Raw genomic sequence first — 922,746 nt, 5'->3', positions numbered from 1 at the left:
GTTGACGGCCGTGTCGATCACGTTGCCGCCGGCCTCCGCGTACACGTCGAGGATCCGCGCGCACTCCTCCCGGGGCGCCCCCACCCCGCCCTGCTCCCCGAACGTCATGGCGCCCAGGAACAGTTCGGAGACGCGGAGCCCGGTCCGGCCCAGGAGTCGGTAACGCACCCAAAACCTCCGTCAGTTGAATGCCGTACCGGCCGACACTAACGGGTCGGCCGCGGCGGCGCGGCGGCTCCGGCACGGAGTGTCATTACGGTAGGACCCGCGACCGGCACGAGAGGTGCTTCATGACCGACTTCCGAACGGTGGGACGATGACCGCGATCCGACTCCTCCTCGTCGACGACGACCCCCTCGTGCGCGCCGGGCTCACGTTCATGCTGGGCGGCGCCGACGACATCGAGATCGTGGGCGAGGCCGCCGACGGCGGCGAGGTGGACGCCCTCGTCGACCGCACCCGCCCGGACGTCGTCCTCATGGACATCCGGATGCCGACCGTCGACGGCCTCACCGCCACCGAGCGGCTCCGCACCCGCGCGGACGGGCCCCAGGTCGTGGTCCTCACCACCTTCCACGCCGACGGCCAGGTGCTGCGCGCCCTGCGCGCGGGCGCCGCCGGGTTCGTCCTCAAGGACACCCCGCCCGCCGACATCGTCGACGCGGTGCGCCGGGTCGCGGCCGGTGACCCCGTCCTCTCGCCCGCCGTCACCCGCCGGCTCATGGCCCACGCCGCCGGCGGCGCCCCCGGCACCCGCCACGACACCGCCCGTGCGCGCCTCGCCGTCCTCAACGACCGTGAACGCGAGGTCGCCGTCGCCGTCGGCCGCGGCGCCTCCAACGCCGAGATCGCCGCGGAACTCTTCCTCAGCGTCGCCACCGTCAAGACCCACGTCTCCCGCGTCCTCGCCAAACTCGGCCTCAACAACCGTGTGCAGATCGCCCTGTTGACCTACGACGCGGGACTGTACGACGCGGGACTGCCGGAGGACGACGGGCACTCCTGACCCGCCCCGGGAGTTGGAAGGGGTGAGGGGGGACTCATGGAACAGGAAGACGTGATCGATCTGGCGGAGTACGGGCCGGGTTTCACCGAGAACCCGCACCCCGTCTACGCCGCACTGCGCGAACGGGGTCCCGTGCACCGGGTCCGGCTGCCGAAGCCCGACGCGCACCACGAGGTCTGGCTCGTCGTGGGGTACGAGGAGGCGCGGGCGGCGCTCGCCGACCCCCGGCTGTCCAAGGACGGCTCGAAGATCGGGATGACGTTCCTCGACGAGGAGCTGATCGGCAAGTACCTGCTGGTCGCCGACCCGCCCCAGCACACCCGGCTGCGCGGGCTGATATCCCGGGAGTTCACCGGACGCCGGGTCGAGCGGCTGCGGCCGAGGATCCAGGAGATCACCGACTCGCTGCTGGACGCCATGGTGCCGCGGGGCCACGCCGACCTCGTGGAGTCGTTCGCGTACCCCCTGCCGCTCACCGTCATCTGCGAACTGCTCGGCGTGCCCGAGATCGACCGGGCGGCCTTCCGGAAGCTGTCCACGGAGGCGGTCGCGCCGACCAGCGGCGAGAGCGAGTACGAGGCGTTCGTCCAGCTCGCCTCCTACCTGGGCGAACTGATCGAGGACAAGCGCTGCTCGCCGCCCGCCGACGACCTGCTGAGCGCCCTGATCCGCACGACCGACGAGGACGGCGACCGGCTGTCACCCGCCGAACTGCGCGGTATGGCCTTCATCCTCCTGGTCGCCGGCCACGAGACCACGGTCAACCTCATCACGGGAGCCGTCCACGCGCTGCTCGCCCACCCCGGACAACTCGCCGAGGTCCGCGCCGACCCGCGTCTCGTCGACGCGGTCGTGGAGGAGACCCTGCGCCACGAGGGCCCGGTGGAGAACGCGACGTTCCGTTACGCCGCCGAGCCGCTGGACATCGGCGGCACCACCGTCCCGGCGGGGGACGCGGTCCTGATCGGCCTGGCCGCCGCCGACCGCGACGGCGCCCGCTGCCCGGACCCCGACCGCTTCGACATCCACCGCGACACACGCGGCCACCTCGCCTTCGGCCACGGCATCCACTACTGCCTCGGCGCACCCCTGGCCCGACTGGAGGCCCGAGTCGCCCTGAAGTCCCTCCTGGACCGCTGCCCCGACCTGACCCCGGACGGCCCGCCGGGCCCCTGGCTCCCGGGCATGCTGATACGAGGAGTACGCAGCCTGCCGCTCCGCTGGTGAGAGCGGTTCTCCGCGGGCCTGGAAGGCATGGGGCGCAGCCCCTGCCTTCCAGGGGCGCGGGGAACTGCGCGAGAAGCCCCCACCGGACCCGCGGCCGCGACACCACGTGAGCCCCCCGACGGAGCGCACCCGGCACGCCGAAGGCCAACCGCTACTCCCGACCCCCCGCGATCTCCCCGAGGTTCACGGGCCGGTTCTCCAGCCGGGACAGCTCGCACGCCTCGGCGACCCGGAGCGCCTGCAGCGCCTCGCGCCCGTCGCACGGGTTGGCCCGCTCCCCGCGCACCACCTCCACGAACGCACCGATCTCGGCCTCGTACGCGGCGGCGAAGCGCTCAAGGAACCCGGTCCACGGCTTGTCCGCGGGCGGCGGCCCCTTCGGCTCCGTCGACGCGACGGGCGTACGGTCGTCCAGCCCGACCACCACGGTGTCCAGCTCCCCGGCCAGCTCCAGCCGCACGTCGTACCCGGCCCCGTTCACCCGCGCCGCCGTCGCCGTCACCAGCGTCCCGTCCTCCAGGGTGAGCACGGCGGCGGCGGTGTCCAGGTCATGCGCCTCCCGGAACATCGGATGCCCGGCGTCCGACCCGGTGGCGTACACCGTGGTGACCTCGCGGCCCGTCACCCACCGCACGATGTCGAAGTCGTGGATCAGCGTGTCCCGGTAGATCCCGCCGGAGACCGGCAGGTACGCCGCGGGCGGCGGCGTCCGGTCGGCCGTGAGCGCCCGTACCGTGTGCAGCCGCCCGAGCCGGCCCGCGCGCACCGCCTCCCGCGCGGTGACGTAGCCGGAGTCGAAGCGCCGCTGGAACCCCATCTGCAGCACCGTCCCGGCGGCGTCGACCTCGGTCAGCGCGTTTAACGTGTTCGGCAGGTCCACGGCGATGGGTTTCTCGCAGAAGACCGGGAGACCCGAGCGTGCTGCCCGACCGATCAGTTCGCCGTGGGCCGAGGTGGCGGCCGTGATGACCACGGCGTCCACACCCCAGGTGAAGATCTCGTCCACCCCCGGCGCCACCGTCTCGCCGAGGCGTTCCGCGAGGTCGTGGGCCCGCGCCCGATCGACGTCCGTGATGATCAGAGAACCGACGTCGCGGTGGCGGCTGAGCGTGGTCGCGTGAAACGTCCCGATGCGACCCGCGCCGATGAGTCCGATGCGCATGGGAAACAAAGTGGGGTGGTACCCGCCGCTGTGTCAATGCTTTGTCCGGACAACCGAACTACGCAACTTCCCGTCATCCTGCACCGGGGCTACGCTCGGCCCGTGCCGAAACCAGAAGAGGCTCCGACCGTGTCGCTCCAGCTCAGCGTCGACCGCAGCAGTCCGGTCCCGCTCTACTTCCAGCTGTCCCAGCAGCTGGAGGCCGCGATCGAGCACGGCGAGCTGACCCCGGGCAGTCTGCTGGGCAACGAGATCGAGCTGGCGGCCCGCCTCGGCCTGTCCCGCCCGACCGTCCGCCAGGCCATCCAGTCCCTGGTCGACAAGGGCCTGCTCGTACGCCGCCGCGGCGTGGGCACCCAGGTCGTGCACAGCCAGGTCAAGCGGCCCCTGGAACTGAGCAGCCTCTACGACGACCTGGAGGCCGCCGGCCAGCGCCCGGCCACCCGCGTCCTGCTCAACACCACCGTCGCCGCGTCCGCCGAGGTCGCCGCCGCCCTGGCCGTCGCGGAGGGCGGCGAAGTCCACCGGATCGAGCGACTCCGTCTGGCCCACGGCGAACCGGTGGCCTACCTCTGCAACTACCTCCCCGCCGACCTCATCGACCTCGACTCCCCACAGCTCGAAGCCACCGGCCTCTACCGCCTCATGCGCGCCACCGGCATCACCCTGCACAGCGCACGCCAGACCATCGGCGCCAAGGCGGCCACGGCGGACGAGGCCGACCGCCTCACCGAACCCGAGGGCGCGCCCCTGCTCACCATGCAGCGCACCACCTTCGACGACACGGGCCGCGCGGTCGAGTACGGCACCCACATCTACCGGGCATCCCGCTACTCCTTCGACTTCCAGCTCCTGGTGAGGGCCTAGAAGAGGGCACCCCCTGCTGTCGGGGGCGTAGCCCCCGCTTTTCAGGGGCGCGGGGAACTGCGCGACCAGCCCCCACCGGACCCGCACCCGAAAAACAACCCCCGGCACCCCCCGCCCCCACGCCGCACCAAGCGGAGCGCTAAGGCAGAATCGGCCCGATGAGCACTTACCGCGACTTCACCCACCGCGGCTCCGCGCGGGCCACCGTCCTGCGGACCGTGGGAACGCGCGAGCGCCGCTCCCACCTGACGGCCCCGCGCGTCCCCACCGTCGGCATCGACATCGGCGGCACGAAGGTGATGGCGGGCGTCGTGGACGCCGACGGCAACATCCTGGAGAAGCTCCGCACGGAGACCCCGGACAAGTCCAAGAGCCCCCAGGTCGTCGAGGACACGATCACGGAACTGGTCCTGGACCTCTCCGACCGGCACGACGTGCACGCCGTCGGCATCGGCGCCGCCGGCTGGGTGGACGCGGACCGCAACCGCGTCCTGTTCGCCCCCCACCTGTCCTGGCGCAACGAGCCCCTGCGCGACCGCCTCGCCGGCCGCCTGGCCGTGCCCGTCCTCGTCGACAACGACGCCAACGCCGCCGCCTGGGCCGAGTGGCGGTTCGGTGCCGGCCGCGACGAGGACCACCTGGTCATGATCACCCTCGGTACCGGTATCGGCGGCGCGATCCTGGAGGACGGCCAGGTCAAGCGCGGCAAGTTCGGGGTCGCGGGCGAGTTCGGCCATATGCAGGTCGTGCCCGGCGGCCACCGCTGCCCGTGCGGCAACCGCGGCTGCTGGGAGCAGTACAGCTCGGGGAACGCCCTGGTCAGGGAGGCCCGCGAACTCGCGGCGGCCGACTCCCCGGTGGCGTACGGGATCATCGAGCACGTCAAGGGGAACATCGGGGACATCACCGGCCCGATGATCACCGAGCTGGCCCGTGAGGGCGACGCGATGTGCATCGAGCTGCTCCAGGACATCGGCCAGTGGCTCGGCGTCGGCATCGCCAACCTCGCCGCCGCCCTCGACCCCTCCTGCTTCGTCATCGGCGGCGGCGTCTCGGCCGCCGACGACCTGCTGATCGGCCCCGCCCGGGACGCCTTCCGCCGTCACCTCACCGGCCGCGGCTACCGCCCCGAGGCCCGGATCGCCCGCGCCCAGCTCGGGCCCGAGGCCGGCATGGTGGGTGCCGCCGACCTCGCCAGACTCGTCGCCCGCCGCTTCCGCCGCGCCAACCGGCGCCGGGTGGAACGGTACGAGCGCTACGCGCGGTACGTGGAGGCCCGCCGCACCACCCAGGACACCGCGTGACCACGTCGGTGCCGCGCCAGGGCTCCTCCCCGGAGGAGCCGGAGCGGCCCCCCGAGGACCGCAGGCACCGCAACCGCCGCCGGGCGATCACCCTGGCGATCATCGTGCTGCTCATCGGCGTACCCGCCGGCTACCTGGTGATCTCCGCCAACCAGAGCCGCGACAGCGGCAAGGACAAGGAGGAGAAGTACTCGGCGACCGGCCTCACCGCCCACTGGCCCTCCCTGGTCCAGCGCCGCCTCTACCAGGTGCCGATCCCGCCGTACTCCAAGCACGTCGCCTACTACGAGACGAACAACTGGCGGACCAGCCGTCTCTACGTGCAGTTCTACACGAGCAACGAGGGCCTGGAGAGCTTCCTGAACCAGATCGGCACCAGCACCGCCGACCTGAAGAAGGACAAGATGGCCATCAACGCCCGCGACCGGGGGATCGTCGGCTGGGACTTCACCGGCGTCGGCCCCTGGTACGGCCTCGTCAGCGACCGCAAGAACCCCGCCCCCACCCACGACATCGTCGTGAACCGGACCAACCCGGACCATCCGATGGTGTACGTGGTCTCGCGAACCGTGCCCTGACCTGCGCGGACACCGTCGCGGGCGGGCCGTCGCCCGCTCGCCGCGACCGATTGTCGGACCCCGCCCGTAGAGTCGGAGGCAGTGATCGGAGCCGCACCCCGGGCGGCTCCACCGACCGAAGGCGGGGTGACCGGACCCATGGGGGACACCGCCGTTCCCGGCAGCGACACCGGCCCCGCCCCCGCGCGCCCGGCCGTCCCGGTCCGGCTGGCCGCCGTCTTCCTCCCGGCCCCGCTGCCCCGCCACGGACGGTTCGCGTTCTGGGACCCGGCGGGCGACGCCCCGCCACCGGGAGACACCGAGGACCTCACCGTCGTACGGCAGCACGGGTCCGGAGCCCGCCGAGGCACCGTCCCCGCCGTCCGCCTGACGGTCGGAGAGGCCCTCCCCCTGCTCACCCGCGCCCGCCGCGACCCCGCCGCCCACCCCGCCACGGCCTGCTGGGGCGCGGCCGCCCTGCACGCGCTGCGCCTGGTCGCCCGGGGCCGCCTGCTGCCCGGACTGACCGCCGAGGGGTACGACGCCTGGCGCGCGGGTCCGCTGGACCCGGACGACATCGCGCACCTCAGGGCCGTCGCCGCCGCCCTGCCCCCCGAGGGCCACGCGGTCCCGCTGCCCGGCAGGGGCCCGCTGCGGCTGCCCGAGCCGGAGCCCCTGGTGCGGTCCTTCCTGGACGCGGTCGCCGACACCCTGCCGCGCGGCCCGGCGGCGCCATACGTCTGGGGGAAACCCTTCGCCGCGCAGGCCGGACAGCGGCTGCCGGGGGCCCGTGACTGGGCGGCCGAGGTCGCCGCCGGCATGGACGCGGGCGTCCGCGTCTCCCTGCGCCTGGACCTCGCGGCCCACGACCTCTTCGACGACAGCGAGGGCGCCCCGCGGGCGGGCGCGGCGGTCGTCCAGGTGCACAGCCTCGCCGACCCCACGCTCGTCGCCGACGCCCTGTGGTCGGGGGACGCGGACACGGCGTTCGGACCCCGCGCGCGCGTGGACGCCGCCCTCGCCGTCCGGCGCGCCGCCCGCGTCTGGCCGCCCCTGGACCGCCTCTCCGAACAGGACGTCCCCGATGTCCTCGCCCTCTCCGAGGACGAACTGTCCGACCTGCTGGGCGTCGCCGCGACCCGGCTCGCGGCGGCCGGCGTCGCCGTGCACTGGCCCCGGGACCTGGCCCACGACCTGAGCGCCCGCGCCGAGGTCCACCCGGCGCCCGGCTCCGCCACCGACGGCACCGGCTTCTTCGAGGGCGAGGAACTGCTGCGCTTCCGCTGGCAGCTGGCGCTCGGCGGCGACCCGCTCACCGAGGCCGAGATGGACATCCTCGCCGAGGCCCACCGCCCGATCGTGCGCCTGCGCGACCAGTGGGTCCTCGTCGACCCGGCCCTCGTCCGCAAGGCCCGCAAACGCGAACTGGGCCTGCTCGACCCGGTGGACGCCCTGTCCGCAGCCCTCACCGGCCGGACGGAGGTCGACGGCGAGACGGTGGAGGCGGTACCGGTCGGAGCGCTGGCGGCACTCCGCGACCGTCTGACGGCCGGTGTCGGCCCGGTCGACCCGCCTCCCGGCCTGCGTGCCACCCTGCGCGACTACCAGCTCCGGGGCCTGGGCTGGCTGGACCTCATGACCTCCCTCGGCCTCGGCGGCTGCCTCGCCGACGACATGGGCCTCGGCAAGACGATCACGGTCATCGCCCTGCACCTGCGCCGGGCCCGCCCGGAACCCACGCTGGTCGTCTGTCCCGCCTCCCTGCTGGGCAACTGGCAGCGCGAGATCGCCCGCTTCGCCCCCGGGGTGCCCGTGCGCCGCTTCCACGGCCCCGACCGCACCCTGGACGACCTCGCCGGCGGCTTCGTCCTCACCACCTACGGCACCATGCGCTCCACCGCGCCGCGTCTCGCCCAGCAGGAGTGGGGCATGGTCGTCGCCGACGAGGCCCAGCACGTCAAGAACCCCTACTCGGCGACGGCGAAGGCCCTGCGTACGATCCCGGCGCCCGCGCGCGTGGCCCTCACCGGCACCCCGGTCGAGAACAACCTCTCCGAGCTGTGGGCCCTGCTCGACTGGACCACACCGGGACTCCTCGGCCCGCTGAAGTCGTTCCGCGCGCGCCACGCCCGCGCCGTGGAGAACGGCGAGGACCAGGAGGCGGTCACCCGGCTGGCCCGGCTGGTCCGCCCCTTCCTGCTGCGCCGCAAGAAGTCCGACCCGGGCATCGTCCCCGAACTCCCGCCCAAGACGGAGAGCGACCACCCCGTCCCCCTCACCCGTGAACAGGCCGCGCTCTACGAGGCCGTGGTCCGCGAGTCGCTGCTCGCCATCGAGACGGCGGAGGGCATGGCCCGCCGGGGCCTGGTCCTGAAACTCCTGGGCGCCCTCAAGCAGATCTGCGACCATCCGGCGCTGTATCTGAAGGAGGATCCGGCCACCGCGACCGGAGAACGGTTCGTAGGCCGTTCCGGCAAACTGGCGCTGCTGGACGAGCTGTTGGACACGCTGCTCTCCGAGGACGGCTCCGCGCTGGTCTTCACCCAGTACGTCGGCATGGCCCGACTGATCACCGCACACCTCGCCGCCCGCGCGGTCCCGGTCGAGCTGCTGCACGGCGGTACACCGGTCACCGAGCGCGAACACATGGTGGACCGCTTCCAGAGCGGGGCGACACCCGTCCTCGTCCTCTCCCTGAAGGCGGCCGGCACCGGACTGAACCTCACGCGGGCCGGTCATGTCGTCCACTTCGACCGCTGGTGGAACCCGGCCGTCGAGGAACAGGCCACCGACCGCGCCTACCGGATCGGCCAGACCCAGCCCGTCCAGGTGCACCGCCTCATCACCGAGGGCACGGTCGAGGACCGCATCGCCGAGATGCTGGAGTCCAAGCGGGCCCTCTCCGACGCCGTCCTCGGCTCGGGCGAGGCGGCGCTCACCGAACTGACGGACCGGGAGCTGACCGACCTGGTGTCGTTGCGGAGGCAGACATGAGCGGGGGAGCGGAGACACCCGGCGAGGCGCAGGGACCGGAGCGTGCGACCGGGGCCCGGCCCGCCGACACGGCCCGGCCCGCCGACGCCGTCCGCCGGGCGCTGCGCGCGGCACGGGAGCGGGACAGGTACGCCGCCGGCGCGGACGAACCGGACGCGCCGGGCGCCTCGGCGGCAGTGACGGAGAGCGCGTCGTCCGAGGCCCGGACGACCCGTCAGGCTCCCGCTCGGCCGGGTGACGTGGCGCGGGAGGCGTTGCGCAGGGCCGCGGAATCCCGGACGGGGGGTCCGCAGGAGCCGACGCCGGAGCGCGAGGACGCGCCGGGGCAGGTGGAGCGGGCGTCCGCCGGCCCAGGTAACCCCCGGGCCGCCGACGGGCCCGCCCCGGACAGGTCGCCCGGGGAGGCGGGCAGGCCCGCGGCTCGCCCCGGCGACATCGCCCGCGAGGCCCTGCGGGCCGCCCGCGAGGCCACCGTCCGGGCCCGCGCGGAGGCGGAGGCCGCCCGCGCGGAGGCGGAGGCCGCGCGTGCCGAGGCCGTCGACAGCGAGGACCGGGACGCGCGGCGCGCGACGGCGCCGCCCGACCGGGCTCCGGCGCCCCGTACGCACGACGGACTCGAACTCCCCTCGCAGCTGACCGAGTTGGAGCCGTCCGAGAAGCGGCCGCAACCGGGAAGGGCCTCCACGGGGGCCCCGGTCGCGCGAGACCGGGCGGCGGCGGCCCTCGGCACGACAGCCCGGAAGGCGGTGCCTGCGGACCGGCCGGGCCCGAACTCTGTGCCAAGCGAGCAGACTTCGGCCGTGGCTGCCTCCCCTGAGTCACCGTCACCTCGCCCCGCGGCCTCACCGCCAGGCGGCCCGTCCGCACGCCCGGCACCCCCCTCGGCGGTACCCGACCCCGACCCCGACCCCGATCCGGTGGACGCCCCCGACCGGCCGTCTCTCCCGGGTCCGGACACCGGCCTCCCCGCGGCCCCCCGCGTGCCCCGCACCATGGCCGCCCCTTCCCGCGACGGTGAACTGCGGCGCACCTTCCGTCCGTTCCCGCCGCGCCCCACGGCCGGGGAGGCGTTCGCGGAGAGCTGGTGGGGCAACGCCTGGGTGACCGCACTGGACGAGGGTGCGCTCGACCCCGCACGGCTGGCGCGGGGGCGGACCTACGCGGACCAGGGCCGGGTGGACGCGATCACGGTGACACCCGGGCTGGTGCTCGCGTACGTGCACGGCAGCAGGGCGCGGCCGTACCGGGTGCAACTGCGGCTGCGGACCCTGGACTCCGACGAGTGGGACCGCTTCCTGGACGCGGCGGCGGAGCAGCCCGCCCACATCGCCGCGCTGCTGGACAAGGAACTGCCGCCCGCCCTGGCCGGGCCGGGACCGGGGCCCGGCGCGGGCCGGGGCACGCGTCTGCTGCCCGGCGCCGGCGAGCTGGAACCCCGGTGCAGCTGCCCCGACTTCGGGCACCCCTGCAAGCACGCGGCGGCGCTCTGCTACCAGACCGCGCGCCTGCTGGACGAGGACCCGTTCGTGCTGCTGCTCTTGCGGGGCCGGGGCGAGCGGGAACTGCTCGACGCCCTGTCCCGGCGGAACGCGGCCCGTGCCGCACGTGCCGCGCAGGAGCAGGGGCACGAGCCCGCGGCGTTCCCGGGGGTCCGGGCCCGCGACGCCCTCGCGCCGCGCACCCTCCCCCCGCTGCCCGCCCCCCTGCCCCCTCCGCCGCACCCGGAACAGCCGCCGGTGTACCCGGGCGCGCCCGGCGGCCCGGACCCCTTCGCGCTGGACCAGCTGGCCACCGACGCGGCCGCCCGCGCCCACGCGCTGCTCACCACGGGACGCGACCCGGTGGCCGAACTGACGCTGTGGCAGGACGCGGTCCGGCTCGCCGCCGCCCGCCCCGGCTCCGGTCTCACCGCCGCGACCCGGGCCCTGTACGCGTCGCTGGCCGCGGCCACCGGCCGCACCCCGGCCGACCTGGCCCGCGCCGTCGCCGCCTGGCGGCAGGGCGGTCCGGAAGGGCTGACGGTCCTGGAGGAGCCCTGGGACCCGCCGGCCGGCCGCTTCGACCGCGCCCGCCCCTCGCTGCGCGCCGCGGACCTCCCGGCCTTCCGCCCCTGGCGCAACCACCTCACCCACCCCCGCGGCCACCTCCAGCTCCGCCTCGGCCGCGACGGCCTGTGGTACGCGTACGAGTCCGAACCGGGCCGCGACGACTGGTGGCCGAGAGGCACCCCGGACCTCGACCCGGTCGGCGCCCTGACCGGGCTCGGGGCCTCCGACGACTGACGGCCCGCCCGGCGCCGGAGGGACCCGCGCCCCTCCCCGGGCAGTAGCGGGGCAGTGACGGGACGGCGGCGCGCACCGCGGGACACGCGCCCTGCGACACGCGGGGACGTTTGTTCGACGCCCTGGCCCGGCGCGCCGCCCGCGCCGCGCGCCCGCCCGGTGACCTGCGCTCAGGTGAAGACGATGTGAGAGTTGCCCGCTGATGTTCGGGAGCCGCCCGGGCCGATTCGGGGGCCCGGGGCCGAGCACCGGGCGGGGGACGTTAGCGTGGAGCGGTGAGTGAGACGCAGACCCCCGCCCTCCAGTACCGGTTCGACGGGCCGGACGACGCCCCGGTCCTGATCCTCGGGCCCTCGCTCGGCACGACCTGGCACATGTGGGACCGTCAGATCCCCGAACTGACCAAGCAGTGGCGGATTTTCCGCTTCGACCTGCCCGGTCACGGCGGTGCCCCCGCCTACCCCGGCGGTTCGGTCACCGAGCTGGCGGCCCGGCTGCTGGCCACGCTCGACGCCGTCGGCGTTCAGCGTTTCGGTTACGCGGGGTGCGCGCTCGGCGGTGCCATCGGGGCCGAGCTGGCGCTCCGTCATCCCGAGCGCATCGCCTCGCTCGCGCTGATCGCCGCCTCGCCCCGCTTCGGCACGGCCGACGAGTTCCGCCAGCGCGGTGTGATCGTCCGTACGAACGGCCTGGACCCGATCGCCCGGACGTCCCCGGACCGCTGGTTCACCGGCGGGTTCGCGGCGGCGCAGCCCGCGATCACCGAGTGGGCGGTGCAGATGGTCCGCACCACCGACCCCGGCTGCTACATCGCCGCCTGCGAGGCGCTCGCCTCGTTCGACGTGCGCGCCGAACTCGGCCGCATCGGCGTCCCCACCCTCGTCCTCGTCGGCTCCGACGACCAGGTCACCGGCCCCGCCGAGGCCCGTACGCTCGTCGCGGGCATCCCGGACGCCCGGCTCGCCGTCGTCCCCGGCGCCTCGCACCTCGTCCCGGTCGAGCAGCCCGCCGCCGTCACCGACCTCCTCGTCCGGCACTTCTCCACGGCCTGGCAGCCCGCCTACGACTCCACCACCGGCCAGATCGCCATCCCCGCGACCCCGGTCAAGCCGGCTCTGGCCGTCGTGCCGCCGCAGGCGGGACCGGTCGCCGAGATCGCCCCGGCCGCCGCCCAGCCCGAGGCACTGGGCAGACCGGACCCCTACGACGCGGGGCTCAAGGTCCGCCGCGAGGTGCTCGGGGACGCGCACGTCGACCGGGCGCTGTCCACGGCGGACGAGTTCTCCGGCGACTTCCAGGAGTTCATCACCCGCTACGCCTGGGGCGAGATCTGGGACCGGCCCGGCCTCGACCGCCGCTCCCGCAGCTGCGTCACGCTGACCGCGCTCGTCGCCGGCGGACACCTGGACGAACTCGCCTTCCACACCCGCGCCGCCCTGCGCAACGGCCTGACCCCGGACGAGATCAAGGAAGTCCTCCTCCAGGCCGCCGTCTACTGCGGGGTACCGGCCGCGAACAGCGCGTTCCGGGTGGCCCAGCAGGTCATCCGCGAGGAGACCACCCCCGAGGAGTGACCCGGGGGCAGGATGGACCCATGAAGCTCACGAAGAAGTCGCACGCCTGCGTCCGTCTGGAGAAGGACGGACGCACGCTCGTCATCGACCCGGGCGGGTTCAGCGAGGAGGACGCCGCGGCCGGCGCCGACGCCGTCCTGGTCACGCACGAGCACCCCGACCACTTCGACGAGGGACGGCTGCGGGCGGCCCTGGAGGGCAACCCGGCCGCCGAGATCTGGACCCTGCGCTCCGTCGCCGAGAAGATCTCCGCCGCGTTCCCGGGCCGGGTGCACACCGTCGGCCACGGCGACACGTTCACCGCCGCGGGCTTCGACGTCCAGGTCCACGGCGAACTGCACGCCGTGATCCACCCGGACATCCCGCGCATCACCAACGTCGGCTACCTCGTCGACGCCGGCCGTGTCTTCCACCCCGGCGACGCCCTCACCGTCCCCGGCCACGCCGTCGAGACGCTGATGCTGCCCGTCATGGCCCCCTGGAGCAAGATCTCCGAGGTGATCGACTACGTCCGCGAGGTGAAGCCGCACCGGGCGTACGACATCCACGACGCCCTCCTGACCGACCTCGCCCGCCCCATCTACGACCGCCAGATCGGCTCCCTGGGCGGCGCGGAGCACCTGCGCCTCGCCCCCGGCGCCTCGGCGGACGTCTGACCGGGGCGCCGGTCCCGCCCGCGACCGGGCTGGACCGGCGTTGTCGTACCCGCCGGGTAGGTTGTGGGGCATGCGCATCGCGACCTGGAACGTGAACTCGATCACCGCCCGCCTCCCGAGGCTCCTGGCCTGGCTGGAGAGCAGCGGCACGGACGTGCTCTGCCTCCAGGAGGCCAAGATCGCCGAGGACGGCTTCCCGCTCGACGCGCTGCGGGAGGCGGGCTACGAGGCGGCGGTGCACGCCACGGGCCGGTGGAACGGCGTGGCGGTGATCTCCCGCGTCGGCATCGAGGACGTGGTCAAGGGCCTGCCCGGCGACCCCGGCTACGACGGCTCGGTGGAGCCCCGCGCGATCTCCGCCACCTGCGGCCCGGTGCGCGTCTGGTCGGTGTACGTGCCGAACGGCCGCGAGGTCGACCACCCGCACTACGCGTACAAGCTCCAGTGGTTCGAGGCGCTGAAGGCCGCCGTCGCCGGTGACGCGGCCGGCAGCCGCCCCTTCGCCGTCATGGGCGACTACAACGTGGCGCCGACGGACGACGACGTGTACGACGTCGCCGCCTTCGAGGGCCTCACCCATGTCACCCCCGCCGAGCGCGCCGCCCTGGCCTCCCTGCGCGAGGCGGGCCTGACCGACGTCGTCCCCCGGCCCCTGAAGTACGAGCACCCCTTCACGTACTGGGACTACCGCCAGCTCTGCTTCCCCAAGAACCGGGGCATGCGCATCGACCTGGTGTACGGCAACGAGGCGTTCGCGAAGGCCGTGGCCGACTCGTACGTCGACCGTGAGGAGCGCAAGGGCAAGGGGGCCTCCGACCACGCCCCGGTCGTGGTGGACCTGGAGGTCTAGAGCCTGGCGCATCAGAGGAGTCCGAGGTCCACCGACTCCGCCAGCGCGGCCAGCCCCGTCTCGTTCGGGTGCAGATGGTCCCCGCTGTCGTACGCGGGGAGCAGCCGGGCCGGCCGGCCGGGGTCGCGGAGCACCGCGTCGAAGTCGAGGACGCCGTCGACGTCGTCGTTGCCCCGGATCCAGTCGTTCACCGCGACCCGCTCGGCGTCGGCGGCGGCCGTGCAGCGGGCCTCGCCCTCGCAGGGCGCGATCGTCGCCGCCAGCACGCGCAGGCCCCGCTCGTGCCCCCGGGCCGCGATCTCCCGCAGCCCGGCGACGACCTCGCCCGCCGTCGTACCCCAGCGGACGTCGTTCACGCCCTGGAAGACGACGACGGTCCGGGCGGAGGTCTGGGCGAGGACGTCACGGTCGAGGCGGTGCAGGGCGCTCACGCCGCCCGTGTCGGTGGAGACGCCGTCGCCGGGATAGCGGTCGGTGACCACACGGTTCGCCGAGATGGCCTGGTTGAGGACGCCGTAGCGCGGCACCTCGTCCTGGTCCAGCAGGCGCCGGGCCAGCACGTCCGGCCACCGTCGGTTCGAGTCGGCCGTCACCTTCTCGCCGTCGGTGATCGAGTCCCCGAGCAGGACCACCGAGCCCGGGCCGCCCCCCACGTCCACGCCGGTCAGCAGCGGCCAGGTCGTCACCGTCGAGGTGTACGCCGCCGCCGAGGTCTCGCCCGCGTGGTCGCCTGGCCCGCTCACGTACGACGTCTGCTGGGCGAGCCGGTGCACGGGCGCGGCCGTCACCGTGTCCGGCAGATGGAAGCTCACCAGGAGGTCGGTGTCCGGGGGCACCTCGAAGCCCAGCGGGTCGCTGTACGCCTGGGCGCCCGCCGGGATCAGGGTGCCCGCCGCGCCCCCGAACGACAGCGGCACCGGCGCGCCGCGGGCGGCGGCGCCCTCGGCCCGCAACGCCACCGTCGCGCTCCCCACCCGTACGGGCGCCGAGGCGAAGGTGTTGTCGAGCCTGATCCGCACCCGGGGCCCGCCCGCCGAGGTGTGGACGACGAGCCGCAGCGTCCGGTCGGTCCAGGGTCCGACGGACGTGTGGCCGGAGGTGGACGCCGCCCAACCGCCGGTCCAGCCGCGCGACTCGGGGCGGACCGACAGGGCGAACACATGCAGGTCGGGGTTGCGCGGCAGGGTCACCGAGGCGACCTCGCGGCCCCGCCCGACCGGCACGGTGACGACGTACAGCCGTGCCTTCTCGGTGAGTCGACCGCCGGGGGTGTTGACGTGGGGAAGGGCGACGGCCTTGGTGGCGAGCGGGCCGGTGCGCCAGTCGGGGGAGGCCAGGCGGTACGCGGAACGGGCGCCGTTCGCGTAGCGGACCGTCCCGGTGCCGGACGCCTCCGTGCCGCCCGTGGCGGCGACGAGGAAGGCGAGGGCGTCGCCCCGGCCCCGCACCCGGACCGACTGGCCGGCGGCGCGCACGTTGTCGGGCTCGCCCGCCGCGGGGCGCGGCCAGGTCAGGCGCGCGCCCTGAACGGTCAGCGTGCGCCCCGGTGTCCACCCGGCGGCCGTCAGGTCGGTGGCGGAGAGAGAGTTCCCGTGTCCGTCGAAGTCGGCCTCGGCGGGCCGCGCGTCGTCGCTGACCGCCCGGTTGTCGAAGAGCCGTTCCAGGGGCGCCGGTCTCTCCTTCCCGGCGTCGGAGGCCCGGGCGGTGGCGACCGGCGCGGCCGTCGCCAGGAGTGCCAGTACGCAGGCCGTTCCCCAGACGCGTGGGCGCACGCGGGACCCCTCCCGTTCGCTGATGACCATGTCGGCGACGACGATGGCGGATGCGACACCGGTACGGTGACGAGGCGACAGATGTGTCATGAACCTAAAGAGGCGTCAGGGGCCCGTCAATGAGGCGTGCTCGAACGGTGGACGAACTCCGGGCGAACAGGCGGACCCGCGCGCCTGTGGTGCCGGGGACTGGGCGGATGACACGCTGAGCCCATGAACATCTCTTTCCTGGGCAACTGGCGCAAGAGGCGTGGCCCCGCCTTCGGGGTCGCGGTGTTCACCGGCGGCGACGGTGACGACGACGGTCACGCGGGACTCGCCGAACTCCTCGCCGAATGCGAACTGCTGCGTGCCCAGGCCGCGCAGGCGGGTGTGCGCCTGGACGACTCCGCGTCCTCGCTGGAAGCCCTCGACCAGCTCGTCCCGCGCTGGCGCGACGACGAGGAGCGCGCGGCCTGGCTCGGCAACGACGCCGGGCTCTACCTGGGCACGGTGGTCGTCCGGACCGTCCCCGGCGCCCGCTGGGAGATCTGGCCGAACGGTCAGCCCGTGGTGCGCCTGGCGTCCGGCCGGGAGATCGACGTGGTCGAGGCCGGCCACGCGTGGGCGGCGAGCGGCGCGCCGGAACTCTCCCAGCTCTACGCCGAGGTCGCGGAGTCGTGACACCCCGGCACCGCGCTGCCGCCCGTGTGCCGTCACCCGTGCCGTCGCCGGTGGTGCCGCCCGTGCCGTCGCCGGGCGGCGACAATACGGCTAATGCGCGGCCGTGCGTGTCGTGGACGAGGGCCACGGCCGTCCGGATAGTTTGCGGCACCTGCGGCACGGCACGGCACCGCACGCCGGAGCATGGCACGACACACCACCGCACGACATGACAGGGCACACACGGCACGGCCGGAGCGAGTAGGGCGGACAGGGCATGGCGGTCGATCCGCTGATCGAGATGCACGGCGTGAACAAGTACTTCGGGGAGCTGCATGTCCTGCAGGACATCGATCTCACCGTCGGCCGGGGGGAGGTGGTCGTCGTCATCGGCCCGTCGGGGTCGGGGAAGTCCACGCTGTGCCGGGCGATCAACCGGCTGGAGCCCATCCGTTCCGGCACGATCCTGCTCGACGGGCAGCCCCTGCCGGACGAGGGCAAGGCCCTCGCGGCGCTGCGCGCGGACGTCGGCATGGTCTTCCAGTCGTTCAACCTCTTCGCGCACAAGACGGTCCTGCAGAACGTGTCGCTCGGTCAGATCAAGGTGCGCAAGAAGAAGAAGGAGGACGCCGAACGGCGCTCCCGTGAACTCCTCGACCGGGTCGGCCTCGCCGACCAGGCGCCCAAGTACCCGGCACAGCTCTCCGGCGGCCAGCAGCAGCGCGTGGCCATCGCCCGCGCCCTCGCCATGGACCCCAAGGTCATCCTGTTCGACGAGCCCACCTCGGCCCTCGACCCGGAGATGATCAACGAAGTCCTGGAGGTCATGCAGCAGTTGGCGCGCGAGGGCATGACCATGGTGGTCGTCACCCACGAGATGGGTTTCGCCCGCTCCGCCGCCAACCGAGTCGTCTTCATGGCGGACGGCCGCATCGTCGAGGACCGCACTCCGGACGCGTTCTTCACGAGCCCGGAGAGCGACCGAGCCAAGGACTTTCTCTCCAAGATCCTCAAGCACTGACCACCGCCACACGACCGGGCGCGGTCCTCGACTACGATGAGCGGTTCATCCACTTGGGGTGAGCGAGGCCGCGGACGCCACCCCGGCCGAAACAGGAGCGCCGCCGCCGGACACGCGGTGGCCAGGGGCCAGGCCCGTCCGGCGGCAGCCGGAGATCACTGCTCGCGCAGCGGGATCGACACGTACGACGGGTCGTTCGGCGGCGAGGAGAAGGTCAGCTGCGCGCCGGTCGGGTTGTGCTCGATGTAGAGCGGGTCGACCGTGTCGACGACCAGGGCGAGACGGTGGCCCGCCGGAACGTCGTAGGCCGTGGAGAGCAACTCCAGGTCCACGCCGAACGGCTTGCCGGGCGTCACGCCGTGGAAGGTGTACGGCGCGTGGCTGACCAGCTTGCCGAGGCCGAGCGGGCCCACGTCGTAGAGGTAGGCGACGAGGGTGCCGCTCTCCTTGGTCGGGGTCACCGTGGTGTGCAGCTTCGCGGTACCCCGCACGGCCTGCGCGGTCGCGTACTTCTCCGACTGCCAGACGGCCGCCCAGCGGCGCGGCAGCAGCGGGATCGAGGCCACGGGCGGGAGTTGTGCCACCTGGTCCAGGATGCTGGACAGGAAGACGACCCCGCCGTTGGCGCCCGAGTCGACGTTCGCGCGGATCGTGGTGCCGCCCGTCAGGGCGATCTTCTCGCGGGTGGCGGTGACGGACTTCCAGTCCGGATAGCCCTCGAAGGCGCCGCCCGTACGGGACTTGAGCCGGACGGGCTGCTCGCGGTCGATGCCGTTGTCGGCGCCCTTGAGATAGCGGTCGAACCAGCGCCGCGTGTCCGTCCACACGTCGTTGGGCAGCCCGAACAGGCCGGTCAGCTCGGTGGTGGCGTGGTCCCCGGGCCGCAGCTCCAGCCGCTTGGGGCCGGTGAGTTTCTCGTAGAAGTCGGCGTACTGGTTGGGCGGGAAGATCGAGTCGCCCCAGGCGTTGGCGAGCATGACGGCCGTGCCGTGGGTGTTCAGCTGGTCCAGATAGGTCTCGGGGGAACGTTTCTTCCCCCAGGCGATCATGTCCTCCTCCTTCGTCAGGTCGGAGGCGTAGAAGCTCGTGAAGATCTGCTGGAGTTCGGGGCTCTGGCGGCCCGTGATCCGGCCGGCGCCGTCCAGCAGGGCGGACGCCTGCAGGTGCTGGGTGCGTCCGCCGTAGATCGAGTCGATCAGGTCCGCCCAGCCGCTCAGCGCGGCGACCGCCTTGACGCGCTTGTCGTGCGCGGCGGTGAGCAGGCTGATGCCCGCCCCGTAACTCAGCCCCGCCATGCCGATGTGCGCGGCGTCGGCCGGGGTGTTGGCGAGGGCCCAGTCGATCACCCTGGAGGCGTCGGCCGTGTCGGGTGGACCCGCGACCTCTATGTATCCGCCGGACTCCCAGAAGCCGCGGACGTTGTAACTGACCACGACGTAACCGGCGTCGGCCAGTTTCCGGGCCTGGGCCAGGTACTCGATCTGCGGCAGGCCCCAACTCGTGGGCAGCACGAGCAGCGGGTACGCGCGCGAGGTGTCGGCGGGGGCGACGACATTGGCCTTGAGGACCGTGCCGCCGTCGCCGGTGATGTCCACGAAGCGGGTGGTGGGAGCGGCGGTCGGGCCGGAGGCCGCCTGGGCGGCGGGGGCGAGACCGAGGGCCGTGCCGGCGATCAGGGTGGCCGAGACGGCGCCGACGGCGCTGGTCCGCAGCGCCCCGGCCGTACGCGAGGTGGTGCCGTGCTGGTGTCTCATGGGTCGCCTCACTCGTGTCAATGCAAAGTGACCCGACGGTAACCGGACGTCCTTACCGGAAGTAACTCCTCGGTAAGTTACGTGACGGTAACGTTCGATGGTGGACCAACTGGTGCGACGGCATCCACGGAATCGACGGCACCCAAGGGCGCTAGGAGGCCCGGTGCGAGATCTGGGCCGGTGCGGACGGCGCCGGGGCCTGGGCCGCGCGGGTGACGTCCGCGACGAGTTCGACGACATCGGCGCCGTACGCCTGCGAGTTGACGACCTTCAGCAGCAGGACGAACGTGCCGGTGCCGTACTTGCGGTGCAGGCGCTCGTGGTTGCGGGCGAGGTAGCGGGTGGCGGCCTGGTTGGTGATCGCGCGCTGTCCGCAGAAGAGGAAGACCGGGCGGGCCTGGTCCGGCTGGCCGGTGGTGAGCCGGGCCAGGACGACGTGCTCGGTGATGCCGGGGTCCAGCCGGTACTGCTCGCTGCCGATCTGGAACGAGGCCCGGTGGGGGCCGGGCTCGGGGTCGCTGTTGAAGACGACGCCGGGCAGCATCGCGGATATGTGCGCCGCCATCCGGCGATTCGAGATCGGACCTCCCACGCAGAACTCGGTGCGTTCGCCGAAGCCCTGCTGGGCCGCGTCCTGGGTGATCATCTGCGCGTGCGCGCCGCAGTCCTTGATCAGCGCGGAGAGTTCCAGCAGCGCGAACACGTCGTAGCGGTGGACGGCCAGGTCCGCGCTGGACGGGTCGCGGTTGACCACGAGCAGGGACTCGGAGTTGTCGGGCAGCCCGAAGAACGTCTGCTTGCGGCGGAGCTTCCTCTTCCACAGGTACGTCCGGAAGGCCCAGCCGAGCGAGGCGCTGAGGCCCGCCGCGAGCACACCGAGGACGATATTGCGCACGTCGTCATTCATGGCCGCGCATGGTAGCGGGCGCGGCCGAGACCTGTCCGAATCCATGTCCGATTCCGGACCCGCTGTCCCGGTTCGGCGGGTCGTCGCGGGGTGCCGCGACACCGCCGGATGGCCGAGACGCCGCTGACGGGTTCATGGCACCCGCGTTAGTCTGCGCGAACGGTCCTTGACTGGAGGTACGGATGCGTCTGCGTCGCCCTGTCGCGCGGAAACTGGCTGTACTGGCGGCAACGTCCGCCGTGGTCGCGGTGGGGGCGGCCCCGCCGTCCACGGCTGCGGCGGACCCCGTCGAGAAGGTGCCGCTCGCCGTCGGCCACGGCGGAGCCGTCTCCAGCGTCGACCCGGACGCCTCCGCCGCCGGTATCGAGGTGCTCCGCAAGGGCGGCAACGCGGTGGACGCGGCCGTCGCCACGGCCGCCGCGCTCGGCGTCACCGAGCCCTACTCGGCCGGTATCGGCGGGGGCGGCTACTTCGTCTACTACGACGCCCGCTCCCGTACGGTGCACACCATCGACGGCCGGGAGACCGCGCCCCTGAGCGCGGGCAAGGACCTCTTCCTGGAGAACGGCACGGCGATCCCCTTCGCCGAGGCCGTCACCAGCGGGCTGAGCGTCGGCACCCCCGGCACTCCGGCGACCTGGCAGACCGCGCTGAGCAGTTGGGGCAGCAAGCCGCTCGCCAAACTGCTGAAGCCCGCCGTGAAGCTGGCCCGCCACGGGTTCACCGTCGACGCCACCTTCCGCGCCCAGACCGCCTCCAACGAGGCTCGCTTCCGTAACTTTCCGGCCACCGCCGACCTCTTCCTCCCCGGCGGGCAGCTGCCGGTGGTCGGCTCGACCCTGAAGAACCCCGATCTGGCCCGTACGTACGCGCTGCTGGGCCGCAAGGGGGTCGGTGCCCTGTACCGGGGCGACCTCGCCCAGGACATCGTCGACACGGTCAACAAGCCCCCGGTGGACCCGGCTTCGGGGTACAACGCCCGGCCCGGCGACCTGACCACGGCCGACCTGGCCGCGTACCGGGCCAAGCGCCAGGCGCCCACGGAGACGTCGTACCGCGGTCTCGGCGTCTACGGCATGGCCCCCTCCTCCTCCGGCGGCACCACGGTCGCCGAGGCGCTGAACATCCTGGAGCGGACCGACCTGTCGAAGGTGAGCGACGTCCGGTACCTGCACCGCTACATCGAGGCGAGCCGTATCGCGTTCGCCGACCGGGGCCGCTGGGTCGGCGACCCCGCGTTCGAGGACGTCCCCACGAAGGAACTGCTGTCGCAGGAGTACGCCGACTCGCGGGAGTGCCTGATCAAGGACGACGCGGTGCTCACCAGCCCGGTCGCGCCGGGCGATCCGCGGAACCCGGCGCCCTGCCGGGCCGGCGGCACCGCCGCGCCGACGACCTACGAGGGGGACAGCACCACCCACCTCACGGTCGCCGACAAGTGGGGCAACGTCGTCTCGTACACGCTCACCATCGAGCAGACGGGCGGCAGCGGCATCACCGTGCCGGGCCGCGGCTTCCTGCTCAACAACGAGCTGACGGACTTCTCCTTCACCCCGGCCAACCCGGCCGTGCACGACCCGAACCTGCCGGGGCCGGGCAAGCGGCCCCGCTCGTCGATGTCGCCGACGATCGTGCTCGACCGGCACGACCGGCCCGTGGTGGCGCTCGGTTCGCCGGGCGGCGCGACCATCATCACGACCGTGCTGCAGACCCTGACCGGCTTCCTCGACCGGGGCCTGCCCCTGGTCGACGCGATCGCCGCGCCACGGGCCAGCCAGCGCAACCAGACCACCACCGAACTCGAACCGGGCCTGTGGAACAGCCCGCTGCGCACGGAGCTCGAAGCCCTCGGGCACGGTTTCCGGCAGAACCCGGAGATCGGCGCGGCCACCGCGGTCCAGCGGCTGTCGGACGGCAGGTGGCTGGCCGCCGCGGAGACCGTACGGCGCGGGGGCGGCGCGGCGATGGTCGTGCACCCCTCGAAGTAGCCGCCGGGGGCGGGGGTGGGGGGGCGACGCTCGGTGGCCGCGGGCCCGAGCGCACGCGGCGCGGCCGCTAGCGGGCCGTCAGTACGCGCGGCCCGGCCTCCGTGACGGCCACCGTGTGTTCCGCGTGGGCCGCTCGGGACCCGTCGTCCGTGAGCAGGGTCCACCCGTCCGGCGCCGCGTGGAACCCGTCGCCGCCCCCGCCGATGACCATCGGCTCGATCGCCAGGACCATCCCGTGCCGCAGCCTCATGCCCCGGCCGGCCCGCCCCTCGTTCGGCACGCCCGGGTCCTCGTGCATCTTGCGCCCGATCCCGTGCCCGCCGAACCCGTCCGGGATGCCGTACCCGGCGGAGCGGCACACGGTGCCGATCGCGTGCGCGATGTCGCCGATGCGGTTGCCGACGACGGCCGCCGCGATGCCCGCCGCGAGCGCGCGCTCGGCCGTCTCCACGAGCCGCAGGTCGGCCGCGCGCGGCTCGCCCACCACGAAGCTGACCGCCGAGTCCCCGGCCCAGCCGTCCAGCACGGCGCCGCAGTCGACGGAGAGCAGGTCGCCGTCGCGCAGCCGGTACGCCGTAGGGATGCCGTGCACGATCGCGTCGTTCACGGAGGCGCAGACGACGGCGGGGAACGGCGTGGGCGCGAACGAGGGACGGTAGCCGAGGAACGGTGACGAGGCCCCCGCCTCCCGCAGCACCTCGCGCGCCACCTCGTCCAGTTCGAGCAGGGAGACCCCCACGTCGGCGGCCTTCCGGACCGCCGTCAGGGCGCGCCCCACGACCTGCCCGGCCTCGTACATCGCGTCCATGGACGCGTCCGTCTTCAGTTCCACCATGCCAATTACTATACCGCTCTCGACCCAATTAAAATACCGGTCCCTCGGTGGCGGCCGGTATTAGAATGGGGCCATGGTGCGCACCCCACTGACCCCCGAAGAGCGCGAACGCGGCGAGCGGCTCGGCCGGTTGCTGCGCGAGGCCCGCGGCGGCCGGAGCATGGCGGAGATCGCCGCTCACGCGGGACTCTCCGCGGAGACCCTGCGGAAGATCGAGACCGGCCGGGCCCCCACCCCCGCCTTCTTCACGATCGCGGCCCTCGCCCGCGCACTGGGTCTGTCCATGGACGACCTCGTCACGCGCTGCGCGCCGGCGGTCGAGAGCGCACCGGCGGCGGCCGTCGCCTGAGCCCGGTCGGGCCCGTCACGCACAGCCGTCGCCCGACCGCGCACGGCGAACCGCGCCCGCCCCGAAAACTGCGCGTAGCCCGCCCGTAACACAACTGGTGTTTTCTATCGGGTCGGAGCACTCCAGTCGGCCCGGGAGCATGCGATGACGGTGAATCAGCTCCCGGCGCAGGTGCGGGAGTTCGCGCAGTACCTGAACAAGCTGATGGCGAAGCTGGACCAGGGCGGCGGCTGGTGCGCCGTCTTCTGGCAGCGTGATCCCGACGGCATGCGCGCCTGCCTGGACGGCCAGGAGGTGCCGCCCTGGGACGTCGTCGAAGCGCTCATGCACGACCTCGACAGTGCCTACGGCCCGGCCGCCGCGGCCCAGGAGACCGAGCGCGCCCGCGCCCTGCACAGCGCCTCCCTCGCCGCCTACGACGCCCGGCCCGGCGGCCGCGACGCCCTCGGGGACCGCCTCGACGTCATGCTCCGCGAACAGCGCTACGCCGCCGAACGCGCCGCCGAACTGACCCGCCGGCTCCGGTCGGCCACCACCCGGGTCGAGGCCGACACCGTCCGCCTCGACCTCGCCTGGGCCCACGACGACCGCGAACGCGCCACGGCCCGCTGCACGGAGCTGCGCACCCGCATCGAGCACGCCGACCGCCGCGTCCCGCACGACTTCGCGCGGGACGCGGCACACGGCCGGGAGAGCACCGCCGGGGGCCCCGGCCCCGTGGTGCCCGAGGAGGCCGTTCGCATCGTTCCGGACGCCGACCCGGGCGCCGCCCGAGCCCCCGAGACCGCCGCCCCGGCGCCGGTCAGGCAGCGGGCCAAGCGGCGCCCGCGCGGGGGCGCCCGTTTCGCCGGGGCGGTGGAGACCGAGGACGGCCCGCCCGCCGCGCCGGAGGACGACCGGCCCCAGGTGCCCGCCGCCGCACCGGCCGCCGGCCCCGGGGGCCGCGCCCCCCGGGGCGCCCGGTACGCCGGAGTCGCGGAGCGCACCGAGGGGGAGGCGCCGGCGCCGCCGCGGGCGAGGCAGCCGCTGGACGACGACGCGCGGCGGGAGGTCGCCGGCACCGTGGAGCACCTGGTGCGGCTGCGCCGGGAGGGCCGCAGCGGCGAGGCGCACGCCCTCCTCGTGGAGGCCGCGCGATGGCCCGCCGCCCGCTTCCCGCTGCTCGCGGCCGAGCTGCACCGGGCGGGGCTCGACGCCGACTGGGCGACCCTGCTGTGGGAGGCCGGCTCGCTGCCCGCCGACCGGCTGGTCGCGGTGGCGGACGCCCTGCACGCGGTGGGCCGCGCCCCGGACGGGGAGCAGATGCTCCGGCAGGGCGTCGCCCGGCCCGCCGAGGAGATCGGCGAGGCCGTGCTCGCCCTCACCGCCGAGGGGCGCGAGCGGGAGGCACGTGCGCTGCTCGACGTCTATGTGCGCGTGCGCACGCCGGAGGAGGCGGCCCGCACCGCGCAGGCCCGTCCGCGACGGCTCAGGCCCCTCGTGCTGGAGGCGGCGCGCCGCGTCTCCGAGGAGCGCTACCGCGAGGTGGCGCACGCCCTGCGTGTGCAGGGACTCGGCTGACCCGCCCGCCGCGTCCGCCCCGGCGGGCCCACCGGCACCGCCCCGCGGCGCCGGCCGCCCCGGCACGCGAAACACAGGGGTAATCACCCACTGGAGTGCGAAACGTGATCGACTCGGCCGGTTGACGACGATGGTCTTGCCCAGCCCGTCGACGGGGCTTAGTTTCAAGCCTCTACGACCTTCGTCTACGGGCGTAGAGGCTCTCTGGGGGTCCCTGTCGAAGGAGCAGCTGAGATGGCCAACGTCGTACGCGCCGCCCTGGTCCAGGCGACCTGGACCGGCGACACCGCGTCCATGGTCGACAAGCACGTCGAGCACGCCCGCGAGGCCGCCCGGCAGGGCGCGAAGGTGATCGGCTTCCAGGAAGTCTTCAACGCGCCCTACTTCTGCCAGGTCCAGGAACCCGAGCACTACGCCTGGGCGGAACCCGTGCCCGACGGCCCCACCGTCACACGCATGCGGGAACTGGCCCGTGAGACCGGCATGGTGATCGTCGTCCCGGTCTTCGAGGTCGAGCAGTCCGGGTTCTACTACAACACCGCCGCGGTGATCGACTCCGACGGCACCTACCTCGGCAAGTACCGCAAGCACCATATCCCCCAGGTCAAGGGCTTCTGGGAGAAGTACTACTTCAAGCCCGGGAACCTCGGCTGGCCGGTCTTCGACACGGCCGTGGGCAAGGTCGGCGTCTACATCTGCTACGACCGCCACTTCCCGGAGGGCTGGCGCCAGCTCGGCCTGAACGGCGCCCAGCTCGTCTACAACCCCTCCGCGACCCACCGGGGCCTCTCCTCGCACCTGTGGCAGCTGGAGCAGCCCGCCGCCGCCGTCGCCAACGAGTACTTCGTCGCCGCGATCAACCGGGTCGGCGTGGAGGAGTACGGGGACAACGACTTCTACGGCACCTCCTACTTCGTCGACCCGCGCGGCAAGTTCGTCGGCGAGGTCGCCAGCGACAAGAGCGAGGAACTGGTCGTACGGGACCTCGACTTCGACCTCATCGAGGACGTGCGGCAGCAGTGGGCGTTCTACCGGGACCGCCGCCCCGACGCCTACGAGGGACTCGTGCGGCCCTGACGGGACTCACCGCGCCCCGGCGTGGGCACGTACAGCCGTGACACCCGCAGAACCCGTACAGGAGTGAAAGGAGTGGTGCAGCCGTGACCGACGAACTGCTCGGACGCCACAAGGCCGTACTGCCCGACTGGCTCGCGCTCTACTACGCGGACCCCCTGGAGATCACCCACGGCGAGGGCCGCCACGTCTGGGACGCCGCCGGCACCCGGTACCTCGACTTCTTCGGCGGCATCCTCACCACGATGACCGCGCACGCGCTGCCCGAGGTCACCAAGGCGGTGAGCGAGCAGGCCGGGCGGATCATCCACTCCTCGACGCTCTACCTCAACCGGCCGATGGTCGAACTCGCCGAGCGGATCGCCCAGATGTCCGGCATCCCGGACGCCCGGGTCTTCTTCACCACGTCCGGCACCGAGGCCAACGACACCGCGCTGATGCTGGCGACGACGTACCGCCGCAGCAACCAGATCCTGGCGATGCGCAACAGCTACCACGGCCGCTCCTTCAGCGCGGTCGGCATCACCGGCAACAAGGGCTGGTCCCCGACCTCGCTGTCCCCGCTGCAGACGCTGTACGTGCACGGCGGCGTCCGCACCCGCGGCCCGTACGCCGACCTGAGCGACGCCGACTTCATCACCGCCTGCGTCGCCGACCTGGAGGACCTGCTCGGCCACGGCCGCCCGCCGGCCGCGCTGATCGCCGAGCCGGTCCAGGGCGTCGGCGGCTTCACCTCACCGCCGGACGGCCTGTACGCGGCCTTCCGCGAGGTGCTGCAACGGCACGGCGTGCTGTGGATCGCGGACGAGGTGCAGACCGGCTGGGGCCGCACCGGCGACAACTTCTGGGGCTGGCAGGCGCATGGGCAGAACGGCCCGCCGGACATCCTCACCTTCGCCAAGGGCATCGGCAACGGCATGTCCATCGGCGGTGTCGTCGCCCGCTCCGAGGTCATGAACTGTCTGGACAGCAACTCGATCTCGACCTTCGGCGGCACCCAGATCACCATGGCCGCCGGGCTCGCCAACCTCAACTACCTGATCGAGCACGACCTCCAGGGCAACGCCCGGCGCGTCGGCGGACTGCTCATCGAGCGGCTGCGGGCGATCACCGCGCAGATCCCGGAGGTGAAGGAGGTGCGCGGCCGGGGCCTCATGATCGGCATCGAGCTGGTGAAGCCCGGCACCGACGAGGCGAACCCCGAGGCCGCGTCCGCCGTCCTCGAAGCCGCCCGCCGGGAGGGCCTGCTGATCGGCAAGGGCGGCGGCCACAACACCAGCGCGCTGCGCATCGCGCCCCCGCTGTCGCTGACCGTCGCCGAGGCCGAGGAGGGCGCCGACGCCCTCGAACGGGCTCTGAGGAGCATCCGGTAGCACCGGAGGAACAGATCTGAGGAACACCGCCATGACCACCACCTCGGCCCCCGGCCCGGAACCCGCCCTGTCGGTACGCCAGGTCCTCAACCTGGACCGGGTCCTCGCCGGAGAGCCCGAGGTGGTGGCCGGGGCCGGTCAGCTCGACCGGCCCGTGCGCTGGGTCCACGTGGCCGAGGCCCCCGACGTGGGCGTGATGCTCACCGGCGGCGAGATGGTCCTCACCACGGGGGTCCTGCTCGCCGGGGACGAGGACGCCCAGGCCGAGTACATCCGCTCGCTGCACCGGGCCGAGGCCGCCGCGGTCGTCCTCGGCCTCGGCCGGGCCTTCCCGACGCCTCCCGACGTGATGCGCCGGGCGGCGGAGCGGTGCGGTCTGCCGATGGTGGTGCTGCACCGGCCGTTCCCCTTCGCCGAACTCACCGAGGAGGTCCAGTCCCGGCTCGTACGGCGGAAGTTCGCGGCCGTGAGCCTGTCGGAGGCCGTCCGTACGGCCCTGACCGGTCTGATCACCGCCGGTGCCCCGCTGCAACGGCTCCTCGACGAGATCGCCCACCACGCGGGCTGTCCGCTCGTCGTCACCAACCTCGCCCACCGCGTCCTCGCCACCGCGGGGGAGCGGTCCGCGGTCGACGACGTGCTGCGTGACTGGGAGCGCATCGCACGGCAGGCGGGCGGCAGCGAGGGCGACGGCTGGGTACGGGCCGAGCTGGGCGGACGCGGGGAGCGCTGGGGCCAGATCGTGCTGTGCGGACACCGCGGCGACACCGCCACGGGGCGGCTGCTCGCCGACCGGGCGGCCGAGGCGCTCGTCCTGCACCGCATGCTCGGCGGATCGGCGCACAGCTGGGAGGAACAGTCCGCGCAGAGCCTCCTGACGGACCTCGTCTCCGGGGTCGTACCGGCCCGGCAGCTGCTGCCCAGGGCCCGCGCGGCCGGACTGCCGGTCAACCGCCGTACCTTCGTGCCCCTCGTCGTACGTGCCGGGGAACCGGCCCAACTCGACCGCGTCCTGCGGATGCTGGGGCTCCCCGGACTCGTCGCCGAGCTGGCGGAGGGAGCCACCGCCGTCCTGCTCAGTCTGGCCCGGGACCAGGACGCGGACGCGCTCACCGCGCACTTCGCGACCCGGCTGCGGTCCGAGTCGGGGGTGCGGACGACGGTCGTGGCCGCCGCCGAGGCCCGGACCACCTGGGAGGACGTACCGGGCGGGCTGCGCGAGGCCCGGCATGTGGCCGACGCCGTCGCCCAGTCCGCCACGACCGGGCTGGACCTCCCCGTCGTCGTCCGCCTCCGGGACGTCCATCTCCGCGGCCTGATCCGGCTGCTGCGGGACGACCCGCACGTCCAGGCGTTCGCCGAGCGGGAACTGGACGGGCTGCTGTGCGGTGACGGGCACGCCGAGCAGGACCTGCTGCCCGTGCTGCGGACCTATCTCGCGACCGGCCGCAACAAGTCGCACACCGCCCAGCTGCACCACGTCAGCCGGCCCGCGCTGTACCGCCGGCTCGAAGCCATAGAGGCCCGCCTCGGTGTGGACCTCGACGACTTCGAACAGGCCGCGTCCGTCCACATCGCCCTCCTCGCTCACGACGCGCAACAGGGCTGAAACATGCCGGGACCTGCGAAAACGACGGTGAAACATGCGCCCGGGAAGAGGTGACACGGTGGAACGCAGAAGGCCCGCAGACGTGACACCGTGCAACTCAAACCCGATCTCCGGTCTTCCTACGCTCGCTGCACACCGAGTGACCGGAGGTCCCGATGAGCAGAGTCATCCGCGCAGCGATCTTCCAGACGGCCTGGACCGGCGACAAGGAGTCGATGATCCAGGTCCACGAGCAGGCGGCCCGCGACGCCGCCGCGCAGGGTGCGCAGGTCATGTGCTTCCAGGAGCTGTTCTACGGGCCCTACTTCTGCCAGGTCCAGGACAAGGCGTTCTACGAGTACGCCGAAGCGATCCCCGACGGCCCCATCGTCAAGCGCTTCCAGGCGCTCGCCAAGGAACTCGGCCTCGTCCTCGTGCTGCCGATGTACGAGGAGGAGCAGCCGGGCGTCCTCTACAACACCGCCGCCGTGATCGACGCGGACGGCAAGTACCTGGGCAAGTACCGCAAGCACCACATTCCCCAGGTCCCGGGATTCTGGGAGAAGTTCTACTTCCGCCCCGGCAACGCGGGCTGGCCGGTCTTCGACACCGCCGTGGGGAGGATCGGCGTCTACATCTGCTACGACCGGCACTTCCCGGAGGGCTGGCGTGCGCTGGGTCTCGGCGGCGCCGAGATCGTGTTCAACCCGTCGGCCACCTCACGGGGCCTGTCCCGCTACCTGTGGCAGCTGGAGCAGCCGGCGTCGGCCGTCGCCAACGAGTACTTCATCGGCGCCATCAACCGGGTCGGCGTCGAGGAACTCGGCGACAACGACTTCTACGGGACCTCCTACTTCGTGGACCCCGAGGCCCAGTTCGTCGGCGAGGTGGCGAGCGACAAGGAGACCGAACTCGTCGTCCGCGACCTGGACCTGGCCAAGCTCCGCGAGGTCCGCGACCGCTGGCAGTTCTTCCGCGACCGCCGCCCGGACGCGTACGGCCCGCTGACGGCGCCGTAGCAAGGCCCTACCCGCGCCCCTGGATCTTTCAGGGGCGCGGGGCAGTGCCCGATATGCGGCTGCCGCCGCGTGGGCGCGACCAGCCACGAACGACCGGCACTGTCCCGACAACCGAACGGAGCGTGACCGAATGAGCGGCCGTACAGTCATCCGCGGCGGTCTCGTCATCACAGCCTCGGACGAGATCCACGCCGATGTCCTGATCGAGGACGGCCGCGTCGTCGCCCTCGCCGCCAGCGGCACCACTGCCGCCGACTCCTGGACCGCGGACCGCACCCTCGACGCCACCGGCAAGTACGTCATCCCGGGCGGCGTCGACGCCCACACCCACATGGAACTCCCCTTCGGCGGCACCTTCGCCTCCGACACCTTCGAGACCGGCACCCGGGCCGCCGCGTGGGGCGGTACGACGACGATCGTCGACTTCGCCGTACAGAGCGTCGGGCACTCCCTGCGCGAGGGCCTGGACGCCTGGCACGCCAAGGCGGAGGGCACCTGCGCGATCGACTACGGCTTCCACATGATCGTGTCGGACGTGAACCAGGACACGCTGAAGGAGATGGACCTGCTGGTGCAGGAGGGCGTCACCTCCTTCAAGCAGTTCATGGCCTACCCGGGCGTCTTCTACAGCGACGACGGCCAGATCCTGCGCGCCATGCAGCGCTCCGCCGACAACGGCGGCCTGATCATGATGCACGCGGAGAACGGCATCGCGATCGACGTCCTCGTCGAACAGGCCCTGGCCCGCGGCGAGACGGACCCCCGCTACCACGGCGAGGTCCGCAAGGCCCTGCTGGAGGCCGAGGCCACCCACCGTGCGATCAAGCTCGCCCAGGTCGCGGGCGCCCCCCTGTACGTCGTGCACGTCTCGGCCATGGAGGCAGTGGCCGAGCTGGCCCGCGCACGGGACGAGGGGCTGAACGTCTTCGGCGAGACCTGCCCGCAGTATCTGTTCCTGTCCACCGACAACCTCGCGGAGCCGGACTTCGAGGGCTCCAAGTACGTGTGCAGCACGCCGCTCAGGCCGCGCGAGCACCAGGCGAAGCTCTGGCAGGGCCTGCGCACCAACGACCTCCAGGTGGTCTCCACCGACCACTGCCCGTTCTGCTTCGTCGGCCAGAAGGAACTGGGCCGCGGCGACTTCTCCAAGATCCCCAACGGCCTCCCGGGCGTGGAGAACCGGATGGATCTGCTCCACCAGGCTGTCGTCGACGGGCACATCTCGCGGCGCCGCTGGATCGAGATCGCCTGCGCGACCCCGGCCCGCATGTTCGGGATGTACCCGAAGAAGGGCACCATCGCGCCGGGCGCGGACGCCGACATCGTCATCTACGACCCGCACGCCGAGCAGGTCATGTCCGCCGAGACCCACCACATGAACGTCGACTACTCGGCGTACGAGGGCAAGCGCACCACGGGCCGGGTCGAGACGGTCCTCTCGCGCGGCGAACTCGTCATCACCGAGCGGGAGTACACCGGGCACGCCGGGCACGGCGTCTACACCCCCCGCTCCACCTGTCAGTACCTCACCTAGGAGCGGAGCACATGGACTTCGGACTCGTCCTGCAGACCGACCCGCCGGCCTCGCGCGTCGTCGAGCTGATGAAGCGCGCCGAGAACAACGGTTTCACGTACGGCTGGACCTTCGACTCCGCCGTGCTCTGGCAGGAGCCGTTCGTCATCTACAGCCAGATCCTGTCCGGCACCACGAAACTGACGGTCGGCCCGATGGTCACCAACCCGGGCACCCGCACCTGGGAGGTCACCGCCTCGACCTTCGCCACCCTCAACGACATGTTCGGCAACCGCACGGTCTGCGGCATCGGCCGCGGCGACTCGGCCATGCGCGTGGCGGGGCGCAAGCCCAACACCCTGGCCCGGATCAGCGAGGCCATGAAGGTGATCCGGGCGCTGGGCAGCGGGGGAGAGGCCGACCTCGGCGGTACGGTCATCCGCTTCCCCTGGATCAAGGAGGGCGCCCACCTTCCGGTCTGGATGGCCGCGTACGGACCCAAGGCCCTGAAGATGACCGGTGAGGAGGCCGACGGCTTCATCCTCCAGCTCTCCGACCTCTACCTCACCGAGTACATGGTCAAGGCGGTCAAGGACGCGGCCGTCGCCGCCGGGCGCGACCCGTCCGAGGTGAAGATCTGCGTGGCCGCGCCCGCGTACGTCACCGAGGACGACTCGCCCGAGGCGCTGGCCCACGCGCGCGAGCAGTGCCGCTGGTTCGGCGGGATGGTCGGCAACCACGTCGCCGACCTGGTGTCGAAGTACGGCGAGCACTCCGCGGCCGTACCGGAGGAGCTGACGGACTACATCAAGGCCCGCGAGGGGTACGACTACTCCCACCACGGGCGGGCCGACAACCCCGACACCCAGTTCGTGCCGGACGAGATCGTCGACCGGTTCTGTGTGATCGGCACCCCCGAGGCGCACATCGAGAAGCTCGGCGCGCTGCGTGCGCTGGGCGTGGACCAGTTCGCCGTCTACGACATGCACGACGCGCAGGAGCGGGTGATCGACGTCTACGGCTCCACGGTCATCCCGGCCGTCAACGGCTGACTCCCCGGCCGCCCCCTCCTTCCCGGACGGGCCGGCGGCTGCGAGAATCCGGCCACCTCAATAAAACGGAACCAGTGATTCTGATTCTGGCGCCGACCGCTCAGCCCCTCGACCCCCCACACCTTGTCTCCCTTCCCTCCGCCGTCCCGGAGGGAAGGGGCCCAAGGCCTCCGCACGGCCTTTCGTTCCCGTCCCGTCTCCCCTGATTGGCCTGCCCATGACCGACATAGCCTCCTCGGGGTCGCCGAGAGCCCAGACCGCCGACCCGTCCGGCCGGATCGAACTGGCTCCCGGGGCCTTCCCCGCCGAGAGCCCCTTCGCCAACGAGGACCTGCGCCCCGTACCCGTCTCCGAACGCAAGTGGACGACGTACAACTTCGCGGCGCTGTGGATCTCCATGGCCCACTGCATCCCCAGCTGGACCCTGGCCTCCGGCCTGGTCGCCCTCGGCATGGACTGGAAGCAGGCCGTCTTCACCATCGCCCTGGCCAACATCATCGTGCTGCTGCCGATGCTGGCCACCGGGCACGCCGGCCCCAAGTACGGCATCCCCTTCCCGGTGCTCGCCCGCGCCTCCTTCGGGCTGCGCGGCGCCAACATCCCGGCGATGATCCGGGCCGCCGTCGCCTGCGGCTGGTTCGGCATCCAGACCTGGATCGGCGGGTCCGGCATCTTCGCCCTCGGCTCCAAGCTGACCGGCGGCGAATGGGAGAAAGCGGGACAGATCGGCGGTAACCCCTGGCCGCTGTGGCTCTGCTTCATCGTCTTCTGGGCACTGCAGATAGCGATCATCTACCGGGGCATGGACTTCCTGCGGCACTTCGAGAACTGGGCCGCGCCCTTCGTGATCGTCGGCGCGCTCGTGCTGCTGGTCTGGATCGCGGTCAAGGCCGACGGCTTCGGCGCGCTGCTCGACCAGCCGTCCAAGCTCGGCTGGGGGCCGGACTTCTGGCCGGTCTTCTTCCCGTCGCTGATGGGCATGATCGGCTTCTGGGCGACCCTGTCCCTGAACATCCCCGACTTCACCCGCTTCGGCGCCAGCCAGAAGGCGCAGACCTGGGGCCAGGCCCTGGGGCTGCCCACCACCATGACCCTCTTCGCGGTCCTCGCCGTGCTGGTCACCTCCGGCTCCGAGGTGGTCTACGGCGAGGCCATCTGGGACCCGGTCGCGCTGGCCGCCAAGACGGACAGTGCCTTCGGACTGCTCTTCGCGCTGATCATCGTGCTGGTCGCCACCATCTCCGTGAACATCGCGGCGAACGTCGTGTCCCCGGCGTACGACCTGGCGAACCTCGCCCCGAAGCTGATCAACTTCCGCACCGGCGCCCTCATCACCGGCGTCGTGGGCATCCTGATCTTCCCGTGGAAACTGATCTCGACGCCCGAGTTCTACATTTTCACCTGGCTCGGCGTGGTCGGCGGCCTGCTCGGCACCGTCGCGGGCATCCTCATCGCCGACTACTGGATCATCCGCCGTACCGTGCTGCACCTCGCCGACCTGTACACGCCCGGCGGGCGCTACTGGTACGCGTCCGGCTGGAACTGGCGGGCCATAGCGGCCTTCGTGGTCGGCGGTGTCCTCGCGGTCGGCGGCTCCTACTCGACCGTCTCGGAGGACGGCGTGGCCTCGGGTCCGTTCCCGCACGACGGCATGATCCCGTTCCTCAAGCCGCTCGCCGACTACGGCTGGGCGGTGGGTCTGGGCACCTCGATGCTGCTGTACGTGGTGCTGATGGCCGGCGAGAGGAAGAAGGCGGCCGTCTGACGCGGCCGTGAGCGGGGCGGCGGCGGCCGTACCGGAGGGCTCCCTACTGGCGGGCGCCCTTCAGTACGGCCGCCGCCTCCTTCGCCGCCTTGATGGCGCCCTTGTTGATCACGTCCGTGCCGGGTGCCTTCTGCGACTCGAAGTCGCTGCCGTTGTAGGTGACGACCACCAGGGCGTTGGACATGCGGACGTACACCACACCCTCGCGGGTCTGCTGCTTGTCGTCCGTGGTGAGGTTCACCACGGAGTACGCCTCGTCGCCGAGCCCCGGGACGGCGCCGCCGCCGCTCTTCTCCGTGGTCCGGGTCGCGTAGGCGCTGCGGGCCTTGTCGTCCGACTGCTGGATCTCGTACGACACGTCGAGCCAGCGGTAGTCGAAACCCTTGAGCGCGTTCCACGAACAGGTCCGGCGTACGGACTCATTGGTCGACGCGATCTCCTTGCCCGCCGTCTTCGCCCCCGGAACGAGGGATGTGACCGTTTTCGTCGTCACGCCGGAACAGGGGGAGGGAGCCTTCGCGTACGTCTTCGTCACGGCCGTGGTCGACGGCCCGGACTCGGAGGCCGAGATGGGCGCCGACGCGGTGTCCTGTGTGGAGTCCTCCCCGGCCGGGCTCGCGGCCAGCGGACCGGACGACAACGCCCAGCCCGCGGTGGCGAGTACGGCGACGGGCAGCAGTCGCGCGGTGAGGGCGAGCGGCAGAGGCAGTTCACGCACAGCGCACTTCTCGGGGTCGAGGCGGTGGGTACCGCCGGGCGGTGGGGTACGTCAGTGTCACATGACTCTCTGTGGGACGAAAGTGCGGACTCTCTCCGTGCATACGTGGTGACCGGGTCCGGGGTTCACCGGGGGAAGTGGTGATCGTGTGAACGGTGACGGGGAGGGGCGAAAACCGTTTGCCGCGCCCTCCCCGCGATCAGCAGCCTGGACGCATGAAGCGGTTACCGGACGTCACCGAGCCCATCGTCTCTTGCCTGCCGGAGGAGATCCTCGCCTACTACGAACGCGGCGGGGAGCACACCCGTCTCCGGCAGGGTGCCGGGCGGCTGGAGTTCTGGCGTACCCAGGACGTCCTGCGGCGGCTGCTGCCCACCGCCCCCGCGCGCGTGCTCGACGTCGGCGGCGGCACCGGGATCCACGCCGAGTGGCTGGCCGAGGACGGCTACGAGGTCGAGGTCGTCGATCCCGTGCCGATGCACGTCGAGCGGTCGGGGCGGCTGCCCGGGGTCACCGCACGGCTCGGGGACGCCCGCGCGCTGCCCGCCGAGGACGCCGCGTACGACGCCGTGCTGTTCCTCGGGCCGCTGTACCACCTGCCCGAACGCCCGGACCGGCTGCGGGCGCTGGCCGAGGCGCACCGGACCGTCCGCCCCGGCGGCGTGGTGGTCGCGGCCTCGATCAACCGCTTCGCGGGGCTCAACGACACGCTCATGCAGGGGAACTACTTCATCCCGGAGCGCCGCGAGCGCATCGACGCCGTGTCGGGCCACGGCAGACACCGCCGCTCCCCGGAGGACCCGCACTTCACCACCGCCTACTTCGCCGATCCCGCCGAGGTGCCCGGGGAGTTCACCGAGGCGGGGCTCACCCACGAGGGGCAGTACGGCGTCGAGGGCGTCGCCTGGCTGATGGGCGGGGTGGAGGAGTGGCTGGACGACCCGGAGCGGCGGGAGGCGGTGCTGGCCGCGACCCGGCGGATCGAGTCGGAGCCGTCGCTGCTCGGGGCGAGCGGGCACGTGCTGACCGTGGGACGGCGTCCCTGAGGGGCCGGCGGCGGACTGCGTACGATCACCGAACGCCCGTCGCGCAGTGAGGAGTCCGCCCGTGTTCACCACTCGACCGACGCTCCAGGGGACCTTCGGCATGGTGTCCTCCACCCACTGGCTCGCCTCCCAGTCGGCGATGGCGGTCCTGGAGGACGGCGGCAACGCCTTCGACGCGGCCGTGGCGGCCGGTTTCGTCCTGCACGTCGTGGAACCCCACCTCAACGGGCCCGCCGGTGAGGTACCGATCCTGCTCGCTCCGGCGGACGGCGAGGTCCGGGTGCTGTGCGGACAGGGCGTGGCACCCGCCGGGGCGTCCGTCCGGCACTACCGGGGGCTCGGACTGGAGCTGGTCCCCGGCACGGGACCGCTGGCGGCCGCCGTGCCGGGCGCGTTCGACGCGTGGATGCTCCTGCTGCGCGACCACGGCACCAAGGACCTGGCCGACGTCCTGAAGTACGCCATCGGGTACGCGCGGGACGGCCACGCGCCGGTGGAGAACGTGGCGGCGACAGTCGAGACCGTGCGGGACCTCTTCGAGCGGGAGTGGCCGTCGTCGGCGCGGGTGTACCTGCCGGGCGGGCGGGCGCCCCGCCCCGGTGAGCTGTTCCGCAACCCGGACCTCGCCGCGACCTGGCTGCGGCTCCTCGCCGAGACCGAGGGCGCGAAGGACCGCGAGGCCCGTATCGAGGTGGCCCGCGAGGTCTGGCGCACCGGCTTCGTTGCCGAGGCCCTCGTCCGCCAGTCCGGGCGGCCCACGCTCGACACCAGCGGCGAACGGCACACCGGGACGCTCACCCGGGCCGACCTCGCCGGCTGGTCCGCGTCCTACGAGGCCCCGGCCACCTACGACTGGAACGGCTGGACCCTGTGCAAGGCCGGCCCCTGGAGCCAGGGCCCGGTCCTCCTGCAGCAGCTTGCCCTCCTGCCCGAGGACCTCCCCGCCCACGGCTCCGCCGCGTACGTGCACCTCCTCGTCGAGGGCTGCAAGCTCGCCATGGCGGACCGCGAGGCCTGGTACGGGGACGCGGCGCCGGTCCCGCTCGACGACCTGCTGTCCGAGGAGTACAACGCCGCACGGCGGGCCCTCCTCGGCGGCACGGCCTCCTACGACCTGCGGCCGGGCGCTCCGGGCGGCCGGGCCCCGCGCCTGAGCGCGTACGCGCGCGTGGTGGCCGGCGAGGAGCCCGGCGGCGGTGCCCCGGGAGCCGGCGAGCCCACCGTCGCCCGGAGCCCCCGGTCGCCGGTACCGGGGGAGCCCGAGGTCGCGGCGGACGGCAGCACCCGGGGCGACACCTGCCACCTCGACGTCGTCGACCGCTGGGGCAACATGGTCGCCGCCACGCCCAGCGGCGGCTGGCTGCAGTCCAACCCGGTGGTGCCCGAACTGGGCTTCCCGCTCGGCACCCGGCTGCAGATGACCTGGCTCGACGAGGGACTGCCCAACACCCTCACCCCCGGCCGCAGGCCGCGCACCACGCTCACCCCGTCGCTGGCCCTGCGCGACGGGGTGCCGGTCATGGCCTTCGGCACACCCGGCGGCGACCAGCAGGACCAGTGGCAGCTGCACTTCTTCCTCGCCGTCGCCCTGCGCCCGCCGGTCCGCGGCGGCCTCGATCTCCAGGGCGCGATCGACGCCCCGAACTGGCACAACGACAGCTTCCCCGGCTCCTTCTACCCGCGCGGTACGCGCCCCGGCAGCCTCACCGTCGAGTCCCGCACGCCCCCGGAGGTCGTCGAGGAGCTGCGCCGGCGCGGCCACGACCTCGTGATCGGCGAGGACTGGTCCGAGGGCAGGCTCTGCGCGGTCGCCCGGGATCCCCGCAGCGGGGTGCTGTCGGCGGCGGCCAACCCGCGCGGGATGCAGGGGTACGCGGTCGGGCGCTGAGCCGCGGCGCGTCCCGGCACGCGCGCAGGGTGCGGTCCGCCCCGGTTCGCGCGCGGGTGCGGTCCGCCCCGGCTGTTCATGCCGATTCCGTACCGAATACACCGGACGGGCAGGGGTTGTCAGTGGCGCGTGCTGTCATGGAGGCATGATCGAAGACACCGAAACCATCGACGAGTTTCTCGCCCGGCACGCCTCGGACGTCGAGGAGGCGATCCGCAAGGCCGCCGCCGCGGAGATCATGCCGCGCTTCCGGCAGCTCGCCGCGCACGAGGTCGACCAGAAGGCCGGCCCGCACGACCTGGTGACCGACGCCGACCGCAAGGCCGAGCTGTATCTGACCGAGGCGCTCACCGCGCTGCTGCCGGGCTCGGTCGTCGTCGGCGAGGAGGCCGTGCACGCCGACCCCGCCTCGTACGAGGCGATCCGGGGCGACGCGCCGGTCTGGATCGTCGACCCGGTGGACGGCACCCGCCAGTTCGTGAACGGCGACCCCGGCTTCTGCACCCTCGTCGCCCTCGCCCGCGGCGGCGTCCTGCACGCCTCCTGGACCTACGCGCCCGCCCTCGACCGGTTCGCCGTGGCGGTCCGCGGCCGGGGCGCCACCGTCGACGGGGTGCCGCTGCGCGCCGGTTCGCCCGCTGAGGGCCGCGACCTCGACATCGCCACCTCGCACCCGGACTACACCACGCCGGAGCAGAAGCGGGCCCTGCTCGGCCTCCGGACGGACGGCGTGGCCCCGCGCCCCTGTGGTTCCGCCGGGCTGGAGTACCTCGCCGTCGCCGAGGGCCGGCTGGACGCGACCGCGTTCTCCTGGGAGGCGGCCTGGGACCACGCGGCCGGTCTGCTGCTCGTCCAGGAGGCGGGCGGCGCCCATCTCACCCTGGCCGGCGAGCCCTTCCGGATAACGGGCGGCAACGCCCTGCCCTTCACCACGGCCCGGGACGCGGCCACGGCCCGCCGGGTGGTGGGGCTGCTGGCGGGCGGCGCCTGACGAGCCGAACGGAGGCGGCGGCTCCGCCGGTGGGGTGCACCCTTGCCGGGGCCTGTCGGTGGCCGGGCATATCCTGGGCCCAGGTCTGTCCGCCGGCGGGGATGTCGCCGACGGGTCCTGACCATCGGCTGACGAAGGGGTCCGGACGTGCCGTCGATGCTCGACGCGGTGGTGGTGGGGGCGGGGCCGAACGGCCTGACGGCTGCCGTGGAGCTGGCCCGCCGCGGGTTCTCCGTGGCCGTGTTCGAGGCGAAGTCCACCGTCGGGGGCGGCTCCCGCACCGCGGAGCTGACCCTGCCGGGTTTCCGCCACGACCCCTGCGCGGCAGCGCACCCCCTCGGTGTCAACTCGCCCGCGTTCAAGGCGATGCCGCTGGAGCGCTACGGCCTGGAGTGGCTGCACGCCGAACTGCCCATGGCACACCCCTTCCCCGACGGCTCGGCGGCCGTGCTGTCACGTTCGGTGGGGGAGACGGCCGCCTCGTTCGGTCCGCGTGACGCGGGCGCGTACCGCAGGCTGGTCGAGCCGTTCCTGCCCAAGTGGGACACGCTCGCCCGGGACTTCATGTCGCTACCGCTGTCCGCGCTGCCCCGCGACCCGGTCACCCTCGCCCGCTTCGGCCTCGTCGGGCTGCCGCCGTCCACCTGGCTGATGCGCCGCTTCAAGGACGAACGGGCCAAGGCGCTGTTCGCCGGCCTCGTCGCGCATGTCATCGCCCCGCTCGGCGGCCTCGCCACCGGCGCGGTGGGGCTGGTCTTCGCGCTCGCCGCGCACGCCGCGGGCTGGCCGGTCGCCCGGGGCGGCTCGCAGGCCATCGCCGACGCGCTCACCGCGTACCTGAAGGACCTCGGCGGCGCGGTCCACACCGACTACGAGGTCAAGCGCCTCGACGACCTGCCGCCGGCGCGCGCCTACGTCTTCGACACCTCACCCACCGCGCTGGCCCGGATCGCGGGCTTCGGCGGCCACTACGAGGCGTACCGCTACGGCGCGAGCGTGTTCAAGCTCGACTACGCGCTCGACGGCCCCGTGCCCTGGACCGCCCCGGAGGCGCGCATCGCCGGGACCGTCCAGGTCGGGGCGAGCCGGGCCGAGATCGGCACGGCGCTCGACGCGGCCTCCCGGCAGGGCAGGGCGCCCGACCGGCCGTTCCTGATCACCGTGCAGCCGAGCCTGGTCGACCCGAGCCGGGCCCCCGAGGGCAAGCACGCCTTCTGGGCGTACGGTCATGTCCCCAACGGCTGGACGGGCGACCTGACGGACGCCGTCGAGCGCCAACTGGAGCGCTTCGCCCCGGGGTTCCGCGACCGCGTGCTCGCGCGCGCCACCGCGGGACCGCCGGAACTCGCCGCGCACAACGCGAACTACGTGGGCGGGGACATCGCCTGCGGCGCGGCCTCCGGTCTGCAGCTGCTGCTCCGGCCCAAGCTCTCGCTCGCCCCGTACGCCACCCCGCACCCGGCCGTCTTCCTCTGCTCCTCGGCGACCCCGCCCGGCCCCGGAGTGCACGGCATGTCGGGACACAACGCGGCCAAGGCGGTGTGGCGCCGACTCCGACAGGACCTGTGAGTCCCTCCGCGGGCCGGCCTGTGAGACCCCCGCGGGCCGGCCTACAAGTCCGCTCGCGGGCTGACGGATCCGGACAACATTACGAATCGACAAAGGTCTTCACGATTTCTCCATGTGAATGTTCAAGCGGCATGGGTAAGTTGCCGCCATGAAAGATCGGAGTGCGTTACCGGGCTCCGGCTCGCGACCTGCCGTGAGCCTCGCCGACCTCGCACAACTCGTCCGCGCCCCGGCCGCGTTGAGTGTTCCGGGCGACGTGCTCGCGGGAGCCGCCGCCGCGGGGCGACCCCTCGGTGCACGGACGTTCGGTGTGATGGGTTCGTCCGTCTGCCTCTACTGGGCCGGTATGGCCCTCAACGACTACGCCGACGCCACGGTCGACGCCGTCGAGCGTCCCGAGCGCCCCGTCCCCTCGGGCCGGGTCCCGCGCCGCACCGCCCTGGCCGTCGCGGGAGCCCTGACCGCCGGGGGCCTCGCCCTCGCCGCAGCCTCCGGGGGCCGCCGGAGCCTGCTGGGCGCGCTGCCGCTGGCCGGCGCCGTCTGGGCGTACGACCTCAAGCTCAAGTCCACCCCGGCGGGCCCCGCCGCCATGGCCTGCGCGCGGACCCTGAACGTTTTCACCGGCGCGCTGGCCGCCGCCGGACGCGGCCCCGGCCGTACGTCCGGAACCGGTGCCGCCCTGCTGCGCGGGGCCGTCCCCGCCGCGCTGGTCGGCGCCCACACCTACACGCTGACCGTGCTCAGCCGCCACGAGATCTCCGGCGCCCCCGCCCGGCTGCCGGCCGCCACCCTCGCCGCCTCCACGAGCACCGCCCTCGCGGCCGCCCTCCCCGCCGTCCGCACGGCCGCCGCCCACCGCGCGCGGAGCGACGGTGCCCCCGCGGTGTCGCCCTCGGCCGCGGCCCGGGCCGCCGTGGTCACCGCCGGGGCCCTCGCCTACCTCGGCAGCTACGGAACGGCCCAGGCCCGTGCCGTACGGACGCCCTCGGGCGAGAACGTACGACGGGCCGTCGGCGCCGGGATCCTCGGACTGATGCCCCTGCAGGCGGCCCTGACCGCGCGGAGCGGGGCCACGGCCGCGGCGGCGGCCCTGGGCGTCGTCCACCCCCTCGCGCGGCGGCTCGCGCGCCACGTGTCCCCCACCTGAACACAGCCCCCGACCAGCACGCACCTCCCCGAACAGCACAGACCTCCGCGGAGGAAAGCCGTCATGACCTCGCCCCCCACCCCCCTCAGATTCGGCTACGGCACCAACGGCTTCACCAACCACCGGCTCGACGACGTCCTCGCGGTCCTCGCCGACCTCGGGTACGACGGCGTCGCCCTCACCCTCGACCACGGCCACCTCGACCCCTACGCGCGGGACCTGCCCCGGCGGGTGGACGCGCTCGCCCGCGACCTGGCCCGGCACGGACTCGACGTCACCGTCGAGACCGGCGCCCCCTACCTCCTCGACCCCTGGGGCAAGCACCACCCCACGCTCATGGCGGACGACGCCGAGCGCAGGATCGACCTCCTGCGGCGCGCGGTCCGTATCGCCGCGGACCTCGGCTCGCCCACCGTCCACCTGTGCAGCGGCCCCGCGCCGGACGACGGACTGCCGGAGCGCGACACGTGGAAGCGGCTCGCCGCGGGCGTCGAGACCGTCCTGGACACGGCGGGGCGGTACGGCGTCTCCCTGGCCTTCGAGCCCGAGCCGTACATGTTCGTCGACACCGTCGAACGGTGCCTGGAACTGGCCGAGATGACCGGCGGACACGAACTGTTCGGGATCACCCTCGACATCGGCCACGCGCACTGCGTGGAGGAGCGCACGGTGCTGGAGTGCGTCCGCCTCGCCGCCCCACGCCTGCTGAACGTGCAGATCGAGGACATGCGGCGGGGCGTCCACCAGCACCTCGAACTCGGCTCCGGAGAGATCGACTTCCCACCCGTCCTCGCCGCCCTGCGCGACCTCGACCACCGCGGACTGGTCTCCGTGGAGATCCAGGGCGGCTCCCTCGACGCCCCCGAAGTGGCCCGCCGCTCACTGGACTTCCTCCGCGCGGCGACGGCCTGACCCGCCCCCCGACCACCAACCCCCTCATGTCCTCCCACCCCGCAGGAGGTTGTTCCGTCATGCTCTCCACCGGACTGCCGACCCCCGAGACCCCCGAACCCTCCGATCCTCCAGACCCCCGGACCCTCCTCGCCGCGCACGCGCTGGACCCCGCGGCCCGCGCCTGGCTCGACGAGGCCGTGGCCCGTGTCACCGACCGGCCCACCGCGATCCGCGCCCTCTTCCCCGCCGTCCGAAGACACTGCGGCCGGGCCCGGCTGAACGCGCGCCTCACCGTCGACGAGGCCGCCCGCGCGATGCTGCTCACCGCGCTGCCGCTGGGCGGTCGACCGCTCGCCGACGAACTGGCGGGCCTCTTCCGCCACGGCGACCCGGCCGAACAGCGGGCCGTCCTGCGCGCCCTGCACCTGTTCACCGACGCCGACGCCGCGACCGGCCGGGAACCCCTCGGCGACCTCGCGCTGCCGCTCGTCCGCGAGGCGCTGCGCGGCAACGACAGCAGCCTCGTCGAGGCCGCCCTCGGCCCGTACGGTGCCGCGCGCCTGCCGGACGCGGAGTACCGGCAGGCCGTGCTGAAGTGTCTGTTCCAGGAGATCCCGCTGGCCCGGACCGCCTCTCCCGCCGCCCGCGCCGACGCCGAACTCGCCCGTATGCTGGCCGACTTCGCGCACGAGCGGGTCGCCGCCGGGCGCGAGGTACCGGCGGACGTCTGGCCCGTCGTCGGCGCCTTCCCCGCGGCCGGCCCGCTGGCCGACCGGCTCGCCGCCGAGACGGAGGCCGCCGCGCCCGACCGCCGGGCGGCCGCCGAACGCGCCCTGCGGTCACTCCACCGGGCCACCGCCCCCGCCTCCGCCCCCGCCTAGGCACCGACCGGCCCCTCAGGTCCCCCCGCCCTCGCTCACGGAGTTCACGGACCGATCCCAGGAATCCGAGGCAGCAGCACATGCGTATCTTCGACCCTCACATCCACATGACCTCCCGCACCACCGACGACTACGAGGCGATGCACGCGGCCGGCGTCCGCGCCGTCGTCGAGCCGGCCTTCTGGCTGGGCCAGCCCCGCACCTCGCCGGAGAGCTTCTACGACTACTTCGACGCGCTGCTCGGCTGGGAGCCCTACCGGGCCGCGCAGTTCGGCATCCAGCACTTCTGCACGATCGCGCTCAACCCCAAGGAGGCCAACGACCCCCGCTGCCGGCCCGTGCTCGACGAACTGCCCCGCTACCTCGCCAAGGACCGCGTCGTCGCCGTCGGCGAGATCGGCTACGACTCGATGACACCGGAGGAGGACGAGGCCCTCGCGCTCCAGCTCCGGCTCGCGGTCGAGCACCGGCTGCCCGCCCTTGTCCACACCCCGCACCGCGACAAGGCCGCGGGCACCCGGCGGACCCTGGACGTCGTACGGGAGTCGGGCATCGCGCCCGGACTCGTCGTCCTCGACCACCTCAACGAGCTGACCGTCGGCACGGTCCTCGACAGCGGCTGCTGGGCCGGGTTCTCGATCTACCCCAGGACCAAGATGAGCGAGGACCGCATGGTCGCCATCCTCCAGGAGCACGGAACCGACCGCGTCCTGGTCAACTCGGCCGCCGACTGGGGCCGTTCCGACCCGCTCAAGACCCGCAGGACCGCCGACGCCATGCTCGCCGCAGGGTTCGACGAGGACGCCGTGGACCAGGTGCTGTGGCGCAACCCCGTCGCCTTCTACGGGCAGAGCGGCAGACTCGACCTCGACGAGCCCAAGCCCGACGAGGAGTCGAGTTTCCAGGGCAACTCCGTCCGCCGCGGCGGGGAATGAGGGCCCGGCCATGCGCTTGCGGCACCCGGACGGCACGACCGTCCACCTCGGCTACTGCAGCAACGTCCATCAGGCGGAGGACGTCGACGGCGTCCTCGCCCAGCTCGCCGACCACGCCGAACCCGTACGCGAGCGGCTCGGCGCCGACCGGCTGGGCATCGGCCTCTGGCTCGCCCGCGACGTGGTGTCCGAACTGGTCGCCGTACCCGGCGAGGTGAAGAACCTCCGCGCCGAACTGGCGGCCCGGGGCCTGGAGACCGTCACCCTCAACGCCTTCCCCTACGCCGGGTTCCACCGTGAGGTGGTCAAGAAGGACGTCTACCTCCCCGACTGGGCGGACGAGGCCCGGCTGGCCCACACCCTGGACTGCGCCCGCGTCCTCGCCGCCCTCCTCCCGGACGACGCCGAGCGCGGCAGCGTCTCCACCCTGCCACTGGCCTGGCGCACACCATGGCCGCCGGACCGTGCCGACACCGCCCGCCGCGCCCTGGACCGGCTCACCGCGGGGCTCGCCGCCATCGAGTCGGACACCGGCCGCCGTATCCGGGTCGGTTTCGAACCGGAGCCCGGCTGCGTCGTGGAGACCACCGCCCAGGCCGTACGGGAACTGCGCGGCCTCGACCCCGAGCGGCTCGGCGTCTGTCTCGACGCCTGTCACCTGGCCGTGCAGTTCGAGGAGCCCGGCGCCGCCTTGCGGCGCCTCGCGGACGCCGGGCTGCCCGTCGTCAAGCTGCAGGCGTCCTGCGCGGTCGAGGCCGCCGACCCGGCCGACCCCGCCGCCCGCGCGGCCCTGCGGCGCCTCGCGGAGCCCCGGTTCCTGCACCAGACGCGCACGGCGGCCCGGCAGGAGTCACCGGACGTGCGGGGCGTCGACGACCTGCCCGAGGCGCTGGAGGGGGGCCTGCCCACGGACACCGGCCCCTGGCGCGTCCACTTCCACGCGCCCCTGCACGCCGACCCCGAACCGCCGCTGCGCACCACCGCCGACCAGCTGAGCGGGGTCCTGGCCGGACTGCTCGGCGGGGCCTCGGCCCACTGCGACCACATCGAGGTCGAGACCTACACCTGGTCCGTCCTCCCCGAACCGCCCACCGACCTGCCCGGCGGCATCGCCGCCGAACTCGCCTGGGCCCGCGACCGGTTGACCGGCCTCGGCCTTGAGGAGGACCAGAAATGAGTGCCCGGAACAGCACCCGACCCGACCGGCTCGTCGTCCTCGACATCGTCGGGCTCACCCCGAAACTGCTGGCACACATGCCCGCCGTGGCCGCGCTCGGCGAACGCGGCTTCCGGGCCCGGCTCGACCCCGTGCTGCCCGCCGTCACCTGCGCGGCCCAGTCCACGTTCCTCACCGGCGAACCGCCCTCCGGACACGGCGTGGTGGGCAACGGCTGGTACTTCCGGGACCTCGGCGAGGTGCTGCTGTGGCGCCAGCACAACGCCCTCGTCGGCGGCGAGAAGATCTGGGAGACCGCCCGCAGGACGAACCCCGGCTACAAGGTCGCCAACATCTGCTGGTGGTACGCCATGGGCGCGGACGTCGACCTCACCGTCACCCCCCGCCCGGTCTACTACTCCGACGGCCGCAAGGAGCCCGACTGCTACACCTGGCCGCCGTCCCTGCACGACGAACTCACCGACCGGCTGGGCACGTTCCCCCTCTTCACGTACTGGGGACCCAACGCCGGCCTGCCCTCCACCCAGTGGATCCTCGGCGCCGCCCGCCAGGTCTTCGACGAGCACGATCCGGACCTCACCCTCGTCTACGTCCCCCAGCTCGACTACGAACCCCAGCGCTCCGGCCCCGGCTCGCCCGCCACCGCCCGTGCGGCCCGGCAACTCGACGACGCCCTGCGCCCGTTGATCGACCACTTCCTGGACGAGGGTGCCACGGTGGTCGCGCTCAGCGAGTACGGCATCACCCCCGTCTCCCGTCCCGTGGACATCAACCGGGCCCTGCGCCGGGCCGGTCTCCTCCAGGTGCACACCCAGGACGGTATGGAGTACCTCGACCCCTGGACCTCACGGGCCTTCGCCGTCGCCGACCACCAGATCGCCCACGTGTACGTGCGGGATCCGGCCGACACCGAGGAGGTGGCGGGGCTCCTCGCCGGACTCGACGGCGTGGACGTGGTGCTGGACGACGCCGGCAAGGCGGCCCACGGGCTGGACCACGAACGCTCCGGCGAACTGGTCGCGGTCGCCGACCCCGACGCCTGGTTCACCTACTACTACTGGCTCGACGACGACCGCGCCCCCGACTTCGCCCGTCAGGTCGAGATCCACCGCAAGCCCGGCTACGACCCCGCCGAGCTGCTGTACGACGAGACCGTCCCCGCGGTGAAGCTCCGCGCGGTCGGCCAGGTCGCCCGCAAGAAGCTGGGCTTCCGCTACCGCCTCCGCACGGTCCCGCTGGACCCCGCCGGCGTGAGCGGCAGCCACGGACGCCTGCCCGCCGACCCCGACGACGGGCCCGTACTGCTGTGCTCCGCACCCGAGCAGGCCCGGGAGGCGTACGCCGCCACCGAGGTCAAGTCGTTGCTGCTGGGCCTCGCGGGCCTGAAAGAAGAGGAGCCGCACGCATGACCACCCACCCTCCCCTCCCCACCCTCCGGCCCCTGCTCGACCCGTCGCCCGAGTACGCCAAGTGGCGTACCGAGGAGCCGATCCGGCGGGTGACGATCTGGGGCGACAACAGCCCCTGGCTGATCACCCGGCACGAGGACGCCCGCGTGGTCCTGGCCGACCCTCGGTTCAGCGCCGACACGACCCGCGACGGCTTCCCCGGCTTCCGCCCGCAGTCGCCGCCCCGCGGACCGGGCCAGTTCCTCATGATGGACCCGCCCGACCACACCCGGCTGCGCCGCGTCCTGATCCCCGACTTCACCTTCCGCCGCATCGAACAGCTGCGGCCGGCGATCGCCCGGATCTGCGGCGAACTGCTCGACGCGATGACGGCGGACGGCGCCACGGCCGCCGACCTGGTCGAGGCGTACGCCCTGCCGCTGCCCTCGCTCGCCATCTGTGAACTGCTCGGCGTGCCGTACGAGGACCACGACTTCTTCCAGCGCCAGGCGAACGCCTTCAGCAGTTTCTCCTCCGGGCCCGAGGAGATGACGGCCGCCCGCACGGCCCTCCACACCTACCTGGGTGACCTGCTCGCCCGGCGCGCCCGGGAGCCCGCCGACGACCTCCTGACCCGTCTCGCACGCGACCGGGTGGCCACCGGCGAGATCAGCGCACCCGAGGCCGTCGGCATCGCCTCGCTGCTCTTGGTGGCCGGCCACGAGACGACCGCGAACATGGTCCCGCTCGCGGTCGTGGACCTGCTGCGCCACCCCGCACAGCTGGCCGCCCTGCGCGCGGACCCCGCCCTGTGGCCCGGAGCAGTCGAGGAACTCCTGCGCCATCTCACCGTCGCGCACGCGGGACTGCGCCGGATCGCCACCGAGGACGTGGTGGTCTCCGGTGTCCGCATCCGCGCGGGCGAGGGCGTGATCGTGGCGCTCCAGGCCGCCAACCGCGACCCGTCCGCCTTCACCGCCCCCGACACCCTGGACGTCCGGCGCACCACCACCGGCCACCTCGCCTTCGGCCACGGACTGCACCAGTGCATCGGCCAGTCCCTCGCCCGCGCGGAACTCCAGGTCGGCCTGCCCGCCCTCTTCGACCGCCTGCCGGGCCTGCGGACGACCCGAGAGCCGGAGGAGTTCTCGCCGGCGATCAGCGCGGTCCACGGGGTGCGGTCGTTGCCGGTGAGCTGGTAGCCGACGGTTCCCTCTTTCCGATCGGTATGTCCTCCTCACCTCGGGAGAAGACCGATCGGCCCGTACGGCAGCACCGAGAGAGATGAGGGTTCGATGGCCGTACGCCGGCTCAACCACGCCGTCCTGTTCGTCCGTGACATCGAGTGTTCCGTCGCCTTCTACAGCCAGGTGTTCGGCTTCGCCGTCGAGCACGAGATGCCCGGCACGGCCGCCTTCCTCAGGGCCCGGGGCAGCGACAACGACCACGACCTCGGCCTCTTCACCCTGGGACCCGACGCGCCCGGCCCTCAGCGCGACCGCGTCGGACTGCACCATCTCGCCTGGGAGGTCGGCACCCTGGGTGAACTCGCCGAGACGGCGGACCTGCTCACGGCACGCCGGGCGATGACCGGGAGCACCGACTTCCTGGTGACCAAGTCCCTGCACGGCGTGGATCCGGACGGCCACGAGTTCGAGGTGCTGTGGCGCGTCCCCCGGGCCGACTGGCCGGCCCCGGAGGAGAACCGGAGACCGCTCCCGCTGGACCTCCGGTCGGCGATCGACCGGTGGGGCGCCGATCTGCGCACGGGAGCGGCTGCCGGGTCGGTCACCTGACAGCGCGTCGGCGCCGCGCCGCCTTTCGAGGCCGGCGACTGCCCCCGTATTCGGGGGCTCGCCCGCCCCGTCGGCTGGTATAGAGGCGGGCATGACCACCATCACCCTCGTCCGGGGGGACATCACCCAGCAGTCCGTCGACGCCATCGTCAATGCCGCGAACTCCTCCCTCCTCGGCGGGGGAGGGGTGGACGGCGCGATCCACCGGCGCGGAGGCCCCGCCATCCTGGCCGACTGCCGCAAGCTCCGCGCCTCGCACTACGGGCGGGGTCTGCCCACGGGACAGGCGGTCGCCACGACGGCGGGCGACCTGGACGCGCGCTGGGTGATCCACACGGTCGGCCCGGTCCACAGCCAGAGCCTGGACCGCTCCGCCCTGCTGGTCTCCTGCTACCGCGAGTCCCTGCGCGTGGCCGACGAGCTGGGCGCCCGTACGGTCGCCTTCCCGGCCGTCTCCGCCGGCGTCTACGGCTGGCCGATGGTCGACGCCGCCCGGATCGCCGTGGAGACCGTCCGTGCCACCCCGACCTCGGTCGAGGAGGTCAGGTTCGTCCTCTTCGACGACGAGGCGTACGCGGCGTTCGCCGCACAGACGGGCTGACGGGCTGACGGGCTGACGGGCTTTCAGCGCGGCCGACAGCGGGAGCCGACAGCGGCGCGCAGGACGGGAAGCGGTCCGGCGTGTCGCCGCGCCGCACTCTGACGGACGAACGGCCCAAGCGGCTCGAACGGAGTCGTACGGAGCCGCCTGCCGGGAGAAAGGGCCAGGTCAGGCTTGTCGGCGTGGCAGATTGACAGGGCTGGGTCCGGTGCCGTGCTCGGTTGCGGTGGTTCCCGCCGCCTTCCACGGTGAGCGCAAAGGACAGCAGCTTCGAAAGGAACGTGCATGCGCGCCCTCGTCTCCCGTGGTCTCCTCCTGTCGCCCCTGGTCTGCGGGGCACTGGTCCTCGGTCCGGTCGGCACCGCCACCGCGGCCGTCGACGCGGGCCGCACCGCCTCGGACCGTGCCTCGACGCGGACCGCCGCGGTCCCCGAACCCGATCTGGACGCGCTCTTCGACGCGTTGGACGCGGAGATCGACGCCCTCCTGGCGAAGGAGGAGGCCGACGCGGACGCCCTCGTCGCCCAGGAGCTGGCCGAGGTGGACGCGCTGCTCGCCCGGCTCGACCTCGACACGGACGGACTGCTGACCGACATCGAGGCCGACATGGACGCGGCCACGGCGACCGAGACCGAAACGGTGACCGAGACCGAGACGATCACCGAGACGGAGACGGTCACCGAGACCGGGACCGCGACCGGGACGGTGACGGACCCGGCCGTGGGGGCCGCCGCCGCGACCGACCCGGACGTGCTGCTCGACCAGCTGGACCTGCTCGACCGCATGGACCGGGGCGATGTCCTCGCCCCGCTGCTGGACGAGCTGACCACGATCGCCGAGCTGGACACCGACCGGCTCGACGCGGCCGAGGCGGCCCGGCATGCCGCGGCCCTGCGGACCGCCCATCACACCGTGCAGCAGAAGCTGCAGAAACTGCGGGCTGCGGACCGGCCCGGCAGCGACCGCGCCGCCGCGGCGGCCGACCCGGTCACCGATCTGCTGGCCACGCTCCAGTCCGCCGTCGACGCCCTGCTCAAGGCGCTGGCCTCGCTCGACCTGGGCGCGGTCCTGGGGGCCGTGACCGGTCTGCTCGCCCCGGTGCTCGGAGTCGTCACCGGCCTTCTGCAGCCGGTCCTCGGCCTGGTCGGCGGTCTGGTCGGGGGTCTCCTCGGCGGTGTGCCGGCCGTGACCCTGCCGGCGCTGCCCTCGGCGTGAGCGCCTCAGTCCCCGTCCGGCGCGTCGCTGAGTCCGAGCCTCAGGTGCTCGACGTGGAAGACGGCCTGGTCCAGCAGTTCGGCGACATGGTGGTCGTGCAGCGCGTAGACCACCGAACGGCCCTGCCGCTCGCCCACGACCAGGCCGAGATTGCGCAGCAGACGCAGCTGGTGGGAGCAGGCGGACTGCTCCATCCCGACCTCGGCGGCCAACTCGGTCGCCGGGAGCGGGCCTTCGCGCAGCCGGGCCAGGATCAGCAGACGGGACGGGGTGGACAGGGCCTGCAGCGTGGTGGCCACCTTGGCGACGTTGCCCGCGTCGAGGCGCACGCGAGGGGTGGCGTCCTGCGCTGAGGTGACGGCTCCATGACCCATGGCCCGTATCTTACTCATCAGACATGAAGGCATGAATGAGTCTTCATGTGTTCCTGTATGGTGTGGCGCGTGTCTGCCACCCTCGCCCCGTCACCCGTCCCCCGCGCGTCCGCGCCGACGGCCCCCCGCCGCCGTACCCGCCTCCTCGCCCTGCCCGAGGCCCGCTGGGCGCTGGCCTCGACCGTCGCCTTCCTGCTCGCGTTCCCCCTGGACCTCGCCGACGCCTCCGCCTGGCTGTACGGCCCGCTCTACGTGGTCGCGTACGCGGCCGGCGGCTGGGAGCCCGCGCTCGAAGGGCTGCGGGCCCTGCGGGAGAAGAGCCTCGACGTCGACCTGCTGATGATCGTCGCGGCGCTGGGGGCGGCCGCGATCGGCCAGGTCCTGGACGGCGGTCTGCTGATCGTCATCTTCGCCACCTCCGGCGCCCTGGAGGCCCTGGCCACCGCCCGCACCGCGGACTCCGTACGGGGGCTGCTCGACCTCGCGCCCACCACGGCCACCCGGCTCCCGGCGGACGGCTCCGCCGAGGAGACCGTGCCGACCGACCGGCTCGCCGTCGGTGACGTGGTGCTGGTCCGCCCCGGCGAGCGCGTCGGCGCCGACGGGAGGGTCCTGGAGGGCGAGAGCGAGGCCGACCAGGCCACCATCACCGGCGAGCCGCTGCCCGTCCCCAAGGCCCCGGGCGACGAGGTCTTCGCCGGCACCCTCAACGGCACGGGAGCGCTGCGCGTCCGCGTCGAACGGGACCCGGCCGACTCCGTGATCGCCCGCATCGTGACCCTCGTCGAGGAGGCGTCCCGCACCAAGGCGCCCACCCAGCTGTTCATCGAGAAGGTCGAACAGCGCTATGCCGTGGGTGTCGTCGTCGCCACCCTCGCCGTCTTCGGCATCCCCCTGGCCCTCGGCGAGGACCTCACGGCCGCGCTGCTGCGCGCCATGACCTTCATGATCGTCGCCTCGCCCTGCGCGGTCGTCCTCGCCACCATGCCGCCGCTGCTCTCCGCCATCGCCAACGCGGGCCGCCACGGTGTCCTGGTCAAGTCCGCCGTCGCCATGGAGCGGCTGGGCGAGATCGACGTGGCCGCCCTCGACAAGACCGGCACCCTCACCGAGGGCACGCCCGAGATCACGGCCGTACGGCCGCTGCCGGGCTCCGGGCTCGACGAGGACGGTCTGCTGGCGCTGGCCGCGGCCGCCGAGCACTCCAGCGAACACCCGCTGGCCCGTGCGGTGGTCGCCGCCGCCGGGGCCCGCGGGCTGCGCCTCGCCGCCGCCGAGGACTTCGCCGCCCTGCCCGGGCGGGGCGTGCGGGCGCGTGTCGGGGGGCGTGCGGTGACGGTGGGACGGCCGGGGGAGGGCGAGGACGCGCTCGCCGGTGCGCCCGCCGAGGGGACGACCGTCGTCGTCACCCGGGACGGGGAAGCCGTCGGGACACTCACTCTGAACGACCGGCCACGGTCCGACGCGCCCGGCGCGGTGGCCGCGCTCACCGCCCTCACCGGGGGGTCCCCGGTCCTGCTCACCGGGGACAACGCCCGCGCCGCGGCCCGGGTGGCCGCGGACACCGGTATCGCCGACGTACGGGCCGGACTGCTGCCGCAGGACAAGGTGGCGGCGGTGCGGGAGCTCCAGGACGAGGGCAGGAAGGTGCTGTTCGTCGGGGACGGCGTCAACGACGCGCCCGCGCTCGCCGCCGCGCACTCCGGGGTGGCGATGGGGCGCGCGGGCTCCGATCTCGCGCTGGAGACCGCGGACGCGGTGGTGGTGCGCGACGAGCTGAGCGCGATCCCGGCGGTGGTGCGCCTGTCGAGGGCCGCCCGGCGGCTGGTGGTGCAGAACCTGGTGATCGCCGGGGTGTGCATCGCGGTCCTGGTGGTCTGGGACCTCGTGGGCCATCTGCCCCTGCCCCTCGGGGTGGCCGGGCACGAGGGGTCCACGGTGCTGGTGGGGCTGAACGGGCTGCGGCTGCTGAGGGAGTCGGCGTGGCGCCGGGCCACGCACGCCTGAGCGGGTCCTGAGCGGGGCCCGTGCCGGGCCTGACGGGACCCGGACAGTCTGACCGGGGCCCGCGGGCGGGGGAGGGGAACCGCGGGTTCCGCAGGTCGCTCCCACCTCGATGTCGGATTCTCGCCAGCCCTCGCCCCCGTCCTCCCCGATGCTGGTGTCATGCGGAACGGGATGCACAGAGACACGGAGCGGTGTGTGCGGGCCGTGCGGTCGAAGGACGCGCGGTTCGACGGGTGGTTCTTCACGGCCGTGCTGACCACACGGATCTACTGCCGCCCCAGCTGCCCGGTGGTGCCGCCGAAGGCGGAGAACATGACGTTCTACCCGAGCGCGGCGGCCTGTCAGCAGGCCGGGTTCCGGGCCTGCAAGCGGTGCCGGCCCGACACGAGCCCCGGATCACCGGAGTGGGACCAGCGGGCGGACCTCGTGGCCCGGGCGATGCGCCTGGTGGGGGACGGGGTGGTGGACCGGGAGGGCGTGCCCGGGCTGGCCCGGCGCCTCGGCTACAGCGCCCGGCAGGTCGAGCGGCAGCTGCTGGCCGAGCTGGGCGCCGGGCCGCTGGCGCTCGCCCGGGCGCAGCGGGCGCAGACCGCCCGGCTGCTGATCGAGACGACCGCGCTGCCGATGGCGGAGATCGCGTTCGCCGCCGGGTTCGCGTCGATCCGCACGTTCAACGACACCGTGCGGGAGGTCTTCGCGCTGTCGCCGAGCGAACTGCGCGAGCGGGCCACCCGCTCGGCCCGGCAGCGCTCCGACTCTCCCGGCACGTCCGGCGCGCTGAGCCTGCGGCTGCCGTTCCGGGCCCCGCTCAACCCCGACAACCTCTTCGGTCACCTCGCCGCGACCGCCGTCCCGGGGGTGGAGGAGTGGCGCGACGGCGCCTACCGGCGCACGCTCCGGCTGCCGTACGGCCACGGCATCGTGAGCCTCACGCCCCGGCCCGACCACATCGCCTGCCGGCTCACCCTCGGCGATCTTCGGGACCTGCCCGTCGCCATCAGCCGCTGCCGCCGGCTGCTCGACCTGGACGCCGACCCGGTCGCCGTGGACGAGCAGCTGCGCACCGACCCCGTGCTCGCGCCGCTGGTGGACAAGGCGCCGGGGCGCCGGGTGCCGCGGACCGTCGACGAGGCCGAGTTCGCCGTACGGGCGGTGCTCGGGCAGCAGGTGTCCACGGCGGCGGCCCGGACGCACGCGGCCCGGCTGGTCCTCGCGCACGGTGAACCGGTCGACGACCCCGAAGGCGGTCTCACCCACCTCTTCCCGTCCCCCGAGGCGCTGGCGGCCGTCGACCCCGAGGCCCTCGCGATGCCCGGCACCCGCCGGACCACCTTCACCACCCTGGTACGCCGCCTCGTCGACGGCGAGCTGCACCTGGGCGTCGACAGCGACTGGGCCGAGACCCGCGCCCGCCTGCTCGCCCTCCCCGGCTTCGGCCCCTGGACCGTCGAGGTCATCGCCATGCGCGCCCTCGGCGACCCCGACGCCTTCCTCCCCGGCGACCTCGGAATCCGGCGCGCCGCCCGGGAGCTGGGCCTGCCCTCCACCCCGGCGGCGCTCACGGCCCGTGCGGCGGCCTGGCGGCCGTGGCGGGCGTACGCCGTGCAGTACCTGTGGGCGACGGACAGCCATCCCATCAACTACCTTCCCGTCTGAGCCCGTTCCGGGCGCACGCATCTCTCGAGGATCACTCATGAAGCACCAGGCGTCGCAGAAGCGGCACACGGTCGTCGACAGTCCCTACGGCCCCCTCACCCTCGTCGCCGACGACGGCGTGCTGTGCGGCCTCTACATGGCCGAGCAGCGGCACCGGCCGCCGGAGGAGAACTTCGGCGCACGGGACGACTCGCTCTTCGCCGCTCCCGAGGAGCAGCTGAAGGCGTACTTCGCGGGCGAGCTGCGGGAGTTCAGCCTCGAACTCCGGCTGCACGGCACCCCGTTCCAGCAGCTGGTCTGGGAGCAGCTCGCGGCGATCCCGTTCGGCGAGACCCGCTCCTACGGCGATCTCGCCGACGCCCTCGGCAACCCCAAGGCGTCCCGCGCGGTCGGGCTGGCCAACGGCCGCAATCCCGTCAGCATCATCGTCCCCTGCCATCGCGTGGTCGGCTCCGACGGCAGCCTCACCGGCTACGGCGGCGGCGTCGAACGCAAGCGCCGCCTGCTGGACTTCGAGCGGGGAGCGGCCCTCTTCTAGACCCGCGATCACGACAGCAGCCGGCGCTCCTTCGCCACGGCCACCGCGCCCGCCCGTGTCTCCACGCCCAGCTTGCCGTAGATGCGGCCGAGGTGGGTCTTGACGGTGGCCTCGCTGATGAACAGGGCCCGCGCTATCTCCCGGTTGCCCAGACCCCGGGCCAGCTGCCCCAGGATCTCGTGCTCGCGCTCCGACAACGCGGGCCGGGGGCTGCGCAGTTGGGCCATCAGCCGGTCGGCGACCGGTGCCGACAGCGCGGTGCGGCCGGACGCGGCGTCGCGGATCGCCGCGAACAGCTCCTCGGGCCGCTCGGCCTTGAGGAGATAGCCGGTGGCGCCCGCCTCGATCGCCCGGCTGATGTCGGCGTCGGTGTCGAACATGGTCAGCACGAGCACGCGGGGCGCCGGCGCGGCGGGACCCTCCGCGCCGTGACCCTCCGCGCCGTGACCCCCCGCGTCCGCCGGGCACGCCGTCAGCCGCCGGGTGGCCGTCACACCGTCCACACCGTCGCCGAGCTGCAGGTCCATCAGGACCACGTCGGGGTGGAGGCGGGCGGCCAGGGCGAGCGCCTCCTCGCCGGTGCCCGCCTCGCCGACCACCTCGATGCCGTCGGCACTGGACAGCAGCGCCCGCAGCCCGGCGCGCACGACGGCGTGGTCGTCGCACAGCAGCAGCCGCACCGGCGGCCGCGCGACGGGCGGCGGCCCGGCCCGGCCCGAGGACACCGGCCCGCTCATCGGACGCCCTCCCCGGCGGCGCCGAGCACGACCGGCGTACGGGGGAGGGCCGCCGACACCACCGTGCCCTCGCCGGGCGTGGACTCCACGGTCAGGGTGCCGCCCGACTGCCGTGCCCGCACGCGCATGGCGGGCAGCCCGTGACCGCGCTCCCGCCCGGCCGCCGCCCCGGCCCGGCCCGCCGCCGCGGCCGCCGGGCGGTCGGCGTCGAAGCCCCGCCCGTTGTCGGCGATGTCCAGCGAGACCTGGTCGTCGAGGCAGGTCAGGGTCAGTGCGGCCCGGGTCGCGGCGGCGTGTTCGCGCACGTTGGCCAGGGCTCCCTGGGCGATGCGCAGCAGGGCGGCCTCGGCGCGCTCGGGCAGCGTGCCGACGTTTCCGTCGAGGCGGAACTCCACCGTCAGGCCCGGCCCGCTCTCCCGCTCGGCGAGCGCGCCGAGCGCGGCCGGCAGCGAGCGCTCCACGAGATCGGCCGGAGCCAGGTCGTGCACGAACCGGCGTGCCTCGGCCAGGCTGTGGGAGGTGATCTCGGCCGCCCGCGCGATGTGCGCACGGGCCGCGTCCGGGTCCGTGACCCAGACGCGTTCGGCGGCCTGGAGCAGCATCCGCTGGCTGGACAGCCCCTGGGCGAGGGTGTCGTGGATCTCCGTGGCCAGCCGCTGCCGCTCCGCGAGGACACCGGCCCGGCGTTCCGTGGCCGCGAGATCCCGGCGGGTGCGGACCAGGTCGCCGATGAGGACGCGCTGCCGGGCCGCCTGGCGCCGCAGATGAACGAAGACGGCGGTGGCGACCGCCGCGACGGCCGGCGGCGCCGCGACCATGTTGGGGTTGATGGTGCCCTCGGACACCCGTATCTCGGCGGCGACGACCAGCGTGGTCACCAGGACCGCCAGGGGCACGGCCAGCCGCGGCGGCAGCGTGTGGAACCCGGCGAACAGCAGTGGCATGGCACACCAGGTGGCACTCGGCGCCAGCGCGAGCAGGACGACCCAGACCGCCGTCACCGACCCCAGCCAGGCCAGATGCCGGGTGGAGGGAGCTCCGCCGGGCGGCGGAGCGGGCGCCAGCAGCTGCCCGAGGGCGTACAGCAGCCCGAACACCGCGAACAGGGCGATCACCCAGCCGGTGCGGGCACCGCCCTGGTCACGCGTCAGGAACCGGGCGAACGAGGAGCACAGCAGCAGGAAGAACGCGGCGTGCACGACGGCGGCCAGCCAGCGGCCGTCCGGGTCCGTGCGCTCGTGTTCCGGCCAACTCATCGCCCCACCGGCTCTCTTGTCGTGCTCCCCGGGTACTTCACAGCCCGCCCTCCCGTGTCTAACGTGACCGGCTCCCGACCGCATCAACCGATCGGCTGATACGAGGATCGCCCGAACCGCCCGCGGACCGGAGCCGGTCGGCCGAACCGGACGGCCCGCCGCCGCCCCGAGGCTGACAGCACGACCCGATCCACTCGGGACGCGACCCCCAAGTCCCCAGGGAAGGAAGCCCCGTGCCACCGACCGAGAAGAACCTCACCGTCAACCGGGCCGCCCTCGGCCACCGCGTCGGCTACGCCCTGCGCCACCCCGGCCGCGTGCCGCGCCACGTCGTCCGGGTGACCCGCGACATGTGGCTGCGCCACCGCCACCCGGACCACATCGACTACTACCGCGCGGTGATGCGCTCCGACACCCGCGCCGACCCGGACGCGGCGGTCGGCAGCCGCAGCCGGGAGAGATGGCTGGCCCTCGGCGCCATGCAGTTCGACTACCTGCTCGGCCACGGTCTGCGCCCCGAGCACCGCATGCTGGAGATCGGCTGCGGCAACCTGCGCGGCGGCTGGCGGTTCATCCGGCACCTGGAGCCCGGGCACTACTACGGCCTCGACATCTCGCCCGACATCCTCGCCGCCGCCCAGGACACCATCGTCGAGATGGGGCTGCAGTCACGCCTCCCCACCCTGACCCCCGTACGCGACCTGACCCTGAAGTTCCTGCCCGACGCCCACTTCGACGTCGTGCACGCGCACAGCGTGTTCTCGCACTCACCGCTCCACGTCATCGAGGAGTGCCTGTCCCACGTCGGCCGGGTGCTGGCCCCGCGGGGCTGGTTCGACTTCACCTTCGACCGCACCGAGGGCACGGAACACCACGTGCTGCGGGAGGATTTCTACTACCGCACCGAGACGCTCGTCGCCCTGGCGGAGAAGCACGGACTGCGGGCCCGCTTCATGGACGACTGGGAGAAACTCCCGCACGGCCAGTCCAAGCTCCGCATCACCCACCCCGCCGCCCCCTGAGGCGCGGGGCCCGGCGGCCCGGTCAGCCGCTCGCGGCCCCGAGCCCCCGCAACAGCGCCGGCAGCGCCGTCCCGATCGGCTCCCGCACGACCTCGTCGGCCCGCTCGTCGTACGGGGTCGGATCGGCGTTGACGATGATCAGGCGTGCCCCGTGGTCGGCGGCGACCCCGGCGAGCCCGGCGGCCGGCTGGACCTGGAGGCTGGTGCCGACGGCGATGAAGACCTGGCTGGCCTTGGTGATGGAGACCGCCTCGCCGAGCACCACCGGGTCGAGGCGTTCGCCGAACATGACGGTGGCCGACTTCAGGACGCCCCCGCACTCCAGGCACGGCGGATCGTCCTCGCCGGCCTCGACCCGGGCGAGGGCGTCCTCCATCGGCGTACGGGTACGGCACGCCACGCACACCACCGACCGTGCGCTGCCGTGGAGTTCGAGGACCTTGCGGGCGGGCATCCCGGCGAGCTGGTGCAGTCCGTCCACGTTCTGCGTGATCACCCGCACCGGCACCCCGGACCGCTCCAGTTCGGCCACCGCCCGGTGCGCCACGTTCGGCTCGGCCCGCAGCGTCCGGTTCTGCCTCCGCATCCGCCAGGCACGCCGGCGGATCTCCGGATCACCCATGTAGTACGCGTACGTCACCAGCTTCTCGGCCTCGGGGTCCCGCCGCCACAGCCCGTTCGGGCCCCGGTAGTCGGGGATGCCGGAGTCGGTGCTGATGCCGGCGCCGCTGAGGATGGCGACGAGGGGCTTGTCCATGGGGCGAGGGTAGGTCGGGTGCGGGGCCGGGGCGAGCGGATATCCGGGGCGGCGGCGCGGGCGGGGTCAGGGAGCCGGCAGTCCGTAGGTGCGGTCGTAGTGCTGGGCGACCAGGACGCCGCTGTGGTCGCAGGCGAGCTGCCAGTCGTTGACGCCGGTCTCCACGCCGTCGGTGAAGTTCCACAGGAGCCGGCCCTTGGCGGCGCCGATGGCGTAGATGCCGTCCCGGTTCTGGTAGGCCGGGACGTAGACGGCGTCGGGGCCCGCGGTGACCGGCTGGTCGACGTTGAGACGGGGCGTGGGGCAGAACCAGCGGCGGGCGCCGGTAGCGGCGTTGAAGGCGTACACCCCGGCCGGGTCGGTGCCGGTGACGTAGACCGTGTTGCCGTAGCTGCCGAGGGAGGCGAACATCCCGCGTTCGGGCTTCACCCGCCACCGGACCTTGCCGGTGGCGAGGTTCAGCGCCTCCAGGTGCCGGCTGATGGCGAAAACGGTGCGGTCGAGGACGGCGAGGCCGGGCCGCAGGTCGTAGCCGACGGGGTGGCGCCACACGACGCCGGACGTCTCGGGGCTGCGAGCGGTGACGTTGCGCAGGCCGTCGGCGTAGACGAAGAAGCCCGGGACGATCAGCGGCGCCAGCCGGACACCGACGTCCTCCGGGCTGATGGGGATGACCTCGGCACGGCGTGCCGCGAGGTCGACTCCGAACACCGTGTTCGTGGTCGTCGCCCCTCCCCGGGCGCCGGAGTCGCGCTGCAGCCCGACGCCGATCACGGACACGATCCGGTCGTAGACGGCGCCCAGCAGCGTGTCGAAGCGGAAGTCCGGCCCGAAGTCGATGGTGAAACGTTCCGTTCCGTCGACCGGGTCCACCCCGATCACCGTCGCCCCCTCACCGAGCGCGATCGCGGAGTCGAAGGCCAGCACGGTCGGGGTCGGCGACTGGCTGATGCCCTCGTAGACCCACTTGGGCCGGGTGCCGTCCTTGAGATCGAGGCAGACCAGGTCGCCCGGGCGGGTCTTCACCAGGGCCGTGCCCTCGTGGAAGACGGCGGGCGCCTGGAGCATCGGGCCGCCTCGGTAGGTCCACAGCGGCTTCGGGGCCGGGCCCGCGGGTTTCGTGGAGCGGGGGGCCGGCTCGTCCGGCCGGCCGAGCACCAGGGCGGCGCCGACGGCCGCGGCGGTGGCGGAGCCGGCCGACAGGCTCAGGACCGTACGCCGGGACATGCCGGGCCGCGACACCGCGCGGCGATGGCCGGGGGCACGGTACGGCTCCGGCCCTCCGGGAGGGGAGAGGGATTCCGCGCCGGTGCCGCCCTCGGCCTCCGGCCGTTCGCCGCCGCCGAGCAGGACCTCGGCGTACGGCGCGGTGTCCAGGGTCCGGACCGCCGCCGCGCGCAGCGCGATCGAGGAGGCCACCGAGGCGGGCAGCCAGCCGTTCTCTGCCAGCTGCTCCACGCCTCCGGGCGCGCAGGCCGCCGCCAGCTTGTCCGGGGTGATCCGCAGCCGGGGGTCCTTGGTGAGACAGAGGTTGATGATCCTGTCCAGGGGCTCGGGGACCCCCGTCAGATCGGGGGCGGTGTGCACGACCTGGTAGAGGAGCGTGGCCGCCGCGGTGCCGCTGAACGGCGCGTGTCCGGCCGCGGCGAACGTGAGCACCGAGCCCAGGGAGAAGACGTCCCCCTCGGGGCCCAGCGGCTCGCCGGTCGCCTGCTCGGGGCACATGTACTCGAAGGACCCGAAGAGGGCGCCCGAGCGGGTGAGGTCGTAGCCGTCGCTCGCCCGGACGATACCGAAGTCGATGACGCGCGGGCCGTCGGCGGCGAGCAGCACGTTGGACGGCTTCAGGTCCCGGTGCACCAGACCGGCGGCCTGCACCGAGATCAGCGCCTCGGCGATGCCGGCGCCGAGCACGAGCACCGACTCCACCGGAAGCGGGCCGTGCGCGGCGACCGCCTCGGCCAGGGTGGGACCGGCGATGTAGTCCGTGGCCAGCCACGGCACGGGGCCGTCCGGGTCGGCGTCCACGACGGGCGCGGTGTACCTGCCGCCGACCGCTCCGGCGGCCTCCACCTCCCGGCGGAAGCGGACGCGGAAGTTCTTGTCCCCCATCAGCTCCGGACGGATCGCCTTGACCGCGACGGTCCGCCCCTCGGGGGAACGCGCCAGATAGACCCGGCCCATGCCGCCGGCGCCCAGCCGTGCCACGAGACGGTACGGACCTAGCTCCTCGGGATCGTCTGAGCCCAGTGGTTCCATGACCTCAGCTGCCTGTTCGGTGAGGACGGGCGACAATCGGCCCGCGGGTGGGGGGAGACCGACTGGTCCGGGCGGCTCCCGGTGACCGTTCCCCCAGGTGCTCCGGATCTCCCGGAGCCACGGCCCGCGCACGGGCCGCCGGTCATGGGTGTCCCGAGTGCTGCCCCGGTTCCTGAGCGGCGCACGGGGCGCGATCGCTCGGGCGGGGTTGACGTCAGCCTAGATGCTGGAGTGACGAACGGGCAGCGTTTTCAGCCAGAGCTTCAAACTTCTATTAAGTGTTCGGTTCATTCTTCTCACGGTCCGTACAAGGGCAGTTGACCTGAAGTCAGCTGACTCCTGTCAACGGTCGGGCGACACCGCCGTGGCTGATCCTCGTCGGTTCAGCCGACCCGGCGGCCGTCCTCCAACTCGACCGGACCCGACCCGTCCGCGAGCGCGTCGAGGGCCGCGAGGACCCGCGTGCCGAGCGCCCCGGGGAGGTGCGCGCCGAGGTCGGCGCGCGGGACGAGCCGCCACGACAGCAGCTCCTCCTCCTGCAGACGGATCCGTTTCAGATCCTCCTCGCCGAGCACCCCGCCGTCGTACACGTACGCCACCAGCGGCGGCCGCCCCACCCCGTGCACCCAGTCCACGGCGAGCAGCCGCCCCGGCTCGACGTCCAGCCCGATCTCCTCCAGCGTCTCGCGCCGCGCGCCCCGCCTCGGGGTCTCCCCGTCGTCCGACTCGATCGTCCCGCCGGGAAGCGCCCAGCCCCCGCGGTAGTTGGGCTCGACGAGGAGGATCCGTCCCTCGGCGTCCCGGAAGAGGGCGGCGGCGCCGGCCAGGACACGGGGCAGGCTCGCGATGTACGCGGCGTAGTCCGAAGTGCTCATCCCGGCAGGGTAGACGGCCCCCGCGAGGCGGGAAATCGGCGCTCGGGGGCGGACGGGCCCCGCGCTCAGGAGCCGGCGGACCGGGCCAGCCGCACCGTGCGCTCCGCGAGTTCACTGATACGCACCCCGTCGAAGCCGAACACGGCACTGCGCACGGTGTCCTCCAGCGGGTCCTTCCACCGGTCGGGGATCGCCGCCGCCCCGCACAGCACACCCGCCACCGAACCGGCGGTGGCCCCGTTCGAGTCCGTGTCCAGGCCGCCCCGGACGGTCAGCGCGATCGTCCGGGTGAAGTCGCCCCCGCCGTAGAGCAGTCCGGCGGTCAGCACCGCCGCGTTCGGTACGACATGGATCCAGCCGAGCCCCGCCGTCTCCTCGCCCATCGTCGCCAGCGTGTCCTCCCAGGCCAGCCCGGCGTCGTGCAGGGCGACGACCCGGCGCACGGTCCGGGCGAGCCGGCTGCCCGCCGGGACCACCGCCAGCGCCTCGTCCACGGCCGCCCGCACCTCCGGCGCCGCGAACGCCGCCGCGATCAGGGCCGCCGCCCACATGGCGCCGTACACCCCGTTGCCGGTGTGCGAGAGCACCGCGTCACGCCGGGCCAGCGAGGCCGCGCGCCGGGGCAGACCGGGGCACGTCCAGCCGTGCACGTCGGCGCGGATGAGGGCGCCGATCCACTCCTGGTACGGGTTGTCGTACGTCGCGGTCAGCGGCGGCTTGAGCCCCCGGGCGAGGTTGCGGTAGGCCGCCCGCTCCGCCGTGAACGTCTGCAGATACGGCAGCCGCAGCAGCCACAGCTCGCCGACCTGCTCGGTGCTGAAGCCGAAGCCGTGCGTCTCCAGCAGGTGCAGCCCGAGGATCGCGTAGTCGACGTCGTCGTCCCGGCAGCTGCCGTGGATCCGGCCCCGTACGCAGTCGCGCCACTCCGGCCGCAGCGCGCGCCGGTCACGTTCGGTGGCGGGCTCCGGGAGGTAGTCGGTGAGCGGGAGGGCACCGGCCTCGCGCAGATAGCGGTCGATGCGCTCCCGCGTCCACAGGTCTCCCTGCTCGACCGGCTTGCCCAGCATGTTCCCCGCGATCCGGCCCAGCCAGCCCCCGAGGACACGGTCGTCGAGTTCGGTCCCCACCGGGGGTGTGCGGGTCGCGGGGCTCGTGGGCGTCATGTTCCAGGTCTACCCGCTCGCGGCCCCGTCGGCGCGCAGGACGGTGTTCGGTGGGCGGGACGGGGCATGACGTACGGGGGCCCGGACGGTTAGGGTCGCAGCGGCGCGACTGCCTTGACGTGCGCAAGGCCCGACGAGCGAGGGGAACGCAAGGTGGCGAACGCCGCAGCGGACGGGATCGGTACGTCCATCGACACGCAGGCCGGCGCTGACGCGGACACGGCAGTCCCGCGGGTGCTGATCGCCGCGGACAAGTTCAAGGGCACGCTGACGGCCGTCCAGGTCGCCGAGCGGGTCACGGCGGGCCTGCGCCGGGTCGTGCCGGGTCTGGCGGTGGAGGCCCTGCCGGTCGCCGACGGCGGTGACGGCACGGTGGCCGCGGCGGTCGCGGCCGGTTTCGAGCAGCGCGAGGTACGGGTCACCGGTCCGCTCGGTGAGCCCGTCACCGCCGCGTACGCGCTGCGCGGCGACACGGCCGTCGTCGAGATGGCGGAGGCGAGCGGGCTGCAGCGGCTGCCCGCCGGAACCTTCGCACCGCTCACCGCCACCACGTACGGCTCCGGCGAACTGCTGCGCGCGGCCCTCGACGCGGGCGCCCGGACGATCGTGTTCGGCGTGGGCGGCAGCGCGACGACGGACGGCGGCGCCGGCATGCTCGCCGCGCTCGGGGCCCGCTTCCTGGACGCGTCGGGGGAGCCCGTGGGGCCCGGCGGCGGCGGTCTGCGCGACCTGGCGACGGCGGACCTCTCCGGCCTCGACGACAGGCTCACGGCGATCGACCTCGTCCTCGCCAGCGACGTCGACAACCCGCTGACCGGGCCGAAGGGCGCGCCCGCCGTGTACGGGCCGCAGAAGGGCGCGAGCCCCGAGGACGTGGCGGCGCTCGACGCGAACCTCGCCCACTACGCGGCCGTCCTGGAGCGGACGCTCGGCGGACGGGCCGCCGCACACGCCCTCGCGCCCGGCGCGGGCGCGGCCGGCGGCATCGGCTACGGCGCCCTCGTCCTCGGCGCCCGCTTCCGCCCCGGCATCGAGGTCATGCTCGACGTCCTCGGCTTCGCGGCGGCGCTGGACGAGGCGACCCTGGTGATCACCGGCGAGGGGTCCCTCGACGAACAGACCCTGCACGGCAAGGCCCCGGCGGGGGTCGCGGCGGCCGCCCGGGCCGCGGGCAAGGAGGTCGTGGCGGTCTGCGGCCGCCTGGCCCTCCCGCAGGACGCCCTCGACCGCGCGGGCATCCGCCGGGCCTACCCTCTGACGGAGGCCGAGCCGGACGTGGCCCGCTGCCTCGCGGACCCGGGGCCGATCCTGGAGCGGGTGGCCGAACGGATCGGCCGGGACGTCCTCGCCTGACGGCTACGGCAGGGGGATCAGGTTGCCGTCCAGCTCCCTGAAGAACGAGCCGTTGTCGTGGCCCCCCACCTTGTACTTCTTGAGCCAGTGCTTCGAGTAGTCGTGGATGGCCTCGGCAGCGGTCTCCCAGACCAGGGAGTGGCCCGAACCCTCGAAACAGAACATCAGCTTCTTCGGTCCCGCGATGGCCTTGTAGAGGGCGGGCACGGAGAAGTTCAGGTTGTCGGGCATCGGCGTGGGGCTGTTGGCCGTCCGGTCGTTCGCCCCGTAGAGGATGAGCACGGGAACGCGACCGCCGAGTATGTACTTGTTCTCGCGCATCAGTGGCACGGTGTGGTTGTTCCAGCCCCACCAGTACGTGTTCCGGTACCGCAGTACTCCTGCGGGCTCGCCGTTCACGATGGGGCCCCACTTGCTGCCTTCGTGGTCGTCGCGCATGCACGCTTCCCAGGCCAGCTCGTCGATTCCGGGCTCCCACAGACCGGCGGGGCCGCTCAGTGCGGCCTGGAACCCCCTCTTGCTCGTGACATGCATCGGGAATCCGGGCAGGGGCAGCGTCTGGGCTCCTTGCGGACGCCCGAAGGGCTGGTCGGCCTTCTCGGACCACGGTCCCTTGGGCGGGAACATCGGCGCCAGCAGGAAGAGGCTCCTGACGTCATCGGGGTACTGGAGGGCGTACGGGCCCATCACGAACGCGGCCGCCGACCAGCCCACGAAGTGGATCGGCTTGTCCGCCTCGGGAAGTTTCCTGATGAACTTGACGACCGTCTTCACCTCTGCCCATTCGCTCTCCGAGTTGCCCAGCTGGAAGGCGTACGGGGGCGGCGGAGTGCACGGTTCCGACAGGGGATTGGGGACGAGGACCGATGCCTGTTGTGCGGGGTTGGTGTTGCACGGTACGTCCATTTCCGGCCGGGGCGACCGTCCGGAGCCCTGCAGGTCCATGATGAAGACGTCATAACCGGCCTTCGCCAGTTCCTGTGCCCAGCTGTACCGGATCGGGTTCTCTCCGGGCGCCGGTGCGAGGTCGAAGCCCGGCAGTGCCGGCACGCTCCTGCCGTGCAGCATCAGTACCGGCTCGCGGTCGTTCCCGTGGGTGGCTTTGTACTCCCGGACGGGCAGTTCCACTTCGACGCCTTCGTTCGCCGGGATCTGAGACCTGTGCTTGATCCTGTGCTCTATGAGGTCGTATGTGGACATACTTTCCTCCCAGATGTGGATGCGGTGGCTGTTGTGCACCCCCCCTTTCCACCGTCCCCCTCTTCCTCACCCCCAGCAACCCGACCCCCACGCCATGTAGTTGACCCGTCAAGGTCACACCTCCGACGCCCTTGAACCCGAAACGGGTGTGGCCCGAGCCGTGAAGGCTCGGGCCACACCCGTGGAAGCGAAAAGCGGGGTCAGGGCAGCTGTGCCGCGCGGGCCTCGCGTCGGTTGTCGCGGAAGTTGTTCACCCGTCGTGCCGTGGCGAAGAGGGGGATCACCGCGCCCATGACGAGCTGCAGGGCGCAGCCGGTCTGGAGGAGCAGCTGGCCGCCGGGGGCGTCGAAGGCCCAGGCCAGCAGCAGGCCCATCGACAGGACGATCCAGGAGAGCATCGCCACCGCGAGGGGACCCCGCGGCTTCGGGTACTCGACCCGGCTCACCATCAGCCACGCCGTGCCGATGATCGCCATGAGGGTCGCCTCGAAGGGCAGCTCCAGGAGCACGATCGACACCACGGTCAGCGCGCCGAACGGCGACGGCATGCCCTGGAAGGTGCCGTCCTTCACCGTCACGCAGGAGAATCTCGCGAGCCTCAGCACCACGGCCAGCAGCACGACGATCGCGCCCACCGCCGCCACCCGCTGGTGCGCGTCGTTCGCGACCATGCCGTAGACGAGGACGAAGTACGCCGGCGCCAGGCCGAAGCTGATCAGGTCGGAGAGGTTGTCCAGCTCCGCGCCCATCGGCGAGGAGCGGAGCTTGCGCGCCACCAGCCCGTCGAAGAGGTCGAAGATCGCCGCGCACAGCATCAGGATCACGGCGGTGGCCGCGCTGTGGCGGGCCATGCCCGTCTCCTGGCTGCCGGTGAGGTGCGGGATCAGGATGCCGGTGGTGGTGAAGTACACCGCCATGAAGCCGCACGTGGCGTTGCCCAGGGTGAGGGTGTCCGCTATCGACAGACGGAGCGACAGCGGCATCTCCTCCGCGTCGTCCTCCACGTCGACCTCGGGCACCCAGCCCGCCCCGGTCTGGCCGGGTTGGGTCTCAGGATCAGTCACGGTCAATGCGAGTCACTCCAGCCACGGTCTTCTGCCCCACCTCGACGTCGATCTCCACACCCTCGGGCAGGTAGATGTCCACCCGTGAGCCGAAGCGGATCAGCCCGATCCGGTCACCCTGCTCGACCTTGGTGCCCTCGGGGATGTACGGGACGATACGGCGAGCCACGGCGCCGGCGATCTGGATCATCTCGATGTCACCGAGTTCGGTGTCGAAGTGCCAGACGACGCGCTCGTTGTTCTCGCTCTCCTTGTTGAACGCCGGCACGAACCCGCCCGGGATGTGCTCGACCGACGTCACCGTGCCGGACAGCGGCGCCCGGTTGACGTGGACGTTGAGCGGGCTCATGAAGATCGCGACGCGGGTGCGGCCGTCCTTCCACGGCATGATGCTCTGCACCACTCCGTCGGCGGGCGAGATGACCCGGCCCTGGGCGATCTCACGCTCGGGGTCGCGGAAGAACCACAGCATGCCCGCCGCCAGCGCGGTGGCGGGTACGGCCACGGCCCGTGCGGCACCGGAGCGGCGCGAACGGGCGAGGCTGAGTGCTGCGGTGGCGACGGTCGGGAGAAGCCACGGCGATGCTCCGCGCGCGAGCCGTACTCCAGCAAGGCTGTCACGAGGTGCAGAGGTTTGGCTGTGGGGCATGGATGACCTTCGTAGCGGATGATGCCGCGCGGTGACTGGGGACGGCGGCTTTCCGGGGATGGTACCGGTCGCGGACCGCAACTGGGCAAGCCAGGAAGCCGAGTCGACGGCCGAAGAGTGCTTACGGGGTGTGATCTTCTTCTCGAAGAAAACACCCGCAAGCGGACAACCGGCACTCGACCAGCCCTTGACTAACCCTGGAACCGATACTCCTCGAGCAGTCGACGACCGATGATCATTTTCTGGATTTCTGCGGTGCCTTCACCGATCAGCAGCATCGGAGCCTCACGGTAGAGGCGCTCGATCTCGTACTCCTTGGAGAAGCCGTAGCCGCCGTGGATCCGGAAAGCGTCCTCCACGACTTCCTTGCAGTATTCGGAGGCGAGATACTTCGCCATCCCTGCTTCGAGGTCGTTTCGTTCTCCCGAGTCCTTTTTGCGCGCTGCGTTCACCATCATCGCATGGGCGGCCTCGACCTTGGTAGCCATCTCGGCCAGCTTGAACTGGATCGCCTGGTGCTGGGCGATCTGCTTGCCGAAGGTGTGGCGCTGCTGGGCGTAGGAGACCCCCAGTTCGAACGCACGCTGAGCGACACCGCAGCCACGTGCGGCCACATTCACCCGGCCCACCTCGACGCCGTCCATCATTTGGTAAAACCCTCGGCCGGTGGTGCCGCCCAGGACACGATTGGCCGGAATGCGCAGTCCGTCCATGATGAGTTCGGTCGTGTCGACGCCCTTGTAACCCATCTTGTCGATCTTCCCGGGAATGGTGAGGCCGGGGCGGACCTCTCCGAAGCCGGGCTCCTTCTCCACCAGGAAGGTCGTCATCGACTTGTGGGGGGCGGTCCCCTCCGGGTGTCCTTCGTCACTTCGGACGAGAACGGCGACCAGGGTTGACGTTCCGCCGTTCGTCAGCCACATCTTCTGACCGTTCAGGACGTACTCGTCGCCGTCCCTGACCGCCTTGGACGTGATCGCCGACACATCGGAGCCGAGGGCGGGCTCCGACATCGAGAACGCGCCCCGGATGTCGCCGGCCGCCATCCTCGGCAGGAAGTGGTCCTTCTGCTCCTGCGTGCCGTGCTGCTTCAGCATGTACGCGACGATGAAGTGCGTGTTGATGATGCCGGACACGGACATCCAGCCGCGGGCGATCTCCTCCACGCACAGCGCGTAGGTGAGGAGGGACTCGCCCAGACCGCCGTACTCCTCGGGGATCATCAGGCCGAACAGGCCCAGCTCCTTGAGCCCGTCGACGATCTGCTGCGGGTACTCGTCCCGGTGCTCCAGCTCGGTCGCGACCGGGATGATCTCCTTGTCCACGAAGTCACGGACGGTGGACAGGATCTCCTGCTGGACGTCCGTGAGGCCGTGGGTCTGGGCGAGTCGTGCCATGGCTACTTCTCCTGCTCCCTGAGCTCGGGGCGGCCCGGCTGTTCGCCGCCGCGCTCCTTGATGTAGGTCTCGGTGGGCACCATGACCTTGCGACGGAACACACAGACCAGCGTGCCGTCCTGCTTGTAGCCCTTGGTCTCCACGTACACGATGCCGCGGTCGTTCCTGGACTTGGACGGCCACTTGTCCAGCACGGTCGTCTGGCCGTAGACCGTGTCGCCGTGGAAGGTCGGCGCCACGTGCTTCAGCGACTCGATCTCCAGGTTGGCGATGGCCTTGCCGGAGACGTCCGGCACGGACATGCCCAGCAGCAGCGAGTAGATGTAGTTCCCGACCACGACGTTCTTGCCGAAGTCCGTCGTCTTCTCGGCGTAGTTCACGTCCATGTGGAGCGGGTGGTGGTTCATGGTGAGGAGACAGAAGAGGTGGTCGTCGTACTCCGTGACCGTCTTCCCGGGCCAGTGCTTGTAGACCGCCCCGACCTCGAACTCCTCGTAGGTGCGTCCGAACTGCATCGCGCTCAGCCCTCCGGGATCTCGAACTTGGACGTCCGGGTCATCCCCGCGGCCCGCCCCTTGCCGGAGATCACCAGCGCCATCTTGCGGCTGGCCTCGTCGATCATCTCGTCGCCGAGCATCGCCGAGCCCTTCTTGCCGCCGGCCTCGGACGTGCACCAGTCGTAGGCGTCGAGGATCAGCTCGGCGTGGTCGAAGTCCTCCTGCGAGGGCGAGAAGATCTCGTTGGACGCCTCGACCTGGCCGGGGTGCAGCACCCACTTGCCGTCGAAGCCGAGCGCGGCGGCCCGCTGCGCGACCTCGCGGTAGCCGTCGACGTTGCGGATCTGCAGGTAGGGACCGTCGATCGCCTGGAGGTCGTTGGCGCGCGCGGCCATGAGGATCTTCATCAGGATGTAGTGGTACGCGTCCGCCGGGTAGCCGGGCGGCTGCTCACCGACGACCAGCGACTTCATGTTGATCGACGCCATGAAGTCGGCCGGGCCGAAGATGATCGTCTCCACGCGCTGGGAGGCCGTCGCGATCTCGTTGACGTTGTTCAGGCCCTGCGCGTTCTCGATCTGCGCCTCGATGCCGATCCGGCCGACCTCGAAGCCCATCGTCTTCTCGATCTGCGTCAGCAGCAGGTCCAGGGCGACGACCTGCTGGGCCGTCTGCACCTTCGGCAGCATGATGCAGTCGAGGTTCTGGCCGGCGCCCTCGACGACGGTCACGACATCGCGGTACGTCCACTCCGTCGTCCAGTCGTTGACCCGCACGACCCGGGTCTTGCCGGTCCAGTCGCCCTCGTTGAGGAACTTGACGATGGTGTGCCGCGCCTCGGGCTTGGCGAGGGGCGCGCAGGCGTCCTCCAGGTCGAGGAAGACCTGGTCGGCGGGGAGGCCCTGGGCCTTCTCCAGGAAGCGGGGGTTGCTTCCCGGCACCGCGAGGCAGGAGCGCCGCGGGCGAAGGCGGTTCACCTGGGGGACAGGGCTGGTCATGCGGGGACCTCCGTGCTGATGAGGGAGTCGAGCTTGTTGGCCTTGCGGATCTCGTCGACGATACGGCCGATGATCCCGGTGATGTCGAAGTCCTTCGGGGTGAACACGGCGGCCACTCCGGCGGCCCTGAGCTGTGCGGCGTCCGCGTTCGGGATGATCCCCCCGGCGATCACCGGGATGTCGTGGGCGCCCGCCTCCCGCAGCCGGTCCAGCACGTCCGGGACCAGCTGGGCGTGCGAGCCGGAGAGGATGGACAGACCGACGGCGTGCACGTCCTCGGCGAGGGCCGCGTCCACGATCTGCTCCGGGGTGAGCCGGATGCCCTGGTAGACCACCTCGAAGCCGGCGTCACGGGCCCGCACGGCGATCTGCTCGGCCCCGTTGGAGTGCCCGTCCAGACCCGGCTTGCCGACCAGGAAGCGGAGCTTGCCGACGCCCAGGTCGTTCGCCGTCCGCTCCACCGCGCGGCGGACCTCCGACATGGCCGAGCCCTCCTCGGCCGGGACGGCGACCGGCGCCGACGAGACCCCGGTCGGTGCCCGGAACTCCCCGAACACCTCACGCAGCGCCCCGGCCCACTCGCCGGTCGTGACCCCGGCGCGGGCGCACTCCAGGGTGGCCTCCATGAGGTTGTCGGTGCCCTTCGCGGCCTCCTTGAGCCGCTCCAGCGCCTTGCACGGGCGCGGGTGGTTGAAAGGCGGCTGGTAGCGCGTGTCGCGCCAGTTCTGCAGGGACCTGATCACCCGCGCCTCGACGGCCGGGTCGACCGTCTGGATCGCCGCGTCCAGGTCGGCGGTCAGCGGGTTCGGCTCGGTCGACTCGTAGATGTTGACGCCGACGATCTTCTCCTGGCCGGACTCGATCCGGGCCCGGCGCTCGGCGTGCGAGGAGACCAGCTGGGACTTGAGGTAGCCGGACTCGACGGCGGCCATCGCGCCGCCCATCTCCTGGATCCGCTCGATCTCGGCGAAGGACTGCTCGACCAGCTCGGCCACCTTCGCCTCGATGACGTGCGAGCCCTCGAAGATGTCCTCGTACTCCAGCAGATCGCTCTCGTGCGCGAGCACCTGCTGGATCCGCAGCGACCACTGCTGGTCCCAGGGCCGGGGCAGACCCAGGGCCTCGTTCCAGGCCGGCAGCTGCACCGCCCTGGCCCGCGCGTCCTTGGACAGCGTCACGGCCAGCATCTCCAGCACGATCCGCTGGACGTTGTTCTCCGGCTGCGCCTCGGTCAGTCCGAGGGAGTTGACCTGGACGCCGTACCGGAAGCGGCGCTGCTTGGGGTTCTCGATGCCGTACCGCTCGCGGGCGATCCGGTCCCAGATGCGGCCGAACGCCCGCATCTTGCACATCTCCTCGACGAAGCGGACGCCCGCGTTCACGAAGAAGGAGATACGGGCGACGACGTCACCGAACTTCTCGGCCGGGACCTGCCCGGAGTCCCGTACGGCGTCCAGCACGGCGATCGCGGTGGACATCGCGTACGCGATCTCCTGCACCGGCGTGGCCCCGGCCTCCTGCAGGTGGTAGCTGCAGATGTTGATCGGGTTCCACTTCGGTATGTGGGAGACCGTGTACGCGATCATGTCCGTCGTCAGCCGGAGCGAGGGCCCCGGCGGGAACACGTGCGTGCCCCGCGACAGGTATTCCTTGACGATGTCGTTCTGTGTCGTGCCCTGGAGCCGCGTGATGTCCGCGCCCTGCTCCTCGGCGACGACCTGGTAGAGCGCCAGCAGCCACATGGCGGTGGCGTTGATGGTCATCGAGGTGTTCATCTGCTCCAGGGGGATGTCCTGGAACAGCCTGCGCATGTCACCGAGATGGGCCACCGGGACGCCGACCCGGCCGACCTCGCCGCGGGCGAGGATGTGGTCGGAGTCGTAGCCGGTCTGGGTCGGCAGGTCGAAGGCGACCGACAGACCCGTCTGCCCCTTGGCGAGGTTGCGCCGGTACAGCTCGTTGGACGCCTCGGCCGTGGAGTGCCCGGCGTAGGTGCGCATGAGCCACGGCCGGTCCTTGGCTTGCCCGCCCTCGGCGGGCTGACGCTCGCTCATCGTGGACCTCAGATGTTCCGGAAGCGGTTGATGGCGTCGAGGTGCCGGGCGCGCTTGGCGTGGTCGCGCACGCCCAGGCCCTCCTCGGGGGCCAGCGCGAGGACGCCGACCTTGCCCTGGTGGAGGTTGCGGTGCACGTCGTACGCCGCCTGTCCGGTCTCCTCCAGGGAGTAGACCTTCGACAGCGTGGGGTGGATCTTGCCCTTGGCGATGAGGCGGTTGGCCTCCCACGCCTCGCGGTAGTTCGCGAAGTGCGAGCCGATGATCCGCTTCAGCGACATCCACAGGTAGCGGTTGTCGTACTCGTGCATGTAGCCCGAGGTCGAGGCGCAGGTGGTGATGGTGCCGCCCTTGCGGGTGACGAAGACGCTGGCGCCGAAGGTCTCGCGGCCGGGGTGCTCGAAGACGATGTCGATGTCCTCGCCGCCGGTCAGCTCGCGGATGCGCTTGCCGAAGCGCTTCCACTCCTTCGGGTCCTGGGTCTGCTCGTCCTTCCAGAACTTGTAGTCCTCGGCGGTCCGGTCGATGATCGCGTCGGCACCCATCGAGCGGCAGATGTCCGCCTTCTGCTCGCTGGAGACGACACAGATCGGGTTGGCGCCGCCCGCCAGCGCGAACTGGGTGGCGTAGCTGCCGAGGCCGCCGCTGGCGCCCCAGATCAGCACGTTGTCGCCCTGCTTCATGCCGGCGCCGTTGCGGGAGACCAGCTGGCGGTACGCGGTGGAGTTCACCAGGCCCGGGGCGGCGGCCTCCTCCCAGCTGAGGTGGTCGGGCTTCGGCATCAGCTGGTTGGACTTGACGAGCGCGATCTCGGCGAGGCCGCCGAAGTTGGTCTCGAAGCCCCAGATCCGCTGCTCGGGGTCGAGCATCGTGTCGTTGTGACCGTCGGACGACTCCATCTCCACGGAGAGGCAGTGCGCGACGACCTCGTCACCGGGCTTCCAGACGTTGACGCCGGGGCCGGTGCGCAGCACGACGCCCGCGAGGTCGGAACCGATGATGTGGTACGGCAGGTCGTGGCGCTTGGCCAGCTCGTTGGTGCGGCCGTAGCGCTCCAGGAACCCGAAGGTGGACAGCGGCTCGAAGATCGAGGTCCACACGGAGTTGTAGTTGACCGAGGAGGCCATGACGGCCACCAGGGCCTCGCCCGGGCCGAGTTCCGGGACCGGGACCTGGTCGAGGTGGATCGACTTGCGGGGGTCCTTGTCACGGGTGGTGAGCCCCGCGAACATCTCCGTCTCGTCCTTGTGCACGGTGATCGCGCGGTACGACTCGGGGAGCGGCAGGGCGGCGAAGTCGGCGGACGTGGACTCCGGCGACTGGATCGCGTCCAGGATTTCCTTCACGGTGGTGCCTCCGGCGACGAGCGTCCTGAGGGAAGACGCTGCTGAGGGTTACGTCGGGTGCTGAACTGGTGGGCTGGGTGCCGTCGGTCCGGCGGAGGTGGTGCTGTGGCGGCGCTTTGTGGCGCGGAAGGGTGCCTGTGACGCAGGCGTCCGGGCGCGCGGACCGTGGTCTGCGGGGACAGCCGGCGAACGGGAGTTCTCTGCCCGCCGGCCGCCCGGACTCCTTCAACGTATGGCACGCCGTGTCACCCCGCAAGGCACCGAGTGCCAGAAAATTCGCTCAGGTGAAATCTTTACGTAACACCTGAGCGATGATCGATCAGACCGGGGCCTAAAAGGGCCTCTGACATGGCAAAACGGCCACCCCGCAGGGTGGCCGTTCTCACAGTTACCGATGAGTAGATCGTGGTTTCGGACCGGATTCAGCGGTCGCGGAGTGCCTCTTCGATGGTCCGCATGACCTCGTCGAGGGGGGCGTCGGTGCGGGCGACCGTCACCAGGACCTCGCCGTGGGTGGAGGCCGTCGCGGCGGCCGGCTCGGGTGCCAGGGTGCGGCCGGCGCCGATGCCCGTGCCGAACGTCCTGCGCACGATGGCGAAGGCGTGGTCGAGCTGTGTCTCCACGTCGCCCTGCCCGCCGGACCGGAGCCAGCGGCGCAGCACGTGGTTGTGCGCGGTGACGACCGCCGACGCGGCCACCTCGGCGAGCAGCGGATCGTCGTTGCCGGCGTCGTGGTGGGCGTTCTCGTCGAAGTGGCCCAGCAGATAACGGGTGAACAGGCGCTCGTAGCGGGCCACGGAGGCGATCTCCGCCTCCCGCAGGGTGGGCACCTCACGGGTCAGCTTGTAGCGGGCGACCGAGATCTCCGGCCGGGCCGCGTACATCTTCATGACTTCCTTGATGCCGCGGCACACCGTGTCGAGCGGGTGCTCGTGCTGGGGTGCCGCGTTGAGCACCGCCTCGGCCCGGATCAGGGTGTCGTCGTGGTCCGGGAAGATCGCCTCTTCCTTGGAGCGGAAGTGGCGGAAGAACGTGCGGCGGGCGACCCCGGCCGCCGCGGCGATCTCGTCGACGGTGGTCGCCTCGTACCCCTTGGTCGAGAACAGCTCCATGGCCGCGGCCGCCAGTTCCCGGCGCATCTTGAGGCGTTGGGCGGCGGCACGGCTTCCCGCGGCGCTCTCCGGAGCGTCGGGCGCAGCTGGCGTACGTGAGGACTTGGCGGGCTGGGACATGCCCCGAACGTACTGCATCCCCGCAGGGGAGTGCGCGTGTCCGGGCATCCCCCCGCCCAGCTCGGACGGGGGAGCGGCCGGGTCCGCGGAGCGCGGGGCGCGGGACCGGCCGGCCGCGGGGGCGGCGGAACGGGCGTACGGGGGGCGGCTGCCCGGGCCGAGCAGCCCGCCCCAGTCCGTGCCCGCCGGCGCGCGGTCCGCCCGGTCCCACCTCGCGGCCGGGCCCGGCGGGGACACCGGGCCCGGGGTCGCTCCGAGCCCGTCGTCCGCCCGCTCAGCGCTTGGCATATTCGCGGAAGCCGCGGCCCGTCTTGCGGCCGAGGCAGCCCGCGGCCACCAGGTGCTCAAGGAGCGGCGCCGGGGCCAGTCCCGGGTCGCGGAACTCGCGGTGCAGGACCTTCTCGATGGCCAGCGAGACATCCAGCCCGACGACGTCCAGCAGCTCGAACGGGCCCATCGGGTAGCCGCCGCCCAGCCTCATGGCCGCGTCGATGTCGTCCAGCGTCGCGTAGTGCTCCTGGACCATCTTGACCGCGTTGTTCAGGTACGGGAACAGCAGCGCGTTCACGATGAAACCGGCCCGGTCGCCGCAGTCCACCGGGTGCTTGCGGACCTTCGCGCACACCTCGCGGACGGTGGCGTGGACGTCGTCGGCGGTCAGGACGGTACGGACCACCTCGACCAGCTTCATCGCCGGCGCCGGGTTGAAGAAGTGCATCCCGATCACGTCCTGCGGGCGCGAGGTGGCGCGGGCGCAGGCGACGACGGGCAGCGAGGAGGTGGTGGTGGCGAGGATCGCGCCCGGCTTGCAGACCTTGTCGAAGGTCGCGAACAGCTGCCGCTTCACGTCCAGGTCCTCGGCCACGGCCTCCAGCGCCAGATCGACGTCCGCGAAGGCGTCGTAGGAGCCGGCCGGGGTGATCCGGTCCAGGGTCTCGGCGGCGGCCTCGACCGTCATCCGCCCCTTGTCGACGGAGCGCGCCAGGGACTTGCCGATACGGGCCTTCGCGGCCTGCGCCTTCTCCTCGGTGCGGGCCGCCAGCACGACCGCGTACCCGGCCTTCGCGAACACCTCGGCGATCCCGGACGCCATGGTCCCGGAGCCCGCGACACCCACCGAGCGGACGGTGCGCCCGGCGGCCGTCGCGGTCCCGTCCGACGGCGTCAGCGCGTCCGGCACGACGGTGGCCGATCCGGGCGCCTCGTAGGTGTAGAAACCGCGCCCCGACTTGCGGCCGGTCAGACCCGCCTCGCTGAGCTGCCTCAGGATGGGCGCCGGCGCGTGCAGCCGGTCGTGCGAGGCCGCGTACATGGCCTCCAGGACGGTGCGCGCGGTGTCGACGCCGATCATGTCCAGCAGCGCCAGCGGGCCCATCGGCAGACCGCAGCCCAGCCGCATCGCCGCGTCGATGTCCTCGCGGGAGGCGTACCTCGCCTCGTACATCGCGGCGGCCTGGTTGAGGTAGCCGAACAGCAGCCCGTCGGCGACGAATCCGGGCCGGTCGCCGACCGCGACGGGCTCCTTGCCGAGGTCCAGGGCGAGGTCCGTGACCCGGGCGACGGCCTGGGGCGCGGTCAGCACCGAGGAGACGACCTCGACCAGCTTCATCGCCGGCGCCGGGTTGAAGAAGTGCAGCCCGAGCACCCGCTCCGGACGCGCCGACTCGGCCGCCAGCCGCGTCACCGACAGGGCGTTGGTGCCGGTGGCGAGGACGGCGTCGGGGCGGACGATCGCGTCCAGCTCACGGAAGACCTGCTGCTTGATCTCGTACGACTCCGGGACCACCTCGATCACCAGGTCGGCGTCGGCCGCCGCCCGGAGGTCGGTGAAGGTGCGGAAGCGGGCGAGGGCCTCGCCGCGCTCCTGCTCGGTGAGACGCCCGCGGGCCACGGCACGCTCGGTGGCGGCCTCCAGCCCGGCGACGGCTCGGGAGGCCGCGGCCTCGCTGATGTCGATGCCGACGACCTCGCGGCCGGCCCGGGCCAGCACCTCGGCGATACCGGTGCCCATGGTGCCGAGGCCGACCACGGCGATCGTCCGGAACGGGGACTGCGGGGACAGCGACGAGTCGGAAAGGGGAGTGGCCATCGCGGGACTCCAGGATGTGGTGACGACTGAGGGAAACGCCGCGGGTACGCGAAGAGCGCGCGAACGGCGCGTGGCGTGCGGGTGCGGGTGGTGCCGGGCTGATGAACGCACACGCCCGGTGCCGTCGCCGCGGACGTGCACACGCCCGGGGGAACGGCTGAACCGACCGGCCCTGTCCCGAGGCCGAGTCGTACGGATACTCCGGGTACCGAACACTCCGGGTACCGGACCGACTGTGCTCACGACGGCTGCGTCACCAAACCGTCGGGAGCGAACACGAGTGGGTAACTCGCTCGTCTGAGCCTAACCGGTGGGTAACGAGCGCGCCAGCCCCCGTGTTTGTGACGTACGTCCCCCAAGGGCGCCCCGCGCCCGTACGCTCGACGGCATGGACGAGGAGTTGCGATCACTCACGGAGCGTGTGCGGAGCGAGTCGGGCGGCGCGGCGGGATACGAACGGCTCGTCCTGACCGAGAACAGGGACGAACTGGCGGGCGTGCTCGTCGAGCAGGGGCAGCCGCTCTGGGCCCGGGAGCTGGCCGCGTTCCGGCTGGGACTCGCGGGGGACCGCCGGGCCTTCGAGTCCCTCGTCCTCCTGCTCAACCACCGCGATCCGCCGCGCTGCGCCTCCGCGGCCTACGCGCTGGCGCGCCTCGGGGACCCGCGCACCGCGCGCGCGGCGGCCGCCCTCGCCACCAACGAACTCCGGGTCGCCTACGCCCTGCACCCGGTGCGCCTGCTCACCGAACTCCGCGCCCCCGAGTCCGTCCCGGCGCTGATCACCACACTCCGGCGCCGTCTGGGACCGCACGACCCCTACCGCCGGGTGGCGCTCGCGTGCGTGGAGGGGCTGGGCACCCTCGGGGACACCCGCGCCAGGCCCGTACTGAACGAGGCCCTCGCGCACCCGAGGCTCGCGGAGGCGGCGGTGCGGGCGCTGGCGCGCATCCCCGGGCAGCGCTGAGCGCTCAGGTCCCGGCGGCGCCGAGTTCCCGCACGTACCGGACCTCCGGCACCTCGGTCCCGTCGGCCTCGAACGGCTCCTCGGCGCCGTCCGCGGTGAAACCGTGGCGGGCGTAGAAGCGGCGGGCGCGCGCGTTGTCCTTCAGCACCCACAGGAACAGCGAGCGGTGGCCGGCCGCCGCGCAGCGCCCGGCGGACGTGCGCAGCAGCGCGGTGCCCACTCCGGTGCCCAGGTGCCCCGGCCGGGTGTACAGCGCGTACAACTCGGCGTCCCCGGTGCGGACCTCCCCGTCGCGGTAGGGGCCGTACGCCGCCCAGCCGACGATCTCCCCGGCCCGCTCGGCGACCAGGTTCACCACCGGGTTCCCGGCCTTCGCCAGCATCCGGCGGCGCCTCTCGGCGTCCTCCTCCACGTCCATCGCGTCGAGGTACGACCGGGGGACGAGACCGGCGTAGGCGCTGCGCCAGCCGCCCACGCGGATCTCGGCCACGGGGCGGCAGTCGGACGGTGTCATCTCGCGGACGCGCGGGCCCGGGAGGCCGGTGGGGGTGCCGTTCATGGCGGCACCCTAGGCCGGGCGGCCGCGGGAGTCCCGTGGTTTTCCGGGGCCCCCGCGGCCGGGCTCAGCCGCGGAAGCCCAGCAGGCCGTGCAGCGTCGAGCCCCGCGAGGAGGCGGACGCGGCCTTGTTCTTCAGGGGCTTGGGGTCGGCGAGCTTCTTGCAGGTGGCGTCGGTCTGGCCCGGCCCGCGCGGCACCCTGCCGTCGGTCAGATAGGCCGTCAGGTGCTTGTCCAGGCAGGCGTTGCCGCTCAGCGAGATGCCGTGGTTCCCGCCGCCCTCCTCGACGACCAGGCTGGACCCGCGCAGCAACTGGTGGGTGACGGCCCCGCCCTCGTACGGGGTGGCCGCGTCGTCCGTCGCCTGGAAGATCAGGACCGGCGGCAGCGCGGTGTTGGAGACGTCCACGGGCTCCCGGGACGCGGTGGGCCAGAACGCGCAGGGCGCGTTGTACCAGGCGTTGTTCCAGGTCATGAACGGCGCCTTCTCGTACATCGCCCAGTTGTCCTCGCGCCACTCGTTCCAGTCGCGGGTCCAGTGCGCGTCACGGCACTGCACCGAGGCGTAGACGCTGTAGCCGTTGTCGCCGGACGCGTCGACGGCGCCGAAGTTCTCGTACGCCTCGACCAGCGGATCGTCGTTCTTCTTCTTCACGAAGGCCGCGAACGCCTCGGCGAGATAGGGCCAGTAGCCGTTGTAGTAGCCGCCCGGCATGAACGTGTCCTCCAGCTCGGAGGCGCCCACCCGGCCGTCCGCGGGCCGCTCGGCCAGCGCCGCGCGCATCGCGTACCACTTGGCTTCGACCTTCTCCGGGTCGGTGCCGAGCCGGTACGTCCCGTTGTGCCGGGCGATCCAGGCCATCAGTGCCCGGTGGCGGTCGTTGAACGCCAGGTCCTGCCGGAGGTTGCCGTCGTACCAGACCCCCGTGGGGTCCACGACGGAGTCCAGCACCGCGCGCCGTACGCGGTGGGGGAAGAGCTTGGCGTACACGGCGCCCAGGTAGGTGCCGTACGAGTACCCGAAGTAGTTGATCTTCTTGGCGCCCAGGGCCGCGCGGACGAGGTCCATGTCCTTCACCGTGCTGACCGTGTCGATGTACGGCAGCACGTCGGCGTACTTCTTGGCGCACGCCTCGGCGAAGGACCTGGCCCGCGCGAGGTTGGCCCGCTCCGCCTTGGGGGTGCTCGGCACGGAGTCGGGGCGCACCGCGGCGAAGTGGCCCGGACGGCAGTTCAGCGCGGGCTTGCTCGCGCCGACGCCCCGCGGGTCGAAGCCGACGACGTCGTACTGCGCCGCCACCTTCTTCGGCAGCGAGGACGCCACGAAGCCGGCGAGGGTGAGGCCGCTGCCGCCGGGGCCGCCCGGATTGACCAGCAGGGGGCCCTGGTACTTCTTCGCGGTGTGCGGGACGCGGGAGAGGGCGAGGGTGATCTTTCTGCCGTTCGGCTTCCCGTGGTCCAGCGGCACCTTCAGGGAGGCGCACTGGAGCTTCGGGTAGTCGGCGGTGGCGCACTTCTTCCAGGCCGGCTTCGCCGTCGGGGCGGCGGCGGAAGCGCCGCTCGCGCCGGCCGGTACCGCGGTGACCATTCCGGCCAGCACGGCGACGGCACCGCACAGAGCAGCTGTGCGTTTCTTCATCGTCAGGCCTCCCAGGGACGGAGGATTGCGGGCCGTGCACGCCACGGCCTTCGTCGCATCGTCCCGAACCGGGCACCGCGAAGAACGCGTTCGGCCGACACTTGACCCGTTCGGACGGCAGAAGCGCCCGGATGCTCCGGAGACGGTTCAGAGCAGGGTCAGCTGGGTCGGTTCCGTGGGCGGGGCCGACTCCGGCCCGGGGCGTTCGCGCACGGGCAGCCGTCGCGGCGGCTGCGTGCGCCGCGGGCCCATGCCGTACTCCTCGGCCAGTTCGTGGACCTGACGGGTGATCTGCCGCTGGTACCACTTCGGCGCGTAGGCGCCCTCCGCGTACAGCAGCTCGTAACGCCGTACGAGACGGGGGTGATGGCGGGCCAGCCAGGCCATGTACCACTCGCGTGCGCCGGGCCGCAGATGCAGCACCAGCGGGGTCACGGAGCCGGCGCCGGAGGCCGCGACGGCCCGCACGGTCTCGCGCAGCCGGTCGGGGTGGTCGCTGAGGAAGGGCAGCACGGGGGCCATCAGCACCCCGCAGCCGATCCCCAGTTCGGCGAAGGCGCGGACGACGTCCAGTCGGCGCTCGGGAGCGGGCGTGCCGGGCTCGACCGTGCGCCACAGCTCGTGGTCCGTGAAGCCGACGGAGACCGACAGGCCGACCTCGGTGACCTCCGCCGCCTGCCGGATCAGGTCCAGGTCACGCAGGATCAGCGTGCCCTTGGTGAGGATCGAGAAGGGGTTCGCGTGGTCGCGCAGGGCCGCGATGATGCCCGGCATCAGACGGTAACGGCCCTCCGCGCGCTGGTAGCAGTCGACGTTGGTGCCCATCGCGATGTGCTCGCCGTGCCAGCGTGGTGAGGCCAGCTGCCGGCGCAGCAGGTCGGGCGCGTTGACCTTCACGACGATCTGCGAGTCGAAGTCGAGGCCCGTGTCGAGGTCCAGATAGCTGTGGGTCTTGCGGGCGAAGCAGTAGACGCACGCGTGCGCGCAGCCCCGGTAGGGGTTCACCGTCCATTCGAACGGCATGCGGGAGGCTCCCGGCACCCGGTTCACGATCGTGCGCGCCCGGACCTCGTGGAAGGTCATGCCGCGGAACTCGGGGGTGTCGAAGGTGCGGCTCGTCACCAGGTCCGCGCCGAACAGTGCGGCGTCCCGGGCCGTGGCGGGGTTCTCGGCCAGATGGTCCCAGCGCATGGACGCCTCCTCGGTCGCTCTGTTCCCAGAATAGAACACATGTTCCCTTGATCGTGCGAACTGGCTTTCGAACATCGTGTGGAGGTCTCGTCGGGGGTCTTCGGGGCAGTCCGCCGCGGCCCCCGAGGGCACCCCGATTTGGGCCCTCCGGCCGGGGGGTGGTTGGCTTTCCGCACATCCCCGAGTTACCAAGTGCTGGAGGAAGTGCAATGGCGCAGGTCGAGGCCACGACCGAACGAGTCGTAGCGGCGGACGCGGAGACGGTGTTCGACACCCTGGCCGAGTACAACGGCGCGCGCGAGAAGCTGATGCCGCAGCACTTCAGCGAGTACGAGGTGCGCGAGGGCGGCGACGGCGAGGGCACCCTCGTCCACTGGAAGCTCCAGGCCACCAGCAAGCGTGTCCGTGACTGCCTGCTGGAGGTCACCGAGCCCTCCGACGGTGAACTCGTGGAGAAGGACCGCAACTCCTCCATGGTCACCGTCTGGCGGGTCACCCCGGCCGGCGAGGGCAGCTCCCGTGTCGTCGTCACCACCACCTGGCAGGGCGCCGGCGGTATCGGCGGCTTCTTCGAGAAGACCTTCGCCCCCAAGGGCCTCGCCCGGATCTACGACGCCCTGCTCGCCAACCTCGCCGCCGAGGTGGAGAAGTAGCCACCGGGGCCAGGGACCGCGCCGCCCGCGGCACCCGGCCCAACGGGCGCGCCCCGGGGGCGCGTTGCCGTCCTCACCGGTTCGGGTGGATCTCCGTGACGCGCGCCGGAATGCCGTAACTCGTCGCACTTGCCGACAGTTCCCGCTTATCGCGGGAAATGTGCGGTAAGTGCGACGAGGGGAGCGGTACGCATGGGCCCGACCACACTGGTGAAGGACGAACCGGCCACCACACCCGCGACACCGCCACCGGCGGACGGACCTCCCGCGTACGGCCCGCACCGGGCCCGGCTGGTCTTCTCAGCCCTCCTCCTCGTCCTGCTCCTGGCCGCGCTGGAGCAGATGGCCGTCGCCACCGCCCTCCCCGAGATCGTCGGCGAGCTGCGCGGCGTCGACCGGATGTCCTGGGCGATCGCCGCCTATCTCCTCACCGCCGCCGTCACCCTCCCCGTCCACTCCCGGCTGAGCGAACTGCGCGGGCCCAAGGGCGTGTTCCAGTGCGCGCTGGTGCTCTTCGTGGCCGGCTCCGCCCTGGCCGGACTCGCCCGGACCATGGACCAGTTCATCGCGTTCCGCGCGCTCCAGGGGGTCGGCGCGGGCGGCCTCATGACCGGTGTGCAGACGATCGTCGCCGACCTCGTGCCGGCGCGGCGCCCCGGCCGCCGTCTGGGCGTCGTCGGGGCCGTCTTCGGACTCGCCTCCGTCACCGGTCCGCTCCTGGGCGGCTGGCTCACCGACCACCTCTCCTGGCGCTGGTGCTTCTACGTCAACGTGCCCTGCGGGCTCCTCGCCCTGGCCGTCGTCACCTTCGCGCTGCGGCCGCGCAGGACCACCGCCCGGGGGCGTCTCGACGTGCTCGGCACGCTGCTGCTCGCCGTCGTCGCGGTCTGCCTGGTGCTGCTGGCCGGCCGGGCCGGCACCGTCCACGCCTGGAACGCGCGGCCGGTGCTCGCTCTCGCCGCCGGCGCGGTCCTGGCGACCGCGCTGCTCCTCGTCGTCGAGCGGTTCGCGGTCCAGCCCCTGCTGCCCCTGCGGCTGTTCCGGGACCCGGTCTTCCTGGTGAGCGGCCTCGTGGGGGTCACCGTCGGCGTCGCCCTCTTCGGCACCGCCACCTACCTGCCGAACCAGCTGCGGATGGTCACCGGGATCTCCGCCACCGCGTCCGGGCTGCTCATGCTGCCGATGACGGCCGGCATCGTCGGCACGTCCGTCGTCTGCGGCCGGCTCATCGCCCGCACCGGCCACTACCGGACGTACCCGGTCCTCGGCACCGCCCTGGCCGCCCTCGGCGTCTGGCTGCTGTCCCGCCTGCAGACGGACACGCCCCCGCTGCAGTTCGGCATCCGGACGGCCGTCCTCGGCGCCGGCATCGGCATGGTGATGCCGGTCCTGGTCCTCGCGGTGCAGAACTCCGTACGCCCCGCCGACACCGGGACCGCCACCGCCGCCGGCGACTGCTTCCGGCAGCTCGGCGGCGCCGTCGGGGCGGCCGCCGTCGGCGCGCTCCTCACCGCCCGCCTCGCGGACCGCCTTCCCGAGCGCCCGGGGGCCGTGCTCCCCGACCCCGGCTCCCTCACCCCCGAGCTCGTCCACGCCCTGCCCGCCCCACTGCGCGACACCTACGTCGCCGCCTACGCGCAGACCCTGCCGGGGCTCTTCCTGTACCTCACGCCGGTGCTCGCCCTCGGGGCCCTCGCCGCCTGCTTCCTCAAGGAGCGGACCCCGCCGCCGTGCGACGAGGCGCCCGCCGGGCCCGCCCCCGTGCCCGCCGGCCGGGTGCCGCAGGCCCGCGCTCCCCACGAGGCCGGCGTCCCCGTCCTCGGTACGGTCCAGCAGTCCGACGGCACCGTCGTGCCCCGCGCCGCCCTCACCCTGATCGACGCCGGTGGCCGGCAGACCGGGCGGGGCGGCAGCGGCGAGGACGGGCGGTACGCGCTGTCGACCCCCGGGCCGGGGGCGTACGTGCTGATCGCGGCCGCCGGCGGTCACCAGCCGCAGGCCGTGAGCGTCACCGTCGGGGAGGGCCCCGTCGAGGTGGACATCGTCCTGGGCGGCGCGGGACGCCTGACCGGGACCGTGCGGACGGCGGACGGGCGTGCGGTGGGCGAGGCGACCGTCACGCTCACCGACGCGCGCGGCGAGGTCGTCGTGACCACCCGCAGCGGGGCGCGGGGCGACTACCTCGTCACCGAGCTGGCCGCCGGCGACTACACCCTCGCCGTGAGCGCCCACTCCCACCGCCCGGCCGCGCTCCCGGTCACCGTCCGGGCCGCCCGCGAGACCCGCCTGGACGTCGAACTGGCCGGGGGCGCCGTGCTGCTCGGCACGGTCCGCGCCGGGGGCGGCCGGCCGGTGGAGGACGCGCGCGTGACGCTCCTGGACGCCGCCGGAGACGTCGTCGGCACGATCACCACCGGCGTCGACGGAACGTTCCGGTTCGCCGACCTCGCCGCCGGCGAGTACACCGTCATCGCCACCGGGTATCCCCCCGTCGCGACGGTGCTCCAGGTCGACGGCGGCGGAACCGAACAGGACGTGCGGCTGGGGCACGCGGACTGAGCAGGGGGCGTGCGCGTGATCGCGCGCCGCCCGCGTGGCCTGCGCGTGCGCCGGAGGCTCCCGGGGAGCAATTCGCGTATTGCCACACATCGCGACGCTACGCGGCCGTACGGTAGTGGGGGCGGCGCAGATCTTGGGAGCCGTGGGGAGAGAGGGCCTTGGCCATGGACCGTGGCACCGACACGGGCGCGACTACCGGCCTCGGAGCCGGTGACGGCACGGCGGAGGGGGCCGCGGTCGGTCGTATCCCCCTGGCCGTGGTCGTCGTGGACCGCGCCGGCCTCGTATCGCACTGGAGCACCGGCGCACGCCGGCTCTTCGGCACCACCAGGGAAGAGGCGACGGGCCGGCCCGCCCTGGACCTGCTGCCCGTCGCCGGCGCCCTCCCGGACGAGGACCCGGCCCCGCCCCACGGGGCGTACGGCGGCGCGTACGACGCGCTCGGCCACGACCTGGAGACCTCCCTCGACGGGCACCTCGCCTACCCGGCGGCCGGCCGCGCCCGGCTCACCGTGCCCGGCCGCGACCGCACGGACGTCCTGTGGTGGGCCTACCCCCTGGTCGGTCCCGGCCGGGAGCGCCTCCTGGTGCTGGCGGCCGACGCCGAGGCGCTGCGCCGGCGCGACGACGGGCCCGCCGTCGCCGTCGAGCGCATCGCGCCCGGCTTCGCCCTGCACACCGACTTCCCCGGCGCCGAGGAACTGGCCCGCAGGCTCCCCGAGATCCTGCCCAGCATGAGCGTCGGCGAGAGCGCCCGCATCGTCGCCCAGGTCCTCGAACTGGGCTATCCGGTGCTGGAGTTCAGCCAGAACGACCGGGTGCCCGTCACCCCCGACTGGGGCGTGCCCCGGCGCGCGGAGCGCCGGGCGCGCCGTGAGCGGGCCGCGCGCGCCGTCGCCGAGGGGCTGCCGGTTCCCCCGGAGGCGCTGGAGGAGGCGCAGGACCTCGAATACGCGGCCGTACGCGAGCGCTTGGAGTTCCTCAACGAGGTCAGCGGACGCATCGGCACCTCCCTCGACCTGTCGCAGACCATCGTCGAGGTCAGCCGGGCGGTCGTGCCCCGCTTCACCGACGTCGCCGGCACCTATCTGCGCGAGCAGGTCGTCGCGGGCGAGGGGTTCCCCGACGGTGTGCCGGACACGACGACCATGTGGCACCGGGTCGCCCTGGAGCACACCGACGAGCCGGGCCGCTGGGACGACGTCGTCCCCGTCGGCGAGGCCATGCCGTTCCCGGCGCACACCCCGTTCTTCCAGTGCATGACCACCGGCGAACCCGTCCTCGTGCCCCGGATCAGCGAGCAGATGGGGCACGCGATCGCCGCGCAGTTCGACAAGCGCGACATCCGCCCGCTCATCACGGGCCGCTCCATGCTGGTCGTCCCCCTGAAGGCCCGCAACGTGGTGCTCGGATTCATGATCCTGCTGCGCCACCCGGAGCGCGAGGTCTTCGACGACATGGACCGCGTCACCGGCGCCGAACTCGCCGCCCGCGCGGGCCTGGTCCTCGACAACGCCCGCATGTACACCTACCAGGAGAACGTCGCCGAGACGCTCCAGGACAGCATGCTCCCGCAGATCGACGCCCACATGGCGGGCTGCGACATCGCCACCCGCTACCTCCCGGGCACCCTCCTCGGCCGGGTCGGCGGCGACTGGTTCGACTCGGTGAAGCTGCCCGGCGGCCGCACCGCCCTGGTCGTCGGCGACGTCATGGGGCACGGCCTCAACTCGGCCGCGATGATGGGCCAGCTGCGCACGGCCGTGCAGACCATGGCCGCCCTCGACCTGCCGCCCGCGCAGCTGCTGCGCAACCTCGACGACCTCGCCCAGCGGCTCGGCGAGCACTACCTCGCGACCTGCCTCTACGCCGTCTACGACCCCATCGGGGGCGAGCTGCACCTCGCCAACGCCGGGCACATCCCGCCCGTGCTGGTCCGCGCGGTGGACGGCCGCAGCGAACTCCTCCATCTGCCCACGGGCGCCCCGATCGGGGTGGGAGGAGTGCCTTTCGAGGCGGTACGCGTGCGCGTGGAGCCCGGCGACCGGCTCGTGATGTGCACCGACGGACTGGTCGAGGTGCGCGGCGAGGACATCGGTGTCGGCCTCGCCACCCTCTGCGAGTCCGCCGCCCACCCGGCCGCCTCCATGGACCAGGCCTGCGACACGATCATCCGCGCCCTCAACACACGCGGCGGCCGCAAGGACGACGTGGCCCTGCTGATGGCCCGGCTCAACGGCATCGAGCCCGAGGACGTCGCCGAGTGGCGCCTGACCCGCGACCCGGTCGAGGCGGCCCGCGCCCGTGCCGTCGTCCGCGAACAGCTGTACGTCTGGGGCCTCGACGCCCTCGTGGACACCACCGCCCTCCTGGTCGGCGAACTCGTCACCAATGCCGTCCGGCACGCGCGCGGGCGCCGTGTCGACCTCCGCCTGGTCCGCGGCGACACCCTGCAGTGCGAGGTCTACGACGACGACCCCACCCTGCCGACCCTGCTCAGCGCGGCGCCCACGGACGAGTTCGGCCGGGGACTGCGCGTCCTGACCACCCTGGCCCGGGAGTGGGGCACCAGCCGGACCGGCGCGGGCAAGACGGTGTGGTTCGAGCTGACACTGCCGAGACGCCGCTGAACGCGGGGCGTGTGGCTCCCGGACGCGGCGTGAAGGTCCGTGCCGATCACTTGCCGCCGTGCTCACGGCGCGGTAGACCGATCTGGGCCGCCGCCGTGGCGGCCGCGACGCCGTTTCCGGGGGGTTGGGCATGGGTGTGACGAGTCGGTACCGGGAAGCCTGGGAGGGGTTCTGGCGGGAGGCCCCGGACGGACCGGGGGAGGTCTTCTGGGACGCCGGGCCCGAACGGACCGCCGCCGTCCATCTCGCCCTGTTCGAGCCCCGTCTGACCACCCCGGACCTGCCGCTCGTGGACCTCGGATGCGGGAACGGCACCCAGACCCGCTACCTGGCCGACCGTTTCTCCCGGGTGATCGGCGTCGACCTCTCCACCGCCGCCGTCGACCTGGCCCGCCGCGCCGACCCCGACGGCCGGGCCGCCTACCGTGTGCTGGACGCGGCCGACGGCACACAGGCCGAGGCCCTGCACGCCGACCTCGGCGACGCCAACGTCTACGTACGCGGTGTGCTCCACCAGTGCGAGCCCGACGACCGGCAGCGCCTCGCCGACACGGTGGCCACGCTGGTGGGCGAGCGGGGCCGGGTCTGCCTCGTCGAACTCGCCGAGGCCGCCCGGCCCGTCCTCATGGGGCTCGCCCAGGGCCCCGGCGGCCCTCCGGCCAGACTCGCCCCGGTCCTGCGTCACGGGATCGCCCCGGGCGAGGTCGGCGACGCCGCGGTCCCGGAGTACCTGCGGGCCGCCGGCCTGACCCTCGTCGCCCAGGGCGAGCTTCCGCTGATCACCACCGAGCACACGGCGGACGGCACCCGGATCGAACTGCCGTCGAGGTGGTACGTGGCAGGGCGCACGGCTCCAGAACGCACGGCGTAGAAGCGCACGGCGCGGGGGCCCCGGAAGGGGCCCCCGCGGCCTTCCGGGAACGCCCGTGGGCCGTGGCGGTGAGAGTTATCCACAGGTCTGCCACGCATCGGCGCGAACGCGTACGGTTTCGAGCCATGAAGATCCTCATCAGCGCCGACATGGAGGGCGCCACCGGTGTCACCTGGCCGGCCGACGTTCTGCCGGGGACACCGCAGTGGGAGCGGTGCCGTTCGATGTTCACCTCGGACGTGAACGCCGCCGTGCTCGGCTTCCTGGACGGCGGCGCCGACGAGGTGCTGATCAACGAGGCGCACTGGACGATGCGCAACCTGCTGCTGGAGGAGCTGGACGAGCGCGCGCAGATGCTCACGGGGCGGCACAAGGCCCTGTCCATGGTGGAGGGCGTGCAGCACGGCGACGTGGACGGCATCGCCTTCGTGGGCTACCACGCGGGCGCCGGCATGGAGGGCGTCCTCGCCCACACCTACCTGGCCAACTCGATCACCGGGGTCTGGGTGAACGAGGAACGGGCCAGCGAGGGGCTGCTCAACGCGCATGTCGTGGCCGAGTACGGGGTACCGGTGGTGCTGGTGACCGGCGACGACGTGGCGTGCGAGGACGCCCTGGGGTATGCGCCCGAGGCGCTCAAAGTCGCGGTCAAGGACCATGTGTCGCGGTACGCGGCGGTGTGCCGCACCCCGGCGAGAACGGCCGCCGACATCCGCGCGGCGGCGAAGGAGGCCGCCTCGCTCGCCGTACGGCACGCTCCGGTCAGGGGCGGCCCGTTCACCGTGGCGCTGGAGTTCGACGCCGAGCACCTGGCGATGGCCGCGACGGTCGTCCCGGGCGTGACCCGTACCGGTGAACGCAGGATCGCGTACACCAGCCCGACCATGTACGAGGGAATCCGTACGTTCAAGGCGGTCACCACGATCGTCTCGGCCGCGGTGGAGGAGACATATGGCTGAGTCGGAACGGCTCCGGCGGACGGCGGAGTCCTCGGAGCGGCAGGCGCTGGACGAGGTGGTCCGGTTCACCTCCGACCTCATCCGCATCGACACCACCAACCGCGGCGGCGGGGACTGCCGCGAGCGGCCCGCGGCCGAGTACGCCGCCGCGCTGCTGGCCGAGGCCGGCCCCGAGCCCACCCTGCTGGAGCGCACCGAGGGCCGGACCAACGTGGTGACCCGGATCGAGGGCACCGACCCGTCGGCGGACGCGCTGCTCGTCCACGGTCATCTGGACGTGGTGCCCGCGCAGGCCGCGGACTGGACCGTGCACCCGTTCTCCGGGGAGATCCGCGACGGGGTGGTGTGGGGCCGGGGCGCGGTCGACATGAAGAACATGGACGCGATGATCCTCGCGGTCGTCCGGCACTGGGCGCGCACCGGCGTGCGGCCCCGCAGGGACGTCGTGATCGCGTTCACCGCCGACGAGGAGGCGAGCGCCGCGGACGGCTCGGGCTTCCTCGCCGACACGCACCCCGGACTCTTCGAGGGCTGCACCGAGGGCATCAGCGAGTCGGGGGCGTTCACCTTCCACGACGGCGCGGGCCGCAGGATCTACCCGATCGCCGCCGGGGAGCGGGGCACCGGCTGGCTGAAGCTCACCGCGCGCGGCCGGGCCGGCCACGGCTCCAAGGTGAACCGGACCAACGCGGTGACCCGGCTGGCGGCCGCGATCGCCCGGATCGGCGCGCACGAGTGGCCGCTGCGGCTCACCCCGACCGTCCGTGCGGCCCTCACCGCCCTCGCCACGCTGTACGGGGTCGACGCGGACCTCGACCGCCCCGGCGGCGTCGACCGGCTCCTGGACAAGCTCGGCCCGGCCGCCGCCCTGGTCGAGGCGACCGTACGCAACAGCGCCAACCCGACGATGCTGGACGCCGGTTACAAGGTCAACGTGATTCCGGGGGAGGCCGTCGCCCGCGTCGACGGGCGGTTCCTGCCCGGGGGCGAGGACGAGTTCGGGGAGACCCTCGACCTGCTCACCGGCCCGGACGTGGAGTGGGAGTTCGAGCACCGGGAAGTGGCCCTGCAGGCGCCGGTGGACTCGCCGACGTACGCGCGGATGCGGGCCGCCGTCGAGGAGTTCGCACCCGAGGGGCACGTGGTGCCGTACTGCATGCCGGGCGGCACCGACGCCAAGCAGTTCTCCCGGCTCGGCATCACCGGGTACGGCTTCTCGCCGCTGAAGCTGCCCGAGGGCTTCGACTACGCGGCGATGTTCCACGGGGTCGACGAGCGCGTCCCGGTCGAGGCGCTCCACTTCGGCGTCCGCGTGCTCGACCGCTTCCTGCGGACGGCCTGAGCGATGGCACACGGGGGACCGTGGGAGATGGGGGACAGGATGCAGACTCTGGCGTACGGCGCGTGGCCCTCGCCGATCGACGCGGCGCTCGCCGCGGCGCACGACGGGCAACCCGAGTTCGTGGGCTTCGTCGGCGACGAGGTCTGGTGGACCGAACCCCGGCCCGCCGAGGGCGGCCGGCGCACCCTGGTCAGGCGCACGGCCGACGGCACGGAGGAGTCGGTGCTGCCGGCCCCGTGGAACGTGCGCAGCCGGGTCATGGAGTACGGCGGGCTGCCCTGGGCCGGCGTCCTGAGGGACGACGGCCCCCTCGTGGTCTTCGTGCACCACGCCGACCAGCGCCTCTACCGGTTCGCCCCGGGCGGCGAGCCCGTGCCGCTCACCCCGGTGTCGCCGGTGGGCGGCGGTCTGCGCTGGGCGGACCCGCGACCGCACCCGGAACGCGACGAGGTGTGGTGCGTCCTGGAGGAGTTCACCGGGGACGGACCGACCGACGTCCGGCGGGTCGTCGCCGCGGTGCCGCTGGACGGCTCGGCGGCCGAGGACCGGCACGCCGTACGCGAACTCACCGACGACACCCGGCGGTTCGTCACCGGCCCCCGCCTCTCGCCCGACGGCCGCCGCGCCGCATGGCTGGCCTGGGACCACCCGGGCATGCCGTGGGACGGCACCTCGCTGCTGGTCGCCGAGGTGACCGGGGAGGGCCGGCTGGGCGAACCGCGGACCGTCGCGGGCGGCCCGGAGGAGTCGGTCGCCCAGGCCGAATGGGCGGCCGACGGGACCCTGATCCACTCCAGCGACACCACCGGCTACTGGAACCTCTACCGGCTCGACCCCGACAGCGGGGACCGCACGCCCCTGTGCGCGCGGGAGGAGGAGTTCGGCGGGCCGCTGTGGAAGATCGGCTGGCGCTGGTTCGCGCTGCTGGACGACGGGCTCGCCGCCGTGGTGCACGGGCGGGGCGCCACCGCGCTCGGCATCCTCGACCTGGACACCGGCCAGGTCGTCGACGCGGCCGGGCCGTGGACGGAGTTCGCCCCGTCGCTCGCCGTGCACGGCAGCCGGGTCATCGGCATCGGGGCCAGTCCCCGCAGCGCCTACGAGGTGGTCGAGCTGGACGCGGCCACCGGCGACGCCCGGGTGATCGGGGCCGCGCACGACGACCCGGTCGACCCCACCTACTACCCCGAGCCCCAGATCCGTTCCTTCCTCGGGCCCGCCGGACGCGAGATCCACGCGCACGTCTATCCGCCGCACCACCCCGGCTGCGTCGCCTTCAGCACCGAACTGCCGCCGTACGTGATCTGGGCGCACGGCGGGCCCACCAGCCGGGCACCCCTGGTCCTCGACCTGGCGATCGCCTACTTCACCTCCCGCGGCATCGGGGTGGCCGAGGTCAACTACGGCGGGTCGACCGGGTACGGGCGGGAGTACCGCAACCGGCTGCGCGAACAGTGGGGCGTCGTGGACGTCGAGGACTGCGCGGCCGTGGCGCTCGCCCTCGCCGACGAGGGCACGGCCGACCGGACCCGGCTCGCCGTCAGGGGCGGCAGCGCCGGTGGCTGGACCGCCGCCGTCTCCCTCACCACGACCGACGTCTACGCCTGCGGCACGATCCTGTACCCCATCCTCGACCTCACGACCTGGGCGTCGGGGGAGACCCACGACTTCGAGTCGCAGTACCTGGAGAGCCTGGTGGGGCCGCTCGCGCAGGAGCCGATGCGGTACGCGGAGCGGTCGCCGAGCGAGCACGCCGACCGGATCACCGCGCCGTTCCTGCTGCTCCAGGGCCTCGACGACGTGATCTGCCCGCCCGCGCAGTGCGAGCGGTTCCTGGCCAGGATGCAGGAGCGGCGGGTGCCGCACGCCTACATCGCCTTCGAGGGGGAGGGGCACGGCTTCCGGCGGGCGGAGACGACGGTGCGGGTCCTGGAGGCGGAGCTTTCGCTGTACGCGCAGGTCTTCGGGTTGAATCCTCCGGGAATCCCTACTCTGGAGCTCACCAAGTGACACCACTGACCAGACCCGCCCGTCTCGCCCCCGGTGCCCGTGTGGCCGTCGTCGCCCCCAGCGGGCCGGTGGCCGAGGAGCGGCTGAGCGCCGGGCTGGACATCCTGCGCGGCTGGGACCTCGACCCCGTCGTCGCCCCGCACACGCTCGACCGGCACCCCGACTTCCCCTACCTCGCCGGTACGGACGCCGACCGGGCCGCCGACCTCCAGGCCGCCTGGTGCGACCCGTCCGTCTCCGCCGTGTTCTGCGCCCGCGGCGGCTACGGCGTCCAGCGCATGGCCGACCTGCTCGACTGGGACGCCATCCGCGCGGCGGGCCCCAAGGCCCTCGTCGGGTTCAGCGACATCACGGCACTCCACGAGGCGTTCGCCACCCGCGCGGGCGTGGTGACGCTGCACGGACCCATGGCGGCGGGCGTCGACTTCATCAAGAACACCCGGGCCCAGGACCATCTGCGCGCCACCCTGTTCGCCCCCGAGACGGTCCGCACGATCCGGGCCGCCGAGGGGAGCACCGCCCTGCTGCCGGGCCGCGCCCGGGGCGTCCTCCTCGGCGGCTGTCTGTGCCTGCTCGCCGCCGAGCTGGGCAACCCGCACGCCCGCCCCTCCGCCCGGGGCGCCCTCCTCTGCCTGGAGGACGTCGGCGAGGAGAACTACCGCCTGGACCGCTACCTCACCCAGCTCCTGCGCGCGGGCTGGCTCGACGGCGTCGCCGGTGTCGTCCTCGGCTCCTGGGCGGAGTGCGAACCGTACGACAAGGTGCGGGCCCTGCTCGTGGACCGGATCGGCGGGCTCGGGGTCCCGGCGGTGGAGGAGTTCGGGTTCGGGCACGGGGAGGGGGCGCTGACGATCCCGTTCGGGGTGACGGCGGAGCTGGACGCGGAGGCCGGGACCCTGACGCTGGACGAGCCGGCGCTGGTCTGACGGCCGGTGCCGCGGGCCCCGCCGGGACCTCCCACCGGGCGGGTCCCGGCGACCCGCGTCATCCTGGAGACATGAGCCCGAAGACATCGGAACGGGTGGGGACGCACCGGCGCCGGCGGTGGGGCGACCTGCTGACACCCGGCAGGGTCCTCATGGGTCTGCTCGCGGCCCTCGCGCTGGTCTTCGTCTTCCAGAACACGCAGAGCACCGAGATCGAACTGCTGGTCACCGAGGTCACCATGCCGCTGTGGCTGGCGCTGCTGGGGACGGGCCTGGTCGGGGCGGTGTGCGGGGCGTTCTTCATGAGACGGCGCAGGTGACACCCGGTCCGACGTACCGTGGCGGGGTGTCCGAACACGTTCGTCACCTCATGAGGGGATCCCGCGTCGGGATCCGGCACTTCACGCCCGAGGACGGCTCCGAGTTCACCGCGCGGGTGCGGGAGAGCAGGGATCTGCACCATCCGTGGCTGTTCCCCCCGGCCACCCCCGCCGCGTACGCCGCCTACGCGGGACGGCTCACCGGAGATCCGACGAAGGCCGGGTTCCTGGTGTGCGAGCGGGACGGCGGGGGGATCGCCGGGTTCATCAACATCAACAACATCGTGGAGGGCGGCTTCCGCAGCGGCGCCCTCGGCTACGGGGCCTTCGCGCATGCCGCCGGGCGGGGGCTGATGGGCGAGGGACTGGGACTGGTCATCGACTACGCGTTCGACTTCATGGGGCTGCACCGGCTGGAGATCAACGTCCAGCCGGGCAACGCCGCCTCCATCGCGCTGGCCCGCCGGTGCGGCTTCCGGCTGGAGGGGTTCTCGCCGGACTTCCTCTTCATCGACGGGGCCTGGCGGGACCACCAGCGATGGGCACTGACGGTGGAGATGGGACGACCGGGACCGGTACGAGGCGCCGGTCCCGGGGACCGGGGTCCGGGCCGGGACTAGCCCGTCGCCCGGCGGTCGGCGTACTCGTAGACCGAACCGTCCGGGTGGACCGCGATGAGGTTGCGGCCGACGGGGGTGGGGATCGGGCCGGCCAGCACCCGCGCGCCGGAGTCGGTGAGGATCCGGTGGGCCTCGTCGACGTCCTCGACGGCGATGGTGGCGGTGACCTTCCGCAGGACCTCCAGCTCCGACTCCGGACCGCTCATCAGCAGGAAGCAGCCCACCGCGGCGACCTGGACGCCACCGCGTTCGAAACGCATCGCCGGTCCGCCCGAGAGTCTCTCGTAGAACGGGACCGCCGCTTCCAGGTCCTCGACGCAGATGCGGAGCGTGGTACCGAGAATCTCCATGTGCACGAGCCTAGTTGGGGCCGGGCGGGGGCGGTGATCGAATCGAGGGGATCGAGGGGGATCGCCGAAGGGGGTGCCTTCGTGTGGGCGGGTGCGGGTCCGGTGAGGGCTTCTCGCGCAGTTCCCCGCGCCCCTGAAAGACACAGGCCCTGCGGGCCTGAAAAGCATGGGGCGCAGCCCCGGCTTTTCAGGGGCGCGGGGAACTGCGCGACCAGCCCCCACCGGACTCGCACCCGAACCCGCACCCGAAGACGCACCCTCCGCTCAGCCCGCGTCCCGCAGCCGCGGCAGCACCTTCGTGCGGTAGAAGTCGAAGAAGCCCCGCTGGTCCGGGCCGATCTGGCTGACGTGGACGCGGTCGAAGCCGGCGTCGGCGAACGCCCGCAGTTCGGCGACGTGTTCGTCCACGTCGTCGCCGCAGACCGTGTTCTCGCCCACCATCTGCTCGGTGACCATCGGCTCCAGCTGCTCGAAGTGGCTCGGGGTGGGCAGGATCTGGGCCATCTCGCCCGGCAGCAGCTGACTCGACCAGAGCCCGCGGACGCGGCGGACGGCCGCGTCCCGGTCCGTGCCCCAGCACACCTTCGTCCCGCCGCTGACGAGGTTCGCGCCCCCGCCGCCCTTGCGGTACTGCGTGACCAGCTCCTCGTCGGGGCCCATGGTGATGAAGCCGTCGCCGATCCGGGCGGCGAGCGCGGTGGCCTTGGGACCGAAGCCGGAGATGTCGATCGGCACGGGCTGGTCGGGGAGCGTGTAGAGGCGGGCGTTCTCCACCGTGAAGTGGGGGCCGCGATGGGTGACCTCCTCGCCGGTGAACAGCCGCCGCATCACCTGCACCGACTCCTCCAGCATCTCCAGGCGGACGTCCGCCGGAGGCCAACGGGTGCCGAGCACATGCTCGTTGAGCGCCTCGCCCGAGCCGATGCCGAGACGGAACCGGCCGCCGGTCATCACCGCGCAGGTCGCCGCCGCCTGCGCGACGATCGCCGGGTGGATCCGCACGGTCGGGCAGGTCACCGCCGTTTCGACGGGCAGCGACACGGCCTCGGACAGCGCGCCGATCACGGACCACACGAACGGGCTCTGGCCCTGGGCGTCGTTCCACGGATGGAAGTGGTCCGAGATCCACAGACAGTCGAATCCGGCCTGTTCGGCCATCCTCGCCTGCTCGATCAGCTCCGCGGGACCGAACTCCTCGGTGGCCAGGAAGTATCCGTACTCGGGCATGGGGGGCACCTCCGCGACATGTGCGGTCGGGACGGGGTCGGTTCGGCGTCCGGGTACCCGGGGGCCGGGGCGGAAACCAACCGCACGGGCCGGGCCCGTCCGGTTTGGGCGTCCTGACCAGGGGGACGCGGAAGGTCCGTACGCCACAGGACCCGACCCATACGCCTCAAGGACTCCGAGGACCCCGTATGCGCGACCCCGCCGGAGGCGAACCCGTGAGCCGACCCCGCATCCTGATCGTCGGCGCCGGCTTCGCCGGATACCGGACCGCCCGCACCCTCGCGCGGCTGACCCGGAACAAGGCCGACATCACCCTGCTCAACCCGACCGACTACTTCCTGTATCTGCCCCTGCTGCCCCAGGTCGCCGCCGGTGTCCTGGAGCCGCGTCGGGTGACCGTCTCCCTCACCGGCACCCTGCGCCATGTGCGTCTGGTGCTCGGGGAGGCCGGGGACATCGACCTCGACGCGCGCACCGTGCGCTACACGGACCCCGAGGGCGGGACCGGCATGCTGACCTACGACCGGCTGGTGCTCGCGGCCGGCAGCGTGAACAAGCTGCTGCCGATCCCGGGTGTCGCCGAGCACGCCCACGGCTTCCGGGGACTGCCCGAGGCGCTGTACCTCCGGGACCACGTGACCCGGCAGGTGGAGCTGGCGGCCGGCAGCGAGGACCCCGAGAGCTGCCGCGCGCGCTGCACCTTCGTGGTGGTCGGCGCCGGCTACACCGGCACCGAGGTGGCCGCCCAGGGCCAGATGTTCACCGACGCACTGGCCCGGCAGCAGCCGCTGCGCGGAGGCGTCCGGCCGCGCTGGGTGCTGGTCGACATCGCGAAACGGGTGCTGCCCGAGATGGACGATAAGCTGTCGCGGACCGCCGACGAGGTGCTGCGGCAGCGGGGCGTCGACGTGCGCACGGAGACCTCCGTGAAGGAGGCGACCGAGGACGGAGTGCTCCTGAGCGACGGGGAGTTCGTCGACACGCGCACGCTGGTGTGGTGCGTGGGCGTGCGGCCCGATCCGCTCGCCGAGTCCCTGGGGCTGCCGATGGAGCGCGGCCGGCTGCTGGTGGAACCCACGCTGCAGGTGCCCGGCAGGCCCGAGGTGTTCGCCTGCGGCGACGCGGCCGCCGTGCCCGATCTGACCAAGCCGGGCCGGTACACGCCGATGACCGCCCAGCACGCCTGGCGGCAGGGCAAGGTGGCCGCCCTCAATGTCGCCGCCTCCCTCGGCCGCGGCGAGCCGAGGCCCTACCGCCACAGCGACCTGGGCTTCGTCGTGGACCTCGGTGGCGTCAAGGCCGCCGCCAACCCCCTCGGTATACCGCTGTCCGGCGTGGCCGCCGGCGCCGTCACCCGCGGCTACCACCTCGCCGCGATGCCCGGCAACCGCGTCCGGGTCGCCGCCGACTGGCTCCTGGACGCCGTACTGCCCCGCCAGGGCGTCCAGTTGGGCCTCGTACGGTCCTGGTCGGTCCCCCTGGACACGGCCTCACCGGAGCTGGCGCGGATGCCCGCGGGAGCGCCGGGTCCGGACGCGGGCCGGCCCGCACACGCCGAACGTTCGGAAGGAGCGTCATGAACAGCCGTCGACTCAGCGAGCTGGCACAGCAGTTGAGGGTGGACAGCGTGCGCGCGTCCGGCGCGGCCGGATCCGGGCACCCGACGTCGTCGATGTCGGCCGCCGACCTGATGGCGGTGCTGCTCGCCAAGCATCTGCGGTACGACTTCGAACGCCCGCAGCACCCCGGGAACGACCGTTTCGTGCTCTCCAAGGGGCACGCCTCGCCGCTGCTGTACGCCGCGTACCGGGCGGCCGGCGCGATCAGCGAGACCGAGCTGATGACGTTCCGCAAGCTGGGCAGCCGGCTCGAAGGGCATCCCACGCCCCGGCGGCTGCCATGGGTGGAGACCGCCACCGGCTCCCTCGGCCAGGGCCTGCCCGTCGGCGTCGGCATCGCGCTGGCCGGGAAACGGCTGGACCGTACCGGCTACCGGGTGTGGGTGCTGTGCGGCGACAGCGAACTCGCCGAGGGCTCGGTGTGGGAGGCCGCCGAACACGCCGCGTACGAGCATCTGGACAACCTGACGGCGATCGTCGACGTCAACCGGCTCGGGCAGCGCGGACCCACCCGGCACGGGCACGACCTGGCCGCCTACGCCCGCCGCTTCGCGGCCTTCGGCTGGCACACGATCGAGGTCGACGGGCACGACGTGGACGCCGTCGACCGCGCCTACGGCGAGGCCGCGTCCACCAAGGGCCAGCCGACCGTGATCCTCGCCCGCACCCTCAAGGGCAAGGGCGTCGAGGCCGTCCAGGACCGCGAGGGCCTGCACGGCAAGCCGCTCAAGGACGCGGACGAGGCGATCGCGGAACTCGGCGGCGTGACCGACCTGCGCGTCGAGATCCGGCAGCCGCCCGCCGCCCGCATGCTGCACGCCGTCCGCACCGGACACCTGGATCTGCCGCGGTTCGAGACCGGCGACGAGGTGGCCACCCGCGACGCCTTCGGGCAGGCGCTCGCCGCGCTCGGCGACGCGCGCGGTGACGTCGTCGCCCTGGACGGCGAGGTCGGCGACTCCACCCGCGCCGAGCTCTTCGCCAAGGAACACTCCGAGCGGTACTTCGAGTGCTACATCGCCGAACAGCAGATGGTGGCCGCGGCGGTCGGGCTCGCGGCGCGCGGCTGGGTGCCGTACGCCTCCACGTTCGCGGCGTTCCTCACCCGGGCCCACGACTTCATCCGGATGGCCTCGGTCAGCGGGTCCGGCCTCAACCTCGTCGGCTCCCACGCGGGGTGCGCCATCGGCCAGGACGGGCCCTCGCAGATGGGCCTGGAGGACCTGGCGATGATGCGCTCGGTCCACGACTCCACGGTGCTGTACCCGTGCGACGCCAACCAGACCGCCCGCCTGGTCGCCGGCATGGCCGGCCTCGAAGGCATCCGCTATCTGCGGACGTCCCGGGGCGCCCTGCCCGTCCTCTACAGCCCCACCGAGGAGTTCCCGGTCGGCGGCAGCAAGGTGCTGCGCGCCTCGGACACCGACCGGCTGACCGTCGTGGCCGCCGGGGTCACCGTCCACGAGGCCCTCAAGGCCGCCGACGCGCTGGACGCCGAGGGCATCCAGGTCCGGGTGATCGACCTCTACTCGGTCAAGCCGGTCGACCGCCGCACCCTGCGCGAGGCCGCCGAACGCACCGGCTGCATCCTCACCGTCGAGGACCACCACGAGGAGGGCGGCCTCGGGGACGCGGTCCTCGACGCCTTCCTCGACGGCCGCCCCGTGCCCCGCCTGGTCCGCCTCGCCGTCCGTACGATGCCGGGCTCGGCCTCCCCCGAGGAGCAGCTGCGCGAGGCGGGCATCGACGCGGAGGCGATCGCGGTCGCCGGGCGGCTGCTGGTGGAGTACGCGATCGCGCCCTGAGGCCCGCGTCCACGCAGACACCGCGTCCACGCAGACACCGCGTCCACGGAAGGGAGCCCGGCGATGGGGAACACACACCGGATGCGGGTCGGCCGCCGGACGGTCGAGATCCACCGGCCGGACAAGGTGCTCTTCCCCGCCGACGGCGACGGCGACGGCGACCGTGGTGACGGCGGCGGCAACCGTGGCGGCGGAGGCGGCAACGCATACACCAAGGCCGATCTCGTCGCCTACCACCGCGCCGTCGCCCCCTTCATGCTCCCGCACCTGCGCGGGCGCCCGCTGATGCTGGAACGGCACCCCGACGGCATCGACGGGCCCATGTTCATGCAGAAGAACACCCCCGGGCACTACCCGGACTGGATCGAGCGCGTCGAGGTCGGCAAGGAGGGCGGCACCGTCGTCCACCCCGTGTGCGGGGACGCGGCCACCCTCGTCTACCTGGCCGACCAGGCCTGCCTCACCCTGCACCGCTGGCTCTCCCGGACCGGTGACGTCCACCGGCCCGACCGGCTGGTCGTCGACCTCGACCCGGCGGTCGACGACTTCGCCACGGTCCGGGACGCCGCGGTCCTCGTACGGGAGCTGCTGGACGAGCTGAGGCTGCCGTCCGTGCCGATGACCACCGGCTCCAGGGGGGTCCACGTCGTCGTGCCGCTGAACGGCCGCGCGGACTTCGACGAGGTCCGCGCCTTCGCCGGGGAGATCGCCGGGACCCTGGCCCGCGCCCATCCCGGGCGGCTGACCACCGAGGCCCGCAAGAAGGACCGCGGCGACCGGCTCTACCTCGACATCCAGCGCAACGCCTACGCCCAGACCGCCGTCGCCCCCTACACCGTGCGGGCCCTCCCCGGCGCGCCCGTGGCCGCGCCCCTCACCTGGGAACAGCTCGCCGACCCGGCCGTCGACGCCCGCCGCTGGACCCTGGCGGACGCCGTCGAGCAGGCCCGCACCGACCCCTGGGCCGGGGCGATGAGCAGGGGGCGGGCACTGGGGCCGGCCCGTCGGCGGCTCGCGGCGCTGCACGGCTGAGACCGGCGGCGAGGACGCGCTCCGGGCGGGGGAGGTTTGGCCAACGGACGTGGGGCCACTCGGTGTTCGAGGTGGCCATGTCGAACACATCCAACACAGCAAAATCACAGAGTTCACGTAAATCCCGAGAACCCGATGAGCCCGGCGCACCCGACGAAGCGGAAGCGGAGCGGGAGCCGGCGGAGGAGCGGGAGCCGGACGGCGCCGGCGAACCGGCGGACGAGCGGCCCGGCCCCATGCAGGTGCTGCGTCATGCACGGACCCAGCTCGCGGAGCTGACCGGCATGGCGCCCGAGTCCGTGTCGTCGTTCGAGCAGACCGAGAGCGGCTGGACGCTGGAGGTCGAGGTCCTGGAGATCGCCAGGGTCCCCGACACGATGAGCCTGCTCGCGAGCTATCGCGTGGAGCTCGACCCCCGGGGCGAGCTGACCGGCTACCGGCGCGTCCGCCGCTACGAGCGCGGGAGGGCCGATCCGCACCGTCGGTAGGCCGTGGTCCCGCAAAGACATTTCCCGACAAGATCCACAGTCAAGGAGGATCGGCCGGCATGACCGTAGTACCGGCACAGCAGTCCGGCGGCGGAGGCGGCAGCAGCGGCCTCTACGACGTCCTGGAACTCATTCTCGACAGGGGGCTCGTCATCGACGCCTTCATACGAGTCTCCCTGGTCGGCATCGAGATCCTGAAGATCGACGTCCGGGTCGTCGTCGCCAGCGTCGACACCTATCTGCGCTTCGCCGAGGCGTGCAACCGGCTCGACCTGGAAGCCGGACCGCGCAAGGACCCCGGCCTGCCGGACCTCGTCGGTGAGATCACCGAGTCCGGCGCGCGCGGCAAGTCCAAGGGCGCGCTGTCCGGCGCCGCCGAGACGATCTCCGACGCGTTCAAGCAGTCCCGTGAGGAGAGCCAGTCCGAGTCGCGCCCGCGGGCCCGGAGGACCACGAGCGCGCGCAAGAAGGAGGAGCAGGAGTGAGCACGTACGTCTACGGCATCACCGCCGGCTCACATCCCGCCCTCCCCGAGGGCATGGGCGGCGTGGGCGACCCCCCGCGCCCGGTGCGTGTCCTCACGGAGGGCGACCTCGCGGCGATCGTCAGCGAGGCTCCCGAGGGACTGCGCCCCAAGCGCAAGGACCTGCTCGCCCACCAGAACGTCCTGAGCGAGGCGGGTGCGGGCGGCTCTCTGCTGCCCATGCGGTTCGGCAGTGTCGCACCGGACGACGCGTCCGTCACCGCCGTCCTCGCCGAACGCGCCAAGCACTACCGGGAACGGCTCGGCGCCCTCGACGGCAAGGTCGAGTACAACGTGAAGGCCAGCCACGACGAAGAGGCCGTGCTGCACCGCGTGATGGGTGAGAACCCCGAGCTGCGCGCCATGACCGAGGCCAACCGGCAGGCGGGCGGCGGAAGTTACGAGGACCGGCTGCGGCTCGGCGAGATGGTCGTCGCCGCGGTGCAGGCCCGCGAGGCCGAGGACGCGGCGCAGCTGCGGCGGGCGCTGGAGTCGGCCGCGGACGACGTCAGCGCGGGGCCGGAATCCACCGGCTGGCTGGCCAACCTGTCGTTCCTCGTGGCCCGGGACGCGGCCGCGGGGTTCGTCGACGCCGTGGAGGAGGTCCGCAAGAGCCATCCGCACCTGGAGGTGCGCGTGAACGGGCCGCTGCCGCCGTACAGCTTCGTCGAACCGGGGCCCGCGCAGCCCGCCGGGGCCGCGCACTGACGAGGCGTTCCGCACAGGTCCACGGCGCGCCGGAGCACGGCGTTCCCCGGCTGAGGAGGCGAGTGCATGGGACTGATCACCGAGGTGCTGCTGCTGCCGTTCGCCCCGGTACGCGGCAGCCTCTGGACAGTGCGACAGGTGCTCACCGAGGCCGAGCGCCAGTACTACGACCCGGCGGCCGTCCGAGCCGAACTCGCCCGCCTGGAGCAGCGGCTGGAGGCGGGCGAGATCGGCGAGGAGGAGTTCGACCGTCTGGAGGACGAACTGCTGGACCGGCTGGAGATCAGCGCACAGAGGAACACAGGAACCGGCAACGGGACGACACAATGAATCGAATCGGGCTTGGCCTCGCCGTAGGGGCCGGGTACGTCCTCGGACGTACGAAGAAGATGAAACTCGCGTTCGCCGTCGGCACGATGGTGGCCGGCAAGCGGATGCAGCTGAGCCCGCGGGCGCTCGCGGACCTGGTGTCCCAGCAGCTGCTGAACAACCCGCAGTTCAAGGAGATCGGGGACCAGCTCCGCGGCGACCTGCGCGGGGTCGGCAAGGCCGCCACCGGAGCACTGGTCGAGCGGCAGATCGAAGGGCTCGCCGACCGGCTGCACGGACGTACCTCGCAGGTGCGCGACCAGCTCGCCGGTGTGGCTCCGGACGTGACGGGACGCGGCGGGAAGGACCGCGACGACGACGAGTACGAGGACGAGGACGAACGGGACGCGTCCTCCGGCGCCCGGGACGAGGACGAGGACGAGGAGCCCGAGGAGAAGCCCGCACGCAGGCGCCCGGCGAAGAAGTCGCAGTCCGGGGCCGAGGGGAAGCCGGCCGCGAAGAAGTCGGCCCCCGCGAAGAAGGCCGCCGCTCCGGCGCGCAAGACCGCGAGCAAGAGGACGGCGGCGAAGAAGACGGCGCCCGGCAGGGCTCCGGCGAAGAAGACCGCGCGCAAGGCCACCGGCACGCGGGCCACGAGGGGAGGCGGCGACGATGACTGAGACCCTCGGCGCATCGAACGGACGTGCGACAGATCGTGCGAAGGACGCGGCGACGGGCAATCCGCTCGGCGACGTGATCCACGGTGAGGCGGTCGACCGCCTCAAGGAGGAGGCCCGGGAGTACCTGGCCGCCCAGGTCCAGCGGATGCTGGTCGGCGCCGGGCGCAAGCTCGGCGAGACCACGGGCAGGCTCAACGACATCGCGGAGGGCAACAGCCCCGGCTTCGCCCAGCTCGCCCTCGACGGCGGGCGCAAGCTCGCCGAGGGCAAGGGGCCGCTGCGCACCGCACTGGAGGTGGGCGCGGGCCGCGCCAAGGACAACGTGCTCGGCGCGCTCAAGAACCTCGGCGGTTCGGGCAAGCGCAAGGGCGGCTCGGGCAACAAGCCCACGGTGATCATCGAGTCCATAGACGTCGGGGTGCCGGTGCGCACCGCCTACGACCAGTGGACCCAGTTCCAGAGCTTCAGCACCTTCGCCAAGGGCGTCAAGAGCGCCAACCAGGCCGACGACACGCATTCCGATTGGCAGATGAAGATCTTCTGGTCCAGCCGGAGCTGGAAGGCCCACACCACCGAACAGGTGCCCGACCAGCGGATCACCTGGACGTCGGAGGGTGCCAAGGGCACCACGAAGGGAGCCGTCACCTTCCACTCGCTCGGGGACAGCCTCACCCGGGTCCTGCTGGTCCTGGAGTACTACCCGAAGGGCCTGTTCGAGAAGACCGGCAACATCTGGCGCGCCCAGGGCCGCCGGGCCCGGCTCGACCTCAAGAACTTCGCCCGCTTCATCACCCTCCGGGGTGAGGCCGAGGACGGCTGGCGCGGCGAGATCCGCGACGGCGAGGTCGTCGTCAGCCACGAGGACGCCCTCGCCGAAGAGGAGCGGGACGAGCAGGAGGACCAGGACGGGCGGCAGGAGGACGAGGCTTCGGAGGACGACGAACCCGAGGCCGAGTACGCCGACGACGAGCCGGAGGACGACGAGGACGAGCCCCGCGACGTCGACGAGGCGGACGAGGGCGACGAGACCGCGGAGTACGACGAGGAGGACGAGGCCGACGAGCCGGAGGACGCCGAGGAGGTCCCCGAGGACGAGTACGAGGACGTCCCCGAGGCCGAGGACGACGCCGGGGAGGACATCGAGGAGGAACCGTACGAGGATGAGGACGAGGAACCGGCCGCCGCGGGCAGGGGCCGTCGATGACCTTCCCCAGCCGGGTTCCCGAGCCGTACGGCCAGAGCGGCGGGAGTGCCAATCTGGCCGACATCCTGGAGCGTGTACTCGACAAAGGTCTGGTGATCGCGGGTGACATCCGGATCAACCTGCTCGACATCGAACTGCTCACCATCAAGCTGCGCCTGATCGTCGCCTCCGTGGACAAGGCCAAGGAGATGGGGATCGACTGGTGGGAGACCGACCCGGCGCTGTCGTCCCACGCCCGCCGCGACGAGCTCTCCCGGGAGAACGCCGAGCTGCGTGCCCGGCTCGCCGAGCTGGACGAGGGCGGGTACCGGCGGGAGCCCGAGCCGGCCGTCGAGAGCGGCCGCGCCAGAGAGGAGCCCACATGACCGGACTGCGTTACGTGTACGCCGTCTGCCGCCCCTTCGACGCGGCGCTCCAGTCCCAGCTCACCGGGGTCGCGGGAGCGCCGCCCCGGCAACTGCGCCACCACGACCTGATCGCCGTCGTCAGCGAGGTGCCCGAGAGCGACTTCGCGGAGCAGCCGCTGCGCGCCCATCTGGAGGACCTGGACTGGCTGACCGCTACCGCCCGTGCCCACCAGAGCGTCATCGACGCCCTCACCGTGGTCACCACGCCCCTGCCGCTGCGCCTCGGCACCGTCTTCCGCGACGACAGCGGGGTCCGGGTGATGCTGGAGGCCCGCGAGGAGGGCTTCCGGCGCACCCTGGACCGGCTGGCGGGCCGCGTGGAGTGGGGCGTCAAGGTGTACGCGGAGTCCGAGGAGCGCGAGCGGCCCCAGGAGCCCGCGAAGGTCTCCAGCGGGCGCGACTACCTGCGGCAGCGGCGGCGCAGCCACCGGGCCCACGAGGAGATGTGGGAGACCGCCGACCGGTTCGCGCGCACGCTGCACGGCACCCTCGCGGAGTTCGCCGAGGACACCCGGCTGCACGCCCCGCAGAACTCCGCGCTCTCCGGCGCCCCGGGACGCAACGTGCTGAACGCGGCCTACCTGGTGCCACGGGCCCGTTCCGAGGAGTTCGTGGAACTGGTGGACCGCACCAAGGGCGAGGAACCGGGGCTGCGGGTGGAACTCACCGGCCCGTGGGCGGCCTACTCCTTCAGCGGAGAGGGCGACACCGGCCAGGAGGACGGGGAGGGCGGCCCGTGACCGTGATCGAACGCCGTGAGGTGGCCCTGGTGGACCTCCTCGACCGGCTGCTCGCGGGCGGGGTCGTGATCACCGGCGACCTCACCCTGCGCATCGCGGACGTCGATCTCGTCCGCATCGACCTGAACGCGCTGATCAGCTCCGTGAACGAACAGGTTCCCGCACCCTGGGGAGGCGTCGAGTGACCCGTCGCAACCGCGTCGAACTGGAGCCCGACACGGTGGAGAGGGACCTGGTCAAGCTGGTCCTGACCGTCGTCGAGCTGCTCCGTCAACTCATGGAGCGGCAGGCGCTGCGCCGGTTCGACACCGGGGAGCTGTCGGAGGACCAGGAGGAGCGCATCGGGCTCACCCTGATGCTGCTCGACGACCGGATGACCGAGCTGCGCGAGCGCTACGGCCTGCGGCCCGAGGATCTCAATCTGGACCTCGGGCCGCTGGGACCGCTGCTGCCGCGTGAGTGAACCCACCGTCACCGGCGCCTTCACCACCTGTACCAGCGTCCCCTTCCTCCGGAGGCGGACGTGCCGCGCACCAGGAAGCCGAGGAGCCACAGCACCAGGACGACCAGTGCCACGTACCAGAGAACTTCGACCGCGAACCCGGCGCCGAAGAGAATCAGCACCAGGAGCAGGACCAGCAGGATGGGAACCATGACCGAACCTCCTGCTGGTCCGGGTTTCCGTGATGTGATGTTTCAGGCCGGTTTGCGGCAGAGAATTTCTCCGTGCAGTACGGCGAACCAGCCGTCCTCCTGCCGCCCCCACTCCCGCCAGGCCGCCTCGATCTCCCGGAGCCGCTCCCGTGTGGCGTGACCGCCCCGCGTCGCCCGTTCGGCGTATGCGGAGGCGACCGTCCGGTCCGCCCACAGCCCGCTCCACCAGGCCCGTTCCTCCGCCGTCGCGTAGGTCCAGGTGGCGGAGCCGGCCGTGATGTCGGTGAGCCCGGCGCGCAGCGCCCAGGACTTCAGCCGGCGTCCCGCGTCGGGCTCGCCGCCGTTGGCCCGGGCCACCCGGCGGTACAGCTCCAGCCAGTCGTCCATGCCCGGGGACTCGGGGAACCAGGTCATCGCCGCGTAGTCGGAGTCGCGGACGGCGATCAGGCCGCCCGGCCTGGTCACCCGGACCATCTCGCGCAGCGCCTGCACCGGATCGCCGACGTGCTGGAGCACCTGGTGGGCGTGCACCACGTCGAAGGTGCCGTCGGGGAAGTCCAGGGCGTGGACGTCCGCGACCGCGAAGTCCACGTTGTCCAGGCCGCGTCCGGCGGCCGTGGCGCGGGCCTGCTCCAGGATGCCGGGCGCCTGGTCCGCGCCGGTGACATGACCGTCCGGGACCAGGGCGGCCAGGTCCGCGGTGATGGTGCCCGGACCGCAGCCGATGTCCAGGACGGTCATGTCCGGCTTCAGCGAACCGAGGAGATAGGCCGCCGAGTTGGCGGCCGTGCGCCAGGTGTGCGAGCGCAGTACCGACTCATGGTGTCCGTGCGTGTAGACGGCGGTCTCCCGTGCCTTCGGCATGGCCGTTCCCCTTCCACGAGGTCCGTGCGGTCCGTGAGTGCGTCCTCGAACCGTACGCGACCATGCCGAATGATGAGACCGCCGTCTTGAATGGTGGACGCGCCGGGGTGTGCGCCGGGGGCTCGCTCAGTGCATCGGTACCGGCCGGTAGACCGTCAGCGCCTCCGGGAGCTTGCGGAGCGTCAGGTCCCCGTGCGCCTCGGCGACTTCGCCGTCGTACGCGAGGAGGGTCCCCGGCGCGATGCCCTCCACCCGCAGCCGTCGTACGCGGACCGCCGCGTGCGCCGGGGTGCGGGTCAGCGGGCCGGCGAGGGCCGCCGCCAGCAGCCGCAGCGCCGGGCGCCGGCCGCCGTGCACGACCCGGACGTCCAGCAGCCCGTCGGCCAGGTCGAAACGCCGGGCCGGGGCGAGGCCGAGTCGGTGGTAGGTGCCGTTGCCCGCGAACAGCAGCCAGATCGGGCGCGGCCTGCCCTCGAAGGTGGCCTGGAGCGGATGACGGTCGGCCCGCAGGACCCGCAGGGCGGCGATCACCCCCGCCGGCCAGCCGCCGACCGCCTTCTCCCAGCGCTCGCGCTCCCGCACCAGCTCGGGGTACACGCCCAGGCTGAACGTGTTGACGAAGTGGCCCTCCGTGTCACCGCTCCTGAAGTGCCCGAGGTCCACCCGGACGGCCTCGCCGTGGCGCACCGCGCGGCCCAGGTCGCGCACGTCCTCCACACCCAGGTCGGACGCGAAGTGGTTGAGCGTGCCGCCCGGGAGCACGGCGAGGGGGAGGCCGTGGCGCAGGGCCACCTCGGCGGCGGCGTTCACCGTGCCGTCACCGCCGCACACCCCCAGCACGCGCGCGTGCGCGGCGGCCTTCTCCAGCTCGGCCCGCACGTCCTGCGGCGCGCACTCCACGGTCTCGGCGCCCGGGAGCACGTCCCGCAGGGCCCGCACCCGGTCCGACGTCCCCGAGGCGCGGTTGGCGACCACGACCAGGCCGTCCCCGTCCGCCAGCGCGGGCGCGTCCACGTACGGACGGCCGGGCGGCGGGAGCTGGTCGCGGGTCGGCACCAGACCCCGTACGGCGTAGGCGGCGCCCACGCCCAGCGCGGCGCCCACCAGGACGTCGCTCGGGAAGTGCACGCCCGTGTACACGCGCGACAGCGCCACGGCCGTCGCCAGCGGCGCCACCGCCGCGCCCCAGCCGCGCGACTCCAGGGCGACGCCGGCCGCGAAGGCGGCCGCCGAGGCGGAGTGGCCCGAGGGGAAGGACGTGGTGATCGGCTGCCGCTTCAGATGCCGGGCCGCCGGGACGTTGTCCAGCACCGGGCGGGGGCGCCGCACGGTCCGCTTGCCGAGCGTGTTGATCGTCGCCGAGGCGAGGGCCAGCGAGGCCACGCCCCGGACGGCGGCCCTGCGGGCGCGCGGACTGCGGGTCGCCGCGATCGCCGCCGCCGTCGCGAACCACAGCACCCCGTGGTTCGCGGCGCGGCTCAGCTTCGGCAGGAGGGGGTGCGCGCCCGGCCAGTCGCGGGTCGCCACCGCGTCGAACAGGCGGCTGTCCGCGGCGAGGAAACGGTCCCGGAGGATGTGGTGGCCCGGGGGGCGGACGGTGAGGTCGACGTCTGGGGTCATGGTCCACGGGTACCCCATGCGGCCCGGAGCGTGTCGGGCGGGGTCGCGATCGGCGGCGGGGCGCGGGCGACCGGCCGGCGCCCCGCGGCGCCGTGGGAACGGGTGCCCGGATCATGGATGCCCGGGAAATGGATTTGCCCGCTCGTTCCCCCGCCTCGGACAATGCGCCCCATGGGACATCTCGAAGCCGCTCATCTGGAGTACTACCTGCCGGACGGGAGGGCTCTGCTCGGGGACGTGTCCTTTCGGGTGGGGGAGGGGGCCGTCGTCGCCCTCGTCGGGCCCAACGGCGCCGGCAAGACCACCCTGCTGCGGCTGATCTCGGGGGAGTTGAAACCGCACGGCGGTTCGGTGACCGTGTCCGGGGGGCTCGGGGTGATGCGGCAGTTCGTGGGGTCCGTACGGGACGAGTCGACCGTGCGGGACCTGCTGGTGTCGGTGGCGCAGCCGAGGATCAGGGAGGCCGCGAAGGCGGTCGACGCCGCCGAGCACGGGATCATGACCGTGGACGACGAGGCGGCCCAGATGCGGTACGCGCAGGCCCTCTCCGACTGGGCCGAGGCGCGCGGCTACGAGGCCGAGACGCTGTGGGACATCTGCACCACGGCCGCGCTCGGGGTGCCGTACGAGAAGGCGCAGTGGCGGCAGGTGCGCACGCTCTCCGGCGGTGAGCAGAAGCGGCTCGTGCTGGAGGCGCTGCTGCGCGGCACCGACCAGGTGCTCCTGCTCGACGAGCCCGACAACTACCTCGACGTGCCCGGCAAGCGCTGGTTGGAGGAGCGGCTGAAGGAGACCCGCAAGACCGTCCTGTTCGTCTCGCACGACCGGGAGCTGCTGGCGCGCTCCGCCGAGAAGATCGTCAGCGTGGAACCGGGACCGGCGGGCGCGGACGCCTGGGTGCACGGCGGCGGGTTCGCCACCTACCACGAGGCGCGGTCGCGGCGGTTCGAGCGCTTCGAGGAGCTGCGCAGGCGCTGGGACGAGAAGCACGCCCAGCTGAAGAAGCTGGTGGCGACACTGCGCCAGATCGCGGAGAACAGCCCGGACATGGCCTCGCGCTACCGGGCGGCCCAGACCCGCCTGCGCAAGTACGAGGAGGCCGGGCCGCCCCCGGAGCCGCCGCGCGAGCAGGACATCACGATGCGGCTCAAGGGCGGCCGCACCGGCGTGCGGGCCGTCACCTGCGAGGCCCTTGAGCTGACCGGGCTGATGAAACCCTTCGACCTGGAGGTCTTCTACGGCGAACGGGTCGCCGTGCTCGGCTCCAACGGCTCGGGCAAGTCCCACTTCCTGCGGCTGCTCGCCGGCGGCGACGTGGCCCACACGGGGCGGTGGAAGCTCGGTGCCCGGGTCGTGGCGGGGCACTTCGCGCAGACGCACGCCCATCCGGAGCTGATGGGACGCCCGCTGCTCGACATCCTGTGGAAGGAACACGCCCAGGACCGGGGCGCGGCCATGTCCCGGCTGCGGCGCTACGAACTGACCGGACAGGCCGAGCAGTCCTTCGACCGGCTCTCCGGCGGCCAGCAGGCCCGCTTCCAGATCCTCCTCCTGGAGCTGCAGGGCGTCACCGCCCTCCTCCTCGACGAGCCCACCGACAACCTCGACCTGGAGTCGGCGGAGGCCCTGCAGGAGGGTCTGGAGGCTTTCGAGGGCACCGTCCTCGCGGTCACCCACGATCGCTGGTTCGCTCGTTCGTTCGACCGCTATCTGGTCTTCGGTTCCGACGGCCACGTACGGGAGACCCCGGAGCCCGTGTGGGACGAGCGGCGCGTCGAGCGCGCCCGCTGAGGCCCCGGCCCGTCCTCGGCCCCCGTCCGCGCGGGGGCCCGGGAACCCGGACCTTCGTACAGTGGAGGGAGGACCACCGAGATCGGGGTACCACCATGACCGGAGTGCACCCGGACCAGCTCGACGACCAGCAGCTGATGAAGGAGCTGGAGTCGATCCACCGCACACGTCACGACACCCTGCTGCACGGGTCGACCGAGGCGCTGCGCACCCACAACGAGCGGATGGCGCTCCTGGAGGGCGAGTACCTGCGACGCCACCCGCGCCGGCCGGTCGTGCGGGGCCGTACCCGCGACGGCGCACGGGATCGAGGACCGGCGGGACCATGACGCCCGACACGACCGCGCGTGCGCTGCTGGCCCGGCACACGCAGGCGCAGGACCTCTTCGGCGCGCGGGTCCACGCCGTCCGCGACGACCAGTGGGGCGCGGACACGCCCTGCGCCGAGTGGTCGGTCCGCGACCTCGTCAACCACCTCGTCTCCGAGCAGCTGTGGGTGCCCTCGCTGGTACGGGACGGCTGCATGATCGAGGAGGTCGGCGACACCTTCGAGGGGGACCTGCTGGGCACCGACCCGGCGGCCTCCTGGGACACCGCCGCGCACTCCGCGCGGGAGGCGTTGTCGGCCCCCGGCGCGCTGGAGCGCACGGTCCACCTGTCCTACGGCGACACTCGGGCGACCGCGTACTGCGCGCAGATGGTCGCCGATCTCGTCGTGCACGCGTGGGACCTGTCCCGGGCGATCGGGGCGGACGAGCGGCTGCCGGGGGAGTTGGTGCGGTTCGCGGTCGACGAGATCGCTCCGTACGCCGGTGACCTGGAGAAGAGCGGGCTGTTCGCGGCGCCGGTGGCTCCGCCGGCGCGGGCGGACGCGCAGACCAGGTTGTTGTGTCTGCTCGGGCGGCGGCCCTGACGGCCGTTCGGTACGCGGGACCAAGGGGCCGTTCAGAAGTCGGGGCCGGTAGGTGCGTCGTGGGGTGCGGGCGCGTCGTGGAAGATCGCGTAGTTCCCCGCGCCCCTGAAGGGCCGGATCCGCCCCCTCGGGGCGACCCGGCCCTTCCCCGCCGTCGTCAGCAGTGGGTCGGCGGGCGGTCCCAGTGGCGGTGGGCCGCTATCGCCGCCACGAACCGACCGGTGAAGTCCTCGCTCGCGGTGCCCTGGGCCGTGTCCGTCACCACGCCCCGGTCCGCCACCACATGGTGGAACTCGGACGAGAGCCGGACACCCTCCGGACGGAGGGCGGCGACGACCCCGACGCCGGACCCCAGGGCGCCGATCGGCTTGCCGTGCCGGTAGGCGTCGCGGACGAAGCGCATCGCGTCGGGGTCGGCGGCCTGGGACGGGGTGCCGACCGGGCCGCCGGGCAGGAACACCGCGTCGTACAGGACGGACGCCACCGTCGGCAGGGCCCGGTCCACGGTGTACTCCGCGCCGTCCGCGCCCCGTACGGTGCCGTCCCGGGCCGCGAGGGCCTCCACGATCGCGCCCTCGGCCGCCAGCGCCTCCCGCACACCGGTCACCTGCTCGGCGTCCACCCCGTCGGAGACCAGTACCGCGATCCGGCGGGTGCGGATGGAACCGGGGCCGCGCTGCGCCTCCAGGCTGAGAGCCGGAGAGCTGAGCTTGTACGCCCCCGGCCCGGCGTCCGCCGGGACGGGCACCCCGATGCCCTTCGCCACCTCGGCCGCCAGCTCCGGGTCCACCTTGACCAGTTGCTCCACCGTACGGGCCCGGACGGCCAGGGCTCCCACCTTGCCGAGTTCGAAGCGGAAGGCGGCGACGATGTGCTGCTTCTCCCAGGGCGCCATGCTGTTCCAGAACAGGGCGGCCTGGCTGTGGTGGTCCTTGAAACTCTCGCTGCGGCGGCGGATCTTGGCACCGTCGACGCGCTCGGCGAGGTGCGTGTAGGCGTGCGGGTCGACGCCCGCGTGGGCCGGGCAGCCCCCGCCGAGGGAGTTCGGGAAGTAGTTCGTGCCGCGATGGATCGCCGACTGGTGGTAGCCGTCGCGCTGGTTGGTGCGCACCGGCGCCACCGGGCGGTTCACCGGCAGCTGGGAGAAGTTCGGACCGCCCAGGCGGATCAACTGGGTGTCCAGGTAGGAGAAGTTGCGGGCCTGGAGGAGCGGGTCGTTGGTGAAGTCGATGCCCGGCACGACGTTGGCGGTGTGGAAGGCCACCTGCTCGGTCTCGGCGAAGAAGTTCTCGGGGTTGCGGTCCAGGACCATGCGGCCGATCGGCCGCACCGGCACCTGCTCCTCCGGGATGACCTTCGTGGCGTCGAGCAGATCGAAGTCGAAGGCGAACTCGTCCTCCTCCGGCACGAGTTGGACCCCCAGCTCCCATTCCGGGTACTCGCCGGCCTCGATCGCGTCCCACAGGTCCCGGCGGTTGAAGTCCGGGTCCCGGCCCTGGCACTCCTGCGCCTCGTCCCACACCAGCGAGTGCGTGCCCAGCTTCGGCTTCCAGTGGAACTTCACGAACGTGCCCCGCCCGTCGGCGGTCACGAAACGGAAGGTGTGCACGCCGAAGCCCTGCATCATGCGGTAGCTGCGCGGGATCGCCCGGTCGGACATCAGCCACATGATCGCGTGCAGGGTCTCCGGCTGGAGCGACACGAAGTCCCAGAGCGTGTCGTGGGCCGAGGCACCCGTCGGGATGTCGTTGTGCGGCTCCGGCTTCACCGCGTGCACGAAGTCGGGGAACTTGATGCCGTCCTGGATGAAGAAGACCGGGAAGTTGTTCCCGACCAGGTCGTAATTGCCCTCCGACGTATAGAACTTGGTCGCGAAACCGCGCACGTCCCGTACCGTGTCCGCCGAGCCGCGCGGCCCCTGCACGGTCGAGAACCGTACGAAGACCGGGGTGCGGACCGAGGGGTCCTGGAGGAACGCGGCACGGGTGAACTCCGCGCAGGACTCGTACGGTTCGAAGTAGCCGTACGCGCCCGCGCCCCGGGCGTGGACCACCCGCTCCGGTATCCGCTCGTGGTCGAAGTGGGTGAGCTTCTCCCGGAAGTGGAAGTCCTCCATCAGGGTCGGCCCGCGCTCGCCGACGGTCAGGGAGTCGTCGGTGTGGTCGACCGTCACGCCCTGGTCGGTGGTGAGGGGACCCGACGCCGGGTCGTCCGGGTGGGCGGCCTCGCGCTGTTCCCGCTTGCGGTCCATGGGGGAGGTCATCGGGCGGCCTCCTGGGCGAACACGTCGAGGAACGCCGCGCAGAACGCCTTGAGGTCGTCCGGCCTCCGGCTGGTGACGAGCTTGGCCGGGCCGTGGTCGCAGACGCGCACCTGCTCGTCGACCCAGGTGCCGCCCGCGTTGCGGATGTCCGTCCGCAGGCTCGGCCACGAGGTCAGGACCCGGCCCCGGACCACGTCCGCCTCGACCAGCGTCCACGGCGCGTGACAGATCGCCGCGACCGGACGGCCCCGCTCGAAGAACTCCCGCACGAAGGAGACGGCTCGCTCGTCCATGCGCAGGGCGTCCGGATTGGCCACGCCGCCGGGCAGGACCAGCGCGTCGAACGAGTCGGCCGCGACCTCGCCCACCACGGCGTCCACCGGGAACGTGTCCGCCTTGTCGAGATGGTCGAAGCCCTGCACCTCCCCGGACTCCGTCGACACCAGGACGGGCTCGTGCCCGGCGTCCTTCGCCGCCTGCCACGGTTCGGTCAGCTCGATCTGCTCGACACCCTCGGGTGCGGTCAGGAATGCGATACGCATGAGTCCTCGGTCCTCTCGTCGTGTGGTGTCGTGCCGCTCGGACGGACCGCCGCGACCCCCGCCCCGACTGCGGAGGGACGTCCGCGTCGGCGTGGCCCTGCCCGCAGTACCCGCGAGCAGGGGGCCTATGTGTCCTGCCCGGGCGCTGATTCCGTGCCGTTCCGCGCGGCGTCCGCGGTGTCGGCCACCGCCTGTGCGAGCGCGTGTGCCGAGTCGTAGCGCGCGGTCCGCGGCAGCCGCTCCAAGGGCTCCACGAGCGCGTCCGGGGCGTGCCGGTCCCGCAGGGTCCCGATCAGCTCCCGAGGGCCCGCGGGGAAGGACGTACGGCCCAGGACCCGGGCCAGCTCCAGTTGCAGTGCCGCCACTCGCGAGGGGGCGCGGCCGGGCGTCACCGGCCCGTACGCGACCTCCGGGTCGTCCTCGGCGTAGGGCTCCGGGTCGTGCCACTCCTCCGTCCGTGTGGGATGCCCGGAACGGAGCAGTCCCTGGAGTTCCTGCTTCATCTCGTCGTCGCGGTGGGCGCTCAGCCGGTTGCTGCCTCGCTGCATGACTCCCCTTGGATCGTCGGTGGCCCCCGCGTACCCGAACGCCGCACGGCGACACGGACGCACCGCGTCCGGTTCCTCGCGCCGCCCGGGTTTGTCCCGCCGCGCGGCGGAGACCCGGCGAGACGCCCCCCCCCATCGCGCGTTTCCCGGGGAAGGACCGGACTCATGGTGGCTGTCGTCGTGCTCATTCCCCTGCTCATGCTCGGCGTCGTCCTGGCGCTGGGCCGCTACGAGGAGCTGCTGCTGCCCCCCGCCGAGCCGGCCGACCGGCCGGAGCCGGCCGTGCCGGTCCGCTGAACGGCGACGGCCCCCTCCCGGTCACGCCTCCTTGCCGCCCCGGTCCCTGGCCTGGTTGCCGGGCAGGAACTCCTGCAGCTTGGCCTTGAAGCCCTGCTTGACCACGGCAGCCCGGTCGGCGTCGCCCTTGAGGAGCGAGGCGGCCGTGGCCTCCATCTGCTCCCAGGTGGCGTGCGGCGGGATCGGCGGCACCGCAGGGTCGGTGACGAACTCGACCACCGCAGGACCGTCCGCCGCCAGGGCCGCGCGCCAGCCCGCCTCCACGTCCTCGGGCTTCTCCACCCGGATGCCGGTCAGCCCCAGCGAACGCGCGAACGCGGCGTACTGCACGTCCGGCAGCTCCTGCGAGGGCAGGAACGACGGTTCGCCGCCCATCGCCCGCAGCTCCCACGTCACCTGGTTCAGGTCGTGGTTGTTCCAGACGCCCACCACCAGCCGCGGATCCTCCCAGCGGTCCTGGTACTTGGCCGCCGTGATCAGCTCGGCCATGCCGTTCATCTGCATCGCGCCGTCCCCGACCAGGGCGATCGCCGGCCGGTCCGGGTGCGCGAACTTCGCGCCGATCGCGTACGGCACCCCGCAGCCCATCGTCGCCAGCGTGCCCGACAGCGAACCGCGCATGCCGTCCCGCATGGTGATGTGCCGGGCGTACCAGTTCGCCGTCGAACCGGAGTCCGAGGAGATGATCGCGTCGGGCGGCAGCAGCGCGTCGAGGGTGTGCGCCACCAGCTCCGGGTTGACGGGGTCGGCCGACAGCTCCGCCCGGCGCGCCGTCACCTCGCGCCAGCGCGCCACGCCCGCGCACACCTCGTCGAACCACTCCCGGCCGCGCTCCGGATCGATCAGCGGGATCAGCCGCTCCAGCGTCGCCTTCGCGTCCCCGACCAGGTTCACCTCGTACGGATAGCGCATCCCGACCATGTGCGGGTCGATGTCGATCTGCACGGCCCGCGCCTTGCCGAAGTCCGGCAGGAACTGCGAGTAGGGGAACGAGGAGCCGATGGTCAGCAGCGTGTCGCAGTCACGCATCAGCTCGTACGAGGGGCGGGTGCCCAGCAGGCCGATCGAGCCGGTGACGTACGGCAGTTCGTCGCTCAGCGCGTCCTTGCCGAGGAGGGCCTTTGCGACGCCCGCGCCGAGCAGTTCGGCGATCCGCGCGACCTCGGCGCGGGCCCCGGCGGCGCCCTGCCCGATGAGGATCGCGACCTTGTCCCCGGCGTTCAGGATCTCGGCGGCCCGCTCGACCGACTCCCGGGAGGGCACCGCCGTCCAGGAGCCGCGGTCCAGGCTGGAGGGGACCATCTTGAACTCGTGGGTGGGCGGTGCGTACTCCAGCTCCTGCACGTCCCCGGGGACGATGACGGCCGTCGGCGCGCGACGGGCGTACGCCGTGCGGATCGCCCGGTCGAGGACGTTCGGCAGCTGCTCGGGCACGGTCACCGTCTCGACGAAGTCCGAGGCCACGTCCTTGAACAGGGTGTGCAGGTCCACCTCCTGCTGGTACGAGCCGCCCATCGCGCTGCGGTGCGTCTGGCCGACGATCGCGACCACGGGCACATGGTCCAGCTTGGCGTCGTACAGGCCGTTGAGCAGGTGGATCGCGCCGGGGCCCGAGGTCGCCGCGCACACTCCGAGGCGGCCGGAGAACTTCGCGTACCCGACGGCCTGGAACGCGGACATCTCCTCGTGCCGCGACTGGATGAAGCGGGGCCGGTCCTCGGCCCGCCCCCAGGCCGCGAGCAGCCCGTTGATGCCGTCGCCCGGGTAGCCGAATACCTGTTCGACTCCCCAGGCGCGCAGCCTCCGCAAGATGTGATCGGCGACCGTGGTGCTCATACTGGAACCTCCAGGGGTGTGATCTCCCCGGCGAGTGACCCCCCGGTGGAATGAAAAACCCCGTATGTGTTTGGCCCGCATGATCCGGGGGAGGCGCATAACTAGTGCTTCGGACAGGAGGCACGTCCGTGGAAGAGGCGATTCCCCTCACGGGTGTGTCATTTCCTGTCACGTCCGCGCCCCCACGGTGACCGTCCATCCCAGAAGCACCACCCAGGGAGTTGCGACGCACCATGCGTACCCAGGCGAAGCACCACCCCCACGACGACGCCCCCGACACGGCCGAGGACTTCCGCACCCTGGCCGCCCTTCCGCCCGGTCAGCAGCGTGACACGCTGCGTGACCGGATCATCGAGGCGTGGCTCCCCATGGCCGAACGGCTCGCGGGACGGTTCCGCAGCCGCGGCGAGAGCTACGAGGACCTCCGGCAGGTCGCGTCGCTCGGCCTGGTCAAGGCCGTCGACCGCTACGACCCCGAACTCGGCAACGCCTTCGAGAGCTATGCGGTGCCCACCATCACCGGTGAGATCAAGCGGCACTTCCGGGACCACATGTGGACCCTGCACGTGCCGCGCCGGGTCCAGGACCTGCGCAACCGCGTGCGGTTCGCCACCCAGGACCTGTCCCAGACCATCTCCGGGCGCCGGCCCACCGTGGCGGAGATCGCCGAGCACGCGCGCATGAGCGAGGAGGACGTCCAGGTCGGGCTCGAGGCCCTGGAGAGCTTCACGGCGCTCTCGCTGGACGCGGAGCTGCCGGGGAGCGAGGACGGCTACTCGCTCAGCGACGCGCTGGGGTCCGCCGACCCCGCGCTGGACACCGTGGTGGACCGGGAGGCCGTCAAGCCGCGGCTGGCGGCGCTTCCGGAGCGGGAGCGGGCCATCCTGTACATGCGGTTCTTCGGTGACATGACCCAGAGCAAGATCGCCGACGAGTTGGGGATCTCGCAGATGCATGTGTCGCGGCTGATCAGCCGGTGCTGCGACCGGCTCCGCGACCAGGTGATGCGGGACGCCTCCTAGCGGCTCGGGGTGCTGCTGCGCCACCCCCTGCCTCGGGCTCCCACGTGGGCGGCCGACCGTGAACCGGTCGGCCGCCCACGTGGTGGTGCGGGGGGCGGGGCATGCCAGAAGGGGGCGCGCCGTCTCGTTTCGGCTGAACCGGGCGCGGGATTCCGGCGTCCACGGGGCGGCCGGAGGGCCGGCGTTGTGCCGGGTCCGTCGTTCGTGCGCCGGGGAGTCCTGGCCGGGGCTCCTGTCCTGCTTCGAGGCGCGCGGGCGGGGCGACTGCCGGCCCCCCCGGGGGGTGGCCGGGCCTCTGCCCTGTTCCCGGGTGTGCGGCCAGAGTCCCTGCTTGTCTTGCCGGCCGGCAGCCGGGGCTCCTGCTTGTCCCGCGGGCTGTGGCCGGGGTGTGTGTCCTTTTCCAGAGGCACGCGGGCGGGGCGCCTGCCCTGTTCCCGGGCCTGCGGCCGGGGCCCCTGCTTGTCTTGCGCCCCGGCGGGCCGGGGCGTCTGCTCGTCCCGCGGGGTGGACGGGGCGCCTGCTCCCCCTGCGGGGTGAACGGGGCGCCTGCACCTCCTGCGGGGTGGACGGGGCGTTGTCCTGTCTCCAGGCCCGCGGCTGGGCTCCTGCTTGTCCCAGGGGCTGTGCCCGGGTTGCCTGTCCTGTGTCCAGGCCCGCGGCTGGGCTCCTGCTTGTCCCAGGGGCTGTGCCCGGGTTGCCTGTCCTGTGTCCAGGCCCGTGGCCGGGCATCTGCTCGTCCGAGGGTGCCGGCGGGGTGCCTGCCTGTCCTCGGCCGCAGCCCCCGGGCTCACCTGCCTGCCTGTCCTCGGCCGCGGCCCCCGGGCTCACCTGCCTGCCTGCCTGCCTGCCTGTCCTCGGCCGGGGCCCCGGGCCGGCGTGGCCGCCTGTCGGCCCGGTGCGGAGCGCGGCGTCACCCACTCGGCGGCTCGTGTCCCGCGAATGGTGCCCGGCCGCGCGCGCCCCGCCGGGCGCGGCGCTCTGATGGACGCGGGGCACGGCGGTCGTGCCCTGCCCGCCGGAGCCGGCCGAAGGAGCCCCACCCATGCGCCGCAGAGCCCGTGTCCTGTCCGCCACCGCCCTGATCGGTGCCGTCCTGGGCGCCGCCGCCCCGCCCTCCTTCGCCGATCCCGCGGCCGAGGTGAACCCGCACTCCGTGGCACCGGGCGGCACGCTCACGTTCTCCGTCTCCTGCGACCCGACCGGCGGCCCCGCCCCCGAGACCATCGACGCCAGCTCCCAGGCCTTCGAACAGGGCACCGTCACGCTGCAGCGGCTCCCTGGCAACGACGACTCCGCGGGCGGCCCCTCCTACCAGGGCACCGCCAAGATCGCGCCGGCCGCCGACTTCGAGACCGGCGCCGACGCGGCGAACTCCGCCACCGAGTGGGGTGTCGACGGCGTCTGCCCGGCGGCCCCGGGCGGCGAGGGCAGACAGTGGAGCGCCACCTTCGACGTCACAGCCGGCGGCGACGCCCCGCTCCAGGACCTGGAGCGGTACCCCAGCCACCCGCCGACGCACCAGCCCACGAAGGACCCGCATCAGCCGTCCCACCGGCCCGGCCACCCCACCGACCACCCCTCCGCTCCCGTCCAGCGGGGCGTCCACGCGGGCGGCGGCGGTGCCTTCACCGACTCCGTTCCGGCCCTGGCGGCGGGCGGCCTGCTCGTCGTGGGGGCACTGGGCGCGGCCGTCCACCGGCTGCGCCGCCGCGACCGGGGGACGCCGCCCGTGTGACCGGCGCGACGCGTACGGGCGCCCATGGGGCGCGTGAGCCTGGGTACTGACCAGCCGAGGGCGCGTACGGCGCCGTTCCCGGCACGACGGCGACGCGTGCGGCACGACGCACCACGACTGCGCGGAGGCATCCATGCGGGGCACGGAACCGGAGGGGCACGGCCCGGTCCGCTACGGCCCGCCCCTCCCCGCCCAGGGCCTGCCCGTACTCCCCGAACTGGCCGCCGTGCTCTCCGCCGCGGCGAGCGATCCCCGCGCCGTGCCGCCCGGAGGCGACGCCGCCCTGCTGGAGGCCGCCTGCGGCTACTGGGACCGCCGCGGACTGCCCACCACCCCGGAGCGGACCGCCGCCGCCCCCGGCGCACCCGCCCTGCTCCTCGCGCTGACCGCCGCGATCGGCGGCGACGTCCTGCTTCCCCGGCCGTGCGCCGCCTGGTGGGAGCCGCAGGCACGGGCGCTCGGCCGGTCCGTCTTCCCGGTGGCCACCCCCGCCGAATGCGGAGGCGTGCCGGACCCGTACGCGCTGCTGGAGACCGTGCGCAGGATCCGGGCCGAGGGCGGTGACCCCCGGCTGCTCGTGCTGTGCGTCGCCGACGACCCGACCGCCACCGTCGCCCCGCCCGAACTGGTGCACGAGACCATGGAGGCGGCGGTGGGGGAGGGGCTGCACCTGGTCAGCGACGAGACCTGGCGCGACACCGTGCACGATCCCCACGACACCGTGCTCCTCAGCCCCGCCGAGATGCTGCCCGACCGGGTCACCGTCGTCACCGACCTCGCCGGACCCTTCCTGCCGCCGGGCTGGCCCGCCGCGGTCGCCCGGTTCCCCGCGAACGGGGAGGGGGCGGGGCTGCGCGACCGCGTCCTGGACGTGCTCACCGCGCTGGGCGCCCGGGTCGCCACCCCGGTCGCCGCGGCCGCCGCGTACGCCCTGGCCGAGCCCGCCCCCGTCACCGAGCGGCTCACCGCCGCCGTACGCCTGCACGCGCGCCTCGCCGCCGCCGCGCACCGGGCCGTCGTGGCCGCCGGGGCGCTCGCCCTGCCGCCGCGCGCCGGACGCCATCTGTACGCCGACCTCGCCCCCCTGCGGTCCTCGCTCGCCGCGCACGGCGTCGGCGACGCCCAGGAGGCGGAGGACTTCCTCGGCGCCCGGCTCGGGATGCCCGCGCCGGGCGGCCACCGGTTCGGGGACGATCTCGGGGCGCTGCGCGTCCGGCTGTCCACCGCCGCGTTCCTCGGCGGCACCGAGGGGGAGCGCGCCGGGGTCCTCGCCGCCTCCGACCCCTTGGAACTCCCGCATGTGGAACGTGCGTTGACAGTCTTCGGAGCGGCTCTGGAGAGCCTTCGATGACGTCCCTTCTTCGTGACGACGCTCGGCGACGGGAGCCTCCTCGATGACGCAGCAGTCCGAGTCGACCACCTCTTCCCCCCTCTCCTCCCCGTCCGGGACGCGGAGCGAGCCGACCTCCGCCCGCCCCCTCTCGCCCCCGCCGCTCGCCGAGCCCCGCCCGCTCGGCGAGCGGCGCCACTGGCCCCGTTCCTTCGCCGACCGGCTGACCACACCCCTGCCCGGGCTGAAGGCCCTCGCCCGGTTCGCCCGCGAGGGCTCGGTCCGCCCCGGCCCCGAGGGCCTCGTCGGCATCCCGCGACTGCCGTACGAGCCCGGCCCGCTGCCCCGGGTCGACGCGCGTACCGTCGCCGTCTCCTGGGCCGGGCACGCGAGTTGGGTGGTGCGGATCGGCGGGCTCACCGTCCTCACCGACCCCGTCTGGTCGCGCCGGATCCTCGGCACCCCGGCCCGGATCACCCCTGTCGGCCTCGACTGGGACGCACTGCCCCGGGTGGACGCCGTCGTCATCAGCCACAACCACTACGACCACCTCGACGCCCCCACCCTGGCCCGGCTCCCGCGCGACACACCGGTCTTCGTGCCCGCCGGGCTCGGCCGCTGGTTCCGGCGGCGCGGGTTCGGCCGGGTCACCGAGCTGGACTGGTGGGAGGCGGCCGAACTGCACGGCGTCCGCCTCGACTTCGTACCGGCCCACCACTGGTCCAAGCGCACCCTCACCGACACCTGCCGGTCGCTGTGGGGCGGCTGGGTCCTCACGGCCCCGGACGGCAGGCGCCTCTACTTCGCCGGCGACACCGGCTACGGCCACTGGTTCTCCCTCATCGGCCGCCGCTATCCCGGTATCGACCTCGCCCTGCTGCCGATCGGCGCCTACGACCCCCGCTGGTGGCTCAGCGACGTCCACTGCGACCCGGAGGAGGCCGTCCGCGCCTTCCAGGACCTGGGCGCCCGGCGCATGGCCCCCATGCACTGGGCCACGTTCGTCCTGTCCGCGGAACCGGTCCTGGAACCCCTGACGCGGGTGCGGGCGGCGTGGCGGGCGGCGGGCCTGCCCCGGGAGGACCTCTGGGACCTGCCGATCGGCGCCTCCCGGGTCCTCGACCGACCCGGCGGACCGGTCAGCGGACCAGCCGCCGCCACATCCCCGGTGCCACGCTGAGCAGCAACGTCAGCACCACCGCCGCCAGCACGCCCTCCCAGGGCTCCTTGAACAGCGACCCGCCCAGGATGCCGATCAACTGGTAGGTCACGGCCCACGCCAGGCAGGCCGGCAGGTTCCCCCGCGCGAACCGCCGCAGCGGCATCTTCGCCAGCAGACAGGCCAGCATCACCGGGATACGGCCCGCCGGCATCAGCCGGGACAGCACCAGCACGGCCACCCCGTGGTCGTCCAGCTTCGCCTGCGCCTGCGCCAGCCGGTCCTCGGGCGCCCGCCGGCGGATCGCCTCCAGCCAGCGCGAGCCATTCTTCGAGCCCATGCCGCGCCGCCCCAGCCAGTACAGCGCGATGTCGCCGAGGAACGCGGCGACCGACGCCACCACGAACACCAGCAGCAGCGAGAACGGCGCCTCCTGATGGAACGCCACCACCGCCGCCGAACTGACCAGCGCCCCGGTCGGCACCACCGGCACCAGCGCTCCGACCAGCACCAGCAGGAACAGCGTCGGATAGCCGATCGCCTGCTGGGTGGAGGCGTACGACCCGGGCGTGTTCACGGTGGCCAGCAGTATCACCGGGCCTCCTCCACGAGCCGTGCGGCCCCCGTCGGCCGGTGTCTCATCGCGCCACCCCCGGGCGAACACTCTCCCCGTGTTCCAGCCGGTGCACCGCCACACCGGGAGCGTGTGCGGCGGCGAGCCGGACGAACTCCTCACCGGGGGCATGGAATTCATGGGGGCGCACGGCGTCCATTCCGATCGGCCAGTACGTGCCGTAGTGCACGGGAACCGCGCTCCGGGGCGCGAGCAGCGCAAGCGCCTGGGCCGCGCGCCCCGCGTCCAGATGGCCCTCGCCGAGATACGGCCCCCAGCCGCCGACCGGCAACAGTGCCACGTCGACGGGCCCGACCTCCTCGGCCATCTCCCGGAACAGCCCGGTGTCCCCGGCGAAGTACGTCCGCGCGTCGCCCTCGACGACGAAACCGAGCGCCGGCGAACGGTGCGGCCCGACCGGCAGCCGCCGCCCGTCGTGCCGGGCGGGCACGGCACGGACGACCAGGTCACCGACGTTCAGCTCGTCCCCGGCCGCCACCTCGCACAGGCGCAGATGCGCCAGCCTGCGCAGCCCCGGCACCTGGCGCGACGCGCCCTTGGGCAGCACCACCCGGGTGCCCGGGGCGAGTCGGGACAGCGAGGGAACGTGCAGATGGTCGGCGTGCAGATGCGACACCAGCGCGACGTCCGCGACCGCGGCCGCCGCCGGGGGTGGCGCACCCCGGCGCCTGCGCAGATGCGCGAGCCGGCGCGCGAACAGGGGGTCGGTGAGCACTCTCGTGCCCGAATCCTCCACGGTGCAGGTCGCATGGCCCCACCAGGTGATCTCCACCGGCACTCCGTTCGCCTCCTTCGCGCTACTCCCCCGAGCCTACGGGCTGGAGTAGGGTCTGCGGCCTGGGCCTGTCCGGCGGATCATGCCGTGGACGGGCGTGCCGGACCCCGCGTCCGCGGCTCGTTCCGCCGGAGGGGCTCCGGGACCCGGAGGGTGAGGGGGACACCATGGGAGACGAGGCGGACGCCGGCGGCGCCCCCGGCCCGGCCTGCCAGGAGGCGGTGCGCGGGTACGGCGGGGCGGCGGGACGCCCGGCGGTGGTGCGCGTCGCGGCCATAGCGAGCCTGACCCCGCTGGAGGAGCTGGAGGCGGACCCCTTCCTGGTCGACTCCCGCAGCCAGCACGCCATGTGCGCCCGCTGGGCCGCCGAGCGCGGGTACGTGGTGACGCGCGAACTGCTGGTGCGCGCGCTGCGCCCCGACCACTGCGCCCTGTGGGCCGACGTCGACGCCGGTCTCGTCGACCTCTTCGTCGCCCCCAGCCGCCGCGTCCTCGAACGCGCCCTCGCCTCCGTCGAGGACTTCACCGCCGAGTGCGCCCGGCGCGGCATCCGCGTCGAGACCGTGGGGCGCGCCGAACCCGCCTACGACGCCCAGATGAAGGCCCGCGTCCACCGCCGCCTGTCCATGCCGACGGCGGGCTACGACGGCCGCTGAGCGGCGGCGCGTCCCTGCGCCCGTGCCACCCCCGAACGCCACCCCGGCGCCCCCACCCGGTATGACAGTCTGGGCCCACGGACAGGACGTGAGGTGACCGGACCGTGGGCGGTGGACGTTGGCGGAGAGTACTGAGCGGTGTCGGGCGCATGCTCGCCGTCTGGGCGGTGTCCACCCTGACCATGCTCGTGCTCGCGGGCGCGCTCCCCGACTTCCGGCTCCAGTCCGAGTCCGGTGAGAGCGCCACCCAGATCGCCGTCACCGCGGCGCTCGGCGCCGGCGCGTTCGGTCTGCTCTCCGCCCTCGTGTGGCCGCTGCTGGTGCGGGCACTGCTGCTGGTGCCGGCGCTCGTCCTCGGTCTGCTCGTCTTCTTCCTCAACGGGTCGCTGCTGCTGCTCGCCCTGCGCATCAGCCCCTCCGGCCAGGGGGAGGCCGCCCCGGAGACCGCGGTGGTGGTCGCCGCGGTGATGTCCGCCGTCGCCTCGGCCACCGGCGGCGCCCTCGCCGTACGGGACGACGACGCCTACCGGCGCCGCCTGTACCGGCTGGCCGACCGCCGCCGCCGGACCGCCGACGGCGGCCCGGGGCCGGCCAGCCCCGGAACCGTCTTCCTCCAGCTCGACGGGGTCGGCCACGACGTGCTGGAGGCGGCCGTGGAGAAGGGCCTGATGCCGACCGTCGCCGCCTGGCTCGGCCACCCGGCGGACGGCACGCCCCGCCCCCGCCCCACCCACCGCCTCACCCCGTGGCGCACCGACTGGTCCAGCCAGACCGGCGCCAGCCAGCTCGGCATCCTGCACGGCTCCAACCACGACGTGCCGGCCTTCCGCTGGTACGAGAAGGACACCCGGGAGGTGATGGTCTGCAACCGGCCCTCGGGCGCCGCCGAACTCCAGCGCCGGGCCATCGACCGCACCGGCGACGGCGGTCTGCTCACCGTCGACGGCGCCAGCCGGGGCAACCTCTTCAGCGGTGGCGCGGAGCAGCTCGCGCTGGTCCTGTCGATCGCCGCCCGCCGGGGCCGGCGCACCCGTTCCCGGGCCGGGTACTTCGCCTACTTCTCCGACCCGGCCAACGCGGTCCGCACCGCCATGTCCTTCGTCGCCGACGTCCTGCGGGAGATCGGCCAGTCCACCCGCGCCCGGTGCGCGCGGCAGCGGCCCCGCGTCAAGCGCGGCGGCCTCTACCCGTTCATCCGCGCCTTCGCCACCGTCGTCGAGCGCGATGTCGTCGTCGCCGCGGTGATCGGGGACATGTTCGCGGGCCGCGCGGCGATCTACGCGGACCTGGTGGCCTACGACGAGGTCGCCCACCACTCCGGCCCGCACAGCCGCGACGCCGCCCAGGTCCTCGAACGCCTCGACCGTTCCCTCGCGCTGATCGCCCAGGTCGCCGGACACGCCCCGCGCGCCTACCGGATCGTCCTCCTCTCCGACCACGGCCAGAGCCCCGGCGAGACCTTCCTCGGCCGCTACGGCCTCACCCTCGGCAACCTGGTCCGCGCCGGCTGCGGCCTGCCCGTGCCGCGCCGGGCCCGGCGCACCCACAGCGGCGCCGAGGCCCGCACGGCCGTCCGGGCCGCGCTGCGCATCCCCGGCGAGGAACGCGTGGAGGAGCACCCGACCACGCGCCGCTCGGAGCCGGTCGTCCTCGCCTCCGGCAACCTCGGCCTCGTCTCCTTCCCGGACGTCCCGCACCGGATGAGCCGCGAGGAGATCGACGCCCGCCACCCCGCCCTGCTCTCCACCCTCGCCAACCATCCGGGCATCGGCTTCGTCCTCGTCCGCAGCGAGGAGCACGGCGGTGTCGTGCTCGGCGCGCACGGCGCGGAGGTCCCGGTGGGCGAGCTGAGCGACGAACACCCCGGCCCGCTCGCGGACTTCGGTCCCGGCGCCGCCGACGCCGTCCGCCGCACCCACGGCTTCCCGCACACCGCCGACATCATGGTCAACTCCTGGTACGACCCCGCCGAGGGCGAGGTCCACGCCTTCGAGGAACAGATCGGCTCCCACGGCGGCCTCGGCGGCTGCCAGTCCCGGCCCTTCCTGATGTCCCCCCTCGCCCTCTCCGAGCCGACGGGGGACGGCGAGGACCTGGTCGGCGCCGAACACGTCCACCGCGTGCTCAGACGGTGGCTGCGGGAGGCGAACGGCCCCCAGGTCCCGCTGGCGGAGCCCGGCGCGCCCGCCCGGGGCGCGGGCGATCGCGTGACGAGCCACGAGGACCCCGCACCCGCCAGGGAAGAGAACCCGGCGGACGCGTAGGGCCTGTCGCCCGGTGTTCAGGGGGAGATGAGGTCCGGACGGCCCCGAGTGTGATCGGATGGGGGCACGGAACCCGGCAACGGGACCTCATCGAAAGGACTCATCGTGGCAACCACGCGCACCGCACACACGGTCTGGGAAGGCGAGCTCCTCAAGGGCACCGGCACCGTCACCTTCGACTCCTCCGGCATCGGTTCGCAGCCGGTGTCGTGGCCGTCGCGCGCGGAGCAGGCGAACGGCAAGACCAGCCCCGAGGAACTGATCGCGGCCGCCCACTCCAGCTGCTTCTCCATGGCGCTCTCGCACGGCCTCACCGGCGCGGGCACCCCGCCCACCCGCCTGGAGACGAAGGCCGACGTGACCTTCCAGCCCGGTGAGGGCATCACCGGCATCCACCTCACCGTCCGCGGCGAGGTCCCCGGCCTGGACGCGGCCGGCTTCCAGGAGGCGGCCGAGGGCGCAAAGAAGAACTGCCCGGTCAGCCAGGCCCTCACCGGCACGACGATCACGCTGACGGCCGAACTGGCCTGACGGCCTGCTTCGCGCGCCCCGTCGACGCCCCGTTGACAAGAACCCACTCAAGTTTTGTGCTGGTGCCGAGAACACCGGGCGGAACCTTGCGGGAAGGGGACGGCGATGGGGCGTGCGGTCGGGGTCGATCTCGGGACCACGAACTCGGTGGTGGCCGTGCTGGAGGGCGGCGAGGCGACGGTCGTCGCCAACGCGGAGGGGCAGCGGACCACACCGTCGGTGGTGGCGTTCGCCAAGAACGGCGAGGTCCTGGTCGGCGAGGTCGCCAAACGGCAGGCCGTGACGAACGTGGAGCGCACCGCACGCTCCGTCAAGCGGCACATGGGCGACGGGAGTTGGCGCTTTCCCGACGGCCGGGGTGCGGTGGACGGCACCCGCTACCGGGCCCAGGAACTGTCCGCGCGCGTCCTGCAGAAGCTGAAGCGGGACGCGGAGTCGTACCTCGGGGAGGACGTCACCGACGCCGTCATCACCGTGCCCGCCTACTTCGACGACGCCCAGCGGCAGGCGACCAAGGAGGCGGGCGAGATCGCGGGCCTGAAGGTCCTGCGGATCATCAACGAGCCCACGTCCGCGGCCCTCGCGTACGGCCTGGACCGGGGCGAGGAGCAGACCGTCCTCGTCTTCGACCTCGGCGGCGGCACCTTCGACGTCTCCCTCCTGGAGATCGGCGACGGGGTCATCGAGGTGAAGGCCACCAACGGCGACACCCGCCTCGGGGGCGACGACTGGGACCAGCGGGTCGTCGAGTACCTCGTCCAAGGGTTCCAGGGGCGGTACGGCGTCGACCTCGGCAGGGACAAGATGGCGCTCCAACGGCTGCGCGAGGGCGCCGAGAAGGCCAAGATCGAGCTGTCCAGCTCCTCCGAGACGTCCGTCAACCTGCCGTACATCACCGCTTCCACGGAGGGGCCGCTCCACCTGGAGGAGAAGCTGACCCGCGCCCGGTTCCAGGAGCTGACCGCCGATCTGCTCGACCGCTGCCGCACCCCCTTCCACCAGGCCGTCAAGGACGCGGGCGTGAAACTCGCCGCGATCGACCGGGTCGTCCTCGTCGGCGGCTCGACCCGGATGCCCGCGGTCGGTGACCTGGTGCGCGAACTCACCGGCAAGGACCCGCACAAGGGCGTCAACCCCGACGAGGTGGTGGCCGTGGGCGCCGCGCTCCAGGCGGGTGTCATCAGGGGCGACGTGAAGGACGTGCTGCTGCTCGACGTGACCCCGCTGTCCCTGGGCATCGAGACCAAGGGCGGCATCATGACCAGGCTCATCGAGCGCAACACGACGATCCCGACCCGCCGTTCGGAGATCTTCACGACGGCCGCCGACAACCAGCCCTCGGTCGGCATCCAGGTCTACCAGGGCGAGCGGGAGATCGCCGCGTACAACAAGAAGCTGGGCGTCTTCGACCTCACCGGCCTGCCGCCCGCGCCCCGAGGCGTCCCCCAGATCGAGGTGGCCTTCGACATCGACGCGAACGGCATCATGCACGTGTCGGCGAAGGACCTGGCGACCGGCCGCGAACAGAAGATGACGGTGACGGGCGGCTCGGCCCTTCCCAAGGACGACATCGACCGCATGATGCGGGAGGCCGAGCAGTACGCCGACGACGACCGCCGGCGCCGCGAGGCCGCCGAGACCCGCAACCACGCCGAGCAACTCGTGTACCAGACGGAGAAGTTCCTCCGGGAGAACACCGAACGTGTCCCCGCCGACAGCCGCGCCGAGGTCGAGTCCGCCGTCGCCGACCTGAAGCGCCTTCTGGAGACCCCCGAGGACACCGCCGCCCTGCGCGCCGCCACCGAGCACCTGGCGACCGTCAGCCAGCGCATGGGCCAGGCGATGTACACGGCGGCCGCGGCCGCCGCCGCCCCGGCCTCCGACGGACCGCGGCCCGGCCCCGCCGAGGAGGACGGTGTCGTCGACGCGGAGATCGTGGACGACGAGAAGGGACCGAAGGGGGGAGCGGCGTAGGGGGAGCCGCGTGGGCCGGCGGCCGGCCGGCGCTCGGCACCGGTCGCCGGTAGCGCCTCAGTACCGGTCGCGGTAGCGCCTCAGCAGGGTCCTCGTCCGCTCGGCGGACGCCGCGTGGGCGGCCATGTGGTCGAGGACCTCCAGGTGGAGCGCGACCTCGGTGCGGGAGTCGAGGTAGAGGGCGCCGGTGAGGTACTCGGTGTAGACCATGTCGGGGAGTTCCGGTTCGGCGAAGCGGAACAGCGAGAAGGGGGCGTAGGTACCGGGGTGGGGCCCGTCGGCGAACTCGCAGACCTGCAGGATGACGTGGTCCTTCTCGGTGATCTCCAGCAGCCGGTCGATCTGGTCGCGCATCACCTGGGAGCGGTTGCTCACCGGACGCATCAGGGCCGTCTCGTCCATGATCACCCACAGGTGCGGCGGCGTCTCCTGGATGAGGAGCTTCTGTCGCGCCATCCGCAGCGACACATGGCGTTCGATGGTCTCGGGACCGGTCCGGCCGACGGTCCCGGCCTCCATCACGGCACGCGCGTACTCCTCGGTCTGCAGCATGCCCGGCACGAAGTGCGGCTCGTACTGCCGGATCAGATGCGCCGCGCCCTCCAGGCTGACGTACACGCTGAACCAGTCGGGCAGCACGTCGTGGAACCGCTGCCACCACCCCGGTCTGTTCGCCTCCTCGGCGAGTGCCACGAACGCCGCGGCGTCCTCCTCGCCGACGCCGTACGTCGTCAGCAGGACCTGGACGTACGGGATCTTGAGCGCGACGTCGGCCGTCTCCATGCGCCGTACCGTCGCCGGGGCGACGTGGAGGACCCGCGCGGCCTCCTCGCGTCTGAGCCCGGCCGTCTCCCGCAGCTCCTGCAGACGTCTGCCGAGCACCACCTGGCCCACGGTCGGGGCGGGCCGCCGCTCACTCACGCCACGCCTCCCCACGGGCCGAGGTACCCGGCCAGTCTGTCATGTTCCGGTGGGCATCTCACAGCAACGAGTGCAGGTACGTCACCGTCGCCGGGTCGGCCGGGAGGAAGGTCTCGATGGCCAGCTCCGCCACGGTCACGTCCATGGGGGTGTTGAACGTGGACACCGAGGAGACGAAGGACAGCACCCGGCCCCGGTGCTCGATCCGCATCGGCAGCGCGAAGCGGGCGGCGGCCCCCGTCCCGGGCTCCTCACCGGATTCGTCGTCGGGCGTCTCCGGCGGCAGCGGATACGCCGACACCTCCTCGTACAGCGCGCGCAGCGGCTCCGAGCGGTGCAGGGCGAGCTGCCGGCTCATCTGCTCCAGCAGATGCCCGCGCCAGGCGCGCAGGTTGCGGATGCGGGGCGCCATGCCCTGCGGGTGCAGGGTCAGCCGCATCGCGTTGAGCGGCGGCGCGAGCAGCGGCGCGGGGACTCCTTCGAGCAGCATCAGGACGCCCCGGTTGGCCGCCAGCACCTCGTACATCGCGTTCATCACCAGCGCCGGATACGGCTCGTAGCCCTGGATCAGCCGTTCCACGCCCTCGCGCAGGGCGGCCATCGACGGGTCGTCCAGCGGGGTCTGCGGGTAGTGCGGGGCGTAACCGGCCGCGAGCAGCAGGGCGTTGCGCTCGCGGACGGGCACGTCCAGGTGCTCGGCCAGCCGCAGCACCATCTCCTCGCTCGGCCGGGACCGGCCCGTCTCGACGAAGCTGACGTGCCGCGCCGAGGACCCGGCCCGCAGCGCCAACTCCAGCTGACTGAGCCGCCGTTGCTCCCGCCAGGCCCGCAGCAGCGGGCCCACGCCCGGATCGGGGACGGCGGGCGACCGGCCCGGGGCGCCGGTCGGGGCAGTGGTCGGGGCAGTGGTCATGCGGAGAACGTAGCCGAGGCGGCCGGGCGGAGGCCCGTGTTCCTCCGCCGGACCGGGGCCCGGACGACCCCGAACGCCGTTCGCGCGGCCGGACAGGTGTGCCTCCGGCCGTGCGAACGCCCGCTTGACCTGGGAACCGGCGGCGTCGCTGTGGCACGCTGAAAGGGACCGCGCATCACGGAGGGGCGTCGGGGAAGGAGTGGGTCATGTCTGTCGCACCCCTGTCGCGGGAGGAGATCGAGCACCGGCTGGCGGAGCTGCCCGGCTGGTCGCTGTCCGGGGACCGGCTCGCGCGCTCCTACCGCCTCGGCTCGCACTTCGCGGCGACCGCGCTGGTCGTCCACATCGCCCAGACGCAGGAGGAGCTGAACCACCACTCCGACCTCACCCTCGGCTACGACACCGTCTCGCTGACCGTCGGCACGCACAGCGCGGGCGGCGCCGTCACCGAGCAGGACTTCGAGCTGGCCCGCAGGGTGGAGGCGCTCGCGCCCGGCCACGGGGCGGTCTGAGGCGGGTGCTGGACTACGACAAGGAGGCCGGCGACTACGACGCCCTGCGCGGCGGCGAGCCCCGTGCCGAGGCCGCCGCCCGCGCCGTCCTGGGCCTCGTCCCCGAGGGCACCCGCCGGCTGCTCGACATCGCCTGCGGCACCGGGATCGTGACCCGGCGGTTCGCGGCCGCGCGGGAGGGCATGCGGGTCACCGGCCTCGACCTCACCCACGCCATGGCGAGCCGGGCCGCCGTCCGGCTGCCGGGATCCGTCGTGATCGGCGACGGGCGCCGGCTCCCCTTTCGTGACGGGGAGTTCGACGCCGTGACCAGCGTGTGGCTGCTGCACCTGCTGGGCGGACCCGAGGACGTACGGGCCGTGGTCGGCGAGTGCGCCCGGGTGCTGCGCCCTGGCGGTGTCTATGTCACCACCGTCGACAAGGCCGCCTCCCACAACGTGGGCAGCGACATCGACGCCGTGCTCGCGCCGCGCCCCCGGGCGCCGGCCATGGATCCCGCGGCGGCCGTCGAGGAGTACGCCGCCGAGCACGGGCTGGACGTCGCCGGGCACGCCCGTTTCCCCGGCCGGGGACAGGGCCGCAGCCCTCGCCGTACCGTCGCCGACCTGCGCCGCGGCTGGTTCGTGACCCTCCCGCCCGGCGATCCCCTCGCCGACGACTACGCGGTACGGCTGGCGTCCCTCCCCGACCAGGACCGCCCGCGCCCGGACCCGGAGTTCAGCCTCCGGGCCTTCCGCAAGTCCGCCTGAGCCGCCGAGGCCATGACCGGACGGGCGCCACCAGGGGCACCGGCCACCCCGGGGGCACGGGCCGAAGCGACCGAAACGACCGAAGTGGCCGAAGCGACCGAAGTGGCCGAAAGGCGCGGCGACGCGGCCGAAACGTGCGGCAACGCGGTCGGGAAGCGTGGCGACTGAGCTGCGGAACCCGTCCGTCCTCTCTGGAGGTTCGTCACGTGCAGCACCCGCACAGGCACCACAGACGCCGAGCCCCGCGCTCGCTGGTGACCGTGGCCCTCGTCGCCGCCGGACTCACCACCCTCTCCGGCCCGCCCGCCGAGGCCGCCACCGCCCGCCAGGTCGAGAACCTCGACCGGGGCCTGGTCAGCGTCCACACCGACGGCGGCAACCTGGTCGGCTGGCGCTGGCTGGGCACCGACCCGGACGACGTGTCGTTCAACGTCTACCGGGCCGGTACGAAGGTCAACTCCACCCCGGTCACCGGCTCGACGAACTACTTCCACTCCGGCGCCCCGGCCCAGGCCGACTACACGGTCCGCGCGATCGTCGACGGCGTGGAGCAGGGCGACTCGCCGCACGCGCTCCAACTCCGCACCGGCTACACGGACGTGCCGATCAGCCCGCCCGCCGGCGGGACCACCCCCGACGGCGTCGCCTACACCTACGAGGCCAACGACGCCTCCGTGGGCGACCTCGACGGCGACGGCACCCTGGAGTTCGTCCTGAAGTGGCAGCCGACGAACGCCAAGGACAACTCCCAGTCGGGCTACACCGGCAACACGGTCGTCGACGGCATCAAGCTGGACGGCACCCGGCTGTGGCGGATCGACCTGGGCCGCAACATCCGTTCGGGCGCGCACTACACGCAGTTCCAGGTGTACGACTACGACGGCGACGGCCGGGCCGAGGTCGCGATGAAGACCGCCGACGGCACCCGGGACGGTACCGGCGCGGTCGTCGGGAGCGCCACCGCCGACCACCGCGACTCCGGCGGCTACGTCCTGTCCGGTCCCGAGTACCTGACCATGTTCGACGGCCGGACCGGCAGGGCGATGCAGTCCGTCGACTACGTCCCGGCCCGCGGCACGGTCTCGTCGTGGGGCGACTCCTACGGCAACCGCGTGGACCGCTTCCTCGCCGGGACGGCGTATCTGGACGGCGCCCGCCCCTCCCTGGTCATGGCGCGCGGCTACTACACCCGTACGGTGATCGCGGCCTGGGACTGGCGGAACGGCTCCTTCACCCGCCGCTGGACCTTCGACACCAACTCCTCCACCAACTCCGGCCGGGGCTACGACGGGCAGGGCTCGCACAGTCTCTCCGTCGGGGACGTCGACAACGACGGCAGGGACGAGATCGTCTACGGCGCGATGGCCGTGGACGACAACGGGGCCGGCCTGTGGACCACGAGGACCGGCCACGGCGACGCCCAGCACCTGGGCGACCTCGACGCCTCCACCCCGGGCCTGGAGTACTTCAAGGTCTCCGAGTCCGCCTCGCAGCCCTCCGAGCTGTACATCGACCCCGCGAACGGCAGGGTCCGCTGGCAGCTCGCCGCCTGCTGCGACAACGGCCGGGGTGTGGCCGGCGACATCCACGCGGGCAGCGCCGGGCCCGAGATGTGGTCCGCCTCCGACTCCTCGGTCCGGGACCGGGCCGGGGCCGCGAAGGGCCGTGAGCCCTCCTCCGTCAACTTCCTGTCCTGGTGGGACGGGGACCCGGTCCGTGAACTCCTCGACGGCACCCGTATCGACAAGTACGGCACCTCCGGCGACACCCGTCTGCTGACCGGCTCCGGGGTCTCCTCCAACAACGGCACCAAGGCCACGCCCGCGCTTTCCGGCGACATTCTCGGCGACTGGCGCGAGGAGGTCGTCTGGCGCACGAGCGACAGCACCGCCCTGCGGATCTACTCGACCCCCGTCGAGACGAGCAGGAGGATCACGACCCTGCTGCACGACCCGATGTACCGCACCGGCCTGGCCTGGCAGAACACCGCGTACAACCAGCCACCGCACACCGGCTTCTTCATCGGTGACGGCATGCCGACGCCGCCCCGGCCGACGGTCTACGCCCCGTAGCCGGCCGGTCCGGGGGCCGGCCCGCCCCCGGACCCCGGCACGCCGTGCCGCTCAGCCGAGCGTCAGCGTCGCCTGGACGGGCAGATGGTCGCTGGGGTACTGGCCGTTCGAGGCGAAGGTGTTGATGGCCGCGCGGTGGGCCGTGACGCCCGGGGTGGTCAGGATCCAGTCGATACGGTCGCCGCCCGGGGTCAGCGGGCGGTAGCCGTGGAACGTTGCGTACAGGTCGGTGCGTTCGGCCGCCGTGTCCCAGGTGTCCACGAGCCCGGCGCCCAGCATCGTGTCGTAGACGGGATTGCGGTGGGCCGCCACGTTGAAGTCGCCGGTGACGACGAGGGGGAGCGACCGGTCGAACCCGGCGATGCGCCGGACGATCAGGGCGGCGGCACGGTCGCGGGCGTACTGGCTGAGGTTGTCGAGATGGGTGTTGAGGACGTAGAACTCCCGGTCGCCGTCCAGGAGATCGCGGAACCTGACCCAGGTGACCATCCGGATGGAGCCGCCGCCCCAGGTGTTCGAGCCGGGCACCTCCGGGGTGTCGGAGAGCCAGAAGTGCCGGTACTCCACCGGGGCGAGCCGGCGGGTGTCGTAGAAGACCGCCATGAACTCGTCGCGGTTGCCGCCCGCCCGGCCGGTGCCGATCCAGCGGTGGTTCCCGCCGAGGTCGGTCTCGATGTCGAGCAGTTGCCGGTGGAGGCCCTCCTGGGTGCCGATGACATGGGGCGCCTCCTGTCGCAGCAGGGCTCGCGTCACGGGTCTGCGGACGGCCCAGCTGTGGGGCAGGACGGTGTTCGCGTACCGCAGGTTGAAGGACATGGTGGAGAGCGGGGGCACGGGGGCCTCCTCTTCCGCCGCCGCGGCGGCCGGTGCGCTGGTCAGTCCGGTGGTGCGGGACAACGGCAACAGTACCGCCGCGGCCAGGGCGGTCTTGAGGCCCGTTCGGCGCGTGACGCGGCTGTGGTTCGGCACAGGGGCTCCTTCTGCGAAGGTCTCCGGGCGAGCCGTGCGTACACACTCAGAGATGCCCCTCCATGTTCGTCATGAACATGCAGAGAGAATGGGGTGTGGGGCCGACAGGACGGGGTCACAGGGTGCGAAGAGGGCGCGCGCCCGACCCAGGCGCGCGCCCTCTTCCTCTCGTCCTGCCCGGGTGTCAGGTCACCGTGCAGGACTGGTCACCGAGCTTGAACGCGGTCGGTCTGCCGTTCGTCCCCGACCAGCTCCCGGTGAAGCCGAAGCTCACCGACGCACCGGCCGCCACATTGCCGTTCCAGGCGATGTTCTTCGCCGTGACCGCCGACCCCGACTGGGTGTGGGAGGCGTTCCAGATCTGGGAGACGCTCTGGCCGTTGGGGAAGGTCCAGCCGAGGGACCAGCCGGTCCACGCGCTCGTGCCCGTGTTGGCGAGCCGTACGTCCGCCTGGAAACCGCCCGACCACTCGCCCGTGATCCTGTACGTCACCGCGCAGGCCCCCGACGGCCCGGGACCGGGGTCCGGATCCGTGCCCCCGCCCCCGCCCCCGCCGCCGGTGTCGGAGGAGTCGCCGTAGATGATCCCGCGCCCGTTCGTGGAGACGTAGACCCGCCCGTACACCCGCGGGTCCCCGGTGATCGCCGCTCCCGTCCAGCCCCACCGGTGGGCGTCGTCGTTGATCCGGGTCCAGGTCGCGCCCTTGTCCGTCGAGCGGAAGATGCCACGCACCCCGCCGATCTTCGCGCTGGTGTAGAGCGTCTGGTACGAGGCCCCCGGCGCCGCCTTGCCGAAGCCGATCGTGTCGGCCTGCTCGGCGCCGGAGAGCTTGGTGAACGTGGCTCCCGCGTCCGTGGAGTGCCACAGACCGTACGCGCCGTCCGACGCCCCGCCCGCCAGCCACACGTCGCCCTTGACCCCGGGCAGCGCCTTGAAGCGCACGCTGTCGCCGCTCGGCAGGCCGGTCGCGTTCGACGCGGTGAAGGTGGCCCCGCCGTCCGAACTGACGTAGAACTTGCCGGACTTGAAGCCGTAGAAGGTCTTCGGGTCCACCCGGTCGGACTCCACGATCGCGTCGGCCGGGATACCGCTCGACGCCGACCACGAGGTGCCGAAGCCCGTCGTGTACCGCACGCCCGTGCCCGCCGGGCTCCATACGAACCGGCTGCCGTCCGAGGCCGCCGCGACCGTACCGCCGCCGCTCACGCCCGACGGGTCGGTCCCGGCGAACCAGTTGGCCCCGTTGTCCGTGGAGAAGGCGATGTGCGGCCCCGAGTCCAGGTTGCCGACCCGCACGACCGTGTTCGGGCTGGTCTCGGCGAAGTCCAGACTGGTCGTCGTCGTGAAGTTCGGCTGGGTGAACATCATCGACGGGACCTTCGTCAGATCCGTGTGCCGGAAGCCGCCGACGTCACCGAGCGCGCTGAGCAGCGGGGCTCCGGACGGGGGCGAGGCCAGGTCGTTGACCGCCGTCTCCTCCAGCCCCCGCACCATCGGCTTGACGGTGAACTGGCCGCCGCTGTCCCAGTTCCCCAGGTTCTCCGTACCGTAGATCGTGGCGCCCGTCCCGTACATCATCCGGTTCGAGTCGAACGGGTCGATCTCCAACGCCTCGGTCATCCAGCCGAGTTTGGGCGTCTGCTCCGGCGGCGAGGGGTTGGCGCCCCAGGTCAGCCACGGGGAGGACGAGACATCCATGGTGAAGCGGTTCGAGCGGTTCGGATAGGAGGTGTAGTCCCACGCCCGCGTCCAGGTCGCGCCGCTGTCCGTCGAGCGGAAGATCTGGGTGTCCGGCCACCAGGAGCTGTAGGCCGTCGCCATCACCGTCCCCGGACGCTGCCGGTCGACGCTCAGCCCGCTGAAGCCGTAGTGGGTGTCGGCCTCGGCCACCGGGCTGATGTTCGTCCAGGTGCCCGTCGCGGTGGCGTACCGCCACAGCTGGCCCTTGCCCCCGTCGTAGGGCCCGCCCTTGTCGCTGTACGACAGGTACAGATAGCCCTTCGTCGCGTCCAGGACGCCTTTGTGGGCCAGGAAACCGGTCGGCTGGCCGGCCACCCGCGACCAGGTCGCGCCCGCGTCGGTGGACCGGTACACCGCGTTGTCCTTGTCGGCGACCCCGACGTACACGGTCTTCGTCGCGTTGCCGGACGTGCCCGTGGTCTCGTCGAAGGTGACCCAGACGATGCCCTGGTTGTCGCTGTTGTACCCGCTGGTGTCGGAGGGATCGGCCACGTAGTTGCCGACGTTGGGGAAGTTCGTCACCTGCGACCAGGTCGCCCCGGAGTCCGTCGAGCGCCACAGCCCCTTGCCGCTGGGCGCCCCCAGATACAGCACGCTGTTCTTGTTCGGGTCGACGGCCAGCCGCTCGCCCATGCCCCGGCCCGGCATGTTCCCGCCCAGCTTGAACGGCAGGGCGGCCTTCTGCCAGCTCGCGCCCCGGTCCGACGACCGCAGGACCGCCCCGTTGCCCGGGTCCCAGCTGTTGGTGTACGTACCGGCCGCCACGTACACCTTGTTCGGGTCGACGGAGTCGGAGGCGAGGCTCACGATCCCCGTGTGCCCCCAGTCGTCCCAGCCGACGGAGTCCAGCAGCGGGGTCCAGGTCTTCGACGACTCCACCCAGCGGTAGGCCCCGCCGATGTCGGTGCGGGCGTACGCGAGGTTCTTCTCCTTGCGGTTGAAGACGATGCCCGGCACGAAGCCGCCGCCGTCGATCCGGGCGTTCTTCCAGGTGTAGGTGTCGGCGGCGACGGCCACCGGCTTCTCGGCCTTGCTCGCGGCCAGCACGGGTGGGGATCCGGCGAGGAGGCCGGCCGCGAGGGCCAGGACGGTGGTGAGGACGCGGGTTCTTCGCAAGGTGGGGATCCTCTCCTGACGAGTGGGGGAGATTCTCAGAAAAGGGGACAGCGACCCCGCGCCCCCGATGGGGGCGCGGGGCGACTGCGCGACCGGTCACGGACGGCCGCGTCCGACGGCCGGCCCGGAGCTACTCCAGCAACTCCGCGTACGCACCCATGGCCAGGGCGATGTCCGCCTGGGCCCAGAACCGGTGGTACGTGAACGAGGGCGCGGCGCCACCGGCCAGGTACGCCTGGATCTTCGACCAGGCCGGGTCGTCCTCGTAGAACGAGCGGATCGACTCGAACGTCGACGACGAGTTGATCGCGTCGCCGTTCGGCATCGTGCCCGTCCACCCGCTCGGGACGTACACCCGGTCGTCGAACCGGTTGTAGTCCGTACGGGTCTCCGGGACGGCCACGCCGAGCGCGTCCTGGTGGTGCTGCCACAGGCCGTCGAGCAGCGCCTTGGCGACCCGGGCCGCGTCGGCGTCACCGGAGCGGTCGGCGTAGTACGTCAGCGTCTTGGCGTACGAGCCCGCCACGCCGACGTCGTCGGTGTAGTCGGCGACGGTGACGTGCAGCCCGCTGTTGGAGCCGGGGCTGGACGGGTTCCAGGTGTTCGGGGCGCCGGACCACTGGAGCGTGGAGGGGATCCGGTACGTCCCGTCGGGGTTGATCGTGGTCTTGGACAGCGCCCAGTCGACCCACTTGTCGAGGACCGTCTTCGCGGCGGCGTTGCCGGTCTGCTGGTAGTACTCGGCGACCCGCTCCATGGACCACGTCTGGAAGCCGAACCACTGGTTGGACGGCGGGTCGTGGTACACGGGCTTCTCGTCGTAGTACATGCCGTAGAAGGTCGGCGTCCCGGCCGGGGGAGTGGCGTACCGCCCCGCCCAGCTGTTGGTGGCGCCGCCCGCGATGGCGCCCTCGTTCGACTGGAGCCAGCGGTAGAACTCGACCTGGCGGTCGAGGGACTTGGCCCAGTCCGCCTGCCCGGTCGCCGACTTCGGCTTCAGCGGGGCGTAGTTGGCCAGCGCGTACGCGGCCATCGGGTTCTGGTAGCCGCCGTGCGCGTGGCTGGAGCCGATGCGCCAGGCCCAGCCGGCGTTGGTGTCGGTGGCACCGCCCCACGCGTAGTACCAGGAGAGCAGGTAGAAGGAGGCGTCCTTGCCGGTGCCCGCGGGGCAGGTGGTCGGCCCCACGCAGTTCCCGACCTTCTTGAAGTACTTGTCGTACATCGCGTAGCGCAGGTAGTCGCCCATCTTCGCGGCCTTGCCGACGGTCGCGGAGACGTCACCGCCCTTGCCCTGCTGCTTGGCCCAGACGTCCGCCCAGTACGCGGCCTGCACGGCGCGCGCGTCGGCGTCCGGGGCGTTGGTGAACTTCCACTGCTTGGCGTAGGAGGCGTCACGGGTGAACAGGTCCAGGTACCCGTTCCTGCCGCCGTACTTGAACTGGTCGCAGGTGGGCTGCGGGACGGTCTCCCACACCGACTCCTGCGGGCCGCGCTGGAAGGTGTTGATGTACGAGGGGCCGGTGTCCGACGGACCCGCCTCGCACTTGCCCGGCGAGTTGCCGTAGCCGTAGACGTTGTCCACGTCCTGCAGCCAGTGCATGCCGTAGACGTCGTCCGTGTTGTAAGCGCTCTTCAGCTCACCGGCGATGGGGTCCGAGCCGACCGAGACCGACGTGTTGAGCTGCGCCGGGTACTCATTGGGGGTGTCGTGCTCGGGGGCGTACGTCGCCGGCTTGTTCGCCGTGTAGAAGGAGTTGGTCGGCTGGTCGGCCTTGGTGGGGATCATGTACTTCTCCATGATCTCCCAGGCGCCGTTGAACTTGGACCAGTCGCCCGTCACCTTGCCGTACATGGCCTGCAGCCACAGGAGGTAGCTGTACGCCTCCGAGGTGGTCTCATGGCCGTGGTCCGGCGCCTCGACGATCAGCGTCTCCACCGAGTGGTACGGGATGCCCTCGGGGGAGAAGTAGCCGTTCGCCGGGTTGGTGATCTTCCCGTACAGCTCCAGGAAACGGGCGTCGTACACCTTCGACGCGGCCAGCTGCGTCACCGTCACCGCAGCCTTGGCGTGGCCGGTGGCCGTCGACTCGAAGACCGCCGAGCCCGTGCCCGAGGAGTCGGCCGTGACGGTCACCTTCTGGGCCGTGTTCCAGTTCGACGGCGTGAACGTCAGCGACGCGCCGCCCGTGACCGACAGGCCCGAGTTGCCGGAGGCCCGCGCGGTCGTCACCGTCACATTGCCCGAGGGCTGGGTCGAGAGCTTCACGTCGTACGTGCCCGTCTTGCCCTGCTGCACGCCCAGTTGCGTCGGTGAGACCACCACCGCGGGGCCCGAGGCGACCGTGATGCCGACCGGCGCGGAGTCCGCCGACGCGCCCAGGCTGTCGTACGCCTTGGCGACCAGCGAGTGGCTGCCCACGGACAGACCGGTGGCCGAGAAGGTGTACGGCGAGGTCGTGTCCGTGCCCAGCAGTTTGGTGTCGTCGTAGAACTCCACCTTGCTGATGGTCGCGTTGTCCGCGGCCGCCGCGGTGGCCGCCATCGGCACCGGGTCACCCTGCGAGTACGTGGCACCCGCCGTCGGGCTGGTCAGCACGGTGATCGGCGGCTGATGGGCACCGACACACGCGGTGCCGTTGACCGCGAAGCTGGTCGGCGCCGCGTTCGCGCCGCTGTAGGTGAACTGGGCGCCGGTGCTCACGGCGGCCCCGACGGCGATCGTGCCGTTCCAGGACGCGTTCTTCGCCGTCACCGACTTGCCGGACTGCGTCCAGGTGCCGCTCCAGCCGTTGCTGAGCGTCTGGTTGCCGGCGTAGGCGTAGGTCAGGGTCCAGCCGTTGATGGCTTCCGTACCCCGGTTGGTGATCGTCAGCTCGGCGGTGAAACCCGAGCCCCAGTCGTTGGTCTTGTAGTCGACGTTGCAGGCGACCGCGGCCGCGCTGGCGGACGTCGAGCCGGTGCCGAGCATCGTCAGGGGGAGGGCGAAGGCCGCGACCACGGCCGTCCACAGACGCCGCGAGGCACGGCGTCTCCGTCTGGGGTGCATGCTCTGGTTCCTTCCGTGCGGCTCTGGCGAAGGTGGGGGCGGAGCGGCAACAACAAGCCTTGAACCAGTGGGAGCGCTCCCATATTGAGGACGAGGGTGCAAGGGGTCAAGGTGTTTGAAGAGTCGAAAAGATTCGATCAGGGGAGAAAAGATTCATCGGGCGCAATAACGCAAGACCTCTGTCTTTTACCGTGACTTGGCGCTACCTTCACCAGCACCAGTGGGAGCGGTTCCACCAGTCGACGCGTTGGTCCCGGACGCGTCCGAGCTGCGAGGGACGCTCGAAGAACACCCCCCGTGTTCAGGTCTTTTACTCGCCTCGGCGACAGCGCGACGACTCCTCCTCGTACACCCCACTACGGAAGAGGAAACCCGCACTCATGAGCCGTACCAGAACAGCACTTCTGGCTGCGTTGGCGCTGGTCGCCGGCGCGGCCGGGACCTCCATGGCCGCCGTGCCGGACGACACCGGTGTGCAGGCGGTCCCCTGCACGGTCGACTACAAGGTCCAGAACCAGTGGTCGACCGGCTTCACCGCCGCCGTCACCATCACCAACAACGGTGCTGCCAAGTCCTCGTGGGCCGCGAAGTGGTCGTACGCCGGGAACCAGCAGGTCACCAACGGCTGGAACTCCCGGATCACCCAGAGCGGTTCCTCGGTGACCGCCGCCAACGAGACGTACAACGGCACGCTGGCCACCGGCGGTTCGGTCAGCTTCGGCTTCCAGGCCTCCTACAGCGGGAGCAACGCCCTGCCGGCGACCTTCACGCTCGACGGCGTGACCTGCAACGTCGACGACGGCGGTGGCGGCCCCGGTGAACCGGGCCCCGGCACGCCGGGCAGCAGGGTGGACAACCCGTACGCCGGCGCCAAGGTGTACGTGAACCCGGAGTGGTCCGCGAACGCCGCCGCCGAGCCGGGCGGCAGTCGGATCTCCAACCAGCCGACGGGGGTCTGGCTGGACCGCACCGCCGCCATCGCGGGAGCGGGCGGCAAGATGGGCCTGCGCGCCCACCTCGACGAGGCGCTGAAGCAGAAGGGCTCCGGCGAACTCGTCGTCCAGCTGGTGATCTACAACCTGCCCGGCCGTGACTGCTCGGCCCTCGCCTCCAACGGCGAGCTGGGCCCGACGGAGATCGACAAGTACAAGACGCAGTACATCGACCCGATCAAGGCGATCCTCGCCGACTCCAAGTACGCCGGCCTGCGGATCGTCACCACGATCGAGATCGACTCGCTGCCCAACCTCGTCACCAACGTCGGCAGCCGCCCGACGGCCGTGCCCGCGTGCGACGTGATGAAGGCCAACGGCAACTACGTCAAGGGTGTCGGGTACGCGCTCAACAAGCTGGGCGACGTCCCCAACGTCTACAACTACGTCGACGCCGGCCACCACGGCTGGCTCGGCTGGGACGACAACTTCGCCCCCTCCGCCGCCATCATGAAGGAGGCCGCGACCGCCGAGGGCGCCACGGTCAACGACGTCCACGGCTTCATCACCAACACGGCCAACTACAGCGCCCTGAAGGAGAACAACTTCACCATCAACGACACCGCGGGCGGCAAGTCGGTCCGTGAGTCGAAGTGGGTCGACTGGAACCGCTACGTCGACGAGCTGTCCTTCGCCCAGGCCTTCCGCGCCCAGGCGGTCTCGGCGGGCTTCAACTCCACCATCGGCATGCTGATCGACACCTCCCGCAACGGCTGGGGCGGCGCCGCCCGGCCCACCGGACCGGGGGCGACGACCACCGTCGACACGTACGTGGACGGCGGGCGCTACGACCGCCGCTTCAACACCGGCAACTGGTGCAACCAGGCCGGAGCCGGTCTCGGCGAACGGCCGAAGGCCGCCCCGGCGACCGGGATCGACGCCTACGTGTGGATGAAGCCGCCGGGTGAGTCCGACGGGTCCAGCTCCCTCATCCCGAACGACGAGGGCAAGGGCTTCGACCGCATGTGCGACCCGACGTACACGGGCAACCCGCGCAACAACAACAACATGTCCGGTGCCCTGGGGAACGCCCCGATCTCCGGGAAGTGGTTCTCCGCCCAGTTCCAGCAGCTGATGCAGAACGCGTACCCCGCGCTCTGAGTCCGCTCCGCTGAGCCGGTCCGCCAGGGGCAGTCACACTTCCCCCACCCCCTGGCGGACCGGTGGCATGCCCGTGTGAGCCACATCACGATGAGAGAGAGGGGTGGGAGCGATGACTTCCGGGCGGCGCGGCGGTCTTCATCGCCGTAAGCCCGTGAGAGTGACAGGAAAAGAGAACCCCATGCGCATCGTGATCTGCGAATTCATGAGCCTCGACGGTGTCGTGCAGGCGCCCGGCGGTCCCGAGGAGGACACCGACGGCGGGTTCGCCCACGGTGGCTGGACGCACCCGTTCTTCGACCCGGAGGTCGTGGGCGGTGCCTGGGACGCCGCGCTGGGCCGGGCCGACGCGCTCCTCTTCGGCCGCCGCACCTGGCGGGCGATGGCCGGGGCGTGGCCGGACCGGGCGGGCGACCCCTTCGCCGACCGGATGAACTCCGCGCGCAAGTACGTCGTGTCCTCCACGCTCGCCGACTCCGAGCTGACCTGGGAGAACACCACGCTGATCCCGGGCGGGGAGGCCGTGGCGGACATCCGCAGGCTCCGGGAGGCCGACGGCGGCGACCTGCTCGTCCTGGGCAGCCCGACCCTCGCCCGCACCCTCCTCGCGGAGGGCCTCGCCGACGAACTGGTCCTGATCGTCATGCCGGTCGTCCTCGGCGGCGGGAAGACGATCTTCCCCGGTGACGGGGCCAAGCGCACCCTGGAGCTGGTCTCCACGACCACCAACGGCGCGGGGGCGAACGTGTGCGTCTACCGGGTGGGGGACAAGGACTGAACCGGCGTTCCGCCGGCCGGGTCCGGGCCCGAATCGACGCCGTATCGGCACAGCGGTTTTGCCGGTACGGCAACGGAAGTGGCCGTTCTCCGGTGCGTCGGAGCAAGCTGGCGGCACCCGGAAGAGAGGCGCACCGCCATGGGACAGCACCACCACGGCCACGACCACCACGGCCATGACCACCACCACGGCCACAGCGGTCACCACGGCCGCACCGACGTCGACTGGAGTGACCTGGCCGAGCACCTGGAGGAGCAGGCCGAGCTGTTCGCGCCGCTGAACCGGCAGGCCGCCGCCTGGGTCGCCACCCTGCAGCCCGACCCGGGGCTGGTCGTCGACGTCGGCAGCGGACCGGGGGTCGTGAGCTGTCTGCTGGCCGACGTGTTCCCCGGTGCCCGGGTCGTCGCCCTGGACGGCTCCGGACCGCTGCTGGAGCGGGCCCGCGCCCGTGCCGAACGGCTCGGCATCGCGGACCGGTTCGGCACCCTGGAGGCCGAACTGCCGGACGGGCTGGGCGACCTGGAGTACCCCGCCGACCTGCTGTGGGCGAGCCGCAGTCTGCACCACCTCGGCGACCAGCGCGCCGGCCTCGCCGCCTTCGCCGAACGCCTGGCCCCCGGCGGCACCTTGGCCGTCGTCGAGGGCGGTCTGCCCAGCCGGTTCCTGCCGCGTGACATCGGCATCGGCCGCCCCGGACTGCAGTCCCGGCTCGACGCGGCGGAGGACCTGTGGTTCGGCGAGATGCGGGCCTCGCTGCCCGGCAGTGTCGCGGAGCCCGAGGACTGGCCGGGGCTGCTGACCGCGGTCGGCCTGCGCGAGGCGACGTCCCGCACCTTCCTGCTGGACCTCCCGGCTCCCGTCCCGGAGGCCGCCCGGGCCTACGCCGTGGCCTCGTTCCAGCGCGGCCGGGGGAACCTCGCGGATCTCCTCGACCCGGCCGACCTCGCGACCGTCGACCGGCTCCTGGACCCCGACGACAAGGCGAGCCTGCACCACCGCACGGACCTGTTCGTCCTCGCCGCGCAGACGGTGCACGTGGCGCGCCGCTGACGGATGCCCCCGGCCGCGCGCCGACGACGGCCGGGCTTGACTTCGAGAGCGCTTCAAGTGGTGGACTCCGTCCGTCGGCCCCACTCCGGTCGGCCGACAGGAGAAAGAGGGGGAAGACCATGTCCGAAGCACCGGTCGCGCTCATCACCGGCGGCGGCAGCGGTATCGGCGCCGCGGTCGCCCGGCAGCTGCTCGACCTCGGCCACCGGGTGACCGTCACCGGGCGCGGGGCGGAGCGGCTGTGCGCGTTCGCCGCCGAACTCGGCGATCCGGAAGGGCTGTTGACCGTCCCGGGCAACGCGGCCGAGTACGCGGACGTCCAGGCCGCGGTGGACGCCACGCTGAAGGAGTTCGGACGGATCGACACCGTCCTCGCCAACGCGGGGTTCGGCACCCACGACACCGTCGCCGAGGGAGACCCCGCGGGGTGGACCGAGATGGTGCTGACCAATGTGCTGGGTCCGGCCCTGCTCGTGCGGGCCTCCATCGACGCCCTCAAGGAGTCACGGGGGCGGATCATGCTGGTCGGCAGCGTCGCCGGCTTCATCCACGGCCCCGGCAACATCTACGGGGCGACCAAGTGGGCGGTGACCGGGCTCGCCGAGAACACCAGACGGCAGGTCACCGAGTGGGGGATCGGCGTGACCCTGATCGCGCCCGGCCGGGTGGAGACCCCGTTCTGGGACGCCTACGGCAGTCTCCCGCCGGGCCATCTGCTCACCGCCGACCAGATCGCCGACTCCGTGGTCTGGGCGATCCGCCAGCCGGCCGGCGTCGACGTCAACACGGTGGTCGTACGCCCGATCGGCCAGCCGGTCTGAGGATCGGGCCCGCACGCGGGACCGCCCGCCGGACGTCGTCCGGCGGGCGGTCGGCCGTCTTCGCGCTCCCGGCGGGCCGACGCCGGGAGCGGGCCGGTCCCCGGCCCGGTGTCAGGCCTGGTCGAACGTCGCCGGGTCCGGCCCGATGCGCCGGTCCTCGTTCAGCGCGCTGATCGCGGCGATGTCCTCCGTGTCCAGGGAGAAGTCGAAGACCTCGATGTTCTCCTTGATACGGGACGGGGTCACCGACTTGGGGATGACCACGTTGCCCAGCTGGAGGTGCCAGCGCAGGACCACCTGGGCGGGGATGCGGCCGTGCTTCTGTGCGATCGCGATGATCGCCGGGACCTCCAGGAGCCCCTTGCCCTGGCCGAGCGGCGACCACGCCTCGGTGGCGATGCCCTGCTCCGCGTGGTACTCGCGGGACGCGCGCTGCTGCAGGTGCGGGTGCAGCTCGATCTGGTTGACCGCCGGGATGACGCTCGTGGCCTCGATCAGCGTCTGAAGGTGCTCCGGAAGGAAGTTGGAGACACCGATGGCCTTGGCGCGGCCGTCCGCGTAGAGCTTCTCGAACGCCTTGAAGGTGTCGACGAACGTGCCCCGGGCCGGCATCGGCCAGTGGATCAGGTACAGATCCACGTACTCCAGGCCCAGCTTGGCCAGGGAGGTGTCGAAGGCGCGGAGGGTGGAGTCGTAGCCCTGGTCGCTGTTCCAGAGCTTGGTGGTGACGAAGAGATCCTCGCGGGGCACGCCGGCGGCGGCGATGGCCTTGCCGGTGCCCTTCTCGTTGCCGTAGATGGCGGCGGTGTCGATGCTGCGGTAGCCGGCCTCCAGCGCGGTGGTGACCGCCTGCTCGGCCTCGTCGTCCGGCACCTGCCACACGCCGAAGCCCAGCTGGGGCATCTCGACGCCGTTGTTCAGGATGATCGGGGGGACCTTGCTGCTCACGAGCTCTCGATCCTTAAGTCGTCGGGTGGTGCTTCCCATCGTCAACGATCACGGAGCGCGATGCATTCCTGAGCGGACCGCTCGCGCTCCGAATCGCAGATTGGCCGGAAACGGATCCGGTGGTTCAAGAGTATCGGTCTGGACCATTGACCGAACACGGTCATGCGTGGACCCTGTCTCTGCCGTAACGCATGTCACTGAATGATGGTCGCATACGTGAATGGAGGGCCCATGACCCCCACGCGAAGGAACGTCCTCGGGGCCGCGCTCGGCGGTGCCGCCGCGGCCACCGCCGGGCTGCCCGCCCCCGCCGCGCACGCCGCCTCCTGGCGGTTGAGGTGGTCCCCCTCGGCGAGCGGGGACGGGCTGCGCGCCTTCGAGACCCTGGAGGACGACCGCGCCGGCTCGCATCCCGCCGCCTCGCCGCACATCCGCGCCGTCGGCGACACCTGGCGCTTCGACATGCACACCGTCGACCGGGACACCGCCACCGACCGGCAGCGTCACGAGGTCACCGGCCTGCGCACGGGCGACGGCTTCCTGCGCTGGACCGAGGGCCAGACCTGGCGCGTCACCTACGGGATGTACATCCCGGCCTCGCTGCGGGCGACCACCAGCTTCACGCACCTCATGCAGATGAAGCAGCCCGGCGCCGGTACCTCGCCCCTGGTGGTGCAGTCCCTGCGCCGGGTCGAAGGGGAGCAGACCATCGAGCTGAAGCTGCCGATCGACAACCTCCTCGTCGGCCGCACCGCCCTGGCGCCCCTGCACGATTCCTGGGTCGACGTCGACTTCCAGGTCAAGGTCGGCAACGGCGCGGCCGGTTCGGTGCGCTGGATCCTCCGCAAGGGCCCGGCCACCCTGATCGACGTCTCCCGCTCCGGCGTGGACACCTTCCTCGCCGACCGCCTGCGCCCCAAGTGGGGCATCTACCGTTCCCTCGGCGACACCTCGGACTCGCTGCGGAACTGCCACCTGCTGCTGCGGAACATGAAGGGCTATCAACTGGTCTGAACGGCGGCTCAGGCCCGGTACAGGGCCTCCACCTCTTTCGCGTACGCCTTCTCGATCGCCTTGCGCTTCAGCTTCAGCGACGGCGTCAGCAGCCCGTGTTCCTCGGTGAACTGGTGCGCGAGGATGCGGAAGGTGCGGATCGACTCGGCCTGCGAGACCAGGGTGTTGGCGGCGACCACCGCCCGTCGCACCTCGGTCTCCAGCTCCGGGTCGCGCACCAGCTCGGCCGCGGGCGGCGTCGGCTTGCCGCGCATCTGCAGCCAGTGCGCGACCGCCTCCCCGTCCAGGGTGACCAGGGCCGCGATGTACGGACGGTCGTTGCCGACGACGAGGCACTGGGCGACCAGCGGATGGTCGCGCACCCGCTCCTCCAGGATCGCCGGCGAGACGCTCTTGCCGCCCGAGGTCACCAGGATCTCCTTCTTGCGCCCGGTGATGGTGAGATAGCCGTCCTCGTCCAGCGAGCCCAGGTCGCCGGTGGCGAGCCAGCCGTCGTGCAGGGTCTCGTCGGTGGCCTTCGGGTTGTTCAGGTAGCCCTGGAAGACATTGGGGCCGCGCAGCCAGATCTCGCCGTCGTCCGCGATGTGCACGCTCACGCCCGGGATGGGCCGGCCGACCGTGCCGTACCGGGTGCGCTCCGGGGGATTGGCGGTCGCGGCCGCCGTGCACTCCGTCAGGCCGTACCCCTCGAAGATGTGGACGCCGGCCCCCGCGAAGAACAGTCCGAGCCGGCGGTCCATCGCCGAGCCGCCGGACATCGCGTACTTGATCCGGCCGCCCATCGCCTCCCGGATCTTGGCGTAGACGACCTTGTCGAAGAACTGGTGCTGCATCCGCAGACCCGCCGACGGACCGGGGCCGATCCCCCAGGCCCTCGCCTCCATCGCGTCCGCGTACTTCACGGCGACCTCGACCGCCTTCTCGAACGGACCGGCCTTCCCCTCGCGTTCGGCCTTGCGCCGGCTCGCGTTGAAGACCTTCTCGAAGATGTACGGCACCGCGAGGAAGAAGGTGGGCTGGAAGGCGGCGAGGTCGGGCAGCAGGACCGCCGCGTTGAGCTGCGGCTGATGGCCGAACTTCACCTTCCCGCGGATGCCCGCGACCTGCACCATCCGCCCGAAGACATGCGCGAGCGGCAGGAACAGCAGCGTCGCCGCCGTGTCGCCCCTGCGGGAGGTGAACAGGGGAGCCCAGCGCTCGATGACCGTGTCCGCCTCCACCATGAAGTTGGCGTGCGAGATGACACAGCCCTTGGGGCGGCCCGTGGTGCCGGAGGTGTAGATGATCGTCGCGATCGACTCCGGGGTGACCGCGAGACGGTGCCGGTGCACCACCTCGTCGTCGAGGTGCGCGCCCGACTCGTACAGCTCCTGCACCGCGCCCACGTCCAGCTGCCAGAGCCGGCGCAGCTGGGGCAGCCGGTCGATGACCGTGGCGATGGTCATCGCGTGGTCCTCGTGTTCGACCATGGCCGCCGTGCACTGGGAGTCGTACAGCATCCAGAAGACCTGCTCGGCGGAGGAGGTCGGGTAGACCGGGACGACCTGGGCGCCGACGGTCCACAGCGCGTAGTCGAACAGGGTCCACTCGTAGCGGGTGCGGCACATGATGGCGACCCGGTCGCCGAACCGGATGCCCTGGGCCAGCAGCCCCTTCGCCAGTGCGAGGACCTCGTCGCGGAACTCGGCGGAGGTCATGTCGCGCCACTCGCCCCGCTCGTCCTTGCGGCCGAGCGCGATGTGGTCCGGGTCCTCCTGGGCGTGCTCGAAGACGACGTCGGCCAGGCCGCCCACCGGCGGCGCCGACGCCAACGGGGGGTTGGTGAACTCGCGCAAACCCGCTCCTCGTGGCGCTCCGAACAGCGCGTGAAAGCTACCTCACCGCGAGGGGGGACGGGAGGGTTGTGGAGGGGGCGCATAGGGACGCAAGGCACGGGTCGCCGCTGGTGAACGATGGCAGAAGAGGATGACTCCGGCATATTGCCCAGCCGTGCGGCGACTTCCGTGAGGCCAATCTCCACCGAACCCGCACGCGCCGATAACGGTACGTGTCCCTCCGAACACGTTCCGGCCACACCGAACACGAACACCCCTCATCTCCACCACCCGCCCGTGCGCCCGCCCCGCCGCACGAACGGGTGCCTCCGGCGGGGACACGGTCGGGGCGTCGGCGGGGCCCGGCCGGGGCGTCCTGCAGGGGTGCGGTCGGGGCCTCCGGCCAGACCGCCGCCGAACCTTCCGCAAGCTCGCCGGTCCTCCGCGAGGCGAGGCGTGCCGTCCTCCGGGGAGCCTGCCGAATCCGCCGGGCCTCGTCGCCCCGGGTCTGCGCCGGATCCCAGGTCGCGCTCGACCCGGATCTGCCACCGGGGCGTGCGGTCGGGTGTTCGCCGGGACGTGCGTCACGGTCCTTGCGCGGAGGCCGGATGCGAAGGCGGCCACCTCTGGCCGTACCCCGCCTGCCCTCACGGCCAGGGCTTCCGGCGCGGTGGTCGTGGCCTGCTGTGCGGGAGGCCGCCCCCACGACCGTGCGCCCGCCGAAACGCCCGGTTCCTTGCCCCGGCCCCTGTCCGGATCCTCGGCCCCTCCGGATCCTCGCCCGGCCCCGTCCGGATCCTTGCTCCGGCCTCTGTCCGGATCCCTGGTCCCTCCGGATCCTCGCCCGACTCCGTCCGATTCTTGGTCCGACCCCCGCCCGGTCCTCAGCCCGACCCCCGTCCGGTTCTTGGCCCGACTTCCGCCCGGTCCTCGGCCCGGCCCCCGCCGCCCCCCGGCCGGAGGCGGCCTCAGAGCCCCCGGGGTCCGCCGTGCAGGCGGTCTCCGCCTGTGAGGATCGCTGCCGCCAGGGCGTCCGCCGCGTTCGTTGCCGCGCCGGGGCGGCGGCCGTGGACCAGGACGAAGTCGACCTCGCCGAGTTCGGGCAGCCCGGCCCGTTCGGGGACCCGGGCCAGGCCGGGAGGGACCAGACGGCGGGAGTGCGCCATCACGCCGAGGCCCGCGCGGGCGGCGGCGATGAGCCCGTTGAGGCTTCCGCTGGTGCAGGCGATGCGCCAGGAACGGCCCTCGCGCTCCAGTGCCTCCAAGGCCAGGGCGCGCGTGATGCCCGGCGGCGGGTAGACGATCAGCGGGACCGGGCGGTCGGGGTCCACGCGCAGCCGCTCCGCGCCGATCCAGACGAGCCGGTCCGTCCACACCGGTTCGCCGCGCGGATCCTGCGGGCGCCGCTTCGCCAGCACCAGATCGAGCCGGCCGGCCGCGAGCCGCTCGTGCAGCGTGCCCGACAGTTCGACCGTCAGCTCCAGGTCCACCTCGGGGTGGTCGTGGCGGAACGCCTCCAGGATCTCCGGCAGCCGGGTGAGCACGAAGTCCTCGGACGCGCCGAACCGTAGCCGCCCGCGCAGCCGGGTCCCGGTGAAGAACGCCGTCGCCTGCTCGTGCACCTCCAGCAGCCGCCGGGCGAACCCGAGCATCGCCTCGCCGTCCTCCGTCAGCTCCACGGAGTGGGTGTCCCGCGAGAACAGCTGCCGCCCGGCCGCGTCCTCCAGACGGCGCACGTGCTGGCTGACCGTCGACTGGCGCAGCCCCAGCCGGCGGGCGGCCTGCGTGAAGCTCAGCGTCTGGGCCACGGCGAGGAAGGTGCGCAGATGGGAGGGGTCGTACACGATCGCCACCCTACCCGGTCATCGCGTAACGTGATGACAGTCAGAGCGGTATGACGGATTCCCGATCAAGGGACCGGAGAGGACGATGGAGAGGGGCCTTCCGGTCCCGGACCCACCCTCGTCGAATGCACGTGGAGCACCGTGAACCGCCTGAAGTGGCCGCGCCGGCTGCCGATCGATCCCTACGTCCTGCTGTTGCTCGCCACCGTGGGGCTCGCGGCCCTCCTCCCCGCGCGCGGAACGGCCGCCGAGGTGGCGTCGGGCGCGTCCACCGTCGCGATCGCCTTCCTCTTCTTCCTCTACGGCGCCCGGCTCTCCACCCGCGAGGCCGTGGACGGCCTCAAGCACTGGCGGCTGCACATCACCGTCCTGGCCTGCACGTTCGTCGTGTTCCCGCTGCTGGGCCTGGCGGCCCGCGGCCTGGAGCCGGTGTTCCTCGACCACTCCCTCTACACCGGGCTGCTCTTCCTCACCCTCGTCCCGTCCACCGTCCAGTCGTCGATCGCGTTCACCTCGATGGCCCGGGGCAACGTGCCCGCCGCGATCTGCGCGGGCTCCTTCTCCTCCCTCGCCGGCATCGTCCTGACCCCGCTGCTGGCGGCGGCCCTGCTCGGCGGCAGCGCCGGCGGGTTCTCCGCCGACTCGGTGCTGAAGATCGTGCTCCAGCTGCTGGTGCCGTTCGTCGCCGGACAGCTCGCCCGCCGCTGGATCGGCGGCTTCGTCACCCGGCACAAGCGGATCCTCGGCCTCGTCGACCGGGGCTCGATCCTCCTCGTCGTCTACGTCGCCTTCAGCGAGGGCATGGTCCGCGGGATCTGGAGCCAGGTCAGCCCGCTGCGGCTGGCCGGACTCCTCGGCGTCGAGGCCGTCCTGCTCGCGGTGATGCTGCTGCTCACCTGGTACGGCGGCAAGGCCCTGCGCTTCGGCCGGGCGGACCGGATCGCCCTGCAGTTCGCCGGCTCCAAGAAGTCCCTGGCCTCCGGCCTGCCGATGGCGAGCGTCCTGTTCGGCCCCGAGGCGTCCCTCGCCGTGCTGCCCCTGATGCTGTTCCACCAGATGCAGCTGATGGTCTGCGCGGTCATCGCCAGGCGCCGCGCCGCGGACCCGGTCGAGGATCCGGCCGTCACGGAGCAGCGAGACGAAGCGATACGAACCGCGGTCGGTACAGGGACACGTTCCGCGTGATGTTCAGCTGTGCCGCCGCCGCGTCGGCGTCCAGCCAGTTGACGTCGTAGCTGAGCACCAGCCGCCCGTCGTCGGCCGCCGGGTGCGCCTGCGGGTTGTACGCCGCGACCCCGGCCCCCGGCAGCGGCGTACGGAAGCCCTCGGTGGGCCCGTGCCAGGGCCCGGTGGGGGAGCAGGCCCAGTAGGAGGTCACGGTGGTCAGCCCCGCGGTCCCGGCGGCCATGGTGAGCAGCACATAGGTACGCCCGTCCCGGACGACGGTGAAGGCGCTGCCCACCCCCTTGTCCGCCCCGTTCCCGAGCACGGCCGCCGGCCGCCCCCGCACCTGCCAGCGCCCGCCGCCCCAGTACTCCCACGCCCCCGGCTCCCCGAGCCGGCCACGCGGCACCCGGGCGACGTACGCGTGCGAGGTCGGCCGGGAGGCGGCCTGCGCGTCGGTGCCGCCGAAGACGTACGTCCAGCCGCCCGCGTCGACGGCGGTCGTCCCGAACAGCACCCGCCGGGCCGGATCGGCCACTGACGCCTGGTCCAGCACCGTCGTGATCCCCTCCAGCCGCAGACCGGGCAGCGACAGCGTGGCGACCTCGGTGGAGGTGGGCACCCCGTAGATCCACGGCGACCTGCCCGTCGTACGCGTCCACAGCAGCACCCGGACGACCTTCTCGTCCGAGCCGGGGGAACGCGGCTCCACCCGGGCGGCCACCGGCCAGCGCCAGCTGCCCGGAGCGGGGTCAGGGAAGACGGGGGCCGGGAGCGTGGCTTCGAGGCGGCCCGAGGGGGACATCAGCACGGCCGAGTTGCGCACCAGCGGCGTCTCCGTGTCCCGCCACGCCACGGACTCGCCCGCCGGGTTGGGCGGCGGGTGCACCTGCCCCAGATAGGTGTCCGAGAACAGCCACAGCAGCCGTCCGTCGGGCAGCCGCACCGAGTGGGTGCCGTCGCCGCCGGTCCAGTCGTCGCCACGGGTCGCGTCGTCGCCGTAGCGGGTGAACTCGCCGGTCAGGGCCGCGTCCGGGTCCCAGTCCCGGACCGTGCGCGCCGTGCAGCCGCCGCCGCCCTCCCGGTCGTCGTCCGGGAGGGCGGTGAGCAGCACGGCCGCGAGGGCCAGGACCAGGGCCAGGATCAGGACCGGTCCGGCCCCCGTCCGTCGTCGTGCTCCTGTGTCTTCGGGCACGGGAGGGACGTTAGTTGCCCGCGTCCACCCGGTCCATGGGGCGGTCGCGGGATCCGGCCGCGGTGTCCCGTGCGGGGAGGAAAGGCGGGGCCCCGAGGGCGCAGGGGGCGCTCCCCGCCGCAAGGGGCCCCGCCGCCGTGTCGCGGGAGGCCGGTCAGCTCCGGTCGGCCGCGGCCGCGGCCCGCAGAGCGATCCGGTGCTCGCCCGCGTACACGTTCATGGAGGCCCCCCTCAGGAACCCCACCAGGGTCAGCCCGGTCTCCGCCGCCAGGTCGACCGCGAGGGACGACGGCGCCGACACGGCCGCCAGCACCGGTATCCCCGCCATCACCGCCTTCTGCGCCAGCTCGAAGGAGGCCCGCCCCGACACCAGCAGCACCGCCCTCGACAGCGGCAGCGCCCCGCTCTGCAGGGCCCGCCCCACCAGCTTGTCCACCGCGTTGTGCCGCCCCACGTCCTCCCGCACGTCGAGCAGTTCACCGTCCTCGGAGAAGAGGGCCGCCGCGTGCAGCCCCCCGGTCCGGTCGAAGACCCGCTGCGCCGCGCGGAGCCGGTCGGGGAGGTCCGCGAGGAGGCCGGGGTCGAGCCGGACCGGGGGAGCCTCGCCCCCGCGGGTGTCGTCGACGGCCCAGCGGGCGGTCGTCCGGACGGCGTCCAGCGACGCCTTGCCGCACAGTCCGCAGGACGAGGTCGTGTAGACGTTGCGTTCGAGGGTGATGTCGGGGACGACGACCCCGGGGGCGGTCCGCACGTCCACCACGTTGTACGTGTTGGATCCGTCCTCCGTCGCCCCCGCGCAGTAGACGATGTTCTGCAGGTCCGACCGCTCGGCGAGCACGCCCTCGCTGACCAGGAACCCCGCCGCCAGCGCGAAGTCGTCCCCCGGGGTGCGCATGGTGATCGCGAGCGGCTTGCCGTTCAGCCGGATCTCCATCGGTTCCTCGGCGACGAGGGTGTCCGGGCGGGTGGAGACCGCACCGTCCCGGATGCGGATCACCTTGCGTCGTTCCGTGACTCGTCCCATGTCGTGTCTCAGTCCCGGTTCTGTACGTGCTGGTAGCCGAAACGGCCCTTGATGCAGAGGTTGCCGTGGGTCACCGGGTTGTCGTGCGGCGAGGTGACCTTCACGATCTCATTGTCCTGCACATGGAGGGTGAGGTTGCAGCCCACACCGCAGTACGCGCAGACCGTGGTCGTCTCCGTCTGCGCCGACTCGTCCCAGGTGCCCGCCGCCCGCATGTCGAACTCCGACTTGAAGGACAGCGCGCCCGTCGGGCACACCTCCACGCAGTTCCCGCAGTACACACAGGCCGAGTCGGTCAGCGGGCCGTCGTGCTCCACCGCGATCCGCGCGTCGAAGCCGCGCCCGACGACGGAGATCGCGAACGAGTTCTGCCACTGGCTCCCGCAGGCGTCCACGCACTTGTAACACAGGATGCATTTGTCGTAGTCCCGCACGTACAGCTCGTTGTCGACCCTCGGTTCCTCGTTCAGCCGGGCCGCGTCCGGGCCGAAGCGGTCCGGCTTCGCCTCGTACTCCTTGAGCCACCCGGCGACCTCCGGGGTCGTCGAGAGGTCGACCGAGGAGGCGAGCAGTTCCAGGACGATCCTGCGGCTGTGCCGGGCGCGTTCGGTGTCCGTACGCACCTCCATACCGGGCTCGGCCTTGCGGGAGCAGGCCGGGACGAGGGTCCTGGCCCCCTCGACCTCGACGACACAGACCCGGCAGGCGTTCTTCGGGGCGAGCGTGTCGCCCGCGCAGAGGGTGGGCACGTCCTTGCCCGCGGCCCGGCAGGCGTCCAGGATCGTCGAGCCCTCGGGCGCCCGCACCGGCTCACCGTCGAGGGTGAACTCCAGCAGACGGCGCGGCACTCCGAGCGGGATCACGGTCATTCGTACGCCCCCAAGCGGTCGATCGCGGATTCCACGGCGTTCCACGCGGTCTGCCCCAGACCGCAGATCGAGGCGTCCCGCATCGCGCGGCCGACCTCCCTGAGCAGGGCGATGTCACCGGCGGCCGCCGCGCCGGTCCGCTCGGCGATCCGGTGCAGCGCCTCCTCCTGCCGTACGGTCCCGATCCGGCAGGGCACGCACTGCCCGCAGGACTCGTCGCGGAAGAACTCCGCGATCCGCAGCAGCAGCCGGGGCAGCGGGACGGTGTCGTCGAAGGCCATCACGACCCCCGAGCCGAGCGTGGTGCCCGCCTCCCGCGTCCCCTCGAAGGTGAGCGGGATGTCCAGTTCGTCGGGCCGTACGAAACCACCGGCCGCGCCGCCGAGGAGGACCGCCCGCAGGCGGTCCCGGACCCCGGCGAGGGTGAGCAGGTCGCCGAGGGTGGCGCCGAAGGGCAGTTCGTAGATGCCGGGCCGGTCGACGCTGCCCGAGACACAGAACAGCTTCGGCCCGGTGGAGCGGGCGGTGCCGATCGCCGCGTACGCCGGGGCGCCCAGGGTGAGGATCGGCAGCACGTTGACGAGCGTCTCGACGTTGTTCTCCACCGTCGGCTTCCCGAACAGGCCCTTCTCCACCGGGAACGGCGGCTTGGAGCGCGGCTCGCCCCGGTAGCCCTCGATGGAGTTGAACAGGGCCGTCTCCTCGCCGCAGATGTAGGCGCCCGCGCCCCGGCGGATCTCGATGTCGAAGGCGTAGCCCTGCCCGAGGACGTCGTCGCCGAGCAGCCCCCGCGCGCGGGCCTGGGCGATCGCGTTCTCCAGGCGGCGCAGGGCCCGTGGGTACTCGCCCCGCAGATACAGGTACCCCAGGTGTGCGCCGGTCGCGTACCCGGCGATCGTCATCGCCTCGACCAGGGAGAACGGGTCGCCCTCCATGAGCACGCGGTCCTTGAAGGTGCCCGGCTCGGATTCGTCGGCGTTGCAGACGAGATAGTGCGGGTGGTCGGGCTGCGACGCCGTGGCCTGCCATTTCCGGCCGGTGGGGAAGGCGGCGCCACCGCGCCCGACCAGGCCCGAGTCGGTGACCTCGCGGATGACCCCGGCGGGGCCCAGCGCGAAGGCCCGGCGCAGCGCGGCGTAGCCGCCGTGGGCGCGGTAGTCGTCGAGGGAGGACGGATCGACGACGCCGACCCGGCTCAGCAGGGTCAGCGAGGGGTCCCCGGCCTGGGGCACCGCCATGACGGCCGGGGGTTCCTCGTCCGCCGAGTCGGGGGCGCTCGCCGCGAGCACGGCCGCCTCGACGGTCGCGGGCGCCGCCACCGCCGTGCGCACCGGGTCCCCGGCCCTGATCGCGAGCGCGGCCGGCGCCCGCTCGCACAGACCCAGGCACGGGCCGCGCTGCACGCTCACCCCGCTGCCGGGGCCGAGACGCGCCTCGACCCCGTCGCACAGGCCGGCCGCCCCGGCCGCCGCGCACGCCAGGTCCGTGCACACGTGCAGCACGGTCGCGGGACGCGGCTTCACCGAGAACATCGCGTAGAAGGTGGCCACGCCGTACGCCTCCGCCGGCGGCACGGTCAGCCGCCTGCAGAGGTAGTCCAGCGCGCCCCCGCTGATCCAGCCGATCCGGTCGTTGAGGGCGTGCAGCCCCGGTAACAGCAGGTCACGGCGGTCCCGGGCCTCCCGGCCGCCGCGCGCCCACCGCAGATCGCCGGCCGTCATCTCGTCGCGGGCCGCGCCTTCCCAGGAGGATTCCGGCGGCCCGAGCAACGCGTCGACCGCCGCTCTCTCCTCGTCGGTGGGCTTGCTGTCACCGAAGTGCAGGTCCACTTGACTTCACCTCACGATGGTCGCGACGGGCAGCTTCTCGATCCGGATCGCCGACGCCTTGAACTCCGCCGTCCCCGCGATCGGGCAGTTGGCCTCGATCGTCAGCTTGTTGGTGTCCACCTCGTCGGGGAAGTGCATGGTCATGAAGGCGAGGCCGGGCCGCAGGGCGAGGTCGATCCACACCGGCGCCACCACCGATCCGCGCCGCGAGGACACCTGGACCTCCTCGCCGACCGCGACGCCGTAGCGCTCGGCGTCCTCCGGGCACAGCTCGATGTACTCCCCGCGCCGCAGCGGCGAGGCGTAACCGCCGCTCTGCACACCGGTGTTGTACGAGTCGAGCCGTCGACCGGTGGTGAGCCGGATGGGGAACCGCTCGTCCGTCAGATCCACGGGCGGATCGTGCCGGACGATCCCGAAGGGCGCGCGCCTGCCGCGCCTCGCCGGGTCGGGGTCCCACAACCGGCCGTGCAGATAGGGCGGTTCGAGTCCGTCGGTGTCCGGGCAGGGCCACTGGATGCCCTGGTGCTCCTCCAGCCGGCCGTACGTCATCCCGTAGTGGTCCGGCGACACCGACCGCAGCTCGTTCCAGACGGCCTCCGCGTCGGCGTACTTCCAGTCGTGCCCGAGCCGGGAGGCGAGGTCGCAGATGATGTCGATGTCCTCGCGGGCCTCGCCGGGCGGGGTGACGGCACGGCGTACCCGCTGGACCCGCCGCTCGCTGTTGGTGGTGGTGCCCTCGGTCTCGGCCCACCCGGCGGTCGCCGGCAGCACCACGTCCGCCAACTGGGCCGTCTTCGTGAGGAAGATGTCCTGGACGACGAGGAAGTCCAGCCGGCCCAGCCGCCGTACGGCCTGTTCGCTGTCGGCCTCGGACTGCGCCGGGTTCTCCCCGATGCAGTACACGGCCTTCAGCGAGCCCTCCTCCATGGCCTCGAACATCTCCGTCAGGTTCAGCCCGTAGTGCGGCTGGATCACGGTGTCCCACGCCGATTCGAACTTCAGCCGGGACGCCGGGTCGAGGATGTCCTGGAAGCCGGGCAGCCGGTTGGGGATGGCGCCCATGTCACCGCCGCCCTGCACGTTGTTCTGGCCGCGCAGGGGCTGCAGGCCCGAGGCGTAGCGGCCCACGTGGCCGGTCAGCAGCGACAGGTTGATCAGTGCGCGGACGTTGTCGGTGCCGTTGTGGTGCTCGGTGATGCCGAGCGTCCAGCACAGCTGGGCCCGCTCGGCCCGGGCGTACGCGTGTGCCAACTCCCTGATGGCGGCGGCCGGTACGCCCGTCACCTTCTCGGCCAGCGACAGCGTCCACGGTTCGACGAGCGCCTTGTACTCCTCGAAGCCGCTGGTCGCGCGCTCGATGAACGCCTCGTTGGCGAGGCCCGCGTGGATGATCTCGCGGCCGATCGCGTGGGCCATCGGGATGTCGGTGCCGACGTTCAGCCCCATCCAGCTCTCCGCCCACTCGGCGGTGGAGGTCCGCCTCGGGTCGACGGCGTACATCCGGGCCCCGTTGTGGACGCCCTTCAGCACGTGCTGGAAGAAGATCGGGTGCGCGAAGCGGGCGTTGGAGCCCCACATCACGATGACGTCGGTGTGCTCGATCTCCTCGTAGGAGGAGGTGCCCCCGCCGGAACCGAAGGCGGCCGAGAGGCCGGCGACGCTGGGCGCGTGACAGGTGCGGTTGCAGGAGTCGACGTTGTTGGTGCCCATGACCACCCGGGCGAACTTCTGCGCCACGTAGTTCATCTCGTTCGTGGCGCGGGCGCAGGAGAACAGACCGAACGCGTCGCGGTTGCGGGCGATGCCCCGTGCGGCGCGGTCCAGCGCCTCCTCCCAACTCGCCCGTCGGAAGGGCTCGTCGCGGGAGTCGCGGACGAGGGGGTGGGTGAGCCGGGTGTAGGTCTTCGGGGTCCGGTCGCGTTTCCTCATACGGCGCTCCTCATGCCGCGCTCCTCAGCGCGAGCAGGTCCGAGATGGCGTGGACGGTGCGCAGGGTGGGCACCTCGACACCCGTGATGTCCGCCAGCTCGACGACGGCGGCCAGCAGGACGTCGAGTTCCAGCGGTTTGCCGCGCTCCAGGTCCTGGAGCGTGGAGGTGCGGTGGTCGCCGACGCGTTCGGCGCCGGCCATCCGCCGTTCGATGGAGACACCGACCTCGCAGCCGAGGGCCCGGGCGACGGACATCGTCTCGGCCATCATGGTCTCGATGACCTGGCGGGTGCCGCCGTGCAGACACATCTGCCGCATGGTCGCCCTGGCCAGGGCGCTGATCGGGTTGAAGGAGATGTTGCCGAGCAGCTTGATCCAGATGTCGCCGCGCAGATCGGGCTCCACCGGACACTTCAGGCCACCGGCGACCATGGCCTCGCCGAACGCCCGGCAGCGCGCCGAGACCGTGCGGTCCGGCTCGCCGACGGAGAACCGGGTGCCTTCCAGATGCCGTACGACCCCCGGTCCTTCCAGCTCGGTCGCCGCGTAGACGACACAGCCGACGGCCCGTTCGGGCGCGAGCACCGCGCTGACCGCGCCGCCCGGGTCGACGCTCTCCACGCGCCGGCCGTCGTGGGGGCCGCCGTGCCGGTGGAAGTACCACCAGGGGATGCCGTTCTGGGCGGCGACCACCGCCGTCGTGTCGTGCAGCAGGGGTGCGATCAGCGGCCCGCACGCCGCGTACGCGTTGGCCTTCAGGCCCAGGAAGACGAAGTCGACCGGGCCGATCTCGGCCGGGTCGTCGGTGGCGTGGGCGCGGGCGGTGAAGTCCCCGCGCGAGCTGAGCACGCGCACCCCGTCCCGCCTCATGGCCGCGAGATGCGGTCCACGGGCGACGAGATGCGTGTCCGCGCCGGCGCGGTGGAGCGCGGCGCCGACGTAGGCGCCGATCGCACCGGCGCCGAGAACTGCGACTTTCATGGTGAGGGAGCTCCGTTCGGTCGAGGGATACCGCGGAGAGGGAGCACAGGATGAACTCTGTCGACGAAATATTGTCTACAGTATGGAACTTGGGGCGGCAAGGGTTCGCACAGCGGCCGGGCAAGGCATTACCCGGACATGAAGGTGGCCGGTACGCGGACCTGCGGCGTGGCCGGGGAACGACCGTTCGGCGCGCGGTGCATACCGCTCACCGCATACGGTCGCCGCGCCGCCTGTTCAACCCCCCTCGCCACTCCCTAGCGTCCGGGATCATGAGTCCCCCCGTCGCACCTCCGGGCTGGAGCCGCTGGCTCGTCCCCCCGGCCGCGCTCTCCGTCCACCTCTCCATCGGGCAGGCCTACGCCTGGAGCGTCTTCAAGCCCCCACTCGAATCCGCGCTCGGCCTCAGCGGCACCCAGAGCGCCCTGCCCTTCCAGCTCGGCATCGTCATGCTGGGCCTGTCCGCCGCTTTCGGCGGCACCCTCGTCGAGCGCAACGGGCCGCGCTGGGCGATGACGGTGGCGCTGATCTGCTTCTCCTCCGGCTTCCTGATCGCCTCGCTCGGCGCGGCCACCGAGCAGTACTGGCTGATCGTGTTCGGCTACGGCTTCGTCGGCGGCATCGGCCTCGGCATCGGCTACATCTCGCCCGTCTCCACCCTGATCAAATGGTTCCCCGACCGGCCCGGCATGGCCACCGGCATCGCGATCATGGGCTTCGGCGGCGGTGCGCTCATAGCCTCGCCCTGGTCCGCCCAGATGCTGGAGTCCTTCGGCTCCGACTCCTCCGGCATCGCCATGGCCTTCCTGGTGCACGGCCTGTCGTACGCCGTGTTCATGCTGCTCGGGGTGCTGCTCGTCCGGGTGCCGCGCACCGAGAAGCCGGTCGAGACCGGACCGAGCGTGCTCGACGGCCCGCAGGTCTCGGCGCGCGACGCCATCCGCACCCCGCAGTTCTGGTGCCTGTGGGTCATCCTGTGCATGAACGTCTCCGCGGGCATCGGCATCCTGGAGAAGGCCGCTCCGATGATCACGGACTTCTTCGCCGACTCCTCCACCCCGGTCACCGTCACCGCGGCCGCCGGCTTCGTCGCGCTGCTCTCCGCGGCCAACATGACCGGCCGGATCGTCTGGTCGTCCACGTCCGACCTGATCGGACGCAAGAACATCTACCGCGTCTACCTGGGCGTCGGCGCGCTGATGTATCTGCTGATCGCCCAGTTCGGCGACTCCTCCAAGCCGCTGTTCATCGTCTGCGCCCTGGTCGTCCTGTCCTTCTACGGCGGCGGCTTCGCCACGATCCCCGCCTATCTGAAGGATCTCTTCGGCACCTACCAGGTCGGCGCCATCCACGGCCGGCTGCTCACCGCCTGGTCCACGGCCGGCGTTCTCGGACCGCTGATCGTCAACTGGATCGCGGACCGGCAGGAGGAGGCGGGCAAGTCCGGCCCCGACCTGTACGGAACGTCCTTCCTCATCATGATCGGACTGCTCGTGATCGGCTTCGTCGCCAACGAGCTGGTCCGGCCCGTCAACCCCCGCTTCCACGTCCCCGCCCCGAGGGAGGCCACCGATGGAGTCCAGCGACGCCAGTCCGAATCCGCCTGACCGACGGCCCCTGATCGTCTTCGCCTGGCTGTGGGTGGGCGTGCCCCTCGCCTACGGACTGTACGAACTCGTGCGGAAGGCCACGCAGTTGTTCACCGGCTGAGCACTCCGCCGTGCCGCTTCGGTCCCGGGCCTCGGGAAACCGGAGCGGCACGACGGTCGGCCTCCGGGGAGGGGGGCGACGGAGGGTTCAACCCGCGGGGGGCTGGTCGTCGGCGGCGGCCGTCGGCCGATGGGCCGTCACGGCGCTCGGGAAGGTGACGGTGGCGCCGTTCCGCCGGACGCCGGGCTCCGCCGTGGTCCGGTCGGTGGTGCCGCGGCCCAGCCAGAGCAGGAGAAGGCCGAGCGCGCAGGCGAGCGCGGGCCAGTAGACGTAGCGGTAGTTCGTCGCCGGCACGATCGGCAGGTAGCCGAGGACGTAGGCCGCCGAGCTGATGCCCAGCGCCCGGATCGGCAAGGAGAACCGCCCCTTGCCGGGGCGGACGGCGAGGACCACCGCGACGACGAGCCAGAACCACCCCCGGAACAGTGGCCGCAGATCGGTGGCCACGCCGTTGACGTACGAGGCGAGGGTGCCCTCCAGCCGGGGGCGGGCCACCTCGATCCCGAGGTCGTTGGCGAAGACTCCCGGCTGGTACACGTATCCCGTCTCGAAGAGCAGGGCGGCGAAGACCCGCAGCCGGTACTGGAGATAGCCGGAGACGTGTCCGCGCATCTCGTGCAGCCACAGGGAGGTGAGCTGGTCGGCGTCCCGGGCCAGTCCGTCCGCCGAGCGCGGGTAGCAGGCCCAGTAGGCGTCCGACAGGGCGTCGACACGGTCGCACTCCACGGCGGCGGACACCAGGCGGTCCCGCAGCTCCGGCGGGACGTCGGCCGACCGCAGCTCCTCCACGGTCAGGACGTGGACGAGGTCGTCGAGGACGATCTGCGCGCCCTGGTCCGTCTGCACGGGCCGTGCGATCAAGGTGATCGCCGCGGCGGGCAGGACGACCCCGGCCACCAGCGCCGCCGTGCACGCGGCCCACGTGCGGCGCCCGGGGGAGCGCCAGAGCGCGAGGACGAGCAGGGCGAACATCGGGATCGCGGCCAGGAAGGCGTTCTTGCGCACGAGCACCGCGTAGGAGAGGAAGAGTACGCCCAGCCAGAACAGACCCCACCGCATCCTCGGGGAGAGGCCGCGGTCGCGCAGCCGCAGCCCGACGAACGCCACCGCGCAGGCCGCCAGCAGCGCGCAGGCCGCGTGGACGTCCTTCCACACCACGCCGACGAACGTCAGCACGGGCGGAGTCAGCCCGAGCCCGAGGACGGCGAGCGAGCCGGCACGGCGCGCGGTCAGGTCCCCTACGCACACGGCGAGCACCCACAGCGCGCCCCAGAGGACGACGGACTGGAGGACCGCCATGGACGCGGGTGTGCCGGTGACGGCGATCAGCGCGCGCCACACCAGGCTCAGCACGGGCGGATGCCAGTCGGTCAGCGGCGTCCTGCCCATGGCCTGCCGGAGCTGGTCGATGCTGTCGGGACTCATGAAGCCGGGGCTGAAGACGATGCACGTACCCAGGCAACACACCGCGGCGACAGCGGCCAGCCACCAGTTCCAGTGCTTTTCGCCCGGAATGCTCACCTTTTGTCCCATGCGGCGGATGCTAACAGCGCCGACGGGACCGTACGGGGCAGGGCGCGGCGGGGATCGGCGTGCGCCGCGGGCCGGCGTGCGCTGCGGATCAGGGCGCGCCGCGGATCAGGGCGCGACGAAGACGTAGCGCCGGTAGGTGAAGAAGCGGAAGAGGGTGGCGAGGACCCAGCCGAGCGCTCGGGCGGTGTTGTCGCTGCCCATCGACTCCAGTCCGAGCAGATGGCGTGAGGCGAAGACCGTGCCCGCGGTGATGGCGAGGCCGACCGCGTTCACGAACAAGAACAGCGCCAGCTCCTGCGGCACGTTCCGGCCGTGCCGGTGACGGTAGGTCCAGTAACGGTTCCCCGCCCAGCTGAAGAGCGCCGCGGCGGACGTCGCGAGGACGGAGGCCCGCACGGGGGCGGCTTGCATCACCCCGCCCTCCGTGCCGCCGGGAAGGCCGAACACCAGCAGGTTGTAGCCGCCGTTGTCCACCACGAAGGCCAGCGCCCCGACGACCCCGAACGCGGTGGCCTCGCGCCAGACGCCCCGGACGGTGTCGCGCACACGCTGCGCCATGGATACGACAACCAGCACGCGGCGAGCGTAACGACCCGGCGCGTCCCGGCCGGCCGGACGCGCCCATGACGCATTATTTCCTCCTATCATCCGAAATTCTGACGTCATCCGACACCGGGTCAGGTCCGGGTCAGACAGGGAGTGGCCGTGCAGCCGACGATCGCGTGTGTCGTGCCGTGTCACAACGAGGAGGCCGCCGTCGGCAAGGTGGTGCGCGACCTGAGGATGGCGCTCCCCGAGGCCGACATCTACGTGTACGACAACGCCTCGACGGACCGTACGGTGGAGGTCGCCCGGGAGGCGGGCGCGATCGTCCGGGAGGAGTTGCGCAAGGGAAAGGGCAACGTCATCCGGCGGGCCTTCGCCGATGTCGACGCCGACGCCCTGCTCCTCATCGACGGTGACGACACCTACGACGCCTCCCGCGCGCGCGAGCTGGTCAACCTGCTCTTCGAGGGGCCGTACGACCAGGTGGTCGGCGCCCGGCGCGAGACGGTCAGCGCCGCCTACCGGGTGGGGCACGCGACCGGCAACAGACTGCTGACCGGCGCGGTGCGCTTCCTGTTCGGCAACGACGTGACCGACATGCTCAGCGGATACCGCGTCTTCTCCCGCCGCTTCGTCAAGTCCTTCCCGGCGCTGGCCCGCCAGTTCGAGACCGAGACCGAGATGACCGTCCACGCACTCCACCTCCGGCTCCCCACGGCCGAGGTGGAGGTGGACTACCGGGTCAGACCCGCCGGGAGCGAGAGCAAACTGCACACCTTCCGGGACGGCTGGCGCATCCTGCGGGTCATTCTCGACCTCGCCCGGCGCGAGCGGCCGTCGCTCGTCCACGCCGTGGTCGCCGGAATCCTGGCCCTCGTCTCGGTCGTCCTCGGCGTGCCCGTCATCGCCGACTTCGTCCGCACGGGCACCGTGCCGCGTGTCCCCACGGCGATCCTCGCCGCGGCGATCATGACGATCGCGGTGCTCGTGCTGCTCGTCGGGTACATCCTGGAGTCCCTGATGCACATGCGTCAGGAGCACTCCCGGCTGGTGCATCTCGCCTACGCGGCGCCGGGTCGCCACCCGCGCGCGTCGGGACACCGGCTCGGCGTCGGTCCCGTGCCCGCCAGGAACATCTCGGGCGCTCCTCGGAACCAGTCGTTCGGCTGAGGGCAGGGGTTCGGTCGCGGCTCTGACAGAAGCCCACAACTTGGGCCACCCTTTACTGTCGCCTCGGCCGCCCTCGTACCCGTGAGTCACTGATCAGACTGGTTGATCCCGCTGACCACAGGCTACGAGGGGAACACTCATGACTGGCTCGCGTATCGCCGCCGTCGGCCACTACCAGCCCGCCAAGGTGCTCACCAATGAGGACCTGGCGGGCCTGGTCGACACGAGTGACGAGTGGATCACGAGCCGCGTGGGCATTCGCACACGGCACATCGCCGGACCCGACGAACCCGTCGACGAACTGGCCGGCCACGCCGCCGCCAAGGCGCTGGCCTCGGCCGGTCTCGGCCCGGAGGCCATCGACCTGGTCGTGGTCGCCACCTCCACGGCCATCGACCGCTCCCCGAACATGGCGGCCCGGGTGGCCCACCGGCTCTCCATCCCGAACCCGGCCGCGATGGACGTCAACGTCGTCTGCGCCGGGTTCACCCACGCGCTCGCCACCGCCGACCACGCCGTGCGCGCGGGGGCCGCCACCCGGGCGCTCGTCATCGGCGCCGACAAGATGTCCGAGGTCACTGACTGGACCGACCGCACGACCTGCGTCCTCGTCGGCGACGGGGCGGGCGCGGCCGTCGTCGAGGCCGCGGAGGAGCCCGGCATCGGACCGGTGCTGTGGGGATCGGTGCCCGAGATGGGCAATGCCGTCCGCATCGAGGGCACCCCGCCGCGCTTCGCGCAGGAGGGCCAGAGCGTCTACCGCTGGGCCACCACCAAGCTGCCGCCCATCGCCCGCGCGGCGTGCGAGAAGGCCGGACTGACCCCCGCCGACCTCGCCGCGGTCGTCCTGCACCAGGCCAACCTGCGGATCATCGAGCCCCTCTCGACGAAGATCGGCGCGGTCAACGCCGTGGTCGCGAAGGACGTCGTCGACTCCGGGAACACCTCGGCCGCGAGCATCCCCCTCGCCTTCTCCAAGCTCGTCGAACGCGGCGAGATCTCCAGCGGCGACCCCGTGCTGCTGTTCGGCTTCGGCGGCAACCTCTCGTACGCCGGGCAGGTCGTGCGCTGCCCGTGAGCCTGTGAGCAGGGCGTTCGTGGTGCCGTCCGGGGCGGTGTGACGAGGTATACGCGTCGGCCCTCTGGTCATCACAGGTCGTAGACTGTAGACGAAAGACAATCCATACTGGCTGTTGACTCGGACTTTCCAGTTCTTTCCAGTACGGGCCGTTGACTTTCCGTGTGCAGTACATCCAGTGGTGCTCTGGAGGGGGACCCGATGTTGTCGACCGGACTTCCGCAAGGGGCGGTGCCCAAGCTCGAACGCCCCGGCCCGCTGCGCGACCGTGTCTACGAGGCCCTGCTCGAACTCATCACCACGCGTGCGCTGCGCCCCGGCCAGCACCTCGTCGAGAGCGAACTCGCCGGGCACCTCGGGGTGTCCCGGCAGCCCGTCCGCGAGGCCCTCCAGCGTCTGAACACCGAGGGCTGGGTCGACCTCCGGCCCGCCCAGGGGGCCTTCGTCCACGAGCCGACGGAGGCGGAGGCCGACCAGCTGCTGACGGTCCGCACCCTGCTGGAGGCCGAGGCCGCCCGCCTCGCCGCGGCGAACGCCGGTACGGCGGGCATCACGGCCCTGGAGGAGCTGTGCGCGCAGGGCGAGGGGGCCGTCGCCGCCGACGAGGTGGACGCGGCCGTCGCCCTCAACGCCCGCTTCCACGCCAAGGTCATGGAGCTGGCCGGCAACACGGTCCTCGCCGAACTCGCCGCCCAGGTCGACCGCCGGGTCCGCTGGTACTACACCCCCGTCGCCCGGCAGCGCGGCAGCCAGTCCTGGATCGAGCACCGCGAGCTGATCGCCGCCATCGCCGCCCGCGACGAGGCCCGCGCGACCCAGGTCATGCGCGCCCACACGGAGCACACGCGGAAGACGTACCACGAGCGGGAGAAGTAGCGCGGCGGTGTAGCGGAGCAGGTGCTCTCGGCGGCTGTGTGCCGCCGCGCCGGCCGTACCCTCGTGCCGGCCGTACCCTCGTGCCGCCGTTGGGGTCGCCGCGCGTGATCGGCCGCCGGTGCCTCGTGGCTTGTCGCGCAGTTCCCCGCGCCCCTTCGGGGGCGCGGGCCTGTGTCGCCGACCGCTGTCCTCGCCCCCTTCTTTGTCCACTCAGTGGAGAAAGTCTGCGCTAATTACCGCGCAACTTCTTCCCAGCCCCGGCAGCCGCTGCTACGTTCCCCTCGAAAGCCAAGCACGGCGGTGCCGATGAGGCGGGAGGGGCTTGTGAGACGGATGACGGCTCGACCTGCCAACGCGCACCAGGCCAGGCTGCTGCGGCTGTTGCGGGACGGCGGACCCAACTCCCGTGCACAGCTCGGGGACCGGGTCGACCTCTCGCGGTCGAAACTGGCCGTGGAGGTGGACCGGCTCCTGGAGACGGGACTGGTCGTGGCCGACGGACTGGCCGCCTCGCGCGGCGGCCGCCGGTCGCACAACATCCGGCTCGCCCCCCAACTCCGCTTCCTCGGCGTCGACATCGGCGCCACCTCGATCGACGTGGCCGTCACCAACGCCGAGTTGGAGATACTCGGCCACATCAACCAGCCCATGGACGTACGGGACGGCCCGGTCGCCGTCTTCGAACAGGTGCTGTCCATGGCGGCCAAGCTGCGGGCCTCGGGTCTCGCGGAGGGGTTCGACGGCGCCGGCATCGGCGTACCCGGACCGGTCCGCTTCCCCGAGGGCGTCCCCGTCGCCCCGCCGATCATGCCGGGCTGGGACGGCTTCCCGGTGCGCGAGGCACTGAGCCAGGAACTCGGCTGTCCCGTCATGGTCGACAACGACGTGAACCTGATGGCGATGGGGGAGCAGCACGCGGGTGTCGCCCGTTCCGTGGGCGACTTCCTCTGCGTCAAGATAGGCACCGGCATAGGCTGCGGCATCGTCGCCGGGGGCGAGGTCCACCGCGGGACGACCGGCAGCGCCGGCGACATCGGGCACATCCTCGCCGTACCGGACGGCCGCCCCTGCGCCTGCGGCAACCGGGGCTGCCTGGAGGCCCACTTCAGCGGCGCCGCGCTCGCCCGCGACGCCGAGGAAGCCGCCCGGCAGGGACTGTCGGTGGAACTCGCCTCCCGGCTGGAGATCAACGGCACCCTGTCCGCCGTCGACGTGGCCGCCGCGGCCGCGGCCGGCGACGCCACCGCGCTCGACCTGATACGCGAGGGCGGCAACCGCACCGGCCAGGTCATCGCCGGACTCGTCAGCTTCTTCAATCCCGGCCTGGTCGTGATCGGCGGCGGGGTGACCGGCCTCGGCCACACCCTGCTCGCCGCCATCCGCACCCAGGTCTACCGCCAGTCACTGCCCCTCGCCACCAACAACCTGCCCATCGTGCTGGGGGAGTTGGGGCCCACCGCCGGAGTCATCGGCGCGGCCCGCCTCATCAGCGACCACCTGTTCTCCCCCGCGTAGGGCGTTTCCCACCACACGCACCCCACCGATCGGCGCTCCGCCCCGCCCTCGCTCTCACCGTCGCTCTGCCCTGCCCTGCCCTGCCTGCTCTGCCCTGCCCTGAACACGCCTGCCCTCGCACGCGCACCGCCCTGCAACCGGCCCGCACGTCCGCCAAGGGGAACTCATGGCACCAGAATCACCGCTGCTCACCATGTCCGGCATCACCAAGTCGTTCCCCGGCGTCCGGGCCCTGGACGGCGTCGACCTCGACGTCCAGGCCGGAGAGGTCCACTGCCTGCTCGGCCAGAACGGCGCCGGGAAGTCCACTCTGATCAAGGTCCTGGCCGGCGCCCACCAGCCCGACGACGGCACGATCACCTGGCGCGGCGAACCCGTCACCCTGAAATCGCCGATCGCCGCCATGCGCCTCGGCATCGCCACCATCTACCAGGAACTCGACCTGGTCGAGGGCCTGTCGGTGGCCGAGAACGTCCACCTCGGACACGAGCCCACCGCCGCCGGATTCGTCGTACGGGGGAAAGCGGCGCGTACGTCGACAGCCGCTCTCCTCAAGCGACTTGGGCACCCGGAGGTCGACCCGGCGCGGCTCGTCGGTGACCTGTCCGCCGCCCAGCAGCAGATCGTGTCCATGGCGAGGGCCCTCTCCCACGAGGTACGGCTGATCGTGATGGACGAACCGTCGGCCGCGCTCGACCCGGACGAGGTCGACAACCTGTTCAGGATCGTCGGCGACCTGACCGCCGACGGGGTGGCCGTCGTCTACATCTCGCACCGCCTGGAGGAGATCCGCCGGATCGGCGACCGGGTGACCGTGCTGAAGGACGGGCGGGCCGTGGCGGGCGGGCTGCCCGCGAAGTCGACGCCGACGCGCGAGGTCGTGGCACTGATGACCGGCCGCAACGTCGAGTACGTCTTCCCCGACCGGCCGCCCGCGCCCCCGGACGAGGCCGCGCCCGTCCTGGAGGTGCGGGGACTGGCACGTGCCGGGGAGTTCGAGCCGTTCGACCTCCAGGTGCGGCCCGGCGAGATCGTGGGGCTCGCCGGACTCGTCGGCTCGGGACGCTCGGAGATCCTGGAGACGATCTACGGCGCCCGCAGGCCCACGGCGGGTCAGGTCAGTGTGGACGGAAGGCCGTTGAGGCCCGGCAGCGTCCGGGCCGCCGTGCGGGCCGGACTCGGGCTCGCCCCCGAGGAGCGCAAGGCGCAGGGGCTGCTGATGCTGGAGTCCGTCACCAGGAACGTCTCCGTGTCGTCGATGGGCCGCTTCGCGCGCGTCGGCTGGATCGACCGGGGCGCCGAACACCGTGCCGCGCGGGCCGCGACCCGCGAGCTGTCCCTGCGCCCCGACAACCCCGACGTGCCGGTCCGCACGCTCTCCGGCGGCAACCAGCAGAAGGCGGTGCTCGCCCGCTGGCTGCTGCGCGGCTGCCGGGTCCTGCTGCTCGACGAGCCGACCCGGGGCGTCGACGTGGGAGCCCGCGCCGAGTTGTACGCGGTGGTGCGCCGGCTCGCCGACGAAGGGCTCGCCGTGCTGCTGGTCTCCAGCGAGGTGCCCGAAGTCCTCGGCCTCGCCGACCGGGTGCTCGTCCTGCGCGAGGGCCGGGTCGTGCACACGGCACCCGCCCGTGAGCTGGACGAACACCGCGTCCTCGACCTCGTGATGGAAGGAAGTCCGGTGGCCAGTGTGGGAAGTCCGGTGGCCGGTGCGGCAAGTCCGGCGGCCGGCGCGGCACACCCCGTGACCGGTGAAGGGAGCCCGTCGTCATGACCCAGCCCATGTCCCCGCCCCGGGACGCCGACAAAGCCGCACCCCTCGACGCGCCGCCCGCCTGGCGGGCCCGGGTGTTCCGCGCCGACGTCCGCACCCTCTCGCTCCTCGGCGTCCTCGCCGCGCTGATCCTCATCGGCGGCCTCACCCGGCCCGACGAGTTCCTCGACACCCGCAACCTCCAACTCGTCCTCACCCAGGCCTCGGTGATCGGTGTCGTCACCGTCGGCATGACCTTCGTCATCACCTCCGGCGGCATCGACCTGTCCGTCGGCGCGATCGTCGCCCTGGCGTCCGTCTGGGCGACGACCGTGGCCACCCAGGAGTACGGGTTCGCCGGCATCCTCTTCACGGCGGTGATCGTCGGCGTCGGCTGCGGTCTGGTGAACGGGCTGCTCATCGCCTACGGCGGCATGGTCCCCTTCATCGCCACCCTCGCCATGCTCGCCTCGGCCCGCGGACTGGCCCTGCAGATCACCGACGGCAGCACCCAGGTCGTCACCGTCGGCTCCGTCCTGGACCTCGGCGAACGCGACGCCTACCTCCTCGGCGTCCCGCCGCTCGTCCTGGTCTTCGCGGTCGTGACGATCATCGGCTGGCTCGTGCTGAACCGCACCACCTTCGGCCGGCGCACCGTCGCCGTGGGCGGCAACCCGGAGGCGGCCCGGCTCGCGGGCATCGACGTCCGCCGCCAGCGGCTCTATCTGTACCTGCTCTCCGGACTGTGCTGCGGCATCGCCGCCTTCCTGCTGATCGTGCTGTCCGGCTCGGGCCAGAACACCAACGGCAACCTCTACGAACTCGACGCCATCGCCGCCGCGATCATCGGCGGAACCCTGCTCAGCGGTGGCCGGGGCACCATCACCGGCTCCGTCCTCGGCGTCCTGATCTTCACCACGATCACCAACATCTTCGCGCTCAACAACCTGCAGAGCGACGTCCAGCAGATCGCCAAGGGCGCGATCATCGTCGCCGCGGTCCTGGTCCAGAGACGTACGGCAAGCACGACCTGAGACACCGAAGAGCCGACACGGGAAAGGTCCACCGCCATGCCAGACATCACCAGCCGCAGAAGACTGCTCTTCGGAACCGCCGCCGTCTCGGCCGGCGCCCTCCTTGCCGGTTGCACCAGCAACGAGCCCAAGGACGACCCGGCCGCCGACAAACAGCCGGCCGCCGACGACAAGCCCGGCAAGGCCGTCACCATCGGCTTCGCCGGACCCCAGGCCGACCACGGCTGGCTCAACGCGATCAACCAGAACGCCAAGAGCCGCGCCGAGCGGTACGAGGACGTCACCCTGGAGATCACCGAGGGCTCCAACGACACGGCCCAGCAGATCGGGCAGATCGAGACCCTCATCAACAAGAAGGTCGACGTGCTGGTGATCCTGCCCGCCGACGGCAAGGCCCTCACCCAGGTCGGCCTGAAGGCTATGCGGGCCGGCATCCCCGTGGTCAACCTCGACCGGATCTTCAACTCCCCCCAGGCGTACCGCTGCTGGATCGGCGGCGACAACTACGGCATGGGGCTCAACGCCGGGACCTACATCGGCGAGCAGCTCAAGGACAAGAGCGACGCCCGGGTCATCGAGCTGGCCGGTCTCGACAACCTGGAGCTGACCAAGCAGCGCACCCAGGGCTTCGACGACGCGCTGAAGAACTACCCGAACATCAAGAAGGTGGCCCGCCAGGCCGCCGAGTTCACGGTCGAGTCGGGCCAGGCCAAGATGGCCCAACTGCTGCAGGCGCAGTCGAAGTTCGACGCCCTGTGGAACCACGACGACGACCAGGGCGTGGGTGCCCTGCGGGCCATCGAGCAGGCCGGGCGCGACGACTTCCTGATGGTCGGCGGCGCGGGCGCGCTCTCCGCGTTCCAGGCGATCAAGAAGGACGACGGGGTGCTGAAGGCCACCGTCCTCTACCCGCCGACCATGGCCGCCTCCGCGATCGACCTCGCCCGCGCCCTCGGCCAGGGCAAGGGTGTCGGGGGCCTCGCCGAGTTCGAGATCCCGTCCTCGCTGACCCTCTACTCGGCCGTCGTCGACAAGGCCAACGTCGACCAGTACATGTCCACCGGCTTCAAGTGACGGGACCCGCCGAAGGGGCCCGGCCCGAGGTCGGGCCCCACCCCGCACCGCGCCGCGACGACGAGGAGGACACACGCATGGGACAGCCGCAGCAGCCCGACCAGGCCGAGGCGGAGGAGTCGGGAGCGCCGGCGCCCGGCGCGGACGCGCACGCGCCCGCCGGCAGGGACGGCAGACCGGTGCTGCGCGTCGGGATGGTCGGCTACGCCTTCATGGGGGCCGCCCACTCCCAGGGCTGGCGCACGGCGGGGCGGGTCTTCGACCTGCCGCTCGACCCCGTGCAGGCCGCCGTGTGCGGGCGGGACGGCGACGCGGTGCGGGCCATGGCGGACCGGCACGGGTGGGCGACGACGGAGACCGACTGGCGGGAGCTGATCGCCCGCGACGACATCGACCTGGTGGACATCTGCACCCCCGGCGACAGCCACGCCGAGATCGCCCTCGCCGCCCTGGCCGCGGGCAAGCACGTGCTCTGCGAGAAGCCCCTGGCCAACACCGTCGCGGAGGCCGAGCAGATGGCCGCGGCTGCCGAAGAGGCGTACGGGCGGGGCCAGTTGGCCATGGTCGGCTTCAACTACCGCCGGGTGCCCGCCACCGCGCTCGCCCGCCGCATGGTCGCCGAGGGCCGGCTGGGAGTCCTGCGGCATGTGCGGGTGACGTACCTCCAGGACTGGCTCGTGGACCCGGAGTTCCCCCTCACCTGGCGGCTGCGCAAGGAGTCCGCCGGCTCCGGGGCGCTCGGCGATCTGGGCGCCCACATCGTCGACCTCGCGCAGTACATGGCCGGCGAGCCCCTGGCCGGTGTGTCCGCGCTGATGGAGACCTTCGTCCGCGAACGGCCCCTCCCCGCCGGCGCGTCCGCCGGCCTCGCCGCCACCGGCGCCGGGGCGGCCCGGGGCGCGGTCACCGTCGACGACGCGGCCCTGTTCACCGGCCGCTTCGCCTCCGGCGCCCTCGCCTCCTTCGAGGCGACCCGCTTCGCCACCGGCCGCAAGAACGCCCTGCGCATCGAACTGAACGGCGAGCGCGGCTCGTTGGCCTTCGACCTGGAACGCCTCAACGAACTCGCCTACCACGACCACACCGAGCCGGCCGCCCACGCGGGCTTCCGCCGCATCCTCGTCACCGAGCCCGACCACCCCTACCTGGACGCCTGGTGGCCGCCGGGCCACGGCCTCGGCTACGAGCACACCTTCGTCCACCAGGTCCGCGACCTGGTCCACGCCGTCGCGGAGGGCCGCCGGCCCGAGCCGTCCTTCGCCGACGGGCTCCAGGTGCAGCGCGTGCTCGCGGCGGTCGAGGAGAGCGCCGAGAAGAACTCCGTCTACACGCCGACCCACACCCCCACCTCGGTCTGAGGAGACCCGGACATGCCGCGCGACTTCACGCTCTTCACCGGCCAGTGGGCCGACCTGCCCCTCGAAGAGGTCTGCCGCCTCGCCCGCGACTTCGGCTACGACGGCCTCGAACTCGCCTGCTGGGGCGACCACTTCGAGGTCGACAAGGCACTCGCCGACCCGTCGTACCTGAACTCCCGGCACCAGCTCCTGGAGAAGTACGGCCTGAAGTGCTGGGCCGTCTCCAACCACCTCGTGGGCCAGGCCGTGTGCGACGCCATCATCGACGAACGCCACCGCGCCATCCTGCCCGCCCGCATCTGGGGCGACGGCGAGCCCGAGGGCGTACGGCAGCGGGCCGCCGCCGAGATGGCCGACACCGCGCGGGCGGCGGCCGCCTTCGGCGTCGACACCGTCATCGGCTTCACCGGCTCCGCCATCTGGCACCTGGTCGCGATGTTCCCGCCCGCCCCCGAGTCGATGATCGAGCGCGGCTACGAGGACTTCGCCACGCGCTGGAACCCGATCCTCGACGTCTTCGACGCCCAGGGCGTGCGGTTCGCCCACGAGGTCCACCCCAGCGAGATCGCCTACGACTACTGGACGACCCAGCGCGCCCTGGAGGCCGTCGACCGCCGGCCGGCGTTCGGGCTGAACTTCGACCCCTCGCACTTCGTGTGGCAGGACCTCGACCCGGTCGGCTTCCTGTGGGACTTCCGCGACCGGATCTACCACGTGGACTGCAAGGAGGCCCGCAAGCGCCTCGACGGCCGCAACGGCCGCCTCGGCTCGCACCTGCCCTGGGGCGATCCCCGGCGCGGCTGGGACTTCGTGTCGGCCGGCCACGGCGACGTCCCCTGGGAGGACGTCTTCCGGATGCTCCGCTCGATCGACTACCGGGGCCCGATCTCCGTGGAATGGGAGGACGCCGGCATGGACCGGCTCCAGGGCGCCCCGCAGGCCCTGACCCACCTCAAGGCGTTCGACTTCGAACCCCCGACGGCCTCGTTCGACGCGGCGTTCGGCGGCAACGACTAGCGCCACCCCGGCTTCCGGGGTGACGGCGCACCCCGGCGTACCGCACACACCCGTACACCTCCGTACGACCAGCCCCACTCTGGAGGCATTTCGTGCACCCGTACGACGACAACAGACACCCCACCGGCGCCACCCGCACCTTAGGACGCCGCGGACTGCGTGGACCGGTCGCCCTGCTGAGCGCCCTGCTGCTCGCGGGCGCCTCGCTCTCGCTCACCGCGCCCTCGGCGGGCGCGGCCGGCGCCGCACCGAAGGCCGCCGCCGAGGACTTCCAGCAGGTCACCCTCGCCAAGGGCGAACCGGAGGTCGGCGAGCCCATGTCGCTCGCCGTCCTCCCCGACCGCTCGGTCCTGCACACCTCGCGCGACGGCGAACTGCGGCTGACCGACGCGGCGGGCAACACCAGGCTCGCCGGCAAGCTCGACGTGTACAGCCACGACGAGGAGGGCCTCCAGGGCATCGGCGTCGACCCGGGTTTCGCCGACAACCGTTTCATCTACCTCTACTACGCGCCCCCGTTGGACACCCCGGCCGGTGACGCCCCCGAGACCGGCACCGCCGCCGACTTCGCGCGCTTCGACGGCGTCAACCGGCTCTCCCGCTTCGTCCTGAAGGCCGACGGCACGCTCGACAAGGCCAGCGAGAAGAAGGTCCTCGACGTCCCCGCCTCCCGGGGCATCTGCTGCCACGTCGGCGGCGACATCGACTTCGACGCGGCCGGCAACCTGTACCTGTCGACGGGTGACGACAGCAACCCGTTCCAGTCGGACGGCTTCACCCCCATCGACGAGCGCGCCAACCGCAACCCGGCCTTCGACGCCCAGCGCACCTCCGGCAACACCAACGACCTGCGCGGCAAGATCCTGCGCATCAAGGTCGGCGCCGACGGCTCCTACACCGTCCCCGACGGCAACCTCTTTGCGCCGGGCACGGCGAAGACCCGCCCCGAGATCTACGCGATGGGCTTCCGCAACCCGTTCCGCTTCAGCGTCGACAAGAAGACCGGCGTCCTCTACGTCGGCGAGTACGGCCCCGACGCGGGCGCCGCCAACCCCTCGCGCGGCCCGGCCGGCCAGGTCGAGTTCGCCCGCGTCACCGAGCCGGGCAACTTCGGCTGGCCGTACTGCACGGGCAAGAACGACGCCTATGTCGACTACGACTTCGCCACCCGCACCTCGGGCGCGGCCTTCGACTGCTCGGCCCCGAAGAACACCTCGCCGAACAACACCGGCCTGACCGACCTGCCCCCCGCCGAGCCCGCCTGGATCCCCTACAACGGCGCCAGTGTCCCGGAGTTCGGCGACGGCTCGGAATCACCCATGGGCGGTCCGGTCTACCACTACGACGCCTCGCTCGACTCCCCGGTCAAGTTCCCCGCGGCCTACGACGGCGACTTCTTCGCCGGTGAGTTCGGCCGCCGCTGGATCAAGCGGATCAGCAGCGACGCCGACGGCACCGTCCGGTCGATCAGCAACGTGCCGTGGACCGGCACCCAAATCATGGACATGGCCTTCGGCCCGGACGGCGCGCTGTACGTCCTCGACTACGGCATCTCCTGGTTCGGCGGCGACGAGCACTCCGCCCTGTACCGCATCGAGAACGCCACCGACGGCCACTCCCCGGTCGCCGCCGCCGCGGCCGACCGCACCTCGGGCCAGGCGAGACTGCGGGTCCGTTTCTCCTCCGAGGGCACCACCGACCAGGACGGCGACGCCCTCACCTACCGCTGGGACTTCGGCGACGGCGGTACCTCCACGGCCGCCAACCCCCGGTACACCTACCGGACGAACGGCACCTACACGGCGACCCTGACCGCCAGGGACTCCACCGGCCGCACCGGCAGCGCGAGCGTACGCGTCGTGGTCGGCAACACCGCGCCCGAGGTCGAACTGCGTCTGCCCGAGGACGGTCAGCTGTTCTCGTTCGGTGACGCCGTCCCCTTCAAGGTGCGGGTGCGCGACAAGGAGGACGGCACCTCCATCGACTGCGCCAAGGTCAAGGTCACCTTCGTCCTCGGCCACGACAGCCACGGCCACCCGGTGACCTCCGCCAACGGCTGCACCGGCACCATCAAGACCAGCGCCGACGGCGGCCACGACGAGAACGCCAACATCTTCGGGGTGTTCGACGCCGAGTACACCGACGGCGGAGGCGGCGGCCAGGAGTCGCTGACCACCCACGACCGGCACGTCGTCCAGCCCACCCACCGCCAGGCCGAGCACTACGGCGACTCCTCCGGCATCGCCGTCCAGTCCAAGGACACGGCCCACGGCGGCAAGACCGTCGGGAACATCGACGACGGCGACTGGATCTCCTTCGAGCCGTACGTCCTGTCCGACGTCACCAAGCTCACCGCGCGGATCTCCTCCGGGGGCATCGGCGGCACGCTGGAGGTCCGCGCCGGATCCCCGACCGGCACGCTCCTCGGCAGCGCCACCGTGCCGGTGACCGGCGGCTGGGACACCTTCAAGGACGTCACGGCCGACCTGTCCAAGGGCCCACGCGGCAGCACCACGCTCTACCTGGTGTTCAAGGGCGGCTCCGCCGGCGGCCTGTTCGACGTGGACGACTTCACCTTCACGAAGCGGTGAGGGGGCGCCATGCCGAGGAACCGACGACTGCTGACCGCGCTGGCCGGCGCCGCCCTGCTGATCGCGGGCGGGTCGGGACCGGCCGTGTCCGATGAGGCGGACCGCTCCCGCGGCCAGGAGGACGAACGCCGCGTCCTGGTCTTCTCCAAGACCGCCGGCTTCCGGCACGACTCGATCCCCGCGGGGGTGACGGCCCTGCGGGAACTGGGCGCGGCCCACGGCTTCGCGGTCGACGCCACGGAGGACGCCGGCGCCTTCACCAAGCGCAACCTGCGGCGCTACGACGCCGTGGTGTTCCTCTCGACCACGGGCGACGTCCTCGACCCGGCCCAGCAGTCCGCGTTCGAGCGGTACATCGAACGCGGGGGCGCCTATGTGGGCGTCCACGCGGCCGCCGACACCGAGTACGACTGGGCCTTCTACGGCGGACTCGCGGGCGCGTACTTCCAGGGACACCCCGCGATCCAGCCCGCGACGGTCGACGTCGAGGACCACGCCCACCCGGCCACCGCCGGGCTGGGCGCCACCTGGAACCGCACGGACGAGTGGTACAACTACCGCTCCAATCCCCGGGACCGGGCGCATGTGCTCGCCTCGCTCGACGAGTCCTCGTACAGCGGCGGCACCATGAACGGCGACCATCCCATCGCCTGGTGCCAGGAGTACGAGGGAGGCCGCTCCTTCTACACCGGCGGCGGCCACACCAGGGAGTCCTTCGCCGAACCCGCCTTCCGTCAGCATCTGCTCGGCGGCATCCGGTGGGCGATCGGCGAGGTCCGGGCCGACTGCCGCCCGGAGAACGGCTACCGGCCGCTGTTCGACGGAACGTCCCTGGACGGCTGGCGCCAGGCGGGACCGGGCTCGTTCACCCTGTCCGGCGACGGCTCGATCACCTCGTCCGGCGGGATGGGGATGCTCTGGTACGCCGGCCGCGGCTTCGGTTCGTACTCCCTGAAGCTGGACTGGAGGATGTCCGGCGCCTCCGGCGACGACAACTCCGGGGTGTTCGTGGGCTTCCCGCCCTCGGACGACCCCTGGTCCGCGGTGAACAACGGCTACGAGATCCAGATCGACGCCACCGACGTACCCGAGAGGACCACCGGATCCGTCTACGGCTTCCGCTCCGCCGACCTCAGGAAGCGCGACCGCGCCCTGAACCCGCCGGGGGAGTGGAACACGTACGAGATCCGCGTGGAGGGCGAGCGCCTGCGCGTCTACCTCAACGGCGTGCGGATCAACCAGTTCACCAACCGCGATCCGGCACGGAGCCTGCGCGACGGCCACCTCGGCATCCAGAACCACGGGGCCGGCGACCAGGTGTCCTTCCGTGACATCCGGATCAAGGAACTGCCCGCACGGGCCGCCGGCCGGGCGGACGCGCCGCCGGGCGACTGAGCGACGGCGGGCGGGGGACGCCGGACCCCCGCCCGCCGTCTCGCCCGCCCTTCCCCTCCCACTTCTCCCACGGAGGGTTCCCGGCCCTTCCCACCCCTGGCCCGACGAGGAGGCTGCCCATGTCCGCGTCCGTGTCCGAGTCCGTGTCCGTCACCCCACCGAGCGTCGGCGTCTGGCTGATCGGGGCACGGGGTTCCGTCGCCACCACCGTCGTCGCGGGCTGCGCGGCCGTCACGGCGGGTCTGCACGCACCGACGGGCATGGTCACCGAGACCGCTCTCTTCGCCGGCACCGGCCTCCCCCCGCTCACCGCCCTCGTCTTCGGCGGCCACGACACGGTCGACTGCCCCCTGCCCAAACGGGCCGAGGCCCTCGCGGCCGGCGGCGTCCTGCCGCACGGCCTGCCGGCGGCCGTCGCGGCGGAACTGGCCGCCGCCGACGGCGAGATCCGGCCCGGCGGACCTCTCCCGGGCGACACCCGGACCCCCGACGAGCTGATCGCCTCCCACGCCGCCGACATCCAGGACTTCGTACGCCGCCGGCGGCTGACCCGGGCCGTGGTGGTGAACGTCGCCTCCACGGAACCCGCGCCCACCGGCACCGCCCTGCCGCCCAGCTCCCTGTACGCGGCGGCCGCCCTCCGCGCGGGCTGCCCCTACGTCAACTTCACCCCGTCGGCCGGCCTCCACCACCCGGTGCTCGCCCCCCTCGCCGCCTCCCGCGGCCTGCCGTACGCCGGCCGCGACGGCAAGACCGGTCAGACCCTGCTGCGGTCCGTCCTCGGCCCGATGTTCGCCCAGCGGGCCCTGGCCGTCCGGGCCTGGTCCGGCACCAACCTCCTCGGCGGGGGCGACGGCGCCGCCCTCGCCGACCCGGCCGCCGCCGCCGCGAAGAACGCCGGGAAGGAACGCGTCCTGACCGACAGCCTCGGCGCCACCCCCGAGGGCCGGACCCACATCGACGACGTCCCCGTCCTCGGCGACTGGAAGACCGCCTGGGACCACATCGCCTTCGACGGCTTCCTCGGCACCCGCATGGTCCTCCAGACCACCTGGCAGGGCTGTGACTCCGCGCTCGCCGCCCCCTTGGTCCTGGACCTCGCCCGTCTCCTGGCCGCCGCCCACCGGGCGGGCCTCGGCGGGCCCCTGGCCGAGCTGGGCTTCTACTTCAAGGACCCGCTGGGGGACGGCCCGACGGCACTGGGGGAGCAGTACGCGGCCCTGGCGGGGTTCGCGCGGCGCCTGCGGACGGCACCGGGGCGTGCGGCCGAGCCGCGCGGGGAGACCCGATGAGCCGGCACGGGATCCCGCTGTCCTTCGGCTACGGCACCAACGGCCTCGCCGACCTCCGGCTCGACGACGCCCTCGCCCTCCTCGCCGATCTCGGCTACGACGGCGTCGGACTCACGCTCGACCACATGCACCTCGACCCGCTCGCCCCCGGCCTCGCCGCCCGCACCCGCCGTCTCGCCCGCCGGCTGGACGCCCTCGGCCTGACCGTCACCGTGGAGACCGGCGCCCGCTATGTGCTCGACCCCCGTCGCAAACACGGCCCGACGCTGCTGGACGCCGACCCCGGCGACCGGGCGCGCCGCGCCGGCCTGCTGCTGCGTGCCGTACGGGTCGCCGCCGACCTCGGCGCCCACGCCGTGCACTGCTTCAGCGGAGTCACCCCGCCCGGCACGGACGAGGACACCGCCTGGAAGCGGCTGCCCGACGCGCTCACCCCCGTCCTCGACGCCGCCACCGCCGCCGGCGTCCCCCTCGCGATCGAGCCCGAACCCGGCCATCTCCTGGCCACGCTCGCCGACTTCCACCGTCTGCGCGAGGCCCTGGACAGCCCCGCCGCCCTCGGTCTGACCCTCGACATCGGCCACTGCCAGTGCCTCGAACCGCTCCCTCCCGCCGACTGCGTCCGCGCCGCCGCGCCCTGGCTCCGCCACGTCCAGATCGAGGACATGCGCCGCGGCGTCCACGCACACCTGCCCCTCGGTGAGGGCGAGATCGACTTCCCGCCCGTCCTCGCGGCCCTGGCCGCCGTCGGCTACCGAGCCCTGACCGTCGTCGAACTGCCCCGCCACTCCCACGCCGGCCCCCACTTCGCCGAGCAGTCCCTCGCGTTCCTCCAACGGTCCCTCGGCCACCGCCACGGCACGACCTGCCCCACCGACCGCCCCGGGAGCCCCTCGTGACCCACCACCGGACCCCGGCCGACCCGCACCGCCCCCTGGACGCCCGCCTCACGGAGTCCGCCCGCACCTGGCTGGCGCGGGCGCTGGACGAGGCCGCCGAGCATCCGGGCACCCACGGCCCCCTCGCCGTCTGGGAGCTGCGGCTCGCCGAGGCGGGCCGGCGCTGCGGCACCGAACACGCCGACGCCGTCCGCGTGCTGATCCTGCGCGCGGCCCGCGCCGACGCCGACGCGCTCACCCGGGTCTACCGCCAGGGCACCGCCGACGAACGCCGGGCGGTGCTGCACGCGCTGCCCCACCTCGTGCCCGGCCCCGAGGCGCTGCCCCTCGTCGAGGACGCCCTGCGCACCAACGACACCCGCCTCCTCGCCGCGGCCCTGGGCCCGTACGGCGCCCGCCATCTGGCCCCGCACTCCTGGCGGCACGCCGTCCTCAAGTGCCTGTTCACCGCAGTGCCCGTCGACGAGGTCGCCGACCTGACCGGCCGTGCCCACGGCGACACCGAACTCGCCCGCATGCTCCGCGCCTTCGCCGAGGAACGCACCGCCGCGGGCCGCCCCGTACCCGAGGACCTGCACCGCGTCCTGGCCCTGACCGCGCCCCCACCGGCCGCCGCGCCCCACCGCGACGGCGGCCACGGCCTTCCCGGCAAGGAGTCCTGATGCGCATCTTCGACCCCCACATCCACATGACGTCACGCACCACCGACGACTACGAGGCGATGCACGAGGCGGGCGTCCGCGCGGTCGTGGAACCGGCCTTCTGGCTGGGACAGCCCCGCACCTCGCCCGGCTCCTTCGTCGACTACTTCGACTCCCTGCTGGGCTGGGAGCCCTTCCGCGCCGCCCAGTACGGCATCGCCCACCACTGCGCGCTCGCCCTCAACCCCAAGGAGGCGAACGACCCGCGGTGCGCTCCCGTGCTGGACCTGCTGCCCCGCTACCTGCTCAAGGACGGGGTCGTGGCCGTCGGCGAGATCGGCTACGACTCCCTGACCCCGGCCGAGGACCACGCCCTCGAACACCAGCTGCAACTGGCCGCCGACCACGGTCTGCCCGCCCTCGTCCACACCCCGCACCGGGACAAGCTCGCCGGTCTGCGCCGCACCCTCGACGCCGTACGGGCCTCCGCCCTGCCCGTCGACCGGGTGCTGCTCGACCACCTCAACGAGACCACCGTCGAGGAGGCCAGGGACAGCGGCGCCTGGCTCGGTTTCTCCGTCTACCCGGACACCAAGATGGACGAGGAGCGCATGGTCGCCGTCCTGAAGGAGTTCGGACCGGAGAGGGTGCTGGTCGACTCCGCCGCCGACTGGGGCAGAAGCGACCCCCTGAAGACGCGCCGGGTCGCCGACGCCCTGCTGGCCGCCGGGTTCGACGAGGACACCGTCGACCTCGTGCTGTGGCGCAACCCCGTCGCCTTCTACGGGCTCAGCGGGCGCCTCGTCCTCGACGTCACCGCCACCAACCCCACGCACGAGGGCAACAGCATCCTGCGCGGCGGTGAGTGACCGTGCGCTTCCGCCACCCCGACGGCTCCACCGTCCACCTCGCCTACTGCACCAACGTGCACCCGGCCGAGACCCTCGACGGTGTCCTCGCCCAGCTCCGCGACCACTGCGAGCCCGTACGGCGCCGCCTCGGCCGCGACCGCCTCGGCATCGGCCTGTGGCTGGCCAGGGACGCCGCCGCGGCCCTGGTGACCGACCCGGCCGCACTGCGCGGGCTGCGCGCCGAACTCGACCGGCGCGGCCTGGAGGTCGTCACCCTCAACGGCTTCCCCTACGAGGGCTTCGGCGCCGAGGAGGTCAAGTACCGCGTGTACCGGCCCGACTGGGCCGACCCCGAGCGCCTCGACCACACCACCTCCCTCGCCCGCGTCCTCGCCCGGCTGCTCCCCGACGACGTGACCGAGGGCACCGTCTCCACCCTCCCCCTGGCCTGGCGCACCGCCTACGACGACAGCCGCGCCGCCCGTGCCCGGGCGGCCCTGCGCACCCTCGCCGAACGCCTCGACGCCGTGGCCGAGCTGACCGGCCGCTCCCTCCGGATCGGCCTGGAACCCGAGCCGGGCTGCACCGTGGAGAGCACCGCCGACGCCATCGGCCCGCTGAGCGACATCGGCCACGACCGCATCGGTATCTGCGTCGACACCTGCCACCTCGCCACCTCCTTCGAGGACCCGCACACCGCCCTGGACGCGCTCACCCGGGCCGGTGTCCCCCTCGTCAAGGCGCAGCTCTCCGCGGCCCTGCACGCCGAGCATCCGCACCTGCCCGAGGTCCGCGAAGCCCTCGCCGCCTTCGACGAGCCCCGCTTCCTGCACCAGACCCGCACCTCCACCGCCGCCGGCCTGCGCGGCACCGACGACCTCGGCGAGGCCCTGCGGGGCGACACCCTGCCCGACGCCTCCCCCTGGCGCGCCCACTTCCACGTCCCGCTCCACGCGGCCCCCGCCGCCCCCCTCACCTCCACCCTCCCGGTCCTCAAGGCCGCCCTCACCCGCCTCGTCGGCGGCCCCCACCCCCTCACCCGCCATCTGGAGGTCGAGACCTACACCTGGCAGGCCCTGCCACCGCAGCTGCGCCCCACCACCCGCGCCCAGCTCGCCGACGGCATCGCCGCCGAACTCGCCCTCGCCCGCGACCTGTTGACGGACCTCGGCCTCAAGGAGCTGCCCTGAGCCCCGCCAGGACCGACAGATCCCGACCCGTCCCAGGTGAACCACTCACCACGGACAACGCCCGCCCATCGAAGGAGCCCCGCATGAGCCGCACCTCCCAGCCCGATCCCGAACTCACCCACCGCCTCAGCAGACGAGGCATGCTCGGCGTCGCCGCGGGCACCACCGTCGCCGCCCTGCTGGGCGCCGCCGCCCCCGCCCGGGCCGCCGCCGGCACCGGGACGGCGACCGCGGGCAACGGCCGCCCCGTCCTCCCGCCCGGCCGTCTCGGCATCCAGCTCTACAGCCTCCGCGACAAGGTCTCCACCCTCGGCTTCGCCCCCGTCTTCGCCGAGCTGGAGAAGTACGGCTACGACGAGGTCGAGTTCGCCGGCTACACCCAGGGCTCGGCGGGCCCCATCACCCTCAAACAGCTGAAGCGGCTGGCCCGTGACCACGGCCTGAACCCGATCGGCAGCCACGTCGGCTACTACGCGAGCGACCCCAACGCGTACACCTTCGCCCAGAACCTCACCAAGGTCCTCGACGACGCCCAGGCCCTCGGCCTGAAGCACATCGGCACCGCCGCCGGCCCCTTCCGCTACGGCACGACCGTCGACGCGGTGAAGCGGGCCGCCCACGAGTTCAACACCTACGGCGCGGCCGCCAGGGCGCGGGGCCTGAAGTTCTACCAGCACAACCACTCCGAGGAGTTCTCCTTCGCCACCGACGACCCCAAGGTGCGCCTCTACGACGTACTGCTCCGCGAGACCGACCCCGACCTCGTCTTCCTGGAGATGGACATCTTCTGGGCGTACGTGGCCCAGTTCCGTTTCTCCAAGCGGCCCGACGGCACCGCCGCGCCCTTCGAGCCGCTCGACTACGTCGTGCGCCGCCCGGACCGCTACCCGCTGTTCCACGTCAAGGACGGCGCGAGCGACCCGTCGAACCCGTACGGCTACCGCATGACGGACGTCGGCGACGGCGACATCGACTACCGGAGGTTCATCTCGGCCGTCAACGATCTGAAGGGTTCCCGACGCGCCCACCACTGGCAGGCCGAGCACGACAACCCCGCCGAGTCCTTCACCTTCGCCCGCCGCTCCAGCGAGCACCTGCACTCCCTGCGGGAGAAGGGCGAGTAGAGACCGGGAACGAGGACGCAACGCCGACGCCCGGCTGGGAGATCCCAGCCGGGCGTCGGCGGAAACACCGGGCGGCTCTAGTCCGTGTCCCGGCTGATCGGCATCGGGTTGGCCGTCAGACTCTTCGCCCTCGGCCGGCCCGGTGGGGTCAGGAAGAGGGCGATGAACGCGGCGAACAGGGAGATCGAGCCCGCCAGGGTGAAGGCCCCGTTGTGGCCCCAGTTGTCCACCACGACCTTGCCCATGCCGGCGCCGAGCAGACCGGACACCAGCTTGGAGCTGTAGACCAGCCCGTAGTTGGAGGCGTTGTTGTTCTCGCCGAAGTAGTCCGCCGTCATCGCCGCGAACATCGGGAAGATGGCGCCTCCGCCGAACCCGGAGATGCTGGAGAAGAGCAGGAACAGCGGCAGGTTCTTGAGGTCGGCGGACCACAGGATGCCGTACTGCGAGAAGCCGAGGACGACGCACACGAAGATCAGGCAGCGCTTGCGTCCGTAACGGTCGGACAGCCAGCCGATCACGCCCCGGCCGGTGCCGTTGACGATGGCCTTCATCGACATGGCCGTCGCGACGATGCCACCGGCGAAACCGGCCTCCTCGCCGATGTCGACCTGGAAGGCGATGCCGAAGATGTTCACGCCCGAGGTGCACAGCAGGCAGAACCACATCAGCGCGACGCGCCCGGTCCGCCAGGCCTCCCCGGGGGTGTACTGCCGCACGGCCGGCGGGTTCATCGCCAGTGCGCGGCGGGCCCGCGGGTCGTTCGGCGGCTGCAGCGGGTCGACCTCGGCGGGCCACCAGTTCTTCGGCGGGTCCCGGAAGAAGTAGCCGGCCACGGCCACCGTGGTGGCCAGGAAGAGGCCGACCGAGACGAGGACCCAGCGGAAGTTCGTCAGGTCCATGTAGTTGGTGAAGAGGAAGACGAACGGCACGGAACCGTAGGCGAAACCGCCGTTGACGAAGCCGGTCTTGCCTCCCTTGCGCTCCGGATACCACTTGCCGACCATGTTCACGCAGGTCGCGTACACCATGCCCGCACCCATACCGCTGAACATGCCGAACCCGACGTACGCGACGATCACATGCGGTGCGAACGCGAGAGACAGGTATCCGAGCAGCGTGCCGAGTGCGCCGAGCATCATCGCCCAGCGGGCGGGCAGCTTGCCGCTCTCCCGGAGCTTTCCGGCGGGGAAGGCCACGGCCGCCTGGAAGAACACCCAGACACCGAGCATCCAGAAGATGTGCCCGTCGTTCCAGCTGTGTGCGATGTGCAGTGTGTCCTCGGCCGACGCGAAGGCGTACTCGGCCGAGCTGATGCCCATCATGCCGATCCACGGCAGGATGACCATCCACTTGCGCTTACGGCCCATGATGTCGATATCGGTCTCACCGAGCCGATACACACGGCCGTTCCGGTCCGTCACCTCCCTGTAGGGGACGGGCGTCGAGATGTCGGTGGTAGTCATGACGGATTGCACCCCTTGTGTCGAAAGAGCTGGCCAGCGCCCCCTGTCCCACACCTTTCGTGCTGTCGGGGTCGGGGGCGGCCCCGGGCCGCCCCCTCCTCGATCACCTCATCGGCCGCCCCCCAACAGCCCCGCGGCCCGCGCCCACCGAGCTGGGTCGTGCCCGGGGAGCAACCCCCGGACCCCCGGCCGGATCGGGGCAGCCCGCGCCCGTCACAGCAGCCCCGCAGCCCGCGCCCACCGGTACTTGGCGCCCAGCACCGCGACCGGCTTCTCGGTCGTGTACGGGTACGCCACGACCCCGCGCTCGAAGAGGTACTGGCACGCCTCCTCCACCTCGACGTCGCCCGCGAGCGACGCGACGACCGGCTTCTCGATGCCCCGCTCGCGGAACTCGGCCACCACGCGCGCGGTGAGTTCGGCGAACACCATGGGCGGGGTGACGATGGTGTGCCAGTAGCCGAGGACGAGCGCGTGGATGCGCGGGTCCTCCAGGCCCAGCCTGATCGTCGCCTCGTACGTCGACGGGGGCTCGCCGCCGGTGATGTCGACCGGGTTGCCCGCGGCCCCGAACGGCGGGATGAACGCCCGGAAGGACGCGTCCAGGTCCGGCGGGATCTCCATCAGGGTCAGCCCGTTGTCGGTGACCGCGTCGGACAGCAGGACACCGCTGCCGCCGGCCCCCGTGATGATGACGACGTTGTCGCCCCGCGGAGCGGGGAGCACCGGCAGCGCCCGGGCGTACTCCAGCATCTCGTTCAGCCCCGGTGCCCTGATGACCCCGGCCTGCTTCAGGATGTCCTCGTACACCGCGTCGTCGCCCGCCAGCGCGCCCGTGTGCGAGCCCGCCGCCTTCGCCCCGGCCGCCGTACGGCCCGCCTTGAGGACCACCACCGGCTTCTTCGGGACGGTCGCCCGCGCGGCCTCGACGAACGCCCGACCGTCCTTCAGGTCCTCCAGGTGCATCGCGATGCACTCGGTGCGGGGGTCCTCGCCGAACCAGGTCAGCAGGTCGTCCTCGTCCAGGTCCGACTTGTTGCCGAGCCCGACGATCGCCGACACCCCGGTCTTCGTGGCGCGCGCGAAGCCCAGGATGGCCATCCCGATGCCGCCGGACTGCGAGGTCAGGGCGACCCCGCCCTTGACGTCGTACGGCGTGCAGAACGTGGCACACAGGTCCTGCCACGTCGAGTAGTAGCCGTAGATGTTCGGCCCGAGCAGCCGGATGCCGTGCCGCTCGGCGATCGCCACGATCTCGTCCTGGAGCGCGTGCTCGCCGGTCTCCGCGAAACCCGACGGGATCAGTACGGCGTTGGGGATGCCCTTGCGGCCCACCTCCTCCAGCGCCGACGCCACGAACTTGGCGGGGATCGCGAAGACCGCCACATCCACCTCACCGGGAACGTCCGTGACACTCTTGTACGCCTTGCGGCCCAGAATGTCATCGGCCTTGGGGTTCACCGGGTGGATCTCGCCGGCGAATCCGCCGTCGACGAGGTTGCGCATCACCGAGTTGCCGATCTTGCCCTGCTCGTTGGAGGCCCCGATCACGGCCACCGACGAGGGCTGCATCAGCCGGCGCATCGACGTGAGGATCTCCTCGCGCCCGTACCGGCGCCGCGGTTTCGGCACCGACTCCGCGAGGATGACCCGGATGTCCGCCGCGACCGCGCTCTCGGGGGTCGCGATCACCGGATTGAGGTCCACCTCGGCGATCTCCGGGAAGTCCGCGACGAGTTCGGAGACCCGGCGGATCTGCTCCGCGACCGCCCACCGGTCCACGGCGGGAGCGCCCCGCACCCCGCGCAGGATCTCCGCCGCGCGGATCGAGTCCAGCATGGACAGCGCCTCGTCCGCGTCGACCGGCGCGAGCCGGAACGTCACGTCCTTGAGGACCTCCACCAGGACCCCGCCGAGCCCGAACGCGACGACCTTCCCGAACGTCGGGTCCGTCACCGCGCCGACGATGACCTCCTGCCCCTTCGGCAGCAGCTCCTGGACCTGCACGCCCTCGATCCGGGCGTCGGCCGCGTACGCACGGGCGTTGTCGACGATGGTGTGGAACGCCGCCCGTACGTCCGCCGCGCCCTCCACCCCGACGATCACACCGCCCGCGTCGGTCTTGTGCAGGATGTCCGGCGAGACGATCTTCATCACCACCGGCCCGCCGAAGCGCGCCGCGAACGACACCGCCTCCTCGACGTCCCGCGCCAGCTCCTCGCCGGGGACGGCGATCCCGTACGCGTCGGCGATCACCTTGCCCTCGGGGGCGGTCAGCGCGCTCCGGCCCTCGGCCCGTACGGCGTCGAGGAGCGCGCGCACCCTCAGCACCCGGTCTTCGGCCATCAATCAGATCACTCCGTTCGACTTGAGCAGGCGCAGCTCCTCGTCGCCGAGCCCCAGCTCGCCGACGTAGACCTCTTCGTTGTGCTCGCCGAGCAGGGGTGAACTGGTCACGTCCACCGGGGAGTCGGACAGCTTCAGCGGGCTGCCCACGGTCACGAACTCGCCGCGCTCGGGGTGCGGCACGGTGACCACCATCTCGTTGGCGACCAGGGACGCGTCCTCGATGATCTCCTTGGTGGACAGGATCGGCCCGCACGGGATGTTGTGCGCGTTCAGCCGCTCCAGCACCTCCCACTTGGGGAGCGTGGACGACCACTCCTCGATCAGCTGGAACATCTTGCCCAGCTTGGGCAGCCGGGCCTCGGGCGTCGCCCACTCGGGGTCCTCGGCCAGTTCGGGCCGGCCGATCAGCTCGCTCATCGGCTGCCAGCCGACCGGCTGCACGATGACGTACACGTAGTCGTTCGGGCCGCCCGGCGCGCACTTCACGGCCCAGCCGGGCTGGCCGCCGCCGGAGGCGTTCCCGGACCGGGGGACCTCGTCGCCGAAGTCCTCGTTGGGATACTCACGCAGCGGGCCGTGGGCCAGCCGCTGCTGGTCCCTCAGCTTCACCCGGCACAGGTTGAGGACGGCGTGCTGCATGGCCACGTTGACCCGCTGGCCGCGCCCGGTGCTCTCCCGCTGGTACAGCGCGGCGAGGATCCCCGCCACGGCGTGCACGCCCGTGCCCGAGTCCCCGATCTGGGCCCCCGTCGCCAGCGGCGGCCCGTCCTCGAAGCCCGTGGTGGCCATGGACCCGCCCATGGCCTGCGCGACGACCTCGTACGCCTTGAAGTCGGTGTACGGGCCCTCCCCGAACCCCTTGATCGAGGCGTAGACGATACGGGGGTTGATCTCCTGGATGCGGTCCCAGGTGAAGCCCATCCGGTCGACCGCGCCCGGTCCGAAGTTCTCGACCATGACGTCGGAGCGCCGGATCAGCTCGGTGAGGATCTCCTTGCCGCGCTGGGTCTTGGTGTTGAGTGTGATGCTGCGCTTGTTGCAGTTGAGCATCGTGAAGTAGAGGGAGTCGACGTCCGGGAGGTCACGCAGCTGCTTGCGCGTGATGTCCCCGCTCGGCGCCTCCAGCTTCACCACGTCCGCGCCCAGCCAGGCGAGCAGCTGGGTGGCGGACGGGCCCGACTGGACGTGCGTCATGTCGAGGACGCGGATGCCTTCGAGAGCCTTGGTCGACGTTCCTGCGGTAGGGGTCATCGGGGGCACCTCACTTGTACATCGTCTGGTTCATGGTTCCGGGGGCGTACGCGTCCGGGTCGACCCAGACGTTGATGAGCGACGGCTTGCCGGACTCACGGGCGCGCCGCAGCGCGGGGCCGATGTCGGCGGGGTCGCGGACCTCCTCGCCGTAACCGCCCAGCATCTGGGCGAACTTGTCGTAGTGGACGTCGCCGAGGGTGTTGCCGATCCGCTCGCGCTCCTCGCCGTACTTGGCCTTCTGGCCGTAACGGATCTGGTTCATCGAGGAGTTGTTGCCGACGATCCCGACGAAGGGGAGGTCGTAGCGGACGAGGGTCTCGAAGTCCCAGCCGGTGAGGGAGAAGGCGCCGTCGCCGAAGAGGGCCACCACCTCCTTGTCGGGCCGTGCCTTCTTGGCGGCGAGCACGAAGGGGACGCCGACGCCGAGCGTGCCGAGGGGGCCGGGGTCCATCCAGTGACCGGGCGACTTGGGCTGGACGACCTGGCCGGAGAAGGTGACGATGTCGCCGCCGTCGCCGATGTAGATCGAGTCCTCGGTGAGGAAGTCGTTGATCTCGCTGACCAGCCGGTAGGGGTGGATCGGCGAGGCGTCGGACCGCAGGCTGGGCAGCCGCTTCTCGATGGCGGTCTGTTCGGCGGCCCGCAGCTCGTCCAGCCACTCCTTGCGCCTGGACGCGCCCCCGTTGATCCGCCCGGAGGCCGCCTCGGTCACGGACTTGAGGACGAGGCCCGCGTCGCCGACGATCCCGAGGTCGATGTCGCGGTTCTTGCCGACGGTCCGGTAGTCGAGGTCGATCTGCACGACGGTCGCGTCCGGCGACAGCCGCTTGCCGTAGCCCATGCGGAAGTCGAACGGCGTCCCGACGATGACGATGACGTCGGCGTTGGAGAAGGCATAGCGGCGGGAGAGCTGGAAGTGGTGCGGGTCGCCGGGCGGCAGGGTGCCGCGTCCCGCGCCGTTCATGTAGGCCGGGATGTTGAGGGTGCGCACCAGGTCGATCGCGGACTCGGTGCCCCGCGTGGTCCACACCTGGCTGCCCAGCAGGATCGCGGGCTTCTCCGCGTGCACCAGCAGGTCGGCGAGCTTCTCGATCGCCTCGGGGTCGCCGGCGGAGCGGGTGGAGGCACGGTAGGCGCCCGCCTTCGGCACGCGCGCCTTCTCCACGGGCACCTTGGCGTCGAGGACATCGCGCGGGATCTCCAGGAAGGACGGGCCCGGGGCGCCGTGGTAGCACTCGCGGAACGCCATCGAGACCATGTCGGCGGCGCGGGCCGTGTCCGGCACGGTCGCCGCGAACTTGGTGATCGGCGTCATCATGTCGACGTGCGGCAGGTCCTGCAGGGACCCCATCTTGTGCTGGGTGTGCGCGCCCTGGCCGCCGATGAGGAGCATCGGGGACTCCGCGCGGAAGGCGTTGGCGACACCGGTGACGGCGTCGGTCGTACCGGGGCCGGCGGTGACGACCGCGCAGCCGGGCTTGCCGGTGATCCGGGCGTAGCCGTCGGCGGCATGGGCGGCGACCTGTTCGTGGCGGACGTCGACGACCTCGATGCCCTCGTCGACGCAGCCGTCGTAGATGTCGATGATGTGGCCGCCGCACAGGGTGTAGATGACCTCCACACCCTCGGCCTTGAGTGCCTTGGCGACGAGGTGACCACCGGAGATGAGTTCCTGGCTGTTGCCGTCGGGCATGGCGAAGTCCTGTCCCTTCGTAGGGGTTGGAGCGCTCTCGCGGTTGATTGCATACAGTCGACGAATACTGTATGAACCTTGTTATCCCGCATCCCCTGGGTGGTGTCCAGGGGGCGTGCGGCACTTTTGAGTCAGGAGCCGGAATGGACCTTTTCGAGCACCAGGCACGAGCACTCTTCGAGGAACACGGCATCGCGGTCCCGCGGGCCGAGGTGACCGACTCGCCCAAGGAGGCCCGCGAGATCGCCCGCAGGCTGGGCGGACGCGTCGTCGTCAAGGCACAGGTGAAGACCGGCGGACGCGGCAAGGCGGGCGGGGTGAAGCTCGCCGCCGACCCCGCCGCCACCGAGATCACCGCACGGCAGATCCTCGGCATGGACATCAAGGGCCACACCGTCCGCACGGTGATGATCGCCGAACCCGTCGCGATCGAGAGCGAGTTCTACGTCTCCTACGTCCTCGACCGCGCGGCCGGCGGCTTCCTCGCGATCGCCTCGGCCGAGGGCGGCATGGACATCGAGGAGGTGGCGGCCACCCGGCCCGAGGCGGTGGCCCGTATCCCGGTCGACCCGGCCGAGGGCGTCACCTCCGCCAAGGCGTCCGAGATCGCCGAGGCGGCCGGTCTGCCCCCGCAGAGCGTCGACGCCCTCATGCGGCTCTGGCAGGTGCTGACCCGCGAGGACGCCCTCCTCGTCGAGGTCAACCCCCTCGTCCGCACCGGACAGGGCCGCATCCTCGCCCTCGACGGCAAGGTCACCCTCGACGACAACGCGAGCTTCCGGCAGACCCGCCTCGGCGACGAGGACGTCGCGCACGACGACCCGCTGGAGGCCGCCGCGGCCGCCAAGGGCCTCACCTACGTGAAACTGGACGGCGAGGTCGGAGTCATCGGCAACGGCGCCGGACTCGTCATGTCGACCCTCGACGTGGTGGCGGGCTGCGGCGCGCGCCCCGCGAACTTCCTCGACATCGGCGGCGGCGCCTCCGCCCGGATCATGGCCGACGGTCTCTCCGTCATCCTCTCCGACCCCGACGTGAAGTCCGTCCTCGTCAACGTCTTCGGCGGGATCACCGCCTGCGACGCGGTCGCCGACGGCATCGTCCAGGCCCTCGACGGCGTCCGGTTGACCAAGCCGCTGGTCGTCCGTCTCGACGGCAACAACGCCGTACGCGGCCGGGCGATCCTCGACGGCCGCGCCCACCCGCTCGTCCACCAGGCCACCACCATGGACGGTGCCGCGCGCCGCGCCGCCGACCTCGCCCACGCGAACTGAGGAGCCCGGACATGGCCATCTACCTCACCCAGGAGAGCAGGGTCCTCGTCCAGGGCATGACCGGCGGCGAGGGCATGAAGCACACCCGCCGCATGCTCGCGGCCGGCACGAACGTCGTCGGCGGCGTCAACCCCCGCAAGGCCGGCCGCACCGTCGACTTCGACGAGCGGGCCGTCCCCGTCTTCGGCTCGGTCGCCGAGGGCATCGAGGCCACCGGCGCCGACGTCACCGTCGTCTTCGTCCCGCCGGCCTTCGCGAAAGCGGCCGTCGTCGAGGCCGCCGACGCCGGCATCGGCCTCGCCGTCGTCATCACCGAGGGCATCCCCGTCCACGACTCCGTCGCCTTCACCGCGTACGCGAAGTCCCGGGGCACCCGGATCGTCGGCCCCAACTGCCCCGGCCTGATCACCCCCGGCCAGTCCAACGCCGGCATCATCCCCGCCGACATCACCAAACCGGGACGCGTCGGCCTGGTCTCCAAGTCCGGCACCCTCACCTACCAGCTCATGTACGAACTCCGTGACATCGGCTTCTCCACCTGCGTCGGTATCGGCGGCGACCCCGTCGTGGGCACCACCCACATCGACTGCCTGGCCGCCTTCCAGGACGACCCCGACACCGAACTCATCGTCCTCATCGGCGAGATCGGCGGCGACGCCGAGGAACGGGCCGCCGCGTACGTCCGCGACCACGTCACCAAGCCCGTCGTCGGCTACATCGCCGGCTTCACCGCCCCCGAGGGCAGGACGATGGGCCACGCCGGCGCGATCGTCTCCGGCTCCTCCGGCACCGCGCAGGCCAAGAAGGAGGCGCTGGAGGCGGCCGGGGTACGGGTCGGCGGCACCCCCACGGAGACGGCCCGGCTGGTGCTCGCCGCGCTGGAGTCCGAGGGCTGACCGCACCTCTGCCCGACGCACCACCCCGCCCCCGACTGTGCACCGAGAGCGGAGCGACGTATGACATCCACCCTCACCCTCAAATCCGGCACCGCCTGGACCGAGGCGTGGCAGCGCTGCCTCGCCGTCGCCCCCGAAGCCTTCCGGGACGACCGTGTCCTCAACCGCTGGGGCGCCGCCTGGCGGGCCGACGGCCGCGCCCTGGCCGCCACCAGCCCCGTCGACGGCAGCCCCGTCGCGGGCCCGCCCCGGCTGGACGGCACCACCGCCCGGCAGGCGGTCGGAGCCTCCCTCGACCAGCACCGGGCCTGGCGCCACGTCCCCCTCGGCGAACGCCGCGCCCGGGTCGCCGCCACCCTCGACGCCCTCACCCAGCACCGGGAACTGCTCGCCCTGCTCCTCGTCTGGGAGATCGGCAAACCCTGGCGGCTCGCGCAGGCCGACGTGGACCGGGCGATCGACGGCGTCCGCTGGTACGTCGACGGCATCGAGCCCATGGTCGAGGGCCGCGTCCCCCTCGACGGCCCGGTCTCCAACATCGCCAGCTGGAACTACCCGATGAGCGTCCTGGTCCACGGGATGCTGGTCCAGGCGCTGGCGGGCAACGCCGTCATCGCCAAGACCCCCACCGACGGCGGCGTCGCCTGCCTCACCCTGGCCACCGCCCTCGCCGCCCGGGAGGGCGTCCCCGTCACCCTCGTCAGCGGCAGCGGACGCGAGCTGTCGCAGGCGCTGGTCCGGGCCCCCGAGATCGGCTGCGTCTCCTTCGTCGGCGGCCGCGACACCGGCGCCGCCGTGGCCACCGCGGTCGCCGACCTGGGCAAACGCCACGTCCTGGAACAGGAGGGCCTGAACACCTGGGGCATCTGGAACCACACCGACTGGGACGCCCTGACCGCCGTCGTCCCCAAACTCTTCGACTACGGCAAACAGCGCTGCACCGCGTACCCGCGCTTCGTCGTCCAGCGGGAACTGTTCGACGACTTCCTCGCCGCCTACCTCCCGGCCGTCCGCACCCTCAGGGTCGGCCACCCCCTGGCGGTCGAGCACCCCGACGACCCGTACCCGACCCTGGACTTCGGGCCCGTCATCAACGCGGCCAAGGCCAAGGAACTGACCGACCAGGTCGCCGAGGCCGTCGACCGGGGCGCCGTCCCGCTGCACCGGGGCAGACCCTCCGACGCGCGCTTCCTGCCCGGCCAGGACACCGGCGCGTACGTCCAGCCCGTCACCCTCCTCAACCCGCCCGCCTCCTCCCCGCTCCACCACGCGGAACCCTTCGGCCCGGTCGACACGATCGTCCTGGTCGACACCGAGGCCGAACTGCTCGCCGCCATGAACGCCTCCAACGGCGCGCTGGTCGCCACCCTCTCCACCGACGACCGGGCGACGTACGAGCGGCTGGCACCCCAGATCCGGGCGTTCAAGGTCGGCCACGGCACACCCCGCTCGCGCGGCGACCGCGACGAGCTGTTCGGCGGCTTCGGCGCGTCCTGGCGCGGTGCCTTCGTCGGCGGTGACCTGCTGGTCAAAGCCGTCACCCGCGGTCCGGCGGGGGAGCGGCTGCCGGGGAACTTCCCCGAGTACCACCTCATGCCGTCCGCGGCCTGACATGGCCGGTCCGTCACGTTCCGCACACAGGGGGTGAGGCCGTGCGGGTCCGCTCGCCGGGACCCGCACGGCCCCGCCCGGGACCCGGACCCGCGGGCGGAAACGCAGGTGAAGGGCGCTCCGAAACCTTGGTATTGTTGTCCCTGTCGCCACCGGGAAAACCCCTGGCCAGGCGGCAGACACCTGGTCCGGGTGGCGGAATGGCAGACGCGCTAGCTTGAGGTGCTAGTGCCCTTTATCGGGCGTGGGGGTTCAAGTCCCCCCTCGGACACTCGCTACGGCGACACACGTGAGAAGGGCCCCGACCGGGACGGTCGGGGCCCTTCGCGTGTCCCTGGCCGCGCCGCGCGCTTCGAGGCCGGCGCGGCCGACGACGGCCTCCGGCAGATCGAGCCGGACCCTTTCGTTTCTTCTCAACCTCTAGTCAAATAGCGTCACTTGAACCACACGCCTCCCATGCGACGCACGTGGCCGACGGGCTCCGCGCGTGCAGGACATCGGCGCCGTCCCCCACCGCTGCCGCGCCGGCAGCCGAGCACGTCACTGGAGACACCCATGCCCAGCTCTCCCCTGAAACGCCGCACGTTCGTCCTCCTGGGCGCCGCCGTCGCCGCGGCCGCCGGGACCCGGACCTCGGTGGCCGCGCCCGCGGCGGTCCCCGGCACACCGACACCGGTCCGGATCGTCGACGACAGGGCGACCCCCGCCACCCGCGCCCTGTTCGCGTACCTGAGACGGCAGCGGGGCAAGGGCATCCTGTTCGGGCACCAGCACGACCTGACCTACGGCTTCACCTTCACCACACCCGACGGCAGGTCGTCCGACACCAGGGCGGCGGTGGGCGACCACCCCGCGGTCTTCGGCTGGGACACCCTGATCCTCGACGGCGACGAGCGCCCCGGTGCCGAGGGCGCCACCGACGCCGAGAACATCGCCGCGCTCAGCCGGTGCATCCGGCAGGGCGACGCCCGCGGCGGCATCAACACCCTCAGCGCCCACATGCCGAACTTCGTCACCGGCAAGGACTTCTACGACACCAGGGGCCGCGTCGTCGGCCAGATCCTCCCCGGAGGGGCGAAGCACGCGCGCTTCAACCGCTTCCTGGACCGCGTCGCGAAGGCGGTCAAGGGCGCCCGGCGCCCGGACGGCACCCTCATCCCGGTCGTCTTCCGCCCCTTCCACGAGAACAACGGCGGCTGGTTCTGGTGGGGGGCCGGCCACACCACCTCGGGCGAGTTCATCGAACTGTTCCGCTACACCGTGGAGTACCTGCGCGACGTCAAGGGCGTCCACAACCTGCTCTACGCCTACTCGCCCAACGCGAGCCTCGGCGGCGACCCGGCCGCGTACCTGCGCACCTACCCCGGCGACCGGTTCGTCGACGTCCTCGGCTACGACTCCTACGACGAGGGCGCCGGACCGACCCCCTGGCTGGAGGGGCTGGTGAGGGACCTGGCGATGGTGGTCCGGCTCGCGAACGAGCGGGGCAAGGTGCCCGCGTTCACCGAGTTCGGGGAGAGCGGCACCGAGATCCGCGACCCGCAGTGGTTCACCCGGCTGCTGCGGGCCGTGGAGGCGGACCCGCTGGCCCGTCAGGTGGCGTACATGGCCACCTGGGCCAACTTCGGCGGCACCAAGCGCGCCTACGTGCCGTACCCCGGGCACGCCCTGCTGCCGGACTTCGTCCGGTTCCACCAGGATCCCTTCACCCTCTTCGCCGCCGATCTGCGAGGCGTGTTCGCCGCTCGTACCACCGCTGTCAGGAACGGCCCGTCCCTCCATCTGGTGACCCCCACGGACCGGCAGCGCGTGACGGCCGCCAGGACCACCGTCCGGGTGCGGGTCACGCCCGCACGGGGGAGCCGGGTCACCTACTCCGTGGACGGCGGACCCGCCAGACGCCTGCGCCTCGACGCCGACGGCTATCACTCGGGCGTCTGGTCGATCGACCCGGCTCAGCGGAGGAAGGGCTCGGCGACCCTCACCGTGCGCGCGCGGGCGGGCGGCGAGACGCTCACCGACTCCGCCGTCGTCCTCCTCGGCGAGGCCGCCCCCCTGCCCGCCGGCTGGATCGACGACTTCGAGGGGTACGCCGGGGACGACGTCGCCCTCGGCGAGGCGTACACCCACCTCAACACCCACACGCTGAGCCTGTCGCCCGAACACAAGTCCTCCGGCTCCTACGGGCTGGCCTACGCCTACGACTTCACCGGCGCCGAGTTCACCGGCATCGGCAGGCCGGTCGTCGCGGACTGGTCCGCCTTCACCTCCCTGGCGCTGTGGCTGCGGGGCGACGGGTCGGAGAACGCCGGGGCGCTGGAGATCGTCGCCGACGGGATCCCGTTCCAGTACCGCTTTGCGCTGGACGACACGAGCGGACGGGAACTCAGGGCTCCCTTCGGCGAGTTCGGGCCCGCTCCCTGGGACACCGGCAACGCCGGCGCCGTGCTCGACGCGGCCCGGCTGGCGAAGGTGACGGCGTTCAACCTGTACCTCGGCCGGGCGAGCGAGACGGTGACCAAGGGGGTCGTGTACGTGGACGCCGTCCGGGCCGAGTGACCCCGGGTGTCACTGCGCACCGAAAATGCGGTGACCCGGCCCCCTCACCGTCCCTAGACTCGCCCCACCAAGTGACGAGAGAGGGGGGCCCGGCCATGTGCGACCGCACCGCCGTCGTCGTTCCCCGTTCCCTGTACGAGGTGATCCTCGTGTCCTCGTCCGTCCGGTGCCCGCTGCGCGGCCGGTACCGGATGCCCGTGACGCACGCCTGACGCCGGACCTTCGCGCACGCGGACGGAGCGACAGCTCCGTCCGCGTGCCCGGCCGTGCCGTCCCGCCGTGCCCGAACGGGAATCGCGCTGCCCCGAAACAGCTCAGCTGAAAGGCCACGGGCCATGCGCAGCACCGTCACCAACCCTCTGACCGCCGTCCGTAACCTGGGCATCCTCGCCCACGTCGACGCCGGCAAGACCACCGTCACCGAGCGGTTCCTGTACGCCACCGGGACCACGCACAAGCGCGGGGAGGTCCATGACGGCACCACCGTCACCGACTTCGACTCCCAGGAGCGCGATCGCGGGATCACCATCTTCGCGGCAGCCGTGAGCTGCGCCTGGGACGGCCACCGCATCAACCTCATCGACACCCCCGGCCACGTCGACTTCGCCGACGAGGTGGAGCGTTCGCTCAGGGTGCTCGACGGTGCGATCGCCGTGTTCGACGCGGTCGCGGGCGTCGAGCCGCAGAGCGAGTCGGTGTGGCGGCAGGCCGACCGGCACGGCGTGCCGAGGATCGCGTTCGTCAACAAGCTGGACCGCGCGGGCGCCGACCTCGACACCGCCGTCGAGTCGATCCGGCAGCGGCTGCATCCGGCGCCGCTGGTGGCGCAGGTGCCGATCGGCGCGGAGGACGGGTTCACCGGCGTGGTGGATCTGCTCCGGATGCGGGCGCATGTCTGGACGGACGACGACGGCGGCGCGGCCGAGGAGGGCCCGGTGCCGCAGGCCCTGCGGGAGGAGGCGGAACGGCGTCGGCGGCTCCTGGAGGAGGCGGTGGCGGAACTGCATCCGGCGGCGCTGGAGGAGTTCTGCGCGCGGGGCACGCTCTCCGCGCCGACGCTGGCCGCCGCGCTGCGCGACCTGACCCGCACGGGGGAGGGCGTGGTCGTGCTGTGCGGCTCCGCCTACCGCAACCGCGGCATCGAACCGCTGCTCGACGCCGTCGTGGCGTACCTGCCCTCGCCGCTGGACGTACCGCCCGTACGCGGGACGCACGACGGCGCCGAGCGGGAGCGGGCCGCCGACGCGGCCGAGCCCCTCGCGGCGCTGGCGTTCAAGGTGAGCGCCACGGCCACGGGACGGCTGACCTATCTGCGGCTGTACTCGGGAACGATCAGGAAGGGGGACACCGTGCTGGACGCGGGCACGCGGCGCACCGAGCGGATCGGGCGGATCCTGCGGGTGCGGGCCGACCGGCACGCCGAACTGGACCAGGCGACGGCCGGGGACATCGTCGCGGTCGTCGGGCTGAAGTCGGCCCGCGCGGGGACCACCCTGTGCGCGCCGGCGGCGCCGCTGCTCCTCGAACCCCCGTCCGTCGCCGACCCGGTGGTGTCGGTGGCCGTCGAGGCACGGCGGAGCACCGACACCGACCGGCTCGCGACGGCCCTCGCACGGCTGGCCGAGGAGGACCCCTCGCTGGTCGTGCGGACCGACCCCGAGACCGGCCAGACCCTGCTGTCCGGGATGGGCGAACTGCATCTGGAGGTGGCGGTGGAGAAGATCCGGCGGAGCCAGGGGCTCGACGTCGCCGTCGGCCGGCCGCGGGTGGCCCGTCGCGAGACGGTGGTGCGCGGGGTGTCCGGTCTGGTCTTCCGGCACGTCAAACAGGACGGCGGGGCGGGGCAGTTCGCCCATGTCGTCCTCGACGTGGCGCCCCTGGAGGCGGAGGGCGACCGTGCCGCGACGGGCTTCGTGTTCCGCTCGACCGTCGTCGGCGGCCGGGTGCCGCAGGAGTACGTGCGCGCGGTCGAGGCCGGGTGCCGGGACGCGCTCGCCGAGGGGCCGCTCGGCGGTCACCCGGTGTGCGGGCTGAGCGTCACCCTGACGGACGGGGCGACCCACTCCAAGGACTCCTCGGAGATGGCGTTCCGTACCGCCGGGCGGCTCGGGCTCCGGGAGGCCATGCGGGCGGCGGTGATGGGGCTGTTGGAGCCCGTCGCCGATGTCACGGTGACCGTGCCCGCGGACGCCGTGGGGGGTGTGCTCGGGGATCTCGCCGCGCGGCGGGGGAGGGTGTCGGACTCCGTGGCCCGGGGCGGGTCGGTGGTCGTGACGGCGACCGTGCCGCTGGCGGAGCTGTTCGGGTATGCGACGCGGTTGCGCAGCCGGACGCAGGGGCGGGGGACGTTCACGGCTCGGCCCGCCGGGTACGCGCCCGCGCCGGAGGGTGTGCGGGTGAGTTAGGGGGAGCGCGGGGGCGGGAGTTTTTTCTCGCCCCCGCCGCCCCTACCCGTCCCATCCTCAAGGGGCTGCGCCCCTCGGACCCCCACAGTGCGGGTTCGGTGGGGGTTCTCGCGCAGTTCCCCGCGCCCCTGAAGGACCGGGGGCGCGGGGGCTTCGATCGGTGCTGTTACGCCCAGGGACTCACCGCCGTGAAGCTGCTGTCGGCGCGGAAGGTGTCCGTGGCCTCGTGGGTGTCCAGGCGCAGTTCGTAGTTGTAGTGGCGGATGTAGCGGCCGGGGTAGTTGTACGACTCCAGCCGGACCGAGCCGGAGGCCGTGCCCGGGCGGGCGCAGAACGTGGCGTCCTTGTCGAACACGGTCGTGCCGTCGTCCGCGTCGGAACGGATGCGGTAGTCCCAGTGGCGCAGATAGCGGCCGGTGGAGGTGCGGAAGGAGTAGCAGTTGGCGTCCGCGAGGCCGGGCACGACCGTGAAGGTCGCGCTCTGCTTGACGGCGGTCGTGCTGGAGGACGTCACCGGATCGACGTAGCCGAGGTTGTCGGAGCGAGCCACGGCGTAGCGGCCGGTGTAGTTGACGGACTGCAGGGACCGGGTGGTGTTGACCGGCAGCGTGACCCCGCCGGAGACCGTCTCCTTGAGGACCGTCAGATGGCGTACGAAGCCGGTGAGGCCCGGGAGCTGCGTCGGGGTCGACCAGGTGGCGAAGGTGTCGTAGCTGTCGCTGTACCAGTACTGCCCGGCGCCGTAGGCGTCGTAGTAGATCCGCCAGCCGCCGTTGTCGAGCTGGACCAGGGCCGGGCCCTCCATGCCGGAGCCGAAGCCCGCCCAGTTGCCCGTCTTCGTGATGGTGTACGGGCCGGTGAGGCTGGAGGCGGTGCCGTACTCGATGTACTTCGTCGTCTCGTTCTTGGTGAACGCGTGGTAGGTGGAGCCGATCTTGACGATGAAGGTGTCGATGTAGTTCGGGCCGATGCCGGAGAGCCGGGTGGGCGCCGACCACGCGGTGAGCGCGGAGTTCGTCGCCGTCAGCTTGTACGGCTTGAAGATGTACTCGCCGTCGGCGGCGATCGACGCCGACAGGATGATGTTGACGCTGCCGTTGGTGTCGACGAACCACTCGGGTGCCCAGGCGCGCTGCAGACCGCTGATCGGGACCGTGTAGTCGTAGAGGAAGGTCCAGTTGAGGCGGTCGGTGGAGCGGGCGAAGCCGATGGTGGTGGAGAGCGCCGACCAGGTGCGCGTGGTGTAGGTCAGGTAGTAGTAGCCGTCCGTGTGCTTGAAGATGCTGGGGTCGCGGATCAGGCCGGAGGGCGGGGTGTACGCGGGGCCCTTCCGGAGGGTGAAGCCGGTCGCGTCCGGCGAGTCGTACACGTACATGTTCGACTCGCTGCTGTTCGTGAACGCGGTCATCGTGTAGCGCGTCGCCTGCCCGGCGGCCGGGTGGGCGGCTCCGGCCGGGGAGGCGACGGCGGTGGTGAGGCCCAGCAGGGCGGCCACCGAGGTGAGGAGGGCGATGACCGCCCTGCGGGTTGTGTTCAACGCTCGTCCCGTCTGTGCGCGAACTGCCCTGAGGCGTGGGATGTTGTTCGAAATGTCGGCTCTTGTGCGGAAGTTCGATCAGAAGATAAGAGGGGGGCATGTTCGCGTCAATGGGTCGGGCGCGGTTTGTGCGAGGTGAGGTTCCGCTTTTCCGCCGACCGATCCGGCGGCGTTGCCTCCGGATCGACGTTTCCCCAGGTCAGGACCGGTTTCCTGGGCGGCTCACAGGTGGGCAACAGGAAACGGGTCGACCCGTTCCGGCAGGGGGGCAACTCTGATGTCGACAGCACACGGCACAACCCACGACCAAGGGGGAACGAACGATGCGCAAGCTCAAGGCGATGCGGACCGCGGCGGCACTGGCACTGGCGGCCGGCGCGATGGTGACCGCCACCGCGACCCAGGCGCAGGCCGCAACCACCCACGGCTGCCCGGACGGATACGTCTGTATCTACCCGGAGAACGCGGGCTGGAACAACGACGTGCCGTCGCATAAGTACTACAACTACGGCTACTACAACCTCAGCAACATGTACGGAACCCACCGCATCATCAACAACCAGACCGGCAACGCCACCATGCAGACCTGCACCGGGTACAACGGCACGGGCTGCGAGGGCTACCTGCCCGGCGGAGGCTGGTGGATCGACAAGGACATGACGCCGATCAACTCGATCCGTCTCAACCCGTAACCCTCGGGCGCCACGAGGCGCCGAGGGTGGCGACACGACGTCCGGAACCGCATCTGCCCGCGGCTCCGGACGTCGTGTTTTCGCCACTCCGGGTGAAAGATTTGGCTGCTCTCACCGACCCGACAGTAACCTGGGCATCCGCCGTCTCACGGCCGCACTGCCTTGGGGGAACGCCTTGGGGGACCCGCAGCTCGGAGCTGACCCGGATCACCGCGACGACCGGGACGGAACCGCGCCGACCACGCCTTCTCTCCCTCCTCAGCAGTCCTTCCCCGCCCAGCTGCGCCGGCTGCGCCACGAACGCGGACTGTCGCTCACCGACCTGGCCCGCCGCACCCACTACAGCAAGGGCTACCTCAGCAAGATCGAGACGGGTACGAAACGCGCCACTGTCGACGTCGCCCGTCTCTGCGACCAGGTCCTCGGCGCGGAGGGCGAGTTGCTGCGCCTGGTGCGGCAGGCCGCGCCCCGGGACGGAGAACGCGAACACGAGGCCGGGCAGCGGCAGTCGGGCGGGGTGTGTCCCTACCGCGGACTGGCGGCCTTCACCCCCCAGGACGCGGAATGGTTCTTCGGCCGGGAACGCGCGACGGCCGCACTGGTGGAGCGGATCTTCGAACAGGTGGGCCGGGGGCCGCTGATGCTGGTCGCCCCCTCGGGCGCCGGCAAGTCGTCCCTGCTCAACGCCGGACTCGTTCCCGCGCTGCGGCGCGGCGACCTCCCGATGTCCGGCGCCGACCGCTGGCCGGTGGTGCTGCTCACCCCCACCTCGCGGCCGCTGGACGAGTTGCTGGAACGCACCGCCAAAGCGCTCGGCGGAGACCTCGGCGTCACCCCGGAGGAGGTGCGCGAGAACCGCGCCGCCCTGCTCGACGCCGTCCGCGCGACGACGCGGGAGCCGCCTGCGGTCCCGGGAGGCCGCAGGCCCCCACCCCCTCGTCCTGTCCTGATCGTCGACCAGTTCGAGGAACTGTTCACCCTCTGCTCCGAGGACGAGGAGCGCCGTGCCTTCGTCCGCGCGCTGCACGCCCTGGCGACCGCGGGCCCGGAGGCCGACGGCCACGCCCCCGCCGTCGTGGTGCTCGGCGTCCGCGCCGACTTCACCGGCAGTTGTCTGGGCCTGCCCGAGCTGGCCCCCGTCTTCACCGGCGGACTGTTCGTGCTGTCCCCGATGACCGTGGCGGAACTGCGCGAGTCCATCACCCGCCCGGCGGAACTCGCCGGGCTCACCCTCGAACCCGGCCTCGTCCCGCTGCTGTTGCGCGACGCGGGACTCCGCGACGACCCCGACACCGGCCCCGGGGCCTCCGGAGCGGGCTCCGACGAGACACCCTCCGGCGCGCTCCCGCTGGTCTCCCACGCACTGCTCGCCACCTGGCAGCGGCGCCGGGACAGCGCACTGACCGTCGACGGGTACGAACGGGCGGGCGGCATCCAGGGGGCGGTCGCCCGCACCGCCGAGAACGTGTTCGCCCGGCTGTATCCCGCCGAACAGAAGACCATCCGCCGCATCCTGTCCCGGCTGGTGCTCGTCATGGACGGAGCCGGGGCGACCCGCCGCCGGATGAGCCGGGACGCCCTGATGGCGCGGCTCGGCGACGCCGACGGGGCCGCCGCCGCCCTCGACGCGTTCGTCCGGGCCCGTCTCATCACCATGGACAGCGACACCGTCGAGATCACCCACGAGGCGCTGCTGCACGCCTGGCCCCGGCTCCGCGGCTGGATCCGCGCCGACCGGGCCGGACTCCTCCTCCACCAGCAGCTCTCCCACGCCGCCGGGGAATGGGAGCGCGAGCGGCGCGACCCCTCCGCCCTCTACCGGGGCACCCGCCTCGACACCGTACGGGCCTGGGCCGACGAGTCGGACGGCTGGAGCAGACTCGCGCCCGACGAGGAGGCGTTCCTGAGGGCCAGTCAGGCCGAGGAGGACGGGCGCCGCGGACAGGCCAGACGCCAGGTGCGGCTGCGGCAGTCCCTGCTCGCCACGCTCGCCGTGCTGCTCGGCCTCGCCGTCACCGCCGGAGGGCTCGCCTACCAGCAGCGCGCGGGCGCCCTCGACCAGGAGCGCGTCGCCCGCTCCCAGGCCCTCGCCGCGCGCTCCGCGTCCCTCGCCGGGGGCCGGCCGGAGGCGTCCATGCTCCTCGCGGAGGAGTCCTACCGCACCGCGTCCACCGCCGAGGCCCGCGGCGCCCTGCTCAGCACCCAGTCGCAGCCCTTCTCCGCCCGGCTCGCCGGACACCGCGGCCCCGTCAACCAGGTCGCCTTCGCGCCCGACGACCGCACCCTCGCGACGGCCAGCTCCGACGGCACGGTCGTCCTGCGCGAGACCGCCGGCCGCCACCGCGTCCTCGCCCGGTTCACCGTGCCGGGGCGTGTGCGCTCGGTCGCCTTCGGCACCGACGGCCGCACGCTCGCGGTCACGTCCACCGACGGGCCCGTGACCCTGTGGAGCACCACCGGCCATCGCCGGACCGGAGTGCTCCCGAAGGCCACGGAGGGCGCGCGGGCGGTCGTCTTCGACCCGCGCGGGGGGACGCTCGCCGTCGCCGCCGCCGACGGGACCGTCCAGCTGTGGGACACCGGGCCCCGGCCCCGGCGCACCGCCACCCTCCCCGGCCACGAGGGCGACGTCAACGCACTTGCCTACGCCCCCGGCGGACGGACGCTCGCCTCCGCCGGCACCGACCGCGTCGTACGGCTGTGGGACACCGACCGGGCCCGGATCGCCGACACGCTCAAGGGCCACGCCGACGAAGTGCTGGGCGTGGCGTTCTCGCCGGACGGCAGGACGGTGGCCTCCGCCGGCGTCGACCGGACGGTACGGCTGTGGGACGTCGCCGACGGGCGGCCGACCGACACGTTCACGGGAAGCAGCGACGACATCAACGACGTCGCCTTCACCCCGGACGGGACGACGGTCGTCGGCGCGGTCGGCGACGGCACGACCCGGCTGTGGGACGTGCGCAGCGGCCGGCAGACCCTGGTCCTGGCCGGACACACCGACTACGTCCTCGGGGTGGCCGTCACCTCCGACGGCGCCCTGCTGGCCACGGCCGGTTTCGACCAGTCCGTCGTCCTGTGGGACCTGAGCGGGGCGGTCCTGACGTCCCGTCCGTTCACGGAGGTCTGGCAGACCGCCTACAGTCCCGACGGGAAACTGCTGGCCACCGCCGACGCCGACCACACCGTACGGCTGTGGGACGCGGCGACGCACACCCTCGTGGCCGCGCTGCGCGGGCACACCGAGACCGTGTTCTCGGTGGCCTTCTCGCCCGACGGGCGGACCCTGGCGTCGGCCGGCTCCGACGGCACGGTCCGGCTGTGGGACGTCGCGGAGCACGAGCCACTGAAGAAGCTCACCGGGCACGAAGGACAGGTCTTCTCCGTCGCCTTCTCGCCCGACGGGCGGACCCTCGCCTCGGCGGGAGCCGACCATACGGTGCGTCTGTGGGACGTGGCGAGGCGCCGGCAGCTCGGCGTGCTCCGCGGCCACAAGGACTTCGTCAACGATGTCGCGTTCAGCCCCGACGGCCGCACCCTGGCCACCGCCGGCGACGATCTGACCGTACGCCTGTGGGACGTCGCCCGACGCCGCGAACGCGCCACCCTGACCGGCCACTCGGGCGCGGTACGGGGGGTGGCCTTCAGCCCGGACGGCCGCACCCTCGCCAGCAGCGGCAACGACGGGTCCGTACGCCTGTGGGACGTCCGGCACCGGCGCTTCGAGACGGCCCTGACCGGCCACTCGGGCGCGGTACGCGGGGTGGACTTCAGCCCCGACGGCCGCACGCTCGTCAGCAGCGGCAACGACCGCACGGTACGCCTGTGGGACGTCTCCGGACGGCGGGTGTGGGCGACCCTCACCGGTCATACGAACGCGGTGTGGGGCGTCGACTTCGCCCCCGACGGGCGGACCGTGGCCAGCAGCAGCACCGACGGCACCGTACGGCTGTGGGACCTCGACCCCGGCGCCCGGCTGGCGGCCATCTGCCGGCTGCGCCTCGGCATCGCGCCCGAGGAACGCGCCACCCTGCTGCCCGGAGTGCCCGTCCGGGCGGAGCCGACGGAGTGCGGGGGCCGCTGAGCAATACGGGGGACGCGGCGACGTTCGGCAACCGCCCTGCTCACCAGGGGTTTCCCAGGTGTTTCCCGTTGCCCGCCCGGATGGGGCGACACCCGGATCTCGACGCGCGGGGCGGTGGTCGGCCAGGCTGCTGCACGACCACCACCATCCGTTCATCGAGACCGACAGGAAACGGGGGTTCCGGCATGGTGAGCCGGACCAATGTCATCCGCACACTGATCACACTCATGGCGCTGCTCCTGTGGGCGCCGGTGTCCACGGCCTCGGCCGCTCCGGCCGCTCCCGCCGCCGGCTGCGGCGTGCTCGCGCCGGGCGCCTCGGCCGCCGCCGAGCGGGCGATCGCCGCGGCCTGCGCCGAGGTCGCCGCCGGCACCTGGTACACCTGGGGCGGCGGCCACGGCGCCACGCCCGGGGCCACCTACGGGCAGGTCGACCCCACCGACCCGGCCAGCGAACACGACCCCGAGCGGCGCGGCTTCGACTGCTCCGGCCTCGTCCGGTACGCCTACGCCCAGGCCGCCGGCGGCACGGACATCCTCGACGGCGTCGCCAGCCAGCAGTACTACACGCACCGCGCCGCCGCCCGCTTCACCGCCGCCCAGGGCCTCGCCCCGCTCGTCCCGGGCGACCTGCTGGCCTACGGCACCAAGAAGGACCTGCACCACATCGCCATCTACCTCGGCGCGGGCAAGATGGTCGAGGCCAAGCAGTCCGGCACCCGGCTGATGGTCAGTGACGTCCGCCTCGGCGGCGACTACTTCGGCGCCGTCCGCGTCAACACCGGCGCACCCACCGGCAACATCCACCAGACCTGGGGCACCGGCGTCTGGACCAAGGAGGAGCCCCGCACCGGGTCCGGCCGTGTCTACGCCTTCCCGTACTCGACCACCATCCGCGTGTACTGCCAGAAGCACGCGGAGCTGGTGAAGGCGGAGGGCTACGAGAACGACGTCTGGTCCTACCTCCCCGACTACAAGGCATGGATGACCAACATCTACATCAAGGGCCCTGCCTGGCTGGCGGACGTCCCCGACTGCAAGGACGTGCCCCCCATCACCTGACAGCCTCGCGCCGGTGACCGTCGGGGGGCGGCCACCTGCGCCAGCGTCACCGTGCCCGTACGCTGCGTCAGCGTACGGGCACATTCTGTGGATAGTACGCACGTCCTCCCGTCACGCTGGGTGCCGTCGGGGCATGGGGGCCACAGCGCACGAAGACCGGAGGTGGCCGCGTATGACGGGCGGCGGGATGAGCAACGACTACGACGAGGCAGTGGCCGACGAGGGGACGGCGGTGGACCGCGAACCCGACCCCTCGGACAGTCTGCGGACGTGGGGCGCCGTGACACAGGCGCTGCGCGAGCACGCGGGCTACAGCCGGGCGGAGTTCGCGGATCTCGTCCGCTTCTCCCGGCACACGGTGGAATCGGTGGAGCAGGGGCGCCGGATGCCGGACGCGAACTACGTGCGCCGGGCCGACGAACTGCTGGGGAACACCGGGGCGTTGCGCAAGTCGTCACAGTATGTGACGCGGGGGCGGGGGGACGTGGGCCTGGCGGCCTGGTTCCGCCAGTGGGCCCGGCTGGAGCGGGTCGCGGTGAGTCTGTGCACGTACGAATGCAGGCTGGTCCCCGGGCTGTTGCAGTCGCGGGACTACGCGCGGGCGGTCTTCGAGGGGACCGTCCCGGTGACACCTGACGACCAGCTGGACAGCTTCATGGACCGCCGGATGGAGCGTCAGCGGATGCTGTTCGAGCGGCCGACGACCCCGTTCAGCTTCATCGTCGAGGAGCATGTGTTCCGGCGGCGGTTCGGGGACGACGCGCGGATGCGCGGGATGCTCGACCATGTGCTGGAGCTGAGCGCTCCCCGCAATGTGACGCTCCAGATCGTGCCGTTGGAGGCCGGGTTGCACGCGTGCCTCGACGGGCCGGTGCGACTGCTGGAGACGCCGCAGGGGCAGCGGCTCGCGTACTCCGAAGGCCAGCAGAACGGCCGTCTGATCTCCGACTCGAAAGGGGTGAGCCTGCTCCATCAGCGCTATGACACACTGCGCTCGCAGGCCCTGAATGCCAAGGATTCCCGGGCGCTGCTGGAGCGACTCCGAGGGGAACTGGACCTATGAGCACGACGGAACTGGCGTGGTTCAAGTCAAGCTACAGCGGCAGCCAGGGCGACGATTGCGTCGAAGTCGCCGTCACCGGACGGGCCGTGTGCGTACGTGACTCCAAGGACGTGACCCTGCCGCACTTCGCGGTCGGACGGGCGGGGTGGGCGCGGTTCGTGGGGTTCGTGGGGCATGAGGGCCACCCGGGACACCGGCAGAGGGACCTCACCGCATAGTCCGGTGGTCCACGGCGGTGGGCGCCTCCCGTTCGGGGGCGTCCACCGGCCCGGCCGCACCGGTCGCGAAAATGGACCACCACAGGAAGATTTCAGCCCACTACAGGGCGGGGCGGGGTCCGTAGGTTCGTCGTATGCCTACCAGCAAGAACCTCCTGACCTCGGTTCAGGTGGCCCGCTTCGTCGCGCAGGGATTTCTGCGCCTGGACGGGGTGGTGCCGCCGGACATCAACGAACGGGCCGTCGCCGCGCTGGCCCAGGGGCTGCCGGGAGTGCCGTACGGCACCCCTCTGGGCGCGGCGTTCCCGCCCGGCACCTTCGTCCGTGAACTGCTCGACCTGCCGGTCGTCGCCGGTGCCGTGGAGAGCCTGGTCGGACCCGGACCGACCGTCGACCACCATGCCGTGCACGTCCGCGAGCCCCACGAGGGCCACGCGCAGGACCTCCACGCGGACGCGATCATCGACGTACGGCCGGACGCGTTCGACATCCAGCTCATGTACTACCCGCACGAGGTGACCGCCGAGATGGGCGGCACCCTCAGCGTGCCCGGCAGCCATCTGCGCCGGATCAACGAGACGGACGTCGGCCGCGTCCAGAACCTGCGGGGGCAGACCCGGCTGACCTGCCCGGCCGGCACGGTCGTCCTCCTGCACCACGGCATCTGGCACGGCGGCCGCCGCAACGACACCGACCGCCGCCGCTTCATGTACAAACTGCGCCTCAACCCGACCGTGCCGCAGGTGCGCCTGTGGGACACCACGGACCTGCACGACCCGTCCGTCACCGCGGAGTTGGACACCCACTTCCCGTGGTACGAGCAGGCCACCGGCCGACTGGAGATCTACAACCGGGTCCTGCTGTGGCGGGCCCTGACCGGCGACGAGTCGTTCGACGTCGAGTACTGGGTCACGCGCGTCAGCAACCGGCCCGCCCCGAGGAGCCACGCATGAGGCAACAGGTCCTGGTCCTGTATCTGTCGACGTCGGCGCTCGACTCCCCGGTCGTGGGCTGGTCCCGGTACGACGGGACCGGCCGGACCCGTCCGACGGCCGGAGACAGCGACGAGCCGCCCTACCCGACGGGCCTCGACGCGCTGCTCGACGGGTGGCGTCTCTTCCAGGCGTCGCAACTGCTGCCGCCCCAGTCCGGTCACGAGTACGACGTCTCCTTCCTGAAGCACGAGTTCTTCTTCGAGAAGCTGGAGGAGACCCCTCCCGGCTGACGCCGAGCCCGTGGCCCGGTCGCGGGGCGAGTGGACCGGGCCACGGAGTCCTGGGAGGGGTGGGGCGGCTGCCGTGGTCAGTAGCCGTAGATCATCTTGTAGGCGACCTCGGGCAGGAACTGGCCGGCCGAGGAGCCGGATCCCACACCGCAGTTGCCGTCCGACTCGCCCGGCACCTTGATCCACAGCAGCATCTCCGCGCCGCCGCCCATCTGGGTGGCGGGGCCGATGCGGCGGCCCGAGGGGTTGCACCACTGGCCGTTGGAGCCGTTGCCGTTGCGGCTGGTGTCCACGACGAACGGCTTGGTGTAGCCGTAGCGGGCACTCAGCTCCCTGTTCACCGCGTTGCCGTAGGCGGTGTTCTCGCCCGTGGTGAGGTAGTTGGAGATGTTCAGCGAGAAGCCGTGGGCCTGCCGTACGCCCGCCTCGTGCAGCCGCTTGGCCATGGTCGCGGCGTCCGTCCAGGCGGGGTTGCCGGCGTCCATGTAGACCCAGGTGTTGGGGGCCTGGCGGCTGAACTGGGAGACGGCGCCGCTGAGCATGCTCTGGCGCTCGGCTATCTGCGCCTGGTTCATGCAGCCGTAGTCCCCGAGAGAGTCCGGCTCCAGGATCACCAGCGCCGGACGGTTGCCGATGCCGCCGGCGAACTGGGAGATCCAGCTCGCGTAGGCGGACGGCGAGGAGGCGCCGCCCGCGGAGTGCCCGCCGCAGTAGTCGCGGTTGTAGACGTTGTACGCGACCAGGATGGGCAGCTTGTCCCGGCTGTCCGCGGCGCCCGTGAACGAGCCCGTGGCGGAGCCGATCGAGCCGCTCCACGAACCGAACCAGCGGGCCATCGGGGTGTTGGCGAGGGAGGCGTTGATCGCGGACGCCCGGCCGTCACCGGGGTTGGCGGCGGCCCACCGCTTCGCGCTGTTGTCGGGGTCCACGTAGAACCCGCTGGTCATGCCGGTCGGGTCGGCGGCATGGGCGGACGGAGCGGCGGCCAACGCGAGCGGCAGCGAGCAGAGCGCTGCCATCAGGGCGCGGAGCCTGCGGCGCATGACATCACCTCGGAATTCCTGGCAGGGATGCGTCGCGCGCTCTCGTCCCGAGCGTGCGACGCGCTGAGGAAGTGCGGTGGTTCGACGTGCCTGGGGAGATTGGGAGCGCTCCCATTGGAAGCGCTTCCAGATGTGCCGAAAAATTTTGGGGTGTGGTCGGTATCGTGTGGCTGGCTGGTACAACTGTCAAGAGTCGAGGAGCCGAACGCCCTCTGTACAGGGTGAGTTCGAGGCTCTACGGTCCCCATGACCGGAAGCGTTCCCAGTTTTCGGCCAGGGGGAGGGGTTCACATGGTCATGGCAGGGGATCCGCCGCGTCGCCCTCCCACACTCGACGCCGTGGCCGCGCTCGCGGGTGTCTCCCGCTCCGTGGCCTCCCGCGTGCTCAACAACGCGCCGCACGTCAGCCGGGGCAAGCGCGAGGCCGTCGAGCGCGCCGTCCGGCAGCTCGGCTACGTTCCCAATCCGACGGCCCGCGCGTTGGCCACGCGGCAGACGGGAGCGGCCGCGCTGGTCGTCTCGGGAGAGGATCCGTCGATCTTCGCGGATCCCTTCTTCGCCCAGGTGATCGTGGGGGCGTCGGCCGCGCTGGAGGAGGCCGACCTGCATCTGATGCTGTGCCTGGCCGCGACCGACCGGGGCCGCAGACGGGTGGAGGAACTGCTGCGCGGCAAGGGTGCCGACGGCGTCATGCTGATGGCGCTGCGCGAGAACGATCCGCTGACGCGGGCGGCCGAGGAGGCGGAGATGCCGGTGGTGTTCGGTGGCCGCCCCGTCGGTTCGGCCCCGCGCTGGTACGTGGACGTCGACAACACGGGCGGAGCGCGCGAGGCCACCGAGTACCTGCTCTCCCGGGGCCGCTCCCGGGTGGCCGCGATCTGCGGGCCGCTGGACACCGAGGTGGGCCGCGCCCGGTACCGCGGCTACCAAGACGCGATGCTGGCTGCCGGCCGCGCACCGTTCCCGCCGTACGAGGGCGACTTCACGGAGCCCGGCGGGGCCGCCGTCATGGCCGCACTGCTGGCCGAACACCCCGATGTGGACGCGGTGTTCGCTGCCAACGACAACATGGGGGCGGGGGCGCTGCGCACCCTGCGGGGAGCGGGGCGGGCGGTTCCCGACGACGTCGCCGTGCTCGGGTTCGACGACCTGGCCGTGGCCCGGATCGCCGATCCGCCGCTCACCACCGTCCACCAGCCGATAGCGGATCTCGGACGGGAGACGGCGCGCATGCTCGTCGCGCTCGTCAACGGGCAGGACCCCAGCCCGCTGATCCTGCCCACGCGCCTGGTCGTCCGCTCCAGCGCCTGAGACGACGGTGCCCGGCCGTGAGCCGGTCGGACTCGGACTCGTGCGCGTGCTGTCGCGGCTCGTGCTCGTGCTCGTGCTCGTCGCGGCTCGTGCTCGTCAAGGCAGCGGACGGGTGAGGGTCTGCGCGCACCAGATCGTCTTTCCCTCGGTGGTGTTCCGGGTGCCCCACCCCTGAGTGAGCTGAGCGACGAGCAACAGGCCCCGGCCGGGGGAGGTGGTGGTCCACAGGAACCGCAGCTCAGGGCCGTAGACACCCAGCGCGAAGGGGCACTGCTCGAAGGCCCCGTCGGCGATCACCGGGCGGCGCCCCCGGCGTTGCACGATCAGGACATGGCCCAGCGACCGGCTGTCGGCGCCGTGCAGGGGGTGGACCGCCGACACGGCGTCCAGCGTGGAGCCGTCCCGGTGGCGGAGGGGGGAACCCGGTGGGGCCGGGGCCGACACCGGGGTCCTCGGGGAAGCCGGGCGGTACGGGACCGGCCGGCACGGCGGCAGTGGGGGCGTCTTGCTGGTCGGCCATGTCCACGCAACACGCCTCCGTCCGGGCAGTGGGTCCCGTCAGGGCTGGATTCCAGCGGCTGCTTCCCAGCGTAGGTCCGCCCCCGCACTCCGGCGCTCCGACCGGTGCGGTCGGGATCGCGGACGCGGGGGCGGTGGGGGTGGTGCTCAGGCGTCCTTGCGGACCTCTTCCAGCCGCACCGGGCGGCGCTCGGCCACCGACAGGGTCGCCGCCTCGGCGATCCAGCTGGCCTCCAGGGCGTCCGCGACCGTGCAGGGCGAGGTGCGGGTGCCGGCGACGACCTCGGTGAACGCGGTGAGTTCGGCGCGGTAGGCGCCGGCGAAGCGGTCCATGAAGAAGGTGTGCGGGACGCCGGAGGGGAAGGTCACCCCGGGCTCGGCGGAGCGCAGCGGGAGCTGGGTGTCGAGGCCGGCGGCGATGCTGTCCTGCATGCCGTGGACCTCCAGGCGGACGTCGTAACCCCGCGCGTTGTGACGGGTGTTGGAGATGACGCCGATGGTGCCGTCGTCGAAGGTGAGGAGCGCGGACGCCGTGTCGATGTCACCCGCCTCCTTGATGTACTCCGCGCCCTTGTTGGCACCCGTCGCGTACACCTCGACGACCTCACGGCCCGTCACCCAGCGCACCACGTCGAAGTCGTGCACCGCGCAGTCGCGGAAGATGCCGCCCGACACCGCGACATAGGCCGCCGGCGGCGGGGCGGGGTCGAGGGTGGTCGACCGCACGGTGTGCAGGGTGCCCAGCTCGCCGCTGAGGACGGCCTCGCGGGCGGCCACACAGCCCGCGTCGAAGCGGCGGTTGAAGCCGATCTGCGCCTCGATGCCGCTCTCGCGCACCGCGCGCAGCACGGTCAGGCTCTCCTCGACCGTCTTCGCCACCGGCTTCTCGCAGAACACCGGGATCCCCGCCTCGACGGCGGCCAGGATCAGCCCCGGGTGCGCGTCGGTGGCGGCGGTGATCACGACACCGTCGATCCCCGAGGCGAACACCGCCTCGGGCGAATCGACCACGGTGGCGCCGAACTTCTCGCCGGCCGCCAGCGCCGCGGCGGCCACCGGGTCGGAGACCACCAGCTCCTCCACGACGTCCAGTCCGGCGAGAGTCCCGGCATGGAAGGCGCCGATGCGGCCCAGCCCCAGGATGCCAATGCGCATGACGAGTGTCCCTTTCGAAAGTGCAGATGAAACAAGGGGGAAGCGAGGGGGAAGCGAGGGGGAAGCAGGGGGGAAGCAGGGGGAATCAGGTGGGAAGCGGGTCAGTCCGAGGCGCCCGGGACGTTCTGGTCCCAGTCGATCACCGAGCCGGTGACCACGCCGCTGCGGTCGGACAGCAGGAAGACCACGAAGTCGGCGATCTCGTCGACCTGGCCGAGCTTTCCCATCGGCAGGCGCTCGGCGGCCCGTTCCCGCCAGTCGTCGCCGGCGTCGTGGAACTCGCGCTGGATCGCGTCCTCGCCCTCGGTCTCCGTCCAGCCGATGTTCAGGTCGTTGATCCGGATACGGTCCCAGCGGTGGGCGTGGGCGGCGTTGCGGGTGAGGCCCGCGAGACCGGCCTTCGCGGCGGAGTACGGGGCCAGGAACGGCGGGCCGCCGTGCGCGCAGTTCGAGCCGATGTTGACGATCGTGCCGGGAGCCTTGCGGGCCACCAGGTGCTCCACCACCGCCTGCATGGCGAAGAAGGGGGCGCGCAGGTTGATCGCGATGTGCGCGTCGAACAGCTCGGGCGAGGTGTCGAGGAGCGAGCCCCGGGAGGTCAGACCGGCCGCGTTGACGAGGCTGTCGACCCGGCCGTGCGCGGCGACGACCTGGTCCACCGCGCCGCGCACCTGCGCGGGGTCCGTCAGGTCGGCACGGACGAAGCCGGCGCCGGTGTCCGCCGCGAGCTTCTCGCCGACCTCGGCGCGGCGGCCCGTGAACATCACGGTCGCGCCCTCGCGCAGGGCCGCCCGGACGATGCCCGCGCCGACGCCCTGGCTGCCGCCGTTGACGAGGACGACCCTGTCCTCCAGTAGTCCCATGGGGAGTTTCCTTTCGGTCGGCGCCGGTGGGCCCTGCCGGGACCCCGTCACGGCCACGGGCAGGGCGTCCCGGCCTTTCCCGGCGCCTTCGCCTCTGTCAGTCTTGAGGGGCGAAGGCCCTCGTACAACCCGCGGCAGGCCATCAAAAACCCATCATCCGGATGGCCGGGACCGTCGGCGGGACCGAGGCGATCCTCCCGCGCCGCCCACCGCCGACCCCCAGGACGCCCCGTCATGACACACCCCTACACGATCCGGGAGATCGCCCGTCAGGCCGGGCTGAGCCAGGCCACGGTCGACCGGGTCCTCAACGGCCGGGGCGGGGTGCGCGAGAGCACCGCCCGCGAGGTGCACCAGGCCGTCAAGGACCTGGACCGGCAGCGGACCCAGGTGCGCATCGGCGGCCGTACGTTCATGGTCGACATCGTGATGCAGACCCCGGACCGGTTCTCCACGGCGGTCCGGGAGGCCCTGGAGGCGGAGCTGCCGTCCCTGCATCCCGCCGTCGTGCGGTCCCGGTTCCACTTCCGGGAGACGGGCTCCGCGACGGAGATGGTCAGGGTGCTCGACCGGATCGGCCGGCGCGGCTCGCAGGGGGTGATCCTCAAGGCGCCCGACGTCCCGGAGGTCACCGCCGCCGTCGAACGGCTGGTCGCGGCCGGGGTCCCGGTGGTCACCTTCGTGACGGACCTGCCGGGCAGCGCGCGCGGCGCCTACGTCGGCATAGACAACCGGGCCGCCGGGGCGACCGCCGCGTATCTGCTGCGGCAGTGGCTCGGCGAGCGGCCGGGGGCCGTGCTCGTGACGATCAGCCGCGGCTTCTACCGCAACGAGGAGGAGCGCGAGATGGGTTTCCGCGGGGTGATGCGGGCCGTCGACCCGCGGCGGGCCCTCGTCGAGGTCACCGACAGCGACGGCCTCGACGCCACCCAGCGCGACCTCGTCCTCGCCGCGCTGGAGCGCGAGCCGGGCATCGCCGCCGTCTACTCCATCGGCGGGGGCAACACCGCGACGCTCGACGCCTTCGCCGCGCTCGGCCGGGAGCCGCACGTCTTCGTCGCGCACGACCTCGACCACGACAACACCCGGCTGCTGCGCGAGCACCGGCTCTCCGCCGTGCTCCACCACGACCTCCGCCAGGACGTCCGCCGCGCCTGCCAGACGATCATGCGGGCGCACCAGGCCCTCCCCGAGGAGGGCCCGCTCCTGCCGTCGGCGATCCAGGTGGTGACGCCCTACAACATGCCGCCGGGGGCCGCCGTCACCGGCTGGCCGCCGTCACCGTCACCGGCCGGCCGGTGACACCGGCTGGTCGCCGTCACCGGCCGGCCGCCGCGGGGACCTCCGCCCCCGCCCGGAACGTACGCCGGTAGGTCAGCGGCGACACCCCGATCGCCGCGTGCAGATGCTGGCGCAGCGAGGTGCCGGTGCCGAAGCCGACCCGGCCGGCGATCTCGTCGACCGGGAGGTCGGTGGACTCCAGGAGGTGGCGGGCGCGGGACACCCGCTGCTGGACGAGCCAGCGGCCGGGGCTCATGCCGACCTCGTCGCGGAAGCGGCGGGCGAAGGTGCGCAGGCTCATCCGGGCGTGCCGGGCGAGGTCGGCCAGCGTCAGCGGAGCGTCCAGGTGTTCGAGCGCCCACTGCCGGGTGGCGGCGGTGCCGCTGGCCGGGGCCTGGGGGACGGGCTGCTCGATGTACTGCGCCTGCCCGCCCTCCCGCCACGGCGGTACCACGCACCGGCGCGCGACCCGGTTGGCGACCTCGCTGCCGTGGTCCCGGCGCACGAGGTGCAGGCAGAGGTCGATGCCGGAGGCGGCGCCGGCGGAGGTGAGGACGTCGCCGTCGTCGACGAACAGCACGTCGGGGTCCAGGTCCACCTTCGGGAAGCGTTCCCGGAACGCCTCGGCCACCGCCCAGTGCGTGGTGGCGGGGCGGCCGTCCAGCAGCCCGGCCGTGGCGAGCACGAACGCGCCCGTGCAGATCGACACCAGCCGGGTGCCGGGCCGGATGCGGGCGAGCGCCGCCGCCACGGGCTCCGGCAGCTCCGGGGACAGCAGGCGCGCCGAGGCGGGCGAGAGCCCGAACGAGGCGACGATCACGGTGTCGGCCGTGTCCAGCACCTCGGGGCCGTGGTCCACGGCGATGGAGAAGTCGGCCGCCGAGCGCACCGGGCGCCCGTCCACGGTGCAGGTCAGCACCTCGTACAGGCCGTCGGTCGCGTCGAAGATCCGGCTCGGCACGCCGAGTTCGAAGGGGTAGACCCCGTCGAGAGCGAGGACCACCACACGGTGCGGGGATGTCATGCCACCAGTGTGGCACGATCCCATCGAATGATGGCAATCATGCCATTGTCGTGATCGCCGGCCCGTCGCAGGCTGGAGCGCATGACGGAAACCACCGAGAAGAACAGCGGCGCCGCCACCATGCGGGCCATGACCCAGGACACCTTCGGCGGCCCGGAGGTGCTGAGGCAGACCGACCTGCCGCGCCCCGCCCCGCGCATGAGCGAGATCCTCGTCCGGGTGCACGCGGCCGGCGTCAACCCCACCGACTGGAAGAACCGTGCCTTCGGGCTGTGGCGGCCGGAGCCCGTGTCCGTCCTCGGCTGGGACGTCTCGGGGGTCGTGGAGCAGGTCGGCCTCGGGGTCACCCTCTTCAAGCCGGGCGACGAGGTCTTCGGCATGCTGCCCTACCCGCACCTCGCGGGCGCCTACGCCCAGTACGCGGTGGCACCCGCCCGGTCCTTCGCGCACAAGCCGGCCGGCCTCGACCACGTCCGGGCCGGAGCCCTGCCGCTGGCCGCGCTCACCGCGTACCAGGCGCTCGTCGACACCGCGGACGTGCGGCCGGGGCAGCGCGTGCTGATCCACGCCGCCGCCGGGGGAGTGGGCCACCTGGCCGTACAGATCGCCAAGGCGCGCGGCGCGTACGTCATCGGCACCGCCGGCGCGGGCAAGCACGCACTGCTGCGCGAACTGGGGGCGGACGAGCTGATCGACTACCGGACCACGGACTTCACCCGGGCCGTCGCCGACGTCGACGTGGTCCTCGACACGCTCGGCGGCGACGTCCGCAGCCGTTCCCTGGAGGTCCTGCGCGAGGGCGGAGTCCTCGTCACGATCCTCCCGCACGGCTACGAGGAGGACCGCGAGCGGGCCGAGAAGCTGGGCGTACGGCTGGAGCCGATGCTCGTCGAGGCCGACCACGCCGGGATGCGGGCCATCGCCGCACTGGTGGAGGAGGGGCGGCTGCGCCCCCACATCGACGCGACCTTCCCGCTCGCCGAGGCCGCCGAGGCACACGCCCTCGGCGAGACCGGCCGCACCACAGGGAAGATCGTCCTCACGATCGGCTGAGCCCCCGCCACGCCGACGGTCCGCCGGGTCCCGGGTCCACCACGCCATGGGAGAGACGGGCCGACGTCCGCCGCGCCGCAGTCCGCCGGGCGAGGGCCGCGGGGCCGTGTTCTGCCGGGTCGGGGGCCTGTCGGGTTGGGGGTTCGCTGGGTCTCGGTCGGGCGGGGCGGCGTCCGCCGCGGCGCCGTCCGCCGGGGTGGGTCCCGCGGGGCGGCCTCCGTCGCGCCCAAGTCCGCCGGGCGAGGGCCGCCGGGCCGTGTTCCGCCGGGTCGGGGGCCTGTCGGGTTGGGGGTCCGCTGGGTCGCCGTCCGGCGGGGCAGCCTCCGTCGCGCCGCCGTCCGCCGGGGTGGGTCCCGCGGGGCGACCTCCGTCGCGCCGAAGTCCGCCGGGCGAGGGCCGCCGGGCCGTGTTCCGCCGGGTCGGGGGCGTGTCGGGTTGGGGGTCCGCTGGGTCGCGGTCGGGCGGGGCGGCCTGCGTCGCGCCGCCGTCCGCCGGGGTGGGCCCCGCGGGGCGGCCTCCGTCGCGCCGCAGTCCGCCGGGGTGGGTCCACGGGGTCAGGGTCCGGTGGGGCGGGAGGGTGCGGTTTCCTTCTGTGCGGGGCCGCTGAGCCGGGTCCCGTGTGGGAAGGGGCTCGCGGCGAGCCCGTCCGGCGGCGGTCAGCTGGTGACGAGTTCCGGGGTCCGGCGCCCGGAGGGGGCCGCCACGGCCACGGTCACCGTCTCGGAGGCGGTAGCCGTGGCCGGCCCCGTCCCGGCGGGGACCTCCCGGTTGCGGAACAGCCAGGCGATGTCCCGGCCGAACGACCAGAGCAGCGAGCCCAGGGCCAGCGCGACCAGGCCGAAGCCCGCCTCGTACGGGAGCAGACCGGAGGCGGCGACCAGCAGGAACACACCCTGGACCGCGGCGACCGTCTTGCGGGCCATGCTGTGGGGGAGGGAGTCGTTCAGCCACGGGGCGACCTTGGCGGCGGCGACGAAGACGTACCGCATCAGGCCGATCAGCAGCACCCAGGGGCCCATCGACATCGAGACGTACACGCTCAGCACCAGGATCAGGAAGGCGTCGACCTCCATGTCGAAGCGGGCGCCCAGCGCGGTCGAGGTGCCCGTGCGCCGGGCCACCTTGCCGTCGACGCCGTCGAGGATCAGCGCCACGGCGGTCAGGCCGACGAAGAGCGAGACGGGCGGCGAGCTCTGGAAGGAGTCGGCGACCAGCGCGGTCACGGCGCCGACGAGTATGGCCCGGCCGAGGGTGACACGGTTGGCGGGGCCGAAGGTGCGGGTCCGGGTGCGCAGCAGGGCGCGGTTGAGGACGGCCCAGGTGGCGAGCCCGAAGGCCAGCCCGGTCAGCCAGCCCGCCGGGCCCAGTCCGATCGCCGTGCCCAGGAAGGCGAGGAGCAGCACCTGGGCGCCCGCGCCCACCGTCGTCTCCGAGAGCAACAGCCGGCCGTCGTATGTGTTGATCAGGGCCACCGCATACCTTCCGAACGTGTGACAAGTGGATCATCGCCGCGTACCGTGTCCGCGACTCCCACCGCTGCGTACGTGGCGAACCGCTCGACCGTTCACGGAGACGCACATGAAACCGACAGCCCGAGCCTTCTGGCTACGCTCCCCCGGGCACGGCGAGATCCGCGAGGAGACCCTCGCCACCCCCGCTGACGAGGAGGTTCTCGTCCGCGCCCTCTACTCGGGGGTCAGCCGGGGCACCGAGACGCTCGTGTTCCGCGGCCAGGTGCCCGAGAACCAGTACGCGGCCATGCGCGCGCCCTTCCAGGACGGTGACTTCCCCGCCCCCGTGAAGTACGGGTACCTCAGCGTCGGTCGGGTGGAAGAGGGGCCGGACGCCCTGCTCGGCAGGACCGTCTTCTGTCTGTATCCGCACCAGAGCCACTACGTCGTTCCGGTGAGCGCCGTCACCGTGGTGCCGGAGTCGGTGCCCGCCGAACGGGCCGTCCTGGCCGGGACCGTGGAGACCGCGGTCAACGCCCTGTGGGACGCGGCGCCCCTGATCGGCGACCGGATCGCGGTCGTGGGCGGCGGCATGATCGGCTGCTCGGTCGCCGCGCTGCTCGCCCGCTACCCGGGCGTGCGGGTCCAGCTCGTCGACGCCGACCCCGCACGCGCCGACATCGCCCGCGCCCTCGGCGTCGACTTCGCGCTGCCCGCGGACGCGCTCGGCGACTGCGACCTCGTCGTGCACGCCAGCGCCAGCGAACAGGGGCTCGTCCGCTCCCTCGAACTCCTCGCAGCCGAGGGCACGGTCGTCGAACTGAGCTGGTACGGCGACCGCCGGATCGCCCTGCCGCTCGGCGAGGTCTTCCACTCGCGCCGGCTCACCGTCCGCAGCAGCCAGGTCGGCACGGTCTCTCCGGCCGGACGCCCCGGACGCAGTTACGCGGACCGGCTGGCGCTCGCCCTCGAACTCCTCGCCGACGCCCGCTTCGACGCGCTCGTCACCGGAGAGTGCGGCTTCGAGGAACTGCCCGACGTCCTGCCGAAGCTGGCGAGCGGAGAGCTGCCGGGCATGTGTCATCGTGTCCGCTACGAGGCCGAGTGAGCCCGAGGCCGACCGTTCCGGGTTGTCCCACCCGCCCCTGAACTGCCCGAACGGAACATCGACCTCCAAAGAAACAGCAAAACTCGGCTGAACAACGGGTAGGGAGCAGCCGTACTACACGGCATGCCCCGGCCCGGGGGCAGACGTACCGCACTGGAGGGTCGTCCGTTGTTCAGCATCACCGTCCGCGATCACATCATGATCGCCCACAGCTTCCGCGGGGAGGTCTTCGGACCCGCGCAGCGCCTGCACGGCGCCACCTTCCTCGTGGACGCCACCTTCCGGCGCGCCGAACTGGACGACGACAACATCGTCGTAGACATCGGGCTGGCCACGCAGGAGCTGGGTGCCGTGGTGAGCGAGTTGAACTACCGCAACCTCGACAACGAGCCCGCCTTCGCCCACACGAACACCTCGACGGAGTTCCTGGCGAAGGTGATCGCGGACCGTCTCGCGGAGCGCATCCACAAGGGGGCCCTCGGGGAGAACGCCAAGGGCATCGCGGGCATCACGGTCACCCTGCACGAGTCGCACATCGCCTGGGCGAGTTACGAGCGTGCCCTGTGACCGACGTGACCATCGACCGGGCGGTCGTCGGCACCGCCCAGGCATACGGCAGTGCTGTCCAGGCAGACGGGGGAGAGCAAGTGCGGCTCGGCTATGTGCCCGTGCAGAACGCGGTGCTGAAGAACGCGGCGATCGTCCCGATGTCGCTGCGTTCGATGCACTTCGTGATGCCGGGCGGCGTGGACGACCCGGCCCGCCCGAGCGGCGGCAACGCCTACGACCGCCGGATCTGCCTCGACCTGCCCGGCTTCGGCTGGCAGGTGCACAAGCACACCGTCGACGGCGACTGGCCGAGCCCGTCCGAGGCCGCCCGCGCCGAACTCGCCCGTACGCTGCGGGAACTGCCCGACGGCACGGTCGTCCTGCTGGACGGCCTCGTCGCCTGCGGGGTCCCCGAGATCGTCCTCCCCGAGGCCGAACGCCTGTGCCTGGCCGTGCTGGTGCATCTGCCGCTGGGCGACGAGACGGGCCTGGAGCCCGAGGTCGCCGCCGACCTCGACGCCAAGGAGCGGGCCACCCTGCGGGGCGTGTCCGCCGTGATCGCCACCAGCGAATGGGCCGTCCGCAGACTCGTGTCCCACCACGGGCTCGCCCCCGAGCGGGTCCATGTCGCCGCCCCGGGCGCCGACATCGCGCCCCTCGCCTCCGGCACCGACGGCGTCTCCCGGCTGCTGTGCGTGGCCGCGGTCACCCCGCGCAAGGGGCAGCACCGCCTGGTGGAGGCCCTCGCGACCGTCACCGAACTGCGCTGGAGCTGCGTCCTGGTGGGCAGCCTCGACCAGGAGCCCGAGTACGTCGACCACCTCCGCACGCTGATCGCGAAGTTCGGCCTGGAGGACCGCTTCCACCTGGCCGGACCGCAGGCGGGCGCGGAACTCGACGCCAGCTACGCCGCCGCCGACCTCATGGTCCTCACCTCCTACGCCGAGACCTACGGCATGGCGGTCACCGAGGCCCTCGCCCGGGGCATCCCCGTGCTCGCCTCGGACGTCGGCGGTCTCCCGGAGGCCGTCGGGCGCGCCCCCGACGGCGGTGTCCCCGGCATCCTCGTGCCGCCGGAGAACCCCGCGGCCATCGCGGCGGAGCTGCGCGGCTGGTTCGGCGAGGCCGACGTGCGGCGCCGGCTGAAGGCGGCCGCGCGCGGCCGCCGGGCCGCGCTGGACGGCTGGGCCACCACGGCCCGCAGCCTCGCCCACGTGCTGGGACGGCTGCGGCAGGAACCCCGGAGGGCGGCATGACCACCTCCGCCGACATGACCGCGTCCGCGGGCGGCCCCCTGTCCGGGGGGCCCGCCGCCCCGGCCGGCGCGCCCGCCGCCGGGACCGCGCTGAGCATGGCGGGGCGCGGCGGCGCCACCCCGGAGCCCGAGGACCACCAGTACGCGCCGCAGTGGCTGGAGCTGCGCGAGAGCGCCGACGCCGACGCCCGCGCGGCGGAGCTGCTGGACCCGCTGCGCATCCGCCTGGCGAACCTGCCCGGGCGGGCCACCGCGCTGACCGTCCACGACCTGGGCTGCGGCACCGGCTCGATGGGCCGCTGGCTCGCGCCCCGGCTCGACGGCGCCCAGCGGTGGGTGCTGCACGACCAGGACCCGAACCTGCTGCGGCTGGCCGTCGCACGGGCCCCCCGTGCGGCCGCCGACGGCAGCCCGGTCACGGTCACCACGCGGCGCGGCGACATCGGGCGGCTGACGGCCCAGGACCTGGCCGGTGCCTCGCTGGTCACCGCGTCCGCGCTCCTGGACGTCCTCACCCGCGAGGAGATCGAGGCGCTCGCCGCGGCCTGCACGGGCGCCGGGGTCCCCGCCCTGCTGACCCTGTCGGTCGTGGGCCGCGTGGACCTCGCTCCCGCCCACCCGATGGACGCCGAGATCGCCGAGGCGTTCAACGCCCACCAGCGCGCGAGCGACCTGCTCGGCCCGGACGCCATCACCACGGCCTGCGAGGCGTTCGCCCAGCTGGGCGCCACGGTCCGGGTGCACCCGAGCCCCTGGCAGCTCGACGCGCGCCACCCCGCCCTCGTCGAGGAGTGGCTGCGCGGCTGGGTCGGCGCCGCCTGCGAGCAGCGTCCCGAACTCACCGCGCGCGCCGACGCCTACCTGCGCGACCGCCTGGACGCGGTCGCGGCCGGCGACCTCCGGGTCGTCGTCCACCACAGCGACCTGCTGGCCCTGCCCCGGCCCGCGGGCGGGGTGTCATGACAGCGCCTGCGCAGGAGACGGTGGAGGCCCGCGTGTTCGCACCGGATGCCGGCCCGTGCGGGGCGGCCGCGCAGCCGGCCGCCGCCGCGGCGACCGTCTCCGGCCCCACCGTTCAGGAGGAGGCCGCGGCCCCGAAGGCCGGCGGCTCGGCGTTCCTCCGTGTCCTGCGCACCCACGGTGGCACCCTCGCCGGCACGGTCATCCTCGTCGTCGTGTTCTGGCGGATGGGGACGGGCGTCTTCGTGGACGGGCTGCGGCGGATCGACGGCGGGACGCTCGCGGCGGCCGTCGCGATCGGTGTGTTCACCACGGTGTGCAGCGCCTGGCGCTGGTGCGCGGTGACACGGGCGCTCGGGCTCGCCCTCCCGCTCGGCCCGGCCGTCGCGGACTACTACCGAGCGCTGTTCCTCAACGCGGCCCTGCCCGGCGGTGTCCTCGGCGACGTGCACCGCGCGGTGCGGCACGGCCGGGACTCCGGGGACATGGGCCGGGGCGTGCGCGCGGTGGTCATCGAGCGCACCGCGGGCCAGCTGGTGCTCGCGGTCGTGGGCGTAACGGTTTTGCTGGTGCTGCCCTCGCCGGTCCAGGAGCAGGCCCGCCACGTGGCGGGCCTGGCCGGGCTCGTGGCGCTGGGCGCCTTCGCGGTCCTCATGGTGGTCCGGGCGGTCCGCGGGCCGGGCACGCGCGACGGCCGGGGCGGCCGGGTCCGCGTCGCCCTGACCGAGGCGCGCGGCGCGCTGCTGAACCGCGGCAGCGGCCCCGCCGTGCTGCTCTCCTCGGTGGCGGTGCTGGCCGGGTACGTGGCGACGTTCCTGCTCGCCGCACGCGTCGCCGGGTCCGCCGCGACCCCGCCGGAGCTGCTGCCCCTGGCGCTGCTGGCCCTGATCGCCATGAGCCTACCGCTCAACGTCGGTGGCTGGGGCCCCCGCGAGGGCGTCACCGCCTGGTCCTTCGGCGCCGCGGGCCTCGGCGCCTCCCAGGGCCTGACCGTGGCCGTCGTCTACGGTGTGCTCAGCTTCGCGGCCGCCCTCCCGGGGGCCCTCGTACTCGTCGGACGCTGGTACGGCTCCCTGCGGGCCCGCCGTCAGCCGGCGGACGAGGCGGTCTCCGAGGACGTCCCGGGCGGAACCGTTCCCGAGTCCCAGGCGTCCGAGGTGACCAACGAGAAGTACGCACCGAAGGAATGGACGAACCCTGCCAGCAACTCCTTCCCCTTCGTGGCGGATGCCAGGGACGGACGGCCGATGACACCGGAATCGGTGTAGGCCGACATACCGAGGGAGAGGAGATGACGGCGGTCGTCGGCAAGGAAATCGGTGGTCTCGTGACCGGGCCGGACCAATTCGGGATGGCAATGCAGAAGTATGGAGGTCTCTATTTCTCCCGCATGCATATCACTGAGCAGCGAGGTCTGTACGCCCGCCCGTTCACGGGCGGCTTCCCAGTCCCCCATCGCCGGGAAAAGCGCCATTCGATGTCCTGCCGCGGTGGATTCCTGGACGACGTTGCCCAGGACATAATTCCCGCCGTGACCGTTCACCACCACCAGAGCCTCGACGCCCGAGCGGCGCAGGGACGCGGCGATGTCGCGGACCATCGCGTGCAGGGTCGTCGCGGAGATGCTGACGGTGCCGGGCCAGGCCGCGTGCTCGTGCGAACAGGCGATGGTCACCGGCGGCAGGAGGTGCACCGGATACGCGGCCGCTATCTCCCGGGATATGGCGCAGGCGACGAGCGTGTCGGTGGCCAGCGGCAGATACGGGCCGTGCTGCTCGTAGCTGCCCACGGGAAGCACCGCGACCTGCCGGCCGCCCACCCGTGCCCCCCGCTCCCGGACGTCCGCGGTGGTGTCCGTCGGAACCAGACTCGAACTGCTCATCTTTTCACGGCCTTTCGTCTCTAGCTGATGCTCCGTCATTTTCGCATGACGCCAGGGCTTACCAGATTGGAACAGATCATGACAGAAAATGTTGGTGTACTCGGCACCAATGCCCAGTCCTCCGGCGCCGTACGTGTGGTGAACGCCCCCCTGCCCACGACGTACGGCGACTTCGAGGCCGTAGGTTATCTCGACCAGGACCGCGGCGAGGAACAAGTGGCACTGGTGTACGGCGACATCAGCGACGGTGAGGGAATTCTCATACGTCTGCACTCGGAGTGCCTGACCGGTGACGCGTTCGGTTCCCAGCACTGCGAATGCGGTGAACAGCTCGACAGCGCCCTGCGGTCGATCGTCGCCGAGGGCCGCGGCGTCCTCGTCTACCTGCGCGGCCACGAGGGCCGCGGCATCGGCCTGCTCGCCAAGCTCCAGGCGATGAAGCTCCAGGCCGAGGGCCTGGACACCGTCGAGGCCAACCTCGCCCTCGGCCTGCCCGTCGACGCCCGCGACTACCGGGTGGCCGCCGAGATGCTGCACGACCTCGGCATACGGTCGGTCCGGCTGATGTCGAACAACCCGCGCAAGCGGGAGGCGCTGCTGCGCCACGGCATCACGGTCGCCGAGCAGGTGCCGCTGCTGATCACGCCGTGCGAGGACAACATCACCTACCTGCGCACCAAGCGGGAGCGGCTCGACCACTACCTGCCGCACCTGGACGCCGTGGTCCACTCCTCCTGAGCGCCGGGGTCCGCGCGGCGGCCGTCCCGGAGGTCGGCCCGAGGCTCCGACACCGGCCGCCGCGCCCGCCCGGACGCCCCGCGCACGGCGCTCCCGCACCACCGGTACCCGGGCGTTCCGCATGAACGTTCGCCCGTGGTGGAAGACCTGACTGGGTCGGGTCGTCCGGCCGGGGTCGGGCGAAGGGAGCGTTCGTGATCCGCAGCGCACGGGTCGTCGTCATCGGCGGAGGGGTCATCGGGACGAGCATCGCCCACCACCTGGCCGCCGCCGGAGTGGAGGACGTCGTCCTCGTCGAGCGCGACGAACTGGCCTCCGGATCGACCGCGAGGGCCGCGGGCGGGGTCCGCGCGCAGTTCTCCGACGAACTCAACATCCAGCTCGGCGCCCGCAGCCTGGAGGCGTTCGGCCGCTTCCGCCAGGAACTCGGCCACGACATCGGACTGCACCGGGTCGGCTACCTCTTCCTCCTGTCGACCCCCGGCGAGGTCGCCCAGTTCGAGGCGGGTGTCCGGCTCCAGAACGACCTCGGCGTGCCCAGCCGGATGCTCGACCCGGCCGAGGCCCGGCGGCTCTCCCCGCTGATCTCCACCGAGGGCCTGCTCGCCGCCGCGTTCTCGCCCGACGACGGACACTGCACGCCGGAGTCCGTGGTCCACGGCTACGCCGCCGGAGCGCGCCGCAACGGGGCGACCGTGCTGCGCAACTGCGAGGTCCTGGGCATCGAGACCTGGCGGGACACGATCACCGCCGTGGTCACGAGCAAGGGCCGCATCGTCACCGACACGGTCGTGTGCGCGGCCGGCGCCTGGTCCCGGTCGATCGGGGCCATGGTCGGCGTCGACCTCCCCGTGGAGCCCCTGCGCCGCCAGATCGCCGTCACGGAACCGGTCCCCGGCCTGCCGCCCGACCTCCCCATGACGATCGACTTCACCAGCAGCCTCTACTTCCACACCGAGGGCCCCGGCCTCCTCGTCGGCATGTCCGACCCCGACGAACGGCCCGGTTTCGCCACCGACACCCACGACCGCTGGATCCCCCGCCTGTACGAGGCCATGGAGCGCCGGGCGCCCGCCCTGCTCGACCTGCGCCGCACGGGCGGCTGGGCGGGCCTGTACGAGATCACCCCGGACCACAACGCCCTGATCGGCGAGGCCGGTTCGTGCTCGCGCTTCCTGTACGCGACCGGGTTCTCCGGCCACGGGTTCCTCCAGGGCCCGGCGGTCGGCGAGGTGGTCCGCGACCTGTACCTCGGACGCGTACCCTTCGTCGACATCAGCCCGCTGAGCGTCGACCGGTTCACGGCCGACACCCTGCGCCCGGAGGCCAACCTCGTATGACCGCTCTCCACTTGTGGCTCCGCCACGAGACCCGCACCACCGAACGCCGCACCCCGGTCGTGCCGTCCGACGCCCGGCTGCTCACCGCGAGCGGAGTACGGATCACCGTCGAGGAGTCCACCCGGCGGATCTTCCCCGTGGCGGAGTACGAAGAGGCCGGCTGCGAGGTCGCCGCCCCCGGCTCCTGGGTGTCCGCGCCGGCCGACGCGGTCATCGTGGGCCTCAAGGAACTCCCGGACGAGCCGGCCGAGCTGACGCATCGGCACATCTTCTTCGGGCACGCCTACAAGGGGCAGCCCGGCGCGGAGGCGCTGCTGCGCAGGTTCGCGGCCGGGGGCGGAGCGCTGCTCGACCTGGAGTACCTGGTGGACGAGCAGGGCCGCAGGCTGGCCGCCTTCGGCTTCTGGGCGGGCTATCTGGGCGCCGCGCTCGCCGTCCTGCACCACCGGGGAGCCCTGCGCGCGCCCCTCCGGCCCACCTCCAAGGAGGAGATGGAGGCCGAACTCCGGGCCTCGCAGGGCGACTTGACCGCCTTGGTGATCGGCGCGCTGGGCCGCAGCGGTCAGGGCGCCCGGGCGGCGCTGGGCGAGGCGGGCGTCGAGCCGACCTGCTGGGACCTGGCCGAGACCCGCGACCTGGACCGGCGGGCCCTGCTCGCCCACGACCTGATGGTCAACACGGTCCTGACGACGAGCCCGGTCCCGCCGTTCCTGACGGACAAGGACCTCGACGGCCCGGACCGCCGCCTGCGGACCCTCTCGGACGTCACCGTCGACGTCGGCTCACCCCTGAACGTGCTGCCGGTCTACGACACCACCACCGAGTGGGACCACCCCGTACGGCGGCTGCGCGAGCACCCTCCGCTCGACCTCATCGCCATCGACAACCTGCCCTCCCTGCTGCCCCGGGAGGCGAGCACCGACTTCTCGGCCGCGCTGCTGCCGCAGCTGTCGGCCTTCGGCACCGGCGGGGCGTGGGGCCGGTGTCTGGACCGATTCCGTCAGGTGAGCGCCGCACAGGGGCTCACGGAGAGGTAGGTGCCCCGATGACCGCCGAGGTGGTTCCCGCGAGCGGTACCGTCCACTGGGTCGGAGCCGGACTGTCCACGGGCAGCGGCCTGGCCGCGCTGTGCGACACCGCCGCCGCGGTACGGCTGTGGCACCGCAGCGAGGAGCGCGCCGGGCGGGCCCTGGCCGCGCTGGGCCTCACCGGCCGCGCCGAGCCCCGCGCGTACACCCTGCCGGCCCTCGCGGCCGAGCTGGCACCCGGCGACATCGTGGTCTCGATGCTCCCGGCCCCGGACCACGGACCCCTGCTCGGGGCGTGTGCCGGGGCGCGGGCCCACTTCGCCTGCTCCAGCTATGTCTCGGACGCCGTCCTGGAACAGGTCCCGGCGGCCCGCGCCGCCGGGGTCACCGTGCTCACCGAGGCCGGCCTGGACCCGGGCATCGACCACCTCTTCGCGCACAGCCTGATCGACCGGGCCACCCGCGCCATCGGGGCGGAGACGCCCGCCTCCTACACCCTGACCTCGTACTGCGGCGGTGTCCCGGCCGTACCCAACGACTTCAGGTACCGCTTCAGCTGGGCACCGGCCGGTGTGCTGAACGCGCTGCGCTCGCCCGCCCGTTACATCGAGGACGGCGCCGAGACCACGGCCGACCGCTCCTGGACGGCCACCCGCCCCCACGTCATCGACGGCGAGACCTTCGAGGCGTACCCCAACCGCGACAGCGTGCCCTTCGTCGCCCAGTACGGAATCCCGCCGGCCTGGAAACCGCGGACCTTCGTCCGGGGCACCCTCCGCCTCGACGGCTGGCTGACGGCCTGGGCCCCGGTCTTCGCCGAGCTGGAGGCGGGCGACGACCGGCGCATCGCCGCCCTGGCCGTCGAGCTGGCCGCCCGCCATCCGACCACCGACGCCGACCGCGACCGGGTGGTCCTCGCCGTCTCCCTCGACGTGCGGGCCGCGTCGGGCGCGCGCTGGTCCGGCCGCCACCTCCTCGACGCCGTCGGCACGCGGGAGGAGAGCGCGATGGCCCGCCTGGTGTCCCGCCCGCTCGCCCTCGGGGTGGGCCACATCCTGGACGGATCACTTCCGGCGGGCCTGAGCCGGGCCGCGGAGACGGGGGAACGGTCCCGCGCGTGGCTGGCCGAACTGGCCGCCGCCGGTGTGGAGTTCACCTAGCGACGTCGACGGGGCCGGGAGGTGCCGAGCGGCGGACCGGGCTCAGTGCGCCGCCTCGTGCACCAGCCTCCGCAACTCCGGATACACCGAGAACGACGACCGGCGCCGCACCTGCGTCATGAACTGCACCGTGAGGTCCCGCCGCGGGTCCACCCAGAAGATCGTCGTCGCGGCCCCGGTCCACCCGAACGTGCCCGCCGAGGACGGGTATTCGGTGGCGGCCGGGTCGACGACGACGGACACCCCCAGCCCGAAGCCGACACCCCTGTTGCCCGGCTGCCGGTGGAACGGACTGCCGTGGGTGTGGATGTCCACCCCTCCCGGCAACTGGTTGGCGGTCATCAGGTCGACGGACTCGGCGGACAGCAGCCGTACGCCGTCGAGTTCACCGCGCCGGCGCAGGAACTCGGCGAAGCGGTGGTAGTCCCGGGCGGTGGCGGCGAGACCGCCGCTTCCGGAGAGGAAGCGCGGCCGGCCGCCGCGCAGCGGCAGCCCCGGCACGGGCGCGATCGAGCCGTCCTCCTGCTCCCCGTACAACTCGGCCAGCCTGTCCGCCTGTTCGGGACCGACCTGGAAACCGGCGTCCGTCATGCCGAGCGGTCCGAGGATCCGTTCGGCGAAGAACGTGTCGAGGTCCTGTCCCGACACCACCTCGACGATCCGGCCGAGGACGTTGGTGGAGACGGAGTAGTTCCACTGCGAGCCCGGCTCGAACTGCAGCGGCAGGCGCGCGTACTCCGCGCACGTCTGCGCGAGGGTCGCGCCCGGCCGTACGGAGTTCTCCAGGCCCGCGTCGCGGTAGAGCGCGTCGACGGGGTGGTCGTAGTAGAAGCCGAACGTCAGGCCCGAGGTGTGGGTCATCAGATGGCGGACGAGGATCGGTCCCTCGGCGGGACGGGTCCGGACGTCGGCGCCCGACCCGGACTCGTACACGCGCGGCTCGGCGAACTCCGGGAGGTGACGGGAGACCGGGTCCGCGAGCGAGAGCTTCCCCTCCTCGATCAGTATCAGCGCCGCGACCGACGTGACGGGCTTGGTCATGGAGTAGACCCGCCACAGCGTGTCCGCCCCGACGGGGAGGCCCGCCTCGCGGTCGCGCTGCCCGTACGTCGTCAGATGGGCGACGCGACCGCCGCGCGCCAGGGACAGCAGATAGCCGGGCAGACGGCCCTCGTCGACCTGCCGGGCCAGATAGGTGTCCAGCCGGGCCAGGGTCTTCGGGTCGAGACCCGCCTCGCGCGGCTCGACCTCTCGGCGCAGTCGTTCCATGGTGGTTCTCCTCCGGTCGCCCGGGTCACGGCCCTCGTTCATCGCTCTTGCCCTCATCGTTCCGTACTGATCGCGTTCCATCCCTGGCGGGGCGGGCGGGTCGGGGCATTCGTACGGCGAGAGGTGCGCCGAGCGCGGCCACTCCGGCCAGGAGCAGCAGGGCGGAGCCCGTACCGAGCGGCATGAGCGAGGTCGCCGCCGCCACCCCCAGCGCGGGGCCGACGTTCAGCGCGGTCTGCTGCAGCCCGCCCGCCACCCCCGCCGACTCCGGCGGCGCCTGCCGGACCACGACGGCGGTCGCGGTGACCATCAGCGCGCCGAAACCGGCGCCCAGCAGCAGGAATCCCCCTCCGACCACCACCGTGGACGAGCCCGGGCCGAGCCGGGACAGCGACAGCACCCCGCAGGCCAGCAGCACCGAGCCCGCCAGGGCCGTGGGGCGGGCGCCCCACCGGCGCAGCGCGACGGCCGCCAGCGGCGTGCCGAGGACCATCGTCACGCCCCCGGGCAGCGCGACGAGGCTGGTGCGCAGCGGGTCCAGGCCGAGGACGTCCTGCAGGACGAAACTGCACACGAACAGCGCGCCGAGCATCGCCGCCGACGCGGCCACCAGCGCGCCGAGCGCCGCCCGCACGGGCGCCGAGCCGAGCACGGCGGGCGGCAGCAGCGGGTCGGGCGTCCGCCGTTCGCGCCGGACCAGGGCGAGGGCGGCCGCGGCCGCGATCAGAAGACCCAGCACACCGGTCACGGTCCACCCGTCCTCCGGCACCCCGGTCAGCGTGTGCACGAGCGCCGCCAGGGCCACCGCGAGCAGCGCGGCGCCGGGCAGGTCGAGCCCGGGGCCCGGGGCCCTCGTCGTGTCCGGCGCCCCCGGGGTACGTACCGTCAGCGCCAGCAGGCCCATGACCAGCGCCGGAACGACATTGAGGAAGAACACCGCCCGCCAGCCCAGCTGGGCGACCAGCACTCCGCCGACCAGCGGACCGGCGGCCACCGCCACACCGATCGCGCTGGTCCGCAGCGCGATGGGCATCCCCAGTCGGTCGGGGGGATACGCGGCCCGCAGCATCCCGAGCGTGGCGGGCTGCAGCAGTGCGCCGAAGACGCCCTGGACGACCCGCAGCCCGATCACCCAGCCCACACCGGGCGCGCACCCGATGGCGGCGGAGGCCGCGCCGAACCCCAGGACGCCCCAGCCGAAGACGCGCCGGTGTCCGAACCGGTCGCCCAGCCGCCCCGCGAACACCAACAGCCCCGCCACCGCGATCAGATAGCCGGTGCTGGTCCACTGCACCTCGGTGAGACCGGCGTCCAGGTCGCGGCGCAGCGTCGGCTGGGCGATGGTCAGGACGGTGCCGTCGAGGGCCACCAGCACGGCACCGATCACGCTGCTCGCGAGGGTGAGACGGCGGTGCGGCGCGGACGCCGGCGCGTCCGGTCCGGCGCCGGTCCGCGCGGTGGTCGCCGTCATCGGTCCTCGCTCCCCAGGTGCGCGTCCAGCGCGGTGCGCAGCAGGGGAGCGACGTCGTCGGCGCCCGTGGTGAGCTGCAGGCTGCCCCAGGTCCACAGCTGGGCGATGCCGTGAAGGTTCGCCAGCAGGGCCCCCGCGACCAGCCGGGCGTCGGCGCCCGGCCGGGCCCGTCCGACGAGGTCCACCAGCAGGGCGAAGATCGGCAGACTGGTGTCGCGCAACCCCAACCCGTCACTCTCCAGCAGGTCGTGACGGAACATCAGCTCGTGCATGCCGCGCCGGGTGAGCGCGAAGTCGAGGTACACGCGCGCCAGCGTGGCGATCTGCTCGCGCGGACTCGCCGTTCCCTCCCCGAGCGCGGCCGCCCCCCGGGCGGCGAGGTCCTCGAAGCCCCGGCGTGCGATGGCGGACAGCAGCTCCCGATGGGTGGGGAAGTAGCGGCGCGGCGCCCCGTGCGACACCCCCGCCCGCCGCGCGATCTCCCGCAGGGAGAGCGCCTGGACGCCCTCCGTCGTCACCAGCTCGACCCCGACCTCGACCAGCCGGGACCGCAGTCCCGTGTTCGGCTCGCTCATAGACACTGTCTACCATGGGAGGTAGACAGTGTCTACTGGCCCCCGGTGTCCGCCGGACGGCTCCCGGTGTCGGCTCGACGGCTCCCGCCGTCAGCTCGTGGGAGCGTCCGCCGAGGCGGTGCCCGCCTTCTCCAGGACGCAGAGGCGGCCTTCGTCGGGATCGCCGATGTAGGTCCACAGGACCGGGTCCTTCGACGTGCCCCGGGCCTCGTAGCGGGCCCAGATCCCGGACGGGGCGAACGTGAGGTGGACCGTCGAGACGGGCTCGCCCGTGTCGATGTCGTCCCCGGTCTCGTCGTGTTCCCAGCCGCCCTCGCCGGGGGCCGGGGCGGTGACCTCCTCGGCGCGGTCGTCGTCGTTGTCGTCGAAGTCGCCGCAGACCCCGTCCGACCCGAACGTCCCGTCCTGCCTGAGCGTCAGCCGCCCGCCCCGCTCGTCGACCCAGGTGCCGGTGATCTCGGCCCGGCTCAGCGCGAGGGGCTCCCCGTCGGGTACGGGGACCGACAGGCGGCTCACCACCAGCAGCAGGCCGAACGCGCCCGCCACGAGCAGCAGCGGCAGACCGCAGCCGACCACCCCCGCCAGCGGCACCAGCAGCGCGATCCTCCAGCGCCGCCGGCTCGTCTCGGCCGACGGCCATCCCTGCCACGGGGGAGGCGTGGCTCTGTACGGGTCCTCGGTGCGTTGCATTCCTGCCCCCGGTGACGGTGCCGCGCGGTCGCGACGGTGCGGCCATCATGCCCGCGACCTGCGAGGCTCCCGGGGCCGGGGCCGGGGCCGCGGCCGCTCCCGCGGGGCTTGGAGTCTGCGGCCCGGAGTCTGCGGCCCGGAGTCCGGAGCGCGCACGTGTCCCCGGACACCTCGGGGGTGTCCGGGGACGCGGGGCGCACTCCGGGCCGGTGCGCGAGCAGTCGCGGGGCTCAGGCCGCGACGCGCTCCCGGTCGTTCTTCGCGCGCGGGGCGCGGGCGCCGAGGAGGTCGGTCGGGATCCGGTGGGTCTCCCGGGCGGTGAGGGCGGCGACGACCGGCGGGACGCACAGGGCGGCGGTGAACAGGGCCACGGCGAACCAGTCGTCGCCGTCCGGGCCGGCGATCTGCGCGGCGAAGGTGACGGCGAACCCGGCGACCGCGAAGCCGATCTGGGTGCCGATGGCCATACCGGACAGCCGGACGCGGGTGGAGAACATCTCGCCGTAGAACGAGGGCCAGATGCCGTTGGCGGCGCTGTAGACGACGCCGAAGGTGACGATGCCGAGGACCAGGACCAGCGGGTAGGCGCCGGTGGAGACCGCCCACAGGTAGACGAACATCATCACCGCGCTGCCGCCCGCGCCGATCGCGAAGACCGGACGGCGGCCGATGCGGTCGGAGAGCGTGGCCCACAGCGGGATGGCGCCGAGCGCGACCAGGTTGGCGAGCGCGCCCACCCACAGCATGGAGGAACGGGACAGGCCGACCGACTCGCTCGTGCCGTACGCCAGCGCCCACACGGTGAAGATCGTGGAGACCGAGGCGACCAGCGCGCCCGCGACGACCCGCAGCACGTCCGCCCAGTGCTCCCGCAGCAGGATGGCCAGCGGCAGCTTCGCGACGCCCTCGGACTCGGTCTGCTGCGTGAAGGCCGGGGTCTCGTCCAGCGTGCGGCGGATGACGTAGCCGACGACGGCGACCGCGATGCTCAGCCAGAACGGGACGCGCCAGCCCCAGGACAGCAGCTGGTCCTCGGGGAGCGCCGCGATCGGGATGAAGACCAGCGTGGCGAGGAGCTGCCCGCCCTGGGTGCCGCTGAGGGTGAAGCTCGTGAAGAAGCCGCGCCGGTCCGAGGGTGCGTGTTCCAGCGTCATGGAGTTCGCGCTGGCCTGCTCGCCGGCCGCGGAGATGCCCTGCAGCACGCGGCAGAGCACCAGCAGGACCGGGGCGAGGGTGCCGACCTGGTCGCGGGTGGGCAGGCAGCCGATCAGGAAGGTCGACACGCCCATCAGGATCAGCGTGAAGACCATGATCTTCTTGCGGCCCAGCCGGTCGCCGAAGTGCCCGAGGACCAGCGCGCCGATCGGCCGGGCCGCGTACGCGACGCCGAACGTGGCCAGCGACAGGAGGGTCGCGGTGGCCGGGTCGGACTCGTCGAAGAAGACCGCCGGGAAGATCAGGGCGGCGGCGCTGCCGTAGATGAAGAAGTCGTAGTACTCCAGGGCGCTGCCGATCCAGGCGGCCGTGGCGGCCTTCCGGGGCTGGCCGGGCGGTGCGGCGGGGACGGACACGGCGTACTCCTTCGAGGGTTCTCCACCGTAGGCGGAGCGGGGCGGAGGAAGACAGGGGGTTCCGGCGGGGGAGAGGGGCCGGACCCCTGGGGGTGACGGGGCGGCCGCGCCGGGTGCGACCCGGCTAATTAACCCACTGGGTAGTTAGTAGCGGTGGCTACGGATGTTGCGCCGACGTTTCCCGGGTGTCAAGAGGCAGCACCGAAGGATCTTCCCCGGCGAGAGGCCCACACGGACCGGCACGCACCGGGCGCGGACCGGGCGCGGACCGGCGGGAGCCGGCGCGAAAGGGCCGCGCGTCCAGCCGTGAACCGGTCCGCGTCCGCCCGTGGCCCCGCCGCGCCGGGCCGTGAACCGGGGCCGCGTCCGAGGTTGGAGGCGGCCCGGGAAGCCCGGCGCCCCGGCCGTGAACCCGCCGCTCCCGGCGGGACCCGGCGCGACGGGCCGTCAATCCGCCGTGTCCGGCCCTGTGCCTGCCGCGTCCGTCTGTGACCCGGGGCTGTGCCTCGCCATGAGCCGCCGCGCTCGGCGGTAACCCGGCGCCCCGGCCGTGAACCCGCCGCGTCCGCCCTTGAACCCGCCGCCCCCGGGGAGAACCCGGCGGGAACCCGGCGCGGCGAGCCGCGCCGCCTCCGCACCCGCCCGCGAACCGGGCCGAGCCTGGCGGTGGACCCGGCGCGCGCCGGCTGGACCTCGGCGCGCCTGTCCGCGACCCCTGCCTCCGTGCCGCCCGCGAACCGGGCCCCACCCGGCCGCGATGCCGCCGCGCTTGGCGGTGAACTCGCCGCCCTCGACGGGACCCCGCCGTCCCCGACGGGCCGGAAGCCTGTCGGGGCCGGGTTGTCCCGGACAGGGTCGTCCCGAGCAGGGGCCCAGGTCGGCTGTGCCCAGAAGGCGGCCTCAGTCTGCCGCGCGGTCTGCTGTCAGGTAGGCGATCACCATGTCGCCGAGCATCGTGCGGTAGTGCTCGCGCCGGCCCGGATCGATCAGGTCGCGGCCGAAGAGGGCGCCGAAGGTGTGCCGGTTGGAGACGCGGAAGAAGCAGAAGGAGCTGATCATCGCGTGCAGGTCGACGGCGTCGACGTCGGCCGTGAACAGGCCCGATTCGCGGCCCGACGCCAGGATCCGGCGGATCACGTCCAGCGCGGGCGAGCCGATCCTGCCGAGCATCTCGGAGGAGGCGATGTGCTCGGCCTCGTGGATGTTCTCGATGCTCACCAGGCGGATGAAGTCGGGGTGCGCCTCATGGTGGTCGAACGTCACCTCGGCGAGCCGGCGGATGGCCGCGACCGGGTCCAGGTGCTCGACGTCCAGCTCCTGCTCCGCCTGCCGGATCACGGAGTACGCCCGCTCCAGCACGGCCGTGAACAACTGCTCCTTGCCGCCGAAGTAGTAGTAGATCATCCGCTTCGTGGTGCGGGTCCGGGCGGCGATCTCGTCGACCCGGGCGCCGGCGAACCCGGAACGGGCGAACTCCGCGGTCGCGATGTCGAGGATCTCGGCCCTGGTGCGGGCGGCGTCACGGATGCGCCCGTTCGGTCGTGCCGGTTCTTCGACGCTGGTCATCGCGTTCCTTCGGGCAAGGGGCCAGTGTCCGCGATTGTAGAAGCCGACGGCCCGCGGCCCGGCGCCGCGTTCCCGTGGTGCTTCCCGCTCCCGCCCCCCGCCCTCGCCCCGGCCCGCCGGTCGTGTGCGTGGCCGGGCCTTCCCAGGACCGCCCCGAGGTGCTATGACTAACGTACTAGTTCGTACATTAGCCAGCTCAGGAGGCCCCGCCGTGCCCCAGGTCTCGAACCGTGCCGCCGAGCAGGACTCGTATCTCGTCGGCCTCATCGGCTCCGGTATCGGGCCCTCGCTCAGCCCCGCCCTGCACGAGAGGGAGGCCGACCGGCAGGGCCTGCGCTACGTGTACCGCCTGATCGACATCCACGAACTGGGGGTGGGGCCGGAGGCGGTCGGCGACCTCGTCCGCGCCGCCCGCGACCTGGGCTTCGACGGGCTGAACATCACCCACCCGTGCAAGCAGCTCGTCATCGACCACCTCGACGGCCTCGCCCCGCAGGCCGCCGCGCTCGGCGCGGTCAACACCGTCGTCTTCGAGGACGGCCGTGCCGTCGGCCACAACACGGACGTCACCGGCTTCGCCGCCTCCTTCGCCCGCGGTCTGCCCGACGCCCCGCTGGAGAAGGTGGTGCAGCTGGGCGCCGGGGGAGCGGGTGCCGCCGTCGCCCACGCCACGCTCACCCTCGGCGCGGAGCACGTCACCGTCGTCGACGCCATGCCCGACCGGGCCACCGGCCTCGCCGCCGCCCTCAACCGCCACTTCGGCCCGGGACGGGCCGCCGCGTCGACCCCGGACGCGCTGCCGGGACTGCTCGCGCGGGCCGACGGGATCGTCCACGCGACACCGACGGGGATGGCCGCCCACCCCGGACTGCCGTTCGCCGCGGAGCTGCTGCGTCCCGGGCTGTGGGTGGCGGAGGTGGTGTACCGGCCGCTGGAGACCGAGCTGCTGCGGGCCGCCCGGGGGCTCGGCTGCGCCACCCTGGACGGCGGCGGGATGGCGGTGTTCCAGGCGGCCGACGCGTTCCGCCTGTTCACCGGGCGGGAGCCGGACACCGCGCGGATGCTCGCCGACATCGGTGAGCTGGCCGGCACCGCGGGAGCGCGCACCTGAGCACCCGGACGGCCGGTCCGGCGCGTCGCCCGCGGGTCGGTCGCCCGCGGGTCCGCCCCGGCCGGCCGCGCCCACGCGGCGGAGCCGCACCATGTCACGCCCCGCGCCCCTGACCGGGGCGCGACCCGGTTCAAGGAGTGCCCCATGATTCCCACGACTCCCACGATTCCTTCGACTCCTACGACTCCCACGATTCCCACGCGTTCCGTGCGCGCCCCACGTCCCATGCGTACGTCCATCGCCACCGTCTCCCTCGGCGGATCCCTCACCGAGAAGCTCACCGCCGCCGCGCGGGCCGGCTTCGACGGGGTGGAGATCTTCGAGAACGATCTGCTGGCCAGTCCGCTCACGCCCGAGGAGGTCAGGGCCCGCTGCATGGATCTCGGGCTGAGCATCGACCTCTACCAGCCGATGCGGGACGTCGAGGCCGTGCCGGCGGAGGTGTTCGAGGGCAATCTGCGACGGGCCCGCCACAAGTTCGAGCTGATGGGACGGCTCGGCTGCGACACGGTGCTCGTCTGTTCCAGCGTGCATCCGCTCGCCGAGGACGACGACGCGCTCGCCGCGTCCCACCTGCGGCGACTGGCCGACCTGGCGCAGGAGTTCGGCATCCGGGTCGCGTACGAGGCACTGGCGTGGGGGCGGCACGTCAGCACGTACGACCACGCGTGGCGCATCGTGGAGGCGGCCGGCCATCCGGCGCTCGGCACCTGCCTGGACAGCTTCCACATCCTGGCCCGGGGCTCCGACCCCAAGGCCGTCGAGGACATCCCCGGCGAGAAGATCTTCTTCCTGCAGCTCGCCGACGCACCGCTGATGGCGATGGACGTGCTGCAGTGGAGCCGGCACTACCGCTGCTTCCCCGGACAGGGCGGCCTGGACGTCACCGCCCTGGTGAAGCACGTCATGGCGACCGGCTACGACGGACCGCTGTCGCTGGAGGTCTTCAACGACGTCTTCCGGCAGGCCGAGGCCGGCCCCACCGCCGTGGACGCCCACCGCTCGCTGCTGATGCTCCAGGAGGCGGCGGGCATCGCCGCACTGCCCGAGCGCGTGGTGCCCACGGGTGTGGCCTTCGCCGAACTGGTCACGGCCGACGCCGAACCGGTGGGCGCGCTGCTCGACGCGCTCGGCTTCGCCCGCACCGCCCGGCACCGCAGCAAACCGGTCGACCTGTGGCAGCAGGGCGACGCGCGGGTCCTGGTCAACACCGGCCCGGCCGCCCGGCGCGAGGGCACCCGGCTCGCCGCGATCGGACTGGAGTCACCGGACCCGGCCGGCGCCGCCCGCCGCGCCGAGGCCCTGCTCGCACCGGTGCTGCCGCGCCGCCGTGCCGCCGAGGACGTGCCCCTGGACGCCGTCGCCGCGCCCGACGGCACCGAACTCTTCTTCTGCGCCACCGACCATCCGCGACTCCCCAGCTGGACGGCGGACTTCAGGCCCGTGCCCCACTCCGGGGACGCGGGCCACGTGCGGCGCGTTGACCACCTCGCGCTCACCCAGCCCTGGCATCAGTTCGACGAGGCGGCCCTCTTCCACCGGACGGTGCTCGGCCTGCACGCCCGCGACAGCGTCGAAGTCGCCGACCCCTACGGCCTGTTCCGCAGCAGGCCGGTGGCCGGCGAGGACGGCGGCGTCCGGATCGCCCTCGGCGTCGGCCCCGCCCCGGCCGACCCCGCCGCGCGCTCCCAGCACATCGCCCTGGCCACGGACGACGTCGTCGCCGCGGCCCGCGCCTTCCGCGCGGCCGGGGGCCGGCTCCTGGCCGTCCCCGCGAACTACTACGACGACCTGGCCGCCCGGTTCGTGTTCGCCGACGGCGAGCTGGAGACGTACCGCGCATTCGGCATCCTCTACGACCGCGACGCGGACGGCGAGTTCCGCCACTGCTACACCGAGACCGTCGGCCGGGTCTTCTTCGAACTCGTCCAGCGCGACGGCGGGTACCGGGGCTACGGCGCGCAGAACGCCCCCGTGCGTCTCGCCGCCCAGCACAGCCGACGCCTCCTCGGGTGACAGGGTGCCAGGGTGCCTACGAGGCTATTGGCGGCTGACGGCGCGCGTCACACCTGTGACGACCGTCGTCGCGAGGATCCAGCCGGTGATGACGAGCAGATACGACAGCCACTGCCCGGGACCCTCGGGCGCGTACGCCCGTTCCTGTCCGAAGTCGATGATCGGCAGGAGCAGGTCGAGGGTGTAGAAGACCGCGTTGAAGAGCGGTGCCTCGTCCGCCTTGAGGGCGTGCGGCGGGTGCACCGCGTACGTCACCGAGCCCACCGCCATCAGCGACAGCAGCCAGACGGCCGCACGCAGCGGACGGAAGCCGTAGCCGACCGTGGCGTCCTGGGCGTACCCCCACAGCCGCCCGTACCAGCGCAGCGTGGCGCGATGGCGGCGCTGCTTGGCGAGCTGGACGCGCCGGGCCGCGTCCTCGTCACCGATCCTGCGGTACGCGGCCGTCAACTGCTCGTAGGAGTACGGCAGATATGCCTCGCCGTCCCGCTCCAGCATCGGCAGCCGCCGGTCAGCCGGCTCGTGCGGCATGAGGGAGGTGTAGGTGAGGCTGTTCAGCAGGACTTGGTCCGGAAGCATGTCCGGCTCCAGCACCAGCACCTCTATCTGGGCGCGGCGCATGTTGAGGACGCCCTCCACCGCTGGACCGTCGCGCAACCACAGTTCGCTGATGACGGAACTGCTCACCCGCAGCGCCACGGCGCCGGGACTCGACAGCCGCGCGTACGCCAGGTCCAGTTGGCCGCCGACCCGGGCACCGCGCAGCTCCACCCGGCCGCGTACGTCCGCGCGGCGGAGCACCACATCGGACTCCGTGGAGAGTGTCTCCGCGGCGAGCGCGGTGCCGTCGGGCCGGTGCAGACGGGCCCGTCCGAGGTCGACCCTGCCGGCGACATGGGCGCCGCCGAGCCGGACCTCGCCGTGCGCGCGCAGCCCGGGGGCGCACAACTCCTCCCCGATCTCCGCTTGGTTGAGCCCCAGCGCGGGCTCGTCGTCCGGTGCGGTGAACTCGGCCCGCTCCATGAACAGGGTCCCGGAGATCTGCGCCCCGGTGAGCCGCACCGGCCCCAGGAACCGGCACTCGGTCAGCCGCAGCCCGCCGTCCACCCGCACCCGTGCCGAACGCAGGCCGGGCAGCACGGACCCGGTCAGATTGAGGTAGGTGAACCGGGCGCCCGAGAAGTCGGGGGTCTCGTCGAAGTGGCAGCCCCTCAGCCGTACGACACTGTCGACCGTCGCGTACTTCAGGTCCAGTGCCCCGGAGATCCGGGCGCCCTCGATCCTCAGGGCCGCGACCTCGCCCTCCTCCTGGGGAGCGGTGAGCAGTAACGCCCGCAGCACGCGGGCCCGTACGGTCCGCTCCGGACCCGGGGCGGCGTCGTCCGCCGTGGGGTCCCCGGACGTGAAGTCCACCGCCGCGCCGAGCGGGAAGGCGTCCCACACCCGCCGCTCGGCCGCCGTCAGGTCGTTGATCATCATCACCGGGAATCTCACCCGCGACGCCCGGGCCTGTCAACCACGCGTGGTCCCCGGCCCCGGCCGTCGGCGGCCGGGGGGAGCAGGACGTTCCCCGCGCCCCGAGGGGTGCGCGGGGAACGTCCTGCTGTCGTGCCAGGCGCCTACTCGGTCGCCTCGACCGCGTGACCTCCGAACTGGTTGCGCAGCGCGGCGATCATCTTCATCTGGGGGGAGTCGTCCTGACGGGAGGCGAAGCGCGTGAACAGCGAGGCGGTGATCGCCGGCAGCGGCACCGCGTGGTCGATGGCGGCCTCCACGGTCCAGCGTCCCTCGCCGGAGTCCTCGGCGTAGCCGCGCAGCTTCGCCAGGTGCTCGTCGTCGTCGAGCGCGTTGACGGCGAGGTCCAGCAGCCAGGACCGGATGACGGTCCCCTCCTGCCAGGACCGGAACACCTCGCGCACGCTCGTCACCGAGTCGACCTTCTCCAGCAGCTCCCAACCCTCGGCGTACGCCTGCATCATGGCGTACTCGATGCCGTTGTGGACCATCTTGGAGAAGTGCCCGGCGCCCACCTTGCCCGCGTGGACGTACCCGTACGGCCCCTCCGGCTTGAGGGCCTCGAAGATCGGCTGGAGCCGCTCCACGTGCTTCTCGTCGCCGCCCACCATCAGGGCGTAGCCGTTCTGGAGCCCCCACACGCCGCCCGAGACACCGGCGTCGACGAAGCCGATGCCCTTCGCACCCAGCTCGGCGGCGTGCTTCTCGTCGTCCGTCCAGCGGGAGTTGCCGCCGTCGACGACCGTGTCGCCCGGCGACAGCAGCTCCGCCAGTTCGTCGATGACGGACTGGGTGGCACCGCCGGCCGGGACCATCACCCAGACGGTGCGCGGACTGCCGTCGAGGCGCTCGACCAGTTCGGCGAGGCTGCCCACGTCGGAGACGTCGGGGTTGCGGTCGTAGCCGATGACGGTGTGGCCCGCGCGGCGGATCCGCTCGCGCATGTTGCCGCCCATCTTGCCGAGACCGATCAGACCCAGCTGCATCGGTGCCATGTCAGTTCACTTCTCCCTGAGCGTCGGAAACGTTTCGGACGGGCTTGTCGTCGGTGCTCCCGCCGCCGCGCAGGGCGACGGCGTACATCTCGTCGGCGTCCAGGCGCCGCAGTTCCTCGGCGATCAGCTCGGAGGTGGGCCGCACCTTCAACGCGAGGGTCCGGGACGGCTGGCCCGGCAGCGTGAGCGTGGCGAGCGGGCCCTCGGGGCGGTCGATGACGACCTCGCCCCGGGCGGTGCCGAGGCGGACGCCCGTCACCACCGGCCCGGCGGTCAGGACCCGCTCGACGGACACGCCGAGCCGGGCCTCCAGCCAGCGGGCCAGCAGTTCGGCGCTCGGGTTGTCGGCCTCGCTCTCCACGGCGGCCGAGGTGATGGTCTCCTTGGCCTGGTCGAGGGCGGCCGCCAGCATGGAACGCCACGGCGTCAGCCGGGTCCAGGCGAGATCGGTGTCGCCCGGCGTGTAGGAGGCGCTGCGCTGCTCCAGGGCGGCGAGCGGGGACTCCACGGCGTACATGTCGGTGATCCGGCGCTGGGCCAGCGCGCCGAGCGGGTCCTTCGCCGGGTTCTCCGGCGCGTCCACCGGCCACCACACCACCACCGGCGCGTCCGGCAGCAGCAGCGGCAGGACCACGGAGTCGGCGTGGTCGGACACCTCGCCGTACGTCCGCAGCACGACCGTCTCGCCGGTGCCCGCGTCGGCGCCGACCCGAACCTCGGCGTCCAGGTGCGACTTGGTGCGGTCCTTCGGGGTGCGGGCGTGCCGCTTGATGACGACCAGGGTGCGCGAAGGGTGCTCGTGCGAGGCCTCCTCGGCCGCCTTGATCGAGTCGTACGCGTTCTCCTCGTCCGTCACGATCACCATCGTGAGGACCATGCCCACGGCGGGTGTGCCGATGGCCCTGCGGCCCTGCACCAGGGCCTTGTTGATCTTGCTTGCCGTGGTGTCCGTCAGGTCGAATTTCATGGCCTGCGCCAGCTCCGTCCGTCTCGTGCGAGCATCTCGTCCGCTTCCTGTGGGCCCCAGCTGCCCGAGGCGTACTGCGCGGGCCTGCCGTGCTTGGCCCAGTACTCCTCGATCGGGTCGAGGATCTTCCAGGACTCCTCCACCTCCTGGTGGCGGGGGAAGAGGTTGGCGTCGCCGAGCAGCACATCCAGGATCAGCCGTTCGTACGCCTCCGGGCTGGACTCGGTGAACGACTCGCCGTACGCGAAGTCCATGGTGACGTCCCGGATCTCCATCGAGGTACCCGGCACCTTCGAACCGAAGCGCACGGTCATCCCCTCGTCCGGCTGCACCCGGACGACCACCGCGTTCTGCCCCAGCTCCTCGGTGGCGGTGGAGTCGAACGGGGAGTGCGGGGCACGCTGGAAGACCACCGCGATCTCCGTCACCCGGCGGCCCAGCCGCTTGCCGGTCCGCAGATAGAAGGGCACCCCCGCCCAGCGCCGGTTGTCGATGCCGAGCTTGACCGCCGCGTAGGTGTCCGTCGTCGAGGAGGGGTCGATGCCGTCCTCCTCCAGATAGCCGGGCACCTGTTCACCGCCCTGCCAGCCGGCCGCGTACTGTCCGCGCACGGTGTGCCGGCCCAGGTCCTCCGGCAGCCGTACGGCCCTGAGCGCCTTCAGCTTCTCGGTCAGCAGCGACTCCGCGTCGAACGCGGCCGGTTCCTCCATGGCGGTCAGGGCCAGCAGCTGCAGGAGGTGGTTCTGGATGACGTCACGCGCCGAGCCGATGCCGTCGTAGTACCCGGCGCGGCCGCCGATGCCGATGTCCTCGGCCATCGTGATCTGCACGTGGTCGACGTAACTGCGGTTCCACAGGGGCTCGTACATCTGGTTGGCGAAGCGGAGCGCCAGGATGTTCTGGACGGTCTCCTTGCCGAGGTAGTGGTCGATGCGGAAGACCTGCTCGGGGTCGAACACGTCGTGCAGGACCGCGTTCAGCTCGCGGGCGCTGGCCAGGTCGTGACCGAACGGCTTCTCGATGACCGCGCGCCGCCAGGACCCCTCGGGCGGACTGGCCAGCCCGTGCTTCTTGAGCTGCTTGACCACCTTCGGGAACATGCTCGGCGGCACCGAGAGATAGAACGCGAAGTTGCCGCCCGTGCCCCGGGAGCCGTCCAGCTCCTCGACGGCCTCGCGCAGCCGCTTGAACGCCTCGTCGTCGCCGAAGTCGCCGGGGATGAACCGCATCCCCTCGGCGAGCTGCTGCCAGACCTCCTCACGGAACTCGGTACGGGCGTGCTCGCGGACCGCGTCGTGCACGATCTGCGCGAAGTCCTCGTCCTCCCAGTCCCGGCGCGCGAAGCCCACGAGCGAGAAGCCCGGCGGCAGCAGGCCCCGGTTGGCCAGGTCGTACACGGCCGGCATCAGTTTCTTGCGGGACAGGTCACCGGTCACCCCGAAGATGACGAGCCCCGACGGGCCCGCGATCCGGGGGAGCCGGCGGTCCTCCGCGTCCCGGAGCGGGTTGAGCCACTCGGCGGTCATTCCCCATCAACTCCTCTGCTGTTCAACGACTTCGCCACCACGTCCGACAGGTCCTGCCACGCCGCCCCGAACGCGGCGACGCCCTGCTTCTCCACCATCCCCACGACCTCCACGCAGGAGACACCCAGCCCTTCCACGGCCGCGAGATCCGCACGGGCCTGTGTGTACCCGCCGTTCACCGTGTTCCCACGGACGACGCCCCGTTCGGCGACGGCGTCGAGCGTGGCCCCGGTCATCGCGCTGACGGTGCCGGGCGCGACCAGCTCCTCCACGTACCGGGTGTCCCGGTGGGCGGGGTTCGTCACGGCCGTGGAGGCCCACAGCAGGCGCTGCTCGTTGGCGCGGGCCCCGGCGAGGGCGGTCCAGCGGCTGCCCGGCTGCCGGGTGCCGTCGGCCTTGCCGAACATCTCTTCGTACGCCTCATGGGCCAGCCGCGCGTGGGCGAGCCCGGCGCGGCCCCGCAGCTCCCGTGCCTCCCGCGTGCCGAGCAGCGTCAGCCGCTCGTCGATCTCGGCGTCCAGAGGCGAGACGCAGAGAGAGGCGACGGAGTGGACGGCGGACAGGTCCAGGCCCGCCGCCCGCGCCTGCTCCAGGCCCGCCAGATAGGCGTGCATCACCTCGTAGTGGCGTTCCAGCGAGAAGACCGCCGTGGCGGCGACGCTGATCCCGAGCCCGACGACCTCGGTGATCGCCCCGAGGCCCGCCCTCGTCGCCGGGATCCCGACCATCACGTTGGGGCGGTCGACGAGCCGGACCAGCCGCTCGGCCTCGGCGACGGTCGCGGCACCGTCGTGGGCCGCCCGGGGGTCGACCGGGACGGACACCCGGCCGTCCCGCCCCGCCGTCGCCTCGTACACCGGGCGCAGCACGTCGGCGGCGGCGCGCGCGTCGGCGGCCGTCATCATCCGGACGGCCTCGTCGGCCGCCACCCCGCGCACGGCGAGGTCGTCGAGCTGGTCCTCATAACCCTCCGCGGAGCCGATCGCGGCCCGGAGGACGGACGGGTCGGCCGTCACCCCGACGACGTGCCGCTTCTCGACGAGCTTCGCGAGGCCGCCGGAGGCGATGTGGGTACGGGAGAAACCGTCGAGCCAGACGGAGACGCCCTCGTCGGCGAGGCGCGTCAGAGGATCCGCGACGAGGGCCGTCACGGCTGGTTCGGTGCTCACAATGATCATCTTCCTTCAGGCGCTCGCGTCAACCGCGAACGGCGGCGAGTGATTCCCGCGCGGCGGCGACGACGTGCTCGGAGGTGAAGCCGTACGCGGCGAACAGCGTCTCCGCGCCGCAGGAGGCGCCGAAGTGTGCGAGAGAGACGATGCGGGGCCGTGGTCACCGACGTAGCGGTACCAGGTCGGACCGATCCCCGCCTCGACCGCCACGCGGGCCCGCACGGACGGCGGCAGCACAGGCGCGCGACATTCGCGCGTCTGTTCCTCGAACCACTCCGCCGACGGCATCGGCACCACCCCGGCCCCGCACGGCGAAGGGGCTCCGCGCCGATGCGCGGAGCCCCTTCCCGGTACGGGCCGACCGGCCGCTCAGCGGCCGAAGGTGAACCAGTTCACGTTCACGAAGTCCTGTGGCTGGCCGCTGGTGAAGGTCAGATAGACGTCATGGGTGCCGGTCACCCGGCTGATGTTCGCGGGGACCGTCCGCCAGGACTGCCAGCCCCCGGTATTGGCGATCGAGAAACTGCCCACCGGCGCGTTCGCCCGGCTGTCGATCCTGACCTCGACCAGACCGCTCACCCCCGCGTTGGCGCCGGAGGCCACCCGGGAGACGAACTGTGTCGCGCCGGTGGAGCCGAAGTTCACGTTCTGGAAGAGCGCCCAGTCGCCATGGGCCAGCGCGCCGATGTTCTGACCGCCGCCGGTGTCGGTCGTGGTCTCGGTGAGGGTGCCGCTCTGGCCGTTGTACGACTCGGCCTGGATGGTGCTGTACGCGTCACGTGTGCCCGTCGGGGGAGGGGTGGTGGTGCCGCCGCCGGCCGACAGCACCTGGACGTAGTCGACGACCATGGGGACACCGGAGCGGGTGTCGCCGTCCAGGCCGCCGCCGAACGCGTCCGGGAACGCGCCGCCCATCGCCACGTTCAGGATGATGAAGAACCCGTGGTCGGTCGCGTTGGTCCACGTGGTCGCGTCGACCTGGTTCGCGTTGACCGAGTGGAACTGGGTGCCGTCGACCGAGAAGCGGATCGTCTCGGGGGTCACCGACCGGTCCCACTCCATGGTGTACGTGTGGAACCCGGACTGGCAGGTCGTGCCCGGGCAGGCGGTGGAGTTGCCGATGCCGGTCGTCTCGTTGCACGGACCGCCGGGGTTGGTGCCGCAGTGGATCGTGGCCCAGACCTGGTTGCGGCCCTGCACGTTCTCCATGATGTCCAGCTCGCCGACGCTCGGCCAGTTCTGGTAGTTGCCCCGGTAGGGGGCGCCCAGCATCCAGAAGGCCGGCCAGTAGCCCTCGGCGGCCGTGCCGGTGACGTTCGGCATCTGCAGCCGTGCCTCGACCCGCAGCTTCCCGCCCGCCGGGGGCTGGAAGTCGGTGCGGTTGGTCTCGATCCGGCCGGAGGTCCACCGGCCCGCCGCGTCGCGGACCGGGGTGATGCGCAGGTTGCCGTTGCCGTCGAGCGAGACGTTGCTGGTGCTGTTCGTCATGGTCTCGACCTCGCCGGTGCCCCAGTTGGCAGGGCCTCCGGGGTACGAAGTCCCGGTGGCGTACTGCCAGTTGGAGGTGTTGACGCCGGTGCCGGCGGTGCCGTTGAAGTCGTCGACGAAGACCTGGGTCCAGCCTGCGGGCGGTGTGGGGGCGGCGCCCTGCGCGGTCGTCGCCCACGCCGTGGCCAGCGCCAGCGCGCCGGCCATGGCGAGGAACACGCGCCTGAGCGGGCGGCGACGTCCGAGGGGTGTGCCGGAGGGTTCACTCATAGCGGCCTCTTCGGGTGTACGGAGTGACGTGCGCGGGTGGGGGGAGCGCTCCGTGGAGTCCCGTCCTGAGAGCGCTCTCAGATGCGGAGCGTGCGGTCAATGTGCGCTGCGGCGCTGCCGTCGTCAAGAGTTGAAGCGGAGAAAGTCCTTGCGCGCGGGCCGAGTTCACCTCTTTTCCGCGAGGGGGATCCGGCGTTCACATCAGGGCAGAAGCGCGTCCGGGGGTGGGCGGCACGGAGCCTCGCGGTGGACGACCTGGCAGGTCGCACCGGGGCGCCGGTGTGCCGACCCGATGTGAACGCCGGCCGCTCCCCGGTGAAGGACGGAGTGAGCCGGCCCGGGGAGTGGCCGCGGGCCGGGGCCGCCCCCGGGGCAGCGTGTCGACGAGCTCGTCGGCGAAGAGCTCCGAGCCGCACGCACCGCACGGCGAGGTCCCGTGACCGCGCGGGCGCGGCGGGACGTGCGAGGTGCGGCGGGACCCGCGAGGCGCGCGGCGGGGCGTGCGGGTGCGGTGGGAACCGGCGAGGGGTGCCGAGGGATCCGCGAGAGGCGCGGCGGAACCCGCGAAGTGCAGCCGGGACCTGCGAGGTGCGGCGGGACCGGCGAGGGGGCGGCGGGACCCGCGAGAGGCGCGGCGGAACCCGCGAGAGGCGCGGCGGAACCCGCGAAGTGCAGCCGGGACCTGCGAGGTGCGGTGGGAACCGGCGAGGGGGCGGCGGGACCCGCGAGGGGCGCAGCGGGACGTGCGAGGTGCCGTGGAACCCGCGAGGCGCCGCGGAACCCGCGAGGGGTGCCGCGGGGCGGGTCCTCGCGGGGCGCGGGATGCCCTGTCGGGTCCCGGCGTCCGGCGCGCCCCGGCGGCCGCCCCTACGCCCGCGCGTCCGCCTTCGCCCGGATGGTGTCGATGACCGCCCGGACGGCGGTGACGAAGTTCTCGGGGTCGTCCAACGCCTTGAAGCGCGGGGCCAGTCGGGCGATGTGGGGGAACTTCTCGGGCGGCAGGTTGAGGTAGTCCGTCTTCCACGCCCGGAGATCCGCGTCCCGGATCTCGGGGGACAGGGACGCCAGACTCGCGTCCATGGCGCTGTAGGACAGCACCAGATCGGCGAAGACGCGGTAGTAGCGGGCCGTGTCCTCGTCGTCGAGACCCGCGCGGCGCATGCAGTCCAGCTTCCGTTCCACGGTACGGAACTCGTTCTCCCGGCGGGCGGTGCGCGCGGCCGCGAGGGCGCCCACCCGGGGGTGCCGGAGGAACGCCCGGTGGGTGTGGACCGCGATCTGCATCAGATCGTGGGCCCAGTCGTCCGTCGGTGGAGGCGTGTGCGCCAGCGCCTCCTCGTGCAGGGCGTCGATGAGGGCCAGCAACAGCTCGTCCTTGTTGCGGAAGTGCCGGTAGATCGCCGTCGGATGAGCGCTCAGCTCGCGGCCGAGCGCCGAGAACGTCAGCTTGTCCATGCCGGACGAGTCGGCCACCCGGAACGCGGCCTGGACGATGGTCTCCTGGCTCAGGGTGCCGCGGGGCAGCCGGGGCCGGCGTGTGGCCTTGCCCGTACCGGCGTCACTGGTCGTCATAGGTCCTTCCCCATGTCGGTTCTCCTCCATAGTGGTGCACCGGGACCGCCCCGGTCAGCCCGCGACGGCCGAGCCGTCCGCCCGCGGGTCGGTGGCCGCCAGCAGACGCGGACCGGTGGCGTCGTCCGTCCGGCGGACCAGTTGGCCGTGCCCCACACCGTCGTCGTGCGTGCCGATCAGGTCGACGGCGAAGCCCGCGCCCTCGATCGCGCCGACGCCCGCGCGGGGCACGTCCCGCTCCGCCTTGACGGTGCCCGCTCCCTCCGCGACCCCGGCCTCCATGGCCCCGAGGACCCAGCGCGGCGCCGACACGGCACGCCCCGGGGAGGCGCCGGCGGCCAGCTGCAGGGCGAGATGGGTGTGCACCTGCGGCTGCGCGCGACCGCCCATGACGCCGTGCGCGCCGACGAGCGTGCCGGTCTCCCGGACCAGGACCGGCATCAGGGTGTGCAGGGGACGCTTGCCGCCGGCGAGCCGGTTCGGTGACGTCGGGTCCAGCGAGAACGACGCACCCCGGTTGTGCAGGACGACACCGGTGCCGGGATCGAGCAGCCCGGCACCGAAGCAGTGGAACACGCTCTGGATCAGGGAGACCCAGGTGCCGTCGCGGTCGGTGACGACGACGGCGACGGTGTCGCCGGACGCCTTCGGCCGGCCCAGCAGTTCGACCGGTGTGCCCGCCAGGGCCCGCTCGGCGACGCGTCGCACGTACGGGGCCGACAGCAACTCCTCGGCAGGGGCGGCCTCCTCCCACTCCGGGTCGCAGCAGAAGCTGTCGCGGTCGGCGGCGGCCTGGGCGAGCACGGACGCCACCACCCCCGCGTCGCGGCCCAGCGGGTCGAGCGTCCCGCGCACCGCGCGCACCACGTCGAGCGCGCGCAGGCCCTGGAGGAAGTACAGGCCCTGGGAGTTGTCGCCGCCGGAGAGGTACTCGACGCCGTCGTACACCGCGCCGTGGGTTCCCGACAGCCGGACCCTGTGCTCGGTGAGATCCTCGACCGTCATGGCCGAGCCGTGCCCGGCGAGCAGTTTCACCAGGCTCAGGCCCACGTCCCCGCCGTACAGGGCGGACGGTCCCTGCGCGGCGATCGACGCGAGCGTACGGGCGAGGGCGGGCTGCCGCAGGGTCCGGCCCGCCGCCAGGACGTCTCCCTCGGCGAAGAACACGCCCAGCATCCCGGGGTCGCGGGCCAGGACGTGGCGTTCCCTGCGCAGGTCCAGAGCCAGCCCGGGGGCGACGGGCACGCCCTCGCGGGCGGCCGCCTCGGCGGGGGCGAGCGCCGCCGCGAGCGGACGGGTCCCCCAGGCTTCGGCGAGCGCGGCCCAGCCGGCCACCGCGCCGGGGACGGTGACCGGGAGCGCGCCGAGGACGGGCATCCGCTCGTACCGGTCGGCCAGCTCCCGCACGTCGACGGCCCGCGGTGCCCGGCCGCCGGCGTTGACGAAACGGACCTCGCCGTCGGCCGTGCCCACGAGCGCCAGGAGATCGCCGCCGACCGAACACTGGTTGGGGTAGACGACGGTCAGCATGGCGGCGGCCGCGAGCGCGGCGTCCACCGCGTTGCCCCCACCGCGCAGGACGTCGGCCGCGGCGTCGCTCGCCGTCGAGTGCGGTGTCGCGACGGCCCATTCGCCGCCCGAGGCGGAGAGCCGACGCTCGGTGAGTACGGACATGGTTCCCTTCCCCAGCGCCCGCGGCAGATGGTCGTTAACCGCCCTGTTACGGGAGATTCCTTGACAGCTTCCGAGCGCCCGCCCTAGCTTCCCTACATAGTCAACGTCATCGACTATCGCATTGACTAAGAGCCCACGCAACCACGGTGAATCCCTGAAGGAGGCCGGCAATGGCAAGATCGTTCCGTCGTGCCAGTCGTACGACACTCCCGGCGGCCTGTGCCGCCGTCGCGGCCACGGCCGTGCTCGCCGGGTGCGGCGGCGCCGCCGGGACCGCGGCCTCGTCCGCGCCCTCGCCCGTGGTCGACCTGCCCGCGGGGACCCTCGTGAAGGACGGGCAGATCACCTACTGCTCGGACATCAGCGCGCCGCCGCTGACCTACTACGACGCGGCGCAGAAGCCGGTGGGCGCCGAGATCGAACTCGGCGACGCGCTCGCGCAGCGGCTCGGCGTCAAGGCGAACTGGGCCAACACCGCGTTCAACGGCATCATCCCCGCGCTGCAGGCCGAGCAGTGCGACGCGATCATCACCCAGCTCTACATCAAGCCCGAGCGGGAGAAGGTGGTGGACTTCGTCCCGTACATGTACGCCTCCAACACCCTTGTCGTGTCCGCCGAGAAGGGCGAGGGCATCAAGGGCGTGGCCGACCTGTGCGGCAAGAAGGCGGCGGCCCAGACGGGTACGACCGTCGCCGACCATCTCGCCGCCCAGTCGAAGAAGTGCCGGGCGGACGGGAGGCGACAGGTCGACATCCGGCTGTTCAACAAGGACACCGACGCCCTGCAGCAGCTGCGCCTCGGCCTGGTCGACAGCTACGGGACGACCCTGGAGACCGCCGCCTACGTGATGAAGCAGCAGCCGGGCACCTTCGCACTCGCCGGTGAGCCCTTCAACCGCATCAAGGTGGGTGCCGCGACCCGCAAGGGCGACACCGCGCTGCACGACGCCCTCACGAAGGCGTTCGCCGCCCTCCGGAAGGACGGCGCGTACGCCGCCATCCTCAAGAAGTGGAACCTGACGGGCGACGACATCGCCGGTTAGCACCCCGCCCGCGTCCGCACCCAAGCAGGGAGAGGGATGACGTGATCGACACGTCCTTGCTCGCCGGTCCGGCACCGGTGGCCGGCTTCGACTGGCCGTTCTTCTGGCACTATCTGCTGTCCCCTTCGGGCATCTTCCTCGAAGGACTGTGGCGCACCGTCTACATATCGGTCGTCGCCCAGACGCTCGGTGTGCTGCTCGGGCTCGTCATCGCGCTGGCCCAGCGCAGCCGGTTCGCCGGCCTGCGCTGGTGCGGCCGGACGTACGTCTGGCTGATCAGGGGCACGCCCCTGCTGGTTCAGCTGGTCCTCGTCTACAACGGCCTCGCGGCGGCGGGCGTCTACCGGTTCACCGACGTCCAGGTGGGCGGCCTCGTGCTGCTCGGTGTCGTGCAGGCGGCCGTCCTGACGCTCGCGGTGAACGAGGCCGCCTACATGGCCGAGATCATCCGTGCCGCGCTCGACGCCATCGACCGGGGCCAGACCGAGGCGGCGCAGGCCCTCGGTATGACTCCCTCGCTGACCATGCGGGTGGTCCTGCTGCCGCAGGCGCTGCGGATCGTCGTTCCGCCGCTGGGCAACGAGTTCAACCTGATGATGAAGTCGACGTCGCTGCTGTCGGTCATCGGGCTGCAGGAGATGTTCCTGACGGCCCAGTCGATCAACTCGGCCACCTTCAGGACGTTCGAGATCTTCCTCGTCGCCGCGTGCTACTACCTCGCCCTGACGACGGTCTGGTCGTTCGTCCAGCGGTTCATCGAGCGCAGGCTCGCGGACCCCGGGACCGTCCCGCCTCCCGGCCCCTCCCTGCGGGAGCGGTTCGTCGGCGGCGGCAGGGGCGGGGGCTCCGGCCCCGTGCACCGGCGGAACGAGGCCGCGGGCAAGGAAGCCACACTCACGGGCAAGGAGGCGTACTGACGTGGAACCGATCGCGAGGGCGACAGGGGTGAACGACCCGCACGACCGTGTCGTACCGATCCGCACGGGCCCGGCCGGTCCCGCGGATCCGTCGGCGGTGCTGTCGGCGCGCGGGGTGGTCAAGGCGTTCGGCGACGTACGGGTGCTCGACGGTGTGTCCATGGACGTCCGCGCCCGCGAGGTGGTGGTGGTCGTCGGGCCGTCGGGCTCGGGGAAGACCACGTTCCTGCGGTGCCTCAACCATCTGGAGAGCATCGACGCGGGAGAGATCCTCGTCCAGGGACGCCGGGTCGGGTACAAGGACGGCCCGGACCGCCTGGTGGAGGAGCGGCCGAGGACGATCGCCGAACGCCGGCGCAGCATCGGCTTCGTCTTCCAGCGCTTTAACCTCTTCCCGCACCTCACCGCCCTGGACAACGTGGCCGTCGCCCCGATGAAGGTCCTCGGCGTGCCGAAGGGCGAGGCGAGGGAGCGGGCGCACGCCCTGCTGGCCAGGGTCGGCCTCGCGCACAAGGCGTCCTCGCGGCCTTCCGTCCTGTCCGGAGGCCAGCAGCAGCGGGTCGCCATCGCCCGCGCCCTCGCGATCAAGCCGGAGCTGATGCTGTTCGACGAACCCACCAGCGCGCTCGACCCGGAGATGGTCGGCGAGGTCGTGACCGTGATGAAGGAGCTGGTCGAGGACGGCCTGACGATGGTCGTCGTCACCCACGAGATGGGGTTCGCGCGGTCGGCCGCCGACCGGCTCGTCATGTTCGACCACGGAGTGATCCTGGAGGAGGGGACCCCCGAGAAGCTCATGACGGACCCCGAACACCAGCGCACCCGCGCGTTCCTGAGGCGCATCGACGGCCACGGCTGAGCGAGGGCCGGCGCCCCTGTCGACCGCCGCGTTTATTCGATGGCTCCGCACGGGGGCATCCCGTTACCTTGCCCCTCATGGCCAACACTCACGGTACGTGCACGGACCGGTTCGCCGCGGTGCGGCAGGCGCTCTCCGCCTCACTGGACGACAAGGACGTCGGCGCGTCGGTCGCCGTGTACGTGGACGGAGAGCCGGTGGTCGACCTCTGGGGCGGGTACGCCGACGCGGCGCGCACCACCCCGTGGGAGCGGGACACGATCACGCACGTGTGGTCCACCACCAAGACGATGACCGCCCTGTGCGTGCTGATGCTCGCCGACCGGGGCGTACTGGACCTGGACGCGCCGGTGGCGGAGTACTGGCCCGAGTTCGCGGCGGCCGGCAAGGAGCGGATACGGGTCAGCCACGTCCTCGCGCACACCGCCGGCCTGCCCCGCTTCGAGGCGCCCACGACGCTGGAGGACCTGTACGACTGGTCCACGGCCACCTCCCGGCTCGCCGCGCAGGCACCGGCCTGGGAGCCCGGCACCCAGGCCGGCTACCACGCCGTCACCCAGGGGTATCTGCTCGGGGAGATCGTCCGCCGGGTCACCGGCCGCAGCCTGGGCACCTTCCTCGCCGAGGAGGTCACGGGCCCGCTGGGCGCCGACTTCCACATCGGGCTCGCCGCCGAGCACGACCACCGGGTGGCGCCGATCATCCCGCCGCCCTCCTCCCCGCCCCCGAGCGGCCCGCCGCCCAACCCGGCCGTCCCGGCGGACTCCGCCAACGCCACGGCCTGGCGCCGCGCCGAGATCCCGGCGGCGAACGGCCACGGCAACGCCCGCTCGGTCGCCGCCGTGCAGTCGCTGCTGGCCTGCGGCGGGACGGCGCGCGGGGTCCGGCTGCTGTCGGAGAAGGGGGCCGAACGGGCCCTGGAGGAACAGTTCGACGGCACGGACAACGTCTTCGGCGTCCCCATGCGCTACGGCATGGGCTTCGGTCTGAACGGCGGCCAACTGCCCAACCCCCGCACCTGTTTCTGGGCCGGCTGGGGCGGCTCGATCGTCCTGGTCGACTTCGACGCCCGGATGTCCGTGGCGTACGTGATGAACCAGATGATCGACGAGGGTCTCACCGACGACCGTGCCTTCATGATGCTCGCGGCCGTCTACGAGGGCCTGGCGGCCTGATCCGTACGGCCCGCCCGTTCGACCTCGTCCGCCCCGCCGTCCCGCGGCGGGGCGGACGTCATGTCGAGGCCGCGCCCCGGCCCGGGATCAGCGACCCCCTGCGCGGTTCGTCCGGCTGCCAGCCCAGGGCGCGGGAGATCCCGCGGGCCGCCACCCGGACCGCCGGTGTCAGCACGGGCACCTGGGCGCCCGCCTGCGGCACCACCACCGACACGGCCGCGACGACCGAGCCGCCCGGCCCGCGCACCGGCGCGGCCACCGACAGCGCGTCCTCGGTGACCTGACGGCTGCTCACGGCCACCCCCGTACGCCGTACTTCCGCGAGCACCCGCCGCAACCGGGCCGCGTCGGTGAGGGTGTACGGCGTGAAGGAGGCCAACGGCCCCTGGCAGTAGGTCTCCTGGGAGCCGGTGTCGCCATGGGCGAGGAGCGCCAGGCCCACTCCGGTGGCGTGCAGCGGCCAGCGGCCGCCGACCCGGATGTGGACGCCGACGGCCGAACGCCCGGAGATCCACTCGATGTAGACGACCTCGTCGCCGTCGCGCACCGCGAGCTGCACGTTCTCGTGCGTGGCCTCGTACAGGTCCTCCAGGTACGGCAGCGCGATCTGGCGCAGCGCGAGTCCGCGCGGGGCGAGAGCCGCCAGCTCCCACAGCCGCAGGCCCACGTGGTAGGTCCCGGACGGGTCCCGCTCCAGCGCGCCCCACTCGGTGAGCGCGCCGACCAGCCGGTGGGCCGTGGTCAGCGACAGCCCGGCCCGGCGGCCGATGGCGCTCAGCGTGAGGGCCGGGTGCTCGTGGTCGAAGGCGGCCAGCACGGCGAGCAGCCGGTCCGGCGCGGAGCGGGCGGCGCCCGCGGCCGGCCGGGGCACGGTCCCCGTCGGCGAGGGCTGCCGCGGTACGGGTCCCGGCCACGGGAGCGCGTCGGTGGTCATCGGCATGGCGTCACCCCAGTCCGGCCTCGGCGACCTTCTGCAGCAGCACGTGGAGGGTCTCACGCTCGTCGGCGTCGAGGGGGTCCAGCAGGTCGTTCGTGACGCGTTGTCCGGCCTCGTCGGTGTCGCGGAGGAAGGACCGGCCGTCCTCGGTCAGGACGACGATCCGGCTGCGGCGGTCGTCGGGGGAGGGGCGCCGCTCGGCGAAGCCCAGCTTCTCCAGGTCGTCCACCAGACCGACGATCGCGCTCGGGTCGTAGCCGAGCGACGCGCTCAGCTCCCGCTGGAGCGCCCCCGGGGCCGTGGCCAGGAAGCGCAGCAGCGCGTAGTGCCGCAACCGCAGCCCCGACTCCTGGAGGGAGGAGTTGAACAGCTGCCCGGACCGCATCCCCAGGCGGTACAGCAGATAGCCCGTGTCGGCGTGCAGGCCGCGCATCCAGGGCTCGCGCGCGTCGATCGGGGCGGAGTTCTGCGTCTGCTGGCGGGCGATGGCGGGCTCCCTGGTCGAGGCCCCGGGCGAGGGGGCGTGACGGCGTACCGCCCCAGCATGACGCAACGCCCGGGGAACAACAACTATTGACGTCAACAACTATTGCTCTTAACTTCGATCCCACAGTCGCAGTCGGCGCCCCTCCGGCGCCCTTCGTCGCACCCCACCCGAAGGGACCCCTCGTGCCCAGCATCGATCTCACCGGCAAGGTCGCCGTCGTCACGGGCAGTGGCCGTGGCCTCGGACTGGCCTACGCACAGGCCCTCGCCGCCGCCGGCGCCTCCGTCGTCGTCAACGACATCGACGAGGCCGTGGCCGAGGCGGCCGTGAAGTCCATCACCGAGGCCGGCGGCAAGGCCGTCGCCGAGGTGGTCCCGGTCGGCACGACCGAGGCGGCCGACCGGCTGGTGGCACGCGCGGTGGAGGAGTTCGGGCGGCTGGACGTCCTGGTCACCAACGCGGGCATCCTGCGCGACAAGGTGCTGTGGAAGATGTCCGACGACGACTTCGACGCGGTGATCACCACCCACCTCAAGGGCACCTTCACCTGCGCCCGCGCCGCCGCGATCCGCATGCGCGAGCAGGGCGAGGGCGGCTCCCTGATCCTGGTCGGCTCCCCGGCCGGCCAGCGCGGCAACTTCGGCCAGACGAACTACGCCGCCGCCAAGGCCGGCATCGCGGCCTTCGCCCGCACCTGGGCCATGGAGCTGGGCCGCGCGAACATCACGGTCAACGCGATCGTCCCGGTCGCCGCCACCGCGATGACCGAGACCATCCCGGTCTTCGCCCCGTACGTCGAGGCCCTGCGCGAGGGCAAGCCGTTCCCGGACTTCCTGCGCAAGGGCGAGGGCTTCGGCACCCCCGAGGACTGCGCGGCCCTCGTCCCCTTCCTCGCCTCCGAGGCGGCGCGCGGGGTCACCGGCCAGGCCATCGGCATCGGCGGCGACAAGGTGGCACTCTGGTCGCACCCGCAGGAGATCAAGGCGGCGTACGCGAACGGCGGCTGGACCCCCGAGGCCCTCGCCGACGTCTGGCCGACCTCGCTGGGCGCCGAGCCGCAGACCGTGGGCGTCCCCGCCCCGAAGATCCCGGAGGCGTGATGAGCCAGGCCATGAACGTCGAGGACCTCGTCGCGATCGACGTCCACACCCACGCCGAGGTGTCCTCCAAGGGCAAGGCGTCCCTGGACGACGACCTGCACGAGGCCTCCTCCGCCTACTTCAAGGTCGAGGGCAAGCGGAAGCCCACCCTGGAGGAGACGGCCGCCCACTACCGCGAGCGGAGGATGGCCGCCGTGATCTTCACGGTGGACGCCGAGTCCGCGACCGGCACCGAGCCCGTCCCCAACGAGGAGGTCGCCGAGGCGGCCGCCGCCAACGCGGACGTGCTCATCCCCTTCGCCTCCATCGACCCCTTCCGGGGCAGGGCGGGCGTGAAGCGGGCCCGCCGGCTGGTCGAGGAGTACGGGGTGAAGGGCTTCAAGTTCCACCCCAGCATCCAGGGCTTCTTCCCCAACGACCGCTCGGTGGCGTACGACCTGTACGAGGTCATCGAGGAGACGGGCACGATCGCCCTCTTCCACACCGGCCAGACGGGCATCGGGGCCGGGGTCCCGGGCGGCGGCGGCATCCGCCTGAAGTACTCCAACCCGCTGCACGTCGACGACGTGGCCGCCGACTTCCCGCACCTCAAGATCATCCTGGCGCACCCGTCCTTCCCCTGGCAGGACGAGGCGCTGGCGGTGGCCACGCACAAGCCGGGCGTGCACATCGACCTGTCCGGCTGGTCGCCGAAGTACTTCCCGCCGCAGCTCGTGCAGTACGCGAACACTCTGCTCAAGGACAAGGTCCTCTTCGGCTCCGACTACCCCGTCCTCACCCCCGACCGCTGGCTCGCGGACTTCGAGAAGCTGCCGATCAAGGACGAGGTCAGGCCGAAGATCCTGAAGGAGAACGCCGCCCGGCTGCTCGGACTGACCAAGCCATGACCGTGGCCGTCACGACGAAGCCATGACGAGACCGTGAGGGACACCCCCATGTGCAAGGACGGACAGGGGAACAGACATGCGCAATGAGGGACTGGGGTCGTGGCCGGCCCGCCGGGCCCGCAAGACGCCGCAGCGCACCGCGCTGATCCACGGCGACACGAGCATCACCTACGGGGAACTCCACGAGCGCACCACACGGCTCGCCCACGCCCTGCGCGCCGCCGGCGTCCGCCGCGGCGACCGGGTCGCCTACCTGGGGCCCAACCATCCCTCGTACCTGGAGACGCTGTTCGCCGCCGGCACCCTCGGCGCGGTCTTCGTCCCGCTCAACACCCGCCTCGCGGGCCCCGAGATCGCCTACCAGCTCGCGGACTCCGGGGCCAGGGCACTGGTGTACGGGCCCGCGTTCACCGGGCTCGTCGCCGGACTGCCCGGCGACGGCACCGACGTACGGACGTTTGTGGAGACCGGCGCGGAGTACGAGGCGCTGCTCGCGGGGGCCGAGACCGAGCCGATCGACCAGCCCGTCACCGCCGACGACACCTGCATCATCATGTACACCTCGGGGACCACGGGCCGCCCCAAGGGCGCGATGCTCACCCACGGCAACATCATCTGGAACGCCGTCAACGTGCTCGTCGACCAGGACGTCATCACCGACGAACGCGCCCTGGTCTCCGCCCCGTTGTTCCACACGGCCGGGCTGAACATGCTCACCCTGCCCGTCCTGCTCAAGGGCGGCACCTGCGTCCTGGTCGAGTCCTTCGTCCCGGACGCCACCTTCGACCTGATCGAACGCCACCGGATCACGTTCATGTTCGGCGTGCCCACCATGTTCGACCAGATCGCCCGGCACCCGCGCTGGGCGGAGGCCGACCTGTCCTCGCTCAGGATGCTCTCCTGCGGCGGCTCCCCGGTACCGACCCCGCTCATCGCCCGGTTCCAGCAACGCGGCCTCACCTTCCTCCAGGGCTACGGCATGACGGAGGCGGCCCCCGGCACGCTGTTCCTGGACGCCGAGCACGCCGTCAGCAAGGCCGGGTCGGCGGGCGTACCGCACTTCTTCAGCGATGTACGGGTCGTGCGCCCCGACATGACCCCCGTGGACGTCGACGAACCCGGCGAGGTCGTGGTCCGCGGACCCCATGTCATGCCCGGCTACTGGGGACTGCCCGAGGAGACGGCCGCGGTCTTCGCCGACGGCTGGTTCCGCAGCGGGGACGCGGCCCGGATCGACGAGGACGGCTATGTCTTCATCGTCGACCGCATCAAGGACATGATCATCTCCGGGGGCGAGAACATCTACCCCGCCGAGATCGAGGACCAGCTCCTCGCCCACCCCGACATCGTCGAGTGCGCGGTCATCGGCGTGCCCGACGACAAGTGGGGCGAGGTGCCGCGAGCCGTGGTCGTGCCCCGCGAGGGCTGCGACCTGGACGCCGACGAGGTCCTGGCCGCGCTCGCCGGACGGCTCGCCAAGTACAAGATCCCGAAGTCGGTGGTGATCGCGGACGAACTGCCGCGCACCGCCTCCGGAAAGCTCCTCAAGGCCCGGGTGCGCAAGCGCTACGGCACCGACCCCCAGTGAAGGAACGTCATATGAGCATCACCGTGAACGGCATCGACGAACTCAAGAAGCTCGCCGGCAGCGACCTCGGCGCCAGCGAGTGGATCGAGGTCACCCAGGAGCGCATCGACACCTTCGCCGACGCGACCGGGGACCACCAGTGGATCCACGTCGACCCCGAGAAGGCGGCCGAGGGCCCCTTCGGCGCGCCGATCGCCCACGGCTACCTCACCCTGTCGCTGTTCATCCCCCTGTTCACCGAGCTGCTCGATGTCGAGGGCGTGTCGACCAAGGTCAACTACGGCCTGAACAAGGTGCGTTTCCCCTCGCCGGTGAAGGTCGGCTCGAAGATCCGGCTGGTCGGCAGGCTGGCCTCCGTCGAGGACGTGCCGGGCGGCGTGCAGATCACGGTCGACGGCACGATCGAGATCGAGGGCGCGCCGAAGCCGGCGGCCGTGCTCCAGAGCCTGTCCCGGTTCTACGCGTAGGGGTGCGGGTGGGGAGCCGCAGGACCGTCGGACCGGGTCCCGCGGCTCCCCACGCACCTGTCAGACCCTTCAGGCCCTGATGCTCAACGGATGTCCACGAACACCGGGTTGGAGTAGAACCAGGTGTCCTCCCACGGGTCGCCGTCGCCCGGCTCGTGCGGGATCGGGCCGTGCGGGTCCACGGCGGCGCCCAGGTACCCGGCGCCGTTCCGCTTGCCGTCGCTGCCGCGCAGCCGGACGTAGAAGGACTCGTCGCCGGCCGTGACCGGGATACGAAGGGTGTACGTGCCCTTGCGGCCGCTCACGTCCTTCGTGTGCACCACCCTCGTGTCCGGGGCCTTCCAGGAGTCCCGGTCGCCCACCGGACCGCGCACCGCGCCCCGGACGACGTCCACGTGGGCCAACCGCGGCAGGATTCCCCGCGCGTTGGGGCGGGACGCGGTCGTCACCGTCACCTCCAGGGTGAGCTTCTCGCCCTTGCGGACCCGCAGCCGGCCGCCCAGGGTGACGCCCCGGCCGGGGCTGCGGTCGCGCTTCAGGCGGACGTCGAGGCCGTCGAGCAGATGGCCGTGGTCGACCCAGACGCGGCCCGCGCGCAGGCCCCGCGTCACCGCGCTGTAGCCGTAGCGGGTGACGCCCACATGGGTGCGGCTGAACTGGCCGGGCCAGAAGTCGCTGCCGGGCTGCGGGGTGTCCGTGTCCACCGGGTCGGGCAGTCTGCCGGTGTTGTCGAAGTTCCGTCCGGCCGGCCAGTCGCCGTTCTTCCAGGTGTCGAAGACGATCCGGTGGGCGTCCGAGTTGGTGGTGACCGAGAACAGCCTGCCCTCGGCCAGCATGGCGTCCCACAGGCCGCCCACCGTCGCCGTCGCCCAGTCGAAACCGCCGTAGGTGAGGAACGCCTGCGCCGGGTACCCGGGCCAGGACTGGGCCGACGGCTTGTTCTCGTACTCGCCCCGGATCGAGGTGGCTCCCCGCCAGCCGGGGATCGCCGCGCCCTGGGCGCCGGGGGCGCCCTCCATGCCGATCATGATCTCGGGGGCCGCGTCCCGCCAGTTGCGCAGCTCGTGCGGGGAGTCGATGCCCAGACGCAGCGGGTGGTTGGCGAGGACCAGCACATCGTCGACGTAGCCCGAACGCCGTTGCTCGGCCAGCCACTTGATCGCCTCGACCGCGTGCGCCTCGTTGCGGGCGGTGTCCGCGCCGCCCGCGGAACCGTCGGTGTAGTTCAGCAGCTTGCCGTCGTAGGCCCGCTCGAAGGCGGTGAGGAGGTCGACCTCGTGCCGCCCGGGGGTCGTGAAGACCGTGCAGTGCTCGGCGGCCGGGATGTACCACTCCAGCCCCTGGAAGATCAGCTGCCGCGGGTTCTCGGCGCGGGCCCGGAGGATCTCCTGGTGCTCCAGCGCGGCACCGAAGTCGGCGTGCCCGAAGTTGGAGTGCTCGGTGAACACCATCCAGTCGAGGCCGTACTTGGCGCCCGCGGCGGCCAGTTGGGAGAACGTGTACTTGGCGTCGTGGCTGTAGACGCTGTGGATGTGGTGGTCGCCGACGAGGTAGGCGAGGCGCGGGTCCTCCCCGCCGTAGGGCTGAGGGCTCGCCGCGGCCGCTGTCGGCAGGGAGCCCGCGGCGCCCATGGCGAAGGCGGCGCCGAACAGGCCCGCGCCGCGCAGCAGCCCCCGGCGCGACACCCCCTGGGCGTCGAGGTCGGCGGGGGAGACGGACGGGTCGGCCCAGGCGGGCAGTTGCTGCTCGTGTGTGCCGGACAGGCCGGACGGGTCGGACATGATCGGGGTCCCTTCGCGTCTCAGTGGTTCATGAACGACTTGACGGGCAGGGCCCGTTCGACGATGCGGACGTCACCGAGCCGGCCGTGCAGGATCTGGTCGATCCGCCCGGCGTACTCGTAGCCGCCGAGGATCCACGGCAGTCCCACCGAGGCCAGTCCGACGGCGGACGCCTTCGGGTTGCGCACGACCGGGCAGCCCTCGACGTAGAGCGTGGTGTGCTTCCCGTCGTTGACGACGGCGAGGTGCCACCACGTCTCCAGCGGGGTTTCCTGCCCCCAGTTGGTCGCGATGCCCTGCTGGTTGAGCGGGCGCACCGCCCACTGCGGCTCCCGGTCGTTCGACAGCGACAGCGTGGCCAGCGGCTCGTCGGGGTCGTCGGCGGTCTTGCCCGCCGCTCCTCCGGTGCCGGTCCGGCCGAGGATGCCGGCCCAGGCGTGGCGCGAGGGGTCCCAGTCGGCGGGCAGCCGGTAGAACGCCTCGACGGTGTAACCGTCCCTGAAGGTCAGGGAGTTCAGCGGAGCCCCGTCCACCGTCCGCAGATACGCGCCCTTCAGCGGGGGCTTGCCGCCGTCGAACTCCAGGCTGCCGTGACCGGGCTGGTCGGGGTGGTGGTCGGCGGACCAGGTGAGCGTGCCGCCGCCGACGGAGACGAGGGTGAGGTCGTTTCCGCGTCCGGAGCGGTCCGGGACGGTGCCGCCGACCGTCCCGCCGTCCTGCCGGCCGTCGAACCGCCAGTAGGCGACCGTTCCCGGTATCAGCATCCTCGCCACCGGCCGCGACGCCCGCGGGGGCACCGGCGCGAAACCGGCGAACCGCTTCTCGAAGTCGATCTCCACCGTGAACCGGTCGGCGTCGCCGGAGAGTTCGCTCTCCTGCCGCTCCAGCTCGTTGAGCCCCTCGGCGGCCCGGCCCAGGATCCACGGGGAGACCGTCTCCACGTCGATGGTGTTCCGGTCGAGGTCGAAACGGTAGAGGCGGATCATCGCCGCGCCGCCGAAGTACCGGTTCTGGTAGTTCGTCAGATGCAGATGGACATCGTTGTCAGCGGTGTTCCTCCGCGTCGCGCGCGCCGCCGGCCAGTAGTGCCCGTTGAGCGTGAGGAAGATCTGGTCGTGGTCCTTGACCAGCCGGTCCCACAGTGTCTGCCCGTACGGGGAGAGGGAGTCGTCGCCGTCGACCAGTTCGTGCGTGGTGAGGACGACCGGCGTCCTCGGGTGCCGGGCCAGGACGTCCGCCGCCCAGGTGAACCCCTTCGCCGACAGCCGCCAGTCCAGGGCGAGTACCATCCACTGCCGGCCGCCCGCCTCGAACAGATGGAAGGTGTTGTAGCCGTCCGGCGAGGCGCCGCCGAAGGTGGGCCGCCCCTGGAAGCGGTCCGGCCCGAACGCGTCGAGGTAGGGGGTGGGACCCCGCTGGTCGTCGGTGGAGGAGCGCACGTCGTGGTTGCCGGCGAGGACGCTGTAGCCGACGCCCTTGCGGTCCAGCAGCCGCAGCGCCCGGCCGATCGCCGCGGTCTCCTCGGCGGTGCCGTTCTGGGTGAGGTCGCCGAGGTGGGACAGGAACACGATGTTCTCCTCCTCACCGTGCTCCAGGAGGTACTTCAGGGACGCCTCGACGGGCTCCCGGTCGATGCTCGGTCCGTCGAAGAGGTACTGGGTGTCGGGCATGACGGCGAGCGTGAAGCGGCGGCTCGCGGGGTCGGGCTTCGGGCGCCGCGGCGCCGCCTGGGCCGTGGCCGTGGGCAGGGCGACGGTCGCCGCCGCGCCCAGCAGGGCCGTGGCGCGCAGGAAGTTGCGTCTGCCCGAGTGGGCGCAGGCGGACTCCTGCCCCGGTTCGTGCGAGGTGCACACAGTGGCTCCGTAAGGGGTTCGTGGGTGGGGTCAGAGCGCCCGCAGCGTCCAGGACCAGCGGTGGACGCCCGCGGGGACGAGGTGGGCGGGCGAGGTGTCGGGCCCGCAGGAGGCCGTGCCGAGGCCCCGGTGCGCCGCGTCGATGTGGACCACGCAGCCCGGCCTGGGGGTCAGTTCGTCGTGGTGCGCGGCGGCCGTCAGGTCCTGTGCGCGGTGGCGGGTGACCGAGACCTGCCGGGGTCCGTCCAGCCGTACCGCCAGGGCGTGTCCGCCGCCGGACAGGGTGAAGTGCCGAACGCCGTGCCGGCCCCCGCTCTCCTGGGGCCGCAGATAGGGGGTGAACAGCGCGTCCACGGGGGCCGCGTGGTGGCCGACGGGCGCCCCGGCCGCCCGGTCCGGGTAGCTCTCCCAGGGGCCCTGCCCGTACCAGGCGAGCTGGTCGAAACCGTCCACGGTCTCGAACACCGTGCCCACGCGGGCCACGTCCGTCAGCTCCTCGGGCAGCACCGCCGTCTCCTCGACGAGGACCCGGCCGTCCACCAGGGCCGTGCACGCCTGCTCGTGCTCGACGACCCCGGCGCCCGTCGCCCACCGGGACCTCACCCGCACGGTCGAGCCCGCGCGTTCCACGGCGACCAGTTCGCGCTCGGCGCGGTCCAGCCCCAGGGCCCGCCAGCGCTCCGCCATGCCGCCGAGGACGTCGTTGTCGGTCGGGGCCCGCCACAGGCTCAGGACGGGCGAGGAGGCGAGCAGCGGGTGCAGCAGCAGCCCGGCCTCGTCCGTCTCCGGCGGCGGGACGCGCCCGGCGTCCTCCTCGGCGCCCACCACCGGCTCGCCCTCCTCCGCCGGGTACCAGCGGACCTGCGGGCAGCACACCTCGGTGCCGCGCGCCGCCCAAGGCTCGTCGGCGGCCGTCGTCACCCGCAGCGTCAGCCAGATCTCGCCGGCGCCGCCCGCCGGCTCGGGCCGGTCGATCACGGCCGAGCCCCCGGGCGGTACGTCGGGCAGCCGGGCCGGCAGGGTCCAGGTGCCGCCGTCGGCCGCCGCGCACTCCCACTCGGCGGCCAGCCACGACAGGTCGCGGAAGTGCTGGCGGTTGTGCACCCGCAGCACCCGCCAGGTGCCCTCACCCTCCACGGACAGCCGCACGGGGGCGGCGATCTCCCGGTGCTCGAACATCACCGGCTTGGGCGTGCGGTCGGGGAAGACCACCCCGTCGGCGATGAAGGCGCCGTCGTGGACCGTCTCGCCGAAGTCACCGCCGTAGGCCCAGCGCAGACCCGGTCCGGCGACCCCGTTCTCGTACAGCCCGGCACCCCCACGCCCGGCCGGTCGTCCGTCGTTCACACGCTGGAGGATGCCGTGGTCCCAGAACTCCCAGATGAACCCGCCCTGAAGACCCGGTGTGGCCTCGATGGCCGCCCATGTCTCGGCCAGCGTGCCGTTGCTGTTGCCCATGGCGTGCGAGTACTCGCACTGGATCAGCGGCCTGGTCTGCTCGCCCGACAGCGCGTGCGCCACACAGTCCTCGATGGGCGCGTACATCGGGCAGGCGATGTCGGAGGCGTCGTCCGTCGCCGCCCAGTCCAGCTTGGCCGCTCCCTCGTACTGCACCGGCCGCGTCGGATCGTGCCGCCGCACCCAGCCCGCCGCCGCGTCGTGGTTGGCGCCGTAGTCGGACTCGTTGCCCAGCGACCAGATGATCACCGAGGGGTGGTTCTTGTCCCGCAGGACCATGCGCGAGACCCGGTCCGTGAAGGCGCCCAGATAGCGTGGGTCGTCGGCGATCTCGTGGGCGTGGTCGTGGGACTCGATGTCCGCCTCGTCCACCACGTAGAAGCCGAGTTCGTCCGTGAGGTCGTACAGGGCCGGGTCGCCCGGGGAGTGCGAGGTGCGGATCGCGTTGAAGCCGAACCGCTTCAGCGTCACCAGGTCCGCGCGCATGTCCTCCCGCGACACCGTCCGCCCCGTCAGCGGGTGGAAGTCGTGCCGGTTGACGCCCCGGAGGTAGACGCGCTCGCCGTTGACCAGCAGGTCACGGCCGCTGATCTCGACGTCGCGGAAGCCGACCCGGTGGCGGGAGGTGTCGGCGACCGTGCCGTCCGCGCGGTGCAGCCGGACCGTGAGGCCGTACAGCTCGGGGGTCTCAGCGGTCCAGGTCCGCACCCCGGGGACCACCGTGCCCATACGCGCCTCGCCGAGGAAGTCGGAGACCCGCTCGTCCTCGGCGTTGAGCCGGTCGAACTCGCGGTCCTGGGCCAGCTCGACGCCGTCCAGGTCCCCGCTGACGTACCACCCGGCGGGCAGCGCGCCCGTCCCGGTCCCGGCCGCCGCGCGCACCCGGCAGTCCACCCGCAGCTCCCCGTCGGCGTGGGCCCGCACGCTCACGTCCGCGAGGTGGAGCGGATCGGTGGCGTACAGCAGGACCGGGCGGGTGATCCCGCCGAGCCACCACTGGTCCTGGTCCTCGATGTGCGAGGCGTCGGACCACTTCACCACCGTGAGCCGTACGGTGGCCCGCTCCCCGGGCCGGACCAGCGCGGACAGGTCGAACTCGGCGGCCAGCCGGGAGTCCTTGGACAGTCCGGCCGGCCGGCCGTCGACATGGACGAGCAGCACGCTCTCGGCCGCCCCGACCTGCAGGACGATCCGGCGTCCGGCCCAGTCGGCGGGGACCGTGACCTCCCGCTCGTACACCCCGGTCGGGTTCCCGGGCGGCGAGTCCGGCGGGAACTCGGGCCACGGCATCCGGACGTTGGTGTACTGCGGCGGGTCCTCCAGCTCCTGGAGCGCCCAGGAGCCGGGGAGTTCGGCCCGGGACCAGGCGGGACCGGGCTCCCGGTCGGGGGACGGCAGCAGCTGGAACCGCCACCCGCCGTCGAGCGACAGGGCCCCCTCCCGCCGGTCCACGGCGTTCATGGGCAGCCGCGCCCAGGAGGTCACCTCGGGTGCTTCCCAGGGGCGCAGGGCGAAGAGTGCGTCGGTCATGACCGTTCCGAAGGAGAGGAGGACGAGGGGGAGGGAGCGGAGGGGGCCGGCGGCCGGGGCAGGGCGCGGCCCGGCAGGCCCCAGGCGGGGTCGAGGGGGATGCCGAGCCGGTCCAGGACGGTGGGGGCGATGTCGATCAGGCGGGGTGAGTCGAGGCGGGTGCCGGCGGGCGTTCCGGGCTCGGAGAGGACGACGAAGACCTCCCGCTCGGCGCGGGTGGCGCCGCCGTGGCCGCCGGGGTCGAGATGTCCGTGGTCGGTGGTGACCAGGACCGTCCAGCGCTCGTCCGCGCGCCCGGGATCCGCGCGCCGGGCGGCCACGGCGTCCAGCAGCCGCCCGAGGTGGGCGTCCTGGGCGAGCAGGGCCCGGTCGTAGGCGGGGCCGAGCGGGCCCGCGGCATGACCGGCCTCGTCGGTGGCGCCGAAGTACACGAACAGCGCGTCCGGATCGTCCTCGGTGAGCCGGCGCACGGCGGTGTCGGCGACCAGGCGGTCCGCCTCCGCGTAACCGTCGCGCTCGCCGTCGTACGCCACCCGCCGGCCGATCGCGGGGCCCAGGGTGCCGCGGTGCACCAGTTCCGGCCAGGACACCACGGCCGCCGTCCGCAGTCCGGGCCGCGCGCCGGCGGCGCGGCTGAGGAAGTCGGGGTGACGGGCGTAGTCGGCGCCGGCGAAGTCGTTGCCCGTCACCCCGTGCCGGTCGGGCCACACCCCGGTCAGCACGCTCGACCAGCCGGGACCGGAGTCGGTGTAGGCCATGCTGGTGGACGGCCCGCCCTCGGCCTGTCCGTCGGCCTCGCCGTAGGGCAGCAGGCTGCTGCCGTGGGCGCCCGCGGCCGCGAGGGCGTGCAGCACGGGCGCCGTGGACGGCGGGCGGTACGGGCCCGGGGGTCCGCCGTCCGGCGGCCGGGAGAGGGGCAGCCGGTCGAGGCGCAGCCCGTCCATCCCCACCACGAGCACCTTGCCGCGCCCCGGCCGCCCGGAGCCGTCGGCGTCCGCCATCTCGTCCCCTTCTCGGAATAAGCGGGTCAGCTGCCCTGGACGGCGCCCTCGGTGGCGCCCGCGATGAACCCGCGCGCGAAGATCGCGAAGACGGCGACCAGCGGGAGGGAGGCCATCAGGACACCGGCCATGACCATGCTGTAGTCGGTGTTGTGGCCGACGTTGAGCTGGGCCAGCTCCACCTGCAGCGTGACGTGCTGGGGGTCGGTGAGCACGATCAGGGGCCAGACGTAGTCGTTCCAGGCGCCGACGAAGGCGTAGATGGCGAGGAAGGACATCGCGGGTCTGATCATGGGCAGGGCGACGTTCCAGTACTGCCGGAAGAAGCCGGCGCCGTCGATGCGTGCCGCGTCGAGCAGTTCGTCGGGCACCCCGGTCTCGATGTACTGGCGCAGCCAGAAGATGCCGAAGGCGTTGGAGAGGGCGGGCCAGACCAGCGCCTTGAGCATGCCGACCCAGCCGATCTCGGACATCAGGATGAACTGCGGCAGGACGGCCAGCTGCAGCGGCAGCATCATGAACACCAGCAGCAGTCCGAAGAGCATCCTGCGCCCGGGGAACTCGAACTTGGCGAAGGCGAAGGCCGCCAGGGAGTCCACGAACAGCACCAGGACCGTGGTGACGGTCGCGACGACGATCGTGTTGAGCATCGACCCGAAGAAGTCGACCGTGTCGAGCACGCCCCGGACGTTCTCCAGCAGATGCGAGCCGAAGGTCAGCTTCGGCGGGCTCTTGTAGATGTCCTTGGTGGTGTTGGTGGCCATCACGATCGTCCACACGAACGGGAAGACCGACACCAGGACGGCGACGCCGAGGAAGAGATGCGCGGACAGGCCCCTGGGGCGGCGCGACCGCTTCGCGGCCGGGACCGGCCGTGGCGTGGCGGCTGTGGTCATGACTTCCTTCCTCGTTGCACGATCCGCCAGTTGACGACGACGAGCACGATGATCAGTACGAAGAAGGCCCACACGATGGCCGCGCCGTAGCCGTAGTCGTTGTCCAGGAAGGCCGACTGGTAGAAGTACAGCAGCGTGGTCAGGCCCGCCTGGCCCGGTCCGCCGAGGTTCTGGTTGGCGGCGTTGCTGGCGAAGAGGACCTGGGGTTCGCTGAAGCTCTGCAGGCCGTTGATGGTCGAGATGACGACGGTGAACAGGATGATCGGCCGCAGGATCGGGATGGTGATCTGGAAGAACGTGCGGATCGGCCCGGCGCCGTCCATCCGGGCGGCCTCGTAGACGGACTGCGGGATGGCCTGGAGGCCGGCCAGGTAGATGATCATGTTGTAGCCGGTCCACATCCAGGTCATCAGCAGCGCGATGACCACCTTGATCAGCCACGGATCGCTCAGCCACGGCACCGGCGAGATGCCGACCGTGCCCAGGATCGCGTTGACCAGACCGAAGTCGTTGCTGAAGACCGCGCCGAAGAAGATCGCCACGGCGACGATCGACGTCACGTTCGGCACGTACAGGGCGATGCGGTAGAAGCCCTTGAAGCGGCGCACCGAGTGCAGCAGCGTCGCCAGCACCAGCGCGCCGAAGAGGGTGGGCACGGTGGAGAGCACCCAGATCGCCAGCGTGTTGCGGATCGACAGCCAGAAGACCGGGTCGTTCCAGAGGAACTCGAACTGCTGCAGGCCCACGAACCGCTTGGTGCCGAGGCCGTCGTAGCGCTGGAAGGACAGGTACAGCGAGTAGAAGACGGGGACGAAGGAGAACGCGAGGAAGATCAGATAGAAGGGCGAGATCGCCAGGTACTGCCGCCAGTACGACAGCACCCCGCGGCGGGTGGGCCGCGGGGCGCCCGCGGGCGGGGTGCGCCGCGGGCGGAAGCGGGCCGGGCCCGGCCCGCCACGGTGCTTCGGCACCGTGGCGGAGCCGGTGACCGGAGGTGACGTCACCTCAGTTCACCCCCTGTCGCCTGGCGATCTGCTTGGCCTGGGAGACCGCGTCCTTCCAGGCGTCCTCGGGCTTCTTGCCCTTGGCCTCGATGCTGGTCAGCTCGGCCATGAAGGGAGCCATGACCGCCGAGTCGGCGGGCGCCTCGTAGCTGACGGGGATGGCCTCGGCGGCCGGGCCGAAGACCTCGATGATCTTCTGACCGCCGAAGAAGGCGTCGGGGCCCGTCATGGCCGGCATCGTGTACGTGGCCGGGGAGGCGGGGAAGATCGCGGCGTCGGTGAAGCTCTTGGCGTTGTTGTCCGGGCTGAGGATCCAGCTGATGATCTTGAACGCCTCTTCGGGGTTGCGGCACTGCTTGGGCAGGGTCAGATAGGAGCCGCCCTGGTTGGCCGGACCGCCCGGGGTCGCGGTGACCCGCCACTTGCCCTTGGTGTTCGGGGCCGCCGACTCGATGTCCAACGCGTGCCAGGCCGCGCCGACCTCGGTGGTCAGGGTCTTGCCGACGGCCGCGTTCCAGCTCTGGTCGTTGATCTTGGCGTCGAGGCCGAGCGTGTAGGCGCGTATCGCGTGGTCCCACGCGGCGCGGATGTGGTCCTGGTCGCCGATGAAGTGGTTGTCCTTGTCGATGAACCGCTTCGTGCCCTGGCCGACCGCGATGCTGAAGACCGAGCCCATGTTGTTGAGCAGGAAGGTGCCGGGCAGCGCCTTCTTCAGCTCGGTGCCGAGCGCGAAGTAGTCGTCCCAGGTCTTGGCCTCGGCCGCCACCTTGGCGGGGTCGCTGGGCAGCCCCGCCTTCTCGAACTGGTCGGCGCGGTAGAAGAGCGCGGTGGGGCCGATGTCGATCGGGAACCCGATCTGCTTGCCGTCCTCGGTCTGGGCGAGCTTGGTCTTCCACTCCAGGTACTGCGAGGAGATCTTCTTGAAGCCCAGGTCGTTCAGGTCGAGGAAGCGGTCGGCGTTGGGCAGGAAGGAGGCGATGTCCTCGCCCTTGATGCCGGTGATGTCCGGCACGGAGGAGCCGCCGGCGGCGAGGGTGGTGGTGAGCTTCTGCTTGAAGTCGCCGCCGATGGAGGAACTGGTCAGCTTGATCCGGCTCTTGAAGTGCGTCCTGGCCTCGGCGACCACCTTGTCGCTGAGGGCTCCGCCCCAGTACCACATGGTGAGGCTCTTGCCGTTCTTGGTGCCGCCGGATTCCGAGCCGCCGCCGCAGGCGACGGTCAGGCCGGAGGCGGCCGCGGTGAACACGGCGGCCTGGAGGAAGCCTCTACGAGAAAGGTCCACGGGTCACTCCTGTTTGTTCCTGTTCGTGGTACTTCAGGGCTTTGGTGCGTGGGGTCTTCAGGGGCGAGCGGGCGGGGTGACCGGGGCGAAGCGCACCGGTGGGCCGACGTCCGCCGGGATGCGGTCCGCGAGGAACCCGTAGGTCTTCCTCAGCGCGGGATCGGTCAGCGAGCGCCACCAGCGGTCGACGCCGTACCAGCCGGGCGCCGCCAGACCTCCGCCGTGGTGGCCGACGGACAGCCCGGCGGACAGGACCGCGAACCGCAGCCGCTCCGCCAGGGGCCAGCCGCCGAGGCAGGCGGCGACGAAGCTCGCCCCGAAGACGTCACCGGCGCCCGTCGCGTCGAGCACGTCGACGTCCAGGGCCGGGACCTCCGCGTACTCGCCGGTCGTCTGGTCCACCGCGATCGCGCCCTCGCCGCCGCGGGTGACCACGGCCACCGGCACCAGTTCGCTCAGCGTGCCGAGCGCGGCGACCGCGCTGTCGGTGCGGGTGTACGCCATCGCCTCGGTCTCGTTGGGGAGGAAGGCGTGGCAGAGGGCGAGTTGGTCGAGCAGGTCGCGCGACCACCGCTGGGTGGGGTCCCAGCCGACGTCCGCGTAGATGTGCGTGCCGTTCGCGGCGGCCTTGGCGAGCCACTCGCGCGGCTCGGCCTCGATGTGCACCAGGGCCGTGCGCGACTCGGGCGGGTCGCCCATCAGCACGTCCTGCGAGTACGGGGGTTCCTGGCCGTGGGTGACCAGGGCCCGATCGTGACCGTGCGCCAGGGAGACGGTGACGGGGGTGTGCCAGCCGTCGGCGGTGCGCGAGAGGGAGAGGTCGACGTTCTCCTGGCCGGCGAGGACGTCACGGCAGTACGCGCCGTAGTAGTCGTCGCCGAAGACCGTGGCCAGGGAGGTCCGCAGGCCGAAACGGGCCGCGGCCACCGCCAGGTTGGCGATGCCGCCGGGACCGCAGCCCATGCCGTCGGTCCAGATCTCCTCGCCGGGGGTGGGCGGCTTGCCCAGCCCCGTGAGCACGAGGTCGTAGAAGAGCAGCCCGGTCAGCAGCACATCGGGCCGGTCGTCGTCCACGCGTGCACCCTCTCGTCGAGACGTTCGAAGATCACTCTTCAAAAGTCTTCAATTTCGGTGCACAGATCGTGCGCGCCTCCGAGAGGTTTGGTAAGAGTCGAGCAGAAGTGAGCATGGAAATGATTGGGAATGACGAGTACTGTTCAGCGCGTGCTGGCAGAGCGTAGACACCAACTCATCCTGCGGGCCCTGCGATCAGGGGGCCCGGCGGCCGTCACCGACTTGTCCGAACAGCTCGGTGTGAGCCCCGCCACCATCCGCCGTGACCTCGTCCGGCTGGAGGAGGAGGGGCTGCTCACCCGCGTGCACGGCGGCGCGGTCGTGGACGAGGGCGACCAGCCCTTCGCCGAGGTCGCCGAGGTACGGGTGGCCGAGAAGGACGCGATAGCGGCGAAGGCCGCCTCGATGGTCCGCGACGGCCAGTCCGTGCTCCTCGACATCGGGACCACCGCCTACCGCCTGGCCCGGCAGCTGCACGGCCGCCGCCTCACCGTCATCACCAGCAACCTGGTGGTCTACGAGGAGCTGGCCGACGACGAGGGCATCGAACTGGTCCTGCTCGGTGGCATGGTCCGCCGCGAGTACCGTTCCCTCGTCGGCTTCCTCACCGAGGACAACCTCCGTCAGCTGCACGCCGACTGGCTGTTCCTCGGCACGAGCGGAGTGCGCCCCGGCGGCCAGGTGATGGACACGACCGTGGTCGAGGTCCCGGTGAAACGCGCGATGATCAGGGCCGGTGACAAGGTCGTCCTGCTCGCCGACTCCGCGAAGTTCCCCGGCACGGGGATGGCGCGGGTCTGCGGCCCCGGGGAACTCGACGTGCTCGTGACCAACGGGTCGCTCGACCCGGGCACACGGTCGTCGTTCGAGGACGCGGGGGTCGAGGTGGTCACCGTATGACCGCGGGAACGGCCTCCGGGCGGCGACGGCTGACACGTGTCGGACGCGCCGGGATCACCGGGCACACGGACCGCGTGCGGGCCGGCGGGACGGCACGCTCACAAGCACGATCGGCAAAGGTGGTAGTTGCGTGAAGCTGACGATTCTGGGCGGCGGAGGATTCCGGGTGCCGCTCGTGTACGGGGCGCTCCTCGGGGACCGCGCCGAGGGCCGGGTCACCCGTGTCGTCCTGCACGATCTGGACGCCGAGCGGCTCTCCGCCGTCACCCGCGTCCTCGCCGAGCAGGCCGCCGGCGTCCCCGACGCCCCCGAGGTGCACGCCACCACCGACCTCGACGAGGCCCTGCGCGGCGCCGACTTCGTGTTCTCCGCGATCCGCGTCGGCGGTCTGGAGGGCCGCGCGCACGACGAGGCGGTGGCCCTGGCCGAGGGCGTCCTCGGCCAGGAGACCGTCGGCGCCGGCGGCGTCGCCTACGGCCTGCGCACGGTCCCGGTCGCCGTGGACATCGCCCGGCGGGTGGCCCGGCTCGCCCCCGACGCCTGGGTCATCAACTTCACCAACCCCGCGGGCCTGGTCACCGAGGCGATGTCCCGCCACCTCGGCGACCGCGTGATCGGCATCTGCGACTCGCCCGTGGGCCTCGGCCGACGCATCGCCCGCGTCCTCGGGGCGGCGAACCCGGCCGAGGCGTGGATCGACTACGTCGGCCTCAACCACCTCGGCTGGGTGCGCGGCCTGCACATCGCCGGCCGCGACGAACTCCCGCGCCTGCTCGCCGACCGCGACCTCCTCGGCTCCTTCGAGGAGGGCAAGCTGTTCGGCGTCGACTGGCTCCAGTCCCTCGGCGCCATCCCCAACGAGTATCTGCACTACTACTACTTCAACCGCGAGGCCGTCCGCGCCTACCAGGCGGTCGAGAAGACCCGCGGCGCCTTCCTCAAGGACCAGCAGGCCCACTTCTACGAGGAGATGCGCCGCCCCGACGCGCACGCGCTCAGGACCTGGGACCGGACCCGCGCCGAGCGCGAGGCCACCTACATGGCGGAGAACCGGGAGACGGCCGGCGCCGGCGAACGCGACGCCGACGACCTCTCCGGCGGGTACGAGAAGGTCGCCCTCGCCCTGATGCGGGCCATCGCCCGCGACGAGCGCACCACCCTCATCCTCAACGTCCGCAACAAGGGCACGCTGACCGCGCTCGACACCGAGGCCGTCATCGAGGTGCCCTGCCTGGTCGACGCCAACGGCGCGCACCCGGTCGCGGTGTCCCCGCTGCCCGGCCACGCCACCGGCCTGGTCTGCGCGGTCAAGGCCGTCGAGCGCGAGGTGCTGGCCGCCGCCGAGTCGCGCTCCCGTACGACGGCGGTGAAGGCGTTCGCCCTGCACCCGCTCGTCGACTCGGTGAACGTCGCACGCCGCCTGGTCGACGGCTACACGGCGGTGCACCCTGGCCTGGACTACCTGAAGTAGGCTCCTGCCCGGAAAGCGCTTACTGTCCCCGTCCGCCTTACTCGGCTCTCCCCGCTCACCGCTCCGCCCGCTGCCTGAGGACCTCATATGCATGACGAACGCCACCGGATCGAGGAACGCGTCGAGCGCGTCCACACCCAGCGCATCAAGCCCGCGATCTACGCGGCCTCCGTGCCCTTCGAGGTCGAGGCCTGGCAGGCCCCGGGCGAGCCCGTCCCCTTCGAGGAGGCCGCCGCCGCCTCCTACGCCCCGTTCGCCATGGACACCCCGTGGGGTCCGCCGTGGGGCACGACCTGGTTCCGCATGCGCGGACAGGTCCCCGCCGAGTGGGCGGGCCGCCGGGTCGAGGCGGTCATCGACCTCGGCTTCGTCGGCGACTGGCCCGGCAACCAGGCCGAGGCCCTGGTCCACCTTGTCGACGGCACCCCGCTGAAGGCGGTCAACCCCCTCAACCAGTACGTCCCCATCGGCAACCCCGTACGCGGCGGCGAGACGATCGACTACCTGGTCGAGGCCGCCTCCAACCCCGACATCCTCGCCGACAACTTCTCCAAGCCGACCCCCCTCGGCGACGTCCTCACCGCCGGCGACAAGCCCCTCTACACCTTCCGGCGCGCCGACATCGCCATCCTCGACGAGGAGGTCTTCCACCTCGACCTGGACCTCCAGGTGCTGCGCGGGCTGATGGTCCACCTCGGCGAGCACGAGCCCCGCCGCCACGAGATCCTGCACACCCTGGACCGGGCCATGGACGCCGTCGACCTCGACGACATCGCCGGCAGCGCGACCGCCGTCCGCGAGATCCTCGCCCCGGCCCTCGCCAAGCCCGCCCACGCCAGCGCCCACACCATCTCCGGCGTCGGCCACGCCCACATCGACTCCGCGTGGCTGTGGCCCATCCGCGAGACCAAGCGCAAGACCTCCCGCACCTTCTCCAACGTCACCGCGCTCGCCGACGAGTACGAGGACTTCATCTTCGCCTGCTCCCAGGCCGTCCAGTACGAGTGGGTGCGCGACAACTACCCGCAGGTGTGGGAGCGGATCAAGAAGGCCGTCGACAAGGGCCAGTGGGTGCCGGTCGGCGGCATGTGGGTCGAGTCCGACGGCAACCTGCCCGGCGGCGAGGCCATCGCCCGCCAGCTCGTCCACGGCAAGCGGTTCTTCATCGAGCACTTCGGCATCGAGACCAAGGGCGTCTGGCTGCCGGACTCCTTCGGCTACAACGCCTCCTACCCGCAGCTCGCCAAGCTCGCCGGCAACGACTGGTTCCTCACGCAGAAGATCTCCTGGAACCAGACCAACCGCTTCCCCCACCACACCTTCTGGTGGGAGGGCATCGACGGCACCCGCATCTTCACCCACTTCCCGCCGGTCGACACCTACAACGCCCGCTTCAGCGGCGAGGAGATGGACCGCGCGGTCCGCAACTACGCGGAGAAGGGCGCCGGTACGCGCTCGCTGGCGCCGTTCGGCTGGGGCGACGGCGGCGGCGGACCCACCCGCGAGATCATGGAGCGCGCCCGCCGCCTGGCGGATCTGGAGGGCTCACCGAAGGTCGTCGTCGAACACCCCGACGAGTTCTTCGCCAAGGCCCGCGCCGAGTACGAGGACGCCCCCGTCTGGAACGGCGAGCTGTACCTCGAACTCCACCGCGCCACCTACACCTCCCAGGCCCGCACCAAGCAGGGCAACCGCCACAGCGAGCACAAGCTGCGCGAGGCGGAGCTGTGGGCGACCACGGCCGCGCTCAACGCGCCCGGCTACACCTACCCGTACGAGAAGCTCGACCGCCTCTGGAAGACGGTCCTGCTCCACCAGTTCCACGACATCCTGCCCGGCTCCTCGATCGCCTGGGTCCACCGCGAGGCGGAGGCCGAGTACGCGAGGGTCGCGAAGGAGCTGGAGGTGCTGACGGCCGAGGCCGTCGCGGCGCTCGGCGCGGGAGACACCCGCGTCTTCAACACCAGCCCCCGCGACCGCGCCGAGGTGGTCCGTACGCCGGCGGGCGCGCCGGCCTATGTGACGGTCCCCGCGAACGGCAGCGCGCCCCTGGCCGCCGCCGAACCCCCGCACCCCGTCACCGTCTCCGGCCGGGTCCTCGACAACGGGCTGGTCCGCGTCGAGATCGCCGAGGACGGCACCCTCGCCTCGGTCCGCGACCTGGTCGCCGACCGCGAGGTCCTGGGCGACAAGGGCAACCTGCTCCGTCTGCACACCGACCTCCCGAACTACTGGGACGCCTGGGACGTCGACAAGCACTACCGCAACCGCTTCACGGACCTGCTGGACCCCGCGTCCGTCACCGTGGTCGAGGAGGACCCGCTGCTCGGCGCGGTCCGCGTGGAGCACGCGTTCGGCAAGGGCTCCCGCATCAGCCAGACGATCACCCTGCGCGCCGGCAGCCGCCGGATCGACTTCGAGACGGACATCGACTGGCACGAGGCCGAGAAGTTCCTCAAGGCCGGCTTCCCGATCGACGTCCGCGCGGCCCACTCCTCCGCCGAGATCCAGTTCGGCCACATCCAGCGTCCCACCCACACCAACACCACCTGGGAGGCCGCCCGCTTCGAGGTCTCCGGTCACCGCTGGGTGCACGTGGGCGAGCCGGGCTACGGCGTGGCGGTGATCAACGACTCCACCTACGGCCACGACGTGACCCGCACGGTCCGCGAGGACGGCGGAACGACCACCACGGTCCGCCTCAGCCTGGTGCGCGCCCCGCGCATCCCGGACCCCGAGGCCGACCAGGGCAAGCACCGCCTCGTCTACTCCCTGCTCCCCGGCGCGACCATCGAGGACGCGGTCGCCGAGGGCTACGCCCTCAACCTGCCGCTGCGCGTCGCCGACGCGGCGGGTGCGCCCGCGCCGGTCGTCTCCGTCGAGGGCGACGGGGTGACCGTCGAGGCGGTCAAGCTCGCGGACGACGCCTCCGGCGATGTCGTGGTCCGGATCTACGAGTCGAGCGGCGGCCGGGCCCGGGGGGTCCTGCGCACCGGCTTCCCGCTCGCCGGGGCCCAGATCACCGACCTGCTGGAACGTCCGCTGTCCGAGGCGGCCACGGAGGGGGACGGTGTTCCGGTGACGCTGCGGCCGTTCGAGGTGCAGACGCTGCGGCTGGTGGTGGGGGAGCGGTGACTGTTCTTTCCGGCGGGTGCTGAGCGGGGCCGCGGCGGATATGTCGTCCGCCGCGGCCGTGTTCGCCGAGTGTAGGGGGTCCTTGAGGCAGGAGGGCGGGTGCGGGTGCGTGGGGGCTTCTCGCGCAGTTCCCCGCGCCCCTAAAAGCCCAGGCCCTGCGGGCCTGAAAAGCAACGGCCCTGCGGGCCTGAAAAGCTCGGGGCGCAGCCCCGGCTTTTCAGGGGCGCGGGGAACTGCGCGACCAGCCCCCACGCACCCGCACCCGAGCACGCGCCCCCCGGGTCCTCAGACCGCCAGCGGCCGGTCCGCGGACGGCTTGCAGGCGACCGGTGTGCCCACCGCGAGCGCCCGCGCCTCCACGGACTCCGGCTCGGGCACCACCACGGCGACCGGCGTCTCGACCTGGTGCGGCAGCACGACGGGCCGCACCGGCCGCGTCCCCGACACCACCGTGTAGTCCTGCCCCAACCGCGTCGGCACCACGTCCCCGGTCTCCTCGCCGAGCGCCAACCGCACAGCGGCCCACGGGGCGTTGATCCCGCACAGCGCGAGCTGGTGCAGCCCGCCGGCCGGGCGTGTGTTGACGTCCATCAGCACCGGCTCGTCGCCGAACATCCGGAACTGGATGTTGGTGAGGTGGTGCAGCCCGAACCCTTCCGCGATCCGCCGGGCCGGCTCGATCCACGCGGGGTTCTGGCTGAAGCCGCGCCGCCGCCCGTTCTTCGTGCGGCCCACGGCCATCCGGACCCGCCCGTCGGTACCGGTGAGGCAGTCCACGGACACCTCCGGCTGCTCCAGACGCGGCATCACCAGCCAGTCCACGGGTTCCTCGGCCGCCCGCAGCGCCTCGACGACCAGATCGAGCTGGACATGAGGGCTCGGGAATCCGCTGAGGTGGGAGAGCGAGAAGGGGGCGCGAGAGACGACACGGAAGCCGACCCCGCCGGCGCCGGCCGCCGGCTTGAAGCAGGCCCGGTGCCCGGCCTCCTCCAACTCGTCGACGGCGGCGACGAGTTCGTCGGCGTCCGTCACCCGGAACCACGGCGGCACCGGAACCCCGTGCGCCTGGACCGCCTCGTACGCGGTCACCTTGTCCTCGAACAGCTCGATGGCCTCGGCCGTCGGCGCCAGCAGGGCCGTACCGACGGCCGCGAACTCCTCGCGGTGCGCGGCCAGCGCCGCCTGGTGCAGCCGGGGCACGAACACGTCGATGCCGCGCTTGGCGCACTGGTCGAGCGCGTACTCGACGTACGCGGCGGGGGAGAGGCCCTCGGGCTCCAGGTCGGCGGTGTCCGCGGCGGCCAGCACGGGGGAGTCGGCGTCACCGTGGGTGGCATGGATGTCCACCGGACGAGCGTGCGGATTATGCCGCAGCTGATCCATGAAGAAGACGTTCTCCGCGTACGTGCGGTTGAGCCAGACGCGTACGCGAGAGACCATGCAGGCCGCCTTTCCAGGGTTCGCGGGCACGGCGGAGCAGGCCGTGCCCGGCCAGGGGGGATGGAGGTACGCCGAACCGCCGTACGCGAAAGAGAGGGCGTGGCGGTGGTGTAGGAGGGATCATACGGCCACCGGGACCCAGGTTTACGTCACGCGCGTGTTAATCCTTGCGCGGCGGGGCGGCCGGGGCCCCGGCGTGGCGCGGGCCGCGCGGTGCGGCAGGCCGGTCTTGTCGACCGGTGCGCCCATGTGATCTCGTGTCGATGTGCGGTGTTCGGAAGGGAGCACGGGTGGACTCGAAGGTCGGCCGTCACGGGAATCTGCTGGCCATCAGCGATCTGCACATCGGCTATCCCGAGAATCGCGCCCTGGTCGAGCGGATGCGCCCCGAGACCGACGACGACTGGCTCCTGGTGGCCGGTGACGTCTCCGAGAGCGTCGCCGACATCCGATGGGCCCTGGAGACCCTCGCCGGCCGCTTCGCCAAGGTCGTCTGGGCGCCGGGCAACCACGAACTGTGGACCCACCCCACCGAGACCGTCCCGTACCGGGGCGTCGAGCGGTACGAGCACCTGGTCGCCCTCTGCCGGGACCTGGGCGTCCTCACCCCGGAGGACCCCTATCCCCTCTGGGAGGGCCCCGACGGCCCGGTGGTGGTCGCCCCGCTCTTCCTGCTGTACGACTACTCGTTCCTGCCCAAGGGCTGCACGACGAAGGAAGAGGGCCTGGCGTACGCGCACGGCACCGGCATCGTCTGCACGGACGAGCACGTGCTGCACCCCGACCCGTACCCGAGCCGCGAGGACTGGTGCCGCGCCCGGGTCGCCGAGACCGAACGCAGGCTCGCCGAACTGCCGCCCGGCCTGCCGACGGTGCTGGTCAACCACTACCCGCTGGACCGGCACCCCATGGACGTCCTGACCTACCCCGAGTTCGCCATGTGGTGCGGCACCGAACTGACCGCCGACTGGCACCGCCGCTTCCGCGTAGAGGTCATGGTCTACGGCCATCTGCACATCCCGCGGACCACCTGGCTGGACGGGGTCCGCTTCGAAGAGGTGTCCGTGGGTTACCCCCGCGAGTGGCGGCCGCGTCCGGGACCGCCGGGCAGGCTGCGCCGCATTCTGCCGATGGAGGTCGAAGCCGGTGATCGAGGAACTGCTCCCGGGAGCGGTCGTGGCCGTGGAGGCGTACGGCCCTGACGAGGGCGCGGCCGTCGAGGGCTTCGAGCTGTATCCCGAGGAGGAGGCGGTCGTGGCGCGGGCGGTGGCCAAGCGGCGCCGCGAGTTCACGGTCGTCCGCGCCTGTGCCCGGCGGGCCATGGAGAAGCTGGGCGTGCCGCCGCGGGCGCTCGTGCCCGGAGAACGGGGCGCCCCCGTCTGGCCGGAGGGGCTGACCGGCAGCATGACCCACTGCGAGGGGTACGCGGCCGCCGCCCTGGTCCGCCTCGGCGACCTCGCCTCCCTCGGCATCGACGCCGAACCCCACGGCCCCCTGCCCGAGGGGGTCCTGGCGGCGATCGCGCTCCCCGCCGAGGAGACCCGGCTGGCCCGGCTGGGCGCCGACGACCCCACGGTCCACTGGGACCGGCTCCTGTTCAGCGCCAAGGAGTCCGTCTACAAGGCGTGGTTCCCGCTCACCGGGCGGTGGCTGGACTTCTCGGAGGCCGACATCGACGTCCGCGTCGAACCCGGCGGCCGCTCCGGCACCCTGCGCGCCCGGCTCCTCGTGCCCGGACCGGTGGTGGACGGCCGGCGGGTCGACGCCTTCGACGGGCGCTGGACGGTCCGCCGGGGGCTGGTCGCGACCGCGGTGCCGGTCCCCCGGTCCGGCCACGGCCGGACCGGACCGCCGACCGCTGTCTGATGGGCCATCACCGCCGGCGCGTCCGGCAGAGGGTGACGGCCCATCGGCTCCCCGGCGGGACCGTCACCGCCCGGCACGCTCAGATCTCCGGGCACCAGCCCCGCAACAGCCGGAAGAACTGCTCCTCGTTGCCCGAGAGGCCCGCCGCCGACAGCGCCTGCTCCGCCTCGGCGAGCACGGCGGGCGGCACCACGGGTGGTCGGCGTGACTCCCCGGACCCGTCGAACGCTGCTCGTACGGTCCCCAGCAGCCGCAGATAGGCCTGTACGGCGGCGCGCTCGCGGTCGGTCAGTACGGCGGTCTGCATCGAACGGCTCTCCCCTGGTCGGATCGGCGAAAACTCCGTGCCCGCCCCGGCACACGGGCGGCACACTCCCAGCTTGCCGTCCACCACTGACAATCCCGTTCTCCCGCGCGCTGAAGTCGCCCTGTGGCTAGAGCCCCGCCGCCCCCAGCACCGTCTCCCGCTCATGCTCCGTCAGCGGCGGTCCCGTCAGCGGGGATCTGACCGGACCTCGCAGTACCGCCAGCACGACCTCCGGCCTGACCAGGGCGCCGATCGGTGCGCTGAGGGTGACCACACCGAGATACGCCTTGCACACCAGGGGCCGGCCCAACGCCGTCCGCATCAGCCGCTCCACATAGCGGCCGAAGAGCCTCTGCACCGCGTTCGGCTGCTTTCCGATGGCCTCCGGGTAGCGGATGTCCGCCCCCGTGGCCAGGTTCCAGGCCAGCGACACCGGAACCGCCACCGCCTTCTGGACCCGGCGCGCGAGTCCCGGCGCCGCCAGCCCCTGCGCGGCGACCCGCTCGCGCAGCGCCAGGGCGCTCTGGGCGGCGACGGACATGCCGTGGCCGTATATCGGGTTGTACGTGGCGACCGAGTCGCCGACCGCCACGAACCCGTCGGGCCAGCCGGACACCTTCTCGAAGAAACGCCGCCGGTTGATCGTGCTGCGGGTGACCACGACGTCCGTCAGCGGCTCGGCGCGGGCGATCAGCTCGCCGACGACCGGGTCCCTGACGTCGTCGCGGGCGAACGCCTCGAACTCCTCCGCCGCGGCGCTCGGTTGCCCGCCCCGGGTGCCCGACAGCGTCACCAGCCAGCGCCCGTCCTCGATGGGCACGAGGGTCGCGCTGCGCCCCGGCACCGGCTGCGACGCGTCCGGCTGCACATTGACCACCGGGTACTCCTCGGTGCCCGCCGGCGCCCGGAAGATCCGGCTGGCGTACACGAGTCCGGAGTCGACCTCGTCCATCGGCGCCGGCGCGACCCCCAGCGCGTCGAGCCAGGCGGAACCCCGCGAACCGCGTCCGGCGGCGTCCACCACCAGGTCGGCGGCGAGCACCCGCGCCTCACCGTCGGCGGAACGGACCCGCACCCCCGTCACCCGGGAGGCGTCGCCCTCCAGGCCCAGGATCTCGGTGCGGTCGAGCACGGTGACCCGGGGCCCGGCGAGAAGACGGGCGCGGACGACCGACTCCAGCAGATCCCGGCTGCACGCGATCATGAACTCCATCTCGGGCCAGCGCCGCACCCAGCCCTGGGGCGAGAGGGAGACCAGCCCGGTCGGCAGCGGGATGCGCCGGGCACCGGCCGCGAGCCAGGCGTCCGTGACCCCGGGCAGCAGCTCCTCCATGGCGCGGGCCCCGCCGGACCACAGCAGATGGGCGTGCCGGGCCTGGGGCACGCCCCGGCGGGGCCCCGGCTCCTCGGGCAGCACGTCCCGTTCGATCACGGTGACGTCGGCGTGGTCGCGCAGCGCGGCGGCGGCCAGCAGGCCGGCCAGGCCCGCGCCGACGACGACGGCACTCCGGGAGGTCGTGACCGCGGTGTCACGCGGGCCGCTAACGGGTTCGCTCATGGAAGTCGCTCTCTGACCTGGTCGCGGCGGCCCGTTCACGGGCGGCCGCTACGACGGGTGACTGACGCAGGGCGATGGACATCCGCACGAGGTCACGGGGGTTCTCCGTGGGCGGGGCGGTGGATGCGGAGGCGGCGGAGCTGATGACCCGGCCCTCCGGATCGTGCTCCCTGGCCCGCACGGCCGCCGTCACCATCGCCGCGTCGGCCTCCGCCCGCGCCTGGGCGGGATCGGAACCGGCCGCGACGGCTGCGTCGTAGGCCTTGGCGCGGACCTGGGCGTCGAAGTACGGGTACAGGCTGAGCATGCCGTCGTGGATGTCGGACTCCCGCTGGGTCATCTGGAGCCGGGCGGGCGCCCACCAGGAGATCCGCACCTCGTGGCTCGCCTGGGCCCAGACCGGGCGCAGCTCCCGCCACAGCGGCCCGAGCCGACGGTACATCGACCAGATGGTCCAGGAGTCGCCCAGCCGCTCCCCGGCCAGCGGCAGACAGAAACCGACCGCGCAGACCTGCGCGCCCACGGACGACAGCACGGGGGCGACGTACGTGCTCAGGTAGTCCAGGTCGCCGCCCTGCCAGCGGGCCACCACGGCGATCAGCTTGACCGCCGCGAACGGGACGTTGAGCAGGAAGCCGAACGCGATGATCAGCAGCCCGGCGCGCAGCCAGCCCCGCACCTGCAGCGCCCAGCGCCAGCACATGACGTTCATCGCGACACCCGCGACGCTGAACCCGGCCAGGTACAGCACGATCATCTCGCGCAGGAACGGCGTGGTGGCGTAGTACGTGTCGAAGTCCCGCACCCGCTCCACGGGCGCCTCGCCGAGCAGGAACAGCAGCACGATCGCCGCGCAGACCGCGCCGTAGCCGGCGATCCAGCGGTGCGAGAGCCGGCGGGTCGTCTCGGGCGGGCCGCCCCGCCAGTTGGTGATCAGCACCAGACAGGAGCCGCTGAACGCGCTCAGCAGGAAGTAGACGACGGGTGCCGAGATGTTGGCGACGCCCGTGACGTGGTTGAGCTCGCTGATCGTCGGCGGCGCGGCGAAACAGAAGACCAGGGCGGCCAGCGTCATCAGCGCGCACACGGACCTGATCAGGGGGTCGCCCCAGTTCCGCAGCAGCGCGGGCGTCTTCGAGGCCAGGGCGATCGTCATCGCGGCGGCCGGAAGGTAGTAGCTGGACCCGTCCATGTTCTCGGCGTCTCGGCGTCTCGGCGTCTCTGTGGCTCGGCTCTCGGCGTTCCCGGCCGCTCAGCCCTGCGGTCCGCGGCAGCCCAGCGAGGCACCGATGCGGCCGGCCAGGTGGTCGCGGCGCACGGGCCGGCGCAGCGCCGAACCGGCGAGCCAGGCACGGCACTTGCTCGCCAGCAGCAGTCCGAAGCTCTCGGCGTCCTGCTCGTCCGTCAGGTCGAAGCGGGTACGCGCGGCGACCCTCGGCACGGTCTCCCGCAGATCGGCGTCCTGGCTCAGTAAGCGTGCGGCCACCGCGGTGCCCTCCACATGTCGTCCGCAGTGGCCGGCGTGCATGTGCCACAGCTCATGGCCGAGGATCACCAACTGGTGGTCGGGCGCGGTGCGTTCCTCGATGACGACCAGATCCTGCTCGGCCATGTCCAGCCACAGCCCGCTGGCCGTGCCCGGCGGGAACACGGCCGTGCGGTAGCGGACGGGGCGGCCGCGCCGCCGGCTCATGGCGTCGCACAGGGCGCCGTAGAGATCGGCGGGTTCCGCCGGTGCCGGGAGCGTGAGTTCGCCGACCAGCTCGCCGCACAGACGGCGCATTTCCTTTCCGATGCCCACAGTTCTCCCCCGGTCAGGACTCGGGCCGCTTGACGCTCTCCAGCAGCATGTCCAGCCACTCCGCGACCTTGTCGCGGTGCTGGTCGGTGGGCAGCTGGGCCGCCCGCCAGGCGATGGAGCGCACACCGTGGTTCTGCAGCAGCCGCTGCAGCGGGTCGTCCGCGGCCTCGGCCGCCGCGCGCTCGCGGTCGGCCAGCTGCTGGAGAAGCTCCTGCTCGGTCCGCATCAGGGCACTCGCCAGCGCCTCGGGGTCCTCGGCGGTGAGGAAGCCGGCGTGCACCCGGAAGAAACGCTGGATGGCGTCGCAGTGCTCCATCGTGGGCCGCCGGTCCCCGTTGATCAGGGCGCCCGCCTGCTGCCGCGACATCCCGGCGCCGTCGGCGATCTCCTGCTGGGTGTACTTGCGGCCGCCCGGCTTGAGCCGGGTGCGCCGGAGCAGGTCCAGCCGTTGCAGGAAGCGGGCCTGGACGTCCGGCTCACCGGCGCGCTGTCCGCTCAGCAGGGTCTTCACGACCGCCTCCGGCACGCCCGAGGCGACCGAGAGCCGTCGGGTGTCGAACACCTCCGTGTGCCGTACGCGCAGCTTGTCCGCCAGCGCGGTGACACGGGCCACGACGGCCGGCAGCAGAACCGTCGCCGCGGCGTCCGGAACCTCGAAGCCATCCGTCACCGACAGGTCTCCTACGTCTCTCTCAGGCCAATTTCGCGGTACTGCGGAATCCGTGGATCCAAGCCTGGCGCGAGACCCTGGTCCCGGCAAGTACACCGTGAACTGCGGGGAGACTAGCGGTTGTGTCGAACTCACATCCAGGTCTCGCCACAACTGTGGCGGGATTCAGCCGTCAACCGACGCCGAATGCCACGATAGTTGACACTGATCCGACCGGGGCACCAGGATCAAGGCGCCGCGTGAAGGCCGCATAGGCAAGAGGGGTGACCTCCCGATGGCGTTTCAGGCAGGAGGGCAGCGGTGGGTACCGCGGTCCGTCCCCGACACTCTCGAAGCCCGGGAAGCACAGGCGTACCTCCAGGACTACGCCGTGCTGCTGGATTCCGTCCTGTTCCCGTCCGCCGTCCTCGACCACCGCTGGGACGTCGTTCTGGCCAACGCCGCGTTCCGGGCCTTGTTCAACGGTGTGGGGCCGCACCCGACGGCCATGCCGGACGACAACTTCCTCCGCTTCGTGCTCTTCCACCCCGACGCCGCCACGGTCCTCGGTGACCACGAGGCCGCCTGGTGCCTGCCGATGCTCGCCCACTTCGCCGCCGCGGTGGAGCAGCACCCCCAGGACCGGGGCCTGCAGGCCGTCCGCAGGGAGATCGCCCAGGACCCGATCATGGACGCCGCCTACCGCCACGGCCTGCCGCACTGGCTCCGTACGGTGGGCCCCGCGGCCGTCCGGCACGACGGCGCGGTCCGCCCGGTGATCCACCCGGACCCGCGCTGGGGCGCCACCCTGTGCAGGGTCGTCGGCGAGAGCCCTGACACCCTGCGCGACATGGGCTACCACCGTATGACCCTCGTCCTGCGCGAGGTGGGCCGCCCGGCCGACCCGCTGCGCAGGACGCGACGCCCCCGGCCCGCCGCCACGGGCCATCTGAGCGTGGTGCCCTCGCCCGAGCGGTGAGCCGCACCCCCTCCGGCGCCGCCGGCGTTCAGGTCGCCGACGGCGCCGGAGGACAACCCCCGCCGCCCGCTCACCCCTTGCCCAGGTCGAGGGGGGCATCCCGCTTCGCCGCCTGGATCTGCTCGTAGACGCGGGTCCGCAGCTCCGCGAAGCGCGGAGCCGCGCGGGTGTGCAGCTGGTCCCGCTCGGCGGGAAGGTCGACATCCAGCCGCTCCCGCACGACGGTGGGGGAGGAGGAGAGGACCAGGACCCGCTCGCCGAGGTAGACGGCCTCGTCGATGTCATGGGTGACGAACAGGATCGTGATGCCCCGTTCCCGCCACAGGCCCCGCACGAGGTCCTCCAGGTCGGCCCGGGTCTGGGCGTCGACCGCCGCGAACGGCTCGTCCATCAGCAGCACCTCCGGCTCGTACGCCAGCGCGCGGGCGATCGCGACCCGCTGCTGCATACCGCCGGACAGCTGCCAGGGGTAGGCGCCCGCCGCCTCGGACAGACCGACGGAGGCCAGCGCGTCGTCGACCAGTTCCCGGCGCCGTGCCCGCCCCGACTTCTTCTGCCGCAGGGGCAGTTCGACGTTGTCGCGGACCCGCATCCAGGGGAACAGGCTGCGCCCGTACTCCTGGAAGACCACCGCCATGCCCGGCGGCGGCCCCTCCACCGGCCGTCCCCCGATACGGACCTCACCGGCGGTCGGGTCCAGCAGCCCCGCCACGCACTTCAGCAGGGTCGTCTTGCCGCAGCCCGACGGCCCCACCAGACAGACCAGTTCACCGGCGCCGACGGTGAAGGTGAGGTCCCGCACCGCCTCCACCCGGCGCCCGGAACCCTCGTAGACCTTCCGCAGACCCGTCACTTCCAGCAGGGCGTCCACCGCCGGCCGCTCCTTCCCCGGTTTCCCCGGATTCACCACGACCGCCGCGAGGACGCGCGCAGACCGTGGTACCAGCCCAGCACACGCCGCTCCACCAGGCGGAAGACGACGGACAGCAGGAACCCGAGCAGACCGAGCACGAGGATGCCGGTCCACATGTCGGGGATCGCGAAACCGCGCTGGAACTGGACGACGGTGTGGCCCAGTCCGTCGTCGGCCGCGGTCATCTCGCTGATGACCATGAGGATGACGCCGATCGACAGCGCCTGCCGCAGCCCCGCGAAGATCTGCGGGCTCGCCGAGCGCAGCACCACGTGCCGCAGCCGGGCCGCGCCCGTGATGCCGTAGGACCGGGCCGTGTCGGTCAGCACGGAGTCCACCGCCCGTACGCCCTCCACGGTGTTGAGCAGGACCGGCCACACACAGCCGCTCGCGATGACGGCGATCCGCATCGTGTCGCCGATGCCCGCGAACAGCATGATGACCGGGACGAGGACCGGCGGCGGCACCGCCCGCAGGAATTCCAGGACCGGCTCGCACACCGACCGCACCCGGCGGTGCAGGCCGACGACCGTGCCGAGCGCGACCCCGGCGACGGCTGCCACCGCGTACCCCGCGGACAGGCGCAGCAGGCTCGGCAGCACGTCGGCGCGCACCCGCTCCGCCGTCCAGACGTCCGGGAAGGTGGTGAGGATCGTGCGCAGGGGCGGCCAGAACACGTCGGTGCTGCCGGCGGAGGCGAACCACCACACGGTGAGCAGGACGAGGGGAAGGGCGACGGCGGACAGCAGCCGCGGCAGCACCCGCCTCACACGGCCACCTCCCCGCGCACCGACTGGTGCCAGGACAGCGCCCGCCGCTCCACCGCACGGGCACCCGTGTTGACCAGCAGCCCCAGCAGCCCGGTGACCACGACCAGGGCGTACAGCTCCGGCACCGCCTGCGAGGTCTGCGCGACCGCGATGCGCTGCCCCAGCCCCGGTGCCCCGATGACGAGTTCGGCCGTCACCGCGAGGACGAGAGCCACGGCGGCGGCCAGCCGCAGGCCCGTCATGACGTACGGCAGGGCGCTCGGCCACAGCACGTGCCGGACCCGCGCCCAGGGGCCGAGGCCGTAGGAGCGGGCGGTCTCCTCGGCGACCGGGTCGACGTCCTGGACGCCGTACAGGGTCTGGATCAGGATCTGCCAGAAGGACGCGTACACCACCAGGACCAGCACCGACCGCAGTTCGCTGCCGTACAGCAGGACGACGAGGGGGACCAGGGCGACCGAGGGGATCGGGCGCAGGAACTCGATCGTGGAGGAGGTCGCCTCGCGCAGGTGCGGCACGACGGCGATGACGACCCCCGTGAGGATCCCGGCCGTCGCGGCGATCAGGAGTCCGAGCGCCCAGCCGGTCAGGGTGTCACCCAGCGCGGTCCAGAAGGCCGCGTCGGCCAGCTCGCCGGCCAGGGCGCCGGCGACCCGGCCCGCCGGCGGGAGATAGTCGTCCTCGACGAGGCCGAGCCGGGGGACCGCCTCCCACAGGGCGAGGAACCCCGTCAGCCCGGCCGCGCCGAGGAGCGCGTCGGCACCCCTCACGGCAGCAGCGTGTCCAGGTCCGGGGCCTTGTCGAACAGGCCGTCCTTCAGGCCGAGTTCGCCGAGCCGCTCGATGGAGGCCCGGTCCGGCTCGGCCGGCCAGTGCGGCAGGACGACCGACTCCAGCAGGTTCTGCGGGATCTTCGTGTACGTGGTGACGATGTCGCGGACCTCGTCCGGGTGTTCGTCGGCGTAGGCGAGCGACTCCGCCGTCGCCTCCTGGAACCTCTTCACCGTCTCCGGGTTCTTCTCGGCGTACTGCTGCGAGGTGAAGTACATGGCCACGGTGAGGTACGGCGACACGTCGACGAAGTTCGACGCGAGGACCGTGCCGCCCTGCGACTTGATGGTGGCCAGCGCCGGCTCCACGACACAGGCCGCGTCGACCTGGCCCTTGGCGAGCGCGGCCGGCATCTGGTCGAACGGCATCTCCACGTACTCGACCTCGGCCGGGTCGCCGCCGTCCTTGCGGACCGACTCGTTGACGGAGGTGTCGCAGATGTTGCCCAGCGTGTTGGCCGCGACCTTCTTGCCCTCCAGGTCGCTGGCGGTCCTGATCGGGCTGCCCTTGCGCACCGTGATCCCCGCGAAGTCGGCGCCCGCCTTCCCGGTGGAGGCGACCCCGTTCACCACGGCCTTGACCGGCACGTTCTTGGACTGGGCGACCAGCAGGGAGGTCATGTTGCTGAAGCCGAAGTCGAACTGGCCGGAGACGACACCCGGCACGATCGCCGCCCCGCCCTGTGCGAGGGTGGGTTCCAGATCGAGCCCCCGCTTGCTGTAGAAGCCCTTCTTCTCGCCCAGGTACAGGGGCGCCACGTCGATGATGGGGATGATGCCGAGCTTGAGCGTGGTGGTGCCCCCGGACCCCGCGTCCTGGCCGCCCGACTTCGTGGAACCGCAGGCCGTCGCGGTGACGAACAAGGAACCGGCCGCGAGACCGATGAGCAGACGACGCATGACTCCCCCTGGTGGGAACGCTCCTCGACAGGCTGTGCGCACACCGCACAGAAGTGCTCAGCGGGAAGGTAGAACGCCTCCGGTTGTGGGTCAATGCCCTTACCCCGCAAGCCCGTTGACAGTTGCAGAAGTGTGCTCCTAGCGTGCGCACCACGCACCGTCGTGCGTACGGTACGCGGGTGCGGGGCCTTGTCCGTGCGATGCCGGTGCCTCGTGCGTGCCGCTTGTGTGCGGATCGGCGTGCGGCGCCCGGCCCGGTGCCCGGTGCCGCGCTCCCCGCGGTCCGTGACGCGTCTTCTGGAGGCGACGATGCCCGATCGAGACCGGCTCGGCGCGGCCCGCGCACCGCACTTCGTCCGGTCCTTCGAGCGCGGCCTCGCGGTCGTCCGCGCCTTCGACGCCGAGCATCCCGCACTGACGCTGAGCGAGGTCGCGCGCACCTGTGAGCTGACCCGGGCCGCCGCCCGCCGCTTCCTGCTCACCCTCGTCGACCTCGGCTACGTCCACACCGACGGCCGGCTGTTCCGGCTGACCCCGCGCGTGCTCGAACTCGGCTACGCCTACCTGTCGGGCGTCACCCTCCCCGATCTCGCCGCGCCCCATCTGGAGCGGCTGGTCGCGCAGGTCGGGGAGTCGTCCTCGCTGTGCGTCCTCGACGGCGACGACATCGTGTACGTGGCGAGGGTCGGCGCGCGCCGCATCATGACGGCGACGATCACCGTGGGCACCCGCTTCCCGGCCCACGTCACCTCCGTCGGCCGGGTGGTCCTCGCGCACCTGCCGGACGAGGAGATCGACGCCCGTCTCGCCCGCGCCGACCTCGTGCCCCTGACCCGGCGCACCCTCACCTCCGCCGACCGGCTCAGGACCGAGCTGCGCCGGGTCCGCCGGCAGGGGTACGCCGTCGTCGACCAGGAACTGGAGGAGGGCCTGCGATCCGTCGCCGCCCCGGTGCGCGACCGCCACGGCGAGGTGGTGGCCGGCGTGAACATCCCCGTCCACGCCGGCCGCACCTCGGTGGAGTCGGTACGCCGGGACCTGCTGCCCCACCTGCTGGCCACGGTCGCCCGGATCGAGGCCGACCTGCGCGCGACGGGGACCGCCGGCGGCGGGGCGCCCGCGCCGCTACAGGTCGAGCACCAGCCGTGACCCCCGGCACCGGGACACGCAGATGAGCATGGTCTCCCCGGCCTCGCGCTCCTCGTCGCTCAGCACCGAGTCGCGGTGGTCCGGGGTGCCCTCCAGGACGTCCGTCTCGCACGTCCCGCAGGTGCCCTCCGTGCAGGAGTACAGCACCTCGACGCCGGCGGCCCGCACGGTGTCGAGGACGGAGACCCCGACGGGCACCGTGACGGTCTTCCCGGTCCGCTCCAGGACGACCTCGAACTCGCCGTCGGGGCCCGTCTCCTGTTCCTTCGGCCGGAACCGCTCGACCCGCAGCGCCTTCCCCGGGCACCGTGCCTCGACCGCGTCGAGCAGCGCTCCCGGCCCGCAGCAGTAGACGAGCGTGTCCTCGGGCAGCCCGTCCAGTACGGATGCGAGGTCGAGCAGCCCGGTCTCGTCCTGCGGGGCGACGGTGACCCGGTCCCCGTACCTGCCCAACTCCTCCCGGAACGCCATGGAGTCACGGCTGCGCCCGCCGTACAGCAGGGTCCACTGCGCGCCCGCCGCCTCGGCCGCGGCCAGCATCGGCAGGATGGGGGTGATGCCGATGCCGCCGGCCACGAACCGGTAGCGGGGCACCGGCTCCAGGGCGAAGTTGTTGCGGGGCCCCCGGACCCGGACCTTGTCGCCCCGCGCCAACTCCGTGTGCACGTAGGCCGATCCGCCGCGTCCGTCGGGCTCGCGCAGCACACCGATCCGCCAGACCCCGCGGTCCGCCGGATCGCCGCACAGCGAGTACTGCCGCTCCAGCCCGGGACCGAGCAGCACGTCGACGTGCGCGCCCGGCTCCCAGGCCGGGAGTTCTTCGCCGAGCGGATGCCGCAGCGTGAGGGCGAGCACGCCGTCGGCCGCGAACTCCCGGCTGTCGACGACCAGTTCGGCCTCGTACCCGGGTGACGAGGGCGAGGACGAAGGGGGCGGGGTCATGAAGGGTTCCCTTGCGGCTCGTGTCCTTGGGGGTGGGCGAGCATCCACTCCCACATCTCGATGGGGTCCTGCGCGGTGTGCTCGCGCCCGCAGTGACAGGTGCCGTGCAGGATGTCCGTGCCCGGCAGCCAGTCGATGCGGTAGACCTCTCCGGTACCGAAGGCGGGGGATGCGCTCACTGGACCTTCTCCACCGGCTTCTCGCCCTGCTCGACCAGCCGGGCCAGGATGCGGCGCGCGGCCAGACCACCGGTGTCGATGTTGATGCTCAGCTCCTGGTAGCCGGTGCGCTCGGAGCCCAGCGTCTCCTGCAGCAGGTTCAGCGCCACGACGTCCTGCATGACGACCGTGTGGTTGTTGCCCCGGAGGAACTCGGTGACCTCGTCGCTCTCGGTCGCCCAGTCCCGCGAGACCATCCAGAAGTCGTACACCTTGCCGTCCGAGGACGGGGTGATCGCGTACGTGATCTCGGTGTGGAAGCCGTTCGGGTCGCTGCCGTCGGCCTCGGGGAGCACGCCCACGGGGGCGATCCGGCTGTGCAGCAGGTACAGGCAGGGCGCGAAGTACTCGATGTCCTGCCAGCGGGTGATCCGCCCCTCGATGCCGGTCGACTTCGCGTAGAACGGCGGGCACTCCGCGTCGTCCATGTGCCGGCTCACCCGCACGACCCCCGCGCCCTCGTCGACCTCGGTCGTGATCGGCGTCTCGGCGACCTCGGGGGTGCCGATGTAACCACCGTGCAGATAGGTCTCGTGGGACAGGTCGAGCAGGTTGTCGACGAGGAGCCCGTAGTCCGCGTCGATCGGCTCCATGCCGCGCACGGTGGTCCAGCCGGGAGCCGCCAGGTGCCGGGCGCGCGGGACGGTCTGCGGGTCGGCGAGCGCCGGGTCGCCTATCCAGACCCAGATCAGCGAGTCCTGCTCGACCACGGGGTAGGAGGCCACGCGCGCCGTCCGCGGGATCCGCTTCTGTCCCGGCACGTACACGCACGCGCCCGTCGTGTCGTACGTGAACCCGTGGTAGCCGCACACGATCCGGTCCCCGTCCAGCCCGCTCTTCGACAGCGGGTACCGGCGGTGCACGCACCGGTCGTGCAGCGCCACCGGGGTCCCCTCCTCCTCGGTCCGGTAGAAGACCAGCGGCTCACCCAGGATCGTCCGTCCGAGCAGGTCCCGCCCGACCTCCTCGGCGTAGGCGGCGACGTACCACTGATTCCTGGCGAAGGCGGTCATGTGAGGCATGGCGATCCCGTCCCTGAGAACCCTGAGCGCGGAGCCACGTCACTCCGCGTGTCACCACATTCCTGAGCGTGCACGGGGCCGGGCAATACCCCTTCCGTCAGACGGAAGCCCTGCCGTGCACGGACTTTGCCCACGGGAGGGCCGCCCGCCCGCCGCTGTTCGCCCGGCAGCCCTTCCCGTGTCACACCCGCGCCACGGACCCTTCCCCCGCGTTCGTTCCTCTTGGACCATTCCCAGCGCGCAGGTCACATCCGACGCACCACGTCAGGACAAGAGGTCATCCACCCATGCCTGAAGTCAATCGGCGGCGATTCCTCCAGGTGGCGGGCGCCACCACGGCGTTCAGCGCCCTGTCGGCCAGCATCCAGCGGGCCGCGGCACTGCCCGCGTACCACCGTTCCGGCACGATCGAGGACGTCGAGCACATCGTCGTCCTCATGCAGGAGAACCGGTCCTTCGACCACTACTTCGGCGCTCTGAGAGGCGTACGGGGCTTCGGCGACCCGCACCCGGTGACGCTGGACAACGGCAGGAGCGTGTGGCACCAGTCGGACGGCACGAAGGACGTCCTGCCGTTCCACCCCGACGCCGACGACCTCGGCATGCAGTTCCTGGAGGGCCTGCCGCACAGCTGGCCCGACGGTCACGCGGCGTACAACGGCGGCAAGTACGACCGCTGGGTCCCCGCCAAGGGCACCACGACGATGGCGTACCTGACCCGCGAGGACATCCCGTTCCACTACGCCCTCGCCGACACCTTCACCGTCTGCGACGCCTACCACTGCTCGTTCATCGGCTCGACCGACCCCAACCGCTACTACATGTGGACGGGACACACGGGCAACGACGGCAAGGGCGGCGGCCCCGTCCTCGGCAACGACGAACTCGGCTACGACTGGACCACCTACCCCGAACGCCTCGAAGCGGCCGGGGTCTCCTGGAAGATCTACCAGGACATCGGCGACGGCCTGGACGCGGCCGGCTCCTGGGGCTGGATCGCGGACGCCTACCGGGGCAACTACGGCGACAACTCGCTCCTCTACTTCAACAAGTACCGGAACGCCAAGCCCGGCGACCCCTGGTACGACAAGGCCCGCACCGGCACGAACGCCAAGGCCGGCGAGGGCTACTTCGACCGGCTGAGGGCCGACGTGAAGACGGGGAAGCTCCCGCAGATCTCCTGGATCGCCGCCCCCGAGGCGTTCTCCGAGCACTCCAACTGGCCCTCGAACTACGGCGCCTGGTACATCTCCCAGGTCCTCGACGCGCTCACCTCCGACCCGGCGGTCTGGGCGAGGACGGCCCTGTTCCTCACCTATGACGAGAACGACGGCTTCTTCGACCACCTCGTGCCGCCGCTGCCGCCGCGCGACGCGGCCCACGGCAGGTCCACGGTGGATGTCTCCCTCGACCTCTACAAGGGCGACGCCAACCGGGTCGCCGGGCCCTACGGGCTCGGTCCGCGCGTGCCCATGCTGGTCGTCTCCCCCTGGAGCAAGGGCGGTTACGTCTGCTCCGAGACCCTCGACCACACCTCGATCCTGCGGTTCATGGAGCGCCGGTTCGGGGTCCGGGAGCCGAACATCTCGCCCTGGCGGCGGGCGATCTGCGGCGACCTGACCGCCGCGTTCGACTTCTCCCGCAAGGACAGCCGGCCCGCCGCGCTGCCGGACACCGACGCCTACGCGCCGCGGGACCGCGAACGGCACCCCGACTACCGGCCCGCCGTGCCCGACGACCCCAGCATGCCGAGGCAGGAGCGCGGGGTGCGCCCGGCCCGGCCGCTGAAGTACGCGCCGCGCGTGGACGCCGCCGCCGGTCCCCGGGACGGGACCCTCACCCTGACGTTCGCCTCCGGCGGCAAGGCCGGCGCGGCCTTCCACGTCACCTCCGGCACTCGTACGGACGGGCCCTGGACGTACACCACCGGGGCGGGCAGGACCGTCTCGGACATCTGGGACCTCGCGGGCTCCGGCGGCGCGTACGACCTCACCGTGCACGGCCCGAACGGCTTCCTGCGGGTCTTCCGGGGACCGGGTACGACGGGGAAGGCCCGTCCGGAGGTGACCGCGCGGCACACCGGCGACGACGTCGAGCTGACCTTCACCAACAAGGGAGCCGAAACGGTGGCCCTGAAGCTCGCGAGCGCCTACGGCGGCCGGTCCCGCACGGTCCGGGTGCGCCCCGGGGCGACCGTCCGCGAGGTGATCGGCCTGCGGTCGAGCCATCGCTGGTACGACCTGACCGTCACCGCCGGCGAGGGCTTCCTGCGCCGGTTCGCCGGGCACGTGGAGAACGGGCGGGCGGGGGTGAGCGATCCGGCGCTGGGCCGGCGGTAGGACATCGGGCCGGGGGAGCGGGCCGGTTCCCCGGTGTGGGCACCGGCTCCCCCGGCCGTCACAGGGCGGTGAGGTGCCCGGGCGTCGCGGACGGCCGTCGGCGGGGCACCGGCGACGGCTCCGCCGGCGCGTGCCGGGGCTCCAGGGCGAGGACGGCCGCCACCGGGTGCTCCTCGTGCGGTTCCCCGTACGCCTCCCCGTACGCCCCCTCGTGCGCCGCCACGGCCTCCGGCTGCCGGATCCCGGCCGGTGCCACCCGGGTCAGCAGCACCACGCCCCGCGCCGCGACCAGGGCCCCCGCCGACGCGAGCAGCACGCCCGCGGCCCCGCCCCGCAGGCCCTCGCCGAGGAGGGTGAGGCCGATCAGGGCGGCGGCCAGCGGGTTCGCCAGGGTCACGACCGCGAGGGGCGCGCCCAGGCCCCCTCGGTACGCCGTCTGCGAGAGCAGCAGGCCGCCCACGGCGAACGTGGCGACCAGGAGCGCCACCACGACGACCTCGGCGTCCAGCAGGGAGCCCGAGCGGTCGGTCGCGGCGACCGTGACGGTCTGGGTGAGCGCGGAGGCGACGCCCGAGGCCATGCCGGACGCGCCCGCGTGGCGCAGCCCGGGCCTGGTGCCGGGCCGGGAGAGGAAGCCGATCAGGGCGGCGGTCGCGCCGGCCACGGCCACGGCCTCCGGGACGCTCAGCACGTCGTCGGGGGCGGGCCCGGACGCGGCGATCAGGATCGCGGCCAGCCCGGTCAGCGTGAGCGCGGTGCCCCGCCACTCCGTCGCGGTGACCCGGCGCCCGGCCAGCCGCGCCCCGAGCGGCACCGCCGCCACCAGGGTGAGCGCGCCCAGGGGCTGCACCACGGTCAGGGGGCCGTACTTCAGGGCCACGACGTGCAGCAGCGCGGCGCCCGCGTTGAGCGCGACGGAACTCCACCAGGCGGCGCTGGCGAGCATCCGCCCGACGCCCGCGCCGGCGCTGCGGGAGGCGAGGCGCTCCTGGGCCACGGCGGCGGCCGCGTAGGCGACGGCCGACACCAGGGACAGGGCGACGGCGACGAGGGTGGCGTTCATCGGCCGGCTCCCACCAGGACGGGCTCCTCGGCCGGGGCGAGGGCCGTGGAGCGCCGGCCGGCGGTGCTGCTCGTCCGGTGCGGCAGCGGCACCACGGCGAGGGCGCCGGCCAGCAGGGTGCCCGCCACGATCGCGTCCAGCCAGTAGTGGTTGGCGGTGCCGACTATGACGAACAGGGTCACCAGCGGGTGCAGCAGCCACAGCACACGCCACCGGGAGCGGGTCGCGGCGATCAGACCGACCGCGACCATGAGGGCCCAGCCGAAGTGCAGCGAGGGCATCGCCGCGAACTGGTTGGCCAGGGAGTCGGTCGCCGGCACCGCCGAGTACACCGTCGGCCCGTACGCCTGCCCGGTGTCCACCAGCCCGGCGGCGTCCAGCAGACGCGGCGGGGCCAGCGGGAACGCGAGGTGCAGCAGCAGGGCGGCGGCGGTGAGGGCGGTCAGGACCCGGCGCGCCCAGACGTAGTGCGCGGGGCGCCGCAGGTACAGCCAGACCAGGAAGGCCACGGTGGCCGGGAAGTGGACGGTCGCGTAGTAGACGTTCGCCAGGTGGACCAGCGTGTCGCCGTGCAGCAGCGCGGCCTGCACGGAGCCCTCGTCCGGCAGCCCGAGGAGCCGCTCCCAGTCCCACACGAGGTGGGCGTTGCGGTAGGCCTCGGCGGTGTGGCCGTCGGCCAGCGTCCGGCCGAACTTGTAGACGAGGAAGAGCCCTGCGACGAGCAGGAACTCACGGACGAGCGGCGGCCGCGCTGTCGCGGCGGTCCGCTCCTCAGCAGGCTCGGTGCGGCATTCCATCCCCCGGCCCTTTCACTGACGGCGCTGGTGGCGCTGGTTCCCTTGGCGGTACTGACGATCGATACGGACAGGTACCGATACGCCTAAGTACCGATACGCGAGTGTACCGATACGCCACTGTACCGAAACGAAAGGGTACCGAAACGAGTGGGTTCCGAAACGATTAGGTATCGATACGGAGCTGTACCGATACGATGGCGTTCCGGTACAGTGGCGTACCGGCAGGCCTTTCGGCAGGGGACGACCGAAGGAGACACGAGTCATGACGTCGCAGGCAGCGGAGGGGCCGGAGACGGCCGTCGCCTCGCGCCGCTCCAAACTCACACCCGAGCGTGAGCAGGAGTTCTTCGACGCCGTGCTCGAACAGATCAGAGAGTGCGGCTACGACTCGGTGACCATGGAGGGCGTCGCCGCGACCACGCGGTGCAGCAAGTCGACGCTCTACCGCCAGTGGAGAACCAAGCCCCAGTTCGTGGCGGCCGCCCTGCGCGCGCGCCGCAGCGTCCGTTTCGCGGAGATCGACACCGGCACGCTCGCCGGCGACCTGCGCGAGGTGGCCCGGCACGCGGGCCAGGGACATGTGCTGGAGGGGCGGCTGTTCCAGGCGCTCGGCCACGCCGCCGTGCAGGACGACGAACTGCGGACCGCCCTGCGGGACGCGCTGGTGGAGCCGGAGATCGACGCGCTCCGGACGATGATCGCCCGCGGAGTGGCCCGGGGCGAGGTCCCCGCGGACCACCCGGCGCTGGAGTTCGTCCCGGCGCAGATCTTCGGTGTGCTGCGGGCCCGGCCGGTCCTGGAGGGCCGGGACGCGGACGAGACGTACATCATCAAGTTCATGGAGGCGGCCGTGCTGCCGGCGCTCGGCCTCACGTGAGACTCAGGGCGCCGTCCGTGGAGCGATCCCGGACGACGGCCTGATCGCGCCGCACCGTGGGGACGGGGGCGGCGCGTACCCCCGGCCGGGTGGGGTTCCTCTGGAGCGGAGAGGAATCCCACCCGGCCGGCCTTTTCGGACCGACCGGGTGGGCGGGCCGGGTGGGCCAGGTGGGCGGGCCAGGTGGGCGGGCCGTGGGGGTCACACCCCCTGACCGCTGCCGCCTCCGTCGATCGACGCCTCCTTGATGCCCTTGGTGATCTCGTCGATGACCGACTGCCTGGGCGCCTCGTCGCTCACGTCGACCCCGAAGCGGACCACGACGAGCCGCTTGGAGTCGGCCGGGGAGGGGAAGGCCAGCGATTCGACGTAACCGTCGTCGCCCTTGCCCGTGACCACCTTCCAGCGGACGTAGTAGCCCTTCTCGCCGGCCACGGTCACCGCCTTCGACGCCAGCTCCTTGTGCGAGGTGATCTTCCCGTAGCCCTCCGCGCCGTACGCGTCCTCGGCGGCCTGGGAGATGTCCTCCTTGGCGGCCGCCTCGGCCGTGGTGGCCTTCAGCTTCAGCAGTTCGGCGGGCGAGGAGTAGGCGCCGCCGCGCGTGCAGGTCTTGGTGGCGTCGGCCGGGCACTTGTACGACGCCTCCGTCGTCACCTGCGCACCGGCCCGCAGGGGCGCGCCGAGCCAGCCGTCGGGCACGGGGATGCTGATGCCGCTGGTCGTGTCGGTGGCGTACCCCTCCTCGATCTGCGGAGGCTGCCCGGAGCCGTCCGGCGCGGGGCTCTGGCCGTCGGAGCCGCCGGAACCCCCCGGCCCGCCCCGGCCGTCGGAGTCCCCGCCCCGGCCACCGTCGCCGCCGCCGTTCTGCCCGCCCGAGCCCTGGGAGGTCGTACTGCCGTCGCTCCCGCGGTCGTCGCCGGCCAGCGCGTACACGCCCACACCGATGCTGACCAGCACCGCGGCCGCCACCCCGATCGCTATCCCGATCCGGAGGCCGCGCCGGGGAGCGGGGGCCGGGTACCCGGGGTACCCCGGATGCCCCCCGGCCACCGGCGGGTAGGGGCCGGTCCCCGGGGGGTACGGCCCGGCGGCCGGCGGATAGACCGGGGGCCCGAACCCCCCGGCCGAGCCCACGGGCCGGACCTGGTCCGTCCACGCCTTGCCGTCCCACCAGCGCTCGGTGGCGGGCGCGTCATTCGTCTGGCCGGGGTCGGGGTACCAGCCGGGAGGAGTCACCTGCGTCATGGTGCAACCGTATGAGGCCGGAGTGAAAACCGGATGAGAGGGGACGGCTATTCGCCCGCCCACCGCGCGATTCCGCCTCCGAAACGGTCGATTGTCTCCTCTCTTTCCTCTTTTGCTAGCTAACTATCTGATTTCACTACAGACATGGGCGAGTGAGCTCGTGGCCGTCGCATAAGCTCCGGCGACGGGCTGCCCCGGCGACGGCTCGGTGGATCACATGGCTGAGACCGTGCGTCCGCATGAGCGTCCCGCAGTCATGGTGCGTCGGTCCGAGCATGCGGCGCTCAGGCTCCCGCCCCCAGGGATGCACACGTTCGTTCTGCTTCGTGTCCGCGCCCGGGTGCCGTCGTTCTAGGTCTCGTAGGGGAGTGCCTCGCGGATGACGTGAGGTCGCAGGGAAATGCGGGCAGTTGACTGCCCGTCACGCTGAATCGGGCAGACGGGGGCCTGCTACGCCGTCGTGGAGTCACACGCTGTCACCCGACACGGCAACAGGTGCCCGGACCGGCCTCCACTTCTGCACTCGGAGGGCTACGCTCAATGACCTGTACGTCGTTCGGCGGCGCTGGGGAGGTAACGGGATGACGCAGGGACGGTCCGATCCGGCCACCTCGGCTTCCCTGTGGGAACGTGAAGCGGAGATCGCTGCCGTCACGCAGGCGATCGATGAACTCCGTGTCGACAAAGCATCTTCAGGCTCTGTGCTGGTGTTCAGCGGCGAGGCTGGCATCGGCAAGACCGCGCTTCTCACCGAGGCACGCAGGATAGCTGCGGAACGAGGCTGCGTGGCTTGGTACGCGCGTGGCGGCGAAACCGTCACGTCCGTCCCCTTCAACGTCGTACGGCAGCTGCTCCAGCCCGCGTTGATGGGGCTGATGGAAGAGGAGATCCGGGAGTACCTGGGCGACTGGTACGACATCGCCGGACCCGCGCTCGGGCTCGCGGAGCCGGGCGGCGGCCCGGCCGACCCGCAAGCTGTCTGCGATGGACTGGTCGCAGCGGTGAGCCGCCTCTCCCGGCGAAGCTGGCCACTCGTCCTGCTGATCGACGACGCCCACTGGGCAGACCAGGAGACCTTGCACTGGCTGTCCGCGGTTGCCGAGCGGCTTGCGGAGATGCGCGTTCTCGTCCTGGTGGCCCGCCGCCCTGGTGAGGCCACCGGCGACGGCACCCGTCATCTGGCCGAGGTCGCCTCCAGGGCCCGCCCCGTCGCCACGCTCAGGTCGCTCACTCCCGAAGCCACCGCCGGGCTCACCCGGGCCACGGTCGGCGAACACGCGGACGACCCGTTCTGCCGCGAAGTGTGGGCCGTGACCGGCGGCAACCCGTACGAGACCGTGGAACTCCTCGCGAAGGTGCAGGACAGCGAGCTGGAACCGGCCGAGGGCTCCGCGGCGGAACTGCGCGCCCTGAACCGAACGGCGCGCGGTCGCGGACTTGTCGCCCGTCTCGAAACGCTCGGCGTCGACGCCACGCGCTTCGCCTGGGCGGCGGCCATCCTGCACACCGGCATCTCTGTGGAGATCGTGGCCCGCCTCGCCTCTTTGAGCCCGCAGACGGCCGCGGAGTGTGCCGATCTGCTGACCGGGGCCCGTATCCTCACCGAATCCAGTCCCGTCAATGGCAGATCCGAGAACGGCGATCTGGAGTTCGTGCACCCGCTGATCGCCACCGCGGTGTACAAATCGATCCCGCCTGGCATCCGCACCGCGTTCCACGGCGTGGCCGCTACGGTCGTCAGCGAGTCCGGGCGGGGTGCCGCGGCAGCCTCACGCCATCTCGTCGAAGTGCACGCCGACGGCGATCCCGAACTGGTCGAGCAGTTGCGCGCCGCCGCGCGAGAGCACCTCGCCGTGGGGGCCCCGGACGCCGCCCGCCGCTGCCTGGAGCGAGCTCTGAAGGAGCCGCCGCAGCAGGATGTCCGCGCTCGTGTGCTGTACGAGTTGGGCTGTGCCACCCTCCTCACCTCGCCCGCCACCACGGTGGAGTACCTCCGAGCGGCGCTTGCCGAGCCCGGCCTCGACAGCTCCGAGCGCGTGGACGCGGTGTTCCGTCTTTCTCAGGCGTTGCTCCACAACGACCAGTTGGAGGAGGCGGTCCGTACCGTCGACGCGGAGGCCGCGCGGCTGGCACCGGGTCCGGCGCGCATGCGGCTCCAGGCCGCCCACTACATGTGGGAGGTGATCCATGCGGATGTGGATCTCTCGCCGACCCACTCCCAGGAACTCTCCACCCTGGCCGCGGCCTGCACGGGAAGAGACAACTCGGAGCGTGCTCTGCTGATCCTGCGAGGCTTCGACGCGGTGGTGCGCGGCGAGAGCGCCGAGGAGGTCGTCGAGTTCTGTGACCGCGCGCTCGTCAACGGCAGACTGGCACCGGGCCTCGGCTGGACCGACAGCGAGTGGGACATCGAACTGCCCCTGATGCTGGCCATCGCATACGCCTACGCGGACCGGCTCGACCGGGCGGAAAGCCTCTACACAGAGGCACTGCGCACCTACGAGAGCGCCGGATGGAGCGGCGGACATCTCGCCCTGGCCCACGCCTACGTCGGCCACGGGCATCGATTGCGGGGTCGGCTCAGGGACGCGGAAGAGTCTCTGCGCAAGTCTCTGGCCTTCGCCGAACGAGTCGGCCGCGGGCTCCCTCTGCACTGGTCCTCGACCTGTAACCTCGTCGACACGCTGCTTGCGCGCGGCCACGTCCAGGAGGCGTGGACGGTCGCCGAGGAGCAAGGCTTCGCACCTCCGTACCCGTCCACCGTCGTGCTGCCCGACCCCCGTTCCGTACGGGGCAGGCTGCTGCTCGCCGTCGGCCGCACCGAGGACGGCATCAACGAACTGGAGGCTGCGGAGAAGGCGGCGGCAGCGCGGGGGCACCACAACACGGTCATCGCCCCCTGGGGCGGAGATCTCGCACGAGCCCTCGCCTCCGAGGACCCACGGCGCGCCGCCGAACTCGCCGTGAGCGTTCGCCGTCGCGCCGAACGCCTCGGTACGGACACTGCCATCGGCGAGGCCCTCCGGGTCGAAGCCTTCCTCGCGACCGGCAAGCAGGCCACCTCCTTGTACGCCAAGGCGGTGGCCTACTTGGAAAACTCGCCTGCGGCCTATGAACACGCGGCGGCCCGTGTCGACTACGGCATCGCCGCGCGCTCTGCCGCCGAACTCAACCGGGGTCTGACCCTCGCCGAGTCCTGCGGCGCCGACGGACTGGTCGATCGGGCGAGAAAGGCGCTGCGGCGGCTCACGTGATTCAGCCTCCGTCCTCCTCCGCCAGCACCCGCTGAGCCGTGGCGAAGGCCGAGTTCGCCGCCGGTACTCCGCAGTAGACGGCACTCTGCAGCAGGACGGCGCCGATCTCCTCCGGGGTGAGGCCGTTGCGGCGGGCGGCTCGGATGTGCATGGCCAGTTCGTCGTAGTGGCCGTGGGCGATCAGCGCGGTCAGGGTGATCATGCTGCGTTCGCGGTGCGACAGGGTGGGGTCGGTCCAGATCTCGCCCCAGGCGTAGCGGGAGATGAAGTCCTGGAAGCGGGCCGTGAACGGTGTCTGCCGGGACTGCGCGCGGTCCACGTGCGCGTCGCCGAGGACCTGGCGGCGCACCTCCATTCCGCGTCGCGCGTAACCGTCGAAGTGCCTGCGCAGAGCGGCCAGTACGGCTTCCGGACGTTCGGCGGGGGCGAGGTGGGAGGCGCCGGGGATCTCCGTGAGCGACGACCCGGGCACCGCGTCCGCGATCTCCCGCAGATGCGCGGGCGGGGTCGCCGGGTCCTGCCGGCCGGCGACGAGCAGCGTGGGCGCGGAGATGCCCGGCAGCTCCTCGCGGATGTCGAAGGAGGCGAGCGCGTCGCAGCAGGCGGCGTAGGCCGCCGGGTCGGCGGTGCGGTGGTCGTCGACCAGCGCCGGCACGGTGAACCCTGGTGTGAACCAGCGCGCGTCGGCGGTCTCTGCGAGCCCCGCCAGCCCCTCCCGGCGCACCAGTTCCGCGCGCTCCCGCCACGGCCGGGACCCGTTGAAGTGGGCCGAGGAGCAGATCACGGCGAGGGACGAGATCCGCTCCGGGTGGTGCGCCGCCAGGTGCAGTCCGACCGCGCCGCCCAGGGAGACCCCCGCGTACGCGAACCGTTCGATGCCCAGCGTGTCCGCCAGGGCGAGCACCAAGGCGGCCAGGTCACCGACCGTCGCCCCCGGAGCGATCAGACCGGCCGGGGAACCGCCGTGCCCCGGCAGGTCCCAGCGGATCACCCGGTGCGTGACGGACAGCTCGGGCGCCACCTTGTCCCACAGCCGGGTCGACGTGCCGAGGGAGGGACCGAGCAGCAGCGGGGGAGCGGAGGCCGGACCCTCCGCACGGTGGTTGAGGATCTTGTCGGTCAACGTCGCTCCAGAGCACGGTCGGTGAGGGTTCCGGCGGAGCCGGTGTAGCGCCTGGGATCGACGAGATCCGCCAGGTCGAGGTCGAGGCCGCTCAACTCCGGCTCCTCGGCCAGCAGTTCGCCCAGCGGGCGGCCCTCGGCGTGGACCCGCCGGGCCGCCCGGGTCAGCAGTTCCTTGGCGCGGGCCCGGCCCAGCACGGGGGCCAGCTCGGCCGCCAGCCGCTCGGAGACGATCAGGCCGTGGGTGAGGTCGAGATGGGCGCGCATCACGTCGGCGTCCACCCGCAGCCCCCGCGCGAGGTCCACCGCGTCCCGCGCCGCGCCGCCGGCCAGGCGCAGCAGCTCACGCAGCGGCTCCCACTCGGCGTGCCACGCCCCGGCCGGCCGCTCGTCCTCGGCGGCCAGCGCGCCGTACAGGGCCGCCGCCAGCAGGGGAGCCCGCCGGGCCGCCGCCGCGATCAGCGTGGACCGTACGGGGTTGGCCTTGTGCGGCATCGCCGACGAGCCGCCCCCGCTGCCCTCGGCGACCTCCGCGATCTCCGTCCGGGCCAGGACGAGTACATCCGCCGCGATCTTCCCGAGGGCGCCCGCGGCGAAGGCCAGCGCCCCGGCGAGGTCCGCGACCGGGGTGCGCAGCGTGTGCCAGGGCAACTCGGGCTCGCGCAGCCCCAGTTCACGGGCGTATGCGGCGACGAGGGCACGGGTGCCGGCCGACTTCTCGGTGCCGGTGCCGGTGCCGGTGCCGGTGCCGGTGCCGGTGCCGGTGCCGGTGTCGGTGTCGGCCGCGTTCTCGTCGTCGGTCGCCCGGAAGACGGTGAAGGCCGCCAGCGTGCCCGCCGCGCCCCCGAGCTGTGCGGGCAGGCTCGCCCGTACGACCGCGAGCCGGTCCCGGGCGTCCAGGACCAGGGAGCGCCAGCCCGCCGCCTTCAGCCCGAAGGTCGTGGGCACGGCGTGCTGGGTGAGCGTACGGCCCGGCATCACGGTGTCCCGGTGCGCGGCCGCGAGGGCGGCCAGCGCGGACTCCGTGCGCCCGAGGTCGGCCAGGATCAGGTCGAGGGTGCGGGCGGCCACCAGCATCGTCGCCGTGTCCATGATGTCCTGGCTGGTCGCCCCGCGGTGGACGTACGGGCCGTAGGGGTCGCCCACCGCCTCGGTGAGGTCCGCGACCAGCGGGATCACCGGGTTGCCGCCGCCGCGGGCCCGCTCCGCGAGGGACCGTGCGTCGAAGGCGGCGGCGTCCGCGGCGCAAGTGACCGCGGGCCCGGCCTCGGCGGGGACCAGCCCCAGCGCGGCCTGGGCGCGGGTCAGCGCGGCCTCCGCGTCGAGCAGCGCCCGCAGATAGGCGGCGTCCCCGGTCGCGGACGCGGCCGGGGAGCCGGTCCACCCGGGGGCGAGCAGACCGGTGTCGGCGTCAGCAGAAGTCACTGGAACTCCAGGAAGACCGTCTCGCCTTCGCCCTGAAGGCGGATGTCGAAACGGTAGGTGCCGTTCCCCTGCTCCTCGGCGATCAGCGTGCTCCGGCGCGCCTCGTCCACCCGGGAGAGCAGCGGGTCGGCGGCCAGCGCGGCCGCGTCGCCCGGCAGGTAGATCCGGGTGAACAGATGGACGAGCAGGCCGCGCGCGAAGACGCACACGCTGAGGTACGGGGCGTTCCGCCCGCGGGCGCCGGGCCGCAGCGTACGGGCCGTCCAGTGGCCGGCCGCGTCGGCCTGGACGCGGCCCCAGCCGGTGAACTCCACGCCGTTGCGGCCGAGGAAGCCGCCGCTCGCGGGGTCGCGCCGCATGGAGCCGTCGACCCGGGAGAGGTTGCCGTCCGGGTCGGGGCCCCACAGCTCCAGGAAGGCGTCCGGCAGCGGGTCGCCCGCGCCGTCGAGGATGCGGCCGTGCAGGGTGATCGTGTCGGGGTGGCCCACGGGGGCGATCTCGCCGCCGCCGGGGAAGGGCAGGGCGTGGCCGTAGAACGGGCCGACGGTGTGGGACGGGGTCGGGAGCACCGTCTCCGGGCGGCTGGTGTCGATCTTCGTCATGGCGGGTCAGCGTCCTTCTTCGATCCAGGTGGCCTGCGGGCCGTCGAGCACGATGTCCCAGGCGTAGCCCATCGAGAACTCCGGCACGGACAGGCTGTGGTCGTAGGTCGCGACCAGCCGCTGCCGGGCCGCGTCGTCCGTCACCGACTGGATGATCGGGTCGTAGGGGAACAGCGGGTCGTTCGGGAAGTACATCTGCGTCACGAGCCGCTGGGTGAAGGCCGAGCCGAAGAGCGAGAAGTGGATGTGGGCCGGCCGCCAGGCGTTGACGTGCTGGCGCCAGGGGTAGGGGCCCGGCTGGATCGTCGTGAAGTGGTAGCGCCCCTGGTCGTCGGTCAGGGTGCGGCCGACACCGGTGAAGTTCGGGTCCAGGGGTGCGTCGTGCTGCTCGCGCTGGTGGGCGTAGCGGCCGGCCGAGTTGGACTGCCAGATCTCGACCAGCTGGCCGCGCAGCGGGCGCCCGGCGCGGTCGAGGAGCCGGCCGGAGACGGTGATGCGCTCACCGATCGGCTCCCCGTCGTGCTGGCGCGTGAGGTCGTTGTCGATCTCGGTGATGTCCCGTTCCCCGAAGGCGGGCGAGGCCAGCTCCACCAGCTCCGGGTCCTGGGTGACGTCGATCCCGACGGGCGGCTGCTTGGGGTGCCGCAGCACCGAGGACCGGTAGGGGGCGTAGTCCCGGCGCGGCTGGTGCTCCACGGGCGCGCCGTCGGCGACGCGCTCGGCGTAGGCGGCGTGCTCGGCGGCGATCTCCTGGTCGATGTCCGCTTGGGTGAGAGTCATGGCGGTTCCTGACGTCTTGTCGGGCTCGTCGAAGGCGGGTCCCCGGGCCGCCTCGGTTGATCTCGGTTCAGCTCGGCGATTTAGTCAGCGCACTGAGTATTGGGGGAGAAGTGCCGTTCACGCTGCCACTCCCTCCGCCCCCTCGTCAAGGCCCATGAGAGCGCTGAAATCACTCGTGGGCGGGCATCTGGACACAGTCTGCCGGATGTCGGATGATTATTCAGTGCACGTACGAATCGTCGCTGATGGCTGATGGCTGATGGCTGATGGCTGAGGGGCGTCGGGCGGCGGCGCACGGTGTCCGACTCATTCGAGCCGAGGAGCGAACATGGCCGCGGTGGACCTCTCCGCCCATCCCGGGCACCTCGCCCGGCGGCTGCAGCAGGCGCACTACCTGCTGTGGAACGCGATGGTCTCCGAGGAGATCACCTCGCCGCAGTTCGCCGTCCTCAACACGCTCGTCGCCGAGCCGGGGCTCGACCAGCGCACGGTGGGGGAGCGGGTGGGGCTCGACCGTTCGACGATGTCGGAGGTCATCAGCCGGCTCGGGCGCCGGGGCCTGCTCGACAAGGTGCGCGATCCGCAGGACGGGCGGCGCTTCCTGCTCCGGCTCACGGAGGACGGCATGCGCACGCACCGCAGGCTCACGGTGCGGACGGCCCGGATGAACCAGGTGTTCCTGGCGCCGCTGTCGGCGGACGAGCAGGACCTGTTCTTCGAGCTGATCCGGCGGGTGGCCGACGCGGCCGAGGAACTGCGCAGCCCGGCCGAGTCCACGGGCACCCGGTAGAACGACAGGTCTCACGCCTTCACGTACACCACCCAGATCTGGCCGCGCGCGAAGTCCATCGGCGCGCCGTCCGCCGTCGTGAAGGTCGTGCCGTCCGTCGCGTCCTCGCGCTCCCAGCGCGCCTCGAAGACCCGGCCGTCCCGCAGGATCTCCGCCCGCCCCGCGCCGACCGTCTGCGTGTACGGGGTGTTGTTGCCCAGGTAGTCACGGAAGCGGGACGGGCGGATCGGCACGTGCTGGACGACGACCGTGGCGGGGGCGACCCGGGCGCCGTCGGTGGTGATCGTCGGGGTGCCGTCCATGGAGACCTGCCAGCGGTGGCTGTCGCCGGACCAGGTGAAGGTGAAGCGGGCCGCCGGATAACGGACGGTGCGGGAGTCCTCGGGCGTGCCGCCGTCGGGAGCGGGGCCGTAGCGGAAGCCGGTGGTCAGGGCGTCGGGGCCGGGCGGTGGGCCGACCAGCTTCTCGGGGCGCAGATACAGGTTGTGCGGGACGGGCTTCTCGTCGCCGCGGTAGTACGCGTCGCCGGCGTCCTCGGGGGTCTTCGCGTGCAGGGGCGCCCGGTCTATCAGGGGCAGGAGCTTGCTCTGCGCGCCGGAGAAGGCCAGGGTCGGCTCGTGGAACTGGCGCAGCAGCTCCAGATCGGACTCACGGGCGCTGCGCACCGGGCCGACGCTCGCCGGGAACTTCGTCGCGTACACGGCCATCAGCCGGCTGAGCCCGCCCTCGACCTGCTCGGCGTAGACCACGTCGGCGGCGTCGAGTCCGGTCTGCGGGCGCGCGGCGGAGACGTTGTCGATCTTCACGGCGAGCACGGAACCCACGGGCGACGCACTGGCCCGGTCGTCCCCGCCGCCGTCGCTGCGTCCGTGCCCGCCGTCGCCCTCCGGGCCGGTCCCGGTACAGCCCGCGAGCAGGGCGGCCGCGGCCAGGGCGGCGAGCAGTGCCCCCGTCGTCGCGCGGCGCCCCGCCCGCGCCCGCGGTCTTCTGCCGGTCGTGCTCGTCTCGTCCATGATGTCTTCGATTGTGCGCTTATTGGTTGATGGATGGCCATACCAGTTCGTTTCTGACTGGTTCGGGGACGGGGTGTCGGGTACCCGTGCCGGACTCGCCGACCGAGGCAGGAAACGGAGTGTGGGCGCGATGAAGGCAGTGACGTGGCAGGGCAAGCGGGACGTACGCGTGGAGACCGTGCCCGATCCGGTGATCCAGGAGCCGACGGACGCGGTCGTCCGGATCACGTCCACCGGGCTCTGCGGCTCCGACCTGCACCTGTACGAGGTGCTGACCCCGTTCATGACACCGGGCGACATCCTCGGGCACGAACCCATGGGCATCGTCGAGGAGGTCGGCGCCGCGGTGCCCGACCTGGCGGCAGGAGACCGGGTGGTCGTGCCGTTCCAGATCGCCTGCGGCGCCTGCTGGATGTGTCTCACCGGCCTCCCCACCCAGTGCGAGACCACCCAGTGCACCGGCGAGGGCATGGGAGCCGCCCTCTTCGGCTACACCCGGCTGTACGGCGCGGTCCCCGGAGCCCAGGCCGAGTACCTGCGCGTCCCCCAGGCGCAGTTCGGCCCGATCAAGGTGCCGCAGGGGCCGTCCGACGACCGCTTCCTCTATCTCTCCGACGTGCTCCCCACCGCCTGGCAGGCGGTCGAGTACGCGCACATCCCGCCCGGTGGCAGTGTCGCCGTGCTGGGCCTCGGCCTCATCGGGGACATGGCCTGCCGGGTGGCCCTGGAACGCGGCGCCGAGCAGGTGTTCGGAATCGACCTGGTGCCCGAGCGGCTGCGCCGGGCACGCGAGCGGGGTGTCGAGACGTTCGACCTGCGGGAGTACGAGGACGAGAAGGACCTGGTCGCCGCGGTCCAGGACCGCACCGCCGGGCGAGGGCCGGACTCCGTGATCGACGCCGTCGGCACCGAGGCCCACGGGAGCGCGGCCGCCCGGCTCGTCCAGAACACGGCCGGGCACCTGCCCCGCGCGCTCGGCGCCCGCGTCGCCGAGCACTTCAGCGTGGACCGGCTGGCGGCGCTCTACACGGCCATCCACCTCGTACGACGTGGTGGCACCATCTCGCTCTCCGGTGTGTACGGCGGCAAGGTCGACCCGCTGCCGCTGCTGACCATGTTCGACAAGCAGATCCGGCTGCGCATGGGCCAGGCGAACGTCCGCACCTGGACCGACGACATCCTGCCCCTCCTCACGGACGGTGACCCCCTCGGCGTCGACGACTTCGCCACCCACCGGGTGCCGCTCGCCGACGCGCCGCACGCGTACGAGATGTTCCAGCGCAAGGAGGACGGGGCGATCAAGGTGGTCATGCAACCCTGACGCGGCACCCTGACACGGCACGCTGGCGCGGCACCCTGACCGGTGCCGGGCCCCGACGGGCACACCGGCGGCCGGGCCCCGACGGGCACACCGGCGGCCGGGCCCCGACGGGCACACCGGCGGCCGGGCCCCGGCGGCCGGGCCCCGACGGGCGGCCCCGCCGCGGGTGGAGGCCGTCAGGCCCCGGTGCCGGGGCCGAGGATCTCCGCCAGGTCGTAGGTGACCGGCTCCTCCAGCTGCCCGTAGGTGCAGCTCTCCGCCGTACGGTCGGGGCGCCAGCGGCGGAAGCGGGCCGTGTGGCGGAAGCGGACGCCGTTCTCCATGTGGTCGTACGCGACCTCGGCGACCCGCTCGGGCCGCAGGGGCACCCAGGAGAAGTCCTTCTTCGCCGACCACCGGCTCGGCGCCCCCGGCAGCCGGGCCGTGTCGTGCGCCGCCTCCTCGGCCCAGGCCGCCCAGGGGTGCTCCCCGACGTCCTCCAGGCGCCACGGCTCCAGCTCCGCCACCAGTTCCGCGCGCCGCTTCATGGTGAAGGCCGCGCAGACGCCGATGTGCTGGAGGGTGCCGCCGGCGTCGTACAGGCCCAGGAGCAGGGAGCCCACCACCGGCCCGCTCTTGTGGAAGCGGTAGCCGGCCACCACCACGTCCGCCGTCCGCTCGTGCTTGATCTTGAACATGGCCCGTTCGTCCTGCCGGTAGCGCAGATCGAGCGGCTTGGCGATCACCCCGTCCAGGCCCGCCCCCTCGTACTGCTCGAACCACCGCTCCGCCAGCTCGCGGTCCCTGGTCGCCGGAGCCACGTGCACCGGGGCCGTCACCTCCGACAGGGCCAGCTCCAGCAGCGCGCGCCGGTCGGTGAGCGGGACGTCGAGGAGCGACTCGTCGTTCAGGGCGAGCAGGTCGAAGGCCACGAAGGAGGCCGGAGTCGTCTCGGCCAGCATCCGGACGCGGGAGTCGGCGGGATGGATGCGCTCGGTCAGGGCGTCGAAGTCCAGATGCCCGCCCCGCACGATCACGACCTCGCCGTCCATCACACAGCGCTCCGGCAACCGCTCGCGCAGGGCCGCGACCAGCTCGGGAAAGTACCTGGTCAGCGTCTTGCCCGTCCGGCTGCCGATCTCCACCTCGGCGCCGTCGCGGAACACGATCGCCCGGAACCCGTCCCACTTCGCCTCGTAGTGCATGGCCGGCGGGATCTTCGCCACGGACTTGGCGAGCATCGGTTTCACGGGCGGCATCACCGGGAGATCCATGGTCCGATTCTGCGACCGCGGTCCGGGTGCCGCGCGGTGGGATACGCCGGGCATGACATCGAATATGCGGCTTTCCTCCCCTCCGCCTACCGTGGCTCGCATGGGCGAAGCGGTGGAGCTGGAGGCGGCGGGGCGGACGGTACGGCTGTCCAGCCCGGGAAAGATCTTCTTCCCGGAGCGCGGCTTCACCAAGCTGGACCTCGCCCGGTACTACATCGCCGTGGGCCCCGGCATCCTGCGCGCGCTGCGCGACCGGCCCACCACGCTGGAGCGCTACCCGGAAGGGGTCACGGGCGAGAACTTCTTCCAGAAGCGGGCCCCCAAGAACATGCCCGACTGGATCCCGACCGCCCACATCACCTTCCCCAGCGGCCGCAGCGCCGACGAGATGTGCCCCACCGAGGTCGCCGCCGTCGTGTGGGCCGCCCAGTTCGGCACGCTCACCTTCCACCCCTGGCCGGTCCGCCGCGCCGACGTCGACCGCCCCGACGAACTCCGGATCGACCTCGACCCCCAGCCCGGCACCGACTACGCGGACGCGGTGCGCGCCGCGCACGAACTGCGCGAGGTGCTGCACGAGTACGGCGGGCTGCGCGGCTGGCCCAAGACCTCCGGCGGGCGGGGCCTGCACGTCTTCGTGCCGATCCGGCCGGACTGGACCTTCACCCAGGTGCGCCGGTCGGCCATCGCCGTGGCCCGCGAACTGGAGCGCCGGATGCCCGAGCAGGTGACCACGGCCTGGTGGAAGGAGGAACGCGGCGCGAAGATCTTCGTCGACTACAACCAGACCGCCCGCGACCGCACCATCGCCTCCGCCTACTCCGTACGGCCCCACCCGCACGCGCCCGTCTCCGCCCCCCTCACCTGGGACGAGGTCGGGGTCGCCGTGCCGCGCGACTTCGACCTGGGGACGATGCCGTCGCGTTTCGCCGAGGTGGGGGACGTCCACGCCGACATGGACGCGCACGCGTTCTCGCTGGAGGCGCTGCTGGAACTGGCGGCGCGGGACGAGCACGACCACGGCCTCGGGGACCTGCCGTATCCGCCGGAGTACCCGAAGATGCCGGGCGAGCCGAAGCGGGTGCAGCCGAGCAGGGCCAGGAAGGACTGACCCGCCGCCCCGCCCGTCACGCGGTGCTCCCCTCCGGGCCGGTCCCCGCGCCGGACTCCAGGACCGTGACCATGCGCCGGCAGTCCCTCAGCAGCTCCTCGTCCGCCGTGATGTCCTGGCGGGGGTCGGCGGACCCGTCGTGGTGATGGCGGCGCGGTGAGGCGAGTTCCGCCCGCAGCAGGGGAAGCGCCGGGGCCGCGGAGGCGCCCATCCCGGCGAGGCAGGCCGCGATCGACGGCCGGAACCCCGGATCGGCGGTCCAGTGGTGCAGAAGGCGCGGCAGTGCCGCCTCGGTGTCGGCGGTCACCCGCCAGAGGGCGATCGCGGCACGGGCGGTCCCGTCCAGCGTGCGCAGGACGTCGCCCAGGGGCGCCGCCGCCGGACCCAGAAACCCCAGCAGCCGCAGGGCGAGGTCACGGACGGCCCGGTCGCCGGACTCCAGACCGGACCGCAGGACGGGCAGCGCCGTCGCGGTGTCCCCGGTCGTCGCCCACAGGGCGTGGGCGGCCGCCAGGCGGTCCTCGACGGCCCCGGCCCCCCGGGTCAACTCCCGCAGCAACGGGGCCGTTCCGGCCGCCGCCTCGCCGTAGCGGGACAGGGCGCGCAGCACGCACCGCCGCGTCGTCCCGCCGCCCCCGCTCGCGCGCAGCCGCCCGACGAGCAGGTCCAGCGACTCGGCGTACGCGATGACGCCCAGCCCGCCGACGAGAAGGTCCCCGGTGGCGCTCCGGTCGTCCGGCCCGAGCGCGGCGAGCCGGTCGTGCAGCACGGGCCCCAGCTCGGCGGCGGTCTCGGGGTCGAACGCCCGCAGCCACCGTTCCAGATGCGCCGGTGGTTCCGGGAGCCGGCCCACCGCGGACCGCACCGCGTTCACCATGCGCTCGTCGCCCCGGAGCGCCAGCAGGTCGATGGCCCTGCCGAACGCCATGTCGTCCCAGGACAGGCCCTGCTCGTCGCCCCGGGTGCCCGACGAGAACTCCATGAGGAAGCCCACCACCTCATCGGTCACGGCACCGGTGATCGGGGCGAGATCGCGCAGCTCGCCCAACGCGGCCCGGCACAGCCCGAGGTCGGGCTCCCGCAGCTGCCGGGCGAGCGCGGTCACCGGTTCGTCGTCCGGGGCCCGCCAGCCCCGCAGCACCTCGCCGCACATGGCGATCGCCCGCAGCCGCCGCTCCCGGTCGGGGCTGCCGAGCTGGTCGATCAGCAGCGGGAACCGTATGTCCGTCCGGTCGCCCAGGCCGCGGTGCAGCCGGCGCAGGATGTCGTGGGTCCCGTCGGGGCCGGCCTCCGCGTGCTGCGCGGCCTCCAGTTCCCGCAGATGCGACACCAGTGTGGGCGTCCGGGGCCGCTCCGGCGTCGGGCCGGGCGTCCCGGCGGCGCACGTCCGCCGCTCGTACGCCTGCCCCAGCGCCTTGACGGCGATCTCCGCGGTGTCCTCCGGCAGCGACCCCGGCGCGCCGTGCGCCAGATGATCGAGCGCGGTCAGCCGTGCCTCGGGGGCGCAGTCGTCCCGTCGGGCCGCCGCGCCCAGCACGGGAGCGGCCCGCTCCGCCATGTCCTCCGCGTGCCCGACGGCCAGTTCTCCGACCGCGTCCACCAGGGCGAGCTGTGCCTCCGCCGTCCGCTCGTGCGGCAGCCGGGCGCTCAGCGCGGCGAAGGCCCGCGCCGGATCCGGGTGCAGCCGCGTCAGCGCCGCGGCGGCCGCCGCCCGTACCTCGGGGTCCGGGTCGGTGAGCAGCCCGAGGAAGACGTCCGCACGCGCGCGCACCTCTTCCCAGGCGTCCAGGAACGGCCGGACGTACGCCGCGTCCTCCTCCTCGTCCTCGAAGAGGCCGCCGATCTCCTCCGGGTCGGGCTTCTCCTCGCCGTCGCCCCCGATGCTGCACAGCAGGTGCACGAGCGCGGCGCGGTCGGCCAGGCCCTCCCGCGACGCCAGCTCGAACAGGAACGGGATGCAGGCCACGGTGCTGGCGTACACGTCCCCTTGGTGGTGCACCGCCCCGTACATGCCGTCCAGCGCGAGGTCCCGTTCGGCGGGGTCGTCCGACGCCAGACCCCGCAGCAGGTCCGGGACGTCGGTCGCCGTATCGGTGTACGCGTGTCCCATGGACGCCCAGTCGACGTCGTCGATCCCCGTGAGCACACAGCCTCCCCGTCGCACGGCAGTGGCGTACGGCAGCCACTGATCACAGCTTGCCGTACGCCACTGACAAGGGGCCGGGCCGGAGCGGTCCCGTGCGTCCCTACAGCTCCTTGATCCTGACGTCCCGGTAGGAGACGACGTCCGTCGTGCCGTGGACCTGGAGGCCGAGGTAGCCGGAGGCGAACCGCCGTCCGTCCGTGCCCGGGTCGTCCGCGCGGGGCGGGCTGAAGTCCTGGCCGCCGGTGTTGTCGAACTCGTTGATCAGGACGCCGTTGCGGTAGACCGAGTAGTGCTGGTCGACCACGCGGATCTCGTAGTCGTTCCAGGTGCCCTTCTGGGTGACGCCCGCGCCGGCGAGCCCCACCCGGTCGAAGCCGTAGACCGACCCGGTCTTGTACAGGTCGCCGTCGGGCCGGTCGAAGACCTGGACCTCATGGCCGTACTTGATGGCGACCCACTCCGGCCGCGACTCCTCCGGGTGGTCGTGGACCCCCGGGAAGCGCACGAACACACCGGAGTTGGCGTTGCCCGTGCCGGGGGCGTCGTCCCGCCACTGCAGGCGCAGTGAGAAGTCGCCGTACTTGCGTTCGGGGAACCACAGCATGCCGAGCCCGTCCCTCGTGGTGCCGGAGGTGATCGAGCCGTCCGCGTTCCGCGCGAACGAACCGCCGCCCACCTGCTGCCACTTGGCGAAGGACTCGGCCGTGCCGTCGAGGATCGTGCGGTAGCCCTCCGTCTGGCCGGGCCTGCCGATGCCGGACCTCTCCGCGGCCCCCCGCACGGCGCTGTGCTCGCGGGCGTCGACGACCCCGTTCCTCAGCAGCCTGCCGAGGACGGTGTCCACGTGCTTCAGGAACAGGGCGTGGGACGTCCACTCCTTCTCGTCCTCGATCAACTCGTTGATCCGGCACCGGTTGTCGGTGACCCGGTTCGGCACTCCCGAGTCGATCGTGCCGACGAAGACCGTCAACCGCTCGTCGTACTCGGCGCAGTTGGGGGCGGGGACGCCGCCGCCCGCGACGACGGTGAAGCTCACCGAGCGCGCGGCGGCCGTGTTGCCCGCCTTGTCGCTCGCCCGGTAGGCCACCGTGTGGGTGCCCGCGCGATCGACCACCACGGGCGCGGTGTAGGCGAGATAGGGGCCGCCGTCCAGCGCGTACTCGACCGCGGCGACGCCCGAGCCGCCGTGGTCGGTCGCGCCGACGGTGACCTTCGCGCTCCTGAGGTACGCGCCGGCCGAGTTCCGGTCGCCCTCGACGGTCGCGCCCGTCACCGGGGGAGTCCGGTCCTCGGCGGGCGGTGCCACGACGGTGAACCCGACGCTCTTCTCCGCCGAGACGTTCCCCGCCCTGTCCGTGGCCCGGTACCGCACCTGGTGCGTGCCGGTCTCGTGCACCATCACGGGGGCGGTGTACGGCCGCCAGGCCCCCGAGCCGCCGAGCGCGTACTCGACGGTGTTGACGCCCGATCCGGTGTCCGACGCGGAGACGGTGACCGTCGCCATGGACACGTAGTCGCCCTGCGGGTTCTTCTCGCCGGTCACCGTCGCCGAGGTCTCCGGCGCGGTCGTGTCGTCCGTCGGCGGTGCCACGACGGTGAACCCGACGCTCTTCTCGGCCGCCGTGTTGCCCGCCCTGTCGACCGCCCGGTAGCGGACCTCGTGCGTGCCGACCCGGTCGATCACCACGGGCGCGGTGTACGGCAGCCAGGCACCGGTGCCGCCGAGCGCGTACTCGACGCGTTCGACCCCGGAGCCGCCCGTGTCGGTCGCCCGTACGGTCACCGACGCCGAACCGACGTACGCGCCCTCGGAGTTGCGTGTCCCGGCGACCTCGGCCGAGGTCTCCGGCGCGGTGGTGTCCTCGCCCGTCCCCTCCGTCACCACGAGGATGCCCTGCATCTGGCCGTGTCCGGGGATCGTGCAGTAGTACCGGTAGCGGCCCGGGGTGAGCGTGACCTCGGCGGTGTGCCGGCCGCCCTGGTCGTCGCCGGGGTTGGCGAGGATGTTGAGCGGCACATCGTTGTTGTACTCCGGGTCGGAGACGTCGAAGGTCAGGGTGTGCGGCATCCCCAGGGTGTTGCCGGTCGCCCTGCTGTTCTCGAAGACGAGGGTGGTGGGCCCCGCCACCGCGGTCCGCGGGGCGGTGAGGTACTTGGTGATGTCGTCACCGGCGGTCCAGGTGAGCACCTGGGCGGCGGCCCGCTGCCGCGCGCCCTCCGTACGGCCGGACGCCGGCGTCGACGTCAGCCCGACGACCGTCAGCAGGGCCGCCAGCAGGACCGCCCACACGCGTCTGTTCCCCATCACTCCGCCTTCCTGGCCAGCTCGTCGGCCGCCGGCGTCGGGCCGCCGCCCGTGTAGGTGACGCGCCACAGCGCCGACCTGGCGTCCGAGGTGAAGAAACCGCGTCCGTAGTCGAGGACGTACAGCGCGCCGTCCGGGCCGAACTTCCAGTCCATGAGGTTCCTGATGCCGTCGGCCCCGACCGGCACGATCTTCTTCAGCGACTCCGCGTGGACCGGGAGTCCGCCGCTGCCCTGGTTCCTCGGGTCCATGACCACCGCGTGGCGCGGCTGGTCGGCGTCGTAGAAGTCGCCGACGAACCACTTGCCGTCCCAGTAGGCGGGCCAGCGGACCGCGTCGTCACCCGAGGCGGAGTACCGGTAGACCGGCCCGTTCATCGTGGCCTGGCCGCCGCCCTTGAGCCACGGCAGCAGGTACGTCGCCTCCTCGTTCTTGTAGGAGGGGATGCCGCTCGCGTCCCGGGGGAAGTCGGGGGCGCCCCCCTGCGGCGAGTACCAGATGTTGTTGCCGGTCACCGGGGGCAGGTTGACGAGCCCGTCGTTGTTCGGGGACTCGTTCTTCGGGTGGTCGCAGTCGTACCAGCCCAGCGGCTTCGACGGATCCGGCAGACTACGGTCGCGGTAGGGCTGCTTGTTGCCCATGCAGTACGGCCAGCCCCGGTTGCCGGCCTCGGTGATCGCGGCGAAGGTGTCGTACTTCGCCGGGCCCCAGGTCGTCGACGGCGTGCTCGCGTCGGGGCCGACCCAGCCGGCGTAGAGGACGTCCGTCCGCCGGTCGACGAAGATCCGGGCGGGGTTCCTGACGCCCATCACATAGATCTCGCCGCGTGTCTTGCCGCCGCCCTCGGCGGTCTCCCGGCCGGTGAAGAGGTTCCCCAGGGGCAGGGTGTAGGTGCCGTCGGGCTCGGGATGGATGCGCAGGATCTTGCCGTTGAGGTTGTTGGTGTTGCCGGCGGTGCGGCGCGCGTCGGCGAACGACAGCCCCTTGTACTTCGGTTCGGGGTTGTTGCCGGAGTAACCGCCGCTGAAACCGCTGGAGTTGTTGTCCCCGGTCGCGATGTACAGGTTGCCCTTGGAGTCCCAGGTCATCCCGCCGCCCGCGTGGCAGCAGCTGTGGATCTGCACGGGCCACTTCAGCAGGGTCTTCTCGCTGCCCAGGTCGAGTCTGTTCGTCGCGAGGTCGAGGGTGAAGCGGGAGACGCGGCGCTCGGCCGTGCGGGTGTCACGGTCGATCCGGGAGTGCGGTGTGTAGTGCAGGTACACCCAGCCGTTCTGCTGGAAGCCGGGGTCCAGTTCGATGCCCAGCAACCCCTCCTCGACCTTGATCAGCTCGTCTCCGCCGCCCTTGTTGCCGAAGACGGTGAGCGCGCCCGCGAGGGTGACCTTCTTCGTCCTGGGGTCGTAGACGTGGATCTCGCCCAGGCCCTTGCCGATGTCGGGATCGTTCCAGTCGGTGACCACCGGCCGGGAGGAGTCGGCGCCGCCCCGGCCGATGTAGAGGACCCGTCCGTCGGGTGCGGTGACCAGGCCGTGCGGTTCGCCGATCTGGTCGTTCTGTCCCGGCTGGTTGGGCCGGGTCAGCCGCTCGGCCCGGTAGTTGGCGTCGATGGTGGCCTTGCAGTCGGCGCGGGCCAGCCGGGACGTCCACAGCAGGGCCCCGCGCAGATGGCCGCGGAAGTCGGTCTCGTCGTACGCCGAGACGGTTCCGCCCATCGCCGTGTAGAAGGAACGGCCGCCGTCGTAGTCACGGCACCAGCTCACCGGATGGTCCCAGCCGTTGGCGCCCGCTCCCGGCCGGTACGTGGACTCGCGGACCCGGGCCACGGTGTGCACGTTGCCGGACGGGTTCTTCGTCCAGTTGAGCCACTTGTCCGGCCGCTTCCACTGCACGGGCAGGTCCTTGGTGGCCGGATGCCTCCGGTCGCCGACCTCGACGGTCGCCCGCTGTACGGCCGTCGGACTGGAAGCGGCCGGGCGGGCACCGATCAGGCCGGTGAACCAGTCCGAGTACGGTTCGGCGCGGGCCGCGTCATGGACGCCGACGAAACCGCCGCCCGCCTCCATGTAGCTCTCCAGCCCCGCCTCCTGCTCGGGATCGAGGACGTCCCCTCCGCCGGTGAGGAAGACGACGGCGTTGAACCCGCTCAGCCGGCTCGCGTCGGTGAAGACGGACGCGTCGCCGGTGGCGATGGTCTCGAACCGTTCGGAGGCCGGCCCCGACAGACCGATCCGCTCGATCGCCTCGATCCCGGCGTTCACCACGGGCGACTCGTCCCCGGCCGCCGCGGAGCCGTGGAAGATCAGCACGCGGGGGCCGGAGCCGCCCGGCGGCGAGGTGATCGACATCGTTGTCAGCCGTGGTTCCGGCGCCTGGCCCGCGTGGGCCGCCGGGCCCGCCAGGAGCCCCGCGGTGACGACCGAAGCGGTCAGCGTGGCCGCCCAGGCCCGTCTCTTGGCGTCGCTCAACCCTCGTAAGTACATGGGCACCTCCTCGGTCACAGCAACAGCGCCATGGAAGCTAGCCCCCATTTGCGCGGCTCGCCAAGACCTATGACCGGAATGGTGCGAACTTTGTCCTGGGTGTGGAGAAACGGCTGGGGTGCCGCTACCGTCACACAGGTTGATCACAGGTGCGTCTCCGCAAGATCCGTATGAGCGTGGGGAGTTCCGCATGGACGCGATGGACAGACGAGGGTTCAACCGGCGGGTGCTGCTGGGCGGCGCGGCCGCCGCGACATCGTTGTCCGTGGCTCTCGACACCGTCGCCGCCCCCGAGGCCGTGAGCGCCGCCGCCAGGGCGAGGACGGCTCCGGCGGGCGGCGAGGTCAAGCACGTCAAGCTGTACGCCGAGAAGCTGGCCGACGGGCAGATGGGCTACGGCCTGGAGAAGGGCAAGGCATCCATACCGGGCCCGCTGATCGAGCTGAACGAGGGCGACACGCTGCACATCGAGTTCGAGAACACGATGGACGTGACGGCGAGCCTGCACGTCCACGGCCTCGACTACGAGACCTCCAGCGACGGCACCAAGCTGAACAGGAGCGAGGTCGAGCCCGGCGGCACCCGCACCTACACCTGGCGCACCCACGCCCCCGGCACCCGACCGGACGGCACCTGGCGTCCGGGCAGCGCCGGCTACTGGCACTACCACGACCACTCCGTAGGCACCGCGCACGGCACGGGCGGCATCCGCAAGGGTCTCTACGGTCCGGTCGTCGTCCGCCGCAAGGGCGACGTCCTGCCCGACAGGACCGTCACGATCGTCTTCAACGACCTGCGCATCAACAACAAGCCCGCCCACACCGGCCCCGACTTCGACGCCACCGTCGGTGACCGCGTCGAGTTCGTCGTCATCACGCACGGCGAGTACTACCACACCTTCCATATGCACGGTCACCGCTGGGCCGACAACCGCACCGGCACCCTCACCGGCCCCGAGGACCCCAGCCAGGTGATCGACAACAAGATCGTCGGCCCCGCCGACTCCTTCGGCTTCCAGGTCATCGCGGGCGAGGGGGTGGGGGCCGGCGCCTGGATGTACCACTGCCACGTCCAGAGCCACTCGGACATGGGCATGGCCGGCCTGTTCCTGGTGCGCAAGACGGACGGGACGATCCCGGGGTACGAGCCGCACAAGCCGCACACCGCCGCCGATCCGGAGACGGCCGGAACGACGGACGGCACGACGGACGGCACGACGGCCGGGGCCGGCCCGACCGGGACCTCCCACCACCACTGAGACACGGGCGGGCGGGGTGGCGCCCGCGACGGCTCACCCCGCCCGGGACGCCCCGACGTCGCACACGAACCACTCGGTGTACGGCTCCTCCTGGACGTACAGCCGCGCCCCCCGGCTCACGACCCGGCGCCGCGGGTGCAAGGGCGCGCCGTCCGGGCGGGTCAGGCGCGCCGTGCGGACGGTCTCGACGGAGGTGTCGGTGAGGCGCGCCAGCGTGAGCCGGTCGCGGTTGCCCCGGTAACCGCCGAGGAACGCGGCCCGGTCCTCGTGCACGGCCACGGCCGACGCGCCGTCCACCCCCGTCGCCCGCGCCCGGAGCGAGCCGTCACTCCTGACCTCCACCAGCGGAAACCCCGTGTACGGGTACACCCAGACCCCGCCGCGGCCCACGTTGAGGGCGTAACAGTCGGCGATGTGGTCGACGCCCGGGGGCGGCCGGTACTCCCACAGCGCGGTGCCCGTGCCGCTCCAGCGGCGGGCGCCCGGTGCGCTCAGCGGGTCGCCGAAGACGCCCTCGTCGAAGTAGCCGATCCACAGGTCACCCGCTTCGTCGGTCAGCAGGTGCTCGATGGCGTCGCCGACACGGAACGCCCACGAGGGGCGGCCCAGCACGTCGAACACCTGCACCTGGTCGTCGCCGTCACGGCTGCGCGCGTCGGCCACGACGAAGCCGCCGTCCGGGAGGGAGTCCAGTCGGGGGAAGCGGGCCGACACCGGACCGAGGCCCGTCCTGCCGACGCTGCCGTCCGTGACCGTGACGACCACCGCGTCGTACGGCGGCGAGGGCTCCGCGTGCTCGGTCATCAGCCAGTGGGCACGCCCGGACGCGTCGACCGTGCTGTGCCGGGGGTGAAGGTCGCGGTACGCGCGCGGCAGGCGGGCGTACGGGGACAGGCGCTCAGCCCTCATGGGCCTTTCTCATGGTCATCCGGGGATCCTCGGGCACCGACGGCCCGCCGCGCAACGGGATTTCGGCCGTGTCGGCCGATGATCAGGGAGCGCTCTCAAGGGCCTTGTCCCCGGGGCTATCCTGATCGCACCCGCCCCGGAGGAGAGACCACCAGTGACCGAGACAGCGTCGCGCCCCACGCTGGAGGCCGTGGCCGCGCGCGCCGGGGTGTCCAGGGCGACGGTGTCCCGGGTGGTCAACGGCGGCGAGGGCGTCCGGGAAGTGCTGGTCGAGCGGGTGCGCAGGGCGGTCGAGGAGCTCGGGTACGTGCCGAACCAGGCGGCCCGCAGCCTCGTCACCCGGCGGCACGACGCCGTGGCCGTGGTGATCGCCGAACCGGAGACCAGGGTCTTCGCCGACCCGTTCTTCGCCCTCCAGCTCCGGGGCATCAGCAAGGAGTTGACCGCGCACGACTCCCAGCTCGTGCTGCTGCTCACCGAGGGCCCGGAGGACTACGCGCGCGTGGGCCGCTACCTTGCCGGCGGGCACGTCGACGGGGCACTGGTCTTCTCGCTGCACCTGGACGACCCGCTGCCGGGCCTGATCCGGGGCGCCGGCGTCCCGACCGTGTTCGGCGGCCGGCCCGGCTGGGCGGACGGTACGCGCGGCGACACGCCCACCGTGTACGTCGACAGCGACAACCGGGGCGGCGCGCGGGACGCGGTACGGCATCTCGTCGGCCTCGGCCGCACCCGGATCGCCCACATCACCGGGCCGCTCGACCAGACCTCCGCGGTGGACCGGCTCGACGGGTTCCGGGACGTCATGGTGGACGCCGACCCCCGGCTGATCGAGGAGGGCGACTTCACCCCGGCGGGCGGGGAGCGCGCGATGCGGGCACTCCTCGACCGATGCCCGGAGGTGGACGCGGTGTTCGCCGCCAACGACGTGTCCGCGGCCGGGGCGCTGCGCGTGCTGCGGGAACGGGGGCGCCGGGTCCCCGAGGACGTCGCCGTGGTCGGCTTCGACGACATGCTCCCGGTCGCCGAGCACTCCGAACCGCCGCTGACGACGGTCCGTCAGGACATAGAGGAGATGGGCCGGTTGATGGCCCGGCTGCTGCTCCGGGGGCTGGAGCGGCCGGCCGCCGACCGGCAGGGGGGCCGGACGCCGGTCGGCGCGCCGACCAGTGTGGTCCTGCCGACCACACTGGTGCGACGCGCCTCCGCGTAGGAGCCCCGGCTCAGCAGACGACCCGGTCGAAGTAGAAGTGGTCGGCGCTGGAGATCTTCCGCCAGATGGCGTCCTTGCCCCGGCGGTCCTCCGAGTTCGCTTCCCTCGACTGGCCCCACCAGTGCCAGTAGGTCTTGCAGTCCTTCGGGAACCGCACGGCATCGGTGTCGTAGAAGAGCGAGTAGTTGTCCTCCCGCTGCCCGGGTGACAGCCAGACCCGCGCGTTGCGCAGGTTGCCCACCCGCACCGGGTTGCCGTGGCACGGCAGGTTGTCGCCGTTCTCCCAGGTGCCGTAGGAGTCGGCCCAGCAGTTGGAGATGGACACGTAGGCGTTGGTGTTGTTGTCGACCTCACCGCCGCATCCCGGGGTCGGACAGGTGTCCGCCGCCGCCGGACCGGTCAGCGTGGTCAGATTCATCGTCGCTGCGACCACGGTGACCAGCACCGCGGACACGAAGCCTTTCCTCAACGGATTTCCCTCCCTGGATCTCCCGGCGTCCCGCGGCACGTTCCGCGGAGTCCCCGCTCGGGACGGACGGGTGCGGGTGTCGCCGGCGCGGCAGCGTTGCCGTGGTGCGTGTCCCCCCGTCGCCGGTTCGCCCGGCGAGGAAGATCTTCGGTGGCCGGAAACCGAAGGACAAGAGCGGCACGGCAAGTTGGCACGCCTGGAACGCGGTCCACGCCCTGGACTGGGAGAACGCGCAGCGCTGGAACGCCACCGCCGCCGGTGAGGGGCCCTGGCGCACGGTCCGCCCAGGCAGAGGGAGGGGTTCTGCGGCGGCGAACCGGCGTTCGACAGTGGCGCATACTGTGCGCACGGCTGCTGGGGGGCAGCCCCGTACCGGACCGATGCTGTGGCAGAGAACCAGGGGAAGCGCATGGCCCAGGCGTCGCATCGCAAGCAGCTCGGGGCCCTCCTCGAAGACCTCAAGCAGCGCAGCGGGCACAGCTATCAGTGGATCGGCCAGAGCGTCCGCGCCAGCAAGTCGACCGTGTACCGGTACTGCACCGGGCAGATCGTGCCGCCGGACTTCGCCACGGTCGAGCGCATCGCGAAGGCGTGCAACGCCGGGCGGGCCGAGATGACGGCACTGCACCAGCTGTGGATGGCCGCGTCCGCCGGCCCGGACGAGGCGCCGTCCGATGCCGGCGACGAGGCGTCGTCCGACGCTCGGGACGAGGTGCCGTCCGACGGCCAGGACGAAGTGCCGTCCGCCGCCGCGGAGGAGACACGGGACGGCCTCCCGGACGAGGCTCGCGACGACGTTCCGGACGCGGCTTCCGACGGCCGTCCGGACGACGTCGGGGACGACCTCCCCGAGCGCCCCGAGCGCCCCGGCGGCCCCGTTCCCACCGGATCGGGTGTCCTCACCGGACCGGGTGTCCCCGCCGGATCGGGTGTCCCCACCGGACCGGGTGTCCCCGTCGGCACCAACTCCCCGACCGCCGGGCCCACCCGCCGCGTGCCACGGCAGCGAAGACGCTCGCTGCTTCTGATGCTCTCCGCGCTGATGACCCTGGTGGTGGCGGTGACCGCAACGGGCAGCAGCCCGGCCGACCGTGACGCCTCGTCAGGGTCGGCCGAGCAGTGGATACCCGGCCCCGCCTGGGTGAGCGCCCCGGCCCCCGTACCGTCCACCCTCTTCGGCGTCACCCTCAACAGCACCACGGGCACCATGCCGTCGTTCCGGACCGGCGCGGTGCGCCTGTGGGACAGCGACACGCGCTGGTCCAACATCCAACCCCGGCGGGGCGAGTTCGACTGGAGCGTCCTCGACCGGCTGGTCGACGGTGCCGAACGGGCCGGTCTGCCCGCACTGTTCGTCATGGGCGGCACCCCGAGCTGGGCCAGCCCTGACGGCCCTGTCGCCCCCTACGCCGACGGCTCCCGGGCCGCGCCCCCCGACCGTCTCGCCGACTGGGACACGTTCGTGCGCGCCCTGGTCGAGCGCTACGAGGGCCGCATCGAGGCGTACGAGCTGTGGGTGCTGGCGAACGACCCGCGGTTCTACGACGGCAGCGTGCGGACGCTGGTCGAGATGGTCCGCAGAGCCGGCCGGACGATCCGGGCCGCCGACCCGGACGCCACCGTCGTGTGCCCCGGCATGGGGCGTCTGTGGGACCCGGAGGCCGTCCGCGTGCTCGAACGCTTCGCGGAACTCGGCGGATACCGCCACTGCGACGTCGCGGGCGTCAAGCTGTACCAGCGCACGGCTTCCGATCCCCCGGAGACCATGCTCGCGCTCACCCGCACCGTCGACCGGATCCTGCACCACGCCGGGGTCCATCCCCGTCTGTGGAACACCGGCACCATGTACGAGATCCCCCTCCAGAAACCTCTGGGCCGCCGCCGTGCCGCCGACTACGCGGTGCGCTTCTACCTCGTGGGACTCTACGCACGGAACGCCAACGTCGAGCGCATGTACTTCTACAACTGGGGCGGCACCAAGATCCCCATCGTGCTGCAGGCCGAGGGCGGTGCGCCGACCCAGGCGGCGCTGGCGGTCGAGCGACTGCAACGCTGGCTCGCCCACGCCCGGATCCACTCGTGCGGCCACGGTCTGGCCTCGGGCCTCGGCGACAACGTGTGGGAATGCCGGTTCACCGTGACGGGGTCCCGGCTGCGTCACGAGGCCGCCATCCGCTGGACCGACTCCGGCACCGCCGTCACGACCGCCGAACCGGGCCTGGCCGCCGTGCACCGCCTCGACGGCACGGCGACCCCCGTACGGCCCGGCGACACCATCACCCTCACCGAGCAGCCGATCCTCCTCGAAGAGCACCCGCGAAGTCTCAGACCGGTGCGCCGGGAACCGTCCCGGTCGGGCGGGCGGGCCTGACGCCGGCCCGCCCGACCGGACCGCGGGCGCGCTTCCGCGTGCCCGCCCGCCTCAGTAGCCTGCGCGCATGGACCTTCTCGCCGGTGTGCTCGTGATCGTCCTCGGCCTCCCGCTGATCGGCCTGGTGAGCCTCAAGGTCGCGAACGGCCGCCTCCAACGGACAGGCATGGCGATCTGGTTCATGGGCTCACCGGTGCTCCTCGTTCTCGGCGGATGGCTGATCCTCCGGGCCCTCTGAGCGTCGAGGCCCCGGCCGGCAGGTGCCGGCCGGGACGCTCGCCGTGAGGCGTTCAGGCGCCCACGGTCACCGTGAACCGGCGCGGGTTGCCGTCGTGGGCCGCGCCCGACACGTCCGGCTGGCCGTCGGGGCGTACGTCGTCGTAGGGAAAGGCGTATCCGATGGGCGAGTTGGCGTGCACCACCCGGGACCAGTGGTTCGTCACGGTCCCCCGGTAGTAGTCGGCCGTCGTCGTCCCGTTCGGCTGGGTGGGGTGGGTGAGCATGATCGAGCGGTTGAAACCGGCGGCGAGCCTGGCGAGCAGCGCCTTCTTGGTGTCGGGATCACCGGGGTTGTTGGCGAACGGGCCGTGGTTGCAGGTGAAGATGTCCTTCGAGGCGGGCCGGGCGAAGGAGTGCCCGCCGGCGAAGGTGAGCGTGTCGCCGACGACGCGGCCGGCGAGGACGCCCCGCCCGCCCTGGAGGTCGATCCGCAGGTCCGTGCTCCGGTACTTCTCCCACACCTGGTTGACGTAGGCGTCCCAGTAGGTGCGGAACGGCATCCGGTCCGGCTGCCCGAAGTACGGCGCCATCAGGTTCTGCGGGGAGATGACCCGCAGCACCCTGCCGTCGCCGCCGCGGATGACGAGCCGGTCCCACGGCTGCCCGTCCCGCGCCGACTGCGCCACCAGATCCGCCGCGATCCGGCCCACCGCCCCGTCGGGCAGCGGCGCGACCGTGTGCGTGCCGTCGCCCTCCAGGGTCAGCCCGATCGGCAGGGCCGTCACGAGGTCGACGTAACTGATGTTGGCGAACAGCTGCGTGGAGTTGAAGGTGAACTCGCAGAACGACCAGGTCTTGCCGTAGTTGGGGTCGGCGGGTGTCGCGAAGGCCGGCTCGACCAGTGCCGGGCCCGGGTTGAGGAAGAACTGCAGGGTGCTGTCGCGCACGAAGTAGATCCGGGCGCCGAACATCTGAGGGAGCGTCAGCACGGTGGGCGCCGAACCCGCCGCGCCGAGCGGGATCGCGCAGTCGACCGGCAGGGGCGTCTGCGGCGCCGCGGGCGAGGACGGCCGGTAGACGTTTCCGTCGGCCCGCAGCAGCACCCAGGCGCCCGTCGCCTGTTCGTGCCCGGTGACGTACGCCCGGACCGTGCCCGGCAACGAGGCGTTGCGCAGCGCGAGTTGGCAGGTCGCGGGGGCGGCCTGGGCGGGTGCGCCGAAAGCGCCCCCGAGGGCGGTCGCGCCGACGGCGGCAGCGGTTCCGGACAGGAAGATACGGCGGGAGATCACGATGGCCTCCTGGCACGTGGGGGAGTGGAGGCACAGCGGACGGGGCCCCTGCTGTGGTGCCCCCACTGTTCCCAGGGGACGTTGAGCCGTCAAGAGTTATGACTGAGAGCGCTCTCAAGACTTTTGTGTCTTCATGAGATGACGACAGGCCGGACGATGTCCGGACCCCGTCCCGGTCGACCGGAACTCAGTAACGCCTGGACACTGTTCAGGAGCGGTGCGAGGGCTCGTTTCCTGTCCCCGCCGAGTCCGGCACCGTCCACGGACGACCGCCCGCCCCTTGCCCCGACGCCCGCGTCCCGGGAGGAGGCCCGCGCTCCGCACGGACGTCGCCCGGCGCGCCGTCGTGCGCCGCCGCACCGACTCCGGGGAACATGCGGGGCGCGAGGCCCGGGGGACCGGTCTCCTGCGCCGTCCGTCACCGCGGGCGACGGACGGCTGCGGCCCTGGTGTTGATGGCGCGTTGATCGAACGTTTTTCGGCGCGCGGCACGATGCCGGACATGCACAACGACACGATCACCCCGATCGACAGCGCCTGGCAGGAGCGGGCGCTGTGTGCGCAGACGGGGGCCGACTTCTTCTTTCCCGAGCCCGGCAGTTCGGTGCGCGAGGCCAAGCGCATCTGCGGGATGTGCGAGATGCGCACCGAGTGTCTCGCGTACGCCCTGTCCCACGACGAGCGGTTCGGCGTCTGGGGCGGACTCTCCGAGAAGGAGAGGCTACGGCTGCGCCGCGCCGAGAGCGGCTGACCCGACGGCACCACGTCCCACGCGCCCCGGCACACCGCCGTCCCACAGCCGTCCTGCCGCTCTCCCCGTGAACTGCCTCCCGCCGTAAGCCCGTCGGTGACAAACCGGTGGGCCCTGACCAGGACGGTCGCATAGGATCCGGGCACGCTTGCGACGGCCGTGCGGCCGGACGGTTCAGCGGAACGGGGCACAGGGCGCGGGACACGCGGGGCGGGGGCACGCATGGGCGAGAGCGGCGGTATCACCGAGGAGGAGCTGGCGGCCTTCCACCGTACGGTCGGCCGGCTGCGGGCGCTGCCCGTGGACGACCCCGTGCGGCTGCGGACCGAGCGGGTCGCCGCCTCCTTCGTACGCAACGGCTGGAAGCGCCGGCGCCAGGCGCTCGACGCCGCGCGGTCCGCCGCGGACGCCGCCGTGACGGCCGCGACCGCCACCGGCGCCCCGGAGCGGCGCGAGGACGCCCCGCTGTCACCACGAACGGCGGGCGGCGGGGGAGTGCTCCACAGGTCGCAGCACTGCTATGTCTGCAAGGCGTCCTATCGACACGTCGACTCCTTCTACCACCGGCTGTGCCCGGTGTGCGCCGCCGACAACACCGCGCGGCGCGCGCTGAGCACCGACCTGAGGGGCCGCCGTGTGCTGCTCACCGGCGGCCGGGTGAAGATCGGCTTCCAGCTGGCGCTGATGATGCTGCGTGACGGCGCCGACCTGCTCGTCACCAGCCGCTTCCCGCACGACACGGTACGCCGCTTCCGGGCCGAGCCCGGATCCGAGCAGTGGCTCGACCGGCTGACCGTCGTCGCCGTCGACCTGCGCGACCCGCGTCAGGTGCTGGGCCTGTGCGAGCAGTTGCGGCAGGAGGGCGAGCCGCTCGACATCCTGGTGAACAACGCGGCCCAGACGGTACGCCGGCCACCGCAGTCGTACGCGCTGCTGGCCGGCGCGGAGCTGGACGCACTGCCCGAAGGTGCGCGGCAGGCACCCGGGTTCACACCGATGCGGATGCTGGAGAACGGCGCCGCCGCCCTGCCCGTCGCGCTGCGCGAGGCCGACGAGGCCGGGCTGCTGCCCGACCCCTCCCCGGAGAACTCCTGGTCCGCGCGGCTCGGTTCGCTCGACCCGGCGGAGGTCCTGGAGACGCAGCTGGTCAACTCCCTCGCCCCCGCGCTCCTGTGCGACCGGCTGCTGCCGCTGCTGCTCTCCTCGCCGCGCCCCCGCCGGTACGTGGTCAACGTGACCGCCGTCGAGGGTCGTTTCGCCGTACGCAACAAGACGGCCGGGCATCCCCACACCAACATGGCCAAGGCCGCGCTCAACATGCTCACCCGCACCAGCGCGGCCGAACTCGCCGACCAGGGCGTGCACATGTGCGCCGTCGACACCGGCTGGATCACCGACGAGAACCCGGCCCCGAAGAAACAGCGCATCGCGCGGGCCGGTTTCCGCACCCCGCTCGACATCGTCGACGGCGCGGCCCGCGTCTACGACCCGATCGTGCGCGGCGAGGCGGGCGACCCGGTGTCGGGTGTCTTCCTCAAGGACTACCGGGAGGCGGAGTGGTGAGCCGGCCGGGTCCGTGCCACGCCATCACCGGCCGGGGCAACGGGACGACGACGGCAGGCAGGTGACGGCAGGCAGGTGAATGCAGGCAGGTGAATGCAGGCCCTAGGATGGCCCGCAAGGCGGGGCGTAGCGCAGAGGCAGGCGCGCCGGTCTCCAAAACCGGAAGACGTCGGTTCGAATCCGGCCGCCCCGCCCCTCACGTCAGTCGACGCCGGTCAGGCCCCGGCGCGCGCCGCCATCCGGGCCTTGCGGGCGGCGAGCTTCTCGTCGAACTTGGCGGCCTCCGCGTCGAGTCCGCCCATGTAGAGACCGAGCTCCTCCTGGGCCTTCATGCCCTCGGGGCCGAGGCCGTCGATCTCCATGATCTTCAGGAAGCGGATGACGGGCGCGAGGACGTCGTCGTGGTGGATGCGCATGTTGTAGATCTCGCCGATGGCCATCTGCGCGGCGGCGCGCTCGAAGCCGGGCATGCCGTGGCCGGGCATGCGGAAGTTGACGACGACGTCGCGGACGGCCTGCATGGTCAGGTCGGGGGCGAACTCGAACGCGGCCTTGAGCAGGTTCCGGTAGAAGATCATGTGCAGGTTCTCGTCGGTCGCGATGCGGGCGAGCATGCGGTCGCACACGGGGTCACCGGAGTGGTGGCCGGTGTTGCGGTGCGAGACGCGGGTGGCGAGTTCCTGGAAGGCGACGTACGCGACCGTGTGGAGCATCGAGTGCCGGTTGTCCGACTCGAAGCCCTCACCCATGTGGGACATACGGAACTGTTCGAGCTTGTCCGGGTCGACCGCGCGCGAGGCGAGCAGGTAGTCGCGCATCACGATGCCGTGCCGGCCCTCCTCCGCGGTCCAGCGGTGCACCCAGGTGCCCCAGGCGCCGTCACGGCCGAAGAGGGTGGCGATCTCGTGGTGGTAGCTCGGCAGGTTGTCCTCGGTGAGCAGGTTCACCACCAGGGCGATCCGGCCGACCTCGGTGACCTTCGACTGCCCCTTCTCCCACGCCTCGCCGTCCTCGAAGAAGCCGGGGAAGTTGCGGCCGTCGCTCCACGGCACGTACTCGTGCGGCATCCAGTCCTTGGTGACCTTGAGATGCCGGTTGAGCTCCTTCTCGACGACTTCCTCCAGCGCGTACAGCAGGCGTGCGTCGGTCCATTCGCTGGACGGGCTGCCGAGATGGGGAGAAGTGATCGACACAGGTGCTCCAGGGGGACGAACTGGGGTTTGTCTTCCGGCCGGCCACGGGCGGGTGACCTGAACCTACGGCATCGTAGGCTACGAATCCGTAGGTTACGATGCCGTAGGTTAAGGGTGCTGTAAAGAGTGCTGATCAGCGGGGTTCCGCAGGGCTTCGGCGGGTGTGCCGAAGGCCCCGTGGAGCCGCAGGTCCCGGGGCCGGAAGCGGTGCGGGGATCACCCGCTCAGACGTACAGATCCCGCAGCCGCACCGAGAGGCATGTCACACAGCCCTCCAGCTTCTCGAACTCGCCGATGTCGACCACGACCGGCTCGTACCCGAGGTCGGAGTACATCTCGGCCGTCTTCGGCGCGCTGGCCGCCATCAGCAGCTTGTCGCCGCCGAGGAGCACCACGTGCGCGCCCGCCTCCTCGGGCACCGGCAGGAAGCGCCCGAACAGCGAGGGCGTGTCCATCTTCGGGATGTGCCCGACGACCGTGCCGTCGGGCAGCGCGGTGACCGCCGACTTCAGATGCAGCACCTTGCTCACCGGCACCGAGACGACCCGCGCCCCCAGCGGCTCGAACGCGGCCCGCAGCTGCTGTACCCCGGCCGCGTTGGTGCGCCCGCCCCGGCCGACGAACACGGTGTCGCCGACCTTGAGGACGTCGCCGCCCTCCAGCGTGCCGGGCTCCCAGACCCAGTTCACCGAGCAGCCGAGCGCGGCCACGGCCTCCTCGATCCCCTCGGTCTCCTCCCGCCGGGACTCGGCTCCGGGGCGCGCGATCAGGGCCACGTTCTTGTACATCACCACGGTGTCCTCGACGAACACCGAGTCCGGGCAGTCGTCGGCCGGCTCCACCTCGATCGTCTCCCAGCCGTGCTCGCGCAGGGCCTTCCCGTACGCCTCCCACTGCTCGACCGCGAGGTCGACGTCCACCTCCGTGCGTTCGACGTGGGTGACGAGGCCCTCGGCCAGGCGGGGGCTCGGACGGCGGACAAGGGCTTTCCTGCTGGGCACGTGGGTGACTCCGAATCGAACGACGGTTTTCCGGCGCCCGTGAAGCGGCGCCGGTCCGCCATCATGCAGCCCCGGCCCAGGCGGACAAAACCCCCGGAGCCAGGCTGTGGCCCTCCTGAGATACTCGGCGGTAGCCGGCCTCGGCCCCGGCGCCCCCGCCGGCCGGCCCGGTCAGCCGGCCGCCTCGATCTCCTCGGGCGTCGTCATCCGCAGCTCTCCCTCCTCCATCAGCAGCCACCGGGTGATCCCGATGGACTCCAGGAACGGCAGGTCGTGGCTGGCCACGATCAGCGCCCCCTCGTACGACTCCAGCGCGGTCGTCAGCTGCCGCACGCTCGCCATGTCGAGGTTGTTCGTCGGCTCGTCCAGCATCAGCAGCTGCGGGGCGGGCTCGGCGAGCATCAGGGCGGCGAGGGCGGCCCGGAACCGTTCCCCGCCGGAGAGGGTCGCCGTCGGCTGGTCGGCGCGGGCGCCCCGGAACAGGAAGCGGGCGAGACGGGCCCGGATCCGGTTGTTGGTGGCGTCCGGCGCGAACCGGGCCACGTTCTCCGCGACGGTCAGCCCGTCGTCGAGGACGTCGAGCCGCTGCGGCAGGAACCGCAGCGGGACGTGCGTCCTCGTCTCGCCGCCCACGGGCTCCAGCTCGCCCGCGATCGTCCGCAGCAGCGTGGTCTTGCCCGAGCCGTTGCGGCCGATCAGCGCGACCCGCTCCGGCCCGCGCAGATCGAGTCCGCCCCTGACCCGGGCGCCGTACCGCAGCTCCAGGTCCAGCAGGGTGAGGACGGTACGGCCCGGAGGGACGGCCGTGTACGGCAGCTCGACGCGGATCTCGTCCTCGTCCCGTACGGCCTCCACCGCCTCGTCCAGGCGTTCCTTCGCCCCGGCGAGCCGCTCCTCGTGCAGGATGCGGTGCTTGCCCGCGGACTCCTGGGCCGCCCGCTTGCGTGCCCCCGCCACGATCTTCGGTACCCGCTTCTGGTCCTGCATCTTCTGCCCGAACCGCTTGCGCCGGGCCAACTTGACCTGTGCGTCGACGAGTTCGCGCTTCTGCTTCTTCAGATCGGACTCGGCGACCCGCACCATCCGCTCGGCCGCCTCCTGTTCGGCGGCGAGCGCCTCCTCGTACGCGGAGAAGTTGCCGCCGTACCAGGTCACCTCGCCGTCGTGCAGATCGGCGATCTGGTCGACCAGGTCCAGGAGTTCACGGTCGTGACTGACCACGACCATCATCCCGGACCAGGACGCGACGGCCTCGTACAGCCGGCGTCGCGCGTACAGGTCGAGATTGTTGGTCGGCTCGTCCAGCAGGAGGACGTCCGGCCGGCGCAGCAGCAGTGCGGCCAGGCGCAGCAGCACCGACTCGCCGCCCGAGACCTCGCCGATCGTGCGGTCCAGGTCGACGTGGCCCAGGCCGAGTTGGCCGAGGGTCGCCAGGGCGCGTTCCTCCACGTCCCAGTCGTCGCCGACCGCCGCGAAGTGCTCCTCGGCCACGTCACCCGACTCGATGGCGTGCAGCGCGGCCCGGGCGGCGGTGATACCGAGCGCCTCGTCGACCCTCAGGCCGGTGTCGAGCGTGACGTTCTGCGGGAGGTAGCCGATCTCGCCGGCCACGCGGACGGTGCCGTCGGTCGGCACGAGTTCTCCGGCGATCAGCTTCAACAGGGTTGATTTCCCTGAGCCGTTGACGCCGACGAGCCCGGTCCTGCCGGGTCCGAACGCGATCTGCAGATCGTCCAGGACGGGGGTGCCGTCGGGCCAGGCGAACGACAGGGACGTGCAGGTGAGAGAGAGGGGAGTAGACATGAGCGACCTCGCGGGTGAGGGAAGCGGCCAGGGGGGCGACGCGTTCGAAACACCGCGGGGCGACACGACGAGAGGCGGGAGGAAAGCCCGCTGTCGAAAGGACGGCTCGTACGCCGAGGTCGCACGCAACGCACACAGGAGGCCGGGATACGGCAGGGTGTGTGACGCGGTGTCTCAGGACCTCAGACGAGCAACGTCCTTCTCCAATCGGCGGCAACAGGACCGTGAACCAACGTACGGAGCGGGCCGGAAGGCTGTCAACGCATTAACGCGCTGCCCCGTCCGGGACGGCGCGCGTGCCGGGGGACGGGCCCTCAGCAGGCGTCGCGCATCAGCTGGGCCAGGTCGTGGTCGAGGTCGACGTGGTGGTGCTCCAGGCCCAGCGGCACCAGGTCGATCGTCCCGTCCAGGAAACGCCGTACCTCCCCGGCGTGGACGTGCACCACGGCGGTCCCCTCGGGCGCGTGGAACTCCAGGACCAGCCGCTCGTAGCCGTACGGGCGCACGCGTACGTCTCCGTGGCCGACGGACTCCTCCATGCCGGTCACCAGCAGTTCCCGGGCGAAGGTCCAGCAGACCTCGACGCCCTCCAGGGTGGCCGGGGCCGGGAAGGTCATACGGACGGCGAAGGGGTCGCTGCGGTCGTAGTGGAGCGTGGCGGGAATGCTCGGCATCCGCGGCGCGGCGGCGACGAGACGGGCCTCTACGGGCTGCTCGATGACGGTGGACAACGCCTTGCTCCCTCGTGACGTGTGGACGGGCTCCGGAGTGACGGGTGGACGGGCTCGGACGACTGGGGCCGGGCACTGCAGAAGACGCCGGATCGGGCCGATCCGTGCACAGGAGGGCCGAGTGACCTCTGTCACCGAGCCCAATCACCGACGTGATCGATTTCTCGTCCCGTGTTCCCGGCGTATGGGAGAGGACACCGGGCGCCGCCCGCCGGTTCCCGGCCGAGGCCATCTGGACGGCATCCGGCCGGTGCACTAGCTTCGCCCGCCATGAGGGGCTTGGGGCAGTCGAGACGGATGAGTTGGACGAGTCGGACGATGGCGACGGGCCTGGCCGCGGCGGCACTCGCCGCCGCCCTGGCGGTGCCCGCCCAGGCGCACGGTGAGGGCCGGCCACCGCACTGGGAGGAGAAGCGGACCGGCACCGACGCGCGCTTTCGCGGTCTGGCCGCCGTCAGCCGGAACACGGCGTGGCTGGCGGGTTCCGCGGGGACGGTGCTGCGGACCGGCGACGGGGGCAGGACCTGGCGCGACGTCTCACCGCCCGGTGCGGGGGAGCTGCAGTTCCGGGACATCGAGGCGTTCGACGCGCGCAGGGCGGTCGTGCTGGCCATCGGGGAGGGCGAGGCCTCCCGCGTCTACCGCACGGACGACGGCGGCGCGACCTGGACCGAGTCGTTCCGCAACACCGATCCGCGCGCCTTCTACGACTGCCTCACCTTCTTCGACCCCCATCACGGACTCGCCATGAGCGATCCGGTCGACGGGAAGTTCCGCATCCTGTCCACGAAGGACGGGGGCCGCTCCTGGTCGGTCCTGCCGAACGAGGGCATGCCCCCGGCCCTGGAGGGCGAGGCGGGCTTCGCCGCGAGCGGGCAGTGCCTGGTCTCCTCCGGCCCGCGTGACGTCTGGATGGCGACCGGCGAGGCCGCACGCGCGCGGGTGCTGCACTCCGCGGACCGCGGACTGACCTGGACGGCGGCCGACACCGGCGTCCCGGCGGGCGACCCGGCCCGGGGCGTCTTCGCCCTCGCCTTCCGCGACCGGGCGCACGGCATCGCCGTCGGAGGCGACTACCGCGCCGACCAGCCGTCCCCGCGGGCCGCCGCCACCACCGGGGACGCCGGGCGCACCTGGAAGCCCGCCGCGCAGCCGCCGCCCGCCTACCGCTCGGGGGTCGCCTGGCTCCCGCACAGCCGTACGACCGCCCTCGCCGTCGGCCCCACCGGCACCGACGTCACCACCGACGGCGGGCGCACCTGGCGCACGGTCGACACCGGCTCGTACGACACCGTCGACTGCGCACCGGACCGCGGCTGCTGGGCTGCGGGGGAGAAGGGGCGCGTGGCCCGGCTGGAGAACTGATCGCCACGGGGCCGGTCCGGCGCCGCGGGGCCCCCTGGCCGCCGGCCCCGCGCGCCCTCGGCGACAGCGGGCCCCGAACCGCCCCGCCGTGCCCGGGGTGCGTACGCTCGTCGGCACCATGACGACCGTACGCATCCCGGCGGGCTGGCCCGCCACCGCAGAGCAGGCCCTGGCCGTGCAGGACGAGTTGCGGGGCCGGGTGGTCCTCGACGAGACCGGTCCGCCGCCCGGCACCGGCCATGTCACCGGCGTCGACGTGGCCTACGACGACGAGCGGGACGTGGTCGCGGCGGCGGCCGTGGTGCTCGACGCGGCGACGCTGACCGTGGTCGCCGAGGCCACGGCGACCGGACGGGTCTCCTTCCCGTACGTCCCCGGACTGCTCGCGTTCCGTGAGATCCCGACCGTGCTGGCCGCGCTCGACGCGCTGCCGTGCGATCCCGGGCTGGTCGTCTGCGACGGCTACGGCCGCGCCCACCCGCGCCGCTTCGGCCTCGCCGCCCACCTGGGCGTGCTGACCGGCCTGCCCACGATCGGCGTCGCGAAGAACCCCTTCACCTTCACCCACGAGGAGCCGGGCACCCCGCGCGGCAGCGCCGCCCCGCTCCTCGCGGGCACCGAGGAGGTGGGGCGCGCCCTGCGCACCCGCGACGGCGTCAAGCCGGTCTTCGTCTCCGTCGGCCACCGGGTGGGCCTCGACAACGCCTGCGCCCACACCCTCGCCCTCACCCCGGCCTACCGCCTCCCGGAGACCACCCGCCGTGCCGACTCCCTCTGCCGCCGGGCCCTGCGGGAGACGGCCGGCTGAGCCCCGGCACCGGGGTGCGGGCGGGCGCCGGAGCGCCCCTCGTGCGTAGGTACGGAGCTGATACCTGAGTACGAACTGAGTACATGTACGGATGCCGGCGCACCGTCATGATCGGCAGGCTGTGCCCCATGACGACGCACCGAGCACCGAAGCCCGCCCCCGCCCCCACCCAGTCCGTCGAACGGGTCGTGACGGCCGGGCTGCTGCTCGCCCTGATCGCGGGACTGGCCTGGATCGCCGGGATGGTCTACACCCTGACCGGATGGGCCCAGTAGGTCCCTCCCGGACCCGCCGGGAGGGACCGGTACCGCTACCGGGACGCCGCCACCCGGAACGTGATGCCCGCCGCGCGCAGCCGCTCGATCAGCGTGTCGCCCATCGCGACGGCTGTGGTGACCTGCCCCGCCGTGGCCGGCAGGTCGTCGAGGGCCAGGCACAGCGCGGACTCGGCGAACATCTTCGCCGTCTCGCCGTACCCGGGGTCGCCGCCCGCGACCTCCGTGAAGACCCGGCGCCCGCCGCCCTCGCCCACGAACCGCACCGAGAACCAGCTCTTCGCCCGCTTCTCCGCGCTCGGCCCCTCACCCGGCTTGAGCCGGTCGCCCAGCCAGCGCCGCACCGGCGGCACCTGCGCCGCGGCGACGACCGCGCCGACGAACGCGACCCCGCCCACCGCGTAGGGCAGCGTCTTCACGGCCGCGTAGTGCCGGTAGCGGAAGTCCGGCCCGTAGCACCGCAGGGCGCGCGCCGAGCGCTGCACCACCTGCGCGTCGATGGTCGGCAACGGCAGCGCCCACGCCCCGACCTCCTTGGCGAACCGGGGCCCGCTCACCGGCGCGTACGCCCGCCGGCCCACCGTGCGCGGCTCGTGCCGCTTGCGGTCCTGCGCGGCCGCCATCGTCTGCCGGGCGCGCGAGAACCCGGTGAGGGCCGAGTGGAACGTGCCGCCCGAGAACATCCCCTCGGCGCGCACGAAGCCGTCCACGGTGATCGGCACGTCCTCGGGGAGCTGCCGCACGGTGAAGTACGCGCCCAGGTCGTGCGGTATCGAGTCGAAACCGGCCGCGTGCACGATCCGGGCGCCGGTCTCCCGCGCGCGGGCGTCGTGCCGGACGAAGGTCAGGTCGACGAACTCGGGTTCACCGGCGAGGTCCAGGTAGTCGGTGCCCTCGTCGGCGCAGGCGGCCACCAGCTCCTCGCCGTGCGTGATGTACGGGCCAACGGTCGTGGCCACCACGCGGGTCTGCCGGGCGAGTTCGCGCACGGCACGCGGGTCCGACCCGTCCGCCAGGAGCACGCCGATCCCCGCGCCACCGGGCAGCCGCTCGCGCAGCGCCGCGAGCTTGTCCGCGTCGCGCCCGGCGATCGCCCAGCGCAGCCCCTCGGGCGCGTGCGCGGCGAGATACTCCGCGGTGAGTTCCCCGACGAACCCCGTCGCCCCGTAGAGCACGACGTCGTACGCCCGATCCGCCCTGTTCTGCCCGCTCATCGCACCCCTCAGCACTCGCCCACGCGCCGTTGTCGGTCGCTGAGGCTAGCGTGAGGGACGAGCAGCCGAGCGCGCGGGACCCGGAGGTGGCCGTGACCCTACCCAGGAACGCCCTGAAAAGCGGCAGAAGGTACGCGAGTTCGCCCCCGGCCGGGTGCGCGTGCCGCTGGAGGAGAAGGGCCCCACGGTCGCGGAGCGCGCGTGCTGACACCCCGCGGGACTCCGGGCACCATGACTAAGCGTTTGCTCATTCGGGGCTTGTGCCGAGCGGACCCCGTTCCTAACATCACTGGTGTTACATCATGTGTGTCACAGAGCATGGGGGCTCGATGACGGTGGCGAAGGCGCCCGGGCACGGCCCGCTCGCCGGTGTGCGCGTGGTGGAACTCGCGGGCATCGGACCGGGACCGTTCGCCGCCATGCTCCTCGCCGACCTCGGCGCCGACGTCGTCCGTGTCGACCGGCCGGGCGGCACGGGCCTCGCCGTGAACCCCCTCTACGACGTGACCAACCGCAACAAACGGTCGGTGGTCGTCGACCTGAAGTCCCCGACGGGCCCGGACCTCGTCCTCGATCTGGCCGAGCGTGCCGACATCCTGATCGAGGGCTACCGCCCGGGCGTCGCCGAGCGCCTCGGCGTCGGCCCCGCGACCTGCCACGCCCGCAACCCGGCGCTCGTCTACGGCCGGATGACCGGCTGGGGCCAGCAGGGCCCGCTCGCGCACCGCGCCGGACACGACATCGCCTACATCGCCCTGACCGGCGCCCTCGGCATGATCGGCGCCCCGGACGCCCCGCCGCCCGCCCCCGCCAACCTCCTCGGCGACTACGCGGGCGGCTCCCTGTACCTCGTCGTCGGCGTCCTCGCCGCCCTCCACCACGCCCGCGCGACCGGCACCGGCCAGGTCGTGGACGCGGCCATCGTCGACGGCACCGCACACCTCTCCGCGATGCTCCACGGCATGCTGGCCGCCGGCCGCTGGCAGGACCGCCGCGCCGCCAACCTCCTCGACGGCGGCTGCCCCTTCTACGGCACCTACGAGACCGCCGACGGCCGGTACATGGCGGTCGGCGCCCTGGAGCAGCAGTTCTACGACGAGTTCGTGGAGCTCCTCGGCATCGCGGACCGGGCCCCGGCCCGCAAGGACGTGGCCGCCTGGGACGAGCTGCGCGCGACGGTCGCCGCCCGCTTCGCCACCCGTGCGAGGGACGAGTGGACGGCCGTCTTCGAGGGCTCCGACGCCTGTGTGGCCCCCGTCCTCTCCCTCGGCGAGGCCCCGCACCACCCGCATCTCGCGGCCCGGGGCACCTTCACCGACTTCGGCGGCATCACCCAGCCCGCCCCCGCGCCCCGCTTCTCCGCCACACCCACCTCGGTGCGCGGCGGACCCGCCCAGCCGGGCGCCGACACGGCGGACGTGGCCCACGACTGGGGCATACCGGGCCTGACGCACGACGCCCGCGCCGAGCACGGCCCGTCGCCGGACGTCTCCGCCACCGACGCCACCGACGCCACCGACGAGGGCGCGCCGGACGCGTCCGTGAAGGACACCGCCTGACCCCGGCCCCCGGGCCGCACCCTCCCGCACTGGAAAGGCCAGACTCGTGAGCACCGAAGCGTACGTGTACGACGCGATCCGCACCCCGCGCGGCCGCGGCAAGGCCAACGGCTCCCTGCACGGCACCAAGCCCATCGACCTCGTCGTCGGCCTGATCCACGAGGTCCGGCGCCGTTTTCCCGGCCTCGACCCGGCCGCGGTGGACGACATCGTGCTCGGCGTCGTGGGCCCGGTGGGCGACCAGGGCTCCGACATCGCCCGGACCGCCGCGATCGCCGCCGGACTGCCGGACACGGTCGCCGGCGTCCAGGAGAACCGCTTCTGCGCCTCGGGTCTGGAGGCCGTCAACCTGGCCGCCGCCAAGGTCCGTTCGGGCTGGGAGGACCTGGTGCTCGCCGGCGGTGTCGAGTCGATGTCCCGGGTGCCGATGGCCTCCGACGGCGGAGCCTGGTTCAACGACCCGATGACCAACCTGGCCGTCAACTTCGTGCCGCAGGGCATCGGCGCCGACCTCATCGCCACCATCGAGGGCTTCTCCCGGCGCGATGTCGACGAGTACGCGGCCCTGTCCCAGGAGCGGGCGGCCGCCGCCTGGAAGGACGGCCGCTTCGACCGCTCCGTCGTCCCCGTCACCGACCGCTCCGGGCTCGTGGTCCTCGACCACGACGAGTACATGCGGCCCGGCACGACCGCCGACTCGCTCGCCAAGCTCAAGCCCTCGTTCGCGGACATCGGCGACCTGGGCGGCTTCGACGCGGTGGCGCTGCAGGAGTACCACTGGGTGGAGGAGATCGACCACGTCCACCACGCGGGCAACTCCTCCGGCATCGTGGACGGCGCCTCGCTCGTCGCCATCGGCAGCGCGGAGATCGGCGAGAGGTACGGGCTGCGCCCGCGCGCCCGGATCGTCTCCGCCGCCGTCTCCGGCTCCGAGCCCACCATCATGCTCACCGGCCCCGCCCCCGCGACCCGCAAGGCCCTCGCCAAGGCCGGGCTGACCATCGACGACATCGACCTCGTCGAGATCAACGAGGCGTTCGCGGCCGTCGTCCTGCGCTTCGTGCGGGACATGGGCCTCTCGCTCGACAAGGTCAACGTCAACGGCGGCTCGATCGCGCTCGGCCACCCGCTCGGCGCGACCGGCGCGATGATCCTCGGCACCCTCGTCGACGAACTGGAGCGGCAGGACAAGCGGTACGGGCTGGCCACGCTCTGCGTGGGCGGCGGCATGGGCATCGCGACGATCGTGGAACGCGTCTGAAACCCCGGCGGAACCAAGAGACTTCTACGGAGACCCCCGCTATGACCGAGAGCACCACCATCCGCTGGGAACAGGACCGCACCGGCCTGGTCACCCTCGTCATCGACGACCCGAACCAGTCCGCGAACACCATGAACCAGGCGTTCCGCGACTCCCTCGCCGTCGTCACCGACCGCCTGGAGGCGGAGAAGGACACCGTTCGCGGCGTCATCATCACCTCCGCCAAGAAGACCTTCTTCGCCGGCGGCGACCTCCGCGACCTCATCAAGGTCACCCCCGAGACCGCGCAGGCACTGTTCGACGGCGGCCTGGAGATCAAGCGCAACCTGCGCCGCATCGAGACCCTCGGCAAGCCCGTCGTCGCGGCGATCAACGGCGCGGCCCTGGGCGGCGGCTACGAACTGGCCCTCGCCTGCCACCACCGCATCGCCCTCGACGCCCCCGGCTCGAAGATCGGCTGCCCCGAGGTCACCCTCGGCCTGCTGCCCGGCGGCGGTGGTGTCGTGCGCACCGTCCGTCTGCTGGGCATCGCCGACGCCCTGCTGAAGGTGCTGCTGCAGGGCACCCAGTACAGCCCGCGAGCCGCCCTGGAGAACGGCCTGATCCACGAAGTGGCCACCACCCGGGACGAGTTGCTGGACAAGGCCCGCGCCTTCATCGACGCCAACCCCGCGTCGCAGCAGCCCTGGGACCGGCCCGGCCACCGCATCCCCGGCGGCACCCCCTCCCACCCGAAGTTCGCGGCGAACCTGCCCGCCTTCCCCGCCACCCTGCGCAAGCAGACGGGCGGCGCCCCCTACCCGGCCCCGCGCAGCATCCTCGCCGCCGCCGTCGAGGGCGCCCAGGTCGACTTCGAGACCGCCCAGGTCATCGAAGCGCGCTACTTCGTGGAACTGGCGGCGGGCCAGACGTCCAAGAACATGATCCAGGCCTTCTTCTTCGACCTCCAGGCCGTCAACTCCGGGGCGAACCGCCCCCAGGGCATCGAGCCCCGCCAGGTCCGCAGGGTCGCCGTCCTCGGCGCCGGGATGATGGGCGCCGGCATCGCCTACTCGTGCGCCCGCGCCGGCATCGACGTCGTCCTGAAGGACGTGACGCCGGAAGCGGCCGCGAAGGGCAAGGGGTACTCGGAGAAGCTCTGCGCCCGAGCGGTCGCCAAGGGCCGCACCACGCAGGACAAGGCGAACGCCCTCCTCGCCCGCATCACCCCCACCGCCGACCCGGCCGACCTCGCGGGCTGTGACGCGGTCATCGAGGCCGTGTTCGAGAACACCGAGCTGAAGCACAAGGTCTTCCAGGAGATCGAGGGGGTCGTGGCCCCGGACGCCCTGCTCTGCTCCAACACCTCCACCCTCCCCATCACCGAGCTGGCCGAAGGCGTCGTGCGCCGGTCCGACTTCATCGGCCTGCACTTCTTCTCGCCCGTCGACAGGATGCCGCTCGTCGAGATCATCAAGGGCGAGCAGACGGGCGAGGAAGCCCTGGCCCGCGCCTTCGACCTCGTCCGCCAGATCCGCAAGACCCCGATCGTCGTCAACGACTCGCGCGGCTTCTTCACCTCCCGGGTCATCGGGCACTTCATCAACGAGGGCGTCGCGATGGTGGGGGAGGGCATCGAGCCCGCCTCCGTCGAACAGGCGGCGGCCCAGGCGGGCTACCCCGCCAAGGTCCTCTCCCTCATGGACGAGCTGACCCTCACCCTGCCCCGCAAGATCCGCGCCGAGTCCCGGCGGGCCGTGGAGGAGGCGGGCGGCACCTGGGTGGAGCATCCGGCCGACGCGGTCATCGACCGGATGGTCGACGAGTTCGCCCGCCCGGGCCGCAGTGGAGGCGCCGGGTTCTACGACTACGGCCCCGACGGCCGCCGCGGCAAGCTCTGGCCCGGGCTGCGCGAGCACTTCACCAGGCCCGAGCACCGGATCCCGTTCGAGGACATGCGGGAACGCATGCTCTTCGCGGAGGCCCTGGACACGGTCCGCCTCCTCGAAGAGGGCGTCCTGACCTCCGTCGCCGACGCCAACATCGGCTCCCTCCTCGGCATCGGCTTCCCCGGCTGGACCGGCGGTGTCCTGCAGTACATCAACGGCTACGACGGAGGGCTTCCGGGCTTCGTCACCCGCGCGCGGGAACTGGCCGACCGCTACGGCGAGCGGTTCGCCCCGCCGGCGCTGCTGGTGGAGATGGCGGAGAGGGGCGGGCGTTTCGCCGACGCCTGACGCCCCATCACAGACTCGGGGCTTTCGCCCCGGACCCCGTTCGCGCAGTTCCCCGCGCCCCTGCAAGGGGCGCGGGGAACTGCGCGAGAAGCCCCACCGGCCCCGCGGACGGGGGTCAAAGGGGCGCAGCCCCTTGAGGATGGGACGGGTAGGGGCGGCGGGGGCGAGGAAAAGGCCGGGTCAGCACCCCGTCCGGGTCGTCAGGACTCCGCCAGCCACTCCCTCAGCTCGTCTTTCAACGACCGCTGAAACATCGTCAACAATGCCTGCACGAGCAGGGGTTGCATATGCGCGGACAGTGACTTCACGGCCTGCGGATCGCGCTCCGCCACCGCGTCACGGAAGACCCGGGACAACTCGTGCGCCGCCGACCGCGAGTACTCGATCAGCACGGTCCGCGCGGCAAGGATCGACTCCTCGGACAGGGGTACGTCGAGCAGCTCGACACCAAGCCGCAGCAGCCCGGGATCCACCCGAACACCCTCACCGTCCCGCTCGACCACCCCCATCGCGAGGAGCCGCTTCACCCCCTCCGCACCCAGCCGCCGCCCGGCCCGCCGGTCCAGCTCCTCCCGCGTGACCGTCTCCACCGCGTCGGGCGCCCACGAGGCCACCACCGCACGCTGCAGCGCGAGGTCGCGCGGGGTGAGGTCCGGCGGCAGCTGTCCCAGATACCGCTCGATGGCCGCGAGGGTCATGCCCTGCCGCTGCAGTTCCTCGATCAGCGCGAGCCGCGCGAGGTGGTCCCGGCCGTAGTGACCGACCCGGCGGGGCCCGATCACCGGCGGGGGCAGCAGCCCGCGGGTGCCGTAGAAACGGACCGTGCGCACCGTGACCCCCGCTCGCGCGGCCAGCTCGTCCACGGTGAGAACGATCTCCGCGGCGCCCTCGACGGAGCCGCCGCCGGTGCTCTCTCCGGTGTCGGTGGTCATGCACAGCAGTATCGCCGTCCCACCGGCGCCGTGACACCTCGGACGGCCGATCGCAGGTCCGGCCGATTGCAGGTCGTGCCCCGCGCGGTGGCGTCAATCACGGGGACCCTCTCCGTCCGGGGGCGACGGCGTCACGCCGCCGGCCGGTGACGGCGCACGACCACGGGCACCGCTCCCGGGCCGGGGCGCGGTACCGCAGGGAGACGAGCGGGTAGGGCACCGGTATGCATCTGCTCCCCATGGACATCGGCCCGCTGAACCCGGTCGTCGCGGATCTCGTGGTCGCGGCGGGACTGTTCGCGCTCGTGTTCCTCTTCTTCGTCCGCATGGTGCCCCGCGTGCAGCGCGTCCTGGACGAACGGGAGGCCGCGACCAAGGGCACCGAGGCGGAGGCGGCAGCCCTGCGGGCGGAGATCCAGGTCAAGCGCGCGGAGGTGGCACGGACCCGGGCCGAGGCCCGGCACGAGGCCGCCCGTATCCGCCAGCGCGCCCACGAGGAGGGCGCCGCCCTGATCGCCGGGGCCCGTGCCGACGCCCACCGCGCGTGCGCCGACCTGCTCGCCGAGGGCCACGCCCGCCTCACCGAGGACCGCGCCACGGCCGAGGCCGAACTGCGGGCGCACGCACACGTACTGGCCCGCGACCTCGCCGGCAGGATCGTCGGCGAACCGGTCGGGGAGACGGCCCGCCCGCGGCCCTGAGGAGCACGGTCCCCTCGTGGTGGCCCCTTTCCGGCCAGAGCGTGGCCGAAGCCCCGCGAGCACCAAAAGTGCCTCTGTTGCACGGGAGTTGACCGCAGTACCGTCCGCGCATGCGGATACCTGTGCGACGTACACGCTTCACGACCTGGAGATCGCTCGCGACGGCGGCCACGGCCGCCGCTCTCACGGCCTCGTTCCTCACCCCGGCGGTCGCCGGCACTCCGGCCCCCCGCAGGAGCGAACCGGTCTACTCCTACGGCAACGCCATCCGCGAGGCCGTCTGGGTGGACACCGGGCTCGACGCCGACCGCGACGGGAGGAAGGACCGGGTCGCCGTCGACATCGTCCGTCCGAGAGAACCCGCCCAGCGGGGCCGCAAGATCCCCGTGATCATGGACGCCAGCCCGTACTACGCCTGCTGCGGACGCGGCAACGAGAGCCAGCTCAAGACCTACGACGCGGCCGGGAACATCGTCCAGACGCCGCTGTTCTACGACAACTACTTCGTGCCCCGCGGTTACGCGTTCGTCGCCGTCGACCTCGCCGGCACCAACCGCTCCGACGGCTGTGTGGACGTCGGCGGCCGCTCCGACATCCGGTCCGCCAAGGCGGTCGTCGACTGGCTCAACGGCCGCGGCAGGGCGTACACCACCCGCACGGGCACCAAGAAGGCCGAGGCCGGCTGGACCAACGGCCGCACCGGCATGATCGGCAAGAGCTACGACGGCACGATCGCCAACGGCGTGGCCGCCACCGGCGTCGAAGGTCTGGAGACCATCGTCCCGATCGGCGCGATCTCCTCCTGGTACGACTACTACTTCGCCAAGGGCGCCCCCCTCTACAACTCCGGCCCCGACTGGCTCGCCGACTACGTGGAGAGCCCCGAGGCCCGCGCGAAGTGCGGCGCCGTCCAGCGGAAACTCGTCGAAGGTGCCCCGCGCACCGGCGACTGGACCCCGCTGTGGACCGAGCGGAACTACGTCAAGGACGCCCGCAAGATCGACGCCAGCGTCTTCGTCGTCCACGGACAGCAGGACCTGAACGTCCGCCCCCAGCACTTCGGCCAGTGGTGGGACGCCCTCGCCGCGCAGGGCGTCGAGCGCAAGATCTGGCTCTCGCAGACCGGCCACGTCGACCCGTTCGACTTCCGCCGCGCCGAGTGGGTCGACACCCTGCACCGCTGGTTCGACCACGAACTCCTCGGCTACGACAACGGCATCGACGACGAGCCCATGGCCGACGTCGAACGCCACCCGAACCAGTGGCAGACGTCCACGGTCTGGCCGCCCCGCGCGGCGAAGGCCACGACCCTCCGCCCGGGCAAGGGCAGCGCACCGGGCGTCGGCACCCTCGGCCTGCGCAAGGGCTCCGGCACCGAGACCTTCACCGACGACCCGACGCTGAGCGAGACCGACTGGGCCGCGCACGTCGACCGCTCCACCCCCGCCAAGGCGGGCTTCGTCACCGCTCCGCTCACCAAGTCCCTGCGGCTGTCCGGCTCCGGCAAGGTCACCGTCACCGCGACGCCCAGCACCTCCGCCGCCCACCTCTCGGCGGTCCTCGTCGACCTCGGCCCGGACACCATCCGGGACTACGCCGCGGCGGGCGAAGGCATCACCACCCTCACCGAGCGCACCTGCTGGGGACCGAGCACCACCGGTGACAGCTCCTGCTTCCGGGAGACCCGGGCGAAGACCGCCGACGTCGAGTACACGATCTTCAGCCGCGGCTGGGCCGACCTCGGCCACCACGCGTCCGGCACCGGAGCCCCGCTCACGCCCGGCACCCCGTACACGATCACCCTCGATCTGCACGCGAGCGACCACGTCGTCCCGGCGGGCCACCGCCTCGCGCTGATCGTCGCGGGCACCGACAAGGACCTCATCGACCCGCCCGCCGGCACCCCGGCCCTCACCATCGACCTCCGCAAGACCTCCGCGAAGGTCCCGCTGGTCGGCGGTGCCCGAGCCTTCGAGCGGGCCACCACCGGCGCCACGGCCGCCCCCGGGGCCGCCGTCCTCGACGGCGTCCGCGACCCGGGCCGCGCCGCCCGCGTCCCGGGCGGCACGCAATGAGGGCCCGGATCGCGGCACTGATCGCCGGCGCGCTCGCCGCACCCCTGCTGTCGGCACCCGCGTACGCGGCGGACACCGTCCCGCCGCGGACGGCCTTCGAGGAGTCGGGCGGTGCCCGCTGGACCGGACTGTCCGAGGAGCAGGAGTTCCTGGCCGCCGTGGACCGGTCGAGCGACCGGGTGTCGGTCACCCGGATCGGTACGACCGGGCAGGACCGCCCGCTGCGGCTCGTCCGGGTCGGCGCCCGCGCCGCGTCGCGCACGGTCCTGCTCGTCTGCAGCCAGCACGGAGACGAGCCCGCGGGCCGCGAGGCATGCCTCAGCACCGTCCGTGACCTCGCCCACACCAGGGACGAGCGGACCCGGCGGCTGCTGCGCTCCACCACCGTCCTCGTGGTGCCCACGGCCAATCCCGACGGCCGGGCCGCCGACACCCGGGGCAACGCCGACGGCGTCGACATCAACCGCGACCACCTCGCGCTGCGCACGGCCGAGGCCCGGGCACTCGCCGCCGTCCTGCGCGACCGCACCCCCGACATCGTCTACGACCTGCACGAATACGGGGCCACACCCCCGTACTACGACAAGGACCTCTTCGACCTCTGGCCCCGCAACCTCAACACCGACGCGGCCGTGCACGCCGAGGCCCGCACCCTGTCCCTGGACCACGTCCGCCCGGCCGCCCGGGCCGCCGGTCACTCGACCGGCACCTACGGCATCTGGACCGACCCGGTCACCGGCGACCCGATCCGCCAGGTCGCCGGCGACGGCCAGGAACGCATCCTGCGGAACATGTCCGGAATCAAGCACTCGGTCGGACTGCTGATCGAGAGCCGTGTGGATCCGCCGGCGGGCGGCACCGAGGGACCCGCCGACCGCCTCCGCCGGGTGAACTCCCAGCTCGCCGCGTTGCGGGGACTCTTCGACTTCGCCGCCGAACGCGGCCGGCACGTCGACCGGGTCACCGGCGCGGCCCGGCTCGCCGGCCTCCGCGACACCGGCCCGGTCTACCTGGGCGGAGCCGACAACGACCCGGCCGAACCCGCCGAGGTCATCCAGGACCCGCCCTGCGGCTACCGCCTCACCGCACAGCAGTACGAGGACGTGGCCGACGAGCTGGCCCTGCACGGCGTCCGCGCCCGCCCGGGCGGCGACGGCGCGCTCGTGCCGCTGCGCCAGCGGCAGCGCGCGCTCGTGCCGCTGCTGCTCGACGAGCGGGCGCCGTACCACCTGACGGAGGGAGTGCCCGACACGGCCTGTTGAACAAGAAAGGGTCGAGGTCACATGTGATAGGCGTTCCTGGGCAGGAGAGGTTCAGTTCCAGCCACTCTTGAAAGGTTCCACCTGTGACGCACGACCAACACACCACCCACCACGGGGGAGGCGCGCTTCCGGGCTCGGAAGCGGGCCTCTCCGGCGGCGGGCGGCCAGGTACGGACCGCGTCGTGTTCGGCGTGACGGCGGCACTCACCCTGGCCTTCGTCCTCTGGGGCGCCATCTGGACCGACTCGCTCGAAACCGTCTCCGGCAAGATGCTGAGCGGACTGATCCACAACGGTGGCTGGGCCTTCATGCTGGCCGCCTCCTGTTTCGTGATCTTCGCCCTGTGGCTCGCGGTCAGCCGCTACGGCCGTATCCACCTGGGGGTCGAGGGCGAGAAGCCCGAGTTCCGCACGGTCTCCTGGGTGGCCATGATGTTCAGCGCCGGCATGGGCATCGGTCTGATGTTCTACGGCGTGAGCGAGCCCCTCGCCCACTACACCTCGCCCCCGCCGGGCACGAACCCCGAGGGCTCCGGCGAGCGCATGGAAACGGCGATGGCGACCACGCTCTTCCACTGGACGCTGCATCCCTGGGCGATCTACGCGGTGGTCGGCCTGGCCATCGCCTACAGCACCTTCCGCAAGCGGCGCCGCCAGACGATCAGCGCCGTCTTCACCCCGCTGATCGGCGAGAAGCACGCGAACGGCACGGCCGGCCGGGTCATCGACATCCTCGCGATCGTGGCCACCATCTTCGGTTCGGCGGCCTCCCTCGGCCTCGGCGCCCTCCAGATCGGCTCCGGTTTCAAGGAGCTGAACTGGATGGACAAGGTGGGCACCGGCCTGCTCGTCGGCATCATCGCGGTCCTCACCCTGGCGTTCGTCGCCTCCGCCGTGTCCGGTGTGGAGAAGGGCATCCAGTGGCTCTCCAACACGAACATGGTGCTGGCGCTGCTGCTGGCGGTCTTCGTCTTCGTCGCCGGCCCGACCATCCTGGTCCTCGACCTGCTGCCCACCTCGGCCTTCTCCTACCTGGGCGACCTCACCCAGATGGCGGGCCGCACCGAGGCGTCCGGCGGCCAGGGCGTGGCCGACTGGCTCGGCAGCTGGACCGTCTTCTACTGGGCGTGGTGGATCTCCTGGACGCCCTTCGTCGGCATGTTCATCGCCCGGATCAGCCGCGGCCGCACCATCCGCCAGTTCATCGGCGGCGTCATCCTCGTCCCCAGCACGGTCAGTCTCGTCTGGTTCGCCGTCTTCGGCGGTACGGCGATGAAGCTGCAGGAGCAGGGGCGGCTCGGGGACAAGGCCACTCCGGAGGGCCAGCTCTTCGCGGTCCTCCACGAGTTCCCCGCCGCCACGGTCTCCAGTCTGCTCGTCATGATCCTCGTCGGTATCTTCTTCGTCTCCGGCGCCGACGCCGCCTCGATCGTCATGGGCACGCTCTCCCAGCGCGGAGCGCTCGAACCCGGCCGCTTCGTCGTCGTCTTCTGGGGTGCCCTCACCGGGGCCGTCGCCGCGATCATGCTCCTGGTCGGCAGCGGCCAGGGCGACGCGCTCACGGGCCTGCAGAACCTGACGATCCTGGCAGCGGCCCCGTTCGTCCTCGTCATGATCGGCATGTGTGTCGCGCTCATGCGCGACCTGCGCCGGGACTCGGTGATCGTCCGCGAGGAGATGGCCTCCGAGGCGGTCGAACTCGCGGTCATCGAGGGCCACAAGCGCTACGACGGAGAGTTCGAGATCAGGGTCGGCCCGGGCCAGGGAACGGAGATCGAGGGCGACCCGATCGGCCACCGCGCCCCCTGAGAGGGACGGGGCGCGGGCGGACGCGAACGGACCGCGGCCGCCCGCGCGGCGCCCCCGCACCCCGGCCGGTCACCTGGAGGCGAGGCGTGTCACCTCGGCCGGTCATTCGGAGGCGAGGCGTGCCGCCTCCCGTGCGCACCCCCACGCCACCGTGACCCCCGCCCCGCCGTGACCGTAGTTGTGCACCAGCACCCGCCCGCCGGGCAGGACCTCGCGCTCCAGACGCACGGCCGGGCGGGTGGGCCGCAGCCCCACCCGGTGCCCGATGATCCGTGCCCCCGCGATCTCGGGCCGGATCGCCGCACACCGCCGCACGATCTCCTCCGCCGTCACCGGGTCCGGAGTCAGGGACCAGGCGTCCTCCTCCGCCGTGCCGCCGAGGATCAGACGGCCCGGCTGCGGGATGAAGTACGTGCTCTTCGACCCGGAGTGATCGACCGAGGTGAGCCAGGTGGTGACACCGGGGTTCTCCACCACGACCAACTGCCCCCGCACCGGCCGTACGGAGGGGTCCGGCACCAGCTCCCGTGCGCCCAGCCCCGTGCAGTTGACGACGACCGGCGCGTCGACCGCCGCGAGATCCGTGACCGTACGGGACTCCACCACGCCGCCCGCCGCGAGGAACCGCTCGCGCAGCCACCGCAGATGGACCGGCATGTCGACCAGCGGCAGCCGCGCCCACAGCCCGACGCCCGGGTACTCACCGGCCGTCGCCGCCCGCAGCCCGGCCACCCGGGAGGCCCACGCCCCCAGTCCGTCCAGTGCGGTCCCGCCGTGTACGCCCTCGACCATGCGTACGCCCGTCTCGCCGGACCGGGCCGCCAACTCCTCGTAGACGGCCAGGGTGGTGAGCGCCCACGCGCCGACCAGTTCCTCCGGTTCGATCCGGTAGGGCCACCACAGGCCGCCCGCCACGGCGGACGTCGTCAGCTCCGCGGGCTCCCGTGTCCGGATCCGGACACGTCCGCCGGCCTCCGCCAGGACGACGGCCGTCGTGAGACCGACGACTCCGCCGCCGACCACGATCACCTCGCTGTTCGATTCATGGGTCACGCGGGGACGTTAACGGAATATGGTCCGCCGTGCTCACAAGTATCGCTTTGTGGGGATACTCACACCATGTCTGCCGAGTACGCGACCTTCGGCCTGGCACCGGCGATGCGAGCCGGTGGCGTCCTCGCCAACGGTGACTACCAAGTGCACCGGGACTTCGTGGACTTCATCGTCGACGGGCGCCCGCTGCTGTTCCAGCTCTCCGACCTCGACGCCGTCTCCCCGCTCGCCTCCGACGTCCCGCCTTCGATCTTCACCGCACAGGTGCACAGCCTGCTCCTGGAGGCCGACGCCCCCCTGACGGACGGCCGGTACGTCATCTACGGCTGCCCCGAATGCGCCGACCTCGGCTGCGGAGCCGTGACCGCGGTCATAGAACGGGCCGGCGAGGACGTCGTCTGGCGGGACTTCGCCTGGCAGACGGGGGAGGTCGCCGACCTCGAACGCAACGGCTACACGGGCATCGGCCCCTTCCTGTTCCACGGCCCCGAGTACCGCGATGCGCTGCGGTCCCTGCTGTCGCGGTCCGCCGCCGAGCCCTCGGTCCGCCGCCGGGTCCTCCTTATCGGTGCCCGGGTCGCCGTCCTCGCCCGGCTCGCCGCCGCGCTGCGGGCGATCGGCATCGGCGCCGACCTGGCGCAGGACGCCGCCGGCGTGCCCGACGAGGAACTGCGCGCCTACGGGGCGGTGGTCTTCGGCCGGGCCGTCCGCGAGACGGACCGCGCCGCCGTACGGCTGGCCTTCGACCGCGCGGGGGTCACGGTCGCCTACGTCGACGGGCTGGCCCCGATCATTCCGCTGCTCGTCGCCCAGATCGAGCACGCCCTCGACCGCAGCCCCGAGCAGCAGCGCCGCCTCACCCGTCTCGTCGCCGCCGGAGGGCAGGCCGGCATCGAGATCACCTCCACCTGCCGGGTGGAGCTCACCGCCTACCGCCTGGACCGGCTGTACCGCCCCCACACCTATCGCTTCTTCGACGGGATCCTCCCGGCCGGCCGGCACCGCATCGGCCTGGACCCCAAGGCCGTGAAGGGGGAGTCGTTCATCGTCGCCCGCACCGCGGGAACGGTCCTGGTGGAACCGATGGCGCGATGAGGGCCGACGGGCGGCGGCCCCGCCCCCGACGCGGCTGGGAGGTCCCGCCCACCTGTCGTTAGGATCGCCCCCTGTGACCGCCACCCTCGTCGTCAAGAACCTCGCCGCCGGACACGGCGACCGCTCGCTCTTCTCCGGGCTCGACCTCGTCGTCGCCCCCGGCGATGTGATCGGGCTGGTCGGAGCCAATGGCGCGGGCAAGTCCACGCTGCTCAGGCTGCTCGCCGGGCTGCTCCCGCCGGAGGAGGGCGAGCTGCGGCTGTCCCCGCCCTCGGCGACCGTCGGCCACCTGCCGCAGGAGCCGGAGCGCCGGGAGGGCGAGAGCGTACGGGAGTTCCTCGCCCGCCGCACCGGCGTGGCCGAGGCCCAGCGCGTGATGGACGAGGCCACCCAGGCCCTGGTCGACGGCGCGCCCGGCGCCGACGACGCGTACTCGGTGAGCCTGGAGCGCTGGCTCGACCTGGGCGGCGCCGACCTGGACGAGCGGGCCGATGAGGTCACCGCCTCCCTCGGTCTCGGCGTCGGCCTGGACCAGCCGATGACCGGCCTCTCCGGCGGGCAGGCCGCCCGCGCCGGACTCGCCTCGCTCCTCCTCTCCCGCTACGACGTCTTCCTCCTCGACGAGCCCACCAACGACCTCGACCTGGACGGCCTGGAACGGCTCGAACGCTTCGTGTCCGGCCTGCGCGCGGGCACGGTCGTCGTCAGCCACGACCGCGAGTTCCTCACCCGCACCGTCACCAAGGTCCTCGAACTCGACCTGGCCCAGAACCGGATCAACCTCTACGGCGGCGGATACGAGGCGTATCTGGAGGAGCGGGAGACGGCCCGCCGGCACGCCCGGGACGACTACGAGGAGTACGCGGACAAGAAGGCCGCGCTCCAGGACCGCGCCCAGATGCAGCGCTCCTGGATGGACAAGGGCGTCAAGAACGCCCGGCGCAAGGCGAACAACGACAACGACAAGATCGGCCGCAAGTTCCGCAGCGAGGCGAGCGAGAAGCAGGCCACGAAGGCCCGGCAGACCCAGCGCATGATCGAACGGCTGGACGTCGTCGAGGAGCCGCGCAAGGAGTGGGAGCTGCGCATGGAGATCGCGGCGGCCCCGCGCTCCGGCGCCGTGGTCGCCACGATGCGCGACGCCGAGGTGCGGCGCGGCGACTTCGCCTTCGGTCCGGTGTCCCTGCAGATCGACTGGGCCGACCGCATCGCCATCACGGGCGCGAACGGCGCCGGCAAGTCGACGCTGCTGGGCGCGCTGCTCGGCCGCGTCCCGCTGGACTCGGGACAGGCCACCCTCGGCTCGGGCGTCCTGGTGGGCGAGGTCGACCAGGCGCGAGGGCTGTTCCACGGCTCCGAGTCCCTGCTCGACGCCTTCTGCGCGGCCGTGCCCGACACGGAACCCGCCGAGGTGCGCACGCTGCTGGCCAAGTTCGGCCTCAAGGCGGCCCACGTCCTGCGTCCGGCGGTGACCCTCTCCCCGGGCGAACGCACCCGCGCCGCCCTCGCGCTCCTCCAGGGCCGGGGCGTCAACCTGCTGATCCTCGACGAGCCCACGAACCACCTGGACCTGCCCGCGATCGAACAGCTGGAGTCCGCCCTCGACTCCTACGAGGGCACACTGCTCCTGGTCACCCACGACCGCCGGATGCTGGACGCGGTCAGGGTCACGAGGCGCCTGGAGGTGGAGGCGGGCAAGGTGACGGAGAGCTGAGCGGCCGGGGCGGGAGCGGCCGGGGCGGGCTGAAAAGGCAGAGGGCGAAGCCCCTGCCTTTTCCAGGGGCGCGGGGAACTGCGCGAGAAGCCCCACGCACCCGCACCCGACAGCGCACCCCGAACCACTCAGCCCCGCTTCTTCTCCACCAGCCCCGCCCGCCGCAGCGCGTCGGCCATCGCGCTGTTGGCCGGCGGCGGCGCCGCCGCACCTCCCTGCCGCGAACCCCCACGCCCCTGCTGCCGGGGCGGCTGCCCGCCACGGGCACCCCGCTGCTGCCGTGAACCCCCGCCGGGCCCGGGCGACCCGGCCGCCCCCTTGGGCGCCGCCTCGTCGTCCAGCCGCAGCGTCAGCGAGATCCGCTTGCGCGGAATGTCGACGTCGAGCACCTTCACCTTCACGATGTCCCCGGGCTTCACCACGTCCCGCGGATCCTTCACGAAGGTCTTCGACAGCGCCGAGACGTGCGCCAGCCCGTCCTGGTGGACACCGACGTCGATGAACGCCCCGAAGGCCGCCACGTTCGTCACGACCCCCTCCAGCACCATCCCGGACACCAGGTCGGAGATCTTCTCCACGCCCTCCTTGAAGGTGGCCGTCTTGAAGGCCGGCCGGGGGTCACGCCCCGGCTTCTCCAGCTCCTTCAGGATGTCCGACACGGTCGGCAGACCGAACGTCTCGTCCACGAAGTCCGTCGGCCGGAGCGACCGCAGCACGCCGGTGTTGCCGATCAGCGCCGCCACCTCCTGCCCGGAGGTCTTCACCATCCGCCGTACGACGGGGTACGCCTCCGGGTGCACGCTGGACGCGTCCAGCGGGTCGTCGCCGCCCCGGATCCGCAGGAACCCCGCGCACTGCTCGTACGCCTTGGGGCCGAGCCGTGCCACGCCCTTCAGCTGGGAACGCGAGGTGAAGGGGCCGTTGGCGTCGCGGTGGGCCACGATGTTCTCGGCGAGGCCGGAGGAGATGCCGGACACGCGCGCGAGCAGCGGCGCGGAGGCCGTGTTCACGTCCACGCCCACGCCGTTCACACAGTCCTCCACCACCGCGTCCAGCGAACGCGAGAGCTTCACCTCGGACAGGTCGTGCTGGTACTGCCCGACACCGATGGACTTCGGGTCGATCTTCACCAGCTCGGCCAGGGGGTCCTGGAGGCGGCGCGCGATGGACACGGCGCCGCGCAGCGAGACGTCCATGCCCGGCAGCTCCTGGGAGGCGAACGCCGACGCCGAGTACACGGACGCGCCCGCCTCGGACACCATCACCTTGGTGAGCTTCAACTCCGGGTGCTTGGTGATGAGTTCACCGGCGAGCTTGTCGGTCTCCCGCGAGGCCGTGCCGTTGCCGATCGCGATCAGGTCGACCGCGTGCTCCGCTGCGAGTCGCGCCAGCTTCGCGACGGCCTCGTCCCACTTGTTGGCCGGGACGTGCGGGTAGATCACGTCGGTCGCCACGACCTTGCCGGTGGCGTCCACCACGGCGACCTTCACGCCCGTACGGAAGCCGGGGTCGAGGCCGAGCGTGGCGCGGGTGCCGGCGGGGGCGGCCAGGAGCAGGTCGCGCAGGTTCGCCGCGAACACGTTCACCGCCTCGTCCTCGGCGGCCGTCCGCAGCCGCAGCCGCAGGTCGATGCCGAGGTGGACGAGGATCCGGGTCCGCCAGGCCCAGCGGACCGTGTCCGTCAGCCACTTGTCGCCGGGGCGCCCGCGGTCGGCGATCCCGAAGCGATGGGCGACGATCCCCTCGTAGGAGGAGGGGCCGGGCTGCTCGGAGGGCTCCTCCGGCTCCAGCACGAGATCGAGGACGTCCTCCTTCTCGCCACGCAGCATCGCCAGGATGCGGTGGGAGGGCAGCTCGGTGAACGGCTCCGCGAAGTCGAAGTAGTCGGCGAACTTGGCGCCCGCCTCCTCCTTGCCGGTCTTCACCTTGGCGGCCAGCCGCCCCCGCACCCACATGCGCTCGCGCAGCTCGCCGATCAGGTCGGCGTCCTCGGAGAACCGCTCGGTGAGGATCGCCCGCGCGCCGTCCAGCGCGGCCTGCGGATCGGCGACGCCCTTCTCGGCGTCCACGAAGGCAGCGGCGGCGGCCAGGGGCGCGACGGCCGGGTCGCCGAGCAGCCCCTCCGCCAGCGGTTCGAGGCCCGCCTCACGGGCGATCTGCGCCTTCGTGCGCCGCTTGGGCTTGAAGGGCAGGTAGATGTCTTCCAGCCGCGCCTTGGTCTCCGCGGCCCGGATCTGCGTCTCGACCTCGGGTGTCAGCTTGCCCTGCTCGCGCACCGAGTCGAGGATCGCCGTCCGCCGCTCCTCCAGCTCCCGCAGATAGCGCAGCCGCTCCTCCAGCGTGCGCAGCTGCGTGTCGTCGAGCATCTCGGTCGCTTCCTTGCGGTAGCGGGCGATGAAGGGCACGGTCGAACCGCCGTCGAGCAGCTCCACCGCGGCTCTGACCTGCCGCTCCCGTACGCCGAGCTCCTCGGCGATCCTGCCTTCGATGGACCGTACTTCGATCGACCCGGGTGTCGTCACGTTCCCGTACCGCCTTCTCCGCTGGGGTTGCGCGGCAATTGTGGCAGGTGGCGCCGACAGCGGGGGCTCAGGGCGTGAGACTCGTCGCGACCGACAGGGAACGGCCCCCACCGCACCGGACCCGAGGGCAGCCAACCGAACCGGCCTCGCCGGGACCGACCTCGACCGAACCGGCGCCGATCGGACTGGCCCCGACCGGACTGGCCCCGACCAATCGGCCCCGATCGAGCCAGCCCAACTGAACTGGCCCCGGCCGGGCTGACCTCGATCGAACCGGCCCCGGCCGGACTGGCCTCGATCGAACCGGCCCCGGCCGGACTGGCCTCGATCGGACTGGCCCCGGCCGGACTGGCCTCGACCGGACGGGCCCCGACCAATCGGCCCCGATCGAGCCGGCCCTAACTGAACTGGCCCAGACCGGGCTGACCTCGATCGAACCGGCCCCGGCCGGACCGGCCTCGATCGAACCGGCCCCGGCCGGACCGGCCTCGATCGGACTGGCCCCGGCCGGACCGGCCTCGACCGGACGGGCCCCGACCAATCGGCCCCGATCGAGCCGGCCCTAACTGAACTGGCCCCGACCGGGCTGACCTCGATCGAACCGGCCCCGGCCGGACCGGCCCCGACCAACCGGCCCCGGTCGAGCCGGCCCCAACTGAACTGGCCCCGACCAGGCCGGCCCCGATCGACCCGATCCGACCCGACCAGGACGGACGGGGAGCCGGGCGCGTCGTACGCGTCCGGCTCCCGAGTCGACGGCCCGGCCCGTTCTCAGGCCCGGCGGGCCCGTCCGCCGCCGCGCGTCGAACTCGACGCGCCGCCGAAGAGCCGGGCGACGGCCCGGAACGGCAGCGTGACCACCGTGGCGATGGCCCCACCGATCTGTCGCAACACGTCTGCGATGGCACGGAACACGTACTTCCCCTTTCGTCTCCCGGCCGGGTGTGCCAGGAAAGATCGGGTACCGCACCCCGCGCCGTTCATGCCTGGACCGGGCGGATCAGCCCTTGCCGATCATTCCCGCCGGGAACGCGCCCGCGGCGAGCATGCGTGTCACCAGCGCGGTCATCAGTTCGGTGAGCCGCTCCACGCCGGGCGCGCCCAGATGCTCGTACGGCGCGCTGTCGAGGCGGTCGGTGGCGTCCTCGATCTCCCGGCGCAGGGCCACGCCCGTCTCCGTCAGCGCGCCCTCGCCGTCGAGCAGCCCGCGCCCGCGCAGCCGGTCGCTCGCGGCGTCCCACTCCTCCCGGGTCCAGCCGCGCGTGCCGAGGGCCCACTTCGGGGACATGCCCTTGCCGGTGGCGGTGTGGCTGACCAGGGCCTCCACCGGGTCCAGGCCGGCGTCGAGGAGGGCGGCGAGATGTCCGTCGCCGCGGTGCTCGCGCAGCAGGGTGGCCGCGTGCCAGAGCGCGAGATGAGGGCGTTCGGGTACGGGGAGATCGGCGTGCGCCGCGTACAGGGGGCGCGCGGTCCTCGTGCACGCCTCGGTGGCGCGCAGGGCCAGCCGGGCCGCCTCGGCGACCTCCTCGGAGGCGGTCACCTCCTCGCCCAGCAGCCGCCGCAGCGTGGCGTCGGCGGCCCGCTCACGGGCCTCCAGCACCACCGCGGGCGCGGCGGTCTCCCACACGGCGGGCACGTGCTCCGCCACCCGCTCGTGGCGGAAGTTGAAGAACGTCGCGGTCACCACGCCCGCGCCGACCGTGCCCATGGCCGCGGCCCGCACCGCGAAGTACGCCGCCTGTGGGTCCTTCACCCCCACGGCGGACAGTTCCCGGCCGAGATCCGGCGAGAAGTAGTGCGCGGCGTGGAACGGGTTGAGGAGGCCATGGCAGCGCCGCCCGGCGCGCTCCGGCAGGGAAGAGGTCATGGCCCAATGTTACCGACCGGTTGGTAGGTGGAAAGGGCCCGGCGGGTCCCGCCCCGTCGCATGGCAGGAAAGGTGGGGTACTCGTCATTGCGGCCATGGCCCGCCCGCCCAAGAATCGACGACATGCGAACTGTCCTGGTCGTCCTCTTCGACGGCGTGCAGAGCCTCGACGTCACGGGCCCGCTGGAGGTCTTCGCCGGGGCGGAACTGCACACACCGGGGACCTACCGCATCGCCACGGCCTCCCTGGACGGCACCCCCGTACGCACCTCCAGCGGCCTCACCCTCGTCCCGGACCACGCCTTCGCCGGCACACCCGCCCCGCACACCCTGCTCGTGCCCGGCGGCCGAGGCACTCGGAACCCCGCCCCCGAGATCGTGGCCTGGCTGCGCGCGCACGGGCCGCGCGCGACACGCCTGGTCTCGGTCTGCACCGGCGCGATCCTGCTCGCCGAGGCCGGCCTCCTGGACGGCCGCCGGGCCACCACCCACTGGGCGTACTGCGACACGCTGGCCCGCCGTCACCCGGCCGTCGAGGTCGACCCCGACCCCATCTTCGTCCGCGACGGGCACATCGCGACCTCCGCCGGGGTCACCTCCGGCATCGACCTGGCGCTCGCGCTGGTCGAGGAGGACATCGGCCGCGAGGCCGCCCTCGCCATCGCCCGCCACCTCGTGGTCTTCCTCCGCAGACCGGGCAACCAGGCCCAGTTCAGCGCGCAGTTGGCCGCCCAGACGGCGCAGCGGGAACCCTTGCGAGAGGTCCAGCAGTGGATCACCGAGCATCCCGGTGACGACCTGGGCGTCGAGCGGCTGGCCGCCCGCGCCCGGCTCTCGCCCCGCCACTTCGCCCGCGCCTTCCAGGCCGAGACGGGCACGACCCCCGGCCGGTACGTCGACCGGGTCCGCCTCGAACACGCGCGCCGCCTGCTGGAGGACACCGCCGACGGCGTCGAGGAGATCTCCCGCGCCTGCGGCTACGGCACCTCCGAGGCCATGCGCCGCGCCTTCGTGAAAGCCCTCGGCACCTCCCCGGCGGAGTACCGCCGGCGCTTCCGCCCGGCCTCCGCCCCCACCCACTGAAAGGAACCCCATGCAGATCGCCGTCGTCCTCTTCGACCGCTTCACCGCCCTCGACGCGGTGGGCCCCTACGAGACCCTCGGCCGGCTCCCCGACGCCGACCTCGTCTTCGTCGCCGAGGAGACCGGCCCGGTCCGCTCCGACCAGGGAAGCCTGGCGATCAACGCCGACAGGACCCTGGCCGATGTGCCCGGCCCCGACATCGTGGTCGTTCCCGGTGGCCCCGGGCAGAGCGTGCAGATGGACAACGAGACGCTTCTGGACTGGCTGCGCACGGCCGATGCCACCAGCACCTGGACGACCTCCGTCTGCACCGGCTCCCTGCTGCTCGCCGCCGCGGGACTCCTGGAGGGCCGCCGCGCCACCTCGCACTGGCTGGCCCTGGACGCGCTGCAGCGGTTCGGGGCGCAGCCGACGGGCGAGCGGGTGGTCTTCGACGACAAGTACGTCACCGCAGCCGGCGTCTCCTCGGGCATCGACATGGGCCTGACCCTGCTCGGCCGGATCGCGGGCGACGACCATGCCCAGACGATCCAGCTGGCGACGGAGTACGACCCGCAGCCGCCGTACGAGGCCGGCTCACCGGAGAAGGCGCCCGCCCACCTGGTCGCGTGGTTCCGCGACAACAGCCGTCACGTCCTGCGGTGAGGCCGGGGCGGTGGCGGTTCACACGCTCCAGGTGAACCGGGGCGACCGCCGCTCCAGAAAGGCCGCGACGCCCTCCGCGGTGTCGGTGCTGCCGCGGGCCTGCCCGGCCCAGTGGGCGTCGCGGTCGGTGCGGCCGTTCGCGAACTCCTTGGCCGCCGCCTGGGTCAGCCGGGAGCGCGAGACCAGCACCCGGGTGAACTCCGCCACCCGCCCGGCGAGTTCGCCGACGCCAAGAACCTCGTCCACGAAGCCCGTGCGCAGCGCGCGCTCCGCGTCGATCAACTCGCCGGAGAACAGGAGGTACTTGGCGGTGCCCGGCCCGACCAGCGACACCAGCCGCCGGGTGGAGGAGGCCGGGTAGACGAGCCCCAGCTTCGCCGGGGTGATCCCGAACAGCGCGCCCTCCTCGGCGAACCGCAGATCGCAGGCCGCCGCCAACTGCGCGCCGCCGCCCACACAGTGCCCCCGGATCGCCGCGACGACCGGCAGGGGGAAGGCCGCGAGCGCCTCCTCGGCACGGCCCGCCAGCTCCTGTGCCTCCCCCGGGGACTCCCGCAGCGTGGAGATGTCGGCGCCCGCGCAGAACGTCCCGCCCTCCCCGGTGAGCACCAGGGCCCGCACCCCTGGGTCGGCGGCGAGCCGGTCGAGCAGCGGCGGCAGCGCGCGCCACATCCCGGCCGTCATGGCGTTGCGCTTGGCCGGATGGTGGACGACGACGGTCGCGACCCCGTCCGCGACGGTGTCCAGCAGCTGAGGCTCCATGGACCGGATGCTAGTGCGATGCCCCCGACCGGCCCGCCACCGGCTCCGACGTCAAACCCGTACAACCCGAATAGTTCCGGAAAGGACAAGCGCCGAACAAAGTCGGTCGCACGCCTGACGGAATCGCTCGCGAACGGTCGTGAAGTCGTCGATACGCGCTGACTTCTGTTCAGTCCTTCGTGCTCGGCGTCGGGTTACCAACACTCGACATGTGGTGACAATCGAGCGCAAGGGTGGCGACCGGACAATGGACGACCAAGGGCGCGGGAGCGACCCTCGCCCTGACGGCGGCGGGCACGGCTCCGACGACCCGAGGCCGCCGGAGCCACTGCCCTACGAAGGGGTCTGGCGGTTCACCGCTGCCGCCGTCGACGCCTCGGTGCCGCAGGCGCGGCGCGCCGTCCGGGACCTGCTCGCCCGTCAGGGCGTACCGATCTCGGACGACCTCGTCCAAGGACTTCTGCTGATCGTCTCCGAGCTGGTGACGAACGCCGTGAAACACGCGGCGCTCCTGTCCCCCACGCTGGCCGTCGAGGTCGCCGTCGGAGCGGAATGGGTGCGGGTGTCCGTGGAGGACAACCACCCCTACCGTCCGACCGCCCTGGAGACCGACCACGGCCGGCTCGGCGGCCGAGGTCTGCTCCTGGTGCGCGAGATCACCCTGGAGGCGGGCGGCGTCTGCGACGTCGAGCACACCGCGAGCGGCGGCAAGGTGATCTGGGCCGCCCTGCCGCTCAGACCCGCACACCTGATCCAGGGGTGAGTGGCCGCCGGCCGATGGACCGGGTGCCCCGGACCGGGGCCGTCACCAGCCCGCGGACGGGCCCGTCAGCTCCCTGACCGCCGGGCGGGCCGCGTCCAGCACCGTCATGAACCAGGCCGAGAAGGGGTCCTTGGCGTGCCGCTCGGCCAGCTCGTCCGGGGTCACGAACGCGGTGGCCCCGACCTCCTCCGGGTCCGGCCGGAGCGGGGCCTGCAGCAGCCCGACGAACAGGTGGTTGAACTCCTGCTCCACCAGGCCCGAGTCCGGGTCCGGGTGGTTGTAGCGGACCGTGCCCGCCTCGCCGAGCAGCGCCGGGGAGACGCCCAGCTCCTCGTGCGTCCGCCGGGCGGCCGCCGCGAAGGGGGACTCGCCCGGGTAGGGGTGCCCGCAGCAGGTGTTCGACCAGACGCCGGGGGAGTGGTACTTGCCGAGGGCCCGCTGCTGGAGGAGCAGCCGCCCCCGCTCGTCGAAGAGGAACACCGAGAACGCCCGGTGCAGCTGACCGGGCGCCTGGTGAGCGGCCAGCTTCTCCGCGGTGCCGATCGTGGTGCCGTCCTCGTCGACCAGCTCCAGCAGGATCGCTTCCGTGGTCCCGTACTGCGAACTCTGCACCGCGGTGGCAGGTGTGATCGGCATGCCCATCCTTCGCCTCGTTCTTCGAGCCTCAAGTCTGCCGCACGAAACCGCCGCTCCCGGCACTTCGCGCGAACCCGCATGTCCTACCCGCCCGTCCCGCCCCGCAGACACCCGCGGCCCGCGCGTCAGACCCCGAAGGCGGCCGGATACCTGATGACGCCGGGCGCCACCGGCGCGGAACCGTCCAGCACCAGGGCCATCATCGCCGCGTCCGGCACCTCGAAACCCGGCCGGATGCCGTACGCGGACGCCCGCACGAAGCCGAAGCGCGGGTAGTACTCCGGATGCCCCAGGACGAGGACCAGCCCCTCCCGGCGCGCGCGTGCCGCCTCCAGCACCGCGCGCACGACGGCCGCGCCCGCGCCCCGCCGCTGCACGTCCGGCAGCACGGCGACCGGGGCGAGCGCCAGCGCGGGCGCCTCGTCCACATGGCAGCGCGTGATCAGCGCGTACGCCGCGAGCGTGCGGTCCGGCGCCTCGGCGACGTACGACAGCTCCGGCAGCCACGCCCCGGGGTCCTCGCGGAGCGCGTCGACGAGCCGGGCCTCCGCGTCGGTCCCGAAGGCGGCGGCGTTCACGGCGTACACCCCCTCCCGGTCCGCGGGCGTCTCCGGCCGCGTCGTCCAGGGGGTCGTGCCGGTGGTCAGTGACACAGCTTCGCCTCGTGTTCCGCGTGGCCGCCCGGCTCCAGCTGGAAGGTGCAGTGCTCGACGTCGAAGTGGTCGCCGATGCAGCCCTGGAGTTCGTGCAGCATCTTCTCGTGGCCGATGGAGTCCAGCGTGTCGGAGCCGACCACCACATGGGCGGAGAGCACCGGCATACCGGACGTGATCGTCCAGGCGTGCAGATCGTGGACGTCCTCCACACCCGGCAGCGCCAGTATGTGGGCGCGCACCTCGGCCATGTCGACGTTCTTCGGTGCCGCCTCCAGCAGGACGTCGAGGGTCTCGCGCAGCAGCTTCACCGTCCGCGGGACGATCATCAGACCGATGACCAGCGAGGCGATCGGGTCGGCGGCCTGCCAGCCGGTGAGCAGGACGACCACCGCCGAGATGATCACCGCCACCGAGCCGAGCGCGTCCGCGGCCACCTCCAGGAAGGCGCCCCGTACGTTCAGGCTCTCCTTCTGGCCGCGCATCAGCAGGGTCAGCGAGATCATGTTCGCCACCAGGCCGGCCGCGCCGAACACCACGGTCAGACCGCCCTCGGTGCCGACCGGCGTGATGAAGCGCTGGACCGCCTCGTACAGGACGTATCCGCCGACACCGAGCAGCAGGAGGCAGTTCGCGAGCGCCGCGAGTATCTCGGCGCGGGCGTAGCCGAAGGTGCGGTTGCCGCTCGGCGGGCGGTTGGCGAAGTGGATCGCGAGGAGGGCCATGGCCAGCCCGACCGCGTCGGTCGCCATGTGGGCCGCGTCCGCGATGAGCGCGAGCGAATCGGCGAGCACGCCGCCGACGATCTCGACCACCATGACCGTGAGCGTGATCGACAGCGCGATCCGCAGCCGCCCGCGGTACGCCGCGGCCGCCGTACCGGTGGTCGGCGCGTGGTGCGCGTGTCCGTGATCGTGCCCAGCCCCCATCGGGTGCCCGCCTCCTGTGCGTCCGTGTGTTCGGCTCCGGATCACAGTGAACTACGGGTGGGGGGTATCCGGCAACGCGGCACTGAACACCGTTGTCATGTGCCCTGACCTGCGGAAACGATGCGCAGGTCAGAGCGTTGCCATGATCGGGGCGGGGGCTTCGACGGTCAGAGGCCGCGGTGCAGCCGCCAGCCCGCCCAGGCGGACTCGACCATCTCGCGCACATCGCGCCGGGCCGTCCAGCCGAGCTCCCGTCCGGCCCGCGCGGCCGAGGCCACCGCGCGCGGCGCGTCGCCGGGACGGCGTGCCTCGACGAGCGCGGGACGCCGGTCGCCGGTCACCTCGCCCACGAGATCGATGAGTTCGCGGACCGAAACGCCCTCGCCGCGGCCGATGTTCACGGTCAGGTCGCCCGTGGCGCCCCCGGTCAGACGCCGGGCCGCCGCGAGGTGCGCGTCGGCGAGGTCGGCGACATGGATGTAGTCCCTGACGCAGGTGCCGTCCGGGGTCGGGTAGTCGTCGCCGAAGATCCGCGGGGCCTCGTCACGGGTGAGGCGGTCGAAGACCATCGGGATGACGTTGAAGACGCCCGTGTCGGCCAGGGCGGGCTCGGCGGCCCCCGCCACGTTGAAGTAGCGCAGGCACACGGTCGCCATGCCGTGCGCCCGGCCCGCCGCCCGGACCAGCCACTCACCGGCGAGCTTGGTCTCGCCGTACGGGCTCATCGGGGCGCACGGGGTCTCCTCGGTGATGAGGTCCACGTCCGGGTTGCCGTAGACGGCGGCGGAGGAGGAGAAGACGAAGCGCTCCACCCCGGCCCCGGCGGCCGCCTCCAGGAGACCGGCGAGACCGCCGACGTTCTCCTGGTAGTAGCGGGTGGGCTGGGCGACGGACTCGCCGACCTGCTTGCGGGCGGCGAGGTGGACCACGCCGGTCACGGCGTGCTCGGCCAGCACCCGCTTGAGCAGGTCGCCGTCGAGGGCGGAGCCGTGGACCAGGGGGATGTGCCCGGGAAGGCGACCGGGGACCCCCGCCGACAGGTCGTCCAGGGCGACGACCTGTTCGCCGGCCTCGGTCATGACCTTCGCCACGTGTGCGCCGATGTAGCCCGCCCCGCCTGTGATCAGCCATGTCATGGGGTCACCTTATGCGGGGGGCGTGTGGTGTCCGTTCGTCGGAGAAGGTGTGCGGGATCGGAGGGCGGGATGCCGACGACCGGCCCCCGTCCCTCTCGAAGGGCGCGGAACGAGACCTCGCCCACACGCCGAGCCCACCCCTTTGTTCCTTATCTACCGATATCCGCACCGGAGTTTGTGGCGTACCCCCCACATCCCCGATGATGATCGCGGCGGAGGCCCGACGGCCTGAGCAGGTGCGATCGATCGGGCCGTGAACGGGCGGTGAACGCCTGCTTCTCTTCATCCGATAACCTCTGCCGACACGCTGCCGGCCCCCAGGGCCTGGGCGCCTTCCACCACGTACATGTCCGGCGCGGTCGCGTCGGCACCAGGGAGTGAGTTCCTCTGTCGACCGCCATCCTCACCGGTCAGCCGGTGCCCGGATCGTCGCTGGAGGGCGATCTGCGGTCGCTCGGCTTCGACGTACGGGTCGCCTCCGACGCCGGTGACGCCGCGAGGCTTCTGGCGACGGTGCCCGCGGACCAGCGGGTCGCGATCGTCGACGCCCGGTTCGTCGGCCACACCCACGCCCTGCGTCTGGGACTCACCGACCCCCGCTTCGACGCCGCCGCCCTCCCCGGCGCCGTGACCGTGCGGCCCGCCGCCCGTCAGGCGCTGACCCGGGTGCTGGCCCGCGAGGATGCCACCACGAGCGGCGGCACCGCCGTCGCCGTCGACAGCGTCGCCGACCGGATCGTCACCGGCCTCGACGCGGACGGCGTCAGCCCGTACCGCCCCGAGCTGGGCACCCTGGTCGCCGTCGTCCCCGACGGCCCGCAGGCCCGTGACGAGGCCCGGCGGGCCGTCGACGCCGTCGACGACGAGGCCGTCCGCCTGCGCACGGCGGTGAAGTCCCGCGACGGCTTCTTCACCACGTACTGCATCAGCCCGTACTCCCGTTACCTCGCCCGCTGGTGCGCCCGCCGGGGCCTGACCCCGAACCAGGTCACCACGGCCTCGCTGATCACCGCCCTGATCGCGGCCGGCTGCGCGGCCACCGGCACCCGCGGCGGCTACGTCGCGGCCGGCCTGCTGCTGATCCTCTCGTTCGTCCTCGACTGCACCGACGGCCAGCTGGCCCGCTACTCCCTGCAGTACTCCACGCTCGGCGCCTGGCTCGACGCCACCTTCGACCGCGCCAAGGAGTACGCCTACTACGCGGGCCTCGCGCTCGGCGCCGCCCGGGGCGGCGCCGACGTATGGGCCCTCGCGCTCGCCGCGATGGTCCTGCAGACCTGCCGCCACGTCGTCGACTTCTCCTTCAACGAGGCGAACCACGACGCCACCGCCAACACCAGCCCCACCGCCGCCCTCTCCGGCAAGCTCGACAGCGTCGGCTGGACGGTGTGGGTGCGGCGCATGATCGTGCTGCCCATCGGCGAACGCTGGGCCATGATCGCCGTCCTCACGGCCCTCACCACGCCCCGCATCACCTTCTACGCGCTGCTCGTCGGCTGCGCCTTCGCCGCGACGTACACCACGGCGGGCCGCGTCCTGCGCTCGCTGACGCGGAAGGCGCGGCGCACGGACCGCGCGGCCCGGGCACTCGCGGACCTCGCGGACAGCGGGCCCCTGGCGGAGGTGCTCTCGCGCGTCGTGCCGAGCCGATACGCGGTCCTCGCCCGGCTTCTCGCCTTCGCCGGTGCTCTCCTCGTGGTGCTCACAGCCTGGTTCGACGGACCCGGACGGATGGTCGTCTTCGCCGCGATCATCTACGTCCTGCTCTCCGCCGACGCCGTCGCACGCCCCCTCAAGGGCCCCCTCGACTGGCTGATCCCCCCGCTGTTCCGCGCCGCCGAATACGGCACCGTCCTGATCCTGGCGGCCAAGGCCGACGTGAACGGCGCCCTTCCCGCGGCTTTCGGGCTCGTGGCGGCCGTCGCCTACCATCACTACGACACGGTGTACCGCATCCGCGGCGACGCCGGCGCGCCGCCTCGGTGGCTGGTGCGGGCGATCGGCGGTCACGACGGCAGGACCCTGCTGGTCACCGTTCTCGCCGCGCTGCTCGCGCCCACAGATTTCAAGGTCGCGCTCACGGCTCTCGCCGTGGCCGTGGCGCTGCTGGTGCTCATCGAGAGCATCCGCTTCTGGGTGACCGCCCATAAGACAGGCGCACCCGCCGTACACGATGAAGGAGAACCCGCATGATCGGCCTCGTGCTGGCGGCCGGCGCCGGACGGCGTCTTCGCCCCTACACCGACACCCTTCCCAAGGCTCTGGTGCCGGTCGGCCCCGAGGGCGCCGAGGACAGCCTGACCGTTCTCGACCTCACGCTCGGCAACTTCGCCGAGATCGGCCTGACCGAGGTCGCGATCATCGTCGGGTACCGCAAGGAAGCCGTCTACGAGCGCCGCGAGGCGCTGGAGCAGAAGTACGGCGTCAAGATCACCCTGATCGACAACGACAAGGCCGAGGAGTGGAACAACGCCTACTCCCTGTGGTGCGGCCGTGACGCCATCAAGCACTCGGTGATCCTCGCCAACGGCGACACCGTGCACCCGGTCTCCGTGGAGAAGACCCTGCTCGCCGCCCGCGGCGACGGCAAGAAGATCATCCTCGCCCTCGACACGGTGAAGTCCCTCGCCGACGAGGAGATGAAGGTCGTCGTCGGTCCCGAGGGCGGCATGACCAAGATCACCAAGCTGATGGACCCCGCCGAGGCGACCGGTGAGTACATCGGCGTCACCCTCATCGAGGGCGAGGCCGCCGACGAGCTGGCCGACGCCCTGAAGACGGTCTTCGAGACGGACCCGCAGCAGTTCTACGAGCACGGCTACCAGGAGCTCGTGAACCGCGGCTTCCGTATCGACGTGGCCCCCATCGGTGACGTCAAGTGGGTCGAGATCGACAACCACGACGACCTCGCCAAGGGACGTGAGATCGCGTGCCAGTACTGACGAGGCTCATCCCCTCGCCGATCGTCGTCGACATCCGCGCGGGCGCGCTCGACGATCTGGCGACGGTCCTCGCGGACCAGCGGATCTCGTCGTCCGGCCGGCTGGCCGTCGCGATCAGCGGCGGCTCCGGCGCCAAGTTGCGCGAGCGGGTCCTCCCGGCGCTGCCCAAGGCCGACTGGTTCGAGGTCGGCGGCGGCACCCTGGACGACGCGATCAAGCTGGCCGACGCCATGAAGCGCGGGCACTACGACGCGGTCGTGGGCCTCGGCGGCGGCAAGATCATCGACTGCGCCAAGTTCGCCGCCGCACGGGTCGGGCTGCCCCTGGTCGCCGTCGCGACGAACCTGTCGCACGACGGCCTGTGCTCGCCCGTGGCGACCCTCGACAACGACGCGGGCCGCGGGTCCTACGGTGTGCCGAACCCGATCGCGGTCGTCATCGACCTCGACGTCATCCGCGAAGCCCCCGTCCGCTTCGTGCGTTCCGGCATCGGCGACGCCCTGTCCAACATCTCCGCGGTCGCCGACTGGGAGCTCGCCGCCCGCGAGAAGGGCGAGGACATCGACGGTCTCGCTGCCGCGATGGCACGCCAGGCCGGCGAGGCCGTGCTGCGACACCCCGGAGGCGTCGGCGACGACGGCTTCCTCCAGGTGCTCGCCGAGGGCTTGGTCCTCACCGGTATCTCGATGTCGGTCGCGGGCGACTCGCGTCCCGCCTCGGGCGCCTGCCACGAGATCAACCACGCCTTCGACCTGCTCTTCCCCAAGCGCGCCGCCAGCCACGGCGAGCAGTGCGGCCTGGGCGCGGCCTTCGCGATGCACCTGCGCGGGGCGAAGGAGGAGTCGGCGTTCATGGCCGAGGTGCTCCACCGCCACGGCCTGCCCGTCCTCCCGGAGGAGATCGGCTTCACGGTCGACGAGTTCGTCCAGGTCGTGGAGTTCGCCCCGCAGACCCGGCCGGGCCGCTACACCATCCTGGAACACCTCGAACTGAGCACCGACCAGATCAAGGACGCCTACGCCGACTATGCCAAAGCCATCAGTAGCTGAACTCCGGCCGGTCGTTCACCCCCCGGGTGTGAAGGACCGGCGGAGCGGTGAGCACTGGGCCGGCCGGCTCTACATGCGCGAGATCTCGCTGCGGATAGACCGGCACCTGGTGAACACCCGGGTCACGCCCAACCAGCTGACCTACCTGATGACCGTCTTCGGCGTCCTCGCCGCCCCGGCCCTGCTGGTGCCGGGCATCCCGGGCGCCGTCCTCGGTGTGCTGATGGTCCAGCTGTACCTGCTGTTCGACTGCGTCGACGGCGAGATCGCCCGCTGGCGCAAGCAGTACTCGATGACCGGCGTCTACGTCGACCGGGTCGGCGCCTACCTGTGCGACGCGGCCGTGCTGGTCGGCTTCGGCCTGCGCGCGGCCGACCTGTGGGGCACCGGCCGCATCGACTGGCTGTGGGCCTTCCTCGGCACGCTCGCCGCTCTCGGCGCCATCCTGATCAAGGCCGAGACGGACCTCGTCGGGGTCGCCCGGCACCAGACGGGCAAGCCGCCGGTCCAGGAGTCGGCCGCCGAACCGCGCTCCTCCGGCATGGCGCTGGCCCGCAAGGCCGCCGCCGCCCTGAAGTTCCACCGGCTCATCCTCGGAGTCGAGGCGTCCCTGCTGATCCTGGTCTTCGCGGTCCTGGACCAGATGCGGGGCGACCTCTTCTTCTCCCGGCTCGGCGTCGCCGTGCTCGCCGGCATCGCGCTGCTGCAGACCCTGCTGCACCTGGTGTCCATCCTGGCCTCCAGCAGGCTGAAGTGAGCGGCGCCATGAAGGTCGGCGCGGTGATCATCACCATGGGCAACCGCCCCGACGAACTCCGCGCCCTCCTCGACTCCGTCGCCAAGCAGGAGGGCGACCGGGTCGAGGTGGTCGTCGTCGGCAACGGCTCGCCCGTCCCGGACGTCCCCGAGGGCGTGACGACGGTCGAGCTGCCCGAGAACCTCGGCATACCCGGCGGCCGCAACATCGGCATCGAGGCGTTCGGACCCAGCGGCCGGGACGTCGACGTCCTGCTCTTCCTCGACGACGACGGTCTGCTCGCCCGCCACGACACCGCCGAACTCTGCCGCCGGGCCTTCGAGGAGGACCCGGGGCTCGGCATCGTCAGCTTCCGGATCGCCGACCCCGACACCGGGGAGACCCAGCGGCGCCATGTGCCCCGGCTGCGGGCCGCCGACCCGATGCGCTCCTCCCGGGTCACCACCTTCCTCGGCGGCGCCAACGCCGTACGCACCCAGGTCTTCGCCGAAGTCGGCGGGCTCCCGGACGAGTTCTTCTACGCGCACGAGGAGACCGACCTGGCCTGGCGGGCCCTCGACGCGGGCTGGATGATCGACTACCGGTCCGACATGGTCCTGTACCACCCCACGACCGCCCCCTCCCGGCACGCGGTCTACCACCGCATGGTCGCGCGCAACCGCGTCTGGCTCGCGCGCCGCAACCTCCCGGCCCCGCTCGTCCCGGTCTACCTGGGCGTCTGGCTGCTGCTGACCCTGCTGCGCAAGCCCTCCGGCCCGGCGCTGAGGGCCTGGTTCGGCGGTTTCAAGGAGGGCTGGACGAGCGCCTGCGGCCCCCGCCGGCCCATGAAGTGGCGTACGGTGTGGCGGCTGACCCGACTGGGCCGACCGCCCGTCATCTGACACGGTCGAAATCTGAGAGCATTCGGCCGTACCCGGCCCAGGTTTCCGCCTCGGCCCGACCAGGCCACGCACTTTGAGGACGAAAGTTTCCATTTGTGAGTGAGACAACGCATGACGGCAGGGTTGTGGTGAGCGACCGACCGTCGCCCGACGACGGGCTCTCCGCCACGGAACTGGCCGCCAAGTACGGGCTCGCCGTGAGCGGCGCCCGGCCCGGACTCCTGGAGTACGTCCGCCAGATGTGGGGGCGGCGCCACTTCATCCTGGCCTTCTCCCAGGCGAAACTCACCGCGCAGTACAGCCAGGCCAAGCTCGGCCAGCTGTGGCAGGTGGCCACCCCGCTGCTCAACGCGCTGGTGTACTTCCTGATCTTCGGCCTCATCCTGGGTGCCGACCGCGGCATGCCCCGCGAGGTGTACATCCCGTTCCTGGTCACGGGTGTGTTCGTGTTCACCTTCACCCAGAGCTCGGTGATGGCGGGCGTCCGCGCGATCTCCGGCAACCTCGGCCTGGTGCGCGCCCTGCACTTCCCGCGCGCCTCGCTGCCGATCTCCTTCGCGCTCCAACAGCTCCAGCAGCTGCTGTTCTCGATGATCGTGCTGTTCTGCGTGGCGGTCGGCTTCGGCAGCTATCCGTCCCTGTCCTGGCTGCTGATCGTCCCCGTGCTGGCGCTGCAGTTCCTGTTCAACACCGGCCTCGCGCTGATCATGGCCCGGATGGGCTCCAAGACCCCGGACCTCGCGCAGCTGATGCCGTTCGTGATGCGGACCTGGATGTACGCCTCCGGCGTCATGTTCTCCATCCCGGTGATGCTGGAGGACCACCCCCAGTGGATCGCCGACGTCCTCCAGTGGAACCCGGCCGCGATCTACATGGACCTGATGCGCTTCGCGCTGATCGACGGCTACGGCTCGGAGGCCCTGCCCCCGCACGTCTGGGCGGTCGCCGGCGGCTGGGCGGCGCTGGTCGCGCTCGGCGGTTTCGTGTACTTCTGGAAGGCGGAGGAGAGGTACGGCCGTGGCTGAGTCACTGATTCCCACCGTCATCGCGGACGAACTGCACATCGTCTACCGCGTCAACGGCGCCAAGACCGGCAAGGGCAGCGCGACGGCCGCCCTCAGCCGCATCCTCAAGCGCGGCGAAGAACGTGGCGTGCGCAAGGTGCACGCCGTCAAGGGCGTCTCCTTCGTGGCCTACCGCGGCGAGGCGATCGGCCTGATCGGCTCCAACGGTTCCGGCAAGTCCACGCTGCTGCGCGCGATCGCGGGCCTGCTCCCGGCGGAGAAGGGCAAGGTCTACACCGACGGCCAGCCCTCGCTGCTCGGCGTCAACGCGGCCCTGATGAACGACCTCACGGGCGAACGGAACGTCATATTGGGCGGCCTCGCGATGGGCATGTCCCGCGAGCAGATCAAGGAGCGCTACCAGGGCATCGTCGACTTCTCCGGCATCAACGAGAAGGGAGACTTCATCACCCTGCCGATGCGCACCTACTCCTCCGGCATGGCGGCCCGGCTGCGCTTCTCCATCGCGGCGGCCAAGGACCATGACGTCCTGATGATCGACGAGGCCCTCGCCACCGGCGACCGCGCGTTCCAGAAGCGGTCCGAGGCCCGCATCCGCGAGCTGCGCAAGGAGGCCGGCACGGTCTTCCTGGTCAGCCACAACAACAAGTCCATCCGCGACACCTGCGACCGCGTGCTGTGGCTGGAACGCGGCGAACTGCGCATGGACGGCCCGACGGACGAGGTCCTGAAGGAATACGAGAAGTTCACGGGCAAGTAGGGCGCTCCGGACCGACGCGACCCGGGCCCCACCGGAACTGTTCCGGTGGGGCCCGGCGTCTGCAAGGGGTACCGGGGAGCGGTGTCGCGCAAAGGAAACGCCAACTTCGGCAAGGACCGTGTCAACTCCGGCCACCCATAGGAATCTTGGGGGCAATCGGTGCGTTCTTGTGATGTGCAGGACACCCCGACGGAGCATGGTGCGTTGTACAACGTAAGCTGTAACGGTGCCCAATCGCGGCAAGTGGGTCCATAATGCGCGACACCCGGCATCCGCCGCAGACGCCGCCCACTGGGCGGCGTGTCCGAAATAGTGCGTATTGGGTCGGCAGTGTAGAACGGGAGATGTGACGGCCATGGCTCTGAAGACTCCCCAGCTCAACCACGCTTCTGCCGTGCCCGCGCCGGGTGACGAGCGGTGACCGAAACCGGGACGGCGCGCACCCGTGACCCGGAGCGCGACACCCTCGACAAGGCCGGAGCCGAGAACTTTCCCGTCGCCCCGTTCTTCCTGCCCCGGGCCTGGCGCGAGGACCTCATGGCCGTCTACGGCTTCGCCCGCCTCGTCGACGACATCGGTGACGGCGACCTCGCCCCCGGCGGCGCCGACGCCCGTCTCCTCGGCGTCGGCCCGCGGGACGCCGAGGACCGGCTCCTCCTGCTCGACGCCTTCGAGGCCGACCTGGCCAAGGTCTTCGACGGCACCCCGGGCCACCCGCTGCTGCGCCGCCTCCAGCGCACGGTCCGCGGACGCCGTCTCGCCCCCGAGCCGTTCCTCGCCCTGATCGCCGCCAACCGCCAGGACCAGCTGGTCAAGCGGTACGAGACCTACGACGACCTGCTCGCCTACTGCGCGCTGTCCGCGAACCCCGTCGGCCGGCTGGTCCTCGCCGTCACCGGCACCACCACACCCGAGCGGGTCCGGCACTCCGACGCGGTCTGCACCGCGCTGCAGATCGTCGAACACCTCCAGGACGTCGCCGAGGACCTGGGCCGCGACCGGATCTACCTCCCGGCCGCCGACCTGAAGCGCTTCCACGTCCAGGAGGCCGATCTCGCCGCGCCCACCGCGGGCGCCTCGGTGCGCGCGCTCATCGCGTACGAGGCGGAACGCGCCCGGAACCTCCTGGACGACGGGACCCCCCTCGTACGGAGCGTCCACGGCAGGCTGCGGCTGCTGCTCGCGGGGTTCGTGGCGGGCGGCAGGGCGGCCCTGCACGCGATCGCCGCCGCCGGACACGACGTACTTCCCGGCCCGCCCGAGCCCGGCAGGCTCCGGCTGCTGCGCGAGGCGGGCGCGACCCTGCGAGGAGAGGGGTGATCCGGACCGTGGAGTCGGAACCGCACACGTCCGCGCCGGTACTCGCCGCCTACAGCTACTGCGAGGCCGTCACCGGACAGCAGGCCCGTAACTTCGCCTACGGCATCAGGCTGCTGCCGACGCCCAAACGCCGCGCGATGTCCGCGCTGTACGCCTTCTCCCGGCGCGTCGACGACATCGGTGACGGCGCGCTCGCGGTCGAGGTCAAGGCGGCCCGGCTGCAGGAGACCAGGGCGCTGCTCACCCGGGTCCGGGACGGCTCGGTCGACGAGGACCACACGGATCCCGTCGCGGTCGCCCTCGCCCACGCGCAGGCCGCCTTCCCGATCCCGCTCGACGCGCTCGACGAACTCATCGACGGCGTCCTGATGGACGTACGCGGCGAGTACTACGAGACCTGGGACGACCTGAAGGTCTACTGCCGCTGCGTGGCCGGGTCCATCGGCCGGCTCTCGCTCGGTGTCTTCGGCACCGAACCGGGGGCACGCGGCTCGGAACGCGCGCCGGAGTACGCCGACACCCTGGGGCTCGCGCTGCAACTGACCAACATCCTCAGGGACGTTCGCGAGGACGCGGAGGGCGGCCGTACCTACCTGCCCACCGACGACCTCGCGAAGTTCGGCTGCTCGGCCGGGTTCGCCGGGCTGCTCCCGCCGGCCGACTCCGACTTCGCGGGTCTGGTGCACTACGAAGTCCGCCGGGCCCGCGCCCTGTTCGCCGAGGGCTACCGGCTGCTGCCGATGCTCGACCGCCGCAGCGGCGCCTGCGTCGCGGCCATGGCCGGCATCTACCGCCGGCTGCTGGACCGCATCGAGCGCGAGCCGGAGGCCGTCCTGCGCGGCCGGGTCTCGCTGCCCGGCCGGGAGAAGGCGTACGTCGCCGTGCGCGGCCTCTCCGGACTCGACACCCGCCATGTGTCGCGCCGTACCGTCAGGAGGCGCGTCTGATGGACAATTCACTCAGCGGTGAATCCATCGGGGAAAAGTGGTACGCAACCCTCCGCACCGGCGCGGCGTCCCTGACTGCGACGGACCGCCGCGGCCGGCTTCGACACCCCGGCGGACCGGCAGGGGAGGGCGCACGATGACCGACCGCGCACAGCCCGGAGGACCACCCGACGGGCACCGTACGGGCCGGACCCCCGCCACGGCCGTGGTGGTCGGCGGGGGACTGGCCGGTGTCACCGCCGCGCTCTCGCTCGCCGACGCGGGCGTCCGGGTCACCCTGCTGGAAGGCCGGCCCCGCCTCGGCGGACTGGCCTTCTCCTTCCGGCGCGGCGACCTGACCGTCGACAACGGACAGCATGTGTACCTGCGGTGCTGCACCGCCTACCGCTGGTTCCTCGACCGGGTCGACGCAGCCGCGCTCGCGCCCCTGCAGGATCGTCTCGACGTGCCGGTTCTCGACGCCGGGGGCCGGGCCGGGCGGCGGCTCGGCAGGCTGCAGCGCGACGCGCTGCCCGTCCCCCTGCACCTGGGACGCAGCCTCGCCACGTACCCCCACCTCTCCCTCGCCGAGCGCGCGCGGGTCGGGCGGGCCGCACTGGCGCTCAAGGCGCTCGACCCCGCCGATCCCGCCCTGGACGCACAGGACTTCGGTAGCTGGCTGGCCGCGCACGGCCAGTCGGCGCGGGCCGTCGAGGCGCTGTGGGACCTCGTCGGGGTCGCCACCCTCAACGCCGTCGCCGGGGACGCCTCCCTCGGGCTCGCGGCGATGGTGTTCAGGACGGGCCTGCTGTCCGACCCGGGCGCGGCCGACATCGGCTGGGCCCACGTCCCGCTGGGCGAACTGCACGACGCGCGCGCCCGCAAGGCGCTCGACTCGGCGGGCGTGCGCACCGTGCTCCGCGCCCGCGTCACGTCGCTCTCCCCCGGGGAGAACGGGAGCTGGCGGGTCGGGACGGCCGGCGAGAGCCTGGACGCCGACACGGTCGTCCTCGCCGTACCGCAGCGCGAGACGTACGACCTGCTGCCCGCGGGAGCGCTCGACGAGCCCGGACGGCTGCTGGAGATCGGCACCGCGCCGATCCTCAACATCCATGTCGTGTACGACCGCAAGGTGCTGAGCCGGCCGTTCTTCGCGGCGCTCGGCTCACCCGTGCAGTGGGTCTTCGACCGCACGGAGGCGTCCGGGCTCGGCGAGGGCCAGTACCTGGCGCTGTCGCAGTCGGCCGCCCGGGACGAGATCGACACTCCCGTGTCCGCACTGCGCGAGCGCTATCTGCCCGAGCTGGAGCGGCTGCTGCCGCACGCGCGCGACGCGCGCGTGCGGGACTTCTTCGTGACCCGGGAGCGCACGGCGACGTTCGCTCCCACCCCCGGCGTCGGACGGCTCAGGCCCGGCGCCCGCACCAAGGCACCCGGCCTGTACCTGGCCGGAGCGTGGACCGCCACCGGGTGGCCCGCGACCATGGAGAGTGCGGTCCGCAGCGGCATCGGCGCGGCGGACGCCGCCCTCGCCGCGCTGGGCCGGCCCCGGAACCACCTCTTCGCCTTCGAGGAGGCCGCGTGACGCTCGAAGCGCACCGGGGCGGTTCCCGCACTCCCGGTACCACGAACACACCGACATCTGGAGAGACTGTGCCCACTGTGCCCCCGGCCGTGACGGCCGCTGCGAGGACCGCGGTGGACGTGACCGCGCTCCTGGAGCGCGGGCGGACCCTGGCGACCCCCGTGCTGCGGGCGGCCGTCGATCGCCTGGCGCCCCCCATGGACACCGTCGCCGCCTACCACTTCGGCTGGATCGACGCCCACGGCAACCCGGCGGACGGCGACGGCGGCAAGGCCGTACGTCCCGCCCTCGCCGTCATGTCCGCCGAGGTCACCGGCGCCGCACCCGAGGCCGGCATCCCCGGCGCGGTCGCGGTGGAACTGGTGCACAACTTCTCGCTGCTGCACGACGACCTGATGGACGGCGACGAGCAGCGCCGCCACCGCGACACCGTCTGGAAGGTCCACGGCCCCGCCCAGGCCATCCTCGTCGGTGACGCGCTGATGGTCCTCGCCAACGAGATCCTGCTCGAACTGGGCACCGCCGAGGCGGCCCGCGCCACCCGCCGCGTCACCACGGCGACCCGGGCGCTCATCGACGGCCAGGCCCAGGACATCTCCTACGAGCACCGCGAGCGGGTCACCGTCGAGGAGTGCCTGGAGATGGAGGGCAACAAGACCGGCGCCCTCCTTGCCTGCGCCTGCTCCATCGGCGCCGTCCTCGGCGGAGCCGACGACCACACCGCCGACACCCTGGAGAAGTACGGCTACCACCTCGGGCTCGCCTTCCAGGCCGTCGACGACCTGCTGGGCATCTGGGGCGACCCGGTCTCCACCGGCAAGCAGACCTGGAGCGACCTGCGCCAGCGCAAGAAGTCCCTGCCGGTCGTCGCCGCCCTCGCGGCCGGCGGCCCGGCCTCGGAGCGGCTCGGCGAGATCCTGGCCGCCGACGCCAAGGCCAGCGACTTCGAGAACTTCTCCGAGGAGGAGTTCGCCGCGCGCGCCGCCCTCATCGAACAGGCGGGCGGCCGCGAGTGGGCCGTCCAGGAGGCCCGCCGCCAGCACACGATCGCCATCGAGGCGCTGGACTCGATCCGGATGCCCGAGCGGGTCCGGGACGAGTTCGCGGCCCTCGCCGACTTCGTCGTCGTACGGAAGAGATGACCACCCGCACCCAGGAGCCGGCCCTCATCGGCCGAATAGCCCTCGCGTAGTCGCCGGCCGGTGCCCGTCACCGGACACGCACCGGCCGACGGCTGACCCACCGCAGAGAGATCCGTCCACTGCACGAAGGGGAAGCCATGACAGCGACGACCGACGGAAGCACCGGGGCCCTGCCGCCCCGCGCCCCCTCGGCCAGCGACACCGACCAGGGCACTCCTGTGGCGGCAGGGGTTCAGGAGGCGGCCCTGCACGCCGTGGGGCGGGCCACCGACTTCCTGCTCTCCCGGCAGGACGCCCAGGGCTGGTGGAAGGGCGACCTGGAGACCAACGTCACCATGGACGCCGAGGACCTGCTGCTCCGTCAGTTCCTGGGCATCCGCGACGACGCCACCACCCGGGCCGCCGCCCTCTTCATCAGGGGCGAACAGCGCCCGGACGGCACCTGGGCCACCTTCCACGGCGGCCCGCCCGACCTCTCGGCCACCGTCGAGGCGTACGTCGCGCTGCGGCTGGCGGGCGACGACCCGGCCGCGCCGCACATGGCGACGGCGTCCGCCTGGATCCGGGCGCGGGGCGGGATCGCCGCCGCCCGGGTCTTCACCCGCATCTGGCTGGCGCTGTTCGGCTGGTGGAAGTGGGACGACCTGCCGGAGATGCCGCCGGAGATCATCTACTTCCCCCCGTGGATGCCGCTGAACATCTACGACTTCGGCTGCTGGGCCCGCCAGACGATCGTGCCGCTGACCGTGGTGTCGGCGAAGCGCCCGGTGCGGCCGGCGCCGTTCCCGCTCGACGAATTGCACACCGACCCGGGGCGGCCGAACCCGCCCAGACCCTTGGACCGGCTGGGCAGTTGGGAGGGAGCCTTCCAACGGCTCGACCGGGCCCTGCACGGCTACCACAAGGTGGCACTGAAGCGGCTGCGCCGGGCGGCCATGAACCGGGCGGCCCGCTGGATCGTCGAACGCCAGGAGAACGACGGCTGCTGGGGCGGCATCCAGCCGCCCGCCGTGTACTCGGTCATCGCGCTGCACCTGCTCGGCTACGACCTGGGGCACCCCGTGATGCGGGCCGGGCTGGAGTCCCTGGACCGGTTCGCCGTGTGGCGCGAGGACGGGGCACGGATGATCGAGGCGTGCCAGTCCCCGGTGTGGGACACCTGCCTCGCCACCATCGCCCTCGCCGACGCCGGGCTGCCCCCCGACCATCCCCAACTGGTCAAGGCCGCCGACTGGATGCTCGGCGAGGAGATCGTCCGCCCCGGCGACTGGTCGGTGAGGCGTCCCCAACTCCCGCCCGGAGGCTGGGCGTTCGAGTTCCACAACGACAACTACCCCGACATCGACGACACCGCCGAGGTCGTCCTCGCACTGCGCCGGGTGCGGCACCCCGACCCCGAGCGCGTGGAGAGGGCCGTGCGGCGCGGGGTGCGCTGGACCCTGGGCATGCAGTCCGGGAACGGGGCGTGGGCGGCGTTCGACGCCGACAACACCAGCCCGTTCCCCAACAGGCTGCCGTTCTGCGACTTCGGCGAGGTCATCGACCCGCCGTCCGCCGACGTCACCGCGCACGTCGTGGAGATGCTCGCGGCGGAGGGCCTGTCCCACGACCCGCGCACCCGGCGCGGCATCGAGTGGCTGCTCGCCGAACAGGAGCCCAGCGGTGCCTGGTTCGGCCGCTGGGGCGTCAACTACGTCTACGGCACCGGGTCGGTGGTCCCCGCCCTGGTGACCGCGGGGCTGCCCGCCACGCACCCCGCGATCCGCCGGGCCGTGGCCTGGCTGAAGACCGTCCAGAACGACGACGGCGGCTGGGGCGAGGACCTGCGTTCCTACCCCGACCCGGCCGAGTGGGGCGGCAAGGGCGCCTCCACCGCCTCCCAGACCGCGTGGGCGCTGCTCGCGCTGCTCGCGGCGGGGGAGCGGGACACCGGGGCCACCGAACGCGGCGTCGCGTGGCTGGCCCGGACCCAGCGGGAGGACGGCTCCTGGGACGAGCCGTACTTCACCGGCACCGGCTTCCCCTGGGACTTCTCGATCAACTACCACCTCTACCGGCAGGTCTTCCCGCTCACCGCCCTCGGCCGCTACGTCCACGGCGAACCGGCCGTCCTGAAGCCCGGGACACGCTGATGACCGCGCCCTCCGCCCCGGCCCCGCTGCTGATCGCCTGCGCGCTCGGCATCGAACGGCTCGCCCTGCGCGGCCGCGACCGGGCCGGAGCGGGAGGACCGGTCACTGTCCTGCGCACCGGCATGGGGGCGAGGGCCGCCGAGCGGTCCGTCACCCGGGCCCTCGCCGACCCGGGGCTGCGTGACGCGGCCGTGCTGGCCACCGGGTTCTGCGCCGGACTCGCGCCGGGCATGCGGCCCGGTGACCTGGTCGTCGCCGAGGAGACCTGGGGCCCCGGCGATGCCGTCACCCGCTGCGTCTCCTCCCGGCGCCTGGTCGAGGAGGTGCGGCGCGCCGTGCCCGGACGCGCGGTCCACACCGGCCCGCTCACCGGCTCCGACCACGTCGTACGCGGTCAGGAGCGGTCCGAGCTCCACGCGACCGGCGCACTCGCGGTCGACATGGAGTCCGCCGTCACGCTCCACTGCGCCGTGCGATCGGGCGCACGCCCGGTTGCGGCCGTCCGGGTGGTCGTGGACGCTCCAGAACATGAACTGGTCCGGATCGGCACGGTACGCGGTGGAATATCAGCTTTCCGCGTCCTTCGTGCCGTCCTTCCCGCTTACTACGAATGGCACCGTTCCTTGCTGCTCCCCAGGAGGTGAGCCAGATGGCCATGCCGCTCCGCCAGTCCATCAAGGTGGCGACGTATCTCGCTGAACAGAAGCTCCGCAAGCGGGAGAAGTTCCCGCTGATCGTCGAGCTGGAACCGCTCTACGCCTGCAACCTGAAGTGCGAGGGCTGCGGCAAGATCCAGCACCCGGCGGGCGTGCTCAAGCAGCGCATGCCGGTGGCGCAGGCCGTGGGCGCCGTCCTGGAGTCCGGAGCGCCGATGGTGTCGATCGCCGGCGGCGAACCCCTGATGCACCCCCAGATCGACGAGATCGTGCGGCAGTTGGTGGCGAAGAGGAAGTACGTCTTCCTGTGCACCAACGCCCTGCTGCTGCGCAAGAAGATGGAGAAGTTCAAGCCCTCGCCGTACTTCGCGTTCGCCGTGCACATCGACGGGCTGCGGGAGCGGCACGACGAGTCGGTGGCGAAGGAGGGGGTGTTCGACGAGGCCGTGGCCGCGATCAAGGAGGCCAAGAAGCGCGGCTTCCGGGTCACGACCAACTCGACCTTCTTCAACACCGACACCCCGCAGACCATCATCGAGGTCCTCAACTTCCTCAACGACGACCTCCAGGTCGACGAGATGATGATCTCCCCCGCCTACGCCTACGAGAAGGCCCCCGACCAGGAGCACTTCCTCGGTGTCGAGCAGACCCGCGAGCTGTTCAAGAAGGCGTTCGCGGGCGGCAACCGGCGCCGCTGGCGCCTGAACCACTCGCCCCTGTTCCTGGACTTCCTGGAGGGCAGGGTCGACTTCCCGTGCACGGCGTGGGCGATCCCCAACTACTCGCTGTTCGGCTGGCAGAAGCCCTGCTACCTGATGAGCGACGGCTACGTCACCACGTACCGGGAGCTGATCGAGGACACCGACTGGGACGCCTACGGCCGGGGCAAGGACCCGCGCTGCGCCAACTGCATGGCGCACTGCGGCTACGAGCCGACCGCCGTCCTCGCCACCATGGGCTCGCTGAAGGAGTCCCTGCGCGCCCTGCGCGAGACGGTCTCCGGGAACCAAGGGAACCAGGGGTGACGTGATGAGCGCCGTGTCGCTGGGTGTGCCCGAGGTACCGGTCCGGCCGATCGCCGAGCGGCGTGTGTCGCGCGGCATCCGGGTCGGCACGGTGGCGGTCGGGGGCGGGGCCCCGGTCTCGGTGCAGTCGATGACGACGACCCGTACGTCGGACATCGGCGCCACCCTGCAGCAGATCGCCGAACTCACCGCGGCCGGCTGCCAGATCGTCCGCGTCGCCTGCCCCACGCAGGACGACGCGGACGCGCTGCCCGCCATCGCCCGCAAGTCGCAGATCCCGGTCATCGCCGACATCCACTTCCAGCCGAAGTACGTCTTCGCCGCGATCGAGGCCGGCTGCGCCGCCGTCCGCGTCAACCCGGGCAACATCAAGCAGTTCGACGACAAGGTGAAGGAGATCGCGCGGGCGGCGAAGGACCACGGCACCCCGATCCGGATCGGGGTCAACGCCGGCTCGCTCGACCGGCGGCTGCTCCAGAAGTACAGCAGGGCGACCCCCGAGGCGCTGGTGGAGTCCGCGCTGTGGGAGGCGTCGCTGTTCGAGGAGCACGGGTTCCGGGACATCAAGATCTCGGTCAAGCACAACGACCCGGTCGTGATGGTCGAGGCGTACCGGCAGCTGGCCGCCCGCTGCGACTACCCGCTGCACCTCGGGGTGACCGAGGCCGGACCCGCCTTCCAGGGCACCATCAAGTCCGCCGTCGCCTTCGGGGCGCTGCTCGGCGAGGGGATCGGCGACACGATCCGGGTGTCGCTGAGCGCCCCGCCCGTCGAGGAGATCAAGGTCGGCATCCAGATCCTGGAGTCGCTGAACCTGCGGCAGCGGCGGCTGGAGATCGTCTCCTGCCCCTCCTGCGGACGGGCGCAGGTCGACGTGTACCGGCTGGCGGACGAGGTGTCCGCCGGGCTGGAGGGCATGGAGGTCCCGTTGCGGGTCGCGGTCATGGGCTGCGTCGTCAACGGGCCCGGCGAGGCGCGGGAGGCCGACCTCGGCGTCGCCTCCGGCAACGGCAAGGGGCAGATCTTCGTGAAGGGCGAGGTCATCAGGACCGTGCCCGAGTCGAAGATCGTGGAGACCCTCATCGACGAGGCGATGAAGATCGCCGAACGGATGGAACGGGACGGCGTCGCGTCGGGGGAACCGGCGGTCACCGTGAGCTGACAACACGGGCTGAGAGAGCACGGATCGAGAGGGGGCCCGACGTGACGATTCTGGAGAGCATCCGGCAACCGCGCGACCTGAAGGCGCTGACCGAGGCGGAACTCGGTGAACTGGCCGAGGAGATCAGGGAGTTCCTGGTGCACGCGGTCGCCAGGACCGGAGGTCACCTGGGGCCCAACCTGGGGGTGGTGGAACTGACCGTCGCGCTCCACCGGGTCTTCGAGTCGCCGACCGACCGCATCGTCTGGGACACCGGTCACCAGAGCTATGTGCACAAGCTGCTGACCGGCCGTCAGGACTTCTCCAAACTGCGCGGCAAGGGCGGCCTGTCGGGCTATCCCTCGCGCGAGGAGTCCGAGCACGACATCGTCGAGAACAGCCACGCCTCCACCGCCCTCGGCTGGGCGGACGGCCTCGCCAAGGCCCGACAGGTGCTGGGGGAGCGGGGTCATGTGGTCGCGGTGATCGGCGACGGGGCACTCACCGGCGGCATGGCCTGGGAGGCGCTCAACAACATCGCGGCCGCCAAGGACCGACCGCTGATCATCGTCGTCAACGACAACGAGCGCTCGTACGCGCCCACCATCGGCGGCCTCGCCAACCACCTCGCCACCCTGCGCACCACCGACGGCTACGAGCGGTTCCTCGCGTGGGGCAAGGAGGTGCTGCTGCGCACCCCGGTCGTCGGCAGGGAGGTCTACGAGGCGCTGCACGGCGCGAAGAAGGGCTTCAAGGACGCGTTCGCGCCGCAGGGCATGTTCGAGGACCTGGGCCTGAAGTACGTCGGCCCGATCGACGGACACGACACCGGGGCCGTCGAGTCGGCGCTGCGCCGCGCCAAGCGCTTCCACGGCCCCGTCCTGGTGCACTGTCTGACGCAGAAGGGCCGGGGGTACGAGCCCGCGCTCGCCGACGAGGAGGACCACTTCCACACGGTCGGCGTGATGGACCCCCTGACCTGCGAGCCGCTCGCGCCGGCCGGCGGACCCTCCTGGACCTCGGTCTTCGGCGACGAGATCGTCCGGATCGGGGACGAACGCGAGGACGTCGTGGCGATCACGGCGGCCATGCTGCACCCCGTCGGGCTCGGCAGGTTCGCGGAGAAGTTCCCCGACCGGGTGTGGGACGTCGGGATCGCCGAGCAGCACGCCACCGTGTCGGCGGCCGGCCTCGCCACGGGCGGCCTGCACCCCGTGGTGGCCGTCTACGCGACCTTCCTCAACCGGGCCTTCGACCAACTGCTGATGGACGTGGCACTGCACCGGTGCGGGGTGACCTTCGTCCTGGACCGCGCCGGGGTGACCGGCGTGGACGGCGCGTCGCACAACGGCATGTGGGACATGTCCGTCCTCCAGGTCGTCCCCGGGCTGCGGATCGCCGCCCCGCGCGACGCCGAGCAGCTGCGGACCCAGCTGCGCGAGGCCGTCGCGGTGGACGACGCCCCCACGCTGATCCGGTTCCCGAAGGAGTCCGTGGGGCCGGAGATCCCGTTCCTGGGGCGGGTGGGCGGCATGGACGTCCTGTACCGCTCCGACACACCGGGGGACCCGGAGGTCCTGCTGGTCGCCGTCGGCGTGATGGCGCCGGTGTGTCTGGGAGCCGCCGAGCTGCTCCGGGCGCGGGGCATCGGCTGCACCGTCGTCGACCCGCGCTGGGTCAAGCCCGTCGACCCCGCGCTGCCGGGGCTCGCCGGCGCGCACCGGCTGGTGGCCGTCGTGGAGGACAACAGCCGGGCCGCAGGCGTCGGTTCGGCGGTCGCCCTCGCCCTGGGCGACGCCGAGGTCGACGTGCCGGTACGGCGGTTCGGGATTCCGGAGCGGTTCCTCCCGCACGCCAAGCGCGGGGAGGTGCTGGCCGACCTGGGGCTGACACCCGTCGACATCGCCGGCCGGATCAGCGCCTCGCTGTCCGCCGGTGACGAGGCGGCGAAGGGGGACCTGGCCGAGGCCGGGCCGTCGCGGGTCCGGCCGTCCGTGGCCGGGCCCCGCGCGGCCCGGCCGCCCCTGGCCCAGCCGTCCGTGCCCGGTCCTTGCGTGGCCGAGCCGTCCGAGGAGCAACCACGATGACCACCCGGGAACCCGCCGCCACCGAGGAGTTCGACCTCGGCAGACTCCTGGCCGAACGCGGCGCCGAGCGCTACGAGCTGCACGCCCGGCACCTCAACCACCAGCTCCCCCGGATGCTGCACACCATCGGCTTCGACAAGGTCTACGAGCGGGCCGAGGGCGCCTACTTCTGGGACGCGGACGGCAACGACTACCTGGACATGCTCGCCGGGTTCGGAGTGATGGGGCTCGGCCGCCACCACCCCGTGGTCCGCAAGGCGCTGCACGACGTGCTCGACGCCCAGCTCGCCGACCTGACCCGGTTCGACTGCCAGCCCCTGCCCGGGCTGCTCGCCGAGAAGCTGCTCGCCCACAGCCCCCACCTGGACCGGGTGTTCTTCGGCAACAGCGGCACGGAGGCCGTCGAGACCGCGCTGAAGTTCGCCCGGTACGCCACCGGCAGGCCACGCGTCCTCTACTGCGACCACGCCTTCCACGGGCTCACCACCGGCTCGCTCTCCGTCAACGGCGAGGACGGCTTCCGGGACGGCTTCGCACCGCTGCTGCCCGACACGGCCGTACCGCTCGGCGACCTCGACGCGCTGGCGAGGGAGCTGAAGAAGGGCGATGTGGCCGCCCTCGTCGTCGAGCCCGTCCAGGGCAAGGGCGTGCACGAGGCGCCGCCCGGTTATCTGCGCGCCGCCCGCGAACTGCTGCACGCGCACGGCGCGCTGCTGATCGTCGACGAGGTGCAGACCGGGCTCGGCCGCACCGGGGACTTCTACGCCCACCAGCACGAGGACGGGGTCGAGCCCGATCTGGTGTGCGTGGCGAAGGCGCTCTCCGGCGGCTATGTCCCGGTCGGCGCCACCCTCGGCAAGGAGTGGATCTTCAAGAAGGTCTACTCGTCCATGGACCGCGTGCTCGTGCACTCGGCGAGCTTCGGCTCCAACGCCCAGGCCATGGCCGCCGGGCTCGCCGTCCTCTCCGTCATGGAGAGCGAGCGGATCGTGGCGAACGCCCGGACCACGGGCGAGCTGCTGAAAGCCCGGCTCTCGGCGCTGGTCGACAAGTACGAGCTGCTCAGCGACGTACGCGGCCGGGGGCTGATGATCGGCATCGAGTTCGGCAGGCCGAGGTCGCTGAAGCTGCGCAGCCGCTGGACGATGCTCCAGGCGGCCCGCAAGGGGCTGTTCGCCCAGATGGTCGTCGTACCGCTGCTGCGCCGGCACCGCATCCTCACCCAGGTCTCCGGCGACCATCTGGAGGTGATCAAGCTGATCCCGCCCCTGATCATCGGGGAGCGTGAGGTGGACCGCTTCGTCGAGGCGTTCACCGAGGTCATGGACGACGCGCACAGCGGGGGCGGACTCATGTGGGACTTCGGAAAGACGCTGGTGAAACAGGCGGTGGCCAACCGTTAGAGAGGGGCCTATGGAGTACGGCGGTGGAGGTGCGGCCGGTGCGGGCGCCGCCCCGGGCGTGGGTGCGGGCGCCGACCCGGGCGCGGACTCTTTGCCTCTGAGGCAAGGAATTTGCCGCTGAGGCAAAACCCCGGCTGAATGGAGGCATGAGCCCCTCCGAGGGTACGCACCCTCCCGAGCCCCCGGCGGACGAGGCGCTGCCCGCCGTCGCACCGCAGCTGCGGGCCCTGCGCCGCCGGGCCTCCCTCACCCTGGAGGCCGCGGCCCGCGCCGCCGGCCTCTCGCCCGCGCACCTCTCCCGGCTGGAGACCGGTCGGCGCCAGCCCTCGCTGCCGATGCTGCTCACCCTGGCCCGCGTCTACGGTACGACGGTCTCGGAGCTCCTCGGTGAGACCGTCGCCGAGCGGGACGCCGTCCTGCGCGCCACCGACACGGAGCCCACCCGGGCCGGCGGCTGGACGTACTGGCAGGCGGGCGCGCCCGGGCGCGGGATGCAGGCCCTGCGTGTCCATGTGCCGCACGGCTCGCAGGGCGACATCGTGCGCGTGCATCCCGGGGAGGAGTGGCTCTACGTCCTGACCGGGCGGCTGCGCCTGCGCCTCGGGGACACCGCGCATCTGCTCGTGCCCGGCGACAGCGCCCACTTCGACTCGCTGACCCCGCACCGCATCGCCGCCGCCGACCAGGACGGCGCCGATCTCCTGTTCGTCCACACCCTGCTGCAGAGCCCGGCCGCCGCGCTGTGCCTCGGGCCGACCACTCCCGGAGAGACACCATGACCGACCTGGAAGAGAAGTTCCCCCGTGCCCTGTGGGTGCGGCTGATCATCTACATCGCGGTCGGCCATGTCTTCGCGGCCTTCATCTATCTGCTGTTCGAACTGGGCGCCCGGCAGTAGCCGCCGGTCCGGTCCTGGTCGATCCGGTCCTGGTCGATCCGGTCCGGTCCTAGTCGAGCAGGCGCTCGCGCAGCCGCTCGCGGGTCTGCGGGGCCAGCTTCAGGCCCTGTTCCAGATAGGTGTCGACATCGCCCCAGGTCTCCTCCAGGGTGTCGAAGGCCGCCTGGAGGTACTCGGCGCGGGCGTCGAAGAGGGGGCTCAGCAGCTCCATGATCTCCGGGGACCAGGCGCTCGCGGAGGAGCTGCTGCGGTGCACCTTGTAGCGGCGGTGCTTGGCGTTCGACTCCAGGTAGTCGGCGAGCACGGCCTCGCGCTCGACGCCGAGGGCGAGCAGCGTGACGGCGACGGAGAGCCCCGCGCGGTCCTTGCCCGCCGCGCAGTGCATCAGCGCGGGCACGCTGTCCTCGGCCAGCGCGTGCAGCACGCGGGAGTGCTCGGCCGTACGCTCCTTGATCATCTTGCGGTAGGAGGCGGTCATCCGGCCGGCCGCCCTGCCGTCGCCCAGCAGCGCGCGCAGCTGGTCCAGGTCGCCGTCGCGGACCATCTTCCAGAACTCGGCGCCGTCGGCCGGGTCGCTCAGCGGCAGGTTCACGTTGACCACGCCGGGGAGCGGGATGTCCGGCCCCTCCAGCTTCTGGTCGGCCGCGTTGCGGAAGTCGAAGATCGTGTGCAGGTCCAGCGAGGCGAGGAACGCGGCGTCCTCGTCGGTGGCGTGCGCTAGGTGCCCGCTGCGGAACAGGACCCCGTGACGCACGCGGCGGCCGTCCACCGTCGGCAGACCCCCCACATCGCGGAAGTTGCGCACTCCGGTCAGCTCGGGCTCGGTCGACGGGATCTGCTGCGTCACTGGGGCTCCCTCCCATCCGGCCGTCGGCGGCAATCGCCGGCGGGCACGCACTCCGCACTGAGGCGCGCCCTCGACGATACGACATGGGTGTGCGGCTCCCTGAGTTGTCCACAGGGGGCGCGGCGCGCTCGTCCGCGGTTGTCCACAGGCCCCGTCGAGCGCTCGGACCGACCTGCGATGATGTTGCCGCTTGATCGCACCTGATCGAATCTGTGAGGGCTTGATGTTGGAAATCGGCGCAGACGGCCGGACCTGGATTCTCACCGGGCCCAGGAGCAGCTATGCCCTGCGGCTCACGGACGACGGCGAGTTGCTGCACCTGCACTGGGGGCCGCGGATCGCGCTGGCCGACGCCGAGGAGCTGGCCGCCCGGCAGCGGTTGCCGTACTGGCCGTTCGAGGCCCCGGTCGACGGACACGAGGAGTACCCCGTCGAGGGCGGCCCCCGTTTCACCCGGCCCGCCCTGTCGGTGCGCACGGACGAGCGGCGCGGCACCGAGTGGACCTTCCGAGAGTACGAGGCCGACGCCGACGAGCTGCGGCTGCGGTTCGCCGACGGCGGGCTCGGGATCACACTGCACTACCGGCTGCGCGACGACGTGATCGAGCGCTGGGTGACCCTGGTCAACGACGGGCCGGCGGTGGAGCTGCTGCGGGCCGACTCGGCGACCTGGACGCTGCCGACCCGCGCGGAGGAGACCTGGCGGCTGTCCCAGCTGCACGGACGGTGGGCGGCCGAGTCCCGGCTCGTGCGCGCCGACCTCACCTACGGCGAGAAGGTCATCGGCAGTCGGCGCGGCCACACCGGGCACCAGCACCTGCCCTGGGTCGCCCTGGACACCGACGCCACCGAGGAGCACGGCGAGGTCTACGGCTGCGCACTCGGCTGGTCGGGGTCCTGGCGGATCGCGGTCGCCCAGCTGCCGGACGCGCGGGTGCAGATCACCGGTGGCGCCGGGTACGACGAGTCCGGTCTGCTGCGGCTGGAGACGGGCGAGACGTTCACCACCCCCGTCTTCGCCGGACTGTGGAGCGACGGCGGCCACGGCGGCGCGAGCCGCGCCTGGCACGCGTACCAGCGGGCGTACGTCATCCCGCACGCGGACCAGGACCGGCCGGTCCTCTTCAACTCCTGGGAGGCCACCGAGTTCGACATCTCCGAGGAGCAGCAGGGCGCGCTCGCGCGGCGCGCGGCGGCCATCGGGGTCGAGCTGTTCGTCGTGGACGACGGCTGGTTCGGGGCGCGGACGAGCGACCGGGCCGGCCTCGGCGACTGGACGCCCAATCCGGACCGCTTCCCGCAGGGTCTCAAGCCCCTGGCCGACGAAGTGCACGCCCTCGGTATGCAGTTCGGTATCTGGGTCGAGCCCGAAATGGTCAACCCGGACAGCGAGCTGTACCGGGCGCATCCCGAATGGGCCCAGTTCCAAACAGGACGAAAGAGGACGGAGCTGCGTAATCAGCTCGTCCTCAACCTCGCGCGCGAGGACGTCCAGGAATACCTCTGGGAGAAACTGGACGCGCTGCTGTCCGGTGCGCCGATCGACTATGTGAAGTGGGACTTCAACCGCTGCTTCACGGATGCCGGCTGGCCGGGCGAGTCGTATCCGCAGAAGCTGTGGGTCGAGCACGTGCACGCCTACTACGCCCTGCTGGACCGGCTGCGGGCCGCGCACCCGGGGGTGGCGTTCGAGTCGTGCTCCGGAGGCGGCGGCCGCATCGACCTCGGGGTGATGGCCCGGACCGACCAGGTCTGGACGTCGGACAACACCGACCCGCTCGACCGGCTCGCCATCCAGCACGGCTTCAGCCAGATCCACCCGGCCCGGACCATGGCCGCCTGGGTCACCGACAGCCCGAACAACCAGCTCAACGGTCGCGTCAGCTCCCTGCGGTTCCGCTTCGTCAGTGCCATGGCGGGTGTGCTCGGGGTGGGCGGCGACCTCACCGAGTGGACGGAGGAGGAGCTGGCCGAGGCCGGGGAGTGGGTCGAGCTGTACAAGCAGATCCGGCCCGTCGTGCAGCGCGGTGATCTGTACCGGCTGCGGCCGCCGACGGGTGGGCTGAGCGCCGTGCAGTACGTCCACGGCGACGAGGTGGTGGTCCTGGCGTGGCTCCAGGCCCAGCACTACGGCGAGCCGCCCGCCCCGCTCCGGCTGCGCGGCCTGGACCCGACAGAAACGTACGAGTGCCGCGAAACGGGCGAAGTGCACCGAGGGGCCGTGCTGTTGCACCACGGGCTATCGACGGGACTGCGCGGCGATTTCGATGCGAAGGTTATCCGCTTGCGTCGGACTTGAGCGATCCGTCCGAAATGCAGCCTTGATTCCAACAAGCCCTGGAATAAAGCCTACTGGCACGTAGGGGCGTGAGCAGCGTCATATTCGTGACGTTCCGCTGTCGCCATGTGCACGTAATTCGCGCACGATTCCAGGGCGGTTGGGAAAGGGGCACGACCCGTCTTTTACGGAGCGTGAGGGTTGATTGATGTAAGGATCAGGTAGGAAGACGCACAAGAAGTCCCAATGGTTGTCTCTGTGGCCACAAGTCGCTTACGTTCGGCGTCAATCCGGACGGACGCCCAATCCTGCCGCCGACCGGAGCCGCACACCGAACCGATCCACGGCAGGAGCGGGGGACCCACAGGAATCACCGCCTGTTCCGGTCTCCGGAACAAGCTAGGGGTCAAGCCGTGCGCGAGCACGGCCGGACATCTCCAGTCCGCACCCGACAGCTCACCTCGCAGGCGCCGGAGAGGAATTCGCCATGCCCGCGAAGGGTAAGCACCGCCGTCCCAAGTCCCAGCGTCTCACCCGCTCCATCGCCGCCGCCGGGACCGGTGGCGCCGCGCTCGCACTGCCGCTGATCGGAGCCGCCGGCGCCCAGGCCGCCACCCCGGCGGCCGCCGTGTCCGGTGTCTCCGAGAAGACCACCACCCTCACCGGCGAGCAGGCCGCGGCCGAGGCGGGCGCCCGGATCGCGCAGGCCGAGAAGACCGCTCAGGCCGAGCGGACCGCCGCCAAGAAGACGGCCAGAACCTACTCGGTGAAGGTCGGCGACTACCTGGCGAAGATCGCGGACGAGCAGGACGTCGAGGGAGGCTGGAAACGCCTCTACTCGGACAACCGCGCCGCGATCGGCTCCGACCCGTCGCTGATCCACCCGGGTCTGAAGCTGTCCATCGGCGGGCAGGGAGCGGGCGGTACGTCCCAGTCCTCGAAGCCGCAGCTGTCCCGGTCGTCGAAGGCCGTCGAGCCGTCCGAGTCGTCGCAGTCGCCCAAGTCCTCCGGCCCCTCGAAGAAGGAGTCCAAGGACACCCAGGCGTCGGCCTCCACGTCGAACGGCCAGTCCTCCTCGGCCAACGGCTCCGGCTTCAGCCTGCCCATCCAGGGCGCCACCGTGGGCACCGCGTACAAGACCGCCGGCAGCATGTGGTCCAGCGGCTACCACACGGGCGTCGACTTCGTGGCCCCGACCGGCACCGCCCTCAAGGCCGTGGGCGCGGGCACCGTCGTCTCCGCCGGCTGGGGCGGCGCGTACGGCAACCAGGTCGTCATCAAGCTGGCCGACGGCTACTACGCCCAGTACGCCCACCTCTCCTCGATCTCCGTCTCCGCGGGGCAGTCCGTGAGCGGCGGTCAGCAGATCGGTCTCTCGGGCGCGACCGGCAACGTCACCGGCCCGCACCTGCACTTCGAGATCCGCACCACTCCCTCCTACGGCTCGGACCTCGACCCGCTGGCCTACCTCCGCTCGAAGGGCGTCAGCGTCTGAGGCCCCGCTCCCCGTTGACGTCGAAGGCCGGTCCCGCTCCGCCGGGGCCGGCCTTCGACGTCCCCCGGCGCGGGGGCGTGTTGCGGTTGCGTGGCATGGCCGGTGGAAGCCTCGACAGGGGGTGACCGGGAGGACACAGTGATCTCCGTAAGCGCTTTCTACTCGGGGAAGCCCATGTCCCGTGGCGCGTCGTCGACGGACAGGAGTGTCATGACCACCCGCAGAGCTTTCGGGGTTCTCGCAGCCGGCGCGGCCCTCGCGGCACTCGGCCCGGCCGGACCGGCGACCGCGCACACGCGCGCGCCCGGGCGCCGGGGCCGGCTGATCGCCGCCGACGACTTCCGGCACGGACTCGGGTGCTGGGCGGTGGAGTTGGAGCGGGGCGGGGAGGTCACGGCCTCGCGCGGTGTGCTGGAGGTCGACGTGCCGGCCGGGGCCACGGTCTGGTTCCGGCGGCGGCTGGAAGGGCCGTACGCCGTCGAGTACACGGCCACGCCGGTCTCGGCGGGCGGGGCCAACGACCGGGTCTCCGACCTCAACAACTTCTGGAACGCCGTCGACGTGCGCTCGCCGGGCGATCTGTTCGCCACCCCGCGCGCGGGCGCGCTCGCCGAGTACGACCATCTGAAGACGTACTACGTCGGGTACGGCGCCAACACGAACACGACGACCCGCCTGCGCCGGTACGTCGGTGAGCCCGGGGTGCGGCCGCTGATCCACGACTACACCGAGCCGCTGCTCGTCGCCAACGCGCCGCACCATGTGCGGATCGTGTCCGACGGGTCGAAGGTGCAGTGGTGGAACAACGGCCGGCTGGTGTTCGACTACGTGGATCCCGCGCCGTACACCGAGGGACACTTCGCCTTCCGTACCACCTGGAGCCATTTCCGGATCGAGGACTTCCGGGTGTGGAGGTTGCGCGGTCGCCCTTGAGGGGCGGCAAGGGGGAGCGGGCTCGGGGCGGGCGCGGTGCCGCCGCCCCGGCCTGCGGTATTCCGGGTTGACCAACACTTGACGCGTGGTCTATCTCACCGGTCGTCAAGCCCTTATTACGGTCGCGTAGGTCACATGTGAAGGTGAATCATGGGCCGATGTGGCAGACGATTCGAATGACAGCAGAACGATGATCGGGTCGTACGTGGCGCTGGGGGACAGCTTCACCGAGGGCGTCGGCGACCCCGGGCCCGACGGGCGGTTCGTCGGCTGGGCCGACCGGTTCGCCGTACTCCTCGCGGACCGGGTGCCCGAGGGCGACTTCGACTACTCCAACCTGGCCGTGCGGGGAAAGCTCCTCGACCAGATCGTGGCGGACCAGGTGCCGAGGGCACTGGAACTCGCGCCGGATCTGATCTCCTTCTGCGCGGGCGGCAACGACATCATCCGGCCGGGTACCGACCCCGACGAGGTCGCCGAGCGGTTCGAGCGCGCGGTGGCCAGGCTCACGTCGGCGGTCGGCACGGTCATGGTGACCACCGGGTTCGACACCCGTGACGTGCCCGTGCTGAAGCATCTGCGCGGCAAGATCGCCACGTACAACCTGCATGTGCGGGCCATCGCCGACCGGTACGGGTGTCCGGTGCTGGACCTGTGGGCCCTGAAGACGGTGCAGGACCGGCGGGCCTGGGACCTCGACCGCCTGCACCTGTCCCCGGAGGGGCACACGCGGGTCGCCCTGCGGGCCGGGCAGGTGCTCGGCGTCGACATCCCCGCCGACCCGGACCAGCCGTGGCCCCCGCTGCCGCCGCGCGGCACGCTGGAGATGCGGCGGGACAACATCCAGTGGGCGCGGGAGTACCTCGTGCCGTGGATCGGACGGCGGCTGCGGGGAGAGTCCTCCGGCGACCACGTCTCGGCGAAGGGGCACCTGTCGCCGGACGACATCAGGGTGCGGATCGGGGCGGTGGCCTGAGCGGGGTGCCTCCGGCGGTTCGGCGAATTCGAAGTGGGCCGGGGGTGCGCCGCTGAGGTGAGGCGCGTGGGGTTGGGGGGGCGTGCGGGTCGGTGGGCGGGGTTCCGGCTCGTTGTGGTTGCTCGCGCAGTTCCTCGCGCCCCTGATGGGGTGGGGGCGTTCGGCAGGGGTGGGCTGGGCTGGGCTGGTCGTGGTGGGGTGTGGGTCGGTGGGCGGGGTTCCGGCTCGTTGTGGTTGCTCGCGCAGTTCCTCGCGCCCCTGAAGGGGCGGGGGCGTCCGGCGGGGGTGGGCGGGGTTCCGGCTCGTCGTGGTTGTTCGCGCGGTTCCCCGCGTCCCTGAAGGGGTGGGGTCAGCGGGTTGCTGCTGTCAGGGATGCTCGGGTCAGGCCCAGCTCGTGGGCCAGGGCCTCGTCGGCCCATTCCTGGGCCCGGGTGCGGGAGACGGTGCCGCCGTAGGCCGTCAGCTGGACGGCCAGGCCGTCCAGGAGGGCGGTGAGGCGCAGGGCCGTCGCCGAGGGGTCCGGGCAGCGGAACTCCTCGGCGGCCACGCCCGCCTCGATCACCTCGGTGAGGGCGGCCTTCCAGCGGGTGTCCAGTTCTCGGGTGACCTCGCGCAGGGCGGGATCGCGCACGGCGGCAGCCCAGCCCTCGATCCACAGCCGCCAGCCCTTGGCCTGACCGGTGGGCGCGTACCAGCGGACGGCCGCACGGAGCCGGCGCAGCGCCGTGGTGCGCCGGCCCAGCAGCTTGCGGAGATGGGCGAGGTCGTCCTCGGCGGCGTACCGGAAGGCCTCGGCCACCAGTCTTTCCTTGGTCGAGAAGTGGTACAGCACCAGGGCGTTGCTCACCCCGAGGACGGCGGCCACGTCGGCGATCCGCACCGCCGCGACGCCCCGCTCCTCGATCTGCCCGACGGCGGCCCGGAGCAGCTCCGCGCGCCGCTCGGCCACACTCAACCGCACCCTGCCCACACGGCAACCCTACCCAGGCCCGCGGACCGCCGCGGCCCCGCTCAGCGGTGCCGACCGAATCTCTCCGTGATGGCCGGTACCCGGTCGGCGGCGATGGCGTGGGCCGCGGCGCGGGGGGTCGTGCCGTCGGCCCCGGCCCGGGTGAGCATCAGGTCGACGAGGGCGCGCATGGAGCGGCGGACGTGGGCGAACGCCTCGTCCGCGGTGGGTCCGACGTCGCCGAAGAGGGTCCACCACCACCAGGCGTTCGTCCCGGAGTTGACCACTACGTCGGGCAGGACGGTGACCCCCCGGCGGGCGAGCGCCTCCTCGGCCGCCGGCAGGACGGGCATGTTGGCCGCCTCGACGATCAGCCGGGCGGTCACCCGGTGCTCGTTGGCGGCGTCGATCGCGTAGGAGACGGCCGCGGGGACCAGGACGTCGGCCTCCGCGGCGAGCCAGGCGTCGGCCGGCGCCTCCCGGTCCTCGGGCCGCAGCGCCGAACGGTCGACCGTGCCGTACGGGTCGCGGGCCGCGAGCAGCGCCTCGACGTCCAGGCCCGCCGGGTTCGTGAGGGTGCCCTTGATGTCGGCCACGGCGACGACCGTGAGCCCGGCGCGGGCGAGGAAGCGGGCGGTGGCCCCGCCCATGGTGCCCAGGCCCTGTACCGCGACCCGCGTCCCGGCGTACGGCGCGGCGGCCCTGTCCAGGGCCGTGAGCACGGACTCGGCGACACCGCACCCGCCGACCAGCTCGTCGAGGCCGATGCCGTCCACCTGGACCGCGAACGCGTCCGCGAGGCGCCGCCGGGCGGCGCTCTCGTCGTCGAGGAGGGGGTAGACCGCCTGGATCGTCGACACGAGACCCGCCTCCGCCGCCGCGCGGTCCATGAGGTCCTGGGTGAGCCCGAGATCCTCACCGGTGGTCCAGAAGTGCTCGATGTACGGGCGCATCGCCCGCAGGTAGCGGACCAGGACGCCGTACGCCCCCGGGTCCCGGGGGTCGTAGTCGATGCCGCCCTTGGCGCCGCCGAGCGGGACGTAGCGGCTCGCGGGGTCGTAGTGCAACGCCTCCTTCACGGTCATGCCACGGGCGAGCCCGGCGACCTCGTCGAGGGTGCAGCCCGGCCGCATCCGCAGACCTCCGCTGGAGACCCCGCGTACCAGCCGGTCCACCACGAGGAAGCCCTGTCGGCCCGTGACGTCGTCGGTCCAGGTCAGGGACACGAACGGGGGCGTGGTCATGGGACTCCTCGGGTCGGCCCGGCGGGGCGGAGGAACGGGGCGGAGGAACGGGGCGGAGGAACGGGCGAAGAATGCGGGCGGCGGGAACAAAACGAGCTACTGAATAGTTGGTCAGTATTGCACCGCGCGGGTTCGGGTCGGACCCGGCGTTGCCACCGAGGCAGCCCATAATGGGATGCCTGAGCGAATTCACCAGGAGGTGCCGTGTCCGGTTCCGGATCCCGTTCTCTCAGCTCGGGGCTGCGCGCAGCGCGGCCCGCGGCCTTCGGCGCGGACCCGAGCGGTGCCCGGATGGAGCGGATCCGCAGATCCCCGCACTTCGCGAACGGGGTCTTCGTGAATCCCGAGGGCGCCCAGATCCGTCCCTCCGGCGGCGCCGCCGCGGAGATGGCGAAAAGCTGGTTCCGCAAGGACGAGCGGGTGCGGCGGGCCCCCGCGGGGCCGATCCCCGTGCACGCCACGACCCTCGCCGACCTGGCCTCGCCCCCGGCGAGCGGGCTGCGGATCACATGGATGGGCCATTCGAGCGTGCTCGCCGAGATCGACGGGCACCGGGTGCTCTTCGACCCCGTCTGGGGCGAGCGCTGCTCCCCCTTCGCCTTCGCCGGGCCCCGGCGGCTGCACCCCGTGCCGGTGCCGCTGGCCGCGCTCGGACCGGTCGACGTGGTGGTCATCTCGCACGACCACTACGACCACCTGGACATGCCCTCGATCAAGGAGCTGGCGGGCACGGACACCGTCTTCGCCGTACCCCTCGGTGTCGGCGCCCATCTGGAGCACTGGGGCGTCGGCGCGGACCGGATCCGCGAGCTGGACTGGCAGGAGGCGACGAAGGTCGGCGGGCTCACCCTGACGGCCACCCCCGCCCGGCACTTCTGCGGCCGGGGCCTGCGCAACACCCAGCACACGCTGTGGGCCTCCTGGGTCGTCGCCGGTGACGAGCACCGGATCTATCACAGCGGCGACACCGGGTACTTCGGCGGCTTCGCGGACATCGGCGCCGAGCACGGCCCGTTCGACCTCACGATGATCCAGGTCGGGGCCTACTCCGAGTTCTGGCCCGACATCCACATGACTCCCGAAGAGGGGCTGCAGACCCATCTCGACCTGCAGGGCGGGGAGCCCGGCGGCGTGATGATGCCGATCCACTGGGCGACGTTCAACCTGGCGATGCACGCCTGGGCCGAGCCGGGCGAGCGGATGATGTGGGCCACGCACGGCGCGGGGGTCACGATGGCCGCCCCGCGCCCGGGGGCGCCGTTCGAGCCGCGGAACACCCCGCCGGTGGACCCGTGGTGGCGTGCCGTGGCCCGGCAGCCGGCCGGCGGCTGGGCCGCCTGGCCGCCCGTGGGGGACCGGCTGGACCTGGTGGCCGAAAGCTGAGAAATCCGCTCGGGAATTCTCCCGACAGGGTGATTTTTCGATCGATGTCGAGGGCCGGGGAGCCATGCGCTCCCCGGCCCTCGACGTCTGTCGGTGACCTGATCTGAACGGCTCTGATCGGAATTCCCGCGCAAAAGGAAAGCGAGAGGAACGCGCGTCCGAAAAATAATCGGACTGTCGCACGAGCCCTCATACCAGAGCGGGACGCTTTGTGAAGGTCTTTGTCAACTGCGCACCGCACATGACGCATCGGCGACTACTGTGAGTTGCCGTCGGACGACGCTGGGCTGAATTCTTCGACTCTCGCGACCGACACGCGAGGGCGGATGCCCACGTCGCCCGGACGCGGCAATCCCCCCACGCTCCAGACGGACCAGTACGAGGACGCTGATGTCTCACCTTCGCGCACCGGCCGCCCGCGCAGACCGCCGTGAGGGCGGGCGGCACGGACGATCGGCCACCCGCGCCGTCCCCTCGCTGCCCGAGATCCACATACGGCCACAGCTGATGCGCCTCGCGGTCCTGCCCCCCACCGCGGTCGCCCTCAGCGCCTGTGCCGCCGTCCTCTTCACCTTCCGTGCCGGCGGCGCCCGCCCCAGCCTCACCCTGTGGGCGGTCCTCGCCGGAACCGCCGCGGTGGCCCTCGCCGGCATCGCGATCGGCGCCGTGGCCGCCGGCCGCGCCGCCCGCTCCGTCCGGGACCGCCTCGACGCCCTGCGGCAGGTCAGCGGCCGGAGCGAGGACGACCTGCGCGCCCTCGTCGACGCGCTCCGGCGCGGCGACCAGCCGCCCGCGCGCGGCCCGCACGCCAAGCCCGCCCCGGACGCCGACGACTTCGAACTGCTCGCCGCCGATCTGACCCGGGCCCACGACAGCGCCGTCACCGCCGTCGTCCAGGCCGCCCAGCTCTCCAGCCACGCGGGCAGCGAACAGAAGCTCGAAGTCTTCGTGAACCTGGCCCGCCGGCTGCAGTCGCTCGTCCAGCGCGAGATCACCATCCTGGACGACCTGGAGAACGAGATCGAGGACCCCGACCTCCTCAAGGGCCTCTTCCACGTCGACCACCTCGCCACCCGCATCCGCCGCCACGCCGAGAACCTCGCCGTCCTCGGCGGCGCCGTCTCCCGCCGCCAGTGGAGCAACCCCGTCTCCATGACCGAGGTGCTGCGCTCCGCCATCGCCGAGGTCGAGCAGTACTCCCGGGTCAAGCTGGTGCCCCCCGTCGACGGCACCCTGCGCGGGCACGCGGTGGCCGACGTCATCCACCTCCTCGCCGAACTCGTCGAGAACGCCACCGTGTTCTCCGCCCCGCACACCCAGGTCCTGCTCCGCGCCAACCTCGTCACCTCCGGACTGGCCGTCGAGGTCGAGGACCGGGGGCTCGGCATGCCCGTCACCGAGCAGGACCGGATGAACACCCTGCTCGCCGACCCCGACCAGGTCAACGTCGCCAGCCTTCTCCAGGACGGCCGCATCGGCCTGTTCGTGGTCTCCCAGCTGGCCCGCCGCCACGGCATCCAGGTCCGGCTGCAGAGCAACATCTACGGCGGTGTCCAGGCCGCCTTCGTCGTCCCGCAGGGCCTCCTCGGCAGCGAGCCGGGCGACCTGCCGCAGACCCGGCCCCAGACCCACGCGCAGCCCCAGCCCCCCACCGGCCAGAGCACCCCCGTACGCCACCCCGACACGCCCCGCCACGTGCAGGCCGCCCCTGCCCAGCGGTCGTCGGGATCCGGTCCGGCCGACGGTCCGGCCGCCGACCGCCGGGCCGCCGATCAGCCGGACCGCACCGCCACCGGCCGGCCCTCGCCCGTGCCGCCCGCCCGTCCGGCCGGCACGCGCCCCGAGCCCGGCCACCGCTCCGCCCCGGGCCCGGCGCGTGCCTCCGTGCCCCGGCAGCAGGGTCCGGGACGGTCCGGCGGTCAGCAGACGTCCGGCCGGGGCGCCGGCGGTCCGGTCCCGTTGCCCGTGCGGGGCGCCCGGGGCGAGCGGCCCACCCCCGCCGAGGCGGTCCCCGGCATCCGCCCCGACGACCGGCGGGCCGTCGACGAGAACGCCGGGGCACCCCCCACCCCCCGCGTCGGCGGTGCCGTACGCGGGACCATGGGCAAGCCCCAGCTGCCCCGCCGCCGCGCCCAGCAGCACATCGTGCCGCAGCTCCGCGGCGGCCCCGCGCCCACGCCCTCGCGGGACCCCGATCACTACGTCGGCCACGACCCGGGGCTGATGGCCGCCTTCCAGCGCGGCATCGGGCTCGCCGAGGCCCGTCGGACGGAGAACTCCGACTGGGACACCTCCACGCTGGACACGACCGCCGCGGACCTCGCACCCCCCGCCCCCGACGCCGCCGCCCGCATCGACACGGGACAACTGACGACCGGCTCCCCGGCCCCACCGGCCCACGCCCGGCCCCAGGGAGGACACCCGCTCGGCGGACACCCCGCGGGCGCCGCCCCCATAGCCGTACCGCCGTCGGCCCTCGACGCGGCACACGACCGCACCTCCCGGCAGGACGGGAGCGCACCGGCCGGATGACCAGCCCCCTCACCACCCCCACCACGGTCCGCACCCCCTGCGCTCCCGCAGACCAACGCACCCCAAGGAGTCGATCCACCATGGCGAGCGATGCGCCGACCGGCCAGGTATCCGATCTCGACTGGCTGATGAGCGGCCTCGTCCAGCGCGTGCCGCACACCAGGAGCGCGGTGCTGCTCTCCTGCGACGGGCTCGTGAAGTCGGTCCACGGCCTCGATCCGGACAGCGCCGACCACATGGCGGCCCTGGCCTCCGGCCTGTACTCCCTCGGACGCAGCGCGGGTGTCCGCTTCGGCGACGGCGGCGACGTCCGCCAGGTCGTCGTCGAACTGGACTCGACCCTGCTCTTCGTCTCCACCGCGGGCTCCGGCACCTGCCTCGCCGTCCTCGCCGGACGCGAGACCGACGCCGCCGTCCTCGGCTACGAGATGGCGATGCTCGTCAAGAGCGTCCGCCCGTACCTGGTCACCCATCCGCGTCAGGCCGTCCAACCCACCGCGATGAGGCCTTGAACGTGTCCGAGTCCGGCGACGGACCTCTGTACGACGACGCCGCCGGGCGTCTGGTACGCCCGTTCACCGTCATCAACGGCCGGACCCGGCCGACCACCGCGCTCGATCTCCTCTCCCAGGTGATGGCCACCGGGGCGACCCCCCTCGGCTATCTGGGCCCCGAGCACGCGACCGCACTCGACCTGTGCCGGGCACCCGTCTCGGTCGCCGAGGTCGCCGCTCACCTCAAGCTGCCGGCTGCGGTCACCAAGGTGCTGCTGTCCGACCTCGTCGACTGCGGGGCCCTCACCACCAAGCCCCCGGTTTTCCACCACAACCCGACAGACCGGTCTCTTCTGGAGGCAGTGCTCGATGGACTACGACGACAGCTCTGACCCCTTTCCCACCGCACTGAAGATCTTGGTGGCGGGAGGGTTCGGGGTCGGCAAGACGACCTTCGTCGGCGCGGTGAGCGAGATCGCGCCGCTGAGCACGGAGGAACTGCTCACCACGGTGAGCGCCGCCACCGACAATCTCGACGGCATCGAGAACAAGGTCGAGACGACCGTCGCGATGGACTTCGGCCGCATCACCCTCGATCCGCGGCATGTGCTGTATCTCTTCGGCACGCCCGGTCAGCAGCGGTTCTGGTTCATGTGGGACGAGCTCTCCGAGGGCGCCCTCGGCGCGGTCATCCTCGCCGACACCCGCCGCCTGGAGGACTGCTTCGCCGCCGTCGACTTCTTCGAGCAGCGCGGCCTCGGCTTCATCGTCGCCATCAACGAGTTCGACGGTTCCTACCGCTACGACGCCGAGGAGGTGCGCGCCGCCCTCGACCTCGACCCGGAGATCCCCGTTGTCTGCTGCGACGCGCGCATCTCCAGCTCGGGCGTCCAGACCCTGCTCACCCTCGTCCGGCACCTCCTCGCCCACACACCGGCACAGCTCCCGAGCCACGGAGCCCACACGTGACGTACGACCCGCCGCGTCCGGCCGGCCGGCTGCTGCTCACGCCCGAGGACCCCGACGCTCCCGAACGGGTCCGTCGGCTGCGTGACCTGGGGCTAGGGGCGTACGCCGAACCGGCCTTCGACGCCTTCGCGGACCGGCTCGCCGAGGTCGCCGCGGTGCCCTACGCGATGGTCAACTTCATCGACGAGGACCGGCAGTTCTTCGCCGGTCTGCATGTGTCGGCGCGGCCCACGGCGGACACCTCCCTGTTCGGGGTGGACCGGCGTCCGGCCCGTGACCACGGCTTCTGCCCCTACGTGGTGGTCCGCCGCAAAGGGCTCGTCCTCGAAGACGTGACGGAGTACCCGAGGTTCGCCGGGAACCCCGTCGTCGACGAGCACGGCGTCCGCTCCTATCTCGGCGCCCCCCTGCTCGACCGCTCGGGCATCGCCCTCGGCACGGTCTGCGTCCTCGACGTCCAGCCGCGGCCGTGGGGCAGGGCCGGTCTGGAGACCATCAAGTCGATGGCCGCGGAACTGGCCGCCCGGATCGAGGGGCGGGAGCCGTACCCGTGACCGGGAAAAGGGGCGGCACTTCATGGCGGATGACGGGGCCCGGCGGGGTGTGAAGGAAAGCTGCGGCGGTGGTTAAGAAAACCTCGATGGACCCGGGGCACCGCGGTACGGCAGATTGATCGGCGATCCCACCCTCTCCCCGGTACGGGCCTGTTCGTCATGCCCGGCGCCGGGGCGCACCCCCAGGAGCCGTGACGTGAAGGCGCTGGTCAAGGAGAAGGCGGAGCCCGGTCTGTGGCTCGTCGACGTCCCGGAGCCCGAGATCGGCCCCGGCGACGTACTGATCAAGGTCCTGCGGACCGGTATCTGCGGCACCGACCTGCACATCCGGGCCTGGGACGGCTGGGCCCGGCAGACCATCCGCACCCCGCTCGTGGCCGGCCACGAGTTCGTCGGCGAGGTCGTGGACACCGGCCGAGCCGTCACCGAGGTCCAGGTCGGCGACCGGGTCAGCGGCGAGGGCCATCTGGTGTGCGGCAAGTGCCGCAACTGTCTCGCCGGCCGCCGTCATCTGTGCCGGGCCACCGTCGGTCTCGGGGTGGGCCGCGACGGCGCCTTCGCCGAGTACGTCGCGCTGCCCGCCACCAACGTCTGGGTGCACCGCGTCCCCGTCGACCTGGACGTCGCGGCCGTCTTCGACCCGTTCGGCAACGCCGTGCACACCGCCCTGTCCTTCCCTCTGGTCGGCGAGGACGTCCTGATCACCGGCGCCGGGCCCATCGGGCTGATGGCGGCGGCGGTGGCCCGGCACGCGGGCGCCCGCAACGTCGTGATCACCGACGTCAGCGAGGAACGTCTCGACCTGGCCCGCAAGATGGGCGTCAGCCTGGCGCTGAACGTGTCGCGGGCGGGGATCGCCGACGGACAGCGGGAGCTGGGGCTGCGCGAGGGCTTCGACGTCGGTCTGGAGATGTCCGGACGCCCCGAGGCCATGCGCGACATGATCGCCAACATGACGCACGGCGGGAAGATCGCCGTACTGGGTCTGCCGACCGAGGAGTTCGCGGTCGACTGGGCCCGGATCGTCACCTCGATGATCACGATCAAGGGCATCTACGGCCGCGAGATGTTCGAGACCTGGTACGCGATGTCGGTCCTCCTGGAGGGCGGACTCGACCTCGCTCCCGTGATCACCGGCCGCTACGGCCACCGCGACTTCGAGGCGGCCTTCGCCGACGCGGCGAGCGGCCGGGGCGGCAAGGTCATCCTCGACTGGACTGTTTGAATCCCGGCTCGGTTCGCCTCCCAGGCGCGCCTCTTCGGCTCACTCGCTCTTCATCGCACCCTAGGAGCCTCCTGATGTTCGACTCCGTGCGCGACGACCTGCGCACCACCCTCGACGAGATCCGCGCCGCCGGCCTGCACAAGCCCGAGCGGGTCATCGGCACCCCGCAGTCGGCGACCGTCGCCGTCACCGCCGGCGGCCGGCCCGGCGAGGTGCTCAACTTCTGCGCGAACAACTACCTCGGTCTCGCCGACCACCCCGAGGTGATCGCCGCCGCCCACGAGGCCCTCGACCGCTGGGGCTACGGCATGGCCTCCGTCCGCTTCATCTGCGGCACCCAGGAGGTGCACAAGGAGCTGGAGGCGCGGCTGTCGGCGTTCCTCGGCCAGGAGGACACGATCCTCTACTCCTCCTGCTTCGACGCCAACGGCGGCGTCTTCGAGACCCTGCTCGGCCCCGAGGACGCGGTGATCTCCGACGCCCTCAACCACGCCTCGATCATCGACGGCATCCGCCTCTCCAAGGCCCGCCGCTTCCGCTACGCCAACCGGGATCTCGCCGACCTGGAACGGCAGTTGAAGGAGGCCGCGGAGGGCGGCGCCCGCCGGAAGCTGATCGTCACCGACGGCGTGTTCTCCATGGACGGCTACGTGGCCCCGCTCCGCGAGATCTGCGACCTCGCCGACCGCCACGACGCCATGGTCATGGTCGACGACTCGCACGCCGTCGGCTTCACCGGCCCCGGCGGCCGCGGCACCCCCGAGCTGCACGGCGTCATGGACCGCGTCGACATCATCACCGGGACCCTCGGCAAGGCCCTCGGCGGCGCCTCCGGCGGTTACGTCGCCGCCCGCGCCGAGATCGTCGCCCTGCTGCGCCAGCGCTCCCGCCCGTACCTCTTCTCGAACACGCTCGCCCCGGTGATCGCGGCGGCCTCCCTGAAGGTCCTCGACCTCCTGGAGTCGGCCGACGACCTGCGCGTCCGCCTCGCCGAGAACACCGCGCTGTTCCGGAGCCGGATGACCGAGGAGGGCTTCGACATCCTGCCCGGCGACCACCCCATCGCCCCCGTCATGATCGGGGACGCCTCGAAGGCGGGCCGCCTAGCCGAGCTGCTCCTGGACCGCGGCGTCTACGTGATCGGCTTCTCCTACCCGGTCGTCCCGCAGGGCCAGGCCCGGATCCGGGTCCAGCTCTCCGCCGCGCACTCGGCGGCGGACGTCCACCGCGCGGTCGACGCCTTCGTGGCGGCGCGGGCCGAGCTGGAGGGCTGAGCCGGAGACCGGGACGGCGGGCCGGGCGGACCGGTTCAGGGGGAAAGCGCGCATTTGAGAGAATCGGTCTCATGATCGAAGCGCGGCGGCTCCACATCCTTCGTGCGGTGGCCGACCACCGCACCGTCACCGCGGCTGCCGCCGCGCTCTACCTCACCCCGTCCGCCGTCTCCCAGCAGCTGACGGCGCTGGAGCAGGAGACGGGACACCGGCTCGTCGAGCGCGGCGCGAAGGGCGTCCGGCTCACCCCGGCCGGCGAGATCCTGCTCGGCCACACCCACGCGGTCCTCGCCCAGCTGGAACAGGCGGCGGCGGAACTGGCCGCGTACAGCTCGGGCGCGGCCGGCACCGTCACGGTCGCCGCCTTCGCCACCGGGATCGCCCAGGTCGTCGCACCCGCGCTGGCCCGCCTCGCGCTGACCGCACCCGGCATCCGGCTGCGCGTCCAGGACGCCGAGGGCGACGCGAGCCTGCCGATGGTCCTGGACCGGCAGGTCGACATCGCGGTCGCCGTCGAGTACCGGGGCGCCCCGGCCGCCGACGACCCCCGCCTCACCCACGTCCCGTTGTACGCCGAGCCCTTCGACGCGGTCGTGCCCGTCGGCCACCGCCTCGCCGACACGGCCGAGGTGCCGCTCGCCGACCTGGCCAAGGATCCGTGGATCGGCCCCTACCCGGGCAACCCCTGCCATGACGTCGTGGTCCTGGCCTGCGAGAACGCCGGCTTCCAGCCCCGCCTCGAACACTCCTCCGACGACTTCCGTGCCGTCGTCGCCCTCGCCTCCGCCGACGCGGGCGTCGCCCTCGTGCCCCGCTCGGCGCTGCGTGGCACGGACCTCACGGGCGTGGTCGTCCGCCCGGTCGACGGGGTCGCCCCCACGCGCCGTGTCTTCGCCGCCGTACGCCGTGGCGCCGAGGGTCACCCGCTGATCCGGCCGGTGCTGGAGGCGCTGGGAGAGGCGGCGGAGTGAGACAGGTGTGCCTGTCAGTGGTGACCGCTACGGTGCGACTCATGCCGGATGCCGAAGACGTACGACGTACCGCCCTCTCCCTGCCCGACACCACGGAGAAGGTCGCCTGGAACATGCCCACCTTCCGGGTGGCGGGAAAGATGTTCGCGACACTGCCGGAGGACGAGACGTCCATGGCCGTGCGCTGCCCCAAGGAGGAGCGGGACGAACTGGTTCTCGCCGAGCCCGGGAAGTTCTGGATCGCCGACCACGAGGCGGGCTTCGCCTGGGTGAGGGTGCGGCTCTCCGCCCTGGAGGACGAGCCGGAGCTGCGTGACATCGTCGCCGACTCCTGGCGTCAGGCGGCCCCGGCCGGACTGCTCGACGCCCACCCCGAGTTGGGCCTCCCGGCGGCCGACTGACACGGCCCGGCGCTTTCGCCGAGGGCCGGAGCCGGCGCCCCCCGGGCCCGTCCGCCGCCGGTCCGGGGGCGCCGGAGCGTTGCGCCGCGACAAAACGGGTGCGCGACCACCGGGCCGAGTGCGGTATTGTTTGCGTGCGCGTTCGGCCAGGGGAAACCCCAGGTCAGGCGGGCAACGGGACGTGGCGCAGCTTGGTAGCGCACTTGACTGGGGGTCAAGGGGTCGCAGGTTCAAATCCTGTCGTCCCGACTCGAAGGAGTCGCAGATCAGGGTCGTTTCGGAGCAATCCGGAGCGGCCTTTTTCGTGTGCCCGCCGACCTCGACGCCGGGCGCACGGGGGTGATTCGGGAGGTGTCGGGGGTGCTCGGTGGACTGCGGGCCGTGCCGGTCGCTTGGATGGGGGGCGCGGGATGATCCGTGCCGTCACGGGTCGAGGACCGCGAGCCGACGACACCCGACACGCGCCGGAGTTGAACTGCCATGGTGACCGACCGGTACGGCAACCGCCTGCACGAGTGCACCGCCGAGGCGGCGGAGCACCTGGACCGGGCCGTGGAGGGGCTGCTGTTCTTCCGGCCCGATTTCCCGGACGCCGTCAAGGCCGCGGTGGCCGCCTGTCCGGCCTCGCCGCTCGCCCAGGCGTTCGCCGCCTACCTCGGGGTGCTGGGCACCGAGCCCGGTGACGCGGCCCGGGCCCGCGTCCGGTTCGCCGACTTCGGCGCCGGACTGGACCGTACCTCCCTGCCCCCGCGCGAACGCATGCACATGGAGGCGGCGGAGGCCTGGCTCGGGGGCGATCTGCTGTGGGCCTCGCAGATCCTGGAGGACCTGGTCGTGGAGTGCCCCCGGGATCCGCTCGCGCTGGCCGTGGGGCACCAGCTCGACTTCTTCACCGGTGACGCCACCCGACTGCGGGACCGGATCGGCGGGGCACTGCCCGCGTGGGACGAGGACGACTCCCACCGCGGGCCGCTGCTGGGCATGTACGCGTTCGGCCTGGAGGAGTCGGGGCACTACGGCCGCGCCCAGGAGGCGGGCCTCGCCGCCGTCGAGCAGAACGCCCACGACATCTGGGCCATGCACGCCGTCGCCCACGTGCACGAGATGCAGGGGCGGTTCGCCGAGGGCATCCGTTTCCTGGACGCCCGTCTCGACCACTGGGCGAGCGGCAGTCTGCTGACGGTGCACAGCTGGTGGCACTACGCCCTGTACGCGCTGGAGGCGGGCGACACGGCGACGGCCCTGCGGATCTACGACGCCGTACTGCACCACGAGAACTCGACCGGGTTCGTGCTGGAACTCCTCGACGCCGCCTCGCTGTTGTGGCGGCTGTACCTGGACGGCTCGGACCAGCACGCCCGCTGGCAGGCGCTGGCCGACGCGTGGGCCGCCCGCGAGGACCCGCCGTATTACGCCTTCAACGACGTGCACGCCGTCATGGCGTTCGTGGGAGCGGGACGGCTGGAGACGGCGGACGCGTTCGTCGCCGACCGCACGCGCTGGCTGCGGGGGCGGCGCGACGGGGGGAGCTGCCCCACCAACCGCGTGATGACCGGCGGTATCGGCCTGCCCGTGTGCCAGGCGCTGGTGGCCTTCGCCCGCGAGGACTACCCGGCGGTGGTGGAACTGCTCCGGCCCGTCCGCCGCCGGCTGCACGCCTTCGGCGGCAGCCACGCCCAGCGGGACGCGATCCAGCGGACCCTTCTGGAGGCGGCCCTGCGCGCCCGCCGGGACGACCTGGCGCGGCTGCTGCTCGGCGAACGCGCGGGCCTGAGCCCCCACAGCCCCTACAACTGGCTCGGCAGGGCCCGGCTCGCCGACGCCCTCGGCGAGGCGGGCCGGGCCGCCGTCGCCCGCGACACGGCGGCCGGCCTTGCGGCCCCCGCCGCGCGCATGCTGAGCGGCAACCCGCACCAGGCGTACCTCGGGGGCAGGTCCTGAGCGCCCGCCGCGGCTAGGACAGACAGCCCACGTGCGCCAGGGCCTGCTTCAGCAGGACTCCCTGGCCACCGGGCATCTCGTTCTGCACGGACGGCGACGCCGCCTCCTGGGGGCTGAACCACACCAGGTCGAGGGCGTCCTGCCGGGGCCGGCAGTCGCCGGAGACCGGGACGATGTAGGCGAGGGACACCGCGTGCTGCCGCGGGTCGTGGAACGGGGTGATGCCCTGCGTCGGGAAGTACTCGGCGACGGTGAAGGGCTGCAGCGCAGACGGGACACGCGGCAGCGCGACCGGTCCGAGATCCTTCTCCAGGTGCCGCAGGAGCGCGTCGCGCACCCGCTCGTGGTGCATCACGCGGCCGGAGACCAGATTGCGGCTGACCGTCCCGTCCGGGCCGATGCGCAGCAGCAGCCCGATACTGGTGACTTCGCCGCTGTCGTCGACGCGCACGGGCACGGCCTCGACGTACAGGATCGGCATCCGGGCGCGTGCCGATTCGAGCTCGTCGGACGGCAGCCAGCCCGGCGTGGTTTCGGTCATGTCAGACATTGGCCGATCATACTTTCAACGTCAGTCGGTGCGCGCGTCGCTCCGATCACACCTGTCACTGATGCCCGGGTCCCTCCCCTGGCATGCGCGCCGAGGCCGATCAGTCCTGGGCGGCCCACATTCCGCGCACATGTCCGAGGTGGCGGGTCATCACCGCGCGCACGGCGGCCTCGTCACGGTCGAGGAGAGCGTCGAGGAGCTCCAGGTGCTCCTGCGCGGAGGAGAGCAGACGGCCGGACTCCGCGAGCGCGGTCAGACCGTAGAGGCGGGCGCGTTTGCGCAGGTCACCGACCACCTCGACGAGGTGCGCATTGCCCGCGAGGGCGAGCAGACCGAGGTGGAAGCGGGTGTCGGCCTCGACGTAGGCGATGAGGTCCCCGGCGGCCGCGGCGGCGACGATCTCCCGCGCGGCGGGCCGCAGCGCCTCCAGGGAGACCGGGTCGGCGGTCCGGGCCAGGCCGACGGTGGTCGGGATCTCGACGAGCGACCGGACATGGGTGTACTCGTCGAGCTGTCTCTCGGTGACGACGGTGACCCGGAACCCCTTGTTGGGCACGGTGTCGACCAGGCCCTCCTTGGCCAGATCCAGCATGGCCTCCCGCACCGGCGTCGCCGAGACACCGAAGCGGGCGGCGAGCGCGGGCGCGGAGTACACCTCGCCCGGCCGCAGCTCACCGGCGATCAGCGCGGCCCGCAGCGCGTCGGCGACCCGCTCGCGGTAGCTGCTCTTCTTGCCGCCGAGCACCGGCAGGGCCGGGGCCGGGGGAGCGGCGGCAGCGGCGGACGGGGCGCCGGTGCGCTGCGAGGCCATGGGGGGCATGCGGTCTCTCCTGGAGTCCTGAAGTCCCGGAATCCTAGAGGACGAATCCGGAGGGGAACGGGTCGGACGGGTCGAGCAGGTACTGGGCCGTGCCGGTCACCCAGGCGCGGCCGGTGAAGCTGGGCAGTACGGCCGGGACGCCCGCCACCTCGGTCTCGCCGAGCAGCCGCCCCGTGAACCGGGTGCCGATGAACGACTCGTTCACGAACTCGGTGTGCAGGGGCAGTTCGCCGCGCGCGTGCAGCTGGGCCATGCGCGCGCTGGTGCCCGTGCCGCAGGGGGAGCGGTCGAACCAGCCGGGGTGGATGGCCATCGCGTGGCGCGAGTGCCGGGCGGTCGCCCCGGGGGCGTACAGGTGGACGTGGTGGAGACCGCGGATCGACGGGTCCTCCGGGTGGACGGGCTCCTCCTCGGCGTTGACGGCGTCCATCAGGGCGAGCCCGGCGCGCAGGATGTCGTCCTTGCGGGCGCGGTCGAAGGGCAGGCCGAACCGCTCCAGCGGCAGGATGGCGTAGAAGTTGCCGCCGTACGCGAGGTCGTAGGTCACCGTCCGTCCGTCGGCGAGCGTGATCTCGCGGTCGAGGCCGGCGGAGAACGACGGCACGTTCCGCAGGGTGACCGCCTTCGCCGCGCCGTCCTCCACCGCGACCTCGGCGACGACGAGCCCCGCCGGGGTGTCCAGCCGGATGGTGGTGACCGGCTCGACGACCTCGACCATGCCGGTCTCCACGAGCACGGTCGCCACGCCGATGGTGCCGTGGCCGCACATGGGCAGATAGCCGGAGACCTCGATGTAGACGACGCCGTAGTCGCAGTCGGGCCGGGTGGGTGGCTGCAGGATCGCCCCGCTCATCGCCGCGTGGCCGCGCGGCTCGTTCATCAGCAACTGCTTGACGTCGTCGCGGTGTTCACGGAACCACAGCCGTCGTTCGTTCATGGTGGCGCCGGGAATCGTGCCGATCCCGCCGGTGATCACCCGGGTGGGCATGCCCTCGGTGTGCGAGTCGACGGCGTGCAGGACGAGTCTGCTGCGCATGTCCGGGTCCTCCTTTCCGCCGTGGTTACGCGAGGCCCGCGGCGACGGCCTTCTCGGTGGCCGCCCGGATCACGGCCTCCTGCTCCGGCAGCAGCTCCACCCGGGGCGGGCGGCAGCGTCCGCCGGGGCGGCCCACGATGTCCATCGACAACTTGATGGCCTGGACGAACTCGACCTTGGAGTCCCAGCGCAGCAGCGGGTGCAGCTGCTCGTACAGCCCCTTGGCCGTCGCGAGGTCGCCGTCCACCGCCGCGTGGTACAGCTCCACCGTCGCGGCCGGCAGGGCGTTCGGGTATCCCGCGACCCAGCCCTTGGCTCCCGCGAGGGCCAGCTCCAGCAGCACGTCGTCCGCGCCGATCAACAGGTCCAGTTCCGGGGCCAGTTCGGCCAGCTGGTAGGCCCGCCGGACATCGCCGGAGAACTCCTTGACGGCCCGGATGTACCCCTCGCCGTGCAGCTTGGCGAGCAGTTCGGGGACGAGGTCGACCTTGGTGTCGATCGGGTTGTTGTACGCCACGACCGGCAGGCCCGCCTTCGCGACCTCCGCGTAGTGCGCGAGCACCGACCGCTCGTCGGCGCGGTACGCGTTCGGCGGCAGCAGCATCACCGACGCGCAGCCCGCGTCCCGCGCCTGCTCGGCCCAGCGCCGGGACTCGGCGGAGCCGTACGCGGCGACGCCCGGCATCACGCGCGCGCCGCCGATCGCGGCCACGGCCGTCTCGACGACCTTGATCCGCTCCTCCGGCGTCAGCACCTGGTACTCGCCGAGCGAACCGTTGGGCACGACGCCGTCACAGCCGTTCTCCACCAGCCACGCGCAGTGCTCCGCGTAGGCGTCGAGGTCGACGGAGAGATCGTCGCGCAGGGGGAGCGCGGTGGCGACGAGGACACCGCGCCAGGGACGGTTCTCGGTGGTGGTCATGGGATTTCCCTCTCCGTGGAGTGTGACATGGTACTGAGGACGGTCCGAAGTGACCGCCGTGGCCGGGGGTGCCGGTGGACCAGGGGGCTCAAGGGGCTGAGGGGGTGCCGTCGTGGTCCTCCTCGGGGGTGCGCCCCGCGCGGGCCAGCACGCCCAGCGGGACCGGGCGCGCGAGCGGCAGCCGGGCCGCGGTCTGCGGGCAGCCGGCGATCCCGGCCACCGCGGGCCCGCACATCCGGCCCTGGCACCAGCCCATCCCGGCACGGGTCAGCAGCTTGACCGTCCGTACGTCCCCCGCGCCCAGCTCCCCGACGGCCTCACGGACCGCCCCGGCGGTGACCTCCTCGCAGCGGCAGACGACCGTGGCGTCCGTGACCCGCTCGGCCCAGCGCGCCGGAGGGACGTACACCGTGTCCAGCACCGCGAAGAACTTCCGCAGCCGGTCACGGGACCCGGCGGCCTCCGCCCACGCGCCGGGGTCCGGCACCCGGCCCAGGAGCCGGGCGGCGGCCGACCGCCCGGCGATATGACCCTCGGCCAGGGAGAGGGCCGCGCCACCGATCCCGGTGGTCTCGCCCGCCGCCCAGACACCCGGCACGTCGGTGCGCTGCTCGTCGTCGGCCCGGACGCGCGTTCCGTCGGGATCGAGGCGGCAGCCGAGCGTCCCGGCGAGGTCGGTGTGCGCCAGCATGCCGTGCCCGACGGCCAGGGTGTCGCAGGGGATGCGCCGCTCGGTGCCGGGCCGGACCCGCCCCTCGGCGTCGAGCGCGGCGACGGTCACCGCCTCCAGCCGGTCGCCGCCGTGCGCCTCGACGACCGTGTGCCGCACGAGGGTCCGCACCCGGCGGCGCAGCAACTCCACCGCGTACCCGGCCCCTTCGACGAGCTTGTCCGGCCGGCCCGCCAGCGCTCCGGTCCGCCGTGCCAGCGCCCTCGGGTCCGCCGACTCCACCAGCGCGGCCACCGTGACGCCCGCCGCCGCGAGCCCGGTCGCCACCGGCAGCAGCAGCGGCCCGGTCCCCGCGACGACCGCCGTACGGCCGGGCGCCACGAGGGAGCCCTTGAGCATGGCCTGCGCGCCTCCGGCGGTGACCACACCGGGCAGCGTCCAGCCGGGGAAGGGCAGCACCTTCTCGTAGCCGCCGGTCGCGAGGAGGACGGCGTCCGCGCGCACCTCGACGGGCCGCTCCTGGGCGGGGCCGAGCAGGGCGTGGACGGTGAAGGGCCGAGGGCCGTCGGGGCGCCGCTCCACGTACCACACGTGGTGGTCCGGGAGATGGGTGACGCGCCCGGCGGCGATCTGCCGGTCGAGGCCCTCGCTCAGCCTCCGCCAGGTGCGCCACTGGTGGTGCAGCGCCCGCGGACGCCGGGCGCCGAGCCCGGCCGCGGGCTGCCGGTAGAACTGGCCGCCGGGTGCCTCGGCGGCGTCGACCACCGTCACCCGTACGCCCGCTCCGGCCGCCGCCAGAGCCGCGGCGAGGCCCGCGGGACCGGCGCCGACGACCGCCAGCCGGGGGGATGCCGGCTCAGTGCTCATGGCCCGTCCCCTCCTGCGTGGTGATCGTGTCGCCCGGCCGGACCGGGACCAGGCAGGCCCGTTGATTGGGGCGGCCGTTGACGGTCACCAGGCAGTCGAAGCACACGCCGATGCCGCAGAAGAGGCCCCGGGGGCGGCCCGCGCCCCGGGTGGTGCGCCAGGACGTGACCCCGGCGGCCCGGAGCGCCGCCCCGACCGTCTGCCCGGGCAGGGCCTCCACGGCACGTCCGTCCAGCGTGACGGTGAAGGCGGGGCCGGGCGTGGCCCCCGCCAGTTCCAGCGGGTTCACGCCGCCTCCCCCTCGTACGCCTCGAACCGGTCCGGGCGGAACGGGCCGAGGTCCAGTTCGGGCGGTCCGCCGCCGAGCACCTGGGCGATCAGCCGTCCGGTCCCGGTGGCGAGCCCGATCCCGGCGCCCTCGTGGCCGCACGCGTGGAACAGGCCCGGGGCCCGGGGGTCCGGCCCGATCGCGGGCAGATGGTCCGGCATGTAGGGCCGGAAGCCCGTGTACGTCCGCATCGCGCGCACCTCTTCCAGGAACGGGAACAATCGGGTCGCGCCCGCCGCGAGCGCGCGGACCGCGGGCAGGGAGAACGACCGGTCGAAGCCGACCCGTTCGCGGCTCGCGCCGATCAGCACGGGGCCCGCGGCCGTGCCCTCGACGACCGGGGAGGTCTGCAGCGCCGCCGAGTCGCTGGCCACGTCGGCCACGTAGTCGGCGGCGTACACCTTGTGCCGCACCCACGGCGGCAGGGGTTCGGTGACGATCACGAAGCCGCGCCGGGGCAGGACGGGGAGGGTGACCCCGGCGAGCGCGGCCAGGTCCCCGCCCCAGGTCCCGGCCGCGTTGACGACCGCCGGGGCGTGGACGTCGCCCCGGTCGGTCCGCACGCCGCGCACGGCGCCGTCCGGCGAGCGCGGCACCTCGGTCACGGTCCGGCCGATCAGCAGCCGGGCGCCGGAGGCTCGCAGGAGCCGGGCGGCGGCCAGGGTGGGCATGACCTGGGCGTCCTGCGGATAGTGCACACCGCCCGCGAGACCGGGCGCCAGCCGCGGTTCCAGATCGGGGAGCCGGTCCGCCGGGACGGACACCGCCTCCACTCCCGCGGCCCGCTGCCCGGCGGCGAACCGCTCCAGCGCGGAGAGTCCCGCCGTGGCGGAGGCGACGACGAGTCCGCCCTTCGCCTCGTACTCGAACGTCTTTCCCAGCTCCGGCTCGGCGGCCAGCTCCGCCCACAGACGGTGGGACAGCAGGGCGAGTTCGAGTTCCGGGCCGGGCTCCTTGTCGGAGACCAGGATGTTGCCCTCACCGGCGCCGGTCGTGCCGCCGCCCACCGGGCCGCGGTCCACCACGACGACATCCAGGCCCGCCCGGGCCGCGTACAGGGCGCAGGCCGCGCCCACCATTCCCGCTCCGACAACCACGACGTCGCAGGTCAGTCGCTCGGTCACGTCAGTACTATGTCACATGGCGCCGCCCCTTGGAAGGCCGCCACCGCCGATCGGCCGCCGACGACGACGCCGTCCCAGCGTGGCAGGGAGGCGTACGCCCCCGGCCGACCGGAAGCAGCGTCAGAGTCCGAGCCCCTGCACCATCTCGTCCACGACGATCCGGCAGCGGGGGAGCGGGCGCGAGCCCGTCAGGGCCGGGGCGGTCCCGTCGTCGGCCGCCCGCGTCGGCCGTCCCGTCCTTGCCGTGCCGTCCCTCGGTGCGGCCACGGGGATCTCCTTCAGCCACCGCTCGACGACCCGCACCGGCAGGCCGTGGTGGTGTGCGGCGTCCCGCACCGTGAGCCTTCCGGAGAGGATGCCCGCGAGGATGCGGATCCGCTCGGCCGGGGGAATCGCCGGGGGCGTCTGCGAGTCGTTCAAGAGCCGGTCCTTTCCGTGAGCCGTTCACCGGGCCGTCGTCCCGCGCGGAACCACGGCGTGCCCAGCAGCCTCCGACCGCGCCGGAGAGCGGTCCCTGCCGTGGTGTGGCCGTCGGCCGTCCGGAAGATGAAGAACCGCGCACCGACGCTCCCGGACACCACCCGCGGTCACCCGTCCGGCCGAGTACCGGATCGGCTCCGGGCCAGTCCTCCCCCGCACGGGCGCGTGCCGTCGGCCGCCCGGCCACCCCGACGACGAGAGGACACGACGCCACGAAGGCACCTCGAACGCCCCGCCCCGCATGCCCCGGACCCCCGGCCCCCCGACACTGACCCCATGCCAGACCCCGCCCCCGGCCCCCGCGTCGACCCCCGCACCGGGCCCAGCCGTATCGAGGACTACGCCCTCATCGGCGATCTCCTCTCCGCCGCCCTCGTCGGCAAGGACGGCAGCGTCGACTGGCTCTGTCTCCCGCGCTTCGACTCACCCGCGTGCTTCGCCGCCCTCCTCGGCGACGAGGACAACGGGCGCTGGCGCATCGCGCCGGCGGACGAGAGCGGCCCCCGCGCCCGCCGCCGCTACCGCAACGACACGCTCGTCCTGGAGACGGAATGGGAGACGGCCGGCGGCCGGGTCCGGGTCGTCGACTTCATGCCGTGCCGCAAGACCGGCGCCCCCAGCGTCGTCCGCGTCGTCGAGGGCCTCTCCGGCACCGTCGACATGCGCATGGACCTGCGGCTCCGGTTCGACTACGGCGGGGTTGTGCCCTGGATGCGCCGGCGTGACGGACATCTGACGGGCACCGCGGGGCCCGAGTCGGTGTGGCTGCGCACGCCCGTCCGGCCGGTCGCCCACGGCACCGCCCACACCGCCGTCTTCCCGGTCTCGGCGGGCGAGAAGGTGCCCTTCGTGCTGACCTGGCACCCCTCCCATCTGCCCGCGCCGCCGGAGGTGGACGCGTTCGAGGCGCTGGCCGGCACGGAGGCGTACTGGCGGCGCTGGCTGCGCAGGCTGACGTACGACGGGCCGTACCGGGACGCCGTCGCCCGCTCCCTGATCACGCTCAAGGCCCTGACGTACCAGCCGACCGGCGGCATCGTCGCCGCCCCCACCACCTCCCTGCCCGAGGAGATCGGCGGCGTGCGCAACTGGGACTACCGCTTCTGCTGGCTGCGGGACGCGGGGATGACGCTGGAGGCGTTGCTGCGCAGCGGCTTCAAGGCGGAGGCGGACGCGTGGCGGGCCTGGCTGGAGCGGGCGGTGGCCGGGCGGCCCGAGGACGTGCAGATCATGTACGGCATCGCGGGGGAGCGACGGCTCACCGAGTGGGAGGCCGACTGGCTGCCGGGGTACGAGGGCTCGCGCCCGGTGCGGATCGGCAACGCGGCCGCCGGGCAGCGGCAGCTCGACGTACCCGGCGAGGTGATGGAGGCCATCCATCTGGCCATCGGCTGCGGACTGCGCCCGCGCCAGCACCTGGTCTCCCTCCAGGCGGTCTTCCTGGAACACCTGGAACGGGCCTGGTCCGAGCCCGACCAGGGGCTGTGGGAGATGCGCGGTGCCCCCCGCCACTACACCCACTCCAAGGTGATGTGCTGGGTCGCCTTCGACCGGGCGGTCCGGCTGGCCGAGGCGCACTCCCGGCCCGGTCCGTTGGACAGGTGGCGGGCGGTGCGGGACCGTATCCACCGCGAGGTCTGCGAGAAGGGCTTCGACCCGGTCCGGGGCACCTTCACCCAGTCGTACGGTTCCCGCGAACTCGACGCCGCGCTGCTGCAGATCCCGCAGACCGGGTTCCTGCCGCCGGACGATCCCCGGGTGATCGGCACCATCGAGGCCGTCCAGCGCGAACTGCTCACGGACGGGCTGGTGGCACGCTACTCCGCGGGCGCCGCCGACTCGCCGGACGGCCTCAGCGGCGGTGAGGGCGCCTTCCTCGCCTGCTCCTTCTGGCTCGCGGACGCGCTGCTGCTGATCGGCCGCGAGGACGAGGCCCGTGCGCTGTACGAGCGGCTCCTGGGCCTGCGCAACGACGTCGGCCTGCTCGCCGAGGAGTACGACCCCCGGGCCCGCCGCCAACTGGGCAACTTCCCGCAGGCGTTCACCCACGTCCCGCTGATCCGGGTGGCCTACGAGCTGGACCGTCACGCCCCGCACGCCCGCCGGGAGAACCCGAAGGCGCCGCCCGCCGAGAAGGAGGGGTGAGAGGTGCTGCCCGGGTTCCTCACCAGGGCCGTGGAGCTACTGCTCGGCCGCGAGGGGGGCCGCCCCCTCCATCTGCGTGCGGCGGGCGGGGCCACCGTCGTGCTCGCGGTGGTGATGCTCCTCGGCTCCTGGGCGGTCACCGTCGCCGAGCACGGCGCGCCCCGCGCCAATCTGACCTCGTACCCGAAGGCCCTGTGGTGGTCCGTCGAGACGGCCACGACCGTCGGGTACGGCGACTTCTACCCGGTGACCTTCTGGGGCCGGATCGTCGGCGCGGTCGTCATGGTCGTCGGCATCACCACGTACGGCATGGTCACCGCCGCCATCGCCGCCTGGTTCGTGGGCCGGGAGCAGAAGCGGCGTCAACTCGCCCACAGGGCACATGAGTGGGGCGACGAGACCGTGCACGCCCTGCACGAGCGGTTCGACCGGCTGGAACGGCTGCTCGGCGCGAGGAGGGGCGGCGAGTGACCGGCGCCGCCCAGGGAGGTCCACCCCTCGGACGCCGTGACCATATCGCGGGCACCCTCTTGACGTGCGCCGCGACCGCCTCGACACTCCAGGTGGGGTATTTCCTAGTGAACGGGTAGGGAATGATGGGGCGCCTGGAGCCGGTGGTCACTCGTGTACCGCGCGCACGCCGGCAGCGCCTTCTGCTGACCTCCCGCCGGCACATCGACCTGCTGCGCGTCTGCAGCGCGAGAAGCCGCCGCGGCCTCGGCTGACCCGCCCGAGCCCGCCCGAGCCCGCCCGAGCCCGTCCGGGCCCACCCGAACCCGTCCGGGCCCGCCGACGCGGCCCCGCCCCGCCGCTCGCGTGTCCGTGTACGCGCGTCACCACCGCCACACCGCCACACCGCGAACCGTGCCGCCGCGTCACCACGCGCTCGTCCGGCCGCGCCCGAGAACCCCGGGGAGACACATGTCCGCCATGCCCGTCCATGCCCTGAACGCCGTCCCGTCGCCGCGGCCCCTGCCGGTCTTCCGGGGCCGGATCGGCTGTGACGCCCGGAGCGGTCACTACGCCGTGCCGCGCCGCTACCGGCTCCACCTGTCGCTGTCCTGTCCGGGCGCCCTGCGCATCGCGGTCGTCCACAGCCTCCTCGGGCTGGCGGACGTCTGCCCCGTGACCCTGCTGCCCGCCGTCCCCGACGGCCCGGACGGCGAGCACTCCGCGCTGCGCCCGCTGTACGAGGCGAGCGCGCACCGCTACCCCGGAGCGGCCGTGGCGCCGGTGCTCAGCGACGACTGGTCCGGACGCATCGTCAGCACCCACGCCCCCGACATCATGCGCGACCTCGCCCGGCGCTTCGGCGGCGGCCGCGCGGTCCTGTACCCGGAGGGCGCGGAGGCCGAGATCGAGGGCGTCGCCCGCCTCTGCGCGCAGGGCATGGACGGCGCCGCCCAGCGCGCCGGCCGTGCCGACGCCGACGAGACGGAGCGCCGCGACGCCCTGGGCTCCCTGCTGCGCACCCTGCGGACACTGGACGCCCGGCTCGCCCGGCAGGCGTACGTCCTCGGTGAGGAACTCACCGTCGCCGACGTCGAGTTGTGGGTCTCCCTGGTGCGGCTGGACACCGTGCACCGCTGGCACCTGGACGCCGGCGCCGTGCACCGCGTGGCCGACCACCCGCATCTGTGGGCGTACGCGCGCCGCCTGACCGCCCACCCCGCCTTCGGGCCGCACCTCGACCTGGCCGGCATCGCCCTGCGCCACCACGCGCACTGTCGGGGCCTGGAGGCGGCCGGCGCGGCCGTGCAGATCCTGGACTGGGCCTCCCATGTCCCGGACCAGGGCGTATCGGCAGACGGACAGGCGTCCCATGTGCTGGACTGACGTTGACAGCCGCGTACCGGGCCTGAGTTACTTACGGACACCCGACGAGCACGAGGCCCCCCGGGCCGGAAGAACGATGGTGACGGACATGGACGCAACCCCCAGGACGGCCGCATGGCGCCGCCAGGGCCGCGTGCTGCTCTGCGCCGACCGCGCCGTCGATCTGCTCCGGGTCAACAGCGCACTCTGTAGCGCACGCTAGCGCGCGGTCCGGCCCGCCCGGCACCGTGCTCCCGTCGAGGCTGACGGTTCTCCTGAACCCCTGAGGCACCGCACCAGCGGTCCGCCTCTCACCGCCGGCCCCGGTGTCGTGCGCATCCGTGCGTCTTCCGTGCCCTGTGTACGTCGAGCGGTCCCGTCCGCCCGTACGGCCGAAGTCGCCTGCGTCGCCTGGGGTTTCGACACTCTTCCGGAGCCCTTGATGAGTGAACCCCCAGGCACCGCCCTGTCCCTGACCGAGGCGCCGCCCCCCGCCCCCGACACCCCGGCGAAGCACCTCGCCGCCCAGCGGGTACTGCCGCTGCGCCGCCCCGGCCGCTGGATCGCCACCGCGGTGGTCCTGGTCCTCGCGGCCCAGTTCGTCCACGGCCTGATCTCCAACCCCTTCTACCAGTGGGACCGCTTCGCCTACTGGTTCCTGCGGCCGACGATCCTGGACGGACTGCTCATCACCCTCGAAGTCACCGCCTACAGCGCGGTGCTGGGCCTGATCGGCGGTGTCCTCCTCGCCCTCGCCCGCCTGTCGAAGAGTCCGGTCCTGCGCTCGGTCAGCTGGGTCTACATCTGGGCCCTGCGCTCGATCCCGCTGATCGTCGTCCTGCTGTTCCTCTACAACTTCAGCGCCCTGTACCAGACGCTCAGCCTGGGCGTCCCGTTCGGCCCGGCGTTCTTCACCTTCGACGAGTCACGCCTGGCCACCGACATGGCCGTCGCCGTCATCGGCCTCAGCCTCAACGAGGCGGCCTACGCCGCCGAGGTCGTCCGCGGCGGCATCCTCTCCGTCGACCAGGGGCAGCACGAGGCGGCCTCCGCACTCGGCCTGCCGAAGGGCTACCAGTTCCGCAGGATCGTCTTCCCGCAGGCCCTGCGCTCGATCACCCCGAACTACGTCAACCAGCTGATCGGCCTGATCAAGAGCACGAGCCTGGTCTTCTACGTGTCGCTGCTCGACCTCTTCGGCACCGCGCAGGCCATGGGGTCCACCTACCCCGGCGACATCGTGCCGCTGCTGCTGGTGTCCACCGTCTGGTACCTCATCCTCACCAGCGTCGTCTCCGTCATCCAGTTCTACGTCGAGCGGTACTACGCGCGGGGCGCCACCCGCACCCTGCCGCCGACCCCGCTGCAGAAGCTGCGGACCGGGGTCACCGACCTCCGCGCCCGCATCCGCAAGGAGGCCGCCGTATGACCGCCGGGACGCTCGATCAGGCGGCCGCCACCGTCGAGGTGCACGACGTGCACAAGTGGTACGGCACCCACCGGGTGCTCAACGGCGTCGACCTGACCGTACGACCGGGCGAGGTCACCGTGATCCTCGGCCCGTCCGGCTCCGGCAAGTCCACGCTACTCCGGGTCATCAACCACCTGGAGAAGCCCGAGATCGGCCATGTCAGCGTCAACGGCGAGCTGATCGGCGTACGCCGGCACGGCGACCGCCTCAAGGAGCTGAGCGAGCGGGCGATCCTCGCCCAGCGCGGCCGGATCGGCTTCGTCTTCCAGAACTTCAACCTCTTCCCGCACCTGACCGTGCTGGAGAACGTGGCCGCGGCCCCCGTGGCCACGGGGAAGCTCGGCAGGGCGCAGGCGGACGACCTCGCCCGCGAACTCCTGGACCGGGTCGGCCTCGCCGACAAGGCGGACGCCTATCCGCGGCAGTTGTCCGGCGGACAGCAGCAGCGCGTGGCGATCGCCCGCGCCCTCGCCCTGCGCCCCGGCGTCATCCTCTTCGACGAGCCGACCTCCGCCCTCGACCCCGAACTCGTCGGCGAGGTGCTGGCCGTCATCAAGGACCTGGCGCGCGGCGGCACCACGCTGGTGATCGTCACCCATGAGATCGGCTTCGCCCGCGAGATCGCCGACCGGGTCGTCTTCATCGACGACGGGCGGATCGTCGAACAGGGCCCGCCCTCCGAGGTCCTGGACAAGCCGAAGCACGAACGGACCAAGGACTTCCTCAGCAGAGTCCTCTGAGCGCCGCGCGCTCCCGGCGGCGACCCGCCGGCCCCAGCTTTCCGCACTTCCCCCCACACCCCCCACATCGCCCCCCACACCGCCCGTCACATCCCACCCGAACGACAAGGACAGTCATGCCCACGCACACCCGGTTCTCCCGGCGCAGCCTGCTGCGCGGCATCACCGCGGCGACCGCCGCCGCCACCCTCGCCACCGGGCTCGCCGCCTGCGGGGGCGACACCGAGGCCGCCACGAGGACCGAGGCCGCCGGCACGGTCACCGTCGGACGTCTCGCCAACGGCGCCGCCAAGGAGACCGAGATCAAGGTCTCCGAGGTGAAGTCCATCAGCGCCAAGCTGCCCGCCGCGATCAAGAAGCGCGGCAAACTGGTGATCGGCTCGGGCACGCTGCCGTCCGGCAGTCCGCCGCTCGGCTTCATCGGCAGCGACCAGAAGACGCTCACGGGCTCCGAGCCCGATCTCGCCAGACTCGTGGCCGCCGTCCTCGGTCTCGAACCCGAGGTGCGCCAGTCGACCTGGGAGAACCTGTTCATCGGCATCGACAGCGGCAAGGTCGACGTCGGTTTCTCCAACATCACCGACACCGAGGAGCGCAAGCAGAAGTACGAGTTCGCCTCCTACCGCAAGGACGACCTGGCCTTCGAGACGAAGAAGGACAGCGACTGGAACTTCGACGGCGACTACGAGAACCTCGCCGGCCGGACGGTCTCCGTCGGCAACGGCACCAACCAGGAGAAGATCCTCCTGGAGTGGAAGGCGAAGCTGGCCAAGGAGGGCAAGAAGCCCCTCACCGTCAAGTACTTCCAGGAGAGCAACAGCATCTACCTGGCGCTGAACAGCGGAAAGATCGACGCCTACTTCGGCCCCAGCCCCAACCTCTCCTACCACGCGGCCAAGACCGCGGGCACACCCCAGGCGACCCGGATCGCGGGCCAGTTCTCCGGCGCCGGTGAGACCCTCCAGGGCCTGATCGCGGCGACCGCGAAGAAGGGCAGCGGTCTCGCCGAACCCCTCGCCGAGGCCATCAACCACCTGATCGACAACGGCCAGTACGCCGCGTGGCTGAAGGCGTGGAACCTGCCCAACGAGTCCGTCGAGAAGTCCGAGGTGAACCCGCCGGGCCTGCCCCTCACCAACTCCTGACGCCTCACCGGAACAACCGCCCGGCAGACCTGCCGACCCAGAGCGGACCTGCCGACCGAGAAAGGGGCTCCGCCTCCGTGACACACCCGACCCACCTCCACGGAGGCGGAGCCCCGCCCGCGCCCACCGCCGTTTCCGTCCTCGCACCCCCCGCCGTCCCCGTCCCCGTCCTCGACACACCCGTCCTCGACAACGCCGTCTGGGCCTCCCTCGACGGACCGCACGCCCGCTTCGCCGAGCGGTACGGCCGCGCCGCCCGCTACCCGGGCGACGTCTACGACTTCGCCGCCCTCGCCGACCCCGCGGACCCGGCCGCCTGGGCCGACCTGCACACGCTCGTCGGCGCCGGGACCGTCGTACGGATCAAGCCGGTCCAGGAGGTGCCGGACGGCTGGGAGGTGGTCGGCGGTGGACAGGGAGTCCAACTGGTGGACACCGGGCTCCGGGCCGAACCCGCGCCCGAAGCGGTACGGCTCGGGCCCGCCGACGTCCCCGAGATCCTGGACCTGGTCGCCCGGACCGCGCCCGGCCCCTTCCTCAAGCGGACCGTCGAGCTGGGCACCTATCTCGGCATCCGGGACCGGGGACGGCTGATCGCCATGGCGGGCGAACGCATCCACCCGCCCGGCTGGACGGAGATCAGCGCGGTCTGCACCGACCCGCACCACCGCGGCCGGGGCCTCGCCACCCGGCTCGTCCGCGCCGTCGCCGCCGGCATCCGCGACCGCGGCGAGACACCTTTCCTGCATGCCGCCGCGGACAACGTCACCGCGATCCGGCTCTACGAGTCCCTCGGCTTCACCCTGCGCCGCCGCTCCACGATCGTGGCGGTCCGCAGCCCCGGAACGCCCCGCGACCGGGCCGTACGAACTTCCTAGGAAGGCACCCACCCGTGTCCCCAGCAGCGTCTTTCCCCTCCGCCGACTCTTCCGCCACCCCCGGGTCCGCGCCGTCCGCGCTGCACCTGGCCGTCGCCCTCGACGGCACCGGATGGCATCCCGCCTCCTGGCGCGAGCCCGTGGCCCGCCCCCGCGAGGTGTTCACCGCCGGGTACTGGGCCGACCTCGTGGCCGAGGCCGAGCGCGGACTGCTCGACTTCGTGACCGTCGAGGACGGCCTCGGCCCGCAGTCCTCGCACGTCCTGGAGCCGGACGAGCGCACCGACCGGCTGCGCGGCCGGCTGGACGCCGTCCTCGTCGCGGCCCGGATCGCCCCCCTCAGCCGGCACATCGGCATCGTGCCGACCGTGGTGGCCACCCACACCGAGCCCTTCCACATCTCCAAGGCCATCGCCACCCTCGACTACGTCAGCTCCGGCCGCGCGGGCCTGCGGGTGCAGATCACGGCCCGGCCGGACGAGGCCGCCCACTTCGGCCGCCGGACGATCCCGCGCATCGAGGCCCACGACAGCCCGGACGCCCGGGAGCTGGTGGCCGAACTGTTCGACGAGGCCGCCGACCACGTCGAGGTCGCGCGCCGCCTGTGGGACAGCTGGGAGGACGACGCGGAGATCCGGGACGTCGCCACCGGCCGCTTCATCGACCGCGGCAAACTGCACTACATCGACTTCGAGGGCCGCCACTTCAGCGTCAAGGGCCCCTCCATCACCCCCCGCCCCCCACAGGGCCAGCCCCTCGTCACCGCCCTCGCCCACGACACCGTCCCGTACCGGCTGGTGGCCCGCCAGGCCGACATCGGATACGTCACGCCGCACGACACGGGCCGGGCGCGCGCGATCGTCGCCGAGATCCGCGCCGAGCAGCGGGCCGCCGGACGTGCCGACGAGCCCCTGCACGTCTTCGGTGACCTCGTGGTGTTCCTCGACGACGACCCGGCGGCAGCCGCCGCCCGACGGGACCGCCTCGACGCGCTCGCCGGAGAGCCGTACACGAGCGACGCCCGCATCTTCACCGGCACACCGGCGCAACTGGCGGACCTCCTCCAGGACCTGGCGTCCGCCGGTCTGACGGGGTTCCGGCTGCGGCCCGCCGTCCTCGGCCACGACCTGCCCGCGATCACCCGCGGCCTGGTGCCCGAACTGCAGCGGCGCGGCGTCTTCCGCCGCGCCTACGAGGCCGGAACCCTGCGCGGCCTGCTGGGGCTGCCCCGCCCCGCGAACCGCTACGCCGCCGCACCGACCGCGACCGTCTGAGCCGTAGGAGACCCACCGCCATGACCAAGCCCCTGAAGCAGATCCATCTGGCCGCCCACTTCCCCGGCGTCAACAACACCACCGTGTGGAGCGATCCCGAGGCCGGCAGCCACATCGAGTTCAGCTCCTTCGCCCACTTCGCGCGGACCGCCGAGCGCGCCAAGTTCGACTTCCTCTTCCTCGCGGAAGGTCTGCGCCTGCGTGAACAGGGAGGGCAGATCTACGACCTGGACGTGGTCGGCCGCCCCGACACCTTCACCGTCCTCGCCGCGCTCGCCGCCGTCACCGACCGTCTCGGACTGACCGGCACCATCAACTCCACCTTCAACGAGCCCTACGAGGTGGCCCGCCAGTTCGCCAGCCTCGACCACCTCTCCGCCGGGCGCGCCGCCTGGAACGTCGTCACTTCCTGGGACGCCTTCACCGGCGAGAACTTCCGCCGGGGAGGCTTCCTGCCGCAGGAGGAGCGCTACTCCCGCGCCAAGGAGTTCCTGGCCACGGCGAACGAACTCTTCGACTCCTGGGACGGGGGCGAGATCGTCGCCGACCGCGAGACGGGGGTCTTCCTGCGGGACGCCAAGGCGGGGGCCTTCGTCCACTCGGGGCGGCACTTCGACATCGAGGGCCGGTTCAACGTCCCGCGCTCGCCGCAGGGCCGTCCGGTCATCTTCCAGGCGGGCGACTCCGACGAGGGCCGCGAGTTCGCCGCCGCCGGCGCCGACGCCATCTTCAGCCGCTACGCGAGCCTGGACGCGGGCCGGGCCTTCTACACCGACGTCAAGAGCCGTCTCGCCCGGTACGGCAGGCGCCACGACCAGTTGCTGATCCTGCCCGCCGCGAGCTTCGTCCTCGGCGACACCGACGCCGAGGCCGAGGAACTCGCCAGGGAGGTACGCCGGCTCCAGGTCAGCGGCGCCACCGCCCTCAAGCACCTGGAGTTCGTCTGGAACCGCGACCTGTCCTCCTACGACCCGGACGGCCCGCTCCCCGACATCGACCCGGACGTCGGCGACACGCACATCTCCAAGGGCCGCGCCCAGGTGCGCATGTACCGCGACCCGCTCGCCACCGCCCGCGAGTGGCGGGAGCTGGCCGCCGCCCGCAACTGGTCCATCCGGGACCTCGTCATCGAGACCGGCAACCGCCAGAACTTCGTCGGCTCGCCGGAGACGGTCGCACGCACCATCGACGCGTACGTGCAGTCCGACGCCGCCGACGGCTTCATCCTCGTCCCCCACATCACCCCGACCGGCCTGGACCCCTTCGCCGACAAGGTCGTCCCCCTGCTTCAGGAACGCGGCGTCTTCCGCACGGACTACGAGGGTCCGACCCTCCGCGACCACCTGGGCCTGGACACCCCCGCCTGACCCCGGGCCGGCGGACCCCCGTCCCGCGGAGCCGCATCCAGCACCGCCGGGCCGGGGGAGCGGCCGGTCGTCGTCGGCCGGGTCACGCGAACCCTCCGCGAACCCGCCGCATACTGACGTACCGTCAGTTTGCATGCGGACCCACCTCTGGGAGGAACGGCGATGACCGAACGGATGCTCCTGCGCGCGGGCCATGTCGTCTCGATGGACCCGGACATCGGCGACCTGCCCCGGGGCGACGTCCTCATCGAGGACGGCACGATCACGGCGGTCCGGCGCGAGATCGACGCGGACGTGGACGCCGAGGTGCTCGACATGACCGGCCGTATCGTGATCCCCGGCTTCGTCGACACCCACCGCCACACCTGGGAGGCGCCGATCCGCGGCTGCGCCCCCGACGCCACCCTCGACGACTACTTCGTCGAGGTCCTCGACACCTTCGCGCCCGTCTACACCCCCGAGGACGTGTACGCCGGCAACCTGGCCGGCACCCTGGAGTGCCTGAACGCGGGCATCACCACCCTCGTCGACTGGTCGCACATCAACAACACGCCCGAGCATCCGGACGCCGCGATCCAGGCGCTGACGGAGACCGGCATCCGGGCCCAGTACGCGTACGGCAGCGCGAACACCTCACTCGCCGACTACTGGTTCGACAGCGCGATCGCGGTGCCCGGCGACGACGTACGCCGGGTCCGCGACCGCTACTTCGCCTCCGGTGACGGCCTGTTGACCATGGCCCTGGCCACCCGCGGCCCGGGCTTCTGCAAGGACGAGGTCGTCACCCGGGAATGGGGTCTCGCCCGCGAGCTGGACCTCCCGATCACCGTGCACGTGGCCATGGGCCGCCTCGCCGGCCGCTTCGGCATGGTCAAGCAGCTGAGCGGGCTGGGCCTGCTCGGCCCCGACACCACCTACGTCCACTGCTGTCACCTCAGCGAGGAGGAGTGGCGGATGGTGGCCGACAGCGGGGGCACGGTGTCCGTCGCCGCCCAGGTCGAGACCCAGATGGGCCACGGCTGGCCGCCCGTGATGCAGGCCATCGAACACGGACTGCGGCCGTCCCTGAGCATCGACGTCGTCACCACCGTGCCCGGCGACATGTTCACCCAGATCCGGGCCGCCTTCGGCGCCGAACGGGGCCGGGTCAACGCGGACTGCTGGCACTCCAACCTGCCGGTCCCCAAAAACATGTTGACGGCACGTCAGATGCTGGAGATCGCCACGCTCAACGGCGCCCACGTGGCCGGCGTGGAGGACCGCACCGGCTCCCTGACCCCCGGCAAGCGGGCCGACGTCGTCGCCCTCGACGCCACCGCCCTCAACATGGCGCCGGTGCACGACGCGGCGGCGGCCGTGACCCTCTGCGCGGACGTCTCCAACGTGGAGACGGTCATCGTCGACGGAGTGGTCCACAAGCGCGACGGCAAGCTGCTCGCCGACGTCGGCCGGGCCCGCCGGCTGGTCGAGGAGTCACGCGACCGGCTGCTGGCCGCCGTCGCGGCGCGGAAGCCGGACGCGTGAGGGGCCGCTGACACGCCGGGGCCGTCGGGGTTCCCGCACCGGACGGCGCGGGAACCCCGACGGCCCGAAGTGATCCGCCCGCCGCCGAGTCAGTCCTCGCGGGGCCAGTTCTCGGCCTCGAACATCCAGCGCTGCTTCTCCAGCTCGTAGGTGACGGCGATCAAGAGGTCCTGCGAGACCTTGTCGGCCTCCTCCACGGCCTCGATCCGTTCGCGCAGGCGCCCGATCGCCGTCTCCAGCGCCTCCACCAGCAGCTTCACGACCTCGGTGTCCCGCAGCCAGCCGTCCTTCGGCCCCTGCAGGGCGAACCGGGCGGCCACCGTCTCGGGCCGCCCGTCCGGGGCCACCCCGAGCGCCGCCGCACGCTCGGCGACCTGGTCGGCGAACGTCCGTGCCGTGGACACCACCTCGTCGAGCTGCAGGTGGATCGAACGGAACCGCGGCCCCACCACGTTCCAGTGGGCCTGCTTCCCGATCAGGGAGAGCCCCAGCAGATCCACCAGGCTCTCCTGCAGCGCGTCGCCCGCGATCCGCCGGGCGGGCTCGGGAAGGGTGCTCCTCACCATCGTCATCGCGCAGTACTCCTCATCGCTTCGTTCCCGCGAACGCTTCGTGCCGGGCGGCGTCGGCGCTCCCGGCTCTGCGGAGCAGTTCGGTGCGTTCCTCCTCGCCCATGCCGCCCCACACGCCGGCCGTCTGCCCGTTGCCGAGCACCCAGTTCAGGCACTCGCGGCGCACCGGGCAGCGGGCGCAGACACGCTTGGCGGCGGCGACCTCGTCGAGCGCCGGCCCTGTGGTGCCCACGGGGAAGAACAGTTCGGGGTCCTCTCCCACGCAGGCCGCTCTCCGCAACCACTCCATGCGGGCCCGGGTGCCCGGGTCGTACGAGGGGAAACGCGGTGCGCGGCAGCGACTCAGTGCTCCAGCGCGGCGTCCACGAAAGCCTTCACGTCCGCGAGCACCTCACCCTTGTTCGTCTCGTTCAGCACCTCGTGCCGGGCACCCGGATAGATCCGCTCGGTCCACTCGGCGCCGCGGAACTCCTCGATCCCCGTACGGCTGCCGGACAGCGGCACGATCCGGTCGTCGTCGCCGTGCAGCCACAGCAGCGGCAGGGCGCCGACCGGCCCGCCCTTCGAGATCGTCTCCAGGCTCTGGTGGATCGCCTCCAGCGTCGGCCGTTTGAACGGGCCGTGCCACACCAGCGGATCGTTCGCGTACGCGGCGCCGACCGCCATGTCCCGGGAGAGCAGCTTCGGGTCGAGCGGGACCTTCGGCACCTCCGGCGCCGCGAGCAGCGCCCGCAGCGGCTCCCAGATCCCGATCAGCGGCCCGGACAGCACGACCGCGGCGAGCCCGGCCCCGTACCGCTGGGCGTACCGCGCGGCGATCAGCCCGCCCATGGAATGGCCGATCAGCACCACCGGCAGACCCGGATACGCGTCCCTGGCCAGCGCCTCCACCGTGCGCACATCGGTGACGACGTCCTCGAAGTCCTCGATCAGCACACGCTCGCCCGCCGACCTGCCGTGCCCCATGTGGTCGGGGCCGAAGACCGCCGCGCCGTGCCGCACCAGGGCGTCGGCCACATGCTCGTACCGGCCGATGTGCTCCCCGTAGCCGTGCACCAGGAGCACGACGTAGCGCGCCCCCTCGCACGGCCATTCCCGTGCGGTGACACCGCCCCGCGTACCGGCGAAGCTGTGCTCGCGCGAGTCGGCCATGACTCCTCCAACTGCGTCGGTGAAGGTACCCGGGGGATCTTGCCAGCCCGTCGGACGATGGTCCATGGGCCGACCGGGGCGAAACCCGGACCCGACGGCCACGGCGAACGCCGGATCCCGGACGCGGCCGGGGGAGGGGCCGACTGGCGAGACGGTCCTGTCGCCCGCCGATAGGTGCGCATAGCATCGGACCCCGCATGAACACGATGACTCTCTGGCACCTGTCCACGGCCGAGTTCGCGGCCCTCGCCTTCGCGGCCCTGCTCGTCGGCTTCTCCAAGACCGCCGTCAGCGGTGCCAACACGGTCAGTCTGGCGATCTTCGCGGCCGTCCTGCCCGCCCGTGCCTCGACCGGCGTGCTGCTCCCGATCCTCATCGTCGGTGACGTCCTCGCCGTTCTGACCTACCGGCGGCACGCCCACTGGCCCACCCTGTGGAAGCTCTTCCCGGCGGTCGGCGCGGGTGTCGTCCTCGGCACGCTCTTCCTGATCCGGGCCGACGACCGGATCGTCCGCACCTCGATCGGCGCGATCCTGCTGCTGATGGCGGCCGTCACCGTCCGGCGCCGGCGCACGGTCGACAACGACGACGAACCCGACGCCGTCACCACCCGCGCCGGCCGCGTCAAGGCCCGCTCCTACGGTGTCCTCGGCGGCTTCACCACCATGGTCGCCAACGCCGGCGGCCCCGTGATGTCGATGTACCTGCTCTCGGCGGGCTTCCGGAAGCTCGGCTTCCTCGGCACGTCGGCGTTCTTCTTCCTCATCGTCAACGTCTCCAAGGTCCCGTTCAGCGTGGGCCTCGGCCTCATCGACGCGCACTCCCTGCTGCTGGACGCCGCCCTCGCCCTCTTCGTCGTCCCGGGCGCCCTCCTCGGCAAGTGGGCGGTGAACCGCATCAACCAGAAGCTGTTCGAACAACTGGTCATCGCGGCCACGGTCGTGGGCGGCCTGCAGCTACTGCTGCGCTGACGGGTTCCCCGCGGACGACTCCGGCGCCGTGTCCGCACGGCGCAACCGGGGAGCCCAGGCCCCCGCGTCCACCGCACGGCCGTCCCGCTCCACGACACCGGCCAGCCGCCGGGCCCAGGCCCCCACCCCGGCCAGGTCCACCCCGTGGGGCCGCGGCCGTCCGCTCGCGGCACCCCACTCCTCGACGGCCCCGGCCCCGCGCCGCAGCAGCAGGACCCCGCCCTTGGCGTTCCCGCGCGCCGCGTGCGTGAGACCCACCGCGAGCTGGGCGAGACCCCGCCAGAGCGCGCGCTCCTCGTCGGGCCCGGACTTCCAGGCGTCCTCGAAGACCTCGTGCGCGTGGAACGGCTTCCCCGCGTCCAGCAGCGCCTGGGCCTCGACGACCGTCTCCTCGGGAGCCCGCACCACCCCCTCCGGCTGCCGCTCGACCCCCGGTGCCCCGTACGGCAGCGGGCGCCCCAGCCCGTCACGGGGCCGCGCGCTGCGCGCCCGCCCCTCCTCGTCCCGGTCCCGCCCCGCCGCCGTCCCGTCCCGCGTCGTCCCGCTCATCCCCCGATTGTCCCCCCGCCTCACCGGCTGCGGGGCAGTGGCCGACGTACGGTAAAGTTCTCAGTGCGCGATCACGCGGGTCACCGCGGGCAGCGCACCGGGACGTGGCGCAGCTTGGTAGCGCACTTGACTGGGGGTCAAGGGGTCGCAGGTTCAAATCCTGTCGTCCCGACTTTGCGAAATCCTCGTGAAGTCGCAGATCAGGGGCCGTGGCGGAGCATTCCGCCACGGCCCCTGACGCGTGTCCGGCCGCCGGGCCGGACAGGCCGCCCGGCCGCACCGCGGCTACGCGGCCTGGGGAACCAGCGGGGCGAAGGAGTGCAGCACGTCCTCCCCGGGCCGGACGACGCCGTAGCTGCTCTCGGGGACCTCGTTCCAGGCGCCGGGCATGTCGCCCAGGGGCTCGGAGACGATGAGACGGGTGTCGTCGGAGACCTCCCGCAGGAACGACAGGTCGGGGTGGAGCGCGCGCAGGGTGTCCACCCGGGTGCTGTAGAACAGCGAGCGCGATTTCTTCTGGCTGGAGTAACGGAAGGCCCACAGCGCCTCTCCGTCGGTCACGGCGACCGTCATCTGCAGCGGGAACTCCACCCCGTGCTCATGGCCGACCCGCTCCACCAGCCCGGCCATCCGCGCGACCGCGCCCGGAGGGTCCTCCTCCAGACCGAACGTGAGCGCCAGGTAGAACATCAGCTCGGAGTCCGTCTGTCCCTCGATGTCGGCGAAGAGGTCCGGGGCGACGGCGAGGGAGAGGTCCCGCCGGAGCCGGTGGAAGTCGGCGATCGCGCCGTTGTGCATCCACATCCAGCGGCCGTGGCGGAAGGGGTGGCTGTTGGTCTGCTGCACCGCGGTACCGGTCGACGCCCGGATGTGGGCGAAGAACAACGGGGAGCGGACATGGTCGGAGATCTCCCGCAGATTGCGGTTGCTCCACGCCGGGCCGATGTCGCGGATGACCGCGGGGGTCTCCAGGTCGGGGGAGTACCAGCCGATGCCGAACCCGTCACCGTTGGTGGTCTCGACCCCCAGCTTGGAGTGCAAGCTCTGATCGATCAGGGAGTGTGCCGGCCGGTAGAGGATCGTGTCGAGCAGGACGGGCGTTCCCGAATAGGCGAGCCACCTGCACATCGGCTCCCACCTTCCTGGAGAACGGGGTGACGAGGGGCGAGAGGGCGGGCTGCATGAGGGGGAGGGGTGACACCCGCATCCCCATGGTCGGGCGGTCACCCGTTGATCGCCACACGACGTCCCGCCGGACCGCACCACGGCCTCCTCGCGGACAGGGCCCAGCCCGCGGCCTAGCCCCGGTACTCCCGCAGTTTCCGGTACAGCGTGGCGCGGGCGATGCCCAGGGACGCCGCCGTACGCGCCTTGTTGCCGCCGTTGCGGCGCAGGGCCTCCAGTATCGCGGAGCGTTCGGCGTGTTCCATGGGGCTCAGGCGCCGCGCCGCGGGCCCCTCGCGGACGGGATCGGGCAGTTCGGCGCGGCGGACCGGCCCGGACACGCGCCGCTGTTCGGCCAAGGCCCGTACCAGATGGACGAGTTCGGTGACGTTGCCCGGCCACGGATGCCGCTCCAGGGCGCGCAGGGCGTCCAGGGTCCAGGTGAGGGGCGGCTGACCGGGCTCCGGCTTCGGGGCCACGGCCGTCAGCAGATCCCGGACGTCCTCCGGCCGTTCCCGCAGCGCGGGCAGGGTGACCGAGCGGGCGGCCAGCCTGTCCAGGAAGCGCTGGAGGCAGGGGCCGAGCGGTGTTCCGGGGGTGTAGGTGGCCAGCAGCGGTGTCCCCGGCTGCGCCGCGAGGAGCGAGTTGAGGGTCGCGAGGTCGGGCTGGGCGAGGCGCTCCACATGGCGGATCAGGAGCGCGTGCCCCTCCCTCAACGCATGCAGCACGGAACCGAGTTCGCCCTCGGCCGCGTCGACGACCAGCAGCTCGGGGGTCAGTTCGCGGGCCAGCGCCGTCTTGCCGGTGCCGCGTTCGCCGACGAGCAGCAGCGGCTCGGGGGACCGGGCCAGCTCCGTCGCCCGGCCGACCGCGTGCCGCCAGGGCACCGAATGCCCGGCCAGCGCCACGGCACCCCGCCGCGGCGGCACGGCGGTGACGGCTCCCAGCGGCTCCAGCACGGCTACCGCCCCGATGACCGCCCCCCGGTGCGCCACCGGGGAGACCTTCGCCGAACACCGCACGCCGTCCGGCAGCCGCACACGGTACGAGCCCGGGGCACCGGCGGTCACGGACGCCGGGGCGGGCGCGCCGGCCCGGGCGACGGCCTCCGGCCGCGCCGCGGACTCCGCCTCCGGCTCCCCGGCGGGCGCCGCCGCGGACTCTGCCTCCGGCTCCCCGGCGGGCGCCGCCGCGGACTCTGCCTCCGGCTCCCCGGCGGGCGCCGCCGCGGACTCTGCCTCCGGCTCCCCGGCGGGCGCCGCCGCGGACTCTGCCTCCGGCTCCCCGGCGGGCACCGCCGCGGACTCTGCCTCCGGCTCCCCGGCGGGCACCGCCGCGGACTCTGCCTCCGGCTCCCCGGCGGGCACCGCCGCGGACTCCGCCTCCGGCTCCCCGGCGGGCCGCGCCGCGGACTCCGCCTCCGGCCCCCCGGCGGACACCGCCGCGGACGCCCACCCGGCACCGGACCGTGCCGGGTCCGCCCCCCGGCCGGCCTCGGCCGCCACCGGACCTCCCGGCCCCGCCGAACCCGGAAGGTCCGCCGCCGGGAAGCTCCCCTCACCGGCCCCGTCCCGCAGCAGCGCGACCACGCTCCGCTCCAGCGCGTCCAGCCCCTCCGGCGACAGCAGCCGCCCCGCGGCCTCGCTGACCAGCCGGTTGCGGCCGTCCAGCGCGACCACCGCCCGCCGCCGCTCCCGCGAGGCCCGCAGATAGGCGTCCAGCAGCACCCGCTCGGCCGGCCGCGACCGCGCGAGAAGTTCGGCCTCGACGGCGCCGGCGGCGGCCTCCGCGAGGGACGCCCACGGATGCGGGCCCCGGTCGGCGCACAGTGCGGTGGCGACCGTCACCGTGCCCACCGCCCGCCCGGTCTCCGGCGCGAGCACGGGCACGCTGACCGCCGACACGTCCTGCCACAGATCGAGGAAGTGCTCGGGACCGTGCACCTCGGCGCGACGCCGGGTGCGCAGCGCGAGCGCCGCGCTGTTGTTGCCGGCCACCTGCTCGGAGAGGTCCTCGCTGCACCGCGCGGCCGGCGCGCGTCCGGTCGACCACAGCACCCGCAGCCGTTCGTCGGTCAGCAGCAGCGCGGCCCGCCCGGCGCCGACGACGGGGGCCAGCCGTTCGAGCGCGGGCCGCGCGGCGGACAACAGGTCGCACCCCTCACGCCGTACGGCGTCACGCGGTGCGGCGGCGGACCCGCGGGCCGTGTCGCCGGCCGGCTCCGGCCCGTCGTGGCTCAGGCCGAGGAACCGGGCGCGCCGCCAGGAGGCGGCGACCTCCTCCGGTACACCGTCGGGCAGTTGACGGCCCGCCAGGAACAACTCGCGGGCCCTGCCCAGTGATTCGAGGGCAGGGTGGACGGGTAGGCGCTCCGCGGTAGTCACGACAGCACTCACGGTACCCGGGGAGATCGGGAAGCCGGCGTCCGCCCGGGGGACTCCGTCAGGTCGGCCCGCGCCGCCCGCCCACGGGGGCGCGGGCCGTCGCCGTACCCCGAACGCCTCCCGTCCGGCAAGCCGCGCGCACTGTCTCGTATTGAGACACCCACGCCCCCGCGCGGCCCGCCATGGTCATGACCGCCGGTGCTCGTCCTCACCCCCCTGGAGCGACTCTCGTGAACACCGTGGAACCGGATGTCGTGACCGACGTACTGATCGTGGGCAGTGGCCCCGCGGGTGCCTCCGCCGCGCTCGCCCTGAGTACGTACGGCGTACCGAACATCGTGGTCACCCGCTACTCGCGTCTCGCCGAGACGCCCCGGGCCCACATCACCAACCAGCGCACCATGGAGGTGCTGCGCGACCTCGGCGTCGAGGAGGAGGTCGTCGCGAAGGCCACGCCGCAGCAGCTGATGGGCGACACGACCTTCTGCACCAGCCTCGCCGGCGAGGAGCTGGGCCGGCTCCGCTCCTGGGGCAACGACCCGCTCGTCCAGGCCGCGCACGAGCTGGCCAGCCCCACCCGGATGTGCGACATGCCGCAGCACCTCATGGAACCCGTGCTCGTCGACGCGGCGGTGGCGCGCGGCACCGACCTGCGCTTCAGGACGGTCTACAAGTCCTTCGTCCAGGACGACGAGGGCGTCACGGTCACCGTCGAGGACCGGCTGCGCGGCGACGAGTACACCATCCGTGCCAAGTACCTCATCGGCGCCGACGGCGGCCGTTCCCAGGTGGCCGAGGACGCCGGCCTGCCGATGGGCGGGCAGATGGGCGTGGCCGGGAGCATCAACATCGTCTTCGACGCCGACCTGACGAAGTACACCGCGCACCGCCCGTCCACCCTCTACTGGGTGCTGGCGCCCGGCGCCACCGTCGGCGGGATCGGCGCCGGCCTGGTCCGGTGCGTCCGGCCCTGGGACGAGTGGCTGATCGTCTGGGGCTACGACGTCACCGCCGGCGCCCCCGACCTGACCACCGAGTACGCCGAGTCGATCGTCCGCAGGCTGGTCGGCGACGACGAGATCCCGGTGACCATCAAGTCGTCCTCCGCCTGGACCGTCAACGAGATGTACGCGGAGACCTACTCCCGCGGGCGGGTCTTCTGCGCCGGTGACGCCACGCACCGCCACCCGCCGTCCAACGGCCTCGGCTCCAACACCTCCATCCAGGACGCCTACAACCTGGCCTGGAAGCTCAAGCTGGTCCTCGACGGCACCGCGACCCCCGCGCTCCTCGACAGCTACACCGCCGAACGCGCCCCGATCGGCAAGCAGATCGTCACCCGCGCCAACAAGTCCATCGGCGAGACCGCCCCCGTCTTCGAGGCGCTCGACGGGCTCTCCCCGCAGACCCCCGAACAGCTGTGGGCCAACATCGCCGCCCGCAAGGAGGACACCGGGGCGGCCGAGAAGCAGCGGGCGAAGCTCCGCGAGGCCATCGGGTTCAAGGTGTACGAGTTCAACGCCCACGGCGTGGAGCTGAACCAGCGCTACTCCGCCGAGACCTCCGTGGCCGTCGTCCCGGACGGCACCCCCGACCCCGGCTTCGACCGCGACCCCGAGCTGTACCACCAGCCCACCTCCCGCCCCGGCGCCAAGCTGCCGCACGCCTGGATCACCGCGGGCACCCGCACCCTGTCCACCCTCGACACCGTCGGCAAGGGCCGCTTCACGCTGCTCACCGGCATCGGCGGCGACGACTGGGTCCGGGCCGCCGGCGCCCAGGACCTGCTGGAGATCGCCACCGCCGTCATAGGCCCCGGCCAGGAGTACGAGGACCCGTACGGCGACTGGGCACGGCTGAGCGAGATCGCCGACGGAGGAGCCCTCCTCGTACGGCCGGACGGGTACGTCGCCTTCCGGCACGCGCGGGCGGCCGTGTCCCCGCAGGACGCCGAACGGTTGCTGACGGAGGCGGTACGACGGATCCTCGGGCATGCCTGAGACGGAGGGACACCGGACGTGCGTCGTGTGCGTGGCGTGCGCGTTCCGTGTGCTGGGGAGACAGTTGTCGGCGCCGCCTTGGCGGAGCCGCGTGAACAGTCGTAGGAGTGGGGCATGAGCACCGAATTCACCACCCGGATCACCGAGGCGGTCGTCGACAGCTTCGAGGGCACGGCCGACCCGCGCCTGCGGGAACTGCTCGCCGCCCTCACCCGTCACCTCCATGCCTTCGTCCGCGAGGTCGAGCCCACGATGGCCGAGTGGGAACAGGCGATCGCGTATCTGACGGCGACCGGGCAGGCCTGCACGGACACCCGGCAGGAGTTCGTCCTCCTGTCGGACGTCCTCGGCGTCTCGATGCTGGTCGAGACGATCAACAGCGAGGGGCGCGACGGCCGGGACGAGCTCCGGGAGAAGGAGGAAGAGCAGGAGAAGGGGGCGGAGGCGGGCAGCGGGGTGACCGAGTCGACGGTCCTCGGCCCGTTCCACATGACCGAGTCCCCGGTCCGGGAACTGGGCGCGGACATCGACCTGGTCGGCGGCGGCGAGCCGTGCGTGATCAGCGGGCGGGTGCTGTCGAGCGACGGCACCCCGCTGCCCGGCGCGGTCCTCGACGTCTGGCAGGCGGACGCCGAGGGCTACTACGACGTGCAGCAGCCCGACGTCCAGCCGCCGGGCAACGGCCGCGGACTGTTCACGGCGGACACCGAGGGCCGCTTCTGGTTCCGCACCTGCGTCCCCAGCCCGTACCCCATCCCCACGGACGGCCCGGTCGGCGACCTCCTGCGGGCGACCTCCCGGCACCCCTACCGCCCGGCCCACATCCACTTCATCGCCTCGGCGGAGGGACACACCCCGGTCACCACCCACATCTTCGTGGCCGGCAGCGATCACCTGGACTCGGACGCGGTCTTCGCCGTGAAGGAGAGCCTCGTCCAGGACTTCACGGAGACCGACGACCCGGCGCTGGCCCGGCGGTTCGGCATCCCGAACCCGTTCCGCCACGCCCGGTTCGACCTCGTCCTCGGCACGCGGGACACCTCCGGCACGAACGACTCGGGGCGTGCGTGATGGAGTTCGAGTACGAGGCCCGGCCCATGCGGGTCGTCATGCGCCCCGGCGCCGCCGTGACGGCGGTGGCCGGGGAGGCCGAACGGCTCGGGCTGCGGCGGCTGTTGGTGGTCTGCGGCCCGAGGGGCGCCGAGACGGCCCGCGCGGTCGCCGACTCGCTGGGCGGCGCCCGCGCCGGACTGTTCGCCGAGGCCCGTCAGCACGTACCGGTGGAGGTGGCCGACCGGGCGGTGCGGGCGGCGCGGGACGTGGACGCGGACGGCTGTGTGGCCGTCGGCGGCGGCTCGGCGATCGGACTGGGCAAGGCGATCGCGCTCCGCACCGAACTGCCGCTGATCGCCGTGCCGTCGACGTACTCCGGCTCGGAGATGACCCCGGTCTGGGGCCTGACCGAGAACGGCGCCAAACGCACCGGCCGGGCCGCGTCGGTCCTGCCGCGCAGTGTCGTCTACGACGCCGAACTCACCCTCTCCCTGCCCGTACCCCTCTCCGTGACCAGCGGCGTCAACGCGCTCGCCCACGCCGTGGAGGCCCTGTACGCGCCGGACGCCTCGCCCCTGGTGTCGCTGACGGCACAGGAGGGCGCCCGTGCCATGGCCGAGGCACTTCCCGCGGTGGCGGCCGCCCCCGGGGACCTGGCGGCACGCGGCCGGGCCCTCTACGGAGCCTGGCTCTGCGGCACCGCGCTCGGCGCGACCACCATGGGTCTGCACCACAAGCTCTGCCACGTCCTCGGCGGCACCTTCGGCCTCCCGCACGCCGAGACCCACACCGTCGTCCTGCCGTACGTCGTCGCCTACAACGCCCCGGCCGCGCCCGACGCGATGACCGCACTGGGCCGCGCCCTGGACACCGACGACCCCGGCCGGGCCCTGTGGGACCTGACGGGCAGCCTCGGGGCTCCCCGCTCCCTGGCCGAACTCGGCCTGGACGAGGCCGACCTGGAACGCGCGGCGACCGAGGTGACGGCACAGGCGTACCCCAACCCCCGCGAGGTCGGCGCGCCGGACGCCCTGGCGATCCTGCGCGCGGCGCACGGGGGCACCCGGCCGCCGGCGTGGTCCTGACCCACGTGTCCCGCGCGACACGGACCGCACGACGAGAACCGAGCACGTGAAAGGTGAACACCATGCCTCCCGGTCCCGAAGGGCGCGGGCGTCGTCCTGCGCGAGGTGCCGGACCCCGTGAACCAGTGCTCGGGCGTGCCGAGGTGACGGTGACGGATCTGCGCAGCCACCGCGCGCGGCGCCACGCACCTGTACAGCTTCCGGTCCCGTGTCCAGGTCCGCCTCGGTCGTCGGGCGTTCACTCGATCGTCGCCCCCATGTCTGAGACCGGCGGCGACAGGGTAGGACCCCGGTGCCGTCGGTGCGGTCCGGCATGCTGGGGGGCGCCTTGGATCAGCCGTATTTCTTTCTCAGTTACGCCAGGCGGGACGATCGGGCGGCGTACGTGGGGCGGTTCTACAACGACCTGCTCAAGGCCCTCGCCCGGTCGGGTGCCGTGTCGGCCCGGCAGCCCACCTTCCGTGACGTCGAAAACATCATGCTCGGCGACGACTGGCTGCTGGAGCTGACCCGTGCCGTAGGAGCGTGCAGGGCGATGGTCGCGCTGTATTCGCCGGCGTACTTCCGCAGTGAGTACTGCGGCAAGGAATGGACCCACTTCGCGGCGCGTGTGCAGCGGTATCACGAGATGACCTCGGTGCAGCCGCGTGCCCTGGTGCCGGTGCTCTGGGAGCCCGTGTCGCAGCGCAGGATGCCCAGCGCGGTCAAGGCCGTCCAGTACACCGAACCGGGGCTGGGGGAGGAGTACCTCAGGCACGGGCTGCTGCAGCTGATGCAGTCGGACCCCGGCGGCCCCGCGTACCGGCATGTCGTCGAGGAGGTGGCCCGCCGCGTGCGCAAGGCGGCGGACTTCTTCAACCTGCCGGTCGACGAGCCGCCCGCCTTCGACCTCTCGGCGGTCCGGGGCTGCTTCCCCGTCGGAGAGTCGCCCGAACTCGCGGGCCACGTCGCGATATTCGTCGCCGCCTGCACCAAGGAGCGGCCTCCGCTCGGCCGTTCGCACACCGCCTACTACGGGGAGGCACCCTGGACGTGGGCGCCCTACAGCCCACCGCGGGTCCCGACCGTCGTGGAGCGGGCCACCCGGGTCATCACCGGCGACGGGCACACCGCGAGCGTCGAGGCGGTGAGCCCCCAGCTGATCCGCCGGCTCAACCGGGCCCGCCACCTCAACCAGGTGTGCGTGCTGCTGGTCGACGCCTGGTCGGCACGGGAGGACCCGTACCGGGAGGCACTGCGCCGCTACGACACGCTGCACCACCCGACGACGGCGGTCCTCGTGCCCTGCCACGAGCACGACAGCGAGTCGGGCACGGACAACGAGGCCCTCTGGGACGCGGTCCAGGCGGTCTTCGAGCGCAACTGGATGCGCCGCAACGACCATCACGATCCGGTCTTCTGGGCCCCCGTGGACCAGCACGACTTCGACGACACGCTGTCCCGGGCGGTGACCGTGACCCAGAACCGCATCGCCGCGGGCGGCCGGGTCCGTCGCCTGCCGCCGGGTGCGCCACCGCCGGCGATGCCCCGGCTCTGACCCGTCCGACACGACTGCCCAGGAGACCGGATGAGCATGTCCAGCGCACCGGACGGCCGAGGCCAGGTCGTCACGTTCTACTCGTTCAAGGGCGGCGTCGGCCGCACGATGGCCCTGGCGAACGTGGCGTGGATCCTGGCCAGCCGGGGCAAACGCGTCCTGGCCGTCGACTGGGACCTGGAGGCGCCGGGCCTGCACAGCTACTTCCACCCGTTACTCACCGACCCCGAACTGCGCGACACCGACGGGCTGATCGACCTGCTGCGCGCCTACCAGCAGGCCGTCCTCCTGCCCGGCCGCGAGGAGGCCCCGCAGGACGACGACTGGTTCCGCCGGACACTGGACCTGACCCCGTACGTGGTCGGTCTCGACCTGCGGTTCGCGAGCGGCGGGCGGCTGGACTTCCTGCCCGCCGGGCGGCAGAACGCCGCCTACTCGGACTCCGTGACCACGTTCGACTGGCACGCCTTCTACGAACGGCTCGGCGGCGGATCGTTCCTGCTGGAGCTGCGCGAGGAGATGGCCGCCCGCTACGACTACGTCCTGATAGACAGCCGCACGGGCGTCACCGACAGTTCGGGCATCTGCACGGTCCTGCTCCCCGACACCCTCGTCCTGGGCTTCGTCTACAACGTCCAGAACATGCGCGGCTCCGCCCACGTCGCCCGGGCCGTGACGAAGGGCTCCCGGCGGCCGATCCGGCTGCTGCCGGTGCCGATGCGGGTCGAGGACGCGGAGCGGGAGCGGCTGGAGATCAGCCGCGACCGGGCCCGGGAGGTCTTCGGCGGCCATCTGACATGGCTGGACGAAGGCAGCGTCGAGCGGTACTGGGGCGACGTGGAGATCCCCTACAAGACGTTCTACGCGTACGAGGAGATCGTCGCGCCCGTCGGTGACCGGCCGTTGCAGGAGGGCACCGTGCTGAAGGCGTGCGAACGCCTGACGGACTGGCTCACCGACGGCGAGGTCCGGCGCGGGGTGCCCCTGCCGGACGAGGAACGGCAGCGGCTGCTCACCGCGTACATGAACAAGAGCCGGGCCGTCAGCGCCTGTCTGTTCGTCAGTCACGTGCCCGAGGACCGGGTCTGGGCGGAATGGGCCGCCTGGCACCTGGAGTCCGCCGGGTTCCGCGTCACGCTCCACGACGTCACCGCCACCAGGCCGGGCGAGACCGCACCGGAAGTGGTCCGCGCCCTGGCGGAGGAGGGCAGGATCCTCGTCCTGCTGTCCGCGGAGTACGCGGCCGCGCCGCAGTCCGCGGCGCTGTGGCGGGCACTGGCGGGCAGGGAGCGGTCCCTGGCACCCGAGCTCGTCGCCGTCCGCGTGCACGGCGGCGAACGGGCCCTGGAGCCCCCCTTCGACCTCGCGGCCGCCCCCAGCGTCGCCCACCTCAGTGCGGTGAACGCCGTACGACGGCTGCGGCAGAGCGTCGGCCCGCCGCCCTCGGCGCCCGCCCCGGCACGCGGCGCGGGCACGCCGCCGGCGCCGGAGCCCCCGCGCTATCCGGGCACCAACCCGGCCGTCGAGTCGCTGCAGCCGAGGAACACCGGCTTCACCGGCCGCAACGCCCTGCTGCACGAGCTGCGGGACCGGTTCACCGCGGCCGGGGGACCGTCGACGCCCCAGGTCCTGGTGGGACTCGGCGGAGTCGGCAAGACGCAGACGGCGCTGGAGTACACCTACCGGTTCCGCGGCTCCTACGACGTGGTGTGGTGGGTGCCGGCCGCCGAACCCACCGTCATCGCGGGGGAGTTGGCCCGTCTGGCCCCCCAACTCGGCATCGAGCACGGGGAGGACACCGCGCTCACCGCCGGCCGGGTGCTCAGGGCGCTGGCGAGCGGGACGCCGTACCGCAACTGGCTGATCGTCTTCGACAGCGCGGGTTCCCCGGAGGAGACGGCCGAATGGCTGCCCGCCGACCCCGTGCGCGGTGGACACGTGCTCGTCACGTCCCGCGACCGTACCTGGGAGGAAGCGGGCAACGTGCTGCCGGTCGAGGTGTTCGAACGGTCCGAGAGCGTGGCGCTCCTCGGCCGGCGCAATCCCGGCCTCGACCCGGACAACGCCCAGCAGATCGCCCACGAGCTGGGCGATCTGCCGCTCGCCGTCCACCAGGCCGCCGTATGGCTGAGCGCCACGGCCATGCCCGTCGACCGGTATCTGGGGCTGCTGCGCACCCATGCGACGGAACTGCTCAAACGCACGGAGAAACGCTCGCTGGAGATGGCCGGCTGGCTGGTGTCGCTGGAGGAGATCCGGTCCAACAGCCCGGCGGCCGCGGACCTGTTGGAGATCTGCTCCTTCTTCGGCGCCGACCCCATCCCGATGGACCTGCTGTACACCCGTTCCCTGATGGACGCGCTCACGCTGGACGAGGACGAGCCCCGGGACGAGGTGACCATCGGCGAGGTCTTCCAGGAGATCAACCGGTTCGGGCTCGCCCAGGCGGACCCGGAGGAGGGCACCATCGTCGTGCACCGCCTGGTGCAGGCCGAGATCCGCCACTCCCTGCCGGTCGAGCGACGCCTGCACCTGCGCGCGGTGGTGCACTCCGTGCTCGCCGCGGGCAACCCCAAGACGCCCGGCGCACCGGAGAGCTGGCCACGCTACGCGCAACTCCTGCCGCATCTGTGGCCGAGCCGGGCGACGCGCAGCGACGACCCGGACGTACGGCAGTGGATCATCGACACGGTGCGCTGTCTGTGGCGGCGCAACCTGCTGTCGTCCGGACGCGACACCGCCGAACGCGTCCTCGCGGAGTGGACCGCGCGCCTGGGTCCGGACGACACCCAGGTCCTCCTGCTGCGCACCCAGCTCGGCAACATCCTTCGCTCCCAGGGTGTTTCGCGCGAGGCCTACGACAACGACCTCGACGTTCACCGGCGGATGGCCGCACTGGTGGGGCCCGGCCGCCGCCGTACGCTCATCGCCGCCGCCAACGTGGCCGCCGACCTCAACGCCCTCGGCCGGTACGACGAGGCCCGGGAGTGGGACCGCGCCACCTACGAGGCCAGCAAGCAGGTCTGGCCGCCCGAGGACCTGCGGCTGTCCATGCACGCCAGCAACCTCGGTGTCTCGGAGTACCTGTGCGGGGACCGGCGCGCGGCGCTGGAGATACACCGGCGGGTCTACCGCGACCGGCTCGACCTCAAGGGCCCGACCGACATCTACACCCTCAGCGCGGCCTCCAACTACGCCCGCGACCTGCGCGAGACGGGTGACCTCCGGACCGCGCTCGACATCCTGGAGGAGACCTGCCAGGTGCTGTGGGAGCGGCTCGGCAAGAGGCACGCCCAGACCCTGTCCACCCAGCGCAACCACGCGGTGGCACTGCGCCGGGCCGGCCGCTACGAGGAGGCCCGCGACCTCGTCGCCTCCGTCCACCTCATGTACGCCGAGGACCGCGGCCGCGACCATCCGGACACCCTGGCCGCCCGCGCCGACCTGGCCAACGTCCTGGCGGCCCTGGGGGACGTCGACAGCGCCCGCGACCACGCCGACCACATCCTCGCCCGCCAGCGGCAGACCCTGGGGGAGACGCACCCCTACACGCTCGGGTGCCAGAACAACCTGGCGATCTACCTGCGCCTCGGCGGCCACGCGGCAGCCGCCCGCGCCACCTCCGAACGCGCCCTCAGAGCCCTGACCGGCACCCTGGGTGAACGGCACCCCTACACCCTGGACGCGATGATCAATCACGCCAACTGTCTCGTCGACACCGGTGAGCCCGAGGCCGCGATCGCCCTCGAACGCGAGGCGCTCGCGGGCGTGTTGGAGACCCTGGGCGCCGACCACTACGACGTGATCACCCTGCGGTCCAACCTGTCCGTGGATCTCGCGGGGGCCGGTGTGACGGACGAGTCCGAGGAGCACTACAGTGAGGCTCTGCAACTCGCCGCCCAGACCCTGGGAGTGGACCACCCGACCTACGAGGCGGTGGACAGCGGGGTGCGCCTGGACGCGGACATCGAGCCACCCTTCACTTTCTGATCCCGTGTCACGGAGTGGTACGAGCGGCCATGGCTCCGTCCCGTGCGGCGGGGTTGTTCCCGGCGGCGCTTTGTGTCGTTTCCTGCCGTTTTTCTTTGCTCCGCTGCTATTCTCCGCTCACCGCTACGGGCATGTCCCCGCCGGGCGGACGCCCCGTGTCAGCTTGGCCCCTAGGAGTGCGGTGTCACCCTTCCTGTCCTCGCCGGACACGTCCGAGGACCGCGCCGCCTCCGGCGCGCGCCCGATCGGACCTGCCGAGGACCGCCCCGGAGCCGTGGCCGAGACCAGCGCGCTCGGTCATGTACTGCGCCGCCTCGCCCTGGAGGCCGCGCATCCGGACGCCACCTACCCGGCCGAGTTCGAATCCTCCCTGCCGAGCGAAACGCGGATGTGATGACCCCCGCGCCGGGCCCCGCGCCCCTGGCGTACCTGCGGCAGTTCGTCCTCAAGGTGCACAGCCGCTGCAACCTGGACTGCGACTACTGCTACGTGTACCACTCCGCCGACACCAGCTGGCGCGACAAGCCGCGTCTCATGGACGCGGCGGTGGCCGAGCGGGTGGCCGGGCGCATCGCCGAGCATGCCACCGCCCATGACCTCCCGGACGTCGGGATCGTGCTGCACGGCGGGGAGCCGCTGCTCCTCGGGGCCCGGCGGCTGGAGGAGCTGCTCGGGATCCTCGGGCGGGGCCTGGAGAAGGCGGGGGTGCCCGTCCGATTCTCGGCGCAGACCAACGGCGTGCTGCTCACCCCGGCCGTCCTGGACGTGCTCCTGCGGTACCGGGTGGATGTCAGCGTCAGCCTCGACGGCACCCGGGCGGGCCATGACCGGCACCGGGTCTTCCCCGGGGGCGAGGGCAGCCACCGGCGGGTGACGCAAGGGCTCGCCCGGTTGCGCGCGGACCCGTACCGCCCCCTGTACGCGGGCCTGTTGTGCACGATCGACCTGGCCGACGACCCCGTGGACACCTACGAGGCGCTGCTGGCCGCGCACCCCCCGCGCGTCGACCTCCTGCTGCCGCACGGCACGTGGGACGCCCCGCCCCCCGGACTCGCGGACCGGCGCGGGCGGATTCCCCTCGCTCCGCCGGTGTCCGGGGACGGCGTGACGGCCCGGCGGGACGGCGGCACCCCGTACGCCGACTGGCTGCGACGCCTCTTCGACCGCTGGTACGACGCCCCCGTACGGGAGACGGGCGTCCGGCTCTTCGAGGAGCTGATGGCGGGAGTCCTCGGAGGGTCGATGCGCACCGAGTCGGTGGGGCTGGCCCCGGCGACCCTGGCGGTGATCGAGACCGACGGCAGCATCGAGCAGTCCGACTCCCTCAAGGTCGCCTACGAGGGCGCGCCGGTGACGGGTCTCGACGTCTTCCGCAACAGCCTCGACGACGTCCTCGAACAGCCGCAGATCCGTCAACGCCAGTCCGGCGCCTCCGGGTTGGGGCCGGTCTGCAGGCGCTGCCCGGTGCTCGCGGTGTGCGGGGGCGGGCTGTTCGCCCACCGGTACGCCTCCGGGAGCGGCTTTCGCAACCCCTCCGTCTACTGCGCCGACCTGGCCGCGCTGACCCTGCACATCCGCGACCGCCTCCGGGCCGACCTCGGCGGGACCCCGCTCGCCCTGCCCGAACTGGACGCCAGGGGTACGTAGGGTAGGGTTTGCCTGCGCGTTCACAGTCGGCATCGTGGACCGCGCGACGGGACGTGGCGCAGCTTGGTAGCGCACTTGACTGGGGGTCAAGGGGTCGCAGGTTCAAATCCTGTCGTCCCGACATCGCGACAACAGGGCTTCGAGCCCGGGTCAGGGCCTGCCCCACTTCGGTGGGGCAGGCCCTTCGACCGTCCGCCGACGCTTCCGACGAACCCCTGACGCTTCCGACGAACCCCTGACGCTCTCGACGAACCGCCGACGCTTCCGACGAACCTCACGGTGCCGCGCGCAAGCGGAGCACGACCGCGGTGTCGGGGTGGGGCAGCCGGACGGTGAGAGCCGCTTCGGCCGCGTCCCACCGGGCGCTCGCCTCGGACGGGCCCGAGTGGAGCACCTCCGGTTCGACGTGAATGCCCCGCAGGTGGGGCACGACGAGGGTGCGGTCGCCGCTCGCGGACCCCCTGCGCCACACCGCCACGAACGTGGACGCGCCGCCGCGGAGTCCGTGCGCGATCCAGGTGTCGTCCCAGGCGGGCAGGCCCAGCGGCCAGAAGGGGTGCGCCCGCGCGAGCTCCGGCCGGATGTCCTTGTACACGCGGACCGCCGAGCGTACGAGGGCGGCCTGCTCGTCCGTCATGAGGTTGAGGAAGCCCGAGAGGTGCACCCGGCCGAGCAGCGCCCCGGTGAGGGTGAAGGCGATCTCGTCGAGGGTCTGACCCGGCTGGGGGTAGGCCCAGACGGCGGCCTGTTCGGGTGCCGCGGCGGTGGCGGCAGCGGCGGCGATGGGCGGGTACCGCAGAAAGTCCTGCTGGTCGCTGGTGGACTGCAGTTGCGCCACCGCCAGTTGGGCGTAGTCCATGCGCAGACCGCCCGACCCGCAGTTCTCCAGGACGAGGCCGGGGTGGCGGTCCAGGAGCGCGGCCATCCAGGCGAGGTGGGCGCGGTGGTGTCCGAGCAGGCCGGCTCCCGGGCTCTCCTGTCCGTTCTCCGTGCCCGGGCCGATGTTGATGTTGTAGTCGAGCTTCAGATACCCCACCCCCCACTCGCCGACCAGTCGGTCCACGACCCTGTCGAGATGCCCCCGGGCGGCCGGGTGGCGCAGGTCGAGGTGGTGCCGTCCATGCTCGGTGACCCGCAGGCCGCCGCGACGGAAGAACGCCTCGGGCGGCAGACTGCGGGCCAGGGGACTGCGCACGCCGACGACTTCGGGTTCGAGCCAGAGTCCCGGGGTCATGCCGTGCGCCCGGATGGCGTCCAGGACCTCCGGCAGGCCGCCCGGGAAACGGCGGGCCGCCGGCTCCCAGGCGCCGACGGCGTCCCACCAGCCCTGCGCGTCGTCGTCGTACCAGCCCGCGTCGATCACGAACACCTCGGCACCGGCCTCGGCCGCCGCCTCGATCAACGGCATGAGCCGTTCGGTGGTGGGGTCTCCCATCAGGGTGTTCATGTAGTCGTTGTAGATCACCGGCAGTGCGCGGAGGTCGGGATGGTCACGGCGCATGCTCCGGCGGTAGTCCGTGAGTTCACCGAAGGCCGCGTCCAGTCCGCCGGTCTCCGTGTGGACCAGGACGGCGGGGACGGTGCGGAACTCCTGGCCGGGCGCCAGGGTGTGGTGCCACTGGTGATGCGCGTCGTCGGGGCCGAACAGGGCCACGTACGCCGCGCCCTCGCGCTCCCCGGTCTCGAAGCGCCAGCCCGCGCTGGACTCGATCTGCCACAGCCAGGCACGGCCGGTCCCGTCGGTGAGGCCGGCCACGGGCAGATGGCGGCCGGTGGACCAACTCCCCTGTGAGTACCGCTCGAAGCAGCCCCGGCCCTCGTGACCGTGGGCGGCCCGGCCGAGCGGGACCACCTGGGAACGGAAGGCGTCCTGCCGCCACCGGCATTCGGCGAGCCAGTCGTTGTCCGCCCAGTGCAGGGTGAGCCCGTCGAGACCGCCGTCCGCGTCCACCACACCGCCGAGGGTCACCGTGGAGACGCTCTCCAGGCGCAGCGCCGCGCGGCCCTCGTTGGCCAGACGGACCTGGGAGCGCAGGTGACCGCTGCCCGGCCGCGTCTCCAGGGTGACGTCGGCGGCGAGGCCGGTCGCGGCATCCGCCAGCCGGATCGTCGTACGCTCCCGTCCCTCGTCCCGCACCGTCTCGTGCCCGCGGTAGGTGAGGCGTTCACCGATGGCCGTCTCGATGAAGCGCTCTCCCGACCACAGGCGTCCGTGACCGGTGGCGGTGACCTCGACCAGGGGCACCAGGCACGCCCAGTCCTGGCCCGGCCTGCCCAGCCGCACCGCCCCGGTGGCGTCCATGACGGCGTACAGGCCGGACTCCGGATGCGACCAGACCCGAGACCTCTCGGCTGCTGCGACGACAGTGGTCAACGCCGTTCCCCTTCCGGGATGTTCGGGTCGTGCGGTGGTCCCGGTGAGGCCGATCCGCGTGGTGACCGCTCGTGATCCTCGCACCGTTGTGACCGGTCACACAAGATCCGGCCGTCAGGCGGCTACCGAACTCGCCCAGTCGTTGTAGGCGCCGAGGTTGGAGCGGTAGGTGCTGGGGCTGATGGAGATCTGCGCACCGCGGCCCCCCTCGTCACGGGCGAGCCGGCCCCGCAGGCTGGAACCCTGGTTTGTTGCGCCACGAGGACGTCTGGTCGTCGAAGCCGTACTCGTTGAGGTTGTGCCAGTAGGAGTCGCTGAAGATCAGCCGGCGTCCGCCCCCCGTCGGCGTGTCGTGCAGGGACACCCGTCATGGCCCCGTACGGCTCGCGCCGCCCCTTCTCAGCCGCCCCCGTCGAGATCGGCGCGGCGGCGCAGCACGCTCAGTTCGTCGCCGTCCAGCCGCATCTCGTAGAGCTTGCCGCGGGCGTTCTCGAAGGGGCGGTGGAGGATCATCATCAGGCGGCCGTCGAAGGTGTGGAACAGCATCCCGTGGCCGCTGTCCTCGCGGACCAGGGGCCGTCGCTGGGCCCACGGTCCCTCGATCTCCCCGGACCGGGAGACCGCGTAGGTCTGCACGTAGCCGCCGCTGACCGTGCCGTCGTCGCCGGCCGTGTTCTTCTCGTACGTGGACCACAGCATGAGCAGGGCCCCGTCGGGAGTCCGGTGCAGCTGAGGGCCGTCGGTGACGTACGGGGCGAGCTGGTGCGGTACTCCGCCGGGGATCTGCTCCGTGAGCCAGAACGCGTCCGAGGCCTTGAACAGGAAGACCGGGTCCCCGATCGTGCGGGTCAGGTCCGGAGCCAGCCGGACGGCCTCCATGGTGCCGTCGACGGTCTGCAGCCACTCGTGCGCGTACACCATCCAGGGCTGCCCGGACGGGTCGGTGTAGAGGGTGCCGTCGAGGGTCATGAGGTGCGCGGGCGGGGTCGGGCGGCCGGGGTCCACGACGGAGAACGGGCCCAGCAGGGAGTCGGACACCGCGGTGACCGTGCCGCGCATGTGGTTCGGGAGCGGGAAGGGTGTGCCCCACCGGTTCGCCGGAGGCACCACGAGGGGCTTGTTCTCGTCGTGCAGCGTGGTGAACAGGTAGTACCTCCCGCCCCACGCGTGCACCTCCGGCGCCCACGCCCCCTCCGTCGCCCAGATCCCTTGCTGGTCGGCGGTCCGGAAGACCACGACGGGACGCGTCCACTCCCGCAGGTCGGTACTGCGGTAGACCATCGTGCCGACGCCGTCCACGCCGGAGACCTCCGGCTCGTTGGACGTGTAGAGGTGGTAGGTGCGGGTCGCCTCGTCGGCGACCACGAACGGATCGTGCAGGGGCATCCCGGGAAGCCGCATGGCGGTCACGTCCGGCCGACGTTGGCCGTGAGCAGCCGGAGCACCTGTTTGGCCGCGGTGCGCTGTTCGGGGGTGAGCCCCATGGCCTCGCCCATGTCCACGGGGACGGTCCGGGCCCGCTCCTGGAGCCGGGCGCCGGCCTCCGTGAGGCGGATGGCCACGGAGCGCTCGTCGTCCGTACGGCGCTCGCGGCGGAGCAGTCCACCGGCCTCCAGCCGCTTCAGGAGCGGGGAGAGGGTGCTCGACTCCAGCTGCAGCGCGGCGCCCAGGTCGCGTACGGAGATCGAGTCCTGTTCCCAGAGCACGAGCATGACCAGGTACTGCGGATACGTCAGCCCCAGTTCCTCCAGCAGCGGCCGGTACCGGGCCGTGACCGCGCGCGAGGCCGCGTACAGGGCGAAACAGAGCTGGTCGTCCAGGAGCAGACCGCTCCCGGGTGCCGGGGCCGGATCCTGGGCCGCTCCGGCCGTGCCCACGATGTCGCCGACTGTGCTCACGGTGTCGCTCCTCCGCCGTGCTCTCTGTATGACGATCGCCCACCCTACCTTCAAGATCTCGCAACCATATCGGGCGCGACTCGGTCGTGCACGAAGGGTTGGGAGATGCCGGCCGTCCGGACAGCAGGACACAGCGGAGCCGCCCCCGGCCGGGAGGAGTCCCGGCCGGGGGCGGCGGTGTGCGGGCGCGCGGGCCCGCACGGAGGTGCGAGGTCGGCTCAGGCGAAGTTCGCCAGCGCCTCGTTCCAGGTGGCCGACGGACGCATGACCGCGGCGGCCTTGGCCGGGTCGGGCTGGTAGTAGCCGCCGATGTCGGCCGGCTTGCCCTGGACGGCGATCAGCTCGTCCACGATCTTCTGCTCGTTCGCCGTGAGGGTCTCGGCGAGCGGGGCGAAGACCTTGGCCAGGTCGGCGTCGTCGGTCTGGGCGGCCAGCTCCTGGGCCCAGTACAGGGACAGGAAGAAGTGGCTGCCGCGGTTGTCGATGCCGCCGACGCGACGCGAGGGGGACTTGTCCTCGTTGAGGAAGGTCGCCGTGGCGCGGTCCAGGGTGTCGGCGAGCACCTTGGCCTTGGTGTTGCCGGTGGCCGTCGCGTACTGCTCCAGGGACGGGACCAGCGCGAAGAACTCACCGAGGGAGTCCCAGCGCAGGTAGTCCTCCTTGACCAGCTGCTGGACGTGCTTCGGGGCGGAGCCGCCGGCGCCCGTCTCGAAGAGGCCGCCGCCCGCCATCAGCGGGACGACCGACAGCATCTTGGCGCTGGTGCCCAGCTCCAGGATCGGGAACAGGTCGGTGAGGTAGTCACGCAGCACGTTGCCGGTCACCGAGATGGTGTTCTCGCCGCGGCGGATGCGCTCCACCGACAGCTTGGTGGCCTCGACCGGGGCGAGGATACGGATGTCCAGGCCCTCGGTGTCGTGCTCCGGCAGGTAGGCGTTGACCTTGGCGATTAGGTTGGCGTCGTGCGCGCGGGTCTCGTCCAGCCAGAACACCGCCGGGTCGCCGGTGGCGCGGGCGCGGGTGACGGCCAGCTTGACCCAGTCGCGGATCGGGTCGTCCTTGGTCTGGCAGGCGCGGAAGATGTCACCGGCGGAGACCGTCTGCTCGATCACCACGTTGCCGGCCTGGTCGACGAGGCGGACCGTGCCGGTGGCGGGGATCTCGAAGGTCTTGTCGTGGGAGCCGTACTCCTCGGCCTTCTGCGCCATGAGGCCGACGTTCGGGACGGAGCCCATGGTCGACGGGTCGTAGGCGCCGTTGGCGCGGCAGTCGTCGACGACGACCTGGTAGACACCGGAGTACGAGGAGTCCGGGAGCACCGCGAGGGTGTCGGCCTCGGCGCCGTCCGGGCCCCACATGTGGCCGGAGGTGCGGATCATGGCCGGCATCGAGGCGTCGACGATGACGTCGGACGGCACGTGCAGGTTGGTGATGCCCTTGTCGGAGTCGACCATCGCCAGCGCCGGGCCCTCGGCCAGCTCGGCGTCGAAGGCGGCCTTGATCTCGGCACCCTCCGGCAGGGCCTCCAGGCCCTTGAAGATGCCGCCCAGGCCGTCGTTCGGGGAGAGGCCGGCCGCGGCCAGCGTCTCGCCGTACCGGGCGAACGTGTTCGGGAAGAAGGCGCGCACGACGTGACCGAAGACGATCGGGTCGGAGACCTTCATCATCGTGGCCTTGAGGTGCACGGAGAACAGCACGCCCTCGGCCTTGGCGCGGGCGACCTGCGCGGTCAGGAACTCGCGCAGCGCGGCGACCCGCATCACGGAGGCGTCGACGACCTCGCCCGCGAGGACGGGTACGGACTCGCGCAGCACGGTGGTGGAGCCGTCGTCGCCGACCAGTTCGATCCGGAGCGAACCGGCCTCGGAGATCACCGCGGACTTCTCGGTGGAGCGGAAGTCGTTCTCGCCCATGGTCGCGACGTTGGTCTTGGAGTCGGCGGACCAGGCACCCATGCGGTGCGGGTGGGTCTTGGCGTAGTTCTTGACCGAGGCGGGGGCGCGGCGGTCGGAGTTGCCCTCACGCAGGACCGGGTTCACGGCGGAACCCTTGATCTTGTCGTAGCGGGCGCGGATCTCGCGCTCCTCGTCGGACTTCGGGTCGTCCGGGTAGTCCGGCAGCGCGTAGCCCTGGCTCTGCAGCTCCGCGACGGCGGCCTTGAGCTGGGGGATCGACGCCGAGATGTTCGGCAGCTTGATGATGTTCGCCGCGGGCGTCTTCGCCAGTTCGCCCAGCTCGGAGAGGGCGTCCGGGATGCGCTGCCCCTCCTGGAGGTACTCCGGGAAGACGGCGATGATGCGCCCGGCCAGCGAGATGTCACGGGTCTCGACGGAGACACCGGCCTGCGAGGCGTACGCCTTGATCACGGGCAGGAACGAGTGGGTCGCCAGGGCGGGCGCCTCGTCAGTGTGCGTGTAGATGATGGTCGAGTCAGTCACCGGGTGCTCCGCTCCACGTCTGCAACATTGCTCGACATCAAGATATCTCGTACGGGGGCGGGACTCGACAGGGGTCGGGGTGTGGGGACCGCCACGACGGGTGCGTTGTCGGGTGCGGCTGCGGTGGGGCTTCTCGCGCAGTTCCCCGCGCCCCTGGAAAAGCGGGGCTGCGCCCCTGCTTTTCCGGGTCGGCCCCAGCCGCCCGCACCCGACAACCGTCCCCTACGGCGCCGTCTCGACGGCAGCCCCCCGCTGATGAGGGATCTCCACGCTGCCACCGCCCGTCTGGAGCGTGATCGCGCGCCGCGGCACCGGCACGCTGATCCCCTCCGCCCGGTACCGCTTGTGCAGCCGCTTGATGAACTCGTGCTTGATCCGGTACTGGTCGCTGAACTCCCCGACCCCGAGGATCACCGTCATCCCGATGCGCGAGTCGCCGAAGGTGTGGAAGCGGACGGCGGGCTCGTGGTCGGGGACCGCGCCCTCGACCTCCTTCATGGTCTCGGCGATGACCTCGTTGGTGACCCGCTCGACGTGCTCCAGATCGCTGTCGTAGCCGACGCCCACCTGCACCAGCAGGGTCATGTCCTGCTCGGGCTGGTTGAAGTTGGTCATGTTGGTGCCGGCGAGCTGGCCGTTGGGGATGATCACCAGGTTGTTGGAGAGCGACTTGATCGTCGTCTGGCGCCAGTTGATGTCGACGACATAGCCCTCCTCGCCGCTGCTCAGCTTGATGTAGTCACCCGGCTGGACCGTCTTCGAGGCGAGGATGTGGATGCCCGCGAAGAGGTTGGCGAGGGTGTCCTGGAGGGCCAGTGCCACCGCGAGACCGCCGACACCGAGAGCGGTGACCAGCGGGGCGACCGGGATGCCCAGCGTCTGGAGGATCACCAGGCAGCCGATGGCGAGCACCGTGACCCGGGTGATGTTCACGAAGATCGTGACCGAGCCGGCGACCCCGGCCCGGGACTGGGCGAGGGTGCGCACCAGACCGGCGATCACCCGTGCCGACGTGATCGTCGCGACGAGGATGAACAGCACGGTCAGGGACTGGTTCACGTTGTGCTGCACGGTCCTCGTCAGCGGCAGCACCGCCGCCGAGGCCGCCGCGCCGCCGACGAACGTGCCCCACGGCACCAGCGACCGCAGCGTGTCGACGATGACGTCGTCACCGCTCCAGCGGGTCTTCGTGGCGTGGCCGCCGAGCCAGCGCAGCAGCAGCCGCAGCAGGAACGCGGCCAGCAGGCCCGCGACCAGGGTGATCCCGGCCACGAGGTAGTCGTCGAGGGTGAGGGCCCGGGTCATCGGTCGCCTCCCGGGGGACGCGAGGAGCGGCTGCGGGGCCGTATGCCGGTACCCGTGGGCCGTATGTGATGTGTCGTCACCTTGCCACCTGCTCGAATTCGAGATGCACGATCAGCGCCTGCCCGGACGTGCGTACGACGCCGGGCGCGATCGCTCATCCTGCCGTATCCGCACGGCTGATCGGCACCGGACCTGCGCGGATCGGCCGACGGCGGCCCCCGCGTCCGCTGGATTGTCCGGATGTGCACCGCGGTACGGCCGCCTCCCCCTGCCGCCCCTCCTTCCGGAGCCGCGCGGGAGCGTCCCACGCGGCGTCAGATCACCTTCAGCCGGACCAGCACGCCGAGCGTCAACGCGCCCGGCAGCAGCGGCAGCCAGACCGTGACGATCCGGAACGCCAGCACCACGGCGGTCGCCACCGCCACCGGGCCACCCGCCGCCACCAGGGCGACCACGAGCGCGGCCTCCACCGAGCCGAGACCGCCCGGGGTCGGTACGAGGGCCACCGCGACCGTGGCGGCGAGATAGGCGAGCGCCATGTGCCCCACCGGGATGTCCAGCCCCAACGCCAGCCCCACGGCGACCAGTACGCCCGCCTGGAGTGCCGGGAACGCCAGCGACCCGCCCCACAGCGCCAGTGCCCGGGCCGGCCGCGCGTGGATCGAGCGGGCCTCGCCGAGCGCCGTGCGCACGAAACGGGACACGGCCGTACGCAGCCGTCGGACGAGCAGGACCAGCGCCACGGCGACGCTCGCGGTGACGACGGCCGCCACCAGCAGGGGAGTCGACATGCCGTCGGGGAGCAGCGGGCCCGGCCGCAGGGCCCGCGGGAACGCGAGCAACAGGGCCAGCAGCAGACCGACGCGGGCGACGGACTCGGCGAGCAGATACAGCGCGAGCGCCGCCGACGAGCGGGGCAGCGACACCCCGCACACCGTCATGAACCGCAGGTTCACCGCGCTCGCGCCCAGCCCGGTCGGCAGCAGGTGGTTCGCCGCGCCCGCCGCGAACTGGGTGGCCAGCAGCCGCCCCGCGGGCAGCCGTTCGACGAGCGCGCCCTGCCGGGTCACCGCCGCCGCGACCCAGGTCAGACAGGTCGCACCGAGCGCCACGGCCAGCCAGGGCCAGCGCGCGGTCGCGAGCCGTTCGAACCCCTCGGCGAGGACGGAGCGATGGCGCACGGCCACCACGAGCACCAGGACCAGGGGAACCGGCCAGAGGATCCGCCGCACCGGAACCCGCCCGGCGAGCCGCCACGAGAGGGGGAGTCGTATCGCTGTCACACTCGCAGAGGGTCTCCGCGCCCGGCCAACACCGGGTTGCGCACGCGCGGACGGCGGCCGACCGGCGGGGGACCAGGTGACCCGAGGCCACCGGCCCCCACGCCTTGACCTCAAGTTCGGTCGAGGTCCTAGCGTCCTCCCCATGAGTATGGAGACCACCGCCTGGACCCAGCTGCAGGGCATGATGACCGCACAGCGGCACACCCGCCCCTTCGCCCGCGCGACACTACGGCGTATCGGCGCCTTCGCCCGTCCACATCGTCGCCGTATCGCGTGGTTCGTCCTCCTCGGTGTCGTGACCGCGCTGCTCGCCGTGGCGACGCCGGTGCTCGCGGGGAACGTCGTGGATGTGATCGTGTCGGGCGGGGACGAGGCACATGTCGTCCGCCTTGCCGTGCTCATCGCCGTCATCGCGGTCGCCGAGGCGGCGCTCGGCCTGCTCGGCCGGCGCCTGTCCGCGACGCTCGGCGAGGGACTCATCCTCGATCTGCGGACCGCCGTCTTCGATCATGTGCAGCGCATGCCGGTCGCGTTCTTCACACGTACTCGTACGGGAGCGCTCGTCAGTCGTCTCAACAACGACGTCATCGGCGCCCAACGGGCCTTCAGCAACACCCTGTCCGGAGTGGTGAGCAACCTGGTCACCCTGCTGCTCACCCTCGCCGTCATGCTCACGCTCTCCTGGCAGATCACCCTGCTCTCCCTCGTCCTGCTGCCGGTCTTCGTGGTCCCCGCCCGGCGCATGGGCCGCCGGATGGCCCGGCTCCAGAGAGAGGCCGCCGACCTCAACGCGGCGATGGGCACCCGGATGACCGAGCGCTTCTCGGCACCCGGCGCCACCCTCGTCAAGCTGTTCGGACGGCCCGACGACGAGTCCGCCGAGTTCGCCGAACGCGCCGCCCGGGTGCGGGACATCGGCATCCGTACGGCGATGGCCCAGTCGGCGTTCATCACCGCCCTCACCCTCGTCTCGGCCCTCGCGCTCGCCCTGGTGTACGGCCTCGGCGGCTGGTTCGCGCTGCGCGGCACCCTGGACGCGGGCGCGATCGTGTCCCTGGCGCTGCTGCTGACCCGGCTGTACGCCCCCCTGACCGCGCTGGCCGGGGCACGCGTCGAGGTCATGAGCGCCCTGGTGAGCTTCGAGCGCGTCTTCGAGGTACTGGACCTCAAGCCGCTCATCGAGGAGAAGCCCGACGCCCGCGAGGTCCCCGACGGCCCGGTGGCCGTGGAGTTCGACGACGTCCGCTTCGGCTACCCGTCCGCCGACAAGGTCTCCCTCGCCTCCCTGGAGGAGGTGGCGTCCCTCGACAACCGGGGCGGCGCCGAGGTCCTGCACGGCATCTCCTTCCGCGCCGAACCCGGTCGGACCGTGGCGCTCGTCGGCTCCTCCGGCGCCGGCAAGTCGACCGTGGCCCAGCTGCTGCCCCGGCTGTACGACGCGGACGCGGGGGCCGTCCGCGTCGGCGGCGTCGACGTGCGCGACCTCAGCGCGGCAGCACTGCGCGCCACCCTCGGCATGGTCACCCAGGACGGCCACCTCTTCCACGACACCGTCCGCGCCAACCTGCTCCTCGCCCGCCCCGACGCCACCGACGACGACCTGTGGGAGGTGCTGCGCCGGGCCCGCCTCGACGACCTCGTCCGCGCCCTGCCCGACGCCCTCGACACCGTCGTCGGCGAACGCGGCTACCGGCTCTCCGGCGGCGAACGCCAGCGCATGACGATCGCCCGGCTGCTCCTGGCCCGCCAGCGCGTCGTCATCCTCGACGAGGCCACCGCCCACCTCGACAACACCTCGGAGGCCGCCGTCCAGGAGGCACTGGCCGAGGCGCTGGAGGGCAGGACGGCCGTGGTCATCGCCCACCGCCTGTCCACGGTGCGCACCGCCGACCAGATCCTCGTCGTCGAGGCGGGCCGGATCGTGGAACGCGGGCGCCACGAGGAGCTGCTGGCGGCCGGCGGACGGTACGCCGAGCTGTACCGGACGCAGTTCGAGAAGACGGCGGACCCCGAGGAGCAGGCGCCGGTCGGCGTAGCGTAGCCGCGCCGCGTCCCCCGGGGTTCAGCCCTCGACGCCGGTCGCCGTATGAGCGGCGCCCACCGGCTTGGACTCCGGGGAACCGCGCTGGCGCAGATAGATCGAGAGGATCGCCATGGAGGCGATGGCGAGGAACTCCGACTGCCAGTTCTGCAGCGTACGGCTCCAGAAGTCGGCCGAGAGCACGTACTCGGCCCAGGTGTCGGGAGCCTGGAGCCCCCTGAGCTGCTCCTCGTTGTACGCCGCCACACCCGTGATCGACTGGGCCAGCCACGACAGGACGAAGACGGCCCCCATGACGTACCCCAGCGAACTGGCGTACAGCCGCAGCCGCAGCCCGCCGGCGGCCGCCCAGCGGGGGGACTCTGGGCGGGCGTGCGGCCCCACCCGCTGCTCCTCGTCCGACTCGGTGCCGATGCTGTCCGGGTGCTTGGACTCCGGCGAACCGCGTTGCACCAGCCAGACCGTGAGCAGGAGGTAGAGGAAGAACTGGAGGTACTCGGACTGCCAGTTCTCCATCACGTCGACGGCGAAGTCCGAGGACGTCACGTACTCGCCGAGGGTGATCCGCTGGAGGTCGTCGGCCGCGAGCCGGTTGTCGAAGTCGGCGTGACCGGCGACGGCCTGGCCCGTCAGGGCGAGGGCGAACAGGACCAGGAAGGTGAGCCCCAGACCGTTCTCGCGCAGGAACCGGCGTGGCGACCGGGTCATCGGTGCAGCACCCCCAGCGTGACGCAGTAGGCCAGACCGCCCGCGATCACCAGCAGGCACAGGGCGAACATGACGCGCACGGCGTTTCTCACCCACCCTTCAGCAGACACCGGTACGGCCGCTCGGGACGCGGGACGCACCCGGCGGCGACGACCTTCCAGCCCCCGGTGAACAGCGACAGGAACAGGGTGTCCGAGGAGAACACCACCCGGGCCTGGCGGCCGTGGACATCGACGCCCGCGGACGCCTCCCCGGCCGCCGCCACGAACGGGACCTCCTCCTCCAGGACACCTTCCGCGCACGGCATCCGGGCGGACTGCTCCACCTCGTCCCGTACGCCGGGCGCCAGCACCGCGCACACGGCCACCCCGTCCTCGGCGCCCAGGGCCCGCTCGAAGGCGACGGCCGTCCGCAGCGCCGCCGTCTGCCGCGCCTCGACCGACCCGCAGCCGGCCGTCAGCAGCAGCACGGCTCCCGCCGCCGTCCCTCGTCGCCGCCGCCAGGGCATCCAGGGCCTCCCGTCCGGCCGTCCACGTCGTGTCGGGGGACGGTAACCCCGCCCGCGAGCCCCACCGAGGGTGCCGCGCGAGCCCCGGAACCGGCGTCCCCCGGCCGGGGCAACGCCGCTACGGACCGCCCGTGTCCCGGGCGGGTGCCACGCCCACCGGCAGCCCGTACACCGCGAAGGCGCGCCGGATCACCGGCTGGGCGACATTGCGCACCCGCACACCACCGCTGGTGATGCCGTGCTCGGTGCCCAGATGGGCGTGGCCGTGGACGGCCAGATCGGCACCGGCCTCGTCCATCGCCTCGGCCAGGAGGTAACTGCCCAGGAAGGGATAGATCTCCAGCGGTTCACCGACGAGTGTGTCCGGTACGGGGGAGAAGTGGGTGAGCGCGACACGGACCGCGCAGCCGTCCTGCGCCAGCTCCTCCAGAGCGCGCCGCAGTCCGTCCGCGAGCCCCCGGGTGTGACGGACGAAGGCCTTCATCTCCGGTTCGCCGAACTCGCTGCCGCTGCGCCCGGCGAAGCCGCCGCCGAACCCCTTGGTGCCGGCGACCCCGACCCGTGTCCCGTCGACCTCGACGACGGTGCGCTCGCCCTCCAGCACGGTCACCCCCGCCTCCCGCAGCACGGCCGTCACGTCATCGGGGCACTCGGCGTGGTGGTCGTGGTTGCCGAGGACGGCGATCACCGGAACCGGCAGTCCCGCCACCTCGTCGGCGACCACACGGGCCTCCTCGGGGGTGCCGTGCCGGGTGAGATCCCCGGCGAGCAGCAGCAGGTCGGCGTGGTCGCGCAGGGTGTCGAACGCCGGGCGGAGCAGACCCCGCCCGTCCGGGCCGAGGTGGATGTCCCCGACGGCCGCGACCCGGATCACGACAGCTCCTCGGCACGGTCCGGCGCGGTGACGTCGGCCAGCGCGATGTCGGCCCGCACGGGCACGCCCGGCAGTTCCCGGGACGCCAGGCGCAGGATCGCCTCACGGTCGGCCGCGGTGGACACCGTGCCGGTGATGTGCACGGCGTCGCCGCGCGCCTCGATCCGCATCCCGAGTTCGGCCAGGTCGCTCCGGGCGAGCCGTTCCTCCAGGTGGGCTATGCGGTACTCGGTGTGCCCGGCCGCGCGGGCGGCTCGCTCGTCCGCTCCGCCGCCCGGTGGGGGTTCAGGTCCGGTGGCCATCGCCGGTCTCCTCCGGCTCGATCACGTCGAGGCGCTCCAGCAGGTAGAGGAAGGCGGCCGGCATCGGCTCGGCACCGCACTCCTCGCGCACCCGGCTCCAGTCGATCTTCTCGCGCAGGGCACGGGCGATCGGCAGCACGGCACCGAAGTCGCAGTAGTGCTCGGAGAACGCCATGAGCCGCCCCACGAGCAGGTCCGTCGCCGCGAGCACGGGCATCCACACGGACTGCACCGACAGCACCTCGGCCCGGTCCAGCAGCGCCCGGGTGACGGGCGCCCGGGACGGCCGGAAGATCAGGTCGACCTCCTGGCCCTGGCTGCGGGTCTTCAGCAGCCAGTCCTCCGGCGGCTGCACCACGGCCAGGTCCGCCGCCTCCAGGGTGGCGGTGACGGCGTCGATGTCCTCCGGCAGCACACAGAAGTCGACGTCGTGCTGGAGCGTCCCCGGCCCGCCGTGGGCGTACACCGCGACGCCGCCGGCCAGCGCGAACGGGTGTCCACCGGCCTTGAGCAGCGACGCGACCTCCTTCGCCGCTTCGAGGATGGCCTGGGTCCGGTCGGGGGGAAGCCCGTCCTCGTCCGGGCCGGCGAGATCGCCCATGCCCTCCACGATAGTGCGGCCCGTGCCGATGGCCAGATGGGCGGGCCCGGGCCGGGAGGGCCCGGACAGGCGAGAGGCCCGCCGTCGCGGCCGGTGCGGACCGCGGTGACGGGCCTCTCGCGAGGGGGGTCAGTCCTCCAGCGTCACATCGAACAGGTCCAGCTGGAGCAGCGGAGTGACGGTGACGTTCTTCGTCCGGGTGGACCAGCCCGACTCCACCTTCTGGTACCACAGCGGGATCGCGGGCATGTCCTGGAGGATCAGCTTCTCCGCCCGCTGGTAGAGCGCCCAGCCCTCCTGCTCGGTCGGAGCCGCGTCCGCCTCGGCCAGCAGCGCGTCCACCTCCGGGTTGGAGTATCCGGAGCCGTTGACGGCCGCGCCCGTGCGGAAGATCGGGTTGAGGAAGTTCTCGATGGACGGGTAGTCCGCCACCCAGCCGGAGCGGAAGACCGTGCTGATCTTCCGCTCGTTGATCAGCTTGCGGAACTCGCCGAAGGTCGGCACCGGCGCGTAGCGTGCCTCGACACCCAGGGCCGCGGTGATCGTCTCGCAGGCCGCGTCGATCCACACCTGGTTCGCCGAGTCGTCGTTCGAGGTCAGCTCGATGGGGCCCTGGAAACCGGACGCCTCGAACAGCGCCCGCGCCTTCTCCGGCTGGTAGGTGCACAGCTCGCCGCCCGCCCCGCCGCCGTACCCGGGCACGATCGGCGGCACCAGGCCGTCCGGCAGCATCTTGTCGCCGTCGAACGCCTTGTCGATCACGTACTGCCGGTCGATGGCCATGGAGAGCGCCTGGCGCAGTCGCGGGTCGGCGAAACGCTCGTCGTGCATCGGGAAGGAGATCGACTGCACTCCCATGTACGGCTTGGAGACGCAGCGTCCGGCCAGCTCCTGCTTGTACCTGCCGCCGTCGAGCGCGTCCGCCGGGACGAAGTCGAGGTAGTCGAGCTTGTTCGCCACCACGTCCGCGTAGGCGTCCTCCAGCATGCGGTAGAACCGGAACTCCACACCGTCCACGCTCGGGATGCGGACCCCGGCGTAGGCGTCGTAGCGCCGCAGCAGGATGTGCTCGCCGGGGACGCGCGAGTCGTAGCGGAACGGTCCGTTGCCGATCGGGTGGGCCTCGAACGCCGCACGGTCGGCGAAGAACGCCTCCGGGAGCGGGAAGAACGCGGTGTAGCCCAGCTGGGTGACGAACGCGGAGAACGGTGCCGACAGGGTCACCTCGAAGGTGTGGTCGTCGATCACCTTCAGCCCCGACAGCTCGTCCGTCGATCCGCTCTGGGTCGCCTCGTAGCCCTGGATGTGGGACAGGTACTCGGCGCCCTGCAGTCCGTTGGGGCCGTAGGCGGTGTAGTTCCAGGCGTCGACGAAGCTCGCGGCGGTCACCGGGGTGCCGTCGTGGAACGTCCATCCCCGGTGCAGGGTGATCCGGTAGACCCGGGAGTCGGCCGACTCCATCGACTTCGCCACCGCCGGACGGGGTTCGGCCGTTGCCGGGTCGTACTCGACGAGGCCGGTGAACAGGGCGTTCACGATCTTCACGCTGTCGCGCTCGGTCGCGTCGCCCGGCACCAGCGGGTTCTCCGGTTCGGTGCCGTTCCAGCTGATGATGTTCATACGGGTGCGTCTCCTCAGGTCCTCAGGTGTGGGGTCGGGGGCGGTGCTCAGCCGGCCGCGTACGCCGGGCGCGCGCCGCGGGCGTCGGCGCGGGCGCCGTGCAGCCACGCGACCCGGTCGCGCAGGTCACGGGCGGACAGCGCGGCCAGCGTGGCGTCGCGTCGCCGGGCCGCCTCACCGGTCGCGTGGAAGAGCCGGCTGCCCATCTCGCGGGCGGCCAGCTGGGCGGCGGCGGTGCGGTCGAGCCGTTCGTCGGCGAACTCCTCGAACCGCCGCTCGAAGTCCGCCTCCTCGGTGCCGATCAGATCACCGAGGACCACGGCGTCCTCCAGGGTCTGGCAGGCGCCCTGGGCCGCGTACTGCAGCATGGGGTGGGCCGCGTCGCCGACGAGGACCACTCGGCCGTCGGTCCACCGCCGGACCGGGTCGCGGTCGCAGAGCACCCACGAGCGCCAGCCCTCGCCGAGGCCGAGCAGCCTGCGGGGGGTCTCGCCGAGCCCGGGGAAGGCGGCGAGCACCCGTTCCCGCGGCACCGGGGTGCCCGTGACCTCCTGTGCGGCCCCGTCGTCACGGGTGGCGGCCAGGTTCAGGAACCTGCCGTTGCCGATGGGGTAGTGGACGAAGTGCCGGTCGGGTCCGGCCCACAGGGTGACCGTGTTCCAGCGCAGTTCCTCGGGCACCGCCTCCATCGGGATGACGGAGCGGTAGATGGTGTGCCCGGACACCCGGGGGCGGCCGTCGCCGACCAGCTGACCGCGCACGGCGGAGTGGATGCCGTCGGCGCCGATCAGCGCGGCGCCGCGGATCCGTTCGCCGGAGGCCAGCTCCACGGTCACGCCCGAGTCGTCCTGTGCGTAGCGCAGCACCCGGGCGCGGGTACGCAGCCGGACGGCGGAGGAGGCCCGGCACGCCTGCAGCAGCGGCGCGTACAGGTCGACGCGCCGGACCACCGCGTAGGGGTTGCCGAAGCGCCGGCGGTAGGTGTCGTCGAGCGGCAGGCCGGCGATCCGCCGTCCCGTGGTCCCGTCCATGAGGCTGAGTTCGTCGATGTGGACGGCCCGGGCCCGGACGGAGTCCCCGACGCCGAGCCGGTCGAGGGCGTGGAACGCGTTGGGTGCCAGCTGGATGCCGGCGCCGAGTTCGGCGAAGTCGCTGCGGCCCTCCAGCACCAGCACCCGGTGACCCTGCCGGGCGACGCTCATCGCGGTCGCCAGCCCGCCTATGCCGCCTCCTGCGACGAGTATCTGCGCCATCTCGTTTCCCGCTCCCTGGTAGTGGCGGATCGTTCGGTCGTGCCGGCGCTGCTCCATGCCGCCGGCGGCGGATTCGAGAGCGGGAAAGGACGCGCCGCGGGGTCCCGGAACGCCTGCCGTGATTCCGCTTCCTTCCGGAAAGGCCGGTGCCGGCCGGAACGAGCGCGGGTATTCGCTGAATTCACCGGAACACGCCTGAACTCACCCGAATTTCCGCGCCCGTGACGGCGTCGGAGTCGGTTCAGAGGGCTTTGAGGCCGATGTTGAGTGCCGTGGCGATCTCGACCGCGCGGCGGGCCTGGAAATCGATCGCATCCAGCTTCTCCTCGCCGGGAGGGGTGGTGTCGTGCGAGACGTGGCTGGTGCCGTACGGATTGCCGTTGGCGGCGGAGAACTGGATCGGGTCCGCGTAACCGGGGGCCACGATGATCGCGCCCCAGTGGTAGAAGGTGTTGTTCAGCGCCAGCAGGGTGCTCTCCTGGCCGCCGTGGCTGGTGGAGGTCGACGTGAACGAGGAGACCACCTTGTTCACCAGCCGGCCCTGGTTCCAGAGGTCGCCGGTGCTGTCGATGAACTGCTTCAGCTGGGCGGCCGGCAGGCCGAAGCGGGTGGGGGTGCCGAACAGCAGGACGTCCGCCCACTCCAGGTCCTCCAGCGTCGCCGTGGCGATGCCGCCGGTGGCGGCCACGTGCTCGGCCCATTCCGGGCTCGCGGCGACCACGGACTCCGAGGCGGTCTCGGCGACCCTGCGCAGGCGCACCTCGGCGCCGGCCTTCTCGGCCGACACGGCGGCCGCCTCGGCCATCTTGTGCACATGACCGGTGGACGAGTAGTAGATGACGGCGACGTTGGTCACGATCGGAACTCCAATTCGCAGGGACTGCCGGACGGGGCGAGCCGATGAGCGGGCCGCGCAGAAACGACTCTTCCTCGGCCGTGGGTGTCACGGCGAACGGTCCGCCACGATTTCGTCACCTTGCGGGCGGCGCACGGAAGAACACGTGCCGGGCGAGGGGGAGGGGCCGGGCCGGGAAAGCTCCGGGAAAGGGGCGGGGAAGGGGGCGGGCAAGGGTCGGGAGGAGTCGGGAAAGGATCGAGAAGAGCTGAAGAGCGAGAAGGGAACGGGAAAGCGACGAGAGGGGGATCGGGGCACGGTCAGGACGCGTTCAGGATGCGTTCAGGGTGCGATCGGGATGAGGTTCGGGACGGTGTTCGGGAGGAAGTCCGGGACGGCGTTCGGGAGGAGAGGGCGGGCCATCCGATTCACCGCCGGTCTATGTCAAGTCGGCGCGCCGTCCGGGCGATCCGGCTCCTAAACTGTCCCGATATCCGAAGTCCACTCTCCGACGCGGAAGGAGCGTCCACGATCCATGTACACGGACCGGACACCCATGGACCGGACACCTTCCGGAGACGGCGAGGGCAACCGCGTGGCGGTCCTCGGGTCGCCGGCGAGCCACTCCCTGTCGCCCACGCTGCACCGGGCCGCCTACGCGGCCATGGGGCTCGGCTGGGACTGCGAGGCGGTCGAGTGCGACGCATCCGCCCTGCCCGCGCTGTTCGACGCGCTCGGCGACGGCTGGGCCGGGCTCTGCCTGACCACGCCGCTGAAGCGGGCGGTGCTCCCGCTGGTCGACGAGGTGTCGGATCTGGCCCTGGACGTGGGGGGCGCGGACACGGTGGTCCTGCGGCACGGCCGGAGTTTCGGTGACCACTGCGGTGTGCACGGCATCGTCGCCGCGCTGCGGCAGGCCGGGCTCGACGCGCCCGGTTCCGCCGTGGTGCTGGGCGGTGGACCTGCGACCTGCGCCGCGCTGGCCGCCCTGCGGGAGGTCGGTGTCCGGGAGCCGGTGGTCGTGGTCAGGGAGCGTGGCGGCGCCAGGGAGGCCGAGGCGGCGGCCGGCCGGCTGGGGGTCTCGGTCGACCTGCGTCGTTTCGACGAGCTGGACCGGCTGCTCCGCGGCGTCGGCGTCGTGGTCTCCACCCTGCCCGTCGGCGCGGCGGACGCCCTCGCGCCGAGGGTCGCCCGCTCCGGCGCGGCCGTCCTCGACGCCGCGTGTTCGGCCTGGCCGACCCGGCTGGCCAAGGCGGCGGGCTTCGTCGGCGGCATCGTGATCGACGGTGTGTCCCCGCTGTTGTACCGGGCCCAGCGGCAGATCGAGCTGCTGACCGGCCGGACCGGAGTGCCGGTCACCGCGATGCGCGCCGCGGCCCACGCCGAACTGGTCCGGCGGGCGGGCCTGGAGGCCGAGCCCGCCGTCTCAGGCGGACAGTCCATGTGAGACGCCGGTGTGCTGCCGGCGGGCCGAGGAGAGCACCAGTATCGCGTGCGCCACGGAGCAGAGCGTCACATGGCGGTGCCAGCCGGCGTACGAGCGTCCTTCGAAGTCCCGCATGCCCACCCGGGTGCTGACCTCGGCGAAGTCCTTGCTCGCCCGCCGGGTGAGCCGCCCCAGGCGCAGGAGTGCGGCCGGCGGCACGTCCACCAGGTTCGACAGCCAGAGCTCCGGGGAGCCGCCCTTCTGCATCGGCCAGCCGCCGACGAGCGTCAGCGCCTGGTCGGGCAGCGCGGGCAGGCCCGGCCCGCCCCCTATCGGTACGGTCACCCTGGTTCCGCTCACCAGGACCGACCGTGTGATCGAGTATTCCGGGTCGACCCAGCAGACCGGCTTGGACAGTTTCTTCCCCCGCTCGACCAACTGCCGTGCCTGGAAGAGCTGTTTGCCCGTATGCGGCTGACCGGGGTCGAAGCCGAGCACCCGGGTCGCCCCGTCGACGCGCATGACGAAGGGGATTCCCCGGCGGGTGATCTCGTCCAGAAGGACGGGGGCGTCCAGGGTGCGGGCGTCCAGGACCACCGGACGGCGCCTCAACCCCCAGGCCGCGTGCGCCAGTTCGGCCGCCGTGTGCACCGCGCCCGCCTCCACGCTCATGGCCGTGGCGTCGTCCGGGATCCGGGCCCGGCGGCGTCGCTCCGCGTTCTCCAGCCACTCGGCCGGCAGGTTGAGGCCCCAGTTGACGGGCACGCTCAACTGCTCGTTGGCCAGCGAGACGCCGTACGCCTGCTGGCTGTTGACGACGCGGCCGAGGTCGAAGCGGAAGGACTCCTCGACACCGACGGAGTGGGCACCCGCCTTGGGGATGGCCATGGAGCCGATCACCCAGGCCTGCGGCAGCAGGACCCGGTCCAGGTGGCGGGCGAGTGCCTGCCGTACGGGAGCCCACGCCCAGGACGAGTCGCTGATGAAGTGGTGCAGGCTCTGTTCCGCCGCGCCGTGGTCGGTCACGGCGGCCAGGGCGCGCATGGACTTGCGTCCCGGCACGGACAGCAGTCCGGAGACGTACCACTCGCCCCGGGTGCGCTGGTCCCGTCGCTTCAGCGAGGCCAGCATCCGCCGGCAGAACTCGGTGACGAAGTCGTCCGCGACGTCTCCCCAGGTCTGCGCCCGGTCATCGCTCTCCACGCCTTCCATGGCCCCCTCCTTCTGCTGGACGTCGAGATCGACCATACAATACCGGACGGTTGGTTTTCTATACTTCGTCAGGTCGCGGTGCCCGGTGAGCGATGTCGACCTGAGGCAATAATATACCGCACGGTTGGTTTATTGTGGGGGTGTTCACCGGCTGCACTCTGGCGCGGGCCCGAGGGAGATCGCCGTGACGAGGGGAGAAGCCATGCCACGCCAGGAGCGAGCCGAACGCACCCGGGAGCAGATCGTCCGGGCCGCGGCCGTCTGCTTCGACACGAAGGGGTTCGGGGCGACGAGTCTGAGCGACATCGTGGAGGCGGCGAGGGTCTCCAAGGGGGCCCTGTACTTCCACTTCACCTCGAAGGAGAAGCTGGCCCAGGCCGTCGCCGCGCAGGCGAGCGCGGACTGGCGGATCATCCTCCGGGCGGCCAGGGCGCCCGGAGGGCCCGTGCTGCAGGTGCTGATCGACACGACGCACGGTCTGGCCCACCGGATCAGGCACGACGTGGTGTTCCGGGCCGGTCTGCGGCTCTCCGACGAGCGCCGGCCTGGCGGCAGTGGCCACCCCGGCGCCTATCCCAGCTGGCGGCGGGCCGTGGCGCTCCTGCTGGCGCGGGCCGGACGCCGGGGGGAGCTGCTGCCCGGCCTGGATCCGGGGCACGCCGCCCGGTTGCTGACCGCGGCCACCGCCGGCGTCGAGATGCTCTCCCGCCAGGACCGGAGCTGGCTGTCCACGACGACCGTCACCCATGTGTGGGAGTCCCTGCTGCCCGCCCTCGTGCCGCCGGACCGGATCGGCCACCTGCGTCCCGCGGGACGGGTCACGCTCCCGGCCTCGCGCGGCACGTCACCGCGCGGCGTCGGCACGCGGGAACGCGGTCGCCCGGGGGAGCGGGCGGGATGGCAGGGCCGAGCGGGTGTGGGCTGAGGCGGAGAGGTGTGTGGCGGGGCCCGGGTGGGGCGTGTCGTCGCTGGTCGGAGCGGTGACGGGCGCGTGTCCGTAGGCTCCTCGCGGCCTCGCGGCCTCGCGGCCTCGCGGCCTCGCGGCCTCGCGGCCTCGCGGCCTCGCGGCCTCGCGGCCTCGGGCGGCGGTCAGGCGGCGGTCGGTGCTCGGTGCTCGGGCCTGCCGGTAGGGGTGGGCGCCGGGGGAGGCCCTGTGCGTCCGGGCGGGGCGGCCGGGCGCGGCATCGCGCGCTGTCGATCGGGGCGAAACCGCTAGTGGTTGCCGCTGGTGCGGGGCGAGACCGCTAGTGGTCGCTGTGCGATCAGGGCGAGCCGGCTGGTCGCTGCCCGGCATCGGCCCAGGTGGCCGATGCCCTTCGTGCCGTTCGTGGGCGGTCGCCGCGCGGACGGTGAGCCGGCGTACGGGCTGCGCCGACGTGGGTTGAGTTCCCCGGTATTGATTCCCGCGTGCCGTTCCTCGTGCCGCTCGCGCGTCCGCCGGGGCGGGCTGCGTTCTGCCGTCTCAGGGCAGGCCGAGCGCCCGCGCTGGTGATCGGCGCGGGTCGGCATGTCCTTGCGCCCGGGTGGCCGTCGGCCGAAGCGGGCTGAGCGCGCGCCTGGTGTCGCGGCTGCCGACGGGGCCGGGGGCGGGGTGCGCCCCCGGATCTCGGTCGGCCGGGCGCCCGCGCATGCTCAGCGGCGCCGGGCCTGCCCGTTGTGCGTCCGTGGTGCGTGTCGGCTGCCGGCCCCGTGCCGGGGTGTGTCGAGCGGCCGCAGGCACCGCCGGCCCGGGGCCCGCCTGCCGCTCGAAGCGGCCGAGGGCCCCCTGGTCACTGCCGGGCGAGCGCCGCCTCCTGCAGACGGGCGCCGCGGTCCGGGGCCGTGTCCAGGCGGGCGAGTGCGGCCGGGATGGCGACGGACGGCAGGATGTGCTTCCACATCGCCGACACCCGCTTCTCCAGATCCAGCAGAGCCGAGCTGATCTGGGAGAACGCCTGGATCCCGGTGAAGGATCCGACGATCAGCTCCGCCGTCTCGTGGCAGTCGACGTGCGGCAGTACCTCGCCGTCGCGCCGCGCCTGTTCCAGCAGGTCCTCGCACACCTTGGCCCAGGCCAGGAAGGGGCTGTGCGCCGCGAAGTCGATGGACCCCCGTTCCAGCGCCAGACGGCTCCCGGCGCGCAGCATCGCGTCGTTCGGCAGCGCGTGCGCGACCGCCATGGTCAGGTCGATCACCTCCTGCAGCTTGGACGTCTGGGGTGACACGTGCAGGTGGAGCGTCTGCTCCTCCAGCACGCCGCGCGCCAGGTCCTCCTTGGACGGGAAGTGGAAGTACAGGGCGCCCTTGGTCACCGACACCCGGGAGAGGATCTCCTTGATCGACGCCGCGTCGTAGCCCATCTCGTCGAAGACCAACGCCGCGCCCTGCAGGATCAGCCGCCTCGTCTCCACTGCCCGCGCCTGCTGTGCCATGCGGTTTCTCCTGTGCTCGAGGTTCTGCCACCGCCGACCGGAGTGGTCCTCGGAACGGCCGGTACGACAACTTACCAAGTCGATGCCCTCAGACGCTGGAAAAAAACCGGCTGACCTGTATTGTGATGGAGCCGACAGGGGTTCGAATCTCCTTTTGGGGGGGACATGTCCGTAACAATGCTCGAGAATGACGTGGAACTGGAAGCCCCGCTTCCGCTGCTCGACCGGCTCTACGGCTCCGATTCCAGCTCCGAGGTCTTCATCCCGGCCCAGAGACGACAGTCGCGCTTCACCACCACGGTGCCCAAGGAGTACGTCCACCGCGCCGCCGTGGCCGAGGTGCTCCTGACCGGGTGGCAGCGCCTGGACGATTCCCGCTTCGTGGCCTCCGCGCAGTGGCCGCGCGCCCACAGCTACTTCACGTCCTCGTGCGGGGAGCACTACGACCCGACGCTGGTCGCGGAGACCATCCGTCAGGTCGGCACCCTGCTCTCGCACGCCGAGTTCGGGGTTCCCCTCGACAGCCACTTCATCCTCAACGGCCTCGAATACACCTGTGATCCCGCGCAGTTGCAGATATTCGGGACGCCGGCCGAACTGGAGCTGTCCATCACCACGGAGAACGTGCGGCGCCGGGGCGGGCAGTTGGCCGGGGTGGACTTCCACGTCGACATCATGCGCGACGGCCGGCCGGTGGGCTCGGGCGTGGCGAAGGCCAGCATGCTCCGGCCGCAGGTCTACCGCCGGATCCGCGGCGAGCGGCTGACGCAGGGCGCCCGGGTCCAGGCACCGCTGGCCGCGCCGGTCGAGCCGGCGCTGGTCGACCGCCGGTACGCCCCGGACGTGGTGCTCACCCCGGGGGACTCCGCGGGCCGGTGGCTGCTGCGGGCCGACCAGCGGCACCCCATCCTCTTCGAGCACCCCAACGACCACATCCCCGGCATGGTGCTGCTGGAGGCCGCCCGACAGGTCACCCGGGTCCTCGCTCCCGGCAGCACGGTGCTCTCCACCGAGAACACCTTCGAGCGGTACGTGGAGTTCGACGCGCCCTGCCTGATCGAGGCGGAGGAGTGCGAGTCGGCCGATCCTGCGGTCAGGGTCGTCTCCGTACGGGCCGAACAGGACGGCCGTACGGCGTTCACCAGCACGATCGTCCTGGCGGTGCCCACCGCCGCATAGGCGAGCCTCGGGGGAGGGGGCTCGCCGGCCGCCACGGCGGAGGCGACGGACACCGGTCGCGGCGCACGCGACGAGCGCGAACCACGCGACGAGCGCGAACCACGTGACGAGCGCGAACCACGTGACGAGCGCGCCGCGCACGATCGAGTGTCACAGACATGGCGAACGGGGTTCCGCATGGCGCGGAACCCCGTTCGCCGTCCGGTCAGAGGATCGTGAAGCCGCCGTCCACCGGCAGGACCACACCGGTGGCGAACGAGGCGCGTTCGCTGCACAGCCAGGCCGCCGCCTCGGCGATCTCCTCGGGTTCCGCCGTCCGCGACTGCGGGGTCAGCTGATGGAGTATCGGCTCCACGGCGGGGTTCTCCCGGAACCAGTCGGTCACCATCTCGCTGCGTGTCGTCCCCGGAGCCACCGCGTTGACCCGGATCCCCTGGCCGGCGTACTCGGCCGCCGCCGCCCGGGTCAGACCGACGACCGCGTGCTTGGAGGTGACATAGGGCGCCGCGACCGGCGTCGCCACCAGGCCGCCCACGCTGCTGGTGTTGACGATGGAGCCGCCGCCCGTCTCCAGCATCGCGGCGATCTCGTGGCGCAGGCAGTTCCAGACTCCGCGGACGTTGGTGTCCATGATCCGGTCGTACGTCTCGTCGTCGATCAGATGGAGCGGGGTCTGCCCCACTCCGTACCCGGCGTTGTTGAAGGCCACGTCCAGTCGCCCGAAGTGCTCGACTGCCGCGCGTACCGCCTCGGCCACCTCGCTGCCGCGCGCCACGTCGGCGACCGCGTACCGCGCTTTGTACCCGTCGGCCTGCAACGCGTCGACCAGCTCGGCCAGTTGTCTCTCCCGGCGCGCCACGAGCAGCACGCTGGCGCCTTCGCGTGCGAAGACCCTTGCGGCGGCCGCGCCGATCCCGCTGCTCGCGCCCGTGATGAGGGCGACCTTGTCGGCGAGAAGTCCACTCCCTGAGGATGTCATGCCCACTTCATAGCGCAACTGGGTCGTCACAGAACGGAATAGCGTCTCTCAATTGGGCGATGACGCAAGATACTTCGCTTTTTCCGTCCCACTCGGCCGTCCCGCTCGGCCGCCGTCCCACTCGGCCGTCCCGCTCGACCGCCGCTCTATTCGGCCGTCCCGCTCAGCGTTCCTGCCAGCAGGTCCCGGCCGCCGCCTCGGCGTCCAGGGTGTGCAGCAGCTCCTCCCCGATCTCGGCCGGCGACCGCACCAGATGCCGTACGCCCGCCTCGCGCATCGCCGCCCGCTGGAAGCCGTGCTCGAAGTCGCTGGGGCTGCCGATGAACGGCACCCCGAGCCCGCGGGCCGTCTCGGCCACCCGTGCCACGTCGTCGATGACGAGCACCTGGTCGGGCCGCAGCGCGAACGTCTCCGTGACGAGTTCGCGGATTCCGGGACGGTAGGCGTCGGTGCACACGTACCCGGGGTCGTCGAACAGGTCGGCGTGCTCGCCGAGGGCGCTGTCGAAGTGGGAGCGGTCGAGGCCGCCGTAGCAGACCGTCCGCAGACCCGACGCGCGGAGCAGTCCGACCAGGGCGAGCGCCCCGTCGAGGATCCGCACGCCGTGGCGTTCCACGTACTCGGCCCTCTCGCGGAAGTACACCTCCAGGACCTTCTCCGGGGACCAGGCGACGCCGGCCGCCTCGGCGATCACCCGCGCGGCGTCGGCCTGCCGCTGGGAGAAGATGCGCCGCTCCAGGTCCGCCGTGTAGACACCGCCCCGGCTGACGATGAAGTGGTGGATGACTGGGCTGAAGGTGTCGTTCAGCATCACCCCGTCGATGTTCACCGCAGCCGCGCGCAGATGTCGGAGCCGTCCGCCCGTCATGCCCTTCCCCCTCCTGTCGGCGGGGTCATCCTAGTGAGCGGGGACGCAAAGATCCCGTCGTTCCGTGGCCCGGCAGGTGCGGACCCGGTCCGCGGGCGGGCGCCGTTCCTCCAGGAGGGAGACGAGCAGATCGGCGATGAGACCCGGGCCGTTCTGGCTGAGCACCGACTCCGGGTGGAACTGCACCGAACGGAAACCCGGTCCGCGCAGGGCGTGGACCTGGCCGTTCTCCCGGTCGCGGCACACCTCCACCACGTCCCCCACCCCAGGGGCGACGATCAGATCCGTATCCGTGCGGGCGGCGAAGGTGTTGTAGAAACCGACCAGTTCGGGGCGTCCGAACAGATCGATCTTTCTCTGCACCCCCTGGTCGGGGTGCTCCTTGCGGACGAGGTCCAGGCCGAGCAGACCGCTCAGCACCTGGTGGCTCAGACACACCGACAGAAACGGCCGCCCTTCGTCCAGCAGCCGCCGCGTGAGCGTGCGCAGCCGGGCGATCTTCGGGTGCCGCAGACGTCCCGGGTCCCCGGGCCCCGGCCCGAGCACGACGAGGTCGTACGCGTCGAGGTCGTACGCGTCGTCGAAGCGGCGCACGGTCACGACCGGCCCCAGCGCCCGCAGTTGGTGGTCCCACAGTGCGGTGAAGGTGTCCTCCGCGTCCACCACCAGAACCCGGCGGCCCACCAGTCCCCGCACCGGACGGGCGTCGGACGCGGTGTCACCCAGCCAGAAGGAGGAGAGGGTGCTGTTGCGCTGCCGCAGGGCGGCGAGGACATCGGGATGCCGGGCGAAGGACGCCGGCCCCAGACCCGGCCGCCGCCCAAACCCCCGCCCCGGGCCCGGCTTCGCGGACGGCACGGTCCGCTCGGACTCGGACCCGGGTTCGGACTCGGGCTCGGGTTCGGGCGCAGGCTCGGGCTCGTGGCCGAGGGCGGAGAGCAGTCCGGCCGCCTTGGCCCTGGTCTCGGCCGCCTCCGCCCACGGATCGGAGTCACGGACCACGGTGGCGCCCACCCCGAGAGTCATCCGGCCCGTCGTGTCGATGACGGCGGTCCGGATCAGTATGGAGGAGTCCAGGGTGCGGCCGCCCCCGGCGTCGCGGCCGATGAGCGCCAGCACCCCGCTGTAGTAGCCGCGGCCGTGCGGCTCGAACCTGCGGACGACCTTGGCCGCGCTCTCCAGCGGGCTCCCGGTCACCGTGGGCGCGAACAGGGTCTCCCGCAGGACGTCGCGGACGTCCGCGCTCGTCCGGCCCTCGACGACGTACTCGGTGTGTGCCAGGCCCGCCATCTCGACGAGCCGCGGACCGTGCGCCCGGACCCCGGAGTCGCTGATCCTGGCCATCATCTTCAGTTCCTCGTCGACGACCATGGACAGCTCGTCGGCCTCCTTGGCGTCGGCGAGGAAGGACAGCACCCCGGTCAGCGTGGGGCCCTGCGCCGGATACCGGTAGGTGCCGCTGATCGGGTTCATGACCGCGACCCCGTCCGCCAGGCTCAGGTGCCGCTCCGGCGTCGCGCCGACGAACGTCCGGCCGCCCGCGTGGACGACGAAGGTCCAGTACGCCCCCCGCTCCCGTTCCAGCAGACGGCGGAAGACCGCCAGGGCGACGAGCGGGGAGTACGCGGAGATGTCCGCGACGAACGTCCTGCGGACCACGAAGTTGGCGCCCTCGCCGCTGCCGATCTCCTCCTCGACCATACGGCGGACCAGGTCCGCGTACGCCGCGTCGTCGAGGTCGAAGCCACCGCCGGTCAGGTCGGCCCGGGTGTCCGGCAAGCGCGTCAGGGCCTCGGCGACGGGCATCGACGTCTGCGTACGGACCCGCAACGTGATGACCGGGGCACCGTCGTCCACCGCCTCGAACCCGCGCTCGGCGAGCTGTCGGTAGGGGATCACGACCAGGACCTCGTGCTCGGCGCTCCCCGTGCCCGTGTCCCGGCCGGCGGTGTCCTCCCGCAGCGGGATGTCGGCCAGGTGTGCCACCTCCGCCGACTCGCCGACCAGCACCTCGATCCGGTCGGCCGGTCCGGTCCTCGGGCGGTGGAGCAGCGCGAACTCCGGGTACGGCGCTGCCAGGATCCGCCCGAGCGGCGACGGGTCGCACGGGTCGCACGGGTCGTACGGGTCGTACGCATCACGCGGTGCACGCGTCTCGGTCCGCTCGGTGTGCGTCATGGCGCTCCCTCCCTGCGGGGTCGTCCGGCGGCCTCCGCCGGGGCGAACCGGTCGAGGACGGCCGCGGTCGTCGGCGTCATCGCGCACCGCTCGGCCGCGTAGCGCAGGGCGAACCGGTGGTGCTCGGGGGTGAAGTCGGCGACGGCGTCGGCGACGAGGAACGCCTGGATGTCGGAGGCGAAGGCGTCCGCGCCGGTCATGAGGATTCCGACGTGGGCGTACACACCGCACACGATGAGCTGGTCGCGCCCCCACGCCCGCATCGAGGCGAGGAGCCGGGTGCGATGGAAGGCGCTGTAGCGCCACTTGGTCAGCACCAGGTCGCCCGCGGCGGGCCGGATCGCGTCGACCACCTCACGATGTTCCCGGGCGACCGTCATGCCGGGGCCCCAGAAGTCCCGCAGCAGACCGCGCTGTTCCTCCGTCATTCCGCCGGGCTGGGTGGTGTAGGCGACCGGGACGCCGAGCGCCGCGCACCGCTCCCGCAGGGCGGTGACGTTGCGGACGAGGTCCGTCACCGGGGGCCGGTCCGCGGGAAAGGGCTCGACGAAGTACTTCTGCATGTCGTGGATCAGCAGGACCGCCCGCCGTGGGTCCACCGTCCACCGGGCGGTGTTCTGCGGCAGTTCGTCCTCGGTCGGCATCGGGTAGGCCGCGATGGCCGGGATTCCCATACGGGATGTCTCCTCTCCGGGGGGCCGGGGGGCCGGGGGGCCGGGGGGCCGGGGGGCCGGTGCGGCCCCGGTGGCGCGGGGTGCGGTGCGAGCCTCGCACCGCACCCCGCGCCACCAGGGCCGGCGGGAAGATGAAGGCGGGACCTAGTGACCCAGCGCCGCGCCGCCGTCGACGGTCAGGTCCTGCATCGTGATGTGCGCGGCCCGGTCGGAGAGCAGGAACACCACCGCGTCGGCGATGTGCTGCGGTCGTGCGATGCGCCCCAGCGGGATGCCGACACGGAAGGCCGACGAGACGCCCTCGACCGACGCCCGCTCGGCGTCCGCGTCCCAGAGGGCGGTCAGCATCGGGGTGTCGGTGGAACCGGGCGCCACCACGTTGCAGCGGATCCCGAAGCGCGACACCTCCAGACCCAGACACTTGGTGAACATGGTCGAGGCGGCCTTGGACGCCACGTACGCGGCCATGTCCATCCGGGGCGTGCCGGCCGCGTTGGACGCCACCGTCACGATGGCGCCCCGCCGCCGCTCGATCATGCGCCGGACCACCGCGCGGGAGACGTGGAAGACGCCCGCGGTGTTCACCGCGAAGGTCGACGCCCAGTCCTCGTCGGTGAGGGCCCACGCCCGGCCCGGTCGCAACACCCCGGCTCCGTTGACGAGATGGGCCAGCGGGCCGAGGCGCCGCTCCACCCGCTCGACGGCGGACTCGACGGCGGCCCCGTCGGTGACGTCGGCGGGGAACGCCTCCGCCCGCCCGCCCGACTCCCTGATCCGCGCGGCCAGTTCCTCCAGCCGGTCCGCCCTCCGGTCCAGCATCGCGACCACGGCGCCGCGCTCGGCGAGCGTACGCACCACCGCCTCGCCCATGCCCCCGGCCGCTCCGGTGACCAGGGCGACGCTGCCCTCTATTCCATCGACGTTGCCCGTTGTTCCCTCGACGTTGTCTGTTCCACCGACATCCATGACGAATCCAAAGATCGACGACGATCGGCCGGGGCCGACCAGGGGTTTCGCTGGGGGACCGGAACGCGGCGCGTCAGCGCAACAGCGAACGGCCCTGCCAGGCGGCGGCAACCTCCAGCGCCTGCGCCGGATTCAGCCGCGGATCGCACAGACTCGTGTACCGGTCCCCGAGGGAGTCCATGGAACGCGCGTCGTCGACGCATTCGACGACGTCGTCGGGAGTGGACTCCAGATGCAGACCGCCCGCGACCGCTCCGGCCTCGTCGATCGCCTTCTGGAACTCCCGCACCTCACGGACCACGCTCGCCACGAGCCTGGTCTTGAGGCCGCCCGCCGCGCTGACCGTGTTGCCGTGCATCGGGTCCGACAGCCAGACCACCGGGTGCCCGGCGTCGCGGACCGCCGCGGCCAGGGCGGGCAGCCGCTCGGCGACCGCGTCCGCGCCCATCCGGGCGATCAGGGTGAGACGGCCCGGCTCGCGGTCGGGGTCCAGCCGCTCGCACAGGGCCAGCAGTTCGTCGACGCGCATGTCCGGGCCGACCTTGGAGGCCACCGGGTTGGCCACGGACGCCAGCAACGCCACATGAGCGCCGTCCAGTTGATTGGTGCGGTAACCGATCCACGGCCAGTGGGTCGAGGCGAGATAGCGCCGGCCCGTCTCGTCGGTGCGGATCAGCGGCGCCTCGTAGTCGAGCAGCAGGGCCTCGTGGCTGGTCCACACCGGGGTGACGAAGGCCGGGGGCTGCAGGGCGATCCGGGACCGCAGCGCCTCCATGGCCCGGCTCGCCGCGTCGTAGCCCGAGCGCAGCCGGCGCGGGTCCGGACGCCGGGAACGCGCGTCCGGCTCCGGGCTGTTGACCATGTGGCCCCGGTAGACCGGCAGTTCGACGCCGTCCACCAGCTCGGTCGGGCGGGAGCGCGGCTTGGCGAACTGGCCGGCCATCCGGCCGACCCTGAGGGTGGGCAGCAGGGTGTTCATGGACATCACCCCGGCCAGGGCCTCCAGCAGCGCCACCTTGCGGGTGACGTGGCCGGGCTCGCACTCGGCCGGGTCCTCGGCGCAGTCCCCCGCCTGGACCACCTGGAACCGTCCGGCCACCACCTGGGCCAGCAGGCCGCGCAGTTCGGCCACCTCCCCGGCCGTGACCAGCCCCGGCCGGTCGGCGAGGTCGAACGTGACCGTGGCCAGAAGGTCGAGGTTCTCCCACTCCGGCTGCTGCCGCGCGGGCAGGGCCCGCCACAGTTCGCCCGGGTCGTCCAACAGGGCCGGCCCGGCTGAAACCGGTCGGGTCGCGATCGCGTCGCTGGTCACCAAGAACCTCCGTGGTCGTGAATCGTTCACCGAAACTGAGAGGGCATGTCCGAAACGCCGCACCGCTCCCCGCGCCGCGCGGACGGACCACCCTCGTCCCGCGTGCCGTCGTGGCACCCGGGCGGTCGATCGCGCGGCGGCCGACTTCGCCGGGCTCCGCGGGACTTCGCCGTACGGCGGGATACGAAGCCGTTCGAACCGGCTCCTTGAATACTCCGCGACCGCGCACCGGACCCCTCCCCTTCTCCGAAAGTGCCGGGCCGACTCCGTCAAGTCCGTACCTTTGCCGCGCGGCGAGGTCCGAGCCCACGACAGGCCGTGGCGGCGGACGACACCACCGCACCCCGGACTTGATTGCTTTCGCCGTTCAAAGCTCCCGGTCAATCCGGGGCCCTGTTGGACTCGTCGGTACGCGGACGCCGATCACCCCAGCCGGGACCGGACCGAACACACCGTCGATCCGGTCCGACGCGGCCGCGCGAGACGTACGGGGCCCGGCCGACCGGGCGGCTCCTACAGACCACCAGAAAGGGCACCGTGAACAGCGAACTGCTTGTCTCCGACGTGAGCCACTTCCGGGTCGACTACGAGATCAACCCCTACATGGACACGGCCGTCCAGCCCGACATCGAGGCGGCCCACGCCGAGCACCAGGCCATCGTGTCCGCCCACCTCGCGGCGGGCCGCAAGGTGGAGTACGTGCCGTCCGCACCGAACTGCCCGGACATGGTGTTCACCGCCAACGCCGCCGTCGTCCGCGGCGACCGGGCCGTCCTCGGCAACCCGCCGGCCGAACGCAAGGCCGAACTGCCATACTTCGAGGAATGGCTGGCCGACCGCGGGTTCGAGGTCGTCGAGGCGCCGTACGCGTTCAGCGGCCAGGGCGACGCGCTGGCGTACGGGGAGCTGCTGCTCACGGCGTACGGCCAGCGCACCGACGAGCGGATGCTCCGGGTGCTGGCCCGCGAACTGGACTACGAGGTGGTACCGCTGCGCACGGTGAGCTGCCGCTGGTACGACCTCGACCTGGCCGTCGGTGTCATCGCCCCGGGCCTGCTGGCGTACTGCCCCGAGGCCCTGGACGCGCCCAGCCTGCGGACCCTGCGCGGGCTCGGGGCCGAACTGGTCGAGGTGTCCACCGAGGAGGCCGCTCGGTTCGCGCTGAACCTCGTCAGCGACGGCGCCACCGTGACCATGACGCGGGGCGCGCCGCTGCTCGCCGCCGCGCTGCGGGAGCGGGGCCTGGAGGTGGTCGAACTCGACACGACCGAACTGTCCAAGGGCGGCGGCGGGGTCCGCTGCACCGCCCTCACGCTCGACAACCCGCCGGCGCGGCGGAGTTCATGACGCCGAGGGCGTGCGGCGCACCCGGGGCCCGGTCCGCGCGGCCGTCAACATCCACGTCCACGTCCACGACCACGAGTCCGTCACCCCGTCCCGCTCGCGCGCGGGGCGGGCCGATCACCCACCGACGGGGGAGCAGGCACGTATGAACAGGGGATCCGTGCGGGTGCGCCGGGCACTCGGCGCGCTGACGGCGGTGCTCGCGGCCGTGCTGATCGTGCTGGGCGGGGCCGGAACCGCGGCCGCCCACGCGGAACTCGACTCCACCGACCCGGCGGCGGACTCGGTCGTACCGAGGCAGCCGTCCGCCGTCACGCTCACCTTCAGCGAGGGGGTGACGCTTCCGGCCGACGCACTCCGGATCCTCGACCCGGCGGGCGAACGGGTCGACACGGGCACCCCCCGACACGCCGGCGACCGCGCCGAGACGGTGCGGGTGGCCCTGCGCGACGGCCTCGCGGACGGCACCTACACGGTGGCCTGGCAGGTCATCTTCGCTGACTCGCACCCGGGCGGCGGCGCGTTCACGTTCTCCGTCGGCAAGCCGTCCGCCAGCTCCGTCTCCGTCGAGGAACTGCGGGGCCCCCGCACCGACGGCCTGATCTCCTTCCTGTACGGCACCGGGCGCGCGGTCGCGTACGCCGCGTTCGCGCTGCTCGCGGGTGCGGTGGCCTTCGTCCTGGTCTGCTGGCCGGCGGGCGCGGCGGTCCGGCGCGTGCAGAGGCTGCTGGCGGCCGGCTGGATCGGTCTGCTGGGCTCCACCATCGTGCTGATGATGCTGCGCGGCCCCTACGAACAGGGCAGCGGCGTCACGCCGTCGGCGGATCCCGCGACGGCGCAGGCCCATGTCCCCATGGACGAGCGGATCTACGTCGCCCTGGCGATCCGGCTGCTGCTGCTCGCCGCGAGCGGCGTGTATCTGGTGTTGCTGGTGGGGCAGTTGGGGCAGACCACGCCGTCGGGGAACACCGACGACGCGGTGAAGGGCCGGCCCTGGTCGCGGCGGCGGCTCGGCGCGGCCGGACTGGCGCTGGCGGTCGGGCTGTCGGCGACCTGGGTCATGACGAACCACGCCTCCGAGGGCATCCAGGTCTGGCTGGCCCTGCCGGTGACCGCGCTGCATCTGCTGGCGATGGCGGCCTGGCTGGGCGGCCTGGTGACGCTGGCGGTCGGGCTCCGGCATGGGCTCACGCCCGCCGCGGTGGACCGCTTCTCCCTGGTGGCGGCCGGTTCGGTGACGGTCCTCGTCCTGACGGGGCTGTACCAGTCCTGGCGCGGGCTGGGTTCCTGGGCGGCGCTGTCCGACACCGAGTACGGCCGGCTGCTGCTGATCAAGGCCGGGTGCGTGACCCTGATGCTCGCGGCAGCGTGGTTCTCCCGCTCCCGCCTCGCCCGCCTGCGACGCTCCGGGACACGGGCGGGTGACTCCGCCGGCCCGGCGGCGGACCCGACGCCGTCGGAGGAAGCCGAAGACGCGTCCGCGCGAGTGGATCCGGGCGGGTCCGCGCGGGTGGGTCCGAGCGGGCCCGCGCGGGTGGCCCTGCGCCGTTCCGTCCTCGCGGAGTCGGTCATGGCCGTCGCGGTCCTCGTGGTCACCACGATGCTCACCGCCACACCGCCGGCCCGGACGGCGGGCGCGGACGGCTCCGCCCCGCGCGGCCCGGCCGCGACCGCCGCGCCCGGCCGACCCCTCACGCTGACGATCCCGTACGACACGGGCGGCCGGACCGCGAACGCCCGGGGCACGGCGACGGTGCGGCTCGTCCCGGCCGCGACCGGCGGCCGTACCGTGACACTGCGGCTGGCCGGTGCGGACGGGCGCCCGGCGGAGGTGCCCGAGACGGATCTCGCCTTCACGCTGCCGGCCGAGGACCTCGGACCGCTGCGGGTGACGCTCCGGGCGGACGGCACCGGCCGCTGGAAGGGCGTGGTCCGGCTTCCGTTGGCGGGCGCGTGGACGGTGACGCTGACCGTCCGCTCGTCCGACATCGACCAGACGACCGAGAAGCGGCGCCTCACCATCGGAGGCTGAACGCCCCGCCGGCGGACGGCGATCGCGCTGCCGGCCCATGGTAAGCGCGGACCTGACAAGGTGTCCGCGCTCGGCTTTCCGGGCCGTCGGGCATCCACCACGCTGGACGAATGATTCGTCACAAGTTCATGTGGCCGTGGATGATCGCGGCCATCGGATTCGTCGCGCTGGTCGCGGCGGCTGGGTTCCGGGCGACCCCCGGTGCCCTGGTGGAGCCGCTGCATCGCGAGTTCGGATGGTCCAACGGGACCATCGGTTTCGCCATGTCCGTCAACCTCGCCCTCTACGGCGTCACCGCGCCGTTCGCCGCCGCGCTGATGGAACGCTTCGGCGTGCGCAAGGTGACCGCGGGCGCCATGTCGCTGATCGCCCTCGGCAGCGGCCTGACCATCTTCATGACCGCGTCCTGGCAGCTGGTGATGCTCTGGGGCGTCATGGTCGGCCTGGGCGCCGGCGCCATCTCGCTGGGCTTCGTCGCCACGATCGGCACCCGCTGGTTCGTCAAGCAGCAGGGCCTGGTCACCGGCCTGCTCTCGGCCGGCGGTGCCACCGGTTCGCTGGTGTTCCTGCCGCTGGTGGCGAAGCTCTCCGAGGCGCCCGGCGGCTGGCGGACCGCGGCGATCGTGGTGGCCGTGGTCGCCTTCGCCACGGTGCCGCTCGTGCTGTTCTTCTTCCGCGAGCACCCCGCCGACGTCGGTATCCCGCCGTACGGCGCCGAGGAGATCGTCCCCCCGCCGGCGCCCGTCAACAACGCGGCACGGCTCGCCATCGACGGTCTCAAGAGCGCCGCCCGCACCAAGGCGTTCTGGTTCCTCGCCCTGGCGTTCGCGATCTGCGGCGCCACCAGCAACGGGCTGGTCAACACCCACTTCATCCCCGCCGCCCACGACCACGGCATGCCGACGGTCACCGCCGCGGGGCTGCTCGCCCTGATCGGGATCTTCGACCTCATCGGCACGGTCCTGTCCGGCTGGCTCAGCGACCGCTACGACTCGCGGATCCTGCTGCTCGCCTACTACGCGCTGCGCGGGGTGTCGCTGCTGATCCTGCCGCAGCTGTTCAGCGAAGAGGTCACCGGCTTCATGCTGGTGTTCGTCATCTTCTACGGACTCGACTTCATCGCCACCGTGCCGCCGACCGTCGCCCTGTGCCGTGAGTACTTCGGCATGTCCGCGCCGATCGTGTTCGGCTGGATCTTCGCCGCCCACCAGCTCGGTGCCGCGTTCGCCGCCACCGCGGCCGGCCTCACCCGCGACGGCTTCGGCAGCTACGCGCCCGCGTGGTACGTCGCCGGTGCCCTCAGCATCGCCGCGGCGATCATGTCCGTGACGATGAAGCGTCCGGTGCCCGACCAGACACTGCTGCGGGAGCCCGCGGCCGTGTGACGTCCGCGATCCGAACCGCCGCACACGTCCGTCCCCCTCCCGTCCGGCCGGCCCCTTCCGTTCGGTCCCCTCCGACACGTCCTCTCCGGCCCCGTCCCCCGCACCCGGTTCTCCTCTCCACCCGGTCCTCGTCATCCGTCCTTCCGGCCCGTCCTTCCGGCCCGTCCTTCCGGCCCGTCCGTCCGCCCGTCCTTCCGACCCGTTCTTCCGACCCGTCCCTTCCGATCCGGAGGTGGCGCCCCCGCCGTGCTCCATGGAGGCGCCACCTCGGTTCGTGGGCCGGTCGTGGACCCGGTCACGTGGACCGGCGCACAGGGATCCCTCCCCGCAAGGCCCCGGGCGCGCGGCCCTCAGGTCCAGACCTGACGGAGTCCCCCGGAATCCGTCGACCGTAATTCCCTCTTGGGGAAGCATGTTCATTAGATCCTCTTTTGTGAAAGGTGCCGTCATGGCGAACAACCAGCAGGTCAAGGCCGTCCTCTTCCGCGAACTGCACGACAAGGGCGTCCTGGTGCTGCCCAACGCCTGGGACGCCGGCAGCGCGGCGCTCATCGCCCAGGGCGGCGCCAAGGCCGTCGCCACCACCAGCGGTGGTGTGTCCTGGTCGGCGGGCAAGCCCGACCAGCAGGCCCTCACCCGGGACGAGATGACGACCCTCGTGCGCCGCATCGTCGACGCCGTGGACGTCCCCGTGACCGCCGACATCGAGGGCGGGTACGGACCCGCGCCCGAGGACGTCGCGGAGACCGTCACCGCCATGATCGGGGCGGGAGTGGTCGGCGTGAACCTCGAAGACTCCAAGCCCAATGGCGAGTTGTTCACGGCCGAGGAGCAGGCGGCCAGGATCCGCGCCGCGCGCCAGGCCGCGGAGAGCGCCGGGCTGCCCGAGCTGGTGATCAACCTGCGTACCGACGTCTTCCTCTTCGGGATCGGCGCGCCCGAGGGCCGGCAGGCCGATGTGCTGGCCCGTGCCACGGCCTGCGCCGAGGCCGGGGCGGACGTCCTGTTCGTGCCGGGTCTGCTCGACCTCGCGGTGATCGCCGAGCTGGTGAAGGGCCAGCCGTTGCCGGTCAACGTGATGGCCGGTCCGGGCGCGCCGACGGTGTCCGAGTTCGAGGCGGTCGGCGTCCGCCGGGTCAGCGTCGGCACCGCCATCGCCCAGGCCGCCTACACGGTGGCCCACCGGGCCGCCGCCGAGATGGTCGGCAGGGGCACGTACGACGTGCAGGCCGACGCGCTCGACTTCGGCGCGGTGAACAGCAGCTTCAGTCGCTGACCGGCGCGGGAGACACCTCGCGGCCCGTCGGACGTACCCGCGCACGGGGGCGCGGGTCGGTCGGTGACACCGGACTGGTCCGCCCCTCGCGCTTTCCAGAGGTATACGAGCCCATCCAGTACGTATACGAGAGATCAGGGGATGGAAATGGGGAGACCGGAGAAACCGGTGGACGCCTCGGGGGGAGCGGTCGCGGACTTCGCCGGCCGCCTGCGCCGACTGCGGATCGAGGCCGGCAGCCCGACGTACCGGGACATGGCCAAGGCCGCCATGTACTCGGCCTCGGTCCTGTCCAGCGCGGCGAACGGGCACCGGCTGCCCACGCTGCAGGTCGCCCTGGCCTATGTGGCCGCCTGCGGGGGTGACCGGGAGGAGTGGCGCCGGCGCTGGCTGGCGGCGGCCGGCAGCGGGGTGCCGGTGACACCGCCGCGCCCGGCCGCGCAGCCGCGGGAAACGGAGCCGGAGGCGGCAGCCCCGCAGCCGCAGGGCGCCACGCCGTCGCTGCCCAAGCCGTTCCAACTTCCGCCCCGCCCGCAGGGGTTGGTGGGCCGAGCCGAGGAACTGGCCCGGCTCGCCGCCGCCCCCGCCGGCCCCGTCGTCATCAGCGGCCCGATCGGCGTGGGCAAGAGCGAACTGGCCCTGCACCACGCGCACCACCTGGCCCCCGACATGGTGGACGGCCAGCTCCACGCCGTCGTCGGACCGGTGCCCGAGGGAGGGTACGACGTGTCCTCCCTGATCGGCGCGTTCCTGACGGCTCTCGGGGTGCCCGCCGAGCGCATACCGGCGACGGTGGACCAGCGGGCCGGGCTCTACCGCTCGCTGCTCGTCCAGCGCCGGGTACTCGTGCTGCTGGAGGACGTGTACTGCGAGCGGCAGGTCCGCCCGCTGCTGGTCGACTCGCCGACCAGCACCACCCTCGTGGTGAGCCGCTCCTCGCTGCTCGGCCTGCGCGACGTCCGGCGGGTCCGGCTGGAGCCGCTGCCGCGGACCGACTCCGTCGCCCTGATCGCCCGGGGCCTGCCGGAGCGCGCCCAGGCCGACCCGGCGAGCGCCGACCGGCTGGCCGACCTCTGCGGCGACCTGCCGCTCGCGTTGGACATCGCCACCCGCAAGCTGCTCGCCCGCCCCGAACTGTCGCTGCGTCAGGCTGTGGGCCGGCTCGACCGCCCGGAGGCGCTGCTGGACTGGCTGAGCGTCGGTGACCTCTCCATGCGCGAGATCCTCAACTCGGCGCACGTCCAGCTCGGCGATCCGGCCTCCGATCTGCTCGACCGGTTCGTGAACCTGGACCGGCCGGAGCTGAGCGGCGACGAATCAATCCTCGCCGGAGCCGATCAATTGATCGACGAGTTGGTCGAGGCAGGCATGCTCCGGACCACCGAACGGTTCGGCGCCTACCGGCTCGACCCGTTGGCGCGGGCCTTCGTCGCCGACCGCGATCCGGCCCACAACCTGCTGCCTCGCCGTTCGGTGCCCTTTCCCCGCATACGACCGAGGGCGGGAGTCCGGCAGCTGACCTGACCCTCCGATCAACTCCGGTCCCACGCCCGTTGATTGTCCGCTCCGGACAAGCCTGTCGATCAACAGCCCACCTCGCTGTACTCGTCCTATCGAACGGACCCGAACACCACTTCGGACCGTTCACCTGCTCGCTCGAACGAGCGGTAGGACGAGTCACGAGAGGCTGAGCATGACTAACCATGAGGTCGAGGTCCTGGCGATCGGCGCCGGCCCCTCCAACCTGGCCCTGGCGGTGGCGATCGAGGAGTCCGGCAACACCGGACTGGCGTCCGACACCCTGATACTGGAACAGCACCACGACGTGGTGTGGCAGCGCAACCTGCTGCTGCCGTTCGCCCGCAGCCAGGTCTCCTTCGTCAAGGACCTGGTGACCCTGCGCAACCCGCAGAGCCGGTTCTCCTTCCTCTCCTTCCTCCACGCCAAGGGACGGCTCGACGAGTTCGTCAACCTCGGCACCTTCAACCCCTTCCGCCGGGAGATCTCCGAGTACCTGCAGTGGGTGGCCAACTCCCTGGACCACGTGGGAGTCCGCTACAACTCCCGGGCGCAGAGCGTCGCCCCGCGCAAGGCCGACGACGGCACCGTGATCGGCTGGCGCGTCACCCTGACCGACGGCGACACCGTGGACGCCCGCGACCTGGTGGTCGGCACCGGCCGCGACGCCAACATCCCCGCGGAGTTCGCCGGCCTGCCGCACGACCGGCTGATCCACAGCACCCAGTACTCCACCCGTATCGCCCAGTACCCGATCGACCGCCCGGTACGGGTGGTGGTGATCGGTGCCGCGCAGAGCGCCGCCGAGATGTTCGTCGCCGTCCACCAGGATCTGCCGCTCAGCCAGCCGACCCTGGTGCACCGCTCGATCGGCCTGATGAACTACCAGACCAGCAAGTTCGTCAACGAGCTGTTCTTCCCGTCCTTCATCGACGAGTTCCACGGCAGCTCCCCGGACGCCCGCAAGCAGATCCTGGACGAGGTCCACCTCACCAACTACGCGGGTCTGGCGGCGCCGTTCCTCGACGAGATGTACATGAAGCTCTACGAGCAGAAGCTGACGGGCTCGCAGCGCTCGGCCGTCCGGTCCATGACCGAGGTGATCGCGGCCCGCGAGGAGGACGGCGAGGTCGTCCTCGAACTGCGCGACCGCAGGACCGGCCGCGTCGAGATCCTCCGCTGCGACCTGGTCCTGCTCGGCACCGGCTACGACCAGCGCATGCCCGCGATGGTGCGCAGCCTGGCCGGCCAGGTCGGCGTCGACCACGTCGAGGTGAACCGCCGCTACCGGGTCGACCTCGGCGAGGCCCGCGCCGGTCTCTATCTCCAGGGCTTCAACGAGCGCACCCACGGCATCTCCGACTCGCTGCTGAGCGTGCTCGCCCAGCGCTCCCACGAGATCACCACGGACCTGCTCGACCGCCGCAGCGTCGGCGCGACGACCGGGGCCCGCTGATGGAGATCCGACGACTGGACCGCGCCAACCTGACCCCCGCCTACGGCATCGAGGGCGAACGCCTGCAGCCCTGGGACGCGCTCAACGCCCCCTTCGAGGGCGCCTGGTGCGTGGTCCGGGCCGGGGGCGAGTCCACCCCGCACAGCCATCACGAGTACGAGATCTTCATCGCGCTGAGCGGCCGCGCCGCCCTGGTGGTGGACGGCGCCGAGCGCGAGTTCGCCGCCGGGGACATCGTCCACCTCCCGCCGGGCTGCGACCACAAGGTCGTCAACGACTCCGCCGAGGACTTCGAGTACTACGGGATCTGGTGGGACACCGACATGTCGGAAACCTTCCTGACCCGCCATCAGAAGGAGAGCACAGCATGAGCAAGCGCGTGGCGGTGATCTCACCCGCCCCGACCGCCAACGGCGACCTGCACCTCGGCCATCTGGCCGGTCCGTTCCTGGCCGCCGACGTCTTCACCCGCTACCAGCGGGCCGTGGGCCGGGACACCGTCTTCGGCACCGGCGCCCAGGACACCTCCACCTTCGTGGTCACCACGGCCCGCCGGCTGGGCACCACCCCCGAGGCCCTGGTCGCCGACTCCACCGCCAGGATCGAGTCCACCCTCGCCGCGATGGGCATCGAGGTCGACGGCTTCACCCGGGACGAGGAACGCTTCACCAAGCAGGTGCTGCGCTTCGTCAGCCGGCTCCACGACGAGGGAAAGCTGGTCCTGCGGCCCACCCGGTTCCCCTACGCGCCGAGCACCGGACAGTACCTGGTCGACGGCTTCGTCAAGGGCGGCTGCCCGAACTGCCTGGCCGAGGGCTGCGCCGGGCTCTGCGAGAGCTGCGGCCACCCGCTGGCCGCCGCCGACCTGATCGACGCCCGCTCCACCGAGAACCCCGAGGAGGTCCTGGAATGGCATGAGATCCCGATCCTGGTGCTGCCGCTGGAGGAGTACCGGGGCCGGCTCAGGGAGTACTTCGCCACCACCGGCGCCGCGCTGCGGCCGCACATGGCCCAGGCCGTCGAGGAGATGCTGTCCCGTCCGCTGCCGGACTTCCCCCTCACCTACCCGATCTCCTGGGGCATCCCGGCCCCCTTCCCGGAGGTCGCCGGACAGAGCGTCAACCCCAACGCCGAGACGATGGCCTGGTCCATCTACACCACCGGCCTCTCCGCCGAGGCACGCGGCGAGGTGCTGGCCGAGGACGACCAGCTGTGGTGGCCGGAGTCCGACACCGAGGTCGTCTACTTCCTCGGCTTCGACAACACCTTCCCGTTCGCCATCGCCGGCGCGGCCATGCTGCTCGCCCTGCACGACCGGTACGCCCTGCCCGCCGGCTTCGTCACCAACGAGTTCTACGAACTGGAGCACCAGAAGTTCTCCACCAGCCGGGGCCACCTCGTCTGGGGGCAGGAGCTCGCGGACAGACTGCCGCGGGACATCGGCCGCTACCACCTGGCCGCCACCAGCCCCGAGAACCAGCGCACCAACTTCGGCTGGTCGGCCCTGGCCGCCGTCACCGGAGCCCGGCTGGTCGAGCCGTGGAACCGGGTGGCCGCCAAGGCCGAACGATGGGCCGGACGGACCCTGCCGGTCTCCGCCGCCTCCCGCGAGGCCGCCGCCCGGATCACCGCGCGGTTCGCCGCCGCCTACGAACTCGACACCTTCAGCCTCGGCCGGGCGGCCGAGACGCTCGCCGAACAGCTGGGCCGGCTGGACCGCTGGGAGGTCGACGACGCCCAGGCCGGCGACTTCTACCACCAGGTGCGGACCGTGCTGCGGGGCGCCGCCCCCATCCTGATCGACCTCGCCGAGCGCGCCGGCGTCGGCACCCGCCTGACGTACGACGACCCGACGACCGAGATCACCGTGGGGCAGCTGCCGCGGCTGGACGGCGAGGCGATGTGAGATGGCCACCGACAGACGACGTGTAGTGGTGGTGGGCGCCGGGGTGACCGGACTGCTCTCGGCGGTGCGCTGCGCGCTGGCCGGACACCACGTCACGGTCCTCGACCGGGACGCCATCCCGAACCCCGGCTCCACCTCCTTCGACCAGCACCGAGCCGTCCGCGCCCTCGACCTCACCGACCGCGCCGCCTCCCGGCGGGTCGCGGTGGCACACCGCCGCTGGATGGCGCTGGAGGCCCTGACCGGGTCCAAGTTCTACCGCCGGGTGGGCATGATCACCGCCTGGGCCGCCGACGAGGTGGACGAGGTGATGGCCGCCGCGGCCGCCGCCGACCTGCCGGTCAGCGTGGTCGACCCGGAGTCCGTGCCCCACGTCCGCTTCCCCGAGAACACCGTCGGGGTGCTGGAACGCCACGGCGGCGTCCTGCTCGCCGACCACGCGCTCCAGGTGCTCGTCCGCTGGCTGAACGAGCAGCCGAACGTGACCCTCCGCCCCTGGCAGCAGGTCAAGGCGGTGGATCCGGAGACCGGCCGGGTGTATCTGCCCGACGCCGAGTTCCTGGACTCCGACCTCACCCTGATCGCCACCGGCCCCTGGTCCAAGGACCTGGTCGACCTGCCGATGGTGCTGCACCGCCAGACCCTGGTCTACCTCAAGCCGCCGGAGCAGCTGGCGTCGGCCTGGGAGAACACCCCCGGGATCGGCCGGATCGGCACCTCGGGCCTGGCCTGGCTGCTGCCGCCCGGCGACGGGACGCTGCTCAAGGTCAGCTCGGCCTCGGTCTGCCGGGAGGCGGACGCGGTCACCACCGGCTCCTCGGTGGAGGAGCGCCGGTGGGCCGAACAGGTCCTGGCCGAACGGTTCCTGACCGACCCCGACCGCTACAGCGTGATCGCGGTCAAGCGCTGCCACTACCTGGTGGACGCCGAGACCGGCGCCGCCCACCTGGTCAAGATCGGCCCGCACACCTGGGCGAGGACGGCCAGCGGCGGAGACGGCTTCCGTACCGCCCCGCTGGTCGCCGAACGGATTCTCGAAGCACTCACCACTGACTTCCGGGAGGAGACGATATGAGCGCCGAAGACCGCGTGCTGCTGGTGATCGGCAGCGGCCTCAAGGTCTACCGCGAGTACCTGATCGAGTCCGCCGCCCGCCGGGCGGCCGAGCTGGACCTCAAACTGGTCCTGGTCAACAATCTCAAGCCCACTTGGCAGACGGCCTACTTCGACGAGATCACCGTGGCCAACGTGTTCGACCACGACGAACTCCGCGCCGCCGCAAGGGAGATCGCGAGCCGCCGTACGGTGGTCGGACTGTTCTGCTACGACGAGCCGCTGGTGATGCCGGCCGCCGAACTCGCCGCCGAGTTCGGGCTCCCGGGCCTCGGACTGGCCGGCGTGCAGGGCTGCCGCGACAAGCACCGGACCCGGTCGATGCTGACCGCGGCCGGACTGCCCCAGCCCGGCTTCGAGCTGACCGACACCCTGGAGCAGGCCCGCGAGGCCGCCGCCCGGATCGGCTACCCGGTGGTCGTCAAACCGCGGGCGCTGGGCGCCTCGATGGGTGTCGTCCTCGCCGAGGACGAGTCCCAGCTGGACCGCGCCTACCTGGTCGCCTCCAACGCCAGCCTGGTCGGCGACGAGCCCTTCCGGGGCGGCGCGATCGTCGAGGGCTACGCCCGGGGCCCCGAGATCAGCATCGACGGAGTCGTCCACCAGGGCGAGTACCGGGCGATGTTCGTGGCCCGCAAGGAGACCGGGCACTACCCGTACTTCGAGGAGGTGGGCCATGTCGTGGACGCGGCCGACCCGCTGCTGCGGGACCCGGAACTGCTCGACGTCCTGACCAAGGCGCACGAGGTGCTCGGCGTCGAGAACGGGATCACCCACACCGAGGTCAAGCTCACCTCGTACGGCCCGGTGATCATCGAGATCAACGGCCGGCTCGGCGGCGACCTGATCCCCTTCCTCGGCCGGATCGCCACCGGGATCGACACCGGAGAGGTGCTGGTGGACACGGCGGCGGGACTCCGTCCGGACACCGCCTTCACCCGCCGGGAGGTCGCCGGCATCCGCTTCGGCTACCCGGCCGAGGACTCCACCATCCACGCGGTGCGGGTGCCGACCGGACTGCCGGGCCTCGTCACCGCCTCCCCGATGGTCGAACCGGGCACCGAACTGCGCCTGCCGCCCGGCGGATACCTCTCCCGGCACTCCTTCGTGGTCTGCTCCGGCGAGGACACCGGGACCTGCCGGGAGCGCCTCGGCGAGGCCATCGCGGCCGTCGAGCTGGACACGGACCCGCTGGAGCGCAAGGACGTCGCCGCACGGCTGGAGATGCCGGCCGGGCTGCTGGACGCGGACGTATGAGCATCGACTACAACGGCCGCCAGTTCCGCAAACTGGCCGCGGCGGACGGGGTGACTGCCCAGTACCACCAGAAGGACGACCTGGTGTGGGCGGACTTCGCCGGAGGCCAGGTGCGCCGGGGGAGCGTCAACGGGATCTGCGAGCCGGACGGCACCCTCCGCCTCGCCTACACGATGGTGCTGGACGGCGGCGAGGTCATCGCCGGAAGCACCGTCAACACCCCTGAACAGGACATCGAGTTCGGTCTGCTGCTCCGCGAGGAGTGGAAGCGGTACACACCGCGCTCCGAGGCCGGCGTCTCGTACCTGACGGAAGTCACGGAACCGGAGGAAGCGGGATGACCGACTGGCAGGGCCTGCGCGAGCGGGTCGACGGAACGGTGCGGCTGCCGGGGGAGCCCGGCTTCGACGAGAACAGCAGCGCCTTCAACAAGCGCTACGCGGACATCCGTCCGGCGGGGGTCCTCTCGGTGGCGAGCGTCGCCGACGTCACCCGGGGCATCACCTGGGCCCGCGAGCAGGGGCTGCCGGTGGTGGCCCGGGGCGGCGGTCACAGCTACGCCGGCCAGGCCGCCACCCCGGGACTGGTGCTCGACCTGCACGGGCTCAACACCATCACGGTGGACCGCGAGCGGGAACTGGTCACGGTCGGCGGCGGCGCCCGCTCTGGCGAGCTGTACGCCGAACTCCAGCGCCACGACCTGGCGGTGCCGCTCGGCAACTCCGACGAGGTCGGCATCGGCGGCCTCACCCTCGGCGGCGGCGTGGCCGCGGTCTCCCGGGCCTTCGGCCTGACCTGCGACTCCCTGGTGGAGACCGAGATCGTCCTCGCCGACGGCACGCTCGTCGTCTGCGACGAGACCCGCCACCCCGACCTGTTCTGGGCCTGCAAGGGCGGTGGCGGCGGCAACTTCGGGATCAACGTCTCCTTCACCTTCCAGGCCCGTCCGACCGTCGACAGCTCCACCTGTCTCGTGGTCTGGCCGATGGACGACGCCGAGGCGGTCCTGCCGGTGATGCAGCGCATCATGCGGGACGCGCCGGACCGGTTCGCCGCCCGGATCGGGGTCAACCGGGCCGGGGACGACGACGGGGTCGTCTCGGTGATCGGCCAGCACCTCGGCCCGGCCTCGGAACTGCGCGCGCTGCTGGCGCCCGCCCTGGAGACCGGTACGCCGTCCACCGTGGAGATCGAGGACCGCGGCTACTGGGAGGCCAAGGACTACCTGCGCCACGAGACCTCGGGCGACCCCTTCGCGGTCCGCACCCGCACGGTCGGCGAGCCGCTCACCGAGGCCGGCGTGGACACCATGCTGACCGCCCTGCGCAAGTGGCCCGGCAGCGGCAACCCGGACGGCGCCGGTATCGCCCTGTTCACCTGGGGCGGCGCCATCAACCGTGTCCCCGTCACCGAGACCGCCTTCCCCCACCGGGACGTGCTGTTCCTGGTCTCCATGGACACCTCCTGGTCCACCGACGACCCCGCGGAGGTGCGCCGCGCCAACCTCGACTGGCTGACCGAACTGCACTGCGCGATGGGCGCCCACGCCCGGGACGCCTCCTACGTCAACTTCGCCGACCCCGACCTGTCCGAGGCCCAGGCCGCCTACTTCGGCCCCAACCTGCCCCGGCTCCGCGAGATCAAGCGCCGCTACGACCCCGAGCGGGTCTTCACCTTCGCCCAGGCCGTCTAGTTTTCGAGGAGAAGCCGTCATGTCACCCGATCTGCGCGGCACGATGCGCAACTTCGCCACCGGAGTCTGCGTCGCCACCACCTACACGGACCGCGGGGGCCTTCGCCGCCACGACGCCGTGACCCTCAACTCACTGACCTCCGTCTCGCTCGACCCGCCCCTGGTCTCCATGTCGCTGCACCGCGACTCCCAGTTCCTGGGCGATCTGCTGGAGACCAAGAAGTGGGCCGTCTCCATCCTGGACAGCGACGCCGAGCAGCTGGCCCGCCGCCTGGCCAAGGGCCGCGACGCCCGCGCCGCGGCCGTCGCCGAACTGGAGGCCAACCCCGGCCCCGCCACCGGCGCCCTGATGCTGGACGCGCAGAGCAGCCTGGAGTGCGTGCTCTGGGACAGCTTCGACCTCGGCGACCACACGATGCTGATCGGCGAGGTGGTCTCCACCGGCGTCCGCGACCAGCAGCCTCCCCTGCTCTTCCTGCACGGCAACTTCCACCAGCTCGCGACCGCCACCGCCAAGGAGTCCTGACATGACGCACACCCGGGCGATCCCCAACACCGCCGCCGAGATCCTCGCCGCCTCCCGGGCCCTGGCCCCGACGCTGCGCGAGCGGGCCGTCGAGATCGAGCAGAACCGCCGCCTCCCCGCCGACGTGGTCGAACTGATCCGCTCCACCGGCGCGTTCCGGATGGGCTTCAGCAAGGCATGGGGCGGCCCGGAACTGACCTCCGTCGAGCAGACCGAGGTGGTCGAGGCCCTGGCCTACGGCGACTCCGGGGCCGGCTGGGCCGTGATGATCGGGATGGACTCCGGCCTCTACGCCTCCTTCCTCGACGAGACGGTCGCCAAGGAGATGTTCCCCCGGCTGGACATGACCACCGCCGGCCTGCTCTTCCCCACCGGCCGGGCCGAGCGCGTCGACGGCGGGTACCGGCTGACCGGCAGGTGGCAGTTCGGCAGCGGCATCACCCACGCCGACTGGGTGATCTCCGGCGCCTTCATCTACGAGGACGGCGAACCGTACCTGGTCGACGGGGCGCACGACTCCATCCTGCTGATGGTGCCGCGGGCCGACGTCGAGATCATCGACACCTGGCACACCACCGGCCTCGCGGGCAGCGGCAGTTGCGACTACGCCATCCACGACGTCTTCGTCCCCGAGGGCCGCACCCTCACCTTCGGCACCGTACGCAACGGCGAAGGTCCGCTGGCCCAGCCCGAGGTGCACATGCGCAACATGCCCGGCGTCCCGCTCGGCGTCGCCCGTGCCGCGCTGGACTGGGTCCGCGAGCAGGTGGTGGCCAAGTCCCCGCCCGGCGGCGGTGGCTGGGCCGACAACTGGCGCATCCAGGTCGGACTGGCCGAGTGCGAGGCCGACTTCAACGCCACCCGCGCCGCCGTCTACGGCGCGATGGAACGCCAGTGGGAGGTGCTGGCGGCCGGTGGCACCCTCGACGACCTCACCCCCGACGAGCGCGCCGCGCTGCCCCTGTCCCGGGTGCACGCCTTCCGCTCCGCCCGCTCCATCGTGATGCGCCTGTACGACCTGATGCAGACCGCCTCCATCTACAAGCCCAGCCCGCTCGACCGCTGGCTGCGCGACACCATGACGATGTGCCAGCACGTGGTGGCCCAGGACAAGATCCTGCAGTCCGCCGGCGCGCACCTCCTGGGCGCCAAGCCCGCCTTCCCCCTCAGCCTCGGCATCACCGGCTGACCGCGCACCAGCCCCCGCACACCACATCCCCACTTCGAAGGGACACCCCTGCCATGACCGAACTCCTCGCGCCCGCACTGGAACTGACCGAGCGTCAGGCCCGCACCCGGGACTATGTGATGTGCCGCCCCGAGCACTTCGAGGTCACCTACAGCATCAACCCGTGGATGAACCCCGAGAAGCCCACCGACAAGGCTCTGGCTCTCGCCCAGTGGGAGGACCTGCGCGCCCTGTACGTCGAACTCGGCCACCGGGTCCGCACGATCGACGCCGCCCCCGGGCTGCCCGACATGGTGTTCGCCGCCAACGGCGCCCTCGTGGTCGACGGCAAGGCGCTGATCTCCAGGTTCCGCCACCCCGAGCGCCAGGCGGAGGCCGGGTTCTGGGCCGACTGGTTCCGGGGCCGGGGCTATACGGAAGTGGTCCAGGCCGCCTTCACCAGCGAGGGCGAGGGCGACTACGTGACGACGGCACGGGCCGTCCTGGCCGGCAACGGCTTCCGCTCCGACCCCCGCTCCCAGGACGAGGCCCGGCAGCTGTTCGGCCGCCCGGTGATCAGCCTGAAACTGATCGACCCGCGCTTCTACCACCTGGACACCGCGCTGGCCGCCCTCGGCGACGACGAGATCGTGTACTACCCCGGTGCCTTCGACGCCGAGAGCGTGCGGGTGCTGGAGAGCCTGTTCCCGAAGGCCGTCCTCGCCGACGAGGAGGACGCCCTGCTCTTCGGACTCAACCTCGTCTCCGACGGCCTCAACGCCATCCTCCCCGAGCCCGCCACCGGACTGGCGGCCAAGCTCCGCGCCCACGGCTTCCGCACCCACCACGTGGACCTGTCCGAGCTGCTCAAGGCGGGCGGCAGCGTCAAGTGCTGCACGCTCGAACTGCGCCACTGACCCCCGACCCGCGCCACCGACCCCGGCCCCCGCCACGGCCCTGGAGAAGCATCATGACCGAGCAGCAGCCCTGGATCATCGTCGGATTCGTCAACATCCTCCCGTACATCAAGGAGTTCGCCCCCAACTCCGTGATCGTCATCGACGAACCGGACGTGATCCGCAAGCAGGACGTCAAGCAGGCCCTCGAAGGCGCCGAGATACTCCGCGAGCTGATCGAGTGGGAGTACCAGCTCCCCGCCGCCGCGGACGAGTTCTACAACACCTACCCCGACCTCGCCCCGGCCGTCGTGGCCCCGCTGGTCGAGTACGCCACGCCGTTCGCGGCCCGGCTGGCCGAGCGGTACGGCCTGCCCGGCGCGGGCGCCGGAGCGGCCGCCATCATGCGGGACAAGTCGCTGCTGCGCCGGGTCACCCGGGCCGCGGGCGTCCCCAACCCCGCCTCCCGGGAGGTCACCTCCCCGGACGAGATACGGGAGTTCGCCGCCACCCACCCCGGCTCGCTGGTCCTCAAGCCCGCCAACCGGCAGGCGTCCGTCGGCACCAAGGTGCTGCACTCGCTGGACGACCTGGACGCGGCCTGGGAGGAGTGCACCAGCCAGGACGAGGGCGACCGGGTGCCGGACCGGGAGCGCGAACTGCGGATGATCATCGAGCAGTACGTGCGCGGCGCGGAGTACAGCGTCGAACTGCTGGTCCGCGAGGGCGAGACGCTGTTCTCCAACGTCACCGGCAAGCTGCTGTTCCCCGGCCCGCGCCCCGTCGAGCTGGGCCACACGGTGCCGGCCGCCGGCCTCCCCGACGATCTGAACGACCTGATGGTGTCCCAGACCGAGGAGGTGCTGCGCGCGGTCGGTTTCGGCAGCGGCATGGTGCACTGCGAGTGGATCGTCAGCGACGGCCGCCCGTACCTGGTGGAGTGCGCCGGCCGGTTCCCCGGCGACGGCATCCCGATGCTGATCGAGGAGGCGTACCGGATCGACCTGGCGGGTGCCTTCTACACCGTCATGCGGGGTTTGCGTCCCGAGCCGCTGCCGCGCGAGGCGGCGGGCGGCGCCGCGGTCCGCTTCATGGAGGCGGCACCCGGCGAGGTGGTGTCGGTCGACGGCGCCGAGGAGGCGGGCCGGCGTCCGGACGTCCTCTCGCTCTCCCTGCACCTGAAGCCCGGGGACACCGTGCGGGAACTGCAGAGCTCCTGGGACCGCGTGGGCTCGGTGATGACCAGGGGAACCACGTCGGCGGACGCCCTGCGCACGGCGCAGGAGACGGTCGACGCGATCCGGATCACCACCGTCTGAACCCACCCGCACCACGCATGCCGATGCGACCGGGGGCCCGACCAGGCCCCCGCTTCGCGCGTTTCCCCTCCCAGAAGCAGCTCAGACGGTGGCCGGCAGGACGTGGTCGCCCACCTTGTCCGTGCTCAGGCACAGCGAGCAGACGACGGCGTCATGGGTCCGGCAGGCGGTCAGGTCGGGGCGCTCGTACGGCTGACGGCACACATGGCAGTCGAGGGTCACCCCGCTCGGGTTGCCGTCGGCGTCGAACATCGGCTCGGCGATGCCGTCGTCGGTGCGGCGCAGGTAGTACCTGCCGCGGGTGGCGATCGCCATCAGCGGGGTGAGCACGAAGGCGATCAGGGCGGCGGCGACGGGGGAGTACGGCTGAAGGGTGTCGCCGAAGGCGTGGAAGTACAGGGCGATGGACAGCCCGGACGCGACGACGAACGCGACGACACCGACCGGGTTGACGGCGTAGAGCATGCCGCGGCGGAACTCGGGGGCGTGCGGGGAGAGTTTCAGCAGGTACTTGTTGACGCCGATGTCGGTGGCGACCGTGACGACCCAGGCGATGGCGCAGTTGGAGTAGAAGCCCAGGATGCTGTTGAGGAAGCTGAACATGTCGGCCTCCATCAGGGCGAGCGCGAAGCCGAGGTTGACCAGGACGAAGGCCATGCGGCCCGGATAGCGCCTGGTGACGCGGGTGAAGGAGTTCGTCCAGGCCAGCGAACCGGAGTACGCGTTCGTCACGTTGATCTTGATCTGGCTGATCACGACGAGGGCGACGGCCAGCGGCAGGACCGTCCAGGACGGCAGCATCGCGTCGAACGCGCCCTTGAACTGCTGGATCGGTTCGGTGGCCACGGCCGGCCCGACCTCGGCGAGGACGTACACGGCGAGAAAGACGCCGATGGCCTGCTTCAGTGCCCCGAGCACCACCCAGCCGGGCCCGGCCATGACCACGGCCGTCCACCAACCGCGCTTGTTCGCCTCGGTCTTGGGCGGCATGAAGCGCAGATAGTCGATCTGCTCGCCGATCTGCGCGATGAGGGAGAGACAGACGCCCGCGCCGAGGAGTACGGAGGCGGTGCTGACGGCGCCGTCGCCGTCGGTCCCGGCGTAGGCGAGGAACCGGTCGACGGTGCCCGGGTCGTTCGAGACCAGGTACACCAGCGGGGCGACCATCAGCAGCAGCCAGATCGGGGTGGTCCACACCTGCAGCCTGCTCAGCGCCTTCATGCCGTAGACGACGAGCGGGATCACCATCAGCGTGGACACCAGGTAGCCCAGCCACAGCGGCATGCCGAGACCCAGCTTCAGGCCCTGGGCCATGATCGAGCCTTCGAGGGCGAAGAAGATGAACGTGAAGCTGGCGAAGATGACACTCGTGAGGACCGAGCCGTAGTAGCCGAAGCCGGAACCGCGGGTGATCAGGTCCAGGTCGATGTTGTAGCGGGCGCCGTAGTACGCCAGCGGGAACCCGGTCACGAAGATGACGACCGCGGCGACGGCGATCGCCACGAGCGCGTTGCCGGTGCCGTGCGCGAAGGCGATGCCGGCCCCGATCGAGAAGTCGGCCATGTACGCGATGCCGCCGAGCGCCGTGGTCGCCACGACCATCGGGGTCCAGCGGCGGTAACTGCGGGGCGCGAAGCGGAGGGTGTAGTCCTCCAGGGTCTCCTTGACCGCCTGATCGCTGTCCGGCGCCGCCTTCGGCGCCGGTCCGGGTTCGGTGGCCTCTGCAACTCGCGGCTCGGTGCTCATGCCACGCCTCCTTGTCGCGGGTGGGGGACTGCGGTGGGGGGCCTCACCCGGAGGAACCGTAGGAAGCGGTCGTTAACCTCGAATACTTCCTGGATGAAGGAACTGTTTCGGAAGCCTCTCCAGGCGGGGCCGACGTGCGCCTCGGCCCTCGGCAGGGCGCCGATGTACAGTGAACGACGCCCCTGACCTGCAGGAAGCAGGCGGGGAGCCGTCTTCTAGGAGTCCAAAGTGCTGCGAACTTTGATGAAATCCAAGATCCACCGAGCCACCGTCACCCAGGCCGACCTGCACTACGTCGGGTCCGTGACCATCGACGCCGACCTGCTCGACGCCGCCGACCTGCTGCCCGGCGAACTGGTCCACATCGTCGACGTCACCAACGGGGCCCGTCTGGAGACGTACGTCATCGAGGGCGAGCGCGGGTCGGGGGTGGTCGGGATCAACGGGGCCGCGGCCCATCTCGTCCATCCCGGGGACCTGGTGATCATCATCAGTTACGCTCAGGTCTCCGACGCCGAGGCCCGCGCCCTGGAGCCCAGGGTCGTGCACGTCGACCGCGGCAACCGGATCGTGGCCCTGGGCTCGGACGCCGCCGAGCCGGTGCCGGGTTCGGACCAGCGGCGCAATCCGCAGGCCGTCACCGTCTGAGCCGTGCGACGGCCGCCCGGCGTCCCTGATCATCCGTACGCGAGGAGTGCCATGAGCGACGCAGAGATCCGTGACGACCGGGCGGCCGGCCGCCTCGAAGCCTTCGCCGGTGACGAACTGGCCGGTCACATCCAGTACTTCGTCCTCGAAGCCCCGCGCCGCGCGCTCGTCCCGGTGCACACGATCGTCGAGCCCGCGCACGAGGGGAAGGGCGTCGCGGGCTCGCTGGCCCGGGAGCTGTACGGCATCGCGGCCCGCGAGGGCGTCGTCGTCGCACCGCTGTGCCCGTATGTCGTCAAGTGGGCCGAACGCCACCCCGAGGAGGCCCCCGCCGCCGATCCGGAGCTGCTGCGGGCCGCGAAGGACTGGCTGATCGCCCACCCCGAGGGCTTCTGAGGGCGGGCGGCGGGAGCGGTCACGACGGCTCGGCCGGCCGGGTGACTGCCCGTGCGGGCGCCGGGTACCCGTGGCAGTGGTCCTAGGACCGACGTACCCCATGGCTGGAGGACGCGATGACGTACCCCGACCGGGACCCCGTGCACCCGGACCCCGTCCCGGGCCCCGACCGCCCGGAACCCCTTCCGCAGCCCCCGTTCCCCGACCCCGTCCCCACCCCGGACCCCCGTCCCGTCCCCACCCCGGACCCGATTCCGCAGCCCCCGGGCCCGGAGCCGGTGCCGGGGGAGCCCGGGCCGGGACCGCTGTCCTGAGAGCGGACGAGCACGCGACGCGGCCCGGCGTGGAGGAGCTCCACACCGGGCCGCATCGGCATGATCAGGGGCGCGGCCGGCCGCGCCCCTGTGGGCGTTCTAGGCCTCGACCTCGGACCGGCCCTGCCCCCACAGCGTGTGGAACGACCCCTCCCGGTCCACCCGCCGGTAGGTGTGCGCGCCGAAGAAGTCCCGCTGGCCCTGGGTGAGCGCGGCGGGCAGCCGCTCGGCACGCAGCGCGTCGTAGTACGCCAGCGCCGCCGCGAACCCGGGCGTCGGCACACCCTGACGCGTGGCCGCCACCAGCACCTCGCGCCAGTCGTCCTGCGCCGCCGCGATCTCCTGGGCGAACGCGTCGTCGGAGAGCAGGCTCGGCAGGTCGGGGCGGGCGTCGTACGCGGCCCGGATACGGTCGAGGAAGGCCGCGCGGATGATGCAGCCGCCCCGCCAGATCGACGCCACCTTGCCGAGGTCGATGTTCCAGTCGTACTCGTCGCGCGCCGCGTCGATCTCGTGGAAGCCCTGGGTGTACGACACGATCTTGGAGGCGTACAGTGCCTGCTCGACGCGGTCGGCGAACGCGCCCGCCTCGGCCGCGCTGAGCGGCGTGGCCTTGGGGCCGGCCAGCGAGCGGGAGGCGTCGCGCAGCGCGGCGTGCCCCGACAGGGAGCGGGCGAAGACCGCCTCGGCGATGCCGGAGACCGGGACGCCGAGGTCCAGCGCGATCTGGACGGTCCAGCGGCCGGTGCCCTTCTGCTCCGCCTGGTCGACGACCACGTCCACGAACGGCTTGCCGGTGTCCGCGTCCACGTGCGCCAGCACCTCGGCCGTGATCTCGATCAGGTACGAGTCGAGACGGCCGGTGTTCCAGGTGCGGAAGATCTCCGCGATCTGCGCGGGGCTGTATCCGGCCACATCGCGCAGCAGCTGGTACGCCTCGCCGATGAGCTGCATGTCGGCGTACTCGATGCCGTTGTGGACCATCTTCACGAAGTGCCCGGCGCCGTCGGGCCCGACGTGCGTGACGCACGGCGCGCCGTCGGCGGCCTTCGCGGAGATCTTCTCCAGCATCGGGCCGAGGGAGTCGTAGGACTCCACCGGGCCGCCCGGCATGATGCTCGGGCCGTTGAGCGCGCCCTCCTCGCCGCCGGAGATGCCCGCGCCGACGAAGTGGATGCCCTGCTCGCGCAGCGCGGCCTCACGGCGGCGGGTGTCGGCGAAGTGCGCGTTGCCACCGTCGATGATCATGTCGCCGGGCTCCAGGAGCGGCGCGAACTCCTCGATCACCGCGTCCGTCGGCCCGCCCGCCTTCACCATGACGACCAGACGCCGCGGGCGCTCCAGCGCCTGGACGAAGTCCTTGGCGGTCTCGGCCGCGATGAAGTCGCCCTCGTGCCCGTGCTCCTCGATCAGCGCGTGGGTCTTCGCCGCGGAGCGGTTGTGGACGGCGACCGTGTAGCCGTTGCGGGCGAAGTTACGGGCGAGGTTGCTCCCCATGACCGCGAGGCCGGTGACGCCGATCTGGGCTGAAGTGCTCATACGGTTGGCTCCTATGGATCCTGATATCGGTGGTGCCGTTCCTGCCCGCCAGTATTGTCCTTCCGGCCATCCTGACGTGCACCGGCCCCGTCCGCGCTGCGTGGTCTGCCGGGATTGAGTACGCAGGAAGGGCCCTGCCTGCCTCAATGGGGAGCGCAACCGGGTCGTTTGTGCGCCGCTCCTGCTCACTCGCGCGCCGGACGCGAGCACTTACGCGCCGGAGCAGGTCGCATACCCGCCACGCGCGGGACCAGAGCGGCTGAATTTTCGTCTTGTCGTGGCCGGTTCAGGGCCCTTACTTTTGCGGCTCATGGCATATGCGAGGGGGGCTTCTCCATGGCCGCAAGCGGCCGGCACCGCCGGTACCAGCCGAACAGGATCAACCGCGCCTCACTCACCGTCACGGCGGGCGGCGCCGGGATGGCGCTCCCGCTGATCGGCACCGGGGCCGCGGAGGCGGCCGATGTCGAGACCTGGGACAAGGTAGCGGCCTGCGAGTCCACCAACGACTGGAACATCAACAGCGGGAACGGGTACTACGGCGGACTCCAGTTCAGCCAGTCCACCTGGGAGGCCTTCGGGGGCACGGCCTACGCCGCCCGCGCGGACCTCGCCACCAAGGAACAGCAGATCGCGATCGCCGAGAAGGTCCTCGACGGGCAGGGCCCCGACGCCTGGCCGGTGTGCTCGGGCCGCGCGGGCCTCACGATCGGCGACGTGAAACCCCAGACCACGCCCCAGTCGCAGGCGGGCAAGGTCGAGATGTACACGGTCGTGCGCGGTGACACCCTCTCCGGGATCGCCGACGCCGAGGACGTGCGCGGCGGCTGGCGCAGGCTCTACGAGAACAACCGCAGGACCATCGGCTCCGACCCCGACGTGATCATCCCCGGCCAGCGGCTGAGTCTGCACTCCGCGGGCCGGAAGGAGGAGTCGAAGAAGGAACGCAAGCCGGAGAAGAGGCAGGAGAACAGGCAGGAGAAGAAGCCGGTCCACAAGGAGCACAAGGGCGGCAAGCAGCAGACGTCCGAGAAGCGGCAGCAGTCCGCCTCCCTCGTCGCGCCGGTCAGCGCCTCCCTCGGCACGCCCTACCGCGCCTCGGGTTCCTCCTGGTCGAAGGGGTACCACACGGGTGTCGACTTCCCGGTGTCGACGGGCAGCTCCGTCAAGTCCGTGGCCGCGGGGCAGGTCGTCTCCGCGGGCTGGGGCGGGTCCTTCGGCTACGAGGTGGTGATCCGGCACGCCGACGGCCGCTACACGCAGTACGCCCATCTGTCGGCGATCTCCGTCAAGGCCGGACAGGGAGTGAGCGCGGGCCAGCGCATCGGGCGCTCCGGCTCCACCGGCAACAGCTCGGGCCCGCATCTGCACTTCGAGGTGCGGACGGGGCCCGGCTTCGGCAGCGACATCGATCCGATCGCCTATCTCCGGGCCGGCGGAGTCCGGATCTGACGCGCCGCACGGCGTGACGACGTGGGGCGGGAGGCCCGGTCCGGGCCTCCCGCTCAGGATTTCACGCGGTCGCGATGCCGGTCGAGGAGTGCCCGGGGCACGTACAGCTCGCCGTGGAACGGCTGGAGCAGCAGACCGGCCGGGACGTCCTCCTCGACGGGCGCGCCCTTCCCGAGGAACGGGGCCGGGACGACCACCCGCTCGTCCAGGCCGATCGCACAGCCCGCGTCCGGAACCTCCGCGGTCCGCTCCCCAAGGCCGGCGAGCAGCTCCTCCAGGGCCGGGGAGTCCTGGCCGGCCCCCGGGCCCGCGGCCGGGACCGCGACCTCCTCGGTCGTGACCGCGACCTCCTCGTCCCTGCGCTCCGCCCCGGTCTCGGCGGCCAGGCGCTCGGTGGTCAGCAGGATCAGACCGCCCGCCGCCACCACACCGCAGCCCAGCGCGAGCAGGGTGCCGGTCGTGCCGTAGCGGAACGTCTCGCCGAACATCGTGATGCCGACCGCGGCCGCGACCACCGGGTTCACCACGGTGAGCGTGGCCAGCGGGGCCGCGAGACCTCCGCCCCGGTAGGCGGCCTGGGAGAGCAGCAGACCGGCCGTCGCGAAGGCGCCTATGACCGCGAGGGTCGGCAGGTCCGCGAGCGCGACGCCGTCCGTCCAGTCGACGGCGACCGTCTTGGTGAAGACCGAGGACATGCCGAACGCGACACCGGAGGCGACCGCCAGCAGGATGCTGCGCACCGCCGGGTGCCGGTGCGCGGCACGGCCCGCCACCGTCAGCGCCGCCACCGCGCCACCGCTGGCCACGGCCACCAGCACCCGCTGGACCGTGTCGAGCGACCGCGCGTCCGCCGAGCCCACCAGGGAGAGCAGGCCCGCGAGACCCACCGTCGCCATGATCGCGCCCCGCCAGGCCGTGGCCCCCGCCCTGCGGCCCACGAACAGCGCCGCCATGGGCAGGGCGAAGACGATGGTCAGCGCGCCCAGCGGCTGCACCAGGCTCAGCGGGCCGTAGGCCAGCGCCACCACGTGCAGCAGCCCGCCGAGGCCGTTCAGTGCGACGGCGGCCCACCAGACCGGCCGGCGCAGCGGTGCGTAGGACCGGCCGGGGGAGGAGACCGCGACCCGCTCCTGGACGATCGCCCCTCCCGCGTACGCCACGGCGGAGACGAACGACAGCAGCACGGACAACGCGAGGGCATTCATGAGGTGCTCCTCGACGCGGCGCGGGGGCTCCGGGCCCGGCGCGGTGAACGCTCGGCTTTCATGGTGACCACGATGCCTCGCGAATCCGTCCGCGTCGTCGTACCTGAGCACTCAATGCGTCCTACTGCCGATGGAGTACGACCGGCCCGGTGTCATCCCCAGGAGGGGCGACACGGAGTGCAAGCCCGCAGGTGGACGGGGAGGCGGGGGCTGGTACTACTCGTCCTCGTGGATCACGACCGCTCGCTCACCGCGCTCTCGGCCCTCGGCGGCTTCTTCGTACTACGCACGGGCGAACCGCCCCGCGCGTCCCTGCCGACGCTCGCCCGGGCCTACGAGGCACGGGATGCCGATGTGAAAAGGGAGGTTTACGAGAATCCGGTAATTTTCCGTGTCCGAAAAGTCGCGCGAAGTGTGCGGGCCCCCGAACCGCGCGTGGCCGCCTCGATCGCCCACCTCGGCTTCGCCGCCCGGCTGTGGTCGGTGGCCCTCGGCGCGGCCGCCGTGTACGGCCGTGTCCCCGATCTGGACCCGCGCCTGCTGCGCTGGGACGCGGACGCGAGCGCCCCGGACGAGCTGTGGCTGACCGAGGTGCGCGGCCTGCCCGCCGAGCGGATCGGCGCGGTCGTACGGGACGGCCACCTGCTGCCGCTGGCGGCCGCCCTGCGGGCTCAACTCCCCATCTCCGAGAGGCTGTTGTGGGGAAACGCGGCCTCCGCGCTCATGGGGGCCGTGCGCCGGATCGACGGCTGGGCGGCCGCCAACGGGCGTACGGAGGCGGCGGATCGGGCCCGCGCGCTCGCCGCCGGACTGTTCGCGCACCCCACCCTGGCGGGCACCCTCGACCCGGTGACGTCCCGCCGCCGCAGCTGCTGTCTCTACTACCGGCTGCCCGGTGGCGGCCTGTGCGGCGACTGCTGCTTCGACCGGCCGCCCGGCCCGCGCTCCCCGGGCGGCCCCCGTCCCGCCTGACCGCGCGAGCACGGCCGCGCGGAAATCGTGGTCTTCCCCAACCGACCCATCTGGGTGACCATGTGGGAACCAGCCGCTGAGACAGGGGGTTCCGGGTGCGAGTCGGCCTGCTGACCCGGGAGTATCCGCCCGACGTCTACGGTGGCGCGGGTGTCCATGTCGAGTTCCTCGCCCACGAGTTGAGGTCCCTCGTCGACCTGGACGTGCACTGCTGGGGCGAGGGCGCGGGCGGCGGTGTCGTACGCCACCGGCCCTGGTCCGCGCTCGACGGGGCCAACGACGCGCTGCGCACCTTCTCCGTGGACCTCTCCATCGCCGCCGGACTCGAAGACCGTGAGCTGGTCCACTCGCACACCTGGTACGCGAACCTCGCCGGCCACTTCGGCAAGCTGCTGCACGGCATCCCGCACGTGATGACCGCCCACTCGCTGGAGCCGCTGCGCCCCTGGAAGGCCGAGCAGCTGGGCGGCGGCTACGCCCTGTCCAGCTGGGCCGAGCGCACCGCCGTGGAGTCCGCCGACGCCGTGATAGCCGTCTCCGGCGCCATGCGCGACGACATCCTCGGCTGCTACCCCGCCCTGGACCCGGCGAGGCTGCACGTGGTGCACAACGGCATCGACACCTCCCTCTACACCCCGGACCACGGCACGGACGTCCTGGAACGGATCGGTGTCGACCCCGGCCGTCCGTACGTCCTGTTCGTCGGCCGGATCACCCGCCAGAAGGGCGTGCCCCACCTGCTGCGCGCCGTGCGGGACATCGATCCGGCCGCGCAGGTCGTGCTCTGCGCGGGCGCCCCCGACACCCCCGAGATAGACCAGGAGTTCCGCGAGCTGTTCGCGGAGCTCGGCCGGGTCCGCGAGGGGCTGTTCTGGATCCCGCAGATGCTGCCGCGCCCCGATGTGATCCAGCTCCTGACGCATGCCGCCGTCTTCGTCTGCCCGTCGGTCTACGAGCCGCTCGGCATCGTCAACCTGGAGGCCATGGCCTGCGGCACCGCCGTGGTGGCCTCCCGGGTCGGCGGTATCCCGGAGGTCGTGGAGGACGGGGTCACGGGCCTGCTCGTGGAGACCGAGGAGGGTTTCGAGGGCCGGCTGGCCCGCGCACTGGACTCGCTGCTCGCCGATCCCGCGACGGCCGCCCGGATGGGCGAGGCCGGGCGGGAACGCGCGGTTCGGGAGTTCGGCTGGCAGGCGGTGGCGCGGCGGACTGCCCGGCTTTACGAGGAAGTCCTCAAACTGGGGTAGTCAGGGAACAGGGTTCGGCACAAACGGTGGGTGTAGAGGGGCGGCGGGATGCGGCGCGGTGGACCTTCGGTGCTGGGGATCGTACTGGCGGGCGGAGAGGGCAAGAGGCTGATGCCCCTGACCGCCGACCGGGCGAAACCGGCGGTGACTTTCGGCGGGACGTACCGCCTGGTGGATTTCGTCCTGTCCAATCTCGTCAACGCGGACATCCTGCGCATCTGCGTGCTCACGCAGTACAAGTCGCACTCGCTGGACCGACACATCACCACGACGTGGCGGATGTCGAGCCTGCTCGGCAACTACGTCACCCCGGTCCCGGCGCAGCAGCGGCTGGGCCCGCGCTGGTACCTCGGCAGCGCGGACGCGCTGCTGCAGTCCCTGAACCTGGTCCACGACGAGCAGCCCGAGTACGTGGCCGTGTTCGGCGCCGACCACGTCTACCGCATGGACCCGCGCCAGATGCTGGCGCAGCACATCGAGGGCGGCGCCGGGGTGACGGTGGCCGGTATCCGGGTGCCGCGCACGGAGTCGTCGTCCTTCGGTGTGATCACGCCCGGCTCCGACGGCCGATCGGTGGAACGCTTCCTGGAGAAGCCGACGGACCCGCCCGGCCTGGCCGACGACCCCGAGTGCGTGTTCGCCTCGATGGGCAACTACATCTTCACCACCAAGGCCCTGGTGGAGGCGCTCCAGCGGGACGCCGAGGACGAGGACTCCGTCCACGACATGGGCGGGTCGATCCTGCCCCAGCTCACCGACCGCGGCGAGGCGCAGCTCTACGACTTCAGCGCCAACCACGTGCCCGGCGAGACCACCCGCGACCAGGGCTACTGGCGGGACGTCGGCACGCTCGACGCCTACTACGACGCCCATATGGACCTGATCGCCGAGCGTCCCGCCTTCAATCTCTTCAACCGCAGCTGGCCCATCTACACCAGCTCCGGCCAGCTCTCCCCGGCCCGCTTCAACGCGGGCGGCATGGCCAGTGAGTCGATCATCAGCGCGGGCTGCCTGATCCGCGGCCAGGTCACCAGATCCGTCCTCTCCCCGGGGGTCGTGGTGGACCCGGGCGCGGTCGTCCAGGGCTCGGTCCTGCACGACAACGTGCACATCGGGCGGGGCGCGGTGGTCCGGGGCGCCGTGCTCGACAAGAATGTCCAGGTGCCGCCGGGGGCGACCATCGGCGTCAATCCCGAACGGGACGCCGAGCTGTACACGGTCTCCCAGGGCGGAGTGATCGCTCTGGGGAAGGGGCAGCAGGTTCCCTAGCCGCCGGGCGGTCCGGCGGGCGGTCCACCGTACGACCGGACCGCCGGATGGTCCGTCAGGGTGACCTCGGTGCACACAGATGTCCCATGCGTCCCACCTTCACCAGGAGGTGAGACGTAATCTGTTGTTAACTGTGCGTAGCTTGATCGTACTTGACCGTAATCGGCCAACAGCGATTGACTGCTGACTCACCCGTCGTCGACGCGAGGCAAGCCATTGACTTCCGACCTGCTCGCCCCCCTCGACCTGGCGTTCTGGAACATCGAGTCCGCCGAACACCCCATGCACCTGGCCGCCCTCGGCGTCTTCACGGCCGACTCGCCCACCGCGGGCGCCCACGCCGCCGAACTGCTCGCCACGCGGGCCGCCGCCGTGCCGGGACTGCGGATGCGGATCCGGGACGTCTGGGTCCCGGACGTCCGGCTGCCGCTGGCGTTCGGCGGCGCGACCCGGGAACCGGTCGCCGACTTCGAGCCCTTCGACCACGTACGGCTGCACGCGCCCACCCCCGACTTCCACGAGGTGGCCGGGCGGCTGATGGAGCGTCCGCTGGAGCGCGGCCGGCCGCCCTGGGAGGCCCGTGTGCTGCCCGCGGCGGACGGTGCCTCCTTCGCCGTGCTGTTCAAGTTCCACCACGCCCTGGCCGACGGACTGCGGGCACTGACGCTCGCCGCCGCCGTCATGGACCCCGTCGAGATGCCCGCGCCCCGGCCGCGCCCCGCCGAGCCGCCGCGCCGCCTCCTCGACGAGGTGCGCAAACTGCCCGACCTGGTCCGGGGCACCTTCTCCGACCTCGGACGCGCCCTCGACATCGGCGCCTCCGTGGCCCGCACCACGCTCGACGCGACCCTCGCCGCCCGCTCCTCCGCCGCGCTGACCTCCGGGGCCAGCGGCACCCGCCGCACCGCCGGGGTGCTGGTGGACCTCGACGACGTGCACCGCATCCGCAAGACCGTCGGCGGCACCGTCAACGACGTCCTCATCGCCGTGGTCGCGGGGGCGCTGCGCCGGTGGCTGGACGAGCGCGGGGACGGCAGCGAGGGGGTCGCCCCCCGGGCCCTGATCCCCGTCTCCCGGCGGCGCCCCCGCACCGCGCATCCGCAGGGCAACCGGCTCTCCGGCTATCTGATGAAACTGCCCGTGGACGACCCGGACCCACTCGGCCGGCTGCGGACGGTGCGCGCGGCGATGGACCGCAACAAGGACGCCGGGCCCAACCGGGGCGCCGGCGCGGTCGCCCTCCTCGCGGACCACGTGCTGCCGCTCGGCCACCGGCTCGGCGGCCCGCTGGTCAGCCAGGCCGCCCGCCTCTGGTTCGACATCCTCGTCACCAGCGTGCCGCTGCCCAGCCTCGGGCTCCGCCTCGGCGGCTGCCCGCTGGCCGAGATCTACCCCCTGGCCCCGCTCGCCCACGGCCAGTCCCTGGCGGTGGCCGTCTCGACGTACCGGGGGAGCGTCCACTACGGCCTGGTCGCCGACGCGGAGGCCGTCCCGGACCTGGAGCGGCTGTCCCGGGCGGTCACCCGGGAGGTGCGTGAGCTGTTGGCGGCGTGTGAGGTGTGACCCAGGCCCCGCGCCCCTGTAAAGCATGGGGCGTAGCCCCTGCTTTACAGGGGCGTGGGGAACTGCGCGACCAGCCCCCACCGGCCCGCACCCGAAGTTTGGCCCCTACAGCCTCCCCTCCGTACAATTCCCCGTTCGACAGCGGACGCGTCCCGGCGGGCCGCACGTGATCAGGGAAACGGCAGCGCGATGACGGTGACAGAGGACGGCCCGGCGGCCATGGACGAGGTCGTGTACGGCCCGGGCATCGACCCGGACCGGCTCGCCGTGTGCCTCGGCGTGCTGGAGGAGCTGGACAAGCTGGAGGTCGACCACCCGGACGCCATCGCCGTGCGCCGGGCGACCGCCGGTGTCTACCGCACGGTCAAGCAGCGCCGCCGCCAGGAACGCCGCGCCGCCAAGACCGCCCACGACAAGGCGGTCACGGAGTCCACCGCCACCGGCTCCGCCCAGCGCATCGACGACGAGACCGAGGGCATCCTGCCGTCGTCCGTGACGGAGGAGGGGAAGATCGCGGGGATACTCCAGCGCCCCCGCTCCTGCTACACCTGCAAGACCCGGTACGTCGAGGTCGACTACTTCTACCACCAGCTCTGCGCCGACTGCGCCCGGCTGAACCGCGGCAAGCGGGACGCCCGCGCCGACCTCACCGGCAAGCGCGCCCTGCTCACCGGCGGCCGCGCCAAGATCGGCATGTACATCGCGCTGCGGCTGCTGCGCGACGGCGCGCACACGACGATCACCACGCGTTTCCCCAAGGACGCCCTCCGCCGCTTCAACGCCATGGACGACGCGGCGGACTGGATGCACCGTCTGGAGGTCGTCGGCATCGACCTGCGCGACCCGGCCCAGGCCGTGGCCCTCGCCGAGCGGGTGACCGAGGCGGGTCCCCTGGACATCCTGATCAACAACGCGACCCAGACCGTACGCCGGCTGCCCTCCGCCTACGCCGCCCTGGTCGAGGGCGAGAGCGCCCCGCTGCCCGCCGGCGAACTCCCGCCGCACCACGTCATCGGCGCCTTCAACTCCGGAGCGGTGGACGGCCTGACCGGGCTGACCGCACTCCCGGCGGGTGTCAGCGGACTCGACGCGCAAGCGGTCGCCGACCTCGCCCTGGTCGCCGGCAACGCCAGTGTGGCCCGCCACCTCGACGGCACCGCCATCGACGCGGGCGGCCTCGTCCCCGACGTGGTCGAGAGCAACACCTGGGTGCAGACCATCGAGCAGATCTCCCCGGTGGAGCTGCTGGAGACCCAGCTGTGCAACTACACGGCGCCCTTCATCCTGATCAGCAAGCTCCGCCCGGTCATGGCCGAGGCCGCGAAGAAGGCGGCCAGCGGACGGGCGTACGTCGTGAACGTCTCCGCGATGGAGGGTGTCTTCGGCCGCGGCTACAAGGGCGCGGGCCACCCGAACACCAACGCCGCCAAGGCCGCGATGAACATGGTGACGCGCACCAGCGCCCAGGAGATGTTCCAGACCGACGGCATCCTGATGACCTCGGTCGACACCGGCTGGATCACCGACGAACGCCCCCACTTCGACAAGCTGCGCCTCGCCGACGAGGGCTTCCACGCCCCGCTCGACCTCGTCGACGGCGCGGCCCGCGTCTACGACCCCGTCGTGCTCGGCGAGCGGGGCGAGGACGTGTACGGCGTCTTCCTGAAGGACTACGCGCCCGGCAAGTGGTGAGCCGGCGCCCCGACCCGGCGGGCCCGCTCGGCGCGGTCCGCCCGGTCGGCCACCAGTTCCAGCACGGTGCGCCAGTCCTCCGGATGCCCGGCGTCCAGCCCCGCCGACCGGCCGGCCTCACCCGCCTGGCGTAGCGTCAGTACGTCCTCGACGAGACCGGCGTCCACCCAGCCGCCCGCGTGCAGTCGTACCAGGTGATCGGGGCCGAGGGCGTGCAGGCGTACGAGACGGGCGACGCGGTCGCCGAGCAGCGGCCGGACCGCGTCGGCCGCCAGATCCGCGTGGCCCGGGTCCTCACCCGGTCGGAGCAGTTGCCCCAGGGTGTGCACCAGACCGGCCACCTGCAGTTCCTTGTCGGCGGGCCGGCCCCGGCGCAGCAGCGCCGCGGTCCGCAGCGCGTGTGCGTGCGGATCCGGGCGGGTGCCCGCAGGACGGTATGTTCCGTCCCGGCGCCGCTGCGGCGCCGGGACGCCGCCCCGGCGGCCGTGCAGCAGATCCATCAGCTCGTCGATGCCGCGCAGTTCCATCCGCCGGTCCTCCCGAGTCCGCCCGCGAGAAATGCCGTTGCGGCACAGGAGCAGATCATGGTCCGCTTGCCATTCGGCCAACGGGACCTGAACTGCGCGCCGAGGCCGGTGATCCGACGGGTCGTCGGACCGGTGCGCGGAGCGGGAACTGAGCCGAACGGGTGATGAGAAAACCTACCAAATGGGTCAAATTGCCCTAGAGTGGGGCCTGCTGGGCGCTGAACGACTCAAGACAGTTACCTCTTGTTTCCAGCCCCATAGAGCGGCCACCCGCTCATTTGGTTACTCTGTACCGGACGGACAGCCTTATCTGGGTCCCACCCACACCCACGGTCCGTCCCGGGACAAGCCGGTCACCACGGCCTGATCTCACACTCATACGATCCGGCGCCACCGCGTCCGAACTGACATCGACTCAGACCCGAGCGGACGTCAGGCGCACAGCGGCAGGCTGGGCCGACGTCCCGAGGGTGACCGACACATAAGGAGTGCGCGGTGACACCAGAGAAGACGAAGGGCGATCAACGCCCCAAGGAACGCACCGAGGGCGGCCGGTCGAAGAAGGACCTGGGCAGCCTGGACGTGTGGGCCAGGTCCGCCCCGATCCGGCTGGCGGGCTACGAGGACGACCTCGCCGAGCCCCACATCCTGCCCAGCGTGGACTGACCGGCAGCAGCATGTGATCGCCGATCCGCATGGGCGTGCCAGACTCGCGCCCATGCAGATCAGAGAAGCCACCGCCGACGACTGGCCCGGTATCTGGCCGTTCTGGCACCGCGTCGTCGCCGCCGGGGACACCTACACCTGGGACCCGGACACCTCCGAGGAAGCCGCCCGCGCCCTGTGGATGGCCCCCGCCAAGCGCGTCTACGTCGTCGAGGACGAGACCGGGGCACTGATCGCCTCCGCCTTCCTCACCCCCAACTACGGCGGTCCCGCCGCCCGCGTCGCCAACGCGGGCTTCATGGTCGACCCCGCCCACGGCGGCCGGGGCATCGGCCGCGCCCTCGCCTCGCACGTCCTCGCCGAGGCCAGGGCCCAGGGCTTCCGGGGCATGGTGTTCAACGCCGTCGTGGAGACCAACCCCGCCGTACGGCTGTGGACCTCGCTCGGCTTCACCGTCCTCGGCACCGTCCCGGACGCGTTCGAGCACCCGAAGGACGGCCCGGTGGGGCTGCACATCATGTACAAAGCGCTCTGACGCGGGGCGCTGCGACGCGGCGCCGCGGAGATCCGTCAGAAGGGCCCTAGTCGAGCGGCGCCGTCCGCCGCCACGGGTTCAGCTCCTCCAACCGGCCCGCCACCTCCAGGAGTTGCGGTTCCGAGCCCGGCCGGCCCACCAGCTGCACCGCGCAGGGCGCGCCCGAGGGCAGCGTGCCGAACGGCACGGACATCGCCGGCCAGCCCGTGAGGTTCCACGGCGGCGTCAGCGGCGAGCAGGCGGTGTTCACCAGCAGATTGCGCAGCCACCCCCGCTCGTGCCAGGGCGCGGCGGCGGGCCCGCGCCGGGCGAGCGCCGGGGTGAGGAGCACGTCGTGGGCGGCGAAGAACGGCTCCAGGCGCCGGCGCAGCCGCTCCCGGTGGTCGCCCGTGCGCACCCCCTTCACGAAGCGTCGCCCCACGGCGGCGTGCACCCGCGTGCGCCGGGTGAGCAGCTTCGGGTCCAGGCCCTCGGCGTCCACCGCCGTGCCCGCCGTCCAGTGCGCCAGCGAGGTCGTGCCCAGCCAGAGGGGGTACGGCGGATCTGCCGGCCGGACCGTCAGACCCGCCCCGGTCAGCAGCCCGGCCGCCCGGCGCGCGGCGTCGGCGTACGGGCGGGTGACGGTCACGCCGACCAGAGGGCTGCGCACGGACAGGGCGATGCGCGGTGCGGGGCCGGTGGGCGGGGCGGTGCCGGTGCCCGCCAGGACGCCGAACATCAGCCGGGTGTCCTCGACGGTCGTCGCCAGCGGCCCGTTCTCCGACATGCCGAACCAGTCGCCGTGCCCGATGTCCGCCGGGACGACACCGAAGCCCGGCTTGAGCCCGAGCAGGCCGCAGTGGGCCGCCGGTATCCGCAGCGACCCCATCCCGTCGTTGCCCAGGGCCAGCGGCACCAGCCCGGCGGCGACGGCGGCCGCGCTGCCGCCCGAGGAGCCGCCCGTCGTGCGCGAGGTGTCCCAGGGGTTGCGCGCGATGCCGTGCACGCCGTCCGTGGTGCCGAACACGCACAGCTCGGGCACGTTCGTCAGCCCCACGACCACCGCCCCCGCCGCCCGCAGCCGGGCCACGGTCACATGGTCGTCCCCGGCCGGCGTTCGCGGGGTCGCGGCGGACCCGTTCAGGGTGGACTCGCCCCGTACGGCGAGGTTGTCCTTGACCGCCACCGGCACACCCGCCAGCGGCAGTCCGGCGAGGTCGGCCCGGCCGGCCACCTCGTCCGCCTCGGCCAGGGCCGCCTGTGCCCGGACCGTGCGGAACGCCCCGACCCGCCCGTCCAGCGCCTCGATCCGCGCCAGGTGCTCCGCCACCACCTCCCGCGGCGTCACCCGCCCCTCCCGTACGGCGGCGGCGATCTCGGCGGCGGTCCGGCCGGTCCAGCTGGTCACGGGCGCTCCCTGGCGGTGTCGTGCGCGTCGGTGTCGTACGCGGTGCGCGAAGGCGTACCCGTGAGTAGTGATCGAGTACGGGAGCACTGTGCCCTGCGGCGCGGCCCCGCGTCGAGGGTCCGCCGGGAAGAAGTCCGTCCGTGATCCCGCTACGGCCTGCGCGCCGGCGTTCCGGTCAGCCGGGTCGGCGGCATGAACTCCCGTACGTAGGTGCGTTCCCAGCAGGCGCCGGTCTCCCGCAGTTCGCGCCAGGTCGTGTACCGGTAGCGGAAGAGCCGGGCGCGGACGAAGCGGGGCGGGGCGTCGGCGGGGAACGGGGAGCGGCCGAGCAGCCGCAGGGTGTCGCGGTCGTTCTCCAGGAGCCGTTCCATCAGGGCGCCGAACCAGGAGCCGGCGTACGCGGGGGAGAGCGCGGCGAACCACATCAGCCAGTCGAGGCGCAGATGGTACGGGGCGAACTGGCGCGGCCAGCGGCGTGGATCCCCCGGCTTGCCCCGGAACTCGTACTCCCGCCAGCCCGCGTCCTCGCGCGGCACCTCGTCCGCGGTCCCCTCGATCACCACCTCGTGGCGCACCCGGCTGACGCTCCCGAACGCCCCGTAGGTGTTGACCAGGTGCAGGGGGTCGAAGGAGCGGTTCATGACCTGGCGGCGGGAGAGCATGTTGCGGACGGGGCGGTGGCTGAGCCCGAGCACCAGCACGGCGACGGCGAGCACGACGACCGTGTACCAGAGGGGAGTGCCGGGGGTGCTCGGCGCCGCCCCGCCGGCCTCGACCGCGGACAGGGCCAGCACGATCGTGAGCCAGTTCAGCCAGGCGAAGTTTCCCGACAGGACGAGCCAGAGCTGGGTCAGGATCATCAGCGAGGCGGCGCCCGTGGCGACGGGCTGCGGGGCGAACAGCAGGAACGGCACCACCAGCTGGGTGACGTGGTTGGCGGCCACCTCGACGCGGTGCAGCGGCTTCGGGAGGTGGTGGAAGAACCAGCTGAGCGGACCGGGCATCGGCTGGGTCTCGTGATGGTGGTCGAGGCACGTCAGCTTCCGCCAGCACGCGTCGCCGCGCATCTTGATCAGCCCGGCGCCGAACTCCACCCGGAACAGCACCCAGCGCAACAGGAACAGCACGACGACCGGCGGCGCCACCTCGTCGTTGCCGAGGAAGACGGCCAGGAAGCCGGTCTCCAGGAGCAGCGACTCCCAGCCGAACCCGTACCAGGTCTGCCCGACGTTCACGATCGACAGGTACATCGCCCACGGCACCAGCCACAGCGCCATGCCCGCCCAGAGGGGCAGCAGCGCGTCCACCCCCGCGACGAGCGCGGCCGAGACCGCGCAGCCCGTCCAGGCCCACCCCGCGAAGAAACGGTCCGAGTAGTGGAGGTGGAACACGCTCGGCGCCCGCCGGAACGGCACCCGCGCGACGAAACGGGGCACCGGCAGCATGCCGCGCTCCCCGATCAGCGCGCGGAACTGCAGGGCCGCCCCCAGGAAGGCGACCAGATAGAGGGCGGCCAGCGACCGCTGGAGGAGCAGTCTGCTCAGCCAGAGGTCGGGCGCGGCGAACCAGTCCACGCCACCGACGATAGTGAGTGTGCCGACAAGGGTCACTCCACTCGAATATTCGGGCAAATGCTGTCAAAGTGGCCCCATGGTTGATCGGGGAGCGAGTGATTCGGACGTCCCGGACGACTGGCTCTCCCACCCGGACCCGGTCCTGGCGCTCAACCTCATGGGCACCTTCGACTGGGACCTCGACGCCGGTGCGTTCCACATGGACGCCACGGCCCACGAGATCTTCGACGTGCGCCCGGAGGAGTACGACGGCAACCCCGAGACCCTGTCGCTGCGGGTGCCCCCGATGGAGGGCCGCAGACTCGACACCCTCGTCTCGCAGGCGCTCAAGGACGGCAGCGAGAACTACGGCGCCTACTTCCGTCTCCGGCTGCGCGACGGCACCATGCGCTGGACCCACACCCAGGGCTACATCCGCCGCGACGAGACGGGCCGCCCGTACCGGGTCATCGGCATCGTCCGCGACGCCACCCGGGAACTGCGCGAGATCCGCTCCCGCACCGAGCGGACCGCGCACGACGAGGTCCGCCGCCGACAGGGCAACGTCGTCCAGATCATCACCGCCGCCCTGGCCCACGCCCGGACCGTCCAGGACGTGATCGACGTCCTGGAGGACACCGACGGCCTCACCCACCTCGGCGCGACCAGCCTCGTCATGGGCCTGCTGGAGGCCGGCCGCGTCCGGATGGTCGCCGCCGGCCCCGAGGACAGCTATGTGCCCGGCACCCGCGTGACCCGCCTCGACGTGAAGTACCCGATGAACGAGGTCGTACGGCAGCTCGCCCCGCACTTCATCGAGTCGCCGGAGGAGTTCGCCGAGTCCTACCCGCTGCTGTGGCCGCACATCACCGACCTCAAGATCACCTCGGCCGCCTATCTGCCGCTGATCGTGCAGGCCCGCCCCATCGGCGCGATGGGGCTGCTCTACAACGACCGGCGCGGCTTCAGCTCCGAGGAACGCGACGTCCTCATCGCGCTCGGCAGCAGCATCGCCCAGAGCCTGCAGCGGGCCATGTTCTACGAGCAGGAGAAGGACCTCGCCGAGGGGCTGCAGCAGGCCATGCTGCCGCGGTCCATCCCCAGCGTCCCCGGCGCCGACATCGCCGTCCGCTACCGGGCCGCGTCCTTCGGGGGCTCCCTCGGCCGGGACATCGGCGGCGACTGGTACGACCTGATCCCGCTGCCCGGCGGGCGGGTCGGCGCGGTCATCGGCGACGTCCAGGGTCACGACACGCACGCGGCGGCCGTCATGGGCCAGCTCCGCATCGTCCTGAAGGCCTACGCCACCGAGGGCCACACGCCGGCCACCGTGATGGCCCGCGCCTCCGCCTTCCTCCACGAACTCGACACCGACCGCTTCGCCACCTGCCTGTACGCGGAGGCCGATCTGGCCACCGGAGTGGTCCAGGTGGTCCGGGCCGGGCACATCGACCCCCTCGTCCGGCACACCGACGGCAGCTGTCACCGGGTGACGGTGGAGGGAGGGCTGCCGCTCGGGCTGTCCGCCGAGTTCGGCGGTCTGGAGTATCCGGTGACCGCCGTCGAGCTGGACCCGGGCCAGACGCTGTTGCTGTGCACCGACGGCCTCATCGAGGAGCCGGGCGCCGACCTCGACGACGGCATGCGGACCCTGCGGGCGCTGATCGCCACCGGGCCCGAGGACGTCGACGATCTCGCCGACCGGCTCATCGACGTGGCGGAGGAGCGTGGCGGCGACGACGACGTGGCCCTGCTCCTGCTGCGCCGCCGCAGCCGCAGCGCCGAGCAGCCCGGCGGGCGGCTCCAGCAGCACGTCGGGCCCGGTGATCCGGAGGCGCTCAGGGAGGCCCGGCACATGATCGGCGCGGCCGTGCGTACCTGGGGGGCCGGGGAGCGGGCCGACGAGATCGAACTCGTCGCCGACGAGCTGATCACCAATGCGCTCATGCACACGGAGGGGTCCGCGATCGTGACGCTGCGGGCGCTGGCGGGGTCGGACCGGCGGCTGCGGGTGGAGGTCGAGGACTCCTCCAGCGCGCTGCCGCGGCGGCGGGAGGCGGGGGAGGCGGGGGTCTCGGGGCGGGGGTTGCTGCTCGTGGACCGGCTGACGGATGTGTGGGGGGTGGAGGCGCGGGGTGGGGGCAAGTGCGTGTGGTGCGAGTTTCTGCTGGTGGGCGCGTAGGGGGTGGGTGGGGTGCGTTGTCGGGTGCGGGTGCGTGGGGGCTGGTCGCGCAGTTCCCCGCGCCCCTAAAAGCACCAGGCCCTGCGGGCCTGAAAAGCACGGGGCGCAGCCCCTGCTTTTCAGGGGCGCGGGGAACTGCGCGAGAAGCCCCACTCACCCGCACCCGACAACGCACCCCACCCGACCACGCATCCCCCCCAGCGCCCGGCAGCGCCCCATGGCACCCTTGACGTATGCCTGAATTGCCCGAAGTCGAAGCGCTCCGGGACTTCCTGGTGGGGAGCCTCGTCGGGCACGAGGTCGTGCGCGTCCTGCCCGTGGCGATCAGCGTGCTGAAGACGTACGACCCTCCCGTAAGCGCGTTCGAGGGCCGGGAGATCACGGACGTACGGCGCCACGGGAAGTTCCTCGACATCGAGGCGGACGGGGGAGAGCTGCACCTCGTGACCCATCTGGCGCGCGCCGGGTGGCTGCAGTGGAAGGACCGGCTGCCGGACGGCCCGCCGCGGCCGGGCGGCAGGAGCCCGCTGGCCCTGCGCGTCGCCCTGGAGACCGGCGAGGGCTTCGACCTCACCGAGGCCGGCACGCAGAAGCGGCTGGCGGTGTACGTCGTACGGGACCCGGCGCAGGTCCCGGGCATCGCCCGGCTCGGCCCGGACCCCCTGGCCGACGAGTTCGACGTGACCCGGTTCGCCGGGCTGCTCGCGGGGGAGCGGCGGCAGATCAAGGGCGCGCTGCGCGACCAGAGTCTGATCGCCGGGATCGGGAACGCGTACAGCGACGAGATCCTGCACGCCGCGCGGATGTCGCCCTTCAGGCTGACCTCGTCCCTGAAGCCGGAGGAGATCCGGCATCTCCACGAGGCGCTGCGCACCACGCTGGCCGAGGCCGTGGAGCGCTCCCGGGGGCTCGCGGCCGGGAGGCTGAAGGCGGAGAAGAAGAGCGGGCTGCGCGTGCACGGCCGGACCGGGGAGCCCTGCCCGGTGTGCGGTGACACCGTCCGGGAGGTCTCCTTCAGCGATTCGTCGCTCCAGTACTGCCCGACGTGTCAGACGGGCGGCAAACCGCTCGCCGACCGCCGGCTGTCACGGTTGCTCAAGTAGGGCGAAGGCTCGGCCCGGATGTCTCCCGGAGCCACCCGGAACCGGGTCCCTGCCGGGTTCCGCCATGATCCGCAACCATTGAAGGTCCGGACCAATTCGGCGGGCTCCGGTGGCGATACGGAGACGGTTCGGCGGGCCGGTTCGGCGCCTCAGCGCCAGGCGGGGGCCTTGAGGGTGACCAGGAGATCGCCCTCCTGGCTGCGCACCTCGAAGTGGCTGATGTCCTCGCGCTGCATGGCGGTTCCGCCCACCATCTCGGAGGGCCTGTCGGCACCCTCGGGGGACTTCCAGTTGGCGGCGGTCTCCTCGGAGCCGTCCTTGCCGATCACGACGAGCCGACAGGCGTGGACGCCCTCGGCCTCCTTGACCTTCAGCTCGATGTCGCTGCCCCAGAGCCGCTCCTCGGCCTTGACCTCGGCCCAGACGCCCGTCTTGGCGTCGGTGGCGGCCACGGTGTCCGGAGCCTCGCCCGGACCTGCGAGAACGGCCACGGCGGGGCCGCCGACGGCGATCACCACGGACGCCGCGAGGGCGAACAGCCAGCGCCTGCGCTTCGCCCGGTGGCGGGCGGCCACCTCGTCGAGCAGCCGCCCGAGCATCCGGGGGCCGGGGGCCGCGAAGGGGTGCACGGCGCGCGGTGTCGCGTTGCGGTAGAGCATCAGCTGCCGGGCAGCCGGACGGAACTCGGTGACCTGTACCGCGCACTGCGGGCAGCCGCGGACATGGTCCTCGAAGTGGAACGAATCCACCTCGTCCAGCACGCCCAGCGCGTACGCGCCGACGTCGTGATGACGATCCTGGGACCACATGGCAATTCCTCGGGCCGGTGTGCGGTGGGGGTTGCTTCCTGCCCCCACCGGTACGGACCGGACCGGCGAATCACTCAAGCCACACGACCAATGCCAACCAAAAGATTCGGAGCCCTCCGTCACGCGGATTGGTCCGGGACCGAAAAACTTGGTTCACCGAGGCGGCGACATCCGGGCGGACGCCGGATGAACGCTCGGTGCCGGTGCTAGAAGAGGTGGATCGCCAGGTGCCCCAGCGGCAGACCGAGCCGCCAGGCCGGTGTCCAGACCTTTGGGCCGTCGTCCTCCCCCGGGACCGCGCCGCCCCCCGGCACGGCGTCCAGATCGGGGGCGAGCAGTTCCGTCTCCTCCAGCCAGCGCCACGCGGCGGCGGCCAGCTCCAGATCGGGCGACGGGCCGCCCGCCTCCAGCGCCTCGGCGGTGAAGTCGGCCATGCGTTCGCACACCCAGTCCTGCCACGGCTGGTCGTACGCCGTCAGCGACAGCCACATCTCCAGCTGGGTGACGACCCGGATGCCGGACAGTTCACGGCCCGCGTCCGAGAGGAAGATGGTCAGCGCCAGGGCGTCGCGCCCCGCGCGGAACTCGAAGGACGTCGGCGGCATCAGGTCGCCCGTCCGCAGCAGTTCCTCCGCGATGTACTCGGCGTAGAACCACGCCATGGGGACGGTCAGTTCGCCTCCGCCGGCGCCGTCCGTGCTCTCCTGCCCTCTGTGCAGCATCCCTTCCTGCCTTCCTCCGGTGCGTGCGCGTCGCCCGACCCGGGCCTGGAGACCAGGCTGCGGGCCCCCATCCGGAACACGGATAGAAGACAGCTGATTGCTCAACCGGGGTCCTCAGCAAGGCGCTTTACGGAGGTTTGACTCGGCCATGGGTTTCACCGCAGGTCGGCCGCGTATCCGGGAAGCACCCGGCGCAGGGCGCGCAGCGCGTAGTACGCGCGGGACTTCACCGTACCGGGCGGGATTCCCAGGGCCTCGGCGGCTTCCGCCACACTCGCACCCTGGAAGTACACCTGCACCAGTACTTCGCGGTGCTCGGGAGTGAGTGTCTTCACAGCTTCCCGTACGTCGAGGGTCGCCACCGACCGTTCGGCGTGATCGGCCATCACACGCGCGTTCTCCAGCACCGCGTCCCCCACCTCGGCGGGGCGCGCCTGCCGGGCCCGGCGCGCGTCGATGGCGAGCCGCCGTCCGACGGTGAGCAGCCAGGGGCGTACGGAGTCGAAGTCGTCGGCGCGCAGGGCCTCGGGGTGCTGCCAGGCGCGTACGAAGGTCTCCTGTACCAGGTCCTCGGCGCGATGGCGGTCCCCGTCGGAGAGCCGCAGCAGCAGGGCGAAGAGGGGGCGGCCGTGTTCGCGCTGGAGTTCGGCCAGCTCGTGTTCGGCGGTCGTCCCGTCGGTGATCGTGGTTCCGGCCGTCATGGCCGTATGGGAACGCGGGGCGCGGCCCGAGGACAGGGGCCGGTCACGGATGTGCGGCGGGCGGTCGAACCTGTCGGCGAACGGTGCGACGAACGGTATGCCGCCGGACGGGTCCCGGTGTACCGGTGTCCCGGTGTGCCTGCTTGACGGGTGTGTGTCGCTGTATGTGGATGCGTATTGAGTAGTCATTTAATACGACAAAGTTGGGATGCTCGTCCATGACCGCACACAGGGGTCCCGTCGCCGTCTCCGTGGCCCTCCTCCTGGCCGCGACCGCCGCCTGTCAGTACCCGGGCCCCGGCCCCCGGCCCGGGCCCTCCGCCTCCGACGACGACGGGGGCTTCACCCTCGTCGCCTCCGGTGACGTCCTCCCCCACATGTCGGTCATCGAGCAGGCGCACGCGGACGCGGGCGGCGACGGCCACGACTTCGTGCCCATGCTCGCGGGGGTGAAGCACGTGGTGTCCGCGGCGGATCTGGCGATCTGTCATATGGAGACGGTCTACGGGCGGACGGCGACTACAGCGGCTATCCGGTGTTCAAGTCACCGCCCGAGGTGGCGGAGGCCCTCGCGGCCACGGGGTACGACGCGTGCTCCACGGCGTCCAACCACACCCTGGACGACGGCGCGCCCGGCATCCGGCGCACGCTGGACGCGCTCGATCGCGCGGGCGTACGCCACGCGGGCTCGGCGCGTACCGAGGAGGAGGCCCGGCAGCCGACCCTGATGCGCGTCCGGGGCGCCCAGGTGGCGCATCTGGCGTACACGTACGGGACGAACGGCATCCCGCTGCCGGCGGACCGGCCCTGGGCCGTGAACCTGATCGACGGGGAGCGGATCCCGGCGGACGCGCGGGCCGCCCGGCGGGCGGGCGCCGACATCGTGGTGGTGTCGCTGCACTGGGGGACCGAGTGGCAGGACGCGCCCGACGAACAGCAGTTGGACCTGGGGCGGGAACTCACCCGGGCGGCCACCGGCGGACGGCCCGACATCGACCTGATCCTCGGCACGCACGCGCACGTGCCGCAGGCGTACGAGAAGGTCAACGGGACCTGGGTCGTGTACGGGATGGGCGACCAGGTGGCGGGGGCGATGCGCAACCACTCCGGTGCCGCCGACCCGCGCGGCAACCAGGGCACCCTGGCCCGCTTCACCTTCGCCCCGCCCGCCCACGCGGGCGACCGCTGGGCGGTGACGAGGGCGGAGGCCGTGCCGCAGTGGTTCGACGTGAGCCGGGGCCGGGTGGTCGACCTCGACTCCGTGATCGAGGCCGGAGCGGGGGCCGACGTCACCGCCGTGCGCGACCGCATCCGGGAGATCGTCCTCAGCCGGGGCGCGGCCCAGGACGGACTGGTCACGGGGCGGTAGCCGCCCGAGGACCGGGGTGCCGCCGTGGATCCGTCGGGCTCCGCCGTGCCTACGGCACCACCGTCACCGGCCAGCGGCCCGCCTTCACCAGGCGCAGCGCCACCGAGCCGACGATGCGGTGGCCGGCCTGCTGGGAGGCGCCCACCACCACCGCGTCCGCCTTGAGCCGCTCCGCCGCCGTCACCAGGCCGTTGTACGGGTCGCCGCGGAAGGTGTGGAACTCCCAGCGCACCTCGAAGATGCCCTTGACCTGTTCGGCGGCCTCCCGGATCTCCGCGACCAGGTGCTCGGCGATCTCCTCGGTCGTCCCGGCGACCGGCACCCCGAGCGCCGCACCGGCCGCCAGCGGGGGCTGTACGTACACGATGGCGAGCAGCGCGTGCTGGCGGCGCGCGAGGCCGGCGGCGTACGCCACGGCCCGCAGGGAGGTGTCGGAGCCGTCCAGCCCGACGAGGACGACCTTGGGCCCGTCGGTACCCCGTTCGAACCGGTGTGCTTGCTGATCGGTCACGGTCGCGAGGCTATCCGAGCACTCGGGCCCCGGCGTGCGCCGGGCGTGCTTCGAGGGCGCGGACGACTGCTCCCATCGGGTGTTTCCCTGCCGCCGCACCGGTGTCGTGGTGGTGCGGCGTCCCCGCCTTGGTCGACTGATGAGTCATGACGAAGGATCAGATGTTCACGCGTCGACACGTGTTGACGGGCGCCGCCGCCCTGCTGGGCGCGACCGCCACGGCGGGCACCGCCGCGCTGCTCGTCGGCGACGGAGGCACCGGTGGCGCGGTCCCGGCCGACGCGGCCCCGGCCGGTGCTCCCGGCCCTGCGGCGGGCCCCGGGGGCCGCCCGGCGCTCACGCCCTCCTCCTACCGTCTGCGGCCCCTCGCGGGCTACGGCCCCCCGCCCCGGCGTCGCACCCTCGTCCGGCCCGCCGTCCGGCGCGAGCCGTTCCTGCGGGTCGACGGGCGCGGGCGCGCCATGGTGCTGACTTTCGACGACGGACCCGACCCCCGCTACACCCCCGACATCCTGCGCATCCTCCGCGACCACGACGTCCGGGCGATGTTCTTCGTGTGCGGCGAGATGGCGGTCCGGCACAAGGACCTGCTGCGGGAGATGGCCGACGACGGCCATGTGGTCGGCAACCACACCTGGTCCCACCCCCTGCTCACCACCCTCTCCCGGTCCAGGATCCGTTCCGAGATGGGCCGCACCAGCGAGATCATCGAGAAGGCGTACGGCGAACCGCCGCTGTGGTTCCGCGCCCCGTACGGCGCCTGGAACCGGGCCGCGTTCCGGTTCGGCGCGGAACTCGGCATGGAGCCGCTGGCCTGGACCGTGGACACCCTGGACTGGCGGACGCCCGGCGCGCGGACCATCGCCCGGCGCGTGGAGGACGGGGCCGGTCCCGGTGTCGTCGTGCTCTCCCACGACGCGGGCGGGGACCGCTCGCAGAGTGTGAGGGCCCTGCGCGCCTATCTGCCCGAACTTCTGGATTCCGGCTATCGCATCACCGTGCCCCAGCGTGAATACGTGTGACGCGTTCCCTCGAGGTCCCGCCCGCCCGGCCGGGGAAAGCTTTCAGCGCACCTCGGCCAGGCGGGCGAAGACGACGACGTTCCCGTCGTAGCCGTTCTGTTTGGAGAAACCGCCGCCGCAGGTGATGACCCGCAGTTCGGGAATTCCGCTGTTCCCGTAGACCCGGTCGCCCGGGAAGTCGTTCTTCGCGAACACCTCGATGCCGTAGATCTCGAACACGGCGGTCTTCCGGTCCGCGCGCAGGATCTCCACCCGGGAGCCCTTCTTCAGCGCCCCCAGTCCGTAGAACACGGCGGGACCCTGGTTGTTGTCCACGTGGCCGACGACCACGGCCGTGCCCTTCTCGCCGGGGGAGACCGCGCCGGTGAACCACCCGGCGAGGTTCGGATCCCGGGCCGGCGGCGCGTCCACCCAGCCCTGCGCGTCCAGCCCGACGGGCATGGCCGGCGCGTCGACCCGGATCGAGGGGATCCGCACCCGGTCCACCATGGCGTACGGCAGCGGGTCGGGAACATCGGTGAAGGTCCCGTGCGGGGTCCGGCGGCTGTCAGCGGCCGCGGCCGACGCGGGCTGCGGCGGGCCCACGTCGAACTCCCCCGAGCCGTTGCGGATGAGAGCGAGGCCGGTCAGCAGAACAAGCGCTATCACGCCCCAGGGGGCACGCTTCTTCCGCGGCACCTCCCATGCGGACTCGGCCGGTCCGGACGAAGACATATCCCATCCCCTCTCGACCCGGCCGTCGCCGTGTCCCTCGCGCATACGGAAAAGCTAAGCCTGCCGCACGGCGAAGGCGACGGGGCAGGTGCGAACGGGTGGCGGGGGCGGGAAGTCCTGCGCCATCCGGGTTCGCCGCCCGGAGCAATTTCCTGACGGTCCGTGACCTGCGGCGATATCCGATCGTACGGAGATATCCCGGCGTGTCCCTCCCCGGGAACTCACCAGGACGGACCAGCGCCGAAATGCGGGCCCGCCCACGGCATCTGAGGGTCTTTCCGGGAGGCGTTTTCTCGCCGATCGACCGGGGACGGGACCCGGGGCGTCTTCCGCGGAGGATCACATGCGTACTACTCGTGTCCTGGCGGCCTCGGCCGCCGCGGTCGCCCTGGTCGGCGTGGCCGCGCCGACAGCCGCCGCCTGGGACCAGCCGAGCGCGGTCACGGCCGCCCCCAACGTCATCGCCCGCGGCGGTCAGCTCGTCCTCACCGTCAGCGGCGGTGACGCGTGCGCGATCGCCGGCAGCACCATCGCCTCGAACGCCTTCCCCACCACCAACCTCAGGTCCATGGGCGGCCCGACCGCCACGGCCGCGGTGCGGGTCAACGCCGACGCCGCTCCCGGCTCGTACAGCGTCACCACCAACTGCGAGGGCAGGCGCAAGACGTTCACCGGTGTCTTCACCGTGATCGGCGGGGTCCGCGGCGGCCTCGGCGGCAGCAGCTCCACCGGCGCCACGGTGACCGACATGGCCATCGGCGGCGGCCTGGTGACGGCCGCGGTCGTCGGCGGCGGCGTGTTCTGGATGCGCCGGCGCGCGGAGAACAAGGTCTGAGCCCCGGCGGCACACACGGCGGTTCTTCGCCCCGGACCCTCACGGGTTCCGGGGCGAAGAAGTGTGCGCGCGGCGCCGCCATGGGCGCCCGTCAGGAGTGGCCGCCCTCCTCGGGGCGGCGCCGCGCCCGGTGCCAGGCCACGCCCAGGGCCCCGGCGACGAGCGCGGCGCCGAGGCCGATCTCGTGCGCGTCGAAGCCCGCGACGGTGCCGCCGGCGCCGGCGTGGGAGCCCCGGGTGGGGTAGTGCGTGGGGTGATGCGTCGGACGGCCGGAGGAGATGGTGAGATCCGTACGGCCGCTCTCGTCGCCGCACTGGAACAGCACCTCGTACACCGTGCCGGGCCGGGCGTCCCGGTCGACGGTCGCCGTGGCCGAGGAATGGCCCCGGGGAATGACGACGGCGTCGAAGACGCCGGAGGAGACGGTCGTCCTGTGGCGGCAGCCGTCGACACGCAGCAGCACCTGCCCGCCGGGGGCGACCGTCGAGGGCACGACACCGAAGCCGAACGACGTGATGTCGCCGGCCCGGGCCGCGTGCGCGGCGGGAGCGGTGAGGGAGAGGGCGGCCGCGCCCAGCAGAGCGGCCGAAGCGACGCGTATCGCGCGCATGATGAGCCTCCGGGTCCCCGAGGAGCCTGCCGCGGACCGGTTCCGCCTGCGTCTGAAATGCACCTCGATGACCGAAACGCTAGGAAGGCGCGCCCGGTGGCGCGATCGCAGTAGCGCGAATGGGGCACGCGTGTGCTCCGCACAGGGGACCGGCACGGGTACGGCCGGGGAGCCGGGCGCGGCGTGCCGCCCGTCCCCCCGGCCGCACGGCCGTACGTGTGCGTCCCCGCTATTCGCCCGCGTTCGGGAACAGGCTCAGGAACGGATCGGCCGTGGCCGACAGACCCCGGCTGTAGGGCGCGTCGAAGTCCCAGACGAGGAACAGCAGGAACGCGATGAGGGCGGAGAACAGACCGGCGAGGATCAGCTCGCGCGGGGTGCGCCGGATCTGCAGGGCGAACACCATGCCGACCGTCACGACGGCCCCGATGATCAGACCGAACCACACCACGCCCGGCATGGTCTCGCCGGTGGAGTCGGCGCGGTTGCCGCGCGCGGCGTCGGCCGTGGCCACCTGGTCGAGCAGCGGCTGGTACGCCTGTGCCTCGAAGTCGTCACGCGGCTCGTAGTCGGTGACGTCGTGGCGGACGGTCGCGAACAGCTCGGTGCCGCGCTCGGTCACCTCGCCCTTCTCGGCCATGACCTTCCACTCGGTGGACACGACATGGCCGACGTAGGCGTCGATGTCGCCGCGGATGCGGTCGCGCACGTCCTCGGGGTACACCCGCACCCGCTCGCTGATCTCGTGCAGGGCCTGCGCCTCGGCCTGCACCTGGTCCTGGGCGGCGCTGCGGGCCTCCCAGACACCGGCGATGGCCAGCCCCAGCACGATGGCGTACACCACGCCGATCATCATGGTGATGTACTCGATGACGTCCGGGGTCTCGGACGGGTCCTCGTCCGCCGGCGCGGCGTGATGCCGTACCAGGGCCACGATGAGGACGACCAGACAGGCCGCCCCCATCGCGAGGGTGAGAACAAGCCATTCCGACAAGAGGTTCCTCCAGGGATCAGCGGGGGCGCAGTGCGGCGGCGGCGAACACCGCGGGCACGGTGACCAGCAGGGCGAGCGAGACGAGGGACGGGCCGGAGCGCTTGGCGGCGGAGTGGGCCGGCGCCCGGTACGGCGGATAGCTCACCGGGGTCGGCGAGACCTCGGGGCGCACGCTGGGCGCGGGGTCCGGCCGCGCCTTCGGCTTCGGCGCGGGAGGCGGGGTGGGGGCGGGCCGGGGCGGCTGCGTGACCGGCGGCGGGGGAGGCGGTGGCGCGGCCTCGCGGGGCGGGGCGGGCGTGGGCTTCGGGGCCGGCGGGGGGTCCGGAGCGGGGTCGGGGGTGGGCGACGGCGGTCTCGGCCGGGGCGGGGGCGCCGGGGTGGGGGGCGGCTCCGGCGGGCACGACGGCGACGGAGTCGGCGGGGGCGGGGGTGGGGGCGGCGGGGTCGGCTCGCAGGAGTCGGTGCCGCCGACCGCCACGGCGACCGCGCCCCCGCCGCCCGGGCCGACCTCGGCGTACGCGCAGGCGTCGGCGACCGCCGGGCCGCTCGGTGCTCCGGCGAGGAGCCAGGTCAGTGCGAGCAGGGCCGACAGCCGCAGGGCGAGAGCGGACCGGGTCCGCTGGGGTCCTTGCACGTCGCAGATCATCCGTGCTCGCGCGCCCGCGTACGCGGGAGCACGGGCCGAATGCTCCGGACGAGGGAAAAACGGACCTCGAAGGTTTGAGTGCGGATGCCCCGTGCTGACCCCGTTTTCGAGCCCTCCGCAGGCGGACGGCCGGTCGCGTGTCACAGCCTTCGGAAAGAAATTCGCGCCACGTTGAACACTTCGGCCACCCCCGCCCGTACCTAGGACCAGCAAGCGGCGCACTAGGGCGCTGCAACACCCACCGGATACACGGGGAGTTGGAATGAAGACCTCCTGGCGGAGCGCCTCGCTCGTAGCGACAGCTGCGGCTGTACTGGTGCTGACGACGGCGTGCGGTCAGGAACAGGGGTCGACGTCCTCGCAGAACGTGGGCGCCGCTTCCACCCCGACGCTAGGTGCCGGCACCATCGCGGGCACCGGTTCCGGCACGGCCGGTGTCGGCGCGGCCGGTTCCGACACGTCGGACCAGGCCCAGTCCACCACGGCGGCCTCGGCGGGCCAGCTCACGGTGTGGAACAGCGACGAGTACGGCAAGGTCCTCACGGACAGCTCCGGCCGCACCCTGTACCGCTTCGACAAGGACTCGTTCGAGCCGCCGAAGACGACCTGTGAGGGCGAGTGCGCCACCACCTGGCCGCCGGTTCCCGCCTCGGGCGCCACGGCCGCCGAGGGTGTCGACCAGGCCCTGCTCGGCGAGGTCAGCCGTCCCGACGGGACCAAGCAGCTGACGGTCGCCGGCTGGCCGATGTACTACTTCGCCAAGGACACCAAGGCCGGTGACATCAAGGGCCAGGGTCTCAAGGGCTCCTGGTTCGCCTCGGCGCCCAACGGCAAGAAGGCATCCACCAAGGGCGGCGGTGCCGGCGGTACGGGCGGCACCGGCGGCGGTGGCGGTGCGGTCGAGCAGGCCGGCCTGACCACCCGCAAGGACGCCAAGCTCGGCGAGATCGTCGTCGACAAGAACGGCATGACGGTCTACCGGTTCATGAAGGACACCCAGTGGCCGATGTCCACCAAGTGCACGGGTGCCTGCCTCGACAAGTGGCCCGTCGTGGCCCCGGTCGACAAGAACGACACCAAGGGCATCCTGCTGAAGGGCTACACGGTCTTCGACCGTCCTGACGGCTTCAAGCAGCAGACCATCAACTGCATCCCGCTCTACACCTTCGCCAACGACAAGTCGCCCGGCGACACCAACGGCCAGGGTGTCGGCGGTACCTGGTTCGCCATCAACGGCGACGGAGAGCCGATCGGCGCGCAGAAGTAAGGACACCTTCCCCAGGGTGGACCGCCTCGCCATTCACATCACCGCACGCGGAAGGGAGTGGACGAGAAGAGAGTGCCGGACGCACCACACCAGCGCGGCCGATCAGGTCCGCCCCCTCCGCACCGCACGGAGGGGGCGGACCGCTTGGCATGCCCGGACACGCCCGAACAGGGGTGTCCGGGCGCGGTGTTCTCCGGCCGCCCGCCCAACCGGTACGGCCGGGCCGCAGGTTGAGCGGGCAGCCCGGCGGAGATCTTGAACGGACGGTCAATTTCCGTTTTTACTCGCTCCTTCGGCGGACGATCAGTAGCCTCAGCTCGAACACCGGATCGCCCACGTCACCCCCGAAGCGTTGGAGTACACAGATGGAGCGTCCCGCCTGGGCGCCGCGGAGCATCGACATCTCGATGCCGTCCGTGGCACGCATCTACGACTACTACCTGGGTGGTTCGCACAATTTCGAGGTGGACCGGGAAGCGGCCCGCCGGGCCATGGAGTTCGTGCCGGGACTGCCCAAGATCATGCAGGCGAACCGGGCGTTCATGCGCCGCGCCGTGCGCCACGCGGCCGACGCGGGCATCACCCAGTTCCTGGACATCGGATCCGGGATCCCCACCTTCGGAAACGTGCACGAGGTCGCCCGGGAGGCGAGCCCCGGCGCACGGATCGTCTACGTCGACCACGACCCCGTCGCCGTAGCACACAGCGAGGCCGTTCTGAAGGGGGTCGACGGCGTGGACGTGGTCGCGGCCGACCTCCGCAAGCCCCGCGAGATCCTCGAGAGCCCCCGCGTCCGGCAACTGATCGACCTGAACCGGCCGGTGGCGCTGCTCCTGGTTGCCATACTGCACTTCGTGGAGGACACGGACGACCCGTACGGAGCGGTGGCGCAGCTGCGCGACGCGCTCGCGCCCGGCAGCATGATGGTCGTCTCGCACGCCTGCAGCGAGGGGATCCCGCTGCCCGCGGAGCGGGCGGCGGCCATGGTGGACGTCTACAAGAACATTCGCAATCCGCTGACCATGCGCTCGGCCGACGAGGTCGCACGGTTCTTCGAGGGGTACGACATGGTGGAACCCGGAGTGGTGCCGATGGCGAAGTGGCGGCCCGACACGGCTTCCGAGGACGAGGATCCGTACGCCTACGCCCAGTTCGCCGGCGTGGGGACCAAAGCGTGAGGGCGGAGCCGGACGGGCCGGAGGACAGACTCCGCCGGTTCGCGACCATCTGGAGCCGCGCGGTCTTCCCCGCCACCTCCACGTCGCTGACCCGGCCCGAGTTCGAGGAACGACTGCTGCCGCTCGCCCGCAGCCTGAGCGAGGCCCTGCGGGCGAGGACGTACGACGCCGAAGCGGGCAGGGCCGTCGGCGCCGCCCTCGTCGAGGCGCACTGCACCGAACCCGACGCGCTCAGCCAGACCCTGGACTGCGTCGACGCCTACCTGGTGCTCTACTGCGGCGGCGACGGACCCCAGGAGGACCTGCGGGCCCGTGCCGGGCGGCTGCAGTCCGCGATGGCCGCCGGGTTCGCCGAGGCCCTGCGGCAGCGGACGCTGGCCGAGCAGGAGGCCATCGCCCGCGCCGCGCTGGAGGCCCAGGGCGCGGTCGCCCTGGCGCTGCACGCCACCGAGGCCAGGTTCCGCGCGGTGTTCGAGGGCGCCGCCATAGGCATCGGCATCGCCGACCTCGACGGCAACATCCTCCAGGTCAACGGGGCACTGCTGCGCATGTTCGGGGTCACCGAGCAGGCGATGCGCGGGCGCCGCGTCCCCGAGTGGAAGCACGCCGAGGACGCGCCCCAGGTGTGGCGCCTGTACGACGAACTGGTCGGCGGCGAGCGCGAGCACTACCACACCGAAAAGGCGTTCCACCGGCCGGACGGCACGGTCCTGTGGACCAATCTGACGGTGTCCCTGCTGCGGGACGCGGACGGCCGGCCCCAGTACCAGCTGGCCCTCATGGAGGACACCACCGAGCGCCGGCTGCTCAACCTCCGCCTGCGCTACGAGGCCACCCACGATGCGCTCACCGGACTGCCCAACCGCACCCTGTTCTTCGAGCGCCTGGAGAAGGCCCTCGCCGCGGGCGACGGACAGCGCTTCGGCCTCTGCTACCTCGACCTCGACGGCTTCAAGACCATCAACGACAGCCTCGGACACGCGGCCGGCGACCGGCTGCTCGTCGAGGTCGCCGACCGGCTGCAGTCCTGTGCGACCGCGCCCGGCGAGATGGTCGCCCGGCTCGGCGGCGACGAGTTCGTGGCCCTGACCACCGGCACCGACACCGAGCGCGAGGTCGACGATCTCGCCGACCGCATCATGAACGCGCTGGTCACCCCGGTCCGTATCGAGGGTCGTGAACTGCTGGTCCGCGGCAGCATCGGCATCGTCGAGGGCCCGGCGGGGGAGCGCGGCCCGGCGGAGGTGCTGCGCAGCGCCGACATCACGATGTACCGGGCCAAGTCCGCGGGCGGCAACCGCTACGAGGTCGCCGACGCGGAGGCCGACGCCCGCGCCATCACCCGGCACGGGCTCACGACGGCCCTGCCCGCCGCCCTGGACCGCGGCGAGTTCTTCATCGAGTACCAGCCGCTGGTCCACCTCGGCGACGGCACCGTGCGCGGCGCCGAGGCCCTGGTCCGCTGGCTGCACCCGCAGCACGGTGTCCTCGGCCCCGACCGCTTCATCCCGCTCGCCGAACGCACCGGCCTGATCGTCCCGCTCGGCCGCTGGGTCCTGGAGCAGTCGGTGCGCCAGGCCCGCGCGTGGCAGGAACGCGGCGGCGGCACCCGGGCCACCGGCCCGCTGCGCGTCAACGTCAACCTCTCCCCGTGCCAGCTGACCCACCCCGGGCTGGTCCAGGACACGGTGGACATCCTGGAGCGCGCCGGGCTCCCGCCGGACGCCCTCTGCCTGGAGGTCACGGAGTCCGCCCTGATCGGCGCCGACGACGACCTGCTCAAGCCCCTGCGCAGGCTCTCCGAGATGGGCGTCGACATCGCCCTCGACGACTTCGGCACCGGCTACTCCAACCTCGCCAACCTGCGCCGGCTGCCGGTCCGCGTCCTGAAGCTGGACCGGTCCTTCACCCAGAGCATGCAGCGGTTCCCGGCCGACCCCGTCGATCTGAAGATCGTCGAGGGGATCGTCTCCCTGGCCCACAGCCTCGACCTCGCGGTCACCGTCGAGGGCGTCGAGACCGGCGCCCAGGCCGAACAGCTGCGCATCCTCGGCTGCGACACCGCCCAGGGCTGGTACTACGCCCGCCCCGGCCCCCCGGACCGCCTCCACGAACTGGCACTGGTGGACGCGACGGGATAGGGGGTCCTTTCAGCCGCCGGGTTCTTCTTCGGGGGGCGCGCAGGGCCCCTTGAGGGGCGCGGGGAACTGCGCGACCAGCCACAACGCACCCGCAGACCCGAACGGCGGCTCACCACCTACGGCGAGACCGGCCCGGCACCGTACGCCTACCGCTCCACCAACATCCGCTGCAACTCCCGCGCGGCCCGAGGCGGAGCCACATCGCTGCGGTGGGCGAGGGCGATCGTGCGATGGAGGCCCGGCCGGGCCAGCGGCGTGACCCGCAGGCCCCGGCCGGCCCCGACGGCGACCATGCGCGGGACGACGGCGACGCCGAGACCGGCCCGGACGAAGCCGAGGACCGCGTCCATCTCGCCGCCCTCGACCGCGAAGTCCGGTTCGAACCCCGCGGAGCGGCACGCGGCGACGGTGAGTTCCCGCAGGTCGTAGCCGTGGCGGAACATCACCAGGCGCTCGCCCTCCAGATCGGTGACCCGGACCGTGCGGCGGCCGTCGCCCGGCCCGGGCGCGTCCGGCGAGGAGACCACGACCAGGTCCTCGCGCAGCAGCTCCACCGTGGTGAGCGCGGGGGAGGGCGTGGGAAGCGGGAGGACGACCAGGGCCAGATCCAGTGCGCCGCGCGCCAGCTGCCGTACGAGGTCGTGCGAGCCGCCCTCCTCGATCAGCAGCCGGATGCCCGGGTACCGGTCGTGGAAGGCGCGCAGCACGTCCGGGAGCAGGCCCGTGCACAGGCTCGGGGTCGCGCCGAGCCGGACCCGGCCCCGCCGCAACTGGACCAGCTCCTGCACCTCGTGCCGGGCGGTGTCCGTGTCGGCCAGGATGCGGCGGGCCAGCGGCAGCAGCGCCTCACCGGCGTCCGTCAGCGTGATGTTCCCGCGCGCACGCCGGAAGAGGTCCGCGCCCAACTCCCGCTCCAGCGCCTTGATCTGCTGCGACAGCGACGGCTGCGCCACATGCACCAGCTCGGCGGCCCGGGTGAAGTGCCGGGTCTCGGCCACCGCCACGAAGTACTGGAGCTGCTGGAACTGCATTCCCTCACGATACGCCGCGATAGGACCCAACTATCAAAACGAGCTGTTTCATGTCTTGGACCGATGGGGTGAAGCGGTTCTAGCGTCTGTCGTATGGCTCTGGCAACGCGGACGGACCGGGCGGACCGGACGAAACGGAAACCGTCCTTCGCGCGCTCGGCGTGGGACAGCTCCCTCGGCAAGAAGACGGTGATGGCCGTCAGCGGACTGATCATGCTGGCGTACCTGGTCGTCCACATGCTCGGCAACCTCAAGATCTTCTTCGGCGCGGACGAGTTCAACGGCTACGCCCACTGGCTGCGCACCCTCGGCGAACCCTTCCTGCACCACGAGTGGGCGCTGTGGATCGTCCGCGTGGTGCTCGTCGCCGCGGTCGTCGCCCACGCCACGGCCGCCTACCAGCTCAGCCGCCGCGACATCAAGGCCCGGCCCACCCAGTACGCGCACCGGAAGCGCCGGGCGAGCTACGCGACCCGCACCATGCGCTGGGGCGGCGTGATCCTCGCCCTGTTCCTCGTCTGGCACATCCTCGACCTGACGACCGGCACCGTCCACCCGGGCGGTTTCGAGGCCGGACACCCGTACCAGAACGTGATCGACACCTTCTCCACCTGGTACGGCAACGTCGTCTACATCGCCGCGGTGCTCGCACTCGGCCTGCACGTGCGGCACGGTTTCTGGAGCGCCGCCCAGACCCTCGGTGCCGGCAGCCGCACCCGCGACCGGGCCCTGAAGGCCACCGCGAACGTCCTCGCGTTCGTGCTGACCGCGGGCTTCGTCTCCGTACCCGTCGCCGTCATGACCGGAGTGGTGAGCTGACCATGACCCTGTCCTCCGCCTACACGGACTACACGACCGGGGCACCGGTCGTCGACGGCAAGGCCCCCGCGGGGCCGGTCGCCGAGCGCTGGGACCGGCGCCGCTTCGAGGCCAAGCTGGTCAACCCCGCCAACCGCCGCAAGCACACGGTGATCGTCGTCGGTACGGGCCTCGCGGGCGGTTCTGCGGGTGCCACGCTCGCCGAACAGGGGTACCACGTCGTCCAGTTCTGCTACCAGGACTCCCCGCGCCGCGCCCACTCGATCGCCGCGCAGGGCGGCATCAACGCGGCCAAGAACTACCGCAACGACGGCGACTCGGTCCACCGGCTGTTCTACGACACCGTCAAGGGCGGCGACTTCCGGGCACGGGAGTCGAACGTCCACCGGCTCGCGCAGATCTCCGTCGAGATCATCGACCAGTGCGTGGCCCAGGGCGTGCCCTTCGCCCGGGAGTACGGCGGACTGCTCGACACGCGCTCCTTCGGCGGCGTCCAGGTGTCGCGGACGTTCTACGCCCGGGGCCAGACGGGTCAGCAACTGCTGCTGGGTGCCTACCAGGCGCTGAGCAGGCAGATCGCGGCCGGGAACGTGGAGATGCACCCGCGCACCGAGATGCTCGACCTGATCGTGGTCGACGGGCGGGCGCGCGGCATCGTGGCCCGGGACCTGATCACGGGGAGGATCGACACCTACTTCGCGGACGCCGTGGTGCTGGCGAGCGGCGGGTACGGCAACGTCTTCTACCTGTCGACCAACGCCATGAACTCCAACGCCACCGCCGTGTGGCGGGCGCACCGGCGGGGTGCGCTGTTCGCGAATCCGTGCTTCACCCAGATCCACCCCACGTGCATCCCCCGCACCGGCGACCACCAGTCCAAACTGACCCTGATGAGCGAGTCGCTGCGCAACGACGGCCGTATCTGGGTGCCGAAGGCGCGCGGCGACCAGCGGCCGGCGAACAAGATCCCCGAGGACGAGCGCGACTACTACCTGGAGCGGATCTACCCCTCCTTCGGCAACCTCGTCCCCCGTGACATCGCCTCCCGCGCCGCGAAGAACGTCTGCGACGAGGGGCGGGGCGTCGGGCCCGGCGGACAGGGCGTCTACCTGGACTTCGCCGACGCCATCGCGCGCATGGGGCGCAAGGCCGTCGAGGCCAAGTACGGCAACCTCTTCGACATGTACCAGCGGATCACCGACGAGGATCCCTACGAGGTGCCGATGCGGATCTACCCGGCCGTGCACTACACGATGGGCGGGCTGTGGGTCGACTACGACCTCCAGACCACCGTCCCGGGCCTGTTCGCCGTCGGCGAGGCCAACTTCTCCGACCACGGCGCCAACCGGCTCGGCGCCTCCGCGCTCATGCAGGGCCTCGCCGACGGCTACTTCGTGCTGCCGGCCACCATCAACGACTACCTCGCCCGGCACCCGGAGCAGGACGGCATCGGCCCCGAACACCCCGTCGTCCAGGAGGTGCTGGCCGAGACCGAGGACCGGCTGAACCTGCTGCTCGCCGTCGACGGAGACCGCACGCCCGACTCCTTCCACCGTGAACTCGGCGAACTGATGTGGGAGTTCTGCGGCATGGCCCGCACCGACAGCGGCCTGCGCAAGGCCCTGGAGCGGATCCCGCAGATCCGGGAGGAGTTCTGGCGGCGGATCAAGGTCCCGGGGACGGGTGAGGAGTTCAACCAGTCCCTGGAGAAGGCCAACCGGATCGTCGACTACCTCGAACTCGCCGAGCTGATGTGCCTCGACGCGCTGCACCGCGCCGAGTCCTGCGGCGGCCACTTCCGTGAGGAGTCCCAGACGGCCGACGGTGAGGCGGAGCGCCGCGACGAGGAGTTCTCCTACGCCGCCGCCTGGGAGTTCACCGGCACCGGCACGGCCCCCGTCCTGCACCGGGAAGACCTGGTCTTCGAGTACGTCCACCCCACCCAGCGGAGCTACGCATGAAGCTGACCCTGCGCGTCTGGCGGCAGCGGAACGCCGACGCCGACGGCGCCATGTCCACGTACGAGGTGGACGGCATCTCCCCCGACATGTCCTTCCTGGAGATGCTCGACACGCTCAACGAGGACCTCATCCTGCGCGGCGAGGACCCGGTGGCCTTCGACCACGACTGCCGGGAGGGGATCTGCGGGGCGTGCTCGCTGGTCATCAACGGCGACGCGCACGGGCCGGAGCGGACGACGACCTGCCAGCTGCACATGCGGTCCTTCTCGGACGGCGACACGATCGACGTCGAACCCTGGCGGGCGGCGGCCTTCCCCGTGGTCAAGGACCTGGTGGTGGACCGGTCGGCGTTCGACCGGATCATCCAGGCCGGGGGCTACATCACCGCGCCGACCGGGGCCGCGCCCGAGGCGCACGCCACGGCCGTCCCCAAGCCGGACGCGGATCTCGCGTTCGAGCACGCGGAGTGCATCGGGTGCGGGGCCTGTGTGGCCGCGTGCCCGAACGGGGCGGCGATGCTGTTCACCTCCGCCAAGATCAACCATCTGAACGTGCTGCCGCAGGGCGCGCCCGAGCGGGAGACCCGCGTGCTGGGCATGGTCGAACAGATGGACGAGGAGGGGTTCGGCGGGTGCACGCTGGCGGGCGAGTGCGCCACGGCCTGCCCCAAGGGCATTCCGCTGATGTCCATCACGAGCATGAACAGGGAGTGGCTGCGGGCAGCCCGGAAGGCCGGGACGAGGTAGCCCGGTACGCGGCGGGGCCGGGCGGGCCCGCCGCGCGCCCCCGCGCGGGGGCAGTGAACGTTCGCCGACAGGTGCGGACGGGCGGGGCCGGGCGTGGTGCTCTCTCCCGGCCCCGCCAAGGTCTCGTCACCGTCGCGACACCCTCCGGTCGACGGACCCGGACGCCCCGGACACCTGGTCCGAGCCGTTCAACCTCTCCACATCCGGGCTCCCGCGACCGGTCACGCGGGTGTCAGCCGACGCCGGGAGAACTGGGGCGGCGGGCCGTACGTCCCCGGGCCCGCCCCTGACGCCGCCGAGGCGGCCCGTGTGACCAGGAGATGCCATGACCGCCTCCACCCTCGACAGCCCGCCCCGGCCGACGGCCCCCACCCGCTACACCGTCACCCTGGCCCGCGGCGAGGAGGACGTCCGCGCCGCCCAGCGGCTGCGGCACGACGTGTTCGCCGGGGAGATGGGGGCCCTGACGGCGTCACCGCAGCCGGGACTCGACATCGACCCCTTCGACGCCTACTGCGACCACCTGCTGGTCCGGGACACCCTGACCGGACAGGTCGTCGGCACCTACCGGCTGCTGCCGCCCGAACGGGCCGCGGTCGCCGGACGGCTGTACTCCGAGGGCGAGTTCGACCTCGGCCGGCTCGACGCGATCCGCCCCTCGCTGGTGGAGGTCGGCCGGTCCTGCGTGCACCCCGACCACCGTGACGGCACCGTGATCGGCCTGATCTGGGCCGGCATCGCCCGCTACATGGTCCAGGGCGGCCACGAGTGGCTGGGCGGCTGCTGCTCCCTCCCGCTCGCCGACGGCGGAGCCCTCGCCGCGGGCACCTGGGACCGGGTCCGGACCAGGAACCTGGCGCCGGAGGAGTACCGGGTACGGCCCCTGCTGCCCTGGGTGCCGAAGGCCGGGGCGGCACGCGGCCGTACCGAGCTGCCGCCGCTGCTGCGCGGCTATCTGCGGCTCGGCGCCTGGGTGTGCGGCGAGCCCGCGCACGACCCCGACTTCGGGGTCGCCGACCTGTACGTCCTGCTGCCGATGCGCCGGGTCGACGCCCGGTACCTGAGGCACTTCCTCTCCCTCGTCCCGGCGGCGTGAACCGGTGAGCGCATGGCTGCCCGGCGCGCCCTGCAGCCCGCGGGCGTGTGTGACGGCGACCGGGCCGGGAGTGTCCCTGCCGCGGGCCGTGGCCCGGTTCGCGGCGGTCGTGGCCCTGGTCGCCGTCGGGGTGCTGGTGAGCCTCGCCGGACTGTGCCCGCCGTCCGGCGTCGTGCGCCGGTGGAGCCGGGCGGTCGTCAGGGCCTCGGGCGTCCGGGTACGGATCTCCGGCGCCGCACCGCCCACCGGAGGACTGCTCCTCGTCGCCAACCACGTCTCCTGGCTCGACATACCGCTGCTCGGAGCGGTGCGTCCGGCCCGGATGCTCGCCAAGGCGGACATCCGGGCGTGGCCGGTGGCGGGTGCTCTCGTCGCGCGCGGCGGGGTGCTGTTCATCGAGCGGGACCGCATCCGCGCGCTGCCGGACACGGTCGCGCGCATCGCCGGGGCCCTGCGCGAGGGTGCGGCCGTCGTCGCCTTCCCCGAGGGGAGCACCTGGTGCGGCCGGGCGCAGGGCCGCTTCCGGCGGGCCGTGTTCCAGGCCGCGCTCGACGCCGGCGTGCCCGTGCAGCCGGTCCGCGTCCGTTACCGAGGGGCCGGGGGAGGGGCGAGCACCGCGCCGGCCTACGTCGGGGACGACCCGCTGCTCGCGTCGGTGTGGCGGGTGGTGTCGTCGCGCGGGATCGTTGCCGAGGTGGAGGTACGGCCCGTCGTCGCCCCGGCCGGCCGGCTCGACCGGCGGACCCTGGCGCGGGCGGCGCAGACGGAGGTGGACGACGGGCCGGCCACCCTCGCGCACATGCCCGAGGCCGCCCACGGCGGTCGCGGGGAGGTCCGCCCGGTCAGTCCTCGGCCGGGGCCCGGCCGAGGCCCGCGATCAGGGACAGCCTCCGGTACGAGTCCAGCAGCGCCTCGCGGTCGTACGTACTCGTCGTGACCAGAACCTCCTGGGCGCCCGTCTCCCCGACCACCGACTCCAGTGCGCGCGCGACCTGTTCCTCCGTGCCGTACACATGGCCGGTCAGCCCGGACTCGTAGAAGGTCCGCTCCCTGGCCGTCATCGACCGCCGTTCGACCTCCTGCGCCGGGGCGAGCGGCGGGAACGTGCCGTGGGTGCGGGAGTACGCCATGGCCCAGGCCTCCGGCAGGAGCAGGCGGCGGGCGTTGTCCTGCGTGTCGGCGACGGCGACCGTGCCGGAGACGACGACGTACGGCTCCTCGGCCCACGCGGACGGGCGGAACCCGGCGCGATAGCGGTCCACGCCCCGCCGCATCCGGTCGCGGTCGCGGAGGTCGCCGATCACCAGCGGCAGGCCCGCCCGCGCGGCGATCTCGGCGCCCTCGCCCATCGCCAGCACGAACGGGGGCACGGCCAGGCCCTCCGGAGGGCGCGCGTGCACCCCGGTCGGGGACGTACCGGCGAACCAGCCGAGCAGCTCGTCGAGCCGGCCCTCGAAGTCCTCGGCGTCCTCCTTGTCCCGGCCCAGTGCGCGGCGCACGCCGTCCGTGAAGCCGACGGAGCGGCCGAGCCCCATGTCGATCCGACCGGGGAACAGGGAGGCGAGGACGCCGAACTGTTCCGCGACGACCAGGGTGCGGTGGTTGGGGAGCATGACTCCGCCGGTGCCCACCCGGATCGTGCGGGTGGCCGCCGCCACGGCCGCGGCCAGCACCGTGGGCGCGGAACCGGCCACCCCGGGCACCCCGTGATGTTCCGACACCCAGAAGCGGTGGAAGCCGAGACGCTCCGCGTGCCGGGCCAGTCGCACGGTGTCGCGCAGGGCCTCGGGGGCGCTGTGGCCCTCGCGGACGCGGGAGCGGTCGAGGACGGAGAAGCGGGTGGCGGCGAGTACGGAGGTCACACAGAGTTCAACGCCCTGGAGGTGAGGGGATTCCCCCCGCCTCACGCGCCGAGCCGCGCCCGGAAGGATCCGGACGCGGCTCGGTGATGCTGAGGTGGTGCGCTGGTGCTACTTGCGGCCGATGGTGACGCCCTTCGTCGTCGAGGCCGTCCGGTTGTCGTAGACCACCTTGCCGTCGGACTTCTTCCAGATCTTGATCTGGAAGGTGTCCGGACCGTCGGTGGCCGTGACGCGGAAGAGGTAACCGCCCTTGCCGTTGACCGTGCCGTAGCCCTGGAGGACCGCCTCGGAGCCGGTGACCACGAGCCACTCGGTGCTGGTGGAGCGGAACTTCAGCTTGGCACCGGCGAAGTCGAACGCGACCTTGCCGGACGGCTTGGTGCCGCTCTTGCCGTACGCGGCGGTGAAGGAGAAGTCCGCCTTGCCGGTCAGCTTCGGGCCTGCCGGGTAGGCCCCGGCGGGGGAGGTGAAGCTGCCGTCACCGGTCGCGCCGCCGGCCTTGCGGTCGTAGACGACCAGCTCGGCGACGGTGTGGCTCACCGAGGCGCCGTCGTCGTCGGTGACGGTGATCACCGGGGCGTAGAGGCCGGCCTTGCGGTAGGTGTGCTCGGCCTTGCAGCTGCCGGCCGTGACCTTGCCGGCCGCCGGCGCGGAACCGTCCTTCCAGTCGATCCGGCAGGTGTGCTCGTCACGGGTGCCCGCGTCGGTGAACTTGACCCGGACCCGGGTGACCTTGCCCGTCTCCACGGTCTTCCCGCTGCTCACCGAGGTGATCTCCGGGGCGGCGTTGGTGACGGTGACGGTGGCCGTGTCCGAGCTGCGGCCGCCGGTCAGGGTGACCTCGTAGGTGCCGTTGTCGGCACAGGTGATCGTGGTCCTCGCGGATCCGGCGTCGGCGAAGACGCAGGGCGCGCCCTTCTCGGCCGTCCACTTGGGGGTGCCCGCGCCGGAGACCGTGCCGTTCAGCTGGATCTTGGCGCCTTCCTTCCCGGAGACGTCCGCGCCGGCCCGGGCGATGGCGACCGGGTCGATGCTCTCCAGGGTGGGGACGACGTTCTTCAGCAGGCCGTCGGCGTCGAACTCCAGCTTGTCGATGGTGGTTTCGCGGTGGGTGCCGTCTCCGCCCGGGATGGCGAAGCGGTGGTAGGCGATGTACCAGTCGTCGGTGCCGGGGACGTGGACCACGGAGTGGTGGCCGGGGCCCTTGATGCCGAGCGAGAGGTCCTTCTCCAGGATGACGCCCCGCTTGGTCCAGGGACCGGTGGGCGAGGAGCCGGTGGCGTAGGCGACCCGGTAGTTCTCGTCACGTGTGTCGTTCTCCGACCACATGAAGTAGTAGGTGCCCTTGCGCTTGATGACGAACGTGCCCTCGTTGTAGCCGCTGGGGGTGATGTCCGAGATCTTGGCGGAGTCGAACGACACCATGTCGTCGTTCAGCGGGACCACGTAGGCGTGGCCGTTGCCCCAGTAGAGGTACGACGTGCCGTCGTCGTCGGTGAAGACCGCCGGGTCGATCATCTGACCCGGGAGGGTTCCGGCCTTCAGCAGCGGCTTGCCGAGCGCGTCCTTGAACGGGCCGGTGGGCGAGTCGGAGACCGCGACACCGATGTTCGCGTCGGCGCAGAAGTAGAAGTAGTACTTGCCGTCGCGCTCCTCCATCGCGGGGGCCCAGGCCCTGCTGTCCGCCCAGGAGACGTCCGGGCCGAGGTCCAGGATGACGCCGTGGTCCTTCCAGTTGACCAGGTCCTTGGAGGAGTACGCCTTGAACTGCGTACCGCTCCAGCCCTCGAAGCCGTCGGTGGTCGGGTAGATGTAGAAGGTGTCGCCGAAGCGGACGATGTTCGGGTCCGCGTTGAGGCCGGGCAGCACCGGGCTCTTGAGCTCGCGTGCCGACACCGTCCAGGTGCGCTTCTTGCCGTCGGATCCGGTGACCTCGTACTTCACCGGCTTGGTGAAGTTCTGCGCGGTGCCGGAGGCGGGGCTGATCTTCGCTCCGTGGGCGAGGGTGAACTCCGGGGCCAGCTTGGTCAGATCGGTGCCCGGCTTCATCGGCAGCGTGACGCGGCTGCCGGCGTCGTCGATGACGGCGTCCGTCTTCTGCGCCGGGTGGGTCACCTTGGCGATGCCCGTGGTGTTGCCGCTGATCTCCAGGACCTCGGCGGGCGTCAGGGCCCGGTCGTAGATCCGGAAGTCGTCGACCTCACCGCCGAAGTAGGGGTCGGGGGAGTACATGGACCGGCCGATGTAGCCGCTGTAGTCCTTGTTCGCGTCGTACAGGTCGGACGGCTTGACGGTGACGTCGGTGGCGCGGGACACCTCGGTGCCGTCCACGTACAGGACCGCCGTCTTGGCGCCGCCGTCGACGGTGACGGTGACGTGCTGCCACTTGTCGGCGGTGAGCCGCGCTCCCGACAGCTTCTTCTCCGCGCCCCAACTGGCCGCGGTGATCGCCGAGTAGAGAGCGGAGGAACCGTTCGACGGGCTGGCGAACAGGTACTTGTTGCTGTCCGGGCCGAGGCCGAACAGCCACTGCCAGTTGTCGCCGCCCTTCCACTTCGCGTACGTGGAGACGGTGACGCTGTCGGCGCCCTTCAGCACGCCGTTCGGGATCTTGACATAGGGGGAGCTGGAACCGCTGTTGCCGCCGGACATCTTGAACGATCCGCCGTCGACACCGGTCGCGAAGTCGGGCGTGCGGACATAGGTGCCGTGGTAGCCGTGGCCGCTGGAGTCACGGGCGATGCTGCCGCCCTTCTCGTCGAAGCCGTAGTGCACGAGCAGGTCGGCCGGGACGTCCGGGCCCTCGGTGGAGACCGTGACCTCGGCGCGGACCTCGATGGCCGAGTCGCCGGGCAGGTCGCCCTTCACCGTGAAGGTGCCGGCCTGCGCGTACTTCGAGGGGTCCACGTCCGCCCAGGTGACGGCGACGGGCCGCTTCGCGCCGTCGGCGAACTCGGCGATGACGGTGGCCGGCAGGACCGGGGCGTCACCGATGCGGGTCCTGACCTTCACGTCCTCGACGCTCGTGACGATCCCGTCGGGCTGGTAGGTCTTCAGCAGCCGGTCGTACTCGGACTGCGTGACCGGGAGCACGGTGCCGTGCCGGGGCTTGGACGGCAGGTCGTAGCCCGTGGACGGGGTCCAGACGCCGGAGTCCAGGTCCTTCGTCTCGAAGGGGATGTAGCCGCGGCCGCCGAACTCGTCGAGGAACGCGTACCACTTGTCCTCGGTGTTCGACTTGAACACCAGCGGTCCCTCGGCGGCGCTCATCGTGCCCTTGCCGATGCCCTCGGCGACGGCGGTCCAGGAGAGGCTGCGGAGCGTGTCGCTCTTCTCCTCGAAGATGAACTTGCTGTTGGGGGTGGAGGAGCTGTTGTTCCGCTCGTCCTTGGAGAGGCGGTAGTACTCGCCGTCGTGCTGGATGACCGTGGAGTCGATGACGGAGTAGCCGCGGTCGACCCAGACCTTGGGCTCGCTGAACGTGTAGAAGTCACGGGTCGTCGCGTACATCATGCGGTTGTACGTGTCGCCGGAGTGGGCCTCGTTGTCGTACAGCTTCGACGCCCAGAACACCACGTACTCGCCGCGCTGGTCGTCGTAGTACGCCTCGGGGGCCCAGGTGTTGCCGGCCGAGTCGGGGGAGACCTTCACCAGGCGCTGGTTCGTCCAGTGCACCAGGTCGGTGGACTCCCAGACCATGATGGACTTGCTGCCGGTGCGCTGCGAGGCGTCCCAGTCGCCGTTGCCGTAGATCTTCAGGTCGGTGGCGATCTGGTAGAACTTGTCGCCCTCGGGGGAGCGGATGATGAACGGGTCGCGCAGGCCCTTCTCGCCGAGCGTGGAGGTGAGGACCGGCTTGCCGTCGTTCAGCTCCCGCCACTTCAGCGGGTCGTTGCCCTTGCTGAGCGCCGCGTACAGCTGCTCGCCGTCCGAGGTGCCCTCGCCGGTGAAGTAGCTGAACATGTAGCCCTTGAGGGCTTCCTTCGCGGGCAGTTCCGGCACCTTCGCGGTGAAGGTGCGGGTGGTCTTCGCGTCGCCCTTGGTGACCGTCGCGGTCAGTGCCGCGGTCGTGTCGCCGCCGCCGTGCGCGGGACGCTTCACCACGCCGTCCGCCGAGACGACGTCCGGGTTCGCGGAGGACCAGGAGACCTTCGTGCCGAAGTCGCCGTCGCCCGGGAGCGTGAGGTTGCCGCGGACGTCGTCGAGGTTGCGCACCGTCAGGGCCTCGGCGGCCTGCTTGACGGCGGTGGTGTCGTCGAACGTCGGCAGTACCGTGACCTCGAAGGACTTGGTCGCGGTCGCGGGACCCTTCTTCAGGGTCGCCGTCAGCGTGGCGTGGCCGTTCGGCTCACCGGCGGCGGGGCGGGTCACCGCGCCGGAGTTCGAGACCACGCCGGTGTTGTCGCTCTTCCAGGTGATCGTGGAGCCCCCGGCCGTACCGGTCTTCGGCAGGGTCAGGTCGGCGGTCACCGCACTGGTGTCGCCCAGGGTGAGGGCGGCCTTGTCGGCGGCGAGGCCCTCCTCGGCGATGGGGAGCGCGAGCTGCTCGACCTCGGAGCCGGCGAGCGCGCGGTCGTAGACCCGGAAGTCACGGATCTTGCCCTTGAAGAGCTTGTCGCCGGTGTAGACCGACTTGCCTATGTAGTTGGCGGTCGTCGTGCCCGCACCGATGGACCCCGGGGTGATGGTGACCGACGTGTTGCGGCCGACCTCGGCGCCGTCCTCGTACAGGACGCCCGTGGTGCCGGTCTGGGTATAGGTGAGCTGCTTCCACACCGAGCGGCTCAGGTTGTGCCCGTCGGAGGGCCGGGTGTTCTGCTCGGTCGACCAGTTGCCCGAAGCGATCGCCGTGCGCAGCGAGTTGCCGGTGGCGAAGAGGTAGCCGTTGCCCGCGCCGCTGGTGGTGTTGCCGAAGCCGTAGATGAAGTACGGACCGGTCTGCGACTCGTCCATCAGCACGTCCATGGAGACGCTGATGGAGTTCATGCCCTTCATGACGTCGTTCGGCACCTTGATGTAGGTGTCCGACCCGTTGAAGGAGAGCCCCTGGCCGTCGCCCGTCCAGCCGGCGGCGCCGTTCACCGTGCCGTCGCGGCCGTGGCCGGAGGCGTCGACGGCCTTGCTGCCGGAGGTGGCGTCGAGCTTGTACCAGAGGGCCAGCCCGTCGGTGAGGCCGGCGGCGTCCGCGGCGGCCGGGGCGGCCGGCCCGGCCAGTCCCAGGACGAGTGACGCGGCGGTCAGTCCGGCGAGCGGACCCGCCCAGCGTCTCGCGCGGCCGCGCAGACGTTCGATGTACGTCATATCGAGTTATCCCTGCTGAGAGCACGGCTGATGAAGGGGTGGCGAAGGCAAGGTGAACGCAAGAGGGGAGGGGTCGGGAAGAGGCGGGAACCCTCGCCCCGGGCATCCCGCTGTTTCGACCATGTGACGTCGTGTTGCGAGAGTGTCAATCGGCGTGTGCTGAGGCGTCAAGAGGTTTCGAACAATGTCCGACATGCCGAACACAGAACCCCCGTTCCCCGGGGGACATCCCGGGAGAACGGGGGCTTCATGGACCGCGTCCGCTTTTCGCGGACCTCGTCTACTGGACGGGGTCGTGGACCTCGTCTACTGGACGGGGCGTATCAGTTCCCAGGTGTCGACGGCGAAGTCCAGCTTCATGCCGTGCCGTTCGTAGAGGGCGAGGGCACCGGTGCTGTTGTCGGTGTCGACGCCCAGGCCGATGCGGTCGCGGCCCAGCGCGGCGAAGTGACCGAAGGCGTGGCCGAGGAGCAGACTGCCCAGGCCCCGGCCCCGGGCCTCGCGCAGGACACCGATGCTGGAGATCCAGGCCATCGCGGACCGGTCGTTGCGGCTCCGCAGGGCCGCCGTGTCACCGAGGCCGTCGACATGCGCGATCCAGACCAGCGACCAGTCGACGTGCTCGGCGTCGATGTCGTCCAGCCACTGCTCGTACGTACGCGGCTGGAAGTCGAAGTGGTCGGCGAACGCCGCCTGGAGCAGGGCGTGGGCCGTCCTGCGGTCCGGCTCGGACACGCAGTCGCGCAGAGTGACGCCGGGCGGGGGAGTCGCCGGCGGCTCGCCGGGGGACAGGGGGCGGGCCATCACGTGGTAGCGGCGGACCGCGCGCCAGCCGCGCCCGCGCAGGGCGTCCAGGTCCATCGTGGGCGCGATGTTGAGGTGCATGTGCACGACGGCCCGGCTCGCTCCGTTGGCCGCCGCGCGCTCCACCGCGCGGGCCTCCATCAGATCGAACAGGTGCAGGGCGCCGAGGGGGTGGTCCGGCAGCGTGTAGTGGTCCATGTCGATGCGTTCACCGCCGGACTCGTCCCACTGCAGGCCGTACGCCACCAGGCGGTCGCCGTCGAACAACAGCCAGGAGTCACGCGCCAGATCCGCCTCGGGATGCTTCAGGTCGGCCCGTACCTCGCCCAGTTCGGTCTCGGCGCGCCCGATCTCCAGCACGTCGATCTCGTTGAGCAGCGCGCACACCGCCTCCGCGTCGTCGAGCGTCGCCGGGCGCACGGTCAGGCCGGGCGGCAGGGGGGTGGGGTGTGTCGTCGTCATGGGGCCACTGTCGGGGGGCGGGGGCCGGGGCCGCAACGGGATTTCGGTCGCGGTGGGGTGCGTTGTCGGGTGCGGGTGCGTGGGGCTTCTCGCGCAGTTCCCCGCGCCCCTAAAGATCAGGCCCCTGCGGGCCTGAAAGCCAACGGCCCTGCGGGAGAAGCCCCACCGGGCCGCAGCCGACAGCTCACGCCGCCACCGGCAACCCCGGCGTCCGGAAGACCCGCCGCTCCGCGTCGACCGCGAACACCTCGCAGCCCTCCCGGGACGCGGCCCATTCGATGCCCTCCGCGCCCATCGCGAAGGCCGCCGTCGCGGTCGCGTCGGCCTCGGTGAGGGACGGGGCCACGACCGTGAGGCTCAGCAGGCCCGTCGCGGGGCGGCCGGTACGGCCGTCGAGGATGTGGTCCCCGCGCTCGTAGCGGGCGGAGGTGGCGACCGCCCCGTCCGTGAGGGACAGGACCGTGCAGAGACGGTCGGCCCGCTCGGGATGCCGTACGCCCACCCGCCACGGACCACCGGTCGCCGCCACGTCACCGCCCGCGTTGAGGCACAGCCGCCGCGCGCCCAGCTCCGTCAGCAGCTCCGCCGCCCGCTGCACGGCCCACCCCTTCACCATGGCGCAGGGGTCGAGCCCGCGTCCCGGCAGCCGTACGTCGAACGCGCCGCCCGTGGCGACCCGGTACTCCTCGCAGAGCGCCAGCACCTCGGCCAGGTCCGGGCTGACCTCCTCCGGCGCCAGTTCGCCCCGGTCCAGCCGCGAGACCTCGCTGTCCTCCCGGAACGGGCTGAACCGCGCGTCGACCTCTCGCAGCCAGGCGAACGCCGGCTCCACGCTCCCGGGCTCGCCGTCCTCGACGAGCAGCGAGATCGGGAACCCCATGATGTGTTCGACGCGGCGCACCGGATCAGACCTTCGTGTCGAGGGCGGCCTGCAGGGACTCCCGGTAGCCGTCGCTGGTGATGGTGGCGCCGGAGACGGTGTCGATGTCGGCGCTCTGCGCCGCCAGCGTCTCCTTGATCAGCACCGGGACGGCCGCCTCGGTCTGCGGGTGGTTCGGCTGCTTCAGCATCTTCACCGAGGCGATCGCGTCACCCTCGAAGGTCACCTGGACCTGGACGTCACCCTTGGACGTGCCGACGGTCGGTCCGGCGACGGTCCGGCTCGTGCTCTCCTGCGATGCCTCGGAGGACCCCGACTCCTCGGCGCCGGAGTCCGTCGAGGACGCCGAGTCGGTCGAGGACGCGGACTTCTCGTTCTCGTCGATCGCCGCCTGGAGGGACTTCCGGTAGGCGTCGCTGGTGATGGTGGCGCCGGAGACGGTGTCGATGTCGGCGCTCTGCGCCGTGAGCGTCTCCTCGATCAGTACCGGCACCGCCGCTTCCGTCTGCGGGTGGTCCGGCTGCTGGAGCATGCTCACGGCCGTGATCTTCTCGCCCCGGAAGGTCGCCTGGACCTGCACGGGACCCTTCTCGGTCTCGACGGTCGGGCCCTTGACCACGGTCGAGCCCGCCGCGGCGGAGGCGGACGGCGCCGGCTCGGCGGTCACCGTGGTGGTCGTCCCGGTCGAGGGGGTGTAACGCCAGACGGGCACCAGCGCGGCCGCGCTGAGGACCAGGGCGGGAATGACTCGTTTCACAGTGCGTTCCTGTCCCTCAGCCGGCCAGGCTGAAGCGTTCGAAGTGGATCTGCGGCTTGGGGACGTCCAGTTCGCGCAGGCTGCCGAGGACCGCGTTCATCATCGGCGGGGGCCCGCACAGGAACACGTCCCGGTCGGTGATGTCCGGCACCATGCGCCGCAGCTCGCCCGCCGCCAGCAGGTCGGGGCTGACGGGGCCGGAGACCAGGTGCAGTTCGGCCCCCTTGTCGAAGGCGAGCTGCTGCAGCTCGTCGTAGAGGACCGCGTCCTGCTCCGCGCCCACCCGGTAGATGACCACCGCGTGGCCCTCGATCTCCTCCAGCAGGGCCCGGATCGGGGTGACACCGACGCCGCCGGCGATGAGCACGGACTCCGGCCGGGTGCGGTGCATCGCGGTGAAGGCGCCGTACGGGCCCTCGGCGAAGACACGGGTGCCGACCTTCACCTGGCGCAGGGCGGCGGAGCCCGCGCCGGCCGCCTTCGCGGTCAGCCGCAGCTGCCTGCCGTCGGGCGCGGCCGACAGCGAGAAGGGGTTGGCCTGCCACCAGCGGTCCCGGGTCAGGAACCGCCACAGGAAGAACTGGCCGGCCCGGGCGGGCATCCGGTCCAGGTCACGACCGCTCATGTAGATCGACACGACGTTGTCGGCCTCGGGCACGACGGCGGTGACCCGCAGCTGGTGACGCCAGTTGCGCCACAGCGGCAGCACCAGTCTGCCCAGGAACACGGAGGCCAGGGCCAGGCCCCACAGCGCGTACCAGTACGCCGTCGCCGTCTTCGAGGAGGCGAAGGAGGTGCCCGCCGCGACCTGGTGCGTGAAGGCCAGCACCACCGCGACGTAGGTGTAGAGGTGGATGAAGTGCCAGGTCTCGTAGGCCAGCCTGCGGCGGGCGAAGCGGGCCGAGACGACACCGATCACGATGATGATGCCGAGCGCGACGATCGCGCGCAGCACGCCCTCGACGGTCTCGGCGAGGTCGACCAGCTGGCTGACCGGGTCCATGTCCGAGGACTGCGCGTACCCGAAGCTGATGAAGGTGCCGTGCGCGACCAGCAGCCAGAGCACCGAGAAGCCCGTCCAGCGGTGCCAGGAGGTCAGCCGGTCCATGCCGATGCGTCGGTCGAACCACGGCAGCCGGGCCACCAGCAGCAGCTGGAACGCCATCAGCAGCGCACCGTACAGACCGGTCAGGCGGCCCAGCACGATGAGGGCGTTCGAGGCGAAGCCCCCCTGCACGAAGAAGAAGGTCACCACGGCCACGTTCGCCGCCAGCACCGTGTACAGACCGGTGCGGGCGACCACTTTGGGGCGTGCTCCCGGGCGGCCGACCGCCGCGGGGGGTGGTTGGAGAGTGGTCACGGTGACAGCTCCTTGATCAGGTGGGGATACGAGCTTCGCCGGTCCGCGCTGTCGTTTTCCTGTCGGACAACTTTCAAGTTTTTATCGATCGGCTGCCGAATCGTGAGCGGCTATGGCGTCCGGCGATCGGTGCCGCACTATGAGCACGTGGAAAAAGTGCGACTTCTCGTGGTGGACGACGATCCGCCGATCGCTGACCTGGTGGCGACCGTCGCCCGCTACGAAGGCTGGGAGGCGGTCACGGCACACTCCGGCGAGGAGGCGCTCAGGCAGGCGGCCGCGTTCCGTCCCGACATCGTGGTCCTGGACCTGATGCTGCCGGGCGTGGACGGCTTCGGCGTGCTCGACCGGTTGCGCCAGTCCGGCACGATGGTGCCCGTGGTGTTCCTGACCGCCCGCGACGGTGTCGCCGACCGCGTCGCCGGTCTCACCCGGGGCGGCGACGACTACCTGGTCAAGCCCTTCGCCGTGGAGGAGTTGATGGCCCGGCTGCGCACCGTCCTGCGGCGCAGCGCCGGGCCCGCCTTCCAGCGGTCCGTGCTCCATGTCGCGGACCTGTCGATGGACGAGGACACCCGCGAGGTCCGGCGCGGCGACAAGCTCCTGACCCTCACCCCCACCGAGTACGAGGTCCTGCGCTACCTCATGCGCAAGTCCCCGACGGTCCTCACCAAGGCACAGATCCTCGACCACGTCTGGGAGTACGGCTTCGGCGGCCGCTCCAACGTCGTCGAGCTGGTCGTCAGCCGGCTGCGCCGCAAGCTGGACGACACCGGCGAGCCCCTCATCCACACCGTCCGCGGCTTCGGCTACGTCCTGCGGCAGGCCACGGAGTGATCGCCCGTCTCCGGCAGAGCTACCGCTCCACGCGCCTCGGCACCCGGCTGGCCCTCGGCCTCGGCGCCCTGGCGCTCGTCGTGTTCGCCGTCGTCGGCAACGCACTGACCATGTACATGCGCGACTATCTCTCCGCCCAGCTCACCGAGCAGCTGAGGATCGCGCAGGTCGCCCAGTCCAAGAGCATCGCGGACGACGGCACGCTCAAGGGCAAGAAGTACTGGGGGTGGTACTACGCGGTGTACGACACCTCCGGCGGCACCCCGGTGCTCCGCACGCCCGAGGACCCCGCCGACGTGCCCAAGGACATCGAGGAGTTCACCCTCGTGGCCAAGGCGCTGACCGCCGAGGGCACGGAGGTCACCCGCACCGAGTACCTCAAGGGCGCGGGCCAGTACCGGCTGCGGGGCTGCGAGGTGGAGCCCGGCCTGGTCCTGGTCAGCGCCGCGCCGATGGACGACATCGACGACACCGTGACCCGGCTGATCACGGTCCAGGTGGTCACCTTCGCCCTCGCCCTGCTGGCGCTCGTCGTGTTCGGCCGGGCCATGCTGCGGCGCGGGCTGAAACCGCTGAGCGACATGGCGCACACCGCCCGCGGCATCACCTCGCACGACCTCACGGACTCGGCACGGCTGCCCGTCCGCCACGACAACCGCGACGGCGGCTTCGAGGTCGAGGAGCTGCGCACCGCCTTCAACACGATGCTGGAGCACATCGACGACGCGCTCGCCGTGCGCACCGAGGCCGAACAGCGCCTGCGCCGCTTCGTCGCCGACGCCTCCCACGAACTGCGCACCCCCCTGATGTCGGTGCGCGGCTACGCCGACCTCTTCCAGTACGCCGCCGCCCACAGCCCCGAGGAACGCGACAAGCACCTCGCCCGGCTGCGCGCGGAGGCCGCCCGCATGGGGTACCTGCTGGACGACCTGCTGATGCTCGCCCGTCTCGACGCCGCCGACGTCGAGACCCCCCTGCGGCTGGAGGAGGCCGATCTGGTGGAGCTGGCGGTCCAGGCGGCGGACGCCTTCCGCGCCGGCCACCCGGACCACCCGCTGACCGTGACGACCGGCTCCGACCCCGTACGCCTGCGCCTGGACCCCCTGCGTCTGCGCCAGGTCCTCGACAACCTCCTCACCAACGCCGCCGTGCACACCCCGCGCGGCACGGAGGTCCGTCTGGAGGTGCGCGTCGCGTCCGGCGCGGCCGAGGTGCGGATCACCGACCTCGGCCCGGGTATCCCGGCCGACGACCAGGAGCGCGTCTTCGACCGCTTCTACCGTGTCGACAAGGCCCGCAGCCGTGACCGGGGCGGCAGCGGTCTCGGCCTCGCCGTCGCCCGCTCCCTGGTCCGCGCCCACGGCGGCACCCTCACCCTGACCGCCGAGCCGGGCACGACGATGTTCACGGTGCGCCTGCCGTCGGACGGCGGGGAGGGCGAGGGCGAGGGCGAGGCGTAGCGGAGGGGGCGCGATCGCCCCGGCCGGCCGTGCGGTGTCAGACGGCGGCCCAGGCGTCGTCCACCGGCAGGATCACGCCGTTGACGAAGGCGGCCGCGTCGGAGGCGAGGAAGAGGATCGCGTCGGCCTGCTCCTCGGCGGTGCCGAGGCGGCCGATGGTGGCGCCGATCAGCCCGCCGACGACGGCGGGGCCGTGGGCCTGCTGGTCGGCGTCCACCTTGATGTTGGTCAGCGTGGGTCCGGGGGCTATCGCGTTGGCCCGGATGCCCTGCTTGCGGTACATCACCGACAGACTCTTCACCAGCCCGACGACACCGTGCTTCGACGCGGTGTAGGCGGCCCCGGCCGCGCTGCCGCGCAGCCCGGCCTCGGAGGCGGTGAAGACGATCGCGCCGCGCCCCGCCTCCAGCATGTGCGGCAGGGCGGCCCGGGTGAGCAGGAACGGCGCGGTCAGATTGACCCGCAGGACCCGCTCCCACTCCTCGTCGGTCACGTCCGCGAGGGCCGACATCCGGTCCATGATCCCGGCGTTGTTCACCAGGACGTCCAGCCCGCCGAAGGCGTCCACGGCCCGCTGGACGACCGAGTCGACTACCGCCTGCTCGCCGAGGTCCCCGACCACCGCGAGGGCGGTGCCGCCGGCCGTCCCGATCGCCTCGACGGTCTCCTCGGCCGCCGCCCCGTCGAGGTCGGCGACCAGCACCTTCGCGCCCGCCGCGGCGAACTTCAGGGCCGCGGCCCGGCCGATGCCGGAACCGGCGCCCGTGACGACGACACCGCGGCCGTCGAGACCGTGACTGCTCATGAACTGATCCTCTTCCGTCGGGGTGGACCGCTCGGCGGGCGGGGACGGCGCCGGTCGGCGTCGTACGGACAGCGCCCTTGTCGGACGCTGTGTCGGTCGAGCGGGGCCAGCGTAGGTGGATTACTTGAGTCAAGCAACCTAGCTCGCTGGAATTGCTTGAGTTAGGCAACGAGAAGAGTAGAGTGGCGGGCATGCCGCCGTCGCCGCCTCCGTCGCCCTCCCGCGCGAGGGAGGACGACTCGGGGGCGGCGGCTTTCGGGGTGCGGGCGGACGGGTGCGGGTCCCGACGGATGGGCGGTCCCGACGGGCGGGCCCGGCGTCGAGGTCCGCCACGTCGTTTCCCGGGTCGTTCCCAGATGGCCCCCAGCTGTCCCCGGCTCGGCCCCCCAGGTCGTCCGCCGGGTGCCTCGACGGGGGAGAGGTCCGGCCGCGTCGCCCGCACCGCGCCCGGCCGGCCGGCCCCGGCCGATACGGGCGGAGGGCGTCGTGCGGCGAGGTGCGACGCAGCCCCGGCCCCGCAGCCCCGGCCCCGTCGCCGGTCGGCCGACCGTCCCGAGACGCCGGTGCGGGGCTCCATGCGCACCCGAGGCGGACGAGGGCCCCCGACACGAACAGCCCTTTGCCCTCGGACGGCACCCGACGCGGACGGCCCTCCGCCCGTCGGACGGCACCGCCGCCCCACACGTACAGCGCGCCCGGCCCCGCAACGCCCCTTCCCGCGAGAGAGCCCGATTCGAATGGTCTTAACCATGTACGGCAGTGCCGGTGGCGCACCGTCGCTCCCCCGGGGCGCGGGCCAGCATGTCCTCATCGTCGCGGACGACCCGCCCGTGGCCGAACTCCTCTGCACGACCATGGAGTTGGCGGGATACCGAATCCATGCGGAGCATACGGGCACCGCTGCCGTGCACCGGCTCACCGACCAGCGCTTCGATCTCGTCGTGCTCGACCTGGCGCTCCCGGACCTGGCGGACCTCGGCAGGGAGCGCCGCCCCGTCGTCCACCGCCCCCCGGTGCTGTTCCTGGCGCGGCACGACGCCCTCGGCGAACTGCTCCCCGAAGTCGGCCCGGGAGAACAGGACTACGTCACCAAACCCTTCCGTGTCGCCGAGGTGCTGGCCCGCGCGCAGGTCCTGCTGCGCGGCCGGACGCCCGTCCGCCGGGACGGCGAACCCTCCTACGGCGAACTGTCCTACGGTGACCTCGTCCTGGACGACCCCGCCTGTCAGGCCCTGCGCGCCGGCCGGGCGTTGAACCTCACCCCGGCTGAATACCGCCTGCTGCGCTACCTCTTGGTGAACGCCCACACGGTGCTGTCGAAGGAGCAGATCGGCCGCTATGTCTGGGGCGACTTCCACGGCGACAACGCCATCGAGCAGCTGGTCTCCCGCCTCCGCCGCAAGATCGACCGGGCGGGCCCGCCCCTCATCCACACCCACCGGGGCTTCGGCTACCGGCTCGGCGGCGCGAACGGCCGGGAGCGCTGACCCCGGCCCCTGCGGCCACCCGGTCGCGGATCCTCCGGGAAGCAAACACGCCCGCACGGTCGCAGAACACCCGACACCCCCCACCCTCACCGCAAGGGCGGCGCCGAACCCCTCGGCGCCGCCCTTCCGTGTTCCGGGAGCACGCACCCCGGTCACCCGAGCCGATGCCAACAGGTGTTTCCCGCAAGCCGGTTGACGTCACGTACGCGTACCGGCCGGCACCCCGCACCGGCGCGCGATGTGATCCGGGCCACGTCAGCTTCCTGTCAGGCAACTGACCGGGAGCCGTCAGACCGCTCTGTTTGCATGTGCTCATCGAGGCCTCGAAGCATCCCCCGGCGCTCCACCCCACCGGAGCCCCCACCACCGAGGAGAGACCATGGCCGGCACACCGACCGACGCCGCGTCCGGCACGGACGGGCAGCTCCCCGAGTACCCCATGCCCCGGGCGGCGGCCTGCCCCCTCGCACCGCCCCCGGCGGCGGCCGGGCTGCGCGGCGAGCACCCGATCTCCAGGGTGCGGATCTGGAACGGCAGCACCCCGTGGCTGATCACCCGCCACGCCGACCAGCGCACCCTGCTCACCGACCCGCGCGTCAGCAACGACGACCACGAGCCCGACTTCCCCCACGTCAACGCCCACCGCGCGGCCATCGCCCCGCACACCCCGAAGCTGATCACCAACACGGACGCGCCGGAGCACACCCGGCTGCGCCGCTCGGTCAACGCGCCCTTCCTGGTGAAGCGGATCGAGGCGATGCGTCCGGCCGTGCAGAAGATCGTCGACGACCTCGTCGACGAGATGCTGGCCGGCCCCAACCCCGCCGACCTGCTCACCGCCCTGGCCCTGCCGGTGCCCTCGCTCGTCATCGCCGAACTGCTGGGCGTCCCTTACGAGGACCACCACTTCTTCCAGGAGAACAGCAACCGCGTCCTCGACAACTCCCTCACCGCCGAGGAGGCCCAGGAGTCCAGCCGCGCGCTCGGCGGCTATCTGGACACCCTGTTCCGCAGGAAAATCGAACAACCCGGTGACGACGTCCTGTCGGAGATGGGCGCCAAGGTGAGGGCCGGGGAGATGACCCACCAGGAGGCCGTCAGCATGGGCGTCGCCATGCTGATCGCCGGGCACGAGACCACCGCCACGATGATCAGCCTCGGCACGCTCGCCCTGTTCGAGCACCCGGACCAGCTGGCCGTGCTGCGGGACACCGAGGACCCCCGGGTCGTCGCGGGTGCCGTCGACGAGCTGCTGCGCTACCTCTCCATCGTCCACTCGGGTCTGCGCCGGGTCGCCAAGGACGACATCGAGATCGACGGCCAGGTCATCCGCAAGGGCGACGGCCTCCTCTTCGACCTCCAGACGGCCAACTGGGACCCGGACGCCTTCCCGGAGGCCGAGCGCCTGGACCTCGCCCGCCCCGCCCGGCAGCACAACGCGTTCGGCCACGGCCCCCACCAGTGCCTCGGGCAGAACCTCGCACGCCTCGAACTCCAGGTCGTCTACGGCACGCTCTACCGCCGCGTCCCCACCCTCCGCCCGGCCGTCCCCGTCGACCGGCTGGCCTTCCACCACACCGGCACCACCTACGGCGTGACGTGCCTGCCGGTCGCCTGGTGACACCCCCACGAGCAGCGAGTACCGAGGAGCGATGCATGCGTGTGGAACTCGACGAACCCAAGTGCGTGGCCTCCGGCCAGTGCGTGATGGCCTCCCCCGAGGTGTTCGACCAGCGCGACGACGACGGCGTCGCGCTCCTGCTGGAGGAGCATCCCGCCGACGACCTCATGGACGGGGTGCGGGAGGCCGTCGCGATCTGCCCGGCCGCCGCGATCCGGCTGGTCGACCGGTGAGGCGGATCGTGGTCGTCGGCGCCTCGGCCGCCGGACTGGCGGCCGCCGAGACACTGCGCCGAGAGGGCTACGACGGCACGCTCACCCTCGTCGGCGACGAGCCCCACGCCCCGTACGACCGGCCCCCGTTGTCGAAGCAGCTCCTCGCCGCGCGCTGGGAGAGCGACCGGCTCGCCCTGCGCACCCCGGCCCACCTCGACGGGCTCGGCCTGGACCTGCGCCTCGGCACCGCCGCGACCGGTCTCGACCTGGACCGACGCCGGGTGCGGCTCGCCGACGGTGACGCGCTGCCGTACGACGCGCTGGTGATCGCCACCGGCGTGCGGCCGCGGCGGCTGCCCGGTGAGGGCGCGCACGTGCTGCGCACCCTGGACGACGCGCTGACCCTGCGGGAGCGGCTGACACCGGGGACGCGGCTGGTCGTGGTCGGCGCCGGGTTCCTCGGCTCCGAGGCCGCCGCCGTCGCCCGGCGGCTCGGTGTGGAGGTCACCCTCCTCGAACCCGCGCCCGTGCCGCTCGCGCACGCGGTGGGCGCGGAGGTCGGCGCGGTGCTGTCCCGGGCCCACCTCGAACACGGCGTGGACCTGCGCACCGGCGTCCCTGTCACCGAGGTGACCGAGGACGGGGTGCGGCTCGCCGACGGCACGACGGTCGAGGCCGACGAGGTGCTGGTCGCGATCGGCTCGCTGCCCAACACCGAGTGGCTGGCGGGCAGCGGCCTGCCCGTCGGCGACGGCGTGCTCTGCGACCGGTACTGCGAGGCCGCCCCCCGGGTGTACGCGGCCGGTGACGTGGCCCGCTGGCACCACCCGCTGTTCGGCACGTCGATGCGCGTCGAGCACCGTACGAACGCCGCCGAGCAGGGCATGGCGGTCGCCCGCAACCTCCTCGCGCCCGAGGAGCGCCGGCCGTTCGCGCCGGTGCCGTACTTCTGGTCCGACCAGTACGACCTGAGAATCCAGGCATACGGCGTGCTGCGCGGCCACGACGAGGTCTCGGTCGTCGAGGGCGACCTGGCCGGACGGCGGTTCGTGGCCCTCTACCGGGCCGGCGGGCGGGTCACCGGCGTACTCGCCGCCGGGATGCCGCCGAAGACCGTCCGGCGGTGGCGGCAGGTCGTCGCGTCCGGCGCCGGACGACGCGAGACGTTCCCGCCGGAGGGACCGGCGGTACTCCGGGAGGTGGACCATGGCGCAACAGCCGCCCGACCGCTCGCGTGAGGTGGTCGTCGTCACCGGTGCCGGCGGCATGGGCACGGCGGTCGCGCGCCGGATCGGCAGCGGACGGACGCTGTTCCTCGCGGACGCCTCGCCCGGCCGGCTCGACCTCGCGGTCCAGGAACTGCGCGACGAGGGCTACGCGGCACGGGGCGTCGTGACCGACGTGTCCGACCGCGACGCCGTCGACCGGCTCGCGCGGGAGGCGGCCGGCGCCGGCCGGGTGGCCGCCGTCGTGCACACCGCGGGCCTCTCCGCCGTCCAGGCCCCGGCGAGGAGGATCCTGGAGGTCGATCTGCTGGGCACCGCCCACGTCGTCGACGCCTTCGAGGCCGTGGCCACACCGGGGACGGCCCTGGTCTGCGTCGCCAGCATGGCCGGTCATGTCGCCTCCCTCACCCGGGAGGAGGAGACCGCTCTGGCCACGGCACCCGCGCGGGACCTGCTGACGACCAGCGCCGCCCTGGCCGTCGGGGACAGCACGACCCGGGCGTACATCGTGTCCAAGCGGGGCAACCAGCTGCGTGCCGAGGCCGCCGCGCTCGCCTGGAGCCGGCGCGGCGCCCGCGTCAACAGCGTCAGCCCGGGCGTCGTCGCCACCGCCATGGCGAAGGCGGAGGCCGAGGGCCCGAGCGGCGCGCGCATGCGGGCGATGCTGGAGGCGAGCGGGGCGGGCCGCAGCGGCACCCCGGCGGAGATCGCCGACGCCGTGGCATTCCTCGTCGGCCCCGAAGCGCGTTACATCAACGGTACGGACCTGCTCGTCGACGGCGGGCAGGCCGCCTGGCTACGGCACCACCGACCGCACTGAACCCCCGCTCAGCGCACCCCGCTTCACCCGCTCCCCCCCCACCCGACGTACCAGGACCGCAGAGAGGACACCGATGTCCACCCCCCACACCCCGCCCGGCGCCGCCTCCCTCGACCCGCGCGAGCTGGGCTTCGACCCCGAAGCCCTCCGCGCCCGCTACCGGGCCGAACGCGAGCGCCGGATCCGGCCCGACGGCGGCGCGCAGTACCAGCGGATCGCCGGTGAGTTCGGCTCCTACGACGACGACCCCTACGCCGACGAGGAGTTCACCCGTGAGCCGCTGCACGACCGGGTCGAGGCGGTCGTCGTCGGCGGCGGCTTCGGCGGGCTGCTCGCCGGGGCCCGGCTGCGGCAGGCCGGCGTCGACTCGGTCCGGGTGATCGAGAAGGGCGGCGACTTCGGCGGGACCTGGTACTGGAACCGCTACCCCGGCATCCACTGCGACATCGAGTCGTACATCTATCTCCCGCTGCTCGAAGAGCTGGGCTACGTCCCCCGCTGGAAGTACGCGCCGGGCGAGGAGATCCGGCAGCACACCCGCGCCATCGGCCGCCACTTCGACCTCTACCGCGACGCCTGCTTCCAGACGGTCGCCACCGAACTGCGGTGGGACGACACCGAGTTGGAGTGGATCGTCGCCACCGACCGGGGCGACCGCATCCGGGCCCGCTACGTCGTCGTCTCCAGCGGCACGCTCAGCCGGCCGAAGCTGCCCGGCATCCCCGGCATCGACACCTTCGAGGGGCACACCTTCCACACCAGCCGCTGGGACTACGACTACACCGGAGGAGACGCCGACGGCGGTCTGACCGGGCTCGCCGACAAGCGGGTGGCCGTCATCGGCACCGGTGCCACCGGCATCCAGGTCGTCCCCCATCTCGGGGCCGACGCCGCCCACGTGTACGTCTTCCAGCGCACCCCCTCGACGGTCGACGTACGCGGCAACGGCCCCACCGACCCGGAGTGGGCGAAGACGCTCACCCCCGGCTGGCAGGCGCGGCGCATGGACAACTTCCTGCGGACCGTCACCGGCGTCCGGACCGGCACGGACCTGGTGAACGACGCCTGGACCAGCAGCGCCCGCCTCCAGGAGAAGCTCATCCCGACCGACGCGTACGCGGACGTACCCGTCCAGGAGCGCGAACGGGCCTACGAGATCGCCGACTTCCTGAAGATGAACGAACTGCGCGACCGGGTCGCGGCGATCGTCGAGGACCCGGAGACCGCCGAGAAGCTGAAGCCGTGGTACCGCTACATGTGCAAGCGGCCCACCTTCAGCGACCAGTACCTGCAGACCTTCAACCGGCCCAACGTCACCCTCGTCGACACGGCCGACACCCACGGCGTCGAGCGGATCACCGAGAAGGCCGTGGTCGTCGGCGGGGTCGCCTATGAGGTGGACTGCGTCATCTTCGCCACCGGCTTCGAGGTCGGCGTCTCGGGTCTGCTGTCCGGCCTGCTCCCGGCGTACGGCCGCGGCGGCGCCGCTCTGCTGGAGACCTGGCGGACGGCCGGCCCGAGGACGCTCCACGGCTTCTACAGCCACGGCTTCCCCAACCTCTTCCAGCTGGGCCCCCTGCAGAACGCCAGCGCGGTCAACTACGTCCACATCCTCGACCAGCAGGCGATCCACGTCGGTGAGGTCGTCGCCGAGGCCCGCAGGCGCGGCGCCCGGTACGTCGAGCCGACCGCGGAGGCCGAGGCCGCCTGGGTCGCCACCGTCCGGGAGAAGGCCGCCGACCTGTACCGGTTCCAGGCGGAGTGCACACCCGGCTACTACAACAACGAGGGCCGGCCCCGCCGGCGCAGCGAGGCGTACGGCGACGGCCCGGTCGCCTTCCACGAACTGCTCCGGCGCTGGCGGGCCGACGGCGGCATGGACGACGTGCTCGTCGGTGCCGAGCACGTGGGGCGGCAGAGCGCGTGACCGGCTCCGGAGCGGCCCCGGGGCCGCGGGGCAGCCGGTACGACGAGAGCGGCGAACTCCGTACCACCAGCGCCCGTTGGCGGGCACGGCGGCTCAACCCGCCCAGTCCGCTGTGGGGTTCCAACGGCGTCGCGTTCGGTCCGGACGGGCGGCTGTACGTGGCGCAGTTCCTCGCCGGGCAGATCAGCGCCGTCGACCCGGCCACCGGGGACGTCGAGGTCGTCGTGCCCATGGACGGTCCGGTGCAGTCGCCGGACGATCTCGCCTTCGGCGCGGACGGCTCGATGTACGTGGCCGACCTGGTGCCGGGCAGGGTGTGGCGCCGGACGCCGGCGGGGGAGTACACCCTCGTCAGCGACGAGGTGACGAACCCGAACGGCATCATGTGCATAGGGAACCGCCTGTTCGTCAACGAGATGAGACCGGGCGGCCGTCTGCTGGAGCTGTTCCCGGACGGCGGCGACCCGGTGGTGCTCACGGAGGGCCTGGCGCTCGGCAACGCGATGCAGCTCGGCCCCGACGGCCACATCTACTACCCGCACATGATCACCGCCCAGGTCTGGCGCATCCCGCCGGACGGCGGTACGCCCGAGGTGGTGGCCGAGGACGTGCACGAACCGGTGGCGGTCCGCTTCGACCGAGGGGGTGTCCTGCACGTCCTGTCCCGGGGCGTCGAGGGCATCGTCACCCGGATCGACCTGCACGGCAGCGGGACCCGCACACTTGCGCCCAGCGGTCTGACGGGCCTGGACAACGCGGCCTTCGACGACGAGAACCGCATGTTCGTCTCCAGCTACGCCGCCGGCGGCATCACCGAGCTGCACCCCGACGGACGCACCCGTGAGATCGTCCGCCGCGGCTTCGGCGGCCCCTACGGGGTGACCGTCGACCTCGGCGGCACGGTCCACGCCGCCGACCACTACCGCCTCGCGAGCCCGGCGGCCGTCGACGAGGGCGAGCCGCCCGGCGCGGCCCCGCGGCCGGGGTCCGACGGTGTGCGGACCCGTCTCCTGCTGCCCTTCGCCCACGGCATCACCGCCGAGGGCCACCTGCTGCACCACACCTCGCAGTTCGGCACGGTGCGCACCTACGACACCGTGAGCGGCGCGGTCCGCGAACGGGCGCGGGGGCTGGACCGCCCCCTCGGCATCGCGGTCGGGCCCGACGGCGCGCTCGTGGTCGCGGAGACCGGCGCGGGCCGGGTCGTCGCCCTCGGGGACGAGGACGGGGGCGGCCCCGGCTCCGTGACCGTGCTCGCCGACGGTCTCGACCGGCCCACGGACGTGGTGTTCGACGAGGAGGGCCGGCTCTACGTCGGCGAGGAGCGGCTCGGCACGGTGCTCCGGATCGGGTCGGACGGGGCCACGGCCGTCGTCGCGGACGGGCTCGGCTCACCGCAGGGGCTGGCGGTCCTGGACACGGAACTCTTCGTGGTGGAGGCCGGAACCCGCAGACTGCGGTCGGTCTCCCTCGTCACGGGGGCGTCGCGGATCGAGGCGGAGGACCTGCCCGTCGGGCCGCCCCCGGGGGTCGTCCCCCTCACGGAACCCGCTCTGTTCGCGGACGTCATGCCCGGTCTGGCCCGCCGCTTCGCGGGCCTCGCGGCGGCGCCGGACGGAACCCTCCTGCTCTCCGCCGACGGCGAGGGAACGGTGCTGCGGCTGACCCGGAGGGCGGAGGGCCGCACGGAGGGATGAATTTACTTGAGTTAGGCAACAAGATGGTAAAGTGGATCGCATGTCCCCCTCACCACCCCCGGACTCCGCTTCCCCGGAAGTGATCGAGATCGAGCGAGCCCTCACGCGCATCACCTACCTCAGCACCCGGGCCCGGGCCCATGAGCGCCTGATGAGCCTGGCCGGGGTGCCGCTGGACCGGGCCGCCGTGGCCCTGCTGCGCCAGATCGCCGACTCCGAGCCGCTGCGGCCGGGGGAGCTGGCCAACCGCCTCGGAGTCGAGGCGTCCCACGTCACCCGCCAGGTCCAGCAACTGGAGAAGACCGGTCACGTCACCCGGGTCCCCGACCCGGACGACCGGCGCGCCCAGCGCATCGAGCTGACGGCGGCCGGTGGCCAGGCGATCGACCGCATCCGCGAGGCGGGCGTGCGCGGTATGCAGATGGCGCTCTCCGAGTGGTCGCCCGAGGAACTGCGGCAGCTGGCGGGACTCTTCCACCGGATGGTGGACGACTTCCTCGCCCACGCCAACGAGTTGGGGGAGCAGGAACAGACGGGCGCGGCCCGGGGCGAGTGAGGGCGGGCCCCGGCCCGCCCCGGTCCTGCCGCGCCAGCCCTCAGGCCAAGTACCCGAGCTGCCTCCTGATGTACGGCGTCATCAGCGTCTTCGCCTTCGCCAGCGTGGACGTACGACCGCCGAGCACCGCCGTCTCACCCCCCGGCACCGGCACGAGCGTGATGCCGTCGGCCGGCCCGAGCGGCACGATCAGCGGAGTCCGCCGGATCGGCCGGTACGACCGCGGCTCCTTGCGGTGCCTGCCCGAACTCGCCAGATACGCGCGGATGTTGTGCGCGGCGACGTCCGCCTGGGCGAACGCGACGGGCGACAGCTTCAGTTCGCTGACGTCGTTCACGTCACCGACCGCGAACACGTCGAGGTGCCCGCCGACCCGCAGCGACCCGTCGACCTTGACGTGGCCCGCCGGGTTGAGCCAGTCCCCGTGCCCGGCCAGCCGCAGCCAGAGCGTGTTCGGCGTGGTGCCGTTGGCCCAGAACGACAGATCGGCCTCGATGAGGCCGCCCCGCCCGTCCCGGTAGGTGCCGAAGTCGGGCCCGGGGGAGACGAACGAGTCGAGCCGCACCTCCACGTCGTGCGCCTCCAGCCACGCCAGGGCCCGCCGTCCGGCCCACTTGCTGCCCGTGGAGCTGAGCAGCTCGGACCCCGCGTGCGCGAGGGTGACCCGCGCGTCCGGCCGGGCCAGCCGTACCTCGGCGGCGAGTTCCACGCCGCCCGGCCCGCCGCCGACGACCAGGACGTGCTCGGCGGCGGCCACGTTCTCCTGGTGCGCGGCGAAGGTCTTGCCCGCCTCCTCGGTGGTGGTGCCGAGGAAGCGGGCCGGCTCCGGGTAGTCCGCGCCGGTCGCGATCACGACCACGTCGTACGGCAGTCGCTCACCGGTGGCGAGCGTCACCTGCCGTTCGGCGGTGTCGATCCCGACCGCCTTGCCCGTCACGACCCGGCCGTTGCGCAGCAGTCGGTCGTACGGGATGAAGGGCGTCGTCGTCCACGCCTCGTGCACGCCCGCGCGCAGTGCGGCGATGCGGTGGAAGAAGACCTCCTTGCGGTCCACGAGGGTGACCCGTGCGACCTCGTCCAGCTGTCTGGCGAGGCGGATGCCCCCGTATCCGCCGCCGATCACGATGATTTCGCCGTCAGGCACGCCTGTTCTCCTGTGCTGTGTGGGGGGAGAGGCGACGAGCGTAACGCTTGAAACCTAAAGCTACGGGCGGAGTTCGTGTGTGTTGTGTGAAGCGACAACGGACGACACGAGTCATCTGCCGCCCGGGCCTGCCTAGGCTGGTGCGGTGAGCGACAACGACCGGCCCCTCGCCGTCTTCGACCTGGACAACACCCTCGCCGACACCGCGCACCGGCAGCGGTTCCTGGAGCGCAGGCCGCGCGACTGGAACGCGTTCTTCGCCGCCGCGCCGCAGGATCCGCCGCTGGCCGAAGGGGTCGCGCTGGCCCGGGAGAGCGCCCGGGAGTGCGAGGTCCTGTACCTGACCGGGCGGCCCGAGCGCTGCCGCCGCGACACCGTCGACTGGCTCGCCGCGCACGGGCTGCCCGAGGGCCGGATCCGGATGCGCCGCGACAACGACCGCAGGCCCGCCCGCCGTACGAAGCTGGAGATCCTCCGCGAACTCGCCCGGACCCGTGAGATCCGTGTCCTGGTGGACGACGACGAACTCGTCTGCGCGGACGCGGAGCGGGCGGGCTTCCCGGTCGTACGGGCGCGCTGGGCCGCGGACTCCGCCGCGCTGAAGGAGGCGCAGGAGGGGGAGGGGCGGACCTGAGCGTCCGCCCCGACCCTGCCGGTCGGCCGGTCAGTCCGTTTCGTCGTCCAGACGGAAGCCGACCTTCAGGCCCACCTGGTAGTGCGCGATCTGTCCGTCCTCGATGTGCCCCCGGACCTGTGTCACCTCGAACCAGTCCAGGTTGCGCAGCGTCTGGGCGGCGCGGGCGACGCCGTTGCGGATGGCGTGGTCGACGCTCTCCTCCGAACTGCCGACGATCTCGGTGACCCGGTACACATGGTCGGTCATGCGGGTTCTCCTTGTCGCGAGCTCCATCGTGGCCGGTGCGCCACACGTTCTTCCACGGTGCCTCAGGCTCCGCCGGTTCGCGAGGGGGGCCGGGGTGGGTGGGGGTGCGATTGTCGGGTGCGGGTCCGGTGGGGCTTCTCGCGCAGTTCCCCGCGCCCCTGAAAAGCCGGGGCTGCGCCCCGTGCTTTTCAGGCCCGCAGGGGCCTGATGCTGTTAGGGGCGCGGGGAACTGCGCGACCAGCCCCCACCCACCCGCACCCGACAACGCACCCCCCGCCCCACCGCCGCGCGCTACCCCGCTCGGCTCAAGGACAGTGCGAACCGGCCCTGTTCATCCGTCCACCAGTGCCTCAACTCCATCCCGGCGGCGGCCAGTTCCGCCCGCACCCCCTCCTTCCTGAACTTCGCGGACACCTCGGTCCGCAGCTCCTCCCCGGCCTCGAAGTCCACCGCCAGATCCAGCGCGGGGATCTTCACGGTCTGCGCCGTACGGGACCGCAGCCGCATCTCGATCCACTCGCACTCGGCGTTCCAGAGGGCGACATGGTCGAAGGCGTCGGGGTCGAAGTCCGCCCCCAGCTCCCGGTCCACCACGTTCAGCACGTTCTTGTTGAACTCGGCGGTCACCCCGGCCGCGTCGTCGTACGCGGCGACCAGCACCGCCTCGTCCTTGACCAGGTCCGTGCCCAGCAGCAGCGCGTCGCCCGGCGCCAGCAGCCCCCGCACGGCGGCCAGGAACGCGGCGCGCTCCCCGGGCACCAGATTGCCGATCGTGCCGCCCAGGAACACCACCAGCCGGGGCCCCGGGGTCTCGGGCAGGTCGAGCCCGGCGGTGAAGTCGGCGATCAGGGCGTGCACGTTCAGCCCCGGCCGCTCGGCGACCAGCGCCTCGCCGGCCTGCCGCAGCGCGCTCTCGCTGACGTCGACCGGCACGTAGGTGTGCAGGCCGGGCATCGCGTCCAGCAGGTGCCGGGTCTTGTCGGACGAGCCGGATCCCAGCTCGACCAGGGTGCGCGCGCCGCTCGCCGCGGCGATCTCGCCCGCCCGGCCGACCAGGATCTCGCGCTCGGCACGGGTCGGGTAGTACTCGGGCAACTCGGTGATGTGCTCGAACAGTTCGCTGCCGCGGGCGTCGTAGAACCACTTGGGCGGCAGGGTCTTCGGGGTGCGGGTCAGACCGTCCTGGACGTCGGCGCGCAGCGCCGCGTCGGTGGCGTCCTCCGGCAGGGTGCGGGTGAGAAGGAACGGGCTCACGCAGGGGGCTCCTTCGGAAGTGCGGATGACGGGGCGGGGTCGGTTCGGCCGGTGGCTTCCTCCGGCTCCTTGAGCGGGGTGAGCAGGACGTCCGTGCGGCTCGCCGCGAGCAGCGTGCGGTCCGGGACCTCCACCCAGTGCGGATCGTCGTCGTACGGTTCGGAGGCCACGACCGTGCCGGCACCGGGCTCGGTGAGGTACCACAGCGTGTCGCCCCAGGCCGTCGCGGCGATCGTCTCGCCGTCGGTGAGCAGCAGGTTGAGCCGCGACCCGGGAGCCGCCCGGGCGACCTCCAGGACCGTGTCGGCCAGCGCCTGGCCCTCCGGGTCGCCGGCCCGCAGCCGGTTCAGGACCAGGGCCCACACCAGCGCCGAGTCGTTGCGGGCCTCCATCGACAGCACCTCGACGGCGGGCAGTGCGGCGGCGAGCGGCGCCAGGGAGCCGGGCCATCCGGTGACCGCCCCGTTGTGGCTGAACAGCCAGGGCCCGGCCGAGAACGGCGCCGCCGCGGCCTCGTCGTCCGCGCCGGCCACCGTCGCGTCCCGGACGGCGGCCAGCAGCGCCCCGGTGCGGACCACCCGGGCGAGGTCCGCGAAGGACTGGTCGCCCCAGATCGGCCCGGCCCGCCGGTAGCGCCCCGGCACCGGGTCGCCCTGCGCGTACCAGCCGACCCCGAACCCGTCGGCGTTGACCGTCCCGTACCGCTGCCGCCGGGGTGCCCACGACTGCCGGAACAGACCGTGCGGCGGGTCCACCAGGACCCTGCCGAGCGGCAGGTCGGCGGTGCCGAGGCGCGCGATGTGCCGGCACATCAGTGGGCCTCCGGTGAGGCGTCACGGGCCGTGCGGAACCCGCTGAAGATCTGCCGCCGGATCGGATAGTCCCAGTTGCGGAACGTCCCCCGGCACGCCACCTGGTCCACGGCGAACGAACCGCCGCGCAGCACCTTGTACTCGGGGCCGAAGAACACCTCCGAGTACTCCTTGTACGGGAACGCCGAGAACCCCGGGTAGGGCAGGAAGTCGCTCGACGTCCACTCCCAGACATCGCCGATCAACTGCCGTACACCCAGCGGCGATTCCCCCGCCGGATGACTGCCGGCCGGGGCCGGGCGCAGATGGCGCTGTCCGAGGTTGGCGTGTTCGGGCGCCGGGTCGGCGTCGCCCCACGGGTAGCGGGTCGAGCGGCCGGTGACCGGGTCGTGCCGGGCGGCCTTCTCCCACTCGGCCTCGGTGGGCAGCCGGCGGCCCGCCCAGCGGGCGTACGCGTCCGCCTCGTACCAGCACACGTGCAGCACCGGCTCCTCGGCCGGCACGACCTCGGTGACACCGAAACGCCGCCGCAGCCACTGCCGGCCGTCGCGCCGCCAGAACAGCGGCGCGTGGATGCCGTGGGCGCGGATGTGGTCCCAGCCCTCGGCGGTCCACCAGCGTGCGTCGTCGTAGCCGCCGTCCGCGATGAACGCCTGGTAGGCGCCGTTCGTCACGGGCGTCGTGTCGATGTGGAACGCCGGGACGCTCCGGCGGTGCGCGGGCCGTTCGTTGTCCAGCGCCCACGGCTCGGTCGAGGTGCCCATGGTGAACTCCCCGCCGGGCACCAGCACTTCGGACGGTCCCGTGAACAGCGGTACGGGCTCGGGATCCGGCGCCGACAGCACGGCCGGGCCCTGCCGCAGCTGATGGGTGATCAGCATCGTCTCGTCGTGCTGCTGTTCGTGCTGGGCGATCATGCCGAAGGCGAAGCCCGCGTCGGTGAGCCGGGTGCCGTGGAAGTCGGCGCTCTCCAGCACGTCCAGCGCCCGTCCGCGCACCTCGTGCAGATACTGCCGGGCCTCCTCCGGCGCGAGCAGCGGCAGCGAGGGCCGTGCCGCGCGCGGATGCTCGAAGGCGTCGTACAGGCCGTCGATCTCGGGCCGCATCGCCTCACGTCCGGCGACGTTGCGCAGCAGCCACAGCTCCTCCTGGTTGCCGATGTGGGCGAGGTCCCAGACCAGCGGGGACATCAGCGGCGAGTGCTGCGCGGTGAGATCGGGTTCGTCGACGGACGTCGTCAGGAGCGCGGTGCGGGCCCGGGCCGTGGTCAGGGCGGCCAGCGCGCGCTCCCGGAGTATCTCGGGGTCGGCGCCGGCCGTCGGGGCCGGTGTCCGGGGTGCGGTCATGCGGGGATGTCCTTCCCGTGGAACAGGTCCAGCAGATCGTCGGCGGGGCAGCGGCCCCGGGCCACATAGCGGTCGGTGTACGCCGCGACCGCGTCCAGCACCTCGGGACGCGCGCCGAGCCGGGGCAGCGCCTCGGCCGCCGCGGCGAAGCAGACGGCCGCCGCCTCCCGCAGGTCCGGGTCGGTCAGACCGTCACGGGTGGCCGCCTCCCAGAGCGGATTGCGTGGTGGCGGTTGCGAACCCGCCCGCTCCGCGAGCGGCTTGACGGTCCGGTACGCGATCTCCGCGGCCTCCGGGTCCTCGAACAGGGCCGTCGTCACCGCGAGCGGCACGATCCAGCCGTCCTCGCCGGGCTGGGCGTCGATCATGCGCAGTTCCAGATGGCCGCGCGGGCGCACCGGCGGGAACAGGGTCGTCAGGTGGTAGTCGAGGTCGGCGCGGGTCGGCGGGTTGTCGGTTCCGGTCCACTCCCGGAACGTCATCGCTCCGGGCACGCCCCACGGGCCCTCGTCGGCCCGGACGCACATCACCGGCGCGTCCAGCACCAGCCGTGCCCAGGCCGCGCGCGGGTCGCCGTCGAGGGCGGGCGCGCTCGTCCGGCCCGGGTCCATCGCCGCCCACAGCGCCTGCCGCGTCGACCGCAGGCCGGTCACCCGGCCGCGCGCCAGCGGGGAGTGCGCGAACGCGGCCACCAGGACGGCTCCGAGCTGGTGCGCCAGCCACCAGCGCCGCCGGTGGCCGAGGGGGCCGGGCTCCTCGTACCCGGCGTCGAGGCACACCTGCACGGACGCGGTCGAGCACATCATGGCCAGCCCCTCGGGCCCGAAGCGCCGGAGGTAGATCTCCATCGCGTCGTACCGGGGCTCGTGGAGGTAGCGGGTCGGGGGGTTCCAGGGTTCGTGGCCGTAGCCGATGATGCCGAGGTCCGCCTCGCGCAGGGTGGCGCGTACGGCGGCGAGGTCGGCCGAGACGGAGGCGATGCACTCCGTCAGGGAGGCGGCCGGTGCCGAGCTGAGTTCCAGCTGGCCGCCGGGCTCGACGGTCAGCGGTGAGTTCAGGGTCAGCGTCCGCAGTGCGGCGTAGGCCGCTTCGAGTCGTGCGGGTGTTGCCGGGAGCCGCGGGTCGCGCAGCTCGTGGACGTGCCATTCCAGTTCGACACCCAGGGTCCGGGGTGGACCGGTCTTGAAGCAGATGCCCCGTACCAGGGCCTCCACCTCCGCCTCGGTGACCGGGGAGCGTGGCTCCGTACAGTCACTCAGCGAATCTGACATGTCGGGATCCTCCTGATATGCCGATCTCGTCGGTCGAGCTCCCGGTCCGCACCCGGTCGGGCGGGCCGGTGGCGCTCGTCCCACCCAAACCCTCGCGCCGCTTTCGCACAAGGGGACACATCGTGGCAATGCGGATCGACGATCCTCGTTTCCGGGATCTTCGGACACCCCTTCCCTATCCCGTTCCCGGCCGTTCACACGAGGAAATTCCGTTGCGGTCCTTCACCAGCATCGCCCAGGATGCGCCCATGAGCACGACGGGGGAGACGGCGGCGCCCGCGCCGCACACGGGGGCCGCGGCATGAGCGCGCGTCTGCGGGGAATCGCCCGCGAGACCGAGGACATCGTCGCGGCCGGGCACTATCGGGCGCCCTCCGGCCACCGGGTGTCCCTCGCGGACGACGTGGCCGCCGCACGCGCCGGCACCCGGCTGCACGGCCCCGGCCCGGTCGGGACACCCCGGGCCGACCCGGTGCGATCGGCCGTCGAGGTCACCGGCGAGAGCAGCCTGGAGGCCGCCCGCCGTCTGACGGCGGCCGGCACCGCCCCGGTGGCGGTCCTCAACTTCTCCTCGGCCCGCAATCCCGGCGGCGGCTATCTGAACGGCGCCCAGGCGCAGGAGGAGGCCCTCTGCCGGGCCTCGGCGCTCTACACCTGCGTGCGGGAGGCCCCCGCCTTCTACGCCCACCACCGCGCCCACCGCGACCCGTTCTACACGGACCGCGTCATCCACTCACCCGCCGTCCCCGTCTTCCGGGACGACCGCGGCACCCTCCTCGACACCCCGTACACGGCCGGCTTCCTGACCTCCGCGGCCCCCAACGCCTCCGTCGTCCGGCGTACGGCCCCGGAGCGCGCCGCCGAGCTGCCCCGCGCCCTGACCGTCCGTTCGGAACGCGTCCTGGAGACGGCGGTGGCGCACGGCTACCGCCGGCTGGTCCTGGGCGCCTGGGGCTGCGGGGTGTTCGGCAACGACCCGGCCCAGGTGGCGGCGGCGTTCCGGGCCCTGCTGATGGACGGCGGCAGGTTCGAGGGCGCCTTCGCGCACGTGGTGTTCGGGGTGCTGGACCGCACCCGGGGAGCGGTGGTCCGCGGTGCGTTCGAACGAGAGTTCAGCCGGGGCGCCTGAGCGGCGGCCTACCGCCAGCCGTACCGCTCCCGCAACCGCAGGACGACGGAGTTGAACCGCATCCGGTCCAGCGCGCAGGCCTCCCGCCGCATCCCCGCCTCGTGCAGCCGCAGCACCCGGTCCACGTCCACCCAGGAATCCCGCCCGGACCGGTCCCACGGCCCGCTCCCGATCGGCACCCACTCCCGGTCGCCGTCGTGCCGCTTGCTCGACAGCTGCACGGCGAGCAGGGTCCCCGCGGCCTCCCGGGCCACGACGAGCACGGGACGGTCCTTGCCCCGTCCGTCGTTCTCCTCGAACGGCACCCAGGTCCACACGATCTCCCCGGGGTCCGGATCCCCGTCGTGCGCGGGCGCGTACTCGGTGCGCACCCGCCCGACGTCACGGGGATCGGCCTCGGTGGTGGCGGTGGGGCCGTAGCGCCCCGGCACGTGCTGCTCGGCGAAGGAAGTCACAGCGCACACGCTAACCCGCGCCCCGCCGGGGGCGCGGGCCCGGTGGCCGCCCGGCCACCGACGCGTCACCGCGCTACGACTCCCTGTCGACCTGCACCTTCTCCACGGCCACCTTCTCCACCGGCACCCCGTTGACCCCCGCGGAGCCCCCGGCGGAGGCCCCGTTCTGGTTCATCGAGGACAGCAGCTGCCGCGCCAGGCCCAGCCCCGTCCCGCCCATCGTGAGGGCCTTGGCGAACATGTCCGCCATGCCGTCGGCCCCGTTGAGCAGCACCATGTTGTCGACGTTGCCGAACGCGGAGGCGCCCGCCTGCACGATCTCCGGCCACTGCTCGGCCAGTTGCTGCGCGATCACCGCCTCCTGGTTCTCGGCCAGTGCGGCGGCCCGTGCCTTGATGCCCTCGGCCTCGGCGAGCCCCTTCGCGCGCGTGGCCTCGGCGGCGGCGATGCCCTTGGCCTGCCGGGCCGCGGCCTCGGCCTCACCGGTCACCTGGGTCGCCTTCGCCTCGGCGGCGGCCGCCAGCTCGGTCTCCTTGGCCTTGGCCTGCGCGGCGGAGATACGGGCGTCGCGCTCGGCCTCGGCGAGCGTCCGCTTCTCGTACGCCTTGGCGTCGGCCGGCTTGCGCACGTCCGCCTGGAGCTGCTGCTCACGCCGGGCCGCCGCCAGCTCCGCGACCCGGGTCTCCTGGACGACGACCTCCTGCAGCGCCGCGGCCTCGGCCAGCGGACCCGCCTGCTTGGCCCGCGCCGAGGCGTTGTCCCGCTCGGCCTGGTAGCCGGCCTGGAGGATCTCGCTGTCCCGGGTGGCCTCCGCCATGCGCGCCGCGGCCTGCTGCTCGGCCTCGGTGGCGAGCCGGTTGGCCTCGGCCTGCGCGATACGGGCGTCCCGCTGCACCGCCGCCGCGTGCGGCATCGCCAGGTTCTTGATGTAGCCGGTCGGGTCCTCGATCTCGTGGATCTGCAGCGAGTCGACGATCAGACCCAGCTTCTCCATCTCGGTCCCGCACGCGGCCCGGGTCTGACCGGTCAGCTTCTCGCGGTCCCGGATCATGTCCTCGACCGTCAACCCGCCCACGATGGACCGCAGATGACCGGCGAACACGTTGTGCACCCGCTCCGACACCCGCTTCTGCTGGCCCAGGAAGCGGCGCGCCGCGTTGGCGATGGACACGAAGTCGTCGCCCACCTTGAAGATGACGACGCCCCGGATCTTCAGCGGAATGCCCTGGAACGTCACGCACTCCACGGCCAGTTCGGTCTGGTTGAGATCGAGGGAGAGCTTGCGCACCGCCTGCATACCGGGCAGGACGAGGGTGCCGCGCCCGGTGACGATACGGAAGTTCATGCCCTCCGTGAGGCCCTCCATCTTGTGCTTGGAACCGGAGATGATCAGAGCCTCGTTCGGTTCTGCGACGCGCCACATGAGCTTGAAGAGACTGATCAGTACCACTGCGACCGCTACGGCCGCCCCCGCGATGATGCCGACGAACATCGGCCCACCCCCTCTGGCCAGGTGCCCTCACGGCACCGAACGTCGGGAGTGTCCCGCGTGGCCCGGCGGCGGTACAGGGCGCGAGGGACCGTTGTTGCAGTCCTGATGCGAACCGGTTCCCGAAGACCGACAGACCGCGCCCCGGACGGCCCGACGGACCGTCAACTGTCGTACGCGGCCGACACGTACACGGTCCGGGGCGGCAGGTACTCCATCACCATCACGAGCGTCCCCGGCTCGATCCGGTCCCTCGCGGAGGCGGGGTAGGCGAGAAAGTGCTCGGCGCCGCCCCGTACCCGGACGATCACCTCGCCGACGAGCCCGGGACCGACCGCACCGGTCACCCGTCCCATCAGCCCGACCATCGACGCTTCGTCCATGGTCACAGACTACGGGTCGCGGGGCGGGCGCCGAACCCGCCCGCCCGCGCCCGGCGCACTCAGACCGCGGGGGAGTCCGCGGTGCTCCGGCGCGGCGGCCACCGCTCGTGCCAGCGCTGGTCCGCCTCCAACTGCGCGGCCAGCGACAGCAGGAGGGGCTCGCTGTCCGCCGGGCCGAGCAACTGGGCGCCCACCGGCAGCACGTCGTCCACGAACCCGGCCGGCACATTGACGCCGGGCCAGCCCAGCACGTTCCACGGCCACGCGTACGGGCAGGCCGCGATCATCGCGCGGTCGGTACCGAACCCGCCGAGGTTCAGCATGGAGCCGATGCGCGGCGGGGGAGCGGCGGTCGTCGGTGCCAGCACCACGTCGTACGACCGGAAGAGCGCGCCGATCCGCCGGTGCAGGGCGAACTCGGCACGCCGGGCCAGCCGCAGCGGCGCCCCGCCGAGCAGCCGGCCGAGGCGGGCGGCCTCCAGGGTGCGCGGATCGAGGAGGTCCTGCTCGACGACGGCGCCCACCCGTTCGGCGATGCCGGCGGTGGCCCGCGGGATGAAGGTCAGCCCGATCTGCCCGTACCGGGGCTCCGCCTCCTCCACCGCGTGCCCGAGCGCGGCGAGCCGTTCCGCCACCGCCCGCACCCGCTCCCGGACCCGGGGGTCGAGCCGCGCGGGCAGCGCGGTGAAGGGCGGTTTCAGGGACAGGGCGATCCTGAGCCGCCCCGGGTCCCTGCCGACGGCCGCCGAGGCGTCCACGGGGGCGGGCCGGTGCAGGTCGCCCTCGTGGTTGCCGCTCGCCGCGTCCAGCAGGAGCGCGGCGTCGGCCACCGTGCGGGCGAGGGTGCCGTTGACGGTGATGCCCTGGAAGGACTCCGCGTGCGGCCAGGTCGAGATGCGGCCCCGCTGGGGCTTGATGCCGACGAGGTGCGTCCAGGAGGCCGGGATGCGCACCGATCCGGCGCCGTCCGAGCCCAGCGCGGCCGGGACGATCCCCGCGGCCACGGCCGCCGCGGAACCGCCGGAGGAGCCGCCCGGGGTGTGGTCGGGGTGCCAGGGATTGCGGGTGGCCCCGAAGGCCGGCCCCTCGGTGAACGGCCACTGTCCCAGCTCGCACGTGTTGGTCTTGCCCACGACGATCGCCCCGGCCGCGCGCAGCCGCCGTACGGCCTCGCCGTCCTCCGGGAGCGAGGGGAACTCGCCCCGGCAGCCGAACGCCGTCGGTTCGCCCGCCACGTCCATGTCGTCCTTCACCGCCACCGGCACGCCGAGCAGCGGCCGCCGCCCGCCCTCCGCCAGCTCCCTGTCCGCCGCGTCGGCCTCCGTGAGCGCCGCCTCGGCCCGCACCCGCCGGAACGCGTTCACCGTCCCCTGGCTCGCCTCGATCCGGGCGAGCGTCCGCTCCACGAGCGCCCGCGAGGTCACCTCCCCGGCCGCCAGCGCCCGAGCACACTCCACGAGACCCGGCGCACGGTCGACATCCATACGGAACACCTCCGGAAGCAGGATTTCTACCGAACGGTAATGTCCGCGCGGGCGCGACGGTACGGCATGGACGACTTGCCTGACGAGGGCGGCGATTCGTACGGCGGACCGGTGGGCTCAGCCGCCGCGGGCCAGGTGCCGCAGGGTGAGGGCCAGATGCAGCCGGAGCCGTCCCCGGGGCGTGCGCACCGGCCAGCCGAGGACCGCCTCCGCGTGGGCCAGACGGTCCTGGAGGGTGGAGTGGTGGACGTTGACGCCACCGGCCGCCGCCCGCAGGCTCGCGGTCGTGGCGACCGCGTGGAGCGTGGCCAGCATCCAGGGCGCGTCGGCCGCGGCCCGCTCCAGGTCCCGTACGTCCGGCGGCGGTTCGGCCCCCGGCGCGATCAGCCCGGCGAGCAGGGCGATCCCGCCGAGGTCGTCGGCGTGCACCACGCGTTCGCCGGGGTCCTGCGCGGTGCCCTCGGCGGTGAACCGCAGCGCCGTCCGCGCCTCGGCCCACGATCCGGGCAGCCCCAGAACCGGCACCTCCGGCCCGACCCCGACCCGTCCGGCGGGCAGCTCGTCCTCGCCGACCCGGTCCCCGCGCACCCGCAGCACGCGGGGACGGCCGCCCAGCGGGGCGACGGCGCGGACCCGGGTGGCCCGGTCGTCCAGGCCGAGGCGCCGGGCCGCGTACAGCCGGGCCCCCTCGTCGGCGGAGGGGTCGAGCACGGTCTCCACGAGTGCCGGGTCGTCGGCGGGGGAGAGGGGCGCCCGGCCCCGGGTCCGGTCCGGCACCACCCGCAGCGCCCCGGCGGCCCGCTCCAGGATGACCGCGTCCACCACGCTCGGCTCACCGCCCCCGGCCCGCTCCAGCCACAGCGCGGGCGCACCGCCCGGCACGAGCGCGGCGGACGGCCAGGCAGGGTCCGGCGGCGGGCCGCTGTCGTGGCGCCGCCCGTCGGTCTCCACCCGCACCCGCACGTGCCGCTCCGCGTCGACGAGACGCGCGGGACACCCGGCCAGCACAGCCGCGCCCCGCACCAGTGCCTCCAGCCCGGCCCGGGCCTCGGCCAGCGTGTCGAAGTAGGCGATGACCCGCACGGCGGCCCCGGCATCCGGATCCACCGCGGTCAGCCGCCCCGCCAGCTCTTTCATACGCCTCATAGTGCGCCATGGCCCGGCCGGGTGGGAGAGTGGTGGCGCCCCTGGGGAGCAGTGGGCGCAGCCCCTGCTCTCCAGGGGCGCGGGGAACTGCGCGACCAGCCCCCACCGGGCGGACGTCCGGGGGTCGAAGGGGCGCAGCCCCGAGATGGGGGCACCTCCCGCTCGAGCGAAGCCGAGAGTGGGGGAGGGACGGGTAGGGGCGGCGGGGGCGACAAACCCCGCATCCGCACCCGCCCCCTCACTCCCCGAGCAACCGCCGAACCCACCGCACATGCGCCTCCCGGCACTCCCGCGACACGGCCGCCTGCGGCGCGAACCCGTCGAACCCGTGGAACCCCCCGGGCCACACATGCAACTCCGCGACCCCGCCCGCCTGCCACAAGCGGGACGCGTACGCCACGACCTCGTCCCGGAACGTCTCCGCCGACCCCACGTCCAGGAACGCCGGAGGCAACCCGCTCAGATCCCCGGCCCGCGCCGGCGCCGCGTACTCCGACACCTCGGCCCCGCCCCGCCGCTCCCCGAGCAGCGCCGTCCACCCCGTCTCGTTGGCCGTCCGGTCCCACACCCCGCGCCCCGCCATCTGGTGGGCGGAGGGCGTGTCGTTGCGGTCGTCGAGCATCGGGCACAACAGCACCTGCCCGATCGGCCGTGGCCCCTTCCGGTCGCGCGTGAGCAGCGCCAGCGCGGCGGTCAGGCCCCCGCCCGCGCTCGCCCCCGCGATGATGATCCGCTCGGCGTCGCCGCCGAACTCGTGCGCGTGCGCGGCCGTCCACAGCAGCCCCGCGTAGACGTCCTCGACGGGCGCCGGATGCGGGTGCTCGGGTGCCAGCCGGTACTCCACGGACACCACGACCGCGCCCACCTCCCGCGCCCACGCCAGCGGCGCGTCCACCCCGACCCGGTTGTTGCCGACGATCATGCCGCCGCCGTGCACGTGGTAGATCACCGGCAGCGCGGCCGGGGTCGCGGGAGCGGCCGGACGGCAGATGAGCAGGGAGATCTCCGGCTCCCCCGGGGGGCCCGGCACCAGCCGGTCCTCGACCTCGAAGAACCCGTCCATGGTCAGGTCGAGCTGGGCCAGCAGCGCGATGCCGGGTCCCTGGCGCATCGCCGGGATGTCGTCCATGGTCAGCCCGCGCGGCACCATGTCCTCGATCGCCTCCAGGGCCGCCGCGAGCTCCGGATCGAAGGGGGGCGGGATCATGGTCATGGCTTCTCCTCGTGCGGGTTCCGCGGCGGGTGCCAACGGTTCGTACCGTGATGATGGGCGCGACGGCAAGCGCGCGGACGCCGTCGTACGGCGGTGGTTGCCCGCCATCCGGCGGGTGGTCCGGGAGGCGTCCGCAGCGGGCCGTGGGGCGGGTGGTCCGCACGCGTCCCGAGCGGCGCGGCCGGCGGGCGCGACGCCGGTGTCCGCACCCGCGTCGAACACATGATTCACGCCATAGCTTTCGCGTCGCGGCACCCCGTGCCGCATCGCGGACGGGCGGTCGCGGTACCGGCGGGACCCACCTCGGCGCGCGTCCCGCGAGAACCGGTCGCACGGCCGTGGCCGGGCACGCGCCCGCTCACCGACCGCCGACCCTGACCAGCGGATCGGCCACCGCCCTCGACGGAACACCGAGGTGCCGCCGCGTCACCGGCGCGCCCCGGCAGGGGGCGAGGGCCGGTCGCCCGCCCAACGGCCGGGAGCGGCAAGCAGGCCACACGACGGTGCGGGGACAGGGCCGACACGCGCGTGTGGAGGTGGCGTGAAATGACCGCCCGGTTGAACAGATTTCGAACACATTCGCCAAACTGCCCTGCCACAAAGATCGGTGGTCCGAACCCGGGCCTCGCACGGCCGACGGTCCCCCGGCCGGAACGACCTTCACCGCTTCTGCAAGGATGCCCTCCTCATGGTGCAGATACCGAAAGAGCCCGCCCCGCCCTCGCCCCTGCAGCGATCCGTGCCCACGAGCGCCGACGTGGCACGGCTCGCGGGTGTCTCACGCGCGACGGTCAGCTACGTCCTGAACAACACCAGCGCCGTCCGTATCAGCGAGCCGACCCGCCGCCGGGTCCACGAGGCGGCCAAGGAACTCGGCTACGTACCCCACGCGGCGGCCCGCAGCCTGCGCGCCGGCCACAGCCGCCTGGTGCTGATGCCCACCCCGAACGTGCCCATCGGCCCGCTCTACAGCCAGTTCATCAACGAGATCCAATGGGCCCTCAGCCGGCTCGACTACACCGTCGTGCAGCACGGCGGCATCGGACTGCGCGGCGACGACGCCGCCCGTGCCTGGGCGGAGCTGCGTCCGGTCGCGGTCATCGTGCCCGGCGTCGGCCTCGGCCCGCAGGGGGTGGCGGTGCTCAAGCGCTCCGGCGCCAAGGCCGTCGTCACCCTGACGCCCGAACCCGTCGAGGGCGCCCACGCGTTGATCCTCGACCACGCGGGCGTCGGCCACAGCGCGGGCCGGCACCTGGTCGAGAGCGGCCGCCGGCGCATCGGTGTGGTCGTGCCCGAGGAGCCCGGCTTCGGGGTCTTCTCCCAGCCCCGCCTGGCCGGCGTACGCCGCGCGGTGCAGGGCACCGAGGCCACGGTCACGGAGCTGCCGCTCGCCTACGACGAGGCGGCCGCCGCCCGGCTCGCACGCGACTGGCGCTCCCTCGGCCTGGACGCGGTGTTCGCGTACAACGACGAATACGCGATGCTGGTGATGCGGGCCCTCCAGGACGAGGGCATCGGCATCCCCGGGGAGACGGCCGTGGTCGGGGCCGACGACCTGATGCTCGGCCGGCTGCTGCGGCCGCGCCTCAGCACCGTCCACCTGGAGCTGCCGTCCGGACGTCACCTCGCGGAACTGGTCGACCGCGTGGTGCGCGACCCCGCGTCGGTCCCCACCACCCACGACGTCCTGGGCGCCAGGATCGTCCACCGCGAGTCGAGCTGACCGGGCCGGTCCGATCGGGCCCGGGCGGACCGGCCGCGGCCGAGCGGGCAGGGCCGAACGGGCACGGCTGAACGCACAGGGCGGCGGACCGCCCGCCTCGGGAGGCGCGTCATGCGCACGAAGGTCGGCATCATCGGCGGGGGCCCCGCCGGACTCCTCCTCGCCCGGCTGCTGCACCGGGCGGACATCGACTGCGTGGTCCTGGAGAGCCGGACCCGGACGGACGTGGAGCGGCGCCCGGCCGGCGGCCGGGGGTACGACGGCATCCTGGACCAGGGAACGGTCGACGCGCTGCGCGAGTGCGGCGCCGCCGGGCGCCTGGAGACCGAAGGGCTGGTCCACCACGGCCTCGAACTGCGCTTCGACCGCGCACGGCACCGCCTCGACCTCCCGGCCCTCACCGGCGGCCGTACGGTCACGAGTTGCTCCCGCACGGAGATCGTGCGGGACCTCGTCGCCCTGCAACTCGCCGACGGGCCGCCGCTGTTGTTCCAGGCCGCGGCGGTCGGCGTCGAGGACCCGCTCGGCGGGCGGCCGGTGGTGCACTTCGTCCACGACGGCTACCAGGAGGAACTGTCCTGCGACTGGGTGGCGGGCTGCGACGGTCTCCACGGCATCTCCCGCCATGTGGTCCCCGCCCCGGTCCGCCGGGTCCACCGGCACGAGTACCCGTACGCCTGGCTCGACGTCGTGGCCGAGGTGCCGCCGCCCCGCGAACCGGTCCTCGCGCGCGGAGACCACGGCTTCGCCCTGCACGCCGCGCGGTCCCCCTCGTCGTCCCGGTTCCACCTCCAGGTCCCGGCGGGCACCGACCGGGCCGACTGGCCCGACGCGCGCGTCCGGGACGAACTGGCCGCACGTCTCGCCGTCGACGACGACACCGACGGCCCCGACGACCTCGACCGGACCCTGGAACACGGGCCGGTCACCGTCGGGTCCGTGACCCCGCTGCGCGCCCACGTGCACGAGCCGACACGGTACGGCCGGCTGCTGTTCGCCGGGGACGCCGTCCACGGCCTGCCGCCGATCGCCGCCACGAGCCTCGATCTCGCGGTGTCCGACGTGACGCTCCTCGCCCTCGCCCTCGTCGAGCTGTACACCGACGGCACGGCCCAACTCCTGGACCGGTACGCGCGGCTGTGCCTCGACCGGGTCTGGCAGGCGGCCCGTTTCGGCGACGACCTGATCCGGCTGCTGCACACACGGCCCGACGGCGGCGCCTTCGACCACCGTCTCCAGCTCGCCGGGCTGCGCCGGATCACCGAGTCCCGGGAGGCGGCCGCGGAACTGGCCGCCCACTACACGGGGCTGCCGCTGCCCAGGCGCGATCCGTGACGACCGGGCGCCGGTGAACCGGCCGGCCCGTCAGCCGTTCTGCTCGGCCTGCGCCTGCTGCTCGGCTACCGCCTTGCGGACCTCGTCCATGTCCAGCTTCCGGGCCTGCCCGATGACGTCGGTCAACGCGGCCTCGGGCAGCGCGCCCGGCTGCGCGAAGACGGCGACCTGATCACGGACGATCATCAGCGTCGGGATCGACTGGATGCCGAAGGCCTGCGCCAGCTCCGGCTGCGCCTCCGTGTCGACCTTGCCGAACACCAGGTCCGGGTTGTCACCGGCGGCCTTCTCGTAGACCGGGGCGAACTGCCGGCAGGGACCGCACCAGGCCGCCCAGAAGTCGATGAGAACGAACTCGTTCTCGGTGACCGTCCGGTCGAAGTTCTCCTTGGTCAGCTCCACGGTGCTGCTCATGGCGTGCATCCCTCTTCCTGGTCTCGGTGCTCGGGGGCGAGCCGCACACGACAACGCCACCCCGTGGTGCCGTATTCCGCGCGCCTACCCGTTTGGCCACCGCGCACACCAGCAACCAGACTGACCCCCATGACGGATACGGAGAACACCGAAGGAACAGCGGGCGACGCGACCCCGGCCGAGTACGACGTCGTGGTGCTCGGTGCCGGACCCGTGGGGGAGAACGTCGCCGACCGCACCCGCGCGGCCGGCCTGTCCACCGCGATCGTGGAGAGCGAACTGGTCGGCGGCGAGTGCTCGTACTGGGCGTGCATGCCGAGCAAGGCCCTGCTGCGCCCCGCGATCGCCCGCGCCGACGCCCGCCGCGTCCCCGGGCTGCGCCACCTGGTGCAGGGCCCGCTGGACACCGCCGAGGTGCTCGCCCGCCGCGACTACGAGACCGGGAACTGGAAGGACGACGGCCAGGTGGCCTGGCTGGAGAGCGTCGGGGCGGTCCTCCACCGCGGCCACGCGCGCCTGGCCGGGCCCCGCCGGGTCGTCGTGGACGCCCCCGACGGCGGGCGCCGGCTCCTCACCGCCCGGCACGCGGTGGTGGTCTCCACCGGCAGCCGCGCGCTCCTGCCCGACCTGCCCGGACTCGCGCAGGTCCGGCCCTGGACCAGCCGCGAGGCCACCAGCGCGCGGACGGCCCCCGGCCGGCTGATCGTCGTCGGCGGCGGCGTGGTGGCCGTCGAGATGGCCACCGCCTGGCGGTCCCTCGGCTCCGAGGTCACCGTCCTCGTGCGCGGCAAGGGCCTGCTGCCCCGCATGGAACCCTTCGCCGGTGAACTGATCGCCGAGGCGCTCGGCGAGTCGGGCGTGGACGTGCGGACGGGGACGTCGGTGACGGCGGTGTCCCGCGAGAACGGAACCGTGGTGGCCCTCACCGACACCGGCGACCGGCTGGAGGCCGACGAGATCCTCTTCGCCACCGGCCGCGCCCCGCGCACCGACGACCTCGGCCTCGACACCGTCGGCCTGGAGTCCGGCGCGTGGCTGCCGGTCGACGACAGTCTGCGGGTGACGGGCAGCGACTGGCTGTACGCGGTCGGGGACGTCAACCACCGGGCGCTCCTCACCCACCAGGGCAAGTACCAGGCCCGGATCGCCGGGGCCGCCATCGCCGCCCGCGCGGCCGGGGTCCCGCTCCTGGAGAGCGACCCCTGGGGCGCCCACGCGGCCACCGCCGACCACGCCGCCGTCCCCCAGGTCGTCTTCACCGACCCCGAGGCCGCCGCCGTGGGCCTCTCCCTCGCGGAAGCCGAGCAGGCCGGCCATCGCGTCCGCGCGGTCGACGTCGAGTTCTCCTCCGTCGCGGGAGCGGGCCTGTACGCCGACGGCTACCGGGGCCGCGCCCGTATGGTCGTCGACCTGGACCGCGAGATCCTGCGCGGTGTCACCTTCGTCGGCCCCGCCGTCGGCGAGCTGATCCACTCCGCCACGATCGCCGTCGCCGGAGAGGTCCCGGTCGACCGGCTCTGGCACGCGGTGCCCTCGTACCCGACGCTCAGCGAGGTGTGGCTGCGGCTGCTGGAGGCGTACCGGGGCTGACCCGCGGCCGCCGGCCGTCCGGGCGCTCAGTCGGGCAGCAGGAAGCCCAGCTCCCGGGCGGCCCGGGCCGGGGTCGGGTCGTTCCAGCGGTCGGCCATCGCCTGGTTGGAGGAGAGGGACCGCAGCTCGGCGTGGTCGAGGTAGAGCGTGCCGTTCAGGTGGTCCGTCTCGTGCTGGACGATACGGGCGGGCCACCCCGAGAACTCCTCGTCCACCGCCCGCCCCCGCTCGTCGAGCGCCCGCAGCCGCACCCTGGCGTGCCGGGCCACCACGGCCTGCCAGCCCGGGACACTCAGACAGCCCTCGAAGAACGCGTCACGGTACGGCCCGACGGCCTCGTACGCGGGATTGACCAGGACGCGGAACGGCTGCGGGACCCTGCCCCGGGCCAGCCGCACCTCCTCCGGGACCGGCGCGGGGTCCTCGATCACCGCGATGCGCAGGGGCACCCCCACCTGGGGCGCGGCGAGACCGACACCGGGCGCCGCGTGCATGGTGGCGCGCAGGGCGGCGACGAAGCGGGCCAGGAGGACCGGGTCGAGCTGGCCGTCGAAGGGCTCGGCGGTGCGGCGCAGCACCGGGTCGCCCGCGGCGACGATCGGCAGCGGCCCCTCATGGGCGAGGAGTTCCTCGACCCGGTGCTTCAGCGGGCGGGAGTCGGCGCGGTCACGTTCGGAAGGCATCGGGCCAGGATGCCAACCGCCGTCGTACGGCGCGAGGCGGCTCACGCGACGGCCCGGCCGCACGCCGTACGCCGGTGGCCGCGCGCCGCATGCCGCGCGCCGGCGGGCGGCGTGCTGCGGACGACCGGAGCGATCGTGACCCACGTCACACGCAAGGCCGGGAACTCGGGGTCCTCACGATCCGACTACTGGACCGCCACGTCGTCCCCGCATCCCGGAGCATCCGCCGATGACCATCGCCCCCTCGACCGAGACGGACGAGTCCCGCGAACCCGTCGCCAAGCCCGACGGCACCACGAGGGGCTGGGCCTCGCTCAGGCCGCTCGTGCTGCGGCTGCACTTCTACGCGGGCGTCCTCGTCGCCCCGTTCCTGCTGGTCGCCGCCCTGACCGGCGGACTGTACGCCGCCTCGTTCTCGGTCGAGAAGATCGTCTACGCGGACCGGACGACCGTCGCGAAGGTCGGCGACGAGAAGCTGCCGATATCCGAGCAGGTCGCCGCCGCCCGCAAGGCGCACCCCGAGGGCACCGTCTCCGCCGTGCGCCCCTCGCCGGAGGACGACGCGACGACCCGGGTGATGCTGACGGGCGTGAAGGGCATCGACGAGACCAACACGCTCGCGGTGTTCGTCGACCCGTACACCGCCGAGGTGCGCGGCGCCCTGGAGCAGTACGGCTCGACCGGCGCCCTGCCGGTGCGCACCTGGATCGACAAGTTCCACGCCAACCTCCAGCTCGGCGAGCCCGGCCGCCTCTACAGCGAACTCGCGGCGAGCTGGCTGTGGGTCATCTCGGGCGGCGGCCTCGTGCTCTGGTTCGCCCGCCGCCGCTCCCAGCGCAAGGTGCGCGGCACCAGCGGCCGCCGCCGCACGCTGGGCCTGCACGGCACGGTCGGCGTCTGGGCCGCCGCCGGGTTCTTCTTCCTCTCGGCGACGGGCCTGACCTGGTCGACCTACGCGGGCGCCAACATCGAGGTGCTGCGCACCGAACTCCACCAGGCCACCCCGGCGATCTCCGCCGCCGCGGGCGACCACGGGGACCACGGCGACGGCTCGGCGGAGGGCGGGGCTCCCGCGAAGGGCGACCTGGACAAGATCCTCGCCGCCGCACGGGCCGAGGGCCTCGGCGACCCGGTGGAGATCGTGCCGCCCGCCGACGCGTCCTCCGCGTACGTGGTCAAGCAGGTCCAGCGCAGCTGGCCCACCAAGCAGGACGCGGTGGCCGTGGACCCGGCGACGGCGGAGGTCACCGACACCCTCCGGTTCGCCGACTTCCCGGTCCTCGCCAAGCTCTCCCGTTGGGGCATCGACGGCCACACGGGCGTGCTGTTCGGGCTGGCCAACCAGCTCCTGCTGATGGCCCTGGCGGCCTCCCTGGTCGTCCTGATCGTCTGGGGCTACCGGATGTGGTGGCTGCGCGGCCGCGCCTCGTCGTTCGGCCGCCCGATCCCGCGCGGGGCCTGGCAGCACGTGCCGCCGCAGATCCTGGTCCCCGCCCTCGTCCTCATCGCCGTCCTCGGCTATTTCGTCCCCCTCCTCGGCATCCCGCTCGCCGTGTTCATCGCGGTGGACGTCGTCCTGGGCGAGATCGCGCACCGGCGCGGCAAGCGGTCGTCCGGCGGCCGGGCGGAGGCGAAGTAGGGCGGTCGGGCGGAGGCGAAGTAAGGCGGTCGGTGCGGCCGGTCGGTGCGGCGGTGGGGGTCGGTGTGGCCGTGGGCGTCGGCGCCGCGAGAGGGGGCGCGTCCGGTCCGGACGCGCCCCCTCACTCCGTGAATCCCCGCGCTGCCTACGGCTGCTCGAACTCGCCCGCGAGGGCCGAGGCGATCCGCAGGTGGGACTGCGCCTCCTGGTGCCGGGACTGCCGCTCCAGCGTGCGGCCCAGCATCAGCCGGGCGTACTGCTCCACCGGGTCCCGCTCCACGAGGACGCGCAACTCCGTCTCGGCCCTGGTCAGTTGGGCCGAGTGGTAGTACGCGCGGGCCAGCAGCAGCCGCGGACCGGTCTGCTCCGGAACCTCCTCGACCAGCGGGCCGAGGACGCGCGCCGCGGCGGCGTAGTCCTTGGCGTCGAAGAACATCCGGGCGCGCTCCCAGCGCTCGGCAGGTGTTCCGTGGTCGTAGTACGTCGTGTCCACCGGTGCCTCCTTCGAGGCGCACAACCTCCGCCTGCTGTTGAATATTCCACCACTTTGTGTGCCGGCTGACGGGGGCGGCCGGACGGGACTAGGTTGTGCAGCATGAGCAATCTTGATCGCGAGCCGGTGCCCGCGGTGTGCGGCGGCCGTGGCTTCGTGGTGGCCGAACCGGTGCGGGAACTCCTCAGCCCTCGAAAGGTGAGGCTCGGCGAGTCCACCGAGGTGCGGCGGCTGCTGCCCAACCTGGGCCGCCGCATGGTCGGCGCCTGGGCCTTCGTCGATCACTACGGTCCCGACGACATCGCCGACGAGCCCGGTATGCAGGTGCCACCGCACCCGCACATGGGCCTGCAGACGGTCAGCTGGCTGCACCAGGGCGAGGTGCTGCACCGCGACTCCACGGGCAGCCTGCAGACGATCCGTCCGCGCGAGCTGGGCCTGATGACCTCGGGCCGGGCCATCAGCCACTCGGAGGAGAGCCCGCGGTCCCACGCCCGCTACCTGCACGGCGCCCAGCTCTGGGTCGCCCTGCCGGACAGCCACCGGCACACCGACCCGCGCTTCGAGCACCACGCCGAACTGCCGGTCGTCACGGCCCCCGGCCTGAGCGCCACCCTCATCCTCGGCTCCTTGGACGGGGCCACCTCGCCCGGCACGACCTTCACCCCGATCGTCGGCGCCGACCTCACGCTGGCCGCCGGCGCCGACGTACGCCTCCCGCTCGAACCCGACTTCGAGTACGCCGTCCTCGCCATGGCCGGCGAGGCCCACGTCGACGGCGTCCCCGTCCTCCCCGGCTCCATGCTCTACCTCGGCTGCGGCCGCACCGAACTCCCCCTGCGCGCCGACTCGGACGCCTCTCTCATGCTCCTCGGCGGCGAGCCGTTCGAGGAGGAGCTGATCATGTTCTGGAACTGGATCGGACGGTCGCAGGAGGAGATCGAACAGGCCCGTCAGGACTGGATGGAAGGGTCGCGGTTCGGGGAGGTCAAGGGATACGACGGGGCGCCATTGCCCGCACCGGAACTGCCGCCTGTGCCGTTGAAGCCGCGGGGAAGGGTGCGCTGACCTGGGGAGGCACGGTGTGGCTGCCCGTGGGCGGCCCTGTCGGCCGATCGCCTGGCCCGGGGGGCCGACGCGCCGGCGACGTGAGCCCGTACATCAATCCGCAACGGCGGGTGGGGGGTTGGGAACCATCCATGCGTGACCGCTGTGCTCACGGCTGCGCAGCCGACCTGAGGGCGTGGATGGGCTCCTGGCCCTAGACAGGCACTGCGTACAGGTTCTTGTCGTCGCTGCCGAAGTAGACGAAGCCGCTGAGGACCACGGGAGACCTCACGATGTCGTCGGCGCGGAATCTCCATTGTGGGGCACCGGTGGTGGCGTCCAACGCGTAGAGGGATCCGTCATAGCTGCCGACGTAGACGACCTTGCCGGCCACGGCAGGCGTGGAGGCCCCGGCTTCTGTGGAGAAAGTCCACTTCTTCACGCCGGTGGCGGCGTCGAGCGCATGCACATGGCCGTCATGGCTGTAGACATAGACGTATCCGCCTCTCACGGTCGGTGTCCCCGGTGTGTCACCAGTGGTGTAACTCCACTTCTTCACGCCGGTACCGGCATCCAGCGCGTACACGGTCCGGTCACCGCTGCTGAAATAGACCGAGCCGCCCGAGATCACGGTGGGCGCGCTGGATATCGCGTTGCCCGCGGTGAAACTCCACTGCTTCTCTCCCGTGGTGCTGTTCAGGGCATACAAACTGGCGTCGTCACTGCCGACGTACACCACGCCGTCGACCACCACAGGCGAGGACTGCACCTGGTCGCCCGTGGTGTAACTCCATTGCAGCTCACCGGTGGTCGCGTCCAGCGCGTACACCTTGGTGTCGTCGCTGCCGACGAAAACCGATCCGAGACGCACCGCCGGCGAGGTGTACACCGCTGCGTCGGCGGTGAAACTCCACTTCTTCGTGCCGGTGGCGGCGTCCAGCGCGTACACCTGGCGGTCGCCGCTTCCGACGTACACCATGCCCTGGGCCACGGCCGGCGTCAGCACAGTGCCGCCGGTGGCATAACTCCATTTCACCTTGCCGGTTGAGGCGTCCAGCGCGTACACCTGATTGTCGGCACTGCCGAGATAGGCCACGCCGTCGACAACGGTCGGCGCGCTGGTGACGTGGTCACCCGTGGTGAATTTCCAGGCCAAGCCGTGTTCCGGGAGATCGGGGCCGCCGAGGAATCGCCAGCCGGTGAAGCCCAGCCCTGCCGCAGCCGTGGCGCCGACGAGCCCGAACAGTGCCCGCCGCCGGGAGAGGCGGGGAGCACCTCCGCCGACGTCGATCCGTGCCGGCGCCGGCCCGTTCTTGCCCGGCGCTGGACGGGCTGCGGCGCCTGCAGAGGCCAGGGGCTGCGCGGTCCCGGAGACGGGGCGTCGGCCGGTACGGGTCGGTGCCCCGTGCGGGGCTGTTTCGTCAGCCGCATCCGGTGTGCGCACCCCGGCCCCTTGGGCCACTGCTTCGGTCGGCGGATGCGGCCGGACCGGCGGAGCGGGCTGAACGGAGGCGGCGGCTGTGGTGCCCCCGGCCGTGAGTGTCGGTGTCACTGGGCCCGACGGAGGGGACGGGGCGGGCTCCGATGCCATGGGCGGCGGTGTGGCAGGCTGAGGCGCCACGGCGCGGGTGCGGACGCTCGCGGCCACGGGCGCCGGCAGCCACTCCGCCTCGAACGGAACCTCGGTGGTGTCCCGACCATCGACGGACTCGGCCAACTGGTTCAACAGTGCGGCGACGGAAGGCCGTTGCTCGGGGTCCTTGGCCAGACAGCCGGAGATCACATCCCGCAGTCCAGGCGGCACCGAAGTGAGTTCAGGCTCTTCGTAGACCGCCCTGAAGTGCAGGGCGTGGGCGGAGCCGATACCGAAGGGACCATTGCCGGTTGCGACGAACGTCAGCACGGCGCCGAGTGAGAAGATGTCGCTGGCCGGACCGATCGGTTTGCCGGTGAGCTGCTCGGGAGACATGAAGCCGGGGGTTCCGACCGTCATGCCCGTACGGGTCAGGGCGCTCGCCTCGCCGGACGCCGAGATCCCGAAGTCGATCACCCGTGGGCCGTCCGCCGCCAGCAGCACGTTCGACGGCTTCAAATCCCGGTGGACGACGTCCACGGCGTGGATGGCCTCCAGAGCCTCAGCCAGGCCCGCCCCCAGGGCGAGCACGGAGTCGACAGGCCACGGCCCGTGCGCGGCGACCGCCTCACCGAGCGATACGCCCGGGACATACGCCGTGGCCAGCCAGGCCGGAGACCCGTCGGGATCGGCATCGACCACCCCGGCGGTGAAGAATCCGTTCACTCGGCGGGCAGCGGCGACCTCCCGGGTGAACCGGCGCCGGAACTCACCGTCCTCGGCCAGCTCCGGACGAACCACCTTCACTGCCACCGCCCGGCCGCTCGGCGAGCGGCCGAGATACACCCGCCCCATCCCGCCCGCCCCGAGGCGCGCGATGATCCGGTACCGCCCCACCTGCGGCGGATCCCCCGCTTCGAGCGCCCCGAACGCCTCCGGTCTCAGCCCCGATCCCGATTCCATGTCCCACCCCCACAACGAACGTGGCAACCTCGGCCACTGTCGAAGATTGCCCCATCTTGCCGCTCATCACCGCTGATTGGGGACAACTCCGCACTTGCGGCAGGGGCCTGTAAGAGGGTGGTACGAGACCTGATGACCGATTCTTCGTTTCGTGAGGGACGAGCGGGCAGGCCGTGGCGACGTCGGTCGTCCACGGCTCGGGAATGCGGCGTCAGCCTGACCTCGCCGTCATGTTGGTCCTCGGCCGGTTGCCGGACGGGAAGAGGGAGAGCGCGGCATGGGGACCACGAGGGTGGTCTTGTGTGGGCCAGGTCACGTGGCGGGGTGCATAGCGGGGCAGGGGCCAGTGCCTTGTTGAAGGTGTAGGGGCGTGCAGGGGTAAGGGGCGACGGATATGGGGGAGTTGCGTGCCGACGCGTTCGACCGGTTCGTGACGGCTCGGTGGTCGGCCCTGCTCCACCTGGCGCGGCTGCTCACCGGCGGTGACCGGCACCGGGCCGAGGATCTGCTGCAGGAGGCGCTGGTCAAGCTGTGGTTCGCCTGGCCGAAGGTGGGCGAGCAGGCGCCAGAGGCGTATGTGCGCAGGATCCTTGTCCGTGCCGCGGCTCGCTCGGCACGGCGTCGCTGGTGGGGCGAGCATCCCGTGGACCGGTTGCCCGACCCGCCCGAGGTGGGGGACGAGACCGCCGCCGTGGATGAACGGACCCGGTTGGAGGCCATGTTGGCGTTGCTGCCGGCGCGGCAGCGGGCCGCGGTGGTGCTGCGCTACTACCAGGACCTGCCCGAACGGGACGTCGCGGAGGTGCTGGGGGCTCCACCCTCGCTGGCGAACGTCGACGAACTGGCTGACAGCGTGCGCCGGGCCGGTGCCGAGGTGGAGATCGTCATCAAGGGAACCCCGGTGCCGCTGCCGAGCATGCTGGATCTGACGGCCTACCGCATCCTCCAAGAGGCCCTCGCCAACGTCAGCCGCCATGCCCGGCCACCCTGCGCGACCCTCACGGTCGACTACCGGACGGACGGTGTGTACCTCCGTGTCGATGACGAAGGCAGACACGCGGGACCGGACACGCTGCCAGGCCATGGCATCATCGGCATGCGCGAACGCGCGGCACTGTGCCGCGGCCGGGCCACGACGGGGGCTCGCCCGGACGGAGGCTGGACCGTCGAAGCAGCCCTTCCCCTGCCGGGCGGGTCGACCTGAGTCGGCACGTGATCCAGAAGCTCAGTACCGGGGCACAAGGCCGGCTCGGGCCGCGGAACGGATCGCCGGCCGGCCGAACGACGAGCTCACTCACCTGGAAAGGGGCTTTCTCACGGCTTCCCGCGCCGCTCGGAGAGCCGGGCTGGAAGCCGAGATCGCGGTCAGGGCGCCGTTCGTCTCCGGCCGGCGACCGACCCCCACCGACCCCCACCGCACTCGTGGGATGCTCACCTCTGCCGGAAGCGGTTTCCACCAGGCCGGAAGGGGCGACCTCATGGCGATCCAGGGTGTGCTTTTCGACGTCGACGACACCCTGTTCGACTACTCGACCTCGGAAGAAGTCGGCGTGCTCGCCCACCTGCGGGAGCAACGGCTGCTCGACCGGTTCCCCGACCCCGCCACGGCACTCGCGTTCTGGCGGAGGATCATGGAAGCGCAGTACGCACGCTTCCTCGGCGGCGAGCTCACGTTCATCGAGCAGCGGCTCGAACGTACTCGCCGATTCCTCTCCCACCTCGGGCAGGACACCTCCGGCATGCCGGACCACGAAGCGTCAGCCTGGTTCGCCGGCTACGAAGCCCACCGCAACGCCGCCTGGGCGGCATTTCCCGATGCCGAGCCCGTCCTCAGGAAACTCGCACCGGACTACCGCCTGGGGATCGTCTCCAACTCATCCGTCGACCACCAGCGCGACAAGCTCCACACCATCGGCCTGCTGCCCTACTTCGACGACGCCCTCATCTGCTCCGACCAGCACGGCGCGGCCAAGCCCGCACCGAGCATCTTCCTCGCGGGCTGCACCTCCCTCGGCCTCCCGCCGCACGAAGTGGCCTACGTCGGAGACAAGTACACCCTCGACGCCGTGGGGGCCCACGACGCGGGACTGCACGCCTACTGGCTCGACCGGGCCGACACCGACTCCGGCATCACCCACAGCGGCATCCGCGTCATCCACTCCCTCGACGAACTCCCGGACGCCCTCACCCGCTGAACACTTCGGTGGGTTCGGCGTGGAGTTGGTGACGGGTGCGCATCAGAATCCGCCCGAGCATGTTCTTGCCGTTCCCGGTCCTGCCCCGGCCCCAGTAGTGATCGGTGGTGGTGTCCTCGACGATCTCTTCCTCGCCGGTGGACAGCAGAACGTCACGGATATCGGCATGCGCACGGAACTTGGCCGCCACCGCACGGCGCATCACGTCGTCCTTCACCCGCTCCCAGTCCCTCCGCAGGGGCCGGGACGCGTCACGGCCCAGCTCCGCTGCCCGCAGCGGCGTGCGTGCGCGCCGGACGAGATCCGCGTGGCGGGTGCCCTTGAACTTCTGCGCCTGGAAGTAGTGCTCCGAGGTCGCCCACCAGAAACCGTCGAGGTCGAAGCCGTGATCGGAGAAGTTCGAGAAGCATCCATAGGGGACTTCATCGGCGCCATAGAAGTAGATCGTCACGGAACCTCACTGAACCTCACGGGTGTCACGGAAAGCCGCACCGTGTCAGGCGTGCCCCGGCCCCCGCAACCGGTTATCGGCCGGTACGTGGCCACGGGCCGAGTCCGACGGCCCCTGCCCTCGGTCGTCCTGCCGCGGCTTCCGCTCCAGCAGGGCGGCCCCGAGCGGGGTCAGGGTGTGCAGGACCGTGTTGGCGTGGCGGTGGCTGGTGAGCAGGCCCGCTTCGCGTAGTACGGCGGTGTGGTGGCTGGCCGTCGTGGGGGTCACTCCGGCCCGGTGTGCGGCCTCGGTGGTGGTGCAGCCGGTCGCGCCGGCCCGCAGGATGGCGGCGCGGGTGGTGCCGAGCAGGGCGTTCAGGGAGGGCGAGTCGACGGAACGCGTCGTCGCGGGCAGGTGGTGCAGGGGGTAGAGCAGCACGGGCGGGAGTCCCGGGTCGGCCAGGGCGATGGGCGCGTGCCAGCAGAAGTGGGAGGGGATCAGGAGCAGCCCCCGGCCGTCGAGGGAGACGTCGCGGTGGTCCGGGTACGGGTCGATCTCCAGGACCGGTGACCGCCAGCGGATGGTGGGGCCCAGCTGGTCGAGCATGCCTCCGGTCCCGGCGTGGAACAGGGTGTGCGCGTGCCGGGCGCGTTCGGCGTGCAGCCGTTGCTGGATGTGCTCCTCGTGCGGGGTGATCACGGCACGGTGGTAGGCACGCAGGGCGCCCACGAGTTGTTCCCGCATGCCCCGCTCGCCGAGCCGACGGGTCCACGCCGGGGCGCCGACGGCCCGGTCGAGCAGCTCGACCTCGCCCGCCACCCTCGTGTCCGGGGTCGCCAGAACGGCGTCCAGCCCGGCGTCCAGGTCCTGTGTGCCCTCCGGGGGCGTCAGGAAGTCGGGGAAGTAACCGGCGCGCGGGAAGAGCGGCAGCAGGAAGCTCTTCACGGTCTGTTCGAGCCCGGCCCGGCGCAGCGCGGCGCGCGCGTCACGGAACCAGGGGGCGTAGGCCCAGCGGCCTTCGCGAGTCTGGAGCCGGTGCAGGCTGACCGCGATCTCCCAGAGCGCGTGGGGCTCGGTCGCCACGCGCACCTTGGTGAGGTCCTCGGGTGTGAAGTGAAAGCGGAGCATCCCGTTCCCCATGGTCGCCTGTCTCCGACCTGCGTGTTTTCACTCCCCTCGCATGAGCATGACAGCGGCGCGTGGTGCGGGAAACATGAATTCCCGCCAGCCGTAGGTCCGTTGGCATTCCGTTGGCATCGTCCAGGAGGAAGGCACGCCGATGTTCCCGTACGAGCAGAAGCACGACCGGAAGTCCGGCCGCACCCCCCGTCGGGGCCGCAGGGCCCTCGCCGCCGTGGCGCTCACCGTCGCCACGGCCGGTCTGAGCCTGGTCGCACCGGGCTCCGCGAGTGCGGCACCGCAGGCGTGGTCGTGCGGCACCGGCAACCTGTGCGCCTACACCGGCGGCGCCGGCAACGGCAGCCGCTGCTCGTGGTCCAACGCCGACGCGGACTGGTGGAATGGTTCCGTGCAGTGTTCGTGGTCCGACACCCAGAACGTCGGGTCGGCCAAGAACAGCGGCACCTCGTCCGCGTACGCCTACGTCGTCCTCTACACGGGCCCCAACTACACCGGCAACGGCTACTGCATCCCGCAGAACGGTGGCGAGTGGCCGAACCTCAATGTCAGGATCCGTTCCCACCGCTGGGAAGCCAGCTGCTGATCCACGCCTGACGCCTGACGCTGGGCGACTCGGGGGCCGAACGCGGACGGCGGCTTCGTCGGACTCGCCTTCGGCCCCCTCCCGTCGCTCCTGCACTCCCAGCGCCGTTGCCGGAGCCGATCCCGTCGACGGCGCGCCCCGCACCCTCTGGACAGGGAATGCCTGTGCCGACCTGAACGTCGACCATCAGGCCGGAGTCGATGCCGACCCGGGAATCGGCCCCACCGATAGGCGATCGAGCACGCCTTTCTAGGATGGCCGGGTGCCGCACTTCGAGATCGTGACAGCCGTCGCCGCACCCCCGCACCGGGTGTTCGAGGCATGCCTCGACGTGGAAGCGCACACGCGGTCGATGGCCGATTCCTCGGAGCGGGCGGTCGGTGGCAGGACCCGGGGCGCACTCTCGCTCGGCGACACGGTGACCTTCCAGGCCCGCCACTTCGGCCTGACCTGGCGACTCACCGCCCGCATCACGGCGTACGACCCGCCCCGGTGCTTCGTGGACGAGCAGGATGCCGGCCCCTTCGAGCGATGGCATCACCGTCATCACTTCGAGCCGGACGGCACGGGCGGCACCGTGATGAGGGACGTCATCGACTTCGCCTCGCCGTTCGGATTCCTCGGACGTGTCGCCGACCGCACTGTCCTGAGCTGGTACATGCCCCGCCTCATCAGAACCCGCAACGCTTACCTCGCCGACGCCTTGCGCTGAGCCCGGATCGACGATCACCACGCCCTCAGGGGCGGTACGAGGGCCGGCACACGGACCGGGCGCGCTGCCGGGCCACGGTCGAACGCGTCCGCCTGAACGCCTCCGCCCGGACGCGTCCGTCTGAACGCGTCCGCACGAACGCCTCGGTCTGAACGCCTCCGCACGAACGCCTGCGCACGAACGCCTCCGCACGAACGCCTCCGTGCCCCACGCGGCTGACCCGACCGACGACCGGAGGACCGGATTTTTCAGAGTGTCGTCGAGGGTCGCTGAAAAACGCCTCTGACCTGGACGCTCGTGACCAGGACGACCGCGGCGCCCGCCGACGGCGCCCGTTCTCCCTCCTCCAGGGTCCGGTCACCCATGCGTACGCACACGACGTGATCGAGCTCCTGTCCCCTCAGATTCCGGCGTGGAGCCGGACACCGAAGGAGCACGCATTGCCGCCCAAGTCAGTCAGGTGGGGGATGCTCCCCGCCCTCGCAGGTGCGGTGGCCGTCTCGGTCGCCGTGCCGGGACCGGTCGCGCAGGCCGTCGCCCCCGAAGCCGCGTCGGTGGGGCAGCGCACGCAGACCGCCACAACCGTCACCCTCATCACCGGGGACCGGGTCACCCTGCGCCCCCAGCCCGGCAAGAAGGCTCCCGCCGTGTCCGTCCTGCCCGGCAAGGGCCGGCAGGACATGGGCTTCCGTCTCGTCCGTGCCCTCCGAGCCGGGACACAGCACATCAGTGTGATCCCCCAGGACGCCGAACGCCCCCTCTCCACCGGAAAGCTGGACGCGCGGCTGTTCGACGTCACGGAGCTGACCCGCATCGGTCGGGACGACGCCCGCTCGCGCTCACTGCCGCTGATCGTCATGGAACGCGCCGGCAAGGGGGCCTCCCGCTCCGCCCTCGCCGCACACGGAGCCGGCCTCGGGCGCACCCTGCGCGCCCTGAACGGCGGCACCCTCACCCAGCCCAAGAAGACCACCGGCGGTCTGTGGCGGTCGCTGCTCAAGGGGCAGTTGTCCAGCCGTGTCGGCAAGCTCTGGCTGGACGGCAAGGCGAAGGTCCTGGACGACGAGAGCAACAAGATCATCGGGGTTCCCGCCACCTGGAAGTCGGGCATCACCGGCAAGGACGCGCTGATCGCCGATCTGGACACCGGTATCGACGCCACCCACCCCGACTTCAAGGGACGCATCGCCGCATCGAAGGTCTTCGCCGGTACCAGCCTCAAGGACGGGTACGGGCACGGCACCCACACCGCCTCCACCATCGCCGGGACGGGCGCGGCGTCGAACGGCAAGTACGCGGGCGTCGCGCCGGGCGCCAGGCTGCTCATCGGCAAGGTCTGCGACGACGACGGAGCTTGTCCGGACAGTGCGATCATCGCCGGGATGGAGTGGGCCGTGGCCCAGCACGCGGTCGCCGTCAACATGAGCCTCGGCGACACCGTCACCGACGGCACCGACCCGGTGTCCACCGCCCTGAACCGGCTCACCGCCCAGAGCGGCACCCTGTTCGTGGTGGCCGCCGGCAACGAGGGCGGGCCCAAGGGCAACGGCGTGGACGGCACCGTGGGAAGCCCGGGCAGCGCGGACGCCGCGCTCACCGTCGGCAGCACCACCAAGCGCGACACGCTCAGCTACTTCTCCAGCCAGGGACCCCGGCTCGGCGACGCCGCCGTCAAGCCCGAACTGGTGGCACCCGGCTCGGACATCATCGGTGCCCGCGCCGAAGGCACCAACATGGACACGCGCGTGCCCAACCCGCGCTACGAGCAGGCGTCCGGCACCTCCATGGCCGCCCCGCACGTCACCGGCGCCGTCGCCCTGCTCGCCCAGGCCCACCCCACCTGGAAGGCCGCCGACTTCAAGCGGGCCCTGACCTCCTCGGCGCACGGCCTGAAGAACCTGACCGCCTTCCAGCAGGGCTCCGGCCGCCTCGACATCGTGCGCGCCCTGAAGCAGAAGGTGTACGCCACCTCCGGCGCCGCCGGCCTGGGCCTGTTCACCTGGCCGCACGCCGGCGCCACCGCCACCCGTCAGATCACCTACCGCAACGACGGCGACCGGCCCGTCACCCTCGAACTCGCCCTCGACGCCTACGGCCCCGGCGGCAAGCGGGCACCCGCCGGCATGTTCTCCCTGGACGCCACGAGCGTGACCGTTCCCGCGCACGGCACCGCCACCGCGCACGTCACCGGCCGTACCACCAAGGCCCAGGTCGGCCGCTACGGCGGCGCGGTCCTTGCCACCGCCGGGGACACCACGGTGCGTACCGCGGTCGGCCTGTTCGCCGAGCCCGAACGCCACACCCTGACCATCACCGGCCTCAACCGTGAGGGAAAGCCGGCCGCGGGCGCACCGCTGACGGTCTTCGGCCCGCGCACCGGCATCCGGCAGGACATCCGGCTGGGCGGGGACGGCACGTTCCGGCTGCGTCTGCCGGAGGACGACTACACCATCCTCGGCGTCGACGACAGCCTCGCCGGGTTCGACGCCTCCGGGAACCGTACCGGCACCCGTACCCTGCTCGCCGCCACCGGCATCCGCACCGACCAGGACCGTGCCGTGACCCTCGACGGACGCAGGGCCGGCAAGGTCTCGGCCCGCACCGACCGCCGCGACGCCACCGCGATCTCCACCACGGCCGGCCTCGAACTGACCCCCGCGCGGGGAGATGACAGCTACGCGCTCACCGTCGTCGTCGGAGGCAAGGCCACCCTGTACGCCACTCCCACCGCCCAGGCCCCGGGCGTCACCTACGCCGCCTCCACCACCCTCACGGGCAAGGACGCGGGCGGTGCCTACCGCTACTCCCTGCGCCAGACCCACAAGGGCGGCATACCGGCCGACACCGACCCCGTAGTCCACGACCGTCAACTGGCCACCGTGCACGCCACGTACGCCTCCCAGGGCGGCAGGCGGGCCGTGGCCGTGCGATCCGACCTGCCGTCGTCCACGTCGGAGTTGACGCCGTTCGTCCCGACGCTGCGCACCGCTCTGCCGAGCCGGGCGACCGAGTACTACTCCGTCGCCCCCGGACTGACCTGGACGCACTACCTGGACCTCTTCGGGACGACGGACAACAGGCCCGACGGCAGTCTCCCGGAACACGACGAGACCACGGCGGTCCGCCGCTACCGGGCCGGACACACCTACGGCATCGACTGGAACCGGGCCCCCGTCGGCCCGGCCGTCCACAGCGCCACCCGCACGGGCAACGACGTATCCCTGGACCTCGTGCCGTATGCCGCCCAAGGCGCGGGGCAGCGCCTCGACCTCGCCGAGTCCGGGATGTCACGCGAGGTCGTGCTGTCCTCCGGTGGACGGGTCCTCCACCGGGCCGACGACCTCCTGGACATCGGCTTCACCGTCCCCAGCGCCGCGAAGCGCCGCTACACCCTGGCCGTCCGCACCACGCGCACGGCCGACTGGACCGCGCTCGGCACCCGCTCCACGGTGACCTGGGGCTTCACCTCGGCACGGCCCCGAGGCTCCAAGACGTCGGCGCTGCCGCTGCTCACGGTACGCGCCGGGGGAGCCGTCGACCTCCGCAGCACCGCCCCCGCCGGCGGCGTCTTCCGCCTGCCGCTCACGGTCCAGCGCCCCCCGAAGGCCGCACGGCCGGCGGTGACCCGGCTGGCCCTCCAGGTCTCCTACGACGACGGCCGCACCTGGAAGACCGTCCACGTCACCCGCCGGGGCACCACCGGCACCGCCCTGCTCCACCACCCGAACCGCACCGGTTACGCCTCCCTGCGGATCAGCGCGGCGGACAAGGCGGGCAACACCGTCACCCAGACCGTCCTACGCGCCTACCGCATCGCGCCGGCCCACTGACCCTGCACGACGGCGCCCTTGAGGGACCTGCGAAGGGCACGGTCTGAGGGGGCACCGGGTCATCCCGGTGCCCCCTCGGACATGCCTGCACCGCAACCTGACGTGCGACATCCCGCAGGTCCGGGCCGACCGTCCTCGGGACCCTGGTCCGGTCAGAGCCTGCGGACCACACGAGTGGCGACCGTCGCGTACCCGATTCCGAGCGCCAGGGAGGCGAGGAGAGCGAGGACGGGGAAGTCGTCGCGGAGGAGCGGGTAGACCTGGAAGTGGGTCAGGTAGATGTAGAGGGAACTGCTCGCCAGGACGCCGGCGACGCGGTTGAGCGGACCCAGGCTCGGCAGCGTCGGCACCCAGATCAGCAGCGTCAGGCCCGCCATGACCAGGAGGGTGCGCTGCGGCTGGTCCTGGAACAGGCCGGGCGTGGTGAGGAGCAGGATCGCGGTCAGCAGCAGCCGTTGCCGGACGCTCGTCGCGCGAGCCGCCGCCCAGCCCAGCGCGAAGAGCCAGAAGACGACGGCCGGGCCCAGGTGGAAGCGGGCGGGCGCCAGCCCCAGCAGGTCGTAGCGGCCGACCAGGCCGATCGCCACCAGAGCGAGCGGCACCCCGAAGGGGTGGCGCCGCTCCAGGCGGTCCAGCAGCGGTACGGTCAGCAGCGCGCCCAGCACGACCAGGAAGTAGACCAGGGCCTCCACGAACCAGTAGTGCCACTCGTGGCGCTCGGTGCCCTGGTCGAGGACGCTGTTGAGCAGCAGCGCGTTGGCGGGATCGTACAAGCCGGTCAGCAGGACCGCGCCGGTGATCCACACCATGCTCGGGAGTGCTATGCGGGCGACGCTGCGCCACAGGTGGCGCAGGCGGTCCCGGTGGTCGGCGGCGGTCAGGTGGAAGCGGGCGAAGTTGAAGCCTGCGACGCCGATGAGGATGTGCGCGCTGCCCTGGAGGGTGAAGACGGGGATGTGCGAGCCGACGACGAGCACGATGCCGATCGCCCGTAGCGCGATCCCGGTCTCCAGGGAGCGTCGGGCGCCACGCGTTCGGGAACCGTGTACGGCGGAGTGTGTCGGACGGCGCCGTCCGGCCCACCGTGGTGGGCGGTCTGTGGTCCCACCGCGCTCTCCGGCCGGGCTGGTGTCCGGGGCCTCCGGCCGTTGCCGCGACTCCGGTGCCAGGGACCGCAGTTCACGGATCGGCCTCGTGTGCCAGTCCGTGGGCAGCGTGCCGAGAGCTTCCTCCAGCCGTAGCGACATTTCCACGTAGCAGAGCGAGTCGCCGCCCAGACCGACGAAGCTGCTGTCGTCCGTGACGTCGTCGCGATCGAGTATGTCGGCGTAGAGGCTCCGCAGGACGGCTGCCGGTTCCCCGTTCGGTGGGTCGACGGCCGGGTCCGCGCCCGCGACGCCCGCTCCCGGCCCGGGACGTGTGAGGCGGCGTACGGTGCCGTAGTCGGGTTTTCCGCTGGTCAGGCGGGGCAGTTCCGCGACGAGGCGTACCTGGACCGCTCGCGGCGGAATCCCGCATGCGTGCGCCACCAGACGGCGCACGTGTACCTCGCCGGAAGCGCTCCCGAGGCCGTCGATCATTGCAGCCACCGCCAACGCGTCCCCGTCGCCCGCGCAGAACGCGGTGATTCCGTGCCGGTCCAGCAGGGTCTCCACGCGCTGGGGATCGATCCGCAGGCCGCAGATCTTCGCGAAGCGGCTGCGGCGCCCGACTATCTCGAACAGCCCGTCGGGTGCGCGCCGCGCCAGGTCGCCCGTGTACAACTCCCGCACGGTACGGCCGAGTGCGAGGTCGGCCGGGCCCTGCGCGTAGCCGAGCATGACGTTGGGGCCGGAGTAGACGAGTTCGCCGATGCCGTCCGTCGCGGCGCCGCTCCCACCGGTGTCCGGCTCGGCCGGGGTGTCGACGGGTGCCAGGCGGAAGGAGCCGCCGGGGATCGGCACGCCCACGGATTCCGGGCGGGCGGCGGCGAGGTGCGGCGGCAGATAGGCCATGCGGGCCGTCGCCTCGGTCTGCCCGTACATCACGAAGAACTCCCAGCCCGCGCCGCGCCCCAACTCGGCGTAGCGGGCGACCCGTTCGGGTGCCAGCCGGCCGCCCGCCTGGGTGACGCGCCGCAGGTGCGGCAGCTCCATGTCGGCGAAGCCGACGCGGTCGAGGAGGTCGAAGGTGTACGGCACGCCGGCCAGCGATGTGCCGCGGGCCGAGCGGAACTCCTCCCAGAACTCGGCGTCCGCCACGGAGCGGTCGGTGAGGATCAGCGCGGCACCGCGGACCAGGTGGCTGTGGATGACGGACAGGCCGTAGCAGTAGTGCGGCGGCAGGGTCGTGACCGCTCGGTCGGTGTCGCTGATGCCGAGGTACCCGGCGATGGCCGCGGCGTTCGACTGCACGTTGTCGTGCGAGAGCCGTACGAGCTTCGGCGAGCCGGTCGACCCGGACGTGCTCAGCAGCAGCGCGAGGTCGGGGTGGAGGGTGTGGGCACTGCCGGTCCTGCGTTCGTCGAGGGACCAGTGGCCGCGCTCGTCCTGACGGACCACCACGTCCGGGTCGTACGCCGTGGTCAGCGCGTCCACGGCGCTGTCGTTGTCGCCGGGGACGAGCAGGACGGGGTGTCCGGCGGAAAGGGCGGCGAGATGGACGACCAGGGCGTCGACGTCGTTGGCGCCGGCCAGCAGGACGAGGCGGCGGACCGGGCCGAGGCGCTCCGCCGTGACGGTGACCCGGCGGGCGAGTTCCCGATAGCTGAGCGCACCTGAAGAGGTGATGAGTGCGACGCGGTCGCCATGCGCGGCAAGCCGGCGCGCAAAGGTCACTCCGCGCGGCCGGGAGGACGGTTCCGGCACAGGGCCCGGAGCCGTGGGAGCGCCCGGAGCCGTGAGAGGGCTCCGAGCGGGCAGGACGGTCGGAGTCGCGAGGGAGCCGGCGATCGGCGGGGGGCTCGGAACCGAGGCCCGCGAGGGGGCGAGAAGCGGTTCGGGCGGGGAGATCACGGGCGCGCAACCTTTCTGCGGCAGCGTCCGCAAATAGCACAGATCCCTTGACGGTTAGGCAAGCTTTACCTTATTCATAGCATGTTCACAGTTGGCTTGAAAGCATCAGTTCGCCGCCCGTCGACCGAATCCGCGCCCAGCGGTTCGCCGGTGGCCCGGCAGGAAGGCACCCCACCATGCGACGCCCCCTGGCTCGCCGGATCACCGCGCTCGTCGCGGCCGGCCTGCTGCTCCCCGCCCTCGCCGCCTGCGGCTCCGACGACGACAAGAGCACGGCCGGCGAAGGGGGCGACTCCACCCTCGTCATCTACTCCGGACGCAACGAGAAGCTGGTCGAGCCGCTCCTCGACAAGCTGGAGAAGGCGGTCGGCACCAAGGTCGAGGTGCGCTACGGCGACAGCGCGGAACTCGCCGCCCAGATCCTGGAGGAGGGTGAACGCACCAAGGCGGGGCTGTTCTTCTCCCAGGACGCCGGCGCCCTGGGCGCCCTCTCCAAGGAGGGGATGCTCAAGAAGCTCCCCCCGTCCTCCCTCGACGAGGTGGACGAGGCGTATCGCGGCGGTGCCGGCGACTGGGTGGGTCTGTCCGGACGTGTCCGGGTGATTGCCTACAACCCGGACGACCTCACCGAGGGTCAGGTTCCGGACAGCGTCCACGACGTGGTGAAGCCCGAGTGGAAGGGCAAGGTCGGCTTCGCGCCCACCAACGCCTCCTTCCAGGCATTCGTCACCGGCATGCGCGTCCTGGAGGGCGACGACGCCACGCGCGAGTGGCTGACGGACCTGAAGGCCAACGGCGCGAAGACCTACGCGCACAACCTCGCCACCCTCGACGCCATCGAGGCCGGTGAGGTCTCCCTCGGCCTGGTCAACCACTACTACTGGTACGAGCGGGTCGCCGAGAAGGGCGAGGACCAGGTCAATGCCAAGCTCCACTTCCTGCCCGGCCAGGACTCCGGCGCCCTGATCAACGTGGCGGGCGCGGGCATCCTGAAGGACGGCGGGCAGACCGGGGCCGCGCAGAAGGCCGTCGACTACCTGCTCTCCAAGGACGCGCAGACCTACTTCGCCGACACGACGAAGGAGTACCCGCTGGCCGCGGGCGTCACCAGCACCGTCGAGGGGCTGCCGCCGTTCGAGTCCCTGGAGTCCCCCGACATCGACCTCGGCAAGCTGGACTCCCTCCAGGAGACCCTGGCGATGCTCCAGGACGTCGGACTCGTCTGACCTCGTGCACACCACCGCATCCACGGCACCCCCGGCCGGCGCGGACGCTCCGGCCGGGCGCCGGCGTGTCCGTACCGCCCGGGGGGCCACCTCCGACGCCGGGCGCCGGCCGCCGCTCGTCCTGCTCGTCCCCGCCTGCGTCGCCGCGCTGTTCGCGTTGCTGCCGCTCGGCTACCTCGCCGTGCGCGCCCTCGAACGCGGGCCCGCCTTCGCCTGGGACGTCGTCGCCGACGAACGCACCCTCGCCCTCCTCGGCCGCAGCCTCGGTCTCACCGTCGTGGTCGTGGCGGCCTGCCTGGTCCTCGGGGTCTCCCTGGCCTGGCTGACCGTGCGCACCGCGCTGCCCGGCGCCCGCGCCTGGTCGGTGCTGGCCACGCTGCCGCTCGCCGTGCCCAGTTACGTGGCCGCGTTCACCTGGCTGGCCGCCGAGCCCGGCCTCGCCGGGTTCGGCGGTGCCGCGCTCGCCCTGACCCTCGTCAGCTTTCCGTACGTCCTCCTGCCGGTCGCCGCCGCGCTGCGCGGCATGGACCCGGCTCAGGAGGAAGCCGCCCGTTCCCTCGGACACGGCCCGCTGCGCACGTTCCGGCGCGTCACCCTGCCCCAGCTGCGTCCCTCGGCGGCGGGCGGCGCCCTGCTCGTCGCGCTCTACGTGCTCTCCGACTTCGGCGCGGTCTCCCTCATGCGCTACGACACGTTCACCCGCGCCATCCACACCTCCTACCGCGCCTCCTTCGACCGCACCCCGGCCGCCGCGCTCAGCGTCGTGCTGGTCGTGATGACGGTGGCCCTGGTCGCCGCCGAGGCCCGTACCCGCGGACGGGCCGGACACGCGCGGACCGGCACCGGCACCGCCCGGCCGGCGGTTCCGCTCCCCCTCGGCCGGTGGCGGCCGGCCGCCCTGCTGTGGTGCGCCACCGTGGTCGCCGTGGCGGTCGTCCTCCCGCTCGCCACCCTCGGCTACTGGCTGACCGCCGGCTCCTCCGCCGGCTGGGACCTGCCCCTGCTCACGGACACCGCGCTGGCCACCCTCGGGGTCGCCGCCGCGGGTGCCGCCCTCACCACGGTCCTCGCCCTGCCGGTCGGGGTGATCGCGGCCCGGCACAAAGGGCGCGGGGCACGGCTGCTGGAGCAGTCGGCGTACGCGGGCCACGCGCTCCCCGGCATCACGGTCGCGCTGGCCCTGGTCTTCTTCGCGGTCCGCTACGCCTACCCCCTCTACCAGCGACTGCCGCTGCTGGTCGGCGCGTACGCCGTCCTCTTCCTGCCCGTCGCGGTCGCCGCGACCCGCGCCGCGGTCCTCCAGGCGCCGCCCGTGCTGGAGGACGTGGCCCGCTCGCTCGGCCGACGCCCCTGGCAGGTGCTGCGCGAGGTCACCGTGCCCCTGGCCGCGCCCGGGGTGGCGGCGGGGGCGGCCCTCACCTTCGTGGTCTGCATGAAGGAGCTGCCGGCCACCCTCCTGCTCCGGCCGACGGGCATGGACACCCTGGCCACCCGGCTGTGGACCGAGACGGGCGCCGGCTCGTTCGCGGCGGCGGCCCCCTACGCGGCCGCGCTGATCCTGTTGGCGGCCGTTCCCTCCTATCTCCTTGGCAGGCACCGCCCATGAACGCTCTCCGGATCGAGGGCCTGACGAAGTCCTACGGCCCCGACGCCCCCGTCCTGCGCGGCCTCGACCTCACCGCGCCCTCCGGATCCCTCGTCGCGGTCCTGGGCCCCTCCGGCTGCGGCAAGACCACCATGCTCCGTGTCGTCGCCGGCTTCCTGCGCTCCGACGCCGGCACGGTACGGCTCGGCGACCGCGTGCTCGGCGGTCCGGGGGTCCACCTTCCGCCCGAGCGCCGCCGGATCGGCATCGTGCCGCAGGAGGGCGCGCTGTTCCCGCACCTCGACGTGGCCCGCAACGTGGCCTTCGGCCTCAAGGGCGCCGACCGAACCGAACGCCGGGCCCGCACGGAGGAGATGCTCGACCTCGTCGGACTCGCCGGCTACGGCGACCGTATGCCCCATGAACTCTCCGGCGGCCAGCAGCAACGCGTGTCCCTGGCCCGCGCCCTGGCTCCGCGTCCCCAACTGGTGCTCCTCGACGAGCCGTTCAACGCCCTGGACAGCGCCCTGCGGGCGGGCGTCCGGGCGGACGTGCGCGCGGCGCTGCGGGCCACGGGCGCCACGGCGGTCCTGGTCACCCACGACCAGCAGGAGGCCCTGTCCACGGCCGACCTGGTCGCGGTCGTCCACGCGGGCCGGGTCGTGCAGTGCGCCACGCCCCAGGACCTCTACCGCCGCCCCGCGAACCCCTGGGTGGCGGCGTTCGTCGGGGAGGCGGTGCTGCTCCCGGGCACCACCAGCGGCGACGGGACGGCCGACACGGCACTGGGCCGAGTCCCCCTCACCGGCCCGCCCACGGGCACCCGGGAAGGCACGGTCCTCCTGCGCCCCGAGCAACTCCGGCTCACCGTCCCCGACACCGACGGTGCCGTCCCCGGCCGGGTGACCGACATCCGCTACTACGGCCACGACGCCATGGTCACCGTGACCGTCCCGCACCACGCCTCGCCCATCGACATCCGCGTCCCGGGCCAACCACCGGTGGGGCTCGGCGAGGAGACAGGGGTACGGGTGGTGGGCGAGGCGACTCTGCACGACAACGCCACGGCATCCTCGTCGGAGATCGCGGAGCCGCCTCGGACGTCGCCGAGCGCCTGAAGCGGTCACCCTACGCGCTGCACCCTGCTGGCCGAGGTGACCGCCCAGCCGTGCCCGGACGAACCGCCGTACACGTTCCGGACGTTACGCGACACCCCTCGCGCTTCGGCAGTTGTCCTCGCGGCTGCCCCAGTACTCGCAGACCGTGACGTAGACGTAGAACCCGTCGGCGAAGAAGTTGCCGAAGTCCGCGGTGCAGCTGCCGTTGTTGGACGGGTCGCGCAGGATGACCGCCATGGTGCCGCCACGGGGGTCGGTGCCGGTCAGGGTGGCGACGACACCTCGGTCATTGGAGTCGTTGTCGCACACCGTGATCTTCTCCATCGACGGATAGCCGGCCAGGTCGGCGTCGAAGAACACCGCGCCGCTGCCACCCTCCGTGTAGAGCCAGCCGACGTTCTGGGGCGGCACCGCGGCATTCGCCTGCGTCCCGACCCCGAACACCAGGGCCGACACCGTGCAGACCACCAGACTGACTCGTCGCACCCACTTCATGGACTTTTCCCCCTACCGGTCCGAGACAAGATCGCCACACCCTAGGCAAAGCCTCCGGCTCACGTCACCGCTCGCGGGAAAACTGGCCGGATCTGACGTCCGCATGTCCACGGCACGTCCACGGTTCGGCCCCCGTCGCCGGGTCGGGGAACCACAACACCGACGTCATCGCGGCCGCGAAGCGCTCGCGACCACCTCGCGGGTTGCTCCCGGCACATACGTACATGGAATACGTGTTCCTACCGACGCGCCCCCGACAGCCGTGCCGTTTCCTTGCCTCCATGACGACAGCGGACGGGGAAGCGGAGGCCCGGGAACGCCGGGACTCGCCCCCGTCCGTCCGATCTCGTCCTGGGGGAAACACATGCGCGTCCACCACACCGCAGCCATCGTCCTGTCCGGCGCGGCCGTCCTCTCGGCCCTCGTTCTTCCGGGCACCGCCCAGGCGGCGGGGCACTCCGGGGCGGTGAAGGACCTCAGAGATCTCACCTCGGAGCGTGCCCGGCCGCAGGACCCGATCGGCGGCACCACCTTCACGAACGGGGTCGTCAACAAGGGCAAGGACGTCGTGCTCGGTGTGACGGGCAAGAAGGCCGTTCCCGTCACCTTCACCGCGTTCGACGAGGAGGGCCTCGCCCTCACCCAGGCCTTCCTGTGGCAGGGCACCGACCCTTCGGACACGGACACCATCACCGGCGCCCTGGGGTCGGACGCCGACCCCACCTGCACCGAGACACCGGTCCAGGGCGGCTACCGCTACAGCTGCCGGACGGTCTTCACCATCGACCCGGCCGTCGACTTCAAGGACGGCAACGGCACCGCCGGGACCTGGAAGCTCTTCCTGGGCGCCTACGACCTCTACGCGAACGTCAGTGTCGACGACGACGTCGCCCGCGGCAGCATCAAGCGTGCGGCCAAGCTGACCACCGACGCCTCCCCGGAGCCCGTGACGGCGGGCAGGAACATCAAGGTCACCGGAAAGCTGAGCCGCGCCAACTGGGCCACGGGCAAGAACGCCGGATACGCCGACCAGCCGGTTCAGCTGCAGTTCCGCAAGCGGGGCACCAGCACCTACACCACCCTCAAGACGGTCAGGACCGGCAGCGGCGGCACCCTGAGCACCACCACCCGGGCCCGCTCCGACGGCTACTTCCGCTTCGTCTTCGCCGGCACCACCACGACCGGCTCCGCGACCGCGTCCGGCGACTACGTCGACGTCAGGTAGCCGGCCCGGCGTCCCCGAACCGGCCCCCGGCGCGGCGGCGGGCCATCAGCGCCGCCAGGGCCGTACGGGAGGAGACCCCGGTCTTGCGGAAGGTCCGGGAGACATGGGTCTCGACGGTACGCCGGCTGACGAACAGCCGGTCCGCGATGGCCTGACTGGTGAGCCCTTGCGCGACCAGTTCGGCTATCTCCAGCTCCCGGGCGGTCAGGGCGGCCAGCCGGTCCGTGCGTTCGGCGCGGTCCGGGGAGCCGTACGGCGCCTGCGGGCCGCCGCCGGGCGGGCGGGTGGCGTCGGCGAGGCCGACCAGCATCCCGCTGCCGCCCGCCTCGGCCAGCCTGCGCCCCCTGAGCCAGGCGTGCGTGCCCGCCCGGCCGCGGCCCGCCGCCGCTTCCAGCGGGGCGCCCAGCAGCAGGGACTGGGCCTCCCAGAAGACCGCGCCGCAGCGGGCGCTCTCCGCCGCGGCCTCCGCGAACAGGTCCGCCGCCGCGGCGGTGTCCCCCTGTGCCAGCGGCAGATGGGCGGCGCTGCGCAGCGCGGACGCCCGCTGCATCGGCAGCCCCAGTTGTTCCGCCTCCTTCCGGGCCCGCTCGGCCCAGCCGCGGGCCTCCTCCGGCATCCCCGTCAACAGGGCGGCCGTGACCAGGATCTCCAGGTAGAGCGGCCGCATCGAGGGCTGGATCCGCTGCAGTTCGGGTCCGCCCGCCTGCAGCATCGCGTCCCGGGCCCGCACCGGATCGCCGGCCATGAGCGCGGCCCAGCCGAAGATGCACCAGGCCGTGGAGGCCCACCAGTCGACCCCGCCGCCGGCCGCGGCCACCGCCTCCTCGGCGACGGCCAGGGGGCGCGGATCGCCCGGCGGGCAGCCGGCGACGAGCGCCGCGGCCCTGCTGGCCAGCACGAACGCGAGCAACTGGTCGCTGCCGATCCCGCGCGCGATGTCCTCGGCCCGCTCGGCGAGTTCCAGCGCGGAGGGGATCCGGCAGGTCTGCACCCTGACATGGGACAGGCACAGCAGCAGATGCGGCACGACATACAGCTGACCGCTGCGGCGGGCGATGTCGAGGCCGCGCTCGGCGTGCCGCTCGGCGTCCGGATAGTGCTCCAGGAACGCCTCCGCCCAGCCGAGCCGGGCCAGCGGCTCGCACAGCGCGGTGAGGTCGTTGTCCGGCAGGGAGTCGACCAGGGCGGCGGCCTGCCGGGCGAGTTGGTGCGCCGCCGTCATGTTGCCCTCGTACGCCTCTCCCAGGGCGGCGACGGCGAGGACGCCCGCCTCCCCGACCTCGTCCCCCGTGGACCGGGCCGCCGCGAGGGCCGCCTCGACCTCGGTGCGGACCCGGGCGTAGGAGGTCTCGCTGTCCAGGGGCGCGGCCGAGCCGAGCTCCAGGCCGAGCCGTACGACGTGGGCCGGGGCCGGGTCGCGGGCCAGTTCGCGGCGCAGCACCGCGACGGCCTCGGTGGAGCGCCCCAGATGACGCTCCACCACCGCGCACAGGACGACCGCGCGCACGCGGAGGCCCTGGTCCTCGTCGGCCGCCGGCCCCTCGGGTGAGCGCCGGGGGGTGGCGATCAGTTCCTGGAGCAGGTCGCGGCTTTCGCGCAGGCCCCCGCACGCCGCCAGCGCGCGGGCTCGCCTCAGTGTCAACTTCCTTCGGCGGAGGGCGTGTTCGGGGGTGTGCGGGAGGTGGCGGAGGGCCACGTCGAGCCAGTGGGCGCAGCTCGCCGGGGCCGTCCGGGCCGTCTGCGCGGCGGCCTCGACCAGTACGGCCACCGCCTCCGGGTCCCAGGCGGTCAGCGACCGTTCCACGTGATGGGCCCGCTCGGCCGCCGAGGCGCCGACGCGGGCCAGTTCCTGCGCCGCGAGCCGGTGGATCTCGGCGCGCCTCAGGATGGGCGTGCTCTCGTGGACGAGGGTGCGCACGACCGGATGCCGCAGGGTCAGCAGGCCCTGTGAGGTGGTGCGCAGCAGGTCGCGGCGGGTGAGCGCGTGGACGTCGTCGGCGAACGCGGCAGCCGGCCGGCCCGTCACCCGGCTCACCATCGCGGGGGTGGCGTGCTCGCCCAGGACCGCGACGGCCTCGACGATGCCGCGCCGGGCGGGCGCGAGTACGGCCAGCTCGTCCAGCAGCAGGGTGCCGAGCCCCGGCGGCGGCGAGGACTCCGGCGTCGTACCGTCCCTGCGGGCCTGGAGGAGGGTGAGGAAGTAGAACGGATTGCCCTCGCTCGCGGCGTGCAGCGCGGCCGTCTCGGTGGGCGGCAGGCCGGGACCGGCCAGTTCGGCGCAGTCACCCGCGCTCAGCGGTCGCAGGCCGAGCCGGACGACCGTGCCCGTGTCGACTCCCCGGGTGAGCCCGGCGGCGAGGGACTCGGGCCCCTGCCGGTCACGGCGGGTCACGGCCACGACGACGGGGGCGTGCGGGGGGTGCCGTACGAGGTGGTCCAGCAGTTCCAGGGACGCCGGGTCCGCCCAGTGCAGGTCGTCCAGGGCCAGCAGCAGCCCGGACGGGGCGGCGAGCCGGGCGAGCAGGGCGGCCGTGGACCGGTGCAGTCCGAAACGGTCCACCGTGCCGCTCCGCCCGAGGAGGGGCGCCACCGCGTCGGTCTCCGGCAGGCCCTCCGGGGCGTGCGGGCCGAGGTGGGCGAGCGCGTCGGTGAACACCTGGAAGGGCACCCGCCGTTCGTACTCCGTGGCCCTGCCGCGCAGGACCGTCATGCCGCGCCGGCGCGCCCGTGCGCAGACCTCGCCGAGCAGGCGGCTCTTGCCGATCCCCGCCTCGCCGGTGATGTCGACGAGCCGGGACAGGCCGCCGTCGCGGGACTCCTCGCCGCTCGCCGTGCCGCGCGCGTCCGCGGCCGCGCGGTCGAGCAGCGCGTCGAACCGGGCGAGTTCGGAGGAACGGCCCAGCAAGGGAGTTCCGTTCCCGTCCGCCCCAACTGCCGCGTCGGCTCCCACAGTTGCCCCCTCTTCTTCACATCCCCCTCACGCGTCATTCTCTCCTGCCGATCACCGTGACCGCCGCGCGGGACGACCGGAACGGACGGATGTCACAGGGCGGGCGGCCTCCCCGGCCCCGGACGGGACACGCCGAGGAACGCTCCCCCGCGGACGCCCGGGTGGCCGGGCGCGCAGGGCTCGTCGAACTCGTGGTGCGAGGGGTACGCGCGCGCGTGGGCCCGACGGGCATGCCGTCGGGCCCACGCGCGGCTCGGCGGGTCAGTCGTCGGACGGTTCGTCCCAGGTGACCGACAACTCGTTGCGCTGGCCGAAGCGTTCGAGGTGGCTGCCCACGACCTCCCTGACGGTGGAGAGCGCGGACGCGTCGGGTGCGGTCACCCGGATCAGGAGGTGGTCCGCGGCGGGCTGGAGGAGGACGTCGGTCTGCTGGAAGGTGAGGCGGTGGCCGCCGTCGGCGGTCGCCTCGCTGGGAATCTTTCGACCGAAGTGCGAGGCGAGCTGCTTGGCGTAGCGGGGGGCGGCGTCGGTGGAGGCGCGACCGAGGGAGGTGGGCATGGGGGACTCCTGGGTGCGGGCGAGGGGGCCGGCGGGTGCGGTGGACGCGGCTCTGCCGCACCGATCGACTCATGCTTGATACTTCAAGCAGTGAGATCGACCCTAGCTCTCTCTGATTCAAATTTGAAGCAAAGAGGGTGTTGTGTGGCTCACACCCCTGCCCGGCCCCCCGTCCACCCCACGGGCCGGGCAACGGCAGACTGCACCTATGACCCTCCACTGCGCAGTGCTGGACGACTACCAGGGCGCCGCCCCGGCCATGGCCGACTGGAGCCCCCTCGCCGACCGGGTCGAGGTGCGCACGCTCCGCGAGCACATCGCCGACCGCGACGCGCTGGTGGCCGAACTCCGCGACTGCGAGATCGTCGTGGCCATGCGGGAACGCACCCCCTTCGACGCCGCCCTGCTGCGCCGGCTGCCCCGGCTGCGCCTGCTGGTGACCACCGGCATGCGCAACGCCTCCATCGACCTCGCCGCGGCGCACGCCCAAGGCGTCACCGTGTGCGGTACGGCGAGCAGCCCCACCCCGCCCGTCGAACTGACCTGGGCGCTCCTCCTCGGCCTGGCCCGCCACCTCACCACCGAGAACCGGGGCCTGCGGGGCGGCGGCCCCTGGCAGTCCACCGTCGGCCAGGACCTGCACGGCCGCACCCTGGGCCTCCTCGGACTCGGCAGGATCGGCACCCGGGTCGCCCGGGTGGCCACCGCCTTCGGCATGGAGGTCCTCGCCTGGAGCCAGAACCTCACCGCCGAACGGGCGGCCGAGGCGGGAGCGCGACTGGCCGACGGCAAGGAGGACCTGCTCGCCCGCAGCGACTTCGTCTCCGTCCACCTCGTCCTGTCCGACCGCACCCGCGGCCTGCTGGGCGAGCCGGAACTGCGTGCCATGCGCCCGCACGCCCACCTCGTCAACACCTCCCGCGCCGCCATCGTCGACCGGGCCGCCCTCGTCCGCGCCCTGCGCGAGGGCTGGATCGCCGGCGCCGGCCTCGACGTCTTCGAGACCGAACCGCTTCCCGCCGACGACCCCCTGCGCGCACTGTCGAACGTGCTCGCCACCCCGCACCTCGGCTACGTCACCGAGCGGAACTACCGCACCTTCTACACGGAGGCGGTCGAGGACATCACCGCCTACCTCGCCGGCGCCCCGGTCCGGACCCTGACCCCCGGCTGAGCGGGCACGGCGGCGCCGGTACGGCCTGTGCGACCGGGGGAGCCGTCGGGCGGCCGGTTCCTGCGCACCCGGCCACGGGCGCGCAGGTCACCGCCCAGTAGAGTGCGCCTTCGTCATCACCCGAGAGCCGCCCCCGATCCGCCGAGGTAACCCCGCAGTGACCCCCGCACGACCAGGACCGCCCCACGCCGTCACCGTCGTCGGGCTCGGCGCCGACGGCTGGCAGGGCCTGCCCGACTCCTCCCGGGCCGCCCTGCGCGAGGCCGAGGTCCTCATCGGCGGCCCCCGCCAGCTCGACCTGCTCCCCCCGGAGTGCGCGGGGACACGGATCGCCTGGCCCTCACCCCTGCGGCCCGCGGTCCCCGCTCTGCTGGCCGCGCACGCCGGCCGCCGGACCGCCGTACTGGCCAGCGGCGACCCCATGTTCTACGGCATCGGCCGCGCCCTCGCCGAGGAGGCCGGGGACCGGCTGCGCGTCCTGCCGCACCCCTCGTCCGTCTCCTACGCCGCCGCCCGCCTCGGCTGGCCGCTGGAGGACATCGAGGTGGTCACCCTCGTCGGCCGCCCCGCCGCCCGGCTGGCCGCCGTCCTGCACGACGGCCGACGCCTCCTCGTGCTCAGCGCGGACGCCGGCACGCCCGCGGAGGTGGCCGCCCTGCTCCGGGACCGGGGCTTCGGGCCGAGCCGGATGCGTGTCCTGGAACAGCTCGGCGGCGAGAAGGAGCGGACGGGCGACGCCGTCACCGCCGACGGCTGGGAGCCCGCGCACCCGCCCGGCGACCCCCTCAACATCGTCGCCGTCGAGTGCCGGCGGGCACCGGACGCCCTCCGCCTCGGCGCCGGGCCCGGCCTGCCCGACGAGGCGTACGAGCACGACGGCCAGCTCACCAAGCGCCATGTGCGCGCCGCCACGCTGGCCGCCCTCGCCCCGGCACCCGGCGAACTCCTCTGGGACATCGGCGGCGGATCCGGTTCGATCGCGATCGAGTGGATGCGTACGCACCCCTCCTGCCGGGCGGTCACCGTCGAACGCGACCCCGTGCGCGCCGCACGCATCGTCCGCAACGCCGAGCGGCTCGGTGTCCCAGGTCTGCGGGTCGTCACCGGGGCCGCGCCCGCCGCCCTGGCCGAACTGCCGCCGCCGGACGCCGTGTTCATCGGCGGCGGGCTCACCGCGCCCGGTCTGCTCGACACCTGCCGGCAGGCCCTGCCGGTGGGCGGACGGCTGGTCGCCAACACCGTGACCCTGGAGTCCGAGGCCGTCCTCGCCGCCGCCCACCGCCGCCACGGCGGGGAACTGGTACGGCTCGCGGTGGCGCACGCCGTGCCCGTGGGCGGCTTCACCGGATGGCGGCAGGCGATGCCGGTGACCCAGTGGGCCGTACGCAGGAGCAGCCTCGACACCGCCGACATCGCCGATATCGCCGACACCGCTTCGGGAGAAGACAGATGACCGTGTACTTCATCGGCGCCGGCCCCGGTGCCGCCGACCTGATCACGGTCCGTGGCGCCCGTACGCTCGCCGCCTGCGGGGTCTGCCTCTACGCGGGCAGCCTCGTCCCGCGCGAACTGCTGGCCGAATGCCCGCCCGGCGCACGGCTGGTGGACACCGCCCAGCTCGATCTGGACCGGATCACCGCCGAGTTGGTGCGCGCGCACGAGGAGGGGCACGACGTGGCCCGGCTGCACTCCGGGGACCCGTCCGTGTTCAGCGCGGTCGCCGAGCAGATGCGGCGGCTGGACGCGGCCGGCGTGCCGTACGAAGTGGTGCCCGGGGTGCCCGCGTTCGCCGCAGCGGCGGCCGCGCTGAAGCGGGAGCTGACCGTGCCGACGGTCGGCCAGACCGTGATCCTCACGCGCGTCGCCCAGCAGGCCACGCCCATGCCGGACGGCGAGGACCTCGCCACCCTCGGGCGCAGCGGGGCGCTCATCGTGCTGCACCTGGCCGTGCGTTACGTGGACCGTGTCGTCGAGGAACTTCTTCCGCACTACGGGGCGGACTGCCCGGCCGCCGTCGTCGCGTACGCCTCGCGGCCCGAGGAGCTGGTTCTCCGGGGGACGTTGGAGGAGATCGCGGGGCAGGTGAAGGCGGCGGGTGTGCTGCGCACGGCTGTGATCATGGTCGGCCGGACGCTTGGTGCGCGGCAGTTCCGGGACAGTCATCTGTACTCGCCCGAGCGGGACCGGCACGAGTGCTGAGGAGGGGGTGCGTTGTCGGCTGCGGGTGAGTGGGGCTTCTCGCGCAGTTCCCCGCGCCCCTAAAGGCATCAGGCCCCTGCGGGCCTGACAGCCAACGGCCCTGCGGGCCTGAAAAGCACGGGGCGCAGCCCCGGCTTTTCAGGGGCGCGGGGAACTGCGCGAGAAGCCCCACCGGGCCCGCGGTCGCCCACGCACCCGCACCCCCGACCCGGAAGGCGCCCCCGCACCCGGTGCTACGCTCCCCTTGCCTCCCGCGGGGGAAGTCCGGTGAGAGTCCGGCGCTGACCCGCAACGGTGTGCGCGACGGCCCGACGGCCGTCGCGCGAGCCCGATCGCCCGAGGGTGGTGCGACCCGTTGAACGCTCGCCGTGGACTGCGAGAGGGGACCGCACGGCCCCCGTGCCGTACGGGCTGTTCCTCGACCGACGTCCGTCAGGCGGCCCCAGGCGAAGGACCGCCCCGACCGTGCGCCGCAGCCCCGCCCCCAGCCGGACACCCCTGCCCCCGCTGATACTCGGCCTCGCCCTGCTCCTGCTGCTGTCGCTCGTGGGCGGCACCGGGCTGGGCGCCGCCGGCATCGGAGGGCAGGACGTCCTGCGGTTCCTGTGGGCCGGATTCACCGGCGGGACCGTGCACGCCGGGGACGCCGCCGCGTACACCATCGTCTGGGAGATCCGGCTGCCGCGGGTGCTGCTCGGGGCGGTCGTGGGCGCCGGGCTCGCCTCCGTCGGGGTGGGCGTCCAGGCGATCGTGCGCAACGCCCTCGGCGACCCGTTCGTGCTCGGCATCTCCTCCGGCGCGGCGGTCGGCGCCAACGCGGTGATCCTGCTCGGCGCGTTCGCCGCGCTCGGGATCTGGGCGCTGTCCGTGTCGGCCTTCCTCTCCGCCCTCGCCGCCATGGCCCTGGTGTACGCGCTGGCCCGCTCACCCCACGGACTGTCCCCGCTGCGGCTGGTCCTGACGGGAACGGCACTGGCCTACGGCTTCGAGGCGCTCACCACCGTCATGGTGTTCGGCGCGGCACGCGGCGAGGCGGCACGGTCGGCGCTGATGTGGCTGCTCGGCAGCCTGGGCGGGGCGACCTGGGCGCAGGTGCCGCTCGTCGCCGTGACCGTGGCCGCGGGCTGGGCGTGGCTGCGCCGGCGGGCCGAGTCCCTCAACGCCCTCGCCCTGGGCGACGAGACCGCGGCCGCGCTCGGCGTCCGCCCGGAGCGGCTGCGCCGGGAGCTGTTCCTCGTCACCGCCGGCGTGACCGGGACCGTCGTGGCGGTCAGCGGGGCCATCGGGTTCGTCGGGCTGATGGTGCCGCACGTGGTGCGGATGCTGGTCGGCGCCGACCACCGGCGGGTGCTGGCGGTCGCCCCGCTCGTCGGCGCCGTGCTCCTGGTGTGGGCGGACGTGCTGTCCCGGCTGCTGCTCGCCCCCGCCGAACTGCCCGTCGGTGTGATCACCGCCGTGGTGGGCGTGCCCGCCTTCCTGCTGCTGATGCGACGCGGCGGCTACGCGTTCGGAGGCCGCTGACATGCGACTCGACATCGACGGGGTGACGGTCGAGGCCGCGGGCGCCCGGCTGGTCGACGACATCCGGCTCACCGCCGGCAGCGGGGCGTTCGTCGGGCTCGTCGGCCCCAACGGCAGCGGCAAGTCGACGCTGTTGCGCTGTGTCTACCGGGCGCTGCGCCCGGCCGCCGGGGCCGTGCGGCTGGACGGCGAGGACGTGCACGCCCTGCCGCCCCGGGCCGCCGCCCGGAAACTGGCGGCGCTGCCGCAGGAGTCGACCGCCGAGTTCGACTTCACGGTCACCGAGGTCGTCGCCATGGGGCGGCTGCCGCACCGGGACCGCACGGCCGCCTCCGACACGGAGATCTGCGCGCGGGCCATGGCCCGCACCGGCGTGGACCACCTCGCCGACCGGGGGTTCCCGGCCCTGTCCGGCGGCGAGAAGCAGCGTGTCCTGCTGGCCCGCGCCCTCGCCCAGCAGCCGCGGGTGCTCGTCCTCGACGAACCCACCAACCATCTCGACATCGCCCACCAGCTGGACGTGCTGTCCCTGGTCCGCGACAGCGGCGTCACCGTGCTCGCCGCCCTGCACGACCTCAACCTCGCCGCCGCGCACTGCGACGTCCTGTACGTGATCGCGGGCGGCCGCATCGTCGCCTCCGGCCCGCCCCACGACGTCCTGCGCCCCGACCTGCTCGCCGAGGTGTTCGGGGTCCGCGCCCATCCCGTTCGGCATCCGGTCACCGGTGCCGTCCAACTCCTGTTCGACCTGCTCCCGTCCGTCCCCTGAAGCCCCGGCGCTCCTCCCGCACCCGAAGCCCCGGCCCCGCCACCCCTGAGGACCCTCATGCGCAAGCTGCTCGCCGCCGCCGTCTGCCTCGCCGCCACCGCCACCGCCGCCGTCACCGGATGCGGGGCGACCGTGGAACCGCCCGCGGACGGCGGGACCCGGTCCGCCGGGAAAACCGTCACCCTCACCAACTGCGGCCGGAAGATCACTTTCGACAGGGTCCCCGAGCGCGTGGTCACCAACGACGTCGGGATCACCGAGCTGATGTTCGCCCTCGGCCTGGAGGACCGCATGGCCGGGTACGCCATGCCCGACGACAAGGGCGACCTGAGCGACGTGCCCTGGAAGGACGGCTACGACAAGGTGAAGTGGCTGTCGAAGGACCAGCTCACCAAGGAGAACGTGCTCGACGCCCGGGCGGATCTCGTCTTCGCCGGCTGGAACTACGGCTTCCGCGAGGACGCCGGCTTCACCCCCGACACCCTCAAGAAGCTCGGCATCCCCTCGTACGTCCTCACCGAGTCCTGCCGCAACGGCCGCACCGGGACCTCGCGCGGCATCATGCCGCCCCTCGACGCCCTCTACACCGACCTCACCAACCTCGGGAAGCTGTTCGGCGTCGAGAAGCGGGCGGCCACGCTGATCGCCGGGTTCAGGAAGGAGATCGCCGCCGTGCACGCGCAGGCGCCCGCGAAGAAGCCCACGGTCTTCCTCTACGACAGCGGCCAGGACCAGCCCTTCACCTCCGGCCGCTACGCCGCGCCCGAGCAGATCATCACCGAGGCCGGCGGCGTCAACGTCATGCACGACGTCGAGGACTCCTGGACCACCGTCGGCTGGGAGAGCGTCGTCCGGCGCAACCCCGACGCCATCGTGATCTGCGACTACGGCGACGTCGGCGCCGAGCAGAAGAAGAAGTTCCTGCTCTCCTACGCCCCGCTGCGCGACGTCTCCGCGATCAGACACCGCCGGATCTTCGTCCTCGACTACGCCGACCTCGTCGAGAGCCCCCGCAACCCGTCGGCCGTCGCCCGCCTCGGCGCCTACCTGCGGACCGTCGCCTAGAAACTAGGGCTGCCGCACCCCGCTGCGGCCCACGATCGTGCCCGCCCGGTCGATGCAGAGGACGTCGACCGCGACGGGCGCGCCCCGCAGGACGGCGAGGGCCTCGTCTCGGGCCGCCACCGCGACCAGGTCGCCGAGCGGCACTCCGGCCGCCGTGCACAGCTGGAGTGCGGCGAGCCCGGTGTTGGCGCCGGCCACCTCGGCGGCCAGCGCCTCGTCCGCGCCGCCGCGCCGGGCCAGCTCGGCGAGGAAGCCCTTGTCGACCTGGGAGCGGGCGGAGTGCAGGTCGAGATGGCCGGCGGCGAGCTTGGAGAGCTTGGCGAAACCGCCGCAGACCGTCAGCCGGTCCACGGGGTGCCGGCGCACGTACTTCAGGACCGCGCCCGCGAAGTCGCCCATGTCGAGCAGCGCGTCCTCGGGCAGCGCGTACTCGGCGACGACCGTCTTCTCCGACGTCGACCCGGTGCACCCGGCGAGATGCGTGCGCCCGGCCGCCCGGGCCACGTCGACGCCCCGTCGGATGGAGTCGATCCACGCCGAGCAGGAGTACGGGACCACGATCCCGGTCGTGCCCAGGATGGAGAGACCGCCGAGGATGCCCAGCCGGGGGTTCCAGGTGGAGCGGGCGATCTCCTCGCCGTGGTCCACGGAGACGGTGATCTCGACGTCGCCGCTGCCGCCGTGGCGGGCGGCGACCTCGGCGACGTGGTCCCGCATCATCTGCCGGGGGACCGGGTTCACCGCCGGTTCGCCGACCGCGAGGGGCAGGCCCGGACGGGTGACCGTCCCCACCCCGGGACCGGCCCGGAAGACCACGCCCGCCCCGGCGGGCAGCCGCCGTACCGTGGCCCGGACCAGCGCGCCGTGCGTGACGTCCGGGTCGTCGCCCGCGTCCTTCACGATCCCCGCCGTCGCGCTGTCACCGGTCAGCTCCTCGGCCGCCAGCGCGAACGCCGGGGTCTGCCCCTTCGGCAGGGTGATCGTCACCGGGTCGGGGAACTCTCCGGTCAGCAGCGCGGTGTACGCGGCCGTCGTGGCGGCCGTCGCACAGGCACCGGTGGTCCAGCCGGGACGCAGACCGGTGTGCTTGAGTTGGGCCGCGCGACCGCCCGCCGCCGCGCCGCCCACACCCTGCTGCTCGTCACTGCTCATGATCGGACCCGGACTTCCATGCACGTACTGATACTCGGCGGAACCACGGAGGCCCGCCGCCTGGCCGAACTGCTGCACGGCACCCCCGGCCTGCGGCTGACCAGCTCGCTCGCCGGACGGGTCGCCAGCCCCCGGCTGCCCCCGGGCGAGGTCCGCGTCGGCGGCTTCGGCGGGGCCGAGGGGCTGGCCGACTGGCTGCGCGAACACCAGGTGGACGCGCTCATCGACGCCACCCATCCTTTCGCCGGGACCATGAGTTTCCACGCGGCACGGGCGGCCGCCACCACCCATGTTCCCCTGCTCGCGCTCCGCCGGCCCGGCTGGGTGCCGGGCCCCGGCGACGACTGGCACGACGTCGGCTCACTGACGGAGGCGGCGCGGCTGCTGCCCACGCTCGGCCACCGCGTGTTCCTCACCACCGGGCGCATGGGGCTGGCCGCGTTCGCCGCCCTGGACGGCCTGTGGTTCCTCGTCCGCTCCGTCGACGCCCCCGAGGCCCCGTACCCGGCCCGGACGCGGGTGCTGCTCGACCGGGGACCGTTCACCCTGGACGGCGAGCGGGAGCTGCTGAGCCGCCACCGCATCGACGTGGTCGTCACCAAGGACAGCGGGGGAGCGGCCACCGCGCCGAAGCTGACCGCCGCGCGGGAGGCCGGGCTGCCGGTCCTGGTGGTGCGCCGGCCCCCCGTGCCGGAGGGCGTCACCGTGGTGGCGGACCCGGACGCGGCGGCCCGCTGGGTCCACGGGCCGGCCGAAGCAGTCCGAGCCAGGCGGGCCGAGGAGCGTCCCGACGTCCGCTGACCCCGCCGGGTCGGCACACACGTCACCGTGCGCCGACCCGAGGACGGGCAGGCCCCGGCACGGCCGCGGACCCGTCGGCCCCGGCACCCGTGGGCACACGTGGGCCTCCGCGTCGGCCCACCCGGCCACCGCCGTCCGCGACAGCGCCCCGCCCCGCTCACCCCTCCGGGTACCGGCGGGGCGTCCACACGATCTGCTCCCCGTCCCCGCGCCGGACCACCCGGGTCTGCGAGGAGCCGACCAGCAGGATCGTCCGCATGTCGACCTCGGCCGGGTCCAGGCCGGCCAGCGACACGATCCGTACGCGCTCACCGGAGCCGCCCACGTCCCGCGCGACCACGACCGGGGTGTCCGGCGCCCGGTGTTCGAGGAGCAGCTCACGCGCCTTGCCCACCTGCCAGGTACGGCTGCGTGAACCGGGGTTGTACAGCGCCAGCACCAGATCCGCCGAGGCCGCCGCGCGCAGCCGCTCGGCGATGACCTCCCACGGCTTGAGCCGGTCGGAGAGGGAGAGCGTGGCGTAGTCGTGGCCCAGCGGGGCGCCCGCGCGGGCGGCGGCCGCGTTGGCGGCGGTCACCCCCGGCAGCACCCGCACCGGCACGTCCGCGTACTCCTCCTGCGCGGCGACCTCCAGCACGGCCGTCGCCATGGCGAAGACCCCCGGGTCGCCGCCGGAGACGACCGCGACCCGGCGCCCGCGCCGGGCCAGGTCGAGGGCGAACTCGGCGCGCTCCGACTCGACCCGGTTGTCCGAGCCGTGCCGCACCTGCCCCGCCCGCCGGGGCACCCGGTCCAGATAGGTGGTGTAGCCGACGAGGTCGTCGGCGGCGGCGAGCGCCCCCCGCGTCTCGGGCGTCAGCCACAGCGGACCGGCGGGCCCGGTGCCGACCACGACGACCTCGCCCCGCTCCCGGGCCTCCGGCCGTTCGGCGTCGACCTGGCTGGGCAGCACGGCCACCGAGAAGTACGGCACCGACTCCGCGTCCACGTCCGCCAGTTCACCGATGCGCTCGCCGGGCATGGTGGCGCGCTCGACGTAGTGGGCCTCGGCGAGCCGTCCCGCGCTCTCCAGCGCGCCGCGCACCTTGGTGAAGGTCCGCCCCAGCTTCATCACCACGGCCACGTCGGTCGCGGCGAGCCGCGCGGTCAGCTCCTCCTCGGGCAGGGTGCCCGGCAGGATCGTCAGCACCTCCTCGCCCTCGACGAGCGGTGTGCCCAGGCGGGCCGCGGCGGCCGACACGGACGTGACACCGGGGATCACCTCGGTGTCGTAGCGGTCGACCAGCCGCTTGTGCATGTGCATGTAGGAGCCGTAGAACAGCGGGTCGCCCTCGGCGAGGACCGCGACCGTGCGCCCGGCGTCGAGATGGGCGGCCAGGCGGGCCGACGCCTCCTCGTAGAAGTCCTCCATCGCGCCCTTGTAGCCGCCCGGGTGGTCGGTGGTCTCCGTGGTCAGCGGATACATCAGCCGTTCCTCGATGTGATCGTCGCGCAGGTGCTTCGCGGCGATCGAGCGGGCGATGGAACGGCCGTGCCGGGCGCAGTGGTACGCGATCACATCCGCCTCGGAGATCACCTCGACGGCCCGGACGGTCATCAGGGACGGGTCGCCGGGGCCGAGCCCGACGCCGTACAGCTTCCCGCTCACTCTTCCTCACTCGCGATCGCGTTGAGCGCGGCGGCGGCGATGGCGCTGCCGCCGCGCCGGCCGCGTACGACGAGGTGCTCCAGGCCCGAGGGGTGCGCGGCGAGCGCGTCCTTGGACTCCGCGGCGCCGACGAACCCGACCGGCACACCGATGACGGCGGCGGGCCGGGGCGCGCCCTCCTCGATCATCTCCAGCAGCCGGAACAGCGCGGTGGGCGCGTTGCCGACGGCCACGATCGATCCCTCCAGCCGGTCCCGCCACAGCTCCAGCGCGGCGGCGCTGCGCGTGGTGCCCAGCTTCGCCGCCAGCTCGGGGACGCCCGGCGCGGAGAGCGTGCACAGCACGTCGTTGTCGGCGGGCAGCCGCTTACGGGTCACCCCGCTGGCCACCATCTGGACGTCGGTGAAGATGGGCGCTCCGGCCCGCAGGGCCTCGCGGGCGCGGGCCACCACGCCGGGCGTGTACGCCAGGTCCCGCACGAGGTCGACCATTCCGCAGGCGTGGATCATCCGCACCGCGACCTGGCTGACGTCGGCGGGCAGCGCCGCGAGGTCCGCCTCCGCGCGGATGGTGGCGAAGGACTGCCGGTAGATCGCCGGGCCGTCCTTCTCGTAGTCGTAGGTGGTCACGGTGGTCTTCTCGCTGCTCTCGGTCGGCGTACGGGGCAAGGTCGTGCGGGTGGTGCTCATGCGGATGTCGTTCTCGTGCGGATGTCGTTCTCGCGCGGGGCGTTCGGGCGGGTGCGGTCGGGGCGGGTCACGCTGCTGTCCGGCCTATGGGGTGATCTCCCCCAGGGCGGCGGCGAGTCCGGTGGGACTGGCCAGGGCCGCGGTCCGCGCGTCCCGGCCGGGAGCGGTGCGGGCGAGCCGGTAGCCGCCGCCCGGCACGGCCACCACCTCGACGTGCTCGCCCCGGGGCCGGCCGCAGCGGCGCTCGCAGCCGGACCAGTACAGGGGAAGGCCGCCGCCGTGCCGGGCCGCGTCGAGACCCGCGGTCGCGTCCGCCCGCACGTCCGCCAGGGACTTGGCGCAGCCGGGCCGCCCGATGCAGGCGCCGACGTGCAGCCAGGGGGAGGCGGGATCGGTGACCAGGCCGGTCACGGAGAGCCGGGCGAGCGCCTCGGCGGCCCGCTCCGCACCCGGGCCCGGCACCGGGACCACGACTCCACGCCAGGGAGTGAGCCGCAGCTCCCGCCGGGCGGTCGTGGCCGCGAGAGCGGTCAACTCCCGCCACTGCGGGGCTGTGAGGCGACCCAGCGGGGCGTGGACGGACAGGGCCTCGCCGACGACTCCCGGAGGCGGTCCCTCCGCCCCGGTCGCTCCCGCCGTCGTACCGGCCCGGAGCACCGCGCCGATCCCGGCGGCGGTCAGCCGGTCGTGGACCAGGGCGAGCAGCCCGTCCCGGGACGGGAGTTCGGTCACCCGCCAGACCCGCGCCCCGCCGTCCCGCGCCGCCGTCAGGAAGGTCTCGGCGGCCGTCAGCGCGGCCCGGGGCGCGTCCTCGGCGGAGACCGACAGGGCCTCGTCGGCCGTGCCGAGGCTCAGGCGCGCGCCGCCGTCCGCCTCCGCGCGGACCGTCACGTCGGGATCGAGTCCGGCCACGTCCCCGCGTCCGTCGTCGAGCGCGAACAGGAACCGTCCCGACAACTCCCGTGCCGCCGTGCTCGCGCACAGCGCCGCGTCGAGACCCGACAGCCAGGGCCGTACGTCCCGCAGTCCCCGTCCGTCGAGGCCGGACAGGGGGGAGGCGACGATGTTGCGCACGCGTTCGTGCGCGGGGGAGGGGAGCAGTCCGGCCGCGTCCAGCGACTCGGCCAGCGCGCCCCCGCACCCGTCGGACAGTCCCCGCAGCTGCACGTTGCCGCGCGAGGTGAGGTGAAGATCACCGTCGCCGAGCCCCCGCGCCGCCTCCGCGAGCGCCTCGGCCTGGCGGACGGTCAGCACCCCACCGGGCACCCGGACCCGCGCCAGCGCCCCGTCGTCCGCCGTGTGCAGCCGCAGCGTCCCCGGGCAGGCGTCGCCACGGTCCCGTGTGGCCGCTGTGGCCTGGGACGATGAACGCAGGGGAGGCGTGGACATGGCGGCGAGCATACCCACCGGCACAACGGACGTATCCTCCGCCCTTTTGAGGCGACCCTTACTATGCTGCTTGGCGGATCATCCGGTCCGCCTACGCCACCATGGCGACAGGGGAGGAAGCCCGGTGTGAGTCCGGCGCGGTCCCGCCACTGTGAGTCCGTCCCAGGAGGGGCGGGCGAGTCAGGAACTCCCTTCCCCGCACCCCTCGGTCCGTCCGAGCAGGGGAGACTCCGATCCGACACCGCCCGGGGCGCGGACCCCGAGGAAGGCCAGCAGCCGCATGCAGTCATCGCCCGGGGAGCGCTCGACGCAGCCCCGCATCCTGCTCCTGTCGACCTCCGACACCGATCTGCTCAGCGCCCGTGCGGCGGCCGGCCCGGTCCCGTACCGCTTCGCCAACCCCTCCCGGATCGCGCTGGAGGACCTCCCGGACCTCCTCGACGGCACCGGCCTCGTCGTCGTACGCCTCCTCGGTGGCATCCGCGCCTGGCAGGACGGCCTCGACCTGCTGCTCGCCGACGGCCGCCCCGTCGTCGTCCTCACCGGTGAACAGGCCCCCGACGCCCAGCTGATGGCCGCCTCCACGGTCCCGGTCGGCATCGCCGCCGAGGCCCACGCCTATCTCGCCCACGGCGGCCCCGCCAACCTGGAGCAGCTGGCCCGCTTCCTCTCCGACACCGTCCTGCTCACCGGGCACGGCTTCGACGCCCCCGCCCCCGCACCGTCCTGGGGCCCGCTGGAGCGCACCCCACGCGCGGGCGCCGACGGCCCGACCGTCGCCGTGCTCTACTACCGGGCCCACCACATGAGCGGCAACACCGCCTTCGTGGGCGCCCTGTGCGAGGCGATCGAGGACAAGGGCGCCCGCGCGCTCCCGCTGTACGTGGCCTCCCTGCGCGCCCCCGAGCCCGAGCTGATCGAGGAACTCCGCGCCGCCGACGCCATCGTGACCACCGTCCTCGCCGCGGGCGGCACCAAGCCCGCCGAGGCGTCCGCCGGCGGCGACGACGAGTCCTGGGACGCGGGCGCCCTCACCGGCCTCGACGTGCCGATCCTCCAGGCCCTGTGCCTGACCGGCTCGCGCTCCGTCTGGGAGGAGAACGACGAGGGCGTCTCCCCGCTCGACGCGGCCAGCCAGATCGCCGTCCCGGAGTTCGACGGCCGCCTGATCACCGTCCCGTTCTCCTTCAAGGAGATCGACGCGGACGGCCTCCCCGCCTATGTCGCCGACCCCGAGCGTGCCGCCCGCGTCGCCGGGATCGCCGTACGCCACGCGCGCCTTCGCCACATCGCGAACGCCGACAAGCGCCTCGCGCTCGTCCTGTCCGCCTACCCGACCAAGCACTCCCGCATCGGCAACGCGGTCGGCCTGGACACCCCCGCCAGCGCGGTCGCCCTGCTGCGCCGCCTGCGCGAGGAGGGCTACGACTTCGGGACCGACGCCGAGGTGCCGGGCCTGGCCTCCGGCGACGGCGACGAACTGATCCGCGCGCTGATCGAGGCGGGCGGCCACGACCAGGACTGGCTGACCGAGGAGCAGTTGGCCCGCAACCCGGTCCGCATCCCGGCGGCCGACTACCGCCGCTGGTACGCCGGGCTCCCCGAGGAACTGCGTGCCTCCGTCGAGGAGCACTGGGGCCCGGCGCCCGGCGAGATGTTCGTCGACCGCAGCGCCAACCCGGAGGGCGACATCGTCCTCGCCGCCCTGCGCTTCGGCAACCTGCTGATCCTCATCCAGCCGCCGCGCGGCTTCGGCGAGAACCCGATCGCGATCTACCACGACCCGGACCTGCCGCCCTCCCACCACTACCTGGCCGCCTACCGCTGGATCGCCGCCCGCGCCGACGACGGCGGTTTCGGCGCCGACGCGATGATCCACCTCGGCAAGCACGGCAACCTGGAATGGCTGCCCGGCAAGAACGCGGGCCTGTCCGCCGCCTGCGGCCCCGACGCAGCCCTCGGCGACCTGCCCCTGGTCTACCCGTTCCTGGTCAACGACCCGGGCGAGGGCACCCAGGCCAAGCGCCGCGTCCACGCCACCCTCGTCGACCACCTCGTGCCGCCGATGGCCCGCGCCGACTCCTACGGCGACATCGCGCGCCTGGAGCAACTCCTCGACGAGTACGCCCAGATCAGCTCGATGGACCCGGCGAAGCTCCCGGCGATCCGCGCCCAGATCTGGACCCTCATCCAGGCCGCCAAGCTCGACCACGACCTGGGCCTGGACGACCGCCCCGAGGACGACGGCTTCGACGACTTCCTGCTCCACGTCGACGGCTGGCTCTGCGAGGTCAAGGACGCCCAGATCCGCGACGGCCTGCACGTCCTCGGCAACCCGCCGACCGGCGCCGACCACGTCAACCTGGTCCTCGCCGTGCTCCGCGCCCGCCAGATCTGGGGCGGCACCACCGCCCTGCCCGGTCTGCGCGAGGCGCTCGGTCTCGACGAGTCTGCCGCGACCCGGACGACCGCCGACGAAGCGGAGGAGAAGGCCCGCGCGCTGGTCCAGGCGATGGAGGACGCGGGCTGGGACCTCGCCGCCGTTCCCACAGAGCACGGTGAACAGGTCGCCGCGATCCTGGAGTTCGCCGCCCGCGAGGTCGTGCCCCGGCTCGCCGCGACCACGGCGGAACTCGACCACACCGTCCACGCCCTGAACGGCGGCTTCGTTCCGGCCGGACCGTCGGGCTCCCCGCTGCGGGGCCTGGTCAACGTCCTGCCGACGGGCCGCAACTTCTACTCCGTCGATCCCAAGGCTGTCCCCTCCCGCCTGGCCTGGGAGACCGGCCAGGCCCTCGCCGACTCCCTGCTGGAGCGCTACCGCGCCGACAACGGCGAATGGCCCACCTCCGTCGGCCTCTCGCTGTGGGGCACCAGCGCCATGCGCACGGCCGGCGACGACGTGGCCGAGGCGCTCGCCCTGCTCGGCGTCCGCCCGGTCTGGGACGACGCCTCGCGCCGGGTGACCGGCCTGGAGGCCGTCCCCGCCGAGGAGCTGGGCCGTCCCCGGGTCGACGTCACCCTGCGCATCTCGGGCTTCTTCCGCGACGCGTTCCCGCACACCGTCGGCCTGCTCGACGACGCCGTACGCCTCGCCGCCTCCCTGGACGAGCCGGCCGAGGCCAACCACGTCCGCGCCCACGTCCAGGCCGACCTCGCCGAGCACGGCGACGAACGCCGGGCCACCACGCGGATCTTCGGCTCCCGGCCCGGCACCTACGGCGCCGGACTGCTCCAGCTCATCGACTCCCGCGACTGGCGCACCGACGCCGACCTCGCCGAGGTCTACACGGTCTGGGGCGGTTACGCCTACGGCCGCGAACTGGACGGCCGCCCGGCCCGCGAGGAGATGGAGACCGCGTACAAGCGGATCGAGGTGGCCGCGAAGAACACCGACACCCGCGAGCACGACATCGCCGACTCCGACGACTACTTCCAGTACCACGGCGGCATGGTGGCCACCGTCCGCGCCCTGCGCGGCACCGCCCCCGAGGCGTACATCGGCGACTCCACCCGCCCCGAGACGGTCCGCACCCGCACCCTGGTCGAGGAGACCTCCCGGGTCTTCCGCGCCCGCGTGGTCAACCCCAAGTGGATCGAGGCGATGCGCCGCCACGGCTACAAGGGCGCCTTCGAACTCGCCGCGACGGTGGACTACTTGTTCGGCTACGACGCCACCACCGGCGTGATCGCCGACTGGATGTACGACAAGCTCACCGAGACCTACGTCCTGGACGAGACCAACCGCGCGTTCCTCCAGCAGGCCAACCCCTGGGCCCTGCACGGCATCGCCGAGCGGCTCCTTGAGGCGGAGTCGCGCGGCATGTGGGAGAAGCCCGACCCGGCGGTGCTGGAGGGCCTGCGGCAGGTGTACCTGGAGACCGAGGGCGACCTGGAGGGCGGCGAGGACTGACGCCGGCGCGGCCCGGACCGGCGTGCCCGGGCCGTCGTCGGACGGCCCGGGTCAGCGTCGGTCGCCGGCGGCCCGGACGAGGGCGTCGAAGAGGGCCTGCTGCGCCGGGTCCTCCCCGGCGGTGTCCTCGGGGTGCCACTGCACGGCGGTGAACCAGCCGGTGGCGCCCGGGAGTTCGAGTCCCTCCGCGGTGCCGTCGGCGGCGCGGGCGGTGACCTCCAGGCCCTCGCCCGGCCGGTCCACCCGTTGGTGGTGGTAGCAGGACGCCTCCACCTTCTGCGCGCCGGTGACCCGCTCCAGCAGCGTGCCGGGCCGGAGCGCCACCGGGTGCACGAGGTGGCGGTGTTCGTGTTCCGGGCCGCCCATGTCCTGTTCCAGGGTGCCGCCGAGGGCGACGTTGACGACCTGCAGGCCCCGGCAGACCGCCAGCAGCGGGAGGCCCGACTCCAGGGCGGCGCGGGCGACGTCGAGGTCGAAGGCGTCCTGGACCTCGTCGACGTCGTACACGCTGGCGTGGGTGTGCCCCGCGCCGTAGCGGTGCGGGGCGAGGTCGCCGCCGCCCGGGAGGAGGACGCCGTCGAAGCGGGCGAGGCGGGCGGCCGTGTCACCGGGGGCGGGGTGGATGCTCGCGGGTTCGCCGCCCGCCCGCCAGACGGCCTCGATCAGGGCGCGGGCGTTGACCTCGGCGGCGTACCGCAGCGCGGAGGTCGTGGCGGCGAAACGGGCGGGTACCGCGATCAGGGGCCGGGTCACAGCTGGATCCAGGTGGTCTTCAGTTCGGTGTACTTCTCGATGGCGTGGGCGGACTTGTCGCGGCCGTTGCCCGACTGCTTCATGCCGCCGAAGGGGACGGTCAGGTCGCCCTCCTCGTAGCAGTTCACCCAGACCGTGCCGGCCCGCAGGGCGCGGGAGACCCGGTGGGCGGTGGTCAGGTCGGCGGTCCACAGGCCGGCGGCGAGACCGTACTCGGTGTCGTTTGCGAGCCGTACCGCCTCGTCGAGGTCGTCGAAGGTGAGGACGGACAGGACCGGGCCGAAGATCTCCTCGCGGGCCAGCCGCATCCCGGGGTCCACCCGGTCGAAGACGGTGGGCCGCAGATAGCTGCCGCCGGTCCCGGCCAGGACGCGTTCGCCGCCTGCCCGCAGGCGGGCGCCGTCGTCGACACCCGCGCCGATGTGGCCGAGGACCCGTTCGAGGTGGGCCTCGCGGACCAGGGCGCCCATCTCGGTGGCCGGGTCGAGCGGGTCACCGACGCGCAGCTCCCGGGCGCGGGCGACGACGGCCTCGGTGACGCGTTCGGCGACCGAGGAGTGCACCAGCAGCCGGGAGGGGGCCGTGCACATCTCGCCCTGGTTGAAGAAGATGCCCCAGGCGGCGGTGGCGGCCGCCTTCTCCAGGTCGGGGGCGTCGGGAAGGATGATGTTCGGCGACTTGCCGCCCAGTTCCAGCCAGACCCGCTTGAGGTTGGAGTCGGCGGCGTAGTGCAGGAAGTGCCGGCCGACGGCCGTGGAGCCGGTGAAGGCCAGGACGTCCACGTCGGGGTGGAGCCCGATGGCCCGCCCGGCGGTCGGCCCGTCACCGGTGACGACGTTGAGGACGCCCGGCGGCAGTCCGGCCTCGGTGGCGATCCGGCCCAGCAGCAGGGCGGACAGCGGGGAGTTCTCCGAGGGCTTCAGGACGACCGTGCAGCCCGCCGCCAGCGCCGGGGCGACCTTCCAGCTCGCCAGGGTCAGGGGGAAGTTCCACGGCACCACCGCGCCCACGACACCCGCGGGTTCGCGGGTGACCAGGGCCAGGGCGTCGGGGGCGGTGTGGGGCGACTCGTCGGTGAGCTTGTCGGCGAGCTGCCCGTACCAGCGGAAGGTGGTGATCGCGGCGCGCAGTTCGATGTCGTGCGCCTCCCCGTACGGCTTGCCCATCTCCAGGGTGATGGTCAGGGCCAGCTCCTGGCGCCGTTCCTCCAGGAGGTCGGCCATGCGCAGCAGGATCCGGCCGCGGTCGGCGGGGGCCGTACGGGGCCAGGGGCCGCGGTCGAAGGCGCGGCGGGCGGCGGCCACGGCCAGGTCGACCTCGGCGCCGTGCGCGTCGGCCACCTCGACGAGGGTCCTGCCGTCGCGGGGTGACACGACGGCGAAGGAGGCGCCCCCGCCCGGTTCGTCCGCCCCGTCGATGTGGTGCCGGCTGGGGAGATCCAGCTCCTCGGCGCGGCGGAGCAGGTCGTCGTGGGCGAGGGCGGCGGGCATCTTGGCTCTCCTCATTCCTTGTTCGGTGAACGGGGTGTGCGGGGTGCGGGGCCCGCACCGGTGGCGGCAGGGCGGTGGCGGCGGCCGGGGGTCAGTCCGTGGCCGGCTGCCGGTTCCGGGTCACCTTCGCCGCGACGAGACCGAGCACCAGGACCGCGGGCACGGTCAGCTGCAGCCACAGGGCGGTGGTCGTGTCGCCGCCGATGAGCGTGGTGAAGTTCTCGATGATCAGCCAGATCGCCCAGGCGATGCCGAGCGCGCCCAGGACGGGGGCGATCAGCGTGTTCCAGGGCCGGGTGTCGGCGCGGGAGCGGCGGAAGAAGACGACCACGGACACCGACGTCAGGAAGTACAGGAGCATCATCGCGAGCACGGCCACCCCGCTGAACCAGGAGAACAGCGTCAGCACGGGGTCCTTGCCCAGCAGGGCGAACGGGACGACCAGGGCCACCGCGATCACGGTCTGGACGATGCCTGCCGCCCACGGGGAGTGGCGCCCGTTGAGCGAGGTCAGCCCGCGCGGCAGCAGTCCTTCGCGGCCCAGGGAGAACAGGTAGCGGTTGGCGCTGTTGTGGAACGCCAGGATGCCGGCGAACAGCGAGGTGGCCAGCAGGACGGGCAGCACGTCGCCGGTCCAGGCGCCGAACTCCGCCGCGATGGGGGCGAAGACCCAGCCCGCCGCGTCGCCGCCCTCCAGGGCCTTGCCCGCCTCCGCCGTGGCCCGGGACGCGCCGTGCGCGGAGACCAGCATCCAGGAGGTGAAGGCGAAGAAGCCGGTGACCACCGCGACGGAGAGGTAGGTGGCCCGCGGGACCGTCTTCCTCGGCTCCTTGGCCTCCTCGCCGTAGATGGCGGTCGCCTCGAAGCCGAACATCGACGCCACGGCGAACATCAGCGCCACTCCGGGGGCGCCCTGGAGCGCCGCGTCCGGGGAGAAGCTGTCGGCGAGACCGAGCCCCTCGGGGCCGCCGCCCTTGAAGAAGGTCACGAAGGCGAACGCGATCAGGATGCTGAACTCCGCGAGGACGAACACGGCCAGCAGCTTGGCGCCCATCTCGATCCCGGCGGCGCCGAGGACCTGGACGATCACCATGGTGACCAGCGCCCACACCCACCAGGCGATCGTCACGTCGGCGTAGTGGGCGACGAGGCCGCTCACGGTCGCGCCGTAGAGGCCGTACATCGCGGCCTGGATGGCGCAGTACGCGAAGAGGGCGACGCCGGCGCTGCCGGAGCCTGTCGAGCGGCCCAGCCCCTTGCCGATGTACGTGTAGAAGGCGCCGGCGTCCACGACGTGGCGGCCCATGGTGACGAACCCGATGGAGAACAGCAGGATCACCACGCCGGCCGCGATGTACGCGGCCGGGACACCGGCCCCGTTGCCGATGACGACGGCGATGGGGACGGCTCCGGCGATGCCGGTCAGCGGGGCCTGGGCGGAGAGGACGAAGAAGAGGATGCCCAGGACGCCGAGGGAATCGGGCTTGAGCCTGTCTGCCGGGGATGGATCGTGCGAGCTGTGCGGGGCGACCGCCGTCTGACTGTCCACTCGGATCACCTGTCGGGGACGGGGAGGGATGAGGGAGGGTTCGCTTCGGGTTTCGTTTAGACCCAAACGAGTTGCCTCATCGTGGGCCCGAACTATCCGATTGGCAAGGGGTTCCGTGAAGATTTTCGGCGGGCTTCACCGGGCCTTCCGGCATGCCCGCGCGGGCATGCCGGAAGGCCCCGGACGCGGCACGTCCGGGGCCATGACCACGCGGGTCGGCGGCTACGCGCCGGCGTCACCGGCCTCGTCCGTGCCGTGCCCGTCGGCCTCGCCGGTGTCGTGCCCGCCGGACGCGCCGCCGTCGGCGTGCAGCAGCCGCAGCAGGGCGCGCAGCTCCTCCACGGCAGCCTCGGTGACCTCCGGCTCGTCGAAGACGAGCTGGTGCAGCACGAGACCGTCCAGCGCGGCGAAGACCAGCCGGGCCAGCGCCTTGTCCGCGCCAGCGGGCAGCATCCGGCCCAGCTCGCGCCGGGCCGCGTCGAAGTACTCGTCGTACAGCTCGCGGATCTGGGGCAGCAGCTCCGGCCGGCGCCGGGACTCCAGCAGCAGCTCGTACTGGAACGCCTGGGTGTCCGGGTCGGCCGTGACCATCTCCGACAGCCCGATGGAGAAGTCGGCGACCTCGCCGGTGCCCGGTTCCAGGGAGCTGGTGTCGAGCGAGGAGCGGATGGTGTGGGCCAGGGCCTCCTCGATCAGGGCGTCGCGCGAACCGAAGTGGTGCACGACCAGCCCGTGGGTGACCCCCGCCTCCTGCGCGACGGCCCGGTAGGTGAGCCGGCGCAGTCCGCCCCGCGCCACCACGCGCACGGCGGCGTTCAGCAGGGCTTCCCGCCCCTCGCCGTAGTGGAGGCGCTTGCGTGGCCGTCGGCTCGCGGGGGCGTCGGCGGAGTCGGTCATGCGCGTGACCCTACCCGCCCGCCCTCCGCCCTCCGCCGGCCCGCCCGCCTGCCGGGATCACCGCCGGGGCGGGCGGACGCCACGGAACTCCCAGTCGCCGCCGAGCGCCGTGGACAGCACTTCCTCGGACTCCGTGGGCTGTGCGCCGACGTCGGTGCGTACGGGGGTGGGGCCGGTGACGATGTGGTTGGTGAGCCGGCCGAGGCCCTCCACCTCCACCTCGACGACGTCGCCGGGCCGCACGGGCCGGGAGTTGGCCGGGGTGCCGGAGAGCAGGACGTCGCCCGGGTACAGCGTGATGGTGCGGGCGATGTCGGCGACGAGGTAGTGCATGTCCCACTTCATCTCGTCCGTCGTACCGTCCTGGACGACCTCCCCGTTGACGTACGTCCGCAGCCGCTTGCCGTGGAAGTCCCAGTCGGTGACGAGTCCGGGGCCGAGCGGGCACAGGGTGTCGGACCCCTTCACCCGCAGCATCGAACCGGCGTCGGTGTCACGGAAGTCGTGCAGACCGTAGTCGTTGGCGACCGTGTAGCCGGCGATGTACGCGCCCGCGTCCTCGGGCGCGATGTTCCGCGCGGTCCTGCCGATGACGATGGCGACCTCGCCCTCGTAGTTGAGCCACTTGCAGCCGTCGGGCCGGACGATCGCGCCCTTGTGACTGTTGAGGGAGGAGGTCGGCTTGTGGAAGTAGGTGGGCGTCTCCGGAAGTCCGATCTGGAATTCCTCGACGCGGCTGCGGTGGTTGAGGTGGACGGCGATCACCTTCGACGGCACGACCGGCGGAAGGTGGTGGGCCTCCTCGATCTTGACGCGGCGGCCGTCCCCGGCGACCAGTTCGTCGCCGTCGACGGTGACCTCGACGGTGGCCCCGTCGAGGAGGATGCGGCGGTACTCGGGCATGGCTGGCCTTCCTAGGGGAGTCGGTGAGGGGTGCCGGTCCAGCCGGCGGCGGGGCGGTCGAACCACAGGTGGACCTGGCCGGTGCCGATGGAGTTCTCGTACTCCCCGTACTGCCGGGCCGTGGCGGCACAGTCCTGTTCGCCGAGCGCGCCCGCCATCATCAGGTAGTGGTAGAACCTGGCCTCGGGCTTGTACTTCCAGAACTCGTCCATGGTGTCGAGGACCTTGTCGTGCCGGCCCTCCTTGAACCAGGCGATCCGCTCCAGGTCCGCCGCCCGGGCCTCGGGCGTGCGGATGTGCACCGGATCGCTGGCCTCGTGGTCGCGCAGCTCGCGCAGCGGCCAGAAGGTGTGGGAGAGGGCGCCGGAGGCGATGAGCAGGACCCGCCGGCCGGGGGTGGCGGCGATGCCGTCGGCGAGCGCCCGGCCGAGCCGCAGATGGTCCTCCATGTCGCCGGTCTGGCAGACGCCGATGGTCACCCAGCGCTTGTCGGGCAGGCCCTCGCCGAGGAATTTCCACAGGTTGATCGTGGCGTAGTAGATCGGCAGGTACTCGTCCTCGATCGCGGTGATCCAGGTGCCGTGCTCGTCCGCGAACCGCTCGATGTTCCGCGCCAGTTCGGGGTCGCCGGGGAAGTCGTACGGCATCCGGCACATCCCGCGCGGCAGCTCCTCGGAGGTGAAGAGACCGGCCCGGCGCGTCTGCGCGGTGACCACGAACTCCACGGTCGTCGCCCAGTGCGAGTCGAGGACCACGACCGTGTCGTAGTCGTCGCGGGAGAAGACGTCCTCGCGCAGCTGCCGCAGACCGGTGACGAGGGTGATCTCCCTGCCCTCGTTCAGCTCCAGCCGGTCGGCCTCCGGCAGCACGATGGTGGGGACGTGGGCCAGGAGCCCCGCCCCGACGATCTCACCCATGGTCGTTCCATCCGTTCGGCGCGGTGACGGTGTTCTTCACGTCGCAGTAGAAGTCGAAGCTCCAGGTGCCGCCCTCCCGGCCGACCCCGGAGTGCCGGGAGCCGCCGAAGGGGGCCTGGAGGTCGCGGACGAAGAAGCAGTTCACCCACACCGTGCCCGCCACCAGCCGCTCGGTCACCCGGGCGGCGCGCTCGGTGTCGCCGGTGGCCAGGGTGGCGGCCAGGCCGAAGCGGGTGTCGTTGGCGAGCCGGACCGCCTCGTCCTCGTCGGTGAAGGTCTGCAGGGTCAGGACCGGCCCGAAGACCTCCTCCTGCACGATCTCCGAGTCCTGGGCGACCTCGGTGAGCAGGGTGGGCGCGTAGTACTGCCCCTCCCCGGGGTGCCCGCCGACGACCACCCGGGCCCCGTCGGCCACGGCCCGCCGCACGAAGCCGTCGATCTTCTCCAGCTGCCGGGGGTGGATGTTGGGCCCGATGTCGGTGGTCTCCTCGCGCGGGTCGCCCTGCGTCAGCGCCGAGGCCCGCTCCACGAACCTCCGGGTGAACTCCTTGGCGACCGACTCCTCGACCAGGAACCGGGTGGCCGCCAGGCAGACCTGCCCGGCGTTGTCGTACTGCTCCACCGCGAGGTCCACGGCCAGGTCCAGGTCGGCGTCCGCGAACACCAGCAGCGGCGACTTGCCGCCCAGTTCGAGGCTGAGCGGGGTGAGGTTCGGCGCTGCCGAGGCGGCGATCCGTTTGGCCGTGGGCACCGACCCGGTGAAGCTGATCCGCCGCACGTCCGGGTGCGAGGTGAGCGCGTCACCGATCTCCGAGCCGTAGCCCTGGACGACGTTGAGCACGCCGGCGGGCAGTCCCGCCTCGGCGGCGATGTCCGCCAGCAGCGAGGCGGTCAGCGGGGTCCACTCGGCGGGCTTGAGGATCACCGTGTTGCCGGCGGCGAGGGCCGGGGCGACCTTCCAGGTGGCCAGCATCAGCGGCGCGTTCCACGGGGTGATCAGCACGGACGGCCCCGCCGGGTCCCAGCTCACCCTGTTGGTGTGTCCGCGCGTCTCGAAGTCCTCGTGCGCGAGCGTGAGCAGCCAGTCGGCGAAGAAGCGGAAGTTGTGCGCCACCCGCGGCATCACGCCCCGCCGGTGCGAGCGCAGCAGCGCCCCGTTGTCGTGGGTCTCGACGATCGCCAGCTCTTCGAGGCGCTTCTCGACCCCGTCGGCGATGGCGTGCAGGACGCGGGCGCGTTCGGCGCGGGAGGTGGCGGCCCAGGCGGGGAACGCCTCGCGGGCGGCGGCGACGGCGGCCTCGACCTCGGCCGGTCCACCGCGGGCGATCTCGCCGAGGACGCGGCCGTCGATGGGGGAGACGTCGGTGAAGGTCCCGGCGGAGGCGACGCGCCGCCCGCCGATCCAGTGCCGGGTGTCGACGGGGACTCCGGCGACGGTGATCTTGTCGGTCATGAAAGGTGCTTCCTTCTCGGGAGGGGGAGGGACCCGCTGACCCGGGGGCGCGGGACTGTGTCGATGTGCGGCTCCGCCGCGTGGGCGCGACCGGTCGCGTACAACCGGCAGCCGTCCACGAACCTCATTCGGCGGACGCCTCGGACGTCCCGGACTCCAGAAGACGTCCCCCGTCCCACACCACCCCCACCTGCCGGTAGTACGCGGCGATCGGCTCACGGACCTCCAGCCGGGCCAACTCCTCCGTCGGCGCCTCGAACAGCTCCAGCTCGGCCTCGCCCACCCAGGGCTGCCCGCCCTCGAAGGACGCCGCCCCGGTCTCGATCAGCTCGTCCAGCGCCAGCCCCTTGCCCTTCTCGATCGACGGCAGCCACCGGTGGTGGGCCATCGGGTGGGCGTTGACGAAGCCGTTGGTCTCCGACGGCTCCCGCAGGGTGACGACCGTCTGGGCCAGACGCCGGTCGGCCGCGGCCAGCGTCGCCCCGAACCGGGCGCCCGCCTCGATGCGCGGCGCGGGACCCAGCGGGTGCGGCCGCGTCTGGTGGATGGACCCGAGCTTCTTCGGGTACCCCTGGTGCAGCCCGCGCGCGATGGCGAAGTCCTTGTCGACCCAGATGTACACGCACCGCGAGTAGGTCTGCCCCTTGTACCGGCAGCGGACGACCGCGAACGCTTCCTTGTACTGGGAGAGCACCGGGTCGAGCAGTTCCGCGCCCGAGGCCGAGCAGGACTGCCAGTCGGCCCAGATCAGCGCGACCGCGCCGGGGTCCTCGTCGGCCAGTTCCAGGGGCTCGGGCAGCAGTTCACGCACCCGCGCGGGATCCGTGCGGTACTCGACGGTGAGCAGGTCGCCCGAGTAGCGCCACGGCGGCGACGGGATCAGCGACGAGGCACCGCTCGCCGTCTTGGGGTGGAAGTATCCACGGACACGGGTCATGGTCAGGGGGATCCTTACGCGGTGAGGGCGGGCTGCTGGAGCAGTTCGGCGCGGTGGCGGGCGGCGGCGGACACGGTGGCGGGGCCGCCGAGGGCGACGACCCCGACCAGCCGGCCGCGGTGGTGGTAGCCGGCGAGGACGTCCCCGGCGGGGTCGCCCTGCAGGACCCGTACGTCGTCCCGGCCGAGGACCGGCGCGCCGAAGGACTGGAGCCGGAAGTCGTGCTGGTCGCTCCAGAACGTCGGCAGCGGTGCGAAGGGGGGCGGTTCGGCGCCGGTGAGGACCTTCGCCGCGTGCTTGGCGGTGTCCGTGGGGATCGACCAGTGCTCGACACGGCGGGGCACCCCGTCGTAGCGGGCGTTGGGGAAGCGGGCGACATCGCCGACGGCGACCACCTCGGGCCGCCCGCCGACCCGGAGCTGTGCGCAGGTGAGCACGCCGTCGGACAGGTCCAGGCCGTTGCCCTCCAGCCACTCGACGTTGGCGACCGAGCCGACCGACTCCACCACCACGTCGGCGGGCAGGACCCTGCCGTCGCCGAGCACCACACCCGTGACCCGGTCCCCGCCCTCGAACCCGGCGACGCCCGTGCCGAGCGCGAACCGCACCCCGCGCTCCTCGTGCCGCCGCAGCAGCGCGCGCCCGAGCAGTTCACCGAGCGGACCGACCATGGGCAGCGGCAGCGGATCGACCACGGTCACCTCGGCGACGCCGAGGCCCACCGCCGTGGCGGCGACCTCGCAGCCGATGAACCCGGCGCCGATCACGACCACCCGGGCACCGGGCCGGGTCAGCTCCTCGCGCAGGCCCTGCGCGTCGGCCAGCGTCCGGACCGTGTGGCGGCCGGCGAGCGGACCGGGGCAGTCGAGGCGGCGGGGCCGCATACCGGTGGCGACGACCAGGGCGTCGTACGACAGCGTGGAGCCGTCGTCGAGTTCCACGCTCCGCTCGTCGAGGCGCGCGGCGACGACCTTCGTGCCGAGCCGCCACTCCACGTCGGCCACGCTCGCGCGGGGACGGAAGGCCAGCGACTCGAAGGGCGCCTTCCCGGCCAGCACCTCCTTGGAGAGCGGGGGCCGGTTGTAGGGCATGTGCGGCTCGTCGCCGACGACGGTGACGTGCCCGGTCCAGCCCGCCGCCCGCAACTGCTCGGCGGCGCGCAGACCGGCCATCGAGGCACCCGCGACGACCACGCGTCCGGTCATGGTGCTCAGCCCTCGATCCGGATGGCCTGGAGCGGACAGACGTCGGCGGCTTCCTCGACCTCGTCGAGGAGCGCGTCGTCGGGGTCGCTGACGTAGGCCAGGTGCCCGTTCTCGTCGAGCTGGAAGACGTCGGGGGCGGCGAAGACGCACTGCCCGTGGTCCTGGCACTTGTTCATGTCGACGACGACCTTCATGGCCGGTCCTCCTGGGAATCAGGGCGTCGGGCGGGGTGGGGAGCCGACGGTGGGGCATCTCGTTTGGCTTCAAACAACATAGGAAGGCGTCACCCCCTGGTCAATACCTGTCCAGGTGGATAATTTTTTGGGGTCGACCCCTTGCGGGCCACTGGAGACATTCCTATCGTTTGGCATCAAACAATCGGCCCCAGTCGTCTAGGAGACAACGGTGAGCGCATCTGAAACGCCGGCCGTCGGGCATTACCAGGAGCGGCTGGCCGCAGAGGGCATCGATGTGGTCCGGGTGACCTACCCCGACCTCATCGGCACCGACCGGGCCCGGGACGTGCTGCTCGACCAGCTGCCCACGGCGTGCGAGCACGGGCTCGCCTTCTGCCGGGCTGTCTACCACACCTCGCCCCAGGGTGACGTCGTCCCCGTCGCCGGAGGGCTGGACGCGGGCTTGCCCGACATCCACGTGCGCCCCGACCTCGACACCCTCGTCGCCCTGCCCTGGGAGCCCGGGGTCGCCGTCTGTCTCGGCGAGACCGTCGACCCGGCCACCGGGGCACCCGCCCCCGAGTCCCCGCGCGACCTGCTGCGCTCGGTGCTCGCCCGCTGCGCCGAACAGGGCCTGCGCCCCGTGGTCGGTCCCGAACTCGAGTACTTCCTCTGCGACGAGGACCCCGCCTCGCCCAGCGGCTACAAGCGCTACGCGGGCACCACCGGCGCCGTCTACACCGCCGGCCTGCGCGCGGACCCCGACAACCACCTGCTGCGTACCCTGCGGCACCTGCGCGACCTGCGCATCGGCGTCACCAACGGCAACCACGAGTTCGACGGCGGCCAGTTCGAGATCAACCTGACGCACTCGGAGGCCCTCTCGGCCGCCGACCGCTCCTTCCGCTTCAAGGCCGCCGTCAAGGAACTCGCGCGCCGGGAGGGCCGCCTCGCCACCTTCATGGCCAAGCCCTTCAACGACGCGGGAGGGTCCGGCTTCCATCTCCACCTGTCCTGTGACGACGAGCGGGGCCAGAACGCCTTCGACGACCCCGCGGGCCGGTACGGGCTGTCCGACACCGCCCGGCACGCCGTCGCCGGCGTCCTCGCCCACGCCCCGGCGCTCGCCGCCCTCGCCAACCCCACCATCAACTCCTACAAGCGGTTCGGCCCGGACACCCTCGCGCCCTGGCTGATCGACTGGGGGCTGGACAACCGCAGCGCCATGGTCCGCATCCCGCCCGAGCGCGGTGCCGGCGCCCGCCTGGAACTGCGGCTCGGCGACGCCGGAGCCAACCCCTACCTGCTGATCGCCGGCGCGATCGCCGCCGCGCTGCTCGGCGTCCGCGCCGGTGAGGAGCCCCCCGCCCCGCTGGAGGGCTACGGCTACGACACCGCCCGCTCGGCCGTGCTGCCGACCAGCCTGCCCGCCGCCCTGGATGCGCTGGAGGCGGACACCGCCCTGACCGAGATCCTCGGCAAGGACTTCACCACCTCGTACCTCTCCTACAAGCGCGATGAGGTCGAACGCTTCCAACGGCACGTCACCGACTGGGAGTTCACCGAGTACGCCTACCACCTGTGAAGCCCAGGAGAACCACCGACATGACCACTTCCGCCCACCTTCCCCCCGCCCTCGTACGCGAGGCCGTCCAGGAGCCGCTGCCGCTGGACGCCGTGGACCTCGCCGACCTCGACAACTTCACCGACGGCGTCACCCCGTGGCGCATGTTCCACACCCTGCGCCACGAGGACCCGGTGCACTGGCAGCCGGAGGAGGCCCCCAACTCCGGTTTCTGGGCGGTCACCCGGCACGCCGACATCGCCCGCGTCGACCGGGACGCCGAGACCTTCACCTCCACCCGGTTCGTCAACCTGGAGGAGGTGGACGAGGACCAGATCGCGATCCGCGCCTCCATCCTGGAACTGGACGGCGTCCGCCACCGCGCCCTGCGCAGCGTGATCCAGCGGCAGTTCGGCGCGAACGTCATCAACAGCTACACCGACTTCCTGCGCGGCCTCACCGCCCGCACCCTTGACGCGGCCCTCGCCAAGGGCACCTTCGACTTCGTCGCCGACGTCTCCGCCGACTTCCCCATCAACGTCCTCGCCCGGCTCCTGGACGTACCCCCGGAGGACAATCAGCGCCTCATCGACTGGGGCAACCGCATCATCGGCAACACCGACCCCGACTACGCCGACGTGCTCCTGCACAGCGCCGAGAGCGAGCGCTACCGCGACCTGCCGTTCCGCTCGCCCGCCTCCCTGGAGGTCTTCGAGTACGGCCGCGAACTGGCCCGGCAGCGGCGCGGCGGCGACGGCACCGACCTGGTCTCCAAGCTGGTCAACACCACCCCGCGCGACGGGATCCCGCTCTCCGCGCAGGACTTCGACAACTACTTCCTGCTCCTGGTCGTGGCCGGCAACGAGACCACCCGCCACACCATCACCCACTCCATGCTGGCCCTGCTCCAGCACCCGGAGCAGCTCGCCCGCCTCCAGGAGGACCCCTCCCTGATCCCGGCGGCGACCGAGGAGTTCCTGCGCTGGGCCTCCCCGGTCTACCACTTCCGCCGCACCGCGACCCGTGACGTCGAACTCGGCGGCAAGCAGGTCAAGGAGGGCGACAAGGTCGTCATGTGGTACGCCTCCGGCAACCGTGACGAGGCGGTCTTCGGCAACCCGTACGACTTCGACGTCGCCCGTGCCGACAACGACCACGTCACCTTCGGCAAGGGCAGCCCGCACCTGTGCCTGGGCAACCTGCTGGCCCGCACGGAGATCCGCATCATGTTCGAGGAGCTGATCCCGCGCCTCGCCGACATCCGCCTCGTCGGTGACGTGCCGCGCGTCCGCTCCAACTTCGTGAACGGCATCAAGAAGCTGCCGGTCGAGGTGACGCTCGCCTGACAGACCCTCGGGCACCGGTGGGGGAGATGCCCGCCGGTGCCCGAGCCGTACCTCGCCCTACTCCCGCCCGGTCCAGGGGCGGAGCTTCTCCGGGTTGCGGACCGCCCAGATCCGGGTCACGTGTCCGTCGCGGACGTCGAACGACGCCACCGTCATCACGACGCCGGCGCGCCGGGCCACCAGGCCCGGCACGCCGTTGACGGACCGCTCCACGAGTTCGAGCCCGGGCGCCCTGTCGGCGAGGCCGACCAGGTAGCGGGCGATGCGCGCGCCGCCCTCGACCGGGCGCAGGACGGCGCCGACCAGGCCGCCGCCGTCGGCGGTCAGCACGGCGGACGGGTCGAGGAGGGCGACGAGGGTCGCGATGTCCTTGGCCTCCCACGCCTCCTTGACCCGGCGCACCACCTCCGCCCGGCCGGACGCCGTCACGGGGGCGGCCGGAGCGGACACGTCCCCCACCCGCCGCCGGGCGGAGGCGGCCAGCTGCTTGCAGGCCGCGGGGGTCCGGCCGAGCACGTCGGCGATCTCGGCGAACGGGTACCGGAACACGTCGTGCAGCACGAACGCCACGCGCTCGGCCGGCGTCATCGCCTCCAGGACCACGAGGAAGGCCATGGTCACGGACTCGTCCAGGACGATCTGGTCGGCGGGGTCCGCGGGCCCGGTGGCGGCGCCGCCCGCCTGCTCCCGCTCGGCGCGGTCGGGCAGCGGCTCGGGCAGCCACGCGCCGACATAGCGCTCGCGGCGGGCCCGCGCCGAGCCGAGCAGGTCCAGACAGATACGGCCGGTCACCGTCGTCAGCCACGCGCCGGGTGAGCGGATCTCCTCCTGGCGGCTCCGCGGCAGCCCGTACCAGCGTGCGTAGGCGTCCTGCACGGCGTCCTCGGCCTCGGTCACCGAACCGAGCAGACGGTAGGCGACGTTGACCAGCCGACGCCGCTCGCCGTCCACCACGTCCGTGCCGGTCCCGACCCTCGCCATGCCTCCGGCCGCCTCCTCGCCTTACCTTTCACGGGCCCACGTCGTCGAACCGGTGAGACCTTATCGATCCACTGCCCACGGGCGGAAACGGGGACGACGACATGGCCACCCAGGCGACGGCGAAGGCGACGGCTGCGGCGAACGGACGGCGGGACTCCGCGTTCCTGCGGATCGCGATCGCCCTGCAGACCTTGACCATCTTCCTCCAGGCGGTCTCCGCCGGACTGCTGCTGACCTCCTCCTACGGGGAGACCCTGCACAGCGTCGGCGCCCGCGTGATGTACGGCGCGTCCATGCTGTACGTGCTCGCGGCGGTCCTGGCGTGGAAGCCGGGCGGCGGCCCGCTCCGGCCGGTCCTGCACGCCTGCGGTTTCCTCGCCCTCGCCTCGGTCCAGGTCGTGCTGGGCATCGCGCACGTCCCGTCGGTCCATCTTCCCCTGGGCGTGCTGATGTTCGGCCTGAGCCTGCTGGCGCTGGCCAGGCGCTGAGCCGCGGCCCGCGCCCGACCGGAGCGGGCACAGGATGTCGGGTGCGGCAAGCCGGCTCCTGCCTAACGTGGCGGGTGAAAGGAAGGAGGCCGGAGTGCTGGAACGGCTCAACCAGGCCATGGAGCACATCGAGGACCACCTCGACCAGCCGATCGAGGTGGCCGACCTGGCGCGGATCGCGGTGACGTCGGAGTACCACCTGCGGCGGCTCTTCTCCGCGCTCGCGGGCATGCCGCTGTCGGAGTACGTCCGTCGGCGGCGGCTGACCGTCGCCGGCGCCGAGGTGCTGGCCGGCGAGCGGACCCTGCTGGAGATCGCGATGCGCTACGGCTACGGCTCGGGGGAGGCGTTCGCGCGGGCGTTCCGCGCCCTGCACGGCGTCGGCCCCGGGGAGGCCCGGCGGACCGGGGCGAGTCTGCGGTCCCAGCCCCGGATGTCCTTCCGCCTCGTCGTCGAAGGGAGCACGAGCATGCGGTACCGAGTGGTGGAGAAGGAGGAGTTCCGGGTGGTCGGAAGGGGGACCAGGGTCCCGCTCGTGCACGAGGGGATGAATCCGGCGATCGCCGACTTCATCCGGGGCATCGGGCAGGAGACACTGCGACGGATCGAGAGCCTGTCGGACCAGGAACCGCGGGGCGTCGTCTCCGTCAGCGACAACCTCGACGGCAGCCGGGCCGAGGGGACCGAACTCGACTACTTCCACGGGGCGGTGACCCGGGCGGCCGTCCCCGACGACCTGGAGGAACTCACCGTCAGGGCCGGGACCTGGGCCGTCTTCGAGAACTCCGGCCCCTTTCCGCAGGCGCTGCAGTACCTGTGGCGGGACGTGTTCACCCAGTGGTTCCCGTCCAACCCGTACCGCAGCCGGCCAGGTCCGGAGATCCTGCGGACCCGGCTGTCGCCCGACGCGGCACAGGCGGACGCGGAGCTGTGGATCCCGGTGGAGCGGACCCCGCTGTGAGCACCGGCGTGCGGTGACGGGGCCCGCGATGGCACCGAGTGGATGCGGGCCTGAACCGGTGAGGGGTCCTGTCAGCCGGCCGGCTTCCAGCCCTGGAGTTTCGGCAGGACCTTCTCCGCGACCCGGAACAGCGCGGCGTCGTCGGGCCGCTGGGTGTCCTGGCGCCAGATGACGAGTTCGAAGGTGCTGCCGCTGTCCTTCGGGTCCGTCGCGACCAGCAGCCGGCGGGCGACACCGCCGGGGCCGGACGTGGCGTCACCGCCGTCGAGCCTGAACGAGATGGACATGGTCTGCCCCGAGTAGAGGACCGCCCGGTGTCCCAGGACGGTCCTGCTCTCGGCGTCGGCGCCCAGGTGGTCCTCCGCCTCGGCCACCGGGAGATCGTCGAAGGACGCCGACAGCTTCACGGCGTAGGTGTCCAGTTCGACGGTCGCCTCGGGGGTGACGGTCCTGGTGCCGTCGGCCCACTTCGACTCGCTGTCCCCGCCCGACGCGCTGACCGCCCGCTCGGTCGGTGTACCGAGGAGTTCGGGCAGGTCGGCACGGTTCAGCGCGGTGCAGAGCCGCGCGCCGGAGACCTTGCCCCGCGGGGCCGGGGAGGCGTCGTCCGAGGACGAGCAGACGGCCGGTCCCACGGTCCCGGGCGTCCGGCCGAGGAAGTCTCCGATCAGCCACAGACCGCCCAGGATCACCCCGACGGCCGCCACGGCCGCGAACACCTGGGCCCCCGTGCTCATCTCCTTGCGGGAACCTGCTCCCGGACCCGTTCCGTATCCCGCTCCCGGACCCGCACCCGAGCCCGCTCCCGCACCCGTTCCGGAATCGGTGACGTCGTCGCTCATGTCCCCCGTGCCCCCGCCTTGATGTGCACACGCCCCCCGTGTGCCGGGGGAGCCTAACCTGTGACCGGACCGAGGGAAAACGGAATTCCGCTTGCGGGCTTCCTCCGGACACGAACGAAGGGCACGGCATGTCCTCGCAGGACTCACCCGCTTCCCGGCCGGACTCGGCCGGTGCTCGAACCGGCTCACTCGGTGCCCGCGGCACGCGCTCCGCTTCGCTCGGCGTCGCCGTCGTCGGCACCGGCCGTATGGGCGCCGACCACGTGCGCCGGCTCACCGAGGTGATCAGCGGCGCCCATGTGGCCGCCGTGGCCGACGTCGACACCGGCCGCGCCGAGGCGGTTGCCGCGGGCGTCGAGGGATGCGCGGCCTACGCCGACACGGCGCAGGCGCTGGCCGCACCCGGGGTCGACGCCGTCCTCGTCGCCTCCCCGGGGCCCGCCCACGAGGCCGCCCTGCTCACCGCGTTCGAGCACGATCTGCCCGTCCTGTGCGAGAAGCCCCTGACCCCGGACCCCGCCTCCGCGCTACGCCTGCTGGAGGCCGAGCGGCGGCTCGGGCACCGCCGGGTGCAGGTCGGGTTCATGCGCCGCTACGACCGGGAGTACCTCGCACTCAAGTCCCTCCTGGACAGCGGGGAACTGGGCCGCCCGCTGCTGCTGCACCACCGGCACCGCAACGCCGGGGCGCCGCCCGGGTTCACCGACGCCATGATGATCAACGACTCCGTCGCCCACGAGATGGACGTCACCCGCTGGCTGCTCGGCCAGGAGATCACCGCCGTCACCGTGCTGCGGCCCCGCCCCTCCGCGCACGCCCCGGCGGGGCTGAGCGACCCCCAGTTCGTCGTGTTCGAGACCGACGGCGGTGCCGTGGCCGACGTCGAGATCTTCCTCACGGCCCGCTACGGCTATCAGGTCCAGGCCGAGGCGGTCTGCGAGAACGGCACGGCCCGCATCGGCGACGGGCACGGCATGCTCGTCAACACCGCCGGACGCTGGGGCGGCACGGTCACGCCGGGCTACCTCGAACGCTTCGAGGACGCCTACGACCGGCAGGTCCAGGCATGGGTGGACGCCACCCGCCGCGGCGAGGTCACCGGACCCGGCATCTGGGACGGATACGCCGTCGCCGCAGTCTCCGAGGCGGCCGTCCGCGCCCAGCGGGAGGGCGTCCGCGTCGAGGTGGAACTCGTCGAACGCCCCGCTCTCCAGGACTGACCCTGACCGTGACCCGACCCCCGATACATGTGATGTTTCCATCGGTTAAAGTGGGTCTACATCAGGAAAAAGAGGTCAACTGTCTCTCTCCTTCACCACATTCATCCCTGCGCAGTCGTTGACAGCGGCGGTCCGCATGCCTGACGTTCGTGCGTATGTCGCAATCGATCAGCAGGCGCAGGCTCCTGACGGGTGCCACGGCCGTTGTCCTCGCCACCGCCGCCACCGACGTGTTAGCGGCTGGGGGTGCCATGGCCGGCTCGAAGAACTACAAACCCACCTGGGAATCCGTGAACAGACACACCGCCGCCCCCGAGTGGTTCCGGGACGCCAAGTTCGGCATCTACTTCCACTGGGGCGCGTTCAGCGTCCCGGCGTACGACAGCGAGTGGTATCCGCGCAACATGTACCTCGCGGGTCACAAGGCGAACAAGCACCACATCGAGACCTACGGCGCCCCGGCCGACTGGCCGTACCACCGCTTCATCGACGGGGCCGACGACCTCGCGGGCCGCCACAAGGAGTTCGCGCCGAAGCTCAAGTCCGCGGGCGGCAACTTCGACCCGGAGGAGTGGGCGCAGCTGTTCGTCGACGCGGGCGCGCGGTTCGCCGGGCCGGTGGCCGAGCACCACGACGGCTACTCGATGTGGGACAGCCGGGTCAACGAGTGGAACTCCGTGGACAAGGGCCCGAAACTCGACCTGCTGGAGCTCTTCACCGACGCCGTGCGGGCGAAGGACCTGAAGCTGCTGGTCGCGATGCACCACGCGTACAACTACACCGGCTTCTTCGAGTTCGCGCCCGAGCAGTCGGACCCGAGTCTGAAGAAGCTGTACGGGCAGCTGAGCCCGGAGGCCGAGCACCAGCTCTGGTACGACAAGCTCAAGGAGGTGATCGACCGGTCCCGGCCCGACATCCTCTGGCAGGACTGGCGGCTCGACCACGTCGACGAGAAGCAGCGGCTGAACTTCCTGTCGTACTACTTCGACCAGGCGAACGAGTGGGGCAAGGAGGTCGTCGCCACCTACAAGGACGGCTTCGACCCCCACAGCGCGGTCTTCGACTACGAGCGCGGCGGCCCCGCCGACATCACCGCGCCGTACTGGCTCACCGACGACAGCATCTCCAACAGCAGCTGGTGCTACACCGAGGGCATCGGCTACTACTCCCTCGCGCAGATGCTGCACTCGTTCGTCGACCGCATCAGCAAGAACGGCACGGTGCTGCTCAACATCGCGCCGAAGGCCGACGGCACGATCCCGCAGGGCCAGAAGGACATCCTGCTCGGGATGGGCGACTACCTGAGGCGGTTCGGCGAGTCGGTCTACGGCACCCGGGCCTGGACCGTGTACGGCGAGGGGCCGACGAAGATGGGCGGCGGCTCCTTCACCCGGCCCACCGCCGGTACCGCCCGGGACATCAGGTTCACCCGCGACAAGGAGGGCACCGTCCTCTACGCGACCGTCCTGGGCTGGCCCGGCGACTCGCTGACCCTGAAGACGCTCGGCTCCGACCGGATCGACCTGGACTCGCTGACCTCGGTGGAACTCCTCGGGTCCGAGCCCGGCACCTACCTCGGCCTCGACACCCCCGAGCAGAAGGCGGCCGGGCTGACGGTGGCCCTCCCGGCGAAGCCCTTCGACGCCCCCGCGTACGTCCTCAGATTCCGCTTCTCGGGCGCGATCCCCGTGCTCCAGCCCCATCTGGGCGCGCTGGCCTTCGAGGACTCGCGCTTCCGCGGCGACGGTGTCGTGCTCTCCCTGGGCGACCACACCGCGGATCAGCTCACCCTCGCGGGCATCGAGCCGCGCAGGCTCTCCTCGCTGAAGCTCGCCCCGGGCCACCGGCTGGTCGGCCACTCCGCCGACGACTTCACCGGCACCGCCTGGACCTTCACCGCCGACAGCCCCAGGGTCCGGGAGAAGATCACCTCGCTGCGGGTCGTGCTCGACCCCGCCGCCCGCTTCCGGATCACCAACGTCGTCAACGGCCTCTCCCTGGACAGCGGGGGAGCGGTGCCGAGCGGTTCGCCGCTCAAGCAGTGGGCGTGGGACGACTCCGCGAACCTGCAGTGGTACGCCGTCCCGCTCGGCGACGGCCACTACAAGCTGGAGAACCGGGCCAACGGCATGGTCGCCGACGGCTGGGGCGCCACCGCCGACGGCTCCGCCGTCCGGCAGGCGGCCTGGAAGAACTCCAGCGACCAGCAGTGGCTGATCACCCACCGGGGCGACGGCCGCTACACGCTCGCCAACCGCACCACGGGGCTCGTCCTCGACGGCGGCGGCAGCGTCTCCGCGGGATCGGCCGCCAAGCAGTGGACGTGGGGCTCCAGCACCAATCTGCTGTGGACGCTGACGCAGGTCTGACGCCCCCTCACCGTTCTCCTCACTGTTCCCCGGACAGATCCAGCAGCACCTTCGAGGCGACCGTGCGGTCCTGAGCCGTGTCGAACGCGGCGACGGACCGCTCCAACGGGAAGGTGTGCGTGACGACCGCGTCGACCGGGAGGCCCCGGGCCAGCAGGGACAGGGCCTCGTCGAACTCGGTGTCGAAGCGGAACGACCCGCGCAGTTCCAGCTCACGGGTGACCGCGACATTGCCGAGCAGCCCGATCTCGCCCGGCGGCAGCAGCCCGAGCATCACCACGACGCCGCCCCGCCGCACCCGCTCCACACAGCTGCGCAGCCCGGCCGGTGCCCCGGACGCCTCCACGGCGAGGTCGAAGACACCGGCCCAGGCGGGGTCGGCGGGCCGGTCCGCCCGCACGGTGGCGGTGGCGCCGACCTCGCCGGCGATCCGCAACGGCTCCTCGTGGAGGTCGCTGACGACGACCTCGGCCGCCCCCGCGTGCCGCAGCGCGGCCACGACCAGCAGACCGATCGGACCGGCCCCGGTGACCAGCACCCGCCTGCCGCGCACCGCACCCGCCCGGCGCACCGCGTGCAGCGCCACCGCCAGCGGCTCGGCGAGCACGGCACGCCGCAGACCGAGCCCCGGCGGCAGCGCCCGCACCTGCCCGGCCGGCACGGTGAGGTACTGCGCGAACCCGCCCTGCACATGCGGGGTGTGGGCCGCGCTGCCCAGATAGCGGGTGTGCGCGCAGATGTTGCGGGTCCCGCGGGAGCACTCGGGGCAGACCCCGCAGGGCGTGGCGGGGTGGATCGCGACGGCCGTGCCCACCGCGGGGGCGTCCGGTCCCTCGACGCCGGCCCCGAGCGCGGCGACCCGGCCCACCACCTCGTGGCCGAGCACCAAGGGCTCGCTCACGGCGAAGTCGCCGACCCTGCCCCGGTGGTAGTAGTGCAGATCGGAACCGCAGATCCCGCCGAGGGCGACGGCGACCGCGATCTCACCGGGCGCGGGACCGCCGTACGGCCGCTCCTCGACGCGGAGATCGCCGGCTCCGTGGACAACGCACGCGTGCATGGGGACTCCTTGAGAGGTCGACCGGGTCACAGGACGGACAGCATGCCGCCGTCGACGTACAGCGTCTGCCCGTTGACGAAGTCGGAGGCGGGGGAGGCGAGGAAGAGCAGGGCGCCGACCAGGTCCTCCACCTGGCCCCAGCGGCCGGCGGGGGTGCGCCCCCGCACCCAGGCGCCGAACTCCTCGTCCGCGACCAGCGCGGAGGTGAGTTCGGTGTCGAAGTAGCCGGGGCCGATGCCGTTGACCTGGATGCCGTGCGGCCCGAGGTCGGCGCACATGCCCTTGGTGAGCATCTTCAGGCCGCCCTTGGTCGCGGAGTAGGGCGCGATCCCGGGGCGGACCGCCTCGCTCTGCAGCGAGCAGATGTTGACGATCTTGCCGTGGCCGCGGGGGACCATGCGGCGGGCGACCTCGCGGCCCACGAGGAAGGCGCTCGTGAGGTTGGTGTCGAGCAGGGTGTGCCAGTCCTCGTCGGTGAAGTCGAGGAAGGGGGCGCGGCGCTGGACGCCGGTGTTGTTGACCAGGATGCCGATCGGGCCCGCCCGGTCCTCGATCCGGGGGACGGCGGCGGCGACCGCGGCGGAGTCGGTGACGTCGAATGCCTCCGCGCGGACCGCCTCACCGAAGGTGCCGGCGAGTTCGGCGCGGGTGGTCTCCAGGGCGCCCGGGTCCCGCCCGTTGAGGACGACCGTGCAGCCGGCCTCCAGCAGGCCGGTGGCCAGCGCCCGGCCGATGCCTCGGCTCGACCCGGTGACCAGGGCGACCTTTCCGGTGACGTCGAAGAGGGGGTGGCTCGTCATACACGGTCTCCCTGTTTTTCCACTGAGTGGAAACTCTATCTGCTCAACGGAAAAACATCGTCGAGGTCCGGGGCGACCGCTGTCAACCGTGGGAGGTCTTTCCACTCAGTGGTAACTTGCCGCCGTGAACGGCAGCGAGGTACCCACGGACGTCGTCGGGCGGGCGATCAGACTGCTCGTCCTGGTCGGCGAGCACCCGCACGGCATCACCCTGTCCGCGCTGGCCCGCGCCAGCGGCGTCGCCGTCAGCACCGCCCACCGGCTCGTCAACTCGCTCTGCCGCGAGGGCCTGGTGGAGTTCGAGGCCGACGGAAAGCGCTACAAGCCGGGCCTGAGACTGTTCCAGCTCGGTCAGCAGGCCGGACAGGTCTACGGATTCGCCGGCACCGCCCTGCCCGTGATGCGGCGCGTGACGAGCCGGACCGAGGAAGCCACCCTCATGTCCGTCCTCGACGGCACCCGGCACCTGTACGTGCACTACGTGGACGGCCCCCTCCCCGTCGGCGTCCGCAGCGAGCCGGGCCGCCACGGTCCGCTGCACTGCACCTCGATGGGCAAGGTCCTCATGGCCTTCGCCCCCGACGCCGTACGCGCCGACCTCCTGGACCGCGTCGAGCTGACCCCGCACGGACCGAACAGCGTCACCGACCGCGACGTGCTGCGCGCGCAGGTGGCCCGTGCCGCCGAACTCGGCTACGCCACGGCCGACGAGGAACACCACCCTGGACTGCGGGCCGTGGCCGTCCCGATCCTGCGCCCCGACGGCACCGTCTTCGCCGCGCTCTCCACCGCCGCGCCCGCCTTCCGCCGCAGCATGGACGATCTCGTCGCCCTGGTCCCGCTGCTGCGGTCGGCGGCGGACGAACTGGGAGTCCGGCTGCCGTCCCGTTGACCCGCCCTCCCCGTTCGCGGTGAACTGCCCTGCATCGGCGGCGAGTTCACGGCGGAGAGGCTGACGGCATGGGCGACCCGGACGCGACACGCGCGCAACCGCTCGACGGCAGGACCGCGCTGGTCACCGGCGCGGGCACCGGAATCGGCCGGGAGACGGCCCTGATGCTCGCCGGGGCGGGCGCGAGGGTGGTCCTCGTCGGACGGCGCCCACACGTCCTCGACGAGGTCGCCGCCGCCGTCACGGACGCCGGGGGCACGGCCTTCGCCCGCCGCGCGCACGTGGAGAACGCGGACGAGGTGCGGGAGCTGGCCGCGTGGGCCCGGGAGACGGCCGGCCCCGTGGACATCCTCGTCAACAACGCGGGAGGCGCCGGCCCCACCGGCGACGTCCGCGGGCTCGGCGAGGACGAGTGGAACGCCGTCCTGGGCGTCAACCTCACCGGGGTGTACCTGCTCACCCGGGCCGTCCTCCCCGGCATGCTGGAGCGCGGCGGCGGCACGATCATCACGATCTCCTCGCTCGCCGCGCTGCGTCCCACCCCGCTCGGCGGTGCCCCCTACGGCGCCGCCAAGGCGGGCGTGCGCAACTTCATGGCCTATCTGCGCGCCGCCTACCGGGACGCACACGTCCGGGCGACCTGCGTCCTGCCCGGTGAGGTCGACACCCCCGCCCACGACGGCCGGGCCGTGCCGCCGAGCCGGGAGCGGCGGGCCGCCATGGTGCGCCCGGAGGACGTGGCACGGGCCGTCCTGCTGTGCGCCACGCTCCCGGAGCGCACGGTCGTCGAGGAGCTGGTCATCGCTCCCACCGTGACCGCCCCGCCCCGGCTCAGCGGTCCGTGACCGGGGTGACGGCCGCGGCGGCCAGCTTGAACAGGGGCTGTTTGGAGGCGGGGTCCCAGGCGGTCAAGGTGGTCTCGTTCGCCGCGCGGGGCGGTGTGCTCTCGTCGGGCCCCACCCCGGAGGGCGTGTCCCAGTAGCCGTAGTGGAAGGGCACGAACAGCACCCCGGGCCGTACGTCCGTCAGCCGCAGCCGTCCCCGCAGGGCGCCCCTGCGGGTGCGGACCTCGACCGTCCCGCCCTCGCCGCAGCCGATCCGCTCGGCGTCGGCCGCCGACATCTCCACCCACACCTCGGGCGCCGCCGCGTCGAGCTGCGGGGCCCGGCCCGTCTTGGTGCGGGTGTGGAAGTGGAAGAGGGTCCGGCCGGTGGTGAGCTGGAACGGGTACTGCGCGTCCGGCTCCTCCGGCGGGGCGAGGTAGGGGGCCGACTTGATCATGGCCCTGCCCTCGGGGTTGAGGGCGCGGTAGGCCGCCTCGTCGGCGGGCTCGCCGGTCACCAGGTCCTTGCCGTAGTCCTCGCACCGGTCGGGGTGCGCCCAGTCGAAGCCGTCGGTGTAGAGCCGCCGGGTGGCGTCCGGGTCCCGGTCGTCGTAGGGCCACTGGACACCGCTGCGGCCGCGCAGCCGCTCGTAGGACAGACCGGTGTAGTCGCACGGGCGGCCCGCGCTGCACCGCTGCCACGCCGCGAACGCCGACGCGGGGTCGTGCCAGCCGACCAGCGGCCCGCCGTCCTTGTCGCGGAAGTCCATCCGGGCCGCGTAGTCGAGGAAGATGTCCAGGTCGGAGCGGGCCTCGCCGGGCGGGTCCACGGCCTTGTCGGACAGGTGCACGGTCCGGTCGGCGTTGGTGAACGTGCCCGTCTTCTCGCCCCAGGTCGCGGCGGGCAGGACCACGTCGGCCAGCCGCGCGGTCTCCGTGAGGAACAGGTCCTGCACGACGACGAACAGCTCTTCCCGGGACAGGATCGCGCGGATCCGCTCCAGCTCCGGCAGGGAGACGGCCGGGTTGGTGCCGCTGATCCAGAGCATCCGGATCGAGCCCTCCTCGGCCAGGCGGAAGATCTCCATGGCGTGGGTGGGCGGCCCGTCGTGCGGGACGGCGTCCGGCTCGACGTTCCAGATCCTCGCGAGCTCGGCGACGTGCGCCTCGTTCTGCCAGTTGCGGAAGCCGGGCAGATCGCCGTCGGCCCCGCACTCCCGGGTGTTCTGCGCGGTGGGCTGCCCGTTCATCTGCAGCACCCCGGCACCGGGGCGGCCCAGCATCCCGCGGATCAGGTGCAGGTTGTCGATCTGCACGGCCGCCGCCGTCGCCTGGTGCGACTGGTACACGCCCTGCAGCACCGTCGACAGCAGCCGGTCGGCGCTCCCCAGCACCTCGGCGGCCTCGGCGATCCGCGCGGCGGGGACGTCGCAGATGTCCGCCGCCCACGCAGGGGTGCGGCTCGCGACCCGTTCGGCCAGCTCCTCGAAGCCGACCGTGCGGGCCTCGATGAAGTCACGGTCGATGTCACCGCGCCGGATGATCTCGTGCAGCAGCGCGTTCAGCAGGGCCACGTTGGTGCCGAGACGGGGCGCGAGATGCACCGCCGACCGGCGGGCGACCTCGGTGCGCCGGGGGTCGACACAGACCAGGCGGGGCGGGTCGGTGCCGGCCAGCCGGTCCAGGATCCGCATCCACTGCACGGGCTGGGTCTCGGCGAGGTTGTGGCCGAACAGCGCGATGGTGTCGGCGTGGTCGATGTCGTCGTAGGTGCCGGGCTGGCCGTCGCAGCCGAAGGACTCCTTCAGCGCCTCGGCGGCCGTGGACGTGCACAGCCGGGTGTTGCCGTCGAGGTGCCTGGTGCCGATCCCGGCCCGGACCAGTACGGCCAGGGTGTAGTACTCCTCCAGGAACAGCTGCCCGCTGGTGTAGAAGCCGAGGGAGCCGGGGCCCCGCTCGTCGAGCAGTCGCCGTGAACGGGCGGTGACCCGGTCCATCGCGGTCGCCCAGTCCGTCGCGACCAGCTCTCCGCCCTCGCGGACCAGCGGCCGGGTGAGCCGGTCCGGGGAGGCGTTCGCCTGCCGGCCGAAGAGGTCCTTGGGCTCCAGACGGCCCCGGTTGACCCGGTCCACGGCCCTGCCGCGCACCCCGGCCATCCGCCCGTCGACGACGGCGATGTCCATGGCGTCGCCGTCGGAGTGCAGCAGCGAGGCCGACTGCACCCAGCTGTCCACCGTGTCCGGCCGTACGCCCTCGGCGAGGTACGCGTCCACCTGCGTCGGCCAGGGCTCGCCCCGGCCGTACGGTGTCCGGTCGCCCCAGGGCCGCCTGATCCGGTCCTCCGACTCCATGCCCGCCTCCCGCCGACAGCCACCCGGAACCGTTCGCTCCGCAGGGTGCCGACGGGTACCCGCACGCGGCCTCGGGTAACGGCGGCCGACGCGGACGGAAAACGTCCGGGCCGGCCCCCGACGAGGGGCCGGCCCGGACGCCGTCAGCGGGAGGATCAGACCAGGTCGAAGCGGTCCAGGTCGGAGACCTTGGCCCACGCCGCGACGAAGTCCTTCACGAACTTCTCCTTGGCGTCGTCGCTCGCGTAGACCTCGGCGAGAGCGCGCAGCTCGGAGTTGGAGCCGAACACGAGGTCGGCACGGGTGCCGGTCCACTTGACCTCGCCGGTGTCCGCGTCACGGCCCTCGAACAGGGTCTGGTCGGCGGAGGTGGACTTCCAGGTCGTGCCCAGGTCGAGCAGGTTGACGAAGAAGTCGTTGGTGAGCACGCCCGGGGTGCCGGTGAAGACACCGTGCGCGGACTGGGCGTGGTTGGCGCCCAGGACCCGCAGACCGCCGACGAGGACCGTCAGCTCGGGCGCGCTCAGCGAGAGCAGGTTGGCCCGGTCGAGCAGCAGGTACTCGGCGGGGAGGCGGTTGCCCTTGCCCTGGTAGTTGCGGAAGCCGTCGGCCGCCGGCTCCAGCGCCGCGAACGACTCGGCGTCCGTGTGCTCCTCGGTCGCGTCCACGCGGCCCGGGGTGAAGGGCACCTCCACCTCGACACCGGCGTCCTTGGCGGCCTTCTCGACCGCGGCGGCTCCGCCGAGGACGATCAGGTCGGCCAGGGAGACCTTCTTGGCGCCGGCGTTGAACTCCGCCCGGACGCCCTCCAGGACGCTCAGGACGTGACGCAGGTCGTCGGGGTTGTTGACCTCCCAGCTGCGCTGGGGCTCCAGGCGGATACGGGCGCCGTTGGCGCCGCCGCGCTTGTCGCTGGAGCGGAAGGTGGAGGCCGACGCCCACGCGGTGGACACCAGCTGCGAGACGGTCAGACCCGAGGCGAGCAGCTTGGCCTTGAGCGCCGCGACGTCGGCCGCGTCGATGACCTCGCCCTCGGCCGCCGGCAGCGGGTCCTGCCAGATCAGGGTCTCCGCCGGGACCTCCGGGCCGAGGTACAGCGACTTCGGGCCCATGTCACGGTGGGTCAGCTTGAACCAGGCGCGGGCGAAGGCGTCCGCGAACTGGTCGTGGTTCTCGTGGAAGCGCTTGGAGATCTCGCCGTAGATCGGGTCGAAGCGCAGCGAGAGGTCGGTGGTGAGCATCGTGGGCAGCTTCTTGCCGTCGCTGTGGGCGTCGGGGATGATCGCCTGCGCGTCCTTGGCCACCCACTGGTTGGCGCCGGCGGGGCTCTGGGTGAGCTCCCACTCGTAGCCGAAGAGGATGTCGAAGAAGTCGCTGCTCCACTGGGTCGGCTTGGTGGTCCAGGTGACCTCCAGGCCGGAGGTGATGGCGTCGCCGCCCTTGCCCGTGCCGTGGGTGGACTTCCAGCCGAGGCCCTGCTGCTCCATGGTGGCGGCCTCGGGGTCGTCGCCCACGGCGTCCGCGGGGCCGGCGCCGTGCGTCTTGCCGAAGGTGTGACCACCGGCGATGAGGGCGACGGTCTCCTCGTCGTTCATCGCCATGCGGCGGAACGTCTCACGGATGTCGCGGGCCGCGGCGATCGGGTCCGGGTTGCCGTTGGGGCCCTCCGGGTTGACGTAGATCAGACCCATCTGGACGGCGCCGAGCGGGTTCTCCAGCTCGCGGTCGCCGCTGTAGCGCTGGTCGTCCAGCCAGGTGGTCTCGGGGCCCCAGTACACGTCCTCGTCGGCCTCCCACACGTCGGCGCGGCCGCCGGCGAAGCCGAAGGTCTCGAAGCCCATCTGCTCCAGCGCGACGTTACCGGTGAGGATCATGAGGTCGGCCCAGGAGATGGACTGGCCGTACTTCTTCTTCACCGGCCACAGCAGACGGCGGGCCTTGTCCAGGTTGCCGTTGTCCGGCCAGCTGTTCAGCGGCGCGAAGCGCTGCTGGCCGCGGCCGCCACCGCCGCGGCCGTCGTGGATGCGGTAGGTGCCGGCGCTGTGCCAGGCCATACGGATCATCAGCGGGCCGTAGTTGCCGAAGTCGGCCGGCCACCAGTCCTGCGAGGTGGTCAGCACCTCGGCGATGTCCTGCTTCACGGCCGCCAGGTCGAGGTTGTTGAACGCCTCGGCGTAGTCGAACTCCCCGCCGAGGGGGTTCGCCACGACCGGGTCCTTGGCGAGGATCTTCAGGTTGAGCCGCTCCGGCCACCACTGACGGTTCCCGCCGCCCTGGGTCGGGTGCGCGGCACGCCCGTGGGCGACCGGGCAGCCGCCCGTCTCCTCGGGCTTCGCGTCCGTGACGATCGCGTCGTGGTTCTCAGTCATGGGAGTCCTTCCGGAACTGGTGGATCACGGTGCTGAACTACTGGCTGCGGAACAGGGGGGACACAGGCCCCAGTAGATGACCTCGGCCTCGTCGATCGCGAAGCCGCGGTCGTCGGAGGCGGTCAGACACGGGGCGTGCCCGACCGCGCAGTCGACGTCGACCACGACACCGCACCTGCGGCACACGAGGTGGTGGTGGTTGTCCCCGACACGGCCCTCGTACAGGGCGGGGCTGCCGGGTGGTTCGAGGCGGCGCACGAGCCCCGCGCCCGCCAGGGCGCCGAGGGCCTCGTACACGGCCTGGAGCGATATGTGGCCGACGCGATCGCGCACCCCCGAGGCGATCGCTTCGACTCCGAGGTGGTCGCCGTCCCGGACGGTCTCCAGCAGCGCCACGCGCGCGGCCGTCACCCGCAGGCCGGCACCGCGCAGCTCCTCGGCGGTGTTCGGAGGCTGGGATGCGGTCATGGCGACCAACCTACCCCGCTAAACACGAACAGTTCAAGAAAACGAACCACCCAAGTTTGGGCGTGCCGTTCCGGCCACCGTCGGTGACCACCGCGAACGCCACCCGGGTGCGGTACGAGCGGACCGGGTCCGGGGCCGGGCCGTGGCCGTCATGTCGTCATCGGCGTGCCCCGGCCGTCAGGGCTTGCGGGCGACGCCGCCGAAACAGTCGACCTCCGGCGGCTCGTCGGCGCCGCCCGGCTCGGCCCGCCAACGGGCCACGGAGACCAGGCCGGGCGCCAGCGGCTCCAGGCCGTCGAAGAAGCGGGCGAGCTGAGCGGGGGAGCGGTTGACGCGCGGGTTGTCGCTCGTCCTGTTCCAGTGCGCGACCATCGCGCGCATCGCCTCCGGCCGGTACACCTCCGTGCTGTCGGCGAGCACCAGATGGCTGCCCGGGGCCAGGGCGTCCAGCAGCCGGGCGACGATGCCGTAGGCGCTCTCGTCGGGCAGGTGCGCCGTGATCCCGAGCAGCACCAGGCCCACCGGACGGGTGAGGTCCAGGGTGTCGGCGGCGCGGCGCAGAATGGCGTCCGGGTCGCGCAGGTCGGCGCCGACGAAGGCGGTCGCGCCCTCGGGGGTGCCGGTGAGCAGGGCGTGGGCGTGGGCGAGGACCGTCGGGTCGTGGTCGACGTAGACGATCCGCGCGTCCGGGGCCGCCCGCTGGGCGACCTCGTGGGTGTTGTCCGCGGTGGGCAGCCCGGTGCCGATGTCGAGGAACTGGCGTAAACCGGCCTCCTCGGTCAGCCGGGTGACCGCTCGGCGCAGGAAGGCCCGCTGGGCGCGGGCGATGTCGACGATCTGCGGGTTCATCGCGCGGATCTCGTCACCGACCTGCCGGTCGATCTCGTAGCAGTCCTTGCCGCCGAGCCAGTAGTTCCAGATCCGGGCCGAGTGCGGCACCCCGCTGTTGATCACCGGACGGTCAAGTGGCATGGATGCTCCCCGTGTTGGCGCCTTCGGCCGCCGCCAACCTAGCAAGATCACCACGTACGTGACCGGTGGACAGCCCCCGGAACGACCGCCCACCGTCGAGATCCGGCCTACCTCACTCCGGGCCCCGGTCGCCGCCCCCGGTCACCAGCACGACCTCCAGGGTGCGCGGACCGTGCACGCCCTCCACCCGGTCCAGCTCGATGTCGCTGGTCGCGGACGGGCCGGAGATCCAGGTCAGCGGGCGGGACGGGTCGAGGAGTCCGAGTGCCTGCGGCACCGACGACACGACCTGATCCGGTACCCGGACGACGCAGACGTGGTGGTCCGGCACGAGTGTGATCCGGCGGCGGCCCTGGTCGGGGGAGCCGTCCAGCACGATCGTGCCGGTCTCGGCGATCGCGAGGGCGCAGGCCGTGACGACACTGTCGACCCGGTCCAACTCGTGCGCGGTGCTCTCGCCTTGGTCCGGCACCCGCGTCAGACCGGTCGCCGACAGCCAGTCCTCGCGCAGCCCCGACGGCACCAGCACCGTCGTCGAGCCGTGCGCGCGCAGCAGCCCGGCGATCATCTCCGCGAGCCCGTCCGCGTCCGTGCGGTGCACGAGCGCCCGGTAGTCCGCCAGGTTCTCCGCCAGCAGTTCCACCGCCTCCGCGGGGCCCAGCCCCCCGTGCTCGTGGAGGTAGTCCCGCCGGACGGCCCGCTCGTACGGGGTGTCGTCCCGGGGCACGTCGGCGAGGGCACGCCGCACCCGGCCCAGGATCAGGTCCCTGCTGCTCACTTGCCCGTGTCCTTTCCGCCGTTCGTCCGCTGCCACCAGTCCCGGAACGGCTCGGCGGGCAGCGCCGGGAGGTCGCGACTGCCGCTCCACGCCCTGCCGGGGCCCGGCAGTGTCCGGGGATGGAACCGGCGGGTGCGCGAGGCGATCCGCTGCCCGGCGCGCAGCGCCCCGGGGTGGCCGAACGCCCAGCGGGCCGCGCGCATCGCCGCCCGCTCGGCGGCGTGCCCCTTGGCGGGCTTGAGCACGACCTTCGTGCCCCGTTCCGTCACGATGCCGCCCTGCGCGACCCGCTCCCGCAGATGCACCAGCACCTCCGGGATGTCGATGGCGACCGGGCACACCTCGTAGCAGGCGCCGCACAGCGAGGAGGCGTACGGCAGGGAGGCGTCGACCTCGCTGCGCGTGCCCCGCAGCTGCGGGCTGAGGATGGCGCCGATCGGGCCCGGGTAGACCGAGCCGTACGCGTGCCCGCCGGCCCGCTCGTACACCGGGCAGACGTTGAGACAGGCCGAGCAGCGGATGCAGCGCAGGGCCTGGCGGCCGACCTCGTCGGCGAGCGTGTCCGTGCGGCCGTTGTCGACGAGGACCAGATGGAAGGTCTGCGGCCCGTCGGCCGTCCCGGCGTCCGACGTGCCCGTCCAGGTGGAGGTGTACGGGTTCATCCGCTCGGCCGTCGAGGAGCGGGGGAGGGTCTGCAGGAACACCTCCAGGTCCCGCCAGGTGGGGACGATCTTCTCGATGCCGACGACCGAGATCAGGGTCTCGGGAAGGGTGAGGCACATCCGGCCGTTGCCCTCCGACTCCACGACCACCATCGTGCCGGTCTCGGCGACCATGAAGTTGGCGCCGGAGATGCCGACCTTGGCGCGCAGGAACTTCTCCCGCAGATGCAGCCGCGCGGCCTCCGCCAGCTCGGCGGGCGTGTCGGTGAGGCCCTCGGGGGCCGGGCGGCCCCACGCGGCCATCTCGCGCGCGAAGATGTCCCGGATCTCGCCCCGGTTGCGGTGGATCGCGGGGACGAGAATGTGCGAGGGCCGGTCCTTGCCCAGCTGTACGATGAGTTCGGCGAGATCGGTCTCGTAGGCGCGGATGCCCTCGGCCTCCAGCGCCTCGTTCAGCCCGATCTCCTGGGTGGCCATCGACTTGACCTTGACGACCTCGCTCTGACCGGTCGCCTTCACGAGATACGTGACGATCCGGTTGGCCTCGTCCGCGTCGGCGGCCCAGTGGACCGTGCCGCCCGCCGCCGTGACCGACTCCTCCAACTGCACCAGATAGCGGTCGAGATGACGGAGCGTATGGTCCTTGATCTGCTTTCCGGCCTCGCGCAGCGCGGCCCAGTCGGAGACCTCCGCGACCGCGGCGGCGCGCTTGGCGCGGATGGTGTGCGTGGCGTGGCGCAGATTGCCGCGCAGCGTCGTGTCGTGGACGGCTTCGTGCGCGGCCTTCGGGAAGGCCGGCATACCGAGATACGTCCCGCTCATGCGAGGGGCTCCTCTTCCGTGCTCGCCAGGATCTCCGCGATGTGCACGGGCCGGACGGCCGTGCGCAGCCGGGTCATCGTGCCGCCGAGGTGCATCAGGCACGAGTTGTCGGCCGCGCACAGCACCTCGGCGCCCGTCGACTCGGCGTTGCGCACCTTGTCCGCGCCCATGGCCGCCGAGACATCGGAGTTCTTCACGGCGAAGGTCCCGCCGAAGCCACAGCACTCGTCGGCCCCCGGAAGCTCCACCAACTCCAGCCCCTTCACGGCCGCGAGCAGCTTCCGCGGCCGTTCGCCCAGCCCGAGGCTCCGCAGCCCGTGACAGGTCGGGTGGTACGTCACCTTGTGCGGGTAGTACGCGCCGACGTCCGTCACACCCAGCACGTCCACCAGGAACTCGGTCAGCTCGTACGTCTTCGGCACGACCGGCGCCAGCGTCCGCGCCAGGGTGTCCCCCCGCCCCTCCGCCCGCGCCCGCTCACCCATCCGCGGATACAGCTCCCGCACCATCGCCCCGCAGGAACCGGACGGCGTCACGATCGCCTCGTAGTCACGGAATACATCGGAGAACTTCCGAGCCAGCGGCTCCGCCTCGTGACGGTATCCGGTGTTGTAGTGCGCCTGCCCGCAGCAGGTCTGACCCTCCGGGAAGTCGACGTCAACCCCCAGCCTGGTCAGCAGTTTCACCACGGCGCGGCCGGTATCCGGATAGAGCGTGTCGTTGACACAGGTCAGGAACAGAGCGACACGCATCGCGGCTCCTCAAGGGTCGGTCATCGGATGAGTGCAGGGTACGACGCGACTGCGCGGAGGGCGAGAGGCGCCCCCGTACCGATCGGCGGGAGCCCCGCTCACCGTGCGGTGAGCCGGGCCTCCGCCGCGCGCCAGGCCGCCGGGTCGCCCTGCGGTGTGTACCGCACCAACGGCTGGGTGCGGGCGAGGAGTCGCCGCATCGAGGCCCGGTCGCCCACCAGGCCGTGGGTGCGGGCCTGCACCAGGACGTTGCCCAGGGCCGCCGCCTCCGCCGGTCCCGCCACCACCGGCAGTCCGCAGGCGTCGGCGGTGAGCTGGCACAGCAGCGCGTTGCGGGTGCCGCCGCCGACGACGTGGACGACGTCCACCGGGTGGTCGGCCAGCGCCTGGGCATCGGCCACGGCCCGCCGGTGGGCCAGGGCGAGGGAGTCGAGGATGCAGCGGGTGATCTCGGCAGGCGTCCCCGGGACGGGCTGCCCCGAGGCCCGGCACGCCTCGGCGATCCGCCCGGACATCCCGCCCGGCGCGAGGAACGCCGAGTCTCCGGCGTCCACCACCGACCGCAGCGCCGGCACGGTCGCGGCCCCCCGCAGCAGTTCGCCGAGGTCGGGGTCGCCCCACTCCCGTACGCACTCCTGGAGCAGCCACAGCCCCATGATGTTCCGCAGGTAACGGACCGTGCCGTCGAGCCCCAGCTCGTTGGTGAAGTTGGCCGCCCGGCTCGCCTCCGTCAGCACCGGGGCCTCCAGCTCCAGACCGGCCAGCGACCAGGTGCCGGTGCAGATGTACGCGAACCGCTCCCCGGTCGCCGGCACGGCCGCCACCGCCGAGGCGGTGTCGTGCGACCCGACCGTCGTCACCGGGACGGGGCCGGTGAGCCCCGTCGCCTCCAGCACCTCGGGGCGCAGCGGACCCGCCGGGTCGCCGGGCCGCCGCAGCGGCGCGAACAGGCCGAGGTCGATGTCGAGCCGGTCCGCGACCTCCCGGGACCAGTCACCGGTCCGGGGGTCGATCAGCTGCGTCGTCGAGGCGTTGGTCAGCTCGGTGCCCTGCTCGCCCGTCAGCCAGTACGCCAGCAGATCGGGGATGAGCAGCAACCGCTCGGCCTGCGCGAACTGGGCCGACGACCGGGCGGCCACCAGCTGGTACAGCGTGTTGAAGGGGGCGTACTGCAGCCCGGTCGCCGCATACAGCTCGGCGGCGGGCACGGTGGCCCACACCTTCTCCGCGACCCCCTCGGTCCGGGCGTCCCGGTAGTGCACCGGGTTGCCCAGCAGCGCGCCGTCCGCGTCCAGCAGCCCGTAGTCGACGGCCCAGCTGTCGATGCCGACGGAGTCGACCTGCCCGGCCGCCCGCAGCCCGTCCAGGACTCCCGCGTACAGCGAGAGAACGTCCCAGCGCAGGCCCTCGGGCGTGCGCACCGGCCGGTTCGGGAAGCGGTGCGCCTCGACCAGCTCCAGCGAGTCCCGGCCCGCGCGGCCGACCATGACCCGCCCGCTGGACGCGCCGAGGTCGACCGCCGCGTACGCCTTCACGGACCCGCCCGCCGGGCCTGCGCCCGTGCCGTGCGCGCTCATCGGAGGAAGGCGGCGGCCACGCCGGCGTCGACCGGGACGTGCAGACCGGTGGTGTGCGTCAGCTCCCCGCCCGTCAGCGCGAACACCGCGTTCGCCACGTGCTCGGGGAGCACCTCGCGCTTGAGGATGGTCCGCTGCGCGTAGAACTCGCCCAGCTTCTCCTCCTCGATCCCGTAGGTGGCCGCCCGCTGGGCGCCCCAGCCGGCCGCGAAGATCCCGGAACCGCGCACCACACCGTCGGGGTTGACCCCGTTGACGCGGATGCCGTGCTCGCCCAGCTCGGCGGCCAGCAGCCGCACCTGGTGGGCCTGGTCGGCCTTGGTGGCGGAGTACGCGATGTTGTTGGGACCGGCGAAGACGGCGTTCTTGGAGGCGATGTAGACGATGTCACCGCCCAGCCCCTGCGCGATCATCACCCGGGCCGCCTCCCGCGACACCAGGAACGACCCGCGCGCCATGATGTCGTGCTGGAGGTCCCAGTCCTTCGCCGACGTCTCCAGCAGCGGCTTGGAGATCGAGATACCGGCGTTGTTGACGACGAGATCGACCCCGCCGTAGGCCAGCGCGGCGGTCTTGAACGCCTCGGCGATCTGCGTCTCGTCCGTCACGTCGACGGTCACCGCGACGGCCTTGTCCGCCCCGCCCAGCTCCTCGGCTACGGCGGCGGCGTTCCCGGCGTCGAGATCGGCGACGACGACACAGGCGCCCTCGGCGACCAGCCGGTGCGCGATGGCCTTGCCGATCCCGCTGCCCGCGCCGGTGACCAGCGCGATGCGGGTCGCCAGGGCCTTCGGCTTCGGCATCCGCTGGAGCTTGGCCTCCTCCAGCGCCCAGTACTCGATGCGGAACTTCTCCGACTCCTCGATCGGCGCGTACGTCGACACCGCCTCGGCGCCGCGCATCACGTTGATCGCGTTGACGTAGAACTCGCCGGCCACCCGCGCGGTCTGCTTGTCCTTGCCGAAGCTGAACATGCCCACGCCCGGGACCAGCACGATCGCCGGGTCGGCGCCGCGCATCGCGGGGGAGTCGGGCTCCGCATGCCGCCGGTAGTAGGCGGCGTACTCCTCGCGGTACTCGGCGTGCAGCTCCTTCAGCCGGGCGATCGCCGCGTCGAGGCCGGCGGCCGGCGGGAGGTCCAGGACCAGCGGGCGGACCTTGGTCCGCAGGAAGTGGTCCGGGCACGAGGTGCCGAGGGCGGCGAGGCGCGGGTGCTCGGCGCGCGCCAGGAAGTCCAGGACGACGTCCGTGTCGGTGAAGTGGCCGACCTGCGGCCTGTCCTTCGAGGCGAGGGCCCGGATGTGCGGCGCCAGGGCGGCGGCGCGCTCCCGGCGCTCCGCCTCGGCGAGCGCGGTGCAGCCCTCCAGGACGGGTCCGAACGGCTCGGCCTTGCCCTTCTCCTCCAGGAACCGTTCGGCGGTCCGGATGATGTGCAGCGAGTTCTTCTCGCACTCCTCGGCGGAGTCGCCCCACGCGGTGATGCCGTGCCCGCCGAGGACGCAGCCGACGGCCTGCGGGTTGGCCTCCTTGATGGCCGCGATGTCGAGGCCCAGCTGGAACCCGGGCCGGCGCCACGGCACCCACACCACGGTGTCCCCGAAGCACTCGGCGGTCAGCTTCTCCCCGTCGGCGGCGCAGGCGAGCGCGATCCCGGAGTCGGGGTGCAGATGGTCGACGTGGGCGGCGTCCACCAGGCCGTGCATGGCGGTGTCGATGGACGGTGCGGCGCCGCCCTTGCCGTGCAGGCAGTAGTCGAACGCGGCGACCATCTCGTCCTCGCGCTCCACCCCCGGGTACACGTCGACCAGGGCCCGCATCCGGTCCAGCCGCAGCACGGCCAGGCCCGCCTCGGTGAGCGTGCCGAGGTCGCCGCCGGACCCCTTCACCCACATCAGCTCCACCTCGCCCCCGGTGACGGGGTCGGTGTCGGTCCCCTTGGCGGAGGTGTTGCCGCCGGCGTAGTTGGTGTTCCGGGGATCGGCACCGAGCCGACGGGACCGGGCGAGCAGGGCTGCGGCTTCGGGATGGGTCGCCATGCGTGATCAATCCTTACGGTGAGACGGGGGACGGGGTGGGCGGTGCGGGGTGTGGGGTGCGGGGTGCGGGGTTCAGCTCGGGGGTCGGGGGTGCGTCGCCGGGTGCGGGTGGGTGGGGCTTCTCGCGCAGTTCCCCGCGCCCCTGAAAAGCCGGGGCTGCGCCCCATGCTTTTCAGGCCCGCAGGGCCTGATGCTCTTAGGGGCGCGGGGAACTGCGCGACCAGCCACGAACCGGCCCGCAGCCCGCATCCGACGGAACTCGGCAGACGAAACGCGGCAGACGAAACGCGGCAGACGAAACGCGGCACTCGGCGTCAGCCCACCGCAGCGGTCACGCCCCCCACCCCGCCTGCTCCCCGCCCACCCGCTCCTCGACGATCTTCGACGCCCACCCGGACCGGCGGTACGCCTGCAGCGGTTCGGGGTCCAGCCCCATCTCCTCGCGCACCTCGCGCAGCAGCGGCCGCACATCCGTGTTGTACGCGTCCATCACGACCGCGTTGGCCTCCAGCACGTCCCCGGCCCGCTGGGCGGCGCCCAGCGCGTCCCCGTCGACCAGCAGCGCCTTGGCGGTGGCCTCCTGCACGTTCATCACCGAGCGGATGATCGCCGGGATCTTCGCCTCGATGTTGTGGCACTGGTCGAGCATGAACGCGACCTCGGGGGTGAAGCCGCCGCCGCGCACGACCTCGTACATGATCCGGAACAGCTGGAACGGGTCCGCGGAGCCGACCATCAGGTCGTCGTCCGCGTAGAAGCGGGAGTTGAAGTCGAACGCGCCGAGCTTCCCCTCGCGCAGCAGCGTCGCCACGATGAACTCGATGTTGGTCCCCGGCGCGTGGTGCCCGGTGTCGACCACGACCTGCGCCTTGGGCCCGAGCTTCAGACAGTGGGCGTAGGCGGTGCCCCAGTCCGGCACGTCCGTCGTGTAGAAGGCCGGCTCGAAGAACTTGTACTCCAGCAGCATCCGCTGGTCGTCGCCGAGCCGCCCGTACACCTCGGCGAGGGCCTCGGCCAGCCGGTCCTGACGTGCGCGGATGTCGTCCTGGCCGGGATAGTTCGTCCCGTCCGCGAACCACAGCTTCAGGTCCCGGGACCCGGTCGCGTCCATGATGTCGACGCACTCCAGCAGATGGCCGACGGCCTTGCGGCGCACCGCCGCGTCCGGGTGGCAGACGCTGCCCAGCTTGTAGTCGTCGTCCTGGAAGGTGTTGGAGTTGATCGCGCCCAGCCGCACGCCACGCTCCTCGGCGTGCTTGGCGAGCGCCGCATAGTCCTCGACCTTGTCCCAGGGGATGTGCAGCGCAACCGTCGGGGCCACGCCGGTGAACTCGTGGACCTTCCCGGCGTCGTCCAGCTTCTCCCAGGGATCGCGCGGAACACCCTTTTGGGCGAACACCTTGAAGCGCGTTCCGGAGTTTCCGTACGCCCACGACGGCGTCTCGACGGCCTGGGTCTTGAGGGCGGCCTTCACCGCGGCGAGCTCGGTCACGTCAGGGCTCCTACCGGCTTCGATGTCTGAAACGATTCAGTACCGGAAACTATGAGCGGCTCGCCGGACTGTCAACCCCTGGGCCCCACACCGTTCTCCGTGACCCTGTTGTGACCCCTTCTATCGAAAGAATTTCGACCGGAACCCATTGACGTGACATGCGTGGGGTGCCTAACGTCCCGGCAACCTAGTTGAAACCTTTCACGACGGAGTGGGGCAGCTTCTCCGCCAGCCACCTGCCGTCGTCGAGGAGCCTCCATGACCCACCGGTCCGACACGGGTCCGGCCCCCGTTCTCGCGCTCAAGGGCGTTTCCAAGTCCTTCGGCGCCGTACGCGCCCTGCGGGACGTGTCCCTCGAACTGTTCCCGGGCGAGGTGCACGCACTCGCCGGGGAGAACGGCGCGGGCAAGTCGACCCTGATCAAGAGCCTCGCCGGGGTGCACCGACCGGACTCCGGTCAGGTGCTCCTCGACGGCGAGCCCACGGTCTTCCACGGCCCGGCCGACGCCCGGGACGCGGGCATCGCCGTGATCTACCAGGAGCCCACGCTCTTCCCCGACCTTTCGATCGCCGAGAACATCTTCATGGGCCGCCAGCCGCGGCGCGCCCTCGGCCGCATCGACCACAAGGCCACCCACGCGGCGACCCTCGCCCTGATGCAGCGGCTCGGTGTCGAACTCGACCCCGACCGCCCGGCACGCGGCCTGTCCATCGCCGACCAGCAGATCGTGGAGATCGCCAAGGCGCTGTCCTTCGACGCCCGCGTCCTGATCATGGACGAGCCCACGGCCGCCCTCACCGGCAGCGAGGTGGCCCGCCTCTTCGGAGTCGTCCGCACCCTGCGCGAGCAGGGATCGGCCGTCCTGTTCATCTCGCACCGCCTGGAGGAGATCTTCCAGATCTGCCAACGGGTCACCACCCTGCGCGACGGCGCCTGGATCTCCAGCGAACCGATCGAGGGCATGACCGAGGACGACCTGGTCCGCCGCATGGTCGGCCGCGACCTGGAGGAGCTGTACCCCAAGCAGGAGGTCGCGCCGGGCGAGGTCGCGCTGAGCGTGCGGCGGCTGACCCGCGAGGGCGTCTTCACCGACGTCTCCTTCGAGGTCCGCCGCGGCGAGATCGTCGGACTGGCCGGCCTCGTCGGCGCCGGCCGCACCGAGGTCGCGCGGGCCGTCTTCGGCATCGACCGCTGGGACGCCGGCGAGGTCGACCTCGCCGGCAAGGCGCTCACCAACGGCGCCCCCTCCACCGCGATGGCCGCCGGACTCGCCCTCGTCCCCGAGGACCGCCGCGCCCAGGGCCTGGTGATGGACATGTCCATCGAGCGCAACATCGGCCTCACCGGACTGCGTACGGCCGTGAAGGCCGGGCTCGTCGACCGCGGCGCCGAACGCAGCCGCGCCCTCGACTGGGCCGTCAAGCTCCAGGTGAAGTACGCCCGGATCGCCGACACCGTCAACACGCTGTCCGGCGGCAACCAGCAGAAGGTCGTCCTCGCCAAGTGGCTCGCCACCGGGCCGAAGGTGCTGATCGTCGACGAGCCCACCCGCGGCATCGACGTCGGTACGAAGGCCGAGGTGCACCGCCTGCTCAGCCAGCTCGCCGCCGACGGCGTGGCCGTGCTGATGATCTCCTCCGACCTGCCCGAGATCCTCGGCATGGCCGACCGCGTGCTCGTGATGCACGAGGGCCGGCTCACCGCCGAGATCCCTCGCTCCGAAGCCACCGAGGAAACCGTGATGGCCGCAGCCACCGGGAGGGCCGCCGCATGACGGTGACCACCCCCGAGAAAACCCCCGTCGCCGAGGTGCCCCGGTCCAGCGGCACCCGGCTGGTGGACCGCGTCTTCAAGATGCGCGAACTCGCCATCCTCGTCGTCTTCCTGGTGATGATCGTCGTCACCCAGCTGGGCAACAGCGAGTTCCTGACCGAGCAGGGCATCAAGGACCTCCTGCTCAACGCGACCATCCTGGTGCTGGTCGCCGTCGGCCAGTCGCTGGTCGTCATCACCCGCAACGTCGACCTGTCGGTCGGCTCCACCCTCGGCATCAGCGCCTTCGCCGCCGGCAGCTACCTCCAGAGCGGCGGGAACGCGGTCGTGGCCGTCGCGCTGGCGGTCCTGATGGGCATCGGCTTCGGTCTGCTGAACGGCCTGCTCGTCAGCCTCGGCCAGGTGCCCGCCCTCGTCGTCACCCTCGGCACGCTCTACATCATCCGGGGCATCGACTCCATCTGGGTCGGCTCCCGCCAGATCGTCGCCTCCGGTCTCCCGGACGGATTCGTCGACTTCGGCTCGGGCGGCATCTCCGCGATCCCCTACCTGGCCCTGATCGCGGTGGCCGTCCTGGTGGCGACGGCGTACTACATGAAGCACTTCGGCAGCGGCCGCGAGCTGTACGCCCTCGGCTCCAACCCGGAGGCCGCCCGCCTCGCCGGCATCCCGGTGCGCAAGCGGATCCTCGTCGCGTACACCTTCTGCGGCGCCCTCGCCGGCCTCGCCGGAGCGCTCTACCTGGCCCGCTTCGGCAACGTCGACTCCAGCACCGGCAACGGCTACGAACTCACCGTCGTCAGCGCGGTCGTGGTCGGCGGCGTCGTCTTCACCGGCGGCTCCGGCAGCGTCTACGGCGCCGCCCTCGGCGCCCTGCTGCTGACCTCCATCAACAGCGTGCTCCCCGCCCTCGGCGTCAGCTCGGTGTGGGTCCTGGCCATCAACGGCGTCCTGCTCATCCTCGCCATCGCGGTGGACCGTGTGGTCGCGCTGCGGGTGGCTGCCGCCCTGAAGAAGAGGAACGCCCGCCATGGCTGAGTCATCCCTCTCGCGCGCGATCCGCTGGGACACCGTAGTCGGCGCCACCCTGATCGTCGTGCTCCTGCTGTCCTTCTCCACCGTCGACGGCTTCGGCAACGCGCTCAACCTGTCCTTCCTCATCGGCAACACCCTGCCGATCGCGCTGGTCGCCCTCCCGATGACCCTCCTGGTGGTCTCCGGCGAGATCGACCTGTCGGTCGCCTCCACCGCCGGACTGTCCGGCGCGGTGATGGGCGCCCTGTGGAACCAGGGCCTGACCATCGAGGCGATCATCCCGATCTGCCTGCTCCTCGGCGTCGTCTGCGGACTGATCAACGGCCTGCTGGTGACCCGGCTCGGCCTCTCCTCCCTCGCCGTCACCATCGGTACGCTCGCCGCCTACCGGGGCATCGCGCAGATCGTGCTCGGCTCCGACGCGGTCACCGACTTCCCCACGCAGTACCTGGACTTCGCCGCCGGCCGGATCGGCGACAGCTTCGTCCCCCAGGCGTTCATCCCCTTCCTGGTGCTGCTCGTCATCGCCGTGATCGCCCTGCACGCCACCCCGTTCGGGCGCTCCCTGTTCGCGATCGGCGCCAGTGAGGAGGCCGCGCGTTTCACCGGCATCCGCGTCAAGCGCCAGAAGCTGATCCTCTTCACGGTGACCGGCCTCATGGCCTCCCTCACCGGCATCTTCTGGGCGCTGCACTACGCCAGCGCCCGCTACGACAACGCCACCGGACTCGAACTCTCCGTCATCGCGGCCGTGCTGCTCGGCGGCATCGACTTCGACGGCGGCAAGGGAACGCTCGGCGGCGCGATCGCCGGTGTGTTCCTGCTCGGCACCCTGCAGAACGTGATGAGCCTGCAGGACGTCTCGGCGCAGTCGCAGATCGTCGTCACGGGCGTCCTGCTCGTCCTGTCCGTGCTCGGCCCCCGGGTGGCGAAGCAGATCGCCCTCGCCCGGGCCGGGCGACCATCCGGGCCCGATCCCGTCGCGAAGACCGGTTGACGACCGGTCACCCACCAGCCGCCGGCCGTCCGGGCCGGCCAGCGCCCCCGCGGCGGACGCCGCACACCCGTACCACCCCGTGTCCCTCTCCGGGGCACGACACCACTCCTCCTCGAAAAGGAACCCTCGCCATGCGCAGAGCAACCCTTCGTCGCTCCTGTGCGGCTCTCGCCGCCGTCACCTCCTTCGCGCTCGCCGTCACCGCCTGCGGTGGCACCACCAAGAGCGACGTCAAGGACGACTCCGCCTCCGCGGCGGCCACCGGCAAGGCCGACCCGAACGCCGCGCTGAAGAAGGGTCTGACCGTCGGCTTCCTGCCGAAGCAGGTCAACAACCCGTACTTCACCTCCGCCGACAAGGGCGGCGAGGCGGCCCTGAAGGAGCTGGGCTCCAGCTACAAGGAGGTCGGCCCCTCCAGCGCCACGGACACCTCCGGCCAGGTGAACTACGTCAACACGCTCACCCAGCAGCAGGTCGACGCCATGGCCGTCTCCGCGCAGGACCCGGGCGCGCTGTGCACCGCGCTCAAGCAGGCCATGAGCAACGACATCAAGGTCGTCACCTACGACTCCGACACCAAGCCGGAGTGCCGCAACGCCTTCGTCTCGCAGGCCAGCGCGGAGGACCTGGGCCGCACCGAGGTCCAGCTCCTCGCCGAGCAGATCGGCTACAAGGGCGAGATCGCGATCCTGTCCGCCGCGCAGACGGCGACGAACCAGAACACCTGGATCGACTTCATGAAGGACGAGCTCAAGGACCCCAAGTACAAGGACGTCAAGCTCGTCAAGGTCGCCTACGGCGACGACGACGCCCAGAAGTCCTTCCAGCAGACCCAGGGCCTGCTGCAGGAGTATCCGAACCTGAAGGGGATCATCTCCCCGACCACGGTCGGCATCAAGGCCGCCGCCCAGTACCTGTCGGGCTCCAAGTACAAGGGCAAGGTCAAGCTGACCGGCCTCGGCACCCCCAACGACATGCGCAAGTACGTCAAGGACGGCACGGTCGAGGGCTTCGAGCTGTGGGACCCGGCGAAGCTCGGCGAGCTGGCCGCCCGTACCGCGGTGGCGCTGGTCTCCGGCCAGATCACCGGCAAGGAGGGCGAGACCTTCACCGCCGGTGACATGGGCGAGTACACCATCGGCAAGGACGGCGTGATCAGCCTCGGCAAGCCGACCGTCTTCACCAAGGACAACATCGACAAGTTCAACTTCTGATCCCGGGGCCCCGGTCCCAGCCACCCCCCTCACCCCAGGAGCGGTTCTCATGCAGCGCGTCTGCTTCCTCCTCAAGGTCCGCCAGGACCGGATCGACGAGTACCGCGAGCGGCACGCCGCCGTGTGGCCGGAGATGCTCCAGGCTCTCTCGGCCACCGGCTGGCACAACTACTCCCTCTTCCTGCGCGACGACGGCCTCCTCGTCGGCTACCTGGAGACCGAGGACTTCCCGGCGGCCCTCGCCGGCATGGAGGCCGCCGAGGTCAACGCCCGCTGGCAGCAGGAGATGGCGCCGTTCTTCGAGTCCCTCGACGGCGCCCGGCCCGACGAGGCCATGAAGCCCCTCACCGAGGTGTTCCACCTCGCCTGACCCCCACACCACAGCACCTCCCCCTCCCCATTTCGCTCGACAACGGAGTCCCCCGAGATGAAGAGACGCACGCTGCTCGGCGCCGCCCTCGCCGGTGCCGTGGTGACCCCCGCCCTCGGCGCCGCGACCGCCCGCGCCGCCGACCCCGGCCCGTCCGTCCGCCAGACCGGCAACACCCTCCTCGACGGCCAGGCGATCTACTTCGTCTCCTACGACGGCCTGGTCAACAACAACGCGTTCCAGAAGAACGCCCTGCTCACCTACAAGAGCCACCAGTACGCCGTCTGGTACACCGCCGACCGCAACGCCGTCGTCGGCCGCCGCGTCCTCGGCTCCTCCACCTGGTCCACCGTCAAGGTCGGCCACACCCTGCGCTACAACGACTCCCACAACGTCATCTCCATGGGCGTCTCCAAGGTCGACGGCCGTCTCCACCTCAACATGGACTCCCACAGCGACGGCTTCACCTACGTCAAGTCCGTCGCCGGCCTCCTGGACGACCCGGCCGGACTGAGCTGGACCACGAGCCGCTTCGGCGCCCCGCAGTCCACCCTCGACGGGCTGGCGCTCACCTCGCAGTTCACCTACCCGCAGTTCGTCTCCATGCCCGACGGCAAACTCCAGCTGAGCTACCGCGCGGGCATCTCCGGCAACGGCCGCAACGCCCTCGCCGAGTACAACGGCACCTCCTGGACGAACCTCGGCGAGTGGACGTCCTCCACCGGCACGTACACCAGCGAGCACGGCTCCTCCACGGCCCGCAACATGTACCTGCACGGCATCGACTACGACCGCAACGGGCGCCTGCACGCCCTGTTCACCTGGCGCGAGCAGAACGGCGCCGTGATGTGCAACGGCGGCGGCATCACCAACCACGACACCGGCTACGTCTACTCCGACGACCGCGGCCGCACCTGGCGCAACAACGCGGGCACCGTCGTCGGCACCACCGGCGGCTCCGACAAGGTCGCCGTCACCGACGCGGGACTCGTCGTCGACGCGCTCAACCCGGACCACTCCCTGATGAACCAGGAGAGCCAGTGGACCGACTCCGCGGGCCGGCCGCACGCCATCATCAGCTACGTCCCCGGCCGCTTCGGCCAGTGCACGACGAACTACGTCGCCGACCGCACGGCAGGCGGCCGGGCCTTCCTCGTCCGCAAGAGCGCCTCCGGTCCCTGGACGAAGACCGAGATACCGGTGCCCCTGAACTCCAGCCAGCGCACCAAGCTGGTGATGGACAAGTACAACAACGCCTACGCGCTGTTCCCCTTCGGCCGGATCGCCGGTGCCTCGGCGGCCTCCGGCCACACCGACTGGACGATCCTGTACGACGGCTCCGGCCTCAACGCCTTCGGCGAGGTCGTGTTCGACGAGAGCCGGATCGCCCAGGACAATGTGCTGTCCGTGATGTACCAGGTGAAGTCGAGCGGGACGACCCCGTCGGCGCTCCGCGTCGTCGACTTCGCCCTGCCCGCCTGACCCCGTACAAGGGCGACATTCCCGTGTTCCGCCGGGCCGTTCCCGGTGTGACGGCGACGGTAATGTGAACGTATGCCCGCCGCTCCGTACCTTTCTGGAGGTCCCCGTCCGATGTCGCAGCCGGTGGGTATCAAGGACGTCGCCGCAGCCGCCGGAGTCTCCGTCGGCACGGTCTCCAACGTCATCAACCGGCCCGACTCGGTGGCCTCCGGCACCCGGGCCCGGGTGCTGGCCGCCATCGACCGCCTCGGCTACGTCCGCAGCGAGTCGGCGCGCCAGCTGCGGGCCGGGCGGAGCAGGATCATGGGGCTGCTCGTGCTCGACATGGGCAACCCCTTCTTCGTCGACGTCGCGCGCGGTGCCGAGCGGGCCGCGCGCGACGCCGGACTCGGCGTGATGGTCTGCAACAGCGCGCAGAGCGCGGGCGAGGAGTCCGAGTACCTCTCGCTCTTCGCCGAGCAGCGGGTGCGCGGCGTCCTGCTCACCCCCGCCGACGCGACCGGGCGCAACATCGCCGCGTTCCGCCGCCACGGCATCCCCTTCGTCCTCGTCGACCGGGTCGCCGAGGGCACCACCGAGTGCTCGGTCTCCGTCGACGACGTCGCGGGCGGCACCCTGGCCGTGCGGCACCTGATCGACGCCGGGCACCGTTCCCTCGCGTACGTCAGCGGACCGGCGGGCTTCAACCAGGTCCGGGACCGGCGTACCGGCGCCCTCAACGCGCTGCGCGAGGCGGGGCTCGGCGCCGACGCCCTGCGGGAGCTGCCCACCGAGCGTCTCGACGTGGCCGCCGGCCGGGACGCGGGGGCCCGCCTGCTGGGCCTCGTCGACCGCCCCACCGCCGTCTTCTGCGCCAACGACCTGCTCGCGCTCGGCGTGCTCCAGGCCATGTACGCGGCCGGTGTCAGCGTCCCCGACGACCTCGCGATCGTCGGCTACGACGACATCGAGTTCGCCGCCGCGGCCGCCGTCCCCCTCACCTCCGTACGGCAGCCCGCGGTCACCATGGGCGCGCTGGCGGCCGAACTCCTGCTGGAGGAGACCGAGGCCGAGACGGCGCTCGTGCGGCACGAGCACCGAAGAGTCGTCCTCCAGCCGGAACTGGTGGTGCGGCGCTCCAGCCTCTCGGCGCGCTGACCGGTCGTTCAGGACAGGTCCCGGGACTTTCTTGATCCACGGGGTCGGCCCGGCGGAGAATCTGTGCTGGACTGGACCACGGCCTGGAATTCGTCCGCTCAGGGAGCCCCGTTGTCCGTCAGCTACCGGCAGCCCGGTGTCGTCCTCACCGACCGCCGCTTCACCGTCCCCCTCGACCACGACCGCCCGGCGGGGGAGCGGATCGAACTCTTCGCGCGCGAGGTCGTCGCGAGCGACCGGGCGACCGCCGAACTGCCCTGGCTGGTCTATCTGCAGGGCGGCCCCGGCTTCGGCGCCAACCGCTTCGTCGGCCGCGAGGCATGGCTCGGCCGGGCCCTGGAGGACTACCGGGTCCTGCTGCTCGACCAGCGCGGTACGGGGGCCTCCACCCCCGCCAACCGCCAGACCCTCCCGCTGCGCGGCGGCCCCGCCGAACAGGCCGATTACCTCGCCCACTTCCGCGCCGACTCCATCGTCCGCGACTGCGAGGCCATCCGCCCCGAGGTCACCGGCGGCGCCCCCTGGACCGTCCTCGGCCAGAGCTTCGGCGGCTTCTGCGCGGTCACCTATCTCTCCCAGGCGCCCGAGGGACTGAGCACCGTCGTCATCACGGGCGGACTGCCCTCCCTCGACGCGACCGCCGACGACGTCTACCGGGCCGCCTTCCCGCGCATCGAACGCAAGGTCGCCGCGCACTACGCCCGCTACCCGCAGGACGTCGAGCGGGCCCGGCGGATCGCCGAGCACCTGCTCCGGCACGACACCGTCCTCCCGAACGGCTACCGCCTCACCGTCGAGGCGTTCCAGTCCCTCGGCATCCTCCTCGGCCGCGGCGACGGCAGCCACCGGCTGCACTTCCTGCTGGAGGACGCCTTCGTCCGCATCCCCGCGGGGCACACCCTCTCCGACGCCTTCCAGGAGGAGGTCCAGGGCCTGCTGTCGTACGCGGGCCATCCGCTGTACGCGCTCCTGCACGAGGCGTGCTACGGCCAGGACCCCGGTCCCACGAACTGGGCGGCGGAGCGGGTGCGCGGGCGGCTCCCGCAGTTCGACGCCGGCAAGACGCTGACGGGCGACGGCCCGCTGCTCTTCACGGGCGAGTCGGTGCACCCCTGGATGTTCGAGAACGACCCCGCCCTGCGCCCGCTGGGCGAGACGGCGCGGAGCCTGGCCGAGGACCGGGGCTGGTCGCCCCTCTACGACCCGGAGCGCCTGGCCCGCAACGAGGTCCCGGTCGCCGCCGCCGTCTACCACGACGACATGTACGTCGACACGGACCACTCCCTGCGGACCGCCCGTGCCGTCCGGGGACTGCGCACCTGGGTCACCGACGAGTTCGAGCACGACGGCGTACGCGCCGGCGGGCCGCGGGTACTGGACCGGTTGCTGGCCCTGGCCCGTGACGAGGTGTGAACACCACGGCTACCGTGCGTTCATGACGGATCCGCAGAAGGACCAGCCCGAGCAGCTCGCACCCATGCCCGACGACTGGCGGCGCGCCCTCGCCGTCGTGGCCCACCCGGACGACCTGGAGTACGGCTGTTCGGCGGCGATCGCCGCGTGGACCGACGAGGGCCGCGAGGTCTCCTACGTCCTCGCGACCCGCGGCGAGGCCGGCATCGACACCCTGGAGCCCGCCCGGTGCGGCCCGCTGCGGGAGCGGGAACAGCGCGCGAGCGCGGCCGTCGTCGGCGTGACACGCGTGGAGTTCCTCGACCACGAGGACGGCGTCGTCGCGTACGGGCCCGCCCTGCGCCGGGACATCGCGGCGGCCATCCGCCGCCACCGTCCCGAGCTGGTCCTCACCCTCAACCACCGCGACACCTGGGGCGGGGTCGCCTGGAACACCCCCGACCACGTGGCGGTGGGCCGTGCCACGCTGGACGCCGCCGGGGACGCCGGGAACCGCTGGATCTTCCCCGAACTCGTCGAGCAGGGCCTGGAGCCCTGGGACGGCGTGCGCTGGGTCGCCGTCGCCGGTTCCGTCAGCCCCACCCACGCGGTGGACGCCACCCCCGGGCTCGACCGGGCCGTGGCGTCCCTCCTGGAACACCGCACCTACCTCGAAGTCCTCACGAAGGAGGACCCCGAGACGTACGTCCGCGAGTTCCTCACGGGCCACGCCCGGGCCATGGGGGAGCGGTTCGGCGGCCGTCCGGCCGTGGCCTTCGAGGTGTTCCCCCGCTGAGGGGCCGGGCCGGCGGGCCGCCCGGCGAGCCGTCGTTAGGGTGAGCCGTATGGAACAAGGATCCGCCGACGCCGTGGGCCGGTACGAACTGCACGACCTGCGTGCGGACTGCGGCAGCTGCTTCGGCCTGTGCTGTGTCGCCCTGCCCTTCGCCGCCTCGGCGGACTTCGCCGTCGACAAGCCCGCGGGCAGGGCGTGCGGCAACCTCGGGGACGACTTCCGGTGCGGCATCCACACCCGGCTGCGGGCCGAGGGCTTCGGCGGCTGCACGGTCTACGACTGCTTCGGCGCCGGACAGCGGGTCTCGCAGGTCACCTTCGGGGGCGTGAGCTGGCGTACGGGCGGCCCCGAGCACGCCCGGCGGATGTTCGACGTCTTCCCGGTCGTACGCCAGCTGCACGAACTGCTCCGGTACCTGGCCGAGGCGCTGACGCTCCCCGCCGCCCGCCCGGTGCACGCCGACCTGCGCCGGATGCGCGCGGAGACCGAGCGGCTGGCCGGGGGAACGCCCGAGGAACTGGGCGAGCTGGATGTCGCCGCGCACCGGCGGCGCGTCAACGAGCTGCTGCTCCGGGTCAGCGGCCTGATGCGCGCGGGCGCCGGACGCAAGAAGAACCGGCGCGGCGCCGACCTCATGGGCGCCCGTCTCAGGGGCGCCGACCTGCGCGGGGCGGATCTGCGCGGCGCCTACCTGATCGCGGCGGACCTCACCGGCGCCGACCTGCGCGGCGCCGATCTGATCGGCGCCGACCTGCGGGACGCCGACCTCACCGACGCGGACCTGACCGGCGCCTTCTTCCTGACCCAGCCCCAGCTCCAGGCGGCACGCGGCAGTGCCGGGACCCGGCTCCCGGCGTCACTCACCCGCCCCGGTCACTGGACGGACTGACGGCGGCGCACCCGCAGCCGCAGCCCGTCCGGCATCAGCGTCAGCCGCTCCACCACCTTCAGCCGGTACCCCGGCTCCGGGGTCAGCTCGTACCGGCGCAGCAGCAGCCCCAGCACCAGCGTCGCCTCGTGGAGCGCGAACTGGCGGCCGATGCAGGCCCGCGCCCCTGTGCCGAACGGCTTGAAGGTGTGCGGTGCCCGGCCGCGTACGGCCGCCGCGTCGAAGCGGTCCGGGTCGAACCGCTCCGCGTCCGTGCCCCAGACCTCCGGGTCCCGGTGCAGCATCGACGTCAGCACCAGCGCCCAGGCGCCCCGCCGCATCGGGTGGACCCCGCCCAGCACGGTGTCCTCGCGGGCCTCGCGCGAGAAGGCGGGCGCGGTCGGCCAGAGCCGCAGCGCCTCGTCCAGCACCCGGCGCACGTACCGCAGCTTGGCGACCTGCTCGTAGCCGGGCCGCGCCGCGTCGCCCCACACCCGGTCCACCTCGGCGCGGGCGCGGGCGGCCAGGTCCGGGTACCGGGCGAGGTAGTGCAGGGCGAAGGACAGGGCGCCGGAGGTGGTCTCGTGCCCGGCGACCAGGAAGGTGATGACCTGGCGCCGGACGTTCTCGGCGGACAGCCGCTCGCCGGTCTCCGGGTGCGCGGTCTCCAGCATCCGGTCGAGCAGGTCGCCGTCACCGGCGCCCCGGCCCCCGCCCGGGGAGCGCCGGTCCCGCACCACCGCGTCGACCGTCTCGACGAGGAACGCCATGTCCGCCCGGTTCTGCCGGGCCGCGCCCCGCAGCAGCACCGGGACCAGCGGGTCGGGAACGACGTTGCGCCGCTGCGCGTAGGTCAGGGTGCCGACCATGGCGGCGACGAACGGGTGCGGGCGGGTGCGCTCGAAGGAGCCGAAGTCGTGGCCGAAGCCGGTGCGCGCGATCGTCTCCAGGGTCAGCTTGGTCATGTCGCCGGGCACGTCCACGGGGGAGCCCGCCGTCTCCTCCCGGTCCCAGTGCTCGATCAGCCGTTCGGCGACGTCGAGCATCATCGGGTGGTAGCCGGCCATCGCCTCCCGGCCGAAGCCCGGGGCGAGGACGTCGTGCGCCAGCTGCCAGTTCGGCTCGTGGTTGTACGCGGTGAAGAGACCGTCCCCGGCCACCGGCCGCAGATTGGCGACCCCCACGCCCACGTGCTTGGCGAACCGGGACTCGTCCGCCATATCGGCCGCGAGCCCGGCGCCCCCGACGAACACGATCTCCTTGCCGAACGCCTTCCGCCGGAAGATCGGGCCGAGGCGCTGCCCGAGCCGGGTCGACTCCTGGACCGGTGTGCGCACATTGGTGCCGAGCACGTCGCCGAGGAGGGGGATCCGGTACGGCGGGTGGGGTATCCGATGGAGTTCGGGCCAGCCCAGTTCGGCGCTGCGGAAGCCGCTGATCGCCGTGGCCGCTGTCGTCGCCGTCATGACCACATCTCCCTCGCGCGCACGGCGTGCCCGGGGGCCGTCGCGGCTGTTGTACTCGGGTTCAATAGTGGGCCCAGTCTCGTCCCGGTGTTGAATCCACGTCAAGTAAGGTGACGGTCATGGCAGCCAGGCAGGGAGAGCGCCCGCGTCGCCGGCTCAGTACCGAGGAGCGGCGGGAGCAGCTGCTGGCGGTCGGTGCCCGGCTCTTCTCGGAGAGCCCGTACGACGACGTGTGGATCGAGCAGGTGGCCGAGATCGCCGGTGTCTCCCGCGGTCTGCTCTACCACTACTTCCCGAACAAGCGGGACTTCTTCGCGGCCGTCGTGGAGCGCGAGAGCGAGCGGATGCTGCGGATCATGACGCCCGCCCCGGGCCGGTCGGCCCGTGAGCGGCTCACAGGCGGGCTCGACGCCTTCCTCGCGTACGTCGAGGAGCACGCCCACGGCTTCCGGGCCTTCCACCGGGCCGACGCCACCGGGGACCAGGCCGTGCGCAGGGTCTACCAGCGGGCGCTTGCGGTGCAGGAGGCGCAGATCCTGGCGGCGCTGGCCTCGGACGCCGAGTTCCGGGCCGCCCTCGACGGGCGGCCGGAGATGCGGCTCGCCGTGCGCGGGTGGCTGTCGTTCACCACGGCCGTCTGCCTGGAGTGGCTGAGGGGTGCGGAGCTGTCCCGCGAGCAGGTGCGGGACCTGTGCGCGCGGGCGCTGTTCGGCGTGCTCACGCCCTGAACCGGGTCCTGCGGCCGGGTTCCCGGGTGCGCGGGCGGAGTGAAGAGTTTCGTGGAACGGCCCGGCGGTGGTTGGCGTACGCCCCGATCTTCGATAGGTTAGGCAAGGCTTACCTAATGGAGGTTTGGGATGGGTGACCGTCACACCTGGACGGCCGCGCCCGCCGCGGCGGAGCGTGCCCGTTCGGTGCTCGCCGCGGCGTGGTCCTGCGCGGTGACCGCCGACGGCGGCCGCGAGGAGTTCGTCGGCGCGCACAGTGTCACGGAGGACGGCCGGGTGATCCTGCGCGTCCCCGAGGACAGCACGCTCGTCGCCGCCGCGATCTGCGCGCCGCGCGGCGAGCCGTCCGCCGTGCTGGAGTTCGCCGACGTGGCGCCCGTCCCGGTGCGCGGCCGCATCCGGGCCCGGCTGTGGATCGCCGGCTGGTTCACGCCCGTCGACGGCGACCTGGAGTTCCGGCCCACCCGCATCGTGCTGCGCGAGCCCTCCGGCGCCGTCCTGGTCGACCCCGACGAGTTCGCCGCGGCCGAGCCCGATCCGCTGGTCACCGCCGAGTCCCGGCTGCTGACCCACCTCGCCGACGCCCACCCCGACGCCGTCGAACGCCTCACCCGGCTCGTCCCGCACGACAGCCTGCACGGCGCCGTCCGCGTCCAGCCGCTCGCCGTCGACCGGCACGGCCTGACCCTGCGCGTCGAGCGGGCCCGCGGCGACGGCGACGTCCGCCTGACGTTCCACAAGCCCGCCGACGACCTGGCGCAGCTCACCGAGCGCATGCACGTCCTGCTCGCGCAGGCGAGCGCCGCGTCCTGCCCCCGCGCCCTACAGCGGCAGCGCACAGACGGCGACGGGTGACGCGAACGCCCCGCCCGCGCGCCGCAGTTCACCACTGCCGGCCTCGACCCGGAAGACACCGACCGCACTCGACCGCTGCAGGGCGGCGAACAGCAGGCCACCGTCCGGCGACAGCGCGATCTGGCGCGGGAAGTCCCCGCCCGCCGGCACCGTGTCGAGGAGCCGCAGCCGCGCGCCGTCGGCCTCCACGGCGTAGCGGGTCAGACTGTCGTGCCCCCGGTTGGCGAGATAGGCGTACGAGCCGTCCGGTGTCACGACCAGCTGCGCCGGGTAGTTCGTGCCCGCTCCCGTGCCCGTGGACTGCGGGTCGCCCGGGGTGAGCCGCCCGCTGCCGGGGTCGTAGGCGCAGACCACGACCGTGTTGTCGAGCTCGTTGGCCAGATACGCGTACCGGCCCCCGGGATGGAAGGTGAGGTGCCGGGGCCCGGCGCCCGGCCTGGTGCGTGCCCGGGAGACCTCGGTGAGCGTGCCCCGGGACTCGTCCAGCCGGTAGGTGTAGACCGTGTCGGTGCCCAGGTCGACGGCGAGGACGTGACCGCCGTCGGGGCTGGTGATGATCTGGTGCGCGTGCGGCCCGTCCTGCCCCGGACCCGGCGCCGGACTGCGGTGCACCACCAGATCCGTGCGCTCGCCCAGCGCACCCGAGTCCTCCACCGGGTGTACGGCGACGCTGCCCGAGCCGTAGTCGGCGCTCAGCACCCACCGCCCGCCCGGGTGCACCGACAGATGGCAGGGCGCCTCGCCGCCGCTGCCCCGGGTGCCGAGGACCTTGCGGTCGGCCAGCCGTACGGCGGTCACCCCGCCCCGCGTGCGCTCGTTCACGGCGTACAGCGTCCGGCCGTCCGGGTGCACGGCGAGATACGACGGGTCGGCGACGCCGGTGATCGTCCCCCCGCCCGTGATCCGGCCGCTCCGGCCGTCGTACGTCGCCACGCCGATGCCGGTGCCGCCGCCCTCGGCCGAGGTGTAGGTGCCGATGTAGAGCGGCCGGGGCCCGGTGCGCGCCGGGGAGGGCGAGGCGGTCGCGGACTCCGTCGCCGCCCCGGCCTCCGTCCCCGTCGAGGGGGCCGTCGGCGCGTTCGGCGCGGGGGAGGAGGCCGCTCCGGCCGGTGCGCCGGAGTCCGCGCACCCGGCCAGGGCGGCCGGTACGGCCGCTCCGGCCAGCAGCCCCAGGACACCGCGCCTGCTCAGGGCGTGCCTCGCGTCCGCCGCCTCGCTCGTCATTCGTGCACCTCGGGTGTCGCCGGTCCGGTCCGTCACCACCTTGACGGGTGCGAGTGCCCGCGCGCAAAGGCGGCAGCGGGCGGCGCACACCCGCGCCGCCCGCCGCCGTCCTCGTGCCGTCCGCCGGACCGGTCCCCGTCCGGCTACCAGTCGCCGTCCCGGATGGGCTTGCCCGGCGCGTCACCGAGCGGTTTGACCTGGCCGGGGGCGGGCGCCTGCCACGGGTCGAGGTCGTCGCCGAGCCAGTCGCCGACGGGCTTCACCGTGCCGAGCGCGTCGGCCGGGTCGAGATCGTGGGCGGCCCCGTCCTCGTCGTAGTAGTCGAACCACGGCAGCCCGGCCTGGGTGTACGCGGCCCGGTCCACCGGCGACGGCGGCGGGGCCTCCCCGGTGATCCGGCGCCACTCCGGCGGCGTGACCAGATGCACGAAGACCCGCCCGGCGGGCGTCTCCGCCCAGCTGCCGCGCGGCCAGGTGTCCCGGTAGACCTCCTGGCGCATCGAACCGCCGACACCGAGTCCCATCGCGGCCTGCGCCCGGGGCGCGGCGGCGGGTGCGGCGGCCATCGGGGCCGCGGCGGGCGCCGGCGCCCCGTAGGGAGCGGGGGGAGGCAGCGGCGCGCCCCCCGGGGCGGGCGCGCCGAACCCGCTGAACGGGGGCGGCATCGGAGCCGCGCCCGGCGGAGGCATCGGGACGGCGCCCGGGGGAGGCATCGGCACCTGGCCCGTACCGGCGAAGAGGCCCCCACCGCCGACCAGGCCGATCGACGTCTCCTGCTCGGCGCGCCGCCGCTCCTCCCGCCGCCACACGGCGAGCTGCTCGTCGTTCAGCGGGAACGACTGCAGCTGGACCCCGCCGAACACCTCCTCGCCGGTGACCTGGCCCTCGACCGTGGCGCCGAGCCCGAGCGGGACGGCCACGAACTGCTTCACCGTGCCCTTGCCGGAGTTGATGCCGTCGAGCCACGGCTGGCGGGGCACGACCACGTAGTTCTGCGGGTCGCGTACGAGGGTGCCGCTCCACGGCTTGCCCGACACCGCGCACACCTTGCCCACGCCGACCTGGAGCGCGGCCGGTTCGGTGCAGCCGCCGAAGTGCAGCCACATGGCCTCGCGCAGATACACGGGGAGCATCACCCCGCCCCGCGCCCGCATCTCCTCGGACACGGTCTGCGGATAGTCCTCCACCCGCCGGATCGGGAAGTCGCCCAGACCGGGCGGGAGGGGGTGGGTGCCCGTCTCCGGCAGCCGCAGCGTGCGCTGGAAGCGCACCCGCACACCTCCCGGCAGACACAGCGTCGTCCCGTCGATCCGCACGGTGCCTTCGGCCATTCCGTACGCTCCCCTCGATCTCGCGTGGTGCCTCGTCGTCCGTACGACGTCACCCGGTACGACCGGTAGCACGTCCGGCGGGGTCGGAGCGGTTCCGCCGCAGGGGGTGCGGGATGCGGCGCGCGCGGTCGCGCAGGCGCGTGAGCCGGGGGGAGCGCTCGCGCTGTTCGCGGGTGCAGCGGTCGAGCTCCTCCAGCAGCCTCTTGGAGCGGTGCTCGGTGTCCAGCTCGTCCAGGATGCGGTTGACCTCCGTCAGGACGGCACCGTGCAGCTGCCACTGGCGGGCGTCCCGCTGGACCTCTTCGAGGAGGAGCTGGGCGAGCTTGTCGCGGGTCGCGGCGGCCGCCGACAGCTCGGCGGTGAGCCGGTCCTCCGCGGACTCGGCACTGGTGCTGACGTCGGTCGTCACCAGCACCGCGAAGCTGACCACGGCGTCGCCGATCTCGGCGAGCAGCTGCTCGACGGCGGCCCCCACCGGGGCGACGAACAGCGGATCCGGTTCCCGTTCCTTGGCCAGGTCGGTCAGGGTGCGGGCCAGCACCCGCAGGACCACCGTGCAGATCTCCAGGGTGTCCAGTCCGGTGCGCAGCACGACCCGGTTCAGCAGCCCCTCCCGTACGCGCGGATTGAGCTTCAGGCTGTCCTCGGCCTGTTTGAGGGCCGCGTCGACCTCGACGATGTCGAAGTCGAGTTCCCGTGCCTCGTGGAGCCGGGCCGCCGCGGCCTCCGCCGGGGTGTGGCCCGCGGCCTCCTCGCCGACGCGGATCATCAGCCGCCGCATCCGCCGGGCCAGGTCCTCGATGGACTCACCGGCGGCCTCCACCCACACCGGGGGAGCGAGCAGCAGGTTGAAGGCGAGTCCGACGCCCGCGCCGATCAGCGTCTCCAGGACCCGGTCCCAGGCCGTGTCGCCGACCCGGGTCACCCCGAGCACCAGCATCGCGCTGATCGCCACCTCGGGCACGAACTCGCTGACCCGCACCGCGTGCCCCACCGCCAGCGAGGCCAGGATGATCAGCGCGAGGCTCCACCAGGTGAGGCCCACGAGGACACTGAAACCGATGGCGACGACGACCCCGGCGATCACCGAGTTCACCCGCCGGACGCCCATGATCAGAGTGGAGTAGAGGGTCACCTGCACGACGAGGAGGGCGGTCAGGGGTGCCGTCAGCGGCGCCGGCTCCGAACTGAGCTGCAGCGCCACCACGTAGGCCACCGTGGCGGCCGCCGTCGACCGCACCGCCTGCACGATCACCGGGTCCTGCCGCCATTGGGCGACCCTCGTGCCGATCAGGTCCCACACACCACGTACGTCTCGCATCCTTGCGCTGTTCCCGCTCCACGGCTCCACCGAACTCCTGACCGGGGACGGCAGTCCCCCGGGTGACCGGCCGGAAGGCCCGGGAGGCGGCCCGCGGCGGGCTCCCGCAGCCCGCCTCAGACGTACAGCCTGTCCAGGAACGCGGAGAGATTGCCCACCGTCCGGGCTATCTGCTGCTCCGTGCTGAGGCTCTCCTCGAAGCGGCTTCCGGTGTCGAGCGCCTTCCTGCCCCGCACATACAGCGAACAGGCCAGGTCGGCGCACATGTAGAGCCCCACGGAGTTCCCCTCGCGCCCGGCCGCGCCGGCCTTGCGCGCCGTCATCAGCGAGACACCGCCGCCCCGGTGGGTCGTCAGGCACAGCGAGCACATGCTCCGGTGCAGGAAGCCGCGCCGCTCGGTCGGCAGACGCAGGGTGACACCGGCCGGCCGTCCCGCCCGCTCGGTCACGAGGTAGCTGCGGTCGGGCGCGCCCGGGTCCCGCCAGCCGAGGAAGTCCAGGTCGTCCCACGGCCGTCGCTCCAGATCGCGAGGGAGCGAGATCCGCTTCGCCTCGCCCTTGGAGCAGTTGACGAACGCACCGCGGATGTCCTGCTCGGTGAGGGGCTTCATGGGGGTGTCCTCCGGGGGAGTCGCTTCACGGGAACCTAGGGTCACTAGGTTTTCGCCTAAACTACTCGTACCTCTGGCGGGAGGCCAATGGATTTGGCAGAGTGGGGCCCGCGCCGCCATGCGGCCGGCCGCGACGAGGTGGGGGGACCCGGGTGGACGAGGGAGAGCGGGCGCGGCTGGTCCTGGCGGCGGCGGGACTGGCGCCCGGAAGCCTCGCCGCACGGCTGCCGCTCGGCGGCGGCACGTACAACACGGTGGAGGAGCTGCGCCTGACCGACGGCACCCGGCTGATCCTCAAGATCCCCCCCGCCGTCCACCACGCCCCGCCTGGCCTACGAGAGCGAACTCCTCGGCGCCGAGGCCGAGTTCTGCCGGGCCGCCGCGACCGTCGGCGTCCCCGCCCCCCGGGTGGTCGCCGCGGCCCTCGACGAGACGGCCCCGGCCGGCCGGCATCTCCTGCTCACCCACTGCCCGGGCGGCGACTGGGGCGGTCTGGAGCCCGCCCAGGAGGGCCCGGTGCGGCGGGAACTGGGCGGGCTGGTGGCCCGCCTCCACCGGGTGACCGGCCCCGGCTTCGGCTACCCGTCCGGCGCGTTCGGTCCCCTCGCCGCCGACTGGCGCACCGCCTTCACCGCGCTCTACGACGGCGTGCTCGCCGACGCCCGCCGCTTCCGGGCCTGGCTGCCCCTGCCCGTGGACGAGGTGGCCCGCACGGCGCGGACCGCGTACGACGCCCTCGACGACGTGACCGTGCCACGCCTGGTCCACTTCGACCTGTGGCCGGGCAACATCCTCGTCGAGCACGGGCGGACCCCGCGCGTCGGTGGCCTGATCGACGGTGAGCGCATGTTCTGGGGCGACCCGGTCGCGGATTTCGTCTCGCTCGCGCTGCTCGACGACATCCGGCGGGACGACGACTTCCTGACCGGTTATCAGGAGACCGGCGGCGAGATCGGCTTCACGCCGTCGGTCCGCCGTCGCTACGCCCTCTACCGCAGCTATCTCTACCTGATCATGCTGGTCGAGGCGGTGCCGCGTGCCCTGGACGACGGGGACGTCGCCTGGCGGCGGGAGTCGGTGGCGCCGTGCCTCACGGCGGCCCTGGAGGAGCTGCGCGCCCTCTCCTGACGGTACGGACGGCGACGATGCCGGGGTTTGTGCCGATCACATCGTGGTACCCGCGTGCGGCGCGCCGACGGAAACAGGCAGACGGAAACAGGAACCCGTGCGGCGCACCACCGGAGCGGGAAGGAGCACGCCGTGACCGATCACCGGCTGGAGGGTCCCGGCGAGCACCCGGACCCCGTACCGAGGGACATGCCCGATCAGCAGGCGCACGAGGGCGAGGACCCGTGGGAGGTCGCCCCGGGCCGCGCCGCCGGCGACGGGCGGGACGAGGGCCCGGGAGAGGGCGCCGACGTGCCCGACACGGACGAGGCCGGTACCGGCCGCCGGGGGGAGGCGCGATCGGGCGCCGTCCATCCCGAACAGCCCGTACCCGACGAGCCGTCCGGCTGACGGGCTCCCCTCGCGGGGCCGCGGACCGACGCACCGCCCGCGCCCCCACATCACGCGAGGGGTCCCGTGGAACTCGGCGCCTCCCCGGTGGGACCCGGGGAGGCGCCGTCATGTCGCCGGCCTCCTCCGGCGGGACGGTCGGTGCCGTCAGCCGACCTTCCGCCCTCGCAGCGGTTCGGTGTCCGCCCCGGCGCCCTGCCGCAGCCCCTCCAGGAACTCCTCCAGCACCTCCACCGCGGTGCGCTCCGGGCGCCAGCGCAGTTCGTCACGGGCCTTGGAGCAGTCCATCAGCGGCAGCCGCAGCACCGCGTCGAAGAGGTGCGGGGAGGCGGGCAGCAGCCGCAGGTTCCACGCGGCGGCGACCGCGGAGCGGACCGCGGCCCGGGGCAGCCTGACCGGACGGGAACCCAGCACCTCGCTGAGCAGCGCCGCGTCCACGGGCGACTCCGCCGCGAGGTTGAAGGCGCCGCGGGCCTCGCCGTGCAGCGCCAGCACATAGGCCCGCGCGGCGTCGTCGGTGTGCAGGGTCTGCACCCTCAGCCCTGGGATGTCGGGCAGGAACGGCAGCAGCTCCGGCCGCGCGAGCGGCCCCGGCAGGAACCGCCCGCTGAAGATGCGCCGCTGCTCGCTCGCCGACTCGCGTTTGAAGAGGAACGCGGGCCGCATCCGCACCACCCGCACCCCGGGATGCTCGTGCTCGAAGGAGTCCAGGGCCCGCTCCAGATACGCCTTCTCCCGGCAGTACGCGGCGTCCGGCCAGCCGTGGGTGGGCCACGATTCGTCCACCGCGCGATCCTTCGGCCCCGGTGAGTAGGCGCCGACCGACGAGGCGTGGATCAGCGTCGGCACCTCGGCCGCCGCCACCGCCTCGAACACCCGGATGCCGCCCAGCACATTGGTCCGCCACGTCGAGGCCGGATCGTGCGTGGGCTGGAACGCCCAGGCGAGATGGACGACCGCGGCCGCCCCCTCGAACTCCTTCACCAGATCGGTCTGCTCGGCCCCCAGGTCCACGGCCGACCAGTGCGTCCTCGCCGGTGCCACGTCGGGGACCCGACGGGCCAGCCCCCGCACCTCACCGACCCGCTCGTCCTCCGCGAGCAGCCGCACCAGACTCGTCCCCACATTGCCGGTGGCCCCCGTGACCACGACCCTGCCGCCGGATTCTCCGTTCACCGCTGACTCCCCTCGCGCGTTTCGTCCCTCCAGGGCCGCCCACGAGTACCCGGGCCCCGCGGAAGCACGCGGTCATATCCGGACACACCGCCCGTCCGGCCGGGCGCGTCGGTGCGGCGGGGAGGAATCCGGTGCCCGAACGGCACGGGACGAGCCGGAGCAAGAGGAAAGCCCCGACCGGGACGGGGGAATCGCGGTCGGGGCGGTCTGTGTGTGGGTGCGGACGGCGGTCGCCTCTCGGCGAAAGGCTCCACAGGGCTTCAGCCGAACGATCGTCCCTGTGGGCAAAAGGTGAGGCCCGGGGACACTGTCCCGTCCACACCCACGGTTGGTTCAACGGGAAAGTACCAGGGGGTGTTCCCTGCGTATCCGGACATTGCCGGTGATCTGCGTCACGTGCCACAAGACCGGCCGGAGCACCTGTCACCAGGTCATTCCTCCCGCCCGAGCGGACTCTCCTCCAGCGCGGCCAGCAGATGGGCGGGATTGCGGAACACCGCCTCCGCGCCGGCCGCCTCCAGCTCGATCCTCGGGACGCCGCCGCAGAGCACCGCCACACAGCGCACCCCCGCCCGGACGCCCGCCCGCATGTCCCAGACCGTGTCCCCGACGAACACCGACGACTCCGCCCGCGCACCCGCCAGCTCCAGGGCCTGCTCGACCGGATCCGGCGCGGGCTTGCCCTCGGCCACGTCGTCCGCGCTGGTCGTCGCCGTGATGGCCTCGTCGGCCCCGATCGCCCGCCGCAGCGCGGCCAGCTCCGGTCCGCCCGCCGAGGTCGCCAGCACCACGCCCCAGCCCCGGTCGGCGAGCCGCCGCAGCAGCCGCCCGGCGTCCGGCAGCGCGGGCAGGCGGTCCATGTACGTCCCGTACAACGCCTTGTGCGCCGCGCTCAGCGCGTCCTTCTCCCGCGGATCGCGCTCCTCACCCAGCAGATGCGTGATCAGATCCCCGGACGGCAGTCCCACCGCCCGGTGCACGTCGTGCATGGACACCTGATGGCCGCCCTGCCGGAACGCCTCCCACCAGGAGACGACGTGCAGATGATTGGTGTCGACCAGGGTCCCGTCGACATCGAACACAGCAGCCCTGCTCATCGGCTCACCTTCCTGATTCCATGGACCGTTCCCGGAGAACGCCCGCCTGCCCCGGACGGCCGCGGCCTAGGCATCCACCGCCCCCACCCGACCGGGAACCCGCCGTTCCCGGGCCCACTCCAGAAGCTCCTCCACCGCCCAGGTGGTCACCACCCGTTCCGCCGGCACCCCGCACTCCTCGGCGCGGGCACATCCGTGCACCTGCCAGGTCAGCTGCCCCGGCGCGTGCGCGTCCGTGTCGACGGAGAACAGCGCCCCCGCCTCCACGGCGGCCCGCAGCAGCCGCCGCGGCGGGTCCAGCCGCTCCGGCCGGGAGTTGATCTCCACCGCCGTCCCCGTCTCCGCGCACGCCGCGAACACCGCCTCCGCGTCGAACTCCGACTCGGGCCGCCCCCGCCCGGTGACGAGCCGCCCCGTGCAGTGCCCCAGCACGTCCGAGTGCGGGTCGCGGACGGCGGCGACCATGCGCCGGGTCATCGCCCGCGCGTCCATCCGCAGCTTGGAGTGCACGGACACCACCACCACGTCGAGCCGCTCCAGCAGTTCGGGCTCCTGGTCCAGCGAACCGTCGTCGAGGATGTCGCACTCGATGCCGGTGAGCAGCCGGAACGGCGCCCATGTCTCGTTCAGCGCGGCCACCACGTCGAGCTGCTCCCGCAACCGCTCCGGGGACAGGCCCCGGGCGACGGTCAGCCGGGGCGAGTGGTCCGTGAGCACCGCCCACTCGTGGCCCAGGCGCGCGGCGGTCCGGGCCATCGCCTCGATGGGGCTGCCGCCGTCCGACCAGTCCGAGTGCACATGGCAGTCGCCCCTGATCAGCGCCCTCAGCCCGGTGCCGGCGCCACCCTCCGTGAGCGGGGCCTCGGCCCCCTGCTCCAGCTTGCGCAGATAGCCCGGCACCTCACCGGCCAGCGCCTCGCGCGCCACCTGCGCGGTCCTGGGCCCGACCCCCTTCAACGCCTCCAGCGAGCCCGCCGCCGCCCGCTCGGCCAGCTCCCGCGCGGGAAGCGCCCCGAGCACGGCCGCGGCCGTGCGAAACGCGCGGACCCGGTAGGTGGGGGCCCGGTCCCGCTCCAGCAGGAAAGCGATCCGGTCCAGGGCCTCGACGGGATCCATGGCACCTCCAGCCCTCCGCTTCCAGCGTCGCCCAGTCCCCGGGTACCCGCACGGCGGCCGGAACCGCTCTACGCTGTGGACATGACCGAAAGCGCGAGCCCCTACATTTCCCATCCCCGGGTCATGGTGCTCGGGGTGCAGCCCGGTAGACCGCCGTTCCGGATCGTGGAGATCGACGGCCAGGTGGTCGGCGAGGCGAGGACCTTGACCGACGTCCTCCAGGCCGCGGCGGCCCACGGGGTCGTCGTCCACGACCTGGACGACCCCGATCAGGTCCGCTGGGTCGGCGGCGACAAACTCACTTGGAGGCCGCGCTAGCGCTCCCGCGCCGGCGGCTCACCCGCAGACGCTGTGCCCAGGCGCCGCCGGGCGCGGTCTTCCGCTGTGCGGGCGACTTCTCGCCCTGTGCGGGCGCCCGGCGCGGGGCCGGCGCGGCCTCGGGCTCGCGCGGGGCGCGGGCGTGCACGGCGCGGCCGAGCCGCCGGCCCAGCAGCAGATAGCCGAGCAGCGCGCCCGTCGTGTTGAGGATGACGTCGTCGATGTCGAACGCGCGTCCGGTGACGAGTGCGCCCTGCACCAGCTCGACCAGCAGCATCACCACCGCGGTCAGCGCGGGCACCCGCAGCAGACCGCGCGCCCCGGGCGCCAGCACCGGCAGCAGGAAGCCGAACGGCACCCCCAGCAGGATGTTCCCGCCCACCTGCTTCAGCGCGTCGCGCGGGTCGGGGTGGTGCCAGTAGAGCTCCAGCGAGCTGCCCGGAGTGAGATTGCTGTGGGTGAGCGCCTCCGACGCCGGGGACGGCTGGAGGGTGAGCCCGGCCAGTACCGCGCCGAACGCCACCATGGCCAGGAAGGCCAGCGCCATCGCCAGCAGCCGCAGGGGCAGCGGGAGCGGCCGGCGTTCGCGTGCGGACGCCGGAGCACGGCGCCCGGAGGTGGTGGAACCGGAACGTGCCGTGGTGCCGGCCATGCGACCCTCCCGTGTCAACTGCCCTCTGTCCCCAAGCTGTTACCCCTGAACCGGTCCTCGATTCCCACCCGGACGACGTGTTCGGGAAGCGGTCCCCGCGATCCCGCGGGTTTCCCCTCGCCCGCCCTGGGCACTCCGGGCTGGGAGTGACAGGGGCCCGCTCCCGTTCGAGGGGTGCTGGGGAGGCACCCGGGAGCGGGAGCGTGCGGGAGGGCGCGTACGCGCGTGGGCGGTCGAGCCCGCACGCGGCGCGCCCTCCCCGAACCGGGGGAGGGCGCGGACCCGCGGCGGACGGGGGTCAGGACCCGTAGGTCACCTTCACCTCCTCGAAGCCGAGGGACTTCAGGAGCCCTTCGAGCATGTCGGTGGTGTTGGCCTCGGCGCGGTCCGTGAGCCTGCTGTCCTTCGCGGCGTCGCCGATGTGCTTGACGGCCAGCCTCTGCACGGCCTGTTCGCCGCCCGGGTTGTCGGAGAACATGTCGCCCAGCCGGTCGAGCAGCCCGCGCTGCTTGGAGACGGCGTAGGAGTGCTCGGTGTCGAGGGCGGGCTTGCCCAGCCGCGCGTGCGGCAGGTTGATGGTGGCCGACGTACGGTCCTCGTCGACCTTCACGTCGCCGTCGCCGACCTTGCCGAGGTCCACATAGGCGTCGACGGTGCCCGCGCCGACGTACAGCGTGCGGGTGCCGCGGATCGCGTCGGGCAGGTACTTGGCGTCCTTCTCCAGATCCACGACCACCTGGAAGTTGCCCGAGGCGGCGTCGTACCGGCTCATGTCCTGGATGGACTTCAGGAGTGTGGGTCCCGAGCGGTCGTGCTCCTCGGTGCCGAACACGTCCTTCAGTCCCCCGAAGACCAGCATCCGCAGCGCGGCCAGCAGCACCACGATCAGGACGACCACGGCGGCGAGCAGCTTGGCCCAGCCGGGCAGACGGGTGCGCTTGATGGACGTCGTCATTCGACGGCCCTCCTTCCTCTTTCAACGAATGCCCTCAAAGGCCCCGGGGGAACGCCGAGTTGGTGATTGTCCGCAATCGTCCACGGCCCGTGGGGTGCGGCCGGCCGGGCGGCCGTATCGCATCGGCGTCCGCGGGCCGGCCAGTACCATGAGCCGCGCAACCCGTAATGATCATGTTCATACGAGGAGCCGACCGTGCGTGACATCGCCGTCTTCACCGGCAGCGCCCATCCCGAGCTCGCGGACGAGGTGTGCGCGCACCTGGGGGTGCCGCTGAGCCCGTCCCGGGTCAGCCGCTTCGCCAACGACTGTCTTGAGGTGCAGCTCCAGGCCAACTGCCGGGAGAAGGACGTGTTCCTGGTGCAGCCGCTGGTCGCGCCCGTCCAGGAGCATCTCGTCGAGCTGCTGCTGATGTGCGACGCGGCGCGCGGTGCCTCGGCCGGCCGCATCACCGTGGTCATGCCGCACTACTCCTACGCCCGCTCCGACAAGAAGGACGCGCCGCGGATCTCCCTCGGCGGCCGGCTGGTCGCCGATCTGATGGTGTCCGCGGGGGCCGGCCGCGTCCTCGCCATGACCCTGCACTCACCGCAGGTGCACGGGTTCTTCTCGGTGCCGGTCGATCATCTGCACGCACTGCGCGAGCTGGCGGCCCACTTCCGGCGGTACGACCTGTCGCGTACGACCGTCGTCTCGCCGGACCTGGGCAACGCCAAGGAGGCGGCGGCGTTCGCGCGGATGATCGGGGCGCAGGTGGCGGCCGGTGCCAAGCAGCGGTTCGCGGACGACCGGGTGAGCATCAACTCGGTGATCGGAGAGGTCGCCGGGCGGGATGTGATCGTCCTCGACGACGAGATCGCCAAGGGCAGCACCGTCATGGAACTGCTGGAGCGGCTGCGCGAGCTGGGGCCGCGTTCGATCCGGGTGGCGTGCACGCACGGGCTGTTCGCGGCGGGTGCCCTCAAGCGGCTGAGCGCACAGCCCGACATCCTGGAGATCGTCTGCACCAACACCGTGCCGGTGCCCGTGGAGGAGCGCACCGAAAAGCTCCGGATCCTGTCCATCGCCCCCGCGCTCGCGGAGGCCGTGCGCCGCATCCACAACGGCGAGTCCGTCAGCGCCCTGTTCGACGCGCCGGGGGAGTGAGCGGGAGGGTCACCCTGGGGAGAGGGTGGGCGGCGGCAAGGTCATAACGTGCCGGTCGTGGCCTCGGGCTGTGCCAGGGCCGCCTCCAGGGTGGGGGCGGGCGGCAGCAGCCGGGCCAGGCCGGTGACCTTGAGGACGCGCAGGGTGAGCGGGTGGGTGCAGACCAGCCGCAGTTCGCCGTCGCGGTCGAGCACCCGCTGCCGGGCCCGGTAGAGCAGCCGCAGGCCCGAGCAGTCGAAGAACTCGACGTGCCGCAGGTCGATCACGATCCGGGCGCCGGGGCCGCTCGTCGCCGCGTCGAGGTGCGGGATGATCTCCACGGCCGCCGCGATGTCGATCTCGCCGTGGAGTTCGAGCACGGTACGGCCGCGGTCCGTGCGGACGCGCAGGTGCCCGGTCGCGGGCGGTGTGGGGTCGCTCGACACGACGGCATCGCCTCCAACCGGACTGAATGAGGACGGACATGAGGGCAGGGCGGGAGCAACACCCGTCCCTGCTCTGCAAGTTACCCCCGTCAGGGTGAATTTCAGCATGTTCGATTGACATATGTCTTTGATTTCTCAGGCATTCTGTCCCGAGATTCGGGCGGAGCGCGCGCGAGGTGCGCGCGGCGTGCGCCCGGAGTGCGCTACGACAGGGCGTGCCAGGCCCGGGAGAGCGCCTGTCTGAACTGGTCGGCCTGGTGGGGGGTGAGGCCGCTGAGCATGCGTTCCTCCAGCTCGCGCACGGGCTCGGCGTAGCGGGCGAGCAGCTCGCGCGCCTCGTCGGTCAGCAGGATCAGCAGCTCGCGCCGGTTGCGCGGATTGCGTTCCCGGCGCACGAGGCCCCTGTTCTCCAGGCTGCGCACGAGATCCGCGGTGGACTGGGCCGTCACGAACGAGTCGCGGGCGAGCTGGGCGGCCGACAGTCCGTCGTGCCGCTCCAGCACGGTCAGGGACGTGTACTGCAGCGCCGTGATGCCGGCCGGCCGCACCAGCTCGTCCAGGTGCGAGCGGACAATCAGCTCCACCTGCTTGACCATGTAGAGGAGGGAGGGGGGTGCCTTGGTGCCGACCATGGGATCAGCGTAAGGCATTGACAGGAAACTTGTGTGTAATGAAACTGCGAACCAACAGGATTCCTGTTGGTTGAAAACTTGGTGATCAGCGCTGGGCAGGCGCTGACCCAGGGCTGGATCAAGCTGGATCAAGGCTGAGGAGTGGGCAATGACGACCACCTTCGAGAGCGGGCCGGGACGGCTGTTCATCGGTGGACAGTGGCTCGATGCGACCGACGGGGCACGTACCGACGTGATCGACCCGTCCACGGGCCAGGTGGTCACGACGGTCGCGGAGGCGGGCGCCGCCGACGTCGAAGCCGCCGTGCGCGCCGCGCGCAAGGCGTTCGACAGCGGCGCGTGGTCCGGTCTGAGCGGCCGTGAGCGCGGCCGGATCCTGCACCGCGTGGCCGAGCTGATCCGGGAGAACGCCGACGACATCGCCGCCCTGGAGAGCCGGGACGTCGGCAAGCCCATCACCCTGGCGCACGCCGTCGACGTGACGAACGCGGCCAACGACTACGAGTACTACGCCTCGCTCGCCTGGTCCCTGGACGGCTCCGCCCGCGACGTCCCCAACAACCGCCTCGCCTACACCCGGCGCGGGCCGATCGGTGTGGTCGGCGCGATCACCCCGTTCAACTTCCCGCTGATTCTGGCCGGGTCCAAGATCGCCCCCGCGCTGGCGGCCGGCAACACGGTCGTGCACAAGCCCGCCGAGGAGACCCCGCTCAGCGCCCTCTACATGGCGGACCTGCTGCAGCGGGCCGGCGTCCCGGACGGCGTCTTCAACGTCGTCACCGGCACCGGTCCGGTCGCCGGCGAGGCGCTGCTGCGCAACCCCGGCGTCGACAAGATCGCCTTCACCGGTTCCACCGCGACCGGCCGGCACGCGGCGAGCGTCGCCGGCGAGGGCCTGAAGCAGGTCACCATGGAGCTGGGCGGCAACGCGGCCCACCTCGTCTTCGAGGACGCCGACATCGAGAAGGCCATCGGCGCCGTCATCAAGGGCTTCGTCTTCAACACCGGCCAGTTCTGCATGGGCGGCCCCCGTCTGCTGGTCGCCCGGTCGGTCCACGACACCGTGCTCGGCATCCTCGCCGAGGCGGTGCCCGGCGTGCCGATCGGCGACCCCCGGCGGCCCGAGACGGTCATCGGCCCGATGGCGGGCGAGCGGCACCTGAAGAAGGTCGAGGAGTACGTCGAGCTGGCCCGCAAGGAGGGCGGCCGGATCGTCTGCGGCGGCGAGCGCCTGGACCTGGACGGCGGCTACTACTACAAGCCCACCGTCATCGCCGACCTCGGCAACGACTCCCGGGTCGTCCAGGAGGAGGTCTTCGGGCCGGTCCTCACCGTGCAGCCCTTCGACTCCGAGGACGAGGCCGTCGAGCTGGCCAACTCCACGCCGTACGGCCTGGCCTCCGGCATCCAGACCAGTGACCTCACCCGCGCCCACCGCGTCGCCGACCGTCTCCAGGCCGGCATCGTCTGGGTCAACGACTGGCCGATGCTCGACCCCGCCGTGCCCTTCGGCGGCGTGAAGGCCTCCGGCTTCGGCCGCGAGTACGGGCCCGAGGCCCTGGAGTCCTACACCAAGGTCAAGTCCGTCGTCGTCTCGCTCGACTGAGCCGCATCCTGCGGAAGCGAAGGAGCACATCAGCATGTCCATCACCACACGCGCCGCCGTGGTCGAGTCCGGGGGCGCGCCCTTCACCCTCTCCGAGGTCGTCCTCGACGAGCCGGCCCGCGGCGAGGTCCTGGTCCGGATGGCCGCCGCCGGGCTGTGCCACACCGACCTGGGGGTCGCGAGCGGCGGCCTGCCCTTCCCGCTGCCCGGCGTCCTCGGCCACGAGGGTGCCGGTGTCGTCGAGGCCGTCGGTCCGGACGTCACCTCGGTCGTGCCCGGCGACCACGTCGTCCTGTCCTTCACCTCGTGCGGCACCTGCGGGAACTGCCGGGACGGGCACCCGGCGTACTGCGCCACCTGGCTCCCGCTGAACCTGATCGGCGGCCGCCGCGCCGACGGCAGCGGCACCATCAGCCGCGACGGGCAGGAGCTGGGCGGCCACTTCTTCGGCCAGTCCTCCTTCGCCGAGCGTGCCCTGGTCGACGAGCGCGGTCTCGTCAAGGTCGACCCGGACGTACCGCTGGACTCCATCGCCCCGCTCGGCTGCGGTGTCCAGACCGGTGTCGGCGCCGTCTGGAACGTGCTGGAGCCCCGCGCGGGCAGCACGCTCGTGGTCCTGGGCGCCGGGGCCGTCGGCCTCTCCGCCGTGATGGCGGCGGCCCTCACCCCCGCGACCACCGTCATCGCCGTCGACAAGGTCGGTGAACGGCTGGACCTGGCCAAGGAGCTGGGCGCCACCCACACGGTGAACGCGGCCGAGGCCGCCGACATCACCGAGGCGGTCATGGAGATCACCGGCGGCCGGGGCGCCGACGGCGTCGTCGAGACCACCGGCAGCGTCTTCGTGCTCCGCAAGGGCGTCGACGCCCTCGCCGCGCGCGGCACCCTCGTCATCGTGGGCGCCCCGCCGTTCGGCACCGAGGTCTCCCTCGACGTCAACGGCATGCTGGGCGGCAAGCGGGTCGTCGGACTCACCCTCGGCGACAACGAGATCCAGACCGCCATCCCGGTCCTCGTCCAGCTGGTGAAGGAGGGCAAGCTCCCGCTCGACCGGCTGATCAGCCGCTACAGGTTCGAGGACATCGGGCAGGCCGTCACCGACATGGGAAGCGGCCGCAGCATCAAGCCCGTGCTGACGTTCTGACCGCTTCCGGCGCCCCGAGGAGCCCTCTCCCGCCGGGGCACGTCCTCCCCGCGTGACCCCGGCCCTGGGGGTGACCCGCACACCGGGTCACCCCACAGGGCCGTCGCACGCCCGTGCCCTCAGCGGCTGCGGTGCAGGGCGACCAGCAGCTGCCACGCCTGGTCGGCGATCTCCCGGGGGGTGCCGTCGAGGAGGCCGTGCAGCCAGTCCGCGAGCACCCCGGCGAAGGTGGCCGCCACGGCGGAGGCCACCAGCGGGGCGTCCGCGGCCCCCGCCAGTTCGCGTTCACGGAGGCTGTAGGCACGCAGGTCCCGGTGCAGGACCAGGCCGAGCGGCCCGCCGCCGCCCGGCGCCAGCAGGGCGCGGTACAGGGCCGCGTGCGGGGCGAGTCCGGCGAAGAACTCCGGCAGCGCCGCCGGCGCCCGCACCGGGTCGGGGCGGCCCCGCCAGGCGTGCAGCGCCTCCACCGCCTCCCGTACGACGTCGGCGCAGGCGTCGACCGCCAGCGCCTCCAGGTCCGGGTAGTGCACGTAGAACGTGGCCCGGCCCACCCCCGCCCGGCGGACCAGCGCGGCCACGCTGACCTCGTGCAGGGGGTGCGTGGCGCACTCGTCGAGCAGGGCCCCGCGCAGCCGGGCCCGGGTGCGGGCGGCGCGGGGGTCCTCGGTGGTCCGGGGTTCCTCCGGGGTCATCCCGCGACGAGGACGGCGGCCAGGGCGAGTGCGCCGGGGAGCGCCTGGGCGACGAGGATGCGGCGGTTGGCGGTGGCGGCGCCGTACACGCCGGCGACGATCACGCAGGCCAGGAAGAAGATCTGGACCCGGTACCCGGTCGGGTCACCGGCGATCAGGCCCCACACCAGACCGGCGGCGAGGAAGCCGTTGTAGAGCCCCTGGTTGGCGGCCATCGCGGCGGTGCGCTTGGCCATCTCGGCGTCCATGCCGTGGAAGGACATCCCCTGCTTCTTCTGCCACAGGAACATCTCCATCACCAGGATGTACGCGTGCAGCAGGGCCACCAGCGCGACCAGCACGTTCGCCAGGATCTCCATGGTCAACCGTCTCCGTAGCTCACTTGAACTTCGAACCTCTTGGACAGGTGTCCACTATAGCTGGACGCCTGTCCAGGAAGTCCACCGAGGGGGCCTGTGATCGCCGCCACGATGCCCGACCCTCCCTGCGGCGGGCTTGCGTGCGGGAGCGGCGCTGCGCCGAGCATCCGGTGAGCCGCACCGAGGGCCCGTCGTGTCGGCCACCCTCATGGCGCTGTACGTCCGGCCCCAGGCGCTCACGCTGCGGCTGAATCCGTAGCCGGCGGGTACCCGGGGAGCGTATGGGCGGCGGTGGACCCTCCGCCGCGCCCGGGATCCCGTACGGAGGAGACATGGCACTGGTACAGGCGGGCCTCGTGGTGCTGGACTGCGCCGAGCCGGAGAAGCTCGCGGTGTTCTACAAGGAGCTGCTCGACGCCGAGGAGACGGACGCCACCGCCAACCGCGTGGAGATCGAGGCGGCCTGCGGCGCCCGCCTGGCGTTCCGCCGGGACGTCAACGCCACCCCGCCCAGCTGGCCCCGCCCCGAGAACTCCCTCCAGGCCCACCTGGACTTCTACGTCGACGACCTCGACGAGGCCGAGCGACGGATCGTCTCGCTCGGCGGGCGTCCGGTGGACACCAAGGAGCCGGCCGGGCCGTTCGAGGAGCGCGGTTACTCCGACCCGGCCGGTCACTCCTTCACCCTGCGCCGCGAACCCTCCACGGCCCCGAAACAGGGCTGACGCCACCGGCCCCCTGACTCAGTCCCGGCCGCCCTTGTCGGTCGTCGGCCACACCCCGGTGGACCGCTCGATGGCCTTCGCGCCCGTGCGGTCCACCGCGCTGCGCACGACCGCGAAGATCGCGCCCTGCACCGCCGCCGCGAGCAGCACCTCGCCCCAGCCGCGGTCCCGGTCCAGCGCGTCGGGCGCGTCGTCCTCGTGCCGGATCAGCTTCCAGGTCTTGCGGAACGCCAGCGAGGCCAGCGCACCGCCCGCCCAGCCGAGGGCGAAGCCGAGCGGCTGGTAGGCCAGCGGGAGCTTCTTCTTCTTGGACATCTGGTCCTCCTTCGTGCGTACGGTGAGGCCGCCGGTCAGGGACGGCCCTGCGGGGCCACGGCCTCGGCGGCGGGCACCGGTCCCGGGGCCGTCCCGTCGCCGAACGGGTTGCCCCCGAGGTCCTCGCGGCCGTGCGGCGTGAGCCAGCCCGCCAGGTCGGGGCCGAGCGGCACCACGGCGGTCGGGTTGATGCCCGTGTGCACCTGGTAGTAGTGCCGCTTGATGTGGTCGAAGTCGACGGTGTCGCCGAACCCCGGGGTCTGGAAGAGATCACGGGCGTACGCCCACAGCACCCGGTCCTCGGTCAGCTTCCGGCGGTTGCACTTGAAGTGACCGTGGTAGACGGGGTCGAAACGCACCAGCGTGGTGAAGAGCCGGATGTCCGCCTCCGTGATCGTCCCCCCGACGAGGTAGCGCTGCCGGGACAGCCGGTCGGACAGCGCCTCCAGCCGCCGGAACACCCCGGCACACGCCTCCTCGTACTCCTTCTGCCCGGTGGCGAAGCCCGCCCGGTACACCCCGTTGTTGACGTCCTCGTACACCTCGGCCATGACGGTGTCGATCTCGTCGCGCAGCGCCCGCGGGTACAGGTCGGGCGCGCCCTCGCGGTGCAGGGCCGTCCACTCGGTGGCGAGGTCGAGGGTGAGCTGCTGGTAGTCGTTGGTGACCAGCTCCCCGCTCTCCACGTCCACGAGCGCGGGGACGCTGACCCCGCCCGGGTAGCCGCTCTCCCGCGCGTCGTACGCCTCCTTCAGGAACCGGATGCCGAGGACCGGGTCGCGGCCGTCCGGGTCCAGCGTGAACCGCCAGCTGCGGTCGTCCTGGATCGGGTCGGCCACGGCCATCGACAGCGCGTCCTCCAGGCCCAGCAGCCGCCGGGAGATCACCGCCCGGCTCGCCCAGGGGCAGGCCCGGCTGACCACCAGCCGGTAGCGGCCCGCCTCCACGGGCCGGCCGTCCCGGCCGTCGGCGGTGACACGGTCCGTGAAGTGGCTCTTGGACCGCTTGAACGGTTCCCTCCCGTACGCCTCGTTCCCCTCGCCGACACTCATGCCGTCCGACCTCCCGGTCCGTGGCGGATACGTCTGCCCTGAGGAGAGTTCCCCGAATTCCGCGACACCCACGGTGTGAGTGCCACGGGCCGGGGCAAGCGGCGGACGTGACACGGACAGCAGCGGACACGGAGACGACGGACGACCGGGACGGGGCGGCCCTCCGGGGGCCGGGGAGCCACGGCGAGAGCAAGGTGCGCGAGGACCGCAGGACGCGGATCACCGTCCTCGTCGCCCTCGGGGCCAACCTGGTGATCGCGGCGGCCAAGACCGCCGGCGGGCTGCTCGCCGGATCACCGGCGCTGCTGTCGGAGGCCGCCCACTCGGTCGCCGACAGCCTGAACGAGGTCTTCCTCCTCGCCGCCCTGCGCCGCAGCCGCCGCCCCGCCGACAGCCGGCACCCCTTCGGCTACGGCAAGGAGCGCTTCTTCTGGTCGCTGCTGGCCGCCGTCGGCATCTTCGTGATGGGCGGCTGCTTCTCCTTCTACCAGGCGTTCCACGCCCTGACGTCCGAGAGCGCGGAGTCCTACGACGGCTATGTGGCCGGCATCGCCGTCCTCGGTGTGGCCCTGCTCGCCGAGGGCGCCTCGCTGCTGCGCGCCCTGCACCAGGTGCGCGGGCAGGGCGGTGTGGGCGGGCTCCGGGACCCGGCGCTGCGCACGGTGGTCGCCGAGGACGGCACGGCGGTGCTCGGCGTGACCCTCGCGATCGCCGGGATGATCCTGCACATGGTGACCGGCGAGGTCGTCTGGGAGGCCGCCGCCTCGTTCGCGATCGGGGCGCTGCTGGTGTACGTCGCCTACTGGCTGGGCCGGGACGCCCGCGAACAGCTCATCGGGGTCGCCGCCGACGACGAGGCCGGCCGGAGGATCCGCGCCCTGCTGGCGGCGCAGCCCGAGATCGACAGCGTCGTGGCCCTGCTCACCATGCAACTCGGCCTGGACTCCACGCTGGTGGCCGCCCGCGTCGACCTGGTCCCGGGCCTGGACAGCGAGGAGGTCGAACTGGTCGCCGTCCGTATCAAGGGCTCCATCGCGCGCCTCGTCCCCGAGGCCGACCAGATCTTCCTCGACGTGACGGAGAAGACGGGCCCGGGGGAGCGGGCGGGAGAGAGCCCCGCCGCGACGGGGGAACGCGGCGGGGCCCGAGACCCGGGTGCCCGGTGACCGAGCGGTCATGCGGAGGGCTCGACAGTATTTTCGTCGCCCGGCGGCCCGTCACCCCGCCGCCGGCTCCAGCACGAAGACGGGGATCTCCCGGTCGGTCTTCTCCTGGTACTCCGCGTACGGCGGATACGCGGCGACCGCGCGCTCCCACCACTCGGCCTTCTCGTCCCCGGTGACCTCCCGTGCGGTCAGCTCCTGACGTGCGGGCCCGTCCTGCAGTTCCACCAGCGGGTCGGACTTGAGGTTGTGGTACCAGACCGGGTGCTTGGGCGCGCCGCCCTGCGAGGCCACGACCGCGTACCGTCCCTCGTGCTCCACCCGCATCAGCGGCGTCTTGCGGAGCTTGCCGCTCCGCGCGCCGCGCGTGGTGAGCACGATGACCGGCAGGCCCGTGTCCCGCAGGGTCGTCCCCCGGGTCCCGCCCGAGCTCTCGTACAGCTCGACCTGCTCACGCACCCACTGCGCCGGGCTGGGCTCGTACTCGCCCTCAAGTGGCATGGCATCCGTCCCTTGTCGTCGTGATCGGGGTCGTTCCCCGTGTGCAACACGGGCCCCCGCCGGTTTCATCCTCGGCCCGCCGCGGGGGCCCGGGACCCGCCGTCCTCCGGATCGTTCAGCCACCGGAGGACGGCACCAGCATGAGCACGGCCAGCACCGCGATCACCGCACTCGACAGCAGGCCCGTCACCAGACGCCCCCGGCGTCCGGTCAGGGCCCGGCCGAGCAGCGCTCCGCCGCCCGCGAGCAGCAGTTGCCAGCTCGCGGAGGCGAGGAACGCGGCCAGGACGAACACCCCCTGCTCCAGGGGGCTGACGGCGTCGGTGGCGCGGCTGCCGAGGACGAGCGCGGCGAAGTAGACGACCGTGGTGGGGTTGAGGAGGGTGATGCCCAGCAGGGCGGCGTAGGCGCGGGCCGGGCTCACCGGGTCCCGCTGGGTGCGGGTGGCGAGCAGTCCGGCGCGGTACTGACGCAGCGCCGTGACCGCGCCGCGCACCGCCAGTGCCAGGAGCACCAGGGCGGAGACCCAGCGCAGGGGTGCCAGCACCGGCTGCAGGGCGGCCGCGAGGGCCGTACCGCCGAGGGCGGCGAGCAATGCGTACAGTCCGTCGGCCGTCGCCACGCCGAGCGCGGCGCAGGCTCCGGTCCGCAGGGACGTACGGGCGGTGAGGGAGACGAGATAGGTCGCGACCGCTCCGACCGGGATGGCGATGCCATAGCCGGCGAGGAGCCCCGCGACGAGCGCGGCCGTCATGACCGGGGCGGTGTCGGTCCCCACGGTCGGCCGGACTGCTGCTGGCCCCGCACCGGCGAGGCGGTGGTCGGGGTCAGGGGCAGGGAGGCATCGGTGATGAACATGCGCAGATCGTGGGGGAGCGGGCGGTCTGCCCGCAATCGAATTACCGGCGGCCCTTGACCGGGGTTCCGCGCCTGCCTACTTTGTTTGTATCCAAACGATATGGGAGGGCGGACGCGTGGACACACCGGCGCGCCCTCCGCGCGGGCCTCACGCCTTCGGACGCCGGCCGCTGCGCCGGGGCGCGGGCTCCGCGCCGTTCAGCAGCGTGCGGCGGCGCTCCTCACCGTGCTCCTCGACCTGCAGCACCACACTGCGCAGCCCCTCCGCGAGGCTCCTGCACTCGGTGTCGCTGAGCTGCCCGGTGACGAAGGCCTCCTCCTCGTTGAAGGCCGGGAACACCCGGCGCATCAGCTCCTCGCCCTGGTCGGTGAGGGCGAGCAGCACGAGCCGCCCGTCCGTCGGATGCGCCGCCCGCCGCACCAGCCCACGAGACTCCAGCGTGCGGGCGACCCCCGTCAGCGTGCCCTTGGAGATACCCGCCTCCTCGGCCACGTGCCGGGTCTCGGACTCGCCCCACACCCACACCACCCACAGCACCACGAACGCCGTCCACGTCAGGTCGGAGCCGCGCAGCACCGAGTTCTCCAGGTGCTGCCGCACCGCCGACGCGGCCCGGTAGATGTTCGCCACCGCCGCCATCTGGTCGCGGCGGATGGGGAAGTCCCCCAGTTTCGCCGCGGCGAGTTTCTCGGCTTCGGTGATGGATCGCTGGCCGGGCACGGGGGGCTCCTCGAATCGTCGGTGCGGACAGGTCGATGGTCCGGTCATTCGGCATCAAATTGTACGGAGGAGAGGGAAACCGCCATGAGCACCACCCCCCGCATGCTGCTGGTCCTCAGCGAGAACTGGACCCTGACCGGCGGCCGGGCCGACCTGCCCGCCGCCGTACGGTGGGCCCGTGAGGCCGAGGACGCCGGGTTCGACTCCGTCATGGTCAGCGAACACATCGTGCTCGGCCCCGACGCCGCCGCCGACGGCATCATGGGCAACCCCCGCGACTACGCCCTCCCCGGCAACCAGGACCCCTACACCCCCTGGCCCAACTCCCTGCTGCTGCTCGCCTCCATCGCCTCCGTCACCGAGCGCCTGCGCCTGGCCGCCGCGGCCGTCCTCGCCCCGCTGCGCCACCCCCTGCTGATGGCCCGCGAGCTGGGCACCCTCGACCTGCTCAGCGAGGGACGGCTGCTGGTGCAGCCCACGGTCAGCTGGAGCAAGGACGAGTACGACGCGCTGGGCGTGCCCTTCGGCAGGCGCGGCCGGCTGCTCGACGAACACCTGGAGGTCTGGGCGAAGGCATGGGGACCTTCCCCGATCTCCCACGACAGCGAGCACTACCCCTTCCGGGACGTCTACTTCGAGCCCAAGGCGTACCGCCCCGAGGGCCCGCGGCTGTGGTTCGGCGGGCAGCGTCTGCACGGCCCCGTACTGCGCCGGCTCGTCCGGTACGGCCACGGCTTCCACCCCCTCGGACGGCCCACCCCCGACGACCTGAAGGCGCTCGACGAGGCGATGTCCGCCGCCGGACGGAACGCCGCCGACCTGGAGATGATCGGCGGCACCCAGGCCGTCTTCCCCGACGACCACGCCCCGGCGGACCTCGGCGCGGCCCTCGCCTCGATACCGGAGCAGCTGGAGCAGGGCTTCACGACCTTCTGCGTCAAGCCGAACCAGTTCATCGACGACCCCGACGGCGTGGGCGCCTTCTGCAAGGAGGTCATGCGCCGGGTGGAGGCCCTGACGGGCTGAGGGCACGGCGTGGGGCCGGTGCCGCGACACGCGGCACCGGCCCCAGGGCCGTGCTCAGCGCTCGAAGACGACCCCGCCGTCGAACACCGTCATGTCCACCCGCACCTGAGTGATCTCGTGCGGATCGAGGTCCAGCAGCGGCCGGTCCAGGACGCACAGGTCGGCCACCTTGCCCACCTCCACGGACCCCTTCCACGCCTCGGCGAAGTCCTGCCGCGCCGGGTTGATCGTGTACGCCCGCAGCGCCTCGGCGAGTTCCACGCACTGCTCGGGCCCGCTGACCCGGCCGCTGGCCTTGGACTCGCGCAGCAGCATCGCGGCGACGCCCTGCCGCCAGTCGGGCTCGGTGATCGGCGCGTCCGAACTGGCGCACACCGCGAGCCCCGCGTCGAAGGCCGAGCGCGAGGGCCACTGGTACGCCGACCGCTCCGGACCCACGACCTCGGCCATCAGGTCGGAGATCGTCCACTTGATGGCCGGGTTCATGTTGACGCCGTAACCGTGCGCGGCCAGCCGGGCCAGGCTGTCGGCGCCGATGAAGTCGCCGTGGATGACGTAGTGCCGGGCGTCCTCGCGCGGCACGGCCTCCTGCGCCGCCACGAACGCGTCCACCACCAGATCGATGGCCCGGTCGCCGGTGACGTGGACGCCCAGCTGGTAGCCGGCCTCGTGGGCGACCCGGACCATGTCGAACAGCTCGTCGACCTGCACATCGGGCGTGCGCCCGTGCACGCACAGGGAGCCGTGGCCGCCGTCGAGGTAGGGCTCGTTCATCCAGGCCGTACGGTTCGGAGGCACCCCGTCGGCGAAGATCTTCACGCCGATGGCGTTCAGCAGCCGGGGGTCCGCGGACTCCGGGCGGTGGAGCTCGGCGAGGCCCTTACGGACGTCGTCGGCGGAGCCGCCGATCGGCGCGGGCAGCAGCAGGACGCTGACCCGGGCGTGCAGCGCGCCGGCCGCGGCCAGTTCGGCGTACGCGGTCCAGTTGTCGGTGCTCAGCCCACCGAACAGGGTCTCGGAGCCGCCGGGGCCGAGGCCCGGCTCGGTGTAGCTGGTGATGCCGCGCGCGTGGAGTTCGGCGACGAGACCCTGGACGGCCCGGCGGCGCCGGGCGACGGTGGGGGAGGACAGGGCGGCCTGCAGCAGGACCCCGGCGGCCTCGCGCAGGATGCCGGTCGGCGAGCCGTCGGCGTCACGGTCGACGACCCCGCCGTCGGGTGCCTCGGTGCCGGCGTCGATCCCGCAGCGGCGCAGGGCCTCGCTGTTGGCCCACACCATGTGCTGCGAGAAGTCGGTCAGACAGACGGGGTGGCCGGGTGCCACCGCGTCCAGGTCGGCGCGGTGCGGGAGGCGGCCCGGCTCGGCGAGGCACTCGGCGAGATAGCCGGGGTCCCAGCCCAGGCCGACGATCCACTCACCGGGTGCGGCGCCCTGCGCCGCCGCGCCCACCACCGCCGCGATGTCGGCGATCGAGCCGACCGCCGGATGCCCGACGTCGAGGGCGAACGGCGGCTTGGACAGGGCGTACGCGGCGCCGTGCAGATGCGAGTCGTTGATGCCCGGCAGCACGGTCCGCCCGGCCAGCTCGACGATCCTCGTCGCCGGTCCGGCCAGCGCGCGCATCTCGGCGTCCGTGCCGACCGCGACGATCTCCCGGCCGCGCACGGCCACACCCTCGGCGACCGTGAAACCGGCGTCGACGGTGATGACCTGACCGCCGGTCAGGACGAGAGTGGGGGAAGTGTCGCTCACGAGGACCTCTCCGAGGTGTCTGGATACGGATACGAGGAGGGGGAGGGGGAGTGCGGGCCGGGAGGGCGGGGGAGGACGGTCACCGGGTTGCCCGTGGGCCGAAGTAGGCGAGCGCCGCGCCCGCCACCAGGGCCACGCCCTGGGCCATCTGCTGCCAGAAGGTCGGCACGCTCAGCAGTGTCAGCCCGTTCTGCAGGCATCCCAGGAACAGCACGCCGAGCAGTACCCCGAGAACCGAACCGGAGCCCCCGCTCAGCGCCACCCCGCCCAGCAGCACCGCCGTGAGCACGGTCAGTTCGAAGCCCGTGCCCGAGGTGCCCGCGACCACGCTGTCCAGCACGGACGCCTTGATCGCCCCGGCCAGCGCGGCGGCCGTCCCCGTGACGACGAACAGAGCGAACGGCGTACGGCGGACGTCGATGCCGGAGAGGTAGGCGGCCTCCCGGTTGACCCCGATGGCGAACACGTGGCGTCCGGTCGGCGTGTACGCGAGGAACAGCGCCCCGGCGACCAGGACGGCGGCGGCGACGACCACGGGCGCCGCGATCCCGGCGATCCGCGCCCCGCCCAGCCACGCGAACCCGTCGCCGAAGCCGCTCAGCGGCAGCGGGAAGAGCTGCTGGGCCAGGCCCCGCACGGCCGCCAGCATGCCCAGCGTCACGATGAACGGCGACAGCCCCAGGTAGCAGCAGAGCACCCCGTTCACCGCGCCGACCGCGGCGCCGACGGCCAGCGCCCCGAGGACGGCGACCACGGGCGACTGGGCCCGCTCGCCCGCGAGCCAGCCCGCCGTGAGGGCGCCGAGCGCCAGCGTCGAGCCGACGGACAGGTCCAGATAACCGCTGATGACCAGCAGGGCGAGGGGGACGGCGACGATCGCGAGGGCGGCCGCGTCGGTGGCGATCCCGCGCAGGTTGCCGGGGTCGAGGAAGCTGCCGGTGGACAGCTGGAACACGAGCACCAGCAGGGCGAGGACGACGATCAGGGGATGGCGCCGCAGGGTCGCGAGGCCGTGCGCGGCCAGCGCGCGCGGGCCGGGGACGACGCGCTCGGCGGCGGTCACGGTGGTCATGCTGCTCCTTCGTGGGAGGGGGCGGTGGACGCGGTGGGATCGCCGTCCGGACCGCGGTCCGGACCCTGGGCCGCCGGTCCCGCGTCGTGGACGGCGGCCAGCAGGGACTCCTCGGTGAGGCCGGCGCCGGAGAGTTCGGCGACGATCCGGCCCCGGTCGACCACCAGACAGCGGTGGGCGAGCACGGCCGCCTCCTCCGGGTCGCTGGAGGCGAACAGCACGGCCGTGCCGCGCTCGGCGGCGAGCGAGGACACGACGTCGTAGATCTCCTGTCGGGCGCCGACGTCGACGCCCTGGGTGGGCTCGTCGAGGAGCAGGACGTCGACGGCCCGCGCCTCGTTGATCCAGCGGCCGAGCAGCAGCTTCTGCTGGTTGCCGCCGGAGAACGCCGAGGCCGGGAGCCCCGGCCGCGCGGGCCGCAGCCCGACCGACTCGGCGAGCGAGCCGAACACCCGCCGCTCGGCCCCGAGCGCCCGCACCCCGCGCCGGGCGAGCGTCCGCACGCTCGGCAGCAGCACGTTGTCCTGGGCGCTCAGTCCCGCGAACAGCCCCTGCGCCCGCCGGTCGGCCGGCACGAGCGCGACGCCGGCGGCCAGCGCGTCGGCGGGACGGGACGCCGAGACGGCCCGCTCACCGACCCGGACCGACCCGCCGGAGGCCCGGCGCCTGCCGAACAGGGTCTCCAGGACCCGCGTACGGCCCGACCCGATGAGCCCGTACAGCCCCACGATCTCGCCCTCGGCGACGGTCAGGTCGACGGGTCCGAAGCCGGGGCCGCGCAGAGCGCGGACGGTGAGGCGGGCGGGCCGGGCAGGGTCCCGCCGCCCCGGAACCACGGCGGCGGCATCCCCGCCCGCGGCCGTGGCCGCGCCGGCCGCGGGACCGGCCGCCCGCCCTCCCGTGATCGCCCTCACCAGGTCGCGGCGGCGCTGATTCCCCGTCGCCGTGTGGTGGGCGACCCGGCCGTCGCGGAGCACGGTCACCGCGTCCGCCAGCCGTTCGACCTCCGCCAGGAGGTGGGTGACGTAGACGATGGCGAGGCCCTGGGTGCGCAGGTCCTCCACCCGGGTGGCGAGGGCGTCGCTCTCGGTGCCGGAGAGGGCGGCCGTCGGCTCGTCCAGGACCAGCACCGAGGCGCTGCGGCTGAGGGCCTTGGCGATCTCGACCAACTGCTTCTGCCCCATGGGCAGTTCCCCCACCCGGTCGCGCGGCGAGCAGCTCGCGGCGACCCGGTCGAGGAGTTCGGCGGCCACCTTCTCCTGGGCCCGGCGGTCGATCCGGCCGTACCGGGTCCACTCCTGGCCGAGGAAGATGTTCTCGGCGACCGTGAGCGAGTCCACGACGCTCAGCGTCTGGAAGATGATCGCCACCCCGGCCGCGATCGACTCGCGCGGACTGAGCCGGGCGTGGGGGACACCGCCCACCTCGATCGTCCCGGAGTCCGGCGGGAACGCCCCGCCGAGACACTTGATCAGCGTGGACTTGCCCGCGCCGTTGTGCCCGAGCAGGGCGTGCACCTGCCCGGCGGGCACGGTCAGGTCCACCGCGTCCAGCGCCCGCACCCCGCCGAAGGACTTACTGAGGGAGCTGATCCGCAGATTCGGCGGGTTCGCCGTATCCGCCGCCCCCGGGCTGCCGTTCGTGTCGGCCATCGTGCGGCCCTAGCCGTTCTGGGCGAGCAGCGCGTCGATCTCCGCCGTGTCGCCGCGCTGGACCAGCCTGACCGGCACGTCGACGCTCGGGTCCGCCTTTCCGGCGGCGACCGCGAGCGGCACCTCCACGATGGCGTTGGAGATGTCCAGCGGGGCGAGCGCGGCGGAGGCCCGGTAGAACGTGCCCTGCTTGATGGCGAGGAGGGAGGGCGCCGACCCGTCCTGGCCGCCGACGAACGTCTTCCGGTCGCCCTTCTTGCGCCCGGCCTGCTGCAGCGCCTTGAACCCGCCGTACGCCGCCGCGTCCGTGACACCGAGGACGATGTTCAGATCCGGGTGCTTGGCGAGCAGCGCGGTGGACTTCGACAGGCCCGTGTCGGGGTCGATGGCCTGCTCCTGCGCCACCACGTCCACCCCGGGCGCGAGCTTGGTGAACGCGTCGATCATGCCCTTGGTGCGCTCCCGGCCCAGGTCGATCGTGTTGTCGACCAGGAACGCGACCTTCCCCTTCCCGTTCAGCGCCTCGGCGGCCCATTTGGCGGCCGATTCACCGAGCAGCGTGCCGCTCTCGCGGAAGCTGAACCGGATGTCGGCGCTCTGGTTCTCCAGCGTCCCGCCGTACGTCACCCAGATGAGACCGGCGTCCAGGGCGGCCTTGGCGATCGCCTCGGTGGCCTCGAAGACCATCGGGAACGACACGATGGCCTGCGTCTTCCGTGCGACCCAGGTGTTGAGGTTGGCGGCCTGGGTGTCGGGGTTGCTCGCGTCGCTCGTCGTCAGCAGCTTGATGTCGTGCTTCTTCGCGGCGGCCGTCGAGAGCTTCACGAGGGTGCTGTAGAGCGGGATCTGGGTGAAGGGGTAGTCGAGGCCGATCTGGGTGAGCTTGCGGGTGGAGGGGGACGCGCCCGCCGCCTTCGCCGAGCCGGAGCCGCTCTCCGGGGCGCTGCAGCCCGTGGCGGCCAGCCCGGTCGCGGTGAGCGCTCCGGCGGACCAGGCGAGGAACTGCCTGCGCGAGGCCGGGGTGACGGAAAGGGGGCGTCTGCTCATGGCGGGGATCTCCAGGGGGACGGGGCCCGCCGGCGGCGGGCGACGTGCTGTGCCGAACAGGAAAGACCCCTGCGCCCGGCCCCACCATCCGTACAAATACCGAGAGCGCGCGGCGGACGAGGTGCGGGTGGCGGAGGGGGTGCGGGTGGGCGGAGGGGGTGCGGGTCGCGACGGGTGCGCGCGGCCGACGGGGCGCGCGACCGTGCGGGCCGGGGCCGGCCGGTGTGTGCCTTGTCCACCTATCGCGACCGCTCTATCGTTAGGGCCCAAACGACCTGACCGGTCTCGGGGCGTCCCCGGGAGGCGCGCATGCTCACCCACCACCAGCTCGCCGCGGCCGCCCGCATCGGCATGCTCACCCGTGAACGCGACACCGCCTCCGCCTGCGCCGAGGCCCTCCACGAACTCGGCCGCGCCCTGCCCCTGGACGCCGCCACCCTCCTGGAGATCGACCCGATCACCGGCACCCACGTCCAGGTGGCCGGCGTCGGCTACGACGCCGACGTGTCCGCGGCCCTCGCCGCCGAGTTCGTCTCCACCCCCTGGTACGCCAACGTCCTGCGCAGCGCGATCCCGCCCTCCATCAGCGAGGACGTCGAGGACCCGGGCGAGCGCTACCGCGACGGCTGGTTCTACGCCGAACGCATGCGCCCGGCGGGCGTCCGCGACGCGGTGACGGGCGCCCTGCACCACCACGGCCGCCTCGTCGGCCTGATCACCCTCTCCACCGCGACCCCCGACGCCTACGACACCGACACCCGCCGGCTGCTCGCGTCCCTGCTGCCCGCCCTCGGCGTCCTCGCCGACCCCACCGCGCACGCGGGCGACCTCCCCGACCTCCCGTCCGGGGGCCGGGCGAGCCTGGCCGTCGCCGACGACGTCCTCGAACTCCCGGGACGGGACCCCGCCCTGGTCCTCCGGGACACCGAGTTCCGCCGTCTCGTGCGCGCCTTCGCCGGCTCGGGCGGCGCCCGACTGCGTCTGCTCTGGCCCGTCGGCGCCGACTGGCACCGGGTCACCGTCCGCCGCCACACGCTCGGTTCGGCCGTCGTTCGCCGGGCCGTCCTCGTGCACGAGACGCCGGCCCCGTTGCCGTACGGGCTCAGCCCGCGCGAGCTGGAGGTGCTCACCCGGGCGGCCACCGGTATGACCAACCAGGCCATCGCCCAGGCGCTGTTCCTGTCCCCGCGCACCGTGCACACCCACGTCGAGCATCTGCTGCGCAAGACCGGCGCTGCCTCTCGCGCCGAGGCCACGGCCCTGGCCGTACGCGACGGACTGCTCCGGCCGACCGCCGCGGACGTCGAACGTTTTGTCGAGGGTCCGCCCGGAGCGTGATCCGGGGTGAGTAGGGTCGACGGGTGACTGCCACCGCGAACCCGGCCGCCGCCCCTTCCGGGCAGAACGGAAGACCCTTCCTCTACGTCGTCGTCTGTGCGGCCGGCATCGCCGCGGAGGTCGGCAGGCTGATCACCGCCGCGCAGGAGCGGGGCTGGGAGGTCGGCGTCATCGCGACGCCCGTCGCCCTCGGCGGGTTCTTCGACACGGCGGCGGTCGAGGCACAGACCGGCCGCCCGATCCGTTCCGCCTGGCGCCGGCCGGGCGAGGCGCGCCCCTTCCCACCGCCGGACGCCGTCGTGGTCGCGCCCGCCACCTTCAACACCGTCAACAAGTGGGCCGCGGGCCTCGCCGACACCCTCGCGGTCGGCACCCTGTGCGAGGTGTCCGGCCTCGGGGTCCCCGTCGCCGTCCTGCCCTGCGTGGCCGACGCGCTCGCCGCGCACCCGGCGTACCGCGCGAGCCTGGAACGGCTGCGCGGCATGGGTGTCCGGTTCGGCGACCCGTACGCCGGTGAGGGCGACGAGGGCGGCGGGCGCGGGGAGTTCCGCTGGGAACGGGCTCTGGACCTGCTGGAGGCGGACGGCGGGGGGACCCCCCTCAGACCGTGAGTTCCGCCGCCGTGCCCGGCGGCAGCCAGCGGAAGGCGTCCCGCACCTGCTCCGGGGCCCCGGCCAGCGTCCGCTCGGCCGCCGCCCGGCCCTCCCGGAAGTGACCCCACCCCTCGTAGTGCACCGGCACGACGGTACGGGGACTCAGCAGGCGGCAGACCTCCACGGCCTCGGCGGCGGTCATCGTGTAGCGGAGCGGGCCGGTCAACGGGAAGCCGACCCCGCCGAGATGGAGCAGCGCGGTACCCACGGCCATCCGGCGGCCGACCTCACGGACGCCGTCGAAGAGCACGGTGTCACCGGAGATCCACAGCGACCCGTGCCGCTGGCCCGGCCAGCCGAGCGCGAAGCCGGTGACCTCGCCGACGATCGGACGGGACAGCGGCGGGCCGTGCCGGGCGGGGGTGGCGGTCACCTCGACGGTCGTGCCGTCGGGGGCGGACAGCCGCCAGGTGTCCCAGGGAGCGAGCCCGCGCGCGTTGCCGCCCAGCCGCCGGGCCCCGGACGGGGTGGTGAGCACGGTCCGCGCGCCCGGCAGCAGGGCACGCCCCGCGTCGTCGAGGTTGTCGCCGTGGTGGTCGTGGGTGAGCAGCACCGCGTCGATCGGGGGCAGTTCGGCGGCCGGCAGCGCGGGCCCGGCGGTCTTGTGGGAGGACGTGCCCCAGCCGAAGGCGTAGCGGCGGCCCGGCGGGTCGAACGTCGGGTCGGTGAGCAGCCGCAGCCCGCCGATCTCGATCAGGGCGGTCGGACCGCCGATGTGCGTGACGCGGACGCCTGTCATACGGGTTCCCTTCCGGAAGGGGCCCGGGACGGCCGAGGAGCCGCCCGGGGGAGAGCGGGGGCTGTCGAACGCGCGGGACCGCCCGGTGCAGAGCGTCCTTTCCGCCCCGGCTCCCCTTCAACCGAACGATGGAACAGGCCGTCGGCTTCCGGACGACGCGGGGCCGGGGCCGCCGGTCGCAGACTTGCGGTGCCGCCGCAGCGGCAGCGCCGTACGAGCCCAGCCCCGAAAGGACCTCACCCATGGCCGGCAGTTTCAGCAGGCGACGCGTCCTCACCACCGGAGCGGGCGCCGCGCTCGGCGGCGTCGTCGCGACCGGCACCGCCCGGGCCGCCACCGCGTCGGCGGCCGGCTCCGGTGCCCCGGCGGCGGGCGCCGAGGAGACCCGCTCCCTCGACGAGCTGTACCGCGACGCGGTCGCCGAGGGCGGCAGGCTCGTGATCTACGCGGGCGGTGACACCGCCACCCAGCAGGACTTCACCGCGCAGGCGTTCCGCACCCGCTTCCCGGACATCGACCTGAAGATGATCGTGGACTACAGCAAGTACCACGACGTCCGCGTCGACAACCAGCTCGCGACCGGCACCCTGGTCCCCGACCTCGTCCAGCTCCAGACACTGCAGGACTTCACCCGCTGGAAGAGCCAGGGCAGACTGCTCCCCTACAAGCCGGCCGGATTCTCCAAGCTGTACAAGGACTTCCGCGACCCCCAGGGCGCCTGGACGGCCATCCAGGTCATCGCCTTCAGCTACCTGTACGGCGTCGACGCCGTCGCCGGGAACGCGCCCAGGTCCCCCAAGGAACTGACCGACCCGCGCTGGAAGAACGCCATCGCCTCCTCCTACCCGCACGACGACGACGCGGTGCTCTACCTGTTCTCCCTCTACCAGCAGGCGTACGGCTGGGACTGGATCGCGCGGTTCGCCGCCCAGCAGCCGCAGTTCAACCGCGGTTCGCACACCCCCGGTGTCGCGGTCAACGCCGGGCGGAAGGCCGTCGGCGTCGGCGGCTCCGGCACTCTGACCGCGCCCCCGACCGCCCCGACCCGCTTCGCGGTGGCCGACGGACACCCCTTCATGGCCTGGGGCCAGCGCGCCGCGATCCTCCGCAAGGCCGCCCACCCCACCGCCGCCAAGCTCTACCTCAACTGGGCGCTGTCCACCGAGCGCCAGCAGGGCTCCTTCAACGGCTGGTCCGTCCGCACCGACGTCACCCCCGCCGGCGGTCTGAAGCCCGTCTGGACCTACCGCGACGCCCACCTGGACGGCTTCCCCCGGTTCATGGAGGACCGCGCCGCGGTCGAGCGCTGGAAGCAGACCTTCGCCCTCTACTTCGGCGAGGTCGAGGGCGACCCGACGCCGGGCTTCCTGGGGCTGCACCCCGGACGGTGAACTCCCCGCCGGGCACGGCGCATTCCTTTACCCCGGTCACACGTGTCACGCCCTACACTCGGCGGGCCCCGTGCCCCGTCCGGACCGTCGCAGAGGGAATCGCCGCCGTGCCCGCCATCGCCGTCCCCGCCTTCGTACGCCGGGTTCCGCTGTCGCCGAGTCGGCTGCCGGACCTGCTGTTCCTCACGGTCGTCATCGGCGGTGTGGTCAGCCTCGTCGACCTGAACGCAGCCACCTGCTGGGAACTGGTCCCGCTCATCACGGTGCTGGCGGTCGGCTACGTGACCGGGCTCGCCCTCTGGGACCGGCTGGGACGACGGGGGCGGCCGCTGTGGCTCGGCTCGCTGCTCACGCTGTGGTGCTGGATCTCCTGGGGGACGCCCCCGCAGGTCGCCTCCGCCTACATCTGGCTGGCACTGCCGCTGGCGATCCTCGCCCTGCGCGTGTTCACGGGCCGTGCGGGGGTCGTCGCCGTCGCCGGGATCACCGCGCTGCTCGTCGTGCTGGTCGCCCACGCCTCCGGCAGCCCCCATCCCGAACTGTTCCTGCCGCCGGCGGTCGCGCTCTGGGTCACGGTCGCCCTCTACCGCGCCCAGCAGCGCCTGCTCGGCGAACTGCGGAGCACCCGGGCCGAGTTGGCGCGGGGACAGCGCGAGGCCGGCCGGCTCGCCGAGCGCGCGCGGATCGCCCGGGACCTGCACGACACACTCGCCCAGGAACTCGCGGGCAGCCGCATGCTCCTCCAGGCGGCCGACCGCGACTGGGACCGCCGCCCCGACCTCGCCAGGACCCAGGTCCGTACGGTCGCCGACGCCCTCGGCGCCAACCTCGCCGAGACCCGCACCATCATCGACGACCTCACCCCGCCCGCCCTGGAGCACGACGACCTGTCCACCGCGCTGCGCACCCTGTGCGCCCGCACCACGGCCACACCCTCGCGGGTGCTGTTCCGCACCGCTGGCGAGCCGGGCGACCTGCCGCGCGACCGGGCCGCCGCCCTGCTCCGCGTCGCCCAGGGCCTGCTGGCGAACGCCTGCGAACACGCCCGCGCCCGGCACGTCTGGGTCACCCTCGACCACCGCGACGACACGGCCGTCACCGTCGAGGTCCGCGACGACGGCGTGGGCTTCGACCCGCGGGAGGCCGGCGGGGGACGGCGCGACCGGGGTCTCGGCCTGCCCGCCGGCCGCGCACGCCTCGGCGCCCTCGGCGGCTCGCTCACCGTCCGCAGCGCACCCGGCCGCGGCACCCTGGCCCGCGCCAGCCTCCCCGTGGGCGCCCTCGCCCTCGCGGGTCCGGCGGGCGAGCGGTGACCGCCCCCGACGACACCCCGCTGCGCGTCCTGATCGTCGACGACCACCGGGTCGTACGGGCCGGCCTGCGCGCCCTCCTGACCGGTGAGCCCGGCTTCGACGTCGTCGGCGAGACCGGGGACGGCGAGGAGGCCGTACGGCTCGCCGCGCGGCTCCGCCCCGACGTGGTGCTGATGGACCTGCGCCTGACCGACGACACGGCCCCCGGCCCCCGGCTCGGCGGCCTGGACGCGACCCGGCGGATCACCGCCGAGGCCCCCAGCAGCCGGGTCGTCGTCCTCACCGGCGCCGGCACCCAGGGCGATGTCCTCCGCGCGATGGAGGCCGGCGCCCGCGGCTACATCCTCAAGGCCGGCCCGCCCGAGGAACTCTTCCGGGCGGTGCGCGCCGCCGCGGCCGGCGGCATGGGACTCGCCCCCGAGGCCGCGGGCCACCTCGCCGGTCACCTGGCCGATCCCGGGGCCACCCTGAGCGAGCGGGAGATCGAGGTCGTACGGCTGCTGGCGCTGGGCCGCAGCAACCGGGCCATCGCCGCCGCCCTCCACCTCACCGAGGCCACGATCAAGACCCATCTGGTCCGCGTCTACCGCAAGCTCGGCACCGAGAACCGGGCGAGCACGGTGTCGGAGGCGGTCCGGCGGGGACTGCTCGAACTGGGCTGAGCCGGTGCGGGGCCCCGGTTCAGTGGGCGCCCGCCGCCTCGAACTCCGTCCCGCACGGGCCCGCTCCCTCGCTCTCCGGCAGGGGCACCGGAGCCCCGCTCATCGTCAGCACGTCGTAGTACCGGCCGATGCGTTCGGTGGAGCGGCCCACGTAATGGCCGATGAAGGAGCGCCGGAAGCGGTCGGTGGTGCGGTTGGGCTGGGAGCCGTGCACGAGGCTGCCGTTGAAGAACAGGACGTCGCCCGGGGCCATGTCGACGGGTACGGCGGCCAGGCCGGGCGGCGGCGGCACGTACTCCCGGACGAAGGAGACCTCCGCGTCCGCCTCCTCCGGACAGAACAGGTCCATGCGGTGCGTGCCCGGCACGAACTCCAGACCGCCGTTGGCGCGGTCGATCACGTCGCAGGCGATCCAGGCCGCCACACAGGTCCCCGGCTCGACCCGCAGATAGAAGTTGTCCTGGTGCAGCGCCTGCCCCCGGGCCCCCGGCGGCTTGAAGTAGAACATGCTCTGCGCGGCCAGGACCTCCTCACCCAGCAGCCCTTCGAGGATCACCCGCAACCGTGCGTCCAGCAGCACCCGCAGCGACAGCTCGTCGATGCGGTGCGGGTGCATCACCCGGGGGTGCGAGTCCAGCGGGTCGGCCGGCCGGTCCGCCGCGGGCGTCCGGGGCCGGAAGTGCCCCGGGATCGGCCCGCCCGCCCGCAGGGCCTCGAACCGGTCGCACACCTCCTCGATCTCGGCGGGCGAGAACAGTCCCCGCGCCACCAGAAAGCCGTTCTCCTCGAACTCCGTCCTGCCCGTGACTGCCATCCGCGTGTCCCTTCCCTGCGTCCCGATCGTGCTCCACGCTAGGTTCGAGCACCCCCGGGGAGGATGCCTGTGCATGCTGACGACCTGCCCGTGACTGCTGTGCCCGCCGATCCCTCCCCGCCCCCGGGCCAGATGATCGTCGGCCGCTTCGACCAGGTGCCGCCCTACGCGGTGAACCGGCCGCGCGGCGCGGACAGCTGGTTGTTCACCTGGACCAGGGGCGGCGCGGGACTGCTGCGGCAGGGCGCGGCACGGACCCGGGCGACCCCCGGCGACCTGGTGGTCCTCGGCCCCGGAGTGCCCCAGCACTACGCGGTCGCGCCCGGCGCCGGACACTGGGCGTTCTGGTGGGCGCACTGCCAGCCGCGGGCGTCCTGGACGGCCTGGCTGCGCCCGTACGAGACCGGGGACCGGCTGTACGCCCTCCCGACGGCCCCCGACGGCATCCGCGTACGGGCCGACGCGGCCTTCCGGCGGATGCTCGCCGACGCCCGCTGGACCGGCGAGGGCGCGCCGCCCGCCGCCGGGGGCACCTCGCCGGGCGACGCCTCCACCGAGGTGGCCGTCGCCCACGGCACGGCGGCCCGGGAACTCGCCCTGTGCTCCCTGGAGGAGGCGGTACTGCTGACCGCCGCCCGGTCCGAGCCGCGCCCCTCGGGCGTGGACCGGAGGATCCGCCGGGCGGAGGACCTGATCGCCGCCGACCCGGGAGCCCCGCACACCGTCCGGTCCCTGGCCGAGTCCGTCGCCCTCTCCCCGTCCCGGTTCGCGCACCTCTTCACCGAGCAGCTCGGGCACTCCCCGATGCGGGTCCTGCACCACGCCCGCCTCCGGCACGCCGCCCGGCTGCTGGAGGCCACCGAACTGCCCGTGGAGAGGGTGGCCGGGGCCTCCGGGTTCGGCAGTCCGTCCCACTTCAGCAGGGCGTTCCGGGAGCGCTACGGGGTGCCGCCGGGGGAGTACCGGCAAGGTCTGCGCGACGACGACGGCTGAGGGCCCGCCCCCTCGGTCCGCGTGCTCAGCCCCCGAAGACCAGCAGTGACAGCCACAGCGCCACCACCGAGGAGAGCAGCGCCGCCGGGACGGTCAGCAGGCCGAGGCGGGTGAACTCGCCGAGGTCCACGTCGTCCTCGTGCTGGTGGACGATGCGGCGCCAGAGCAGGGTGGCCAGGGAACCGGCGTAGGTGAGGTTCGGGCCGATGTTGACACCGAGCAGCACGGCGAGGACGGCGCCCGTGCCGAGCGGGGCGGCGAGGGGGACCAGGACCAGGACCGCCGGCAGGTTGTTGATGATGTTGGACAGCACGGCGGCGAGGGCGGCCACACCGAGCAGGGCGAGCAGACCGGTGCCGGACGGCATCACGCGGCCCAGCGCGTCGGCGAGGCCGTTGTCGACCACGGCGCGCACCACGATGCCGAGCGCCAGCACGAACGCCAGGAAGGGCAGCGAGACCGACCGCAGCAGCGCGACCGGGCCGGTGGTCCGGCGCACGAGCGCGCGGACCGCCAGCACCACGGCCCCGGCCAGCGCCGCCCAGACGGGCTCGATGCCGAGCACGGACGTCAGGACGAAACCGGCGAGCGTGCACAGGACCGTGACCAGCGCGAACATCGGCAGCTCGGGCGCCTCGACCGGCTTCTGAGGCGCGGGCGCCACGGCGTCCAGGTCGCTCGCGAAGAACCGCCGGAAGATCACGTACTCGGCGGCCACGGCCACCGCCCACGGCGCCGCCATCAGCAGCGCGAACCGGGTGAAGGTGAGCCCGCTCGCCGTGAACGCCAGCAGGTTGGTGAGGTTGGAGACGGGCAGCAGCAGCGAGGCCGTGTTCGACAGGTGCGCGGTGGCGTACACATGCGGCTTGGGGCGGGCGCCGAGCCGGGCGACCGTCGCGAACACCACCGGGGTCAGCAGGACGACCGTGGCGTCCAGGCTGAGCACCGCCGTGATGCCGGAGGCCAGCACGAACGTCGAGCCCAGCAGCCGCCGGGGACTGCCCGCCGAGGCCCGCGCCATCCACGCCCCGCACGCCTGGAAGAGCCCCTCGTCGTCGCAGAGCTTGGCCAGCACGAGCACGGCGGCCAGGAAGCCGAGCACCGGCCCCAGCAGTTCGGCCTCGGCGCGGGCGTGGTCCAGGGAGACGGCGCCCGTGGCGACGGCGATGCCCGCGGCCGGGACGGCGACCACGGCCTCCGGCAGCCCGAACGGGCGGGCGACCGCGCAGCCGAGGACGACGACGAGCAGGACGACGGACAGAACCTCGGCGAGGGCGGTGTTCACGGCAGGGCTTTCGGGCGGTAAGCGGCGCTCAGACCTGAGAACCCTACATCCGCGCGACCCGGCGAAAGAGGCCGCCGACCTGCGGTGAGGTCCTTCTCACGTGGTGCGGTGCGCCCGCCTCACTCCTCGGACAGGGTCAGCTCCGCCCAGATCGTCTTGCCGTCCTCGGTGTGCCGGCTGCCCCAGCGCTGGGTCAGCTGGGCCACCAGCAGCAGGCCGCGTCCGCCCTCGTCGAACGTCTTGGCGCGGCGCAGGTGCGGGGCGGTGCCGCTGCCGTCCGACACCTCGCAGATCAGGGTGGTGTCGTCGTGGATCAGGCGCAGCTGGATCGGCGGGACGCCGTGCCGGATGGCGTTGGTGACCAGCTCGCTCACCACCAGCTCCGCCGTGAACGCCGACTCGCTGATGCCCCACAGCGCCATCTGCGTCAGCACGTACTGGCGGGTGCGGGCGACGAACGCGGGGTCGGCGGGTATCGACCAGGTCGCGACCTGGGCCGCCTGCAGTCCGCGCGTACGGGCCAGCAGCAGGGCCACGTCGTCGGGGGCGCCGTTCGCGGGCAGCAGGGAGTGCACCACGCCCTGGCAGATGTCGTCCAGCGACCCCGTACGGCCGGAGAGGGCCTCGGCCAGCAGCTCCTGACCGGCGTCGATGTCCCGGTCGCGGGTCTCGATCAGACCGTCGGTGTAGAGGGCGATGACGGTGCCCTCGGGCAGTTCGAGTTCGGCGGACTCGAAAGGCAGTCCGCCGAGGCCCAGGGGCTGTCCCGACGGCACTTCCACCTCCATCGGCCGGCCGTCCGGGTCCAGCACGACGGGCGGCGGGTGCCCGGCGCGGGCGAAGGTGCAGCGACGGGTCACCGGGTCGTAGACGGCGTACAGACAGGTGGCGCCCACCTCACCGGTCACCCCCTCGCTGCCGGCCTCCGCGGAGAGCCGTACGACGAGGTCGTCGAGGTGGGTGAGCAGTTCGTCGGGGGCGAGGTCGACGTCGGCGAGGGTCCGGACGGCGGTGCGCAGCCGGCCCATGGTGGCGGAGGCCTGCACCCCGTGCCCGACGACGTCACCGACGACCATGGCGACCCGCATCCCGGACAGGGGGATCACGTCGAACCAGTCGCCGCCGACCCCCGCCTGCGCGGCCGGGAGATACCGGGACGCCGCCTCCAGGGCGGGCATCCGGGGCAGGGTCTGCGGGAGGAGGCTGCGCTGGAGGGCGAGGGCGGTCTCGCGTTCCCGGGAGTAGCGGCGGGCGTTGTCGATGCAGACGGCGGCCCGGGCCGTCACCTCCTCGGCGAGCAGTTCGTCGTCGGCGGTGTACGGGTCCAGCCGCTTGAAGCGGGTCAGGACGGCGACGCCCAGGGTCGTGCCGCGGGCCCGGATGGGCACCGACATGGTGGTGTGGACGCCCAGTTCCTTGACCCGCGCGCTGCGCAGCGGGTCCCAGGCGAGCCAGTCCGACAGGGTGTTCGTCGGATCCGCCGCCACGATCGTGTGGCCGACGGACAGGGAGGCCGCCTGGGGGGAGGTGGCGGGGTAGACGTCCGTGCGTCCCACCTCGACCACCGCCTCGGGGCAGCCGGGGGTGACCGACTGGTGGGCGGCGCGGCGGAGCGTGAAGGGGGCGGAGAGCGGGCCCTCGTGCGGTTCGTCGCCGTGGTCGAGGGACTGCATGAGGTCGACGCTGACGAAGTCGGCGAGGACGGGGACGCACACGTCCGCCAGCTCCTGGGCGGTGCGCGTCACGTCGAGGGTGGTGCCGATGCGGATGCTCGCCTCGTTCACCAGCTGCAGCCGCTGCCGCGCCAGGTACTGCTCGGTGATGTCGTGCCCGGTGACACAGACCCCGATCGGCGCGCCGGACTCGTCCATGAGCGGTGCGATGGCGGCCGACCAGGCGTGGGCGCGCTGCTCGTCGGCGGCCCGCAGGAACGTCTGCACGTCCTTGCGGCGGCCGAGCGCGAGCACCTCGCGCAGGTGCTCCTCCAGCTTCTCGCCCTGCCGGCCGCCGATGATCTCGGACATGTGCAGGCCCCGGAGGTTGTCCTCGGGCATGCCCACGGCGTCGGCCATCACGTCGTTGATGCCGCGCAGCCGGAGCCGGTCGTCGAAGACGGCCATGGCGCACGGCGACTGGAACATGACGGCCGCCGCGAGCGGGTCGTCCCGCCCCAGCGGGCCGGGATCGTCCAACGGGCAGAGAACCAGCCAGTTGCCGTCACCGTCGCCGTCCGTCGGGCGCTGCTGGTGGGCGAGCAGCCACGCGGTCACCGTACGGCCGTCACGGTGACGCAGGGTGAGCGTTCCGCTCCAGCTGCGACTGCCCGGCGGGGGTGGGAGGAAGGGGTCGCCCGAAGCCAGCAGCTCCTCGGCGGGGCGCCCCACGACGTCCGCCGCGGGCCAGCCGAGGAGGCGTCTCGCGCCCTCGTTCCACTCGACGATCGTGCCCTCGCCGTCCATGGCCGCCCGCGCCGTGGCGGCACCGTCCAGGGCATACGCAGGGGCGTCACCGTGCGTTACCTTGCGGCTCCTCATCGTCGCGAGTTCCATTCCGCCGGACCGAACGGGCTTACGGGTGAAATCCAGCCTATGTGCTCCGCGGGGAAAGCGGATGGGAAACCGCATCCTTGTGCGGTCTCCCGTACCGGTGTTCGCCGAGGGGGCCGGGGTTCTCGGGCGCCGTGAGGCACGCACGGTGGTGGCGATGCCGGACCACGGGCCGCCCGGATGCGTACGGCGCCCCGCGCGTGCCCCGCAGGCAGGTGCCCGCGCGCCGGTCCCGCCGGGCCGGGGGTCGGCCGTCGCACCGGGGCGCGAGGCGGCCGGGCTGCCGGGGGGCGGACCTCGCGACGGGCTCCCGTGAGGTGGTGGTCCCGGCCGTGCCCCCGCCCGTCGGCTGCCCGGGCCGGACTTCTCGACTGCCGCGGCAAATCGGCGTGTCGGGCCCGCCGGGCCGGGGGCGGACCTCGCGACGGGCTCCCGTGCGGCGGTGGTCCCGGCCGTGCCCTCGCCCGGCGGTTGCCCGCGCCGGACTTCTCGACTGCCGCGGCAAATCGGCGCCCCTCGTCGTGGGTGGTTGCGCGGTCGGGCGCCGTGTGCGGCGGCGCGAGTGGTTTCCTGGGCGGTTGTGTTCCGGCTGCGCCCAGGTTCGGCGGTTTCTCGGTTCTGCGGCTGCCGGCCGTCTCTTGTCGTGGGTGGTTGCGCGGTCGGGCGCCGTGTGCGGCGGGGCGAGCGGTTTCCTGGCTGTTGTTCCGGCTGTGCCCAGGCGGCGGTTTCTCGGTTGCTGCGGCTGTCGGCCGCCCCTTGTCGTGGGCGGTCGCGCGGTCGGGCGCCCCCGGCGGCGGTGCGACCGGCTCGCCCCGGGGGCGGTTCCCCGTCGTCGGGAAGGTCCCGCCTCCGGGCGACGGGCGCCCGACTCCCCGTGTCCGGCGGGGGTACCCCCTGGCTGCCGTCGGCCGCGTCGCGGCCTTCTCGTTCGCCGTGGAGGGGGCGGCCGAGTCCGGCGCCCGCGCGGCGGCCGGACCGGGGTGGGTTCGAAATCGGTCCCGTCCGGACCGTTGACGGGCTGTCATGTCTCTAACAGCATGGCCAAGGTCCGCAATTGGGAGCGCTCCCACTCTCAAGTCGTCCCTCTGCGCCACCGTTCGTCCGTCACCGCTGTGCGCCCCCCCTCCCCCCGAGGAGCCCAGACGTGAAACGCCGCAGAACCAGCCTTCTCGCCCTCACGGCCCTCCTCGCGGCCGCGCTCACCGCGCTGCCCGGCGGCTCGGCCCAGGCCGAGGAGGTCGAGCAGGTCAAGAACGGCACCTTCGACACCACCACCGCCCCCTGGTGGACGACCGGCAACGTCACCGCCGGCCTCACCGACGGACGGCTGTGCGCCGACATCCCCGGCGGCACCGCCAACCGCTGGGACGCGGCCGTCGGCCAGAACGACATCACCCTCGTCAAGGGCGAGTCGTACCGGTTCCGTTTCTCCGCGTCCGGCTCACCCCAGGGCAACGTCCTGCGGGCGATCGTCGGCCTGTCGGTGGACCCGTACGACACCTACTTCGAGGTGAGCCCCCAGCTGAACGTCTCGGGCGACTCGTACACCTACACCTTCACCTCACCCGTCGACACCGCACAGGCCCAGGTCGGCTTCCAGGTCGGCGGCAACGCGAACCCATTCACCTTCTGCATGGACGACGTGTCGCTGCTCGGCGGCGTGCCGCCGGAGGTGTACGAGCCCGACACCGGGCCCCGGGTCCGCGTCAACCAGGTCGCCTATCTGCCCGCCGGGCCGAAGAACGCCACCCTGGTCACCGACACGTCGGCGAAGCTGCCCTGGAAGCTGAAGAACGCGTCGGGCGCCGTCGTCGACCACGGGCGGACCACACCCCGCGGACTCGACGCCTCCTCCGGGCAGAAGGTCCACTCGATCGACTTCGGCGCGTACCGCAAGCGCGGCACCGGCTTCACGCTGGTCGTCGACGGCGAGACCAGCCGCCCCTTCGACATCGACCCGCGCGCCTACGAGCGCCTCCGCCTCGACTCGCTGAAGTACTACTACACCCAGCGCAGCGGTACCCCGATCAGCGACGCACTGCGCCCCGGCTACGGCCGCGCGGCGGGCCACGTCGACGTCGCGCCCAACCAGGGCGACGGCGACGTGCCCTGCCAGCCCGGCGTCTGCGACTACCGGCTCGATGTCACCGGCGGCTGGTACGACGCCGGCGACCACGGCAAGTACGTCGTCAACGGCGGCATCTCCACCTGGGAGGTGCTGAGCACCTACGAGCGCGCGCTCCACGCCCGTACCGGCAGGGCCGGCAGGCTCGGCGACGGCTCGCTGGACATCCCCGAGAGCGGCAACAAGGTGCCCGACCTGCTGGACGAGGTCCGCTGGGAGCTGGACTTCCTGCTCAAGATGCAGGTGCCGAAGGGCCGGCCGCTCGCCGGCATGGCCCACCACAAGATCCACGACGAGCAGTGGACCGGTCTGCCCCTGATGCCCGCCGCCGACCCGCAGAAGCGCGAACTGCACCCGCCGAGCACCGCGGCGACCCTGAACCTGGCGGCCACCGCCGCCCAGGCGGCCCGCCTCTACCGCCCCTACGACCGTGCCTTCGCCGCCAAGGCCCTCGCCGCGGCCCGCACCGCCTGGGCGGCCGCCGTCGAGCACCCCGCGATGTACGCCTCCGAGAGCGACGGCGTCGGCGGCGGCACCTACGCCGACAACAACGTCACCGACGAGTTCTACTGGGCCGCCTCCCAGCTGTACCTGACCACCGGTGAGAAGCCGTTCCGGGAGTACGTCCTCGCCTCGCCGGTGCACACCGCCGACATCTTCGGACCCATCGGCTTCGACTGGGCCCGCACGGCCGCCGCCGGACGCCTCGACCTCGCGACGGTGCCGAACAAGCTGCCCGGCCGTGACAAGGTCCGCAAGTCCGTCGTCGAGGGCGCCGACCGCTACCTGGCCGCCCTGAAGGCCCAGCCGTACGGCATGCCGTACGCGCCCGACGGCAGCGTCTACGACTGGGGTTCCAACCACCAGATCCTCAACAACGCGGTGGTCGTCGCCACGGCGTACGACATCACCGGGGCGTCGAAGTATCGCGAGGGCGCGCTGCAGAGCATGGACTACCTCTTCGGCCGCAACGCCCTGAACATCTCCTACGTCACCGGCTACGGCGAGGTCGCCGCCCACAACCAGCACAGCCGCTGGTACGCCCGTCAGCTCGACCCGAACCAGCCCGGTCCGCCGGTCGGCACCCTCGCGGGCGGCCCGAACTCGGGCATCCAGGACCCCTACGCACAGAGCAAACTCCAGGGCTGTGTCGGTCAGTTCTGCTACATCGACGACATCCAGTCCTGGTCCACCAACGAACACACGATCAACTGGAACGCGGCGCTGGCCCGTATGGCGTCGTTCGTCGCCGACCAGACCTGAGCCGACCGGACCTGACGCGTCCGGTCGGCCGGGTGGCCGGCCGACCGGGTGGTCACCGTGCGGCCGGCGCCCTTCCGGGGCGTCGGCCGCAACGGTGTCGGTACCGCAGGTCATGCCCGGTGACCTGCGACTATTTACGGTCAAGTACCCTCGCGGTACCGTGGGCGCATGCCAGCTCTGAATGTGGAGTTCAGCGACCGCGAGCTTGAGGACCTGCGGCAGATCGCCAAGGAACGCGGTACGTCGATGAAGGCGCTCGTGCGGGCGGCGGCAGCGGCCGACATCGTGCGGCACCGGGCGCTCAAGGAGGGTGCGGAGACCTTCCGCCAGTTCTTCACCGACCACGCGGACGAGTTCGCGGCCGCCTTCCCGGACGACGAACCCGCCGCACCGATGCGAGGGCGGGCCGTCTGACCGATGGCCTCCGTCATCCACATCGACGTGCCCTGGCTGCTCCAGCGGCACGAAGAGGTCATGCCCGAGCAGCCCAGCATCAGCGACTTCTCCGCGCTCGTCGCCGCCGTGGCCCGGCACCGCGTCGATCCGCCCCGGCTGGGTGTCGACTCCGACCCCGCCTGGCGGGCCGCCGCGCTGCTGCACACGCTCGCCGTGCTCAAGCCCCTGCCGGCCGCCAACGCCCGCTTCGCCTGCGCGACGGCCGTGGCGTACATGTTCGTCAGCGGCGCCGGCATCGACCCGCCGTACGGGACCCTGGTGGACCTCGCGCGCGATCTGCTCTCCGGCGCGACGGACGTCTACGGGGCGGCGGACCGGCTGCGGTCCTGGCAGATCTGAGCGCGCCGGGCCGACCGCCCGGGGGACGCCGCCTCCGGGGCCGCCGGCCGAGGGCGGGAGGAGCAGGGCCGGCGGCCGTTTCGCGCGGGAGAGCCGCCGTTCCGCGCGGGGCCTTCCGAGGTGGCCGCCTCGATTCAACAGCGCACCCCGGCCCCGCGGGAGCGTGCGCGTGCCGCCGGGGCGTGCGCACGGTTCACACGGGGTGCCCGGGTCCTTGAATTTTCAGGAAACCGGAAGGCTTCGTTCTGCGAAGCGGAAGCAACCGTACCGGTCATCTGACCTGCTTTTAGTGATGCAGATGTTGCTCAAGCTCCTTGTTAGCCATGAGTAACTTGTGCAAGGGTGAACTTCCTGCGCATGGGCAATGGCCCGGCTGGAAAGGCTATTTGGCCTTTCCGGTCGCCGAAGGGCCCAAAAGGCCCGCGGCGGACGGCTGTTGCGCGGCCCGGTCCCCGGCCGCTTTCCCGGCGCCCGCCAAAAAGGTACGCACCAATCCAGGGCCCTTTTCGGCGGCCACAACTCCGTGTGCCATCTTGTGCCTTGGAAGGAAACCCGCTCTGTGCACACCCCCCACCCGCCCCGCCCCGCATATGCGCCCGCTCCCGGCCCGGTGCCCGGGGAGTCCGACGAGACTCTCGCTTCCCGGCTGAGGGGCTGGCCGGACGGCGGCACCGGCGACCCCGTCGCCCTGCTGATGGCACGGCACTGGCAGCCCACGTACGACTACGCGGCGATCTGTCTCGCCACCCAGTCCGAGGTCGCCTCGATGGTGACGGCCACCGCCTTCCACCGGGTGCTCGACGGGCTGATGCGGGGCGAGTCGGGCGTCGCGCTGCGGCCGCGACTGCTGGTGGCCGCGCGCGACACCGTCAAGGAGTGGTCCGCGGAAGAGGGTGTCTCCCAGGTCCTGTCCGACCTGCGCAAGCCCGCGGGCGGGCGCGGTATGCGGGCGGCGAAGTCCATGACCCCCGAAAACCGCAAGCTCGTCCAGCGTTCTTTCCAGGCTCTCCCGGCGGTCGCGCAGTGCCTGCTGTGGCACACCGAAGTAGAATCCGAAACGATAACCATACCCACTGGTCTGCTGGGGCTCGACGCCGACAACGCGGTGGCCACGCTGGAACAGGCGCGCGACAAATTCCGCGAGGGCTGTGTCCGCGCCCACCGGGAACTCGCGCCGTCCAAGGACTGCCGCTTCTACAACCGGCTGCTGGACGTGCCCATTCGCCGGGGCGGCGCCCTGCTGCCGGATGTCCAGCAGCATCTGCTGGAGTGCCGTTACTGCCGATACGCCGCCGAGCAACTCAGCCATTTCGAGAGCGGACTGGGCGGGGTGATCGCCGAGGCCGTACTCGGCTGGGGAGCCCGGCGCTACCTCGACTCCCGCCCCGGCCGCATGCCGCAGAAGGGGGCTTCGCGGCGTCCCGGGAGCGGCGGCCGGCACCGCCTGCTCTCCCAGATCCCCGCGCAGCGCCGCAAGATCACCTCCGGCGCGCGCAGCCCGCGGGCCCTGCTCACGGTCGGCGTCTCCTCGGGCGCGCTGCTGGCGGCCGTCCTGGGCGCCGCGTTCCTCTCGGACGACGGCGGCGCGGCCGATCCCGCCGCCTCCACCAGTGCCACCGGGGGTGTCGCCACGGCGCCCGACACCGGCAACGAGACCACCACCGACACCGGTTCGCCGACCCCGCCCGCATCGGACGGACGGCCCACGGGGCCCGTGCAGACGCGGCTGCGCAACCAGGCCGCCGATCTGTGCCTCGACGTCAAGGGCGGCAAGGCGGAGAAGGGCGCCGCCGCCGAACTCGCGGAGTGCGACACGGGCTGGACCCAGAAGTGGTCCTACGAGGAGGACGGTCTGCTGCGCAGTGTCGCCAACCCCGAGCTGTGCCTGGACTCCCAGGTCGACGCCGGCGTCGTCGTCCTCGGCAAGTGCGCCGACGAGGACTCCGCGCGCGGTGACGACGTGCGCTACGACTTCACCGTGCAGGGCGAGTTGCTGCCCCGCTGGGGCGAGGGGCTGGCCGTCGCCCCGATCGGCAGCGAGCCCAAGGCCGACATCGTCATCAAGGTGCGGGACCACTCCGGTCGGCAGCACTGGCTCACCGACGGGGTGACCGCCAGCCCCGACTCCCTGTCCGTCTCCGGCTCCGAGGCGCCCACGCCCGAGACCGAGCCGGTCACCCGCCGGCCGGAGGCCGACACCTCCCCGGAGCCGGGGCCGGGCGACTCCGGCTCCCCGGAGCCGAGCGCGCCGCCCGGGGCCGAGGCCGAACAGAACGGCTCGATCAGGTCGGTGGCCGACGGCCCCACGACGGAGACCCGGCCCGGCACGGAGCCCGACCCCGGCACCGGCGCGGTGCGTCCTCTGACGGCCGTCGACATTCCGCACCTCCTCAGCGGGCTCGGGTTGTGAGCAGGGGCGGTCCTCGGGCGCGGGGGCGCGAGGACCGCGCGCGGAGCCTGCCGGGTCGGGCGTCCGCGCCGGGGCCGCAGTCCGCGCCGGGTCAGGCGTCCCCGTCGGCGAGGCTCTCCGGGCCGACCGAGGCCGGCGTGCGGTGCCCGGACAGAGCGAGGGTGAGGTCGAACTCGGCGAGCAGGCACCGGACGACGTGCTCCACCCCGGGCTGTCCGTCGAGGGCGAGACCGTAGACGTAGGGGCGCCCGAGGAGCACGGCCCGCGCCCCGAGGGCCAGCGCCTTGAAGACGTCGTCACCGCTGCGGACACCGCTGTCGAAGAGGACGGTCAGGCGGTCGCCGACCGCCCGGGCCACACCCGGCAGCGCGTCCGCAGCCCCGATCCCGCCCGCCACCTGCCGGCCCCCGTGGTTGGACACGACGACCCCGTCCATCCCGGCGTCCGCGGCGAGCCGGGCGTCGTCGGGGTGCAGCACGCCCTTCAGCACGATCGGCCCGTCCCAGTGCTCGCGCAGGAACGCCAGGTCGGGCCATGTCTTGCCGGGGTCCCCGAACATGCCGGCGAAGTGCAGCACCGCCGCGTTCGGGTCCTCGTGGACCGGTTTGGCGAGACCCGCCAGGAACGCCGGGTCGGAGAAGTAGTTGGCGGTGCCGACCCCGTGCAGGAACGGCAGGTACGCCCGCTCCAGATCACGCGGCCGCCAGCCGAGCAGCGGGGTGTCCAGGGTGACCACGAGCACGGAGTACCCCGAGGCCCTCGCCCGGTCCAGGAAGCTCCGGGTGACCTCGCGGTCCTTCGCCCAGTACAGCTGGAACCAGCGCTCCGCGTCGCCCATCACCTCCGCCACCCGCTCCAGGGGCGTGCTGGACGCCGAAGACAGGATGTACGGCACACCCTGCGCGGCGGCGGCCCGCGCGGCCGCCGTCTCCGCCTCCGGGTGCACGATCGACAGCACGCCGACCGGGGCCAGGGCCAGCGGCGCGGGCAGCGCGCGGCCCAGCACCTCGACGGACAGATCGCGTTCGCTCACGTCCCGCAGCAGCCGGGGCACGATCCGCCGCCGCTCCAGCGCCGCCCGGTTGGCGCGGGCCGTGCTGCCGTCGCCCGCGCTGCCGGCCACGTAGCCGACCGGTCCCGCGCCGAGCCGGTGCTCGGCCAGTGCCTCCAGCCGGTGCGCGTCGGCGGGCAGCCGTGGCACGGAACCGCCCATCCCGCCCAGGTAGATCTCGTACTGGAAGTCCGCCCAGTGCTTCGCCATCCGTCCGCCCTGCCCCTCACCGTCGAGAACACCCCGCGTCGCCGACGATCCTGACGAGCCGTGGGGGAGCCGTCCAGCATCGCGCACGCTCCGGGGCGGTTCGCGTGCGCACGACCGACAGGTCCGCCTGTTCCCCGAGGCCGGGAACGGGTGAATCGTCCACCACCCGAGGGGCCGTGCGAGGGCCGTGCGAGGGCCGTAGGAGGTCCGTACGGGGGCCGTTCGGGCGGTTGTCGCGAGGGGAAGCGGAATGTTTCAGGCCTATTGCGCAGCCGTGCAGATCCGGCCATTCATGATCATGGGGCGATCGGGAGCCGCTCAGAATCGGGGTTCCCGTGGTCGGGTTCCGTAACTTCGCGCCACTGATTCAATACTCAAAGTTACTGAAACGCATGGGGTCGATGTGTGTTCCCGCCCTGGACCCGGCAGACTCGCGCTCGCCGATCCGGCACCCGCCGGGCCGGCTCCGTCCACACGACCGATGTGGCGGGGCCGCCCGGGAAATCCTGCAGAGCGGAAGGATGCACATCATGCGGAAGACCGCGCGTTGGGCAGCGACTCTCACCCTGACGGCCACCGCCGTCTGCGGTCCCCTCACGGGCTCCGCGCTCGCCGCCCCCGAGCCCGCCGCGGCCGGGCTCTACGCCCCCTCGGCCCTGGTGCTGACCACGGGTCACGGCGAGGCCGCGGCGACCGTCACACCTGAGCGCGCGGTCACCCTGACCTGCGCGCCCAAGCCCTCCGGCACACACCCCGCGCCCGTCGACGCCTGCGCCGAACTCCGCCGCAGCGGCGGTGACTTCGAGGCCCTCGCGGGCAACGCCGGAGCGATGTGCAACAAGCGGTACGACCCGGTGGTCGTCACCGTGGACGGCGTCTGGCAGGGCAAGCGCGTCGCGTACGAGCGCGTCTTCGCCAACTCCTGCCTGAAGGACGCCGCGGCGAGCGTCCTGTACGCCTTCTGAGCGTCCCGCACGAACGAGGCCGCCTCGCGCGGCCGACAGACCGGGGTCGTGTGGTTCCGCGAGTGATGAGCGAGGGCCCGTGGCTGGGGAGCGCGAGCCCTGTCGCGGTGTGCCACGTGATCCCGCCCGGGGGCCGGCCGAAGCGGAGTGGGGCCGCGGCCGGCCCCCGGCATCATCCGCCGGGGAGCTGACGGCCGGTCACCCGGGAGTGATGCTCCAGCGTCCGACCTCCTGGTGCCCGGAGTCGTACAGGGGCTGGCCGTCCCCCGGTCCTATCTCGCAGTGGCGCAGGTTGCCGCCCCAGTAGCGCAGGATGCGCTCCAGTTCCTGGACGGTGGTGCCCTCGTCCCAGTCCGTACCGTCCAGGTCGACTTCGAGAAGAAACTTCACTTCGCCTGTCCCCACTTCCCTCTCGCTCGGTTTCCGGGCCGTTCGGATTCCGCGCCGGTATGTCCCGGCGCGGTGCGAGCGCCCGCTTCCGTCCTTCAATCGTTTCATTGAACTGCTACTTGAGACTTGGCCCTCGCGGCGGCGCCCCGGGGGGAACGGACGGAAGGTCCGCGAGCGGCGGGAAGCGGCCCAGCAGCCGGGCGGCGCGCAGCAGCCGGTGCATCCGGGGCTGGTCGCAGACGAGCCGGAGCCGCCCGCCGCCCGCCCTGGCGGTGGCCTCGGCCCGGCACAGCACGCGCAGTCCCGAGCAGTCGAGGAAGGCGACCTCGCGCAGGTCGACGAGCACGTCCGGTGCGCCGGGCCCGCCGACCGCCGCCGTCAGGTGCTCCGCCAGCAGGTCCGCCGACGCCACGTCGATCTCGCCCGTGACCACGACGACGGTGTACGGGCCGGTCCGGCGGGTGTGCGCGTACCGGTTCGCGGGAGGAGGGGTGGAGGGCGCCGCCCGACCGGGGAGGGGGCCGGGCCGGGGCCCGGACCCGGCGGTCGCGTCCCCGGGCCGAGGAGCGGCACGGTCATGGGCATCCGGAGTCATGGCGGCTCCACCTCGTCACGGGGAGGGCGCGTCGGATTCCGTTTGCTACCCCGAGGTGGGGCCGGTCATCCCTTCGGCGCCGCACGCAAGAACTACGGCACTCGAAAAGGTGAATTACCTTGCCGTGCATTGACATGGTCGGGGGCCGCTGATCCAGGGAGGATCGCCCGCGGGCCCGCGGGCCCGCCGGCCCGTCGGCGGCCGGCGGGTCAGTCGTGGTGGGACTCCTCCTGCGCCTGCTCGGCGGGTGTGATCGCGTCGCCCGCCTCGCCCCGGCGGCGGCGCCGCTCCTCGGGGTCGGTGACCCGGGTCGCGGCCTCCTCCGCCTCGTGCAGGACCTCGTCCAGGGCGGTGTCGGGCGTCTCGCCGGCGTTCCGTTCGTCGTGGCGGGTCATGGGGTGTGCCTTTCGGTGGGGAGTCATCGGGCCGGTACGGCGATGCGCAGGGGGACCGCGCCCGCTCTGCCCGGCGCGGCAGGTCCGGTGTCCTCGACGTCCCGCGTCACCTCCGACCACCACGCCGGGCCGTCCTCGATGTGCCGCAGGAGCACGCCCTCGCGGATCGCCCAGGGGCAGATCGTCACGGACTTCAGACCGATGAGCTTCATCGCGGTGTGCCCGACCAGCGCGCCGGCCAGGCTCTGCCTCGCCCGGGGCGCGGAGATGCCCGGGAGCGCGGACCGCTCGGCCGCCGGGAGACGTGAGAGGCGTGCGATGGCCACCTCCAGGTCCGCGCACCGCAACTCGCGCTCCACGAAGGGTCCGTGGCGGCCCGGCGCGGAGCCGCACAGCCGGGAGAGCTGCTGGAAGGTGCGCGAGGTGGCCACGGCGGTGCGCGGCCCCTCCCAGCGGATGCGCGCGGAGACGTCGCGCAGTTGATGGCGGACCTTGCGGCGCAGCGCCTTGACGCTCTCCGGTGACGGGGGGTCCTGTGCGAGGAAGAACTCATGGGTCAGCCGGTTGGCGCCCAGGGGGAGCGAGGCCACGAAGTCCGGCAGCCGGCCCCGGCCGAAGGCCACTTCCAGCGAGCCGCCGCCGATGTCCATCAGCGCCAGCGGGCCCGACCGCCAGCCCATCCACCGCCGCGCCCCGAGGAAGGTCAGCTCGGCCTCCACCTCGCCGGGCAGGGTGCAGATCGGTACGCCGGTCGCCGCGCGCACGGCCCGCAGCACGTCCTGGCAGTTCGGCGCGGAGCGCACCACGGCGGTCGCGAAGGCGAGCGGTGTCGAGGCCCCCCATCTCTCCGCCGTGCGCGCCGCGGCCGCGACCGCCTCGCACAACTGCCCTACGGCCTCGTCGGGTACGGCACCCCCGGGCGTCACGTGCTCCGACAGCCGCAGGCGCCACTTCGCGGTGTGCACCGGCAGCGGCACACCCCCCTCGGCGTCCGCCACCACCAGCCGTACGGTGTTCGATCCGACATCCACCACGCTCATCCGCATGACCCACGGAGTACCCGTACGGGGCCTGCGCACGCGTGTCCCGCTCGGCGGGCGGGGGCACGCGGTCGCATACCGGCCGACCGGGCGCCGTCGCACACGCCCGGCGGAGGACCGGCCGCGCGGGGTGCCGCGCAGGCGCCGCCCAGGCATGTCCGAGGGTGCGTGGTCGCACTCCGGATCGGAATGATCAGCCTTCTTGCATATGATGTGCAGGTGCATGAATATGACATCAGGGTGGCGGGACCCGGTGAACTCGACGGCGCCCGCGCGGTGATGCTCGACACCCTCTACCGCGACTTCGGTACGGGCTATGTGCCGCGCTGGCACGCGGACATCATCGATCCGCTCGGCGCGTACGTCGCCCCCGACCGGCATGTGCTGCTGGTGGCGGTCGACGTGCGGGACGGCACCGTCGTCGCCACCGGCGCGCTGGACTCCCGGGGGCCCGCCCATCCGCCCAACCCCCGCCGGCTCGCCGAGCGTTACCCCTCCGGCGAGACCGCCCAACTGCGCCGGGTGTACGTACGGGCCGAGCACCGGCGGCGCGGGCTGGCCCGGCGGCTGGTCGCCGCGCTGCTCGACTTCGCCGCGGCCGACGGCGGTTACCGCTCGGTCTATCTGCACACCGACCCCCAGGTGCCCGGCGCCGAGGCCTTCTGGCGCTCGCAGGGCGTGGTGGTGTGCGACGAGCGCGAGGTGACGGGGGAGCGGGTCGTGCACTTCGAGATCCCGGTACCCGTGCCCGCCGGTCCCCCTGTCGCGGGATGAAAATCATTCTCATGTAGGCTGCGTCGCGCACCACCGCCACCCCTCGGCCCTCACAGAGAACCAAGGACCATGCGCACTCCCCGTCGCCGTCGCGTCGTCGCCGGCCTGCTCCTCGCCCCCGTGCTGACCGGCTGCTTCGCCTCGGGCGGTGACACCTCCGAGGACTCCTCCGACGGCGGCTCCCGGCTGCGGGTGGCCCTGGCCTTCCCGCCCGCCGAGAACTTCTCCCCCTACGGCGCCGACGCCACCCTCCTCAGCCGGCTCGGCGTCACCGAGGGACTCACCGGGCTGGACGCCAACGGCGCCCCCGCCCCCGCGCTCGCCGAGTCCTGGACCAGGGAGAACGACCGGAACTGGCTCTTCACCCTGCGGGAGGCCACCTTCCAGGACGGCACCCGGGTCACCCCGGCCGCCGTCGCCGCCGCGCTCGTCCACGCCACCGAGGCGGAGCCGGTCACCGCCGCCCTCTCCGGCATCACCCTCACCGCGAAGGCGAACGGCGACCGCCAGGTGCGCGTCACCACCGAAAGCCCGGACCCCGCCCTGCCGCTCAGGCTCTCCAGCCCCGGCCTCGTGATCCTGTCCGCCAAGGCCTATGGCGCCAAGCGCGTGAACCCCGTCGGCACGGCCACCGGCCCCTTCGAACTGACCGAGGTCACCGGCACCACCGCCGCCACCCTGGACCGCTACGACGCCTACTGGGGCGGCCGCGCCCAGGCGAGCGGCATCGACGCCCGCTTCATAGCCGACGGCTCGGCCCGCACCAACGCCCTGCGCACCGACCAGGTCGACGTGGCCGAGTCCGTCCCCGTGGCCCAGGCGTCCACCCTGGACAAGGGAACCGGGCGCGAGACGGCCACCACCCGCACCACCAGCCTCCTCCTCAACACCGTGTCCGGCGCCTTCAAGGACCCGAAGCTCCGGGCCGCCGCCCGCGAGGCCGTCGACGGCTCCGTCCTCGCCGAGGACGTCTACGAGGGCTACGCCGACGCCGGAGCAGGCATCTTCGGTCCCGCCGTGGCCTGGGCCGCCGACAAGCGTGTCGAACCCGCCGGACGCGCGAAGGCCACCGACGCCGACGGCACCGCGATCACCATCGCCACCTACGACAACCGGCCCGAACTGCCCGAGGTCGCCCAGGTGCTGCAACAGCAGCTCAAGAAGGCCGGGTTCGAGGTGAAGCTGGAGGTCCGCGAGTACTCCCGGCTGGAGGGCGACGCCCTCGCGGGCAAGTTCGACGCCCTCGTCGGCGCCCGCAACTCCCTCCTGGACACCGGCGACCCCGTCTCCATCCTCACCAGCGACTTCACCTGCGACGGCAGCTACAACCTCGCCCAGCTCTGCGACAAGAAGGTCGACCGGGCCGTCGCCGCCGCCGCGAAGGAGTCCGACACCGCCAAGCGGCAGCAGGCGGCGATGAACGCCGAGGCCGCGATCCTCGCCACGGACGCCACCGTCCCGCTCGTCCACCAGAAGATCATCACCGGCGTCGGCACCTCGGTGCGGGGCGTGATCCTCGACCCGTACGAGCGCACCCTGGTCGGAACGGGGACCCGGCGCTGAGACGGACACTCTGGCGGGCCCTGCTCGCCGCCACGCTGCTGTGCGGCATCGGTCTGCTGCCGTGGCTGTCGCGCACGGACCCCGCGCTCACCGTCCTCAAGGCGCGCTCGGCCGAACGCGACCCGACCCCGGAGGTGCTGGCCGCCGTACGCGAGGAGATCGGCCTCGACGCCGGCCCGTTGCGCCTGCTGGCGCAGTGGTGCGGCGGGCTGGCGCGCGGGGACGCGGGCCGCTCGTGGATCTCCGGCGCGGAGGTCACCCCCGCCGTCGTCCAGGCCCTCGGCGCCTCGCTGCTGCTGATGGCCACCGCGCTCCTCGTCGCGGCGGCCACGGCCACGACGGTCTGCGCCCGCACCCTGTGGCTCGGCGCGCACCGACGCCTCGACGACCGCCGCGCCGGCGGCAGCCTGGCCGCGATGCTCGCCGCGCTCCCCGAGTTCCTCACCGGCTCCGTACTCGCCGTCGCCGTCGGAGTGCACCTCGGCTGGCTGCCCGCGCTCGGCTGGTACGGGCCGCGGTGGACGGTGCTGCCCGCCCTCGCCCTCGGGCTGCCCGCCGGCGCACTGCTGGGCCGGATGCTCGACGACCTGCTGCCCGGCGCCTTCGCCGAGCCCTGGGCGCTGGCCGCCGCCGCGCGCGGCATATCCGGGCGGTCCGTCGCGCGCCAGGCCGTCCGCCGTTGCGTGCCCGGACTCCTGCCCAACATCGGCCTGTTCGTGGTCGGGCTCACCGGCGGCGCCGTCACCGTCGAGCAGATCTTCGACATACCCGGTCTCGGCCGCACCACCCTCCAGGCCGCCATCGCCCAGGACCTCCCCGTCCTCCAGGCCGGCACGCTCGCCCTGGTCCTGCTGGCCGCCGTCGCCGGCGCCCTCGCCCGTCTCGCCGCCCGGCTGCTGATCGGCCCGGCCCTGCGCGACGGCGCGCTGCACTCCCTGCACGGCCCGAAGCCGCCCGCACCCCGCCGCGCTCCGCTGGTCCACGGCACGCTGCTCCTCGCGGTCATCGCGCTCGGCCTGACCCGTGACCCGCTCGCCCTCGACACCGGGGCCCGGCTCCGGCCTCCGTCCTGGGCCCACCCGCTGGGCACCGACGCGCTCGGCCGCGACCTGCTCGCCCGGATCGGCCACGGGGCCTTCACCACCCTCGCCCTGGCCGTCACCATCAGTGCCGCCGCGCTCCTCGCGGGCCTGCTCCTCGGACTGCTGCCCCGCTTCTCCGGGCCCCTCGTCGACACGGTCAACGCGATCCCGGCGGTCCTCGCGGGACTGCTCGTCGCCGGAGTCGCCGGCAGCGGAGCGACGACACCGGCGCTGGCCGTCGCCGCCGTGGCCTGGGTACCGCTCGCCGCGCACACCACGGCCCTGCTCGAACAGGAGCGGGCCACCACACACATCACGGCCACGAAGGGGCTCGGCGCGGGCACCGGCTACCTGCTCCGCCGCGAACTGCTGCCCGCCGTCCTGCCGCCCGTCGCCCGCCACGCCCTCCTGCGGCTGCCCGGCGTGGCCCTCGCCCTGACCTCCCTCGGCTTCCTCGGCCTGGGCGCGCAGCCGCCCGACCCGGAATGGGGCCTCCTCCTCGCCGAGAACCAGCCCTACGCCGAACGCGCCCCCTGGGCCGTCCTCGCCCCCGCCACCGCCCTCGCCCTCCTCGGCGCGCTCGCGGTCACGGCCGCGGGCGGGGTGCGGTGGCCGCGCCCGCGCCTCGCCGGGTTCCCGCGCCGAACGCCGCCCGTCGTCGCCCCCACCGTCGGAGAGACAGGATGACCGAGCCCTTGAAGAAGCAGCCGGTGAGCGACATACCGGAGCGGCGGACGCCGCACCGGACCCCCGAGAAGAGCATCGCCGCGTCGTCCCGGCGCGGCACCTGGGCACGGCTCGACCCGCTCCTCCGGCTGCTGATCCTCACCCAGCTCGCCTTCAACGTCGGCTTCTACGCCGTGCTGCCGTTCCTCGCCGGGCATCTGGGGACGGCGATCGGCATGGCCGGCTGGATGGTCGGCTTCGTGCTCGGCCTGCGGACCTTCAGCCAGCAGGGGCTGTTCGTGGTGGGCGGCGCGCTCGCCGACCGCTACGGCGTCCGGCCCGTGGTCCTGGCCGGATGCGTACTGCGGATCGCCGGGTTCGTCTGGCTCGGGTACGCCGACGCCGACTGGTCCGTGATCGGGTCGGTCCTGCTGATCGGGTGCGCGGCGGCCCTGTTCTCGCCCGCCGTGGAGTCCGAGGTCGCCCGGCAGGCCGTGGTGTGGGAGCGGTCGGGCGGCGGCCCCCGCACCGGCGTCCTCGCGCTGTTCACGGTGGCCGGACAGGCCGGCGCCTTCGTCGGACCACTGCTCGGCGCGCTGCTGCTGGCCATCGACTTCCGGGTGGTGTGCCTCGCGGGCGCCGGGATCTTCGTGCTCGTCCTCGCCGGGCACGCGCGACTGCTGCCGCAGCACATACCGGGCCGTGAACGCGTCGAGGTGCGCGGCGGCCTCGGCGGGCTGCTGCGCAACCGGCGGTTCCTGGCGCTGTGCTGCGCGTACGGGGCGTATCTGCTGGCCTACAACCAGCTCTATCTGCTCCTCCCCGACGAGGTCGAGCGGGCCACGGGGTCGCAGTCCGCGCTGGCCTGGCTGTTCGGGCTCTCCTCGCTGCTGGTGGTGAGCGCGCAGCTGCCGGTCACGCGGTGGGTGGGGGAGCGGCTGGACCTGCGGCGGTCCATGACGGCGGGGCTGCTGCTGATCGCGGCCGGGTTCGCGGTGGTGGCGGTGGCGCTGCCCGCCGGGTGGACGGGGTACGCGGGGCTGCTGCCCGCCGCCGGGTTCGTGGTGCTGCTGACGGTGGGGCAGATGCTCGTGGCGCCGGCGGCGCGGGCGTGGGTGCCGGATCTTGCGGCGGCGGGGCGGCTGGGGCTCTACACCGGGGCGATGTCTTCTGTCTCGGGGCTGATCGTGCTGGGGGGTAGTGCGGGGGTCGGGGCGCTCATGGGGGGTGGGGTGCCGGGTGGGGTGCCGTGGGCGGTGCTCGTGGTGGTTCCGGTTGCGGCGGTTCTGCTGCTACCGCGCCGGGGGTGAGCGCCCCCGCCGCCCCTACCCTTCCCATCCTCAAGGGGCTGCGCCCCTTCGACCCCCAGGCGTCCGTCCGGTGGGGGCTGGTCGCGCAGTTCCCCGCGCCCCTGAAAAGCAGGGGCTGCGCCCGCTGCTTTTCAGGCCCGCAGGGCCTGTGCCTTTCAGGGGCGCGGGGAACTGACCTCAGGCCATCTGACGACGCACCAGCTCGCGCAGCCGTCCCGCGGGGTTCGCGAGCAACTGGGCCGGCGGGCCGACCTCCGCCACCTTGCCGTCCTCCATCACCACCACCCGGTCCGCGTCCATCACCGTGGACAACCGGTGGGCGATCACGACCCGCGTCGCGTTCAGCGCACGCGTGCTCTCGATCACCGTCCGCTGCGTCTCGTTGTCGAGCGCGCTCGTGGCCTCGTCGAAGAAGAGGATGCGGGGGCGGCGGATCAACGCCTGCGCGATCATCAGACGTTGACGCTGGCCCCCGGAGATCGTCCCGTTGCCCTGGACGATGGTGTGCAGCCCCATCGGCATCCGCTGGATGTCCTCGGCGAGACCCGCCATCGCCGCCGCCGCCATCGCCTCCTCGGGCGTGTACGGCTCCGTCCCGCAGATGACGTCCAGGATCGAGCCGGTGAACGGCTGCGCGTGCTGCAGGACGACACCGCACTGCCGGCGCACGGCGGACCGGTCGAGGGCGCCCAGGTCCTGACCGTCGTAGAGCACACTGCCGGAGACCGGCTTGTCGAAGCCGATGAGCAGCCTCAGCAGCGTCGACTTGCCGCAGCCGCTCGGGCCGACGACCGCCACGAACTCGCCCGGCGCGACGGCGAAGGACACGTCGTCCAGCACCAGCGGGCCGTCGTCCGCGTAGCGGAAGGAGAGGCGGCGGGCCTCCAGCGCACCGGACAGGACACCCGGGCGCGTACTCCCCGTCCGCACCTCCGGCGTGGCCTCCAGGACCGGCTTGATCTCCTCGAACAGCGGCAGCACCGCCACCGCCGAGACGAACGCGCCCGTCAGCTGGGTGACCGACGTCAGCAGCATCGTCACCGAGGTGTTGAAGGTCAGGAACTCCGCCGCCGACAGCGACCCCCGCGCCGGCCCCGCCAGCAGCATGAACATCAGCAGGGTGCACAGCGGGAGATACACCGCCCCCAGCACCGTGTTGAGGTTCTTGATGCCGCCCACCTTCTGCTGCAGCTCACGGCTGCGCGCGAACTCGCCCGCCCAGGCGGCGTAGGCGTAGTTCTCGGCGGCGGCCACCCGCAGCTTCGGCAGACCGCGCAGGGTCTGGAAGGCCCGGTTGTCGAGCTTGTTGCCGAGGACCACCAGACGGCGCTGCCAGCGGACCTGCCACAGGCCGAGGCCGAGGAAGACGGAGGCCACCAGCACCAGCATGCCGATCGCCGCCAGGGCCATGGGCACGCTGTACCAGAGCAGCAGGGCGAGGTTCACGGCGCCGACGGTCACTGACTGCGCGACGACCGGGCCGACCCCGGCCAGGGTGCGGCGGATCGCGCTGATGCCCATGGCGGCCCCGGCCAGTTCCCCCGTGGAACGCGAGGCGAAGAACGCGGTGGGGAGCCGCAGCAACCGGTCCCAGACCGCAGGCTGGAGGGTCGCCTCGATACGGCCCTCCAGCCGGAGGATCGTCATGTTCTGCAGAAGCAGGAACGCGGCCGACACCACACTCGCCAGCATGATCGCCAGACAGACCCGCACGATCAGGTCCTCCTGCGCCTTCGGCACGTACTCGCCGAGGACCTTGCCCGTCGCGACGGGCACCAGCGAGCCGAGGAGGACCGTCACCAGGCCGCTGAGCAGCAGCCCCGTCAGGTCGCCGCGCGTGCCGTGCAGACTGAACCGCATCAGCCGCAGCGGGCCCGGCACCCGCTCGGGCAACGGGCGGTAGAACATCACGGCCCGCGGCTCGAACTCCGCCGCGTTCGCCTTCTCGATCGGCGTCTCCCGGCCCGACGAGGGCTGTACGGCCACATAGCCGCCGCGCCGCCACAGCAGCGCGACCGGGGCCCCGGACAGCGCCCGGTGCCCGACCAGCGGGCCCACGTCCTCCCGCCACCAGCTCCCGGCGAGACGTACGGCCCGGATCCGGACCCGTGAGGCGAGCGCGACGCGCTCCACCGGGTCGAGCCGGTCGCTCTCGGTGCCGCTCCGTGCCGGCTCGGACAGGGTGATCCCGGCCGCCCGGGCGACCAGTTCACAGGCCGCGTACGTGGCGTCCGCGTCGGCGGCGGTCGTCCGCCGGTGCGCGGAGGACGTGCCGATCGACGCGAGGAGCGTGCGGTCGGCCTGGGCGCGCACCGCCTCACCGGCCTTGATCCCGGCCGCCGTCCGGTCCTCGTGGCTCCGCTCCAACTGCTCGATCCAGCGGTCCAGCGTGGCCAGCAGCCGGAACTGCTGGTCGACCATGCTCTGCCAGACCCCGGGGTCCATCAGCAGGTCGGCCGCCGCCTCGGCACCGTAGAGCGAGCCGTACTGGACGCTGCCGGGCGGCACCCGCATCCAGAACACGTCGTCGTCGGTGGGCACGGCGGCCTGCTCGCCGGCCATCGGCGCCTGGAAGAGGACCGACAGACCGCGGCCGACGCCCAGGGCCAGGGCGTGTTCGAGCGGGCTGACCTGCGGCTCGACGAGCATGGGGTTGCCCCACGCGTCGTACGACCAGGTCTCGGTGCCCGTCTGCTGGTACAGCTCGCGCAGGCCGACGCGCCGCACCACGCAGTCGCGCAGCGGGCGGGCGACCAGGGTGTGCTGGGGCCCGGCGACCGGGCCGAGCAGCAGCGCGCCCGCCTCCAGACGGCCCAGATGGTGCCAGTGGCCCTGCCCGTCGGCGTCGACCGCGAACAGGTCCAGGGCGCCGGAGGCCACCAGCCACAGGGTCTGCGGCCCTTCGAGGTCGAGGCGGGTACGGCCGGCGCAGTCGAGGGGGGTGCCCAGGGCGCCGAAGGCGCCGAGGACGAGGTCGCCCTCGCCGGACGGGGACGTCATCTCAGTGCTCCCTGACCAGCTGGGCGTACGCGCCGCCGCGTGCCACCAGCTCCTCGTGCCGTCCGCGTTCCACGATCGTCCCGTGCCGCAGGACGACGATCTCGTCGCTGTCGCGGACGGTGGAGAGCCGGTGGGCGATCACCACGCACGCGCAGCCGCGCTTGCGGAGGTTGTCCATCACGATCAGCTCGGTCTCCGCGTCGAGCGCGCTGGTCACCTCGTCGAGGACCAGGATGCTGGGCCGGCGGACCAACGCCCGCGCGATCTCCAGACGTTGCCGCTGCCCGCCCGAGAAGTTACGGCCGTCCTGCTCGACCCTGCTGCTGATGCCGCCCGGCCGGCGGGCCACCACGTCGTACAGGGCCGCGTCCCGCAGCGCCTCCACCACGGCCTCGTCCGGGATCGACGGGTCCCACAGGGCCACGTTGTCGCGGACCGTGCCCTCGAACAGGAAGACCTCCTGGTCGACGAAGGACACCGAGGCGGCCAGGGCTCCCCGCGGAATGTCCTCCAGACGCCGGCCGTCGATCCGGATCACCCCCTCCCAGGGGGTGTACAGCCCGGAGATCAGCCGGGACACCGTCGACTTGCCGCTGCCGGAGCCGCCGACCAGAGCCACCTGCCGACCCGGGCCGACGGTGAGGTCGAAGCCGGTGAGCAGGGGTGTGTCGAGAGGGCTGTAGCCGAAGGTGATGTTCTCCAGCTCCACATGGCCCTGCAGCCGGCGGGTGGACTCGGCGGCGTCCGGGCGGGCGTACAGCGGGTCGGCCCGGAAGTTCTCGACGTCCTTGAGGCGGGCCACGTCCGCCGCGAAGTCCTGGATACGGCCCGCCACGCCGTTGAGCCGGGTGATCGGCGCGGTGAACCGGGTGACCAGCGCCTGGAAGGCCACCAGCAGGCCGACGGAGATATGGCCCTCGAGGGCCCGCATGCCGCCGATCCAGAGGATGAGCGCGCTGTTGAGGGTCGCGAGGGTCGGGGCGACCACCCCCAGCCAGGCGCTCGGCACCCCCAGACGCTGCTGCTCCTCCAGCGTGGTGGCGTGCTGCCCGGCCCACTTGCGGAAGTAGCCCTCCTCGCCGCCGGTCGCCTTCATCGTCTCGATCAGCTGCAGCCCGGTGTACGCCGTGGTGGTGAGCCGGGCGTTGTCGGCGCGCAGCTTCGCCGTACGGGTCGCGCGCAGCCGGATCACCACCCGCATCGCCACCACGTTCAGCAGCGCCACCGCGACACCGACGAAGGTCAGCTGAGGGTCGTAGGTGTAGAGGAGCACGGCGTAGAGGAGGACGACGACCGCGTCGACACCGGCGGCCGCGAGGTCGCGGGCCAGGGTCTCGGCGACCGCGTCGTTGGACCGCAGGCGCTGGACGAGGTCGGCGGGGCTGCGCTGGGAGAAGAAGGTGACGGGCAGCCGCAGCAGGTGCCGCAGGAAGCGGGCGCTGGACAGGGTCGAGGAGATCAGGCGGCCGCGCAGCAGGTTGGCCTGCTGCAGCCAGGTCAGCAGGACCGTCAGCAGCACGCACGCGCCCATCGACCCGAACAGCACACCCAGCAGGGAGGTCTGACCGCCGATCAGGAACATGTCGATGTAGGTGCGGCTCAGCGCGGGCACCGCCGCGCCGACCACCACCAGCAGCAGACTGGCGAGGACGGCGGCGGGCAGGGTGCCGGCGGTGCCGCGCATCCGGGCGGGCATGGCGCCGAGCACCCCCGGCCTGCGGCCGCCCTTCGCGAAGTCGTCGCCGGGCTCCATGACGAGGACGACCCCGGTGAAGGCGGCGTCGAAGTCCTCCATGGGCACGAACCGGCGTCCCTTGCCGGGGTCGTTGACGTGGACGCCGCGCCGGCCCAGACGGCGCCCCATGCCGTCGTAGACGACGTAGTGGTTGAACTCCCAGAACAGGACGGCAGGGGCCTTGAGCTCGGCGAGGGCGGCCACGTCCATCTGCATGCCCTTGGCGGTCAGGCCGTAACTGCGGGCCGCCTTCAGCAGGTTGCTGGCGCGGGAGCCGTCACGGGAGACACCGCAGGCGATGCGCAGTTCCTCCAGCGGGACATGCCGCCCGTGGTGTCCGAGGACCATGGCGAGGGCGGCGGCGCCGCACTCCACGGCCTCCATCTGCAGCACGGTCGGCGTACGCACCGTCCGCTGCCGGACCTTGGGCACCGGGCGCTTCTGCGGGGCGGCCTTGCGTCTGCCGCGCGCCGGCGGCCGGGAGGTGTCCTGGGACGCGGTCACGGGAGCAGCCAATCGACGGGACGCTCGTCGGCCAGCCGGATCGAACCGGTGGCCATGGTCATGGAGGTCAGCTCGAACGGCGGCCCGTCCTGCGAGGACCACGCGTAGCCCGACTCGGTCGACGCCCTGCGGTCCAGCCGTACGGTGACGGCCACCGGCCGGCCCTTCCTGGTGAACTGCTCGCCCAGCTGGGTGTCCCCGAGGAACGCGGCGATCGACTGCGGGGTCTGCGCGGTGCGGTCCACCTTCTTCACATGGCCGCGCAGCACGCCGTACCGCTGGGTGGGCGCCGACTGCACGGTCAGGTCCACGGCGGCGTCGTCGGGGATCGAGGCGGCGTTCTCGGCGGGCACGTACACCGTCGCGCAGAGCGGATCGTCGGCGTCGGCGACCTTCTCGATCGCCGCGACGTCGGTGCCCGTGCTGATGATCCGGCCGATCGTGGCGGCGAGCGCGGAGACCCGGCCCGCGGCGACGGACCGTACGACCTTCTCGCCGTCGGCGGTGGCGACCTTCAGGACGGGGGCCCGGGCGGGCAGCCGCTCGCCCTGCCGTGCGAGCACGGCGGTGACCTGGCCGGCGACGGGACTCTGCAGGATGTAGCTGCCCTGGCCGTGGGTGAGGACGGCGGGGGCGCTGACGGTGGAGGCGACGGAACCCGTCACGGCCCACACGGACGCGGCGGCCATGGCGGCCACCGTCACGGACAGCACCAGCCAGCCCTGCGGGCGGGCGAACCGCACCGGCAGGTCGAGTTCCTCCGGTGACCGGAGCTTGGCGAGGGCCTGTTGGCGGAACTGCACGGGACTTCCCTCACCTGCGCGACTCGGGAGGAGGACGTTCGGGCACCGGAGAGTCCCGGAACCGGTCAGGTGGTTCCGGGACTCAGCGGCACCGGGGCTCGATCAGAGACCGGCGACCAGGCTCGTCACCGGGGCGGTGTTCAGGCCGGTGACACCCTCGACCGTGCCGACGGCCGTGTTGACCAGGCCGGAGACCGGGGCGACGCCGTCCACCAGGCCGGTGACGGTGCCGACGGCGTTGACGGACAGGCCACCGGAGACGGCGTCGAGGGCGGCGTCCGAGATCTCGGCGGTCTCGACCTGGGGGGTGGAGTTCATGGGGGAACTTCCCTTCGTATAGCTCTTCATAGGGGGGAGCGGCCCCCTTCTGGGGACAGAACGACGGCCGCGCACGTGGGTGCCCGCTCTCGTCTCCGAGAGTCCGGCGGCCCCCGCGGTGCGATGGATCAAAGCAGACCGCCGTTGCGCACTTCCAATCAACAGGGCCTCCCACCAGCGCTCTTGGTGACCATGGCGTTCCATCCGTGCAGGCTCGGGCACGGGTTGGGGGCAGCTTCTTCACACGGATCGCGGCATCGTCATACGCGGTTCGTTGCCGTCCGGAAAACGAATGGGACAGTCCTCCTGAAAGGCACGGGACACGAGTCACCCGTGTGCAGAACTCCCGTCGGCCGTGACCCCGCTGGGCATTCGGTGTGGAGATTCCCGGAAGCCGGTTTCCCGGCCGCCGAGGGGGACGGACCGCTACCGGACGGTCGCCGAGCGTGCCGGGCGCGGCGCGGGCCCCCGTCGCGCACGGGCGCCCCACAGGAGGTGCGGGCGGGAAGTCCTGACATGACGGGCGAACGGGGGGCGTAGCGCGCTTTGCGAAATGGAAGAGCGGAATCTTTTTGCGGAGCGTTGAACACCCCACCGGAACCATCCGTACCAACTGGCAACCAGGCGCCCCCAGTTCACCCGCCGGACGGCGGCACGGACCCCGTCCCCAGGAGGTCAAGAGTTGAGTCACAAACGAGCCACCAAGCGCAAGGCGTTCATAGCTGCAGGCGGCGTGGCGGCGCTCGGCGCGGCAGCCCTCATCCTGCCGAACGCCATGGCGTCGCAGACGGACGCGAAGGGCGCCGCCCCCAGGACGCTCGCCGCGAGTGACGCCTCGGACCTCGCCTCCAAGCTCCGCGAGGCACTCGGTGACGCGTTCGCAGGCGCGTACTACGACTCGGCCGAGAAGCAGCTCGTCATCAACGTCATCGACGGCCTGCAGATCGACGGCGACGACAACAACGTGATCATCCAGGCGCAGTCGGCCGGTGCGAAGGTCCGTGAGGTCGACAACAGCTGGTCCGAGCTCCAGAAGGGCGCGGCGACGCTGAAGGCGAAGGCCAGCGTTCCGGGCACCGCGTGGGCCATCGACCCCCGCACGAACAAGATCCAGGTCACCGCCGACTCCACGGTCACGGGCGAGAACTGGGACACCATCGAGTCGGCCACCAAGTCGCTCGGCACGGACATGGCGGCCATCAAGAAGTCCGCCGGCACGTTCAAGCCGTTCCTGGAGGGCGGCGACGCCATCTTCGGCGGCGGCGCGCGCTGCTCGGCCGGCTTCAACGTCGTCAACGCCGAAGGCGCCCCGGCCTTCCTGACCGCCGGTCACTGCGGTGTCGCCGAGGCCGAATGGTCCGAGGAGGAGGGCGGCGCCCCGATCGCCACGGTCGACGCCGCGACCGCCACCTTCCCCGGCGCCGGTGACTTCGCCCTGGTCAACTACAACGACCCGGCGACCCAGGCGGCCAGCACGGTCGACCTCGGCAACGGCCAGACGGTCGACATCAAGGCGGCGGGCGAGGCCGAGGTCGGCCTCCAGGTCTTCCGCATGGGCAGCACCACCGGCCTCGCCGACGGCCAGGTCACCGGTCTCGAAGCCACGGTCAACTACCCCGAGGGCACGGTGACCGGGCTCATCCAGACCGACGTCTGCGCCGAGCCCGGCGACAGCGGCGGCTCGCTGTTCACCCAGGACGGCCAGGCCATCGGCCTGACCTCCGGTGGCAGCGGCGACTGCACCGTCGGCGGCGAGACGTTCTTCCAGCCGGTCACCACCGCCCTCGCGGCGGTCGGCGCGACCCTCGGCGACGCCGGTGCGGGCGCCGGTGAGCAGGCTGACGGAGGTGCCGCCGCCGGTGCCGGCGAGCAGGCCGACGGCGGTGCCGCCGCCGGTGCCGGCCAGGAAGAGGGCGCCGCCGCCGCGGGCGCCGGTCAGGAAGAGGGCGCCGCCGCGGCCGGTGCGGGCGAGGAGCAGGGTGCCGGTGACGCCGGTGCGGGCGCCGCGGCCGGTGCCGACGCCGGAGCGGGCCAGCAGCAGCACGACCAGGGCGCCGGTGACCAGGGCGGCGAGCAGCAGCAGGGCGGCGAGCAGCAGGGCGTCCAGCGCTGAGGCGGACCCCCACCCCGTACGTGGACGACGGCCCGCCGATCAGCGGCCACTGACCCCGGGCCGTCGTCCCACGACCCACCCGTCGGCCCCACCCTCGTGGTGCGGCCGGCGGGTGGAACGGTCCGGCCCTCCGGCGGGAGGGCCGGACCGTTGTCGTCCGTGCGGCGCGCACGGGACCGGCCGGGTCACCCGGCGGTGCCGGTGGCCCGCAGCAGCAGCAACGCCACGTCGTCCGCCCGCTCCTGCGCCGCCTCCGTCTCCCGCACCAGACGGTCGGCGAGCCACTCCAGGGGCCGCTCCCCGGCCGTCGACAGCCGCTCCCCGAGACTCGCCAGCGCGTCCTCGATGTCCACCCCCGGCGACTCGATCAGCCCGTCGGTGTACAGGACCAGCACGGACCCCTCCGTCAGCGCCACCTCGGTCGTCGGATACGCCGCCGCCGCGTCGATCCCGAGCAGCGGACCACCGGCGAGGTCCAGCACCCGCACCTTCCCGTCCGGCCGGCGCAGCAGCGGCGGCGGATGCCCCGCCCGCGCCATGACCGCCGTCCCGTGCGCCGGGTCGAGCCGCAGATACAGACAGCTCGCGAACAGCTCCGAACCCAGGTCGATCAGCAGCCGGTTGGTACTGCTCATCACCTCCTGCGGCCCCTGCCCGACGGTGGTGTACGCGCGGACGGCCGTACGGATCTGCCCCATCAGGCCCGCCGCCGTCACGTTGTGTCCCTGGACGTCCCCGATCACGGCGGAGGCCCGCCCGTGCGAGAGGACCAGGTCGAAGAAGTCGCCGCCGATGTCCATGCCCCGGGTGGCGGGCAGATAGCGGGAGGCGGCCTCGATCCCCGGGATCGACGGCAGCGAGTGCGGCAGCAGCGCCTGCTGCAGCCCGTGCGCGAGCTGGTGCTTGGCGTCGTACAGCAGCGCCCGCTCCAGGGCCTGGGCGATGAGACCGCTGAGGCTGGTCAGCACGGCGCGCTCGTCGGCGGGGAACGGGTGCGGCTCCGCGTACCCGAGCACCCAGGTGCCCACCGGCCGCCCCGAGGCGATCAGCGGGACGTACGCCCAGGCGTTCAGCCCGTCCGGGGTGTCCCGCCGCACCGGATACAGGTGCTCCAGCTGCTGCCGGGACTCGAAGAAGGCGGGCACGCCGGTGGTCAGGGCGTGCGCCCCGGGCATCGGCGCGGTGAGCGGCGTGCCGTCGAAGCGCTCCACGAGGTGCGGGTCGGCATAGCCCCGGTGCCCGAGCACGTGCAGACGCCCGCCCCGCGAGCCGTACATCACCAGGGCCTGGCCGCCGATGGCCGGGACGATCTCGTCGGCGACCAGGTCCACCACGTCCTGCACGCTCACCGCCTCGGTGAGCGCGCTCGCCAGCGCCAGCACATGGTGGATGGTCACCAGACGGCCCGGCTCCTCCACCCGGGCGGCGTGCTCGGCCTCGGCGACCGCGCGGGCCCGTGAGATCCGTACGCTGAGCCCGTTCGTGCCCGGGTACAGCCGGAACGACAGCCAGTCGCTCGGCGGCCGGAGCGCCACGAACGACGTCACGTGCTGGCTCATCAGCGCCGCCCGGTACCGGTCCTCGTACGCGGGATCGTTGAGCCAGGGCACCGACACCCACAGCTGGGTGCCCAGCAGACCGCTCACCGGGATGCCGAGCAGCTCGGCCGTGGCCGCGTTGGCGAAGGTGATCCGTCCGTGCAGGTCGAGCGCGCACATCCCGTACGGCAGCCGCGCCACCATCCGCGCCGCCTCCACCGTGCCGAGCGTGCCCGCGACCATGGTCGCCGACGGCGCCGACAGGTCCGGCTCCGGCAGCACCGGCCGGCCCTCCTCCTCGGCCCGCCGCAGCCGCTTCGCCAGCCGGTCGCAGGCGGAGGTCAGCTGGTCCCGCTCGCGCTCGCTCAGCTCCGGCGGGTGGGAGCCGGGCCAGGTCAGGAAGACGGCCCCGTAGGTGGTGTCGCGGGTCGCCACCGGCAGCGCGGCCAGGGCGAACGGATAGGGCAGGACCACGGCGATCCGGGGATAGCGGCGGGCCATCTGCTCCTCGCCGCTGACCCACACCAGCCGCCGGCCGCGCACCGCCTCGGAGACGGGGACCGGCGCGCTCAGCCCCACCCGCTCCCAGGGCGCGGCGAACGACCTCGGCAGGCCCGCCATGACCGCCATCTCCAGGACCGGCTCGTCCGGCGCCAGCAGATACACCGCCCCCGAGTGGGCCCCCACGTCGTCCATCATCGAGGCCAGCGCCAGGGAGAGCAGCGGATGGCCGACGCGCTCCGTCTCCACGGTCGTCCGCCCCGCGGCCCCATGGACGTCGGACATGCCCACCACCTCCTCGCGGCCGCGCGACGGTTCCAGGGTCCAGGCTCCTCCTAGGGGGCGGCCCACGCACGGCGAGCGCCGCCCCGGACGCACCGCCGTACCCCCTCCCGCCCGGCCCATGCCCCCTCGCCCGATGCGCGCACTCGCGCACGGGCGCCGCGAGTGCGCCCCCGCGCTCCCCGATGGCTGGTTCTTCGCGCCCCGGTGTGTGGTCACGGACGCCGACAATGGGCACGCGCTTGGGGCGGGAGGACATCGGTGGGCCGGGAGGCGGAGGGCGAACGTGATCGGGGTACTGCTCGTGCACGACGAATGTCTGGTCAGGTCGGTCCTCGCGGAGTGGCTGTGCCGGCAACCCGACCTGGCGGTCCACGACGCGTCGTGGCGCGCGGCGCCGGGCCGTGCGCGGTCCCTGCGGCCCGACGTCTGCGCCGCCGACCTGGACTGCGCCGACGCGGTCGGCATCCCGCCCCTGGGCGACCTGCGCGGCGCGGGAGGCTCCGCCCCCGCCCCCGGGCTGCTGGTCCTGGCCCACGCGGGCAGACCCGGACTGCTGAAGCGGGCGGCCGAGGCCGGGGCCCTCGGGTACGTGGACAAGGAGGGCTCGCCGCAGCGGCTGGTGTCCGCGATACGCGAGGTCGCCCGGGGCAGACGCTTCGTCGACGACTCCCTCGGCTTCGGCTTCCTCAAGGCCGCCGAGATGCCGCTGACGCGCCGCGAGCTGAGCGTGTTATCCCTGGCCGCGGAGGGGGCCTCCGTCGCCGAGATCGCCGGCAGCCTGCACCTGTCCCACGGGACCGTGCGCAACTACATGGCCGCCATCACCCGCAAGACGGGGGCGCGCAACAGGATCGACGCCATCCGGATCTCGCAGGGAGAGGGCTGGCTCTGAGGACCGCCCGCCCCGGGGACCCGGCGGAACCGGTACGGGGGTCCAGGCGCCGACCAGGTCCCGGTACAGCGGCGAACGGGCCAGCAGGTCGCCGTGCTCGCCGTACGCGACGGACCGCCCGTCCATGACCAGCACCCGGTCGGCGCGGCGCGCCGAACTGACACGGTGGGCGACGACCACAAGCGTCGTGCCCGGCCGGCGGGCGAAGGCCCGTTCCGCGCGCTCCTCCGCCTCCGCGTCCAGGTGACAGGTCGCCTCGTCGAGGATCACGACCGGCGCGTGCGACAGATACGCCCGGCCCAGCGCCACGAGCTGCCGCTCCCCGGCGGACAGCGCCCGCGGGTCGACCTCGGCGGCCGGGCCGCCCAGCCGGACCATCACCTCGGTGAGTCCCACCGCCTCCGCCGCCTCCCACAGCTCCTCCTCGGGCACGGGTTTCGGCCGTAGTTCGCCGAGGTTCTCGGCGAGGGATCCCCCGAAGACGTACGCCTCCTGCGGAATGAGCACCCGGTGTGCGCGTGCTGTGGCGCCGGCCGCCCGTTCCCCGCACAAGCGGACGGTGCCGTGCCGCGGGCGCAGCAGACCCGCGGCGAGTCCGGCGAGGGTGGACTTCCCGGCGCCGCTGGGACCGACGACGGCCAGATGCGTGCCGTGGGGGAGACGGAGACTGAGGTCGTCGAGGACGGGGGCGGCGTCGGGGCCGTAGGCGAAGGTGACGCCGGAGAGGCAGAGGGCGGCGGCCTCGCGCGGTGCCGGGGGCGTCGGCGGGGCGGGCTGGGGCGCCGTGTGCGCCGGCGGCTCCGCGGGCCCGGACCGGCAGGGCGGGTGCGGCGGGTGGGCGGCGGGGCCCGGCGGGAGCAGTCTGCGCAGGACCACCGCGAGCCGGGAGCCGCTGGTGCCCAGGCCGTGCACCAGGTTCTGCAGCGCGGGCAGGAGGGACTGGGTGACGTAGGCGAGGGCGCCGATCAGGGCGCCCGCGGTGACTCCCCGGTCCAGCAGCCAGGGGGTGCAGGCCAGCAGCAGGACGACGGGCAGATGGCCGCCGATCGCGAGGGCGGCGACCCGGACGACGCCCCAGCGGGCCAGTGAGCGGGCGGCCCGGTGCTCGGCGTCGACGCGGCGGCCGGTGTCGCCGGCGACGATGTCCTCCGCGCCGGCGGCCGTGATGTCCCGCAGCCCGGGGCAGACGTCGCCGAGCCGGGCGGCGAGGGCCTCGTCGGCGACGAGGAAGGTCTCCTGACGGCGGGCCAGCGGCCCGAGCGTCGCCAGGAAGAGGGCCACGCCGGCGGCCAGCGGGGGCGCCACCACGAGCAGCAGCGGCGGGGCCAGCGAGAAGAGTCCGGCGAGTGCCCCGGCGGCCGTGAACAGGAACGAGCGCGAGACCATCACCAGCCCGGCGAAGGTGTCCCGGGCGATCTCCACCTGCTGGGTCAGCCCGGACAGGGCCCCGCCGTCCGCCTCCCGCACCCCCCGCGCCACCACCTCGCGCACCAGCCGGTCCCGCAGGGGCTCCACCAGCCCCGCCACACACCCGTACACCCGCCCGGTCCCGTACGCCCCGACGGCCACCGCCCCCGCCCCGGCCCCGAGCCATGCCAGCCCGACCCCCGGCCGCCCGGCGAGAAACCCGTCGTCCAGGGCCCGCGCCAGGGCGTACCCCGTCAGGAACGTCTGCGCCGCCTCCAGCACGGACCACAGCACCAGCCGGACGACGACCCGGCCCCGGCTCCGCAGGAAGCGCAGGCCGCGCCGGGGGAGGCCGGGCGAGGAGGGGCGCTCGGGCCGCCCGGCGCCGGAGGGTTCGCCGCCGGTCCCGGACCGCCCCGGTCCCGACAGCCCGGAACGTCCGTCCCGCTCCGGCTCGTACGCGCCCGACGCGCCCGACGTGCCCGACGTGCCCGACGCGCCCGACGCGCCCGACGCGCCCGACGTGCCCGACGTGACCGATGCGCCCGATGCGCCCGGCATCGGAGCGGGCCGTGGTTCGGGCCCCGTGTCCGACGGGCGGCTCGCGGAGTCCGCTCCTGCTCCTGCTCCTGCTCCTGCTCCTGCTCCCGCCTCCGCTCCTGCCCCCGCCCCCTGTCCGGTCTCCGGCCGCCCGGCCCGGAGCCGCGCGTCCTGCCGCGTGTCCTGGCCGTCCATCACCCACCGCCGTACGGAGGCGTGCCGGACCCGGTGTCCCGGAGCACGTCCCCGCCGGGCGGGACGGCCCGGTCCTCCTCGGCCGCAGGGGCGCCGGCCCCGGCTCCTTCTCCGAACAGGTCCCGGTAGGCCGCCGTCCGCCACAGCACGGCGTGCGGCCCCATCGCCCGGATCTTCCCGCCGTCGAGCCATGCCACCGCGTCCGCGCGGGCGGCCGTGGTGACCCGATGGGCGATGACCAGGCGGCTGCCGCCGGTGGGGGCCAGGAGCGCGTCGGTGACGCGGCGCTCGGTGACGGTGTCGAGGCTGGACAGGGCGTCGTCGAGGACGAGGAGACGGCTGTCGCGGGCGAACGCCCGCGCGAGGCCCAGGCGTTGGACCTCCCCGCCCGACAGGGGCGCGTCGGCGCACGCGGTGGCGTAGCCGTCGGGGAGGCGCCGGACGAAGGCGTCGGCGTGCGCGGCACGGGCCGCCTCCCGGACGCGGGCCGGGGAGGGACGCGGGACACCGAAGGCGATGGTGTCCGCCACGGTCCCGCCCAGCAGGGCCGGGCGCTCGAAGGCGTGGGCGACCGCCGCGCGCAGTTCCCGGCGGTCCAGTGCGCCCACGGGCACCCCGTCGAGCCGTACCTCGCCCTCGTCGGGGTCGGTGAGCCGCCCGGCGACGGCCGCGAGCAGCGACTTGCCCGCCCCCGAGCGGCCCACGACGGCCAGCGTGCTCCCGCCCGGCACGAGGAGATCGACCCCGTCCAGGACGGTCCGCCCACCGCGCCGGACGGTCACGGAGCGCAGCTCCAGGCGTCCCACCGGCTGTCCCCGGCCCGGGGGCGGCAGCGTCCGTCCGCCGTACGGGGTCGGGGGCTCGGCCAGGACCTCGGCGAGCCGCTCCGCCCCCGCCCGGGCGCGGACCAGGCCCGAGACATGGCCGACGAGGACGCCGACGCCGGCGGCCAGCACCGCGTAGCGGGACGCGGCGAGCAGCTCGCCCACGGACAGCCGGTGCCGGGTCAGCAGGACGCCCGCCGCGGCCACCACGGACAGCTGCAGCAGGGGTGCCACGGCGGCCGTCCGCGCGGCGGCCCGGCCCTGGACCCGCCACATCCGGTGCCCCTCGCGGGAGAGCACGGGCAGGGGGCCCAGGACGCGGGCGACGGTCCGGTCGGCGATGCCCGCGGCGGCGATCGTGCGGTGTCCGGCGACGGCCTCGGCCAGCGCGCCCGCGATACGCCCCTGGGCCCGCTGGTAGCGCGCCACGCAGTCGGAGGAGCCCCGGGCGAGCGCGCGCAGCACCAGGGCGAGCAGGGGTGCTCCGGCCAGGAACACCACCATGAGCAACGGGTCGATCAGGGCCAGCGCCGCCACCGCGCCCAGCGGCCCGGCGAGCGCGGCGAGCAGCGCGGCCGTGGTGGCGGGGGCCGTTCCGGCCTGGGCCGCGTTCCCGACGAGCCGGGCCACCAGGTCGCCGGGCCCGAAACGGCCGACCGCCCGGGGCCCCACGGCCAGGACGTGCCCGACGAGACGGTGGCGCAGCCAGGCCGTGGACCGGGCGCTCGTGGTCCCGGCGAGGACGGTCTCGACCGCGTCCAGGGCGGCGACGGCCAGCACCAGCCCCGTCGACCACAGCACCCAGCGCGTGCCGCCCGGGTCGCCGGCCAGCAGCAGGTCCAGGGCCCGCCCCAGGGCGAGCGGCAGGGCGAGGTTCGCCCCCGCCGAGGCCACGGACACGAGGGCCAGGGTCGTGCAGCGGGGGGCGGAGTGCCGGACGGTGGAGCGCAGCAGGGGGACGGACGCGGCTGCCGGGCCGGGGGCGCCGGCTTCACAGAGGGTCGTCATACCCGTCCTGACGTGGATGAATGAGCCCCGGACGGTTCCTTCCCGGGCAGGGGAGAGGAACCGTCCGGGGCTGTTCGGCGCGGCTCAGCCGCTGTGCCGGTCCGTCGGGCGTCCGGGACGACCCGGACGCCCGGGCCGGGTCAGAGGCAGAGCGTGATGCTGGCCGCGCTCACACAGGACAGCACGCTCAGGGAGCTGGGCCCGCCGGTACCGGTCGTCTCGTCGGCTTCCATCGTCTGCAGGTCGAGAAGTGCCATGTCGATTCCTTTCGGTCGTGGCCCGCTCGGCGGGCCTGGGGGACGGGGGTGTCACGTCACGACTCCGCCGGGTGGCGGAACCGCGTCAATGGGGCCGCCGTCGTGGCGGCGGCAGGAACGGAAGGCGGGGCGTGGCGTCGTCGGCCGTGGCGTGCGCCGCGCCGAGAGCCAGCAGGCATCCCGCCGTCCCGGTACCGAGGTCCATGGAGAGCCGCATCAAGTGGTTGCCGGGAAAGGCCAGTTGTCCCTCGTAGGGCATCGAGTGCCAGCCGAGCGCGGCGATCTGTTCCGCCAGCGCCTCGCGCGGGGCGCCCGTCCGGGCGAGGTACAGGATCATCCCGGCCCGGCCCTCGAACAGCCCGGGCTGTGCGTAGAAGCGGTAGGTCGCGGCGGTGAGGATCCCCGTGCGGATCCGCGCGAACCCGTCCCGCGCGCCGGCGGTTTCCTCCGATGCGCGAGCGTCCGTCGCGGCGCCGGTGACGGCCAGGTGGTCGTCGAGCACCATGCCGACGCCCACGCTCCCGTCGCCCAGGTACGGCATCGTCCGCCAGCCCTCGTCGACGGCGAGCCCGCCGTTCTTCTGCTCGACCAGGCACTCCAGGTCCTGCCGCAGCGCCTCACGGGCCGACGCGAGCAGCACGGGGTCGCCCGTCGCCTCGTACCGGCGCAGCAGGAACAGGGCGGGCCCGCTCGCGCCGCGCAGCAGACCGGCGCGGCGGCGGGGCGGGGCCGGGCGGGGCTCGCCGAGGCGCCGCGCGAGGAGGCGCGCGGCCTCGGCCGCGTGGTCGCGCAACCCTGGCTCACCCGTGGTCCGCGCCAGCTCGTCCAGCACCAGCCCGAGCCCGGCCAGCCCCCCGTGCAGGTCGGACGACAGCCGGTGCCACTTCTCGGCGAGGATCTGCTCGGTCAGGTCCAGGGCACGCTGCCGGTGGCCCAGCCGGTCCAGGGTGAGGGCTACGCCGGCGAGACCGTCGTACAGGCCGAGCGGGGTCCCGACGGGTACCGGGGCGGTGTGGTCCAGCAGCCAGCGCTCGCCCTCCTCGTAGCGCTCCGCGCCGACCTCCGCGAGCGCGTACAGGACGCCCGCGGCGCCGTGCGCGAGGCCGAGGCCGCCGCCGTCGGAGAACTGGGCGACGTCCCCGGGGAAGAGCCGGTCGTCGCGCTCCGGGGTGGCCGAGGCCAGGATCGCCTTGACCATCGAGTCCCGGCTGTACGGCCAGTCCCCGGGCTCGGCGAGGGACCAGCCGCCCCCGTCGGCCCCGGCCCGCCGCTTCCCGCGTCCGGCGGTCCCCGTCCCCCGGGTGATCTCCGCGACCGCCTCGTCGAGGAACGCGCGCGGCACCCGCGGGAACCGCTGCGCGATCACCGAGGCCAGATGGGCGGCCTTCTCCCGCTCCACCACCAGCAGGGAGGTGACCGGCAGGAACAGCGCGAGGCGCAGACACGCCAGGGCGTAGCGGTCGACGTCCGGGCCGGTGCGGTCCGGGGGCGCGAGGAAGCCGGGGTGGGCGACGGTCTGCCGGCCGTTCTCCTCGGCGGGGGCCGCCGCCTCGAAGTCGAGGAGGGTCACCGACCGCTCGTCCGGCGCGACCATGATGTTGAAGACGTGCAGGTCGTTGAAGACGATCCCGCGCGAGTGCACCGCCGCGACCGCCTCCTCCACGGCCCGGTGCACCCGCAGCGCCCAGTCCGTGTACGCGGCGACCGCGCCCGGCCCGGGGTCCGCGGACAGCAGGGGGTGCCGTTCGGCGACGCAGGAGTTCAGCGGGCGGCCCTCGACGAAGTCCATGACGAGGAAGCGGTGGTCACCGAGGGTGAACCAGTCGCGCACCCCGGGCACGACTCCCAGTCCGGTCAGCCGCTCCAGCGCCTCCTTCTCCCGCTGCAGGCGGGTCACCGCGTCGGCCCCGTCGGCGGCCAGCCCGGCGTGCGGACGCCCCTCCTTGAGGACGACCCGGCTCCCGTCACGGGTGTCCGTGCCGACGTACACGCCGCCGCCGTTGGAGAAGTGCAGTGCCTTGTCGATCCGGTACGGCAGATCGCCGACCGTCGTCGTGTTGCGCGCCGCCAGCTGCGGCTCCAGGAACGCGGGCAGGGTCACCCACTCGGGCACGTGGAAGGTCGGCTTGCGCTGGTCCGGCACCAGGGTGCCGGCGCCGTCACGGACGGCCGGGACGAGCGTGCCGCGCTCGTCGACGACGAAGGAACGGGCGAAGGCGCCGTAGCGGACGTACAGCGGTCCGTCGTTCCAGCGTAGATCGGTGAGGATGTACGGCCCCTCGTGGCCGTCGAGGAGGTCGCCCAGCTCCCGCAGGACCAGGTGCAGCTGCTCCTCGTCCGCCGGGTAGACCGTGACGAACTTGCCGCTGGTGTCGCGGGCCGCGTACTTGGCGTTGCGCAGATGCAGCAGATGGGGGCCCGGCACGAACTTGAACGGGATCTGGCGGGGCACGCAGTAGTCCCACACGATCGCCGCGATCCGGTCCGCGTTCCCCCGGGTGGCGGAGGCGTGCACCTTCCATCCCTGGGTGGGTCCGGGACGGGGCCGCCCGCCGTCGTCGACCGGGGTCAGCGTCAGCCAGTCCCCGATCCGCACCGCCCGCCAGCCCTCGGGGACCGGGCGCCCGGCGGTCGCGTAACCGGGGGCCGCCGCGCCGGCGCGGTCGCCGGCCGGGATCCGGTCCGGTGTCTCGTAGAAGTGTCTGTCGGCGAGCGCGTACGCCTCGTACCGCTTGTCCATGCCGGTTCCCCCGGGTTCGTGTGCCGTCGCTCCCTGGGCCAAGTGAGGACGAGCCTTCCAGCCCGCCACGGCGCCCGACAGTCACGGCTGTCACCAGAAACCCCTCACGCCTGTCACGCCCTCACCGTGCGGAACGCACGCGTAAAGATGTGTTCGACGTTCTTCGAACCGGGTGGCGGCCGGACGGGGCCTCCGGGCCCCGGGGCGGTCGCAGGGGCTGCGCGACCGTGCCGGAAGCGCTGTAATTGCGGACGTGGTCAGTGCAGGCGCTGCGGAACGCGGAACGAGGACGCTGCGTGCCGAACTCGCGCTCAAGTCGCTCGGCGGCCATCTCGATCCGCACGAGCGGCTGCACGCCATCCTCGAACAGGTGCTCGTATTCACCAGTGCGACCGTGGCCGCCGTGTACCTCCCGGACGGCGAGGGCGACGCCCTGCTGCTCGCGGGCGTCGCCGGTGTCCCGAGGACCCTGTACGGGCTCCGCGACAGCTATCCGGCCTCGGGGACCACCCCGGTCGCCGACGTGTGCCGCTCGGGCCGGTCCCGCTGGCTCGTCTCCGCCGACCTCCAGGACGACCCCGACGTCCGCCGCACCCACGCCGGGGACTTCTCGCTGGGCGTGCTGCCGCTGCGGGAGCGCGGCTGCCTCGTCGCCGTCGGTGACGGCACGCACGCCTTCGGCGCCGAGGACCGCCACTGCCTCGACCTGTTCGCCGAGGCCGTCACCAGCTCCGCGCCGACGCCGCCCGCCGGGCCCGGCGCCTCGTTCGACCTGGCCATGGACACCGGACGGGTCGAGGTCGACGAGGAACTGCTGGAGCTGTTCGGCATGGGCCCGGACGACTTCGACGGCCGGGTGGAGACCCTGATCGCGCTGACCGTGCCCGAGGACCTGCCCGCGCTGATGTCCGTCGTGGAGGCGGACCACATGTCCATCGGCGACCGGGAGCTGGAGTTCCGCATCCTGCAGCCCTCCGGCGAGCAGAAGTGGCTCAGGCTGCGCGGCCGGATCCTGCCCGGCCGCGAGGACCGCCCCGCCCGCCTCGTCGGCACCGTCGCCGACGCCTCCACCCTGCGCACCGGCCGCGGCGACGTGGCCCGCATCCAGCGCCTCGCCGCCGCCCTGGCCACCGCCGGCACGGTCCGGGACGTCAGCCAGGCCGTGGTGACCGCCCTGCGCAAGCCGCTGCGCGCCGACCGGATCGCCCTCGCCGAGCTGGAGGGGGACCGGCTCGTCGTCACCGTCCTCGATCCGCCGCAGCCGGAGATCTGGCCCGAGGTGTGGCGCTCCGAATGGCGCTCCGAGTGGCCCGACGCGCCCGTGCGCACCATGCCCACCCTCGCCACCGCGCTCCGCGAGGGACGCGCCGGGATCTGGCCCGCCGGCGCCGATCTGGAACCCGCCCTGGCCGGCGTCGGCCCCGGCGGCCTGGCCGTCCTCCCGCTGCCCGCCGGCGGCCGGATGGCCGGCGCCTGCCTGATCGGCTGGGACACCCCCCACGACTTCGGCCCCGAGGAGCGCGCCCTGCTCACCGCCGCCTCGGGCCTCGCCGGGCAGGCCCTGATGCGGGCCCACGCCTTCGACGCCGAACACGAACTCGTCGGCATGCTCCAGCGCACGCTGCTGCCGCGCCGGCTGCCCCAGCTGCCGGGCGCGGTCGCCGTCGCCCGGTACCTGCCCACCACGGCCGGTCTGGAGGTCGGCGGCGACTGGTACGACGTCATCCCGCTGCCGGACAACCACGTCGCCCTCGTCATCGGCGACGTCCAGGGCCACAACGCGGGCGCCGCCACCCTCATGGGCCAGATGCGCACCGCCCTGCGCGCCTACGCCGTCGAGGGACACCCCCCGGACGTGGTGGTCTCGCACGCCAACCGGCTCCTGATGGACATGGAGACCGACCTCTTCGCCACCTGCTGCTACGTCGACATCGACATGGAGGAGGGGTCCGCCTGGTACGTGCGCGCCGGACACATCCCGCCGGTGGTGCGTCACCCGGACGGCTCCACCGAGATCAGCGAGGCGGAGGGCGGTCCGCCCCTCGGTGTCGTCATGCGCGCGGACTTCCCGATGAGCCCGCTGCGGCTGGCGCCCGGCACGCTGCTGGCCCTCACCACGGACGGCCTCGTCGAGTCCGCCGACATCGACGTCGAGGACGGCCTTGACCATCTCGCCGCCGAACTGGCCGCCGCCGACCCCACCCACCTCGGGGTGGTCGCCGACACCCTGCTGGGCGGCGCCAACCGCGACGACGACGTGGCCCTGCTCCTCGTGCGCTACGACGGCATGGCCCTGCGGCCCCAGCGCGAGAACTGGAGCGTGTGGCGGGTCCCCCAGGCGGTCGGCCAGGCCCGCCGCTACACCCGGCGCGTCCTGCGCCGCTGGGGCGTGGAGTCCACGGCCGACACCGTGCTCCTCGTCGTCTCCGAACTCGTCACCAACGCCCTCGTCCACACCGACGGCCGGGTACGTCTCGACCTCACCCTGCTGGCCGACCGCCTGCGCGTCGCGGTCGCCGACTCCTCACCCCGTACGCCGGCGAAGCCCACCGTCATCGGCTGGGAGGCCACCGGCGGCCGCGGCATCCTCCTGGTGGAGGCCGTGTCCTCGGCCTGGGGCACCGTCCCGGTCAGCGGGGGCAAGCAGGTGTGGGCGGAGATCCCGCTCGACTGAACGCCGGATCCCGCTCGACTGAACGCCGGTGCGCGCCCCCGCGGGATGCGACCCTGTCCCCGTGCGCCTGCTGCTGACGACCGACACCCACCTGCCCAAGCGCGCGAAGGCGCTCCCCGAGCGGCTCCTCGCCGAGATCGCGGAGGCCGACGTGGTCGTCCACGCCGGCGACTGGGTCGACGAGGACACCCTCGACCTGCTGCGGGCCCGCTCCCGCCGGCTGATCGCCGTGTACGGCAACAACGACGGCCCCGCCCTGCGCGCCCGCCTCCCCGAGGTCGCCCACGCCGAACTGACCGGTCTGCGCCTCGCCGTCGTCCACGAGACCGGGCCCGCACAGGGCCGCGAGGCGCGCTGCGCCGCCCGCTTCCCCGACACCGACGTCCTCGTCTTCGGCCACAGCCACATCCCCTGGGACACGACCGCACCCACCGGCCTGCGCCTCCTCAACCCCGGCTCCCCGACCGACCGCCGCCGCCAGCCGCACTGCACGTACATGACGGCGACGGTCACGGAGGGCGCGCTGACGGACGTGGAACTGCACCGACTGCCGCCCCGCACCTGAACCGGGCGCCCGCCGCTCACCCACCCGGGGCCGGCGGATGGATCACCCCGGTCGTCACCGACAGCGGCACCCCGCTGCCGCCCCACCTCAGTGCGACGATCTCCGCCGCCACGGAGACGGCGACCTCCTCCGGCGTACGGGCGCCGAGGTCCAGGCCGACGGGGGAGCGCAGCCGGGACAGGTCGGCCGCGTCGAGCCCGGCCTCCCGCAGCCGCCGCGCCCGGTCGTCGTGCGTACGGCGGCTGCCCATCGCCCCGATGTACGCGGCCGGCCGGCGCAGCGCCTCGCGCAGCAGCGGCACGTCGAACTTGGGGTCGTGGGTCAGGACGCAGACCACCGTGCGGTCGTCGGTGGGCGTGCCGCGCAGATACCGGTGCGGCCAGTCGACGACCACCTCGACGGCGGCGGGGAAGCGCTTCGGGGTGGCGAACACCGGGCGCGCGTCGCACACCGTGACCCGGTAGCCCAGGAAGTCGCCGATACGGGCCACCGCGGCCGCATAGTCGATCGCCCCGAACACCAGCATGCGGGGCGGCGGCGCGAAGGAGTGCAGGAAGACGGTGACCTCGTCCTCGCGCCGTTCACCGTGCGGACCGTAGTGCCGCACTCCGGTGGCACCCTGGGCCAGCTCACCCCGCGCGTCGGCGGCCACGGCCGCGTCCAGCCCCGCCGAGCCGAGCGTGCCGAGGGTGCCCGGCGCGCGGGGCGTGCCCGGCGCCGGGTCCGGCCACACGGCGAGGGCGGCCCCGCGCGGGGCCGGGCCGTCGAGCACGGTCGCCACGGTCACCGGGCGCCCGGCGGCCACGGACTCCGCGACGCGCCCGAAGGCGGGGTCCTCGGCCGCCGTCACCCGCCGCACCAGCAGCGTGATCTCCCCACCGCACGTGAGCCCCACGGCGAACGCGTCCTCGTCGCTGTAGCCGAAGGTCTCCAGCCGCGCCCGCCCGGACGCCACGACCTCCCGGGCCAGCTCGAACACCGCCCCCTCCACACAGCCCCCGGAGACGCTGCCGACGACCTCGTCACCGGGTCCGACCGCCATGGCGGCGCCCGGCCCGCGCGGCGCGCTGCGGCTGACCGCGACCACCGTGGCCAGCCCGAACGGGGAGCCCGCCGCGTACCACCCGCCGAGCGCCGGAAGAACCTCACGCACGGGCCCACTCCTCTCACCGCCGCCCCCGTGCCTCCAGCGTCCGCCGCCTCGGCCCCCGCCGCCCGCCGAAGGACGGGAAAACCGTTTGCGGGTGCGCAGACCGCCTTGCTTCACTGCGAAGGAGCCGGCAGCCGCCGGCACAAGCCCCGAGCGACCCAGGAGAACCCCGATGCGCGCAGCGTCCCTGTCCCGCCAGGAAGGAACGTCCCCCCTCTCCAAGGACTCGACGCTTGTCACGCATCCTCAACCTCGGCATCCTCGCGCACGTCGACGCCGGTAAGACCAGCCTGACCGAACGCCTCCTGCACACCGTCGGCGTCATCGACGAGATCGGCAGTGTGGACGACGGCAGCACCCGCACGGACACCCTCGCGCTGGAACGGCGACGAGGCATCACCATCAAGTCCGCCGTCGTCTCGTTCGCGATCGACGACCTCACCGTCAACCTCATCGACACCCCCGGCCACCCCGACTTCATCGCCGAGGTGGAGCGCGTGCTCGACGTGCTCGACGGCGCCGTCCTGGTCGTCTCGGCCGTCGAGGGCGTCCAGGCACAGACCCGTGTACTGATGCGCACCCTGCGGCGCCTGCGCATCCCCACGCTGGTCTTCGTCAACAAGGTCGACCGCCGCGGCGCGCGCCACCGGGACCTGCTGGAGAGCATCGCCGCCCGGCTCGGTCCGGCCGTCGTCTCCCTGGGCGAGGTCGCCGAACTCGGCACACCCGCGGCCCGCTTCACCCCGTACGCCCCCCTCCCGCCCCGGCTCCTCGAACTCCTCGCCGAGCACGACGAGGACCTGCTCGCCGCCTATGTGGACGACCGTGCGGCCGTCCCCGACGGCCGATTGCGCGCGGCCCTCGCCGCGCAGACCGGCGCGGCCCTGGTCCACCCGGTGTTCCACGGCTCGGCGATCACCGGCGCGGGAATCGCCGAACTCGTCGACGGCATCAGCGGGTTGCTGCCGGCGACGGAGACGACCGCCATGACGGACACCCCGCCCTGCGGCACCGTCTTCAAGGTCGAGCGCGGCCCGGCGGGCGAGAAGATCGCCTATGTGCGGATGTTCGCCGGAACCGTACGCGTCCGCGATCGGCTGACCTTCCGGGACGGCACCCGCGAAGGCAAGGTCACCGCGATCGGCGTCTTCGAGGGCGGGGGCGCCGTGCGGGCGACGGCCGTGCCGACGGGCCGGATCGCGCGGCTGTGGGGCCTCGCCGACATCCGGATCGGCGACACCGTCGGCACCCCGCGGGCCCGCGCGGCCGACGGGCACCACTTCGCCCCGCCCACCCTGGAGACGGTCGTCCTGCCCGCCCGGCCCGAGGACGCCGGTGCCCTCCACGGCGCCCTCACCCAACTCGCCGAGCAGGACCCGCTGATCGGTCTGCGCCACGACGAACTCCGCCAGGAGATCTCGGTGTCGCTCTACGGGGAGGTGCAGAAGGAGGTCGTCCAGGCGACGCTCGCCGAGGAGTACGGACTCGACGTCACCTTCCGCGGGACGACGCCCCTCTGCGTCGAGCGTCTCGCCGGATGCGGCGCGGCCGTCGAGTACAACAAGAAGGACGGCAACCCGTTCCTAGCGACGGTCGGCCTGCGGGTGGAGCCGGCCCCGGCCGGCGCCGGGGTCGGGTTCCGGCTGGAGGTGGAGCTGGGATCCATGCCGTACGCCTTCTTCAAGGCCGTCGAGGACACGGTCCGGGAGAGCCTGGAGCAGGGACTCCACGGCTGGCGGGTCCCGGACTGCACGGTCACGCTGACGCACTGCGGCTACTCGCCCCGCCAGAGCCACGCCCACCAGGGCTTCGACAAGAGCATGTCGAGCACCGGCGCGGACTTCCGGGGCCTGACCCCGCTGGTCCTGATGGACGCCCTGCGGCGGGCCGGCACCCGCGTCCACGAGCCGGTGCACCGCTTCCGCGTGGACGCCCCGGCCGACACCCTGGGCGCGCTGCTGCCGGTGCTCGCCGCGCTGCGCGCCGTACCGCGGGACACCCGCGCGAGCGGAGCGGCCGTACGGCTGGAGGGGCTGGTGCCCGCCGCCGGGGTGCACGAGCTGGGGCGGCGGCTGCCCGGACCGACCAACGGGGAGGGCGAGCTGGAGACCGCGTTCGACCACTTCGCGCCCGTCGCCGGCCCGGCCGTCCCCGCCCGGCCGCGTACCGACCACAACCCCCTGGACCGCAAGGAGTACCTGCTGAACCTGACCCGGCGGCTGGGGATCTGAGCGGCGGGCGCGGGACGTCCGCGCGGGGGCCTTTATCGGGTTCCCGCGCGGCCGCGCAAGGGACCGCCTGGCCGCGCTGGGCAAAGAATCGGTCGTGAAAAGTGAACTGCCCTGAAAAAAGGGGTACTTACTCGTGCGTCAGTTGCTATTGACGGCCCGCCTGACCATTGGGACGGTAGTGCACATGTCGAATGTGGCGGACATGTCAAGATTGCGCACTCGTCTGCTCGGTGTCCTGGTACTCGTCACCGGCTTCCTGACCACGGCGGGCCCCACCCAGCCCGCTTCCGCTCTCACTGATGATCTCTGGTTCGACTCGCAGGCCGCGGCCACCCTCACCGTCGAGGGCGGCCGCTTCAAGGACGGACTCGGCCGTGAGGTCGTCCTGCGCGGCTACAACGTCTCGGGTGAGACGAAACTCAAGGAGAACAACGGTCTGCCCTTCGCGTCGGTCGCCGACGCGAGGAAGTCGGCGACCGCGCTCAGGGCGCTCGGCGGCGGCAACTCCGTCCGCTTCCTGCTCTCCTGGGCGTACGCGGAACCGGTGCGCGGACAGGTGAGCACCAGCTACCTCGCGGCGGCCACCGCGCAGATGAGCGCCTTCCTGGACGCGGGGATCAGGGTCTACCCCGACTTCCACCAGGACCTGTACTCCCGCTGGCTGTTCGACTCCGACAGCTGGTACACCGGCGACGGCGCCCCCAAGTGGGCCGTCGACCTCGGCAACTACCCCGACGAGTACTGCGGGATCTGCCCGTTCTGGGGCCAGAACATCACCTCCAACGCGGCGGTGACGAAGTCGACGTACGACTTCTGGCACAACACCTACGGTGTCCAGGACTCCTTCCTCGACACGGCGCAGAAGACCATGGCGTACGTGAAGTCGAACCTCACCACCGCCCAGTTCCAGGGCGTCGTCGGCTTCGACCCGTGGAACGAGCCGCACCCGGGCGTGCTCGACTCGGGGCAGACCAGCAGGACGTGGGAGAAGGACGTCCTGTGGCCGTTCTACGTCAAGTTCCGCTCCCGGATGGACGCGGCGGGCTGGCAGGCCAAACCGGCCTTCGTGGAGCCGAACCTCTTCTGGAACGCCAACATCGACTTCCAGAAGCAGGAGGGCGGCCTCCTCGACGCGGGCACCATCGGACCGCGCTACGTCTTCAACACCCACTTCTACGACCAGAAGGCGATCTCCGGCATCTTCATGTGGGGCAAGGCGGAGAACGGCCAGTACGTCAACGACTTCGGGACCGTCCGTGACCGGGCCGCGGCCGGTGGCACCACGGCCGTCGTCAGCGAGTTCGGCCACCCGCTGAGCGGCTCGGTCTCCGACAAGGCGCCCACGGTCTACAAGGCGATGTACCAGGCGCTCGACTCCCGGGTGAAGGGCGTCGACTGGTGGTCGAAGCCGGCCTCCTCGGGCCCGGTCCTGTCCGGCTCCCAGTGGCAGTGGGACATCTACTGGGGCCGCCACCACGAGCTGATGAACGACAACCCCGACAAGGTGCAGACCGAGGGCGACGCCTGGAACGGTGAGGATCTCTCGGCCGTTCGTCTCGACGACTCCGGTACGGCCGTGCTCCGCCAGGACGCCCGGATGCTGGACCGGATCTACCCCAGCGCCACGGCGGGCAGCACGGTCGCCTTCACCTACGAGGACCGCTCGCGCGACGGCTCCACGACGCTGACGTGGAACCCGGTGCCCTCCTCGCTGCCGAACGTCTCCTCGCTCGTCGGCTCCGGCCAGTACTCCCTGCTGGTCTGGCGCTCGGACGGCAGCGCGGAGCCGACCGAACTCCACCTCCCGGCGTCCTTCCCCACCGCGTCCACCACGGTGGTGTCCGACCTCGGGGTGACGGCGGCGCCGCCGGCGTACACCACGTCCACACCGATCGCCGCCGCCAAGGAGCCGGGCGGCACCGGCAGCCGCCGTCTGCTGCTGACCGCCGCCGACACGGGCAAGCTGCACTACGCCCTGGTCACCAACGGCGCGACAGCCCCGTCCGCCGCGCAACTGGGCGCGGCACGGACGGAGCTGTCGAACTGGCTGACCGCCAGGTTCAGTTAGCCGAGGGTCCGGTCCAGTCGGCGGGCACCTGTGCCACGCGCACCCGCTGGGGGTGGTCGCCGACTGCGACGGACACGGTCTTCTTGCCGGTGGCGAAGTCGATCGCCGTGACCTGGTCGGCGCCGCTCTCGGAGACCACACAGGACTTGCCGTCACCGCTGACGGTCGACCAGTACGGCTTGGACACGGGGACGAGCGGGCCCTCCTGGAAGGTCGCGCGGTCCACCACGGTGGCGTAGTCGTCCATCGTGCCGGCGATGCACAGCTTCGTGCCGTCCGGCTTCATCGTGAGGCCGTGGTGGCGCGAGTCGTTGACGAAGGTGGTGCGGTCGTCGCTGACGCCCGGGGACTTCGGCAGGGTCTTGGTGCGGGTGATCTTGTCGGTGGCGATGTCGTACTCGAAGAAGCCGTTGAAGAACGACACCTGGAAGTACAGCTTGGTCTCGTCGGGCGAGAAGGCGGCGGGACGGACCGCGTCGGAGTAGTCGCGCAGCCCGATGGCGTCGAGGCGTGCGCGCATGTCGATCACCTTGACCTGCTGGAAGGTGTTCGCGTCGGCGACCGTGATCTTGCGGTCGCCCTTGGTCCAGTCCAGCCAGGGCGCGTCGGTCTGGGTGTTGACGTCCCCGATCGCCATGTTCCAGATGTACTTGCCGTCCTTGGTGAAGATGTTCTCGTGCGGCTTGTCGCCGGTCTTGAACGATCCCAGCTGCTTGCCGGTGACGATGTCCAGGACGTGCACGGTGTTGCCGGTCGACGCCGACACCGCCACACGCTTGCCGTCGGGGGAGACCGCCATGTGGTCGGAGCGGTAACCCGACACCGGGAAACGCCAGTTGATGGCGCCGGTCCTGACGTTGATGGAGACCACGTCGGCGAAGCTCGGGCGGGAGACGACCATCGAGGACCCGTCCGGCGTGGAGTACATGTCGTCCACGTACTGGTCGTGGCCCTCGCCGACGCTGTTGCGGATCGTCATGTAGGCGATCCAGCGGATCGGATCGGCGTTGATCTCCGCCATCCGGGCGGCCTTGTCGGGGATGACGTTGATCCGGCCGATCTTGGCGAAGTCGCCGGACGCCTTGATGACGTCCGCCGTGCCTTCCCAGTTGTTGCCCACGAACATCACCTCCCGCAGGTCGGCGGCGGCGCTCGCCGGAGAGGCGGTCGCCACGGCCGAGGCGGTCAGCGCGAGGGCGGCGACGGCGGCACCGACGTTCCGGGTCCTGCGGCGGCGGGGGGTGGGGACGACGGACATTTCGGTTCCTCCTGCTTGCTCAAGGCATGACAAGGCGACTCGGGGACCGCGAGGGTCTCAGGGGGCGACGGTGAGTCTGAATACGTCGGCGTTCACATGGACTTACTGGAAAGTAAGGAACGGTCCCGCTTCACCACAAGACCGGGGACACGACAAAATCGACCGACGGCCGAACCCGGCCGTCGCGAGTGGCGTCATGTCGGGAGGATTCAACGTGGCGGGCAGGCTCAGACAGCCCACCGGCCGGTACGGGGGGAGGTCCGCGGCGGAGCGGACGGCCGAGCGCCGGGACCGGTTCCTCGAAGCGGGCCTTCAGCTGTTCGGCGACAGTCCCGGCTTCCGGGCGACCACGATCGCGGGACTGAGCGAGGCCGCCGGCCTGTCGACCCGCCAGTTCTACGAGGAGTTCAGCACCCTGGAGGAGGTCCTGGCCGCGCTGCACCTGAGGGTCAACGACTGGGCGGAGGAGGCCGCGCTCACCGGACTCGCGGCGGCCGAGGGGCAGTCGATCGCCGAGCGTGCCACGGCGGCGTTCCGCGCCTACGCCGCGAACGTCACCGGCGACCCGCGCCGGCTGCGGATCACCTTCACCGAGATCATCGGTGTCAGCCCCCGCCTGGAGCGCCAACGCCTCGAACGCCGCTCCCGCTGGGTCGACTTCATCTGCGCCGAGGCCACCGCGGCCGCCGAACGCGGCGAGGCCGTCCCCCGCGACTACCGCATCGCCGCCGCGGCCTTCATCGGCAGCGTCAACGGCCTCCTCCACGACTGGCAGGCCGGCTGGGTCGACGCCCCACTGGACGAGGTCGTCGACGAACTGGTCGGCCTGCTGCTGGGCATCCTGCGCCCGGCGGGGTGGAGCCCGGGGGAGGGGACGTAGGGGTACGGACCGAGCGGGGGCGCCGGGCGAGACGGCCCGGAGAAGAAGGATCACGGCTCCGCTCCCGACCGGCCGGAACGGCAGCCGCCCGGCTGCCGAGCGACGCCCCACCCGGGGGAGAGCCGCGGTCCGGTCGAGGCTGCACGGGCGGGGCGGCGACGGGGCGGGGCTGGCGGTGACCTGGGCTAGTGGGGCGGGCCGGGCCGGTAGTTGCTTCGGCGTCGGGTGAGGAACCTCCGGGGGTGGCTGCGGTCCGGGTGAGGCTGTACCGGCCGGGCGGTGACGAGGGTCAACCGCTTCGGTGGCCGAGAGGGCCGAGTCGGACGGCGGTGACGGAGGTGGGCTGCCGGTGACCGGGGACGGGGTGGGGCCGGGCCGGTGACCGTGTCCGTCTTCCCAGCCGGGTCGGGGGCCGCCGACCCCGGTTTCGCGGCTCCGGTCGCGACGGGCCGGGGCGGCAGCCGCTTGGGCGTCGGGTGAGGAGCATCCGGGGGAGGCGGTGGCCCGGGCGAGGCTGCACCGGCGGGGCCGGGACGCGGGCCGGGCGCCTCGGTGGCTGGGAAGGCCGAGTCGTACGGCGATGACCAGGTGGGGCTTCCGGGTGATCGAGGACGGGGTGGGGCCGGTGACCGTGTCCGGCTTCCCGGCCGGGTCGGGGGCCGCCGACCCCGGTTTCGCGGCTCCGGTCGCGACGGGCCGGGGCGGCAGCCGCTCGGGCGTCGGGTGACGAGCCTCCGGGGGAGGCTGCGGTCCGGGTGAGCCTGCACCGGCGGGGCCGCGACGAGGGCCGGGCGCTTCGGTGGCTGGGAAGGCCGAGTCGTACGGCGATGACCAGGTGGGGCTTCCGGGTGATCGAGGACGGGGTGGGGCCGGTGACCGTGTCCGGCTTTCCGGCCGGGTGCGGGGGCCGCCGGGCCCCGGTTTCGCGGCTTCGTTCCCGACGGGCCGGGGCGGCAGCCGCTTGGGCGTCGGGTGAGGAGCATCCGGGGGAGGCGGTGGCCCGGGCGAGGCTGCACCGGCGGGGCGGCGACGGGGGCCCGCCGCTTCGGTGGCCGGGATGGCCCGAGTCGGACAGCGACGGCCGGGCGGGGCCGCCGGTGTCGGTGACGGGTCGGTGAGCGTGGCTGTTCTGCTGGGCGGCCCGGTGTCGACCGGTCAGGCGAGGTGGTCCAGGGCCGTCAGGACCGGGCGCACGCCGTCCTCACCGCGCAGCTCCTCCGCCAGGACGCGCGCGCGTCGGGCGTACGACGGGTCGGTGGTCGCGCGTCGCAGGGCGGCGGTCAGCGCGGTGGGGGTGAAGCCGCGCAGCGGGACGGCTCCGGGGGAGACCCCGAGGGCGACCAGCCGGGCCGCCCAGAAGCCCTCGTCGAACTGAACCGGCACCGGCACCGCCGGGACCCCGGCGCGCAGGCCCGCCGCCGTGGTGCCCGCGCCGGCGTGGTGGACGACGGCCGCCATCCTCGGGAAGAGCAGGGAGTGCGGCACCTCGCCCACGGTGAACATGTCCTCGCCCTCGCCCCGCAGTTCGCCCCAGCCCCGCTGGACGACCCCGCGCAGTCCCGCCGCCCGCAGGGCCCGGACCATCTCGTCGCTCATCCGCCCCGCGTCGGGCACGGTCGCGCTGCCCAGGCCCACGAAGACCGGGGGCGGCCCGGCGTCGAGGAAGTCGAGCAGCGCCGCGGGCAGCCGGTCCTCGCGGTCGTACGGCCACCAGTAGCCGGTGACGTCGAGCCCGGCCCGCCAGTCGCCGGGGCGGGGCACCACCCGGGGGCTGAAGCCGTGCAGCACCGGCCGCTCCCCGCCGTGTCGCGCTCCCGAACGGCCGGCGGGCGGGAGCCCGTACTCCGTGCCCAGCCGCCGCACCTCCTCCTTGAAGATCCACTCGACGGCGGCGTTCACCGCGTGCCCGGCCATCCGGTTGCCGACCGGGCCCCAGGACCGGACCCCGGTCATCGGCGGCGCGAACTCCCGCGTCGGCGCCAGGGGTTGCAGATTCACGCCCAGGCTCGGGACCGACAGCCCCCGGCCGATGGCGTGGCCGAGCGGCGCGACCGTACCGGCCAGCAGCAGGACGTCACAGACCCGGGCGGCGGCCACCAGTTCGCCGGCCATCCGCCCCACCAGACTCCGCGCCATCTCCGCAGCCCGGTACAGCTTCCCGGCCCCGGTGGAACTCCGGTGCAGTCCCCGGCCGCGCTCCGACTCCAGCTCGGCCCGGGGATCGACGGGAAGGGCGTGGAAGGCGACCCCCGAGCCCGCCACCAGCGGCTCGAACCGGGCGTGCGTCACCAGTGTGACCTCGTGCCCGGCCCGCGCCAGCCCGTGTCCCAGCCCGGTGTAGGGGGCCACGTCACCCCGGGAACCCGCCGTCATGATCGCCACACGCACGCCCGCCAGTATCGCGTCGCCGCGGGACCCCGGCAGCGGAACGCACCGCGATGACCCGAAACAGCCGCTGTCCGCGCCGGCCCGCGCGGACGGCTATTCGTCCCAGGCCTGGACCATGGTGTGGTCGATGATCTTGCCGTCGCGCAGGGAGATCATCGAACTGGCCCAGACCCGCACCCCGTCGGGGTACTCGCAGGACTCGGTGAGGGCGACCTGGTCGCCCTGGACGAGAACCTGCTCGACCTTGTGGGTCATCTCCCGGCTGCAGACGTCGTCGTACATCGCGGCGATCGCGTCCCGGCCGTGCAGCACCTTGGGGTGGCTGGGCTGGGTGTTGCGGTCCACGACGCGTATCTCGGCGTCGTCCGCGTAGAGCGACGTCAGCGTCGCCGCGTTCGCTTCCTCCGTGCCCCGGCGCAGCGCTTCGACATCGAAGGCGGGGCTCGTCGAGGTGCCCATGGCTGACCTCCTTCGAAGGCCGCGGGGCCCGGCAGGAGGCAGCGGGCCGCTCAAGGCCTCTCCTGCCAGGCTCCTCCGCCGGGCGGCGCCCGGCAAGTGCGGTGGCGGACATGCGCCTCACGGGTGAGCGGCCGTGACCGACCGGGGCCGGCACGCGTTGCTGAGGGCATGATCTCAACTCGACGTGTCGTCGCCGCCGTGGGTCTCGCCATCGGTGTCACGGGTCTGGCCGCACCGATGGCGAACGCGGACGCGACGGCGGAAGCGACCCGCATCAACCCGATGTCCACGCTGGACTCGCTCGCCGTCAGCGACCTCCCCGAGGAGCAGCGGCAGAGCCTCCCGCGTCCCTCGCAGCAGCTCAGGAGCCTCGACCAGATCCACGAGCTGAACCGGCTCAGCGAGCTGCACCAGGTCACCGACCTGGCCGCGCCCGCCTACGGTCTGCTGGGCGCCGTCCAGTAGCGCAGGCGGCCGGACACGGCCGAGAGCCCCGCCGCGGACGGAGCGGTGGGGCTCTTGACATTCCTCGGGAGCCGGGCAGAGCATCACGGAACAGTAACGTAATTGAATTTCGCACTACGATCGTTCGTGAGCGATCATGCTCGATCACGTACCGTCGTCGCTACGTACCCGAGGAAGCAGCATCATGGCTCTGACCCGTGACCTTCTGATCGGCGGCAAGGACGTGCCCGCCGCGTCCGGCCGCACCGCCGAGGACCTCGAACCGTTCACGGGGGAGGTGTACGCGACGGTCGCGGCGGCCGGGCCGGAGGACGTGACTCGGGCGGTGGACGCGGCCGACGCCGCGTTCGAACAGTGGGCGGCACTGGCCCCGTTCGCCCGGAGGGCGATCCTCCACAAGGCCGCCGACCTGCTGGAGGGCCGCGGCGAGCAGGTCGCCGACATCATGGCCCGCGAGGTGGGCGGCACCCGCCCGTGGGCGTACTTCAACGTGGCGCTGGCGGCGAACATGCTGCGCGAGGCGGCGGCCGCGGTGACCGCTCCTCGGGGTGAGGTGCTGGCCACGCAGAAGGAGGGCGCGCTGAGCCTGGCGGTGCGCGAGCCGCTGGGCGTGGTGGCGGCGTTCGCGCCGTGGAACGCGCCGGTCATCCTGGGGGTGCGGGCCGTGGCGGCGCCGCTGGCCGCCGGGAACACCGTGGTCGTCAAGCCCAGCGAGGACGCGCCGATCGCCTGCGGGCTGCTGGTCGCGGACGTGCTGCGGGAGGCCGGGCTGCCCGACGGCGTGCTGAACGTGGTCACCAACGCGCCCGAGGACGCCGCCGAGATCGCGGAGGCGCTGATCTCCGACGCACGGGTGCGCGCGGTGAACTTCACCGGCTCCACCGGGGTGGGACGGATCATCGGCGAGCACGCGGCCCGGCACCTCAAGCCCGCCGTGCTGGAGCTGGGCGGGAAGAACTCCGTGATCGTGCTCGAGGACGCCGACGTGGACTACGCCGTCGACGCCGTCACCTTCAGCGTGTTCATGAACGCCGGGCAGATCTGCATGTGCGGGGACCGGATCCTGGTGCACGAGTCGCTGGCGGAGGAGTTCACGCGGAAGTTCACCGCCAAGGTCGCCGGTCTGCAGGCCGGCGACCCCTCCCACCCGCACACCGTGGTCGGCCCGCTGGTCAGCGCCGCCGCCGCCGGGCGGATCGCCGCGCTGGTCGAGGACGCGGTCGCCAAGGGCGCCACGGTCCTGGCCGGGGGCGGCCGGCCCGAGGGCGCGGTGCACCCGGCGACCGTGCTCAGCGGTGTCTCCCAGGACGCCGACCTGTACCACCAGGAGTCCTTCGGCCCGCTGTGCGTGGTGCAGACGTTCACCGACGACGAGGAGGCCGTGGCCGCCGCCAACGACACCGACAACGGTCTGAGCTGCGGCATCATCACCGAGAGCGCCACCCACGGCCTGGCCGTCGCCCGCCGGATCCGTACCGGCATCGTGCACGTCAACGACCAGTCCGTGGCCGACGAGCCCATGGTCCCCTTCGGCGGGGTCGGGGCCTCCGGCTACGGCCGCTTCGGCGGCCGCTGGGGCATCGAGGCGTTCTCCAACACCCGCTGGGTCACCATCGCCACCCAGCACTCCCACTTCCCCTTCTGATCCGGCCGGAGGGCTCGCGGCGGCCGGGCTAACCGGCCGTCGCGAGGAACTGCGTGGCCGCCAGCTCCGCGTACAGCGGGTCGGCGGCCACGAGTTCGCGATGGGTGCCGACCGCGCGGACCCGCCCCGCGTCCATCACGACGATGCGGTCGGCCGCCGTCACCGTCGACAGCCGGTGGGCGACGACCAGCACCGTCGTCGTCCGCGCCACGTCGGCGACCGTGTCGCGCAGCGCCGCCTCGTTCACGGCGTCCAGCTGGCTCGTCGCCTCGTCGAGCAGCAGCAGCCGGGGGCGCCGCAGCAGGGCGCGGGCGATGGCCACCCGCTGGCGTTCGCCGCCGGACAGCTTGGTGCCCCGGTGACCGACCAGCGTCTCCAGCCCCTGCGGCAGCTTGGCCACCAGACCGTCCAGCCGGGTGGTCTTCAGCACCCGTGTCACGTCACCTTCGCCGGCGTCCGGGTTGCCCAGGAGCAGGTTGTCCCGCAGCGTGCCCGACAGCACGGGCGCGTCCTGTTCGACGTACCCGATCGCGGACCGCAGCCGGGTCAGCTCCCACTCGGCGACATCGCGGCCGTCGACGGTGATGAGGCCCGCCTCGGGGTCGTAGAACCGCTCGATGAGCGAGAAGACCGTCGTCTTGCCGGCACCCGAGGGGCCGACGAACGCCGTCATGCCCCGCGCCGGGACCTCGAAGGTCACCCCGTGGTGGACGTACGGCAGATCGTCGGCGTAACGGAAGCGGACCTCGTCGAAGGCGAGCGCGGCGGGTGCCGCTTCCGGGGACGGCAGCGGAGCCGGTGCGGCGGCCGGCTCCGCGGGCAGCCGCAGCGCCTCCTGGATGCGGGCGAGCGCGGCGGCACCGGTCTGGTACTGGGTGACCGCTCCCACGACCTGCTGTATGGGCGACATCAGGTAGAAGACGTACAGCAGGAACGCCACCAGCGTGCCCACGTCGATCGCGCCGGTCGCGACCCGGGCGCCGCCCACCGCCAGTACCGTGATGAAGGCGATCTGCATGGCGAGCCCCGCCGTGTTCCCGGCGGCGGCCGACCACTTGGCGGCCCGGACGCTCTGGCGCCACGACTCCTCGGCCGCCGCGTGGATCGTCTCCTCCTCGCGGTGCTCGGCGCCGGACGCCTTCACCGTGCGCAGCGCGCCGAGGATCCGCTCCAGGGAGGCGCCCATCGCGCCGACCGCGTCCTGCGCGGCCCTGCTCGCCCGGTTGATCCGCGGCACGATCACCCCGAACACCAGGCCCGCGCCCACGATCACGCCCAGCGTCACGGCCAGCAGCACCGGGTCCACCAGACCCATCAGCACCACCGTCGCGACCAGGGTGAGCCCGCCGGTGCCGAGGCCCACCAGGGTGTCGGTGGTGACCTCGCGCAGCAGGGTGGTGTCGGAGGTGATCCGGGCCATCAGGTCGCCCGGCTCGCTGCGGTCCACCGCCGTGATCCGCAGCCGCAGCAGATACGAGGACAGGGCGCGCCGCGCGCCGAGCACCACCGACTCCGCGGTGCGCCGCAGCACGTACGAACCCACCGCGCCCACCGCCGCGTTGGTGACCACCAGGACGGACATCAGCACCAGGGCCCAGGTGATGGTCCGGTCGTGCGAGAGATCGTCGATCAGCTCACGGGCCACCAGCGGCAGCGCGAGCCCGGTGGCGCCGGTCACGAGGGACAGCAGCGCGCCCAGCAACAGTGCCCAGCGGTGGGGCCGTACATAACCGAGCAGCAGCCGCCAGGTGGGCGGCTGCCGTTCGGCCGTGGTCTCAGGGGTGCTCACAGGGCTCCTCGGCAGGTCGGTCGGGGAGTGGGGACCGGGGCGCGGAGCTTCACCCTACGTCGGTGCCGGGCGACACCCGGAACGACTTTCGACCGCGAACGAACCCCTGCGCAGGCCGTACCGGCTGGTCACTCCGTAGGGTGACCATGGGCGGGCGACCGCCCGATCTCGGATCGACGGAAGGGTTCACCATGGCGCAGCAAGTACGCGGCGTGATCGCACCGGGCAGGAACGAGCCGGTGCGGATCGAGACGATCGTCGTGCCCGACCCGGGGCCGGGGGAGGCCGTGGTGAAGGTGCAGGCGTGCGGGGTGTGCCACACCGACCTGCACTACAAGCAGGGCGGCATCAGCGACGACTTCCCCTTCCTTCTGGGCCATGAGGCGGCCGGTGTGGTGGAGTCGGTCGGGGAAGGGGTCACGGATGTGGCGCCCGGTGACTTCGTGATTCTCAACTGGCGTGCGGTGTGCGGGAGTTGTCGGGCGTGTCGGCGGGGTCGTCCGTGGTACTGCTTCAACACGCACAACGCGACGCAGAAGATGACGCTGCTGGACGGCACGGAGCTGTCTCCGGCGCTGGGTATCGGTGCGTTCGCGGAGAAGACGCTGGTGGCGGCGGGTCAGTGCACGAAGGTGGACCCGGCGGCGGCTCCGGCGGTGGCGGGTCTGCTGGGGTGCGGGGTGATGGCGGGCATCGGTGCGGCGATCAACACCGGCAACGTGGGCCGGGGCGACACGGTCGCCGTGATCGGCTGCGGCGGCGTCGGGGACGCGGCCATCGCCGGGTCCCGGCTGGCGGGCGCCGAGAAGATCATCGCCGTCGACATCGACGACCGGAAGCTCACCACCGCCCAGGGCATCGGCGCCACGCACACGGTCAACTCCAAGGACACCGACCCCGTCGAGGCGATCCGTGAGCTGACCGGGGGTTTCGGCGCCGACGTCGTCATCGAGGCGGTGGGCCGTCCGGAGACGTACAAGCAGGCGTTCTACGCCCGTGACCTGGCCGGCACGGTCGTCCTGGTCGGTGTCCCCACCCCGGAGATGAAGCTCGAACTCCCCCTCCTCGACGTCTTCGGCCGCGGCGGCGCCCTGAAGTCCTCCTGGTACGGCGACTGCCTGCCCGACCGCGACTTCCCCATGCTGATCAACCTGTATCTGCAGGGGCGCCTGGACCTGGAGGCGTTCGTCACCGAGACCATCGGGCTCGACGACGTCGAGAAGGCCTTCGAGCGGATGCACGGCGGCGACGTCCTGCGCTCGGTGGTGACGCTCTGATGGCCGCCCGCATCGAACACCTCGTCACCTCGGGCACGTTCAGCCTCGACGGCGGCACCTGGGACGTCGACAACAACGTCTGGCTCGTCGGCGACGACCACGAGGTCGTCGTCATCGACGCCGCCCACGACGCCGACGCGATCGCCGAGGCCGTGGGCGACCGCAGGCTGGCGGCCATCGTCTGCACCCACGCCCACAACGACCACATCGACGCCGCCCCCGCGCTCGCCGAGCGCACCGGCGCGCCGATCTGGCTCCACCCGGACGATCTGCCGCTGTGGAAGCAGACCCACCCCGACCGGCTGCCCGACCACTGGCTGGCCGACGGACAGGTCATCGAGGCCGCCGGCGCCGACCTGACCGTGCTGCACACCCCCGGCCACGCGCCGGGCGCCGTCTGCCTGTACGACCCGGGCCTCGGCACGGTCTTCACCGGCGACACCCTCTTCCACGGCGGCCCCGGCGCCACCGGCCGCTCCTGGTCGCACTTCCCGACGATCATCGACTCCATCCGCGACCGCCTCCTCGCCCTGCCGCCCGAGACGGTCGTCCGCACGGGCCACGGCGACAGCACGACGATCGGGGCCGAGGCCCCGCATCTGCAGGAGTGGATCGACAGGGGCCACTGATTCAAAGGAGTCCCGCACCCGCGCCCCGACAGGGGCGCGGGGCTGTAGCGAACATGCGGCTCCGCCGCGTGGGCGCGAGCAACCACAACGAACCCGCAGCCATCGGAACACCCCATCGACCGAGCTATTGGGCGCCCCGCAGAAAACCTGACAGAAGATGTCCGGCTTCCACGACACCCTCGTGTCGAGGACGCCGGACCACCCCCGACGTCCGTCAAGGTGTCATCCGTACGTGATGGAGGTCGCAGATGTCGAAGCCGCTGGACGGCAAGGTCGCACTGGTCGCGGGAGCAACCCGCGGAGCGGGCCGCGGAATCGCCGTGGAACTGGGCGCGGCCGGCGCGACCGTCTACGTCACCGGCCGCTCCACCCGCGAACGACGCTCCGAGTACGACCGCCCGGAGACCCTGGAGGACACCGCCGACCTGGTCACCGAGGCGGGCGGCCACGGCATCGCCGTACCCACCGACCACCTCGAACCGGCCCAGGTCAAGGCCCTGGTGGACCGGATCGCGGAAGAACAGGGCCGGCTCGACGTCCTCGTCAACGACATCTGGGGCGGCGAGAAGCTCTTCGAGTGGGAGAGTCCGGTCTGGGAGCACGACCTCGACAACGGGCTGCGGCTGCTGCGCCTCGGCGTCGAGACCCATGCCATCACCAGCCACTTCGCCCTGCCGCTGCTGCTGCGCAACCCCGGCGGCCTGGTCGTGGAGATGACCGACGGCACGGCGGAGTACAACAGCGTCAACTACCGGGCCACCTTCTTCTACGACCTGGCCAAGTCCTCCGTCCTGCGCATGGCGTTCGCCCTCGGCCAGGAACTCGGCCCGCGCGGTGCCACCGCCGTCGCGCTCACCCCGGGCTGGCTGCGCTCGGAGATGATGCTCGACGGGTTCGGCGTCACCGAGGAGAACTGGCGGGACGCCCTCGACCGCGTGCCCCACTTCGCCATCTCCGAGACGCCCCGCTACGTCGGCCGGGCCGTCGCCGCCCTCGCCGCCGACCCCGAGGTCGCCCGCTTCAACGGCGACTCCCTCTCCAGCGGCTCCCTCGCCCGGACCTACGGCTTCACCGACCTCGACGGCAGCCGCCCCGACGCCTGGCGCTACCTCGTCGAGGTCCAGGACGCGGGCAAGCCGGCGGACACCACGGGCTACCGCTGAACCGTGCTCAGGTGCGCGGCGCCGGAGGCGGTGGGCCGGACGGAGGCGTGCTCCCCGTGAGCCCCGTCGCAGGCGCGGGCGGCAGTTGCCAGCGCCCGGCGTGGCCGGGCGGCAGCGCCAGATCCTCGCGTACGGCGGTGTAGTAGGCGTCCCGCCCGGCGCGCTGCCGCTCCAGCAGCGTCTGCCATGCCACCGGGTCACGGGTGCCGCCGCGCAGGAACTCCTCCATCCGCATCACCGTGACCACCCAGGCCCGGGCCTTCTCGACCACCTCCGGGCTGCCGAGGAGCAGCAGCGCCTCCCCGGAGGGGTCCCGGGCGGCCGTCGCCTCCGCCATGAGGGGCACGGCCTCCTCCGGCGACAGCGGGTGGGGGTGCGGGTCGTTGCCGAGATGGGAGGCGACCCGGTAGGTCAGCGTGACGGACTGTTTGACGGTCCGTGCCCAGTCGGCGTAGACCGTGAGCCGCCGCTCCTCCCAGCGGCTCTCCCGCTCGCGCCGGAACCGCACCTGCTCGCCCCGCATCACCACCAGATAGGAACCGAACGCACCGATCACCACACCGAGCAGGGCGGGGAGTTGCTGGACGAAACTCGACATGGGCAGACGGTAACCGGGACGGGGACCGTGGCGCGGGCTCACTCCATCGCCGTGACGATTCCGTCCCAGAAGCGTGCGCGGGCCTCCAGTGCCGTCGTGGCCGTCTCCACCGCCTCCTCCCAGCGGCGGTCCTCCTCGCCGCACAGCTCCGCCACCATGGCCATCGCCATCGGTGTGTGCTCCTCCCCGTCCACCTCGATGTGCCGCGCGAGGTAGTCGCGGAACAACGGGAACCGCTCCGTGCCCTCCCTCTCGATCACCTGGTCGAACATGTCGGGGATCAGGTCCTCCCGGGAGAACGCGAAGGCGGCGGCCCGGCAGTGCAGCGGACGTTCCTCGACGATCTCGAAGGTCGTGCGGACGAACTCGGCGGCGGGGCCCGGCACTCGGGCGACCCGCAGGGCGGCGGAGACGGCGTGGCCCTCGCCGATCAGCCCGAGGAAGGTGTCGAGGCGGGAGGTGTCCGCGCCCGCCTCGGCCATGGCCGCGCGGTACAGCTCGAAGTGGCTGGTGAACCCGCCGTTCAGCGCGTCGCTCTCCTCGGCCAGCACGATGTCGTTGACGAGCCGCCGCCCGACCGGGGACCCGCGCGGGACCCAGGGGACCTCCACGCAGGTCAGGTCCCGCCGGAGGGAGGTGAGCAGGGACATGAAGTCCCACACCGCGAAGACATGGTGCTCCATGAACACCGCCAGATCGGCGCGGCTTTCGATGCGCTGATAGATCGGGTGCGTGGTGACTTCTTTCCGTACCGGTTCGACCGCGGCGCGCGCCCGGTCGATTCCGTCGTGGTTCACATCCCAGTCGTACCTGGACATGGATCTCCTTCGCTTTCCTGCAATTCCCCCCGAGCCTGTCGGTGATGGTGCTCCTTTTCCGGCAGGCCGGGCAAGCGCTTCCCGGAATTGCCGGAAGTTACCCCTGCGTACTCGCCCACAGAAGACCTCAAGACATCTGAAAAACCGTCAAAAATGTACGTTCCGGACAGCCGCAAAAAATATGTTGAAGATGTGAACGGGCTCCCGGTTCTCTTCGTACTCGTCGGCGTGAGCAGGAATCCCGTTACCGTCACCGTCGCGTACCAGGTGGTGCCGGGGCGCGAGGCCGACTTCCATTCCTGGGGGTGGGCCGCGCTGCGTACGAGTGCGCAGCAGCCGGGTTTTCTGGGGGGCGGAGTACTCGTCGACGGAGAGGCTGAGTGGCATGTGGTCTACCGCTTCGACAGTGATGAGTCGGCCCGGACCTGGGAGAACTCCGTGGTCTGGGCGCAGTGGTCGGCTCGTGTCGACGCCCTGGCGCAGGAGACCGGGCGCCGGAGCATCGCGGGGTCCAGGGCCTGGTTCGACTCCCAGACCTCCCGGGCCCCGGCACCTGCCGGCCCCCCGGGGCCACCCCCGAAATGGAAACTCTGGTTGGTGAACATGAGCGCGGTCTTCCCGCCCGTGCTCTTATTCAACCTGCTGATACTTCCCTATCTCAACGACCTGAATCCGCTTTTTCGTACACTTCTGCTGTGTCTGGCCGTTACAGCCATCGTGACCTGGATTCTCATGCCGAGACTCCAGCGATTCCTCAAGAAATGGCTGTACCCGCCTTTGCAGGCGCTGCGCGGCCGGCACAAACGACGGACCGCCTAGGTCCGCGAACGAACAGAGGGGGGTGGGCGGGTGAAGACCCTGCTCATCGACAATTATGACTCGTACACGTACAACCTGTTCCAGCTGATCGCCCAGGTCAACGGCGAGGAACCGGTGGTCGTGCTCAACGACGCTCCGGCGGAAAGCATTCCGGAGCTGCGGGAATTCGACAACGTGGTGGTGTCGCCGGGCCCCGGCCACCCCTCGCAGCCGCGCGACTTCGGCATCGCCGCCCGGGTGATCGCCGAGGCCGAGATCCCCGTGCTCGGCGTCTGCCTGGGCCATCAGGGCATCGCGGCGGGCGAGCGGGCCACCGTGGAGCCCGCCCCGTGGCCGCGCCACGGACACCTCTCCACGGTCCGGCACGACGGCCGCGACCTGTTCCGTGGGCTGCCCCAGAACTTCACGGTCGTGCGCTACCACTCGCTGTCCGTGCGCGAGCCGCTGCCCCCGACCCTGGAGCCCACCGCCTGGGCCGAGGACGGCGTCCTGATGGGACTGCGGCACCGCGAACGGCCCCTGTGGGGCGTGCAGTTCCACCCCGAGTCGATCCTGACCGACCACGGCCGGCGCCTGCTGGTCAACTTCCGTGACCTCACGGAGGAACGGGCCGGCAGCCCGCGCACCCACAACACCGCGGTCATCCCCCTCAGCGGTGCGATCCCCCGCCCCCGCAGGGCCCCGGGGCCCGCCTACCGGCTGCACACCCGCCGGATCGCCGGCGCGGTCGACGCCGAGGCCGCCTTCACCCGCATGTACGCCGACGCGCCGCACGCCTTCTGGCTGGACAGCTCCCGCGTCGAGCGGGGAGCGTCCCGGTTCTCCTTCTTCGGCGACGGCAGCGGTCCGCTGGCCGAGGTCGTCCGCTACGACGTCGACAGCGGCGTCTGCGAGATCGAGCGGGACGGACGGCCCACCCGCCGGGTCGGGGCGAGCGTCTTCGACTACCTGAAGCGGCAGCTGGCGAGCCGCAAGGTCGACGCGACCGGCCTGCCCTTCGACTTCACCGGCGGCTACGTCGGCTACTTCGGCTACGAACTCAAGGCCGACACCGGCTCCCCCAACCGGCACAGGGCCGAGACCCCGGACGCCGCCTGGCTGTTCGCGGACCGGCTGATCGCGGTGGACCACGAGGAGGGCCACACCTACGCCGTCTGCCTGGCCGAGGACACCCCCGCGGCCGCCCGCGAGGCCGGCGACTGGCTCGACACCGTGCTGGCCCAGCTGACCTTCGTCGGCTCGGACACCACCGTCCCCCTGCGGTCGGCCGCGGCACCCTACCCGCGCGCCGCCGAACCCTGGCTCGTCCGCGACCGCGCCACCTACCTCGCCGACATCGACGCCTGCAAGGCCGAGCTGAACGCGGGCACCAGCTACGAGATCTGTCTGACCAACGCGGCCCGGTTACCCGCCCCGTACGACCCCTACGACTTCTACCGGGTGCTGCGCCGCATCAACCCGGCGCCGTACGCGGCCTTCCTGAGGTTCGGCGACCTCGACATCGCGGGCTCGTCGCCCGAGCGGTTCCTGAGGATCACCCGCGACGGCATCGCCGAGGCCAAGCCCATCAAGGGCACCGCCCCCCGCGGCGCCACCCCGGAGGAGGACGAGAGGCTGCGCGAGGACCTGGCGGCGGACCCCAAGACGCGCGCCGAGAACCTGATGATCGTCGACCTGCTCCGCAACGACCTCGGCCGGGTCTCGCGGACCGGCTCCGTACAGGTCACCCGCCTGATGGCCACCGAGACCTACGCCACGGTGCACCAGCTGGTCTCCACGGTCGAAGGCAGACTGCGCGAGGGCACCGGCGCCGTCGACTGCGTCCGGGCCTGCTTCCCCGGCGGATCGATGACCGGGGCGCCCAAGCTCCGCACGCTGGAGATCATCGACTCGCTGGAGACCGAGGCGCGCGGTGTGTACTCCGGAGCCCTCGGCTACCTCGGGTGCTCCGGCGGCGCGGACCTCAACATCGTCATCCGCACCGCCGTGTTCCAGGGCGGCCGTATGCATCTGGGCGCGGGCGGCGCGATCGTCCTCGACTCCGATCCGGCCGCCGAGTACGACGAGATGCTGCTGAAGACCGCGGCACTGATGCGTGCCCACCGGGAGCACACCTCCGCCCCGGCCGTCACCCGGGAGCACGCCGTAGCCCCGGCAGCCACCGAGGAGCCGACGCGATGACGATCACGACCACGGCGCAGCCCACCCGGCTCCCCGCCGACGCGGGCGCCCCCGGCAACCTCGCGGCACACCTCGCGGCCCTCGCCGAGCGCCGCGGCTGGACCGGCCGTCCGGCCTTCCACCAGGGCCACCGGGCCTACTCCCACGGTGAGGTGCACGACCTCGCGGCCCGTACCGCCACCGTCCTCGCCGACCACGGCGTCCGTCCCGGCGACCGTGTCCTCCTCGCCCTGCCGGACTCCGTCACCTGGGTCACCACGTTCCTCGCCCTGGCCCGCCTGGGCGCGGTCGCGGTCCTGGTGAACCCCGAACTCACCCCGCCGGAACTGCAGTTCATGGCGGAGGACACCGAGGCGGTGCTCTGGGTCACCGGACCGGCACTGGACTCCTGGATCCCGGCGCCCCGGACCCCGCGCGCGGCCGCGGCGTCCGCGGTCCCGCCGCGGGGCATCGAGCGGCACCGCCCGGCCCGCGGCGGCGCCGTCGCCTCGCCCCCGCGGCTGGGTTCGGACCAGCTGACGGCCCTGAGCGCCACGGCCCTCCCGACCCCGCACGCCCACCCCGTGGACGCCCACACCCCGCTCTACATCCAGTACACCTCCGGGACCACCGGCCGCCCCAAGGGTGTCGTCCACGTCCACGGCGACCCCCGGACCTACCACGACCTCATCGGCCGCCGGCTCCTGCGCGTCACCCCGGACGACGTCACCCTGTCCGTCTCCCGGCTGTACTTCGCCTACGGGTTCGGCAACGCCCTCGTCTTCCCCCTGTTCTCCGGATCCTCCGCGGTCCTCTCCGACCGCCGTCCCACCCCCGCGGCGGTCGACGAACTCGTCGCCCGGCACCGGGTGACCCTCCTGTACTCGGTGCCCTCGGCCTACGCGGCCCTCGTCGCCGACCGGGCGGACGGCCACGAGGAGTGCTTCGCCTCGGTGCGCGCGGCGGTGTCCGCCGGTGAGGGCATGCCCGCCGGACTCGGCAAGCAGGTCACCGAACTGCTCGGCGCCCCCGTCCTCGAACAGATCGGCTCCACCGAGGCCGGACACGCCTTCTGCGCGAACAGCTTCGACCACAACCACCCCGGCACCGTCGGCCGCCCCGTCCCCGGCTTCGAGGTCGAACTCCGCGACCGCGCCGGCGCCCAGGTCGCGGACGGAGAGGCCGGCGAACTCTGGGTGCGCGGCCCGACGGTGACCCCCGGCTACCTCAACCGGCCCGAGGAGACCGAGCGCACCCTCGTCGGCGGCTGGCTCAACACCCGGGACCGGGCCGTCCGCGAACCCGACGGCACCTACCGGCACCTGGGCCGGGCCGACGACATGGAGATGGTCGGCGGCATCACCGTCTCCCCGCTGGAGGTCGAGGCCCTGCTGCGCACCCATCCCGGGGTCCGGGACGTCGCCGTGGCCGCGGTCACCGACGAACGCGGCGCCAGCCGGCTGCGGGCCTTCGTCGTCCCCGTCCCGCCCATCGGGGTGGGCCTGGAGGCCGAACTGATCTGCATGGCCCGCGACCGGCTCGCCGCCTTCAAGGTCCCCCGCAGCGTCAGCTTCGTGCCCACCCTGCCCCGCACCGCGACCGGCAAGCTCCGCCGGCACCTCGTCCGCCAAGGGGCGTGGTGAGCATGTCCGGCACCCTCGTCCCCGCAGAAAGGTCCGGTCCCATGCGCGACCAGCTCCAGGCCGACCGGCAGCCCGCCCTCGGCCTCACCGGACGCGGCTTCTACCTGGGCTCGATGTTCAGAGAGGCCGCCGACCGGCACGGGCCCGTCTTCGTCACCCTGGACCGGCCCCTCGACGTCCGCCCCGACCTCGGGACCGACCTCTCCTACACGGCCCTCGCCGACGTCGTCGACGAACTCTCCGGCCTCCTGTGGGAGGCGGGCGTGCGCCCCTCCGAGGAGGTGGTCGTCCACAAGACGGACAACGTCGACATCGTGCTGCTGACCTGCGCGGTCTCCCGTATCGGCGCCGTCCCCGTCCTGCTGTCGCCCGGCCTCGCGGGCCCCGTGGTGGGACAGCTCCTCGAACGCCTCCACCGTCCCTGGCTGATCACCGACCGCGCGAAGCTGGAAGGCCCCCTCGCGGACATCGCCCTCACCGGCCTGGTACGGCGCACCCTCGCCGTCGACGACGCGCCCGGCGCCGAACCCCTGCGGACGTACGCGGGAGCCCCGACCCCGGCGGCCGTCCGGCTCCACCCCCGCGACCCGTCCCTCATCACCCACAGCTCCGGCACCACCGGCCTGCCCAAGCTGGCCGTGCACTGCCCGAACACCATGTGGAACCGGCTCGTCCCGCAGAAGGCGATGGGCTGGCCCACGCGCGGCGAGACCGCCGCCCTGCACATGTCGTTCGTGCACTCGCGCTTCTACCACCTGCTCGGCGTCCTGCTGCACTTCGGCAGCCCGCTGGTCCTGATCATCGATCCGGAACCGTCGAACGTGGGACCCCTGCTGGCCCGCCACCGTCCCGGCATCGTCGAGACCCACCCCAACACCTTCGTCCTGTGGGAGGAACTGGCCGACGCGCCCGGAGCCCCGCTGTCCCGCGTCCGCTCCTACGGCTCCACCTTCGACGCCATCCACCCGCGCACCGTGCAGCGGCTGCTGGACGCCTCCCGGCGGCGCTCGCCGTGGCTGATCCAGCTCTACGGACAGAGCGAGACGGGCCCGGTGGCCTTCCAGTGGTTCACCCGCCGCAGCGCCGCCCGCGCCGACGGCCGCCGGGTCGGCATCGGCATCCCCGGCTTCACCCGCGTCCGGGTCGCCGACGACGCCGGACGCCGGGTGGCCCCCGGCACGGCGGGCCGGATCGAGGCCCGCACCCGGGGCCGCATCCTCACCTACCTCGGCGCCCGCGAGCGCTACCTCCGCCAGCTCGACGGCGGCTGGTGGCAGATGGGCGACATGGGCTACCAGAGCCGCTGGGGCGCCCTCTACCTCATCGACCGCGAGATCGACCAGATCGACGCCGTGCACAGCAACCTGGAGGTCGAGGACACCCTGATGTCCCGCCTGGAGGAGCTGCGCGAGGTCGTCATCGTCCCCGGCGCCGACCGGGAACCCGTCCCCGTGGTGTGCGTGCGCGGCGAACGCCCCCTGGACCTGCGGCGCTGGCACGAGGCCACGGCCGACCTGCCGACCATGGCCGAGCCCCGCCAGTGGCGCTTCGAGGAACTGCCGATGACGTCCACCTGGAAGGTCAAGCGGGTCGAGATCACCCGCATGCTCACCGAGAGCACCCGCGCATGACGCCCCCCGTCCCCGTCCTCGTCGTGGGCGCCGGCCCCGTGGGCCTGAGCGCCGCCCTCGCCCTGCGCGCCCACGACCTCCCCGTCACGCTCCTCGAAGGCGACCCCGAGGGCCGCGAACGCCCCGGCAGCCGCGCCCTGTTCGTGCACCGCGAGACCCTGGACCTGCTGGAGGGCATCCACCCCGGACTCGCGGTCAAGATCGCCTCGTACGGCCGGACCTGGCACACCAGACGCACCCTGTACCGGGGCCGCGAGGTCTACGCCCGCACCTTCCCGCCGCCCGCCGGCACCCCGCCCTTCACCAGCCTCCGCCAGGTCGACACCGAGCGCTTCCTGCTCGCCGCCTGCCGGGACGCGGGCGTGGAGTTCGTGTGGGACGCGCGGATCGCCGCCGTGACCACCGACCCGGACGGGGTACGCCTCACCGCCGAGGACGGCCGCACCTGGACCGGTGTCCACGCGGTGGCCGCCGACGGTGCCCGCTCGGCCGTACGGCGCGAGCTGGGCATCCCGATGGAGGGCACCCACGGCGAGGGCTTCCACGTCGTCGCCGACATCGCCGACCTCCCCGGCGCCGAACTGCCCCTGGAGCGGGTCTTCCACTACGAGCATCCGGCGCTCGGCGGGCGCAGCGTGATGCGCGTGCCCTTCACCGGAGGCTTCCAGGTCGACCTGCAGTGCCGCGACGACGACGCGACGCGGGAGTTCGGCACCGAGGAGGCCGTACGGCGCTGGCTGCCGGAGGTCGTCGGCGACGGGTACGCCGAGCGCGTCCTGTGGGTGTCCACCTACCGCTTCCTGCGCAAGGTCGCCGCCGCCTTCACCGACCCGCACCGCCGGGTGCTGCTGGCCGGCGAGGCCGCCCACCTCTTCCCGCCGTTCGGCGCGCGCGGCATGAACAGCGGCATCGCGGACGCGGTCGCCGCGGCCCGCGCGATCGCCGACGGCACCCCCGTGGCGGTCGACGCCTTCGCCGAGGTCCGGCGCTCGGCGGGCCTGTTCAACAGTGCCGCCGCCGGCACGGCCCTGGACCACCTGCGGCCCCGGCGCCGTATCGTCCGCGTCAAACAGCGGGCGGCGGCGGCCCTCGCTCCCCTGGTGCCCCGCTGCGGCGCCTGGCTGGAGCACGCCCCCTACGGCCCCCGGCACGGCTCCCCGGCCGTCGCGGGCCGCAAGTACTGACCGAAGACCGACAGGAGCACCGAGTGACACCACCCGCCATCGCGGAAGGTCTGCTGACCTGGTCACCCGAACACGGCCTCGTCCCCGGCCAGTCGCACGGCGGCCGCCTCCTCGTCGCGGACTCGTGGCTGCTGCGCGACGGACGGGTGCGCGGCTTCGACCGGCACCGCGAACGGTTCCTGCGGTCCTGCGGCGAGTGCGGCGCCCCGGCCCCGGAGCGGGTCGCCGACTTCTGGCGGGACATGACCCGCGCCCTGCCGCGCACGGGGGAGTGGTTCCCCCGGGTCGAACTCGCCTCCGGGTCCCTGGAGTTGCGCCTTCTGCTGCGCCCCGCGCCGACCGTCACCGCCGAGGTGCGGGTGTGGGCGGCAGGTCAGCCCGACCCGCGGACCGTGCCCCGGCGCAAGGGACCGGACCTGGACGCCCTGGCCCGGGTGCGCGGACGGGCGGCGAACGCCGGCGCCGACGAGGCCGTCCTCATCGCGCCCTCCGGCCTGGTGCTGGAGGCGGCCAACTCCAGCCTGCTGTGGTGGGAGGACGACACCCTCTGCCTGCCGCCGCCCCGCCTGCCCCTGCTCGCCGGTGTCACCCTGGCCCTCGTCCGGGAACGGGCCGCCCGCACCGGCGTCCAGGTCGCCCACCGCGAACGCTCGCTCGCCGAACTGGACGGCCGCGAGGTGTGGCTGGTGAACGCGCTCCACGGCATCCGCCCGGTCGCCGCCTGGACCGGGCGCCCGATGACCCCCGGCCCGGCCGTCCGGGCCCCCCGGTGGCGGGCATGGCTGGACGGTCTCATGGAGCCGCTGCCGCGGGACTGAACCCACAGCGACATACCGACAGCAATACCGACATCCGGATATGGGCGTGAAAAGCGCCGGGTCGAAAGGAATTCGGCCCGGCGCTGCAAGCGTTTTCGGAAATCGCGGCGAAAGGTGCGCGAATGCCTCGGAGTTATTTCTGGGCGGGCTGGTAGGCCCCGGGAACCATACGGGTGGCGATCGCGATCCGGTTGTACGCGTTGATCACCGTGGCCGCCCAGATCAGTGCCGCGATCTGCTCCTCGTCGAACACCTCCGCCGCGCCCGCGTAGACGTCGTCGGGCACCTGGCCGTCGGTGACCAGTGTCACCGCCTCGGTCAACGCCAGTGCGGCGCGCTCCCGTTCGGTGAAGAAGGGGGTCTCGCGCCAGGCGCTGAGCGCGTAGATCCGCTGCTCGGTCTCGCCCTGGGCGCGGGCGTCCTTGGTGTGCATGTCCAGGCAGAACGCACAGCCGTTGATCTGCGAGGCGCGAATTCTGATCAGTTCGAGTATCTCGGGCTCGACCTTCGCGTCCTGGGCCGCGGTAACGGCGGCGCCGTGCAGGGAGCCCATCGCCTTGGACACATCGGGAGTTGTTTTCTTGAGGGCCACACGAGACGGGGAATGACTGTTGCTCATGAGGGGAACCCTATATCCGAATTCCAGGCTGTGTAACTGTTTCGTCTCGACGTGGGCCGACCCACAACCGTGGCCGTCGGCGGCATGTCTAGGCAGGCAGAAGCAGCGAAAATCACGCGAAGGGGGAGGACCCGGCATGGGGGACATACGCAGAAGAGGCGCGGTCGCGCTCACGGTCACCGGTCTGCTGGCACCGCTGACGCTCGCGATGGGCATCACGCCCGCGCAGGCGGCGAGTTGCACGGCGACGAAGGGTCCGTACCAGAAGCAGGTGGAGAAGTTCCTCGGGCGGCCGGTCGACGGCAAGCAGTCCACCGCCGACTGCGAGGCCATCAGGGCCTTCCAGACCAAGCACGGCATCTCGCCGAACATCGGCTACGCGGGCGCCGTCACCTGGGGCGTGATGGACCTCATGAACAAGCAGAAGGCCGTGGGCAAGAACCCCAACGCGGCGGGCAAGTGCCCGACGAACAAGGGCCGTATCGCCTGTGTGAACCTGACGCTGCAGCTGAGCTGGATCCAGGACGGCGGCAAGCTGGTCTACGGGCCCGTCCCGGTCCGCACCGGCCGCGACGGCTACGAGACCCGCACCGGCCTGAAGAAGATCTACTGGCGCAACATCGACCACGTCTCGTCGATCTACCACGTGCCCATGCCCTACGCCCAGTTCTTCGACGGCGGCCAGGCCTTCCACTCCGTCGGCGTCAGCATGTGGAACCCGCCCGGCTCCCACGGCTGCGCCAACATGACGAAGACGGACGCCAAGAAGTACTGGTCGCTGCTGAAGAACGGCGACGACGTCTACGTGTACGGCCGCAAGCCGGGCACCTGACGGGGGGTCGGGGGCCCGGCCGGCGGCCGGTGGCGGGACGTCACGCCTCGGGGGCGTCCCCGAAGTCCGGGATCTCCAGCCTGACCCCGCCCTGCCGCGCGGACTCGTGCGCGACGATGCCCGGCAGGGTGTAACGGGCCGCCACCCAGGCGTTGACCGACGGCAGGGTCCGGGTGTTGACGGCGGTCACGAAGTCGTCCACCAGGAAGTGGTGGCTGCCCTCGTGCCCGTTGTGCAGTTCGTCGAACTCCCGCGGCAGCCGGGACCGGTCGTGCACCGGCGCCGACCCGGAGGTGAAGGCGGCCCGCAGGTCCGGCGCGATGTGCTGGAGCGAGGGGTCGTCGGGGGACAGGGTCTGCTTGGGCTCCAGCAGCTCGCTGATGTCCGTCACCCCCTTCTTGTCCTGCCAGAACGCCACCGTGGCGAGCTGCTCCATGCTGGCCTCGGTGCCGAAGAACCGGAAGCGCGACTCCCGGATCTGCGAGGGGTAGCCGACCCGCCGGAACTCGTTCGTGCGGAACGAACCGCCGCCCGCCACCTCGAACAGCGCGGTCGCGTTCGAGAAGTCGTTGCCGAACTGGCTGACCTCCTTGTCGAACACGCCGTCCCCGCGCTCGTCCACGACCCCGATCGCCGACACGCTCACCGCGTGCGTCCCCCAGGCGCCCAGCACGCCGCCCACCGAGTGGGTCGGGTAGAGCAGCGGGGGGTAGCTCGCGGTCCGCTTCCAGTCCTCGCCGCCGCTGTACTGGTAGGCCTCGTAGAAGCCGAGGTCCATGTCGTGGACGTAGTCGCCCTCGGCGTAGAAGATCCGGCCGAACGCGCCCTCGGCGATCTGGTTGCGGGCGTGCACCGTCGCCGGGTTGTACTGGCTCGTCTCGCCCATCATGTACGTCAGCCCGGTCTCCCGGACCGCGTCGATGATCGCCGCGATCTCCTCGGTGGTGATCGCCATGGGCACGGCCGAGTAGACGTGCTTTCCGGCCGCCAGCCCCTGGAGCACCAGCGGGCCGTGCGTCCAGCGCTGGGTGAAGATCGCGACCGCGTCGACCTCCGGCGACTCCAGCATGGCCTCGTACGAGGGGAAGGTGCCGGCCAGTCCCTGGGCGGCCACGAGCTCGTCGGCCCGCTCGGGCAGCAGGTCCGTGACGTAGACGTCGCCGACGCCGGGGTGGGCCTGGAACAGCGTGGCGAACTGGCCGGAGAACTGGCCGGCGCCCACGATGCCGAGGGAGAACGTCATGTGAGGAATGTCCTTCTCTGCGGAGGAGTCACTGCCCACTTACTTTCGTCGCGAAAGAATTGTGACGTCAAGGGGGTGCGTGGTTATCTTTCGGTAGCGATCGGGGCGGTCGAGGGGGACTGGTTGTTTCCATGACGGAAGAAACTGGATGTGGGAGTCTGGCCCCCATGACCGCACTCGCCGCCAGTTGGCTGCCGCTCAGTCCCGGGGAACGCTCGGTGGCGATCGAGGTGCTCGTGCACGGTCCGCTCTCGCGCACGGAACTCGCCCGGCGGCTCGGCCTCTCGGCCGGAAGTCTCACGCGACTGACCAAGCCGCTGACCGAATCGGGCCTGCTGGTCGAGACCGCCGAGGGTGCCGCGCTCCCGGGGGCCCGTCAGGGTCGCCCCTCGCAGCCGCTGGACATCGTCGCCGAGTCCTGCTCCTTCCTCGGCTTCAAGATCACCGACGACATGGTGTACGGCGTCGTCACCACGCTCCGCAGCGAGATCGTCGCCCGGCACGACCGCCCGCTCACCACCCATGAACCCGCACGGGTCGCCGATCTGCTCGCCGAGATGACCGACCGGCTCGCCCGCGCCCATCCCTCGCTCGCCGGGATCGGCATCGGGGTCGGCGGGTTCGTCCGCGACCGTACGACGGTCGGGGAGTCCCCCTTCCTGTCGTGGCGCGACGTCCCGCTGGCCGCACTCGTCGAGGAGCGCACCGGACTGCCGGTGGTCCTCGAGAACGACGTCGCCGCGCTCGTCGAGGCGGAGACCTGGTTCGGCGCGGGGCGCGGCCTGGACCGGTTCGTGGTGCTCACCATCGGCGCGGGCATCGGCTACGGCCTGGTCCTGGGCGGCAGGCGGGTGGCGCACGCGGAGGAGGACCGGGGCTTCGGCCGCCACTGGATCGTGGACCCCGCCGGCCCGCTCACCCCCGACGGCCGGCGCGGCAGCGCCGTCTCGATGCTGAGCATCCCCGCCATCCGGTACCAGGTGCGGGCGGCGACGGGGCGCGAGGTGACGTACGAGGAGATCCTGGCCGGCGCGGCCGACGGCGAGCCCCTGTGCGCGCGGGTCGTCGGCGAGGCGGGGCGGGCGCTGGGGACGCTGGTGGCCCAGATCGCCAACTTCGTGATGCCGCAGAAGATCCTGCTCGCGGGGGAGGGGGTGGGGCTGATGGAGGTGGCGCGGGAGGCGGTCGACGAGGCCGTCCGCGCGCACCGGCACCCGCTGGCCGCGCCCGTCCCGCTGGAGACGAAGGTGTCCGACTTTCACGACTGGGCACGGGGGGCCGCCGTGCTGGCCATTCAGGTCCTCGTGCTCGGGAGCGTGGAGCCGTAAACGCAGCGTGATCAGCTTCACGGTCCGTAATGTCTGAAGTGGGACCTTTACTCACATCGGCTTCACGTTCGAGGACATATGGTTTACACCATGTCCACTACCCCTGATGTCGTCCTGGAAAGAGCGGAAGTACCGGCGCGAACGGCCGCCGAGGTCAACGAGGAGATCCGGGCGCTCTGGTTCCGGAGCGGCGGGACGTTGAACAGGGAGCAGCGGAGCGAGTACGAGCGTCTGGTCCTGGAGTGGGCCGCCGCCTCGTAGTCCGCCGGCCGCGCCCCTCGCGGGGCACGGAGCGCCGGGAGCGCACATCGCGCAGGGCGTGGACCTCTACCCCCAACTCCTCGAGTACTGACGGCGGTACGCCTGCCGGTCCTGTTCGGTGCGGATGAAGCGGGTGGCCGCCAGGGCGACCATGCTGCCGGCGACGACCAGCAGACCGGGCCCGACGTTGCGGGGGTCGGCGAGGCGGTCGAGGAGATCGGAGGCGGCGCCCACGGAGTCGACGGGCTCCACGGACCCCGGCTCGGCCCCGCCGGGAGCGGCGGCGCCCTGGGCGTCGTCGCCGGACGAACCGTCGGCCGCCGCGGTCGGCTGGGCGGCGGACTGGGGCAGGCCGGTCAGCCGGACACCGAGGTCGTCCAGGGCGTCGGACAGCGGCTGGAAGAACGTCGTACCGCCCTCCTCGCAGTCCCCGTTGCCGCCCGAGGTCACCCCCAGGGCCACCCCCTCCGAGAAGAGCGGGCCGCCGCTGTCGCCCGGCTCGGCGCAGACCGTGGTCTCGATGAGGCCGCTGACGGTGCCCTCGGGGTAGTTGACCGTGGCGTCCAGGCCGGTCACCTCGCCGTTGCGGAAACCGCTGGTGCTGCCGCTGCGGAAGACGCGCTGGCCGACCGCCGCCTCCCCGACCGAGGTGATCCGCACGCCCCGGCCGTCACCCACCGAGACCACGTTGGTGCGGTTGCTCGGCGCGTCCTGGAGGTACTGCACGAGCGAGTAGTCGCTGCCGGGGAACTCCGACTCGGTCGTCCGGCCGATCTCCTGGCGGCCCTCGTTGTCGGAGAACCAGACGGAGCCGGCCGGACCGCAGTGACCGGCGGTGAGCATGAAGTCCCGCTCGCCGTCGGTCACGTTGAAGCCGATCGAGCAGCGTCCGCCCGTGCCGAAGATGGGCTGGGCGCCGTTCAGCCGCATCGTGTACGTGCCCTCGGTGCGCTCCATCCGTACGGACGCGCCGATCTTCTCGGCGAGGTCGGTCAGGCTCGACCAGTCCTTCTTGGACACGGTGCTGTCGGCCCGCACCACGACCTCGTTGGACGCGGGATCGATGGCCCAGGAGGTGCCCGACACCCGGGGCGCGGACCGCAGCGCCCGCGTGGCGGACTTGAGGTCCTCACCGCTGAACTCGACCATCTTGGGACGGGCGCCCGCCCGCTCGACCTCGGCGGCGGCCTGCTCGTCGGTGACCGCGACGACCGGCTTGCCGTCGTCGGCGATCCAGGTGCCGGCCGTACGCTCGGAGCCCAGTTCGCTGACCAGGCCGTTGCCGGTGCCGGAGGCGGCCAGCACCGCGCTTCGGGTCACGGGCGGGGAGGTGGTGGGTTCGGTCGCCATCGCCGCCTGCGCGACCATCAGGGTTCCGCAGATCAGTCCACCGGCGGCCGTCAGCCGCGCCACCCGCTTCACGACTCGTCGTCGTGCGTGCCTCATCGCCTGGCTCTCCCGAACCCCGTCCGACACGGTGTCAACACCGCCAGGGCGTCCGGTCCTTGAGCGCCCTCCTTTCATACGTGCGGCGGTCGGCACATGTTCACCGGTCCGCGGCGGCGTATCCCGGCGTCCGGTTCACGGCGATTCCCGTCACGGCTTGGCTCCCACTCCGCAGTACATGGGTACGGTCGCCGGTTCCCCGACGGCGGGATCGCCGGCGGTGTCCGGCCGCCAGCGCGTGCACGGGACGACGCCGGGCTCCAGCAGGTCGAGCCCGTCGAAGAACCGGGCGATCCGCTCCGGTGTGCGCTGGGTCAGCGGTGGGATGCCGTGTTCGTTCCACCAGGCGGCCGCGATGTCCACATCGGGCCACTCCGGGCTGGTGATGGTGTGCGAGAGCACCAGATGACTGCCCCGGGGCAGGGCGTCCAGCAGACGGCGCACGATGCCGTCCGGGTCCTCGTCGTCACGGATGAAGGCCAGCACGTCGAGCAGCAGCAGGGCGACCGGTCGGGTCAGGTCCAGGGTGCGCGCCGCGTGGGCGAGGACGGAGTCGACGTTGCGCAGGTCCTCGTCCACGTGGTCCGTGCGGCCCTCGGGCGCGCTGGTCAGCAGGGCGCGGGCGTGCACGAGGACGAGCGGGTCGTTGTCGACGTAGACGATCCGGGAGTCCGGCGCGATGTGCTGGGCGACCTCGTGGGTGTTCTCCGCGGTCGGCAGCCCGGCGCCGATGTCCAGGAACTGCCGGATGCCCACCTCGGCGGCCAGATGGCGCACCGCCCGCCCCAGGAACTGACGGTCCGCGCGGGCGTAGTCGCCGATGCTGGGATACAGCCGGCGTATCTCGTCCCCGGCCTTCCGGTCGACCTCGTAGTAGTCACCGCCGCCGAGCCAGTAGTTCCAGATCCGCGCCGCGGCCGGCCGTGTGGTGACGATGCGCCGGTTCAGCGGCGACGAGGGGAAATCCGGGGCTGCCGGGTTGTCCGTCACGGAGTCGACTCCTGGATCTTCTGTGAAGGTGCTTCATCCAACCGGCAATGTAGACCCGTCGGTTGGCCTTTGCCGAGACTTCGGCGATCTTCTCGGCGCCCGGATTCGCCAGGTTCCGCCGCGTGCCGCCCGGCTCGGCCGGCGGGCTGTGGAACAAGGGTTGTCGCGACCCTTCTACCAACCGGTAACTCTTGGGTAGTCTCCCGGCCACCATTGGGCATGACCATGACGAGCGCGGCGAGGGTGATGACGACCTCGCCGCGTCGGCATCAGAGAGAAAAAAGGGGACGAACATGACAGGAAGCGGTGTGGGACGCCGCATCACGACGGTCGCCGCGGTGGCCGTACTGGGTCTGGGCGGTTCGGTGACCGCGGCGGTGCCCGCGGCAGCCGCGCAGAGCGGGACCACGGCCGGCACGGCGGCGGCCGCCGAGGTGGACTACGCCACCTGGCAGAAGGACGTGAAGACCGTCGTCGACACGGCGACGCCGTACGTCCAGCAGCGCACCGCGAACTCCTCGGGGCAGAAGCTCGCCATCGTCTTCGACATCGACAACACGACGCTGGAGACGCACTACACGCCCTGGTACCAGCTGCCGACCCCGGCCCTGAAGCCCTCCCTGGCGCTCGCCAAGTACGCCAAGTCCCGCGGGGTCGCCGTCTTCTTCGTCACCGCCCGGCCGGGCATCATCGAGAGCGTCACCAAGTGGAACCTGAAGAACGTCGGCTACCCCGTCGACGGTCTCTACGTCCGTGACCTGCCCGACCTGTTCGCCGAGGTCTCGGCCTACAAGACCGCCTCGCGGGCGGACATCGAGTCCGACGGCTACACGATCATCGCCAACGTCGGCAACAACACCACCGACCTGGTCGGCGGTCACGCCGAGCGCACGTACAAGCTGCCCGACTACGACGGACTGCTCGACTGACCCGCGTCGGCCTTCGGCACCCGGGTGCACGGCCGCCGGACCCTTCCGGCGCCCGCGCACCCGAGGGCACCTAGAATCCGGCCATGGCTGACGACACCTCGCTCGACGCGCTCGGCGCGGGCAAGTACCTGCTGCTCACCACCTACCGCAAGAACGGCACCACCGTCCCGACACCGGTGTGGGTGGTACGGGACGGGGACGCGCTCGGTGTCTGGACGGTGGCGGACTCCTGGAAGGTCAAGCGCGTCCGCAACCGCGCCGACGTCCTGGTCGGCCCCTGCGACGTGCGGGGCAACCCCACCGGCGGCACCGTGCCCGCCCGCGCCGAGATCCTGGACGCGGCCGGCTCCGCCGCCTACCGCGGTCTCATCGCCCGCAAGTACGGCGTCCTCGGCCGACTCACCCTGCTCGGCAGCCGACTGCGCCGGGGCTCCGACGACACGGTCGGCATCCGCGTCACCCTCACGCCGTAGACACCCCGAGGGCCCCGCGACACCCCGAGGCCCCGCGCGGCCCTTCCCGGCTCACCGGCGGGCCGTCACCCCTGCTCGCCCGCATGCCCCGTCCGCCACGCCCACGCGGCGATCTCCACCCGGTTCCGGGCGGCGAGCTTCAGCTGGATGCTGCCGAGGTGCGTCTTGACCGTGGAGAGGGAGACGAACATCGCGGCGGCGATCTCGGCGTTGGTGTGCCCGAGCGCGACCAGGCGCACCACGTCGAGTTCCCGCTCGGTCAAGGGCTCCTGGGGGCGCGGGGCACCGGGGCCCGCCCCGGCCTCCTGCCGCTTCTTCTCCGTCGCCCCCGACTTCCCCGTCTTCCCCGTCTTTTCCGTCGTCTCCGCCTTCTCCGCCGTGACGTGCCGGAGCAGCCGGACCGTCACCGACGGCGACACCAGCGCGTCCCCCGCCGCGGCGGCCCGGACGGCCTCGGCCAGCAGGGTCGGCCCCGAGTCCTTGAGCAGGAAGCCGCAGGCGCCGCCGCGCAGCGCCCCGTAGACGTACTCGTCGAGGTCGAACGTCGTCACCACGACCACCCGCAGCGGATCGGCGACCCTCGGACCGGCCAGCAGCCGGGTCGCCTCCAGACCGTCCAGCCTCGGCATCCGGATGTCCAGCAGACACACGTCGGGCCGCAGCTCACGGGCCAGCCGCACGGCCGTCTCGCCGTCGGCGGCCTCCGCGACCACCGTGATGTCCGGCTGCGCGTCGAGGAAGAAACGGAAGCCGGTGCGGACCATGTCCTGGTCGTCGGCGATCAGGACCCGGATCGGGCTGCGGTCGTTCATGGGCGCATCATGCCCGAGCACGCGGGGGAGCCACGACACGGGAGGGGGACCGCGACGGGGGCGCCCGCCTCGGCCGAACGGCCGGGCTTCCCGCTCGCCCAGGACGGCGGCTCGGCCGTACGGCCGATACGGGGACCGGTGGCGGTGCCTACTGTGAGCGGCGTGAACCTCGTGCTCGACAGCGACGAACCCGCGGAGGACGCCCCCGGCCCTCCGGCGCGTCCCGCCCGGGCCGGCTGTGTCCGGGGCGGCGGCATCGTCGCCCTGTACCTGGTCTGCGCGTCCGACTTCCTCCTCCTGGCGACGGACGACGACAGCGGCAGTCCGTGGCTGCACCTGTTCTCCCTGGCCGCCGGTCTGCTGGCACTGCTGTGGCCCGAGCGCCGCCGGCCGGCCTGGGTGACACCGCAGGTCCGCGCCGGCGTACCGGCCCTCGCCGCGCTGACCAATGTCCTGGTCCTGGTCGTGGCCCGGGACAGCGGCGGCTTCGGCGTGGGACAGGCCGCCTTGCTGGTGTGCGCCCTGGTCGTCGCCGTCCGCACCTGTACGCCCGGCTGGGCGCTGGCGTGCGGACTCCTCGACGGTCTCGCCCTGGGCCTGCTCACGCTGCCGTACTTCGGCCTCAGGCCCGACGACAGCGCCAATGTCGGCGCCGCCCTGATCCTGCTGATCGTAGGCGGCGTCGCCGCCGGCGTCGCCGCCTACCTGCGCACCCTGGACAACCGCCGCAACCGGATCGTCACCGAGACCCGCCGGGCGGAGCGCCTCGCCATGGCCGCCGACCTGCACGACTTCGTCGCCCACCACGTGACCGGCATCCTCGTGCAGAGCCAGGTCGCCCGGATGATGGCCGGCACCGAACCCGAGCGCCTGGACCCCGTCCTCGCGGGCATCGAGCGGGCCGCGACCGAGGCGCTGGCCTCCATGCGCCGCACGGTCGGCGTCCTGCGCGACCGCGGGGAGGAGACGACGACCGGCGACCGGCGGCCGGTCGGGGACCTGGCGGGCGTCGACGAACTGGTGCGCGGCTTCGACGGAGTCGGCGGGGTCGACGGGCACACCGCCCTGCTGCGCCACGATCCCTCCGTCCCCGCCGACCTGCCGCACGAGGTGCAGGCCGCCGCCTTCCGCGTGGTGCAGGAGGCCCTGACCAACGTGCGCCGGCACGCGGCCGACGCCACCGAGGTCACCGTCGACCTCCGCTACGCCCGGGGCGACCTGGAGGTCCTGGTCCGTGACGACGGACGCGGCGGCGCCCGGCTGCCGGAGGCCGCCCGGGGCGGCGGGTTCGGACTCGTCGGCCTCACCGAGCGGGTGACCGCGCTCGGCGGCCGTATCCAGGCCCGCCCGCGCGAGGACGGACCCGGCTGGGCGGTCCTCGCCGTGCTCCCGGCCGCCCCCCGGAGCCGCCCGCCGAGCTGAACCTCCCGGCCCGGCCGCCCGTATCTCCTCTCGGGGATGGCGGGAGACCGCGTGCACGGAAGGAGAACAGCGTGTCGAAACCGCCCGAGCCGGGCAGGACGACGAAGCGTCCCACGATCGAGCCGACCTATGTCATGCGCCGGCGCAGGACGGAGGCCCTGGCCGAGCTGCTGCGGGAGTTCGAGCAGTTCAAGGGGGAGGCCGCCCGGCAGGACGAGTACGAGACCGTCGCCGTACCGCCGAGTCCGGCACCGGAACCCGCGCCCGCCCCTCCGCCCGCGCCCCCGGAGCGGCCCGCCCCCGAGCGGATCCTGCCCCGGCTGGAGTACGAGACCGAGGAACTGCCCCCGGTCATGGTCGGCGAGGACTTCGGCTCCGGCACGGTCCCGCCCCGCGCCGGGCGGCGGCAGGAGCGGCGGCGACGCCGGCCGGCGCCCGGCGGCGGACCGGGCCTGAAGCGCGCGGCGGTGGTCGTCGGCGTCGGCGCGGCGGCCCTCCTCGGCTTCGGTGCCGCGCTCCTGCTGCCCGGCGGCGACACCGAGAAGGAGGCGCGCAGCGTCACCCCCAGACCGACGCCCTCGGCCCCGGCGCCCGAGGTCTCCGCCCCCGTCCGGAACGACGCCGTCGACCCGGACGGCGCCGGCACCCTCCGGGAGGGCGACAGCGGGCCTCAGGTCTCCGAACTCCAGCAGCGCCTGCTCCGCATCCCCGACGTGTACGCGGGCGGCTCGACCTCGGGACAGTACGACGGCGTACTCAAGGACGCGGTGGCGCGCTTCCAGCTCTGGTACGGCATCCGGGGCGACGAGACGGGCGTCTACGGCAACGACACCCGCCAGGACCTGGAGTCCCGTACCGCCCTCTAGGGGGTGCGACCCGGTGCGGCCCGGTGCGGCCCCGTGGCGGGGCCGCACCCCGGTACGTCACCGGCGGGACCCGGGTTGTTGCCCCGCCCCGGACGGACCATCCTGGCCATATGGTGACGAAGGGGTCCGGCGCGTCGCGGGCTGCCAGGTCCGGCGAGGCGATGGCGGTGGTCGACGCGCGCGGCCTCGTCGCGGGGTGGAGCGAAGGGGCCCGGCGGCTCACCGGGTACGCCGCGGGGGACGTGACCGGGCGGCCGGCGGCGGACCTCGTCGACGGGGACGCGGCGGCGGTGTGGCGGACGCTGCTGACGGACGGCGACACAGTGGTGGACCTGGTCTACCGGGACGGGCGGCGCCAGAAGGTGGCCCTGCGGATCTGCCCGCTCGCGGGCGGGGCGGGCCGGGAGCGGCGGTTCGTCGTCCAGGCGTCTCCCGGCCCGGCCGAGCGCGGCCTCGGGGAGCTGGCCTTCACCCAGGCGTCGATGTCCATGTCCGTCTTCGACACCGGGCAGCGCTATCTGCGCATGAACGACTTCGCGTGCCGGGTGATGGGCCAGCCCGAGGAGGAGTTCCGGCACCAGTACTTCCCCGACACCGTGGAGGACGCCGAGCACAGCCGGGGCTTCCTGCGCCACCTGGAGATCGTGGTGGAGACCGGGCAGCCGGTCCACTACGAGAGCTGGACCCGCTCGCCCTCCGGCCGGCGCATGCACGCCTGGAGCTTCGAGATGTGGCCCGTGCGGGACCGGGCCGGAGAGCTGATCGGCACCGCGCTCGCCGGGTTCGACAGCAGTGAGCAGTTCTGGGCCCGTCAGCGCCTGGCCCTGCTGAACGAGGCCGCCGGATCCATCGGCACCCGGCTCGATGTCGTCCGGACCGCCCGCGAACTGGCCGAGCTGGTCGTGCCCCGGCTCGCCGACTTCGCCAGCGTCGACCTCCTGGAGTCCGTGCTGCAGGGCGAGGAACCCGAGGTGATCCCGGAGGGCCGCGAGATCAGACTGCGCCGTGCCGCCCACCACTCCCCGACACCGGGCGTCCCGGAGGCGGCGATCGGGCTCGGCTCCGCCGACGTCTACCCGCCCGACTCGCCGCCCGCCCGTGCCCTGCTCACCGGCGAGCCCGTGCTCACCGGCACCGGCGACCACTCCCTCGACTCCTGGTTCGCCCGGCACGGTGCCCGCTCCGCCAGGCTCCGGGAGGCCGAGGAGCACGACCTGTCCCTGATGGCCGTCCCCCTGGCCGCCCGCGGCACCACGCTCGGCGTGGCCGTCTTCGTCCGCCTCCTGACCCCCGAGCACCCCGACGCCTTCGACCAGGACGACATGTCCCTCGCGGAGGAACTCTGCAGCCGGGCGGCGGTCTGCGTCGACAACGCCCGCCGCTACACCAGGGAACGGACGACGGCGCTGGCCCTGCAGCGCAGCCTGCTGCCGAAGACGGTCGCCGGACAGGCGGCCGTCGAGTTCGCCTCCCGCTATCTGCCCGCGCTGTCCCAGGCCGGGGTGGGCGGCGACTGGTTCGACGTGATCCCGCTGTCCGGGACCCGGGTCGCGCTGGTCGTCGGGGACGTCGTCGGGCACGGCATCCACGCCTCCGTCACCATGGGCCGGCTGCGCACGGCCGTGTGGGCGCTCGCCGACGTCGACCTGCCGCCCGACGAGCTGCTCACCCACCTGGACGACCTCGTGGAGCACCTGGCGGCCGGTGACGACACGGGCGACGGGGAGATCGGCGCGACCTGCCTCTACGCGGTGTACGACCCGGTGGACCGCAGCTGCTCCATCGCCTCGGCCGGACACGTGCCGCCCGTGGTGGTGCGGCCCGACGGCGGTGTGGAGGTCGTCGAGGTGGTGGCGGGACCGATGCTCGGCGTCGGCGGGCTGCCGTTCGAGGCGACGGACCTGGCGCTGCCCGAGGGGTCCGTCCTCGCCCTCTACACCGACGGTCTGGTCGAGGCCCGCGACCGTGACGTCGACACCGGCACCCGCGCCCTGTGCGCCGCGCTGGAAGGACCGGTGGGCAGTCTGGAGCGCGCCTGCGACACCGTGCTGAAGGCGCTGCTGCCCGACACCCCGGCCGACGACGTGGCCCTGCTGCTGGCCCGCACCCGCGCGCTCGACGCGGAACAGGTCGCCGTGTGGAACCTCACCGACGACCCGGCGCTGGTCGCCAACGCACGCAAACTGGCCACCGACCAGCTCACCCGCTGGGGTCTGGAGGAGGCCGCCTTCGTCACCGAACTCGTGGTCAGCGAACTGGTCACCAACGCCATCCGCTACGGCGGCGCCCCCATCCAGCTGCGCCTGATCCGTGACCGCACCCTCATCTGCGAGGTGTCCGACGCCAGCAGCACCTCACCGCATCTGCGCCGGGCCCGCAGCTTCGACGAGGGCGGCCGGGGCCTGCTCCTCGTCGCCCAGCTCACCGACCGCTGGGGCAGCCGCCCGAGCGGCGCGGGCAAGACCATCTGGGCCGAGCAGGCCCTGCCGCCGAGCCTGTGAACGGCTGTCGGGGGCGGCTCGCGCCACCCCCGACAGCCGTTTGCGGTGCGGTGGGTTACTTCTTCCGCAGGTGGACCGACACCCCGTGCGCGGTGAAGACCTGCTCGGCCGTCCAGCCCTCCACGGCCACGGAGACCTCGGCGAACCGGCCCTGCACGGACCGCGCCCCGAGGACCGCCACCGTGTCGCCGGACCGCGGCGCCCGCGCCGCGTCGAAGCGGACCACCAGCTTGCTGCCGTGCTCCAGGGCCGCGCGCCGGTCCACGTCCAGCGCCGGGCCGACGCCCCGGCCCAGCGTCACGTCGAGGACACCGGCCTGCGTGTAGTCGCCCCGCACGCGCACGGTGTGCCCGCCCGTGGCCAGCGTGCCGCCCTTCACCCGGACGTCACCGCGGCCGAGGGCCTCGTCGGAGCCCGCCGCGAGCACACCGGCCTCCACGACGGTGCCGCCCTTGTAGCGGTTGGCGCCGGTCAGCGTCAGCGTGCCGCTGCCCCGCTTGACGAGACCGCCCACGCCGTCGATGTCGTTGCGCCAGGCGTCGGCCGCGCCGAAACCGCCGAGCGCGGCGTCCAGGGTGACGGTGACGTCCGTGTCGAAGGCGCCGTAGCCGTCCGCCGCCGCGAACAGGTTGAGCCGGCCCCACTGCTCCCAGCCGTCCAGCAGGACGTACCCGGAGGGCAGCGCGGTCGTGCGCAGCACCTCGCGCCGCTGCGCCGCGTCGAGGTACGGCAGCCGCGTCTCCAGCAGGACCTCGGCCCCCTTCGGCACGGTCATGCCCTCGGACGCGCCGCGCCGGCGCAGGACGTACGTCAGCTTCGGCTCGACCAGGCGGGCGTTGGCCAGGCGGTCGGCGTACGGGTCGGCGGCGTCGGAGTGCGCGTAGGCGAACAGCGTGTCGGCGGTGGTGCCGGTCCTCGCCTGGAAGTACTCGGCGGCCTGCTTGCGCGCGGCGGCCTTGAGCGCGGTGTTCTCCGGCTTGTGCAGCACGGCGGCGGCCAGGGCGGTGGCCATGATGCGGCCGCCCATCACGTCGACCGTGGAGTGCATGCCGGACATGATCCGGGTGTGGCTCAGCTCGAAGGCGCGGGTGATGATCTCCTGGAAGCGCTCGGGGACCGCGTACGCGTACGCCAGCGCCGCCAGGTGGAAGGCGTTGGTGTGGCCGCTGGGGAAGCCCCCGTCCTCGGCCGGGACCTCGCTGCGCTGGCGCAGGAGCTGCTTCACGACGACGACGTCGGACTCGTAGACGGGGTAGCCCAGCGCGTCCTTCTCACCGGTGTCGACGACCTGGCTGTCCTCGTTCATCCGCCAGGGCCGCGGGTACTGGAAGCTGAACTTGGCCGGGTTGCTGGAGGTGAAGTCGCCGCGCACGGTGTCGACGAGCTTGGCCACCAGGCCGAGGTCCGAGTCGTACGAGCCGGCGCCCAGCGTGGAGCCGGCCGGCGCGCCGGCGGGGACGGCGTCGTTGATCTTGGTCGCGGGGATGCCCTCGGGGGCGGCGGTGATCGAGGTGACCGCCTTGGCGCCCGTGCGGTACAGGTCGGCCAGCGGGCCGAGGCCGCCGATCATGGCGTAGCTCTGGTGCTGCCGGTCGTAGACGAACGCCTCACGGGCCTGCGCCTCCGTGCGGCGGCCGGTCAGCCGCGCGCAGTAGCGCATGTTGTCGCGCAGGATCTCCGGCAGCAGCGGGGTGCCGGTGTTCCAGGCGCCGCCCGTCTTCCAGATCACGGCGAAGCCGCCGAGCGCGCGGATGACGGCGTTGGTCCCGGCGGTCTGGTTCGCCGTGGTGTTGGTGCTGTAGTCGTCGACGAAGGCCGCGAACGCGGTGGCGGCCTTGGCCTCGGGGGCCTGCCACAGGTTCACGACGGTCGGAGCGGCTATCAGGCCGGCCGTGACGCCGAGTGAGTTCCTGAGGAAGACACGGCGGTCGAGAGTGTGGTGCCCGGCGGATGACGGCATGGAGCGCCGCTCCTTTCGCGAGGTGGTGATCGGGTGCGGGCTGAGCGTGGGGTGGACGCATGTCCGGTCGGTGTCCGGTCGGCGACCGGACGGTGATCAGCGGGTGACCGGTCGGAGGAGCGTACGTGAGAGTGCCAACGCCCCTTCGACCGGAGGCACTTGGAGCACATGCGGTCGCGCGGACGGTACAGCGTCGAGGAGCGCTTCGGCGAATGCGGAGTACAGGGCGGGCCTGGAGAGGATCGTCCCGCCGGCCACCACCACGTCGTCGACGGGCACCTGGCGGGCCGCGAGCCGGGCCACGAGCGAGGCGAGCGCGCGGCCCCCTTCGGCGATGACCCGGCGGGCGAGGACGGAGCCCTCCTCGGCGGCCTCGAACACCTGCGGGGCGTGCCGGCCCCAGTCGGCGGACATCGCCGTGGCGGCCTCCAGGGCCCCGCCGAGCGCCGGCACCTCGCTCACCCCGAAGGCGGCGGTCAGCCGGCCGGCGAGCGCGTCGGGTGCCTCGCCCCGGTCGTGCGCGGCCCAGACGGCGCGGCACGCCTCCCGGACCAGACCGGCGGCGCCGCCCTCGTCGCCGAGGACCGCGCCCCAGCCGCCGACCTGCACGGACGTTCCGTCCGCGGTGCGGCCGACGGCCACCGAACCGGTGCCCGCGACCAGCCCCACCCCCCGGTCGAAACCGGCGGCGGGAGCCAGCAGCTCGGCGTCACCGACCACCAGGCACGGCACCTGAAGCCGTTCCTGGAGGGCGAGACGTATCCCCTCGCACTGCCGGGGCGTCTCGCAGGCATGGGCGCCGACGGCCACGGCGGACACGGGGGTGTGCGCGGGCAGCACCTCCTCGACCAGCGTGGCCAGCCATGCGGTCGCGGCCGCCGGGTCGTGCGGCCGCCAGCCACGGCTGGCACGGAGGTGATCGGCGACGGACTCCGTCCCCGTGACAGCACGGAGATGGGTCTTGGTGCCGCCCACGTCGATACCGACCGCGACGGGCCTTGAGTCCGGCACGTGAGGCCTCTTTCGTCGTTGCGTTGCGATGGGCGCAGCGACGGCTGGGCGAAACCGTGCCAGGACACACAGGGTCTGTGGGGGGTGCTAGGGAAGCCCCGGGACGGGCCTCGGCGGATGCGGCAGACGAGTACCGCTTGACTTCGTTAGGAAATTAACTAACGAATTAGGGTGCGTCAAGGGTTACGACGCCGGATACCGCACGACCGTGCGGCCGGATGACCGCGGCACGACTGGGGAGACCATGCAACTGAGCGAGAGCGCCCGCGCCGTCTTCGCCGTACTGGCCGCGTCGAGCACCGCCACCCGCCCCCAGCTGGCCGCCGGGGCGCGCCTGTCCAAGCCGACCGTCTCCACCGCCGTGGCCGAGCTGGAGGCCGCTGGTCTCGCCGCGCACTCCGGCACGCTCTCCGGCGGAACCGGCAGGTCGGCGGCCGTGTACGACCTGGGACGGGCCGCCGGCGCGGTCCTCGCCGTCGACCTCGGGCCGAGCGTCACCCGGGTGCGGGTCTGCGCCCTGGACGGCACCCTCCTCGCGGAGGGCACCGGGCTGCGGGCGGACACCGTCGACGTGGTCGCGGACGCCCTCGGCGGCCTGGCGCCCGGCGCGCCACTGCGCGCCATCGTCGTCGCCGTCGGCGATGTCACCGTCCAGAGCCGCGAGGGCACCGCCGTACGGCCCGCCACCGCGAAGGCGGGCCCCATCTTCGACGCCCTGACCGTGGCCCTCCCGCCCGGGGTGCCCGTGCACGTCGAGAACAACGTGAACTGCGCCGCCCTCGCCGAGCTGCACGAGGGCGCCGCCCGGGGCCGGGACACCTTCGGCTACCTGCGGATCGGCGTCGGTATCGGTCTCGGTGTCGTCATCGGCGGCCATGTGCTGCGCGGCGCGAACGGGGCCGCCGGTGAGGTGGCCCGGCTGCCGTACCCGTGGGACGCGGACCGGGAACCCCGCCACGAGGGCCTGGAGGCCCACATAGGAGCGGGTTCCCTGCTGCGCCGGGCGGCGGACGCCTGGCGGGGCGTGGACGGCGTGTGCCCCGACACGGTCGCCGGGCTGTTCGCGCTGGCCGACACCGGACACGCCACGGCGTGCGCCGTCGTCGGCCGGCACGCCGCCGACGTGGGCAGACTCGCCGCCGCGGCCACCGCCGTCCTGGACCCCGGCCTGATCGTGCTGGGCGGCGCCGTCGGCTCCGAGCCCCGGCTGCTGCCCGGCGTACGGGCCGAACTGGCCCGGCTGAGCTGGCCCACCGAGGTCGTGAGCAGCGCGCTCGGCGACAGTGGCACCGTGGTGGGGGCCAGTCGGCTGGCCGTGGCCCGGGGAATCCAAACCGTGACCGGAGGTGCGGCGGTGAAGCATTGACGGACTCCACCGCCATCTGCCAATGTCCGGACAAGCGCTTTCTAAGTCGGCCGGGACGCCGACTTGGGGTGAGCCTCCCGCCCGTACTCGATGTCTCGATGTACGGCAACCGCACGAGGGCGTGCCCGTGCGGTGACGGCCGGTACGGCCGGGGATTCCGCCCCGTGAGGACGACGCGGCCGGGCGAGGCCGTGGCCCCCGGAAAGCAGCCTTCCTGCACAATGCACCCGTGCCGCCTCGGTCGGCGCCGTGCTCCGTCCCCTACCGAAAAAAAGGGATCGAAGATGACCACTGTGGGTGTGCGGCGCTCAAGCCGACTCGGCCGCGGCGGTATGCGCCGCCTGGTTCCCCTCGCTGCCGGTGTCTCGGCGGCGACCCTGCTGCTCTCCGCCTGCGGAGGCGGCTCCGACTCCGGCGGCACCTCCAAGTCGCTGACGTTCTGGATCTCCACCGTTCCGGGCCAGGACGCGGGCTGGAAGAAGGTCGTGGCGCAGTACAAGAAGGACAAGGGCGTCAAGGTCAAGCTCGTCAACATCCCCTACGACGGCTACACGACCAAGCTGCACAACGCCGCGCAGGCCAACTCCCTGCCCGACGTCGCCGCCGTGCCGGCGCTGGACCCGATCTGGTCGAACAAGCTGATCGACCTCAAGTCCATCGCCGACAAGAAGAGCAACAACATCAACCAGAACTTCCTGGCGAAGGACTCGTCCGGGAAGGTGCTGGCCATCCCCTCGGACGTCACCGCGTCCGGCATGTTCATCAACAAGTCGCTCTTCGAGAAGGCCGGCGTCGACTACCCGACCTCGCCCGACAAGACCTGGACCTGGGACGAGTTCATCAAGGCGGCGAACAAGGTCCGCGAGAAGACCAAGGCCAAGTACTCCCTGACCTTCGACCAGTCGCCGTCCCGGCTGCGCGCCATGGTCTACGAGATGGGCGGCAAGTACGTCCACGCGGACGACTCCGGCAAGTTCTCGGTGGACGAGGCGACCAAGAAGGCCGTGAACACCTTCGTCGGGTGGAACGACGACAAGACCATGCCGAAGTCGGTGTGGACCAGCGGCGCCGACCCGTCCGCGATGTTCCAGAGCGGTGACGTCGTCGCCTACTGGTCCGGCGTGTGGCAGGTGCCCGCCTTCGCCGAGAGCATCAAGAAGTTCGAGTGGGCGAGCGTCCCGACCCCGGCCCAGCCGGTGCAGGCCAGTGACGTGAACGCCGGTGGCAACATCGTCGGCTTCAACAACAACGCCGACGCGGCCGGCGCCGCGAAGGACTTCCTGTCCTGGCTGTACGAGCCCGACAACTACCGCACGCTGTGCGAGGCGTCCGGGTTCCTGCCGGTCGAGAGCGGTCTGAACCCGACGTACCCGTTCAAGTCCGAGGCGGCGCAGGCGGCGTACAAGCTCTACAACGAGTCGATCCCGCTGTACGACCCCATCTCCGGCTACTTCAACGGCGCGCAGACCAACTGGGTGCTGAAGGGCAAGAGCCTCACCGAGGACCCGACCAAGACGGAACTCGGCAAGGCCATCAACGGCCAGCAGTCGGCCGACAAGGCACTGGAGGCCATCGTGGCCGGCTACAACCAGCAGGTCGGCGGCTGAGCGTAGGCGAAAGGGGCCGGGCGGCGGGGTCCAGACGCCGCCGCCGCCCGGCCCGGGCGCCCACGCAGTGCCGGGCTCAGGGGGTGAGCCCGCGGGGCTCACGCCGATGAGCCCGCAGCAATCCATTCCACCAGCACGGAGTCAGGAAGATGACAAAACGCGCCTCGGCCGTGTCCGCGAGCCCGCCCAGGAGACGGAGCAAGTACACCCTTGCACCGCTCGTCCTCATCGCGGCCAATGTCGTGCTCTTCTCGCTGTTCTTCGTCTGGCCGGCGGTGATCGGGCTCATCTACAGCTTCACGAACTACACGGGAGTGGGGGCGTTCCAGTTCATCGGACTGGACAACTACCACAACCTGTTCGGGGACTCCACCTTCTACGCCGCGCTGACCCGGACCGTGCTGTACGCCGTGCTCTTCGTGCCGCTGAACTTCGGGGTCTCGCTGCTCGCCGCCAACCTGCTGGTGAGCAAGCACGCCAAGGGCGGGTCGGTCGCCCGCGTCATCTTCTTCATCCCCTGGCTCCTGTCGCCCATCGTCGTCGGTGTCCTGTGGCGCTGGCTGTTCGGTGAGAACTTCGGGCTGGTCAACTACATCATCGAGCAGTTCGGCGGCAGCGCCGTCCCGTGGCAGTCCAACGCGGACCTGTCGCTGATCGTGGTCGTGATGGCCGCGTCCTGGGCCTGGACCGGTTTCTCGATGCTGCTGTTCATCGCGGCGATCAAGAACGTACCGGTGTCCTACTACGAGGCCGCCTCGCTCGACGGCGCCGGCCCCTGGCGCCAGTTCTTCAGCATCACGCTGCCGAGCATCGCCCCCACCTCGTTCATCGTCATCCTGCTCAACACGATCAACGCGATGAAGGAATACCCGGTGTTCGTCGCCCTCAACAACGGCGGCCCCGGCACATCGAACAACCTCCTCGTGCAGTACATCTACGAGACCGGCTTCAAACGGGGCCAGATCGGCTACGCGAGCGCCGCGTCGTTCGTGCTCATGCTCATCCTGATGGCCGTCGCGATCATTCAGCTGATCGTCAACCGGCGGGTGGAGAACCGATGACAACCACAGACATCCCCCGCCCGGTCGACGCCGGGTCCGCACGGCCCGTCTCCAAGAAGCGGCCCCGCGGCGCCGCCACCGGCGGCCTGCGGCAGACCGTGTCCGCGACGACCCTGCTGTGGATCCTCGCGTGCCTGTACGGGCTGCCCGTGCTGTGGTTCATCCTCAGCTCCTTCAAGCCGGCCAGCGACCTGTTCTCCTATCCGCTGACCCTGGTTCCGCGCAACCCCACCCTGTCGGGCTTCGAGGCGGCGTGGGACAGCGCCAACTTCTCGCAGTACTTCATCAACACGGCCATCGTGTGCGTGATCACGACGATCCTCACGGTCGGTGTCAGCTGCTGCACCGGGTACGCGCTGGCCAAGTACGACAACCGGTGGCTGAAGGCCTTCTTCCTCTGCATCCTGGCCACCACGATGCTGCCGGGCGAGGTCATGCTCGCCCCCTCGTTCCTCGTGGTCCGTGACCTCGGCCTCTACAACTCGTTCGCCGGCATCATCCTCCCGGCGGTGCTCACCGCGACCGGATGCTTCATGTTCCGCCAGTTCTTCCTGACGGTTCCCGACGAACTCGTGGAGGCCGCGCGCATCGACGGCGCGCGGGAGCTGTCGATCTTCCTGCGGATCATGGTGCCGATCTCCCGGCCCATCATGCTGACCCTCGCCATCCTCTCCTTCCAGTGGCGGTGGAACGACTACATCTGGCCGCTGCTGATGCTCAACGACCCCAACAAGTTCACCGTGCAGATCGGCATCCAGAGCATCGTCGGCGCGCAGAACATCAACTGGTCGGTCCTGCTCGGCGCGTCGGTCATCTCCATGATCCCGCTGATCGCCGTCTTCCTGGTCTTCCAGCGCTACGTCATGGGCGCCGACATCAACGCCGGACTGAAGGACTGATCGTGCCCACCCCGCTCGACCCCGAGTTCGTCCGGTCGGCGGCCCGCGCCGCCGACCGGGCGGCCGCCCCGCTCGCCGCCCGCCCCGACGAGGAACCCACCGCGGTGCCGCACCGCGGTCTGGCGCGGCGGGTGAAGACCCTGCTCGCGGCCCACCGGTCCCCGGACTCCGCACTGCACGGCAGCGAGCGGGCCGTCGCCGCCGCGATGACACACCTGCGGGCCCTGCGGGCCACGCAGACTGCCACCGGCCTCTTCGCCGGCGGCGACAACGTGCAGTCCCCGCCGGACTCCGCGTTCACCGTCAACGACGTGTGCGACGCGCACGTCCTCGCCACGGGCGGAGGGCCGGAACTGCGCGAGGCCGCGTCGGCCCTCGCCGAGATCGCCGGAGCCGCCCTCGACAGCCTCCTGACGGGCGGGGTGCACACCCCGAACCACCGCTGGGAGCTGTGCGCGGCGCTGGCCCGCCTGCACCGGTCCTTCCCCGACGACCGGCTGCTCGACCGCGTCGAGGAGTGGCTCACCGAGGGCGTCGACATCGACCGGGACGGCCTGTACTCGGAGCGGAGCGCCAACTACGCGGCCCACGTGTCCAACCCGTCCCTGCTGCTCCTCGCCGATGTGCTCGGCCGCGCCGACCTGCTGGACGCCGTCGAACACAATCTCGCCACCACCCTGGACCTCATCAGGCCCGACGGCACCGTGGAGACCGTTCTGTCACGGCGGCAGGACCAGTACGCCCCGTTCCCGCTGGCGCCCTACCTGCCGCACTACCGGCTGCTCGCGATCCGCACCGGCCGGGGCGACTTCGCCCGGGCGGCACGGCTGGCGGCCGCCGACGGCATCGACGACCCCGACCTGCTCGCCCAGACCCTCCTCACCCCGGAACTGGGCCGCGCCCTGCCGGCCCCAGCCGCGGAGACCCTTCCGCGCGAGCGGTACCTCCCCACCGCCCGTCTGGCCGCCCGCGCCTCGGCCACCGCGCACACGGTGGTGTACGGCGGCTCCGACGTACCCGCGCAGCGGCGCATCCGCTCGGGACTCGCCTGCAACCCCACCTTCCTGCGCCTGTTCGCCGGCGACGCCGTCCTCGACGCGGTCCGCCTCACCCGCGGCTTCTTCGATCTGGGGCCTTTCCGTGCCGCGCGGACGCAGCGGCTCGCCGAGAACCGGTACCGGCTCACCGAGACCCTCACCGCCGCCTACTACCAGCCGCTCCCGAAGGACCGGCGACGGGACGACGGCGACTACCGGCTGGTGGACGAGGGCCGCTTCTCGGCCGCGATGGCCTTCCCGGACCGCCCCCGGGACGAGGTCTCCCACACGACCACCGTCGAGGCCGAGCTGCGGGAGGACGGCGTCGACCTGCGGATCGACATCAGCGGCCCCCGGGTGCCCTGGGCCCTCGAACTGACCTTCCGGCCGGGCGGCACGCCGGAGGGCGCCGTACCGATCGGCGACGACCGCTGGTGCCTGACGGCCGGGCCGATGACCTACCGGGCCGGTGACGACGAGATCCGTGTCGAGGTCGCCGTCGAGGCGGGCGAGCCGCTGGCCGGGCCGGACCGGGGCGAGGTGCTGCGGTACGACCCGGGCCAGGACCACACCGTCGTGGGCGGCACCGACGCCACCACCGGGAACCGTGTCTACCTGGGGGGCATGGGCCCGCACACCCTCACCCTCGCCCTGCGCGCCCACCGGCCCGCCCTCCTCGGGTGACCGGGGCGGACCACGCCTCACCCGCCTGATCGCAGGCCCCCGCACCGGCAGCCCGGCGTTCCTGACGACGCCGGGCTGTCTCATGTCCGGAGGGGTGCCGGCATCGCCGACGCCGGCACCACCAGGTCGGCGTGCCGTCCGGTCGCCGCCACCGCCTCCGCGTTGCGCCGGTCCGAACCGGCGACCCACGCGACCGCCTCCTCGTGCCCCTTGCCGAACTCCTCGTGCCGGGCCACCAGCCGCCGCACCCGTTCGCCCTCGTCGAGGTCGCAGAACCAGACCTCGTCGAGCCGGGACCGCACCCGGGGCCAGACACCCGTCTCCAGCAGGAGGTAGTTCCCCTCGGTGACGACCAGCCGGGCGGACGGCGGCACGGGGATCGAACCCGCGACGGGCTGCTCCAGGGTCCGTTCGAAGCCCGGCGCGTACACGACGTCGTCCTCGTCCCGGCGCAGCCGCTCCAGCAGGGCCGCGTACCCCGCCGCGTCGAACGTGTCCGGCGCGCCCTTGCGGTCCCGGCGGCCGAGGCGGTCGAGTTCCACGTCCGCCAGATGGAAGCCGTCCATGGGCACATGGGCGACCCAGGGCTCACCGTCGCCGTTGAGCGCCCGGGTGAGCCGCTCGGCGAGGGTCGTCTTCCCCGCGCCGGGGCCGCCGGCGATACCGAGCAGGGTCCTGCGGCCGGGGCGGGCCAGCGAGGCGGCCCGGTGCAGGAGGTCGTCGAAGGTCAGGGGCATGCCGTCGACGGTAGCCCGCGTCCGGCGTACCCGGACAGGGACCGGGCAGACGAGCACCGCTGCCACGGAACGAGAACAGCGGAAGGTGCGCGATGGGAGCGGGATCCAGGCCGGAGGCCCACGGCGAGGACGAGGCGGTTCGGGAGGAACTGGCGCGGCTGCGCGCCGAGGTACGCGGTCTGCGCACCCGGACGGAGGGCCGCACCCTCGTCGCCCAGGCCCAGGGCATGCTGCGGGAGCGCTACGCCCTGCCGGACGCCGAGACCGCGTTCGCGCTGCTCCAGCGCGCCTCGCAGCAGCACAACGTCAAGCTGCGCACCCTGGCCGGCGCGGCACTGGACGCGCCCCGTCCGGACAGCCGCGCCGACCTGTGGTTCCCCCGCCGGATCCGGCGTGCGGAGCCGGTTCTCGGCTTCGGGGCACGCGAGCCCCGCTCCGGCCGGGGCAACCGCAGCGAGGTCCTGGCCGCCGTCCTCGACCGGACCCTCGCCGTCGTCGGCACCGACATGGGCAACGTCCAGATCGCCGACCGGACCGAGGGCGGACTGCGCATCGAGCGGCACACGGGACTGACGGCCGAGTTCGTCGACTTCTTCGCGTACGTCGGCGACGGCGGCACCTCCTGCGCCCAGGCCGCCCGGGACGTCTCCCAGGTCACGGTCCGGGACGTGGCGACGGACCCCGTGTTCACCGAGGAGGCCCGCGAGGCGATCCTGCGCGCGGGCAGCCGCGCCTGCCACAGCGTGCCGCTCACCACCGCCTCCGGACTGGTCGTCGGCATGGTGTCGGCGCACTGCGAACGCCCCCTGCGGGACCTGAACCGCGCCCAGACCAAGGAGCTGACCGTCGTGGGCGCCCAGGCCGGGGAGTGGCTGGCCTGGTACGACCGGACCGTCGTCCTCGACGCCCTGGAACACCTGCACACCCTCGGCCGCGCCCACGGCGGTGGCGGCGTCAGCAGACGGTGAGCCGTTTCTCACCCGGCCGCCCGGCCCCGCACCGGCGTCCCGGCCGCCGCCGCGGGCGCGCCGACCGAGTCAGCCGCAGAACGTGGACTCCAGCGTGCTGTTCACCGTCGCGTACACCGGGCCGTTGTTGGAGGTGTTGGCGAACGCGGTCACGCTGCGCTTGCCGTTCTTCGAGGTGAACGCCCAGGTGTAGTAGCCCTGCACGGTCCCCGTGTGCCCGTACACGGAGACCCCGCACGACAGGTCGCGGCGGCGCAGCCCCAGTCCGTACGCCTGGGTGCTGTTCACCGGTGTCCACGTCATCATCTGCTTCAGCTGGGCGGCCGAGGTGAGCTTGCCCCGCACCAGCGCCGACATGAACTTGTTCAGGTCCTTGGCGCCGGAGACCAGACCGCCCGCGCTCTGCGCCCACGAGGTCGTCTGCAGGGTCGAGTCGATCTTCTTCCCGGTGGAGTCGGCCGTCATGTACCCGCGGGAGTGCTTGCCGGGGATCGTGTTCTTCGGGTGGACGTAGAAGGTGTCGACCAGCTTCAGCGGCTTGATGATCCGGTCCTGGTAGGCCGTCGCCACCGGCTTCTTGGTGATCTTCTCGATGAGCATGCCTCCGACCACGAAGTTCGCGTTCGAGTACGCGTAGGCCGCGCCCGGCTTGCCGGTGCGCGGTTCGGCGAGGGACATGTCCATCAGCTGACGGTAGGTGAACACCTTGTTCCGCACCTTCTCGAACCCCGCCACGCTGGGGGAGAAGAGGGTGTTGGCGTAGTCGTACAGCCCGCTGCGGTGACTGAGGACATGCCGCACGGTGATCTTCTTGTCCGGCAGCAGCCCCGGCAGATACGTGTTCACCGAGGAGTCGAGCTTGAGCTTGCCCTCGTCGACCAGTTGCAGCAGGACCACCGCCGTGAACGTCTTGGTGACGCTGCCGACCCGGATGCGGTCCCCGGTGCCGAGGGCCCGCTTGGTGGACCGGTCCGCGACACCTTCGGCCAGATGGTGCACCGTGCCGTTGTCGTCGATTCTCGCGAACGCGCCCGGCGCCCCCTGCGACAGCGCCGTGCGCAGCAGTTTTCGCAGCCCGGTCGTGTCGGGTCCCGCCTGCGGGGCCGCGTGGGCGGGGACCGCCACGAGGGACAGGGCGATCGCCCCCAGCGTCGCCACACCCGTGCCCACCGTCGTCGAAACCATCTGACTCGTCTCCCGTCGCTCTCCGTCATCGGCAGGGTGCATTGGAGTCCAGCGATCACGGAGAGTCAAGTAGCCGCGTGGGGAGGCGAGTTGAGCGACCCGAAAGAGGGACGGTGTCGGCGGGTCGGTTTCAGCCGCCGAAGAGCTGGGTCCAGTAGGTGCCGGCCTCGCCGCCGCCGACGAAACCGACACCTATATGGGTGAAGCCGGGTTTGAGGATGTTCGCCCGGTGTCCGGGGCTGTCCATCCAGCCGCGCACCACCTCGGCGGCGGAGCGCTGGCCGCACGCGATGTTCTCCCCGACCGACCGGTGGGTGGAACCGGCCGCCGCCGCGCGGTGCCAGGGTTCGCCGCCGTCGGGGGAGGTGTGCGCGTAGAAGGCCCGCGCCACCATGTCGGCGCTGTGCGCCTGGGCGGCGGCGGTGAGCCGGGCGTCGGGGGAGAGCGGTGGCAGGCCGGCCCCGGCCCGTTCGCCGTTGGTGAGGGTGATGACCTCGGTGGCGGTGCGGTGGAGGCCGGCCGGGGAGAAGGGGTGGGCCCACAGGGCCGTCCAGAAGACCGTTCCCGAACGGGGATCGGTGGCCTGGCCGAGGCCGGTCTCGCTCCAGACGGGGTCACGGAGGGTGCGTCCGGCCGTGGCGTCGCGACGGCAGTAGTCCACGAACTCGGCGGCGGTGCGGGGGCCGGAGACCAGGTGCTCTCCGATGGTGAGGTAGGCGTATCCGGTACCGGTGACGCGTTGGTGGACGAAGACGCCGTCCCGGCCCTCGGCGCCCAGTCGGCCCTGGGCGGCCATCGCGCCGGCGTGCGCCCGGGCGGCGGCCGACAGACGGCTGTCCAGCGAGACGGGCGGCGAACCCGCTTCGGCGCGGACGGAGTTGACCAGGCCGAGGAAATCGGTGGGGGCGGGGGGAGATGATGTGGGCGTCCCCTCCTCCAGCACCTCCACGCCGAAGTCCCTCGCCACTCCCGCCAGCCCGTCCGCGTACCCCTGGCCGAGGGCGCGCAGCTTCCAGCCCGTTCCCCTGCGGTACAGCTCCGCGAGGAGCAGTACGGTCTCGCGGTCGGGTCCCGGCGGGGTGAAGCGGGCGATCGTGCGGCCCCCGGGGCCGGTGACGAGCAGGGTCGGGGCGGGCAGACGGCCGAGCGGTGTGCCGGGGGCGGCCGGACTGATCACGAGGGTGAGGCGGGTGGCACCCGGGCGGAGGGCGGTCGGGGTCACCGTCAGGGTTTCCCCGGCCAGCCGGACCCCCGCGGCCGTCGGCTGGTTGTAGAAGACGAAGTCCGCGTCGCCGCGGACCCTGCCGGTGTCGTCGGTGACGAGGGCCGAGACGTCGAAGGGGCCCGGCACCCCGATCGTCAGGGTGCCGCTCGGCAGGGGGATGTTGCCCCCGGGTACCAGCTCGTTCATCGGTGCCGTCCGTCGCAGTGACCGTCAGCCCGACAACGCCTCATCCCCGTACGGCGGTTCCCGTGCCCTCCTGCCGCTCCATCGCGTCCAGGGCGTCCTGACGGCCGGAGCGCATGGACCTGATCGCCAGCAGGAGGACCCCGATGTCGTCCAGGTAGACGGGGTCCGGCACCAGGTCGGTCGGCAGGACGAGATAGAGGACGGCACCCCAGAAGACCCACTTGGGGCCGGTCGGGAGTCCGGCCCGGTTCAGCTCGCGCCGGGTGCGCACCAGCCGCAGCAGCAGCCACACGGCCACGCCGAGGACGGCGGCGGCGATCAGCGCGATCGCGGCGATCACACCCCAGGTCCAGGAATCCATCGGTCCGCCCCTCCGTCGGGCCGGGCGGTGTGCCCGGCCTGTGCCTGCCCATCGTCTTCCCCCCGGGCGGCGCCGTGTACCGCGGCGCGCGGGGAGCGTGACCGGGTCAGTTCGAGGCGCGGGCGAGGTTGTGGTCCACCAGGGCCTGGCTGACGGCCCGGATGGAGCGGGCCATGTGGCTCAGCTGCATGACCTCGGCGGCGTACATCTTGATGGTGTGCTCGATGACCGACTCGGACATGCCGAGGCTGGGCAGCTCGGAGCGGGCGGTCTGCAGGGCGGTGCGGGCGACCCGGATCTCGTGCTGGACCTGGATCTGGGCGTGCCGGGCGAGCAGTACGGGGTGCCGCATCATCGCCGGGTAGCTGCCGTAACGGGCCGGCACCAGCTCGCGCAGCCATTTGGCCGCGGACCTCTCCCAGTCGTAGCTGCCGGGTGTCTTGACCTGACACGGCCAGTCCGTGCGGAGGGGCGAGGTGGTCAGGGCCATGTGTAACGCTCCGTCTTGCATCGACGCCATTGGGTGCAGCGGGGGGTGGAGTCTGGGCGGCCCCGGCATAGGGGATGGCCGGGGCCGCCTCACCCGGGGCGCCGTGGCGGGTAGGAGCGGACGGACCCGGGTGGACGACGCGACCCGGCGTCCACCGGGTCACGATCCGCGAGCAGTATTTATATATACCCCTGAGTATGCAAGGGCATGGAAAAATTCATGCGGGGAGACGGTGGGAGAGGCGACGAGGGGATCCCCCGCCGCCCCGGCGTCCGCGAGCAGCGCGGCGGGATCAGTCCCTGAGGAAGAACTGATGCTGCTCCGAGACCTGCTCGTACGCCTCCAGTCGCGCCTGGGTGCGCTCGGGGTCCGCGTCCGTCATGGCCTGGAGCAGGGCGGAGGACATCATCACGGGGGCGGCGTACGAGTCGAAGACCAGGCGTGAGCCGGTGCCGGTGGCGAAGACGGCGTCGGCCTCGTCCGCCAGCGGGCCGAGCGCCAGGTCGGTGACCAGGGCCACCCGCAGCCCGGCGCCGTGGGCGACGCGCAGCGCCGTCAGCGTCTCCTGCGCGTGCCGGGGCATGGAGAACGCCAGCACCCAGGTGCCGCCCGCCTCCCGGGACTGCAGCAGGGCGTCGTAGGCGACCGTGCCGCCCTTCGTCACCAGCCGGACGTCGGGGTGGATACGGCGGGCGGCGTACGCGAAGTACTCGGCGAGCGCACCGGAGATCCGCAGCCCGAGGACGGTCAGCGGGGCCGAGCGCGACAGGGCGCGGCCGACCCGGATCACCTGGTCGGGGTCGGCGAAGTCGCGCCGCAGGTTCTCCAGGTTCTCGATCTCGGCGTCCACCGCGGCCTGCAGTTCGTTGCTGCGGTCCGCGGCCGGCACGCCCGGGGCGCTGCCGAGGGTGGCGAGCGCGATGGACTGGAGCCGCTCCCGCAGCGCCGGGTAGCCGCTGAAGCCGACGGCCGCGGCGAACCGGGTCACCGAGGGCTGGCTGACGCCGACCCGCTCCGCGAGGTCCGTGATCGACAGGAACGCGGCCTCGGTGATGTGCTCGATCAGGTACTGGGCGATCCGCCGCTGCCCGGGGGAGAGCCGGGGGCCGTCGAACAGTTCCCTGAGCCGGGACGTGGGCGACTGCTCGGTCTCCGGGGCGGTCCGCCCGGACGTGATCGCTGATGCCTGCGCACGTGCCTGCTGCGGCGATGGCACGCGCGCGCCTCCTTCGTCTCCCACGAGCACTCAACATAGCCCACGCCCCGCGCACCTCCCGGCGCCCGCTCGCGCGACCTGCGAGAACCCCGTTTCGGGCACACCATGGGGGTACTCGGGGTACCCGCATCCTGTCGCCCACACGAGGGAGAAGGCTCGTGACCCTGCCCAGTCTGCCGGTGTCCCAGGTCGAGGTCGTGCTGTGCGACTGCTCGGCCGAGGACGCCGAACGCGTCTTCGCCTGTCTGCGCGCCCACTTCGAGACGGACCGGCGCCCCGACGACCCGCCGCACGAGACCGGCACCGACCGGCCGACCATGTGGACCGGCATGTACGACACGGCCGCCGCCGTCCCCTCCGGCACGGGGGAGCACTCCCGGCCGCCGTCCGCACCCGTCACGGTCGAGGTGCAGGGCAGTCCGCCCGCCGTACGGATGCTGCGCGAGGCGCTGGAGGAGGAGTACAGCGTCCGCCAGGTGGGCGTGGACGCCGGTGATCAGGAAGTGCAACTGCAACTGCGGGTCGAAGGGCGGGAGGGGCGCAGCTGATGACCACTCTGGGGGTGGGGCGCGGACGTGCCGCGCGGAGTTCGGTGACGGAGGGCGCTGCGCGCGCCGGGCTGACCGCGCGCGGCGTCATCTATCTGCTGGTCGGGGCCCTGGCCCTGCAGATCGCCTTCGGCGGAAGCTCGGAACAGGCCGACAGACAGGGAGCGTTGGAGGAGATCGCCGAGAAGCCGCTGGGTTCCGTGCTGCTGTGGGCGCTGGGCATCGGCCTGGTCGGCATGGCGCTGTGGCGGCTGTCGGAGGCCGTGTTCGGCGCGGCGGGCGCGGACGGCCGCAAGTGGACCAAGCGGCTGGCGTCCGCCGCCCGCTTCGCCTTCTACTCATTCGTCGCCTACTCGGTGCTGGCCTTCGCGGCCGGTGAGGGCGGCGGGGGCGGCTCCAGCGACGAACAGTCCCGGGACGTGACGGCACGTGCCCTCGAACTGCCCGGCGGCCAGTGGATCGTGGGCGCGGCGGGTGTCGGGGTCGTCGTCGCGGGCGGATGGATCGGCGTACGGGCCGTGATGCGCTCGTACCACAAGCATCTGCGGCTCGGGGAGATGTCCCGGCGCACGCGGCGGCTCGTCGACGTGAGCGGCGTGGGCGGCGGGGTGGCGCGCGGCCTGGTGTTCGCCGCGGCGGGTGTCTTCGCGGTCCGCGCCGCGATCCGGTACGAACCCGACGAGGCCAAGGGCCTCGACGACACGATCCGTTCCTTCGCGGACGCCCCCGCCGGTCCGACGCTGCTGGCGTGCGTCGCGGCCGGGCTGGTGCTGTTCGGGGTGTTCTCCTTCGCGATGGCGCGCTGGCGCAAGGTGTGAGGCGGCCGGTGAGGCCCTCCCGGCCGGGAGGGTTCCGCCGAACGGATTCGCTCGTGCGAATGAAATGACGCCGGATGTGCTTGAGGTCCGGGCGCACGGCGTCATGGAGGGAGGGGAACATCGACTTCAGCGGCCGGGAGGACACGTGGGCGAGGTGCGGGGCGACCGGGGCAGGGGGCGCGACGAGACCGAGGACGAGCGGGCCGACCGCCGCTGGGGCGAACTCATCCAGGAGGTGCGGGTCGCCCAGACCGGCGTCCAGATCCTGTTCGGCTTCCTGCTCACCGTGGTGTTCACCCCGCGGTACGAGGATCTGCCGCAGACCGAGCAGACGATCTACATCGTGACCGTCGTCCTCGGCGCCGCCGCCACCGGCGCGCTCATCGGCCCCGTCTCCTTCCACCGGGTCGTCGCCGGCCGCCGGATCAAACCCGCCGCCGTACGCTGGGCCGCCCGCCTGACCGTCGTCGGCCTGGTCCTGCTCCTCGCCACGATGACGGCCGCGCTGCTGCTGATCCTCCGCGTGGCCACGCACGACGAGTACGTACCCTGGCTGGTGGGCTGCGTCCTGCTCTGGTACCTGCTGTGCTGGTTCGTCCTGCCGGCCTGGATCCGCCGCCGGCACGCGGACGACTGACACCGGGTACGGCGCGCCGGGAGCAGGTGCCGTCTGTCGTCCACCTGCTTGATCCGGTCAGCGGAAGAGACTTCGGAGCGATCCGATCCACGACGTGAAGTCCGAGGACTCGACGGCGAAGTCCGCGGGATCCAGATCTCCCAGGTCCGAGGAGAACACGGCGGAGTCCGGAACATCGTGACGCAGGAGGAACCCGCGGCCGCCGCTGTCGTCACCGATGAGGACGAAACCCGGTGCGTACCGCGCGACCTCGTAGGTGGTGTTGCGTTCGCCGATGCATTCGGCCGAGTACACGGTCACACCGGTGTCGGTCATCAGGCCGTTCGTCACGTTCCACAGCGCCACCAGCGGAGCGGGAACGTTCAGCGCGGTCTCGGTCCGAGCCCGCACCGCGTCAGCCGCTGTGACCGTCGCCGGTCCGGGTACCGACTCCGTCATGTCGATGTCACTCCTCCGCCTGTCGGAATCACAGCTCCGGGAACCTCCTACATGATCGGCGTCACGTGTGCATCCCGCAGCCCGGCCCTTCACCGGCCGCCGCCCGTCGACGCCCGCCGTCACACCCGTGGGTGACATCCCCGATGGCGTGAATGGCGGTGTTGCCCCTGTGCCGGGCGGTGCGCGAGCGTGCGGTGTCATGGACCGTGACCAGAGTCACCGCACCCCGCCCCTGACCCGCCGTCAACTCCTCGCCGCCACCGGGGCCACCGGAGCCGCCGCGGTGCTCGGCAGCGCCGGTCCGGTCGCCGCCGGCCCGGGCTCCCCCGGTACCGGCCCCTCCCTCACCTTCACCCGGGCGACCAACGGCGCGGCGACCCTCGCCACCGGCGGCGACACCCTCATCGCCGAGGTGCAGAGCGGTCTGTGGTCCCTGCCCCGCGGCGGCGGCAGAGCGGTCCCCCTCACCCCGGCCGGACTCGAACCCAACCGGCCCACCCACTCCCCGGACGGCCACCTGGTCGCGTTCTGCGCCTACCAGGGCGGCGGCTTCCACCTGTGGACCATGCGCCCCGACGGCTCCGAGCTGAAGCGGCGCACCGACGGCCCCTGGGACGACCGGGCCCCGGCCTGGTCGCCCGACGGCACCCGGCTCGCCTTCTGCTCCGAACGCGGCGGCGACCCGGACCGCCCCGCCGGCGGATGCCCCTACCGCGTCCACGTCCTCGACCTCGCCACCGGCGAGATCACCCGCGTCACCGGCCTCCCCGGCCAGGACGGCCCCCTCCAGGACGGCGGCTGGGAGGACTTCGACCCCACCTGGTCACCGGACGGCACCCGGCTGCTGTTCGTGCGCGGCAAGGTCGTCGTCACCGGCACGACCCCGTCCGTCGAGTCCCGCACGGTCGCCGCCGTGGCCGCCGACGGCACCGGCCCGGTGACCGTCGCGCACACGGAGACCGAGGCCGCCCAGGTCATGACCCCCGCCCTCGCCCCGGACGGCCGCCTCGCGTACCTGCGCACCACACCGGCCCCGCACGGCACGTGCACCCTCGTCGTCGCCGGAGAGCCCGTCCCGGTCGACGGCGACCTCGCGCCCGTACCGCCCCGCTGGACGGCCCGCGGAGAGCTGCTGGTCACCCTGGACGGCCGGTTCACCCTCGTACGGCCCGAAGCACCCGCACGGACCGAGACGATCCCCTTCCGGGCCGTCCTCCCCGTGGACCGGCCGCGCCGCCGGACCAAGGAGTACGACCTCGGAGAGGCACGGGTGCGGCCCGCGCGGGGCATCCATCTGCCCGCGCTCTCCCCGGACGGGCGGAGCGTCGCGTTCGCCGCCCTCAACGCGCTCTGGCTGGCGCGGACGGCCGGCGGCCGCCCGCCGAAGCGGCTGCGGCAGTCGCCGCCCACCCGCTGGCTCCTCGCTCCCGCCTGGGCACCCGACGGACGCTCCCTCGTCTACGCCGACGACCGCGACGGCCTCCTCGGCGTGTACCGGCACGATCTGGCCACCGGCGAGGAGACCGCCCTCGCCACCGGCGGCCGGGTCATGCCCGCCCTCTCGCCCGACGGCCGGCGGCTCGCCTGCCTCGACATGGCCGGCCGCCTCGTCGTACGGGACCTGGTGAGCGGCGGGGAACGCGTCCTCGTGGAACCGCTCGGCGGAGGCGGCCTCCCCGGCAGGCCGAGCTGGTCGCCGGACGGCCGGTATCTCGCGCTGTGCGACCGCAACCGGCTCGGCGCCCGCTTCCGCGAGGGCTACAACCTGATCAGGGTCGTCGACGCCACCACGGGCGCCGACCGGCTGCACGCGGTCGCGCCCCATGCCTCGATCGCCGACCGGTACGACTCCGGGCCCGTCTGGTCGCCCGACGGCCGCTGGATGGCCGTGATCGTCGAGTCCGCGCTCTGCCTGCTGCCCGTGGCCCCCGACGGCACCCCGCGCGGAAGGCTCCGCACCCTCACCACCGAACCCGCCGACCACCCCACCTGGTCCGGCGACTCCAGGACCCTCCTCCACCAGTCGGGCACCCGCCTCCGGCTCGTCGACGTCTCCGGAGGCCGCCCGCGCACGGTCCGCGTACCGCTCGACCGCACCCGGCCCACACCCGCCGACACCGTGGTCCACGCCGGCCGCCTGTGGGACGGCACCGGCGAGACGGTCCGCGAGGACGTCGACATCGTCGTCCGCGGCGGCCGGATCACCGCCGTCGAACCCCACCGCGGCGACCGCCGGGCCGCCCTGCGCCGCATCGACGCCTCCGCGCACACCGTGCTCCCCGGCCTGTGGGACACCCACACCCACCCCTGGCAGAGCACCTACGGCAGCCGCCAGGCCGTCGGCCAGCTCACCTACGGTGTCACCACCGCCGTCTCCCTCGGCGGCTTCGCCCACGAACAGGCCCGCATCCGCGAGGAGGTGCACGCCGGGCGGCTCGCCGGACCCCGCCTGCTCACCACCGGCGAACTCCTGGACGGCGCGCGGGTCGCGTACAGCATGGGACGCGCCCACCGGACGCGGGCGGGCCTGCGCCGCTCGCTGGAGCGGGCCGCCGCGCTCGACTGGGACTTCGTCAAGACCTATGTACGGGCGCCCGGTTGGGTGATGAGCGAGGCCGCCCGCTTCGCCCACGAACGTCTCGGCGTCCGTACCGGCGGTCATCTGCTCTCCCCGGGCGTGCAGCTCGGTCAGGACCTGACGACCCATCTGCAGGCCACCCAGCGAGCCGAGTTCGGCCACGCCGTCACCGCGGGCGGGCGGGCGTACGAGGACGTCGTGGAGATCTACACCCGGCAGGGCGTGGACTTCTCGCTCATCGCCACCCCCTTCACGGCCCTGCCCCTCCTCGGCGCGGACCCCTCCCTGGCCGACGATCCCCGGGTCACGGCCGTGATGCCACCGTGGGACGCCGCCCTCGTCCGGCAGGGAGCGGGAACCCCGCCCACGCCCGCCCAACTCGCCGCGCTGCGCACCGAGACCGACGTCTACCGGCGGATCCTCACGGCCGGCGGCATCGTCGCCCTCGGCACCGACCAGCCGCTCGTACCCGTGGGCCTCTTCCTCCACCTCGCCCTGCGCGCCCTGCACGCCGGCGGGCTCACCCCGGCCGAGACCCTGCGCACCGCGACCGTCCTCCCCGCCCGGCTCTTCGGCCTCGACGACCACCTCGGCACGGTCGGCGCGGGCAAGCTGGCGGACCTGACCGTCGTCGACGGCGACCCGTTCACGGACTTCGCCGACCTCGTGCGCACGGTGTCGGTCCTGCGCGGCGGAACGCCGTACACCACCGAGGAGTTGGTGGCCGCCTACCGGCCCGCGGGCCGACGCGCGAAGGCCGTCGGGACCGAGGAGGAGTGGCTGGAGGTCGGCCGTCTGATGCGCCGGGACAGCTGCTGCCACGACGGCCCCTGAGCGAGGACCCGGTCCGGCCGCCGCGTCACCGCAGCCCGAACCGCCTCGCCCAGTCCGTGATGTCGGCCGTGGTGGCGTTGCCGCCGCAGACCACCAGACCCAGCCGGGCGCCGTCGCCGACCCGCTCCCGCACCTGCCGGGCCGCCGGCAGCAGGCATCCGGCGGCGGGCTCCGTCCACACCTTGGCGTGCTCGGCGAAGTCGAGGACGCCCTGGACGGCCTCGGCGTCGGGGACCACGAGGACGTCCTCAACGAAGGCGGTCACATGGTCGTAGGTGAGGCGGGAGGAGGAGGGCGCGCTGAGCGTGGTGACGACGGAGGAGAGGGGGACCGTGACGGGGCCGCCTGCCGCGAGCGCCTCGGTCATGGCCGTCGCGCCCACGGTCTCCACACCCCAGACACGGACGCCGGGACGCAGGGCCTCGAAGACCGCCGCGACACCGGCGATCAGCCCGCCGCCGCCGATGCTCACGAGGACGTCGGTGAGCGCGCCGGGGCCGTCGGCCGCGCCGGTGTCCTCGACGAACTCCAGGCCGACGGTGCCCTGGCCGGCGATCACCAGCGGGTCGTCGAAGGGGTGGACGAGGGTGAGGCCCTCCTCCCGCAGCCGCTCGGTCAGCGCGAACGCCTCCGCCATGCCGTCCGTGAGCCGCAGCGAGGCCCCCGCCGCCTCGACGAGGTCGATGGCACGGCGCGGGGCGCTCCTCGCCATCACCACGGTCGCCTTGACGTGCAGTGCCGCGGCCATGTGCGCCAGCGCGATCCCGTGGTTGCCGCCGCTGACCGCGACGACGCCGGCCGCCCGCTCGGCGGGGGTGAGCGCCAGCAGCTTCGCCGTGGCGCCCCGGGCCTTGAACGAGCCGGTGCGCTGCAGCAGCTCCAGCTTCGTGGTCACGGGGACACCGAGCAGGTCGGACAGCCCCGGGCTCGGGACGGTGGGTGTCCGCACGACATGGCCGGCGATGGTGGTGGCGGCTCGGCGGATCTCGTCTGTCCCGATCAACACGGTGGCACTCCGTTCGGTGGGGCGGTGTCTGTGGTTCGCGGTGGGGGTGTAGTGGGGGTTGGGTTGCTGTGTCGTCCGCGGCTGCGTGGGGGCTGGTCGCGCAGTTCCCCGCGCCCCTGAAAAGCCGGGGCTGCGCCCCGCGCTTTTCCGGCCCGCAGCTGCCGGGTTTTCCAGGCCCGTGTCACTCGTGCTTTTCGGGCCCGCGGCACCCGCGTTTCTCTGGCCCGTAGGGCCTGTCTTCGGGGGCGCGGGGAACTGCGCGAGAAGTGTCACCTGGCCCGCGCTCGCGATACCACCCGAGCCACCCCGTCACCCTTCGCGACACCCGACCCCCGCGTCACCTCACCGCAGACGAGCAGCCCAGTCGTCCGGGACCCGTCCGGCAGGACCCGGGGCCGGCTGGTCCGCGGGGTGGCTGAGCGGCGGGGCCAGGTCGGGCCCGGACTCGTACATCTCGGAGGTCGCGTAGTTCCAGAACCAGGACTCCCCGGGCTCATAGCTCCGCACGAAGGGATGCCCGGCACCGCTCGCGTGCGCCGTCGCGTGCTGCGCGGGCGACGAGTCGCAGCACCCGACGTGACCGCACTGCGCGCAGCGCCGGAGATGGAACCACCAGCCGCCGGCCGCCTCGCACTCCACGCAGCCCTCGCCGCTCGGCGGCACGGCGGGGTCGATTCCGGCGGGCAGGGTCATGGGGCCTCCTCGGGCGCGTCGGGAGCGGGGAGCGGGCGGTCGTCGGGGTCGTCGGGGTCGTCGGCGAGGGTGAGGTCGAGGTCCGCCGCCGGTGCCGTCAGCGGCAGGAACACCTGGAAGCGGGTCTCGCCCGGCCGGGACCGGACCTCGATGTGCCCGTGGTGCTTGTTGACGACGATGCGCCAGGAGATGTCGAGGCCGAGCCCGGTGCCCTGCCCGACCGGCTTGGTCGTGAAGAACGGGTCGAAGATCCGGTCCCGGATGTCCGCCGGGATGCCGGGACCCGTGTCGAGGAACTCCACCAGCACCTGGTCACGGTGGTCGAGCGCCGTCCGTACCGTCAGCGTGCCCGCGCCGCCGGTGTCGTCGATCGCCGAGACCGCGTTGTCGATCAGGTTCGTCCACACCTGGTTCAGCTCACCCGGGTAGGCGGGGATGCGCGGCAGGCTGCGGTCGTACTCCTTCACCACCTCGATCCGCTCGCCGATCTTCCCGGACAGCATCAGCAGGGTGCTGTCGAGGAGTTCGTGGACGTCGGCGTTCTGGTAGGGCGCGCGGTCCAGCTGCGAGTACTGCTTCGCCGCGTCGACGAGCTGGGTGACACGGGTCGTGGAATCCTCGATCTCGTTCATCAACAGCTCGGTCTCGACGGTGTAGTTGAGCCAGCGGACCGCGCCTTCGAGGGTGTGCTCGTCCACGGCGGCCGCGACCTGGTCCAGCCAGGCGGTGTCGAGCCCGGCCTGGACGAAGGTCGGCGCGAGCTGCCAGCCGCCCGCGATGCCGTGGTCGTCGAGCCAGTCCGACAGCTCGTCCTCCCGGTCGGACGCCTCCAGCGGACTGAGCGGGGTCGCCTTCGCCACCTGCTCGGCCGTCCGCTCCTGGAGGTCGACCAGCGACTCCAGCATCGCCCGCTTGTACGGCCCGGCGGCGATGACCCCGAGCTTGTGCCGCATGCCGGCCACCCGCTCCCGCAGCGCGGAGGTGGCCCGCACGGCCGCGGCGGCGGGGTTGTTCAGCTCATGGGTGAGCCCGGCCGACAGCGAGCCGAGCGCCAGCAGGCGTTCGCGCTGGTTGATGGTCCGCTGGGTGTTCTGATGGCCGAAGAACACGCCTTCCAGCAGGTGGACGGCCATGGGGAACCAGTCCCGCATGATCCGGGCGAAGGCGTCCGCGGGAAGGACGTAGAAGCGGGAGGGGACGGTGACCCGCATGGAACCCTTGTAGCGGGCCTGGTCCGCCTGGTCGCCGAGATACGCCTGGAAGGCGCCCGCGTACACGCCGACCTGGGAGCTGCGGCTGACCTCCACGTCGTCGTCGCCGACCCTCCGGGACAGCACCACCGTGCCCTCCAGGAGCACGAAGAAGCAGGTGGCCGGATCGCCCTCCCGGTAGACGGGGCCGGGCTCGAACCGCTCCACCCGGCCCTCGCGGCACAGCCGGTCCAACTGCCCGTCGTCCAGCTTCTCGAACAGGAACAGCCTGCCCAGCTCGGCCCGGTCGCACGGCGACGGCCGCCCGCTCACGACGACGCCCCTCGGGGTGTCATGACTGCTCCAGATACCTGTGCACCAGCATCACGGCCATCGCTCCCTCTCCCACGGCGGACGCCACCCGCTTCGCGGACTCCGACCGCGCGTCCCCGGCGACGAACACGCCGGGCACATTGGTCTCCAGGTGGTACGGGGGCCGGTCCAGCTCCCAGCCCGGCGGCGGACCCCCGTCGGCGGTCATGTCGGGCCCGGCGACGATGAACCCGCGCTCGTCGCGGAGCACGGTCCCCTCCAGCCAGTCGGTGTGCGGTTCGGCGCCGATGAACACGAACAGCCACTGGGCGTCGACCAGTTCCTCGCGTCCGCTTGCCAGGTCCTTCAGGGTCAGCTGCTCCAGCTGGTTCGTGCCGTGCGCGGCCTCGACGACCGTGCCGGGGCGCACGAAGATGTTCGGTGCCTCGCCGAGCTGCTGGATCAGGTAGTGCGACATCGACGCGGTGAGCGACTCCCCGCGGACGAGCAGCGTGACCGACTTGGCGCCCCGCGACAGGTACATCGCGGCCTGACCGGCCGAGTTGGCGCCGCCGACGATGTACACGTCGTGGCCCTGGCAGCCGGCCGCCTCGGTGAGCGCGGAGCCGTAGAACACCCCGCAGCCGGTGAGGTCCGCGCAGCCCGGCGCGGCGAGCTGGCGGTACGACACGCCGGTCGCCAGGATCACGCTGTGCGCGGCGACGGCCGAGCCGTCGGAGAACCGCACGGTCCGGGCCGCCCCGTTCACCTCCAGACCGCTCACCTCGCGGGCGGTGAGGATCTCCGCCCCGAACTTGGCGGCCTGGCGCCGGGCCCGGCCGGTGAGCTGCCCGCCGGAGACGCCGTCGGGGAAGCCCAGGTAGTTCTCGATGCGTGAGCTCTGCCCGGCCTGCCCGCCCGTGGCCGACCTCTCCACGAGCAGGGTCCGCAGCCCTTCCGAGGCCCCGTACACGGCCGAGCCCAGCCCGGCCGGTCCGCCGCCGATGACGACCAGGTCGTAGAACTCCTCGGCCGGTGTCGTGGCCAGTCCCACCCGCTCGGCCAGCTCGGGGTCCTCCGGCGCCAGCAGCGGGGTGCCGTCCGGGGTGACGACCAGCGGCAGCCGCTGCCCGTCCGCGCCGGCCGCCGCCAGCAGCCGCCGTCCCTCCGGCTCGTCCGACGAGAACCAGCGGTAGGGCACCTGGTTGCGGGCCAGGAACTCGCGTACGCCGGACGACCGCGCCGACCACCGGTGCCCGACCACCTTCGTCGTGCCCGCACAGCTGCGGTCGGCGGCCCGCCAGGCCTGCAGCAGGTCGTCCAGGACCGGGTAGAGCTTCTCCTCCGGCGGGTCCCAGGGCTTCAGCAGATAGTGGTCGAGGTCGATGACGTTGATCGCGTCGATCGCCGCGCCGGTGTCGGCGTAGGCGGTCAGCAGGACGCGCCGCGCGCCCGGATACACGTCCAGGGCCTGTTCCAGGAACTCGATGCCGTTCATCTCCGGCATCCGGTAGTCGGCCAGGATCACCGCCACCTGGTCCCCGCGCAGCTTCAGCTCCCGCAGGGCCTCCAGCGCCGACTGCCCGGACTCCGCCCGCACGATCCGGTACGACTCGCCGTACCTGCGCCGCAGGTCCCGTGCCACCGCACGCGACACCCCGGGATCGTCATCCACCGTGAGGATCACGTTCCGCGCCGGACCGACCGCCTGAGTCATACGCCTCCACCCCGAGCCAATGTGCCCATCGTATGGTCGACCGTCCGGGTTCGCTCGGTTTCCCCCGCGCGGGACCGGGGGCGTATGCCGGGGATCAGCTCCGGCGCGGGGCCAGTACGCAGAACTCGTTGCCCTCCGGGTCCGCGAGTACCACCCAGGGCTCGTCGCCGCGCTGCCCGACGTCCGCGTGCCGGGCCCCGAGGGCGAGGAGGCGGCCGACCTCCGCGGCCTGGTCGTCGGGGCGGAAGTCGAGGTGGAGCCGGTTCTTGACGGTCTTCGCCCCCGGATCGCGTCCGAACAGCAGTCCGGGGAGGCGGTCCGGGGCCGGACGGATCTCGTACTCCTCGGGGGAGTCGTCCACGACGACCCAGCCGAGCGCCCGCGCCCACCAGCGCCCGAGGGCCGCCGGATCGGCCGCGTCCACCACCAACTGCTCCCACTCGAGGGTCATACGGCGAGCGTAGTGAAGACTGGGCCCGTCAGCCATGTGACTACAGAGAGGTGGGCGATGACGACGCGCCCGATCACCGCCGCAGTGGACGGCACGCCCGAGAGCCTCGCCGCGCTGGCGTGGGCCGGCCGGGAGGCCGTACGCCGGGACCTGGCGCTGCGGGTGGTGCACGCGTGGCAGTGGGAGCCGCACGAGGCGGTCGCCGTGGACCGGGAGGGACAGGCCCGGTGGGCCGAGGAGGCCCTCGCCGAGGCGGCGCGAGGCGTCCGCGAGCGGCACGCCGGCCTCGCGGTGACGACGGAACTGCTCCAGGGCCCGCCGGTCGAGATCCTGGCCGGCGTCGCCGGCGCCGCCGAGACGCTGGTGCTCGGCTCGCGCGGGCACGGCGCGGTGATCGGCTTCCTGCTGGGTTCCGTCGGACAGCAGGTGATCGTGGAGTCCCCGTGTCCCGTCGTGCTCGTCCGCGCCGAGGACAGCCCGGCGGGCGAGGCCGCCGGACGCGAGGTCGTCGTGGGCCAGCAGGGCACGGCGGAGGACAGCGCCGACGTGCTGCGGTTCGCGTTCGAGACGGCGGCGGCCCGCGGGGCGTCCCTGCGCGCGGTCCGGGCGTGGGCGCTGCCGCCGCTGTACGCCTACAGCCCGGGCTCGCTGAAGCTGCTGGACGAGGCCGGCGGCCTGGAGCCGTACGAGAAGAAGGCGCTGGCCACCGCGCTGGAGCCGTGGCGGGAGAGGTTCCCCGGGGTGCCCGTCACCGAGCACGTCGAGATCGGCAGCGCCGGGCAGGTGCTGCTGTCCGTGGCCCACCGGGCCCAGCTGATGGTGGTCGGGCGCCGCGCCCGCCGTACGGCCGTCGGCGCCCGGATCGGTTCGGTCACCCACGGCGTCCTGCACCACGCGGGCTGCCCGGTGGCCGTGGTCCCGCACGGGTGAGGGCGGCCGGCGGTCCCGGCCGCCCGGCCGCTCACTCGGGGGCGGCGTCCTCCGCCGGGGGCGGCAGCAGTGCGAGCGTCCTCGGCAGGACGTTGTCGATGTAGTCCTTCACGGCCGTGTCCAGGCCGATGTCGTGCTGGGCCCGCTCGGACAGGTACCAGCGGTGTTCGAGGAGCTGGTGGTAGATCTCCGCCGCGTCCATCGAGCCCCGCAGTTCGAGCGGGACGGCGCGCACGGTCGGCCGGAACACCTCCCGCACCCAGCGGTGGGCCAGCACCTCGGGGCGGGCGCCCAGGGGGTCGCCCGGGGCGTAGTCGTCCTGGGTGGCCATCCAGCTCTCCAGGTCGTTCAGCAGTCGCCGGGCCTGGTTCTCCTCGGTGTCCAGACCGGTGAGCCGCAGCAGCTGCCGCTGGTGGTGGCCGGCGTCGACGACCTTGGGCACGAAGGTCACCGTGTCACCGTTGTCGGCGTGCTCGATCTGCATCTCGGCGACGTCGAAACCGAGTTCGTTGAGACGGCGGATCCGGCGCTCGATGTAGTGGTACTTCCCGGCCGGGTACACCGACCGGCGCGTCAGCTCCTCCCACAGTGAGTGGTAGCGGGAGCAGATCTCGTTGCCGAACTCGATCGGGTCCACCGAGGGGTGCAGCGCGCCGGACGCCTCCAGGTCCAGCAGCTCGCCGCTGATGTTCACCCGGGCGAGATCGAGGTCGTACTCCCGCTGCCCGGAGCTGAGCCGGCTGTGCAGGTCGCCCGTCTCGGCGTCCACCAGATACGCCGCGTAGGCGCCCGCGTCGCGCCGGAACAGCGTGTTGGACAGCGAGCAGTCGCCCCACGCGAACCCGGTGAGGTGCAGCCGCACCAGCAGCACGGCGAGGGCGTCCATCAGCCGGTGCATGGTGGCCGGCCGCATGGTCGTCTCGAACATCGAGCGGTACGGCATCGAGCCGCCCAGGTGCCGGGTGATCAGCACCGACTCCAGGGGATCGCCCGCGTCGTCGAGCCGGCCGGTGACCACCCCGAGGGCGTCCACGGCCGGGATGCCGAGCCGGTCCAGGTCGCGCAGCAGCTCGTACTCGCGCAGGGCGGGCCGCTCGGCGAGTTCCTTGACGGCGACGACCTCGTCACCGGCCCGGGCGTAGCGCACCACGTGCCGGGAGATACCGCGGGGGAGCGGCACGAGATGGTGCTCGGGCCACTCCTCCAGCGGCACGTGCCACGGCAGTTCCAGCAGCAGCGCGGGGTGTTCCGGGTTGGTGGCGCTGATCTGCAGTGCCATGGGTCCTGGTCCTCAGCCTTCGTCTCGCGGTGGTGCGGGGTGCTCGCGGGGAAGCGGTTTCCCGCTGCCGCCCGGAGCATCTCCGCATCCGGAGGACCGTTTCGTCAACAGCCGCCCGATCCGTGGTCAGGAGGGCGTGGGGGCCGTCGGCTCCCGGCTCGGCTCCTGCTGGGGCCGTTTGAGCGCGGAGCGGACGTTCCAGCCGCCCACGGCCAGGCACAGCAGCCCGGTGGCGCCCGGGTACAGCCAGACGCCGTTGTCCCGCACGACGGCCGTGGCCGACGACGCGTCGTCGACGTAGGCGGGCACGGGCCCGGTGGGCCTGCTCGCGAACGTGGTGTCGACCTCGACCCTCGGAACGCGGAAGGAGCCGTCGTCGGCCCGGAAGGACCCCTCGCACGACCAGTCGTCGTCGCCGTCCGACTCGGACACCTGGCACCGGGTGACCTCGAACTGCCCGGCCACCCCGTTCAGTTGCGTCTCCAGCCGGAGCAGCGCCGCTCCGAGCAGAAAGGCTCCGCCGCCCAGCGCCGTGACCGTGGTCAGCAGCTTTCTCGGGCCCATACGTGCCATGGATCGTCCCCCAGTCGGTCTGTCGGTTCTGTCCGGTCGTTCGCGGCGGCGAGGCCGGTACCCCGGTGCGGTCAGTGCCGGGAGCGGCGGAAGACGTCGTCGGAGTCCGAGTCGTCCCAGCCCCCGGGCTCCTCCGGCACGCCGCGGCGCAGCGCCCGCGCCGAGGTCGCGTACATCGCCTCGATCTCCGCCTCGTACCGCCGTACGATCGCGTCCCGGCGCAGCTTCATCGACGGGGTGAGCAGGCCGTTGGCGAGGTCGAAGGGCTCGGGCAGGATCCGGTAGACACGGATCGACTCCGCGCGCGACACCGTGCTGTTGGCCGCCGCGATCGCCCGCAGCACCTCCTGCCGCAGCGCGTTCTCCTCCCGCGCCTCCCGGCCCAGCAGCTCGCCCGGCGCGGACAGCGACCCCCGCCAGTGCGCGAGGAACTCCGGATCCAGCGTGAGCAGGGCGCCCACGCACGGCCGGTCGTCGCCCACGACCACCGCCTGGTGGATCAGCGGATGCATCCGCAGCTGCTCCTCCAGCGGCGCCGGGGCCACGCCCTTGCCCCCGCTGGTGATGATGATCTCCTTCTTGCGGCCGGTGATCGACAGATACCCCTCGTTGTCCAGCCGTCCGATGTCCCCGGTGGCCAGCCAGCCGTCCTGCAGCGCGGCCCGCGTGCCCGCCTCGTCGTTGACGTAACCCTGGAACACCGAGGGGCCGTTGACGAGGATCTCCCCGTCCCGGGCCACCCGGATCTCCGTCCCCGGCAGCGGACGGCCCACGGTGCCGAACTTCTCCCGGCCCACCGGCTGGGCGGTGATGCCGCCGGCGGTCTCGGTGAGGCCGTACCCGTCGTGGACGAGGATGCCGATGCCGGCGTAGAAGAGCGCGAGGTCGCGGTTGAGCGGCGAGCCGCCGGAGCAGCCGCCGCGCACCCGGCCGCCGAGGGCCCCGCGCAGCTTGCGGTACACCGCCTTCTCGTAGAAGGCGTGTTGCAGCTTCAGGTCCATGGCCGGGCCGGCGCCGGTGCCCAGCCGCTGCCGTTCGGCGGCGAGGGCGTAGTCCTGGGCGGTGCGCACCGCGCGCTCGAACAAGGGGCCCCGGCCGGCCTGTTGGGCCTTGCGCAGGAAGTTCTTGTAGATCTTCTCGAAGAGATAGGGCACACCGAAGAGGAAGGTCGGCCGGAAGGACCGCAGCGACGCGGACAGGGCCTCCTCGGTCGGCTCCGGTTCGTGCGCCAGGAGCAGCCCGCCGCGCAGACACATCCCCTGGATCATCAGGCCGTAGACGTGCGAGAACGGCAGGAACGCCAGGATCGCGGGCTGTTCGCCCGGCGCGGCGGTCGTCTGCCGCCACCCGGCGAGCAGCACGTCGCAGGGGCTGGCCAGGCTGCGGTGGGAGAGCGCGCAGCCCCGCGGGCGGCCGGTCGTGCCGGAGGTGTACGCGATCACCGCCGTGGAGTCCGGCATCACGATGCGGCGCAGCGAGTCCACCGTCGCGTCCGGCACCTCCCGGCCGGCCTCGACGAGCTGCGGCAGGGAATCGGTGTCCAACTGCCAGACGTGGCGCAGCAGCGGCAGCTTGGCGCACACCGAACCGACGGTCATCACGCCCAGTTCGTCCTCGACGACCACGCCCACACAGCCCGCGTCCCGCAGGATCCACTCGATCTGGTCGCGCGACGACGTGGGACAGACCGGCACGATCTCGGCGCCCACGGCCCACAACGCGACGGCGAGCAGCGTCCACTCGTACCGGGTGCGGGCCATCACGGCGACCCGGTTGCCCGGCCGGATCCCGGAGGCGATCAACCCCTTGGCCAGATCGGAGACTTCGTCCCGCGTCTCCGCCGCGCTCACCCGGGTCCAGGTGTCCGGGAAGGCGGGGTCGCGGCGCGCGATCTGCGGCAGCGCGGGATCACGGTGTGCCGTCTCGAACAGCGGATCGGCCAGCCCTCCGGTCATGACCGGTCCCGTCGGTGGAGCAAGACCGAAGTTGCCCATGCGACGCTCAGAACCTTCCCTGCACGCGACCTCGCCGAGCGGTGCGCCAACCGGCGGTGATCGAACGTAGCGTACGGCCCCCGCCCCGCGCGCGGGGAATCGGCAAGTCGGGCCGCCGCCCATCCGTACGGTGGGCCGTGGACGTGATGTGCGGCACGTGCGCGGCCGCCCGCGCGAGGCCCTCCCGGCAATCGTCGCTGCACACGGCTTGATCACCTCTGACCGGCGGTGATGCCCCGAACCCGGACGTCCGACGGGTGTGGCACTGTGGTGCGCGCGAACGCGGGAGAGGTCCCGCCGATGTGGAGAGGTGGACGGTGCGCGAGCCCAATGTGATCGGGGACTGGCAGGAGTACGACGGTGACCTGGCCGGCCTGCGCGTGCGCGTCCACCAGGTGGAGTGCGCCGAGCCCCCTCGGGGCCGCGACGACGCCGCCGAGGGCCTCGCGTACTTCCGGTTCCGGGTGACGGTGGAGAACCGCGGCGCCGAGCACGTCGGCCTGCACCTGGAGGACGGCCAGCTCGACATCCGCACCGGGCCCGACGGCGAGAGCGCCTTCCTCGACTGGCGCAACTCCCGGTTCATCGAGGGCTTCGACCTGTATCCGCTGCGCCGCGCCACCTCCGTCCTGTACGCGGCGGCTCCCGAGGCCCACCTCACCCAGTTCGACATCCAGGTCCAGCTGCGCGTCGACGAGGAGTGGACCGAGCGGTACCTGTGGTCCGGCGGCATCGGGATCGACGAGAACCTCCTCGATGCGTCGGCCGGCACGGGCCGGGAGGGCATCGCCGGGCAGATCAGCGCGTTCCTGCACGAGGAGGCGGAGCGGGGGGCGGCGGGCTGAACCCCGCCCCGGAACTCACCCCGGACCGGCGGGCGTGCGGTCCCGGGCGCCCGGGAGCAGGCGTTTCAGCAGCGGCCGGGCCTGCGGCACGGCGATGATCGCGCCCACAGGATGTTGACCGGGGTCAGGGCCGTGCCGAAGCCGTCGAGGAGGGGCCGAAGGCGTCCACGTCAGAGCACTCTCATCAGCGGGCCGCCCGGCAGGGGCACCCCGAGCAGGTGGTCGAACAGGATGTACCGACCAGGGGGAGTGCCGGTGGTGTCGGCGTCCGCCGTCACAGCCCCAGCTCCTTCAGCACCGACACCACGCGCTTGTCCTGGGCCTCCAGGAACGCGCCGAACGCGTCGCCGCTCAGGAACGCGTCGTCCCAGCCGTGTCGCTTCAACGACTGGCGCCACTGCGGCGAGTCGTGCAGTTCCTCGACGAGCCGGGTGAGCTTGTCGCGCTGGGCGTCGGTGAGGCCGGGCGGGGCGACGATGCCGCGCCAGTTGGTGAAGTTCACGTCGTAGCCCGCCTCCCGGAGGGTGGGCGCGTCCAGCCCGGCCACCCGCTTCGGGCCGGTCACCGCGAGCAGCCGCAGCTCGCCCGCCCTGATCTGGTCCAGGTACTCGCCGACGCCCGACACCCCGAAGGCGACCTTGTCGCCGAGGATCGAGGCGAGCAGCTCGCCGCCGCCGTCGAAGGGGACGTAGTTGACGTCCTTCGGCGAGATCCCCGCCGCCCGCGCCATCAGCATCGGCGCCAGATGGTCCGGCCCGCCCGGCGCCGACCCGCCGCCCACCGGCAGCTCGCCCGGGTCCTCCTTCCACGCCGCGATCAACTCGTCGACCGTCTTGTACGGCGAGTCCTTCGCGACCACCACGACGTCCTGCTCCTCGGTGAGGCGGGCGATCGGTGTGGTGTCGGCGAGGGTCTTCGGCGCGTCGTTGGAGCGGACGGCGCCGACGACACCGAGCCCCATCGACATGGCGAGCCTGCCGTTGCCGTGCTCGCCCACCAGCCGGCTCAGCCCGACCGTGCCGCCGGCCCCGGGCAGGTTGAACACCTCGATGGTGTGGGTGAGCCCGGCGTCCTCGGCGTTCTTCGCGGCCGTCCGGGCCGTGATGTCGTAGCCGCCGCCGGGCGTGTTCGGCACCATGAAGCGCAGGCCCGGGATCCGGGTGCCGGAGTCGCCACCGCCGCCGGCCGTCAGCAGCGGCGGCCCCACGAGCACGAGAGCGGCCGCCCCGAGCAGGGCGAGGGGGGTGCGCAGCCGCACGAATGCCACCACCTGTCGGTCGGAGTCGAGGGGGTGAGTGATCTGGACCACATCGTGCCCAGGGGAAGCGGAACCGACTCCGTTGTGCACACAACGGAGGTTGTGGTCGTAGTGGTCACGGCGCCTGTCACCGTATGAGCACGTCCCGCACACCTCTCTTTCCCGGATCGGGACCGGGCGCCATGATTGTGCGACCCACCGCACAGGCCGGTGCCCGAGCCGCCTGACAACGTGTCGGCACGAGAGAAGAGTCCGTCGTGGTGTTCCGTCGCCATACCCTCGCAGGCGAGATGCTGGTGCTCCAGCTCGCCATCGTCGTGGTGGTGCTGCTGGCGGTCGCGGCGGTCTCGCTCACGCAGTCGGCGGCCACCTTCAACCGGGTCGAGGGACGCCGGGTCACCGCCTTCGCCGAGCAGCTCGCCGCGAATCCCCTGGTCCGCGACCGGCTCGCCCAGCCCGTCGCGCACGAGGTGCTGGCGCCCCTGGTGAACTCCGTCCAGACGCAGTCGGGGGTCACGTCCGTGACCGTCGCCGACGCCGACGGCCGGATCGTCAGCTCCACCGACCCCACCGTGATCGGCGAGACGATGCCCGCCGACGAGACGGCGGTGGCGGGCCGTGGCTGGTCCGGCCCGCTGACCTTCGACGGCAGCCGGGAACTGGTCGCCCAGGTCCCCGTGCTCGGCGCGACGGTCGACGACGACCTGGGCCGGCTGCTGGGCACGGTGATGATCGGCGAGGCCGCCCCGACCGTGTGGCAGCGCCTGGGCGGAGCCTCCTCCTACCTCCTCGCCTACCTCGGCATCGCCAGCGGCCTCGGCCTCGCCGGTTCCTGGCTGCTGGCCCGCCGCGTCAAACGGCAGACCCTCGGCCTGGAGCCCCAGGAGATCGCCGGCCTCGCCGAACACCGCGAGGCCATGCTCTACGGCATCGCCGAGGGAGTGATCGCCCTCGACCCCCAGCACCGGCTCACCCTCGTCAACGAGATGGGCCGGCGCCTGCTCGACCTGCCCGGGGACTGCGTCGGCAAGAGCCTGGCCGACCTCGGCGTGGAGGGGCGGCTGCGGGACGTCCTGGTGGGAGCGCAGGAGGCGGGCGGCGGCACCCGCCCCGGGGAGGCCGGCGCCCGGGGCACGGCCGCCGGTGACGCCGCCACGGCCCAGGACGCGCCGGCCGACCGGCGGGACGAGGTGGTCGTCCGCCGGGGCCGGGTGCTGGTGATGAACCGGATGACCGTCACCAAGGACGGGCGTCACCTCGGCTCCGTCACCACGCTCCGGGACCGCACCGAGCTGGCCCGGCTCGAACGGGAGATCGGCTCCTTCCGCAGCTCCGCCGAACTGCTGCGCGCCCAGGCCCACGAGTTCGCCAACCAGCTGCACACCATCTCCGGACTCATCCAGATCGGCGAACAGGACGAGGTCGTCCACTACATCCGCGCCCTGAGCCGCCACCGCCACTCCCTCGACGTCACCCTCAGCCGCCGCGTCCGCGACACCGCCGTCGCCGCCCTGCTCACCGCGAAGACCTCCCTCGCCGCCGAACGCCGGGTCACCCTGCGCATCTCGGAGAGCACCGCGCTCGACCGGCTCGCCCCCGAGGACGCCGCCGACGTGGCGACCGTCGTCGGCAACCTCGTCGATAACGCCGTGGACGCGGCCGCCACCACGACCCTCCCCGACGGCCACGAGGCATGGGTCGAGGTGGAACTGCGCCAGGACGCCTCCAGCGTGGAGATCGTCGTCCGCGACTCGGGCCCCGGCGTGGCCCCCGAACTCGCCCGTGAGGTCTTCTCCCACGGCTTCACCACCAAGGCCGCCCGCGAAGGCGGACGCGGCATCGGCCTGGCCCTCACCCGCCTGGTCTGCGAACGCCACGGCGGTGAGATCTCGGTGACCAACACCCCCGACGGGGCCATGTTCACCGCCCGCATGACCGTCAGCCACCTCGCCGACGCGGTGGCGGAAGGAGCGTCACCATGAACGGCACGAGCGGCACGAACGGCACGAGCAGCCCGCCCGGCACCATCGACGTGCTCGTCGTCGACGACGACTTCATGGTGGCCCGGGTCCACCGCGCCTTCGTCGAACGCGTCGAGCCCTTCCGCGTCGTCGGCGTCGCCAGCACCGGAGAACAGGCGGTGCGGGCCGTCGACGAACTCCGCCCCGACCTGGTCCTGCTCGACCTCTACCTGCCCGACGGCTTCGGCCTCGACGTCATACCCCGGCTGCGCACCGCCGGCCACGACTGCGACGTCATGGTCATCAGCGCCGCCCGGGAGGCCGACAGCGTGCGCGGCGCGGTCCGTCACGGTGTCGTCGACTACCTCCTCAAGCCCTTCGAGTTCGAGGAGCTGCGCTCCCGGCTCCAGCGGTACGCGGCCCAGCGCGGACGCCTGCTCACCACCGTCGTCCGCGGCCAGGCCGACGTCGACCGGGTCCTCGCCGGAGCCGCCGCGCCCGCCCCGGCGGCCGGCGCGCTGCCCAAGGGCATGAGCGTCGAGACCGCCGAACTCATCGAAGGCACCCTGCGCGGCGCCGACGGCAGCCTCTCCGCCACCGAGTGCGCCACCCTCACCGGCATCTCCCGGGTCAGCGCCCGCCGCTACCTGGAGTACTTCCACGGCACCGGCAGCGCGGACGTCTCCCTGCGCTACGGAGTGGCCGGGCGGCCGGAGCGCCGCTACAGCTGGCGGGTGTGACGGACCAGGCCCGGCCCCGGCGGTGGCCGCCGGGTCACGAACCCACGGGCCCGCCGATTCCCCGTCGCGCCCGCGGCGTCGGTACGCGTTCCAGGACTCCGCCCGCGAAGACGTCGTACAGGGGCAGTGTCTCCAGGTGGACGTACCCGATGTGGCAGTCGCAGACGGCCAGCGGGCACGGGCGGGGCGCGAGCGCCGCGCGGAAGGAACCGTCGTAGAGGTTGCCCAGCTCCGCCTTGACGAAGTGGCAGCGCCGCACCGTCCCCTCGCCGTCCACGGACACGACCGTCGAGCCCGTACGGCAGGCGCGCCCCGCCGAGCGGTGCGGGTGACGGCTGAACGGGAAGAGGGGATCGAGCCCGGTCCACACCGCCGCCTCCTCGTCGGTGTAGGTGTGCCCCTCGGCGGCGTTCACCCACAGGTACACCTCCTGCGGCAGCTCCCCGCGCAGCCGCCGGGCGTGCTCCAGATGCTCGGGCAGCCCGACGACGCCCACGCTGAACCGGATCCCCATCCCGGCCAGCCGCCGCGTCTTGTCGAGGAACCGCTCGTACGGGGTCTGCCCGGGGTGGTAGGTGCACCACAGGGCCACCGTGTCCCGGTCGGCCCGGTCCAGCCACTCCGTGCGGCAGCTGAGGTTCGTCTGGATCGCCACCCGGTCGATGTGCGGCGCGTGGGAGAGGCCGACCAGTGCCTCCCGGTACCAGGAGCGCGTCAGCCCCTCGCCCCACGGCGTGAAGAGGACCGAGAGCCGGTCCCCGGTCTGCTCCCGGGCCCAGCCGGTGAAGCGGTCCAGGGCCGCGCGGTCGGCCCGCAGCCGGTCCGGGGAGTCGCGGCGCTTGGCGAACGGGCAGTAGGGGCAGTCGTAGTCGCAGGACGCGAGGGGGCCCCGGTACAGGATCGTCAGGTCCATGGGCTCCGTCACCTCGGCTCGTACCCGGCCATCGCGGCCCGCACGGCGGGGGAGAAGAAGCCGGGCCCGATCGCGTCCGAGTGGGCCAGCCCCTCGGCGGACAGGCGCAGCAGCCCTTCGCCCGCCTCCGCCAGCCAGCCGCGCCCGGCCAGCAGCTCCAGCTCCGCGGGGAAGTCCGCGTACGGGTCCGATCCGAACCGGCTCCGGTACTCCGCCACCGGCATCCCCCGGGCCTGGAGCAGCGACTGCAGCAGGTGGCGCCGCCGCGCCTCGTCCTCGTCCACCTCCCGGCCGTGCACGGCGTGGCCGAAGTCCTCGGTGGTGGTGTAGTCGTCGATGATCGTGCGGATCCGGCTCATGCCGACCGCGTAGTCGAAGGAGTAGTGCAGCCTCGACGTGTACGACCGGGCGCCGCAGCCCAGGCCGATCATGCCGTCGGTCTGGCAGGCGTGGTCGTCCGGGCCCTGCGCCGGCGCGTCCGCGCGGCGGAACATCCGCATGGAGACCTGCTCGTAGCCCCGCGCGAGCAGATGGTCCCGGCCCTCGCGGTAGCGCCGCAGCCGGGTCTCGTCCCACTCGCGGTCCGCGACCGCCGGGTCCGCGTGACGCCCGAGCCCCGTCAACGGCCGGACGTACAGCGGATAGAGATAGATCTCCTCCGGCCGCCAGGCGAGGGCCGCGTCCAGCGACAGCCGCCAACTGGCCGCCGTCTGCCCGTCGATGCCGTAGATCAGGTCGATGTTGAGGACGGGCAGTCCGGCGTCGCGGATCCGGCCGAGCGCGGCCTCCACGTCGGAGCGCCGCTGCGGGCGTACGGCCGCACGGGCCTCCTCGGCCACGAAGCTCTGCACACCCAGACTCAGCCGGGTGGTGCCCCGCTCGGCCAGGACCGCCAGCCGGTCGGCGGTCGCCGTGGCGGGCGACGCCTCCACCGACAGCGGGATCGCCCGCAGGTCCGCGCCCAGGTGCCGCTCGGCGATGTCGCACAGCCGCTCCAGCTCGGCGGCCTCCAGATAGGTCGGTGTGCCCCCGCCGAAGGCGGCGTTGGCGAACCGTACCGGTTCCTCGTCCCCGAGGGCCTCCCGCACCGCGATCGCCTGCCGTTCGAGGGCGTCGAGATAGCGGCCGGTCAGCCCGTCCGGCGCGCCGATGCGGGTGAACAGGTTGCAGAAGCCGCACCGCACCTCGCAGAACGGGATGTGCGCGTACAGCGACAGCGCCTGCCGGGACTCCCCGGCCCACAGCTCCGCCAGCCGCGGGGCGCCGGACAGCTTCCGGTACGCCGTCTTGTGCGGGTAGGCGTACACGTAGTGCTGATAGGGCCGCACCGCTGCGGGGGTGTCGGGGTCCAGGTGGGTCATGGTGACGGTCATGCGGACGGCTCCAGGAAGAAGTGGCTGTAGGGGACGGTCCACACGGCCTCGTGGCCGAGCCGGTGTCCGGTGTAGCCGTCCTCGCCGTAGGTGGTCCCGTGGTCGGAGCAGACGACGGCGAAGCAGCGGCGCCGCGCACTCATCGCGGCGAAGAGCCGCCCGATGTGCCGGTCGACGTACTCCAGGGCCGCCGCGTGCGTGGCCAGGCTGTCGCCCGCCTCCCGGGTGGCGCCCGGCAGATGGAACCAGTTCGGCTGGTGCAGCGCCGAGACGTTGAGGAACAGGAACAGCCGCTGTCCGGCGGGCAGTTCGGTCACGATTCGTTCGGCGCGGGCCACCTGGGACTCGAAGGACGTCGGGGACGCCACGGAGAACTCCGGCTCCCAGTGGCTCTCCTGGAACAGGTCCGGCAGGACGCTGCCGAGGGCCCCCTGCTTGTTGAAGAAGCCGACACCGCCGACGCACACCGTGCGGTAGCCGCGTGCGGCGAGTGCCGACACCAGGTCGGGAGCGTCGAAGACGAAGGTGCCTCCCGCGGTGGTCTCGCTGCCCGCGAACCGGCTCGCGAAGAGCCGCGGATGCGGGCCCGGGGCCGCCGGGGTCGGCAGGAAACCCGCGAACATCGCCTGGTGCGAGGCGTAGGTGAAACTGCCGGGTGCGTGCCGCTTCTCCCAGGCGCCGCCCGGCAGCCGGCCGGCCAGGTTCGGCAGCCGGCCCGCCGCGGCCAGCTCCACCGCCACGTCGTACCGCAGGGTGTCCAGGGTGAGCAGCAGCAGGTCGTCGCGGCCCACGACCTCGTTCATGTCGGGTGCGTCAGCGGATTCAACAGGGTGCATGGTCGTTCCTCGCGTGGGGGTGGTGCCAGGGGGCCGTGGACGAGGGGCCCGGGGGCGGGGCGTCGCGCACGGCGGCGAGCTGGGCCGTGTAGGTGTCCAGGCCCTCCGCCGGGCCGCCGGGCAGGCCGGTCAGCCGGGGCAGCAGATCACCGAACGCGTTGACCTCGCCCACGGCGAACCGTCGCCAGCCGATCGCCGGGAGCAGGTCCACGCCGACGCTCAGCGTGCCGGGGAAGCAGGCGGCGGCCCGCTCGCAGATGTCGAGGGCCTGCCGCCAGCGGTCGCCCGCCGCCTCCACGACCGAGGTGAGGTCGCCCCGCGCCCCGCCCAGATGGAGGTTGGTCATCGGGAAGCGGCTGGTGCGCACCACGGCGTGCGTGGCCCGGCCCGCCACGACCAGCACCCGCAGATCCGCCGACCTGCCGTGCGCGGACGCCTTCGGCAGCCAGCGCTCGATGTGCAGGCCGTCGGCCGCGAGCACGTCGACGATGCCGGCGATCTCCCGCTCGTCCGAGTAGCGCCGCACCCGCAGCGAATTGTGCAGCCGGAGCGGGGCGCGCGGCCCGCCGTCGGCGGCGACCTCCACGGAGGTGGTGGCCCTGATCCGCCCGCCCGCCGACGACTCCACGGCCAGCACCCCGGACGCGGAGGACCCGTGGGCGAGCTTCACGAAGACACGCGGCATGCCGTGCTCCCGCATCGCCGCCCGCACGTCGTCCCAGCCGCGCACCGGCCACGCGCCGCCCGAGGTGGGCGACGGGGGCACCGGGACGCCCGCCGCGTCGAGCCGGGCGTGGCACAGCCGCTTGTCGAACAGCACCGGCAGATCCGCCGGATCGTCCAGCCGCAGCCCGCCCCGCAACGACCCCACCGCGGCCAGGAACCTGTCGTACCAGAGGCCCGAGCCCTCGACCCGCGTGGGATCGTCGACGCCCCGCAGCAGCCGGTCCACCTCGGCGTTCTCGCCCGGCGAGTCCAGCCGTACGATCTCGTCCCCGGCGAACGCGTGGCCGCCGTCGCGCAGCACGTCCCGCCACTCGACGACCCGCGGCGTACCGATCCCGGCCGCCTCGGCCGCCGCGCGGAACAGCCCGACCCGCCGGTTCTCCCCGTTCCCGACGACCACCCACCGGTACGGGCCGGGACCCGTCCCCGCCGCACCGCTCCCACCCGACATGCCGCCCCCCTTTTTTCGACCGTGACCGTCTACGCGCTCACTCGCTCACTCGCTCACCGCGACGAACCGCCAGACCGTGCCGTCCTCCTCCTCGTCCGACTCGGCGTCATCGGGGTCGACGTCGACCTGGACGCCCTCGGCCTCCAGGGAGTCCCGGAGGCGGTCGCGCATCCCCGGGCTCAGGTAGTTGTGGTGCAGGTCCAGCGTGGTGAGATGGGTCAGCGGCTGGCCCGTGAGCAGCGCGGTCGCGCCGTCGTCGGTGAGCACGCCCATGGACACGTCCAGGACGTCGAGGCGGGCCACCACGGGGGCCGAGGCCAGGGCCACGCAGATCTCGTCCTGCATCTCGCTGTTGCGCAGGGCCAGGTGCTTGAGGGCCGGCAGCCGGGTGCCGGCGAGGATCGGCGCGAGGTCGGCGACCTCGGCGTCGCCGCCGTACTCGGACGTCCCCAGCCACAGGTCCAGCTCGGCCAGGGCCGGCAGGTCACTGCCCGCGACGCCCCGGACGGCTTCCACGGGCATGCCGCCGGTCTCCACCGTCAGCGAGCGCAGCCGTTCGTGCCGCAGCGCCGGGAAGACGAGTCCCTCGCCGCCGCGCACACCGAACTCCTCCAACTCGGGAAAGGCGTCCAGCAGCGGGCCGACATCGCCCTGGTTGATCCAGGAGATCTCGCACTCCTCGCCCACGATGTCGCCGAGGAACAGGGCACGCAGCGCGGGCAGCCGGTCCTTCGCCGCGATCAGGGCCTCGACGATGCTCTCGGGGCCGCTCTCGTAGGCCTCGCTCCAGGCGCCCACGACCAGCGCCCGCACCTTCTCGGTGCCGACGGAGGCCAGGAACCGGGCGAACGCCTCCTCCCACGCCTCCTCGCTGTCGTAGGACTCCACGGCGATGCTCCAGGCCACCGACTCGGGGGAGGGCAGGTGCCCGGCCCCCTCCGGGCCCTTCACCGACGTGGGGAAGCGGTGGACCGGCAGGCCGTGGAACTCCTCCAGATGGCTCCCGATGGTCATGTGCGCCCCGCCCCTTCGTTCCCTGTCCATGGATGGCGCCGGGCCCGTGCCCGGTCCGCCCGTCTCGCCCCCGCGGCGCAGGGCGCCGCCGGGTAGGGGAGTTCTACCAAGACCGACTGACACCGCGTGCGGCGGACCCCTGTCCCGGGGACGAACAGCCGTCCGCGCCCCGGCGAACGGGCGTGCGCGGATCGATTGTCAGTGGCGGGCCCTACGGTCCTGTCGTGGCACAGCGCGTGCCCGACGGGAGGGAGACCCATGTACCGGCAAGGAGACGTCCTCATCGCGCCGTTGGAGCCGGCCGCCGTGCCCGGCGACGCGCTCGACGCCGCCTCGGAACCGCGCGACCGGCGCGGCCGGCTCGTCCTCGCCCTCGGCGAGGTCACCGGGCACGCCCACGCCGTGGTCGGCCCCGGCCGGCTCGTCCGCGAGGCGGGCCCGTTCGGACCGATGCTGCTGCACGTGCCGGAGGGCGCCCGCGTCGTCCACGAGGAGCACGCGGCCATCTCCCTGCCCAAGGGCTGGTACCGGGTCGTACGGCAACGGGAGTACGTACCGGGGTCGGTGCGGATCGTCGCCGACTGAACCGGCGGACGGGGAGGGGCGGCCGCGGCGTGCGGCGGCCCGCGGGAACGGACACACGGCATCCAGGAGGAACGGCGTGACGGAACGGACGAGTTGGCGGGCGGTGGCGGCGGCCACCGGGGCGGGCGACCGGGCCCGGGCGGAGGCGGGCGTGCGCCTGGCCTACCGGCGGGCGGGGCTGCGGGAGCCCGGGCGGATCGTGTGGGCCCGCTCGCCCCTGGAGGCGGTACGCCTGCTGTCGGGAGCGCCGAGGGAGGACGGCGAGGCGCTGCCCGCGACCGGGGCGAGCGTGCGGGACGCGGTGCGCAACAGAGCCGTCGCCGCCGAACGGGCCCGGCTGCACACCCGGCTGGGCCCCGCCGGCTGGAGCGCCCACTGGACCGCGACGGGCGCCGGCCTGTGGGAGACGACCCGTCCGCTGATCGACCGTGTCCGCACCGGCGTCGTCGAGGCCCTGGCTCCCGCGGACCGCACGGAGGAGACCGGCATCCGTCTGCTCCTCCTGGACGCCGTCCTCGGCCAGCACGACGCGGCCTGGCTCGCCGCGTTCGACGCCGCCCCGGGCCTCGACGCACTGGCCGAGGTCGCCCGCACGGCCGGCTGGTGGTGGCCGTACGAGAACGTCGCGGTCGTCACCGAGCGGCCCGTGGAACTGCACCGCGACGAGGCGGGCCGGCTGGACCGCGGCGACGGGCCCGCGCTCGCCTACGCCGACGGATTCGCCCTGCACGCCTGGCGCGGGCTGCCCGTCCCCGGCGCCTTCCTCGACCGGCTGGGCTCGCTGACCCCGGCGGAGATCCGGGCGGAGGAGAACGCGGAACTGCGCCGCGTGATGCTGGAGTTCTACGGCTACGACCGCTATCTGGAGGAGTCCGGCGCGCAGCCGGTGCACCGCGACGAGACGGGCGTGCTGTGGCGCATCGCCCTGCCGGGCGACGAGGACGTGGTGATGGTCGAGGTCGTCAACTCCACGCCGGAGCCGGACGGCACGAGCCGCACCTACTGGCTGCGGGTGCCGCCCGCCACGACCACGGCCCGCGCGGGGGTGGCGTGGACGTTCGGGCTGAGCGCCGAGGCGTACGAGCCGCTGCGGCAGACCTGAGCCGGGCCGCCGCCGGGGTCACTCGAACCGTGAGGTGTCGCCCGCGCCCTTGCGGATGATCTCCGCCTCGCCGCTGGAGAAGTCGATGACGGTCGTCGGCTCCGTGCCGCAGTCCCCGGAGTCCACCACCGCGTCGACCAGGTAGTCCAGGCGCTCCTTGATCTCCCAGCCCTGGGTCAGCGGCTCCTCCTCGTCGGGCAGCAGCAGGGTGCTGGAGACCAGCGGCTCGCCCAGCTCGGCGAGCAGTGCCTGGACCACACGGTGGTCGGGGATGCGTACCCCGACGGTCTTCTTCTTGGGGTGGAGCAGTTTGCGGGGCACCTCCCTCGTGGCGGGGAGGATGAAGGTGTAGCTGCCGGGCGTCGACGCCTTCACGGCGCGGAACACGTCGTTGTCGACGTGGACGAACTGGCCCAGCTGCGCGAAGTTCTCGCACACCAGGGTGAAGTGGTGGCGGTCGTCGAGCTGCCGGATCGTCCTGATCCGCTCGATGCCGTCACGGCTGCCCAGCTGGCACCCCAGCGCGAAGCAGGAGTCCGTCGGATACGCGATGAGCCCACCCTGACGAATGCTGTCGGCCACCTGCCCGATGGCACGCGGCTGGGGGTTGTCGGGGTGCACGTCGTAGTACTTGGCCATTCCCCGAGCTTATGCCTCAGGGGCCCGCGCACCCGTCGATGGGGCCGCAGGCCCCTCTCAAGGGGCGCGGGGAACTGCGCGACCAGCCACGAACAACCCGCAGCCGAACAACCGCCCACAGTCCCCCCACCCCACCCTGCCCCGAGCGGAGCGCCTACGCGCCGCTCGCCCGCAGCATGTCCTCACGCTCGACGATCTTCACGCGCTCCCGGCCCTGCGGTTCACCGAGCGCCTTCTCGGCGGCGTCGAGCTCGTACCAGCCCTGCCACGTCGTGAAACGCACGTTGCGCTCGGCGAGGAACGCGTCCACGGCCTCCGGGGAAGGCGCGGACGGCTCGTGCAGCCGGCCGTTCGCGAAGTCGTCCAGGAGGTTGGAGACGGTCTCGTTGGCGTCGCCCTTGGTGTGCCCGATGAGGCCCACCGGACCGCGCCGGATCCAGCCGGTGACGTACGTCGACTGCAGGTGCGCCCCGGTCTCCTCGATGACCCGGCCGCCCGCGTCCGGGACCGTGCCCGACTCGACGTCCCAGGGGAGCTTGGGCAGCTTGTCCGAGAGGTAGCCGACCGCGCGGTACACGCCGGTGACGTCCCAGTCCTTGAACTCGCCGGTGCCCTTGACGTTGCCGGTGCCGTCCAGGGCGGTGCGCTCGGTGCGCAGGCCGACGACCTTGCCGTCCTCGCCGAGGATCTCGGTGGGCGACTCGAAGAAGTGCAGGAACAGCTTGTGCGGGCGGTCGCCGGTGTCGCGGATCGCCCAGTTCTCCAGGGTCTTGGCGACCATGTCGGCCTGCTTGTTGCCGCGCCGGGTCGCGATGGAACCCTCGTCGTAGTCGATGTCCTCGGGGTCGACGATGACCTCGATGTTGGGGGAGTGGTCCAGCTCCCGCAGCTCCATCGGGGAGAACTTCGCCTGCGCCGGGCCGCGGCGGCCGAAGACGTGGACCTCCAGCGCCTTGTTGGCCTTCAGACCCTCGTACACGTTGGCCGGGATCTCGGTCGGCAGCAGTTCGTCGGCCGTCTTGGCGAGGATGCGGGCCACGTCGAGCGCGACGTTGCCGACACCGAGCACGGCGACCTTCTCGGCCTCCAGCGGCCAGGTGCGCGGGACGTCCGGGTGGCCGTCGTACCAGGAGACGAAGTCGGCCGCGCCGTACGAGCCGTCGAGGCCGATGCCGGGGATGTCGAGCGCGCGGTCGGCCGTCGCGCCCGTGGAGAAGATCACGGCGTCGTAGAACGCGCGCAGATCGTCCAGGTTGATGTCCCCCGGGTAGTCGACGTTGCCGAAGAGGCGGATCTGCGGCTTGTCGAGGACCTGGTGCAGGGCGGTGATGATGCCCTTGATGCGGGGGTGGTCGGGGGCCACGCCGTAACGGATCAGTCCGAACGGGGCGGGCATCCGCTCGTAGAGGTCGATGGACACGCCGGGCTCGGTGGCCACGTCGGACTTCAGCAGCGCGTCGGCGGCGTAGATCCCGGCGGGTCCGGCTCCGACAATGGCTACCCGCAGAGGGCGGGGCATGTTCAGGTTCCCTTCGAGCGGAGAAAAGCGACTCGACGGCAACCCTAAACTAAGGTAACCCTTACCAGGTACTCGGGTCGGGTCTATGACCTCATAAGGCGATCTTATGTCATCGCGGGGAATGGACGGACGGCGGGAGTGCCACCGGGCCCTCGGCCGACACGGTCGTCGACAGCGTGTTTGCCTTGGCGCGGAGCGGCAACGCGGTCTCCATGACTGGATCGAACAAGGACCCGAACGAGAACTCCGCGTCCACCGGGACGACCGCCGCCAAGGCCCGCCGGACGGCCGCCAAGGCCACGGCACCGGCCTCCGAGTCCGCGAAGACGGCCGCGGCCAAGAGCGAGAGCGCCGCCTCGTCCGTCAAGTCCGGTGCCGGACACGCGGCCGAGGCGACCAAGCGCGCCGCCGACACCACGAGCGCGGCCGTGCAGAGCGCGGCGAAGGGCGTCGAGGCGGGCCGCCAGGCGGTCGTCCAGGCGTCCGGCCAGGTGGCGGCCACCGCCAGGACGGCCATGACCGTCATCGCGCACCGCAAGCTGGTCGCCGCCGGTGTGGGTGCGGGCCTGACGGCCCTGACCGCCGCCTCCTACGCGGTCGGACGCCGCTCCGGACGCCAGGTCCAGGGGCCCCTCACCCGGCTCACCGGCGGCCGCATCTGACGCGCCCGCCGCGGGGTGCCGACCCACGCGCGGGAAGCGGCCGCCGGCCGCCTCCCGCGCGGCGCTCCGCCCCGCCCGGCCGTTCTACCAGCGGCCCTCCACCTGCTCCTTGACGCGCCGGTCGTACAGGTCGCGGATCGCCGCGACCGTCTCGCCGGACAGCTCGGGCAGCGCGGCGGCGGCCGCGTTGGCGCGGGCCTGGTCCGGGGTGCGGGCGCCCGGGATAACGGTCGTGACGCCCGGCAGCTGCACGATCCAGCGCAGTGCCAGCTGGGCCGGGGTGTAACCGTCGGGGGTCAGCCCGGCGAACTCGACGGCCGCCTCGACGCCCGTGGCGTAGTCGACGCCGGAGAACGTCTCGCCCTGGTCGAACGCCTCGCCGTGCCGGTTGTACGTGCGGTGGTCGTTCGCCGCGAAGACCGTGTCCTTCGTGTACTTGCCGGACAGCAGCCCCGACGCCAGCGGAACGCGCGCGATGATCGCGACGCCCGCCTTCTCGGCGGCGGGCAGGACCTCCAGGAGCGGCTTCATCCGGAACGGGTTGAGGATGATCTGCACGCTCGCCACGTTCGGCCGGGCGATCGCCGTCAGCGCCTCCGCGCAGGTCTCCACGCTCACGCCGTACGCGGCGACGCGCTCCTCCTCGACCAGGGTGTCGAGCGCGTCGAACACCTCGTCGGAGGAGTACACGGGCGTGGGCGGGCAGTGCAGCTGGACCAGGTCGAGCCGGTCCACGCCGAGGTTGCGGCGGGAACGGTCGTTCCAGGCCCGGAAGTTGTCGAGGACGTAGTTCTCGGGGATCTGGTCCGCGCGACGGCCCATCTTCGTCGCGACGAACACATGGAGGTCGGGCCTGCTGCGCAGGAACGTGGCGATGGTCTGCTCGCTGCGTCCGTCGCCGTAGACGTCGGCCGTGTCGAAGAAGGTCACCCCCGACTCGGCGGCCGCCTCCAGCACCGCCAGTGCCTCCGTGTCGTCGACGTCTCCCCAGTCGGCGCCCAGCTGCCATGTGCCGAGACCGACGACGGACGCGTGCTGACCGGACCTACCGAATGCGCGTTCTTCCATGCGGTCAGTCTGTCATCCGCCGGGTGGGTCCGGACCTGCGGCCGGTCCGGGCGGACGTGTCCTTCGCGCGGCTCCGCGGATTCCCCGGCCGACGCCGGTGACGAGGGGCCGGGGAGGCGGCTACGGTACCGGTCAGTAATCGGACCGCACCGCAGGAGGCCCCATGCCGCAGCTCGAAGTCGACGGCGCCGTGCTGACGTACGACGACGAAGGTCCCCGCGACGGTGACGGCGTGCCCCTGGTCTTCGTGCACGGATGGACCGCGAACCGGCACCGCTGGGACCACCAGGTCGCGCACTTCTCCGGGAAGCGGCGCGTGATCCGGCTGGACCTGCGCGGGCACGGCGAGAGCCGTGGCGCGGGGGTGCGCACGATCGCGGAGCTGGCCGAGGACGTGCTCGCCCTCCTCGACCATCTGGAGGTCCAGCGGTTCGTCCTCGTCGGCCACTCCATGGGCGGCATGATCTCCCAGACCATCACCCTCGCCCACCCGGAGCGGGTCGAGCGCCTGGTGCTGGTCAACTCCATCGGCCGCATGACCTACAGCCGCGGCCGCGGCCTGCTGATGGCCGTCTCCACCCGCGTCCCCTTCAAGCTGTTCGTCGCCGCCAACATCCAGCGGGCCTTCGCCCCCGGCTACCCCCGCGAGGAGATCCGGGAGTACATCCGTGCCTCGGCGGCCACCCCGCGCGAGGTCGTCATGACCCTGTACGGCGCCATGCGCGCCTTCGACGTCCTCGACCGGCTCGGCGAGATCAGCACACCGACCCTGCTCGTCCACGGCTACCACGACATCCAGCTCCCGGTCTCCCAGATGCTGCGCATGGCCACCGCGTGCCAGGACGCCGAGGTGCGCATCCTGGACGCCGGTCACGAACTCCCGGTGGAGAAGCCGGCGGAACTCACCGCCACCCTCGACCGCTTCCTCACCGGCGCCCGTCCCTGAAACCCCGGCATCACACGGCCGGGCGCGAGCGGGTCCGGCCCCGGCCCAGGAGGCCGCCGAGCGTGCGGAGCCACCTGAGGACGGCGCCCACGGCCGCCCGGGTCCGGGGCAGCCGGTCGATGTCCGCGGCCAGGGACAGCGCCGCACCCGTCCAGGCGAAGCCGAAGGACCAGACGGAGAGCCACTCGCACAGGTAGAGGGGGGTGATCGTCCAGTCCTCGCCCACCCCGGTGGCCGCCGCGACGGCCGCGAGCGCCATGAAGACGAGGATCAGCACCCCCGCGACGAGATAGGGACGCCGGACGTACGACCGTTCCTTGATGCCCGGCGCCCCGTGCATGAACAGGCAGAACGCCGCCATCGCCGTCAGCAGGGCGACGGCGAAGACCTGGTGCAGGACCGAGACCGTCAGCTGCCCCGCGTCGCCCCCGGATCCCGGCGCGGTGGGGAAGAGGGCGACGCCGAGGGCGCAGAGTCCGGCGACGGTGCCCAGAACGTCGTGGAACCGGTTGAAGCGGTAGACGACCAGGAAGATCCCGAGGGCGCAGAGCCCGCCGACGAAGAGATCGCGGGTGCTGGTGTAGTACGAGCCGCTCATGGAACCGGGCCAGGCGTCGCCGCCGTCGGCACCGGTGAGCCGCGCCGCGATCCAGTTGCCGGCCGGCAGCGCCAGGGGCAGCAGGACACCGATGATCCCGACCCCCAGGCGCAGCCGCATGACCGTCCGCGCGTCCTGATCCTTCTTCGAGGCCGCCAGTCTGCGCCGCAGGTTCTCGGCGGCGCTCCCGTCCGTCGCGCTCACGGGGCCCTCCTCACGCTCGCGGGACGCGCGAGGCGGAGGCGTGCCCGCCACCGGACGATGTCCGGTATAAGGCGCACATAAACTCGAACACGGGCTCGGGCGCCGCGTGGGTCAGCCGGTCAGCCGTGCCTCCGCGGCGACCAGCAACTCCGTCACCCGCAGCGCGAAGGCCGCGTCGCACGGATGCGGGCGGCCACCGCGCGCGGCCGCCAGCAGCGCGTCCCCCGCCCGCACGAGCGCCTCCACGGCACCCTCGTCGGACTCCGGCAGTACGCTCGTCCCGGTCCGGCCGCGCAGCTCGACCGTCGCGCCGGAGGCCGCGGGCGGCGCGGTGAGGCTGAGCGTGAGCGTGCTGGACGCCCCGCCGGCGTGCAGCAGCACCAGATGGACCGTGTCCCCGGGCCCGCGCACGGCGGCCGCGACCCGCTCCACGTCCCCGAGGACCGGCAGCAGCACGGACAGGGCGTGCGGGCCCACGTCCCACAGGCCGCCCTTCTCGCGCCGCCACGGCGAGTCGGCGAAGGGGCTGTCGCTCTCCTCGTCGAACAGCGATCCGAACCACTCCGCACGGCCGGTGAACCAGCCCCCGGCCGCGGCCTGCGCGGTGATCCACGCGTCGACGGCGGCCTGGAAGCGGGCGGTGAAGAAGACGACCGAGGCCACCCCGGTCTCCGCCACCGCCTCCACGACGGCCCGCCCCTGCTCGACGTCCGTCGCCAGGGGCTTGTCGAGCAGCAGATGGCATCCCGCCCGGGCGGCACGCGCCGCCAGCGGTGCCTGGACGGCGGGCGGCAGGGCCACGGCGACCGCGTCCACGTCGGCGAACAGGGTGTCCACGTCCTCGTACACGGGCACGCCGCCGTGCCGGTCGGCGAGTGCCTTGGCCGCCTCCGGGCGCCTGCCCCACACCCCCGCGAAGTCCAGCTCCGGGTGCGCGCCGAGCGCGGGGGCGTAGGCCAAGTCGGCCCACGGGCCGGTTCCGAGCAGTCCGATACGCATGCTCCGGTCTCTCCTTGCGCTGTGGCGGCCCCGCCCTCGCGGGCGGGGCCTGTCGAGGACCGTCAGGGCAGTGCCTGCTCGGTCCAGATGGTCTTGCCCGTGGGGGAGTAGCGGGTGCCCCAGCGCTGGGTGAGCTGCGCGATGAGGTACAGCCCCCGGCCGCCCTCGTCGGTGGTCGCGGCGTACCGCAGATGGGGCGAGGTGTGACTGCTGTCGGTGACCTCGCAGATCAGCCGGCTGTCGTGGATCAGACGGACCCGGATGGGGCCGCCGCCGTACCGGATGGCGTTGGTGACCAGCTCGCTGAGGATCAGCTCGGTGGTGAACTCCAGCTCCTCCAGGCCCCAGGCGGTCAGCTGCCGGGTGGCCTCGGAGCGCGCCCGGCGGACGGCCGCCGGGTCGTCCGGCACCTCCCACTCCACGACACGGTCCCGGTCCAGCGCCCGGGTGCGGGCGACGATGAGCGCGATGTCGTCGCTCGCGCGGCTCGGCGGCAGCGCGTCGAGCACGGCCTCGCAGGTGCCTTGCGGGGAGGTGTCGGCCCCGGTCAGCGCCCTGCGCAGCAGTTCGAGACCGTCGTCGATGTCCCGGTCCCGGTGCTCGACGAGCCCGTCGGTGTAGAGCACCAGCCGGCTGCCCTCGTCCAGTTCCAGCCGGGCCGTCTCGAAGGGCAGTCCGCCCAGGCCGAGCGGCGGGCCCGCCGGCACCTCCGGGAACTCCACGGTGCCGTCGGGCCGGGCCACCGCGAGCGGCGGATGGCCGGCCCGGGCCACGTCGCAGCGCCGCGAGACCGGGTCGTAGACGGCGTACAGACAGGTCGCCCCGGTGATCGGCGCGGTGCCGTCCAGGGCCGCCTCGTCCTGGTCGATCCGGCTGACCATCTCGTCCAGCAGCCCGAGGATCTCGTCCGGCGGCAGATCCAGCGCGGTGAAGTTGTGCACGGCGGTGCGCAGCCGCCCCATGGTGGCCGCCGCGTGCAGCCCGTGCCCCACGACGTCGCCGACGACGACCGCGACCCGGGTGCCGGACAGCGGGAGCACGTCGAACCAGTCCCCGCCCACCCCGGCCTGCGCCGGCAGATAGCGGTAGGCGACGTCCAGGGCGCTCTGCTCGGGAAGGTTGCGCGGCAGCAGGCTGCGCTGCAGGGTCTCCGCCATCGTGTGCTCGCGGGTGTACCGGCGCGCGTTGTCGATGGACACCGCCGCCCGCGCGACGAGCTCCTCGGCGAGCGCCCGTTCCTCCTGGTCGAACGGCTCGGGCTTCTCCGAGCGCCAGAAGTTGGCGACCCCCAGCACCAGCTGGCCCACCCGCAACGGCACGGTGATCAGCGAGTGGATGCCGTACTCGACGACCTGCGCCGACCGTTCGAGATCCTGTGCCTGCCAGCCGGAGGCCCGGCTGAGGTCGGTCACCAGGGTCGAGGTGCCGCTGTCGATGCTGCGGGCCTGCGGCGAGGAGGCGACAAGGTCGATCCGCTCGCCCACCTTGTACAGGGGGGCGTCCTTGCGGATGCCGCTGCAGGCCGTACGGCGCAGCCGGGTGACCGTGTCGGGCTCGTCGCCGTTGAGCGCCGCCGGGGCGAGGTCCACGGTGACGAAGTCCGCGAACCGGGGGACGGCCACCTCCGCCAGCTCCTCTGCCGTGCGGGTCACGTCCAGGCCGGTGCCGACGCCCACTCCGGCGTCGTAGAGCAGCCGCAGACGTTCCCTGGCCGCCTCGGCGCGCCCGGAGAGGGCGCGCAGCTCGGTGGAGTCGCGGAACGTGGCCACGCTGCCGGACGGCTCGCCCTGCAGATCGGTGGCCCGCTGGTTGACGGCGAGCAGCCGGTCGCCGACCAGGTGCACCTCGTCGTTGGCGACGCGCCCCGAGGCCAGCAGGTCGGCCATGGGGGACTCCAGGCCCAGGGAGTGGACGTCCTGTCCCTCGGCGTCCGCGGGCAGGTCGAGCAGCCGGTGCGCCTCGTCGTTGGCGAGCAGCAGCCGGCCCCCGCCGCCGATGATGATCACGCCTTCCCGTACGGCGTGCAGCACCGCGTCGTGATGCTCGTACATGCGGGTCATCTCGGACGGACCGAGGCCGTGGGTCTGGCGCAGGAGCCGCTTGCTGACCAGTGCCGTGCCCGCCGTCGCCAGCGCGAGGGCCGCCGCGGCCGCGATCAGCACCAGGGGCAGCTGCTGTTCCGCGACCCCGCCCACGTTCTCGGTGGTGATCCCGGCCGAGACCAGGCCGACGACCTTGCCGTCGGGGTCCTTGACCGGTACCACGGCCTGGACGAGGGGGCCGAGGGTGCCGTTGACCTCCTCGGTGAAGGACTCGCCCTTCAGCGCGGGCCCGAGGGTGCCGACGAACTTCTTGCCGATGCGGTCCGGCTTGGGATGGGTGTAGCGGATCCCGTCGGTGTTCATCACGACGATGAAGTCGACCTTGGACTGGACCCGGGCGGCCTCCGCCCTCGGCTGGAGGATCGCGGTGGGGTCGTCCGCGGCCAGCGCCTCCCGGGTGCCCGGCGCGTTGGCGAAGGTCTCCGCCACGGCGAGCGAACGGTTGTGCGCCTCCTCGCTGCTGTCGTGCCGCACCTGGAGGACCAGCGCCACCACGGCCGACACGACCAGCACCAGCACGATCACCACCTGGAGCAGGAAGACCTGCCCGGCGACGCTGCGCCCGCCCACCGCCGACCGCAGCCCCGCGAGCGGGCCTGCGCGGTGTTCCGGTCCCCGGCTCGCGCCGCCGTCGGTTCCGTGCCGTACCCGCCGGGCGCGGTCGTCCGGGCCCTGCGCGGGCCGACCCTGGGGGCGGCGGGTCGACCGAGAGCGAGATCGACCCAGGAGACGCACCATGTGCCCATGTCTACACTGCCCCGCGCCCGGAGGCGAGAGGGGGTCGCGCGCGGTCACGGCCGGTGCTCCCGACGACACGGTACGGAGAGCGCTTGCTGCCGCTTTGACCATGTGTGGCTTCCCGCTACCTGTCATCTTCCTGTGAATTTCCGGGACGTTTGAACACTTCGGGCTCCGGCTCCGTATGGGGCTGGGGTTTTTCATGCCCGGACCCGATCACGACGTTGTAGGAGCTATCCGTGGGACGCACCACCAGGCGCAGACGCCCATCAGGAGCACGGCGCGCGACCTCAGCCGCGATCGCGCTGATCTTGGGCGGAGGCGGGCTCATGGCCGTCAACGTCTACGCGTCGGCCACCGAGGACGACTCGCCCGACGACACCGTCCAGCAGGTGCGTTCCGCCGCCGGCACGATCGACTGCCCGGATGTCGGCGCCAAGTTGACGGAGGTGCCCGACGAGGCCCGTGCCGAGGTCGACAAGGAACTCGCCGCCCTGGACCAGCAGATAGCCGAGGCCTACCAGCGGCTGCAGAACTCCGCGCAGGCGCAGCAGCAGGACGCAGGCTTCGCCGACAACGCGATCATGAACCCGCTCAAGGAGAAGCGGGCCGCGACGATCGAGCGGATCGCGATCGCCATCGACCGCGTCGGCGACCGCCCCGAGGGACTGGACACCCTCGCGGCCTGCGCGCTGCGTCCCGCCGAGAACCAGAACGGCGGTGACCAGAACGGCGGCGGTGACCAGAACGGCGGTGACCAGAACGGTGACGGTCAGGACGCCGGCGGTCAGAACGGCGGCGGAGACGGTCAGGGCCAGGGCGACCAGCAGGGCGGTCAGGGACAGCAGGGCAACGGCGGGCAGGCCGGCAACGGCCCGGTGGCCGCGGACTACGTGGACATCAGGACCGTCCAGCCGAACGCGGGCGACCGGGGCGGGCGGCAGAGCGGCTCCACGGGCTCCTTCAGCACGGACTGCGGTGTGAACGCGGGCGGCCTGTTCAACTCGGACAACGTCATCGTCGCCCCCGGCGTCTCCAACGGCGCCCACCACTTCCACGACTACGTCGGCAACCAGGGCAACAGCGCGTTCGCCAGTGACCAGGACCTCGCGGCCGCCGACACCAGCTGCGAGAACCCCGGCGACCGCTCCTCGTACTTCTGGCCGGTGATCCGCCTGCAGAACGGCACCGCCGAGCAGGACGCCAACTCTCCCGGCGGCGGCATCGAGGGCAACGTCGGCGAGATCGTGACGCCCCGGCAGGTCACGATGACGTTCGAGGGCAGCCCGCGCGGCGACGTCACGGAGATGCCGCGGCTGCTGCGCATCATCACCGGCGACGCCAAGGCGTTCGTCAACGGCACGGCCAACGCCAACGCGTCCTGGAGCTGCACCGGGTTCGAGGACCGGCAGCTGAAGGACAAGTACCCGCTCTGCCCCGCCGGCAGCGACGTGGTGCGCACGTTCCGGTTCCAGAGCTGCTGGGACGGCCGCAACATCGACAGCGCCAACCACCGCACGCATGTGGCCTTCGCCGCCGCGGACGGCAGCTGCGGCGCCGGCTTCAAGGCCATCCCGCAGCTGGTCCAGCGGATCGTCTACGACATCGACGCGCCGAGTCTGCAGGACGGCGGGCGCACGAGCCCGCTGTTCGCCGTGGACGCCTTCCCCGAGCAGCTCCACAAGCCCGTCACCGACCACGGCGACTTCATCAACGTCTTCGACGACGACCTGATGCGCGCGATGGTGGACTGCATCAACGACGGCCGCGAGTGCGACGCGGCCGACCTCGGCGACGGTCAGAACGACGGTGGCGGCCAGGACAACGGCGACGGTCAGAACAACGGCGACGGTCAGAACAACGGCGACGGTCAGAACAACGGCGGCGGTCAGAACGACGGCGGCGACCAGGGCGGTGACGACGGCCAGGGCAACGGCGACCAGGGCAACGGCGGCGCTCAGGGTGGCGACGATCAGGACCAGGGCCAGGACCAAGGCCAGGACCAGCCGGGCGGCGGGCAGGACCAGGACGAGAACCAGGCCGAGCCCACCAGGACCGCCCAGGCCCCCGGCGCCGGGGACGACAAGGCGAACCAGGGCGAGGACAAGGGCGAGGACAAGGCGGACCAGGGCGAGGACAAGGAGCCCCAGGTCCTCGGCTCGCTGAAGGCGACCCAGCGCGGCAACCCCGGCGCCGACAAGGGTGAGGACAAGGGCGTCGTCGGCGACGACGACCGCGGCGCGGTCGTGGCCCCCGCCCAGACGACGCCGGCCGCCAACCTCCCCTCGCCCGCCGGGCAGTCCGGGTCGCAGGGGTCGCAGTCGGTGGCGGGCGACCTCGCGGAGACCGGGGCGCAGCTGTGGCCGGCGATGATCGGCGGCGTGGCCGTGCTCGCCGGCATCGTCCTGCTCCGCCGCGTCCGGCGCTGGGACCACTGATCCGCTGACCCGCCGCCCCGCGCCGAGGGGCCGGAGGGGATCCCCATGCTCCGTCAACCTTGTTAGTTTGGACGGGAATCGATCCTGTACCGAACGACCCGGGGCGGAGCATGGCGGAGGTCGGGGTCCGGCGGCTGCCGCCGGGGGACGTCGCGTCGGCCGCCGTCGTGTTCGTGGCGATGGCGGCCGTCCGGCTGGGCCCGGGCAGCGGCACCGACGCCTCCCCGGCCCTGACGATCGGGCTCGCCGCGGTGATCGCCGGCGGCCTGGCGTTCCGGCGCCGTGCCCCGCTGGCCGGGTTCGTGGTGGGCACGGCCGGGCTCGCCGTCGAGGCCCTGTGGGCCGGCCCCGGTCCGCTGACCCCGGTCGCGAACCTCATCGCCGTCCACGCGCTGGGCCTCGGCGCGAGCCCCCGCCGGGCCGCGCTCGGCGCGCTGCTCGTCCCGCCCGCCGTGCTGGCGTACTTCGCCCCGAAGGACGACCCGCCGGTGGTGCCGGCCGCGGTCGTCCTCGTGTGGCTGCTGGTGTGGGCGGCCGGCTTCTCCACGGCTCGCCGACGCAGACAGACCGAGGAACTGCGGCGGCTGCTGCGCCGCGAGGCGGTCGTCGCCGAACGCCTGCGCATCGCCCGTGAGCTGCACGATGTCGTCGGCCACTCGGTGAACGCCATGCTCGTCCAGGCCGGAGCCGGACGCCTGGTGCTCGACACCGACCCCGACCGCACCCGGGAGCTGCTGAGCAGCGTCGAACGCACCGGCCGTGACGCCCTCGCCGAACTCGACCGGGTCCTCGGTCTGCTGCGCGCCGACGACGACCTCGGCCCGGCCGGTGCGGCCGCCGACGACGGCACCGCCCCGGATCAACCGCATCTGGAACCACGGCATCTGGACCGGCTCGTGGGCCCCATGGCGGACGCCGGCATGGACGTCCGCCTGCGCGTGGAGCCCGAGACGCTCACCCTGCCGGGCGCCCTGCGGCCGGCCGTCCACCGGATCGTCCAGGAGGCGCTGACGAACGCCCTGCGGCACGGCCACGCCCGGTCCGCCGAGGTGACGGTCCGCCGACAGCGGTGGGGCGAGACCGTGCTCGTCCGCGTGGTGGACGCCGGTCAGGGGCCGAAGCCCCAATACCGGCCCGGGCGCGGGCTGCGCGGCATCGGGGAACGGGCCGCCGCGCTCGGCGGGTCGGTCGCACACGGTCCGGTCGGTGACGGCGGCGGGTTCGCCCTCAGCGTCGAACTGCCGCTGCGGTGACCGCCCGTGCCGCCGCGGGCCCGGTCGTGCGGGTGCTGCTGGCCGACGACGACGCCCTGTTGCGCACCGGTGTGGCGGTGACGCTCGGCACCGCGCCGGACATCGAGGTCGTCGGGGAGGCCGCCGACGGCCTACGGGCCGTGGAGCTGTGCCACGCCCTGGCCCCGGACGTCGTGCTGATGGACGTACGGATGCCGGGCATCGACGGCATCGAGGCCACCGCCCGCATCGCCGCGGCGGGGCCGGCCGTACGGGTCCTCGTACTGACCACGTTCCCCGACGACACCTATGTGTGGCGGGCGCTGCGGGCCGGTGCCAGCGGCTTCCTGCTCAAGCGCGCCGCCCCCGAACGCCTCATCGACGCCGTGCGGACGGTGGCCGCCGGGGACACCCTGATCGACCCCTCGGTCACCCGCGCCCTCGTCGAACACTTCGTCCTGGGCGAGCGGACGGCCCGCGGACCCGCGGACGCCGCGGACCTCGCCCGGCTGCGCGGCCTCACCGCCCGTGAGGCGCAGGTGCTGCGTCTGATCGCCGAGGGACTGTCCAACGCGGAACTCGCCGAGCTGCTCAAGATCGCCGAGTCCACCGCCAAGACGCACGTCAAACGCATCCTGCACAAGATCGGCGCCCGCGACCGGGCGCAGGCCGTGGTCCTGGCCTACCGCTCCGGCCTGATGGAGCCCGGCGTACCCCCAAGGGGGTAGGTTCCGGCACCCCCTCGGGGGGACGCCCCGCTCGCCGCGCCGTCCTACGGTCGGGCCAGTCGCCGGGGAGGGGGAGCTGGGATGAGCGTGTGGGGTGCGGGGGCGTTGTCGCAGGTGTGGCGGGCCGTACGGCCGCGAGGGCGGTACCAGAGGCTGCTGTGGTGGTGCGGGACGCTCCTGGCGGCCTCCGGGCTGCTGCACGCCGTGGTCGCGATCGTGGACCGGGAGCCGTGGTGGGGACCGGTGTCCTGGCGCAAGCCGGTCGCGTTCGGGCTGTCGTTCGCGCTGCTGGTGTGGTCGGTGGTGTGGATCCTGCGGCAGATGCCCGCACGCTGGTGGGTACGGGTTCCGGCCGGCCTGGTCGTCCTCGTCGCCGTCTGCGAGGTCGGGCTCATCACCGCCCAGCGCTGGCGCGGCGTCGCCTCCCACTTCAACCAGGCGACGCCCACCGACTCCGCGATCTGGTCCGTGATCGGCACCCTCATCCTGCCGCTGATCCTCGGCCTCGTCTGGCTGTTCGTGGCCGCGCTGGTCCGGTTCGAGGGAGGCGGCGCCGCCAGGATCGCCGTGCTCGTCGGGCTGGCGGCCGTCCTGGCGGCCGGGTACATCGGCACCGACATGGCCGCCATCGGGGAGAAGACCTTCGACGACACCGGACAGGTGCCGTGGGAGGTGCTGTTCGGAGCGGCGGGCAGCGCCAAGCTCGCCCACGCCGCCGGTCTGCACGGCATCCAACTCCTCGCCCTGATCGCGATCCTGGCGGACACGGGCCGGCTCGGGCCCCGGAGAGCGGCGACCCTCGTGGCCGTGGCGGCCCTCGGCTACACCGCCGCCTTCGGGGCGGTCACCGCCACCGCCTACGCGGGCCGCGCACCGTTCGACCCGACCGTCCCCCTCGGGATCCTGCTCGCGGCCGGCGTCCTCACCACGGGCGCGGCGGCGGTCGTCGTCCTCGCGCAGGCGTCCCCCGCCCGCCCCGCCCCCGACCGCGCACCGGACACGGCGAGCAGCCCGCTCGCCGGGCGAACCGGACGGTGACCTCCGCGCGTCCACGAGGTGTGGGGCCGCGTCCGTCGCCGGTGACGGGCGGTGCGTACGACCTCGGTCGACCACCGCCCCCGCGGTGGTCACGAATGGAAATCGATCTCCGCGGACGCCCGGGAAACGCCTGTCGCGGCATCGAGTTTCGGCCGTACACTGACAATTCGTAAGCATGCGGGTGGACTTGACGGGGGGATCCGAGATGTCCGGGGATCAGTACGGCGTGAGAGACCAGGACGGCTGGAGCCACAGCTACGTCGTGCCGCCCGTACCGCCCATGCCCCCGGGGCCGCCGCCCGGCCCGGCGGACGCCTGGCGAGCCGTCGGTGTGGGCCTGCTGAACCTCAGCGGCCTCGGGCTCGGCTACGCCCTGATCCGCCGGCCGTTCCTGACCCTGGCGTGCTGGGTGGCCACGGGCCTGCTGATCTTCGCGGTGCTGCCGGCCGACCCCGACGGCGTCCCGGGCCCGACGCTCGCCCTCTACGGTCTGTTCCTGCTCCTGGCCGCCGCCCACGGCGCCTTCCTGGGCCTGCGCACCCGCCTGGTCTGGCCCGCGCAGTCCCCGCTCGCCGTCGTGCTCGGCGTGCTTCTCCTCGGCGTACCGGTCGCGGGCGGCCTGCTGTACGAGACCGCGCGCAAGGAAGCCGTCGAGGAGATGCTCCTGGAGCGGCTGGAGAAGGCCGACGACCTCGTCGACAAGGCGTCCGGCGAGTCCTTCTCCACGACCCAGTCCGAGTTCCGCAGGGCACTGACCGCCTACGACGACCTCAGCACCGACCACCCCGGCTCCCGGGCGGCCGAGAAGGTCCCGGACCGGCTGAAGACCTTCTACACGACCGTCGGCGCCCCCTACGAGAAGCAGGAGTACTGCGACGCGGTCGCTCCCCTCGCCTACCTGCGCACGGTCCCGCAGACCATGAGCAAGCGCGACCTCGGCTCGCTGGCCGACTGGCCCGACGACCGGCTCGCCACCTCGCTCTACGAGTGCGCCTCCGCCGGGCTGGCGGCCGACGGCGCGGGCTGGCAGGACCAGTTCAGCGACCTCCTCACCACGTTCCCCGACTCGGACCAGGCCGCGAAGGTCGAGCCCGACGTGAAGCGGGCCGTCGACAAGGCGGTCAAGGCCGTGGGCGGCGACGACCCGTGCACCGCCGTGGACCGGCTGAAGACGCTCGGCTCCCAGGTCAAGGCACTGCCGGGCGACAAGGCCGGGGTGGCCGACGCCCTGGCCGCCGACGCCGGACGGGCCGAGGACACCGCGTCCACCGGCGTCTACACCTGCGGCGTCGACCAGTACCGGGACGGCGACTTCGCCGAGGCGGTCACCTCGATGAACGACTTCGTCGACGCCCACAAGAAGCACAAGAACGCGCCGCGCGCGAAGAAGATAGCGATCGCCGCGGAGATCGCGCAGGAGGTCCCGGCGGCGGGCAAGAAGCTGCCCACGACGCGTTCCGGCGGCAGCATCTCCGTCACCGTCAAGAACGACAGCCCCGACGAGATCCAGGTCATGTACACCGGCCCGGTCACCGGCACCTTCACGCTCAAGGGCTGCGGCACCTGCTCCAGCTACGACTGGAGCAGCACCCTCGCCAGCGGCTTCAAGCCGTGCAGCGGCAACGACAAGTACCCGCAGCGCACCATCAGCCTGCCGGTCGGCACCACGTACTTCCTGCACAAGCCGAAGGGCGACAACGCCTCCAGCGCCGCCTCCGACACCGCCAAGCTGCAGTCGGGTTACATCTACACGGAATGCGCCTACGTGACCTCGGGCCTCGGCCTGAACTCCTGACGCGCACCCGGCCACGGTGACCGTCACGGGCGGGGGCCGCTCAGCCCCCGCCGCCGCCCTCCACCCACCGGGCGACGTCGTCGAGGTCCTTCGCGACGGCCCTGCGCACGGCACGGGCGCCGATCGGGCCCATGACCTTGGCGAGCAGCCCCGCGACGGCACCGGTCGGCTCGGCCGAGAACGTCAGCAGGATCGTCGTCGACCCCGGCCCGTCGGCCCGCAGCAGCCACTGCGAGACATAGCGGGAGCCGTGCGACTCGGCCTCCACCACGTACCGCTCGGGCGGCTCGCTGACGGTCACCCACATCTCCTCGGTGGCGTCCTTGCCGAACATGCGCCGGGTCTCCCGCCACCGCGTGCCCACCCCGAAGACCCCGTCCGTCAGGACCTCCACCCGGGTGACACCGCCGAGCATCCGCTCCATCCGCCGCAGGTCGGTCAGGGCCTCCCACACCCGTCCCTGGGAGGCGCCGACCCGCCGCTCGACCACGACACTCCTGCTCGTCATGGATCCCATGAAAGCACCGGGCGGCGGCCCCCGCCCCGTGACGCCCCCGGCCCGCTCCGGCCGCCGGGTTGCGTAGGAGAGGTGCGTAGTTCTACGGACGACCGGGCGGGAGACGTTCTGCGAGGCTTGGATCTTCAGGTGCGGCCGACGCTCCGGGGGACCCCCATCCACCACGACACGAGGAGAAGCCGATGACCGACCGCCCCGAGGGTGCGCCGGCGCAGCCCCAGCCGCAGGACCAGCCGTCCGCGTCCCCGGCCTGGCCGCCCCCGGGACAGCCCGGCGCCCAGGCCCAGCCGCCGGGGCCCGCCCCGACGCCGACCCAGGTGGAGACACCGGTCCAGGCCCAGCCGCCCACCCAGGCGGCGGTGCCGAGCGCCTACCCCTACCCGAGTCCCCAGTCGCCGGCCGGCTACGGGCCGCCGGTGCCCGCCCAGGCGTCCGCGTACGGCCCGCCGGCGGGCGGATATCCGCCGGGCGGCTACCCGCCCCCCGGCGCGCGGCCCACGACGGGCGCCGGCGGACGGGCCGTGCTGTGGGCGCTCGTGGGCGCGGTCGTGGCGTCCGCGGCGTGGGCCGGCGGTGTCTTCCTGCTCGGCGGCGACGACACCACGGCGGACCTGCGCGGCTACCGGGCCGAGTCCAACCTCTGCTCCTCGGTGGACTACTCGTCGTTCAAGAACGAGTACCCCGAGGAGGACACCGAGCCGGTGCACAACGCCCTGGAGCACGAGGCCCTCGACGAGAGCTACTGCAGCATCTCGCTGAAGGAGTCCTCCACCTCCTCGATCTCCGACGCGTACTTCTCGGTCCAGGTGGACCTGCACAAGAAGACCGACCCCGGACCCGAGTTCACCGCCGTCTGGTCCGAGTACGACCAGCGGTACGAGGACTACGACGTGGAGAAGGTCTCCGGCTTCGGCGACGAGGCGTATCTGGTCACCGAGGACACCACGTCGGGGGACGACAACAGCGGCAGCCGGGCGGCGACCCTCGCGGTGCGCGACGGCTGGATGACGTACGAGATGCGGTGGAGCGCCTACGGCTCCACCTATGACGACGGCGCGACCATGCCGGACGTGAGCGACGTGGTGGAGTGGCTCAAGAGCGACACCAACGCGACCCTGGACAACCTGCGGGAGTCCGACGGGGTGTAGCGCGGAGGCCGCGCACGCGGGCGCGCACGGGAAGGGGCGGGGCGTGCGCGGGCGGAGGCGGGGCGCGCACGCCCCGCCTCCGCCCCCTCTCGCACCCCGGTCGGCTTCAGGCGTCCTTCGCCTTCGCGTAGTCCTGGGCCATCTGGCCGGCGAAGTCGTACACCAGGCACTGCTCGTCGCCCACCACCCACGCGTCGTGCCCGGGCGGGCACACGAAGACGTCGCCAGGACCGACCTCGCCCTCACCGCCGTCGTCCATCCGGATGTGCATGCGTCCGCTGAGCACATAGCCGTTGTGGTGGACCTGGCAGCTCTCCGTGCCCGCGATGGGGCCGACGGACTCCGACCAGCGCCAGCCAGGCTCGAAGGTGGCCACGGCGAAGTCGAGCCCGGTCAGGTGCACGGCTTCGAGGTGCCCCCGTGGGAAGTCGCGCCGCTCGTCCGGCTTCTCGACCGTCTTGATCTCCAGCATGACGGCTCCTTCCGCTAGGCCGCCCCACCTCCCCATGGTCCGCCTGTCAAGCCGGGGCCGCCAACCGGGGGACCGGTGCCCGCCGGAGGTGCCGGGCCCTCGTGGGCGGCGTGTAATGGGGTCCGGAAGATCGCTCCCGGAGGAGAGACGATGCGCTCAAGTCGTGCCGGTGGTGGGCAGGGCGGGACCGAGGCCCCGACGGGCCGGCTGCGCAGGCTCGGTGAGTGGTGCGCCCGGCACTTCGTGGTCGTCATCGTCGCCTGGCTGGTCGCCCTGGCGGCCGTGCAGGTGCTGAACCGGGCCTACGGCGGCGACTACTCGGACAACTTCTCCCTCCCGGGCGTGCAGTCCCAGAAGGGCCTGGACGTGCTGAAGGAGCACGATCCGGCGGCCGGCGGCTACGGCAGCCAGATCGTCCTGCACGACAAGGACAAGGCGCTGACCTCGCTCGGCTCCCAGATGTCCCAGACGGTCGCGGACCTGCAGAAGCTGCCGCACGTGCTGTCGGTGCAGAACCCGCTCTCCGCGCCCGCCGCCGAGCCGTCGCAGTCGTCGGACCAGTCGCAGCAGCCGAACGTCGGCCCGCTGTCCTCCGACCAGAAGACGGCGTACATCACGATCCGCTTCGACGTGCAGCCCTCCACCCTCGGTGACGGCTACCTCGACGGGGTGGACGACTCCGTGCAGCCGCTGCGGTCGGCGGGCGCCGAGGTGGAGTACGGGGGACCGCTCGGGGAACTGGCCCGTCCCGACGCCGACGACCGGATCAGCGAGCTGATCGGCTTCGCGGTCGCGATCGTCGTCCTGATCATCGGCTTCGGCAGCGTCATCGCCGCCGGTCTGCCTCTGGTGACCGCCCTGCTGAGCGTGATCGGCGGCCTCGCCTGTCTCGGTCTGCTGGCCGCCGCGTTCACCTTCGCGACCGTCTCCCCGACCCTGGCGACGATGATCGGTATCGGGGTCGGCATCGACTACGCGCTGTTCCTGATCACCCGCCACCGCCAGAACCTCATGGACGGCGACGACCCGGTGCGGGCGGCCGGCCGCGCCGCCTCGACCAGCGGGCACGCCGTCCTCGTCTCCGGCTGCACGGTGATCGTCGCCCTCGCCGGACTGTACGCCTCCGGGGTCAGCTTCATCGGCAAGCTCGGACTGGCCGCCGCCGTGACCGTGGTCTCCGCGATCGCCGGCGCCCTCACCCTGGTCCCCGCCCTGCTCGGCCTGATCGGCAGACGGATCGACCGCTACCACGTCCGCAAGCCGATCGCCGAGACCGGCGCCGAGACGGGCGAGGAGATCACCGGCACCTGGCACCGCTACGCCCAGCGCGTGGAACACCACCCCTGGCGGTTCCTGACGGCCGGTCTCGCGACCGTGGCGATCCTCGCGATCCCCCTCTTCTCCATCCAGCTGGGCCACATCGGTGACGGCGCCGACCCCACCTCCTTCACCGACCGCCGCGCCTACGACCTGATGACCGACGCCTTCGGGCCGGGCTCCAACGGGCCGCTCACGGTCGTCATCGACCAGACCTCGGTGCCGTCCTCGGACCGCCAGAGCCTGCAGAGCACCGCACAGAAGAAGCTGGACGCGGTCCAGGGGGCGTACGCCGTCACCCCGCTGACCCCCACCCAGGACGGGGACGTCCTGGTGGGCACGGTCTACTCGAAGGAGTCGCCGCAGAACGCCGACACCACGGACCTGACGAACCGCCTGGTCGACGACACCCTGCCCGCCGCGGTCTCCGGCACGAAGGCACACGGCTATGTCACGGGGACCACGGCCTCCCAGGTCGACTTCCGTGACATCGTGGCGAGCCGGCTGCCCGTCATCATCGCCGTCGTCGTCGCCCTCGCGTTCCTGATCATCCTCGCCGTCTTCCGCGGACTCCTGGTCGCGGTGAAGGCGGCCGTCCTCAACGTGCTCTCCATCGCCGCCTCCTACGGGGTCGTCGTCGCCGTCTTCCAGTGGGGCTGGGGCGGACCCGCCCTGGGCGTCCACGGCAAGGTGCCCATCGAGAGCTATGTGCCGATGATGATGTTCGCGATCATCTTCGGGCTCAGCATGGACTACGAGATCTTCCTGCTCTCCCGCGTCCACGAGGCATGGCTGCGCACCGGTGACGCCCGCGACGCCGTGGCCCACGCCCTGGAGATCACCGCCCGGGTGATCACCTGCGCCGCCCTGATCATGGTCAGCGTCTTCGCCGCGTTCATCGTCAGCGACAACATCGTGGTCAAGATGCTGGGTCTGGGGCTCGCGGTCAGCGTCCTCATCGACGCCACGGTCGTCCGCCTGCTCATGGTCCCCGCCGTGATGACCCTGCTGGGGAGCCGTGCCTGGTGGACCCCGCACTGGCTCGACCGGATCATGCCGCACATCGACGCGGAGGGGGACACGCGGGAGCGGCCGGTCCCGCAGGGGCAGGACCGGCCGCTCGGCGGCTGACGTGTCTCAGTGTGACGACAGACGACGGTGTGTCAGAAGGTCAGCTTCCAGCTGTTGATGTAGCCGGTGTCGAGGCTGGCCACGTCCTGCACCCGCAGCTTCCAGGTGCCGGCGGCGGTCTCGGAGGAGGCGTTCACCGTGTACGTCTCGACCACGTTGTCGGCCGAGTCGGACGAGGAGGAGTTCTTCAGCCGGTACGCCGTGCCGTCCGGGGCCACGAGGTCGATGACCAGGTCACCGCGCCAGGTGTGGACGATGTTCACGTCCACGGTGAGCGTGCTGGGCGCCGCTCCGGCCCGGTTGACGTTGATCGGGGACTCGACGGTGGAGTTGTCGGGGATCTGATAGTCGGCGGTGTTCTCGAACACCGACTGGTTCCCCTCCTCGTCCACGCGCCAGGCGAAGCTCGCCGTCCCGGTCTTGCCGGCCGCGTCCGTCACGGTCACGGTCGGCGTCCAGTTCCCGGCCGTGGTCGGGGTGCCCGAGATGCGTCCCGTGGCCGCGTCGATGGACAGCCCGTCCGGCAGACCGGTGGCCGTGTACGACAGGGCGCCGGGGTTGGTGGACGACGCCTGGACGTCCAGCGTGACCGCCTGTCCGGTCAGGGTGTACTGCGCGGCCGGCGGGATGACCGTCACACCGTCGAGGATCCGGGAGCCGACGTTGATCGCGGCCCAGGCGTTGGCGGTGTTGTTGTACGTCGGCGAACCGAGCCCGTACAGGTCGGCGGCGGCGCGCAGGGTGTAGGTGCGCGCGGCGGCGTAGTTGGTCGCGGACACCATGTACGTGGTGAGCGCCCGGAACCAGATCTTCTCGGCGGCCTCGCGGCCTATCGGCGTCACCGGCAGCCCGTCGAAGGTCGGCGAGTCGTAGGAGACGCCGTTGACGACCTTCGCGCCGCTGCCCTCGGAGGCCAGGTAGAACCAGTGGTTGGCCGGGCCCGAGGAGTAGTGGACGTCGATGTTGCCGAGCGTGGAGGACCAGTAGTCCCGCGAGGAGCCGTCCTTGCTGGGCTTGTCCATGTAACGCAGCGGCGTGCCGTCGCCGTTGATGTTGATCTTCTCGCCGACCAGGTAGTCGCCCACGTCCTCGCTGTTGCCGGCGGCGAACTCCACGGCGGCGGCGAAGATGTCGGAGGTCGCCTCGTTCAGCCCGCCGGACTCGCCGCTGTAGACGAGGTTGGCGGTGACCGAGGTCAGACCGTGCGTCATCTCGTGCGCGGCCACGTCGATGGAGGTGAGCGGGTTGGCGTTGCCCGACCCGTCGCCGTACGTCATGCAGAAGCAGGTGTCCTGCCAGAACGCGTTGACGTAGTTGTTGCCGTAGTGCACCCGGCTGTACGGGGCGACCCCGTCGTTGCGCAGGCCGTTGCGGCCGTGCACGTTCTTGTAGTAGTCCCAGGTCAGCGCGGCACCGTAGTGCGCGTCCGCGCCGGCGGTCTCCAGGTTGGCGGCCGTGCCGTCGCCCCAGACGTCGTCGCTCCCGCTGAACAGCGTGCCCGTCCCGGACGAGCCGCGGTTCAGGTTGTAGGTGCGGTGGTTGCCGCGGTCCGCGTCGGTCAGCGTGTACGACGAACCCGACTGGCTGGTGCCGAGCGTCACCGAGCCGCTGTAGCGGGTGTTGCCCGTGCCGGTGTGCACGCCCTCGTACTCGAACAGCTTCTTGCCCGACTGCGCGTCGGTGATGACGTGCAGCTCGCTGGGCGTGTCGTCGTGCTGGAAGCCGCTGACGACCGTCTCGTAGGCGAGGGTCGGCGTGCCCTTGGCGGCCCAGACGACCTTGCGGCTGCTGTCCGGAGCGGTCTTGGTGGACCCCTCCTTCTTCGCCGCCGCCAGCGCCTGCTTCTCGGCGGTGGCCTTGCTGACCTCGGGACTGAGGTCCGCCACCTTCAGCGTGGGCTTGTAGGAGCGGGTGACGCTCTCGATCGCGCCGGACTTCGCGGCGTGGACGACCAGGTCGCCGCCGAGCACGGGGAGTCCGGCGTAGGTGCGCTCGTAGCGGGTGTGCACGGTGCCGTCGGCGTCCTTGACGACGTCGCGGACCCGCAACTCCTCCCGGCCGCCCAGGTCGAGGCGGTCGGCGGTGGTGTCCGTGGCCTTCTCGGCCTTGCGGATGAGGGTTTCGCGCTGACCGGGGGTGAGCTTCGCGGGCAGGGCACCGCGGTCCGGCTTCGCGGCCACGGGACGGGCGGTGCCTTCTCCGCCGTCACCGCGTGCCATGGCCGGGGCGCCGGGGGCGGCTACGGCGAGCATGGCCGCCGCGACGACTAGGGCGGCCGTGGCCGTGGTACGTCTGTGGGGGGTGGATCTCACGCGAACTCCTTAGCTGCGGCCGACGTTGGTGGAGCGGCCGTACGAAGGACCCGGTGCACGGGTCGAGGCACCGGGTGGAGCAGGGAGTGCTGCGATGCGGGTGCGCGTGCTCCGTCGTGAGACGGGATGGGCACAGAGTGACAGATGTGTGAGTGTTGTGTCAGGAGCACGCCAAGTGTTTGGCCGGAAAATGATCGTTCAACCACCGTCGGTGGTCAGGGATTTCGCCGATGTCGGCGGCATGCCGGAGCTCGCCACCGACACGTTCCGGCCGCCGGGTGCGGGGCACGACAGCACAGGGCGCCCGCCCCCGTGCGGGGGCGGGCGCCGGTCGGTGCGGGATCGGACGCGGGTTGGCTCCGGTGGAGGCCGGGCCCGGGTGCGCGCGGGTTACGCGCGCGGCGCCCCGGCGCACGACGTGGGGGCGCATGACGTCATGGCGCATGACGTGGGGGCGCATGACGTCTTGGCGCATGACGTCTTGGCGTACGACGTCATGGCGTACGACGTCGTGACGTGAGACGTCACGGCTTGCGGGCGAGGCCGCCGTGTTCGGCGATGACCTGCGGGGCGGGGTCGGTGGCGTCCGGACGCCAGAGGGGGACCGAGACCACGCCGGGGTCCAGCAGTTCCAGACCGTCGAAGAACGACGTGATCTCCTCGACCGTACGCAGGTTGTAGGGCACCGCGCCGCTCTCGTTGTACCCGTCCTGGGCCCGCTCGAAGACCGGGTCGATGCCCCGGGAACCGTCGTTGACGGAGAGGTAGCTGCCGGACGGCAGCGCCCCGAGCAGCCGGTCGACGATGGAGCGCGCCTGGTCGTGGTCGGCGACATGGCCCAGGATGTTGCTGAGGATCAGCGCGGTGGGCCGGTTCAGGTCCAGGGTCTCGGCGGCGGCCGCGAGGATGCGGTCCGGGTCGAGCACGTTGGCGTCGACGTAGGCGGTCGCCCCCTCCGGTGTGGAGTAGAGCAGGGCGCGGGCGTGGGCCAGGACCAGCGGATCGTTGTCGACGTAGACGATCCGCGCCTCGGGGGCGATCCGCTGCGCGACCTCATGGGTGTTGTCCGCGGTCGGCAGGCCCGTCCCGACGTCGAGGAACTGCCGGATGCCCGCCTCGGCGACCAGGTACGTGATGTTGCGGCGCAGGAACGCGCGGCTGCTGCGGGCGATGGTCACGATGCCGGGGAACACCGCGGTGTACGCGTCGCCGGCCTGCTCGTCGACGGGGTAGTTGTCCTTCCCGCCCAGCCAGTAGTTCCAGATACGGGCCGAGTGGGGCACCGAGGTGTCGATCTTCTGTTGCGCCGCCGGTCCGGGGGTGGTCGCGTGGTCGGTCATGTCTACCGTCCGTCTTTCAGCCGAAGCGAGGAGTTCCGGACACAATTTACGTCCCGACAGCCGCTTCTCGTACGCCAGTTCACGTTTTCTGGCGGGTCGAGGGCGGGTCGAGGGCGGGTCGAGGGCGGGTCGAGGGCGGGTTGGCGGTGGGTCAGGGGCGGGTCAGGGGCGGGCGGGAACTTCTCTGACCGCACAGACGTCGGTACGGGTGGAGCGGGACCGCACCCGGTGCGCGACGGAAGTGGGTTGCCATGACGACGATCGACCCGACCACCTTCGAGACCAGGCTGGCCGACGGCCGCCGCATGACGCTGTCGCTGCCGCCGACGGACGCGGGATGGGCCGCCGAGGGGATCAGGACCCTCCGCCCCGTCCCGCCCACGCACACCGGCCGGGGCCAGGACCCTCCCGCCCTCCCCGAGCGCCCCGCGCTTCCGCTCGAAGTCGCCCTGCTGGGGTTCGCGCTCTAGGGGGCGGCATGCCTGAGGGATGGCAGTGGGACCGCACGCTCTTCCGGGGCAGCGCGGAGCACTACGAGCGGGGCCGGCTCCCCTACGCCCCGGGCCTTCCCGAGACGCTCGCCGGGGCCCTGGGTTTGGACGGCCGGGGCAGACTCCTGGACGTCGGCTGCGGTCCGGGGACCGTGCTGCTGCCGATGGCGCCGTACTTCGAGGAGGTGGTCGGTGTCGATCCGGACGAGGACATGCTGGCCGAGGCGCGGCGGCAGGCCGCACGGCGCGGGGTGGCCCACGCGCGCTGGGTGGCCGCCCGCGCCGAGGAACTGCCCGCGGGACTGGGGGAGTTCCGGACCGTGGTGTTCGCGCAGTCCTTCCACTGGACGGACCGTGACCGTGTCGCGGCCGTCGTGCGGGAGATGCTGGAACCGGGCGGCGCGCTCGTCCATGTGAGCGAACTGCGGGACCCGCCCCCCGAGCCCGCGCCGCCGCCGTCGCCGGCGCCCCCGTACGAACGCATCGCCGGGCTGGTGCGCCGGTACCTGGGCCCCGTGCGCCGCGCGGGGCAGGGGGTGCTGGTCGACGGCACACCGGGCGGGGAGGAACAGGTCATCGCACGCGCCGGGTTCGTGGACCTCGCACGCCATGTGGTGCCGGGCGGCGACGTCGTCCCCCGCACCACGGACGACCTCGTGGCGTGGACGTTCTCCCGGTCCGACGCGGCGCCGCACCTGTTCGGCGACGGAAGGGCCGCGTTCGAACGGGACCTGCGGGCACTGCTGGAGGAGGCGGCACCCGGCCGGCACCCGTGCGCGGAGCGTCTGCCCGCCACCGAGGTCAGGATCTGGCGGAAGCCCCCGGGGTAGGGGCGAGTGCCGACGAGGGGCCCCGGTGGGACCGCGCTCCGCACCGGACCGCACACACCGGATCACTTGCCCCACCGTGGCCCCACTAGGCTTCCCCCGTGACCGGCACCCCCCACGACCTGTGCATCCGCCCCGGCGGCCCCGACGACGCCCCGGCCGTTCTCGCCATGCTCGACGGGGCGGTGGCCTGGATGAACGAGCGCGGCAACACCGAGCAGTGGGGCACGATCCCGTACTCGCGGCGACCCGACGGCCCGGCACGGGTCGAGCGGTACACCACCGAGAACACGCCGTACATCGCGGAACTGGACGGAACACCCGTCGGCGCGCTGATCCTGGACACCGGCCCCAGCCCGCAGCTGCCGATCGCCCCGGCGGGGGAACCCGAGCGGTACGTCCGCCTGTTGGTGTCCGACCGACGGCAGGCCGGCCGGGGTGTCGGCGCGGCCCTCCTGGCCCATGCCGCCGAGGAGACCCGCAGGGCGGGTGTCGGGCTCCTCCGGGTCGACTGCTGGGCGGGCGGCGGCGGGCAGCTCGTCAGGTTCTACGAACGCAACGGCTTCACCGCCACCGACCCCTTCCGCTCCGGCACTTGGCCGGGCCAGGTACTGACCCGGCGCATCGACTGACCCGGCGCGTCGACTGACCTGGCACGTCGACTGACCCGGCGCATCGGCTGACGTGGCGCATCGGCTGACCTGGCGCGTCGGCTGACGTGGCGCGTCGGCTGACCCGGCGCGTCGGCTGACGTGGCGCGCGCACCGGCCCCGCGATCGCGAGGGTCAGTGCGCGATGCCGTCGATGAGGTCGCGGGCACCCTGGCGGAGCAGGGCGACGGCGACCGAGGTGCCCAGGGTGGCCGGGTCGAGGCGGCCGGCCCATTCGTGGGCGTTGAGGACCGTCTTGCCGTCGGGCGTGAACACGGAGGCGCGCAGCGAGAGTTCGCCGCCGCGGTCCGTGCGGGCGAAACCGGCGATGGGGCTGTTGCAGTGGCCCTGGAGGACGTGCAGGAACATCCGTTCGGCAAGCGTCTCGCGATGGGTGTCCGGATCGCCGAGACCGCTGACGGTGTCGATGGTGAGGGCGTCGCCCTCCCGGCACTGCAGTGCCAGGACACCCGCGCCGATCGGCGGCATCATCGTCTCCACGGACAGGATCTCGCTGATCACGTCCGCCCGGCCGATCCGCTCCAGCCCGGACACGGCCAGCAGCAGCGCGTCCGCCTCACCGGCGGCGAGCTTCTCCAGCCGGCGGTTGGCGTTGCCGCGGAACGGCACGCACTCCAGGTGCGGGTGCGACGCGGCGAGTTGCGCGCTGCGCCGTACGGAGGAGGTCCCGATCCGGGTTCCCGCGGGCAGCTCGTCCAGGGTGCGGCCGGCGGGGTCCACCAGCGCGTCGCGGATGTCGTCCCGCTTCAGGAACGCCGCGAACATGGTGCCCGCCGGGAGGGGACGGTCGGCGGGAATGTCCTTCACGCAGTGCACGGCGAGATCCGCCTCGCCCGCGACGAGGGCGGCGTCGACCTCCTTGGTGAACGCCCCCTTGCCCTCGACCTGGGAGAGATCACCCATCCACTTGTCCCCGGTCGTCTTCACGGGAACCACTTCGGTGCGCAGCGCCGGGTGCAGCACGGCGAGTTCGGCGCGTACACGCTCCACCTGGGCCAGGGCCATGGGCGAGTCTCGGGAAACGATACGAATCAGGTCCTGCGACATGAAGGCACGATAGCCCCTCGGACCGGGCGCCGTTGACCATCCCCGACCCCCGCCCCGGCCCCGGTGCCGCGCCTGTCCTGTCCTGTCGGTGCCCGCACCCCCGGCGACCGGCCCGGACGCCGGCCCGGACCCACCGGCCCTACACGTCCGCCCGCTGGTACTGCCCGAGAAAGTCGAACTTCCGGCCGACCACGCGGAACAGGTACAGCGCGTCGTGGTTGTAGCCGTAACTCGCGTCGAACGCGGCGGTCCGGCTGACGCCCCGGTAGGTCACCTCGCGCATCCGGCGTACGACCGCGCCGCGCTCGGCCACGGGCGCGTCCCCGTCCGCGCACGCCTCGGCGAGGAACAGCATCGCGTCGTACGCCTCCGCCGCGTACCAGCCGGGCGCCTTCCCGTACCGGGCCTCGTACGCCCTGGTGAACCCGCGGGCCGCCGGGGTGGCGGCCGGGTCGACGAACGTGGTGGCGAACACCCAGCCGTCGGCGGCCCGGCCCGCCTTCTTCAGGAACCGGTCGCCGAGGGCCCGTTGGGTGGCGACCCGGGCCCCCGAGAACCCGGCCTCGCGCAGGGCCGCCGCGAAGGCCCCCGCCCGCTCCTGGTTCCCGCTGAACACCACGGCGTCCGCGCGGTCCGCGACGGCCTTCCGGGCGAGCGCGGCGGCGTCGAACGTTCCGGCCGCGACACTCGTGACGGTCGTGTCCCTCCCGGAGCGGCCCAGCGCGCGCTCCATGAAGTTGCAGAGCGTCCAGGCGAAGTCGCCCTCGGCCCGGTCGTCGACGAGGAACACCCGGCGGGCGTCGGCCTTGCCCAGGAGGTAGGTGTCGCAGGGAGCGGCGAGCAACTCCTCACCGGGCGACAGCTGCGCGTGCGGGACGAGGACGGAGCTGTCGGTCCCCCCTGACTGGGCGGCCAGCGCCACCGAGACGGAGACGACGGGCAGGACGGCCTCGGTGTACGTGTCCACCGCGGCCAGGAAGCACGCGTTCGTGGTCGGTCCCAGCACCGCGACGACCCGCTCGTCCGCCACCAACTGCCGGGCCCGGGCACGGGTCCGGCCGGGCTCGCCCCCGTCGTCGTACGCCCGCAGCCTCAGCCGCACCGGCCGGTCCGAGTCGGCGTTGACCCGGGCGACGGCCAGCCGGGCGCCGTCGAGCTGGGCGCGCCCGGCCTCGCCGCTCGCGCCGGAGAGGTCGCCCTGGAAGGCCACGGTCAGTTCGGTGCGGGGGGCGGACGACGGCGAGGCGCCCGCGCCGGTCGTCCGGCCGTCCCGGCCGTTCCACCACCAGAGCCCGCCGCCGGCCGCCAGGGCGCCGGCCGTTCCCACGGAGCCGAGGGCCAGGAACCCGCGGCGGGTCGGGCCCGCGACCTCCGGCTCCTTCGAGGCGGCCACCGTCAACGCGCCCGGGTCCACCGGCGCCGGGTCCACCGGCGCCGGGCCGGCCGGGACCGCGTCGTCCCGGGCGGCGGGGGTCGGCGCGGACACCCGCGTCGGCTCGATCGCTCCCATGGCGAGCACCGCCGCGGACCGGTCCGCGATCAGCCGGGTCACCGGCTCCGGCAGCCACCGCTCCCGGTCGGCCGGTACGGCCGCGTCGAGGGCCGCCCCGACCTCCACGGCGGTCGGCCGGCGCGCCGGATCCTTGTCCAGGCACGCCCGGACGACCGGCTCCAACTCCGGCGGAATGCCCGGGAGTTCGGGCTCGTCGTAGACCGTGCGCAGCAGCACCCCGGCGGCCGCGCCGCTGCCGAACGGCCTTGCCCCGGTGGCGGCGAAGGCCAGCACGCAGCCCAGTGAGAAGACGTCGCTGGGGGGACCGATGCCGGCGGCGCCCGCGCGGGCCTGTTCGGGCGACAGGAAGCCGGGCGAGCCCACGACGACGCCGGTGGACGTGAGCGCCGTGCCCTCCGGTGTCCGTGCGATGCCGAAGTCGATCAGGCGGGGACCGTCCGGGGCCAGCAACAGGTTGCCCGGCTTCACGTCCCGGTGCACCAGCCCCGCCCGGTGGACCGCGTCCAGCGCCTCGGCGAGACGCAGCCCCAGCAAGGACACGGACGCGGGGGACCACGGTCCATGGCTTTCCAGCGCCTCCGCCAGCGAGGGGCCCGGCACGAACGCGGTCGCCAGCCACGGGTCCTCCGCGTCGGCGTCCGCGTCCAGCAAGGGGACCACCCAGGGGCTGTCCACCTGTCGGGCGACCTCGATCTCCCGGCGGAACCGGGCCCGGAACCCGGCGTCGTCCGCGTAGGACGCCCGGACCACCTTGACCGCGGCGAAGGCCCCGCCCGGCGCGCGGGCGAGGAAGACCACGCCCATGCCGCCGGCGCCGAGCCGCCGCAGCAGCCGGTAGGCGCCCAGCCGCGACGGATCGGCGGCTCGCAGCGGCTCCATCAGGCGGTCAGCGGCGCCGGGCCGCCGTACACGAACGCCCCGTCCTCGACACGCCAGAGGTAGCCGCCGGTGCCGTCGATGACCGGCAGACCGTTCTTCTGGAACGCGTACGTCCTGGTGACCCCCTTGTACTTGGCGGCCCGCAGCGCGGCGAGCAGGTTCTCGCGGGTACGGCCCTTGGACGGAAGGCCGGCGAGCGACTTGAGCACCATCGACGTCACGTCGTAGGACTCCGCCGCGTAACGGGGCGGAGCCTGCTTCCATCGTTTCCGGTAGGCCCCCACGAACGTGCCGGCCTCGGGTATCTCCGCCGGGTCGACGACCGGTGCGACGACCTCCCATCCGTCGGCCGCCTCCTTGGCCTCCTTGAGGAAACGCGGGTCGAGTAGCGCCGGTCCGGAGGCGCGGGCGCCGGTGTAGCCGCGTTGGCTCAGCGTCCGGGCGAACGACGCGGCCCGGTCGGGCAGTCCGGCGAACGCGAACGAGTCGATGCCGGCGGCCAGCAGGTCGTCCACCGTGTCCCTGAATCCGGACCGCAGGGTGCCGACGACCCGGGGCACGAACGGCTGCTCGTGCGTGTGGAACTGCGTGCTCAGGCTGCTGCTGATCTCGTAGCCGTAGCTGTCGGCGGACCGGTCGACGACGAGACCGATCCTGCGCGGTCCGGCTCCGCGCAGGACCGCGTCGAGGAAGACGGGGAGCACCGAGTCGGGCAGCCTTGCGTGCAGGAACGAGCGGAAGCCCTGCACGACGAGAGCGATGGCGCCGGGTGACACCGCCAGCACGGGGACGAGGGCGGCGTCGTAGGCCGCCAGCGCGGACGTGGCGGTCGCGTCCGTGGTCGGGCCGACCACGGCGAGCACGGTGGGGTCGTCCGCGAGCCGCTTCGCGAGGCGGGCCGCCTCGGCGGGGTCGCCGCCGTCGTCCTCCGCCCGCACACCCACCTGGAAGGGCGCGTCGCGGCGGGCGTTGAACTGCTCGACGGCCAGCCGCAGTCCGTGCTCCTGGGCGGTGCCCGTGGCGCGTTGGTCCCCGCTGAGGTCACCGTGGAGCGCGACGGTGTACGCGGGGCGCCGGGCGGCGGCCGGTTTCCCGCCGTCCGGCCCGTCGTTCCGGCCGGCGGCCCACCAGGCCGTGGCCCCTCCTCCGGCGAGCAGCACACCCGCGCCGAGGAGGAGCGCGCGGCGCCGCGCGGGGGTGCCGGGGGCGTCGGCGGCGGCCGTGGGTCGGGTGTCGTCGGTGCCGGAAGCCGGGGACGCGGTGCCGTCGACGGAGGCGGTGCTCCGCGGGCCGGTCAGGACCGGGGCCCTGTCGGTCGGGGCGGTGGCCGCGGGAGAGGTGCCGCCGGCTATCTCCGTGTCCTCGATGTCCGGCAGCGCGAGCGCCTCGGCGGAACGCCGGGCGATCAGCGCGACGACCTCCTCGGGCAGCCAGGAGGCGGGAGCGTCGTCCGACGGCTCGTCGGGCAGCAACTCCGTGACGATCTCGGTCACTTCGGGTCGCAGCGCCGGGTCCTTCTCCAGGCACCGCGACAGCAGGCCGCTCAGCGCGGCAGGCACGCCGTCGAGGTCGGCGGGGTCGTGCACGGCCCGGTACAGCAGCGCGTCGAGCGCCCCGGTGCCGAACGGCGGGCGGCCCGTCGCTGCGAACGCCAGCACGCAGCCCAGGGAGAACACGTCGCTGGGCCCGCCGACGGAGTGGCCGCCCCGCTCGTCGGCCTGCTCCGGCGCGAGGTAGCCGGGCGTGCCGACCACCAACCCCGTAGCGGTCAGCGAGTGGTCCTCGGGCGCCCGGGCGATGCCGAAGTCGATGAGCCGGGGCCCGTCCGGCGCGAGGAGCACATTGCCCGGCTTGAGGTCCCGGTGGACCAGCCCGGCCCGGTGGACCTCGCCCAGCGCCAGCGCCAGCCGGCCCCCGAGGACCCGCAGCCCGTGCTCGTCGAGGGGGCCGTACGCCGTCACCGCCTCCGCCAGCGACGGACCGGGCACGTACGCCGTCGCCAGCCACGGTGCCTCCGCGTCCGGGTCGGCGTCCACCAGCGGCACCGCCCAGGGGCTGTCGACCCGCCGGGCGACCTCGACCTCGCGCCGGAACCGTTCCCGGAAACCGGCGTCCTCGGCGTACTCCGCCGCCAGCACCTTCAGGGCCACCAGTGAACCGGTGGCCGTCCGCGCGAGGTACACCACACCCATGCCGCCGGCGCCGAGCCGGCCGAGCAGACGGTGGTCGGCGATCCGCGCCGGATCGGAGGAACGCAGCCGCTCCATCACTTCTCGCCCCCGCCCAGCTCGTACGCCGCCCGGTCGAGCATGGTGATGGTGCCGCGTGTCACGTACGGCTCCAGGTCGGCGTCGGCCCAGCCCTCGGCGCCCTTGAACGACACCGTCAGGGTCACCGGGCCGAGCCGTGTGACCATCCACCGGTACCGGGCTTCGCTGCTCCCGGTCAGATAGACGCCCGTCTCCACGATCGAGTCGTCGGCGTAGTTGTTGCCGCGCGTGCCGCGGGGGGTGCCCACGGACATCAGTTTCGCGATCCGCTCGTCGGCGCGTACCTGCTGCTCCGGGCAGCGCAGCGCCTCCTCCAGCATCTCCGAGAGCTGGTCGTCGGCACCGAGCTCCGTGGTGTGCACCGTCACCGTCGCCGTCACCTTGACCGTGCCGCGCTTCTTGCCGCCCGGCAGTTCGCTGTAGCGGGACAGGGAGCCGAGCACGCCCTCGGGCTGGGCCCGGCGCTGCCACCGGCACTCGTCGTCCAGGACGGCCACGGTGCCCGCGGCGCTGCGGGCGAGGGGCTGCGCCCGGAAGCCCGCGCCCCAGTCCTTCGGCTGCATCGCGACCTTCGCCGCGAGCGCGGCGCCCTCCCGTCGCGAACGCGGCAGGCGGTCCGGGTCCGCCGCGAACGGCGTCACCGACGGTGCCGACGACGGCTCCGCACCCGCCGCCGACCCCTTCCCGGACGCGGAAGCGGAAGGCGTCGGCGACCCGGACGCCTTCCCTCCGGGCGCGGCCGCCCGGTCCGTCGTCCCCGCGCTGCAGCCGCCCAGCAGTACCACCGCCGCGGCCCCCGAGGCGACGGCCCTCGACCGCCAACCACCTCTTCGCCCAGCAGACTTGTCGTCCATGACCGCCCCCTCCACCCCACATCCCCGCATGTGACCGGTGATCGTACAGAGGTACGCAATCCCGGCGGGAGCGGTTCCGGGGAGTCTCTTCGCACATGCCCGGGCCATTGACGCGGAAGGCCGACTGCCGCAGTCTGAACGGATGTTCAGAACGAGCGTTCAGAACGCGGGCCGCAGCAGGGGCAGTTGCGGCGTCGGCGTGCGACAGCATGCCCAACGGGACCTGCACGACCGGCCCGTGCACGATGCCTGACGCCCCCCGCGCCCCCCGCCACACCCGTGACCGCGTCCTGGAGGCAGCTCTCGACTGCCTCGTCCGCAACGGCCACGGCGGGACCACCGCGCGGGCGATAGCGCAGGCCGGCGGTTTCGCGCCCGGGGTGATTTATTACCATTTCGCGGACCTGGACGACGTTCTGGTGGCGGCGCTGGAACGGACCAGCGGGGCCCGGATCGACCGGTACCGGGCCGAGCTGGCCGGCATCGACCGTGCGGTGCCCGCGATCGCGCGCCTGCGCGAGCTGTACGACGAGGACACCGCGACCGGCCACATCGCCGCCGTCCAGGAGCTGTACGCCGGCGCGCGCCCCGGAACCCGCCTTGCCGCCCAACTGGCCCTGGAGACAAGGAAGTGGGAGGACCTGGCCGAAGAACGGCTCACGGTCCTGCTCCGCGGCAAACCCCTCGGTTCCGTCGTCCGGGTCCGCGCACTCGCGAGCGCGGCGGTCGCCCTCCACCTCGGCATGGAAACCCTCACCCACCTCGACACCGACCGCTCCCGCCCGGCCACCCTCTTCACCCAGGCATCCCGCCTCGCCGCACTCTTCGACCGCGTACCGCGCCTGAGGAGACGGGCGCCCGGGGGAAGATGAACGAGCCCGCCCGCCGCGCGCGGGCTCAGGGCGTCTCGATCCTGCCCTGCTTCACCAGGTAGCGGGCGGGGTCCGAGCAGCCCAGTGACGGGGTGAGCAGCAGGCTCACCGTCAGTGGGGCCGGTTCCGTGCTCGCCGTCGCGAACGTGCAGACCGCGCCCTTGCCGGTGAGGGGGTACCAGAACCAGCCGTCGGCGTCGCCGACTGTCGTGCGGTCCGACTCCTTCCAGGTGCCGCCGGACCGGGTGAAGACCTGAAGGCGCACGGAGGCGGCGTACTCGTCCTGCGTCGAGCGCAGCGCGGTCAGCGTGACCCGGTAGTCCGAGCCCAGCGTGGACGAGGCGATCTGGTGGGTCTGCTGCCGTGCGGCGGAGTCGGCGGTCGACGCGCCGGCTCCGGCGGCGCCGAGGGCGGCCGCCAGCAGGAGGGTGAGGGCCGCGGTGATGCCGCGCCGGGTACGGTTCGCGTTCATGTGTTCCCCCGTCGGAACGAGTCGGTACAAGTCGGTACAACAAGAGTCGGTACAACAAGAGTCGGTACAAGAAGAGTCGGTGCAAAGGGTCGGTGTGTTCCAGGTCGGTTTGTTCCGTTCGGTGAGGAAGACGAGCCGGGCACCGCACGGGTTGTACGGCGGCCGCCGCCCTCTCTCACGTCGCGCGGATGAGCAGCAGCGCCATGTCGTCGCTGCGCGGTGCGGAACGGCGGGCGTGCTGGACGAGCGTGTCGGCGACGGTGTCCATGGGGCGGGGCCCCGCCGGATCGGCGCGGGCGAGCGCGTGGGCGAGGCCGTCGACCGCGTCGTCGATGTCGACGCCCGGGGCCTCCACGAGCCCGTCCGTGTAGAGCGCCAGCACGGATCCGGCGGGCAGCGCGATCTCGGTGGACGCGTAGCCCGCGCCGGGGTCGATGCCGAGCAGGAGGCCCGGCGGCAGCCGGAGGGCCTCGGTGCGGCCGTCGGGGTGGCGCAGCAGCGGGGGCGGATGCCCGGCGGTGGCCAGGCGGGCGGTGCGCGCGCTCAGGTCGAGGTGGGCGTAGAGGCAGCTGGTGAACAGGTCCGGGTCGAGGTCGGTGAGCAGCCGGTTGGTCCGGGTGAGGACTTCGTCGGGGGCCGCGCCGGCCGTGGCGTGGACGGCGGTGCGGACCTGCCCCATGAGGGCGGCGGCGTTCACGTTGTGCCCCTGCACGTCGCCGATGGCGGCGGCGGCCGTGGTGGAGTCGAGGCGGATGAGGTCGTAGAAGTCGCCGCCGATCTCCATGCCGAGGGTGGCCGGGAGGTAGCGGGCGGCCACGTCCAGACCGGCGACACGGGGCAGCGTGTGGGGCAGCAGCCCGGCCTGCAGGTTGCGGGCGAGCTGGTGCTTGGCGTCGTAGAGCCGGGCCCGGTCCAGGGCCTGCGCGATCAGACCGGCGGCGGAGATGAGGACACCGCGCTCCTCCGAGGTGAAGGGGTGGGGCCGGTCGTAGGCGAGGACGAGGGAGCCGACCGGGCGCCCCGAGGTGATCAGGGGGAGGAAGGCCCAGGCGGCCCGGGCGTCCTGGAGGAGGGCGGGCGGATAGGCGCGCTGGAGCTCGGCGAAGGAGGCGAAGAACGCGGGCACACCGGTGGTCAGCGCGCGTACGGCCGGGGTGTCCGAGGTGAGCGGGGCCGCGTCGAAGCGTTCCATCAGCTCGGCGGTGTACCCGTGGTAGCCGATGATCCGCAGTCTGCCGTCCTCCGCCGTCATCAGTGCCAGGGCCGAGGCGCCGAAGGCGGGCAGCACCTGGTCGGCGACCTGGTCGACCACGTCCCGCACCCCGACGGCCTCGGTGAGCGTGGCGGCCAGGTGCATCAGCCGGTAGAGCGTGGTGGCGCGTCCCGGTCCGGCGGGGGAGGACGGGCGCGACACGGCGGGGGCCGTCACCGGGGCATGGGCGTGCGCCGAGTAGGTCGGCGCGATGTGGACGCTGATGCCGGTGGCGTCCGGCACGAGGCTGAAGGACAGCCATCGGTCGGGCGGGCGCAGGGCGGTGTAGGACACGGGTTCCTGGCTGAGCACGGCCGCCCGGTAGCTGTCCTCGGCGGTCGGCTCGTCGAGCCAGCGCAACGCCTCCCACGGCTTGGCCCCGAGCAGGTCCTCGATGCGGGCGCCGAGCAGTTCGGCGGCCCGGGTGCTGACGAAGGCGATCCGTCCGTCGGCGCCGAGGGAGCAGCAGCCGCCCGGCAGGCGCTCGGCGAAGTCCACCGCGGCCTGTGCCTCGTCGGGTCCGGCGGTCCGATTGCGGGGCGGGGTCAGCAGCACCGGCTCGGCGGCGGGCCGTACCGGGTGGCCGGCCTCGGCCGCCGCCCGCAGGAGCAGCCCCAAACGGTCACAGGCTTCGGTGATCTTCTCCCGTTCCCGCGGGGTCGGTCGCGGCGGATGCGCGGCCGGCCACTGCAGCACCAGACCGCCCCAGACGTCGGTGCCGGTGGTGATCGGCACGGCGACCAGGGTGAAGCGGTACGGCACGATCAGGGCCAGCCGTGGATACCGGCGCGCCAGCTCCTCCTGCCCGCTCACCGACACCGGCCGGCGCTCCCGGACGGCGTCGGACACCGGGGAGGACGTCTTCAGCGCCACCCGCGTCCAGGGCATGGAGATGTCCCAGGGGATCCCGCCCAGCACCGCCAGCTGCAGCACCGGCTCGTCCGGTACCGGCAGATACGCCGCCGTCGCCGAGGTGCCGCACTCGCGGGCCAGCTCCGTCAGTACGGGCTCCAGCGCTTGCGGACCGCCGGCGCCCGGACCGGGCAACCCCCTCACCCGCCCCGGCTCGGCGGCGCTACCGTGCCCCGAGCACACCGAACGTCACCCATATGCGGACCATACGCCTCCGCCGCGGCACCGGCATGCCGTCCGGTTCGGGTGGGGTTCGGTACGCCCGGCGTTCGGTACGCGCGGGGTCCGGTACGCGCGGGGTCCGGTACGCCGAGGTCAGGGCCGGGCCGGTCAGCCCGGGCCGCCGCCGAAGCCGATCTCGTTCCCGTCCGGGTCCTCGTAGGTGACCTTGCGTACACCGTTCGCGTACGTCTCGCGGGTCCGGGGCTCCAGACCCCGGCCGGCGATCCCGGCGACGCGGGCGTCCAGATCCTCGACGAAGACGGTCTGCAGGGCGTGGCCGCCGCGCCCGGGGCGGTGCTCGATGTACACGTAGCGGTGCTCGGCCAGTTCCCACACCGCCTCGGCGTCGTTCGGGAAGAACGTCGGCGGGGAACCGAACAGCCGCTCGTACCAGGAGAGCGCCGCGGTGTAGTCGTTCACCGGGATACCTGCGAAGAGGACGACGGGCATGCTCCCATCGTAGGTGCGGCGGCGGAACCGGACACCGCTCCCGGCGACCGCGACCGCGACGGCGACCGCGACCGCAACCGCGACCGCGACGGCGACCGCGACCGCGACCGCGACGGCGACGGCGACGGCGACCGGGCCTCAGCCCGCGGCCCGCCTGATCAGCTCGCCGATCCGTGCCTCCGTCTCGGCGGTCGCCTCCGTGAGGGCGTAGGTGGTGGGCCACAGCGCGCCCTCGTCGAGCCGCGCCTGGTCGCTGAAGCCGAGCGTGGCGTACCGCGACTTGAACTTCTGCGCGCTCTGGAAGAAGCAGACGACCTTGCCGTCCCTGGCGTACGCGGGCATGCCGTACCAGAGCTTCGGCGCGAGATCCGGCGCGACGGTCCGTACGATCTTGTGCACTCGTTCGGCGAGCACGCGGTCCGCGTCCGCCATCGCGGCGATCTTCGCGAGCACGTCGCTCGCCGCGTCCGCGGCGGCCTTGCGCGGGTCGCGCCGCGCGGACTTCTTCAGCTCCCGGGCGTGTTCCTTCATCGCCTCGCGTTCCTCGGCGGTGAACCCCTCGAACTTCGCCTCGGCGGTGTCGGCGGTGTCGGCGGTGTCGGCGGTCCCGGGGGTCTTCTGTGCGGTGGTCATGATGGATCCCTTCCTCGTACTGTCTGATTCGTCTGCAGGTCGGTTGCGGTCGGCGGGGCGGGCCGGGGACGCGTCCGGCACGGTGGTTCAGTCGAGCCAGCGGCCGTCGCGCATCAGCTCACGCCCCGTCAACTCGTCTGCCTCGCGCCATGCCTGGACGCGGCGCGGGGTGACACGGAACCACCGGTACGACGTGGCGGACTCCCGCGGGTCGAAGCCGGTGCGCGCGGCGAACCGGTCCCCGCGTTCCCGCGGCAGCGCGTCCATCGGGAGCGCCTCGACCCGGCCCTCGATCATGGACACGTCCCGGGTCACGCCCAGCCCCAGCCGTGCGGTCCGGTTCGCGGCCAGGTTCCGGCCGGTCGGGCTGTCGGCGGGGGTGGCCACCAGCAGCGTCTCGCCGTCCCAGTCGAAGGACAGCGGCACCAGGTACGGCACACCGTCCGCCGAGGCACTGGCCACCCAGACGTCGACGTCATGGGCGAGCCGGTGCTCGGTGTCCCGGCGCCTACGGGTACGGGGGCGGGGGGCGGTGGACGAACCGGTCGTCGTCACTGTCTGCTCCTCGGTTCGGTGGGCGGGCCGCGACCCTGCCGGGTGTGCCGCCCGGTGCGATCGCCGTGGTCACAGCTTGTCGCCCGGGAGCCGTGGCCCGCCTCCGTGGTGAGCACGGAATCCACCACGCACGGAATCCACCACGGAGACGTCACGGAACAGCGGATAATGAGGCGATGTCCACTCCAGCGGTCTCGGCCCGGGAAGCCGAAGTGCTCGCGCTGCTCGGTGAACACCTCAGCAACGCGGAGATCTCCGCGCGGCTGTTCATCTCCGTGCGCACGGTCGAATCGCATGTCTCCGCCCTGTTGCGCAAGCTCGGCGAGCCGGACCGGCGGGCGCTCTCCCGCCGCGCCGCCGACACGGCCCGTACCGAGCGGCCCCGCCCGACGCCCTCCCTCCCGGTGCCGCTGACCGCGTTCGTCGGCCGGGCCCGTGAGCGCGCCGAGTTGGCGGAGGCGGTGAAGACACGCCGTCAGGTGACCGCGGTCGGCCCCGGTGGCGTGGGCAAGACCCGTCTCGCGCTGGCGGTGGCGGCCGACGCGGCGGGTGACTTCGCCGACGGGGTGTGGTTCGTCGACCTGGCCCCGGTCACCGACCCGGCACGGGTGGGGGCCGCGATCGCGGCGGCCGTGGGCGTGGGCGAACAGCCCGGGCGCGGTGTCGACGCGTCGGTGCTGACCGCCCTGGCGGACCGTCAGGCCCTTCTGGTGCTGGACAACTGCGAGCAGATACGCGACGGCGTTGCGCCGTTCCTGGAACGGCTGCTGGTCGCCTGCCCGGGACTACGGGTCCTCGCGACGAGCCGGGCCCGGATGCTGGTGCCGTTCGAGTGGGTGTTCCCGGTCCCGCCGCTGTCCTGGGACGGCGGCGCGGAGTCGGACGCCGTGACCCTGTTCCTGGAGCGGGCCGCGGCGGTCGGCCGGCCACCGGAACCCGCCGTACGCGACCGGATCGCGGCCGTCTGCGAACGGCTCGACGGTATGGCGCTCGCCATCGAACTCGCGGCCGCGCGGTGGCCCACCCTCGGCCTGGACGGTCTCATCGCCGGCCTCTCCGACCAGCTGCGGATCCTGTCCGGCGGGCCCCGCGCGGAGGACCGGCACCGGTCGGTGCGGGCGGCGCTGGACTGGAGCCACGAGCTGCTGGAGCCGCCGGACCGGGCGCTGCTGCGCCGGATCTCGGTCTTCGTCGTGCCGTTCACCGCCGAGGCGGCCGCGACCGTCGCCGCGTTCGCCCCGCTGGACGCCTCCGCGATCACCGACGGGCTGGGCCGGCTCGCCGAACAGAGCCTGCTCACCGCGACACCGACCGCGACCGGCACCCGCTACCAGGCGCTGGAGACCATCCGCCAGTACGGCACCGAGCGGCTCGCCGACGCCGCCGAGCTGTCGGACGTCCGGTCCCGTCACCTGGACTGGTGCCTGGCCGGGGCGGCCGCGCTCACCGGCACCGACGACGCGGACTGGCGCGCCCGCTTCGACGCCCTGGCCGACGAGCTGCGGGCCGCCCTCGCCCGGGCCGCCGACCGCCCGGAGCACCGCCGGAAGGCACACCGCCTGGCGCTCGCCCTGGCCGGGCTGACCTTCACCCGCAATCTGCCGGGCGAGTCCCAGCAGCGCTACGAGCAGGCGGCGGCGCTCGCGAGCGATGCCGGCGCCGAGGACGCGGTGGCCCCGGCCGCCGCGAAGGCCGGTGAGAGGGCCGGTGCCGCCGCCGCTGCCGAGGCGCTGCGGCAGGCCGCCGCGGTGGCCGGCTGCCGCAGGCTCGGCGACGACATGTTCCGCCTGCACCGCGCCGCGGCCGAGGCCGCCGCGAAGGCCGGTGACACGGCCGGAGCGGCGTGCGAGCTGGCGGCCGCCGCCACCGTCGCGTACCGCTTCTCCAGCGAGTTCGCCCGGCTCCCGTCCGTGGACGAGGTGACCGCCCTGCTCACGAGGGCCCACCGCCAGTTGTCCGCCACCGCCGACCACGCGCCGGACAAGAAGGCGGACCTGCCGCCGGGTGCCGGGGCCGACGTGCCGGGCGGGGTCCCCGCCGCCGGGGACGGGCCGTCGGCGGTGGTTGCGGCGGATGTCTCCGGCGCGGTCGGCGGGGAGGCTGCTCCGTCGGCGGGGCCGGTATTCGTCTCGTCCGCTACCGCCGGCCTTGCGCCGGACGCGGAGGTGGACCTGCCGCCGGACGTCGGGGCCGACGTGCCGGTTGGGGCCTCCGCCGCCGGGGCCGACGTGCCGGGCGGGGTCCCCGCCGCCGGGGACGGGCCGTCGGCGGTGGTTGCGGCGGATGTTTCCGGCGCGGTCGGCGGGGAGGCTGCTCCGTCGGCGGGGCCGGTATTCGTCTCGTCCGCCGCCGCCGGCCTTGCGCCGGACGCGGAGGTGGACCTGCCGCCGGACGCCGGGGCTGACGTGCCAGTCGGGGCCTTCGCCGCCGGGGGCGACGTGCCGGTCGGGGCACCCGCCGCCGGGGGCGAGCCGTCGGCGGTGGTTGCGGCCGATGTTTCCGGCGCGGTCGACGGGGAGGCTGATCCGGTGTTCGTCTCGTCCGCCGCCGCCGCCGCCGCCGCCGTGGCCGCGCTCGCCCTCGCCGAGGCCGCGGTCGTCGCGGATGCCTTCGGTGCGGTGCAGGGGGACGTGGACAACACCGCGCAGGAGACGGTCGGTCACGCGGAACGTGCCGTCGGTCTCGCTCGGCGGGCGGGGGACCCGGTGGCCGAGTCCGCCGCCCTCGACGCGCTCTCCGGTGCCTTGACCTGGGCCGGCGACTCCTTCGGCGCGGCGGCCGCCGCCCGGCGCCGGATCGAGGTCCTCGCCCCGGTGCCGCCCACCCCCGCCCGCACGCACGAGCGGATGGACGCCCTCGCCATGGCCGCCGGGACAGCCCTCGGCGTGGGCCGGCTGCCGGAGGCCCGCCGCTGGGCCCGGCAGCTCGCCGACCAGCACCTGTTCGCGGAGGTGCAACACCACGCCAGGTCCTGGCTGCTGGTCGTGGACGCCTTCGCGGGCCACGCGGGCGACGTGCTCACCGGCAGCGAGGTCTTCCTCGACGCCTGGCGGCGCAGCGACCGCAAGCGCTCCTTCTCGCTCGGCCCGGCCGCCGCGTCGGTCGCCCTGATCCACGGCCTGTGCGGCGACCACGAGGCACGGGAGACCTGGCTGGGCATCGTCACCCAGGCGGGCACCGCGGCGGAGCACCACCACGGCTACGGCGCGGTCTTCGACGCCATGGTCCTGCTCCACCACGGCGACCCGGAGGCGGCCCTGCGACGGCTCGCACCGGCCCCCGACGAGGTGTGGAAGTGGGTCTCCTGGATCTGGCTGCACTGGTACGTGGGTCTGCGGGCGGAGGCGTCGGTGCTCACCGGCCACCCCGAGGCCCGCGATCGGGTCGCCGCGGCCCGGACCCTGGTCGCCGGGAACCCCGTCGTGACCGCCCAACTCGACCGTGCGCAGGCACTCCTGGACGGTGACCTGCCCCACCGGACCATCCTCGCGAAGGCGTTCGACGCGGCGGACTGCCCCTACCAGTCGGCCCGTACGCTGCTGCTCGCCGGAGGCGGCCACACCGCCGCCGGCACGACGGCACTCGCCCGCCTCGGCCTCGCGCCCGGCTCCTGACGCGGGCCCGCCCGGGTCAGCGGCTCCTGCGCACCCGGGCCGCCGCGCGGGCCTCCGCCGCCTTGCGGGCCTCGGCGGCCTTGCGGGACTCCTTCGCGGGACGGCCGGGGCGGGTGCCCATGCCGCGGAAGGGCGCGTTGCCGCCGCTCGCCTTCGGCGCAGCCGGCGGTCGCCTGGCCCCGGTGATGGCGCTCAACTGCGCTTCCCCGGAACGTACTTGAGTGACCGTCGGACGGATACCGGCGTCGGACATCATCCGGTTCACGTCGCGCCGCTGGTTGGGCGTGACCAGCGTGACCACCTTCCCGGACTCGCCGGCGCGCGCCGTGCGGCCGCCCCGGTGCAGATAGTCCTTGGCGTCCGCGGGCGGATCGACGTTGACGACGAGGTCCAGCGCGTCGATGTGGATGCCCCGCGCCGCGACGTTGGTCGCCACCAGCACGGTGATCAGGCCGTCCCTGAACTGCCCCAGCGTGTGCGTGCGCTGCGGCTGCGACTTCCCGCTGTGCAGGGCCCCGGCCCGTACCCCGCCGGCCCGCAGATGGCGGGTGAACTGGTCGACGCCGGCCTTGGTGTCCAGGAACATCAGCACCCGGCCGTCCCGTGCGGCGATCTCGGTGGCGGTCGCGTACTTGTCGGCACCGTGGATGTTCAGCACATGGTGTTCCATCGTGGTGACCGAGCCCGCGACCCGGTCGACCGAGGCGAGCACCGGGTCGTGCAGATGGTCGCGCACCAGCTGGTCGACGTCGTGGTCGAGGGTGGCGGAGAACAGCAGCCGCTGCCCGTCGGCGGGGACCTGCTCCAGGATCTCCGAGACCTGCGGCAGGAAGCCCAGGTCGCACATCTGGTCCGCCTCGTCCAGCACCGTGATCCGTACCTGGTTCAGCACGCAGTCCCGACGCGACACCAGGTCGGCGAGCCGCCCCGGCGTGGCCACGAGCACCTCGGCGCCGGCCCGCAGCGCGGCCTGCTGCTTGTTGATCGACAGCCCGCCGACCACCGTCGTCAGCCGCACCCCCAGGGTTTCCGCGTACGGCGTCAGCGCATCGCTCACCTGCTGCGCGAGTTCCCGGGTCGGCACCAGGACCAGGGCGAGCGGACGCTTCGACTCGGCCCGCCGGCCCGCCGTGCGGACGAGCAGCGCGAGTCCGAACGCCAGCGTCTTGCCCGACCCGGTCCGCGCCCGGCCGAGGACGTCCCGGCCGGCCAGCGCGTGCGGCAGCGTCGCCGCCTGGATCGGGAAGGGTTCCGTCACGCCGAGCCCGGTCATCGTCCGCAGCAGCGCCGACGGCAGCCCGAGCGCGTCGAAGGACCCGGCCGGCGGCAGATCCCCGGCAGCCGGTCCCGAGGTGCCGGCGGAGGAGGGCCCGGAGGCCGGCTGCTTGGCGTTCATGAAGAACCTTTCCTGGTCTGGCGCCCGGAACGCGCCGGGGCCCGTACCCCTTCGGTACGGGCCCCAACGCTGACGAAGCGCGCCCCCATTTTACCAGCGGGCGCCCGCCGGCCCGCCCGCGTCGCCCACCCGCCCTCGCACCGGCCGTGATGCCTAGAAGCTGCCGTAATTGACCTGCCAGGTGGGCAGCCCCATCCGGCGCCACACGGCGACCACCCGGTCGCGGTCGTCGAGGGAGACCCGTACCGCGTAGCGGTGGCGTACGTGCCGGTCGAAGAGTTCCGCCTTCACCACGTCGTCGCGGCGCTGGTCACCGGCGGCCCGCATCCACAGCTCGTCGTACGGCACCTCGTGCGCCCGCAGCCACGCCTCCGTCCGGTCCCGGTGCTCCTCCCCGCGTCCGGAGAGCAGGACGACGGCGTCGCCGTCGGCACCGCGGAAGGCGCGCAGCGCGCCCCGCACCGACACGTTCAGCAGATCCTCCTCGCAGCGGGTGAAGTCGTAGGCGCCCCGGTCGCCCCGCAGGGCGAGGGTGCCGTCGATGTCGCACATGACCGCGGAGGGCAGCGCGGGGTCGGCGGTGTACGGCTCGACGGGGGGCTGGTCGTTCAGCCACTCCGCGGTGAGCCGCCAGCCGCCCCGGCGGGACTTCTCGTGCTTGTCGGCGAGGATCCGGATGATCTCCTCGCCGACCGGGCGCTCCCGCGCGGCGTCGCGCCGCAGGCACTCCTCCAGCGGCACGTCGGTGAAGTCGTGCACGACGAACGTGGCCAGCCCCGCCACCGCCGCCTTCAGCCGCTTCGGGATGTGCGGTGTCATATGGGTGTTGTCCACGACGACGTCGAAGCCGTCGTCCACGGCCGCCCGCACCGCCGCGTCCTGGATCGCCAGCACGGTCTGCTCGTGCGCGTACGACCGGCGCCCGGCCCCCTCCGGCTGCGGGACGTCGAGCATCGCCCGCAGATCGTCGAGGTTGACGCGGCGCATCCGCCCCTCCGCCTCCGCCTGGAGCCCGCGCGCGGCGGTCGTCTTCCCCGAGGCGGGAAGGCCCGTCATGACGCGTACCACGGGCACGGTCAGTTCTCCTCGTCGTTCTTGAAGGGGTCGGACGCCTCCGGCCGGGTGGAACGGTACGTCACGAGTTCGGTGGGCCGGTCGTCCAGGCGCAGGAACATGGCGGGGCGTACGGCGGCGTCGGGCAGCTCCCGCACCGCGCGGGCGAAGGCCCCGCGGTCGCCCGCGAGGTGGGCGAGGGACCGGAACGCCTCGTCGATGGCCCGCTCACGGTCCTCCACCTGCTTCTCGATGCCCGCGACGACCCCGCGCACCCAGGCGTCGAACTCGTCGGGCACCTGCTCCAGCAGCGCGTCCAGGGGCCTGCCACCGGACGCGACGACGTCCTCGGCCGAGCAGTTCAGCGCCTGCGCCACCTGCTTGGCGGGCAGGCCGGCGAACCGCTGGATGCCGTGACCGCGCCAGATGTCCCGCTCGGTCACCCCGGTGAGCACCTTGTGGAGCCGTACGTACTCGGCGAACTTGGCCTTGGCACGGACCCCCGAGGCGAAGCGCAGCACGAAGCCCTCCGCGTCGGTGCCGATGGCGGCCCCGCCGTCCGGGAGCCGGTTGCCGTCCGTCATGGCCAGCAGGTCGGTGAGCGGCAGGGCGGGCCGGACGGTGACGACCGAGCCGATCTCGTGCCAGCCGGCCGCGGCCTCCGCCAGGGCGACCTCGGTGCCGTCCTTGGCGAACGCGGCCAGCAGGACCATGTCGCGCCGGTCGCCGTAGTCCACGACGATCCGGTTCTCCGGGTACAGGATCTCGGCGAGGTAGGTCACCCCCGGCAGGAGCCCGGAGGTGTCCTTCCCGTCGAGCAGCCGCTGCGCCCAGGTCGCCTGCACACTGACGAACGACCCCTTGGACGCGACCCGCCACCGGCCCGCGTAGTGGAAGACCACGGCCAGGCTGCCGTCGACCTTGTCGTACACCTCGAACGGCTCGTCGGGGAGGCCGGGCGCGTACGGCTGACCGGACTCGTGCTCGCCGACGTTGAAGAACTTCGGCAGCGGCAGCGCGACGATCTCCCCGGTGGTGTCGTCGGCCACGAGACCGCGGCAGCGGGTGGTCACGCGATTCCACACCCGCTCGTACTGGCATGTCCTTGTGTACGTGTAGATGGACAGCGGCAGTTCCGGGTGTGCCTTGCGCGTCACGTGCCCCGCGTCGAGCGCGGCCGCCAGCTCGTGCGGCGGCAGCAGCTCATGAAGAGTCAGGTGGTCCTGGCTCATGTCGTCCTCCCCTGGGTGGTCCCTGATTGTCAGGCCGGGGAGGCCGTTTCGGGTAACGGATTTCGCGGGGCGGCTCAGCGCGCGACGGTCGCCAGGACGTCGTGCCCGAGGCGCTGCACGACATCCGTGGCGAGCCGGTGGCGGACCAGCTTGCCGTCCCGGGTGGAGCGGACCAGGCCCGCGTCGCGCAGGGTGCGCAGGGCGCGGGAGACCTGCGGTTCGGTGGAGCCGAGGCGGGCGGCGAGTTCCGAGGTGGTGATGGGCTCGCCCAGCAGATGGCGGCACAGCTCCATGCGGGCCGGGGAGTTGAGTGCCATCAGCCGGTCGTGGAGGTCCCGCAGGGTCAGCTCCGCGGCCGGGGTGGTGCCGCGTGCCGCGTACTGCACCACCACGCACGACCCGCGCTCGTTCTTGATCGTCAGATGCGGCCACACCCGGGCGGACGGCACGAGGACGAGGGCGCGCGGGGCCACCTTCACCTCGTCGGTCTGCAGCTTGTCCAGCCGCACCCGCTGCCCGGGCCCGACCCGCGCCGCCGTCGGCAGCAGCTCGGCGAGCACCTCGGCGGGCGAGCGGGCCGTCAGCCGGCGCCGTACGGCTCGGGCGTGCTCCTCCAGCGCCGGCCGCAGCGTGCGCCAGTCCTCGGCGAAGAACGCGGTGCCGGCCGCCCGCACCACCGTCACCAGCCGGTCCCGCAGTTCCAGCGGCTCCGCCACCAGCTGAAGCGCCAGTTCCCCGCGGGCGTGGGAGCGGCGCCGGCAGCGCCGTACGTAGTCCTCCGCGTCCGGGGAGCCGGGGCGCAGCGCGCGGGCCTCCGGCACGGGCTGTGCGTTGGTGCCGAGGACGCCCGGGGCCACCAGCCGCAGGAAGTCCTCGGCCGGCAGCTCCGCGATCGCCGTCAGTTCCTCCTCCAGGTCCGCCGTCGGCGGCAGCGTGCGGGGAAAGAACAGCCGGCAGCGGTAGCGGGCCCACAGAGGGGCGAAGACCGACAGCTCGTCGTACAGGCCCGGGTCGGCCGCGGCGGCGCGGGCCGTCCAGGCGGCGGCCTCCGGGTGGTGCTCCGGCTCGGCGAGGACGTGCAGGCTCGCCATCAGTTCCGACAGCGCGGAAGGCCCGACCGCGAGATCCGCGGGGCCGAGCCCTCCGAGGTCGAGGACGATGCTCACGCTGTCAGCGTACGGCGGGCGTCACCGCACCGGGGCGCCCGGACCGAGCGGGATTCCGAGCGCGTACCAGGCGAAGAACAGCAGCGTCCATACCACCAGCATGACCATGGCGATCGGCAGGGTGAAGGAGACCAGGGTGCCGATGCCGGCCCTGCGGCGCAGGGTCTGCAGATAGCCGACGCAGAGCATGAACGAGGTGCTCATGGGCGTGATCGAGTTCGTGCAGGAGTCGGCGATGCGGTACAGCGCCATGGTGGTGGCCGGGCTGGTGCCCAGCAGCATCAGCATCGGCACCAGCGCGGGGGCGACCAGCGTCCACAGGGCGGAGCCGGAGGTGATGACCAGGTTCATCGACGCGACCGTGACGATGAGCAGGGTGAACAGCAGCAGGGTCGGCGCGCCCAGCCCCCTGAGGAAGTCGGCGCCCTCGACCGCGACCACGGTGGCGATGTTGGTCCACTTGAACAGGGCGAGGAACTGGGACACGGCGAAGAACAGCACCAGCAGCGGCGCGATGGAGCGCACACCTTCCGCCATGAACTCCGGTATCGCCCGGCTGCCCCGGATCTGCCCGGTGAGCCGTCCGTACACGGCTCCGACCAGCAGGAACAACACGGTGAGGAACACGGAGACGGAGTTCATGAACGTGGACTCCACGATCGCGCCGCCCTCGCCGCGCAGCGGTGACGCGGCCGGCAGCATCGCGAGCACGATCAGCCCGGCGTAGCCCAGCACGGCCAGCCCGGTCAGCCGCAGGGCCCGCAGTTCGGTGGCGTCGTCCACATGGGCGGCGACCACCTGCCGGGCCGCGACGGCCTCCAGGTCCGCGTCGGGCGTCAGATGGTGCTCGCGCCGGGCGAGGTACTTGTCCACGACCAGGGCGATGGTGCCGGCCAGCACGAACGCGGAGACGGTGGTGAAGTACATGTTGTCCGTCGCGCGGACCACCACGTCCTTGTCGACGAGCTGCGCGGCCTCGGTGGCCACCGCCGCGTACAGCGCGTCCCCGGGCGCGATCAGCGGATTGGCGTCACCGGCGGCGTTGATGGAGACGAATGCGACGATCATGCCGAGCATGGGGGAGCGGCCCACCGCCCGGAAGGCCACCGCCCCGAGCGGGATGAGGACCACGTACGCCGAGTCGGACAGGAACTTGCCCAGGACGCCGCCCAGCGCCACCCCGAGGACGACCGAGCGCGGGGACAGTCCCGACAGCAGACGGCGGGCCAGCGCCTCGAACAGCCCCGACCGCTCGGCCACCGCCACCCCCAGCATCACCATCAGCACCGTGCCGAGCGGACCGAAGGTGACGAAGGAGTCCTGCGCCCCGCTGACCAGGTCCCGGACGGCGTCCGCCGACAGGGCGCTGCGCACGCCGACCGGGTCACCCGACGCGGGGTCCTCGACCCGCAGACCGGAGGCGTTCAGTACCCAGCTGGCGACGGCGACGACCCCGCCCAGGATCCAAAACAGCCAGAACGGGTGCGGCAGGGCGTTGCCCGCGCGCTCGACCAGGTCCAGCAGCCGGGAGCCGCGGCTCCCCTCGCCGGACTCGGTCTCCCGCACCTCCTCGGTGCGACTGTCGGGTGTTCTCATGGCGGCCTCCTGTGCGGACGGGACGGGGAACGGGGGGAGGGGGTGTGGGGGACCCGGGGGCACGGCGCGGCGGCGCCGCGATCGGTGCGAAGGAGCCCGGAGGCCGCGCAGGTTCCGCCGTGGCGGCACGCGGGGTGTTGCCGGGTTGCGCTGCACAGTAGGTCCCGGGTCCGGCCGCGTCACCGTCCGAGGGAACAGTTGACCTGATGGGGTCAAGTGATCGCCATGCTCCGGTCCGCTGCCTAGCGTCACGGGAGTGACCTGGTACGACACCTCCCTCGCCCACCGGCCCGAACGCCTGCCCGGCGGTGCCCTGTGGCGCCGCGTCCTGCGCGTCCCCCTGCGGGACGGCGTCCGGCTCGTCGCCGACCTGTACTCCGCCTCCGCCGCGCCGGACGAGGCGGCGCTCCCGGCGCTTCCCGTCCTCCTCGAACGCACCCCCTACGGGCGGCGCACCCCGCGCGGCTCGGACCAGGACCGGGCCGGCGCGCCCGTGCCCCGGCCCGAGGACATCGCCCGCCACTTCACCGGGGCCGGCTACCACGTCGTCCGCCAGGACTGCCGGGGCCGCGGCGACTCCGGCGGCACGTTCGTGAAGTACCTGGGCGAGGGCCCGGACGGGGTGGACACGATCGCCTGGCTCCGGGACCAGCCGTGGTGCGACGGCCGGGTGGTGATGACGGGCGTGTCCTACTCCGCGCACGTCCAGGCGGCCGCGGCGGCCGAGGGCGAGGCGGGCCCGGACGCGATGTTCCAGGACTCCGGCGGCCTGTCGTGCGCGTACGACGCGGGGGTGCGGATGGGCGGCGCCTTCGAGCTGAAGCAGGTCACCTGGGCGCTGCGGCACGCGCTGCACAGCCCGGAGGCGGCGGCGGACCCCGTACTGGCCGAGCAGTTGCTGCGGGTGGACGTGCCGGGCTGGTTCGGCGCGATGCCGTGGCGGGCGGGCTGCACCCCGCTGCGGCATCTGACGGCGTACGAGGACTACCTGCTGGAGCAGTGGCGGCAGGACGCCTTCGGCGACTACTACCGAGCCCCGGCGCTCTACGGGCGCGGCTACTACGAGCGTTTCCCCGACGCGCCGAGCCTGCACCTGGGCAGCTGGTACGACCCCTACGTCCGCTCCACGATCGAGAACTTCACCGCCCTGCGGGAACTGAAGACGGCCCCCGCCCACCTGGTCATGGGCCCGTGGACGCACGGGCGCCGCTGCGAGACGTACGCCGGGGACGTGGACTTCGGCCCGCGGGCGACCCTGGACGGCAACCTCGCCCCGTCGTACCTGGAGTTCCGCCGCCGCTGGTTCGACCGGGCGCTGGGACGGGCGGGGGCCGACGGCGACGGCGCGGACCTGCCCGTCGTCCAGTACTTCCTGATGGGCGGCGGGGACGGGCGGCGGGACGCGGCGGGGCGGATGCGGCACGGCGGCGCGTGGCGCACCGACACCCGCTGGCCGCCCGCGTCGACGGCCCCCGTCGCGCTGTACCTGACCACCGAGGGTGTCCTCACCACGACCCCGCCCGCCGTCACGGCCGCGTCGGTGAGCTTCGACTTCGACCCGCGTCACCCGGTGCCCACGATGGGCGGCCAGGTCACCTCGGGCGAGCCGGTGATGACGGGCGGCGCCTACGACCAGAACGCCCCGGACGCGCGGGTGTACGGGGCCCGCGAGCCCTACCTGCCGCTGGACTCCCGCCCCGACGTGATCAGCCTGAGCACCCCGCCGCTGGAGCGGGACGTGGTGCTCGCCGGACCGGTGTCGGCGCGGCTGCACATCTCCACGACGGCCCCCGACACCGACTTCACCGTGAAGCTGATCGACGTCCACCCGCCCAACGCCGACTATCCGCACGGCTTCGCGATGAACCTCACCGACGGCATCGTCCGCTGCCGCTTCCACCGCTCCTACGAGGAGCCGGAGCCACTCGTCCCGGGGGAGGTCTACGAGGTCGAGGTCGTCGCCCCCGACACGGCGAACCGCTTCGCCGCCGGCCACCGCATCCGGCTCGACGTCTCCTCCAGCAACTTCCCCCGCTTCGACGTCAACACCAACACCGCGGAGCCGGAGGCCGGTGCCCGCCGTACCGCCACGGCCGTCAACACCGTGCACATGGACGCCGTACGCCCCTCTCATCTGCGGGTGTGGCTGGAAGGGGGCGCGGCCGCGCTCGACCGGCTCGAACCGACCGCGGACGCCCGCCCGGTGCGTCCGTCAGGCGGCGAGCGCGGCCGGTTCGCCGAGGTGGGCGGCGGCGGTGCGCCAGGCGGCCGTCACCGCGGCGTGCGCCCGCCGGGTGTCCGCGGTGTGGCCGCCGGTGAGGGTGAGCGGCGTCCCGACGTGGACGTGCAGGCCGGGGCGGCGCAGCGGGGCGGTGACCAGCCCCGCGAGCTGCTTGGCCGTGCTGCCGGACGTGATCCGGCGGGCGCCGGCCTGGCCGACCGGGACGACGGGCGCGCCGGTACGCGCGGCGAGCCGGGCCAGGCCGCTGCGGAAGGCCAGGGGCGCGGCCTCGGCGGAGTCCGGGCGCGACGGGATCCCGCCCTCGGCGTAGATGAGGACCGTCCGCCCGCTCTCCAGCGCGGCGGCGGCGAGGTCGAGCGCGTCGGCGGCGCGCGGGTCGCCCCGGTGCACGGGCACGTACCCCTCCCGGGAGAGCGCGTGCCCGAGCAGGGGGATGCGCCACAGGCCCGCGGCGCCCAGGGCGACCGGCCGGACGCCCAGCCGGTGCAGCGCGGCGAGCACCACGGCGGGATCGGCGAGCGAGGTGTGGTTGGCGACGACGATGCTGCCGGGCGCCACCGCGGATCCGGTGTCGACGGTCACCGTGAGACGTCCGACGGCGGGGACGAGGACATCGGCGAGGCGGCTGAACATGGGGTCTCCCGGGCTTGACGAGGCAGGACCCCATCCTCGGCCGCGCCCGCCGCACCGGTCCTGAGTGCCCGTACTCAATCGCCGGCGTGCCGGTACCCAGCCGGCACCGGCCTGCGTCCCCAGGCCGAGATCATCGGGGAGGTCGCGAGGTCCAGGTCGCCCGCCGCGACGTGGGCGAGGTGGGTGTCGATCTCCGCGGGTGTCGCGTGGCCGGCGGCCACCAGCCGGTCGCGGACCTGCCGCACGGTGGCCGCCTCCAGCGCGGCGCAGGCCGGGCCGGAGACGGGGAAGTAGGCGTCGGCCCGCACGTCGGTCAGCCCCGCCTCGCGCAGCAGCCGGGGCAGACGGCGGCCGTAGGACAGCTCCGCGCCGCGTTCGGCGAGGAGTGCGCGGAAGCCGTGGCGGAGCTTGTTGGCCAGCCGCTGCGCGGGGCCGGACTCGTCCGGGCAGATCAGGGGCTGGAGCGCGGGATCGGCGTCCTCCAGCAGCAGCCGTCCACCGGGCCGCAGGGCCTCGGTCATCACCCGCAGGGCCCGCTCGCGGTCGGCGACGTGGACGAGGACCAGCCGGGCGTGCACCAGGTCGAAGGGGCCCCGCGGGGGCTCGTCGACGGCGACGTCGTGGCGGCGCACCTCGACCTGCGGCGCCGTCGCGGCGGTCATCCACGAGGTGTCGATGTCGGTCGCGAGGACGTACCCCGTCGGCCCGACGCGCTCGGCGAGGCCCCGCACCACCGAGGAGCCGCCGGCACCCACCTCCCAGCAGCGCCAGCCGGGCTCGATCCCGAGATCGTCGACGTGCCGGAAGGTGGAGGCGTCGAACAGGGCGGCGAGCGCGTCGAAGCGCTCGCCCGCCTCGGCCTGCCGGTTGTCGAGGAGATATCCGTCGTCCGCGTGTCCGCCGCCCGCGCTCTGACTCATCCCCCGATCATGGCACCGCCCGTTTCACCCGCGGCCTTCGGGCACCTGCGCACGCGGGCCGTGAACGATCCGGCCGACGATCGCCGCGGCCTGTTCCGGGTGCTCCTCCAGCCAGGCGCCGAGGTGCTGCCGGACCGCCTCCGCGACCCGCTCGCGGACCTGCGTGCCACCGAGCAGACCGCGGGTCGCGCCCGGGAACTCGGGACGGTCCAGCTTCACCGACACGACCGCCGTCAGGCCCTCGACGACCCGGTCACTGCCGAGACCGGGGTCCGTGGCCGTGTGCGGCCCCCGGCTGCGCGCGTAGGCGTCGACCGCGGCGGTCACACCGTCCCGGAAGCCCGACAGGTGCGTGCCGCCCTCGGGGGTGGGGCGGCTGTTGGCGAAGGAGCGGACCCGTGCCCCGCGCCCGCCGCACCACCGCAGGGCCACCTCCACGGTCCCCGCCAGCCGCGTGTCGTCCCACTCGAACCCGATGACGTCCGGGTGGACGGGGTGCCCCGACCCCGCGTCGAGCCAGGCGACGAAGTCCCGTGCCCCGCCCGGGAACCGGAACCGTTCCGAGCGTCGCTCGCCGGGGCGTTCGTCGGTGAGGGAGATGTCCAGGCCCCGGTTCAGGAACGCCAGTTCCCTGAAGCGCTCCGCCAGCACCGGGTACGAGCACCGCACCGTCTCGAAGACGTCCGGGTCGGGCCGGAAGGTGAGCACGGTCCCGCTCGTGCTCGCCGGACCCGCCGCGGTGGGAGCGGTGACCGCGACACCCCGGACGTACTCCTGGACCCACCGCACCCCGTCCCGCCGGACCTCGGCGGTGAGGCGGGTGGACAGGGCGGCGGTGACGCACGGGCCGACACCGAAGAGGTCCAGGCGGACGGTGTGGCGATCGTCCGTCCGCTTCCCGGGGGCCGTACCCGTGAGCAGGTCTTCGAGACAGGGGCCGCCGGGGTGGCCGGCCGCCGCGACCGGGAGGCCCGGACCGTCGTCGGCCACCCGTACCGCTCCGTCCCGCGTCAGGACGAGGCCGACGGACCGGGCGCGGCCGGCCAGCACCTCGGCCACGGCCAGGTCGGCGGTGTCGAACACCATCTGGTGCAGGCCGCGTTCGCCCGTCGAGCCGACGTACATGCCGGGCCGCTTGCGGATGGCCTCCCACCCCTCCAGCACCTCGATGTGCGTGGCGTCGTACCCGCTGGCCCCGTCCGTCACCGAGTCCCCCTCCGATGGGTGTCAGCACAGGCCGTCAGCCTAGGGGAAAGCGGGAAGAACTCCAGGTCAGGGCTTGTACGTTGAAGGCGTGGACGGCCGGGAGGACGGCGGTCGGTAGGTGGTCCACCGCAGGCTCACGGACTCCGGCGCGAGTGCGCCGCCGGCCCCTTCCCGGCCGTGTACGACCCCGTTCCCGGCGCACCGGCGGGCCCTGTTTCGATCCGCGGCCCCTCGGGGCCCGACCGCTTGCCGGGACTATCGATATTCAATAGATTCCTATCGTTGTTCGGTCGTGGGAGGGTGTCATGGGGAAGCTGACGGTGCTGGCGTTGCGGGCCGTGATCGTGGGGCTGTTCGTCGGTTCGCTGTTCGTGCAGGGGGTGATGGTGCCCCTGCTGGCCGCGGATCTGGACGGCCTCGGCGCGGAGGCGGCGCGGGTGCGCGTGCCGGTCCTCGTGATCGTGGTGCTGGGGGTGGTGACGGTCCAGGTCGTCCTGGTCTGCGTCTGGCGGCTGGTGACGATGGTCCGGCGGGACACGGTCTTCTCCCAGGCCGCCTTCCGGTACGTGCACGGGGTGATCGGCGCGATGGTCGCGGCGGCGGTCCTGGTGTTCGCGCTCGGCGTGGTCCTGGCGCCCGGCGAGGCCGTGGCCCCGGGTGTCGTGCTCCTGCTGGGCGGTGTGTCCCTCGCGGTGCTGGGGATGGCGCTCATCGTCCTCGTCCTGCGCATGCTGCTCGCCAAGGCCGTCACCCGCGACATCGAGGCCACGCACCTGCGGGCCGAACTGGCCGAGGTCATCTGATGCCGATCGCCGTCGACATCGACGTGATGCTGGCCAAGCGGAAGATGTCCGTGGGTGAACTGGCGGACCGTGTGGGGATCACCCCCGCCAACCTCGCGGTGCTCAAGAACGGCCGAGCCAAGGCGGTCCGCTTCACCACCCTCGCCGCACTCTGCGAGGTACTCGAATGCCAGCCGGGAGACCTGCTGCGGTGGGAGACATGACCGTCGGCGGGGGACGCCCGCTGCTCTTCCTGGACGTCGACGGAACGCTCCTGCCCTACGGCGGCGTACGGCTCCCCTCGACGCCCGAGGAGTGGGTCGCCTGGCAGCACACGTCCAATCCCCAGCTGGCGAAGATCGACCGCACCCACGGCCCCCGCCTGCTGCGGCTGCCCTGCGAGCTGATGTGGGCCACCGCGTGGATGCACGACGCCAACGAGGTCGTGGCCCCGCTGCTCGGACTGCCGGCGCTCCCGGTCGTGGACCTGCCGGAGTGCCCGGAGGAGGACAGCGCCGATCTGCTGCACTGGAAGACCCGCGCCCTCGTCCGGGAGGCGGCCGGACGCCCGTTCGTCTGGGTCGACGACGAGATCACCGGCCTCGACCGCGCCTGGGTGGCACGCCACCACCCGGGGCGGGCGCTCCTCCACCGCGTCGCGTCCGAGGTGGGGATGACCGTCGCCGACTTCACCGTGATCCGGGCATGGGCGGCCGCCGCGTAGCGCCGCATGGCGGCGGCATGCCGGAGGGCGCGGGCTCCTGTCGTACGTGGCCCGCGCCCTCCGGAGGGAACCGGGCCGCTACGGGGTGAGCTTCCAGTCCTGGGAGCCGTCCGTGGTCGCGTTCTGCAGGGTCAGGGGTGCGTCGGGGGACGCGCCCGTCAGGTAGAGGCTCTTGTTCTTGGCCGACTGCAGCTTGACGTGACCGTCCGCGGACTGGACGACGTTCCACGTGCCCGCGGCGCTGTCGTCGACCCACTGGCCGATCCGCTGGCCGGCGGTCGCGCTGCCCGTCCAGATCGAGGCCGCCCGGCCGCCCGACTTGTTCAGCAGGGTCACCGCGCCGTCGGACTTGGTGACGACGTGCCAGTACTGGGTGGCCGGGTCGGCGGCCGTCCCGGCGTCCTCCAGGACCACGTCGGGGACGTCACCGTTGCCGAGGTTCGCGTCCGTGGTGTTGTTGCCCGTGCCGATCACCTGGCCGGTCTTCCGGTTCACCAACTGCTTGTAGGCGCCCGCGGAGTGGCCCAGGTCGATCTCGGCGAACGCGATGACCGACGTGCCCTGGTTGTTGAGGATCACCACGCGGCCGGTGTCGTCCACGTACTGCAGGTTGCGGCTGTAACCGGCCCGCGACGTCGTCTGGTACTCCTTCCACACACCGTCGGAGCGTCCGCTCTCGTTGACCCACACGCTGCCGCTGTTGGCGGCGTTGTAGACCAGGCGTCCGTCGGGAAGCCGGATGACGACCGGGCTTCCGCCCTGCGCCAGGGGACGCGAACCGGCGACGACCGGCAGCGCGTCGACCCCCATGCCGGTGGGCGAGCCCTGGAAGAACTTCAGCGGGTCGTTCGCGATCCGGTACCGGGTGTTGGCCCCGCCGCCCCAGTACTCGTACGTCAGCAGCCACTTCTCGTCGGCCGTCGGGACGAGGGTCGTCATGCCGGGCCGGCCGCCGCCGATCTCCGTCTTGCCGCCGCCCATGTCCTCGGTCCTGCCGGCGATGTCGACGACCGGCTCGCTCCACTTCTTGCTCTTGCCGTTCCAGGTCTTGTGAACCAGGATCTGGCCGTGCGAGTCCTTGGCGGTGTCGTTCGCCGGGTCCGGCTTCGGGACCCCGGTCGCCGGGTCGAAGCCGACGTAGTCGTTCTCGTCGGAGTAGAAACAGACCAGCTTGTTCTTGCGGACCATCAGGTACGGCTCCCACAGGGGATCCACCTGCTTGTACGTGTTCGCCTTGGCGATGTTCTGCCCGACCGCGCCCGCGCTGCCGCCCTGCCAGCCGCCGGTCGCGACGATGTTGACGACCTTCCAGGTCGCGCCGTTGTCGGTGCTGGAGTACAGGGCGATCGCCATGTCCTTGCGGTCACCGTCGTTGGACGGCGTCCAGTTCGGGTCGGCCGCCTTGCGCTCCTTGTAGTACTGGTCGTCGCCCGACACCACGCTCGCCAGCAGCAGCGTGCCCGCCTGCAGATCGCCGACGCGGTCCGGGAGCACGTACAGGAACGGGTTCGTCCAGTTGCTGGTGTACTTCGCGAACGCGGGGTCGTCGGAGAGGTACGCCGGGGCCTTGACCTCGGACAGCGGCTGCCAGGTCGTCCCGTCGTCGTCGCTCTTGTACACCGGCATGGTCTGCCGGTCGGCGCTCCCCGTGGCCGTCACGACGGTGGACTTCTCGAACGACGCGACCAGTCGGCCGTTCGGCAGCTGCGCCGACTTGGGGTAGACCGCGCAGTTGCCGCGCCCCTTGAGGCACGGCTCGCTGCCGAGCTGGTACACGGTCCCGCCCGTCGGGGCGTACGCCTGGGCGGTCAGGGGCATCGCCAGCATCGCCGACGCTCCGACGACACCTCCCAGCGCTCTGCCGAGTCTTCTTCTGTGCACAACCACTCCTTCGGGGATGGAACAGGACGGACGGTGGTCTCGGGCCCGGTGTCAGGTCCCGGTGTCGGGCCTCAGGCGTCGGTTTCGGTCTCGGTCTCGGTGGTGACGAGTACGCGCACGTCCCACGGCCCCAGCTCCAGCGGCGCTCCCGCCGGGAGGGCCGCGCCGGTCAGCGCGTCGGACAGGGCCACCGGGACGGGAACGGTGGCGGGCTCCCAGGCCCAGTTGTGGACGATGTGGACCCGGCGCCCGTCGGGCGAGGTGCCGGTCGTCGCGGTCACGGTCTCCGGGAGGCCGCTCCAGGCGTGCCGGGCGGCCGGCGTCAGCCATTCGGCGAGCGCCCGGCCGAGACCGCGGCCGGGGACCGTGCCGACGTACGTGACCCGGCCCGCGCCGTGGCGGCGGGTGGTGACGGCCGGCCAGCGCCCGAAGTGCGGGTGGTCGTAGGTGGCCAGCACGTCGGCGTCGGTGGGGGTGAGGCCGTCCGCCCAGCGGGTCGCCGTCGCGTCCTCGGGGAGGTGCAGCGGTCCGCCGGGAGCCGAACGGACCGGCACCTCCCGGGAGAGGTTGCTGAACTCGTCGTAGCCGACGCCCGCGGCCTCCGTGAGCCGCCCCGGCGCCCGTTCGGCGCGGGCTCGGGCCTCGTGGTCGGCGTAGCCGGTGCGCGGGCCGAGGACGAGGTGGCCGCCCGCGTCGGCGTAGGCGGCGAGCCAGTCGAGGGTGGCGTCGGCGGCGATGTACAGCGCCGGGACGACCAGGACCGGGTGGCGGCGCACGGCCTCCTCGGGCGACAGGCCCTCGCGCTCACCGCTCGGGTCGTGCAGCTGACGGGCGTGGACGATGCGGACCTGGCGGCCCGCCTCGAACGCGCCCCGGTAGAACGGGTCGAAGATGCGGTGGTAGGCGGCCGGGTCCGGCTCGCCGTCCGGGGTGGCGAGCGGCGGGTACTTCTGCATGAGCCACTTGCTGGGCGTCGAGTACACCATCGTGATGTCGGCGTCCGGTTCGAGTCCGGCGACGAGCGGCCCCGCCGCCTCGAACTCCGCGCCGAGCCGGGCGAGTTCGGCGTACGTGCGGCCGGGCTGCCCGGTGTGCGGGAGGATGCCGCCCCAGTAGGTCTCGGCGCCGAAGTGCAGGGTGTGCCAGTGCCAGTACTCGATCATCCGCGCGCCGCGGGAGACGAGCGCCCAGGCGGCCTGCCGCCACTGGCCGTCGTAGCCGGGACGGTTGTCCCAGGCCATGCCGATCGAGCCGGCGTTGGTCTCGGTGACGAGGAACGGCTCCTGGAGGGAGGAGAACATCCAGTCGGCGGTCTGGTACAGCGACCACACGCCGGTGGTCTTCCACTTCTGCTCGTGGCCCTCGGGGGTGGGGTCCGGCAGGAGCAGACCGTCCTGCATGTCGTAGTACGGGTTGCCGGAGGCGATGTCGAGGCGGTTGGTCAGCTCGTCGTCCTCCACGCCCTGGCGGGTGTAGGAGATGCAGGTGGTGACGAACTGCTCGGGTGAGGCGTACTCGCGGACGAGGTCGGCCTGCCAGCCGATGAACTCGGTGACCTGCCGGGCCTGGAACTCCCGCCAGGCGACGTCGTACTGGGGCTGCTCGTTGCCGTCGGGCGTCCACAGGTCGGCCCAGGTGGAGAGCCGGTGGGACCAGTAGACCAGGCCCCACTCGCGGTTGAGGGTCTCCACGTCGCCGTACTTCTCGCGCAGATGGTCCACGAAGCGCTGGAAGACACCGTGGTTGTGGAAGAGGTGCAGCCCGGGTTCGTTGTCGACCTGGAAGCCGATCACGGCGGGGTGGCCGGCGTACCGGCCGACGACCTTGCGGATGACCCGCTCGGCGTGGAAGCGGAACGCCGGGTGGGTGAAGTCGATCTCCTGGCGCGCGCCCCAGCCCATGCGCTCACCGGTGCGCCGCTCGGCCGTGATCTCCGGGTACTGCCGGGCCAGCCACGGCGGCGCCGCGTAGGTCGGGGTGCCGAGCACGACCGAGATGCCCCGCTCGTGCGCCCCGTCCAGCACGGGCTGGAGCCAGTCGAGGTCGAACGTCCCGTTCTCCGGCTCCCAGGTGGACCACACCGACTCGCCGACCCGGATGACGGAGACATGCGCGTCGGCCATCAGGTCCAGGTCGGTCTTGAGGCGTTCGGCGGGCTGTTCGTACGGCTGGTACTCGTGGTAGTACGCGGCACCGAACAGGACGCGGTCAGGCAGAGCCGCCATGAAGAAGAACCTCCGAGAGAAAGAGTGGGGGGAGTGGTACGAGGGCCGTTGGCCCTACTGCTTGACGCCGCCGGCGGCCAGCCCGCTCTGCCAGTACCGCTGGAGCATGAGGAAGGCCACGACCAGCGGGACGATCGAGATCAGGGAGCCGGTCACGACCAGGGCGAGCATGTCGCTGCTGGCGCCGGCCCCGCCGTTCTGCGCCTGCGCGGCCCAGGAGGCCAGGCCGACCGTGATCGGGTACAGATCGGGGTCGTTGAGCATGATCAGCGGCAGGAAGTAGTTGTTCCAGGTCGCCACCAGCGTGAACAGCAGGACCGTCACCACGCCCGGAGCCATCAGCCGCAGGGCGATCCGGAAGAAGATCCGGGCCTCGCCGGCGCCGTCGATCCGGGCGGCCTCCAGGATGCTGTCGGGGACGGAGTCCGCGGCGTAGACGCGCATCAGATAGAGGCCGAACGGGTTGACCAGCGAGGGCAGGATGATCGCCCAGGGGGTGTTGGCGAGGCCCGCCTGCGCGAACAGCAGATAGGTCGGGATGGCCAGCGCGGTCGTGGGCACCATGACCGCGCCCAGGACCAGGTTGAAGGCGGCACGGTCGCCGCGGAAGCGGTACTTGGCGAAGCCGTATCCGGCGGCGGCCGCCAGCAGCGCGGCCCCGACCGAGCTGACTCCGGCGTAGAGGACCGTGTTCAGCAGCCAGCGGACGAAGACCCCGTCGCTCTGGGTGAAGGTCTCCTTGATGTTCGTCAGCAGCTGCGGGGCGTCCGAGAACCACAGGCCGAAACTGTTGAACAGGTCCTGCGTGCTCTTGGTCGAGGCGATCAGCAGCCAGAAGAGGGGGAGCAGGAAGTACGCCAGGGCGGCCAGCATGGCGATCGTCAGCGGGGTGCTGCGGCGCTCCGGGCGGCTCTTGCGGTACGCGAGGCGCGCCGGCTTCTTCGCCGCCGCGGTGACCGCGGGCGCGGGGGTGGTCGTCGTCATGGTGTCCTCCTGCGGTTCGCCGTGAGCAGGACGCCGTAGGAGGCGATCACGATGACGAGGCCGAGGAGGAAGGACACCGTGGCCGCGTAGTTGACCTGCTGGCCGGTGAAGGCGAGCGTGTAGGCGTAGAGGTTGGCGGTGTACGAGCTGCTGATCACGTCCGGGGCGAGGTCCTTGAGCAGTTTCGGCTCGTTGAACAGCTGGAAGCTGCCGATCACGGAGAACAGCAGGGTGAGCAGCAACGCCGGGCGGAGCGCCGGGAGTTTGATCGACCAGGCGATGCGCCAGGCCCCGGCGCCGTCCATCGCGGCCGCCTCGTACAGCTCGGACGGGACCGTGCGCAGCGCGGCGTACAGGATGATCATGTTGTAGCCGACGAACTCCCAGGTCACGATGTTCGCGAGGCTGCCGAGCATCCAGCTCTCGCCGAGGAAGTTCGGGACCGGCAGGTCCAGGGTGCGGCCCAGCTGGGCGAACGGCCCGAAGTCCGGGCCGTACAGGTAGCCCCACATCAGCGCGGCGACCACGCTCGGTACGGCGTAGGGGACGAAGATGCCCAGCCGGATCACGCGGGACAGGCGCAGCAGGCCGCTGTCGAGCGCGAGCGCGAACAGCAGGGCCAGCAGCAGCATCACGGGCACCTGGACCACGAAGAACAGGGCGACGCGGCCCACTCCGTGCAGGAACTGGGAGTCGCCGAAGGCCTGGGCGTAGTTGTCGAGGCCGACGAAGACCGTTCCGCCGATCAGCCGGGTCTGGAAGAGGCTCAGGTAGGCGGCGTACACCAGCGGCGCGAGGAACAGCAGCAGGAACAGCACCAGGAACGGGGCGACGAAGAGGGGGCCCGCCGAGCGGCGGCGCCGGGTGCCCCCGGGCCGCGAACGGCCCGGGGCGGCAGGGGTGGTGGCGGCCATCTCAGGACCCCTTGACGGTGAAGCCCTGGCCCTTGGCGTACGTGGTCAGGCGGGACTGCCACTGGCCGAGGGCGGCGACCGTGTCCTTCTTGTCGGCCAGGGACTTGCCCACGGTCTCGGTCCAGTCGGTCGCCGCCTGGTCGAGGAACGGCGGCCACTGGAAGGAGGGGTCCACGGTGGCGCTGACGTCGGCGAAGACCTGGTTGACCTTCTGGCCGCCGTAGAAGGACGGCGCGTCCGACACGAAGTCCTGGTCGGCGAGCAGGGCCTTGGTTGCCGGGAAGAAGAACTGCTCGGTGGCGAACATCTTGGCGGTGGCGGGGTCGCTGTTGAGGAACTGCGCGAACACGGCCGCCGCGACGGGGTTCTTGGTGGAGCGGATGACGGCGGTGGTCGAGCCGCCCCAGTTGCCCGCGCTGGGCTTGGCCGCGTCCCACTGGGGGAGCGGGGCCGCGCGCCACTTGCCGGCGGTGGCCTTGGCCGAGCCGGAGAGGAAGGCCGGGCCCCAGGCGGCGGTGATCCAGGTGGCGTACTTGCCCTTGTTGAGCCCGGCGTACCAGCCGTCGGTGAAGTCCGGGTCGGTGCTGATCACACCTTCCTTCGCCAGTCCGCCCCAGTACGCGCCGAGCTTCTTCGACACCGCGTCGTCCACGCTGATGGTGATGTCGCCCTTGCCGGAGGTCACGTAGGGCTTGGCGCCGGCCTGCCACAGCAGTCCGTGCCAGGCGGCGGGCTGGCTGGCCGCGAGGTTGGTGAGGTACACGTCCGGGTCGGCCTTGTGGAGCTTGCGGGCCGCCTCGGCGAACTCGTCCCAGGTGCCCGGCACGTCGATGCCGTGCTTGTCGAAGATGTCCTTGCGGTACAGCAGACCCATCGGGCCGGTGTCCTGCGGGATCGCCCACACCTCGCCCTTGGCGCCGCTGACCTGGCCCCAGGTCCAGTCGACGAACTGCCCCTTGAGCTTGGCGGCGCCGTACGGCCGCAGGTCCAGCAGGCTGTCGGTGATGGTGAACGTCGGGATGGCCTGGTACTCGATCTGCACCATGTCCGGCGCGCCGCTGCCCGCCTTCAGGGCCGTCCGCAGCTTGGTGTACTGCGGGGTGCCCTGGCCGGCGTTGACGACCTTGATCTTGACGGCCGGGTACTTCTTCTCGAAGAGCGCGATCTCCTTGGCGATGTTCGGGACCCACGTCCAGAACGTCAGCTCGGTCGGCGTCTTCATCGCCTTGTCGATGTCGGCCTGGCTGATCGGCTTCGCGGAGCCGGAGGAGCCGCCGGAGTCGCCGCCGCCGCAGGCGGTGAGGGCCGCGCCGAGCGACAGGGCACCCGTCGTGGTGAGGAAGAACCGACGGCTCATGGCGGACGAGGCGAAGGTGGACGCGTTTCTGGGCATGGTGAACTCCCGCCGGTGGCGATGGTGGCGGCACGCGTGAGGACGGCGTGCGGAGATGTGGGCTGAGCGAAGGGGCGGACGCGAGGACCGGGTGCGAAGGCCCGTGGGCCGGTCCCGCGGCTGCGTGGTCGCGGCCGGGGCGCGTACCGGGTGCTGCGGGTACGTGCTGGTACGGCGCCGGGTCGCGGCCGGGTGGAGCGGGGTGAGGTGCCCGGGCGGATGCGCGCGGACGGCTCGGGGCGCGCTGCCTGGTGCGGGGCGGCCCTGTGTGCGGGGCGCGCCGGGGTGGCGGGGGCGTGACGGGTACAGCGGCTCGATCAGAGGGTCACGCGCCGGCCGTGCGTGGTGACGTCCGGGTGGGCGGGTGGTGTCAGTGCTGTGGGGCGGCGCCTCCGGTCGGCTGCGAGGCGGGCGTGCCCACACGGACGCGGGGGGCGGTGCGCCGGCCGCGGGCCGGGGTCCTCCGGCTCGGCGGGGGCGCGGTCGAGGCGCGGACGACGAGGTCGACCGGTGGGTCGCTCGGCGGCAAGGGGTCCGTGCCCGGGTTCTCGATGGCGTGCACGAGACGCTTGAGCCCCTCCTGCGCCACGGCGTCGAACGGCTGCCGCACCGTGGTCAGGGGAGGAGTCACATAGGCGGCGACCGGGATGTCGTCGAAGCCGACGACACTGACGTCCGCCGGAACCCGTCGCCCGGCCTCCGTCAGTGCGCGGATCAGACCGATCGCCATGTCGTCGTTGGCGGCGAAGACCGCGGTGACGTCACGGTTCCCGGCCAGCTCCCGCCCGGCCGCGTACCCGGACGCGGCCGACCAGTCGCCCTGGAAGATCTCGGGAACGTCCCGGCCGTGCGCGGCGAGCGTGGCCCGCCATGCCTCCAGCCGGTCCCTGGCGGCGTGCCAGCGCTGCGGGCCCGCCAGATGGTGGACCGTGGTGTGGCCCAGCTCCAGCAGATGCGCGGTGGCGGTGCGCGCCATCAGGTCGGCACCGTCCCCGGCGTTGAGCACGGCGGGCGCGGTGACGAACGGCGACGCGCCGATGACCAGCACCGGCACGGTCACACGCAGAGCCACGTCGCCGTCGTCCGCCGTCGCCTCGTCGATCGGCTCGGAGATGACGATGCCGTCCACGCCCTGGTCGAGCAGCGAGTCCACGGCTCCCGCGACGCCGGCCGGATCGCCCTCCACGGTGTTGACCACGCGCAGTGCGTAGCCCGTGTCGCGGACGACCCGTTCGACCCCCATGAGCAGTGAGGCGGGGCCGTACAGAGCCGTTCCCAGGGTGACCACGCCGATGGAACGGGTGCGCCCCGAGGCGAGCGCCCGGGCGGCGTTGTTACGCCGGTATCCGAGCTGCTCGGCGGCCTCCGTGACGCGTCGGCGCACGTCCGCGGAGACGTACGGTTCGTCGTTGAAGACCCTCGACACGGTCTTCTGCGAGACTCCGGCCAGCCTGGCGACATCCGTGCTGCTCGGCGCGGCGTGGCTGCCGCCCCGCCCGTGCCCTCGCGTCATGGTGTCCTCCCCGGGTGACCGTCACGAACAGCCCAATGATGTCAGACACCTTCTCTGACTGCGCTGTCATGTCTGCGTAGTCATGTCTACGCAGTCACACGGCTGCCGTCAAGGCTCGGTACCGAACCGTGATGCCGGGGCCACGGCTCCCGGCCGCGGGCCGCCGGGAGCCGTGCGTGTCAGGCGTCCGGGGCCGCGTGCACGCGTTCCCCGTCCACGAAGGTCTGCAGGACCCGGGTGGCGGCGATGTCCTCGGGCGGCCCCGCGAACGGGTCGCGGTCGAGGACCACCAGGTCGGCCGCCTTGCCGACGGTGATGCTGCCGGTCAGCGCGTCGAGGTGGTTGGCGTGGGCGCTGCCGGCCGTGTACGCGGCGAGCGCGGCGCCGAGGTCGAGGCGCTGTCCCGGCAGGAACTCCGGGGTGCCCTCCGGGGCGTCGGGGGAGCGCCGGTTGACGGCGACGTGGACGGCCTGGAGCGGGTCGGGGCTGCTGACGGGCCAGTCGCTGCCCGCCGCCAGGGTCGCCCCGGCGCGCAGCAGATCCCCGAACGGGTACTGCCGGGCGCCCCGTTCGGGACCGAGGAAGGGCAGGGTGAGTTCGTCCATCTGCGGTTCGTGGGCGGCCCACAGCATCTGCAGGGTGGCGGTCGCGCCGAGCGCCCGGAAGCGCGGCACGTCGTCGGGGTGGACGACCTGGAGGTGCGCCAGATGGTGGCGGGTGTCGCGGTGCCCGTTGGCGGTACGGGCGGCCTCGACGGCGTCCAGCGCCTCGCGCACCGCGCGGTCGCCGAGGGCGTGGAAGTGCACCTGGAAACCGAGCGCGTCGAGCTCGGTGACGTACTTCCGCAGCTCGCCCGGTTCGACGAAACTGATGCCGCTGCCGTCCGAGGCGCAGCCGCAGCCCTTGAGATACGGGTCGAGCATGGCGGCCGTGTGGTTCTCGGCGATGCCGTCCTGCATGATCTTCACCGAGCCGGCGCGGAACCGGCCCCCGCTCAACTCCTCGCGCCGTGCGACGAGTTCGGGGATCTGCTCGGCGCCGCGCTCCCGGTCCCACCACAGGGCGCCGACGACGCGCGCGGTGAGCAGCCCCCGTTCCACGGCCGTGCGGTACGAGGGCGCCGGGTCCGGCATGTCGGCGTAGGCGCCGACGAGGGCGTCCTGCCAGGCTGTGACCCCGTGGGAGTGCAGCACGGCCTGGGCGCGCAGCAGGGCCGTCAGCCGCTCCTCGGGGGTGGGTGCGGGCACCAGCCGCCCCACGAGACGGACGGCGCCCTCCTGCAGCATGCCGGTGGGGTTGCCGTCGGCGTCGCGTTCGATGCGGCCGTCGGCGGGGTCGGGGGTGCGGGCGTCGATGCCGGCCCGCTCCAGGGCCCGGGTGTTGACCCAGGCGCCGTGGTGGTCGCGGTTGGGCAGGAACACGGGCCGGTCGGGGACGATCGCGTCGAGGGCGGCGGCCGTGGGGGCGCCGCCGGGGAAGGACTCCAGGGACCAGCCGCCGCCGGTGATCCACGCGGCACCGGGGTGCGCGTCGGCGTACGCCCGGATCCGCCGCAGGTACTCGGCGGGGTCGGAGGTGTCGGCGAGGTGACACGCGCCGAGTTCCAGGCCCGCGCCCTGCGGGTGCACATGGGCGTCCTGGAAGCCGGGCAGCAGCAGCCTTCCGGCGAGGTCGACGACCTCGGTGCCGGGCCCGACGAGCGCGTGCACCTCGTCGTGGCCGACGGCGATGATCCGCCCGCCGCGCACGGCCACGGCGGTGGCACGGCTGCGGGCGGGGTCGACGGTGTGGACGGGCCCGCCGGTGAGGACGAGATCGGCGGGGCCCGTGACCTGGGACTGCGGCATGGGGGAGGACTCCAGAGGAGGACGCGGGGGCGGAGGGGGCGCGGGCGAACGGGCCGGGCTCAGACGGCGGTACGGTCCATGGGCAGGCTGATGGCCTCGGCGTCCGTGCCGTGTCCGGTCGCGAAGTACGGCGACCGGCGGACGTACTTGGCGACGGCGGCCATCCCGAGACCAGCCAGGACGATGGCGGCGGGCAGGGAGAACATGAACCACCCGTTGTCGGGGCTCAGTTCGAAGTGGTCGCTCATCGTCAGGTACGAGTACCCGAGGTAGACCCCGAGGCCCAGCAGCACCAGTCCGGACACCCCCGGCACGCCCACCGAGAGGACGGCCGCGCGCGGCCCCTCGCGCAGGGCGGACCGGAAACGGACGGCGCAGGCGAGCGCGGTGAGGCCGTAGTAGAGGGCGACCAGCAGCCCGATCGCGTTGACGGCGGCCAGCAGCATGTCGCTGAGCCGGGGGAGGGCGACGGCCAGCAGGGCGATCGCGGCGGCGACGGACAGCACGACGACCGTGCCGGCGGCGGGGGTGCCGTAGCGCGGGTGGACCCGGGTCCACAGCGGGCCCATCGTGCGGTCCCGGCCCATCGCGAGCAGCCCGCGTGCGGTCGGGATCAGGGTGGACTGCACGGAGGCGGCGGCGGAGAACATCAGGGCGACCAGGGGCAGGGCGGCCCAGGGTTCGGCGGCCAGCTTCTGCCCGAGGTACGGCAGGGCCTGCGGGCCGTTCTCGATCAGCTCGCCGAGGCTCATCTCCCGCTGGAAGGCGACGGAGGCGAAGAGGAACAGCCCGAGCATGGCGAACAGGGCGATCAGGCCGCCGCGGGCGGCGTCGTCCGGCCTTCTGGTCTCCTCGTTGACACTGAACGCCGCGTCCCAGCCCCAGAAGAAGAACACCGCGAGGACCATGCCCTGGGCGAAGGTGGTGCCGTCGGCGATCTCGAAGGGGTTGAACCAGGAGAAGGAGAAGGGCTGGTCGCCGGTGAGGAGCGCCCAGCCGCAGAACCCGATCAGTACCGCGTACTCGAAGACCAGCAGCGCGAACTGGAAGCGGGTCGTGGCCCGCGTACCGGTGACGGCGAGCGCGGTGAGGCCGAGCAGCAGCACCAGCCCGACGGCCGTGCTCACCCCGGTGGACGTCGGATCGAGGGCGATGCCCGCCAGGCTGGTGAGACCGGCCTTGTTGGCGAAGACCAGGACGACCGAGCCCATGACGGCGCTGGTGTAGGCGCAGAAGACGACCGAGCCGACGAGGGTGACCCAGCCGGTCAGGAAGCCGGGCCAGGGGCCGAGGGTCCGGCCGACCCAGGTGTAGCCGTTGCCGCAGTTGGGCTCCGAGCGGTTGAGCCGGGCGTAGGCGGTGGCGATGCCGAGGACGGGCAGGAAGGCGAGGAGCAGGAGCGCCGGGCCCTGCAGCCCCACGATGGCCGCGACCGTGCCCATGCCGATGGCGATGCTGGTGGTGGCGGCCGTGCTGGAGGCGGCGATGGCGACGCCGTCGATCACACCGAGAGAACGACGCAGTTGTGTGGATGCCATGGAAGGCTCCTCGTGGGACGGGGACGAGGGTGGAGCCGCGCGGGACTGTGATGGAACACCCGGCGTTCTTCTTGCGTCAATGCTGTTGACATAAGGGGCCCGGGACCGTTCCATGCCGGTACGCCGCCCCGATCGACAGGAGCCCCGCCATGGCCAGCCGTGTCCCGCAGGAGCGCCGACGCCGCCGCCCCACCCGCTCCGGCGTCGTGCTGTCGGAGGAACTGATCGTGGACACCGCGCTGCGACTCGTCGGCGAGCACGGCCCGGAGGCGCTCAGCGTGCGCCGCCTCGGCACCGCCCTCGGCTGCGACCCCAGCGCCCTCTACCGCTACTTCCACGGCACCGACGACCTGGTGCTCGCCATCGCCGACCGCATCATCGGCGACGCGATGGCGGGCTTCGTCCCCGGCGACGACTGGGTGGCGGCCCTGCGCGAGATCGCCCTGCGCGTGCGCGACGGCTACCTCGCCCACCCCCGCGCGGCCGCCTTCGCCTCCTACCGGGTGACCCGGCGCCCCCACGAGATCCGCGCCGTCGACACCGGCATCGGGGTGCTGCTCGCCGCGGGCTTCGGGACGGCCGACGCCACCCGGCTGTACCGCACGTTCATCGACACCGTGCTCGCCCACGCCGCCATGGAGGCCGCCTACCAGGCCCTCCCGCGCGAGCGGCGCGAGGCCGACGACCGGGCGTGGCAGGAGGTCTACCAGGGGGCGGACCCGGCGTCCCACCCCGCCCTGACCGCCGTACGCCATGACCTGCCGGCCATGGCCACCAGCTCCTTCGAGGACGCGGTCGGCCTGCTGCTCGAAGCGCTGGCCGCCCGCGCCCCGCACACACCGCCCACGGTTCCCGCCTGCCGCGCCCCCCGGTCCGGCGCGCGTCCGGACCGGCCGCGCCCCGCCGGATGAAACCGCTGTCAGGCGCTCGTTTCTGATTGACCGTGCCGCCCTCTACGGTGGGGATCCGGATGCCGGCGAGGCGGTGGGGAGGACGACGGGCGTGCGCAGGGTTCCACCCGAGATGTTCCGGTTCACGACGGGGGAGACCCCCGACCTGGACGGAGCGGTCCTGGACGCCTTCGGCGCGGCCGCCGAGCATCTGGAGACGGAGCTCGGGCCCGACGCGGTCCGCGCGTGGCTGCGCCGGGCGGGCCGGGCGACGGCGGTCGAGGACGACGCACTGCGCGAGACGCTGGGGAGACTCGCGCGGTGGGAACTGCTGGACGTGCTGCACGACCACCCCGCAAAGGAGCACTCTGCGGCGGCGGAGCACGAGCGGCACCACCGCACGGCCGAGGACTTCGGGGGGCACCACCGCTCGGCCGTGGACCACGAGCCGCATCCCCGCAGGGCCGAGGAGCACGAGCCGCATCCCCGGCGGTACTCGCTGACCCGCCGGGGCGAGGCCGCTCTCGCGGGAGTCCGGAGCGCGGGTGAGGTCCTCGGCTCCACGGGGGCGCTGCGGACGGCCGTGCTGGACGCGATCGCCGACCGGCTCGACGAGCTGTGCCTGCTGTCCGGCGAACCCGCCTCGGCCGACCGCCGGATCTTCACCGCGCTGCGCGAGCTGGAGGGCCACCTGGAGACCCTGGTGGAGGACACCACGGCGTTCAACGGCGAACTGCAGCGGCTGCTGCGTGCCGAGAGCGCCGACCCGGAGGCGTTCCGCGAGGTCAGGGCCGCCACCGTCGCCCACCTCCAGGAGTTCCTGGCCGACCTCGACCTGCGGGGACGGAGGGTCGCCGCCGCCGTCGCCCGGGTCGAGGAGCGGGGGAGCGCCGGCCTGCGCGAGCGGGCGCTGCGCGGGGCCGGACTGCCGCCGTCGGCCGCCCCGGATCCCGTGGCGGGCGCGGACCCCGTGGCGGGCTGGCTGGAGAACCGCCGCGCCCGCTGGGCCGTGCTGCGGTCGTGGTTCCGGCCGGAGGACGGGGCGCGGCCCCGGATCGAGCGGCTGCACGCCATCGCCCGCCGGGCCCTCGCCCCGCTCCTGGAGGCCCTGGAGCGGAACGACGCCTCGCGCCGCCCCTCCTCCGGCGCCGCGCAGGACTTCAGGGAACTGGCGCGCTGGTTCGCCGCGGCACCGGCGGAGGAGGACCTGCACCGGCTGTGGTCGGCGGCCTTCGGGCTGGGCCCGGCACGGCACGCGCACCTCGCCCACCCCGACCCGGAACTGATCCCCTCGTCCCGCCCCTGGGCCGAGACCCCGCCCGTGGAGGTGTCGGCGCTGCTGCGGAGCAGCGGACGTACGGAGCGCTTCACCCGGACGGCCCGGGTGCGCGACGTCACGGCGGTCAGAGCGGAGCGTGCCGAGCGGGCCCGCGCGGAACGGGCCGAACTCGCCCTGGCCTGCCGGATGCTGCAGACCCGCGGCCCGGTGCGGCTGTCCGCCTTCGGCGAGCTGGAACCCGCGGTCTTCGACCGCCTGCTGGACCTGCTCGGCCGCGCCCTGTCCACCCGGCCGGACACGGCCGGCCTGCGCCGCGCCACCACGGGCGACGGCCGGGTGGAGATCGCCCTGGCCCCGCCTCCCGACGCCCGCACCGCCCTGCTGCGCACGGCGCGGGGCACGCTGGCCGGACCGGACTACGTCGTCCGCATCACGGAGGCCGGCGGGGCGGCCGCACCCCCGGCCACGCCTGCGGCCGCATCCCCTGCCCCGCGGCCGGCGGAGCAGGCACCGGCCCGGCAGCCGTGGGCCCAGCCCTCGGTGCGGACCGGGCAGCCCGCCGGACCCCCGCAGCGAGGCACCCACCCCGCACGCCCCCCGGCCACCGCCGCCCGGCCGCCCCTGCCATCGCCCTCCGGCGTGTCGGCGGCCGCCTCCCCGGCCGGCCACTCGTCCGCCCTGCACCGGGAGACGGCCGGATGAGCAGCCTCGCCAACCATCTGGCCGCCACCGAACGGGAGGAGGTCTCCCGCGCCGTCCGTCTCCTGCTCGCCCGCCCCCTGCTCACCGAGACCTCCGACCCGGCCGGCTTCGCCCTCGTACGCCGCCGCCGCGACCCGGTGGCCCGCTGGTTCGACCACACCTGCGGCTGGACCCTGCTGGTGGAACCCCGCCGCGGTTACGCGCGCCTCGTCAAGGTCCGCGCCGACCCGGACGGCTCCCGCCCGGCCCGCGCCGCGGGAGCGGGCCGGGCACCCTTCGACCGCCGCCGCTATGTGCTGCTGTGCGTGATCGCGGCCGAACTGCTGACGGCACCGATGACGACCGTCGGCATGCTCGCCGACCGTGTCGCCCGGGCCACGGCCGCCGACCCGGCCCTGCCCGCGTTCGACCCGGCCCGCCGTGAGGAGCGGACGGCCTTCGTGGACGTACTGCGACTGCTGGAGTCGTACGACGTGCTGCACGCGGTGGACGGGTCGACCGCAGCGTACGCCGCGTCCCCGCACGCCACGGTCCTCTACCGCGTGGACACCACGCTGCTGATGCGCCTGCCCGCGGCGCCCGTCGGCGCCGCCCGCCTCGCCGTACCCCCTGACGAGGTGCCCGCCCGCTTCGACGACCTCCTCACGGGACTGGTGCGCGAACACCGCCACGACGGCACGGACACCGGCGGCGGCACGGCCGACGACGAGCACGCCGGGACGGCCGCCCCGGACGCCCGGCGGCTGCGGCACTCCGTGCTGCGCCGCCTCTTCGACGACCCCGTCCTGTACCGGTCGGACCTCACCGACGAGGAACTGGCCTACGTCACCTCCCCGGCCGGACGCCAGACCCTGCGCCGCTCGGCCGAACAGGCCGGCTTCCTGCTGGAGGACCGCGCCGAGGGCTTCCTGCTCGTCGACCCGGACGCGCTGGCCACCGACGTCCGCTTCCCCGACGACACCTCCACCGCCCGGGTCGCCGCGCTGCTCCTCCTGGAACCCCTGTGCGCCGAGCCCGCCGGACTCCGCCCCGAGCAGCTCGTCGAGGCCGGCACCGACCTGCTGCGCCGCTTCCCCCGCTGGACCAGGACCTACCGGCCCGAGGAGGACGGCGGCGCCCGTCTGTCCGACGACGCCGTGGACGTGCTGTGCGACATGGGCCTGGCCCGTCGCGCCGCCGGCCGTGCCCTCGCCCGCCCGGCCGCACACCGCTACCGCCTGACGGGGACGACGTGTCCGGCCCCGGGCGCCCCGGACACCGAGAAGCCACAGAAGCCACAGAAGCCACAGAAGCCAGAGAAGCCAGAGAAGACAGAGGAAGGCGAGCGGTGAGCCTGACAGAGCTTCCCCTGCCCCGGCGGCCCGAGGCCACCGATCCCGCGCGCCCGGCGGCGCGAGCGGCGGACACACCCGGCGGCCGCTGGCAGCCGCACCGCGCGGGCATCCTCAACGTCTGGCGCTACTACGACGAGACGTTCACCTTCCACCGGGGCCGCCTGCTGCTGCGCGGCCAGAACGGCTCGGGCAAGTCCAAGGCCCTCGAACTGCTGCTGCCCTTCCTCTTCGACGCCAGCCTCCGCCCCAACCGCCTCTCCACGTTCGGCGGTTCGGAACGCACCATGCACTGGAACCTGCTCGGCGAGGGCGCCACCGGCAAGACCCGCGTCGGGTACGTCTGGATGGAGTTCCGCCGCGTCGACCACGACGGCACCGAGCGCTTCTTCGGCTGCGGGGCCCGGCTGCAGGCGAGCGTGCACACCACCGGGGTGCACGCCGACTACTTCACCACCGGCGCCCGCCTCGCCCGTCCCGACGGCGTGCTCCTCGTCAACGAGGCGGGACAGCCGCTGACCCGCGCCGCCCTCGCCGAAGCCCTGGGCGACAGGGGCGAGGTGCACACCTCGGCCACCGGCCACCGCACCGCCGTACGCCGTGCGCTCTTCGCCGGGATGGGGGAGCAGCGCTACGAGTCCCTGCTGTCCGCCCTGCTCCAGCTGCGCCAGCCCAAGCTCTCCGAACGCCTCGACCCGTCGCTGCTCTCCACCCTGCTGTCCCGCGCCCTGCCGCCCCTGGGCGAGGGCGAGATCGCCGAACTCGCCGCGGGCTTCGCACAGCTGGACCGTCGGCGCGAACACCTGCGCCGGCTCGACGACGAGGTGGCGGCGGCCGAGACCCTCGCCCAGGGGCAGCGGACGTACGCGCGACGGGTCCTGCGCGCCGGAGCGGCCGCGCTGATCGAGGCCACCGCCGAGACGGACGACCTCACCCGCGCCGCCCGGAAGAGCGCCGAGGAGTACGCGCAGGCCCTCGCCCAGCGCGAGTCGGCCCGGGCCCTGCGCGAGGAACAGGAACGGCGTGCCCGCGACCTGGAGGAGACCGTCGAGGGGCTGCGGCGGAGCGAGGCGTACGGGCGGGGCGAGGAACGGGACCCGCTCCGCCGCCGCACCGAGGACGCGACGGCCGCCGCCGCCCGCCGGCGCGCCCTCGCCGGGGCCGCTCGGGCGGCGGCGGAGCAGGACCGCGCGCACGCCGACGCGACGGCGGGCCGGGCGCGCACCCTCGACGAGCACGCGCGCGACGCCGCCGAAGAAGCACGCGGGTCGGCCCGGGCGGCCGGCCTGGAGTCCGTCCACGACGAGGCGGGCACCCTCCTCGGCGCCATCGACGACCCGCGGCGGGCCGCCGACGACCCGCCGGGCGACAGCGGGGCCCGGCAGGCCCGCCTGCTGCTGCGCCGCGCGGTCACCGCCCGGCGGCAGCAGCTCGCCGCCGTCACCGCGGCGATGGACGAGCACGACCGCGCGGCACGCGACCGGGACGCCGCCGAGGAGCTGCTGGACGAGTCCCGGGCACGGTTCGCGGAGGCGGGCGCCCGGCGGGACGAGGCCGCCGGAGACTGGGACACCGCCCTGGCGGACCAGGGGGAACGGCTGCTCGCCTGGGCCGCGAGCTGTACGGAACTGCGCATCGCCGACCCAGGGGAACTCGCGGCCGGAGCGGCGGCCGAGTCCGAGGTGACGGCCCTGGTCGAAGCGGCCGCCCGCCCGCTGGAACGGGAGATCACCACCGCGGAGGCCACCGTACGGGCCGCCCGTCCCGGCCTGTGGGACGAGCGGGGCAGGCTCGTGGAGGAGATGCAGCGCCTCGGCGGCGAGACCGATCTGCCGCCACCGCCCCCGGCGACCCGCACCACCGTCCGCTCGGCCACCGCGGGAGCACCCCTGTGGCGGCTGATCGCCTTCCGCGAAGGCGTCCCGATGCCCGTCCAGGCCGCCGTGGAAGCCGCGCTGGAGGCATCCGGCCTCCTGGACGCCTGGGTCGGCCCCTACGGCGGGATCACGCTGCCCGGCCATGACACCCGCGCCGAGTCCGCGCTGGCCGTCGCCGCCCCGGGGCACAGCCTGCTGGCGGTGCTGCGGCCCGAGGACGGTATCCCGGTCCCCGTCGACACCGTGAACCGGATCCTCGCCGGTGTCGCGTTCGGAGCGGGCCTGCCCGACGGCCACGCGGCGGCCGTGTCCGCCCAGGGCGCCTGGCGTCTCGCCCTGGCCACCGGCTCCTGGAGCAAGCAGGAACCTGTCTACATCGGCGCCGCCGCCCGGCAGCGGGCCCGGCAGCGCGCCATCGCCGCACTCACCGACGGCATCACCCGCACCAGCGCCTCCCTCGCCGCGCTCGACGACCGCTCGCGCGACCTCGCCGCCCGCCGGGCACGGCTGGACGCCGACCTCGCCGCCCGCCCCGACCACCGGGAACTCGACACGCCGCGCCGCGAACGGGACCGGGCCGAGGAGGCGGTGGCCGCCCGCGACGACGCCGTACGCCACGCCGCCGGGCGGCTGGCGCGGTGCGAGGACGAGGTGGCGGCTGCCCTGCGCGAGCTCTCCCGCCGGGCCGCGGAGCACGCGCTGCCCGCCGACCGCGGCCGGCTGCGGGCGCTCGACGCCGGTCTCGACCGGTTCCGGGACACCGCCGACGGCTGGGTGGACGCCCGCCTCGCCGCACACGGCGCGGCCGACGCGGCCCGGCAGGCGGCCGAACGCGCGGACGGGTCGGAGCGGGCGGCCGACGAACAGGCCGGGGACGCGGCGGCCGCCGAGGCGGAGGCGGCGGGACTGCGGGCGCGCCTGGAGGCGGCGGAGGCCGGGGCCGGCGCGGACCACCGGCAGATCGTCGCGCGGCTCGCCGAGGCGCGCGAGGAACTGCGCCGCTGCCGGGACGCGGTCGCCCGGGCGGCCGATCTCCAGCTCCGGCTGGAGGGCCGCGTCGGCGGGCTGCGGGCCGTCAGCGGACAGGACGCCGCACGACACGAACAGGCCGTCCTGGCCCGGGACCGCGCCGCGCACCGCCTCCGGCACCTGTGCCTGGCCGGACTCGCCGAGGACGCCGGCCTCGCACCCGTACTGGACGCCGGCCTCGCACCCGTACTGGACGCCGGCCTCGCACCCGTACTGGACGCCGGCCTCGCACTCGGACCGGACGTCGGCCTCGCACTCGGACCGGACGTCGGCCTCACACCCGGACCGGACGCCGGGGACGACCCCGGGGCCATGCTGGAGACGGCCCGCGCCATCGCGGCGAAGTGGCCCACCGTCCCGCACGCCCCACGCCACCTGGGCGAGGCCGCGACCCGGCTCTCGGAAGCGGTCCACGAGGCACGCCGCCACCTGGGTGCCGGCGCCGACCTGGACCTGGTGGCCGACGACGACGTCCAGATCTTCAGCGCCGACCTGGACGGCGTACGCGTGGGAGCGGCGCGACTGCTCGGGGCGCTCGCCCGGCAGCGCGACAGCGCCCGCGACGACCTCACCGGCGGCGAGCGGCACCTGTTCGACCAGATCCTCACCGGGGACGTCCGCCGCCATCTCGCGGTCCGTATCCGCCGGGCCGGTGAACTCGTCGACCGGATGAACGAGCACCTGGAGCGGGTCCGTACCGCTTCCCGCGTCGCCGTCCGGCTCGTCTGGGACGTCCGGCCGGACCTGCCGGACAGCACCCGCACCGCCCGGGAGCTGCTGCTGAAGGATCCCGCCCGGGTCACCGAGTCCGACCGGGAGGCCCTGCACGCCTTCCTCCGCGCCCGGATCGGCGAGGCCGGGGGCAGCGGCACGGCCGTGACCTGGGAGGAACAGCTCGGCGAGGTGCTCGACTACACCGCCTGGCACCGCTTCACCGTCCACCTCGACCGGGCCGGTGGCACCGGCTGGCAGCCGCTGACGAAGAAGTTGCACGGCGCGCTCTCCGGTGGGGAGAAGGCCATCGCCCTGCACCTGCCGCTGTTCGCCGCCGTCGCCGCGCACTACGAGGCGGTGCCCCTGGCGCCCCGGCCGATCCTGCTGGACGAGGTCTTCGTCGGCGTCGACACCGTCAACCGCGGCCAGGTCTTCGGCCTGCTCACCGCGCTCGACCTGGACCTGATGGTCACCTCCGACCACGAGTGGTGCACCTACGGCGAGTTGCCCGGCATCGCCGTCCACCAACTCCTCACCGACGGGCACGACGACGCGGTCACCAGCGCCCGCTTCGTCTGGAACGGCGCGGATCTGGAGACGGGATGACCCGCCGGGCCCCGTGACCCCGGCGAGGCGACCGACGCCTGCTGACGGTTCGTGTGGAACGTTCTACGTCTGAAACGACTCAACCGCGGCCCGACTGCGCGGAGGGGGTGCCCGTGCGTCGGACGGATGCGGTCAGCCGCGCGGCGGTGCGGTGCTGCCGCGCGTGACCAGGTGCGGCGTCGAGGCCGTGACGACGGCGCGGTCGCGCCGCTTCTCCAGCCGCTCCAGCAGCAGCCGGGCGGCCGTCTCGCCCATCATCGCGCCCGCCTGGTCGACGCTGGTCAGGCTCACCGGTTCCAGGGCGGCGACCGAGGTGTTGTTGTAGCCGGCGAGCGAGAGGTCCTCGGGAATGCGCAGGCCCAGCTCGGCGGCGGCCCGGAAGACACCGGTCGCGGCGACGTCCGCACCGGCGAAGATCGCGGTGGGCGGACGCGCGGAGGTGAGCAGTTCCCGGGCGCCCGTGCGGCCGCCCTCGTCGGAGTACCCGGAGTGCACCACCCGGGCCAGATCCGCCAGGCCGTGCCGGGCCATCGCGGCACGGTAGGCGGCCCTCACATGATGCTCGGGCCGCTGCTCCCACCGGGTGCCGCGCACCGTCGGATGCGAGAGGTGGGCGATGTCCCGGTGCCCCAGGGCCACCAGGTGGTCGACGACCAGGTCGACCCCGGCCCCGTCCTGGTTGACCACGCTGTCGTACGCCGGAGACGGATCGTGGTGGCCGATCACCACGGTCGGCACCTGTGCCGCCAGGCGGACCACCTCCGTGCGCGGGACGGCGGGCGCGATCAGGATCAGGCCGTCCATCTGCCGGTCCGCCATGGCGTGGATCAGTCTGGTCTGTTCCGCCATCTCGGCCTCGGCGGAACCGGCGGATCCCAGGAACACCGTGTACTCGGTGTCCCGCAGGGCGGCGTTCACGCCGTCCAGGAGGTCGGCGTAGAAGGCGTTGCGGATGCTCGCGAGCAGCACGCCGATCGTGTACGTCCGGCCCCGCATGCCCCGGGCGGCCGCGTGCGGGCGGTAACCCAGCTCGGTCATCGCCCGCCGCACCCGGTCGCGCATCGCCGGGCTCACCCCGTACGCGTTGTTCAGGACCTTCGACACCGCCGAGGTGGACACACCGGCGCTGCGCGCCACATCGGCGATCGTGACGCGCTTCGGGCCGTCGGCTGATCGCACTGGGGTCCCCCACCTCCGTCGTCGCACACCGCCCTGCCTCGTCGGTGTTCTGGAACGTTACTCGCAGAGTCCTTGACGACCGGACCCCCCTCGGCTCAATCTTGGGCGTTCCCCGTGTGGCACGTTCTACGAACGGGCCGCATGCGACCTCCGATTGAATCGATTCAACCCCTCTGCCGAGTCATCGTCGTAGGAGAGCCGCCATGCCCGACATCACCCGCCGGTCCACTCTGCGCTCGGCCATAGCCGTGGCCCTCGCTCCCACCCTGGGTTCCCTCGTGCTGCCCGGGCTCTCGGCCACGGCGTCCGCCGCGGTCTCCTGGAGCGCGAAGTGGATCTGGGCGCCGACCAGTTCGGCGAACCAGTGGGTGGCCTTCCGCAGGTCGTTCACGCTGGCGGCGGCGCCGTCGAAGGCCGTCACCCGGATCGCGGCGGACTCGAAGTACTGGCTGTGGGTGAACGGCACCCTGGTGGTCTTCGAGGGCGGCCTCAAGCGCGGCCCCAACCGCACGGACACCTACTACGACGAGATCGACCTCGCCCCCCACCTGAAGAGCGGCGGCAACACGGTCGCGCTGCTGGTGTGGTACTTCGGCAAGCAGGGCTTCTCGCACAACAGCAGCGGCAAGGGCGGTCTGCTGTTCCAGTCGGACATCGAGGCCGGCACGACCACCACCCGCCTGGTCAGCGACACAGGCTGGAAGCACACCGTGCACCCCGGCTACGCGAACGACACCGGCGGCACGCAGGTCAACTTCCGGCTGCCCGAGTCCAACGTGTACTACGACGCCCGTGCCGCCGCCGTCATGTCGGGCTGGCGGTCGCCCGGGTTCGACGACGGCGCCTGGACCGCGCCGACCGACTTCGGCGCCGCCGGTTCCGCACCCTGGAACGGTCTCGTCGAGCGTCCGATCCCGCAGTTCCGCTTCTCCGGCCTGAAGAGCTACTCCAACGCCTCATCGCTGCCGACCACGGGCCGCGGGTCAACCGCGATCTCGGCCACGCTGCCGTCGAACATCCAGGTGACCCCGTTCCTGAAGGTCGACGCGCCGGCCGGAGCCGTGATCGGCATCCAGACCGACCACTACGACGACGGCGCGGGCCTGGTCGGCATCGAGCCCGGCACGCAGTACAACATGCGCGCCACCTACGTATGCGCCGGCGGAGTGCAGGAGTTCGAGCCACTGGCGTGGATGAGCGGCACGGCCGTGCGGTACACGATCCCCTCCGACGTGACGATCCTGGAGCTGAAGTACCGCGAGTCGGGCTACGACACCGACTTCGCCGGGTCGTTCGGCAGCAGCGACCCCTTCCTGGACACGCTGTGGACCAAGGCCGCCCGCACGATGTACGTCAACATGCGCGACACCTACATGGACTGCCCCACCCGTGAGCGCGCCCAGTGGTGGGGGGACGTGGTCAACCAGCTCAAGGAGGGCTTCTACACCTTCGACACCAGGTCCCTCGCACTCGGCAGGAAGGCCATCGCCCAGCTCGCCGCCTGGCAGAAGTCCGGCGGTCAGCTCTACTCCCCGGTCCCCTCGACGATCTGGACCGCCGAACTGCCCGTCCAGATGCTCGCCTCGGTGTGGTCCTTCTGGACGTACTACCTCTACACCGGCGACGAGAGCGCCGTCACCGTCGCCTACCCGGCCGTGAAGAAGTACCTGGACCTGTGGACCCTGGACGGCGACGGCCTGGTCAACCACCGTGCGGGGGACTGGGACTGGGAGGACTGGGGCACCGACATCGACGCCCGCGTCCTCGACAACTGCTGGTACTACCTGGCCCTGGACACCGCCGCCAAGCTGGCCGACCTCAGCGGAAACACCGCGGACGTGGCGGGCTGGAAGTCCCGCCGCGACAGCATCAAGGCCAACTTCGACCGCGTCCTGTGGAACTCCTCCCGGGGCGAGTACCGCTCACCCGGCTACACCCGCGACACCGACGACCGCGCCAACGGCCTCGCCGTCGTCGCGGGCCTCGCCCCCGCCTCGCGGTACAAGGCGATCACCGAGGTACTGCGCACCCACCTCAACGCCAGCCCCTACATGGAGTTCTACGTCCTGGAGGCGCTCTACCTCATGGGCGCGGCCACGGTCGCCGAGGAGCGGATACGCAACCGCTTCGCCGCCCAGGTCACCGACCCCGCCTGCCCCACCCTGTGGGAGGTGTGGGTCAAGTCGCAAGGCACCGACAACCACGCCTGGAACGGCGGCCCGCTGTACGCGCTGTCCGCCTACGCCGCCGGTGTCCGGCCCACCAAGCCCGGCTGGGAGACGTACGACGTGATCCCGCAGACCGGCACCCTGACGAAGATCAACAGTGTGGTTCCCACGGTCGAGGGCGACATCCGCTTCGGGATCACCCGTGACGGCACCAAGGTGACGCTCACCCTCACCTCCCCGGGCGGGACCACCGCACGCGTGGGTGTCCCCACGTACGGGGGCTCGTCACCGGTCGTCGCCGCGAACGGCATCACCGTGTTCACCGGCGGCTCCGCCACCGGGAGCGTCGGCGGCCTCACCTACGACGGCAAGGACGCCTCGTACGTCTACTTCCTGCTCCGGCCCGGCACATGGACGTTCACGGTCACCGGCGCGGGCCGACTCGACGACCTCGCGCTCGCCCGCCCGGTCACCAGCAACAACAGCCTGGAGAACGCCGAATGGGGCCGCAACCGGCTCACCGACGGCAAACTCACCAGTGTCAGCGGCGCCCGGGGCTACACCAGCAACGACTTCTCCTCCGCCGACGTCAGCGCCAACCCCGTCTGGGTGGAGGTCGACCTCGGGGCCGACACCGACCTCGACGCCGTACGCCTCTTCCCCCGCACCGACACCCCGGCCGCCGGAGGGGGCACCGCGGGCTTCCCGGTCGACTTCACGCTCCAGACCCGCGCGGACGGGGTCACCGGCTACACCACCGTCCGCACCGTCACCGGGCAGGCCAACCCCGACGGCCGCGTGCAGACGTACGGCTTCAGGACCACGACGGCCCGGTACGTACGGCTCCAGGCCACGCGGCTCGGCGCTCCCGCCACGGACGAGTCCGCCAAGTACCGGCTCCAGCTCGCCGAACTCACCGTCCCCACCGCCGCGACCACGGTCACGAGCAACTGCACGCTGGAGAACGGCGACTGGGGCAAGACCCGGGTCCTGGACGGCACCCTCACCAGCGCGACCGGTGCCAAGGGCTTCACCAGCATCGACTTCCCGTCCGCCGATGTCAGTGAGACGCCGGTCCGGATCGAGGTCGACCTCGGCGCCGACCGGCCCGTCGGGTCCGTCACCCTCCACCCGCGCACGGACACCGGTGGTGCGGGCGGCGGCACGGCGGGCTTCCCCGTCGACTTCACCCTCCAGACCCGGCTCGACGGCGCCACCGCCTGGACCACCGCCCGCACCGTCACGGGCGAGCCGAACCCCGCCGGAGCCGCCCGGAGCTATACCCTCACCTCCGCCACCGGTCGGTACCTGCGGCTGAGTGTCACGAAACTCGGCAGACCCGCCTCGGACGAGTCCGGCAAGTACCGGCTCCAGCTCGCCGAACTCCGCGTCGGGTGAGGAACCCGGCGGGCGGTCAGCCCACGTGCACCCGGGGGCGTCGGGCGCGGTTCCTCTCGGCCTCGCGCAGGACCTCCCGGGTGACGGGGGCGACCTCGCCCTGGCCGAAGAGGAAGAAGCGGAGGAAGTTGGCGAAGGGGCCGCCCTCGGTCCACTCGAAGTAGATGTGCGGCACGGCGCCGGTCGAGTCCCGCACGTGCAGGAGCAGGGCGGCCAGGGCGTTGGGGATCGAGGACGACTCCAGGGTCAGCACGCGGTAGCGGCCGTGCATGACCTCGCCCCGGACCGTCAGTTCGGCCTCGAACTCCGAGGGGTCCGTCACCGTCACCTCGACGAAGACGAGGTCCTCGGTGGCCGGGACGTCGTTGTCGTGGCGGATCTGCTCGATCTTCTCGCGGTACTCGGTGAGGTCCCGCTTGTCGGGCTCGTTGGCGATGAAACGGATCCTGCGGTGGGCGATGTCCCGGACGAAACGTTCCGCCATGTCGTCCAGCCGCACGCTCGTCACCCGTAGTTCGAAGGCACGGGCCAGGCGGGACAGCAGGGAGACGAGGATGATGGCCGCGATGAAGCAGGCGCCGATCTTCACACCGTCGGGGCGTTCGGCGACGTTCAGGACGGTGGTGTAGAGGAAGACGGCCGAGATGACGCCGAAGCCGATGGTCCAGCCGCGCTGACCGGCCTTGCGGGCGGCGATGGTCACCGCGATCGCCGCCGAGCTGATCAGGACCAGGACGCCCGTCGCGTAGGCGCCGCCCTGCGCGTCGACGTCCGCGTCGAAGATCCAGGTCACCAGGAAGCCCACCAGCGTGAAGACGATGACCATGGGGCGGACCGCCCGCGCCCAGTGCGGCGCCATGCCGTAGCGGGGCAGATACCGCGGCATCAGGTTCAGCAGGCCGGCCATGGCGGAGGCGCCCGCGAACCAGAGAATGGCGATCGTGGAGACGTCGTACACCGTGCCGAAGGCGTTCCCCAGGTAGTCGTGCGCCAGATAGGCCAGAGCACGTCCGTTGGCGTCGCCGCCCGGCTCGAACTCCTTCTCCGGGATGAGCAGGGTGGTGATGAAGCTCGTGCAGACCAGGAAGACACTCATGATCACGGCGGCCGCGGTCAGGAGCTTCTTCGTCTCGCGGATACGGCCGGCGGGCCGCTCCTCCGTGTCGTCCGGGTCGCCCTGGACGTGCGGCATGACCGCCACACCGGTCTCGAAGCCGGAGAGGCCGAGCGCCAGCTTGGGGAAGACGATCAGCGCCACGCCGACCATGACGAAGACATTGCCGTGCTCGGCGGTCAGCGCGGTCGCCCAGTCGGTGACGACGTGGCCCTCGGTCACGACGTGCCACAGGCCGGTCGCCACCACCACGACGTTCAGCGCGAGGTAGACGCCCACCAGGGCCACCGCGACGCCGATGGCCTCCAGGAAGCCCTTGAGGAACACCGCGCCCAGCAGGGCGATCAGGACGAGTGTGATGAGTAGCTGCTTGTCGTGCAGGGCGTCGTTGAGGTGCGGGTTCTCGATCAGATGGGTCGAGGCGTCGGCGGCCGACAGGGTGATGGTGATCAGGAAGTCGGTCGCCGCGAAGCCCAGCAGGGTGAGGACGAAGAGCTTGCCCTTCCAGAACGTCAGCAGACGCTCCAGCATCGCGATCGAGCCCTCGCCGTGGGGACTCTCCTCGGCCACGCGGCGGTAGACGGGGAGCGCTCCGGCGAGGGTGACGATCACGAGGACGATCGTCGCCACGGGGGAGAGGAGGCCGGCCGCGAGGGCGGCGATGCCGGGCTGGTAGCCGAGGGTGGAGAAGTAGTCGACACCCGTCAGGCACATCACGCGCCACCACGGCCGGCCGGTGTGCTCGGACCGGGACGCGGCGGGCGGCCCGGTGCGGCCGCCGCCCTTGCCCATGTCGGACAGGCCCTCCAGCATCCATGCCCGCAGGCGGCTGGTGCGGGTGCCCTCCAGGGTGCCCATGAACGCTCCTGACGTGCGGTGATACGAACATTTCCGGCCATCGGAAGACCGCCGCATCAGCGTAGGCAACGCGTGAGGCCCAGGCCATGGGGAACGGGGCCGAGTGGCGTCAAGACCTCGTTAAGGTCTTCGCCGGCCGCCGTCCCGCCTGCGCGGACGTGCTCGGGGGACGTGCGCTGGTCCGGGCGCGCACGGTGGTGCGCGGGGTGTCCGCGCCAGGTGTGGGGCGGGTGCCAGGGGACGCGGGAGGGGCGGGCGCGTCAGGGGTCCGTCAAAGCCGTGGGCATCGCCGTCAGGGACGTGTCAAGGCCGACCGGTTCCGGCCGCCGAGGAGGTTTCCTCGAAGCGTCCGGTTCTTTCTCGTCCCTCTTCCCGCTCTAGGAGTTCGCGATGGCCGATGTGGCCTTCGTCGTCGTCACGGTCGCGGTGTTCGCGCTGGTGGCTCTGGTCGCCAAGGGGGTGACCCGGCTGTGACCGCCGAGAACGTCGTCGGCCTGCTCGTGGCCGTCGCCCTGGTGGGCTATCTCGTCCTCGCCCTGCTCTTCCCGGAGAGGTTCTGAGACCACATGGGTCCCGTACTCGCCGGCGTCCTCCAGTTGCTGGCCCTCATGGCGGCTCTGGCGCTCGCCCACGCCCCCCTCGGCACCTACATGGCCGGGGTGTACTCCTCCGACCGGCACCGGCGGGTCGAGAAGTGGGCCTACCGGTGCATCGGCGCCGACCCCGACACCGAGATGCGCTGGCCCGCCTATCTGCGGGGTGTCCTGGCCTTCTCGGCGGTCGGCGTCCTCTTCCTCTATCTGCTCCAGCGGCTGCAGGGCGTCCTGCCCGGTTCGCAGGGCTTCGCCTCGGTCGGCCCGGCGCAGTCGTTCAACACGGCCGTGTCCTTCGTGACGAACACCAACTGGCAGTCGTACTACGGCGAACAGACCATGGGCCAGGTCGTCCAGACAGCCGGTCTCGCCGTGCAGAACTTCGTCTCGGCCGCTGTCGGCATCGCCGTGGCCGTGGCGCTCGTGCGGGGCTTCGCCCGCTCGCGGACCGGTGAACTCGGCAACTTCTGGGCCGACCTGGTGCGCGGTGTCGTCCGCATCCTGCTGCCCGGCGCTTTCCTCGCGGCC

Annotated in this window: 764 protein-coding genes, 5 tRNA genes, 9 pseudogenes and 3 riboswitches (2 of these 781 running past the window's edge); of the genes and pseudogenes, 419 read left to right on the top strand and 359 right to left on the bottom strand. The window is 72.7% G+C overall.

Annotation, left to right across the window (positions count from 1 at the left end; translation table 11 throughout):
* Positions 1-168, bottom strand: the 5' end (the start) of a protein-coding gene (locus PYR72_RS12495) for an aldo/keto reductase (protein ID WP_275455402.1). It extends 861 nt beyond the left edge of the window; the window shows 168 of its 1,029 coding nt (coding positions 1-168); the start codon lies at positions 166-168; the stop codon falls past the left edge of the window.
* 148 nt (positions 169-316) lie between these two features.
* On the opposite strand from PYR72_RS12495, the gene PYR72_RS12490 reads away from it, so the two are divergent.
* Together PYR72_RS12490 and PYR72_RS12485 are read left to right on the top strand one after the other, a co-directional pair.
* On the top strand, positions 317-1,006 hold the full coding sequence (locus PYR72_RS12490) for a response regulator transcription factor (RefSeq protein WP_275455401.1): 690 nt from the start codon (positions 317-319) through the stop codon (positions 1,004-1,006).
* Positions 1,007-1,042: 36 nt separating this feature from the next.
* Positions 1,043-2,233, top strand: coding sequence for a cytochrome P450 (locus PYR72_RS12485; RefSeq protein ID WP_275455400.1), 1,191 nt, complete (start codon positions 1,043-1,045; stop codon positions 2,231-2,233).
* 151 nt (positions 2,234-2,384) lie between these two features.
* Here the strand turns inward: PYR72_RS12485 and PYR72_RS12480 are convergent, their stop codons facing one another.
* Positions 2,385-3,395 carry a Gfo/Idh/MocA family oxidoreductase gene (locus PYR72_RS12480; protein WP_012999675.1) on the bottom strand — a complete coding sequence of 337 codons (1,011 nt, stop codon included), beginning with the start codon at positions 3,393-3,395 and terminating at the stop codon, positions 2,385-2,387.
* A 129-nt stretch (positions 3,396-3,524) separates the two neighbouring features.
* Here PYR72_RS12480 and PYR72_RS12475 point away from each other — a divergent pair, with 129 nt between their 5' ends.
* The 8 genes from PYR72_RS12475 (at position 3,525) to PYR72_RS12440 (ending at position 14,479) form a co-directional block, all read left to right on the top strand.
* Complete coding sequence (locus tag PYR72_RS12475; RefSeq protein ID WP_275460394.1) at positions 3,525-4,262, top strand: GntR family transcriptional regulator; 738 nt, start codon at positions 3,525-3,527, stop codon at positions 4,260-4,262.
* Positions 4,263-4,420: 158 nt separating this feature from the next.
* Entirely contained in the window at positions 4,421-5,566 is a 1,146-nt protein-coding gene (locus tag PYR72_RS12470; protein ID WP_012999673.1) for an ROK family glucokinase, read from the top strand.
* Positions 5,563-6,144, top strand: a complete 582-nt coding sequence (locus tag PYR72_RS12465; RefSeq protein ID WP_275455399.1) for a sugar kinase — start codon at positions 5,563-5,565, stop codon at positions 6,142-6,144. Before PYR72_RS12470 ends, PYR72_RS12465 begins: the two co-directional genes overlap by 4 nt.
* Before the next feature lie 138 nt (positions 6,145-6,282).
* Positions 6,283-9,117, top strand: a complete 2,835-nt coding sequence (locus PYR72_RS12460) for a DEAD/DEAH box helicase (RefSeq protein WP_275455398.1) — start codon at positions 6,283-6,285, stop codon at positions 9,115-9,117.
* The gene (locus PYR72_RS12455; RefSeq protein WP_275455397.1) at positions 9,114-11,399 is read left to right on the top strand and encodes an SWIM zinc finger family protein; all 2,286 of its coding nucleotides are present in this window, start codon (positions 9,114-9,116) and stop codon (positions 11,397-11,399) included. The genes PYR72_RS12460 and PYR72_RS12455 overlap by 4 nt, the downstream gene beginning before the upstream one ends.
* A 275-nt stretch (positions 11,400-11,674) precedes the next feature.
* On the top strand, positions 11,675-12,973 hold the full coding sequence (pcaC, locus tag PYR72_RS12450) for a 4-carboxymuconolactone decarboxylase (RefSeq protein ID WP_275455396.1): 1,299 nt from the start codon (positions 11,675-11,677) through the stop codon (positions 12,971-12,973).
* A 20-nt stretch (positions 12,974-12,993) separates the two neighbouring features.
* Positions 12,994-13,629 carry an MBL fold metallo-hydrolase gene (locus PYR72_RS12445; protein ID WP_275455395.1) on the top strand — a complete coding sequence of 212 codons (636 nt, stop codon included), beginning with the start codon at positions 12,994-12,996 and terminating at the stop codon, positions 13,627-13,629.
* Between the two features lie 70 nt (positions 13,630-13,699).
* Entirely contained in the window at positions 13,700-14,479 is a 780-nt protein-coding gene (locus PYR72_RS12440) for an exodeoxyribonuclease III (protein WP_275455394.1), read from the top strand.
* An 11-nt stretch (positions 14,480-14,490) separates the two neighbouring features.
* Here the strand turns inward: PYR72_RS12440 and PYR72_RS12435 are convergent, their stop codons facing one another.
* Complete coding sequence (locus PYR72_RS12435; RefSeq protein ID WP_275460393.1) at positions 14,491-16,281, bottom strand: SGNH/GDSL hydrolase family protein; 1,791 nt, start codon at positions 16,279-16,281, stop codon at positions 14,491-14,493.
* Between the two features lie 183 nt (positions 16,282-16,464).
* On the opposite strand from PYR72_RS12435, the gene PYR72_RS12430 reads away from it, so the two are divergent.
* Together PYR72_RS12430 and PYR72_RS12425 are read left to right on the top strand one after the other, a co-directional pair.
* Positions 16,465-16,914, top strand: a complete 450-nt coding sequence (locus tag PYR72_RS12430) for a DUF6278 family protein (protein ID WP_275455393.1) — start codon at positions 16,465-16,467, stop codon at positions 16,912-16,914.
* 256 nt (positions 16,915-17,170) lie between these two features.
* Positions 17,171-17,914, top strand: coding sequence for an amino acid ABC transporter ATP-binding protein (locus tag PYR72_RS12425; RefSeq protein ID WP_275455392.1), 744 nt, complete (start codon positions 17,171-17,173; stop codon positions 17,912-17,914).
* A gap of 155 nt (positions 17,915-18,069) precedes the next feature.
* On the opposite strand, the gene PYR72_RS12420 is transcribed toward PYR72_RS12425, so the two are convergent.
* Positions 18,070-19,668, bottom strand: coding sequence for an alpha/beta fold hydrolase (locus PYR72_RS12420; RefSeq protein WP_275455391.1), 1,599 nt, complete (start codon positions 19,666-19,668; stop codon positions 18,070-18,072).
* 151 nt (positions 19,669-19,819) lie between these two features.
* Positions 19,820-20,575 (bottom strand): hypothetical protein, encoded by a 756-nt coding sequence (locus PYR72_RS12415; RefSeq protein WP_275455390.1) that lies wholly within the window; start codon positions 20,573-20,575, stop codon positions 19,820-19,822.
* A gap of 182 nt (positions 20,576-20,757) precedes the next feature.
* On the opposite strand from PYR72_RS12415, the gene ggt reads away from it, so the two are divergent.
* Complete coding sequence (ggt, locus tag PYR72_RS12410) at positions 20,758-22,563, top strand: gamma-glutamyltransferase (RefSeq protein WP_275455389.1); 1,806 nt, start codon at positions 20,758-20,760, stop codon at positions 22,561-22,563.
* Positions 22,564-22,630: 67 nt separating this feature from the next.
* On the opposite strand, the gene map is transcribed toward ggt, so the two are convergent.
* Entirely contained in the window at positions 22,631-23,398 is a 768-nt protein-coding gene (gene map / locus PYR72_RS12405) for a type I methionyl aminopeptidase (protein ID WP_275455388.1), read from the bottom strand.
* A 73-nt stretch (positions 23,399-23,471) separates the two neighbouring features.
* On the opposite strand from map, the gene PYR72_RS12400 reads away from it, so the two are divergent.
* The 9 genes from PYR72_RS12400 (at position 23,472) to PYR72_RS12360 (ending at position 34,691) form a co-directional block, all read left to right on the top strand.
* Positions 23,472-23,747 (top strand): helix-turn-helix transcriptional regulator, encoded by a 276-nt coding sequence (locus PYR72_RS12400; RefSeq protein WP_275455387.1) that lies wholly within the window; start codon positions 23,472-23,474, stop codon positions 23,745-23,747.
* Positions 23,748-23,891: 144 nt separating this feature from the next.
* Positions 23,892-25,307: a hypothetical protein gene (locus PYR72_RS12395; RefSeq protein WP_275455386.1), complete on the top strand. Its 1,416-nt coding sequence runs from the start codon at positions 23,892-23,894 to the stop codon at positions 25,305-25,307.
* A 234-nt stretch (positions 25,308-25,541) separates the two neighbouring features.
* Positions 25,542-26,384, top strand: a complete 843-nt coding sequence (locus PYR72_RS12390; protein ID WP_275455385.1) for a nitrilase-related carbon-nitrogen hydrolase — start codon at positions 25,542-25,544, stop codon at positions 26,382-26,384.
* 83 nt (positions 26,385-26,467) lie between these two features.
* Complete coding sequence (locus PYR72_RS12385; protein WP_275455384.1) at positions 26,468-27,754, top strand: aspartate aminotransferase family protein; 1,287 nt, start codon at positions 26,468-26,470, stop codon at positions 27,752-27,754.
* Between the two features lie 31 nt (positions 27,755-27,785).
* A complete protein-coding gene (locus PYR72_RS12380; RefSeq protein ID WP_275455383.1) occupies positions 27,786-29,363 on the top strand; it encodes a PucR family transcriptional regulator in 1,578 nt (525 codons plus the stop codon).
* Between the two features lie 155 nt (positions 29,364-29,518).
* Entirely contained in the window at positions 29,519-30,361 is an 843-nt protein-coding gene (locus PYR72_RS12375; RefSeq protein WP_045556521.1) for a nitrilase-related carbon-nitrogen hydrolase, read from the top strand.
* Between the two features lie 130 nt (positions 30,362-30,491).
* A complete protein-coding gene (gene hydA, locus PYR72_RS12370) occupies positions 30,492-31,895 on the top strand; it encodes a dihydropyrimidinase (RefSeq protein ID WP_275455382.1) in 1,404 nt (467 codons plus the stop codon).
* 11 nt (positions 31,896-31,906) lie between these two features.
* Positions 31,907-32,926: a TIGR03842 family LLM class F420-dependent oxidoreductase gene (locus PYR72_RS12365; RefSeq protein ID WP_275455381.1), complete on the top strand. Its 1,020-nt coding sequence runs from the start codon at positions 31,907-31,909 to the stop codon at positions 32,924-32,926.
* A 217-nt stretch (positions 32,927-33,143) separates the two neighbouring features.
* Entirely contained in the window at positions 33,144-34,691 is a 1,548-nt protein-coding gene (locus PYR72_RS12360) for an NCS1 family nucleobase:cation symporter-1 (RefSeq protein ID WP_275455380.1), read from the top strand.
* Between the two features lie 43 nt (positions 34,692-34,734).
* On the opposite strand, the gene PYR72_RS12355 is transcribed toward PYR72_RS12360, so the two are convergent.
* The gene (locus PYR72_RS12355; protein ID WP_275455379.1) at positions 34,735-35,409 is read right to left on the bottom strand and encodes a hypothetical protein; all 675 of its coding nucleotides are present in this window, start codon (positions 35,407-35,409) and stop codon (positions 34,735-34,737) included.
* A 215-nt stretch (positions 35,410-35,624) separates the two neighbouring features.
* Between PYR72_RS12355 and PYR72_RS12350 the strand changes: the two genes are divergently transcribed.
* The 14 genes from PYR72_RS12350 (at position 35,625) to PYR72_RS12285 (ending at position 50,937) form a co-directional block, all read left to right on the top strand.
* Positions 35,625-36,455: a class I SAM-dependent methyltransferase gene (locus PYR72_RS12350; protein ID WP_275455378.1), complete on the top strand. Its 831-nt coding sequence runs from the start codon at positions 35,625-35,627 to the stop codon at positions 36,453-36,455.
* 61 nt (positions 36,456-36,516) lie between these two features.
* Positions 36,517-38,343, top strand: coding sequence for a gamma-glutamyltransferase family protein (locus PYR72_RS12345; RefSeq protein ID WP_275455377.1), 1,827 nt, complete (start codon positions 36,517-36,519; stop codon positions 38,341-38,343).
* Positions 38,344-38,488: 145 nt separating this feature from the next.
* Entirely contained in the window at positions 38,489-39,334 is an 846-nt protein-coding gene (locus tag PYR72_RS12340; protein WP_275455376.1) for an inositol monophosphatase family protein, read from the top strand.
* 156 nt (positions 39,335-39,490) lie between these two features.
* Positions 39,491-40,903 carry an NAD(P)/FAD-dependent oxidoreductase gene (locus PYR72_RS12335; protein WP_275460392.1) on the top strand — a complete coding sequence of 471 codons (1,413 nt, stop codon included), beginning with the start codon at positions 39,491-39,493 and terminating at the stop codon, positions 40,901-40,903.
* 193 nt (positions 40,904-41,096) lie between these two features.
* Complete coding sequence (locus PYR72_RS12330) at positions 41,097-42,050, top strand: SCO3242 family prenyltransferase (RefSeq protein WP_275455375.1); 954 nt, start codon at positions 41,097-41,099, stop codon at positions 42,048-42,050.
* 63 nt (positions 42,051-42,113) lie between these two features.
* Positions 42,114-42,962 (top strand): sugar phosphate isomerase/epimerase family protein, encoded by an 849-nt coding sequence (locus tag PYR72_RS12325; RefSeq protein WP_275455374.1) that lies wholly within the window; start codon positions 42,114-42,116, stop codon positions 42,960-42,962.
* A gap of 59 nt (positions 42,963-43,021) precedes the next feature.
* On the top strand, positions 43,022-43,825 hold the full coding sequence (locus PYR72_RS12320; protein WP_275455373.1) for an EboA domain-containing protein: 804 nt from the start codon (positions 43,022-43,024) through the stop codon (positions 43,823-43,825).
* Positions 43,826-43,905: 80 nt separating this feature from the next.
* Complete coding sequence (locus PYR72_RS12315; protein ID WP_275455372.1) at positions 43,906-44,760, top strand: TatD family hydrolase; 855 nt, start codon at positions 43,906-43,908, stop codon at positions 44,758-44,760.
* Between the two features lie 10 nt (positions 44,761-44,770).
* The gene (eboE, locus tag PYR72_RS12310; RefSeq protein WP_275455371.1) at positions 44,771-45,937 is read left to right on the top strand and encodes a metabolite traffic protein EboE; all 1,167 of its coding nucleotides are present in this window, start codon (positions 44,771-44,773) and stop codon (positions 45,935-45,937) included.
* Positions 45,934-47,346, top strand: coding sequence for a nucleotide pyrophosphatase/phosphodiesterase family protein (locus PYR72_RS12305; protein ID WP_275455370.1), 1,413 nt, complete (start codon positions 45,934-45,936; stop codon positions 47,344-47,346). Before eboE (PYR72_RS12310) ends, PYR72_RS12305 begins: the two co-directional genes overlap by 4 nt.
* Complete coding sequence (locus PYR72_RS12300; protein ID WP_275455369.1) at positions 47,343-48,527, top strand: cytochrome P450; 1,185 nt, start codon at positions 47,343-47,345, stop codon at positions 48,525-48,527. The genes PYR72_RS12305 and PYR72_RS12300 overlap by 4 nt, the downstream gene beginning before the upstream one ends.
* A gap of 93 nt (positions 48,528-48,620) precedes the next feature.
* Positions 48,621-49,121: a VOC family protein gene (locus PYR72_RS12295; RefSeq protein ID WP_275455368.1), complete on the top strand. Its 501-nt coding sequence runs from the start codon at positions 48,621-48,623 to the stop codon at positions 49,119-49,121.
* A gap of 91 nt (positions 49,122-49,212) precedes the next feature.
* Complete coding sequence (locus PYR72_RS12290) at positions 49,213-49,722, top strand: O-acetyl-ADP-ribose deacetylase (protein ID WP_275455367.1); 510 nt, start codon at positions 49,213-49,215, stop codon at positions 49,720-49,722.
* A gap of 285 nt (positions 49,723-50,007) precedes the next feature.
* Positions 50,008-50,937, top strand: coding sequence for a hypothetical protein (locus PYR72_RS12285; RefSeq protein ID WP_275455366.1), 930 nt, complete (start codon positions 50,008-50,010; stop codon positions 50,935-50,937).
* 5 nt (positions 50,938-50,942) lie between these two features.
* Here PYR72_RS12285 and PYR72_RS12280 read toward each other — a convergent pair whose 3' ends face one another.
* Entirely contained in the window at positions 50,943-51,311 is a 369-nt protein-coding gene (locus PYR72_RS12280) for a metalloregulator ArsR/SmtB family transcription factor (RefSeq protein ID WP_012999635.1), read from the bottom strand.
* 57 nt (positions 51,312-51,368) lie between these two features.
* Here PYR72_RS12280 and PYR72_RS12275 point away from each other — a divergent pair, with 57 nt between their 5' ends.
* From PYR72_RS12275 to PYR72_RS12265, 3 genes are all read left to right on the top strand, one after another.
* Positions 51,369-53,318: a heavy metal translocating P-type ATPase gene (locus PYR72_RS12275; RefSeq protein ID WP_275455365.1), complete on the top strand. Its 1,950-nt coding sequence runs from the start codon at positions 51,369-51,371 to the stop codon at positions 53,316-53,318.
* A gap of 171 nt (positions 53,319-53,489) precedes the next feature.
* Positions 53,490-54,974: an AlkA N-terminal domain-containing protein gene (locus PYR72_RS12270; protein WP_275455364.1), complete on the top strand. Its 1,485-nt coding sequence runs from the start codon at positions 53,490-53,492 to the stop codon at positions 54,972-54,974.
* A 37-nt stretch (positions 54,975-55,011) separates the two neighbouring features.
* Positions 55,012-55,512 (top strand): methylated-DNA--[protein]-cysteine S-methyltransferase, encoded by a 501-nt coding sequence (locus PYR72_RS12265; protein ID WP_275455363.1) that lies wholly within the window; start codon positions 55,012-55,014, stop codon positions 55,510-55,512.
* Positions 55,513-55,520: 8 nt separating this feature from the next.
* Here the strand turns inward: PYR72_RS12265 and PYR72_RS12260 are convergent, their stop codons facing one another.
* Positions 55,521-56,249: a response regulator transcription factor gene (locus PYR72_RS12260; protein ID WP_275455362.1), complete on the bottom strand. Its 729-nt coding sequence runs from the start codon at positions 56,247-56,249 to the stop codon at positions 55,521-55,523.
* Complete coding sequence (locus PYR72_RS12255) at positions 56,246-57,505, bottom strand: histidine kinase (protein WP_275455361.1); 1,260 nt, start codon at positions 57,503-57,505, stop codon at positions 56,246-56,248. Before PYR72_RS12255 ends, PYR72_RS12260 begins: the two co-directional genes overlap by 4 nt.
* 233 nt (positions 57,506-57,738) lie before the next feature.
* On the opposite strand from PYR72_RS12255, the gene PYR72_RS12250 reads away from it, so the two are divergent.
* The gene (locus PYR72_RS12250) at positions 57,739-58,527 is read left to right on the top strand and encodes a class I SAM-dependent methyltransferase (RefSeq protein ID WP_275455360.1); all 789 of its coding nucleotides are present in this window, start codon (positions 57,739-57,741) and stop codon (positions 58,525-58,527) included.
* Positions 58,528-58,549: 22 nt separating this feature from the next.
* Here the strand turns inward: PYR72_RS12250 and PYR72_RS12245 are convergent, their stop codons facing one another.
* The 4 genes from PYR72_RS12245 to PYR72_RS12230 form a co-directional block, all read right to left on the bottom strand.
* Complete coding sequence (locus PYR72_RS12245) at positions 58,550-59,284, bottom strand: Sir2 family NAD-dependent protein deacetylase (protein WP_275455359.1); 735 nt, start codon at positions 59,282-59,284, stop codon at positions 58,550-58,552.
* A 66-nt stretch (positions 59,285-59,350) separates the two neighbouring features.
* Positions 59,351-61,543: a PQQ-binding-like beta-propeller repeat protein gene (locus PYR72_RS12240; protein WP_275455358.1), complete on the bottom strand. Its 2,193-nt coding sequence runs from the start codon at positions 61,541-61,543 to the stop codon at positions 59,351-59,353.
* Positions 61,544-61,926: 383 nt separating this feature from the next.
* Complete coding sequence (locus tag PYR72_RS12235) at positions 61,927-62,418, bottom strand: NUDIX hydrolase (RefSeq protein WP_275455357.1); 492 nt, start codon at positions 62,416-62,418, stop codon at positions 61,927-61,929.
* Between the two features lie 65 nt (positions 62,419-62,483).
* The gene (locus PYR72_RS12230) at positions 62,484-63,581 is read right to left on the bottom strand and encodes an ADP-ribosylglycohydrolase family protein (protein WP_275455356.1); all 1,098 of its coding nucleotides are present in this window, start codon (positions 63,579-63,581) and stop codon (positions 62,484-62,486) included.
* A gap of 189 nt (positions 63,582-63,770) precedes the next feature.
* Here PYR72_RS12230 and PYR72_RS12225 point away from each other — a divergent pair, with 189 nt between their 5' ends.
* Entirely contained in the window at positions 63,771-64,934 is a 1,164-nt protein-coding gene (locus tag PYR72_RS12225) for a glycerate kinase (RefSeq protein ID WP_275460391.1), read from the top strand.
* 3 nt (positions 64,935-64,937) lie between these two features.
* Here the strand turns inward: PYR72_RS12225 and PYR72_RS12220 are convergent, their stop codons facing one another.
* From PYR72_RS12220 to PYR72_RS12175, 10 genes are all read right to left on the bottom strand, one after another.
* Positions 64,938-66,134 (bottom strand): alpha/beta fold hydrolase, encoded by a 1,197-nt coding sequence (locus PYR72_RS12220; protein WP_275455355.1) that lies wholly within the window; start codon positions 66,132-66,134, stop codon positions 64,938-64,940.
* 200 nt (positions 66,135-66,334) lie between these two features.
* Positions 66,335-67,153: a CDP-diacylglycerol--serine O-phosphatidyltransferase gene (gene pssA / locus PYR72_RS12215; RefSeq protein WP_275460390.1), complete on the bottom strand. Its 819-nt coding sequence runs from the start codon at positions 67,151-67,153 to the stop codon at positions 66,335-66,337.
* Between the two features lie 37 nt (positions 67,154-67,190).
* Positions 67,191-67,847, bottom strand: coding sequence for a phosphatidylserine decarboxylase (locus PYR72_RS12210; protein ID WP_078531507.1), 657 nt, complete (start codon positions 67,845-67,847; stop codon positions 67,191-67,193).
* A 191-nt stretch (positions 67,848-68,038) separates the two neighbouring features.
* Positions 68,039-69,244, bottom strand: a complete 1,206-nt coding sequence (locus tag PYR72_RS12205) for an acyl-CoA dehydrogenase family protein (protein ID WP_059081431.1) — start codon at positions 69,242-69,244, stop codon at positions 68,039-68,041.
* A gap of 2 nt (positions 69,245-69,246) precedes the next feature.
* Positions 69,247-69,759, bottom strand: coding sequence for a MaoC family dehydratase (locus PYR72_RS12200; RefSeq protein WP_275455354.1), 513 nt, complete (start codon positions 69,757-69,759; stop codon positions 69,247-69,249).
* A 5-nt stretch (positions 69,760-69,764) separates the two neighbouring features.
* Positions 69,765-70,739: a CoA ester lyase gene (locus PYR72_RS12195; protein ID WP_275455353.1), complete on the bottom strand. Its 975-nt coding sequence runs from the start codon at positions 70,737-70,739 to the stop codon at positions 69,765-69,767.
* Entirely contained in the window at positions 70,736-72,793 is a 2,058-nt protein-coding gene (locus PYR72_RS12190; protein WP_275455352.1) for a protein meaA, read from the bottom strand. Before PYR72_RS12190 ends, PYR72_RS12195 begins: the two co-directional genes overlap by 4 nt.
* Before the next feature lie 8 nt (positions 72,794-72,801).
* Positions 72,802-74,139 (bottom strand): crotonyl-CoA carboxylase/reductase, encoded by a 1,338-nt coding sequence (gene ccrA / locus PYR72_RS12185; protein ID WP_275455351.1) that lies wholly within the window; start codon positions 74,137-74,139, stop codon positions 72,802-72,804.
* Positions 74,140-74,561: 422 nt separating this feature from the next.
* The gene (locus PYR72_RS12180; protein ID WP_275455350.1) at positions 74,562-75,371 is read right to left on the bottom strand and encodes a TetR family transcriptional regulator; all 810 of its coding nucleotides are present in this window, start codon (positions 75,369-75,371) and stop codon (positions 74,562-74,564) included.
* A 274-nt stretch (positions 75,372-75,645) separates the two neighbouring features.
* A complete protein-coding gene (locus tag PYR72_RS12175; RefSeq protein WP_275455349.1) occupies positions 75,646-77,460 on the bottom strand; it encodes a 3-hydroxyacyl-CoA dehydrogenase family protein in 1,815 nt (604 codons plus the stop codon).
* Positions 77,461-77,848: 388 nt separating this feature from the next.
* Here PYR72_RS12175 and PYR72_RS12170 point away from each other — a divergent pair, with 388 nt between their 5' ends.
* The gene (locus tag PYR72_RS12170; RefSeq protein ID WP_059082285.1) at positions 77,849-78,424 is read left to right on the top strand and encodes an adenylosuccinate lyase; all 576 of its coding nucleotides are present in this window, start codon (positions 77,849-77,851) and stop codon (positions 78,422-78,424) included.
* Positions 78,425-78,428: 4 nt separating this feature from the next.
* On the opposite strand, the gene PYR72_RS12165 is transcribed toward PYR72_RS12170, so the two are convergent.
* The 3 genes from PYR72_RS12165 to PYR72_RS12155 all read right to left on the bottom strand — a co-directional run bounded on the left by PYR72_RS12165 (position 78,429) and on the right by PYR72_RS12155 (position 81,810).
* Complete coding sequence (locus PYR72_RS12165; RefSeq protein ID WP_275455348.1) at positions 78,429-78,983, bottom strand: GNAT family N-acetyltransferase; 555 nt, start codon at positions 78,981-78,983, stop codon at positions 78,429-78,431.
* A gap of 64 nt (positions 78,984-79,047) precedes the next feature.
* Positions 79,048-80,619, bottom strand: coding sequence for an alpha/beta fold hydrolase (locus tag PYR72_RS12160; protein WP_275455347.1), 1,572 nt, complete (start codon positions 80,617-80,619; stop codon positions 79,048-79,050).
* 147 nt (positions 80,620-80,766) lie between these two features.
* On the bottom strand, positions 80,767-81,810 hold the full coding sequence (locus PYR72_RS12155) for an Rv2578c family radical SAM protein (protein ID WP_275455346.1): 1,044 nt from the start codon (positions 81,808-81,810) through the stop codon (positions 80,767-80,769).
* Between the two features lie 209 nt (positions 81,811-82,019).
* Here PYR72_RS12155 and PYR72_RS12150 point away from each other — a divergent pair, with 209 nt between their 5' ends.
* The 10 genes from PYR72_RS12150 (at position 82,020) to PYR72_RS12105 (ending at position 94,700) form a co-directional block, all read left to right on the top strand.
* Entirely contained in the window at positions 82,020-82,463 is a 444-nt protein-coding gene (locus tag PYR72_RS12150) for an SRPBCC family protein (RefSeq protein WP_012999610.1), read from the top strand.
* Positions 82,464-82,655: 192 nt separating this feature from the next.
* Entirely contained in the window at positions 82,656-85,022 is a 2,367-nt protein-coding gene (locus PYR72_RS12145) for an MFS transporter (protein ID WP_275455345.1), read from the top strand.
* Between the two features lie 164 nt (positions 85,023-85,186).
* A complete protein-coding gene (locus tag PYR72_RS12140) occupies positions 85,187-87,652 on the top strand; it encodes a SpoIIE family protein phosphatase (protein WP_275460389.1) in 2,466 nt (821 codons plus the stop codon).
* Between the two features lie 130 nt (positions 87,653-87,782).
* The gene (locus PYR72_RS12135) at positions 87,783-88,523 is read left to right on the top strand and encodes a class I SAM-dependent methyltransferase (RefSeq protein WP_275455344.1); all 741 of its coding nucleotides are present in this window, start codon (positions 87,783-87,785) and stop codon (positions 88,521-88,523) included.
* A 125-nt stretch (positions 88,524-88,648) separates the two neighbouring features.
* Positions 88,649-89,482: a M55 family metallopeptidase gene (locus tag PYR72_RS12130; RefSeq protein WP_059082279.1), complete on the top strand. Its 834-nt coding sequence runs from the start codon at positions 88,649-88,651 to the stop codon at positions 89,480-89,482.
* The gene (locus PYR72_RS12125; protein WP_275455343.1) at positions 89,475-90,824 is read left to right on the top strand and encodes a M20/M25/M40 family metallo-hydrolase; all 1,350 of its coding nucleotides are present in this window, start codon (positions 89,475-89,477) and stop codon (positions 90,822-90,824) included. Before PYR72_RS12130 ends, PYR72_RS12125 begins: the two co-directional genes overlap by 8 nt.
* Before the next feature lie 39 nt (positions 90,825-90,863).
* A complete protein-coding gene (locus PYR72_RS12120) occupies positions 90,864-92,834 on the top strand; it encodes an LpqB family beta-propeller domain-containing protein (RefSeq protein ID WP_275455342.1) in 1,971 nt (656 codons plus the stop codon).
* Positions 92,831-93,760 (top strand): LD-carboxypeptidase, encoded by a 930-nt coding sequence (locus PYR72_RS12115; RefSeq protein WP_275455341.1) that lies wholly within the window; start codon positions 92,831-92,833, stop codon positions 93,758-93,760. The genes PYR72_RS12120 and PYR72_RS12115 overlap by 4 nt, the downstream gene beginning before the upstream one ends.
* A gap of 71 nt (positions 93,761-93,831) precedes the next feature.
* Positions 93,832-94,080 (top strand): LapA family protein, encoded by a 249-nt coding sequence (locus PYR72_RS12110; protein ID WP_059082275.1) that lies wholly within the window; start codon positions 93,832-93,834, stop codon positions 94,078-94,080.
* 50 nt (positions 94,081-94,130) lie between these two features.
* Positions 94,131-94,700 carry a GNAT family protein gene (locus PYR72_RS12105; protein WP_275455340.1) on the top strand — a complete coding sequence of 190 codons (570 nt, stop codon included), beginning with the start codon at positions 94,131-94,133 and terminating at the stop codon, positions 94,698-94,700.
* Here the strand turns inward: PYR72_RS12105 and PYR72_RS12100 are convergent.
* Positions 94,697-95,050 carry a VOC family protein gene (locus tag PYR72_RS12100; protein ID WP_275455339.1) on the bottom strand — a complete coding sequence of 118 codons (354 nt, stop codon included), beginning with the start codon at positions 95,048-95,050 and terminating at the stop codon, positions 94,697-94,699. The genes PYR72_RS12105 and PYR72_RS12100 overlap by 4 nt on opposite strands.
* Before the next feature lie 264 nt (positions 95,051-95,314).
* Positions 95,315-96,277, bottom strand: a complete 963-nt coding sequence (locus PYR72_RS12095) for an LLM class F420-dependent oxidoreductase (RefSeq protein WP_275455338.1) — start codon at positions 96,275-96,277, stop codon at positions 95,315-95,317.
* A gap of 215 nt (positions 96,278-96,492) precedes the next feature.
* Between PYR72_RS12095 and PYR72_RS12090 the strand changes: the two genes are divergently transcribed.
* From PYR72_RS12090 to PYR72_RS12030, 13 genes are all read left to right on the top strand, one after another.
* Positions 96,493-97,857 (top strand): NAD(P)/FAD-dependent oxidoreductase, encoded by a 1,365-nt coding sequence (locus tag PYR72_RS12090; protein ID WP_275455337.1) that lies wholly within the window; start codon positions 96,493-96,495, stop codon positions 97,855-97,857.
* On the top strand, positions 97,854-99,701 hold the full coding sequence (locus PYR72_RS12085; RefSeq protein WP_275455336.1) for a transketolase: 1,848 nt from the start codon (positions 97,854-97,856) through the stop codon (positions 99,699-99,701). Before PYR72_RS12090 ends, PYR72_RS12085 begins: the two co-directional genes overlap by 4 nt.
* 63 nt (positions 99,702-99,764) lie before the next feature.
* The gene (ligD, locus tag PYR72_RS12080) at positions 99,765-100,733 is read left to right on the top strand and encodes a non-homologous end-joining DNA ligase (RefSeq protein WP_275455335.1); all 969 of its coding nucleotides are present in this window, start codon (positions 99,765-99,767) and stop codon (positions 100,731-100,733) included.
* Between the two features lie 77 nt (positions 100,734-100,810).
* The gene (locus tag PYR72_RS12075; protein WP_275455334.1) at positions 100,811-101,221 is read left to right on the top strand and encodes a gas vesicle protein; all 411 of its coding nucleotides are present in this window, start codon (positions 100,811-100,813) and stop codon (positions 101,219-101,221) included.
* A gap of 59 nt (positions 101,222-101,280) precedes the next feature.
* Complete coding sequence (locus PYR72_RS12070) at positions 101,281-101,706, top strand: gas vesicle structural protein GvpA (protein ID WP_059082269.1); 426 nt, start codon at positions 101,281-101,283, stop codon at positions 101,704-101,706.
* Positions 101,703-102,452, top strand: a complete 750-nt coding sequence (locus tag PYR72_RS12065; RefSeq protein WP_275455333.1) for a GvpL/GvpF family gas vesicle protein — start codon at positions 101,703-101,705, stop codon at positions 102,450-102,452. The genes PYR72_RS12070 and PYR72_RS12065 overlap by 4 nt, the downstream gene beginning before the upstream one ends.
* A gap of 66 nt (positions 102,453-102,518) precedes the next feature.
* Entirely contained in the window at positions 102,519-102,782 is a 264-nt protein-coding gene (locus PYR72_RS12060; RefSeq protein WP_275455332.1) for a gas vesicle protein GvpG, read from the top strand.
* Positions 102,779-103,441 carry a DNA primase gene (locus PYR72_RS12055; protein ID WP_275455331.1) on the top strand — a complete coding sequence of 221 codons (663 nt, stop codon included), beginning with the start codon at positions 102,779-102,781 and terminating at the stop codon, positions 103,439-103,441. The genes PYR72_RS12060 and PYR72_RS12055 overlap by 4 nt, the downstream gene beginning before the upstream one ends.
* On the top strand, positions 103,434-104,645 hold the full coding sequence (locus tag PYR72_RS12050; protein WP_275455330.1) for an SRPBCC family protein: 1,212 nt from the start codon (positions 103,434-103,436) through the stop codon (positions 104,643-104,645). The genes PYR72_RS12055 and PYR72_RS12050 overlap by 8 nt, the downstream gene beginning before the upstream one ends.
* Positions 104,642-105,010, top strand: coding sequence for a gas vesicle protein (locus PYR72_RS12045; protein ID WP_012999589.1), 369 nt, complete (start codon positions 104,642-104,644; stop codon positions 105,008-105,010). Before PYR72_RS12050 ends, PYR72_RS12045 begins: the two co-directional genes overlap by 4 nt.
* Complete coding sequence (locus tag PYR72_RS12040) at positions 105,007-105,792, top strand: GvpL/GvpF family gas vesicle protein (protein ID WP_275455329.1); 786 nt, start codon at positions 105,007-105,009, stop codon at positions 105,790-105,792. The genes PYR72_RS12045 and PYR72_RS12040 overlap by 4 nt, the downstream gene beginning before the upstream one ends.
* Entirely contained in the window at positions 105,789-105,977 is a 189-nt protein-coding gene (locus PYR72_RS12035; protein ID WP_059082263.1) for a gas vesicle protein, read from the top strand. Before PYR72_RS12040 ends, PYR72_RS12035 begins: the two co-directional genes overlap by 4 nt.
* Positions 105,974-106,255 (top strand): gas vesicle protein K, encoded by a 282-nt coding sequence (locus tag PYR72_RS12030; RefSeq protein WP_275455328.1) that lies wholly within the window; start codon positions 105,974-105,976, stop codon positions 106,253-106,255. The genes PYR72_RS12035 and PYR72_RS12030 overlap by 4 nt, the downstream gene beginning before the upstream one ends.
* A 20-nt stretch (positions 106,256-106,275) precedes the next feature.
* On the opposite strand, the gene PYR72_RS12025 is transcribed toward PYR72_RS12030, so the two are convergent.
* The 3 genes from PYR72_RS12025 to PYR72_RS12015 all read right to left on the bottom strand — a co-directional run bounded on the left by PYR72_RS12025 (position 106,276) and on the right by PYR72_RS12015 (position 108,930).
* On the bottom strand, positions 106,276-106,446 hold the full coding sequence (locus PYR72_RS12025) for a hypothetical protein (RefSeq protein ID WP_005482372.1): 171 nt from the start codon (positions 106,444-106,446) through the stop codon (positions 106,276-106,278).
* 42 nt (positions 106,447-106,488) lie between these two features.
* A complete protein-coding gene (locus PYR72_RS12020; RefSeq protein WP_275455327.1) occupies positions 106,489-107,310 on the bottom strand; it encodes a methyltransferase domain-containing protein in 822 nt (273 codons plus the stop codon).
* A gap of 126 nt (positions 107,311-107,436) precedes the next feature.
* A complete protein-coding gene (locus PYR72_RS12015; RefSeq protein WP_275455326.1) occupies positions 107,437-108,930 on the bottom strand; it encodes a bifunctional phosphatase PAP2/diacylglycerol kinase family protein in 1,494 nt (497 codons plus the stop codon).
* 171 nt (positions 108,931-109,101) lie between these two features.
* Between PYR72_RS12015 and PYR72_RS12010 the strand changes: the two genes are divergently transcribed.
* The 3 genes from PYR72_RS12010 to PYR72_RS12000 all read left to right on the top strand — a co-directional run bounded on the left by PYR72_RS12010 (position 109,102) and on the right by PYR72_RS12000 (position 111,634).
* Entirely contained in the window at positions 109,102-110,721 is a 1,620-nt protein-coding gene (locus tag PYR72_RS12010) for an ATP-binding cassette domain-containing protein (RefSeq protein WP_275455325.1), read from the top strand.
* Between the two features lie 95 nt (positions 110,722-110,816).
* Positions 110,817-111,050 (top strand): DUF6158 family protein, encoded by a 234-nt coding sequence (locus PYR72_RS12005; RefSeq protein ID WP_012999581.1) that lies wholly within the window; start codon positions 110,817-110,819, stop codon positions 111,048-111,050.
* Positions 111,047-111,634 (top strand): TIGR03086 family metal-binding protein, encoded by a 588-nt coding sequence (locus PYR72_RS12000; protein ID WP_275455324.1) that lies wholly within the window; start codon positions 111,047-111,049, stop codon positions 111,632-111,634. Before PYR72_RS12005 ends, PYR72_RS12000 begins: the two co-directional genes overlap by 4 nt.
* 157 nt (positions 111,635-111,791) lie before the next feature.
* Here the strand turns inward: PYR72_RS12000 and PYR72_RS11995 are convergent, their stop codons facing one another.
* From PYR72_RS11995 to PYR72_RS11985, 3 genes are all read right to left on the bottom strand, one after another.
* A complete protein-coding gene (locus PYR72_RS11995) occupies positions 111,792-113,897 on the bottom strand; it encodes a catalase (RefSeq protein ID WP_275455323.1) in 2,106 nt (701 codons plus the stop codon).
* Positions 113,894-114,439: a type 1 glutamine amidotransferase domain-containing protein gene (locus tag PYR72_RS11990; RefSeq protein WP_275455322.1), complete on the bottom strand. Its 546-nt coding sequence runs from the start codon at positions 114,437-114,439 to the stop codon at positions 113,894-113,896. Before PYR72_RS11990 ends, PYR72_RS11995 begins: the two co-directional genes overlap by 4 nt.
* A gap of 125 nt (positions 114,440-114,564) precedes the next feature.
* Positions 114,565-114,987 (bottom strand): DUF2795 domain-containing protein, encoded by a 423-nt coding sequence (locus PYR72_RS11985; RefSeq protein WP_275455321.1) that lies wholly within the window; start codon positions 114,985-114,987, stop codon positions 114,565-114,567.
* A gap of 165 nt (positions 114,988-115,152) precedes the next feature.
* Between PYR72_RS11985 and PYR72_RS11980 the strand changes: the two genes are divergently transcribed.
* Positions 115,153-115,284, top strand: coding sequence for a hypothetical protein (locus PYR72_RS11980; RefSeq protein WP_275455320.1), 132 nt, complete (start codon positions 115,153-115,155; stop codon positions 115,282-115,284).
* A 21-nt stretch (positions 115,285-115,305) separates the two neighbouring features.
* Here PYR72_RS11980 and PYR72_RS11975 read toward each other — a convergent pair whose 3' ends face one another.
* Entirely contained in the window at positions 115,306-117,120 is a 1,815-nt protein-coding gene (locus PYR72_RS11975) for a thiamine pyrophosphate-requiring protein (RefSeq protein WP_275455319.1), read from the bottom strand.
* Between the two features lie 233 nt (positions 117,121-117,353).
* Between PYR72_RS11975 and PYR72_RS11970 the strand changes: the two genes are divergently transcribed.
* The 4 genes from PYR72_RS11970 (at position 117,354) to PYR72_RS11955 (ending at position 122,387) form a co-directional block, all read left to right on the top strand.
* Positions 117,354-118,142 carry an RNA polymerase sigma factor SigF gene (locus tag PYR72_RS11970; protein ID WP_275455318.1) on the top strand — a complete coding sequence of 263 codons (789 nt, stop codon included), beginning with the start codon at positions 117,354-117,356 and terminating at the stop codon, positions 118,140-118,142.
* Between the two features lie 1,042 nt (positions 118,143-119,184).
* A complete protein-coding gene (locus PYR72_RS11965) occupies positions 119,185-119,877 on the top strand; it encodes a hypothetical protein (protein ID WP_275455317.1) in 693 nt (230 codons plus the stop codon).
* A gap of 133 nt (positions 119,878-120,010) precedes the next feature.
* Entirely contained in the window at positions 120,011-121,228 is a 1,218-nt protein-coding gene (locus tag PYR72_RS11960) for an aminotransferase class I/II-fold pyridoxal phosphate-dependent enzyme (RefSeq protein ID WP_275455316.1), read from the top strand.
* Positions 121,229-121,271: 43 nt separating this feature from the next.
* Entirely contained in the window at positions 121,272-122,387 is a 1,116-nt protein-coding gene (locus PYR72_RS11955; protein ID WP_275455315.1) for an MBL fold metallo-hydrolase, read from the top strand.
* Here the strand turns inward: PYR72_RS11955 and PYR72_RS11950 are convergent.
* Together PYR72_RS11950 and PYR72_RS11945 are read right to left on the bottom strand one after the other, a co-directional pair.
* Positions 122,347-122,961 (bottom strand): VTT domain-containing protein, encoded by a 615-nt coding sequence (locus PYR72_RS11950; RefSeq protein ID WP_275455314.1) that lies wholly within the window; start codon positions 122,959-122,961, stop codon positions 122,347-122,349. The two genes, PYR72_RS11955 and PYR72_RS11950, sit on opposite strands and share 41 nt — an antisense overlap.
* Positions 122,962-123,004: 43 nt before the next feature.
* On the bottom strand, positions 123,005-123,778 hold the full coding sequence (locus PYR72_RS11945; protein WP_275455313.1) for an MBL fold metallo-hydrolase: 774 nt from the start codon (positions 123,776-123,778) through the stop codon (positions 123,005-123,007).
* 164 nt (positions 123,779-123,942) lie between these two features.
* On the opposite strand from PYR72_RS11945, the gene PYR72_RS11940 reads away from it, so the two are divergent.
* The 4 genes from PYR72_RS11940 (at position 123,943) to dnaK (ending at position 129,200) form a co-directional block, all read left to right on the top strand.
* On the top strand, positions 123,943-124,431 hold the full coding sequence (locus PYR72_RS11940; RefSeq protein WP_275455312.1) for a hypothetical protein: 489 nt from the start codon (positions 123,943-123,945) through the stop codon (positions 124,429-124,431).
* A gap of 149 nt (positions 124,432-124,580) precedes the next feature.
* Complete coding sequence (locus tag PYR72_RS11935) at positions 124,581-126,695, top strand: phage holin family protein (RefSeq protein WP_275455311.1); 2,115 nt, start codon at positions 124,581-124,583, stop codon at positions 126,693-126,695.
* 105 nt (positions 126,696-126,800) lie between these two features.
* Positions 126,801-127,226, top strand: coding sequence for an OsmC family protein (locus PYR72_RS11930; RefSeq protein ID WP_012999567.1), 426 nt, complete (start codon positions 126,801-126,803; stop codon positions 127,224-127,226).
* 105 nt (positions 127,227-127,331) lie between these two features.
* On the top strand, positions 127,332-129,200 hold the full coding sequence (gene dnaK / locus PYR72_RS11925) for a molecular chaperone DnaK (protein ID WP_275455310.1): 1,869 nt from the start codon (positions 127,332-127,334) through the stop codon (positions 129,198-129,200).
* A 57-nt stretch (positions 129,201-129,257) separates the two neighbouring features.
* Here the strand turns inward: dnaK and PYR72_RS11920 are convergent, their stop codons facing one another.
* On the bottom strand, positions 129,258-130,121 hold the full coding sequence (locus PYR72_RS11920) for a helix-turn-helix transcriptional regulator (protein WP_275455309.1): 864 nt from the start codon (positions 130,119-130,121) through the stop codon (positions 129,258-129,260).
* Positions 130,122-130,179: 58 nt separating this feature from the next.
* The gene (locus tag PYR72_RS11915; RefSeq protein WP_275455308.1) at positions 130,180-131,034 is read right to left on the bottom strand and encodes a helix-turn-helix transcriptional regulator; all 855 of its coding nucleotides are present in this window, start codon (positions 131,032-131,034) and stop codon (positions 130,180-130,182) included.
* A 206-nt stretch (positions 131,035-131,240) separates the two neighbouring features.
* Between PYR72_RS11915 and PYR72_RS11910 the strand changes: the two genes are divergently transcribed.
* The 3 genes from PYR72_RS11910 to PYR72_RS11900 all read left to right on the top strand — a co-directional run bounded on the left by PYR72_RS11910 (position 131,241) and on the right by PYR72_RS11900 (position 134,367).
* Entirely contained in the window at positions 131,241-131,546 is a 306-nt protein-coding gene (locus PYR72_RS11910) for a 4a-hydroxytetrahydrobiopterin dehydratase (protein WP_275455307.1), read from the top strand.
* A gap of 5 nt (positions 131,547-131,551) precedes the next feature.
* Complete coding sequence (locus tag PYR72_RS11905; RefSeq protein WP_275455306.1) at positions 131,552-132,295, top strand: class I SAM-dependent methyltransferase; 744 nt, start codon at positions 131,552-131,554, stop codon at positions 132,293-132,295.
* 206 nt (positions 132,296-132,501) lie between these two features.
* The gene (locus tag PYR72_RS11900; RefSeq protein ID WP_275455305.1) at positions 132,502-134,367 is read left to right on the top strand and encodes a rhamnogalacturonan lyase; all 1,866 of its coding nucleotides are present in this window, start codon (positions 132,502-132,504) and stop codon (positions 134,365-134,367) included.
* Between the two features lie 51 nt (positions 134,368-134,418).
* Here PYR72_RS11900 and PYR72_RS11895 read toward each other — a convergent pair whose 3' ends face one another.
* The 3 genes from PYR72_RS11895 to PYR72_RS11885 form a co-directional block, all read right to left on the bottom strand.
* Complete coding sequence (locus tag PYR72_RS11895; protein ID WP_275455304.1) at positions 134,419-135,336, bottom strand: endonuclease/exonuclease/phosphatase family protein; 918 nt, start codon at positions 135,334-135,336, stop codon at positions 134,419-134,421.
* Between the two features lie 184 nt (positions 135,337-135,520).
* A complete protein-coding gene (locus PYR72_RS11890; RefSeq protein WP_275455303.1) occupies positions 135,521-138,193 on the bottom strand; it encodes a cellulose binding domain-containing protein in 2,673 nt (890 codons plus the stop codon).
* Between the two features lie 130 nt (positions 138,194-138,323).
* Complete coding sequence (locus tag PYR72_RS11885) at positions 138,324-141,239, bottom strand: glycoside hydrolase family 48 protein (protein WP_275455302.1); 2,916 nt, start codon at positions 141,237-141,239, stop codon at positions 138,324-138,326.
* A 380-nt stretch (positions 141,240-141,619) separates the two neighbouring features.
* Here PYR72_RS11885 and PYR72_RS11880 point away from each other — a divergent pair, with 380 nt between their 5' ends.
* From PYR72_RS11880 to PYR72_RS11865, 4 genes are all read left to right on the top strand, one after another.
* The gene (locus PYR72_RS11880; protein ID WP_275455301.1) at positions 141,620-143,332 is read left to right on the top strand and encodes a glycoside hydrolase family 6 protein; all 1,713 of its coding nucleotides are present in this window, start codon (positions 141,620-141,622) and stop codon (positions 143,330-143,332) included.
* Positions 143,333-143,513: 181 nt separating this feature from the next.
* Positions 143,514-144,110 (top strand): dihydrofolate reductase family protein, encoded by a 597-nt coding sequence (locus PYR72_RS11875; protein WP_275455300.1) that lies wholly within the window; start codon positions 143,514-143,516, stop codon positions 144,108-144,110.
* Between the two features lie 138 nt (positions 144,111-144,248).
* Positions 144,249-145,160, top strand: a complete 912-nt coding sequence (locus PYR72_RS11870; protein ID WP_275455299.1) for a class I SAM-dependent methyltransferase — start codon at positions 144,249-144,251, stop codon at positions 145,158-145,160.
* Between the two features lie 119 nt (positions 145,161-145,279).
* On the top strand, positions 145,280-145,981 hold the full coding sequence (locus PYR72_RS11865) for an SDR family oxidoreductase (RefSeq protein ID WP_275455298.1): 702 nt from the start codon (positions 145,280-145,282) through the stop codon (positions 145,979-145,981).
* Positions 145,982-146,092: 111 nt separating this feature from the next.
* On the opposite strand, the gene PYR72_RS11860 is transcribed toward PYR72_RS11865, so the two are convergent.
* Positions 146,093-146,929, bottom strand: coding sequence for an aldo/keto reductase (locus PYR72_RS11860; protein ID WP_275455297.1), 837 nt, complete (start codon positions 146,927-146,929; stop codon positions 146,093-146,095).
* A gap of 231 nt (positions 146,930-147,160) precedes the next feature.
* Between PYR72_RS11860 and PYR72_RS11855 the strand changes: the two genes are divergently transcribed.
* Positions 147,161-147,943 (top strand): Tat pathway signal sequence domain protein, encoded by a 783-nt coding sequence (locus tag PYR72_RS11855; protein ID WP_275455296.1) that lies wholly within the window; start codon positions 147,161-147,163, stop codon positions 147,941-147,943.
* Positions 147,944-147,951: 8 nt separating this feature from the next.
* Here PYR72_RS11855 and PYR72_RS11850 read toward each other — a convergent pair whose 3' ends face one another.
* The gene (locus PYR72_RS11850; protein WP_275455295.1) at positions 147,952-149,778 is read right to left on the bottom strand and encodes an AMP-dependent synthetase/ligase; all 1,827 of its coding nucleotides are present in this window, start codon (positions 149,776-149,778) and stop codon (positions 147,952-147,954) included.
* A gap of 947 nt (positions 149,779-150,725) precedes the next feature.
* On the bottom strand, positions 150,726-151,601 hold the full coding sequence (locus PYR72_RS11845; protein WP_107118293.1) for a LysR substrate-binding domain-containing protein: 876 nt from the start codon (positions 151,599-151,601) through the stop codon (positions 150,726-150,728).
* A 141-nt stretch (positions 151,602-151,742) separates the two neighbouring features.
* Between PYR72_RS11845 and PYR72_RS11840 the strand changes: the two genes are divergently transcribed.
* Complete coding sequence (locus tag PYR72_RS11840; protein WP_275455294.1) at positions 151,743-152,786, top strand: bile acid:sodium symporter family protein; 1,044 nt, start codon at positions 151,743-151,745, stop codon at positions 152,784-152,786.
* On the opposite strand, the gene PYR72_RS11835 is transcribed toward PYR72_RS11840, so the two are convergent.
* The 6 genes from PYR72_RS11835 to PYR72_RS11810 all read right to left on the bottom strand — a co-directional run bounded on the left by PYR72_RS11835 (position 152,725) and on the right by PYR72_RS11810 (position 160,596).
* Positions 152,725-153,960, bottom strand: coding sequence for a hypothetical protein (locus tag PYR72_RS11835; protein WP_275455293.1), 1,236 nt, complete (start codon positions 153,958-153,960; stop codon positions 152,725-152,727). The genes PYR72_RS11840 and PYR72_RS11835 overlap by 62 nt on opposite strands.
* Before the next feature lie 154 nt (positions 153,961-154,114).
* On the bottom strand, positions 154,115-154,984 hold the full coding sequence (gene fdhD, locus PYR72_RS11830; protein ID WP_275455292.1) for a formate dehydrogenase accessory sulfurtransferase FdhD: 870 nt from the start codon (positions 154,982-154,984) through the stop codon (positions 154,115-154,117).
* 8 nt (positions 154,985-154,992) lie between these two features.
* Positions 154,993-155,853, bottom strand: coding sequence for a 2Fe-2S iron-sulfur cluster-binding protein (locus tag PYR72_RS11825; protein ID WP_275455291.1), 861 nt, complete (start codon positions 155,851-155,853; stop codon positions 154,993-154,995).
* Positions 155,850-157,682 carry an NADH-ubiquinone oxidoreductase-F iron-sulfur binding region domain-containing protein gene (locus PYR72_RS11820; protein WP_275455290.1) on the bottom strand — a complete coding sequence of 611 codons (1,833 nt, stop codon included), beginning with the start codon at positions 157,680-157,682 and terminating at the stop codon, positions 155,850-155,852. Before PYR72_RS11820 ends, PYR72_RS11825 begins: the two co-directional genes overlap by 4 nt.
* Before the next feature lie 6 nt (positions 157,683-157,688).
* The gene (locus PYR72_RS11815) at positions 157,689-159,614 is read right to left on the bottom strand and encodes a molybdopterin-dependent oxidoreductase (RefSeq protein ID WP_275455289.1); all 1,926 of its coding nucleotides are present in this window, start codon (positions 159,612-159,614) and stop codon (positions 157,689-157,691) included.
* 10 nt (positions 159,615-159,624) lie between these two features.
* Complete coding sequence (locus PYR72_RS11810) at positions 159,625-160,596, bottom strand: 2-dehydropantoate 2-reductase (protein ID WP_275455288.1); 972 nt, start codon at positions 160,594-160,596, stop codon at positions 159,625-159,627.
* 272 nt (positions 160,597-160,868) lie between these two features.
* Here PYR72_RS11810 and PYR72_RS11805 point away from each other — a divergent pair, with 272 nt between their 5' ends.
* Positions 160,869-162,203: an OFA family MFS transporter gene (locus PYR72_RS11805; RefSeq protein WP_275455287.1), complete on the top strand. Its 1,335-nt coding sequence runs from the start codon at positions 160,869-160,871 to the stop codon at positions 162,201-162,203.
* Positions 162,169-162,306, top strand: coding sequence for a hypothetical protein (locus tag PYR72_RS11800; RefSeq protein WP_275455286.1), 138 nt, complete (start codon positions 162,169-162,171; stop codon positions 162,304-162,306). Before PYR72_RS11805 ends, PYR72_RS11800 begins: the two co-directional genes overlap by 35 nt.
* 87 nt (positions 162,307-162,393) lie before the next feature.
* Here PYR72_RS11800 and PYR72_RS11795 read toward each other — a convergent pair whose 3' ends face one another.
* The gene (locus PYR72_RS11795; RefSeq protein WP_275455285.1) at positions 162,394-163,839 is read right to left on the bottom strand and encodes a hypothetical protein; all 1,446 of its coding nucleotides are present in this window, start codon (positions 163,837-163,839) and stop codon (positions 162,394-162,396) included.
* A 105-nt stretch (positions 163,840-163,944) separates the two neighbouring features.
* Positions 163,945-164,415, bottom strand: coding sequence for a GtrA family protein (locus PYR72_RS11790; RefSeq protein WP_275455284.1), 471 nt, complete (start codon positions 164,413-164,415; stop codon positions 163,945-163,947).
* Positions 164,416-164,538: 123 nt separating this feature from the next.
* Between PYR72_RS11790 and PYR72_RS11785 the strand changes: the two genes are divergently transcribed.
* From PYR72_RS11785 to PYR72_RS11705, 17 genes are all read left to right on the top strand, one after another.
* The gene (locus tag PYR72_RS11785; protein WP_343245523.1) at positions 164,539-165,555 is read left to right on the top strand and encodes a glycosyltransferase family 2 protein; all 1,017 of its coding nucleotides are present in this window, start codon (positions 164,539-164,541) and stop codon (positions 165,553-165,555) included.
* A gap of 139 nt (positions 165,556-165,694) precedes the next feature.
* Positions 165,695-166,633 (top strand): beta-ketoacyl-ACP synthase III, encoded by a 939-nt coding sequence (locus PYR72_RS11780; RefSeq protein WP_059082223.1) that lies wholly within the window; start codon positions 165,695-165,697, stop codon positions 166,631-166,633.
* 201 nt (positions 166,634-166,834) lie between these two features.
* The gene (locus PYR72_RS11775) at positions 166,835-167,509 is read left to right on the top strand and encodes a GntR family transcriptional regulator (RefSeq protein ID WP_275455282.1); all 675 of its coding nucleotides are present in this window, start codon (positions 166,835-166,837) and stop codon (positions 167,507-167,509) included.
* A 333-nt stretch (positions 167,510-167,842) separates the two neighbouring features.
* Entirely contained in the window at positions 167,843-169,024 is a 1,182-nt protein-coding gene (locus PYR72_RS11770) for an ROK family transcriptional regulator (protein WP_059082221.1), read from the top strand.
* A 166-nt stretch (positions 169,025-169,190) separates the two neighbouring features.
* Entirely contained in the window at positions 169,191-170,795 is a 1,605-nt protein-coding gene (locus tag PYR72_RS11765; protein WP_275455281.1) for a sugar ABC transporter ATP-binding protein, read from the top strand.
* The gene (locus tag PYR72_RS11760) at positions 170,792-171,808 is read left to right on the top strand and encodes an ABC transporter permease (protein WP_275455280.1); all 1,017 of its coding nucleotides are present in this window, start codon (positions 170,792-170,794) and stop codon (positions 171,806-171,808) included. Before PYR72_RS11765 ends, PYR72_RS11760 begins: the two co-directional genes overlap by 4 nt.
* Positions 171,809-171,844: 36 nt before the next feature.
* Positions 171,845-172,882, top strand: a complete 1,038-nt coding sequence (locus PYR72_RS11755) for a substrate-binding domain-containing protein (RefSeq protein ID WP_275455279.1) — start codon at positions 171,845-171,847, stop codon at positions 172,880-172,882.
* 77 nt (positions 172,883-172,959) lie between these two features.
* Complete coding sequence (locus tag PYR72_RS11750) at positions 172,960-174,240, top strand: Gfo/Idh/MocA family oxidoreductase (protein WP_275455278.1); 1,281 nt, start codon at positions 172,960-172,962, stop codon at positions 174,238-174,240.
* 12 nt (positions 174,241-174,252) lie between these two features.
* Positions 174,253-175,257, top strand: a complete 1,005-nt coding sequence (locus PYR72_RS11745; protein WP_275455277.1) for a sugar phosphate isomerase/epimerase family protein — start codon at positions 174,253-174,255, stop codon at positions 175,255-175,257.
* A 92-nt stretch (positions 175,258-175,349) separates the two neighbouring features.
* On the top strand, positions 175,350-177,848 hold the full coding sequence (locus tag PYR72_RS11740; protein ID WP_275455276.1) for a PQQ-dependent sugar dehydrogenase: 2,499 nt from the start codon (positions 175,350-175,352) through the stop codon (positions 177,846-177,848).
* 9 nt (positions 177,849-177,857) lie between these two features.
* Positions 177,858-179,243, top strand: a complete 1,386-nt coding sequence (locus PYR72_RS11735; protein ID WP_275455275.1) for a ThuA domain-containing protein — start codon at positions 177,858-177,860, stop codon at positions 179,241-179,243.
* A gap of 119 nt (positions 179,244-179,362) precedes the next feature.
* Complete coding sequence (locus PYR72_RS11730; RefSeq protein ID WP_275455274.1) at positions 179,363-180,535, top strand: inositol-3-phosphate synthase; 1,173 nt, start codon at positions 179,363-179,365, stop codon at positions 180,533-180,535.
* Positions 180,532-181,434, top strand: a complete 903-nt coding sequence (locus PYR72_RS11725; RefSeq protein ID WP_275455273.1) for a sugar phosphate isomerase/epimerase family protein — start codon at positions 180,532-180,534, stop codon at positions 181,432-181,434. The genes PYR72_RS11730 and PYR72_RS11725 overlap by 4 nt, the downstream gene beginning before the upstream one ends.
* The gene (locus tag PYR72_RS11720) at positions 181,431-182,096 is read left to right on the top strand and encodes an EboA domain-containing protein (RefSeq protein ID WP_275455272.1); all 666 of its coding nucleotides are present in this window, start codon (positions 181,431-181,433) and stop codon (positions 182,094-182,096) included. Before PYR72_RS11725 ends, PYR72_RS11720 begins: the two co-directional genes overlap by 4 nt.
* A complete protein-coding gene (locus tag PYR72_RS11715) occupies positions 182,096-182,944 on the top strand; it encodes a TatD family hydrolase (RefSeq protein ID WP_275455271.1) in 849 nt (282 codons plus the stop codon). Before PYR72_RS11720 ends, PYR72_RS11715 begins: the two co-directional genes overlap by 1 nt.
* A gap of 2 nt (positions 182,945-182,946) precedes the next feature.
* Positions 182,947-184,116 carry a metabolite traffic protein EboE gene (eboE, locus tag PYR72_RS11710; RefSeq protein ID WP_275460388.1) on the top strand — a complete coding sequence of 390 codons (1,170 nt, stop codon included), beginning with the start codon at positions 182,947-182,949 and terminating at the stop codon, positions 184,114-184,116.
* Positions 184,117-184,199: 83 nt separating this feature from the next.
* On the top strand, positions 184,200-185,240 hold the full coding sequence (locus PYR72_RS11705) for a sugar phosphate isomerase/epimerase (protein ID WP_275455270.1): 1,041 nt from the start codon (positions 184,200-184,202) through the stop codon (positions 185,238-185,240).
* 77 nt (positions 185,241-185,317) lie between these two features.
* On the opposite strand, the gene PYR72_RS11700 is transcribed toward PYR72_RS11705, so the two are convergent.
* The 4 genes from PYR72_RS11700 to PYR72_RS11685 all read right to left on the bottom strand — a co-directional run bounded on the left by PYR72_RS11700 (position 185,318) and on the right by PYR72_RS11685 (position 192,002).
* Positions 185,318-186,706, bottom strand: coding sequence for an OFA family MFS transporter (locus PYR72_RS11700; RefSeq protein WP_275455269.1), 1,389 nt, complete (start codon positions 186,704-186,706; stop codon positions 185,318-185,320).
* Positions 186,707-186,919: 213 nt separating this feature from the next.
* Positions 186,920-189,052: an acetate--CoA ligase family protein gene (locus PYR72_RS11695; RefSeq protein WP_275455268.1), complete on the bottom strand. Its 2,133-nt coding sequence runs from the start codon at positions 189,050-189,052 to the stop codon at positions 186,920-186,922.
* Positions 189,053-189,055: 3 nt separating this feature from the next.
* Complete coding sequence (gene frc, locus PYR72_RS11690; RefSeq protein ID WP_275455267.1) at positions 189,056-190,306, bottom strand: formyl-CoA transferase; 1,251 nt, start codon at positions 190,304-190,306, stop codon at positions 189,056-189,058.
* Between the two features lie 10 nt (positions 190,307-190,316).
* Entirely contained in the window at positions 190,317-192,002 is a 1,686-nt protein-coding gene (locus PYR72_RS11685; RefSeq protein ID WP_275455266.1) for a thiamine pyrophosphate-binding protein, read from the bottom strand.
* Between the two features lie 143 nt (positions 192,003-192,145).
* On the opposite strand from PYR72_RS11685, the gene sucC reads away from it, so the two are divergent.
* The 6 genes from sucC (at position 192,146) to fusA (ending at position 200,747) form a co-directional block, all read left to right on the top strand.
* Positions 192,146-193,276: an ADP-forming succinate--CoA ligase subunit beta gene (gene sucC, locus PYR72_RS11680; protein ID WP_275455265.1), complete on the top strand. Its 1,131-nt coding sequence runs from the start codon at positions 192,146-192,148 to the stop codon at positions 193,274-193,276.
* A gap of 11 nt (positions 193,277-193,287) precedes the next feature.
* Positions 193,288-194,172, top strand: a complete 885-nt coding sequence (gene sucD / locus PYR72_RS11675) for a succinate--CoA ligase subunit alpha (RefSeq protein ID WP_275455264.1) — start codon at positions 193,288-193,290, stop codon at positions 194,170-194,172.
* A 60-nt stretch (positions 194,173-194,232) separates the two neighbouring features.
* Positions 194,233-195,783: an aldehyde dehydrogenase family protein gene (locus tag PYR72_RS11670; RefSeq protein ID WP_275455263.1), complete on the top strand. Its 1,551-nt coding sequence runs from the start codon at positions 194,233-194,235 to the stop codon at positions 195,781-195,783.
* Between the two features lie 186 nt (positions 195,784-195,969).
* Positions 195,970-196,054: transfer RNA gene (locus tag PYR72_RS11665), tRNA-Leu, on the top strand.
* A gap of 284 nt (positions 196,055-196,338) precedes the next feature.
* Positions 196,339-198,342: a glycosyl hydrolase gene (locus PYR72_RS11660; RefSeq protein WP_275455262.1), complete on the top strand. Its 2,004-nt coding sequence runs from the start codon at positions 196,339-196,341 to the stop codon at positions 198,340-198,342.
* Between the two features lie 335 nt (positions 198,343-198,677).
* Positions 198,678-200,747: an elongation factor G gene (fusA, locus tag PYR72_RS11655; protein WP_275455261.1), complete on the top strand. Its 2,070-nt coding sequence runs from the start codon at positions 198,678-198,680 to the stop codon at positions 200,745-200,747.
* A gap of 166 nt (positions 200,748-200,913) precedes the next feature.
* On the opposite strand, the gene PYR72_RS11650 is transcribed toward fusA, so the two are convergent.
* Positions 200,914-202,284 carry a glycoside hydrolase family 43 protein gene (locus PYR72_RS11650; RefSeq protein ID WP_275455260.1) on the bottom strand — a complete coding sequence of 457 codons (1,371 nt, stop codon included), beginning with the start codon at positions 202,282-202,284 and terminating at the stop codon, positions 200,914-200,916.
* 323 nt (positions 202,285-202,607) lie between these two features.
* Here PYR72_RS11650 and PYR72_RS11645 point away from each other — a divergent pair, with 323 nt between their 5' ends.
* From PYR72_RS11645 to PYR72_RS11615, 7 genes are all read left to right on the top strand, one after another.
* Positions 202,608-202,976: a hypothetical protein gene (locus PYR72_RS11645; protein ID WP_275455259.1), complete on the top strand. Its 369-nt coding sequence runs from the start codon at positions 202,608-202,610 to the stop codon at positions 202,974-202,976.
* Between the two features lie 175 nt (positions 202,977-203,151).
* Positions 203,152-207,060 (top strand): helix-turn-helix domain-containing protein, encoded by a 3,909-nt coding sequence (locus tag PYR72_RS11640; protein ID WP_275455258.1) that lies wholly within the window; start codon positions 203,152-203,154, stop codon positions 207,058-207,060.
* Between the two features lie 185 nt (positions 207,061-207,245).
* Complete coding sequence (locus PYR72_RS11635; protein ID WP_275455257.1) at positions 207,246-208,121, top strand: NlpC/P60 family protein; 876 nt, start codon at positions 207,246-207,248, stop codon at positions 208,119-208,121.
* 172 nt (positions 208,122-208,293) lie between these two features.
* Positions 208,294-209,184 (top strand): helix-turn-helix transcriptional regulator, encoded by an 891-nt coding sequence (locus PYR72_RS11630; RefSeq protein ID WP_275455256.1) that lies wholly within the window; start codon positions 208,294-208,296, stop codon positions 209,182-209,184.
* Entirely contained in the window at positions 209,181-209,402 is a 222-nt protein-coding gene (locus PYR72_RS11625) for a DUF397 domain-containing protein (RefSeq protein WP_275455255.1), read from the top strand. The genes PYR72_RS11630 and PYR72_RS11625 overlap by 4 nt, the downstream gene beginning before the upstream one ends.
* A gap of 134 nt (positions 209,403-209,536) precedes the next feature.
* Positions 209,537-210,355, top strand: coding sequence for a phytanoyl-CoA dioxygenase family protein (locus PYR72_RS11620; RefSeq protein ID WP_275455254.1), 819 nt, complete (start codon positions 209,537-209,539; stop codon positions 210,353-210,355).
* The gene (locus tag PYR72_RS11615) at positions 210,352-210,627 is read left to right on the top strand and encodes a hypothetical protein (RefSeq protein ID WP_275455253.1); all 276 of its coding nucleotides are present in this window, start codon (positions 210,352-210,354) and stop codon (positions 210,625-210,627) included. The genes PYR72_RS11620 and PYR72_RS11615 overlap by 4 nt, the downstream gene beginning before the upstream one ends.
* A 77-nt stretch (positions 210,628-210,704) precedes the next feature.
* Here the strand turns inward: PYR72_RS11615 and PYR72_RS11610 are convergent, their stop codons facing one another.
* A complete protein-coding gene (locus PYR72_RS11610; RefSeq protein WP_275455252.1) occupies positions 210,705-211,670 on the bottom strand; it encodes a glycoside hydrolase family 6 protein in 966 nt (321 codons plus the stop codon).
* 297 nt (positions 211,671-211,967) lie between these two features.
* Here PYR72_RS11610 and PYR72_RS11605 point away from each other — a divergent pair, with 297 nt between their 5' ends.
* On the top strand, positions 211,968-212,981 hold the full coding sequence (locus PYR72_RS11605; protein WP_275460387.1) for a LacI family DNA-binding transcriptional regulator: 1,014 nt from the start codon (positions 211,968-211,970) through the stop codon (positions 212,979-212,981).
* Between the two features lie 96 nt (positions 212,982-213,077).
* Here the strand turns inward: PYR72_RS11605 and PYR72_RS11600 are convergent.
* From PYR72_RS11600 to PYR72_RS11590, 3 genes and pseudogenes are all read right to left on the bottom strand, one after another.
* A pseudogene (locus PYR72_RS11600) lies at positions 213,078-213,188 on the bottom strand (protein phosphatase); the annotation flags it as partial.
* Positions 213,189-213,647: 459 nt separating this feature from the next.
* Complete coding sequence (locus PYR72_RS11595; protein WP_275455251.1) at positions 213,648-214,655, bottom strand: Gfo/Idh/MocA family oxidoreductase; 1,008 nt, start codon at positions 214,653-214,655, stop codon at positions 213,648-213,650.
* Between the two features lie 101 nt (positions 214,656-214,756).
* Entirely contained in the window at positions 214,757-215,518 is a 762-nt protein-coding gene (locus PYR72_RS11590) for an SDR family oxidoreductase (RefSeq protein ID WP_275455250.1), read from the bottom strand.
* A gap of 234 nt (positions 215,519-215,752) precedes the next feature.
* On the opposite strand from PYR72_RS11590, the gene PYR72_RS11585 reads away from it, so the two are divergent.
* A complete protein-coding gene (locus PYR72_RS11585; protein WP_275455249.1) occupies positions 215,753-216,820 on the top strand; it encodes a LacI family DNA-binding transcriptional regulator in 1,068 nt (355 codons plus the stop codon).
* A gap of 16 nt (positions 216,821-216,836) precedes the next feature.
* Here the strand turns inward: PYR72_RS11585 and PYR72_RS11580 are convergent, their stop codons facing one another.
* On the bottom strand, positions 216,837-217,823 hold the full coding sequence (locus PYR72_RS11580; protein WP_275455248.1) for a helix-turn-helix domain-containing protein: 987 nt from the start codon (positions 217,821-217,823) through the stop codon (positions 216,837-216,839).
* Between the two features lie 81 nt (positions 217,824-217,904).
* On the opposite strand from PYR72_RS11580, the gene PYR72_RS11575 reads away from it, so the two are divergent.
* Positions 217,905-218,876, top strand: a complete 972-nt coding sequence (locus PYR72_RS11575) for an NADP-dependent oxidoreductase (RefSeq protein WP_275455247.1) — start codon at positions 217,905-217,907, stop codon at positions 218,874-218,876.
* Positions 218,877-219,532: 656 nt separating this feature from the next.
* Here PYR72_RS11575 and PYR72_RS11570 read toward each other — a convergent pair.
* The gene (locus PYR72_RS11570) at positions 219,533-220,348 is read right to left on the bottom strand and encodes a CDP-alcohol phosphatidyltransferase family protein (RefSeq protein WP_275455246.1); all 816 of its coding nucleotides are present in this window, start codon (positions 220,346-220,348) and stop codon (positions 219,533-219,535) included.
* 106 nt (positions 220,349-220,454) lie between these two features.
* On the opposite strand from PYR72_RS11570, the gene PYR72_RS11565 reads away from it, so the two are divergent.
* The 5 genes and pseudogenes from PYR72_RS11565 to PYR72_RS11545 all read left to right on the top strand — a co-directional run.
* Positions 220,455-221,435 (top strand): zinc-binding alcohol dehydrogenase, encoded by a 981-nt coding sequence (locus tag PYR72_RS11565; RefSeq protein ID WP_275455245.1) that lies wholly within the window; start codon positions 220,455-220,457, stop codon positions 221,433-221,435.
* 168 nt (positions 221,436-221,603) lie between these two features.
* Positions 221,604-222,002 (top strand): 6-carboxytetrahydropterin synthase, encoded by a 399-nt coding sequence (locus tag PYR72_RS11560; RefSeq protein ID WP_005484824.1) that lies wholly within the window; start codon positions 221,604-221,606, stop codon positions 222,000-222,002.
* The gene (locus PYR72_RS11555; protein WP_275455244.1) at positions 221,999-223,240 is read left to right on the top strand and encodes a glycosyltransferase family 4 protein; all 1,242 of its coding nucleotides are present in this window, start codon (positions 221,999-222,001) and stop codon (positions 223,238-223,240) included. The genes PYR72_RS11560 and PYR72_RS11555 overlap by 4 nt, the downstream gene beginning before the upstream one ends.
* The gene (locus tag PYR72_RS11550; protein ID WP_275455243.1) at positions 223,237-224,202 is read left to right on the top strand and encodes a class I SAM-dependent methyltransferase; all 966 of its coding nucleotides are present in this window, start codon (positions 223,237-223,239) and stop codon (positions 224,200-224,202) included. Before PYR72_RS11555 ends, PYR72_RS11550 begins: the two co-directional genes overlap by 4 nt.
* A pseudogene (locus PYR72_RS11545) lies at positions 224,199-225,173 on the top strand (lysylphosphatidylglycerol synthase transmembrane domain-containing protein); the annotation flags it as partial. The gene PYR72_RS11550 and the pseudogene PYR72_RS11545, both read left to right, overlap by 4 nt.
* A 113-nt stretch (positions 225,174-225,286) precedes the next feature.
* Here PYR72_RS11545 and PYR72_RS11540 read toward each other — a convergent pair.
* On the bottom strand, positions 225,287-226,081 hold the full coding sequence (locus PYR72_RS11540) for a creatininase family protein (RefSeq protein ID WP_343245522.1): 795 nt from the start codon (positions 226,079-226,081) through the stop codon (positions 225,287-225,289).
* A gap of 78 nt (positions 226,082-226,159) precedes the next feature.
* On the opposite strand from PYR72_RS11540, the gene ribA reads away from it, so the two are divergent.
* The 4 genes from ribA to PYR72_RS11520 all read left to right on the top strand — a co-directional run bounded on the left by ribA (position 226,160) and on the right by PYR72_RS11520 (position 230,347).
* Positions 226,160-226,819, top strand: coding sequence for a GTP cyclohydrolase II (ribA, locus tag PYR72_RS11535; RefSeq protein WP_037722729.1), 660 nt, complete (start codon positions 226,160-226,162; stop codon positions 226,817-226,819).
* A 194-nt stretch (positions 226,820-227,013) separates the two neighbouring features.
* On the top strand, positions 227,014-228,159 hold the full coding sequence (locus tag PYR72_RS11530) for an FAD-binding oxidoreductase (RefSeq protein ID WP_059082183.1): 1,146 nt from the start codon (positions 227,014-227,016) through the stop codon (positions 228,157-228,159).
* The gene (locus PYR72_RS11525) at positions 228,156-229,196 is read left to right on the top strand and encodes a saccharopine dehydrogenase (protein WP_275455241.1); all 1,041 of its coding nucleotides are present in this window, start codon (positions 228,156-228,158) and stop codon (positions 229,194-229,196) included. The genes PYR72_RS11530 and PYR72_RS11525 overlap by 4 nt, the downstream gene beginning before the upstream one ends.
* An 8-nt stretch (positions 229,197-229,204) precedes the next feature.
* Positions 229,205-230,347: a saccharopine dehydrogenase family protein gene (locus PYR72_RS11520; protein ID WP_275455240.1), complete on the top strand. Its 1,143-nt coding sequence runs from the start codon at positions 229,205-229,207 to the stop codon at positions 230,345-230,347.
* Positions 230,348-230,389: 42 nt separating this feature from the next.
* On the opposite strand, the gene PYR72_RS11515 is transcribed toward PYR72_RS11520, so the two are convergent.
* The 6 genes from PYR72_RS11515 to PYR72_RS11490 all read right to left on the bottom strand — a co-directional run bounded on the left by PYR72_RS11515 (position 230,390) and on the right by PYR72_RS11490 (position 237,489).
* Positions 230,390-231,616 (bottom strand): serine hydrolase domain-containing protein, encoded by a 1,227-nt coding sequence (locus PYR72_RS11515; RefSeq protein ID WP_275455239.1) that lies wholly within the window; start codon positions 231,614-231,616, stop codon positions 230,390-230,392.
* A 25-nt stretch (positions 231,617-231,641) separates the two neighbouring features.
* On the bottom strand, positions 231,642-233,087 hold the full coding sequence (locus PYR72_RS11510) for an MFS transporter (protein ID WP_275455238.1): 1,446 nt from the start codon (positions 233,085-233,087) through the stop codon (positions 231,642-231,644).
* A complete protein-coding gene (locus PYR72_RS11505) occupies positions 233,084-233,662 on the bottom strand; it encodes a TetR/AcrR family transcriptional regulator (protein ID WP_275455237.1) in 579 nt (192 codons plus the stop codon). The genes PYR72_RS11510 and PYR72_RS11505 overlap by 4 nt, the downstream gene beginning before the upstream one ends.
* Before the next feature lie 90 nt (positions 233,663-233,752).
* Positions 233,753-234,352 (bottom strand): hypothetical protein, encoded by a 600-nt coding sequence (locus PYR72_RS11500; RefSeq protein WP_275455236.1) that lies wholly within the window; start codon positions 234,350-234,352, stop codon positions 233,753-233,755.
* Positions 234,353-234,582: 230 nt separating this feature from the next.
* Complete coding sequence (locus PYR72_RS11495; protein WP_275455235.1) at positions 234,583-235,923, bottom strand: MFS transporter; 1,341 nt, start codon at positions 235,921-235,923, stop codon at positions 234,583-234,585.
* A 900-nt stretch (positions 235,924-236,823) separates the two neighbouring features.
* On the bottom strand, positions 236,824-237,489 hold the full coding sequence (locus PYR72_RS11490; protein WP_275455234.1) for a TetR/AcrR family transcriptional regulator: 666 nt from the start codon (positions 237,487-237,489) through the stop codon (positions 236,824-236,826).
* 211 nt (positions 237,490-237,700) lie between these two features.
* Between PYR72_RS11490 and PYR72_RS11485 the strand changes: the two genes are divergently transcribed.
* Both PYR72_RS11485 and PYR72_RS11480 read left to right on the top strand, forming a co-directional pair.
* Positions 237,701-238,600: a shikimate dehydrogenase gene (locus PYR72_RS11485; RefSeq protein ID WP_275455233.1), complete on the top strand. Its 900-nt coding sequence runs from the start codon at positions 237,701-237,703 to the stop codon at positions 238,598-238,600.
* A 225-nt stretch (positions 238,601-238,825) separates the two neighbouring features.
* Complete coding sequence (locus PYR72_RS11480; protein WP_275455232.1) at positions 238,826-240,616, top strand: sugar phosphate isomerase/epimerase and 4-hydroxyphenylpyruvate domain-containing protein; 1,791 nt, start codon at positions 238,826-238,828, stop codon at positions 240,614-240,616.
* 24 nt (positions 240,617-240,640) lie between these two features.
* On the opposite strand, the gene PYR72_RS11475 is transcribed toward PYR72_RS11480, so the two are convergent.
* The 9 genes and pseudogenes from PYR72_RS11475 to PYR72_RS11435 all read right to left on the bottom strand — a co-directional run bounded on the left by PYR72_RS11475 (position 240,641) and on the right by PYR72_RS11435 (position 251,795).
* Positions 240,641-242,095 carry a pentapeptide repeat-containing protein gene (locus tag PYR72_RS11475; RefSeq protein ID WP_275455231.1) on the bottom strand — a complete coding sequence of 485 codons (1,455 nt, stop codon included), beginning with the start codon at positions 242,093-242,095 and terminating at the stop codon, positions 240,641-240,643.
* A gap of 140 nt (positions 242,096-242,235) precedes the next feature.
* Complete coding sequence (gene gnd / locus PYR72_RS11470; RefSeq protein WP_275460386.1) at positions 242,236-243,117, bottom strand: phosphogluconate dehydrogenase (NAD(+)-dependent, decarboxylating); 882 nt, start codon at positions 243,115-243,117, stop codon at positions 242,236-242,238.
* Between the two features lie 10 nt (positions 243,118-243,127).
* A complete protein-coding gene (gene opcA / locus PYR72_RS11465) occupies positions 243,128-244,093 on the bottom strand; it encodes a glucose-6-phosphate dehydrogenase assembly protein OpcA (protein WP_275455230.1) in 966 nt (321 codons plus the stop codon).
* Positions 244,090-245,619, bottom strand: coding sequence for a glucose-6-phosphate dehydrogenase (zwf, locus tag PYR72_RS11460; RefSeq protein WP_275455229.1), 1,530 nt, complete (start codon positions 245,617-245,619; stop codon positions 244,090-244,092). The genes opcA and zwf overlap by 4 nt, the downstream gene beginning before the upstream one ends.
* Complete coding sequence (gene tal / locus PYR72_RS11455; protein ID WP_275455228.1) at positions 245,616-246,797, bottom strand: transaldolase; 1,182 nt, start codon at positions 246,795-246,797, stop codon at positions 245,616-245,618. The genes zwf and tal overlap by 4 nt, the downstream gene beginning before the upstream one ends.
* Before the next feature lie 19 nt (positions 246,798-246,816).
* Positions 246,817-247,088 (bottom strand): annotated as a pseudogene (locus tag PYR72_RS11450) (transketolase); the annotation flags it as partial.
* 72 nt (positions 247,089-247,160) lie between these two features.
* Positions 247,161-248,549 (bottom strand): glycoside hydrolase family 16 protein, encoded by a 1,389-nt coding sequence (locus PYR72_RS11445; RefSeq protein WP_275455227.1) that lies wholly within the window; start codon positions 248,547-248,549, stop codon positions 247,161-247,163.
* Between the two features lie 867 nt (positions 248,550-249,416).
* Positions 249,417-250,121 (bottom strand): TetR/AcrR family transcriptional regulator C-terminal domain-containing protein, encoded by a 705-nt coding sequence (locus tag PYR72_RS11440; RefSeq protein ID WP_275455226.1) that lies wholly within the window; start codon positions 250,119-250,121, stop codon positions 249,417-249,419.
* 54 nt (positions 250,122-250,175) lie between these two features.
* On the bottom strand, positions 250,176-251,795 hold the full coding sequence (locus PYR72_RS11435) for a gamma-glutamyltransferase (RefSeq protein ID WP_275455225.1): 1,620 nt from the start codon (positions 251,793-251,795) through the stop codon (positions 250,176-250,178).
* 170 nt (positions 251,796-251,965) lie between these two features.
* Between PYR72_RS11435 and PYR72_RS11430 the strand changes: the two genes are divergently transcribed.
* From PYR72_RS11430 to PYR72_RS11415, 4 genes are all read left to right on the top strand, one after another.
* On the top strand, positions 251,966-252,838 hold the full coding sequence (locus tag PYR72_RS11430) for an ABC transporter substrate-binding protein (RefSeq protein ID WP_275455224.1): 873 nt from the start codon (positions 251,966-251,968) through the stop codon (positions 252,836-252,838).
* Positions 252,839-252,879: 41 nt separating this feature from the next.
* On the top strand, positions 252,880-253,755 hold the full coding sequence (locus tag PYR72_RS11425; protein WP_275455223.1) for an amino acid ABC transporter permease: 876 nt from the start codon (positions 252,880-252,882) through the stop codon (positions 253,753-253,755).
* A gap of 58 nt (positions 253,756-253,813) precedes the next feature.
* A complete protein-coding gene (locus PYR72_RS11420) occupies positions 253,814-254,614 on the top strand; it encodes an amino acid ABC transporter ATP-binding protein (protein ID WP_275460385.1) in 801 nt (266 codons plus the stop codon).
* A gap of 77 nt (positions 254,615-254,691) precedes the next feature.
* Complete coding sequence (locus PYR72_RS11415) at positions 254,692-255,789, top strand: serine hydrolase domain-containing protein (RefSeq protein WP_275455222.1); 1,098 nt, start codon at positions 254,692-254,694, stop codon at positions 255,787-255,789.
* A gap of 58 nt (positions 255,790-255,847) precedes the next feature.
* On the opposite strand, the gene PYR72_RS11410 is transcribed toward PYR72_RS11415, so the two are convergent.
* Together PYR72_RS11410 and PYR72_RS11405 are read right to left on the bottom strand one after the other, a co-directional pair.
* On the bottom strand, positions 255,848-256,729 hold the full coding sequence (locus PYR72_RS11410) for an IclR family transcriptional regulator (RefSeq protein WP_275455221.1): 882 nt from the start codon (positions 256,727-256,729) through the stop codon (positions 255,848-255,850).
* Positions 256,730-256,733: 4 nt separating this feature from the next.
* A complete protein-coding gene (locus PYR72_RS11405) occupies positions 256,734-257,159 on the bottom strand; it encodes a MarR family transcriptional regulator (RefSeq protein WP_275460384.1) in 426 nt (141 codons plus the stop codon).
* Between the two features lie 236 nt (positions 257,160-257,395).
* On the opposite strand from PYR72_RS11405, the gene PYR72_RS11400 reads away from it, so the two are divergent.
* The 4 genes from PYR72_RS11400 to PYR72_RS11385 all read left to right on the top strand — a co-directional run bounded on the left by PYR72_RS11400 (position 257,396) and on the right by PYR72_RS11385 (position 261,255).
* Complete coding sequence (locus tag PYR72_RS11400) at positions 257,396-258,313, top strand: SDR family oxidoreductase (protein WP_275455220.1); 918 nt, start codon at positions 257,396-257,398, stop codon at positions 258,311-258,313.
* Positions 258,314-258,324: 11 nt separating this feature from the next.
* Positions 258,325-259,200 (top strand): amidohydrolase family protein, encoded by an 876-nt coding sequence (locus PYR72_RS11395; RefSeq protein WP_275460383.1) that lies wholly within the window; start codon positions 258,325-258,327, stop codon positions 259,198-259,200.
* 76 nt (positions 259,201-259,276) lie between these two features.
* Positions 259,277-260,788, top strand: a complete 1,512-nt coding sequence (gene menE / locus PYR72_RS11390; protein ID WP_275455219.1) for an o-succinylbenzoate--CoA ligase — start codon at positions 259,277-259,279, stop codon at positions 260,786-260,788.
* A gap of 11 nt (positions 260,789-260,799) precedes the next feature.
* Complete coding sequence (locus tag PYR72_RS11385; RefSeq protein ID WP_275455218.1) at positions 260,800-261,255, top strand: MaoC family dehydratase; 456 nt, start codon at positions 260,800-260,802, stop codon at positions 261,253-261,255.
* An 83-nt stretch (positions 261,256-261,338) separates the two neighbouring features.
* On the opposite strand, the gene PYR72_RS11380 is transcribed toward PYR72_RS11385, so the two are convergent.
* The 8 genes from PYR72_RS11380 to PYR72_RS11345 all read right to left on the bottom strand — a co-directional run bounded on the left by PYR72_RS11380 (position 261,339) and on the right by PYR72_RS11345 (position 273,134).
* Complete coding sequence (locus PYR72_RS11380; protein WP_275455217.1) at positions 261,339-263,036, bottom strand: PHP domain-containing protein; 1,698 nt, start codon at positions 263,034-263,036, stop codon at positions 261,339-261,341.
* Between the two features lie 20 nt (positions 263,037-263,056).
* Positions 263,057-264,889 (bottom strand): LamG-like jellyroll fold domain-containing protein, encoded by a 1,833-nt coding sequence (locus tag PYR72_RS11375; protein ID WP_275455216.1) that lies wholly within the window; start codon positions 264,887-264,889, stop codon positions 263,057-263,059.
* A 30-nt stretch (positions 264,890-264,919) separates the two neighbouring features.
* On the bottom strand, positions 264,920-267,877 hold the full coding sequence (locus PYR72_RS11370) for a glycoside hydrolase family 2 TIM barrel-domain containing protein (protein WP_275455215.1): 2,958 nt from the start codon (positions 267,875-267,877) through the stop codon (positions 264,920-264,922).
* A complete protein-coding gene (locus PYR72_RS11365; protein ID WP_275455214.1) occupies positions 267,874-268,878 on the bottom strand; it encodes an alkaline phosphatase family protein in 1,005 nt (334 codons plus the stop codon). The genes PYR72_RS11370 and PYR72_RS11365 overlap by 4 nt, the downstream gene beginning before the upstream one ends.
* Positions 268,879-268,904: 26 nt before the next feature.
* Positions 268,905-269,774 carry a carbohydrate ABC transporter permease gene (locus PYR72_RS11360; protein ID WP_275455213.1) on the bottom strand — a complete coding sequence of 290 codons (870 nt, stop codon included), beginning with the start codon at positions 269,772-269,774 and terminating at the stop codon, positions 268,905-268,907.
* Complete coding sequence (locus PYR72_RS11355) at positions 269,771-270,655, bottom strand: sugar ABC transporter permease (RefSeq protein WP_343245559.1); 885 nt, start codon at positions 270,653-270,655, stop codon at positions 269,771-269,773. The genes PYR72_RS11360 and PYR72_RS11355 overlap by 4 nt, the downstream gene beginning before the upstream one ends.
* A 124-nt stretch (positions 270,656-270,779) precedes the next feature.
* Positions 270,780-272,060 (bottom strand): ABC transporter substrate-binding protein, encoded by a 1,281-nt coding sequence (locus PYR72_RS11350; protein WP_275455211.1) that lies wholly within the window; start codon positions 272,058-272,060, stop codon positions 270,780-270,782.
* 57 nt (positions 272,061-272,117) lie between these two features.
* Positions 272,118-273,134: a carbohydrate kinase family protein gene (locus PYR72_RS11345; protein ID WP_275455210.1), complete on the bottom strand. Its 1,017-nt coding sequence runs from the start codon at positions 273,132-273,134 to the stop codon at positions 272,118-272,120.
* A gap of 150 nt (positions 273,135-273,284) precedes the next feature.
* Between PYR72_RS11345 and PYR72_RS11340 the strand changes: the two genes are divergently transcribed.
* From PYR72_RS11340 to PYR72_RS11330, 3 genes are all read left to right on the top strand, one after another.
* The gene (locus PYR72_RS11340) at positions 273,285-274,034 is read left to right on the top strand and encodes a DeoR/GlpR family DNA-binding transcription regulator (RefSeq protein WP_275455209.1); all 750 of its coding nucleotides are present in this window, start codon (positions 273,285-273,287) and stop codon (positions 274,032-274,034) included.
* Between the two features lie 130 nt (positions 274,035-274,164).
* Positions 274,165-275,505 carry a 6-phospho-beta-glucosidase gene (locus tag PYR72_RS11335; protein ID WP_275455208.1) on the top strand — a complete coding sequence of 447 codons (1,341 nt, stop codon included), beginning with the start codon at positions 274,165-274,167 and terminating at the stop codon, positions 275,503-275,505.
* Positions 275,506-275,592: 87 nt separating this feature from the next.
* A complete protein-coding gene (locus tag PYR72_RS11330) occupies positions 275,593-278,640 on the top strand; it encodes a glycoside hydrolase family 38 C-terminal domain-containing protein (RefSeq protein WP_275455207.1) in 3,048 nt (1,015 codons plus the stop codon).
* Between the two features lie 285 nt (positions 278,641-278,925).
* Here the strand turns inward: PYR72_RS11330 and PYR72_RS11325 are convergent, their stop codons facing one another.
* Entirely contained in the window at positions 278,926-280,080 is a 1,155-nt protein-coding gene (locus PYR72_RS11325; protein WP_275455206.1) for an ATP-grasp domain-containing protein, read from the bottom strand.
* A 290-nt stretch (positions 280,081-280,370) separates the two neighbouring features.
* Here PYR72_RS11325 and PYR72_RS11320 point away from each other — a divergent pair, with 290 nt between their 5' ends.
* Together PYR72_RS11320 and PYR72_RS11315 are read left to right on the top strand one after the other, a co-directional pair.
* On the top strand, positions 280,371-281,282 hold the full coding sequence (locus PYR72_RS11320) for a metallophosphoesterase (protein WP_275455205.1): 912 nt from the start codon (positions 280,371-280,373) through the stop codon (positions 281,280-281,282).
* On the top strand, positions 281,227-281,946 hold the full coding sequence (locus PYR72_RS11315; protein WP_275455204.1) for a 4'-phosphopantetheinyl transferase superfamily protein: 720 nt from the start codon (positions 281,227-281,229) through the stop codon (positions 281,944-281,946). The genes PYR72_RS11320 and PYR72_RS11315 overlap by 56 nt, the downstream gene beginning before the upstream one ends.
* A gap of 79 nt (positions 281,947-282,025) precedes the next feature.
* Here PYR72_RS11315 and PYR72_RS11310 read toward each other — a convergent pair whose 3' ends face one another.
* The 5 genes from PYR72_RS11310 to PYR72_RS11290 all read right to left on the bottom strand — a co-directional run bounded on the left by PYR72_RS11310 (position 282,026) and on the right by PYR72_RS11290 (position 286,282).
* On the bottom strand, positions 282,026-282,253 hold the full coding sequence (locus PYR72_RS11310; protein WP_275455203.1) for a hypothetical protein: 228 nt from the start codon (positions 282,251-282,253) through the stop codon (positions 282,026-282,028).
* 127 nt (positions 282,254-282,380) lie between these two features.
* The gene (locus tag PYR72_RS11305; protein WP_275455202.1) at positions 282,381-283,811 is read right to left on the bottom strand and encodes an FAD-dependent monooxygenase; all 1,431 of its coding nucleotides are present in this window, start codon (positions 283,809-283,811) and stop codon (positions 282,381-282,383) included.
* Positions 283,795-285,003 carry an MAB_1171c family putative transporter gene (locus tag PYR72_RS11300; RefSeq protein ID WP_275455201.1) on the bottom strand — a complete coding sequence of 403 codons (1,209 nt, stop codon included), beginning with the start codon at positions 285,001-285,003 and terminating at the stop codon, positions 283,795-283,797. The genes PYR72_RS11305 and PYR72_RS11300 overlap by 17 nt, the downstream gene beginning before the upstream one ends.
* Before the next feature lie 60 nt (positions 285,004-285,063).
* Complete coding sequence (locus tag PYR72_RS11295) at positions 285,064-285,594, bottom strand: toxin-antitoxin system, toxin component (RefSeq protein WP_275455200.1); 531 nt, start codon at positions 285,592-285,594, stop codon at positions 285,064-285,066.
* A gap of 31 nt (positions 285,595-285,625) precedes the next feature.
* A complete protein-coding gene (locus tag PYR72_RS11290) occupies positions 285,626-286,282 on the bottom strand; it encodes a helix-turn-helix transcriptional regulator (RefSeq protein ID WP_059082895.1) in 657 nt (218 codons plus the stop codon).
* A gap of 274 nt (positions 286,283-286,556) precedes the next feature.
* Between PYR72_RS11290 and PYR72_RS11285 the strand changes: the two genes are divergently transcribed.
* Entirely contained in the window at positions 286,557-287,240 is a 684-nt protein-coding gene (locus tag PYR72_RS11285) for a hypothetical protein (protein WP_012999406.1), read from the top strand.
* Positions 287,241-287,310: 70 nt separating this feature from the next.
* Here PYR72_RS11285 and PYR72_RS11280 read toward each other — a convergent pair whose 3' ends face one another.
* Genes PYR72_RS11280 through PYR72_RS11265 form a run of 4 tightly spaced genes read right to left on the bottom strand, consistent with a single transcriptional unit; the run spans position 287,311 to position 290,652 of the window.
* Positions 287,311-288,111 carry an ABC transporter ATP-binding protein gene (locus tag PYR72_RS11280; protein WP_275455199.1) on the bottom strand — a complete coding sequence of 267 codons (801 nt, stop codon included), beginning with the start codon at positions 288,109-288,111 and terminating at the stop codon, positions 287,311-287,313.
* 32 nt (positions 288,112-288,143) lie between these two features.
* Positions 288,144-288,923: an ABC transporter permease subunit gene (locus PYR72_RS11275; protein ID WP_275455198.1), complete on the bottom strand. Its 780-nt coding sequence runs from the start codon at positions 288,921-288,923 to the stop codon at positions 288,144-288,146.
* The gene (locus PYR72_RS11270; protein ID WP_275455197.1) at positions 288,920-289,693 is read right to left on the bottom strand and encodes an ABC transporter permease; all 774 of its coding nucleotides are present in this window, start codon (positions 289,691-289,693) and stop codon (positions 288,920-288,922) included. Before PYR72_RS11270 ends, PYR72_RS11275 begins: the two co-directional genes overlap by 4 nt.
* Positions 289,690-290,652, bottom strand: a complete 963-nt coding sequence (locus PYR72_RS11265) for an ABC transporter substrate-binding protein (RefSeq protein ID WP_275455196.1) — start codon at positions 290,650-290,652, stop codon at positions 289,690-289,692. Before PYR72_RS11265 ends, PYR72_RS11270 begins: the two co-directional genes overlap by 4 nt.
* 309 nt (positions 290,653-290,961) lie before the next feature.
* Between PYR72_RS11265 and PYR72_RS11260 the strand changes: the two genes are divergently transcribed.
* Positions 290,962-291,801, top strand: coding sequence for an IclR family transcriptional regulator C-terminal domain-containing protein (locus tag PYR72_RS11260; protein WP_275455195.1), 840 nt, complete (start codon positions 290,962-290,964; stop codon positions 291,799-291,801).
* Here the strand turns inward: PYR72_RS11260 and PYR72_RS11255 are convergent.
* Genes PYR72_RS11255 through PYR72_RS11245 form a run of 3 tightly spaced genes read right to left on the bottom strand, consistent with a single transcriptional unit; the run spans position 291,778 to position 293,983 of the window.
* Positions 291,778-292,743 (bottom strand): PDR/VanB family oxidoreductase, encoded by a 966-nt coding sequence (locus PYR72_RS11255; RefSeq protein ID WP_275455194.1) that lies wholly within the window; start codon positions 292,741-292,743, stop codon positions 291,778-291,780. The genes PYR72_RS11260 and PYR72_RS11255 overlap by 24 nt on opposite strands.
* Positions 292,740-292,922, bottom strand: coding sequence for a hypothetical protein (locus tag PYR72_RS11250; protein ID WP_275455193.1), 183 nt, complete (start codon positions 292,920-292,922; stop codon positions 292,740-292,742). The genes PYR72_RS11255 and PYR72_RS11250 overlap by 4 nt, the downstream gene beginning before the upstream one ends.
* A complete protein-coding gene (locus PYR72_RS11245) occupies positions 292,919-293,983 on the bottom strand; it encodes an aromatic ring-hydroxylating dioxygenase subunit alpha (RefSeq protein ID WP_275455192.1) in 1,065 nt (354 codons plus the stop codon). Before PYR72_RS11245 ends, PYR72_RS11250 begins: the two co-directional genes overlap by 4 nt.
* A gap of 287 nt (positions 293,984-294,270) precedes the next feature.
* Here PYR72_RS11245 and PYR72_RS11240 point away from each other — a divergent pair, with 287 nt between their 5' ends.
* Positions 294,271-296,322: a phospholipase C, phosphocholine-specific gene (locus tag PYR72_RS11240; RefSeq protein ID WP_275455191.1), complete on the top strand. Its 2,052-nt coding sequence runs from the start codon at positions 294,271-294,273 to the stop codon at positions 296,320-296,322.
* A 58-nt stretch (positions 296,323-296,380) separates the two neighbouring features.
* Here PYR72_RS11240 and PYR72_RS11235 read toward each other — a convergent pair whose 3' ends face one another.
* Positions 296,381-297,385, bottom strand: coding sequence for a hypothetical protein (locus PYR72_RS11235; RefSeq protein ID WP_275455190.1), 1,005 nt, complete (start codon positions 297,383-297,385; stop codon positions 296,381-296,383).
* On the bottom strand, positions 297,382-298,182 hold the full coding sequence (locus PYR72_RS11230; RefSeq protein WP_275455189.1) for a phosphatase PAP2 family protein: 801 nt from the start codon (positions 298,180-298,182) through the stop codon (positions 297,382-297,384). The genes PYR72_RS11235 and PYR72_RS11230 overlap by 4 nt, the downstream gene beginning before the upstream one ends.
* Before the next feature lie 262 nt (positions 298,183-298,444).
* Here PYR72_RS11230 and PYR72_RS11225 point away from each other — a divergent pair, with 262 nt between their 5' ends.
* A complete protein-coding gene (locus PYR72_RS11225) occupies positions 298,445-299,059 on the top strand; it encodes a TetR/AcrR family transcriptional regulator (protein WP_059082840.1) in 615 nt (204 codons plus the stop codon).
* 201 nt (positions 299,060-299,260) lie between these two features.
* On the opposite strand, the gene PYR72_RS11220 is transcribed toward PYR72_RS11225, so the two are convergent.
* Entirely contained in the window at positions 299,261-300,304 is a 1,044-nt protein-coding gene (locus tag PYR72_RS11220) for a DUF2510 domain-containing protein (RefSeq protein WP_275455188.1), read from the bottom strand.
* A gap of 581 nt (positions 300,305-300,885) precedes the next feature.
* Between PYR72_RS11220 and PYR72_RS11215 the strand changes: the two genes are divergently transcribed.
* Positions 300,886-303,558 (top strand): AAA family ATPase, encoded by a 2,673-nt coding sequence (locus PYR72_RS11215; protein WP_275455187.1) that lies wholly within the window; start codon positions 300,886-300,888, stop codon positions 303,556-303,558.
* A gap of 1 nt (position 303,559) precedes the next feature.
* Here the strand turns inward: PYR72_RS11215 and pcaD are convergent, their stop codons facing one another.
* From pcaD to pcaH, 4 genes are read right to left on the bottom strand one after another with little or no spacing between them, the layout of a single operon-like run.
* Entirely contained in the window at positions 303,560-304,681 is a 1,122-nt protein-coding gene (gene pcaD, locus PYR72_RS11210) for a 3-oxoadipate enol-lactonase (RefSeq protein ID WP_275455186.1), read from the bottom strand.
* Positions 304,678-306,105: a lyase family protein gene (locus PYR72_RS11205; RefSeq protein ID WP_275455185.1), complete on the bottom strand. Its 1,428-nt coding sequence runs from the start codon at positions 306,103-306,105 to the stop codon at positions 304,678-304,680. The genes pcaD and PYR72_RS11205 overlap by 4 nt, the downstream gene beginning before the upstream one ends.
* Positions 306,102-306,707, bottom strand: coding sequence for a protocatechuate 3,4-dioxygenase subunit alpha (gene pcaG, locus PYR72_RS11200; protein WP_275455184.1), 606 nt, complete (start codon positions 306,705-306,707; stop codon positions 306,102-306,104). The genes PYR72_RS11205 and pcaG overlap by 4 nt, the downstream gene beginning before the upstream one ends.
* A 6-nt stretch (positions 306,708-306,713) precedes the next feature.
* The gene (pcaH, locus tag PYR72_RS11195; protein WP_275455183.1) at positions 306,714-307,487 is read right to left on the bottom strand and encodes a protocatechuate 3,4-dioxygenase subunit beta; all 774 of its coding nucleotides are present in this window, start codon (positions 307,485-307,487) and stop codon (positions 306,714-306,716) included.
* Positions 307,488-307,815: 328 nt separating this feature from the next.
* Between pcaH and PYR72_RS11190 the strand changes: the two genes are divergently transcribed.
* The gene (locus tag PYR72_RS11190) at positions 307,816-308,277 is read left to right on the top strand and encodes a MarR family transcriptional regulator (protein ID WP_275455182.1); all 462 of its coding nucleotides are present in this window, start codon (positions 307,816-307,818) and stop codon (positions 308,275-308,277) included.
* Positions 308,278-308,288: 11 nt separating this feature from the next.
* Here PYR72_RS11190 and PYR72_RS11185 read toward each other — a convergent pair whose 3' ends face one another.
* A complete protein-coding gene (locus tag PYR72_RS11185) occupies positions 308,289-309,290 on the bottom strand; it encodes a DUF3048 domain-containing protein (protein WP_275455181.1) in 1,002 nt (333 codons plus the stop codon).
* Positions 309,291-309,420: 130 nt separating this feature from the next.
* Here PYR72_RS11185 and PYR72_RS11180 point away from each other — a divergent pair, with 130 nt between their 5' ends.
* Positions 309,421-310,611: a zinc-dependent alcohol dehydrogenase gene (locus PYR72_RS11180; RefSeq protein WP_275455180.1), complete on the top strand. Its 1,191-nt coding sequence runs from the start codon at positions 309,421-309,423 to the stop codon at positions 310,609-310,611.
* Between the two features lie 176 nt (positions 310,612-310,787).
* Here the strand turns inward: PYR72_RS11180 and PYR72_RS11175 are convergent, their stop codons facing one another.
* Positions 310,788-311,864, bottom strand: coding sequence for an ATP-dependent DNA ligase (locus PYR72_RS11175; protein ID WP_275455179.1), 1,077 nt, complete (start codon positions 311,862-311,864; stop codon positions 310,788-310,790).
* A gap of 100 nt (positions 311,865-311,964) precedes the next feature.
* On the opposite strand from PYR72_RS11175, the gene ligD (PYR72_RS11170) reads away from it, so the two are divergent.
* The gene (gene ligD, locus PYR72_RS11170; RefSeq protein WP_275455178.1) at positions 311,965-312,975 is read left to right on the top strand and encodes a non-homologous end-joining DNA ligase; all 1,011 of its coding nucleotides are present in this window, start codon (positions 311,965-311,967) and stop codon (positions 312,973-312,975) included.
* 16 nt (positions 312,976-312,991) lie between these two features.
* On the opposite strand, the gene PYR72_RS11165 is transcribed toward ligD (PYR72_RS11170), so the two are convergent.
* The 3 genes from PYR72_RS11165 to PYR72_RS11155 all read right to left on the bottom strand — a co-directional run bounded on the left by PYR72_RS11165 (position 312,992) and on the right by PYR72_RS11155 (position 319,906).
* Positions 312,992-315,121 carry a HEAT repeat domain-containing protein gene (locus PYR72_RS11165; RefSeq protein ID WP_275455177.1) on the bottom strand — a complete coding sequence of 710 codons (2,130 nt, stop codon included), beginning with the start codon at positions 315,119-315,121 and terminating at the stop codon, positions 312,992-312,994.
* 100 nt (positions 315,122-315,221) lie between these two features.
* Positions 315,222-317,426 (bottom strand): family 16 glycoside hydrolase, encoded by a 2,205-nt coding sequence (locus PYR72_RS11160; RefSeq protein WP_275455176.1) that lies wholly within the window; start codon positions 317,424-317,426, stop codon positions 315,222-315,224.
* On the bottom strand, positions 317,426-319,906 hold the full coding sequence (locus PYR72_RS11155) for a ThuA domain-containing protein (protein ID WP_275455175.1): 2,481 nt from the start codon (positions 319,904-319,906) through the stop codon (positions 317,426-317,428). The genes PYR72_RS11160 and PYR72_RS11155 overlap by 1 nt, the downstream gene beginning before the upstream one ends.
* A gap of 199 nt (positions 319,907-320,105) precedes the next feature.
* On the opposite strand from PYR72_RS11155, the gene PYR72_RS11150 reads away from it, so the two are divergent.
* Positions 320,106-321,164, top strand: coding sequence for a multicopper oxidase domain-containing protein (locus PYR72_RS11150; RefSeq protein WP_275460382.1), 1,059 nt, complete (start codon positions 320,106-320,108; stop codon positions 321,162-321,164).
* 33 nt (positions 321,165-321,197) lie between these two features.
* Here PYR72_RS11150 and PYR72_RS11145 read toward each other — a convergent pair whose 3' ends face one another.
* Positions 321,198-322,073: a hypothetical protein gene (locus PYR72_RS11145; RefSeq protein ID WP_275455174.1), complete on the bottom strand. Its 876-nt coding sequence runs from the start codon at positions 322,071-322,073 to the stop codon at positions 321,198-321,200.
* Between the two features lie 154 nt (positions 322,074-322,227).
* On the opposite strand from PYR72_RS11145, the gene PYR72_RS11140 reads away from it, so the two are divergent.
* On the top strand, positions 322,228-323,286 hold the full coding sequence (locus PYR72_RS11140) for a LacI family DNA-binding transcriptional regulator (RefSeq protein ID WP_275455173.1): 1,059 nt from the start codon (positions 322,228-322,230) through the stop codon (positions 323,284-323,286).
* Positions 323,287-323,296: 10 nt separating this feature from the next.
* Here PYR72_RS11140 and PYR72_RS11135 read toward each other — a convergent pair whose 3' ends face one another.
* Positions 323,297-323,740 (bottom strand): hypothetical protein, encoded by a 444-nt coding sequence (locus PYR72_RS11135; protein ID WP_275455172.1) that lies wholly within the window; start codon positions 323,738-323,740, stop codon positions 323,297-323,299.
* Between the two features lie 424 nt (positions 323,741-324,164).
* On the opposite strand from PYR72_RS11135, the gene PYR72_RS11130 reads away from it, so the two are divergent.
* Both PYR72_RS11130 and PYR72_RS11125 read left to right on the top strand, forming a co-directional pair.
* Complete coding sequence (locus tag PYR72_RS11130; protein WP_275455171.1) at positions 324,165-326,126, top strand: helix-turn-helix domain-containing protein; 1,962 nt, start codon at positions 324,165-324,167, stop codon at positions 326,124-326,126.
* A 67-nt stretch (positions 326,127-326,193) separates the two neighbouring features.
* Positions 326,194-326,364, top strand: coding sequence for a hypothetical protein (locus PYR72_RS11125; protein ID WP_275455170.1), 171 nt, complete (start codon positions 326,194-326,196; stop codon positions 326,362-326,364).
* 52 nt (positions 326,365-326,416) lie between these two features.
* On the opposite strand, the gene PYR72_RS11120 is transcribed toward PYR72_RS11125, so the two are convergent.
* Positions 326,417-327,634 (bottom strand): glycoside hydrolase family 64 protein, encoded by a 1,218-nt coding sequence (locus PYR72_RS11120; protein WP_275455169.1) that lies wholly within the window; start codon positions 327,632-327,634, stop codon positions 326,417-326,419.
* A gap of 493 nt (positions 327,635-328,127) precedes the next feature.
* Between PYR72_RS11120 and PYR72_RS11115 the strand changes: the two genes are divergently transcribed.
* The 3 genes from PYR72_RS11115 to PYR72_RS11105 all read left to right on the top strand — a co-directional run bounded on the left by PYR72_RS11115 (position 328,128) and on the right by PYR72_RS11105 (position 330,141).
* Positions 328,128-328,385, top strand: coding sequence for a WhiB family transcriptional regulator (locus PYR72_RS11115; RefSeq protein WP_275460381.1), 258 nt, complete (start codon positions 328,128-328,130; stop codon positions 328,383-328,385).
* 222 nt (positions 328,386-328,607) lie between these two features.
* Positions 328,608-329,948: an SDR family NAD(P)-dependent oxidoreductase gene (locus PYR72_RS11110; protein ID WP_275455168.1), complete on the top strand. Its 1,341-nt coding sequence runs from the start codon at positions 328,608-328,610 to the stop codon at positions 329,946-329,948.
* 120 nt (positions 329,949-330,068) lie between these two features.
* Positions 330,069-330,141 (top strand) — tRNA-Trp (locus PYR72_RS11105).
* Between the two features lie 22 nt (positions 330,142-330,163).
* Here PYR72_RS11105 and PYR72_RS11100 read toward each other — a convergent pair.
* The 4 genes from PYR72_RS11100 to PYR72_RS11085 form a co-directional block, all read right to left on the bottom strand.
* Positions 330,164-331,141 carry an acyl-ACP desaturase gene (locus PYR72_RS11100; protein ID WP_275455167.1) on the bottom strand — a complete coding sequence of 326 codons (978 nt, stop codon included), beginning with the start codon at positions 331,139-331,141 and terminating at the stop codon, positions 330,164-330,166.
* Positions 331,142-331,365: 224 nt separating this feature from the next.
* Entirely contained in the window at positions 331,366-332,142 is a 777-nt protein-coding gene (ddaH, locus tag PYR72_RS11095; protein WP_275455166.1) for a dimethylargininase, read from the bottom strand.
* Positions 332,143-332,313: 171 nt separating this feature from the next.
* Complete coding sequence (locus PYR72_RS11090) at positions 332,314-333,945, bottom strand: ABC-F family ATP-binding cassette domain-containing protein (RefSeq protein ID WP_275455165.1); 1,632 nt, start codon at positions 333,943-333,945, stop codon at positions 332,314-332,316.
* A 314-nt stretch (positions 333,946-334,259) separates the two neighbouring features.
* Complete coding sequence (locus PYR72_RS11085; protein WP_275455164.1) at positions 334,260-334,676, bottom strand: SsgA family sporulation/cell division regulator; 417 nt, start codon at positions 334,674-334,676, stop codon at positions 334,260-334,262.
* A gap of 318 nt (positions 334,677-334,994) precedes the next feature.
* On the opposite strand from PYR72_RS11085, the gene PYR72_RS11080 reads away from it, so the two are divergent.
* The 3 genes from PYR72_RS11080 (at position 334,995) to PYR72_RS11070 (ending at position 337,124) form a co-directional block, all read left to right on the top strand.
* Positions 334,995-336,041, top strand: a complete 1,047-nt coding sequence (locus PYR72_RS11080) for an oxidoreductase (protein WP_275455163.1) — start codon at positions 334,995-334,997, stop codon at positions 336,039-336,041.
* Positions 336,042-336,159: 118 nt separating this feature from the next.
* Complete coding sequence (locus PYR72_RS11075; protein WP_275455162.1) at positions 336,160-336,849, top strand: endonuclease V; 690 nt, start codon at positions 336,160-336,162, stop codon at positions 336,847-336,849.
* A 128-nt stretch (positions 336,850-336,977) separates the two neighbouring features.
* The gene (locus PYR72_RS11070; protein ID WP_162471715.1) at positions 336,978-337,124 is read left to right on the top strand and encodes a hypothetical protein; all 147 of its coding nucleotides are present in this window, start codon (positions 336,978-336,980) and stop codon (positions 337,122-337,124) included.
* A gap of 35 nt (positions 337,125-337,159) precedes the next feature.
* On the opposite strand, the gene PYR72_RS11065 is transcribed toward PYR72_RS11070, so the two are convergent.
* On the bottom strand, positions 337,160-338,338 hold the full coding sequence (locus tag PYR72_RS11065; RefSeq protein WP_275455161.1) for a saccharopine dehydrogenase NADP-binding domain-containing protein: 1,179 nt from the start codon (positions 338,336-338,338) through the stop codon (positions 337,160-337,162).
* A 329-nt stretch (positions 338,339-338,667) separates the two neighbouring features.
* Between PYR72_RS11065 and PYR72_RS11060 the strand changes: the two genes are divergently transcribed.
* From PYR72_RS11060 to PYR72_RS11050, 3 genes are read left to right on the top strand one after another with little or no spacing between them, the layout of a single operon-like run.
* On the top strand, positions 338,668-339,897 hold the full coding sequence (locus PYR72_RS11060; RefSeq protein ID WP_275455160.1) for a CaiB/BaiF CoA-transferase family protein: 1,230 nt from the start codon (positions 338,668-338,670) through the stop codon (positions 339,895-339,897).
* A gap of 46 nt (positions 339,898-339,943) precedes the next feature.
* The gene (locus PYR72_RS11055) at positions 339,944-341,158 is read left to right on the top strand and encodes an acetyl-CoA C-acetyltransferase (RefSeq protein WP_275455159.1); all 1,215 of its coding nucleotides are present in this window, start codon (positions 339,944-339,946) and stop codon (positions 341,156-341,158) included.
* Positions 341,159-341,199: 41 nt separating this feature from the next.
* Positions 341,200-343,374, top strand: a complete 2,175-nt coding sequence (locus tag PYR72_RS11050; protein ID WP_275455158.1) for a 3-hydroxyacyl-CoA dehydrogenase NAD-binding domain-containing protein — start codon at positions 341,200-341,202, stop codon at positions 343,372-343,374.
* Positions 343,375-343,574: 200 nt separating this feature from the next.
* Here the strand turns inward: PYR72_RS11050 and PYR72_RS11045 are convergent, their stop codons facing one another.
* On the bottom strand, positions 343,575-344,306 hold the full coding sequence (locus PYR72_RS11045; protein WP_275455157.1) for a MerR family transcriptional regulator: 732 nt from the start codon (positions 344,304-344,306) through the stop codon (positions 343,575-343,577).
* 224 nt (positions 344,307-344,530) lie between these two features.
* Between PYR72_RS11045 and PYR72_RS11040 the strand changes: the two genes are divergently transcribed.
* From PYR72_RS11040 to PYR72_RS11025, 4 genes are all read left to right on the top strand, one after another.
* A complete protein-coding gene (locus tag PYR72_RS11040) occupies positions 344,531-345,007 on the top strand; it encodes a hypothetical protein (protein ID WP_275455156.1) in 477 nt (158 codons plus the stop codon).
* 110 nt (positions 345,008-345,117) lie between these two features.
* Positions 345,118-347,082 (top strand): Xaa-Pro dipeptidyl-peptidase, encoded by a 1,965-nt coding sequence (locus tag PYR72_RS11035; RefSeq protein ID WP_275455155.1) that lies wholly within the window; start codon positions 345,118-345,120, stop codon positions 347,080-347,082.
* A complete protein-coding gene (locus PYR72_RS11030; protein ID WP_275455154.1) occupies positions 347,079-348,344 on the top strand; it encodes a M14 family metallocarboxypeptidase in 1,266 nt (421 codons plus the stop codon). The genes PYR72_RS11035 and PYR72_RS11030 overlap by 4 nt, the downstream gene beginning before the upstream one ends.
* A gap of 83 nt (positions 348,345-348,427) precedes the next feature.
* On the top strand, positions 348,428-350,152 hold the full coding sequence (locus PYR72_RS11025) for a BCCT family transporter (protein ID WP_275455153.1): 1,725 nt from the start codon (positions 348,428-348,430) through the stop codon (positions 350,150-350,152).
* A 102-nt stretch (positions 350,153-350,254) separates the two neighbouring features.
* Here the strand turns inward: PYR72_RS11025 and PYR72_RS11020 are convergent, their stop codons facing one another.
* Positions 350,255-351,205, bottom strand: coding sequence for an FAD-dependent oxidoreductase (locus PYR72_RS11020; RefSeq protein WP_275455152.1), 951 nt, complete (start codon positions 351,203-351,205; stop codon positions 350,255-350,257).
* Between the two features lie 66 nt (positions 351,206-351,271).
* Between PYR72_RS11020 and PYR72_RS11015 the strand changes: the two genes are divergently transcribed.
* Together PYR72_RS11015 and PYR72_RS11010 are read left to right on the top strand one after the other, a co-directional pair.
* On the top strand, positions 351,272-352,300 hold the full coding sequence (locus tag PYR72_RS11015; RefSeq protein ID WP_275455151.1) for an oxidoreductase: 1,029 nt from the start codon (positions 351,272-351,274) through the stop codon (positions 352,298-352,300).
* 73 nt (positions 352,301-352,373) lie between these two features.
* Positions 352,374-354,014, top strand: coding sequence for an ABC-F family ATP-binding cassette domain-containing protein (locus PYR72_RS11010; RefSeq protein ID WP_275455150.1), 1,641 nt, complete (start codon positions 352,374-352,376; stop codon positions 354,012-354,014).
* Between the two features lie 128 nt (positions 354,015-354,142).
* Here PYR72_RS11010 and PYR72_RS11005 read toward each other — a convergent pair whose 3' ends face one another.
* The 3 genes from PYR72_RS11005 to PYR72_RS10995 all read right to left on the bottom strand — a co-directional run bounded on the left by PYR72_RS11005 (position 354,143) and on the right by PYR72_RS10995 (position 358,403).
* On the bottom strand, positions 354,143-356,536 hold the full coding sequence (locus PYR72_RS11005) for a Tex family protein (RefSeq protein WP_275455149.1): 2,394 nt from the start codon (positions 356,534-356,536) through the stop codon (positions 354,143-354,145).
* Between the two features lie 771 nt (positions 356,537-357,307).
* Positions 357,308-357,451 (bottom strand): LPFR motif small protein, encoded by a 144-nt coding sequence (locus tag PYR72_RS11000; protein ID WP_020115189.1) that lies wholly within the window; start codon positions 357,449-357,451, stop codon positions 357,308-357,310.
* A gap of 85 nt (positions 357,452-357,536) precedes the next feature.
* Positions 357,537-358,403, bottom strand: a complete 867-nt coding sequence (locus tag PYR72_RS10995; protein WP_275455148.1) for a hypothetical protein — start codon at positions 358,401-358,403, stop codon at positions 357,537-357,539.
* 123 nt (positions 358,404-358,526) lie between these two features.
* Here PYR72_RS10995 and PYR72_RS10990 point away from each other — a divergent pair, with 123 nt between their 5' ends.
* Both PYR72_RS10990 and PYR72_RS10985 read left to right on the top strand, forming a co-directional pair.
* Positions 358,527-359,486 carry a GlxA family transcriptional regulator gene (locus PYR72_RS10990; RefSeq protein ID WP_275455147.1) on the top strand — a complete coding sequence of 320 codons (960 nt, stop codon included), beginning with the start codon at positions 358,527-358,529 and terminating at the stop codon, positions 359,484-359,486.
* Between the two features lie 10 nt (positions 359,487-359,496).
* Positions 359,497-360,132, top strand: a complete 636-nt coding sequence (locus PYR72_RS10985) for a DJ-1/PfpI family protein (protein ID WP_275455146.1) — start codon at positions 359,497-359,499, stop codon at positions 360,130-360,132.
* 18 nt (positions 360,133-360,150) lie between these two features.
* On the opposite strand, the gene PYR72_RS10980 is transcribed toward PYR72_RS10985, so the two are convergent.
* The gene (locus PYR72_RS10980) at positions 360,151-360,894 is read right to left on the bottom strand and encodes an enoyl-CoA hydratase/isomerase family protein (RefSeq protein WP_275455145.1); all 744 of its coding nucleotides are present in this window, start codon (positions 360,892-360,894) and stop codon (positions 360,151-360,153) included.
* 247 nt (positions 360,895-361,141) lie between these two features.
* On the opposite strand from PYR72_RS10980, the gene PYR72_RS10975 reads away from it, so the two are divergent.
* Positions 361,142-361,657 carry an ATP-binding protein gene (locus tag PYR72_RS10975; RefSeq protein ID WP_059080109.1) on the top strand — a complete coding sequence of 172 codons (516 nt, stop codon included), beginning with the start codon at positions 361,142-361,144 and terminating at the stop codon, positions 361,655-361,657.
* Between the two features lie 42 nt (positions 361,658-361,699).
* Here the strand turns inward: PYR72_RS10975 and idi are convergent, their stop codons facing one another.
* From idi to galE, 4 genes and pseudogenes are all read right to left on the bottom strand, one after another.
* Positions 361,700-362,293 carry an isopentenyl-diphosphate Delta-isomerase gene (gene idi / locus PYR72_RS10970; protein WP_012999199.1) on the bottom strand — a complete coding sequence of 198 codons (594 nt, stop codon included), beginning with the start codon at positions 362,291-362,293 and terminating at the stop codon, positions 361,700-361,702.
* A 125-nt stretch (positions 362,294-362,418) separates the two neighbouring features.
* Positions 362,419-362,919 (bottom strand): annotated as a pseudogene (locus PYR72_RS10965) (N-acetyltransferase); the annotation flags it as partial.
* Between the two features lie 17 nt (positions 362,920-362,936).
* On the bottom strand, positions 362,937-363,875 hold the full coding sequence (locus PYR72_RS10960) for a cation diffusion facilitator family transporter (protein WP_275455143.1): 939 nt from the start codon (positions 363,873-363,875) through the stop codon (positions 362,937-362,939).
* A 167-nt stretch (positions 363,876-364,042) separates the two neighbouring features.
* A complete protein-coding gene (gene galE / locus PYR72_RS10955) occupies positions 364,043-365,011 on the bottom strand; it encodes a UDP-glucose 4-epimerase GalE (protein ID WP_275455142.1) in 969 nt (322 codons plus the stop codon).
* A 387-nt stretch (positions 365,012-365,398) separates the two neighbouring features.
* Here galE and PYR72_RS10950 point away from each other — a divergent pair, with 387 nt between their 5' ends.
* The 19 genes from PYR72_RS10950 to PYR72_RS10860 all read left to right on the top strand — a co-directional run bounded on the left by PYR72_RS10950 (position 365,399) and on the right by PYR72_RS10860 (position 386,740).
* A complete protein-coding gene (locus tag PYR72_RS10950) occupies positions 365,399-367,204 on the top strand; it encodes a DUF5941 domain-containing protein (protein ID WP_275460380.1) in 1,806 nt (601 codons plus the stop codon).
* Entirely contained in the window at positions 367,201-367,953 is a 753-nt protein-coding gene (locus PYR72_RS10945; RefSeq protein ID WP_012999194.1) for a phosphocholine cytidylyltransferase family protein, read from the top strand. Before PYR72_RS10950 ends, PYR72_RS10945 begins: the two co-directional genes overlap by 4 nt.
* Entirely contained in the window at positions 367,941-369,002 is a 1,062-nt protein-coding gene (locus tag PYR72_RS10940; protein ID WP_275455141.1) for an iron-containing alcohol dehydrogenase family protein, read from the top strand. Before PYR72_RS10945 ends, PYR72_RS10940 begins: the two co-directional genes overlap by 13 nt.
* On the top strand, positions 368,980-369,759 hold the full coding sequence (locus tag PYR72_RS10935; protein WP_275455140.1) for a CDP-alcohol phosphatidyltransferase family protein: 780 nt from the start codon (positions 368,980-368,982) through the stop codon (positions 369,757-369,759). The genes PYR72_RS10940 and PYR72_RS10935 overlap by 23 nt, the downstream gene beginning before the upstream one ends.
* Positions 369,756-370,640 (top strand): glycosyltransferase, encoded by an 885-nt coding sequence (locus tag PYR72_RS10930; RefSeq protein WP_275455139.1) that lies wholly within the window; start codon positions 369,756-369,758, stop codon positions 370,638-370,640. Before PYR72_RS10935 ends, PYR72_RS10930 begins: the two co-directional genes overlap by 4 nt.
* A 95-nt stretch (positions 370,641-370,735) precedes the next feature.
* Positions 370,736-371,665, top strand: coding sequence for an ABC transporter permease (locus PYR72_RS10925; RefSeq protein ID WP_275455138.1), 930 nt, complete (start codon positions 370,736-370,738; stop codon positions 371,663-371,665).
* Entirely contained in the window at positions 371,658-372,425 is a 768-nt protein-coding gene (locus tag PYR72_RS10920) for an ABC transporter ATP-binding protein (RefSeq protein WP_275455137.1), read from the top strand. The genes PYR72_RS10925 and PYR72_RS10920 overlap by 8 nt, the downstream gene beginning before the upstream one ends.
* Positions 372,426-372,842: 417 nt before the next feature.
* A complete protein-coding gene (gene hpnC, locus PYR72_RS10915) occupies positions 372,843-373,745 on the top strand; it encodes a squalene synthase HpnC (RefSeq protein WP_275455136.1) in 903 nt (300 codons plus the stop codon).
* On the top strand, positions 373,742-374,692 hold the full coding sequence (gene hpnD / locus PYR72_RS10910; RefSeq protein WP_275455135.1) for a presqualene diphosphate synthase HpnD: 951 nt from the start codon (positions 373,742-373,744) through the stop codon (positions 374,690-374,692). Before hpnC ends, hpnD begins: the two co-directional genes overlap by 4 nt.
* A 136-nt stretch (positions 374,693-374,828) precedes the next feature.
* Complete coding sequence (gene hpnE, locus PYR72_RS10905) at positions 374,829-376,256, top strand: hydroxysqualene dehydroxylase HpnE (protein WP_275455134.1); 1,428 nt, start codon at positions 374,829-374,831, stop codon at positions 376,254-376,256.
* Positions 376,257-376,345: 89 nt separating this feature from the next.
* Positions 376,346-377,398, top strand: a complete 1,053-nt coding sequence (locus PYR72_RS10900) for a polyprenyl synthetase family protein (RefSeq protein WP_275460379.1) — start codon at positions 376,346-376,348, stop codon at positions 377,396-377,398.
* A gap of 137 nt (positions 377,399-377,535) precedes the next feature.
* Positions 377,536-379,530, top strand: coding sequence for a squalene--hopene cyclase (gene shc / locus PYR72_RS10895; protein ID WP_275455133.1), 1,995 nt, complete (start codon positions 377,536-377,538; stop codon positions 379,528-379,530).
* Entirely contained in the window at positions 379,530-380,174 is a 645-nt protein-coding gene (locus PYR72_RS10890; RefSeq protein ID WP_275455132.1) for a 1-hydroxy-2-methyl-2-butenyl 4-diphosphate reductase, read from the top strand. Before shc ends, PYR72_RS10890 begins: the two co-directional genes overlap by 1 nt.
* Before the next feature lie 5 nt (positions 380,175-380,179).
* Positions 380,180-381,211, top strand: coding sequence for an adenosyl-hopene transferase HpnH (hpnH, locus tag PYR72_RS10885; protein ID WP_037725429.1), 1,032 nt, complete (start codon positions 380,180-380,182; stop codon positions 381,209-381,211).
* A 4-nt stretch (positions 381,212-381,215) separates the two neighbouring features.
* Positions 381,216-382,373 (top strand): flavodoxin-dependent (E)-4-hydroxy-3-methylbut-2-enyl-diphosphate synthase, encoded by a 1,158-nt coding sequence (gene ispG, locus PYR72_RS10880; RefSeq protein ID WP_275455131.1) that lies wholly within the window; start codon positions 381,216-381,218, stop codon positions 382,371-382,373.
* A gap of 41 nt (positions 382,374-382,414) precedes the next feature.
* Positions 382,415-384,439, top strand: a complete 2,025-nt coding sequence (gene dxs, locus PYR72_RS10875) for a 1-deoxy-D-xylulose-5-phosphate synthase (RefSeq protein WP_275455130.1) — start codon at positions 382,415-382,417, stop codon at positions 384,437-384,439.
* The gene (locus PYR72_RS10870; RefSeq protein ID WP_275455129.1) at positions 384,436-385,842 is read left to right on the top strand and encodes an aspartate aminotransferase family protein; all 1,407 of its coding nucleotides are present in this window, start codon (positions 384,436-384,438) and stop codon (positions 385,840-385,842) included. The genes dxs and PYR72_RS10870 overlap by 4 nt, the downstream gene beginning before the upstream one ends.
* A gap of 146 nt (positions 385,843-385,988) precedes the next feature.
* On the top strand, positions 385,989-386,621 hold the full coding sequence (locus tag PYR72_RS10865; protein ID WP_275455128.1) for an XRE family transcriptional regulator: 633 nt from the start codon (positions 385,989-385,991) through the stop codon (positions 386,619-386,621).
* The gene (locus tag PYR72_RS10860; protein ID WP_059080090.1) at positions 386,618-386,740 is read left to right on the top strand and encodes a DUF6126 family protein; all 123 of its coding nucleotides are present in this window, start codon (positions 386,618-386,620) and stop codon (positions 386,738-386,740) included. Before PYR72_RS10865 ends, PYR72_RS10860 begins: the two co-directional genes overlap by 4 nt.
* 49 nt (positions 386,741-386,789) lie before the next feature.
* Here the strand turns inward: PYR72_RS10860 and PYR72_RS10855 are convergent, their stop codons facing one another.
* Positions 386,790-387,587 (bottom strand): tyrosine-protein phosphatase, encoded by a 798-nt coding sequence (locus PYR72_RS10855; RefSeq protein ID WP_275455127.1) that lies wholly within the window; start codon positions 387,585-387,587, stop codon positions 386,790-386,792.
* Between the two features lie 223 nt (positions 387,588-387,810).
* Here PYR72_RS10855 and PYR72_RS10850 point away from each other — a divergent pair, with 223 nt between their 5' ends.
* From PYR72_RS10850 to PYR72_RS10835, 4 genes are all read left to right on the top strand, one after another.
* Positions 387,811-389,886, top strand: coding sequence for an alpha-galactosidase (locus PYR72_RS10850; protein WP_275455126.1), 2,076 nt, complete (start codon positions 387,811-387,813; stop codon positions 389,884-389,886).
* 303 nt (positions 389,887-390,189) lie between these two features.
* Positions 390,190-390,348: riboswitch (cyclic di-AMP (ydaO/yuaA leader) on the top strand.
* Positions 390,349-390,352: 4 nt separating this feature from the next.
* Positions 390,353-391,360 (top strand): M23 family metallopeptidase, encoded by a 1,008-nt coding sequence (locus tag PYR72_RS10845; RefSeq protein ID WP_275455125.1) that lies wholly within the window; start codon positions 390,353-390,355, stop codon positions 391,358-391,360.
* A gap of 210 nt (positions 391,361-391,570) precedes the next feature.
* Positions 391,571-392,293 (top strand): DUF6250 domain-containing protein, encoded by a 723-nt coding sequence (locus PYR72_RS10840; protein WP_275455124.1) that lies wholly within the window; start codon positions 391,571-391,573, stop codon positions 392,291-392,293.
* A gap of 190 nt (positions 392,294-392,483) precedes the next feature.
* The gene (locus PYR72_RS10835) at positions 392,484-393,269 is read left to right on the top strand and encodes an SGNH/GDSL hydrolase family protein (RefSeq protein WP_275455123.1); all 786 of its coding nucleotides are present in this window, start codon (positions 392,484-392,486) and stop codon (positions 393,267-393,269) included.
* A gap of 349 nt (positions 393,270-393,618) precedes the next feature.
* Here PYR72_RS10835 and PYR72_RS10830 read toward each other — a convergent pair whose 3' ends face one another.
* The gene (locus PYR72_RS10830) at positions 393,619-394,239 is read right to left on the bottom strand and encodes a TetR family transcriptional regulator C-terminal domain-containing protein (RefSeq protein ID WP_275455122.1); all 621 of its coding nucleotides are present in this window, start codon (positions 394,237-394,239) and stop codon (positions 393,619-393,621) included.
* A gap of 41 nt (positions 394,240-394,280) precedes the next feature.
* Positions 394,281-395,462 carry a Glu/Leu/Phe/Val dehydrogenase dimerization domain-containing protein gene (locus tag PYR72_RS10825; RefSeq protein ID WP_275455121.1) on the bottom strand — a complete coding sequence of 394 codons (1,182 nt, stop codon included), beginning with the start codon at positions 395,460-395,462 and terminating at the stop codon, positions 394,281-394,283.
* A 204-nt stretch (positions 395,463-395,666) separates the two neighbouring features.
* Between PYR72_RS10825 and PYR72_RS10820 the strand changes: the two genes are divergently transcribed.
* From PYR72_RS10820 to PYR72_RS10765, 12 genes are all read left to right on the top strand, one after another.
* Positions 395,667-396,845, top strand: coding sequence for an MBL fold metallo-hydrolase (locus PYR72_RS10820; protein ID WP_275455120.1), 1,179 nt, complete (start codon positions 395,667-395,669; stop codon positions 396,843-396,845).
* A 390-nt stretch (positions 396,846-397,235) separates the two neighbouring features.
* Positions 397,236-399,377 (top strand): ATP-binding protein, encoded by a 2,142-nt coding sequence (locus PYR72_RS10815; RefSeq protein ID WP_275455119.1) that lies wholly within the window; start codon positions 397,236-397,238, stop codon positions 399,375-399,377.
* Positions 399,378-399,457: 80 nt separating this feature from the next.
* The gene (locus PYR72_RS10810; protein ID WP_275455118.1) at positions 399,458-399,889 is read left to right on the top strand and encodes a roadblock/LC7 domain-containing protein; all 432 of its coding nucleotides are present in this window, start codon (positions 399,458-399,460) and stop codon (positions 399,887-399,889) included.
* A 2-nt stretch (positions 399,890-399,891) separates the two neighbouring features.
* Positions 399,892-400,263: a DUF742 domain-containing protein gene (locus tag PYR72_RS10805; protein WP_012999161.1), complete on the top strand. Its 372-nt coding sequence runs from the start codon at positions 399,892-399,894 to the stop codon at positions 400,261-400,263.
* The gene (locus PYR72_RS10800; RefSeq protein WP_275455117.1) at positions 400,241-400,840 is read left to right on the top strand and encodes an ATP/GTP-binding protein; all 600 of its coding nucleotides are present in this window, start codon (positions 400,241-400,243) and stop codon (positions 400,838-400,840) included. The genes PYR72_RS10805 and PYR72_RS10800 overlap by 23 nt, the downstream gene beginning before the upstream one ends.
* Complete coding sequence (locus tag PYR72_RS10795) at positions 400,837-401,394, top strand: GAF domain-containing protein (protein WP_275455116.1); 558 nt, start codon at positions 400,837-400,839, stop codon at positions 401,392-401,394. The genes PYR72_RS10800 and PYR72_RS10795 overlap by 4 nt, the downstream gene beginning before the upstream one ends.
* Positions 401,395-401,590: 196 nt before the next feature.
* The gene (gene tdh, locus PYR72_RS10790; RefSeq protein WP_275455115.1) at positions 401,591-402,619 is read left to right on the top strand and encodes an L-threonine 3-dehydrogenase; all 1,029 of its coding nucleotides are present in this window, start codon (positions 401,591-401,593) and stop codon (positions 402,617-402,619) included.
* A 74-nt stretch (positions 402,620-402,693) separates the two neighbouring features.
* Positions 402,694-403,893, top strand: coding sequence for a glycine C-acetyltransferase (locus PYR72_RS10785; RefSeq protein ID WP_275455114.1), 1,200 nt, complete (start codon positions 402,694-402,696; stop codon positions 403,891-403,893).
* 71 nt (positions 403,894-403,964) lie between these two features.
* Entirely contained in the window at positions 403,965-404,864 is a 900-nt protein-coding gene (locus PYR72_RS10780; RefSeq protein ID WP_275455113.1) for a LysR family transcriptional regulator, read from the top strand.
* 41 nt (positions 404,865-404,905) lie between these two features.
* Positions 404,906-405,265 carry an MmcQ/YjbR family DNA-binding protein gene (locus tag PYR72_RS10775; RefSeq protein WP_275455112.1) on the top strand — a complete coding sequence of 120 codons (360 nt, stop codon included), beginning with the start codon at positions 404,906-404,908 and terminating at the stop codon, positions 405,263-405,265.
* Positions 405,266-405,440: 175 nt separating this feature from the next.
* Positions 405,441-405,514 (top strand) — tRNA-Pro (locus PYR72_RS10770).
* 231 nt (positions 405,515-405,745) lie between these two features.
* A complete protein-coding gene (locus PYR72_RS10765; protein WP_275455111.1) occupies positions 405,746-407,206 on the top strand; it encodes a tetratricopeptide repeat protein in 1,461 nt (486 codons plus the stop codon).
* A 13-nt stretch (positions 407,207-407,219) separates the two neighbouring features.
* On the opposite strand, the gene PYR72_RS10760 is transcribed toward PYR72_RS10765, so the two are convergent.
* The 8 genes from PYR72_RS10760 to PYR72_RS10725 form a co-directional block, all read right to left on the bottom strand.
* Positions 407,220-407,747: an NUDIX hydrolase family protein gene (locus PYR72_RS10760; protein WP_041668920.1), complete on the bottom strand. Its 528-nt coding sequence runs from the start codon at positions 407,745-407,747 to the stop codon at positions 407,220-407,222.
* A 109-nt stretch (positions 407,748-407,856) separates the two neighbouring features.
* A complete protein-coding gene (locus PYR72_RS10755; protein WP_275460378.1) occupies positions 407,857-408,567 on the bottom strand; it encodes a GntR family transcriptional regulator in 711 nt (236 codons plus the stop codon).
* Positions 408,568-408,610: 43 nt separating this feature from the next.
* Positions 408,611-409,612 carry a proline racemase family protein gene (locus PYR72_RS10750; protein ID WP_275455110.1) on the bottom strand — a complete coding sequence of 334 codons (1,002 nt, stop codon included), beginning with the start codon at positions 409,610-409,612 and terminating at the stop codon, positions 408,611-408,613.
* 25 nt (positions 409,613-409,637) lie between these two features.
* Complete coding sequence (locus PYR72_RS10745; RefSeq protein ID WP_275455109.1) at positions 409,638-410,534, bottom strand: dihydrodipicolinate synthase family protein; 897 nt, start codon at positions 410,532-410,534, stop codon at positions 409,638-409,640.
* Positions 410,535-410,622: 88 nt separating this feature from the next.
* A complete protein-coding gene (locus PYR72_RS10740) occupies positions 410,623-412,071 on the bottom strand; it encodes an NAD(P)/FAD-dependent oxidoreductase (RefSeq protein ID WP_275455108.1) in 1,449 nt (482 codons plus the stop codon).
* Positions 412,061-412,360, bottom strand: coding sequence for a (2Fe-2S)-binding protein (locus PYR72_RS10735; protein WP_275455107.1), 300 nt, complete (start codon positions 412,358-412,360; stop codon positions 412,061-412,063). Before PYR72_RS10735 ends, PYR72_RS10740 begins: the two co-directional genes overlap by 11 nt.
* Positions 412,357-413,523, bottom strand: a complete 1,167-nt coding sequence (locus PYR72_RS10730) for an FAD-binding oxidoreductase (RefSeq protein WP_275455106.1) — start codon at positions 413,521-413,523, stop codon at positions 412,357-412,359. The genes PYR72_RS10735 and PYR72_RS10730 overlap by 4 nt, the downstream gene beginning before the upstream one ends.
* A 120-nt stretch (positions 413,524-413,643) precedes the next feature.
* Complete coding sequence (locus tag PYR72_RS10725) at positions 413,644-413,943, bottom strand: hypothetical protein (protein ID WP_275455105.1); 300 nt, start codon at positions 413,941-413,943, stop codon at positions 413,644-413,646.
* 336 nt (positions 413,944-414,279) lie between these two features.
* Here PYR72_RS10725 and PYR72_RS10720 point away from each other — a divergent pair, with 336 nt between their 5' ends.
* The 10 genes from PYR72_RS10720 to PYR72_RS10675 all read left to right on the top strand — a co-directional run bounded on the left by PYR72_RS10720 (position 414,280) and on the right by PYR72_RS10675 (position 426,362).
* Positions 414,280-416,148 (top strand): glycoside hydrolase family 15 protein, encoded by a 1,869-nt coding sequence (locus tag PYR72_RS10720; protein ID WP_275455104.1) that lies wholly within the window; start codon positions 414,280-414,282, stop codon positions 416,146-416,148.
* A gap of 3 nt (positions 416,149-416,151) precedes the next feature.
* Positions 416,152-416,619 carry a potassium channel family protein gene (locus tag PYR72_RS10715; protein WP_275455103.1) on the top strand — a complete coding sequence of 156 codons (468 nt, stop codon included), beginning with the start codon at positions 416,152-416,154 and terminating at the stop codon, positions 416,617-416,619.
* Between the two features lie 450 nt (positions 416,620-417,069).
* On the top strand, positions 417,070-417,984 hold the full coding sequence (locus PYR72_RS10710) for a glutathione S-transferase C-terminal domain-containing protein (protein WP_275455102.1): 915 nt from the start codon (positions 417,070-417,072) through the stop codon (positions 417,982-417,984).
* A 421-nt stretch (positions 417,985-418,405) separates the two neighbouring features.
* On the top strand, positions 418,406-419,392 hold the full coding sequence (locus PYR72_RS10705; protein WP_275455101.1) for an amino acid ABC transporter permease: 987 nt from the start codon (positions 418,406-418,408) through the stop codon (positions 419,390-419,392).
* Complete coding sequence (locus PYR72_RS10700) at positions 419,389-420,174, top strand: amino acid ABC transporter ATP-binding protein (RefSeq protein WP_275455100.1); 786 nt, start codon at positions 419,389-419,391, stop codon at positions 420,172-420,174. Before PYR72_RS10705 ends, PYR72_RS10700 begins: the two co-directional genes overlap by 4 nt.
* Positions 420,175-420,290: 116 nt before the next feature.
* A complete protein-coding gene (locus PYR72_RS10695; RefSeq protein ID WP_275455099.1) occupies positions 420,291-421,319 on the top strand; it encodes an ABC transporter substrate-binding protein in 1,029 nt (342 codons plus the stop codon).
* Positions 421,320-421,396: 77 nt separating this feature from the next.
* The gene (locus PYR72_RS10690; protein WP_275455098.1) at positions 421,397-422,197 is read left to right on the top strand and encodes a GNAT family N-acetyltransferase; all 801 of its coding nucleotides are present in this window, start codon (positions 421,397-421,399) and stop codon (positions 422,195-422,197) included.
* Between the two features lie 14 nt (positions 422,198-422,211).
* Positions 422,212-423,471, top strand: coding sequence for an LLM class flavin-dependent oxidoreductase (locus tag PYR72_RS10685; RefSeq protein WP_275455097.1), 1,260 nt, complete (start codon positions 422,212-422,214; stop codon positions 423,469-423,471).
* 20 nt (positions 423,472-423,491) lie between these two features.
* Positions 423,492-424,838 (top strand): NtaA/DmoA family FMN-dependent monooxygenase, encoded by a 1,347-nt coding sequence (locus PYR72_RS10680; protein ID WP_275455096.1) that lies wholly within the window; start codon positions 423,492-423,494, stop codon positions 424,836-424,838.
* A 162-nt stretch (positions 424,839-425,000) separates the two neighbouring features.
* Positions 425,001-426,362: an amidohydrolase family protein gene (locus tag PYR72_RS10675; protein WP_275455095.1), complete on the top strand. Its 1,362-nt coding sequence runs from the start codon at positions 425,001-425,003 to the stop codon at positions 426,360-426,362.
* A gap of 89 nt (positions 426,363-426,451) precedes the next feature.
* Here the strand turns inward: PYR72_RS10675 and PYR72_RS10670 are convergent, their stop codons facing one another.
* From PYR72_RS10670 to PYR72_RS10660, 3 genes are read right to left on the bottom strand one after another with little or no spacing between them, the layout of a single operon-like run.
* Positions 426,452-426,934, bottom strand: a complete 483-nt coding sequence (locus tag PYR72_RS10670) for a DNA starvation/stationary phase protection protein (protein ID WP_275455094.1) — start codon at positions 426,932-426,934, stop codon at positions 426,452-426,454.
* A gap of 13 nt (positions 426,935-426,947) precedes the next feature.
* Positions 426,948-427,223: a WhiB family transcriptional regulator gene (locus tag PYR72_RS10665; protein ID WP_059080053.1), complete on the bottom strand. Its 276-nt coding sequence runs from the start codon at positions 427,221-427,223 to the stop codon at positions 426,948-426,950.
* A 53-nt stretch (positions 427,224-427,276) separates the two neighbouring features.
* On the bottom strand, positions 427,277-428,086 hold the full coding sequence (locus PYR72_RS10660) for an alpha/beta hydrolase (RefSeq protein ID WP_275455093.1): 810 nt from the start codon (positions 428,084-428,086) through the stop codon (positions 427,277-427,279).
* A gap of 197 nt (positions 428,087-428,283) precedes the next feature.
* Here PYR72_RS10660 and PYR72_RS10655 point away from each other — a divergent pair, with 197 nt between their 5' ends.
* A complete protein-coding gene (locus PYR72_RS10655; RefSeq protein WP_275455092.1) occupies positions 428,284-429,057 on the top strand; it encodes a sulfite exporter TauE/SafE family protein in 774 nt (257 codons plus the stop codon).
* Here PYR72_RS10655 and PYR72_RS10650 read toward each other — a convergent pair.
* On the bottom strand, positions 429,043-429,606 hold the full coding sequence (locus PYR72_RS10650; protein WP_275455091.1) for a DUF309 domain-containing protein: 564 nt from the start codon (positions 429,604-429,606) through the stop codon (positions 429,043-429,045). The genes PYR72_RS10655 and PYR72_RS10650 overlap by 15 nt on opposite strands.
* A gap of 98 nt (positions 429,607-429,704) precedes the next feature.
* Here PYR72_RS10650 and PYR72_RS10645 point away from each other — a divergent pair.
* Positions 429,705-429,778, top strand: a tRNA-Pro gene (locus PYR72_RS10645).
* A 113-nt stretch (positions 429,779-429,891) separates the two neighbouring features.
* On the opposite strand, the gene PYR72_RS10640 is transcribed toward PYR72_RS10645, so the two are convergent.
* Both PYR72_RS10640 and PYR72_RS10635 read right to left on the bottom strand, forming a co-directional pair.
* Positions 429,892-430,734 (bottom strand): class II glutamine amidotransferase, encoded by an 843-nt coding sequence (locus PYR72_RS10640; protein WP_275455090.1) that lies wholly within the window; start codon positions 430,732-430,734, stop codon positions 429,892-429,894.
* Positions 430,735-430,904: 170 nt separating this feature from the next.
* Positions 430,905-433,154, bottom strand: coding sequence for a helix-turn-helix domain-containing protein (locus tag PYR72_RS10635; protein WP_343245521.1), 2,250 nt, complete (start codon positions 433,152-433,154; stop codon positions 430,905-430,907).
* A 230-nt stretch (positions 433,155-433,384) separates the two neighbouring features.
* On the opposite strand from PYR72_RS10635, the gene PYR72_RS10630 reads away from it, so the two are divergent.
* From PYR72_RS10630 to PYR72_RS10595, 8 genes are all read left to right on the top strand, one after another.
* Positions 433,385-435,154: an FAD-dependent monooxygenase gene (locus tag PYR72_RS10630; protein ID WP_275455089.1), complete on the top strand. Its 1,770-nt coding sequence runs from the start codon at positions 433,385-433,387 to the stop codon at positions 435,152-435,154.
* Positions 435,155-435,268: 114 nt separating this feature from the next.
* Entirely contained in the window at positions 435,269-436,225 is a 957-nt protein-coding gene (locus PYR72_RS10625) for a dioxygenase (RefSeq protein ID WP_275455088.1), read from the top strand.
* Positions 436,225-437,292: a maleylacetate reductase gene (locus PYR72_RS10620; protein WP_275455087.1), complete on the top strand. Its 1,068-nt coding sequence runs from the start codon at positions 436,225-436,227 to the stop codon at positions 437,290-437,292. Before PYR72_RS10625 ends, PYR72_RS10620 begins: the two co-directional genes overlap by 1 nt.
* 328 nt (positions 437,293-437,620) lie before the next feature.
* Positions 437,621-438,829, top strand: a complete 1,209-nt coding sequence (locus PYR72_RS10615) for a TIR-like protein FxsC (protein ID WP_275455086.1) — start codon at positions 437,621-437,623, stop codon at positions 438,827-438,829.
* Between the two features lie 30 nt (positions 438,830-438,859).
* Positions 438,860-442,819 (top strand): FxSxx-COOH system tetratricopeptide repeat protein, encoded by a 3,960-nt coding sequence (fxsT, locus tag PYR72_RS10610; RefSeq protein WP_275455085.1) that lies wholly within the window; start codon positions 438,860-438,862, stop codon positions 442,817-442,819.
* A gap of 181 nt (positions 442,820-443,000) precedes the next feature.
* A complete protein-coding gene (locus PYR72_RS10605) occupies positions 443,001-443,213 on the top strand; it encodes a hypothetical protein (protein WP_059080042.1) in 213 nt (70 codons plus the stop codon).
* Positions 443,213-444,466, top strand: coding sequence for an FxsB family cyclophane-forming radical SAM/SPASM peptide maturase (locus tag PYR72_RS10600; protein WP_275455084.1), 1,254 nt, complete (start codon positions 443,213-443,215; stop codon positions 444,464-444,466). Before PYR72_RS10605 ends, PYR72_RS10600 begins: the two co-directional genes overlap by 1 nt.
* 47 nt (positions 444,467-444,513) lie before the next feature.
* Positions 444,514-444,587: transfer RNA gene (locus PYR72_RS10595), tRNA-Pro, on the top strand.
* Positions 444,588-444,740: 153 nt separating this feature from the next.
* Here the strand turns inward: PYR72_RS10595 and PYR72_RS10590 are convergent.
* The 7 genes from PYR72_RS10590 to PYR72_RS10560 all read right to left on the bottom strand — a co-directional run bounded on the left by PYR72_RS10590 (position 444,741) and on the right by PYR72_RS10560 (position 453,764).
* Entirely contained in the window at positions 444,741-446,840 is a 2,100-nt protein-coding gene (locus PYR72_RS10590) for an alpha-galactosidase (protein WP_275455083.1), read from the bottom strand.
* A gap of 211 nt (positions 446,841-447,051) precedes the next feature.
* Positions 447,052-447,204 carry a hypothetical protein gene (locus tag PYR72_RS10585; protein WP_275455082.1) on the bottom strand — a complete coding sequence of 51 codons (153 nt, stop codon included), beginning with the start codon at positions 447,202-447,204 and terminating at the stop codon, positions 447,052-447,054.
* 35 nt (positions 447,205-447,239) lie between these two features.
* Positions 447,240-448,241, bottom strand: a complete 1,002-nt coding sequence (locus tag PYR72_RS10580) for a glycoside hydrolase family 43 protein (RefSeq protein WP_275460376.1) — start codon at positions 448,239-448,241, stop codon at positions 447,240-447,242.
* 5 nt (positions 448,242-448,246) lie between these two features.
* Positions 448,247-448,738: a MarR family transcriptional regulator gene (locus PYR72_RS10575; protein ID WP_275455081.1), complete on the bottom strand. Its 492-nt coding sequence runs from the start codon at positions 448,736-448,738 to the stop codon at positions 448,247-448,249.
* A 218-nt stretch (positions 448,739-448,956) separates the two neighbouring features.
* Positions 448,957-451,176, bottom strand: coding sequence for an NADP-dependent isocitrate dehydrogenase (locus PYR72_RS10570; RefSeq protein ID WP_275455080.1), 2,220 nt, complete (start codon positions 451,174-451,176; stop codon positions 448,957-448,959).
* A gap of 222 nt (positions 451,177-451,398) precedes the next feature.
* Positions 451,399-452,481: a mechanosensitive ion channel family protein gene (locus PYR72_RS10565; protein WP_275455079.1), complete on the bottom strand. Its 1,083-nt coding sequence runs from the start codon at positions 452,479-452,481 to the stop codon at positions 451,399-451,401.
* A 314-nt stretch (positions 452,482-452,795) separates the two neighbouring features.
* Complete coding sequence (locus PYR72_RS10560; protein ID WP_275455078.1) at positions 452,796-453,764, bottom strand: lysylphosphatidylglycerol synthase transmembrane domain-containing protein; 969 nt, start codon at positions 453,762-453,764, stop codon at positions 452,796-452,798.
* 148 nt (positions 453,765-453,912) lie between these two features.
* Here PYR72_RS10560 and PYR72_RS10555 point away from each other — a divergent pair, with 148 nt between their 5' ends.
* On the top strand, positions 453,913-455,805 hold the full coding sequence (locus tag PYR72_RS10555) for an ABC transporter ATP-binding protein (protein WP_275460375.1): 1,893 nt from the start codon (positions 453,913-453,915) through the stop codon (positions 455,803-455,805).
* Between the two features lie 21 nt (positions 455,806-455,826).
* Here the strand turns inward: PYR72_RS10555 and PYR72_RS10550 are convergent, their stop codons facing one another.
* The 8 genes from PYR72_RS10550 to wrbA form a co-directional block, all read right to left on the bottom strand.
* Positions 455,827-456,513: a DUF6766 family protein gene (locus tag PYR72_RS10550; protein ID WP_275455077.1), complete on the bottom strand. Its 687-nt coding sequence runs from the start codon at positions 456,511-456,513 to the stop codon at positions 455,827-455,829.
* Between the two features lie 88 nt (positions 456,514-456,601).
* A complete protein-coding gene (locus tag PYR72_RS10545; RefSeq protein WP_275455076.1) occupies positions 456,602-457,021 on the bottom strand; it encodes a hypothetical protein in 420 nt (139 codons plus the stop codon).
* Positions 457,022-457,139: 118 nt separating this feature from the next.
* Positions 457,140-457,895, bottom strand: coding sequence for a metallophosphoesterase (locus tag PYR72_RS10540; protein ID WP_275455075.1), 756 nt, complete (start codon positions 457,893-457,895; stop codon positions 457,140-457,142).
* Entirely contained in the window at positions 457,892-458,197 is a 306-nt protein-coding gene (locus tag PYR72_RS10535; RefSeq protein WP_275455074.1) for a BON domain-containing protein, read from the bottom strand. The genes PYR72_RS10540 and PYR72_RS10535 overlap by 4 nt, the downstream gene beginning before the upstream one ends.
* On the bottom strand, positions 458,181-458,798 hold the full coding sequence (locus PYR72_RS10530; protein ID WP_275455073.1) for a nucleotidyltransferase family protein: 618 nt from the start codon (positions 458,796-458,798) through the stop codon (positions 458,181-458,183). The genes PYR72_RS10535 and PYR72_RS10530 overlap by 17 nt, the downstream gene beginning before the upstream one ends.
* Positions 458,799-458,927: 129 nt before the next feature.
* Positions 458,928-460,418 carry an ABC transporter substrate-binding protein gene (locus tag PYR72_RS10525; protein ID WP_275455072.1) on the bottom strand — a complete coding sequence of 497 codons (1,491 nt, stop codon included), beginning with the start codon at positions 460,416-460,418 and terminating at the stop codon, positions 458,928-458,930.
* A gap of 47 nt (positions 460,419-460,465) precedes the next feature.
* Positions 460,466-461,671: a 3-hydroxybenzoate 6-monooxygenase gene (locus PYR72_RS10520; RefSeq protein ID WP_275455071.1), complete on the bottom strand. Its 1,206-nt coding sequence runs from the start codon at positions 461,669-461,671 to the stop codon at positions 460,466-460,468.
* A 241-nt stretch (positions 461,672-461,912) separates the two neighbouring features.
* Complete coding sequence (gene wrbA, locus PYR72_RS10515; protein ID WP_275455070.1) at positions 461,913-462,527, bottom strand: NAD(P)H:quinone oxidoreductase; 615 nt, start codon at positions 462,525-462,527, stop codon at positions 461,913-461,915.
* A 514-nt stretch (positions 462,528-463,041) separates the two neighbouring features.
* Between wrbA and PYR72_RS10510 the strand changes: the two genes are divergently transcribed.
* Positions 463,042-463,953, top strand: coding sequence for a shikimate dehydrogenase (locus PYR72_RS10510; RefSeq protein WP_275455069.1), 912 nt, complete (start codon positions 463,042-463,044; stop codon positions 463,951-463,953).
* Here PYR72_RS10510 and PYR72_RS10505 read toward each other — a convergent pair.
* Positions 463,933-465,180, bottom strand: a complete 1,248-nt coding sequence (locus PYR72_RS10505; protein WP_275455068.1) for a transposase — start codon at positions 465,178-465,180, stop codon at positions 463,933-463,935. The genes PYR72_RS10510 and PYR72_RS10505 overlap by 21 nt on opposite strands.
* Positions 465,181-465,346: 166 nt before the next feature.
* Here PYR72_RS10505 and PYR72_RS10500 point away from each other — a divergent pair, with 166 nt between their 5' ends.
* Positions 465,347-466,069, top strand: a complete 723-nt coding sequence (locus PYR72_RS10500) for a ScbR family autoregulator-binding transcription factor (protein WP_275455067.1) — start codon at positions 465,347-465,349, stop codon at positions 466,067-466,069.
* Between the two features lie 844 nt (positions 466,070-466,913).
* Here PYR72_RS10500 and PYR72_RS10495 read toward each other — a convergent pair.
* Positions 466,914-467,555 (bottom strand): ScbR family autoregulator-binding transcription factor, encoded by a 642-nt coding sequence (locus tag PYR72_RS10495; RefSeq protein ID WP_275455066.1) that lies wholly within the window; start codon positions 467,553-467,555, stop codon positions 466,914-466,916.
* Between the two features lie 177 nt (positions 467,556-467,732).
* Between PYR72_RS10495 and PYR72_RS10490 the strand changes: the two genes are divergently transcribed.
* On the top strand, positions 467,733-468,734 hold the full coding sequence (locus PYR72_RS10490) for a ScbA/BarX family gamma-butyrolactone biosynthesis protein (RefSeq protein ID WP_275455065.1): 1,002 nt from the start codon (positions 467,733-467,735) through the stop codon (positions 468,732-468,734).
* Positions 468,735-468,939: 205 nt separating this feature from the next.
* On the opposite strand, the gene PYR72_RS10485 is transcribed toward PYR72_RS10490, so the two are convergent.
* From PYR72_RS10485 to PYR72_RS10460, 6 genes are all read right to left on the bottom strand, one after another.
* The gene (locus PYR72_RS10485; protein WP_275455064.1) at positions 468,940-469,713 is read right to left on the bottom strand and encodes a glucose 1-dehydrogenase; all 774 of its coding nucleotides are present in this window, start codon (positions 469,711-469,713) and stop codon (positions 468,940-468,942) included.
* Positions 469,714-469,876: 163 nt separating this feature from the next.
* Positions 469,877-470,581: an HAD family phosphatase gene (locus tag PYR72_RS10480; RefSeq protein ID WP_275455063.1), complete on the bottom strand. Its 705-nt coding sequence runs from the start codon at positions 470,579-470,581 to the stop codon at positions 469,877-469,879.
* Between the two features lie 30 nt (positions 470,582-470,611).
* The gene (locus tag PYR72_RS10475; RefSeq protein ID WP_275455062.1) at positions 470,612-472,759 is read right to left on the bottom strand and encodes an anthranilate synthase family protein; all 2,148 of its coding nucleotides are present in this window, start codon (positions 472,757-472,759) and stop codon (positions 470,612-470,614) included.
* A complete protein-coding gene (locus PYR72_RS10470) occupies positions 472,756-473,433 on the bottom strand; it encodes an isochorismatase family protein (protein ID WP_275455061.1) in 678 nt (225 codons plus the stop codon). Before PYR72_RS10470 ends, PYR72_RS10475 begins: the two co-directional genes overlap by 4 nt.
* Before the next feature lie 144 nt (positions 473,434-473,577).
* Complete coding sequence (locus PYR72_RS10465; protein WP_275455060.1) at positions 473,578-474,399, bottom strand: 2,3-dihydro-2,3-dihydroxybenzoate dehydrogenase; 822 nt, start codon at positions 474,397-474,399, stop codon at positions 473,578-473,580.
* 73 nt (positions 474,400-474,472) lie between these two features.
* Positions 474,473-475,711: a 3-deoxy-7-phosphoheptulonate synthase gene (locus PYR72_RS10460; protein WP_059080019.1), complete on the bottom strand. Its 1,239-nt coding sequence runs from the start codon at positions 475,709-475,711 to the stop codon at positions 474,473-474,475.
* A gap of 537 nt (positions 475,712-476,248) precedes the next feature.
* On the opposite strand from PYR72_RS10460, the gene PYR72_RS10455 reads away from it, so the two are divergent.
* The 16 genes from PYR72_RS10455 (at position 476,249) to PYR72_RS10380 (ending at position 494,600) form a co-directional block, all read left to right on the top strand.
* Positions 476,249-477,058: an arginine deiminase-related protein gene (locus PYR72_RS10455; RefSeq protein ID WP_275455059.1), complete on the top strand. Its 810-nt coding sequence runs from the start codon at positions 476,249-476,251 to the stop codon at positions 477,056-477,058.
* A gap of 142 nt (positions 477,059-477,200) precedes the next feature.
* A complete protein-coding gene (locus PYR72_RS10450; protein ID WP_275455058.1) occupies positions 477,201-479,087 on the top strand; it encodes a FixH family protein in 1,887 nt (628 codons plus the stop codon).
* 110 nt (positions 479,088-479,197) lie between these two features.
* On the top strand, positions 479,198-480,472 hold the full coding sequence (locus PYR72_RS10445; protein ID WP_275455057.1) for an MFS transporter: 1,275 nt from the start codon (positions 479,198-479,200) through the stop codon (positions 480,470-480,472).
* 448 nt (positions 480,473-480,920) lie between these two features.
* A complete protein-coding gene (locus tag PYR72_RS10440) occupies positions 480,921-481,748 on the top strand; it encodes an isocitrate lyase/phosphoenolpyruvate mutase family protein (protein ID WP_275455056.1) in 828 nt (275 codons plus the stop codon).
* 147 nt (positions 481,749-481,895) lie between these two features.
* Entirely contained in the window at positions 481,896-483,272 is a 1,377-nt protein-coding gene (locus tag PYR72_RS10435; RefSeq protein ID WP_275455055.1) for a helix-turn-helix domain-containing protein, read from the top strand.
* Positions 483,273-483,441: 169 nt separating this feature from the next.
* Positions 483,442-484,722: a SidA/IucD/PvdA family monooxygenase gene (locus tag PYR72_RS10430; RefSeq protein ID WP_059080013.1), complete on the top strand. Its 1,281-nt coding sequence runs from the start codon at positions 483,442-483,444 to the stop codon at positions 484,720-484,722.
* The gene (locus tag PYR72_RS10425) at positions 484,722-485,093 is read left to right on the top strand and encodes a cupin domain-containing protein (RefSeq protein ID WP_059080012.1); all 372 of its coding nucleotides are present in this window, start codon (positions 484,722-484,724) and stop codon (positions 485,091-485,093) included. Before PYR72_RS10430 ends, PYR72_RS10425 begins: the two co-directional genes overlap by 1 nt.
* Positions 485,090-486,628, top strand: coding sequence for a class I tRNA ligase family protein (locus PYR72_RS10420; protein WP_275455054.1), 1,539 nt, complete (start codon positions 485,090-485,092; stop codon positions 486,626-486,628). The genes PYR72_RS10425 and PYR72_RS10420 overlap by 4 nt, the downstream gene beginning before the upstream one ends.
* Position 486,629: 1 nt before the next feature.
* Positions 486,630-487,703, top strand: a complete 1,074-nt coding sequence (locus PYR72_RS10415; RefSeq protein WP_199845435.1) for an FAD-dependent oxidoreductase — start codon at positions 486,630-486,632, stop codon at positions 487,701-487,703.
* Positions 487,700-488,998 (top strand): ATP-grasp domain-containing protein, encoded by a 1,299-nt coding sequence (locus PYR72_RS10410; protein WP_275455053.1) that lies wholly within the window; start codon positions 487,700-487,702, stop codon positions 488,996-488,998. The genes PYR72_RS10415 and PYR72_RS10410 overlap by 4 nt, the downstream gene beginning before the upstream one ends.
* Positions 488,995-489,339 carry a hypothetical protein gene (locus PYR72_RS10405; RefSeq protein ID WP_275455052.1) on the top strand — a complete coding sequence of 115 codons (345 nt, stop codon included), beginning with the start codon at positions 488,995-488,997 and terminating at the stop codon, positions 489,337-489,339. Before PYR72_RS10410 ends, PYR72_RS10405 begins: the two co-directional genes overlap by 4 nt.
* Positions 489,336-490,691, top strand: coding sequence for an FAD-binding oxidoreductase (locus PYR72_RS10400; protein WP_275455051.1), 1,356 nt, complete (start codon positions 489,336-489,338; stop codon positions 490,689-490,691). The genes PYR72_RS10405 and PYR72_RS10400 overlap by 4 nt, the downstream gene beginning before the upstream one ends.
* A gap of 19 nt (positions 490,692-490,710) precedes the next feature.
* Positions 490,711-491,217, top strand: coding sequence for a flavin reductase family protein (locus PYR72_RS10395; RefSeq protein ID WP_275455050.1), 507 nt, complete (start codon positions 490,711-490,713; stop codon positions 491,215-491,217).
* Between the two features lies 1 nt (position 491,218).
* Entirely contained in the window at positions 491,219-492,406 is a 1,188-nt protein-coding gene (locus tag PYR72_RS10390) for an acyl-CoA dehydrogenase family protein (RefSeq protein ID WP_275455049.1), read from the top strand.
* A 53-nt stretch (positions 492,407-492,459) separates the two neighbouring features.
* Positions 492,460-493,302 carry a dimethylargininase gene (gene ddaH / locus PYR72_RS10385; protein ID WP_275455048.1) on the top strand — a complete coding sequence of 281 codons (843 nt, stop codon included), beginning with the start codon at positions 492,460-492,462 and terminating at the stop codon, positions 493,300-493,302.
* A gap of 53 nt (positions 493,303-493,355) precedes the next feature.
* Positions 493,356-494,600: an ATP-grasp domain-containing protein gene (locus tag PYR72_RS10380; protein ID WP_275455047.1), complete on the top strand. Its 1,245-nt coding sequence runs from the start codon at positions 493,356-493,358 to the stop codon at positions 494,598-494,600.
* An 81-nt stretch (positions 494,601-494,681) separates the two neighbouring features.
* Here the strand turns inward: PYR72_RS10380 and PYR72_RS10375 are convergent, their stop codons facing one another.
* Positions 494,682-496,346 (bottom strand): allantoin permease, encoded by a 1,665-nt coding sequence (locus tag PYR72_RS10375; protein ID WP_275455046.1) that lies wholly within the window; start codon positions 496,344-496,346, stop codon positions 494,682-494,684.
* A 228-nt stretch (positions 496,347-496,574) separates the two neighbouring features.
* On the opposite strand from PYR72_RS10375, the gene panD reads away from it, so the two are divergent.
* Together panD and PYR72_RS10365 are read left to right on the top strand one after the other, a co-directional pair.
* Positions 496,575-496,994 (top strand): aspartate 1-decarboxylase, encoded by a 420-nt coding sequence (gene panD, locus PYR72_RS10370; protein WP_275455045.1) that lies wholly within the window; start codon positions 496,575-496,577, stop codon positions 496,992-496,994.
* A gap of 51 nt (positions 496,995-497,045) precedes the next feature.
* Positions 497,046-497,390, top strand: a complete 345-nt coding sequence (locus PYR72_RS10365; protein WP_037726967.1) for an N-acetyltransferase — start codon at positions 497,046-497,048, stop codon at positions 497,388-497,390.
* Positions 497,391-497,803: 413 nt separating this feature from the next.
* Here the strand turns inward: PYR72_RS10365 and gndA are convergent, their stop codons facing one another.
* Positions 497,804-499,243 carry an NADP-dependent phosphogluconate dehydrogenase gene (gene gndA, locus PYR72_RS10360; protein WP_275455044.1) on the bottom strand — a complete coding sequence of 480 codons (1,440 nt, stop codon included), beginning with the start codon at positions 499,241-499,243 and terminating at the stop codon, positions 497,804-497,806.
* A 336-nt stretch (positions 499,244-499,579) separates the two neighbouring features.
* Here gndA and PYR72_RS10355 point away from each other — a divergent pair, with 336 nt between their 5' ends.
* Entirely contained in the window at positions 499,580-500,695 is a 1,116-nt protein-coding gene (locus tag PYR72_RS10355) for a transglycosylase family protein (RefSeq protein ID WP_275455043.1), read from the top strand.
* Positions 500,696-500,748: 53 nt separating this feature from the next.
* Here the strand turns inward: PYR72_RS10355 and PYR72_RS10350 are convergent, their stop codons facing one another.
* Positions 500,749-501,900: a DMT family transporter gene (locus tag PYR72_RS10350; protein WP_275455042.1), complete on the bottom strand. Its 1,152-nt coding sequence runs from the start codon at positions 501,898-501,900 to the stop codon at positions 500,749-500,751.
* 228 nt (positions 501,901-502,128) lie between these two features.
* On the opposite strand from PYR72_RS10350, the gene PYR72_RS10345 reads away from it, so the two are divergent.
* From PYR72_RS10345 to PYR72_RS10325, 5 genes are all read left to right on the top strand, one after another.
* A complete protein-coding gene (locus PYR72_RS10345) occupies positions 502,129-502,872 on the top strand; it encodes a (2Fe-2S)-binding protein (protein WP_275455041.1) in 744 nt (247 codons plus the stop codon).
* A 95-nt stretch (positions 502,873-502,967) separates the two neighbouring features.
* Positions 502,968-504,119 (top strand): glycogen synthase, encoded by a 1,152-nt coding sequence (glgA, locus tag PYR72_RS10340; protein ID WP_275455040.1) that lies wholly within the window; start codon positions 502,968-502,970, stop codon positions 504,117-504,119.
* A gap of 48 nt (positions 504,120-504,167) precedes the next feature.
* Positions 504,168-505,388, top strand: coding sequence for a glucose-1-phosphate adenylyltransferase (gene glgC / locus PYR72_RS10335; protein ID WP_275455039.1), 1,221 nt, complete (start codon positions 504,168-504,170; stop codon positions 505,386-505,388).
* Between the two features lie 216 nt (positions 505,389-505,604).
* Positions 505,605-506,951 (top strand): wax ester/triacylglycerol synthase family O-acyltransferase, encoded by a 1,347-nt coding sequence (locus tag PYR72_RS10330; RefSeq protein ID WP_275455038.1) that lies wholly within the window; start codon positions 505,605-505,607, stop codon positions 506,949-506,951.
* Positions 506,952-507,140: 189 nt separating this feature from the next.
* Complete coding sequence (locus PYR72_RS10325) at positions 507,141-508,643, top strand: SDR family NAD(P)-dependent oxidoreductase (protein ID WP_275455037.1); 1,503 nt, start codon at positions 507,141-507,143, stop codon at positions 508,641-508,643.
* On the opposite strand, the gene PYR72_RS10320 is transcribed toward PYR72_RS10325, so the two are convergent.
* On the bottom strand, positions 508,622-509,170 hold the full coding sequence (locus tag PYR72_RS10320; protein WP_275455036.1) for a hypothetical protein: 549 nt from the start codon (positions 509,168-509,170) through the stop codon (positions 508,622-508,624). The two genes, PYR72_RS10325 and PYR72_RS10320, sit on opposite strands and share 22 nt — an antisense overlap.
* A gap of 495 nt (positions 509,171-509,665) precedes the next feature.
* Between PYR72_RS10320 and PYR72_RS10315 the strand changes: the two genes are divergently transcribed.
* Together PYR72_RS10315 and PYR72_RS10310 are read left to right on the top strand one after the other, a co-directional pair.
* Positions 509,666-509,836 carry a hypothetical protein gene (locus PYR72_RS10315; RefSeq protein ID WP_275455035.1) on the top strand — a complete coding sequence of 57 codons (171 nt, stop codon included), beginning with the start codon at positions 509,666-509,668 and terminating at the stop codon, positions 509,834-509,836.
* A 52-nt stretch (positions 509,837-509,888) separates the two neighbouring features.
* Positions 509,889-510,371, top strand: a complete 483-nt coding sequence (locus tag PYR72_RS10310; protein ID WP_275455034.1) for a GNAT family N-acetyltransferase — start codon at positions 509,889-509,891, stop codon at positions 510,369-510,371.
* A 46-nt stretch (positions 510,372-510,417) separates the two neighbouring features.
* On the opposite strand, the gene PYR72_RS10305 is transcribed toward PYR72_RS10310, so the two are convergent.
* Positions 510,418-511,758: an amidase gene (locus tag PYR72_RS10305; RefSeq protein WP_275455033.1), complete on the bottom strand. Its 1,341-nt coding sequence runs from the start codon at positions 511,756-511,758 to the stop codon at positions 510,418-510,420.
* A 149-nt stretch (positions 511,759-511,907) separates the two neighbouring features.
* Positions 511,908-513,332 (bottom strand): lipase maturation factor family protein, encoded by a 1,425-nt coding sequence (locus PYR72_RS10300; protein WP_275455032.1) that lies wholly within the window; start codon positions 513,330-513,332, stop codon positions 511,908-511,910.
* A 76-nt stretch (positions 513,333-513,408) separates the two neighbouring features.
* Between PYR72_RS10300 and PYR72_RS10295 the strand changes: the two genes are divergently transcribed.
* Both PYR72_RS10295 and PYR72_RS10290 read left to right on the top strand, forming a co-directional pair.
* A complete protein-coding gene (locus tag PYR72_RS10295) occupies positions 513,409-515,493 on the top strand; it encodes a SpoIIE family protein phosphatase (RefSeq protein ID WP_275455031.1) in 2,085 nt (694 codons plus the stop codon).
* 233 nt (positions 515,494-515,726) lie between these two features.
* Positions 515,727-516,596 (top strand): DNA-formamidopyrimidine glycosylase family protein, encoded by an 870-nt coding sequence (locus tag PYR72_RS10290; RefSeq protein ID WP_275455030.1) that lies wholly within the window; start codon positions 515,727-515,729, stop codon positions 516,594-516,596.
* A 149-nt stretch (positions 516,597-516,745) separates the two neighbouring features.
* Here PYR72_RS10290 and PYR72_RS10285 read toward each other — a convergent pair whose 3' ends face one another.
* The 3 genes from PYR72_RS10285 to PYR72_RS10275 all read right to left on the bottom strand — a co-directional run bounded on the left by PYR72_RS10285 (position 516,746) and on the right by PYR72_RS10275 (position 518,828).
* The gene (locus tag PYR72_RS10285) at positions 516,746-517,405 is read right to left on the bottom strand and encodes a hypothetical protein (RefSeq protein ID WP_275455029.1); all 660 of its coding nucleotides are present in this window, start codon (positions 517,403-517,405) and stop codon (positions 516,746-516,748) included.
* A 206-nt stretch (positions 517,406-517,611) separates the two neighbouring features.
* On the bottom strand, positions 517,612-518,127 hold the full coding sequence (locus tag PYR72_RS10280) for a hypothetical protein (protein WP_012999061.1): 516 nt from the start codon (positions 518,125-518,127) through the stop codon (positions 517,612-517,614).
* Positions 518,128-518,282: 155 nt separating this feature from the next.
* Complete coding sequence (locus tag PYR72_RS10275) at positions 518,283-518,828, bottom strand: sigma-70 family RNA polymerase sigma factor (protein WP_059085071.1); 546 nt, start codon at positions 518,826-518,828, stop codon at positions 518,283-518,285.
* Positions 518,829-519,046: 218 nt separating this feature from the next.
* Here PYR72_RS10275 and PYR72_RS10270 point away from each other — a divergent pair.
* Positions 519,047-520,197 (top strand): annotated as a pseudogene (locus tag PYR72_RS10270) (CapA family protein).
* 49 nt (positions 520,198-520,246) lie between these two features.
* Here the strand turns inward: PYR72_RS10270 and PYR72_RS10265 are convergent.
* Complete coding sequence (locus tag PYR72_RS10265) at positions 520,247-520,708, bottom strand: universal stress protein (protein ID WP_275455028.1); 462 nt, start codon at positions 520,706-520,708, stop codon at positions 520,247-520,249.
* Positions 520,709-520,854: 146 nt separating this feature from the next.
* On the opposite strand from PYR72_RS10265, the gene PYR72_RS10260 reads away from it, so the two are divergent.
* Positions 520,855-521,730, top strand: a complete 876-nt coding sequence (locus PYR72_RS10260; RefSeq protein ID WP_275455027.1) for a polysaccharide deacetylase family protein — start codon at positions 520,855-520,857, stop codon at positions 521,728-521,730.
* Positions 521,731-521,772: 42 nt separating this feature from the next.
* Here PYR72_RS10260 and PYR72_RS10255 read toward each other — a convergent pair whose 3' ends face one another.
* Positions 521,773-522,444, bottom strand: coding sequence for a class F sortase (locus tag PYR72_RS10255; protein WP_275455026.1), 672 nt, complete (start codon positions 522,442-522,444; stop codon positions 521,773-521,775).
* A gap of 343 nt (positions 522,445-522,787) precedes the next feature.
* On the opposite strand from PYR72_RS10255, the gene PYR72_RS10250 reads away from it, so the two are divergent.
* Positions 522,788-523,279 carry a hypothetical protein gene (locus PYR72_RS10250; RefSeq protein WP_275455025.1) on the top strand — a complete coding sequence of 164 codons (492 nt, stop codon included), beginning with the start codon at positions 522,788-522,790 and terminating at the stop codon, positions 523,277-523,279.
* A 91-nt stretch (positions 523,280-523,370) separates the two neighbouring features.
* On the opposite strand, the gene PYR72_RS10245 is transcribed toward PYR72_RS10250, so the two are convergent.
* From PYR72_RS10245 to PYR72_RS10235, 3 genes are all read right to left on the bottom strand, one after another.
* Complete coding sequence (locus tag PYR72_RS10245) at positions 523,371-523,889, bottom strand: hypothetical protein (RefSeq protein WP_275455024.1); 519 nt, start codon at positions 523,887-523,889, stop codon at positions 523,371-523,373.
* A 229-nt stretch (positions 523,890-524,118) separates the two neighbouring features.
* Positions 524,119-524,883 (bottom strand): DUF4239 domain-containing protein, encoded by a 765-nt coding sequence (locus PYR72_RS10240; RefSeq protein ID WP_275455023.1) that lies wholly within the window; start codon positions 524,881-524,883, stop codon positions 524,119-524,121.
* Positions 524,884-524,899: 16 nt separating this feature from the next.
* Positions 524,900-525,517, bottom strand: a complete 618-nt coding sequence (locus tag PYR72_RS10235) for a hypothetical protein (RefSeq protein WP_275455022.1) — start codon at positions 525,515-525,517, stop codon at positions 524,900-524,902.
* Positions 525,518-525,791: 274 nt separating this feature from the next.
* Between PYR72_RS10235 and PYR72_RS10230 the strand changes: the two genes are divergently transcribed.
* From PYR72_RS10230 to PYR72_RS10220, 3 genes are all read left to right on the top strand, one after another.
* Complete coding sequence (locus PYR72_RS10230) at positions 525,792-526,796, top strand: SCO0930 family lipoprotein (protein WP_275455021.1); 1,005 nt, start codon at positions 525,792-525,794, stop codon at positions 526,794-526,796.
* Positions 526,797-527,161: 365 nt separating this feature from the next.
* On the top strand, positions 527,162-527,974 hold the full coding sequence (locus PYR72_RS10225; protein ID WP_012999049.1) for an SAM-dependent methyltransferase: 813 nt from the start codon (positions 527,162-527,164) through the stop codon (positions 527,972-527,974).
* Positions 527,971-530,115, top strand: a complete 2,145-nt coding sequence (locus PYR72_RS10220) for an EAL domain-containing protein (protein ID WP_275455020.1) — start codon at positions 527,971-527,973, stop codon at positions 530,113-530,115. Before PYR72_RS10225 ends, PYR72_RS10220 begins: the two co-directional genes overlap by 4 nt.
* A gap of 146 nt (positions 530,116-530,261) precedes the next feature.
* On the opposite strand, the gene PYR72_RS10215 is transcribed toward PYR72_RS10220, so the two are convergent.
* A complete protein-coding gene (locus PYR72_RS10215; RefSeq protein ID WP_275455019.1) occupies positions 530,262-531,146 on the bottom strand; it encodes a LysR substrate-binding domain-containing protein in 885 nt (294 codons plus the stop codon).
* A gap of 93 nt (positions 531,147-531,239) precedes the next feature.
* Between PYR72_RS10215 and PYR72_RS10210 the strand changes: the two genes are divergently transcribed.
* The 5 genes from PYR72_RS10210 to PYR72_RS10190 all read left to right on the top strand — a co-directional run bounded on the left by PYR72_RS10210 (position 531,240) and on the right by PYR72_RS10190 (position 536,705).
* A complete protein-coding gene (locus tag PYR72_RS10210) occupies positions 531,240-531,965 on the top strand; it encodes a succinate dehydrogenase (protein ID WP_275455018.1) in 726 nt (241 codons plus the stop codon).
* Positions 531,966-531,967: 2 nt separating this feature from the next.
* The gene (locus PYR72_RS10205) at positions 531,968-533,926 is read left to right on the top strand and encodes a fumarate reductase/succinate dehydrogenase flavoprotein subunit (RefSeq protein WP_275455017.1); all 1,959 of its coding nucleotides are present in this window, start codon (positions 531,968-531,970) and stop codon (positions 533,924-533,926) included.
* Positions 533,923-534,672, top strand: coding sequence for a succinate dehydrogenase/fumarate reductase iron-sulfur subunit (locus PYR72_RS10200; RefSeq protein WP_275455016.1), 750 nt, complete (start codon positions 533,923-533,925; stop codon positions 534,670-534,672). Before PYR72_RS10205 ends, PYR72_RS10200 begins: the two co-directional genes overlap by 4 nt.
* 325 nt (positions 534,673-534,997) lie before the next feature.
* Positions 534,998-535,768, top strand: coding sequence for a GNAT family N-acyltransferase (locus tag PYR72_RS10195; protein WP_275455015.1), 771 nt, complete (start codon positions 534,998-535,000; stop codon positions 535,766-535,768).
* A gap of 4 nt (positions 535,769-535,772) precedes the next feature.
* Positions 535,773-536,705, top strand: a complete 933-nt coding sequence (locus tag PYR72_RS10190; protein ID WP_275455014.1) for a lysophospholipid acyltransferase family protein — start codon at positions 535,773-535,775, stop codon at positions 536,703-536,705.
* On the opposite strand, the gene PYR72_RS10185 is transcribed toward PYR72_RS10190, so the two are convergent.
* The 6 genes from PYR72_RS10185 to PYR72_RS10160 all read right to left on the bottom strand — a co-directional run bounded on the left by PYR72_RS10185 (position 536,611) and on the right by PYR72_RS10160 (position 547,194).
* Complete coding sequence (locus tag PYR72_RS10185) at positions 536,611-537,630, bottom strand: LLM class flavin-dependent oxidoreductase (protein ID WP_275455013.1); 1,020 nt, start codon at positions 537,628-537,630, stop codon at positions 536,611-536,613. The genes PYR72_RS10190 and PYR72_RS10185 overlap by 95 nt on opposite strands.
* 108 nt (positions 537,631-537,738) lie before the next feature.
* Positions 537,739-542,931, bottom strand: coding sequence for a family 43 glycosylhydrolase (locus PYR72_RS10180; protein WP_275455012.1), 5,193 nt, complete (start codon positions 542,929-542,931; stop codon positions 537,739-537,741).
* A 306-nt stretch (positions 542,932-543,237) separates the two neighbouring features.
* The gene (locus PYR72_RS10175; RefSeq protein WP_275455011.1) at positions 543,238-544,197 is read right to left on the bottom strand and encodes a GNAT family N-acetyltransferase; all 960 of its coding nucleotides are present in this window, start codon (positions 544,195-544,197) and stop codon (positions 543,238-543,240) included.
* A gap of 184 nt (positions 544,198-544,381) precedes the next feature.
* On the bottom strand, positions 544,382-545,098 hold the full coding sequence (locus PYR72_RS10170; RefSeq protein ID WP_275455010.1) for an FAD:protein FMN transferase: 717 nt from the start codon (positions 545,096-545,098) through the stop codon (positions 544,382-544,384).
* A 4-nt stretch (positions 545,099-545,102) separates the two neighbouring features.
* Positions 545,103-545,834 (bottom strand): FMN-binding protein, encoded by a 732-nt coding sequence (locus PYR72_RS10165; RefSeq protein ID WP_275455009.1) that lies wholly within the window; start codon positions 545,832-545,834, stop codon positions 545,103-545,105.
* 16 nt (positions 545,835-545,850) lie between these two features.
* Positions 545,851-547,194: a ferric reductase-like transmembrane domain-containing protein gene (locus PYR72_RS10160; RefSeq protein ID WP_275455008.1), complete on the bottom strand. Its 1,344-nt coding sequence runs from the start codon at positions 547,192-547,194 to the stop codon at positions 545,851-545,853.
* Positions 547,195-547,341: 147 nt separating this feature from the next.
* Between PYR72_RS10160 and PYR72_RS10155 the strand changes: the two genes are divergently transcribed.
* Together PYR72_RS10155 and PYR72_RS10150 are read left to right on the top strand one after the other, a co-directional pair.
* Complete coding sequence (locus tag PYR72_RS10155; RefSeq protein WP_012999036.1) at positions 547,342-548,031, top strand: response regulator transcription factor; 690 nt, start codon at positions 547,342-547,344, stop codon at positions 548,029-548,031.
* Complete coding sequence (locus PYR72_RS10150) at positions 548,028-549,491, top strand: HAMP domain-containing sensor histidine kinase (protein ID WP_275455007.1); 1,464 nt, start codon at positions 548,028-548,030, stop codon at positions 549,489-549,491. Before PYR72_RS10155 ends, PYR72_RS10150 begins: the two co-directional genes overlap by 4 nt.
* A gap of 37 nt (positions 549,492-549,528) precedes the next feature.
* Here PYR72_RS10150 and PYR72_RS10145 read toward each other — a convergent pair whose 3' ends face one another.
* A complete protein-coding gene (locus tag PYR72_RS10145; RefSeq protein ID WP_275455006.1) occupies positions 549,529-550,296 on the bottom strand; it encodes an SDR family NAD(P)-dependent oxidoreductase in 768 nt (255 codons plus the stop codon).
* A gap of 749 nt (positions 550,297-551,045) precedes the next feature.
* Between PYR72_RS10145 and PYR72_RS10140 the strand changes: the two genes are divergently transcribed.
* The 8 genes from PYR72_RS10140 (at position 551,046) to PYR72_RS10105 (ending at position 559,845) form a co-directional block, all read left to right on the top strand.
* The gene (locus PYR72_RS10140) at positions 551,046-551,783 is read left to right on the top strand and encodes a response regulator transcription factor (protein ID WP_275455005.1); all 738 of its coding nucleotides are present in this window, start codon (positions 551,046-551,048) and stop codon (positions 551,781-551,783) included.
* Between the two features lie 379 nt (positions 551,784-552,162).
* Positions 552,163-553,404, top strand: a complete 1,242-nt coding sequence (locus PYR72_RS10135) for a cytochrome P450 (RefSeq protein ID WP_275455004.1) — start codon at positions 552,163-552,165, stop codon at positions 553,402-553,404.
* A gap of 35 nt (positions 553,405-553,439) precedes the next feature.
* Positions 553,440-553,637: a ferredoxin gene (locus PYR72_RS10130; RefSeq protein WP_275455003.1), complete on the top strand. Its 198-nt coding sequence runs from the start codon at positions 553,440-553,442 to the stop codon at positions 553,635-553,637.
* Entirely contained in the window at positions 553,634-554,857 is a 1,224-nt protein-coding gene (locus tag PYR72_RS10125) for an FAD-dependent oxidoreductase (RefSeq protein ID WP_275455002.1), read from the top strand. The genes PYR72_RS10130 and PYR72_RS10125 overlap by 4 nt, the downstream gene beginning before the upstream one ends.
* Positions 554,826-555,665, top strand: coding sequence for an SDR family oxidoreductase (locus PYR72_RS10120; RefSeq protein ID WP_275455001.1), 840 nt, complete (start codon positions 554,826-554,828; stop codon positions 555,663-555,665). The genes PYR72_RS10125 and PYR72_RS10120 overlap by 32 nt, the downstream gene beginning before the upstream one ends.
* A 73-nt stretch (positions 555,666-555,738) precedes the next feature.
* Positions 555,739-557,592, top strand: a complete 1,854-nt coding sequence (locus tag PYR72_RS10115) for an NAD(P)/FAD-dependent oxidoreductase (protein ID WP_275455000.1) — start codon at positions 555,739-555,741, stop codon at positions 557,590-557,592.
* On the top strand, positions 557,589-559,289 hold the full coding sequence (locus tag PYR72_RS10110) for a hypothetical protein (protein WP_275454999.1): 1,701 nt from the start codon (positions 557,589-557,591) through the stop codon (positions 559,287-559,289). Before PYR72_RS10115 ends, PYR72_RS10110 begins: the two co-directional genes overlap by 4 nt.
* 40 nt (positions 559,290-559,329) lie before the next feature.
* Positions 559,330-559,845 (top strand): MarR family transcriptional regulator, encoded by a 516-nt coding sequence (locus PYR72_RS10105; protein WP_199845556.1) that lies wholly within the window; start codon positions 559,330-559,332, stop codon positions 559,843-559,845.
* Positions 559,846-559,885: 40 nt separating this feature from the next.
* On the opposite strand, the gene PYR72_RS10100 is transcribed toward PYR72_RS10105, so the two are convergent.
* Complete coding sequence (locus tag PYR72_RS10100) at positions 559,886-560,989, bottom strand: FAD-dependent oxidoreductase (protein WP_275454998.1); 1,104 nt, start codon at positions 560,987-560,989, stop codon at positions 559,886-559,888.
* A gap of 145 nt (positions 560,990-561,134) precedes the next feature.
* Between PYR72_RS10100 and PYR72_RS10095 the strand changes: the two genes are divergently transcribed.
* Positions 561,135-561,623: a hypothetical protein gene (locus tag PYR72_RS10095; RefSeq protein WP_275454997.1), complete on the top strand. Its 489-nt coding sequence runs from the start codon at positions 561,135-561,137 to the stop codon at positions 561,621-561,623.
* 30 nt (positions 561,624-561,653) lie between these two features.
* Here the strand turns inward: PYR72_RS10095 and PYR72_RS10090 are convergent, their stop codons facing one another.
* From PYR72_RS10090 to egtA, 5 genes are all read right to left on the bottom strand, one after another.
* Positions 561,654-561,872 (bottom strand): dodecin, encoded by a 219-nt coding sequence (locus PYR72_RS10090; RefSeq protein ID WP_275454996.1) that lies wholly within the window; start codon positions 561,870-561,872, stop codon positions 561,654-561,656.
* 291 nt (positions 561,873-562,163) lie between these two features.
* On the bottom strand, positions 562,164-563,126 hold the full coding sequence (egtD, locus tag PYR72_RS10085) for an L-histidine N(alpha)-methyltransferase (protein ID WP_275454995.1): 963 nt from the start codon (positions 563,124-563,126) through the stop codon (positions 562,164-562,166).
* Complete coding sequence (gene egtC / locus PYR72_RS10080; protein WP_275454994.1) at positions 563,123-563,938, bottom strand: ergothioneine biosynthesis protein EgtC; 816 nt, start codon at positions 563,936-563,938, stop codon at positions 563,123-563,125. Before egtC ends, egtD begins: the two co-directional genes overlap by 4 nt.
* Positions 563,938-565,284 (bottom strand): ergothioneine biosynthesis protein EgtB, encoded by a 1,347-nt coding sequence (gene egtB, locus PYR72_RS10075; protein ID WP_275454993.1) that lies wholly within the window; start codon positions 565,282-565,284, stop codon positions 563,938-563,940. The genes egtC and egtB overlap by 1 nt, the downstream gene beginning before the upstream one ends.
* Positions 565,281-566,555, bottom strand: a complete 1,275-nt coding sequence (egtA, locus tag PYR72_RS10070) for an ergothioneine biosynthesis glutamate--cysteine ligase EgtA (protein ID WP_275454992.1) — start codon at positions 566,553-566,555, stop codon at positions 565,281-565,283. The genes egtB and egtA overlap by 4 nt, the downstream gene beginning before the upstream one ends.
* A 301-nt stretch (positions 566,556-566,856) precedes the next feature.
* Between egtA and PYR72_RS10065 the strand changes: the two genes are divergently transcribed.
* Positions 566,857-567,684: a TIGR02452 family protein gene (locus PYR72_RS10065; RefSeq protein WP_275454991.1), complete on the top strand. Its 828-nt coding sequence runs from the start codon at positions 566,857-566,859 to the stop codon at positions 567,682-567,684.
* Positions 567,685-567,692: 8 nt separating this feature from the next.
* On the opposite strand, the gene PYR72_RS10060 is transcribed toward PYR72_RS10065, so the two are convergent.
* From PYR72_RS10060 to PYR72_RS10035, 6 genes are all read right to left on the bottom strand, one after another.
* Complete coding sequence (locus PYR72_RS10060) at positions 567,693-568,139, bottom strand: type II toxin-antitoxin system PemK/MazF family toxin (protein ID WP_275454990.1); 447 nt, start codon at positions 568,137-568,139, stop codon at positions 567,693-567,695.
* A 73-nt stretch (positions 568,140-568,212) separates the two neighbouring features.
* Positions 568,213-569,631, bottom strand: coding sequence for a flotillin family protein (locus PYR72_RS10055; protein ID WP_275454989.1), 1,419 nt, complete (start codon positions 569,629-569,631; stop codon positions 568,213-568,215).
* A gap of 161 nt (positions 569,632-569,792) precedes the next feature.
* Positions 569,793-570,017: a hypothetical protein gene (locus tag PYR72_RS10050; protein ID WP_045561539.1), complete on the bottom strand. Its 225-nt coding sequence runs from the start codon at positions 570,015-570,017 to the stop codon at positions 569,793-569,795.
* Between the two features lie 53 nt (positions 570,018-570,070).
* The gene (locus PYR72_RS10045; RefSeq protein WP_275454988.1) at positions 570,071-571,495 is read right to left on the bottom strand and encodes an amidase; all 1,425 of its coding nucleotides are present in this window, start codon (positions 571,493-571,495) and stop codon (positions 570,071-570,073) included.
* A 117-nt stretch (positions 571,496-571,612) separates the two neighbouring features.
* On the bottom strand, positions 571,613-572,632 hold the full coding sequence (locus PYR72_RS10040; RefSeq protein ID WP_275454987.1) for a helix-turn-helix domain-containing protein: 1,020 nt from the start codon (positions 572,630-572,632) through the stop codon (positions 571,613-571,615).
* Positions 572,633-572,879: 247 nt separating this feature from the next.
* Positions 572,880-573,854, bottom strand: coding sequence for an alpha/beta hydrolase (locus PYR72_RS10035; protein ID WP_275454986.1), 975 nt, complete (start codon positions 573,852-573,854; stop codon positions 572,880-572,882).
* Between the two features lie 688 nt (positions 573,855-574,542).
* Here PYR72_RS10035 and PYR72_RS10030 point away from each other — a divergent pair.
* Both PYR72_RS10030 and PYR72_RS10025 read left to right on the top strand, forming a co-directional pair.
* The gene (locus PYR72_RS10030; protein ID WP_275454985.1) at positions 574,543-575,577 is read left to right on the top strand and encodes a LacI family DNA-binding transcriptional regulator; all 1,035 of its coding nucleotides are present in this window, start codon (positions 574,543-574,545) and stop codon (positions 575,575-575,577) included.
* A gap of 111 nt (positions 575,578-575,688) precedes the next feature.
* Positions 575,689-576,912 (top strand): 4-hydroxybenzoate 3-monooxygenase, encoded by a 1,224-nt coding sequence (locus PYR72_RS10025; RefSeq protein ID WP_275454984.1) that lies wholly within the window; start codon positions 575,689-575,691, stop codon positions 576,910-576,912.
* Positions 576,913-576,942: 30 nt separating this feature from the next.
* On the opposite strand, the gene trxA is transcribed toward PYR72_RS10025, so the two are convergent.
* Complete coding sequence (gene trxA, locus PYR72_RS10020; protein WP_061334773.1) at positions 576,943-577,326, bottom strand: thioredoxin; 384 nt, start codon at positions 577,324-577,326, stop codon at positions 576,943-576,945.
* Positions 577,327-577,455: 129 nt separating this feature from the next.
* Between trxA and PYR72_RS10015 the strand changes: the two genes are divergently transcribed.
* On the top strand, positions 577,456-578,916 hold the full coding sequence (locus PYR72_RS10015; protein WP_275454983.1) for an NAD(P)/FAD-dependent oxidoreductase: 1,461 nt from the start codon (positions 577,456-577,458) through the stop codon (positions 578,914-578,916).
* A gap of 26 nt (positions 578,917-578,942) precedes the next feature.
* On the opposite strand, the gene PYR72_RS10010 is transcribed toward PYR72_RS10015, so the two are convergent.
* Positions 578,943-579,599: a peptide deformylase gene (locus PYR72_RS10010; RefSeq protein ID WP_275454982.1), complete on the bottom strand. Its 657-nt coding sequence runs from the start codon at positions 579,597-579,599 to the stop codon at positions 578,943-578,945.
* A 229-nt stretch (positions 579,600-579,828) separates the two neighbouring features.
* Between PYR72_RS10010 and PYR72_RS10005 the strand changes: the two genes are divergently transcribed.
* Complete coding sequence (locus PYR72_RS10005) at positions 579,829-581,238, top strand: PepSY-associated TM helix domain-containing protein (protein WP_275454981.1); 1,410 nt, start codon at positions 579,829-579,831, stop codon at positions 581,236-581,238.
* Positions 581,239-581,383: 145 nt separating this feature from the next.
* Here the strand turns inward: PYR72_RS10005 and PYR72_RS10000 are convergent, their stop codons facing one another.
* Positions 581,384-581,731: a tetratricopeptide repeat protein gene (locus PYR72_RS10000; RefSeq protein WP_275454980.1), complete on the bottom strand. Its 348-nt coding sequence runs from the start codon at positions 581,729-581,731 to the stop codon at positions 581,384-581,386.
* 102 nt (positions 581,732-581,833) lie between these two features.
* Between PYR72_RS10000 and PYR72_RS09995 the strand changes: the two genes are divergently transcribed.
* Positions 581,834-582,799, top strand: coding sequence for a pirin family protein (locus PYR72_RS09995; RefSeq protein ID WP_275454979.1), 966 nt, complete (start codon positions 581,834-581,836; stop codon positions 582,797-582,799).
* Between the two features lie 193 nt (positions 582,800-582,992).
* Here the strand turns inward: PYR72_RS09995 and PYR72_RS09990 are convergent, their stop codons facing one another.
* Positions 582,993-585,314 carry a PQQ-binding-like beta-propeller repeat protein gene (locus PYR72_RS09990; protein WP_275454978.1) on the bottom strand — a complete coding sequence of 774 codons (2,322 nt, stop codon included), beginning with the start codon at positions 585,312-585,314 and terminating at the stop codon, positions 582,993-582,995.
* Positions 585,315-585,708: 394 nt separating this feature from the next.
* Here PYR72_RS09990 and PYR72_RS09985 point away from each other — a divergent pair.
* Together PYR72_RS09985 and PYR72_RS09980 are read left to right on the top strand one after the other, a co-directional pair.
* Positions 585,709-586,131, top strand: a pseudogene (locus PYR72_RS09985) (SigE family RNA polymerase sigma factor); the annotation flags it as partial.
* Positions 586,132-586,792: 661 nt separating this feature from the next.
* On the top strand, positions 586,793-587,509 hold the full coding sequence (locus tag PYR72_RS09980; RefSeq protein ID WP_275454977.1) for an HAD family hydrolase: 717 nt from the start codon (positions 586,793-586,795) through the stop codon (positions 587,507-587,509).
* Here PYR72_RS09980 and PYR72_RS09975 read toward each other — a convergent pair.
* Together PYR72_RS09975 and PYR72_RS09970 are read right to left on the bottom strand one after the other, a co-directional pair.
* The gene (locus PYR72_RS09975) at positions 587,499-587,960 is read right to left on the bottom strand and encodes an NADAR family protein (RefSeq protein WP_275454976.1); all 462 of its coding nucleotides are present in this window, start codon (positions 587,958-587,960) and stop codon (positions 587,499-587,501) included. The genes PYR72_RS09980 and PYR72_RS09975 overlap by 11 nt on opposite strands.
* A gap of 45 nt (positions 587,961-588,005) precedes the next feature.
* Positions 588,006-589,067 carry a winged helix-turn-helix domain-containing protein gene (locus PYR72_RS09970; protein WP_275454975.1) on the bottom strand — a complete coding sequence of 354 codons (1,062 nt, stop codon included), beginning with the start codon at positions 589,065-589,067 and terminating at the stop codon, positions 588,006-588,008.
* Positions 589,068-589,218: 151 nt separating this feature from the next.
* On the opposite strand from PYR72_RS09970, the gene PYR72_RS09965 reads away from it, so the two are divergent.
* From PYR72_RS09965 to PYR72_RS09955, 3 genes are all read left to right on the top strand, one after another.
* Complete coding sequence (locus tag PYR72_RS09965) at positions 589,219-589,662, top strand: peptidase inhibitor family I36 protein (protein ID WP_275454974.1); 444 nt, start codon at positions 589,219-589,221, stop codon at positions 589,660-589,662.
* Between the two features lie 262 nt (positions 589,663-589,924).
* Positions 589,925-590,374 carry an SRPBCC family protein gene (locus tag PYR72_RS09960; RefSeq protein WP_275454973.1) on the top strand — a complete coding sequence of 150 codons (450 nt, stop codon included), beginning with the start codon at positions 589,925-589,927 and terminating at the stop codon, positions 590,372-590,374.
* Positions 590,375-590,814: 440 nt separating this feature from the next.
* Positions 590,815-594,204: a S8 family serine peptidase gene (locus tag PYR72_RS09955; protein ID WP_275454972.1), complete on the top strand. Its 3,390-nt coding sequence runs from the start codon at positions 590,815-590,817 to the stop codon at positions 594,202-594,204.
* A gap of 152 nt (positions 594,205-594,356) precedes the next feature.
* On the opposite strand, the gene PYR72_RS09950 is transcribed toward PYR72_RS09955, so the two are convergent.
* A complete protein-coding gene (locus tag PYR72_RS09950) occupies positions 594,357-597,020 on the bottom strand; it encodes an AMP-binding protein (RefSeq protein ID WP_275454971.1) in 2,664 nt (887 codons plus the stop codon).
* Positions 597,021-597,373: 353 nt separating this feature from the next.
* Between PYR72_RS09950 and PYR72_RS09945 the strand changes: the two genes are divergently transcribed.
* From PYR72_RS09945 to PYR72_RS09935, 3 genes are read left to right on the top strand one after another with little or no spacing between them, the layout of a single operon-like run.
* On the top strand, positions 597,374-598,423 hold the full coding sequence (locus tag PYR72_RS09945) for an iron ABC transporter substrate-binding protein (protein ID WP_275454970.1): 1,050 nt from the start codon (positions 597,374-597,376) through the stop codon (positions 598,421-598,423).
* 4 nt (positions 598,424-598,427) lie between these two features.
* Positions 598,428-600,029, top strand: coding sequence for an iron ABC transporter permease (locus PYR72_RS09940; protein WP_275454969.1), 1,602 nt, complete (start codon positions 598,428-598,430; stop codon positions 600,027-600,029).
* Complete coding sequence (locus PYR72_RS09935; protein ID WP_275454968.1) at positions 600,026-601,126, top strand: ABC transporter ATP-binding protein; 1,101 nt, start codon at positions 600,026-600,028, stop codon at positions 601,124-601,126. Before PYR72_RS09940 ends, PYR72_RS09935 begins: the two co-directional genes overlap by 4 nt.
* 84 nt (positions 601,127-601,210) lie before the next feature.
* Here the strand turns inward: PYR72_RS09935 and PYR72_RS09930 are convergent, their stop codons facing one another.
* Complete coding sequence (locus PYR72_RS09930; protein ID WP_275454967.1) at positions 601,211-601,621, bottom strand: hypothetical protein; 411 nt, start codon at positions 601,619-601,621, stop codon at positions 601,211-601,213.
* A 364-nt stretch (positions 601,622-601,985) separates the two neighbouring features.
* Here PYR72_RS09930 and PYR72_RS09925 point away from each other — a divergent pair, with 364 nt between their 5' ends.
* Complete coding sequence (locus tag PYR72_RS09925) at positions 601,986-602,846, top strand: hypothetical protein (protein WP_275454966.1); 861 nt, start codon at positions 601,986-601,988, stop codon at positions 602,844-602,846.
* Here PYR72_RS09925 and PYR72_RS09920 read toward each other — a convergent pair.
* Positions 602,839-605,751 (bottom strand): AAA family ATPase, encoded by a 2,913-nt coding sequence (locus tag PYR72_RS09920; RefSeq protein ID WP_275454965.1) that lies wholly within the window; start codon positions 605,749-605,751, stop codon positions 602,839-602,841. The genes PYR72_RS09925 and PYR72_RS09920 overlap by 8 nt on opposite strands.
* Positions 605,752-606,057: 306 nt before the next feature.
* Positions 606,058-606,354, bottom strand: coding sequence for a DUF2218 domain-containing protein (locus PYR72_RS09915; RefSeq protein WP_275454964.1), 297 nt, complete (start codon positions 606,352-606,354; stop codon positions 606,058-606,060).
* Positions 606,355-606,562: 208 nt separating this feature from the next.
* Here PYR72_RS09915 and PYR72_RS09910 point away from each other — a divergent pair, with 208 nt between their 5' ends.
* From PYR72_RS09910 to PYR72_RS09885, 6 genes are all read left to right on the top strand, one after another.
* The gene (locus PYR72_RS09910; RefSeq protein ID WP_275454963.1) at positions 606,563-607,528 is read left to right on the top strand and encodes a D-2-hydroxyacid dehydrogenase family protein; all 966 of its coding nucleotides are present in this window, start codon (positions 606,563-606,565) and stop codon (positions 607,526-607,528) included.
* Positions 607,529-607,685: 157 nt separating this feature from the next.
* Entirely contained in the window at positions 607,686-608,981 is a 1,296-nt protein-coding gene (gene cbiE / locus PYR72_RS09905; protein ID WP_275454962.1) for a precorrin-6y C5,15-methyltransferase (decarboxylating) subunit CbiE, read from the top strand.
* Complete coding sequence (cobM, locus tag PYR72_RS09900) at positions 608,978-609,727, top strand: precorrin-4 C(11)-methyltransferase (protein WP_037726824.1); 750 nt, start codon at positions 608,978-608,980, stop codon at positions 609,725-609,727. The genes cbiE and cobM overlap by 4 nt, the downstream gene beginning before the upstream one ends.
* Positions 609,728-609,983: 256 nt before the next feature.
* A riboswitch (cobalamin riboswitch) is annotated at positions 609,984-610,065 on the top strand.
* 127 nt (positions 610,066-610,192) lie between these two features.
* Entirely contained in the window at positions 610,193-611,248 is a 1,056-nt protein-coding gene (locus PYR72_RS09895; RefSeq protein ID WP_275454961.1) for an iron ABC transporter permease, read from the top strand.
* Position 611,249: 1 nt separating this feature from the next.
* Positions 611,250-612,017, top strand: a complete 768-nt coding sequence (locus tag PYR72_RS09890) for an ABC transporter ATP-binding protein (protein WP_275454960.1) — start codon at positions 611,250-611,252, stop codon at positions 612,015-612,017.
* A gap of 57 nt (positions 612,018-612,074) precedes the next feature.
* Positions 612,075-613,082, top strand: coding sequence for an ABC transporter substrate-binding protein (locus PYR72_RS09885; RefSeq protein ID WP_275454959.1), 1,008 nt, complete (start codon positions 612,075-612,077; stop codon positions 613,080-613,082).
* A gap of 3 nt (positions 613,083-613,085) precedes the next feature.
* On the opposite strand, the gene PYR72_RS09880 is transcribed toward PYR72_RS09885, so the two are convergent.
* Positions 613,086-614,234: a cobalt-precorrin-5B (C(1))-methyltransferase gene (locus PYR72_RS09880; RefSeq protein WP_275454958.1), complete on the bottom strand. Its 1,149-nt coding sequence runs from the start codon at positions 614,232-614,234 to the stop codon at positions 613,086-613,088.
* A gap of 18 nt (positions 614,235-614,252) precedes the next feature.
* Between PYR72_RS09880 and PYR72_RS09875 the strand changes: the two genes are divergently transcribed.
* Positions 614,253-615,035, top strand: a complete 783-nt coding sequence (locus PYR72_RS09875; RefSeq protein ID WP_275454957.1) for a cobalt-precorrin-6A reductase — start codon at positions 614,253-614,255, stop codon at positions 615,033-615,035.
* A gap of 157 nt (positions 615,036-615,192) precedes the next feature.
* Here the strand turns inward: PYR72_RS09875 and PYR72_RS09870 are convergent, their stop codons facing one another.
* The 3 genes from PYR72_RS09870 to cobG form a co-directional block, all read right to left on the bottom strand.
* Complete coding sequence (locus PYR72_RS09870; RefSeq protein WP_275454956.1) at positions 615,193-616,683, bottom strand: precorrin-2 C(20)-methyltransferase; 1,491 nt, start codon at positions 616,681-616,683, stop codon at positions 615,193-615,195.
* Positions 616,680-617,312: a precorrin-8X methylmutase gene (locus PYR72_RS09865; protein WP_275460374.1), complete on the bottom strand. Its 633-nt coding sequence runs from the start codon at positions 617,310-617,312 to the stop codon at positions 616,680-616,682. Before PYR72_RS09865 ends, PYR72_RS09870 begins: the two co-directional genes overlap by 4 nt.
* 144 nt (positions 617,313-617,456) lie before the next feature.
* Entirely contained in the window at positions 617,457-618,773 is a 1,317-nt protein-coding gene (cobG, locus tag PYR72_RS09860; protein ID WP_275460373.1) for a precorrin-3B synthase, read from the bottom strand.
* A gap of 101 nt (positions 618,774-618,874) precedes the next feature.
* Positions 618,875-618,951: riboswitch (cobalamin riboswitch) on the top strand.
* Between the two features lie 90 nt (positions 618,952-619,041).
* Here cobG and cobN point away from each other — a divergent pair.
* Positions 619,042-622,674, top strand: a complete 3,633-nt coding sequence (cobN, locus tag PYR72_RS09855) for a cobaltochelatase subunit CobN (protein ID WP_275454955.1) — start codon at positions 619,042-619,044, stop codon at positions 622,672-622,674.
* A 51-nt stretch (positions 622,675-622,725) separates the two neighbouring features.
* Here cobN and PYR72_RS09850 read toward each other — a convergent pair whose 3' ends face one another.
* The 10 genes from PYR72_RS09850 to PYR72_RS09805 form a co-directional block, all read right to left on the bottom strand.
* Positions 622,726-623,427, bottom strand: coding sequence for a gamma-glutamyl-gamma-aminobutyrate hydrolase family protein (locus PYR72_RS09850; RefSeq protein ID WP_275454954.1), 702 nt, complete (start codon positions 623,425-623,427; stop codon positions 622,726-622,728).
* Complete coding sequence (locus tag PYR72_RS09845; protein ID WP_275454953.1) at positions 623,424-624,917, bottom strand: aldehyde dehydrogenase; 1,494 nt, start codon at positions 624,915-624,917, stop codon at positions 623,424-623,426. The genes PYR72_RS09850 and PYR72_RS09845 overlap by 4 nt, the downstream gene beginning before the upstream one ends.
* 91 nt (positions 624,918-625,008) lie before the next feature.
* Positions 625,009-626,466 (bottom strand): APC family permease, encoded by a 1,458-nt coding sequence (locus PYR72_RS09840; protein WP_275454952.1) that lies wholly within the window; start codon positions 626,464-626,466, stop codon positions 625,009-625,011.
* A gap of 222 nt (positions 626,467-626,688) precedes the next feature.
* The gene (locus PYR72_RS09835) at positions 626,689-627,363 is read right to left on the bottom strand and encodes a TetR family transcriptional regulator (protein ID WP_275454951.1); all 675 of its coding nucleotides are present in this window, start codon (positions 627,361-627,363) and stop codon (positions 626,689-626,691) included.
* A gap of 57 nt (positions 627,364-627,420) precedes the next feature.
* Complete coding sequence (locus PYR72_RS09830) at positions 627,421-628,266, bottom strand: fumarylacetoacetate hydrolase family protein (protein ID WP_275454950.1); 846 nt, start codon at positions 628,264-628,266, stop codon at positions 627,421-627,423.
* Between the two features lie 11 nt (positions 628,267-628,277).
* Positions 628,278-629,183 (bottom strand): 3,4-dihydroxyphenylacetate 2,3-dioxygenase, encoded by a 906-nt coding sequence (locus PYR72_RS09825; protein WP_275454949.1) that lies wholly within the window; start codon positions 629,181-629,183, stop codon positions 628,278-628,280.
* Positions 629,176-630,636 carry an aldehyde dehydrogenase gene (locus PYR72_RS09820; RefSeq protein WP_275454948.1) on the bottom strand — a complete coding sequence of 487 codons (1,461 nt, stop codon included), beginning with the start codon at positions 630,634-630,636 and terminating at the stop codon, positions 629,176-629,178. Before PYR72_RS09820 ends, PYR72_RS09825 begins: the two co-directional genes overlap by 8 nt.
* Before the next feature lie 124 nt (positions 630,637-630,760).
* Entirely contained in the window at positions 630,761-631,573 is an 813-nt protein-coding gene (locus PYR72_RS09815) for an acetoacetate decarboxylase family protein (protein ID WP_275454947.1), read from the bottom strand.
* Between the two features lie 14 nt (positions 631,574-631,587).
* The gene (locus PYR72_RS09810) at positions 631,588-632,778 is read right to left on the bottom strand and encodes an FAD-dependent oxidoreductase (protein WP_275454946.1); all 1,191 of its coding nucleotides are present in this window, start codon (positions 632,776-632,778) and stop codon (positions 631,588-631,590) included.
* Positions 632,779-632,783: 5 nt separating this feature from the next.
* Positions 632,784-632,972 carry a ferredoxin gene (locus PYR72_RS09805; protein ID WP_012998879.1) on the bottom strand — a complete coding sequence of 63 codons (189 nt, stop codon included), beginning with the start codon at positions 632,970-632,972 and terminating at the stop codon, positions 632,784-632,786.
* Between the two features lie 211 nt (positions 632,973-633,183).
* On the opposite strand from PYR72_RS09805, the gene PYR72_RS09800 reads away from it, so the two are divergent.
* Both PYR72_RS09800 and PYR72_RS09795 read left to right on the top strand, forming a co-directional pair.
* Positions 633,184-634,539: a glutamine synthetase family protein gene (locus tag PYR72_RS09800; protein ID WP_059078497.1), complete on the top strand. Its 1,356-nt coding sequence runs from the start codon at positions 633,184-633,186 to the stop codon at positions 634,537-634,539.
* A gap of 20 nt (positions 634,540-634,559) precedes the next feature.
* Positions 634,560-635,864 (top strand): cytochrome P450, encoded by a 1,305-nt coding sequence (locus PYR72_RS09795; protein ID WP_275454945.1) that lies wholly within the window; start codon positions 634,560-634,562, stop codon positions 635,862-635,864.
* A gap of 57 nt (positions 635,865-635,921) precedes the next feature.
* Here PYR72_RS09795 and sigJ read toward each other — a convergent pair whose 3' ends face one another.
* Entirely contained in the window at positions 635,922-636,845 is a 924-nt protein-coding gene (gene sigJ, locus PYR72_RS09790; protein ID WP_275454944.1) for an RNA polymerase sigma factor SigJ, read from the bottom strand.
* A gap of 101 nt (positions 636,846-636,946) precedes the next feature.
* Between sigJ and PYR72_RS09785 the strand changes: the two genes are divergently transcribed.
* Positions 636,947-637,333 (top strand): hypothetical protein, encoded by a 387-nt coding sequence (locus PYR72_RS09785; protein WP_275454943.1) that lies wholly within the window; start codon positions 636,947-636,949, stop codon positions 637,331-637,333.
* Positions 637,334-637,427: 94 nt separating this feature from the next.
* Positions 637,428-638,294, top strand: coding sequence for an AraC family transcriptional regulator (locus PYR72_RS09780; RefSeq protein ID WP_275454942.1), 867 nt, complete (start codon positions 637,428-637,430; stop codon positions 638,292-638,294).
* A gap of 71 nt (positions 638,295-638,365) precedes the next feature.
* Here the strand turns inward: PYR72_RS09780 and PYR72_RS09775 are convergent, their stop codons facing one another.
* Complete coding sequence (locus PYR72_RS09775; protein WP_275454941.1) at positions 638,366-639,031, bottom strand: DUF6215 domain-containing protein; 666 nt, start codon at positions 639,029-639,031, stop codon at positions 638,366-638,368.
* 233 nt (positions 639,032-639,264) lie between these two features.
* Between PYR72_RS09775 and PYR72_RS09770 the strand changes: the two genes are divergently transcribed.
* Together PYR72_RS09770 and PYR72_RS09765 are read left to right on the top strand one after the other, a co-directional pair.
* Positions 639,265-640,356, top strand: coding sequence for a Gfo/Idh/MocA family oxidoreductase (locus tag PYR72_RS09770; protein ID WP_275454940.1), 1,092 nt, complete (start codon positions 639,265-639,267; stop codon positions 640,354-640,356).
* 155 nt (positions 640,357-640,511) lie between these two features.
* Positions 640,512-642,725, top strand: a complete 2,214-nt coding sequence (locus PYR72_RS09765; protein ID WP_275454939.1) for an alpha-L-fucosidase — start codon at positions 640,512-640,514, stop codon at positions 642,723-642,725.
* A 19-nt stretch (positions 642,726-642,744) separates the two neighbouring features.
* Here the strand turns inward: PYR72_RS09765 and PYR72_RS09760 are convergent, their stop codons facing one another.
* Entirely contained in the window at positions 642,745-643,785 is a 1,041-nt protein-coding gene (locus PYR72_RS09760) for an L-idonate 5-dehydrogenase (RefSeq protein WP_275454938.1), read from the bottom strand.
* Positions 643,786-643,811: 26 nt separating this feature from the next.
* On the bottom strand, positions 643,812-644,585 hold the full coding sequence (locus PYR72_RS09755; protein ID WP_275454937.1) for an SDR family oxidoreductase: 774 nt from the start codon (positions 644,583-644,585) through the stop codon (positions 643,812-643,814).
* A 124-nt stretch (positions 644,586-644,709) separates the two neighbouring features.
* Between PYR72_RS09755 and PYR72_RS09750 the strand changes: the two genes are divergently transcribed.
* The gene (locus tag PYR72_RS09750) at positions 644,710-645,477 is read left to right on the top strand and encodes an IclR family transcriptional regulator (protein WP_275454936.1); all 768 of its coding nucleotides are present in this window, start codon (positions 644,710-644,712) and stop codon (positions 645,475-645,477) included.
* Between the two features lie 68 nt (positions 645,478-645,545).
* A complete protein-coding gene (locus PYR72_RS09745; protein ID WP_275454935.1) occupies positions 645,546-646,322 on the top strand; it encodes an SDR family oxidoreductase in 777 nt (258 codons plus the stop codon).
* Here PYR72_RS09745 and PYR72_RS09740 read toward each other — a convergent pair.
* The 10 genes from PYR72_RS09740 to rhaI form a co-directional block, all read right to left on the bottom strand.
* Entirely contained in the window at positions 646,309-648,651 is a 2,343-nt protein-coding gene (locus tag PYR72_RS09740) for a molybdopterin-dependent oxidoreductase (RefSeq protein ID WP_275454934.1), read from the bottom strand. The genes PYR72_RS09745 and PYR72_RS09740 overlap by 14 nt on opposite strands.
* A gap of 155 nt (positions 648,652-648,806) precedes the next feature.
* A complete protein-coding gene (katG, locus tag PYR72_RS09735) occupies positions 648,807-651,020 on the bottom strand; it encodes a catalase/peroxidase HPI (RefSeq protein WP_275454933.1) in 2,214 nt (737 codons plus the stop codon).
* A 24-nt stretch (positions 651,021-651,044) separates the two neighbouring features.
* On the bottom strand, positions 651,045-651,488 hold the full coding sequence (locus PYR72_RS09730) for a Fur family transcriptional regulator (RefSeq protein ID WP_275454932.1): 444 nt from the start codon (positions 651,486-651,488) through the stop codon (positions 651,045-651,047).
* A 177-nt stretch (positions 651,489-651,665) separates the two neighbouring features.
* On the bottom strand, positions 651,666-652,460 hold the full coding sequence (locus PYR72_RS09725) for an SAM-dependent methyltransferase (RefSeq protein WP_275454931.1): 795 nt from the start codon (positions 652,458-652,460) through the stop codon (positions 651,666-651,668).
* A gap of 112 nt (positions 652,461-652,572) precedes the next feature.
* Positions 652,573-653,238, bottom strand: coding sequence for a lactate utilization protein C (locus PYR72_RS09720; RefSeq protein WP_275454930.1), 666 nt, complete (start codon positions 653,236-653,238; stop codon positions 652,573-652,575).
* On the bottom strand, positions 653,235-654,722 hold the full coding sequence (locus PYR72_RS09715; protein ID WP_275454929.1) for a LutB/LldF family L-lactate oxidation iron-sulfur protein: 1,488 nt from the start codon (positions 654,720-654,722) through the stop codon (positions 653,235-653,237). Before PYR72_RS09715 ends, PYR72_RS09720 begins: the two co-directional genes overlap by 4 nt.
* Positions 654,719-655,474, bottom strand: coding sequence for a (Fe-S)-binding protein (locus tag PYR72_RS09710; RefSeq protein WP_275454928.1), 756 nt, complete (start codon positions 655,472-655,474; stop codon positions 654,719-654,721). The genes PYR72_RS09715 and PYR72_RS09710 overlap by 4 nt, the downstream gene beginning before the upstream one ends.
* Positions 655,475-655,572: 98 nt before the next feature.
* Positions 655,573-657,051, bottom strand: a complete 1,479-nt coding sequence (locus PYR72_RS09705; RefSeq protein WP_275454927.1) for a rhamnulokinase family protein — start codon at positions 657,049-657,051, stop codon at positions 655,573-655,575.
* Positions 657,048-659,087, bottom strand: coding sequence for a bifunctional aldolase/short-chain dehydrogenase (locus PYR72_RS09700; protein ID WP_275454926.1), 2,040 nt, complete (start codon positions 659,085-659,087; stop codon positions 657,048-657,050). Before PYR72_RS09700 ends, PYR72_RS09705 begins: the two co-directional genes overlap by 4 nt.
* Before the next feature lie 331 nt (positions 659,088-659,418).
* Positions 659,419-660,579: an L-rhamnose isomerase gene (rhaI, locus tag PYR72_RS09695; protein WP_275454925.1), complete on the bottom strand. Its 1,161-nt coding sequence runs from the start codon at positions 660,577-660,579 to the stop codon at positions 659,419-659,421.
* Positions 660,580-660,837: 258 nt separating this feature from the next.
* On the opposite strand from rhaI, the gene PYR72_RS09690 reads away from it, so the two are divergent.
* The 10 genes from PYR72_RS09690 to PYR72_RS09645 all read left to right on the top strand — a co-directional run bounded on the left by PYR72_RS09690 (position 660,838) and on the right by PYR72_RS09645 (position 671,666).
* The gene (locus PYR72_RS09690; RefSeq protein ID WP_275454924.1) at positions 660,838-662,355 is read left to right on the top strand and encodes a sugar ABC transporter ATP-binding protein; all 1,518 of its coding nucleotides are present in this window, start codon (positions 660,838-660,840) and stop codon (positions 662,353-662,355) included.
* Positions 662,352-663,392, top strand: coding sequence for an ABC transporter permease (locus tag PYR72_RS09685; RefSeq protein ID WP_275454923.1), 1,041 nt, complete (start codon positions 662,352-662,354; stop codon positions 663,390-663,392). Before PYR72_RS09690 ends, PYR72_RS09685 begins: the two co-directional genes overlap by 4 nt.
* Positions 663,385-664,386, top strand: coding sequence for an ABC transporter permease (locus PYR72_RS09680; protein ID WP_275454922.1), 1,002 nt, complete (start codon positions 663,385-663,387; stop codon positions 664,384-664,386). The genes PYR72_RS09685 and PYR72_RS09680 overlap by 8 nt, the downstream gene beginning before the upstream one ends.
* Before the next feature lie 131 nt (positions 664,387-664,517).
* The gene (gene rhaS, locus PYR72_RS09675; protein ID WP_275454921.1) at positions 664,518-665,600 is read left to right on the top strand and encodes a rhamnose ABC transporter substrate-binding protein; all 1,083 of its coding nucleotides are present in this window, start codon (positions 664,518-664,520) and stop codon (positions 665,598-665,600) included.
* Between the two features lie 49 nt (positions 665,601-665,649).
* On the top strand, positions 665,650-665,970 hold the full coding sequence (locus tag PYR72_RS09670) for an L-rhamnose mutarotase (RefSeq protein WP_275454920.1): 321 nt from the start codon (positions 665,650-665,652) through the stop codon (positions 665,968-665,970).
* A gap of 57 nt (positions 665,971-666,027) precedes the next feature.
* Positions 666,028-667,452, top strand: a complete 1,425-nt coding sequence (locus PYR72_RS09665; protein WP_275454919.1) for a BNR repeat-containing protein — start codon at positions 666,028-666,030, stop codon at positions 667,450-667,452.
* A gap of 111 nt (positions 667,453-667,563) precedes the next feature.
* Positions 667,564-668,589 carry a LacI family DNA-binding transcriptional regulator gene (locus PYR72_RS09660; protein WP_059078472.1) on the top strand — a complete coding sequence of 342 codons (1,026 nt, stop codon included), beginning with the start codon at positions 667,564-667,566 and terminating at the stop codon, positions 668,587-668,589.
* 111 nt (positions 668,590-668,700) lie between these two features.
* On the top strand, positions 668,701-670,002 hold the full coding sequence (locus PYR72_RS09655; RefSeq protein ID WP_275454918.1) for an alpha/beta fold hydrolase: 1,302 nt from the start codon (positions 668,701-668,703) through the stop codon (positions 670,000-670,002).
* A gap of 22 nt (positions 670,003-670,024) precedes the next feature.
* Positions 670,025-670,777: a PIG-L deacetylase family protein gene (locus PYR72_RS09650; RefSeq protein WP_275454917.1), complete on the top strand. Its 753-nt coding sequence runs from the start codon at positions 670,025-670,027 to the stop codon at positions 670,775-670,777.
* Between the two features lie 49 nt (positions 670,778-670,826).
* Positions 670,827-671,666: a pentapeptide repeat-containing protein gene (locus tag PYR72_RS09645; RefSeq protein ID WP_275454916.1), complete on the top strand. Its 840-nt coding sequence runs from the start codon at positions 670,827-670,829 to the stop codon at positions 671,664-671,666.
* On the opposite strand, the gene PYR72_RS09640 is transcribed toward PYR72_RS09645, so the two are convergent.
* Positions 671,651-673,111 carry a cytochrome P450 gene (locus PYR72_RS09640; RefSeq protein ID WP_275454915.1) on the bottom strand — a complete coding sequence of 487 codons (1,461 nt, stop codon included), beginning with the start codon at positions 673,109-673,111 and terminating at the stop codon, positions 671,651-671,653. The genes PYR72_RS09645 and PYR72_RS09640 overlap by 16 nt on opposite strands.
* 119 nt (positions 673,112-673,230) lie before the next feature.
* On the opposite strand from PYR72_RS09640, the gene PYR72_RS09635 reads away from it, so the two are divergent.
* Together PYR72_RS09635 and PYR72_RS09630 are read left to right on the top strand one after the other, a co-directional pair.
* Complete coding sequence (locus tag PYR72_RS09635; protein WP_275454914.1) at positions 673,231-673,839, top strand: TetR/AcrR family transcriptional regulator; 609 nt, start codon at positions 673,231-673,233, stop codon at positions 673,837-673,839.
* Positions 673,840-673,968: 129 nt separating this feature from the next.
* On the top strand, positions 673,969-674,694 hold the full coding sequence (locus tag PYR72_RS09630) for a DUF2470 domain-containing protein (RefSeq protein ID WP_275454913.1): 726 nt from the start codon (positions 673,969-673,971) through the stop codon (positions 674,692-674,694).
* On the opposite strand, the gene PYR72_RS09625 is transcribed toward PYR72_RS09630, so the two are convergent.
* The 4 genes from PYR72_RS09625 to PYR72_RS09610 all read right to left on the bottom strand — a co-directional run bounded on the left by PYR72_RS09625 (position 674,662) and on the right by PYR72_RS09610 (position 679,181).
* Positions 674,662-675,918 carry a lactonase family protein gene (locus PYR72_RS09625; RefSeq protein WP_275454912.1) on the bottom strand — a complete coding sequence of 419 codons (1,257 nt, stop codon included), beginning with the start codon at positions 675,916-675,918 and terminating at the stop codon, positions 674,662-674,664. The genes PYR72_RS09630 and PYR72_RS09625 overlap by 33 nt on opposite strands.
* A 143-nt stretch (positions 675,919-676,061) precedes the next feature.
* Positions 676,062-677,249: a hypothetical protein gene (locus tag PYR72_RS09620; RefSeq protein ID WP_275454911.1), complete on the bottom strand. Its 1,188-nt coding sequence runs from the start codon at positions 677,247-677,249 to the stop codon at positions 676,062-676,064.
* Positions 677,250-677,298: 49 nt separating this feature from the next.
* The gene (locus PYR72_RS09615) at positions 677,299-678,570 is read right to left on the bottom strand and encodes an aromatic acid exporter family protein (RefSeq protein ID WP_275454910.1); all 1,272 of its coding nucleotides are present in this window, start codon (positions 678,568-678,570) and stop codon (positions 677,299-677,301) included.
* Positions 678,571-678,686: 116 nt separating this feature from the next.
* Positions 678,687-679,181, bottom strand: a complete 495-nt coding sequence (locus PYR72_RS09610) for an FBP domain-containing protein (RefSeq protein WP_275454909.1) — start codon at positions 679,179-679,181, stop codon at positions 678,687-678,689.
* 152 nt (positions 679,182-679,333) lie between these two features.
* Here PYR72_RS09610 and PYR72_RS09605 point away from each other — a divergent pair.
* Both PYR72_RS09605 and PYR72_RS09600 read left to right on the top strand, forming a co-directional pair.
* Positions 679,334-680,309, top strand: a pseudogene (locus PYR72_RS09605) (aminoglycoside phosphotransferase family protein).
* 132 nt (positions 680,310-680,441) lie between these two features.
* Positions 680,442-680,699: a hypothetical protein gene (locus PYR72_RS09600; protein WP_275454908.1), complete on the top strand. Its 258-nt coding sequence runs from the start codon at positions 680,442-680,444 to the stop codon at positions 680,697-680,699.
* A gap of 147 nt (positions 680,700-680,846) precedes the next feature.
* Here PYR72_RS09600 and PYR72_RS09595 read toward each other — a convergent pair whose 3' ends face one another.
* From PYR72_RS09595 to PYR72_RS09585, 3 genes are all read right to left on the bottom strand, one after another.
* Entirely contained in the window at positions 680,847-681,875 is a 1,029-nt protein-coding gene (locus PYR72_RS09595; protein ID WP_275454907.1) for an NAD-dependent epimerase/dehydratase family protein, read from the bottom strand.
* 431 nt (positions 681,876-682,306) lie between these two features.
* Entirely contained in the window at positions 682,307-682,972 is a 666-nt protein-coding gene (locus PYR72_RS09590; RefSeq protein WP_275454906.1) for an HAD family hydrolase, read from the bottom strand.
* A 66-nt stretch (positions 682,973-683,038) separates the two neighbouring features.
* Positions 683,039-684,088, bottom strand: a complete 1,050-nt coding sequence (locus PYR72_RS09585; protein WP_275454905.1) for a PHP domain-containing protein — start codon at positions 684,086-684,088, stop codon at positions 683,039-683,041.
* A gap of 81 nt (positions 684,089-684,169) precedes the next feature.
* Here PYR72_RS09585 and PYR72_RS09580 point away from each other — a divergent pair, with 81 nt between their 5' ends.
* Complete coding sequence (locus tag PYR72_RS09580; RefSeq protein ID WP_275454904.1) at positions 684,170-684,406, top strand: hypothetical protein; 237 nt, start codon at positions 684,170-684,172, stop codon at positions 684,404-684,406.
* Here the strand turns inward: PYR72_RS09580 and PYR72_RS09575 are convergent.
* Together PYR72_RS09575 and PYR72_RS09570 are read right to left on the bottom strand one after the other, a co-directional pair.
* On the bottom strand, positions 684,387-685,058 hold the full coding sequence (locus PYR72_RS09575) for a VanZ family protein (RefSeq protein ID WP_275454903.1): 672 nt from the start codon (positions 685,056-685,058) through the stop codon (positions 684,387-684,389). The two genes, PYR72_RS09580 and PYR72_RS09575, sit on opposite strands and share 20 nt — an antisense overlap.
* Positions 685,059-685,356: 298 nt before the next feature.
* Positions 685,357-686,013 carry a DUF4230 domain-containing protein gene (locus PYR72_RS09570; protein ID WP_275454902.1) on the bottom strand — a complete coding sequence of 219 codons (657 nt, stop codon included), beginning with the start codon at positions 686,011-686,013 and terminating at the stop codon, positions 685,357-685,359.
* 195 nt (positions 686,014-686,208) lie between these two features.
* Here PYR72_RS09570 and PYR72_RS09565 point away from each other — a divergent pair, with 195 nt between their 5' ends.
* Complete coding sequence (locus tag PYR72_RS09565; protein WP_275454901.1) at positions 686,209-687,159, top strand: ribose-phosphate pyrophosphokinase; 951 nt, start codon at positions 686,209-686,211, stop codon at positions 687,157-687,159.
* Between the two features lie 41 nt (positions 687,160-687,200).
* On the opposite strand, the gene PYR72_RS09560 is transcribed toward PYR72_RS09565, so the two are convergent.
* The gene (locus PYR72_RS09560; protein ID WP_012998828.1) at positions 687,201-687,584 is read right to left on the bottom strand and encodes an anti-sigma factor antagonist; all 384 of its coding nucleotides are present in this window, start codon (positions 687,582-687,584) and stop codon (positions 687,201-687,203) included.
* A 203-nt stretch (positions 687,585-687,787) separates the two neighbouring features.
* Positions 687,788-688,216 (bottom strand): MarR family transcriptional regulator, encoded by a 429-nt coding sequence (locus tag PYR72_RS09555; RefSeq protein ID WP_275454900.1) that lies wholly within the window; start codon positions 688,214-688,216, stop codon positions 687,788-687,790.
* 148 nt (positions 688,217-688,364) lie between these two features.
* Here PYR72_RS09555 and PYR72_RS09550 point away from each other — a divergent pair, with 148 nt between their 5' ends.
* Both PYR72_RS09550 and PYR72_RS09545 read left to right on the top strand, forming a co-directional pair.
* Positions 688,365-689,822, top strand: a complete 1,458-nt coding sequence (locus PYR72_RS09550; protein ID WP_275454899.1) for an aldehyde dehydrogenase family protein — start codon at positions 688,365-688,367, stop codon at positions 689,820-689,822.
* Between the two features lie 34 nt (positions 689,823-689,856).
* On the top strand, positions 689,857-690,966 hold the full coding sequence (locus tag PYR72_RS09545; protein ID WP_275454898.1) for an NAD(P)-dependent alcohol dehydrogenase: 1,110 nt from the start codon (positions 689,857-689,859) through the stop codon (positions 690,964-690,966).
* 119 nt (positions 690,967-691,085) lie between these two features.
* Here PYR72_RS09545 and PYR72_RS09540 read toward each other — a convergent pair whose 3' ends face one another.
* Both PYR72_RS09540 and PYR72_RS09535 read right to left on the bottom strand, forming a co-directional pair.
* Complete coding sequence (locus PYR72_RS09540; RefSeq protein ID WP_059078450.1) at positions 691,086-691,658, bottom strand: TetR/AcrR family transcriptional regulator; 573 nt, start codon at positions 691,656-691,658, stop codon at positions 691,086-691,088.
* Positions 691,655-692,017 carry a DUF1304 domain-containing protein gene (locus tag PYR72_RS09535; RefSeq protein ID WP_059078449.1) on the bottom strand — a complete coding sequence of 121 codons (363 nt, stop codon included), beginning with the start codon at positions 692,015-692,017 and terminating at the stop codon, positions 691,655-691,657. The genes PYR72_RS09540 and PYR72_RS09535 overlap by 4 nt, the downstream gene beginning before the upstream one ends.
* 332 nt (positions 692,018-692,349) lie before the next feature.
* Between PYR72_RS09535 and PYR72_RS09530 the strand changes: the two genes are divergently transcribed.
* Positions 692,350-692,742 carry a VOC family protein gene (locus PYR72_RS09530; RefSeq protein WP_275454897.1) on the top strand — a complete coding sequence of 131 codons (393 nt, stop codon included), beginning with the start codon at positions 692,350-692,352 and terminating at the stop codon, positions 692,740-692,742.
* An 18-nt stretch (positions 692,743-692,760) separates the two neighbouring features.
* Here the strand turns inward: PYR72_RS09530 and PYR72_RS09525 are convergent, their stop codons facing one another.
* Positions 692,761-693,057, bottom strand: coding sequence for a DUF4235 domain-containing protein (locus PYR72_RS09525; RefSeq protein WP_275454896.1), 297 nt, complete (start codon positions 693,055-693,057; stop codon positions 692,761-692,763).
* A gap of 35 nt (positions 693,058-693,092) precedes the next feature.
* A complete protein-coding gene (locus PYR72_RS09520; protein ID WP_275454895.1) occupies positions 693,093-694,109 on the bottom strand; it encodes a glutathione S-transferase C-terminal domain-containing protein in 1,017 nt (338 codons plus the stop codon).
* Positions 694,110-694,216: 107 nt separating this feature from the next.
* On the opposite strand from PYR72_RS09520, the gene PYR72_RS09515 reads away from it, so the two are divergent.
* Positions 694,217-695,275, top strand: coding sequence for a cation diffusion facilitator family transporter (locus PYR72_RS09515; RefSeq protein WP_275454894.1), 1,059 nt, complete (start codon positions 694,217-694,219; stop codon positions 695,273-695,275).
* A gap of 51 nt (positions 695,276-695,326) precedes the next feature.
* On the opposite strand, the gene PYR72_RS09510 is transcribed toward PYR72_RS09515, so the two are convergent.
* The 3 genes from PYR72_RS09510 to PYR72_RS09500 all read right to left on the bottom strand — a co-directional run bounded on the left by PYR72_RS09510 (position 695,327) and on the right by PYR72_RS09500 (position 697,352).
* Positions 695,327-695,773, bottom strand: coding sequence for a nitroreductase family deazaflavin-dependent oxidoreductase (locus PYR72_RS09510; RefSeq protein WP_275454893.1), 447 nt, complete (start codon positions 695,771-695,773; stop codon positions 695,327-695,329).
* 115 nt (positions 695,774-695,888) lie between these two features.
* The gene (locus PYR72_RS09505) at positions 695,889-696,527 is read right to left on the bottom strand and encodes a LysE family transporter (protein WP_275460372.1); all 639 of its coding nucleotides are present in this window, start codon (positions 696,525-696,527) and stop codon (positions 695,889-695,891) included.
* A 252-nt stretch (positions 696,528-696,779) separates the two neighbouring features.
* Positions 696,780-697,352 carry a MarR family transcriptional regulator gene (locus tag PYR72_RS09500; RefSeq protein ID WP_275454892.1) on the bottom strand — a complete coding sequence of 191 codons (573 nt, stop codon included), beginning with the start codon at positions 697,350-697,352 and terminating at the stop codon, positions 696,780-696,782.
* 84 nt (positions 697,353-697,436) lie between these two features.
* Between PYR72_RS09500 and PYR72_RS09495 the strand changes: the two genes are divergently transcribed.
* On the top strand, positions 697,437-698,378 hold the full coding sequence (locus tag PYR72_RS09495) for an LLM class flavin-dependent oxidoreductase (protein WP_275454891.1): 942 nt from the start codon (positions 697,437-697,439) through the stop codon (positions 698,376-698,378).
* A 54-nt stretch (positions 698,379-698,432) separates the two neighbouring features.
* Here the strand turns inward: PYR72_RS09495 and PYR72_RS09490 are convergent, their stop codons facing one another.
* The 4 genes from PYR72_RS09490 to PYR72_RS09475 form a co-directional block, all read right to left on the bottom strand.
* Entirely contained in the window at positions 698,433-700,130 is a 1,698-nt protein-coding gene (locus PYR72_RS09490; protein WP_275454890.1) for an amidohydrolase, read from the bottom strand.
* Positions 700,131-700,209: 79 nt separating this feature from the next.
* On the bottom strand, positions 700,210-701,202 hold the full coding sequence (locus PYR72_RS09485; protein ID WP_037726773.1) for an ABC transporter permease: 993 nt from the start codon (positions 701,200-701,202) through the stop codon (positions 700,210-700,212).
* Positions 701,199-702,854, bottom strand: coding sequence for a sugar ABC transporter ATP-binding protein (locus PYR72_RS09480; RefSeq protein ID WP_275454889.1), 1,656 nt, complete (start codon positions 702,852-702,854; stop codon positions 701,199-701,201). The genes PYR72_RS09485 and PYR72_RS09480 overlap by 4 nt, the downstream gene beginning before the upstream one ends.
* A gap of 9 nt (positions 702,855-702,863) precedes the next feature.
* Positions 702,864-703,901, bottom strand: a complete 1,038-nt coding sequence (locus PYR72_RS09475; protein WP_275454888.1) for a sugar ABC transporter substrate-binding protein — start codon at positions 703,899-703,901, stop codon at positions 702,864-702,866.
* Positions 703,902-704,210: 309 nt separating this feature from the next.
* On the opposite strand from PYR72_RS09475, the gene PYR72_RS09470 reads away from it, so the two are divergent.
* Positions 704,211-705,239 (top strand): response regulator transcription factor, encoded by a 1,029-nt coding sequence (locus tag PYR72_RS09470; RefSeq protein ID WP_275454887.1) that lies wholly within the window; start codon positions 704,211-704,213, stop codon positions 705,237-705,239.
* 23 nt (positions 705,240-705,262) lie between these two features.
* The gene (locus tag PYR72_RS09465) at positions 705,263-705,850 is read left to right on the top strand and encodes a flavoprotein (protein WP_275454886.1); all 588 of its coding nucleotides are present in this window, start codon (positions 705,263-705,265) and stop codon (positions 705,848-705,850) included.
* Here the strand turns inward: PYR72_RS09465 and PYR72_RS09460 are convergent.
* Entirely contained in the window at positions 705,840-706,631 is a 792-nt protein-coding gene (locus PYR72_RS09460) for an MBL fold metallo-hydrolase (RefSeq protein ID WP_275454885.1), read from the bottom strand. The genes PYR72_RS09465 and PYR72_RS09460 overlap by 11 nt on opposite strands.
* A gap of 242 nt (positions 706,632-706,873) precedes the next feature.
* Here PYR72_RS09460 and PYR72_RS09455 point away from each other — a divergent pair, with 242 nt between their 5' ends.
* The 3 genes from PYR72_RS09455 to PYR72_RS09445 all read left to right on the top strand — a co-directional run bounded on the left by PYR72_RS09455 (position 706,874) and on the right by PYR72_RS09445 (position 709,997).
* Positions 706,874-708,022, top strand: coding sequence for an ABC transporter substrate-binding protein (locus PYR72_RS09455; protein ID WP_275454884.1), 1,149 nt, complete (start codon positions 706,874-706,876; stop codon positions 708,020-708,022).
* Between the two features lie 107 nt (positions 708,023-708,129).
* Positions 708,130-709,335, top strand: a complete 1,206-nt coding sequence (locus tag PYR72_RS09450) for a sensor histidine kinase (RefSeq protein ID WP_275454883.1) — start codon at positions 708,130-708,132, stop codon at positions 709,333-709,335.
* Entirely contained in the window at positions 709,332-709,997 is a 666-nt protein-coding gene (locus PYR72_RS09445; protein WP_275454882.1) for a response regulator transcription factor, read from the top strand. Before PYR72_RS09450 ends, PYR72_RS09445 begins: the two co-directional genes overlap by 4 nt.
* Before the next feature lie 19 nt (positions 709,998-710,016).
* Here the strand turns inward: PYR72_RS09445 and PYR72_RS09440 are convergent, their stop codons facing one another.
* Positions 710,017-710,811 carry a phytanoyl-CoA dioxygenase family protein gene (locus PYR72_RS09440; protein WP_275454881.1) on the bottom strand — a complete coding sequence of 265 codons (795 nt, stop codon included), beginning with the start codon at positions 710,809-710,811 and terminating at the stop codon, positions 710,017-710,019.
* Positions 710,812-710,874: 63 nt separating this feature from the next.
* On the opposite strand from PYR72_RS09440, the gene PYR72_RS09435 reads away from it, so the two are divergent.
* Positions 710,875-711,804 (top strand): helix-turn-helix domain-containing protein, encoded by a 930-nt coding sequence (locus PYR72_RS09435; protein WP_275454880.1) that lies wholly within the window; start codon positions 710,875-710,877, stop codon positions 711,802-711,804.
* A gap of 25 nt (positions 711,805-711,829) precedes the next feature.
* Here PYR72_RS09435 and PYR72_RS09430 read toward each other — a convergent pair whose 3' ends face one another.
* Positions 711,830-713,089, bottom strand: coding sequence for an SLC13 family permease (locus PYR72_RS09430; protein WP_275454879.1), 1,260 nt, complete (start codon positions 713,087-713,089; stop codon positions 711,830-711,832).
* A gap of 119 nt (positions 713,090-713,208) precedes the next feature.
* Positions 713,209-715,623 carry a SpoIIE family protein phosphatase gene (locus PYR72_RS09425; RefSeq protein WP_275454878.1) on the bottom strand — a complete coding sequence of 805 codons (2,415 nt, stop codon included), beginning with the start codon at positions 715,621-715,623 and terminating at the stop codon, positions 713,209-713,211.
* A gap of 1,156 nt (positions 715,624-716,779) precedes the next feature.
* Here PYR72_RS09425 and PYR72_RS09420 point away from each other — a divergent pair.
* The 4 genes from PYR72_RS09420 (at position 716,780) to PYR72_RS09405 (ending at position 722,228) form a co-directional block, all read left to right on the top strand.
* Positions 716,780-719,023, top strand: a complete 2,244-nt coding sequence (locus PYR72_RS09420) for a glycoside hydrolase family 9 protein (protein ID WP_275454877.1) — start codon at positions 716,780-716,782, stop codon at positions 719,021-719,023.
* Between the two features lie 168 nt (positions 719,024-719,191).
* Positions 719,192-719,437, top strand: a complete 246-nt coding sequence (locus tag PYR72_RS09415; protein WP_037726766.1) for a hypothetical protein — start codon at positions 719,192-719,194, stop codon at positions 719,435-719,437.
* 3 nt (positions 719,438-719,440) lie between these two features.
* The gene (locus PYR72_RS09410; protein WP_059078428.1) at positions 719,441-719,818 is read left to right on the top strand and encodes a hypothetical protein; all 378 of its coding nucleotides are present in this window, start codon (positions 719,441-719,443) and stop codon (positions 719,816-719,818) included.
* A 559-nt stretch (positions 719,819-720,377) separates the two neighbouring features.
* Positions 720,378-722,228, top strand: coding sequence for a ricin-type beta-trefoil lectin domain protein (locus tag PYR72_RS09405; RefSeq protein WP_275454876.1), 1,851 nt, complete (start codon positions 720,378-720,380; stop codon positions 722,226-722,228).
* 91 nt (positions 722,229-722,319) lie between these two features.
* On the opposite strand, the gene PYR72_RS09400 is transcribed toward PYR72_RS09405, so the two are convergent.
* Positions 722,320-723,489: a lactate 2-monooxygenase gene (locus tag PYR72_RS09400; protein WP_275454875.1), complete on the bottom strand. Its 1,170-nt coding sequence runs from the start codon at positions 723,487-723,489 to the stop codon at positions 722,320-722,322.
* A gap of 530 nt (positions 723,490-724,019) precedes the next feature.
* Here PYR72_RS09400 and PYR72_RS09395 point away from each other — a divergent pair.
* Positions 724,020-724,454 (top strand): protease inhibitor, encoded by a 435-nt coding sequence (locus tag PYR72_RS09395; protein ID WP_275454874.1) that lies wholly within the window; start codon positions 724,020-724,022, stop codon positions 724,452-724,454.
* Between the two features lie 198 nt (positions 724,455-724,652).
* On the opposite strand, the gene PYR72_RS09390 is transcribed toward PYR72_RS09395, so the two are convergent.
* The 4 genes from PYR72_RS09390 to PYR72_RS09375 all read right to left on the bottom strand — a co-directional run bounded on the left by PYR72_RS09390 (position 724,653) and on the right by PYR72_RS09375 (position 726,880).
* The gene (locus PYR72_RS09390) at positions 724,653-724,844 is read right to left on the bottom strand and encodes a hypothetical protein (protein ID WP_059078424.1); all 192 of its coding nucleotides are present in this window, start codon (positions 724,842-724,844) and stop codon (positions 724,653-724,655) included.
* Between the two features lie 115 nt (positions 724,845-724,959).
* Positions 724,960-725,439: an STAS domain-containing protein gene (locus tag PYR72_RS09385; protein ID WP_275454873.1), complete on the bottom strand. Its 480-nt coding sequence runs from the start codon at positions 725,437-725,439 to the stop codon at positions 724,960-724,962.
* A gap of 209 nt (positions 725,440-725,648) precedes the next feature.
* A complete protein-coding gene (locus tag PYR72_RS09380) occupies positions 725,649-725,834 on the bottom strand; it encodes a hypothetical protein (protein ID WP_275454872.1) in 186 nt (61 codons plus the stop codon).
* Positions 725,835-725,857: 23 nt separating this feature from the next.
* Positions 725,858-726,880, bottom strand: a complete 1,023-nt coding sequence (locus tag PYR72_RS09375; RefSeq protein WP_275454871.1) for a Ppx/GppA family phosphatase — start codon at positions 726,878-726,880, stop codon at positions 725,858-725,860.
* A gap of 213 nt (positions 726,881-727,093) precedes the next feature.
* Here PYR72_RS09375 and PYR72_RS09370 point away from each other — a divergent pair, with 213 nt between their 5' ends.
* The 4 genes from PYR72_RS09370 (at position 727,094) to PYR72_RS09355 (ending at position 732,269) form a co-directional block, all read left to right on the top strand.
* Complete coding sequence (locus PYR72_RS09370) at positions 727,094-727,648, top strand: GNAT family N-acetyltransferase (RefSeq protein ID WP_275454870.1); 555 nt, start codon at positions 727,094-727,096, stop codon at positions 727,646-727,648.
* A gap of 69 nt (positions 727,649-727,717) precedes the next feature.
* A complete protein-coding gene (locus PYR72_RS09365) occupies positions 727,718-729,211 on the top strand; it encodes an ABC transporter substrate-binding protein (RefSeq protein ID WP_275454869.1) in 1,494 nt (497 codons plus the stop codon).
* Between the two features lie 299 nt (positions 729,212-729,510).
* Complete coding sequence (locus PYR72_RS09360) at positions 729,511-730,980, top strand: ABC transporter permease subunit (protein WP_275460371.1); 1,470 nt, start codon at positions 729,511-729,513, stop codon at positions 730,978-730,980.
* Positions 730,977-732,269 carry an MFS transporter gene (locus PYR72_RS09355; protein ID WP_275454868.1) on the top strand — a complete coding sequence of 431 codons (1,293 nt, stop codon included), beginning with the start codon at positions 730,977-730,979 and terminating at the stop codon, positions 732,267-732,269. The genes PYR72_RS09360 and PYR72_RS09355 overlap by 4 nt, the downstream gene beginning before the upstream one ends.
* A gap of 177 nt (positions 732,270-732,446) precedes the next feature.
* Here PYR72_RS09355 and PYR72_RS09350 read toward each other — a convergent pair whose 3' ends face one another.
* The 4 genes from PYR72_RS09350 to PYR72_RS09335 all read right to left on the bottom strand — a co-directional run bounded on the left by PYR72_RS09350 (position 732,447) and on the right by PYR72_RS09335 (position 738,629).
* Complete coding sequence (locus PYR72_RS09350; RefSeq protein WP_275454867.1) at positions 732,447-735,269, bottom strand: NHLP bacteriocin export ABC transporter permease/ATPase subunit; 2,823 nt, start codon at positions 735,267-735,269, stop codon at positions 732,447-732,449.
* Position 735,270: 1 nt separating this feature from the next.
* The gene (locus PYR72_RS09345) at positions 735,271-737,508 is read right to left on the bottom strand and encodes an NHLP family bacteriocin export ABC transporter peptidase/permease/ATPase subunit (RefSeq protein ID WP_275454866.1); all 2,238 of its coding nucleotides are present in this window, start codon (positions 737,506-737,508) and stop codon (positions 735,271-735,273) included.
* A complete protein-coding gene (locus tag PYR72_RS09340) occupies positions 737,505-738,311 on the bottom strand; it encodes an HlyD family efflux transporter periplasmic adaptor subunit (protein ID WP_275454865.1) in 807 nt (268 codons plus the stop codon). The genes PYR72_RS09345 and PYR72_RS09340 overlap by 4 nt, the downstream gene beginning before the upstream one ends.
* A gap of 102 nt (positions 738,312-738,413) precedes the next feature.
* A complete protein-coding gene (locus PYR72_RS09335; protein ID WP_005484006.1) occupies positions 738,414-738,629 on the bottom strand; it encodes a hypothetical protein in 216 nt (71 codons plus the stop codon).
* Positions 738,630-739,311: 682 nt separating this feature from the next.
* Here PYR72_RS09335 and PYR72_RS09330 point away from each other — a divergent pair.
* On the top strand, positions 739,312-740,742 hold the full coding sequence (locus PYR72_RS09330; protein ID WP_275454864.1) for a S1 family peptidase: 1,431 nt from the start codon (positions 739,312-739,314) through the stop codon (positions 740,740-740,742).
* Positions 740,743-740,927: 185 nt separating this feature from the next.
* On the opposite strand, the gene PYR72_RS09325 is transcribed toward PYR72_RS09330, so the two are convergent.
* Positions 740,928-743,066, bottom strand: a complete 2,139-nt coding sequence (locus tag PYR72_RS09325; protein ID WP_275454863.1) for a SpoIIE family protein phosphatase — start codon at positions 743,064-743,066, stop codon at positions 740,928-740,930.
* Between PYR72_RS09325 and PYR72_RS42945 the strand changes: the two are divergent.
* A pseudogene (locus PYR72_RS42945) lies at positions 743,065-743,874 on the top strand (response regulator transcription factor); the annotation flags it as partial. The gene PYR72_RS09325 and the pseudogene PYR72_RS42945 sit on opposite strands and share 2 nt — an antisense overlap.
* Here the strand turns inward: PYR72_RS42945 and PYR72_RS42940 are convergent.
* The 4 genes from PYR72_RS42940 to lanKC all read right to left on the bottom strand — a co-directional run bounded on the left by PYR72_RS42940 (position 743,797) and on the right by lanKC (position 750,929).
* Positions 743,797-745,926, bottom strand: coding sequence for an ABC transporter ATP-binding protein (locus PYR72_RS42940; RefSeq protein WP_343245520.1), 2,130 nt, complete (start codon positions 745,924-745,926; stop codon positions 743,797-743,799). The pseudogene PYR72_RS42945 and the gene PYR72_RS42940 overlap by 78 nt on opposite strands.
* A gap of 173 nt (positions 745,927-746,099) precedes the next feature.
* Positions 746,100-747,932 carry an ABC transporter ATP-binding protein gene (locus PYR72_RS09310; RefSeq protein WP_275454861.1) on the bottom strand — a complete coding sequence of 611 codons (1,833 nt, stop codon included), beginning with the start codon at positions 747,930-747,932 and terminating at the stop codon, positions 746,100-746,102.
* Between the two features lie 140 nt (positions 747,933-748,072).
* Positions 748,073-748,189, bottom strand: a complete 117-nt coding sequence (locus tag PYR72_RS09305; RefSeq protein ID WP_005483995.1) for a SapB/AmfS family lanthipeptide — start codon at positions 748,187-748,189, stop codon at positions 748,073-748,075.
* 85 nt (positions 748,190-748,274) lie between these two features.
* Positions 748,275-750,929, bottom strand: coding sequence for a class III lanthionine synthetase LanKC (lanKC, locus tag PYR72_RS09300; RefSeq protein ID WP_275454860.1), 2,655 nt, complete (start codon positions 750,927-750,929; stop codon positions 748,275-748,277).
* Between the two features lie 253 nt (positions 750,930-751,182).
* On the opposite strand from lanKC, the gene PYR72_RS09295 reads away from it, so the two are divergent.
* Positions 751,183-753,603 (top strand): SpoIIE family protein phosphatase, encoded by a 2,421-nt coding sequence (locus tag PYR72_RS09295; RefSeq protein WP_275454859.1) that lies wholly within the window; start codon positions 751,183-751,185, stop codon positions 753,601-753,603.
* A 61-nt stretch (positions 753,604-753,664) separates the two neighbouring features.
* Positions 753,665-754,168 carry a metallophosphoesterase gene (locus tag PYR72_RS09290; protein WP_275454858.1) on the top strand — a complete coding sequence of 168 codons (504 nt, stop codon included), beginning with the start codon at positions 753,665-753,667 and terminating at the stop codon, positions 754,166-754,168.
* Positions 754,169-754,184: 16 nt separating this feature from the next.
* Here the strand turns inward: PYR72_RS09290 and PYR72_RS09285 are convergent, their stop codons facing one another.
* The gene (locus PYR72_RS09285) at positions 754,185-755,321 is read right to left on the bottom strand and encodes an XdhC/CoxI family protein (RefSeq protein WP_275454857.1); all 1,137 of its coding nucleotides are present in this window, start codon (positions 755,319-755,321) and stop codon (positions 754,185-754,187) included.
* Positions 755,322-755,551: 230 nt separating this feature from the next.
* Here PYR72_RS09285 and PYR72_RS09280 point away from each other — a divergent pair, with 230 nt between their 5' ends.
* Together PYR72_RS09280 and PYR72_RS09275 are read left to right on the top strand one after the other, a co-directional pair.
* Positions 755,552-757,549 (top strand): TetM/TetW/TetO/TetS family tetracycline resistance ribosomal protection protein, encoded by a 1,998-nt coding sequence (locus PYR72_RS09280; protein ID WP_275454856.1) that lies wholly within the window; start codon positions 755,552-755,554, stop codon positions 757,547-757,549.
* A gap of 202 nt (positions 757,550-757,751) precedes the next feature.
* A complete protein-coding gene (locus PYR72_RS09275) occupies positions 757,752-759,617 on the top strand; it encodes an endoglycosylceramidase (RefSeq protein WP_275454855.1) in 1,866 nt (621 codons plus the stop codon).
* Here the strand turns inward: PYR72_RS09275 and PYR72_RS09270 are convergent.
* Positions 759,610-760,875, bottom strand: coding sequence for a YncE family protein (locus tag PYR72_RS09270; RefSeq protein WP_275454854.1), 1,266 nt, complete (start codon positions 760,873-760,875; stop codon positions 759,610-759,612). The two genes, PYR72_RS09275 and PYR72_RS09270, sit on opposite strands and share 8 nt — an antisense overlap.
* Before the next feature lie 214 nt (positions 760,876-761,089).
* Between PYR72_RS09270 and PYR72_RS09265 the strand changes: the two genes are divergently transcribed.
* Together PYR72_RS09265 and PYR72_RS09260 are read left to right on the top strand one after the other, a co-directional pair.
* A complete protein-coding gene (locus PYR72_RS09265) occupies positions 761,090-761,755 on the top strand; it encodes a TetR family transcriptional regulator (RefSeq protein WP_060905846.1) in 666 nt (221 codons plus the stop codon).
* A 580-nt stretch (positions 761,756-762,335) separates the two neighbouring features.
* On the top strand, positions 762,336-762,482 hold the full coding sequence (locus PYR72_RS09260; RefSeq protein ID WP_275454853.1) for a hypothetical protein: 147 nt from the start codon (positions 762,336-762,338) through the stop codon (positions 762,480-762,482).
* A 428-nt stretch (positions 762,483-762,910) separates the two neighbouring features.
* Here the strand turns inward: PYR72_RS09260 and PYR72_RS09255 are convergent, their stop codons facing one another.
* Together PYR72_RS09255 and PYR72_RS09250 are read right to left on the bottom strand one after the other, a co-directional pair.
* Entirely contained in the window at positions 762,911-764,128 is a 1,218-nt protein-coding gene (locus PYR72_RS09255; protein ID WP_275460370.1) for a glycosyltransferase, read from the bottom strand.
* Positions 764,129-764,236: 108 nt separating this feature from the next.
* Entirely contained in the window at positions 764,237-764,602 is a 366-nt protein-coding gene (locus PYR72_RS09250; RefSeq protein WP_275454852.1) for a nuclear transport factor 2 family protein, read from the bottom strand.
* Between the two features lie 168 nt (positions 764,603-764,770).
* On the opposite strand from PYR72_RS09250, the gene PYR72_RS09245 reads away from it, so the two are divergent.
* Positions 764,771-765,067, top strand: coding sequence for a hypothetical protein (locus PYR72_RS09245; RefSeq protein WP_275454851.1), 297 nt, complete (start codon positions 764,771-764,773; stop codon positions 765,065-765,067).
* Positions 765,068-765,251: 184 nt separating this feature from the next.
* Positions 765,252-766,712, top strand: a complete 1,461-nt coding sequence (locus PYR72_RS09240) for an aldehyde dehydrogenase family protein (protein ID WP_275454850.1) — start codon at positions 765,252-765,254, stop codon at positions 766,710-766,712.
* Positions 766,713-766,740: 28 nt separating this feature from the next.
* Here PYR72_RS09240 and PYR72_RS09235 read toward each other — a convergent pair whose 3' ends face one another.
* Positions 766,741-768,501: an ABC transporter ATP-binding protein gene (locus tag PYR72_RS09235; RefSeq protein WP_275454849.1), complete on the bottom strand. Its 1,761-nt coding sequence runs from the start codon at positions 768,499-768,501 to the stop codon at positions 766,741-766,743.
* 191 nt (positions 768,502-768,692) lie between these two features.
* Here PYR72_RS09235 and PYR72_RS09230 point away from each other — a divergent pair, with 191 nt between their 5' ends.
* The 3 genes from PYR72_RS09230 to PYR72_RS09220 all read left to right on the top strand — a co-directional run bounded on the left by PYR72_RS09230 (position 768,693) and on the right by PYR72_RS09220 (position 771,570).
* Complete coding sequence (locus tag PYR72_RS09230; RefSeq protein WP_275454848.1) at positions 768,693-769,778, top strand: S-(hydroxymethyl)mycothiol dehydrogenase; 1,086 nt, start codon at positions 768,693-768,695, stop codon at positions 769,776-769,778.
* The gene (locus PYR72_RS09225) at positions 769,778-770,407 is read left to right on the top strand and encodes an MBL fold metallo-hydrolase (protein ID WP_059078398.1); all 630 of its coding nucleotides are present in this window, start codon (positions 769,778-769,780) and stop codon (positions 770,405-770,407) included. Before PYR72_RS09230 ends, PYR72_RS09225 begins: the two co-directional genes overlap by 1 nt.
* A 248-nt stretch (positions 770,408-770,655) precedes the next feature.
* Positions 770,656-771,570: an SDR family oxidoreductase gene (locus tag PYR72_RS09220; RefSeq protein ID WP_275454847.1), complete on the top strand. Its 915-nt coding sequence runs from the start codon at positions 770,656-770,658 to the stop codon at positions 771,568-771,570.
* A 7-nt stretch (positions 771,571-771,577) separates the two neighbouring features.
* Here PYR72_RS09220 and PYR72_RS09215 read toward each other — a convergent pair whose 3' ends face one another.
* Positions 771,578-772,168, bottom strand: coding sequence for a hypothetical protein (locus PYR72_RS09215; RefSeq protein WP_275454846.1), 591 nt, complete (start codon positions 772,166-772,168; stop codon positions 771,578-771,580).
* Positions 772,169-772,206: 38 nt separating this feature from the next.
* On the bottom strand, positions 772,207-772,986 hold the full coding sequence (locus PYR72_RS09210) for a DUF3050 domain-containing protein (RefSeq protein WP_275454845.1): 780 nt from the start codon (positions 772,984-772,986) through the stop codon (positions 772,207-772,209).
* 153 nt (positions 772,987-773,139) lie between these two features.
* Between PYR72_RS09210 and PYR72_RS09205 the strand changes: the two genes are divergently transcribed.
* Genes PYR72_RS09205 through PYR72_RS09180 form a run of 6 tightly spaced genes read left to right on the top strand, consistent with a single transcriptional unit; the run spans position 773,140 to position 781,241 of the window.
* The gene (locus tag PYR72_RS09205) at positions 773,140-773,805 is read left to right on the top strand and encodes an antibiotic biosynthesis monooxygenase (protein WP_275454844.1); all 666 of its coding nucleotides are present in this window, start codon (positions 773,140-773,142) and stop codon (positions 773,803-773,805) included.
* Between the two features lie 30 nt (positions 773,806-773,835).
* Positions 773,836-775,986 carry an aminodeoxychorismate synthase component I gene (gene pabB, locus PYR72_RS09200; RefSeq protein WP_275454843.1) on the top strand — a complete coding sequence of 717 codons (2,151 nt, stop codon included), beginning with the start codon at positions 773,836-773,838 and terminating at the stop codon, positions 775,984-775,986.
* A complete protein-coding gene (locus PYR72_RS09195; RefSeq protein ID WP_275454842.1) occupies positions 775,983-777,608 on the top strand; it encodes a benzoate-CoA ligase family protein in 1,626 nt (541 codons plus the stop codon). Before pabB ends, PYR72_RS09195 begins: the two co-directional genes overlap by 4 nt.
* A gap of 41 nt (positions 777,609-777,649) precedes the next feature.
* A complete protein-coding gene (locus PYR72_RS09190; RefSeq protein ID WP_275454841.1) occupies positions 777,650-779,239 on the top strand; it encodes an AMP-binding protein in 1,590 nt (529 codons plus the stop codon).
* Positions 779,236-780,423 (top strand): FAD-dependent monooxygenase, encoded by a 1,188-nt coding sequence (locus PYR72_RS09185; protein ID WP_275454840.1) that lies wholly within the window; start codon positions 779,236-779,238, stop codon positions 780,421-780,423. Before PYR72_RS09190 ends, PYR72_RS09185 begins: the two co-directional genes overlap by 4 nt.
* A 23-nt stretch (positions 780,424-780,446) precedes the next feature.
* Positions 780,447-781,241: an aminotransferase class IV gene (locus tag PYR72_RS09180; RefSeq protein ID WP_275454839.1), complete on the top strand. Its 795-nt coding sequence runs from the start codon at positions 780,447-780,449 to the stop codon at positions 781,239-781,241.
* Positions 781,242-781,374: 133 nt separating this feature from the next.
* Here the strand turns inward: PYR72_RS09180 and PYR72_RS09175 are convergent, their stop codons facing one another.
* Positions 781,375-781,860 carry a carboxymuconolactone decarboxylase family protein gene (locus PYR72_RS09175; protein WP_037726729.1) on the bottom strand — a complete coding sequence of 162 codons (486 nt, stop codon included), beginning with the start codon at positions 781,858-781,860 and terminating at the stop codon, positions 781,375-781,377.
* 136 nt (positions 781,861-781,996) lie between these two features.
* On the opposite strand from PYR72_RS09175, the gene PYR72_RS09170 reads away from it, so the two are divergent.
* Entirely contained in the window at positions 781,997-782,692 is a 696-nt protein-coding gene (locus PYR72_RS09170; RefSeq protein WP_012998752.1) for a L,D-transpeptidase family protein, read from the top strand.
* Positions 782,693-782,732: 40 nt separating this feature from the next.
* On the opposite strand, the gene PYR72_RS09165 is transcribed toward PYR72_RS09170, so the two are convergent.
* Positions 782,733-783,935, bottom strand: coding sequence for a Gfo/Idh/MocA family oxidoreductase (locus PYR72_RS09165; RefSeq protein WP_275454838.1), 1,203 nt, complete (start codon positions 783,933-783,935; stop codon positions 782,733-782,735).
* Positions 783,936-784,102: 167 nt separating this feature from the next.
* On the opposite strand from PYR72_RS09165, the gene PYR72_RS09160 reads away from it, so the two are divergent.
* Both PYR72_RS09160 and PYR72_RS09155 read left to right on the top strand, forming a co-directional pair.
* On the top strand, positions 784,103-785,263 hold the full coding sequence (locus tag PYR72_RS09160) for an ROK family transcriptional regulator (RefSeq protein WP_275454837.1): 1,161 nt from the start codon (positions 784,103-784,105) through the stop codon (positions 785,261-785,263).
* Positions 785,264-785,353: 90 nt separating this feature from the next.
* Positions 785,354-785,524 (top strand): hypothetical protein, encoded by a 171-nt coding sequence (locus PYR72_RS09155; protein WP_005483952.1) that lies wholly within the window; start codon positions 785,354-785,356, stop codon positions 785,522-785,524.
* A 66-nt stretch (positions 785,525-785,590) separates the two neighbouring features.
* Here the strand turns inward: PYR72_RS09155 and PYR72_RS09150 are convergent, their stop codons facing one another.
* Together PYR72_RS09150 and PYR72_RS09145 are read right to left on the bottom strand one after the other, a co-directional pair.
* Positions 785,591-786,970, bottom strand: a complete 1,380-nt coding sequence (locus PYR72_RS09150; protein ID WP_275454836.1) for a S1 family peptidase — start codon at positions 786,968-786,970, stop codon at positions 785,591-785,593.
* A gap of 150 nt (positions 786,971-787,120) precedes the next feature.
* Complete coding sequence (locus PYR72_RS09145; RefSeq protein ID WP_275454835.1) at positions 787,121-787,960, bottom strand: SAM-dependent methyltransferase; 840 nt, start codon at positions 787,958-787,960, stop codon at positions 787,121-787,123.
* A gap of 293 nt (positions 787,961-788,253) precedes the next feature.
* Here PYR72_RS09145 and PYR72_RS09140 point away from each other — a divergent pair, with 293 nt between their 5' ends.
* Both PYR72_RS09140 and PYR72_RS09135 read left to right on the top strand, forming a co-directional pair.
* Entirely contained in the window at positions 788,254-788,889 is a 636-nt protein-coding gene (locus tag PYR72_RS09140) for an HAD family acid phosphatase (protein WP_275454834.1), read from the top strand.
* A gap of 83 nt (positions 788,890-788,972) precedes the next feature.
* The gene (locus PYR72_RS09135; protein WP_275454833.1) at positions 788,973-789,362 is read left to right on the top strand and encodes a PPOX class F420-dependent oxidoreductase; all 390 of its coding nucleotides are present in this window, start codon (positions 788,973-788,975) and stop codon (positions 789,360-789,362) included.
* Between the two features lie 65 nt (positions 789,363-789,427).
* Here the strand turns inward: PYR72_RS09135 and PYR72_RS09130 are convergent, their stop codons facing one another.
* Positions 789,428-790,174, bottom strand: coding sequence for a response regulator transcription factor (locus tag PYR72_RS09130; RefSeq protein WP_275454832.1), 747 nt, complete (start codon positions 790,172-790,174; stop codon positions 789,428-789,430).
* Between the two features lie 162 nt (positions 790,175-790,336).
* On the opposite strand from PYR72_RS09130, the gene PYR72_RS09125 reads away from it, so the two are divergent.
* From PYR72_RS09125 to PYR72_RS09115, 3 genes are all read left to right on the top strand, one after another.
* Positions 790,337-791,596 carry a histidine kinase gene (locus PYR72_RS09125; RefSeq protein WP_275454831.1) on the top strand — a complete coding sequence of 420 codons (1,260 nt, stop codon included), beginning with the start codon at positions 790,337-790,339 and terminating at the stop codon, positions 791,594-791,596.
* A gap of 71 nt (positions 791,597-791,667) precedes the next feature.
* The gene (locus PYR72_RS09120) at positions 791,668-792,462 is read left to right on the top strand and encodes a peptidoglycan-binding domain-containing protein (protein WP_275454830.1); all 795 of its coding nucleotides are present in this window, start codon (positions 791,668-791,670) and stop codon (positions 792,460-792,462) included.
* A 110-nt stretch (positions 792,463-792,572) separates the two neighbouring features.
* Entirely contained in the window at positions 792,573-794,963 is a 2,391-nt protein-coding gene (locus PYR72_RS09115) for a SpoIIE family protein phosphatase (RefSeq protein WP_275454829.1), read from the top strand.
* Positions 794,964-795,018: 55 nt separating this feature from the next.
* On the opposite strand, the gene PYR72_RS09110 is transcribed toward PYR72_RS09115, so the two are convergent.
* Positions 795,019-796,923, bottom strand: coding sequence for a phosphatase PAP2 family protein (locus PYR72_RS09110; RefSeq protein ID WP_275454828.1), 1,905 nt, complete (start codon positions 796,921-796,923; stop codon positions 795,019-795,021).
* Positions 796,924-797,019: 96 nt separating this feature from the next.
* Positions 797,020-797,934: a BadF/BadG/BcrA/BcrD ATPase family protein gene (locus PYR72_RS09105; RefSeq protein ID WP_275454827.1), complete on the bottom strand. Its 915-nt coding sequence runs from the start codon at positions 797,932-797,934 to the stop codon at positions 797,020-797,022.
* A gap of 244 nt (positions 797,935-798,178) precedes the next feature.
* Between PYR72_RS09105 and PYR72_RS09100 the strand changes: the two genes are divergently transcribed.
* The 5 genes from PYR72_RS09100 (at position 798,179) to PYR72_RS09080 (ending at position 804,588) form a co-directional block, all read left to right on the top strand.
* Positions 798,179-799,300, top strand: a complete 1,122-nt coding sequence (locus PYR72_RS09100; RefSeq protein ID WP_275454826.1) for an ROK family protein — start codon at positions 798,179-798,181, stop codon at positions 799,298-799,300.
* Between the two features lie 284 nt (positions 799,301-799,584).
* Positions 799,585-800,907 carry an extracellular solute-binding protein gene (locus tag PYR72_RS09095; RefSeq protein WP_275454825.1) on the top strand — a complete coding sequence of 441 codons (1,323 nt, stop codon included), beginning with the start codon at positions 799,585-799,587 and terminating at the stop codon, positions 800,905-800,907.
* A 149-nt stretch (positions 800,908-801,056) separates the two neighbouring features.
* Complete coding sequence (locus PYR72_RS09090) at positions 801,057-801,968, top strand: sugar ABC transporter permease (protein WP_275454824.1); 912 nt, start codon at positions 801,057-801,059, stop codon at positions 801,966-801,968.
* Complete coding sequence (locus PYR72_RS09085; RefSeq protein ID WP_275454823.1) at positions 801,965-802,867, top strand: carbohydrate ABC transporter permease; 903 nt, start codon at positions 801,965-801,967, stop codon at positions 802,865-802,867. Before PYR72_RS09090 ends, PYR72_RS09085 begins: the two co-directional genes overlap by 4 nt.
* A gap of 2 nt (positions 802,868-802,869) precedes the next feature.
* Positions 802,870-804,588, top strand: coding sequence for a hypothetical protein (locus PYR72_RS09080; protein ID WP_275454822.1), 1,719 nt, complete (start codon positions 802,870-802,872; stop codon positions 804,586-804,588).
* A gap of 80 nt (positions 804,589-804,668) precedes the next feature.
* Here PYR72_RS09080 and PYR72_RS09075 read toward each other — a convergent pair whose 3' ends face one another.
* Positions 804,669-805,325 carry a nucleoside/nucleotide kinase family protein gene (locus PYR72_RS09075; protein WP_275454821.1) on the bottom strand — a complete coding sequence of 219 codons (657 nt, stop codon included), beginning with the start codon at positions 805,323-805,325 and terminating at the stop codon, positions 804,669-804,671.
* 92 nt (positions 805,326-805,417) lie between these two features.
* Between PYR72_RS09075 and PYR72_RS09070 the strand changes: the two genes are divergently transcribed.
* Positions 805,418-806,293 carry an ANTAR domain-containing protein gene (locus tag PYR72_RS09070; protein ID WP_275454820.1) on the top strand — a complete coding sequence of 292 codons (876 nt, stop codon included), beginning with the start codon at positions 805,418-805,420 and terminating at the stop codon, positions 806,291-806,293.
* 69 nt (positions 806,294-806,362) lie between these two features.
* Here PYR72_RS09070 and PYR72_RS09065 read toward each other — a convergent pair whose 3' ends face one another.
* From PYR72_RS09065 to PYR72_RS09045, 5 genes are all read right to left on the bottom strand, one after another.
* On the bottom strand, positions 806,363-807,478 hold the full coding sequence (locus tag PYR72_RS09065; protein ID WP_275454819.1) for a serine hydrolase domain-containing protein: 1,116 nt from the start codon (positions 807,476-807,478) through the stop codon (positions 806,363-806,365).
* A gap of 130 nt (positions 807,479-807,608) precedes the next feature.
* Positions 807,609-808,889, bottom strand: coding sequence for a CAP domain-containing protein (locus tag PYR72_RS09060; protein ID WP_275454818.1), 1,281 nt, complete (start codon positions 808,887-808,889; stop codon positions 807,609-807,611).
* A 40-nt stretch (positions 808,890-808,929) separates the two neighbouring features.
* Positions 808,930-809,250 carry a YkvA family protein gene (locus PYR72_RS09055; RefSeq protein WP_275454817.1) on the bottom strand — a complete coding sequence of 107 codons (321 nt, stop codon included), beginning with the start codon at positions 809,248-809,250 and terminating at the stop codon, positions 808,930-808,932.
* Positions 809,251-809,356: 106 nt separating this feature from the next.
* Positions 809,357-809,740 (bottom strand): hypothetical protein, encoded by a 384-nt coding sequence (locus PYR72_RS09050; protein ID WP_275454816.1) that lies wholly within the window; start codon positions 809,738-809,740, stop codon positions 809,357-809,359.
* 292 nt (positions 809,741-810,032) lie between these two features.
* Entirely contained in the window at positions 810,033-810,956 is a 924-nt protein-coding gene (locus PYR72_RS09045) for a MurR/RpiR family transcriptional regulator (RefSeq protein WP_275454815.1), read from the bottom strand.
* A gap of 158 nt (positions 810,957-811,114) precedes the next feature.
* Between PYR72_RS09045 and PYR72_RS09040 the strand changes: the two genes are divergently transcribed.
* The 3 genes from PYR72_RS09040 (at position 811,115) to PYR72_RS09030 (ending at position 812,959) form a co-directional block, all read left to right on the top strand.
* The gene (locus PYR72_RS09040) at positions 811,115-811,504 is read left to right on the top strand and encodes a hypothetical protein (RefSeq protein WP_275454814.1); all 390 of its coding nucleotides are present in this window, start codon (positions 811,115-811,117) and stop codon (positions 811,502-811,504) included.
* Positions 811,504-812,322 carry a DUF1206 domain-containing protein gene (locus PYR72_RS09035; protein WP_275454813.1) on the top strand — a complete coding sequence of 273 codons (819 nt, stop codon included), beginning with the start codon at positions 811,504-811,506 and terminating at the stop codon, positions 812,320-812,322. Before PYR72_RS09040 ends, PYR72_RS09035 begins: the two co-directional genes overlap by 1 nt.
* 145 nt (positions 812,323-812,467) lie before the next feature.
* Entirely contained in the window at positions 812,468-812,959 is a 492-nt protein-coding gene (locus PYR72_RS09030; RefSeq protein WP_275454812.1) for a DUF6328 family protein, read from the top strand.
* A gap of 57 nt (positions 812,960-813,016) precedes the next feature.
* On the opposite strand, the gene PYR72_RS09025 is transcribed toward PYR72_RS09030, so the two are convergent.
* A complete protein-coding gene (locus PYR72_RS09025; RefSeq protein WP_275454811.1) occupies positions 813,017-813,397 on the bottom strand; it encodes a hypothetical protein in 381 nt (126 codons plus the stop codon).
* Positions 813,398-813,596: 199 nt separating this feature from the next.
* On the opposite strand from PYR72_RS09025, the gene PYR72_RS09020 reads away from it, so the two are divergent.
* Positions 813,597-816,809 (top strand): amidohydrolase family protein, encoded by a 3,213-nt coding sequence (locus PYR72_RS09020; RefSeq protein ID WP_275454810.1) that lies wholly within the window; start codon positions 813,597-813,599, stop codon positions 816,807-816,809.
* 25 nt (positions 816,810-816,834) lie between these two features.
* Here PYR72_RS09020 and PYR72_RS09015 read toward each other — a convergent pair whose 3' ends face one another.
* From PYR72_RS09015 to PYR72_RS08995, 5 genes are all read right to left on the bottom strand, one after another.
* Entirely contained in the window at positions 816,835-817,812 is a 978-nt protein-coding gene (locus PYR72_RS09015) for a threonine/serine dehydratase (protein WP_275460369.1), read from the bottom strand.
* Between the two features lie 345 nt (positions 817,813-818,157).
* Positions 818,158-818,508 carry a UBP-type zinc finger domain-containing protein gene (locus tag PYR72_RS09010; protein ID WP_275454809.1) on the bottom strand — a complete coding sequence of 117 codons (351 nt, stop codon included), beginning with the start codon at positions 818,506-818,508 and terminating at the stop codon, positions 818,158-818,160.
* Positions 818,505-820,031 carry an ATP-binding protein gene (locus tag PYR72_RS09005; RefSeq protein ID WP_275454808.1) on the bottom strand — a complete coding sequence of 509 codons (1,527 nt, stop codon included), beginning with the start codon at positions 820,029-820,031 and terminating at the stop codon, positions 818,505-818,507. The genes PYR72_RS09010 and PYR72_RS09005 overlap by 4 nt, the downstream gene beginning before the upstream one ends.
* 19 nt (positions 820,032-820,050) lie before the next feature.
* Complete coding sequence (locus tag PYR72_RS09000) at positions 820,051-821,727, bottom strand: FAD-dependent oxidoreductase (protein WP_275454807.1); 1,677 nt, start codon at positions 821,725-821,727, stop codon at positions 820,051-820,053.
* Between the two features lie 94 nt (positions 821,728-821,821).
* Positions 821,822-822,178 carry a VOC family protein gene (locus tag PYR72_RS08995; protein ID WP_275454806.1) on the bottom strand — a complete coding sequence of 119 codons (357 nt, stop codon included), beginning with the start codon at positions 822,176-822,178 and terminating at the stop codon, positions 821,822-821,824.
* Between the two features lie 57 nt (positions 822,179-822,235).
* On the opposite strand from PYR72_RS08995, the gene PYR72_RS08990 reads away from it, so the two are divergent.
* Entirely contained in the window at positions 822,236-823,108 is an 873-nt protein-coding gene (locus PYR72_RS08990; RefSeq protein ID WP_275454805.1) for a universal stress protein, read from the top strand.
* 31 nt (positions 823,109-823,139) lie between these two features.
* Here the strand turns inward: PYR72_RS08990 and PYR72_RS08985 are convergent, their stop codons facing one another.
* From PYR72_RS08985 to PYR72_RS08975, 3 genes are all read right to left on the bottom strand, one after another.
* Positions 823,140-824,387, bottom strand: a complete 1,248-nt coding sequence (locus PYR72_RS08985; protein ID WP_275454804.1) for a DUF4032 domain-containing protein — start codon at positions 824,385-824,387, stop codon at positions 823,140-823,142.
* A gap of 126 nt (positions 824,388-824,513) precedes the next feature.
* Positions 824,514-824,960, bottom strand: a complete 447-nt coding sequence (locus tag PYR72_RS08980; RefSeq protein ID WP_275454803.1) for a DUF3592 domain-containing protein — start codon at positions 824,958-824,960, stop codon at positions 824,514-824,516.
* Between the two features lie 71 nt (positions 824,961-825,031).
* Positions 825,032-826,954, bottom strand: a complete 1,923-nt coding sequence (locus tag PYR72_RS08975) for an AMP-dependent synthetase/ligase (protein ID WP_275454802.1) — start codon at positions 826,952-826,954, stop codon at positions 825,032-825,034.
* A gap of 317 nt (positions 826,955-827,271) precedes the next feature.
* On the opposite strand from PYR72_RS08975, the gene PYR72_RS08970 reads away from it, so the two are divergent.
* Positions 827,272-827,799, top strand: coding sequence for a hypothetical protein (locus tag PYR72_RS08970; protein ID WP_275454801.1), 528 nt, complete (start codon positions 827,272-827,274; stop codon positions 827,797-827,799).
* Between the two features lie 274 nt (positions 827,800-828,073).
* Here PYR72_RS08970 and PYR72_RS08965 read toward each other — a convergent pair whose 3' ends face one another.
* Positions 828,074-829,057 (bottom strand): tripartite tricarboxylate transporter substrate binding protein, encoded by a 984-nt coding sequence (locus PYR72_RS08965; RefSeq protein WP_275460368.1) that lies wholly within the window; start codon positions 829,055-829,057, stop codon positions 828,074-828,076.
* Positions 829,058-829,347: 290 nt separating this feature from the next.
* On the opposite strand from PYR72_RS08965, the gene PYR72_RS08960 reads away from it, so the two are divergent.
* On the top strand, positions 829,348-831,039 hold the full coding sequence (locus tag PYR72_RS08960) for an ATP-binding protein (RefSeq protein WP_275454800.1): 1,692 nt from the start codon (positions 829,348-829,350) through the stop codon (positions 831,037-831,039).
* Positions 831,036-831,758, top strand: a complete 723-nt coding sequence (locus PYR72_RS08955; protein ID WP_275454799.1) for a response regulator — start codon at positions 831,036-831,038, stop codon at positions 831,756-831,758. The genes PYR72_RS08960 and PYR72_RS08955 overlap by 4 nt, the downstream gene beginning before the upstream one ends.
* A gap of 34 nt (positions 831,759-831,792) precedes the next feature.
* Here the strand turns inward: PYR72_RS08955 and PYR72_RS08950 are convergent, their stop codons facing one another.
* From PYR72_RS08950 to PYR72_RS08930, 5 genes are read right to left on the bottom strand one after another with little or no spacing between them, the layout of a single operon-like run.
* Positions 831,793-832,671: an STM4011 family radical SAM protein gene (locus tag PYR72_RS08950; RefSeq protein WP_275454798.1), complete on the bottom strand. Its 879-nt coding sequence runs from the start codon at positions 832,669-832,671 to the stop codon at positions 831,793-831,795.
* An 8-nt stretch (positions 832,672-832,679) separates the two neighbouring features.
* A complete protein-coding gene (locus PYR72_RS08945; protein ID WP_275454797.1) occupies positions 832,680-834,044 on the bottom strand; it encodes an STM4012 family radical SAM protein in 1,365 nt (454 codons plus the stop codon).
* Positions 834,041-834,847, bottom strand: coding sequence for an STM4013/SEN3800 family hydrolase (locus tag PYR72_RS08940; RefSeq protein ID WP_275454796.1), 807 nt, complete (start codon positions 834,845-834,847; stop codon positions 834,041-834,043). Before PYR72_RS08940 ends, PYR72_RS08945 begins: the two co-directional genes overlap by 4 nt.
* Before the next feature lie 19 nt (positions 834,848-834,866).
* A complete protein-coding gene (locus PYR72_RS08935) occupies positions 834,867-836,057 on the bottom strand; it encodes an STM4014 family protein (protein WP_275454795.1) in 1,191 nt (396 codons plus the stop codon).
* A 45-nt stretch (positions 836,058-836,102) separates the two neighbouring features.
* Positions 836,103-837,071, bottom strand: a complete 969-nt coding sequence (locus PYR72_RS08930) for an STM4015 family protein (RefSeq protein WP_275454794.1) — start codon at positions 837,069-837,071, stop codon at positions 836,103-836,105.
* 258 nt (positions 837,072-837,329) lie between these two features.
* Here PYR72_RS08930 and PYR72_RS08925 point away from each other — a divergent pair, with 258 nt between their 5' ends.
* Together PYR72_RS08925 and PYR72_RS08920 are read left to right on the top strand one after the other, a co-directional pair.
* Positions 837,330-837,656 (top strand): hypothetical protein, encoded by a 327-nt coding sequence (locus PYR72_RS08925; RefSeq protein ID WP_275454793.1) that lies wholly within the window; start codon positions 837,330-837,332, stop codon positions 837,654-837,656.
* A 76-nt stretch (positions 837,657-837,732) separates the two neighbouring features.
* Positions 837,733-838,758, top strand: a complete 1,026-nt coding sequence (locus tag PYR72_RS08920; RefSeq protein WP_275454792.1) for a DUF6745 domain-containing protein — start codon at positions 837,733-837,735, stop codon at positions 838,756-838,758.
* Positions 838,759-838,776: 18 nt separating this feature from the next.
* On the opposite strand, the gene PYR72_RS08915 is transcribed toward PYR72_RS08920, so the two are convergent.
* Both PYR72_RS08915 and PYR72_RS08910 read right to left on the bottom strand, forming a co-directional pair.
* Complete coding sequence (locus PYR72_RS08915) at positions 838,777-839,397, bottom strand: L-threonylcarbamoyladenylate synthase (protein ID WP_012998703.1); 621 nt, start codon at positions 839,395-839,397, stop codon at positions 838,777-838,779.
* A gap of 154 nt (positions 839,398-839,551) precedes the next feature.
* Positions 839,552-840,916, bottom strand: coding sequence for an FAD-dependent oxidoreductase (locus tag PYR72_RS08910; protein ID WP_275454791.1), 1,365 nt, complete (start codon positions 840,914-840,916; stop codon positions 839,552-839,554).
* A gap of 176 nt (positions 840,917-841,092) precedes the next feature.
* On the opposite strand from PYR72_RS08910, the gene PYR72_RS08905 reads away from it, so the two are divergent.
* Entirely contained in the window at positions 841,093-841,578 is a 486-nt protein-coding gene (locus PYR72_RS08905) for a hypothetical protein (protein ID WP_275454790.1), read from the top strand.
* An 84-nt stretch (positions 841,579-841,662) separates the two neighbouring features.
* Here the strand turns inward: PYR72_RS08905 and PYR72_RS08900 are convergent, their stop codons facing one another.
* Positions 841,663-842,646, bottom strand: coding sequence for an aldo/keto reductase (locus PYR72_RS08900; protein WP_275454789.1), 984 nt, complete (start codon positions 842,644-842,646; stop codon positions 841,663-841,665).
* Between the two features lie 163 nt (positions 842,647-842,809).
* On the opposite strand from PYR72_RS08900, the gene PYR72_RS08895 reads away from it, so the two are divergent.
* Positions 842,810-843,592, top strand: a complete 783-nt coding sequence (locus PYR72_RS08895) for an alpha/beta fold hydrolase (RefSeq protein WP_275454788.1) — start codon at positions 842,810-842,812, stop codon at positions 843,590-843,592.
* Between the two features lie 10 nt (positions 843,593-843,602).
* On the opposite strand, the gene PYR72_RS08890 is transcribed toward PYR72_RS08895, so the two are convergent.
* The 3 genes from PYR72_RS08890 to PYR72_RS08880 form a co-directional block, all read right to left on the bottom strand.
* On the bottom strand, positions 843,603-844,394 hold the full coding sequence (locus tag PYR72_RS08890) for a hypothetical protein (protein WP_275454787.1): 792 nt from the start codon (positions 844,392-844,394) through the stop codon (positions 843,603-843,605).
* A 111-nt stretch (positions 844,395-844,505) separates the two neighbouring features.
* The gene (locus PYR72_RS08885; RefSeq protein ID WP_275454786.1) at positions 844,506-845,393 is read right to left on the bottom strand and encodes a Gfo/Idh/MocA family oxidoreductase; all 888 of its coding nucleotides are present in this window, start codon (positions 845,391-845,393) and stop codon (positions 844,506-844,508) included.
* Positions 845,394-845,455: 62 nt separating this feature from the next.
* A complete protein-coding gene (locus PYR72_RS08880; protein ID WP_275454785.1) occupies positions 845,456-848,233 on the bottom strand; it encodes a SpoIIE family protein phosphatase in 2,778 nt (925 codons plus the stop codon).
* Positions 848,234-848,562: 329 nt separating this feature from the next.
* Between PYR72_RS08880 and PYR72_RS08875 the strand changes: the two genes are divergently transcribed.
* From PYR72_RS08875 to PYR72_RS08855, 5 genes are all read left to right on the top strand, one after another.
* On the top strand, positions 848,563-850,671 hold the full coding sequence (locus PYR72_RS08875) for a DUF1996 domain-containing protein (RefSeq protein WP_275454784.1): 2,109 nt from the start codon (positions 848,563-848,565) through the stop codon (positions 850,669-850,671).
* 110 nt (positions 850,672-850,781) lie between these two features.
* On the top strand, positions 850,782-851,924 hold the full coding sequence (locus tag PYR72_RS08870) for a histidine kinase (protein ID WP_275454783.1): 1,143 nt from the start codon (positions 850,782-850,784) through the stop codon (positions 851,922-851,924).
* The gene (locus PYR72_RS08865) at positions 851,921-852,631 is read left to right on the top strand and encodes a response regulator transcription factor (RefSeq protein WP_275454782.1); all 711 of its coding nucleotides are present in this window, start codon (positions 851,921-851,923) and stop codon (positions 852,629-852,631) included. Before PYR72_RS08870 ends, PYR72_RS08865 begins: the two co-directional genes overlap by 4 nt.
* An 81-nt stretch (positions 852,632-852,712) precedes the next feature.
* The gene (locus tag PYR72_RS08860) at positions 852,713-853,669 is read left to right on the top strand and encodes a hypothetical protein (RefSeq protein WP_275454781.1); all 957 of its coding nucleotides are present in this window, start codon (positions 852,713-852,715) and stop codon (positions 853,667-853,669) included.
* A 280-nt stretch (positions 853,670-853,949) separates the two neighbouring features.
* On the top strand, positions 853,950-855,464 hold the full coding sequence (locus PYR72_RS08855) for a hypothetical protein (RefSeq protein WP_275460367.1): 1,515 nt from the start codon (positions 853,950-853,952) through the stop codon (positions 855,462-855,464).
* 40 nt (positions 855,465-855,504) lie between these two features.
* On the opposite strand, the gene PYR72_RS08850 is transcribed toward PYR72_RS08855, so the two are convergent.
* Positions 855,505-855,972 carry an SRPBCC family protein gene (locus PYR72_RS08850; RefSeq protein ID WP_275454780.1) on the bottom strand — a complete coding sequence of 156 codons (468 nt, stop codon included), beginning with the start codon at positions 855,970-855,972 and terminating at the stop codon, positions 855,505-855,507.
* 191 nt (positions 855,973-856,163) lie between these two features.
* Here PYR72_RS08850 and PYR72_RS08845 point away from each other — a divergent pair, with 191 nt between their 5' ends.
* Positions 856,164-857,129, top strand: a complete 966-nt coding sequence (locus PYR72_RS08845; RefSeq protein WP_275454779.1) for a hypothetical protein — start codon at positions 856,164-856,166, stop codon at positions 857,127-857,129.
* Between the two features lie 106 nt (positions 857,130-857,235).
* Here the strand turns inward: PYR72_RS08845 and PYR72_RS08840 are convergent, their stop codons facing one another.
* On the bottom strand, positions 857,236-857,601 hold the full coding sequence (locus PYR72_RS08840) for a cupin domain-containing protein (protein WP_059078328.1): 366 nt from the start codon (positions 857,599-857,601) through the stop codon (positions 857,236-857,238).
* Between the two features lie 150 nt (positions 857,602-857,751).
* Between PYR72_RS08840 and PYR72_RS08835 the strand changes: the two genes are divergently transcribed.
* Positions 857,752-860,049 (top strand): MMPL family transporter, encoded by a 2,298-nt coding sequence (locus tag PYR72_RS08835; RefSeq protein WP_275454778.1) that lies wholly within the window; start codon positions 857,752-857,754, stop codon positions 860,047-860,049.
* A 32-nt stretch (positions 860,050-860,081) separates the two neighbouring features.
* On the opposite strand, the gene PYR72_RS08830 is transcribed toward PYR72_RS08835, so the two are convergent.
* Positions 860,082-862,361 (bottom strand): M4 family metallopeptidase, encoded by a 2,280-nt coding sequence (locus PYR72_RS08830; RefSeq protein WP_275454777.1) that lies wholly within the window; start codon positions 862,359-862,361, stop codon positions 860,082-860,084.
* Between the two features lie 524 nt (positions 862,362-862,885).
* A complete protein-coding gene (locus tag PYR72_RS08825) occupies positions 862,886-863,701 on the bottom strand; it encodes an SAM-dependent methyltransferase (RefSeq protein WP_275454776.1) in 816 nt (271 codons plus the stop codon).
* A 251-nt stretch (positions 863,702-863,952) separates the two neighbouring features.
* On the opposite strand from PYR72_RS08825, the gene PYR72_RS08820 reads away from it, so the two are divergent.
* The 3 genes from PYR72_RS08820 (at position 863,953) to PYR72_RS08810 (ending at position 865,651) form a co-directional block, all read left to right on the top strand.
* Positions 863,953-864,171 carry a hypothetical protein gene (locus tag PYR72_RS08820; protein WP_275454775.1) on the top strand — a complete coding sequence of 73 codons (219 nt, stop codon included), beginning with the start codon at positions 863,953-863,955 and terminating at the stop codon, positions 864,169-864,171.
* Positions 864,172-864,179: 8 nt separating this feature from the next.
* Entirely contained in the window at positions 864,180-865,022 is an 843-nt protein-coding gene (locus PYR72_RS08815; RefSeq protein ID WP_275454774.1) for a class I SAM-dependent methyltransferase, read from the top strand.
* Between the two features lie 98 nt (positions 865,023-865,120).
* The gene (locus PYR72_RS08810; protein WP_275454773.1) at positions 865,121-865,651 is read left to right on the top strand and encodes a GNAT family N-acetyltransferase; all 531 of its coding nucleotides are present in this window, start codon (positions 865,121-865,123) and stop codon (positions 865,649-865,651) included.
* A gap of 153 nt (positions 865,652-865,804) precedes the next feature.
* On the opposite strand, the gene hemC is transcribed toward PYR72_RS08810, so the two are convergent.
* The 4 genes from hemC to PYR72_RS08790 all read right to left on the bottom strand — a co-directional run bounded on the left by hemC (position 865,805) and on the right by PYR72_RS08790 (position 872,040).
* Positions 865,805-866,737, bottom strand: a complete 933-nt coding sequence (hemC, locus tag PYR72_RS08805) for a hydroxymethylbilane synthase (RefSeq protein ID WP_275454772.1) — start codon at positions 866,735-866,737, stop codon at positions 865,805-865,807.
* 139 nt (positions 866,738-866,876) lie between these two features.
* Positions 866,877-869,129, bottom strand: a complete 2,253-nt coding sequence (locus PYR72_RS08800; protein ID WP_275454771.1) for an ABC transporter substrate-binding protein — start codon at positions 869,127-869,129, stop codon at positions 866,877-866,879.
* Positions 869,129-871,396: a bifunctional serine/threonine-protein kinase/ABC transporter substrate-binding protein gene (locus PYR72_RS08795; RefSeq protein WP_275454770.1), complete on the bottom strand. Its 2,268-nt coding sequence runs from the start codon at positions 871,394-871,396 to the stop codon at positions 869,129-869,131. The genes PYR72_RS08800 and PYR72_RS08795 overlap by 1 nt, the downstream gene beginning before the upstream one ends.
* Positions 871,396-872,040, bottom strand: a complete 645-nt coding sequence (locus PYR72_RS08790; RefSeq protein WP_275454769.1) for a hypothetical protein — start codon at positions 872,038-872,040, stop codon at positions 871,396-871,398. The genes PYR72_RS08795 and PYR72_RS08790 overlap by 1 nt, the downstream gene beginning before the upstream one ends.
* Before the next feature lie 458 nt (positions 872,041-872,498).
* Between PYR72_RS08790 and PYR72_RS08785 the strand changes: the two genes are divergently transcribed.
* On the top strand, positions 872,499-873,125 hold the full coding sequence (locus PYR72_RS08785; RefSeq protein ID WP_275454768.1) for a TetR/AcrR family transcriptional regulator: 627 nt from the start codon (positions 872,499-872,501) through the stop codon (positions 873,123-873,125).
* Between the two features lie 25 nt (positions 873,126-873,150).
* Here PYR72_RS08785 and PYR72_RS08780 read toward each other — a convergent pair whose 3' ends face one another.
* The 5 genes from PYR72_RS08780 to PYR72_RS08760 all read right to left on the bottom strand — a co-directional run bounded on the left by PYR72_RS08780 (position 873,151) and on the right by PYR72_RS08760 (position 877,621).
* Positions 873,151-873,597, bottom strand: coding sequence for a hypothetical protein (locus PYR72_RS08780; RefSeq protein ID WP_275454767.1), 447 nt, complete (start codon positions 873,595-873,597; stop codon positions 873,151-873,153).
* 175 nt (positions 873,598-873,772) lie between these two features.
* A complete protein-coding gene (locus PYR72_RS08775) occupies positions 873,773-875,905 on the bottom strand; it encodes a SpoIIE family protein phosphatase (protein WP_275454766.1) in 2,133 nt (710 codons plus the stop codon).
* A gap of 186 nt (positions 875,906-876,091) precedes the next feature.
* Positions 876,092-876,433, bottom strand: coding sequence for a VOC family protein (locus PYR72_RS08770; RefSeq protein ID WP_275454765.1), 342 nt, complete (start codon positions 876,431-876,433; stop codon positions 876,092-876,094).
* A 138-nt stretch (positions 876,434-876,571) separates the two neighbouring features.
* Positions 876,572-877,066 carry a DUF1801 domain-containing protein gene (locus PYR72_RS08765; protein ID WP_275454764.1) on the bottom strand — a complete coding sequence of 165 codons (495 nt, stop codon included), beginning with the start codon at positions 877,064-877,066 and terminating at the stop codon, positions 876,572-876,574.
* Between the two features lie 87 nt (positions 877,067-877,153).
* Positions 877,154-877,621, bottom strand: a complete 468-nt coding sequence (locus PYR72_RS08760; RefSeq protein WP_275454763.1) for a pyridoxamine 5'-phosphate oxidase family protein — start codon at positions 877,619-877,621, stop codon at positions 877,154-877,156.
* A 176-nt stretch (positions 877,622-877,797) separates the two neighbouring features.
* On the opposite strand from PYR72_RS08760, the gene PYR72_RS08755 reads away from it, so the two are divergent.
* Positions 877,798-881,235, top strand: a complete 3,438-nt coding sequence (locus PYR72_RS08755; RefSeq protein WP_275454762.1) for a LuxR C-terminal-related transcriptional regulator — start codon at positions 877,798-877,800, stop codon at positions 881,233-881,235.
* Positions 881,236-881,251: 16 nt separating this feature from the next.
* Here the strand turns inward: PYR72_RS08755 and PYR72_RS08750 are convergent, their stop codons facing one another.
* The 5 genes from PYR72_RS08750 to PYR72_RS08730 form a co-directional block, all read right to left on the bottom strand.
* A complete protein-coding gene (locus tag PYR72_RS08750) occupies positions 881,252-882,631 on the bottom strand; it encodes a DEAD/DEAH box helicase (protein ID WP_275454761.1) in 1,380 nt (459 codons plus the stop codon).
* 153 nt (positions 882,632-882,784) lie between these two features.
* Positions 882,785-883,705, bottom strand: coding sequence for an AAA family ATPase (locus tag PYR72_RS08745; RefSeq protein WP_275454760.1), 921 nt, complete (start codon positions 883,703-883,705; stop codon positions 882,785-882,787).
* A 2-nt stretch (positions 883,706-883,707) separates the two neighbouring features.
* Entirely contained in the window at positions 883,708-884,916 is a 1,209-nt protein-coding gene (locus PYR72_RS08740) for an RNA ligase (RefSeq protein WP_275454759.1), read from the bottom strand.
* 74 nt (positions 884,917-884,990) lie between these two features.
* Positions 884,991-886,082 carry a DUF5937 family protein gene (locus PYR72_RS08735; RefSeq protein ID WP_275454758.1) on the bottom strand — a complete coding sequence of 364 codons (1,092 nt, stop codon included), beginning with the start codon at positions 886,080-886,082 and terminating at the stop codon, positions 884,991-884,993.
* A gap of 21 nt (positions 886,083-886,103) precedes the next feature.
* On the bottom strand, positions 886,104-887,678 hold the full coding sequence (locus tag PYR72_RS08730) for an AbgT family transporter (protein ID WP_275454757.1): 1,575 nt from the start codon (positions 887,676-887,678) through the stop codon (positions 886,104-886,106).
* A 256-nt stretch (positions 887,679-887,934) separates the two neighbouring features.
* Between PYR72_RS08730 and PYR72_RS08725 the strand changes: the two are divergent.
* A pseudogene (locus PYR72_RS08725) lies at positions 887,935-889,806 on the top strand (CocE/NonD family hydrolase); the annotation flags it as partial.
* Between the two features lie 84 nt (positions 889,807-889,890).
* On the opposite strand, the gene PYR72_RS08720 reads toward PYR72_RS08725, so the two are convergent.
* From PYR72_RS08720 to PYR72_RS08710, 3 genes are all read right to left on the bottom strand, one after another.
* The gene (locus PYR72_RS08720) at positions 889,891-890,553 is read right to left on the bottom strand and encodes a lysophospholipid acyltransferase family protein (protein ID WP_275460366.1); all 663 of its coding nucleotides are present in this window, start codon (positions 890,551-890,553) and stop codon (positions 889,891-889,893) included.
* A 74-nt stretch (positions 890,554-890,627) separates the two neighbouring features.
* On the bottom strand, positions 890,628-891,473 hold the full coding sequence (locus tag PYR72_RS08715; RefSeq protein WP_275454756.1) for a methyltransferase: 846 nt from the start codon (positions 891,471-891,473) through the stop codon (positions 890,628-890,630).
* 24 nt (positions 891,474-891,497) lie between these two features.
* Entirely contained in the window at positions 891,498-892,679 is a 1,182-nt protein-coding gene (locus tag PYR72_RS08710; protein ID WP_275454755.1) for a DNA gyrase subunit B, read from the bottom strand.
* Positions 892,680-892,984: 305 nt separating this feature from the next.
* Between PYR72_RS08710 and PYR72_RS08705 the strand changes: the two genes are divergently transcribed.
* The 3 genes from PYR72_RS08705 to PYR72_RS08695 are packed head-to-tail and all read left to right on the top strand — an operon-like array spanning position 892,985 to position 894,185.
* On the top strand, positions 892,985-893,482 hold the full coding sequence (locus tag PYR72_RS08705; RefSeq protein ID WP_275454754.1) for a DUF2975 domain-containing protein: 498 nt from the start codon (positions 892,985-892,987) through the stop codon (positions 893,480-893,482).
* Entirely contained in the window at positions 893,482-893,685 is a 204-nt protein-coding gene (locus PYR72_RS08700) for a helix-turn-helix transcriptional regulator (RefSeq protein WP_275454753.1), read from the top strand. Before PYR72_RS08705 ends, PYR72_RS08700 begins: the two co-directional genes overlap by 1 nt.
* Complete coding sequence (locus PYR72_RS08695; RefSeq protein ID WP_275454752.1) at positions 893,682-894,185, top strand: HAD domain-containing protein; 504 nt, start codon at positions 893,682-893,684, stop codon at positions 894,183-894,185. The genes PYR72_RS08700 and PYR72_RS08695 overlap by 4 nt, the downstream gene beginning before the upstream one ends.
* A gap of 78 nt (positions 894,186-894,263) precedes the next feature.
* Here PYR72_RS08695 and PYR72_RS08690 read toward each other — a convergent pair whose 3' ends face one another.
* The 8 genes from PYR72_RS08690 to PYR72_RS08655 all read right to left on the bottom strand — a co-directional run bounded on the left by PYR72_RS08690 (position 894,264) and on the right by PYR72_RS08655 (position 906,480).
* Positions 894,264-896,012 carry an RICIN domain-containing protein gene (locus PYR72_RS08690; protein WP_275460365.1) on the bottom strand — a complete coding sequence of 583 codons (1,749 nt, stop codon included), beginning with the start codon at positions 896,010-896,012 and terminating at the stop codon, positions 894,264-894,266.
* A 125-nt stretch (positions 896,013-896,137) separates the two neighbouring features.
* Complete coding sequence (locus PYR72_RS08685; protein ID WP_275454751.1) at positions 896,138-898,291, bottom strand: beta-galactosidase; 2,154 nt, start codon at positions 898,289-898,291, stop codon at positions 896,138-896,140.
* Positions 898,292-898,345: 54 nt separating this feature from the next.
* Positions 898,346-899,275: a carbohydrate ABC transporter permease gene (locus PYR72_RS08680; protein WP_275454750.1), complete on the bottom strand. Its 930-nt coding sequence runs from the start codon at positions 899,273-899,275 to the stop codon at positions 898,346-898,348.
* Positions 899,272-900,189, bottom strand: a complete 918-nt coding sequence (locus tag PYR72_RS08675) for a sugar ABC transporter permease (RefSeq protein ID WP_275454749.1) — start codon at positions 900,187-900,189, stop codon at positions 899,272-899,274. The genes PYR72_RS08680 and PYR72_RS08675 overlap by 4 nt, the downstream gene beginning before the upstream one ends.
* Position 900,190: 1 nt before the next feature.
* Positions 900,191-901,582, bottom strand: coding sequence for an extracellular solute-binding protein (locus PYR72_RS08670; protein ID WP_275454748.1), 1,392 nt, complete (start codon positions 901,580-901,582; stop codon positions 900,191-900,193).
* Between the two features lie 370 nt (positions 901,583-901,952).
* On the bottom strand, positions 901,953-903,095 hold the full coding sequence (locus tag PYR72_RS08665) for a LacI family DNA-binding transcriptional regulator (protein ID WP_275454747.1): 1,143 nt from the start codon (positions 903,093-903,095) through the stop codon (positions 901,953-901,955).
* 179 nt (positions 903,096-903,274) lie between these two features.
* The gene (locus PYR72_RS08660) at positions 903,275-904,942 is read right to left on the bottom strand and encodes an amidohydrolase (protein WP_275454746.1); all 1,668 of its coding nucleotides are present in this window, start codon (positions 904,940-904,942) and stop codon (positions 903,275-903,277) included.
* A 59-nt stretch (positions 904,943-905,001) separates the two neighbouring features.
* The gene (locus PYR72_RS08655; RefSeq protein ID WP_275454745.1) at positions 905,002-906,480 is read right to left on the bottom strand and encodes an APC family permease; all 1,479 of its coding nucleotides are present in this window, start codon (positions 906,478-906,480) and stop codon (positions 905,002-905,004) included.
* A 149-nt stretch (positions 906,481-906,629) separates the two neighbouring features.
* Here PYR72_RS08655 and PYR72_RS08650 point away from each other — a divergent pair, with 149 nt between their 5' ends.
* The 4 genes from PYR72_RS08650 (at position 906,630) to PYR72_RS08635 (ending at position 914,908) form a co-directional block, all read left to right on the top strand.
* Entirely contained in the window at positions 906,630-907,391 is a 762-nt protein-coding gene (locus PYR72_RS08650) for a TetR/AcrR family transcriptional regulator (protein ID WP_275454744.1), read from the top strand.
* A gap of 112 nt (positions 907,392-907,503) precedes the next feature.
* Positions 907,504-909,351, top strand: a complete 1,848-nt coding sequence (locus PYR72_RS08645; protein WP_275460364.1) for a TIGR02677 family protein — start codon at positions 907,504-907,506, stop codon at positions 909,349-909,351.
* Entirely contained in the window at positions 909,348-910,682 is a 1,335-nt protein-coding gene (locus tag PYR72_RS08640) for a TIGR02678 family protein (protein WP_275454743.1), read from the top strand. The genes PYR72_RS08645 and PYR72_RS08640 overlap by 4 nt, the downstream gene beginning before the upstream one ends.
* A complete protein-coding gene (locus PYR72_RS08635) occupies positions 910,679-914,908 on the top strand; it encodes a TIGR02680 family protein (protein WP_275454742.1) in 4,230 nt (1,409 codons plus the stop codon). Before PYR72_RS08640 ends, PYR72_RS08635 begins: the two co-directional genes overlap by 4 nt.
* 132 nt (positions 914,909-915,040) lie before the next feature.
* Here PYR72_RS08635 and PYR72_RS08630 read toward each other — a convergent pair whose 3' ends face one another.
* On the bottom strand, positions 915,041-916,087 hold the full coding sequence (locus PYR72_RS08630) for a LacI family DNA-binding transcriptional regulator (RefSeq protein WP_275454741.1): 1,047 nt from the start codon (positions 916,085-916,087) through the stop codon (positions 915,041-915,043).
* Between the two features lie 203 nt (positions 916,088-916,290).
* Between PYR72_RS08630 and PYR72_RS08625 the strand changes: the two genes are divergently transcribed.
* On the top strand, positions 916,291-919,653 hold the full coding sequence (locus tag PYR72_RS08625; protein ID WP_275454740.1) for a discoidin domain-containing protein: 3,363 nt from the start codon (positions 916,291-916,293) through the stop codon (positions 919,651-919,653).
* Between the two features lie 16 nt (positions 919,654-919,669).
* On the opposite strand, the gene PYR72_RS08620 is transcribed toward PYR72_RS08625, so the two are convergent.
* The gene (locus tag PYR72_RS08620) at positions 919,670-921,625 is read right to left on the bottom strand and encodes an amino acid transporter (protein WP_275454739.1); all 1,956 of its coding nucleotides are present in this window, start codon (positions 921,623-921,625) and stop codon (positions 919,670-919,672) included.
* Between the two features lie 470 nt (positions 921,626-922,095).
* On the opposite strand from PYR72_RS08620, the gene kdpF reads away from it, so the two are divergent.
* Positions 922,096-922,185: a K(+)-transporting ATPase subunit F gene (kdpF, locus tag PYR72_RS08615; protein WP_275454738.1), complete on the top strand. Its 90-nt coding sequence runs from the start codon at positions 922,096-922,098 to the stop codon at positions 922,183-922,185.
* Positions 922,186-922,191: 6 nt separating this feature from the next.
* Positions 922,192-922,746, top strand: partial view of a potassium-transporting ATPase subunit KdpA gene (gene kdpA / locus PYR72_RS08610; protein ID WP_275454737.1) — the beginning only. The gene runs 1,110 nt beyond the window's last position; only the first 555 of its 1,665 coding nucleotides appear in the window; its start codon is at positions 922,192-922,194; its stop codon lies beyond the right edge, outside the window.

Source organism: Streptomyces sp. VNUA24 (genome assembly GCF_029167005.1).
In the GTDB taxonomy this organism is placed as follows: Bacteria; Actinomycetota; Actinomycetes; order Streptomycetales; family Streptomycetaceae; genus Streptomyces; species Streptomyces scabiei.
Note: the sequence above shows the minus strand (reverse complement) of the source record. Positions and strands in the feature narration are given on the sequence as shown.

What these genes read in the sequence shown, in the direction of transcription:
- PYR72_RS12490 (WP_275455401.1), top strand. Translation starts at nt 317, where the DNA reads ATGACCGCGATCCGACTCCTCCTCGTCGACGACGACCCCCTCGTGCGC.
- PYR72_RS12485 (WP_275455400.1), top strand. Translation starts at nt 1,043, where the DNA reads ATGGAACAGGAAGACGTGATCGATCTGGCGGAGTACGGGCCGGGTTTC.
- PYR72_RS12480 (WP_012999675.1), bottom strand. Translation starts at nt 3,395, where the DNA reads ATGCGCATCGGACTCATCGGCGCGGGTCGCATCGGGACGTTTCACGCG.
- PYR72_RS12470 (WP_012999673.1), top strand. Translation starts at nt 4,421, where the DNA reads ATGAGCACTTACCGCGACTTCACCCACCGCGGCTCCGCGCGGGCCACC.
- PYR72_RS12460 (WP_275455398.1), top strand. Translation starts at nt 6,283, where the DNA reads ATGGGGGACACCGCCGTTCCCGGCAGCGACACCGGCCCCGCCCCCGCG.
- PYR72_RS12455 (WP_275455397.1), top strand. Translation starts at nt 9,114, where the DNA reads ATGAGCGGGGGAGCGGAGACACCCGGCGAGGCGCAGGGACCGGAGCGT.
- PYR72_RS12445 (WP_275455395.1), top strand. Translation starts at nt 12,994, where the DNA reads ATGAAGCTCACGAAGAAGTCGCACGCCTGCGTCCGTCTGGAGAAGGAC.
- PYR72_RS12440 (WP_275455394.1), top strand. Translation starts at nt 13,700, where the DNA reads ATGCGCATCGCGACCTGGAACGTGAACTCGATCACCGCCCGCCTCCCG.
- PYR72_RS12435 (WP_275460393.1), bottom strand. Translation starts at nt 16,281, where the DNA reads ATGGTCATCAGCGAACGGGAGGGGTCCCGCGTGCGCCCACGCGTCTGG.
- PYR72_RS12430 (WP_275455393.1), top strand. Translation starts at nt 16,465, where the DNA reads ATGAACATCTCTTTCCTGGGCAACTGGCGCAAGAGGCGTGGCCCCGCC.
- PYR72_RS12425 (WP_275455392.1), top strand. Translation starts at nt 17,171, where the DNA reads ATGGCGGTCGATCCGCTGATCGAGATGCACGGCGTGAACAAGTACTTC.
- PYR72_RS12420 (WP_275455391.1), bottom strand. Translation starts at nt 19,668, where the DNA reads ATGAGACACCAGCACGGCACCACCTCGCGTACGGCCGGGGCGCTGCGG.
- PYR72_RS12415 (WP_275455390.1), bottom strand. Translation starts at nt 20,575, where the DNA reads ATGAATGACGACGTGCGCAATATCGTCCTCGGTGTGCTCGCGGCGGGC.
- ggt (WP_275455389.1), top strand. Translation starts at nt 20,758, where the DNA reads ATGCGTCTGCGTCGCCCTGTCGCGCGGAAACTGGCTGTACTGGCGGCA.
- map (WP_275455388.1), bottom strand. Translation starts at nt 23,398, where the DNA reads ATGGTGGAACTGAAGACGGACGCGTCCATGGACGCGATGTACGAGGCC.
- PYR72_RS12400 (WP_275455387.1), top strand. Translation starts at nt 23,472, where the DNA reads ATGGTGCGCACCCCACTGACCCCCGAAGAGCGCGAACGCGGCGAGCGG.
- PYR72_RS12395 (WP_275455386.1), top strand. Translation starts at nt 23,892, where the DNA reads ATGACGGTGAATCAGCTCCCGGCGCAGGTGCGGGAGTTCGCGCAGTAC.
- PYR72_RS12390 (WP_275455385.1), top strand. Translation starts at nt 25,542, where the DNA reads ATGGCCAACGTCGTACGCGCCGCCCTGGTCCAGGCGACCTGGACCGGC.
- PYR72_RS12380 (WP_275455383.1), top strand. Translation starts at nt 27,786, where the DNA reads ATGACCACCACCTCGGCCCCCGGCCCGGAACCCGCCCTGTCGGTACGC.
- PYR72_RS12375 (WP_045556521.1), top strand. Translation starts at nt 29,519, where the DNA reads ATGAGCAGAGTCATCCGCGCAGCGATCTTCCAGACGGCCTGGACCGGC.
- hydA (WP_275455382.1), top strand. Translation starts at nt 30,492, where the DNA reads ATGAGCGGCCGTACAGTCATCCGCGGCGGTCTCGTCATCACAGCCTCG.
- PYR72_RS12365 (WP_275455381.1), top strand. Translation starts at nt 31,907, where the DNA reads ATGGACTTCGGACTCGTCCTGCAGACCGACCCGCCGGCCTCGCGCGTC.
- PYR72_RS12360 (WP_275455380.1), top strand. Translation starts at nt 33,144, where the DNA reads ATGACCGACATAGCCTCCTCGGGGTCGCCGAGAGCCCAGACCGCCGAC.
- PYR72_RS12350 (WP_275455378.1), top strand. Translation starts at nt 35,625, where the DNA reads ATGAAGCGGTTACCGGACGTCACCGAGCCCATCGTCTCTTGCCTGCCG.
- PYR72_RS12340 (WP_275455376.1), top strand. Translation starts at nt 38,489, where the DNA reads ATGATCGAAGACACCGAAACCATCGACGAGTTTCTCGCCCGGCACGCC.
- PYR72_RS12335 (WP_275460392.1), top strand. Translation starts at nt 39,491, where the DNA reads ATGCTCGACGCGGTGGTGGTGGGGGCGGGGCCGAACGGCCTGACGGCT.
- PYR72_RS12325 (WP_275455374.1), top strand. Translation starts at nt 42,114, where the DNA reads ATGACCTCGCCCCCCACCCCCCTCAGATTCGGCTACGGCACCAACGGC.
- PYR72_RS12320 (WP_275455373.1), top strand. Translation starts at nt 43,022, where the DNA reads ATGCTCTCCACCGGACTGCCGACCCCCGAGACCCCCGAACCCTCCGAT.
- PYR72_RS12315 (WP_275455372.1), top strand. Translation starts at nt 43,906, where the DNA reads ATGCGTATCTTCGACCCTCACATCCACATGACCTCCCGCACCACCGAC.
- eboE (WP_275455371.1), top strand. Translation starts at nt 44,771, where the DNA reads ATGCGCTTGCGGCACCCGGACGGCACGACCGTCCACCTCGGCTACTGC.
- PYR72_RS12305 (WP_275455370.1), top strand. Translation starts at nt 45,934, where the DNA reads ATGAGTGCCCGGAACAGCACCCGACCCGACCGGCTCGTCGTCCTCGAC.
- PYR72_RS12300 (WP_275455369.1), top strand. Translation starts at nt 47,343, where the DNA reads ATGACCACCCACCCTCCCCTCCCCACCCTCCGGCCCCTGCTCGACCCG.
- PYR72_RS12295 (WP_275455368.1), top strand. Translation starts at nt 48,621, where the DNA reads ATGGCCGTACGCCGGCTCAACCACGCCGTCCTGTTCGTCCGTGACATC.
- PYR72_RS12290 (WP_275455367.1), top strand. Translation starts at nt 49,213, where the DNA reads ATGACCACCATCACCCTCGTCCGGGGGGACATCACCCAGCAGTCCGTC.
- PYR72_RS12285 (WP_275455366.1), top strand. Translation starts at nt 50,008, where the DNA reads ATGCGCGCCCTCGTCTCCCGTGGTCTCCTCCTGTCGCCCCTGGTCTGC.
- PYR72_RS12280 (WP_012999635.1), bottom strand. Translation starts at nt 51,311, where the DNA reads ATGGGTCATGGAGCCGTCACCTCAGCGCAGGACGCCACCCCTCGCGTG.
- PYR72_RS12275 (WP_275455365.1), top strand. Translation starts at nt 51,369, where the DNA reads ATGGTGTGGCGCGTGTCTGCCACCCTCGCCCCGTCACCCGTCCCCCGC.
- PYR72_RS12270 (WP_275455364.1), top strand. Translation starts at nt 53,490, where the DNA reads ATGCACAGAGACACGGAGCGGTGTGTGCGGGCCGTGCGGTCGAAGGAC.
- PYR72_RS12265 (WP_275455363.1), top strand. Translation starts at nt 55,012, where the DNA reads ATGAAGCACCAGGCGTCGCAGAAGCGGCACACGGTCGTCGACAGTCCC.
- PYR72_RS12260 (WP_275455362.1), bottom strand. Translation starts at nt 56,249, where the DNA reads ATGAGCGGGCCGGTGTCCTCGGGCCGGGCCGGGCCGCCGCCCGTCGCG.
- PYR72_RS12255 (WP_275455361.1), bottom strand. Translation starts at nt 57,505, where the DNA reads ATGAGTTGGCCGGAACACGAGCGCACGGACCCGGACGGCCGCTGGCTG.
- PYR72_RS12245 (WP_275455359.1), bottom strand. Translation starts at nt 59,284, where the DNA reads ATGGACAAGCCCCTCGTCGCCATCCTCAGCGGCGCCGGCATCAGCACC.
- PYR72_RS12240 (WP_275455358.1), bottom strand. Translation starts at nt 61,543, where the DNA reads ATGGAACCACTGGGCTCAGACGATCCCGAGGAGCTAGGTCCGTACCGT.
- PYR72_RS12235 (WP_275455357.1), bottom strand. Translation starts at nt 62,418, where the DNA reads ATGAGCACTTCGGACTACGCCGCGTACATCGCGAGCCTGCCCCGTGTC.
- PYR72_RS12230 (WP_275455356.1), bottom strand. Translation starts at nt 63,581, where the DNA reads ATGACGCCCACGAGCCCCGCGACCCGCACACCCCCGGTGGGGACCGAA.
- PYR72_RS12220 (WP_275455355.1), bottom strand. Translation starts at nt 66,134, where the DNA reads ATGTCCACATACGACCTCATAGAGCACAGGATCAAGCACAGGTCTCAG.
- PYR72_RS12210 (WP_078531507.1), bottom strand. Translation starts at nt 67,847, where the DNA reads ATGCCCCACAGCCAAACCTCTGCACCTCGTGACAGCCTTGCTGGAGTA.
- PYR72_RS12205 (WP_059081431.1), bottom strand. Translation starts at nt 69,244, where the DNA reads ATGGCACGACTCGCCCAGACCCACGGCCTCACGGACGTCCAGCAGGAG.
- PYR72_RS12200 (WP_275455354.1), bottom strand. Translation starts at nt 69,759, where the DNA reads ATGCAGTTCGGACGCACCTACGAGGAGTTCGAGGTCGGGGCGGTCTAC.
- PYR72_RS12195 (WP_275455353.1), bottom strand. Translation starts at nt 70,739, where the DNA reads ATGACCAGCCCTGTCCCCCAGGTGAACCGCCTTCGCCCGCGGCGCTCC.
- PYR72_RS12190 (WP_275455352.1), bottom strand. Translation starts at nt 72,793, where the DNA reads ATGAGCGAGCGTCAGCCCGCCGAGGGCGGGCAAGCCAAGGACCGGCCG.
- PYR72_RS12180 (WP_275455350.1), bottom strand. Translation starts at nt 75,371, where the DNA reads ATGTCCCAGCCCGCCAAGTCCTCACGTACGCCAGCTGCGCCCGACGCT.
- PYR72_RS12175 (WP_275455349.1), bottom strand. Translation starts at nt 77,460, where the DNA reads ATGGCCACTCCCCTTTCCGACTCGTCGCTGTCCCCGCAGTCCCCGTTC.
- PYR72_RS12170 (WP_059082285.1), top strand. Translation starts at nt 77,849, where the DNA reads ATGGACGAGGAGTTGCGATCACTCACGGAGCGTGTGCGGAGCGAGTCG.
- PYR72_RS12165 (WP_275455348.1), bottom strand. Translation starts at nt 78,983, where the DNA reads ATGAACGGCACCCCCACCGGCCTCCCGGGCCCGCGCGTCCGCGAGATG.
- PYR72_RS12160 (WP_275455347.1), bottom strand. Translation starts at nt 80,619, where the DNA reads ATGAAGAAACGCACAGCTGCTCTGTGCGGTGCCGTCGCCGTGCTGGCC.
- PYR72_RS12155 (WP_275455346.1), bottom strand. Translation starts at nt 81,810, where the DNA reads ATGCGCTGGGACCATCTGGCCGAGAACCCCGCCACGGCCCGGGACGCC.
- PYR72_RS12150 (WP_012999610.1), top strand. Translation starts at nt 82,020, where the DNA reads ATGGCGCAGGTCGAGGCCACGACCGAACGAGTCGTAGCGGCGGACGCG.
- PYR72_RS12145 (WP_275455345.1), top strand. Translation starts at nt 82,656, where the DNA reads ATGGGCCCGACCACACTGGTGAAGGACGAACCGGCCACCACACCCGCG.
- PYR72_RS12140 (WP_275460389.1), top strand. Translation starts at nt 85,187, where the DNA reads ATGGACCGTGGCACCGACACGGGCGCGACTACCGGCCTCGGAGCCGGT.
- PYR72_RS12135 (WP_275455344.1), top strand. Translation starts at nt 87,783, where the DNA reads ATGGGTGTGACGAGTCGGTACCGGGAAGCCTGGGAGGGGTTCTGGCGG.
- PYR72_RS12130 (WP_059082279.1), top strand. Translation starts at nt 88,649, where the DNA reads ATGAAGATCCTCATCAGCGCCGACATGGAGGGCGCCACCGGTGTCACC.
- PYR72_RS12125 (WP_275455343.1), top strand. Translation starts at nt 89,475, where the DNA reads ATGGCTGAGTCGGAACGGCTCCGGCGGACGGCGGAGTCCTCGGAGCGG.
- PYR72_RS12120 (WP_275455342.1), top strand. Translation starts at nt 90,864, where the DNA reads ATGCAGACTCTGGCGTACGGCGCGTGGCCCTCGCCGATCGACGCGGCG.
- PYR72_RS12110 (WP_059082275.1), top strand. Translation starts at nt 93,832, where the DNA reads ATGAGCCCGAAGACATCGGAACGGGTGGGGACGCACCGGCGCCGGCGG.
- PYR72_RS12105 (WP_275455340.1), top strand. Translation starts at nt 94,131, where the DNA reads ATGAGGGGATCCCGCGTCGGGATCCGGCACTTCACGCCCGAGGACGGC.
- PYR72_RS12100 (WP_275455339.1), bottom strand. Translation starts at nt 95,050, where the DNA reads ATGGAGATTCTCGGTACCACGCTCCGCATCTGCGTCGAGGACCTGGAA.
- PYR72_RS12095 (WP_275455338.1), bottom strand. Translation starts at nt 96,277, where the DNA reads ATGCCCGAGTACGGATACTTCCTGGCCACCGAGGAGTTCGGTCCCGCG.
- PYR72_RS12085 (WP_275455336.1), top strand. Translation starts at nt 97,854, where the DNA reads ATGAACAGCCGTCGACTCAGCGAGCTGGCACAGCAGTTGAGGGTGGAC.
- ligD (WP_275455335.1), top strand. Translation starts at nt 99,765, where the DNA reads ATGGGGAACACACACCGGATGCGGGTCGGCCGCCGGACGGTCGAGATC.
- PYR72_RS12075 (WP_275455334.1), top strand. Translation starts at nt 100,811, where the DNA reads ATGTCGAACACATCCAACACAGCAAAATCACAGAGTTCACGTAAATCC.
- PYR72_RS12070 (WP_059082269.1), top strand. Translation starts at nt 101,281, where the DNA reads ATGACCGTAGTACCGGCACAGCAGTCCGGCGGCGGAGGCGGCAGCAGC.
- PYR72_RS12060 (WP_275455332.1), top strand. Translation starts at nt 102,519, where the DNA reads ATGGGACTGATCACCGAGGTGCTGCTGCTGCCGTTCGCCCCGGTACGC.
- PYR72_RS12055 (WP_275455331.1), top strand. Translation starts at nt 102,779, where the DNA reads ATGAATCGAATCGGGCTTGGCCTCGCCGTAGGGGCCGGGTACGTCCTC.
- PYR72_RS12050 (WP_275455330.1), top strand. Translation starts at nt 103,434, where the DNA reads ATGACTGAGACCCTCGGCGCATCGAACGGACGTGCGACAGATCGTGCG.
- PYR72_RS12045 (WP_012999589.1), top strand. Translation starts at nt 104,642, where the DNA reads ATGACCTTCCCCAGCCGGGTTCCCGAGCCGTACGGCCAGAGCGGCGGG.
- PYR72_RS12040 (WP_275455329.1), top strand. Translation starts at nt 105,007, where the DNA reads ATGACCGGACTGCGTTACGTGTACGCCGTCTGCCGCCCCTTCGACGCG.
- PYR72_RS12025 (WP_005482372.1), bottom strand. Translation starts at nt 106,446, where the DNA reads ATGGTTCCCATCCTGCTGGTCCTGCTCCTGGTGCTGATTCTCTTCGGC.
- PYR72_RS12020 (WP_275455327.1), bottom strand. Translation starts at nt 107,310, where the DNA reads ATGCCGAAGGCACGGGAGACCGCCGTCTACACGCACGGACACCATGAG.
- PYR72_RS12015 (WP_275455326.1), bottom strand. Translation starts at nt 108,930, where the DNA reads ATGACCCCAGACGTCGACCTCACCGTCCGCCCCCCGGGCCACCACATC.
- PYR72_RS12010 (WP_275455325.1), top strand. Translation starts at nt 109,102, where the DNA reads ATGGGACATCTCGAAGCCGCTCATCTGGAGTACTACCTGCCGGACGGG.
- PYR72_RS12005 (WP_012999581.1), top strand. Translation starts at nt 110,817, where the DNA reads ATGACCGGAGTGCACCCGGACCAGCTCGACGACCAGCAGCTGATGAAG.
- PYR72_RS12000 (WP_275455324.1), top strand. Translation starts at nt 111,047, where the DNA reads ATGACGCCCGACACGACCGCGCGTGCGCTGCTGGCCCGGCACACGCAG.
- PYR72_RS11995 (WP_275455323.1), bottom strand. Translation starts at nt 113,897, where the DNA reads ATGACCTCCCCCATGGACCGCAAGCGGGAACAGCGCGAGGCCGCCCAC.
- PYR72_RS11990 (WP_275455322.1), bottom strand. Translation starts at nt 114,439, where the DNA reads ATGCGTATCGCATTCCTGACCGCACCCGAGGGTGTCGAGCAGATCGAG.
- PYR72_RS11985 (WP_275455321.1), bottom strand. Translation starts at nt 114,987, where the DNA reads ATGCAGCGAGGCAGCAACCGGCTGAGCGCCCACCGCGACGACGAGATG.
- PYR72_RS11980 (WP_275455320.1), top strand. Translation starts at nt 115,153, where the DNA reads ATGGTGGCTGTCGTCGTGCTCATTCCCCTGCTCATGCTCGGCGTCGTC.
- PYR72_RS11975 (WP_275455319.1), bottom strand. Translation starts at nt 117,120, where the DNA reads ATGAGCACCACGGTCGCCGATCACATCTTGCGGAGGCTGCGCGCCTGG.
- PYR72_RS11970 (WP_275455318.1), top strand. Translation starts at nt 117,354, where the DNA reads ATGCGTACCCAGGCGAAGCACCACCCCCACGACGACGCCCCCGACACG.
- PYR72_RS11965 (WP_275455317.1), top strand. Translation starts at nt 119,185, where the DNA reads ATGCGCCGCAGAGCCCGTGTCCTGTCCGCCACCGCCCTGATCGGTGCC.
- PYR72_RS11960 (WP_275455316.1), top strand. Translation starts at nt 120,011, where the DNA reads ATGCGGGGCACGGAACCGGAGGGGCACGGCCCGGTCCGCTACGGCCCG.
- PYR72_RS11955 (WP_275455315.1), top strand. Translation starts at nt 121,272, where the DNA reads ATGACGCAGCAGTCCGAGTCGACCACCTCTTCCCCCCTCTCCTCCCCG.
- PYR72_RS11940 (WP_275455312.1), top strand. Translation starts at nt 123,943, where the DNA reads ATGGGAGACGAGGCGGACGCCGGCGGCGCCCCCGGCCCGGCCTGCCAG.
- PYR72_RS11935 (WP_275455311.1), top strand. Translation starts at nt 124,581, where the DNA reads ATGCTCGCCGTCTGGGCGGTGTCCACCCTGACCATGCTCGTGCTCGCG.
- dnaK (WP_275455310.1), top strand. Translation starts at nt 127,332, where the DNA reads ATGGGGCGTGCGGTCGGGGTCGATCTCGGGACCACGAACTCGGTGGTG.
- PYR72_RS11915 (WP_275455308.1), bottom strand. Translation starts at nt 131,034, where the DNA reads ATGACCACTGCCCCGACCACTGCCCCGACCGGCGCCCCGGGCCGGTCG.
- PYR72_RS11910 (WP_275455307.1), top strand. Translation starts at nt 131,241, where the DNA reads ATGTCTGTCGCACCCCTGTCGCGGGAGGAGATCGAGCACCGGCTGGCG.
- PYR72_RS11885 (WP_275455302.1), bottom strand. Translation starts at nt 141,239, where the DNA reads ATGCACCCCAGACGGAGACGCCGTGCCTCGCGGCGTCTGTGGACGGCC.
- PYR72_RS11880 (WP_275455301.1), top strand. Translation starts at nt 141,620, where the DNA reads ATGAGCCGTACCAGAACAGCACTTCTGGCTGCGTTGGCGCTGGTCGCC.
- PYR72_RS11875 (WP_275455300.1), top strand. Translation starts at nt 143,514, where the DNA reads ATGCGCATCGTGATCTGCGAATTCATGAGCCTCGACGGTGTCGTGCAG.
- PYR72_RS11870 (WP_275455299.1), top strand. Translation starts at nt 144,249, where the DNA reads ATGGGACAGCACCACCACGGCCACGACCACCACGGCCATGACCACCAC.
- PYR72_RS11865 (WP_275455298.1), top strand. Translation starts at nt 145,280, where the DNA reads ATGTCCGAAGCACCGGTCGCGCTCATCACCGGCGGCGGCAGCGGTATC.
- PYR72_RS11855 (WP_275455296.1), top strand. Translation starts at nt 147,161, where the DNA reads ATGACCCCCACGCGAAGGAACGTCCTCGGGGCCGCGCTCGGCGGTGCC.
- fdhD (WP_275455292.1), bottom strand. Translation starts at nt 154,984, where the DNA reads ATGGGACGAGTCACGGAACGACGCAAGGTGATCCGCATCCGGGACGGT.
- PYR72_RS11825 (WP_275455291.1), bottom strand. Translation starts at nt 155,853, where the DNA reads ATGACCGTGATCCCGCTCGGAGTGCCGCGCCGTCTGCTGGAGTTCACC.
- PYR72_RS11815 (WP_275455289.1), bottom strand. Translation starts at nt 159,614, where the DNA reads ATGAGGAAACGCGACCGGACCCCGAAGACCTACACCCGGCTCACCCAC.
- PYR72_RS11810 (WP_275455288.1), bottom strand. Translation starts at nt 160,596, where the DNA reads ATGAAAGTCGCAGTTCTCGGCGCCGGTGCGATCGGCGCCTACGTCGGC.
- PYR72_RS11805 (WP_275455287.1), top strand. Translation starts at nt 160,869, where the DNA reads ATGAGTCCCCCCGTCGCACCTCCGGGCTGGAGCCGCTGGCTCGTCCCC.
- PYR72_RS11800 (WP_275455286.1), top strand. Translation starts at nt 162,169, where the DNA reads ATGGAGTCCAGCGACGCCAGTCCGAATCCGCCTGACCGACGGCCCCTG.
- PYR72_RS11795 (WP_275455285.1), bottom strand. Translation starts at nt 163,839, where the DNA reads ATGGGACAAAAGGTGAGCATTCCGGGCGAAAAGCACTGGAACTGGTGG.
- PYR72_RS11780 (WP_059082223.1), top strand. Translation starts at nt 165,695, where the DNA reads ATGACTGGCTCGCGTATCGCCGCCGTCGGCCACTACCAGCCCGCCAAG.
- PYR72_RS11775 (WP_275455282.1), top strand. Translation starts at nt 166,835, where the DNA reads ATGTTGTCGACCGGACTTCCGCAAGGGGCGGTGCCCAAGCTCGAACGC.
- PYR72_RS11770 (WP_059082221.1), top strand. Translation starts at nt 167,843, where the DNA reads ATGACGGCTCGACCTGCCAACGCGCACCAGGCCAGGCTGCTGCGGCTG.
- PYR72_RS11765 (WP_275455281.1), top strand. Translation starts at nt 169,191, where the DNA reads ATGGCACCAGAATCACCGCTGCTCACCATGTCCGGCATCACCAAGTCG.
- PYR72_RS11760 (WP_275455280.1), top strand. Translation starts at nt 170,792, where the DNA reads ATGACCCAGCCCATGTCCCCGCCCCGGGACGCCGACAAAGCCGCACCC.
- PYR72_RS11755 (WP_275455279.1), top strand. Translation starts at nt 171,845, where the DNA reads ATGCCAGACATCACCAGCCGCAGAAGACTGCTCTTCGGAACCGCCGCC.
- PYR72_RS11750 (WP_275455278.1), top strand. Translation starts at nt 172,960, where the DNA reads ATGGGACAGCCGCAGCAGCCCGACCAGGCCGAGGCGGAGGAGTCGGGA.
- PYR72_RS11745 (WP_275455277.1), top strand. Translation starts at nt 174,253, where the DNA reads ATGCCGCGCGACTTCACGCTCTTCACCGGCCAGTGGGCCGACCTGCCC.
- PYR72_RS11735 (WP_275455275.1), top strand. Translation starts at nt 177,858, where the DNA reads ATGCCGAGGAACCGACGACTGCTGACCGCGCTGGCCGGCGCCGCCCTG.
- PYR72_RS11730 (WP_275455274.1), top strand. Translation starts at nt 179,363, where the DNA reads ATGTCCGCGTCCGTGTCCGAGTCCGTGTCCGTCACCCCACCGAGCGTC.
- PYR72_RS11725 (WP_275455273.1), top strand. Translation starts at nt 180,532, where the DNA reads ATGAGCCGGCACGGGATCCCGCTGTCCTTCGGCTACGGCACCAACGGC.
- PYR72_RS11715 (WP_275455271.1), top strand. Translation starts at nt 182,096, where the DNA reads ATGCGCATCTTCGACCCCCACATCCACATGACGTCACGCACCACCGAC.
- PYR72_RS11705 (WP_275455270.1), top strand. Translation starts at nt 184,200, where the DNA reads ATGAGCCGCACCTCCCAGCCCGATCCCGAACTCACCCACCGCCTCAGC.
- PYR72_RS11700 (WP_275455269.1), bottom strand. Translation starts at nt 186,706, where the DNA reads ATGACTACCACCGACATCTCGACGCCCGTCCCCTACAGGGAGGTGACG.
- PYR72_RS11695 (WP_275455268.1), bottom strand. Translation starts at nt 189,052, where the DNA reads ATGGCCGAAGACCGGGTGCTGAGGGTGCGCGCGCTCCTCGACGCCGTA.
- frc (WP_275455267.1), bottom strand. Translation starts at nt 190,306, where the DNA reads ATGACCCCTACCGCAGGAACGTCGACCAAGGCTCTCGAAGGCATCCGC.
- PYR72_RS11685 (WP_275455266.1), bottom strand. Translation starts at nt 192,002, where the DNA reads ATGCCCGACGGCAACAGCCAGGAACTCATCTCCGGTGGTCACCTCGTC.
- sucC (WP_275455265.1), top strand. Translation starts at nt 192,146, where the DNA reads ATGGACCTTTTCGAGCACCAGGCACGAGCACTCTTCGAGGAACACGGC.
- sucD (WP_275455264.1), top strand. Translation starts at nt 193,288, where the DNA reads ATGGCCATCTACCTCACCCAGGAGAGCAGGGTCCTCGTCCAGGGCATG.
- PYR72_RS11670 (WP_275455263.1), top strand. Translation starts at nt 194,233, where the DNA reads ATGACATCCACCCTCACCCTCAAATCCGGCACCGCCTGGACCGAGGCG.
- PYR72_RS11660 (WP_275455262.1), top strand. Translation starts at nt 196,339, where the DNA reads ATGCCCAGCTCTCCCCTGAAACGCCGCACGTTCGTCCTCCTGGGCGCC.
- fusA (WP_275455261.1), top strand. Translation starts at nt 198,678, where the DNA reads ATGCGCAGCACCGTCACCAACCCTCTGACCGCCGTCCGTAACCTGGGC.
- PYR72_RS11645 (WP_275455259.1), top strand. Translation starts at nt 202,608, where the DNA reads ATGCGCAAGCTCAAGGCGATGCGGACCGCGGCGGCACTGGCACTGGCG.
- PYR72_RS11635 (WP_275455257.1), top strand. Translation starts at nt 207,246, where the DNA reads ATGGTGAGCCGGACCAATGTCATCCGCACACTGATCACACTCATGGCG.
- PYR72_RS11630 (WP_275455256.1), top strand. Translation starts at nt 208,294, where the DNA reads ATGACGGGCGGCGGGATGAGCAACGACTACGACGAGGCAGTGGCCGAC.
- PYR72_RS11625 (WP_275455255.1), top strand. Translation starts at nt 209,181, where the DNA reads ATGAGCACGACGGAACTGGCGTGGTTCAAGTCAAGCTACAGCGGCAGC.
- PYR72_RS11620 (WP_275455254.1), top strand. Translation starts at nt 209,537, where the DNA reads ATGCCTACCAGCAAGAACCTCCTGACCTCGGTTCAGGTGGCCCGCTTC.
- PYR72_RS11615 (WP_275455253.1), top strand. Translation starts at nt 210,352, where the DNA reads ATGAGGCAACAGGTCCTGGTCCTGTATCTGTCGACGTCGGCGCTCGAC.
- PYR72_RS11610 (WP_275455252.1), bottom strand. Translation starts at nt 211,670, where the DNA reads ATGCGCCGCAGGCTCCGCGCCCTGATGGCAGCGCTCTGCTCGCTGCCG.
- PYR72_RS11605 (WP_275460387.1), top strand. Translation starts at nt 211,968, where the DNA reads ATGGCAGGGGATCCGCCGCGTCGCCCTCCCACACTCGACGCCGTGGCC.
- PYR72_RS11595 (WP_275455251.1), bottom strand. Translation starts at nt 214,655, where the DNA reads ATGCGCATTGGCATCCTGGGGCTGGGCCGCATCGGCGCCTTCCATGCC.
- PYR72_RS11590 (WP_275455250.1), bottom strand. Translation starts at nt 215,518, where the DNA reads ATGGGACTACTGGAGGACAGGGTCGTCCTCGTCAACGGCGGCAGCCAG.
- PYR72_RS11585 (WP_275455249.1), top strand. Translation starts at nt 215,753, where the DNA reads ATGACACACCCCTACACGATCCGGGAGATCGCCCGTCAGGCCGGGCTG.
- PYR72_RS11580 (WP_275455248.1), bottom strand. Translation starts at nt 217,823, where the DNA reads ATGACATCCCCGCACCGTGTGGTGGTCCTCGCTCTCGACGGGGTCTAC.
- PYR72_RS11575 (WP_275455247.1), top strand. Translation starts at nt 217,905, where the DNA reads ATGACGGAAACCACCGAGAAGAACAGCGGCGCCGCCACCATGCGGGCC.
- PYR72_RS11565 (WP_275455245.1), top strand. Translation starts at nt 220,455, where the DNA reads ATGAAACCGACAGCCCGAGCCTTCTGGCTACGCTCCCCCGGGCACGGC.
- PYR72_RS11550 (WP_275455243.1), top strand. Translation starts at nt 223,237, where the DNA reads ATGACCACCTCCGCCGACATGACCGCGTCCGCGGGCGGCCCCCTGTCC.
- PYR72_RS11540 (WP_343245522.1), bottom strand. Translation starts at nt 226,081, where the DNA reads ATGAGCAGTTCGAGTCTGGTTCCGACGGACACCACCGCGGACGTCCGG.
- ribA (WP_037722729.1), top strand. Translation starts at nt 226,160, where the DNA reads ATGACAGAAAATGTTGGTGTACTCGGCACCAATGCCCAGTCCTCCGGC.
- PYR72_RS11525 (WP_275455241.1), top strand. Translation starts at nt 228,156, where the DNA reads ATGACCGCTCTCCACTTGTGGCTCCGCCACGAGACCCGCACCACCGAA.
- PYR72_RS11520 (WP_275455240.1), top strand. Translation starts at nt 229,205, where the DNA reads ATGACCGCCGAGGTGGTTCCCGCGAGCGGTACCGTCCACTGGGTCGGA.
- PYR72_RS11515 (WP_275455239.1), bottom strand. Translation starts at nt 231,616, where the DNA reads ATGGAACGACTGCGCCGAGAGGTCGAGCCGCGCGAGGCGGGTCTCGAC.
- PYR72_RS11510 (WP_275455238.1), bottom strand. Translation starts at nt 233,087, where the DNA reads ATGACGGCGACCACCGCGCGGACCGGCGCCGGACCGGACGCGCCGGCG.
- PYR72_RS11505 (WP_275455237.1), bottom strand. Translation starts at nt 233,662, where the DNA reads ATGAGCGAGCCGAACACGGGACTGCGGTCCCGGCTGGTCGAGGTCGGG.
- PYR72_RS11500 (WP_275455236.1), bottom strand. Translation starts at nt 234,352, where the DNA reads ATGCAACGCACCGAGGACCCGTACAGAGCCACGCCTCCCCCGTGGCAG.
- PYR72_RS11490 (WP_275455234.1), bottom strand. Translation starts at nt 237,489, where the DNA reads ATGACCAGCGTCGAAGAACCGGCACGACCGAACGGGCGCATCCGTGAC.
- PYR72_RS11480 (WP_275455232.1), top strand. Translation starts at nt 238,826, where the DNA reads ATGCGTACGTCCATCGCCACCGTCTCCCTCGGCGGATCCCTCACCGAG.
- PYR72_RS11475 (WP_275455231.1), bottom strand. Translation starts at nt 242,095, where the DNA reads ATGATGATCAACGACCTGACGGCGGCCGAGCGGCGGGTGTGGGACGCC.
- gnd (WP_275460386.1), bottom strand. Translation starts at nt 243,117, where the DNA reads ATGCAGCTGGGTCTGATCGGTCTCGGCAAGATGGGCGGCAACATGCGC.
- opcA (WP_275455230.1), bottom strand. Translation starts at nt 244,093, where the DNA reads ATGAAATTCGACCTGACGGACACCACGGCAAGCAAGATCAACAAGGCC.
- zwf (WP_275455229.1), bottom strand. Translation starts at nt 245,619, where the DNA reads ATGACCGCCGAGTGGCTCAACCCGCTCCGGGACGCGGAGGACCGCCGG.
- tal (WP_275455228.1), bottom strand. Translation starts at nt 246,797, where the DNA reads ATGATCATTGTGAGCACCGAACCAGCCGTGACGGCCCTCGTCGCGGAT.
- PYR72_RS11445 (WP_275455227.1), bottom strand. Translation starts at nt 248,549, where the DNA reads ATGAGTGAACCCTCCGGCACACCCCTCGGACGTCGCCGCCCGCTCAGG.
- PYR72_RS11440 (WP_275455226.1), bottom strand. Translation starts at nt 250,121, where the DNA reads ATGACGACCAGTGACGCCGGTACGGGCAAGGCCACACGCCGGCCCCGG.
- PYR72_RS11435 (WP_275455225.1), bottom strand. Translation starts at nt 251,795, where the DNA reads ATGTCCGTACTCACCGAGCGTCGGCTCTCCGCCTCGGGCGGCGAATGG.
- PYR72_RS11430 (WP_275455224.1), top strand. Translation starts at nt 251,966, where the DNA reads ATGGCAAGATCGTTCCGTCGTGCCAGTCGTACGACACTCCCGGCGGCC.
- PYR72_RS11415 (WP_275455222.1), top strand. Translation starts at nt 254,692, where the DNA reads ATGGCCAACACTCACGGTACGTGCACGGACCGGTTCGCCGCGGTGCGG.
- PYR72_RS11410 (WP_275455221.1), bottom strand. Translation starts at nt 256,729, where the DNA reads ATGCCGATGACCACCGACGCGCTCCCGTGGCCGGGACCCGTACCGCGG.
- PYR72_RS11405 (WP_275460384.1), bottom strand. Translation starts at nt 257,159, where the DNA reads ATGCGCGGCCTGCACGCCGACACGGGCTATCTGCTGTACCGCCTGGGG.
- PYR72_RS11395 (WP_275460383.1), top strand. Translation starts at nt 258,325, where the DNA reads ATGAACGTCGAGGACCTCGTCGCGATCGACGTCCACACCCACGCCGAG.
- menE (WP_275455219.1), top strand. Translation starts at nt 259,277, where the DNA reads ATGCGCAATGAGGGACTGGGGTCGTGGCCGGCCCGCCGGGCCCGCAAG.
- PYR72_RS11385 (WP_275455218.1), top strand. Translation starts at nt 260,800, where the DNA reads ATGAGCATCACCGTGAACGGCATCGACGAACTCAAGAAGCTCGCCGGC.
- PYR72_RS11380 (WP_275455217.1), bottom strand. Translation starts at nt 263,036, where the DNA reads ATGTCCGACCCGTCCGGCCTGTCCGGCACACACGAGCAGCAACTGCCC.
- PYR72_RS11370 (WP_275455215.1), bottom strand. Translation starts at nt 267,877, where the DNA reads ATGACCGACGCACTCTTCGCCCTGCGCCCCTGGGAAGCACCCGAGGTG.
- PYR72_RS11365 (WP_275455214.1), bottom strand. Translation starts at nt 268,878, where the DNA reads ATGGCGGACGCCGACGGCTCCGGGCGGCCGGGGCGCGGCAAGGTGCTC.
- PYR72_RS11360 (WP_275455213.1), bottom strand. Translation starts at nt 269,774, where the DNA reads ATGACCACAGCCGCCACGCCACGGCCGGTCCCGGCCGCGAAGCGGTCG.
- PYR72_RS11330 (WP_275455207.1), top strand. Translation starts at nt 275,593, where the DNA reads ATGCATGACGAACGCCACCGGATCGAGGAACGCGTCGAGCGCGTCCAC.
- PYR72_RS11325 (WP_275455206.1), bottom strand. Translation starts at nt 280,080, where the DNA reads ATGGTCTCTCGCGTACGCGTCTGGCTCAACCGCACGTACGCGGAGAAC.
- PYR72_RS11310 (WP_275455203.1), bottom strand. Translation starts at nt 282,253, where the DNA reads ATGCAGACCGCCGTACTGACCGACCGCGAGCGCGCCGCCGTACAGGCC.
- PYR72_RS11305 (WP_275455202.1), bottom strand. Translation starts at nt 283,811, where the DNA reads ATGAGCGAACCCGTTAGCGGCCCGCGTGACACCGCGGTCACGACCTCC.
- PYR72_RS11300 (WP_275455201.1), bottom strand. Translation starts at nt 285,003, where the DNA reads ATGGACGGGTCCAGCTACTACCTTCCGGCCGCCGCGATGACGATCGCC.
- PYR72_RS11295 (WP_275455200.1), bottom strand. Translation starts at nt 285,594, where the DNA reads ATGCGCCGTCTGTGCGGCGAGCTGGTCGGCGAACTCACGCTCCCGGCA.
- PYR72_RS11285 (WP_012999406.1), top strand. Translation starts at nt 286,557, where the DNA reads ATGGCGTTTCAGGCAGGAGGGCAGCGGTGGGTACCGCGGTCCGTCCCC.
- PYR72_RS11265 (WP_275455196.1), bottom strand. Translation starts at nt 290,652, where the DNA reads ATGCGTCGTCTGCTCATCGGTCTCGCGGCCGGTTCCTTGTTCGTCACC.
- PYR72_RS11260 (WP_275455195.1), top strand. Translation starts at nt 290,962, where the DNA reads ATGCCCGATCGAGACCGGCTCGGCGCGGCCCGCGCACCGCACTTCGTC.
- PYR72_RS11255 (WP_275455194.1), bottom strand. Translation starts at nt 292,743, where the DNA reads ATGACCCCGCCCCCTTCGTCCTCGCCCTCGTCACCCGGGTACGAGGCC.
- PYR72_RS11245 (WP_275455192.1), bottom strand. Translation starts at nt 293,983, where the DNA reads ATGCCTCACATGACCGCCTTCGCCAGGAATCAGTGGTACGTCGCCGCC.
- PYR72_RS11240 (WP_275455191.1), top strand. Translation starts at nt 294,271, where the DNA reads ATGCCTGAAGTCAATCGGCGGCGATTCCTCCAGGTGGCGGGCGCCACC.
- PYR72_RS11235 (WP_275455190.1), bottom strand. Translation starts at nt 297,385, where the DNA reads ATGAACGCCACCCTCGTCGCCGTCGCCCTGTCCCTGGTGTCGGCCGTC.
- PYR72_RS11230 (WP_275455189.1), bottom strand. Translation starts at nt 298,182, where the DNA reads ATGGAATGCCGCACCGAGCCTGCTGAGGAGCGGACCGCCGCGACAGCG.
- PYR72_RS11225 (WP_059082840.1), top strand. Translation starts at nt 298,445, where the DNA reads ATGACGTCGCAGGCAGCGGAGGGGCCGGAGACGGCCGTCGCCTCGCGC.
- PYR72_RS11220 (WP_275455188.1), bottom strand. Translation starts at nt 300,304, where the DNA reads ATGACGCAGGTGACTCCTCCCGGCTGGTACCCCGACCCCGGCCAGACG.
- PYR72_RS11215 (WP_275455187.1), top strand. Translation starts at nt 300,886, where the DNA reads ATGACGCAGGGACGGTCCGATCCGGCCACCTCGGCTTCCCTGTGGGAA.
- pcaG (WP_275455184.1), bottom strand. Translation starts at nt 306,707, where the DNA reads ATGACGAAGATCGACACCAGCCGCCCGGAGACGGTGCTCCCGACCCCG.
- pcaH (WP_275455183.1), bottom strand. Translation starts at nt 307,487, where the DNA reads ATGACTCTCACCCAAGCGGACATCGACCAGGAGATCGCCGCCGAGCAC.
- PYR72_RS11190 (WP_275455182.1), top strand. Translation starts at nt 307,816, where the DNA reads ATGGCCGCGGTGGACCTCTCCGCCCATCCCGGGCACCTCGCCCGGCGG.
- PYR72_RS11185 (WP_275455181.1), bottom strand. Translation starts at nt 309,290, where the DNA reads ATGGACGAGACGAGCACGACCGGCAGAAGACCGCGGGCGCGGGCGGGG.
- PYR72_RS11180 (WP_275455180.1), top strand. Translation starts at nt 309,421, where the DNA reads ATGAAGGCAGTGACGTGGCAGGGCAAGCGGGACGTACGCGTGGAGACC.
- PYR72_RS11175 (WP_275455179.1), bottom strand. Translation starts at nt 311,864, where the DNA reads ATGGATCTCCCGGTGATGCCGCCCGTGAAACCGATGCTCGCCAAGTCC.
- ligD (WP_275455178.1), top strand. Translation starts at nt 311,965, where the DNA reads ATGGGCGAAGCGGTGGAGCTGGAGGCGGCGGGGCGGACGGTACGGCTG.
- PYR72_RS11160 (WP_275455176.1), bottom strand. Translation starts at nt 317,426, where the DNA reads ATGGGGAACAGACGCGTGTGGGCGGTCCTGCTGGCGGCCCTGCTGACG.
- PYR72_RS11155 (WP_275455175.1), bottom strand. Translation starts at nt 319,906, where the DNA reads ATGTACTTACGAGGGTTGAGCGACGCCAAGAGACGGGCCTGGGCGGCC.
- PYR72_RS11150 (WP_275460382.1), top strand. Translation starts at nt 320,106, where the DNA reads ATGGACAGACGAGGGTTCAACCGGCGGGTGCTGCTGGGCGGCGCGGCC.
- PYR72_RS11145 (WP_275455174.1), bottom strand. Translation starts at nt 322,073, where the DNA reads ATGAGGGCTGAGCGCCTGTCCCCGTACGCCCGCCTGCCGCGCGCGTAC.
- PYR72_RS11130 (WP_275455171.1), top strand. Translation starts at nt 324,165, where the DNA reads ATGGCCCAGGCGTCGCATCGCAAGCAGCTCGGGGCCCTCCTCGAAGAC.
- PYR72_RS11125 (WP_275455170.1), top strand. Translation starts at nt 326,194, where the DNA reads ATGGACCTTCTCGCCGGTGTGCTCGTGATCGTCCTCGGCCTCCCGCTG.
- PYR72_RS11115 (WP_275460381.1), top strand. Translation starts at nt 328,128, where the DNA reads ATGCCGGACATGCACAACGACACGATCACCCCGATCGACAGCGCCTGG.
- PYR72_RS11110 (WP_275455168.1), top strand. Translation starts at nt 328,608, where the DNA reads ATGGGCGAGAGCGGCGGTATCACCGAGGAGGAGCTGGCGGCCTTCCAC.
- PYR72_RS11090 (WP_275455165.1), bottom strand. Translation starts at nt 333,945, where the DNA reads ATGTCTACTCCCCTCTCTCTCACCTGCACGTCCCTGTCGTTCGCCTGG.
- PYR72_RS11080 (WP_275455163.1), top strand. Translation starts at nt 334,995, where the DNA reads ATGGCGACGGGCCTGGCCGCGGCGGCACTCGCCGCCGCCCTGGCGGTG.
- PYR72_RS11075 (WP_275455162.1), top strand. Translation starts at nt 336,160, where the DNA reads ATGACGACCGTACGCATCCCGGCGGGCTGGCCCGCCACCGCAGAGCAG.
- PYR72_RS11070 (WP_162471715.1), top strand. Translation starts at nt 336,978, where the DNA reads ATGACGACGCACCGAGCACCGAAGCCCGCCCCCGCCCCCACCCAGTCC.
- PYR72_RS11065 (WP_275455161.1), bottom strand. Translation starts at nt 338,338, where the DNA reads ATGAGCGGGCAGAACAGGGCGGATCGGGCGTACGACGTCGTGCTCTAC.
- PYR72_RS11060 (WP_275455160.1), top strand. Translation starts at nt 338,668, where the DNA reads ATGACGGTGGCGAAGGCGCCCGGGCACGGCCCGCTCGCCGGTGTGCGC.
- PYR72_RS11050 (WP_275455158.1), top strand. Translation starts at nt 341,200, where the DNA reads ATGACCGAGAGCACCACCATCCGCTGGGAACAGGACCGCACCGGCCTG.
- PYR72_RS11045 (WP_275455157.1), bottom strand. Translation starts at nt 344,306, where the DNA reads ATGACCACCGACACCGGAGAGAGCACCGGCGGCGGCTCCGTCGAGGGC.
- PYR72_RS11040 (WP_275455156.1), top strand. Translation starts at nt 344,531, where the DNA reads ATGCATCTGCTCCCCATGGACATCGGCCCGCTGAACCCGGTCGTCGCG.
- PYR72_RS11035 (WP_275455155.1), top strand. Translation starts at nt 345,118, where the DNA reads ATGCGGATACCTGTGCGACGTACACGCTTCACGACCTGGAGATCGCTC.
- PYR72_RS11030 (WP_275455154.1), top strand. Translation starts at nt 347,079, where the DNA reads ATGAGGGCCCGGATCGCGGCACTGATCGCCGGCGCGCTCGCCGCACCC.
- PYR72_RS11015 (WP_275455151.1), top strand. Translation starts at nt 351,272, where the DNA reads ATGTCTGCCGAGTACGCGACCTTCGGCCTGGCACCGGCGATGCGAGCC.
- PYR72_RS10995 (WP_275455148.1), bottom strand. Translation starts at nt 358,403, where the DNA reads ATGACCTCTTCCCTGCCGGAGCGCGCCGGGCGGCGCTGCCATGGCCTC.
- PYR72_RS10990 (WP_275455147.1), top strand. Translation starts at nt 358,527, where the DNA reads ATGCGAACTGTCCTGGTCGTCCTCTTCGACGGCGTGCAGAGCCTCGAC.
- PYR72_RS10985 (WP_275455146.1), top strand. Translation starts at nt 359,497, where the DNA reads ATGCAGATCGCCGTCGTCCTCTTCGACCGCTTCACCGCCCTCGACGCG.
- PYR72_RS10980 (WP_275455145.1), bottom strand. Translation starts at nt 360,894, where the DNA reads ATGGAGCCTCAGCTGCTGGACACCGTCGCGGACGGGGTCGCGACCGTC.
- PYR72_RS10975 (WP_059080109.1), top strand. Translation starts at nt 361,142, where the DNA reads ATGGACGACCAAGGGCGCGGGAGCGACCCTCGCCCTGACGGCGGCGGG.
- idi (WP_012999199.1), bottom strand. Translation starts at nt 362,293, where the DNA reads ATGCCGATCACACCTGCCACCGCGGTGCAGAGTTCGCAGTACGGGACC.
- PYR72_RS10960 (WP_275455143.1), bottom strand. Translation starts at nt 363,875, where the DNA reads ATGGGGGCTGGGCACGATCACGGACACGCGCACCACGCGCCGACCACC.
- galE (WP_275455142.1), bottom strand. Translation starts at nt 365,011, where the DNA reads ATGACATGGCTGATCACAGGCGGGGCGGGCTACATCGGCGCACACGTG.
- PYR72_RS10945 (WP_012999194.1), top strand. Translation starts at nt 367,201, where the DNA reads ATGATCGGCCTCGTGCTGGCGGCCGGCGCCGGACGGCGTCTTCGCCCC.
- PYR72_RS10935 (WP_275455140.1), top strand. Translation starts at nt 368,980, where the DNA reads ATGCCAAAGCCATCAGTAGCTGAACTCCGGCCGGTCGTTCACCCCCCG.
- hpnE (WP_275455134.1), top strand. Translation starts at nt 374,829, where the DNA reads ATGACCGACCGCGCACAGCCCGGAGGACCACCCGACGGGCACCGTACG.
- shc (WP_275455133.1), top strand. Translation starts at nt 377,536, where the DNA reads ATGACAGCGACGACCGACGGAAGCACCGGGGCCCTGCCGCCCCGCGCC.
- PYR72_RS10890 (WP_275455132.1), top strand. Translation starts at nt 379,530, where the DNA reads ATGACCGCGCCCTCCGCCCCGGCCCCGCTGCTGATCGCCTGCGCGCTC.
- hpnH (WP_037725429.1), top strand. Translation starts at nt 380,180, where the DNA reads ATGGCCATGCCGCTCCGCCAGTCCATCAAGGTGGCGACGTATCTCGCT.
- ispG (WP_275455131.1), top strand. Translation starts at nt 381,216, where the DNA reads ATGAGCGCCGTGTCGCTGGGTGTGCCCGAGGTACCGGTCCGGCCGATC.
- PYR72_RS10870 (WP_275455129.1), top strand. Translation starts at nt 384,436, where the DNA reads ATGACCACCCGGGAACCCGCCGCCACCGAGGAGTTCGACCTCGGCAGA.
- PYR72_RS10865 (WP_275455128.1), top strand. Translation starts at nt 385,989, where the DNA reads ATGAGCCCCTCCGAGGGTACGCACCCTCCCGAGCCCCCGGCGGACGAG.
- PYR72_RS10860 (WP_059080090.1), top strand. Translation starts at nt 386,618, where the DNA reads ATGACCGACCTGGAAGAGAAGTTCCCCCGTGCCCTGTGGGTGCGGCTG.
- PYR72_RS10850 (WP_275455126.1), top strand. Translation starts at nt 387,811, where the DNA reads ATGTTGGAAATCGGCGCAGACGGCCGGACCTGGATTCTCACCGGGCCC.
- PYR72_RS10845 (WP_275455125.1), top strand. Translation starts at nt 390,353, where the DNA reads ATGCCCGCGAAGGGTAAGCACCGCCGTCCCAAGTCCCAGCGTCTCACC.
- PYR72_RS10840 (WP_275455124.1), top strand. Translation starts at nt 391,571, where the DNA reads ATGACCACCCGCAGAGCTTTCGGGGTTCTCGCAGCCGGCGCGGCCCTC.
- PYR72_RS10835 (WP_275455123.1), top strand. Translation starts at nt 392,484, where the DNA reads ATGATCGGGTCGTACGTGGCGCTGGGGGACAGCTTCACCGAGGGCGTC.
- PYR72_RS10825 (WP_275455121.1), bottom strand. Translation starts at nt 395,462, where the DNA reads ATGACCACGCCCCCGTTCGTGTCCCTGACCTGGACCGACGACGTCACG.
- PYR72_RS10815 (WP_275455119.1), top strand. Translation starts at nt 397,236, where the DNA reads ATGTCTCACCTTCGCGCACCGGCCGCCCGCGCAGACCGCCGTGAGGGC.
- PYR72_RS10810 (WP_275455118.1), top strand. Translation starts at nt 399,458, where the DNA reads ATGGCGAGCGATGCGCCGACCGGCCAGGTATCCGATCTCGACTGGCTG.
- PYR72_RS10800 (WP_275455117.1), top strand. Translation starts at nt 400,241, where the DNA reads ATGGACTACGACGACAGCTCTGACCCCTTTCCCACCGCACTGAAGATC.
- PYR72_RS10785 (WP_275455114.1), top strand. Translation starts at nt 402,694, where the DNA reads ATGTTCGACTCCGTGCGCGACGACCTGCGCACCACCCTCGACGAGATC.
- PYR72_RS10780 (WP_275455113.1), top strand. Translation starts at nt 403,965, where the DNA reads ATGATCGAAGCGCGGCGGCTCCACATCCTTCGTGCGGTGGCCGACCAC.
- PYR72_RS10775 (WP_275455112.1), top strand. Translation starts at nt 404,906, where the DNA reads ATGCCGGATGCCGAAGACGTACGACGTACCGCCCTCTCCCTGCCCGAC.
- PYR72_RS10765 (WP_275455111.1), top strand. Translation starts at nt 405,746, where the DNA reads ATGGTGACCGACCGGTACGGCAACCGCCTGCACGAGTGCACCGCCGAG.
- PYR72_RS10760 (WP_041668920.1), bottom strand. Translation starts at nt 407,747, where the DNA reads ATGACCGAAACCACGCCGGGCTGGCTGCCGTCCGACGAGCTCGAATCG.
- PYR72_RS10755 (WP_275460378.1), bottom strand. Translation starts at nt 408,567, where the DNA reads ATGGCCTCGCAGCGCACCGGCGCCCCGTCCGCCGCTGCCGCCGCTCCC.
- PYR72_RS10750 (WP_275455110.1), bottom strand. Translation starts at nt 409,612, where the DNA reads ATGCGCAGCAGACTCGTCCTGCACGCCGTCGACTCGCACACCGAGGGC.
- PYR72_RS10745 (WP_275455109.1), bottom strand. Translation starts at nt 410,534, where the DNA reads ATGACCACCACCGAGAACCGTCCCTGGCGCGGTGTCCTCGTCGCCACC.
- PYR72_RS10740 (WP_275455108.1), bottom strand. Translation starts at nt 412,071, where the DNA reads ATGAGCACTGAGCCGGCATCCCCCCGGCTGGCGGTCGTCGGCGCCGGT.
- PYR72_RS10720 (WP_275455104.1), top strand. Translation starts at nt 414,280, where the DNA reads ATGCCAGACCCCGCCCCCGGCCCCCGCGTCGACCCCCGCACCGGGCCC.
- PYR72_RS10710 (WP_275455102.1), top strand. Translation starts at nt 417,070, where the DNA reads ATGTCCGCCATGCCCGTCCATGCCCTGAACGCCGTCCCGTCGCCGCGG.
- PYR72_RS10705 (WP_275455101.1), top strand. Translation starts at nt 418,406, where the DNA reads ATGAGTGAACCCCCAGGCACCGCCCTGTCCCTGACCGAGGCGCCGCCC.
- PYR72_RS10700 (WP_275455100.1), top strand. Translation starts at nt 419,389, where the DNA reads ATGACCGCCGGGACGCTCGATCAGGCGGCCGCCACCGTCGAGGTGCAC.
- PYR72_RS10695 (WP_275455099.1), top strand. Translation starts at nt 420,291, where the DNA reads ATGCCCACGCACACCCGGTTCTCCCGGCGCAGCCTGCTGCGCGGCATC.
- PYR72_RS10680 (WP_275455096.1), top strand. Translation starts at nt 423,492, where the DNA reads ATGACCAAGCCCCTGAAGCAGATCCATCTGGCCGCCCACTTCCCCGGC.
- PYR72_RS10675 (WP_275455095.1), top strand. Translation starts at nt 425,001, where the DNA reads ATGACCGAACGGATGCTCCTGCGCGCGGGCCATGTCGTCTCGATGGAC.
- PYR72_RS10670 (WP_275455094.1), bottom strand. Translation starts at nt 426,934, where the DNA reads ATGACGATGGTGAGGAGCACCCTTCCCGAGCCCGCCCGGCGGATCGCG.
- PYR72_RS10665 (WP_059080053.1), bottom strand. Translation starts at nt 427,223, where the DNA reads ATGGAGTGGTTGCGGAGAGCGGCCTGCGTGGGAGAGGACCCCGAACTG.
- PYR72_RS10660 (WP_275455093.1), bottom strand. Translation starts at nt 428,086, where the DNA reads ATGGCCGACTCGCGCGAGCACAGCTTCGCCGGTACGCGGGGCGGTGTC.
- PYR72_RS10655 (WP_275455092.1), top strand. Translation starts at nt 428,284, where the DNA reads ATGAACACGATGACTCTCTGGCACCTGTCCACGGCCGAGTTCGCGGCC.
- PYR72_RS10650 (WP_275455091.1), bottom strand. Translation starts at nt 429,606, where the DNA reads ATGAGCGGGACGACGCGGGACGGGACGGCGGCGGGGCGGGACCGGGAC.
- PYR72_RS10640 (WP_275455090.1), bottom strand. Translation starts at nt 430,734, where the DNA reads ATGTGCAGGTGGCTCGCCTATTCGGGAACGCCCGTCCTGCTCGACACG.
- PYR72_RS10625 (WP_275455088.1), top strand. Translation starts at nt 435,269, where the DNA reads ATGAGCACCGAATTCACCACCCGGATCACCGAGGCGGTCGTCGACAGC.
- PYR72_RS10620 (WP_275455087.1), top strand. Translation starts at nt 436,225, where the DNA reads ATGGAGTTCGAGTACGAGGCCCGGCCCATGCGGGTCGTCATGCGCCCC.
- fxsT (WP_275455085.1), top strand. Translation starts at nt 438,860, where the DNA reads ATGAGCATGTCCAGCGCACCGGACGGCCGAGGCCAGGTCGTCACGTTC.
- PYR72_RS10600 (WP_275455084.1), top strand. Translation starts at nt 443,213, where the DNA reads ATGACCCCCGCGCCGGGCCCCGCGCCCCTGGCGTACCTGCGGCAGTTC.
- PYR72_RS10580 (WP_275460376.1), bottom strand. Translation starts at nt 448,241, where the DNA reads ATGCGGCTTCCCGGGATGCCCCTGCACGATCCGTTCGTGGTCGCCGAC.
- PYR72_RS10565 (WP_275455079.1), bottom strand. Translation starts at nt 452,481, where the DNA reads ATGACCCGGGCCCTCACCCTCGACGACTACCTCGTGGCCGGGATCACC.
- PYR72_RS10555 (WP_275460375.1), top strand. Translation starts at nt 453,913, where the DNA reads ATGGAGACCACCGCCTGGACCCAGCTGCAGGGCATGATGACCGCACAG.
- PYR72_RS10550 (WP_275455077.1), bottom strand. Translation starts at nt 456,513, where the DNA reads ATGACCCGGTCGCCACGCCGGTTCCTGCGCGAGAACGGTCTGGGGCTC.
- PYR72_RS10545 (WP_275455076.1), bottom strand. Translation starts at nt 457,021, where the DNA reads ATGCCCTGGCGGCGGCGACGAGGGACGGCGGCGGGAGCCGTGCTGCTG.
- PYR72_RS10535 (WP_275455074.1), bottom strand. Translation starts at nt 458,197, where the DNA reads ATGGCCACCGGACCTGAACCCCCACCGGGCGGCGGAGCGGACGAGCGA.
- PYR72_RS10530 (WP_275455073.1), bottom strand. Translation starts at nt 458,798, where the DNA reads ATGGGCGATCTCGCCGGCCCGGACGAGGACGGGCTTCCCCCCGACCGG.
- PYR72_RS10525 (WP_275455072.1), bottom strand. Translation starts at nt 460,418, where the DNA reads ATGAACATCATCAGCTGGAACGGCACCGAACCGGAGAACCCGCTGGTG.
- PYR72_RS10520 (WP_275455071.1), bottom strand. Translation starts at nt 461,671, where the DNA reads ATGGCGCAGATACTCGTCGCAGGAGGCGGCATAGGCGGGCTGGCGACC.
- PYR72_RS10510 (WP_275455069.1), top strand. Translation starts at nt 463,042, where the DNA reads ATGTACACGGACCGGACACCCATGGACCGGACACCTTCCGGAGACGGC.
- PYR72_RS10505 (WP_275455068.1), bottom strand. Translation starts at nt 465,180, where the DNA reads ATGGTCGATCTCGACGTCCAGCAGAAGGAGGGGGCCATGGAAGGCGTG.
- PYR72_RS10500 (WP_275455067.1), top strand. Translation starts at nt 465,347, where the DNA reads ATGCCACGCCAGGAGCGAGCCGAACGCACCCGGGAGCAGATCGTCCGG.
- PYR72_RS10495 (WP_275455066.1), bottom strand. Translation starts at nt 467,555, where the DNA reads ATGGCACAGCAGGCGCGGGCAGTGGAGACGAGGCGGCTGATCCTGCAG.
- PYR72_RS10490 (WP_275455065.1), top strand. Translation starts at nt 467,733, where the DNA reads ATGCTCGAGAATGACGTGGAACTGGAAGCCCCGCTTCCGCTGCTCGAC.
- PYR72_RS10485 (WP_275455064.1), bottom strand. Translation starts at nt 469,713, where the DNA reads ATGACATCCTCAGGGAGTGGACTTCTCGCCGACAAGGTCGCCCTCATC.
- PYR72_RS10480 (WP_275455063.1), bottom strand. Translation starts at nt 470,581, where the DNA reads ATGACGGGCGGACGGCTCCGACATCTGCGCGCGGCTGCGGTGAACATC.
- PYR72_RS10475 (WP_275455062.1), bottom strand. Translation starts at nt 472,759, where the DNA reads ATGACGCACACCGAGCGGACCGAGACGCGTGCACCGCGTGATGCGTAC.
- PYR72_RS10470 (WP_275455061.1), bottom strand. Translation starts at nt 473,433, where the DNA reads ATGGGAATCCCGGCCATCGCGGCCTACCCGATGCCGACCGAGGACGAA.
- PYR72_RS10465 (WP_275455060.1), bottom strand. Translation starts at nt 474,399, where the DNA reads ATGGATGTCGGTGGAACAGACAACGTCGAGGGAACAACGGGCAACGTC.
- PYR72_RS10450 (WP_275455058.1), top strand. Translation starts at nt 477,201, where the DNA reads ATGAACAGGGGATCCGTGCGGGTGCGCCGGGCACTCGGCGCGCTGACG.
- PYR72_RS10445 (WP_275455057.1), top strand. Translation starts at nt 479,198, where the DNA reads ATGATTCGTCACAAGTTCATGTGGCCGTGGATGATCGCGGCCATCGGA.
- PYR72_RS10440 (WP_275455056.1), top strand. Translation starts at nt 480,921, where the DNA reads ATGGCGAACAACCAGCAGGTCAAGGCCGTCCTCTTCCGCGAACTGCAC.
- PYR72_RS10435 (WP_275455055.1), top strand. Translation starts at nt 481,896, where the DNA reads ATGGGGAGACCGGAGAAACCGGTGGACGCCTCGGGGGGAGCGGTCGCG.
- PYR72_RS10430 (WP_059080013.1), top strand. Translation starts at nt 483,442, where the DNA reads ATGACTAACCATGAGGTCGAGGTCCTGGCGATCGGCGCCGGCCCCTCC.
- PYR72_RS10425 (WP_059080012.1), top strand. Translation starts at nt 484,722, where the DNA reads ATGGAGATCCGACGACTGGACCGCGCCAACCTGACCCCCGCCTACGGC.
- PYR72_RS10420 (WP_275455054.1), top strand. Translation starts at nt 485,090, where the DNA reads ATGAGCAAGCGCGTGGCGGTGATCTCACCCGCCCCGACCGCCAACGGC.
- PYR72_RS10415 (WP_199845435.1), top strand. Translation starts at nt 486,630, where the DNA reads ATGGCCACCGACAGACGACGTGTAGTGGTGGTGGGCGCCGGGGTGACC.
- PYR72_RS10410 (WP_275455053.1), top strand. Translation starts at nt 487,700, where the DNA reads ATGAGCGCCGAAGACCGCGTGCTGCTGGTGATCGGCAGCGGCCTCAAG.
- PYR72_RS10405 (WP_275455052.1), top strand. Translation starts at nt 488,995, where the DNA reads ATGAGCATCGACTACAACGGCCGCCAGTTCCGCAAACTGGCCGCGGCG.
- PYR72_RS10400 (WP_275455051.1), top strand. Translation starts at nt 489,336, where the DNA reads ATGACCGACTGGCAGGGCCTGCGCGAGCGGGTCGACGGAACGGTGCGG.
- PYR72_RS10395 (WP_275455050.1), top strand. Translation starts at nt 490,711, where the DNA reads ATGTCACCCGATCTGCGCGGCACGATGCGCAACTTCGCCACCGGAGTC.
- PYR72_RS10390 (WP_275455049.1), top strand. Translation starts at nt 491,219, where the DNA reads ATGACGCACACCCGGGCGATCCCCAACACCGCCGCCGAGATCCTCGCC.
- ddaH (WP_275455048.1), top strand. Translation starts at nt 492,460, where the DNA reads ATGACCGAACTCCTCGCGCCCGCACTGGAACTGACCGAGCGTCAGGCC.
- PYR72_RS10380 (WP_275455047.1), top strand. Translation starts at nt 493,356, where the DNA reads ATGACCGAGCAGCAGCCCTGGATCATCGTCGGATTCGTCAACATCCTC.
- PYR72_RS10375 (WP_275455046.1), bottom strand. Translation starts at nt 496,346, where the DNA reads ATGAGCACCGAGCCGCGAGTTGCAGAGGCCACCGAACCCGGACCGGCG.
- PYR72_RS10365 (WP_037726967.1), top strand. Translation starts at nt 497,046, where the DNA reads ATGAGCGACGCAGAGATCCGTGACGACCGGGCGGCCGGCCGCCTCGAA.
- gndA (WP_275455044.1), bottom strand. Translation starts at nt 499,243, where the DNA reads ATGAGCACTTCAGCCCAGATCGGCGTCACCGGCCTCGCGGTCATGGGG.
- PYR72_RS10355 (WP_275455043.1), top strand. Translation starts at nt 499,580, where the DNA reads ATGGCCGCAAGCGGCCGGCACCGCCGGTACCAGCCGAACAGGATCAAC.
- PYR72_RS10350 (WP_275455042.1), bottom strand. Translation starts at nt 501,900, where the DNA reads ATGAATGCCCTCGCGTTGTCCGTGCTGCTGTCGTTCGTCTCCGCCGTG.
- glgC (WP_275455039.1), top strand. Translation starts at nt 504,168, where the DNA reads ATGCGGCGCGGTGGACCTTCGGTGCTGGGGATCGTACTGGCGGGCGGA.
- PYR72_RS10325 (WP_275455037.1), top strand. Translation starts at nt 507,141, where the DNA reads ATGACGGTGACAGAGGACGGCCCGGCGGCCATGGACGAGGTCGTGTAC.
- PYR72_RS10320 (WP_275455036.1), bottom strand. Translation starts at nt 509,170, where the DNA reads ATGGAACTGCGCGGCATCGACGAGCTGATGGATCTGCTGCACGGCCGC.
- PYR72_RS10310 (WP_275455034.1), top strand. Translation starts at nt 509,889, where the DNA reads ATGCAGATCAGAGAAGCCACCGCCGACGACTGGCCCGGTATCTGGCCG.
- PYR72_RS10295 (WP_275455031.1), top strand. Translation starts at nt 513,409, where the DNA reads ATGGTTGATCGGGGAGCGAGTGATTCGGACGTCCCGGACGACTGGCTC.
- PYR72_RS10290 (WP_275455030.1), top strand. Translation starts at nt 515,727, where the DNA reads ATGCCTGAATTGCCCGAAGTCGAAGCGCTCCGGGACTTCCTGGTGGGG.
- PYR72_RS10285 (WP_275455029.1), bottom strand. Translation starts at nt 517,405, where the DNA reads ATGTGGTCCCAGGATCGTCATCACGACGTCGGCGCGTACGCGCTGGGC.
- PYR72_RS10280 (WP_012999061.1), bottom strand. Translation starts at nt 518,127, where the DNA reads ATGCTGCACAGAGGGCAGGAGAGCACGGACGGCGCCGGCGGAGGCGAA.
- PYR72_RS10275 (WP_059085071.1), bottom strand. Translation starts at nt 518,828, where the DNA reads ATGACGGCCGGAACCACGATCACCGACGGGACGACCGCCGAACACGAG.
- PYR72_RS10260 (WP_275455027.1), top strand. Translation starts at nt 520,855, where the DNA reads ATGACGAAGGATCAGATGTTCACGCGTCGACACGTGTTGACGGGCGCC.
- PYR72_RS10255 (WP_275455026.1), bottom strand. Translation starts at nt 522,444, where the DNA reads ATGTCTTCGTCCGGACCGGCCGAGTCCGCATGGGAGGTGCCGCGGAAG.
- PYR72_RS10250 (WP_275455025.1), top strand. Translation starts at nt 522,788, where the DNA reads ATGCGTACTACTCGTGTCCTGGCGGCCTCGGCCGCCGCGGTCGCCCTG.
- PYR72_RS10245 (WP_275455024.1), bottom strand. Translation starts at nt 523,889, where the DNA reads ATGCGCGCGATACGCGTCGCTTCGGCCGCTCTGCTGGGCGCGGCCGCC.
- PYR72_RS10230 (WP_275455021.1), top strand. Translation starts at nt 525,792, where the DNA reads ATGAAGACCTCCTGGCGGAGCGCCTCGCTCGTAGCGACAGCTGCGGCT.
- PYR72_RS10225 (WP_012999049.1), top strand. Translation starts at nt 527,162, where the DNA reads ATGGAGCGTCCCGCCTGGGCGCCGCGGAGCATCGACATCTCGATGCCG.
- PYR72_RS10215 (WP_275455019.1), bottom strand. Translation starts at nt 531,146, where the DNA reads ATGCAGTTCCAGCAGCTCCAGTACTTCGTGGCGGTGGCCGAGACCCGG.
- PYR72_RS10210 (WP_275455018.1), top strand. Translation starts at nt 531,240, where the DNA reads ATGGCTCTGGCAACGCGGACGGACCGGGCGGACCGGACGAAACGGAAA.
- PYR72_RS10205 (WP_275455017.1), top strand. Translation starts at nt 531,968, where the DNA reads ATGACCCTGTCCTCCGCCTACACGGACTACACGACCGGGGCACCGGTC.
- PYR72_RS10200 (WP_275455016.1), top strand. Translation starts at nt 533,923, where the DNA reads ATGAAGCTGACCCTGCGCGTCTGGCGGCAGCGGAACGCCGACGCCGAC.
- PYR72_RS10195 (WP_275455015.1), top strand. Translation starts at nt 534,998, where the DNA reads ATGACCGCCTCCACCCTCGACAGCCCGCCCCGGCCGACGGCCCCCACC.
- PYR72_RS10180 (WP_275455012.1), bottom strand. Translation starts at nt 542,931, where the DNA reads ATGACGTACATCGAACGTCTGCGCGGCCGCGCGAGACGCTGGGCGGGT.
- PYR72_RS10175 (WP_275455011.1), bottom strand. Translation starts at nt 544,197, where the DNA reads ATGACGACGACACACCCCACCCCCCTGCCGCCCGGCCTGACCGTGCGC.
- PYR72_RS10145 (WP_275455006.1), bottom strand. Translation starts at nt 550,296, where the DNA reads ATGAGCAGTCACGGTCTCGACGGCCGCGGTGTCGTCGTCACGGGCGCC.
- PYR72_RS10140 (WP_275455005.1), top strand. Translation starts at nt 551,046, where the DNA reads ATGTACGGCAGTGCCGGTGGCGCACCGTCGCTCCCCCGGGGCGCGGGC.
- PYR72_RS10135 (WP_275455004.1), top strand. Translation starts at nt 552,163, where the DNA reads ATGGCCGGCACACCGACCGACGCCGCGTCCGGCACGGACGGGCAGCTC.
- PYR72_RS10130 (WP_275455003.1), top strand. Translation starts at nt 553,440, where the DNA reads ATGCGTGTGGAACTCGACGAACCCAAGTGCGTGGCCTCCGGCCAGTGC.
- PYR72_RS10120 (WP_275455001.1), top strand. Translation starts at nt 554,826, where the DNA reads ATGGCGCAACAGCCGCCCGACCGCTCGCGTGAGGTGGTCGTCGTCACC.
- PYR72_RS10115 (WP_275455000.1), top strand. Translation starts at nt 555,739, where the DNA reads ATGTCCACCCCCCACACCCCGCCCGGCGCCGCCTCCCTCGACCCGCGC.
- PYR72_RS10105 (WP_199845556.1), top strand. Translation starts at nt 559,330, where the DNA reads ATGTCCCCCTCACCACCCCCGGACTCCGCTTCCCCGGAAGTGATCGAG.
- PYR72_RS10090 (WP_275454996.1), bottom strand. Translation starts at nt 561,872, where the DNA reads ATGACCGACCATGTGTACCGGGTCACCGAGATCGTCGGCAGTTCGGAG.
- egtC (WP_275454994.1), bottom strand. Translation starts at nt 563,938, where the DNA reads ATGTGCCGGCACATCGCGCGCCTCGGCACCGCCGACCTGCCGCTCGGC.
- egtB (WP_275454993.1), bottom strand. Translation starts at nt 565,284, where the DNA reads ATGACCGCACCCCGGACACCGGCCCCGACGGCCGGCGCCGACCCCGAG.
- egtA (WP_275454992.1), bottom strand. Translation starts at nt 566,555, where the DNA reads ATGTCAGATTCGCTGAGTGACTGTACGGAGCCACGCTCCCCGGTCACC.
- PYR72_RS10065 (WP_275454991.1), top strand. Translation starts at nt 566,857, where the DNA reads ATGAGCGCGCGTCTGCGGGGAATCGCCCGCGAGACCGAGGACATCGTC.
- PYR72_RS10055 (WP_275454989.1), bottom strand. Translation starts at nt 569,631, where the DNA reads ATGTTCGTCGGCATCATCGCGGGGGCGGCCGTAGCGGTCGCAGTGGTA.
- PYR72_RS10045 (WP_275454988.1), bottom strand. Translation starts at nt 571,495, where the DNA reads ATGGATGTCGACCGTGCGCCGGGTCTCGTGGAGTGTGCTCGGGCGCTG.
- PYR72_RS10040 (WP_275454987.1), bottom strand. Translation starts at nt 572,632, where the DNA reads ATGAAAGAGCTGGCGGGGCGGCTGACCGCGGTGGATCCGGATGCCGGG.
- PYR72_RS10035 (WP_275454986.1), bottom strand. Translation starts at nt 573,854, where the DNA reads ATGACCATGATCCCGCCCCCCTTCGATCCGGAGCTCGCGGCGGCCCTG.
- PYR72_RS10030 (WP_275454985.1), top strand. Translation starts at nt 574,543, where the DNA reads ATGGTGCAGATACCGAAAGAGCCCGCCCCGCCCTCGCCCCTGCAGCGA.
- PYR72_RS10025 (WP_275454984.1), top strand. Translation starts at nt 575,689, where the DNA reads ATGCGCACGAAGGTCGGCATCATCGGCGGGGGCCCCGCCGGACTCCTC.
- trxA (WP_061334773.1), bottom strand. Translation starts at nt 577,326, where the DNA reads ATGAGCAGCACCGTGGAGCTGACCAAGGAGAACTTCGACCGGACGGTC.
- PYR72_RS10015 (WP_275454983.1), top strand. Translation starts at nt 577,456, where the DNA reads ATGACGGATACGGAGAACACCGAAGGAACAGCGGGCGACGCGACCCCG.
- PYR72_RS10010 (WP_275454982.1), bottom strand. Translation starts at nt 579,599, where the DNA reads ATGCCTTCCGAACGTGACCGCGCCGACTCCCGCCCGCTGAAGCACCGG.
- PYR72_RS10005 (WP_275454981.1), top strand. Translation starts at nt 579,829, where the DNA reads ATGACCATCGCCCCCTCGACCGAGACGGACGAGTCCCGCGAACCCGTC.
- PYR72_RS09995 (WP_275454979.1), top strand. Translation starts at nt 581,834, where the DNA reads ATGAGCAATCTTGATCGCGAGCCGGTGCCCGCGGTGTGCGGCGGCCGT.
- PYR72_RS09990 (WP_275454978.1), bottom strand. Translation starts at nt 585,314, where the DNA reads ATGGAATCGGGATCGGGGCTGAGACCGGAGGCGTTCGGGGCGCTCGAA.
- PYR72_RS09980 (WP_275454977.1), top strand. Translation starts at nt 586,793, where the DNA reads ATGGCGATCCAGGGTGTGCTTTTCGACGTCGACGACACCCTGTTCGAC.
- PYR72_RS09970 (WP_275454975.1), bottom strand. Translation starts at nt 589,067, where the DNA reads ATGCTCCGCTTTCACTTCACACCCGAGGACCTCACCAAGGTGCGCGTG.
- PYR72_RS09965 (WP_275454974.1), top strand. Translation starts at nt 589,219, where the DNA reads ATGTTCCCGTACGAGCAGAAGCACGACCGGAAGTCCGGCCGCACCCCC.
- PYR72_RS09945 (WP_275454970.1), top strand. Translation starts at nt 597,374, where the DNA reads ATGCGACGCCCCCTGGCTCGCCGGATCACCGCGCTCGTCGCGGCCGGC.
- PYR72_RS09935 (WP_275454968.1), top strand. Translation starts at nt 600,026, where the DNA reads ATGAACGCTCTCCGGATCGAGGGCCTGACGAAGTCCTACGGCCCCGAC.
- PYR72_RS09930 (WP_275454967.1), bottom strand. Translation starts at nt 601,621, where the DNA reads ATGAAGTGGGTGCGACGAGTCAGTCTGGTGGTCTGCACGGTGTCGGCC.
- PYR72_RS09925 (WP_275454966.1), top strand. Translation starts at nt 601,986, where the DNA reads ATGCGCGTCCACCACACCGCAGCCATCGTCCTGTCCGGCGCGGCCGTC.
- PYR72_RS09915 (WP_275454964.1), bottom strand. Translation starts at nt 606,354, where the DNA reads ATGCCCACCTCCCTCGGTCGCGCCTCCACCGACGCCGCCCCCCGCTAC.
- PYR72_RS09910 (WP_275454963.1), top strand. Translation starts at nt 606,563, where the DNA reads ATGACCCTCCACTGCGCAGTGCTGGACGACTACCAGGGCGCCGCCCCG.
- cobM (WP_037726824.1), top strand. Translation starts at nt 608,978, where the DNA reads ATGACCGTGTACTTCATCGGCGCCGGCCCCGGTGCCGCCGACCTGATC.
- PYR72_RS09890 (WP_275454960.1), top strand. Translation starts at nt 611,250, where the DNA reads ATGCGACTCGACATCGACGGGGTGACGGTCGAGGCCGCGGGCGCCCGG.
- PYR72_RS09885 (WP_275454959.1), top strand. Translation starts at nt 612,075, where the DNA reads ATGCGCAAGCTGCTCGCCGCCGCCGTCTGCCTCGCCGCCACCGCCACC.
- PYR72_RS09880 (WP_275454958.1), bottom strand. Translation starts at nt 614,234, where the DNA reads ATGAGCAGTGACGAGCAGCAGGGTGTGGGCGGCGCGGCGGCGGGCGGT.
- PYR72_RS09875 (WP_275454957.1), top strand. Translation starts at nt 614,253, where the DNA reads ATGCACGTACTGATACTCGGCGGAACCACGGAGGCCCGCCGCCTGGCC.
- cobG (WP_275460373.1), bottom strand. Translation starts at nt 618,773, where the DNA reads ATGCTCGCCGCCATGTCCACGCCTCCCCTGCGTTCATCGTCCCAGGCC.
- cobN (WP_275454955.1), top strand. Translation starts at nt 619,042, where the DNA reads ATGCAGTCATCGCCCGGGGAGCGCTCGACGCAGCCCCGCATCCTGCTC.
- PYR72_RS09845 (WP_275454953.1), bottom strand. Translation starts at nt 624,917, where the DNA reads ATGCCCGCCGCCCTCGCCCACGACGACCTGCTCCGCCGCGCCGAGGAG.
- PYR72_RS09835 (WP_275454951.1), bottom strand. Translation starts at nt 627,363, where the DNA reads ATGACCGACTCCGCCGACGCCCCCGCGAGCCGACGGCCACGCAAGCGC.
- PYR72_RS09830 (WP_275454950.1), bottom strand. Translation starts at nt 628,266, where the DNA reads ATGCCCGAGTACCGCCGCATCCTCCTCGACGGGGCCACCGTCGAGGTC.
- PYR72_RS09825 (WP_275454949.1), bottom strand. Translation starts at nt 629,183, where the DNA reads ATGGGTGAGATCGTCGGGGCGGGGCTCCTGGCCCACGTCCCCACCATC.
- PYR72_RS09820 (WP_275454948.1), bottom strand. Translation starts at nt 630,636, where the DNA reads ATGACCGACAAGATCACCGTCGCCGGAGTCCCCGTCGACACCCGGCAC.
- PYR72_RS09815 (WP_275454947.1), bottom strand. Translation starts at nt 631,573, where the DNA reads ATGACCCGTGTCCGTGGATACTTCCACCCCAAGACGGCGAGCGGTGCC.
- PYR72_RS09810 (WP_275454946.1), bottom strand. Translation starts at nt 632,778, where the DNA reads ATGACCGGACGCGTGGTCGTCGCGGGTGCCTCGATGGCCGGTCTGCGC.
- PYR72_RS09805 (WP_012998879.1), bottom strand. Translation starts at nt 632,972, where the DNA reads ATGAAGGTCGTCGTCGACATGAACAAGTGCCAGGACCACGGGCAGTGC.
- PYR72_RS09795 (WP_275454945.1), top strand. Translation starts at nt 634,560, where the DNA reads ATGACCACTTCCGCCCACCTTCCCCCCGCCCTCGTACGCGAGGCCGTC.
- sigJ (WP_275454944.1), bottom strand. Translation starts at nt 636,845, where the DNA reads ATGGCGAGGGTCGGGACCGGCACGGACGTGGTGGACGGCGAGCGGCGT.
- PYR72_RS09785 (WP_275454943.1), top strand. Translation starts at nt 636,947, where the DNA reads ATGGCCACCCAGGCGACGGCGAAGGCGACGGCTGCGGCGAACGGACGG.
- PYR72_RS09775 (WP_275454941.1), bottom strand. Translation starts at nt 639,031, where the DNA reads ATGAGCACGGGGGCCCAGGTGTTCGCGGCCGTGGCGGCCGTCGGGGTG.
- PYR72_RS09770 (WP_275454940.1), top strand. Translation starts at nt 639,265, where the DNA reads ATGTCCTCGCAGGACTCACCCGCTTCCCGGCCGGACTCGGCCGGTGCT.
- PYR72_RS09765 (WP_275454939.1), top strand. Translation starts at nt 640,512, where the DNA reads ATGTCGCAATCGATCAGCAGGCGCAGGCTCCTGACGGGTGCCACGGCC.
- PYR72_RS09760 (WP_275454938.1), bottom strand. Translation starts at nt 643,785, where the DNA reads ATGCACGCGTGCGTTGTCCACGGAGCCGGCGATCTCCGCGTCGAGGAG.
- PYR72_RS09755 (WP_275454937.1), bottom strand. Translation starts at nt 644,585, where the DNA reads ATGACGAGCCACCCCCTCTTCGACGTCACCGGAAAGGTCGCCCTGGTC.
- PYR72_RS09745 (WP_275454935.1), top strand. Translation starts at nt 645,546, where the DNA reads ATGGGCGACCCGGACGCGACACGCGCGCAACCGCTCGACGGCAGGACC.
- PYR72_RS09740 (WP_275454934.1), bottom strand. Translation starts at nt 648,651, where the DNA reads ATGGAGTCGGAGGACCGGATCAGGCGGCCCTGGGGCGACCGGACACCG.
- katG (WP_275454933.1), bottom strand. Translation starts at nt 651,020, where the DNA reads ATGACTGAGAACCACGACGCGATCGTCACGGACGCGAAGCCCGAGGAG.
- PYR72_RS09730 (WP_275454932.1), bottom strand. Translation starts at nt 651,488, where the DNA reads ATGACCGCATCCCAGCCTCCGAACACCGCCGAGGAGCTGCGCGGTGCC.
- PYR72_RS09725 (WP_275454931.1), bottom strand. Translation starts at nt 652,460, where the DNA reads ATGCCACTTGACCGTCCGGTGATCAACAGCGGGGTGCCGCACTCGGCC.
- PYR72_RS09715 (WP_275454929.1), bottom strand. Translation starts at nt 654,722, where the DNA reads ATGAGCGGGACGTATCTCGGTATGCCGGCCTTCCCGAAGGCCGCGCAC.
- PYR72_RS09710 (WP_275454928.1), bottom strand. Translation starts at nt 655,474, where the DNA reads ATGCGTGTCGCTCTGTTCCTGACCTGTGTCAACGACACGCTCTATCCG.
- PYR72_RS09705 (WP_275454927.1), bottom strand. Translation starts at nt 657,051, where the DNA reads ATGAGCGCGCACGGCACGGGCGCAGGCCCGGCGGGCGGGTCCGTGAAG.
- PYR72_RS09700 (WP_275454926.1), bottom strand. Translation starts at nt 659,087, where the DNA reads ATGGCGACCCATCCCGAAGCCGCAGCCCTGCTCGCCCGGTCCCGTCGG.
- PYR72_RS09690 (WP_275454924.1), top strand. Translation starts at nt 660,838, where the DNA reads ATGACCCACCGGTCCGACACGGGTCCGGCCCCCGTTCTCGCGCTCAAG.
- PYR72_RS09685 (WP_275454923.1), top strand. Translation starts at nt 662,352, where the DNA reads ATGACGGTGACCACCCCCGAGAAAACCCCCGTCGCCGAGGTGCCCCGG.
- PYR72_RS09680 (WP_275454922.1), top strand. Translation starts at nt 663,385, where the DNA reads ATGGCTGAGTCATCCCTCTCGCGCGCGATCCGCTGGGACACCGTAGTC.
- rhaS (WP_275454921.1), top strand. Translation starts at nt 664,518, where the DNA reads ATGCGCAGAGCAACCCTTCGTCGCTCCTGTGCGGCTCTCGCCGCCGTC.
- PYR72_RS09670 (WP_275454920.1), top strand. Translation starts at nt 665,650, where the DNA reads ATGCAGCGCGTCTGCTTCCTCCTCAAGGTCCGCCAGGACCGGATCGAC.
- PYR72_RS09665 (WP_275454919.1), top strand. Translation starts at nt 666,028, where the DNA reads ATGAAGAGACGCACGCTGCTCGGCGCCGCCCTCGCCGGTGCCGTGGTG.
- PYR72_RS09660 (WP_059078472.1), top strand. Translation starts at nt 667,564, where the DNA reads ATGTCGCAGCCGGTGGGTATCAAGGACGTCGCCGCAGCCGCCGGAGTC.
- PYR72_RS09650 (WP_275454917.1), top strand. Translation starts at nt 670,025, where the DNA reads ATGACGGATCCGCAGAAGGACCAGCCCGAGCAGCTCGCACCCATGCCC.
- PYR72_RS09645 (WP_275454916.1), top strand. Translation starts at nt 670,827, where the DNA reads ATGGAACAAGGATCCGCCGACGCCGTGGGCCGGTACGAACTGCACGAC.
- PYR72_RS09640 (WP_275454915.1), bottom strand. Translation starts at nt 673,111, where the DNA reads ATGACGGCGACGACAGCGGCCACGGCGATCAGCGGCTTCCGCAGCGCC.
- PYR72_RS09635 (WP_275454914.1), top strand. Translation starts at nt 673,231, where the DNA reads ATGGCAGCCAGGCAGGGAGAGCGCCCGCGTCGCCGGCTCAGTACCGAG.
- PYR72_RS09630 (WP_275454913.1), top strand. Translation starts at nt 673,969, where the DNA reads ATGGGTGACCGTCACACCTGGACGGCCGCGCCCGCCGCGGCGGAGCGT.
- PYR72_RS09625 (WP_275454912.1), bottom strand. Translation starts at nt 675,918, where the DNA reads ATGACGAGCGAGGCGGCGGACGCGAGGCACGCCCTGAGCAGGCGCGGT.
- PYR72_RS09620 (WP_275454911.1), bottom strand. Translation starts at nt 677,249, where the DNA reads ATGGCCGAAGGCACCGTGCGGATCGACGGGACGACGCTGTGTCTGCCG.
- PYR72_RS09615 (WP_275454910.1), bottom strand. Translation starts at nt 678,570, where the DNA reads ATGCGAGACGTACGTGGTGTGTGGGACCTGATCGGCACGAGGGTCGCC.
- PYR72_RS09610 (WP_275454909.1), bottom strand. Translation starts at nt 679,181, where the DNA reads ATGAAGCCCCTCACCGAGCAGGACATCCGCGGTGCGTTCGTCAACTGC.
- PYR72_RS09590 (WP_275454906.1), bottom strand. Translation starts at nt 682,972, where the DNA reads ATGAGCAGGGCTGCTGTGTTCGATGTCGACGGGACCCTGGTCGACACC.
- PYR72_RS09585 (WP_275454905.1), bottom strand. Translation starts at nt 684,088, where the DNA reads ATGGATCCCGTCGAGGCCCTGGACCGGATCGCTTTCCTGCTGGAGCGG.
- PYR72_RS09580 (WP_275454904.1), top strand. Translation starts at nt 684,170, where the DNA reads ATGACCGAAAGCGCGAGCCCCTACATTTCCCATCCCCGGGTCATGGTG.
- PYR72_RS09575 (WP_275454903.1), bottom strand. Translation starts at nt 685,058, where the DNA reads ATGGCCGGCACCACGGCACGTTCCGGTTCCACCACCTCCGGGCGCCGT.
- PYR72_RS09570 (WP_275454902.1), bottom strand. Translation starts at nt 686,013, where the DNA reads ATGACGACGTCCATCAAGCGCACCCGTCTGCCCGGCTGGGCCAAGCTG.
- PYR72_RS09555 (WP_275454900.1), bottom strand. Translation starts at nt 688,216, where the DNA reads ATGGTCGGCACCAAGGCACCCCCCTCCCTCCTCTACATGGTCAAGCAG.
- PYR72_RS09550 (WP_275454899.1), top strand. Translation starts at nt 688,365, where the DNA reads ATGACGACCACCTTCGAGAGCGGGCCGGGACGGCTGTTCATCGGTGGA.
- PYR72_RS09545 (WP_275454898.1), top strand. Translation starts at nt 689,857, where the DNA reads ATGTCCATCACCACACGCGCCGCCGTGGTCGAGTCCGGGGGCGCGCCC.
- PYR72_RS09540 (WP_059078450.1), bottom strand. Translation starts at nt 691,658, where the DNA reads ATGACCCCGGAGGAACCCCGGACCACCGAGGACCCCCGCGCCGCCCGC.
- PYR72_RS09535 (WP_059078449.1), bottom strand. Translation starts at nt 692,017, where the DNA reads ATGGAGATCCTGGCGAACGTGCTGGTCGCGCTGGTGGCCCTGCTGCAC.
- PYR72_RS09530 (WP_275454897.1), top strand. Translation starts at nt 692,350, where the DNA reads ATGGCACTGGTACAGGCGGGCCTCGTGGTGCTGGACTGCGCCGAGCCG.
- PYR72_RS09525 (WP_275454896.1), bottom strand. Translation starts at nt 693,057, where the DNA reads ATGTCCAAGAAGAAGAAGCTCCCGCTGGCCTACCAGCCGCTCGGCTTC.
- PYR72_RS09520 (WP_275454895.1), bottom strand. Translation starts at nt 694,109, where the DNA reads ATGAGTGTCGGCGAGGGGAACGAGGCGTACGGGAGGGAACCGTTCAAG.
- PYR72_RS09510 (WP_275454893.1), bottom strand. Translation starts at nt 695,773, where the DNA reads ATGCCACTTGAGGGCGAGTACGAGCCCAGCCCGGCGCAGTGGGTGCGT.
- PYR72_RS09505 (WP_275460372.1), bottom strand. Translation starts at nt 696,527, where the DNA reads ATGACGGCCGCGCTCGTCGCGGGGCTCCTCGCCGGCTATGGCATCGCC.
- PYR72_RS09495 (WP_275454891.1), top strand. Translation starts at nt 697,437, where the DNA reads ATGAGCACCACCCCCCGCATGCTGCTGGTCCTCAGCGAGAACTGGACC.
- PYR72_RS09485 (WP_037726773.1), bottom strand. Translation starts at nt 701,202, where the DNA reads ATGACCACCGTGACCGCCGCCGAGCGCGTCGTCCCCGGCCCGCGCGCG.
- PYR72_RS09480 (WP_275454889.1), bottom strand. Translation starts at nt 702,854, where the DNA reads ATGGCCGACACGAACGGCAGCCCGGGGGCGGCGGATACGGCGAACCCG.
- PYR72_RS09475 (WP_275454888.1), bottom strand. Translation starts at nt 703,901, where the DNA reads ATGAGCAGACGCCCCCTTTCCGTCACCCCGGCCTCGCGCAGGCAGTTC.
- PYR72_RS09470 (WP_275454887.1), top strand. Translation starts at nt 704,211, where the DNA reads ATGCTCACCCACCACCAGCTCGCCGCGGCCGCCCGCATCGGCATGCTC.
- PYR72_RS09460 (WP_275454885.1), bottom strand. Translation starts at nt 706,631, where the DNA reads ATGACAGGCGTCCGCGTCACGCACATCGGCGGTCCGACCGCCCTGATC.
- PYR72_RS09455 (WP_275454884.1), top strand. Translation starts at nt 706,874, where the DNA reads ATGGCCGGCAGTTTCAGCAGGCGACGCGTCCTCACCACCGGAGCGGGC.
- PYR72_RS09440 (WP_275454881.1), bottom strand. Translation starts at nt 710,811, where the DNA reads ATGGCAGTCACGGGCAGGACGGAGTTCGAGGAGAACGGCTTTCTGGTG.
- PYR72_RS09435 (WP_275454880.1), top strand. Translation starts at nt 710,875, where the DNA reads ATGCCTGTGCATGCTGACGACCTGCCCGTGACTGCTGTGCCCGCCGAT.
- PYR72_RS09425 (WP_275454878.1), bottom strand. Translation starts at nt 715,623, where the DNA reads ATGAGGAGCCGCAAGGTAACGCACGGTGACGCCCCTGCGTATGCCCTG.
- PYR72_RS09415 (WP_037726766.1), top strand. Translation starts at nt 719,192, where the DNA reads ATGCCAGCTCTGAATGTGGAGTTCAGCGACCGCGAGCTTGAGGACCTG.
- PYR72_RS09410 (WP_059078428.1), top strand. Translation starts at nt 719,441, where the DNA reads ATGGCCTCCGTCATCCACATCGACGTGCCCTGGCTGCTCCAGCGGCAC.
- PYR72_RS09400 (WP_275454875.1), bottom strand. Translation starts at nt 723,489, where the DNA reads ATGGCGAAGCACTGGGCGGACTTCCAGTACGAGATCTACCTGGGCGGG.
- PYR72_RS09395 (WP_275454874.1), top strand. Translation starts at nt 724,020, where the DNA reads ATGCGGAAGACCGCGCGTTGGGCAGCGACTCTCACCCTGACGGCCACC.
- PYR72_RS09385 (WP_275454873.1), bottom strand. Translation starts at nt 725,439, where the DNA reads ATGACTCCGGATGCCCATGACCGTGCCGCTCCTCGGCCCGGGGACGCG.
- PYR72_RS09380 (WP_275454872.1), bottom strand. Translation starts at nt 725,834, where the DNA reads ATGACCCGCCACGACGAACGGAACGCCGGCGAGACGCCCGACACCGCC.
- PYR72_RS09375 (WP_275454871.1), bottom strand. Translation starts at nt 726,880, where the DNA reads ATGCGGATGAGCGTGGTGGATGTCGGATCGAACACCGTACGGCTGGTG.
- PYR72_RS09365 (WP_275454869.1), top strand. Translation starts at nt 727,718, where the DNA reads ATGCGCACTCCCCGTCGCCGTCGCGTCGTCGCCGGCCTGCTCCTCGCC.
- PYR72_RS09360 (WP_275460371.1), top strand. Translation starts at nt 729,511, where the DNA reads ATGGCCACCGCGCTCCTCGTCGCGGCGGCCACGGCCACGACGGTCTGC.
- PYR72_RS09355 (WP_275454868.1), top strand. Translation starts at nt 730,977, where the DNA reads ATGACCGAGCCCTTGAAGAAGCAGCCGGTGAGCGACATACCGGAGCGG.
- PYR72_RS09350 (WP_275454867.1), bottom strand. Translation starts at nt 735,269, where the DNA reads ATGACGTCCCCGTCCGGCGAGGGCGACCTCGTCCTCGGCGCCTTCGGC.
- PYR72_RS09335 (WP_005484006.1), bottom strand. Translation starts at nt 738,629, where the DNA reads ATGAACTCCACCCCCCAGGTCGAGACCGCCGAGATCTCGGACGCCGCC.
- PYR72_RS09325 (WP_275454863.1), bottom strand. Translation starts at nt 743,066, where the DNA reads ATGTCCGACGTCCATGGGGCCGCGGGGCGGACGACCGTGGAGACGGAG.
- PYR72_RS42940 (WP_343245520.1), bottom strand. Translation starts at nt 745,926, where the DNA reads ATGCCGGGCGCATCGGGCGCATCGGTCACGTCGGGCACGTCGGGCGCG.
- PYR72_RS09310 (WP_275454861.1), bottom strand. Translation starts at nt 747,932, where the DNA reads ATGACGACCCTCTGTGAAGCCGGCGCCCCCGGCCCGGCAGCCGCGTCC.
- PYR72_RS09305 (WP_005483995.1), bottom strand. Translation starts at nt 748,189, where the DNA reads ATGGCACTTCTCGACCTGCAGACGATGGAAGCCGACGAGACGACCGGT.
- lanKC (WP_275454860.1), bottom strand. Translation starts at nt 750,929, where the DNA reads ATGGACAAGCGGTACGAGGCGTACGCGCTCGCCGACAGACACTTCTAC.
- PYR72_RS09275 (WP_275454855.1), top strand. Translation starts at nt 757,752, where the DNA reads ATGTCAAGATTGCGCACTCGTCTGCTCGGTGTCCTGGTACTCGTCACC.
- PYR72_RS09270 (WP_275454854.1), bottom strand. Translation starts at nt 760,875, where the DNA reads ATGTCCGTCGTCCCCACCCCCCGCCGCCGCAGGACCCGGAACGTCGGT.
- PYR72_RS09260 (WP_275454853.1), top strand. Translation starts at nt 762,336, where the DNA reads ATGACCAGGTGGGGCTTCCGGGTGATCGAGGACGGGGTGGGGCCGGTG.
- PYR72_RS09255 (WP_275460370.1), bottom strand. Translation starts at nt 764,128, where the DNA reads ATGACGGCGGGTTCCCGGGGTGACGTGGCCCCCTACACCGGGCTGGGA.
- PYR72_RS09250 (WP_275454852.1), bottom strand. Translation starts at nt 764,602, where the DNA reads ATGGGCACCTCGACGAGCCCCGCCTTCGATGTCGAAGCGCTGCGCCGG.
- PYR72_RS09245 (WP_275454851.1), top strand. Translation starts at nt 764,771, where the DNA reads ATGATCTCAACTCGACGTGTCGTCGCCGCCGTGGGTCTCGCCATCGGT.
- PYR72_RS09240 (WP_275454850.1), top strand. Translation starts at nt 765,252, where the DNA reads ATGGCTCTGACCCGTGACCTTCTGATCGGCGGCAAGGACGTGCCCGCC.
- PYR72_RS09230 (WP_275454848.1), top strand. Translation starts at nt 768,693, where the DNA reads ATGGCGCAGCAAGTACGCGGCGTGATCGCACCGGGCAGGAACGAGCCG.
- PYR72_RS09225 (WP_059078398.1), top strand. Translation starts at nt 769,778, where the DNA reads ATGGCCGCCCGCATCGAACACCTCGTCACCTCGGGCACGTTCAGCCTC.
- PYR72_RS09220 (WP_275454847.1), top strand. Translation starts at nt 770,656, where the DNA reads ATGTCGAAGCCGCTGGACGGCAAGGTCGCACTGGTCGCGGGAGCAACC.
- PYR72_RS09215 (WP_275454846.1), bottom strand. Translation starts at nt 772,168, where the DNA reads ATGTCGAGTTTCGTCCAGCAACTCCCCGCCCTGCTCGGTGTGGTGATC.
- PYR72_RS09210 (WP_275454845.1), bottom strand. Translation starts at nt 772,986, where the DNA reads ATGTCCAGGTACGACTGGGATGTGAACCACGACGGAATCGACCGGGCG.
- PYR72_RS09205 (WP_275454844.1), top strand. Translation starts at nt 773,140, where the DNA reads ATGTACGTTCCGGACAGCCGCAAAAAATATGTTGAAGATGTGAACGGG.
- PYR72_RS09195 (WP_275454842.1), top strand. Translation starts at nt 775,983, where the DNA reads ATGACGATCACGACCACGGCGCAGCCCACCCGGCTCCCCGCCGACGCG.
- PYR72_RS09190 (WP_275454841.1), top strand. Translation starts at nt 777,650, where the DNA reads ATGCGCGACCAGCTCCAGGCCGACCGGCAGCCCGCCCTCGGCCTCACC.
- PYR72_RS09185 (WP_275454840.1), top strand. Translation starts at nt 779,236, where the DNA reads ATGACGCCCCCCGTCCCCGTCCTCGTCGTGGGCGCCGGCCCCGTGGGC.
- PYR72_RS09175 (WP_037726729.1), bottom strand. Translation starts at nt 781,860, where the DNA reads ATGAGCAACAGTCATTCCCCGTCTCGTGTGGCCCTCAAGAAAACAACT.
- PYR72_RS09170 (WP_012998752.1), top strand. Translation starts at nt 781,997, where the DNA reads ATGGGGGACATACGCAGAAGAGGCGCGGTCGCGCTCACGGTCACCGGT.
- PYR72_RS09165 (WP_275454838.1), bottom strand. Translation starts at nt 783,935, where the DNA reads ATGACGTTCTCCCTCGGCATCGTGGGCGCCGGCCAGTTCTCCGGCCAG.
- PYR72_RS09160 (WP_275454837.1), top strand. Translation starts at nt 784,103, where the DNA reads ATGACCGCACTCGCCGCCAGTTGGCTGCCGCTCAGTCCCGGGGAACGC.
- PYR72_RS09155 (WP_005483952.1), top strand. Translation starts at nt 785,354, where the DNA reads ATGTCCACTACCCCTGATGTCGTCCTGGAAAGAGCGGAAGTACCGGCG.
- PYR72_RS09150 (WP_275454836.1), bottom strand. Translation starts at nt 786,970, where the DNA reads ATGAGGCACGCACGACGACGAGTCGTGAAGCGGGTGGCGCGGCTGACG.
- PYR72_RS09140 (WP_275454834.1), top strand. Translation starts at nt 788,254, where the DNA reads ATGACAGGAAGCGGTGTGGGACGCCGCATCACGACGGTCGCCGCGGTG.
- PYR72_RS09135 (WP_275454833.1), top strand. Translation starts at nt 788,973, where the DNA reads ATGGCTGACGACACCTCGCTCGACGCGCTCGGCGCGGGCAAGTACCTG.
- PYR72_RS09130 (WP_275454832.1), bottom strand. Translation starts at nt 790,174, where the DNA reads ATGAACGACCGCAGCCCGATCCGGGTCCTGATCGCCGACGACCAGGAC.
- PYR72_RS09115 (WP_275454829.1), top strand. Translation starts at nt 792,573, where the DNA reads ATGGTGACGAAGGGGTCCGGCGCGTCGCGGGCTGCCAGGTCCGGCGAG.
- PYR72_RS09110 (WP_275454828.1), bottom strand. Translation starts at nt 796,923, where the DNA reads ATGCCGTCATCCGCCGGGCACCACACTCTCGACCGCCGTGTCTTCCTC.
- PYR72_RS09100 (WP_275454826.1), top strand. Translation starts at nt 798,179, where the DNA reads ATGCAACTGAGCGAGAGCGCCCGCGCCGTCTTCGCCGTACTGGCCGCG.
- PYR72_RS09095 (WP_275454825.1), top strand. Translation starts at nt 799,585, where the DNA reads ATGACCACTGTGGGTGTGCGGCGCTCAAGCCGACTCGGCCGCGGCGGT.
- PYR72_RS09090 (WP_275454824.1), top strand. Translation starts at nt 801,057, where the DNA reads ATGACAAAACGCGCCTCGGCCGTGTCCGCGAGCCCGCCCAGGAGACGG.
- PYR72_RS09085 (WP_275454823.1), top strand. Translation starts at nt 801,965, where the DNA reads ATGACAACCACAGACATCCCCCGCCCGGTCGACGCCGGGTCCGCACGG.
- PYR72_RS09075 (WP_275454821.1), bottom strand. Translation starts at nt 805,325, where the DNA reads ATGCCCCTGACCTTCGACGACCTCCTGCACCGGGCCGCCTCGCTGGCC.
- PYR72_RS09070 (WP_275454820.1), top strand. Translation starts at nt 805,418, where the DNA reads ATGGGAGCGGGATCCAGGCCGGAGGCCCACGGCGAGGACGAGGCGGTT.
- PYR72_RS09065 (WP_275454819.1), bottom strand. Translation starts at nt 807,478, where the DNA reads ATGGTTTCGACGACGGTGGGCACGGGTGTGGCGACGCTGGGGGCGATC.
- PYR72_RS09060 (WP_275454818.1), bottom strand. Translation starts at nt 808,889, where the DNA reads ATGAACGAGCTGGTACCCGGGGGCAACATCCCCCTGCCGAGCGGCACC.
- PYR72_RS09055 (WP_275454817.1), bottom strand. Translation starts at nt 809,250, where the DNA reads ATGGATTCCTGGACCTGGGGTGTGATCGCCGCGATCGCGCTGATCGCC.
- PYR72_RS09050 (WP_275454816.1), bottom strand. Translation starts at nt 809,740, where the DNA reads ATGGCCCTGACCACCTCGCCCCTCCGCACGGACTGGCCGTGTCAGGTC.
- PYR72_RS09035 (WP_275454813.1), top strand. Translation starts at nt 811,504, where the DNA reads ATGACCACTCTGGGGGTGGGGCGCGGACGTGCCGCGCGGAGTTCGGTG.
- PYR72_RS09025 (WP_275454811.1), bottom strand. Translation starts at nt 813,397, where the DNA reads ATGACGGAGTCGGTACCCGGACCGGCGACGGTCACAGCGGCTGACGCG.
- PYR72_RS09020 (WP_275454810.1), top strand. Translation starts at nt 813,597, where the DNA reads ATGGACCGTGACCAGAGTCACCGCACCCCGCCCCTGACCCGCCGTCAA.
- PYR72_RS09010 (WP_275454809.1), bottom strand. Translation starts at nt 818,508, where the DNA reads ATGACCCTGCCCGCCGGAATCGACCCCGCCGTGCCGCCGAGCGGCGAG.
- PYR72_RS09000 (WP_275454807.1), bottom strand. Translation starts at nt 821,727, where the DNA reads ATGACTCAGGCGGTCGGTCCGGCGCGGAACGTGATCCTCACGGTGGAT.
- PYR72_RS08995 (WP_275454806.1), bottom strand. Translation starts at nt 822,178, where the DNA reads ATGACCCTCGAGTGGGAGCAGTTGGTGGTGGACGCGGCCGATCCGGCG.
- PYR72_RS08990 (WP_275454805.1), top strand. Translation starts at nt 822,236, where the DNA reads ATGACGACGCGCCCGATCACCGCCGCAGTGGACGGCACGCCCGAGAGC.
- PYR72_RS08985 (WP_275454804.1), bottom strand. Translation starts at nt 824,387, where the DNA reads ATGGCACTGCAGATCAGCGCCACCAACCCGGAACACCCCGCGCTGCTG.
- PYR72_RS08980 (WP_275454803.1), bottom strand. Translation starts at nt 824,960, where the DNA reads ATGGCACGTATGGGCCCGAGAAAGCTGCTGACCACGGTCACGGCGCTG.
- PYR72_RS08975 (WP_275454802.1), bottom strand. Translation starts at nt 826,954, where the DNA reads ATGGGCAACTTCGGTCTTGCTCCACCGACGGGACCGGTCATGACCGGA.
- PYR72_RS08960 (WP_275454800.1), top strand. Translation starts at nt 829,348, where the DNA reads ATGCTGGTGCTCCAGCTCGCCATCGTCGTGGTGGTGCTGCTGGCGGTC.
- PYR72_RS08955 (WP_275454799.1), top strand. Translation starts at nt 831,036, where the DNA reads ATGAACGGCACGAGCGGCACGAACGGCACGAGCAGCCCGCCCGGCACC.
- PYR72_RS08950 (WP_275454798.1), bottom strand. Translation starts at nt 832,671, where the DNA reads ATGGACCTGACGATCCTGTACCGGGGCCCCCTCGCGTCCTGCGACTAC.
- PYR72_RS08945 (WP_275454797.1), bottom strand. Translation starts at nt 834,044, where the DNA reads ATGACCGTCACCATGACCCACCTGGACCCCGACACCCCCGCAGCGGTG.
- PYR72_RS08940 (WP_275454796.1), bottom strand. Translation starts at nt 834,847, where the DNA reads ATGAACGAGGTCGTGGGCCGCGACGACCTGCTGCTGCTCACCCTGGAC.
- PYR72_RS08935 (WP_275454795.1), bottom strand. Translation starts at nt 836,057, where the DNA reads ATGTCGGGTGGGAGCGGTGCGGCGGGGACGGGTCCCGGCCCGTACCGG.
- PYR72_RS08930 (WP_275454794.1), bottom strand. Translation starts at nt 837,071, where the DNA reads ATGACCATCGGGAGCCATCTGGAGGAGTTCCACGGCCTGCCGGTCCAC.
- PYR72_RS08925 (WP_275454793.1), top strand. Translation starts at nt 837,330, where the DNA reads ATGTACCGGCAAGGAGACGTCCTCATCGCGCCGTTGGAGCCGGCCGCC.
- PYR72_RS08915 (WP_012998703.1), bottom strand. Translation starts at nt 839,397, where the DNA reads ATGGCCAAGTACTACGACGTGCACCCCGACAACCCCCAGCCGCGTGCC.
- PYR72_RS08910 (WP_275454791.1), bottom strand. Translation starts at nt 840,916, where the DNA reads ATGCCCCGCCCTCTGCGGGTAGCCATTGTCGGAGCCGGACCCGCCGGG.
- PYR72_RS08900 (WP_275454789.1), bottom strand. Translation starts at nt 842,646, where the DNA reads ATGGAAGAACGCGCATTCGGTAGGTCCGGTCAGCACGCGTCCGTCGTC.
- PYR72_RS08895 (WP_275454788.1), top strand. Translation starts at nt 842,810, where the DNA reads ATGCCGCAGCTCGAAGTCGACGGCGCCGTGCTGACGTACGACGACGAA.
- PYR72_RS08885 (WP_275454786.1), bottom strand. Translation starts at nt 845,393, where the DNA reads ATGCGTATCGGACTGCTCGGAACCGGCCCGTGGGCCGACTTGGCCTAC.
- PYR72_RS08880 (WP_275454785.1), bottom strand. Translation starts at nt 848,233, where the DNA reads ATGGTGCGTCTCCTGGGTCGATCTCGCTCTCGGTCGACCCGCCGCCCC.
- PYR72_RS08875 (WP_275454784.1), top strand. Translation starts at nt 848,563, where the DNA reads ATGGCCGTCAACGTCTACGCGTCGGCCACCGAGGACGACTCGCCCGAC.
- PYR72_RS08870 (WP_275454783.1), top strand. Translation starts at nt 850,782, where the DNA reads ATGGCGGAGGTCGGGGTCCGGCGGCTGCCGCCGGGGGACGTCGCGTCG.
- PYR72_RS08860 (WP_275454781.1), top strand. Translation starts at nt 852,713, where the DNA reads ATGAGCGTGTGGGGTGCGGGGGCGTTGTCGCAGGTGTGGCGGGCCGTA.
- PYR72_RS08855 (WP_275460367.1), top strand. Translation starts at nt 853,950, where the DNA reads ATGCCCCCGGGGCCGCCGCCCGGCCCGGCGGACGCCTGGCGAGCCGTC.
- PYR72_RS08850 (WP_275454780.1), bottom strand. Translation starts at nt 855,972, where the DNA reads ATGACGAGCAGGAGTGTCGTGGTCGAGCGGCGGGTCGGCGCCTCCCAG.
- PYR72_RS08845 (WP_275454779.1), top strand. Translation starts at nt 856,164, where the DNA reads ATGACCGACCGCCCCGAGGGTGCGCCGGCGCAGCCCCAGCCGCAGGAC.
- PYR72_RS08840 (WP_059078328.1), bottom strand. Translation starts at nt 857,601, where the DNA reads ATGCTGGAGATCAAGACGGTCGAGAAGCCGGACGAGCGGCGCGACTTC.
- PYR72_RS08835 (WP_275454778.1), top strand. Translation starts at nt 857,752, where the DNA reads ATGCGCTCAAGTCGTGCCGGTGGTGGGCAGGGCGGGACCGAGGCCCCG.
- PYR72_RS08825 (WP_275454776.1), bottom strand. Translation starts at nt 863,701, where the DNA reads ATGACCGACCACGCGACCACCCCCGGACCGGCGGCGCAACAGAAGATC.
- PYR72_RS08820 (WP_275454775.1), top strand. Translation starts at nt 863,953, where the DNA reads ATGACGACGATCGACCCGACCACCTTCGAGACCAGGCTGGCCGACGGC.
- PYR72_RS08815 (WP_275454774.1), top strand. Translation starts at nt 864,180, where the DNA reads ATGCCTGAGGGATGGCAGTGGGACCGCACGCTCTTCCGGGGCAGCGCG.
- hemC (WP_275454772.1), bottom strand. Translation starts at nt 866,737, where the DNA reads ATGTCGCAGGACCTGATTCGTATCGTTTCCCGAGACTCGCCCATGGCC.
- PYR72_RS08800 (WP_275454771.1), bottom strand. Translation starts at nt 869,129, where the DNA reads ATGGAGCCGCTGCGAGCCGCCGATCCGTCGCGGCTGGGCGCCTACCGG.
- PYR72_RS08795 (WP_275454770.1), bottom strand. Translation starts at nt 871,396, where the DNA reads ATGGAGCGGCTGCGTTCCTCCGATCCGGCGCGGATCGCCGACCACCGT.
- PYR72_RS08785 (WP_275454768.1), top strand. Translation starts at nt 872,499, where the DNA reads ATGCCTGACGCCCCCCGCGCCCCCCGCCACACCCGTGACCGCGTCCTG.
- PYR72_RS08780 (WP_275454767.1), bottom strand. Translation starts at nt 873,597, where the DNA reads ATGAACGCGAACCGTACCCGGCGCGGCATCACCGCGGCCCTCACCCTC.
- PYR72_RS08770 (WP_275454765.1), bottom strand. Translation starts at nt 876,433, where the DNA reads ATGCCCGTCGTCCTCTTCGCAGGTATCCCGGTGAACGACTACACCGCG.
- PYR72_RS08765 (WP_275454764.1), bottom strand. Translation starts at nt 877,066, where the DNA reads ATGACCACCGCACAGAAGACCCCCGGGACCGCCGACACCGCCGACACC.
- PYR72_RS08755 (WP_275454762.1), top strand. Translation starts at nt 877,798, where the DNA reads ATGTCCACTCCAGCGGTCTCGGCCCGGGAAGCCGAAGTGCTCGCGCTG.
- PYR72_RS08750 (WP_275454761.1), bottom strand. Translation starts at nt 882,631, where the DNA reads ATGAACGCCAAGCAGCCGGCCTCCGGGCCCTCCTCCGCCGGCACCTCG.
- PYR72_RS08740 (WP_275454759.1), bottom strand. Translation starts at nt 884,916, where the DNA reads ATGAGCCAGGACCACCTGACTCTTCATGAGCTGCTGCCGCCGCACGAG.
- PYR72_RS08730 (WP_275454757.1), bottom strand. Translation starts at nt 887,678, where the DNA reads ATGAGAACACCCGACAGTCGCACCGAGGAGGTGCGGGAGACCGAGTCC.
- PYR72_RS08720 (WP_275460366.1), bottom strand. Translation starts at nt 890,553, where the DNA reads ATGTTCAGCCGCCTCGCCGATGTCCTCGTCCCCGCCGTCGGACGTCTC.
- PYR72_RS08715 (WP_275454756.1), bottom strand. Translation starts at nt 891,473, where the DNA reads ATGAGTCAGAGCGCGGGCGGCGGACACGCGGACGACGGATATCTCCTC.
- PYR72_RS08705 (WP_275454754.1), top strand. Translation starts at nt 892,985, where the DNA reads ATGGGGAAGCTGACGGTGCTGGCGTTGCGGGCCGTGATCGTGGGGCTG.
- PYR72_RS08700 (WP_275454753.1), top strand. Translation starts at nt 893,482, where the DNA reads ATGCCGATCGCCGTCGACATCGACGTGATGCTGGCCAAGCGGAAGATG.
- PYR72_RS08695 (WP_275454752.1), top strand. Translation starts at nt 893,682, where the DNA reads ATGACCGTCGGCGGGGGACGCCCGCTGCTCTTCCTGGACGTCGACGGA.
- PYR72_RS08690 (WP_275460365.1), bottom strand. Translation starts at nt 896,012, where the DNA reads ATGCTGGCGATGCCCCTGACCGCCCAGGCGTACGCCCCGACGGGCGGG.
- PYR72_RS08685 (WP_275454751.1), bottom strand. Translation starts at nt 898,291, where the DNA reads ATGGCGGCTCTGCCTGACCGCGTCCTGTTCGGTGCCGCGTACTACCAC.
- PYR72_RS08680 (WP_275454750.1), bottom strand. Translation starts at nt 899,275, where the DNA reads ATGACGACGACCACCCCCGCGCCCGCGGTCACCGCGGCGGCGAAGAAG.
- PYR72_RS08675 (WP_275454749.1), bottom strand. Translation starts at nt 900,189, where the DNA reads ATGGCCGCCACCACCCCTGCCGCCCCGGGCCGTTCGCGGCCCGGGGGC.
- PYR72_RS08670 (WP_275454748.1), bottom strand. Translation starts at nt 901,582, where the DNA reads ATGCCCAGAAACGCGTCCACCTTCGCCTCGTCCGCCATGAGCCGTCGG.
- PYR72_RS08665 (WP_275454747.1), bottom strand. Translation starts at nt 903,095, where the DNA reads ATGACGCGAGGGCACGGGCGGGGCGGCAGCCACGCCGCGCCGAGCAGC.
- PYR72_RS08660 (WP_275454746.1), bottom strand. Translation starts at nt 904,942, where the DNA reads ATGCCGCAGTCCCAGGTCACGGGCCCCGCCGATCTCGTCCTCACCGGC.
- PYR72_RS08655 (WP_275454745.1), bottom strand. Translation starts at nt 906,480, where the DNA reads ATGGCATCCACACAACTGCGTCGTTCTCTCGGTGTGATCGACGGCGTC.
- PYR72_RS08650 (WP_275454744.1), top strand. Translation starts at nt 906,630, where the DNA reads ATGGCCAGCCGTGTCCCGCAGGAGCGCCGACGCCGCCGCCCCACCCGC.
- PYR72_RS08645 (WP_275460364.1), top strand. Translation starts at nt 907,504, where the DNA reads ATGTTCCGGTTCACGACGGGGGAGACCCCCGACCTGGACGGAGCGGTC.
- PYR72_RS08640 (WP_275454743.1), top strand. Translation starts at nt 909,348, where the DNA reads ATGAGCAGCCTCGCCAACCATCTGGCCGCCACCGAACGGGAGGAGGTC.
- PYR72_RS08625 (WP_275454740.1), top strand. Translation starts at nt 916,291, where the DNA reads ATGCCCGACATCACCCGCCGGTCCACTCTGCGCTCGGCCATAGCCGTG.
- PYR72_RS08620 (WP_275454739.1), bottom strand. Translation starts at nt 921,625, where the DNA reads ATGGGCACCCTGGAGGGCACCCGCACCAGCCGCCTGCGGGCATGGATG.